825 protein-coding genes, 7 tRNA genes, 2 rRNA genes, 1 other RNA gene and 6 pseudogenes (1 of these 841 only partly in view) are annotated in these 922,746 nt (G+C 62.5%); 347 read left to right on the top strand and 494 right to left on the bottom strand.

Annotated features, from left to right (window positions below; all coding sequences use genetic code 11):
• On the bottom strand, positions 1-1,884 hold the 5' portion of the coding sequence (locus BLT98_RS13330; protein ID WP_244517477.1) for a S41 family peptidase. The gene continues 1,410 nt to the left of window position 1, outside the view; 1,884 of the gene's 3,294 nt are visible here — the first part of the coding sequence; it begins with the start codon at positions 1,882-1,884; the stop codon falls past the left edge of the window.
• Positions 1,885-2,105: 221 nt separating this feature from the next.
• Here BLT98_RS13330 and BLT98_RS13325 point away from each other — a divergent pair, with 221 nt between their 5' ends.
• The 3 genes from BLT98_RS13325 (at position 2,106) to BLT98_RS13315 (ending at position 6,917) form a co-directional block, all read left to right on the top strand.
• Positions 2,106-3,155 (top strand): quinone-dependent dihydroorotate dehydrogenase, encoded by a 1,050-nt coding sequence (locus BLT98_RS13325; RefSeq protein ID WP_034785196.1) that lies wholly within the window; start codon positions 2,106-2,108, stop codon positions 3,153-3,155.
• A complete protein-coding gene (locus BLT98_RS13320) occupies positions 3,155-4,201 on the top strand; it encodes an aldo/keto reductase (protein WP_092608727.1) in 1,047 nt (348 codons plus the stop codon). Before BLT98_RS13325 ends, BLT98_RS13320 begins: the two co-directional genes overlap by 1 nt.
• Before the next feature lie 295 nt (positions 4,202-4,496).
• Positions 4,497-6,917, top strand: coding sequence for a TonB-dependent receptor plug domain-containing protein (locus tag BLT98_RS13315; RefSeq protein ID WP_092608400.1), 2,421 nt, complete (start codon positions 4,497-4,499; stop codon positions 6,915-6,917).
• Positions 6,918-6,999: 82 nt separating this feature from the next.
• Here BLT98_RS13315 and BLT98_RS29515 read toward each other — a convergent pair whose 3' ends face one another.
• Entirely contained in the window at positions 7,000-7,557 is a 558-nt protein-coding gene (locus BLT98_RS29515; RefSeq protein WP_092608397.1) for a PEP-CTERM sorting domain-containing protein, read from the bottom strand.
• A 358-nt stretch (positions 7,558-7,915) separates the two neighbouring features.
• Between BLT98_RS29515 and BLT98_RS29510 the strand changes: the two genes are divergently transcribed.
• The gene (locus tag BLT98_RS29510; protein ID WP_092608393.1) at positions 7,916-8,527 is read left to right on the top strand and encodes an immunity protein Imm33 domain-containing protein; all 612 of its coding nucleotides are present in this window, start codon (positions 7,916-7,918) and stop codon (positions 8,525-8,527) included.
• Positions 8,524-8,877 carry an MmcQ/YjbR family DNA-binding protein gene (locus BLT98_RS13300; protein ID WP_092608390.1) on the top strand — a complete coding sequence of 118 codons (354 nt, stop codon included), beginning with the start codon at positions 8,524-8,526 and terminating at the stop codon, positions 8,875-8,877. Before BLT98_RS29510 ends, BLT98_RS13300 begins: the two co-directional genes overlap by 4 nt.
• Here the strand turns inward: BLT98_RS13300 and BLT98_RS13295 are convergent.
• From BLT98_RS13295 to BLT98_RS13260, 8 genes are all read right to left on the bottom strand, one after another.
• The gene (locus BLT98_RS13295) at positions 8,874-9,806 is read right to left on the bottom strand and encodes a CysB family HTH-type transcriptional regulator (protein WP_070256667.1); all 933 of its coding nucleotides are present in this window, start codon (positions 9,804-9,806) and stop codon (positions 8,874-8,876) included. The genes BLT98_RS13300 and BLT98_RS13295 overlap by 4 nt on opposite strands.
• Before the next feature lie 12 nt (positions 9,807-9,818).
• On the bottom strand, positions 9,819-10,889 hold the full coding sequence (locus tag BLT98_RS13290; protein WP_034747519.1) for a sulfate/molybdate ABC transporter ATP-binding protein: 1,071 nt from the start codon (positions 10,887-10,889) through the stop codon (positions 9,819-9,821).
• Position 10,890: 1 nt separating this feature from the next.
• The gene (cysW, locus tag BLT98_RS13285) at positions 10,891-11,817 is read right to left on the bottom strand and encodes a sulfate ABC transporter permease subunit CysW (RefSeq protein ID WP_034785420.1); all 927 of its coding nucleotides are present in this window, start codon (positions 11,815-11,817) and stop codon (positions 10,891-10,893) included.
• Positions 11,814-12,623 carry a sulfate ABC transporter permease subunit CysT gene (cysT, locus tag BLT98_RS13280; protein WP_099408869.1) on the bottom strand — a complete coding sequence of 270 codons (810 nt, stop codon included), beginning with the start codon at positions 12,621-12,623 and terminating at the stop codon, positions 11,814-11,816. The genes cysW and cysT overlap by 4 nt, the downstream gene beginning before the upstream one ends.
• Before the next feature lie 299 nt (positions 12,624-12,922).
• On the bottom strand, positions 12,923-13,561 hold the full coding sequence (locus tag BLT98_RS13275; protein ID WP_034785187.1) for a peroxiredoxin: 639 nt from the start codon (positions 13,559-13,561) through the stop codon (positions 12,923-12,925).
• 45 nt (positions 13,562-13,606) lie between these two features.
• Positions 13,607-14,173, bottom strand: a complete 567-nt coding sequence (locus BLT98_RS13270; RefSeq protein WP_092608387.1) for an RBBP9/YdeN family alpha/beta hydrolase — start codon at positions 14,171-14,173, stop codon at positions 13,607-13,609.
• Between the two features lie 44 nt (positions 14,174-14,217).
• Positions 14,218-15,222 carry a sulfate ABC transporter substrate-binding protein gene (locus BLT98_RS13265; protein WP_034785183.1) on the bottom strand — a complete coding sequence of 335 codons (1,005 nt, stop codon included), beginning with the start codon at positions 15,220-15,222 and terminating at the stop codon, positions 14,218-14,220.
• A gap of 260 nt (positions 15,223-15,482) precedes the next feature.
• Positions 15,483-15,866: a diacylglycerol kinase gene (locus tag BLT98_RS13260; protein ID WP_070281337.1), complete on the bottom strand. Its 384-nt coding sequence runs from the start codon at positions 15,864-15,866 to the stop codon at positions 15,483-15,485.
• A gap of 151 nt (positions 15,867-16,017) precedes the next feature.
• Here BLT98_RS13260 and BLT98_RS13255 point away from each other — a divergent pair, with 151 nt between their 5' ends.
• The gene (locus tag BLT98_RS13255) at positions 16,018-16,797 is read left to right on the top strand and encodes an IclR family transcriptional regulator (RefSeq protein ID WP_010400908.1); all 780 of its coding nucleotides are present in this window, start codon (positions 16,018-16,020) and stop codon (positions 16,795-16,797) included.
• 33 nt (positions 16,798-16,830) lie between these two features.
• Here BLT98_RS13255 and pbpG read toward each other — a convergent pair whose 3' ends face one another.
• The 3 genes from pbpG to BLT98_RS13240 all read right to left on the bottom strand — a co-directional run bounded on the left by pbpG (position 16,831) and on the right by BLT98_RS13240 (position 19,679).
• Positions 16,831-17,904, bottom strand: coding sequence for a D-alanyl-D-alanine endopeptidase (gene pbpG / locus BLT98_RS13250; protein ID WP_092608385.1), 1,074 nt, complete (start codon positions 17,902-17,904; stop codon positions 16,831-16,833).
• Between the two features lie 177 nt (positions 17,905-18,081).
• On the bottom strand, positions 18,082-18,801 hold the full coding sequence (locus tag BLT98_RS13245) for a nitroreductase (RefSeq protein WP_070281339.1): 720 nt from the start codon (positions 18,799-18,801) through the stop codon (positions 18,082-18,084).
• Between the two features lie 26 nt (positions 18,802-18,827).
• Positions 18,828-19,679, bottom strand: coding sequence for a DMT family transporter (locus tag BLT98_RS13240; RefSeq protein WP_244517490.1), 852 nt, complete (start codon positions 19,677-19,679; stop codon positions 18,828-18,830).
• A 416-nt stretch (positions 19,680-20,095) separates the two neighbouring features.
• Here BLT98_RS13240 and BLT98_RS13235 point away from each other — a divergent pair, with 416 nt between their 5' ends.
• On the top strand, positions 20,096-20,659 hold the full coding sequence (locus BLT98_RS13235) for a phasin family protein (RefSeq protein ID WP_092608379.1): 564 nt from the start codon (positions 20,096-20,098) through the stop codon (positions 20,657-20,659).
• Positions 20,660-20,781: 122 nt separating this feature from the next.
• Here the strand turns inward: BLT98_RS13235 and BLT98_RS13230 are convergent, their stop codons facing one another.
• The 4 genes from BLT98_RS13230 to BLT98_RS13215 are packed head-to-tail and all read right to left on the bottom strand — an operon-like array spanning position 20,782 to position 24,453.
• Positions 20,782-21,501 (bottom strand): ABC transporter ATP-binding protein, encoded by a 720-nt coding sequence (locus BLT98_RS13230; RefSeq protein WP_070256673.1) that lies wholly within the window; start codon positions 21,499-21,501, stop codon positions 20,782-20,784.
• Positions 21,498-22,271, bottom strand: coding sequence for an ABC transporter ATP-binding protein (locus BLT98_RS13225; protein ID WP_070281341.1), 774 nt, complete (start codon positions 22,269-22,271; stop codon positions 21,498-21,500). The genes BLT98_RS13230 and BLT98_RS13225 overlap by 4 nt, the downstream gene beginning before the upstream one ends.
• Positions 22,272-22,283: 12 nt before the next feature.
• Complete coding sequence (locus tag BLT98_RS13220; RefSeq protein WP_034785169.1) at positions 22,284-23,501, bottom strand: ABC transporter permease subunit; 1,218 nt, start codon at positions 23,499-23,501, stop codon at positions 22,284-22,286.
• A gap of 22 nt (positions 23,502-23,523) precedes the next feature.
• Entirely contained in the window at positions 23,524-24,453 is a 930-nt protein-coding gene (locus tag BLT98_RS13215; RefSeq protein WP_034785168.1) for a branched-chain amino acid ABC transporter permease, read from the bottom strand.
• Between BLT98_RS13215 and BLT98_RS29190 the strand changes: the two genes are divergently transcribed.
• Entirely contained in the window at positions 24,404-24,670 is a 267-nt protein-coding gene (locus BLT98_RS29190; protein ID WP_167468615.1) for a hypothetical protein, read from the top strand. The two genes, BLT98_RS13215 and BLT98_RS29190, sit on opposite strands and share 50 nt — an antisense overlap.
• Before the next feature lie 80 nt (positions 24,671-24,750).
• On the opposite strand, the gene ispH is transcribed toward BLT98_RS29190, so the two are convergent.
• From ispH to BLT98_RS13190, 4 genes are all read right to left on the bottom strand, one after another.
• Positions 24,751-25,698: a 4-hydroxy-3-methylbut-2-enyl diphosphate reductase gene (gene ispH / locus BLT98_RS13205; protein WP_034785166.1), complete on the bottom strand. Its 948-nt coding sequence runs from the start codon at positions 25,696-25,698 to the stop codon at positions 24,751-24,753.
• A 9-nt stretch (positions 25,699-25,707) separates the two neighbouring features.
• Positions 25,708-26,163 carry an FKBP-type peptidyl-prolyl cis-trans isomerase gene (locus tag BLT98_RS13200; RefSeq protein WP_034785165.1) on the bottom strand — a complete coding sequence of 152 codons (456 nt, stop codon included), beginning with the start codon at positions 26,161-26,163 and terminating at the stop codon, positions 25,708-25,710.
• A gap of 134 nt (positions 26,164-26,297) precedes the next feature.
• Positions 26,298-26,972, bottom strand: a complete 675-nt coding sequence (locus tag BLT98_RS13195) for a LamG-like jellyroll fold domain-containing protein (RefSeq protein ID WP_170846372.1) — start codon at positions 26,970-26,972, stop codon at positions 26,298-26,300.
• Positions 26,973-27,015: 43 nt separating this feature from the next.
• Positions 27,016-27,468 (bottom strand): hypothetical protein, encoded by a 453-nt coding sequence (locus BLT98_RS13190; protein ID WP_092608373.1) that lies wholly within the window; start codon positions 27,466-27,468, stop codon positions 27,016-27,018.
• 275 nt (positions 27,469-27,743) lie between these two features.
• On the opposite strand from BLT98_RS13190, the gene radC reads away from it, so the two are divergent.
• From radC to rpmG, 3 genes are all read left to right on the top strand, one after another.
• Complete coding sequence (gene radC, locus BLT98_RS13185) at positions 27,744-28,418, top strand: RadC family protein (protein WP_070256677.1); 675 nt, start codon at positions 27,744-27,746, stop codon at positions 28,416-28,418.
• A gap of 247 nt (positions 28,419-28,665) precedes the next feature.
• On the top strand, positions 28,666-28,902 hold the full coding sequence (gene rpmB, locus BLT98_RS13180) for a 50S ribosomal protein L28 (RefSeq protein WP_010400928.1): 237 nt from the start codon (positions 28,666-28,668) through the stop codon (positions 28,900-28,902).
• Positions 28,903-28,924: 22 nt separating this feature from the next.
• The gene (gene rpmG / locus BLT98_RS13175) at positions 28,925-29,092 is read left to right on the top strand and encodes a 50S ribosomal protein L33 (protein ID WP_010400929.1); all 168 of its coding nucleotides are present in this window, start codon (positions 28,925-28,927) and stop codon (positions 29,090-29,092) included.
• A 142-nt stretch (positions 29,093-29,234) separates the two neighbouring features.
• Here the strand turns inward: rpmG and BLT98_RS13170 are convergent, their stop codons facing one another.
• The 5 genes from BLT98_RS13170 to BLT98_RS13150 form a co-directional block, all read right to left on the bottom strand.
• On the bottom strand, positions 29,235-30,443 hold the full coding sequence (locus BLT98_RS13170) for a DesA family fatty acid desaturase (protein ID WP_034785142.1): 1,209 nt from the start codon (positions 30,441-30,443) through the stop codon (positions 29,235-29,237).
• Between the two features lie 133 nt (positions 30,444-30,576).
• A complete protein-coding gene (locus tag BLT98_RS13165) occupies positions 30,577-31,935 on the bottom strand; it encodes a mechanosensitive ion channel family protein (protein ID WP_092608370.1) in 1,359 nt (452 codons plus the stop codon).
• Between the two features lie 125 nt (positions 31,936-32,060).
• Positions 32,061-33,380, bottom strand: a complete 1,320-nt coding sequence (locus tag BLT98_RS13160; RefSeq protein WP_092608367.1) for an RsmB/NOP family class I SAM-dependent RNA methyltransferase — start codon at positions 33,378-33,380, stop codon at positions 32,061-32,063.
• A 21-nt stretch (positions 33,381-33,401) separates the two neighbouring features.
• Entirely contained in the window at positions 33,402-34,010 is a 609-nt protein-coding gene (gene purN / locus BLT98_RS13155) for a phosphoribosylglycinamide formyltransferase (protein ID WP_034785137.1), read from the bottom strand.
• Between the two features lie 156 nt (positions 34,011-34,166).
• Entirely contained in the window at positions 34,167-34,565 is a 399-nt protein-coding gene (locus tag BLT98_RS13150; protein ID WP_034785135.1) for a barstar family protein, read from the bottom strand.
• A gap of 401 nt (positions 34,566-34,966) precedes the next feature.
• Between BLT98_RS13150 and BLT98_RS13145 the strand changes: the two genes are divergently transcribed.
• The 4 genes from BLT98_RS13145 to BLT98_RS13130 all read left to right on the top strand — a co-directional run bounded on the left by BLT98_RS13145 (position 34,967) and on the right by BLT98_RS13130 (position 38,347).
• The gene (locus BLT98_RS13145; RefSeq protein ID WP_034785134.1) at positions 34,967-35,479 is read left to right on the top strand and encodes a glycine zipper 2TM domain-containing protein; all 513 of its coding nucleotides are present in this window, start codon (positions 34,967-34,969) and stop codon (positions 35,477-35,479) included.
• 130 nt (positions 35,480-35,609) lie between these two features.
• Positions 35,610-36,398 (top strand): spermine/spermidine synthase domain-containing protein, encoded by a 789-nt coding sequence (locus BLT98_RS13140; RefSeq protein ID WP_092608364.1) that lies wholly within the window; start codon positions 35,610-35,612, stop codon positions 36,396-36,398.
• A 47-nt stretch (positions 36,399-36,445) separates the two neighbouring features.
• Positions 36,446-38,203, top strand: coding sequence for a GspE/PulE family protein (locus tag BLT98_RS13135; protein ID WP_092608361.1), 1,758 nt, complete (start codon positions 36,446-36,448; stop codon positions 38,201-38,203).
• A gap of 68 nt (positions 38,204-38,271) precedes the next feature.
• Positions 38,272-38,347 (top strand) — tRNA-Lys (locus BLT98_RS13130).
• Positions 38,348-38,420: 73 nt separating this feature from the next.
• Here BLT98_RS13130 and BLT98_RS13125 read toward each other — a convergent pair.
• Positions 38,421-39,737: a caspase family protein gene (locus BLT98_RS13125; RefSeq protein ID WP_139179250.1), complete on the bottom strand. Its 1,317-nt coding sequence runs from the start codon at positions 39,735-39,737 to the stop codon at positions 38,421-38,423.
• 42 nt (positions 39,738-39,779) lie between these two features.
• A complete protein-coding gene (locus tag BLT98_RS13120) occupies positions 39,780-40,619 on the bottom strand; it encodes a lysozyme family protein (RefSeq protein ID WP_139179248.1) in 840 nt (279 codons plus the stop codon).
• A 235-nt stretch (positions 40,620-40,854) separates the two neighbouring features.
• Between BLT98_RS13120 and BLT98_RS13115 the strand changes: the two genes are divergently transcribed.
• The gene (locus BLT98_RS13115; protein ID WP_092608352.1) at positions 40,855-41,271 is read left to right on the top strand and encodes a hypothetical protein; all 417 of its coding nucleotides are present in this window, start codon (positions 40,855-40,857) and stop codon (positions 41,269-41,271) included.
• Here the strand turns inward: BLT98_RS13115 and BLT98_RS13110 are convergent, their stop codons facing one another.
• Together BLT98_RS13110 and BLT98_RS29330 are read right to left on the bottom strand one after the other, a co-directional pair.
• On the bottom strand, positions 41,272-41,775 hold the full coding sequence (locus BLT98_RS13110; RefSeq protein ID WP_092608349.1) for a hypothetical protein: 504 nt from the start codon (positions 41,773-41,775) through the stop codon (positions 41,272-41,274). It abuts the gene before it with no gap.
• 3 nt (positions 41,776-41,778) lie between these two features.
• Positions 41,779-42,825, bottom strand: coding sequence for a lysozyme inhibitor LprI family protein (locus BLT98_RS29330; protein ID WP_092608346.1), 1,047 nt, complete (start codon positions 42,823-42,825; stop codon positions 41,779-41,781).
• 173 nt (positions 42,826-42,998) lie between these two features.
• On the opposite strand from BLT98_RS29330, the gene BLT98_RS13100 reads away from it, so the two are divergent.
• Positions 42,999-45,155, top strand: a complete 2,157-nt coding sequence (locus tag BLT98_RS13100) for a dipeptidyl-peptidase 5 (protein WP_092608343.1) — start codon at positions 42,999-43,001, stop codon at positions 45,153-45,155.
• 157 nt (positions 45,156-45,312) lie between these two features.
• On the opposite strand, the gene BLT98_RS13095 is transcribed toward BLT98_RS13100, so the two are convergent.
• The 3 genes from BLT98_RS13095 to BLT98_RS13085 all read right to left on the bottom strand — a co-directional run bounded on the left by BLT98_RS13095 (position 45,313) and on the right by BLT98_RS13085 (position 48,291).
• Entirely contained in the window at positions 45,313-46,605 is a 1,293-nt protein-coding gene (locus BLT98_RS13095; protein ID WP_092608340.1) for an MFS transporter, read from the bottom strand.
• A gap of 157 nt (positions 46,606-46,762) precedes the next feature.
• Positions 46,763-47,494, bottom strand: a complete 732-nt coding sequence (locus BLT98_RS13090) for a BON domain-containing protein (RefSeq protein ID WP_092608337.1) — start codon at positions 47,492-47,494, stop codon at positions 46,763-46,765.
• A gap of 104 nt (positions 47,495-47,598) precedes the next feature.
• Positions 47,599-48,291, bottom strand: coding sequence for a hypothetical protein (locus tag BLT98_RS13085; RefSeq protein WP_092608334.1), 693 nt, complete (start codon positions 48,289-48,291; stop codon positions 47,599-47,601).
• A 192-nt stretch (positions 48,292-48,483) separates the two neighbouring features.
• Between BLT98_RS13085 and BLT98_RS13080 the strand changes: the two genes are divergently transcribed.
• The gene (locus tag BLT98_RS13080; protein WP_092608331.1) at positions 48,484-49,452 is read left to right on the top strand and encodes an IS1595 family transposase; all 969 of its coding nucleotides are present in this window, start codon (positions 48,484-48,486) and stop codon (positions 49,450-49,452) included.
• Positions 49,453-49,510: 58 nt separating this feature from the next.
• Here BLT98_RS13080 and BLT98_RS13075 read toward each other — a convergent pair whose 3' ends face one another.
• Complete coding sequence (locus BLT98_RS13075) at positions 49,511-51,244, bottom strand: dipeptidyl-peptidase 3 family protein (RefSeq protein ID WP_092608328.1); 1,734 nt, start codon at positions 51,242-51,244, stop codon at positions 49,511-49,513.
• A 111-nt stretch (positions 51,245-51,355) separates the two neighbouring features.
• Positions 51,356-51,955 (bottom strand): short chain dehydrogenase, encoded by a 600-nt coding sequence (locus tag BLT98_RS13070; RefSeq protein ID WP_092608325.1) that lies wholly within the window; start codon positions 51,953-51,955, stop codon positions 51,356-51,358.
• 112 nt (positions 51,956-52,067) lie between these two features.
• Here BLT98_RS13070 and BLT98_RS13065 point away from each other — a divergent pair, with 112 nt between their 5' ends.
• Positions 52,068-52,985 (top strand): LysR family transcriptional regulator, encoded by a 918-nt coding sequence (locus tag BLT98_RS13065; RefSeq protein WP_092608322.1) that lies wholly within the window; start codon positions 52,068-52,070, stop codon positions 52,983-52,985.
• 166 nt (positions 52,986-53,151) lie between these two features.
• On the opposite strand, the gene BLT98_RS13060 is transcribed toward BLT98_RS13065, so the two are convergent.
• Genes BLT98_RS13060 through BLT98_RS13050 form a run of 3 tightly spaced genes read right to left on the bottom strand, consistent with a single transcriptional unit; the run spans position 53,152 to position 57,421 of the window.
• On the bottom strand, positions 53,152-54,582 hold the full coding sequence (locus BLT98_RS13060) for an efflux transporter outer membrane subunit (RefSeq protein WP_244517476.1): 1,431 nt from the start codon (positions 54,580-54,582) through the stop codon (positions 53,152-53,154).
• A 40-nt stretch (positions 54,583-54,622) separates the two neighbouring features.
• Positions 54,623-56,221, bottom strand: a complete 1,599-nt coding sequence (locus BLT98_RS13055) for a DHA2 family efflux MFS transporter permease subunit (RefSeq protein WP_034786566.1) — start codon at positions 56,219-56,221, stop codon at positions 54,623-54,625.
• 6 nt (positions 56,222-56,227) lie between these two features.
• Positions 56,228-57,421, bottom strand: coding sequence for an HlyD family secretion protein (locus BLT98_RS13050; RefSeq protein ID WP_034786565.1), 1,194 nt, complete (start codon positions 57,419-57,421; stop codon positions 56,228-56,230).
• 144 nt (positions 57,422-57,565) lie between these two features.
• On the opposite strand from BLT98_RS13050, the gene BLT98_RS13045 reads away from it, so the two are divergent.
• Positions 57,566-58,282: a TetR/AcrR family transcriptional regulator gene (locus BLT98_RS13045; RefSeq protein WP_092608319.1), complete on the top strand. Its 717-nt coding sequence runs from the start codon at positions 57,566-57,568 to the stop codon at positions 58,280-58,282.
• A gap of 23 nt (positions 58,283-58,305) precedes the next feature.
• Here the strand turns inward: BLT98_RS13045 and BLT98_RS13040 are convergent, their stop codons facing one another.
• The 4 genes from BLT98_RS13040 to aceE form a co-directional block, all read right to left on the bottom strand.
• The gene (locus BLT98_RS13040) at positions 58,306-59,475 is read right to left on the bottom strand and encodes a hypothetical protein (protein WP_092608316.1); all 1,170 of its coding nucleotides are present in this window, start codon (positions 59,473-59,475) and stop codon (positions 58,306-58,308) included.
• 261 nt (positions 59,476-59,736) lie between these two features.
• Positions 59,737-61,521 (bottom strand): dihydrolipoyl dehydrogenase, encoded by a 1,785-nt coding sequence (gene lpdA, locus BLT98_RS13035; RefSeq protein WP_092608314.1) that lies wholly within the window; start codon positions 61,519-61,521, stop codon positions 59,737-59,739.
• Positions 61,522-61,531: 10 nt separating this feature from the next.
• Complete coding sequence (gene aceF, locus BLT98_RS13030; RefSeq protein ID WP_092608311.1) at positions 61,532-63,196, bottom strand: dihydrolipoyllysine-residue acetyltransferase; 1,665 nt, start codon at positions 63,194-63,196, stop codon at positions 61,532-61,534.
• A gap of 94 nt (positions 63,197-63,290) precedes the next feature.
• Positions 63,291-65,987 carry a pyruvate dehydrogenase (acetyl-transferring), homodimeric type gene (gene aceE / locus BLT98_RS13025; protein ID WP_034786560.1) on the bottom strand — a complete coding sequence of 899 codons (2,697 nt, stop codon included), beginning with the start codon at positions 65,985-65,987 and terminating at the stop codon, positions 63,291-63,293.
• A 665-nt stretch (positions 65,988-66,652) separates the two neighbouring features.
• Here aceE and folD point away from each other — a divergent pair.
• From folD to BLT98_RS12995, 5 genes are all read left to right on the top strand, one after another.
• Entirely contained in the window at positions 66,653-67,498 is an 846-nt protein-coding gene (folD, locus tag BLT98_RS13015) for a bifunctional methylenetetrahydrofolate dehydrogenase/methenyltetrahydrofolate cyclohydrolase FolD (protein ID WP_034786559.1), read from the top strand.
• A 47-nt stretch (positions 67,499-67,545) separates the two neighbouring features.
• Entirely contained in the window at positions 67,546-69,615 is a 2,070-nt protein-coding gene (locus BLT98_RS13010; RefSeq protein ID WP_092608305.1) for a M3 family metallopeptidase, read from the top strand.
• A gap of 5 nt (positions 69,616-69,620) precedes the next feature.
• On the top strand, positions 69,621-70,046 hold the full coding sequence (locus BLT98_RS13005) for a DNA polymerase III subunit chi (RefSeq protein ID WP_092608721.1): 426 nt from the start codon (positions 69,621-69,623) through the stop codon (positions 70,044-70,046).
• Positions 70,043-70,420, top strand: coding sequence for a hypothetical protein (locus BLT98_RS13000; RefSeq protein WP_092608302.1), 378 nt, complete (start codon positions 70,043-70,045; stop codon positions 70,418-70,420). Before BLT98_RS13005 ends, BLT98_RS13000 begins: the two co-directional genes overlap by 4 nt.
• Positions 70,421-70,689: 269 nt before the next feature.
• The gene (locus tag BLT98_RS12995; RefSeq protein ID WP_092608299.1) at positions 70,690-71,832 is read left to right on the top strand and encodes a branched-chain amino acid ABC transporter substrate-binding protein; all 1,143 of its coding nucleotides are present in this window, start codon (positions 70,690-70,692) and stop codon (positions 71,830-71,832) included.
• A gap of 91 nt (positions 71,833-71,923) precedes the next feature.
• Here BLT98_RS12995 and BLT98_RS12990 read toward each other — a convergent pair whose 3' ends face one another.
• Entirely contained in the window at positions 71,924-72,826 is a 903-nt protein-coding gene (locus tag BLT98_RS12990) for a LysR family transcriptional regulator (protein WP_092608296.1), read from the bottom strand.
• A 91-nt stretch (positions 72,827-72,917) separates the two neighbouring features.
• Here BLT98_RS12990 and BLT98_RS12985 point away from each other — a divergent pair, with 91 nt between their 5' ends.
• On the top strand, positions 72,918-73,931 hold the full coding sequence (locus BLT98_RS12985) for an NAD-dependent epimerase/dehydratase family protein (RefSeq protein ID WP_092608293.1): 1,014 nt from the start codon (positions 72,918-72,920) through the stop codon (positions 73,929-73,931).
• A 21-nt stretch (positions 73,932-73,952) separates the two neighbouring features.
• Here BLT98_RS12985 and BLT98_RS12980 read toward each other — a convergent pair whose 3' ends face one another.
• The gene (locus BLT98_RS12980; protein WP_034786554.1) at positions 73,953-74,264 is read right to left on the bottom strand and encodes a c-type cytochrome; all 312 of its coding nucleotides are present in this window, start codon (positions 74,262-74,264) and stop codon (positions 73,953-73,955) included.
• Between the two features lie 345 nt (positions 74,265-74,609).
• The gene (ilvD, locus tag BLT98_RS12975) at positions 74,610-76,475 is read right to left on the bottom strand and encodes a dihydroxy-acid dehydratase (protein ID WP_070281371.1); all 1,866 of its coding nucleotides are present in this window, start codon (positions 76,473-76,475) and stop codon (positions 74,610-74,612) included.
• Positions 76,476-76,657: 182 nt separating this feature from the next.
• Between ilvD and BLT98_RS12970 the strand changes: the two genes are divergently transcribed.
• The 3 genes from BLT98_RS12970 to BLT98_RS12960 all read left to right on the top strand — a co-directional run bounded on the left by BLT98_RS12970 (position 76,658) and on the right by BLT98_RS12960 (position 80,155).
• Positions 76,658-77,569 (top strand): LysR family transcriptional regulator, encoded by a 912-nt coding sequence (locus BLT98_RS12970; protein ID WP_092608290.1) that lies wholly within the window; start codon positions 76,658-76,660, stop codon positions 77,567-77,569.
• Between the two features lie 79 nt (positions 77,570-77,648).
• Positions 77,649-78,479 (top strand): prolipoprotein diacylglyceryl transferase, encoded by an 831-nt coding sequence (gene lgt, locus BLT98_RS12965; protein ID WP_034786551.1) that lies wholly within the window; start codon positions 77,649-77,651, stop codon positions 78,477-78,479.
• Between the two features lie 158 nt (positions 78,480-78,637).
• Positions 78,638-80,155, top strand: coding sequence for a GGDEF domain-containing protein (locus tag BLT98_RS12960; protein ID WP_092608287.1), 1,518 nt, complete (start codon positions 78,638-78,640; stop codon positions 80,153-80,155).
• Here the strand turns inward: BLT98_RS12960 and BLT98_RS12955 are convergent.
• The 5 genes from BLT98_RS12955 to BLT98_RS12935 form a co-directional block, all read right to left on the bottom strand.
• On the bottom strand, positions 80,152-80,616 hold the full coding sequence (locus BLT98_RS12955; protein ID WP_034786549.1) for an EVE domain-containing protein: 465 nt from the start codon (positions 80,614-80,616) through the stop codon (positions 80,152-80,154). The genes BLT98_RS12960 and BLT98_RS12955 overlap by 4 nt on opposite strands.
• A gap of 79 nt (positions 80,617-80,695) precedes the next feature.
• Positions 80,696-80,873: non-coding RNA, 6S RNA (ssrS, locus tag BLT98_RS12950), on the bottom strand.
• A gap of 54 nt (positions 80,874-80,927) precedes the next feature.
• Positions 80,928-81,239 (bottom strand): cell division protein ZapA, encoded by a 312-nt coding sequence (locus tag BLT98_RS12945; protein ID WP_034747344.1) that lies wholly within the window; start codon positions 81,237-81,239, stop codon positions 80,928-80,930.
• Positions 81,239-81,502 carry a DUF904 domain-containing protein gene (locus BLT98_RS12940; RefSeq protein ID WP_092608284.1) on the bottom strand — a complete coding sequence of 88 codons (264 nt, stop codon included), beginning with the start codon at positions 81,500-81,502 and terminating at the stop codon, positions 81,239-81,241. Before BLT98_RS12940 ends, BLT98_RS12945 begins: the two co-directional genes overlap by 1 nt.
• Positions 81,503-81,658: 156 nt before the next feature.
• Positions 81,659-82,405 carry a hypothetical protein gene (locus tag BLT98_RS12935; protein ID WP_139179246.1) on the bottom strand — a complete coding sequence of 249 codons (747 nt, stop codon included), beginning with the start codon at positions 82,403-82,405 and terminating at the stop codon, positions 81,659-81,661.
• A 513-nt stretch (positions 82,406-82,918) separates the two neighbouring features.
• On the opposite strand from BLT98_RS12935, the gene groES reads away from it, so the two are divergent.
• The 5 genes from groES (at position 82,919) to BLT98_RS12910 (ending at position 87,917) form a co-directional block, all read left to right on the top strand.
• Positions 82,919-83,209, top strand: coding sequence for a co-chaperone GroES (gene groES / locus BLT98_RS12930; RefSeq protein WP_010400979.1), 291 nt, complete (start codon positions 82,919-82,921; stop codon positions 83,207-83,209).
• A gap of 50 nt (positions 83,210-83,259) precedes the next feature.
• Positions 83,260-84,909, top strand: coding sequence for a chaperonin GroEL (groL, locus tag BLT98_RS12925; protein ID WP_034786546.1), 1,650 nt, complete (start codon positions 83,260-83,262; stop codon positions 84,907-84,909).
• Between the two features lie 232 nt (positions 84,910-85,141).
• A complete protein-coding gene (locus BLT98_RS12920; protein WP_244517475.1) occupies positions 85,142-85,618 on the top strand; it encodes a hypothetical protein in 477 nt (158 codons plus the stop codon).
• Positions 85,619-85,703: 85 nt separating this feature from the next.
• On the top strand, positions 85,704-86,261 hold the full coding sequence (locus BLT98_RS12915) for a GNAT family N-acetyltransferase (protein ID WP_170846371.1): 558 nt from the start codon (positions 85,704-85,706) through the stop codon (positions 86,259-86,261).
• A gap of 81 nt (positions 86,262-86,342) precedes the next feature.
• The gene (locus BLT98_RS12910) at positions 86,343-87,917 is read left to right on the top strand and encodes a POT-type proton-dependent oligopeptide transporter (protein ID WP_034786545.1); all 1,575 of its coding nucleotides are present in this window, start codon (positions 86,343-86,345) and stop codon (positions 87,915-87,917) included.
• 50 nt (positions 87,918-87,967) lie between these two features.
• Here the strand turns inward: BLT98_RS12910 and BLT98_RS12905 are convergent, their stop codons facing one another.
• The gene (locus tag BLT98_RS12905) at positions 87,968-89,611 is read right to left on the bottom strand and encodes an alpha-D-glucose phosphate-specific phosphoglucomutase (RefSeq protein WP_092608275.1); all 1,644 of its coding nucleotides are present in this window, start codon (positions 89,609-89,611) and stop codon (positions 87,968-87,970) included.
• A 168-nt stretch (positions 89,612-89,779) separates the two neighbouring features.
• Between BLT98_RS12905 and BLT98_RS12900 the strand changes: the two genes are divergently transcribed.
• From BLT98_RS12900 to BLT98_RS12850, 11 genes are all read left to right on the top strand, one after another.
• Positions 89,780-90,265, top strand: coding sequence for a sigma-70 family RNA polymerase sigma factor (locus tag BLT98_RS12900; protein ID WP_170846370.1), 486 nt, complete (start codon positions 89,780-89,782; stop codon positions 90,263-90,265).
• A gap of 8 nt (positions 90,266-90,273) precedes the next feature.
• Entirely contained in the window at positions 90,274-91,365 is a 1,092-nt protein-coding gene (locus BLT98_RS12895) for a FecR family protein (protein WP_211614941.1), read from the top strand.
• Positions 91,366-91,452: 87 nt separating this feature from the next.
• On the top strand, positions 91,453-93,849 hold the full coding sequence (locus BLT98_RS12890; protein WP_092608269.1) for a TonB-dependent siderophore receptor: 2,397 nt from the start codon (positions 91,453-91,455) through the stop codon (positions 93,847-93,849).
• 294 nt (positions 93,850-94,143) lie between these two features.
• Positions 94,144-96,405: a TonB-dependent siderophore receptor gene (locus BLT98_RS12885; RefSeq protein ID WP_092608266.1), complete on the top strand. Its 2,262-nt coding sequence runs from the start codon at positions 94,144-94,146 to the stop codon at positions 96,403-96,405.
• 74 nt (positions 96,406-96,479) lie between these two features.
• A complete protein-coding gene (locus BLT98_RS12880) occupies positions 96,480-97,226 on the top strand; it encodes a DUF4198 domain-containing protein (RefSeq protein WP_092608263.1) in 747 nt (248 codons plus the stop codon).
• A 2-nt stretch (positions 97,227-97,228) separates the two neighbouring features.
• Positions 97,229-97,576 carry a DUF3649 domain-containing protein gene (locus tag BLT98_RS12875; protein ID WP_092608260.1) on the top strand — a complete coding sequence of 116 codons (348 nt, stop codon included), beginning with the start codon at positions 97,229-97,231 and terminating at the stop codon, positions 97,574-97,576.
• Positions 97,573-99,198, top strand: coding sequence for a PepSY-associated TM helix domain-containing protein (locus BLT98_RS12870; protein ID WP_092608257.1), 1,626 nt, complete (start codon positions 97,573-97,575; stop codon positions 99,196-99,198). Before BLT98_RS12875 ends, BLT98_RS12870 begins: the two co-directional genes overlap by 4 nt.
• Positions 99,198-99,551, top strand: coding sequence for a DUF3325 domain-containing protein (locus tag BLT98_RS12865; RefSeq protein WP_092608254.1), 354 nt, complete (start codon positions 99,198-99,200; stop codon positions 99,549-99,551). Before BLT98_RS12870 ends, BLT98_RS12865 begins: the two co-directional genes overlap by 1 nt.
• A 123-nt stretch (positions 99,552-99,674) precedes the next feature.
• Positions 99,675-100,217, top strand: coding sequence for a sigma-70 family RNA polymerase sigma factor (locus BLT98_RS12860; protein WP_070281387.1), 543 nt, complete (start codon positions 99,675-99,677; stop codon positions 100,215-100,217).
• Positions 100,214-101,167, top strand: a complete 954-nt coding sequence (locus tag BLT98_RS12855; RefSeq protein ID WP_092608251.1) for a FecR domain-containing protein — start codon at positions 100,214-100,216, stop codon at positions 101,165-101,167. The genes BLT98_RS12860 and BLT98_RS12855 overlap by 4 nt, the downstream gene beginning before the upstream one ends.
• Positions 101,168-101,245: 78 nt before the next feature.
• Entirely contained in the window at positions 101,246-103,693 is a 2,448-nt protein-coding gene (locus BLT98_RS12850) for a TonB-dependent siderophore receptor (RefSeq protein ID WP_092608248.1), read from the top strand.
• Here BLT98_RS12850 and BLT98_RS12845 read toward each other — a convergent pair.
• The 12 genes and pseudogenes from BLT98_RS12845 to BLT98_RS12790 form a co-directional block, all read right to left on the bottom strand.
• The gene (locus BLT98_RS12845) at positions 103,684-105,498 is read right to left on the bottom strand and encodes a putative bifunctional diguanylate cyclase/phosphodiesterase (protein WP_080753653.1); all 1,815 of its coding nucleotides are present in this window, start codon (positions 105,496-105,498) and stop codon (positions 103,684-103,686) included. The genes BLT98_RS12850 and BLT98_RS12845 overlap by 10 nt on opposite strands.
• A gap of 168 nt (positions 105,499-105,666) precedes the next feature.
• Positions 105,667-107,295: a methyl-accepting chemotaxis protein gene (locus BLT98_RS12840; protein ID WP_092608245.1), complete on the bottom strand. Its 1,629-nt coding sequence runs from the start codon at positions 107,293-107,295 to the stop codon at positions 105,667-105,669.
• Between the two features lie 226 nt (positions 107,296-107,521).
• Positions 107,522-108,997, bottom strand: coding sequence for a xylulokinase (gene xylB / locus BLT98_RS12835; RefSeq protein ID WP_092608242.1), 1,476 nt, complete (start codon positions 108,995-108,997; stop codon positions 107,522-107,524).
• A gap of 17 nt (positions 108,998-109,014) precedes the next feature.
• Positions 109,015-109,905 carry an AraC family transcriptional regulator gene (locus BLT98_RS12830; RefSeq protein ID WP_034786532.1) on the bottom strand — a complete coding sequence of 297 codons (891 nt, stop codon included), beginning with the start codon at positions 109,903-109,905 and terminating at the stop codon, positions 109,015-109,017.
• Between the two features lie 69 nt (positions 109,906-109,974).
• Positions 109,975-111,063: pseudogene (gene ugpC, locus BLT98_RS12825) on the bottom strand (sn-glycerol-3-phosphate ABC transporter ATP-binding protein UgpC); the annotation flags it as partial.
• 2 nt (positions 111,064-111,065) lie between these two features.
• The gene (locus BLT98_RS12820) at positions 111,066-112,106 is read right to left on the bottom strand and encodes an NAD(P)-dependent alcohol dehydrogenase (protein WP_092608236.1); all 1,041 of its coding nucleotides are present in this window, start codon (positions 112,104-112,106) and stop codon (positions 111,066-111,068) included.
• 11 nt (positions 112,107-112,117) lie between these two features.
• Positions 112,118-112,945 (bottom strand): carbohydrate ABC transporter permease, encoded by an 828-nt coding sequence (locus BLT98_RS12815; protein WP_070257990.1) that lies wholly within the window; start codon positions 112,943-112,945, stop codon positions 112,118-112,120.
• Positions 112,933-113,823 (bottom strand): carbohydrate ABC transporter permease, encoded by an 891-nt coding sequence (locus BLT98_RS12810; protein ID WP_092608715.1) that lies wholly within the window; start codon positions 113,821-113,823, stop codon positions 112,933-112,935. The genes BLT98_RS12815 and BLT98_RS12810 overlap by 13 nt, the downstream gene beginning before the upstream one ends.
• A 169-nt stretch (positions 113,824-113,992) precedes the next feature.
• Positions 113,993-115,255, bottom strand: a complete 1,263-nt coding sequence (locus tag BLT98_RS12805; protein WP_225317477.1) for an ABC transporter substrate-binding protein — start codon at positions 115,253-115,255, stop codon at positions 113,993-113,995.
• A 145-nt stretch (positions 115,256-115,400) separates the two neighbouring features.
• Positions 115,401-115,931, bottom strand: a complete 531-nt coding sequence (locus BLT98_RS12800) for a GNAT family N-acetyltransferase (protein ID WP_092608712.1) — start codon at positions 115,929-115,931, stop codon at positions 115,401-115,403.
• 8 nt (positions 115,932-115,939) lie between these two features.
• A complete protein-coding gene (locus tag BLT98_RS12795; protein WP_092608233.1) occupies positions 115,940-116,458 on the bottom strand; it encodes a GNAT family N-acetyltransferase in 519 nt (172 codons plus the stop codon).
• 36 nt (positions 116,459-116,494) lie between these two features.
• Positions 116,495-117,769, bottom strand: coding sequence for an amidohydrolase family protein (locus tag BLT98_RS12790; RefSeq protein ID WP_092608230.1), 1,275 nt, complete (start codon positions 117,767-117,769; stop codon positions 116,495-116,497).
• A 380-nt stretch (positions 117,770-118,149) separates the two neighbouring features.
• On the opposite strand from BLT98_RS12790, the gene BLT98_RS12785 reads away from it, so the two are divergent.
• The 4 genes from BLT98_RS12785 to BLT98_RS12770 all read left to right on the top strand — a co-directional run bounded on the left by BLT98_RS12785 (position 118,150) and on the right by BLT98_RS12770 (position 124,950).
• Positions 118,150-118,995, top strand: a complete 846-nt coding sequence (locus BLT98_RS12785) for a phasin family protein (RefSeq protein WP_139179244.1) — start codon at positions 118,150-118,152, stop codon at positions 118,993-118,995.
• 165 nt (positions 118,996-119,160) lie between these two features.
• The gene (locus BLT98_RS12780) at positions 119,161-120,912 is read left to right on the top strand and encodes an ABC transporter ATP-binding protein (protein ID WP_092608227.1); all 1,752 of its coding nucleotides are present in this window, start codon (positions 119,161-119,163) and stop codon (positions 120,910-120,912) included.
• Positions 120,902-122,710 carry an ABC transporter ATP-binding protein gene (locus BLT98_RS12775; protein WP_092608224.1) on the top strand — a complete coding sequence of 603 codons (1,809 nt, stop codon included), beginning with the start codon at positions 120,902-120,904 and terminating at the stop codon, positions 122,708-122,710. Before BLT98_RS12780 ends, BLT98_RS12775 begins: the two co-directional genes overlap by 11 nt.
• A 182-nt stretch (positions 122,711-122,892) precedes the next feature.
• Positions 122,893-124,950 carry a tetratricopeptide repeat-containing diguanylate cyclase gene (locus tag BLT98_RS12770; RefSeq protein WP_348272731.1) on the top strand — a complete coding sequence of 686 codons (2,058 nt, stop codon included), beginning with the start codon at positions 122,893-122,895 and terminating at the stop codon, positions 124,948-124,950.
• 57 nt (positions 124,951-125,007) lie between these two features.
• Here BLT98_RS12770 and BLT98_RS12765 read toward each other — a convergent pair whose 3' ends face one another.
• Positions 125,008-125,337: a hypothetical protein gene (locus BLT98_RS12765; RefSeq protein ID WP_034786523.1), complete on the bottom strand. Its 330-nt coding sequence runs from the start codon at positions 125,335-125,337 to the stop codon at positions 125,008-125,010.
• A 138-nt stretch (positions 125,338-125,475) separates the two neighbouring features.
• Positions 125,476-126,753, bottom strand: coding sequence for a cytochrome-c peroxidase (locus tag BLT98_RS12760; RefSeq protein ID WP_092608705.1), 1,278 nt, complete (start codon positions 126,751-126,753; stop codon positions 125,476-125,478).
• Between the two features lie 166 nt (positions 126,754-126,919).
• Here BLT98_RS12760 and acpA point away from each other — a divergent pair, with 166 nt between their 5' ends.
• Positions 126,920-129,040, top strand: coding sequence for an acid phosphatase (gene acpA, locus BLT98_RS12755; RefSeq protein WP_244517474.1), 2,121 nt, complete (start codon positions 126,920-126,922; stop codon positions 129,038-129,040).
• A gap of 57 nt (positions 129,041-129,097) precedes the next feature.
• On the opposite strand, the gene BLT98_RS12750 is transcribed toward acpA, so the two are convergent.
• The 3 genes from BLT98_RS12750 to BLT98_RS28790 all read right to left on the bottom strand — a co-directional run bounded on the left by BLT98_RS12750 (position 129,098) and on the right by BLT98_RS28790 (position 131,621).
• Positions 129,098-130,027: a hypothetical protein gene (locus tag BLT98_RS12750; RefSeq protein WP_139179242.1), complete on the bottom strand. Its 930-nt coding sequence runs from the start codon at positions 130,025-130,027 to the stop codon at positions 129,098-129,100.
• Positions 130,028-130,130: 103 nt separating this feature from the next.
• Positions 130,131-131,012, bottom strand: coding sequence for a hypothetical protein (locus tag BLT98_RS12745; RefSeq protein ID WP_092608215.1), 882 nt, complete (start codon positions 131,010-131,012; stop codon positions 130,131-130,133).
• A 69-nt stretch (positions 131,013-131,081) separates the two neighbouring features.
• Complete coding sequence (locus BLT98_RS28790) at positions 131,082-131,621, bottom strand: hypothetical protein (RefSeq protein WP_139144610.1); 540 nt, start codon at positions 131,619-131,621, stop codon at positions 131,082-131,084.
• Positions 131,622-132,057: 436 nt separating this feature from the next.
• On the opposite strand from BLT98_RS28790, the gene BLT98_RS12740 reads away from it, so the two are divergent.
• The gene (locus BLT98_RS12740) at positions 132,058-132,933 is read left to right on the top strand and encodes a hypothetical protein (RefSeq protein WP_092608212.1); all 876 of its coding nucleotides are present in this window, start codon (positions 132,058-132,060) and stop codon (positions 132,931-132,933) included.
• Positions 132,930-134,444 (top strand): hypothetical protein, encoded by a 1,515-nt coding sequence (locus BLT98_RS12735; protein ID WP_092608209.1) that lies wholly within the window; start codon positions 132,930-132,932, stop codon positions 134,442-134,444. Before BLT98_RS12740 ends, BLT98_RS12735 begins: the two co-directional genes overlap by 4 nt.
• 212 nt (positions 134,445-134,656) lie before the next feature.
• Here the strand turns inward: BLT98_RS12735 and BLT98_RS12730 are convergent, their stop codons facing one another.
• Positions 134,657-135,076 (bottom strand): hypothetical protein, encoded by a 420-nt coding sequence (locus tag BLT98_RS12730; protein ID WP_081345510.1) that lies wholly within the window; start codon positions 135,074-135,076, stop codon positions 134,657-134,659.
• Between the two features lie 280 nt (positions 135,077-135,356).
• Here BLT98_RS12730 and BLT98_RS12725 point away from each other — a divergent pair, with 280 nt between their 5' ends.
• The gene (locus tag BLT98_RS12725; protein WP_092608206.1) at positions 135,357-136,427 is read left to right on the top strand and encodes a M29 family metallopeptidase; all 1,071 of its coding nucleotides are present in this window, start codon (positions 135,357-135,359) and stop codon (positions 136,425-136,427) included.
• 14 nt (positions 136,428-136,441) lie between these two features.
• On the opposite strand, the gene BLT98_RS12720 is transcribed toward BLT98_RS12725, so the two are convergent.
• Positions 136,442-137,401 (bottom strand): LysR family transcriptional regulator, encoded by a 960-nt coding sequence (locus tag BLT98_RS12720; RefSeq protein WP_244517473.1) that lies wholly within the window; start codon positions 137,399-137,401, stop codon positions 136,442-136,444.
• A 109-nt stretch (positions 137,402-137,510) separates the two neighbouring features.
• Between BLT98_RS12720 and BLT98_RS12715 the strand changes: the two genes are divergently transcribed.
• The 13 genes from BLT98_RS12715 (at position 137,511) to BLT98_RS12655 (ending at position 154,995) form a co-directional block, all read left to right on the top strand.
• Positions 137,511-138,350, top strand: a complete 840-nt coding sequence (locus BLT98_RS12715; RefSeq protein WP_092608200.1) for a phytanoyl-CoA dioxygenase family protein — start codon at positions 137,511-137,513, stop codon at positions 138,348-138,350.
• Positions 138,350-139,168, top strand: a complete 819-nt coding sequence (locus BLT98_RS12710) for a sugar phosphate isomerase/epimerase family protein (protein WP_092608197.1) — start codon at positions 138,350-138,352, stop codon at positions 139,166-139,168. The genes BLT98_RS12715 and BLT98_RS12710 overlap by 1 nt, the downstream gene beginning before the upstream one ends.
• 101 nt (positions 139,169-139,269) lie before the next feature.
• On the top strand, positions 139,270-139,731 hold the full coding sequence (locus tag BLT98_RS12705) for a MarR family winged helix-turn-helix transcriptional regulator (protein ID WP_092608194.1): 462 nt from the start codon (positions 139,270-139,272) through the stop codon (positions 139,729-139,731).
• Positions 139,732-139,893: 162 nt separating this feature from the next.
• Complete coding sequence (locus BLT98_RS12700) at positions 139,894-142,269, top strand: M1 family metallopeptidase (RefSeq protein ID WP_092608191.1); 2,376 nt, start codon at positions 139,894-139,896, stop codon at positions 142,267-142,269.
• Entirely contained in the window at positions 142,266-142,772 is a 507-nt protein-coding gene (locus BLT98_RS12695; protein ID WP_092608188.1) for a DUF6702 family protein, read from the top strand. The genes BLT98_RS12700 and BLT98_RS12695 overlap by 4 nt, the downstream gene beginning before the upstream one ends.
• Entirely contained in the window at positions 142,769-144,805 is a 2,037-nt protein-coding gene (locus BLT98_RS12690) for a TonB-dependent receptor (RefSeq protein WP_092608186.1), read from the top strand. The genes BLT98_RS12695 and BLT98_RS12690 overlap by 4 nt, the downstream gene beginning before the upstream one ends.
• Positions 144,806-144,908: 103 nt before the next feature.
• Positions 144,909-145,643, top strand: coding sequence for a 2OG-Fe dioxygenase family protein (locus BLT98_RS12685; RefSeq protein WP_034786511.1), 735 nt, complete (start codon positions 144,909-144,911; stop codon positions 145,641-145,643).
• A gap of 142 nt (positions 145,644-145,785) precedes the next feature.
• Entirely contained in the window at positions 145,786-147,147 is a 1,362-nt protein-coding gene (locus BLT98_RS12680) for a hybrid sensor histidine kinase/response regulator (RefSeq protein WP_034786510.1), read from the top strand.
• A 265-nt stretch (positions 147,148-147,412) separates the two neighbouring features.
• Positions 147,413-148,141: a CerR family C-terminal domain-containing protein gene (locus tag BLT98_RS12675; protein ID WP_034786509.1), complete on the top strand. Its 729-nt coding sequence runs from the start codon at positions 147,413-147,415 to the stop codon at positions 148,139-148,141.
• On the top strand, positions 148,138-149,571 hold the full coding sequence (locus tag BLT98_RS12670; protein ID WP_244517472.1) for an efflux transporter outer membrane subunit: 1,434 nt from the start codon (positions 148,138-148,140) through the stop codon (positions 149,569-149,571). Before BLT98_RS12675 ends, BLT98_RS12670 begins: the two co-directional genes overlap by 4 nt.
• Before the next feature lie 13 nt (positions 149,572-149,584).
• The gene (locus BLT98_RS12665; RefSeq protein WP_034786507.1) at positions 149,585-150,760 is read left to right on the top strand and encodes an efflux RND transporter periplasmic adaptor subunit; all 1,176 of its coding nucleotides are present in this window, start codon (positions 149,585-149,587) and stop codon (positions 150,758-150,760) included.
• A 9-nt stretch (positions 150,761-150,769) separates the two neighbouring features.
• Positions 150,770-153,886: an efflux RND transporter permease subunit gene (locus BLT98_RS12660; protein ID WP_092608182.1), complete on the top strand. Its 3,117-nt coding sequence runs from the start codon at positions 150,770-150,772 to the stop codon at positions 153,884-153,886.
• A 131-nt stretch (positions 153,887-154,017) separates the two neighbouring features.
• Entirely contained in the window at positions 154,018-154,995 is a 978-nt protein-coding gene (locus BLT98_RS12655; RefSeq protein WP_092608179.1) for a hypothetical protein, read from the top strand.
• 25 nt (positions 154,996-155,020) lie between these two features.
• On the opposite strand, the gene BLT98_RS12650 is transcribed toward BLT98_RS12655, so the two are convergent.
• The 6 genes from BLT98_RS12650 to BLT98_RS12625 form a co-directional block, all read right to left on the bottom strand.
• A complete protein-coding gene (locus BLT98_RS12650) occupies positions 155,021-155,761 on the bottom strand; it encodes a tetratricopeptide repeat protein (protein WP_092608175.1) in 741 nt (246 codons plus the stop codon).
• A 104-nt stretch (positions 155,762-155,865) separates the two neighbouring features.
• Positions 155,866-157,263, bottom strand: a complete 1,398-nt coding sequence (locus tag BLT98_RS12645) for an efflux transporter outer membrane subunit (RefSeq protein WP_092608172.1) — start codon at positions 157,261-157,263, stop codon at positions 155,866-155,868.
• The gene (locus BLT98_RS12640; RefSeq protein ID WP_070254492.1) at positions 157,260-158,462 is read right to left on the bottom strand and encodes an HlyD family secretion protein; all 1,203 of its coding nucleotides are present in this window, start codon (positions 158,460-158,462) and stop codon (positions 157,260-157,262) included. Before BLT98_RS12640 ends, BLT98_RS12645 begins: the two co-directional genes overlap by 4 nt.
• Positions 158,449-160,143, bottom strand: coding sequence for an MFS transporter (locus tag BLT98_RS12635; protein WP_070254491.1), 1,695 nt, complete (start codon positions 160,141-160,143; stop codon positions 158,449-158,451). The genes BLT98_RS12640 and BLT98_RS12635 overlap by 14 nt, the downstream gene beginning before the upstream one ends.
• A 208-nt stretch (positions 160,144-160,351) precedes the next feature.
• Positions 160,352-162,763 carry a catalase gene (locus BLT98_RS12630; protein ID WP_092608166.1) on the bottom strand — a complete coding sequence of 804 codons (2,412 nt, stop codon included), beginning with the start codon at positions 162,761-162,763 and terminating at the stop codon, positions 160,352-160,354.
• A 233-nt stretch (positions 162,764-162,996) separates the two neighbouring features.
• Positions 162,997-163,350 carry an ElaB/YgaM/YqjD family protein gene (locus BLT98_RS12625; protein WP_070254489.1) on the bottom strand — a complete coding sequence of 118 codons (354 nt, stop codon included), beginning with the start codon at positions 163,348-163,350 and terminating at the stop codon, positions 162,997-162,999.
• A 370-nt stretch (positions 163,351-163,720) separates the two neighbouring features.
• Between BLT98_RS12625 and BLT98_RS12620 the strand changes: the two genes are divergently transcribed.
• Positions 163,721-165,121, top strand: coding sequence for an aminotransferase-like domain-containing protein (locus tag BLT98_RS12620; RefSeq protein WP_092608163.1), 1,401 nt, complete (start codon positions 163,721-163,723; stop codon positions 165,119-165,121).
• On the opposite strand, the gene BLT98_RS12615 is transcribed toward BLT98_RS12620, so the two are convergent.
• Positions 165,118-165,531: a DoxX family protein gene (locus tag BLT98_RS12615; RefSeq protein ID WP_205412594.1), complete on the bottom strand. Its 414-nt coding sequence runs from the start codon at positions 165,529-165,531 to the stop codon at positions 165,118-165,120. The genes BLT98_RS12620 and BLT98_RS12615 overlap by 4 nt on opposite strands.
• Before the next feature lie 187 nt (positions 165,532-165,718).
• Here BLT98_RS12615 and BLT98_RS12610 point away from each other — a divergent pair, with 187 nt between their 5' ends.
• The 3 genes from BLT98_RS12610 to BLT98_RS12600 all read left to right on the top strand — a co-directional run bounded on the left by BLT98_RS12610 (position 165,719) and on the right by BLT98_RS12600 (position 168,265).
• Positions 165,719-166,699 (top strand): alpha/beta fold hydrolase, encoded by a 981-nt coding sequence (locus BLT98_RS12610; RefSeq protein ID WP_092608160.1) that lies wholly within the window; start codon positions 165,719-165,721, stop codon positions 166,697-166,699.
• Positions 166,700-166,865: 166 nt separating this feature from the next.
• The gene (locus BLT98_RS12605) at positions 166,866-167,609 is read left to right on the top strand and encodes a sensor histidine kinase (protein WP_092608154.1); all 744 of its coding nucleotides are present in this window, start codon (positions 166,866-166,868) and stop codon (positions 167,607-167,609) included.
• Positions 167,606-168,265 (top strand): response regulator, encoded by a 660-nt coding sequence (locus tag BLT98_RS12600; RefSeq protein WP_225317412.1) that lies wholly within the window; start codon positions 167,606-167,608, stop codon positions 168,263-168,265. Before BLT98_RS12605 ends, BLT98_RS12600 begins: the two co-directional genes overlap by 4 nt.
• Positions 168,266-168,277: 12 nt before the next feature.
• Here BLT98_RS12600 and BLT98_RS12595 read toward each other — a convergent pair whose 3' ends face one another.
• Together BLT98_RS12595 and BLT98_RS12590 are read right to left on the bottom strand one after the other, a co-directional pair.
• Positions 168,278-168,559, bottom strand: a complete 282-nt coding sequence (locus BLT98_RS12595; RefSeq protein WP_034786497.1) for a XapX domain-containing protein — start codon at positions 168,557-168,559, stop codon at positions 168,278-168,280.
• Between the two features lie 72 nt (positions 168,560-168,631).
• Entirely contained in the window at positions 168,632-169,318 is a 687-nt protein-coding gene (locus tag BLT98_RS12590) for a hydrolase (protein ID WP_070281851.1), read from the bottom strand.
• A gap of 209 nt (positions 169,319-169,527) precedes the next feature.
• On the opposite strand from BLT98_RS12590, the gene BLT98_RS12585 reads away from it, so the two are divergent.
• Complete coding sequence (locus tag BLT98_RS12585) at positions 169,528-170,160, top strand: response regulator transcription factor (protein WP_034786496.1); 633 nt, start codon at positions 169,528-169,530, stop codon at positions 170,158-170,160.
• Here the strand turns inward: BLT98_RS12585 and BLT98_RS12580 are convergent.
• Positions 170,134-173,208, bottom strand: a complete 3,075-nt coding sequence (locus BLT98_RS12580; protein WP_092608151.1) for a sensor histidine kinase — start codon at positions 173,206-173,208, stop codon at positions 170,134-170,136. The two genes, BLT98_RS12585 and BLT98_RS12580, sit on opposite strands and share 27 nt — an antisense overlap.
• A gap of 8 nt (positions 173,209-173,216) precedes the next feature.
• On the bottom strand, positions 173,217-173,915 hold the full coding sequence (locus BLT98_RS12575; protein WP_092608148.1) for a YoaK family protein: 699 nt from the start codon (positions 173,913-173,915) through the stop codon (positions 173,217-173,219).
• 249 nt (positions 173,916-174,164) lie between these two features.
• Between BLT98_RS12575 and BLT98_RS12570 the strand changes: the two genes are divergently transcribed.
• Complete coding sequence (locus BLT98_RS12570) at positions 174,165-176,039, top strand: amidohydrolase (RefSeq protein WP_092608146.1); 1,875 nt, start codon at positions 174,165-174,167, stop codon at positions 176,037-176,039.
• A 4-nt stretch (positions 176,040-176,043) separates the two neighbouring features.
• Positions 176,044-177,138: a porin gene (locus tag BLT98_RS12565; protein WP_092608143.1), complete on the top strand. Its 1,095-nt coding sequence runs from the start codon at positions 176,044-176,046 to the stop codon at positions 177,136-177,138.
• A 7-nt stretch (positions 177,139-177,145) separates the two neighbouring features.
• Here BLT98_RS12565 and BLT98_RS12560 read toward each other — a convergent pair whose 3' ends face one another.
• From BLT98_RS12560 to pepN, 4 genes are all read right to left on the bottom strand, one after another.
• Entirely contained in the window at positions 177,146-177,586 is a 441-nt protein-coding gene (locus BLT98_RS12560) for a hypothetical protein (protein ID WP_034786491.1), read from the bottom strand.
• 194 nt (positions 177,587-177,780) lie between these two features.
• Positions 177,781-177,856: transfer RNA gene (locus BLT98_RS12555), tRNA-Thr, on the bottom strand.
• 116 nt (positions 177,857-177,972) lie between these two features.
• The gene (locus BLT98_RS12550) at positions 177,973-178,974 is read right to left on the bottom strand and encodes a class 1 fructose-bisphosphatase (RefSeq protein ID WP_092608140.1); all 1,002 of its coding nucleotides are present in this window, start codon (positions 178,972-178,974) and stop codon (positions 177,973-177,975) included.
• A gap of 32 nt (positions 178,975-179,006) precedes the next feature.
• Positions 179,007-181,661 carry an aminopeptidase N gene (pepN, locus tag BLT98_RS12545; protein WP_092608137.1) on the bottom strand — a complete coding sequence of 885 codons (2,655 nt, stop codon included), beginning with the start codon at positions 181,659-181,661 and terminating at the stop codon, positions 179,007-179,009.
• A 197-nt stretch (positions 181,662-181,858) separates the two neighbouring features.
• Between pepN and BLT98_RS12540 the strand changes: the two genes are divergently transcribed.
• The gene (locus BLT98_RS12540; RefSeq protein ID WP_092608134.1) at positions 181,859-182,488 is read left to right on the top strand and encodes a DUF4136 domain-containing protein; all 630 of its coding nucleotides are present in this window, start codon (positions 181,859-181,861) and stop codon (positions 182,486-182,488) included.
• Between the two features lie 170 nt (positions 182,489-182,658).
• On the opposite strand, the gene BLT98_RS12535 is transcribed toward BLT98_RS12540, so the two are convergent.
• From BLT98_RS12535 to BLT98_RS12520, 4 genes are all read right to left on the bottom strand, one after another.
• On the bottom strand, positions 182,659-183,588 hold the full coding sequence (locus BLT98_RS12535; RefSeq protein ID WP_244517489.1) for a quinone oxidoreductase family protein: 930 nt from the start codon (positions 183,586-183,588) through the stop codon (positions 182,659-182,661).
• A gap of 93 nt (positions 183,589-183,681) precedes the next feature.
• The gene (locus BLT98_RS12530) at positions 183,682-184,071 is read right to left on the bottom strand and encodes a methylglyoxal synthase (protein WP_092608131.1); all 390 of its coding nucleotides are present in this window, start codon (positions 184,069-184,071) and stop codon (positions 183,682-183,684) included.
• 29 nt (positions 184,072-184,100) lie between these two features.
• Positions 184,101-185,021, bottom strand: a complete 921-nt coding sequence (locus BLT98_RS12525; RefSeq protein ID WP_092608128.1) for a DMT family transporter — start codon at positions 185,019-185,021, stop codon at positions 184,101-184,103.
• A 118-nt stretch (positions 185,022-185,139) separates the two neighbouring features.
• Positions 185,140-187,611, bottom strand: a complete 2,472-nt coding sequence (locus BLT98_RS12520) for an alkaline phosphatase D family protein (protein ID WP_092608125.1) — start codon at positions 187,609-187,611, stop codon at positions 185,140-185,142.
• A gap of 185 nt (positions 187,612-187,796) precedes the next feature.
• Here BLT98_RS12520 and BLT98_RS12515 point away from each other — a divergent pair, with 185 nt between their 5' ends.
• From BLT98_RS12515 to BLT98_RS12455, 14 genes are all read left to right on the top strand, one after another.
• Positions 187,797-188,522, top strand: coding sequence for a YebC/PmpR family DNA-binding transcriptional regulator (locus BLT98_RS12515; RefSeq protein ID WP_034786485.1), 726 nt, complete (start codon positions 187,797-187,799; stop codon positions 188,520-188,522).
• A 58-nt stretch (positions 188,523-188,580) separates the two neighbouring features.
• Positions 188,581-189,849, top strand: coding sequence for a phosphoribosylamine--glycine ligase (gene purD, locus BLT98_RS12510; protein WP_070254269.1), 1,269 nt, complete (start codon positions 188,581-188,583; stop codon positions 189,847-189,849).
• Positions 189,850-189,935: 86 nt separating this feature from the next.
• Complete coding sequence (locus BLT98_RS12505; RefSeq protein ID WP_092608122.1) at positions 189,936-190,682, top strand: hypothetical protein; 747 nt, start codon at positions 189,936-189,938, stop codon at positions 190,680-190,682.
• Between the two features lie 83 nt (positions 190,683-190,765).
• Positions 190,766-190,903 (top strand): hypothetical protein, encoded by a 138-nt coding sequence (locus tag BLT98_RS29185; protein ID WP_170846369.1) that lies wholly within the window; start codon positions 190,766-190,768, stop codon positions 190,901-190,903.
• Positions 190,904-190,907: 4 nt separating this feature from the next.
• Positions 190,908-191,555 carry a hypothetical protein gene (locus tag BLT98_RS12500; protein ID WP_092608119.1) on the top strand — a complete coding sequence of 216 codons (648 nt, stop codon included), beginning with the start codon at positions 190,908-190,910 and terminating at the stop codon, positions 191,553-191,555.
• Complete coding sequence (locus BLT98_RS12495) at positions 191,552-192,355, top strand: hypothetical protein (protein WP_092608116.1); 804 nt, start codon at positions 191,552-191,554, stop codon at positions 192,353-192,355. The genes BLT98_RS12500 and BLT98_RS12495 overlap by 4 nt, the downstream gene beginning before the upstream one ends.
• 101 nt (positions 192,356-192,456) lie before the next feature.
• Positions 192,457-193,371: an oxygen-dependent coproporphyrinogen oxidase gene (gene hemF, locus BLT98_RS12490; protein ID WP_034786480.1), complete on the top strand. Its 915-nt coding sequence runs from the start codon at positions 192,457-192,459 to the stop codon at positions 193,369-193,371.
• Positions 193,372-193,415: 44 nt separating this feature from the next.
• A complete protein-coding gene (gene nadD, locus BLT98_RS12485) occupies positions 193,416-194,063 on the top strand; it encodes a nicotinate (nicotinamide) nucleotide adenylyltransferase (RefSeq protein ID WP_225317413.1) in 648 nt (215 codons plus the stop codon).
• Positions 194,064-194,753: a ribosome silencing factor gene (gene rsfS, locus BLT98_RS12480; RefSeq protein WP_034786479.1), complete on the top strand. Its 690-nt coding sequence runs from the start codon at positions 194,064-194,066 to the stop codon at positions 194,751-194,753.
• A gap of 6 nt (positions 194,754-194,759) precedes the next feature.
• A complete protein-coding gene (rlmH, locus tag BLT98_RS12475; RefSeq protein ID WP_034747108.1) occupies positions 194,760-195,230 on the top strand; it encodes a 23S rRNA (pseudouridine(1915)-N(3))-methyltransferase RlmH in 471 nt (156 codons plus the stop codon).
• 8 nt (positions 195,231-195,238) lie between these two features.
• The gene (locus BLT98_RS12470) at positions 195,239-195,859 is read left to right on the top strand and encodes a Maf family protein (protein ID WP_034786478.1); all 621 of its coding nucleotides are present in this window, start codon (positions 195,239-195,241) and stop codon (positions 195,857-195,859) included.
• Between the two features lie 43 nt (positions 195,860-195,902).
• Positions 195,903-197,366 carry a ribonuclease G gene (gene rng / locus BLT98_RS12465; protein WP_034747098.1) on the top strand — a complete coding sequence of 488 codons (1,464 nt, stop codon included), beginning with the start codon at positions 195,903-195,905 and terminating at the stop codon, positions 197,364-197,366.
• A 2-nt stretch (positions 197,367-197,368) separates the two neighbouring features.
• A complete protein-coding gene (locus tag BLT98_RS12460; protein WP_092608113.1) occupies positions 197,369-198,145 on the top strand; it encodes an AraC family transcriptional regulator in 777 nt (258 codons plus the stop codon).
• 73 nt (positions 198,146-198,218) lie between these two features.
• A complete protein-coding gene (locus BLT98_RS12455; RefSeq protein WP_092608110.1) occupies positions 198,219-198,845 on the top strand; it encodes a LysE family translocator in 627 nt (208 codons plus the stop codon).
• Here BLT98_RS12455 and BLT98_RS12450 read toward each other — a convergent pair.
• The 3 genes from BLT98_RS12450 to BLT98_RS12440 form a co-directional block, all read right to left on the bottom strand.
• Positions 198,821-199,360, bottom strand: coding sequence for a hypothetical protein (locus BLT98_RS12450; RefSeq protein WP_226939445.1), 540 nt, complete (start codon positions 199,358-199,360; stop codon positions 198,821-198,823). The two genes, BLT98_RS12455 and BLT98_RS12450, sit on opposite strands and share 25 nt — an antisense overlap.
• Positions 199,361-199,424: 64 nt before the next feature.
• On the bottom strand, positions 199,425-199,904 hold the full coding sequence (locus tag BLT98_RS12445) for a hypothetical protein (protein WP_052140504.1): 480 nt from the start codon (positions 199,902-199,904) through the stop codon (positions 199,425-199,427).
• A 126-nt stretch (positions 199,905-200,030) separates the two neighbouring features.
• On the bottom strand, positions 200,031-201,056 hold the full coding sequence (locus BLT98_RS12440; RefSeq protein ID WP_034786474.1) for a LacI family DNA-binding transcriptional regulator: 1,026 nt from the start codon (positions 201,054-201,056) through the stop codon (positions 200,031-200,033).
• 206 nt (positions 201,057-201,262) lie between these two features.
• On the opposite strand from BLT98_RS12440, the pseudogene BLT98_RS12435 reads away from it, so the two are divergent.
• From BLT98_RS12435 to BLT98_RS12420, 4 genes and pseudogenes are all read left to right on the top strand, one after another.
• Positions 201,263-202,501 (top strand): annotated as a pseudogene (locus BLT98_RS12435) (malic enzyme-like NAD(P)-binding protein); the annotation flags it as partial.
• 252 nt (positions 202,502-202,753) lie between these two features.
• Positions 202,754-203,971: an O-antigen ligase family protein gene (locus BLT98_RS12430; RefSeq protein WP_070254276.1), complete on the top strand. Its 1,218-nt coding sequence runs from the start codon at positions 202,754-202,756 to the stop codon at positions 203,969-203,971.
• A 46-nt stretch (positions 203,972-204,017) separates the two neighbouring features.
• Entirely contained in the window at positions 204,018-205,751 is a 1,734-nt protein-coding gene (gene msbA, locus BLT98_RS12425; RefSeq protein ID WP_092608106.1) for a lipid A export permease/ATP-binding protein MsbA, read from the top strand.
• Between the two features lie 35 nt (positions 205,752-205,786).
• Positions 205,787-206,887, top strand: coding sequence for a glycosyltransferase family 9 protein (locus BLT98_RS12420; protein ID WP_070254278.1), 1,101 nt, complete (start codon positions 205,787-205,789; stop codon positions 206,885-206,887).
• 15 nt (positions 206,888-206,902) lie between these two features.
• On the opposite strand, the gene BLT98_RS12415 is transcribed toward BLT98_RS12420, so the two are convergent.
• From BLT98_RS12415 to BLT98_RS12400, 4 genes are all read right to left on the bottom strand, one after another.
• Entirely contained in the window at positions 206,903-207,514 is a 612-nt protein-coding gene (locus BLT98_RS12415; RefSeq protein WP_034786674.1) for a response regulator transcription factor, read from the bottom strand.
• The gene (locus BLT98_RS12410; protein ID WP_070254279.1) at positions 207,501-209,096 is read right to left on the bottom strand and encodes an ATP-binding protein; all 1,596 of its coding nucleotides are present in this window, start codon (positions 209,094-209,096) and stop codon (positions 207,501-207,503) included. Before BLT98_RS12410 ends, BLT98_RS12415 begins: the two co-directional genes overlap by 14 nt.
• Before the next feature lie 119 nt (positions 209,097-209,215).
• The gene (locus tag BLT98_RS12405; RefSeq protein WP_081345478.1) at positions 209,216-210,604 is read right to left on the bottom strand and encodes an ATP-binding protein; all 1,389 of its coding nucleotides are present in this window, start codon (positions 210,602-210,604) and stop codon (positions 209,216-209,218) included.
• Positions 210,601-211,287 (bottom strand): response regulator, encoded by a 687-nt coding sequence (locus BLT98_RS12400; protein WP_070254281.1) that lies wholly within the window; start codon positions 211,285-211,287, stop codon positions 210,601-210,603. The genes BLT98_RS12405 and BLT98_RS12400 overlap by 4 nt, the downstream gene beginning before the upstream one ends.
• Before the next feature lie 157 nt (positions 211,288-211,444).
• Between BLT98_RS12400 and BLT98_RS12395 the strand changes: the two genes are divergently transcribed.
• The 4 genes from BLT98_RS12395 (at position 211,445) to BLT98_RS12380 (ending at position 214,307) form a co-directional block, all read left to right on the top strand.
• Positions 211,445-212,266, top strand: coding sequence for a MipA/OmpV family protein (locus tag BLT98_RS12395; protein WP_092608104.1), 822 nt, complete (start codon positions 211,445-211,447; stop codon positions 212,264-212,266).
• A gap of 88 nt (positions 212,267-212,354) precedes the next feature.
• The gene (locus BLT98_RS12390; RefSeq protein WP_070281447.1) at positions 212,355-212,909 is read left to right on the top strand and encodes a universal stress protein; all 555 of its coding nucleotides are present in this window, start codon (positions 212,355-212,357) and stop codon (positions 212,907-212,909) included.
• 46 nt (positions 212,910-212,955) lie between these two features.
• Positions 212,956-213,954 carry a VirK/YbjX family protein gene (locus BLT98_RS12385; protein WP_092608102.1) on the top strand — a complete coding sequence of 333 codons (999 nt, stop codon included), beginning with the start codon at positions 212,956-212,958 and terminating at the stop codon, positions 213,952-213,954.
• Between the two features lie 122 nt (positions 213,955-214,076).
• Positions 214,077-214,307, top strand: coding sequence for a DUF6139 family protein (locus BLT98_RS12380; protein ID WP_034786466.1), 231 nt, complete (start codon positions 214,077-214,079; stop codon positions 214,305-214,307).
• Between the two features lie 63 nt (positions 214,308-214,370).
• Here BLT98_RS12380 and dnaE read toward each other — a convergent pair whose 3' ends face one another.
• Positions 214,371-217,910 carry a DNA polymerase III subunit alpha gene (dnaE, locus tag BLT98_RS12375; RefSeq protein WP_092608099.1) on the bottom strand — a complete coding sequence of 1,180 codons (3,540 nt, stop codon included), beginning with the start codon at positions 217,908-217,910 and terminating at the stop codon, positions 214,371-214,373.
• A 213-nt stretch (positions 217,911-218,123) separates the two neighbouring features.
• Between dnaE and BLT98_RS12370 the strand changes: the two genes are divergently transcribed.
• From BLT98_RS12370 to BLT98_RS12355, 4 genes are all read left to right on the top strand, one after another.
• Positions 218,124-219,017 carry a sulfurtransferase gene (locus tag BLT98_RS12370; protein WP_092608096.1) on the top strand — a complete coding sequence of 298 codons (894 nt, stop codon included), beginning with the start codon at positions 218,124-218,126 and terminating at the stop codon, positions 219,015-219,017.
• Positions 219,018-219,162: 145 nt separating this feature from the next.
• A complete protein-coding gene (locus BLT98_RS12365) occupies positions 219,163-220,137 on the top strand; it encodes a glycosyltransferase family 2 protein (protein WP_092608093.1) in 975 nt (324 codons plus the stop codon).
• Between the two features lie 99 nt (positions 220,138-220,236).
• Positions 220,237-220,575, top strand: coding sequence for a DMT family transporter (locus tag BLT98_RS12360; protein ID WP_070254288.1), 339 nt, complete (start codon positions 220,237-220,239; stop codon positions 220,573-220,575).
• Between the two features lie 61 nt (positions 220,576-220,636).
• Positions 220,637-221,935: a hypothetical protein gene (locus BLT98_RS12355; protein ID WP_092608090.1), complete on the top strand. Its 1,299-nt coding sequence runs from the start codon at positions 220,637-220,639 to the stop codon at positions 221,933-221,935.
• Here BLT98_RS12355 and BLT98_RS12350 read toward each other — a convergent pair.
• From BLT98_RS12350 to BLT98_RS28785, 15 genes are all read right to left on the bottom strand, one after another.
• Entirely contained in the window at positions 221,932-222,678 is a 747-nt protein-coding gene (locus BLT98_RS12350; RefSeq protein ID WP_092608087.1) for an alginate O-acetyltransferase AlgX-related protein, read from the bottom strand. The genes BLT98_RS12355 and BLT98_RS12350 overlap by 4 nt on opposite strands.
• Positions 222,679-222,755: 77 nt before the next feature.
• Complete coding sequence (locus BLT98_RS12345; RefSeq protein WP_092608084.1) at positions 222,756-223,598, bottom strand: GNAT family N-acetyltransferase; 843 nt, start codon at positions 223,596-223,598, stop codon at positions 222,756-222,758.
• Between the two features lie 137 nt (positions 223,599-223,735).
• Positions 223,736-224,980: a lipopolysaccharide biosynthesis protein gene (locus tag BLT98_RS12340; RefSeq protein ID WP_070254293.1), complete on the bottom strand. Its 1,245-nt coding sequence runs from the start codon at positions 224,978-224,980 to the stop codon at positions 223,736-223,738.
• A gap of 76 nt (positions 224,981-225,056) precedes the next feature.
• Entirely contained in the window at positions 225,057-226,970 is a 1,914-nt protein-coding gene (locus BLT98_RS12335; protein WP_092608081.1) for a polysaccharide biosynthesis protein, read from the bottom strand.
• Positions 226,971-227,010: 40 nt separating this feature from the next.
• Positions 227,011-227,571, bottom strand: coding sequence for a sugar transferase (locus BLT98_RS12330; RefSeq protein ID WP_070254295.1), 561 nt, complete (start codon positions 227,569-227,571; stop codon positions 227,011-227,013).
• Positions 227,572-228,516 (bottom strand): UDP-glucose 4-epimerase family protein, encoded by a 945-nt coding sequence (locus BLT98_RS12325; RefSeq protein WP_092608079.1) that lies wholly within the window; start codon positions 228,514-228,516, stop codon positions 227,572-227,574.
• Positions 228,517-228,592: 76 nt separating this feature from the next.
• Entirely contained in the window at positions 228,593-229,684 is a 1,092-nt protein-coding gene (locus tag BLT98_RS12320) for a DUF1972 domain-containing protein (protein WP_070254297.1), read from the bottom strand.
• A gap of 102 nt (positions 229,685-229,786) precedes the next feature.
• Entirely contained in the window at positions 229,787-230,593 is an 807-nt protein-coding gene (locus BLT98_RS12315) for a glycosyltransferase family 2 protein (protein WP_092608077.1), read from the bottom strand.
• A 2-nt stretch (positions 230,594-230,595) separates the two neighbouring features.
• A complete protein-coding gene (locus BLT98_RS12310) occupies positions 230,596-231,636 on the bottom strand; it encodes an EpsG family protein (protein ID WP_092608075.1) in 1,041 nt (346 codons plus the stop codon).
• 108 nt (positions 231,637-231,744) lie between these two features.
• Positions 231,745-232,929, bottom strand: a complete 1,185-nt coding sequence (locus BLT98_RS12305) for a glycosyltransferase family 2 protein (RefSeq protein ID WP_092608073.1) — start codon at positions 232,927-232,929, stop codon at positions 231,745-231,747.
• A gap of 58 nt (positions 232,930-232,987) precedes the next feature.
• Entirely contained in the window at positions 232,988-234,496 is a 1,509-nt protein-coding gene (locus tag BLT98_RS12300; protein ID WP_070254301.1) for a lipopolysaccharide biosynthesis protein, read from the bottom strand.
• Positions 234,497-234,604: 108 nt separating this feature from the next.
• Positions 234,605-235,618 (bottom strand): nucleoside-diphosphate sugar epimerase/dehydratase, encoded by a 1,014-nt coding sequence (locus BLT98_RS12295; RefSeq protein ID WP_070254302.1) that lies wholly within the window; start codon positions 235,616-235,618, stop codon positions 234,605-234,607.
• 41 nt (positions 235,619-235,659) lie between these two features.
• The gene (locus BLT98_RS12290; RefSeq protein WP_139179240.1) at positions 235,660-236,790 is read right to left on the bottom strand and encodes a DegT/DnrJ/EryC1/StrS family aminotransferase; all 1,131 of its coding nucleotides are present in this window, start codon (positions 236,788-236,790) and stop codon (positions 235,660-235,662) included.
• Positions 236,791-236,795: 5 nt separating this feature from the next.
• Positions 236,796-237,947, bottom strand: coding sequence for a DegT/DnrJ/EryC1/StrS family aminotransferase (locus BLT98_RS12285; protein ID WP_230520662.1), 1,152 nt, complete (start codon positions 237,945-237,947; stop codon positions 236,796-236,798).
• Between the two features lie 501 nt (positions 237,948-238,448).
• Entirely contained in the window at positions 238,449-238,775 is a 327-nt protein-coding gene (locus BLT98_RS28785) for a hypothetical protein (RefSeq protein WP_139144090.1), read from the bottom strand.
• A 153-nt stretch (positions 238,776-238,928) separates the two neighbouring features.
• Here BLT98_RS28785 and BLT98_RS28780 point away from each other — a divergent pair, with 153 nt between their 5' ends.
• A complete protein-coding gene (locus BLT98_RS28780) occupies positions 238,929-239,186 on the top strand; it encodes a hypothetical protein (protein ID WP_139144091.1) in 258 nt (85 codons plus the stop codon).
• A gap of 168 nt (positions 239,187-239,354) precedes the next feature.
• On the opposite strand, the gene BLT98_RS12280 is transcribed toward BLT98_RS28780, so the two are convergent.
• A complete protein-coding gene (locus tag BLT98_RS12280; RefSeq protein ID WP_092608065.1) occupies positions 239,355-240,908 on the bottom strand; it encodes a DEAD/DEAH box helicase in 1,554 nt (517 codons plus the stop codon).
• Positions 240,909-241,283: 375 nt separating this feature from the next.
• On the opposite strand from BLT98_RS12280, the gene BLT98_RS12275 reads away from it, so the two are divergent.
• Positions 241,284-241,502, top strand: coding sequence for an oxidoreductase-like domain-containing protein (locus BLT98_RS12275; RefSeq protein WP_080753278.1), 219 nt, complete (start codon positions 241,284-241,286; stop codon positions 241,500-241,502).
• Here BLT98_RS12275 and BLT98_RS12270 read toward each other — a convergent pair whose 3' ends face one another.
• Positions 241,503-243,188: a methyl-accepting chemotaxis protein gene (locus BLT98_RS12270; protein WP_092608062.1), complete on the bottom strand. Its 1,686-nt coding sequence runs from the start codon at positions 243,186-243,188 to the stop codon at positions 241,503-241,505.
• 548 nt (positions 243,189-243,736) lie between these two features.
• On the opposite strand from BLT98_RS12270, the gene BLT98_RS12265 reads away from it, so the two are divergent.
• Together BLT98_RS12265 and BLT98_RS12260 are read left to right on the top strand one after the other, a co-directional pair.
• On the top strand, positions 243,737-244,456 hold the full coding sequence (locus BLT98_RS12265; RefSeq protein WP_034779829.1) for a Crp/Fnr family transcriptional regulator: 720 nt from the start codon (positions 243,737-243,739) through the stop codon (positions 244,454-244,456).
• A gap of 68 nt (positions 244,457-244,524) precedes the next feature.
• Positions 244,525-245,130 carry a glutathione S-transferase gene (locus BLT98_RS12260; RefSeq protein ID WP_092608059.1) on the top strand — a complete coding sequence of 202 codons (606 nt, stop codon included), beginning with the start codon at positions 244,525-244,527 and terminating at the stop codon, positions 245,128-245,130.
• A 12-nt stretch (positions 245,131-245,142) separates the two neighbouring features.
• Here the strand turns inward: BLT98_RS12260 and BLT98_RS12255 are convergent, their stop codons facing one another.
• Positions 245,143-245,547, bottom strand: a complete 405-nt coding sequence (locus tag BLT98_RS12255; protein ID WP_244517471.1) for a GFA family protein — start codon at positions 245,545-245,547, stop codon at positions 245,143-245,145.
• A 132-nt stretch (positions 245,548-245,679) separates the two neighbouring features.
• Here BLT98_RS12255 and BLT98_RS12250 point away from each other — a divergent pair, with 132 nt between their 5' ends.
• From BLT98_RS12250 to BLT98_RS12235, 4 genes are all read left to right on the top strand, one after another.
• Positions 245,680-246,171: a DUF4265 domain-containing protein gene (locus BLT98_RS12250; protein WP_034779835.1), complete on the top strand. Its 492-nt coding sequence runs from the start codon at positions 245,680-245,682 to the stop codon at positions 246,169-246,171.
• Between the two features lie 42 nt (positions 246,172-246,213).
• A complete protein-coding gene (locus tag BLT98_RS12245) occupies positions 246,214-246,657 on the top strand; it encodes a hypothetical protein (RefSeq protein WP_092608053.1) in 444 nt (147 codons plus the stop codon).
• 70 nt (positions 246,658-246,727) lie between these two features.
• Positions 246,728-247,441, top strand: coding sequence for a YjjG family noncanonical pyrimidine nucleotidase (locus BLT98_RS12240; protein WP_092608051.1), 714 nt, complete (start codon positions 246,728-246,730; stop codon positions 247,439-247,441).
• Between the two features lie 97 nt (positions 247,442-247,538).
• A complete protein-coding gene (locus tag BLT98_RS12235; RefSeq protein ID WP_092608048.1) occupies positions 247,539-247,733 on the top strand; it encodes a hypothetical protein in 195 nt (64 codons plus the stop codon).
• 16 nt (positions 247,734-247,749) lie between these two features.
• Here the strand turns inward: BLT98_RS12235 and BLT98_RS12230 are convergent, their stop codons facing one another.
• From BLT98_RS12230 to ybiB, 16 genes are all read right to left on the bottom strand, one after another.
• Positions 247,750-248,085 (bottom strand): FKBP-type peptidyl-prolyl cis-trans isomerase, encoded by a 336-nt coding sequence (locus BLT98_RS12230; RefSeq protein ID WP_092608045.1) that lies wholly within the window; start codon positions 248,083-248,085, stop codon positions 247,750-247,752.
• 231 nt (positions 248,086-248,316) lie between these two features.
• On the bottom strand, positions 248,317-249,786 hold the full coding sequence (locus BLT98_RS12225; protein ID WP_092608042.1) for a hypothetical protein: 1,470 nt from the start codon (positions 249,784-249,786) through the stop codon (positions 248,317-248,319).
• Positions 249,779-251,185 (bottom strand): KGGVGR-motif variant AAA ATPase, encoded by a 1,407-nt coding sequence (locus BLT98_RS12220; protein ID WP_170846367.1) that lies wholly within the window; start codon positions 251,183-251,185, stop codon positions 249,779-249,781. Before BLT98_RS12220 ends, BLT98_RS12225 begins: the two co-directional genes overlap by 8 nt.
• Positions 251,186-251,195: 10 nt before the next feature.
• Positions 251,196-251,597, bottom strand: a complete 402-nt coding sequence (locus BLT98_RS12215; protein WP_139179236.1) for a hypothetical protein — start codon at positions 251,595-251,597, stop codon at positions 251,196-251,198.
• A 104-nt stretch (positions 251,598-251,701) separates the two neighbouring features.
• Complete coding sequence (locus BLT98_RS29505; RefSeq protein ID WP_280141217.1) at positions 251,702-252,328, bottom strand: site-specific integrase; 627 nt, start codon at positions 252,326-252,328, stop codon at positions 251,702-251,704.
• 296 nt (positions 252,329-252,624) lie between these two features.
• Entirely contained in the window at positions 252,625-253,074 is a 450-nt protein-coding gene (locus tag BLT98_RS12205) for a hypothetical protein (RefSeq protein ID WP_092608036.1), read from the bottom strand.
• 103 nt (positions 253,075-253,177) lie between these two features.
• Positions 253,178-253,390 carry a hypothetical protein gene (locus BLT98_RS28775; protein WP_139179234.1) on the bottom strand — a complete coding sequence of 71 codons (213 nt, stop codon included), beginning with the start codon at positions 253,388-253,390 and terminating at the stop codon, positions 253,178-253,180.
• A 26-nt stretch (positions 253,391-253,416) separates the two neighbouring features.
• Positions 253,417-253,758, bottom strand: coding sequence for a hypothetical protein (locus BLT98_RS12200; protein WP_244517470.1), 342 nt, complete (start codon positions 253,756-253,758; stop codon positions 253,417-253,419).
• A gap of 484 nt (positions 253,759-254,242) precedes the next feature.
• Positions 254,243-254,321, bottom strand: a tRNA-Ile gene (locus BLT98_RS12195).
• A gap of 108 nt (positions 254,322-254,429) precedes the next feature.
• Positions 254,430-256,670, bottom strand: coding sequence for an RNA polymerase sigma factor RpoD (rpoD, locus tag BLT98_RS12190; protein ID WP_034779848.1), 2,241 nt, complete (start codon positions 256,668-256,670; stop codon positions 254,430-254,432).
• Between the two features lie 465 nt (positions 256,671-257,135).
• Entirely contained in the window at positions 257,136-258,932 is a 1,797-nt protein-coding gene (gene dnaG, locus BLT98_RS12185; RefSeq protein ID WP_070254315.1) for a DNA primase, read from the bottom strand.
• 130 nt (positions 258,933-259,062) lie between these two features.
• The gene (locus BLT98_RS12180; RefSeq protein WP_034746974.1) at positions 259,063-259,515 is read right to left on the bottom strand and encodes a GatB/YqeY domain-containing protein; all 453 of its coding nucleotides are present in this window, start codon (positions 259,513-259,515) and stop codon (positions 259,063-259,065) included.
• Positions 259,516-259,708: 193 nt separating this feature from the next.
• A complete protein-coding gene (rpsU, locus tag BLT98_RS12175; RefSeq protein WP_008451879.1) occupies positions 259,709-259,921 on the bottom strand; it encodes a 30S ribosomal protein S21 in 213 nt (70 codons plus the stop codon).
• A 155-nt stretch (positions 259,922-260,076) separates the two neighbouring features.
• Positions 260,077-260,682 (bottom strand): FxDxF family PEP-CTERM protein, encoded by a 606-nt coding sequence (locus BLT98_RS12170; RefSeq protein ID WP_092608033.1) that lies wholly within the window; start codon positions 260,680-260,682, stop codon positions 260,077-260,079.
• Between the two features lie 161 nt (positions 260,683-260,843).
• A complete protein-coding gene (locus BLT98_RS12165) occupies positions 260,844-262,058 on the bottom strand; it encodes a BaiN/RdsA family NAD(P)/FAD-dependent oxidoreductase (protein WP_034779856.1) in 1,215 nt (404 codons plus the stop codon).
• Positions 262,059-262,114: 56 nt separating this feature from the next.
• Complete coding sequence (gene ybiB / locus BLT98_RS12160) at positions 262,115-263,107, bottom strand: DNA-binding protein YbiB (RefSeq protein WP_092608030.1); 993 nt, start codon at positions 263,105-263,107, stop codon at positions 262,115-262,117.
• A gap of 168 nt (positions 263,108-263,275) precedes the next feature.
• On the opposite strand from ybiB, the gene BLT98_RS12155 reads away from it, so the two are divergent.
• Positions 263,276-263,953, top strand: coding sequence for a hypothetical protein (locus BLT98_RS12155; protein ID WP_092608027.1), 678 nt, complete (start codon positions 263,276-263,278; stop codon positions 263,951-263,953).
• A gap of 144 nt (positions 263,954-264,097) precedes the next feature.
• Complete coding sequence (locus BLT98_RS12150; RefSeq protein WP_034779875.1) at positions 264,098-265,159, top strand: 3-deoxy-7-phosphoheptulonate synthase; 1,062 nt, start codon at positions 264,098-264,100, stop codon at positions 265,157-265,159.
• Between the two features lie 126 nt (positions 265,160-265,285).
• Here BLT98_RS12150 and BLT98_RS12145 read toward each other — a convergent pair whose 3' ends face one another.
• Positions 265,286-265,693: a nitrite reductase (NAD(P)H) small subunit gene (locus BLT98_RS12145; RefSeq protein WP_034779878.1), complete on the bottom strand. Its 408-nt coding sequence runs from the start codon at positions 265,691-265,693 to the stop codon at positions 265,286-265,288.
• A gap of 209 nt (positions 265,694-265,902) precedes the next feature.
• On the opposite strand from BLT98_RS12145, the gene tsaD reads away from it, so the two are divergent.
• Positions 265,903-266,943 (top strand): tRNA (adenosine(37)-N6)-threonylcarbamoyltransferase complex transferase subunit TsaD, encoded by a 1,041-nt coding sequence (tsaD, locus tag BLT98_RS12140; protein WP_034779881.1) that lies wholly within the window; start codon positions 265,903-265,905, stop codon positions 266,941-266,943.
• On the opposite strand, the gene eutC is transcribed toward tsaD, so the two are convergent.
• From eutC to ybaK, 21 genes are all read right to left on the bottom strand, one after another.
• A complete protein-coding gene (gene eutC, locus BLT98_RS12135; RefSeq protein ID WP_092608024.1) occupies positions 266,944-267,717 on the bottom strand; it encodes an ethanolamine ammonia-lyase subunit EutC in 774 nt (257 codons plus the stop codon).
• Positions 267,718-267,725: 8 nt separating this feature from the next.
• Positions 267,726-269,114: an ethanolamine ammonia-lyase subunit EutB gene (locus BLT98_RS12130; protein ID WP_092608021.1), complete on the bottom strand. Its 1,389-nt coding sequence runs from the start codon at positions 269,112-269,114 to the stop codon at positions 267,726-267,728.
• Positions 269,115-269,148: 34 nt separating this feature from the next.
• The gene (locus tag BLT98_RS12125) at positions 269,149-270,612 is read right to left on the bottom strand and encodes a TIGR01777 family oxidoreductase (protein WP_092608018.1); all 1,464 of its coding nucleotides are present in this window, start codon (positions 270,610-270,612) and stop codon (positions 269,149-269,151) included.
• Positions 270,609-271,250 carry a DUF4166 domain-containing protein gene (locus tag BLT98_RS12120; protein WP_092608014.1) on the bottom strand — a complete coding sequence of 214 codons (642 nt, stop codon included), beginning with the start codon at positions 271,248-271,250 and terminating at the stop codon, positions 270,609-270,611. The genes BLT98_RS12125 and BLT98_RS12120 overlap by 4 nt, the downstream gene beginning before the upstream one ends.
• On the bottom strand, positions 271,247-271,753 hold the full coding sequence (locus BLT98_RS12115) for a GbsR/MarR family transcriptional regulator (RefSeq protein WP_081345483.1): 507 nt from the start codon (positions 271,751-271,753) through the stop codon (positions 271,247-271,249). Before BLT98_RS12115 ends, BLT98_RS12120 begins: the two co-directional genes overlap by 4 nt.
• A gap of 240 nt (positions 271,754-271,993) precedes the next feature.
• Positions 271,994-273,112 (bottom strand): fatty acid desaturase family protein, encoded by a 1,119-nt coding sequence (locus tag BLT98_RS12110; RefSeq protein ID WP_244517469.1) that lies wholly within the window; start codon positions 273,110-273,112, stop codon positions 271,994-271,996.
• On the bottom strand, positions 273,109-274,224 hold the full coding sequence (locus tag BLT98_RS12105) for a sterol desaturase family protein (protein ID WP_092608008.1): 1,116 nt from the start codon (positions 274,222-274,224) through the stop codon (positions 273,109-273,111). Before BLT98_RS12105 ends, BLT98_RS12110 begins: the two co-directional genes overlap by 4 nt.
• Positions 274,221-274,859, bottom strand: coding sequence for a phosphatase PAP2 family protein (locus BLT98_RS12100; RefSeq protein ID WP_092608005.1), 639 nt, complete (start codon positions 274,857-274,859; stop codon positions 274,221-274,223). The genes BLT98_RS12105 and BLT98_RS12100 overlap by 4 nt, the downstream gene beginning before the upstream one ends.
• Complete coding sequence (locus tag BLT98_RS12095) at positions 274,856-276,160, bottom strand: F390 synthetase-related protein (protein WP_092608002.1); 1,305 nt, start codon at positions 276,158-276,160, stop codon at positions 274,856-274,858. The genes BLT98_RS12100 and BLT98_RS12095 overlap by 4 nt, the downstream gene beginning before the upstream one ends.
• Positions 276,157-276,987 carry an MBL fold metallo-hydrolase gene (locus BLT98_RS12090; protein WP_092607999.1) on the bottom strand — a complete coding sequence of 277 codons (831 nt, stop codon included), beginning with the start codon at positions 276,985-276,987 and terminating at the stop codon, positions 276,157-276,159. Before BLT98_RS12090 ends, BLT98_RS12095 begins: the two co-directional genes overlap by 4 nt.
• The gene (locus BLT98_RS12085) at positions 276,980-278,017 is read right to left on the bottom strand and encodes an NAD-dependent epimerase/dehydratase family protein (RefSeq protein WP_034779928.1); all 1,038 of its coding nucleotides are present in this window, start codon (positions 278,015-278,017) and stop codon (positions 276,980-276,982) included. The genes BLT98_RS12090 and BLT98_RS12085 overlap by 8 nt, the downstream gene beginning before the upstream one ends.
• Before the next feature lie 10 nt (positions 278,018-278,027).
• On the bottom strand, positions 278,028-279,008 hold the full coding sequence (locus BLT98_RS12080) for a 3-oxoacyl-[acyl-carrier-protein] synthase III C-terminal domain-containing protein (protein WP_092607996.1): 981 nt from the start codon (positions 279,006-279,008) through the stop codon (positions 278,028-278,030).
• A gap of 49 nt (positions 279,009-279,057) precedes the next feature.
• Positions 279,058-279,966 (bottom strand): ion transporter, encoded by a 909-nt coding sequence (locus tag BLT98_RS12075; RefSeq protein WP_034779933.1) that lies wholly within the window; start codon positions 279,964-279,966, stop codon positions 279,058-279,060.
• A 92-nt stretch (positions 279,967-280,058) separates the two neighbouring features.
• Positions 280,059-281,810 carry a cation:proton antiporter domain-containing protein gene (locus BLT98_RS12070; RefSeq protein WP_092607993.1) on the bottom strand — a complete coding sequence of 584 codons (1,752 nt, stop codon included), beginning with the start codon at positions 281,808-281,810 and terminating at the stop codon, positions 280,059-280,061.
• Positions 281,811-281,917: 107 nt separating this feature from the next.
• Positions 281,918-283,162, bottom strand: coding sequence for a metal-dependent hydrolase (locus tag BLT98_RS12065; RefSeq protein ID WP_092607990.1), 1,245 nt, complete (start codon positions 283,160-283,162; stop codon positions 281,918-281,920).
• A 41-nt stretch (positions 283,163-283,203) separates the two neighbouring features.
• The gene (locus BLT98_RS12060; RefSeq protein ID WP_092608685.1) at positions 283,204-284,865 is read right to left on the bottom strand and encodes a GDYXXLXY domain-containing protein; all 1,662 of its coding nucleotides are present in this window, start codon (positions 284,863-284,865) and stop codon (positions 283,204-283,206) included.
• Positions 284,862-285,821: a DUF2157 domain-containing protein gene (locus BLT98_RS12055; protein WP_092607987.1), complete on the bottom strand. Its 960-nt coding sequence runs from the start codon at positions 285,819-285,821 to the stop codon at positions 284,862-284,864. Before BLT98_RS12055 ends, BLT98_RS12060 begins: the two co-directional genes overlap by 4 nt.
• Before the next feature lie 37 nt (positions 285,822-285,858).
• Positions 285,859-286,149, bottom strand: coding sequence for a DUF427 domain-containing protein (locus BLT98_RS12050; protein WP_034779946.1), 291 nt, complete (start codon positions 286,147-286,149; stop codon positions 285,859-285,861).
• A gap of 70 nt (positions 286,150-286,219) precedes the next feature.
• Positions 286,220-286,891: a DsbA family oxidoreductase gene (locus tag BLT98_RS12045; protein WP_092607982.1), complete on the bottom strand. Its 672-nt coding sequence runs from the start codon at positions 286,889-286,891 to the stop codon at positions 286,220-286,222.
• 90 nt (positions 286,892-286,981) lie between these two features.
• On the bottom strand, positions 286,982-287,626 hold the full coding sequence (gene plsY, locus BLT98_RS12040) for a glycerol-3-phosphate 1-O-acyltransferase PlsY (protein ID WP_230520638.1): 645 nt from the start codon (positions 287,624-287,626) through the stop codon (positions 286,982-286,984).
• A gap of 97 nt (positions 287,627-287,723) precedes the next feature.
• Entirely contained in the window at positions 287,724-288,215 is a 492-nt protein-coding gene (ybaK, locus tag BLT98_RS12035; RefSeq protein ID WP_034779956.1) for a Cys-tRNA(Pro) deacylase, read from the bottom strand.
• A gap of 37 nt (positions 288,216-288,252) precedes the next feature.
• On the opposite strand from ybaK, the gene BLT98_RS12030 reads away from it, so the two are divergent.
• Positions 288,253-289,239: an endonuclease/exonuclease/phosphatase family protein gene (locus tag BLT98_RS12030; protein ID WP_092607979.1), complete on the top strand. Its 987-nt coding sequence runs from the start codon at positions 288,253-288,255 to the stop codon at positions 289,237-289,239.
• Here BLT98_RS12030 and BLT98_RS12025 read toward each other — a convergent pair.
• The gene (locus BLT98_RS12025; RefSeq protein ID WP_092608682.1) at positions 289,236-291,770 is read right to left on the bottom strand and encodes a sensor domain-containing protein; all 2,535 of its coding nucleotides are present in this window, start codon (positions 291,768-291,770) and stop codon (positions 289,236-289,238) included. The genes BLT98_RS12030 and BLT98_RS12025 overlap by 4 nt on opposite strands.
• Positions 291,771-292,163: 393 nt before the next feature.
• On the opposite strand from BLT98_RS12025, the gene BLT98_RS12020 reads away from it, so the two are divergent.
• The 4 genes from BLT98_RS12020 (at position 292,164) to BLT98_RS12005 (ending at position 297,912) form a co-directional block, all read left to right on the top strand.
• Positions 292,164-293,396 (top strand): efflux RND transporter periplasmic adaptor subunit, encoded by a 1,233-nt coding sequence (locus tag BLT98_RS12020; RefSeq protein WP_092607976.1) that lies wholly within the window; start codon positions 292,164-292,166, stop codon positions 293,394-293,396.
• 3 nt (positions 293,397-293,399) lie between these two features.
• Positions 293,400-296,519 (top strand): efflux RND transporter permease subunit, encoded by a 3,120-nt coding sequence (locus BLT98_RS12015; RefSeq protein WP_092607973.1) that lies wholly within the window; start codon positions 293,400-293,402, stop codon positions 296,517-296,519.
• Positions 296,520-296,878: 359 nt separating this feature from the next.
• Positions 296,879-297,601, top strand: coding sequence for an MgtC/SapB family protein (locus BLT98_RS12010; protein ID WP_034779974.1), 723 nt, complete (start codon positions 296,879-296,881; stop codon positions 297,599-297,601).
• A complete protein-coding gene (locus BLT98_RS12005) occupies positions 297,598-297,912 on the top strand; it encodes a hypothetical protein (protein WP_092607970.1) in 315 nt (104 codons plus the stop codon). Before BLT98_RS12010 ends, BLT98_RS12005 begins: the two co-directional genes overlap by 4 nt.
• On the opposite strand, the gene BLT98_RS12000 is transcribed toward BLT98_RS12005, so the two are convergent.
• Both BLT98_RS12000 and BLT98_RS11995 read right to left on the bottom strand, forming a co-directional pair.
• Positions 297,904-299,301 (bottom strand): sensor histidine kinase, encoded by a 1,398-nt coding sequence (locus BLT98_RS12000; RefSeq protein ID WP_092607964.1) that lies wholly within the window; start codon positions 299,299-299,301, stop codon positions 297,904-297,906. The genes BLT98_RS12005 and BLT98_RS12000 overlap by 9 nt on opposite strands.
• Positions 299,294-299,974 (bottom strand): response regulator transcription factor, encoded by a 681-nt coding sequence (locus tag BLT98_RS11995; protein ID WP_034779983.1) that lies wholly within the window; start codon positions 299,972-299,974, stop codon positions 299,294-299,296. The genes BLT98_RS12000 and BLT98_RS11995 overlap by 8 nt, the downstream gene beginning before the upstream one ends.
• A 227-nt stretch (positions 299,975-300,201) precedes the next feature.
• Between BLT98_RS11995 and BLT98_RS11990 the strand changes: the two genes are divergently transcribed.
• The 3 genes from BLT98_RS11990 to BLT98_RS11980 are packed head-to-tail and all read left to right on the top strand — an operon-like array spanning position 300,202 to position 305,687.
• A complete protein-coding gene (locus BLT98_RS11990) occupies positions 300,202-301,326 on the top strand; it encodes an efflux RND transporter periplasmic adaptor subunit (RefSeq protein WP_092607961.1) in 1,125 nt (374 codons plus the stop codon).
• A complete protein-coding gene (locus BLT98_RS11985; protein ID WP_092607958.1) occupies positions 301,319-304,423 on the top strand; it encodes an efflux RND transporter permease subunit in 3,105 nt (1,034 codons plus the stop codon). The genes BLT98_RS11990 and BLT98_RS11985 overlap by 8 nt, the downstream gene beginning before the upstream one ends.
• On the top strand, positions 304,410-305,687 hold the full coding sequence (locus BLT98_RS11980) for a TolC family protein (protein ID WP_092607955.1): 1,278 nt from the start codon (positions 304,410-304,412) through the stop codon (positions 305,685-305,687). Before BLT98_RS11985 ends, BLT98_RS11980 begins: the two co-directional genes overlap by 14 nt.
• Positions 305,688-305,752: 65 nt before the next feature.
• Here the strand turns inward: BLT98_RS11980 and BLT98_RS11975 are convergent, their stop codons facing one another.
• From BLT98_RS11975 to BLT98_RS11950, 6 genes are all read right to left on the bottom strand, one after another.
• Positions 305,753-305,959 carry a hypothetical protein gene (locus BLT98_RS11975; RefSeq protein ID WP_070257461.1) on the bottom strand — a complete coding sequence of 69 codons (207 nt, stop codon included), beginning with the start codon at positions 305,957-305,959 and terminating at the stop codon, positions 305,753-305,755.
• Between the two features lie 80 nt (positions 305,960-306,039).
• Positions 306,040-306,957 (bottom strand): site-specific tyrosine recombinase XerD, encoded by a 918-nt coding sequence (gene xerD / locus BLT98_RS11970; RefSeq protein ID WP_230520630.1) that lies wholly within the window; start codon positions 306,955-306,957, stop codon positions 306,040-306,042.
• The gene (locus BLT98_RS11965) at positions 306,954-307,466 is read right to left on the bottom strand and encodes a methylated-DNA--[protein]-cysteine S-methyltransferase (RefSeq protein WP_092607952.1); all 513 of its coding nucleotides are present in this window, start codon (positions 307,464-307,466) and stop codon (positions 306,954-306,956) included. The genes xerD and BLT98_RS11965 overlap by 4 nt, the downstream gene beginning before the upstream one ends.
• 425 nt (positions 307,467-307,891) lie before the next feature.
• The gene (locus BLT98_RS11960) at positions 307,892-309,172 is read right to left on the bottom strand and encodes a TRAP transporter large permease (protein WP_092607949.1); all 1,281 of its coding nucleotides are present in this window, start codon (positions 309,170-309,172) and stop codon (positions 307,892-307,894) included.
• A complete protein-coding gene (locus BLT98_RS11955) occupies positions 309,169-309,741 on the bottom strand; it encodes a TRAP transporter small permease (RefSeq protein WP_034780017.1) in 573 nt (190 codons plus the stop codon). The genes BLT98_RS11960 and BLT98_RS11955 overlap by 4 nt, the downstream gene beginning before the upstream one ends.
• 116 nt (positions 309,742-309,857) lie before the next feature.
• Positions 309,858-310,856 (bottom strand): TRAP transporter substrate-binding protein, encoded by a 999-nt coding sequence (locus BLT98_RS11950; RefSeq protein WP_034780022.1) that lies wholly within the window; start codon positions 310,854-310,856, stop codon positions 309,858-309,860.
• Positions 310,857-310,986: 130 nt separating this feature from the next.
• Here BLT98_RS11950 and BLT98_RS11945 point away from each other — a divergent pair, with 130 nt between their 5' ends.
• Positions 310,987-313,005, top strand: coding sequence for a sensor histidine kinase (locus tag BLT98_RS11945; protein WP_244517468.1), 2,019 nt, complete (start codon positions 310,987-310,989; stop codon positions 313,003-313,005).
• Positions 313,006-313,037: 32 nt separating this feature from the next.
• The gene (locus BLT98_RS11940) at positions 313,038-313,622 is read left to right on the top strand and encodes a response regulator transcription factor (RefSeq protein ID WP_034780029.1); all 585 of its coding nucleotides are present in this window, start codon (positions 313,038-313,040) and stop codon (positions 313,620-313,622) included.
• 111 nt (positions 313,623-313,733) lie between these two features.
• Here BLT98_RS11940 and BLT98_RS11935 read toward each other — a convergent pair whose 3' ends face one another.
• Positions 313,734-314,561 (bottom strand): siderophore-interacting protein, encoded by an 828-nt coding sequence (locus BLT98_RS11935; RefSeq protein WP_092607943.1) that lies wholly within the window; start codon positions 314,559-314,561, stop codon positions 313,734-313,736.
• A 22-nt stretch (positions 314,562-314,583) separates the two neighbouring features.
• Entirely contained in the window at positions 314,584-315,141 is a 558-nt protein-coding gene (locus BLT98_RS11930) for a PadR family transcriptional regulator (RefSeq protein WP_244517467.1), read from the bottom strand.
• Here BLT98_RS11930 and BLT98_RS29500 point away from each other — a divergent pair.
• Together BLT98_RS29500 and BLT98_RS11925 are read left to right on the top strand one after the other, a co-directional pair.
• A complete protein-coding gene (locus tag BLT98_RS29500) occupies positions 315,136-315,348 on the top strand; it encodes a hypothetical protein (RefSeq protein ID WP_244517466.1) in 213 nt (70 codons plus the stop codon). The two genes, BLT98_RS11930 and BLT98_RS29500, sit on opposite strands and share 6 nt — an antisense overlap.
• A 154-nt stretch (positions 315,349-315,502) precedes the next feature.
• Entirely contained in the window at positions 315,503-315,847 is a 345-nt protein-coding gene (locus tag BLT98_RS11925) for a DUF3052 family protein (protein ID WP_170846366.1), read from the top strand.
• Between the two features lie 31 nt (positions 315,848-315,878).
• On the opposite strand, the gene queG is transcribed toward BLT98_RS11925, so the two are convergent.
• Entirely contained in the window at positions 315,879-316,970 is a 1,092-nt protein-coding gene (queG, locus tag BLT98_RS11920) for a tRNA epoxyqueuosine(34) reductase QueG (protein ID WP_092607934.1), read from the bottom strand.
• A 78-nt stretch (positions 316,971-317,048) separates the two neighbouring features.
• Between queG and tsaE the strand changes: the two genes are divergently transcribed.
• The 3 genes from tsaE to BLT98_RS11905 are packed head-to-tail and all read left to right on the top strand — an operon-like array spanning position 317,049 to position 319,752.
• The gene (gene tsaE / locus BLT98_RS11915; RefSeq protein ID WP_034780043.1) at positions 317,049-317,537 is read left to right on the top strand and encodes a tRNA (adenosine(37)-N6)-threonylcarbamoyltransferase complex ATPase subunit type 1 TsaE; all 489 of its coding nucleotides are present in this window, start codon (positions 317,049-317,051) and stop codon (positions 317,535-317,537) included.
• Positions 317,501-318,901, top strand: coding sequence for an N-acetylmuramoyl-L-alanine amidase (locus BLT98_RS11910; RefSeq protein WP_070281515.1), 1,401 nt, complete (start codon positions 317,501-317,503; stop codon positions 318,899-318,901). The genes tsaE and BLT98_RS11910 overlap by 37 nt, the downstream gene beginning before the upstream one ends.
• Before the next feature lie 14 nt (positions 318,902-318,915).
• On the top strand, positions 318,916-319,752 hold the full coding sequence (locus BLT98_RS11905) for a D-hexose-6-phosphate mutarotase (protein ID WP_092607931.1): 837 nt from the start codon (positions 318,916-318,918) through the stop codon (positions 319,750-319,752).
• 98 nt (positions 319,753-319,850) lie between these two features.
• On the opposite strand, the gene BLT98_RS11900 is transcribed toward BLT98_RS11905, so the two are convergent.
• On the bottom strand, positions 319,851-320,882 hold the full coding sequence (locus tag BLT98_RS11900) for a carbonic anhydrase (protein ID WP_170846365.1): 1,032 nt from the start codon (positions 320,880-320,882) through the stop codon (positions 319,851-319,853).
• A 157-nt stretch (positions 320,883-321,039) separates the two neighbouring features.
• Entirely contained in the window at positions 321,040-321,690 is a 651-nt protein-coding gene (locus BLT98_RS11895) for a VTT domain-containing protein (RefSeq protein ID WP_034780059.1), read from the bottom strand.
• A 269-nt stretch (positions 321,691-321,959) separates the two neighbouring features.
• Here BLT98_RS11895 and BLT98_RS11890 point away from each other — a divergent pair, with 269 nt between their 5' ends.
• The 8 genes from BLT98_RS11890 to BLT98_RS11855 all read left to right on the top strand — a co-directional run bounded on the left by BLT98_RS11890 (position 321,960) and on the right by BLT98_RS11855 (position 330,483).
• Positions 321,960-322,898, top strand: coding sequence for a peptidylprolyl isomerase (locus BLT98_RS11890; protein ID WP_092607928.1), 939 nt, complete (start codon positions 321,960-321,962; stop codon positions 322,896-322,898).
• 38 nt (positions 322,899-322,936) lie between these two features.
• On the top strand, positions 322,937-324,841 hold the full coding sequence (gene mutL / locus BLT98_RS11885) for a DNA mismatch repair endonuclease MutL (protein WP_092607925.1): 1,905 nt from the start codon (positions 322,937-322,939) through the stop codon (positions 324,839-324,841).
• 105 nt (positions 324,842-324,946) lie between these two features.
• The gene (miaA, locus tag BLT98_RS11880) at positions 324,947-325,906 is read left to right on the top strand and encodes a tRNA (adenosine(37)-N6)-dimethylallyltransferase MiaA (RefSeq protein WP_092607922.1); all 960 of its coding nucleotides are present in this window, start codon (positions 324,947-324,949) and stop codon (positions 325,904-325,906) included.
• 91 nt (positions 325,907-325,997) lie between these two features.
• A tRNA-Met gene (locus BLT98_RS11875) sits at positions 325,998-326,074 on the top strand.
• Positions 326,075-326,135: 61 nt separating this feature from the next.
• Positions 326,136-326,212, top strand: a tRNA-Met gene (locus BLT98_RS11870).
• 182 nt (positions 326,213-326,394) lie between these two features.
• Positions 326,395-326,922 (top strand): sigma-70 family RNA polymerase sigma factor, encoded by a 528-nt coding sequence (locus tag BLT98_RS11865; protein ID WP_092607919.1) that lies wholly within the window; start codon positions 326,395-326,397, stop codon positions 326,920-326,922.
• Entirely contained in the window at positions 326,919-327,920 is a 1,002-nt protein-coding gene (locus BLT98_RS11860) for a FecR family protein (RefSeq protein WP_092607916.1), read from the top strand. Before BLT98_RS11865 ends, BLT98_RS11860 begins: the two co-directional genes overlap by 4 nt.
• A 79-nt stretch (positions 327,921-327,999) precedes the next feature.
• Positions 328,000-330,483: a TonB-dependent siderophore receptor gene (locus BLT98_RS11855; RefSeq protein ID WP_092607913.1), complete on the top strand. Its 2,484-nt coding sequence runs from the start codon at positions 328,000-328,002 to the stop codon at positions 330,481-330,483.
• Between the two features lie 133 nt (positions 330,484-330,616).
• On the opposite strand, the gene BLT98_RS11850 is transcribed toward BLT98_RS11855, so the two are convergent.
• From BLT98_RS11850 to BLT98_RS11820, 7 genes are all read right to left on the bottom strand, one after another.
• Positions 330,617-331,903 carry an MFS transporter gene (locus tag BLT98_RS11850; RefSeq protein ID WP_034780077.1) on the bottom strand — a complete coding sequence of 429 codons (1,287 nt, stop codon included), beginning with the start codon at positions 331,901-331,903 and terminating at the stop codon, positions 330,617-330,619.
• Between the two features lie 544 nt (positions 331,904-332,447).
• Positions 332,448-332,771 carry a thioredoxin family protein gene (locus tag BLT98_RS11845; RefSeq protein WP_092607910.1) on the bottom strand — a complete coding sequence of 108 codons (324 nt, stop codon included), beginning with the start codon at positions 332,769-332,771 and terminating at the stop codon, positions 332,448-332,450.
• An 18-nt stretch (positions 332,772-332,789) separates the two neighbouring features.
• Entirely contained in the window at positions 332,790-333,485 is a 696-nt protein-coding gene (locus BLT98_RS11840) for a fumarylacetoacetate hydrolase family protein (protein ID WP_070257445.1), read from the bottom strand.
• 71 nt (positions 333,486-333,556) lie between these two features.
• Positions 333,557-334,852, bottom strand: coding sequence for an MFS family transporter (locus BLT98_RS11835; RefSeq protein WP_034780684.1), 1,296 nt, complete (start codon positions 334,850-334,852; stop codon positions 333,557-333,559).
• Positions 334,853-335,005: 153 nt separating this feature from the next.
• Positions 335,006-336,208, bottom strand: coding sequence for a 3-oxoadipyl-CoA thiolase (pcaF, locus tag BLT98_RS11830; RefSeq protein ID WP_092607907.1), 1,203 nt, complete (start codon positions 336,206-336,208; stop codon positions 335,006-335,008).
• 69 nt (positions 336,209-336,277) lie between these two features.
• Entirely contained in the window at positions 336,278-336,919 is a 642-nt protein-coding gene (locus BLT98_RS11825; protein WP_092607904.1) for a 3-oxoacid CoA-transferase subunit B, read from the bottom strand.
• 10 nt (positions 336,920-336,929) lie between these two features.
• Positions 336,930-337,628 carry a 3-oxoacid CoA-transferase subunit A gene (locus BLT98_RS11820; RefSeq protein WP_070281525.1) on the bottom strand — a complete coding sequence of 233 codons (699 nt, stop codon included), beginning with the start codon at positions 337,626-337,628 and terminating at the stop codon, positions 336,930-336,932.
• A gap of 166 nt (positions 337,629-337,794) precedes the next feature.
• Between BLT98_RS11820 and BLT98_RS11815 the strand changes: the two genes are divergently transcribed.
• On the top strand, positions 337,795-338,622 hold the full coding sequence (locus tag BLT98_RS11815; protein ID WP_092607901.1) for an IclR family transcriptional regulator domain-containing protein: 828 nt from the start codon (positions 337,795-337,797) through the stop codon (positions 338,620-338,622).
• Positions 338,623-338,636: 14 nt separating this feature from the next.
• On the opposite strand, the gene BLT98_RS11810 is transcribed toward BLT98_RS11815, so the two are convergent.
• The 4 genes from BLT98_RS11810 to BLT98_RS11795 are packed head-to-tail and all read right to left on the bottom strand — an operon-like array spanning position 338,637 to position 340,764.
• Positions 338,637-339,494 (bottom strand): ChaN family lipoprotein, encoded by an 858-nt coding sequence (locus tag BLT98_RS11810; protein WP_092607898.1) that lies wholly within the window; start codon positions 339,492-339,494, stop codon positions 338,637-338,639.
• 42 nt (positions 339,495-339,536) lie between these two features.
• On the bottom strand, positions 339,537-339,968 hold the full coding sequence (locus BLT98_RS11805; RefSeq protein WP_092607895.1) for a YeeE/YedE family protein: 432 nt from the start codon (positions 339,966-339,968) through the stop codon (positions 339,537-339,539).
• An 8-nt stretch (positions 339,969-339,976) separates the two neighbouring features.
• Positions 339,977-340,402: a YeeE/YedE family protein gene (locus BLT98_RS11800; protein WP_034780106.1), complete on the bottom strand. Its 426-nt coding sequence runs from the start codon at positions 340,400-340,402 to the stop codon at positions 339,977-339,979.
• Positions 340,403-340,410: 8 nt separating this feature from the next.
• Complete coding sequence (locus BLT98_RS11795; RefSeq protein WP_092607893.1) at positions 340,411-340,764, bottom strand: ArsR/SmtB family transcription factor; 354 nt, start codon at positions 340,762-340,764, stop codon at positions 340,411-340,413.
• Positions 340,765-341,097: 333 nt separating this feature from the next.
• Between BLT98_RS11795 and BLT98_RS11790 the strand changes: the two genes are divergently transcribed.
• Entirely contained in the window at positions 341,098-341,502 is a 405-nt protein-coding gene (locus BLT98_RS11790; RefSeq protein ID WP_139179232.1) for a PEP-CTERM sorting domain-containing protein, read from the top strand.
• A 71-nt stretch (positions 341,503-341,573) separates the two neighbouring features.
• Here the strand turns inward: BLT98_RS11790 and BLT98_RS11785 are convergent, their stop codons facing one another.
• The 4 genes from BLT98_RS11785 to BLT98_RS11770 are packed head-to-tail and all read right to left on the bottom strand — an operon-like array spanning position 341,574 to position 344,325.
• Positions 341,574-341,753 carry a hypothetical protein gene (locus tag BLT98_RS11785; RefSeq protein WP_034746783.1) on the bottom strand — a complete coding sequence of 60 codons (180 nt, stop codon included), beginning with the start codon at positions 341,751-341,753 and terminating at the stop codon, positions 341,574-341,576.
• A complete protein-coding gene (locus BLT98_RS11780) occupies positions 341,750-342,151 on the bottom strand; it encodes a DUF3224 domain-containing protein (protein WP_070257437.1) in 402 nt (133 codons plus the stop codon). The genes BLT98_RS11785 and BLT98_RS11780 overlap by 4 nt, the downstream gene beginning before the upstream one ends.
• Complete coding sequence (locus BLT98_RS11775) at positions 342,151-342,732, bottom strand: DUF1697 domain-containing protein (protein ID WP_092607888.1); 582 nt, start codon at positions 342,730-342,732, stop codon at positions 342,151-342,153. The genes BLT98_RS11780 and BLT98_RS11775 overlap by 1 nt, the downstream gene beginning before the upstream one ends.
• A gap of 15 nt (positions 342,733-342,747) precedes the next feature.
• The gene (locus BLT98_RS11770) at positions 342,748-344,325 is read right to left on the bottom strand and encodes a sensor histidine kinase (RefSeq protein WP_070257436.1); all 1,578 of its coding nucleotides are present in this window, start codon (positions 344,323-344,325) and stop codon (positions 342,748-342,750) included.
• A 214-nt stretch (positions 344,326-344,539) separates the two neighbouring features.
• On the opposite strand from BLT98_RS11770, the gene BLT98_RS11765 reads away from it, so the two are divergent.
• The gene (locus BLT98_RS11765) at positions 344,540-344,869 is read left to right on the top strand and encodes a hypothetical protein (RefSeq protein WP_306508788.1); all 330 of its coding nucleotides are present in this window, start codon (positions 344,540-344,542) and stop codon (positions 344,867-344,869) included.
• A complete protein-coding gene (locus BLT98_RS11760; RefSeq protein ID WP_092607885.1) occupies positions 344,866-345,711 on the top strand; it encodes an HDOD domain-containing protein in 846 nt (281 codons plus the stop codon). Before BLT98_RS11765 ends, BLT98_RS11760 begins: the two co-directional genes overlap by 4 nt.
• A gap of 162 nt (positions 345,712-345,873) precedes the next feature.
• Here the strand turns inward: BLT98_RS11760 and BLT98_RS11755 are convergent, their stop codons facing one another.
• Entirely contained in the window at positions 345,874-346,200 is a 327-nt protein-coding gene (locus tag BLT98_RS11755; protein WP_034746769.1) for a hypothetical protein, read from the bottom strand.
• 649 nt (positions 346,201-346,849) lie between these two features.
• Here BLT98_RS11755 and miaB point away from each other — a divergent pair.
• From miaB to BLT98_RS11700, 11 genes are all read left to right on the top strand, one after another.
• Positions 346,850-348,217: a tRNA (N6-isopentenyl adenosine(37)-C2)-methylthiotransferase MiaB gene (gene miaB / locus BLT98_RS11750; RefSeq protein ID WP_092607882.1), complete on the top strand. Its 1,368-nt coding sequence runs from the start codon at positions 346,850-346,852 to the stop codon at positions 348,215-348,217.
• On the top strand, positions 348,214-349,278 hold the full coding sequence (locus tag BLT98_RS11745; RefSeq protein ID WP_034780157.1) for a PhoH family protein: 1,065 nt from the start codon (positions 348,214-348,216) through the stop codon (positions 349,276-349,278). The genes miaB and BLT98_RS11745 overlap by 4 nt, the downstream gene beginning before the upstream one ends.
• Positions 349,262-349,726 carry an rRNA maturation RNase YbeY gene (ybeY, locus tag BLT98_RS11740; protein WP_034780171.1) on the top strand — a complete coding sequence of 155 codons (465 nt, stop codon included), beginning with the start codon at positions 349,262-349,264 and terminating at the stop codon, positions 349,724-349,726. Before BLT98_RS11745 ends, ybeY begins: the two co-directional genes overlap by 17 nt.
• 4 nt (positions 349,727-349,730) lie before the next feature.
• Positions 349,731-350,150, top strand: coding sequence for a DUF4259 domain-containing protein (locus tag BLT98_RS11735; protein ID WP_034780174.1), 420 nt, complete (start codon positions 349,731-349,733; stop codon positions 350,148-350,150).
• A 117-nt stretch (positions 350,151-350,267) separates the two neighbouring features.
• On the top strand, positions 350,268-351,146 hold the full coding sequence (locus tag BLT98_RS11730) for an HlyC/CorC family transporter (RefSeq protein ID WP_034746750.1): 879 nt from the start codon (positions 350,268-350,270) through the stop codon (positions 351,144-351,146).
• A gap of 79 nt (positions 351,147-351,225) precedes the next feature.
• Entirely contained in the window at positions 351,226-352,743 is a 1,518-nt protein-coding gene (gene lnt, locus BLT98_RS11725) for an apolipoprotein N-acyltransferase (RefSeq protein WP_092607878.1), read from the top strand.
• A gap of 147 nt (positions 352,744-352,890) precedes the next feature.
• On the top strand, positions 352,891-353,808 hold the full coding sequence (gene glyQ / locus BLT98_RS11720; RefSeq protein ID WP_034780177.1) for a glycine--tRNA ligase subunit alpha: 918 nt from the start codon (positions 352,891-352,893) through the stop codon (positions 353,806-353,808).
• 39 nt (positions 353,809-353,847) lie between these two features.
• Complete coding sequence (gene glyS, locus BLT98_RS11715) at positions 353,848-355,950, top strand: glycine--tRNA ligase subunit beta (RefSeq protein WP_092607875.1); 2,103 nt, start codon at positions 353,848-353,850, stop codon at positions 355,948-355,950.
• Positions 355,950-356,537 (top strand): D-glycero-beta-D-manno-heptose 1,7-bisphosphate 7-phosphatase, encoded by a 588-nt coding sequence (gene gmhB, locus BLT98_RS11710; RefSeq protein WP_052139990.1) that lies wholly within the window; start codon positions 355,950-355,952, stop codon positions 356,535-356,537. Before glyS ends, gmhB begins: the two co-directional genes overlap by 1 nt.
• A gap of 16 nt (positions 356,538-356,553) precedes the next feature.
• Positions 356,554-357,294, top strand: coding sequence for a lysophospholipid acyltransferase family protein (locus tag BLT98_RS11705; protein ID WP_034780186.1), 741 nt, complete (start codon positions 356,554-356,556; stop codon positions 357,292-357,294).
• A 44-nt stretch (positions 357,295-357,338) separates the two neighbouring features.
• Positions 357,339-358,262, top strand: a complete 924-nt coding sequence (locus BLT98_RS11700; protein ID WP_092607872.1) for a M48 family metallopeptidase — start codon at positions 357,339-357,341, stop codon at positions 358,260-358,262.
• Positions 358,263-358,385: 123 nt separating this feature from the next.
• On the opposite strand, the gene waaA is transcribed toward BLT98_RS11700, so the two are convergent.
• The 4 genes from waaA to BLT98_RS11680 form a co-directional block, all read right to left on the bottom strand.
• The gene (gene waaA, locus BLT98_RS11695; protein ID WP_092607869.1) at positions 358,386-359,660 is read right to left on the bottom strand and encodes a lipid IV(A) 3-deoxy-D-manno-octulosonic acid transferase; all 1,275 of its coding nucleotides are present in this window, start codon (positions 359,658-359,660) and stop codon (positions 358,386-358,388) included.
• Between the two features lie 18 nt (positions 359,661-359,678).
• A complete protein-coding gene (gene waaC / locus BLT98_RS11690) occupies positions 359,679-360,701 on the bottom strand; it encodes a lipopolysaccharide heptosyltransferase I (protein WP_092607866.1) in 1,023 nt (340 codons plus the stop codon).
• Between the two features lie 4 nt (positions 360,702-360,705).
• Complete coding sequence (locus BLT98_RS11685) at positions 360,706-362,088, bottom strand: phosphomannomutase/phosphoglucomutase (protein ID WP_034780201.1); 1,383 nt, start codon at positions 362,086-362,088, stop codon at positions 360,706-360,708.
• Positions 362,089-362,180: 92 nt separating this feature from the next.
• On the bottom strand, positions 362,181-362,489 hold the full coding sequence (locus BLT98_RS11680; protein ID WP_034780203.1) for an H-NS histone family protein: 309 nt from the start codon (positions 362,487-362,489) through the stop codon (positions 362,181-362,183).
• 455 nt (positions 362,490-362,944) lie between these two features.
• Here BLT98_RS11680 and BLT98_RS11675 point away from each other — a divergent pair, with 455 nt between their 5' ends.
• The 7 genes from BLT98_RS11675 (at position 362,945) to BLT98_RS11645 (ending at position 369,398) form a co-directional block, all read left to right on the top strand.
• The gene (locus BLT98_RS11675) at positions 362,945-363,784 is read left to right on the top strand and encodes a symmetrical bis(5'-nucleosyl)-tetraphosphatase (RefSeq protein ID WP_092607863.1); all 840 of its coding nucleotides are present in this window, start codon (positions 362,945-362,947) and stop codon (positions 363,782-363,784) included.
• Between the two features lie 107 nt (positions 363,785-363,891).
• Positions 363,892-364,812, top strand: coding sequence for an AraC family transcriptional regulator (locus BLT98_RS11670; RefSeq protein WP_092607860.1), 921 nt, complete (start codon positions 363,892-363,894; stop codon positions 364,810-364,812).
• 118 nt (positions 364,813-364,930) lie between these two features.
• Entirely contained in the window at positions 364,931-365,485 is a 555-nt protein-coding gene (locus BLT98_RS11665; RefSeq protein WP_034780208.1) for a carboxymuconolactone decarboxylase family protein, read from the top strand.
• Position 365,486: 1 nt separating this feature from the next.
• The gene (locus BLT98_RS11660) at positions 365,487-366,566 is read left to right on the top strand and encodes an acyl-CoA dehydrogenase family protein (RefSeq protein WP_092607857.1); all 1,080 of its coding nucleotides are present in this window, start codon (positions 365,487-365,489) and stop codon (positions 366,564-366,566) included.
• Positions 366,563-367,369 (top strand): ABC transporter ATP-binding protein, encoded by an 807-nt coding sequence (locus BLT98_RS11655; RefSeq protein ID WP_092607854.1) that lies wholly within the window; start codon positions 366,563-366,565, stop codon positions 367,367-367,369. Before BLT98_RS11660 ends, BLT98_RS11655 begins: the two co-directional genes overlap by 4 nt.
• Before the next feature lie 17 nt (positions 367,370-367,386).
• On the top strand, positions 367,387-368,631 hold the full coding sequence (locus BLT98_RS11650) for an ABC transporter substrate-binding protein (protein ID WP_092607851.1): 1,245 nt from the start codon (positions 367,387-367,389) through the stop codon (positions 368,629-368,631).
• Between the two features lie 2 nt (positions 368,632-368,633).
• Entirely contained in the window at positions 368,634-369,398 is a 765-nt protein-coding gene (locus tag BLT98_RS11645; RefSeq protein WP_034780216.1) for an ABC transporter permease, read from the top strand.
• On the opposite strand, the gene BLT98_RS11640 is transcribed toward BLT98_RS11645, so the two are convergent.
• The 6 genes from BLT98_RS11640 to BLT98_RS11615 all read right to left on the bottom strand — a co-directional run bounded on the left by BLT98_RS11640 (position 369,395) and on the right by BLT98_RS11615 (position 374,228).
• Positions 369,395-370,141, bottom strand: coding sequence for a lysophospholipid acyltransferase family protein (locus BLT98_RS11640; RefSeq protein WP_092607848.1), 747 nt, complete (start codon positions 370,139-370,141; stop codon positions 369,395-369,397). The genes BLT98_RS11645 and BLT98_RS11640 overlap by 4 nt on opposite strands.
• Before the next feature lie 87 nt (positions 370,142-370,228).
• Positions 370,229-371,530, bottom strand: coding sequence for a dihydroorotase (locus tag BLT98_RS11635; protein WP_070255919.1), 1,302 nt, complete (start codon positions 371,528-371,530; stop codon positions 370,229-370,231).
• A gap of 24 nt (positions 371,531-371,554) precedes the next feature.
• Positions 371,555-372,520, bottom strand: a complete 966-nt coding sequence (locus BLT98_RS11630; protein WP_034746695.1) for an aspartate carbamoyltransferase catalytic subunit — start codon at positions 372,518-372,520, stop codon at positions 371,555-371,557.
• Positions 372,513-373,037, bottom strand: coding sequence for a bifunctional pyr operon transcriptional regulator/uracil phosphoribosyltransferase PyrR (pyrR, locus tag BLT98_RS11625; protein ID WP_034780225.1), 525 nt, complete (start codon positions 373,035-373,037; stop codon positions 372,513-372,515). The genes BLT98_RS11630 and pyrR overlap by 8 nt, the downstream gene beginning before the upstream one ends.
• A gap of 39 nt (positions 373,038-373,076) precedes the next feature.
• Complete coding sequence (gene ruvX, locus BLT98_RS11620) at positions 373,077-373,460, bottom strand: Holliday junction resolvase RuvX (protein ID WP_070256114.1); 384 nt, start codon at positions 373,458-373,460, stop codon at positions 373,077-373,079.
• A 165-nt stretch (positions 373,461-373,625) separates the two neighbouring features.
• Entirely contained in the window at positions 373,626-374,228 is a 603-nt protein-coding gene (locus tag BLT98_RS11615) for a YqgE/AlgH family protein (RefSeq protein WP_034746689.1), read from the bottom strand.
• A 442-nt stretch (positions 374,229-374,670) separates the two neighbouring features.
• Between BLT98_RS11615 and BLT98_RS11610 the strand changes: the two genes are divergently transcribed.
• On the top strand, positions 374,671-376,134 hold the full coding sequence (locus BLT98_RS11610; protein ID WP_092607845.1) for a cryptochrome/photolyase family protein: 1,464 nt from the start codon (positions 374,671-374,673) through the stop codon (positions 376,132-376,134).
• Here the strand turns inward: BLT98_RS11610 and BLT98_RS11605 are convergent.
• From BLT98_RS11605 to BLT98_RS11575, 7 genes are all read right to left on the bottom strand, one after another.
• The gene (locus tag BLT98_RS11605; RefSeq protein WP_092607842.1) at positions 376,127-376,768 is read right to left on the bottom strand and encodes a hypothetical protein; all 642 of its coding nucleotides are present in this window, start codon (positions 376,766-376,768) and stop codon (positions 376,127-376,129) included. The genes BLT98_RS11610 and BLT98_RS11605 overlap by 8 nt on opposite strands.
• Before the next feature lie 29 nt (positions 376,769-376,797).
• Positions 376,798-382,110, bottom strand: a complete 5,313-nt coding sequence (locus tag BLT98_RS11600) for a hybrid sensor histidine kinase/response regulator (RefSeq protein WP_092607839.1) — start codon at positions 382,108-382,110, stop codon at positions 376,798-376,800.
• A 40-nt stretch (positions 382,111-382,150) separates the two neighbouring features.
• Positions 382,151-384,388, bottom strand: coding sequence for a methyl-accepting chemotaxis protein (locus tag BLT98_RS11595; protein ID WP_092607836.1), 2,238 nt, complete (start codon positions 384,386-384,388; stop codon positions 382,151-382,153).
• Complete coding sequence (locus BLT98_RS11590) at positions 384,388-384,969, bottom strand: chemotaxis protein CheW (protein ID WP_034780690.1); 582 nt, start codon at positions 384,967-384,969, stop codon at positions 384,388-384,390. Before BLT98_RS11590 ends, BLT98_RS11595 begins: the two co-directional genes overlap by 1 nt.
• A 59-nt stretch (positions 384,970-385,028) precedes the next feature.
• Positions 385,029-385,394 (bottom strand): response regulator, encoded by a 366-nt coding sequence (locus BLT98_RS11585; RefSeq protein ID WP_034780235.1) that lies wholly within the window; start codon positions 385,392-385,394, stop codon positions 385,029-385,031.
• Positions 385,395-385,430: 36 nt separating this feature from the next.
• Positions 385,431-385,853 carry a response regulator gene (locus BLT98_RS11580; protein ID WP_052139991.1) on the bottom strand — a complete coding sequence of 141 codons (423 nt, stop codon included), beginning with the start codon at positions 385,851-385,853 and terminating at the stop codon, positions 385,431-385,433.
• Positions 385,854-385,938: 85 nt separating this feature from the next.
• A complete protein-coding gene (locus BLT98_RS11575; protein WP_034780237.1) occupies positions 385,939-386,091 on the bottom strand; it encodes a rubredoxin in 153 nt (50 codons plus the stop codon).
• A 96-nt stretch (positions 386,092-386,187) separates the two neighbouring features.
• Here BLT98_RS11575 and BLT98_RS11570 point away from each other — a divergent pair, with 96 nt between their 5' ends.
• The gene (locus BLT98_RS11570; protein ID WP_034780239.1) at positions 386,188-387,045 is read left to right on the top strand and encodes a bifunctional hydroxymethylpyrimidine kinase/phosphomethylpyrimidine kinase; all 858 of its coding nucleotides are present in this window, start codon (positions 386,188-386,190) and stop codon (positions 387,043-387,045) included.
• 45 nt (positions 387,046-387,090) lie between these two features.
• Entirely contained in the window at positions 387,091-388,380 is a 1,290-nt protein-coding gene (gene hemL / locus BLT98_RS11565; protein WP_092607830.1) for a glutamate-1-semialdehyde 2,1-aminomutase, read from the top strand.
• Between the two features lie 5 nt (positions 388,381-388,385).
• On the opposite strand, the gene BLT98_RS11560 is transcribed toward hemL, so the two are convergent.
• Both BLT98_RS11560 and corA read right to left on the bottom strand, forming a co-directional pair.
• A complete protein-coding gene (locus BLT98_RS11560) occupies positions 388,386-389,102 on the bottom strand; it encodes an HAD family hydrolase (RefSeq protein WP_092607827.1) in 717 nt (238 codons plus the stop codon).
• Positions 389,103-389,388: 286 nt separating this feature from the next.
• A complete protein-coding gene (corA, locus tag BLT98_RS11555; RefSeq protein WP_034746658.1) occupies positions 389,389-390,354 on the bottom strand; it encodes a magnesium/cobalt transporter CorA in 966 nt (321 codons plus the stop codon).
• Here corA and BLT98_RS29180 point away from each other — a divergent pair.
• Positions 390,353-390,511, top strand: coding sequence for a hypothetical protein (locus BLT98_RS29180; RefSeq protein ID WP_161789554.1), 159 nt, complete (start codon positions 390,353-390,355; stop codon positions 390,509-390,511). The genes corA and BLT98_RS29180 overlap by 2 nt on opposite strands.
• A gap of 64 nt (positions 390,512-390,575) precedes the next feature.
• Here BLT98_RS29180 and mtgA read toward each other — a convergent pair whose 3' ends face one another.
• From mtgA to mpl, 7 genes are all read right to left on the bottom strand, one after another.
• On the bottom strand, positions 390,576-391,301 hold the full coding sequence (mtgA, locus tag BLT98_RS11550; protein ID WP_070255932.1) for a monofunctional biosynthetic peptidoglycan transglycosylase: 726 nt from the start codon (positions 391,299-391,301) through the stop codon (positions 390,576-390,578).
• A complete protein-coding gene (aroE, locus tag BLT98_RS11545; protein WP_092608673.1) occupies positions 391,298-392,125 on the bottom strand; it encodes a shikimate dehydrogenase in 828 nt (275 codons plus the stop codon). The genes mtgA and aroE overlap by 4 nt, the downstream gene beginning before the upstream one ends.
• An 11-nt stretch (positions 392,126-392,136) precedes the next feature.
• Positions 392,137-392,994: an energy transducer TonB family protein gene (locus BLT98_RS11540; protein ID WP_034780245.1), complete on the bottom strand. Its 858-nt coding sequence runs from the start codon at positions 392,992-392,994 to the stop codon at positions 392,137-392,139.
• A 138-nt stretch (positions 392,995-393,132) separates the two neighbouring features.
• Positions 393,133-395,220 carry a ribonuclease catalytic domain-containing protein gene (locus tag BLT98_RS11535; RefSeq protein WP_092607824.1) on the bottom strand — a complete coding sequence of 696 codons (2,088 nt, stop codon included), beginning with the start codon at positions 395,218-395,220 and terminating at the stop codon, positions 393,133-393,135.
• A 2-nt stretch (positions 395,221-395,222) separates the two neighbouring features.
• Positions 395,223-395,837, bottom strand: a complete 615-nt coding sequence (locus BLT98_RS11530) for a chorismate--pyruvate lyase family protein (RefSeq protein ID WP_092607821.1) — start codon at positions 395,835-395,837, stop codon at positions 395,223-395,225.
• Positions 395,834-396,418, bottom strand: coding sequence for a YqiA/YcfP family alpha/beta fold hydrolase (locus BLT98_RS11525; RefSeq protein WP_092607817.1), 585 nt, complete (start codon positions 396,416-396,418; stop codon positions 395,834-395,836). The genes BLT98_RS11530 and BLT98_RS11525 overlap by 4 nt, the downstream gene beginning before the upstream one ends.
• A complete protein-coding gene (mpl, locus tag BLT98_RS11520) occupies positions 396,415-397,791 on the bottom strand; it encodes a UDP-N-acetylmuramate:L-alanyl-gamma-D-glutamyl-meso-diaminopimelate ligase (RefSeq protein WP_092607814.1) in 1,377 nt (458 codons plus the stop codon). Before mpl ends, BLT98_RS11525 begins: the two co-directional genes overlap by 4 nt.
• Before the next feature lie 115 nt (positions 397,792-397,906).
• Here mpl and BLT98_RS11515 point away from each other — a divergent pair, with 115 nt between their 5' ends.
• The 8 genes from BLT98_RS11515 (at position 397,907) to BLT98_RS11480 (ending at position 404,868) form a co-directional block, all read left to right on the top strand.
• Positions 397,907-398,545 (top strand): hypothetical protein, encoded by a 639-nt coding sequence (locus tag BLT98_RS11515; protein ID WP_034780250.1) that lies wholly within the window; start codon positions 397,907-397,909, stop codon positions 398,543-398,545.
• A 19-nt stretch (positions 398,546-398,564) separates the two neighbouring features.
• Entirely contained in the window at positions 398,565-399,131 is a 567-nt protein-coding gene (locus tag BLT98_RS11510; RefSeq protein ID WP_092607811.1) for a TlpA family protein disulfide reductase, read from the top strand.
• 82 nt (positions 399,132-399,213) lie between these two features.
• Positions 399,214-399,651, top strand: coding sequence for a type II 3-dehydroquinate dehydratase (gene aroQ, locus BLT98_RS11505; protein ID WP_034746628.1), 438 nt, complete (start codon positions 399,214-399,216; stop codon positions 399,649-399,651).
• 91 nt (positions 399,652-399,742) lie between these two features.
• Positions 399,743-400,204, top strand: coding sequence for an acetyl-CoA carboxylase biotin carboxyl carrier protein (gene accB / locus BLT98_RS11500; RefSeq protein ID WP_034780252.1), 462 nt, complete (start codon positions 399,743-399,745; stop codon positions 400,202-400,204).
• Positions 400,205-400,305: 101 nt separating this feature from the next.
• On the top strand, positions 400,306-401,721 hold the full coding sequence (gene accC, locus BLT98_RS11495) for an acetyl-CoA carboxylase biotin carboxylase subunit (protein ID WP_034746622.1): 1,416 nt from the start codon (positions 400,306-400,308) through the stop codon (positions 401,719-401,721).
• Positions 401,718-402,662 carry a 50S ribosomal protein L11 methyltransferase gene (gene prmA, locus BLT98_RS11490; protein WP_034780253.1) on the top strand — a complete coding sequence of 315 codons (945 nt, stop codon included), beginning with the start codon at positions 401,718-401,720 and terminating at the stop codon, positions 402,660-402,662. Before accC ends, prmA begins: the two co-directional genes overlap by 4 nt.
• Positions 402,663-402,670: 8 nt before the next feature.
• Entirely contained in the window at positions 402,671-403,918 is a 1,248-nt protein-coding gene (locus BLT98_RS11485; RefSeq protein WP_092607808.1) for a DUF3426 domain-containing protein, read from the top strand.
• Between the two features lie 11 nt (positions 403,919-403,929).
• Positions 403,930-404,868: a carbohydrate kinase family protein gene (locus BLT98_RS11480; protein ID WP_070255959.1), complete on the top strand. Its 939-nt coding sequence runs from the start codon at positions 403,930-403,932 to the stop codon at positions 404,866-404,868.
• 49 nt (positions 404,869-404,917) lie between these two features.
• On the opposite strand, the gene BLT98_RS11475 is transcribed toward BLT98_RS11480, so the two are convergent.
• Complete coding sequence (locus tag BLT98_RS11475; protein ID WP_034780256.1) at positions 404,918-405,451, bottom strand: YggT family protein; 534 nt, start codon at positions 405,449-405,451, stop codon at positions 404,918-404,920.
• A gap of 253 nt (positions 405,452-405,704) precedes the next feature.
• Between BLT98_RS11475 and BLT98_RS29175 the strand changes: the two genes are divergently transcribed.
• The gene (locus BLT98_RS29175) at positions 405,705-406,700 is read left to right on the top strand and encodes a hypothetical protein (RefSeq protein ID WP_170846364.1); all 996 of its coding nucleotides are present in this window, start codon (positions 405,705-405,707) and stop codon (positions 406,698-406,700) included.
• A gap of 512 nt (positions 406,701-407,212) precedes the next feature.
• Here the strand turns inward: BLT98_RS29175 and BLT98_RS28770 are convergent.
• Together BLT98_RS28770 and BLT98_RS11465 are read right to left on the bottom strand one after the other, a co-directional pair.
• The gene (locus tag BLT98_RS28770; protein WP_139179230.1) at positions 407,213-407,542 is read right to left on the bottom strand and encodes a hypothetical protein; all 330 of its coding nucleotides are present in this window, start codon (positions 407,540-407,542) and stop codon (positions 407,213-407,215) included.
• Between the two features lie 58 nt (positions 407,543-407,600).
• Positions 407,601-408,521, bottom strand: a complete 921-nt coding sequence (locus tag BLT98_RS11465) for a LysR family transcriptional regulator (protein WP_034780258.1) — start codon at positions 408,519-408,521, stop codon at positions 407,601-407,603.
• A gap of 121 nt (positions 408,522-408,642) precedes the next feature.
• On the opposite strand from BLT98_RS11465, the gene BLT98_RS11460 reads away from it, so the two are divergent.
• Entirely contained in the window at positions 408,643-408,972 is a 330-nt protein-coding gene (locus tag BLT98_RS11460) for a nuclear transport factor 2 family protein (protein ID WP_170846363.1), read from the top strand.
• The gene (locus BLT98_RS11455; RefSeq protein ID WP_092607802.1) at positions 408,969-409,745 is read left to right on the top strand and encodes an SDR family oxidoreductase; all 777 of its coding nucleotides are present in this window, start codon (positions 408,969-408,971) and stop codon (positions 409,743-409,745) included. The genes BLT98_RS11460 and BLT98_RS11455 overlap by 4 nt, the downstream gene beginning before the upstream one ends.
• Before the next feature lie 85 nt (positions 409,746-409,830).
• On the opposite strand, the gene BLT98_RS11450 is transcribed toward BLT98_RS11455, so the two are convergent.
• From BLT98_RS11450 to BLT98_RS11380, 15 genes are all read right to left on the bottom strand, one after another.
• Positions 409,831-410,982 carry a ribonucleotide-diphosphate reductase subunit beta gene (locus tag BLT98_RS11450; protein WP_034780261.1) on the bottom strand — a complete coding sequence of 384 codons (1,152 nt, stop codon included), beginning with the start codon at positions 410,980-410,982 and terminating at the stop codon, positions 409,831-409,833.
• 118 nt (positions 410,983-411,100) lie between these two features.
• Positions 411,101-414,064 carry a ribonucleoside-diphosphate reductase subunit alpha gene (locus BLT98_RS11445; RefSeq protein ID WP_092607799.1) on the bottom strand — a complete coding sequence of 988 codons (2,964 nt, stop codon included), beginning with the start codon at positions 414,062-414,064 and terminating at the stop codon, positions 411,101-411,103.
• Positions 414,065-414,455: 391 nt separating this feature from the next.
• Positions 414,456-415,067 (bottom strand): 1,6-anhydro-N-acetylmuramyl-L-alanine amidase AmpD, encoded by a 612-nt coding sequence (gene ampD / locus BLT98_RS11440; RefSeq protein WP_092607796.1) that lies wholly within the window; start codon positions 415,065-415,067, stop codon positions 414,456-414,458.
• The gene (locus BLT98_RS11435) at positions 415,045-416,109 is read right to left on the bottom strand and encodes a sigma 54-interacting transcriptional regulator (protein WP_092607793.1); all 1,065 of its coding nucleotides are present in this window, start codon (positions 416,107-416,109) and stop codon (positions 415,045-415,047) included. Before BLT98_RS11435 ends, ampD begins: the two co-directional genes overlap by 23 nt.
• A 111-nt stretch (positions 416,110-416,220) precedes the next feature.
• Entirely contained in the window at positions 416,221-416,481 is a 261-nt protein-coding gene (locus BLT98_RS11430) for a PP0621 family protein (RefSeq protein ID WP_034780264.1), read from the bottom strand.
• Positions 416,478-417,281, bottom strand: a complete 804-nt coding sequence (gene ccsA / locus BLT98_RS11425) for a cytochrome C assembly family protein (protein WP_034780265.1) — start codon at positions 417,279-417,281, stop codon at positions 416,478-416,480. The genes BLT98_RS11430 and ccsA overlap by 4 nt, the downstream gene beginning before the upstream one ends.
• A 229-nt stretch (positions 417,282-417,510) precedes the next feature.
• Positions 417,511-418,449 carry an ABC transporter substrate-binding protein gene (locus BLT98_RS11420; RefSeq protein ID WP_244517486.1) on the bottom strand — a complete coding sequence of 313 codons (939 nt, stop codon included), beginning with the start codon at positions 418,447-418,449 and terminating at the stop codon, positions 417,511-417,513.
• A 197-nt stretch (positions 418,450-418,646) separates the two neighbouring features.
• Entirely contained in the window at positions 418,647-420,641 is a 1,995-nt protein-coding gene (locus BLT98_RS11415; protein ID WP_092607786.1) for a MacB family efflux pump subunit, read from the bottom strand.
• 5 nt (positions 420,642-420,646) lie between these two features.
• Positions 420,647-421,834 (bottom strand): efflux RND transporter periplasmic adaptor subunit, encoded by a 1,188-nt coding sequence (locus BLT98_RS11410; protein ID WP_092607783.1) that lies wholly within the window; start codon positions 421,832-421,834, stop codon positions 420,647-420,649.
• Between the two features lie 91 nt (positions 421,835-421,925).
• Entirely contained in the window at positions 421,926-422,267 is a 342-nt protein-coding gene (locus BLT98_RS11405; RefSeq protein WP_070281569.1) for a DUF3325 domain-containing protein, read from the bottom strand.
• Positions 422,264-423,967, bottom strand: coding sequence for a PepSY-associated TM helix domain-containing protein (locus BLT98_RS11400; protein ID WP_092607780.1), 1,704 nt, complete (start codon positions 423,965-423,967; stop codon positions 422,264-422,266). The genes BLT98_RS11405 and BLT98_RS11400 overlap by 4 nt, the downstream gene beginning before the upstream one ends.
• Positions 423,964-424,245 (bottom strand): hypothetical protein, encoded by a 282-nt coding sequence (locus BLT98_RS11395; RefSeq protein WP_092607777.1) that lies wholly within the window; start codon positions 424,243-424,245, stop codon positions 423,964-423,966. Before BLT98_RS11395 ends, BLT98_RS11400 begins: the two co-directional genes overlap by 4 nt.
• Before the next feature lie 116 nt (positions 424,246-424,361).
• Positions 424,362-426,560 carry a TonB-dependent siderophore receptor gene (locus BLT98_RS11390; protein WP_092607774.1) on the bottom strand — a complete coding sequence of 733 codons (2,199 nt, stop codon included), beginning with the start codon at positions 426,558-426,560 and terminating at the stop codon, positions 424,362-424,364.
• Positions 426,561-426,672: 112 nt separating this feature from the next.
• On the bottom strand, positions 426,673-427,656 hold the full coding sequence (locus BLT98_RS11385; protein WP_244517465.1) for a FecR domain-containing protein: 984 nt from the start codon (positions 427,654-427,656) through the stop codon (positions 426,673-426,675).
• Between the two features lie 5 nt (positions 427,657-427,661).
• Positions 427,662-428,171, bottom strand: coding sequence for a sigma-70 family RNA polymerase sigma factor (locus BLT98_RS11380; protein ID WP_070255996.1), 510 nt, complete (start codon positions 428,169-428,171; stop codon positions 427,662-427,664).
• 239 nt (positions 428,172-428,410) lie between these two features.
• Between BLT98_RS11380 and ffh the strand changes: the two genes are divergently transcribed.
• Both ffh and BLT98_RS11370 read left to right on the top strand, forming a co-directional pair.
• A complete protein-coding gene (gene ffh, locus BLT98_RS11375; protein ID WP_034780269.1) occupies positions 428,411-429,778 on the top strand; it encodes a signal recognition particle protein in 1,368 nt (455 codons plus the stop codon).
• A 436-nt stretch (positions 429,779-430,214) separates the two neighbouring features.
• Positions 430,215-430,610 carry an SWIB/MDM2 domain-containing protein gene (locus BLT98_RS11370; protein WP_071653383.1) on the top strand — a complete coding sequence of 132 codons (396 nt, stop codon included), beginning with the start codon at positions 430,215-430,217 and terminating at the stop codon, positions 430,608-430,610.
• Positions 430,611-430,796: 186 nt separating this feature from the next.
• On the opposite strand, the gene BLT98_RS11365 is transcribed toward BLT98_RS11370, so the two are convergent.
• Together BLT98_RS11365 and BLT98_RS11360 are read right to left on the bottom strand one after the other, a co-directional pair.
• Positions 430,797-431,423 (bottom strand): lytic transglycosylase domain-containing protein, encoded by a 627-nt coding sequence (locus BLT98_RS11365; protein ID WP_070281573.1) that lies wholly within the window; start codon positions 431,421-431,423, stop codon positions 430,797-430,799.
• Complete coding sequence (locus tag BLT98_RS11360; RefSeq protein ID WP_092607771.1) at positions 431,420-433,159, bottom strand: proline--tRNA ligase; 1,740 nt, start codon at positions 433,157-433,159, stop codon at positions 431,420-431,422. The genes BLT98_RS11365 and BLT98_RS11360 overlap by 4 nt, the downstream gene beginning before the upstream one ends.
• 204 nt (positions 433,160-433,363) lie before the next feature.
• Between BLT98_RS11360 and BLT98_RS11355 the strand changes: the two genes are divergently transcribed.
• A complete protein-coding gene (locus BLT98_RS11355; protein WP_034780273.1) occupies positions 433,364-433,996 on the top strand; it encodes an RNA pyrophosphohydrolase in 633 nt (210 codons plus the stop codon).
• 102 nt (positions 433,997-434,098) lie between these two features.
• Here BLT98_RS11355 and mqo read toward each other — a convergent pair whose 3' ends face one another.
• Positions 434,099-435,697, bottom strand: coding sequence for a malate dehydrogenase (quinone) (gene mqo, locus BLT98_RS11350; RefSeq protein ID WP_211614936.1), 1,599 nt, complete (start codon positions 435,695-435,697; stop codon positions 434,099-434,101).
• Between the two features lie 468 nt (positions 435,698-436,165).
• Between mqo and BLT98_RS11345 the strand changes: the two genes are divergently transcribed.
• Together BLT98_RS11345 and BLT98_RS11340 are read left to right on the top strand one after the other, a co-directional pair.
• On the top strand, positions 436,166-436,633 hold the full coding sequence (locus BLT98_RS11345; RefSeq protein ID WP_092607765.1) for a DUF1203 domain-containing protein: 468 nt from the start codon (positions 436,166-436,168) through the stop codon (positions 436,631-436,633).
• A 59-nt stretch (positions 436,634-436,692) separates the two neighbouring features.
• Positions 436,693-437,115: a DUF1841 family protein gene (locus tag BLT98_RS11340; RefSeq protein WP_092607762.1), complete on the top strand. Its 423-nt coding sequence runs from the start codon at positions 436,693-436,695 to the stop codon at positions 437,113-437,115.
• A 149-nt stretch (positions 437,116-437,264) separates the two neighbouring features.
• Here BLT98_RS11340 and BLT98_RS11335 read toward each other — a convergent pair whose 3' ends face one another.
• The 3 genes from BLT98_RS11335 to nirK are packed head-to-tail and all read right to left on the bottom strand — an operon-like array spanning position 437,265 to position 441,753.
• Positions 437,265-439,550 carry a nitric-oxide reductase large subunit gene (locus tag BLT98_RS11335; RefSeq protein WP_092607759.1) on the bottom strand — a complete coding sequence of 762 codons (2,286 nt, stop codon included), beginning with the start codon at positions 439,548-439,550 and terminating at the stop codon, positions 437,265-437,267.
• Positions 439,551-439,564: 14 nt separating this feature from the next.
• Positions 439,565-440,242: an iron-sulfur cluster repair protein YtfE gene (gene ytfE, locus BLT98_RS11330; RefSeq protein ID WP_092607756.1), complete on the bottom strand. Its 678-nt coding sequence runs from the start codon at positions 440,240-440,242 to the stop codon at positions 439,565-439,567.
• Positions 440,243-440,268: 26 nt separating this feature from the next.
• Complete coding sequence (gene nirK, locus BLT98_RS11325) at positions 440,269-441,753, bottom strand: copper-containing nitrite reductase (RefSeq protein WP_092607753.1); 1,485 nt, start codon at positions 441,751-441,753, stop codon at positions 440,269-440,271.
• A 150-nt stretch (positions 441,754-441,903) separates the two neighbouring features.
• On the opposite strand from nirK, the gene norR reads away from it, so the two are divergent.
• Complete coding sequence (gene norR / locus BLT98_RS11320; protein ID WP_092607750.1) at positions 441,904-443,460, top strand: nitric oxide reductase transcriptional regulator NorR; 1,557 nt, start codon at positions 441,904-441,906, stop codon at positions 443,458-443,460.
• Between the two features lie 13 nt (positions 443,461-443,473).
• On the opposite strand, the gene BLT98_RS11315 is transcribed toward norR, so the two are convergent.
• Entirely contained in the window at positions 443,474-443,815 is a 342-nt protein-coding gene (locus BLT98_RS11315) for a c-type cytochrome (RefSeq protein WP_034780283.1), read from the bottom strand.
• An 11-nt stretch (positions 443,816-443,826) separates the two neighbouring features.
• Entirely contained in the window at positions 443,827-444,156 is a 330-nt protein-coding gene (locus tag BLT98_RS11310; RefSeq protein WP_034746524.1) for a c-type cytochrome, read from the bottom strand.
• A 233-nt stretch (positions 444,157-444,389) separates the two neighbouring features.
• On the opposite strand from BLT98_RS11310, the gene BLT98_RS11305 reads away from it, so the two are divergent.
• The 8 genes and pseudogenes from BLT98_RS11305 to BLT98_RS11275 all read left to right on the top strand — a co-directional run bounded on the left by BLT98_RS11305 (position 444,390) and on the right by BLT98_RS11275 (position 454,134).
• Positions 444,390-445,259, top strand: coding sequence for an AAA family ATPase (locus BLT98_RS11305; protein ID WP_092607747.1), 870 nt, complete (start codon positions 444,390-444,392; stop codon positions 445,257-445,259).
• Between the two features lie 9 nt (positions 445,260-445,268).
• A complete protein-coding gene (locus BLT98_RS11300; protein WP_092607744.1) occupies positions 445,269-445,907 on the top strand; it encodes a GNAT family N-acetyltransferase in 639 nt (212 codons plus the stop codon).
• Positions 445,901-447,070 (top strand): vWA domain-containing protein, encoded by a 1,170-nt coding sequence (locus BLT98_RS11295; RefSeq protein WP_070256030.1) that lies wholly within the window; start codon positions 445,901-445,903, stop codon positions 447,068-447,070. The genes BLT98_RS11300 and BLT98_RS11295 overlap by 7 nt, the downstream gene beginning before the upstream one ends.
• A 311-nt stretch (positions 447,071-447,381) precedes the next feature.
• Positions 447,382-448,569 (top strand): cation:proton antiporter, encoded by a 1,188-nt coding sequence (locus tag BLT98_RS11290; RefSeq protein ID WP_034780723.1) that lies wholly within the window; start codon positions 447,382-447,384, stop codon positions 448,567-448,569.
• A complete protein-coding gene (locus tag BLT98_RS11285) occupies positions 448,570-449,700 on the top strand; it encodes a YbdK family carboxylate-amine ligase (RefSeq protein WP_070256033.1) in 1,131 nt (376 codons plus the stop codon).
• Positions 449,701-450,090: 390 nt separating this feature from the next.
• Positions 450,091-450,573: pseudogene (locus BLT98_RS29495) on the top strand (sigma-70 family RNA polymerase sigma factor); the annotation flags it as partial.
• A gap of 54 nt (positions 450,574-450,627) precedes the next feature.
• On the top strand, positions 450,628-451,407 hold the full coding sequence (locus BLT98_RS29490) for a FecR family protein (protein WP_244517485.1): 780 nt from the start codon (positions 450,628-450,630) through the stop codon (positions 451,405-451,407).
• 255 nt (positions 451,408-451,662) lie between these two features.
• Positions 451,663-454,134 carry a TonB-dependent siderophore receptor gene (locus BLT98_RS11275; RefSeq protein WP_139179228.1) on the top strand — a complete coding sequence of 824 codons (2,472 nt, stop codon included), beginning with the start codon at positions 451,663-451,665 and terminating at the stop codon, positions 454,132-454,134.
• On the opposite strand, the gene BLT98_RS11270 is transcribed toward BLT98_RS11275, so the two are convergent.
• A complete protein-coding gene (locus BLT98_RS11270) occupies positions 454,135-455,214 on the bottom strand; it encodes an alginate lyase family protein (RefSeq protein ID WP_139179226.1) in 1,080 nt (359 codons plus the stop codon). It abuts the gene before it with no gap.
• Positions 455,211-456,218 carry a gamma-glutamyl-gamma-aminobutyrate hydrolase family protein gene (locus BLT98_RS11265; protein ID WP_034780288.1) on the bottom strand — a complete coding sequence of 336 codons (1,008 nt, stop codon included), beginning with the start codon at positions 456,216-456,218 and terminating at the stop codon, positions 455,211-455,213. Before BLT98_RS11265 ends, BLT98_RS11270 begins: the two co-directional genes overlap by 4 nt.
• A gap of 212 nt (positions 456,219-456,430) precedes the next feature.
• Between BLT98_RS11265 and BLT98_RS11260 the strand changes: the two genes are divergently transcribed.
• From BLT98_RS11260 to BLT98_RS11250, 3 genes are read left to right on the top strand one after another with little or no spacing between them, the layout of a single operon-like run.
• A complete protein-coding gene (locus BLT98_RS11260) occupies positions 456,431-456,739 on the top strand; it encodes a hypothetical protein (RefSeq protein WP_225317423.1) in 309 nt (102 codons plus the stop codon).
• A complete protein-coding gene (dapA, locus tag BLT98_RS11255; protein WP_092607732.1) occupies positions 456,736-457,773 on the top strand; it encodes a 4-hydroxy-tetrahydrodipicolinate synthase in 1,038 nt (345 codons plus the stop codon). The genes BLT98_RS11260 and dapA overlap by 4 nt, the downstream gene beginning before the upstream one ends.
• Before the next feature lie 10 nt (positions 457,774-457,783).
• Positions 457,784-458,293, top strand: coding sequence for a P-loop NTPase family protein (locus BLT98_RS11250; protein ID WP_231958290.1), 510 nt, complete (start codon positions 457,784-457,786; stop codon positions 458,291-458,293).
• Positions 458,294-458,348: 55 nt separating this feature from the next.
• Here BLT98_RS11250 and BLT98_RS11245 read toward each other — a convergent pair whose 3' ends face one another.
• The 7 genes from BLT98_RS11245 to kdpF form a co-directional block, all read right to left on the bottom strand.
• Positions 458,349-459,098 carry a TorF family putative porin gene (locus BLT98_RS11245; RefSeq protein ID WP_092608664.1) on the bottom strand — a complete coding sequence of 250 codons (750 nt, stop codon included), beginning with the start codon at positions 459,096-459,098 and terminating at the stop codon, positions 458,349-458,351.
• Between the two features lie 145 nt (positions 459,099-459,243).
• Positions 459,244-459,942, bottom strand: coding sequence for a two-component system response regulator KdpE (gene kdpE, locus BLT98_RS11240; protein ID WP_034746496.1), 699 nt, complete (start codon positions 459,940-459,942; stop codon positions 459,244-459,246).
• Positions 459,939-462,680: a DUF4118 domain-containing protein gene (locus BLT98_RS11235; protein ID WP_092607729.1), complete on the bottom strand. Its 2,742-nt coding sequence runs from the start codon at positions 462,678-462,680 to the stop codon at positions 459,939-459,941. Before BLT98_RS11235 ends, kdpE begins: the two co-directional genes overlap by 4 nt.
• A gap of 152 nt (positions 462,681-462,832) precedes the next feature.
• Positions 462,833-463,408: a potassium-transporting ATPase subunit KdpC gene (kdpC, locus tag BLT98_RS11230; RefSeq protein ID WP_034780301.1), complete on the bottom strand. Its 576-nt coding sequence runs from the start codon at positions 463,406-463,408 to the stop codon at positions 462,833-462,835.
• A 10-nt stretch (positions 463,409-463,418) separates the two neighbouring features.
• Positions 463,419-465,497 (bottom strand): potassium-transporting ATPase subunit KdpB, encoded by a 2,079-nt coding sequence (gene kdpB, locus BLT98_RS11225; RefSeq protein WP_092607725.1) that lies wholly within the window; start codon positions 465,495-465,497, stop codon positions 463,419-463,421.
• A 9-nt stretch (positions 465,498-465,506) separates the two neighbouring features.
• Positions 465,507-467,312 (bottom strand): potassium-transporting ATPase subunit KdpA, encoded by a 1,806-nt coding sequence (kdpA, locus tag BLT98_RS11220; protein WP_092607722.1) that lies wholly within the window; start codon positions 467,310-467,312, stop codon positions 465,507-465,509.
• On the bottom strand, positions 467,312-467,401 hold the full coding sequence (kdpF, locus tag BLT98_RS11215) for a K(+)-transporting ATPase subunit F (RefSeq protein ID WP_034746483.1): 90 nt from the start codon (positions 467,399-467,401) through the stop codon (positions 467,312-467,314). Before kdpF ends, kdpA begins: the two co-directional genes overlap by 1 nt.
• 462 nt (positions 467,402-467,863) lie before the next feature.
• On the opposite strand from kdpF, the gene BLT98_RS11210 reads away from it, so the two are divergent.
• The 5 genes from BLT98_RS11210 (at position 467,864) to BLT98_RS11190 (ending at position 476,177) form a co-directional block, all read left to right on the top strand.
• A complete protein-coding gene (locus tag BLT98_RS11210) occupies positions 467,864-469,861 on the top strand; it encodes a DNA topoisomerase IV subunit B (protein ID WP_034780309.1) in 1,998 nt (665 codons plus the stop codon).
• The gene (locus BLT98_RS11205; protein ID WP_092607719.1) at positions 469,861-471,570 is read left to right on the top strand and encodes a molecular chaperone HscC; all 1,710 of its coding nucleotides are present in this window, start codon (positions 469,861-469,863) and stop codon (positions 471,568-471,570) included. The genes BLT98_RS11210 and BLT98_RS11205 overlap by 1 nt, the downstream gene beginning before the upstream one ends.
• A 12-nt stretch (positions 471,571-471,582) precedes the next feature.
• Complete coding sequence (locus BLT98_RS29325; protein ID WP_139179223.1) at positions 471,583-473,385, top strand: J domain-containing protein; 1,803 nt, start codon at positions 471,583-471,585, stop codon at positions 473,383-473,385.
• 48 nt (positions 473,386-473,433) lie between these two features.
• Complete coding sequence (gene parC / locus BLT98_RS11195; RefSeq protein WP_092607713.1) at positions 473,434-475,788, top strand: DNA topoisomerase IV subunit A; 2,355 nt, start codon at positions 473,434-473,436, stop codon at positions 475,786-475,788.
• Between the two features lie 200 nt (positions 475,789-475,988).
• On the top strand, positions 475,989-476,177 hold the full coding sequence (locus BLT98_RS11190) for a helix-turn-helix domain-containing protein (protein WP_034780317.1): 189 nt from the start codon (positions 475,989-475,991) through the stop codon (positions 476,175-476,177).
• On the opposite strand, the gene BLT98_RS11185 is transcribed toward BLT98_RS11190, so the two are convergent.
• From BLT98_RS11185 to BLT98_RS11125, 13 genes are all read right to left on the bottom strand, one after another.
• Positions 476,168-476,521: a hypothetical protein gene (locus tag BLT98_RS11185; RefSeq protein WP_139179220.1), complete on the bottom strand. Its 354-nt coding sequence runs from the start codon at positions 476,519-476,521 to the stop codon at positions 476,168-476,170. The genes BLT98_RS11190 and BLT98_RS11185 overlap by 10 nt on opposite strands.
• 26 nt (positions 476,522-476,547) lie before the next feature.
• Entirely contained in the window at positions 476,548-478,875 is a 2,328-nt protein-coding gene (locus tag BLT98_RS11180; RefSeq protein WP_211614933.1) for a DUF8189 domain-containing protein, read from the bottom strand.
• Positions 478,876-479,039: 164 nt separating this feature from the next.
• Positions 479,040-479,516 (bottom strand): hypothetical protein, encoded by a 477-nt coding sequence (locus BLT98_RS11170; protein ID WP_034780321.1) that lies wholly within the window; start codon positions 479,514-479,516, stop codon positions 479,040-479,042.
• A gap of 215 nt (positions 479,517-479,731) precedes the next feature.
• The gene (locus BLT98_RS11165; RefSeq protein WP_092607704.1) at positions 479,732-480,949 is read right to left on the bottom strand and encodes an acetate/propionate family kinase; all 1,218 of its coding nucleotides are present in this window, start codon (positions 480,947-480,949) and stop codon (positions 479,732-479,734) included.
• The gene (locus BLT98_RS11160) at positions 480,946-482,361 is read right to left on the bottom strand and encodes a bifunctional enoyl-CoA hydratase/phosphate acetyltransferase (protein WP_092607701.1); all 1,416 of its coding nucleotides are present in this window, start codon (positions 482,359-482,361) and stop codon (positions 480,946-480,948) included. Before BLT98_RS11160 ends, BLT98_RS11165 begins: the two co-directional genes overlap by 4 nt.
• 9 nt (positions 482,362-482,370) lie before the next feature.
• Positions 482,371-484,635 carry a DUF3141 domain-containing protein gene (locus BLT98_RS11155; RefSeq protein WP_092607698.1) on the bottom strand — a complete coding sequence of 755 codons (2,265 nt, stop codon included), beginning with the start codon at positions 484,633-484,635 and terminating at the stop codon, positions 482,371-482,373.
• Positions 484,636-484,682: 47 nt separating this feature from the next.
• Positions 484,683-485,807, bottom strand: a complete 1,125-nt coding sequence (locus tag BLT98_RS11150; RefSeq protein WP_092607695.1) for an ABC transporter permease — start codon at positions 485,805-485,807, stop codon at positions 484,683-484,685.
• Position 485,808: 1 nt separating this feature from the next.
• Positions 485,809-488,553, bottom strand: coding sequence for a ribosome-associated ATPase/putative transporter RbbA (gene rbbA / locus BLT98_RS11145; protein WP_092607692.1), 2,745 nt, complete (start codon positions 488,551-488,553; stop codon positions 485,809-485,811).
• 2 nt (positions 488,554-488,555) lie between these two features.
• A complete protein-coding gene (locus BLT98_RS11140) occupies positions 488,556-489,629 on the bottom strand; it encodes an HlyD family secretion protein (protein ID WP_092607690.1) in 1,074 nt (357 codons plus the stop codon).
• An 18-nt stretch (positions 489,630-489,647) separates the two neighbouring features.
• Positions 489,648-491,096, bottom strand: a complete 1,449-nt coding sequence (locus BLT98_RS11135) for an efflux transporter outer membrane subunit (protein WP_092608661.1) — start codon at positions 491,094-491,096, stop codon at positions 489,648-489,650.
• Between the two features lie 10 nt (positions 491,097-491,106).
• Positions 491,107-491,892, bottom strand: coding sequence for an enoyl-ACP reductase FabI (fabI, locus tag BLT98_RS11130; protein ID WP_170846361.1), 786 nt, complete (start codon positions 491,890-491,892; stop codon positions 491,107-491,109).
• Positions 491,889-492,074 (bottom strand): hypothetical protein, encoded by a 186-nt coding sequence (locus tag BLT98_RS28755; protein ID WP_139144621.1) that lies wholly within the window; start codon positions 492,072-492,074, stop codon positions 491,889-491,891. Before BLT98_RS28755 ends, fabI begins: the two co-directional genes overlap by 4 nt.
• 428 nt (positions 492,075-492,502) lie before the next feature.
• Complete coding sequence (locus BLT98_RS11125; protein ID WP_092607687.1) at positions 492,503-493,945, bottom strand: IgA Peptidase M64; 1,443 nt, start codon at positions 493,943-493,945, stop codon at positions 492,503-492,505.
• 209 nt (positions 493,946-494,154) lie between these two features.
• On the opposite strand from BLT98_RS11125, the gene BLT98_RS11120 reads away from it, so the two are divergent.
• The gene (locus BLT98_RS11120) at positions 494,155-494,757 is read left to right on the top strand and encodes a TetR/AcrR family transcriptional regulator (protein WP_092607684.1); all 603 of its coding nucleotides are present in this window, start codon (positions 494,155-494,157) and stop codon (positions 494,755-494,757) included.
• Between the two features lie 8 nt (positions 494,758-494,765).
• Complete coding sequence (locus BLT98_RS11115) at positions 494,766-495,950, top strand: DUF418 domain-containing protein (RefSeq protein ID WP_170846360.1); 1,185 nt, start codon at positions 494,766-494,768, stop codon at positions 495,948-495,950.
• Between the two features lie 8 nt (positions 495,951-495,958).
• Here BLT98_RS11115 and BLT98_RS11110 read toward each other — a convergent pair whose 3' ends face one another.
• The 3 genes from BLT98_RS11110 to BLT98_RS11100 all read right to left on the bottom strand — a co-directional run bounded on the left by BLT98_RS11110 (position 495,959) and on the right by BLT98_RS11100 (position 501,215).
• Entirely contained in the window at positions 495,959-497,212 is a 1,254-nt protein-coding gene (locus BLT98_RS11110) for a cyanophycinase (RefSeq protein WP_034780338.1), read from the bottom strand.
• 177 nt (positions 497,213-497,389) lie between these two features.
• Complete coding sequence (locus tag BLT98_RS11105) at positions 497,390-500,182, bottom strand: TonB-dependent receptor (RefSeq protein ID WP_092607678.1); 2,793 nt, start codon at positions 500,180-500,182, stop codon at positions 497,390-497,392.
• 31 nt (positions 500,183-500,213) lie between these two features.
• The gene (locus BLT98_RS11100; protein WP_092607675.1) at positions 500,214-501,215 is read right to left on the bottom strand and encodes a MurR/RpiR family transcriptional regulator; all 1,002 of its coding nucleotides are present in this window, start codon (positions 501,213-501,215) and stop codon (positions 500,214-500,216) included.
• A gap of 201 nt (positions 501,216-501,416) precedes the next feature.
• Here BLT98_RS11100 and BLT98_RS11095 point away from each other — a divergent pair, with 201 nt between their 5' ends.
• Both BLT98_RS11095 and BLT98_RS11090 read left to right on the top strand, forming a co-directional pair.
• Positions 501,417-502,553, top strand: coding sequence for a succinylglutamate desuccinylase/aspartoacylase family protein (locus BLT98_RS11095; RefSeq protein ID WP_092608658.1), 1,137 nt, complete (start codon positions 501,417-501,419; stop codon positions 502,551-502,553).
• 17 nt (positions 502,554-502,570) lie between these two features.
• Positions 502,571-503,959, top strand: coding sequence for a YfcC family protein (locus tag BLT98_RS11090; RefSeq protein ID WP_083299835.1), 1,389 nt, complete (start codon positions 502,571-502,573; stop codon positions 503,957-503,959).
• Between the two features lie 5 nt (positions 503,960-503,964).
• On the opposite strand, the gene BLT98_RS11085 is transcribed toward BLT98_RS11090, so the two are convergent.
• Both BLT98_RS11085 and BLT98_RS11080 read right to left on the bottom strand, forming a co-directional pair.
• Complete coding sequence (locus tag BLT98_RS11085; protein WP_092608655.1) at positions 503,965-504,390, bottom strand: GNAT family N-acetyltransferase; 426 nt, start codon at positions 504,388-504,390, stop codon at positions 503,965-503,967.
• A 183-nt stretch (positions 504,391-504,573) separates the two neighbouring features.
• Positions 504,574-504,780 carry a hypothetical protein gene (locus BLT98_RS11080; RefSeq protein WP_092607672.1) on the bottom strand — a complete coding sequence of 69 codons (207 nt, stop codon included), beginning with the start codon at positions 504,778-504,780 and terminating at the stop codon, positions 504,574-504,576.
• Positions 504,781-505,053: 273 nt separating this feature from the next.
• On the opposite strand from BLT98_RS11080, the gene argH reads away from it, so the two are divergent.
• Positions 505,054-506,451 (top strand): argininosuccinate lyase, encoded by a 1,398-nt coding sequence (gene argH / locus BLT98_RS11075; RefSeq protein WP_070256108.1) that lies wholly within the window; start codon positions 505,054-505,056, stop codon positions 506,449-506,451.
• A 51-nt stretch (positions 506,452-506,502) separates the two neighbouring features.
• Here the strand turns inward: argH and BLT98_RS11070 are convergent, their stop codons facing one another.
• Positions 506,503-507,159, bottom strand: a complete 657-nt coding sequence (locus BLT98_RS11070) for a hypothetical protein (RefSeq protein ID WP_034780353.1) — start codon at positions 507,157-507,159, stop codon at positions 506,503-506,505.
• Between the two features lie 671 nt (positions 507,160-507,830).
• Between BLT98_RS11070 and BLT98_RS11065 the strand changes: the two genes are divergently transcribed.
• The 12 genes from BLT98_RS11065 to BLT98_RS11010 all read left to right on the top strand — a co-directional run bounded on the left by BLT98_RS11065 (position 507,831) and on the right by BLT98_RS11010 (position 520,527).
• Complete coding sequence (locus BLT98_RS11065; RefSeq protein WP_092607669.1) at positions 507,831-510,362, top strand: M4 family metallopeptidase; 2,532 nt, start codon at positions 507,831-507,833, stop codon at positions 510,360-510,362.
• A gap of 250 nt (positions 510,363-510,612) precedes the next feature.
• Positions 510,613-511,806, top strand: a complete 1,194-nt coding sequence (locus BLT98_RS11060) for a type II secretion system F family protein (RefSeq protein WP_070281608.1) — start codon at positions 510,613-510,615, stop codon at positions 511,804-511,806.
• Positions 511,807-511,831: 25 nt separating this feature from the next.
• Complete coding sequence (locus tag BLT98_RS11055) at positions 511,832-513,529, top strand: GspE/PulE family protein (RefSeq protein WP_092608652.1); 1,698 nt, start codon at positions 511,832-511,834, stop codon at positions 513,527-513,529.
• Positions 513,516-514,304 (top strand): hypothetical protein, encoded by a 789-nt coding sequence (locus BLT98_RS11050; RefSeq protein ID WP_139179217.1) that lies wholly within the window; start codon positions 513,516-513,518, stop codon positions 514,302-514,304. Before BLT98_RS11055 ends, BLT98_RS11050 begins: the two co-directional genes overlap by 14 nt.
• Positions 514,295-514,837 (top strand): hypothetical protein, encoded by a 543-nt coding sequence (locus BLT98_RS11045; RefSeq protein WP_092607663.1) that lies wholly within the window; start codon positions 514,295-514,297, stop codon positions 514,835-514,837. Before BLT98_RS11050 ends, BLT98_RS11045 begins: the two co-directional genes overlap by 10 nt.
• Complete coding sequence (gene pilO / locus BLT98_RS11040; protein ID WP_092607661.1) at positions 514,825-515,445, top strand: type 4a pilus biogenesis protein PilO; 621 nt, start codon at positions 514,825-514,827, stop codon at positions 515,443-515,445. Before BLT98_RS11045 ends, pilO begins: the two co-directional genes overlap by 13 nt.
• The gene (locus BLT98_RS11035; RefSeq protein WP_092607657.1) at positions 515,442-515,978 is read left to right on the top strand and encodes a hypothetical protein; all 537 of its coding nucleotides are present in this window, start codon (positions 515,442-515,444) and stop codon (positions 515,976-515,978) included. Before pilO ends, BLT98_RS11035 begins: the two co-directional genes overlap by 4 nt.
• 17 nt (positions 515,979-515,995) lie before the next feature.
• The gene (locus BLT98_RS11030) at positions 515,996-517,879 is read left to right on the top strand and encodes a secretin and TonB N-terminal domain-containing protein (RefSeq protein ID WP_092607654.1); all 1,884 of its coding nucleotides are present in this window, start codon (positions 515,996-515,998) and stop codon (positions 517,877-517,879) included.
• Positions 517,876-518,346: a type II secretion system protein gene (locus BLT98_RS11025; RefSeq protein ID WP_280141190.1), complete on the top strand. Its 471-nt coding sequence runs from the start codon at positions 517,876-517,878 to the stop codon at positions 518,344-518,346. The genes BLT98_RS11030 and BLT98_RS11025 overlap by 4 nt, the downstream gene beginning before the upstream one ends.
• A gap of 5 nt (positions 518,347-518,351) precedes the next feature.
• On the top strand, positions 518,352-518,735 hold the full coding sequence (locus tag BLT98_RS11020; protein WP_092608646.1) for a type II secretion system protein: 384 nt from the start codon (positions 518,352-518,354) through the stop codon (positions 518,733-518,735).
• Positions 518,722-519,258 carry a type II secretion system protein gene (locus BLT98_RS11015; RefSeq protein WP_244517464.1) on the top strand — a complete coding sequence of 179 codons (537 nt, stop codon included), beginning with the start codon at positions 518,722-518,724 and terminating at the stop codon, positions 519,256-519,258. The genes BLT98_RS11020 and BLT98_RS11015 overlap by 14 nt, the downstream gene beginning before the upstream one ends.
• Before the next feature lie 45 nt (positions 519,259-519,303).
• The gene (locus BLT98_RS11010) at positions 519,304-520,527 is read left to right on the top strand and encodes a M24 family metallopeptidase (protein ID WP_092607648.1); all 1,224 of its coding nucleotides are present in this window, start codon (positions 519,304-519,306) and stop codon (positions 520,525-520,527) included.
• Positions 520,528-520,590: 63 nt separating this feature from the next.
• Here BLT98_RS11010 and BLT98_RS11005 read toward each other — a convergent pair whose 3' ends face one another.
• The 20 genes from BLT98_RS11005 to paaA form a co-directional block, all read right to left on the bottom strand.
• A complete protein-coding gene (locus BLT98_RS11005) occupies positions 520,591-522,165 on the bottom strand; it encodes a methyl-accepting chemotaxis protein (RefSeq protein ID WP_092607645.1) in 1,575 nt (524 codons plus the stop codon).
• 65 nt (positions 522,166-522,230) lie between these two features.
• The gene (locus BLT98_RS11000) at positions 522,231-522,638 is read right to left on the bottom strand and encodes a type 2 periplasmic-binding domain-containing protein (protein ID WP_092607642.1); all 408 of its coding nucleotides are present in this window, start codon (positions 522,636-522,638) and stop codon (positions 522,231-522,233) included.
• 10 nt (positions 522,639-522,648) lie between these two features.
• Complete coding sequence (locus tag BLT98_RS10995) at positions 522,649-523,911, bottom strand: hypothetical protein (protein ID WP_092607639.1); 1,263 nt, start codon at positions 523,909-523,911, stop codon at positions 522,649-522,651.
• 405 nt (positions 523,912-524,316) lie between these two features.
• Positions 524,317-526,368 carry a phenylacetic acid degradation bifunctional protein PaaZ gene (gene paaZ, locus BLT98_RS10990; protein ID WP_092607636.1) on the bottom strand — a complete coding sequence of 684 codons (2,052 nt, stop codon included), beginning with the start codon at positions 526,366-526,368 and terminating at the stop codon, positions 524,317-524,319.
• Positions 526,369-526,400: 32 nt separating this feature from the next.
• The gene (gene paaY, locus BLT98_RS10985; RefSeq protein WP_092607633.1) at positions 526,401-527,015 is read right to left on the bottom strand and encodes a phenylacetic acid degradation protein PaaY; all 615 of its coding nucleotides are present in this window, start codon (positions 527,013-527,015) and stop codon (positions 526,401-526,403) included.
• A 90-nt stretch (positions 527,016-527,105) separates the two neighbouring features.
• The gene (locus BLT98_RS10980) at positions 527,106-527,831 is read right to left on the bottom strand and encodes an ABC transporter ATP-binding protein (RefSeq protein ID WP_244517463.1); all 726 of its coding nucleotides are present in this window, start codon (positions 527,829-527,831) and stop codon (positions 527,106-527,108) included.
• A 5-nt stretch (positions 527,832-527,836) separates the two neighbouring features.
• Positions 527,837-528,592 carry an ABC transporter ATP-binding protein gene (locus BLT98_RS10975; RefSeq protein WP_034780381.1) on the bottom strand — a complete coding sequence of 252 codons (756 nt, stop codon included), beginning with the start codon at positions 528,590-528,592 and terminating at the stop codon, positions 527,837-527,839.
• A 1-nt stretch (position 528,593) separates the two neighbouring features.
• Entirely contained in the window at positions 528,594-529,598 is a 1,005-nt protein-coding gene (locus tag BLT98_RS10970; RefSeq protein ID WP_092607627.1) for a branched-chain amino acid ABC transporter permease, read from the bottom strand.
• Positions 529,595-530,473, bottom strand: coding sequence for a branched-chain amino acid ABC transporter permease (locus BLT98_RS10965; RefSeq protein WP_034780386.1), 879 nt, complete (start codon positions 530,471-530,473; stop codon positions 529,595-529,597). Before BLT98_RS10965 ends, BLT98_RS10970 begins: the two co-directional genes overlap by 4 nt.
• A 72-nt stretch (positions 530,474-530,545) precedes the next feature.
• The gene (locus BLT98_RS10960; protein WP_034780388.1) at positions 530,546-531,697 is read right to left on the bottom strand and encodes an ABC transporter substrate-binding protein; all 1,152 of its coding nucleotides are present in this window, start codon (positions 531,695-531,697) and stop codon (positions 530,546-530,548) included.
• 73 nt (positions 531,698-531,770) lie between these two features.
• Positions 531,771-532,976 carry a 3-oxoadipyl-CoA thiolase gene (gene pcaF, locus BLT98_RS10955; RefSeq protein WP_092607624.1) on the bottom strand — a complete coding sequence of 402 codons (1,206 nt, stop codon included), beginning with the start codon at positions 532,974-532,976 and terminating at the stop codon, positions 531,771-531,773.
• Between the two features lie 26 nt (positions 532,977-533,002).
• Positions 533,003-534,331: a phenylacetate--CoA ligase PaaK gene (gene paaK, locus BLT98_RS10950; RefSeq protein ID WP_092607621.1), complete on the bottom strand. Its 1,329-nt coding sequence runs from the start codon at positions 534,329-534,331 to the stop codon at positions 533,003-533,005.
• A 68-nt stretch (positions 534,332-534,399) separates the two neighbouring features.
• Positions 534,400-534,846 carry a hydroxyphenylacetyl-CoA thioesterase PaaI gene (gene paaI / locus BLT98_RS10945; protein WP_092607618.1) on the bottom strand — a complete coding sequence of 149 codons (447 nt, stop codon included), beginning with the start codon at positions 534,844-534,846 and terminating at the stop codon, positions 534,400-534,402.
• Positions 534,836-536,404 (bottom strand): 3-hydroxyacyl-CoA dehydrogenase PaaH, encoded by a 1,569-nt coding sequence (paaH, locus tag BLT98_RS10940; RefSeq protein ID WP_092607614.1) that lies wholly within the window; start codon positions 536,402-536,404, stop codon positions 534,836-534,838. Before paaH ends, paaI begins: the two co-directional genes overlap by 11 nt.
• 1 nt (position 536,405) lies before the next feature.
• Positions 536,406-537,197 (bottom strand): 2-(1,2-epoxy-1,2-dihydrophenyl)acetyl-CoA isomerase PaaG, encoded by a 792-nt coding sequence (paaG, locus tag BLT98_RS10935; RefSeq protein ID WP_034780396.1) that lies wholly within the window; start codon positions 537,195-537,197, stop codon positions 536,406-536,408.
• A 50-nt stretch (positions 537,198-537,247) separates the two neighbouring features.
• Positions 537,248-538,327, bottom strand: a complete 1,080-nt coding sequence (paaE, locus tag BLT98_RS10930) for a 1,2-phenylacetyl-CoA epoxidase subunit PaaE (protein ID WP_034780398.1) — start codon at positions 538,325-538,327, stop codon at positions 537,248-537,250.
• 40 nt (positions 538,328-538,367) lie between these two features.
• Positions 538,368-538,901 carry a 1,2-phenylacetyl-CoA epoxidase subunit PaaD gene (gene paaD, locus BLT98_RS10925; protein WP_070281626.1) on the bottom strand — a complete coding sequence of 178 codons (534 nt, stop codon included), beginning with the start codon at positions 538,899-538,901 and terminating at the stop codon, positions 538,368-538,370.
• Positions 538,901-539,668 carry a 1,2-phenylacetyl-CoA epoxidase subunit PaaC gene (gene paaC / locus BLT98_RS10920; RefSeq protein ID WP_280141189.1) on the bottom strand — a complete coding sequence of 256 codons (768 nt, stop codon included), beginning with the start codon at positions 539,666-539,668 and terminating at the stop codon, positions 538,901-538,903. Before paaC ends, paaD begins: the two co-directional genes overlap by 1 nt.
• Positions 539,668-539,952: a 1,2-phenylacetyl-CoA epoxidase subunit PaaB gene (gene paaB / locus BLT98_RS10915; protein WP_034746356.1), complete on the bottom strand. Its 285-nt coding sequence runs from the start codon at positions 539,950-539,952 to the stop codon at positions 539,668-539,670. The genes paaC and paaB overlap by 1 nt, the downstream gene beginning before the upstream one ends.
• A 28-nt stretch (positions 539,953-539,980) precedes the next feature.
• On the bottom strand, positions 539,981-540,970 hold the full coding sequence (paaA, locus tag BLT98_RS10910; protein WP_034780404.1) for a 1,2-phenylacetyl-CoA epoxidase subunit PaaA: 990 nt from the start codon (positions 540,968-540,970) through the stop codon (positions 539,981-539,983).
• 267 nt (positions 540,971-541,237) lie between these two features.
• Here paaA and paaX point away from each other — a divergent pair, with 267 nt between their 5' ends.
• The gene (gene paaX, locus BLT98_RS10905; RefSeq protein WP_092607608.1) at positions 541,238-542,167 is read left to right on the top strand and encodes a phenylacetic acid degradation operon negative regulatory protein PaaX; all 930 of its coding nucleotides are present in this window, start codon (positions 541,238-541,240) and stop codon (positions 542,165-542,167) included.
• 111 nt (positions 542,168-542,278) lie between these two features.
• Here paaX and BLT98_RS10900 read toward each other — a convergent pair whose 3' ends face one another.
• Entirely contained in the window at positions 542,279-542,539 is a 261-nt protein-coding gene (locus BLT98_RS10900) for a hypothetical protein (protein ID WP_034780410.1), read from the bottom strand.
• A 141-nt stretch (positions 542,540-542,680) separates the two neighbouring features.
• Between BLT98_RS10900 and BLT98_RS10895 the strand changes: the two genes are divergently transcribed.
• Positions 542,681-543,805: a M14 family metallopeptidase gene (locus BLT98_RS10895; protein ID WP_092607605.1), complete on the top strand. Its 1,125-nt coding sequence runs from the start codon at positions 542,681-542,683 to the stop codon at positions 543,803-543,805.
• Positions 543,806-543,856: 51 nt separating this feature from the next.
• Here the strand turns inward: BLT98_RS10895 and BLT98_RS10890 are convergent, their stop codons facing one another.
• Both BLT98_RS10890 and BLT98_RS10885 read right to left on the bottom strand, forming a co-directional pair.
• The gene (locus BLT98_RS10890) at positions 543,857-545,170 is read right to left on the bottom strand and encodes an aminotransferase class V-fold PLP-dependent enzyme (protein ID WP_092608643.1); all 1,314 of its coding nucleotides are present in this window, start codon (positions 545,168-545,170) and stop codon (positions 543,857-543,859) included.
• Between the two features lie 11 nt (positions 545,171-545,181).
• On the bottom strand, positions 545,182-547,593 hold the full coding sequence (locus tag BLT98_RS10885) for a TonB-dependent receptor plug domain-containing protein (RefSeq protein WP_211614923.1): 2,412 nt from the start codon (positions 547,591-547,593) through the stop codon (positions 545,182-545,184).
• Between the two features lie 398 nt (positions 547,594-547,991).
• Between BLT98_RS10885 and BLT98_RS10880 the strand changes: the two genes are divergently transcribed.
• Complete coding sequence (locus BLT98_RS10880) at positions 547,992-548,993, top strand: hypothetical protein (RefSeq protein ID WP_139179214.1); 1,002 nt, start codon at positions 547,992-547,994, stop codon at positions 548,991-548,993.
• 66 nt (positions 548,994-549,059) lie between these two features.
• Here BLT98_RS10880 and pmbA read toward each other — a convergent pair whose 3' ends face one another.
• Positions 549,060-550,412: a metalloprotease PmbA gene (gene pmbA, locus BLT98_RS10875; RefSeq protein WP_034780420.1), complete on the bottom strand. Its 1,353-nt coding sequence runs from the start codon at positions 550,410-550,412 to the stop codon at positions 549,060-549,062.
• 92 nt (positions 550,413-550,504) lie between these two features.
• Between pmbA and yjgA the strand changes: the two genes are divergently transcribed.
• From yjgA to BLT98_RS10860, 3 genes are all read left to right on the top strand, one after another.
• Positions 550,505-551,104, top strand: a complete 600-nt coding sequence (gene yjgA / locus BLT98_RS10870; protein WP_092607599.1) for a ribosome biogenesis factor YjgA — start codon at positions 550,505-550,507, stop codon at positions 551,102-551,104.
• A gap of 73 nt (positions 551,105-551,177) precedes the next feature.
• Positions 551,178-551,807, top strand: a complete 630-nt coding sequence (mog, locus tag BLT98_RS10865) for a molybdopterin adenylyltransferase (protein ID WP_035822340.1) — start codon at positions 551,178-551,180, stop codon at positions 551,805-551,807.
• Positions 551,804-552,472, top strand: coding sequence for an alpha/beta hydrolase (locus BLT98_RS10860; RefSeq protein WP_034780428.1), 669 nt, complete (start codon positions 551,804-551,806; stop codon positions 552,470-552,472). Before mog ends, BLT98_RS10860 begins: the two co-directional genes overlap by 4 nt.
• Before the next feature lie 56 nt (positions 552,473-552,528).
• Here BLT98_RS10860 and BLT98_RS10855 read toward each other — a convergent pair whose 3' ends face one another.
• From BLT98_RS10855 to BLT98_RS10835, 5 genes are all read right to left on the bottom strand, one after another.
• Positions 552,529-554,082, bottom strand: coding sequence for a S1C family serine protease (locus tag BLT98_RS10855; RefSeq protein ID WP_244517462.1), 1,554 nt, complete (start codon positions 554,080-554,082; stop codon positions 552,529-552,531).
• A gap of 95 nt (positions 554,083-554,177) precedes the next feature.
• Complete coding sequence (locus tag BLT98_RS10850) at positions 554,178-554,744, bottom strand: carboxymuconolactone decarboxylase family protein (protein WP_092607593.1); 567 nt, start codon at positions 554,742-554,744, stop codon at positions 554,178-554,180.
• Positions 554,744-555,592, bottom strand: coding sequence for a fumarylacetoacetate hydrolase family protein (locus BLT98_RS10845; RefSeq protein ID WP_092607590.1), 849 nt, complete (start codon positions 555,590-555,592; stop codon positions 554,744-554,746). Before BLT98_RS10845 ends, BLT98_RS10850 begins: the two co-directional genes overlap by 1 nt.
• Positions 555,537-556,877 carry an MFS transporter gene (locus BLT98_RS10840; protein WP_170846359.1) on the bottom strand — a complete coding sequence of 447 codons (1,341 nt, stop codon included), beginning with the start codon at positions 556,875-556,877 and terminating at the stop codon, positions 555,537-555,539. Before BLT98_RS10840 ends, BLT98_RS10845 begins: the two co-directional genes overlap by 56 nt.
• A 2-nt stretch (positions 556,878-556,879) precedes the next feature.
• Positions 556,880-558,244, bottom strand: coding sequence for a KamA family radical SAM protein (locus tag BLT98_RS10835; protein ID WP_244517461.1), 1,365 nt, complete (start codon positions 558,242-558,244; stop codon positions 556,880-556,882).
• A gap of 282 nt (positions 558,245-558,526) precedes the next feature.
• Between BLT98_RS10835 and BLT98_RS10830 the strand changes: the two genes are divergently transcribed.
• On the top strand, positions 558,527-558,985 hold the full coding sequence (locus BLT98_RS10830; RefSeq protein ID WP_034780434.1) for a cache domain-containing protein: 459 nt from the start codon (positions 558,527-558,529) through the stop codon (positions 558,983-558,985).
• 68 nt (positions 558,986-559,053) lie between these two features.
• Positions 559,054-560,748 (top strand): methyl-accepting chemotaxis protein, encoded by a 1,695-nt coding sequence (locus tag BLT98_RS10825; protein WP_092607584.1) that lies wholly within the window; start codon positions 559,054-559,056, stop codon positions 560,746-560,748.
• Here the strand turns inward: BLT98_RS10825 and BLT98_RS10820 are convergent.
• Entirely contained in the window at positions 560,745-561,323 is a 579-nt protein-coding gene (locus tag BLT98_RS10820; protein ID WP_092607581.1) for a DNA-3-methyladenine glycosylase, read from the bottom strand. The genes BLT98_RS10825 and BLT98_RS10820 overlap by 4 nt on opposite strands.
• Positions 561,324-561,613: 290 nt before the next feature.
• On the opposite strand from BLT98_RS10820, the gene BLT98_RS10815 reads away from it, so the two are divergent.
• From BLT98_RS10815 to BLT98_RS10805, 3 genes are all read left to right on the top strand, one after another.
• A complete protein-coding gene (locus BLT98_RS10815; RefSeq protein ID WP_034780441.1) occupies positions 561,614-562,480 on the top strand; it encodes an HDOD domain-containing protein in 867 nt (288 codons plus the stop codon).
• A gap of 106 nt (positions 562,481-562,586) precedes the next feature.
• Complete coding sequence (locus BLT98_RS10810) at positions 562,587-563,795, top strand: hypothetical protein (protein ID WP_092608634.1); 1,209 nt, start codon at positions 562,587-562,589, stop codon at positions 563,793-563,795.
• A gap of 103 nt (positions 563,796-563,898) precedes the next feature.
• Complete coding sequence (locus tag BLT98_RS10805; protein ID WP_099394922.1) at positions 563,899-564,561, top strand: DUF2306 domain-containing protein; 663 nt, start codon at positions 563,899-563,901, stop codon at positions 564,559-564,561.
• 9 nt (positions 564,562-564,570) lie between these two features.
• On the opposite strand, the gene BLT98_RS10800 is transcribed toward BLT98_RS10805, so the two are convergent.
• Positions 564,571-565,092: a DNA-deoxyinosine glycosylase gene (locus BLT98_RS10800; RefSeq protein WP_092607575.1), complete on the bottom strand. Its 522-nt coding sequence runs from the start codon at positions 565,090-565,092 to the stop codon at positions 564,571-564,573.
• A gap of 95 nt (positions 565,093-565,187) precedes the next feature.
• Here BLT98_RS10800 and BLT98_RS10795 point away from each other — a divergent pair, with 95 nt between their 5' ends.
• The 4 genes from BLT98_RS10795 (at position 565,188) to BLT98_RS10780 (ending at position 567,997) form a co-directional block, all read left to right on the top strand.
• Positions 565,188-565,616 carry an Mpo1 family 2-hydroxy fatty acid dioxygenase gene (locus BLT98_RS10795; protein ID WP_034780447.1) on the top strand — a complete coding sequence of 143 codons (429 nt, stop codon included), beginning with the start codon at positions 565,188-565,190 and terminating at the stop codon, positions 565,614-565,616.
• Between the two features lie 153 nt (positions 565,617-565,769).
• A complete protein-coding gene (locus BLT98_RS10790) occupies positions 565,770-566,219 on the top strand; it encodes an outer membrane lipoprotein (RefSeq protein WP_034780449.1) in 450 nt (149 codons plus the stop codon).
• Between the two features lie 321 nt (positions 566,220-566,540).
• Positions 566,541-567,494 carry a DMT family transporter gene (locus BLT98_RS10785; protein ID WP_092607572.1) on the top strand — a complete coding sequence of 318 codons (954 nt, stop codon included), beginning with the start codon at positions 566,541-566,543 and terminating at the stop codon, positions 567,492-567,494.
• On the top strand, positions 567,491-567,997 hold the full coding sequence (locus BLT98_RS10780; protein WP_034780453.1) for a GNAT family N-acetyltransferase: 507 nt from the start codon (positions 567,491-567,493) through the stop codon (positions 567,995-567,997). The genes BLT98_RS10785 and BLT98_RS10780 overlap by 4 nt, the downstream gene beginning before the upstream one ends.
• Before the next feature lie 356 nt (positions 567,998-568,353).
• On the opposite strand, the gene BLT98_RS29165 is transcribed toward BLT98_RS10780, so the two are convergent.
• The gene (locus tag BLT98_RS29165) at positions 568,354-568,491 is read right to left on the bottom strand and encodes a hypothetical protein (RefSeq protein ID WP_157751284.1); all 138 of its coding nucleotides are present in this window, start codon (positions 568,489-568,491) and stop codon (positions 568,354-568,356) included.
• A gap of 218 nt (positions 568,492-568,709) precedes the next feature.
• Here BLT98_RS29165 and BLT98_RS10775 point away from each other — a divergent pair, with 218 nt between their 5' ends.
• Positions 568,710-568,889, top strand: a complete 180-nt coding sequence (locus BLT98_RS10775; RefSeq protein WP_034746290.1) for a hypothetical protein — start codon at positions 568,710-568,712, stop codon at positions 568,887-568,889.
• 11 nt (positions 568,890-568,900) lie between these two features.
• On the opposite strand, the gene BLT98_RS10770 is transcribed toward BLT98_RS10775, so the two are convergent.
• The 12 genes from BLT98_RS10770 to ada form a co-directional block, all read right to left on the bottom strand.
• A complete protein-coding gene (locus BLT98_RS10770) occupies positions 568,901-570,331 on the bottom strand; it encodes a glycine betaine ABC transporter substrate-binding protein (protein ID WP_092608631.1) in 1,431 nt (476 codons plus the stop codon).
• A 90-nt stretch (positions 570,332-570,421) separates the two neighbouring features.
• Entirely contained in the window at positions 570,422-571,648 is a 1,227-nt protein-coding gene (gene hutI, locus BLT98_RS10765; protein WP_092607568.1) for an imidazolonepropionase, read from the bottom strand.
• Positions 571,649-571,660: 12 nt separating this feature from the next.
• A complete protein-coding gene (locus BLT98_RS10760) occupies positions 571,661-572,236 on the bottom strand; it encodes a HutD/Ves family protein (RefSeq protein WP_092607565.1) in 576 nt (191 codons plus the stop codon).
• The gene (locus BLT98_RS10755; protein WP_092607562.1) at positions 572,236-573,612 is read right to left on the bottom strand and encodes a formimidoylglutamate deiminase; all 1,377 of its coding nucleotides are present in this window, start codon (positions 573,610-573,612) and stop codon (positions 572,236-572,238) included. Before BLT98_RS10755 ends, BLT98_RS10760 begins: the two co-directional genes overlap by 1 nt.
• Positions 573,597-574,385 (bottom strand): N-formylglutamate deformylase, encoded by a 789-nt coding sequence (gene hutG, locus BLT98_RS10750; protein ID WP_092607559.1) that lies wholly within the window; start codon positions 574,383-574,385, stop codon positions 573,597-573,599. Before hutG ends, BLT98_RS10755 begins: the two co-directional genes overlap by 16 nt.
• A gap of 20 nt (positions 574,386-574,405) precedes the next feature.
• Positions 574,406-575,965 carry a histidine ammonia-lyase gene (gene hutH, locus BLT98_RS10745; RefSeq protein ID WP_034780488.1) on the bottom strand — a complete coding sequence of 520 codons (1,560 nt, stop codon included), beginning with the start codon at positions 575,963-575,965 and terminating at the stop codon, positions 574,406-574,408.
• Positions 575,966-575,984: 19 nt separating this feature from the next.
• A complete protein-coding gene (gene hutU, locus BLT98_RS10740) occupies positions 575,985-577,688 on the bottom strand; it encodes a urocanate hydratase (RefSeq protein WP_034780490.1) in 1,704 nt (567 codons plus the stop codon).
• 106 nt (positions 577,689-577,794) lie between these two features.
• Positions 577,795-579,462, bottom strand: coding sequence for an amidohydrolase (locus BLT98_RS10735; protein WP_092607556.1), 1,668 nt, complete (start codon positions 579,460-579,462; stop codon positions 577,795-577,797).
• Between the two features lie 62 nt (positions 579,463-579,524).
• Complete coding sequence (locus BLT98_RS10730) at positions 579,525-580,142, bottom strand: GNAT family N-acetyltransferase (RefSeq protein WP_092607553.1); 618 nt, start codon at positions 580,140-580,142, stop codon at positions 579,525-579,527.
• Positions 580,143-580,288: 146 nt separating this feature from the next.
• A complete protein-coding gene (locus BLT98_RS10725; protein ID WP_092607549.1) occupies positions 580,289-581,947 on the bottom strand; it encodes a mechanosensitive ion channel family protein in 1,659 nt (552 codons plus the stop codon).
• 75 nt (positions 581,948-582,022) lie between these two features.
• On the bottom strand, positions 582,023-582,712 hold the full coding sequence (locus tag BLT98_RS10720; RefSeq protein ID WP_092607546.1) for a 2OG-Fe(II) oxygenase: 690 nt from the start codon (positions 582,710-582,712) through the stop codon (positions 582,023-582,025).
• Positions 582,709-583,764 (bottom strand): bifunctional DNA-binding transcriptional regulator/O6-methylguanine-DNA methyltransferase Ada, encoded by a 1,056-nt coding sequence (gene ada / locus BLT98_RS10715; RefSeq protein WP_092607543.1) that lies wholly within the window; start codon positions 583,762-583,764, stop codon positions 582,709-582,711. The genes BLT98_RS10720 and ada overlap by 4 nt, the downstream gene beginning before the upstream one ends.
• Positions 583,765-583,945: 181 nt before the next feature.
• Here ada and hutC point away from each other — a divergent pair, with 181 nt between their 5' ends.
• The 8 genes from hutC to BLT98_RS10675 all read left to right on the top strand — a co-directional run bounded on the left by hutC (position 583,946) and on the right by BLT98_RS10675 (position 594,511).
• The gene (gene hutC / locus BLT98_RS10710; RefSeq protein ID WP_070254615.1) at positions 583,946-584,665 is read left to right on the top strand and encodes a histidine utilization repressor; all 720 of its coding nucleotides are present in this window, start codon (positions 583,946-583,948) and stop codon (positions 584,663-584,665) included.
• A gap of 330 nt (positions 584,666-584,995) precedes the next feature.
• The gene (locus BLT98_RS10705; protein WP_092608628.1) at positions 584,996-588,319 is read left to right on the top strand and encodes a PAS domain-containing hybrid sensor histidine kinase/response regulator; all 3,324 of its coding nucleotides are present in this window, start codon (positions 584,996-584,998) and stop codon (positions 588,317-588,319) included.
• Positions 588,320-588,389: 70 nt separating this feature from the next.
• Positions 588,390-588,848 (top strand): response regulator, encoded by a 459-nt coding sequence (locus tag BLT98_RS10700; RefSeq protein WP_092608625.1) that lies wholly within the window; start codon positions 588,390-588,392, stop codon positions 588,846-588,848.
• A gap of 312 nt (positions 588,849-589,160) precedes the next feature.
• Complete coding sequence (gene trxA / locus BLT98_RS10695) at positions 589,161-589,487, top strand: thioredoxin TrxA (protein WP_034780502.1); 327 nt, start codon at positions 589,161-589,163, stop codon at positions 589,485-589,487.
• 155 nt (positions 589,488-589,642) lie between these two features.
• Complete coding sequence (gene rho, locus BLT98_RS10690; RefSeq protein WP_034746249.1) at positions 589,643-590,905, top strand: transcription termination factor Rho; 1,263 nt, start codon at positions 589,643-589,645, stop codon at positions 590,903-590,905.
• A 278-nt stretch (positions 590,906-591,183) separates the two neighbouring features.
• Positions 591,184-591,453, top strand: coding sequence for a type B 50S ribosomal protein L31 (locus BLT98_RS10685; protein WP_034746247.1), 270 nt, complete (start codon positions 591,184-591,186; stop codon positions 591,451-591,453).
• 154 nt (positions 591,454-591,607) lie between these two features.
• Complete coding sequence (locus tag BLT98_RS10680; protein ID WP_092607538.1) at positions 591,608-593,332, top strand: ArnT family glycosyltransferase; 1,725 nt, start codon at positions 591,608-591,610, stop codon at positions 593,330-593,332.
• Positions 593,333-593,530: 198 nt separating this feature from the next.
• Positions 593,531-594,511, top strand: a complete 981-nt coding sequence (locus BLT98_RS10675) for a choice-of-anchor A family protein (protein WP_070281654.1) — start codon at positions 593,531-593,533, stop codon at positions 594,509-594,511.
• A 74-nt stretch (positions 594,512-594,585) separates the two neighbouring features.
• On the opposite strand, the gene BLT98_RS10670 is transcribed toward BLT98_RS10675, so the two are convergent.
• Complete coding sequence (locus BLT98_RS10670; RefSeq protein ID WP_092607535.1) at positions 594,586-596,265, bottom strand: AMP-binding protein; 1,680 nt, start codon at positions 596,263-596,265, stop codon at positions 594,586-594,588.
• A 133-nt stretch (positions 596,266-596,398) separates the two neighbouring features.
• Here BLT98_RS10670 and BLT98_RS10665 point away from each other — a divergent pair, with 133 nt between their 5' ends.
• The 4 genes from BLT98_RS10665 (at position 596,399) to BLT98_RS10650 (ending at position 604,428) form a co-directional block, all read left to right on the top strand.
• Positions 596,399-598,762, top strand: coding sequence for a DNA polymerase II (locus tag BLT98_RS10665; RefSeq protein WP_092607532.1), 2,364 nt, complete (start codon positions 596,399-596,401; stop codon positions 598,760-598,762).
• A 273-nt stretch (positions 598,763-599,035) separates the two neighbouring features.
• Positions 599,036-600,352 carry an enoyl ACP reductase FabMG family protein gene (locus BLT98_RS10660; protein WP_034780514.1) on the top strand — a complete coding sequence of 439 codons (1,317 nt, stop codon included), beginning with the start codon at positions 599,036-599,038 and terminating at the stop codon, positions 600,350-600,352.
• Between the two features lie 155 nt (positions 600,353-600,507).
• Positions 600,508-600,594: transfer RNA gene (locus BLT98_RS10655), tRNA-Leu, on the top strand.
• 1,008 nt (positions 600,595-601,602) lie between these two features.
• Positions 601,603-604,428: an NACHT domain-containing protein gene (locus tag BLT98_RS10650; protein ID WP_092607529.1), complete on the top strand. Its 2,826-nt coding sequence runs from the start codon at positions 601,603-601,605 to the stop codon at positions 604,426-604,428.
• 335 nt (positions 604,429-604,763) lie between these two features.
• Here BLT98_RS10650 and BLT98_RS10645 read toward each other — a convergent pair whose 3' ends face one another.
• The 3 genes from BLT98_RS10645 to BLT98_RS10635 form a co-directional block, all read right to left on the bottom strand.
• Entirely contained in the window at positions 604,764-605,339 is a 576-nt protein-coding gene (locus BLT98_RS10645) for a GNAT family N-acetyltransferase (RefSeq protein WP_244517460.1), read from the bottom strand.
• 11 nt (positions 605,340-605,350) lie between these two features.
• Complete coding sequence (locus BLT98_RS10640; RefSeq protein ID WP_092607523.1) at positions 605,351-605,932, bottom strand: NnrU family protein; 582 nt, start codon at positions 605,930-605,932, stop codon at positions 605,351-605,353.
• Between the two features lie 68 nt (positions 605,933-606,000).
• The gene (locus tag BLT98_RS10635; RefSeq protein WP_052140012.1) at positions 606,001-606,393 is read right to left on the bottom strand and encodes an Imm10 family immunity protein; all 393 of its coding nucleotides are present in this window, start codon (positions 606,391-606,393) and stop codon (positions 606,001-606,003) included.
• Between the two features lie 147 nt (positions 606,394-606,540).
• Here BLT98_RS10635 and BLT98_RS10630 point away from each other — a divergent pair, with 147 nt between their 5' ends.
• The 3 genes from BLT98_RS10630 (at position 606,541) to BLT98_RS10620 (ending at position 608,276) form a co-directional block, all read left to right on the top strand.
• Positions 606,541-606,957: a GNAT family N-acetyltransferase gene (locus BLT98_RS10630; protein ID WP_034780821.1), complete on the top strand. Its 417-nt coding sequence runs from the start codon at positions 606,541-606,543 to the stop codon at positions 606,955-606,957.
• A gap of 31 nt (positions 606,958-606,988) precedes the next feature.
• The gene (locus BLT98_RS10625) at positions 606,989-607,711 is read left to right on the top strand and encodes a M56 family metallopeptidase (RefSeq protein WP_139179211.1); all 723 of its coding nucleotides are present in this window, start codon (positions 606,989-606,991) and stop codon (positions 607,709-607,711) included.
• Between the two features lie 64 nt (positions 607,712-607,775).
• Complete coding sequence (locus BLT98_RS10620; RefSeq protein WP_092607517.1) at positions 607,776-608,276, top strand: hypothetical protein; 501 nt, start codon at positions 607,776-607,778, stop codon at positions 608,274-608,276.
• Between the two features lie 3 nt (positions 608,277-608,279).
• Here the strand turns inward: BLT98_RS10620 and BLT98_RS10615 are convergent, their stop codons facing one another.
• Entirely contained in the window at positions 608,280-609,086 is an 807-nt protein-coding gene (locus tag BLT98_RS10615) for a class I SAM-dependent methyltransferase (RefSeq protein ID WP_092607514.1), read from the bottom strand.
• 290 nt (positions 609,087-609,376) lie between these two features.
• On the opposite strand from BLT98_RS10615, the gene BLT98_RS10610 reads away from it, so the two are divergent.
• The 4 genes from BLT98_RS10610 to BLT98_RS10595 all read left to right on the top strand — a co-directional run bounded on the left by BLT98_RS10610 (position 609,377) and on the right by BLT98_RS10595 (position 615,828).
• Positions 609,377-612,730, top strand: a complete 3,354-nt coding sequence (locus BLT98_RS10610; RefSeq protein WP_092608622.1) for an MHYT domain-containing protein — start codon at positions 609,377-609,379, stop codon at positions 612,728-612,730.
• Positions 612,727-613,740, top strand: a complete 1,014-nt coding sequence (locus BLT98_RS10605) for a response regulator (RefSeq protein WP_092607511.1) — start codon at positions 612,727-612,729, stop codon at positions 613,738-613,740. Before BLT98_RS10610 ends, BLT98_RS10605 begins: the two co-directional genes overlap by 4 nt.
• A 312-nt stretch (positions 613,741-614,052) precedes the next feature.
• Positions 614,053-614,889, top strand: a complete 837-nt coding sequence (locus BLT98_RS10600; protein ID WP_092607508.1) for a universal stress protein — start codon at positions 614,053-614,055, stop codon at positions 614,887-614,889.
• A 69-nt stretch (positions 614,890-614,958) separates the two neighbouring features.
• Complete coding sequence (locus BLT98_RS10595) at positions 614,959-615,828, top strand: hypothetical protein (RefSeq protein WP_139144108.1); 870 nt, start codon at positions 614,959-614,961, stop codon at positions 615,826-615,828.
• A 53-nt stretch (positions 615,829-615,881) separates the two neighbouring features.
• Here the strand turns inward: BLT98_RS10595 and BLT98_RS10590 are convergent, their stop codons facing one another.
• The 4 genes from BLT98_RS10590 to BLT98_RS10575 form a co-directional block, all read right to left on the bottom strand.
• Positions 615,882-618,200 carry an NADP-dependent malic enzyme gene (locus tag BLT98_RS10590; RefSeq protein ID WP_034780543.1) on the bottom strand — a complete coding sequence of 773 codons (2,319 nt, stop codon included), beginning with the start codon at positions 618,198-618,200 and terminating at the stop codon, positions 615,882-615,884.
• A 174-nt stretch (positions 618,201-618,374) separates the two neighbouring features.
• Positions 618,375-618,752, bottom strand: coding sequence for a hypothetical protein (locus tag BLT98_RS10585; protein ID WP_211548334.1), 378 nt, complete (start codon positions 618,750-618,752; stop codon positions 618,375-618,377).
• Entirely contained in the window at positions 618,745-619,338 is a 594-nt protein-coding gene (locus BLT98_RS10580) for an SMI1/KNR4 family protein (RefSeq protein WP_034780545.1), read from the bottom strand. Before BLT98_RS10580 ends, BLT98_RS10585 begins: the two co-directional genes overlap by 8 nt.
• 44 nt (positions 619,339-619,382) lie before the next feature.
• On the bottom strand, positions 619,383-620,591 hold the full coding sequence (locus BLT98_RS10575) for an MFS transporter (RefSeq protein ID WP_092607505.1): 1,209 nt from the start codon (positions 620,589-620,591) through the stop codon (positions 619,383-619,385).
• 136 nt (positions 620,592-620,727) lie between these two features.
• Here BLT98_RS10575 and BLT98_RS10570 point away from each other — a divergent pair, with 136 nt between their 5' ends.
• Positions 620,728-621,249: a MarR family winged helix-turn-helix transcriptional regulator gene (locus tag BLT98_RS10570; protein WP_092607502.1), complete on the top strand. Its 522-nt coding sequence runs from the start codon at positions 620,728-620,730 to the stop codon at positions 621,247-621,249.
• Between the two features lie 2 nt (positions 621,250-621,251).
• Here the strand turns inward: BLT98_RS10570 and BLT98_RS10565 are convergent, their stop codons facing one another.
• Positions 621,252-621,818 carry a hypothetical protein gene (locus BLT98_RS10565; RefSeq protein ID WP_139179208.1) on the bottom strand — a complete coding sequence of 189 codons (567 nt, stop codon included), beginning with the start codon at positions 621,816-621,818 and terminating at the stop codon, positions 621,252-621,254.
• Between the two features lie 116 nt (positions 621,819-621,934).
• Here BLT98_RS10565 and thiL point away from each other — a divergent pair, with 116 nt between their 5' ends.
• Positions 621,935-622,915 (top strand): thiamine-phosphate kinase, encoded by a 981-nt coding sequence (gene thiL, locus BLT98_RS10560; protein WP_092607496.1) that lies wholly within the window; start codon positions 621,935-621,937, stop codon positions 622,913-622,915.
• Between the two features lie 19 nt (positions 622,916-622,934).
• Here the strand turns inward: thiL and BLT98_RS10555 are convergent, their stop codons facing one another.
• The 3 genes from BLT98_RS10555 to BLT98_RS10545 are packed head-to-tail and all read right to left on the bottom strand — an operon-like array spanning position 622,935 to position 628,060.
• Positions 622,935-625,511, bottom strand: coding sequence for an EAL domain-containing protein (locus BLT98_RS10555; RefSeq protein WP_092607493.1), 2,577 nt, complete (start codon positions 625,509-625,511; stop codon positions 622,935-622,937).
• Positions 625,508-627,538, bottom strand: a complete 2,031-nt coding sequence (locus BLT98_RS10550; protein WP_092607490.1) for a sensor histidine kinase, YfiR-like protein-associated — start codon at positions 627,536-627,538, stop codon at positions 625,508-625,510. Before BLT98_RS10550 ends, BLT98_RS10555 begins: the two co-directional genes overlap by 4 nt.
• Complete coding sequence (locus tag BLT98_RS10545; protein ID WP_170846358.1) at positions 627,539-628,060, bottom strand: TOL_0243 family YfiR-like periplasmic protein; 522 nt, start codon at positions 628,058-628,060, stop codon at positions 627,539-627,541.
• A 320-nt stretch (positions 628,061-628,380) separates the two neighbouring features.
• Here BLT98_RS10545 and BLT98_RS10540 point away from each other — a divergent pair, with 320 nt between their 5' ends.
• Complete coding sequence (locus BLT98_RS10540; protein WP_070281668.1) at positions 628,381-628,863, top strand: CinA family protein; 483 nt, start codon at positions 628,381-628,383, stop codon at positions 628,861-628,863.
• On the opposite strand, the gene BLT98_RS10535 is transcribed toward BLT98_RS10540, so the two are convergent.
• Positions 628,853-630,625, bottom strand: coding sequence for a GGDEF domain-containing protein (locus tag BLT98_RS10535; RefSeq protein WP_034780832.1), 1,773 nt, complete (start codon positions 630,623-630,625; stop codon positions 628,853-628,855). The two genes, BLT98_RS10540 and BLT98_RS10535, sit on opposite strands and share 11 nt — an antisense overlap.
• Positions 630,626-630,837: 212 nt before the next feature.
• On the opposite strand from BLT98_RS10535, the gene BLT98_RS10530 reads away from it, so the two are divergent.
• The 3 genes from BLT98_RS10530 (at position 630,838) to BLT98_RS10520 (ending at position 634,830) form a co-directional block, all read left to right on the top strand.
• A complete protein-coding gene (locus BLT98_RS10530) occupies positions 630,838-631,566 on the top strand; it encodes a P-loop NTPase family protein (protein ID WP_034780566.1) in 729 nt (242 codons plus the stop codon).
• Entirely contained in the window at positions 631,567-631,920 is a 354-nt protein-coding gene (locus BLT98_RS10525; RefSeq protein ID WP_211614920.1) for a hypothetical protein, read from the top strand.
• Between the two features lie 90 nt (positions 631,921-632,010).
• Entirely contained in the window at positions 632,011-634,830 is a 2,820-nt protein-coding gene (locus BLT98_RS10520) for a M16 family metallopeptidase (protein ID WP_092607483.1), read from the top strand.
• A 2-nt stretch (positions 634,831-634,832) separates the two neighbouring features.
• Here the strand turns inward: BLT98_RS10520 and BLT98_RS10515 are convergent, their stop codons facing one another.
• Positions 634,833-635,234, bottom strand: a complete 402-nt coding sequence (locus BLT98_RS10515) for a ribosomal maturation YjgA family protein (RefSeq protein ID WP_052140015.1) — start codon at positions 635,232-635,234, stop codon at positions 634,833-634,835.
• A gap of 100 nt (positions 635,235-635,334) precedes the next feature.
• Positions 635,335-636,240, bottom strand: coding sequence for a LysR family transcriptional regulator (locus BLT98_RS10510; RefSeq protein ID WP_092607481.1), 906 nt, complete (start codon positions 636,238-636,240; stop codon positions 635,335-635,337).
• Positions 636,241-636,339: 99 nt separating this feature from the next.
• On the opposite strand from BLT98_RS10510, the gene BLT98_RS10505 reads away from it, so the two are divergent.
• On the top strand, positions 636,340-637,632 hold the full coding sequence (locus tag BLT98_RS10505) for an SGNH/GDSL hydrolase family protein (RefSeq protein WP_244517459.1): 1,293 nt from the start codon (positions 636,340-636,342) through the stop codon (positions 637,630-637,632).
• Here BLT98_RS10505 and cysK read toward each other — a convergent pair.
• Together cysK and BLT98_RS10495 are read right to left on the bottom strand one after the other, a co-directional pair.
• On the bottom strand, positions 637,593-638,525 hold the full coding sequence (gene cysK / locus BLT98_RS10500; protein ID WP_034780574.1) for a cysteine synthase A: 933 nt from the start codon (positions 638,523-638,525) through the stop codon (positions 637,593-637,595). The genes BLT98_RS10505 and cysK overlap by 40 nt on opposite strands.
• 84 nt (positions 638,526-638,609) lie before the next feature.
• The gene (locus BLT98_RS10495; RefSeq protein WP_034780576.1) at positions 638,610-639,074 is read right to left on the bottom strand and encodes an FKBP-type peptidyl-prolyl cis-trans isomerase; all 465 of its coding nucleotides are present in this window, start codon (positions 639,072-639,074) and stop codon (positions 638,610-638,612) included.
• Between the two features lie 96 nt (positions 639,075-639,170).
• Here BLT98_RS10495 and thpR point away from each other — a divergent pair, with 96 nt between their 5' ends.
• Complete coding sequence (gene thpR / locus BLT98_RS10490) at positions 639,171-639,689, top strand: RNA 2',3'-cyclic phosphodiesterase (protein ID WP_170846357.1); 519 nt, start codon at positions 639,171-639,173, stop codon at positions 639,687-639,689.
• Here the strand turns inward: thpR and BLT98_RS10485 are convergent.
• Positions 639,686-640,546: a tRNA threonylcarbamoyladenosine dehydratase gene (locus tag BLT98_RS10485; protein WP_244517458.1), complete on the bottom strand. Its 861-nt coding sequence runs from the start codon at positions 640,544-640,546 to the stop codon at positions 639,686-639,688. The genes thpR and BLT98_RS10485 overlap by 4 nt on opposite strands.
• A gap of 112 nt (positions 640,547-640,658) precedes the next feature.
• Here BLT98_RS10485 and pdxH point away from each other — a divergent pair, with 112 nt between their 5' ends.
• Both pdxH and BLT98_RS10475 read left to right on the top strand, forming a co-directional pair.
• The gene (pdxH, locus tag BLT98_RS10480) at positions 640,659-641,864 is read left to right on the top strand and encodes a pyridoxamine 5'-phosphate oxidase (protein WP_092607473.1); all 1,206 of its coding nucleotides are present in this window, start codon (positions 640,659-640,661) and stop codon (positions 641,862-641,864) included.
• A gap of 127 nt (positions 641,865-641,991) precedes the next feature.
• Positions 641,992-643,227, top strand: a complete 1,236-nt coding sequence (locus tag BLT98_RS10475; RefSeq protein WP_034780842.1) for an SAM-dependent methyltransferase — start codon at positions 641,992-641,994, stop codon at positions 643,225-643,227.
• Positions 643,228-643,242: 15 nt separating this feature from the next.
• Here the strand turns inward: BLT98_RS10475 and msrA are convergent, their stop codons facing one another.
• On the bottom strand, positions 643,243-643,776 hold the full coding sequence (gene msrA, locus BLT98_RS10470; protein WP_070281674.1) for a peptide-methionine (S)-S-oxide reductase MsrA: 534 nt from the start codon (positions 643,774-643,776) through the stop codon (positions 643,243-643,245).
• Between the two features lie 176 nt (positions 643,777-643,952).
• Here msrA and BLT98_RS10465 point away from each other — a divergent pair, with 176 nt between their 5' ends.
• Positions 643,953-644,459 carry a flavin reductase family protein gene (locus tag BLT98_RS10465; RefSeq protein WP_034780584.1) on the top strand — a complete coding sequence of 169 codons (507 nt, stop codon included), beginning with the start codon at positions 643,953-643,955 and terminating at the stop codon, positions 644,457-644,459.
• Between the two features lie 39 nt (positions 644,460-644,498).
• On the opposite strand, the gene BLT98_RS10460 is transcribed toward BLT98_RS10465, so the two are convergent.
• The 11 genes from BLT98_RS10460 to BLT98_RS10410 form a co-directional block, all read right to left on the bottom strand.
• Positions 644,499-645,185 (bottom strand): OmpW/AlkL family protein, encoded by a 687-nt coding sequence (locus BLT98_RS10460; RefSeq protein WP_170846356.1) that lies wholly within the window; start codon positions 645,183-645,185, stop codon positions 644,499-644,501.
• 99 nt (positions 645,186-645,284) lie between these two features.
• The gene (locus tag BLT98_RS10455) at positions 645,285-646,676 is read right to left on the bottom strand and encodes an SGNH/GDSL hydrolase family protein (RefSeq protein WP_092607470.1); all 1,392 of its coding nucleotides are present in this window, start codon (positions 646,674-646,676) and stop codon (positions 645,285-645,287) included.
• A gap of 239 nt (positions 646,677-646,915) precedes the next feature.
• The gene (locus tag BLT98_RS10450) at positions 646,916-647,938 is read right to left on the bottom strand and encodes an L-threonylcarbamoyladenylate synthase (protein WP_092607468.1); all 1,023 of its coding nucleotides are present in this window, start codon (positions 647,936-647,938) and stop codon (positions 646,916-646,918) included.
• Positions 647,935-649,131, bottom strand: coding sequence for a 5-(carboxyamino)imidazole ribonucleotide synthase (locus tag BLT98_RS10445; protein WP_092607465.1), 1,197 nt, complete (start codon positions 649,129-649,131; stop codon positions 647,935-647,937). Before BLT98_RS10445 ends, BLT98_RS10450 begins: the two co-directional genes overlap by 4 nt.
• 15 nt (positions 649,132-649,146) lie before the next feature.
• Complete coding sequence (gene purE / locus BLT98_RS10440; protein WP_092607462.1) at positions 649,147-649,644, bottom strand: 5-(carboxyamino)imidazole ribonucleotide mutase; 498 nt, start codon at positions 649,642-649,644, stop codon at positions 649,147-649,149.
• A 1-nt stretch (position 649,645) separates the two neighbouring features.
• Entirely contained in the window at positions 649,646-650,539 is an 894-nt protein-coding gene (locus BLT98_RS10435; RefSeq protein ID WP_092607459.1) for a phosphoribosylaminoimidazolesuccinocarboxamide synthase, read from the bottom strand.
• Between the two features lie 104 nt (positions 650,540-650,643).
• A complete protein-coding gene (gene fba, locus BLT98_RS10430; RefSeq protein ID WP_010401625.1) occupies positions 650,644-651,708 on the bottom strand; it encodes a class II fructose-bisphosphate aldolase in 1,065 nt (354 codons plus the stop codon).
• Positions 651,709-651,790: 82 nt separating this feature from the next.
• Complete coding sequence (gene pyk, locus BLT98_RS10425) at positions 651,791-653,239, bottom strand: pyruvate kinase (protein ID WP_092607454.1); 1,449 nt, start codon at positions 653,237-653,239, stop codon at positions 651,791-651,793.
• A 110-nt stretch (positions 653,240-653,349) separates the two neighbouring features.
• Complete coding sequence (locus BLT98_RS10420) at positions 653,350-654,561, bottom strand: phosphoglycerate kinase (RefSeq protein WP_092607451.1); 1,212 nt, start codon at positions 654,559-654,561, stop codon at positions 653,350-653,352.
• A gap of 77 nt (positions 654,562-654,638) precedes the next feature.
• Positions 654,639-654,989 carry an AzlD domain-containing protein gene (locus BLT98_RS10415; protein ID WP_034780613.1) on the bottom strand — a complete coding sequence of 117 codons (351 nt, stop codon included), beginning with the start codon at positions 654,987-654,989 and terminating at the stop codon, positions 654,639-654,641.
• Positions 654,982-655,716 (bottom strand): AzlC family ABC transporter permease, encoded by a 735-nt coding sequence (locus BLT98_RS10410; protein ID WP_092607448.1) that lies wholly within the window; start codon positions 655,714-655,716, stop codon positions 654,982-654,984. The genes BLT98_RS10415 and BLT98_RS10410 overlap by 8 nt, the downstream gene beginning before the upstream one ends.
• Positions 655,717-655,974: 258 nt before the next feature.
• Here BLT98_RS10410 and BLT98_RS10405 point away from each other — a divergent pair, with 258 nt between their 5' ends.
• The 4 genes from BLT98_RS10405 to BLT98_RS10390 all read left to right on the top strand — a co-directional run bounded on the left by BLT98_RS10405 (position 655,975) and on the right by BLT98_RS10390 (position 658,289).
• The gene (locus BLT98_RS10405) at positions 655,975-656,169 is read left to right on the top strand and encodes a zinc-finger domain-containing protein (protein ID WP_034780619.1); all 195 of its coding nucleotides are present in this window, start codon (positions 655,975-655,977) and stop codon (positions 656,167-656,169) included.
• A 74-nt stretch (positions 656,170-656,243) separates the two neighbouring features.
• Positions 656,244-656,669, top strand: a complete 426-nt coding sequence (locus BLT98_RS10400; RefSeq protein WP_034746103.1) for a YybH family protein — start codon at positions 656,244-656,246, stop codon at positions 656,667-656,669.
• Positions 656,669-657,706 (top strand): YheT family hydrolase, encoded by a 1,038-nt coding sequence (locus tag BLT98_RS10395; protein ID WP_092607445.1) that lies wholly within the window; start codon positions 656,669-656,671, stop codon positions 657,704-657,706. The genes BLT98_RS10400 and BLT98_RS10395 overlap by 1 nt, the downstream gene beginning before the upstream one ends.
• Complete coding sequence (locus BLT98_RS10390) at positions 657,699-658,289, top strand: DUF2946 family protein (protein ID WP_092607442.1); 591 nt, start codon at positions 657,699-657,701, stop codon at positions 658,287-658,289. The genes BLT98_RS10395 and BLT98_RS10390 overlap by 8 nt, the downstream gene beginning before the upstream one ends.
• Before the next feature lie 3 nt (positions 658,290-658,292).
• Here BLT98_RS10390 and BLT98_RS10385 read toward each other — a convergent pair whose 3' ends face one another.
• Positions 658,293-659,882, bottom strand: coding sequence for a beta-barrel assembly-enhancing protease (locus BLT98_RS10385; RefSeq protein WP_092607439.1), 1,590 nt, complete (start codon positions 659,880-659,882; stop codon positions 658,293-658,295).
• A gap of 196 nt (positions 659,883-660,078) precedes the next feature.
• On the opposite strand from BLT98_RS10385, the gene moaC reads away from it, so the two are divergent.
• Positions 660,079-660,585: a cyclic pyranopterin monophosphate synthase MoaC gene (gene moaC / locus BLT98_RS10380; RefSeq protein WP_034780632.1), complete on the top strand. Its 507-nt coding sequence runs from the start codon at positions 660,079-660,081 to the stop codon at positions 660,583-660,585.
• 171 nt (positions 660,586-660,756) lie between these two features.
• Here moaC and BLT98_RS10375 read toward each other — a convergent pair whose 3' ends face one another.
• Entirely contained in the window at positions 660,757-661,677 is a 921-nt protein-coding gene (locus BLT98_RS10375) for a sialate O-acetylesterase (RefSeq protein ID WP_139179205.1), read from the bottom strand.
• Between the two features lie 501 nt (positions 661,678-662,178).
• Here BLT98_RS10375 and BLT98_RS10370 point away from each other — a divergent pair.
• Positions 662,179-662,376 (top strand): annotated as a pseudogene (locus BLT98_RS10370) (cyclic pyranopterin monophosphate synthase MoaC); the annotation flags it as partial.
• Here BLT98_RS10370 and BLT98_RS10365 read toward each other — a convergent pair.
• Positions 662,377-662,757, bottom strand: a complete 381-nt coding sequence (locus BLT98_RS10365; RefSeq protein WP_092607433.1) for a DUF6713 family protein — start codon at positions 662,755-662,757, stop codon at positions 662,377-662,379.
• Between the two features lie 163 nt (positions 662,758-662,920).
• Here BLT98_RS10365 and BLT98_RS10360 point away from each other — a divergent pair, with 163 nt between their 5' ends.
• Positions 662,921-663,643 carry a flagellar brake protein gene (locus tag BLT98_RS10360; RefSeq protein ID WP_092607430.1) on the top strand — a complete coding sequence of 241 codons (723 nt, stop codon included), beginning with the start codon at positions 662,921-662,923 and terminating at the stop codon, positions 663,641-663,643.
• 21 nt (positions 663,644-663,664) lie between these two features.
• Here BLT98_RS10360 and BLT98_RS10355 read toward each other — a convergent pair whose 3' ends face one another.
• From BLT98_RS10355 to BLT98_RS10340, 4 genes are all read right to left on the bottom strand, one after another.
• Positions 663,665-664,129 carry a pilin gene (locus BLT98_RS10355; protein WP_092608610.1) on the bottom strand — a complete coding sequence of 155 codons (465 nt, stop codon included), beginning with the start codon at positions 664,127-664,129 and terminating at the stop codon, positions 663,665-663,667.
• 213 nt (positions 664,130-664,342) lie between these two features.
• The gene (sucD, locus tag BLT98_RS10350) at positions 664,343-665,224 is read right to left on the bottom strand and encodes a succinate--CoA ligase subunit alpha (RefSeq protein ID WP_034746085.1); all 882 of its coding nucleotides are present in this window, start codon (positions 665,222-665,224) and stop codon (positions 664,343-664,345) included.
• A 13-nt stretch (positions 665,225-665,237) separates the two neighbouring features.
• Positions 665,238-666,407, bottom strand: a complete 1,170-nt coding sequence (gene sucC / locus BLT98_RS10345) for an ADP-forming succinate--CoA ligase subunit beta (protein ID WP_034788653.1) — start codon at positions 666,405-666,407, stop codon at positions 665,238-665,240.
• 72 nt (positions 666,408-666,479) lie between these two features.
• Positions 666,480-667,040 (bottom strand): DUF2889 domain-containing protein, encoded by a 561-nt coding sequence (locus BLT98_RS10340; RefSeq protein WP_070254657.1) that lies wholly within the window; start codon positions 667,038-667,040, stop codon positions 666,480-666,482.
• Positions 667,041-667,238: 198 nt separating this feature from the next.
• Here BLT98_RS10340 and BLT98_RS28750 point away from each other — a divergent pair, with 198 nt between their 5' ends.
• Positions 667,239-667,448 carry a hypothetical protein gene (locus tag BLT98_RS28750; RefSeq protein ID WP_139179202.1) on the top strand — a complete coding sequence of 70 codons (210 nt, stop codon included), beginning with the start codon at positions 667,239-667,241 and terminating at the stop codon, positions 667,446-667,448.
• An 83-nt stretch (positions 667,449-667,531) separates the two neighbouring features.
• On the opposite strand, the gene recX is transcribed toward BLT98_RS28750, so the two are convergent.
• Complete coding sequence (recX, locus tag BLT98_RS10335) at positions 667,532-667,987, bottom strand: recombination regulator RecX (RefSeq protein ID WP_070254658.1); 456 nt, start codon at positions 667,985-667,987, stop codon at positions 667,532-667,534.
• A 227-nt stretch (positions 667,988-668,214) separates the two neighbouring features.
• On the bottom strand, positions 668,215-669,318 hold the full coding sequence (recA, locus tag BLT98_RS10330; protein WP_034788660.1) for a recombinase RecA: 1,104 nt from the start codon (positions 669,316-669,318) through the stop codon (positions 668,215-668,217).
• Positions 669,319-669,559: 241 nt separating this feature from the next.
• Between recA and BLT98_RS10325 the strand changes: the two genes are divergently transcribed.
• From BLT98_RS10325 to BLT98_RS10300, 6 genes are all read left to right on the top strand, one after another.
• Positions 669,560-670,294, top strand: coding sequence for a response regulator (locus tag BLT98_RS10325; protein ID WP_034746066.1), 735 nt, complete (start codon positions 669,560-669,562; stop codon positions 670,292-670,294).
• On the top strand, positions 670,291-671,829 hold the full coding sequence (locus BLT98_RS10320) for a sensor histidine kinase (protein WP_244517457.1): 1,539 nt from the start codon (positions 670,291-670,293) through the stop codon (positions 671,827-671,829). Before BLT98_RS10325 ends, BLT98_RS10320 begins: the two co-directional genes overlap by 4 nt.
• Entirely contained in the window at positions 671,822-672,127 is a 306-nt protein-coding gene (locus tag BLT98_RS10315; RefSeq protein ID WP_070254659.1) for a DUF4212 domain-containing protein, read from the top strand. The genes BLT98_RS10320 and BLT98_RS10315 overlap by 8 nt, the downstream gene beginning before the upstream one ends.
• Positions 672,124-674,172 carry a sodium:solute symporter family protein gene (locus BLT98_RS10310; RefSeq protein WP_070281689.1) on the top strand — a complete coding sequence of 683 codons (2,049 nt, stop codon included), beginning with the start codon at positions 672,124-672,126 and terminating at the stop codon, positions 674,170-674,172. The genes BLT98_RS10315 and BLT98_RS10310 overlap by 4 nt, the downstream gene beginning before the upstream one ends.
• An 88-nt stretch (positions 674,173-674,260) precedes the next feature.
• Entirely contained in the window at positions 674,261-676,348 is a 2,088-nt protein-coding gene (locus BLT98_RS10305) for an alpha/beta hydrolase family protein (protein ID WP_092607429.1), read from the top strand.
• A gap of 33 nt (positions 676,349-676,381) precedes the next feature.
• A complete protein-coding gene (locus tag BLT98_RS10300; RefSeq protein WP_034788665.1) occupies positions 676,382-677,608 on the top strand; it encodes a 6-phosphofructokinase in 1,227 nt (408 codons plus the stop codon).
• On the opposite strand, the gene BLT98_RS10295 is transcribed toward BLT98_RS10300, so the two are convergent.
• The gene (locus BLT98_RS10295) at positions 677,605-678,453 is read right to left on the bottom strand and encodes an IclR family transcriptional regulator (RefSeq protein ID WP_092607425.1); all 849 of its coding nucleotides are present in this window, start codon (positions 678,451-678,453) and stop codon (positions 677,605-677,607) included. The genes BLT98_RS10300 and BLT98_RS10295 overlap by 4 nt on opposite strands.
• 164 nt (positions 678,454-678,617) lie before the next feature.
• On the opposite strand from BLT98_RS10295, the gene BLT98_RS10290 reads away from it, so the two are divergent.
• Together BLT98_RS10290 and BLT98_RS10285 are read left to right on the top strand one after the other, a co-directional pair.
• Positions 678,618-680,234: a GMC family oxidoreductase gene (locus tag BLT98_RS10290; RefSeq protein WP_034788671.1), complete on the top strand. Its 1,617-nt coding sequence runs from the start codon at positions 678,618-678,620 to the stop codon at positions 680,232-680,234.
• A 130-nt stretch (positions 680,235-680,364) separates the two neighbouring features.
• Positions 680,365-681,696, top strand: a complete 1,332-nt coding sequence (locus tag BLT98_RS10285) for an MFS transporter (protein WP_034788673.1) — start codon at positions 680,365-680,367, stop codon at positions 681,694-681,696.
• Positions 681,697-681,760: 64 nt separating this feature from the next.
• Here BLT98_RS10285 and purM read toward each other — a convergent pair whose 3' ends face one another.
• Positions 681,761-682,804, bottom strand: a complete 1,044-nt coding sequence (gene purM / locus BLT98_RS10280; protein ID WP_092607423.1) for a phosphoribosylformylglycinamidine cyclo-ligase — start codon at positions 682,802-682,804, stop codon at positions 681,761-681,763.
• 188 nt (positions 682,805-682,992) lie between these two features.
• Here purM and BLT98_RS10275 point away from each other — a divergent pair, with 188 nt between their 5' ends.
• The 6 genes from BLT98_RS10275 to panB all read left to right on the top strand — a co-directional run bounded on the left by BLT98_RS10275 (position 682,993) and on the right by panB (position 688,468).
• Positions 682,993-684,075 carry an AI-2E family transporter gene (locus BLT98_RS10275; protein WP_034788685.1) on the top strand — a complete coding sequence of 361 codons (1,083 nt, stop codon included), beginning with the start codon at positions 682,993-682,995 and terminating at the stop codon, positions 684,073-684,075.
• A gap of 216 nt (positions 684,076-684,291) precedes the next feature.
• On the top strand, positions 684,292-684,960 hold the full coding sequence (gene hda / locus BLT98_RS10270; RefSeq protein ID WP_058048421.1) for a DnaA regulatory inactivator Hda: 669 nt from the start codon (positions 684,292-684,294) through the stop codon (positions 684,958-684,960).
• Complete coding sequence (locus BLT98_RS10265) at positions 684,960-685,631, top strand: histidinol-phosphatase (protein WP_092608602.1); 672 nt, start codon at positions 684,960-684,962, stop codon at positions 685,629-685,631. The genes hda and BLT98_RS10265 overlap by 1 nt, the downstream gene beginning before the upstream one ends.
• A complete protein-coding gene (gene pcnB, locus BLT98_RS10260; RefSeq protein ID WP_092607420.1) occupies positions 685,624-686,994 on the top strand; it encodes a polynucleotide adenylyltransferase PcnB in 1,371 nt (456 codons plus the stop codon). Before BLT98_RS10265 ends, pcnB begins: the two co-directional genes overlap by 8 nt.
• Positions 686,994-687,482, top strand: a complete 489-nt coding sequence (gene folK / locus BLT98_RS10255; protein ID WP_092608605.1) for a 2-amino-4-hydroxy-6-hydroxymethyldihydropteridine diphosphokinase — start codon at positions 686,994-686,996, stop codon at positions 687,480-687,482. The genes pcnB and folK overlap by 1 nt, the downstream gene beginning before the upstream one ends.
• A gap of 110 nt (positions 687,483-687,592) precedes the next feature.
• Positions 687,593-688,468, top strand: coding sequence for a 3-methyl-2-oxobutanoate hydroxymethyltransferase (gene panB, locus BLT98_RS10250; RefSeq protein ID WP_170846355.1), 876 nt, complete (start codon positions 687,593-687,595; stop codon positions 688,466-688,468).
• 141 nt (positions 688,469-688,609) lie between these two features.
• Here panB and BLT98_RS10245 read toward each other — a convergent pair whose 3' ends face one another.
• From BLT98_RS10245 to BLT98_RS10215, 7 genes are all read right to left on the bottom strand, one after another.
• Positions 688,610-690,097: an aldehyde dehydrogenase gene (locus BLT98_RS10245; RefSeq protein ID WP_092607417.1), complete on the bottom strand. Its 1,488-nt coding sequence runs from the start codon at positions 690,095-690,097 to the stop codon at positions 688,610-688,612.
• Positions 690,098-690,133: 36 nt separating this feature from the next.
• Positions 690,134-690,979, bottom strand: coding sequence for an ABC transporter permease (locus tag BLT98_RS10240; RefSeq protein ID WP_092607414.1), 846 nt, complete (start codon positions 690,977-690,979; stop codon positions 690,134-690,136).
• Positions 690,976-691,905, bottom strand: a complete 930-nt coding sequence (locus tag BLT98_RS10235) for an ABC transporter permease subunit (protein ID WP_092607411.1) — start codon at positions 691,903-691,905, stop codon at positions 690,976-690,978. Before BLT98_RS10235 ends, BLT98_RS10240 begins: the two co-directional genes overlap by 4 nt.
• A gap of 7 nt (positions 691,906-691,912) precedes the next feature.
• The gene (gene potA / locus BLT98_RS10230; RefSeq protein ID WP_092607408.1) at positions 691,913-693,061 is read right to left on the bottom strand and encodes an ABC transporter ATP-binding protein; all 1,149 of its coding nucleotides are present in this window, start codon (positions 693,059-693,061) and stop codon (positions 691,913-691,915) included.
• 138 nt (positions 693,062-693,199) lie between these two features.
• Entirely contained in the window at positions 693,200-694,660 is a 1,461-nt protein-coding gene (locus tag BLT98_RS10225) for an aspartate aminotransferase family protein (protein ID WP_092607405.1), read from the bottom strand.
• Between the two features lie 12 nt (positions 694,661-694,672).
• Entirely contained in the window at positions 694,673-696,043 is a 1,371-nt protein-coding gene (locus BLT98_RS10220) for a glutamine synthetase family protein (protein WP_034788700.1), read from the bottom strand.
• 54 nt (positions 696,044-696,097) lie between these two features.
• A complete protein-coding gene (locus BLT98_RS10215; RefSeq protein WP_092607402.1) occupies positions 696,098-696,865 on the bottom strand; it encodes a gamma-glutamyl-gamma-aminobutyrate hydrolase family protein in 768 nt (255 codons plus the stop codon).
• A gap of 282 nt (positions 696,866-697,147) precedes the next feature.
• On the opposite strand from BLT98_RS10215, the gene BLT98_RS10210 reads away from it, so the two are divergent.
• On the top strand, positions 697,148-698,293 hold the full coding sequence (locus BLT98_RS10210; protein ID WP_070254670.1) for an MFS transporter: 1,146 nt from the start codon (positions 697,148-697,150) through the stop codon (positions 698,291-698,293).
• 6 nt (positions 698,294-698,299) lie between these two features.
• On the opposite strand, the gene BLT98_RS10205 is transcribed toward BLT98_RS10210, so the two are convergent.
• The 5 genes from BLT98_RS10205 to BLT98_RS10185 all read right to left on the bottom strand — a co-directional run bounded on the left by BLT98_RS10205 (position 698,300) and on the right by BLT98_RS10185 (position 704,768).
• Positions 698,300-699,112 (bottom strand): hypothetical protein, encoded by an 813-nt coding sequence (locus BLT98_RS10205; RefSeq protein WP_092607399.1) that lies wholly within the window; start codon positions 699,110-699,112, stop codon positions 698,300-698,302.
• On the bottom strand, positions 699,109-699,675 hold the full coding sequence (locus BLT98_RS10200; protein WP_244517456.1) for a sigma-70 family RNA polymerase sigma factor: 567 nt from the start codon (positions 699,673-699,675) through the stop codon (positions 699,109-699,111). Before BLT98_RS10200 ends, BLT98_RS10205 begins: the two co-directional genes overlap by 4 nt.
• Before the next feature lie 49 nt (positions 699,676-699,724).
• Positions 699,725-701,614, bottom strand: a complete 1,890-nt coding sequence (locus BLT98_RS10195) for a beta-propeller domain-containing protein (protein WP_092607396.1) — start codon at positions 701,612-701,614, stop codon at positions 699,725-699,727.
• Between the two features lie 96 nt (positions 701,615-701,710).
• Positions 701,711-702,334 (bottom strand): trimeric intracellular cation channel family protein, encoded by a 624-nt coding sequence (locus BLT98_RS10190; RefSeq protein ID WP_070254674.1) that lies wholly within the window; start codon positions 702,332-702,334, stop codon positions 701,711-701,713.
• Positions 702,335-702,338: 4 nt separating this feature from the next.
• The gene (locus tag BLT98_RS10185) at positions 702,339-704,768 is read right to left on the bottom strand and encodes a penicillin-binding protein 1A (protein WP_092607394.1); all 2,430 of its coding nucleotides are present in this window, start codon (positions 704,766-704,768) and stop codon (positions 702,339-702,341) included.
• Between the two features lie 138 nt (positions 704,769-704,906).
• Here BLT98_RS10185 and BLT98_RS10180 point away from each other — a divergent pair, with 138 nt between their 5' ends.
• Positions 704,907-705,800, top strand: a complete 894-nt coding sequence (locus BLT98_RS10180; protein ID WP_208672440.1) for an HTH-type transcriptional regulator ArgP — start codon at positions 704,907-704,909, stop codon at positions 705,798-705,800.
• Here the strand turns inward: BLT98_RS10180 and BLT98_RS10175 are convergent, their stop codons facing one another.
• From BLT98_RS10175 to BLT98_RS10160, 4 genes are all read right to left on the bottom strand, one after another.
• Positions 705,801-706,673 (bottom strand): ABC transporter permease, encoded by an 873-nt coding sequence (locus tag BLT98_RS10175; protein WP_092607391.1) that lies wholly within the window; start codon positions 706,671-706,673, stop codon positions 705,801-705,803.
• A complete protein-coding gene (locus BLT98_RS10170; RefSeq protein WP_092607388.1) occupies positions 706,670-707,515 on the bottom strand; it encodes an ABC transporter ATP-binding protein in 846 nt (281 codons plus the stop codon). Before BLT98_RS10170 ends, BLT98_RS10175 begins: the two co-directional genes overlap by 4 nt.
• A gap of 1 nt (position 707,516) precedes the next feature.
• The gene (locus tag BLT98_RS10165; protein WP_244517483.1) at positions 707,517-708,473 is read right to left on the bottom strand and encodes an ABC transporter substrate-binding protein; all 957 of its coding nucleotides are present in this window, start codon (positions 708,471-708,473) and stop codon (positions 707,517-707,519) included.
• Positions 708,474-708,564: 91 nt separating this feature from the next.
• The gene (locus BLT98_RS10160) at positions 708,565-709,449 is read right to left on the bottom strand and encodes a TauD/TfdA dioxygenase family protein (protein ID WP_052140671.1); all 885 of its coding nucleotides are present in this window, start codon (positions 709,447-709,449) and stop codon (positions 708,565-708,567) included.
• 211 nt (positions 709,450-709,660) lie between these two features.
• Between BLT98_RS10160 and BLT98_RS10155 the strand changes: the two genes are divergently transcribed.
• A complete protein-coding gene (locus BLT98_RS10155) occupies positions 709,661-710,146 on the top strand; it encodes a tetratricopeptide repeat protein (RefSeq protein ID WP_092607382.1) in 486 nt (161 codons plus the stop codon).
• Between the two features lie 21 nt (positions 710,147-710,167).
• On the opposite strand, the gene can is transcribed toward BLT98_RS10155, so the two are convergent.
• The 7 genes from can to BLT98_RS10120 form a co-directional block, all read right to left on the bottom strand.
• Complete coding sequence (can, locus tag BLT98_RS10150; protein WP_034788731.1) at positions 710,168-710,839, bottom strand: carbonate dehydratase; 672 nt, start codon at positions 710,837-710,839, stop codon at positions 710,168-710,170.
• Positions 710,840-710,975: 136 nt separating this feature from the next.
• Complete coding sequence (dnaJ, locus tag BLT98_RS10145) at positions 710,976-712,109, bottom strand: molecular chaperone DnaJ (protein WP_034745985.1); 1,134 nt, start codon at positions 712,107-712,109, stop codon at positions 710,976-710,978.
• 161 nt (positions 712,110-712,270) lie between these two features.
• Positions 712,271-714,214, bottom strand: coding sequence for a molecular chaperone DnaK (dnaK, locus tag BLT98_RS10140; RefSeq protein ID WP_034745982.1), 1,944 nt, complete (start codon positions 714,212-714,214; stop codon positions 712,271-712,273).
• A gap of 91 nt (positions 714,215-714,305) precedes the next feature.
• Entirely contained in the window at positions 714,306-714,842 is a 537-nt protein-coding gene (gene grpE, locus BLT98_RS10135) for a nucleotide exchange factor GrpE (protein WP_034788734.1), read from the bottom strand.
• Positions 714,843-715,185: 343 nt separating this feature from the next.
• Entirely contained in the window at positions 715,186-716,295 is a 1,110-nt protein-coding gene (hemH, locus tag BLT98_RS10130) for a ferrochelatase (protein ID WP_092607379.1), read from the bottom strand.
• Positions 716,296-716,567: 272 nt separating this feature from the next.
• Complete coding sequence (gene recN, locus BLT98_RS10125; protein ID WP_092607376.1) at positions 716,568-718,235, bottom strand: DNA repair protein RecN; 1,668 nt, start codon at positions 718,233-718,235, stop codon at positions 716,568-716,570.
• 49 nt (positions 718,236-718,284) lie between these two features.
• Complete coding sequence (locus BLT98_RS10120; RefSeq protein ID WP_244517455.1) at positions 718,285-719,244, bottom strand: NAD kinase; 960 nt, start codon at positions 719,242-719,244, stop codon at positions 718,285-718,287.
• A gap of 256 nt (positions 719,245-719,500) precedes the next feature.
• Between BLT98_RS10120 and BLT98_RS10115 the strand changes: the two genes are divergently transcribed.
• The 4 genes from BLT98_RS10115 to gloA all read left to right on the top strand — a co-directional run bounded on the left by BLT98_RS10115 (position 719,501) and on the right by gloA (position 722,190).
• Positions 719,501-719,767, top strand: coding sequence for a hypothetical protein (locus BLT98_RS10115; protein WP_034788743.1), 267 nt, complete (start codon positions 719,501-719,503; stop codon positions 719,765-719,767).
• A gap of 51 nt (positions 719,768-719,818) precedes the next feature.
• Positions 719,819-721,129, top strand: a complete 1,311-nt coding sequence (locus BLT98_RS10110) for a PQQ-dependent sugar dehydrogenase (protein WP_092608596.1) — start codon at positions 719,819-719,821, stop codon at positions 721,127-721,129.
• Positions 721,130-721,235: 106 nt separating this feature from the next.
• On the top strand, positions 721,236-721,658 hold the full coding sequence (locus BLT98_RS10105) for an OsmC family protein (protein WP_034788746.1): 423 nt from the start codon (positions 721,236-721,238) through the stop codon (positions 721,656-721,658).
• A gap of 124 nt (positions 721,659-721,782) precedes the next feature.
• Complete coding sequence (gene gloA / locus BLT98_RS10100; protein ID WP_071653386.1) at positions 721,783-722,190, top strand: lactoylglutathione lyase; 408 nt, start codon at positions 721,783-721,785, stop codon at positions 722,188-722,190.
• A gap of 4 nt (positions 722,191-722,194) precedes the next feature.
• Here gloA and BLT98_RS10095 read toward each other — a convergent pair whose 3' ends face one another.
• Positions 722,195-723,100 carry a LysR substrate-binding domain-containing protein gene (locus BLT98_RS10095; protein ID WP_092607373.1) on the bottom strand — a complete coding sequence of 302 codons (906 nt, stop codon included), beginning with the start codon at positions 723,098-723,100 and terminating at the stop codon, positions 722,195-722,197.
• A 91-nt stretch (positions 723,101-723,191) separates the two neighbouring features.
• Between BLT98_RS10095 and BLT98_RS10090 the strand changes: the two genes are divergently transcribed.
• Entirely contained in the window at positions 723,192-723,659 is a 468-nt protein-coding gene (locus BLT98_RS10090; RefSeq protein ID WP_092607370.1) for a DMT family transporter, read from the top strand.
• Positions 723,660-723,734: 75 nt separating this feature from the next.
• Here BLT98_RS10090 and BLT98_RS10085 read toward each other — a convergent pair whose 3' ends face one another.
• From BLT98_RS10085 to BLT98_RS10070, 4 genes are all read right to left on the bottom strand, one after another.
• Positions 723,735-725,075, bottom strand: a complete 1,341-nt coding sequence (locus tag BLT98_RS10085) for a TolC family outer membrane protein (RefSeq protein WP_070254684.1) — start codon at positions 725,073-725,075, stop codon at positions 723,735-723,737.
• 141 nt (positions 725,076-725,216) lie between these two features.
• On the bottom strand, positions 725,217-725,540 hold the full coding sequence (locus BLT98_RS10080; protein WP_034788759.1) for a rhodanese-like domain-containing protein: 324 nt from the start codon (positions 725,538-725,540) through the stop codon (positions 725,217-725,219).
• A 13-nt stretch (positions 725,541-725,553) separates the two neighbouring features.
• On the bottom strand, positions 725,554-726,204 hold the full coding sequence (locus tag BLT98_RS10075; protein WP_034788761.1) for a protein-L-isoaspartate O-methyltransferase family protein: 651 nt from the start codon (positions 726,202-726,204) through the stop codon (positions 725,554-725,556).
• 169 nt (positions 726,205-726,373) lie between these two features.
• Complete coding sequence (locus BLT98_RS10070; RefSeq protein WP_034788763.1) at positions 726,374-727,024, bottom strand: TetR/AcrR family transcriptional regulator; 651 nt, start codon at positions 727,022-727,024, stop codon at positions 726,374-726,376.
• A gap of 338 nt (positions 727,025-727,362) precedes the next feature.
• Here BLT98_RS10070 and BLT98_RS10065 point away from each other — a divergent pair, with 338 nt between their 5' ends.
• Together BLT98_RS10065 and BLT98_RS10060 are read left to right on the top strand one after the other, a co-directional pair.
• Positions 727,363-728,232: a head GIN domain-containing protein gene (locus tag BLT98_RS10065; protein ID WP_092607367.1), complete on the top strand. Its 870-nt coding sequence runs from the start codon at positions 727,363-727,365 to the stop codon at positions 728,230-728,232.
• Between the two features lie 70 nt (positions 728,233-728,302).
• Positions 728,303-728,584 (top strand): YkgJ family cysteine cluster protein, encoded by a 282-nt coding sequence (locus BLT98_RS10060; protein ID WP_092607364.1) that lies wholly within the window; start codon positions 728,303-728,305, stop codon positions 728,582-728,584.
• Positions 728,585-728,604: 20 nt separating this feature from the next.
• Here the strand turns inward: BLT98_RS10060 and BLT98_RS10055 are convergent, their stop codons facing one another.
• Complete coding sequence (locus BLT98_RS10055) at positions 728,605-729,588, bottom strand: DUF5655 domain-containing protein (protein WP_092608593.1); 984 nt, start codon at positions 729,586-729,588, stop codon at positions 728,605-728,607.
• Positions 729,589-729,817: 229 nt separating this feature from the next.
• Here BLT98_RS10055 and BLT98_RS10050 point away from each other — a divergent pair, with 229 nt between their 5' ends.
• The 7 genes from BLT98_RS10050 (at position 729,818) to BLT98_RS10020 (ending at position 737,567) form a co-directional block, all read left to right on the top strand.
• Positions 729,818-730,588, top strand: coding sequence for a DeoR/GlpR family DNA-binding transcription regulator (locus BLT98_RS10050; RefSeq protein WP_092607361.1), 771 nt, complete (start codon positions 729,818-729,820; stop codon positions 730,586-730,588).
• 33 nt (positions 730,589-730,621) lie between these two features.
• Positions 730,622-731,770 (top strand): MFS transporter, encoded by a 1,149-nt coding sequence (locus BLT98_RS10045; protein WP_052140435.1) that lies wholly within the window; start codon positions 730,622-730,624, stop codon positions 731,768-731,770.
• Between the two features lie 156 nt (positions 731,771-731,926).
• On the top strand, positions 731,927-732,772 hold the full coding sequence (locus BLT98_RS10040; RefSeq protein ID WP_092607358.1) for an undecaprenyl-diphosphate phosphatase: 846 nt from the start codon (positions 731,927-731,929) through the stop codon (positions 732,770-732,772).
• A 6-nt stretch (positions 732,773-732,778) separates the two neighbouring features.
• Entirely contained in the window at positions 732,779-734,602 is a 1,824-nt protein-coding gene (gene recQ / locus BLT98_RS10035; protein ID WP_092607355.1) for a DNA helicase RecQ, read from the top strand.
• An 11-nt stretch (positions 734,603-734,613) separates the two neighbouring features.
• Positions 734,614-735,096, top strand: coding sequence for a hypothetical protein (locus tag BLT98_RS10030; protein ID WP_170846354.1), 483 nt, complete (start codon positions 734,614-734,616; stop codon positions 735,094-735,096).
• A gap of 44 nt (positions 735,097-735,140) precedes the next feature.
• Positions 735,141-736,118, top strand: coding sequence for a LysR family transcriptional regulator (locus BLT98_RS10025; protein ID WP_070281717.1), 978 nt, complete (start codon positions 735,141-735,143; stop codon positions 736,116-736,118).
• Positions 736,119-736,280: 162 nt separating this feature from the next.
• On the top strand, positions 736,281-737,567 hold the full coding sequence (locus tag BLT98_RS10020) for a Glu/Leu/Phe/Val family dehydrogenase (RefSeq protein ID WP_034785857.1): 1,287 nt from the start codon (positions 736,281-736,283) through the stop codon (positions 737,565-737,567).
• 176 nt (positions 737,568-737,743) lie between these two features.
• On the opposite strand, the gene galE is transcribed toward BLT98_RS10020, so the two are convergent.
• The 6 genes from galE to BLT98_RS09995 all read right to left on the bottom strand — a co-directional run bounded on the left by galE (position 737,744) and on the right by BLT98_RS09995 (position 742,781).
• Positions 737,744-738,763 (bottom strand): UDP-glucose 4-epimerase GalE, encoded by a 1,020-nt coding sequence (galE, locus tag BLT98_RS10015; protein WP_092607352.1) that lies wholly within the window; start codon positions 738,761-738,763, stop codon positions 737,744-737,746.
• A 149-nt stretch (positions 738,764-738,912) separates the two neighbouring features.
• A complete protein-coding gene (trmB, locus tag BLT98_RS10010; protein ID WP_070254694.1) occupies positions 738,913-739,593 on the bottom strand; it encodes a tRNA (guanosine(46)-N7)-methyltransferase TrmB in 681 nt (226 codons plus the stop codon).
• Positions 739,594-739,685: 92 nt separating this feature from the next.
• Positions 739,686-739,759: transfer RNA gene (locus tag BLT98_RS10005), tRNA-Gly, on the bottom strand.
• A gap of 192 nt (positions 739,760-739,951) precedes the next feature.
• The gene (locus BLT98_RS28745; protein ID WP_139179199.1) at positions 739,952-740,704 is read right to left on the bottom strand and encodes a hypothetical protein; all 753 of its coding nucleotides are present in this window, start codon (positions 740,702-740,704) and stop codon (positions 739,952-739,954) included.
• Positions 740,688-741,701, bottom strand: a complete 1,014-nt coding sequence (locus tag BLT98_RS10000; protein ID WP_092607349.1) for an acyltransferase family protein — start codon at positions 741,699-741,701, stop codon at positions 740,688-740,690. Before BLT98_RS10000 ends, BLT98_RS28745 begins: the two co-directional genes overlap by 17 nt.
• Positions 741,702-741,716: 15 nt before the next feature.
• The gene (locus tag BLT98_RS09995; RefSeq protein ID WP_139179196.1) at positions 741,717-742,781 is read right to left on the bottom strand and encodes a sialate O-acetylesterase; all 1,065 of its coding nucleotides are present in this window, start codon (positions 742,779-742,781) and stop codon (positions 741,717-741,719) included.
• Positions 742,782-743,013: 232 nt separating this feature from the next.
• Between BLT98_RS09995 and BLT98_RS28740 the strand changes: the two genes are divergently transcribed.
• The 10 genes and pseudogenes from BLT98_RS28740 (at position 743,014) to rfbD (ending at position 750,031) form a co-directional block, all read left to right on the top strand.
• Positions 743,014-743,370 carry a hypothetical protein gene (locus tag BLT98_RS28740; RefSeq protein WP_139179193.1) on the top strand — a complete coding sequence of 119 codons (357 nt, stop codon included), beginning with the start codon at positions 743,014-743,016 and terminating at the stop codon, positions 743,368-743,370.
• Between the two features lie 63 nt (positions 743,371-743,433).
• The gene (locus BLT98_RS29160) at positions 743,434-743,673 is read left to right on the top strand and encodes a hypothetical protein (protein ID WP_170846353.1); all 240 of its coding nucleotides are present in this window, start codon (positions 743,434-743,436) and stop codon (positions 743,671-743,673) included.
• Between the two features lie 301 nt (positions 743,674-743,974).
• The gene (locus BLT98_RS09990; protein ID WP_070254697.1) at positions 743,975-744,331 is read left to right on the top strand and encodes a diacylglycerol kinase; all 357 of its coding nucleotides are present in this window, start codon (positions 743,975-743,977) and stop codon (positions 744,329-744,331) included.
• A 246-nt stretch (positions 744,332-744,577) separates the two neighbouring features.
• Positions 744,578-744,661: pseudogene (locus tag BLT98_RS29485) on the top strand (sugar phosphate nucleotidyltransferase); the annotation flags it as partial.
• A 55-nt stretch (positions 744,662-744,716) separates the two neighbouring features.
• Positions 744,717-744,925 (top strand): annotated as a pseudogene (locus BLT98_RS09980) (cupin domain-containing protein); the annotation flags it as partial.
• Positions 744,926-745,002: 77 nt separating this feature from the next.
• Positions 745,003-746,466: an undecaprenyl-phosphate galactose phosphotransferase WbaP gene (gene wbaP / locus BLT98_RS09975; RefSeq protein ID WP_092607343.1), complete on the top strand. Its 1,464-nt coding sequence runs from the start codon at positions 745,003-745,005 to the stop codon at positions 746,464-746,466.
• A 108-nt stretch (positions 746,467-746,574) separates the two neighbouring features.
• Positions 746,575-747,654: a dTDP-glucose 4,6-dehydratase gene (rfbB, locus tag BLT98_RS09970; RefSeq protein ID WP_092608590.1), complete on the top strand. Its 1,080-nt coding sequence runs from the start codon at positions 746,575-746,577 to the stop codon at positions 747,652-747,654.
• Entirely contained in the window at positions 747,654-748,547 is an 894-nt protein-coding gene (gene rfbA / locus BLT98_RS09965; protein ID WP_092607339.1) for a glucose-1-phosphate thymidylyltransferase RfbA, read from the top strand. Before rfbB ends, rfbA begins: the two co-directional genes overlap by 1 nt.
• A gap of 24 nt (positions 748,548-748,571) precedes the next feature.
• Positions 748,572-749,117, top strand: a complete 546-nt coding sequence (gene rfbC, locus BLT98_RS09960) for a dTDP-4-dehydrorhamnose 3,5-epimerase (RefSeq protein WP_034745785.1) — start codon at positions 748,572-748,574, stop codon at positions 749,115-749,117.
• Between the two features lie 41 nt (positions 749,118-749,158).
• Positions 749,159-750,031, top strand: coding sequence for a dTDP-4-dehydrorhamnose reductase (gene rfbD, locus BLT98_RS09955; protein ID WP_092607336.1), 873 nt, complete (start codon positions 749,159-749,161; stop codon positions 750,029-750,031).
• A 100-nt stretch (positions 750,032-750,131) separates the two neighbouring features.
• On the opposite strand, the gene hldE is transcribed toward rfbD, so the two are convergent.
• From hldE to leuS, 25 genes are all read right to left on the bottom strand, one after another.
• Positions 750,132-751,574, bottom strand: coding sequence for a bifunctional D-glycero-beta-D-manno-heptose-7-phosphate kinase/D-glycero-beta-D-manno-heptose 1-phosphate adenylyltransferase HldE (gene hldE / locus BLT98_RS09950; protein WP_092607333.1), 1,443 nt, complete (start codon positions 751,572-751,574; stop codon positions 750,132-750,134).
• A 15-nt stretch (positions 751,575-751,589) separates the two neighbouring features.
• A complete protein-coding gene (locus tag BLT98_RS09945; protein ID WP_092607330.1) occupies positions 751,590-752,171 on the bottom strand; it encodes an SIS domain-containing protein in 582 nt (193 codons plus the stop codon).
• 262 nt (positions 752,172-752,433) lie between these two features.
• Positions 752,434-753,447 carry a glycosyltransferase family 9 protein gene (locus BLT98_RS09940; protein WP_170846351.1) on the bottom strand — a complete coding sequence of 338 codons (1,014 nt, stop codon included), beginning with the start codon at positions 753,445-753,447 and terminating at the stop codon, positions 752,434-752,436.
• 62 nt (positions 753,448-753,509) lie between these two features.
• On the bottom strand, positions 753,510-754,523 hold the full coding sequence (locus BLT98_RS28735) for a WaaS/CpsH family glycosyltransferase (RefSeq protein WP_139144112.1): 1,014 nt from the start codon (positions 754,521-754,523) through the stop codon (positions 753,510-753,512).
• Positions 754,504-755,565 carry an acyltransferase family protein gene (locus tag BLT98_RS09935; protein ID WP_071653650.1) on the bottom strand — a complete coding sequence of 354 codons (1,062 nt, stop codon included), beginning with the start codon at positions 755,563-755,565 and terminating at the stop codon, positions 754,504-754,506. Before BLT98_RS09935 ends, BLT98_RS28735 begins: the two co-directional genes overlap by 20 nt.
• 73 nt (positions 755,566-755,638) lie before the next feature.
• A complete protein-coding gene (locus BLT98_RS28730) occupies positions 755,639-756,964 on the bottom strand; it encodes a hypothetical protein (RefSeq protein WP_139179187.1) in 1,326 nt (441 codons plus the stop codon).
• 54 nt (positions 756,965-757,018) lie between these two features.
• Complete coding sequence (locus tag BLT98_RS09930) at positions 757,019-757,900, bottom strand: glycosyltransferase family 2 protein (RefSeq protein WP_092607324.1); 882 nt, start codon at positions 757,898-757,900, stop codon at positions 757,019-757,021.
• Entirely contained in the window at positions 757,897-759,030 is a 1,134-nt protein-coding gene (locus tag BLT98_RS09925) for an NAD-dependent epimerase/dehydratase family protein (protein WP_070254703.1), read from the bottom strand. The genes BLT98_RS09930 and BLT98_RS09925 overlap by 4 nt, the downstream gene beginning before the upstream one ends.
• Before the next feature lie 223 nt (positions 759,031-759,253).
• Positions 759,254-759,823 carry an acyltransferase gene (locus BLT98_RS09920; protein WP_081345533.1) on the bottom strand — a complete coding sequence of 190 codons (570 nt, stop codon included), beginning with the start codon at positions 759,821-759,823 and terminating at the stop codon, positions 759,254-759,256.
• 11 nt (positions 759,824-759,834) lie between these two features.
• Entirely contained in the window at positions 759,835-761,217 is a 1,383-nt protein-coding gene (locus BLT98_RS28725) for an MATE family efflux transporter (protein WP_139179184.1), read from the bottom strand.
• 79 nt (positions 761,218-761,296) lie between these two features.
• Positions 761,297-762,511, bottom strand: coding sequence for a GumC family protein (locus tag BLT98_RS09915; protein WP_070254705.1), 1,215 nt, complete (start codon positions 762,509-762,511; stop codon positions 761,297-761,299).
• Positions 762,512-762,563: 52 nt separating this feature from the next.
• Positions 762,564-764,474 carry an SLBB domain-containing protein gene (locus BLT98_RS09910; protein ID WP_092607321.1) on the bottom strand — a complete coding sequence of 637 codons (1,911 nt, stop codon included), beginning with the start codon at positions 764,472-764,474 and terminating at the stop codon, positions 762,564-762,566.
• A gap of 56 nt (positions 764,475-764,530) precedes the next feature.
• Complete coding sequence (locus BLT98_RS09905) at positions 764,531-767,476, bottom strand: YjbH domain-containing protein (protein ID WP_092607318.1); 2,946 nt, start codon at positions 767,474-767,476, stop codon at positions 764,531-764,533.
• A 380-nt stretch (positions 767,477-767,856) separates the two neighbouring features.
• Entirely contained in the window at positions 767,857-768,561 is a 705-nt protein-coding gene (locus BLT98_RS09900) for a DUF4197 domain-containing protein (RefSeq protein ID WP_092607315.1), read from the bottom strand.
• Positions 768,562-768,736: 175 nt separating this feature from the next.
• The gene (locus tag BLT98_RS09895; RefSeq protein ID WP_244517454.1) at positions 768,737-770,311 is read right to left on the bottom strand and encodes an SEL1-like repeat protein; all 1,575 of its coding nucleotides are present in this window, start codon (positions 770,309-770,311) and stop codon (positions 768,737-768,739) included.
• Between the two features lie 2 nt (positions 770,312-770,313).
• Entirely contained in the window at positions 770,314-772,518 is a 2,205-nt protein-coding gene (locus BLT98_RS09890) for an EAL domain-containing response regulator (protein WP_092607312.1), read from the bottom strand.
• A 5-nt stretch (positions 772,519-772,523) separates the two neighbouring features.
• Complete coding sequence (locus tag BLT98_RS09885) at positions 772,524-774,686, bottom strand: HDOD domain-containing protein (RefSeq protein ID WP_170846350.1); 2,163 nt, start codon at positions 774,684-774,686, stop codon at positions 772,524-772,526.
• A gap of 203 nt (positions 774,687-774,889) precedes the next feature.
• Positions 774,890-776,170 (bottom strand): multidrug effflux MFS transporter, encoded by a 1,281-nt coding sequence (locus tag BLT98_RS09880; RefSeq protein ID WP_205412502.1) that lies wholly within the window; start codon positions 776,168-776,170, stop codon positions 774,890-774,892.
• 74 nt (positions 776,171-776,244) lie between these two features.
• On the bottom strand, positions 776,245-777,417 hold the full coding sequence (locus tag BLT98_RS09875) for a THUMP domain-containing class I SAM-dependent RNA methyltransferase (RefSeq protein ID WP_070281768.1): 1,173 nt from the start codon (positions 777,415-777,417) through the stop codon (positions 776,245-776,247).
• A gap of 113 nt (positions 777,418-777,530) precedes the next feature.
• The gene (locus BLT98_RS09870; RefSeq protein WP_034778761.1) at positions 777,531-778,148 is read right to left on the bottom strand and encodes a 2-hydroxychromene-2-carboxylate isomerase; all 618 of its coding nucleotides are present in this window, start codon (positions 778,146-778,148) and stop codon (positions 777,531-777,533) included.
• A 10-nt stretch (positions 778,149-778,158) separates the two neighbouring features.
• Complete coding sequence (locus BLT98_RS09865) at positions 778,159-778,596, bottom strand: CopD family protein (RefSeq protein ID WP_034745744.1); 438 nt, start codon at positions 778,594-778,596, stop codon at positions 778,159-778,161.
• Positions 778,597-778,666: 70 nt separating this feature from the next.
• Positions 778,667-779,938 carry a glutamate-5-semialdehyde dehydrogenase gene (locus BLT98_RS09860; RefSeq protein ID WP_092607306.1) on the bottom strand — a complete coding sequence of 424 codons (1,272 nt, stop codon included), beginning with the start codon at positions 779,936-779,938 and terminating at the stop codon, positions 778,667-778,669.
• Between the two features lie 23 nt (positions 779,939-779,961).
• On the bottom strand, positions 779,962-780,978 hold the full coding sequence (gene holA, locus BLT98_RS09855; RefSeq protein WP_034778765.1) for a DNA polymerase III subunit delta: 1,017 nt from the start codon (positions 780,976-780,978) through the stop codon (positions 779,962-779,964).
• A gap of 10 nt (positions 780,979-780,988) precedes the next feature.
• Positions 780,989-781,579, bottom strand: coding sequence for an LPS-assembly lipoprotein LptE (gene lptE / locus BLT98_RS09850; protein WP_092607303.1), 591 nt, complete (start codon positions 781,577-781,579; stop codon positions 780,989-780,991).
• 2 nt (positions 781,580-781,581) lie between these two features.
• Entirely contained in the window at positions 781,582-784,221 is a 2,640-nt protein-coding gene (gene leuS / locus BLT98_RS09845) for a leucine--tRNA ligase (protein ID WP_092607300.1), read from the bottom strand.
• A 169-nt stretch (positions 784,222-784,390) separates the two neighbouring features.
• Between leuS and BLT98_RS09840 the strand changes: the two genes are divergently transcribed.
• Positions 784,391-785,155, top strand: a complete 765-nt coding sequence (locus BLT98_RS09840) for an AraC family transcriptional regulator (RefSeq protein WP_244517453.1) — start codon at positions 784,391-784,393, stop codon at positions 785,153-785,155.
• A gap of 40 nt (positions 785,156-785,195) precedes the next feature.
• A complete protein-coding gene (locus BLT98_RS09835; protein ID WP_244517452.1) occupies positions 785,196-785,597 on the top strand; it encodes a VOC family protein in 402 nt (133 codons plus the stop codon).
• Here BLT98_RS09835 and BLT98_RS09830 read toward each other — a convergent pair.
• The gene (locus tag BLT98_RS09830; protein ID WP_070281770.1) at positions 785,594-786,499 is read right to left on the bottom strand and encodes a LysR substrate-binding domain-containing protein; all 906 of its coding nucleotides are present in this window, start codon (positions 786,497-786,499) and stop codon (positions 785,594-785,596) included. The genes BLT98_RS09835 and BLT98_RS09830 overlap by 4 nt on opposite strands.
• Before the next feature lie 159 nt (positions 786,500-786,658).
• On the opposite strand from BLT98_RS09830, the gene BLT98_RS09825 reads away from it, so the two are divergent.
• Positions 786,659-787,837, top strand: a complete 1,179-nt coding sequence (locus BLT98_RS09825) for an acyl-CoA dehydrogenase (protein ID WP_034778773.1) — start codon at positions 786,659-786,661, stop codon at positions 787,835-787,837.
• Complete coding sequence (locus BLT98_RS09820) at positions 787,837-789,084, top strand: CaiB/BaiF CoA transferase family protein (RefSeq protein WP_092607297.1); 1,248 nt, start codon at positions 787,837-787,839, stop codon at positions 789,082-789,084. Before BLT98_RS09825 ends, BLT98_RS09820 begins: the two co-directional genes overlap by 1 nt.
• A gap of 42 nt (positions 789,085-789,126) precedes the next feature.
• Here BLT98_RS09820 and BLT98_RS09815 read toward each other — a convergent pair whose 3' ends face one another.
• From BLT98_RS09815 to BLT98_RS09805, 3 genes are read right to left on the bottom strand one after another with little or no spacing between them, the layout of a single operon-like run.
• Positions 789,127-789,453 carry a barstar family protein gene (locus BLT98_RS09815; protein ID WP_092607294.1) on the bottom strand — a complete coding sequence of 109 codons (327 nt, stop codon included), beginning with the start codon at positions 789,451-789,453 and terminating at the stop codon, positions 789,127-789,129.
• Between the two features lie 8 nt (positions 789,454-789,461).
• On the bottom strand, positions 789,462-790,271 hold the full coding sequence (dapB, locus tag BLT98_RS09810) for a 4-hydroxy-tetrahydrodipicolinate reductase (protein WP_092607291.1): 810 nt from the start codon (positions 790,269-790,271) through the stop codon (positions 789,462-789,464).
• A 19-nt stretch (positions 790,272-790,290) separates the two neighbouring features.
• Positions 790,291-790,920 (bottom strand): outer membrane protein assembly factor BamE, encoded by a 630-nt coding sequence (locus BLT98_RS09805; protein ID WP_092607288.1) that lies wholly within the window; start codon positions 790,918-790,920, stop codon positions 790,291-790,293.
• 195 nt (positions 790,921-791,115) lie between these two features.
• On the opposite strand from BLT98_RS09805, the gene fur reads away from it, so the two are divergent.
• Positions 791,116-791,547 carry a ferric iron uptake transcriptional regulator gene (fur, locus tag BLT98_RS09800; RefSeq protein WP_034778781.1) on the top strand — a complete coding sequence of 144 codons (432 nt, stop codon included), beginning with the start codon at positions 791,116-791,118 and terminating at the stop codon, positions 791,545-791,547.
• 48 nt (positions 791,548-791,595) lie between these two features.
• On the opposite strand, the gene hrcA is transcribed toward fur, so the two are convergent.
• Together hrcA and BLT98_RS09790 are read right to left on the bottom strand one after the other, a co-directional pair.
• Positions 791,596-792,612: a heat-inducible transcriptional repressor HrcA gene (hrcA, locus tag BLT98_RS09795; protein WP_034778783.1), complete on the bottom strand. Its 1,017-nt coding sequence runs from the start codon at positions 792,610-792,612 to the stop codon at positions 791,596-791,598.
• Positions 792,613-792,714: 102 nt separating this feature from the next.
• A complete protein-coding gene (locus BLT98_RS09790; protein ID WP_170846349.1) occupies positions 792,715-793,440 on the bottom strand; it encodes an HAD family hydrolase in 726 nt (241 codons plus the stop codon).
• Positions 793,441-793,684: 244 nt separating this feature from the next.
• Between BLT98_RS09790 and BLT98_RS09785 the strand changes: the two genes are divergently transcribed.
• A complete protein-coding gene (locus BLT98_RS09785) occupies positions 793,685-794,284 on the top strand; it encodes a hypothetical protein (RefSeq protein WP_070254715.1) in 600 nt (199 codons plus the stop codon).
• A 35-nt stretch (positions 794,285-794,319) separates the two neighbouring features.
• Positions 794,320-794,901 (top strand): DUF4369 domain-containing protein, encoded by a 582-nt coding sequence (locus BLT98_RS09780; protein ID WP_070281775.1) that lies wholly within the window; start codon positions 794,320-794,322, stop codon positions 794,899-794,901.
• Positions 794,902-795,087: 186 nt separating this feature from the next.
• Here the strand turns inward: BLT98_RS09780 and mmsB are convergent, their stop codons facing one another.
• From mmsB to BLT98_RS09755, 5 genes are read right to left on the bottom strand one after another with little or no spacing between them, the layout of a single operon-like run.
• Positions 795,088-795,990, bottom strand: coding sequence for a 3-hydroxyisobutyrate dehydrogenase (gene mmsB, locus BLT98_RS09775; protein WP_092607282.1), 903 nt, complete (start codon positions 795,988-795,990; stop codon positions 795,088-795,090).
• Positions 795,991-796,017: 27 nt separating this feature from the next.
• A complete protein-coding gene (locus tag BLT98_RS09770) occupies positions 796,018-797,148 on the bottom strand; it encodes an enoyl-CoA hydratase/isomerase family protein (RefSeq protein WP_092607279.1) in 1,131 nt (376 codons plus the stop codon).
• Positions 797,141-797,926, bottom strand: a complete 786-nt coding sequence (locus tag BLT98_RS09765) for an enoyl-CoA hydratase (RefSeq protein WP_092607275.1) — start codon at positions 797,924-797,926, stop codon at positions 797,141-797,143. The genes BLT98_RS09770 and BLT98_RS09765 overlap by 8 nt, the downstream gene beginning before the upstream one ends.
• Positions 797,923-799,083: an acyl-CoA dehydrogenase family protein gene (locus tag BLT98_RS09760; RefSeq protein WP_070254718.1), complete on the bottom strand. Its 1,161-nt coding sequence runs from the start codon at positions 799,081-799,083 to the stop codon at positions 797,923-797,925. Before BLT98_RS09760 ends, BLT98_RS09765 begins: the two co-directional genes overlap by 4 nt.
• A 9-nt stretch (positions 799,084-799,092) precedes the next feature.
• The gene (locus BLT98_RS09755) at positions 799,093-800,601 is read right to left on the bottom strand and encodes a CoA-acylating methylmalonate-semialdehyde dehydrogenase (protein WP_034778805.1); all 1,509 of its coding nucleotides are present in this window, start codon (positions 800,599-800,601) and stop codon (positions 799,093-799,095) included.
• A gap of 157 nt (positions 800,602-800,758) precedes the next feature.
• Here BLT98_RS09755 and BLT98_RS09750 point away from each other — a divergent pair, with 157 nt between their 5' ends.
• Positions 800,759-802,144, top strand: coding sequence for a short-chain fatty acyl-CoA regulator family protein (locus tag BLT98_RS09750; protein ID WP_092607272.1), 1,386 nt, complete (start codon positions 800,759-800,761; stop codon positions 802,142-802,144).
• On the opposite strand, the gene BLT98_RS09745 is transcribed toward BLT98_RS09750, so the two are convergent.
• The 7 genes from BLT98_RS09745 to BLT98_RS09715 are packed head-to-tail and all read right to left on the bottom strand — an operon-like array spanning position 802,141 to position 809,069.
• Positions 802,141-803,202 (bottom strand): adenosine deaminase family protein, encoded by a 1,062-nt coding sequence (locus BLT98_RS09745; RefSeq protein ID WP_092607269.1) that lies wholly within the window; start codon positions 803,200-803,202, stop codon positions 802,141-802,143. The genes BLT98_RS09750 and BLT98_RS09745 overlap by 4 nt on opposite strands.
• A gap of 25 nt (positions 803,203-803,227) precedes the next feature.
• Positions 803,228-804,172 (bottom strand): nucleoside hydrolase, encoded by a 945-nt coding sequence (locus BLT98_RS09740; protein ID WP_244517451.1) that lies wholly within the window; start codon positions 804,170-804,172, stop codon positions 803,228-803,230.
• 19 nt (positions 804,173-804,191) lie between these two features.
• Positions 804,192-805,223, bottom strand: a complete 1,032-nt coding sequence (locus BLT98_RS09735) for an ABC transporter ATP-binding protein (RefSeq protein WP_034778812.1) — start codon at positions 805,221-805,223, stop codon at positions 804,192-804,194.
• Positions 805,224-805,236: 13 nt separating this feature from the next.
• A complete protein-coding gene (locus tag BLT98_RS09730) occupies positions 805,237-806,016 on the bottom strand; it encodes an ABC transporter permease (RefSeq protein ID WP_034778814.1) in 780 nt (259 codons plus the stop codon).
• Positions 806,013-806,852: an ABC transporter permease gene (locus BLT98_RS09725; RefSeq protein WP_034778816.1), complete on the bottom strand. Its 840-nt coding sequence runs from the start codon at positions 806,850-806,852 to the stop codon at positions 806,013-806,015. The genes BLT98_RS09730 and BLT98_RS09725 overlap by 4 nt, the downstream gene beginning before the upstream one ends.
• A 21-nt stretch (positions 806,853-806,873) precedes the next feature.
• Positions 806,874-807,896 carry an ABC transporter substrate-binding protein gene (locus BLT98_RS09720; RefSeq protein ID WP_244517450.1) on the bottom strand — a complete coding sequence of 341 codons (1,023 nt, stop codon included), beginning with the start codon at positions 807,894-807,896 and terminating at the stop codon, positions 806,874-806,876.
• Positions 807,897-807,953: 57 nt separating this feature from the next.
• Complete coding sequence (locus BLT98_RS09715; RefSeq protein WP_231958486.1) at positions 807,954-809,069, bottom strand: porin; 1,116 nt, start codon at positions 809,067-809,069, stop codon at positions 807,954-807,956.
• A 225-nt stretch (positions 809,070-809,294) separates the two neighbouring features.
• Between BLT98_RS09715 and BLT98_RS09710 the strand changes: the two genes are divergently transcribed.
• Entirely contained in the window at positions 809,295-810,212 is a 918-nt protein-coding gene (locus BLT98_RS09710; protein WP_070281784.1) for a LysR family transcriptional regulator, read from the top strand.
• A gap of 14 nt (positions 810,213-810,226) precedes the next feature.
• Here the strand turns inward: BLT98_RS09710 and rsmA are convergent, their stop codons facing one another.
• From rsmA to BLT98_RS09690, 4 genes are all read right to left on the bottom strand, one after another.
• Positions 810,227-811,006 (bottom strand): 16S rRNA (adenine(1518)-N(6)/adenine(1519)-N(6))-dimethyltransferase RsmA, encoded by a 780-nt coding sequence (rsmA, locus tag BLT98_RS09705; RefSeq protein ID WP_092607264.1) that lies wholly within the window; start codon positions 811,004-811,006, stop codon positions 810,227-810,229.
• Positions 811,007-811,058: 52 nt separating this feature from the next.
• Positions 811,059-812,108: a 4-hydroxythreonine-4-phosphate dehydrogenase PdxA gene (pdxA, locus tag BLT98_RS09700; protein ID WP_092607261.1), complete on the bottom strand. Its 1,050-nt coding sequence runs from the start codon at positions 812,106-812,108 to the stop codon at positions 811,059-811,061.
• Positions 812,109-812,127: 19 nt separating this feature from the next.
• Positions 812,128-813,516 (bottom strand): peptidylprolyl isomerase, encoded by a 1,389-nt coding sequence (locus BLT98_RS09695; RefSeq protein ID WP_230520394.1) that lies wholly within the window; start codon positions 813,514-813,516, stop codon positions 812,128-812,130.
• Positions 813,517-813,619: 103 nt separating this feature from the next.
• Entirely contained in the window at positions 813,620-815,581 is a 1,962-nt protein-coding gene (locus BLT98_RS09690) for an LPS-assembly protein LptD (RefSeq protein WP_244517449.1), read from the bottom strand.
• A 6-nt stretch (positions 815,582-815,587) separates the two neighbouring features.
• On the opposite strand from BLT98_RS09690, the gene BLT98_RS29480 reads away from it, so the two are divergent.
• The 6 genes from BLT98_RS29480 (at position 815,588) to BLT98_RS09665 (ending at position 821,378) form a co-directional block, all read left to right on the top strand.
• Positions 815,588-815,920 carry a hypothetical protein gene (locus BLT98_RS29480; RefSeq protein ID WP_230520392.1) on the top strand — a complete coding sequence of 111 codons (333 nt, stop codon included), beginning with the start codon at positions 815,588-815,590 and terminating at the stop codon, positions 815,918-815,920.
• A 53-nt stretch (positions 815,921-815,973) separates the two neighbouring features.
• Positions 815,974-817,041: an aminoglycoside phosphotransferase family protein gene (locus BLT98_RS09685; protein WP_034778830.1), complete on the top strand. Its 1,068-nt coding sequence runs from the start codon at positions 815,974-815,976 to the stop codon at positions 817,039-817,041.
• A 74-nt stretch (positions 817,042-817,115) separates the two neighbouring features.
• Positions 817,116-817,835, top strand: coding sequence for an N-acetylmuramate alpha-1-phosphate uridylyltransferase MurU (murU, locus tag BLT98_RS09680; protein WP_092607255.1), 720 nt, complete (start codon positions 817,116-817,118; stop codon positions 817,833-817,835).
• Positions 817,835-819,157 (top strand): aminopeptidase P N-terminal domain-containing protein, encoded by a 1,323-nt coding sequence (locus BLT98_RS09675; protein WP_170846376.1) that lies wholly within the window; start codon positions 817,835-817,837, stop codon positions 819,155-819,157. The genes murU and BLT98_RS09675 overlap by 1 nt, the downstream gene beginning before the upstream one ends.
• Before the next feature lie 9 nt (positions 819,158-819,166).
• Positions 819,167-820,309, top strand: coding sequence for a UbiH/UbiF/VisC/COQ6 family ubiquinone biosynthesis hydroxylase (locus BLT98_RS09670; protein WP_092607249.1), 1,143 nt, complete (start codon positions 819,167-819,169; stop codon positions 820,307-820,309).
• Between the two features lie 115 nt (positions 820,310-820,424).
• Positions 820,425-821,378 (top strand): GGDEF domain-containing protein, encoded by a 954-nt coding sequence (locus tag BLT98_RS09665; protein WP_034778836.1) that lies wholly within the window; start codon positions 820,425-820,427, stop codon positions 821,376-821,378.
• Positions 821,379-821,423: 45 nt separating this feature from the next.
• Here the strand turns inward: BLT98_RS09665 and BLT98_RS09660 are convergent, their stop codons facing one another.
• The 3 genes from BLT98_RS09660 to BLT98_RS09650 are packed head-to-tail and all read right to left on the bottom strand — an operon-like array spanning position 821,424 to position 824,338.
• The gene (locus tag BLT98_RS09660; RefSeq protein ID WP_034778839.1) at positions 821,424-822,878 is read right to left on the bottom strand and encodes an NAD(P)(+) transhydrogenase (Re/Si-specific) subunit beta; all 1,455 of its coding nucleotides are present in this window, start codon (positions 822,876-822,878) and stop codon (positions 821,424-821,426) included.
• 8 nt (positions 822,879-822,886) lie between these two features.
• A complete protein-coding gene (locus BLT98_RS09655) occupies positions 822,887-823,201 on the bottom strand; it encodes an NAD(P) transhydrogenase subunit alpha part 2 (protein WP_034778841.1) in 315 nt (104 codons plus the stop codon).
• Between the two features lie 24 nt (positions 823,202-823,225).
• On the bottom strand, positions 823,226-824,338 hold the full coding sequence (locus BLT98_RS09650) for a Re/Si-specific NAD(P)(+) transhydrogenase subunit alpha (RefSeq protein ID WP_092607246.1): 1,113 nt from the start codon (positions 824,336-824,338) through the stop codon (positions 823,226-823,228).
• A 412-nt stretch (positions 824,339-824,750) separates the two neighbouring features.
• Between BLT98_RS09650 and BLT98_RS09645 the strand changes: the two genes are divergently transcribed.
• Positions 824,751-825,230, top strand: coding sequence for an NUDIX hydrolase (locus BLT98_RS09645; protein WP_010401817.1), 480 nt, complete (start codon positions 824,751-824,753; stop codon positions 825,228-825,230).
• 30 nt (positions 825,231-825,260) lie between these two features.
• On the top strand, positions 825,261-826,382 hold the full coding sequence (gene mnmA, locus BLT98_RS09640; protein ID WP_034778847.1) for a tRNA 2-thiouridine(34) synthase MnmA: 1,122 nt from the start codon (positions 825,261-825,263) through the stop codon (positions 826,380-826,382).
• Here mnmA and BLT98_RS09635 read toward each other — a convergent pair.
• The 3 genes from BLT98_RS09635 to BLT98_RS09625 form a co-directional block, all read right to left on the bottom strand.
• On the bottom strand, positions 826,379-826,786 hold the full coding sequence (locus tag BLT98_RS09635) for a response regulator (protein ID WP_034779039.1): 408 nt from the start codon (positions 826,784-826,786) through the stop codon (positions 826,379-826,381). The genes mnmA and BLT98_RS09635 overlap by 4 nt on opposite strands.
• A 50-nt stretch (positions 826,787-826,836) precedes the next feature.
• Complete coding sequence (locus BLT98_RS09630) at positions 826,837-827,610, bottom strand: 5'-3' exonuclease (RefSeq protein ID WP_092607243.1); 774 nt, start codon at positions 827,608-827,610, stop codon at positions 826,837-826,839.
• Between the two features lie 71 nt (positions 827,611-827,681).
• Entirely contained in the window at positions 827,682-828,353 is a 672-nt protein-coding gene (locus tag BLT98_RS09625; protein WP_070254729.1) for a glutathione S-transferase, read from the bottom strand.
• A 163-nt stretch (positions 828,354-828,516) separates the two neighbouring features.
• On the opposite strand from BLT98_RS09625, the gene BLT98_RS09620 reads away from it, so the two are divergent.
• The 4 genes from BLT98_RS09620 to nagZ all read left to right on the top strand — a co-directional run bounded on the left by BLT98_RS09620 (position 828,517) and on the right by nagZ (position 834,021).
• The gene (locus tag BLT98_RS09620; protein WP_230520387.1) at positions 828,517-829,569 is read left to right on the top strand and encodes a YjgN family protein; all 1,053 of its coding nucleotides are present in this window, start codon (positions 828,517-828,519) and stop codon (positions 829,567-829,569) included.
• Between the two features lies 1 nt (position 829,570).
• Positions 829,571-830,584 carry a M48 family metallopeptidase gene (locus BLT98_RS09615; RefSeq protein ID WP_092607240.1) on the top strand — a complete coding sequence of 338 codons (1,014 nt, stop codon included), beginning with the start codon at positions 829,571-829,573 and terminating at the stop codon, positions 830,582-830,584.
• Between the two features lie 103 nt (positions 830,585-830,687).
• Entirely contained in the window at positions 830,688-832,298 is a 1,611-nt protein-coding gene (locus BLT98_RS09610) for an FMN-binding glutamate synthase family protein (RefSeq protein WP_034778856.1), read from the top strand.
• A gap of 181 nt (positions 832,299-832,479) precedes the next feature.
• Positions 832,480-834,021 carry a beta-N-acetylhexosaminidase gene (nagZ, locus tag BLT98_RS09605; RefSeq protein WP_092607237.1) on the top strand — a complete coding sequence of 514 codons (1,542 nt, stop codon included), beginning with the start codon at positions 832,480-832,482 and terminating at the stop codon, positions 834,019-834,021.
• Between the two features lie 45 nt (positions 834,022-834,066).
• Here the strand turns inward: nagZ and BLT98_RS09600 are convergent, their stop codons facing one another.
• The gene (locus BLT98_RS09600; RefSeq protein ID WP_092607234.1) at positions 834,067-835,056 is read right to left on the bottom strand and encodes an oxidoreductase; all 990 of its coding nucleotides are present in this window, start codon (positions 835,054-835,056) and stop codon (positions 834,067-834,069) included.
• Between the two features lie 44 nt (positions 835,057-835,100).
• On the opposite strand from BLT98_RS09600, the gene BLT98_RS09595 reads away from it, so the two are divergent.
• Positions 835,101-836,105, top strand: a complete 1,005-nt coding sequence (locus BLT98_RS09595) for an AraC family transcriptional regulator (RefSeq protein WP_244517448.1) — start codon at positions 835,101-835,103, stop codon at positions 836,103-836,105.
• 35 nt (positions 836,106-836,140) lie between these two features.
• Here BLT98_RS09595 and BLT98_RS29155 read toward each other — a convergent pair whose 3' ends face one another.
• The 4 genes from BLT98_RS29155 to BLT98_RS09580 all read right to left on the bottom strand — a co-directional run bounded on the left by BLT98_RS29155 (position 836,141) and on the right by BLT98_RS09580 (position 838,848).
• Positions 836,141-836,302, bottom strand: coding sequence for a hypothetical protein (locus BLT98_RS29155; RefSeq protein ID WP_161784184.1), 162 nt, complete (start codon positions 836,300-836,302; stop codon positions 836,141-836,143).
• A gap of 72 nt (positions 836,303-836,374) precedes the next feature.
• Positions 836,375-836,650, bottom strand: a complete 276-nt coding sequence (locus BLT98_RS09590) for a hypothetical protein (protein ID WP_092607228.1) — start codon at positions 836,648-836,650, stop codon at positions 836,375-836,377.
• Between the two features lie 9 nt (positions 836,651-836,659).
• Positions 836,660-838,561, bottom strand: a complete 1,902-nt coding sequence (locus BLT98_RS09585; RefSeq protein ID WP_092607225.1) for a ferrous iron transporter B — start codon at positions 838,559-838,561, stop codon at positions 836,660-836,662.
• Positions 838,562-838,563: 2 nt separating this feature from the next.
• Positions 838,564-838,848 (bottom strand): FeoA family protein, encoded by a 285-nt coding sequence (locus tag BLT98_RS09580; RefSeq protein ID WP_034778868.1) that lies wholly within the window; start codon positions 838,846-838,848, stop codon positions 838,564-838,566.
• A 412-nt stretch (positions 838,849-839,260) separates the two neighbouring features.
• Between BLT98_RS09580 and BLT98_RS09575 the strand changes: the two genes are divergently transcribed.
• The gene (locus BLT98_RS09575) at positions 839,261-839,476 is read left to right on the top strand and encodes a (2Fe-2S)-binding protein (protein WP_034745611.1); all 216 of its coding nucleotides are present in this window, start codon (positions 839,261-839,263) and stop codon (positions 839,474-839,476) included.
• 17 nt (positions 839,477-839,493) lie between these two features.
• Positions 839,494-840,195: an energy transducer TonB gene (locus tag BLT98_RS09570; protein WP_092607222.1), complete on the top strand. Its 702-nt coding sequence runs from the start codon at positions 839,494-839,496 to the stop codon at positions 840,193-840,195.
• Positions 840,196-840,408: 213 nt separating this feature from the next.
• Here the strand turns inward: BLT98_RS09570 and BLT98_RS09565 are convergent, their stop codons facing one another.
• The gene (locus tag BLT98_RS09565) at positions 840,409-841,089 is read right to left on the bottom strand and encodes a Fe2+-dependent dioxygenase (protein WP_070281800.1); all 681 of its coding nucleotides are present in this window, start codon (positions 841,087-841,089) and stop codon (positions 840,409-840,411) included.
• Between the two features lie 4 nt (positions 841,090-841,093).
• Positions 841,094-841,261, bottom strand: coding sequence for a hypothetical protein (locus tag BLT98_RS29150; RefSeq protein WP_170846348.1), 168 nt, complete (start codon positions 841,259-841,261; stop codon positions 841,094-841,096).
• A gap of 249 nt (positions 841,262-841,510) precedes the next feature.
• Between BLT98_RS29150 and bfr the strand changes: the two genes are divergently transcribed.
• Positions 841,511-841,987, top strand: coding sequence for a bacterioferritin (gene bfr / locus BLT98_RS09555; protein ID WP_092607216.1), 477 nt, complete (start codon positions 841,511-841,513; stop codon positions 841,985-841,987).
• 56 nt (positions 841,988-842,043) lie between these two features.
• On the opposite strand, the gene BLT98_RS09550 is transcribed toward bfr, so the two are convergent.
• The 5 genes from BLT98_RS09550 to BLT98_RS09530 form a co-directional block, all read right to left on the bottom strand.
• On the bottom strand, positions 842,044-843,372 hold the full coding sequence (locus tag BLT98_RS09550; RefSeq protein WP_092607213.1) for an MFS transporter: 1,329 nt from the start codon (positions 843,370-843,372) through the stop codon (positions 842,044-842,046).
• Positions 843,369-845,231, bottom strand: a complete 1,863-nt coding sequence (locus BLT98_RS09545; RefSeq protein WP_244517447.1) for an alpha-amylase family glycosyl hydrolase — start codon at positions 845,229-845,231, stop codon at positions 843,369-843,371. The genes BLT98_RS09550 and BLT98_RS09545 overlap by 4 nt, the downstream gene beginning before the upstream one ends.
• A gap of 15 nt (positions 845,232-845,246) precedes the next feature.
• On the bottom strand, positions 845,247-847,541 hold the full coding sequence (locus tag BLT98_RS09540) for a TonB-dependent receptor (RefSeq protein ID WP_092607211.1): 2,295 nt from the start codon (positions 847,539-847,541) through the stop codon (positions 845,247-845,249).
• A gap of 300 nt (positions 847,542-847,841) precedes the next feature.
• On the bottom strand, positions 847,842-848,870 hold the full coding sequence (locus BLT98_RS09535) for a LacI family DNA-binding transcriptional regulator (protein ID WP_070254744.1): 1,029 nt from the start codon (positions 848,868-848,870) through the stop codon (positions 847,842-847,844).
• A 7-nt stretch (positions 848,871-848,877) separates the two neighbouring features.
• Positions 848,878-849,492 carry a glutathione S-transferase N-terminal domain-containing protein gene (locus BLT98_RS09530; protein ID WP_070281805.1) on the bottom strand — a complete coding sequence of 205 codons (615 nt, stop codon included), beginning with the start codon at positions 849,490-849,492 and terminating at the stop codon, positions 848,878-848,880.
• A gap of 277 nt (positions 849,493-849,769) precedes the next feature.
• On the opposite strand from BLT98_RS09530, the gene purB reads away from it, so the two are divergent.
• The 6 genes from purB (at position 849,770) to BLT98_RS09500 (ending at position 856,080) form a co-directional block, all read left to right on the top strand.
• Entirely contained in the window at positions 849,770-851,149 is a 1,380-nt protein-coding gene (purB, locus tag BLT98_RS09525) for an adenylosuccinate lyase (RefSeq protein ID WP_034778887.1), read from the top strand.
• A 185-nt stretch (positions 851,150-851,334) separates the two neighbouring features.
• Positions 851,335-851,859: a cytochrome b gene (locus BLT98_RS09520; protein ID WP_070254748.1), complete on the top strand. Its 525-nt coding sequence runs from the start codon at positions 851,335-851,337 to the stop codon at positions 851,857-851,859.
• A gap of 43 nt (positions 851,860-851,902) precedes the next feature.
• Positions 851,903-852,457 (top strand): YceI family protein, encoded by a 555-nt coding sequence (locus BLT98_RS09515; RefSeq protein WP_034778891.1) that lies wholly within the window; start codon positions 851,903-851,905, stop codon positions 852,455-852,457.
• A 150-nt stretch (positions 852,458-852,607) separates the two neighbouring features.
• Positions 852,608-853,183 (top strand): YceI family protein, encoded by a 576-nt coding sequence (locus BLT98_RS09510; RefSeq protein ID WP_070281807.1) that lies wholly within the window; start codon positions 852,608-852,610, stop codon positions 853,181-853,183.
• Positions 853,184-853,349: 166 nt separating this feature from the next.
• The gene (locus BLT98_RS09505) at positions 853,350-853,619 is read left to right on the top strand and encodes a GlsB/YeaQ/YmgE family stress response membrane protein (protein WP_034778894.1); all 270 of its coding nucleotides are present in this window, start codon (positions 853,350-853,352) and stop codon (positions 853,617-853,619) included.
• Positions 853,620-853,926: 307 nt separating this feature from the next.
• Positions 853,927-856,080, top strand: coding sequence for a S46 family peptidase (locus tag BLT98_RS09500; protein ID WP_070254752.1), 2,154 nt, complete (start codon positions 853,927-853,929; stop codon positions 856,078-856,080).
• Positions 856,081-856,148: 68 nt separating this feature from the next.
• Here BLT98_RS09500 and BLT98_RS09495 read toward each other — a convergent pair whose 3' ends face one another.
• Complete coding sequence (locus BLT98_RS09495) at positions 856,149-856,718, bottom strand: hypothetical protein (RefSeq protein WP_092607208.1); 570 nt, start codon at positions 856,716-856,718, stop codon at positions 856,149-856,151.
• A 150-nt stretch (positions 856,719-856,868) separates the two neighbouring features.
• On the opposite strand from BLT98_RS09495, the gene BLT98_RS09490 reads away from it, so the two are divergent.
• Positions 856,869-858,557 (top strand): M14 family zinc carboxypeptidase, encoded by a 1,689-nt coding sequence (locus tag BLT98_RS09490; RefSeq protein WP_092607205.1) that lies wholly within the window; start codon positions 856,869-856,871, stop codon positions 858,555-858,557.
• A 90-nt stretch (positions 858,558-858,647) separates the two neighbouring features.
• The gene (locus tag BLT98_RS09485) at positions 858,648-860,798 is read left to right on the top strand and encodes an FUSC family protein (RefSeq protein ID WP_092607202.1); all 2,151 of its coding nucleotides are present in this window, start codon (positions 858,648-858,650) and stop codon (positions 860,796-860,798) included.
• A gap of 11 nt (positions 860,799-860,809) precedes the next feature.
• Here the strand turns inward: BLT98_RS09485 and BLT98_RS09480 are convergent, their stop codons facing one another.
• From BLT98_RS09480 to BLT98_RS09455, 6 genes are all read right to left on the bottom strand, one after another.
• A complete protein-coding gene (locus BLT98_RS09480; RefSeq protein ID WP_244517446.1) occupies positions 860,810-862,759 on the bottom strand; it encodes a S9 family peptidase in 1,950 nt (649 codons plus the stop codon).
• Positions 862,760-862,826: 67 nt separating this feature from the next.
• Positions 862,827-864,299, bottom strand: a complete 1,473-nt coding sequence (locus tag BLT98_RS09475; RefSeq protein ID WP_092607199.1) for an amino acid permease — start codon at positions 864,297-864,299, stop codon at positions 862,827-862,829.
• A 419-nt stretch (positions 864,300-864,718) separates the two neighbouring features.
• The gene (locus BLT98_RS09470) at positions 864,719-866,149 is read right to left on the bottom strand and encodes an amino acid permease (protein ID WP_034778907.1); all 1,431 of its coding nucleotides are present in this window, start codon (positions 866,147-866,149) and stop codon (positions 864,719-864,721) included.
• A gap of 116 nt (positions 866,150-866,265) precedes the next feature.
• Positions 866,266-866,724, bottom strand: coding sequence for a RidA family protein (locus tag BLT98_RS09465; protein ID WP_070254760.1), 459 nt, complete (start codon positions 866,722-866,724; stop codon positions 866,266-866,268).
• Positions 866,725-866,978: 254 nt separating this feature from the next.
• Complete coding sequence (locus BLT98_RS09460; RefSeq protein WP_092607196.1) at positions 866,979-868,562, bottom strand: ABC-F family ATP-binding cassette domain-containing protein; 1,584 nt, start codon at positions 868,560-868,562, stop codon at positions 866,979-866,981.
• Positions 868,563-868,714: 152 nt separating this feature from the next.
• Positions 868,715-869,827 carry an NADH:flavin oxidoreductase/NADH oxidase gene (locus BLT98_RS09455; RefSeq protein ID WP_092607193.1) on the bottom strand — a complete coding sequence of 371 codons (1,113 nt, stop codon included), beginning with the start codon at positions 869,825-869,827 and terminating at the stop codon, positions 868,715-868,717.
• A gap of 177 nt (positions 869,828-870,004) precedes the next feature.
• On the opposite strand from BLT98_RS09455, the gene BLT98_RS09450 reads away from it, so the two are divergent.
• A complete protein-coding gene (locus BLT98_RS09450) occupies positions 870,005-870,571 on the top strand; it encodes a glycine zipper 2TM domain-containing protein (RefSeq protein ID WP_092607190.1) in 567 nt (188 codons plus the stop codon).
• Between the two features lie 109 nt (positions 870,572-870,680).
• Here BLT98_RS09450 and BLT98_RS09445 read toward each other — a convergent pair whose 3' ends face one another.
• The 10 genes from BLT98_RS09445 to BLT98_RS09400 form a co-directional block, all read right to left on the bottom strand.
• The gene (locus BLT98_RS09445; RefSeq protein ID WP_070254768.1) at positions 870,681-871,190 is read right to left on the bottom strand and encodes a DUF1993 domain-containing protein; all 510 of its coding nucleotides are present in this window, start codon (positions 871,188-871,190) and stop codon (positions 870,681-870,683) included.
• A gap of 99 nt (positions 871,191-871,289) precedes the next feature.
• On the bottom strand, positions 871,290-872,252 hold the full coding sequence (locus BLT98_RS09440) for a DUF2167 domain-containing protein (RefSeq protein ID WP_092608569.1): 963 nt from the start codon (positions 872,250-872,252) through the stop codon (positions 871,290-871,292).
• Positions 872,253-872,401: 149 nt separating this feature from the next.
• Entirely contained in the window at positions 872,402-873,415 is a 1,014-nt protein-coding gene (locus BLT98_RS09435) for a succinylglutamate desuccinylase (RefSeq protein WP_092607187.1), read from the bottom strand.
• Entirely contained in the window at positions 873,415-878,142 is a 4,728-nt protein-coding gene (locus BLT98_RS09430; protein WP_092607185.1) for an NAD-glutamate dehydrogenase domain-containing protein, read from the bottom strand. Before BLT98_RS09430 ends, BLT98_RS09435 begins: the two co-directional genes overlap by 1 nt.
• Positions 878,143-878,294: 152 nt before the next feature.
• Positions 878,295-879,635 carry an N-succinylarginine dihydrolase gene (astB, locus tag BLT98_RS09425; protein WP_092607183.1) on the bottom strand — a complete coding sequence of 447 codons (1,341 nt, stop codon included), beginning with the start codon at positions 879,633-879,635 and terminating at the stop codon, positions 878,295-878,297.
• A gap of 20 nt (positions 879,636-879,655) precedes the next feature.
• Positions 879,656-881,152 carry a succinylglutamate-semialdehyde dehydrogenase gene (gene astD, locus BLT98_RS09420; protein WP_092607180.1) on the bottom strand — a complete coding sequence of 499 codons (1,497 nt, stop codon included), beginning with the start codon at positions 881,150-881,152 and terminating at the stop codon, positions 879,656-879,658.
• Complete coding sequence (gene astA / locus BLT98_RS09415) at positions 881,145-882,197, bottom strand: arginine N-succinyltransferase (protein ID WP_070254776.1); 1,053 nt, start codon at positions 882,195-882,197, stop codon at positions 881,145-881,147. Before astA ends, astD begins: the two co-directional genes overlap by 8 nt.
• Positions 882,198-882,210: 13 nt before the next feature.
• Complete coding sequence (locus BLT98_RS09410) at positions 882,211-883,242, bottom strand: arginine N-succinyltransferase (RefSeq protein WP_034778925.1); 1,032 nt, start codon at positions 883,240-883,242, stop codon at positions 882,211-882,213.
• A 94-nt stretch (positions 883,243-883,336) separates the two neighbouring features.
• Positions 883,337-884,578, bottom strand: a complete 1,242-nt coding sequence (gene astC, locus BLT98_RS09405) for an acetylornithine/succinylornithine family transaminase (RefSeq protein ID WP_034778927.1) — start codon at positions 884,576-884,578, stop codon at positions 883,337-883,339.
• Between the two features lie 140 nt (positions 884,579-884,718).
• The gene (locus BLT98_RS09400; RefSeq protein WP_070281819.1) at positions 884,719-885,663 is read right to left on the bottom strand and encodes a GlxA family transcriptional regulator; all 945 of its coding nucleotides are present in this window, start codon (positions 885,661-885,663) and stop codon (positions 884,719-884,721) included.
• A gap of 131 nt (positions 885,664-885,794) precedes the next feature.
• Between BLT98_RS09400 and BLT98_RS09395 the strand changes: the two genes are divergently transcribed.
• From BLT98_RS09395 to BLT98_RS09385, 3 genes are all read left to right on the top strand, one after another.
• Entirely contained in the window at positions 885,795-886,229 is a 435-nt protein-coding gene (locus BLT98_RS09395; RefSeq protein WP_170846347.1) for a MarR family transcriptional regulator, read from the top strand.
• Positions 886,230-886,274: 45 nt separating this feature from the next.
• Positions 886,275-886,559: a hypothetical protein gene (locus BLT98_RS09390; RefSeq protein ID WP_034778933.1), complete on the top strand. Its 285-nt coding sequence runs from the start codon at positions 886,275-886,277 to the stop codon at positions 886,557-886,559.
• 285 nt (positions 886,560-886,844) lie between these two features.
• Positions 886,845-887,693, top strand: coding sequence for an HDOD domain-containing protein (locus BLT98_RS09385; protein WP_070254782.1), 849 nt, complete (start codon positions 886,845-886,847; stop codon positions 887,691-887,693).
• A 4-nt stretch (positions 887,694-887,697) separates the two neighbouring features.
• Here BLT98_RS09385 and BLT98_RS29145 read toward each other — a convergent pair whose 3' ends face one another.
• From BLT98_RS29145 to queA, 9 genes are all read right to left on the bottom strand, one after another.
• The gene (locus BLT98_RS29145) at positions 887,698-887,865 is read right to left on the bottom strand and encodes a hypothetical protein (protein ID WP_162835749.1); all 168 of its coding nucleotides are present in this window, start codon (positions 887,863-887,865) and stop codon (positions 887,698-887,700) included.
• Between the two features lie 196 nt (positions 887,866-888,061).
• Positions 888,062-888,688: a glutathione S-transferase family protein gene (locus tag BLT98_RS09380; RefSeq protein WP_092607177.1), complete on the bottom strand. Its 627-nt coding sequence runs from the start codon at positions 888,686-888,688 to the stop codon at positions 888,062-888,064.
• A gap of 74 nt (positions 888,689-888,762) precedes the next feature.
• Complete coding sequence (locus BLT98_RS09375; RefSeq protein ID WP_170846346.1) at positions 888,763-889,464, bottom strand: helix-turn-helix transcriptional regulator; 702 nt, start codon at positions 889,462-889,464, stop codon at positions 888,763-888,765.
• Positions 889,461-890,210, bottom strand: a complete 750-nt coding sequence (locus BLT98_RS09370; protein WP_139179181.1) for a hypothetical protein — start codon at positions 890,208-890,210, stop codon at positions 889,461-889,463. Before BLT98_RS09370 ends, BLT98_RS09375 begins: the two co-directional genes overlap by 4 nt.
• A 74-nt stretch (positions 890,211-890,284) precedes the next feature.
• Positions 890,285-891,307, bottom strand: coding sequence for a protein translocase subunit SecF (gene secF, locus BLT98_RS09365; RefSeq protein ID WP_092607171.1), 1,023 nt, complete (start codon positions 891,305-891,307; stop codon positions 890,285-890,287).
• Between the two features lie 90 nt (positions 891,308-891,397).
• Positions 891,398-893,263, bottom strand: coding sequence for a protein translocase subunit SecD (gene secD / locus BLT98_RS09360; protein ID WP_034778946.1), 1,866 nt, complete (start codon positions 893,261-893,263; stop codon positions 891,398-891,400).
• Between the two features lie 97 nt (positions 893,264-893,360).
• Positions 893,361-893,693 carry a preprotein translocase subunit YajC gene (yajC, locus tag BLT98_RS09355; protein WP_034778948.1) on the bottom strand — a complete coding sequence of 111 codons (333 nt, stop codon included), beginning with the start codon at positions 893,691-893,693 and terminating at the stop codon, positions 893,361-893,363.
• A 196-nt stretch (positions 893,694-893,889) separates the two neighbouring features.
• Complete coding sequence (gene tgt, locus BLT98_RS09350; RefSeq protein WP_035822848.1) at positions 893,890-895,029, bottom strand: tRNA guanosine(34) transglycosylase Tgt; 1,140 nt, start codon at positions 895,027-895,029, stop codon at positions 893,890-893,892.
• 1 nt (position 895,030) lies between these two features.
• Positions 895,031-896,086: a tRNA preQ1(34) S-adenosylmethionine ribosyltransferase-isomerase QueA gene (gene queA / locus BLT98_RS09345; RefSeq protein ID WP_070254793.1), complete on the bottom strand. Its 1,056-nt coding sequence runs from the start codon at positions 896,084-896,086 to the stop codon at positions 895,031-895,033.
• Between the two features lie 178 nt (positions 896,087-896,264).
• Here queA and recG point away from each other — a divergent pair, with 178 nt between their 5' ends.
• Positions 896,265-898,367 (top strand): ATP-dependent DNA helicase RecG, encoded by a 2,103-nt coding sequence (gene recG, locus BLT98_RS09340; protein ID WP_092607168.1) that lies wholly within the window; start codon positions 896,265-896,267, stop codon positions 898,365-898,367.
• 86 nt (positions 898,368-898,453) lie between these two features.
• Here the strand turns inward: recG and BLT98_RS09335 are convergent, their stop codons facing one another.
• From BLT98_RS09335 to BLT98_RS09285, 12 genes are all read right to left on the bottom strand, one after another.
• Positions 898,454-898,945 (bottom strand): REP-associated tyrosine transposase, encoded by a 492-nt coding sequence (locus BLT98_RS09335; protein ID WP_092607165.1) that lies wholly within the window; start codon positions 898,943-898,945, stop codon positions 898,454-898,456.
• A gap of 150 nt (positions 898,946-899,095) precedes the next feature.
• Positions 899,096-899,221 carry a hypothetical protein gene (locus tag BLT98_RS29670; protein ID WP_280141181.1) on the bottom strand — a complete coding sequence of 42 codons (126 nt, stop codon included), beginning with the start codon at positions 899,219-899,221 and terminating at the stop codon, positions 899,096-899,098.
• Positions 899,221-900,435, bottom strand: coding sequence for an MFS transporter (locus tag BLT98_RS09330; protein ID WP_092607162.1), 1,215 nt, complete (start codon positions 900,433-900,435; stop codon positions 899,221-899,223). The genes BLT98_RS29670 and BLT98_RS09330 overlap by 1 nt, the downstream gene beginning before the upstream one ends.
• The gene (locus BLT98_RS09325) at positions 900,432-901,436 is read right to left on the bottom strand and encodes a Gfo/Idh/MocA family protein (protein ID WP_092607159.1); all 1,005 of its coding nucleotides are present in this window, start codon (positions 901,434-901,436) and stop codon (positions 900,432-900,434) included. Before BLT98_RS09325 ends, BLT98_RS09330 begins: the two co-directional genes overlap by 4 nt.
• A 1-nt stretch (position 901,437) precedes the next feature.
• Positions 901,438-902,256 (bottom strand): DUF3025 domain-containing protein, encoded by an 819-nt coding sequence (locus BLT98_RS09320; protein WP_092607156.1) that lies wholly within the window; start codon positions 902,254-902,256, stop codon positions 901,438-901,440.
• A gap of 7 nt (positions 902,257-902,263) precedes the next feature.
• Positions 902,264-903,328: a dihydroorotase gene (pyrC, locus tag BLT98_RS09315; protein WP_034778959.1), complete on the bottom strand. Its 1,065-nt coding sequence runs from the start codon at positions 903,326-903,328 to the stop codon at positions 902,264-902,266.
• A gap of 149 nt (positions 903,329-903,477) precedes the next feature.
• Positions 903,478-904,926, bottom strand: coding sequence for an amidohydrolase family protein (locus tag BLT98_RS09310; RefSeq protein WP_244517445.1), 1,449 nt, complete (start codon positions 904,924-904,926; stop codon positions 903,478-903,480).
• Between the two features lie 37 nt (positions 904,927-904,963).
• Positions 904,964-905,689, bottom strand: a complete 726-nt coding sequence (locus tag BLT98_RS09305) for an amino acid ABC transporter ATP-binding protein (protein WP_070254805.1) — start codon at positions 905,687-905,689, stop codon at positions 904,964-904,966.
• Between the two features lie 19 nt (positions 905,690-905,708).
• Positions 905,709-906,401 carry an amino acid ABC transporter permease gene (locus BLT98_RS09300; protein ID WP_034778970.1) on the bottom strand — a complete coding sequence of 231 codons (693 nt, stop codon included), beginning with the start codon at positions 906,399-906,401 and terminating at the stop codon, positions 905,709-905,711.
• Between the two features lies 1 nt (position 906,402).
• On the bottom strand, positions 906,403-907,152 hold the full coding sequence (locus BLT98_RS09295) for an amino acid ABC transporter permease (protein ID WP_034779060.1): 750 nt from the start codon (positions 907,150-907,152) through the stop codon (positions 906,403-906,405).
• A gap of 100 nt (positions 907,153-907,252) precedes the next feature.
• Complete coding sequence (locus BLT98_RS09290; protein WP_034778971.1) at positions 907,253-908,209, bottom strand: amino acid ABC transporter substrate-binding protein; 957 nt, start codon at positions 908,207-908,209, stop codon at positions 907,253-907,255.
• Between the two features lie 195 nt (positions 908,210-908,404).
• Positions 908,405-910,255, bottom strand: a complete 1,851-nt coding sequence (locus tag BLT98_RS09285; RefSeq protein WP_092608560.1) for an ABCB family ABC transporter ATP-binding protein/permease — start codon at positions 910,253-910,255, stop codon at positions 908,405-908,407.
• A 61-nt stretch (positions 910,256-910,316) separates the two neighbouring features.
• Between BLT98_RS09285 and BLT98_RS09280 the strand changes: the two genes are divergently transcribed.
• Together BLT98_RS09280 and BLT98_RS09275 are read left to right on the top strand one after the other, a co-directional pair.
• Positions 910,317-910,757, top strand: a complete 441-nt coding sequence (locus BLT98_RS09280) for an acyl-CoA thioesterase (RefSeq protein WP_052139932.1) — start codon at positions 910,317-910,319, stop codon at positions 910,755-910,757.
• A gap of 42 nt (positions 910,758-910,799) precedes the next feature.
• Positions 910,800-912,389 (top strand): alkaline phosphatase D family protein, encoded by a 1,590-nt coding sequence (locus BLT98_RS09275; protein ID WP_092607150.1) that lies wholly within the window; start codon positions 910,800-910,802, stop codon positions 912,387-912,389.
• Positions 912,390-912,392: 3 nt separating this feature from the next.
• On the opposite strand, the gene BLT98_RS09270 is transcribed toward BLT98_RS09275, so the two are convergent.
• From BLT98_RS09270 to BLT98_RS09255, 4 genes are all read right to left on the bottom strand, one after another.
• Positions 912,393-914,075, bottom strand: coding sequence for a long-chain-fatty-acid--CoA ligase (locus tag BLT98_RS09270; RefSeq protein WP_070254812.1), 1,683 nt, complete (start codon positions 914,073-914,075; stop codon positions 912,393-912,395).
• 55 nt (positions 914,076-914,130) lie between these two features.
• Complete coding sequence (locus tag BLT98_RS09265; RefSeq protein WP_070254814.1) at positions 914,131-915,813, bottom strand: long-chain fatty acid--CoA ligase; 1,683 nt, start codon at positions 915,811-915,813, stop codon at positions 914,131-914,133.
• A gap of 276 nt (positions 915,814-916,089) precedes the next feature.
• Complete coding sequence (locus BLT98_RS09260) at positions 916,090-917,139, bottom strand: aminopeptidase (protein ID WP_092607147.1); 1,050 nt, start codon at positions 917,137-917,139, stop codon at positions 916,090-916,092.
• 1 nt (position 917,140) lies between these two features.
• Positions 917,141-919,216, bottom strand: coding sequence for a molybdopterin-containing oxidoreductase family protein (locus tag BLT98_RS09255; protein WP_092607144.1), 2,076 nt, complete (start codon positions 919,214-919,216; stop codon positions 917,141-917,143).
• Between the two features lie 206 nt (positions 919,217-919,422).
• On the opposite strand from BLT98_RS09255, the gene BLT98_RS09250 reads away from it, so the two are divergent.
• The gene (locus tag BLT98_RS09250; protein ID WP_070281832.1) at positions 919,423-920,616 is read left to right on the top strand and encodes a M20 aminoacylase family protein; all 1,194 of its coding nucleotides are present in this window, start codon (positions 919,423-919,425) and stop codon (positions 920,614-920,616) included.
• Between the two features lies 1 nt (position 920,617).
• On the opposite strand, the gene BLT98_RS09245 is transcribed toward BLT98_RS09250, so the two are convergent.
• Positions 920,618-921,502 carry an NAD(P)-dependent oxidoreductase gene (locus BLT98_RS09245; RefSeq protein ID WP_280141213.1) on the bottom strand — a complete coding sequence of 295 codons (885 nt, stop codon included), beginning with the start codon at positions 921,500-921,502 and terminating at the stop codon, positions 920,618-920,620.
• 116 nt (positions 921,503-921,618) lie between these two features.
• Here BLT98_RS09245 and BLT98_RS09240 point away from each other — a divergent pair, with 116 nt between their 5' ends.
• Positions 921,619-922,191, top strand: a complete 573-nt coding sequence (locus BLT98_RS09240; RefSeq protein ID WP_225317447.1) for an acyloxyacyl hydrolase — start codon at positions 921,619-921,621, stop codon at positions 922,189-922,191.
• Positions 922,192-922,414: 223 nt separating this feature from the next.
• Here BLT98_RS09240 and rrf read toward each other — a convergent pair.
• Positions 922,415-922,527 (bottom strand): 5S ribosomal RNA (gene rrf, locus BLT98_RS09235).
• A 139-nt stretch (positions 922,528-922,666) separates the two neighbouring features.
• Positions 922,667-922,746: ribosomal RNA gene (locus tag BLT98_RS09230) — 23S ribosomal RNA — on the bottom strand; the annotation flags it as partial.

Genomic DNA, 922,746 nt, shown 5'->3' with positions numbered 1-922,746 from the left:
GTCGCTTTCGCGCAGCAAAAAGATCTGCCCTGCGGCACCCGCCGTCAGACTGGAGAACTGCGCGGCCGGCAGCGGCAAGTCGACGATGCGCGTGGCGATGCCGTCGAAATCGATGCTGATCGGCGCCACTGGCGCTACCGTCACTTTCGGGTCGTCGCGGCCCGTCTTCGGATCGACCTTCGGTTCGCTCTTCGCTTCCGGCTCCGCCTTCGCCGTGTCTTTTTTACTCTCCGCGCTGGCGGCCTTTTCCTCGTCGCTCTCCTTGATCAGGGGCGATGGCAAGTCGCGCCGCAGCACGGCCATCCACACGGTGCGCGTCACCAGGTTGTCTTCATTCTGCTGCGAGAACCAGTTGTTGCTGGGACCAGCGTTCGTCGAAGCGAAGAAATACAGGTATTTGCCGCTCTTGTCGAACACGGGCTGGGCCACGTCGGACAAGCCATCGGTCACGGGCATCGACTTGTTCTGCTCGACGGAATAGATGTAGGCGCTGCGCGTGTAGGTGGGCGAATTGAGCGTGTAGGCCAGCCAGCGCGAATCGGGCGCCCACGAGGAGCGCATGCTCTTGTCGACGCCATACATCGGCTCCGTGGCGACCTTCTGCACCTTGCCCGTGCCGACGTCGATCACATACATGCTCCAGCCATTGTCGGCAAACGCGATCTTCCTGCTGTCGGGCGACCAGACGGCGCTGTCATAGAAGCCGCTGCCATTCAGCTTGAACTTGCGTACGGCACCCTTGCCATCCTGCGCCCGCACATGCAGTTCATACTCGCCCGACTCGTCCGAGAAATACGCGACCGAGCGGCCATCGGGCGACCAGATCGGCGTGCGCTCGTGGGCGCCGGCCGTCTGCGTCAGGTTGCGCACATCGCCCTTGTCGGCGGGGATGGTGACGATCTCGCCCCGGTACTCGAAGGCGATGCGCGCGCCCGACGGCGAAATCGACGCGTCGCGGATGTATTTCGCGCTCTTGACCCAGCGCGGGCGCGTCTGCCCCAGGTCGCTGGCCACGCCGATGGTCAGCTTGTGCGCCTGGCCGCTGGCGATGTCGAGCGCGTGCAAATAGCCGGCCTGCTCGTAGACGATGGTGCCGTTCGCGGCCGACGCGTTCAGCACGGGGAAATCCGCATGCCGCGTCAGCTGGCGCACGGCTTTCGTCTTGACGTCATACGCAAACAGGTTGAATTCGCCGTTGCGGTCGGAGCGGAAGTACACGGTGTCGCCCAGCCACATGGGGTCGACGTCGTTCGAGCGCGTCGTCGGCTGGGGGATTTTTTCGATGGATTTGTCGGCCGACGAGAATAGCCACAGCCAGGAATTGGTGCCGCCCCGGTAGCGCTTCCACTGCTTGAAGGCGGGCGCCAGCGGGTTGTAGGCGATGCGCTTGCCATCGGGCGAATAGGCGGCGCGCGAGGCGTTGGGGATTTCCAGCTGGGTTTCCACGCCGCCCGCCACGGGTACCGTAAACAGCTTCTGGAAGCGGTTGTTGAAGGCGGCGCGGGGCGAGGTGAACATCACTGCCTGGCCATCGGGCGTGAACGACTGCGCCAGGTCCGCGCCCGGGTGGAAGGTCAGGCGGCGCGGCACGCCGCCGGCCGCCGCGATCACATACACGTCGACATTGCCGTCGATGTTGGCGCTATACGCGATCTGGCTGCCATCGGGTGAAAACACGGGATGGGACTTGTCGCCCAGATCGGAAGTGAGGCGCCGCGCGCCGCCGCCATCCAGGTTGGACAGCCACAGGTCGCCCGCATAGATGAAGGCGATGTGGCGGCTGGAGACGGCCGGTTCGCTCAGCATGCGGGTGTCTTGCGTATTGGGCAGTGCCAGGGCCGGGTGGCTCAGCAGCAGTGCGCTGGCGGCTGCGATGGCCGTCAAGATGCGTGTCTTTTTCAATCGATGTCTCGCTTATGAAGTAAACAGAACAGAGAAGAAACAGGAAAGTCCAAGGCCGGATGCGGATTATCAATGGATCAATATTGCATTTGGCCAACAAGAACTATACACCCGGCAGCCGCGTGGAACACGGTAAAATACGGCACTTATTTCGCGTGCCGCCAGCCCTTCCCGGCGGCCCGCACACCTACTCAAAGCGCCCCATGTCTGAAAAATTCCTGTACTCCCTCGCCCGCCCGCTGCTGTTTTCGATGGATGCCGAAGCGGCCCACCATCTCACCCTGCCCGCCCTGAAACGCGCCAGCGCGCTGGGCCTGACGAAGCTGGCCGGCAAACCGGCGGCCGACCCGCGCACGGTGATGGGCATCACCTTTCCCAATCCCGTGGGCCTGGCCGCCGGCCTGGACAAGGATGGCGCCTACATCGACGCGCTGGCCGACCTGGGCTTTGGTTCCATCGAAGTGGGTACCGTCACGCCGCGCGCGCAGGCGGGCAATCCGAAACCGCGCATGTTCCGCCTGCCGCAAGCGCAGGGCATCATCAACCGCATGGGCTTTAACAATGGCGGCGTGGACGCCTTTGTCGCCAACGTGCAGGCGTCGAAGTTCTACCAGGACCGCGCCGGCGTGCTGGGCCTGAACATCGGCAAGAATGCCGACACGCCCATCGAGCGGGCGGCCGACGACTATCTGCTATGCCTGGAAAAAGTCTACCCCTACGCCAGCTATGTGACGGTGAACATCTCGTCGCCAAACACCAAGAACCTGCGCCAGCTGCAGGGCGCGTCGGAACTCGACGCCCTGCTGTCGCAGCTCAAAGATGCCCAGGCGCGCCTGGCCGACAAGCACAAACGCTACGTGCCGCTGGCCCTGAAAATCGCGCCGGACATGGATGGCGAACAGGTGAAAAGCATTGCCGAGTCGCTCACGCGCCACCGTATCGATGGCGTCATCGCCACCAACACGACCCTGTCGCGCAGCGCCGTGGAAGGCATGCCGCATGGCGCCGAAGCGGGCGGCCTGTCGGGCGCGCCCGTGTTCGAGCTGTCGAACAATGTCATCCGCCTGCTGAAGGCCGAACTGGGCGATGCGCTGCCCATCATCGGCGTGGGCGGCATCATGCAGGGCAGCGACGCCGTGGCCAAGTTCGAGGCGGGCGCGCAGCTGGTGCAGCTGTACAGCGGCCTGATTTACGCCGGTCCCGCGCTGATCAAGGATTGCGCGCGCGCGCTGCGCGGCAAACAGGCGAAATGATAGCCAAGGTCAAGCTCGGCGCCAGCAACCTGGAAGTGAGTCGGATCTGCCTGGGCACGATGACCTTCGGCGAGCAGAACAGCGAAGCCGAAGCGCACAGCCAGCTCGATTACGCGCTCGAGCGGGGCATCAACTTCGTCGACACGGCCGAGATGTATCCGGTGATGGCCAGCGCGCAGACGCAGGGCAGCACGGAGCGCTACATCGGCAGCTGGCTGAAGAAAAGCGGCAAGCGCAGCCAGATCGTGCTGGCCAGCAAGGTGGCCGGGCCGAATTCGCGCATGCACTGGATACGCAAGGGCAAGACGGACCACGACGCGGTCAACATCCGCGCCGCAGTCGAGGACAGCCTGCGCCGGCTGCAGACGGAGCACATTGACCTGTATCAATTGCACTGGCCCAGCCGCAACCTGCCCATCTTCGGCGCCAGCGTGTACAACCCGCGCAAGGAACACGCCTCGGTCGCCATCGAAGACACCCTGGCTGTGCTGGGCAAACTGGTCGAGGAAGGCAAGATCGGCCATATCGGCGTGTCGAACGAATCGTCGTGGGGCGTGTGCGAATACATCAAGCAGGCCGAGCTGAAAGGCTTGCCGCGCATCGCCTCCATCCAGAACCTGTACAACCTGACGGCGCGCCATTTCGAGACGAGCCTGCTCGACGAAACCTGCCACCGGGAAAATGTCAGCTTGCTGGCCTACAGTCCGCTGGCGTTCGGCCAGCTGACGGCGAAATATATCGATGACCCGCAGGCCAAGGGCCGTTTGACGCGCTTCCCGGCCGGCTGGAGTCCCCGCTACGTGCGCCCCGCTACCATCGCGGCGGCCAGCCAGTATGCGGCGCTGGCCCGCGCGCACGGCTTGACGCCGGCGCAGCTGGCGCTGGCCTGGTGCTACTCGCGCTGGTTCGTGGCCTCGACCATCATCGGCGCCACCAGCGTGGCGCAGTTGCAGCAAAATATCGACGCCCATCAAGTGACCCTGTCGCCGGAACTGGTGGCGGCCGTCGACGCCATCCACGCCAGCCTGCCCAATCCGGGACAGTAGGCGCGCTCGTCTGGCGGCGCATGCCGCCGCCAGGCTCCCCACGCTCATCGCAGATAGTCGTATTTATACAACAGCTGGCAATTTACTGCTGTGCAGCATTGCGGCCTTGCCGTGCCCGGTCGTATGCTGGAAACGAGGCCATATGCGCTACCCGCGCCATTTGGACGTGTATCAGACATTTATTGCATATCGATAGACAGAACGATTCGTAAGCACGCCACAGGCCCACTGTTACTCTGATGTCATCACCGGACCGCCATGGTTCGCGCATCCACCAACCGAAGAGATATTGTCGATGAGTTCAAGCACCGCCCGCTCCCAGCTTCCCGCCCTGCCCGTGAAAACCGTTATCGCCGCCAGCCTGATCGCCTGCTTCAGCCTGCCAATGCAGGCGCAAGCGCAGCAAGAGCTGCCGGCCGAAGGTGAACTGCAATCGGTGGTGGTCACCGGTACCTTCGCCAAGAACCGCCGCACCATCGATTCCGAATCGCCTATCGACATCCTCACCTCGCGCGACCTGCAAAGTACGGGTTCGGGCGAACTGGCCACCGTGCTGGCGCGCCTGCTGCCATCGCTGAACTTTGCCCGCGCCACGGGCGCCGACGCCAGCGACGCCGTGCGTCCGGCCCAGCTGCGCGGCCTGTCGCCCGACCAGACCCTGGTGCTGGTGAACGGCAAGCGCCGCTACACCTCGGCCGTCGTCAACGTCAACGGTTCCCTGGGCCGCGGCTCGGCGCCCGTCGACCTGAACGCCATCCCGCTGGCTGCCATCGACCACGTGGAAGTGCTGCGCGATGGCGCGGCGGCCCAGTACGGTTCCGATGCCATCGCCGGCGTGATCAACATCATCCTGAAAAAAGGCGCGGCCGGCGGCGACGTCGAAGTGGGCTATGGCCAGACGCAGGAACGCGACGGCAAGCAAAAATCCATCAAGGGTTCGGCCGGCTTCGCCCTGGGTGACGACGGCTGGGTGCGCGTCTCGGCGGAAGTGGCGGAACGCGACCCGACCAACCGCGCCGGCGCCGACTTCCGCAATCCGCTGGAACCGCGCTATGGCAAGGTCAACCAGCGCTATGGCGATCCGGAAAGCAAGCCGGCAACGATTTTCCTCAACAGCGAATACCGCATCAACGACAATATCGACTGGTATGCCTTCGGCAATTATGGCAAGCGCGACACGTCGGCCGCCGCCACCTGGCGCACGGCCCTGATCCAGGATCCCGTCACCAAGGTCTACTCGCAGCGCACGCCGATCTATCCGGAAGGCTTCTTGCCGCTGCAAAACAGCACCTTGACGGACCAGTCCCTCGTCACGGGCTTGCGCGGTGAAGCGGCCGGCTGGCGCTGGGATGCCAGCATCAATTACGGCAGCAACAAGTTCGAACTGGACCTGGACAACACGGTCAACCAGTCGCTGGGCGCGAACAGCCCCACGCATTTCTATGCCGGCTCGCTGAAGAATGAACAGACCGTATTCAACCTGGACGCGGCGCGCGAGTTTCCCGTCTCCTACTTTACGGGTCCGCTGACTGTAGCCGTCGGCGCGGAAGCGCGGCATGAGAAATACAGCATCGGCGCCGGCGACGCAGCGTCGTACACAGGCGGCGGCTCGCAAGGCTTTGCCGGCTTCCGCCCTGTCAACGCAGGCAGCCACTCGCGCCACAACGAGTCGATCTATGTGAACCTGGAAGCGGAAGCGACGAAGAAACTGTCGGGCGGCGTGGCCCTGCGCCATGAGCGCTACAGCGATTTCGGCAGCACCACCTCGGCCAAGGGCTCGGCCCGCTACTCCTTCACGGACGCGCTGTCCCTGCGCGGCACCGTATCGAGCGGCTTCCGCGCGCCATCGCTGGCGCAGCAGTACTACACCATCACCACCACCAACTTCCAGGTCATCAACGGCAACAATACGGCCATCGAGACGGGCACCTTTGCCGTCAACACGCCGCAGGCGCGCGCCTTGGGCGCACAGGACCTGAAACCGGAAAAAGCCCGCAACTACAGCCTGGGCCTGCAGTTCCAGCCTAGCCGCAACTTCACCACGACGGTAGACGCCTACCGCATCGACATCGATAACCGCATCCTGTTCTCGGCCAACCTGGCGCTGAACGACAAGCTCAAGGCCCAGCTGGCGACGCAAGGCTCGAGCGTGGGCGCGGCGCGCTACTTCACCAACGCCGTCGACACGCGCACGGAAGGCGTGGACATCGTCAGCACCTACCGCATCGACCTGCAGGACAAGGACCGCCTCGATCTCACCGTGGCCTACAACCATAACAAGAGCACGGTACAGAAAATCGCCGACAATCCAGCCATCCTGACGGCCAACAACCTGAAACTGATCGACCGCCAGAGCATCGACCGCATCACGGTGGCCTCGCCGAAGGACAAGTTCAGCCTGGCCGCCGACTACGGCTTCGGCATCTGGAATGCGCACGGCGTCGTGACGCGCTACGGCAGCTTCACCGTGCCGCAGAACGATGTCAAGCTGGACCAGACGTATGATCCGCAATGGGTGCTGGACGTGTCCGGTTCCGTGAAACTGGGCAAGAACTGGCGCCTGGTGGCCGGCATCGACAACGTCACCAACCGCTACCCGGCGCAAGTGACGAGCGCGGGCAACCTGAACGTCAACGGCACCCAGCCGTACAGCATCTTCGCGCCGAACGGTTTCAACGGCCGCTACTACTACGCCAAGGCTGGCTATAGCTGGTAAATAGCGCTCTGCCATGCAAAAAGCCCGGAACGCATCGCGTTTCCGGGCTTTTTCATGTCTTGCGCCCGCAGGCGCATCAGGCTCAGGCGCGGCGGCGGCGCGCGACAAAACCGACCAGGCCCAGGCCCAGCATCAGCATGCCGTAGGTCGCTGGCTCAGGCACGGCAGAGACGGAGTTGTACGCGCGGAAATTGCTCAGGCCACGCGGCAGGTTGGCAATGCTGAAGACCGTATTCGCGGCAAGCGGCGTGTCCCAGTGGAACAACAGTTCGCCACGGCCATAATGCACGGCCAGGTAGTCAAAGCTGGAGTTGACGGTAAACGAACCGGACTTGCTGCTGGCCAGGTCGCCCTGGGCGGCAAAGACCAGCGAGCCTGCGCCGCTGGAGGGCAGGCCAAACTTGCTGCTGACCAAGCTCTTGATGGCGGCCGCGCTTTGCGCACCGGCCGGGTTGGCGCCGTCATAGACCCAGACCGCGTCCGCTGCCACGCTGCCATAGGTGACGGTATTGCCGCCCACCAGGAAGCCGCTCATGGCAGGGTCGGTGATTTCCACCCAGCTAGCAGCCTGGGCCAATGGCGCCAGGCAAGCCGAAACAGCGAGGCAGAGACCCAGCACGGCATGTTTAGTCATGTTCATAGTTTCCCCTATCGATGAATTTCAAAAACTACAATGTTGATTATATTTTTGTTATATTTTTTTGCGATTGGACAAAAGATATCATCCAGGAAATCTAAATACAATAAAAGAAACATCTTCGGCCATTGAAAATTTCAATTGGTCTTATCAATTTATTGGCGAGGCCTGCTATCACGGGGCTTGCCGCCATCGTTGCCATGAGTGCTCGCCGTCCCGGGGAACAGGATTGTTGTATCTCAGCACATGTAAAGTGGCAGGGTCGCCCTGTACCAATGGCAAGCCGGAAGGTATGCGTGGTCATCCTGACACGCAATCGGCTACCATGGGTCTTACTCTTTTTGATCACGGATAAGCAACCATGCCCAGCTGGCACCTGGCCGACGCCGCCGAACTGGCGGCGCGCCATCCCTACACGTTCTATAAATCGCCACCCGAGGCCATCGCCCAGGTGCGCCCCGGCGAGGTGGTCAAGCTGATCTTCGCCTTCCACAGCGACGATCCACATGCGCCGGGCGCCGAGCGCATGTGGGTGCTGGTGGATACGGTCGAACCGCATGGCCACTTCACCGGCAAGCTCGACAACATGCCCGGCTACATCCAGGATTTACAGGCCAAGGACCCCGTCGCCTTCGATGCGCGCCACATCATCAATACCCAGCACGACGATGACGATAACCTCGTCAACCGCTACGCGGGCCTGTGCTTCGTGACGAAAAAAGTGCTGGAAGACGGCGCGCCCGTCGGTTATCTGTACCGCGAGGAGCCTGACAACGACGACGACAGCGGCTGGCGCTTCACGGCCAACGACGAGAGCGACGACTACATGCACGACAGCGCCAACGTGGCCCTCGTGTCGCTGGGCGCCGTGCTCAGCGTGGACGACCGTTTTATTGCGCTGCTGGATGCTCCGGCCGGCGCGGCCTATGCCTTCGACCACAACACGCAACAATTCATGGCGGTTAACGAATGACAATAGATGAATTGAAGGAATTTTGCGCGGCCCTGCCCGGCGCGCAAGCCGTGCTGTACGGTGCGCCGTCAAATATCCTCGTGTATGCAGTGGCGGGGAAAAAATTTGCTTACTTCAAGACCAGCGCACCGGAGCATTGGCGCTTCAGCCTGCGGGTCAGCGCCGGGCGCTTTATCGAACTGACGGACATGCCGGGCGTAAAACCGGCCCGTTACATGGGCCGCTTTCACTGGGTGACGATCGTGGATGTGGCGCGCTTCCCGGCTGACTACCTGGCGGAGCTGGTACAGGATAGCTACGCGCGCGCCGTGGCCAGCCTGACGCGCGCGCAAAGGGCAGCCATCGCCTAGAGGGCGTCCTCGCCCGCCATGGCACGGTCGATGTCTTCGCGCGTCAGGTCCGGCGCCAGTTGCAGGATGAACTCATAGGCGTACGCGCGCAGGTAGGCGCCGCGGCGCACGGCCAGGCGCGTCGTGTTGGTGGCGAACAGATGCGACGCTTCCACGGCCCGCAAGCCCTTGTCGCGGCCATGGTCGAAGGCCATCGATGCGACGATGCCCACGCCCAGACCCAGCGCCACGTATTGCTTGATGACGTCGGAATCCATGGCAGTGAGAATAATATCGGTCGCCACGCCCGCCTTGGCGAAGGCGTCGTCGATATGGCCGCGTCCCGTGAAACCCTTGTCGTAGGTAATCAGCGGATATTTCGCCAGGTCTTCCAGGCGGATGGGCGAATGCTCGAGCAGCGGGTGGCCGTCCGGCACGACGATCAAGTGGCTCCAGCGGTAGCACGGGAACGACACGAGGTCGGGGAACTGGCTCAAGCCTTCCGTGGCGATGCCGATATCGGTCTTGCCGGACAGCACCCATTCCGCGATGTGCTCGGGCGCGCTTTGCTGCAGCGCGATACGCACATCGGGGAAAGCGGCACGGAAGCTTTGCACCACTTTCGGCAGCGCATAGCGCGCCTGCGTGTGCGTGGCCGCCACCGATAACGTGCCACTGGTCTGGCCGCTGTATTCGAGGCTGGCCTGCTGCAGGTTTTCCGCCTCGATCAAGAGGCGGTCGACGATCTTCAGGATACCCTTGCCCGGCTCCGTCAAGCCCGTCAAGCGCTTGCCGTTGCGCTCGAAAATCACCACGCCCAGCTCATCCTCGAGTTCGCGGATTTGCCGGCTCACGCCCGGCTGCGACGTGAACAGGGCGTTGGCCACTTCCGTCAGGTTATAGCCGCGGCGGGCCGCTTCGCGGATCGATCGCAATTGTTGAAAGTTCATGGCTATCCTGTATCAAGTTCGGGTGGGTTCAACAAATACATGGAGGCGTTTCGGGCGGACAACCAATGTCTCGCCTTCCTTCAGCTGCAGATGGGTAAAACGCTCGTTCGACATCACCGCTTCGATCAGCTCGCTGTTATCCACGCGCTGCAAATCCAGCTGGGCCAGCGGGCCGATCGCATGGGCGCGGCTCAGTTTCACAACGATGCCTTCCGCGCCCTGCGTGTAGCGGTCGATTTCCAGGTCGTGCGGACGCACATAGGCCGTGCCCTTGCTGTCGCTCACGCCCGCGTAATCGGGCACCTCGAAGCTGGCGTCGCCCGTTGCCATCACGCCGTCGTGCACGCGGCCGTGGAACAGGTTGACGTTGCCCAGGAAGCCATACACGAAGGGCGACGCCGGGTGGTTGTAGACTTGCTCCGGGGAACCGAGTTGCTCGACGGTGCCCTTGTTCATCAGCACCACCTGGTCCGCCACTTCCAGCGCTTCTTCCTGGTCATGCGTGACGAAAATACTGGTGACGTGCAAGTCGTCATGCAGGCGACGCAGCCAGCGGCGCAATTCCTTGCGCACCTTGGCATCCAGAGCGCCGAACGGCTCGTCGAGCAGCAGCACGCGGGGCTCGACAGCCAGCGCGCGCGCCAGGGCGATGCGCTGGCGTTGCCCGCCCGACAGCTGCGGCGGATAGCGGTCGGCCAGCCAGTCCAGCTGCACCAGTTCCAGCAAATCCTTCACCTTGCGGCGGATCTGGTCTTCCGACGGGCGCTCGCTGCGCGACTTCACGCGCAAGCCGAAGGCCACATTCTCGAACACCGTCATGTGCTTGAACAGCGCGTAATGCTGGAAGACGAAACCCACTTGCCGCTCGCGCACGTGGCGGTTCGACGCGTCTTCCGCGTCCAGCAGCACCTGGCCGCTGTCCGGATGTTCGAGGCCGGCAATAATGCGCAGCAAGGTGGTCTTGCCGCAACCGGATGGACCCAGCAGGGCCGTCAATTCGCCGGCGGGAAAGTCCAGCGAGATATTGTCGAGGGCGACGAAATCGCCGAAACGCTTGTGGATGTTTTTAACTGCGATGGTCATATCAGTGCTCCGTAGAACGTAAGGCGGAATCGTCGGCGTCGCTCTCGTTCAAACGCCACTCAATGAAAGCTTTCAGGGCCAGAGTCACCAGGGCCAGCAGGGCCAGCAGGGAGGCGACGGCGAACGCGGCGGCGAAGTTGTACTCGTTGTACAGAATCTCCACCTGCAGCGGCATGGTGTTCGTTTCGCCGCGGATATGGCCGGAGACGACGGACACGGCGCCGAACTCGCCCATGGCGCGGGCGTTACACAGGATCACGCCATACAGCAGACCCCACTTGATATTCGGCAAGGTGACTCGGCGGAAGGTATTCCAGCCCGACGCGCCCAGCACGATGGCGGCCTCCTCCTCTTCGCTGCCCTGCGACTGCATCAGCGGGATCAGTTCACGTGCCACGAACGGGAAGGTAATAAAAATGGTGGCCAGCACGATGCCGGGCACGGCAAACAGGATCTTGATGTCGTGCGCCTGCAGCCACGGGCCGAACCAGCCCTGGGCGCCAAACATCAGCACATAGATCAGGCCGGAAATCACGGGCGAGACGGAAAACGGCAAGTCGATCAGGGTCAGCAAGATGCTCTTGCCGCGGAAGTCGAACTTGGCGATGCACCAGGAAGCGGCCACGCCGAACACCAGGTTCAGCGGCACGGCGATGGCGGCCGTGATCAGGGTCAGCTTGATGGCGGAAATCGCGTCCGGATCGATGATGGCGGCGATATACGCTTCCCAGCCCTTCTTGAACGCTTCCGCAAACACGGCTACCAGGGGCACGATCAAAAAGGTCGTCAGGAACAGCAGGGCGATGGTGATCAGTACCGTGCGCACCCACAATGGCTCCAGCACGACAGGGCCGACATTCGGCTCGAAGCGGCGCGCCGTCGGGCGCGCATTGTCCACGCCAGCGATGGCAGTCGTATTCGTACTCATGATTTCTTCGCCTTTCCGCGCGTCCATGCTTGCAGCAGGTTAATCGTCAACAACAGCAAAAAGGAGACCACCAGCATCACCACGGCGATGGCCGTGGCGCCCGCGTAATCGTATTGCTCCAGCTTGGTAATGATGAACAGCGGCGTGATTTCCGACACCATGGGCATATTGCCGGCGATAAAGATCACGGAACCGTATTCGCCCGTGGCGCGGGCGAAGGCCAGCGCAAAGCCCGTCAGCAAGGATGGCAAGATCGTGGGGAAGATGACGCGGATAAACGTTTGCAGGGAATTGGCGCCCAGGCTGGCGGCGGCTTCTTCCAGTTCCTTTTCCGCGTCTTCCAGCACCGGTTGCACGGTGCGCACGACAAACGGCAAGCCGATGAAGGTCAGCGCCACCACCACGCCCAGCGGCGTGAATGCCACCTTGATGCCCAGCACGCCTTCGATGAACTGGCCGAACCAGCCGTTCGACGAATATAAAGCCGTCAGGGTGATGCCGGCCACGGCCGTCGGCAAGGCGAACGGCAAGTCGACCAGCGCGTCGATGATGCGCTTGCCGGGGAATTTATAGCGCACCAGCACCCAGGCCAGGATGCCGCCAAACACCACGTTCAGCAGCGCGGCGATCAGCGAAGCGCCAAACGTCAGGCGGTACGACGCCATCACGCGGTCGGACGTGACGGCGCTGAAGAAGGCGTCCCATGTCATGGTGAAAGTTTTCAGGAACACCGACGACAGCGGAATGAGGACGATCAAGGCCAGGTAAAAGAGCGTGAAGCCCAGTGACAGCTTAAACCCCGGCATGACCCGAAACGGCGCTCCGCGCGCCTTGAGCGGTGCTGCTGATGCTGCAGACATAGAAACTCCTTCTTATTACATTTTTGAGTTATAGGCCGCAATAATCACATGCAATCGTTATAAAAAGAACTAACCATTTCTCATTTGCTTAGATGGATTTTGCATACTTGCCGATGGAAATGCTGGGCGAAAAAAAAGGGGTCGGACCCTGTGGGTCCGACCCCGGCTTTTGGGGTGGGGTTGGGCACACACTTAACCCAACACCTTGACGGCTGAGGTCAGACCCATGGGGTCTGACCCCGGAATTACTTGTTCGGCTGCGGCGTGAGGCGCAAGTATGGTTTCGCGGCCGTAAAGCCCTTCGGATATTTCTGCTTGATCACGTCCGGGTCTTGCACGGTCAATGGAATGATGACGTCGTCGCCATCTTTCCAGTTGCCGGGCGTGGCCACCGTGTAGCCGTCCGTCAATTGCAGGGCATCGATGACGCGCAGGATTTCATTGAAGTTGCGGCCCGTGCTCAGCGGATACGTGAGGATCAGGCGCACTTTCTTGTTCGGATCGACGATGAAGACGGAGCGCACGGTGGCCGTGACGGACTGTTCCGGGTGGATCATGTCGTACAGCACCGATACTTTCTTGTCGACGTCGGCGATGATAGGGAAGCCGACCACCGTGTTTTGCGTCTCTTCGATATCCTTGATCCAGCTCTTGTGCGACTCGGCCGCGTCCACGGACAGCGCGATGGCCTTCACGTTGCGCTTGTCGAATTCCGGTTTGAGCTTGGCCGTCAGGCCCAGTTCCGTCGTGCACACGGGGGTAAAATCGGCCGGGTGGGAAAACAGCACCACCCAGGAATTGCCCGCCCACTCGTGGAACTTGAGCGGGCCGATCGAGCTGTCTTGTTCAAAATCAGGGGCGACATCGCCCAAGCGTAAAGTCATCGTGATCTCCTTGTGAGGTTGTGTGGCAATGGGATGTGCGTCGAATCAGGCTGCCTGACGGTGGCGCTTGTCGCTTTGCGCCAGATCAAACAGTGTTTGCAGTTGCGCCTGGCCGTAGACCCAGTCACCGAGGCGCGACTCGGCGTTGATATGACCCAGCGCACCGCCATCAATATACTTGCAATTCCAGCGCCGTGCCCACTGCGCCGCGTGTTCGGCCGTCATCCATGGGTCGGTCTGGCTGGCGATCAATATGCCGGGGCAAGGCAACCGTTTTTGCGGCAAGGCCTTCGCCACGCCAAACTTGTCGGGATCGGCCGGCCCCACCAGCAGCACGCCAGCCACGCCCTGCGGATCGCGGGCCAGGCTGTGCGCCGTCGTCAGGCAGCCGAAGCTGTGGGCCACGATCAGGGTCGGGCGCGCATCCTGCCGCCGTACCTGGTCCAGGCGCGCCGACCAGGTGACCAGATCGGGAGCGTTCCAGTCGTCCTGCTCGACCCGCTCGAATTGCGGATACAGGCGCTGCCAGCGGCTCTGCCAGTGCTCGGGACCGCTGTTATGCAAGCCCGGCACGATCAGTACCCGGTAATCGGAAAAGCTGCGCAGCGCCATGGTGGATCCTTTTAGTAACGGTCTGGCAATCGTGCCATCCGATATTATTTAGGCTGGTAGATCTGGTCGAAGATGCCGCCGTCGGCAAAGTGCGCCTTCTGTGCCGCCGTCCAGCCGCCTGCTACTTGCTCGATGGTGAACAGGTTGACCTTGGCAAATTGCGACGCGTATTTCTTCGCCGCCTTGTCCGTTGCCGGACGATAGTAATTCTTCGCGATGATGTCTTGCGCTTCGTCCGTGTACAGGTAGTTCAGGTAAGCCTCGGCCACCTTGCGCGTGCCGTGCTTGTCGGCAAACTTGTCGACGACGGCGACGGGCGGCTCGGCCAGGATGCTGACGGACGGCGTGATGATGTCGAACTTGGTCGGACCCAGTTCCTTGACGGCCAGGTAAGCTTCGTTTTCCCAGGCGATCAGCACGTCGCCGATGCCGCGCTCAACAAACGTGGTGGTGGCGCCGCGCGCTCCGGAGTCGAGCACGGGCACGTTTTTATACAGTTTGCCGAGGAAATCCTTGGCCTTCGCTTCGTTGCCGCCCGGCTGGCGCAGCGCGTAGCCCCACGCTGCCAGGTGGTTCCAGCGGGCGCCGCCCGAGGTTTTCGGGTTCGGCGTGATGACGGAGACGCCCGGCTTGATCAAGTCATTCCAGTCCTTGATGCCTTTCGGGTTGCCCTTGCGCACCAGAAACACGATGGTCGAGGTGTACGGCGAGCTGTTGTGCGTCAAGCGCTTCTGCCAGTCGGCGGCCAGCAGCTTGTGCTCGGCCAGCGCATCGATGTCATAGGCCAGGGCCAAGGTCACCACGTCCGCTTCCAGGCCATCGATGACGCCGCGCGCCTGCTTGCCGGAGCCACCGTGCGATTGCTTGATCTTGACGTTGTCGCCCGTCTTGCCTTTCCACTCCTTGGCAAATGCCGTGTTCACATCCTGGTACAGCTCGCGCGTCGGGTCATACGACACGTTGAGCAGGGTGATATCGGCAGCCTGCGCCGTTTGCAGAATGGCAAACGCGCTGATGGCGGCGGCAATGATGATTTTTTTCGACAGCATCTAAGATCCCCGAGTGGTTGAACTTTCAGAACCACCAGATTACGGCGCTATGGCCGCAAAGAGAACGAAGCGTTTCGCCGTTTGATATGCGTTTTTCGCATATGGATGGCGCACAACGGGGATAAAGCGGTTAAAACCAAGGACACCTGACAAAACCGTAGCGAGCGGAAGGGAGAGGCGGTCGAGAAGCGCAACTGTGCTTTAGTACAGTGAGCATCGCAGGCTGCCTATACCGACGCGCAGTAGGTTTTGACAGGTGTTCAATAGAAACGGTTAAAGAGGACCACTGCCCAAGTGGCGAAGGCCAGGATGCAGGTCAGCAACACGGCCGCGCTGCCGAAATCCTTGGCGTTCTTCGACAGCGGATGGCGCTCCAGCGAGATGCGGTCGACCACGGCCTCCAGCGCGGAATTGATCAGCTCGACGATCAGTACGAGCAGCAGCACGCCGATCAGCACCAGCTTTTCAAAGGCGGAGATGCGCAGCAGCAAGGCGATCACCGTGCCGACGACGAACAGGCCCAGCTCCTGGCGGAACGCGTGTTCATGGCGCCAGGCCGCCTTCAAGCCATCGAGCGAGTAGAAAAAAGCGGAAAAGATCCGCTTCAAGCCACTCTTACTTTTGAATTCATTTACAGGTTGCATAGTTTTCCATATGTAAATCAAGTGCAGTGGGCACATTATGGGGGCGACATAGCACTGTGACCATTTATTCGCTGAATATCTCGGAACATTTCACTATTTTTTCACATTATGGTATAAAGAAGCATGAATACTGCATTGCACCAAATCCATCATGAAAATTGAACCGGTCGCGGCCCCCAAGACAACGATACAGGTGATCGAACGCATGGTCGCCCTGCTTGATGCCCTGGCGAAATATTCGGACCCGGTCAGCCTGAAGGAATTGTCGAAGGTTTCCGGCCTGCACCCCTCGACGGCGCACCGCATTCTCAACGACATGGTGCTGACGCGCTTTGTCGACCGCATCGAACCGGGCACGTACCGGCTGGGCATGCGCCTGCTGGAACTGGGCAATGTGGTGAAAAGCCGCCTCAGCGTGCGCGAAGCGGCGCTGGATTTCATGCGCCAGCTGCACAAGAAAACCCAGCAAACCATCAACCTGTCCGTGCGCCAGGGCGACGAGATCGTCTACATCGACCGCGCCTTTTCCGAGCGCTCGGGCATGCAGGTGGTACGCGCCATCGGCGGCCGCGGCCCGCTGCACCTGACCTCGACCGGCAAGCTGTTCCTGTCGGTGGACGAGCCGAAAGCCATCCGCGCGTATGCCACGCGCACGGGCCTGGCCGGACACAACAAGAATTCCATCACGGATCTGCAAAAACTCGAGCGCGAACTGAGCCTGGTGCGCGAGCGCGGCTATGCGCGCGACAATGAAGAGCTGGAACTGGGCGTGCGCTGCATGGCCGCCGGCATCCGCGACGACTCCGGCAAGCTGATCGCCGGCCTGTCGATCTCGGCACCGGCCGACCGTCTGCAGGATGAGTGGCTGGTGGACCTGGTGGAAACGGCGAACCAGATTTCCATCACGCTGGGCTATATCCCGCAAGACTAAATATACAGGGCAGCTACGCTGCCCTGTATATTTTTAGCCGCCGGGCAGGCTCATATTGGCTGGCTTCAAAGCTTCCAGCCACTTGCGCATGCGTCCCGCATCGGCCGTACGCGACTGTTTTCCCTTGGAGTCTAGGAAGACCATGATCACGGCCCGTCCCTCGATGACAGCCTGCATCATCAAACAACGTCCCGCCTCATTGATGAACCCCGTCTTTTGCAAGCCGATCTCCCAGCCCGGGTTGGCCACCAGGTGATTCGTATTACCAAACTGCATGGGCTGGCCGCTGGCTTCGACGATGGCTTTCGGGTCCGTCGAGTACTCGCGCAGCAGCGGATGGCGGAAAGCGGCCATGGCCAGCTTGCCCAGGTCGCGCGCGCTGGCCACGTTCATTTTCGACAGGCCGCTAGAATCGACGTAATGCGTATCCATCATGCCCAGCTGGCGCGCCTTGCTGTTCATGGCGTCGACAAACGCCGGCAAGCCGCCCGGATAGTTGCGGCCCAGCGCCGAGGCGGCGCGGTTTTCCGAGCTCATCAAGGCGATGTGCAGCATATTCGCGCGCGTCAATTGCGAACCCACTTTCAGGCGCGAACTGCTGAACTTGGCGCGGTCAACGTCCTCGTCCGTGATCGTCAGCAATTCATCCATGTCCTGGCGCGCTTCGACCACCACCAGGCCCGTCATCATCTTGGTGATGGAGGCGATGGGTAAGGCAACATTGGAATTCTTTTCAAACAGCACTTCCGCATTGGCCTGGTCCAGCACCAGCGCCACGCTGGACTTGAGGTCGAGCGGATCGCGCGTCAGGTTCAGGCCGGCCAGATCGCCCATGGTCGGCATCGGTGCAGCCATGGGCACGGCCACGCTGCTGACTTTTTGATAGATGACTTTGCGCTTGCCGCGCACCATGACGACCCGGCGCACGGTCTTTTCGCGCGGCGCGGCCGTCGCGCCCTTGCGCAGCACGACTTTGACTTTCTTGGTATTTTGTTTCTTGGACGCAGAGGATTTGCCGTTCGCTTCCTTGGCGTGCACGGCAGCAGCCGGCGCCAGCGCAAACAGCAGGGAAGCCAGGATACCCAGCACAAGTTTAAACTTAGCCATTCGATAATTCCCCGTGAAGCTGTTGCCTTATTGCAGTGTAGCGAAATGCAGAGTAATCGCAAGTCTATTTAACAGTTAGGACAGTATTTATTGCAGCAATGAAATACAAATCGTTGGCGATCAGCAAACAAACTCATCCTTAACCGCTTGTTTGACCGTGTCCGTCGCCAGTAATGTCTATTTGTCCATGAATTTAACAAAGCCGGCCAGCGGCTCGCGTTCCGTGTTCAGGCGGTTCTCGACCTTGTCCGGGTCGGCATAGCCGAGGGCCATGCCGCACACCACCATTTCGCTGGCCGGCACGCCCAGCTCGTCGCGGATGATGTCATGGTAATGGATGAAGGCCGCTTGCGGGCACGTGTCGAGTCCCCGCGCGCGCGCTGCCAGCATGATGTTTTGCAAGAACATGCCGTAGTCGAGCCAGGAACCCTGTTCCAGCACCCGTTCGATGGTAAAGATCAGGCCCACGGGCGCATCGAAAAACTGGAAATTGCGTCCATGCTGGGCCGCCATGCCGGCCGTGTCGCCACGCTCCAGGCCCAGCAGCTGGTACAGGTCCAGGCCGATCTTGCGGCGACGCTCGATGAACGGCGCCGTCCACTGGCGCGGGTAATAGGTGTACGATGCCGTGCGCGCGGGTGCATCGGCTGCCTTGGGCGCGTCGTAGGCGGCCAGGATGCGGCGCGACAGGCGCAGGCGCGCTTCGCCCGACAGCACATACACTTTCCACGGCTGCATGTTGGCGCCCGATGGCGCGCGCGCCGCCACTTCCAGGATGCGCGCAATATCGTCCTGCGCCACCGGCGTGGGCAAAAAGGCGCGGATCGAACGGCGCGACACGATGACGGCGTCCACGGCTTGCTGCGCCGACTGTGTTTCAGATGCTTGCTTGCTCACTGCCCTGCTCTCCCGCTATATCTAGTCTATTTCTTGACCACGAACACCACGCCGACCACGGCCACCAGCATGCCGGCGATACCCAGCATATTGAACGCTTCGCCAAACATCAGCCAGGCCATCACGGCCGTCGTGGGCGGCGTCAGGTACAGCAGACCCGTCACTTTTGTCGCATCGCTGCGGCGGATCAGGGCGAACAGCAGGAAGATGGCGCCGATGGACAGCACGAGCACCGACCACAGCAAGGCGCCGATGAAATTCGCCGTCCATTGCACATTGCTGAAATGCAAGTCCAGTCCTTCGTAATACAGGGCGAATGGCAAGACCACCACGATGGAGGCGGCAAACTGCACCACCGTGCCGGTGCGTAAGTCGAATTGCGGGCAGTGGCGTTTTTGGTACATGGTGCCGGCCGTCATCGACAGCAGCGCGAACACGCATAGCAGCACGCTTTCCACCGTCAGGCCCACGAGGTTGATCTTCGCATACACGACGAGGGCCACGCCCAGCAAGCCAAAGAACAGGCCCAGCCACTGGCGCGGGCGCACGGATTCGCCGATCAGGGGCGCGGCGCAGGCCGTCAGCACGGGCTGCATGCCGACAATTAACGCAGAGAGGCCGGCCGGCATGCCCAGCTTGATGGCGCACCAGACGCCGGCCAGGTAGCCGGCCTGCATCAATATGCCGGCCACGGCGATCTGGCGGAACTGGCCCACGGGCCACGGCGCGCGCAAGAGCAGCACCAGCGGCAGCAGGAGCACCAGCACGCCCAGGAAGCGCAGCAGCAAAAAGGTCAGCGGCGGCGCATACGGCAAGCCGAACTTGGCCACGATAAAACCTGTGCTCCATAACAACACGAAGAAGCCGGGCAAGGCCATCGGCGCCAGGGTCGTCAGGAAAGAGGCTTTGCCGCTGGCGCCAGCCGCGGCGGGAAGATTGGACATGGTATCAACTCGGGAAACAGGATCGGCACCGGAGCGCTGCGCCAGTGCGGGAGGCAAAGTCTAGCATGCTGCGCCGCACCCGTCCTGAAAGGCGGGGAAATAATGGTTTAGGGCTAAACCATTAACACTCAGAAATCAAATATTTCCGTTTAGAAACAATGGCTTTTGACCCAAATCTATTCAATTGTTGCATCGCACAAGAATCGCTTGACTTCGTTTTTTTTCGCCGTAGAATAGGGTTTGTTGCGTTGCACAATTCTTGTTCAGCTTGAAAAATTTAGATTCACCTGCTTTCCCAAACGGTACACGCAGCATCAAATTAACCAGATTTCGATTTTTTGGAGATTTATATGTTTTCAATTCCTGAGCAATTTTCGTCCGCTACCAAAGCCAACCTGGAAGCCCAATTCGCCCTGTTCTCGTCGTTGACGGGCAAAGCCTTCGAAGGCATCGAAAAGATCGTCGAACTGAACCTGACCGCTGCCAAGGCAACGCTGGAAGAATCGACCGCCGCCGCCAAGCAATTGCTGTCGGCAAAAGATCCACAAGAATTCTTCTCGCTGGCCTCTGCCCAAGCCCAGCCTGGCGCTGAAAAAGCCATCGCTTACGGCCGTCACCTGGCTGCCATCACGTCCGGCACGCAAGCCGAATTCAGCAAAGCTGCTGAATCGCAAATCGCTGAAACCAACCGCAAAGTCCTGTCGCTGGTGGAAGAAGTCACCAAGAACGCGCCAGCCGGTTCGGAAAACGCCGTCGCCATCCTGAAAAGCGCCATCGGCAACGCCAATGCAGGCTACGAGCAATTCTCGAAAACCAGCAAGCAAGCCGTCGAAGCCATCGAAGCGAACCTGACCTCGGCCGTGAACCAGTTCACGCAAGCGGCTGAAAAAGTCGTGCCGCGCGCTGCCAAGTAATTCCTGCGCGACCGCTACGGCGGTCCGCTGTTATCGGCTCCTCCAGGCATCCATCCCGTACTTCCCCGACGGATGCCATTATGCCCCAGCCCAGCTGGGGCATTTTTTATGCCTGATCCCTCTTACTCCCCCAGATACGCCGCCTTCACGCGCGGGTCGTCGAGCATGGCGGCCGCGTTGCCGCCCATGGTGACCAGGCCGGAATCCATCACATAGCCGCGGTGCGCCGCCTGCAGGGCCAGGCGGGCATTTTGTTCGACCAGCAGAATCGTGATGCCTTCGGACGACACCTTGCGGATCACCTCGAAAATTTTCTCGACCATGATGGGCGACAGGCCCATCGATGGCTCATCGAGCAGCAGCAGCTTCGGGTGGCTCATCAGCGCGCGCGCCATGGCCAGCATCTGCTGCTCGCCGCCCGACAGGGTGCCGGCCATCTGCGCCGCCCGTTCCTTCAGGCGCGGAAACACATCGAACCAGCGCGCGATGTCGTCCTCGACACCCGCCTTGTCCGTGCGCGTGTAGGCGCCCATCATGAGGTTTTCGCGGATCGACATGCGGGTAAACACGCCCCGCCCTTCCGGCACCATGGCCAGTTTCCTTTCCACCAAGTGGAACGATTTCGTGCCCTTGAGCGACTCGCCCAGGTAGCTGATCGTCCCTTCGATCTTGCAGGCCGGCAAGGTGCCCGTGATGGCTTTCAGGGTCGTCGTCTTGCCGGCGCCGTTCGCGCCGATCAGGGCGATCAGCTCGCCCTCGTTCACTTCCAGGTCGATGCCTTTCACCGCCTTGATGCCGCCGTAGGCCACGTGCAGGCCCGCCACCTTCAATATATTACTCATGCGTGCGATCCCCCCAGGTAAGCCTCGATGACGGCCGGGTTTTGTTGTATTTCGGCCGGCAAGCCTTCGGCGATGCGCTTGCCATATTCGAGCACCGTGATGCGGTCGCACAGTCCCATCATCAGTTTCACGTCGTGCTCGATCAACAGCACGGTCTTGCCTTCGGCCTTGATTTTCACCAGCAACTCGCGCAAGGCCAGCTTTTCCGTCGCATTCATGCCCGCCGCCGGCTCGTCGAGGGCCAGCAGGGTCGGATCGGTGGCCAGCGCGCGGGCGATTTCCAGGCGCCGCTGGTCGCCATACGACAGGAAGCGGGCTGTGCGGTTGGCGAACTGGGCGATGCCGACGAAATCGAGCAGCTCCATGGCCCGCTTGCGGATGGACGCCTCTTCCTCGCGCGCCGCCTTGTGGCGGAAGATGGCGCCGAACACGCCCTGGTGCGAGCGCACATGGCGCCCCACCATGACGTTTTCCAGCGCCGTCATGTCGCCAAACAGGCGGATGTTCTGGAAGGTGCGCGCGATGCCCGCCTTGGCCACCTTGTGCGGCGCGGACGGCGAATACGGCTTGCCGGCCAGTTCGAAGGTGCCCGTATCGGGTTGGTACAGGCCGGTGATCACGTTGAAAAACGTCGTCTTGCCGGCGCCGTTCGGGCCGATCAAGCCGTAGATCTGGCCTTGCCGGATGGTGATGCCCACGTCGGTCAGCGCCTGCAAGCCGCCGAAACGCTTGTTCACGCCGGCAATGTTGAGAATGATCTGTTCGCTCATGCTATCCCTCCCTTAAGCGGACACGACGCCGGTGGATTTGTTCGGCTGGTCCACATCGTGGTCGGGCCGGTCTTCGTGCTTCGGCGATGGCCACAGGCCGGCAGGACGGTTGAGCATGATCAACACCATGGCCAGGCCATACAGCAGCTGGCGCAGCACTTCCGCCTCGATCACCACGTGGCCGAACAGCGCCTGCTGGGCCGGTTCCACCACGTGGCGCAGCACTTCCGGTATCGAGGCAAGGATCACGCCACCGAGGATCACGCCGGGGATGTGGCCGATGCCACCCAGCACCACCATGGCCAGCACGGCGATCGATTCCGTCAGCGAGAACGATTCCGGCGAAACAAAACCCTGGAACGAGGCAAACATGGCGCCGGCCACGCCGCCGAACGAAGCGCCCATGGAAAAGGCCAGCAATTTCACGTTGCGCGTATTGATGCCCATGGCCTTGGCGGCGATCTCGTCTTCGCGGATGGCTACCCAGGCGCGGCCCAGGCGCGAATGCTGCAGGCGCTTGGTGACGAACACGACGGCGATGCACAGGAAGAGGAACAAAAAGTAATACGCATTCACGGACGGCATGGAAAAACCGGCCACCATGACGGTGCTGTTGGTGCCCGCCTCGCCCGCCAGGTTGACGCCGAAGATGCGGATCGGGTCGATCAGATTGATGCCTTGCGGCCCATTCGTGAAATTGATCGGGTCGTTCAAATTGTTCATGAAGATGCGGATGATCTCGCCAAAGCCCAGGGTCACGATGGCCAGGTAGTCGCCGCGCAGTTTTAATGTGGGCGCACCCAGCAGGGCGCCGAACAGGCCGGCAACAAAGGCGGCCAGCGGCACGATGATCCAGATCGACAGGTGGATGCCGTTTTCGCGGATTTCCGGCCCCATCAGCTGCACCAGGGTTTCGCCCAGCACGGGATACTGGTTCACCACCGATTCGAGCAGGATGGCGAACTGTGGCGAGGCCAGCAAGGCCGTCAGGTAGGCGCCCACGGCATAGAAGGCGATGTAGCCGAGGTCAAGCAGGCCGGCAAAGCCGACGACGATGTTCAGGCCCAGGGCCAGCATGATGTACAGCAAGGCCATGTCGATGATGCGCACCCACGAGTTGCCGAACTGGGCGGCAAAAAACGGGAACACCATCAGCAGCGCGGCCAGGCCCAGCATGCCGGCGTAGGCTTTGGTCGGATTTTTCTTAGCGTCAAAATCGAGTAGTGCCATGATTTAATCTCCCAGTTTCACATCAGGCACGGTCGGCCACGCGTTCGCCCATGATGCCGGACGGGCGCAGGGTCAACACGATGATCAGCACGACGAAGGCAAAGATATCCTGGTAGTGGCTGCCCAGGAAACCACCCGTGATGTCGCCGATATAGCCGGCGCCCAGGCTCTCGATAATGCCCAGCAAGATACCGCCCAGCATGGCGCCATAGATATTGCCGATGCCACCCAGCACGGCCGCACAAAAGGCCTTCAAGCCGGGGATGGCGCCCATGGAGAACTGGATGGACGCGTAGTTGGCGCCCCACATCACGCCCGCCACGGCCGCCAGCGCGGCGCCGATGGCGAAGGTGGCAACGATGACCTTGTCGGAATCGACACCCATGAGTCCAGCCACGCGTGGATTTTCCGCCGTGGCGCGCATGGCGCGGCCCATTTTCGTTTTTTCCACCAGCAACACCAATCCGCCCATCGACAGCGCGGCCAGGGCCAGCAGCAGCACTTGCGTTTGCGAAATCACGGCGCCGCCTATGTTGATGGGATCGGTCGACAGCAATTGCGGAAAGGGCAAGGGATTGCGCGTCCAGATCATCATGGCGAAGGTTTGCAGCAGGATGGAGACGCCGATGGCGGTAATCAGGGGGGCGAGGCGGGGGGCGTTGCGCAGGCGGCGGTAGGCGACCCGCTCGATGATGATATTGACCAGAATACAGATGGGAATGGCGCCGAGGATGGCGGTAGCCAGTTTCAGGTAACCGGGCCAGTCGGGCACATAGATGCCCAGCAGCTTGAGGATGGTCAAGCCCACCATGGCGCCGATCATGAGCACGTCGCCGTGGGCGAAGTTGATCAGGTTCAGAACGCCGTACACCATTGTGTAACCGAGGGCGACTAAGGCATACATGCTGCCCAACACCAAGCCGTTAATGATCTGCTGGATGAATGTATCCATGATTGCCCTATCAAATATGCATTTTTCGGGAACAACTTCCGCCAGAACATGGGTCGCTGATACAAAAACGGCACCGGAGGAAGAATTCCTGCAGTGCCATCCCTGGACCGTTCTCACCAGCATGGTGCACGCACTGAAAACGGGCGTGACCTTGCTTAGTCATAACGACAACATATTCAAGCTTGAGGCAATCATAACGATCTTTTGCAAAAACTAAGCTTGGAATAAATCGATCATTTCCGAATTAAATTCGGTTTTGAGGTAACTATTTCATCGATACTCAACAGCCATACGGACTCAGGCGACGTCGCGCTTGATGCCATCGAGGCCTTTCGGCATCGGGAACGTGACGGCTTCCTGCACACCGTCGAGCGGACGCACGCTACGCACGCCGCACTCTTTCAAGCGGTCGATGACGGCTTGCACCAGCACCTCGGGCGCCGAGGCGCCAGCCGTCACACCCACGCGCAGCTTGCCTTCCAGCCAGGCGGGGTCGATTTGCGAGGCATTGTCGACCATATAGGCTGGCGTACCCATCTTCTCGGCCACTTCGCGCAAGCGGTTCGAATTCGAGCTGTTCGGGCTGCCGACGACGATCACCACTTCCACTTGCGGGGCCATGAATTTCACGGCTTCCTGGCGGTTCGTGGTGGCGTAGCAAATGTCGCCTTTTTTCGGCTCGGCGATATTCGGATATTTCGCTTTCAAGGCCGCAATAATGTCGCTAGTGTCGTCAACTGACAACGTTGTTTGCGAAACATAGGCCAGGCTCTCCGGATTGGCGACCTGCAGTTTCGCCACATCTTCGAGCGTTTCCACCAAATGCATGCCCATATCGGCCTGGCCCATGGTGCCTTCGACCTCGGGATGGCCATCGTGGCCGATCATGATGATCTCGCGGCCTTCGCGGCGCATCTTGCCCACTTCCATGTGCACCTTGGTGACCAGCGGGCAAGTCGCATCAAAAATGCTCAGGCCGCGCGATTCCGCCTCGGCGCGCACGGCTTTCGACACGCCATGGGCGGAAAACACGAGCGTATTGCCAGCAGGCACGTCATCGAGGTCGTCAATGAAGATGGCGCCCTTGTTGCGCAAGTCGGCCACCACATAGGCGTTGTGGACGATTTCATGGCGCACATAGATCGGTGCGCCAAATTGCTGCAAGGCGCGTTCGACGATTTCGATCGCCCGGTCGACGCCAGCGCAGAAACCGCGGGGCTGGGCCAGTAACAGTTCTTTATCCATCGCTACTCCTTACAGGACCGAAATGAGCTTGACTTCAAAGCGCAGCGGCTGGCCAGCCAGCGGATGGTTGAAGTCGAACAGGGCCGAGTCGTCGCGCATTTCGCGCAGCACGCCGGCAAAGCGGCCGCCGCCCGGGGCGGCGAAGTCGACCAGGTCGCCGATCTTGTAGTCGGCACCGGGCACGGAGTTCTCGTCCAGGGTAGCGCGCGAGACGGACTGCACCAGCTCGGGATTGCGCTCGCCAAAGCCTTCGCCGGCCGCCAGCTCGAACGTCTGGTGCGTGCCTTCAGGCAAGCCCAGCAAGCGCTGCTCGAGGAACGGCGCCAGCTGGCCCTGTCCCAGCATCAAGGTCGCGGGATTGCCGCTGAAGGTCGTGACAATGTCAGTACCGTCAACAGTAGCAAGACGATAATGCAGGGTGAGGTAAGCCGCTTCGGTGACGACTGCTGGTTGCTCGTTGGACATAGTAGTTTTCAAGTAACTGGTGCAAAACGATATTGTAAGCCACCCTGAGCCAGCGCGCCCCATGCCATCTCGGCGCGGCCATGCTTTTGTCAAAAAACATGGCCGCGCAACACATCCGACGCCGGATCGGCGAATCAGACATTGACGTACGTCAACCCGCCCGCCGTGCTGGCGTGATTGCCGAAGCCGGAGCTGTCTTCCAGGTTGCCGTCGAGCTTCCAGCGCCCCACAGGCCGGTGCACGATGCCATACTGGCCATAGTCATACACTTCCTTCGGTGTCAGCACGCGGTCGTACAGGATGACGTCCGACAACTGCCAGGCGGGCGCGCCCTGCTCCAGCGCATCCACGGTACGGCCGATCACCAGCGGAATGCCAGTGGCATTCAAGAATGGCGGCGCCATGTTTTGCAAACTCTGATACATGAGGAAATCATCCACATACAGGCTGATGCGTCCATCATGCTTCACAGTATAAGTACAGCGGAACCAGCGGTTGGGAATGTCCACCTTCAAGCCGTGCCCATTGCTGTTGGCGCCCAGGCCATTGTCGCCAACGCCATTGAATAAATACAGGAACGTCTTGATATCCTGCGTCAGCAGCCCCCATCCTTTCTTGTTCGCCTGATGCGCGATAAAAGCCTGCGCCAGAGCAACGGTCGAGGAGAAGTCCTGTTGCCGGATGCAATACGACAGCGAAAAATCCGCGCTCTCGTAGCGCACGGACGACGGCACGGTGAGCAGCAGGCCAGGCTTGAATTGCAAGGTCTTCGTCACGCCGCAACAGGGCTTGGGCGGTGCTGGACGCATGGCATCTTGGCCGCGCAAGGCGCCCCAGACAGCCTTGCGTTTGTTACTGTACCCCGGCGTCTCCACCAGATTCAAACCGGCGCGCTCCATGGTTTTCCCCGCATTCCAGGCCCAATAGCATGCCAGTTGCACGCCCGTACGGCGTATGGCGCTCAGCAAGGCATGCAGGTTGTCTTGCCTCGCAATATTTATCCTGAATTCTCAGGTCCACGACCGTGTTGTCGGTGGCAAACCTCGGCTCGCCGACAACGTAGTCCCATACCTGATAGCCCGTACCGTCAGCCTGTCTGCCGTTGAATGGCGCCACCATCACCTGGATGTACTTGAAGCCGTTGGCCGCAAGATAAGGCAAATCGGTACTGTAATCAGGATGTTCCACTTCCGGCGCCAGCGGTGCGGTAGCGCTCCATTGACGGCGCTCCAGATACGCGTGCGCATTGAGGCCGATGCCGCTGACCTTGCCCGTGTTGACGCCGGCGGCGTTGAACTCTTGCATGAATCCATTGACAACTTTGATGTACGGTATGACGACTCCTGTAAAACAAGTGGAAGACATTGAGTTCAGGGCCCTGACTCCCCGCAGTTGAAACTTGCATGGAATGCAACGACAGGCAAATCATAGCGCTTGAAAATGGCCAGGCCGGGCATCTTGGTTTTTGTTTTTTTCATATGATTCGCCATGAAGACGAGCTAGCGCAGCATGGCCGCCCGGGGAAGGCGCGACAATCGTTGGCAGGCGCCACGACGAGCCGGGCGCGAACGGGAGGCAAGATGGGCATCAAGGATTGGCCGGCCGGCGAACGGCCGCGCGAACGCCTGATCGAGGATGGCGCACAATCGCTGTCAGACGCGGAATTGCTGGCCGTCTTCCTGCGCACGGGCGTGCGCGGCAAGAGCGCCGTGGAACTGGCGCGCGACACGGTCGAGCACTTCGGCTCGCTGCGGGGCCTGTTTGGCGCCAGCCTCGTGAGTTTTTCCGCCGTGCACGGCATGGGCAGCGCCAAGTTCGCCCAGCTGCAAGCCGTGCTGGAACTGGCGCGGCGCGCCATCATTGAGGACTTGCAAGCGGGCCAGGCCCTCAATTCGCCGCACGCCGTCAAGGATTACCTGCGCCTGACCCTGGGCCACCTGGCGCATGAAGCATTCCACGTGTTGTTTTTGGACGTCAAGAACCGCCTGATCACCACCCAGGAAATGTTTCGCGGCACCCTCACTCACACCAGCGTGTATCCGCGCGAAGTCGTCAAGCAGGCCCTGCTGCACAACGCGGCCAGCGTCATGCTGGCGCACAACCACCCGTCCGGCACGCCCGAGCCCAGCGAATCGGATCTGTTGCTGACGCGCGCGCTGGTGCAAGCGTTGTCGCTGGTGGACGTGCGCATCCTCGACCATTTCGTCGTTGCCGGGCGGCAAGTACATTCCTTCTCGGAACACGGCCAGATCTAGGCCGGGGCTGGCCAGGCAGCAGTTAACCATGTGTAAACAAGGACATACGTGACAGCAGCAAGACGCTTATCTAACAGCAAACAGCACTGTTTACCAGTGCTTCCCCCTATGACGAAGGGGAAAAGTCAAATTGTTAAATTATTTCAATACAACATGACACAATTGTTTTTCGCAAGTCATTGATAAATCGGCTTATTTTGGATATACTCTCGTTTTTCCAATTTGGAATATCTTTAAGGAGTGCGCCATGGCACGTGTTTGCCAAGTCACTGGGAAGAAGCCGATGGTCGGCAACAATGTTTCCCATGCAAACAACAAAACCAAACGTCGTTTTTTGCCTAACTTGCAGAATCGTCGTATTTTTGTTGAATCTGAAAACCGCTGGGTCTCCCTGCGTTTGTCCAACGCCGGTCTGCGCGTCATCGATAAAGTCGGCATCGACGCCGTATTGGTCGATATGCGCGCTCGTGGCGAAAAAGTCTAATTAGCAGAATAAGGGAGCTATCATGGCAAAATCAGGCCGCGACAAAATCAAGTTAGAATCGACCGCCGGTACGGGTCACTTCTACACGACCACCAAAAACAAGCGTACGACGCCTGCGAAAATGGAGATCATGAAATTTGATCCTAAAGCACGCAAGCACGTAACGTACAAAGAAACCAAAATCAAGTAATTGATATTGTGTTCTCTGATGAAAAAGCCGCTCCGATGAGCGGTTTTTTTTCGCCCCGATTTTCATCTCACCGCTCTCCCCTTCTGCCTGGACGAAAAAAAGGCCCTGGAAACCAGGGCCTTGATATGACGCGACAGCTTACTCAGGCATAGCTGCGCAGGCGCAGGGAGAAATCTTGCAGCGACTTGATGCCCGACGCTTCGGCGCGCGTGCACCAGTCTTGCAGCTTTTGCAGCAATTGCTCGCGCGTAAAGTGCGAACGTTCCCAGATGGCGCCCAATTCCACGCGCATGTGGTGCATGGTTTCCAGCGCCTTGCTGTGCTGGAACAATTCCGACAGCTGTTCGTGATGCGCATCGGCCAGCTTGCCCGGCTCGCGCTGCATCAGCTTGCGCGACGATTTCAGGAAGCGCTTTTCCAGCTCGGCCTTGTGCTTCAGGTGTTCCAGCTCTTCCTTCCAGGCATGCTTGATCGATTTCGCATACTTGGCCATCACATCGTAGCGGTTGGCGATGACGGACTGCAAGGTCTCGAAATCCGCCTCCAGCTTACCATGCGAGAACTTTGGCTCCGGCGCCAGCTTTTTCACCTTGGCCAGGCCCAGCATTTCCAGCGCGCGGATATACGCCCAGCCGATATCGATTTCATACCATTTCGACGACAGCTTGGCCGACGTCGCATAGGTATGGTGATTGTTGTGCAACTCTTCGCCGCCGATCAGGATGCCGAACGGAATGATGTTGGTGGCCGCATCCGCGCAGTCGTAGTTGCGGTAGCCCCAGTAGTGGCCGATGCCGTTGATGATGCCGGCTGCCGTGATCGGGATCCACATCATCTGCACGGCCCACACGGAAATGCCGATCACGCCGAACAGGATGAAATTGATGACGAACAGGGACACCACGCCCAGCCAGCTGTATTTGGTGTACAGGTTGCGCTCGATCCAGTCCGTCGGCGTGCCATGGCCGTACTTGGCCATGGTTTCCATGTTCTTCGATTCAGCGCGGTACAGCTCGGCGCCTTCCCAGAAGACTTTCTTGATGCCGCGCGTCACGGGGCTATGCGGATCTTCTTCCGTATCGCACTTGGCGTGGTGCTTGCGGTGGATGGCCGCCCATTCCTTGGTCACCTGGCCCGTCGTCAGCCACAGCCAGAAACGGAAGAAATGGCTGGGGATGGCGTGCAATTCCAGCGCGCGGTGGGCCTGATGGCGGTGCAGGTAAATCGTGACGCTGGCGATCGTGATATGCGTGACCACCATGGTGTACAGGAAAACTTGCCATGCGGACAGATCGGTAATGCCAGTTGCCATGAACTGCAAAACGTCGTGTAAAACGGAACTCAATGTCATTACTGCTACTCCAAGTGGACAGGGCGTGCGCACGGTCGCTCCAGTGATTCTGGAGGTCCGGCAGAGTTAATTTTAGGCGTGATTGTACGCCCTAATGGGTGCGGTCAGGCAAAATCGGAGGCAGGCAGCGAGGTTAAGGCTGGGTGCCGGATGGGGCGGACTCACCCTCTGCCGCGCTGGCGAGCGGGGCAGGAGGCGTACCAACAATACGCAATTCGCGTTGCGGAAACGGTACAGTGACCTTATGTTCCTGCAAGGTGCGCCAGATGGCGCGGTTCACATTCGACTTCACTCCGCCGGTGCCGTTTTCCGGATCCGCGATCCAGAAGCCGATCTGCACATCAAGGCCGTCGGCGCCGAAACGCACGAGGGTGGCCGATGGCGGATTGCTTTGCGACACACGCGGCACCTTGGCCGTCGCCGCTTCCAGCAAGGGGAAGATGACATCGAGATCCGTTTCATAGCCCACCGACACAGCCGTCGACAGCCAGACCATGCGGTTGCTCAGCGACATATTCTGCACGCCGCCGGAAATCAGCATTTCATTCGGCACGATGGATTCAACACCATCGCCACCCAATAACACAGTATAGCGCGTATTGATTTGCGTGACCTTGCCCGTGAACTGGCCCACCGTGATCATGTCGCCGATGGTGAGGCTGCGGTCCAGCAGGATGATGAAGCCGGACACGAAGTTCGCGGCGATCTTTTGCAAGCCGAAGCCCAGCGCCACGCCGAAGGCGCCGCCAAACACGGACAGCACCGTCAAGTCGATGCCCACCAGCGACAGGCTGACCAGCACGGAAACGAGGATCAGCACGGCGCGGCCCATGCGCGACATCACCACGCGCAAGGAAGTGTGCAGGCCCTGCATTTTCATCAGGCGCTCGTCGAGCGAGGTGCCGGCCCACATGGCCAGTACCAGCAGCACGGCCACGGAAATAGCGGCTTGCAAGATGGCAGCCACGGACACCTTGTTGCGTCCCAGCGGCACGACGATACCTTCCAGGAAGGTATGCAATTCAGGCCACAGGCCCGTGATGTACAAGGCCATGCCGGCCCACACCACCACCGTGAAGATCTTTTCCAGCAGCAACATGGTCGGGCTGATGTCGCCATGGCGGGCAAAAATGCGGCGCAGCACATAAAAACCGAAGCGCACCAGCGCCATCGACGTGCACAGGGGAATGGCAATGCTGAGCAGATTGACCGACTGGAACTTGGCCAGGAAATGCTGCGCAATGCCCAGCAGCATGGCCGCCAGCACGGGCGTCAGGATGCGGATGAAACTATCGGTGCGCTGCAAGGTTTCCGGCGTGGCCGGGACAGTGGCCGCTTCCGCCCGCTGGTGCAGGAACACGCGCAACTGCCGTACCAGCAGCCAGCTCAGCGCCAGGCAGGCGACGATGACCAGCGCCTGCCACAGGATGGCCGGTTGACGGAAATCGTCGACAAAGTCAGTGATCAGGTTGAGCAGCGGGGTTTCGTTCATGGCGGATGGAATCTGGAAGATGGTGCGGGGGAATAACCGGGCGGGGTGCCCACAGCTTGCGCCAGACAGGCTGGCGCAAGTGCATGGCCGCCGCTGCGATGCTGCAGCGGCGGCCCGTGACAGCCTTATTCGGCTTGTTCAGCGTCAACGTCGTCGGCCGGCTTTTCATCGGCGTAGACTTTTTTCGGCATGACCTTGCGTTCGAACACGGCGGCGAAGAAGCCGTCGGTCTGGTGCAGATGCGGCAACAATTTCAGGTAATCGCCCATTTCCAGCTCGATCTTCTGTTCGGCCAGCACTTTGCTCATCGGCACCAGGGTGAAGTCCGGATGGGCCGCGAGGAATTGCTCGGCGATAAAATCGTTTTCTTCGTTCAGGAAGCTGCAGGTGGCATACACCAGGCGGCCGCCGCCCTTGACCAGGCGCGCCGCGCCGGCCAGGATGGCTGCCTGCTTGGCTTGCAATTCCACGATCGAGTTCGGCTGCTGGCGCCATTTCACGTCCGGATTGCGGCGCAGGGTGCCCAGGCCGCTGCACGGGGCATCGACCAGCACGCGGTCGATCTTGCCGGCCAGGCGCTTGATCTTGGCATCGCGCTCATGCGCGATCTGCACCGGATGCACGTTCGACAGGCCGCTGCGGGCCATGCGCGGCTTCAGCTTGGCCAAACGCTTTTCCGACACGTCGAATGCGTACAGACGGCCCGTGTTGCGCATCAGCGCGCCCAATGCGAGGGTCTTGCCGCCCGCGCCGGCACAGAAATCGACGACCATCTCGCCGCGCTTGGCGCCGACGATTTGCGACAGGATCTGGCTGCCTTCATCCTGCACTTCGATGGCGCCGCTCTGGAACAATGGCAGGTTTTGCAACGATGGCTTCTTGATCACGCGCAAGCCCAGCGGCGCAAACGGCGTCGGCGTGCTGAGGATAGGCGCTTCGGCCAGGGCCAGCATCACGTCCTCACGCGTGGCCTTGAGCGAGTTCACGCGCAAGTCCAGCGGCGCCGGCGCGTTCAGCGCATCGGCCAGCTTCATGGTTTCCGCTTCGCCGAACTGGGCGATCAATTTATCGAACAGCCAGGTCGGCATGTTGGCGCGCATATTCGACGGCATCAGGCTGCGGTCGATCTGCGTGATGCGTTCCAGCCATTCCACTTCTTCTTCCGTCAGGCCGCCCAAGGAGTCGGCGCCGACGGCTTCGGCCAGGCCGAGGATGGTCAAACGGCGCATGGTCGGGCCACTGCCCGCTTCGGCGAAGTCCGTGAAGAACGATTTGTTGCGCAGCACGGCATAAATGCCTTCGGCGATGGCGCCGCGTTCGCGCGAACCGAGGCGCGGATGGTCGCGGAAATAGCGCGACAGGGTGGTGTCGGCCGGGGCCGTGAAACGTAAAATTTCGCGCAATACTTCTTCAGCATTGGCAAGTATCGCTGGTGGCAATCTCATTGTTATTCTTCCTGTAATATTTTATTGAGGGTCCACGCGGACCTGGCCATGCTCGACTGACAGTTTATCGTCAATGAACAGGCGGATGGCGCGCGGGTAAAGCAGATGTTCCTCTACCAGCACGCGCGCCGATAAGCTCTCTTCTGTGTCGCCTGGCAAGACGGGGACTTTCGCGCTCGCCACGGCCGGGCCATGATCGAGCTCGGCAGTCACGAAATGCACGGTCGCGCCGTGTTCCGTTACGCCCGCCTCGAGCGCCTGGCGGTGCGTCGCCATGCCCGGGAACAGCGGCAGCAGCGACGGGTGGATATTGAGCATGCGCCCCGCGTAATGCTCGACGAAGGGCGGCGTCAGGATGCGCATGAAACCGGCCAGCACGACCAGGTCGGGGGCAAAGCCGTCGATCACGGCTTGCAGCGCCGCATCGAACTGTTCGCGGCTGGCATAATCCTTATTGGCAACGACTGCCGTCGCTATCCCGTGTTCCGCGGCAAAAACCAGTCCCTGGGCATCGGCCCGGTTACTGATAACGGCGGCAATACGGGCTGGCCATTGCTCGGCTTGCGCCGCGCGCACGACCGCTTCCATGTTGCTGCCGCGTCCGGAAATGAGGATAACGATATTTTTCATAGCGCGCATTGTACCCGCTATGGCGATGCGAATCTAGAAAGGCCGGCATTATTGTTGCGGCGCAACATGGGCGCCGGCGCGCCGCAGCCGCCCGGCGATGCCGGTTCTCACCTGCGCGGGAAGCCGGTTTGACGGCGTCGCGGCAAGAGTAAGTATTTACTCGAACGAATAGAAGACGCGGAACGGGACTTTCTTCTCGGCCCAGTAGTCGGCCGCGTCGCGGAACACGTCGAGCAGGATCTCGCGCGCTTCCTTGTCGAATTTTTGCGTATTTGGCAATTGCTCGAGCACCACCAGGAAACCCGTCTGCGTGCCGGCCTTGGACATGGTGTCCGTCAGGCACAGGCGCAGGGCATCGAAATTCTTCGCCAGGTTTTTCGGAAACAGGAATGCTTCTGCAATAATGCCGATGACTTGTTGTTTGGTCTGTCCAGCGTTGCAATGCGCATATAAAAAGTGCTGCCCGAGACGGATCGCCTCGTCTTGTAATTCGGTCACGCGAAAGGCACGGATGGACTGGACAAGGTTGGGCGGCACGGTTAGTAACAAACTCATTTTTCCCTCAAATCGACCTGTTATGTATGGATCTCTTCTAGCTGCTCTTCTTATTGCATCCCCGCACGCGGGTCAATGCGCACGCGGTGATTCGATCTGTATCAACTTTTATGCGATTCAGTGCGATTTTATATAAGCCATACGCGTATTAGGGTAACGTGTTGTCCTGCATGAATCAACCCGAATATGATGTCAAACGCAAGATTTGTTACAAACCGCTGGTTTCAAGTCATTTCAACATCTTGTATCGATTGAAAGTGCATGTTACAGACTGTGGGGCAAGGGGCTTGGGCTGTTACATTTTGTTGCCATGCGAAACACTTGTCCCCGTCTGGCGGGATTACTATAGTCCCAAGTTGTAAAAAATACCCTGAAAGATTCTCTACATAACGAGGTTACAAATGAACTTGCAAGCCAAATTGATGATGTCAGCCCTTTGTATCGGTGCATTGCCACTCGCCCAGGCCGCCGACTTTGAAGATTTCGGCAAGGTCGTGCGCGTCGTGCCGCAAGTGGAACAGATCAACCGTCCACGCCAGGAATGCCGCACGGAATACGTGCAAGTCCAGGCACCGCCGCAACAGCGCAGCGCTGGCGGCTCCATCGTCGGCGGTATCGCCGGCGCACTGCTCGGCAGCCAGGTCGGTGGCGGCAATGGCCGCACGGCTGCGGCAGCCGCTGGCGCGATTGCCGGCGCCGTCGTCGGCGACCGTGTCGACAACCAGAACAATTACCAGGGCGGCATGCAGGAACAAGCCGTCAAGCAATGCCGCCAGGTCGACCACTGGGAATCGCGCAACAATGGCTACCAGGTCACCTACGACTACCGCGGCCGCAATTACACGAGCATCATGTCCTACGATCCGGGCGAGCGCATCCGCCTGCGCGTCTCGATCGAGCCTGCTCAACAGTAACGCCTGACATAAGCTGCTAGGCGTCGTTGCACAGCAATTTAAAATGCCGGTCCCAGTCGTTCTCATGGGGCTGGCATTTTTTATGGCGCCCCGGCGCGGGCTATAATGCGGCACACTTTCAGGCCGCCTTATGCTTATCAAACGAAAATCCATCGAACAAGTCGAATCCTCGCGCCCTGCGCGCAAGCCCCGCTACGCCCCTGTCACCCTATCGGAAATGGATGGCGTGCGCTATCTGCATTTCGGCACGGAATGGGTGCAGGGCGCCATGCGCATCCGCAAGCCGGACTGGCCGGAGCTCGAGTACGCGCAGCAGATGATGGCGTGGATGCTGTGGATCGAACAGCCGCAGCGCCTCGCCCAGCTGGGCCTGGGCACGGCCGCGCTGACCAAGTTCTGCTACCGCCAGTTCCCGCAGGCGCAGGTCGATGCCATCGAACTGAATCCGTCCGTCATCACCATCTGCGCCTCGATGTTCAAGCTGCCGCCCAACGACGAGCGCCTGCACGTGCGCGAGATGGATGCGCTCGACTACGTCAACGACGACGCCAACCACGGCACCCTGGACGCCCTGCAGGTGGACCTGTACGACGCCACGGCGCGCGGCCCAGTGCTCGACAGCGCCGAGTTCTATACCGCCTGCTGCGCCTGCCTGGCGCCGCACGGCATCATGACGGTCAACCTGTTCGGCGACCATCCCAGCTACGCAAAGAACATCAAGGCGATGAAGTTTGCGTTCGAACAGGTGATCTGCCTGCCGGAAGTCCATGATGGGAACGTGGTGGCGATCGCTTTCAAGACGAAAGTGGCACTCGATACGGAAGCGCAAGCCGCCCTGCTCGAACGCGCCAAGCAGATCGTCGCCGAGACCAAGCTGCCCGCCAAGACCTGGGTCAAGGGCATCGTCAGCACCCTGTAACCGCCAGCCTGCCCACGCATGGCCGGCAGCCTGGAAAGGCACCGGCCATGCCCGCTTCCCCTTCCCCGTCGCCCAACACGCCGCTGGAACTGCCGCAGCTGCTGGCCTGGCTGCAGGAAGACGGCTTGCTCGATGCGGCGCAAGCGGCCGCCATCGACGCCCAGGCCGCCCTGCTGCCGGCACCTGCCCTGCATCCGCTGTGCAGCATCGCCCACGGCGCACTCACGCTCGATACCCTGTGCGCCTGGCTGGCGCAACGCTCCAGCCTGCCGTATGTGCGCATCGATCCCCTGCACATCGATTTCAGCCAGGTGGCCGACGTCATGACGGCCGGCTATGCGGCCCGCTTCAACATCCTGCCCGTGGAAAGCACGCCAGAGCGCATCGTCATCGCCACGGCCCAGCCATATGCGCTCTCTTGGCAGGCACAGCTGGGAAACCTGGCGCCGCGCAAGCTGAGCCTGGTCATCGCGAACCCGCTGCACATCGCCGACGCCATCGCGCAATTTTTCAGCCTGGCCAGTTCCGTCAAGGTGGCCCGGCAAGCCTCCACGCAAGACCTGGCGCTGCGCCACAATTTCGAACAACTGGTGGAACTGGGGCGCAACAAGACCAGCCTCGACGCCAACGACCAGCACGTGGTGCGCATCGTCGACTGGCTGTGGCAATACGCGTTTGCCCAGCGCGCTTCCGACATCCATCTGGAACCGAAGCGCGACGCGGGCCTCGTGCGCCTGCGCATCGACGGCCGCCTGCACCAGGCCTACCAGCTGCCGCCCGTGGTATTGCTGGCCATGACGGCGCGCATCAAGTTGCTGGGGCGCATGGACGTGGTGGAAAAACGCCGGCCCCAGGATGGGCGCATCAAGACGCGCAATGCGCAGGGCCAGGAAATCGAACTGCGCCTGTCGACCTTGCCCACGGCCTTCGGCGAAAAGCTCGTCATGCGCATCTTCGACCCGGAAGTGGCCGTCAAGAGCCTGGCCGAGCTGGGCTTTCCGCCTGCGGATGCCGAACGCTGGCGCCAGTTGACGGCACGCACGCACGGCATCGTGCTGGTGACGGGCCCCACCGGTTCGGGCAAGACCAGCACGCTGTACAGCACCTTGAAGGCGCTGGCCGGCAGCGAAGTCAATGTATGCACGGTGGAAGACCCCATCGAAATGGTCGAACCGGCCTTCAACCAGATGCAGGTGCAAACCCAGGCCGGCATCGAACTGTCGTTTGCCGATGGCGTGCGGGCGCTGATGCGGCAAGATCCCGACATCATCATGGTGGGAGAAATCCGCGACCTGGCCACCGCCGAGATGGCCATCCAGGCGGCGCTGACGGGCCATTTGGTGCTGTCGACCCTGCACACCAACGACGCACCCTCGGCCGTGATGCGCCTGCTGGAACTGGGCTTGCCCGCCTATCTGCTGGAAGCGTGCCTGGCCGGCGTGCTGGCGCAGCGCCTGTTGCGCTGTCTGTGCCCGGGCTGCAAGCAGCTGGACACGGCTCCCTGTGCCGCGGCGTGGCAGCGCCTGACAGGCGGCCAGCTGGAGCGGCCGGCCGCCACGTACCGCCCCGTCGGCTGCGCCCTGTGCCGGCACAGCGGCTATCTGGGACGCGCCGGCATCTATGAACTGCTGGGCGTGACGGAAACGTTCGGCCAGCTGGTCAAGGCGGGCGCCGACCTGCATGCCCTGCGCCGCCAGAGCATCCTCGACGGCATGACGCCGCTGCGCATCGCCGGCGCGCGCAAGATCATCGATGGCACGACCAGCATCGACGAAGTGCTGAAGCTCACGGCAGCGCTGCATTAGCTGGCCAGCACTTTCTCACAGGAATGCTTTGCATTCTTTTTCAACTGATATATAATGCGGCCTCTTTCGGGTCGTTAGCTCAGCTGGTAGAGCAGCGGACTTTTAATCCGTTGGTCGCAGGTTCGAATCCCGCACGGCCTACCACGAATACAGCAGTACAGATCAGGGCTACCCGCTTCGGCGCGTAGCCCTTTTTTGCGCTTGCCGCCTACCCAGCTTAGCGCTTGCCGCTGGCATGCTCCAATGCAGCCACATCAGCCCTCCCGTCGGCCAGCCGCCCGCACACGAATGCCGACACATAGTTTTGGGTCGCCTGTCCATTCACGCCGACGCCGCGCTGCGGAAGGAAGTTACCCACCGGATAGGCACTGGCGATCTTGAAGAGCATTTCCCGCTCGAGCGGGTAGGCCTGGTCGTAGCGCATGATGTTGCGATGCACGTTGTAGCCATTGTTATTGTTCATGTCTTGCGACAGGGGCTTGACCATCACGCGCCCCACGCCCAACTCGCTGGCCCGCATGGCAATGTCGCGCGCCAGCGACGTGGCAAAGGCATAGCGCGCCTGCTCGCCATCGCCTTCACACCAGAAGATGTCGAGCGTGACGCCATCGTAGCGATCGCGCACCATCAGGCGCTTGCGGCTGACGGTCGCCGCCACGTTGCGCGGCGCGGCTGACATGCCGGCCTTGAGCGGATTGAACTTCAGTGCGGAGAAGGCAGGGCCAACGTTGGTTTCGGCATAAGTGTCGCGCTTGCCGCTGTCGTACAAGCGCCAGACGCGGATGCCGACGGCGGCCATGATATCGCCTATGTCGCCGCCTTTCGACAGTTCGTCGGCCAACACCAGCGCATAGGCGCTATGGCCCTTGCCGTCGTTGTCGGGCGTGCGGTCGCCGGCGGTGGTGGCGTACTGGATCAGCGTGTTCGGCCCGGTGCGGATCGACACGGCCTCGCTGTAGGTGACCTTTTCGTCGACCGGCACGTCGCGGCATTTGTCCAATGCCACGACGAGTGCCACATTCTTATCATCCGGCAATTTCTGCAGCATCTCGGCGACGTTGTTGGCATTCTTTTGCAGCAGTTTGAATTGCTCCAGGTCGCCGTTATTCTTGAATGCGGCATGATCTATCCGGAACAGCACCGGCACCGTGAACGCGTGGCCGTGATACTGCATGCCATGGCCGGAATAAAAGAGGAAGACAATCGATCCCTTGGGCAAATCCGACAGGCTGCTGGCAAAGTCGGCGACACGGGCGTTGAAGGTTGCCTGGTCCACATTGCAATAGTCATGGATCTCGAACCCGAATTTGGCCAGCTGGCTCTTGACCAGATCCGAATCGCTGCAAGGATTCTTGAGGTCGGCAATGTAATCGCCCGATGGCGTGGGATCGAATTTCCCGTTCTGGTCGTAATCCCAGTTGCCGATCAATAAGGCGACACGCTTGGGCGGGCCGGATTGTGCCTGGCAGGGAAAGGCCAGCAACATGTACACGGGGATACAGAGCAGGGCTAGGATGCGTTTGAGCGGATGCACGATATCACTCCTCGGTTGGCCAGGGTGGATGCCGGGGCGGGTCTAAGCGCTTTTCAGGCCACGCTCGAACAGCGCGGCCTCAAGCTCGCGCCGCAGCACGAGGCCGCGCATATTCGGCACGTCGGTCCACAGCCGCGCCATGGCCCGCAACTCGGCGGGGATGGCATCGTAGGCTTCGTTGACCATGTGCTGGCGGATCATGCGCATCTCGCGATAGCGCGGTCCCTCCTTGCGGAAGCTGGCGCCCCGGTTGTAGACCAGCGACACGAGCGCACCCAGGCTGTCATCGGACAGCTTGTCCGTGTTGGGAAGGCGCGCCAGCGTCAGCGCCACGTAGCGCGGCAACAGGCGCGTACGAAACTGCTGATCGGCGATGTCCCACGGAACCGCTACGTCGCGTACCTGCGCCAAGGCATCGCGGGCCTCTTCCCCCGTCAAACCACAGACCTTGCGTAATGTTGCCAGTTCGCCGTCAGCGAGCCGGGCCTCCCAGTCTTCGTTGAGCCAGTCGACCGTGACGTATCCCAAATCATAGCCAATGCCTATCGTGACGCCCGACTCGCCGGCAGGCCAGATCGGCTGCTGGAAATTCGCCTCGTAGCGCGCGCGGTCGGTCACTTCGAAGGTGGTAATGAGCGTGATGGCGGCTTCCGAGATTGCCCGCGAAGACAAGGGAGTACGCGGCGCGATGGCCCGCGATTCGTACTGCTCGCCGAAGCCCTCGCGACTAGTGCGCGTCGCCTCAAGCAGCGACGGATCGTTGATGGCTTGCCGCAGCAAGGTATCGAATGCATCCGACTGCGCCAGCACCTTGCCGCCAGCGAGCAGGCCCAAGGCTCCCAGCGCGACCGCCGCGCCAACAAACTCTCGTCTGGAATGCATCGCATGCTCTCCTCTAGTGTCCGGCAAACATGGCGACACGCCACTTGCAGGAAAAACTATGCAGGATGGCGCGCAGCGCGCCATTGATGCACTTCAATATACAGATATTTATTATTTGAAAATACACAGTTTATTGCACTTGTGCTTGCTGTGTCAGGCCATGCTTTTTTGCTGAAGCATAGCCGCGCATGGCAGTTATACTGGTGCATCCCATGCCGATCCGGAAAGATACACCGTGAAACTTGCCGCCCTGCTGTCCACCCATCTCCTGCTGTGCGCACTGCCCCTGCTTGCCCAGGCGCAGGGGCCAACGCCCATCGTGCTCGACGGCCAGTACAGCGCGCGCACGGACGAGATGAGCCTGCAGATCATCGGCAACCGAGTCTGCTTCGCGCCCGACAAGGCGCAGTGGGGCCGTTTGCCCCACCCTGCCGCCACGCACGATGCATGGTTTTGTTTCAGCAACGATGGCGAGGCGCGCCGGCTGCTGCGCGTGCCCGCGCGCCAGGCCGACAATTGCGGCTGGCAAGCGCGTGCGCGCATCGTCATCGACAACTATCAACCGTATGTGGAGCAAGGCGATGGCAACGACATGGCGCGCCTGGCGTCGGTGGTCAAGGTGGCGCAGCCAAACGCCATCGCCTGCGAGTAATCAGCCCAGTTCGTATTCCTGCAGATACCGGGCAAACAATTCCCCATCGGACAGCGGACACGCAAACCCTGCGCCCCAGTCGGCCAGCAGCAACTGCTCTTTCAAGGGCAGCAGCAGCAATTGCGGCATGCCATCGCTGCACCACAGGTCGCACACTATGCCGTCGTCGTCCAGGCCCGCAAACAGGGTCTCCGTCGTCTCGCCGCCAAAGGCCAGCACATTCTTGCATTCCACGCGGTAGCTGCTGTAGCCCGTGTAGACGGCGTCGTATGGCGGCAAGGCATCGGCCAGCGCCAGGCGCAACTGGTCCGCCGTGAGGCCCAGCGCGCGCAGCGGCGATGGCGGCGCCTCGGGCACGTACATCTGCGTCCAGCCGGCGCCGCTGCGGTGCGCGTCGGCAAATGCCTGCTGCTCGCCCATCTGCGTCAGGCAGTGCTGCAAATTATCCAGCGGCAGCAGTTCGATCATGCAAAAATCATCTTCGTGATAATAGGCTTCACGCATGCTTCAATTCTCCAGCAAGTCGTGCAGTTGCACATTGCGCCGTGACGTCAGCAGGGCGGCCCAGGTCTCGCTCGTCACGGACGGGTAACGCACGGCGCCAAAGTTCATCCACGCATCGCGGTACGCCAGCCACAGGCGCTGGGTGGCGCGGATGCCATCCTTGCCCACGGCGCCCGCATGGGTTTGCGCCGGCTTCTTCATGAGCTTGCCGTAGATGGCGTTGAGTTCCTTGTCGAGCGCCGCCGCCTGTTCCCTGGACATGCTGGTCGGCAGCTTGCCCGCTTCGTACTCGCGCAGATCGTGCGCCAGCAGATCAAGCTCGGCCGTGCGGGCGGCGATGCTCAGGGCGGCGCGGGCCGTGCCGCTCAAATCCGTTTCATTGGCCGCGCGCGCATCGGCAAACTTGCTTGCCGCCGCCTGCAGTTTTTGCAGCGACGCTTGCGCCGCGGCAGGCATGCTTGCGCTGGCTTTGCCTGTCGCCTGCGTGCGCACGCGTTGTTTCTGGCGCGCATCGATGGCGCTGCACACGCCCATCATGTAGCCGCTGGTGATGTCGTCGCACAAATCGATCATGCCGCGTCCGCTGGCATTGATCTTCTGCAAGTGTTCGATGCGCCCTTGCATCTCGGCCGGCGCCGCATCGATGCTGCACGCGTACTTCAGCGCCAGCAACGGGTCTTTCTGCACGCCCTGCCCATTCTGGTACAGCATCATCAGGACAGCGCTGTTCTGCGTGGCCATGGCGCAATGGCGCGCAGGACGCCAGTCCGCCGGCTTGGGCGAGGACATACTCTTGGTATCGTAATACAGGTCTGTTGCCTGGCACTGCTGCAGCGATGCCACGGCGGAAGGGGCCGGCAGGTCGGCCGGCGGCGGCGCCGCATCCTTGACCTTCAGGCAACCCGCATACCAGGCTGTGCTTTCCGCGTGACCCACGCCCATGGCGCTGGTATTCGGGTACGGTGCGGGCGCCGCGGCAAAAACCGGGGCAGCCAGCAGGCAGCTCGCGCCCAGCAATATCGTTTTCAATAAGGGTAGACTAATTTTCATGGCCGGCCACAGGTAGCATCAGTAAAAGAACAAGTTTAACTGATCAGCCATGGCGCGCCCGCCCGATACGCGGCCGTCCCACGTGGTAAGTAACGGTACACAGCCTTGGCAGTGCAGGAAACGATGGGCAATAATGTTGCCCGCTGTACTTTTTTCACTACCGGACCACGCCCATGACCTCACCTCGTCTTCGCCGTTCCCTCGGCTCCCTGCTGATCGCAGCGGCCTGCGCCTCGCTGGCAACGACCGTCCACGCCGCCGATACCAAGGCCACCACCCCAGTTGCCGCCACGCAAACCAATGCCAGGCACGCCATCACGCATGAAGACGTGTGGCTGATGAAACGGGTGGGCGCCCCTGTCGCCAGCCCGGACGGCAAGTGGGCCGTGTTTTCCGTGGTCGACAGCGCCTACTCTAGCCAAGACCAATCGTCGGATCTGTGGATCAAGTCGCTGCTTGACGACAGCCCTGCGCGCCGCCTGACCTCGTCCAAGGGCGGCGAAAGCGCCGTGGCCTGGTCGCCGGACAGCCGCCAGCTGGTCTTCGTTGCCAAGCGCGACGGCGATGAAGCGGGACAGATCTATCGCCTCGACGTGGCCGCTGGCGGCGAAGCGCAGCGCCTGACCTCGCTCACCCTGGGCGCGCGCATGCCGAAATGGAGCCCGGATGGCAAGCAGTTGCTGTTCATCAGCGACATCTATCCAGGCAACAAGACGGAAGCCGACGTCAAGCAAAGCGCGAAAGAGCGCAAGGAACGCAAATACAGCGCCCGTTCGTATGAAACGACGGCGCCCCGCTATTTCGACAAATGGCTGACCGACAAGCAGGTGCGGCTGTTCATCGTCAACGCCGACGCCGCGGCAACCCCGCGCGACATCCTGTCGGGCACGCAACTGGTCACCCTGCCGGGCTTTGGCGGCGGCCAGGGCGACGAGGGACAATCGCTGGATGCCGTCTGGACGCCGGACGGCAAGGCCGTCGTCTTCAACGCGGCCACCAACCGCGATGCGGCCCAGCGCGAAGCCGTCTACTCCCAGCTTTACTTGCTGCCCGTGGCGGGCGGTGAAGCGCAGCGTTTGACGCAGGATAAACACAGCTACGGTTCCCTGAAATTCGCGGCCGACGGCAAGACGCTGTTCGCGCTCAGCGACGCGCAAACGCCGGGCAAAGTGTATGACGTGAAACGCCTGGCCAGCTTCGCCTGGCCGATGAGCAACCCTGCGCCGACCATCCTGACGGCCAAGCTGGACCGCTCGATTTCGCGCTTTGTGCTGCCAGAAGGCGGCAAGCGCGTCATCTTCAGCTATGAACATGCTGGCCTGGAAAAGCTGTACTCGATCGACGCCAGGGGTGGCGACGTGCGCGAGGAACCGTCCTTGCCAACGGGTACCATCAACTCGCTGAGCAGCGGCGGCAAGGCCCTGGTGGGCGTGTGGGAATCCGCCATCAACCCGCCGGAAATCTACGCCTTCAACGGCAAGCAGCCGAAGCGCCTGACGACCTTCAACACGGACAAGGCAAGTAAAATCGACTGGCAGGCGCCCGAGCACTTCTGGTTCACCACGGCCGACGGCCGCCAGATCCACAATATGCTCGTCAAGCCGGCCAACTTTGACCCGAACAAGAAATACCCGCTGTTTACCGTCATCCACGGCGGCGCGGCCAGCATGTGGCGCGACCAGTTCGTGCTGCGCTGGAACTATCATTTGCTGGCCAAGCCCGGCTATGTCGTGCTGCTGACGGACTACAAGGGCTCGACCGGCTATGGCGAGGAATTCTCGCGCTCGATTCAATTCGACCCCTTGAAGGGTCCGGGCGATGAAGTCAACCAGGGCGTCGATGAAGCCATCAAGAAATATCCATTTATCGACAGCACGAAGCTGGCTGCCGGCGGCGCCAGCTATGGCGGCCACCTGGCCAACTGGCTGCAAGCGACCACCACGCGCTACAAGGCCATCGTCTCGCATGCGGGCGAAATGGACCTGATCATGCAATGGGGTACCAGCGATGGCGGTTTCGGCCGTGAAACCAATGCAGGCGGCCCCGTCTGGTCGAACCTGCCCGTGTGGCGCGAGCAAAGCCCCGTCATGCAAGCGGGCAACCACGAAAAAGGCACGGGCTTTACCACGCCGATCCTGATCACCGTGGGTGAACTCGACTACCGCGTGCCGGCCAACAATGCGCTGATGAACTTTGCCGTGCAACAGCGCCTGAACGTGCCGGCGAAACTGCTGGTCTTCCCGGACGAAAACCACTGGATCTTGAAGGGCGAAAACAGCCGCTTCTTCTATAGCGAAGTCGAGGGCTGGCTGGCCAAATACTTAAAATAAGAACACCACAGAACAGTCCATGGCGGCGTTGCATTGCCTAGTCGTACTATTCGTACTGCCTTCGGCAATGCGCCTTGCCCTGAACGTGTTCTGAGGCGTTCTTGAAATCTTGAAAAAATGAAAAAGCCAGGCTCCGCACACGCGGGCCTGGCTTTTTTCATGCGGGCTGGGCGGCGGCCACGGCCGCCTTCTGCCGCTGGATCGCCAGCACCAGCAGCGCGGCAACGAGGCAGGCGGCGCCGGCTGCGAACAGGGCAGGATTGTAGGTCAGCATCATGGTGCGGATGCGGCCCGCGCCGTAGGCGGCCACGGCGGCGCCCAGCTGGTGGCCGGCGAAGATCCAGCCGAAGACCATACCCGCCCGCTCCCGGCCAAACGTGGCCCCCACCAGCTTCACCGTCGGCGGCACGGTGGCGATCCAGTCCAGGCCGTAGAACATGGCGAACAGAGACAGGCCGTACAAGGTGAATTCCGAATACGGCAGCCAGAACAGCGACAAGCCCCGCAAGCCGTAATACCAGAACAGCAGCCTGCGGTTGTCATAGCGGTCCGACAGCCAGCCGGACAAGATGGTGCCGAACAGGTCGAACGCGCCCATCATGGCCAGCACGGATGCGGCCGGCACGGCGGACAGGCCCGAGTCGCCGCACAGGGAAATGAAATGCGTCTGGATCAAGCCATTCGTGCTGAGACCGCAGATGAAAAACGTGCCGAACAATATCCAGAAGGTGCGGTTCGCCGCCACGCTGCGCAGGATCATGAACGGCGTGGCAAACGTCATTGTCGCCGCCGGCGCCGCCACCAGGGGCGTGGCCGGGTCGGCGCCGTAGGGACGCAAGGCCACGTCCTGCGGGCGGTTGCGCATGCACAGGAAGGCCAGCACGGCGACGATGGCGCAGGCGGCAAACACGGGCATGACGGCCGTGCGCCAGCCGTAGTGCTCGATCAGCCAGGCGCCCACGGGCAGGAACAGCAGCTGGCCCGTGGCCGAGCTGGCCGTCAGCACGCCCACCACCAGGCCACGGTGCGTCTCGAACCAGCGGTTCGCCACCACGGCGCTCAAGACCAGCGCCGTCATGCCCGAACCCAGACCCAGCAGGATGCCCCACAGGGCGACCAGGTGCCAGAACTGCGTCATGCGCGTGGCCAGCAGCATGCCCGCTGCGATCAGGCCCAGAGCCACACAGATGACATTGCGTAAGCCGAAACGCTCCATCAGGATGGCGGCAAACGGCCCCATCAGGCCGAACAGCACGAAGCGCACGGCCAGGGCCGAGGAAATCTGCTCGGCATCCCAGCCGAACTCGCGGCTCAAGGGCTGCATCAGCGCGCCCGGCAAACCCAGCGCGGCCGACGACGTCAAGGCGGTGAGGAAAGTAATGGCGACGATGACCCAGGCAAAGTGCACGCCGCGCCGCTCCAGCCATTGCGAAAAAGATAGGGAAAGCATGCCGTCCTCATGAGAAAAAGTGAATGCCGGCCAGCATCAGCCGACTGGATTTTTCCCATGTTATATTATGATCGTAATTTATACAATCAAAAAAAACTGGAGCCACACTGCTGCGTGCGGCTCCAGTCCCGGCTTTAACGCATCGACAGAATGCGGCTTACTTCACCTTCAAGCCATTCTTCACATCCGTCACGCCTTCCACGCCACGGGCCAGGTCGGCGGCTTTTTTCACTTGCGCCTGCGAAGGCACGAAGCCGCTGAGCATGACGACGCCGTTGACCGTTTCCACGTGTACATCGAGTGCTTTCAAGTCGTTGTCCTTGACGAGGTCAGCCTTGATTTTCGTCGTGATGACAGAGTCGGCCACGGCCGTCTTGGTGCTGCCGGCCGCATTGCGCGTCACGCAGGCGGCCTTGGCCGCCGCATCCATGGCGTCGCAGTTTTCCTTCATCGTGGCGGGTGGATTTTGCGCCACGTTGGTGCCGGCCCTGGCGCCCGTGTTGGCATCGGCCAGCGCGGCCGTTTTCGCCGCCTTGGCATCGGTCATGCACGTGGTTTTATCGGCCCCCGTGCGGTCGCCGCACTTGGCCTTGGCCAGGTCATACTCGGCATTGGCGACATCCTTGCGGGCCTTGCCCAGTTCGCGCGGCGTGTTGCGGTATTGCGCCACGGCGTCCGATTCGGCCTTGGCGCGCGCCACCTTGGCTTCCTCCACGCAGACTTTTTTCGCGTTGCCGCTGTGGCTGTCGCAGGCGGCCTTGGCCTGCTTGTAGTCGGCCGATGCCTTGTCCGTCAAACTCTTGTACGAGGCATCCTGCGCATACGCGGGCGTGGCGGCAAGCAGGGCGCTGGCACTGGCGGCCAGCATGAGTGCGATCATTTTGTTCATGATGGTTCCTCTCTGGTTAGTTGATGCCCAGATTAGACCCCTGCCGCGCGCAAAGCTCCGTGCGACAGCACACGCTGACAGTCCATTCGCATAAAAATCATCGCTTATTTGTCGCCGCTCAAACCCTTCCGCCACAATACTTGCGCCTGTTCAAATGGTGAAACGGACTCATCAAATGCACCCGCGCCAGCGGCCAGCGCCAGCCATGCCTGCGTGGCGTGCGAACCGCCTGCGCCATCGCCAGCCGCGCGCACGCCGCGCATCCAGGCCAGCACATCCTGATACTGCCCGGGGTGGCGTCCATGCATCCACGCCAGGGCCACCAGATCCGCATAGCCCTCTTCGCGGCGCGTCTCGCGCAGCTCCTGCGCCAGCGCTGTCAGCTGGCCCCGCTGCATGCTGCGCGGCTCGACAAAGCCGCGTGGCAAGGCATGCCAGTCGCCCTGCGCATAGCGCTGGCAGTGGCCGATCTCATGCGCCGTCATCGCTTCCATCATCAGGCCGTGGCGCGCAGCCGGCACGCCTTGCAGGACACTGTCCGCCTGCGCATTGCCGCGCAAGGAGAGCACCAGCTTGCAGCGCCCTGCTGCGTAGCCCAGCGCCAGCGGCACGGCGCCGGGGGCATCCTGCGGCTGCACGATGATATCGATAGGCAAGCCTTGCGCACGCGCAAACGCGATCACGGCTTGGCCCGCCTGCAGCCAGCGGGTTTCCAGGTCGGTGAGCTTGGCGGCAGCCACGGCGGACACAGGAGACAAAACGGTGAGCAAGCTCATCAGCAAGAGCGGATTTGGCATGGAATCGGCGGGAAAAAGAGGATATACCGCTGCAGGGTAAGCGGCGAAAATATTTCCACAAGGAAAAACTGGCAACTTTTCATAAATAAAGACGAAAAAAAAGGCTCTGTCACCGGTAAATAGGGGAACTGCCGGAATCTTTCCTGGGCTGTGTTGTCTGACTCTGCATAGTCACCATGCAGGGAGCAGCTCATGCAGGCAGCCGAATGGATCAGCTTTATCGCGCAGTTTGCGCGATTGAACCGGCGCCAGCGGCAAGCAGGAATGCTCCTGCTGCGTGGCAACGCGCCACCCGACACGACTATCGCGCTGCTGGAAAGTGTGGCGCAGCCGCGCTTGGCCTGTCCCGCCTGCCACTCGTCTCGCCTGCACCGGCATGGCCATGCGCACGGCCTGCAACGCTACCGCTGCGTGCCTTGCGGGCGCACCTTCAATGCCTTGACGGGCACGCCGCTGGCCCGCTTGCGCCACAAGGCGCTGTGGCTCGAGTATGCCGATTGCCTGCTGAATTCCAGATCGGTGCGCCAGGCCGCTCAGCAGCTGGGGTTGCACCGCAACACCACTTTTCGCTGGCGCCACCGCTTTCTCAGCGTAGCCAGGACAGACCGGCCGCACGGTCTGCATGGCATTGCCGAGGCCGATGAGCTGTATGTACTGGAATCGGAAAAGGGATCCAGGCAGATGACGCGTCCGGCCCGCCGCCGGGGCGGACGTGCCCGCCAACGCGGCATTTCCAATGAACAGGTCTGTATCCTGGTGGCACGCGACCGCACAGGCCAGACCCTGGATTTCGTCACAGGCAAAGGGGGGCTGACGAAGGCGCAGCTGCACCGTTATTTGTTGCCCGTCATCGACAAGGATGTTCTGCTGGTAACGGATGGCCATGCCGCCTACCGGGCGTTTGCCAGGGAGGCGGGCATCAGCCACCAGGCCGTCAACTTGCGCGCCGGCATCCGTGTGCAGGGTGCCGCCCACGTACAGAACGTCAATGCGTATCACAGCCGCTTGCGGCAATGGCTAGGTCCCTTTCACGGCGTGGCGACGCGCTACCTGCCGAACTACCTGGGATGGCGCTGGGTACTCGACGCCAGGCGCATCCGTTCACCAGAAACGTTATTGAAAGCAACGCTGGGAGCATTCCCACATCTGACGGTGACATAGCCAAAAAAAACCGGCGCAGAGGCACCGGCTTTTCACACTGATAATAATCAAGGTCAGCTTATTTCTTCGCCGCCTTGTCCAGCGCGCGGGCCGTGACGAATTCCGGGCGGATATCGTTGGGCACGGCCTTCATCTTGTCGAGCGCCACCTGCACTTCGGGGCGGATCACCACGTACTTGGTCATCAGGTCTTTCGCGCGCGCATAGTCGCCCGTCGCCTCGATGGTCAAGAATTCACGGTCCAGGTCGATCACGGCCTGTTTGATCTTGCCAAAATCGACGCCGAACTTGCCGTCGCCCAGGGACACAAAGCCGCCCTTGTCGAGGATGTAATTCATCTGGATGGCCATGCCGCGCGCATGCGAATCCGTCAAGCCGAAATGCAGGGTGCGGAAACCGGAGGCAAGGAAAGTGTTGTACAGCTTGCGCTCGGCCATGTCGCCCTGGCCCAGGGTATCGTTCAGTTGCCCCTTGTCCATCATGTAGCGCAGCGCGAACAGACCCGTGATGTCGGCCTTGGCTTCCTCGATGGTCGAATAGGCTTCCTTCAAGTCCTGGCGCGGTGTCGATGGCTTGCCGTCGACCACGGTCGCATGCGGACCCAGGCCGTGCATGATTTCATGCGCGAGGATGTGCGTGAAGAAGGAATTGAAATCGACGTCCTGCTGCGCCTCGGGCGTGAGCACCAGTTTCGAGATCGGCGTCAGGGTGGCCTTGAACTTGGCTTCCTGCACATTCTTCAACATCACGCGCTTGGAGCCGCGCGCGCTGATGATGCGCTCATCGTTCGGCAAGTTGTAGGCGGCCGTCTGCACGGCCATGTTGCCGTCGCCGGCGCCATATACCTGGTTGACCACCACCATCGGCGCCAGCGCGCCCACTTTCGGGTTGCGGTACTGGGCGTCGAGCGGCAGGTTGTCTTCCAGCTCCTGCATGTGCCTGGCGAAAAAGTTCAGCTTTTGCGTTTCCCCCTGGTCGCGGATGTTCACGTAAGCTTCGAACGCGGCCTTGTAGCCGAACAATTCGTCGTTGTACGTTTCGTAGGGGCCGATGGTGATGTCGACGGGCGAATCGAGGTCCATCCAGGCGAAGTCGGACGGCAGATAGTCGTTGTCGAGGAAAGCCTTGGCGCGCAAGGTCAGGAATTTCTTCAGCGATGCGTTGTCCGTGGCGGCGGCCGCCTCGTCGAGCAGCTTGGCCAGTTGCTTCAGTTCCACCTTGTATTCATCCGAATACTTGACGGTCTTATAGGTGCCATCCTTGCCTGCGCGAATCGTCGTGAAGAACCATTGCGCCTGCTGCTTGTCGTCCGCCGGCAAGCCGTTCATCCACGTTTCCAGGCTGGCCTTGGTGGCGCCCTGCGGATAGAAGTTGCCCGCTTCCGGCTTGTGCGCGGGAATGGCGATGCCGGCATAGCTGGCAGGCATGAACGAGGCATGGGCGTCGAGCACCGACCAAGGCCCCTTGTTAATCCAAAAATAGTTCAAACGGGCCTGGCCCAGGGCCGACTTGTCTTTCTTCAGGGCTGCCCACAGCGCTTCATTGCCGGACCAGCGCTGGCGCAGCTGCAGCACGTCGACCAGCTTGGCCGCTTCGACCAGCTTGGCGATGGCCTGACGGTCGCCTGCGGACAGGTGCGCGACATCGGCCGTCAGCGCGACGGGCGCATAACGCGCGCTCATGGCGGTCAGTTGCGCGGCGGTGGCCGGGGATGCGGGTGCGGCCGCTTGCGTTGCGGCGCAGGCGCTGCCGACGGCGGCGGCCATCAGCAGGGGAATCAGGATGTTTTTCATGGGGCCTCGGTGTGTGGTTCACAGCAAGCAAGCGCCCCGCACCATCACGGCGCGGCCGCTTCCTTGTTCAGCCTGCGATTGTCCCACCTGCCCCATGGCATGGCAAGCGGCTTACCAGACCTTGTACACCTGCCCCGTCTGCGCCCCTTCCACGCTGCGGCTGTAAGCGAGCGCCACGCGGCTGGCGGCGACCGGTTCGAAGCCGTAGAAGAAGGGGCCATACGACTCCAGCGACTCCTCCAGCACCGTGGGGCTGACGACATTGATGCGCACGCCGCGCGGCAACTCGATGGCGGCGCCCCGCACGAAACCTTCCACGGCCGCGTTGGTCATGGTGGCGGCCGTGCCGAAGCGGATCGGCTGCTCGGCCACGATGCCGCTCGTGAGGGTGATCGAGCCGCCGTCGTTCAGGTATTCCTGCGCCACCAGCGCCACGTTGACCTGGCCCATCAGCTTGCTGTCCAGGCCCAGCTGGAACTGCTCGGGCGTGAATTCGGCCAGGGGGCCGAAATGCAGCTTGCCGGCCGTGACGACGACGGCATCGACCTTGCCGATGCGCTTGAACAGGGCGCGCACTTGCGCGATGTCGCCCATGTCGGCCTGGTGCGTGCCGCTGCGGCTGCCCACTTCGATGATTTCATGGCGTTGCGCCAGTTGGGCGGCGACGGCCGTGCCGATGGTGCCGCTGGCGCCGATGATAACGATTTTCATGATGCTTCCTTGTGTGGGTTGAACGATGGAGCCAGTATGCGCCGCTTACAAAAAGGAATAAATACGCTAGAATTTACAAGATTACTAATCTACAGTTTGCAATCAAGGCGCCATGGATAAATTGCGCAGCATGGAGATTTTTGTCGCCGTCGTCGATGCGGGCAGTTTCACGGCTGCCGCCGAGGCGTTCCAGATCTCGCCCGTGATGGTGGGCAAGCACATCAAATACCTGGAAGAGCGGCTGGGCACGCGGCTGCTGGCGCGCACCACGCGGCGGCAAAGCCTGACGGAAATCGGCCAGCAGTATGTGGAGCAGTGCCGCCAGATTTTGGGCAGCATCCATGCGGCCGAACGGGGCGCGGAAGCCATGCGCACGGCGCCGCGCGGCAAGCTGAAGATCACGGCGCCCGTGTCCTTCGGCAGCGAGTGCATCGCGCCGCTGCTGGCCGACTACCTCGATGCCTATCCGGAAGTGAGCCTGGAATTGAACCTGAACGACAGGACGGTGGACCTGGTGGAAGAAGGATTCGATGCGGCCATCCGCATCGGCAAGCTGGAAGATTCCGCCATGGTGGCGCGCGCGCTGCGGCCGTATGCCATGGTGATGTGCGCCGCGCCCGCCTACCTGGCCAGACACGGCACGCCGCGCACGCCGGCCGACCTGGCGCGCCACGAATGCCTGGACTTCATGCAATGGACGCGCCATGTACGCTGGCGCCTGGCCAGGAGCGGCGACGACGATGGCAGCCCCGTGCGCGAGAGCCGCTTCCGCTCGAACAATGGGCAGGCGCTGCGCGTAGCGGCCCTGCACGGCTTCGGCATCGTCATGCAGGCGGAGATCCTGATGGCCGGCGATATCGCCGCCGGCAGGCTGGTGCCGCTGCTGGCCGACTACGTGCCGGCGCCGCGCCCCATGCACCTCGTGTATGCGCGCGACCGCCAGCCTACGCCGAAACTGACGACCTTCATCGATTTTCTGCTGGAACGCTACGGGCCGGCGGCGACACCGCCGCCGGCCACGCTCACGTAACTAGTTGAATTGACTTACCATTTTTTGCTCATGGTTGACATTGCGACACCTGAGAAAACCGTAGCGAGCGGCAGTGATTTGTGGCCGAGAAGCGCAACCGTACTTTAGTACGGTGAGCATCGCCGGCCGCAAAGCGCGACGCGCAGTAGGTTTTATCTGGTGTCCTTCAATGCTGCCAGCCGGCACCTAAAGAGCGGGCCACGGCGACGGTCGCCAGCAGGCGCTGGGTCTTGATCTGCGCGGCGGCGCGGTCCGCTGCCAGCGAACTGCGCTGCGCGTCCGTCACGTCCAGGTAGGTCGAGATACCGCGCTCGTAGCGCGTGCGCGCCACCAGGTAGGCGCGCGCCGCCGCTGCCTGCGACAGGGCCTGGGCGTCGCCCTGCAACTGGCGCTGCTCCACGTCGGACAGCGCATCTTCCACTTCGCGCAAGGCCGTCAGGAGCTTGGTTTCATGATTCGCCACGGCTTCCGCATAGCGCGCCTTGCTCAACTCCAGGTTGGCCTGGTTGCGGCCACCGTCGAAGATCGGCAGGGACAGGGCCAGCGGACCAAAGCTGAACTGGCGCGAACCGCCCTGCGCCAGGTCGCGCAGCTTTTCGGAGGCGTAGCCGAAATTGCCCGTCAATTGCAGCGTCGGATAAAACGCGCCTTCGGCCACGCCTACTTGCGCATTCGCCGCGCGCAGGCCCGCCACGCTGGAAACCAGGTCAGGACGGTGCGCCAGCAGGCTGGCTGGCAGGCCGACAGGGATACCTGGCGGCAGCGGCAAGATGGATGGATCGGCGGCGACCGGCAATTGCAGCGCCGACGGCGGCTTGCCCGTCAGGGTGGCCAGGCTGTTTTCCAGCTGGTTGCGCTGGCGCTTGACTTCATGCAGGTCGGCCTGCGCGTTCGACAGTTCGACTTTCGCGCGCGCCAGGTCCAGCTCATTCGTCAGGCCCGCGTTGAAGCGCGCCTCGACCAGTTGCGCCGATTCGCGGCGCGTATCGAGCGCGCCATTCAAAATGGCCATTTCCGCATCGAGGCCGCGCAGCTGCCAATAGTTGCTGGCCACTTGCGCCGACAGCATCAGCAGCACGCCGTCGCGGTCCGCCTGCGCCGCCAGCGCCTGCGAATCGGCCGCTTCGACCATGCGCTTGACACGCCCCAGCAAGTCCACTTCGTACGAAAGCGTGCCACCCACGGAAAAATTGTTGCCGCTGATGGAGCGGTTGCCCAGGGCCAGGCCCTGCGAGGTGTTGGCCGAGGTGCGCGAATTCGAGATGCCCGTGCTGACGTTCACGCTCGGCCCCTGGTTCGCACGCGCCGTGCCGCTTTGCGCCAGCGCCTGCAGCAATCGCTCGCCAGCCGCTTTCACGCTCGGGTTGTCGCGCAGCGCGGCTTGTTCCAGCCGGTTCAGGGTGTCGTCGCCGAACACGTTCCACCATTCGGCCGGCAATTGCGCGGCGTCCGCGCTACCCGCGCCATGGCGGAACGTGGCCGTGTCGATGCCGGCCAGATTGGCGGGCGCCTTGAAATCCTGGCCCACGGTGCCGCAGGCGGCAAGCAGGACGGCCAGCGAGGCGGCTGCGGCGATTTTGGTCATAACTGTGTTCATGATGTGTACCTTCTTGTTCTTGAGGTGTTTGCGTACGCGGTCAATGACCGCCGCCACCGCCACCGGGGGCTTTGAGTTTGTCGGCCAGCCACAGGGGCACGATGCAGGCCAGCAGGATGGCGCCGATCAGGAAGAAGCCGTCGTTATAGGCCATCACATACGCTTCGCGGCGCACGATGCCATCGATCGCCTGCAAGGCCTGGTTGCCGGCCGTGACGGCGTCATAGCCCTTGGCCATGAACGAGGACGTCAGTTGGTCGATGCGCAGCTGCGTGGCGCTGGAATAGGCATTGATCGCTTCACCCAGGCGCTGCGAGTGGAAGTGCTCGCGAGTGCTCAGGGCCGTGGCCAGCAGGGCGATGCCGATCGAGCCGCCGAGGTTGCGCGTCATGTTGAACAGGCTCGAAGCGGATGCCATGTCCTTCGGCGCAATGCCCTTCATGGCGAAGTTCGACAGGGTCAGCATGACGAAGGGCTGGCCCAGCGCGCGCACCACCTGCGACCACAGCAGCTGGTCGTAGCCGGTGGAAGCGTCCATGTAGGCATTCATCATGCACGAGCCGCCAAACAGCAGCAGGCCGATCGAACACAGGATGCGGTTATCCACCGTCGACGACAGCTTGGCGACGAAGGGCATGATGAACAGCTGCGGCAAGCCCACCCACATGATGACTTCACCGATCTGCATCGGCGAGTAGCCGGCGATCTGGCCCAGGAACAGCGGCAGCAAAAAGGCCGAGCCGTACAGGCCCATGCCCGTCACGGCCGACAGCACGGTGGCGACCAGGAAATTGCGCTGGCCGTACAGCGCCAGGTTGACGAACGGTTCGGCGCGCGTGGCGCTGGTGACGACCCAGCCCAGGATGCCCGTCAGGGCCAGCGCGGCAAAGGCGATGATGAAACCCGAGTCGAACCAGTCCTTCGAATTGCCCTCTTCCAGGAAGATGGTCAGGCAACCGAGGCCCAGGGCCATGAAGAAGATGCCCAGCCAGTCGGCCTTCCAGAACAGCTTCAGTTGCAGCGGCTCCTTGTCCAGGCCATAGATCATGCCGACGATCAGCAGCACGCCGGGCACCCAGTTGATGTAAAAGATCGATGGCCAGCCATACAGCTCGGAGAGGTATCCGCCCAGGGTCGGTCCCATGGCCGGCGCCAGGGTCGCCGTCAAGCCAAAGATGGCCATGCCGACGGCGCGCTTCGACGGCGGCAGCTTGAGCATCACCAGGGTAAACGCCATCGGAATCAGGGCGCCGCCGGTGAACCCCTGCAGCATGCGGAAGACGATCATGCTTTCCAGGTTCCAGGCCGCCCCGCACAAGGTGGAGAACAGCAGGAAGAAAGCGGTGGTGCCGATCATGTAGGTACGCAGTCCGAACACGCGCGCCAGCAGCGCGGTGAGGGGAATGACGATGATTTCCGCCACCAGGTAGGCCGTGGAAATCCACGAGCCCTCTTCCTGGGTGGCCGACAGCGAGCCAAGGATATCCTTGAGCGAGGAGTTGGTGATCTGGATGTCGAGCACCGCCATGAAGGCGCCCAGCATGCCGGCGGCGACCGCCAGCCAGGTGCGCCCGGAGACTTTCTCGTCGATCACGGGAAACGCTGGCGGCTTCGCCAGCGTGGTGGAGGGGCTGCTCATGGAAGCTTAGCGGGTGGCAGTCTGGGCAGCGGGAGCGGCGGCATGGCGCGCAGCCGGCTGCGTTTCAGGCTGGTTCACTTCCACTTCGGCGATCACCGACATGCCCGGCACCAGGCGGCCATTCATGGCCTTGATGTCTTCCGGCTGGAAGACGATTTTCACGGGCACGCGCTGGACGATCTTGGTGAAGTTGCCGGTGGCGTTATCGGCCGGCAGCAGGGCAAATTGCGCGCCCGAGGCAGGGGCGAAGCTGTCCACGGTACCCACCAGTTTCTTGCCCGGCATGGCGTCGATGGTCACGTGCACGCTCTGGCCTCGGTGCAGGTCGGCCAACTGCGTTTCCTTGAAGTTGGCGGTGACCCAGACGTTGTCCTGCACGATGGCCGTCAGTTGCTGGCCCGGCTGCACGCGCATGCCCGTTTCCACGTTGCGCTTGCCGATGCGGCCGGCGACGGGGGCCAGGATGCGGTTGTATTGCAGCTGTTGTTCCGCGTCCTTCAATTGCACGCGCAGCACGGCCACTTGTGCCTTGGCCACGTCGCGCGCAGCTTGCGCCGCGCCAATCTGCGCCTTGGCGGCCGAAGCGCTGTCGCGGCGGGCGGCCAGGTCGGCCACGGCGCTCGAGCGGGCCGCGTTGGCCGCGTCGAGTTCCGCTTTCGATACGGCTTTCATCTGGCTCGTGTACAGCTGGCCATAACGGTCCGCATCCTGTTTTGCGCGCAGCAGTTGCGCATCCGCTTGCGCCACTTGCGCCTGGGCGCCGCTGGCTTGCGCCTGCACTTGCGCGATCTGCGCATCGGCCTGCAGCACTTGCTGCTCGGCGCTGGCGATCTGCGCGGCGATCTGCTCGGTTTTCACGCGCTGGTCGAACGGGTCGAGTTCGGCGATCACGTCGCCCTCTTTCACCATTTGATTGTCGTCGATGAAGACCTTGGTGACGACGCCGGAAATGCGCGCCGAGACGGGATGCACGTGGCCGGCCACGTAGGCGTTTTCCGTTTCCACGAAATAGTGGCTGCGGTACCACATGCGGGCGCCAGCGCCCAGGGCGACCAGGACGATCAGGCCGGCGATGATTTTCACGCGATTGTTAGGTGGTGCGGAGCTGGCGGAAGCGGCGGGCGCGGAAGGTGCGGCAGGGGCCGCGGGTGGGACGGCACTCAGCACCTTGTGCTCTGCCTGGCCTGGCTGGTTGGACATACTTGCTCCGGAAATGAAATGATGTATGTTCATTATTGGGCAAAGAAAAGCCAAAGTCAAGAAATGAAACGATTGCATTTCATTTTAATTTGCACTACAGTGTGAGCCATCACTTACCTTCCACCTTATAAAGAGACCCAGACCATGTCCGATCCCGGCCTCAGCGATACCTTGCCTACCGATAAAGAATCCGACGACGCCCAGGAGCTTTCCTGCTGCGGCAAGCCAGCCGGCCGGCCGCGCGCGGCCGACATGGAAGCGCGCATGGAAAACCTGCTGCACACGGCAGGCTGCCTGTTTCTGGAAAAGGGGTATGGGAAGGTAAGCCTGGAAATGATCGCCCGCGAAGCCCATGTGGCCGTGCGCACGATTTATGTGAAGTTTGGCGGCAAGTCCGGCTTGTTCAATGCCGTGGTGGAATTGCGCCGCGCCGCCTACTTCTCGACCATGCCGGCGCTGGAAACGGATATGCGGCCCCTGCCCACCATCCTGGGCGAATTCGGCCTGCTGTTCGTGCAGCTCGTCACCATGCCGGCGGCCATCCGCCTCAATCGCATGGTGGTGGCGGAAGCGGCCACGCACCCGGAACTGGCGGAAACGTTTTACAAGGTGGGGCCGGGACAGACGCGCGAGATGCTGACCCGGTTTTTCAGCCGCCCCGACATCGCGCCCCTGTTTCGCGCGGAGCTGACGGCTGGCATGCTGTCGCTGCACCTGCTCAATTGCCTGCTGGGCGACCAGATGTCGCGCCTGCTGTTTCCGCCACAGGCACAACCGGATGTGGCGCAATTGCGCGCCAAGGTGGCGGTCAGTCTCGACCTGTTCCTGCGTGGCACCCTGCGCCAGCCGCTGGCGGACTGACGCGGGATGGCTGGCCGGGGAATTCAGCCAGGGCGGCTGCAATCTTCCGGCAGCGCCGCTTCGGCGCGTGCATCGCTCAAGCCCAGCGCCCGCAGGAAAGGCTGGGCCGCCGACGCGCCATCAAGACTGAGTGAAGACTCACTTCCATCGTAGCGATCCGGGCCATAGCGCATCAGGTCGAACGAGGTTTCAAAGCGCTGCGCCAGGAAATACGTGCGGAAATAATCGAAGGAAAACGCCACCTGGCCATCGGCCCGCAACAGCAAGCCATGCGCATACAGCGGCGCCAGCCAATCCCCGGCCGCCATGCTCCAGCCCTTCACGCCACAATAGTCGCTGGCAAAACGCTCCAGTTCCGCCTCGCTGAGGAAGGAGGTCTTGGCTTCGAACATCACGAACGCCAGTTCGATCAGGAATTCGCGCGCATCGGCAGCCACGCCGGCGCCCACGCGCTGCTGCACGCCTGCCTTGCCCAGCAAGCCATCGAGATAAGCGCGCTCGCCTGCCAGCTGCGGCAGCAAGGTGGCAAACACATACTCGGCATCCATCTGCCCCGTTTCCTGGCCATTCGGCGTGTACAGCACCGACAGGGCGAAGTTCTTGCTCACGTCATCGAACTCGCGCAGGGACACCGTCCACTGCGTGCCAGCCGCGCCGCCATCGGCCGCGCCCGTGCCGAACTCGAGCACGGCAAAGGCCGCCATCTGGCCCTGCGCACTGTACAGGCTGCCGGGATTGCTCTTGAACAGGATTCCCAGCGACTTCATCAGCGAACTGGCATCGCCCGTATGCTGGTGGCCATGGAACACGGCGTGGATATTCTTGTAGTACGCGCGCTGCTCGGCGCTGGCGTGCTCGTCGGCAGAGAAAAAGCTGAAGCCGGCATTGCCCAGCGCCGCAGCCGCGACACCCTGCACGCGGCTGCCCGGCACCAGGTAGAAACGCGCGCCGGGCAAGCTGGCCGCCTGCAGCAAGGGGCGCAGGAAATATTCGTAGACATACACGGGCGTCGTATCGGCACAGGCGTCCAGCGCCACCAGCTGGCCCGTGAAGAAAATCGCATCGATCTTCTTGCCTGCCGCCAGGATAGCAGCCACATCCTGGTACAAGGCATGCAGCATCACGGCTTGCTCTTGCTCATCGGCCCGGCGCAAACGGACATCGGCAATATGAAGGGCGGTAAATTTTTTCATCGTTGCAAAACTCTCTCAGTACAGCGGAATTTGACCGTATCCCACGCTGGCAACATTCCTGGAAAAATCACACGCTTCCGTTGAAGCAAAAGCAAAAGCAAAACATGGTTACAGACCTCCATTCTGCCACTTTTTCCACACGGCAATACTCACCAATTTTCACAAGACACCGCTGGGCCACGTTTTACTATGCCGCAGGTCAAGGGAAATAAAAAAACCGGGAACATGTCCCGGTTTTTTATACTGAAAGTTAACTTTTTATCAGCGCTTGCGCGGCGGCGGCAAGTCCGTGCACACGCCTTCGTACACTTCCGCAGCCATCCCGATCGACTCGCCCAGGGTTGGATGCGGGTGGATGGTCTTGCCGATGTCGGTGCCGTCGCAACCCATTTCGATGGCCAGCGCGATTTCACCGATCATGTCGCCCGCATGCGTGCCGACGATGGTGCCGCCGATGATGCGGTGCGTTTCCGCGTCGAACAGCAGCTTGGTGAAGCCTTCGGCGCGGCCATTGGCCACGGCGCGGCCGGAAGCAGCCCAAGGGAAGTGGCCCTTCTCGACCTTGATGCCCTTGGCTTTCGCTTCGTCTTCCGTAATGCCGGCCCATGCCACTTCCGGATCCGTGTAGGCGACCGACGGGATCACCTTGACGTCGAAGTGCGACTTCTGGCCGGCAGCAGCTTCCGCTGCCACGTGGCCTTCATGCACGGCCTTGTGCGCCAGCATCGGCTGGCCCACCAGGTCGCCGATGGCGAAGATGTTCGGCACGTTGGTGCGCATCTGGCTGTCGACGTTGATGAAGCCGCGGTCCGTCACCTGCACGCCGGCCTTGTCGGCGGCAATCTTCTTGCCGTTCGGGCTGCGGCCCACGGCGACGAGCACCAGGTCGTAGACTTGCGGCGCCGGTGCCGTGGCACCCGCTTCGGCTGCTTCGAACGTGACCTTGATGCCTTCCGGCAGCGCCTCGACGGCCACCGTCTTGGTCTTGGTCATGATGTTGTCGAAGCGCTTCTCGTTGAACTTCTGCCACACCTTGACGGCGTCGCGGTCCGCGCCCTGCATCAGGCCATCCATCATTTCAACCACGTCGATGCGCGCGCCGAAGGTGGAATACACCGTCGCCATTTCCAGGCCGATGATGCCGCCGCCGATGACCAGCATGCGCTTCGGGATCTGGCGCAATTCCAGCGCGCCCGTCGAATCGACGATGCGCGGGTCTTCCGGCACGAATGGCAGTTTCACCACGGACGAACCGGCCGCGATGATGGCTTGCTTGAACTGCACGACTTTTTTCGAACCGTCGCCTGCCGTCACTTCGATATGGTTCGCGGAGAGGAACTGGCCCACGCCCGTGACGACTTGCGTCTTGCGCGCCTTGGCCATGCCGGCAAGGCCGCCCGTCATGTTCTTGATCACGCCTTCCTTGTAAGCGCGGACCTGGTCGATATCGATGGTCGGCTTGGCAAACGTCACGCCCGTGTTGGACATGTGCGCCGTTTCATCGATGACGGAAGCGACGTGCAGCAGCGCCTTCGACGGGATGCAGCCCACGTTCAGGCACACGCCGCCCAGGGTGGCGTAGCGCTCGACGATGACGGTGCTCATGCCCAGGTCGGCCGCGCGGAACGCCGCCGAATAGCCGCCAGGACCACCGCCCAATACCATCATGTCGACATCGATGTCGACCTGGCCGCTGTAATTGCCGGCCGGGATGGCGGCAACGGCGGCAGGTGCCGCCGCCGAGGCAGCCGCCGGAGCTGCTGCCGCAGGTGCAGGAACCGCCGCAGGAGCGGCAGCAGCCGCACCTTCAGCTGCTTCCACCACCAGCAGCGCGCTGCCTTCGGCGATCTTGTCGCCTACCTTGACCTTGACTTCCTTGACGACACCCGCGTGGGTCGATGGAATCTCCATGCTGGCCTTGTCCGATTCGACCGTGATCAGGGACTGGTCCACCTTGATGGTGTCGCCGACCTTGACCATCAGTTCGATGACTTCGACTTCCTTGAAGTCGCCGATATTCGGTACTTTTACCTCTACTGTGCTCATCAATCGCTCCTTACAGCAGAATTTTGCGCATGTCGGCCAGGACTTCGCCGAGGTACACGGAGAATCGCGCGCCCATCGCGCCATCGACCACGCGGTGGTCGTAGGACAGCGAGGTACCCATCATCAGGCGTGGCTGGAAGGCCTTGCCATCCCATACCGGCTTGATCGAGGCTTTCGACAGGCCCAGGATCGCCACTTCCGGCGCATTGACGATAGGCGTGAAGTGCGTGCCGCCGATGCCGCCCAGGGACGAAATCGTGAAGCTGGCGCCCTGCATGTCGGCCGGTTTCAGCTTGCCTTCGCGCGCCTGCAGCGACAGTTCCGTCATTTCGCGGGCGATCTGCGAAACCGACTTCTGGTCCGCGCCCTTGATCACGGGTACCACCAGGCCATTCGGCGTGTCGGCCGCGAAGCCGATGTTGTAGTACTGCTTGAGGATCAGGTTTTCGCCCTTGGCGTCGAGCGAAGCGTTAAACGCGGGGAATTTCTTCAGCGCGGCGACGGATGCCTTGATGACGAAGGCCAGCATGGTCAGCTTGGCTGCATCCTTGTTCTTCGCATTGGCGGCGTTGGTGTCGACGCGGAACGCTTCCAGGTCCGTCACGTCCGCTTCGTCGAACTGCGTGACGTGCGGGATCATGACCCAGTTGCGGTGCAGGTTCGGACCCGAGATTTTCTTGATGCGCGACAGCGGCAGCAATTCGGTCGTGCCGAACTTGCTGAAGTCCAGCGACGGCCATGGCAGCAGGTCCAGACCCACGCCCGAACCGCCTTTGGCAGCGGCCGGAGCATTTGGCGCGGCGACGGCGCCCGACATCACGCCCTTGACGAAGTTCTGCACGTCTTCCTGGGTGATGCGGCCTTTCGGACCGGAACCGCCCACGCGGGCCAGGTCCACGCCCAGTTCGCGCGCGAACTTGCGGATCGATGGCGACGCGTGCGCCAGCTTGCCATTTGCGGCAGGCGCGGCGGCGGGAGCTGGTGCGGCAGCAGGTGCTGCGGCAGGCGCCGGCGCCGAAGCGACGGCGGCCGCTGGTGCGGCGGCGGCCTGGGCGGCTGGAGCAGGAGCGGCGGCAGGAGCAGCGCCGCCCGTCGTTTCCACGACCAGTACCAGCGAACCCTTGGCAACCTTGTCGCCGACCTTGACTTTCAATTCCTTGACGATACCGGCATGGCTCGATGGAATTTCCATGCTGGCCTTGTCCGATTCGACCGTCAGCAGCGACTGGTCGACCTTGATGCTGTCGCCCACCTTGACCATCAATTCGATGACTTCGACTTCCTTGAAGTCGCCGATATCAGGCACGGTCACTTCCACCAGCGCAGGCGCGCCGGAAGCGGCAGGTGCTGGCACGGCCGCAGGAGCGGCGGCTGGTGCAGCTTCAGCAGCGGCGGGTGCCGGCGCAGCGGCAGGCGCGGCCGTAGCGGACGCATCATCCGCCACTTCCAGCAGCAGGACCAGCGAACCTTCGGCGATCTTGTCGCCCACGTTGACTTTCAATTCCTTGACGACACCGGCGTGGCTCGATGGAATTTCCATGCTGGCCTTGTCCGATTCGACCGTGATCAGGGACTGGTCAACCTTGACCGTGTCGCCTGGCTTGACCATCAGTTCAATGATCTCGACTTCCTTGAAATCGCCGATATCCGGGACTTTGACTTCCACAATGCTCATAGCTTGCTCCGTTATTTTATTTGTCAGATGGACCCGCACACACGCCAGGGCGGCACTTTCGCACCGCCCTGGCATCATCGGGTCCGCACAACGATTACTGGGTCACCGGATTCGGTTTGTTCGCGTCGATGCCGTACTTGGCGATCGCCTGCTCCACCACCGACACGTCGATCTTGCCTTCGTCGGCCAGCGATTTGAGCGCGGCCACGGTGACATAATAACGGTTCACTTCGAAGAACTCGCGCAGCTTGGCGCGGCTGTCCGAGCGGCCAAAGCCATCGGTGCCCAGCACTTTATAAGTGCGGCCCTTCGGCATGAAGGCGCGGATCTGTTCTGCAAACGCGCGCATGTAGTCGGTCGTGGCGACGATCGGGCCGTCCGTGTCCTGCATCAGCGACGTCACGTACGGCACGCGCTGCTCTTTCGACGGGTTGACCATGTTCCAGCGTTCCGCATCCTGGCCATCGCGGGCCACCAGGGTCAGCGACGGCGCCGACCACACGTCCGCAGCCACGCCCCAGTCGTTTTGCAGCAATTCGGCGGCGAAGATCGATTCGCGCAGGATGGTGCCGCAACCGATCAGCTGTACGCGCAGCTTGGCGTCAGCCTGGCCTTCCTGCAGCTTGTACATGCCTTTCAGGATGCCTTCTTCCTGGCCTGGCTTGATGCCTGGCTGGGCGTAGTTCTCGTTCATGATCGTGATGTAGTAGAACACATCTTCCTGGTTGGCGATCATGCGGCGCAGGCCGTCCTGGATGATGACGGCGACTTCATGGCTGAAGGTCGGATCGTACGGCATGCAGGTCGGGATGGTCGCGGCGAAGATATGGCTGTGGCCATCTTCGTGCTGCAAGCCTTCGCCGTTCAGGGTCGTACGGCCAGCCGTGCCGCCCATCAGGAAGCCGCGGGCGCGCATGTCGGCCGAAGCCCACACCTGGTCGCCGATGCGCTGGAAGCCGAACATCGAGTAGAAGGTGTAGAACGGGATCATGATGCGGTCGTTGGTCGAGTACGACGTCGCCGCGGCGATCCACGAGCTCATGCCGCCCGCTTCGTTGATGCCTTCTTGCAGGATCTGGCCAGCCTTGTCTTCGCGGTAGTACATGACCTGGTCTTTGTCGACTGGCTCGTACAACTGGCCTTTCGGGTTGTAGATGCCGATCTGGCGGAACAGGCCTTCCATGCCGAAGGTACGCGATTCATCGACCAGGATAGGTACCACGCGCTGGCCCAGGTTCGGGTCTTTCAGCAGGGTCGAAATGACGCGCACGAACGCTTGCGTGGTCGAGATTTCACGGCCTTCCGGCGTCGCTTCCAGCACGTTCTTGAAGGCATCCAGGCCAGGCACGGGCAGGGTTTCTTCCGACTTCTGGCGGCGCTGCGGCAGGTAGCCGCCCAGGGCCTTGCGGCGCTCGTGCAGGTAGACCATTTCCGGCGCGTCGTCGGCCGGCTTGAAGAACGGGATGTCGGCCAGCTTGTCGTCAGGGATAGGCAGCGAGAAGCGGTCGCGCATTTCGCGGATGGCTTCGTCGTCCAGTTTTTTCGTCTGGTGCGCCGTGTTGCGCGCTTCGCCGGACTTGCCCATGCCGTAGCCCTTGATGGTTTTCACCAGCAGGACAGTTGGCTGGCCCTTGTGTTCCTGGGCGATCTTGAATGCCGCGTAGATCTTGTGCGGATCGTGACCGCCACGGGTCAGGCGCCAGATGTCGTCGTCCGTCATGTTGGCAACCATTTCCAGCAGCTTCGGATGCTTGCCGAAGAAGTGCTTGCGCACGTAGGCGCCATCTTTCGCCTTGTAGTTCTGGTATTCGCCGTCGACGGTTTCCATCATCACGCGCTGCAAGATGCCTTCCTTGTCCTGTGCCAGCAGTGCGTCCCAGCCCGGGCCCCAGATGACCTTGACGACGTTCCAGCCGGCGCCGCGGAATTCGCCTTCCAGCTCCTGGATGATCTTGGTATTGCCGCGCACAGGGCCGTCCAGGCGCTGCAGGTTGCAGTTGACCACGATGACCAGGTTGTCGAGCATGTCGCGTGCGGCCAGGCCGATCGCGCCCAGCGATTCCGGCTCGTCCATCTCGCCGTCGCCGCAGAAGGCCCAGACCTTGCGGTTGTCGGTCTTGGCGATGCCGCGTGCGTGCAGGTATTTCAGGAAGCGCGCCTGGTAGATCGCCATGTGCGGGCCCAGGCCCATCGACACGGTCGGGAACTGCCAGAAGTCAGGCATCAGCTTCGGATGCGGGTACGAAGACAGGCCCTTGCCGTCGACTTCCTTGCGGAAGTTCAGCATTTGCTCTTCCGTCAAACGTCCTTCGAGGAAGGCGCGCGCGTAGACGCCGGGCGAGGAGTGGCCCTGGATGTACAGCAGGTCGCCGCCGTGGTCGGCCGTTGGCGCGTGCCAGAAATGGTTGAAACCGATGCCCAGCATGTTCGCCAGCGAAGCGAACGAGGACAAGTGGCCGCCCAGGTCGCCGTCGGCGCGGTTGGCCTTGACGACCATGGCCATGGCGTTCCAGCGCATCCACGAGCGCAGGCGCTCTTCGTATTCCAGGTTGCCGGGACAGTGTGCTTCTTGCTTGGTGGGGATGGTATTGACGTAGGCGGTGGTGCTGGAGAACGGGATCTGGGCGCCGCGGCGGCGAGCCAGGTCAACCATGCGCTCCATCAGGTAATGCGCGCGCTCCGGACCTTCATTTTCCAGAACGGCTTCGAGCGCGTCCAGCCACTCCTTGGTTTCCTGCATATCCGGGTCGGTGCCGATCTGTGTCGTTACCTGGTTCAGTTGAGCTGACATCTGTTGAGTCTCCTTTGTGAACGCCCCACCCCGATTTTCCGGATCGCTGTCGGACGGTATTTCGCTGATTATTTACTATTAAGTCGGTTTAGTGTGGGGATTCTAACAGCGTATTTACTATTTTTCAAATTACGATATAGCATTTCACATCATGAAATCACCCTATGAAATTTATGCTGCACTGCCGCAAATTCTGCCCGGAAATTAGGGTGATCAAAGTGCCAAAAACGGCGCCAAAAGAACCGCAGGCCCTTGCGCTCCCTAGGCCACCAGCACACCAGCAAAACGCATTAACGCCCCAGTCGTCCGCACAGGCATACCGGGCCAAGCGGGCCTGAAAAATGTCGAGGGCAAGGCGCGGCGACGCAGACAGTACGCCAGTACGGCAAGGAGCTGCAACGCCGCCATCGGCACTTTCTCAGGCTCGCGTCTCTGGCCCGCTTTTATGCCGGGCCAAGCGGGCCTGAAAAATGTCGAGGGCAAGGCGCGGCGACACAGACAGTACGCCAGTACGGCAAGGAGCCGCAACGCCGCCATCGGCATTTGCTCAGGCTCGCGTCTCCGGCCCGCTGTTGTTACGCCTTTGCATAGCCAAAACCGCCCCTTTGCGCCGCCCGGCTTTATAATCTGACTTTTCCCTCCCACCAGCTCTCAGCCTCCCTACCATGCCAGCACAACTGATCGACGGAATCGCCCTCTCCCAAAAACTGCGCAGCGAGATCGCCACGCGCGCCGCCGCCCTCACGGCCAAGGGCACCCAGCCCGGCCTGGCCGTGATACTCGTCGGCGAAGACCCGGCCAGCCAGGTGTATGTCCGCAACAAGGTCAAGGCGTGCGGCGACGTGGGTTTTCACTCGGTGCTGGAAAAATATGAAGCGGACCTGTCCGAAGCGGACTTGCTGGCACGTATTGCCAGCCTGAATGCCGACCCGGCCATCCACGGCATCCTCGTGCAGATGCCCTTGCCCAAGCACATCAACCCGCACAAGGTCATCGAAGCGATCGCCACGACAAAAGACGTGGATGGCTATTCCGTCCTGAGCGCCGGCGAACTGATGACGGGCTTGCCCGGCTTCCGCCCTTGCACGCCGTATGGCTGCATGAAACTGATCGAAAGCACGGGCGTGGACTTGCGCGGCAAGCACGCCGTCGTCATCGGCCGCAGCAACACCGTCGGCAAGCCGATGGCCCTGCTGCTCTTGCAAGCGAACGCTACCGTCACCATCTGCCATAGTGCGACACCGGACCTGGGCCTGTACACACGCCAAGCGGACGTGGTCGTGGCCGCCGTCGGCCGCCGCAACACCCTGACGGCCGACATGGTCAAGCCGGGCGCCATCGTCATCGACGTGGGCATGAACCGCGACGATGACGGCAAGCTGTGCGGCGACGTGGATTTTGCCGGAGTGAAAGACGTCGCGTCGCACATCACGCCTGTGCCGGGTGGCGTGGGGCCGATGACCATCACGATGTTATTGATGAATACCGTCGAGGCGGCAGAGCGCGTGTAAAAACACCGGGGCGGCCTGACCGCCCCTTTTAATATATGGAACCGACGATGACTACCAATCCCCTGCTTGATTTTTCCGGCCTGCCACGCTTCGACGCGATTACGCACGAGCATGTCACGCCTGCCATCGATACCTTGCTGGCCCAGGCGCGCGCCACGGTGGCGCGGCTGGAAGCGCCCATGGAAGAAGTGAGCTGGGAAAACTTCGTCGCCCCCCAGGACCAGATCGCCGAAACCCTGGGCCGCGCCTGGAGCATCGTCAACCACCTCAACAGCGTGGTCGATACGCCGGAACTGCGCGCCACCTACAATGCGAACCAGCCCAAGGTGACGGAATTCTGGACCGAGCTGGGCCAGAACGAAATCCTCTTCGGCAAATACAAGCAACTGCAGGCGCGCGCCGATTTCGCCAGCCTGTCGCCCGCGCGCCGCCGCATCGTCGACAATGCCGTGCGCGATTTCCGCCTCGGTGGCGCCGAGTTGCCCGAGGACAAGAAAGAGCGCTTTGGCGCCATCCAGGAAGAACATGCGGCCGTCTCGACGCGTTTTTCCGAAAACGTGCTCGACGCCACCAATGACTACAAGCTGCTGGTCGAGAGCGAAGCTGAACTGGCCGGCTTGCCCGACGACGTGAAGGCGGCCGCGCGCGCCGCCGCCGAAAAAGCGGGCAAAGCGGGCTATGAATTCTCGCTGCACTTCCCGTCCTATTACCCGATCCTGCAATTTGCCGACAACCGCGCGCTGCGCGAAACCATCTACCGCGCCAACGCCACCAAGGCCTCGGACCAGGGCGACGTCTTCAGCAAAAAAGAGGACTGGGACAATACGCACAACATCGTTACCCTGTTGCGGTTGCGCAACGAAGAAGCACAGCTGCTCGGCTACGCCAATTTCGCCGAAGTGTCGCTGGTCTCCAAGATGGCCACCTCGCCCGCGCAAGTGATCGCCTTCCTGGAAGACCTGGCGAAACGCGCGCGCCCGTTCGCCGAGAAGGACTTGGCAGAACTAAAACAATTCGCGAAGGAAGAGCTGGGCATTGCCGAACTGCAAGCGTGGGACGTGCCTTACGCTTCCGAAAAACTGCAGGAACGCCGCTACGCGTTCTCGGCCCAGGAAGTCAAACAGTACTTCCCTGAACACAAGGTGATCGACGGCCTGTTCCGCCAGATCCAGAACCTGTTCGCGGTCGAGATCAAGCCCGATACGGCGCCCGTGTGGCACCCGGACGTGCGTTTCTACCGCATCGAGCGCGACGGCATACTGGTCGGCCAGTTCTACCTGGACCTGTATGCGCGCGCGGGGAAAAGCGGCGGCGCATGGATGGACGACGCGCGCGGCCGACGCGCCGACGCGCAACACGTGCAAACGCCGATCGCTTATCTCACCTGCAACTTCACGGAACCGGCCGTGGTCGACGGCAAGGTACAGCCAGCCCTGTTCACGCACGATGAAGTGATCACCCTGTTCCACGAATTCGGCCACGGCCTGCACCACATGTTGACGGTGGTCGACGAGCTGGGCGTGTCGGGCATTTCCGGCGTCGAATGGGATGCCGTGGAACTGCCGTCGCAATTCATGGAAAACTTTTGCTGGGAATGGGACGTGCTCGAGCACATGACGGCCCATGCCGTCACGGGCGCGCCGCTGCCGCGCGCGCTGTACGACAAGATGCTGGCCGCCAAGAATTTCCAGTCCGGCTTGCAAACCCTGCGCCAGGTGGAGTTTTCCTTGCTCGACATGCATTTGCACTATGACTACGATGCCAGCACGGGCCAGAGCGTGCAGCAGCTGATCGACGGCGTGCGCGCCAAGTTCGCGTTGCTCATCCCCCCCCCGTTCAACCGCTTCCAGAATGCCTTTGGACATATCTTCTCCGGCGGCTACGCGGCTGGCTACTACAGCTACAAATGGGCCGAGGTGCTGTCCGCCGACGCGTATGCAGCGTTTGAAGAAGCCAGGGCGCTGGGACCGGCCGCCACCACGGCGGCGGGCAAGCGCTACCTGCAAGAAATCCTGTCCGTCGGCGGCTCGCGCCCCGCGCTGGAATCGTTCACGGCCTTCCGTGGCCGCGAGCCGTCCATCGACGCCCTGCTGCGCCACAGCGGCATGGCCGCTTGATCGCCATGAGCCGCGTCGATTTTCACAGCAATGTGCCGGACAAGCTGGCCTACGCCTGCCGCCTGGCCCGCAAGGCCTACATGGCCGGCAACAAGGTCGTCGTGCTGGCGGCCGACAGCGCCCAGCTCGACGCCTTGAACAGCGCCATGTGGACCATTTCCGCCACGGATTTCCTGCCCCACGTGCTGGCCGGCGATCCGCTGGCGGCGCAGACGCCCATCATCCTGACCGATGACGAAGCGGCCGAGCTGCCGCACCACGACATCCTCGTCAACCTGTCGCAATTGCCTCCCGCCAATTACGCGCAATTCCAGCGCGTCTTCGAGATCGTCTCCATCGATGAGCAAGATGCGCAGGCGGGCCGCCAGCGCTTCCTGCATTACCGCCAGCAAAACGTGCAGCCGACCCACTTCGTGGCAGGGAAGACATGAATCAACCGCCATTCGACCAGGGCATCCCCCTGCTGACGGAGGTGCTGCTGGGACCGGAGGCGGCGCCCGCCATGCCAGTCGAGCCTATTGTCGATGCAGCGCCGGCGTTGCCGCCAACGGTGGCGCAACCCGACTGGGACGCCATCGAACAGCGGCTGACGCAACGCATCCTGCACCAGGTGCAGGGCAAGATCGACCATCTGCTGGAAGAGCGCATCGCCCACGTCCTGCAGACGGCCCTGCAAAACGCCCTGATCGGCATGCGCGGCGCCCTGCGCGAAGATCTGCAGCAGTCGCTGGAGCAGATCGTCGCGCATGCGGTGAGCCACGAACTGGGGCATTTGCACCCTCCCTCACAGGCGCTGCAACCCTAAACTTGCTGCGCATCGTCGGGTTACGCGCTGCGCGCTAACCCGACCTACCCATCTACCCTATTCCTTCTTGCAACGCCATTCTTTGGTGCGCTCGCGCCTGCGAAATCGGTGCATCGCGCCTCACTTTGGTGATTGTTGCGACAAAATGTAAAAAGCCCGAAATGCGGCTTTGCGCCGCCTGTTTTTTGTTGTACCTTTCTTCACACGTACCGCCTGTCGAAGCGGTTTTCACGAGACGCCGCCGTATCTTTATCCATTGGAGAATGTTTATGCTGCTCAAGACCAAAGTCCTTCCTCTCGCCGTCGCCCTTGCCTTTGCCGGCCATGCGGGCGCACAGGAAATCATCAAGATCGGCCACGTCGCCCCGGTCTCTGGCGCCAGCTCCCACCTGGGCAAGGATAACGAGAACGCGGCCAAGATGGCCATCGAGGATTTGAACGCCAAAGGGTTCAAGATCGACGGCAAAGCCGTGAAATTCGTGCTGGTGCCCGAAGATGACGCAGCCGATCCCAAGCAGGGCACGGCCGTGGCGCAAAAGCTGGTCGACGCCAAGGTCAACGGCGTGGTCGGCCACCTGAATTCGGGCACGACGATTCCCGCCTCGCGCATTTACTTCAATGCCGGCATTCCACAGATTTCACCGGCGGCCACCAACCCGACGTATACCCAGCAGAAATTCAACACGGCCTTCCGCGTCGTCGCCAATGACAACAAGCTGGGTGGAACGTTGGGCGCGTATGCCGTGGGCAAGCTGCAGGCGAAGAAAATCGCCGTCATCGATGACCGCACGGCATACGGCCAGGGCGTGGCGGAACAATTCGTCAAGGGCGCCAAGAAGGCGGCCCCAGGCGTGCAAATCGTCGGCAAGGAATTTACCAATGCCAACGCGACGGACTTCAATGCCATCCTGACCAGCATCAAGTCGAAAAATCCCGACCTGATCTTCTTTGGCGGCATGGACTCCGTGGGCGGCCCCATGCTGCGCCAGATGAAAGCGCTGGGCATCAAGGCCAAGTTCATGGGCGGCGATGGCTTGTGCACGGAGCCGCTGGGCAAGCTGGCAGGCGACGCCGTGGGCGAAGACATGGTCACCTGCGCGGAAGCGGGCGGCGTGACGGGCGCGCAGCAAAAAGGCATGGACGACTTCCGCGCCCGCTACAAGCAGAAATACAATATGGAAGTGCAGCTGTACGCGCCATACGTCTACGATGCCGTGATGACCATGGCCACCGCCATGGCCGACGCGAAATCGTCGAAACCATCCGTCTACCTGCCTTTCCTGGCCAAGGTGCACTACCAGGGCGTGACGGGCCCGATCTCGTTCGACGGCAACGGCGACATCAAGGATGGCGCGCTGACCTTGTTCACCTACCGTGACGGCAAGAAGACCAAGATGGAAGTGGTCAAATAATAGAACCTACTGCGCGGCGCGATTTGCGGCCTGCGATGCTCACTGTGCATTCGCACAGCTCCGCTTCTCAGCCACAACTCACATCCGCTCGCTACGGTTCTTGCTGCCCGGCTACATAAGCCAGTAACCCTTCGGCCAGCGCGTCGAAGGTGGCGCGGCAGCGCAGGCTGCCGCGCAAGTCTTCATGCATGGTGACCCAGGTTTCCATCGGTAGCGCAAACGCTTGCGGCAACACGCGCCGCAGGGCTGGATCGCGCGCAGCCAAACCCGCCTGGCACACGCCGATGCCGGCGCCCGCGCGTATCAGGGCCAGTTGCGCCAGGTCGCTGTCGCTGCGCCAGGCGAAATTTTCCCGCGCAAATCCGTTGAAAGCCGCGCCCGCGTTGCGCACGAAGGGGCTCGCCTCGTCGTAGCCGATGACGGCATGCTGCGCCAGATCGGCCAGTACCAGCGGCGTGCCATGCCGCGCCAGGTAATCCACGTGGGCATGCAGGCCCAGTTCGATATCGCCCACCTTGCGCGCCACCAGTTGTTCCTGGCGCGGCCGCAGCATGCGCACGGCGATGTCCGCTTCCCGGCGCAGCAGATCCTGCACCTTGTTGCTCAATACTAATTCAATGATCAAGCCCGGATGGCGCGCGCGCAGGCGGGCCAGGATGGGCGGCAGCACTTCCACGCCCACCACTTCGCTGGCCGCGATGCGCACGACGCCGGCCACGCCCTGCCCCTGGCTGCTGGCGGCGCGCTGCATCAGGGCGGCAGTATGTTCCATGGTTTCCGCATGGGGCCGCAGCGCGAGGGCCACTTCCGTGGGCAGCAAGCCCAGCTGGGAGCGCGTGAACAGGGTCGCGCCCAGCGCCTGCTCGAGCGCGGCGATATGCCGGCCGACGGTGGGCTGCGTGATGCCCAGCGCGCGGGCCGCGCCGGACAGAGAACCGTGCTTCAGCACGGCCAGCAGCGAACGGTAGTATTCCCAGGCGATCGAGGTGGTCATACATAAATGTATAGCCTATGATCGATGCTCGTCAATTCCCAATTAGCCTTGCGCGGCAGATACTGGCTCCATCAACCACACGGAGGACAATATGGACAAAACGGTATTGGTACTGGGCGCGACGGGCGGCATCGGCGGCGAGATGGTCCGCCAGCTCCTGGCGGCAGGCTGGCAGGTACGCGCCCTGACGCGGGGAGAAACACCATCGCCACGCGGCGATAACATCGAGTGGCTGCGCGGCGATGCGCTGTCGCGCGCGGACGTGCTGGCGGCCGCGAAAGGCTGCGCCGTCATCGTGCACGCCGTCAACCCGCCCGGCTACCGCCACTGGGGCCGACTGGTGCTGCCCATGCTCGACAACACGATTTCAGCGGCGATTGCCGAAGGCGCCACCATCGTGCTGCCGGGCACCGTGTACAACTTCGGTCCCGACGCCTTTCCCGCATCGGGAGACTTACTTGCGGAAGATGCGCCGCAACGCCCGCTCACGCGCAAGGGCGCCATCCGCGTGGCACTGGAAGCGCGGCTGGAGTGGACCAGCACGCAGGGCGCCAGGGTCATCATCGTGCGCGCGGGCGACTTCTTCGGCCCCCGCGCCGGCAACAACTGGTTTTCGCAGGGGCTGGTGAAACCAGGCCAGAGCGTGCGCAGCGTGCTGTATCCAGGTGCGCACGGCGTGGGCCACCAGTGGTCCTACCTGCCCGACGTGGCACGCACAATGCTGCAATTGCTGGCCATGCGCGCCACCTTGCCCACGTTCTCGCGCTTTCACATGGGCGGCCACTGGGACCACGACGGCCGGCAAATGACGGGCGCGATTGCCCGCGTGGTGGACCAGGCGACAGGAACTGCGCCCGCCATCCGGCGTTTTCCGTGGTGGCTGGTGGCGCTGGCGTCGCCGTTCGTGGCGACCCTGCGCGAAATGCGCGAGATGCGCTATCTGTGGCAAACGCCCTTGGCCATGGACAATGCGCGGCTGCTGGCCGTGCTGGGCCAGGAGCCGCATACGCCGCTCGACGAGGCGGTGCGGGCGACATTGGAAGGCATGGGTAATCTGCAGAAGGCAGCGGGCAAAAAAAACGCGCCGGGATTGCCGGCGCGCTGATTGCAGTTACTGCGGCACAGATTATTTCTGTGCGAGTACCCATTTGACCAGGGTGTGGGCTTCCGCATCGCTCACTTGCGGGTTCGCTGGCATCGGGATCGCGCCCCAGGTGCCGGAACCGCCCTTCATGACTTTCGCCACGAGCTTGGCTTCCGCGTCTTTCTGACCGGCATACTTGGCAGCCACGTCCTTGAACGCAGGGCCCACCAGTTTCGTGCTCACCGCGTGGCAAGCCATGCAGTTTTTTGCTTTCGCCAGGTCCGGATTGGCCAACGCTGCTTGCGATGCCAGAGCCGATACGGCCAATACACTCACCAACATAAAACGTTTCATTGTCTTTTCTCCAAAGTTACTTCCTGCGGCATTTTACTGTGTTTCCGCAGATGCACCACGAGCCCAGATCAAGCGTTTCAATGTAGTAACGCAATGTAGTCAGGAGGCATGCATATTCTGCCCCATCTGCGCGTCCATGACCATGTTGTTTGTAAGGCGATGTAACGACAGCCGGCCCCGCGCAGCAGATCGGGGCCGGCTGTCTTACTTGCGCAACAGTATCCAACACCTGGCAAAACCGTAGCGAGCGGCAGCGAGTTGTGGCTGAGAAGCGCAGCTGTGCGGATGCACAGTGAGCATCGCAGGCCGCAAATCGCGACGCGCAGTAGGTTTTGCCTGGTGTGGTCAGCGCTTCTTCAGTTGGGAGAGGTCGCGCACGGCGCCCCGGTCAGCCGACGTCGTCAGCGCCGCATACGCCTGCAGCGCCTGCGACACATAGCGCTCGCGGTTGACGGGCAGCCAGGCAGCGTCGCCCTTCGCTTCCATGGCGGCGCGGCGCGCGGCCAGTTCACCGTCCGTCACGCGCAAATTAATGGTGCGCTCGGGGATGTCGATGTCGATGAAGTCGCCCTCTTCCACCAGGCCGATGGCGCCGCCTTCAGCCGCTTCCGGCGAGGCGTGGCCGATCACCAGGCCCGAAGAACCGCCCGAGAAGCGCCCGTCCGTGAACAGCGCGCACGCCTTGCCCAGACCTTTGGATTTGATGTACGAAGTCGGGTACAGCATTTCCTGCATGCCGGGGCCGCCTTTCGGGCCTTCGTAGCGGATGATGACAACGTCGCCTTCATGCACGGTATCGGCCAAAATCGCTTCAACAGCGGCATCCTGGCTTTCGAACACGCGCGCCTTGCCCGAGAATTTCAGGATGCTTTCATCGACGCCTGCCGTCTTGACGATGCAGCCCTTTTCCGCCAGATTGCCGTACAAGACGGCCAGGCCGCCATCCTGCGAGTAGGCGTGCGCCTTGTCGCGGATGCAGCCCGTGCTGCGGTCCGTGTCGACTGCCGCAAAACGCTCCGATTGCGAGAACGCCGTCTGCGTCGGTACGCCGCCCGGGGCGGCGCGGAACAATTCATGCACGGCCGGATTGTCCGTGCACATGATGTCGTTTTGCGCGATGGCGTCGGCCAGGGTCGGCGCGTGGATGGTCGGCAGGGTCGTGTTCAGCAAGCCGGCGCGTGCCAGTTCACCCAGGATGCCCACGATGCCGCCCGCGCGATGCACGTCTTCGATATGGTATTTGTCCGTCATCGGCGCGACCTTGCACAGGCACGGTACCTTGCGCGAGATGCGGTCGATGTCGGCCATCGTGAATTCCACTTCCGCTTCGTGCGCGGCGGCCAGCAAGTGCAGCACGGTATTCGTCGAGCCGCCCATGGAAACGTCGAGCGCCATGGCGTTTTCAAATGCGGACTTGGTGGCGATCGAGCGTGGCAGCACCGAGTAATCGTCCTGCTCGTAATGGCGCTTGGCCAGTTCGACGATCAGGCGGCCCGCGCGCAGGAACAGCTGCTGGCGGTCCGAGTGCGTGGCCAGGATGGTGCCGTTGCCGGGCAGGGCCAGGCCCAGCGCCTCGGTCAGGCAGTTCATCGAGTTGGCCGTAAACATGCCGGAGCAGGAACCGCAGGTAGGACAGGCCGAGCGTTCGATTTCCGCCACGTCTGCGTCGGACACCGTGCTGTCGCCCGCCTTGATCATGGCGTCGACCAGGTCCAGCTTGATGATCTTCTGCGTGCCGTTGACCACCTTGACGACCTTGCCCGCTTCCATCGGGCCGCCGGAAATGAAGACGACGGGGATATTGATGCGCATGGCGGCCATCAGCATGCCCGGCGTGATCTTGTCGCAGTTCGAGATGCAGACCATGGCGTCGGCGCAGTGGGCGTTGACCATGTATTCGACGGAGTCGGCGATCAGGTCGCGCGACGGCAGCGAATACAGCATGCCGCCGTGGCCCATGGCGATGCCGTCATCGACGGCGATGGTGTTGAATTCCTTGGCCACGCCGCCGGCCGCTTCAATTTCGCGCGCCACCATCTGGCCCAGGTCTTTCAGGTGCACGTGGCCGGGCACGAACTGGGTAAACGAGTTGACGACGGCGATGATCGGCTTGTCGAAGTCGCCGTCCTTCATGCCGGTGGCGCGCCACAGGGCGCGGGCGCCAGCCATGTTGCGGCCGTGGGTGGTGGTGCGGGAGCGGTATTGCGGCATGATGGACCTTCCAAAAGTGTTGGTGCCTGACTGTGCGGGCTTACAGAAAAATTCGCAGTAAAACCCTGCATGCAGTGGGGGTACGTCAGATTGCCTTGCGCGCGCCCCACTGTCAAATATATGATGCACGTGTCTGTGAGTCGTTTCATATATCACAGAACTTATTCCACATGGAAACGCATATGAACCTTGAACTGCGCCAGCTGCGCTACTTTGTCACCGTCGCCGAGGAATTGCACTTCGGCCGCGCCGCCGCGCGCCTGCACATGACGCAACCGCCCCTGTCGCAAACCATCATGGCCCTGGAAGACCTGCTGGGCGCGCCCCTGTTCGTGCGCACGCGCCGCGAAGTGCAGCTGACGCCGGCCGGCACAGCCCTGCTGCCCGAGGCGCGCCGGCTGCTGGCGCAGGCGTTCGGTTTGCCCGCGCTGGTGCAACGGGCCGCGCAGGGCGAGGCGGGGCGATTGAGCCTGGCGTTTGTTTCCTCGGCCGACTACAGCGTGCTGCCGCCGCTGCTGCGCGCGTATCAGACGGCTTATCCGCAAGTACAGATCCAGTTGCAGGAGGCCACGTCCGACCTGCAGCTGGACGAATTGCTGGCCGGGCGCACGGATGCGGGCCTGTTGATCCCGCCGCTGCCCGAAAAGGCGAAAGGGGCGCTCGACTACCTGCCCGTGCTGGCCGAACCCCTGGTGCTGGCCGCGCCGTCCGGCCTCGACATATTGAAGTCGCCGGGCGCCGTGCGCCTGCGCGACGTGCCGGCCCTGCCCTTGATCATTTTCCCGCGCGCGATCTCGCCCGCCCTGCACGACGCCATCCTCGGCGTGTTCCGCGCGGCCGGCATCACGCCGCAGATCGGCCAGGAAGCGATCCAGATGCAAACCATCGTCAGCCTCGTCTCGGCTGGCATGGGCATCGCGCTTGTGCCACAATCGGTATCGAATCTGATGCGCCCGGGCGTAGAATACAGGCCGCTGCGGGACGCCACGCCGCTGGTGGAAACGGGCCTGGCCTGGCGCCGCGACAATCCGTCCGCCGTGCTGCAAGGCTTTCTGACGCTGCTGCGCAAGCAGATAGGCCACCCGGCACGATAAATTAAGTGGCCGCTAAGGCAAAGAACCGCAAGCGCCCCCATACTACGCAACCTTGGCTTTAAACAAAGAAAGAAACTCCATGCTGATACACCCGATGCCCGACCCGATAGCCATCCAGATCGGCCCGCTCGCCGTGCACTGGTACGGCCTGATGTATGTGCTGGCCTTTGCCCTGTTTATTATCCTGGGCCGCGTGCGCATCAAGCAACCGCATATCGCCGTGCTGGGCTGGAAGAAGGAAGACCTCGATGACATGCTGTTCTACGGCATGCTGGGCGTGGTGATCGGCGGGCGCCTGGGCGAAGTGCTGTTCTACCGCCCCGAATACTTCATGCACAATCCGCTCGAGATCTTCATGGTCTGGCATGGCGGCATGTCCTTCCATGGCGGCTTCCTCGGCGTCATCCTGGCCATGTACCTGTGGAGCCGCAAGGCGGGCCGCAACCTGTTCGACGTGCTCGACTTCATCGCGCCGCTGGTGCCGCTCGGCTACGCGGCCGGCCGTCTGGGCAACTTCATCAATGCAGAGCTGCCGGGCCGCATCGCCCCGGAAACCCTGCCGTGGGCCATGCAATGGCCAGGCATTCCGTATCCCGTGCACCCGTCGCCGCTCTACCAGATGCTGGTCGACGGCATCCTGGTGTTCATCATCCTGTGGCTGTATGCGCGCAAGCAGCGTCCGCGCATGGCCGTAGGCGCCATGTTCACCCTGCTGTACGGCTGCGCGCGCTTCTTCACGGAATACTTCCGCACGCCGGACTGGGAAGTCGTGTGGCTGGGCGTGCCGATCACGTCGGGCCAGATGCTGTCCCTGCCGATGATCGTCGGCGCCATCGCGCTGCTGGTGTGGGCGTATAAAAGCCAGGTAATGGGCACGCCGCCCACCAAGGCCCGCCCGGCCAACACGTAAAACCGCTGTTCCCCCCGATGGCGCGCCAGGCAGGCGCGCCATTCTGCCTCCCCCGGCAACTTTTCCCTCAAAGCAGCACAATTTCCTTGCGGAATGAATCTTCGCTTGCGATAGAGCAATGATCGCTTTACCCTGCAGCAAGTGCAGGGCATGCAATCATGCTGTGTTGGCAATTCGAGCGGGGAGTCCCATCCATGCAGTATGCGAGGAAGACCACGACATTCTGGCTGGCGCTGGCGGGCGGCTACGTGCTGGCGCAGCTGGCCTTGACGGCCTGGGCCGGGACGCGCGGTCCCGCCGTAAGCTACCTGTTCGGCGTGATGGCGCCACTGCTGGCGCTGGCCGCCTGCTGCCGCAACGCCAGCCTGAGCACACCCGGCGTCGTGCGCACGGGCTGGGGCCTGTTTGCGGCCGCCATGCTGTTCTGGAGCGTGGGCATGGCGTTATCCGCCTGGCAAGACCTGAGCAGCCATGTGGCGTCCGACACGACGTATTTCTCCGATTTTGCCTATTTCATGTATGGCGCGCCCTTGCTGCTGGCCATTTCCTCCGTCAGCGACCGCCACCCTTCGCGCACCCTGCAATGGCTGGACGCCGTGCAAGTGCTGCTGGCAGCTTACCTGACCTATACGGCCATCTTTTCCGTCTCGCCCTTCGACCAGCGCTCGATCGCGCCGATACCCGCCAGCCTGCTGGTGACGACGTACAACGTGGAAAACCTCGTTCTGGCCTGTTGCGCCTCGCTGCGCCTGCTGGCGCACCGCCGCGATGGCGCACAAGGGCGTTTCTACCTGCTGCTCAGCGTGTTCCTGTGGTGCTACGCCGCCTGCGCAGGCGCCTATAATTACCTGACCCTGCATGCGCTGGCCGAAGCCGGTCCCAGCGAGGTACTGCCCAGCCTGCCTTTCCTGCTGCTGGCGGTGCTGGCCATGCGCGTGCAGCCGGGCGAGGAAGAAGCACGGCCGCCGCGGCCGTTGACCTTGCTGATTGACAACTTCAGCCCCATTTTTTTCACGGCAGCCCTGCTGGGACTGGGATTCGTCGTGCTGCGCGAGCATTTCTACCTGGCGGCCAGCGCCCTGTTCGTCGCGCTGACGGTCCACGCACTGCGCTCGGCCACCCTGCAAAGCCGCTACATGCAAAGCGAACGGGCTTTGCGCGAAGCCCACGACAAACTGGAAAAGCTGTCGCTGACGGATGGCTTGACGGGCATCGCCAACCGGCGCTGCTTCGACCAGACCCTGCAGCTGGAGTGGCAGCGCGCCACGCGCAACAATCAACCGCTGGCGCTGCTGATCATCGATATCGACTTCTTCAAAAGCCTCAACGATACCTTCGGCCACCCGTATGGCGACGCCTGTCTGGTGCAGATCGCGGCCGCCCTGCATTCCGCGCTGCCGCGCGCCAGCGACCTGGCGGCCCGCTTCGGCGGAGAGGAGTTTGCCGCCATCCTGCCCGCCACCGATGGCGCGGGCGCGCTGGCCGTGGCGCACAAGATGCAGGAAGCGATCGCCGCGGCCGCCATCGTCCACGCGCCGTCGCGCGGCGGCCTGGTGACGGCCAGCATCGGCCTCGCGCTGAATGACGCAGGACAGACGCCGGAACAATTGCTGGCCGCCGCCGACCAGGCCCTGTACCGGGCCAAGCAGAATGGCCGCAACCGGGTCGAAGGCTAGCCTGTCAGCTTGCCGGTAATGACTTTCCATTGCGCCGGCGTCACGGGCGTGATCGACAGACGGCTGCCCTTCTTGAGCAGCAGCATGTCTTCCAGTTCCGGCATCTGGCGCATCTCGGACAGGGGCAGCAGCGCCGTCTTTTTCACGCCGCGCACGTCGACGCTGATCCAGCGCGGCTGTTCTTGCGTGGCCTTGGCATCGAAATATTTTCCGCCCTCTTCAAACTGGCTGTGATCGGGATACGCACCGCTGGCCACTTCGGCCACGCCCGCCACGCCCGGCTGCGGGCAGCTCGAGTGATAGAACAGCACGCCATCACCCGGTTGCATGCCATCGCGCATGAAGTTGCGCGCCTGGTAGTTGCGCACGCCGAACCACGGCATGGTGTGTTTGGGCGCCGCCATCAGGTCGTCGATGCTCACTTCATCGGGTTCGGATTTCATCAGCCAATATTGTTTCATATTCACTCCCTATCAAAAGCAACAGGCGTAAAAAAACGGTTGCGCATCGATGCTGCAACCGTTTTCTTGGTACTGCAAATTGGGCCCCGCCTGTGCCGCTATGCCGGCATCCCGAACCAAACGGTTCAAGGTGGTCACGTTAGTTCAATTTCGGGTTCGTCGAACGAGCGACGCTCACTCCCATCAAACAAAATTCGCAACCGATGCGCATAAATGGTTCAAGGAATATATGGCAATCGCGAACACCGCAGGGTAGACCCAAGTTTACTCCTTTGATCGCGCATCGCAAAGACAAATCGTCGCGTGCACGCTTAAAAAAGGTTTTCCTGGGGCGTCAGAGCGCTATCCAACACCGTGTGCATGGCCGAGATTTTCTGCTTCACTTCCAGTATCGTCAATTCCGACAGCGGACCTTGCGGCGACTTCACGGAGAGGAATTCCGCAGCCACGCCCAGGGCGGCCAGCACGGCGATGCGGTCGTTGCCCTTGACCTTGCCCGCGTCGCGGATGGCTTTCATTTTGCTATCGAGATAGATCGCCGCTTCGCGCAGCGCTCGCTCTTCGCCGTCGCGGCACACCATGCTGTAGGACTGGCCCATGATATTGACATCGACACGCGGCATTACGCTTCCTTCTCGTTCTCGCCAATATAGGCGCCCGCTTCGGAAGCGGCTTGCTCCAGACCGGCTTGCACCAGTTCGGGAATTTTCTCCAGCAACGCCTCCACCCGCTCCTGCGCCTCGCGCATGCGCTGCACATACTGCGCGTTGTCGGCGGCCAGCGCGGCATTGTCCTTGCGCAGTTGCGCGTTTTCACGGCGCAGCGCATGGGTCATTTCGGCCAGCAGGCCTATTTTGTCGGATAATTCGTTGAATTCGGAAATCATCCCGCCACTATAGGGCGGACGCTCCATGGGCGTCAATCGAATCACGCCGCTGTCACACATATTTACATCAATGCAGGGCAGTTGGCGGACAATACACGCTTTTTCCGGCGCTTTTCGCCAAGTGCGCGCATCTGCCGGCGCCGCGATGGCAGCGTTTTACTCGTCGACGTAATCGGGTTCGATATCGAGTCCGCCATAGCGGTTTTCGCAAGAGCGGCGCGTCAGCGTCTGTTGTCCGCCCTTGCCGTCAAGAACCATCGTCAAGTCGCGGCAAGTACTGCGATAACTGCCAGGCTTGGCGTCCGTCCCCGAGGGCGTCAGGCGCACTGCCAGCGGCACCGCATTGCCCAGGCCCTTGTTGCTCCACTGGCGCGTCTTGCCATCCTCTTCATCTTTCAAGGTGCGCACGGCGGCCGTCAGCAGCGCTTTCTGTTCCCTGGCATTGAGCTTGGCGATGGTGACGTCGGACAGGAATGGCGGATACACGACGGGCGCCGGGTCCTTGCCCTGCACATCCCAGCGTCCGCTGTTCTGCGAACAGGTGCGGCGGCTCAGGTCCTGCGACTTGTCGCCCGCGGTGACGACGAATTTCAGGTCGCGGCACACGTGCGCCTTCAAGCTGTGTTCCGTCATGCCGGAGTTGCTGAAGTTGTATGTGACTTTCACCAGCACGCCATTGTCGGCGCCGTTGTCCCACACATGGGCTTCCTGGTCGTCGTCATCCTTGTTCAGGTCGTTGAACAAGTCATTAAGCAACATTTCCTTTTCCAGCGGCGTCAGGGCCGCCACGGTGATCTCGTCGACGATGGTGGGCGTTTGTGCCGCGGCATTGCCCAGGCAGGCGAGACCGACGAGAGTAGCGCCCAACAGGCGCAGGGCGGGATGGGAAATCGGGAATGGCATGGCGTGCTTTCTGGTGCGAATGGTGATATTGATATGCAATTGCAATCATCTTATCAAATTTCATAGTCAAACTCTGTTTCCTATGCGTACAGGAACGCCCCCTCTCCGAACGGCATGCTAGAGTCGCGCCTGTTGCTGACGCCCGGGAACGAGGCTTGTGCTGGCGCAAACCCTGTGTAGATGCAGGCTCTGCTCAGCATCTATCTATATGTTCCCCTTGAATAAGCCCCCTACCGTCCCTATAATTAGCACTCGTTAGTAGAGAGTGCTAACAAACTCTTTCGTAGCAATCCTCAGGAAATGATGGTGCTTGCCAGGCCACTGCAGGGAACGCTACGCGGCGGGCGACGCCGCGATGCACCACTGCCGGATACAGGCAAGGACAGGATGACATGGGGTTTGCTTGACCGTTGCGGGCTGCTTTCAACGGCGGTCACTGAAAGCACGTCTGGCGCTGTGCCAGGCATGTATTCATTTAGCAACACCTATCCATTGAACTTTAAGGAGTTTTGTATGAATCTGCGCCCATTGAACGATCGCGTCATCGTCAAACGCCTCGACCAGGAAACCAAGACTGCGTCCGGCCTCATCATTCCTGATGCAGCTGCTGAAAAACCGGATCAAGGCGAAGTCCTTGCCGTAGGCAATGGCAAGATTCTCGACGACGGCAAAGTGCGTCCTCTGGATGTCAAAGTGGGCGACCGCGTCCTGTTCGGCAAGTACGCCGGCCAAACCGTCAAAGTTGACGGCGATGAGCTGCTGGTCATGCGCGAAGAAGACATCATGGCGATCGTCGTCAAGTAATTGTTTCCACGTTGTAGACAGATACATCCCGAAACTCAGGAGAATTGAACATGGCAGCTAAAGAAGTAGTATTCGGCGACGCAGCGCGCGCCAAGATGGTCGAAGGCGTCAACATCCTCGCCAACGCAGTCAAAGTAACGCTGGGCCCGAAAGGCCGCAACGTGGTCCTGGAGCGCTCGTTCGGCGCCCCAACCGTCACCAAGGATGGTGTCTCGGTAGCGAAAGAAGTTGAACTCAAAGACAAGCTCATGAACATGGGCGCGCAAATGGTCAAGGAAGTTGCTTCCCGCACCAGCGACAACGCCGGCGACGGCACCACCACCGCAACCGTGCTGGCACAAGCCATCGTGCGCGAAGGCATGAAGTTCGTTGCCGCCGGCATGAACCCGATGGACCTGAAGCGCGGTATCGACAAGGCAGTTGCTGCCACCGTCGAAGAACTGGCGAAAATCGCCCGTCCTTGCACCACGACCAAGGAAATCGCCCAGGTTGGCGCGATCTCGGCAAACTCGGACTACTCGATCGGCGAGCGTATCGCTGAAGCGATGGAAAAAGTCGGCAAGGAAGGCGTCATCACCGTTGAAGACGGCAAGTCGCTGAACGACGAGCTGGACATCGTTGAAGGCATGCAGTTCGACCGCGGCTACCTGTCGCCATACTTCATCAACAACCCGGAGAAACAAGTTGCCGTGCTGGACAGCCCATTCGTCCTGCTGTGCGACAAGAAAATCTCGAACATCCGCGACCTGCTGCCGGTACTGGAACAAGTCGCAAAAGCTGGCCGTCCACTGCTGATCATCGCAGAAGACATCGAAGGCGAAGCGCTGGCCACCCTGGTTGTGAACAACATCCGCGGCATCCTGAAAACTTGCGCAGTGAAAGCACCTGGCTTCGGCGACCGCCGCAAAGCCATGCTGGAAGACATCGCTGTCCTGACCGGCGGCCAAGTGATCGCTGAAGAAGTCGGCCTGACCCTGGAAAAAGTGACCCTGGCCGAACTGGGCCAAGCGAAACGCATCGAAGTGGGCAAGGAAAACACCATCGTTATCGATGGCGCCGGCGAAGCAGCTTCGATCGAAGCACGCGTGAAACAAGTGCGCGTACAGATCGAAGAAGCGACCTCGGACTACGACCGTGAAAAACTGCAAGAGCGCGTCGCCAAACTGGCTGGCGGCGTTGCCGTGATCAAGGTTGGCGCAGCCACCGAAGTCGAAATGAAAGAGAAAAAAGCCCGCGTTGAAGATGCACTGCACGCGACCCGCGCTGCCGTGGAAGAAGGCATCGTGCCAGGCGGCGGCGTAGCCCTGCTGCGCGCACGCGCCAACATCACGGTCAAGGGCGACAATCCTGATCAAGACGCTGGTATCAAGATCGTCCTGCGCGCAATGGAAGAGCCACTGCGCATGATCGTGCAAAACGCTGGCGAAGAAGCTTCGGTCGTCGTGGCAGCCGTACTGGCTGGCTCGGGCAACTACGGCTACAACGCTGCCAACGGCACGTATGGCGACATGGTTGAAATGGGCGTCCTGGACCCAGCCAAAGTGACCCGTTCGGCGCTGCAAAACGCCGCTTCGATCGCTTCGCTGATGCTGACGACCGACTGCATGGTCTGCGAAATCGCTGACGACAAAGCAGGCGGCGGCATGGGCGGCGGCATGGGTGGTATGGGCGGCATGGGCGGCATGGACGGCATGATGTAATGTCCGGCGGCCAGTCGCGCAGGCGACGGCGCGACTGGCCGCATACGCAGGGACAGGGCTGGCAGACCAAAAGCTGCCAGCGCCTCCCGGCGGCCCCGAAAGCCACCTTCTACGGAAGGTGGCTTTTTTTCGCCTGTTGATTTGCAAGCCCGTTGGCAAGCCCGGCGATTGCCGGCCTGTGCGTTTTGCTTTAGCATGGCCGCCATCGTCCCTCTTTCTCACGCTCACCATCATGCCGCCACGCGCCTCTTCTTCCAAAACCACCATCATCGCCGGCATCCTGGCCGGCTTGCTGGCCGCCGGGCTCGGTGCTTTCTACCTGCACCAGCAATCCGCGCCGCAGGCAGACAATGCCCCGACCGCGAACAGCCAGACGGCGGCGCCGGAGCAGAACGCGCGCGCCGTCGATGCGCTGATGGCTTTGCCGGAAATCAAGGCATGGTCGGCGCATATCGAAAAGGCGTCCGGCGGCCGCGCGCACGGCGCCGTGATGGAAACGTCGCCCGAGACGCGCCTCGTCGATGGCGTCGTTTACTACCAGCTGAGCTTTTTCGAAAGCACGCCCGATGCGGCGCACCGGTGGGAAAGCTTTGTCGTCACGCCCGACGGCAAGCGCATCCTCGTCGACGACATCGTCAGCGGCGACCTGATCAGCCTGGAACAATGGCGCAAGGACAATGCGCCCATGCAGCGCATCGCCACGCAGTAACACCCCAAGCCGATGCGATGGCCAGGGACACTGGCGTTGCAGCGCAAGCTTTACTTTCTGGCATCGAAGCCCGATACTCGCCCACATGCCCGCCATCACTGTCCGCCACCTCACGCCAGACGACGCCAGCGCCTACCGCGCGCTGCGCCTGGCCGGCATCGCCGAACTGCCCGCCGCCTTCTGCACCACGCATGCGGCGGAAAGCGGCTTGCCGCTGGCACAGATAGCCGAGCGCTTGCACGCCACCTCCCACCAAATAATATTTGGCGCTTTCGACAAGGAAAAATTGATCGCCATGGCTGGCCTGCGCCGCGAACCGATCGCCGTCGTGCATGACAAGGCCAGCCTGTGGGGCGTGTACGTGGCGCCGCAGGCGCGCGGGCGCGGCGCGGGACGGCAACTGGTGCAGGCCGCCATCGCCCATGCCTGCGCCATTCCCGAGCTGGGCCGCGTGCGCCTGGCCGTGGCACAGGACAACCACGCGGCATTGACCCTGTACCTGGCTTGCGGTTTTACCCTGGAGGACTGTCCCGCATCGGATGGCATGCTGCAAATGCAGCTGTGGCTGCCCCGCCCTGCGCGTGCAAGTGCCGAAAGTAATGTCTTTATGAAAATCAATACCTTACAAATCCCTGCGAAATAGCGGACAGGCCGTTTTTTCTGTTGCAAGCAAACGCGGCAGGCCTTAGCATCGCGGCTTACAAAAAAAACTTGGGGAGAGCCAATGTCATCGGCCGAGACACAAACCGCCACGGGCAAGATGCCCCGGCAAATACCGTACATCATCGCCAACGAAGGCTGCGAACGCTTCAGCTTTTATGGCATGCGCAACATCCTGACGCCATTCCTCATCAGCACCCTGCTGCTGATGATCCCGATCGACCAGCGCACGGGCGAAGCCAAGCACGTGTTCCACACCTTCGTCATCGGCGTGTATTTCTTCCCGCTGCTGGGCGGCTGGCTGGCCGACCGCTTCTTTGGCAAGTACAACACCATTTTCTGGCTCAGCCTTGTGTATTGCGCCGGCCATGCCTGCCTGGCCCTGTTTGAAAACAGCGTCAACGGCTTCTATTTCGGCCTGTTCCTGATCGCCTTCGGTTCCGGCGGCATCAAGCCGCTCGTGGCCTCGTTTGTCGGCGACCAGTTCGACCAGACCAACAAGCACAAGGCCAAGCTGGTCTTCGACCTGTTCTACTGGATCATCAACTTCGGCTCCTTCTTCGCCTCGCTGCTGATGCCGATGTTCCTGCGCGACTACGGTCCATCGATCGCCTTCGGCATCCCCGGCCTGATGATGCTGGCCGCCACCATCGTCTTCTGGATGGGCGCCAAGAAATACGTGCACGTGCCGCCGGCACCGCCGAACCCCGATTCGTTCACCCGCGTCGCCCGCACGGCCCTGCTGGCGCGTGTCGACGGCGGTTCGCGTCCCGGCCTGTACGTGGCCTATGTCGGCGTGATCGGCGCCCTGTATGCGTTCTACAGCATTCCCGAATGGGGCTTCGTGATTTCCGCGTGTACGGCGCTGGTATTGCTGCTGGCCTTCGGCAGCATCGGCACGGCCATGCAGCTGGAACGCGCGCGCGGCATCCACCCCGACGAAGCCGTCGAAGGCGTGCGCGCCGTGCTGCGTATCCTCGTCATCTTCGCCCTCGTCACGCCGTTCTTCTCGCTGTTCGACCAGAAGGCTTCGACGTGGATCGTGCAGGCGAACACCATGGAAAAACCAAGCTGGTTCCTGCCGGCGCAGATGCAGGCGCTGAACCCGATGCTGGTGATGCTGCTGATCCCGTTCAACAACCTGGTGCTGTACCCGATGCTGAACCGCTTCGGCCTGGAAGCGACGGCCCTGCGCCGCATGACGGCCGGTATCGGCTTTTCCTCGCTGGCGTGGATCGTCATTGGCCTCTTGCAGCTGGCCCTCGACAGCGGCAATGCCGTCTCCATCATGTGGCAGATCCTGCCGTACGCCTTGCTGACGTTCGGCGAAGTGCTGGTCTCGGCGACAGGACTCGAGTTTGCCTACAGCCAGGCGCCCGTCTCGATGAAGGGCGCCATCATGAGCTTCTGGAATCTGTCGACCACGGTGGGCAACCTGTGGGTGCTGATCGTCAACCGCAGCGTCATGAACGAAGGCGTGATCGGCAAGATCGCCGAAAGCGGCATCAGCGTGACAGCCTTCCAGATGTTCTTCTTCGCCGCCTTCGCCGCCGTCGCCATGCTGGCCTTCGGCCTGTACGCGAAGCGCTACAAGATGGTGGATAACTACCGCCAGGCGGCCATCCCGGCAAAAGCATGATGCCGGTTTGATCTGCCACAATGAAGAAGGGCGCCCTCGGGCGCCCTTTTTTACGTCGTCACGGTCGGCCCGTCGCGTCCCGTGCGCGCGCGTATCTGCGCCAGTTGCTCGGCCACGGCGATCAGTCCCGCCAGCGCTTCCTGGGTCGGGATGCTGTGTTGCGCGGGATCGGCTTCATAGCGCTCCAGGTACAGGCGCAGGGTGGCGCCTTCGGTGCCCGTGCCGGACAGGCGCAGCACGATGCGCGCGCCGTCCGTCATGACGATGCGGATTCCCTGCTGCGTCGCCACGGAGCCATCGACGGGGTCGGTATAGCTGAAATCGTCGGCCAGCGCCACCGTGTAGCTGCCCAGCGTCTGGCCCGGTAAGGCGGCCAGCTGGCCGCGCACGGTTTCCATCAGCTGCGCCGCGCCGGCGCTGTCGATGTCTTCGTAATCGTGGCGCGAATAATAGTTGCGGCCATACGTGGCCCAGTGCGCGCGCACGATCTCTTCCACCGACTGTTTTTTCTCTGCCAGCAGGTTGAGCCAGAACAGCACGGCCCACAGGCCATCCTTTTCGCGCACGTGGTTCGAGCCCGTGCCGTAGCTTTCTTCGCCGCACAGGGTGGCCATGCCGGCATCGAGCAGGGTACCGAAGAACTTCCAGCCCGTCGGCGTCTCGTAGCACGGAATGCCCAGCGCGGCCGCGACCCGGTCGGCCGCGCCCGACGTGGGCATGGAGCGGGCGATGCCCTTCAAGCCGGCGCGGTAGCCGGGCGCCAAGGTGGCATTCGCGGCCAAAATCGCCAGGCTGTCCGATGGCGTCACGTCGAAGCGCCGGCCAACGATCATGTTGCGGTCGCCGTCGCCATCCGAGGCGGCGCCGAAGTCGGGGGCCTCATTGTCACCATCTCCGGCCGCCATGATGGAAATCAATTCCTGCGCGTTGACGGGATTCGGGTCCGGATGGCCGCCGCCAAAGTCTTCCAGGGGCACGCCGTTGATGACGCTGCCCTTGGGCGCGCCCAGCATGCCTTCCAGGATGGCCGTCGCATACGGGCCGGAGACGGCGTGCATGCCGTCAAAGCAGATGCGCAAGCCGCCCGCGAACAGGGCACGGATGGCGTCGAAGTCGAACAGCTGCTGCATCAATTCCGCGTAATCTTGCACCGGATCGATCACTTCGACCGTCATCTGCTCGATGCGCACCGAACCCAGTTTATCGAGATCGATGTCGGCTGCGTCGCTGATGCGGTATTCGGCGATGCCTTGCGTGCAGGCGTAGATGGCCTCGGTGACCTTTTCGGGTGCCGGGCCGCCATTGGCGATGTTGTACTTGATGCCGAAATCGCCATCGGGGCCGCCCGGGTTGTGGCTGGCCGACAGGATGATGCCGCCGCTGGCGCCATGCTTGCGGATGACGCAGCTGACGGCCGGCGTCGACAGGATGCCGCCCTGCCCCAGCAGCACGCGCGCGTAGCCATGCGCGGCCGCCATGCGCAGCACCGTCTGGATGGCCGCGCGGTTGTAATAGCGGCCGTCGCCGCCCAGCACCAGGGTCTGGCCGCGGCAGTCGCCCAGCGTGTCAAAAACGCTCTGCACGAAGTTTTCCAGATACTGCGGCTGGCTGAACACGCCCACTTTCTTGCGCAGGCCCGAGGTGCCGGGCCGCTGGCCGGCTACCGGCGCCGTATTGATGAGTTGAATAGCCATCTTGCCTCCTTGTTAACTTCCGATGGTAACGCATGCCAGGCAAGCGGCAAAGCGTTGTACGTCTGCCACGGTGCGCCAAGCCGCTTAGCGCTACACTCCGGCATGCCATATAATGAGAATCATTCTCATATGCGGCACTCCTGGCTGCGGACTCATACATCGGACGCCGTGGTTGCACGCTATTACCAAGAACTGTTGAACTTTTGCTGGCGTAGCTTGCGCAACCGCGAAGCTGCTGCCGACCTGGTGCAGGAAAGCTATGCGCGCGTGCTGGGCGAAGCGGCCGTGCGCGAACCGCGCGCGCTGCTGTACCGCACGGCGCGCAATCTGCTGATCGACAATCACCGCCGCGCCGCCTTGCGCCAGCATGAGGAGCTCGACGCCCTGCCCGAGGCCGCGCATCCGGCCGCGCCGCGCCACCTGCAGCCGGAGCAGGCGCTCGAAAGCAGCCAGGACTGGCAAGCCTGCGTGGCCGCCATCGACGCCTTGCCGCCCCGCTGCCGCGACGCCTTCGTGTTGCACGTGTTCGAGGAGTTGCCGCACGCGCAGATCGCCGCGCGCATGGGCATTTCCGTGAGCATGGTGGAAAAACATATCGCGCGGGGCATGCTCAGTTGCCAGGCGCAGTTGCATTCTTTGCGGGAAGCCACATAATGGCGCCCATGACCGCCCACCCGCCCCGCCACGATTTCGGCCCGTCCGCGCAGGACGAGGCGGACTTGCGCGAGTACGCCGACTTTGCCGCCTCGCAGGACGGCGTGGCGCTGGCCGCGGCAAGCTGGTTCGGCCGGCGCGGCAACCTCAATGCACAGCAACAAGCCGAATTTTCCGCCTGGCTGGCGGCCGACGCGCTGCACGCGCAAGCGTACGCGCAGCTGCGGGAGACGCACCGCGTGGCGCGCAAGATTCCCGCGCAGGTCGCCGCGCGCTGGGCAGTGCCCCACGCCGCGCCTTCCTCCAGCCCCCGCCGCCACTGGCTGCGCGCGCTGCCGTATGCGGCCGCCGCCATGTTGCTGCTCAGCGTGGGCGCGGGCGGCTACCAGTGGTGGCAACAGCAAGCCGTGTTCAGCCAGTCGTATGCCACCATGCGCGGCCAGCGCCTGGCCGTCTCGCTGCCCGACGGCAGCAAGGTAGAACTCGATACGGCCACGCAGCTGCACGTCACCCTGTACCGCCAGCGCCGCGAAGTGCGCCTGGCGCACGGCGAAGCGCTGTTCCAGGTGCAAAGCAGACAGGGCCAGCCCTTCGACGTGCTGAGCGGTCCCTTGAAAGTGACGGTGGTAGGCACGCAGTTTTCCGTACGCAATACGCTCGAACACGACGGCCAGCTGCGCGTGGCCGTGCAGCAAGGTTACGTGCGCGTGGCGGGCGCAGGACCAGACCTGGCCGACCTGCGGGCCGGCCAGGGCGTCAGCGCCGACGCCGGCGGCCGCCTGTCCGCCATTGCCAGCCTGGCCCCAGGCAGCGTGGCGCCATGGCGCAACGGCAGGGTCACCTTCGACAATGTGCCGCTGGGCGCGGCACTGGCCGAATTCGAGCGCTATGGCGACACGGGCTTCGTCGTGCGCGATCCCGCCGTGGCACAGCTGCGCATCGGCGGCAGTTTCAGCCTGATCCAGCTCGACCGCTTCGCCGCCGCCCTGCCGCAGCTGCTGCCCGTGCAGATCGTGCGCAGCGGCGCCACCAGCACCATCGGCATGGCGCCGAAAGCCGCCGCGCAGGGGCCGGCAATGCAACTGCAAAAAAACAAATGAAAATAATTCGCATTCGCAGGTGAGGGTTTTGCCCGCTGCCGCGTCTACCAAGTTAATCGACAATAAATTAACCTGGAGAAATGCAACATGTGGTCCCCCCGCCTCAATCTGACACCCGCCCCCCTCGCCCTGGCCGCCATGCTGGCCCTGGGCACCATTTCCCTGGCACAGGCGCAAACGGCGCCCGCCGTCACACTGGCCATCGCCGCCCAGCCGCTGGGCCAGGCGCTGAATGAGCTGGCGCGGCAAGCCAATCTGCAACTGCTGTTCGCGCCCGAACTCGTGGCCGGCAAGACGGCGCCCGCCGTCAGCGGCACCTTCAGCGTGGCCGACAGCCTGGAGCGTCTGCTGGCCGGCAGCGGCCTGACGGCTGCCATCGACGGCAGCAGCGTCATCATCCGCTCCGCCCCCGCCGCCACGGGCAAGGTGGCGACCCTGGCGGAAATTACCGTCAGCGCCCGTCAGGAGGCAGTGATCGACAGCGAGCTGACCAAATCATACGCGGCGCAAGCGGTGAGCATCGGCAAGGGCCAGCAAAGCCTGCGCGAAATTCCCCAATCCGTCTCCGTGCTGACGCGCCAGCAGTTGAATGACCAGAATTTGCTGAGCCTGGATGACGCCATGCGCGGCGTGACGGGCATCACCGTCGAGGCCAGCAGCACGGGCGGCAACCACGGCAACTTTTATTCGCGCGGCTATGCGCTTGACTCGGTGCAGGTCGATGGCGTGATGACGCCGGCCAGCACGGGCAACGACCTGTCGGCCGGCTTCGGACTGGCCATCTATGACCGCGTGGAAGTGCTGCGCGGCCCCGCCGGCCTGTTCCAGGGCGCGGGCGACCCGGGCGGCGCCATCAACCTGGTGCGCAAGCGCGCGCGCGACACCTTTGCCGCCAGCGGCGTGCTCAGCGCAGGTTCCTGGGACCGCTACTACGCGGAAGCGGATGTCACGGGCCCCCTGAGCGCGGATGGCAAGGTGCGCGGCCGCCTGGTGGCCGCGTATGAACACCGGCGCTCCTTCGTCGACCATGTGTATGCGGAAAAACCGCTGCTGTACGGCACCGTTGCCATCGACGTGGCGCCGGGCACCGTACTGACGGGCGGCGTCACCCACCAGCAATACAAGGGCCGTCCCGCCTTCGGCCTGCCCGCGTATGAAGACGGGCGCCTGCTCGACGTGCCCCGCTCCACCTACCTCGACCCGGCCTGGAACCACATCACGGAAAAGGTCACCGAATACTTTGCCGAACTCGAGCATAAACTGGCGAACGGCGGCCAGTTCAAGGCGACCGCCCTGTACCGCGAGCAGGACGAACCGTCGCGCAATTTCGGCTGGTCCGACTGTTCCGCCGATCCCGTCACGGGCGACAGCTGCCTGGTCAGCTGGAACTACCGCAGCCACTGGAAGACGCAGGGCCTGGACGCCTACCTGGCCACGCCGTTCCAGGCATTTGGCCGCAGCCACGACCTGATCGTGGGCGCCGACTACCGCCAGGTGCACAAGAATTTCCAGTATGGCGGCGGAGACAATGCGCCGATCAACATCTTTCATCCCGATAACAATATCGCGCGGCCCAGCTATACCTTTTCCAACGGCAATGACAACCGCACCAAACAGTTCGGCCTGTACGCGCGCACCCGCCTGCAAGCGACCGAGCGCCTGGCCGTCAACCTGGGCGGACGCGTGACGCACTGGGACAACCATACCGTCAACCGCAACGCGTATTTCAACCAGTTCACCGATGTCAGCAACACCATCAAGGCCAAGTTCACGCCGTATGCGGGCCTGGTCTACGAGCTCGACAAGCAGGTGTCGGCCTACGGCAGCTACACGCGCATCTTCTCGCCCCAGTCCACCACGGACGCTGCCGGCCAGACGCTGAAACCGCGCACGGGCCAGCAGTTCGAGCTGGGGCTGAAGGCGGAGCTGTTCGACAAGAACGTCAACGCGCATGCGGCCCTGTTCCGCATGGAAGACGAGAACCGCGTCATGCCCGACCCGGCCAACCCGCTGTTTTCGATTGGCGCCGGCAAGATGCGCAGCCAGGGCATGGAAGCCGAGCTGAGCGGCAGTCCCCTGCCCGGCTGGAACATCACGGGCGGCTATTCCTACACCAGCACGCGCACCCTCGAAGGCAGCGACGACCAGAAGGCGCAGCTGTATTCCTTCATCGCGCCGCGCCACAATGTCAATCTGTGGACCAATTACCGGCTCGCCGGCGCGCTCGATAAAGTCAGCGTGGGCGGCGGCTTGCGCAGCGTCAGCAGCATGTACCGCCTGAACGGGCCCGTGAAATTCGAGCAGGGACCCGTCACCACGGTGGGCTTGCAGGCTGGCTACCGCCTCAGTCCCACACTGGAGCTGTCGCTGACGGTGAACAACCTGTTCGACAAAAAATACTACACGCGCGTGTGGGCCGCCTATGGCTCCAACTTCTATGGCGAACCGCGCAACGCCATGCTGACCCTGCGCGGCCAGCTGTAAACGCCCGCGCTCCTGCGCATGCACGGCCGCCGCCAGCAATGGGGCGGCCGTGCGCGTTGACGGCATCGCTGCGGCTTCATTACCACATCGCTCTCTTGCATGTCTCGCAACCCCGCACTATAATAAGAATAGTTCTCATTCACATTTAGACTCCCACCCGAGTTTGCGCACAGTCGCCTGACTGATGCGCGGCTGGATGACACGCTGCGCCAGCCAGGCACCACCGCCAAGCAAGCCTCCCATACCAAAAACGCCAGCCGCTCGACGGCGGGCACACGAGAAGAAGGATGTTTCATGGCGCGAGCACGTTCGCTGGCCGGCATGGTTGCCGGCCCGTTTTCCCCACCAGTTTCCAATGTCGCCATGCGTCCGCTGGCCATCGCCGTGCATTCCGCATTGCTGACGGCAGCGCTGGGCGCCGGCGCGGCCCTGGCTGCGGAGGCACCCGCCAAGCCCGATGAAGCCACTTTGAGCGAGATCAAGGTAGTGGGCCAGCAAGACAAGGCAGCGACCGAGCACACGGGTTCCTACACCACCAAACAGATGGCCACGGCGACGCGCCTGGGCCTGTCGATCCGCGAAACGCCGCAATCGATTTCCGTGGTGACGCGCCAGCGCATGGACGACATGGGCTTGAACAGCCTGGCCGAGGTACTGGTGCAGTCGACGGGCGTGACGGTGCAGGAAAACGACAGCGAACGCACGAGCTTTTCGGCGCGCGGCTTTTCCATCGGCAATTACCAGATCGATGGCGTGGCCGTCAATTCAGGCAGCAATGCGCTGTTCGACACGGCCATCTATGACCGTATCGAGATCGTGCGCGGCGCCACGGGCCTGGTCAGCGGCAATGGCGACCCGTCGGCCACCATCAACATGATGCACAAGCGTCCCGGCAAGGAGTTTGCCGCCTCGGCCGGCCTGACCGTGGGTTCGTGGAGCAAGGTCCGGCTCGAAGGCGACATCAGCGCGCCGCTGAATGCGGACGGCAGCATCCGCGGGCGCGTCGTGGTGGCAGGCCAGAACCGCCATTCCTACATGGACCTGTACAAGGAACGCAAGCTGGTGGGCGCCGTCATCGTCGAGGCGGATCTGACGCCTGCAACGTTGCTGACGGCCGGCATCGACTATCAAAAGAACACGCCGAAAGGCACGAGCTGGGGCACCACGCCCCTGTTCTTCTCGGACGGCACGCCGGCCAACATGCCGCGCTCGTTCAACATGGCGGCCAAGTGGAGCAGCTGGGAGCGCGCATTCGAAAACAAATACGTCTACCTCGAACACCGCTTCGCCAACGACTGGAAGATCAAGGCTGCCTACGGGCGCCTGGACAGCTCCTCGAACGGCAAACTGTTCTACGGCGGCAGCGGCTATCCGAAACGCGACGGCAGCGGCCTGGAAGTCTGGAGCGGCGCCTTCCCCTACGATGAAAAGCAGGACAACTTCGACCTGTCGGCCAACGGCACCTTCCCCCTGTTCGGCCGCCAGCACGACCTGGTGCTGGGCGTGAACGGCTGGAAGCGCAGCGGCACGACGAATGAAACCTTGCTGCCCGATCCGCTGCCATTCGCCACCACCATCCCCGACTTCCGCCACTGGACGGGCGACGTGCCCGAGCCGGCGCTTACGCGCACGGGTGCGCGCGACGTCGCCACCACCAAGCAGTCCGGCGCCTTCATCGCCACGCGCATCAATGTCACGGACAGTTTCAAGGTGCTGGCCGGCGCGCGCGTCTCCAGGTGGGAAACATATAACGACCGCTACGATACCCAGGGCCGTTTTGTGAAACGCAGCTCCGCCTACAAGACGGACGATGTCGTCACGCCGTACGCGGGCGTGGTGCTCGACGTCAGCAAGAGCACCTCGCTGTACGCCAGCTACACGGACCTGTTCAAGCCGCAAAACCTGAAGGACAAGAACAACGCCTTCCTCGACCCGATCACGGGCAGCAATGTGGAAGCGGGCGTGAAGAGCGAATTCTTCGACGGCGCCGTGAATGCCTCGTTTGCCGTGTATGAAGCCAAGCAGGACAACCTGGGCGAGGAAGACAAATCGGTGCCGCTGACCTTCATGCTGCCGGACGGCAGCCGTCCCTATATCTCGACGGGCAAGGGCACGAAAAGCAAGGGTTACGAGGCGGAAGTGTCGGGCAGCCCCTTGAGCGGCTGGCAGCTGTTCGCCGGCTACACGCACAGCAAATCGAAGACGGGCAAGGGCGTGGTGACCAACACCATCCAGCCGACCAACATGCTGCGCGTCTCGACCACCTACCGCCTGCCGGGCGAGCTGCAAAATCTCACCATCGGCGGCGGCTTGAACTGGCAGAACGAGATCTGGACGACGGCCACCCTGCCGAACAAAAGCAAGATCCGGGTCAGCCAGGGCAGCTACGTGCTGGCCAACCTGATGGCGCGCTATCAGATCAGCCCGAAACTGTCGGCCAGCCTGAATGTCAACAACCTGTTCGACAAGACGTATTTCCGCCGCGTGGGTTTCTATAACGGCGGCTATTACGGCGAACCGCGCAACGTGGCGCTGAACCTGCGCTACCAGTACTGATGCATCGCAGGCCGCTGCCCCCCCGGGAGCGCGGCCGCTTTGTCCATTTCACATAAGAAGATAAGGGATACACCATGCACATCACTTCCATCGCGCGCCTCGGCGCCCTCGCTGCCGCCCTGCTGGGCGCGGCCCTCATTTCCGGCACGGCCAGCGCGCACCAGATCTGGCTGCAGCAGGACGGCAAGGCGGCCAGCGTGTACTTCGGCGAGTTCGGCGACAACCTGCGCGAGGCGTCGCCCGGCCTGCTGGACAAGTTCAGCATCAAGAATGTGACGTGGATATCGGCCAAGGGCGCGCAGCCGCTGCAAGCGCGCAAGACGGCCGGCGCCTTCATCCTGAATGGCAAGGTGGGCACCGGCGAAAGCATCATCGTCGAGGAAGACAACTACCCGTCGTGGGAAGAGAAAAAGGATGGCAAGAGCACGCGCACCGTGTGGATCCCGGCTGCGCGCCTGATCGCCGACGGCAAGGCGCAAGCGCCCGCGCTGACCCTCGACCTGGTGCCGACCGGCAAAGCAGGCCAGTTCCAGGTCAGCTACCAGGGCAAGCCGCTGGCGCAAGCCAAGGTCAACGCCGTGGTGCAATCGGGCTGGGGCAAGGAAGCGTGGAGCGATGCGCAAGGCCTGGTCAGCTTCCCGCTGCCATGGAAGGGCGCCTATGTGCTGGAAGTGCAGCACACGGACAAGACGGCCGGCCAGCGCGGCGCGCAAGCCTATGACAAGGCCATGTTCGTGACGACCCTGAGCCTGGTGCAGCCGCAAGGCGTGACGCCGCTGCCGGCCGGCCCGGCCCTGCCGCCGAGCAAGGATCACGACTGACCATGCAAGCGCCAGCCACCACTGAAACGATTGAAAAACCTGCGCGCCTGCGTCTGTCCGCCGACGCGGTGTACCGTCTCGGCGTGGCTTCGCGCAGCGTGGCGGCCATCGTTGGCGGCTACGTGCTGGCCGCGCTGGTCACCATGCTGCTGTCGGTAAGCCTGCCCATGGCCCGTTCCGAAGCCGTCATGACAGCCACCCTGCTGTCGTTTGCCATCTACACCTGCGCCGTGATGTGGGTCTTCGCCACGCGCAGCGCCCTGCGCGCCTGGCTGGGCCTCGCGATCCCCGCCGCCGTCATCGCCGCCATCCTGCAGTGGATGGACGCACTATCCTGGAGTTTCGCATGAAAGAAGGTTTCCGCCAGTCGATGGCATGGCTGCACACCTGGTCCGGCCTGCTCGTCTGCTGGATTTTGCTGCTGGTGTTTTGCGCCGGCACGGCCAGCTACTACCGCAATGAAATCACCCTGTGGATGCAGCCCGAATTGCACGGCGCCGCCGCCAGCCAGGTCAGCACCGAGGAAGCGGCCAGCGTGGCGCAGAAGGCGATGGAAGAGCGGGCAGAAGGCGCCACGCGCTGGTTCATCAGCCTGCCCGGCGAACGCAGCCCGGCCACGCAACTGGGCTGGAGCAAGCCTTCGAAGCCCGGCGAAAAGAAACGCGGACGGCGCGGCAATTTTCATAGCGAAAAAGCCGACCCGGCCACGGGCGAAGTGCTGTCCAAGCCGCGCGAGACGCGGGGCGGCGAATTCCTCTACCGCCTGCATTTCGACCTGCATTACATGCCGGCCATCTGGGCCCGCTGGATCGTGGGTTTCTGCGCCATGTTCATGTTCGTCTCCATCATCAGCGGCATCGTCACGCACAAGCGCATCTTCAAGGACCTGTTTACCTTCCGGCCAAAAAAGGGCCAGCGCTCGTGGCTGGACGCGCATAACGTGACGGCCGTTCTGGCCCTGCCCTACCACATCATGATCACCTACACGGGCCTGGTCACGTTGATGTTCCTGTACATGCCTTCCGGCGTCACGGCCGCCTACAAGGGCGACCAGGATGCCTTCTTCGCCGAAGCCTTCCCGGGCCGCTCGGGCGACAGCAAGCCAGCCGGCGTGGCCGCGCCGTTGGCACGGTTGGCGCCCCTCGTGCGCCAGGCGGAACAGCATTGGGGCGGCGGCAAGGTCGAGCGCATTTCCGTCAACCACCCGGGCGATGCCAACGCCACCATTTCGCTGACGCGCGCCGGTGGACGCGACATGTCGTCGAAGCAGCCGTCGATGGAATTCGATGGCGTTTCCGGCAAGCTGTTGTCAAGCGATGGCGACGCGCAGCCCGGCGCGGCAGCCACGCAAGGCGTGATGGTTGGACTGCACGTCGCGCATTTCGGCGGGCCGCTGCTGCGCGCCCTGTTCTTCCTGTCCGGCCTGGCCGGCTGTGCCATGGTGGCCACGGGCGCCTTGCTGTGGGCCGTCAAGACGCGCCAGAAGCAAGCCAAGGCGCTGGCCGCCGGCAAGCGCGCCAGCTTCGGCCTGCGCCTGGTCGAAGCGCTCAACATCGGCGCCATCGCCGGCATCCCGATCGCCTTTGGCGCCTACTTCTGGGCCAACCGCCTGCTGTCCGTGACGATGGAAGACCGGCCGAAAGAGGAAATCGCCTGCTTCTTCGGCGCCTGGGCCCTGGCCGCCATCATCGCCCAGCTGCGCCCGTCGCGCGCCATGTGGCGCATGCAACTGGCCGCCGGCGCCTTCCTGCTGGCATCGCTGCCTGTGCTGAACGTCTTCACGACCAGTTCGCACCTGGGCATGACCCTGTTCCTGGGCCGCGGCCCCGTGGCGGTCGCCGCCTTCGACCTGGTGGTACTGGTGCTGGGCCTGGGCCTCGCGTATGCGGCGTTCAAATTGAAACCGCTGCCCGTGAAGGCGGCCAAGGCAGCACCGGTGGTGAAACCGGCGCAAACGATGGAGGCCGCGTGATGGAACTGCTGTCGAATTTCCTCGTCTTCGCATTGTGCTATGCGGGCCTGTCCTCGCTGTGCCTGGCGATGGACCGCCATTACGCCGACCTGCACGGACGCGGCGCCGAACCGCCCGCGCCACTGCGCCGCCGCCTGCAGCGGACCGGCTGGCTGGCGCTGGCGGCCGGCCTCGCCTGGGCCATGCACATCGCCGGCGGCGGCTACGGCCTCGTCTACTGGGTGGGCAGCCTGACGGGCTGCGGCTTGCTGCTGATCTGGCTGCTGCCCTATGCGCCGCACCAGGCCATGCGCCTGGCGCGCATCATCGGCGGCGCGGCCGTACTGGCCGCCGTCGCGCTGGCCTTGCTGTAGAGGACCTGGCGGTACCGCCACGTGACGGCAAGTGCGTGGCGGGACCGCAACAGCGCATTGCATCGGCACGCTCACCGCGCTAAAATGAGAATAATTCTTATTTGCATTAAGGCCATCCCCACCATGCCAGGCAGTCCGTTCGCGCCCTCCCCCCTGCTGGCCACGCAGCTGGAAAGCCATTACCGCGCACACCACGGCTGGCTGGCGCACTGGCTGCAGCGGCGCCTGGGTAACGCTGCCGAGGCCGCCGACCTGATGCAGGATACTTTCGCGCGCCTGCTGGCCGGCGCGCCAATGCAGCCGCAAACGCCTGCCCTGCGCGCCCCCAAGGCTTACCTGGCGACCGTCGCCAAACATCTGCTGATCAACCATTTGCGCCGCCAGTCGCTGGAACGGGCGTGGCTGGCAGCGCTCGCCGCCCTGCCCGAACAGCATCTACCATCGACCGAGCAGCGCGTGGAAATCCTGCAGGCGCTGCAAGCGGTCGATGCCATGCTCGACGGCCTGAAACCGAAGGTGCGCGCCGTCTTCATCATGGCGCAGATCGAAGGCCATGCCTACGCGGATATCGCCGCGCTGCTGGGCATCGGCGAGCGCTCCGTGAAACGCTACATGGCCGAGGCGCTGACGGAATGCGTGCTGCTGGCGCCGGATTTTCCGGCATGAGCGCGGCTGCTTCGCCATATCCTCCGCTGTCGCGCAAGGTGGCGCGCCAGGCCGTCGAATGGTATTTATTGGAGCAGTCGGGCCAGGCCACGCCGGACGACCTGGCCGCCAGCGCCGAATGGCGCGCACGCGACCCGGAACATGCGCGCGCCTGGAACAGGGTGCAGCAGGTGAGCCAGACGGCTGGCATGCTGCCGCCGGATCTGGCCGTGCCTGTGCTGCGCCGGCCGCAGCGCCGCGTGGCCGTGCAGGTATTGCTGGCGCTGATGGCGGCGCCAGCCGCGTGGCTGCTGGTGCGCCACGAAATGCTGGCCGATTACCGCAGCGGCGTGGGAGAACGGCGTGTAGTATCTCTGCCCGATGGCGGCACCCTGGTGCTCAACACGGACAGCGCCGTCGACGTGGCGTATGGCGCCGGCGAACGCCTGCTGACCCTGCGCCGCGGTGAAGTGCTGGTGCAGACGCGTCCCGATCATGCGGGCAGCCGCCCTTTCATCGTCGCCACCTGCCATGGCCGCATCCGCGCGCTGGGCACGCGCTTCACCGTGCGCGTCGACGACGACAGCAGCCGCGTGACGGTGCTCGAACGCGCGGTGGAAATCACGCCGCGCGCGCCCTCGGCCACCGTCCGCACGCTCATGGCGGGACAGCAAAGCCGCTTCGACGCCAGCCACGCCGGCCTGCCCACGCCGGCGCCGCTGCAAGCCGATGCGTGGACGCACGGCATGCTGGCGGCGCAGGACATGCGCCTCGATGCCTTCGCCATGGAGCTGTCACGCTACCGCCCCGGCCTGCTGCGCGTGGAGCCGCAAGTGGCGGGCTTGCGCCTGTCGGGCGCCTTCCAGCTCGACGACACGGACGCCGTGCTGGAAAGCCTGGCGCGCATGCTGCCCGTCGACGTGCTGTACCGCACCCCGTACTGGGTCACCATCGCGGCCCGCAAAAAATAGTTGACAAGAATTGGCCCCTTTTTTCGGCATGGCCTGTCCTGTGAGTATTACAACGACACTCACCGGAAAGGCAAGACCATGCACCCACCCCGTTTGACTCCCCTCGCGCGCGCCATCGGCAGCGCCGTGTTCCTGCTGTCGCTGGCGCAGACACCGGCCATGGCAGCCGATGCCACCACGCCAGCCGCCGCGCAAACGGTTTTCCACGTGCCGGCCGGCGAACTATCCACCGCCATCGCCAGCTTTGCCATCGAGGCGAAGGTGAGCGTGGGCGCGGCGGCCGACCTGCTGCAAGGCGTGCGCACGCAGGGCCTGAGCGGCAGCTACACGGTGCCGCAGGCACTGGCCCGCCTGCTGGCTGGCACGGGCCTCGATGCGCTGCCCAGCGGGGAACGCAGCTACGTGCTGCGCAAGGCAGGCACGGCATCGCCCGCCGCGCCGATCGCCGCGACCCTGGGCGAAGTAGCCGTCAGCTCCAGCGCCCTGCGCGACGGCACCACGGAAGGCAAGCGCGGCTACGCGGGCCTGACCAGCGCCACGCGCCTGAACCTGTCGCTGCGCGAAACGCCGCAAGCCGTCAGCGTCATCACGCGCCAGCAGATCGAGGACCAGGGCTTGCGCACCTTGCAGGACGTGCTGCTGCAGGCGCCCGGCATCACGGTCGACCATTCGTCGAGCACACGCGAATACGACCAGGTATTTTCACGCGGCTTCGAAGTGACGTCGTACATGTTCGACGGCATCCCGACCAGCAAGAACCTGGAAGCGCGCACCTACGACATGGCCATCTACGACCGCGTCGAAATCATCCGCGGCGCCACGGGCCTGATCAGCGGCACGGGCAGCCCGTCGGCCGCCATCAACCTCGTGCGCAAGCGCCCGGGCCGCGCGTTTGCCGCCGCGGCCGGCGCGCAGCTCGGTTCATGGGACCGCTACCGCATCGAGGGCGATGTCTCGACGCCGTTGACGGCGGACGGCAAGGTGCGCGCGCGCATCGTCGCCGCGCATGAAGACCAGCGCTCGTTCATCGACCGCTACCAGCAGAAAAAGGACGTGCTGTACGCCATCGTCGAAGCGGACCTGACGCCGTCGACGGTGCTCAGCGCCGGCATCAACTACCAGCAGGAAAAACTCAAGGGCGCGGGGCGCGAATTCCCCATGTTCTATGCCGACGGCTCGCAAACCCATTTTTCCCGCTCGATGAACGGCACGGCCGCGTGGAGCACGTATGACCGCGAACAGAGCATGCTGTTCGCCACGCTCGATCATTATTTCGACAACGACTGGATCGCCAAGGTGGCCGTTAGCCGCAGCAGCAACCAGTACGATGCCTTGCAGGGTTTTTCCGGCAACGGCTACCCGGACCGCGCGACGGGTGGCGGCATGAAGCTGTGGCTGGCCAACTGGCACAGCAAGCCGCAACAGACCTCGCTCGACGCCTACGTCAGCGGCCCGTTCCAGGCCTTCGGCCGCAAGCATGAACTGGTGCTGGGCGTGAGCGCCTCGGAACTCAAGACGAATAGCCCCATCTATCCGGGCTGGCGCCTGACTGGCTACGACTACACGGTGCCGGATATCCACGCCTGGAATGGCGCCATGCCGGTGCCCGACTACAGCGGCACGCGCCTGGGCAGCTCGTACGACAAGGAGCGCGAAAGCGGCCTGTATTCGACCCTGCGCCTGCGCCCCACGGACGCGCTGTCGGTGATTTTGGGTGCGCGCCTGTCGTACTGGAAGCGCGACATCCGCAGCGATTACGATGCCGACACGGACTTGTACGACGCGATGCGCGAAAACGGCAAGATCACGCCGTATGCGGGCCTCGTCTACGACCTGGGCCGGCACTGGTCGGCCTATGCCAGCTACACCAGCATCTTCACGCCGCAAAGCCAGCGCGACGTCAACAGCCGCTTCCTGGCGCCGCTGGAAGGCAAGAACTACGAAGTGGGCGCCAAGGGCGAATTCTTCGACGGCAAGCTCACCACCAGCGCCGCCCTCTTCCAGCTGAAGCAGGAAAACCTGGCCGAAGCCGATCCGGGCAATGTCTGGATCATCGGCACGGGCGGCGGTTCTTACGCCTACCACACGGTCAAGGGCGCCACCACGCGCGGCTTCGAGGCGGAAGTCTCGGGCCAGCTGCGTCCCGACTGGCAACTGACGGCCAGCTATGCCTATAGCCGCATCCGCAATGCCGCCGGCGCACGCATCCAGACCAACCAGCCGCAGAACATGGCCAAGCTGTGGACCACCTGGCGCCTGGCGCAAGGCGTGCCGGGCCTGGTGCTGGGCGGCGGCGTGAACTGGCAAAGCGATATCTACATGGATGACCGCGGGCCGAACGGCGAACGCTTCACGCAGAAGGCCTATGCGGTGGCGGGACTGATGGCGCAGTACCAGTTCAGCAAGCAACTGGTGGCGACCCTGAACGTCAACAATGTCTTCGACAAGCGCTATTACTCGACGGGCATGGGCGGCTATTACGGCGATCCGCGCAACGCCATGCTGTCGCTGCGCTATCAGTTCTGAATGGCTTCGCCACTTTTGAGCAGCGCCTCGATACCCTCGGGCGCCATGGCGCGGCCCAGGTAGTAGCCAAACGCCTCGTCGCAACCCATCTCGGCCAGCAGTTCCAGCTGCTCGCCGCTTTCCACCCCGCCGGCGATGGTGCGCAGTCCGAGCGTGCGTGCCATCGCCACGATGGCGCGCACCATGGCGCCGTCGCCGCCCGGCTTTCCCACGTCGTCGACAAAACACTTTTCGATCTTCACGGCATCCGTGGGAAAGCGTTTCAGGTAGTTCAGCGAAGCGTCGCCCGTGCCAAAATCGCTGATGGCAATCGCCATGCCCAGCTGGCGGAACTGGCGCAGTATCAGTTCGCAGTTCTGGTTGCGGGCGATCAGAATGCCGGCGGCGATTTCCAGTTCGATGCAATGCCCCGGCACCCCGGCCGCCTCCAGCGCAGCGGCGAAATTGCGTGCGATATCGCGCTGGTAGAACTGGCGCGCCGACAGGCTGACGGACACCGTCAGCATCTGCCCCTGCGCGATCCAGCTGCGCGCCTGCTCCACCGCCGTGGCCATCACCCACGCTCCCACCGGCAGGATCAGGGCGCTTTCCTCCAGTACCGGTAAAAAGTCGAGCGGCATCATCAGGCCCAGTTCCGGGTGCTTCCAGCGCAGCAGCGCCTTCACGCCCGTGATCCTGCGCATCTTCAAGTCCATGCGCGGCTGGTAGTACAGCGCGAATTCATCGCGTTCGAGCGCGTGGCGCAGGGCCGTCTCGAGGATGGTGCGCGAATACGACTGCGTCTGCATGCGCGGCGCGTAGCGCAGGCAGGTACCGGGCGCATGGCGCTTGGCCGCATACATGGCCAGGTCGGCCTTTTCGATCAGCGCATTGACGTCGTCGTCGTCGTCCGGGTACAGGGCCACACCCACGCTGGCCGCCACCGACAGGCTGTATTCGCCGATGACGAAGGGGGCGGCGATGGCGCCGACGATTTTTTCGGCCACCCGCTCGGCATCGTGCGCCGTGCGCAGTTCCGTCAGCAGGATGATGAATTCGTCGCCGCCCTGGCGCGCCACCGTGTCGACCTTGCGCACGCACTGCTGCACCCGGCGCGCGAACTCCGTCAGCACCTGGTCGCCCACGTCGTGCCCCAGGCTGTCGTTGATGGATTTGAAGCGGTCGATGTCGACGAACAGCACGGCCAGCAACGCCTGGTGGCGGCGCGCGTAGGCGATGCCGTGCTCGAAGCGGATCTGGAAATGCAGCCGGTTCGGCAGCCCCGTCAGGCCGTCGTGGTGGGCGATGAATTCCAGCTGCTGCTCGGCGCGCCGGCGCGCCGACACATCGTGCAACAGCAGTACGGCGCCGCCCTGCGCCAGCGGCGCGCAGCTGTACTGCACGTCGATGCGCTTGCCGTCGAGATGGCGCAGCAGCACGGCGCCGCGCGCCACTTCCAGCACTTCCTGCTGCGCCACGCAGTCGCGCACCTGGCGCGCCGCATCGATGGGCGTGCCGTCATGGAACAGGGGCAGCAGCTGTGTCACGGGCTGGCCCAGGCCACCGTCGCCCAGCAGTCCGCCCATGGCGCTGGCGCGGGGATTCAGGTACTGCACCACGCCATCGTGGTCGGTGCCGATGACGGCCGCCGGCAGCGCCTGCAACAGGGCCAGCGCATCGGCCATGCGCTGGCCCTGCGCCGCCTGCAGCACGACGCCCGTCGCATGGCGCAGGCGCCACGCGCGCGCCGCCTGCCACTGGCAGGCCAGCAGCAAGCTCAGCACCACGGCCAGGACCAGGCACAGCGCCAGCAGCAGCGCCGTCATGCGTCACCCGGCAGGCAAGATTTGGAAGACATGCTTTTCCTTTGCAACGCGCGCCATGCGGCCGGGCGCAGAACCATGCGGAAAGGAAATAGTATAAGAATTTGGGCGCGATATTTGCCTGATCGGGGGCCGCTTGACTGGCATCAAGCGGCACGGGGCAGTTCTTCGTCAGGCCAGCGACAGCCTCCGGGCCAGCGTGGCACCCGCCGGTGCGGCCGCGCCGGGCTCCGCATGCAGCTTGAAGATACTGACGGCGTCGGCCAGGCTGGCCGCCTGCTGCTGCAGCGCGTCCGCAGCGGCGGCGGCCTGCTCCACCAGGGCCGCATTCTGCTGCGTCACGCCATCCATCTGGCTGATGGCGATGCTGATCTGCTCGATGCCGTCGCGCTGCTCCACGCTGGCCACGGCGATCTCGCCGATGATGGCGTTGACGCGCTGCACGCTGCTCACCACGTCATCCATCGTGCGCCCCGCCTGGCCGGCCAGCACGCTGCCCTCTTCCGCCGTGCGCACGGATTCGCCGATCAGCTGCTTGATTTCCATGGCCGCCGCTGCCGAACGTTGCGCCAGGTTGCGCACCTCGGTGGCAACGACGGCAAAGCCGCGTCCCTGCTCGCCGGCCCGCGCCGCTTCCACGGCCGCATTCAGGGCCAGGATATTCGTCTGGAAAGCGATGCCGTCGATGACGGCGATGATGTCGACGATACGCTTCGACGAGGCATTGATATGGCTCATGGTCTGCACCACCTGCGCCACGGCTGCGCCGCCGCGCTGCGCCACGTCGGAGGCGCCGCCGGCCAGCTGGCGCGCCTGGTCCGCGTTGTCGTTATTCTGCCGCACGGTGGACGTCAGCTCGATCATCGAGGCAGCCGTTTCTTCCAGCGAACTGGCTTGTTCCTCCGTGCGCGAAGACAGGTCCATATTGCCGCTGGCGATTTCGCCGGACGCCGTGGCGATGGCGTCCGTGCCGGCGCGCACGCGTCCCACGATGGCGGCCAGGTTGCCGCTCATGGCTTTCAAGGCGCGCAACAGGTCGCCGATTTCATCGCGGCTGCCGTCGGCCACCACGGCGCGCAGGTCGCCCGCCGCCACTTGCTGGGCGATGCCGACGGCCGCACCGAGCGGCACGGTGATGCTGCGGATCAGCCACCACACGGTCACGCTGCCGACGACCAGGGTCACCAGCACGGTGGCCAGCATGGCGATGCTGGCGTTGCGGTGCGCGGCCGCATCCTGCTCCTTCATCTGCGCCATCAGACTGTGCGACTGCTTGCCGATAGTCGCGACGATGGCGTCGATCTGGCGCGTCGGTTCGCGGTCCATGCCTTTCACCAGCGCATCGACGGCCTGGGCGCTGTCGGCGCGCGCGCCATCATACTTTTGCAGCGCCGCCAGGTAGCTGACGCCCAGCGCATCGTGCGCCTGCAGCGCGTGCTCCACGGGTGCCGTGTCGAGTTTTAATGCGCCCATCATCGCCTGCAGGCTTTTCAATTCCTTGCGCGTCTGCGCGCCGCTGGCGACAAACGCTTCGCGGTAGCGCTGGAAGGCGGCAGCATCACCGCCGCGCAGCAGGATGTTTTTCCATTCCTGTACCTGGATCTTGAATTCCACCTGCGCGCTGCGCGCCGCGTCGACCGCTTCCGTCAGGGCGACGGAACGCTGCATGGCGTCCGCGCTGCGCGCACTGGCCGCGTCGAGCGCGCTCCAGCCACGCGCGCCCACGAACACCAGCGCAAGGAAGAAGAAGGCGCCCAACAGACCCAGGCGGACGGAGATTTTCAGATTCGCGAGTTGCATGTGTTTCTCCCGGCGGCAAGAACAGGATGGCAACAAAGGCGCCGCCAAAACTAACCAATTCTCACCAAATGAAGAAATCATGGGGCGCGCCCCGTGAAAAACCAAGCAGCGCTTTCCTTAAAGAAACACTTTCAGCATAGAAACAACAAATTACATGGAAAAGTTGACTGCCTGGCCATATTGGCGCGCCCACAGCATGGTCAGGCCGGCAATCTTGCTGGCAGCGTCAGCGCGCCACCACAGCCGCTCCCGCGAACTCCTCGCGCAGCAGCGGATACAAACGCCGGTAGCACGCCAGGCGGTCGTCCAGCACGGCGGACGCCTGCGGCGCCACCGTTTCCTGCACGGGCGGGCGCGTGCACACCTGCGCGGGCGGCAAGCCCGTCACCGCCATCTGCGCCAGGCGCGCCGCGCCCATGGTGCCGCCGGCCACGCCGTGGTCGTGGCGCAGCACGTGCAAGCCCGAGGCATTCGCGCACAGCTGCGCCCAGAAGCGGCTGCGCGAGCCGCCGCCGACGAACGATGCTTCTTCCAGATGCGTGCCGGCGCTGCGCAAGGCCGCATTGCCGTCGGCCATGGCAAAGGCCACGCCTTCCATCACGCTGTAGGCCAGTTCGGCGCGCCCGTGTTCCGTCGACAAGCCGAAAAATACGCCGCGCGCGGAGGCATCGTTATGCGGCGTGCGTTCGCCGCTCAGATAGGGCAGGAAGACCGGCGCCGTGCGCGCCTCGACATTTTCCGCCAGGCTGACCAGTTCGCCGATGTCGCTCGACTGCGTCAGCCGCGCCACCCAGCTGAGGCTGGACGCGGCGCTGAGGATCACGCTCATCTGGTGCCAACGCTCGGGCAGGCAATGGCAGAACGCATGCACGCCCTGGCCCGGATTCGGCGCAAAACCATCGCTGCCCGCGAACAGCACGCCCGAGGTACCCAGCGACAGCAGGCCGGCGCCCGGCTCCACCACGCCCAGGCCCACGGCGGCGGCCGCGTTGTCGCCCGCGCCGCCGGCCAACAGCACCGGATGCGCGATGCCCCACTCCTGGCACAGCGAGGATCGCACCTGCGCCGCAGCGTCGCTGCCTTCGACCAGGCGCGGCATATGCTCGCGCGTGAGGCCAGTAGCGGCCAGCATGCGCTCGGACCAGTCGCGCCTGGCCACGTCCAGCCACAGGGTGCCGGAAGCGTCGGACATGTCGGACACATACTCGCCTGTCAGGCGCAGCGCCACGTAATCCTTCGGCAGCAAGACCTTGGCCGTGGCGCGGAACAGCGAGGGTTCGTACTTTTGCAGCCACAGCAGCTTGGGCGCCGTGAAGCCGGGCATCGCCTGGTTGCCCGTGATGGCGCGCGACTCGGGCACCAGCGCCTCGAGCTCCACGCATTCGGCAAACGCGCGCGTGTCATTCCACAGGATGGCCGCGCGCAGCACGTGCTGCTGCTTGTCGAGCAGGGTCGCGCCATGCATCTGGCCCGACAGGGCGATGCCGCGCAGGCCGGAAAACGCCACCGGCTGCGCGGCGCGGATAGCCGCGATGACGTCCAGGGTGGCGTGCCACCAGTCCTCGGGATTCTGTTCCGACCAGCCGGGATGGGGGCTGGAGACGCGCAGGGTCACGCCGGCGCTGGCAAGGATGGCCTGGGCGTCATCGGTGAGGATGGCCTTGACTTCGGAAGTGCCGATATCGATACCGAGATAAGTCATTTGATTCCAAAAGAAAGTTAAGAATGGCCGTCGCCTGACGGCTCGGGCATGTTCATCAGCAGGCAGGAGCGGAATTTCGACGGCGACATCTGCTTGTGTGCCAAAAACTGGCGGTTGAAATTGGAGAGGTTGTTGAAGCCCGTGCGATAGCAGATATCGGTGACCTTCATGTCCGTGTTCATCAGCAGCTCGCAGGCCAGCGCGATGCGCTCCTGGTTGACGTATTGAATGAACGAGGTGCCCGTATGCTTGCGGAAGAAACGCGTGAATTTGAGCGTATTCATCTCCGCCACGTCAGCCACGTCCTGCTCGCAAAAATCGAGCGTGATGTTCTGCTTGATATAGGCCAGCACCAGGTTGATGGTCGACGACATGTAGCGGCCCGCCTGCGCCAGGTAGGTGACGCTGGCCAGCGGACGCCGCTCGCGGCAGTCGCACAGCTCGCCGAACAGGCGCGTAAACAGTTCGACCCGGCGCAAGCCCTGCGCCGTCGTCAATTCCTTCATCAGCGGCACCAGGCGCAGGCCCAGCGCATCGGGAAATTGCAAGCCCCTGCCCGCCTCGGCCAGCAGGGCTTTCAGGGGCGCCATCTCCGGGAACAGCAGCGCGCAACGTTCGATGAAGTCGCTGGAAAACTGCAGCACCAGGTCGCGCTCGGGCAGGACCACGCCTTCCGGCAGTTCGCTGACCCAGTTATGCGGCAGGTTCGGCCCTGTCAGGATCAGATTGCCTGCCCCGTAACTGCCGATATGGTCGCCGATAAAAAATTTGCCATTCGATGTGATGATGAAGTGCAGCTCGTACTCGGGATGAAAATGCCATTTCGCCACGGTGTGCGGAAAACCGTGCGCCCACGCGCGAAACGATTCATGGATCGGTTTATGGATCAGTTCCAGGTCAGGCGTCACGGCAGTTCCCTTGCACGGTCTTGGTCACCCTATTCTAACCACTTACTGACCACCGGGCGCCATGGCCAGACCGCTGTCAGCGTCGAACAGATGCATGTGCTCTTCGTCGAAGGCCAGCGCCAGGGTCTGCCCTACCTGCGCCGCGCTGTTGGCCGCATTCGCCGGCAGCAGGGCCGACAAGGTCAAGGCGCCGCACTGAAAGCTGATCAGCGCTTCGGCGCCCAGCAGCTCGACCAGGTCGATGGCGCACGCCAGGCCATGGCTGCCGGCATGTTCCTGCGGCAGCGCCGCGCGCAAGTGGTTCGGCCGCAGGCCGAAGACCACGCGCGCGCCGGCCGGCAGCGCGGCGAAGCGGGGCGAAATCAATGGCCAGCGGTAGCCGGCGCATACCAGCACCGTTTGCCCGTTCTCTTTTTCGATGACGCCGTCGATGAAATTCATGGCTGGCGTGCCGATGAAGCCGGCCGCAAACAGGGTGCGCGGGTGGTTGTACAGCTCCGCCGGCGTGCCGATCTGCTCGATATGCCCGCCCTTCATCAGCACCACCCTGTCGGCCAGGGTCATCGCTTCGAGCTGGTCGTGCGTGACGTACAGGGTGGTGGTGCGCAGGCGGCGGTGCAATCGCTTGATATCGGCGCGCAGCTGCGCGCGCAGCTTGGCGTCCAGGTTCGACAGCGGCTCATCGAACAGGAACACTTGCGGCGTCTTGATCATGGCGCGCGCAATCGCCGTGCGCTGCTGCTGGCCGCCCGACATGGCGCGCGGCTTGCGCTCGAGCAGGCTGTCCAGGCTGAGGATGGCCGCCACCTCGCGCACGCGGCGCTCGATCTCGTCGTGCGGCACCTTCAGGCGGCGCAGGCCGAAGGCGATATTGTCGTACACCGTCATGTGCGGATACAGCGCGTAATTCTGGAACACCATCGCCACGTTGCGCGCGCGGGGCGGCAAGTCGTTGACGACGGCGCCGCCGATCAGCAGCTCGCCGCCGCTGATGTCTTCCAGGCCCGCGATCATGCGCAGCAAGGTCGACTTGCCGCAGCCCGATGGCCCCAGCAGGACGATGAATTCGCCGTCATCGATTTCCAGGTCGAACGGCTGCAGCACGGCCGTCTTCTCGTCATACGTCTTGTGCAGCTGCCTGCAGGCGATATTTGCCATGGTTAGTCTCCTGCCAGTTGAATCTGGATCTTGACGTCGCGCGGATGGCCCTTGGCCGCTTCCTCGAACGCCTGCACGCCGTCGGCAAAGCCGAAGGTACGCGAAATGAAGGGCTTCACGTCGATCTTGCCGGAGGCCAGCAAGGCGATGGCGCGCGGGAAGATGTTCGCGTAGCGGAACACCGACTCGATGCGCACTTCCTTGGCCTGGATGGCGACGATATCCAAAGGCACCTTATCCGGCGGCATACCGACCAGCACCAGGCAGCCGTTCGGGCAGAGCAGATCGATGATGTTGTCGTAGGCGCGCATGCTGCCGCTGGCTTCAAAAACGATGTCGGCGCCCCAGCCATCGGTAGCCTCGCGCACCGTGTCGGCCAGGCTGGCCTGGCGCACGTCGACCGTGGTGACGGCGGGATTGCCGGCGAACAGGGCCAGTTTTTCCGGCACCAGGTCGGCCAGGATCACGCGCGAGCAGCCGCCCGCCAGCGCGGCCAGGGTGTTCATGGCGCCAATGGTGCCAGCGCCGATCACCACGGCCACGTCACCCGGCTTGATGGCCGCCTTCTTGGCCGCCTGCAGGCCGATGGCCAGCGGTTCGACGATGGCGCCTTCGCCGAAGCTGACGTTGTCGGGCAGCTTGAAGGTGAACGAGGCCGGATGCACGACATATGGCGTGAGACAACCGTGGATGGGCGGCGTGGCCCAAAAGCGCACGGCGGGGTCGAGGTTGTACAGGCCGCGCATGGTGGCCGGCGAATCGAACTGCGGCACGCCCGGCTCCATGCAGACCCGGTCCCCTGCCTTCAGGTGCGTGACTTCCGCGCCCACTGCGGCCACCACGCCGGATGCCTCGTGGCCAAGCACCATCGGCGCTTCGACGGCGAAGGGGCCGATCTTGCCGTGCTTGAAGTAATGTACATCGCTGCCGCAGATGCCCACGGTATGAATCTTGATTTTCACGTCGCGCGGGCCGACGGCGAGCGGCACGTCGATATCGCGCAGGGTGATGGAATGCGCCTGTTCCAGTACGAGTGCTTGCATGATAGCCTTCCTTATTTATGTTTGAGCATGGAGTTGAGCAGCCGTCCCAGGATGCCGACGAACAGCAGCGGCGGCAGCGCCAGCAGCACGGTGGAAGCGTTCACCACGCCCCACGGCACTTCCTGCCCCATCGACGTGAAGGCCGACGCCACCACGGGCAGGGTCATGCTTTTCGAGGAGGTGAGCGCCAGCGCGATCATCAGTTCGTTCCAGACCAGCACGAAGCTGAAGACGATGCCGCCCATCAGGGTTTTAGAGGCCACCGGCAGGGCCACGTGCCAGAACACCTGATAAGGGCCGTAGCCGTCCAGCGCCGCCGCTTCCTCGATCTCTTTCGGGATGCGGGCAAACGCGGGAATCGACAGCCAGATGATCGTCGACAGGGTCACCAGCAGATATGTCACCACCATCGACAGGCGCGAGTCGTACAGGCCCAGGTCGATCCAGATCGAGATCAAGGGAATGGCGACGGCGACGGGTGGCAAAAAGCGCAGGGAGAGCAGGAAGAACTGGATATCCTTCTTGGCCGGGATCGGATAGCGGGCGATCGCATACGCGGCCGGCACGCCCAGCACGGCGCCCAGCAACACGGCCACGCCGACGATGGCCACGCTGTTGCCCAGTCCCGTCAGCACTTCGGGGCTGGCCAGCACCTGTTTGTAGTTGGCCAGGGTCGGGCTGAAGAAAAAGCGCGGCACGGGCGTGACGATATCCATCAGCTCCTTGAAGGAATTGAGCACGGCCCACAGGATGGGAAACAGCGCCACCAGCACGATGGCGGTGGTAATGGCGGTGGTGGCGGCATGGTCCATGCCGCGCCGAACAGTCAGTTTTCCCATTTGGCGACCCGCTTCCAGAGTAAAGTGAAGATGACAGTCGTGGCCAGCATCATCAGCACGGCCATGCTGGACGCATACGACACCTTGCCCATCAGGCCGATGCCTTGCGCATACGCGTACATGTCCAGGGTTTCGGTGGAGATGCCGGGGCCGCCCTTGGTCATCACGTAGATCAGGTCGAACGAGCGCAGCGACTCGACCATCTTGATGAACACGAGGCTCATGATGGGCACCTTCAGCATCGGCAGCGCAATATACGCATACACCTGGAGCGTGCTGGCGTAATCGAGGCGCGCCGCTTCCAGCGGTTCGGCGGGCAGGGTTTCCAGCAGCTTCAGGATGACGGCGCCGAAGAACAGGCCCCACTGCCAGATGTCGACCAGCGCCACCGCATACAGGGCCGTGGCGGGATCGGACAGCAGGGCCGTGCCGCCCAGGCCCACGCACTCGAGCAGCCAGTTGAGGATGCCCATCAGCGGCGAATACATGAACTTCCAGATGAAGGCGGCCGAGACGCGCGGCAGCAGCACGGGCACGATCAGCAGCAGCGCGATGACGTCACGCGTGCGTCCCTTGACTCTCTCGAACAGGAACACGGCCAGCAGCACGCCGACGATCAGCGAGCCGGCCACGGTGACCACTTCCCAGATGGCCGATACCTGCACGGCATTGACGAAGCGGCGGTCGCCGAACAGGCGGATGAAATTGGCAAAGCCGACGTAATCGCTGTCGCTGTAGCGCAGCACGCGGTTTTGCAGGGCCAGGTTGATGGCGGCGATGCTGGGCACCAGGCCCAGTATCAGCAGGACCAGCAGCGGCAGCGTCAGAAACACGGCCGGCAGCCAGGTGTGGCGTTTTTTACGGATGGAATGCGGCATGGTCATGGCTTTCAAACGAGAACGGACAAGCAAACAGGCTGCGTCACGACACCTGACAAAACCGTAGCGAGCGGAAGGTAGAGGTGGCCGAGAAGCGGAACTGTGCTTTATGCACAGTGAGCATCGCAGGCCGCCTATACCGACGCGCAGCAGGTTTGGTCAGATGTCTCTATTTGCGCTTGCTGGCCCGCTGCATCACTTCAGTCGCGTACTCATTCGCTTCATCGAGCGCGCTTTGCACGTCGCCGCGCGTGCCCGTAAACACCTCTTCCAGCACCACGCCCAGGTTGTCGCCGATGTCCGGCCACTCGGGGCTAGGCCAGATGGTGACGCGCGAGACGGGCGTGGTGTCCGTCAGGCCCGCCTGGATCTGCGGCTTGACGTGCTTGCGGAAGTAGTCGCTGGCGATGGTGCTGCTGCGGTTGTAGTCGCTGAAGACGTTGTCCTTCAGACGCGCCTGCTCCTGTTCCTTGCCCGTGGCGAAAGCGATAAACTTGCCGGCCGCCTGGCGCGTGCATTCATCCTTCGCGCCCGTGGCGGAGATGGCCAGGCCGTGGCCATAGGCGGCCGATGCCAGCGGCGCGGGCGGGCGCACATAGCCGACCTTGTCGACCACCGAGGATTTTTTCGGATCTTCCATCCAGTCGGCAAACGGCGTCGACTCGATCATGAAGGCCACCTTGCCCGACCTGAACGCTTCGAGCGCATTGCTCCAGTCGTAGGTGGCGCCGCCCGGCGGCGAATACTTGAACAGGTCGCGGTACAAGGTGGTGGCCTTCACGGCCTGCGGCGAATTGAAGGTTGGCACGCCATCCTTTTCCCACTTGCCGCCGGCGGCCAGCATGAACGGCGACCAGCGCCACACATTCATGCCCGAGCCGCGCTGGCCCCGCGCCGCCCAGCCATACACGTTGGGCGGGCTGTTGAGTTTCTTCACGGCGGCGACCAGTTCGTCGAGCGTCTTCGGCACGGCGATGCCGGCCTTTTCCAGCAGGTCGCGGCGGTAGAACAGGAAGTCGCTGCCGCCGATCAGGGGCGCGAAATACGCCACGCCCTTGTACGAGGCGACGGCGCGGCGGCCCGGCAGGAAGTCGTCGTAGTCGGCTTCCTTGGGCAGGTATTTGAGCAGGGGGACGACCCAGCCGGCAGTGGCAAATTCGGCCACGTTGGCTTCATCGATGTAATAGATCTGGTAGGAACCGGCCTTGGTGGAAGCATCGAGCCTGGCCTTGGAGCGGCGGTCGTTTTCGCCGAAATAGCTGATTTGTACCTTGGTGCCGCTTTTCTTTTCATACTCGGCGAGGGTCTTTTCCATCACGGTCAGGCCCAGGCTTTTTTGCGCCAGCACCTTGAGCACAGGCACCGAGCAGCTTTGCGCCGAGGCGTCTGCGAACCCGGCGGACATGAGGGCGCCCCATGCAACAGCAGTCATGATTTTCATAACACGTCTCCATTTTTATAGTCCGGCGGTTTTCCACCGGTATGCCAACTATAAAAACAAAGACCGCGCGCCACCACTACAAAAGGCGCGGGTTTCTAAATACTTTTTTTCACTTCCCTGATACGCATTTGCCGCCTCAGTCCAGACGAAAATCCTTGCGGTAGACATTCGTCTCCTTGCCATCCGGCGGCAGGCGCGAGAAACGCTCGAAGCGCAGGCCCAGCTTGTTGAGCAGGTTGATCGACGCCTGGTTCTGCTGCGAAGTGATGCCGTACAGGGTGCGCATGCGCAGCACGTGCTGCGCATGCTGCACGATGGCGGCCGCCGCTTCCCAGGCATAGCCCTGGCCCCAGTACGCAGGGCGCACGGCATAGCCGATATCGGGGCCGGGAAGGCTGTCGCGGCGCACCAGGCCGGCCATGCCGACAGGCGCGCCGTCGCTGCGGCGCTCGACGATGTACAGCGAATAGCCATGCTCGCGGAACTGCGCCATGGGTCCCGTTTCCAGCGCGGCGCGGGCTGCTTCCAGGGTGTGGATGTTGCGCTGCCCGATGTTGGCGATCCACGACGGGTCGTTGACCAGCTCCATGTAGAAGGCCGCATCGTCCAGGGTAGCGGTGCGCAGGCGCAAGCGGGGCGTCTCGATGACGGTGATCGGCTCTGTCATGGCGCCGCTCATGCCGGCCACTGCATCGGGTCGCTCAGCAGCTGGTACATCACGTAGGCATCGACATAGCCCAGCTGCGCGTGGCGGTAGGCCAGCGGCAGGGTGGCGACGACCGTGAAGCCCAGTTTTTTCCACAGGGTGACGGCAGCCAGGTTGGTGCTGACGACGAAGTTGAACTGCATCGCCAGGTAGCCCGCGCGGCGTGCTTCTTCCATACAGTGCACGCCCAGCAGGCGGCCCACGCCCACGCCCTGCGCGGCGGGATCGACCATGAACGAGGCATTGGCCACGTGCGATCCATGGCCCGGCTGGTTTGCCACCAGCTTGTACATGCCCAGCAGGCGCTCGCTGCCCATCACGGCGACAAAGCTTTGCACGCCGGGGCCGAACCAGTAGGCATGGCACTCTTCGCGCGTGGTATCGGCGGGGAAGGTATAGGTGTCGCCGCCGGCAACCAGTGTCTGGAAGATCGGCCACATGGCGTCGAAGTCGGCTTCGTTGGCCGGGCGGATATCAATTTCTTTCAAAGCGGTACTCCCGATAACAAGTGATGGCTGATTGTATCAGCGCCCCAGGCGAAAATTGACCGTTTCGGGCCGCCCCGGCAGGTGCAGGCGCGATTGCGCGCGGGGCGCCTCGCTGACGACTTTCCCCCGCCGCAGCACCAGGCGCCGCGCCGCGCGCAGGCGCAGCGCTTCCACCGTGGAGCTGCAATCGAGGATCAGCAAGTCCGCATGGCAGCCGGGCGCGATGCCGTAGCCATCGAGGCCCAGGATGCGCGCCGGCGTCTCCGTCACGGCCAGGAAGCAGTCGTGCATGGCTTGCTGGCCCGTCATCTGCGCCACGTGCAAACCCATGTGCGCCACTTCCAGCATGTCGCCTGACCCGAGGCTGTACCACGGGTCCATCACGCAGTCGTGGCCGAAGGCGACGGGAATGCCGGCGGCCAGCATCTCGGGCACGCGCGTCATGCCGCGCCGCTTCGGATACGTGTCGTGGCGCGCCTGCAAAGTGATGTTGATGAGGGGGTTGGCAATGGCCGCCACGCCCGCCTCGCGGATCAGGGGCAGCAGTTTGCTGACATAATAATTGTCCATCGAATGCATGGACGTCAGGTGCGACCCCGTCACCCTGCCCTGCATGCCAAGGCGCTGGCTGTGGAAGGCCAGGGTTTCGATGTGGCGCGACAGCGGGTCGTCCGACTCGTCGCAGTGCATGTCGACCATCAAGCCACGTTCACAGGCAAATTCGCACAGCAGGCGCACGGATTCCGCGCCGTCGGCCATGGTGCGCTCGAAATGCGGGATGCCGCCCACCACATCGACGCCCATGGCAATCGCGCGCTTCAGATTGTCGAAGGCGCCGGGACTGCGCAGGATGCCATCCTGCGGGAATGCCACCAGCTGCAAATCGAGATACGGCGCCACTTGCCGCTTGACGTCTAGCAGCGCTTCGACGGCCAGCAGGCGCGGGTCGCAGATATCCACGTGCGAGCGGATGGCCAGCAAGCCGCGCGCCACGGCCCAGTCGCAATACTGCAAGGCGCGTTCCACCAGGGCGTCCTGCGTCAATTGCGGCTTCAGTTCGCCCCACAGGGCAATGCCTTCGAGCAGGGTGCCGGAGGCGTTCACGCGCGGCAAGCCGTAGCTGAGCGTGGCGTCCATGTGGAAGTGGGCATCGACGAACGGCGGCGTGACGAGGTCGCCGGCGGCGTCGATCTCTTGCGCGCCCGCCACGGGCAAGGCGGGGCCGACGGCGGCGATGCGGCCGCCCTCGATGGCGATATCGATGGCGCGGCGCCCGTCGGGCAGGCTGGCATTGCGGATGACTAGGTCCATGCGGACACTCCTTCTGTTGGCTACTTGGGGGCAATGACATCATTGCCATTACATCTACTTCCGTGCGATGCTGCAGTGCAAAAATATAGCGACTGGCAAAAACATAGCCATAGAATCACGATGCGCGCCTTGCGCGAGCGCAAACATTCGTCAGACAGCAACAAGCTGATGAATACTATGCCGCCATGACAGGGCGGCGCGATAAAAATAACTTTCAACCAACTCGAATCACCGCTAGAATATTCATATTGCGTTGCATCATAAACAGTCTATGATCAGCTATTCAGCGCGCTACCCACTTTACAAAACGCGGCCAACTCTGGTTTTCGGAATTTTGCAGAGCGTTTTGCCAGCATTTTAATCCGTACAAAGGAGTAAATATGTTTCCGCTTCCTGAACAAATTTCCAGCGCAGCCAAGTCGCAACTGGAAAACCAGCTGCAGATCTTCAGCACGCTGACCAGCAAAGTCTTTGAAAGCGCCGAGAAAATCATCGCCCTGAACTTGAACGCAAGCAAGGCCGCCCTGTCGCAGACAGCGGAAACGGCGCAGCACCTGCTGGAAACGCAGGACCCGCGCGACTTCTTCAGCTACAGCAGCAACCAGGCGCAGCCTAACATCGAGAGCGTGCTGGCCTACAGCCGCCAGCTGTTCGGCATCGCCTCGAGCACCCAGGCGGAATTGCTGGCCTCGGCCAAGGCCCGCCTCGATGCTGCCGCCCCTGCCGCCGCATCCGTCCCTGTCGCTGCCAAGCCGGCGCCGGCCATCGCCGCACCTGCCGCTGCCGCTGCCCCTGTCGCTGCGCCAGCGCCAGCAGCGGCCCCAGCGCCCGTTGCCGCCAAGCCTGCCGAAGTGGCCAAGCCTGTCGCCAAGCCAGCGCCCGCGCCTGTCGCCGCACCGGCAGCCAAGCCAGCGGCAGCGCCTGCCAAGGTGGCAGAGAAGGCCGCCGACAAGCCCGCCGTGAAAGCGGTCGAAGCCAAACCGGTTGCCAAGCCTGAAGCGGCCAAGCCCGCACCTGCACCCGCCGCCGCGCCAGCGAAAACCGCCGCGCCAGCACCGGCCAAACCAGCCACCAAGCCGGCCAGCGCCGTCGGCAAGAGCGTGGCCAAGGCCGCCGTGAAGCACGCGCCAGCGCCAGCCGCCAAGCCGGCAGTCAAGGCCGCCCCCAAAGGCACGCCGTCGAAACAGCTCGACATGCTGGGCGGCAAAGGCAGCGGCCGCAAGTAAGCGTCGCGCGCCGCACTGATGCAGCAAAACAACGGGCTACGGCCCGTTTTTTGCGTGCCCGTCCACAGCGCGCTTTTCTACCTTGTTGTATCCTACGCGTACTTTCCGTCCGCGTGCCCGTCCTTCCGCCCCGCGACACCCCATTACTAAAAACAAAAGGTAACCATGAGTTTATCGAGGCTCATCGCCGGCTTCGTGCGTCAGCATTGGCCGGCGTATGCCGCCGCTGCCGTCATGCTGACAGGCGTGGCAACACTGACCGTCTGGATCCCGCGCCGCGTGGGCGCCATCATCGACGCATTGGCCGCGCACCGCATGACGGCTGCCGAACTGTGGCTTGAGCTGCTGACCCTGCTCGCCGTCGGCGTCGTCATCTATTTCCTGCGCGTGGGCTGGCGCATCACCCTGTTCAAGGCCGCCTACCAGCTGGGCGTGATGCTGCGCACGCGCTTCTACACGCGCATGTCGCAGCAGGGCGCGTCGTTCTACCAGAACCAGCGCACGGGCGACCTGATGGCGCTGGCGACGAACGACATCGACGCCATCGAAATGGCCGCCGGCGAAGCCATGCTGGCCGGCTTCGACGGCACATTGACCTTGCTGATGGTGCTGGGCATCATGCTGCTGGGCGTGGACTGGCGCCTGGCCTGCATCGCCCTCTTGCCCTTCCCCCTGATGGGACTGGCCTTCTGGCGCATTTCCAGCCATATCCACACGGCATCGACGGATTCGCTGAAACGCTTTTCCGCGCTGAACGACCATGTGCAGGAATCGCTGTCGGGCGTGCGCACCCTGCGCGCGCTGGGCCTGGAAGAACGCAGCAGCAAGCAGTTTTCCGCCCTGGCCGGCCACGCGGCGAACGCCAGCCTGACGGCGCAGCGCTGGGAAGCGGCATACGAACCGGCCGTCGGCCTGACGCTGACGGCCGCCACGGCGCTGACCCTGGGCCTGGGCGGCTACCTCGTATGGCAAGACCAGCTGACCATCGGCGCGCTGACGAGCTTTTCCATGTACCTGGGCCAGCTGATCTGGCCCATGTTCGCCGCCGGCTGGGTGCTCTCCCTGATCGAACGGGGCCGTGCCGCCTGGCAGCGCCTGCAGCCCATGCTCGATGCGCCGCTGGCCATCGACGACCATGGCACCATCGCCACCCTCACGCCCGGGCCCCTGCAATTGCAGGACGTCGGCTTCGCCTACCCGGGCCAGACGGCGCCCGCGCTGTCCGGCATCTCGCTGCGCCTGCAGCCGGGCCAGACCCTGGGTTTAGTGGGCCCGACGGGCAGTGGCAAGTCGACCCTGCTGCGCGTGCTGCTGCGCCAGGTCACGCCGCAATCGGGCACGGCCACGTGGAGCGGCCAGCCGCTGGACGCCTACACCCTGCACGCGCTGCGCGCTGCCATCAGCTGGGTGCCGCAGGAATCGTTCCTGTTCTCCGCCACCATCGCCGACAATATCGCCCTGGCCCGTCCCGGCGCCACGCGCGAGGAAGTGGAGCGGGCGGCGCAGCTGGCCGACATCCATGCCGATATCCTGCAATTCCCCGACGGCTATGCCACCCACGTGGGCGAGAAAGGCATCACCCTGTCCGGCGGCCAGCGCCAGCGGGTGGCGATTGCCCGGGCTCTGCTGGCCGACAACGGCTTGCTGCTGCTCGATGACGCGCTGTCCGCCGTCGACACGGGTACGGAAACGCGCATCCTGCAGCACCTGGAGGAACTGCGCCGCAAGCGCCCCGAACGCAGCGCCATCATCGCCAGCCACCGCCTGAGCGCCGTCGTCAACGCGGACCTGATCCTGGTCCTGCGCGACGGCCACGTCACGGAAACGGGCAACCACGACGCGCTGATGCAGCGCGACGGCTGGTACGCCAGCCAGTGGCGCTATCAACAACTGGAGGCCAGCCTCGATGCCATCTAAGACCGACCAAGCCACCACCGCCACGCAATCCGTGCGCCGCCAGGCCGCGCAAGCCATCGGCCTGCTGCGCCGCGCCGCCGCGCCCGACCTGCGCCACCTGTACTGGGCAACATTCTGGCTGATCCTCGCCGCCGCACTGGAAGTGACGGGGCCGATTCTGGGCAAGGCCCTGATCGACCAGCATCTGCTGCCGCGCAACCTGGACTGGACGCGCATGTCGCTGCTGCTGGGCGGATGCCTGCTGACGGGCTGGGTCGCTTCCGGCCTGCGCTATCTGCAGCTGGTGCGCCTGTCCGGCCTGGCCATGCGCTCGGTGCAGCGTCTGCGCGAAACCGTCTACCAGCACGTGCTGCGCCTGCCCATGGCCTTCTTTGACCGCGCCATCACGGGACAACTGGTCAGCCGCGTCACCAACGACACGGAAGCGGTGAAATCGCTGTACGTGCAAGTGCTGTTCGTCATCCTCGACAGCTCCATCGTCCTGGTCGGCACCATGGCCGCCATGGCCTTCCTCGACTGGCGGCTAATGCTGATCGTGCTGGCCCTGCTGCCGGCCGTGCTGGCCATCGTCTTCCTGTACCAGCGCTGGAGCGCGCCGGCCGTCACGCGCGCGCGCGCCCTGCGCAGCGAGATCAACGGCCAGATCGCCGAATCGATCGGCGGCATGAGCGTGCTGCAGGCGAATAACGCGGAAAAGCGCTTCGGCGCGCGCTTCACGGGCATCAACCAGGACCACTACACGGCGCGCATGCAGGAATTGCGCGCCAATGCCTGGCTGCTGCGCCCCGCGCTCGACATGCTCAACATCGTGCTGCTGGCCGTCGTCATCTTCAGCTTCGGCCGGCGCGAGATGGGCGCCGTGGAAGTAGGCGTGCTGTATGCGTTCATCAGCTACATCGCGCGCGTGATCGAACCCTTGATCCAGATCACCATGCAGTTCAGCCAGTTGCAGCAGTCGGTGGTGGCCACGGCCCGCGTCTCGGCCCTGCTGGACGAAGCGCAGGCGCTCGAGCATGCACAGGGAAGGGAAACACCGGCCCTGCGGCAGACGAAAGCGGGCAGCGACCTGCCCGCCGTGGACATCCAGAACCTGACGTTCGCCTACGTGGAAAACCAGCCCGTGCTGCACGACCTGTCGCTGACGATTCCGCAGGGCGCCTTCTTTGGCATCGTCGGCCATACGGGCAGCGGCAAGTCGACCCTGCTCTCCTTGCTGCTGCGCTTTTATCCCGTCGCGCAGGGCAGCATCGCCATCAATGGCGTGGCCCTCGACAGCATCGACAACGAGCACTTCCGCGCCGACGTGGGCCTGGTGCCGCAAGACCCCTTCCTGCTGGCGGCCTCGGCGCGCGAAAACATCGACATGGGCCGCGGCTACACGCAGGCGCAGATCGAGACGGCCGCCCGCGCCGCGCATGCGCACGATTTCATCGCCGCGCTGGAACACGGCTACGACACGCCGCTGGGCGAAGGCGGCTCGCGCCTGTCATCGGGGCAGAAGCAGCTGATCGCGATTGCCCGCGCACTGGCCGGCCAGCCTCGCATTCTGCTGCTGGACGAAGCGACGTCGCGCATCGATAGCCAGACGGAGCAGATCGTGCAGCAGGCCCTCAACGAGTTGCGCGGCAAGGTCACCATTATCGCCATCGCCCACCGCCTGTCGACCATCCGCGAGGCCGACCGCATCATCGTGCTGAACCACGGCCGCATCACGGAAGCGGGGCCGCACGATGCCCTGATGCAGATCGAAGGCGGCCTGTACCAGCGCCTGTACCTGCTGCAGCAGCTGGCGCAGTAAGCGGGCCTTGTCAATGCCGGCAGTGTGCACTTTCGCAAATTTCTGTGCCCCGCATGATATTTCTTGATTGCAACAGAATATAATCTGTTACAGACAGGTGTCATTGCGGGAGCGGGACGTTGGCAGGCAGACAGAATCGGGCATCATGGCGAAAGGCGCATTGGCTGCTGGTACTGGCCTGCTTGCTGCCGCCCGCCAGCCATGCCCAGGTCGGCAAGCTGGAGCAGCATATTGCCGCCGTGCGCGAGGATGGCCGCTTCGTCCCCGCGCGCGCCCTGCAGCGCCTGGAGGAGGTGGAAACGCAGGCGCGCAGCGCTCCCCTGCTGGTGCGCGCGGAATTCCTGACACAGCTGAGTACCGTGCGCATGCGCCTGGGACAGAACGATATCGCCATGCGGCTGGCCGAGGAACTGATCGCCTACGCCCGCCAGAACAAGAGCGACGTGGCGCTGGCGAAAGGCATCCTCTGCAAAGCCTATGTCACGTTCGCCATGAACGAGCGCCGCGCCTCGCACCTGCTGGCCTTTGAGGCGGAACGCATCGCCAACCGCACGGACGACCTGCCCGTGCGCGTGCAGGCCACCATCAGCGCGGGCCAGTCCTGGGCCGAGGAAGGCAATTCCCCGTTTGCGCTGGCCAAGCTGCAGGCGGCCGTCGACCTGGCGCGCCAGAGCAACTCCCCCTCCAGTCTGGCCGCCTCGCTGAATGCCCTTACCCTGCTGTACACGCAGATGCGCGAATACGACAAGGGCTTCGAGGTGCTCGACGAATTGCTGGCCGTGTCCGGCACCCTGGCATCGCCGGGCCGCATGGCGCAGGCCAAGAATACGGAATACGGGCTGGCGCTCGACGCGCAGCAGCCGCAGCGGGGCCAGCGCGCCCTGCTGGCGGCCCTGGCGCTGGAACGCCAGCTGGGCGCGCGCGGCATGGTCGCCGTCACCCTCGTCAATCTGTCGGACAGCTACCTGAAGGAAGGCGACTACGCGCGCGCCCTGCGCTTTGCGAATGAAGCCATCACGGCGGCGCGTCTGGTCAACAATGAACAGGTGGAGGCGACGGCGCGCCTGAACATCGGCCAGGCGCTGATCGGCCAGGGGCGTTTACAGGAAGGCAAGCAAAGCGTGGCCACGGGCCTGGCCTACTACGAACGCACGGCCAACCAGCCGGAAATGCAGGCCGTGATGCTGGAATACGGCATGGCGCTGGAAAAGGCAGGCGACCTGCGCGGCGCCGTCACGGCGTATCACCGCGAACGGGGCATCTCGAACCAGCTGTTCGAGAAGCAGCGGCAAAAGGCCGTATATGAGCTGCAGGAAAAGTATGAGGCGGAAAAGAAACAGCGCCAGATCGAGCTGCTGAGCCGCGAGAATCAGATCAAGAGCACGGAAATCGACAACCGCCGCCTGCAGCAGCGCGTGTGGTGGCTGCTGGCGCTGGTACTGGCTATGGCCTCCGTCATCGTCGGCTTGCTGTACCGCAAGGTGCGCCACGCGAACGTGCAACTGAAGGTGAAAAACCAGGAACTCAAGCGCCAGAGCTCACGCGACCCGCTGACGGCCCTGTACAACCGCCGCCATTTCCAGGAATTCATGCGCAGCCATGCGGGCAAGCCGCAGCCGTCCTATGGCGGCGCCGATGTCGTGGGCGCGCTGTTCCTGCTCGACGTCGACCATTTCAAGCACATCAACGACGCTTACGGCCATGCGGCAGGCGACCTGGTGCTGACGACGATCGCCGAAACCCTGCACGAAGTGCTGCGCGAAACGGACATGATCGTGCGCTGGGGCGGCGAAGAATTCCTCGCCTTCCTGCCAGCCGTCGCGCGCGACGGACTCGACGACATCGCGCGGCGCATCCTCAACGGCATGGCGGCGCAAAGCATCCACTACCAGGGGCAAGCCATCAAGGTACACGTGTCCGTGGGCTTTGCGCCCTATCCGCTGGCGCCGCTGGGACGGCCGCTCACATGGGAGCGCAGCGTCAACCTGATCGACATGGCGCTGTACCTTGCCAAGGCGCACGGTCGCAACCGGGCCTATGGCTTGCGCGGTTTTCAGCAGGTGGAAAGAACGACCCTGGAAGCAGTGGAGCAAGACCTGGAACGCGCGTGGCGCGACGGCTTTGTCGATTTGAGCGTGGTACTGGGGGGCGCGGACGGAGTGGACAAAACGGAGACGGCGGGGAAGAAGAGGCCAGGCGGCCAGGCCAGCGATGGCGTCGCCGCAGCCGCCATCACCTGACGACAGCTGCGGGGGCCGGGCCGGAAGTGGCCGGCCCTGGCGCGCTTGCTACGATGATTACTTGTGCGCGGATTCCTGCATTTTTTCGCCGGCTTTTTCCACTTTCTTGCCGACGGCATCGGCCGCTTCGCTCATTTTCTTGTCGGCGTCAGCGGCGACCTGGTCCATCTTGGCGCCCGTATCGGCAGCGGCCTGGCTCACGGCAGCGTCAGCTTTGGTAGCGGCGGCCTTGATGTCGGCTTCAGCCTTGGCAGCGGCCGCATCGATCTTCTGGCCAGCCTGTTCAGCAGGGCCTGCAGCGACATCGTCCTTCTTCTGGCAGGCAGCAAGTGCCACAACCATCATCCCGGCGGCGCACACGGTCATCCAATTTTTGCTTACTTTCATGATATTCCCTTTCATTGTTATCAAAAGACACAGATCAGTTCGCAATATACACCTGCCTAAAATTTTCTAGCGTGCGCTAACGCACATAAAAACAGGCTTTTGTGGCGTAGTTGTAAGCAATGGTATCTTGATATCTTTTCAGCCATTTTTTCCCTGTGCCGGGCGGGGTGCCTGATAGCCATCCGTCAGGGTATGCAGGAAGGCGATCACGTCGGCGATCTCCGTTTCGTTCAGGGCGGGCGCCTGGCCCGGCTGGCGGTCGAATGGCGCTTCCACGTTCACGTTCGCCACCAGGCCGGGCGGCAAGTCGTCGTATTTGCGCACCTTGCCGTTCTTGTCTGCCGGATACCATTTTTGCGGCGCCGTATCGCGCTGCACGTAAAAACGCAGCACCTGCTTCAGGCTGTCAAAGCTGCCATTGTGGAAAAACACCTTGCGCAGGGCGACGTTGCGCAAGGATGGCGTCTTGAAGCTGCCGCAGTATTCCTTGTGCTCCATCAAGTCGGTGCGGTCCGGGCCGCACAAGCCCATGTCGAAGAACGCCGGGTCCGCATTGACGGGCAGCTTGCCATTGCGCGGCACGCCGATATTGATCAAGCCGTAATCCGTAAATTGGGGAAAGGCGCCGCCGGCACTCACCTGGCTGATATGGCAGGATGCGCAATTGCCCTTGCGCTCATCATTGAACAGGGCCAGGCCGCGCGCTTCCTGCGGGCTCAGGACGGCCTGCTTGCGCAGCACGGCGTCGTACTTGCTCGTGTACGGATAGAAGTCCAACGGGCTTTCCTGGAACACTTCCAGCGACATCAGCGCCCAGCGCAGCGCCTGGCCCGGCTGTTCGAAGATATCCGCGCCATACGTCTGGCGGAACTGCGCCGCCAGGGGGCCGGCCCGCAACTTGGCGACGACGGCGGCCGCATCGCGGTTGCCCATCTCGCGCGGCGACAGCAACGGCGCCAGCGCCTGTTCGTGGCCGGACTGGGCGCGGCCATCCCAGTTGCGCCCGCCCGTGGGGCCCGCGTCGACGCTGTCGTCGCCATCATCGTCATGGAAATGCTCGGTAAAGGCGGGCGCCGTCTGCAGGTAGCGCAGCGAAGGCGCGGCCCGCGTGCCCGCGTCCTTCAGCTCAGGGCCGCCCAGCTGCACCGCCAGGGCATTTGGCGGCCCATACGCGTGTTCCGGACTGTGGCAGCTGGCGCACGACATCTTCCCCGACACGGACAGGCTGGGCTCGAAAAACATGGCGCGGCCCATGGCCGTCATCTGGGCCACGGAAGGCTGGCGTTGCAGGGTGGGGGCGTATGCGCCCGACAGATAGGCGGGCTTGGCCGCGGCTTCTTTCTGCGCTGCCGGATGGCAGGCGGCCAGCAGGCAGGCAGCCACGGCGGCAAGCAGCAGGGAGGGATTCGTTTTCATCATGGGCTGGCAGCGTAGCAACGGCATGTGACAGCTGCGTGACAAAACCCTGCAAAACCTCATGTATCAAGTCCGTACATTACGTCATGTAACAGGCGCTGACATGTCACGCAGCTGACATATTGCCTGCCTAGCATGCGACGTTTTCCACCCAGAAGGCATGAAAATGAACTTGCACGCAAAAACCTCTTTACGGCCCCTGCCGTTGTTACTGACACTGGGCCTGGCCGCCTGCGGCAGCAACTATGCGATCACGCCCAGCACCCATGGCCAGGTGATCGGCAGCTACTATGAAAACGCCCAGGTGTGCCTGGAAAGCGCCACCGCCAGACTCACGTGCGACAACGCCTCCGCCGCCGTGCGCACGGCCGCCGACGGCAGCTACACGCTCGACGGCCAGGGCGCCGTGCTGGTGACCATCGGCACGGATGCCATCCGCCATGACGCCATCGGCGACGTGGGCAGCAAGGTGACGCAAAAACTGCTGCTGCGCGCCCCCGCCGGGCACAGCGCCTTCGTCAGCGCCCTGTCGACGGAACTGGCGCAAGTCATGGACGGCAACGGCGGCGACTTTGCGTCCGCCAGCAGCAAGCTGGCCGCGCGCCTCGGCGTGTCCGAAGCGGCCCTGGCGTCCGACTTCAACAAGGCCAGCGGCGACGAGCTGGCGAAACTGAAGGCGGAAAACGCCAGCGTAACGGCATTCATCGCCAGCGCCAGCGCGCAGGCGGCGCCCGCCGACGCGCTGGCTGCACTGAACAGCGCGCTGGCGCTGAACAATATCCAGACCATCGTCGTCATCTATGCGGAAAACCGCGGCTTCGACAACCTGTACGGCCTGTTCCCGGGGGCCAACGGCGTGCCGGGCGTGAACCCCACGTCGACCTCCGCCTACGTGCCGCAGAAGGACGTCGACGGCAGCACCCTGCCCGTGCTGCCGCCCACCTGGGGCGGCATGACGGCGGCCGGCCAGAACACCGTCATCACGCAGGCGCAATCGGCCAACCTGCCGAACAAGCCGTTCCAGATCGATGATGCCAACAGCCCCCTGTACCTGCCGCAATCGGTCATCACGCGCGACCTGGTCCATCGCTTCTACAACAACCAGATGCAGATCAACGGCGGCGCCAACGACAAGTTCGCCGCGTATTCCGATGCGGGCGGTTTGAGCATGGGCTATTACGACGGCAGCAAGATGCAGCTGTGGGACATCGCCAAACAGTATGCGCTGGCCGACAATCTGTTCATCGGCGCCTTCGGCGGCTCCTTCCTCACGCACCAGTACCTGATCTGCGCCTGCGCGCCCACCTATCCGAACGCGGACACCTCGGTGGCCAAGGGCTCGATCGCGAAGATCGACGTCGACGCCAACGGCAACTTCCTGCGCCTGACGCCATCCGCCACGGCGCCAAGCACCGTCCTGAACGGCGCGCCTGCCTATGCCAACGACGGCGCGCTGACGCCGGCCGACAGCACGGGCATGTTCTACGCCGTCAATACCATGCAGCCGCCATTCCAGCCCAGCAGCAACGCGCCCGCCTCGGGCGACAGCAGCAAGCTGTATGCGGACACGGCCAAGGCCACCACCCTGCCGCCGCAAACGCAGACGAATATCGGCGACTTGCTCTCTGGCAAGAACATCGACTGGGCCTGGTATGCGGGCGCCTGGAAGGACACGACGACCCTGGCCACGGCCAGCGCGCGCGCCGGCAGCTTCCCGAATCCGCCGAACTTCCAGTTCCACCACCAGCCCTTCAATTACTTTGCGAATATGGACCCCGTGAAGGCGCCCGCCTACCGCGCCGCCCACCTGCGCGACTTCGACAGCCAGTTCCTGGCCGATGCGAGTGCCGGCAAGCTGCCGCCCGTCGCCTTCTACAAGCCGCAGGGCAACCTGAACCAGCACGCGGGCTACGCCAGCGTGGCCGACGGCGACGCGCACATCGCCAGCGTCATCGCCCAGCTGAAAAAGAGTCCGCAGTGGAAGAACATGCTGGTCATCGTCACCTACGATGAAAACGGCGGCTTCTACGACCACGCCGCGCCGCCGAAGGGCGACCGCTGGGGTCCGGGCACGCGCGTGCCGGCCATCCTCGTTTCGCCCTACGTGAAAAAGGGATTAGTTGACCATACGCAATATGATTCGGCGTCCATCCTGCGCGCCATCACGCACCGCTTCGCCCTGCCCGTGCTCGATGGCTTGAGCACGCGCGACAAGGCACTGGTGGCCCATGGCGGCAAGCCGATGGGCGACTTCAGCGCGGCACTGGCGCTGGTGCCGCAAGAGTAAGGCTGAGTAAAATGCGCCCGCCCGGCTTGACCCCGGCGGGCGTTTTACATGTTGGCGCTACTGGCCGGGGGACGCATCGAGCAGCGAGCGCTCGAGCAATTGCGACAGCGCCGTGCGCAGCGCCTGCGTGCGCGCCGCCAGTTCCGGCCGCTTGTAGCGTTCGGCGGCGATCAGGCTGTTTTCCAGGCACACCCGGTCCGAACGCGCCAGGCAGGCGTCGGCCAGGTCGAGCTGGGCGCTGGCCAGCGCCACTTTCACCTTGGCGTCGAGTTCCAGCGTGTCGGGATCGTCGCCCCAGCGCTTGACGTGCACGGCCAGGCGCGTGGCGGCCAGCTCCGGCTTGCCCGCGTCGAGGGCCTGGTTGACGCTGCCTTGCAGCGCCAGCCACGCCTGCGCCCGCTGCTGTTGCCTGTCGCAGGTAGCGGCGGACTTGGTGATGCTTGCCTGCAAGCGTCTGATCTGCGCGGCGGGCGCCTTGGCGCTTTTCAGCACGGCCAGCGCGCTGCGCGCCCCATCCAGGTCGCACTGCGCCGCCAGCGCCGTGGCGGCCTCGACCTGTTCCGCCACGCTGGCCGGCTTGTCGGCGGGCTTGTTGAAAAACCAGATACCGGTCAGCACCACTGCCGCCGCGATCCACGTGCGCAAGCGCACGGGCGGGCGCGGCGGCGGCACCGAGCCCCTGGTGGCAGGCTTGGCGGGCGGCGCCTTGGCGGGCGCAGCTGCCGGCGCGGCAGGCGCTGGCGGGATTGCCTGGGGAACGGGTGCGGGCTGCGGCACGGGGGTGGGCGCAGGAGCAGGCGAAGGAATGGGCGGAGCCGCGGGCACCGGCGGCGGCATGCGCGGCACGGGCGGCGGCGCTACGGCTTTCTCCAGAACAGGCGCTTGCGCCATCTGGCGCGCGCCGCAAAACGGGCAATGCGCCACGCGCAGCGGCAAGGTCCGGCCGCAAGCGGCGTTGATGCAAACGTCATTCACTGTTTCAGACACATTCCAACCTTCTGCTGATGCAACAAGGCAAGGCATACGATCAAATCGAATGCCTTGGCCATTGCGAGCTCTGCTTATCTCTGCTGGCGGAGATAGCGCAGACTTAACGCTCTGCCTTCACCAGCCCTAGTGCTCGTTCCTTTTCTAATATTACCTCACGATCACGGTTCAGCAGCTTCGCACGCGCCAACCACTTGGCAGCCGCGCCAAGATCATTTGATGCGGCACTTTTTTCAGCCAGTTTGATGTAATGATCAACTATCTTGCTGGCAAGCCCTTTGACCTCTTCACCACGATATTGTCCCTCGGGGTCGATCTGGCGAATTTGATCGAGAGAAGCCTTGGCCGAACTTTCCGGCGGATCAGTGTATTGAGCTTTCTCAATATAAAGGGAGGCACGACGCAACTGATCATCGATTTCCGAACGATCATTTTCATTGAGCTTAATCGCCTTCTTATCCACAGACCGGCTCTCATTGACTTGTGACACTGCGCCTGAAGTTACATCCTTCGACGCCCGAGTCGCAAAGAAGATCGCAGCGCCAACAACGGCAACGGCGACAACCGCCAGTCCCATCTGGGAACCCAACCATTTTTTTGTATCCGTCGAACGCGATGCCCCGTTTGCCTTACAAAAATTAGTCACATATTCTTCTGCCACACGTGGATCCAGTCCAACACGTTTGCCAGACGCCACGTTAACTACTTTACTCAGTGCCAGACGCTCTTCTTTCCGATCCAGTTTCTTGTCGTTGTCAGTGAACTGATGCAGCAACCTATCCAGCTCCTCTACGAGCGCACGCTCGGACACTGCGGAGTATTCATCTAACTGTTCACGGATCACCAACTCTATTTCTCTGCTCACGATACCGCGTGCAGCGGACTCTTCTTTAATGCGCCTCTCTTCACCCCGATCCAGATAAAAATCATCATCCACAGCCGCAGCTACACGGTTCTTCAACCAGTCCAGATCGGATTGATTCATGTTTTCCTCTGTTTTTAAAAATTGTAATTTGAACGATCAAACCAAATCAACTCTATGCAACCCACTACCCTACAAAATCTTCCAGCCCCAGATACCTGACCTCTGCATCACGCTATGCTTGCGACAAAAATCGTTGATGTACCGCTCCGCGATCTCTGGATCGACACCCTTCATCGCGCCAGGACGCGGCTTACAGACACTTTGCAATGCGTCAACACGACTCTTGTTATCTAATTTTTTTTCAGTGTCTGTAAAAACGTGCAACAGTCCATCAAGTTCATCCAACAACGCTTTTTCGTTGACGACATTTAAACGTTGCAAAGCCACCGATAAAATCGACTCCACCCGCCTTGTATCCAGACCCAAGGTACTTTTCCCGTATCGCAACAAAGCACTAAACGAGACGCTATCGCAGTACGAATTTGAAATACTGTCGACAATATGAATACTGTATTTTTTCTGACCATCGTCCAATAAAACAGGATCTGGCAATGCTCGCCCCCTCATTCCGCGATCATCCCGCTCACTGGAAGCAACAATCCTGGTCTGATCACTCATGGGAAACGGCGTATTCCCGTCAACGTTTTTCACCTCGAATTGCGGTGACATTATCTTCACCTTGACAACCGTTTGCTTCGTTCCACAAAAAGGACAAAAGCTCACAGTCCAATGAAATGTCGCCTGACAAGTCGATTCCTGACATTGGTATTCAATTTCCTTTTTCACAAAATACCTCTTCATACGTCACCCATACGTCACGGGGAAAATCCATCCTGTCATAACGATGAAATCGACATCAATAAAATTGCAATCAAACACTTCAAATTATCTTTCAAATAATAGCTCATCCTTTGCCAGCAATACCATTTATTTCCAGCACAAAAAATTTAGAACTTCGGGCCAGCTGTGCCTTTTTATGAAAAATCGCACACTACGTTCCACATAAACACATGCTGCCGTATTTCAGCAGGTTTGAGGCTGATCAATCGCTGAATCGCCGCCGCAGTCTAAGCTACAAGCACCGGCCAAGGACAAGGAGAACGCCATGCCAGCCCACCTGATCATCGAAGACGGCCAGCCCTCGTGGTGGGACAGCGCCGATATCTGGGTCGTGCCGGGCAATGATCCGAATGGCCCGCCCGGCGCGCCCATCGCCGGCACCAGCAATTACCTGTGGGGCCGCGTGCACAATACGGGCAACAGCGCCTCGAACGGCGTGCGCGTGGACTTTTACTGGGCCGACCCTTCCGGCCAGATCGCCGTCGGCGCCGCCACGCAGATCGGCTCCGCCTTTGCGGACTTGCCGCCCGGCGCCACGCAGGAAGTGCTGTGCCTGGTGCCCTGGGTCCCCGTCATCGTCAATGGCGGCCACGAATGCCTGCTGGCCGTCGCCCACGGCCCGGGCGACATCAATCCGCTGCCCGATCCCCTGCCCAACGGTTTTCCTTTCCAGCCCAAGCAGCACGAGCAGATCGCCCAGCGCAATGTCACCGTGGTGCTGGCAGCCAGGCGCGCGCAATTGCTGAGCATCGCGGTGGCGGCCCTGCCCCGCGCAACGAAAAAAGTGGAATTGCAGATCGAGCAGGGCGGCGAGCTGCCGGAGCGCCTGCTGGCCACCCTGGGGCTTGAGCGATGGCAGCCGGCCAGGGACGCGCGCCTGGTCGCTGGCCTGGCGCGCACGCCCCATTGCAATGGCGATGCGCCTGGCGAGCAAAAGCTGGCGCTGGAAGTGCCGCGCGGCCAGGCGCAGGCCGTATATCTGAGCGTGCGCGCCGAAGCCTTGCCGCCACGCCAGTATGCGCTGCTGCGCGTGCTGGAGAGCCAGGACGGCGAGGTCATGGGCGGCATCACGTATATCGTCACCGACCTGGAGAAAGAGCAAGCTCAAGAGCAGCAAAGCCCCGAGGAGCAAGCATCATGAGCGATACCCCCCTGCAGGTGCTGACACGGCCGTTCGCGATCGAGCCCGTCACCAATATCATGCTGCCCGATGGCATCTTCGACAATGCCATCTATGGCTTGCGCATCGCCGCCCACGTCACCAATATGTCCGGCAGCGCCCTGAACAATGTCACGGTGTACCTGGAAAGCGTGGGCGACCCCGGCATCGTGCCCGTGGCGCGCACTTTCTTCTTTGCCAGCATTCCCGCCGGCGCGGCCATGCTCGTCATGTGGGATGCCGACTTCCAGCATGCGGCGCCCGGCAAGCGCCTCGTCAGCTTCGTCGCCAAGGCGGACGGCTACGCGCCGCGCCGCTCGATCCAGCAAATCTTCGTCTCGCAAACGCGCTTCGACAGCGCCACCAATACCTACACGTGCACGGTCGAGGAAGGCACCCTGGAACTGTCCAAGCCGCAAGGCCACCTGCCTGGCAAGCGCTGGGGCAGCAGGGGCACGGATGGCAAAGGTGGGGAAAATGCGTGCCGCTGCCCGCCCGGCCTGGGACCGATCGTGCCGACCGGCATGACCCTCGTCTGGACGCCGAACCCCGCCTACGCGGGCACGCATGGCGAGCTGCCGTTTGCCGACCCGTGGTGGAAGATACTCGCCATCATCATTGCCATCATCGCCGCGCTGGTGGCCATCATTTCAGCCGCACTCGGGTCCGGCAAGGCCAGCTTCAGCGTGGGCGGCACCTTCGAGGAAACCGATCCCAGCGTCGACTGCTGCTCGCTGGAAGGGGCCGGCTCGGGCCAGCCCGAATTCACGGTAGCGGGCGTCGCCTCGGCCATCGCCTCGGGCGCCATCGCCGTCGCCTGCTCCGATATCGCGGATCCGTTCTGGCGTGGCCAGGAAGCAACACCACCGGCCGCCGGCGAACTGACCCTGGCCGAGCGCGTGGTGGCGAAATGGGTGTTGCCCGAAGCGCCGAACGCGGGCTTGCCCTACACGGCCGACATCAGCTGGGAGTATCAACGCTTCACGACGGGCGCCACCTACCAGCATGCCGTCACCGAAACGCAAGTCAACATCCATGTGGCGGGGCCCGTGGAAACGGATACGCCCGCCGTCGTGCAAGCCTATGAACCGCTGTGGATACGCGCCAGCTTCAAGCGCGACAATGGCAATGTGTTCCGCGGCACGGAGCTGTATGCCTTCGTGCTGTTCCAGGCGCCGCAGGGCCTGTATTTCGTGGAATCGCTGACCGACGACGGCCTGGGCTTCGACCCGGGCGCCAACGATGGTGTCTACGCAGGCAGCCTGGACTTGAAGCGGGCTTACCGCACCCTGCTGCAATACGACCAGAAGGTCTACGGCACCTGGCGCGTCTTCGTCTTCGCCCAGGACGTCAACCTGACCAAGCCCGGCACGCCGCCGGAAATCGCGGCCCAGCACATCGGCGGCATGTTCATCGCCAGCGCCATCGAAATCACCTTCGACGACACCCTGCCCTGTCCGCTCAAGGCGCAGGCGAATATCGTCGTGGTGTGATGGGGGCGTGAGCGAGGTCAGGCGTAGGTCGCGCAGGTCGGATCAGCGGGGCAAAGCCCTGCGTAATCCGACAACATCGTTGGCTCCCGTATGCACACCAGGAGCGGCTGAGAAAATGCTCAGGGCTAGGCGCCGCCCCGAAGACAGTACTTCAGTACAGTAAGGTAAATGCAGGGCAGGCAACAACACCGAGGGTGTTGTATCAACCGCTCCTACACCTTGACGCTTTCGGGCTTGGCGATCAGCGTGCGCGGAATGATATCCGTTGCCGGGCAAGACTCCATCGCATCCGAATACGCGAGCCAGCGCTGCAGGCTTTCCATGCGGCGGATGGTGATGCCCTTGCCATTGATATAGCCGATCTGCTCGAAATTGGCGGGGCTGGTGGTCAGTTTCGATACGGTGGGCGCATTGTCGACCAGGCGGTCGTAGGCCTTGCGCGCCTTGTGCTCCCACTTGGCCAGGACGGGATCGTCAAAACGGTTGCTTTCAAAATAAACGGTGATGGTGCGGTCGTGGTTGGCGAAGCCGACGATGGCCGCCCCCTTGCGTATGGTCAACAGGACATCTTCCTTCACGCCCGTGACGGGAACGAAGACGGCGGCGCGCCCATCCGTATCCGGCCGTTCCATGGGAATATCTTGTCCGATTATGCTCATCACATCACACTCTTAGTCATCGCCTGCTGGCTTGTTGTCCCTGCATCACTGAAAGCGTGCCATGCGCATGCGCGCGTTTGCCGCTGCGCCGGGCCGCTTCCAGGCTGTTTGTCAAATAATACATTGCCGTAAAGCACTACACAAGATAATCAGGGACGCGGCAGCCGCTTGTCCTCCGCCGGATGGGGAATGGTGTGCCCAGCGGCAATCGCCTTATAATGCTGCGATTACTTCACGTCCCCACCTCCGCACCATGACGCTTCCCGAGAATGACACCAGCCGGCTCGACGCCATCAGCGCCGCCGCCACCGAAGTGGCCGCGCAAAACGTGGCCGACCTGCTGGCCATGGCCATCTGCCACCGCCCGGATGAACCGTCCCTGATCGTCTGCGACAAGCGCAGCTGGCTCAATGTCGTGTTGACGGAAGCGTATCGCCAGGCCTTGCCCGACGCGACCTTCATCGATTTCGACGATGTCACGCCCGATGCCGTGCTGGCTGCCTTTGCCGAGCTGCCGGCCGGCAGCCTCGTCGTGCTGATCCAGTCGACCAGCTTCCGCCTGGAAGCGTTCCGCATCCGCATCGAGCTGTTCAAGCGGGGCCTGAAGGTCATCGAGCACGTGCACCTGTCGCGCATGCCCGGCGTGCAGGGGCTGCATTACATCGCTTCGCTGGCGTACGATCCCGATTACTACCGGGGCGTGGGCCATGCACTGAAAGCGCGCATCGACGGCGCCCGCCACGGCATGGTCGACAGCGGCGGCGAGCAGCTGGTCTTTGCTTCGCCGTTCGAATCGGCCAAGCTCAATATCGGCGACTACAGCGGCATGAACAATATCGGCGGCCAGTTCCCGCTGGGCGAAGTGTTTACGGAAGCGCAGGACCTGGAAGCGGTCAATGGCCGCGTGCGCATCTTTGTTTTCGGCGACACGCACTTCATGGTCAACCGCCCCGACACGCCGATCACCCTGATCATCGAAAAGGGCAGAGTCACGGGCACGGAGCACGCCACGCCGGAATTTACCGCCATGCTGGAAATCATCCGCGCGCACGAAGGCGAAGTGTGGGTGCGCGAACTGGGCTTCGGCATGAACCGCGCCTTTTCGCGCGAACAGCTGGTCAACGACATCGGCACGTATGAGCGCATGTGCGGCATCCACCTGTCGCTGGGCGCCAAGCACGGCGTCTACGCCAAGCCGCAATTCAAGCGCAAGGATGCGCGCTACCACGTCGACATCTTCGCCGTCACCGAAGCCGTCTACCTCGACGACGAAAGAGTGTACGCGGATGGCGCGTGGACGGTGGAACCCCTCGCGCTCAACTGAGCCTCAATTGACCCTCAGCTGAAAAAACCTGCCGCTGCCAGCTCGCGGTCCCACGGCGGCACGGGCTGGTATTCGGCCACCAGGAAATCGATCAGCGCGCGCACCTTGGGCGACGGCTGGCGGCTGGCCGGATACAGGGCGCTCAGGTGATTCAGGGGCAGGTCCCAGCCGGACAGCACGGGCAGCAGACTGCCATCGAGCAGATTGCGCCAGGCGAGAAACGTGGTGCTGTAGACGATGCCGAGCCCCCGCTGCGCCGCCTGGTGCAGCACCAGGCCGTTATTCGCCGTGAAGCCCGCCTGCACGCGCACGCTCACCGCTTCTTGCTGGCCGCCTTCCCCACGCTGGAAATGCCAGTTCGTGCCATCCGTCAGATGGCTGAAATGTAGGCACTGGTGCTGCAACAAGTCTTGCGGCGTCTGCGGCACGCCCCATTGCGCCAGGTAGGCGGGGCTGGCGCACAGCACGGCGCGGCACGGCGCCAGCGGGCGCATGGCCAGCGCGCTGCTGTCCGGGATGCCGCCCACGCGGATGGTCAAATCAAAACCGTGGCGTATCGGGTCGAGCAGCGCATCGTCGACAAACAACTCGGCCTGCACCTGCGGGTGCAGCAAACTGAAACGGGCGACGGCATCGGCCAGCCACGCGCTGCCGAAACTCGATGGCGCCTGGATGCGCAGCGGCCCGGCCAGCTCCGCCCCCGCTCCCGCCTGCGCCACGTGCGCCGCCATGCGCGCCGCCTCCTGCGCCTGGCTGACTGTGGCCATGCACGGCGCCAGATAGGCGCGGCCCGCATCCGTCAAGCTCACTTCGCGCGTGGAGCGGTGCAGCAGCCGCGCATGCAAGCGCTCTTCCAGCTGCATGATGGTCTTGCTGACCATGGCCCGCGTCAGGCCCAGGCGCTGCCCGGCCAGCGTGAAGCTGCGCTGACGCGCCACTTCGACAAAGATTTCCATCGCTTTTAATTGATCCATGTCAAAGATTGTCATCGTTTTGGCGACAATCTGTCAACCGCTGGGCGATTGTTTGCCGCCCTCGCCCATCCTACAATGGCGCTTTCCATTGACCTCCGGAGCCGCCGCCATGCTGACAATCCTGCAACAAGAACAATACCAACGCGACGGCTACATCATCCTGCCCGATTTCAAGGGTGCGGACGAAATCGCCGCCCTGCGCGCGCGCGCCGAGCAGATTGTCAACGAATTCGATCCCAGCGTCAGCCAATCGATCTTCACCACGCGCGACCAGGCCAAGAACACCAACGATTATTTCCTCGCTTCCGACAACACCATCCGCTGCTTCTTCGAGGAAGAGGCGTTTGGTGCCGACGGCCAGCTGAAGCAGGCCAAGTCCCTGTCGATCAACAAGATCGGCCACGCCATGCACGACCTGGATCCCGTCTTCCGCAGCTTTTCCGCCGATCCAAAACTGGCCGCGGTGGCGCGCGACCTGGGCCTGGCGGACGCGCAGGTTTGGCAATCGATGTACATTTTCAAGCAGCCCGGCATCGGCGGCGAAGTGCGCTGGCACCAGGACGCCACGTATTTCGAAACCACGCCAGTCAGCGTGACCACCTTCTGGTTCGCGCTGGAAGACGCCACCCTGGACAATGGCTGCCTGTGGGCCGAACCGGGCGGCCACCGCGGCCCCCTGCGCGAACGCTTCATCCGCAACGGCGACCAGGTGCGCGTGGAAAAACTCGATAGCATGCCCTGGCCCGACGACAGTACGGCCGTCCCGCTCGAAGTCAAGGCCGGCGCCCTCGTCTGCTTCCACGGCTTGCTGCCCCATTACAGCGCGCCGAACCGCTCGCCCGTCTCGCGCCACGCCTACACCTTGCACGCCACGGACGGCCAGACGGAATACGCGGCCCACAACTGGATCCAGCGCGACGATACCTTCCCCGTGCGGGGCTTCGTCTGATGCGCATCGACGTCTTTGCCGCCCACTGGGGCAATAACGAGCTGGCGCCCGACGTCTTCATCGACAGGGTAGCGGCGGCCGGCTTCGACGGCATCGAAATGTCGCTGCCGCTGGACGCGGCACTGCGCGAGGAGTGGACGGACCGTATCGCCAAGGCGGGACTGCGGCTGATCGCCGCGCAGTGGGAAACCGTGTTCCACAGCGACTTCGAGCAGCACCGCGCCGCCCTGGTGGAACTGCTGGAAAACGCCTGCCTGGCGCGCCCCGTGCTGGTCAACACCCACACGGGCAAGGATTACTACAGCCAGGCGCAAAACGCGCAGCTGATCTACCTGGCCGCCGCCATCTCGAAAAAACACGGCGTGCCCATCGTGCATGAAATCCACCGCAGCCGCTTTTCCGGCCACCCGATGCTGCTGCTGCCCTATCTGGCGCAGTATCCCGAGCTGCCATTGACGGCCGACCTGTCGCACTGGTGCTGCGCCTGCGAATCCCTGCTGGAAGACCAGCCGCAGACGCTGGCGCAAGTACTGCCGCTGGTGCGCCACGTGCATGCCCGCGTGGGCCATGCGCAGGGTCCGCAGGTAGCCGACTTCCGCGCGCCGGAAGCGAAACCGGCGCTCGATGCCCACCTGGCCTGGTGGGACGCCATCGTCGCCCTGCGCCGCGCCGCCGGCGCCGAGCGCATGACGTTCACGCCGGAATTCGGCCCCGCGCCGTACACGCAAACCCTGCCCTGGACGCAGCAGCCCGTGAGCGATGCCTGGGAACAGAACGTCGCCATGCTGCATCTGCTGCGCGCGCGTTACGCGCAGTAGTTCGTCACAGGCACTCTCCATGCACCGGGCCAGCCGGTCCGGTGCACGCGTGCATACCAGCCATGCTTGTCATTAAGTAGCGCGCTATATATACTGTGCCCATGGATACCACCACCTCCCCCAGCCCCTTGCACCAGGTGCCGCGCCTGGACAGCCAGCTGTGCTTTGCGCTGTACTCGACTTCGCTTGCCATGAACAAGCTGTACCGCAAGCTCCTGCGCAAGCTCGGCCTCACCTATTCGCAATACCTGGTGATGATGGTGTTGTGGGAACGCGACGGCTTGACGGTGTCGGAAGTGGGCGAGCGCCTGTTCCTTGACTCGGCCACTCTGACACCCCTGCTCAAGCGCATGGAGCAGTCGGGCCTGTTGACGCGCACGCGCGCCGCCAGCGACGAGCGGCAAGTCATCATTTCCCTCACGGAACAGGGCGACCAGCTGCGCCATGAAGCAGCCTTGCTGCCCGAAGCCATCCTGACGGCCAGCCACTGTAGCGTGGAGCAAGTTGTGGACATGAAACAACAGCTGAACCAGTTGCGCGACAGCCTGATGAAAAGTGAGTAAAAACGCCGCTTTTCCGAGCAAAATCAGGTAAAGCATTGCCCTGACGGCGCAAGGCAAAAGCTGACGCAAAATCCGCCTTTCTTTATTACAAATCGATACATGGATGGCCTCACCCTGCGTATAGAATAGTTGCCACTATTTCCTTACAACACCAGGGTGAATATGCGCATACCTTTCGGCTCCGTAGCCTCGCTGGCTCTTTGCTTTACCGTGTCGGCCTTCGCCGCCGAACCCTTCGACGACAAGTTCCGCCAGCTCGAAGAGGTGTTGCCTACCCCGAATACCTACCGCACCGCCTCAGGCGCGCCGGGCCACGCCTACTGGCAGCAGCGCGCCGACTACACGCTGCGCGCCACCCTGGACGAAACCAAACGCGAGATCGCCGGCAGCGGCACCATCACCTACCATAACCAGTCGCCCGACACCCTCGGCTACCTGTGGGTGCAGCTGGACCAGAATATCTACAAGCCCGATTCCGACGCGCGCCGCATGACCACGGCGCCGTCGCGCCAGGCGTGGGCCAGGACGGCGGGCGAAGACACCATGAAATTCGAAGGCTTGCGCGGCCTACTGGCGCGCGGCGACTTCCAGGGCGGCTTCAATATCCGCGCCCTGAAAGGCGCCGATGGCCGGCCTTTGACGTACGTTATCAACCGCACCATGATGCGCATCGACTTGCCGCAGCCATTGAAACCGGGCCAGGATTTCGCCTTCCAGATCGACTGGGATTACCGCATCAACGAACAGAAGGTGCTGGGCGGGCGCGCCGGCTATGAAGTCTTCGACGACAAGAACGCCCTGTTCGAAGTGGCGCAGTGGTTCCCCCGCATGGCGGCGTATTACGACGCGGCCGGCTGGCAGCACAAGCAGTTCCTCGGCTCGGGCGAATTCACCCTGGAATTCGGCGACTACGACGTGCAACTGACGGTTCCGGCCGACCATATCGTCGCCTCCACTGGCCAGCTGCAAAACCCGCAGGACGTGCTGTCTTCCGCGCAGCGCGAGCGCCTGGAAAAGGCCCGCGGCAGCGACAAGCCCGTCGTCATCGTCACGCAAAAAGAGGCGGAAGCGGCCGAAAAATCCGTCAGCCGCGCGCAAAAGACGTGGCACTTCAAGGCGGCCAACGTGCGCGACTTCGCCTGGGCCTCGAGCCGCAAGTTCATCTGGGATGCGCAGGGCTACAAGAAGGGCGGCAGCGATGTGATGGCCATGTCCTACTATCCGAAAGAGGGCAATCCGCTGTGGGAAAAATACAGCACGCAAGCCATCGTGCACACGATAGAACAGTACAACAAGTACAGCATCGACTACCCGTATCCGACGGCCATTTCCGTCAACGGCCCCGTGGGCGGCATGGAGTATCCGATGATCTCGTTCAACGGCCCGCGCCCGGTGAAAGACAAAAAGACGGGCGAGCTGACGTATTCGAAGCGCACCAAGTATGGCCTGATCGGCGTGATCATCCACGAAGTGGGCCACAACTACTACCCGATGATCATCAACTCGGACGAGCGCCAGTGGACGTGGATGGACGAAGGCCTCAACACCTTCGTGCAATACCTGGCACAGCAGGCGTGGGAAGAAAACTACCCTGCCTCGCGCGGCGAACCGCGCGAAATCGTCGATTACATGCGTAGCCGCGACCAGGTACCGATCATGACCAATTCCGAATCCCTGCTGCAGTTCGGCAACAACGCCTACGCCAAGCCGGCGGCGGGCCTGAACATCCTGCGCGAGACCATCCTCGGGCGCGAGCTGTTCGACTACGCGTTCAAGGAATATGCGCAGCGCTGGAAATTCAAGCGCCCCACGCCCGCCGATTTTTTCCGCACGATGGAAGACGCTTCCGGCACGGACCTGGACTGGTTCTGGCGCGGCTGGTTCTATACGACCGACCCGGTCGACATCAGCATCGACGGCATCAGCGAATACGGCGTAAGTTCAAAAGATCCGGCAACGGAAAAGGCCTGGAAGAAGGCGCAGAAGGACGCCCAGCCGGAATCCGTCACGAGCCGCGCCAACAAGGGCATGCCGCGCCGGGTCGACGCGCATCCGGAGCTGAAGGATTTCTACAACCAGCACGACGATTTCACGGTGACCAACAAGGACCGCAACTCCTATGCCGAGGCGCTGGCCGCTCTGGAACCGTGGGAAAAGGACTTGCTGAAACAGGGCAAGCACCTGTACCTGGTCGACCTGTCGAACGTGGGCGGCATGGTCATGCCGCTGATACTCGAAATCGAACTGAAAAGCGGCAAGAAGTATGTCGAGCGCGTGCCGGCCGAAGTGTGGCGCTACTCGCCGAAGAAAATCACCAAGGTCGTCATCACGGACGAGCCGATGGTGGGCCTGGTGCAGGACCCGTACTGGGAAACGGCCGACATCGACACCAGCAACAATAGCTGGCCGCGAAAAATCACGCCATCGCGCCTGGAACTGTTCAAGAGCGAGAAGTCGCCCAAGGATAACCTGATGCGCGACTTTCATACGCCATTGAAAGGCAAGAATGGCGGCTCGGCCAAGGGCGACGAGGCATGAAGCGCTGGCGAGCGCTGGCCACCGCCACGCTGGCCTGCGCCAGCATGGCGGCCGGCGCCCACAATTTCCACATGGGTATCGCCGACATCAGCTATAACGCGGCCAGCGGCAGTACGGAAGTGGTGCACACCTACACGGGCCACGACGTCGAGGCGCTGCTGACGAACCTGTACCAGCGCCAGTTCGACCTGGGCCAGGAGGACAGTGAAGCGGCCCTGCGCCGCTATGTCGAAAAACAGTTTTACCTCGTGGGGCCGGATGGCAAGCGCCTGCGCCTGAACTGGGTCGGCATGAAGGTCAATGCCGACAACGTGGTCATTTTCCAGGAGATCGAACGCACGCGCCTGGCCCCCGCCACGCGCATCCATAACCAGTTGCTGATCGACTTCCTGCCCAGCCAGCGCAATACCCTCAACGTGCAGGACAGCGGCAGCATCCAGACGTTGATCTTCGACCGCCAGAACACGGAACTGCCGATCCGCCAAGTCCCACTACACCCATGACGCTACGCCATCTTCCCCTCCTCCTCGTCGCCCTGTTTTCCGCAGCTACCGCCCACGCCGACGACATCTTCCAGCGCGTGCTGGTCGACGGTTCGCGCCTGAACCAGCTGGGCGTGGCCGATTCGGCCAACGCGGGCAGCGTCACGCAACAGCAGCTTGACGCGCGCACCAGCTACCGGCCAGGCGAACTGCTCGAAGCAGTGCCAGGGCTGATCGTCAGCCAGCATAGCGGCGAGGGCAAGGCCAACCAGTTCTACCTGCGCGGCTTCAATCTCGATCACGGCACGGATCTGCGCACCACCGTCGACGAGATGCCCGTCAACCAGCGCAGTCATGGCCACGGCCAAGGCTGGACGGACCTGAACTTCCTGATCCCCGAGCTGGCCATGCGTCTCGACTACAAAAAGGGGCCGTATTCGGCGGAGCAAGGCGATTTCTCCTCGGCCGGCGCGGCGTCCGTCGTCTACGCGAACCGCCTGACGCAAGGCATCGCCAGCGTGGGCATCGGGCAGAACGGCTTTCGCCGCGCCCTGCTGGCCGATTCGCTCGATGCGGGCGACGGCAGCCTGCTGTACGCGCTCGAAGCGCAGCACAACGATGGCCCGTTCACGCAGCCGGACCGCTACCGCAAGCTCAATGGCGTGCTGCGCTACAGCGAAGGCTATGCCAACAACGGCTTCAACGTCACGGCCATGGCGTATGACGCCAGCTGGAACGCCACCGACCAGATTCCGCTGCGCGCCGTGCAGGACGGCACGCTGGGCCGCTTCGACGCCATCGATGCCAGCGATGGCGGCAAGGCGCAGCGCTACAGCCTCTCGGGCGCCTGGCGCCAGACAACGGACGACATGTCGTCCAGGGTCAGCGCATATGTGATCGCCAACCGCCTGGCCCTGTTCTCGAATTTCACGTATGCGATGGATGACCCCGATAACGGCGACCAGTTCGCCCAGCCGGACCGGCGCGTGACGTCCGGCATCAACGCCAGCCACACCTGGCACCGCCACACGGACAGGGGCAGCAGCGACACCACCATCGGCCTGCAGCTACAGAACGACAATATCCACAATGGCCTGTACAACACGCGGCAGCGGCAGATCCTGTCAACCACGCGGCAAGACCATATCGTCGAATCGAGCCTCGGCGTGTATGGCGAAAACAGCACGCGCTGGTCGCGCTGGCTGCGCACCGTGGCCGGCCTGCGCGCGGACGCCTACCGCTTCGACGTGCGCAGCGACCGCGCCGCCAATTCAGGCAAGGCCAGCGACCATTTGTTCAGCCCCAGCCTGAGCGTGATCGCCGGGCCGTGGCGCGATACGGAAGCGTATTTCAACATCGGCAATGGCTTTCACAGCAACGATGCGCGCGGCACGACCATCACGGTCGACCCGAAGACGGGCGAGGCGGCCGACAAGGTCACGCCTCTGGCGCGCTCGCGAGGACTGGAACTGGGCTTGCGCAGCGCCGCCATCGCCGGCCTGCAAACCTCGCTGTCGCTGTACCGCCTGGACTTCGATTCCGAACTGCTGTTCATCGGCGACGCTGGCGCCACCGAGGCGGGCCGCCCCAGCCGCCGCTACGGCATCGAGTTTTCCAGCTACTACAAGGCGGCAAGCTGGCTGTCGCTGGACCTGGACCTGGCGTATGCGCGCGCACGCTCGCGCGGCAGCGACCCGGCGGGCGACTTCATCCCCGGCGCCATCGAAGGCGTAGCCCAGCTGGCCATGACGGTGACGCCGCCGGGGCCGTGGTCGGGTTCTTTGCGCCTGCGCTACTTCGGTCCGCGCCCCCTGATTGAAGACAACAGCGTGCGCTCCGCGGCCAGCATGGGCTTGAACGGGCGCATCGCCTACCAGATCGACAAGACCTTGCGCGTGGAGCTGGAAGGCTACAACCTGGCCAACCGGCGCGACTCGGCCATCGATTACTACTATGCCTCGCGCCTGCCCGGCGAGGCGCAGCCCATCGACGACATCCACTTCCATCCGGTGGAATCGCGCTCGCTGCGCCTGACCCTGGTAAAGAATTTTTAACTCAACAAGAATAATTCCTGTCGCACTGCACAGGAAACGCCGCGAAGTCGTAGAATGCCAGGCTGGATAAACTGAGACAGGCCGCATTGCGGCCAGCACCGCCATGAGCACTTCCGCACCGATCTTTACCGACCCGTCCCACGTCAAGGATGCCTTGCGCGATGACGGCTATGCCGTGCTGCGCCCGCAGGACGTGGCCGCGCTGGCCGGCTGCCCGCTGGCCGCGCTGCGCGCGCTGGAGCCGAGCTGGAATACCCTGGCGCTGGACAATTACCTGAAGGATGGCGGCCGCTATCGCCGCCGGCGCCACTCGTGCTTCGTGCAGGATGGCGAGCGCCTGACCCAGACGGCGCACCGTCCGCACTGGCAACCGGTGGAATACAACGCCCTGCACGGCGGCATGCACCGCCTGTTCGAACCGGTCGAAGCGGCTATCGTCGCGCAAGCGGCCTGGCAGCAGCTGATCCGCGCCCTGGGCGACGCCTGCTCGCAGGTGAAGGGCAGTCAGCCCTGGTTCATCGAGGCGCACCAGTTCCGCATCGATACGACCGATGGCATCGGCCGGCCCACGCCGGAAGGCGCGCACCGCGACGGCGTCGATTTCGTCGCCGTGCTGCTGATCGGGCGCGAACAGGTCAAGGGCGGCGAGACGCGCATCTTCGAAGCAGACGGCCCCAACGGAAAGCGCTTTACCCTGACCGAACCGTGGTCGCTGCTGCTGCTCGACGATGCCGCCGTGATCCATGAATCGACGCCGATCCAGCCCATCGGCGAACATGGCCACCGCGATACGCTCGTGCTGACCTATCGCGCAGGCCAGTTCCAGGGCGAAAACTGACAAGCGGCCACAGCATTCCCTGTGGCCAAAATAGTTACTTGGAAGTTACTTTTGCAGACCTAAATCCGATATAGTCATACGATGTCGATATTGTGCGCTCACTGCGCCCAGCATCACCACACTGAAATCCTAGGAGAGGTCTGTGGACTCCAACAACCAAATCAAGCCTGACGAAATCGAGATCCTGATCGTCGAGGACAGCCCGACCCAGGCGGAGCGCTTGCGCCGCCTGATCCAGTCCCTGCACTATAACGCGCGCGTGGCGGCGAATGGCCAGCTGGCCTTGGCCGCCATCCGCGAGCGCAAGCCGCACCTGGTGCTGTCCGATATCGTCATGCCTGAAATGAATGGCTACGACCTGTGCCGCGCCATCAAGTCCGATCCGACCCTGCGCGACATCCCCGTGATCCTCGTCACTTCGCTCAACGATCCGAAGGACATCATCCGCGGCATCGAGTGCGGCGCCGACAACTTCATCCGCAAGCCCTACGCGGAAGACTATCTGCTCAACCGCATCAGCCACATGCTGATGAACCAGAAGCTGCGCAAGAACCAGAATGTGGAAATCGGCATCGCCCTGTATCTGGGCGACCAGAAGCATTTCATCAATGCGGAACGCCAGCAAATCCTCGACCTGCTGATCTCCACGTATGAGCAGGCGGTGCAGGTCAACGGCGAGCTGCAGGCGCGCGAACGCCAGGTGATCGAGCTGAACATGCGCCTGGCGCACCATGCGGCCGAACTGGAAACCATCAACCGCGAAATCGCCCTGAAAAACCTGGAACTGGCCGAAGCGAGCCGCATGAAGTCTGCCTTCATCGCCAACATGTCGCATGAACTGCGCACGCCATTGAACGCCATCATCGGCTTCACGGGCGCGCTGCTGATGAAACTGCCCGGCCCCCTGACGTCCGACCAGGACAAGCAACTCAATACCATCCGCGCCAGCGCGCGCCATCTGCTCTCGCTGATCAACGACATCCTCGACGTCGCCAAGATCGAAGCGGGCAAGCTGACCCTGTCGATCGAACCCGTGCACTGCCAGGAGCTGATGGCCGACGTGGCCGACACGCTGCGCCCCCTGGCCCAGCAAAAAGGCCTGGCGCTGGAAATGGCACTGGGAGAAGCGGGCCAGCCGCCCGCCATCATCGACACGGACCGCCGCGCACTGACGCAAATCCTCATCAACCTGCTCAACAACGCCATCAAATTCACGGAACAGGGCACGGTGCGCATCAGCCTGTCCCAGCGCGATGAAGACGGCGTGCTGGTGACGGAAATGAGCATCGCCGACAGCGGCGCCGGCATCAAGGAAGAAGACCAGGCCAAGCTGTTCCAGGCATTCTCGCAACTCGATTCCACCTCCACGCGCCACGTGGAAGGCGCGGGACTGGGCCTGTACCTGTGCCAGAACCTGGCCAACGCCATCGGCGGCGCGCTGTTCTTCAACAGCGACTACGGTTCCGGCAGCACGTTTACGCTGGCACTGCGCAGCAAGGCCTGAATTTCTGTGCGCCGCAGCATGGAATGCTGACTTTTTGCCATCCAGAAGAGACCGATACAGTAGTTCTACGGTATTGCACTGCACCATTTTCGGCGCTATAGTAGAACTGTCTCCTCCAATTCGTTCTCCGAACATTGGATTCCGCCCGCGAATACAACCGCGGGCTTTTTTTTGCCTGCGTTTTTCACGCATCTTCATCCTTTCTTAACTAAATCAAACGATTTAGTTATATCAATCGTTTGAGATATATGATTAAATCTCCGACATGATTGAAAAAAACATTTCCCATACCGTGCCCGCCGACGACGGGCGCAAGCCCCGTTCCGATGGCGAACAGTCGCGCGAGCGGCTGCTGCACAGTGCCATCCGCCTGTTTGCCGAGCAGGGCTACGCCAAGACGTCCACGCGCGAACTGGCGCAGGCGGCCGGCACCAACGCAGCCGCCATCAGCTACTATTTTGGCGACAAGGCGGGCCTGTACCGCGCCGCCTTCTCCCATCAACTATCGAATCCACAAGACAATATCGCCCTGTACGAGCAACCCCATTTCACCCTGCGCCAAAGTCTGGAAGGCTTTTATGCGCAATTGCTCGCCCCCATGCAGCAGGGAGAAATCGCGCGCGACTGCATGCGCCTGTGGTGCCGCGAGATGCTCGAACCGACGGGCCTGTGGGCGCGCGAGGTCGACCAGAACATCCGTGCCGAACACGAGGCGCTCACGCGCGTGCTGGCGCGCCACCTGGGCGCGCCCGACAACAGCGACGACATGCACCGGCTGGCCTTTTCCATCGCCTCGCTGGCCCTGCAGCACATGGTCGGCGCCGAGGTGCTGCACACCTTGCGCCCGCAACTGATGGAAACGCCGCACGCCATCGATACCTGGCTGGCGCGCATGACCGACTACGCGCTGGCCATGGCCGACGTGGAGCGCCGGCGCCTGGCCATTCCTCCCTCCCACCCTACCGCTCAACAACAAGCAGAAGGACAAGCATGACGACTATTCGATGCACCGTTCAACGCGTCCTGGCCGCCAGCATCGCGCTGGCGCTGGGCGGTTGCGCCCTGCAGGGACCGCCCGCAGCGGTGGCCGCCAGCGCACCCGCGCAGTGGCAGGCGCCGCTGCCGCATAACGGCAAGCTGACGGACCTGGCCAGCTGGTGGCAGGGCCAGGGCGACAGCCTGCTGGTGGAATTGATCACCGAGGCGCAACAGGTCAGCCCGACCATCGCCGCCGCCGGCACGCGCATCGTGCAGGCGCGCGCGGACCGCATCGCCGGCGGCGCCGCGCTGGCGCCCACGCTCGATGCGACAGGCAGCGTGGTGCGCACCAGCCAGCAATCGGCGCAGCCCAGCGGCACCACCTCGCAGGCGGCCTTGCAGGCGTCGTGGGAAATCGATGTGTTTGGGGCCAGGCGCGCCACGCGCGATGCGGCGCAAGAACGCTACGACAGCGCCCGCGCCGGCTGGCATGAAGCCCGCGTCTCGGTCGCCGCCGAAGTGGCAAACCAATACTACGCCTTGCGCGCCTGCCAGCAATTGCAGGCCGTGGCCGAACAGGATGCCGTCTCGCGACGCGACTCGGCGCGCCTGACGGAACTGAGTGCCGGCGCCGGCTTCCAGCCGCCCGCCAATGCCGCCCTGGCCCGTGCCAGCGCCGCCGAAGGCGCCAGCCGCGCCATCGAACAGCGCGCCGCCTGCGACGTGAATATCAAGGCGCTGGTGGCCCTGTCGGCCATGCCGGAAGACTCGCTGCGCCAGAAGCTGGCGGCCAGCCCGGCGGTCCTGCCCTCGCCCGTGGCGATTGCGCAACTGCCGGCGCAAACCCTGGGCCAGCGTCCCGACATCTACAGCGCCGAACGCGAAGTGGCTGCCGCCAGCTTCGAAGTGCGCGGCGCGCAGGCGCAGCGCTACCCTCGCCTGAGTCTGGCCGGCTCCATCGGCAAGGGCAATATCCGCGCCGGCGGCACCAGCATCACGGCCAGTACCTGGAGCATCGGCCCGCTGGCCGTCAGCCTGCCCATCTTCGACGGCGGCACCCGCCGCGCCCAGGTCGATGCGGCCACGGCGCGCTACGACGAAGCCGTCGTGAAATACCGCGCCGGCGTGCGCCAGGCCGTGCGCGAAGTGGAAGAGGCATTGGTCAACCTGGCCAGCACGGACGCGCGCAGCGGCCATGCGAAAACGGCCCTGGAAGGCTACCGCGTGTCGTTTGTCGCCACCGAGGACCGCTACAAGAATGGCCTGGCCAGCCTGATCGAACTGGAAGACGCGCGCCGCACGCGCCTGGCCGCCGAAAACACGGTGGTCAACCTCGAGCGCGAACGCAGCGTCGCCTGGGTGGCGCTGTACCGCGCCGCCGGCGGCGGCTGGAGCAGCAGCAGCAGCAGCAGCAGCAGCAGCGCCATCGCCAACAATGCCCCCTGACGGATACGACAACATGAAAAAAATGACCCTGAAACCGATGGCTCTCGCCCTGGCCGCCCTTTGCGTTGTGCTGGGCGCCGGCGTGGCCCTGTACTCCCCTTCCTCCACGGCGGCCGACGACGCCAAGGATAAAAACGCGGCGCAAAAGCCGGCGCTCACCGTCACCACGGCCAAGCCGCAAACAGCCAGCCTGCCCATCAAGCTGAACGCCAACGGCAACGTGGCCGCCTGGCAGGAAGCCGTCATCGGCAGCGAATCGAACGGCTTGCGCCTCACCGAGGTGCGCGTGAATGTCGGCGACGTCGTGCGCGCCGGCCAGGTACTGGCCGTGTTCTCGAACGACACGGTGAACGCCGACGTGGCGCAGGCGAAGGCCGCAGTGCTGGAAGCGGAAGCGAATGCGGCGGAAGCGGCCGCCAACGCGCAGCGCGCCCGCTCGCTGCAAAGCACGGGCGCCATCAGCGCGCAGCAGATCAGCCAGTACCTGACGGCCGAACAGACGGCCAACGCGCGCATCGCGTCCGCCAAGGCGCAACTGGCGTCGCAGCAGCTGCGCCTGAAATACACGCAGGTGCTGGCGCCCGACAGCGGCATCATTTCCTCGCGCTCGGCCACCGTCGGTTCCGTCGTCGGTGCCGGTACGGAACTGTTCCGCATGATCCGCCAGGGCCGCCTCGAATGGCGCGCCGAAGTGACGGCCACCGAGCTCATGAGCCTGAAACCGGGCACCCTGGCGCAGGTGAAGGCGGCCAACGGCAGCGTTTTGACGGGCAAGGTGCGCATGATCGCCCCTACCGTCGATCCGCAGACGCGTTCCGCCCTCGTGTATGTCGACCTGCCGGCCAGCGCCGGCAACAATGCGCCGTTCAAGGCCGGCATGTACGCCAGCGGCGAATTCGAACTGGGTAACTCGGGCGCGCTGACGGTGCCGCAGCAGGCGATCGCCGTGCGCGATGGTTTCAGTTATGTCTTCCGCCTGAATGCCGACCAGCGGGTCAGCCAGATCAAGGTGCAGGCCGGACGGCGCCTGAGCGACCGCATCGAGATTTTAGGCGGCATCACGGCCGACACCACCATCGTCGTCAGCGGCGCAGGCTTCCTCAATGACGGCGACCTGGTACGCAATGTTCAAAACCCGGTAGCAACCCCGGTAGCAGCAGCAGCCAAGCCGGCCGCAGCGAAAAAGTAAGGAGAGGCCATGAATTTTTCCTCCCTCTCGATCAAGAATCCGATCCCGGCCATCATGCTGTTCGCGCTGCTGACCCTGGCCGGTCTGCTGGCTTACAAGGCCAATCCGGTGCAGGATTTCCCCGACATCGAACTGCCCATCGTCACCGTCAGCGCGGTGCTGCCCGGCGCCGCGCCGGCGCAGCTGGAAACGGAAGTGGCGCGCAAGATCGAAGACTCCGTCGCCACCCTGCAAGGCGTGAAAAACATCTACACCAAGGTGCTCGATGGCGTCGTCACGGTCACCGTCGAATTCATCCTGGAAAAGCAGATCTCCGAAGCCGTCAACGATGTGCGCGATGCCGTCGCGCGGGTCAAGGCGGACATGCCGGCCGAGCTGCGCGACCCCACCGTCACCAAGGCGTCCACGGCCGGGCGCGTGGTGCTGACCTTTATCGCCACGGCGAAGCCAGGCGTCGACAACCCGCTCGACTCTCCCGACCTGTCCTGGTTCGTCGACAACACGGTGGCCAAGCGCCTCCTGACCGTGCCCGGCGTGGGCGCCGTCACCCGCGTGGGCGGCGTCTATCGCGAGATCCAGGTGGAACTCGACGAAGCGCGCATGGCGGCATTGAAAGTCTCCGCCCTCGACGTCTCGCGCCAGTTGCGCCTGGTGCAGCGCGAAGCGCCTGGCGGCCGGGGCGACATCAGCGGCGCCGAGCAGTCGGTGCGCACCATCGCCACCGTGAAAACGGCCGATGAACTGTCGCGCGTGGAAGTGCCGCTGCCGGACGGCCGCCATGTGCGCCTGGACCAGGTGGCCACCGTGCGCGACACGGTCGCCGAACCGCGCGCGCTGGCCGAGCAGGATGGCAAGACGGTCGTCGCCTTTGAGGTGTTCCGCACCAAGGGCGCCAGTGAAGTGGCCGTCGCCAAGGGCGCGCGCGACGCCATCGCCGACCTGCAGAAGGAAAACCCCAACGTGGTGCTGCAGCAGTCGATCGACAATGCCTTCCCCGTCGAGGAAAACTTCGACGGCTCGATGGAGCTGCTGTACGAAGGCGCGCTGCTGGCCGTGCTGGTGGTGTGGTGGTTCCTGCGCGACTGGCGCGCCACCCTGGTCGCCGCCGCCGCCCTGCCCCTGTCCGTGATGCCGGCTTTCCTCGGCATCTACTGGTTCGGCTACACGCTCAATACCGTCACCCTGCTGTCGCTGGCTCTGGTCGTCGGCGTGCTGGTCGACGACGCCATCGTGGAAATCGAAAACATCGAGCGCCATCTGCGCATGGGCAAGTCGCCCATGGAAGCGGCCATGGAAGCGGCCGACGAGATCGGCATGGCGGTGATCGCCACCACCTTCGCGCTGGTGGCAGTATTCCTGCCGACGGCCTTCATGAGCGGCATTCCCGGCCTGTTCTTCAAGCAGTTCGGCTGGACGGCCGTGCTGGCCGTGCTCGCATCCTTGGTGGTGGCGCGTCTGCTCACACCGATGATGGCAGCCTACATATTGAAACCGCTGCCGCACAAGGAAGAGCAGGATGGCTGGCTGATGACGCGCTATCTGACGGTCATGCGCTGGTGCCTGAACCACCGCGGCATCACGGCCATCGCCGCGGCCCTGTTCTTTGTCGGCGCCATCGCGCTCGTGCCGCTGCTGCCGACCGGTTTCGTGCCGGCCGCCGACCGCGCGCAGACGCAGATCAACCTGGAGCTGCCGCCCGGCTCCACCCTGGGCGAAACGCAGGCCGTGGCGGCCATGGCGCGCGACGCGGCCATGCGCACGCCGGGCGTCAAGGGCGTCTTCAGTTCGATAGGCGGCGGCTCGAGCGGCGACGCCTTCGCCCCCGGCGCGGCGGCCGAAGCGCGCCGCGCCGTGCTGACCCTGACCACCGTGCACCGCACGGAGCGCAAGGAATCGATGGCGGACCTGGAAACGCAGCTGCGCCACAAGCTCGATACGATCCCCGGCGCCCGCTTCACGGTGGGGCCGCCCGACACGGGCGTCAAGATGCAGCTGGTGCTGCGCTCGGAAGACCCGGTGGCGCTGATGGCGGCGGCGCAAAAGGTCGAGCGCGAACTGCGCGGCCTGAAAGGCATCGGCAACGTCAATTCCAGCGCCTCGCTGGTGCGCCCGGAAATCATCGTGCGTCCCGATTTCGCCAAGGCGGCGGACCTGGGCGTGACGGCCGCAGCCATCGGCGAGACCGTGCGCGTGGCCACGGCCGGCGACTACGACACGGACCTGACGAAAATGAACCTGCCGGAGCGGCAAGTACCTATCCGCGTCAAGCTGCCCAACAGCGTGCGCGCCGACCTGGCCGCCATCGAGCGCCTGACGGTGCCCGGCAAGAATGGCCCCGTGCGCCTCGCGAACGTGGCCAGCGTCACGATGGAAAGCGGCCCGGCGCAGATCGACCGCTTGAATCGCAGCCGCAACGTGACCCTCGACGTGGAACTCGGTTCGCGCACCCTCGGTGAATTGAACGTGGAAGCGCGCGCGCTGCCATCGATGAAGAATTTGCCGCCATCCGTGAAGATCGCAGAACTGGGCGACGCGCAGGAGATGGCCTCGCTGTTCGCCAGCTTCGGCCTGGCCATGCTGATCGGCGTGCTGTGCATCTACTGCGTGCTGGTATTGCTGTTCAAGGACTTCATGCAGCCGGTGACCATCCTGGCGGCGCTGCCGCTGTCGATCGGCGGCGCCTTCGTGGCGCTGCTGATCACGGGCAGCGCCCTGTCGATGCCATCGATGATCGGCCTGATCATGCTGATGGGGATCGTCACCAAGAACTCGATCCTGCTGGTCGACTATGCGATCCTGGCGCGCCAGGCCGGCATGAACCGCTTTGATGCGCTGGTCGATGCCTGCCACAAGCGCAGCCGCCCCATCCTGATGACGACGATTGCCATGGGCGCCGGCATGATGCCGCTGGCGCTGGGCTGGGGCGCCGACCCCAGCTTCCGTTCGCCGATGGCCATTACCGTGATCGGCGGTCTGATCACGTCGACCCTATTGAGCCTGCTGGTGGTGCCGGCCGTGTTCACCTACATCGACGACCTGGAGCACCTGCTCAAGCGCGGCATGGCCAGACTGCGCCGCCAGAAGGCGCCGCTGCGGCGCGATGACAAGGTGGCGCTGGAAAAATAGGCGTCGCCATTGTTTGCAAAATCGCCCCTCGCGGGCAAGGAAGCGAAGGACCGGCCGCCAGGCCGCGCTCCCTCGCTTCCATCTATCTGGCATACTGCGCCCATTCTCCATGAACGCAATCTGCCCTGCCTATGAATTACCGCACCCCGCTCGTCCTGCTACTGGTATCCGCGCTGCTCGGCGCCTGCTCGGAAAAGACCGCTCCCGCCAGCGCCGACCTGGCCGCTGACGTGGTAAGCGATGTCCCCGCAGCCGCTGCCGCTGACGATGCAGCATCGGCCGAACACGTGCCGCCGCCGGCCGCCACCGCCCCCAGGACGGAAGCGATGAACACGCCGCAGGCGCGCGAGCGTGAAGTGGGCATGATGCGCGCCATCTTCGGCAAGGACTACCGCAGCGACAGCGAGGATGCGCTGGCCGACCTGCCCGATCCCGACAACCACGTCGACAAACTCAGTTACGTGGTCAGTGCCGTCAGCCACAAGCTCCTGCCCGATGGCCGCGCCATCCTGGTGGCGAATGCGGAAACGGCCAACACGGAAGGCACGGCGGAATCGGCGCATGCCTCGTCGGGACTGTTGAATGTGTTTTTCCTGGCGCCCAAGGGCCAGCCGGAAGACGGCCAGTGGCAAGTCGTGAAACGCCTGGAAAACATCGCCGCCCTCGGTTCATCGGGGCAGCTCGGTGAAGTCCACTGGGTCATGCTGGGCGCGAACAAGCCGGGACTGGCGATCCGCCATGGCTATACGGGCCAGGGCTATACCATCACGCAACTGGCCCTGTTTGAAATCGGCGACGGCAAGGTGACCGCGCTCGATGGCGGCATGGACCTGTACTCGGACAATATGGGCGCCTGCACGCCGGACATGGATGAATGCTGGATGGTCGAAGGCAAGTGGCGCTTCGCCCCCGCGCGCAATGGCGGCGCCTACGATGACTTGCTGATCGATTTCAAGGGCGCCTCCGAGAAGATCAAGCCCGGCGTCACGGTCAAGCCGGATGAAGATCCGCCGCGCATCGCCACGCCGCTGAACGGACACGCGCGCTATGCTTTCGATGGCAAGGGATATAAATTAATCGAAGGGAAAAACACGGTGCCTGGCGTTTGACAGGGTCGGACCCCACGCACGCCAGCTACCTGCGCGCCGCCTCCAGCCGCACCAGCAGCGGCGCATACATGGCACGCGTATGGCTGCTCCAGCGGGCCATGGCGCTGTCGATATCGAGCAGCAGGCGTTCCGACAACACCTTGTCGCCCTGCTGCAACGCCCAGATCGCGCACTCGGCGCGGCACTCGAAACTGTTGTAGCGCGTCAGCGCATCGTCGAATTCCGCCTTCGCTTCCACCTGGCGCCCGCTTTGCGCCAGGGCGCGCGCCGTCAGCAGGGACACCATCTCGGGACGGAAATGGATATCCGTGCGGCGGATGAATTCCAGGTGCGTCAAGGCCTCGGGGCCCCGTTCGCATTCCAGATAGGCGCGCGCCGCGCCCAGGCGAATTTCCAGGTCCGATGAAAACGCTCCCCGCAGGCAGGCTTCGTAGGTCGCTGCCGCTTCCTGCGCGTCGCCCGCTTCAAGCAGCGCGCTGGCCAGGCGCATCTGGTTTTGCGCCGTCGGCGTGTACTCGAAAGCGGCTCTCGCCTCGCGCAGTTCGCGGTTCGGATCGAGCACTTGCACGGCCACCGAAGCGACCTTGCGCGCGCCTTGCGGCAGGCGCGAATTGGGCAGGTAGATGGCGAAGAAATACACCACGCTGCCCAGCAGCGGGAACATGAATAAAATGAGCAGCCAGTACAGCTGCTGCCCGTTGCGCACCACGTGAACCGCAAAAAATACCGCGATCAGGATGTGGATGCCTATGCCAAAAATCGTCATGCTGCGACCTCGTTCGTGACGGGAGCAGCTGGCACCATGCCGCCGCTTTCCCCGGTCAGAATATTACACTGGCCACGGCAAACGACCGCGCCGTGCACGCGCGCCTATTCCGTCTTGGCGGACCAGCCGCCGCCCATGGCCCGGTACAGGTCGACCGAGGCGACGAGGACGCGCGTCTTCAGTTGCAGCAGCCCCACGTCGGCACTGTACAGCGTGCGCTGGGCGTCGAGTTCTTCCAGGTACGAGGCGTAGCCATTGCGGTAGCGGTTGTGCGCGATGCGCAGGGTATCGGCCGCGGTGGCGCGGCGCGCCTCGTTTTCCACTGCTTGCTGCCGCAGGCGGTAGATGGCGCCCAGGCTGTTCTCCGTTTCGGCGAAGGCGTTGCGCACCACGTTTTCATACGCGTACACGAGCTGGTCGCGCTGCGCACCGGCCGCATCCGTCTGCGCCTGCACCCTGCCGCCATCGAACAGGGGGCCGGCCGCCAGCGCCGTCAGCCGCCACAGGGCGGTGGGCGCATGCAGGAAATCGGTGAGGGTTGTGGCTTGCCCGCCGCCAACGGCCGTCAGCTTGAACGAGGGCAGCAGCTGATCGCGCGTGGCGGCCAGGCTGGCGTTGGCTGCCGCCAGGTTGTGTTCCGCGCGCGCGATGTCGGGCCGCCGGCGCAGCAATTCGGAAGGCAAGCCGGCAGGCACGCCAGGCGCCGCCAGCTCGGCCAGCGGCAAGCCGCGCGCGATGGGACCGGGATTGCCGCCGACGAGGACGGCCAGCGCGTTTTCCTGTTCGAAGATCTGCCGCTGCAGCTGCGGCACCTGCTCGGCCGCCGCATGGTATTCCGATTGCGCCTGCAGCCATTCCAGACGCGAACTGTAGCCCACCTCAAACTGCTTGCGCGCCAGCTCGCGCGACTGTTCGCGCAGCTGCAGGGTCGATTGCGTCAACGCCAGCTGCGCGTCGAGGCCCCGCAAGTTCAGGTAGCTCGTCGCCACGCTGGCGGCGATCGACAGGGCTGCCGCATCGAGGCTGGCCTGTTCGGCGCGGTAGCTCTCGCCCGCTGCATCGCTCAGACTGGCCAGCCGGCCCCACACATCGATTTCATAACTGGCCTGCAGTTCGGCCTGGAAGACGTTCGTCACATACGGCTTGCCGCTCGACGCCAGGGTGCGCGTGCGCGTCGGCGAGCCATCGAAGGCCAGGCTGGGCGCGCGGTTCGCATCGGCCTGCGCCAGGCGCGCGCGGTATTCCTGCACGCGGGCGCGCGCCACGCGCAAGTCGCCATTGCGCGCCAGCGCCTCGCCCACCAGATCACTCAAGACCGGATCGCCGAACGCCTGCCACCACAGCTGTTCCACCTGTGTGCCATGCGCGGCCGCTGCGCCGCCCTCGCCTTGCGCGCGCCAGCCGGACGGCAGTTGCAGGGCCGATGCGGGCTGCGGTGGCGCGTTGGCGGCGCAGCCCGCCAGCGCCAGCACGCCGGCAATCAGCAGGAGGCGGCGCCTCATGGCTTGGCCTTCGCGGTCGCCTTTTTCGGTGCAGGCGGTGGCGCGGGATTGTCCGCCGAGTCGTTCAGCACGGCCGACGTGTCGACGCTGACCACCACCGACATGCCCGGCACCAGGCGGCGCGCATTCGCCTGGCCCGCATCGATGCGGATGCGCACGGGAATGCGCTGGGCGATTTTGAGGTAGTTGCCCGTCGCATTATCGGCCGGCAGCACGGAAAACTCGGAGCCGGTGGCCGGCGAGATCCGTTCCACCTGGCCCGTCAGCACGGCGCCATCGAGCGCGTCGACGTGGAAGGTGGCGCTCTGCCCTTCCTGCACGCCATTCATCTGCGTTTCCTTGAAATTGGCAATCACCCACATCTGGCGCGGCACCAGCGCCATCAGCTGCGCACCGGAGTTCACGTACGCGCCCTGGCGCACCGTCACCTGGCCCAGCTGGCCGTCGGATGGCGCCACGATGCGCGTGTTATCAAGGTCGATCTTCGCCGCCTTGACGGCCGCCTGCGCATTCGCCACGGCCGCTTCCAGCGCCTGCTTGTTGACCACCACACTGTGCACGCTTTGCTGGGCGATGTCGAGATTGGCGCGCGCCTGCGCCAGCGCCGCCGCCATCTGCGCCTGCGCGGCGCGCGACTGGTCGTGTTCGCGCTGCGACAGGGAACCGTCTGCCACCAGCTGCTCCACGCGATTCAGATCGGCGCTGGCCTTGCGCGCCTGCGCTTCCGCATTGGCCATCACGGCCTCGCTGACGGAAATGCCCGCTTGCGCGCTGGCCTTTTGCTGCGCCCAGTTCGACAGCGCCGCCTGCTGCGCGGCCAGCTGGGCCTGTGCCTGTTCGTAGCGCTGCTGGTAGATGCGGTCGTCGATGCGCACCAGCAGCTGGCCTTCCTTGACGTCCATGAAGTCCTGCACCGTCACTTCCACCACATAGCCCGACAGCTGCGTGCCGATGATGGTCACCTGGCCCCGCACGGTGGCGTTTTCCGTCGTCACGATGGGGCTGGTGAACGGCGGCAGCCGCCACGCATACAGCACGATCAGCACGCCCACCAGGGCCACGGCGGCAAAGGCCAGCGCGGACAGCCACTGGTGACGCCGGTCCGGCTGCGGCGGCGTGCTGCTTGCAGCGGGCGCCGGGGCAGGTGGCGCAGCGGGTGCTGGTGTTGGTACTGGCGGCGTGGTGTTATTTTCTGTCATTGCTCGGTTCCGAATTGGTAATGGGGACGATGGCCATGGCCGTCTGCGCATCGCGCACGGGGCCGACCAGGCGACGCGCGCCGGTGGTGATGCGGGTCCAGGACTGGCTGACCAGCATCCAGATCAGGGTGGCGATGGCGACGCCGGCGATCATCAAAAAAACATCGTTATAGGCCAGCACATTGGCTTCGCGCGTGGCGATGGCGCCCAGGCGCGCCACGCCCTGGGCGCTGCGCAAGGCAGGGTCCGTCAGCACGCCGCCATAGCTTGCGGCTCCGGACTGCACGCGCGCGGCCACTTGCGGGTCAAGCATGGTGAGGTGCTCGACCAGGTAGCTGGAATGGTATTTTTCACGCGCCGTCTGGATGGTGCCGACGATGGCAGCACCAAGCAGGCCGCCCAGGTTCTGCGTCATGGTAAACATCACGGAAAAACTCACCAGGTTGCGCGGTTCGGCGATGACGGCGCCCATGCCGGCCACCATGGTGGGACCGAGGAAATACGTGCCGCCAAAGGCCAGCAGGAACTGGCTGACATACATGTTGACGGGGCGCGTCTGGCTGGTGGCATGCGCGTCGATCAGGGCACCTGCAGCGATCAGCAGCAGCGCGAACATCAGCGAGCGGTTCAACGTCGCCGGATTGATCGTCAGCGCGCTGACCACCAGGCCCGCCACGCTGCCCAGGAGCACCACGACGAACAGGTTTTGCATCTGGTCCGTGTTCAAGCCCAGCGCCTGCAGGAAGCCGACGGCGCCCGTCGATTCGGACAGCACGATGCGAAACAGCAGCACGGATAAAAACAGCTTGGCGATCTTGCCCGTGGTGAGCCAGCGCGTGTTAAGCAGCGGGCGCGCGCGGTTATGCTCGATGGCCAGCGAGGCGGCGATCAGCACGATCGAGCATGCCAGGCACACGCCCACCCACTCGGATTCCATCCACCACGCTGTGCGCCCCTGCGCCAGCACGGCGCACAGCAGGGCCACGCCGGGCGCGAACAGGATGAAGGTGAGGAAATCGAGCGGCTCGAACGTCTGCACCCTGTCGCCGGGCGGCAGTTTCAGGGCCAGCACGCAGCCCAGCGCCAGCAGGGCCAGTCCCAGTTCGAACAGGTACAGGCCATGCCATTCGCCGATCTGCAGCAGTTCGGAAGTGAAGATGCGCGCCAGGGGCAGCGCCAGCTGGGCAAAACCGAGGCCCAGCACCACGCCCTTCAGGCGGTGCCGCGCGGGAAATGCCTGCAGGGTGTAGTACAGCCCCAGCACGCCCAGCGCGCCGCCCACCATGCCATGCGCGGCGCGCACGGCGATCGCGGACGGCAAGGTATTCGCATACAAGTGGGCGAAGGTGACGAGCGCATACAACACCAGGAACGCTTCCGTGAACAGGCGCAGGCCGAACTGCTGGCGGAACTTCACCAGCAGAAGATTCATGGAAACGATGGTCATCACGTAGGCAGCCGGCAGCCACTGCATCTGGTAGGCATAGGCAGCCAGCGAACCTTGCAGGTTCAGCAAATTGGCCGTCACCAGGCCGTTGCCCAGTCCCCCCGTCAGCGCGACGATCAGGCCGACGATGAAATACGCGACACGCTTGGGCGTCGAATGTTCGGGCATCGATGGCGACCCGGGCAAGGTCGGGCGTTCGCCCGGCCCCCAGGTGCGAGGTGTGTACTTGTCCATGCAGTAATCGCGATCCGGTTTGCTGAAGCCGTTCCTTGCTGCTGTTCTGCTTCCTTCAAGCAAATAGTTGCAAATGAACAGTTCTAGTCAGCAGCATATCACCGCAGGACGTTTTTATTGTTTACATTGTTGCATGGCGTTGCGCATGCCGCTCAAACAGCGTATGCATCGGGGCCGGCGGATCCGGCCCCCATGCTGATGCCGCCACTCACACCCTCGGCGGATCCGTCTCGCGCGCAAACGCCCGGTGCGCGGCCAGCGCCTTTTTAAAGGCCGCCACGGCTTTCACCACGTCGCCGGAAGGCGCGACGATGATGGCGGGATCCGGATTGCCATCGGGCAGGGTCGCCGGTACGCCAGCCTTGTCCAGCAAGTCCTTGCCGGCGCCGCTGGCCAGCATCGGCTTGCAGTGACGGTATTGCAGGCGCAGGAAGTCGAGCGCGTTGGCGTCGCTGCCCAGCTGCTGCACGGCGCCCTGGCCGTCGGGAAGCACCACGGCGTCGAACAGCACGGACGGTCCCGCCTCGAGCGAGATTTCCACGTCGAGCGGCGCGCCGCCGCTGGTGTCGACTTTGCCCAGGTGGCTGCCCACCAGGCGCGGCACGGCGCCATCGGCCAGCAGCGAGGCATAGATATTGCGCACTTGCGCGCCATCGCTGCCCGGCCCCACCAGGATGGCCACGCGCAAGGTATGGATACCCGTCTTGCCGGGACGGAAAAAGAGCGACAGGGCTGGCGATGGCGGATATGCCGGCAGCGGCTCCAGCGAGGCGCGCGGCATGACGGGCGGCAGCGCCAGGCCCAGGCCATCGGCCAGGCGCTGCGCCAGGGTCTCATCGACATTGCGCAGCATGGCGACGATGCGCTGGCGGATCGCCACCGTCTGCACCTTGCTCAGCTCAAAGCGGAACGCATGCACGATATGGTCTTGTTCCACCGGCGTCTGGCTGATCCAGAACAGGCGCGCCTGGCCATAATGCTCGGCGAATTTCTCGGGCTTGCCGCGCACCTTGTCGCCTTCGGCGGAAGCGGGAAAACTGTTGAAACCCTTCGCGCCCGCCTGGAACGGGCAGCCGCCCGCCAGCGAGTTCGGCTCGTACGCGACCCGGCCCCGGTTGATGGCCTGGCGGTGGATGCCGTCGCGCTGGTTGTTGTGCACGGGCGCCAGCGGCGCATTGATGGGGATTTCATGGAAGTTGGCGCCGCCCAGGCGCGTCAGCTGGGTATCGACATAGGAATGGATGCGTCCCTGCAGCAGCGGGTCGTTGGAGAAATCGATGCCGGGCACGATGTGCGCCGTGCAGAACGCCACCTGCTCCGTCTCGGCGAAAAAATTGTCCGGGTTGCGGTTCAAGACCATTTTTCCGACGGGGACAAGAGGGACAAGTTCTTCGGGAATCAGCTTGGTCGGATCGAGCACGTCGAAGGGGAACGCTTCCGCCTGCGCTTCCGTGAAGACCTGGAAGGACAACTCGTATTCGGGATACTCGCCGCACTCGATGGCTTCCCACAGGTCGCGCCGGTGGAAGTCGGAATCGGCGCCGCTGATCTTGACGGCTTCGTCCCACACGAGCGAGTGCGTGCCGGCCATCGGCGACCAGTGGAATTTGCAGAACACGGACTGCCCCTTGGCATTCACGAGGCGGAAGGTATGCACGCCGAAGCCCTGCATCATCCGGTAACTGCGCGGGATGGCGCGGTCCGACATGGCCCACATCAGCATGTGGGTGATTTCCGGCGACAGCGAGGCGAAATCCCAGAAGGTGTCGTGCGCGCTGGCCGCCTGCGGCATGCCATTGTGCGGTTCGGGCTTGACCGCATGCACGAGGTCGGGGAATTTCATCGCATCCTGGATGAAGAAGACGGGGATGTTATTGCCGACCAAATCCCAGTTGCCTTCATCCGTATAGAACTTCACGGCAAAGCCGCGCACGTCGCGCGCCGTATCGGTCGAACCGCGTTCGCCGGCCACCGTGGAAAAGCGCACGAAGACGGGCGTGCGCTTGCCCGCCTTGGCGAACAGCCTGGCGCGCGTATGCTTGCTTTGCTCCTTGTAGCATTCGAAGTAACCGTGGGCGGCCGAACCGCGCGCATGCACGACGCGCTCGGGGATGCGCTCATGGTCGAAATGCGTGAGCTTTTCACGCAGGATGAAATCTTCCATCAGGGTGGGGCCGCGCAAGCCCGCCTTCAGCGAGTTCTGGTTGTCACCCACGGGCACGCCCTGGTTGGTCGTCAGCACGCAGCCGCTATCGTCGCTACGGGCGCCATCCAGCGAGCTATTCAGCGCATTCCCGCCCAGCGCGGGCTGGCCGTCACCCGTCTTCGGAGAAGATAGCGTTTCGCCCGTGGTGCTGGCCGTGGCCAGCGCTTCGCCGCTCGCCACATGCACGCCTTCGACCGGCGTGCGCGCCGCCTCGCCATACTGGCCATCCTCCTTGGGATTGACGGCCATGGCGGCGGCCAGCTGCTGGCCGGCGGCCGTCTTTTGCAGCAGCGCGCGGGCCACGTCGTTGTCCGCGCCCAGGCTGTGCGGCGCATTGCTGTCGGATGGGCCGGACATGCTGCTCAATACGGAACCCGCACCGTCCGTGGACGGCGTTTTCTTGTTGCTAGCCATTACATCTCCTGTGAGTAATTTGCCCCGGGAAGTAACGCTACAACTCCCTCATTCAGCGCACGAACAGGGCAATCAAAATAATGATGGGAATAGGTATGCCGATCAACCACAACAAAATGGAGCGCATCATCACTCTCCTTTACCGCCTGCTGCTACCTTGTGCGCGTGGGCGCTGACACGGCCCGCAGACCGGGCCAGCGCCCACGACAACGACCTTGCCTGGCTGCGTACAGTTATTTACGCGAACCCAGCAGTTTCGACAGGCCATAACCGGCTGCCGCCGCAATCAGCAAGGACACGGCCGGACGCTCGCGCACATAATCGCGGCCCGTCTCGCCAGCGCGCTGGCAGGCGGCGCCCAATTGCTTGCCGCGCGCCATCAAGGTTTCGGAAGCCTTGTTGACGGTGTCGCTGACCTGGCCGATGCGGTCGCCCACCTGGTCCACGCCGTCATGGGCGCGCGTGGCCACCTTGTCGGCCAGAGGCTGGGCCTGGCTTGCCACCTTGTCGATGGTGCGGTGCAAATCCTGGCGGGTATCCTGGACGGTGCCGTTCAAATCGGAGCTGGTTTTTTCAATCGCGTTCATGATGGTTTCCTTTAACAGTGAATAATTTCAACCATGCTCGATGCCGTGACCGAATCATGATTCTCCTCGCTTCGGGGAAAAAGAAGCGGCTAAACGCTGCCGGGCTGAGCCATATCAAACAGTGGATCAGCAGCAAGCTGTTAGCACCACCTTAACCGCCCCCGCCACGCGCCACCGTGCGCTGCCACACCTTGAGACGCAGACTTAAATGCCTGTTGGAAATAGCAATCCCCGCCGGCCTGGCGGGACGGGCGGGCAAACCATCCGTCATGCATCGTCCTGAAGATACAGCCCGCCACGCATAAATGTATGGATTTTTTCAAGGCTTCAGCCCATAATTACGAGAAGCAATACCCATACATAAAACAAAATGCCCCAATCTAAATCCATACAAAAAGAAAGCCAGGCCAGCGCGTGGATCACGCCGTTCGTGCAGCACGGCGGCCCGCGCTACCTGCAGATCGCCGACATGCTCGAGCGCGCGTTGTCCGACGGCAGCCTGCGCCCGGGTGACCGATTGCCGCCGCAGCGCCGCCTGGCCGCCCTGTACCAGGTCGACCTGACGACGGTAACGCGCGCCTACGACGAAGCCAAGCGCCGCAACCTGCTGGAGGGACATGGCGCGCGCGGCACCTATGTGGCGGCGCCGAAAGTGGAATTGACGCAGATGCTGGACCTGAGCATGAACATCCCGCCGCCGCCCGTGGGCGTGGATTTCGACGACTTGCTGAAACAGGGCGTGGCGCAAGTGCTGATGCGCACGGACAGCGATCTGTTGATGAGTTATCACCTGGGCGGCGGCGGCAAGGCCGACCGCGCGGCGGGCGCCGTCTGGCTCGCGCCCATGTTCGGCGATGTCGATGCGGAACATGTGGTGGCCTGTCCCGGCGCGCAGGCGGCGCTGGCGGCGCTGATCTTGACTCTCAGCCGGCCCGGCGACAGCATCCTGACGGAAAGCGCCGTGTACCCGGGCCTGCGCCTGGCGGCGAGCCAGCTGAACCGCAAGGCCATCGTCGTGGAAACGGATGCCGACGGCATGCTGCCCGAAGCGCTGGAAAAGGCGTGCCGCAAGCACCAGGCGCGCCTCGTGTATTTGAACCCGACCCTGCAAAACCCGACAGCGCACACCATGCCGGCCGCGCGCCGCCTGGCCATCACGGAGGTGGTGCAGCGCTGCGGCATGCACATCATCGAGGATGACCCGTACTGGCTGCTGGCGTCCGACGCACCGCCCCCGCTGGCCCATTACGCGCCCGCCCACGTGTCGTATATCGCCACCCTGTCGAAATGCCTGGCGCCGGGCCTGCGTATGGCCTACACCTTGATCGCCGAGGTGCAGCTGCGCGAACGCTTCCTGCAGGCCATGCGCTCGTTTTCCCTGATGGCCACGCCCCTGACGACGGCGCTGACGACGCAATGGATACACGACGGCTCCGCGCACGCGCTGCTGGCCGGCATACGCAGCGAAGCGGACGCGCGCCAGGACGTCATCCGCACGATGTTGACGGGCACCAGCCAGCCGCACAGCAACGGCATCCACGTATGGTATTCACTGCCCAGCTACTGGACCTCGCGCGAACTGGCCGCCACAGCCCGCGCCCAGGGCGTGGCCGTCACGGCCTCGGACGCCTTCTACGACAACCGTCCGCCGAACGCCATCCGCATTTCGCTGGGCAGCATCCGCGACCGCGCACGCCTGGCCAACGCATTAAAGAAATTATCACTGCTGCTGGCGCACAAGCCGGCGCTGCCCCGGGAGTTCGTGATTTAACGGCGCAGCCGCGCATCGAGCGAATAACGTCCCGCGCCACTGATGGCAATCGTGCCAAAGACGATGATCAGCAGCCAGCCGAACTGGCCGTCGGCGATGCTCCAGTCCGGGTGCACGAGCAGCATCGACACGCCCAGCAGGAACAGCAATGGCAGGCAGGCCAGGCGCGTCAGCAAGCCGGCGGCGACCAGCAGCGGGCAGAGGATTTCCGCGAACAGGGCGCAGTACAGGGTGACGGCGCGCCCCAGGTGCAGCGGGTCGTCGATATGCGCCAGTTCATCGGAGAAGTGCAGCAGTTTGGGCAAGCCGTGCACGTGCAGCACCAGCAGCGCGCCCGTCACGCGCGCAAACAGCAAGCCCGCATCGGGCAAGAAGGGGCCGGCCAGCGCCGCCATCCAGTGTTTCTTCATGATCGCTCCAGTGGGAAAGCCAGGCGGCGCGGCGCGCCGCTGCCAGCCATCATAGGCAGGCGGGCGCCTCGGCGCGACTGGTCTTTTGGCAGAGGCGCCGGCGCGCGCGAAGGCCTAGACTGGCCGATGCCATTACTGGCTCAGGCCGTAACTGTGGTCCCTCCCCCATCCCCGAAGGAAATGCAATATGTCGAAGAAAATCGAAGCCGAAGAAGTCACATCCCGCCGCAAGCTGCTCGTCAGCGTCGCCGGTGTCGCCGCCGGCGCCGGCCTGCTGGCCGCCGGTGGCGCCAGCGCCGCCGCCAAGCCAGCCGCCAGCACTGCAGTGGCACCGGGCAAGCTCACCGTCAACAGCGTCACCGTCAAGGACGGCACCGTCATCCACTTCAAGGACTGGGGCAGCGGCACGCCCGTCGTCTTCAGCCACGGCTGGCCATTGCAGGGCGACGCCTGGGAAGACCAGATGATGTTCCTGGCCAGCCACGGCTACCGCGTGATCGCGCACGACCGCCGCGGCCACGGCCTGTCCAGCCAGCCATGGCAGGGCAATGACATGGATACCTACGCCGACGATCTGGCCACCCTGCTCGACGCGCTCGACATCAAGGGCGCGACCCTGGTCGGCCATTCGACGGGCGGCGGCGAAGTGGCGCGCTATATCGGCCGCCATGGCGAAAAGCGCGTGGCCAAGGCCGTGCTGGTGGGCGCCGTGCCGCCGCAGATGGTCAAGTCGGAGACGAATCCCGGCGGCTTGCCGATGTCCGTCTTCGACGGCATCCGCGCCGGCGTGCTGGCCGACCGTTCGCAATTCTTCAAGGACCTGACGGTGCCGTTCTTCGGCGCCAACCGTCCCGGCAACAAGGTGTCGCAAGGCATGCGTGACACTTTCTGGCTGCAGGGCATGCAATGCGGCATCAAGAACGCCTACGATTGCATCAAGCAGTTTTCCGAGACGGACTTCACGGCCGACCTGAAGAAAATCTCCGTGCCCACCCTGGTGGTGCACGGCGGCGACGACCAGATCGTGCCGATCGACGCTTCCGGCAAGGCTGCGGCCAAGCTCATCAAGAACGCCAGGCTGGTCATCTATGAAGGCGCGCCGCACGGCTTGCCGGCCACCCACAAGGACCGCCTGAACGAAGACTTGCTGGCCTTTATCAAGTCCTGACCGTTCTGCGCTTCCCGCACCGCCGGCCCGCCCGGCGGTGCTACTCTTCCCCGCCACGCAAAAAAAAACCGCCCGCCTCCCCCATTCGTATAACTGCCTTGCCTGATGCGCCGTGCATACTTGTTGCAGCGCGGCATACGCCGCAGCGAACGACAGGAGTTCCGCGATGGCCAGCATGCATTATTTCCCTCAGAAGCAAGACCCCGGCCCGGCGCAGGCGCAGCGCATGGGCAGCATGGACGGTATGGGCGAATTTGCCGCATCGGTCGCGCACGAGGTGCGCCAGCCGCTGGCGGCCATCGCGCTCAATGCCGATGCCGCCTTGCGCTGGCTCGATCACGATCCGCCCCGCCTCGACGAGGCGCGCGCGGCGCTGGCCCTGGTCGCCAGTGCCGGCAGCCATGCCAGCGCCGTGCTGCGCAGCGTGCATGGCCTGGCCTGCAATTCGCCGGACAGCCACGGTCATTTTGTGGCCGACGACGCCGTGCAAGACCTGCTGCCGTTGTTGCGCGCGCCACTGCAACGCCACGCCATCCATCTGGAAACGCAGCTGGCGCCGGGCCGTCCGCTGCTGCATGCCGACCCGGTGCAATTCCGGCAAGTCATCCTGAACCTGCTGATGAACGCCATCGAGGCTCTGCGCGACACCGGCGGCCGGCCGCGCACGGTGCTGCTGTCTTCGCGCCTGGATGGCAGCGTGCAGCACTTCAGCATTGCCGACAATGGCGCCGGCATCGCGCCGCAGGCGGCCGACCGCCTGTACCACGCCCTGTATTCCAGCAAACCGGACGGCATGGGCATGGGCCTGGCCATCTGCCGCCGCATCCTCGACGCGCATGGCGGCCGCCTGTGGCATGCGCCCGGCGCGCCCCACGGCAGCGTCTTCCACTTCACCTTGCCAGCGCCATGAGCACAACCATGCACACGACCATGCCCCCGGCCGATCCACCGATTACCCTGCTGATCGCCGACGACCACCCGCTGATCCTGGCCGGCCTGGCCTCGCTGATCGCGTCACTGCCTGGCTTACTCCTGCTGGGCCAGGCCGGCACGGGCAGCGCCGCCGTGGAGCTGTACCGGCAACTGCGGCCCGACGTGGTGCTGATGGATTTGAACATGCCGGAAATGCATGGCGTCGAGGCGATCGAGCGCATCTGCGCCGACGACGCGCAAGCGAAGATCGTCATCCTCACCACCTACCAGGGCGAGGACAGCGTGCACCGGGCATTGCGCGCCGGCGCGCGCGGCTACCTGCTGAAGGATTCCGGTTTCCTGCAACTGACGCAGTGCATCCGCCAGGTGGCCGCCGGCAGGCACTACCTGCCGCCGGAACTGGCCGCGCAGCAGGCCGGCCGCATCGAGGCGAACCGCCTGTCGAAACGCGAGCACGACATCCTGCTGCACCTGTCAGCGGGCAAGAGCAACAAGATGATCGCGCGCAGCGCCGGCATCGAGGTGGGCACCGTCAAATTTCATGTGAATAATATTTTGACCAAGCTCAACGTATCAAGCCGCACCGAGGCGGCCACGGTGGCCGCCCGGCGCGGCTTGCTGGGCGCGTTCTAGCTGCAGGGAAGATCAGGCGGCGCTGTCGTCCTTCTGCTGCGGCTCGGCCTTGGCCAATGTCGGCTTCGCTTCCACACCGCTGATCTTCGGCACGCATTCGCTGCGCAGCCACGACACGGTGATGGCTTCTCCCGCCATCAGGCGCTTGACGCCGGGGACGATCTGTTCGCCGATCAGCATGCCCAGCAGGCCGATCAGGGCAATGGCGGGCGGCGCCGGCGAGCGCACCTGCAAGACGGCGTAGATGATGCCGACCAGCAAGCCCACGGCCAGCGAAATCACATATAACTTCATGGCGCATTCCTTTCGATGAAAAAAAACGCCGCGCGCGGTCAGGCGCGCGGCGCATGGCACGGCACTCGGCGTTTACTTGGCCGGCACCGGCGCCAGGGTGGCGTGTTCGCCATGGATGCGCTGCGGCGCCTTGTGCACCATCGTGTAGGCGTAGTCGACGCCCATGCCGTAGGCGCCCGAATGTTCGCGCACGATGGCCATGACGGCGTCATAGGTTTCCTTGTGCGCCCAGTCGCGCTGCCATTCCAGCAGCACCTGCTGCCACGTCACGGGCACCACGCCGGCCTGGATCATGCGCTGCATGGCGTAATCGTGCGCTTCCTTCGAAGTGCCGCCTGAAGCGTCGGCCACCATGTAGATTTCGTAGTCGCCTTCGAGCATCGCGCACAGGGCGAAGCTGTTGTTGCACACTTCCGTCCACAGGCCCGAAACGACGACTTTCTTCTTGCCGTTGGCGGCCAGCGCATCGCGCACCTTCTGGTCATCCCACGAGTTCATCGAGCTGCGCTCGAGGATATCCTTGCCGGGGAAGACGTCCAGCAGTTCCGGATAGGTATGGCCGGAGAAACTTTCCGTTTCGACGGTGGTGATGATGGTGGGGATGTTGAATACCTTGGCGGCCTTGGCCAGGCCCACGGTATTGTTTTTCAGCGCTTGCCGGTCCATCGACTGCACGCCGAACGCCATCTGCGGCTGCTGGTCGATGAAGATGATCTGGCAATTATCGGGGGTGAGGACTTCCAGTTTCGGATTGGTCATGATGTCATCCATGAAGAAAGGGTTGAGTGGGTACTGCCGTGCATCGTATGCCTGGCGGCGTGCCCGCACCACTATCTAAATATAGGCTGGCATGCAGGCTGCCTCCGGGAAATGCCCCCTGCAGGAGGGCGGGCGCTGCGGTAAAATACCTTTTGCTCACCATGCTCCGACGACTCTTGATCGATAACTCCTCTTTGCCAGGCAACATCATGCGCAGCGATACGGCGCCGATACGCGTCCTCATTGCCGACGACCACCAGTTACTGCTCGACGGCATCGCGGCCCTGCTGCGCGCTTTTCCCGGCGTGGCGCTGGTGGGCCAGGCCACCGATGGCCAGCAGGCAGTGCAGCAGTTTGACGCGCTGCAGCCCGATGTCACACTGATGGATTTGCAGATGCCGCGCATGAACGGCCTTGACGCCATCGGCGCCATCCGCGCACGCCATCCGCAGGCGCGCATCATCGTGCTGACCACCTACAAGGGCGACACGCAGGTGCTGCGCGCCATCCGCGCGGGCGCATGTGGCTATGTGCTGAAAAGCGCGCTGCGCCACGAATTGCTGGCGGCGATACAGAACGTGCACGCGGGGCGGCGCCACATCACGCCCGAGATCGAGGCGGAACTGGCGCTGTATGCCTGCAGCGACGTGCTGTCGAACCGCGAACTGGACGTGCTCAAGCAGGTTGCGCAAGGCAATTCCAACCGCGAGACGGGCGCCCTGCTGCAAATCAAGGAAGAAACCGTCAAGGCGCACATGAGCACCATCCTGGCCAAGCTGGGCGCCCGGGACCGCACGCACGCCGTCACCATCGCGCTACGGCGCGGCATCCTTGACGCCTGAGCGGCGCCAGCGCTGCCACCAGCGGCCCAGCGGGCCGTGCGCCAGCGGCCAGGCGCGGTGCGCCGGCACCCGCAGGCGCCACTGCGTGCCGCCCCCATCGCGCCCGCCCACAGTCAGGCGCGCGCCAAGTTTCACCGCGCGCTCGCGCATGCCGGGCATGCCCCAGTGTCCGGGAATCTGCCCGTTCGCCGCGACCACCGGCGGCAAGCCCTGGCCATCGTCGCGCACGAGCAGTTCAATGCCTCCGCACGCATAGCGCACCGCCACCTCGACCACCTGCGCGCGCGCATGCTGGAAGGCATTGCGCAGCGCTTCGCTGGCGATGCGGTAGATTTCATGCGCCGCACGCGCATGCAGCATGCGCGCCTCGCCTTCCTCCGCATAGCGGAACACGATGCCGTGCTGCGCCGCCAGACGCTCGCCTTCGCGCCGCAGGATGGCGCTCCAGCGCGCGCCCGCATCGTCGCCCGCGCGCAGGTCGTGCACATGGTCGCGTCCCTCGCCCAGCATGCGGTCGGCGTCGTCGAGCGCGCGCAGCATGGCGGCGCGCGCGGGATCATCCTCGGCGATGGCCATGCTGGCATTGTGAAAGTGCAGGATCATCGCCTGCGTGCCCTGCAGCAAGGTATCGTGCAGCTCGCGCGCGATGCGCTCGCGCTCGGCCTGCTGCGCCTCCATCCGCGCCTGCAGGCGCGCGGCGTGCTGGCGCAGCCGCCAGCGGCAAGCGCCGTATGCGGCCGCCAGCAGCAGCGCCGCGCACAGGCTGCGGAACCACCAGGTCTGGTAAAAGGCCGGCAGCACGCGGAACGGCAGTTGCGCCACCGTGCTGGCCACGCCGTCGCCATTCGCCGCGATTACTTCGAAGCGGTAGCTGCCCGGCCCCAGGCCCGTGTACTGCGCCAGGCGCCGGCCGCCCGCCTGCTGCCACTGTGTATCGTAGCCGTCGAGCCGGTAGCGGAACTGCAAACGCTCCGGCGTGCCCAGACTGGCGGCGTTGTAATGGAATTGCACGTCGCGCGTGCCTGCCGCCAGCTGCAGGCCGGCGCTTGCGGGCGGATCGATGCGCCGGCCGTCGGCTAGCAGCGCGCCGATTTCCACGCGTGGCGCCGGCAAGGGAGCAAGCGTCTGGCGCGGATCGATCCAGAACGTCGCGCTCTGGCGCGAAAACCAGATATTGCCATCGTCCGCTTCGGCAACCGAGCGGTTGTGCAGCATGCTGATGCTGCCGTTCAAGCCATCGACGGCGTCGTACGAGGTGGCGCGCATGGCATGGGCGGCGTCGCGCAGCGCCAGGTACACTTCCGCGGCGGGAATGTGCGCGGCGCCGCTGCCGTGATTGAGCCACAGGCTGCCGTCTCGCGCGCGCAGCAGGCCCACCACGCCCTCGGTGGCGCTGGCCGGCTCGCTGCGCAGGGTGACGAAGCGGCCACCGCGCCACAGGGCCACGCCACGCTGCCCGCCCGCCCACACCTGCCCGCGGTATTCGATCAGCATGGGAATCTTGCCCAGGTCCAGGCCCTGCGCGGGACCGAAGGTATGCAGCCGCCCCCGTTCCAGCATGGCGACGCTGCCATCGGCATACGATAGCCACAGGCGCCCGGCCGCGTCGGCCAGCAGCGCCAGCGGCACTTTCGCGCCGCCATCGGGCAGCAGCGGTTCGCGCCGCCAGGCCCCGTCGCGATACTGGAAAACGCCGGCGCCGCTGAACACGCCCCAGATGCTGCCATCGGGCGCGAGCACGCCGGCGCGCATGCGCTTGACCGCTGCCGCGCCGGATGGATAGGCGATCGTGCGCAGTACGCGCCCATCCTCGCCGGCCAGCTGCAGCAGGCCAGCGCGGGCCGCCACCCACAGGCTCCCCGGCGCTTCCAGGATGGCGCTGATGGGCCCCAGGCGCGGCGCGCGCAGCACCGTGCCGTCGGCCCGCGCCAGCAGCAGCGGCCCCAGGACGTCATCGCGCGACAGCCACATCGCGCCTGCTGCTCCGGCCAGCATTTCCTGGGTACGGAACACTTCGGCCACGCCGGACGCGGCACGCGTACGCAGGACCACGGGCGCGGCCTGACGGAAACGGTCCAGGCCTCCGTACGTGGCAACCCAGACATTGCCTTCATTGTCGTCGCACATGGAGCCGACGAGGACATTGCTCAAGCCATCGCGCGGCAGGAACGATTCCGTGTCGCTGCTGATGCCCAGCTGTCCCGGCACCAGCGCGCCGCTGCTGCGCGTGCGGTGCAAGCCGTACTGGCTGTCGAACCACAAGGTGCCCGCGCGATCGACCAGCATGCTGCCGCTGGTGCCGCTCGTATCGCGGTAAATCCACCGATGATCGAGCTGCTCGTAGCGTTCCAGCGACTCGATGATGCGGATGCCGCGCATCTCCAGCAAATAAATGCGACCGTCGGGTCCCTGCTGCGGCGGCGCGCGCAGGTCAAGCCGGCCGATGGGCGGCGCGAAGCGCGACTGCGTCGCCTGCCACATGAACAGGCCGTTTTCACTGAACACGGCGATGCGGCCATCGCGGTCGGCAAACACGGCGGACGCCTTTTGCGCCGTGTAGCCCTGCGCCGGTCCCATCGCCTGCCAGCGCCGGCCATCGAAGCGCGAGATGCCGGACACGCCGGCCGCCCACACGGCGCCGTCACCGCCGATGGCAAAGCCCCAGATGGCGCCCGCCTGCACGCCCTGCGCTTCGGCGTAATTGCGCACCACGCCATCCTTGACGTGGCTGATGCCGCCCACTTGCCAGCCTATCCACATGCCGCCGTCGGCGGCGCGCTTGAGCGCCAGCGCCACCGTGTCGGGAAAGCTGCCCTGGCGCGCGCGCACGGGCTCGAAACGCAGGCCGTCGAAACGGCGCACGCCTGCATGCGTGCCCAGCCACAGGAAACCGTCATTGCCCTGTGCCATGACGATGATATCGTCGGGCGCGCCGTCACTGGCCGTCCAGCGCGTGTGCTGCAGCTGATGGATGCCGCGTGCGGCATCGATGGCCAGCCCGCAAGGACTGGCCAGCATGAACATCAGCCACAGCAGGAAGGCGCGCATGGCGGCTGTCAGGGCACGGGCACGGCGGTCCGACCGCTACGCTGCTCCACGACGATCAGGCCGCCCAGCAGCACCAGCGGCACGGCCAGCGCCGCGAAACCGAAGACCAGGTAGCCAAAGCCGGCAGCGATGGCGCCCAGCGCAAAGGCCAGCAGCGGCCAGAAGAACTTGCCGCAGCGGGCGCGCGTGCCCTCGTCGGCCGCGCCGCGCAGCACGTCGACGGTGTCGAGCACGATCTGCGTCACGTTCCCCGTCATCATGGAGGTCGGCGCCAGGTGCGCCAGCAGCAGACGGCTGGTGGCGCTGTGCACGCCCATGGCGGCCGTGCCCAGCAAGCCGGCGAACATCGCCAGCGTGCCCACTTCCTTGCCGACCGGCTCGGCCAGGATGCCGAACACCATGAAACCGGCCAGCAAGATCCATTGCAGCAGGAAGGCCAGCGTCAGCGCCGGACCGCCGCGGCGCTCGATGGCCAGCACCATCAGGCGCGTGACGACGATACCCGCGATAAAGGCGGGAAAAGCGAGGATTTTCAGCAGGATGGGGATGCGCGTCGGTTCGGCCAGGGCCGCGCCGATCAGCACGAAGTTGCCCGTGACATGGGCCGTAAACAGGCCGAAGAGGGCGATAAAGCCCAGCGTATCGACATACCCGGCCAAAAAGCCCAGGCTGGTGCCGTATAAACGGCTATGTGGTGGCTGATCCATCGAATGACTCCCGATACCGTGCAATGCACTAAAAAACGAAAAACGCGCCAGGGAAGCGCCCCGGCGCCGCTGCCTGCATGGTAAGCCATGCGGCCGGCCGCCGCCCCCGCCATTCGGCCAGTGCGCGACGCGCCACCTGATCTTTTGGCCCGTGTTCAAGCGCGGGACGTCCGCTACACTGGCCGACGTGACTTTCGCGCCGCGCACGCCGGCCCCCTCCCCCCTGCACCGCAACCATGGAGCTGCACCATGCCAGAACACACCCTCCCCGCCGCCGCACCCTTGATCCTGCTCAATGGCTGCTTCCATACCGTCGATAAAAGCTGCCCGCAAGCGAGCGCCGTGGCCATCGCCGATGGCAAATTCCTCGCCGTGGGCGATCTTGAAGACGTCATGCGCCACCGCGCGCCCGACAGCCGCGTGATCGACCTGGGTGGCCGCACGGTCATTCCCGGCCTGAACGACTCGCACCTGCACCTGATCCGCGGCGGCTTGAACTACAACCTGGAATTGCGCTGGGAAGGCGTGCCTTCGCTGGCCGACGCCCTGCGCATGCTCAAGGAGCAAGCCTTGCGCACGCCGAATCCACAATGGGTGCGCGTGGTGGGCGGCTGGAACGAATTCCAGTTCGCGGAAAAGCGCATGCCGACCCTCGATGAAATCAACGCGGCCGCGCCCGACACTCCTGTCTTCATCCTGCACCTGTATGACCGCGCCCTGCTGAACCGCGCCGCCCTGCGCGTGGTCGGCTACGACAAGAACACACCGAACCCGCCGGGCGGCGAAATCGTGCGCGACGCTGCCGGCAACCCCACGGGCATGCTGATAGCCCGTCCAAACGCCATGATCTTATATGCGACCCTGGCCAAGGGTCCGACCCTGCCGCGAGACTTGCAAGTCAATTCCACGCGCCAGTTCATGCGCGAACTCAATCGCCTCGGCCTGACCAGCGCCATCGACGCGGGCGGCGGCTTCCAGAATTATCCGGAAGACTACGCGGTGGTCGAGGAACTGGCGCAAAAAGAGCAGCTGACGATACGCATCGCCTACAACCTGTTCACGCAAAACAAGGGCCGCGAACTGGAGGATTTTGAAAAATGGACGGAGATGGTCACGCCGGGCCAGGGCGATGATTACTACCGCCATAACGGCGCCGGCGAAATGCTGGTGTTTTCCGCCGCCGACTTCGAGGATTTCCTCGAACCGCGCCCGGACCTGGCACCCGGCATGGACGACGAACTGGAAAAGGTCGTGCGCCACCTGGTGTCCAAACGCTGGCCCTTCCGCCTGCACGCCACCTATGACGAATCGATCGACCGCATGCTGACGGTCTTTGAAAAGGTCAACCGCGACATTCCGTTCGACGGCCTGCACTGGATGTTCGACCACTGCGAAACCATCACGCCGAAAAACATCGACCGGGTCAAGGCGCTGGGAGGCGGCATCGCCATCCAGCACCGCATGGCTTTCCAGGGCGAGTACTTTGTCGACCGCTACGGTGCCGAAGCAGCCAAGGCCACGCCGCCGATCGCGCGCATGCTTGCCTCGGGCGTGCCGGTAGGCGGCGGCACCGACGCCACCAGGGTCGCCAGCTACAACCCGTGGACGGCGCTGTACTGGCTGGTGTCGGGCCGCACCGTGGGCGGCTTGCGCCTGTACGACGCGGGCAGCCGTTTGTCGCGCGACACGGCGCTGGAACTGTGGACGGCGGGCAGCGCCTGGTTCTCCAGCGAGCAAGGCAAGAAGGGCCGCATCCAGGAAGGCATGCTGGCCGACCTGGCCGTGCTGAGCGCGGATTTTTTCAGCATAGCTGAAGAGGCGATCAAGTCCATCGAATCGGTGCTCACCATCGTCGGCGGCAAGATCGTCTACGGCCAGGCGGAATTTTCCAATCTGGCGCCGCCTCCTATCCCCGTATTGCCGGACTGGTCGCCCGTGAAAAACGTGGCCGGCCACTACCGGTCCGCGCCGCCGCAAACGGCCAGCGTGATGCAACAGCACCAGTGCCAGGGCGCCTGCGGCGTGCACGCCCACGCCCATGACGTGGCGCGCAAGAGTTCCGTGCCCGTCTCCAGCCACTCCGGCTTCTGGGGCGCGCTGGGGTGCAGCTGCTTTGCGTTCTGAGGCCATGCTGACGCGATTGCCCCTGCTGGCGACCGGCGCAATCGCGCTGGCGGCTGCCCTGCCCGCCGCGGCACAGGACAATGTGCAGCTGTACGGCCGCCTGAACGTGGCGCTCGAAGCGCTGCACTCGTCCGCCAGCGGCGACAGCGTGCAGCGCGTGTCCAACAACCGCTCGGTACTCGGTTTTCGCGGCAGCGAAGACCTGGGCGGCGGCTGGCAGGCGCTGTTCCAGGTCGAGGGCACCTTGTCGCCCGATACGGGCGCAGGATCAATCGCCGCGCGCGACACGCGCGTCGGTATTGCCGGGCCGTGGGGTACGCTCTTTGCCGGCAACTGGACCCTGCCCTACAACAGCGCCACGTCCGCGCTCGACCCGTTCTACCCCACCACGGCCGGCTACATGAGCCTGATGGGCAACGGCGCGGGCGCCACCGAAAGCAATACCAGCAACACGTATTCCTTCGACCGGCGCCAGCAGAACAGCGTGCATTACTGGACGCCGCAGTGGCAGGGCTGGTCGCTGCGCGTGGCGCGCGGCATGGGGGAAGAGCGGCCCGCCAGCGGCGCGCGGCCAGCCCTGGCGTCGGCCGCCCTGCTTTATGACGATGGCACCCTGTACGCCACCCTGGCGCATGAGGCACACCACGACTATCAGGGACCCGGTCTCTCCGACCGTGGCAGCAAGCTGGCCCTGGCCTGGCGCGTCGACAGCGCCACGCAGCTGGCTGTGGTGCTGGAAAGCCTGCGCTACGCCACGGCCACGGGCCAGCTGCACCGCCGCACGGTGTATGTCTCCGCCACGCGCCAGTTCGGCCGCCACGGCCTGCGCTTCGGCCTGGCGCATGCCCAAAGCGCCAGCGGCAGCGCGCTGGAAAGCATCGGCACCGTGCGTGCGGGAGCGGATACGGGCGCCACCCACGCCACCGCCGGCTACGACTACCAGCTGTCGAAACGCCGCAGCCTGTATGCCTACTACACGCGCCTGGCCAACGGCCGCCACGGCATCGCCGACTTTGCCATCAACAGCCTGGGACACGAAACAGGCAGGGCGGGCGCCACCATGTCGGGCGTGGCGCTGGGGATCAGGCACAACTTCTGAGCGACGCTCAGTCCCAGCAGACCGACAGCACGGTATAGCCCTGTGACGGGTCAGGAGCGTTGTCGGGCTTGCCGTAAGGCCAGCCGGGGATGACGCCGTCGGCTTCCATGCCGGCGATCCAGCGCTCCACCTCGTCCTGGCGTGCGGACGTGAAGATATGCACGTTTTCCGCAGGCGGAAAACGTTTCGCGTCCACGTCCGCCTCGCCATAGTCGCACCAATCCTGGTGCAAGCCGACCAGCACCTTTTCCACGTCCGGCCTGGCGGCGATCTCGCGGAACCTTTCATACAACTGCGCAATCGGCGGGCGGCCATAGCCCCACTGGTTCGGCGCGATCGACTCTTCGTCGGTATTGCCTGCAAAGTAGAGATCGAGATCAATCACGGGTGGCGCATCGCCATCGTAGGCGTCGAGCGAGGCCAGGTACTGGGACAGTTTTTCGGGCATGGGTAGAGTTCCGCTGATGTGAAAGCCAATACAATATTGTAGCCTGCGGACGTATATGCCGGCGGAGCACCGCGCCTGGGTTCGAGCTCGCGGCCGGCTTCCAATACAGATTGGTCCCGTCAGCCATGGCGCTGAAATCAGGACGACAAAAAACCCGCTGACTTTTGCAAGCAAGCGGGTTTTCTGATGAAACTTGGTGCCGTTGGCCGGAATCGAACTGGCGACCTTCACATTACGAATGTGCTGCTCTACCAACTGAGCTACAACGGCGAAGACCCACATTCTACAAACAATGCACAAAATTTGCTAGTGTCAACGCGAACTTTTTTGCATTTTTTTAGCGGCCCGGCTGCGGGCCGCTAAAAATCGTGGAAAAGTGCGGCTTTTTACTCCGCGTGGTAGGCGGTCACGCGGGCCACTTCGTCTTTCGAGCCGAGGAAGACGGGCACGCGCTGGTGCAGCTTGTGCGGAGCGATGTCCATGATGCGATGCTGGCCGTCGGTGGCTGCGCCGCCGGCTTGCTCGACGATGAAGGCCATCGGATTCGCTTCGTACATCAGACGCAGCTTGCCCGGCATCGACGTGTCGCGCAGGTCGGCCGGGTACATGAAGATGCCGCCGCGGTTCAGGATGCGGTGCACGTCGGCCACCATCGAAGCGATCCAGCGCATATTGAAGTTGGTGCCGCGCGGGCCCGTGTCGCCGGCCAGCAGTTCATCGACATAGCGTTTCACGGGCGGATGCCAGTGGCGCGCGTTCGACATGTTGATGGCGAATTCCTTCGTCGTCGGCGGAATCTGCATATTGCTTTGCGTGAGGACCCACGAACCCATCTCGCGGTCCAGGGTGAAGCAGTTCACGCCATTGCCGAAGGTCAGTACCAGCATGGTTTGCGGGCCGTACACGGCATAGCCGGCCGCCACTTGCTTGCTGCCCGCCTGCATGAAGTCCTGCTCGGTCGGCTGACCCATGCCGTCCGGCGCCTTGAGTACCGAGAAGATGGTGCCGATCGACACGTTGACATCGATGTTCGACGAGCCATCCAATGGATCGAACAGCAGCATGTATTCGCCCTTCGGATAGCGGTTCGGGATCGGGTGGATCGATTCCATCTCTTCCGACGCCATGGCCGCCAGGTGGCCGCCCCATTCATTCGCTTCGAGCAGTATCTCGTTGGAGATGATGTCGAGTTTCTTCTGTACTTCGCCCTGCACGTTTTCCGTGTCGGCCGTGCCCAGCACTTCACCGAGCGCGCCCTTGCCGACAGCGTGGCTGATGGTTTTGCAAGCGCGCGCGACGACTTCGATCAGCAGGCGCAGTTCGGCCGGAATGCTGTTGTTCGAGCGCTGCTCTTCAACCAGGTATTGCGTAAGACTGATGCGTTTCATGAAATCCCTCTGTTTTGATGATTATTGCGGTGTTAATTGGCCAATGCCTTGCTGACGACTTCCATCACGTCATTCGACAGGCTGGCCTGGCCGGCGACTTTTTCCAGCGCCTCGCGCATGTGGCTTTGCAGCGCGGGCACGTAACGGCGCCAGCGGTCCATGGAGCGCGCCAGGCGGGCCGCCACTTGCGGGTTCAGGGCATCGAGCGCGATGACTTGTTCGGCCCAAAAGGCATAGCCGCTGCCGTCAGCCGCATGGAATTGCGACGGATTGGCGTTGGTGAAATTGAAGATCAGGCTGCGCGCGCGGTTCGGGTTTTTCAGGGTGAAGGCCGGATGCGTCATCAGCTGACGCACGGCTTGCACATCGGTCGTTGGCGCGGCCGCCTGCATGGCGAACCACTTGTCGACCACCAGCGCCTCGTTCTCGAAATCGCCATAGAAGCTGGCCAGGGCCGCCTGCGCATGCGGCTGCGAGCCGGAATGAATCAGCGCCGCCAGCGCCGCGGCGCGGTCCGTCATGTTGCCGGCATTGTCGAACTGCAGCCGCGCCAGGTCCAGCTCCGCCGCTGCGGGCGCAATCAGCAGATACGACAGGGCCAGGTTCTTCAGCGCGCGCTTGCCGGCCGACAGGGCGTCCGGGCTGTACTCGCCCGGCGTTTGGTTGGCGTGGTATTGCGCCAGCAGCTCAGGTTTCAGCGCGGCAGCGATGGTGCGGCGCATGAACTGGCGCGCCGCATGGATCGCCTGCGGGTCGACTTGCGCCAGGCGCTCGGCGATGATGGTTTCCGACGGCAGGATCAGGGCCAGCTCGCGGAAGGCAGGATCGAGCGTTTCATCTGCCAGCAAGGCGCGCTGCGCTTCGATGAAGGTGTCGTCCAGCGCCAGCGCTTCGCCTGCGGCGACGGCGCCGGTCAGTTTCAGCAGGCGCTCCATGGCCAGGCGCTGGCCCGCTTCCCAGCGGTTCACGGGATCGCTGTCGTGGCGGAACAGGTGCAGCAGTTCGGCGTCGGTATAGCCGTATTCGAGCACCACGGGCGCTGAAAAGTCGCGCAGCAGCGACGGCACGGGAGCTTGCGTCACCTGCGTGAAGCGGAAAGTCTGCGACGCTTGCGTCAATTCCAGCACGACGCTGGTGGCGCCGTTCGATGCCACGCCATCCACATACAGCGGCAGGTCGCCGCCATCGGCAGCCAGCAGGCCGACGGTGACGGGAATGTGGAACGGCAGTTTTTTCGGCTGGCCCGGCGTGGCGGGGCAGCTTTGCGCCAGGGTCAGCTCGAACGTCTGGCTGGCGGCATCGTAGCGCGTGGAGGCGGTAACGATGGGCGTGCCGGCCTGGCTGTACCAGCGCTCGAACTGGCTGAAGTCGCGGCCATTCGCATCGGCCATGGCGGCGCGGAAGTCGTCGCACTGGACGGCCTGGCCATCGTGGCGCTCGAAATACAGGTCCATGCCCTTGCGGAAGCCGTCGCGGCCCACGAGGGTCTGGTACATGCGCACCACTTCGGCGCCCTTTTCGTAGATCGTGACCGTATAAAAGTTATTGATCTCGACGAAGGAATCGGGACGCACGGGATGGGCCATCGGGCCCGCGTCTTCAGGGAACTGCGCCTGGCGCAGGGTGCGCACCTGGTCGATGCGCGTGACGGCGCGGCCCGTATCCGTGCCGATCATGTCGGCCGAGAATTCCTGGTCGCGGAACACCGTCAAGCCTTCCTTCAGCGACAGCTGGAACCAGTCGCGGCACGTCACGCGGTTGCCGGTCCAGTTATGGAAGTATTCATGGCCCACCACCGCTTCGATGCCCGCGTAATCGACGTCGGTCGCCACGCGCGCATTGGCCAGCACATACTTGGTATTGAAGATGTTCAAGCCCTTGTTTTCCATGGCGCCCATGTTGAAGTCGCCCACGGCGACGATCATGAAGCGGTCCAGGTCCAGTTCCAGGCCGAAGCGCTCCTCGTCCCAGCGGATCGAGTTTTTCAGCGACTGCATGGCGTAGTCGGTTTTATCGAGGTTGCCGTCTTCCACCCACACTTGCAGCAGCACTTCGCGGCCCGACTTCAAGGTGTAGCGCTCTTCCTGGCACACCAGGCGCGCGGCGACCAGGGCGAACAGGTAGGACGGCTTCTTGAACGGGTCTTCCCACTTGGCGTAATGGCGGCCGTCACCGAGGTCGCCCTCTTCGATCAGGTTGCCGTTCGATAGCAGTACCGGATATTGCTCCTTGTCGGCGCGCAGCATGACCGTGTACTTGGCCATCACGTCCGGGCGGTCCGGGAAGAAGGTGATGCGGCGGAAGCCTTCCGCTTCGCACTGCGTAAAGAAATTATGGTTCGACACGTACAGGCCGGACAGCGAGGTATTGTCCTGCGGCGCCAGCACGGTTTCGATATCGAGCGTAACATCGTCCGGTGCCTTGGGAATGGTCAGCACGCTGGCCGTCAGCTTGTACTGCGACGGCTTGAGCAGCTTGCCGTTCAGGCGGACTTGCACCAGTTCAATATGTTCGCCGTGCAATTCGATGCTGCGGCTGGTGCTAGCCGGGTTGTGGCGCATGCGGATCCGGCTCGCCACCACTGTGCGGGCGGGATCGAGATCGAAACCAAGTTCGACGCTGTCGACCAGGAAGCTGGGCGGCGTGTAATCTTTGCGGTAAATCGTCTGAGGGCTGTCTGTGCGCATAGGGATTTGGGTGGGAGCGGAGGCAAAAGCCTATTTTACCAACACCAGCCCCCGATAGTCGTGATTCAGGCCAGGATTGTTGGATTCCCTTACACGCCGACATGCTCGGTAACATTCTGTAATAATGAATAGAAACAAATAGAACTATTCTTATAATACTAAGCGATGAATTGTGTCTACTATCAGGAGGTCATGCAATGAAACGTTATCTCACCATCATGATGGCCGCATTGACCGTGTTGCTGACCGGATGCGCCACCACCATACGCAGCGATGTCACCGTCTTCCATGAATGGCCTGCGCAATTGCAGGACAAATCGTATGCGTTTGAAGCGCCAGCGGCGGAAAACGACACGCTGGAATACCGCAGCTACCAGAACCTGGTGCGCGCGGAACTGGCCAAGCACGGCTTCGGCGAAGCTTCCGGCCCGGCGGCAGCCAATTTGCGCGTGGCGATGCAGTTTTCCACCGTCGACTATCCTGAGCGCGTGCTGCAGGCGTCCGATCCATTCTGGTATGGCCCCGGCTACTGGCCTGGCCGCTACGGCTACCGCTACGGCGCATGGCCAGGCTATGGCCGCTTTGGCTATAACCCCTACTGGTATGGTCCGATGGACATGGAAGAAAGCGTGCGCCATAAATACGAACGCGAATTGCGCGTGACGATCAATGACCGCAACGGCAAGAAACTGTATGACGTGACCGTGCAATCGACCAGCAACAAGCGCGCCACGTCGCAGGTGATGCCGGCCATGGTGGCCAGCGCCTTTGCCGACTTCCCCGGACAAAGCGGCGTGCCCCGCAAGGTGGAAGTCAAGGTGGAATAATTACGTGGCAATACAAAAAACCGGCTGGTGCAGCGATGCGCAAGCCGGTTTTTTTTATGCCTACGAATAATACGCCTCTGCCGCAAAAGTGAGCGCGCCGATCAGGGCCACGGCCAATAACAGCACGATCAGCAGGCGGCCGAACTTCGGCGTGCCGTCATTGCCGCCGCTCATGGCACGATGATGGTAGAACCGGTCGTCTTGCGCCCTTCCAGGTCCGCGTGCGCCTGGGCGATATGGGCCAGGCTGTAGCGCTGGTTGATCTCGATCTGCACTTCGCCGCTGCTGACGACGCCGAACAGCGAGGTGGCCATTTCTTCCAGGTTCGCACGGTTCGAGGCATAGCTGAACAGGGCCGGGCGCGTGAGGAACAGCGAGCCGCGCGACGCCAGTTCACTGAGGGTGAAGGCCGGCACGGGACCGGACGCGTTGCCGAAGCTGACCATCATGCCCAGCGGCGCCAGGCAGTCGAGCGAACCCGTAAACGTATCCTTGCCGATGGAATCGTACACCACGGAGACGCCCTTGCCGCCCGTGATCTCGCGCACGCGCTCGACGAAGTTTTCCGTGTTGTAGTTGATGACGTGAGCGGCGCCATGCGCCTTGGCCAGCGCCGCCTTTTCATCGGAACCGGCCGTGCCGATCAGGTTCACGCCCAGCACTTTCGCCCACTGGCAGGCGATCAGGCCCACGCCGCCCGCGGCCGCGTGGAACAGGATGGTATCGCCCGCCTTCAGGGCCACCGTGCGGTGGAACAGGTATTGCACCGTCAAGCCTTGCAGCATCATGGCGGCGGCCGTATCGAAAGCGATGCGCTCGGGCAACACCAGCAGCAGGGCCGCCGGCAAGTTGCGCTGCTGCGCATACGCGCCATTGATGCGCGCCGCATACGCCACCCGGTCGCCGATTTTCACTTCCGTGACGCCCTCGCCCACTGCCTCGACGATGCCCGCGCCCTCGACACCGAGGCCATTGGGCAGCGGCTGCGGGTATAGGCCAGTGCGGAAATACACGTCGATGAAATTGAGGCCAATGGCCTCATGCTTCACGCGCGCCTCGCCGGGGCCGGGCGGCGGCAGTTCCACGTCCACATATTCCATCACTTCCGGGCCGCCCACGCGCTGCACGCGGATGGCCTTGGTGGTAATCGTTGCACTCACAATATGCTCCTTGAAGAAGAATCGGGAAAAACGTCAGGCGGCCGCGTTGGCCCGCGCCTGCAACTGCGACAGCACCAGGTGCGCCGATGACAGATTCGTCGCGCACGCCACGTTGTGCACGTCGCAGGCGCGCACCAGGGCGTTGATGTCCGGCTCGTGCGGCTGCGGCGTCATCGGGTCGCGCAGGAAAATCACGCAATCGATCAAGCCTTCCACCAGCAGCGAGCCGATCTGCAAGTCGCCGCCGAACGGACCGGAATGCTTGCGTTCGACCGCCAGGCCCAGCTCGTTGATCAGGCGGCCGCCCGTGGTGCCCGTGGCCGACAGTTCGCAACCCTTCAAAAAGTCCAGGTATTCGCCCGCCAGGGTAATCATGTCATCTTTTTTCTTGTCGTGGGCAATCAGGGCGATACGTGTTTTCATGGTGAGGACCATTTCAGTGGGTGGAGGAATTATTTCTTTTTCGACAGCAAGTAGATACCGGCCAAGACCAGGCTGGTGCCAGCCAGTTGCCAATTGGTGATCGGCTCATCGAGAATCATGGCGCCCAGGAACAGGGTCGACACGGGACCGATCATGCCCGCTTGCGAGGCGACGGGCGCTCCGATGCGCTCGACGGCGATCATCGTCATGAAGACGGGCATCACCGTGCAAAAGATGCCGTTCAGCAAAGACAAGCCATACACGGGCATGGGCTGGATCAGCAGCTCGACGGGACGCAGGATGAAGAATTGAAAGATGCAGGCAAAGCTGGCCACGCACATCGCATAGCTAACCAGGCGCATCGAGCCGATGCGCTTGACCAGTTCACCCGAGCCCAGCAGATACACGGCATACGCGCAAGCCGAACCCAGCACGAGAGTCGACCCCAGCGCCACATTGCTGGCGCCGCCCTGCAAGTCGTGCACGAACACCAGCACGATGCCGCAGTAGGACGTGAACAGTGCCAGCCACTGCAGGCGGCTGATGCGCTGCTTGAAGTACACGGTGGTAATCAGCAGTACGAAGGTGGGCGTAAGGAACAAAATCAGCCGCTCCAGGCCCACGGAAATGTATTGCAGGCCCAGAAAATCCAGATAGCTGGACAGGTAGTAGCCGACGAGGCCCAGCCCGACGAGGCGCCAGCGGTCGCTGTTTGATAGCGGCGGCTCCGTGCGCATCTGCCAGTACGCGATGACGGCGAATACGGGCAGCGAAAAAATCATCCTGAAGGCGATCAGGGTGACGGCGTCGATCTGGTAACGGTACAGCAGCTTGGCGACGATGGCCTTGGTGGAAAACAGCACCGCCCCGCCCACGGCGATGGCCAGGCCACCGAGGTAGACGGAACGGGGAAGCGAGGGAGGAGATGCTTGCGGGGAACTGGAGCTCATCTCCAGATTGTAAGGCAAAAGCGACAGGCGGCTGATAAGCCCGACGGCAAAAACCGGGGTCGGACCCTGAGGGTCTGACCCCAGCCCTTGCTTTGGGCTTGAAGTTTAATAAATAATTTTAAGACACCACCACCGCCGCCGCGCCCGCCGTCACGGTCGCCGTCGTCACCCGCGCAATCACATTGCCTGGTGCCGCCGTGCCGATCAATTTATTTACCTGCTTGAACTGCGCCACCAGCTTGCCCGGCGTCAAAGTAACCACCGTGTAGCCCTGCGCATCCGTATTCAAATGCTTGATCCACGGGTTGTTGCCCAGGCCGGACAATTGCTGCGCCAGGCCCAGCAGGGTCGCGCTGAAGTCAGTGCTCGCTTTCAAGCCGGCCTGCACGGCAGCTACCGTGGCATCGAGCTGCGCCTCCGGCACGCCCTTGGCGGCCAGGGCGCCGCGCAGCTGCACGCGCAATTGCTCCAGCAGGCTGTCGATGGTGGGCGCCGCCTTGCCCATGGTGTAGTCGAGCAGGTTGACGTCGAGATTCACCGTGCCCAGGCCCGTGACGGGAATGGCCAGCGGATAGCTGACGAGGGTGCCGATATCGCCCATGCTGCCGGCGGCCGATTTCAGGTAGCTGAAGAAGGAATCGGAGCTGACGCCGGCCGACACCAGGTCCACCATGACGCGAGTGCCGCCGCCTGCGGCGTCGAAATCGTCGCTGACCGTGCCCGCAAAAAACGAGTGGATATCGCCGGTAATCGCCACCACGTTGCCGATGGCATTGGTTTTCAGGTGCGCCATCAAATTCTTGCGCTCGCTGTTGTAGCCATCCCACTGGTCGCAATTGAGCAGGAAGCGCGTGAAGAATGGCGCCAGCGCCGCTTGCTGGCCGGAAGCGGCGACAAAGCTTGACGCAGCGCCCTTGGCCTGCACGTCAGGCTTGATCCAGCCGAAGGCGATCACTTGCGCGGCGGCGGCCGGCGAAGCGCTGTTGTAGGCGGCTACCGTGATGCCGGCCTGGGCCGCGCTCAAGCCGGCGCCCACGGCAGCGGCGCCCTGCGCGCCGGCATTGGCCGGCGCAGCGGCAATCGCCATGGCCGCCGCTTGCGCCACGGTCGATGAGGCGCCCGCCGTCGAGGCCCCCACGATGGCGCAGGCCAGCGGCACGTTGCCGCCCACCAATGGCAGGGTGCTGGCGATGGCCTTGCCCACGTTCGCCATGGCGCTCAGGGCCAGCAAGGTGGCGATCGCATCCGTGCCATTCAAGCCCATGCGCAGCAATGACACTTCATTGCCCCACAGCTTCCAGGTAGAGGTCGCTGCCTTCATCTTGCTTTTCCACCAGTCGCGCTGGGTCGTGCCCAGCATGCCGACGGCAGCCAGCGGGTCGGCGCCGGCCTTGGTGGCGGCGGCCATCTTCTGCCCTTCCACGCTGTCGAACAGCGCTTGCGGCACCAGGTAGCGGCTGCCGATGCTGCCCAGCGGCTTGCCCGTGGCAGGATTGATGGTCGACTCGGCGATCGCATGGTCGGCGCGGTACAGGCGCTCGTCCGTCATCACCAGCTGCATCAGTTTGCCAAACTGGAAATCGCGGTAGATCTGGATGTTCTGGAACGTTGTCGCGGCGGCATCGAACGTGACGTCGGCCGGCATGTATTCGAACCACGCCTGGTTGGCGCTGCGGCGGCGGGCCGGCTGGTGCAAATCGCTGCCGTCGGCGGCCACGATGCCCTCGTAGGTGGACGCGTCCTGCCAGGCGTCGTCCGTGAATTCGTGATCATCCCAGATGGCGATGAAGGCAAAACGTTCGTGCACGGCTTGCAGGCGCGCATCGGTGCGGTATTTCTTGTACAGGTAGCGGTAATCGGCCACGGTGGTGGCATATTTCGCGCCGGACGTGCCGCTTTTATACGTGCCGTCCGGCAGTTTCAGCTGGTCGTGGCGGCTTTCCACGGCGCCGCTCTGGAAGGCCTCGCCCACCGTTTCATAGATGTAATCGCCCAGGTGGACGATGAAATCCAGGCTTTCGTTGGCGGCGATGTGCGACAGCGCGCCCCAGTGGTTGATGCTCCAGTCCTGGCACGTCAGGTAGGCGAACTGCAGCTGCGGCACGTCGGCCGTGGCGGCGGGCGCCGTCTTGAAGCGGCCCACGTTCGAGCGCACGTCGCCGGCGATGAACTGGTAAAAATACACCTGGCCCGGCTGCAAGCCCGTCACCTTGTGGCGCAGGGTATTGTCGAAATCGGCTTTCAGCGGCAGCTTGGCATCGACGATGGGCGTGCCCGCCAGGGCCGTATTGCCGCCCAGGGCGGCCGTATTGTCGCTGGCGCTGACGATCAGGCGTACGGCGACCTCGTCCTTGCCGGCAACGGCGGGCGCGACGGCATCAAAACTGGCGGGCACGACGCGCGTCCACAGCATGGCGCTGTCGGCGCGCGGGTCGCCCGAGGCCACGCTTTGCGGGAATTTCCAGTCGCTGCCCGAGGCCAGCGGCACGCCAGGATCGCTGTAATCGGTGCTGCCGCAGGCGGCGAGGCCGGCGGTCGCCACGGAGACCGTGATAAAGCCGCCCAATTTCAGAAATTGCCGCCTATCCATTTGACTTGCCATGATGTCGCGCCCTTAATCTTGATTATTGGAGTGGTGGGATGATGCATAACATGAAAGCGCGTCACTTTAACAACAAAATGTGTCCGCTTGATGACCGGGCCATGCCGCTTTGCGGGGGGCCGATATGCTAAAATGTCGGCCACAATTGAACACCCGTCTAAGGAAGATTCGACATGGCAGGACATAGCAAATGGGCCAACATCAAGCATAAAAAGGCTGCCACCGATGCCAAGCGCGGCAAAATCTGGACGCGCCTGATCAAGGAAATCACGGTCGCGGCCCGCATGGGCGGCGCCGACGCCATCACCAATCCGCGCCTGCGCCTGGCGGTCGACAAGGCGGCCGATGCGAACATGCCAAAAGACAACGTCCAGCGCGCGATCAACCGCGGCAGCGGCGGCGTCGATGGCGCCAACTACGAAGAAGTGCGCTACGAAGGCTACGGCGTGGGCGGCGCAGCCGTCATCGTCGAATGCATGACCGACAACAAGGTGCGCACGGTGGCCGAAGTGCGCAACGCCTTCAACAAGAATGGCGGCAACATGGGCAATGAAGGCTCGGTTGCCTTCATGTTCCAGCACTGCGGCCAGCTGCTGTTCGCGCCGGGCACCGACGAAGACAAGCTGATGGAAGCGGCACTGGAAGCGGGCGCCGACGACGTCATCGCCGATGAAGAAGGCGGCTTCGAAGTGGTCACTCCCGTGCACGATTTCGCCACCGTCAAGGAAGCGCTGGAAGCGGCCGGTTTCAAGGCTGAAGTGGCCGAAGTCATCATGAAGCCGGCGACGGAAACCGTCTACGCGGGCGACGACGCCATCAAGATGCAAAAGCTGATCGATGCGCTGGAACTGCTGGACGATGTCCAGGAAGTGTTTACGAACGCCCTGATCGAGAACTAAGCAACAACATCAAGGGCGGCACCGCCGCCCTGCAACCCACATTGAACGAACGGTACCTATGAAAATTCTGGTAGTCGGCTCTGGCGGCCGCGAACACGCCCTGGCCTGGAAACTGGCCCAGTCCGAACGCATACAGATGGTGTATGTCGCGCCGGGCAATGGCGGCACCGCGCGCGATGCGCGCCTGGTCAATCTCGACATCAGCGACCCGCAATTGCTGGCCGATTTCGTTCAACAGGAACACATCGGCCTCACGGTCGTCGGTCCGGAAGTGCCGCTGGCGGCAGGCATCGTCAACCTGTTCCGCTCGCGCGGCCTGAAAATATTCGGTCCGACGAAAGAAGCGGCGCAGCTGGAATCGTCGAAGGACTTCGCCAAGGCCTTCATGCAGCGCCACGGCATCCCGACAGCCGCCTACCAGACGTTTTCCGACGTCGCTCCCGCGCACGCCTACATCGACGCCATGGGTGCGCCCATCGTCATCAAGGCCGACGGCCTGGCCGCCGGCAAGGGCGTCGTCGTAGCCATGACCCTGGAAGAAGCACACCAGGCGGTCGACATGATGCTGGCCGATAACCAGTTCGGCGACGCCGGCGCGCGCATCGTCATCGAGGAATTCCTCGCCGGCGAAGAAGCGAGCTTCATCGTCATGTGCGACGGCAAGAACATCCTGCCGCTGGCCACCAGCCAGGACCATAAGCGCCTGAAGGACCACGACCAGGGCCCGAACACGGGCGGCATGGGCGCGTATTCGCCGGCGCCTATCGTCACGCCGGCCATGCATGCGCGCGTCATGCGCGAAATCATCGTGCCGACCATCCAGGGCATGGCCAAGGATGGCATCACGTTCACGGGCTTCCTGTACGCGGGCCTGATGATCGACGACAAGGGCACGCCGAAGACGCTGGAATTCAACTGCCGCATGGGCGACCCGGAAACGCAGCCGATCATGGCGCGCCTGAAAACCGATCTGGTGACCGTCATGGAGCACGCCGTCAACGGCACGCTCGACGCCGTGGAACTGGAATGGGACCGCCGCACGGCCGTCGGCGTCGTCATGGCTGCCGCCGGCTACCCGGACGATCCTGTCAAGGGCACATCCATCGGCGACATCCCGGCCGAAACCGTCGATTCCGTCACCTTCCATGCGGGCACCCGCATCGAAGGCGAACGCCTGGTCACCAACGGCGGCCGCGTGCTGTGCGTGGTGGGCCTGGGCGACAGCATCAAGATGGCGCAGAAGCAGGCGTATGAAACCGTGGAAAAGATCCATTTCGACGGCGCCCAGTACCGCCGCGACATCGGCTGGCGCGGTTTGAAGCATTGATCGCCCCATAACGATCACACGGCGGGCCGGCGCGGAATGCATCCGCCCCGGCCCGTTTTCATTTTGATCGCCCCACATTCCTCGCCATGACCATTCCACCCGGCCTTGCCGCACCAGACCGCGATGCCCCGGTGAGCCCCCTGGCATGGCTGACGCTTGCCTCGCTGCTCGTTGCCGGCCTGGCCTGGTACTGGTTCAGCAGCTATGCCGTACCACGCTGTGATACCAGACAAACCGTGGCCGCGGTCACGGATGGCAAATTCAGCCTGCACGCTATCAAGCAGGCCGGCTATGCCTGGTCGCAAAAAACCCGTGGCTGCCTGGCTACCGTCATCCAGGACGGCAAGCCGATGCAATACGCCTGGACCATTTCGCGCGTGGAAGGCCGCCGCAAAAGCCGGCTGGAGTATGACCATGCGCATCCGGGCATCGTGCAAGCGCGCTTTGCCGACATCGCCTGGCATGGCGGCTTTGCGCAGCAGGGCCAGCCCATCGGGCGCGATGGGCTGAAGAATGCGGTGCTGGCCGGCATGGATGCACTGCGCGGCAAGCCGCTCTACCATGTCAATCTCAACGCGGTGGTGTCGCCGCAGCACTACCGTGAAATCGGCGATATTGAAGCGCTGGGACCATGCAAGGCAGTATTGCCCGGCGTGATTTCCTGCCGCCTGCTGCTGGCCCGCAACGACCTTGCGCCCGCTGCCGCAACAAAGGTGCTGGCAGTGTCGGTGCTGCAGCAAGGCGACTTTACTTTCCAGCGCAGCGAGGATGGCAAGAACTGGTCGGTAACACCGCGGTTCAGGACAGAACTGGAGCAGGCGCAACTTCAATAGTGCGCTGGAGAAACGAGATTGCATTGTAAAATTTATCATCTTGATTCTTCACAAACCCACTCCCGATGACAAGCGATCCACCTGTGCCCACGCATACTTCCGTCGAGGCGCTGCATGTGCTGAAGCTGCTCACGCGCCGCCAGCGCGACGCGGCCGGCAATGGCTGGTCGGTGACGCCGCAATTTGCCGGCGAACCGCGCCTGGCCAAAGTAACAGAGTAAGTCCATGCATATCGAACCGCCCCACGCATCGCTGGGCCAGCTGCACCAGCTTGGCCTGATCACCGCGCAGGAACTGGACGAGGCCAACTCGGAACGCGATATCGCCGCCCATGAGCGCCTGCACCCGCCCGAGGATCCCGTCGACATGCCGGAACTGGCGCAGGACGCCGATCTGGCCAACACCCTGGGCTGGCTGCTGCTGACCGATCTGCTGCCCAAGAATGACTTCGACAAGCGCGTGGCCAAACTGCCACCCCGGCAACAGGCACTGGCAGCAGAGGGGGTGCGGCACTACAACCGCCGCGAGGTCGACGCCTTGTACGAGCTCGATTTGCTGAACCAGTTCCAGCGCGATGCGGCACACGCGGCGGCGCCAGCCGACCGCATGTTTTATACGCCCTGGATCGCCATGCGCTGGCTGGTGGCAAACAACATCCTGCCGACGGAGCAGTTCGAAGCGCTGGAAGTGCACGTGCGTGAACATGGCAGCGAACTGGCGCGCGACATCATGGAAGCGTCCAGGCTGCGCCATGGCCACGACCGCATCCCGTACAAGCGCCCACCGGCCTGGAAAGGCGCGCTGATCGTGCTGGGGCTGATCCTGGTCATGTCCGTCGTGTACGGCTTGCTTACCGGAAGCCTGCAGCCATGAGCACCGATCCACGCCTGCTGCCGCTGGCAGAACTGCTGCGCCTCGGCCTGATCACCAGCGACGAATACGACGATACGCTGGCCGAACTGGAAATCATCGACCTGCAGCGCGCGCGCAATGCCGCCGAAGACATTGATGTGCCGGAGCTGGCGATGAATGCCGACCAGATCGGGACGCTGGCCTGGCTGCTGAGCGCCGAACTCGTGCCCGAGGACCGTTTTTTCAAGATGCTGGGCAAGCTGCCCGCCGATGAGCCACGCCGGCAACTGGCCAGCGCCGCGCTGCAGCAGGTGAACCGGCAGGCGGTCGACGCGCTGTACCAGCAGAACCTGATCAACCCGTGGCAGCGCGACGCCGCCCACGACAGCCTGCCAGCCGGACACTTGGCCGCCACGCCCGTCGCGGCCTTGCGGCATATGCTGAAACAGGGCACGCTATCGCCGCTGCAATACCAGGAGCTGCAAGCGCGCACGCGCGCGCACGGCTCGCCGCTGGCGCGCGTGATCGTCGATGCTGCCGGCAAACCGCCGGTCCAGTATGGCCGGCGCGCCGCGCGCCCGTTCAACGTCCTGATGATAGTGCTGATGCTGCTAATGCTGATGCTCGTGGCGATTGTGGGGCCGTTGTGGTTCAAGCGCGAGCAGCCAACGCCTGCGGCACCGCTGGCGCAACCGGCCGACACGGTGGAACGCGACGACCGGCAGCAGCGTGCGGCGCAAGCACTCGATGCCGCCCGCCAGCCGGGCCATGAGAGCGTGCAATACGATGTCCATGTGGTGCAGGACAAGCCGCCTCGGTAAAGCAGGGCCGGCAACAGCAGCGCCGGTTTTGCTATCACAAAAATCCGTAACAGGGTACAATCCGTCCTTACTTTTTTATTTCGGCCTCGTCGGCCCACGCGATGTCGTCAACTCCCTCTCCTTCGGCCGTCAAGGCCTATTTGCTCGATTTGCAAAGCCGTATCGTGCAGGCACTCGAAGCGCAGGACGGCAAGCCCTTCCTGACCGATGCCTGGCAGCGCCCCGAGGGCGGCGGCGGCATTTCGCGGCTGATCGAGGAAGGCAATGTATTCGAGCGGGGCGGCGTGAACTTTTCGCACGTTACCGGCGCCGCATTGCCGCCATCGGCAGCGGCCGCGCGCCCTGAACTGGGCGGCAAGGCGTGGGAAGCGATGGGCGTGTCGCTGGTGCTGCATCCGCGTAATCCGTATGCGCCCACGGTGCACATGAATGTGCGGTTTTTCAGCACCGTCAATGCCGATGGCGAACCCGTATGGTGGTTCGGCGGCGGCATGGACCTGACGCCGTATTATGGCGACGCGGGCGACGTGAAGCACTTCCACCAGGTGTGCCATGATGCGCTGGCGCCGTTTGGCGACGAACTGCATCCGAAGTTCAAGCAGTGGTGCGACGATTATTTCTACCTGAAGCACCGGCGCGAAGCGCGCGGCGCCGGTGGCATCTTCTTCGACGATTTCAACGCCCTGGGCTTTGACGACAGCTTTGCGATGATGCGCAGCGCCGGCGATGCTTTCGTCAAAGCCTATGTGCCGATCCTGGCGCGCCGCAAGGACACGCCCTACGGCGAACGCGAACGCGATTTCCAGTGCTACCGGCGCGGACGCTATGTCGAGTTCAACTTGGTGTTCGACCGCGGTACCCTGTTCGGCCTGCAGTCGGGCGGACGCACCGAGGCGATCCTGATGTCGATGCCGCCCGTGGTCAAGTGGCGCTACGACTGGCACCCGGAAGCGGGCAGTCCCGAAGCGGCGTTGTATACTGACTTCCTCGTGCATCGCGACTGGCTGCAGGCGTGACCGGAGTTAGCACGACGCATGGCATCGCCGGCAATACCCCATGCGTGGCGCTGCTGGGCGGCAGCTACGATCCGGTGCATATGGGCCATGTCGCGCTGGGCACGCATTTTTCCAGCCTGCTGCACGCCGATGAACTGCGCGTGATTCCGGCCGGCGCGCCCTGGCAAAAGGGCAATCTGGGCGCCACCGGCCAGCAGCGCGCCGAGATGGCCGGCCTGGCGTTTGCCGGCCTGCCCGTGCCGGTCGTGATCGACCGCCAGGAAATCGAGCGCAGCGAACATGGCCAGGCCAGCTACACCATCGATACCTTGCGCCAGGTACGCGCCGAGCTGGGAGCGCGCGCATCCATCGTTTTCCTGATGGGCGCCGACCAGCTGCAGCGGCTCGCGACATGGCGCGAATGGCAGCAATTATTTGAATACGCGCATATCTGCGTCGCGGCCCGCCCCGGCTTCGCGCTGAATGACACCGCAGTGCCGCAAGTGGTCGCCGAAGAATTTTCGCGCCGCCTGGGGTCACTGGAAAGCATCCGCAACACGCCGCACGGTCTGACTTATCTGGCACAGGACTTCGCGGTGGATATCTCCGCCACCGAAATACGTGCGGCATTACAACGGGGGAATCGGGCAAACTCGCTTGTTTCCCCGCTAGTGCTAGACTATATTGAACAACATAATTTATACAAAAGCTAAATGGACATCAAAAAACTGCAAACCCTCGTCGTTGACGCCCTTGAAGACGTCAAAGGCCAAGACATCGCCGTCTTCGAAACCAGTCACCTGACCAGCCTGTTCGACCGCATCGCGATCGTTTCCGGTACCTCGAACCGTCAAACCAAGGCGCTGGCCGCCTCGGTGCGCAACAAGGTCAAGGACGCCGGCGGCGACATCATCGGCATGGAAGGCGAGGAAACGGGTGAATGGGTGCTGGTCGATCTGGGCGACATGATCGTCCATATCATGCAAGCGCCTATCCGCGCCTACTACCGCCTGGAAGAAATCTGGGGCGACACGCCGGTCAAGCTGGGTGCCGCCAAGCGCGCGCCGAAAAAAGCGGCCGGCGACGAGCCGAAAAAGGTCAGCGGCCATCTGGCAGCGAGCAAGGCCAATGTGGAAGCTTCGCCCGTGATCGAGAAAAAGACACCGGCCAAGAAAGCCACGGCCGCCACCGCCGCCAAGAAAGCCCCGGCGAAAAAAGCCACCGCTTCCAAAGCTGTCGGCAAGACCGTGAAAGTCGCGCCAACCAAGACCGAAGCGGCTGCCGTGAAAGCCTTGAAAGCGCTGCCGGAGAAAAAAGTGCGCGCCCCACGCGCGGCCAAGCCGGCAGCCGATGCTGCACCGGCAAAAACCGTGATCAAGCGTATCAAAAAAGTCGAAGCGTAAGCCTCGATGCAGCTCATCATCGCTGCGGTCGGCCATAAAATGCCGGCCTGGATAGAGACGGGCTTCGCGGAATACGCGAAGCGCATGCCGCCGGAATTGCGCATCGTGCTGAAAGAAATCAAGCCGGTGGAGCGTTCCGGCAGCAAGACCGCCGCCACGGCGATGGCGCTGGAACGCGAACGCATCGAAGCCGTCCTGCCCAAGGGCGTGCGCATCATCGCGCTCGACGAACGCGGCAAGGACCTGACCAGTGTCGGCCTGTCGCAGCAGTTGATGGCGTGGCAGCAGGATGGCCGCGACACCGCCTTCCTGATCGGCGGCGCCGACGGCCTCGATCCGCAACTCAAGGCACGTGCCGAAGGCATGCTGCGCATTTCCAGCATGACCCTGCCGCACGGCGTGGTGCGCGTGATCCTCGCCGAGCAGCTGTACCGTGCCTGGTCGATCACGCAAAACCACCCCTATCACCGCGTCTGAACTCCCCCATGAAAACGGCTGATCACAAGATCTACCTTGCCTCCAAAAGCCCGCGACGGCGCGAACTGCTGCGCCAGATCGGCATCGATTTCGAATTGCTGCTGCTGCGCAGCGACGGCCCGCGCGGCGCCGACGTCACCGAGGAAGTCCTGCCCGGCGAATCGGCGCTCGACTATGTCGCCCGCGTGTCGAATGAAAAAGCCGCCTTCGCCTGGGACCTGGTGCGCCGCCGCCACCTGACCCCGCGCCCCGTGCTGGCAGCCGACACCACCGTCACCATCGACGGCATCATCCTCGGCAAGCCGGCCGACCGCCTTGAGGCCGTGGCGATGCTGCAGCAGCTGTCGGGCCGCACGCACGAGGTGCTCACCTCGATCGCCGTGCACTACAAGGATTTCGCCGAGCAGCGCACGCAGGTGTCGCAAGTGCGCTTCGGCGTGCTCTCGCCGGCCTCCATCGCCGCCTACTGCGCCACGCCCGAGCCCTACGACAAGGCCGGCGGCTACGGCATCCAGGGCAGCGCCGCCCTGTTCGTCGAGCATATCGAAGGCAGCCATTCCGGCATCATGGGCCTGCCCCTGTACGAGACGGCGCAATTGCTGCGTGAAGCAGGTTTGCCCCTGCCCTGATCCCGGGTATGATGTCATTCGTCGCCTCCACTTCCCCGCCTCCATGAACGAAGACATCCTGATCAATATCACGCCGCAAGAAACGCGCGTCGCCCTCATCCTGCAGGGCGCCGTGCAGGAATTGCACATCGAGCGCACGCTCACGCGCGGCCTGGCCGGCAATGTGTATTCCGGCAAAGTGGTACGGGTGCTGCCGGGCATGCAGTCGGCCTTCATCGACATCGGCCTGGAGCGCGCCGCCTTCCTGCACGTGGCCGACATCTGGGAAGCGCGCGGCCACGACGGCCAGAATGCGACACCGGCGCCGATCGAAAAAATCCTCTTCGACGGCCAGGTGCTGACGGTGCAGGTGATCAAGGACCCGATCGGCACCAAGGGCGCGCGCCTGTCGACGCAGATTTCCATCGCCGGACGCATGCTGGTGTACCTGCCCCAGGACAAGCACATCGGCATTTCGCAGAAAATCGAAAAGGAAGCGGAGCGCGAGCAGTTGCGCGTGCGCCTGCAAAGCCTGCTGCCGCCCGATGAAAAAGGCGGCTACATCGTGCGCACCATGGCCGAGGATGCTTCCGACGCGGACCTGAAGGCGGACGTCGACTACCTGCGCAAGACCTGGAGCACGATCACGCACGGCGCGCGCACGCGTCCCGCCACCAGCCTGCTGCACCAGGACTTGAGCCTGGCGCAGCGCGTGCTGCGCGACTTCGTCGGCGATGAAACGGCCACCATCCAGGTCGATTCGCGCGAGAACTACGTCAAATTGCGCGAATTCGCGGAAATCTACACGCCCAGCGAACTGACGCGCTTGCAGCACTACACGGGCGAGCGCCCGCTGTTCGACCTGTATGGCGTGGAAGAAGAGATCCTGCGCGCGCTGGGGCGCCGGGTTGACCTGAAATCGGGCGGCTACCTGATCGTCGACCAGACGGAAGCGATGACCACCATCGACGTCAACACGGGTGGCTTTGTCGGCGGGCGCAACTTCGCCGACACGATTTTCAAGACCAACCTGGAAGCGGCGCACGCCATCGCGCGCCAGCTGCGCCTGCGCAACCTGGGCGGCATCATCATCCTCGACTTCATCGACATGGACAATGCCGAGCACCGTAACGCCGTGCTGGCCGAACTGAAACGCACGCTGTCGCGCGACCGCACCAAGGTTTCGGTGAGCAATTTCTCGCCGCTGGGCCTGGTGGAAATGACGCGCAAGCGCACGCGCGAATCGCTGGCCCACATCCTGTGCGAACCGTGCCCCGCCTGCGCCGGCAAGGGACAAGTAAAGACCTCGCGCACGATCTGCTATGAAATCCTGCGCGAACTGCTGCGCGAGGCGAAACAGTTCAACCCGCGCGAATTCCGCATCCTCGCCTCGCAGGAAGTGGTCGATCTGTTCCTCGAAGAAGAATCGCAGCACCTGGCCATGCTCGGTGATTTCATCGGCAAGAAAATCTCGCTGCAGGTGGAGAACGCCTACCACCAGGAGCAGTACGACGTGATCCTGATGTAGTCATGCCGGGCAGCACCGCCTTCTGGCGCGACCCGTCTCTCCCCCACGTGGAGAGCCGGCGCGCCTGCCACAGCCGGGCGTGCTACAAGCCGCACAGCCATCCCACGTTTTCCATCGGCGCCGTCGACTCTGGCGGCAGCATTTTTACGGGCAGCAAAGACGGCAAGGTCGCCCTCGGCAATGGCAGCCTGGTGCTGGTACCGGCCGGCTGCGTGCACGCCTGCAATCCCCTGCCTGACGCCCCGTGGAGCTACCAGATGCTGCATCTCGATGCGCGGTGGCTGCAGGCACACGCGCCGGCGCTCGATGGCGACACGGCGACGGTGTTGCGCTGCCCGCTACTGTATGCGCAGTTTTGCGGCATGAATGCGCTGCTGTTTTCAACGGCCGGCGCGGCGGAGAAAAATGCGGCGCTGCTGGCGTTCCTTGGCGCCTGCGGCAGCGCCTGCGCGGACGTGCTGCCGTCGGAACGCAAGCCGCTGCCCCAGCAGCTGGCGCCCGTGCTCGCGACGCTGCAGGCGCAGCCCTCGGCCAGCCTGCGGCAACTGGCGGAGGCGGCTGGCCTGAGCCCGTATCAATTGATCCGCGCCTTTCGCGCCGCCACGGGCCTGACGCCGCATGCCTACCAGCTAAATATGCACGTCAACCGCGCGCGCAGCCGCTTGCAGGAAGGGACGGCGCTGGCGCAGCTGGCGCATGAGCTGGGCTTTGCCGACCAGAGCCACCTGCAGCGCGTCTTCAAGGCGCATGCGGGCATCACGCCCGGGCGCTACCGCTAGCCTGCAATTTTCTTCAATACGCGCCGGCAGCAGCATTGCATACTCGCCTCCCTATCGTTACGGAGCGCAAGCCATGCAGGACTTTTTATTGATCGCCGCCGCCCACTTTCTTTCCCTGCTGTCGCCCGGTCCCGATTTTTTTCTGATCGCGCGCACCTCGCTGGCCCACGGCTGGCGCGCCGCCGCCGGCACGTGCATGGGCATTACCGTGGCCAATGCGGTGTTTATCGTGGCGGCATTTGGAGGACTGTCGGTGCTGCGGGCGGGCAGTACGGCATTCATGGTGGTGCGGCTGGCGGGATGCGCCTATCTGCTGTACCTGGGCTGGCTGTTCTTGCGCCATGCGGGCAAGAGCGGCCTGGATGCCAAGCCCGCCACCGGCAAGGCGCGCTGGCGCGGCGGTGTCGTGATGGGGTTTGTCTCCGCCATCCTGAATCCGAAAAATGCGCTGTTCTACGTCAGCCTGGCCACCGTGCTGGCCTCCAGGCAGACAAACACCGCTGCGATGGTCGCATATGGCGCGTGGATGGTCTTTGCCGTGCTGGCCTGGGATATGGCGGTGGCGCTGGCTATCGGCAGCACCGCCCTGCGGCAGCGCTTTGCGCGCGCGCTGCCGTCGCTGGAACGGCTGTCGGGCGCGATGCTGATCGTGCTGGCGGTGGTGCTACTAGCGGATCAGGCTGGCAGCGGATCCAGGTAAAACACGGCATACACTTTCAAGGGCGTGGTTTCCGTGGCCTTTTCCGAGCGCACGACGGAGCAATCGTCGGCGGCCAGGCTGCGCCAGTTCTGGATGCCGGCCTTGGCGAACATGGCGTGCGCGGGGGCATTCGCCGCCAGGTCCAGCACCAGGCAGGCGTTGCGCGGGCCGGCGCCGTAGTTGACGGCGCGGATTTCAATGCCGAAGGTCGTCATCCACGGTTCCCACAAGCCTTTTTCCTTGCCGGCCGCCATGCGCTCGAGCATCTCGCCAAACGTCAGGCCTTTCTTGACGGTATCGCGCAGTGCTTGCAGCGACGGCGCCAGGCGGGGATCGGGCTGCTTGTTGCCGGCGCGGATCTCGGCGATCGCTTTCAATTCCTTGATGATGGCCGCATCGCGTTCCGTGTAATCACGCATGCGCGCGTAAAACTCGGCATCGAGGAAGGGATTGACGGTCAGCTTGGCGACGCCCTCTTCGCGGCGTTTCGGGGAGGGCGTGTTGGTTTTGGTCATGGCGATGGAGGGCAAAATACGTTGAGGGCCGCCAGTTTAACATCATGGCGCGTCGGCGGCGGCGTTAGCGCCGCTTTAATGTTGCCCCTGGCGGGTGCGGCGCGGCCACTGCGGCGCGCGCGCCAGGCCGCATGAAGTCACGCCGTGGCCCGAACAGGAAGACGGCGCCCGCATACAGCCCCGCCAGGGGGAAGCGCACCTCCCGGAGCAACTGCTGGAAAATGGCGATCGACTGCGCGCGGGTGACGGGAATGTCGGCGCGCCACTGGCACAGCACATCATGCACGAGGCTGGCATGATACGTCGCCGGCAAGCCCAGGTGCTGCGCGCCATCGGGCGTGCCCACATAAAATAGGCCGAGCACGCTGATACAGGGCGAACAGCCATCCCAGGCATAGCCGGCGCGGATGCGGATCGCCGATTCGCGTATCGTCACCCACTCGTTTTCAAACTCTATGCCGTCAAGCAAGGGCGAGCAATAGCCATAGTCACTGCCCAGCGCATAGCGCCAGGCGTTGCCAGGCATGCCGAAATTCTTCGGCATCAGCGGCCTCCCTGCTGTGCATGCCGCCGTTGTCGCCTATATGTCGTCTGCATGGGGTTATCTTGATCATTATCAATATCAAGATTTAAACATACTCCAGCAAAAGAAGGGCAACAAGCGGCAGACTCAGGCGCGCGGCGCCGCCGTCGATTCGCGCACCACCAGTTCGGGTTTCAGGCGCACGTCGAGCACCGGGGAATCGGGCGAAGCGATGGTTTGCAGGATCAGCCGGGCCGCTTCCGTGCCGATGCCGTGGTGGCGGATGCGGATGGTGGTCAGGGGCGGACGGATCATGTCCATGTAGGGCATGTCGTTGTGGCCCACCACGGAAATATCTTCGGGGCAACTCAAACCCAATTCGCGGATGGCGTCGTAGCAGCCGAGGGCCACCAGGTCGCTGCCCGTCACCACGGCCGTCGTCCGCGGCGACTGGCGCAGCAGTTCCAGCAGGGCCGCCTTGCCGCATTCGCGCGAATAGCCGCTGCTTTCAAACACGAACGCTTGCGAGCGATCGAGTTCGCTGGCCTGGATGGCAGCCAGGAAACCGAGGCGGCGCACGTGGCCCGTGGACAGGTTTTCCGGGCCGGCGATGTGCGCGATATGGCGGTGGCCAAGCGCCAGCAAGTGTTCCACCGCCAGACGCATGCCGACCACGTCGTCGCTGACGACGCAGGAAGCGACGCCCGTCTCGTCGCTGCGGTTGACGGTAACGACAGGCACATTCTGGTCGATGCACATCTTGATGACGGGATCGTCGCGCCGCGCCGTAGCCAAAATCAGGCCGTCAACCTGCTGTCCCAGCAGGCGGTTGATGACGAACAGCTGCTCTTCCTCGTCAGCGCCCACATTGGCGACGATGGCCAGGTAGCCATGCTTGCGCAAGCCTTCCTCGATGCCCAGCAAGATCGGTGGAAAGACAGCGTTGGTAATGTCGGGCAAGACCACGCCGATGATGCGCGACTTGCGGGTGACGAGGGTGGAGGCGGCGCGGTTCGGCCGGTAGCCGAGCCGGCCCGCTTCGGCCAGCACGCGCGCGGCCACCTCGGCGCTGACCATTTGCCGCGTTGCCGGGTTCATCACGCGCGAGACGGTGGAAAAGTGCACGCCGCTAGCCCGCGCGACGTCGCTTAAGGTGGGGTTCTTGTTTGTCATGGGCTTCCCGGATCGCAATACCGTGATTTTATCGTAAAAATTCCCTATTCCGTCAAAAACCGAGCAAACGCTTGCATTGAAATAAAGCCGACGCCCAAAGCGGTTTTGACAGGCTTTAGTACAATCCAGCCTTGACAGCGTGCAAACGCTTGCATACCATGGCTCGGACTTACCACTCGGGCCTGGTTGCCCCTCACAGAATTCCTATGTCTACTTCGCACAGCAAGCACGCCGAACAGAACGGCGAAACCTTCAACCTGAAAGAAGCCGCCCTCGCCTATCATGCGGAACCCCGCGCAGGCAAGATTTCCGTCACGCCAACCAAACCGCTGGGCGACGCCCGCGCCCTGACCCTGGCGTACTCGCCGGGCGTGGCCTTTGCCTGCGAAGCCATCGTGGAAGATCCGCGCACGGCCGGCATCTATACGTCGCGCAGCAACCTGGTGGCCGTGATCACCAATGGCACGGCCGTGCTGGGCCTGGGCGATATCGGTCCGCTGGCCAGCAAACCAGTGATGGAAGGCAAGGCTTGCCTGTTCAAGCAGTTCGCCGACGTCGATGTGTTCGACATCGAACTGGCGGAGAACGATCCCGACCTGTTCATCGACACCGTGGTGCGCATGGAGCCGACCTTTGGCGGCATCAACCTGGAAGATATCAAGGCGCCCGACTGCTTCTACATCGAACAGCAATTGCGCAAGCGCATGAACATTCCCGTCTTCCACGACGACCAGCACGGCACGGCCATCATCGTCGCGGCCGGCATCCTGAACGGCCTGGAACTGGTCGGCAAGGACATCGGCAACGTCAAAGTGGCCGTCTCGGGCGCTGGCGCCGCGTCGATCGCCTGCCTGGACCTGCTCGTCTCGCTGGGCCTGAACAAGTCGCTGCTGAAAGTGTGCGACAGCCAGGGCGTGATCTACCCGGGCCGCGATGCCAGCATGGAAGAGAACAAGGCGCGCTACGCGAACGACACGAGCGACCGCGACCTGGCCGACGCCATGGTTGGCGCCGACATCTTCATCGGCGTCTCGAAGGGCGGCGTGGTCAGCGCGCAGATGGTCGAATCGATGGCCGCCAAGCCGCTGATCTTCGCCCTGGCCAATCCGCATCCGGAAATCGCGCCGGAAAAAGTGCATGCCGTGCGCGACGACGCCATCGTCGCCACGGGCCGCTCGGATTACCCGAACCAGATCAACAATGTGCTGTGCTTCCCGTACATCTTCCGTGGCGCGCTCGACGTGGGCGCCACCACCATCAATGAAGAAATGAAGCTGGCCTGCGTGCGCGCCATCGCCGCGCTGGCCAAGGAGCCGCTGCCCGGTCACGAGAGCAGCGCCCTGACGCCGCTGCAACTGATACCGTCGCCGTTCGACGAGCGTCTGCGCAGCTGGGTCGCGCCTGCCGTGTCGCAAGCAGCCATCGCCACCGGCGTCGCCACCCGCGTGCCAGCAGTCGCCTGATACGCATGGCAGGCGATCCTGCCTTGGCAAAATAACAGCAAGTTACCATTGCTTACAAAAAAACCATGGCTGAAAACCATGGTTTTTTTCATTTCCCCCTTGAGACCGCCTATATAGTTATCGAAGAGTAAATTCCCGGGTGCCGTTTTTGCTGCCCCCTTCGATTACAATGACGCCTACTTTATGTTGCTACAGTTGCCATAATGGCGACGTCGTGCGTTACCAAGGATATTCATGCTCGGCCTGACCTCTGTTTGTGTTTTTCTCTTTTCGGCATTGGCGCTGGCAGTCAACAGCGGATATTCCCTTGGCGCGCTGGTGCTGCTGCTGGCCAGCAGCTGGCTGCTGTGGAAACGCCCCCGTCTGAATCTGCAGCGCCGCGATTACCTGATGCTCGGCACGCTGCTGCTGTACTTCTTCATCTTTACCGCCAACATGCTGTATCACGCCGATCCGGCGCGCGAACTCGACATGCCCCTGCGGGCCCTGCTGGCCGCGCCCGTGCTGCTGCTGCTGATTGCCTATCCGCCGCGGCCGGAAGCGTGGTGGAGCGGTGTTGCCATTGGTGCCATCGGCGGCGCTGCACTGGCTTTTTGGCAATTCTTTGTCCATGACATTGCTCGTCCCCAAGCTGCCACGAGCAACGCCATCCATTATGGCAATGTGAGCATGCTGCTGGGCATGCTCTCGCTATGCGGCGTCACGTGGGCACGCGCGCAATCGCGCCAGCGCCTGTGGACAGTGCTGATGCTGTGCGGCTGCATCGCTGGCATTGCCGGTTCGATCATCAGCGGTAGCCGTGGCGGCTGGCTGGCATTGCCGATCTGTGTCTGCATCATCGCCCTGCATCATGCTAGAAAACACGGCAAACGTTACCTTTTCAGTGTCGCAGCCGCCTTTGTCGTATTCGGCACCCTCGTCTATGCCCTCCCCAACTCACCGGTGCGGGAGCGCAGCGTCGCCGCCATCAATGAACTGAACAGTTTCAATGATTCCGGCAACATATACTCTTCCGTTGGCCAACGCGTGGAAATGTGGCGCTCCGCGCTGCGCATGTCGGATGAAAACCTGTTGCTGGGCATCGGCCGCAATGGCTATCTGGCGCAAAAGCAGGAGCTGGCAGCCGAAGGCAAGATGAATGCCGTGGCGCGCGACTTCACGAATGCGCACAACGACTATATCGATTCGCTGGTCAAGCGCGGCATGCTGGGCCTGTTAGCATTGCTGGTGCTGTTTTTCCTCCCGCTGCGCTTGTTCACCCAGTCCCTGCGGGCGGCAGGACATGGACAAACGACACAACCCTATGCGCTGGCCGGCGTCATCCTGCTTTCCTGCTATATCACGTTCGGCTTGACGACGAACTCGCTCACCCTGAATATCGGCATCATCATGCTGGTCTTCCCGATGGTGATACTGTGGGCCATGCTGCGCCAGCAAGAACGCATTGCCTAAGCTTCCGCCTGACCGTTTTTGCTGTCCCCTGCAAGGAACCATACCGATGCTCACGCCCGACCTGAAGCGCCTCACCGCACTGCACGCGCCCTACAAGAAACACCTGGCCCTGGCCTTGCTGGCGATGGTCGTCACGGCGGCGACGGAACCGCTGCTGCCGTATGCGCTCAAGCTGCTGCTCGACAATGGCTTTGGCGGCAAGGTGAATTTTTCCTTCTGGCTCGTGCCGCTGATCGTCATCGGCATCTTCGCCATGCGCGGCGCGTCGACGTTTGCCAGCAGCTACCTGATGAGCTATGTCTCCACGCGCATCCTCAACGAGTTGCGGCGCAGGATGTTTGCCAGCATGCTCAACTTGCCCATCGACTTCTACAACACCCACACGGTGGGCAAAGTCATCAACTCCATCATGTTCGAAGTGCAGCAGATCATCGAGATGGTGACCAAGGTGTTTACGTCGATCGTGCGCTCCTCGCTGACCGTGCTGGGCCTGCTGGCGTGGCTGCTGTACCTGAACTGGGTGCTGACGCTGGTGACCCTGGTGCTGCTGCCCCTGCTGACCATCGTCGTGCGCACCACAGGCAAGCGCCTGAAAAAACTCAACCGCGACTCCCTGGCCGTCAACGCGGAGCTGACCCAGGTCATCGAGGAAACCACGCGCGCCCAGCAAGTGATCAAGATCTTCGGCGGCCAGGACTACGAAAAGTCGCGCTTCGAAGAGCGTGCCGAGCAATTGCGCCGCTACAGCATGCGCATGACCACCACTTTTTCCGCCACCGTCCCCATCACGCAGGTGATCACGGCCGCCGCCGTGGCCCTGGTCATCGTGATGGCCCTGTTCCAGTCGGAGCAGGGGCAGATCACGGTCGGCGGGTTTGTGTCCTTCATCACGGCCATGCTGATGCTGCTGACGCCCTTGAAGCAACTGGCCGAAGTCAACGGCCCTCTGCAGCGCGGCATGGCCGCCGCGGAAGAAGTCTTTTTGCTGATCGACAAGACGCCGGAGCGCACGGGCGGCCAGCCGCTCGCCGGGCGCAGCAAAGGCCGCATCGAGTTCAGGGACGTGAGCTTTGCCTATCCCGGACATCCGGAACCGGCGCTGCAACACATCGATCTGAGCATTGCGCCAGGACAAACGATCGCCTTTGTCGGCATGTCCGGCGGCGGCAAATCAACCCTGGTCAGCCTGCTGCCCGGCTTTTACTCGGCCAGCAGTGGCGAGATCTTGCTCGATGGGCAGAATATCGATACCATCGCCCTGACGAGCCTGCGCAGCCAGATCGCCATGGTCAGCCAGCAAGTCGTATTGTTCGACGATACCCTGGCCGCCAATATCGCGTATGGCGATGCGGCGCCGGACCGGCAACGCATCGAAGCGGCTGCGGCCGCCGCCTTCCTGTCGGACGTCATCGACGGCTTGCCCGACGGCCTGGAAACGCGCTTGGGCGACAACGGCTCGCGCCTGTCCGGCGGCCAGCGCCAGCGCGTGGCCATCGCCCGCGCGATCTACAAGGATGCGCCCATCCTGATCCTCGATGAAGCGACCTCGGCACTGGATACGGAAGCGGAACGGGCCGTGCAAGCGGCGCTGGAACATCTGATGCAAGGTAAAACCACCCTCGTTATTGCGCATCGCCTATCAACAATTGAACGTGCGGACCGTATCGTGGTATTGTCACATGGGAAAATAATGGAAACCGGCAGTCACCAGCAATTATTGGATGCCAATGGCGCCTATGCCAATCTGCATCGCCTGCAATTTTCCCAGCAAGTGGCTTGACACCATCGAATGAATACCTGAAATCGTACTGATACATGACGCCTTTGATTCCCGCCGAACTTCTACAAAAGTCGGACAAAATTCTTTTCATCGCCCATCTGGCGCTGGGAGACTTTACCTACCTGCAAAACGGCTTCCGCGCCTTCGCCGCGGCCTATCCCCATATTCAGATCCACCTGTGGGTCGACGAAGTGCGCCGCACGTCCGACGCGAAACAATGGGAAAGCCTGCGCACCTATTCGCTGTATGACTGGGTAGAGCAGTCTGGCCTGTTCGCCAAGGTGTACCGCAAGACCTACAGCCCGGCGCTCTACGAAGAGTCACTGCGCGAAGCCAAGGCGGAACACTATCCTGTCGTCGTGTCACTGGCCCACGTACGGCCACAGCAGTACGCGGATCTTGCCCGCGCGATCAGCCCGAACGGGCTGGTGATCGGCACGCGCAAGCCGTTCAGCCCACTGCGTCCCTGGCATTACCTGGCCTATCGCAAGATCGATGCCGTGCTGGCCTCGTATGCGGGACAGGATGCCGGCGAGCACCATATCAGCAGCGTGTATGCGGACTGGTTCCATCAATTGACGGGAATCGACATTCCCGTGGCCGAACGCTATCCCTTCGTGCACATTCCCGAGCAGGCGCTGCAGCAAGCGCAGGCGCAGCTGGCCACCTGGGGCTTTGCCCCGCGCCAGGGTCCGCTCGTACTCCTGAACCCGTTTGCCAAGTCGCACAAGCGCGGCTGGCCGCTGGAACGCATCGCCGAGCTGATCGCGCGCATGCAAGCGATGCCGAAGTGGAAAAATGCCTGCTTCCTGATCAATGCCATGCCGCAGGAACTGGCCAAGGTCGATGCCGTCGTGCAGGCGCGTGGCTTGCCGCGCACGCAAGCCTTCAGCGCTGTCGACAACTTTTTCCAGCTGCCCGCCATGCTGGCGCAATGCGACCTGATCATTTCGGTGGAAACATCGATCATGCACCTGGCGAACGCCGTGCATGTGCCGGTGGTGGCATTGATGCGCAAGAAGAATCCGGAATGGGCGCCGTTCGACAGCGCCAACAGCACCGTCATCACGGTGGCGCGGCGCAGCGACTGGGTCAAGGCGATCTCGGTCGACCAGGTATTGCAGACCATCGCCTAGACAACGCTGCAGTGGCTAACCGGTGCCCAGCATGCTGATGCGCACCAGGTCGGCCACATTGTCGACGCCCAGCTTGTCCATCAGGCGCGCCTTGTGCACTTCCACCGTGCGCACGGAAATGCCCAGTGCCGGGGCGATATCGCGGTTGTGCTGGCCTGTCACCACCAGATGCATCACTTCCCGCTCGCGTGGCGTCAAGGCGCGCAGCAAGGCTTGCCCCTCCACCTGGCGCAGCAATTGGCCACGCGCATGCGCCTCGCGCGAAAACGCCTCATCGATAGCTGCCAGCAACTTGTCGTGATCAAACGGTTTTTCCAGGAAATCGCTGGCCTGCGCCTTGAAGGCCTGGCGTGCCAGGGCGACGTCGCCGTGTCCCGTGATAATGATGACGGGCAGCATGCATTTGAGCTCCAGCAAGCGGCGCTGCAGGCTCAGGCCATCCATGCCCGACATGCGGATATCGACCAGCAGGCAGCCAGCCCACTCGGGACGCCAGCTGTGCAGGAAATCCTCGCCGCAGGAAAACAGGGCCGTGCGGTAGCCGCGTATGCCCAGCAGCAAACCCAGCGCATCGCGCACGGCGGGATCGTCGTCGACGATAAACACCGTCAAATTACTTGTCACCATACTCTCCTGTAGCGGCCGCACTGGCGCGCGCCAGGGGCAGGACAAAACGAAAAATGCCATGCTTGCCCACTTCGGCCCATAGCTGGCCGCCATGCGCTTCGACGATGCTGCGGCTGAGCACCAGCCCCAGACCCAGGCCGCTGGCCTTGCTCGAGACAAACGGTTCGAACAGGCGCGCCGCCAGGCTATTGGAAATGCCGGGGCCGCTATCTTCCACGGACAGGCGCAGCCGCCCGCCTTCGAGCCGCTCGGCCGAGACTGTGATGCGGCGCCGTCCGCGCGGCTGCCCCATCACCGCATCCTGCGCATTGGCCAATAAATTACGCAACACCAGCTCGATCTGCAGGCGGTCGGCGTTGACGGCCAGCGGCGACGGCGGCACCAGCACCAGTTCGATGCCATGTTCATGGAACAGCGGCGTGAACTGGCGCGCCATGCCCTCGATCAAGGCGCTCGCCTCCACCGCTTCAAGCTGCATCGCGCCCGTGCGGAAAAAGTCGCGCAGGCGGCGCACCACGTCCGCGGCGCGTCCCGATTCCACGATCATGTGCCCCACCGCGCCCTGCAGCAAGGCGCCCGTCTCGCCCCGCTCCAGCAAGTATTCGCACGCCTTGCCATAGGTCGACAAGGCCGTCAGCGGCTGGTTCAGCTCATGCGCGAGCGCGGCCGCCATCTCTCCTGCGGCCGCCAGGCGCAGCGTGTGTTTCAGTTCGTCGGCCACCTGGCGCATCTCATCGACGACGATGCCGATAAAAAATCCCACCAGCGCCAGCACGGCATCGAGCAGTTGCAATTCATAAAACTGGATATCGACCGCATGCGTCCATTTCACCAGGGTGATGATGCACAGTTGCAATACAAACACGGCCAGCACGGCGCCATGCAATCCCTGGCGCGAGGCGGCCCAGATCACGGGGAGAAACAGGAAGTAGAAATGCTTGTATTCGGAACGCACGATGGAACCGAAGAGGCTCCACAGCACAAAACTGGCGAGTGCCAGATACGCCAGGGTTTCCCAGCGCCAGACGGCGGCATGCAGGCGCTCGCGCCCCCGTTCGCTGAACAGCACCCAGATCAGCGGCATCGACACCAGCATGCCGACCATGTCGCCGATGCCGAAACGCCAGACTGCCGTCCCCCATTCGCCGGCCGGGATGCGTCCCGTCAGCGACAGCAGGGAAATATAGCCGAGCGCATTGAGCACGGTGCCAAACAGCACGATGGCGACCCAGGCGCTCAGGCGGCGCCGGTTGTCGAAGATGTCGCTGCTGCTGAAACTGCGGCGCAAGACTGCGCCCATACTGCCATAGCCGAGCACCAGCCACGCCGAACAGAGCAAGGTCAGGGGCAAGCCTGCCGGCATGCCGCGCACCAGTACCTCGCCTGCCACCAGGGCGATAAACCACGGCAGCGCCGCCTTGCGGCCGTGGATCAGCCAAAATACCAGGCCCAGCGCGGGATCGGGATTCCAGGGGGTGATGTTCAGCCCGTACATCGGGTCAATATACGTGGCCCAGTCAAACAGCAGATACAAGCCGACAAAGGCGGGATACGGCAGGTAGCGGGACAGAAATAGGCGCATAACGGTGTTTTTTTAACTGTCCCGCATTATGCATCGCAAGCGTGCGCCACGCCATGCCAACTTGCGTTATAAGCACATGAAATAATTTTCATGCAATATCGCAAGGCACGCAGGCGGCGTCAGGCTTCGGCCAACGGCAAGCGCACTTCCACCAGCAAGCCCAGGCCGCCATTCCCTCTGTGCAACTGAATCGTGCCGCCGTGCTGGCGCACGACGGAAGCGACGATGGACAAGCCCAGGCCGCTGCCTGGCTGCACCTGCTGCGGCGCGCGGAAAAAGCGGTCGAACACGCGTTCATACAGGGCCGGCGCGATGCCCGGCCCCTGATCGGCCACATGCAGCACGGCCTGGCCTCGCTCCGCGTGCAGCGACACCGTCACGCTGCTGCCGCGCGGGCTGTACTTGATGGCGTTTTCCACCAGATTGTCGATCAGCGAGACCAGGCTCTCGCGCTGTCCGGCCACGCTGAGCGAAACGCTGGCTTGCAACTCGAGTTCGATATCGCCCGCCTGGGCCAGGCCGGACAGGGCCGCCAGCCGGTCTTGCAGCAAGGTATCGAGCGCCTGCCGCCGCGGCAACTCGCCCCCGCCCGCCTGCACTTCGCTGCGCGTCAGCTGCAGCAGCTGGCCCACCAGGCGCGCGGCCCGGTTGCCGCTGTTCAAGATACCGTCCAACAGCTCTTGCTGGCGTGCATCATGCGCCTGCCCCTGCAAAGCCTCGACATTCACGCGCATGGCCGCCAGCGGCGTGCGCAGCTCATGCGTGGCATCGGCGATGAAGCTGCGTTCGCGCGAGGCACTGGCATCGACCCGCTGCAGCAGGGCATTGATATTGTCGACCAGCGCCGCCAGTTCGCCATGCGGCGGCTTGAACGCCAGCGGACGCAAATCCTGCGGCCCGCGCGCCGCCACCTCCTGCGCCACCTTGCGCCACGGGCGCATGGCAAGGCGGATCGACAGCCAGGCCGGCACCAGCAGGAACGGCAGGCTGATCAGCAACGGCAGCAGGTAGTAGCCACGTGAATTGATCGTGACGAAAAATTGCCAGGCGCCCCCCACTTCCAGCACGGTCACGCGGGTTGTCCCTTCGGCCAGGCTGCGGCTGCGCCAGGCCTGGCCCTTGATGTACACCACTTCCATCTGCTCGGGGCCGGCGCTGCGGATGCCGCTGGGCGCCGCGGGGGACTTGTAGACCAGTTTGCCTTCGCGCCAGACCAGGATGCGCGGCGCCAGCTCAGGTACCTGGCCCATTTCAAATTCCTCGCGCAAGGCTTCGTCGATCGCGCGCAAGCTTTGCTCCTGGCGCTGCGGCTGCTCGGCCAGGTTATCGGCCACGCTGATAATGGCGTGCAGGACGCCGCGGCTCACCGTGCTCGCTTCGCTCGTCCCCTCGAACAGCACATACGCCACGGCCAGGCTCCACAGCACGGTCAGCATCAGCATTTGCGCCATCATCAGGCGGCGCACCAGGGTAGGCCGGCGCAGCATGGCCCAGAAACGCCCCATCATGCGCCAGCACCCGGCGGGGGGGATGTCTCGCCCTGCTGGTCGATGACATAGCCAACGCCGCGCACGGTACGGATATAACCTTCGCCTATCTTGCGGCGCAGGTTGCCCATATGCACATCCAGGGTATTGCTGGCATTGGCCAGCCCGCCGGGCAGGATGTGCTCTTCCAGCACGCGGCGCGTGATGACCCGGTTGGCACGCATCAGCAAGGTCTTCAGCAGGGCATATTCACTGGCCGTGAGCTCCACGGGACGGCCATGTACGCTGACCCTGCGCGTGGGCACTTGCAGCAGCAAGCCGCGCAATTCGATGGTGTCGCCATCGAAGCCATAGCTGCGGCGTGCCAGGGCGCGCACGCGCGACAGCAGCTCGGCCAGCACGAACGGCTTCACCAGGTAGTCATCGGCGCCACCGTCCAGGCCACGCAAGCGCTGTTCCAGCGTATCGCGGGCGCTGAGGATCAGCACCGGCAGGCGCGCCGCGCGCAGCCGGGCCAGCAAATCGAGGCCATCGCCATCGGGCAAGCCCAGGTCCAGCAGCACCAGTTCGCAACTGTCGTGCTCGATGCTGCGCGCCGCATCCTCCAGGCTGCGCACCCAGACCACTTGCATGCCCTGGTCGCGCAGGGCAATCCGCACGCCATTGCCCAGGTCCATATCGTCTTCAATCAGCAGTATCTTCATGGGGAGTATTAAACCACCGCAAGCTGAAGAATGGGTAAAGAAGCGTTCTTCATCCAATCTTAATAAAAGGCTCATTTTTCCTTCATGGCAAGGATGAATACTGTCGGCTGTCAATCGAGCCACTCCGGACTCGGTTCTCCACCTGACGGAAAACTCCATGCACGCATCTACAACCTTGTTGACTTCGCTGGCACTGGCCTGCGGCCTGAGCTTGAATCCCCTGGCCGCCGCGGCGGCCGAACCGGCGTCGGAAAATGTCTTCACCATCGGCGGCGGCGTCGCTGCCGTGTCCAGCTATTCCGGCGCTGACAAGCTGTCGGCCTCGCCGCTAATCATCCTCGACTACGCCATGGCCAATGGCTTGTTCTTCAGCACTTCGCGCGGCATCGGTTATGGCGGCCAGGCAGGCCCCTTCAGCTACAGCGCCGCGCTGGGCTACCGCGGCAATCGCGAAGACCACAAGCGCAATGGTGCCAACGGCTGGGGCGGCAGCGATTATCTGAAGGGCATGGGCGAAGTCAAGGGCAACGCCAGCGCCCTGCTCAGCGCGGGCTATTCGCCCTTGCCGGGCCTGTCGTTGAGCGTGTCGAGCGACATTCCCCTGTCGAACCGCGAAAACGGCGCCAATGTGCATTTCGGCGCGACAGGCCAGATCTACGGCCGGGCCGATGCCAAGGGCGTGCAGCAAGACAGCGTGAACATCAGCGGCCAGCTGGGCTGGGGCGAGCGCAAGTACGTGCAGACCATGTATGGCGTGACGGCCACCCAGGCGGCGAATACCTCGTTCAAGCAATACACGCCCAAGGGCGGTTTCTATGAAGCACAGGCCACCATCAACTGGGAGCACCGCTTCGATGCGCGCTGGGGCATCAATACCCTGGTCGGCGTCGAGAGCCGCCTGGGCGACGCGGCCAAGAGCCCCATCGTGCAGCGCAAGACATCGCCGATCGGCGCCGTGTATGTCACCTACCGCTATTAAGACCGGGACGACATAAGGGGAACCCGTACGCTGTTTCGCCAATTTACACAGGGGGGTGGCATGGATAACATGAGACGGTTTTCCGACTATGGCCATCCCTTCCATGCATGCATCGCGCCTTGCCCCGCAACGTCACCGCGCCCCAGACAGCGCCGCGGGCGCGGGCGGCAAGCCGGGCCAGGATACCTTGCTGCTGCTCTTGCCCGTCAAGCGCGCCAGCGACATCATCTACGGCGCGCGCTACGCCAGGCGCTTGCAGGAATGGGGCATCCAGGTCAGCGTCAGCCTGCTGCACGTGACAGCGGCGCCACCGCGCCAGGCCGATGGCTTGCCCAGGCACAGCGCCGGCGCATGCCATGCGCTGGACCCGGCCACGCAGCAGATGATGCACGAGGCGGGACTGTATCTGAGCCGTTCGCAGCTCGCCTTCAGCACGCATATTGTCGCCGGCGAGCTGCTGTTTACGATCCTCGATACGGCTGAACTGCTCGGCTGCCACGAAATCGTCCTGCCGGCCCTGCGGCACAGTCCCTGGCAGCGCCGCTTTGCCGGAGCGCTGGCACGCAGGCTGGCGCGCGCCACGCGTAGCGCCACGGTCTTGCTGGCCGATACCGACGGCATGAGCGGACCGCCGCCTGCCTGAAGCGCCGCCGGCGCCAGGCCCATCCACATACACATGGAACCCTTTGATGACACAAGCCATTACCCTGCACGCAGGCCTGAGCAATATGCCGCCAGGCATGTCACGCGTGCGCGAGCTGCTCAAGCTGCAATTGCGGGCACAGCTGCAGCACCGGCAGACACGCATCTGGCTGCAGCTGCTCAATTCCCATCCCGTGTTCCAGGACTTGCTGCAAGCCTATCCGCGCATGATGCACAAGGTGTACCGCCACTACCTGAGCACGAACCTGTCGTGCCGCCAGCGCGTCGCCTTGCTGGTCGAGCACTATCATTTCATCCTGCAACAAGGCTGGGGCAAGCTGATGACGCAGGCGGCGCGCGCCCCCGTGCGCCTGGGTACCGTACCGGGAAAATCGGGCGCGCCCTACCACCTGCAGCTGTGTTCGCTACAACCGATGGACCGCGAAGGCGAGATGGTATTGCAACTGGCACATGGCGATGACGTGATCTACTCGGTCGCCTTTACCTTCTTCGGTTCCCGCGCGCGCGCCAGCATGGGCGTGGGCATCGGTTGCATCCAGGGTCCGCGCGGTGCGGAAGGCTTGCGCCGCGTGCGCGAGGCCACGCGCGATCTGCATGGCATGCGCCCCAAGGCCCTGATGGTGCGCCTGGTGCGCCAGCTGGGACATGAACATGGCTGCCGCAACATGGTACTTGTAGGTAACGCCAACCGCGCCGTCCACCATTCCGCCAAAAAGGGCCGTTTGTTCGCCGACTACAATGCCCTTTGGCAAGAACTTGGCGCCCAGGCACGCAAGGATGGCGATTTTGAGCTGCCATGCGAAAATCTGCCCCTGCCTGCCCTGGAAGACATTCCGTCAAAAAAACGCTCGGAAGCACGCAAACGCCACGAACTGACGCTGGCCATGATCGGCAGCCTGCGTAGCGGCCTCGACGCCCATCGCAGCCCGCTGCAGGTCGCCACGGCAGGCACTGCGGCAGCCGCCAACGAGGCACGGCAAGCGGTAGATATGGACGACGAAGACTACGCTTCCGCCGCCGCCTGAGCACCGCCCCTCCTCCTGCGGCACACGCTTCAACCCGTGCGCGGCACAATCCTGTTACGCTAGCGCTATCGGTATGCACATGTGGTGCGCCGGTTCCCCCAACGCTTACTAGGAGGCAAGTCATGCGCGTAGACATCTACCGCCGGGCCGAGCACGACGGCATTTTTTCCTACCTCGCCGTGCCGGAAGGAAAGCTCATTCCGGAAGAAGTTACCAATACCGACTGGCAGCTGGAAGTACGCGCCAGCGAAGTGGCCGACGATGCCCAGGCCTTGCCCAACTACCATATCGAACAGCCGCACCAGCAGATCGCCGCCAAGGGCTATGCGATCACGGGCCTGAAAGACATGTAAACGAAAAAAGCCAAACCAGCGTGTCCGCGGTTTGGCTTTGTTGTATGCGCCGGGCGGTGCCGGTCAGTATTCGACCGCCACTTCTTGCGCACCCAGCAGTTGCTCCAGCGCCATCTGCAACTCATCCGATGGCGCCACTTTCCACTCGTCACCAAACTGCAGCACGCAACTGACGCCTTGCGGGCTGACCCGTGCGGCAATCGGCAAGCCCGTCTCGGCGCGGTGCGGCATGATCACCTCACGGATGCGCTTGGCATCCAGGGTGGCCGGCAAGGTCAGGCCCAGCTGGCGGCCATACTGCACCCGCGCGGCGATGATGTCGAAGGCGCTCTCGGCGGTGATGCGCAAGCCGCCCGAAAAACGGTCTTCCGACACCTTGCCCACGACGGCCAGGAATTCATCTTCCTTGAAGATTTTCCTGTTCGAGTCGAACAATTCGCCGTACACCGTCACTTCCACCGTGCCGCTCTTGTCATCCAGGGTGACGATGAGGATCTTGCCGCGCTGCGTCATCTGCGTGCGCAAGCCCGTGATGACGCCCGCCATCATGCGCGGTTCGCGCGACGGCGACAATTCCGACAATTTCGTGCGCGCAAAACGGCGCGCCTCGGGCGCATACGAATCGAACAGGTGGCCGGACAGGTAGAAGCCCAGCGCGATCTTCTCTTCCGTCAATCGCTGTTTGTCCGTCCACACGGGCACCTTGACGTACTCGGGCGGCGCCACCATGTCGCTGTCGTCGCCGCCGAACAGGCTCACCTGGTTCGCCGCCTTGGCGGCCTGGTCGGCGCACTCCATGGCGAACGCCACGGACGCGAGCAGGATGGCGCGGTCGACCTTCAGGCAGTCGAAGGCGCCGCTGCGGATCAGCGACTCGATGGTGCGGCGGTTGATCTGCTTCTTGTCCACGCGCTTGCAGAAGTCGAACAGGCTCGTAAACGGCCCGCCCGCCTCGCGCGCGGCGATGATGGCTTCGATGGCGTTCTGGCCGGAACCTTTCACGGCGCCCAGGCCATAGCGGATCTGCGTGACTTTCTTGCCGCTCACGGACGGCGCCGCGCCGCTTGGCGTGAAGCGGTAGTCCGATTCGTTGATATCCGGCGGCAACAAGGTCAGCTTGCAGATTTCCAGCGAGTCTTCCACCAGGATCTTGATCTTGTCCGTGTCGTCCATGGCCAGCGACAAGTTGGCGGCCATGAAGGCGGCCGTGTGGTGCGCTTTCAGGTAGGCCGTGTGGTACGACAGCAAGGCATAGGCGGCGGCGTGCGATTTGTTGAAACCGTAACCGGCGAACTTTTCCATCAAGTCGAAGATCTCGTCGGCCTTTTCCGCCGTCAAGCCATCTTTCGCGGCACCGGCGCGGAAGATCTCGCGGTGCTCGGCCATCTCTTCGGCTTTCTTTTTACCCATGGCGCGACGCAACATGTCGGCGCCGCCCAGCGAGTAGCCGCCGACGATCTGCGCCATCTGCATCACCTGCTCCTGATACACCATGATGCCGTAGGTTTCGGACAGAATCGATTCCGTGCGCGGATCGGGATAGTCGAAACGCTCACCGTGCTTGCGCTTGCAGAAATCGGGAATCAGATCCATCGGGCCCGGACGGTACAGCGCCACCAGCGCGATAATGTCTTCGAAACGGTCGGGACGCGCGTCTTTCAGCATGCCCTGCATGCCGCGCGACTCCAGCTGGAACACGGCCACGGTCTTGGCCTTGGTCAGCAAATCGTACGACGGCTTGTCGTTCAGCGGCAAGGTCGCCAGGTCGAAGTTCGCCTGCGCCGGATCGAGCTGCTTGATATAGCGCACGGCGCGGTCGAGAATGGTGAGCGTAGTCAGGCCCAAAAAGTCGAACTTCACAAGGCCGACGGCTTCCACGTCATCCTTGTCGTACTGCGACACGACGCCGGAATCGCCGCCCTGCGTGTACAGCGGGCAGAAATCCGTCAGCTTGCCCGGAGCGATCAGCACGCCCCCCGCGTGCATGCCGATATTGCGCGTGATACCTTCGACTTGCTGCGCCAGGTCCAGCAACTGCTTGACCTCTTCCTCGTTTTCCAGGCGCTCCTTGAGCAGCGGTTCCTCTTCGATGGCGTCGGCGATCGACACGGGCTTGCCCGGCTTGAACGGGATCAGCTTGGAGATGCCGTCGCAGAAGTTGTAGCCGAAATCCATCACGCGGCCCACGTCGCGGATCGCGCCCTTGGCCGCCATGGTACCGAAGGTGGCGATCTGCGAGACCGCCTCCTTGCCATACAAATCCTTGACGTGCTGGATGACGCGGTCGCGCCCTTCCTGGCAAAAGTCAATATCGAAGTCGGGCATCGAGACGCGTTCGGGATTCAGGAAGCGCTCGAACAGCAGGTTGTACTGCAATGGATCAAGGTCGGTAATGAGCAGCGAATACGCCACCAGCGAACCCGCCCCCGAACCGCGGCCCGGGCCGACGGGCACGCCGTTTTCCTTGGCCCACTGAATAAATTCGGCCACGATCAGGAAGTAGCCGGGGAATTTCATGTTGCAAATCGTGTCCGTCTCGAATTTCAAGCGCGACTCGTAGCGCGGGCGCTCCTTTTCACGGCGCTCGGGATCCGGATATAGCTGCAATAAGCGTTTTTCCAGGCCGGCCTGCGACTCGGCAACGAGGAACTGGTCGATCGTCATGCCATCCGGCGTGGGGAAGTTCGGCAACTGCGGCTTGCCCAGGGTCAGGGTCAGGTTGCAGCGCTTGGCGATTTCCACGGAATTGGCCAGCGCGGCCGGCAGGTCGGCGAACAGTTCCGCCATGTCGGCCTGCGACAGGAAGCGCTGGCTGTCGTTGAAACGTTTCACGCGCTTGGCGTTGGCCAGCATTTCGCCTTCGGCGATACAGGTGCGGGCTTCGTGGGCAATAAATTCTTCAGGGGAAATGAATTGCACGGGATGCGTGGCCACCACGGGCAAACCCAGCTTGGCCGCCAGGGCCACCGCATGGCGCACCTGCGCCTCCTGGTTGGCCTGGCCGCCGCGCTGGATTTCGATATAGAAATGGCCGGGAAAAATCTCGGCCCAGCGCTGCGCATTGCGCTCGGCCAGGGCCAGGTTGCCATTCTCGATGGCCGTGCCGACATCGCCAAAGTGCGCGCCGGACAGCACGATCAAGCCATTCGCCGCGCTTTCGCCCGGGTACAGGTCGTAGGTATTCGTCGCCAGCGCCTGCAGCCACTCGATGCGCAGTTCGGCGCGGCCCTTGTACTGGTTCGTCAGCCAGGCCGTCGACAGCAGTTCGCACAGCTGCAGATAGCCCATGCGGTTCTTCGCCAGCAGCAGCAGCCGCGACGGTTTTTCGCGGTTGTCGTCATTCGTGATCCACACGTCGACGCCGACGATGGGCTTGATGCCCTTGCCGCGCGCCTCCTTGTAGAACTTGACCATGCCAAACAGGTTCGACAGGTCGGTGACGGCCAGCGCCACCTGCTTGTCCTTTGCCGCCGCCTTGACCACGTCGTCGATGCGCACCAGGCCATCGACGATCGAGTACTCCGAGTGCACGCGCAAGTGGACGAAGGCAGGACCGGGCTGCATCGCTTGCTGTGAACCTGCCGGAGCGCCGGCCTCTTGCATTACCATTTCCATCCTGTGTACCGTTTCGTGCAAAATTCAATGGGGTCTATTCTACCGCGTCGCGGCCCCGGACCGGCGGTGCGGCCCTCGGTTGCGGGCAAGAAATTCCTGCCGTGCACAGCCCGCCGGCACGGCAAAACGTGGCTGGCCGGGTATCCTGCCTGGCCTGTCGGGCTTATAATATCGGCTGTTCAGTCTAACCCGATCGCCATCATGCAAGCCATCACCCCTGCCACACCCGCCGTTTCCGCCGCCGTCAGCCCGCTGGCCGCCTCGTTTGTCAATATCGCCGCGTATAAATTCATCACGCTAGCCGATACGGAAGCCATGCGCCCCTTGTATCAGGAGCAATGCCTGGCGCTGGAACTGAAGGGCACGATCCTGCTGACGCCGGAAGGCATCAATATGTTCCTGTCGGGCACGCGCGAGCATATCGATGCCTTCCTCGCCTGGGTGCGCAGCGACGAACGTCTGGCCGATCTGGAATGGAAGGAAAGCTTGTCGAACGAGCAATCGCACAAGCGCATGCTGGTCAAGCTGAAAAAAGAAATCATCACCATGCGCATGCCGCTGATCAAGCCGGAACTGGGCCGCGCCCCGTCCGTCGATGCGCATACGCTCAAGCGCTGGCTCGACGCCGGTGTCGACGATGCGGGCAAACCCGTGGTCATGATGGAAACGCGCAACGCCTTTGAAGTGGACGTGGGCACGTTCAACAACACGCTTGATTACCGCATCGACAAGTTTACGGAATTCCCGGCCGTGGCGGCCGCCCACAAGGATGAACTGGAAGGCAAGACTGTCGTCACCTTCTGCACGGGCGGCATCCGCTGCGAAAAGGCCGCCATCCACATGAAGGAAATCGGCTACGACAGCGTGTACCAGCTCGACGGCGGCATCTTGAAATATTTCGAGGAAGTAGGCGGCGAGCACTACACAGGCGACTGCTTCGTCTTCGACTACCGCACGGCGCTGAACCCGAAACTGGAACCGACGGAAACGGTGCAGTGTTTCGTCTGCCGCGCCGTCGTCACGCCGCGCCAGCAACTGGCGCCGGAATACGTGTATGAGGTGTCTTGCCCGCATTGCTACGGCAACAAGAACTAGTCCCTGCCTTGCCCATGCGCGCCTGGTGGCGCGCGACAGCGCCACTCCCCGCCAGCGCCAGAGGCGCGCCAACTGCGCATGTCATAATTCACAATATTGCCCGATTCCGGGAACGCCACCATTAGTAAAGACAAGCAATAACAAGATGACAAAACAAGGCTTGGCCATTGCGGTCGTCATACCCAGTTACAAGGTCGATAGGCATATCCTCTCTGTCATCAGTCAGATTGGCGCCGAAGTGAGCCGAATTTATGTCGTCGACGACTGCTGTCCGGACCACTCCGGCGACCTGGTCGAGGAGCACTGCAGCGACAAGCGCGTGGTCGTGTTGCGTCATGCAGAAAACCAGGGCGTCGGCGGCGCCGTCATGACAGGCTACCGCGCCGCACTGGACGACGGCATGGATATCATCGTCAAGGTCGATGGCGATGGCCAGATGGATCCCGCATGCATTCCCGACTTTATCGCGCCCATTGTTGCTGGCGAAGCCGACTACACCAAGGGCAACCGCTTCTACGATCTGGAAAGCGTGCGCAGCATGCCCAAGATGCGTCTTTTTGGCAACGCGATCCTGTCTTTCATGAGCAAGATTTCCTCCGGCTACTGGGATATCTTCGATCCGACCAACGGCTACACCGCCATCCACTGCGAGGTGGTGCGCCACCTGCCGATGCAGAAAATCAGCCGCCGTTATTTTTTTGAAACTGACATCCTGTTTCGCCTCAATACATTGCGCGCCGTCGTCGCTGATATCCCCATGGATGCAAAATATGGCGATGAGGTCAGCAACCTGAAGATTTCCCAGGTGGTGCTGGAATTTTTTGCCAAACATCTGCGCAATTTCTTCAAACGCATTTTCTACAACTATTACTTGCGGGACCTGTCCATTGCCTCCATTGAACTGCCCATCGGTGTCCTGATGGTTGCCTTCGGATGCGTGTTTGGTGCGACGCAATGGCTGCATTCCGTCCATGACGCCATGCCCGCCTCGGCAGGGACAGTCATGCTGTCAGGCTTGCCGGTGATTGTCGGCCTGCAATTAATCCTGGCCTTTCTCGGACACGATATCAGCTCGATCCCTAAAAAACCGTTCCACCGCATTCGGCGCGGCAGGAAGTGAAGGCGTGATGGCATTGCCTGACGGACACACTACAGGCTGCGCCCGTGCGGGGTATGGCGCACGGGAGATCACCCCCAGCAACTCTATGGAGATAAATGAATGACTTACATCGTGGCCCTGTTATGTGTGCTTGGCATCGCAGCCGGGCAAATCCTGTTTAAAATCAGTGCCAATGGATTGCTGCAGAGCGGCAGCTTTTTTTCCGTCAAAACCCTGGCCGCACTGTCGGCGGCCATCTGCCTCTATGGATTGACGACGCTGGCCTGGGTCTGGGTATTGCAGCGCATCGAACTGGGCCGAATCTACCCGCTGATGGCGCTGGCCTTTGTACTGGTGCCGATCGGCAGCCATTTTCTCTTTGGCGAACGTTTCCAAACCCAATACATGATCGGTGTCGCGCTGATCATCGTCGGCATCCTTGTTGCCACAAAGGCATAAGCACCCTGTCGCCGCCACCCACGGTGCTGGTCCATTCTCTTGCTCGAATTTGAAGTTACCCATGAAAAATCAGGTTTTCACTCCCCTGGCCATTGCCCTGACAGCCATCGTCCTGGCTGTCATCTGGTTCTGCTTTGCTCCCGGCTTCATGTCATATGATTCCATGGTGCAATATAAGACGGCACTGAATCAATACTATACGGATAGCAATCCCGCCATCATGTCCTACGTGTGGCATCTGTGCCTGTACCTGGTTTCCGGCCCGCAAAGCCTGCTGTTGCTGCACCTCGCCTTGCTGGCAGCGGGCATCCTGATCTGGTACGGCAATATGGCACAGCGTGGCTGGGCCCTGCTGATTCCCGCCATGTGCCTACTGCCATGGGTCGTCAATTTTGCCGGTGTACTGTGGAAAGACGTGGGCATGGCTTTCGCCCTGCTCGTGGCAACGGGACTGCTGTATACAAGGACCAAGAACTGGCGAGTCGCCGCCCTGGCCATCCCTTTCATCTTCTATGCCTCCGCAGTCAGGCACAATGCCATCCTGGCCATCGTGCCCCTCATCTACTGTGCGCTGCGCCACTTCTGGCCGACACGATCCATCGTACAAATGGCGATCCTGAGCGTGCTGCTGTCGGCCACCCTGCCCCTGGCCACGTCAGTTCTCAGCTACAACGTCCTGCACGCGGAAAGAAAACACTTTGAAACATTAACGATGGGGGATGAGGTGGCCAGGATCGCCTTCATGACGGGCGAAAACTTGATGCCTTGGGTAAAGCCTGAAGACAATGCCGCCTGCTCACCCATGCCTATCCAATATGAGCGGGCGATGTGCTTTGTACGCAAGGGTTACGACCCCAGCGGCAGCCTGTTTGCCGGCATGCCGCATACGGAGGCCCACGCCTTATGGAAAAAGACCATCCTCGAGCATCCGCTGCCGTACTTGCAGATCAAGGGCGGAGCATTCCTGTATTTCCTGCGCTCGCCCACGCTGGAACCCTACTATGCCTGGCACCCAGGCATCATGGACAATGAATTGGGAATCAAACTGGACAATCCGAAACTGGCGCACCTGATGCAAGCCTATGTCGAAGGCAGCCAGGTCACGCCGCTCGGAGAACTCTTCAAGCCGTATTCCTGGCTGCTGCTGGCCATCGCCATGATGGTGCTTGGCTGGCGCATGCGGCCGTCGCTGGAGAAGACCCAGATACTGGCATTGAACGCCTCGGCGCTCGGCTACTTCCTGGGCTACCTGGCGAGCGTGCCGTCAGCCGATTTCCGCTATATCTACTGGTGCATCATTGCCACCAGCCTGTCCATCATCATCTGGCTGGCAGCACGCGCCAGCCAGGCCAAACACTAGCGGCCAAGCGCCACCGCATCGATCGTCAGCATCGAGCAAGCATCGGGAGAATCGAGGTCAATGCGCAAGCCGGCGATCATGGCCGTTGGCTGCCATGCCGGCAGCGTCGCCAGATCGATGGAGTTGCTGCCAGGCGTAGCCATGAAACGTACGCTGAGCGCTTCGCCCGGATGACCGTCCGCAGCGTGCCAGAACAGTTGTACCGGCACCGCCACGGACTTGTCGTCGCAACCCAGGTTAAACGTCACTCTGGACGCCTCGGCGGCGCGTACTGCCGGTGCGAGCTTGAACGTCAGGAAAGCATCGCCACCGGTGACCCGGTAAGCCCGGGAAGCAGGCACGGCTGCCAAGTCATTTGCCGAGGACTCCGTGCCGCGCGCCATGGCCACGAAGTTGGCCGGCCTGGCCGTCACATGCAGGGGCGGCGCCTGCTCGAAGCGGGGAGCTCTCGCATCGCGCTCGACAACGGTGAAAAACACATAATCGGGCTGATACTTCTGCACCAGCTTCACCACCATGGCGGCATCGGTCACCCCATAATGAATCTGCAAGGTTTCGCTGAACGTCGCTGCCATATAGGGCGACATGGCCGTACCGAAAGAATCGCGCAGCCACAGCACTTTCTTTCGATTCAGCGCATTGGGTGATTTGACAAGCACCGGCGTGCGCGGCGCGCCCACTTCCGGATTCCCGCCCGATTCCAGCAGACGGCCCGTATCAAAGTCATATTTCGCCGTTTCCACCGGACGCCCGATATCAATCTCGACTGGAATCTACTTGAAGCAAAAGCCTGCAAGTATTGTCGAACAGCGGGATTGCGTCAAATTCTATCCAGCACCGGGAACGTCACATGATCGAGCAGCTGCTCCACTGGCAGGACATCGCGCAGTGGGAGCCACATCTGGAGCCGGACGGGGGCCAGCTCGAGCGTCCTGCCATGCAGCTGCAACTCATGCAAAATCGCATCCTGTGCAAGCACGTTCAGGCGCCAGCAAGAGGGGAGATGGCGCACCATCGCCGAGGCGGCCGCAGCAGGCAAGCCGTCGTATGCCGTGACAATGGCGCCATGGGTATCCTCCAGCACCACCATCGAGCACACGGGATCGCGATAGCAATATACGGCGCGCGCAAACGGCGGCAAGGGCAAGCTGGTGTCGGGCACAAGGTTGCTATCGGGCTCGAATGGCTGCTGATCGTTGCCCTCGCCCCCCCTGACCCAGCCATACATCCAGCGGTCCGCCACCTGGAAGCCATGCTTTTCATACACCGAATACTGGCTGGTCCACAGCGTCAGGTAATCGAACTGCTGTTCTCTCGCATGGGCAACAATGGCTTCCAGCATGCTGTTGGCGATACCCTTGCCGCGTTCCCGTTGTGCCACGCAGACCAGGCCGATCATCGCGATACGGAGGGTGCGCTCACCCAGCTGATACTGTTTTTCCCGCAACACCAGTCCGCCGACAGTCACCGTGCCGATGCGCGCTTCGGCAAGAATCACGCCGTTCGGTGCCGCCGACAGCCAGGGAAAATGACGCTGCAGCGTCACACCACGGTTTTTACTTTGGAAAAAAACCTCCCAAAACAACGCTTTCAAGGCCTCGGATGCCACCGTGGAGAGTGTGATTGTCACGCCCTCTGCATGAACCATTTTCGACGATTCCATGAGTTAATCCGCTCCAACATGAACAGTGAGAAGAGGCAGCAGACGGCATTCGCGGCGGCACGCCCAGCAGATGCCATCAACCGATGCATGCATCGGCCAAAACAGCTGCCAGGCACCTAGCGACTGCCGCGTTCCACTCAAGGACGAACGCCATCCATATTCAGCGCCCACCATTTACGCAGCAAAACGATCGCCGAGGACAGGAAGAAGCCGAATAGCAGACTGAGCAACAATACCGCGGACATGCGGATATTGCGTTTCTCAGGCAAGGTAGGGCCGGCGATGAAGCGGCTCTTTTCCAGATACAAATTGATGGAGCGCTGGTTATCAATCGTGATCATGTTATACACTTCCTTGACCACTTCATCGTTCAGGTTCTTGGTCTTGAAGACGCCTTCCTTCACCGCTTCAAGGCCGCGCAGCAGCGCTTCGCCCGATTGGTTGGTATCAAGCAGACTCTTGGCCTGGTCGTAGTACTCGCGCAACAGAATACTCTGCGCCTGCTCGCGCTTGAGGCGGATGATGGTTTCGCTGGTGCTCAAGGCTTCCACTTCGCCGGACATTAGATGGGTAATGGGCGACAAATAACGGGCGCTGTCTTCCGTGACTGAAATCACCGAGGTTGCCGACTTGTTCGCCGCTTCAGGGTAACTGCCCACGATTTTCTTGAGCACCACGCCTTTGCGCTGATACATCTCCAGCCGTTCATTCATGCTGATGATGTCGTTATCAAGCTTGGTGATCTTGGCCGATAATTCAATGTGCTTGAAACGCAGCACATCGGAGTAATTGGAGTAGATGATGCTGTCGATGGCATAGCGCCCCAACAAGCCTACCATGCGCTGGGCGCTCTCGGCACTGCCTGCGGCATAGGAAATACGCAAACCAATTACATTATTGCCGCCATCCTTGGGTTGCTCCATCAGCTCCTTGGCATCCATCTTGGTGAAGGGGAAAATCGGCTCCACCATCTTGCTGAATCCGTCACCGCTGGCCATGGCCTTGCGCAGTCCCCCGATACCGTCGACTCCCTGCAGCTTGTTCGCCTGCACAAAAGCGTCAAAGCGCTCGCTGGTACTGAAGGCGGCGGCATAGCGTTTGTAATCCGCCAATACGATACCCGGATTACCTTCCTTGTCCTTGTCCTTTTTCGGATCCTTGTCCTTGTCCTTGTCCAGCGTCTCCAGCGGCAAGGGAATCGGACCGCCAAACTGCAAGAAGCCTTCGCTACGATACTGCCCCAGATACAAGGCACCGGACACGGCGATGGCCATAACCGCTATCGTGGCGGCGCCAATCCACTTGCGCGCGTCACGCAAGGCTTTAACATAATTGACAACGTTTTCGCCATTGTGCTTGTCAAGCTGATTCAAATTTTCCATGTTTCTTCTTTAGAAAGTAAATATATCCATCCACCGGTACCGCAAGACACGAGGTGCGCGGGCTGGGCCTGATTATTCAAGGCTGCGGCGATACGGCATCGCCACGGGCGCACCAGATCAAATCTTCAATGCCGCACTGAGGTGCATATTCGGTTACGGCCTGCAGCAGCAAGGCGCGTACGGCTTCATGATCAAACCGTGCGCATGCTTGCGTCAAGTCATCGAGCAGCAGCTCCAGCTGCGGCCAGGGCAATTCGGCTTCCTGGGCACGCATGATCAAGGGATGATCGGTACCTTCAACGTTATCGCCGATCAGCAGTTCCTCATACAATTTTTCGCCGGGACGCAAGCCCACATGATGGATCTCAATGGTGCCATTCGGCGTCTGTTCGCTGCGCACTTCCAGACCGCTCAGATGCACCATGCGCTTGGCCAGATCGACGATCTTCACCGGATCGCCCATGTCCAGCACGAAGACGTCGCCTCCTTCGCCCATGGCGCCCGCTTGCAGAACCAGTTGTGCGGCTTCCGGAATGGTCATGAAGTAACGCGTGATTTCAGGATGGGTAATGGTAATGGGGCCGCCTGCCATGATCTGTTTGCGGAACAGGGGGACGACAGAACCGGATGAGCCCAGGACATTGCCAAAGCGCACCATGCAGAAACGCGTCTTGTCCTGTTCGCGGGAAAATGCCTGCAAGATCAATTCCGCCAGGCGCTTGGTCGAGCCCATGACATTGGTTGGGCGCACGGCCTTGTCGGTGGAAATCAGCACAAAGCGTTTCACCCCGGCGGCGATGGCCGCCCGTGCCATGCTCAGCGTCCCCAGGGCATTGTTGCGTATCCCCTCGATCGGGTTGTGCTCCACCAACGGCACATGCTTGTATGCGGCGGCGTGATATACCGTTTCCACCTTGAACGTGCGCAGTATCTTTTCACATTTCTCGGTTTCCAGGACGGAGCCCAGGAATGGCAATAGTTCGAGTTCGATATGCTGCGCCTTGCGCAAGCCCTGCAACTCCTGTTCGATGGTATACAGGGCAAATTCCGACATCTCGAGCAAGATCAGGCGCGCAGGCCGCTGACGCAGAATCTGGCGGCACAATTCGGAACCGATGGAGCCGCCGGCGCCCGTGACCATGACGGTCTTTCCCGTGATACACATAGCCATCAAGTCATGGTCAGGCTCGACTGCGTCACGGCCCAGCAAATCCTCGATCTCGATCTCGCGCAAGTCCTGCAAGCGAACCAGACCGCTGATCAGGCTCTTGATCGGCGGGGTCACCAGCGTCTTGATCTTCAGGGGTTCCAGCTTGTCGAGGATACGGCGCTGCTGTGCACGCGACAAAGATGGCAGGGCCACCAGGATCTTGGTGATGCCCTTGTCAGCCACAAGTTCCGGCAAGTCTTCGGGGGCATACACGCGAATGCCGGCGATGATTGCGCCATGCAACTCTTTTTTCTCATCGATCAGCGCCACCGGGCGGTACTCGGTGCCATAGCTCAGCGTCTGTGCCAACTGGCTGCCGGAAGCGCCGGCGCCATAAATGGCGACAGGAATGCCACCGGTCACGCCCGATACCCGTGCGAAATAGCCGCGCGCCATGAAACGGCTGGCCGTCACATACATGATCGCACTGACCCAGTAAATGCCAAAGACACCGCGCGACAGGCCGATCATGTGCGTCGAGAAAGCCGCAAAGGCCAGCAAGACCGCCACCGACAGCGTCACGCCCAGCACCACCACGTAGACTATCTTGTAGTCGATAAAGCGGATCACCGCACGATACAGTCCCAGCTTGATAAAGATCGGAATCGAGATCAGTGGCGCCAGGAGAATTAGCCAGAAGTACGGGCGGAATACGGCGAGGCTGACACCGTCAAAGCGCAGCAGTATCGCCACGCAAAATGTCAGTGGCAAAAAGAAAATGTCCGCAGATGCGGCGATCAGCTGCTTTTGCAAGCGCGGGAAATTCGATAAAGGAGTCATCAATTCTTACCAATCTCAATATGCAGGCGCAACCTGGGCATCAATGCGTGATGCCATCGCGACGCACCACTTTCAGGAAGGTCAGGAAGATAATTTTCAAGTCGAGGAAAAACGACTGGCGCTGCAGATATTCGGCGTCCAGGCGAACCTTGTCCGGTATCGGCAATTCATCGCGGCCGTTGATTTGCGCCCAGCCGGTCAAGCCCGGCAATACCTGGTCTACGCCATATTCGGTACGCAAGGCAATCAGGTCATCCTGGTTGAACAGGGCGGGACGCGGGCCGACAAAACTCATGTCACCGGCAAGGATGCTCCACAGCTGCGGCAACTCATCCAGGCTGGATTTACGCAGGAACGGGCCGACCGGCGTCAGGAAACGCTTGGGATCGGACAGCAAATGGGTCGCGACCGCCGGGGTATCCACACGCATGGTGCGAAATTTCGGCATCCGGAAAATACGGTTATGGCGCCCCACGCGGTCCGACCAATACACGATGGGCCCGGGCGAGGTCAGTTTGACCAGCACGGCCACCACCAGCAGCGGTATGGACAGCACGACAACAGCCAGCAAGGCAACACTTACATCAAACAAACGTTTCATTTAATTTCCCCGCGCCGCACGACGCAAACCTTCATCCACACTCAACGGCGGCACCCAGCCAAGCAGCTGTCGCGCCTTTGAAATATCCACCTGCAAGGACCCGCACAAGCGCTGCGCGAAGCCCCGTTTTCCGATCATCGCGCATGCCGCGCCCAGCATCCATGCCGGTACCGGCAGCAGCCGCGCGGGCTTGCCCAGCGCCTGGCCCATACGGCGCAGCAGCTGGCTCGTCGACAAGTCTTCACCATCGGCCGCCAGCCAGACCTGATTGGCCGCCGCCGGGTGTTCAGCGCATACGGCAACCAGGTCAGCCAAATTGCCCAGCGCGACCAGGCTGCGCCGATTCCGGATCGCTCCCAGCGGCAGCGGCACGCCGCGCCGCAGCCAGCGCATCATGCTGAGAAAATTGGCCCCGACGCCAGGCCCATACACCAGCGGCGGCCGTATCACCACCACCTGCATGCCGGTTTCCTTGGCCAGCGCAAACAATCCCTGCTCGGCTTCCAGCTTGGAAATACCATACGGATCCGACGGTGCCGGAACATCGCTTTCAGAGAAGGCCTGTCCAGGCAGCGTCGCTTCGCCATTCACCTTGATGGAACTGATAAACACAAAACGCCGTACTCCCGCGCGGGCGGCGCAACGCGCCAGGTGCAGGGTGCCATCGACATTTACACGGCGAAATTCCTGCAGCGGATCGGCCGCCGTCTCGTTCATCACATGCACGCGCGCCGCGGCATGCACAACGACACTCACCGAGTCGAAAGCATGATCCCAGCATGTCTGGCTGGACAGGTCATCGATGACAAACGTTTCCACCGTATCAGGAAACACGGCACCGGCATCGCGCGTGCAGGCACGAATGCGCCCATCGCCCATGCGGGCCAGCCGTTCAATCAATGCGGCGCCGACAAATCCGGTCGCTCCAGTCAATAACACCACAATACATTCCTAATCAAAAACCTCGGGACAGGATACCGGGCCGGCATCCTGTGCGCCGCATGGGCGGCTTATCCTGCCGTTAGCGCGCCTGGCGCGGCGTGTCAAACAAGGCGGCATACTTAGCCGAAATTGTGCTCCACGTATAATTTTCTTCCGCGATCCGCTTCATGGTACGCCCAATCGCCTGCAGCTCATCTGGCTGCACGGTATTGAGGATGGCCAGCAAGCCGGCTTCATCGTCGAAGTATCGGGCCTGATTTTGCGTTGTTTCCCGGTTATAGCTCACGCCAAATGCCAGAATGGGCAAGCCCAGGTACATCGCTTCCACCAGCGAAGGATTCGTTCCACCGGCGCTGTGGCCATGCACATACATGCGGCAATTGCTGCGCAACTGATTCAGGATAGCCTGGTCATAAATCGGATCAAGCAAGTGCACATGCGCCACCTGCGCATATTTTTGCTTCAGTTCCTGCCCGTACGCGCTATTGGCCCAATTACCGACAATCACCAGTGGCATGCGCGTCTGCGAAGCAAAGACATCGATGATCAAGTGCACATTATTTTCCGGCTCGATGCGGCATACCTTGAAGGCATAGTCATGCTGCAAGAAGGGAAAGCGCTGCAGTACCTCGCCGCTGATGGGCTGCTGCGTCACATGGTCGGCACCATACGCAATCAGTTCGCTGGGGCGGCCATATTGCGCGCTGACGTATTGCTGAATCGCCTTGTTGTCCGCAATCGTCACGTCGGCAAAACGTACCGCCGTCGCTTCGGAAAGCTTCAGGAACCATTTGGCGAAACGTCCCCATTTGGCGCGGCGCCACTCCATGCCATCGATATTGACAATGACTTTCTTCTTGCTCAGCAACTTAATAACAGGCAAGAAAATACAGCCTGAGACCCCGAGGATCACAAGCACGTCCGCATAGCGTAATGCAGATAGCATGGAAACGATATCGTATGGAATACTCTGCACGCCATTCGCGTCCAGATTGACATATTTCAGCTTGACGCCCTTGTACGTCGGCGGCTGCTCGGCATATTTTTTGCCACTGCAGTATACGGTGATATCAAACTTGCCGCACAGATTATCCGTCAGGTGCTCGGTCAGCGTTTCCCAGCCACCGTATTTTGCCGGCAAGCCCACCGTTCCAATAATTGCAATCTTCATTGACCAACCTTCATTTTTAACTTGTCATTCAACACAAATGCCCTCTCGCGCATACGCTGCACACTGCCTGCAACAAGACGATACGATAGGCAATACAGGTAATTATTTACGGAAATACCTTAACTTCAGCACATCTGACAATATTCTCAAGCAACCGAATGCGACGGAAATCAACAGGCAGCCGATGCCATAAAAGCGCCAATGGCGCAGCATCACTTTCTTTGCGCGGAATTCATTCATACGCATCTTGAACAGTGCGGAAGACAGGCCGCCCGTGCTGCCCGGCGCGCGCGACAGCGTCGTCATCGGCTGAGGAACGAAATGCACGGCCTTGGCCCGCGCATTAATATTGAACAGATAGGCATAGTCTTCGCAATAGCGCATCAACGGCACGCCCAGGCCCAGGTTACGCCGCACTGTCAGGCAAGGGGTATACACGGGATTGAGCGCCGCCAGCAGATACTTGAACGGCAAATGGCGCAGGCGCCCCGCATACCAGCGCGCATTGATGGCATTGATATTGGTCGGCGTATCGACGGGATGATAAACAATGTCGCACGTATCCTGCTTCAGGTAGCCGAGCAGGAAATCAATTTTCTCTGGGGTAAACCGGTCATCCGAGTCCAGAAATGCCACGAAGCTGAAGCGCGCACGGCGCACGCCCAGGTTGCGTGCCGATTGGGGGCCACTGTTTTTCGCTAGGCGGTAAACTCGTACCGGCACGCCCGACGAATTGCTAACGGGCAATTTTTCGGCCAGCACCAGATTGGGCGAGCAGTCGTCGACGACCACGATCTCAACCTGTTCAATCGAGGTGGTCGTGACGGACTCGATGGCATCAAGCAAAGCTTCATGGCGCGCATACGCGGGAATGACCACGGTAATGCCAAATGTTTTTCCGATAGTCATAATTAGAAGAAGCTCACCGAGTTAATGGAAGACGAACCAAGCAGGAAAGCGATGGTCAGGCCAAATGACGCGAGGACATAGCAGTACACGCGCGGGTACATCTCCAAGGCTCGGCTGCGCTCAAGCTCATAGGCAAAGCACCACACAAAGATCGGATAAATCGAATACACAAACCGGTAGCTGAAGTACGGCAGCGGGAACAGCAGCACGCTGGCGATAAACAGCAGCCACAGGAAGCTCGCATAGGGCTTCAAGTCGATATATTCGCGCTTGTTCAAATGGCGCATGAACCCATACAGACAGAAAAAACTGGCATAGATACTGATCCGTGCCAAAATCTCATCGTTGTCATGCGCCAGATATTTCGTGACCTCGTAGATAAAACCGTTGACCGGCGCATACAGGACGCTGTCCGCCGGCACAATAAACAGGCAGAGCAAGACCACCAGGCCGCCCTGGAGCAGGCGCCGCATGTCACAGCATGACAACAGATAAATTGCCAACAATAGCAATGAACTTTTGTGCAACAGCAGCGACAGAACCAGGAAAACCAGGCCAGACTTGGTTTTCATTCCGCGCGAGACAGCCACGCAAAACAGGATGGCCGATGCGGATTGCCTGAATGCATTTGTAAAAAATTCGGTGCCCACCGGAGAAATAACCAGGAAGAACAGCATGAAGAACTTGACCCGGATATTTCCTTTCATAAATAAAATCGGCAACACGATGAAGAGAATCCAGATGCTCGCGAAAGCATACCGGTTGCACAATGCCCCGGGCGCCATCGAGAAAACGAAGTCCATGACATAGAAGGAATAGTCATCAGCTTCGATGGCGCCGCCGCCTCCTCGGCAAGCCGTCAAGAAATAGTTCAGGTATGTCGAGGAATCCGTGCCGAATTCCGGCGAACGGAAGGCAAAGGCGCACAAGGTGATCAGGCAGCACATCGCAATCTGAAATGACAGACGCGACTTATCCTGGGTAAACATCCCGAGTATCAAGACAGGCAGGAAAGCGAGTATATAAACTTGACCGATTGGCATTTTTCTTTTTTCAAACGGGGCGGTGCCGAACTTGCGCTAAAGCAACGCAACACCTGCGGCGCCGCGTGTCAGGCACCGAAGAGCCCGGCTACGCACTCGGGCGCCATCTCAGCGCTTGAACTCTTTCATGGCGGATTGCAACTGGCTCAGACTCGGTTGCACATGCGCCAACAAATGCGCATATGCCTCGCCAATATTCGTCAGATTTTGATGGGCATATGCCTGGCGGTTAATGGCAGGTTTGAATTTGATCTGCATAAAACGATAGGCCCGGCGTGAAAACTCGCGGCACAGTTCCCATACGAACGATAAACAGGCCGGGCTATAACGTTCGCGCTTGACGTAGGCACACAGGGAAGCCTTCGTTTCACGCCAATATTTAGGGTGATGCAGGCAGCACTTGGCGTACAGGCGGGGCAGATTGGGGCGATACCCGGCTTTGCCGATCTTATCGATCGCCGCCTTGAATGAGTAAGACCAGACCGTTGGCACGCTGTAGAACTCGGGGATCAAGGGGTCCCACACCAGATTGGTGAAGGCGCCGATGTGCGCATTGTCGCGCAAGCCACCCTTGTGCCCGCCTTCCGCACTTTGTCCCGAGGTGCTGCCACCAGAACTACCCGCGATAATAAAGGGAAAATCGATCTGCACGCTGCTGCGCGACTCCTCGGCAATCAACGCCGCGCTATAGATATCAGGGCTGACTCCGCCAAAAAGCGAACCATATTTTTGCTCGATACGTTCGGCGAGCGCACGCGACATCATGCCCAGATAGGCGCGTGGCATGGACATGACGCCCGTCCCCAGATTTTTCAATGCCTGCTGCAGCACCTGCGGCCCGTCGAGCGGGGAAATGGTGGAGGCAAATGGCTGCACCGTCAGCTTGGCCGTAAAGTCAGCCCCGAAATACAGGGACTTGAAGTCCGGCCAGAAATAAGCCGCGCCCAGGGAACAGGCGGCCGCTTCAACCTGCGTATCGCGCGCCCAGCGCGCCAGCTCTTCCGCACCGGGTCCCAGGCAATCATCATCGCCGAGGAAGATCAGATAATCACCAGTTGCCAGACGCAGTCCATTCTGAAAATTACTGACCACATCCATCGGACGTTGCGGATGGTGATAAATCAGCCGTCCCGATTCGATCCAATGCCCCAATTCTTCAGCGATTTGCATGGTATCGCTGGTATCCGACACAACGACTTCCGTATCCGGAAAATTTGTCAGGATGGTGGTAATCGCATTGATCGCATAGCGTTGACGATTATGCGTAGGAATGATGGCAGACAGAAGAGGCATTATAAGTATTATGTATAAACAAATGGGTGGTGTATCAACAATGCAATCAGATGCTGCTTTAATACTGCAGCCGCCGGGCAAATCTAGTGTTAGCCAGCCAACGCCGGATATCTGGTGCGCACAGCGCGCTACATCCAATAGACAGCACTGCCGTCACAGCGATGAGCAACAAGCGCAGCCACCGGCCATCGATGGTAGAGAGGCACCAGTAGCCCAACATCAGGCATGGCAAGCTGGCCAGGACCGGCAATGCCAGGCTTTCCCGGAACCACCGTCCAAACTGGCCCGGCAAAAAATTGCGATGCAAGAAGTACATATACGGCGGCATCGTGCACAGGTTCATGATCAGCCATGACAAGCCAGCCCCTGCCAAACCGTGGTGCAGCACGAGGTAAATCATCATCGGCGTCACGACAACCACGGACACCATGCCGACCTGCAAATTCAAGCGGATATTGCCGTGTGCCAAGGCCAGGTAATAGGGCACCACTGTCAACGCTTGCAATACTTGCCCGCCGAGTAACAGCGAAGCGGCAAGTGCGGCGGCCTGGGCACTGGCTGCGGAACCGGTCCATAAATAAATCACATCTTGCGAAAACAGCGCCACCACCAGGCAGCCGGGCACCGTCACGATGGCAACAAACTGGCATGTCCGGTGATACAGGGCAATGAGTTGCTCGGTCTCATTGCGTGCGACCAATTCTGTGAAGCGGGGGAAAATTGCCGAAGCAATTGGACTGGCCAATATCAACGGGACCGATGCCAGCGTTCCTGCCAGCGTATAAAAGCCCAGCATTTCAAGCGACAACATCTTGCTCACCGTCAACTTATCGATTTGGGTCAGTAAAATCGACAGCAGGGCCATGCCCGCCATCCCTGACGCATAGCGCCAGGTGTTGTGAAACACTTGCTTGCGGAAAAAGCCGACGGCGCGCACGCCATCAGTTCTCAGCGCATGCCATAAGCCATGCCGTACCGTAATGCAATAAATCGCATTCGCCACCAGTTGCCATATAGCAAAGGTGACGATCGTTGGCGAAAACAGCCACAACACCAAGAGGGTGCCAAAGCCCCGGTAGGCGCTCCAGGCGATCTGCAGGAAGTTCGCGCGCACCTGTTGCTGCAAGCCCATCAAACCACCGATGTACAGGCCGGATGGCAACTGGAACGCAATGGCAACGCCCATCAGCCGGATCGCCAGCGTGATGTCGTCGGAACGCAAAGTGCTGGCCTGCAGCCAATGCTCGGTAATCAATGGCGCGCCCAGCCACAGCGCCACGGCGATCACGCAGCAAATCACCAGATAGCTCAACTCGTAGGTGCGCAACAGGTCGCGCCGCTCCTGCGCCGCATTCGCGCTCGCGGAAAGGCGTGCCATCTCGCGATTCAAGGTGGCGGAAAACCCCATGTCGGCAAACGCCATGACACCGAGCAGTGTCGAATAAAACCCTACCAGGCCATACGCTTCCGCTCCCAGCATGTGCAGATACAGCGGCACAAACAGATACACTGAAATGAAGCCCCATGCACGTCCCACGATATTGGCAGTGATATTCCGCTTAATCATGAATATCCGGGGAATGGTGCAGCAAGATAGGAGATGTCATTTTTATTATAATTCTTAAAGCAATATGTTCGGCATCAGTTATCGATGCCGTACCATTTCCGCTGCTTATCAGCTATTTTTCAATTCCTGCTGCACATAATCAAGGGACAGCAGCAATTTCTTGACGCCCTCGACATCGAGGCGCTGCGTATTATGCGAGGTGTAGTCCTGCGCCTGATTCACTTCGGGCTGTCCATCCAGGATGAATTTATCGTAGTTCAAATCGCGGTTATCGGCCGGCACGCGATAATAATCGCCCATGTCCTCTGCCTTGGCGATCTCTTCGCGCGACACCAGCGACTCGTACAGCTTTTCACCATGCCTGGTACCGATCACCTTGACGGGCACATTGCTGGAAAACAGTTCCTGGATGGCCTGCGCCAGTACTTCGATGGTGCTGGCAGGCGCTTTCTGCACAAAGATATCGCCTTGCTGTCCATGCTCGAAAGCGTGAATGACCAGGTCGACCGAATCTTCCAGCGACATCAGAAAACGGGTCATTTCCGGATCGGTCACCGTCAGCGGTACGCCAGCCTTGAGCTTTTCAATAAAAAGTGGAATCACCGATCCACGCGATGCCATCACATTGCCGTAACGCGTGGCGCACATCACCGGGCCGCCTGGGCGCACCATGCGCGACTTGGCAACCAGCACTTTTTCGGCCATGGCTTTGGAGATACCCATTGCATTAATGGGATATACGGCCTTGTCAGTACTCAGCAAAATGACTTTTTGGACGTTATTGGCAATGGCCGCATTCAGGACATTTTCCGTGCCCAGCACGTTGGTCCGCACCGCTTCCATGGGATAAAACTCGCATGACGGTACCTGCTTGAGCGCCGCCGCGTGGAAAACATAATCCACGCCAGCCATCGCCTGCGCAACGCTCTGGTAATCGCGCGTGTCGCCGATATGGAATTTGACCTTATCGTTGTTCAACGCGATCCGCATGTCTTCCTGCTTCTTCTCGTCGCGGCTAAAAACAATGATTTCCTTGACATTCGTGTTTAAGAATCTGTTCAACACGGTATTACCAAAGGATCCAGTGCCGCCAGTAATCATTAAAACTTTATTATCAAACATGTCAGTCCAGGTAAAGGTAGAGATTAAAAATGGCGCTGCCGTCAGGCTTGACCGGCAGACGCGTGCAGCGCGCTCTTCACGGCAGCGATCAGTTGCTCGACGTCTTGCGCGGAAAGCCACCAGCCACACGGCAGGGCGATTATGCTACGTTGTAATATGTCGGTATTCGGTAATTCACGGCGACAAGCCACAAACCCGGAATAAATATCATTGCGTTGATGCAATATTGACGCTGCTACGCCGTGCGCTTTCAGCGCTGCCAGGACAACGTCACGTTGCTCAACCGCAATTAATACGGCCCAATATGACGGCAGCGCTCCGGCGCTCGGCGCCAACAGGGTCAAGCCGGCACAGGAAGCCAGCCCATCTTTGATCTGCTGTGCATGCAGGCGCGTTTGTGCCATGCGCTGCGCGACTCCCTGCAATTGTACAGAGCCCAGGGCCGCGCACAAATTATTCATGGCCATCGACCAGCCGATGACGGGAATATCGGAATGCGGATTGATTTCACCAGCCGCGGTGCGAAAACTGCTGGCATCGATACCGAAACGGCGCAGCTTGCGCGCGCGCGCAGCATCATCCGGATCACGGCACGCCAGCGCGCCTCCCTCGGTGGTATTGATTTGCCGGTTCGGATAAAAAGAAAACACCGCGAAATCACCAAACGTACCCACCTGTTGTCCATCGACTGTCGCCAGCAAGGCGTTATCGCAGTCTTCGATCAAAACGATGCCGCGCTGGCGGCAAATTTCAGCGATCGCCTGCGCCGGGCCTGGATAACCGGCCAGGTGATACAGAATCACTGCGCGCGTGGCCGGCGTGATGGCACGCTCGAAATCGGCCACGTCCATACAGGCCGATGCGGGGGCCACATCCACCCAGACGGGCCGTCCGCCGCATCCGGCAATGGCCGAATTGGTCGACATGCAGGCAAAAGCTGTGGTCAGCACATCATCGCCCGGGCGTACGCCCGCCAGATACAAGGCCAGGTGCAGCGCGCTGGTCATATCCACGGTGGTCACGACATGCGACTGGTCCAGCAATTCCCCCAGACCAGCCTCGAATGCGGCAACGTGCGGGCCGGACGCAATGCGCCCCGAACGCAATACGGCCAGGGCCGCCGCTTCCATCTCGGGTGTATTCACCACGCCAAACAAAGGCAGTACGGACATGGACGTCACCCTTTTTTCAAGGCGTCGACAATGCGCTCGCGGTCTTCCGCTCCCAGCCACCAGCCGCACGGAATATGCACCATGCGGCGATAGTAGGTATCCAGCTGCGGCAGGGGCGCGGCCAGTTCCTTGAAAATGCTATGCAAATGGTTAGGACGATGCAGCTTCGACGCCGACACGCCGATGGCGGCAAGCCGGCGCTCGACATCGGCGGAGTCATCCGACAAGACGGTGTACAGCCAGTAACTGGGCTCAGCCCGCTCGTCGAACGCGGCCACGGCCAGACCCGGGATGGCGCCGATGGCACGGTCAAAATAACGGCCGTTTTCCTTGTGCGGGTTCAGTACACGGGCATCAATGTCTTGCAGTTGCGCCAGCCCAAACGTGGCCGTCACATTATTCATATTGTATTTATAACCGATGGACGTAATGTCGACTTCGGTACGCGGCACACCCTTTTCCAATCCGAACCAGCGGAATTTCTTTGCTTCCCGGATCAGCGATGCATCGCGCATGGTCAGCATGCCACCGTCAACGGTCGTCATGTGCTTGATGGCTTGCAGCGAGAAAATGGCAAAGTCGCCAATGGTGCCAATTGCCGCGCCATCGTAGCGCGCCCCCATGGCATGCGCACAATCTTCGATCAACGCAATGCCGTGACGACGCGCGATGGCAGCGATCTCGGCCAGTCGCACCGGCATCCCGGCATAGTGCACAATCAGGATAGCCTTGGTCTTGCTGGTGATGCCAGCCTCGATGGCGGCGGGATCAAGGTTGCCGGAAAGCGCATCGACATCGGCAAACACGGGCACCGCGCCCATTTGCAGGATAACGACATTCGTTGGCTCCGCCGTCATGCTGGTCGAAATGACCTCATCGCCAGCCCTTACGCCAGCCAGATGCAATGCCGCATGCAATGCGGCGGTACCGCTGCTCATCCCCAATGCAAAAGGCAAACCAAAATGCTCGGCGAAACGTCGCTCAAACTCGTAGACCAGCTCGCCCTCCCCCACTTGGCCGCTATACAGCACTTGCTCAAGCGCAGGCATCAGGACCTGCTTGTCAGGGAAGCCAACTTTTACTAAAGGAATCATCTTCAACTTTCGGTTTACCAAAGGCATTAAACAATGGGCTGCAACGCAAAGGCGCAGCAGCACCCCGACTTCCTGGCAGACCGTACATCAATGCTGGCATAACATAGTCACGCCACACATGGCCCGTATCGGCAAGCAATGAACGAAGACAGGCTGACACCGTCACGGACCGGCTCCCCATCGCCGTGCATAGTCAATTGCCTACGCCTTGACAATCATTTGCGAAATCAATTTTCTTTGATCGCACCACGATCATGGTGCTGCGCACTGTCAAAGCCACACACGCTGGCGACATCACACCAGATACGCATGCGCCCCAGGCTGGATGTATATCGGCTGTACGGCGCATGCACTGCCATGCAACTCGCGCCGTCAATCGCACTCCAGACACTACAGTGCGTGAGACTCGCATGCGCTGCCTTATCAAGAAAGATCACCAAATCCTTGTGTTGAGTCAAGTATTCCATTGCGAAAGGAAAACAAACCTCGCACTGGAAATTGCAATTAAGTCAACATAATGCAACGCAAAATGCGGGCATTCATTTTAAATGAAACACACATTTATTACCAGAGCCGGGTATCGGAAATCAAATCACGCCCCAACAGAAAATACAACACGCCAGCAATGCACATATTAATTTTTTCAAGAATGCGTACGACGCCAACACACTCAAAACAGCAGAAACAGAATAATCGCTCCGCAATCAAGCGACATATCAATATTATCAAAAAATAATCATGATGCAGCAGGATAAGGCCAGCAACACACACTCGCGGCAAGCGAAAACATCTGCCGCGGCGTCTTCGCGCACAACGATGCTGCCACATGACGCGCAATGCGCGCAGGATAGCCAGGGCAACGCGCCCGGCAAGCTGCGCCAGGCCAGGCATGAATGACACCTTCAAAAACAGCTCACAGCTGTGCCCAACCGTAGCCTATGCCAAATTTATCCAATAAAAAAAGTGTCTTACACCTTGTCACAAAAAATGCTGACCACTCCAGCCATCTGATGCACCGCAAGACACTGGGCAAAGCATCCCGGCTTGGCCAGCAGCATCGGCATCACACGCCAGAAGCGCCAGCACAGGCCAGACCATGGCCATCTCGCGCCCCGCAGGCAAAAACAGGCGGGAAAACAGGTGAAAGAGAAGTGGGATATAGCCGCTAAAGAATGCAGGGATTTGAATGCGGTATTCGATCAAAATACAGGCAAAGAAAAATCAATTAACTGCAGCCAACACCAGGCGATAGGAAGAATGAAGACGCACACCACAATTAATCATTCAACATCATCAACATAAGGAATTGCAGGCCATTGCTTGAATATCGAAAAAATATATTTGTATCGCGGCAAAAAAAAAGCCCGCCTTGGCGGGCGGGCATCTCTTCCATACTGGAAGGCGGCAAGTACTATCCGATATCAACACCATGGAGAAGGACTTGCGCCGTCCATCATTTCTCACACAATATTATTGCTTCAGCAAACCACCCAGCAACGCGGCCACCTTCTGCTTCGGCTTGGCCGCGACAGGCGCCATGCTGGCGGCAGCCGGGGCTGCTGCCTTGGCGGGCTCATATGGCTTCAGGAACCACGGGTCGGCCTTTTCGCGGCGGGCGCCGGGACCAAAGGCGGGACGCGCACCGCGCTCGGCGGAACGGCTGTCGCGGCTGCTGTCGCCAGCATGGCGGCTCTCCGGGGCACGCGCGGGACGCGCCTCGCCACCTTCGCTACGGCGCGGCGGACGGCGCTCGCTGTCGCTGCTGCGGGCGGGCGCGGGGTTGAAGCCCGTCAATTCACCGCGCTTGATGCTTTGCTTGATGAGTTTCTCGATGTCGGCCAGCAAGCGCTCGTCTTTATCCGAGTAGATCGAAATGGCGTCGCCCGAGGCGCCGGCGCGGCCCGTGCGGCCGATGCGGTGCACATAATCTTCCGCGTTGTACGGCAAGTCGAAGTTGATGACGCAAGGCAAGTCGGAAATATCCAGGCCGCGCGCCGCCACATCGGTGGCGACCAGCACGTCGATCTCGCCCTTCTTGAACGCTTCCAGCGCCGCCATGCGCTCCTGCTGACTCTTGTCGCCGTGAATCGCCGTGGCGCTCATGCCTTCCTGTTCCAGCACGCGGGCCAGGCGCGAAGCGCCGATCTTGGTATTCGAGAATACGATGACCTGCTTCAGGTCGCGCTGGCGCAGCAGATGGGCGACCAGGGCATGCTTCTGGTCTTCCGTCACTTTATAGACCACTTGCGTGACCTTGTCGGCCGTCTGGTTGCTGCGCGCCACTTCGATCGTCAGCGGATCGTTAAGGAACGTGGCAGCCAGCTTCTTGATTTCTGGCGAGAACGTGGCCGAGAACATCAGGTTCTGGCGTTGCTTCGGCAGCAAGTTGATGATGCGCTGCAAGTCCGGCAGGAAGCCCATGTCCAGCATGCGGTCGGCCTCATCCATGACCAGCATCTGCACCTGGCTCAGGCTGATGTTCTTTTGCTCGATATGGTCGAGCAAGCGGCCCGGCGTGGCGATGACGATTTCCACGCCGCCACGCAGGATGACGGTTTGCGGCTTCATGTCCATGCCGCCGAAGACGACGGTCGAGCGCAGCGGCGTGTGCTTGGCGTAAGCCTTGACGTTTTCGGCCACCTGCACCGCCAGCTCACGGGTCGGCGTCAGGATCAGCGCGCGCACCGGGTGGCGTGCCGGCGACATGCTGCTGCTGGCATGCGCCATCAGCAACTGGATGATCGGCAAGGAAAAACCAGCCGTCTTGCCGGTGCCCGTTTGCGCGGCACCCATCACATCGCGGCCTTGCAGCACCACGGGGATCGCTTGTTCCTGGATCGGTGTCGGATGGGTGTAGCCCTGGTCGGTCAGTGCGCGCTGGATTTCAGGCGCGAGGCCAAAGTCGGCAAACGTCAGGCTGGGAGCAGCGGATACGGCAGGTGCTGGTGCAGGCGCAGCGGCGGCGGGCGCCGCTTCAAGGGCAATCGCCGGGCTGGGCGTAGGAGTCGATTCGGTTTCAGACATAAATTTTCTGGTGTGCCTCCGCACTGCGGAAGCCATGCTTTCTCAATAAACAACATTTCGGGGCACAGGCAGCTCCGTCTTGCAAGCCATGGATCATTGTTCTTGCGGCACCTCCGTGCTCCGGGACATGCTGTATGGCGTATGCGGGAGCGTCGAAGAGATGTGCTGCGATGGCGGCGGAGATCGCGCCGGCGGAACATCGCGCGCAGAAGATACAATATCAGTGCTGTAAACGATACCCTAATTCACCGCAACTGTACACGGAAACCGTGATTTTTGAGCAAAAAGCGTTCCAGCAACGGCACGCCGGGATGCCGTATGATGGCAACTGCGATGCCAGCTCCGATGCCTCTTCCGCCGCCCCCTGCCCTCACCATGCCCACCCCGACTTTACCCCACGATCCGCAACCGCAAGCGCCCAGCAAACCGGGCAATGACGAGTGTTGCCACAGCGGTTGCACCTTTTGCGTACTGGAAATGTACCAGGAAGACCTGGCCGCCTATGAAGAGGCCCTGAGGGCGTGGCAACAGCGCCAGCAAGCCGCTACCGCGCCCGCCACTCAGGGCGTCAAAAAACCGCGCAAGCGCGCTTAATCAAAAGCTTTCCCACTCATCCACTGGCGCCGTGCGACGCGTCGTGTCGGCCAATTGACGCGGCGCCGCTGCCGGCGCCACGGCGGCCGGCGCCTTGACGAGGACTGGCGCGCGCGGCCGGGTTGCGGCGGCCCTGGCCACGTCGATCTTGAAGATGCTGACCACTTCACTCAGGCTGGCGGCCTGCTCCTGCATCGATTCGGCCGCTGCCGCCGCCTCCTCCACCAGGGCCGCATTTTGCTGCGTCACCTGGTCCATCTGGGCGATGGCCTGGTTAACCTGCTCGATACCGGCGCTCTGCTCGCTGCTGGCGGCCGTGATCTCGCTCATGATATCCGTCACGCGGGTGATGCTGGCCACGATGTCATCCATCGTGCGGCCCGCCTGGTCCACCAGTTTTGACCCCGCCTCGACTTTCTCGACCGAATCGCCGATCAGGACCTTGATATCCTTGGCCGCTGCGGCCGAGCGTTGCGCCAGGTTGCGCACTTCCGTGGCCACAACGGCAAAGCCGCGCCCCTGCTCGCCTGCGCGCGCCGCCTCGACGGCTGCATTCAGGGCCAGGATATTGGTCTGGAAAGCAATGCCATCGATGACGGCGATGATGTCGACGATCTTGCGCGACGAGGCATTGATCGACGCCATCGTGCCCACCACTTCGCCGACGACCTTGCCGCCCTCGATGGCGATGCTCGACGAGGTCAGCGCCATGGTGTTGGCCTGGCGCGCATTGTCCGCATTCTGCTTCACGGTCGAAGTCAGTTCCTCCATCGACGAAGCCGTTTCTTCCAGCGAACTGGCCTGCTCTTCCGTACGCGACGACAAATCCTGGTTACCGGCGGCAATCTGGCTCGACGCCGTGGCAATCGTGTCGGTGCCGCTGCGCACCTGGCCCACCAGCTTTTGCAAGCTGGCATTCATGTCTTTCAGAGCCTGCATCAATTGCCCCGTTTCGTCTTGCGATTGCACAACGATATGCGCCGTCAAGTCGCCAGCCGCCACCTGACGCGCCACGCCGACGGCCTCGATCAGCGGACGCGCCACGCTGCGCGCCACCCACAGCGCCAGCAGCATGCCGATGACGACGCTGCCCACCAGCAAGCCGATCAGGCTGGCACGCGAGGCCGCATAGGTTGCATCGGCGCTGGCGCTCGAGCGCACGCCGCCATCCGTGTTAATCGACACCAGCTTATCGAGGGTCGCCATCATGTCCGCCATGACCTTGGCGGACGGCCCCACGGCCAGGGCACGCGCCTCTTCCTTCTTCATCTCGCGCGACAGGCTCAGCATGGTTGCATGCAGGCGCATGAATTCATCGTTGAGCGCCAGGAAGCGCTCGAATACTTGCTGCTCGCCCGGTTCGGAAATCAGGCGGCGGTACTTGTCGCCGTCCACCTTCAGCTTGGCCTGGGTTTCCGTCATGCGCGTTTCGTTCTGCGCCATGTCGGCATCCTGCGCGGCCAGCATGTGCGCCAGTTCCCAGCGGCGGAAATCGCTGACATCGCTGCGCATGGACATGGCCGCCAGCACACTGGGCATCCAGTTGGCGGACAGGTCCGTCGACGCGGTATTGATGCGCGCCATGGAAAAGATCGCCGACACGCCCAGCGCGGCCGTCAACAGCAGCACGGCGCCAAACGACAAGATCAGCTTGGTGGCAATTTTCAGATCAAAAAACCATTTCATGCGTTGCGTTCCTTCATTAGACGGGTAAACGGGACAAGATGGCCGCGCTCCGGCAAATGCACGGCGCGGGCAGTGAGGGCAGGCTGCAGCGGAAGTAAACAGTGATGGAGGGCAAGGACAGCAGCGCATCCCGAAACACCAGTCGAATTTCCGCAGCGCAACATCTTATCACCGTCGTACTGCAGTGCAGAGGGGTTTGATCAAGGTATGCGGCCAAAGTTCACGGGTAGCGGGCAAGGCGGCGTATTTTTTCCAGACAACGTTGTTTCTACAAGGAAAAATGCAGCAGCAGGCGTAGGAGTCGGATGACACGAGGCAATGTTCCTAGCCTACATAAGCGCGTCGGCTCATCCGATGCCCGTCCGCGGCCCCTGGTCCTATAGTGGATACAAGATTCAGCACAACGCTAGCAAGCCAGAAAAGCAGCGCCATCCAACAAAATCAGAAGACGAGGCCCTACCATGTACAAAGCTTATAGCAACCTGACCCCAGCAACGAATAACCACGCCGCCGCCCAGCACAACTGGCAAGCCGCTCCCGCCACCCCGATGATCAGCATCACGGGCGCACAACAGAACGAATTGCTGCGCGCCTTGTCGCGCACCGATCTGGAGCGCCTGTTCTGCCAACTGGAATTGGTCGCTTTGCCTGCGGGCAAGCACCTGTTCGATTGCGGCGGCAAGATTGAATACACGTACTTCCCCACCAACGCCATCGTTTCCCTGCTGTATGTGATGGAAGACGGCGCCACCACCGAGATCGCCGTCATCGGCCGTGAAGGCGTGGCTGGCGTGGTGCTGTACGAAGCCGAGCGCGCCACCTGCACGGCCATCGTGCAGACGGCTGGCTACGGCTACCGCTTGAAAACAGCCTTCCTGCGCGAAGTGTTCAATGAAGGCGGCGCGCTGGCACAATTGCTGATGCGCTACACCAGCGCCATGTTCGCGCAAATGGCGCAGAACGTGGTGGGCGGCCGTCATTGCAGCATCGAGCAAAAGCTGTGCCGCTGGCTGCTGGACCGCCTCGACCGTTCGCTGTCGAACGAACTGAAGGTGACGCAAGACACCATGGCCAACATGCTGGGCGTGCGCCGCGAAAGCGTCACCGTCACGGCGCGCAAGCTGCAGGACGAAGGCTTGATCCAGTACCGCCGCGGCACGGTCGAAGTGCTCGACCGCGAAGGCCTGGAAGCGGCCGCCGGCAATTGCTACAAGGCAGCGCGCGCCGGTTTTGAACAGTTCCGCAGCGGCATCAGCGCACACAATTAAGCACGACGCTGGCAAACGGGCAGGCAAGCGGGTATCGTAGATATTCCTGACTACCCCGGAGACTGGCCATGAAACTGATCGGCATGCTCGACTCGCCCTATGTGCGCAGGGTCGCCATCTGTTTGCAACTGCAGGGAGTTTCCTACGAGCACTTGCCGCTATCCGTGTTCCGCAATATGGATGCCGTGCGCGAGATCAACCCCGTCATCAAGGTGCCGACCCTGGTACTGGACGACGGGCAAGTGCTGATGGATTCCACCTTGATACTCCACTATCTATCGCTGCTGCGTCCGGGCACCTCTGTCCCCGCCCTCGCCGACAGCGTGCGCGCGCTGCGCCTGACGGGCCTGGCGCTGGCCGCCTATGAAAAAGCCGTGCAAATCGTCTACGAACGCAAGCTGCGTCCGCTCGACAAGCAACATGCGCCGTGGCTGGAACGGGTCAGCATGCAGCTGCATGCCGCCTGGAACGCGCTGGAACAGGAATGCGCGCACCTGCCCCTGCCTGGCGAGACTGGCAGTATCGACCAGGCGGGCGTGACCATCGCCGTCGGCTGGAGCTTCGCCCAGCTGGAAACGCCCGATATCGTCAAACCCAGCGATTACCCGGCCATCCACGCCTACACGCGCTCGGCGGAAACCCTGCCCGCCTTTCAGGCCACGCCGCCAGTCTGACGCGCCACAGGGCTATTTGCCTGCGGCGCCCGGCCCGGGTACAGCGGCGGCCGGATCGAAGTGCCACCAGCCCGGCCTGACATCGTCAAACGAGTGATATTCGGGCGCAAAGGCCGCCTGGGCAGGATCGTCAAAACTGCCCACCAGCAAGGCCACCGTCGGCGCATCGTCGATGGCACCGACGGAACTGCCGCAAGCGGCACAGAAGGCCCGGCTGGAATAATCGGAAGAACGGTATGTTGCCGGTGCACCGGCCGACCCCGTCCAGCGCACCTGATCTCGCGCAAACTCCACCCACGCCACCGTTGGCGCGCCCGTATGCTGCTGGCAATTGCGGCAGGAACAGCTGTGCGGATTGCCGCCCTCGCCTGTCACTTCAAAGCGCACGGCGCCACATAAACAGCCGCCTGTTTGCACCACATTCTCCATCGCGTCTCCTCGTTCGCAGCGTTACGTACCCGGCCAGCCGGCACGCACCCGGTACAATATTGCCATAAACCCACCCTGGCGCAGCCCAAAGTGCGTGGCGCCGGCACTATGAAAGAATGAATGGAAGACATCAATTGCGAAGGCTTGCCGCACATCCGCGTACTGGCAGGCGAAAACACCAAGGGTCCCGTGTATGAAACCCTGCCTGCGCGCCAGATCGACGAGCACGTCTACGAACTGCTGGCCTCGCCCGGCCTGACCCTGAACCTGGCGCGCGGCGACATCGTCAACATTGCCAACCCGCTGGCCCCTGCCGAAGTACTGAAGCGCGGCGGTAACTTCTGCATCCAGATCTATGCCGACGACGTGTCGCAAGAGGCAGTGGACCAGCTCGAACGCGACGTGCAAAGCCAGTTGGGCGGCACGATGGATGGCCAGTACAAGGGCAACCTCACCTTCAGCGTACCGGGACATCACGGCATCTACAACGTCAACGGCCCCTTCGACGCCTTCCGCGAAGCGACGGGCGTCGAATGGTACTTCGCCAATATCTACGTCAACCTCGACGACGACGATGATGAAACCTTGCTCAACTGGTGGGTGGATATGTAAGCCTATCAGAATCTGTGGCAGGGCAACCATGCTGCGCTCTTCATGCGCCAGGTGCCTGGCGGCATTGAAATTTTCGGCCAATGGCGCAATCACAAACCCTGCGCCCGCGTGATCTACTTCGGCCGTTCGGCGGCGGGCATCGAATCGCCCAGAACTCTATTCGGTGGTCGGATGAAGCCGCTGGCATTAGCCATGGCGGCCACGACGATGCGGCCCGTTGCCGTCGTTTCTTGCCCACAAGCGCTTCCCTCGAGCTGGAACCTGCCCGCCGCCAGGCTCGACGGTGTGCGCATGTTGTCCCATCCGGCGAATCAGCCTCCGGAGACCGCCGAGGCCTTGCCTATCCTGGCTCCGCCCAGCGAAGGGGCACGTGCCGTCACCGAGCGCTACCTGCGTATGGATTTGCCAAGAGTCAAACAGTGCATCGCGGCCCTTGAACAGCGAACGAAAATGGTCAGGTTTCAGTGCAAATCGACGACTCGCTAGCACTCCTCAGCGCAACCGAACTCATCACTACGTGCTACGATGCAAGACAAGTTCCTTTCAATGACACGCCATGAAATACAAGCTATTCCTGTTTGACCTCGACGATACCCTGCTCGACTTCCGGGCGTCCGAAAAACGCTCGTTCCTGCACACCATGGACGAACTGGGCTTGCACGATGGCATCGACGCGCTGTTTTCCCAATACCAGGCGATCAACGTCGACCTGTGGAAACGTTTCGAAACGGGTGACGTGAGCAAGGACTTCCTGAAGGTGGAGCGCTTCCGCAAGACGTTTGCATTGAACGGCATCGCCATCGACGCGGAACTGGCCAGCCGGCTGTATCTGGACTCCCTGCCGGACACGGTCGTGCTCATCGACGGCGCCAAACAAGTGTGCGAAACCCTGTCGCGCATCGGCGAAGTGGGCATCATCACCAATGGCGTCGAATCCATCCAGAACCGCCGCATCGCCGCCTCCGGCCTGAGCGACTGCATCTCCTTCGTCGCCACCTCAGAAGCGTGCGGCCACGCCAAGCCGGACGTGCGCTTCTTCGAATATGCGGTCAACATGGCGCGCGCATTCAGCAAGGACACGACCGTCATCATCGGCGACCGGCTGGACGCCGACATCCTCGGCGCGAACCGCTACGGCATCGACAGTTGCTGGTTCAACCCGGACAACATGGCCAATACCTCGACTGCCATCCCCACCTGTGAAGTGGCCAGCCTGCATGACATCGTGCCAATGCTGGACATGATGCAAGTCAAACTGAAACAGGCTTGATCTACCACAAGCGCACCACCTGAAATACGCTAATAGCGGCACGAAAATACACCGCTGTTCGCGTACCTTCAGGACTCGTCCATCCTGGTGCCAGCCCATGCCTTCCTGCACCGTCTTGCTCGCCATCGAGGCATTGATCCTGTTCTTTGCCATGCTGGCCAAGCGCCAGGCGGGCAAGCTCAGGCTGGTCGGCTACCTGGCCTTTCGCGACGCCAGCGCCCCCACGCAGCAGGCGCTGCACGCCGATGTCGGACAACTGCTCGCGCAAAAAGCCGACGTCGTATCTGTCTGATTACACCATCCAGACATCAATCGCGCGTCAGCACTTCCAGCAATTCGATCTCGAAGAGCAAATTGGAGTTTGGTGGAATCAAGCCCACCTGCCGTTCGCTATACGCCAGCGCCGCCGGCACCCACAACTTGCGCGTGCCACCGACCTGCATGCCATGCAAACCCAGAATCCAGCCCTGGATCACCTTGTTATTGCTCAACACACAGCGGAACGGTTCGCCCCGCTTGTGCGACGAGTCAAACTCCGTGCCATCTTCCAGCCAGCCCCGGTAATGAGAGGTGATCAGCGCGCCACGCGCCGCCGCCTTGCCGTCACCAACGACGATGTCTTCAATCTTCACTTCAGCCGTCATCTTGTTTCATCCTTCATCAAATCACGATGCCGCGATTGTACGACAGCATAAAAAAAGCCCCGGCAGTGGCCCGCCGGGGCTTCGATCACTACTGCAAATTCTGGTGGGCCTCCCGTGAGTCGAACACGGCACCAACGGATTATGAGTCACATGCTCGCTTCAAGGCTCACCGAGGGAAGCACCAATAAACTATTTTATCTCAACAGTTGTTACCCAAGCCACATCTCATTACTAAATAGGAGCTACAGCCCCCTTCTTCAATAGCCTTGCAGCAACGCGGAATAGGTCAGGCATATCATATCTACCATCTCCACGAATAATCAAAACTCCTATCCGCACTAGAGCCAAAATTAGAGCTTCATGCTTTTCTTGTTGGGTTCTAGGATCAAACGGGCCCAAAAACTCACGATTGCCGACTCGCAACATTACAGCCTCAATAGTTGCGGTTTCTCGCCACCGATCAACAATTTGACTATCGGCACAAGGAACCTGCAACCTAGCAAGCGGTAAAAGTACACGTTTAATCCACGGGAACTCGTCGTTTAGCTGATCAACACGAAATTTAGAGGCCTCACGTAGACCGTGTCGTATGGCTTCCGCCGTCAAGACCTGCTCAATTTGGCCATGCGAACGCCTTGCTGCCTCAATCATAAGCGTTAAAAAACTTCGAGGCGTAACTTCACTATGGCCATCCCCTAAATGTTTCAACGGCCAGTCATATGTCTTCCCTTTTTTATGACTGCTCCCCATGTAGGGACCAGCTAAACGTGCAAAAACCCTCGCTTGTATGACTTTATCATAGGCAAGTGGCCAGCTTCGAAGGCGCCCCAACCCCGTAGGAGCAGCGCTCACGCCTTCTTCAGCAAAAACCTCATTAAGGGATTCTTTTAATATCGGATCTTCAATACCCGCTAATCTTGTAAATAGCATCCCATATAAATCAACACCACTCCAAGTTAGCTTCGTCGCTCCACTTAATAATTTAGGAAGCTCAACGAAGCGCAACCCAATATCTCTCAACTGATCCGGACGAAGGAAAAGTTTCACTCTTATCGAGTTGAATCCACGCGTTAGCCATGCTATTTCAAGTAGCGAATCAATTAGTTTCCTTAGTCGCTCCCAATCCATTGCGAGGCTATCTAATGCATCAAAAATTATTAATGCAGTTCGATCATTTGAAGATAAAATTTTATCAACCTGTATGCAGTCATTTTCCCACATTTCCGGATTTGTGTACTTGGCCATCATAGTGGAAATATCATCTGATGGAGACATTGGATCAACTATTGACTTCAATGCCTTCAGCAAAACACATCGCCATAACATTGGCCCTTTTTGATCCTCAGATCCGATTGGCACTTGAGAATCTATTGTCGCTCTAGAAACCGAACCATCGGCTAAAACACCAGTAAAACCAAATTTCACATCAATATTTTGCAGTCCAAGCCTAGGATAGGCATCAGCGGCAAAAGCACGGGCAGCATCATCACCGAGAACTCCTGCCCAAAAACTCTTCCCTGCACCACGAGAACCTAAAACAACAGTTACGTTTGGATCTAGTGCGCCAGCATGAGCTTCTGGAGCGAATATCTCATTAATTTTGGGTCGGCCGCCACCACTTGCTACGTGTGACGCAGATGAATCCATTGATGCGAGACTCTGACGTATTACCGAAAAATCTTTATTTGCAAATTTAATCATGATTTTCAGCTATCAAATCATCCATAATTTCGTCAACATACTCAATTAACTCCCCAAACGATGCATAGAATGTACTTGATGCCAATAACTTTTTATCAGAAAGAGGGTCAAAATCCCTGTACCTTCCATCATCCAAAACATGTAATGTAGAAGGCGCAGAAAAACTACTTTCACGATCCACATCTGATTCATCTTGCAGCCATTCCGTCTCAAAATCAAACTCTGTTAGCTCAACTTCGTTATTTGTATAATACATTTCATCGGATGGATCTAGGTACTCGCGATCCGAATGCTTCTTCTTTTCATTAACAGAATCATCTACCACTGAAAATAATGATTCAAATCTCTCAGCGGCATACTTTTGATTTTCAGGGCTATCCGACGATTTTGCATGCACAAATCTCAAATTAGAACGCCAATCATTTTCAAGATCTATAGGGAACCTAGCAAGATGAGCCATTAATAGCTTATAACCAATGAAAGTTTGAGGCTGATCCGTACCAAAGAGAAGTACATCCCCTCCCAAACCCAATATTGCCGCCGCCGTAGTTTCATGCAGACCAGCTCTCGCATCGATCAAAACAATATCGTATGCCCCAGTATCCTCAAACCTCGTCACAAGAGATATCAGCTTCTCCGTTAACCCATTTGGAGTACCATCCTCATCTGAACTGTCTATATATGCCCTAGCAATCTTACCAAGTGCATTTTCTGGATTGGCGAGCGTCTCTTTCCCAATCGCAGGTACTACGGTAACTCTACCACCTCGTGCACCTAGATAAGACTCCCCAGAAATATCCGCAATAAATTCATTATCAATTCCAGAAATTCCGCTTTCAACAAAATAGTCCAAAGTCCCAAAACGAGGAAGCTCCTTTTCATTTAGAAGCATAGTGCCTATTCCTGGCGCTTCCAAGTCGAAGTCAATTGCTAAGACTCGCCTACCTCGCCTTGAGAGGTAGGCGGCAACAACACATAGAGCTGTGGAACGTCCGACACCACCTTTTAGGCTTGCAAATACTAAACGAGGAGTTTTTGATTTAGATACCTGCGGTGTACGCAACCAATCCATTCCGACGATTCTACGATCCAACACTCTAACCAAACAGCCGCTAACAAAAATAGGATTAACATCCTTAGCTTCTTTAAGTAACCGTTTGGCGCCAGGAGCATTTTTTCCAGCAATCACTCTATCTGGCCTCGCATAGGGGCCTAAAACATCAGAATAATACTTTGCAAATATACCAATAATTGATTCATCAATATCTTCATCTATAATTACAGAAAGTTTACCCCCAGCATCCCGAACGAATACCGATTTCTCAACTATAGCCATGTTAAATGATTCAGCCATAACTTTAACGAAGGCAGGGAGACTCTCGTCAAATCTAATTGTCATACATCTCCCCTTAATCATCCATTAAAGCTAAAGCAAATTGGGCCTGATCGCGCCATTTATTAATCCACGCAATCGGAATAGCCTTGCCATCAGAGTAACGCATTGAAGTATCCCAATATTGCATAAAGGCACTATTTTCTGCCACTTTACGTAAAGGCCCTTTGAGTCGTCCTTGAGCAGAGTCCCGTAAAAGTGTCTTAAGAGACTCAAAATGTGCATAAAACGGGTCATCCTGACGCTCGTCCTTAGGCAAAGTACGCATTCCGGAACGCAACATTGCTTCCTTGATAGCACACTCCGCAGCGATTCCATACAGATATCCGGCAACGTCCTTGCGGTGAGTCCGCATCAAGCCCTCAGCGGCTTCATAGTGCCTGTGCGCGGCACTTCTCATGCAATTTTCATAATTCATGGATTAGTATTCTAGAGGACTGCAAAAACTAAAAAATATAAGATGCTAAATTCGCAATAACCAACTTAACATTTTACAGTCAATAGTGCTTCGAGTTTGGCACACTACCGCAAAAAGATTGGAAGCCTGTCGACATAGCTTACAAGATGCGATACGGAAAAATGTGCGTATCTACGAACCATCTGCGCACTTTCCCAACCACCTAGCTCTTGCAGTACATGCAGAGGCGTACCTCCTTGAACATGCCAGCTTGCCCACGTATGACGTAAATCATGCCACCGGAAATCCTCAATTCCACATCGTTCAAGCGTCTTATACCAAGCTGCGGTGGTGACCTCACGGACCGGCCGCCCTCTATAGCAGAAGACACTCACAGGGTGGCTACCTTGCTGTAAAGCCAACACCCGAATAGCATCTATATTCAAGGGTACAGCTATGGCCCTTCGGGATTTAGACTGATCTGGATGTACCCAAGCAAGCCTTCTGGATAGGTCGATTTGAGACCAACACAGTCCGGTCACGTTACTCTTCCTTAGTCCAGTTGCCAGTGAGAATGCAACCATATGTGCGAGATGTAAAGGAAGCTGTGTTAGCAGGGATTCAGCTTGCTCCTGGGTTAAAAAACGTATCCGACGCACAGGTTCTCGAAGCAGTCTAACTTTAGGTACCGCAGATACCCATTCCCAATCAACCGACGCGCGAATCAGTATTGAACGCAAAAGGGCGAGCATTCTATTTACGGTTCCATTACTAGCACCAGATGCCAACTTTCTATGTGTCAAAGAGTCAACTATAGTGCGAGAAATGTCAACCAGCAACATCCCACTCAAGTGAGGATCTAACCAGCACATAATACACTTATCGGAGTGCAAGGAGGCTTTATCCGACTTCTCGATCAACCATCGTTGAACGGCATCATCCCAAGTCTTCTGCATGACACCATCCACCGGAAAAACCAACTGCGACGTCTCCGAAACGCCCATAGCCAGGTGACTCCAAATATTGCATTAAATAAACTATACAACATTCAAAACGGACATTCATGCGTGGCATCAGGTAGGCCCGGTGCCGTCGCAAGATAAACCACGCCAAGTCCGTTGTTACACCACGTTTGCAATCCATCCATGCAATGCCCTTCAATCGCACGAAAAGCGGCCTGTGCGGCACTAAGCATCGACGTGCAGCCCAACAGGCGCCAAGAGTAGACTTCGGGCACCACGATGCCCTTAGAACGGAAATAGCGCTTTTGATCGAGCGCCCTGCATTGCATTTCCTTGCCGCAGTATTTAGCAATGTAACTGGCGATCTTGTGCGCACCAGTGACACCAAAGCCGAAGCGATGCGGATCGCGGACGTTGACTTGCCCCATCTGCTCACCGTTCGGCCCACGGCCCAAGACGCTTTGCCAGATCGAGCGCAAGAGCGCGTACATTTGGCGACCACCCAAGGCATAGCCAACGACAGCGGCGATAGTCATTATTTGTGCTCCATAAAACGGGCAATAACGTACTTGGCCAGATACACGCCGCAGACAAACAGGCCAGCCAAAAACAGAACGGGCCAGAGATTTTTAAGCAGCATCATCGTTGCGCCCCCGCTATCCAGCCGAGGACAAAAATAACGACCAAAATCACCGGCAAAAACATATCCTGTAACTCCTGTTGTGCAGCCTGCGCCTCAGCGTACTCACGACCGGTTTGCATGACCCAAGTGCAAGCATTGGGATCATTACGAAAAGGAACCGGAATGTACGGAGAAAGCCCCGGCGTACGAGGCGCCGTGGTGAGGGACATTCCTTCAACGCAGACAGGCATAGAAATTACGCGGAAGTTTGTTGAGCTGGACTCACCTTAGCGGCTGGGGCCACGGCAGCAGATTTTGCTTGCGAAGCAGCAGAAGTAGGAGTGATGGAAAAGACCTGCGCGCCGACACGTTTGTCCTGCGAGATCGAGACTTCGAACTCAACCTCATACATGCCCGGTTGAGTGTCTTTGAAGCGCTCCGGCAAGACCAGCTCACCGATTAACGGCTCGATGACGCCGGTATCGCGGTTTGGCTTGTGGACGATGCATTGCGCCATGCGCATATCGTAGTCATTGCCGGTTTTTTTCGAACGGCCAGCCACTTGGGTGACGTGCAAAATTTGGATGGTATTTTTCATGGTCTTTTCCTTGGAGTAAGTCGCCCGCTAGAGCGATTAAGTTTTTGCACGGATCAGCAGCCGAAAAAACCTCCCAAGGCGTACCAGTGGGCAAACAGGCGGCCCTTGGGCCGGAGACTGAGCGGTTTACATTCAACCTAGATGTGCTATCGTTTACTTACCCAAACGGACAAGAATTTGCGCGTTTGGACAAATACATATTATTGTCCAAACGTATAAATTGCAAAAAGTAAATAACTATGAACTATGCAGAACTGATAGAAAATGCAATGAAGGGACGCCCAACGCTGGCAATGTCCAAGCTGTGGGGACTGCCAAACTCAACGCTGGTGAAGTATGTGAAGGGGGAGCGTATGCCAGACTTCAATACGGCCCTGAAGATCGTAAAAGAAGCTGGCGTAGACCCTGCCGTTGCCTTTGAGGCGCTGGCAGAAGAAGAACGCAACCACAAATCGAAAAATTTCAAATTGCAGTTGCAAGATAATGGTGGGCCTCCCGTGAGTCGAACACGGCACCAACGGATTATGAGTCCGCTGCTCTAACCAAGCATGAGCTAGAGGCCCGGGGACTGCGGCGTGGCGGCGCTGTTGATACCCGCCTCGCGCGGCCGTTTTGGAAACGGACACGCGAGGATAGGGGTATCAGGGGCGCGCGTCAAGCCCTATTGGCTTCTAGTTGCCTTCCAAGAAGCTTTTCAGCTTGTCGGAGCGCGATGGGTGGCGCAGCTTGCGCAGCGCCTTGGCTTCGATCTGGCGGATGCGCTCGCGCGTCACGTCAAATTGCTTACCCACTTCTTCCAAGGTGTGGTCGGTGGACATCTCGATGCCGAAACGCATGCGCAGCACTTTCGCTTCGCGTGGCGTCAGGGAATCGAGCACGTCCTTGACCACGCCCCGCATGGAAGCGTGCAGGGCCGCGTCGGCCGGCGCCAGGGTGTTGTTGTCCTCGATGAAGTCGCCCAGGTGGGAATCGTCGTCGTCGCCGATCGGCGTTTCCATCGAGATCGGTTCCTTGGCGATTTTCATGATCTTGCGGATCTTGTCCTCGGGCATCTCCATCTTGATCGCCAGGGTAGCCGGATCAGGTTCCGCGCCCGTTTCCTGCAGGATCTGGCGGGAAATCCGGTTCATCTTGTTGATCGTCTCGATCATGTGCACGGGAATACGGATCGTGCGCGCCTGGTCGGCGATCGAGCGCGTGATGGCCTGGCGGATCCACCAGGTCGCATACGTCGAGAACTTGTAGCCGCGGCGGTACTCGAACTTGTCGACGGCTTTCATCAGGCCGATATTGCCTTCCTGGATCAGGTCGAGGAATTGCAGGCCGCGGTTCGTGTATTTCTTGGCGATCGAAATGACCAGGCGCAAGTTGGCCTCCGTCATTTCGCGCTTGGCCTTGCGCGCCTTCATTTCACCGGCCGCCATCTGGCGGTTGATATTGCGCAGGTCCGGCAGCGGCAAGACGACGCGCGCCTGCAGGTCGATCAGGCGCTGTTGCAGTTCCTTGACGGTCGGAATGTTGCGGCCCAGGATGGCGCTGTACGCGTGTCCTGCGTTGACTTCGCCATCGACCCAGTCGAGGTTGGTTTCATTGCCCGGGAAGACCTTGATGAAGTGGGCGCGCGGCATGCCGCAGCGGTTCACAGCCACGTCGAGGATCTGCTTTTCGATATGGCGCACTTCATCGACCTGGCCGCGCAGGGTGTCGCACAGCTTTTCCACGACCTTGGCCGTGAAGCGGATGCCCAGCAACTCTTGCGAAATGGCTTCCTGCGCCTTGGCGTAGGGTTTCGAGTTGTAGCCTTCTTTCTCGAAGGCGCGGCGCATCTTGTCGAATTGCTGCGAAATGATGGCGAATTTTTCCAGCGCCGTGCGTTTCAGGGTTTCCAGCTGCTCGGCGGAGAAGCCGGCTGCGCCGGAAGCGCTCGCCTCTTCCTCTTCTTCGACTTCCTCTTCTTCCGCTTCGCCTTCTTCCTCGTCTTCTTCGACGGGAGCGGCCACGACAGGCGCGGCGGCGACCGGTTCGTTTTCATCGACGAGGCCGTCGACGATTTCGTCGATCTTGATCTCTTCGTTGGCAATGCGGTCGGCGGCGGCGATGATCTCGGCGATCGTCACGGGACAGGCGGAAATGGCCTGGATCATGTCTTTCAAGCCATCTTCGATCCGCTTGGCAATTTCGATCTCGCCTTCGCGCGTCAGCAGCTCGACCGAGCCCATCTCGCGCATGTACATGCGCACGGGATCGGTGGTGCGGCCAAAGTCGGAGTCGACGGTCGACAATGCGGCCTCGGCTGCCGCTTCCGCCTCATCATCGCTGGTGACGACGGCAACGTTATCGGACAACAACAACGTTTCCGCATCGGGCGCGTGCTCGTAGACGGCGATGCCCATGTCATTGAAGGTACCGATGATGCCTTCGATGGCCTCCGGATCGACGATGTTTTCGGGCAAGTGATCGTTGATTTCCGCATAGGTCAGGAAACCGCGCTCCTTGCCGAACTTGATCAGGGTCTTGAGTTTCTGGCGCCGACGCTCGAGTTCTTCCTCGCTCGCTTCCGTGTCGGACGAGAAAGCGTCCTTCAGCAGCGCGCGCTCTTTCGCCTTGCGATCCTTCGCCTTGGCCTTGTCGACGGCCTTCAGTTCGGCCCGCTCGACGGCGTTCAGGGCGGCGACTTCATCATTTTCTGGCTGGAATTCTTTTGGCTTGCGGCCGCGGCGGCCTGGCACTTTTACCGACGGCAAGACATAACCGGACGTATCGATCGCCGCCAGGGTGGCGGCATCGGTGGTCTGGCTGACCACAGGCGCGCTGGTGACGCGCGCTTCTGGCCGGTCGAGCGCCTTTTCGGCTTTCGTGGTAACTTTAGTGGGCTTTACAGCCGCTTTGGATTCGGGTTTCTTGATTGGCACAGGCGCTTTCGATTACACAACGACTTGCTTTACGGTGGATTAGGATAAAGTTTGCTGCCAGTTCCCTGTCTACCTGCGGGAACCACCATCTTCGAACCTGCCGACAACGCAAATTCGACACTGTTACGTTACTTACACCTCATCGGCCACGATCTGCGGGAAGCGCAGCAATTCCTGTCCACCGGCTGTTGCCAGCCGTCTCGGCAAAAATTCCTGCATCGACCGCGTTGGGAGCGAGAGCCTGGCGCGGCTTGCCAGCGTCCGCGAGCCCTTGCCCGCAACGCCGAAAACGCCAGTTGGCCCTGGCTGCCGACACGATCCACCGCGCCGATCAAGAGCCTAACTTACTGAAAACAAATACTATTTACGAAACAGAACTAGCTTGCCAAAGCACACAATACTTAGCATTTAATTATAGCACGCGAAAAATGTTTTTCCAGTGCGCGCCATACCCTCAAGGCAAGGTTAGCGATTCACCAACTCGGCATCGCGCTCGCGCTCCAGATCGCCTTGCTCCTGCATGATTTCGCGGTAGCGTACACCAATTTTCTCCGATGGCAAACCCGACGCGAACAATTGCTGCAATTCCGCCTTCAAGGCATTCAATTTGATCTCGCGGATGGTGCTCACCAGCCACGACAATTCGCTGTCGTAATCGGATTCCGTGCCGGCCGCGATCTCGCCGATGATCTCGTCGTATTCGCTGCCCAGCTCCTTCAACTGCTGCGCCAGCGCGGCGAAACTGCCGTGCTCGCCCAGCGCCTGGCCCACGGCCACCAGCTGCCCCAAGCTATGCGCCGCATCGGGGCCCAGGTGCTGGAAGGCGGTGAGAGCGGCCTCGTCGATACGCATGGTCAGGGGCGGATGCGCCACCAGCATGCGCATGATCTTCAATTCCAGGCCCACGGGCACAGGGCGGCCCGATTTCGGCGGCGCGCGGCGCGCCACGGCAACGGGTTTCGCCAGCTCGAACAGGGCTTCGATCTCGGCCGGCGTGGACTGCGTCAGCTGCGCCAGGCCGCGCACGATCTGCAGGCGCAGCGACGATGGCGCCATCAGCTGCAGCAGGGGCTTGGCGTCGAACTGCACGCGGGCGCGCCCTTCCGGTTCCGACAGATCATGCTCGCCCGACACTTCTTTCAGCAAGAATTGCGACAGCGGCATGGCTTCATGCACTTGCTGTTCAAAACCTTCGGCGCCGAATTCGCGGATATAGCTATCCGGATCGTGTTCCGACGGCAAGAACAGGAATTTGATGGTTTTATTGTCCGACACATGGGCCAGGCTCGCCTCCAGCGCGCGGCGGGCGGCGCGGCGGCCGGCCTTGTCGCCGTCGAAGCTGAAAATCACGTTATCGGTCTGGCGCAGCAGTTTTTGCACGTGGGTGGGCGTGCACGCCGTACCCAGGGTCGCCACCGCTTGCGGGAAACCCATCTGCGCCAGCGCCACCACGTCCATGTAGCCTTCCGTCACCAGCACATAGCCGGCGTCGCGGATGGCCTGGCGCGCCTCGAACAGTCCATATAGTTCGAAACCCTTGGAAAACAAGGGGGTTTCCGGCGAGTTCAGGTATTTCGGTTCGCCATGGTCTAGCACGCGGCCGCCAAAGGCGATGACCTGGCCCTTGGTATTGCGGATCGGGAACATGATGCGCTCGCGGAAACGGTCGTAGCGCTTGCGGTTGTTGCCCTCTTCATCGACCTTGTCGATCACGAGACCAGCCTCGGCCAGTGCCACCACGTCGTAATCGGGGAAGACGGAGCGCAGGTTATCCCAGCCGCCGGGCGCAAAACCCATGCCGAAGCGAGCGGCCACTTCGCCCGTCAAGCCCCGGTTCTTCAGATAGGCGATGGCTTCCGGCGCGTGGCGCAATTGCCCACGGTAATAATCGCACGCCTGCGTCATGGCGTCGGACAGGGCCATGCTTTGCGCCTGGATCTGCGCGCGCTGGGCCGGCGGGATCTTGTCATCCGCTTCCGGCACGACCATGCCCACGTTCTGCGCCAGGTCCTTGACGGCATCGACAAAGCCCATGCCCGAGTATTCGATCAAAAAGCCGATCGAGGTGCCATGCGCGCCACAGCCGAAGCAGTGATAGAACTGCTTGGTGGGGCTGACGGTAAAGCTGGGCGATTTTTCACTGTGAAACGGGCACAAGCCCATGAAATTGGCGCCACCTTTTTTCAGTTGCACATAGCGCCCCACGACATCGACGATATCGACGCGGTTGAGCAAATCGGAAATGAAGGATTGAGGTATCACTGGCTAGGGCGGGTCTTGTTATAGGTCAGACTATACTACCGCACGCGGCCTGAGGTTGAGCCAGGTCAACGTGTGGGCTGTTAACAGGCTGCCAGCGCGATGGCTGGCAGCCCTTGCTACTATTGTATGCTTACGCTGCCGGCGTCAAGGCTTTCTTGACCAGGGCGGACACCACGGTCATGTCGGCGCGGCCCGCCAGCTTCGGCTTGACGATGGCCATGACCTTGCCCATGTCTTGCGGACCGGCGGCGCCCGAGGCGGCCACGGCGGCAGCCACTTCGGCCGCCACTTCTTCGTCGGACAGACCGGCAGGCATGTAGCCCGTCAGGTGCACCAGCTCGGCTTTTTCGATGTCGGCCAGATCGGCTCGGCCACCGGCTTCGAACTGGGTGATCGAATCCTTGCGCTGCTTGATCATCTTTTCCACGATGGCCGTCACGTGGGCATCCGTCAATTCGATGCGCTCGTCGACTTCCTTGCGCTTGATTTCCGCCAGCAACAGGCGAATCGTGCCCAGCTTGCCCGCTTCCTTGGCGCGCATGGCGTTTTTCATGTCTTCGGTAATTTGTTCTTTCAAGCTCATGGCAATCCTCGTGTTGGTAAGTAGGGCTCGATGCTCATGTGTGAACCAAGCAGGCGGCCACAAAAGCGAAAACCCGCTGCGGCGAACCGGAGCGGGTATGCGACTCATCTGAAGTATCACTCCAAGCGAATCAAAACAAAACCCGTGGCGAACAATGCGCCGAACTACCCGGGTTGGTTCTGACTGAACAGTCTTAGAATAATTTTTTCGGCAGTTGTTGGCTGCGGATGCGTTTGTAATGACGCTTTACAGCAGCTGCCAGCTTGCGCTTGCGCTCAGCTGTTGGCTTTTCGTAGAATTCGCGAGCGCGCAATTCGGTCAGCAGACCCGTTTTTTCGATGGTGCGTTTGAAGCGACGCATTGCGACTTCGAACGGCTCGTTTTCTTTAAGGCGAATAGTGGTCATGTAAAATTCAAACCGTTGAGGTGGTGTATAGGAAGAGATAGATAGTAGCAGCTTTTAATCGGAAAGGGAAGCCCCTCCCCCACTTGCGTGCGGCATGCAGCCTGAGATTGCTGCCCGGCTGTGGTGTAAACCACGCATCCTGGCAGCAGTTTACCTCAAATGGCGCTCTTGCGGCGGCGCGCCATGAAGCCCAGTAGGCCCAGGCCCGCCAGCAGCATGGCGTACGTGCCCGGTTCCGGCACGGCGCTGACGTTCATGCTGACGCCATCGAGAAAGGCCGAGGTATCGTAGGCATTGTTCGGGTTGATGCCGGCAAAGCTCAGGGTATGGCTGCCGGCACCGATGTTGAGCGCGTTCACGTTGAAGCTGGTCCAGCCCGTGCTGGTCACCGCGTACTGGCCCAGCAGGCTGCCATCGAGGCTGACCGTCACGGCCTGGCCCTGATCGTAGCCGGGACGCAGCGCCAGGTTGAAGGCGAACGAGTAGTCGGCGGCGCCCGAGCTGACGAAGCTTTGCGAGATCGATGCCGTATTTTGCAGGAAAGCAAAGGCGTTGCCCTCCTGCGCCACGCCATTCCACGCCGTGTAGCTGGCCGACACGCCAGCGCCGCCCGTGAAGCTCCAGCCCGGCGCCACATTGCCATAGACGTAGCCGCCACCGACGGAATTGTTTTCAAAGCCACCGTTGCTCAGCACGGGGGTGCTGGCAAAGGCGGCGCTGGTGAGTACGGTTGCTGCGACGGTGGCGATCAGGCGTTTCATGGCGACTCCAGGGCATGGTCAGGGGAATGCCTGACTAATTACCACCAGGCATGAAAAATGTCTAAAAATTAATTTACATGCCAAGTATTCAACATCAATTGATCGAAGTCAAGAACATTGTCACCAATAATCACTTGTCGCGCCAAAATGACAACTGATTGTTACTGCAAGGCAATACCTGCCGCCACGCCGGAAGCCCAGGCCCACTGGAAGTTGTAGCCGCCCAGCCAGCCCGTCACGTCAACCGCTTCGCCGATGAAATACAGGCCCGGCACTTTATTGGCCATCATGGTCTGCTGCGACAGTTCGCGCGTGTCGATTCCGCCGCGCGTCACTTCCGCCTTGCGGTAGCCTTCGGAACCGTTCGGCACGATGGACCAGGCATTGATGGCCAGCCCCAGCTTGCGCAGCTGCGCGTCGGGCATGTCGGCGATACGCGCGTCCGGTGCCAGGCCGTTGACGGCCAGCAAGCAGTCGGCCAGGCGCTGCGGCAGCCATTGCGCAACGATATTGCCCAGTTGCTTCTTCAGGGTCCCCTTGCCTTCGATCAAGGTCTGCGCCACGTCCACTTCCGGCAGCAGATTGATGACGATGGGTTCGCCCGGCAGCCAGTAGCTGGAAATCTGCAGGATCGCCGGGCCCGACAGGCCGCGGTGCGTGAACAGCAAATCTTCGCGGAAACGCGCGCCCGTAGCCTTGCGGCCTTTCAGGCTGCCCGTTTCCACATCGACTTCCAGCGCGATGCCGGACAGTTCCGCGAATGGCGCCCAGCTGGCCGCATCGAACGTCAGCGGTACCAGGGCCGGACGGGGTTCGACCATCGTCAAATCGAATTGCCTAGCGATGCGGTAGGCAAAATCCGTCGCGCCGATCTTCGGGATCGACAGGCCGCCCGTGGCGATGACGATGCTGGCCGTCTCGATGTCGCCGCTATCGGTCTGCAGCACAAAGCCACCGTCATCTTGCTGGACAACATTGTCGATCTTGCACGGCATGCGCCAGTGCACGCCGCCTGCGGCGCACTCGTCCTTGAGCATGTCGATGATCTGCTCGGCCGACTCATTGCAGAATTGCTGGCCCTTGTGCTTCTCGTGGTAGCCGATGCGGTATTTTTTCACCAGCGCGAGGAAATCCTGCGGTGTGTAGCGCGACAACGCGCTCTTGCAGAAATGCGGGTTTTCCGAGAGGAAATTTTGCGGGGTGGCGTTAATGTTGGTGAAATTACACCGTCCACCACCCGAGATGCGGATCTTTTCGGCCAGCTTGGCCGCGTGATCGATCAGCACCACGCGCTTGCCTTGCTGGGCGGCAACAGCCGCACACATCATGCCGGCCGCGCCCGCGCCGATCACTGCCACATCAAATTGTTTTGCCATAAGAATTCCGGTCACCGCTGATTACAAAGACGCCATTGTAAACTGCGGCGACGCGGCTAGCGCGGCCGTGCTGCAATCTGCCGCGATGCCATCAGGCATTGCTCCACCTGCTCGGCGATCGATGCCGGCACGGGCACCTCGCCGCGCAGCACGGCAGCGATCCAGGCGGCCGTGGTGGCCGCATCGCGCTCGGCCGGCAAATGCGGCAACTCTTCCACCAGCAACTGCTTTTCCACCAGCACCGTGCGCTCCACGCCATGGAACCAGTCGATCTGCTGCGCCTTGTTGGCGTTGGCTACCGTCTCGCCTTCCGTGCCGCGCATCAGGAAAGCGTCGCCGCGTGCAGGATCTGAGGCGGTGAGGAAATATTCACCCAGCATTTCCAGATATTCCGGATGCGTGTACGACACTAGGCGCAGGGCCGGCCCGGCGAACGGCTGCATGATTTTCACCAGGGTATGCGTGGAATTGCGCACGCCCAGCACGCGCCGCAGGGACAGCATGTGCGCCAGGCGCGGCGCCAGCGCGGCGATGGGCAGGAAGGCGGCTTCCCCGCGCGCCATGGCGGCCTCGGCTTGCGCATGGTCCGGCGAGGCGGGCACGCCCAGCGCGGCCAGCACTTCAGCCGTGGTGATGCGGCCCGGATCGCCGGTCACGCCATGCACGAGCACGGGTGCGCCCGCGCGCGCCAGCAGCAGCGCCAGCAACGCCGTCAGGTTGGCCATCTTGCGGGCGCCGTTGTAGCTGGGAATGATGATCGGGGCAAATTCGCCGGCCGGCGCGGCCAGCGGCGCGAACGATGCTTCGGCAGCGTCGAGGAAGCCGGCGATCTCATCCACGGACTCGCCCTTGATGCGCATGGATAACAAAATGCCGCCCAGTTCCAGGTCCGACACGCGCCCCTCAAGCATGGCGCGGTACAGGGCGCAGGCGTCGTCGCGCGTCATGCTGCGCGCACCGTTCTTGCCACGTCCTATTTCTTTGATGAAACGTGCAGCGGGAAATGGCTCACCGGCCACATCGGTATGGGGGATGGAAACAGTCGTCATGGCGCCAGCTTACACGGATTTTTCCCCTTGCAGAGGGGCTGAAAGACGCCATAGGCGCCAATGCAACAGTCTTTCACGCTATTTTTGGGACGAATTTGGATGAATTTACATCACGACTGCATCCAAACGCGCCACCGCTGCGTATATGACTGCACAGGGGGACTCATCATGGAACACGCAAGCAAAAGGGAAAGCGCCTTCGTCGGCATCGAGACGAGCAAGCTGCAGCTGAAAGCCGTGCTGCTCTCGGGCGGCGAAATGCTGTGCAAGGTGCTGGAAAACGACGTGGCCGGCTACCGCTGGCTGCGCAGCTGGCTGCAAAGGAACGACGTGCCCGTCATGGGCTTGCGCGTCTGCATGCGCCTCGATATGCCGTACAGCGAGGCGCCGGCCCGCATGCTGGCCGACATGGGCATGCTGGTCTGCGATGCCCAACCCGCGCAGCTGGAAGAATATATCCGCAGCCATGGCTTGCCCGGGGACGCGGCGCACAGCGCCGCGGTGCTGGCCAACTACTGCCAGCACAGGCGCCCCGCGCGCTGGACGCCGCCCTCGCCCGCCTATGTGGAGCTACGGCTGTGGCTGCGCCGCCTGCACGCCATGGAAGGCGTGCGCCGGCAGGAATCGGCGCGCCTCAATGCGCACCTGCAGGCCGGCCAGCATGCGCTGCACGCCCTCGTGCGCCAGCAGGTCGCCTGCCTGGACGCACAGATACGCCAGCACGAAAGCGCCATCCTCGACCATGTGCGGCGCCATCCCGGCCTGCCCCGGCCGCCCGAGCTGGCCGGCAACTACCAGCGCATCGCCCGCTACACCTTTGGCGCCAGCCTGGCCGGCGGCCATTGAGCGCACAGGGGGCTGGCGGCGTGCCGGCCCTGCCATAAAAACAACTGAGGCATTCCCGTTTTGGCGCCATCCCCGCCGCCAGGCCGCATTTCCGCTACACTATTGCCTCTTAAAGAACGCAATAGCGAAAGCCGAGCCAGAATCATGAATACGCCAGACATCGAAAATATCAACGTCACCTCCTTCGCGCCCATGCCGACACCGGCCGAACTGCACGCCAAGCTGCCCCTGTCGGAAAGCGCCTTCGAGACCGTCAGCCGCGGCCGTGAAGCGCTGCGCAACATCATCGACCGCAAGGACCAGCGCCTGTTCGTCGTCGTCGGCCCGTGCTCCATCCACGACCCCGTCGCCGGCCTCGATTACGCGCGCCGCCTGAAAGCGCTGCAAGAGGAAGTCAAGGACACGATGCTGCTGGTGATGCGCGTGTATTTCGAAAAACCGCGTACCACCACGGGCTGGAAAGGCTATATCAACGATCCGTACATGGACGACTCGTTCAAGGTCAACGAAGGCATGGAAAAGGCGCGCCAGTTCCTGCTCGACGTATGCGAACTGGGCCTGCCCACCGCCACCGAAGCGCTGGACCCGATCTCGCCGCAATACCTGGGCGACCTGATCGCCTGGACCGCTATCGGCGCGCGCACCACGGAATCGCAGACGCACCGCGAAATGTCGTCGGGCCTGTCGACCCCGGTCGGCTTCAAGAACGGCACCGATGGCGACATCAGCATCGCCGTCAACGCGATTCTGTCGTCGGCGCACCCGCACTCCTTCCTCGGCATTAACGGCGAAGGCAATGTGGCCATCGTGCGCACGCGCGGCAACGCGTATGGCCACGTCGTGCTGCGCGGCGGCGACGGCCGTCCGAACTACGATTCGGTGTCGATCGCCATCGCCGAACAGGCGCTGGCCAAGGCCAAGCTGCCGGCCAACCTGGTGGTCGACTGCTCGCACGCGAACAGCTACAAGAAGCCGGAACTGCAACCGCTGGTGATGGCCGACGTGGTCAACCAGATCCGCCAGGGCAACCGCTCGCTGGTGGGCGTGATGATCGAATCGAACATCGTCGGCGGCAACCAGAAGATCCCGCAAGACCTGTCGCAACTGACCTACGGCTGCTCCGTCACCGACGGCTGCATCGACTGGGACACGACGGCGACCATGCTGCGCGATGCGCATGCGCACCTCGTCAATCGCCCGGCGTAAAATATTACGGCCAACAGTGTTGTCGGATTACGGCCCTGTGGACCTGATCCGACCTACCCGACGGGCGCGTCAATGCGTAGGTCGGCTTAGCGCGCAGCGCGTAAGCCGACACCACCACGAGGCATATCAAGCCATCTGCACATGCGGCAGCACGGCGAACGATCCCGCCAGCGCCTGTTCCGCCTTGCTGGCCGGGATATTGAGTTCATTGACATCCAGGTAGATGCGCCCGTCCATGATGCGCACGGCGTACAGGCGCGCCATGCCCTGCACGGGCGCCACCAGGCGGCCCGAATCGAGTTCGATGATCCAGCTGTTCTTCGGCCCCATCAGGTTTTTCTCCATCAGCACCCCATGGGCCAGCGGGCCACCCAGACAAGGCACCGTGTCGAGCAAGGCATACACCGTATCGTCAGCCGCGCGGAACAGCGCCACACCCGGCAAATCCTGCCAGGCCAGGCCCCGTTGCACCATGCGCGCGCCCGCCAGCGGCATGTCCTTCAGGCGGCAAATCATTTTCCATTGTTCCGACATCGCTAGCTCCCTTGAGAAAGGCACATGCACCTCTAAGCAAGAGCGGTGCCAGTGCCGCACAGGCGAAGAATGGCCAAAAACCGGGGGAAAACCGGCCAGCGGCGCACTGCGCAAGTGCACACTGCCGCCGAAATGGTGCGCCGGCCGCACGGTGGACTGCCCGGCTTTCCTTTACAATGGCGGATTACTCCTCCCTATTCAGTACCTTCATGATTGTTCTTGGCGTCGAATCCTCCTGTGACGAAACCGGCCTGGCCTTGTACGACACGCAACGCGGCCTGCTGTCGCACGCCCTCTATTCGCAAGTCGCCATGCACGAGCAATATGGCGGCGTGGTGCCGGAACTGGCGTCGCGCGACCATATCCGCCGCGCCATCCCGCTGCTGGAAGAAACCCTGGCCAAGGCCGGCATCACCCTGCCCGAGATCGATGCCATCGCCTACACGCAGGGGCCGGGCCTGGCCGGCGCGCTGCTGGTGGGTTCCTCCGTCGCCTGCAGCCTGGGCCTGGCCATCAACAAGCCGGTGCTGGGCATCCACCACCTGGAAGGCCATCTGCTCTCCCCCTTGCTGGCGTCCGAGCCGCCGGAATTCCCCTTCATCGCCCTGCTGGTGTCGGGCGGCCATACGCAGCTGATGCGCGTCGATGGCGTGGGCCAGTACACGATGCTGGGCGAAACGCTCGATGATGCGGCCGGCGAGGCGTTCGACAAGTCGGCCAAGCTGCTGGGCCTCGGTTATCCGGGCGGCCCGGCCATTTCGCGCCTGGCCGAATTCGGCGATCCGCTGGCCTACAAGCTGCCGCGCCCCATGCTGCACTCGAAGGATTTCAACTTCAGCTTTTCCGGCCTGAAGACGGCCGTGCTGACGGTGGTGAAAAACCATGAAGAAAAAGTCATCGCGAATATCTGCGAGCAGGACAAGGCGAATATCGCGCGCGGCTTCGTCGACGCCATCGTCGACGTGCTGACGGCCAAGTGTGTCTCGGCCCTCAAGCACACGGGCTTGAAACGCCTGGTGATCGCCGGCGGTGTGGGCGCCAACGCACAACTGCGCGCCTCGCTCAACGCGGCCGCCGCCAAGAAGCGTTTTAAAGTGTATTACCCGGAGCTGGAATTCTGTACCGACAACGGCGCCATGATCGCCTTTGCCGGCGCCATGCGCCTGCAAATCAATCCCGACGCCGCCAAGCACGATTACTCGTTCAACGTGCGCCCGCGCTGGCCGCTGGACGAAATCCGCGAAGTCTGATCACGCCAGCAGGAAGTTGCGCGCGCCCGCCAGGGCCGCGCCTTCCGCCACCGTTTCATCCTTCAAGCCCACGCCCGACAGCTGCCGGCTGAACGCCTGCGACAGCAGGTAGTGCAGCCGGTATGCGGCCTGCGCATACGCCAGCCCCTCGGGGCGCACATTCGAAATGCAGTTGCGGCGCTCGTCCAGCAAACCTGCTTCGGGCGCCCACGTCAGGTACAGGCCCAGGCTGTCCGGGGAACTCAAGCCCGGCCGCTCGCCGATCAGCACCAGCACGGCGCGCGCCTTCAATAATTCCCCCACCTCGTCGCCGATGGCCACCCGTCCCTGCGCCACGATGTGTACCGGCGACAGCGTCCACGCTTCCAGCGCCAGCCGTTCGCGCAAGGCCGCCAGGAAGGGCGCCGCATGGCGCTGCACGGCCAGCGCCGACAGGCCATCGGCCGCCACCAGCGCCAGGTCGGCTCCCGTGGCACCGGCGGCCAGGCGCGCGCGTGAAGCGTCGTCGAGCCGGCGCCCCAGGTCGGGGCGTTGCAGATAGTCGGCGCGCGTGGCGGCCGCGCTGTGCAGCTGCATGCAGTCTTGCCCCTGTGCGGCCAATACGCCTGCCAGGGCCTCGCCATCGAGCGCCAGGTGCACGGCGTCGCGCGCCTGCGCGTGGGCCAGCTGGAACGCCAGCTGCGCGCGGGTCGGCACGCTCACGCCGCGGCGCCCGAGCGCGATGCGCGCCGCCGTGTACGCGCGCAGGGCCTGCCAAGGATGGTTCCCGTCCATGCGTCCCCCTAGGTGTCCAGGCGCAGCAGGGCCGCCTGGAAGGCGGGCGCCAGCGCCGTATTCAGGCGACCCTGCGCATCCGTGATCCGCATGCGCGCCAGCCAGGCTTCGAATTCCGGCGCGGGACGCAAGCCCAGCACCCGGCGCGCAGACAGGGCATCGTGGAACGAGGTGCTCTGGTAGCCGAGCATGATGTCGTCCGCGCCCGGCACACCCATGATGAAATTGCAGCCGGCCACGCCCAGCATGGTCAGCAAGGCATCCATGTCGTCCTGGTCCGCTTCCGCATGGTTGGTGTAGCACACGTCGCAGCCCATGGGCAGCCCCAGCAGCTTGGCGCAGAAATGGTCTTCCAGCCCCGCGCGCATGATCTGCTTGCCGTCGTACAGATACTCGGGGCCGATGAAGCCCACCACCGAATTGACCAGCAGCGGCTGATAGGCGCGCGCCACCGCATACGCGCGCGCTTCGCACGTTTGCTGGTCCATGCCGTGGTGTGCGCCGGCCGACAGGGCGCTGCCCTGCCCCGTCTCGAAATACATGACGTTGTTGCCCACCGTGCCGCGTCCCAGCGACAGGGCCGCCGCCTGCCCCTCGGCCAGCAGGGACAAGTCGATGCCGAAGCTGCGGTTGGCCGCCTGCGTGCCCGCCACCGACTGGAATACCAGGTCGACGGGCGCGCCGCGGCGGATCGCTTCGAGGGTATTGGTGATGTGCGTGAGCACGCACGACTGCGTGGGAATCTGATATTGATCAATGACGGCGTCGAGCAGCTGCAGCAATGACACCACTTGCGCCACATTGTCGGTGGCGGGGTTGATGCCGATCACGGCGTCGCCGCTGCCCAGCAGCAGGCCATCAAGGAGGGAGGCGGCAATGCCCGTGGCATCGTCCGTCGGATGATTCGGCTGCAAGCGCGTGGATAGCCGGCTCTCCAGGCCCAGGGTATTGCGGAACGATGTGACGACCCGGCACTTGCGGGCCACCAGCACCAGGTCCTGCAGGCGCATGATTTTTGAGACGGCGGCAGCCATTTCCGGCGTGATGCCGGCGGCGACGTGGGACAGCGTTTGCGTATCCGTCGCGTCATCGAGCAGCCAGTCGCGAAAGTCGCCCACGCAGAGGTGGGAAATCGGCGCAAAGGCGGCGCGCTCGTGGGTGTCGATGATCAGGCGCGTGACTTCATCGTCTTCATACGGCACCAGCGCCTCGTTGAGAAACAGCGACAGCGGCACGTCCGCCAGCGCCAGCTGCGCCGCCACCCGCTCGCGCGCGCTGGCTGCCGCCACGCCGGCCAGCACATCGCCCGAACGGGGCGGCGTGGCCTTCGCCAGCAGCGTTTTCAGGCTGGCGAACTGGTAAACCTGGCTGTCTATCGTATGGCTGAAGCAGGGCATGGTTCGGTTCCTCCCATCCCCATCTTACGCCAACTTATAAACTGCGCAGCGCCCCTTCCAGCTGCGGATAGCGGAAGGCAAATCCTTCGCCCAGCAGGCGGCGCGGCGCCACCCGCTGGCCTTCCACCAGCAAGTCGGCCTGCTCGCCCAGCAAGGCGCGCATGACGAAGGCCGGCGTGGGCAGGACGCTGGGGCGGTGCAGCACGGCGCCCGCCACCTGGGCGAAGCGGCGCTGCTCGATGGCTTCCGGCGCGCAAAAGTTATACGCGCCGCTCACCATGCCCTGCTCACTGCGGCGCGCCAGATGGGCGATGCCGCGGATCACGTCGCGCACATGCACCCACGTGACCCACTGCTGGCCGCTGCCCAGCGGGCCGCCCACGCCGAAGCGGATCGGCAAGAGCATCTGCGGCAGCGAACCCTGGTGGCCGAAGACGAGGCCAAAGCGCATGCAGCCCACCTGCACGCCAAATCTCTCCGCCTGGCGCGCGGCCGCTTCCCATTCCTGGCACAGCTGCGACATGAAGATGGCTTGCGGCGCGCTGTCTTCATCGAGCTGCGTCGCATCGCCCTGCGGCTGCACGCCGTAATAGCCGATGGCCGACGCCGACAGCAGCACCCGTGGCTTGTGCTGCGCGCGGGCGATCCACGCCACCAGGGCCTGCGTCAGCGCTACGCGGCTGCGGCGCAAAGTGGCTTTGCGCGCATCCGTCCAGCGCTTCCCGACGATGCGCGCGCCGGCCAGGTTGACCACCATGTCAATGCGCTGCGCATCCGGCAATTCGTCCAGCGAGTCGATGCAGCGCACCTGGCCATCGAACGTCCATGCAGCCTGCTTCGGCTGGCGCGTCAGCACCGTCACCGCATGGCCGTCGGCCAGCAAGGCGCTGACCAACTGCTGGCCGATGAAACCCGTGGCGCCCGTCACCAGCACGGACTGCGGCGCGGCGGCAAAGCGCAGGCGCTCCTCCTGCTCTGCCGTCTCCTGCACCTTGCGCCGTCCCAGCTGCCACACGGCATACGCATCGCGCAGGCCGGACAGGCCCACGCCCACGCCGCACAGGGCCAGAAAGACGCTGAGCCAGCCATACGGCTGCCACACGAGTGCCGTCGGCAAGCTGGCCCACTCGCTGCTATTGAGCGCCAGCAGCGCGATAAAGGCGCCCGCATTGATCGCCAGCACCGTATGCGTGACCCGCTCCGTGGCCGGCAAGAGGCGGGTCTGGTCTTCCACCACGAAATCCCACAGGGTCAGCACGATTTCCACGCCAAAGACGATCACCAGCACCCAGGCCCAGGCGCCATGCCACTCCCAGGCGGCCAGGCCCACGAACAGCAGGCTGTAGATCAGGGCGCGCGTCGCATGGATGGTCAATTCGAGGCGCGCCGATGCCTTTTGCGGCAGCGCCTCCGTGATTTCATGGTGATAGATGGTGTCGAAGGCGCCCAGGCAGCCTTGCGCCGCCATCAGTTGCAGGGCCAGCAGATGCGTATTCATGGTGTTTCCTTCATTTCCGGCGCGGCGGACTCGCGGAACACGCCCACTTGCGTAAACGTGGTGCCGAACAGAGCGTGGCGAATCTCGATGCGGATATTGAACTGCTGCGGCGTGTCGTTGCGGTGGCACAGATAGGTCTTGCCGGGCGTGAGCACGCCGGGCAGCGGCATGCGCCAGCCGAAAAGGTCCCAAAAATAGCCATCGCTGGTGAAGTGCAGGTTGCCATCCTCGACGTGGAGCAGCAGCTTCATGCCCAGGCCCATGCCCACGTATTCGAGCACTTCGCCTTTTTCGCTTTCGGCCATATAGGAGGTGAAGCGGATGGGCGCGCGCCCGTGCAGGCGATACGTGCGCTGCTTGAAGATGTAGGGACAGCCGGGGCGCGAATAGACTTCGATATCCACGGGGAAGTCGTGGTCGTCGTACGGGATCAAAGCGCCATCGATGAAGGGCCGCGTGAGCCAGCCCAGCACCTTGCCCAGGCGCGAGCTGGTGAGTTCACTGAGTTCGCCCCGGTAATACAGGGGCTGGCCCGGCGCGGGATTTTTCTCGAAGCGGCGGCGGATATCCGGGTGCAGCGCGAGCCACTGCGCGCCCATCACCTTCTTGAACAGTTCTCCTTCCGAGGGGCCGTTCATGATTTGCCACGCTTGCCCGGTTTGTCTTCCGGGCTGAGGAACTTGGCCACCTTGCCGCCCATCGACAGCATGCGCTGCAGGGTGGCCGGCGGCAGGTTTTTATAATCGCTGTAGGTGCTGCTGAGCATCTCCAAAAACGCCAGCACTTCGCCCATGCGTTCCAAAGTAGCCGGTGGAATGGCCGCATCGTGCTCGCCCTCGATCGCGCACTCGCGCAGCACCGTCAGGGTGGGATCGATCTCGCGCCGCTTGCGCTCTTCCATGATGACGCGGAAGATTTCCCACACATCCTGCAAGGCGACGAAATGGTCGCGCCGGTCCCCCATCACATGCGTGATGCGCGCCAGGCCCCAGCTTTGCAATTCCTTCAGGCTGTTGCTGACGTTGGACCTGGCCACGTTCAGGCTGGCCGCGATGTCTTCCGCCGTCAGCGGTTCATTCGCCAGGAACAGCAGCGCGTGGATTTGCGCCACCGTGCGGTTGACGCCCCAGCGGGTACCCATCTCGCCCCAATGGAGAATATATTTCTGCGTGGTTGGACTCAGAACGCCTACCATAACCTACTCCGCGTCGCGCTTTGCGGTCTGCGATGCTCACTGTGCTCAAGCACAGTTGCGCTTCTCGGCCACAAATCGCTGCCGCTCGCTACGATTCTGTCAGGCGTTCTTGCTTTCATGATTTTCTCTTATTTCTGTCATTACAGAAATGTAAGACGGAACGGAAATTGAGTCAAGCACGATTCGTCAGGTGTGGGTCGGTGGCCGGCCCATGGCGCGCAGAAATTGCTGCTGCGAGGCGTGCAGCTGGCCGTAACCGAGTTCGCGGTACACGAGACCATGGCGCGGCGCCAGTTCGGCCAGGATGCGCGCCAGCGCCGGGTAATGGCGGTGGTTCCAGGTGGGGAACAAATGGTGCGTCAGGTGCAGATTCAGGCCGCCCAGCCAGTAACCGAGCCAGCGCAGGGCGCGCGGCCTCGGCGTCCAGTCGCAGGCCGTATAAAACGTGTGCTGGTACCAGTCGTGCGGCAGGGTGCCGTCCTGCCCCGGCTGGAAAAACTCCACTTCAGCCCAGTGCGTGCCGAGGATCAGCGCCACCAGCGCGCACGAGGCGAGCATCTGGCCCACGAAATACGCGCCCAGCACCACGCCCCAGCCGATGCCGTGCTGCTGCAGCACCCACATGGGCAGCGCCAGCACCAGCGCCACGTGGCCCAGCTTCCAGCCCAGGAAAGACAGCCAGCCACGCCAGCCCTGCAAGCGGCTGTGCGCGGCCACGGGCGTCTTGCCGAAGCGGTCCAGCCAGTCGCCATACCAGTTCAGATAAGGCAGCGACAGGGCCGCCACCACGGGCCAGTACAGGTACTGGTAGCGGTACTGCGGCGACCAGCGTTGGAACGGCGTCTGGCGCAAAAACGGATTCGGCTCCGTGTCGAGGTCATAGCCTTCCACGTTGGCGTACGTGTGATGGAAGTGCACGTGGCGGATGGTCCAGAAATCCGTGTCCACGCCCACGGGCAGGCCCACCAGGCGGATCAGCACGCGGTTCCAGGCTCCCTGGCGAAAGATGGCGCTGTGGGCCGCGTCGTGCAGGGTATTCATGGCCAGCGCCATGGCCGCGACCAGGCAAGCCACATAGCTGGCGACAAACGGCCAGGTGCCGCCGGCGTTCAAGGCCAGCGCATACAGCCCCACCGTCAGCGCGGCCAGGAACACGGTTTTCGCATGCAGGCGCGCGTCGCCGAAGCGGTGTCTTCCTTCATCCGCCAGGTAGGCGTCGGCGCGCGCGCGCAATTCGCGGCGGAAGGCGGAATCGCGGGCGGGCTGGAAGCGCAGCGGCGGCAGCGAAGGTACAGGCTGCGTCACGCGCGCGTCCCGGCCGCTGCCGGCCACCACAGGCGGCGCGCGCCGTCGAGGCCATGCGCCAGCAGCGCAGCCAGGAAGACCATGCCCCACGCATCGCGCGCGCCATACCAGCCCAGGAACAGCAGCGGCATGGCCAGCGCGATGGCCACCCAGGCGATGGCGCCCCAGCGTCGCGCATCCGACAGGCCGCCCAACGCCAGGGTGCCGCCAAAGATCAGCGCAAACAGGATGGCCTGCTGCGCGCCGGCCAGCACCGCTTCGTGATTGACGTAATAGATCACCAGGCCAAACAGGATCACGCCGCCGATGCCGATGAACAGCTCGGGCACGTGAAAAGTGCCGCGCGACTGCCAGTGGGGAAAGCGCGCGCGCAGCCATGTGAACAGTTTGCCGTTGCTGGCCAGCAGCGGGTTGTGCGTGGGTGTCATGCCCTTCACGCCATAGCGCATTTCCACGCCCTCGAGTTCGGGCTGAAAACTACCGAACAGCCTGTCCCACAGCAGCAGGGTGCCGCCGAAATTGCGGTTGATATAGCGTTTATCCGTGCCGTGGTGCACGCGGTGGTGCGAGGGCGTGACCATAAAGCTATCCAGGATGCCAGACTTGTTCACCAGCGCATTGTGGTTATAGAACTGCACCGTGTAATGCAGGGAAGAGACGACAAGGAAGATTTCCAGCGGCACGCCCAGCACGGCCAGGATGGCGATGAAGGGGAAATTCGTCAGCGACGAATACCAGGAATTGCGCACACCCAGCGACAGGTTGAAATGCTCGCCCTGGTGGTGCACCACGTGCACGGCCCACAGCAAAGGGATTTTATGATGCAGCCGGTGCATCCAGTAAAAGCACAAATCCCAGGCAAAAAAAGCGAAGACCCATTGTACCGCCACGGGCCACTGGTCGACGATGTGCAGGTTCACATGGCGCAGCAGCAGGGCGAACGCCGCCACTTCCACGCCGCGGAACACCCACATCAATATGTGCCCCGAATTGAGGTTGAAGATCACGTCCTTCCATGGCACGGGCGTCTTGCGCACCCATTTCAGGATCAGCAGTTCGGCCAGCACGAAGGCCAGCATGATCAAAAACGACAGGGCAAATGGATTCATCATGGTGCGGTTTTCATGGAAACGGCGCGGCGGGCAGCCAAGGATACCTGCATTTTGGCCAGCATGCCGCCAGCGATGCCAACGGCCAGGCCGGCGGCCAGATCGATGCTCACGTGCCGGCGCAGCGCGATGATGGCATAGCAGATGGCCAGGCCCAGCGCCACGGCCAGCGCGGAGCGCAGCAGATGGCGCTTGTCGCACAAGGCCCACACGCACAGCAACGTCAGGGCGCCGTGCAGCGACGGCAGGCAGTTTTGCGTGGAATCCGCCGCCTGCAGCATACGCAGCGCCTGCGTGCTCCAGGCATTGCCTGCACCGACGGGCGGATACGCGAGGGTGGTCGGATACAGCAGGAACACCACGCCGCACATGACGGCGGAAAGCGCCATGGCGCGCGCCAGCCAGCGCACCCGCGCCGCATCGGCCGCCATGTAGGCGTAGGGGATCAGGATGAAGAAGGACAGGTACAGCCAGATGGCGGCATCCGTATAGGGGATGGCGCGGTCGATGGCCGTTTCAGGCAAAAGTACCCCCTGCCCTTGCAGCAAGTCGCTGGAAAAATACACGAGGCCGACGCTGCCCCAGCCGGCCAGCAAATGCAGCAGGCGGCCGCGTACGGTCATGGAAGAAGGGTTCATGCGGTCGCAAGGCGCCGGATGCGGCGCCGTTTCATGGTGGGATCAAAAGGAGGCAGTTCAGCGCTCGTCGTCCAGGCCAGGCCGTCGACGGCCACGCCGAGGCCCAGGAGCACCGCTGCCAGGTGCGCGCGCAGGTCGGCCAGTCCTGCCTCGTCGAGCGCTGCATGCAATTGCAGGGACGCGTCGCCCGACTGCACCAGGCGGTAATCGGCGTCGGGCGGCAAGGCTTGCGCAAAGGCCCGCGTCAGCACGTCGGCAAACACGGCGACAGCTTCGCCGCCATGCGCGGACGGCAAGGATGGCAAGAACAGCATGTCGTCGCAGCGCCCTTCGATGCCATCGATGGCACGCGTGGCGCGGCCGCACGGGCATGGCGTGGCGCGCGCGATCAGGATGTCGTCCAGGCGGTAGCGCACGATGGGCTGCGTGATGCGCGTAAAGTCCGTAATCACGGGGACGAAGCGCCGCTGCTCTCCATCGAGCCACTGCGGCTCGATATGCACGTACTCTTCGTTCAGGTGCAGCACGCCATGCTCGCAGCTGCTGGCGAGAAAACCCTCGGTGGCCTGGTAGATTTCATGCACGGCGCCAAACGCCTGCACGATCAGCGCGCGGTCCTGCGCTTCCAGCACTTCGGCCACCGAGATGACTTTTTTCGGCGCCAGCGCCAGGCTGCCATCGATGACGCGCAAGGCCAGCTGGCGCAGCACCTGGGCCGGCGCGACGATGACCGTTGGTTGATATTGCGCCAGCTGCCCGCACAGGCTGTCGAACGGTTCGAACAAATCGTAAAAGGCAAAGGTGAGCCACGGCGAGCGCACGGCCGTGTACAGATTGCTGTTCGCGCGCAGGAACAGGGCGACCCGTTCGCCGGAAAACAGGCCGTCGGGCAGCGCCTTGGCCAGCATCACGCCCGCCCATTGGGCCTTTTCGCGGGGGCTGACGGTAAACACGGCGCGCCGCGACGAGGTGCCGGACGACAGGCCCACCGTGATGTCGCCGACGGCCGGCGTGAAGTCGCGGCTCTGCTCGGCCGCCATGGCTGCCGCCATCGCCTGCGCCAAAGTTACCCCTTGCGTATTCATGGCGTCGAAATGCTCGAGCATCAGCGCCTTGTTCATCGTCGGCCACTGCGCCAGCGGCAGATCTCGGTACGGGGCGAAATAAGGGCTGCGCGCGCACAGCACCACAATGAAACGGGCCAGTTGCCGCTGCTGGTATGCGTGCAGCTGCGCGCGATCCGCAAAGCGCAGGCGGCGCGTGCGCCAGTACGACAGCAACAGCCAGAAGATACGCTTCACGGGCGGCCCGCCACAGGAACATAGTCCGCCGTGTCTTCATGCGTGATGCGGATCTGCGCATTGCCCGACTGGTGCAACTGGTGCAGCCGGTTCAGGGTGGCGTAATACGGCGCGCGCTTGTGCTGGATGATAAACGACAGTTCGGACGGTCCGCGCAGCTGCTGGAAACTTTCCGGCACCCAGGCCGCGTCGGACGCCAGCAAGGTCCAGCCGCTCTCCTGCAGCACGAAGGCGCCCAGATGGCCGATGGCGTGGCCGGGCAGGTCGACGATGTAGATCTCACCCGTGCCGCTGACGTCGCGCCCGTGCGTGAATGGCAGCAGGGCCGCCGGCAAGGCCGTCTCGGGCACGCTTTCCACGAAATCCAGGCGGTCGGCGATGTCGTTCGGCAGCAGCTCGGGTACGAAGGCCTGGCGCACGGCGGCCACGCCGGACAGTCCCCGCACGGCGTCCCAGCCCGCTTGGGAAGCCATCAGCCGCGCGCCGGGAAAGTCGCGCAGACCCGCGATATGGTCGGCGTGGAAGTGCGACAGCAGCAAGGTGTGGATATCGCCGGGCGCCACGCCATGCGCGCGCAGCTGGCCCTGCAACGATTCGTTCCCGTCGAAGGAAATCGGCGTCACCCACGCGTACATGCGGTACACGCCCTTGGACGTGGCGGCGCGAAAGTGTTCGGCGTAGCCCGTGTCCCACAGGTACAGGCCCGCGCATGTTTCGATCAGGTAGGCGCGCGAGGGGAAGCAGCGGCTGGCCAGCCCGCTGCCTTTCAAGACCATGCACGAAGGATGCGTGCAGTGGCCGACGCGAAACGCGGTGATGCTAGCCATTGCGCTCCTTGCCCACCTTGTGCGCCGCCGCTTCCTGGCGCATCCACTGCGCCGTGCGGGCAATGCCGTCCTGCAGGCTGACGATGGGACGGTAGCCGAGCACCTTGCGCGCCTTGGCGCTGTCGAGCGTCATGTCGAAGCTGAGCGCGCCGATGCTGTAGGGCGTGAGCGCCGGTTCGCGGCGCGTGAAGCGCGAGGCGAACTGCATCAGGCGCGCCACCAGCGCCAGCACGCGGTACGGCACGCTGACGATCTCGAACGGCTGCTGCAGATGATCGCAGAACAGGGTGCGCAAAATGTCGCACAAGCGCGCCGGCTCGCCATTCGTGATGTTGAAGGCGGCGCCGGAAGCGATGGTCTTGTGCACGGTGGCCAGCCACATCGCATGCACGACATTGTCGACATAGGTGATGTCGATGGTGGCCGCGCCGCCATTGGGCAGCGGCAGCTTGCCGCCGCGCTGTTCCAGCACCCTCGCCAGGCGCGGAATCAGCACCTGGTCGTGCGGGCCGAAGATGGCGCGCGGGCGCAGGATCACGCACGTCATGCCGCGGTGGCGGTCGACGCAATCCTGCACCAGTTTTTCCGCCATCGCCTTGCTGCGCGCGTAGGCGTTGACGAAGGCGTCGGGGCGGAAGGTTTCCGGCACGTCGTAGCGGTTGCGGTAATCGAAATAGATGGCCGGCGTGGAGATGTGCACGAAGCGCGCCACGTGCAGGCTGGCGGCCGCGCGCAGCAGCTGGGCCGTGGCCGTGACGTTGGCGGCGATGAAATCGCGCTCGGGGCCCCATGGCGACGACAGCGCGGCACAGTGCCAGACGGTGTCCATGCCGCGCACCAGCTCATCGACCTGGCGCGGCGATGCCTGCGCCAGGTCGAGCGCCACGAATTGCGCGCCCATGCGTTCCAGTTCGCGGCCCACGGCGGCGTTGCGGCCCGTGGCGCGCACTTCCACGCCCTGCGCCAGCAGGGTGCGCACGGCATTGCGCCCCAGCCCGCCCGTCGCTCCCGTGACCAGTATCCGCCTCATCACACCACCTTCACAGGTCAAGAATCATGCCGCCGATGGTCAGGCCCGCGGCCGTGCCCATCATCAGCAAACGCTGGCCCGCCACGGCCCGCCCCGTCATCACCGCCTCGTGCAGGGCGGTAGGCAAGGACGCGGCTACCTGGTTGCCGTGCGTTTCAAAGATCTTGATGATTTTAGCATCGGGAACGTCAAGGATGCGCGCCGCATGCGCGAGCCCCAATGGGCTGGCCTGGTGCGGCACGACCACGTCGACTCTTTCCAGTCCCGCGCCCGATTCCAGCATTAGTTCCGCCAGGAAATCCGGCATCACCTTGACGGCCAGGCGGAACACGGCCTTGCCATCCATGCGGAACAGATAATCGCCCGGTTCGCAGCCATTGCGCGGGTTGCGCTCGGTGCCGCCGCCGCGAATTTCGCAGTAGCGCCGCCCTTCCGGATACGTGCCCATCTTGTAGGCGCGGATGCCGGCGCTGCCATCGCCGCGCTCGACGATGACGGCGGCGGCGCCGTCGCCAAAGATCATCGACGCTTCCGGCTCGCTCCAGTCGACGCCGCGCGAGGCGAGGTCGGACGAAACGATGGCGATACGCCGGTAGGCGCTACCGGCCAGCATGGACGCGGCCACGCGAAAGGCGGCCATGAAACTGAGGCAGCTGGCGTTGACGTCGAAGCTTTGCGTGCCTGGCGGCAATCCTGCATGTTCGGCAACGAAGCAGGCCGTATTCGGCAAGGCCTGCTCGGGCACGCCGTTGGCGCAGATCAGCAGGTCGATGTCGGCCGGACGCAGGCCGGCATTCTTCAGCGCGTCCAGCAGGGCGGCGGCGCCCAGCTGGCTTTGCGACTCATCGGGCGCGGCGACAAAGCGCGACAGCACGCCGCTCTTGCGCAGGGTGTAGCCGGCTGGATGGCCCAATGTCAGGTCCAGGCTTGCGGAAGTCACACTATGCGACGGCACGGCCTTGCCCGTCGCGATCAGGCGAACTGGAATCATGTTGGCCTTAAAAAAGTAAAGTAAATACGGTTGATGTATGGTCTATGCGCTAATCGCGTGCCAGCGGCGGCAAATCGACGCCGCAGTTCTTGCAGAAATTGGCATCGTCATCGAGCCCTTCTTTCAGGCACGTGGGGCAGGTACGCGTGGTCACCAGCTTGGAACTGCGCTGTACCGTCATTTCCGCGCTGATAATGCCGGTAGGCACTGCCAGGATGCCCCAGCCGAGCAACATCATCAGGGAAGCGATGGTGCGCCCGATGTCGGTGCGCGGCGTGATATCGCCGAAACCGACCGTGGTCATGGTGCTGATGGCCCAGTATATCGACGTGGGGATACTGCTGAAACCGTTTTCCGGCCCTTCCACGACGTACATCACAGTACCCAGCAGAAAGACCACCATCATGACAAAAGACAAGAAAATGAGAATCTTGCGCCGGCTGGCCAGCAAGGCCCGCCCCAGCACCGTGTATTCATGCACATACGACGTGAGCTTGAGGATACGGAACATGCGCAGCAGGCGCAAAATGCGCACGTCGATCAGCACGTGCGCGCCCGGCAGCAGCAAGCCGATGTAGGTCGGCACGATGGCCAGCAAGTCGATAATGCCGAAAAAACTCTTGGCGTAGCGCACAGGATGCTGCAGGCACGACAGGCGGGCGAAATATTCGATGGTAAATAAAATGGTGAAAAACCATTCCAGCGCCGTCAGCCAGGTGCCATAGCGCTCGGCCACGGAGGCGACACTGCTGAGCACGACCACCGTCACGCTGATCAGGATGGCGGCGATCAGCAGCAGGTCGAAGGCGCGGCCCGTGCGCGTTTCCGCCTCGAAAATGACGGTGTACACCTGCTCGCGCCAGCCCCGCTCGGGCTTGCCATATTTCTGCTGCGTTTCCTGCGCCGCCAGTTGCTGCGGCGTCAGGGGCGCCGCGCCGCTCTTCGTCGCGGCTTTCATGTGGGTAGTGTGCTCATATACTATTATTGTATAGATAATTGACAAAGCACGGCGACACGCACGGTTGGGCTACAGGTTTCATTACAACAACACTACGACAGCTTTTTCGCCAGCAGCACGGCATTGCGCCGGTCGCGCTCGGCCTGCACGATGTCCGTCGTGCGTGCTTCCGAGATGCCCACCGTGTGCAGCACGGTGGCCGTCAGCTGCAGCGCCGATTCCAGCGCCTCGGGCACGACCAGGGTAGCGCCCGCCTGTATCAGAGCCACGGCATGCGCCTCGTCGCGGGCCCGCGCATACACGGGCAGCTGCGGATATTCGCGGCGGATCGATTTCACGGCATGCAGCACGGACGCCGCATGGTCCATGGTCAGCACCACGGCGGCGGCCCGGTCCGCATTGACCTTTTGCAACAGTTCCGCGCGCGACGCATCGCCGAAATACACGGGGAAACCGCGCGGATGCAGGGTCGTCACCAGGCGCGCATCGTTTTCAATCGCCACATACGCGATATCCTGCTCCGTCAGCACCTTGGCCAGCAACTGCCCCACCCGGCCGAAGCCGGCGATGATGACGGCGTTGCCCTGCGGCGGCAGCGCGCCGTGCGCCAGGTCGGCCAGCTGATGGTGGTGGCGCTGTTCCCACCAGTTGCCGAAGGCGCGCGCCGCCTTGGCCAGCGCCGGCGTGGCGAACAGGCTCAGGCCCACCACCAGCATGACGAACTGCGCCACCTGCGGTCCGATCAGCTTGGTACCGAGCGCATACGCGACGACGATGAAGGCGAATTCGCCGCCCTGCCCCAGCAGCACGCCCGTTTCCACGGCGCGCCCCCAGTGAAAGCCGCCGATGCGGAAAATCACGCTGATGACGAGGGTTTTCAAGGCAAACAGGCTCAGCACGGCCAAGGGAATCAACACCGGCGACTTGAGGATTTCGCGCACGTCGATCTGCATGCCCACGGACATGAAGAACAAACCCATCAGCAAGCCTTTGAAGGGTTCGATCGTCACTTCCACTTCGTGGCGAAATTCCGTTTCCGCCAGCAGCAGGCCGGCCAGCAAGGCGCCCAGCGCCATCGACAAGCCCGCCAGATAGGTCAATCCCGCGATGCCCAGGGTGCTAAGCAGAGTCAAGGCCATGAACACGTCGGGCTGGCGTTTCTTGACGAAAAACTGGAACAGCGGACGAATCACGCGGCGGCCCAGCAGATAGATCAGCAGGATGGCGCCGGCCGATTTCACGGCCGCAAAGCTGAGCAGATACGCCAGGTCGTCGCTGCGCCCGCTGGCGAACACGTCGATCAGGATGAACAGCGGCACCACCATCAGATCCTGGAACATCAAAATGGAAAAACCCGCCTGGCCGGCCGGCGTCTGCAGCGAGCGCTGGTCGGTCAGCAATTGCATCACCACGGCCGTCGACGACAGCGACAGCACCAGGCCCAGCACGATGGACGCTTCCAGCGACAGGCCAAAGTAATATGCCACGCCGCCGATCAGGCAGGCGCTGACCGCCACTTGCCCCACGCCCGCGCCAAATACCCAGCGCCGCAGCGCCCACAGCCGTTCCGTCGACAGTTCCAGGCCGATCATGAACATCAAAAACATCACGCCCAGCTCGGCCAGGCCGCTGACCTGCTCGGCGCGGACAAACGAGAAATACGTCAGCCACGTGAACTCGCCGGCCCACAGGCCGAAGCCAAACGGGCCGAACAGGGCGCCGACGGCCAGGAAGCCGAGGACCTGGTTGACCTTCAGGCGTTGCAATAGCGGAATAAAAATCCCGGCCAGGGCGAGAAACAGCAGGGTTTCCCGCAGATACGGTAAGGCGTGTTGCTCTTCCAAGATAATCCTAATTGAATGGCATTCATGCTGAATTTACAATTGTCGCATGCTGAGCAAGGGCACAGCAGGCGCATCCGCGATATTTTTTCCACAAGGCAACATAATCGCTACTTGCCGTCCGCTTGCGGCGGCGCCAGCATGTCCGCGCGGGGGCGGTCCCAGCCCGGCACGTAGGCGGGACACGGCCGGTTGCGGAACTGCTGCAGTTCGACAGTCGTGAAATTGGGCAGCATGCCGGGGTTGAAACGCACGTCCGTCAGCTTGTCCGCATTCAACCTGGGCATGCGGGCAAAGCGGAACCAGGCGTCGACATAGCAATTGTCTTCCTGCAAGGCGCGCAAGGCGGCCAGGCTGCCTTCCGCCTTGGCCGACACGGCGATGCCGGGCGCCAATTGCTGGCCTTGCTTACCCGTTTCCACCAGGCCGGCCGGGCAGGCGGCGGGGGCCAGCGACTCCGGCAGCAGGCTCAGCGTGCCGCGTCGCAGGGTGTACACGTCCGTCTTGCTGTCGAGCGAGACATAGATCCAGCACAGCGGATTGCTGGGAAACGCCGTCATCGCCACATCCCACACGCGCGTGCCGGGATCGAGGCGCTGCACGGCCGCCTCGATGCGCGCGCGGCCGAGGGCCGAGGCCACGCCCTGCGTGCCGATGAACGTGGCGGCCAGCGCGAAGGCCAGCAGCAACGGTCCACGTCCCCGCTCGCCGGCCCGGCCTTGCAGCACGACCAGGATCACGCCCAGCCCCAGCAGCATGGCCAGCGAAGCCGGCGCCAGGTAGGTTTTATAGGTGAAGAAACACAGGGCCGCCGCCAGCCCCGCCAGCAGCACGCTTTTGACGATGCCGTAGTGCAAGGACATGATCACGGGCACGCCCAGCAGTACCCAGAACATGGGCTCGACAATGAAGACCATGTCGCCATACAGCCAGCGGCTGTCAAACGGGTAAAACGGGTGCAAGCCATAGGAATTGAGGAAATCCATGCCCATGTGCAAACAGAATCCCAGCAACAGGCAAGCCGCCAGGCCGATGCGGGCGGGCACGCTGCTTTTCAGCAACCGGCGCGCACCGGGCCATAGCAGCCACAACAGGGCCAGCAACAGCAGCGCCTGGGGCAAGGCCAGCAGCAAGGTATGCGTGTGGCCCCGGTGGTGCAGCATGTAGCCGAACGGGCGCGGCAGCAGCTTGGTCAGCACCAGGTCCAGGTCCGGCGCGTTGCTGGCAAACCAGGCCGAAAATAAAAACAGCGCGCGCCGGGTGCGCTGGGCGGGGACCTGCGGCTCGGGCGGCAGGCTGCGGTGTACCAGTTCGCCGACCCCGAGGCCGATGACCGAATGCGTAATATTATCCATCGGGCAATTTTACAGGACGCCCGCCCCCGCGTGCGCGTGCGCTACAGCTTTTCCAGCTCCGGCCCGCGCATGCCGACCAGCAAGGCGCGCCCGTCCGGCATCACGCGGAACTCGCCATAACGGGCTTTTTCCCAGCGCGCCGCCTCGCCTTCCTTGAAGAACCAGGCATCGCTGACCAGCACCCAGTTCCCATCCTTCGGCGTCAGCTCGAGCAGGAATTCGCCGGGCGCAAGGGCTTCCCTGGTGTACGGGCGCAGCAGTTCCGCCACGCCGCGCGCATCGCGCGTGGCCACGACGAGGGGCCGGCCAGGCGCCCGTTCCACGCTGGCCAGCGTGCTCAGGACGCCAAGGTTGACGAAATTGAGGCGCATGTAGTCGCCCTGCATCAGCGAGCGGGGATCGACGGGTTCCAGCGCCACGAAGATCGCTTGTCCTTTGGCAATCAGCTGCTCTTTTTGCCAGATGCCGCCATTAGCGACCAGCAACACCAGCAGCAAGCCGCCCAGCACGCCCAGGCGCGCGGCGCGGTGTTCGGTGGCCACGCCCGCCGGTTTGCTTTCCACCAGGTGCAGCACGGCGCCGCGCATGGCCAGCCACGACAGGGCGCACAGCACGGCGCCAGCCACGGCCAGCAACGCCGCCTTGCTGGCCAGCGGCCAGGCCAGCTGATAATAAAAGCTGCCGAGTATCCATGCGGCGGCCAGCGCGGCCGCCACGGCCACGCGCGAGCGCCCGCTCGTCAGGCAATACGCGAGGATCAGCAGCACGGGCCCCAGCGCCGGCATGAACCAGGACAGCACGACCAGCACCAGCGCCACGCCGATGGCGGGCAACTGGCGCAACGCCGGCCAGCGCCATCCCGTCCAGGCGGCAGCCGCCATGGCCAGCACGAGCGACACCCCATTCAAGGCTTGCGCATACCAGGCGCCGGCCTGGTGCAGGGTCACTTCGCGCGCCACTTCGCCGGCAAAACCACCGCCCAAGGCGCCGCCCAGCATGAAGGTCATGCCGGACCAGAAGACCAGTCCCAGCAAGATTGCCAGGACCCACCCCGTCGACAGCGATTCCAGGAAGGCGGCGACGGACGCGCCGCGGCCATCGTTGAAGGCTTGCTTCTGCAGCCAGTGGGCGCCCAGCCAGAGGGCCAGGGCCAGCATCCAGGCCAGATACAGTTGCGTGGGGTCGTTTTCGAAAATAAAGTCGCGCGTGCTATCGACGATACCCAGCCCCAGCAAGCCGCAGGCGACCAGCCCCAGCAGCACCCGCAGCCAGTCGCGCGGCAAGGCGGCGGCCACCACCAAGCATGCCAGGCACAGCAGCAGCGACGCCGTCTGCGTGGAATAGTCGCGGTACAGGGCATAACCGAGCAAGCCGCCGCCCACCAGCAGGCATGGCACGGCCAGCTGTTCGACGAACAGCGCCACGCCGCGCGTGCGGATCAGCAGCACGGCCGCCACCAGCACGATGGCGGCGACGACATACGCGCCGGGTCCGTGGCGCACGACGCTTTCCAGGCCCACGCCCAGCGCAATCATCAGGGGAATGGCGGCCAGCCAGGCGCCGAAGGCCGTCATCAGCACCAGCGGCCACGGCCGTACATCCTGCACGGGACGGGTGGCGTTGGGCGGCAGCAGGCCGGCGCGCGTGGCGTCGTCGATCAGGGTGGCGAGCGCATCGGCTCGTTGACCATGGATAGTGTTCATGCCGCCTCCCGGCGCGTGCGCCACAGGATGCCTTGCACGGTCAGCGCCAGCAGCACGGCGGCCAGCAAGCCCAGCATGGCCAGCGCGCCGACGCCATCGCCATGGCCGTTGAACAGCACGTGCGTCAGCCCTCCCACCAGCAAGGTGTTGATACCGAGCGCGACGGCGCTCAGGCCGAACACATCAAAGAACCGGCCGGTGGCCAGCAGGACGCCGGCGACGGCCAGCAAGCCCAGTCCCGCCCAGTACGGCGATTCGATATCATTGCCGAACAGGGCGCTGACGCCCGTGCCCGTGATAAGGATGGTGGCCAGTACCAGGCCCAGGCGCAAGGCCCAGCTGCCCGCGCCCGTCCAGCGCGCCAGCAGAGGCGAGACAAACGCACAGGCAAGCAGCACGACCAGCCAGCCGCTGACGAAAATGGACAGATCGGCCGAATCGATGCGCCAGCTGTGGCGCGCCTGCGCCTGCATCCACAGGGTGGCAGCCGTCGACAGTATCAGCATCCATGGCGTCCACAGCACGTCGCTGCGGGCGACCAGGCACAGGGGCAAGGCCAGCACGGCCCACAGGGCGAACAGCTGCCACGGGTCGGCGCCCGTCTGGTACGTCTGGCCGAAATACGCAAACAGGCCGCCGATGGCCAGCAAAGCCAGCAGCAGCAAGGGCACGCGCGCCTTGGGCACGGCGAAGGCGCCCACGCAGGCGGCGGCCAGCACCCCTTGCAGCAGGGCAAAGCGGCCCATGCGGCCCAGCTCTTCCCAGTTGGCGGCGACCCAGCAGATCAAGCCCATGCCCAGCAGTGCGGCGCCCAGCACGGCCACGCCGCGCGGCAGCCAGTAGGCCAGGCGCGCGGGTTCGCGCTGAAAGCCGGCCACTTCCTGCAACTGCCGGGTTTGTAGGGCATCGAGCGCATGGTCCGAGGCGAGTTGGTACACGGCGAGGCGTAAATCCATCGTCTGCTTTCTTTGTCAGGAAATTGGGGGAGTCAGGTCAGCGCTCGACGCTCACGCCGCGCCAGAAGGCGACGTGGCCGGCAATTTGCTTGGCGGCATCCTTGGGCTGGGGGTAATACCAGGCCGCGTTGGCATTCGTCTGGCCATCGACGACGAGGTCGTAATAGCTGGCCGTGCCCTTCCACGGGCAGATGCTCGTGTGGCTGCTGGGACGCAGGTATTCCTGCGTCACCGACGATAAAGGAAAATATACATTGTTTTCAACGACTTGCACCTGCGCATCGGTGGCTTGCGCGATGACAGCGCCATTCCAGCTGGCTGTTGGCATTTGACTATCCTCCTTCTGCGCCGAGTGTAGCGCAAAAAGTCTGCCATGGCGCGCGCCATTGGCGCCCCGCTCAAGCGCCGGCGATGATCTGGCGCAAGGCTTGCTCGAACACTTCAGGCGGCTGCCCCCCGGAAATCAGGTGGCGCTCGTTGATGATGATGGCAGGCACCGAGTTGATACCGTTCTGCTGGTAGAACTGTTCCTGCGCGCGCACCTCGTCCGCGTAGGCGTTCGATGCCAGCACCTCGGCCGCTTTCACGCTATCGAGCCCCACCTTGCCGGCCACGGCCAGCAGCACCGCATGCGAGGATGGATCCTGTCCCTGCGTGAAATAGGCATCGAACAGCGCCATCTTGAGTTGCTTCTGACGCCCTTCCAGCCCGGCCCAGTGCAGCAAACGGTGCGCATCGAAGGTGTTGTAGATGCGGCCGCGCTTGTCCATGGCAAAGGTAAAGCCCAGCTGCTCGCCGCGCGCGCGGATGGCTTCGCGGGACTGCGCCATCTGTTCCGGGGTGGAACCATATTTGCGGGCAATGTGTTCGCCGATATCCTCGCCTTCGGGCGGCATATTGGCGTTCAACTCGAAAGGCTGGAAGTGGAGGTCGGCCTGGACGGTGTCTTGCAGCTTGTCCAGCGCCTGCTCCAGCGATTTCAGGCCGACCACGCACCAGGGGCAGGAAACGTCGGAAACGAAATCGATACGGATGGGAGTGGGTATAGCGGAGGAGATGGAGTCAGTCATGGTGGGCAGCCTTTGCGCGAGTCGGTGGCGGCCGCACCGCGCGGCGCCGCAAGCACAGCATATGCGTGCGGGCCGCGGGAAATCAAGCGCTTACTTCTTCTTGACGGTCGCCTTGGCCGCATCCTTCTTGCCGCCGATCTTGCTTTCCTTACCGGAGAGCAAGTTCGCGATGTTCTGGCTGTGGCGATAAGCCAGCAGCACGCTCATGACGATGACGGACAGCAAGATGGGATCGACGCCGAACAGCAAGCCATAGTAAAACGGCGCGAACAGGGCCGCCACCAGCGCTGCCAGCGAGGAATAGCGGAAGGCATAGGCGATGATCAGCCAGGTAGCCAGGGTCGCCAGGCCCAGCCATGGATTGATGCCCAGCAGCACACCGAGGGCCGTGGCCACGCCCTTGCCGCCGACAAAGCGGAAGAACACGGGCCACAAATGGCCGAGGAAAACGGCGATGGCCACCAGGGCCACGGCCGTGTCGCCCACGCCCAGCGCAGTGGCAAAATGGTCGGCCAGGAACACGGCCAGCCAGCCCTTGGCGCCATCGCCCAGCAGGGTCATGATGGCGGCGCCCTTGTTGCCGCTGCGCAGCACGTTGGTGGCGCCCGGATTTTTCGAGCCATAGGTGCGCGGATCGGCAATGCCGTAGACCTTGCTCATCACCACGGCAAACGATATCGAGCCGAGCAAGTAAGCGGCCACTGTCATTGCCACGGTTGTGATTACTGGATTCATTTCTTCCCTTTATTGTGTTTATTACACCAGCATCGAGGCTGGCGCAGCAGAATATACACCATGGCCGATGCCCGGTAACAGCCCGTCGTCCATTTCATTAATCCTGCAGGGCGCACTGCACCGGCTTGGCTTGCAATAAATCAACGAGCACCTGCGGCGCCAGCGAGACGAGGAAGCCGCGCCGCCCGCCATTGATATAGATGCGTTCAAGCGCCAGGATCGATTGCTCCACGTACACGGGCATGGCCTTTTTCGTGCCGAACGGCGACGTGCCGCCGATCATGTAGCCCGAATGGCGCTGCGCCACCTCGGGCTTGCACGGCTCGACGGACTTGCAGCCGATGGCGCGCGCCAGGTTCTTGGTCGAGACCTTGCAATCGCCATGCATGAGCACGATCATCGGCTTGGCCGCCTCATCCTGCATCACCAGGGTCTTGATCACCGCATGCTCGGGCACGTTCAATTCGCGCGCCGAGACGCTGGTGCCGCCGTGCTCCTCGTACGGATACGGGTGTTCATCGAAGGAAACTTGATGCTTGCGCAGCAACTGCGTCGCCTGGGTCTCGGAAATATGCTCTTTTTTAGCCATGCGTGATACGCTGATCGTTCAGTGAGGAGTGCTAATTATGCAGGAAGAAATCCGCTTTGCCACATTCAATGTCTGCAACCTGGCCCCCGCCGGGGCGAAATTGTATGACAACCTGGAACCGTTGAGCCCGGCGCAATACGCGGCCAAGGCGGAGTGGACGGCGCGGCAGATCGACCTGCTCGACGCCGACGTGATCGGTTTCCAGGAAATTTTCTCGCAAGCGGCCTTGCGCGACGTACTGTCGCGCACGCGCCATTACCGCGAAGCCACCTTGGCCGGCTACGATGCGATGGATGCCGCCGGACGCATATTGCCCACGGTGGCGCTGGTGTCGCGCCTGCCGCTGGCCGGCGCTGGTGTTGCCTGGGCGAATTTCCCTGCCGGCGTGAGCGTGCCTGCCGACAGCCATGTCCAAGATGACAATGCCTGCCGCTTCGCCCGCGCGCCCCTGCACGTCCAGGTCATCTTGCCTGGCGGACAACTCACGGACGTGGTCGTCGTGCATTTAAAATCACGCCGGCCCGACTACCGCCATGGCGACGGCAACGATGCCATCGCCTACGCGCTGGCCAACCTGCGCTCGCTGCAGCGGCGCGGCGCGGAAGCCGTGGCCCTGCGCGTGCTGGCAAGCGAACTGGGCCACAGCGGCCGCCCCCGCATCGTGCTGGGCGACTTCAACGACATCGCCAATGCCGTCACCACGGCCATCGTCATGGGGGCGGGCGGGCCGTGCGAACCACATGGCGACATGCCGGAAATGCGCGCGCGCCTGTACGACGCCAATGCCATCCAACTGCGCCAGGATGCCCTGCGCCACGTGGGCTACACGAATATCCACGACAGCACCTACATGACGATCGACCACATCCTTGTATCCGAACATTTCCACGCCGCCTCGCCGCGCGCCATCGGCGTGGTGCAGGAAGTGGGTTATCTCAACGACCATTTGCTGCTGGGCTTGCCGCATGCATCCGACCATGGCCAAGTGCTGGCACGCATCAAGCTGCTGGGAAATATCCACTAATGCAGCAACCTCGCCAGCGCGCTGCCCTCGACTTGCGCGCTGGCATAGCGGCCCTGGTATTGCTGGCAGCCCTGCCCCCGCAGATACGCCAGCTGCTGCGCCGTTTCCACGCCTTCGGCAATCACCGTCAATTGCAGCGCGCGCGCCATGGCGATGATGGTGGCGGCGACGACCGTGTCGGACTCGCCTGCCGCGCCGTTCGCGGCGGCGGGCAGGAACGATGGATCGATCTTGAGTTTATCCACCGGGTAATGGCGCAGATTGGCCAGGCGCGAATAGCCGGTGCCGAAGTCATCGATGGCCAGCCTGGCGCCCAGCGCGCGCAGCTGCGCCAGCACCCCGGCAAGGCGGGCGCCGCCCTTCATCAGCAAGGACTCTGTCACTTCCAGTTCCAGGCAGCCGGCAGGCAAACCCGACGCGGTCAGTGCCTCTTGTACGCCAAGCAATAAATTATTGTGCAGGCATTGCGCCGGCGACAGATTCACAGCCACGTGCCAGGCATGGCCCGCATCGTGCCAGGCACGCGCGCGCAGGCACGCGTGGCGCAGCACCCAGTTGCCAATCGACACCATCAAGCCGCATTCCTCGGCCACGGCGATGAAGCGCTCGGGCGGCAGCACACCCAGTTGCGGGTGGCGCCAGCGCAGCAGCGCCTCGGCGCCAACGATCTGCCCGCTGGCAACATCGAGCGCGGGCTGGAACTCCAGCACGAATTCATTGCGTCCCAGCGCTTCGCGCAAGCCCTGCTCCAGGCTGGCCCGCTCGACGATTTGCGCATTCATCTCGGCATTGAAAAACTGGAAATTGTTGCGCCCGCTTTCCTTGGCATGGTACATCGCGATGTCGGCGTTATGCACGAGGGTATCGATGCTGTCGCCATCGCTGGGAAAGATGGCCACGCCGATCGAGGTCGACACATGCAGTTCGTATTCGCCCAGCTGGTACACCTGCGTCACGGCATGCAGCAGGCTGGACGCCACATGGGCCACCTGGTCGATGCCGCCCACCTCGGCCAGGATGATGACGAACTCGTCGCCGCCATGCCGGCTGACCGTATCGACGCCGCGCACGCAGCGCACCAGGCGCCGCGCCACTTCCTTGAGCAGCAAGTCCCCCACGTGGTGGCCCATGCTGTCATTGATGTGCTTGAAATGATCGAGATCCAGGTACAGGATGGCCAGCATGCTCAGCTTGCGCCGCGCGGCCGCCAGGGCCAGCGACAGCCGGTCCAGCAGCAGCACCCGGTTCGGCAAGTCGGTAAGGAAATCGTGCTCGGCCAGGTGGCGCGTGTGCTCCTCGTTTTTCTTGCGCTCGCTGATATCGCTGAGAATGGCCAGGTAATTGCTCAATTGCCCTTGCGAGTCGCGGATGGCCGTCAGCGACAGCCAGGCCGGGTAGCGCCCGTCCGCCTTGCGCTGGCCCATGATATCGCCTTGCCAATAGCCATTCGCGTCGACCTCGTCCCACACGTGATCGAAAAACGCCGGCGCATCCGGCTCCACGCCGTGCAGGACGAAGGGCTTGCCCAGCATGTCGTCCAGGCTGTAGCCGCTGATCTCGCTGTACGCGGGATTCATGCTGACGACCCGCTGCTGCGGGTCCATCACGACGATGGCGACACTTGCATGCTCGATGACCTGCATCGACAGGTACAGGGCCCGCTCGGCCAGTTTGCGCGAGGAAATATCGCGGATCACGGCGTAAAACAGATAAGTGTGGTCGAGCGTGACGGAAGTGAGCAGCACTTCGCCCCAGAACAGCTCGCCGCTGCACGTCTGATAGCGCCAGTCAAAGCGGCAATTGCCGTCGGCGTGGGCCTGCGCAGCCAGTTGCGTGCCGCTCAACGATGACAATTCGCCATCGGGCTGGCGCAAGGGCGAAAAGTCGCTGAGGCGGCGCCCCAGCAGGCGTTGCCGGTCTTCACATTGAAACAGGGCAATGGCGGCCGGATTCGCCTCGGCGATATGCTCGTCGCGCAGCAGCAGGATGGCATCGGCGGATTTCTGGTACAGCTGGCGGAAATTGTCGCCCATCAGCAACAAGGCGCCCTGCGCGGCGCCATCCTGGCCGTTGGCCGTGATGTCGACATCGATGCAGACTACTTGCCGCACTCTTCCGGATTGCATGACAGGAAACACGGTGGAACAGATGCAGCGCGGCGCGGCCCCATCGGCATCCAGCTTCCACAGGCGCGTGCTGCGCGCCTTGCCGCTCTCCCACACGGCCGCCAATTCACCGGCAACCTCCTCGGCCACGGTGGCGGCGTCCGGCAGCGAAGCGGCCACCCTGGCCCACGGCTGGCCCAGCGCCAGCTCCGCCGTCACGCCATACAGGCGCGCCGCGCCAAAGCTCCAGTAGCGCACGATGCCATCGCGGTCGATGCCGCGCACGGCCAGGCCGGGCGCCTGTTCGACGGCGGCAACAATGATGGACAGCAAATCGAGCGCCTTGCCGGCCGGCCCCGCCTGCGGTTCGGCAGCGGCCAGCAAACGGCCCGGCGACGGGGCGGCTCCGACAATCCGATCAGACATCAGGCCCCCCGTGGCGCGGCAGCGCGGCAACCGGCGGGCGGATGGCCTGTCCGGTGGCGCAACCATCCCGACCATTCTTGCGCGCCCGCGAATCGGCTTCTTGAGGATGCGCAAGCATCGTGACGCGCACCGCGGGCATGCCGGCAGTGGTTCCGGTCGCCGTTTTTTGCATTCCAGCCCCGATTTTGTGCAATCTGTCGCACGGCGATGGCGGCCAGACTTGAATCTTCCTAAAGTGGCAACATGCGCATCGCCGTGAACGGCCGCAGCGGCAGGCGTGCTGCCTGCGGCCGCCACGGTGATGCGCTACCCGAATTCTCCCGGCCAGCGACAGGCCGGGTCCGCACCGAGACCTGGCGCCGAACCCCTGCGCCGCTCCTGACTAAAAAACCTATGAAAAACGAGACCCTGCCCCCCGCCTCCCCCCTTGCCGCCACGCGCCGCCGGCGCTGGCGCACCCCCGTGCTGATCCTGGTCGTGCTGGCCCTGGCCGGCGGCGGCTGGACGGTGATGCAATCGAAGCAGCAAGCCGCCAAGGCTGCCGAACTGCAAGCGAGCAAGAAGAAGGAACAGGACAAGACGCCCGTGCATGAACTGGCGCAGGGCGACGTGGCCGCCATCGATGCGCGCGCGCTGGCAATCAGCCTGCCCCTGTCCGGCTCGCTGGCGCCCTTGACCCAGGCCACCATCAAGGCCAAGGTTTCCGGCGTGATCCAGGAAACGACCTTGCAGGAAGGCCAGCATGTGGCGAATGGGCAAATCCTCGTGCGCCTGGATGCGGCCGACCAGCGCGCCCGCCTGACGCAGCAGCAAGCCATGCTCGACGAAGCGCAGGCGCGCCTGTCGATGGCAAGCAAAAACGAGGCCAATAGCCAGGCCTTGCTCAAGCAAAAGTACATTTCCCAAACGGCCTACGACACGACGCAAAACTCCGTCGACCTGGCGCGCGCCAGCGTCAAATCCGCCGCTGCCATGGTCGACATCGCCCGCATCGCGCTGGCCGACACGGTGATTCGCGCGCCCATGGCCGGCATCGTCAGCAAGCGCCACCTGCAGGCCGGCGAAAAAGTCTCCCCCGACATGCCGGTCTACACCATCGTCAACCTGGCGCAGCTGACCCTGGAAGCGCCCGTGCCCAGCGCGGAAATCCCCCGCATCAAGCTGGGCCAGGATGTGCACTTCAAGGTCGACGGCTTCGGCGCGCGCGACTTTGCCGGCAAGGTCACGCGCATCAACCCCACCACCGAGAGCGGCTCGCGCGCCATGCTCGTCTACATCGCCGTCGACAATGGGGATGGCGCGCTGCGCGGCGGCATGTTCGCCAAGGGCAGCATCGTCACCGAGCGCTCGTCCGTGGCGCCGCTGGTGCCATTGACGGCCGTGCGCAATGAAAAGCAGGGGCCCGTCGTGTATGCGCTGGTGAACAACAAGGTGGTCGCCCAGCCCGTCACGCTGGGACTGCGCAACGAGGATGAAGGCTATGCGGAAGTGACGTCCGGCCTGGTGCCGGGCGCGAAAGTCATCATCGCCAGGCTCGATGGCGTCAAGCCGGGCCACAGCGTGACCTTCGCCGCACCGACTGCCGCCCCTGCCGCGCCGGCAGCCGTGCTGGCACGGAAGGACTGAGCCATGTGGATGACCAAAGTCAGTATTCAAAATCCCGTCTTCGCCACCATGGTCATGGTGGCGCTGGTGGTGCTGGGCATCTTCTCCTACCGTGGCCTGGGCGTGGAAAGCATGCCCAGCGTGCAGTTCCCATTTGCCGCCATTGAAGTGAACTACCCGGGCGCCTCGCCCGAAGCCGTGGAAAACGACATCACGCGCCCCATCGAGGACGCCGTCAACACCGTCAGCGGCATCAAGACCATCCGCGCCAACTCATGGGAAGGACGCGCCGGCGTCTACCTGGAATTCGAGCTGTCGACGAACATGGACAAGGCCATGCAGGACTTGCGCGACAAGGTGGCCCTGGTGCGCCCGCGCTTCCCGAAAGAAGCCAAGGACCCGTTCATCGCCCGCGCCGAAGGCGACAACGAACGCCCCATCGCCACCATCGTGCTGACCTCGACCGGGCATGACCTGCGCTCGCTGTCGACCATGACGGAACAGATCATCAGCAAGCGTTTCCAGGGAGTGGCCGGCGTCGGGCAAGTCAAGCTGCGCGGCTTGCGCGCGCGCCAGATCCTCATCAGCATGAAACCGATCGAACTCAATGCCCAGGGCATCGGCGTCGATGAAGTGATCCGCGCCATCCAGGCGACGAATACCAATTTGCCGGCCGGCTCGATCAGCCATGGCGCGGCCGAACAGCTGGTGCGCGTGGAAGGCAAGATCAAGGATGCGCGCGAATTCGGCAAGATCATCGTCGCGCGCCGCGCCATCGGCCCCGTCTACCTGGACCAGGTGGCCACCGTGGTCGACGGCGAACAGGAAGAACTGTCGATCTCGCGCATGAACGGCCAGCAAGCCGTGACCATGGAAATCACCAAGGTGCAGGATGCCAACGTGGTCGAAGTGGGCACCGGCATCCTGAAAGTGGCGGCGGACCTGCAAAAGACGCTGCCGCCCGATATCAAGCTGCGCGTGCTGGACGACGAATCGGAACGCGTGCAAAGCCAGCTCAATAACGTCAAGCGCACCATCATCGAAGGCGCCGTGCTGACCATGGTGATCGTCTTCCTGTTCCTGCACTCGTGGCGCTCGACCATCATCACGGGATTGACCTTGCCGATCTCCGTGCTGGCCAGCTTCATCGCCATGAAGGCCTTCGGCTTTACCCTGAACTTTTTGACCCTGATGGCGCTGTCCTTGTGCATTGGCCTGTTGATCGATGACGCCATCGTCGTGCGCGAAAACATCGTGCGCCACCTGGGCATGGGCAAGAACCACTACAAGGCGGCCAACGACGGCACCAATGAAATCGGCCTGGCCGTGATGGCCACCACGTTCGCCATCGTCGCCGTGTTCGTGCCGGTCGCCTTCATGGACGGCATCATCGGCCGCTTCTTCCTGCAGTTCGGCATCACCGTGGCGGTCGCCGTTCTCGTCTCCCTGTTCGTCAGCTTCACGCTCGACCCCATGTTGTCGTCCGTCTGGCGCGACCCCGTCAAGAACCGCTTCAAGTATGCGCCGTGGCTGGGCCGCTTCATGGCCTGGATCGAGACGGGCATCGACCGCCTGCACGTCTGGTATGGCAAGGTGCTGGCAGTGGCCCTGCGCTGGCGCAAGACCACCCTGGCCACGGCCCTGGCCCTGTTCGCGGGCAGCCTGATGCTCGTGCCGATGATCGGCGGCGAGATGTTCCCCGAGACGGACCAGGGATGGGTCAACCTGCGCTTCAAGACGCCCGTCGGCTCCAGCCTCGAATACACGGACAGCAAAGTGCGCCAGATCGAAACGGCCCTGAAGGAGTTTCCCGAGATCGACAGCCTGGTGGCCAATATCGGCACGCCCGATGGACGCAACGCGGCCGAGGTGAACCTGAAACTGACGGACCTCAAGACGCACAAGCGCCGCTCGCAGCAGGAACTGGAAAAGCTGATCCGCGAGCGCCTGGCGCCGATCGCCGGCATCACCCTGTCAGTCGGCAACCGTCCCATCTTCATCGCCATCCTCGGCACGGATGAAGGCAAGCTCGATGCCGTGGCGCACCGCCTGATGGACAAGATGCGCACCATCAAGGGCCTGGCCGACATGGAGTACAGCCAGGAGGGCGCCAATCCATCGACCACCGTGAAGATCAACAACGAACTGGCCAGCGACCTGGGCTTGTCGGTGCAGCAGATCGGCAATGCCCTGCGGCCTTTTGTTGCGGGCGACACGGTCAGCCACTGGTTAGCCAGCGATGGACAGAACTATGACGTCAACGTCCAGCTGCCGAAATCGGGCCGCCAGAAAGTGGCCGACCTGGCCGACCTGTCGCTGGCGTCCAGCAAGTTTGACGCGAACGGCAAGCCCGTGATGATTCCGCTGCGTCAGGTGGTCGAATTCGTGCCGTCATCGAGCCCGCAAGTGCTGAAACGCCAGGCCTTGCAGCGCCGGGTCGCCATCTATGCGGGCGTGCAGGGCCGCCCTGCCGGCGACGTCGACGCCGACGTGCAGAAAGCCATCAAGTCCATCGACCTGCCGCCCGGCGTGCGCTTCGACGTGGCCGGCAATGCGCAGCAGATGGCCGAAACCATGGGCGGCGCGATGATGGCGCTGGGCATTGCCGTGATCTTCATCTACCTGGTGCTGGCGTCGCAGTTCGGCAGCTTCCTGCAGCCGATCGCCATCATGGTGTCCTTGCCGCTGTCGCTGATCGGCGTGCTGGCCGCCCTGCTGATCACGGGCAGCACCCTGAACATCTTCTCCGTGATTGGCTTCATCATGCTCATGGGCCTGGTCACCAAGAATGCGATCTTGCTGGTCGACTTCACCAACCAGCGCCAGCGCGAAGGCCTGGGACAGTTCGAGGCGCTGATGGAAGCGGGGCAAGTACGTTTGCGCCCCATCCTGATGACGACCCTGGCGATGGTCTTCGGCATGCTGCCGATGGCCATCGGCATGGGCGACGGCGGCGAATCGCAGGCGCCGATGGGCCGCGCCGTCATCGGCGGCGTCATCACCTCGACCTTGCTGACCTTGGTGGTGGTGCCCGTCGCCTACACCTACCTCGATAGCCTGGGCAAGCGCGCGGCGCGCTTCTTTGGCGGCAGCGGCGGCGAGCATGCAGAATCCGCCGACGACGGCAAGGCACACGCCCACTGATAGACCGGTCGCCTTCACCGTCCCCGCATTGGCGGGGACGACGCGGCGGCTTTCTGAAGAGAGCTTCAGTTGACCAAAGCTGCCCCACTGGCTAGACTGTCCCCGTTATCAATGATATGGAGTGACTCGTGGGTGCTTGTTCCAGTGACAGTAGTCGATTGACCATCGGCGATCGGCCTTAGGCAAGACGCGCGCATTCCGCCCGCCCTGCCCATGGCAAGGTGCGGTTATACCAGCGGCGATGTCCATTCGCCGCACTTCCCTCCTCATCGTTCCACCGTTATCGTCTGCTGCCCCCTTTACCGGGCGGTTTCCGCACGCCCTGGCACTCGCCTGTTCCTCCCCAGCCGGGAGAAACTATGGTGGTATTTGACTTTGCGCTGCGCGTTGCCGCGGCATTGACCCTGGGCGCCATGATCGGCGCCGAACGCCAGCTGCGCCAGCGCATGGCGGGCTTGCGCACGAATGCGCTGGTATCCGTCGGCGCCTCGCTGTTCGTGATGGTTTCCGTGCTCGAAGGCGATGCCTCTGGCCACATGCGCATCGCCGCGCAAGTGGTCTCGGGCATCGGCTTCCTTGGCGCCGGCGTCATCATGCGCGAAGGCATGACGGTGCGCGGCCTGAACACGGCCGCCACCCTGTGGTGCTCGGCCGCCATCGGCATCCTGTGCGGCCTGGGCTTCGCGCTGGAGGCGGCCATCGGCACGGGCTTCGTGCTGATCGCCAATCTGGTGCTGCGCCATCTGGCGCAACGCATCAACGCGCATGGGAGCGAAGCGGGCATCGAAACGGAAAGCATCTACCGCGTGACGGCCGTGTGCGAGGCGGAGCAGGAAGTCCAGGTGCGCAAGCTGATGCTGCGCTTGATCAGCGGCATGCCGGCGCTGATGCTGCAATCGCTGCACAGCGAGGATGCCGCGCACGCGGGACGCATCGAAGTGCGCGCCGACCTGCTCACGCCCTTGTCCAGCCTGGGATTGCTGGAGCAGATCGTCAGCCAGGTGAGCCTGGAAGGCAGCGTTTCGGCTGTGCGCTGGGCGCTGGTAAACAACGCGGAATTTGTCGCCGAGCGGGGGGTATGATGATGAAAAAGTTCTTCCATTGGTTTGCCAGGCAAGCGCCTGTCGTGGCCACCTACCGCCTGACCGTCACCTGCCCCGCGGCGCAAGCCGACCATGTGGTGCGCCTGCTGCTGGCCGAACTCAAGGGCGCAGGTCTGGCGCCGTCGCAGATGCTGCGCAGCTGGGACGACGCCAGGCAGGTGGTGCAACTGATCGCCACGGTGCTGTGCCAGGCCGTGCAGCGCGCCGTGCTGGTACGCTTCGTCAACCGCGCGGGCGCCTGGCCGCAAGTGCGGCAAGTGCGCTGGGAAGGCGTCGCACCGTCAATCTGAGGCGGGCAGGCGCATGATGAACAGGGCGCCGCCTTCCGGACGGTTGCGCGCCTCGATACTGCCGCCATACGCGTGCACGATGGCTTGCGACAGGGCCAGGCCCAGGCCGAAGCCCGGTGCCTCGCCCGCACGCGCCTGGGCGCCCCGGTAAAAGCGCTCGAACAGATGCGGCAAATCGTCCACGCCGATGCCCGGCCCCGCATCCGCCACGCCCACAAACGCCTGTTCGCCATCGCGCACCACACGCACCGTGATGACGCTGTCTGGCGGCGAAAACTTCACGGCGTTATCGAGCAGATTGGCCAGCACCAGGTCCACCGGGCCGGCTGCCACTTTGGCCTGGACGGTCACACTGTCATCGAAGACGATACGGATGCCGCGCTGCGCCGCCGCCTTTTCCAGGCGCTGCGCGGCCGCCCGCACGAGGGGATTGAGGGCGATGGTTTCCACCGCATTGCGCTCCTGGCCCACATCCAGGCGGGTGAGCATCAGCAATTCTTCCACCAGCGTCGTCAGGCGCTGCACTTCATCGAGGCAGGAAGCCAGCGCATCGACATACTCGGGCGCTTCGCGCGGGCGGCGCAAGGTGATTTCAATTTCCGTGCGCAGGCGCGACAGGGGGGAGCGCAATTCGTGCGAGGCGTCGGCCGTGAAGCGGCGCTGCGCATCGTAGCCATGCTCCAGTCGGTCCAGCATGGCGTTCAGGGTATCGACCAGGCGGCCAATTTCGTCCTGCGTGCCGGGATGTGGCAAGCGCTGGTGCAGGCTGGCTTCACCGATCGAATGCGCCTGGTCCACCACATCGTCGATGGCGCCCAATACGCGGCGCGTGAGCATTTCGCCGGCCAAGCCCACGGCCGCCAGCAAGGCCAGCGCCATGGCGGCAAACAGCACCGTGGCCGCGGCCAGCACGTGGTTGGCGTCGTCGAGCGAACCGGCCACCTGCACCGCCAGACCTGCGCCGGACGATGGCACGGGAATCGAGACCATGCGCAGCGGCTCTTCGCCAAACTTGGGCAGGGTCTCGAAGACAGTCTCGCCGGCCGCCAGGCGCGCCAGCAGGGCGGGCGGCGCCGGCAGCTGCGCCGCCTCCAGGTTGCGGCTGCGCGCCAGCACGCGGCCTTCGCCATCGATGATCTGTACCAGGCGGTCCAGGCGCGTCAACGAGGGTTGCGCCAGGCCGGGCGCCACCTCGTGCACCTGCACGGGCTGGCGCGGCGCGGCCGGCAGCATGGCCATTTCCGTCTCGGCCAGCGCCAGCAGGGCCGCATCGAGCTGTCCATGCACGGCGCGCGACAGGCCCCAGTAGCCGGCCAGCGCCGTGCAGGCGACGATGGCGAGGATGACGGCCAGGTGCACCAGCAGCAGGCGCTTGCGAAAGCTAGCCACCGTTGTTTTCCGCCAGGCGGAAGCCGCGCCCGCGCACCGTATGGATCAATGGCGGCAAGCCCGGCGTATCCACTTTTCCCCGCAGGTTGCGCACGTGGACGTCGATCAGGTTGTCGATGCCGATCAGGTCCGCCTGCCATATCTGCTCGGCCAGGCGCGCACGGCTGACCACCTCGCCCGCCTGGCGCAGCAGGATCAGCAGAATCGCGTATTCCTTGGGCGTGAGCACCAGCGGCGCACCGGCCCGTGTCGCCTGGTGGCTGACGGGATCGAGCGTCAAATCGGCCAGCGCCAGCACCAGCGGGCGGCTGATGTCGGAGCGGCGCAGCAGGGCGCGGATGCGCGCCAGCAGCTCCTCGAATTCGAACGGCTTGGTCAGGTAATCGTCGGCGCCCGTGTTCAGGCCCGCCACCCGGTCGGCCGTGGCGTCGCGCGCCGTGAGCATCAGCACGGGCGTCTGGATGCCGCGCGCGCGCAAGTCGCGGCAGAAATCGATGCCCTGCTTGCCCGGCAACATCCAGTCCAGCACGATCGCGTCGTAGTCGACGGCGTAGCTTTCATCCTCGCCTTCCTCGGCGCTATGCGCCACGTCGACGACAAAGCCTTCTTCCTGCAAGCCGCGGGCCAGCAGGCGCGCCGCCTTGCGGTCGTCTTCCACCAGGAGGATTCTCATGCCTGCCTTTCGCGTCGCGCCCTGTTTTCCATGCTGGCATTTTACCGCGCTCCACCGCGCGCGCACCGAACCTGAAGAATGATTCAGGCATTCTTGGGCGCTTCTTCAGGACCATATTGCTATGCTTTTCCGGCGCTGTCATATCTCTGCCCGCGCCCCTTCTGACCGCCCGCCTGGGCACGGCATCCACGCATGCCCCATCACCATCAATAACAAGGAAACACGGGATGAACACGACCACCCGCAACGCCCTGGGCGCCAGCTGCGCCCTCGCTCTCGCCTGTTCGGCCCTGGCCGGCTGCGCCAAACCGACGGCGGCAGCCACGCCGCCCGCCCAATCGAGGCACCTGGACGACGGCAGCATCGCCGTCGACAAGATGTCGCCGCTGCGTCAGCGCCTGCAGGTCGACGCCGTGCAGGAACAGGAGATCGCCACGCAGACGGATGCGCCAGGCAGCATCGAAGCGATGCCGGAAAAACTGGTGAAGATCACGCCGCCGCTGGCCGGACGCATCACGCGTTTGCAGCGCACGCTGGGCGACAGCGTGAAGGCGGGCGACCCGCTGTTCACGCTCGATTCGGCGGAACTGAGCGCCGCCTACGCGGACGACAGCAAGGCGAAGTCCGCCCTGCTGCAGGCGCGCCAGGAACTGGAGCGCCAGAAAACCCTGTTCGAGGCGGAAATCGCCGCGCGCAAGGAGTACGAAGCGGCGCAGGCGGCTTTTGCGCAGGCCGGCAGCGATGCCCAGGCCAGCGCCGACAAGCTGGCCCAGTACGGCGCCGGTACACGCGGTTCGCGCCGCGACTATGTCTTGCGCTCGCCGATCGCCGGCACCGTGATCGCCATGGAAGGCGCCCAGGGCGGCTACTGGAACGATATCAACGCGCCCGTCATGACGGTGGCCGACCTGTCCACCGTGTGGCTGTCGGCCAACGTGGCCGAGAGGGACCTGGCGCAGGTGGCCGTGGGACAAAAGACCAGCATCACCGTCGATGCCTGGCCCGGCAAAACCTTCGAGGGCAAGGTCGCGTATGTGGGCGCCGTGCTCGATCCCGAGACGCGCACGGTGAAAGTGCGCGTGGCCATCGACAACCGCGCCGGCGCCTTCAAGCCGGGCATGTTCGCCCACGCGGGATTCGCCGGCGCTTCCCGCCGCGCCCTCCTCGTGCCGGCGTCGGCCGTGCTGCAAAGCGGGCCATCGACGCGCGTGATGGTGGAGCGCAGCCCGCTGGTGTTCTCGCCGCGCACGGTGGAAGTGGGCGCCAGCCATGGCGGGCAAGTGGAAATCGTCTCGGGCTTGCGCGCGGGCGAACGCATCGTCGTCAAGGAAGGAGTGCTGCTCAATGATTGACCGTTTCATCGCCACCTGCTGCCAGCGGCGCGGCATCGTCTGGCTGGTACTGCTGTTCGTCGCCGTCTACGGCGTCTATTGCTGGAAGCAGCTGCCCATCGAAGCCTACCCAGACATCGCCGACGTCACCTCGCAGATCGTCACGCAGGTGCCGGGCCTGGGCGCCGAGGAAATCGAGCAGCAGATCACCATTCCACTGGAACGCGCCCTGCTCGGCACGCCGGGCATGCACGTGCTGCGCACGCGCAGCCTGTTCGCCCTGTCGCTGATCACGGTGGTGTTCGAGGATGGCAGCGATGGCTACTTCACGCGCGAGCGGCTGCAGGAACGCCTGGCCAGCGTGAACCTGCCGTACGAGGCCAAGCCGGGACTCGATCCCTATACCTCGCCCACGGGCGAGATCTACCGCTACACGCTGGAATCGAAAACACGCTCGCTGCGCGAACTGTCCGAGCTGCAGTTCTGGACGGTGATTCCGCGCCTGCAGCAAGTGCGCGGCGTGGCCGACGTCAGCAATTTCGGCGGCCTGACGACGCAATTCATGCTGGAACTCGATCCCGCAAAACTCGACAGCTACGGCTTCTCGCTGGCGCAGGTCAAGGACGCCATCAACGCCAACAATATCAGCGGCGGCGGCAGCGTCATCGACCGTGGCCAGCAATCGTACGTGGTGCGCGGCGTGGGCTTGCTGCATTCGCTCGACGACATGGGCAACGTCGTCGTCAGCAGCAAGGACGGCGTGCCCGTGCTGGTGAAAGACCTGGGCAAGCTCGCCTATGGCAACGTGGAGCGGCGCGGCATCCTCGGCAAGGACGACAACCCCGACACCATCGAAGGCATCACCCTGCTGCTGAAGGATTTCAACCCGTCCGAGGCGCTGGCCGGCATTCACGCGGCCGTAGACGACCTCAATGCCAACCTGCTGCCGAAAGATGTGAAAGTGGTGCCCTACCTGGACCGCAGCTCGCTGATCGACGCCACCCTGCACACGGTCAGTTATACCTTGGGCGAAGGCATGCTGCTGGTCGCCCTCGTGCTGCTGCTGTATCTGGGCAGCCCGCGCGCAGCCGCCATCGTCGCGCTGACGATCCCGCTGGCCCTGCTGATCGCCTTCATCTTCATGCACCACTTGAAAATTCCCGCCAATTTGCTGTCACTGGGGGCGATCGACTTCGGCATCCTCGTCGACGGTTCCGTGGTGGTGCTGGAAAACATGCTGCGCCGCCGCGAGCGGGAACAGGAACGGCCCCTCTCCCTGCAGGACGCCATCGACGCGACCCTGCAGGTGGCGCGCCCCATCATGTTCGGCATGGCCGTCATCATCGCCGCTTATTTACCCCTGTTCGCCTTCCAGCGCATCGAATACAAGCTGTTTTCACCGATGGCGTATGCGGTGGGCGCGGCGCTGGTGGGCGCGCTGGTGGTGGCCCTGGTGCTGATCCCCGGCCTGGCCTGGCTGGCCTTGCGCAAGCCGCGCCGCACCTTCCATAACCGCGCGCTGGACAAGCTGGCGGCCGCGTACGGCCGCTTCCTCGAGCGCATGGTGGGCAGGAAGCGCTGGGTGGCGATGGTGTGCGCCGCCTCGCTGGCAGGCCTGGCCCTGCTGGGCGGCAGCATCGGACGCGATTTCCTGCCCTATCTCGATGAAGGCTCCCTGTGGCTGCAGGTGCAGATGCCGCCCGGGATCACGCTCGACAAGGCGTCCGACATGGCCAGCGAACTGCGGCGCGCCGCGCTGGAGTTCCCCGAAGTGTCGACCATCGTCACGCAGACGGGACGCAACGACGACGGCACCGATTACTGGACGCCGTCGCACATCGAGGCGAGCGTGGGACTGCATCCATATACCAGCTGGAAATCGGGCATGAGCAAGAAGCAGCTGATCGCGAAAATGAATGAGCGCTTCGCGCGCATGCCCGGCTTTACGGTGGCCTTCATGCAGCCGATGATCGACGGCGTGCAGGATAAATTGTCGGGTGCGCACAGCGACCTGACGGTGAAAATCTTTGGCAACGACCTCGATGAAGTGCGCGCCATCGCCGGCAAGGTGGCGCACGTATTGAAAGGTGTCCCCGGCGCCTCCGACGTGGCCGTGGACGTGGAACCGCCGCTGCCCAACCTGAAGGTGGAACTGGACCGCGCAAAGGCGGCCCGCTACGGCATCAATGCGGCCGACGTGGCCGACCTGATTGCCACCGGCATCGGCAGCGCGCCCATCGGCCAGGTGTACGTGGGCGAGAAAAGCTACGACATCGCCGTGCGCTTCCCGCCCGCCACGCGTTCCGGCCCGGACGCCATCGCCAACCTGAAACTCACGGCGGCGAATGGCGCGAAGATCCCGCTGGCGCAGGTGGCCAGCATCAGCACCACCTCGGGAGAGAGCGTGATCGTGCGCGAAATGGGCCGGCGCCACATCATCGTGCGCCTGAATGCCCGCGGACGCGACCTGGCCAGCTTCCTGGCCGAAGCGCGCCCGCTGGTGGCGCAAGCCGTGGCCGGCGAGCACCAGCGCATCAGCGTCGAATGGGGCGGCCAGTTCGAGAACCTGCAGCGCGCGCAAAGCCGTTTGGCCCTGATCCTGCCGATGACGCTGGGCGCCATGTTCCTGCTGCTATTTGGCCAGTTCCGCAACCTGCGCCAGCCCGCGCTGGTCTTGCTGGCCGTGCCGCTGGCCATGCTCGGTGGCCTGGCCGCGCTGCACCTGCGCGGCATGACCTTGAACGTGTCAAGCGCCGTCGGCTTCATCGCCCTGTTCGGCGTGGCCGTCCTGAACGCCGTGCTGATGCTGGCGCAGATCAACCGCTTGCGCGCCGACGAAGGCCGCAGTTTGCGCGACGCCGTGCTGGAAGGCGCCCGCGACCGCATGCGCCCCGTGCTGATGACGGCCACCGTGGCCGCCCTGGGCTTGACGCCGGCCATGCTGGCCACGGGTCTGGGCAGCGACGTGCAGCGCCCGCTGGCCACCGTCGTGGTGGGCGGTCTGGTGACGGCGACGGCGCTGACCTTGCTGCTGTTGCCGGCCCTGTATTACCTGATCGAGGCGCACGTACACAAACGCCAGACCGATACCGAAGGAGAGACCCATGACACGTTTTAATGTACTGCTGGCGGCCTGGCTGATCGCCCCTTGCGCCATCGCCGCCCCCCTGAGCTTTGAAACCTATTTGTCCGCCGTGGAAAGCCACAGCCTGGAGCTGCAGTCGCAGCAGGAAGGCATCGTCTCGGCCAAGGCCGGCATCGGCATCGCCGGCCTGCGTCCCGATCCCGAATTCACCCTGGGCGCCACGCGCGAAAGCGTGCGCAGCGTCGAACACCGGCCCGTCACGTGGAACCCGGCCATCAGCATGGCCATCGAGACGGGCGGCAAGCGCGCCGCGCGCTTGAAGGCGGCGCACAGCAATGTCGCGCTGGCCGAGGAAACGGTGGCAGGCTTCAAAAGCGAACTGTATGGCACCGCCGCCGCCGCGTTCACGGAAGCGTGCCGCACGCGCGAAGTGGCCGCGCGCAAGGAGCAGACCATGGCGGCCCTGTCCAAGGTAGTCGAGGCGAATACCGTGCGGCGCAAGGCGGGCGACGTGGGCGGCATCGAGCTGCTGCAGTCGCGCGTGGAACGCGACCAGTTCCAGGCCGAGCTGGCGCAGGCGCGCAGCGAGGCGGACAGCGCCATGCTGGCCCTGTCGCCGCCGCTGGGGCGCCAGTTCGATGCGCTGTTTCCGGAGGCGCAGCTGGTATGCGATTTCGCCGCGTTTGAGAACAAGGATGCCGGTGTGCTGGTGCCGCAAGCGCTCGATGCCCGCAGCGACGTGCGCATCGCCCGCGCCACCCTGGACAACCTGCGCGACGGCGCGGCGCTGGTGCGCGCCAACCGCGCCGTCGACCCGACCGTGACGCTGGGCCTGGCCGCCGCGCGCGGCTACCATGATGGCATCGACGCCAGCGGCAATCCCGTCGAAGGCGCTCCCCGCTCCCGTGCGCTGTCCATCTCGCTGGCCATCCCCATTCCCCTGTCGCGGCGCGACAAGGGCGACATCGTACAGGCGGAAGCGGGCGTGACACAGGCGATGCTGGCCCTGCGCCAGGCGGAACTGACAGCGGAAACGCAAGTGCGCACGGCGCAGCGGCAACTGCGGGCGGCGCAGGACAGGCTGGCGCACTACCGTGACGGCGTGCTGGTCGATGCGCAAAAGGTGGTCGATGGCATGCGCCTGTCCTACTTCAGCGGCAATGCCTCGCTGCTGGAATGGCTGGCGGCGCAGCGCTCGGCCGATGAGGCGTACCAGGGCTATGTGCAGGCGCGCGCCGATGCGGCCATCGCCAGCACGCAGCTGCAACTGGCGATCGGCCAGCGGCCGCGCTTGTAGCGGGGAAGGAGAGAACGAGGAGATACCGGCGCGGCCATGCCGCACCGGTCGTCAGGAACGGAGAATTACTGGGGCTGGGCGGGAGCGTCGCCTTCGGCGGCCGGATCGGCGTCGACGTCGGCGTCGTCCGCTTCCGGCTCATCGCCCTCGCCGCCGTCGGCCGGCTTCGGATTGTTTTTCGCTTCCAGCTTGCGCCTGGCTTTTTCCTCGGCTTTCTTCTTCTTTTCCAGCTCTTTTTGCCGTTTTTCGTATTGGAAATTTGTCTTGGCCATTTACTACCTCTTTAGTTTTTAGATGTTACAGATAAGCATATAAGCCACATTATGACGTAGTTGGACCAAACACCAAATGTTTAGCCTCGCGGATGATGCTGCGCATGCAGCAGTTTCAGCCGTTCGCGGGCCACATGCGTGTAAATCTGCGTGGTGGAAATATCGGAGTGTCCCAGTAACAATTGCACAACACGCAAGTCCGCGCCATGGTTCAGCAAATGGGTGGCGAACGCGTGGCGCAGGGTGTGCGGCGACAGCGGCGCCGTGATGCCGGCGCTCAGCGCGTGTTTCTTGATGATGACCCAGAACATTTGCCGCGTCATGGCGCCGCCGCGCCGCGTGACGAACAGCGCATCGTCCATCTGGCCGTCGAGAATCACGCCGCGCGCTTCCTTCAGGTAGCGTTCGATCCACAGCCGCGCCTGTTCACCGAACGGCACCAGCCGCGTCTTGCTGCCCTTGCCCGTGATGCGCAGCACGCCATCGTTCAGGCTCAGCTCCACGGATTGCAAGTCCACCAGTTCCGACACGCGCAAGCCGCTCGCATACATGAGTTCCAGCATGGTGCGCTCGCGCAGGCCCAGCGGCGTGCTGACGTCGGGCGCCGCCAGCAGCGCTTCCACCTGCGCTTCGCTCAAGGTATGCACGAAGCGCGCCGGCTGCTTGGCCGACACCATCTTCAGGCACGGGTCGGCCGCGATATGCTTGTGCCGCAGGGCCAACTGGTAAAAACGCTTGAGCACTGACAGGCGCCGGTTCGACGACGTGGCCTTGCTCTCGTCGTGGCGGGCGGCGAAATACGCCTCGATATCGGCCGTGGACACGTCGTACAGGCCCTCGCGCCCGGGCCGCGCCACTTCCAGCCAGCGCGAAAACAGCCGCATGTCGCGCCGGTAGGCGTCCAGCGAGTTTTTCGACAGGCCGTCTTCCAGCCACAGGCTGTCGCAGAATTCATCGATCAGGGTAGTGTTGTCGGGCGCCAGCAGGCTGTTCATCATCGTGTTGACCACCCCATGCCCGCCACGCCTTCATGCGCCAGCAGCCAGCGCTTCACGCCCAGGTGGAAGCCCGTCGCATCGTCATGGTGGGCAAAGCCGCCCAGGCCGCCAGCGGCCGTGACCCGGTGACAGGGTATGACCACGGGAAACCAGTTGGCGCCGCAGGCCTGCCCCACGGCGCGCGGCGCCGAGCCGATCAGGCGCGCCACGTCGCCATAGGTGCGCACCTGGCCGCGCGGGATGCCGGCGATCGCCGCCCATACCCGTTGCTGATAGGCGCTGCCCGAGCATGCCAGCGGCAAGTCGAAGACATGATCGGGATCGATAAAATAGCGCGCCAGTTGCTGGCACGCCCGCTCGGAGACTACATCCTGCGCATCTTTTTCCGCAAAGTGCGGCGGCAGATACACCAGCTCGCATACCTGGCCATCCTGCGTGCGCACGCCCATGGCGCCGAACGGCGCGGCCACGATGGCGCTGAACAGTTCACTGCCCTGTTGTTTTTTCATCTGCTGATCATTATTCAAGTGTGGCATATATGCAACCTGCCGGCGCCGGAAACAGCGCCACGGGAATTATGCACCGACTTTGGGCGTGCCGGCGGACGTTTCCCGGGGACGAAAAAAAAGCGCACCAGTCGGTGCGCTTCAAATATTGCTTCACGTTCCCGGTCGTTTGGGTCCGCCGGTGCCGGCTTGTGGCCGCAGACAGCTATGACTCAACAACTTCTGTGAAACGTGTGTCTCCTCAATATATCCCCGGTATCAATACCGTTTTTATAGACCACTCCCCCACTAACCTTGTTGCCAATTCTGTATTTCAGCCTTGCTACCTGGGCGTATATGCATATACGTGTTTCCCCTTAAGGCTGCCCATCATAGCGCATTTATTCGGCCGGATCGACTTTTTTTGCACCATGACGGGGACAACTGTTTTAGTTGTAAATTAAATTTGGCAGCCACAGCGAGATTTGTGGTACGTAGGTAATCAGCGCCAGGAAGCCCAGCATCGTCAGCAGCCACGGCATCACGGCCACGGTCAGCTCCGAAATGCCCATCTTGGTAATGCCGGACGCCACGTACAGGTTCAAGCCCACGGGTGGATGGCACATGCCCACTTCCATATTGACCACGATCAAGATGCCGAAGTGCACAGGGTCGATGCCCAGCTTCATGGCTACGGGGAACAAAATCGGCGCCATGATCAGCACGATGGATGACGGTTCCATGACGTTACCAGCCAATAACAGCAGTACGTTGACCACCAGCAAGAAGCTGATCACGCCCAGGCCCTTGCCCGTGATCCATTCGGCCATCGCTTGCGGGATGTTTTCACTGGTCATCAGGAACGAGAACAGCACGGCATTGGTGATGATGTACAACAGCATCGCCGACATGGCGGCCGAATCGAGCAAGACCTTGCCCACTTGCTTGATCTTCAAGTCCTTGTAGACGAAGACGGCGATGATGAAGGCGTACACGGCTGCCATGGCGGCCGCTTCCGTCGGCGTGAAGGCGCCCGAGTAGATGCCGCCCATGACGATGACGATCAGCAGCAGGCCCCAGGCGCTCTTCTTGAAGGTGACGAAGCGTTCCGTCCAGCTGGCCTTCTTCATGCGCGGATAATTGTGCTTGCGCGCCAAAAACCACGTGGTCAGGCCCAGCAGCATGGCCAGCATCATGCCGGGAATCACGCCCGCCATGAACAGTTTACCGACGGAGGTATTCGTGCTGACGGAATACATCACCATCACGATCGATGGCGGTATCAGGATGCCCAGCGCGCCCGAGGTGGTGATGACGCCAGCGCCGAAACCGCGCGGATAGCCCTGCTTGACCATGGCCGGCAGGATAATGGAGCCGATCGCCACCACGGTGGCGGGGCTGGAGCCGGAGACGGCCGCAAACAGCGCGCACGCCATCACGCCGGCCAGCGCCAGGCCGCCATGCCAGTGGCCCACCATGGAACTGGCGAAGTTGATCATGCGCCGCGCCACTCCGCCATGCGTGAGGAAGTTGCCCGCCAAAATGAAGAACGGGATGGCCATGATCTCGAACTTCTCGATGCCCGTGAAAATCTTCAGGGCCACCGATTCGATGGGTACGCTGGTCATGGTAAACAGGAACGTCAGTACCGTCAGGCCCAGCGAAATGGAAATCGGCATGCCGGTCAGCATCAGCGCCAGCAGCAACACAAAAATGATCAGCGCGTTCATGCCTTGGCTCCTTTTTCTTCAGCCGTCAGTTCGTCTTCCAGGCCCTCGACGTGCGAATGGTCGTGTTTCGGCAAGGCGCCCGTCTTGATGAAATGCACCATCACTTGCAGGAAGCGGAAGCACATCAGGTAGGAACCGAGCGGCACGGCCAGGTAGACCAGCCACATCGGCACTTCCATGTCGGCCGAGGTCTGGTCCGTGTGGCCGATCGACCACACGAAGCTGGCGCCCAGGGTCCCCACGACACCCGTAAACAGGGCGCCGGCCCCCAGGCCGAAGACGATGAAACGGTCGCGCCAGCGCGGGTTCATGCGGTTGATCAAGACATCGACGCCCACGTGGATGCCCGTGCGCACGCCATACGCGGCACCGAACTTGGCCATCCAGACGAACATGTAGATGCACAGTTCCTGGGCCCAGCTGGTATTGATTTGAATCAGGAAGTCTTGCACGACTGGTATCGGCAAGCCTGCCAGGTAGCGGTGCACGACCGCGACGAAGATGATGAAGGTGGCCGCGCCCATCAGGGTCGCGATCAGCCACTCTTCCAGGTGATCCAGAAATTTCATGGTGGACTTTCAAAGAATGCGGGTACGCTGACACCCGCGCAGGACGCGCAGGTGCCGTTGCTGCAGAAAGACAGGGATGCCCCTGAAAGCCGCACCGGGTGGCGCGGCCAGCGCTATTACTTCGCGCTTTCCTTGTTGATGGCCGAGATCAGGTCCTTGCCGATGCGCGCTTCCATGGTCTTTTGCACGGGCGCCAGCGCCTTGCGCCACTCGGCCTGTTCCTGCACCGTCAAGGTGTAGATCTGCGTCTTGCCCGCCTTCTTGATGGCGTCGAGGGCCTGGTCGTTGTCGCGCTGGGCGATGGCTTTTTCAAACGTGGTGGCCTCGCGCATGGCTTTTTCCAGCTGGGCGCGGATATCGGGCGGCAAGCCATCCCAGAATTTCTTGTTGACGATAACGGCATAGCCCAGGTAGCCGTGGTTCGACACGGTCACGTGCTTTTGCACTTCATGCATCTTTTGCGTGTACATATTCGACGGCGGATTTTCCGTGCCGTCGACCACGCCCGTCTGCAGCGCCTGATACACTTCCGAGAAGGCCAGCACCTGCGGATTGGCGCCCAGCGCGCGCATCTGCGCGTCGAGCACCTTGGACGACTGGATGCGCATTTTCAGGCCCTTGAAGTCGGCCGGGCTGTGCAGCGGCTTGTTGGCCGACATCACCTTGAAGCCATTGTCCCAGTAGGCCAGGCCCGTGATACCCTTGGGTTCCAGTTTTTTCAGCAGGCTCTTGCCGATTTCGCCTTCGGTAACGTTGTACAGCGCCGTCTTGGTGGGGAAAATGTAGGGCAGGTCGAACGCTTCGAACTCCTTCACGCCCAGCGGGCCGAACTTGGCCAGCGAGGGCGCCAGCATCTGTACGGCGCCCAGCTGCAGGGCTTCGAGTTCTTCCTTGTCCTTGTACAGCTGGCTGTTCGGGTACAGTTCGACCTTGACCTTGCCATTCGTGGCTTTCTCGGCCAGCTGCTTGAAGCGCTCGGCGGCCTGGCCTTTCGGCGTGTCCGTCGCCACGACATGGCTGAACTTGATGACGATGGGGGCTTGCGCGTAAGCGTGCGCGCCGGCGGTTGCGCCGATGGCCGCGCACAGCGCGACGAACATGGTTTTCATCTGCATTTTTGTCTCCTGGATGGTTTTTAGAAAAACTTTATTATTTGTCTACTTGGATATTGTGCCAAAGAAACTGCTTCGGCTATTGTGGTTAACCACAATAGCCGGCTCCCGATAAGCCGCTACCCTGCCAGCCATGCCGACTCCCCCCACCCTTGCACGCCGCTTCAAGCTATCGAGCCCGATGCGCTGGCTGCTGCCCGTCATATTGCTGCTGCTGTTCCTGTCCATCCTGTTCTGGCTGCCCTGGCAGGCGCGCCAGATGGAAAGCAACGAGCGCCAGGAGCAATTGATCGCCGACACCCTGTGGGTGGAGCAGACCATCCGCTTCCAGCTGGCGCGCAACGAGGAAAGCCTGTTCAACCTGGGTGTCGATATCGCCAGCGCCTCTCTGGGCGCGGAAAAAGTGCACGAACGGCTGCAGCAGATGCTGCGCAATGGCCGCGAACTGCAGCGCGTGCTGTGGCTCGACACCAGCGGCAAGGTGCTGGCCACCAGCGACAACAGCCTGCCGCATGCCTTGTCGTTTTCACCGGCCTCGCTGACGGCGGCCGACAATGCGCGCCGCCTGCACCGGGGCCAGTACGCCCAGCCTTCGCAGCAGAGTGGCTTTCCCGACGCGCCGCCGGGCGCCATGCTGATGGATTACCACCAGCCCCTGTTCGATGGCCAGCGCTATGTCGGCAGCCTGGTGGCCACCTACCAGATCAGCAGCCTGCTCGATGAAATGGTGCCGTGGTGGTTTGCGCAGGATAACCAGATTTCGCTGATCGACCGCGACGACAAGGTGCTGGCGCGGCGCGCCGCCGCCGGTCCCGGCCACGGCGTGTACACGCACAAGCGCGCGCTCGACGTGCCCGGCGCCACCATCACCCTGTTTACCGACAGCGTGAAAAGCCAGCCCAAGCTGCTGCCCAATCTGCTGGTCGGCTCCGTCATCGCCCTGTCGCTGGGTTTATTATGGAGCCTGCTGGCCCTGTGGCGGCATATTTCGCGCCGCCTGGTGGCCGAGGGCGCGCTGCGCCAGCAGATGCTGTTTCGCACGGCGATGGAAAACTCGCTGGTGACAGGCATGCGCGCACGCGACCTCGAAGGAAGAGTCACATATGTGAATCCCGCGTTTTGCCAGATCGTCGGCTATCCGCCCGAGGAAATCCTGGGGCGCCTGCCGCCCATGCCCTACTGGGTGCCCGAGGCGCTGGAGGAATACCAGCAGCGCTTCGTCAAGGCCCTGGCCGGCAACCCCACGCCGCAGTTCGAAACCTATTTCCAGCGCCCCGACGGCACGCGCGTGGCCGTGCTGATCTTCGAAGCGCCGCTGGTGGACAAGAACGGCCAGCAGACGGGCTGGATGGGTTCCGTGCTCGATATCTCGGACCGCAAGCGGGTCGAGGAACTGAATCGCCAGCAGCAGGAAAAACTGCAAACGAGTTCGCGCCTGGCCACCATGGGCGAGCTGGCGTCGATGCTGGCACACGAATTAAATCAGCCGCTGGCGGCCATTTCCAGCTACACCACGGGGGCGCTGAACCTGATCCGCCGCGCCATCGAGCATGACGCCCCCGTCGATCCGGGCACCTTGAAACCGGCGCTGGAGCAAGCCAGCGCGCAGGCGCAGCGGGCCGGCCAGATCATCCGCAGCGTGCACGATTTCGTGCGCAAGAGCGAGCCGCAGCGCCAGGATATCGCCATCCGCACCCTGATCGACGGCATCCGCGCGCTGATCGACCTGCAGGCGCGCAAATACTATGTCACCATCCAGGAAGAGCTGCCGCCGGACTTGCCGCTGCTGCGCGCCGATCCCGTGATGATCGAGCAGGTGCTGCTGAACCTGACGCGCAACGCCATCGAAGCCATGCAGGATGCGGCGCCGGGACGGCGTATCATGCGCCTGCGGGCCAGCCACGACGCGCAGCAGGGCATGGTGACGGTGGACGTGATCGACCATGGACATGGCATTCCCCAGGACGTGGCCGAGCGGCTGTTTTCGCCGTTTTTCTCGACCAAGTCCGAAGGCATGGGCATGGGCTTGAACATCTGCCGCACCGCCATCGAATTTCATGGCGGCGCGCTGACCTTCGGCGCCAACCCCGCTGGCGGTACCATCTTTACATTCAGCGTGCCGGCCGCGCCGCGCGCGCCGCACTCGCCTTAACTAATAACGCATAACGACAAGCCGGAGACCACATGCTACACATCATTGACGACGAAGAGGTCGTGCGCGACTCCCTGTCCTGGCTGGCCGCCTCGCGCAGCATCGAGGCGCGCAACTATGCCAGCGCCCAGCAATTCCTCGATAGCCTGGACGGCAGCTTCGACGCCGCCGGCGACTGCGTGCTGCTCGACGTGCGCATGCCCGACATGAACGGCATCGCCCTGTTCGACCAGCTGGTCAAGCGCGACCTGACGGCGCGCCTGCCCGTGATTTTCCTCACCGGCCACGGCGACGTGCCGATGGCCGTCGACAGCCTGAAACGGGGCGCCTTCGATTTCTTTGAAAAGCCGTTCAACGACAACGACCTGATGGACCGCGTGCAGCAGGGCCTGGCCAACTCGCGCCAGGCGGGCGAACTGGCCGCCGTGCATGCGCGCCTGGCCACCCTGTCGACGCGCGAACGCGAAGTGCTGGACCTGATTTTGGCGGGCAAGATGAACAAGGTGGTGGCCGACAAGCTGGGCATCAGCATGCGCACCGTGGAAGTCCACCGCGCGCATATCTTCGACAAGATGCAGGTCAAGACGGCGGTGGAGCTGGCGGGGTTGTTGAAGTAATGCAGCAATGTTGGATTACGCGGCGCTGGCGCGCCGCTAATCCGACCTACATTGCAATGTAGGTCGGGTAGGTCGGGTTAGCGCGCAGCGCGTAACCCGACACCACCGCCATCACGCATCATGGTGCTCGTGATGCTCCGCCGCCCCATGCTTCCAGTAACTGGCCACATGCAGGTGCTGCTTCGGCACGCCGGCATCGATGAAATGCCCGCGCAAGCCCTGCACCTGCGCATGCTCGCACGCCACCCACACATAGCCGTCGCCATCCTGCGGCAAGGCGACCTTCGCCAATTCTTCCAGCAGCAGCGGCCCCTTGCGGCCATGGCGCGCGACCCAGCGCACGTCCAGCTGCGCGGCGCACTCCAACGCGATCTGTTCGCCGTCTTCGACGATCTCGATCACGGCAATCGCCCGCGCCGTGGCCGGCAACTGCTCCAGGCGGCGGGCGATGGCCGGCAAGGCCGTCTGGTCGCCCACCAGCACATACCAGTCGAAATCGAGCGGCACCAGCATGGAGCCGCGCGGTCCGCCCACGCCCAGGGTCTGGCCGGGCGCCGCTTGCGCCGCCCAGCTGGCCGCGGGGCCGTCGCCATGCAGCACGAAGTCGATTTCCAGCTCCCGCCGCGCGGCGTCATAGCGGCGCGGCGTGTAATTGCGGGCGATGGGACGCGCGCCTTCCGTGTACTGGATGGGATTCGGGCCATTGCCCAGCACGGGAAACACGGGCGCTGTCTCGCCCGGGGCGGGGAAGAACAGCTTGACGTGATCGTCGTGCGCCGGCGAGACAAAGCCATCCAGGTCGTCGCCCGCCAGGGTGATGCGGCGCATGTGCGGCGTCAGCTGCTCCGTGCGCACGACGGTGAGTACGCGCAGTTTCAAGTCATGCCGCACGCGCTCGATGGCATGCGGACGTGGTGCTGTAGGTGATGCAGTAGTCATTGCTTATCCTTGTAAAGTAGGCTCAGTGGCCGTCGACGATGGCATTCGCCGCCTGCTCCAGCACGGCGGAGACGCGCTCGGCTTCGGCGTCGCTCCAGCTGGTCTTGTTCAGCAACAGCGCATGCTTGAGGGTGTGCATGGCCTGGCGCACGCGCTCGGGCAAGGCGTTGCGCGCCTGGACGCGGGCAAACATGTCGAGGCGGGCCAGGATGCCATCCACCTGGGCGCGGTTCTCGTCGAGATACGCGCGCCCCAGGTCCGTGATCGTGTAGAGCTTCTTGCCGCTGGCGCTCTCGCTTGAGGTGACGTGATCCTGCTCTTCCAGCAGGGTCAGGGTCGGGTACACGGCGCCCGGGCTGGGGGCGTAGGCGCCGCCGCAACGCTCTTCGATGGCCTTGATGATTTCGTAGCCGTGGCGCGGGCTGATCTCGATCAGCGCCAACACGATCAGCGGCAGGTCGCCGCGGCCGAAGACACGCTCGGCCCGTTCGCCGCGCCCTCGCCCACCTGGGCCACCGGGGCCGCCATGGCCCATGCCGTCGCCGCGCTCGTCGAAACCGCGCGGGCCGCGGCCATGCATGGCGTATTCGCTGCGGTGCTCGTGGCGGTGTTCGCCATGGTGATGCTGCTGGCCGCAATGGCCGTGATGGCCGTGATGGCCGTGATGGCCGTGATGGCCGTGATGGCCGTGATGGCCGTGATGGCCGTGATGGCCGTGATGGCCGTGATGGCCGTGATGATGGTGATGGCCGTGATGGCCGTGATGGCCGTGTTCTGCGTGGTGTGAGTTTCTCATGTTTTCTCTTTAAAGATATATCGTTAGTAGGTATCGTCATTTTATAACGATATATCGATAAGTCAAGGAGAAATTTGTTATGCTCGTCTTTCCGCAATCGACACGCCCTTGCCATGCCTGAAAAACTGTCCCAGAAAAAATGTATGTGAAAAATGCCAAGGCCCTGGCCGTGCTCAATGACGGCGGCGAACATGGGGAATTGCTGGCGCAGTTGCCGCCAGAGCGGCTGGTGCGGGACGGTGAAAATGCCGACTGGATATTGCTGTTTGCGCGCAGCCGCGCGGAACTGGAGCTGTATCTGCCGGTGGCGCAGGCGCGCCTGGCGCCCGGCGGCGCGGTCTGGGTGGCATACCGCAAGGGTGGAATCAAAGCGGGCAGCGACATCCAGCGCGACGATATCCGCGACTTTGCGCAAAGCGTGGGGTTGGACAGCGTGGCGATGGTCGCCATCGATAGTCAGTGGTCGGCGCTGCGCCTGAAGCAGGTTTAAACGCAGGGATAAACGCAGAAATAAACGCAGGTCAGGCGATGCCGTGCAGCGCCAGCGCCCATTCGACGTGTTCGCGCACGATGGCCGACGGATGCTCCCGGCGCGACAGCAGGGCCGCGACGATGTCGGCCTGGCCCCGGGCCTTGGTCGCCGCGTTGCCCATGCCGACGGCCAGGTTGCGCAGCCAGCGTTCGTGGCCGATGCGGCGGATCGCGCTGCCTTCCATGCGGCGGTTGAATTCCTCTTCCGTCCAGGCGAACAGTTCCACCATGCCGGCGCTGCCCAGGCTGTGGCGCTCGTCGAAGTCCGGCACGACGGCGCGCTGGGCGAACTTGTTCCACGGGCAGACGGTCTGGCAATCGTCGCAGCCATACACCTTGTTGCCGATCAAGGGGCGCATCTCGACGGGAATGGCCCCCTTCAATTCGATCGTCAGGTAGGAGATGCAGCGGCGCGCGTCAAGCTTGTACGGCCCCAGGATGGCTTGCGTCGGGCACACCGTGATGCACGCCGAGCACTGGCCGCAGCGCGGGGTCTCCGGCGGGTCGACGGGCAGCGGCACGTCGATGAGGATCTCGCCGAGGAAAAAGAAGGAGCCGCCCTGGCGGTTGATCAGCAAGGTATGCTTGCCGCGCCAGCCCAGCCCGCCCTTTTGCGCCAGCTCGACCTCCATCACGGGTGCCGAATCGCTGAAGACGCGGTAGCCGAAGTCGCCGATCTCGCCCTTGATGCGCTCGGCCAGCTGCTGCAGGCGCGAACGCATAACCTTGTGATAGTCGCGGCCGCGCGCATACACGGAGATCACGGCCGCCGCGGGATCGGCATCGCGCGCCGCCTCGTGCTCACGCCAGTCGGGTCCCAGCGCCGACGGCAGATAATTCATGCGCGCGCTGATGGCGCGCACCGTGCCCGGCACCAATTCGGCCGGGCGCGCACGCTTCATGCCGTGGCTGGCCATGTAATCCATTTCGCCGTGATACCCTGCATCGAGCCAGGCTTGCAAGGGCGCTTCCATGTGCGACAGGTCCACGTCGGCGATACGCACCTCGGCAAAACCCAGCTCGCGCCCCCATTCTTTAATGGTGTGCGCCAAGGCGGCGAGATCGGTGACGGTGGCGGACATAGGGGACTTTACGGAAAACGGCAGGCGCGCGGGCGGTTACAATGACAGCAGCCTCCATTTTATGCGATACCGAAGATAATGACCGAACACTTCAAAGCCCACCTCCACGACGAAGCCGGCACCGCCGCGCTGGGCGCCGCGCTGGCGCGCGCACTGGCGCCGGGCCTGGCGATCTACCTGCACGGCGACCTGGGCGCCGGCAAGACGGCCCTCACGCGCGCCCTGCTGCACGCGGCCGGCCATGCGGGCCACGTGAAAAGCCCCACCTATACCTTGTCCGAACCGTACACGGTGCAGCTCGATGGCCAGAGCGTCAACGTCATCCATTTCGACCTGTACCGCATGGGCAGCGCCGAGGAATTCCTCGACGCGGGTTTTCGCGAAGACTTCGACGGCCGCAATATCTGCATCGTCGAATGGCCGGAGAAAGCCGAGCCGGTGCTGCCGCCGGCCGACCTGAATATTTATTTGAACGTTGCGGGTACAGGACGTGATGTAGAATTGCAAGCGTCTTCTGAATTGGGTCTGTCATGCCTTCACCGTCTCAAATTCGCCCCGAACCTTTGATCTCCTCGCCCATCACCCGGCGCACGGTGCTCAAGGCCGGCGGCACCCTGCTGCTGTCCGTGTTCGCGCCCATGTCGGCGATGGCGGCGCAAATTCTCGCCGTGCGCGTCTGGCCGGCCGAGGACTATACCCGCGTCACGCTGGAAAACGACAGCATCCTCAAGGCGACCCACTTCATCGTCAAGGACCCGGAACGCCTGGTGGTCGACATCGAAGGACTGGAACTCAATCCAACGCTCAAGGGCCTGGTGGCGAAGATCCAGTCGAACGACCCGTACATCAAGCAGGTGCGCGTGGGCCAGAACCGGCCCAACGTCGTGCGCCTGGTATTCGACCTGAAGGAAGAGGTCACGCCGCAGCTGTTTACGCTGCCGCCGGCCGGCTCCTACAACCACCGTTTGATTTTCGACCTGTATCCCGTGCACGAGCCGGACCTGATCGCGCAAATGATCGAAAAGGGCGACTGGTCGAGCGACCCTGCCAAGCCGCCAATGGCCGGCACGCATACGCCGCCGCCCGCGCTGCCCCTGCCCGAGAGCGGCAAGCCGCCCGTCGCCGCCGTCGTGCCACCGGTAGCGCCCATCGTGCCGCCCGTGCCCGATATCCGTCCGGAACAGCGTCCCGAAGCACGTCCCCTGCCGGGCCAGAAAGTGGTGCGCATGATTACCATCGCGCTCGATCCCGGCCACGGCGGCGAAGATCCTGGCGCCATGGGCAGCCGGGGCAGCCGCGAAAAAGACGTGGTGCTGGCCATCGCCAAGCGCCTCAAGACCAAGCTGGAACTGCAGCCCAACATGCGCGTCATGCTCACGCGCGACGCCGATTTCTTCGTCCCGCTGGGCATGCGCGTGGAAAAGGCGCGCAAGGTGCAGGCCGACCTGTTCGTCTCGATCCACGCCGACGCCTTCATCCAGCCGACGGCGCGCGGCTCGTCCGTCTTCGTGCTGTCCGAAAAAGGCGCCACCTCGACGGCCGCGCGCTGGCTGGCCAACAAGGAAAACCAGGCCGACCTGATCGGCGGCGTGAACGTAAAGAACCACGACAAGCAGCTGGCCAGCGTGCTGCTCGACCTGTCGACGACGGCGCAGATCAATGACAGCATGAAGCTGGGCAAGGCCGTGCTGCGCGAAATCGGCGGCATCAACCGTCTGCACAAGGGTTCCGTCGAGCAGGCCGGCTTCGCCGTGCTGAAAGCGCCGGATATTCCTTCCATCCTGATCGAGACGGCGTTCATCTCCAATCCGGAAGAAGAAGCCAAGCTGACCGACAACGGCTATCAGGACCAGATGGCCGACGCCATCGTCACGGGCATCAAGAATTATTTTGCCAAGAATCCGCCGCTGGCGAAAAGCCGCCTGACCTGACATGAAAGCCTAGCATGAGCGAGAGTATCTTTGGCGAGCTGCCGGCCGTGACTATCCGCGCCGCCGACGGCGCGCAAGCGACCGTCACCCTGTACGGCGGCCACCTGGTCTCGTGGCGGACCAGCGACGGCCAGGAGCGCCTGTTCTGCAGCCGGGATTCCGCGCTCGATGGCAGCCGCGCCATCCGTGGCGGCGTGCCCGTGATCTTTCCCCAGTTCGGCGCGCGCGGCACGGGCATGCGCCACGGCTTTGCGCGCGTGGCGACCTGGCAGCTGGAATCGAGCGGCGACGCCGATGGCGCCGCATGGGCGCAATTTGCCCTGACCCAGGCTGACTTGCCGGAAGCGATCGCCGCCACCTGGGCCTATGCCTTCACCTTGCGCCTGCGCGTGGCCGTCAAGGCGCAGACGCTGGAACTGAACCTGTCCGTGCATAACACGGGCGAGCAGGCGTTTCCATTCTCGGCGGCCCTGCACAGCTATTTTTCGATAGATCAATTGAGCGAGGCGCGCGTCGGCGGCTTGCAGCGCGTGCGCTATTCGGACGAAACGCCGCAAGATGCCTTGCAGGCGGAAGAGCTGCTGCAATTCGCGGACAAGCTGGACCGCATCTACTACCAGCTGCCGGGCGCCTTGAGCCTGCAGTCCGGCGGCCATACGCTGCGCCTGGAACAGCAGGGCTTTACGGACGCCGTCGTGTGGAACCCGGGCGCGCAAGACGCGGCCGCCCTGCCCGACCTGGCCGACGATGAATACCAGCGCTTCATCTGCATCGAGCCGGCCTTGATCCAGCCAGACCTGCTGGCTGCCGGCGCCGAATGGACGGGCCGCCAGCATCTCGCATTTACATAAGAGCGACTGAAAAAGTCCAGGGCTAGGCGCCTTGCCGAAGGCAGTACGCATGTACGACGAGGCAAGGCAACAACGCCATGGGCTTTTCTCAAGCGCTGTTAATTCGACTCCTTGATGATGCGGCCATTGGCAGGCTGGATCGGACGCGCATTCAAGGGATACAAGCGGCTGAACAGCGCCATCTGCGCCGGCGAAGCCTGCACCGGCTGCTTCATCACCAGCCACAGCACGCCTTCGCTGCAAGGCGGCTCCGTCATCGATCCCATGTACGTGTAGTACTCGCGCCGCGTGGGCAGCATCTCGGCCGGGTCGAGCAGGATGGTCGGCTGCATGGTCTCGAATTTTTCCAGCGGCAGGTTGTTCCACACGGTCTGGATGGTCGCCTGCGGCGCGCCCCGCTCCAGCAGCAGCGCCAGCACGGCTTGCCGGCCTTCCGCGTCACGGTGCACCAGGTGCACCACCATCTCGAATGCCTTGCCATTGATGCGCTCTTCGGACGGGCGGTGGAAATGGAATTGCTGCAGCTCGAACATGCGGTTCTGCACCGTGATGTAATTACCGCCGCTCACGCCCACCTGCACCGTGTGGCCATTGTCGACCACATTGAACGACGACGGATGGTAGTCAAAACTGATCTGCTCGAGTTCCACCTTCATGCCGTCGCGGATATCGATCGGCGACTGCCGGCTGCCATTGCCGCACTTGGCCCAGTCGACATTGATCTTGCTCCAGTGGGCCGGGCCGCTGTCGCCCTCGTACGACCAGTGCGTGCCGCGCGGCACGGGCGGTGGTGGCGGCGGCGCGGCCTTCACCACGGCGGCGCGCTTGGCGCGGGCGGCGGCGCGGGCCGCCTGGGTGGCGCGCATTTCCGCCAGGCGCGCAGCGATGCGTTCGGACAGGTCGACTTCGGCCGCTTCTTCCTTTTCGCGCGCCGTGGGTGCGACGACGACAGGCGCCTTGGCCTCCTTGCCCTTCACCGATTCGGTCAGGGTTTTCATGGCGGCCGCGCGCGCCGACGCCGACATGGGCGCGGATGCGGCGGCGCTCGCCGGGGCGGGGGCATCTTTGGCGCTTGCCATGGCCGTCATCGCGGCAAGGCTGCAAGCTAACAGGGCGCTCAAATGTCGCATGGAAATCCAGAAAGTGAGAATACCCTCTGGTTTACGGCTGGAAAGCAACAAAACTTGAATCAGCGCGGGAGTAAAACAAAAACAAGACAGAGAAAAACGGGATCCGGGGCCGGCTGCGGGCTGTGCCGCAGCGCGCTTGCCCCGGATCCATGCGGCATTACGCCGACTTGCCGACCATGCGCTTGTAGAGTTTCCACAAGCCGCCCAGTACCACCGGCACGACGGCGGCGCCGACACCGATCAGCACGATCAAGGTCAGGTGGTCGCGGATCCACGGGATATTGCCGAAGAAGTAACCCGCCGTCACCAGACCGACCACCCACAACAGGGCGCCCGTCACGTTGTACATCTGGAAGCGCGCATGCGTCATGTCGGAAATGCCAGCCACGAACGGCGCGAAGGTACGCACCACCGGCACGAAACGGGCCAGGATGATGGTCTTGCCGCCGTGCTTTTCAAAGAATTCGTGCGTGCGGCGCATGGCATCCTTGTTGATCCAGCGGTAATCGTGGGTAAACACCCTTTGCCCGATGGCCTCGCCTATCCAGTAATTGAGCGTGTTGCCCGTGATGGCCGCCGTGACAAGCAGGAAGATCAGCAAGCCCAGGTGCATCTGTCCCGTCGCGCAAAACGCGCCGGCGATAAACAGCAAGGTATCCCCAGGGAAGAAAAACAGCACCACGAGGCCTGTCTCGCAAAAAATAATGGCGAACAGCACCGCATACACGAGGGTACCGTACTGCTCGATCAAGAGACCCAGCGTCTTGTCGACATGCACGATCATGTCGAGGAATTGCACAAAATCCATATATTTTTCCCTAAAGGTAGCGGCGGAATCATACACCACCCGGCCAGCGCAACGGCAGTCCCCGGCCCGATATTTCAGGATTAATTATGCGGTGCCCGTGCGCGTGTGGCATTTTAAGGAAAGGTTAAGGAATTACCGCCGCCAACTCGCTCAGGCCAGTTTTCCTGCTGGCATACCATGTTCGGCCCGCGCAACGTTTTTTCAGCGAAATATTGCCATTCCGGTATACACTTTCTGACCGGCGCAACCCGCGCCGACCAGGAGAAAACATGTATCGACACCCACTGAGCGGCCTGACCATGGCCACCGTACTGGGCCTTGCGCATCTGACTGCCCACGCGGCGCCTGTGCAGATCAAGGCGCCCGCCGAACTGCCCGCCAAAGCGGGCTTGGCCGACGTGATCAAGGCTTCGAAACCGTCCGACTGGCGTCCGCTGGATCCGGACAACACCCTGTACCTGGACATTCCCGCCGGCCGCGTGGTGATCGAACTGGCACCAGACTTCGCACCGAAGCACGTGGCCAACATCAAGGCCCTGGTGGCCGAACAGTATTACGACGGCCTGGCCATCACGCGCGCGCAGGACAACTGGGTGGCGCAGTGGGGCGATCCGAACGAGAAAAATCCCAAGCCGATCCAGCATGCGCAGCGCACCCTGCCCGGCGAATTCACCGTGCCCCTGAAAAACGTCAAGAGCTTCACGCGCCTGCCGGATGTCGATGGCTATGCGCCGCAAGTGGGGCATTCGAACGGCTTCCCGTCCGCGCGCGACCCGAAAACCGGCACGGCCTGGCTCACGCATTGCTACGCCACCGTGGGCGTGGGCCGCGACAGCGCCAGCGACAGTGGCGGCGGCACGGAACTGTACGCCGTCATCGGCCAGTCGCCGCGCCACCTGGACCGCGACATCACGGTCGTCGGCAGAGTCGTCTCCGGCATGCCATTGCTGTCGACCCTGCCGCGCGGCACGGGCCCCATGGGCTTTTATGACAGCCCCGAGAAAAACGTGCCGATCAAGTCCATCCGCCTGGCCGCCAGCGTGCCCTTGGCACAGCGCGCAAACCTGGAAGTGATGCGCACCGACAGCGCCGCCTACCAGGCCGTGCTGGACGCCCAGCGCCACCGCGGCGGCCCGTGGAGCAAGGTCACGGCCGGCCATATTGACCTGTGCAATGCGCCGATACCGGTACGGGAGGTGGCGAAGTAGCCGATGCCCGGCAATTCGCAACCCGTTATAATCAGGGCATGAACGCTCCCATCACGCCCCACCGCCCGATCCAGGCCTTGCCTGACCAGTTGATTTCGCAAATCGCCGCCGGCGAGGTGGTCGAACGGCCGTCCGCCGTCGTCAAGGAGTTGCTGGAAAACGCGCTCGACTCGGGCGCCACGCAGATCACCGTGCGGCTGGAAGAAGGGGGCGTGAAACGCATCGCGATTACCGATAACGGCCGCGGCATCGACAAGGACCAGCTGCCGCTGGCCCTGGCGCGCCATGCCACCTCGAAGATCGCGTCCCTGCACGACCTGGAAAACGTGGGCACGCTGGGCTTTCGCGGCGAGGCGCTGGCCTCGATCGCTTCCGTGGCTGCCGTTACCGTGACGTCGCGCACGGCGGACGCGGCCCACGCGTGGGAAATCGTCGGCTCGCACAATGGCAGCGTCTCGCCGTCGTCCGGCGCGCACGGCACCACGGTCGACGTGCAAGACCTGTATTTCAACACGCCCGCGCGGCGCAAATTCCTCAAGTCCGAGCAGACGGAGTACGGCCATTGCGCCGAAGTCGTGCGCCGCATCGCGCTGGCGCGGCCGGACGTATCGTTCTCGCTGTCGCACAATGGCCGCACCATCGACCAGTGGAATATCAGCGAACTGGCCAAGCGCAGCGCCCACATCCTGGGCAACGACTTCGCCGAAGCGCGCCTGGCGCTGGACGAATCGGCCGGCACCTTGCGCATTCACGGCTTTGCCGGCTTGCCGACGGCGTCCAAGGCGCGCGCCGACGGCCAGTTCTTTTATGTCAACGGGCGCTTCGTGCGCGACAAGCTGCTGGTGCACGCCGTGCGCATGGCCTACCAGGACGTACTGCACGGCGACCGTTTTCCATCCTACGTGCTGGCGCTCGACCTCGACCCGGCCCTGGTGGACGTCAACGTGCACCCGTCGAAGATCGAAGTACGCTTCCGCGACAGCCGTTCCGTGCACCAGTTCGTCTTCCACGCGGTACAGCGCGCCCTGGCGCAGACGTCGGCCACGGCGTTCGGCAGCGTGCCGGCGCCCCTGCCGGCTGCCTCCAGCCTCGGCGGTGATACCGCGGGCGCGGGTTTGGGTGGACCTGGCATCTGGCGCCGCGAGCAGACGCAGACCTCGTTCGGCGCACAATTTACGAATACCTTCGCGCCTGCCTCGCCCGGCGCGTCCCGCCCCTTCTTTGCCGACGCGCCTGGCGTGGCGCAGGACACGTCCGCCTACGGCGCCCTGTTCGGCGGCGGCGCATCGTCGCCGATCACGCAGGCCGAGCCCTACATCGCCTCGCCCGAAGCGATGGCGCGCGAAGAATATCCGCTGGGCTTTGCCCTGGCCCAGCTGCATGGCATCTACATCCTGGCGCAGAACACCAAGGGCCTGGTGCTGGTCGACATGCACGCGGCGCACGAGCGCATCCTGTACGAGCAGCTGAAAAACGCGCTGCAGGCGCAAGTCTCCGGCCAGGACATGCAGGTGCAATCGCTGCTGATACCCGTGACGTTCTACGCGGACGCCATCGAAGTGTCGACGGCGAATGAAAACCAGGACACATTGAAGGCGCTGGGCTTCGACATCGCCGCCCTGTCCCCCACCACCCTGGCCGTGCGCTCCGTGCCGACCCTGCTCAAAAACGCGGACGCGCAAACTCTGGCGCGCGACGTGCTGCGCGACGTGCGCGAATACGGCGGCTCGCGCGTGCTGATCGAGCGCCAGAACGAATTGCTGGGCACCCTGGCCTGCCATACGGCCGTGCGCGCCAACCGGATTTTATCGGTGCAGGAAATGAACGCCCTGCTGCGCCAGATGGAGAGCACGGAACGCGCCGACCAGTGCAACCACGGCCGGCCGACATGGGTACAGGTCGAGATCAATGCACTCGATAAACTGTTCCTGCGCGGCCAATAGACAGTAGGTCGGATTAGCGCAGCGTAATCCGACACTGCGGCGGCGGCATCACGTCGGATTACGCTTGCGCTAATCCGACCTACGCATCACCTTACAAAAGTCAACATGCAAAACACCCCACACCTCCCCCTGGCCGTCGCCATCATGGGCCCCACGGCCAGCGGCAAGACGGCCAGTGCGCTGGCCATCGCGCAAGCCATTCCATCCGAGATCATCTCCGTCGATTCCGCCCTCGTTTACCGGGGCATGGATATCGGCACGGCCAAGCCGTCGAAGGAAGAACTGGCCCAGGTACCGCATCATTTGATCGACATCATCGACCCGCTCGACGCGTATTCCGTGGCGCAGTTCCGCAATGACACCCTGCGCCTGGTGGCGGAGATCACGGCGCGCGGCAGGCTGCCGCTGCTCGTCGGCGGCACCATGCTGTACTTCAAGGGCCTGGCCGATGGCCTCGACGACTTGCCCGGCGCCGATCCCGTCCTGCGCGCCCGGCTGGAAGAAGACGCGGCCGCCATCGGCTGGCCCGCCATGCATGCGCGCCTGGCGGAGCAGGATCCCGTCACGGCCGCGCGCCTGGCGCCGCAGGATGCGCAGCGCATCGGCCGCGCGCTGGAAATCATCGCGCTGTCCGGCCAGCCCATGTCGGCCCTGCTGGCCCGGCGCGAAAAGACCGTGCTGCCATTTCAATTGCAATCGTTCGCGCTGGAACCGTCGGACCGCGCCGTGCTGCATGCGCGCATCGCCACGCGCTTCGACCTCATGCTGAAAGACGACGCCCTGCTCGATGAAGTGGAGCAGCTGCGCCGGCGCGGCGACCTGCACCCGGGTTTGCCCTCGATGCGCTGCGTGGGCTACCGCCAGGCCTGGGAATATCTCGATGGCCGCATCGACCGCGCCGCCCTGCGCGAGACGGGCATCATCGCCACGCGCCAGCTGGCCAAGCGGCAGCTCACCTGGTTACGCTCGATGCCGGAACGCATCGTCATCGATTGCCTGGGCGCTGATCCGGCCTCGTCCATGCTGGCGCAGATCCAGCCCTTGCTGACGCAGTTACAAAAATAATCATGCCTGCGCTGGCGCGTGAAAAATCCGCACATTTTTTTGCGCCGGCATTGACAAGGAAATGGGAAGACTGGATAATGCTCGGCTGTTGGGTGATATAGCTCAGTTGGTTAGAGCACAGCATTCATAATGCTGGGGTCGGTGGTTCAAGTCCACCTATCACCACCAAAGAACAAGGATCATGGCATCACTATGGTCGCAACCAGCATCCGGTCTGACCGGTCTGTTTGGTGATATAGCTCAGTTGGTTAGAGCACAGCATTCATAATGCTGGGGTCGGTGGTTCAAGTCCACCTATCACCACCAAGAATTTGCAGCACTGATAAACCCGCCCCTGCCCCGTGCAGCGGCGGGTTTTTTCATTTCCGCCATCAACGCGCATGCGGCCTCCACGCAACACCTGCCCTCTGCGCATGCATTGGGGATTGTGGCAAGCGGCCCCTGCGGCTTACAATGAGAATAATTCTCATTTATATTACTCATCACCCATGTCCGCCATCCAGCCCAGCCTGCAACAGCAAGTGCATTCGCTCTACAGCGAGCATCACGGCTGGCTGGTCGGCTGGCTACGCAAAAAACTCAGCTGTCCGCATGGCGCGGCTGACGTGGCGCAAGATACGTTCGTGCGCATCATCGCCTCGCGCGACGCGCTGTTCGGCATGCGCGAGCCGCGCGCCTATCTGTCCACCACGGCAAAGCGATTGCTGCTCGACCGCGCGCGCCGCCAGATACTCGAGCGCAGCTACCTGGCGGAACTGACCCTGCTGGCCGACAGCCTGCCCGGCGCACCCTCGCCGGACGAGATCCTGATGGCCGTGCAGGCGCTCGAGCAGATCGCCACGGCACTGGATGGCTTGTCCGCCAAGGCGCGCGACGCTTTTTTGCTGCACTACCTGGAAGAACAGCCGCAGGCCGCCGTTGCCGCGCAGCTGAACGTCTCCACGCGCATGGTACAGAAATACCTGGTGCAAGCCTTGCTGGCCTGCCGCCACGCCTGCCCGGCCATGGCGACATGAACAGCACGTGCACCGAAGTGGCGGCCGAGCAGGCCGCACGGTGGATCGTGCGCCTGAGCGCCGACGACCCGTCCGAACGCGACACGGCGCGGGCCGGCTTCGCCGCATGGAAGGCGGCCGACCCGCTGCACGCGACAGTCGCCGCCGGCATGGAAAACCTGCTGCTTCAATTGAGCGCCGTGCGCGAGCCGGCCGGCGGCGACCATCGCCCCGCGCGCGCCGCCCTGGCCGCCATCGCCCCAAAGCGCCAGCGTCTGCGCCAGCTGGCCGCCGCCAGCGCCGTGGCCGTGCTGGCGCTGACCGGCGCGCTGGTCATCAGCGAGCGCCCCGCCTACCTGCTGGCCGACCTGCGCAGCCCCACGGGACAATGGCAGACGCACACCCTGGCCGATGGCAGCCGCCTGACCCTGGGCAGCCACAGCGCCGTCAACGTGCGCTTCAATGCGGGAGAGCGGCATGTGGAACTAGTACGCGGCGACATCCTCGTCGACGTGGCCAAGGATGCGCAGCGCCCTTTCATCGTCGACAGCAACCAGGCGGCGATCCGCGCGCTGGGCACGCGCTTCAGCGTCCGCAAGGAAGGCGGCGGCACCACCTTGAGCATGCTGGAGTCCAAAGTGCTGGCACAGGTGCCGCAACATCCGGCCGTCGTGGTGCAGGCGGGCCAGCGCGCGCGCATCACGGACGATGGCGTGGGACCTATCATGGTCATCGATGCGGCCAGCGTGCAGGAAGCGTGGCGCGCGCACCAGCTTGTGGTCGACGACTTGCCGCTGGCCGAGGTGCTCGACGAGCTGGCGCGCCACCGCCCCGGCCAGCTGCATTACGACCGCGCGCAGATCGCCGGCATCCGCGTGGCCGCCGTGTTGCCGCTGGATGACACGGACAAGGCGCTGCAGCTGCTGATCGACAATTTCCCGCAACTGCGCATCCGCATGCTGACGCGCTATCTCGTGATGGTCGACGCCCCCGCCAGCGGCGCCGCAAAAAATAAATAGAGAATTTTTTGCGTTCGCGGTTCCACTGTGCGCATCTCGTGCGTCAAGGCAGCTGAGATCATTCAAAAAAGGCTGTCACATGTACGCTCAAGTCGTTGCCGTTTCCTCCCCGAATACCCTGCGCACGCGTCTGCGCCCGCTGGCCCTGGCCGCCATGCTGCTCGCTGGCGCCGGCCTGCACGCCCAGGCAGTCGCCCAGGCCGTGCCGGCTGTCGCCAGCTACGCCATCCCCGCCGGCCCGCTGGCCGGCGCCCTGAACCGCTATGCGCAGCAGGCGGGCGTCTCCATCGTCATCGACGCCGCCAAGGTGCAAGGCTTGCAAAGCGCCGGACTGCAGGGCAGCTATGCCATCGATGACGGTTTCGCCGTGCTGCTGCGCGGCAGCGGCTACGCCATCGGCAAGACCCCGACCGGCTATGTGCTGGTGGCCGCGCCTGCAGTTGCCGCGCCCACGGCGGCGACCAGCGCCGCTTCGGCGGCCGAGCGTATCATGCCCTCGATTACCATCGTCGGCCAGGCCGAGCAAGGCGCCACCACGGAAGGCAGCGGCTCGTACACGGCGCGCAAGATCACCATCGGCAAGGGCGAGCAGTCGATGAAGGACATCCCCCAATCGGTGAGCGTGCTGACGCGCCAGCGCCTGGACGACCAGGGCATCACGGACTTGCGCGAAGCCGTCAATAACGTCACGGGCGTGGTGGGCGTGCATGGCGTGGGGCCGGGCGTGGTGATCACGGCGCGCGGCTTCCAGATCGACCAATGGCAGTACGACGGCGTGCCGATCGACCGCAACACCTATGCGCTGGGCAACTGGGGCCAGGAAAACATGGTCATCTACGACCGCCTGGAAGTGCTGCGCGGCGCCTCGAGCATGCTGGTCGGCACGGGCAGCCCCGGTGGTTCAGTCAATCTGGTGCGCAAGCGTCCACTGGCCACGCGCGCGATCACGCTGACGGGCCGCGCCGGTTCCTGGGACCATTATGGCGCCCAGATCGACATCAGCACCCCCCTGAATGCGGAAGGCACCCTGCGCGGACGCGCCATCGTCGATGAAGACGATAGCCACTCCTTCATCGACCAAGTGTGGAGCAAGAACCGCACCCTGTACGCGGCGCTCGACTACGACCTGGCGCCCGCCACCACCGTGGGCCTTGCCGCCAGCCATGTCAAGGCCCACGGCCGTCCCACTTTCATCGGCCTGCCCCGCTACAAGGACGGCAGCGCACTGCCGCTGCCGCGCTCTACCTTCACGGGCGCCGACTGGAACCGCAGCCAGGTCGAGCAGAGCACCGTCTACCTGGATCTGGAGCACCATTTCAATACGCAATGGAGCCTGAAAGCCTCGGCGCTGGGCACGAATGAAAGCACCAGCTCCACGCACCAGCGCACGGCCTTTGAAATCAATCCCGATGGCAGCGGCGCGCGCTATGGCGACTTTTCCACCGATTTCGACAACCGCAAGCGCGGCATCGACGCTTTCGTGCGCGGCAAATTCAATGGCCTGGGCATCGCGCAGGAAGTCGTCGTCGGCGCCAGCTATGCCAGCTTCACGTCGACCGACCGCTATGCGCGCGCGTGGGAAACAGGGGCGGATATCTTCAATATCAACCACCATCGCCCGTGGCAGGACTTCGACACCATCGCCGCGCGCCCAGCGGGCGTGACCAGCTACAGCACCTACGACATGCGCCAGAAAGGCCTGTACGCCACCTGGAACGGCCAGCTGACGAGCAATCTGAAGGTCCTGCTGGGCGGGCGCTTCAACTGGTACGACTTCCTGTATGCCACGCCGGACGGCTACCGCGACGCCACCAGCGCCACGGCAAAGTTCACGCCATCGGTGGGCCTGATCTATGCATTGACGCCGCAGTGGTCAGCCTACGCCAGCTATGCGGACGTGTTCCAGCCGCAGACGAACCACGATGTGGCAGGCCGGACCCTCAAACCGATCACGGGCAGCAGCTACGAAGGCGGCATCAAGGGTGAACTGCTGGACGGCAAGCTCAACACCTCGCTGGCCGTGTTCCGCTATGACCACAAGGACCGCGCCGTCACCGATTACGCCGCCGGTTTCGCCTGCGATGGCTGGTACTGCTCGCGCGCCTCGGGCAAGGTGCGCAGCCAGGGCCTGGAAGCGGAAATGTCGGGCGAAGTGGCGCGCGGCCTGCAACTGTCGGCCGGCTACGCCTATACGACGACGACCTACCTCGACGATCCGGACAACAAGGGCCAGGTCTTCTCGACGTGGACGCCCAAGCACATGCTGCGCCTTTGGTCGAACTACACCCTGCCTGGCGATTGGGACAAATTCAGCGTGGGCGCCGGCGCCAACCTGCAAAGCCATACGGTCGATACCGAACGCAGCTTCAAGGTTGCCGGTTTCTCGATCTGGAACGCGCGCCTGGGCTGGCAAGCCACGCCGCAAGTGGCCCTGTCGCTCAACGTCAACAACGTGTTCGACAAGCGCTACATCATCCCGTCCTACAACACCACCGGTTCGAACAACTACTATGGCGACCCGCGCAACGTGCAGTTCACCCTGAAGTACACGCCGAAGTGGTAAACGGATCGGGAGGCTGAGAGCCGGGATGACCGGCCAGAATGATGGCGCGGCGGAGGCGCCATAAAAAAACCCCGGAAGTTGGATGCCAACTTCCGGGGTTTGTTACATAAGGGGATTCAGCTGGCGCGGGTGTTTATTCCCAAGCTTCCTTGCCCGCGCGTGGCTTGCCCACCATCAGCAGCGCCCCCAGTGTCAGCACGGCCGCCAGCGACAGGTAGTAGCCCACGTATTGCAAGCCGTAGTTGGTGGCCAGCCAGGTGGCGATGTACGGCGCCAGCGAAGCGCCCAGGATGCCGGCCAGGTTGAACGTCAGCGAGGCGCCCGTGTAACGCACTTCAGGCGGGAACAGCTCGGACAGCATCGTGCCCAGCGGTCCGTAGGTCATGCCCATCAGACCCAGGCCGACGGCCATGAAGACCGTCACTTCCCAGGTCACGCCAGAACCGAACATGGGCGCGAGCACCAGGCCGAAGATGGCGATGGCGACGGAGACCCAGATCATGGTCGCACGGCGGCCGCGGCGGTCGGCCAGCACGGCAGAGAAGGGTATCGTCAGGGCAAAGAACAGCACGGCAAACAGCTGCACGATGAGGAATTCCTTGCGCGTGAAGCCCAGCTTGGTCGTACCCCAGCTCAGCGCGAACACCGTCATCAGGTAGAACAGCACGAAAGTGGCCAGGGCGATGATGGTGCCCAGGAACAACATGCGGCCATGCTGGCGGAACACGGTGGCGACCGGCAGTTTGACGACCTCTTTCTTGTCGATGACTTTCTGGAAGTCCGGCGTTTCCGTGATCTTCAGACGCACATACAGGCCGACGATGACCAGCAGCGCGCTGGCCAGGAACGGGATGCGCCAGCCGTAGCTGAAGAACTGTTCATCGGTCATGGTTTCGCTCAGCAGCAGGAAGATGCCGCCCGACAGGAAGAAGCCGATCGGCGCACCCAACTGCGGGAACATGCCGTACCAGGCGCGCTTGCCCGGTGGCGCGTTTTCCGTGGCCAGCAGCACCGCGCCGCCCCACTCGCCGCCCAGGCCCAGGCCCTGGCCGAAACGGCACAGCGCCAGCAGCAGCGGCGCCAGGGTGCCGATGGCGGCATACGTCGGCAGCAAGCCGATGATGACGGTGGAAATACCCATGGTCAGCAAGGCTGCCACAAGAGTAGCCTTGCGGCCGATGCGGTCGCCGAAGTGGCCGAAAACGGCCGAACCGATGGGGCGCGCGAAGAAGGCGATGGCAAACGTGGCCAGCGACTGCAGCACGGCGGCCGACGGGTCGCCGGCAGGGAAGAACAGTTTCGGGAACACCAGCACGGCGGCCGTGGCGTAGATATAAAAGTCAAAGAACTCGATGGTGGTGCCGATCAAACTGGCGAACAGCACCGTGCCGGGGGAATTTTTCTTGGGGGGGGTGCTCATTTACTGCGCTCCTTGGGGAGGGTGTCTAAAGGCCATTCTCTGGATGTTTTTTCAGGCAGCAGCACAGCACGTTGTCTCCGTGTCGTTCGCATATCATAGCCTTGCGCGCAGGCATTTGCTGCGCATTTGCTATTAAATTTGCAAACAAAAAACAACGGTTTTTGTTGCCGTAGCGAACTGCCGGCAACGCGCGCTATCGCGCTGTGAACAGTGCTGATTTAGAGAAACAACGGTCGTGCGCCATCCGGTTACCCGGGGCACGGCAGGAAAGGCGTCAGGGGATGGGCGACGTGTATCAGGCCCGGCGTATCGCCAGGCATTCCGTACCAGACCCGCGCGTCGGCATCGCGGCATCGGTCATTTGTGGTGAATCCTTGCCTGCGGCCCCTCCGGGTGGAGCGGGCCGGCGATGATCGCGCCTGCATCACGAAGGATGCGGTTGATCTTGCTGTAAGCGGCTTATGATACGCGCAGTGGTGCGGTGCGGCAAGAAGTTGTGATGGAGCATGTGCGGTGGTGTCGGCTTACGCTGCGCTAAGCCGACCTACGCATCAACCAATGCAAAAGTCTGCTCAATTTCGCGGCTGTCGAGCGGGCGCACGAGGCGCGCCACTTCCTGGCCATCTTTCAAAAAAACCAGGGTCGGCCACAGTTTTACCCGGAACGAACGCCCCAGCGCGCGGCCGGGGCCGTCTTCCACGCGCAGATGCGGCACCGCGGAGTGCTGCGCAAACGCGGCGGCCAGCGGCGCCTGGGTGGCGCGGCAGTGGCCGCACCAGCCCGTGCCGAATTCCAGCAGGGCCGGCCCCGTCAAAGCGTCGATCTCGGCGCGCGCCGGTTGCGCTACAGAATACGTATCGTGCATCATGCCGCTCTCCTTGAAAACTTAGACCACTTTCACGCGCAAGGTCTCCAGGCCATCGATGGCCCCCACCAGCTCGTCGCCGCGCTGCACGGCCGCCACGCCGGCCGGGGTGCCCGTGTAGATCAGGTCGCCCGGCTGCAAGGTAAAGTAGGTCGACAGGTCGGCAATGGTTTCAGCCACGTTCCAGATCAGCATGTCGATCGTGCTGCCCTGGCGCAGCTCGCCGTTCACGTGCAGGGTGATGGCGGCATGCTTGACGTCGCCCGCCTGCGCGGCCGGGGTGATGGGGCCGATGGGCGCCGAATGCTCGAAGGCCTTGCCCGTGTCCCATGGGCGTCCCAGCTTTTTCGCTGCGCCCTGCACGTCACGGCGCGTCATGTCCAGGCCGATCGCATAGCCCCACACGTGGCTCAGCGCATCGGCCACGCCAATGTCGCTGCCGCCCTTGCCGATGGCCACCACCAGTTCCATCTCATGCTGGAAATCCTGCGTCTGCGCCGGATACGGCAGCTCGCCCGTCGTGCCGGCAGGCACGGGCAGCACGGCGTCGTTTGGTTTCATGAAGAAAAACGGCGCCTCGCGGCCCGTGTGGCCCATTTCCTTGGCGTGGTCGACATAGTTGCGACCCACGCAATAGATGCGGTGGACGGGAAAGCTGTCGGCGCTGCCCGTGACGGGAACGCTGGGCTGGATCGGTGCGGGAATGACATACGGCATGAAAACTCCTGATCGGCACGATAACGGTGATGAAAAAGGGACACCGCAGTGTCCCCCATTTTACGGCAAGCTTACTTCAACAGTCCCGAGCGGCTCGGGTCCGGCATGCGGATGGCGACGATGAAGGAAATCAGGCACATGACAGTCACGTACCAATAGAAATACTCTTCCACGTGCCAAGCCTTGAACTGCAGCGCCACGTATTCGGCCGAACCGCCGAACATGGCGTTGGCGACCGCGTACGACAGGCCCACGCCCAGCGCGCGCACTTCGACGGGGAACATTTCCGCCTTGATCAAGCCGCTGATCGACGTATAGAAACTGATGATGGCCAGGGCGATGATGATCAGGCCAAACGCCGCGTACGGGCTGGTGATGTCCTTCAAGGCATGCATGATCGGCAACACGCACAGGGTGGCCAAGCCGCCGAAGAACAGCATCGAGGTGCGGCGGCCGATGCGGTCGGACAAGGCGCCGAATACCGGCTGCAACACCATGTAGACCAGCAAGGCGCAGGTCATGACGGCGCTGGCCGTCTTGGTGTCCATGCCGGCCGTGTTGACCAGGTATTTCTGCATGTAGGTGGTAAACGTGTAGAACACGAGCGAGCCGCCGGCCGTAAAGCCGAGCACGGTGATGAAGGCGCGCTTGTGCTTGAGCAAACCGCGCAGGCTGCCCGCGTCCTTGTCCTTGCGCTCGCTGGCGGTGGTTGTTTCCGTCAGGGATTTACGCAGGTTCAGCGACACCAGGGCCGCCAAGGCGCCAAACACGAACGGAATGCGCCAGCCCCAGGCACGCAATTCTTCCAGGGTCAGCAATTGCTGCAAGACCACCAGCACCAGCAAGGCCAGCAGTTGACCGCCGATCAGGGTCACGTACTGGAACGAGGCAAAGAAGCCGCGCTTGCCCGATTCCGACACTTCGCTCATGTAGGTGGCGCTGGTACCGTATTCGCCGCCCACGGACAAGCCCTGGAACAGACGCGCCACCAGCAGCAGGAACGGGGCGAAGGCGCCGATGGTTTCATACGTGGGCAGCACGGCGATCATCAGCGAGCCGCCGCACATCATCAGCACGGAAATCATCATCGACTGGCGGCGGCCGTATTTGTCGGCGATGCGGCCGAACAGCCAGCCGCCCACCGGGCGCATGAGGAAGCCGGCGGCAAAGATGCCGGCCGTCTGCAGCAGCTGCGTCGTCGGATTACCGGACGGGAAGAAGGCGTGCGAGAAATACAGCGCGCAGAACGAGTAAATGTAGAAGTCGAACCATTCGACCAGGTTACCGGAGGAAGCGCCAATGATGGCCTTGATGCGCTGCTGGGAAGTCAGCTGCGCAACGTCATGCGGAGTATCGTGGGATGTCATATCAGTCTTCTTGTTCGTGTGAAAAAGCCAACGCCAGCCGGGTTGCCCGGGCTGGTTTTGCATCATACGCCCTTGATCGGGGTCAAAAAGCCGCCCGGCATACGCGTTAATACGTATCGCCGGCAACTTTTTTTCGCCTGCGGGCGGGCGGAATCAGACCCGTTCCAGCACCAGCGCGATGCCCTGGCCCACGCCGATGCACATGGTACAAAGCGCGTAGCGCCCGCCCGTGCGGTGCAGCTGGTTAACAGCCGTCATGGCCAGGCGCGCGCCCGACGCGCCCAGCGGGTGGCCCAGGGCGATGGCGCCGCCATTCGGGTTCACGCGCGGGTCGTCGTCAGGCAAGCCCAGCTGGCGCAGCACGGCCAGGCCCTGGGCGGCGAACGCTTCGTTCAGTTCGATGACGTCGAAGTCGGCCAGGGTCAAGCCCGTCATGGCCAGCACTTTCAGGGTGGCGGGCGCGGGGCCGATGCCCATGATGCGCGGCGCCACGCCAGCCGTCGCCATGGCCACGACGCGGGCGCGGGGCGTCAGGCCAAAGCGGGCCGCGTTCGCTTCATCGGCCAGCAGCAGGGCCGCCGCGCCATCGTTGACGCCGGACGCGTTGCCGGCAGTGATCGTGCCGTCCGCGCGCACGACGGGTTTCAATTTGGCCAGGGTGTCGAGCGTGGTGGCGCGCGGATGCTCGTCACGGCTGACAACGACAGGATCGCCTTTCTTTTGCGCGATGCTGACGGGGCAGATTTCACTGTCGAACACGCCCGCCTGCTGCGCCGCCAGGGCTTTCACCTGGCTGGCCAGGGCAAACGCATCCTGGTCCGCGCGGCTGATGCCGAAGTCGACAGCCACGTTTTCCGCCGTTTCCGGCATCGAATCGACGCCGTACTGCGCCTTCATCAAGGGATTGATGAAGCGCCAGCCGATGGTCGTGTCTTCCATTTTCATGCCGCGTGCAAAGGCGCTGTCCGCCTTGCCCATGACAAACGGGGCGCGGCTCATGCTTTCCACGCCGCCGGCGATCAGCAAGCCCGCCTCGCCGCTCTTGATGAAGCGGGCGGCGCTGCCGATGGCGTCCAGGCCCGAGCCGCACAGGCGGTTCAGGGTGGCGCCCGGCACGCTGTCGGGCAAGCCGGCCAGCAAGGCCGCCATGCGCGCCACGTTGCGGTTGTCCTCGCCCGCCTGGTTGGCGCAGCCATACAGCACGTCGGTGACAGCCGTCCAGTCCACGTGCGGATTGCGCGTCATCAAGGCACGGATGGGCACGGCACCCAGGTCGTCGGCGCGCACGCCGGCGAGTCCGCCGCCATAGCGGCCAAAGGGCGTGCGCTGCGCGTCGCAGATATATGCGTGGGTCATGTTCTTTCCTCCAAGAAAGTAGTTTGCGTATTGATGGTGACGTATTGATGGTGACGTATTGATGGCGAACTAACGTCCGTCCGTCAGCGGCACGGCCGTCAAGGCTTGCAGCTGCTCAAAACTCAAGCCGTCGACCAGTTCGACGACCGTGGCGCCGGCGGGCGACAGGTCGAGCACGGCCAGGTCGCTGTAGATGCGGCTGACGCAGGCGATGCCCGTCAGCGGATACGTGCATGCCTGCACCAGCTTGCTTTCACCCGTCTTGGTCAGCAATTCCATCATGACCCAGGTTTTTTTCGCGCCAATGGCCAGGTCCATGGCCCCGCCCACGGCGGGAATGGCGTCCGGCGCGCCCGTGTGCCAGTTGGCCAGGTCGCCCGTGGCGGACACTTGAAACGCACCGAGCACGCAGATGTCCAGGTGGCCGCCGCGCATCATGGCAAAGCTGTCGGCATGGTGGAAATAGCTGCCGCCCGCCAGCAGGGTGACGGGCTGCTTGCCCGCGTTGATCAGGTCGTAGTCTTCCTCGCCGGGCGCGGGCGCGGGGCCCATGCCGATGACGCCGTTTTCGCTGTGCAGGATGATGTCTGCGCCAGCCGGCAAGTGGTTCGCCACCAGGGTCGGCAAGCCGATGCCCAAGTTGACGACACTGCCTTCATGGATGTCGGCCGCCACGCGGGCCGCCATTTGATCTCGATTCCATTTATTCACTTGATACTCCTCAGGCGGCTTTGAAGCCGGCGGGGCCGGTGGCCGTGCGCGGCACTTGCACGATGCGCTGCACGAACAGGCCCGGCGTGATGACGTGCTCGGGATCGATGCTGCCCAACTCGGCAACTTCATGCACGGAAGCAATGCTGACTTTCGCGGCCATGGCCATGATCGGGCCGAAGTTGCGCGCCGTCTTGCGGTAGGTCAGGTTGCCCCAGCGGTCGCCCTGCTCCGCCTTGATCAGCGCGAAATCGGCGTGGATCGGTGACTCGAACACATACATGCGGCCATCGATCTCGCGCGTTTCCTTGCCTTTGGCCAAGTCCGTGCCATAGCCCGTGGGCGTGAAAAAGCCGCCGATGCCGGCACCGGCGGCGCGGATGCGCTCGGCCAGGTTGCCCTGCGGTACCAGCTCCAGTTCCAGCTTGCCCGCACGGTACAGGGCATCGAAGACGTGGGAATCGGCCTGGCGCGGGAAGGAGCAGATGATCTTGCGCACTTGCCCGTTTTTCAGCAGGGCAGCCAGGCCCGTATCGCCATTGCCCGCATTATTGTTGACGATGACGAGGTCGCGCGCGCCCTGGGCGATCAAGCCGTCGATCAGCTCGGCCGGCTGGCCGGCGCCGCCAAAACCGCCAATCATGACGGTGGCGCCATCGTGGATATCGGCCAGCGCATCAAGCACGCTGGAACGCAGTTTGTCGATCATTGCCTGCCTCCTCCAAATCAAAGCCATCTGTTATTTGTTCGTATAACGAACAAATATTCGTATTTAGAACTTATTCGTGAGAATATGCCTGATCGGGGCGCTTGTCAATTTGCCGTTTTCGCCAGCGCCATGGCTATAATTGCCACCTTGATCAATTGGAATTGCCATGACCGACCTCCGCAGCACGCCCCTTTCCGCCGCAGACACCCTTGACGCCGACGGCGCACCGCGTCCCGGCGACAGCTATGTGCAATCGTTCGCGCGGGGGCTGGCCGTGTTGCGCAGCTTTGGCGCGGACGCGCCGCAACAGACCCTGAGCGAAGTGGCGGAGCGGGCGCAGCTGACGCGCGCGGGCGCGCGGCGCATCCTGCACACCTTGCTGCATCTCGGTTATGTGGAAGCGGATGGACGGCTGTTCCGTTTGACGCCCAAGGTGCTGGACCTCGGTTACGCCTATCTGTCGTCCTTGCCCGTGTGGACGCAGGCGCAGCCGCTGCTGGAAGAATTGATGCAGACCTTGCGCCAGTCGTGCTCGGCCACCGTACTTGACGGCGATGACATCGTGTATGTGGTGCGCCTGTCCGCGCACCGCACCATGTCGATCAACCTGGGCATCGGCAGCCGCCTGCCCGCCTACTGCACCTCGATGGGACGGGTTTTGCTGGCGGGCCTGGTGCCCGACGTGCTGCACGCACGGCTGTCGAAGATGGCACTGCTGAAAATCACGCCGGCGACCAAGGTCGATATCGACGTCTTGATGGAAGAGATTGCGCAAGTGCGGCGCCAGGGCTGGTGCCTGGTGCAGGAAGAGCTGGAACAGGGCTTGATCGCCCTGGCCGCGCCCGTGTTCGACCGGGCTGGCAAGGTGGTGGCGGCAATCAACGTCAGCGGCCAGACGGCGGGGCCGTCCGTGGCGCACCTGCTGGAACACAGCTTGCCGAAACTGCTCGAGACGGCCAGCCGGGTCAGCGCCCTGGTGCGGGTGCAGCAGTGATTATTTCTTAAACCTTATTTCTTGAATTTGGCGCACGGGTCCGCGCGCGGCTGCGCCGGCATCGTTTGCGTCAGGTCAAACGTGCCCTTGTAGCCGCTGCCGCCCTGCTCCAGGTAGCCGATGCTGCGCACGTTCAGCTGCGGGTCGGCCAGCTTCAGCCAGCGGGGCACGCCGATATCCTTGCGCACATGGGCATTGCCGGCGATCAGCACCACGTCGCGCGGCGCCTGGTCGCGGATCAGCTTGGCCATCCAGATATCGCGCGCCACCTGGGCGTTGACGACACCGTTGATCATCATGTCGGGCAGCATATTGCAGCGGGCCGCCTGGACTTCCTTCTGTTGCCCGTCCAGGATATCGGCCGGCACGGGTGCCGCCAGGTAAGTGGCCACCATGGCGGGCGGCATGGACCACCGGATGCCGTCGCGCACGATACGCGACGCATCGGCCGGCGACAGGTTGCCGGCGACCAGGCTCAGCTGGTAGCTGACGACGAGGTCCAGCACGGGCCGGTACAAGCTCCAGTCCCAGCGCGGCTGTTCCATCACGCGGATGATGCAGTCGGGATCGGCGCAATCGCGCGCGGCGCGCGTCAGCAAATCCTGGTTTTCGCGGTCGAACTGCTCCATCACAATCACGGGACGCCAGCCAGCTGCCAGGCGGCGACGCAATTCTTCGACGCGCAGGCGCTGGCCTTGCGCATTGTCATGGACTTCGCCCAGCAGCAACACTTGCGGATTGGGCAAGGTGTCGGCCACGGGCACGGGAGCGGGCGGCGCTTCCTTCTTCAGCAAGCTGCCGCAGGCGGCCAGCGCCAGCATGCTGGACAGCAGGGCGGCTCGCGCGCCGGCGCGGAAAATCACGGTCTTCATGTAAGCAGTATCCAAAGTGGCGATGCGCCAGATTGTACCGTCTCAGACCGGCGCGGGCAGCTTGCGGCGCTCCAGCACTTCAAACAGGACCATGCCGGCCAGCATGGCGCCCACAAACAGCCACGCTTTCGGCTGGCCCGCCAGCAGGGATACGAGGGCGGGACCGGGACAAAAACCGGCGATGCCCCAGCCCACGCCAAAGGCCAGGCTGCCCAGCAGCAAGCGCCGGTCGATGCGCCGCGATGCCGGCAACTGCATGGGCTCACCCAGCAGTGCCGTGCTGCGCCGGCGCGCCAGCCAGAAGGCTGGCAGGGCCACGCCGATGGCGCCGCCCATCACCAGCGCCAGCGACGGATCCCAGGCCCCGGCCAGGTCGAGGAAAGCGAGCACCTTGGCCGGATTGCCCATGCCGGAGATGATCAGGCCCAGGCCAAAGAGGAGGCCGCTCAACAGGGAAAGGATCAGCTTGCTCATAAGCTTGCTCACAGATGGCGCAACAGATACACGGTGAGGAATCCGGCCGCCATGAAGGCGATGGTGGCCGCCAGCGAACGGGGAGACAGGCGCGACAGGCCGCACACGCCGTGGCCGCTGGTGCAGCCGGCGCCATAGCGCACGCCCACGCCCACCAGCAAGCCCGCGACGATCAGGGCGGGCGTGCCCGCGTCGATCTGCACGGGCGGCAAGGCTTGCCACAATTGGTACAGCAGGGGCGTGCCGATCAGGCCGGCAAGAAAGGCGATGCGCCAACCCAGGTCGCCACTGCGCGGCCGCAGCAAGCCGCCGAGGATGCCGCTGATGCCGGCGATGCGTCCATTGAACAGAATCAGCAGGGCAGCCGCCAGGCCGATCAGCATGCCGCCGGCCAGCGAGGCCCACGGCGTGAAGTGCTGCCAGGCTATGCTCATGGCAGCGGTCAGTCCACTTCGTCGTTGAAGGCGGGGCGCGGCGCGCAAAATTGCGCGTACAGCACTTGCAGCACGGCCAGCACGGGCGGGCTGGCGACGCGGTAATAAATCTGCTTGCCATCGCGCCGCGTGGCCACCAGCATCTCTTCGCGCAGCACGCCCAGCTGCTGCGACAGGGTCGGCTGGCCGATGCCCACTTTTTGTTCGAGGTCGCTGACGCAATGCTCGCCCTGCGATAGCTGGCACAGCAGCATCAATCGGTCGGCATTGCCCATGGCCTTGAGCAGCGAGCTGGCCTTGTAGGCCGAGCCACGCATGGCGTCGAGGTTGTATGCGTGTTGCGGTGTTGCGACTGTCTCCATCTTGCCCTCCCACAGGCGGTCATATTGATCATCATGCGATAAACAATATACTAATCAATATACTGTTTTCCTGCTGGCGATTCGCACAAAAAAACAACAGTGTTTTTTGGCGATAGCGTGCTCATGCAAAGTGTGCGGCAACGATCATGTTTACGCTATCAAAATGACAAATATTCGTAATAAAGAGGAAATAAACGTATCAAAATTGTCACGATCTGTGCTGTAATGGGAGAACAGCAGAAAAACCATGATACGCCCCCGTACAGGCGAATTATCCGTCCATGCGCAAGCCGGTTTCGGCTGCGCCGCGCGGTGAACAACAGGGAGAGCACGATGAGTATCTATCAGCCGTTATGCGTGGCCTTGCTGGCGCTGTCGGCCAGCACATGGAGCGTGGCGGCAGTCAGCGACACGACGGCCGACAAGCAGCAGGAAACCGGTGAACGCGTGGCGATCGATGAAAGCATCAGCTTGAATAATAATCCCGGCTGGGAAACGCCGGACTTGCCGTATGCACGCCTGCTTGCCAGCAGCGCGGCTGCGGCACCGCACTGGAGCACCAGTGGCGCGCACCATGTGACCCTGGCGCCGCCCAGGCCCATGACGGCCGCGCCCGCACAGCAAGCCCACGTGCCGGCTCCCGTGCCTGAAGCGAGCATGTACTCGATGCTGCTGGTGGGATTGGGCCTGGTGGCCTTGAGCCTGCACGGCGAAAAACAGGAAAAATTCGATAACTGACGGCGCCAGCACTGGCAAGGCGCTGCTGAAAAACATTCCGCCTGTTGCGGAATGTTTTTTTTATGGCGTCATCATTTGTCCAGCAGGCGGCAGACCCGTTCGATATTCCCCACCGGAATGCCCGACTTCAGGGCCCGCGCGATGCAGCCCGCCTTGTCCGGGCCCGAGGCGGAAATGAGCACGAAGGCCGTCACCACCACGCTGATGGCCACGAGCACGATCAAGACCCCCTTGACGATATCCCAGTTCATTGCGTCTCAACAATGTCATACGTAAAGTCATAATAATGCTTGCCGTCCTCAATGCGGATGGCCAGGCTGCCGGTGAGCCCTTGCAACTGCTGCGTCCCCGTATCGGGCACCACCGTCACCGACAAGGCGGGCGCGCCGCGCGTCATGGTGCCGCTGTGCTGCAAATAAAAACTGCCATGGCGCCCGTCCAGGCTGCCTTCCACCCGCTCCAGCGCCACATAGCCTGCCGAACCGGCCACGCTGGCGCGCGCGCTGAGCATCTCGCCCTGCGCGCTGGCGTCGAGGGCGCCGTGGTAGCGCTTGTCGAGCGACAAGCGCCCCAGCCCCGATTGCGCGGCCGTGTCCGACAAGGTTTCCGGGGTGATGCTGACGTCAAAGGTTCCGGTAATGAAAGGCATCAGTGCTCCTTGGTCGATGTGACTGCCGCTTCCGGCCCGTTCAGCAGCGCATGTAATTTTTGTATGGTGGCCCAGTTACGCGAGGTGACACCATCGCCCAGCAGCACGCCCAGGGCCGCCACCACCTTGCTGGCCAGCACGCCATCGGGACACCAGGCATACGCGGCCCATCGCCCCAGCGCCAGCGCTTCCGGCTGCCACGGCTGCTGCAAGAGCGGCGCCAGACGCTGGACGTCGGCCGGATTGTTCAGCACCAGCACCAGCAGCCGGGCCGCATCGGCCGCCGGCGCCAGAGGGTTTTGTTCGATCAGTTCGGCAAACTGGCTGGCCGACAGCACCGTCACCCTGGCCGCCACGCCCAGTTTCAGCACCAGCGCTTCCTCGATGCGGGCAGCGGCCTCGGCCGGCGCAACCTTGCCCCCGTCATACACGACGTTGCCGCTGTTGAGCACGGTACGCACCTGCGCAAACCCCAGGTCGCCCAGCAGCTTGCGCAAGTCGGCCATGGCCACGCGCTTGGCGCGGCCCACATTGATCCCGCGCAACAGCGCCACCTGCTGACTGTTTTCCATCTGTGCCATGTATTGTCTCCTTGCCTATGCCTGGCCGGCAGGACCGCTGGCGGCGCCTTCCGGCAATGGCGTCACCTTGGGCAGGCGCAGCAGGAACGTCGCGCCCTGCCCCAGCGTGCTGCTGACCGTGATGGTGCCGCCAAACTGCTTGGCAATCAAGTTGAATACGATATTCAAGCCCAGGCCCGTGCCGCCCTGTCCGCGCCGCGTGGTGACAAACGGGTCGAACACGCGGTCGAGCATGTCGGGTGCGATGCCGCGGCCATCGTCGCGCACCTGCATGGCGATCCAGTCGTTATCGCCAAGCACGCCAATATGGATATGGCCGTCCGTATCCGCATCAAAGGCGTGCTCGACGCAGTTCAAGACCAGGTTGGTCAGCACCTGCGCCAGCGCGCCCGGATAGCTGTCGAGCATGATGCCGGGCGGGCAATCGATATCGATGCGGATGCGCGTCTTTTTCAGGGTCGGCTGCAGGCTCGAAATCACTTCACCGATATAGTCGCGCAATTCGAACAAGCGGCGCGCCTCGCTGACCTGGTCGACGGCGATCTGCTTGAAACTGTGGATCAGGTGTGCGGCGCGATAGGCATTGTTCATGATCAGCCGCGCGCTTTCGCCGGCCGTTTCCAGGTAGCGCACGATATCGGTCTTCTTCACGCTGCCGCCGGCCACCGCCGTGCTGATGGCATCGGTGGCTTCCTTCAGCACCGAGGCGCTGGTCAGCGCGATGCCGACCGGGGTGTTGATTTCATGCGCCACGCCGGCCACCAGGCTGCCCAGCGAGGCCAGGCGTTCCGACTGCAGCAACGATTCCTGCGCGCGGCGCAGCTCGTCCATGGCCTGCGCCGTTGCCTGCTGCGAGCGGCGCGCCATATCTTCCGCCTCGCGGCTGCCCTCGATGATGGACTTGAGCTTGCGCTGCACGGCATTGAAGCCGCGGATCACGTCGCCCAGCTCGTCACGCCGGTTTTCCGGCAGCTCTTCGACATCGTCACTGCCGCGCGTGGCCAGGTCGAACAAGCCGTCGCGCAACTGTTTCAAGGGCCCGAAGACGATGCGCAGGCTCAGCGCGAGGGCGCCCACCAGAATGATGTCAAGCAGCAACACTTCCAGCACCTTGCGCCGCACTTCGCCGCGCAGGGCCGCATCGATCTGGGCGCGGCTGAAATTGACGATGACCTTGCCGACGATCACGGGCTTTCCACCCGTGGCTGCGGCCACGGCGTCGCGGAACACCAGCGGCGCCTCGACGGGCGTGCCACCCATGGCAACGTCGGCCGTCAGCGGCACCAGGGTGCCCGCCGCGTCGCGCACTTCGCCCGCGAACAGGCCGACGGAGGCGTCGTAGACGCGGATGCCGACCAGTTCCGGCGGCAGCATTTCGGCCGCGACGATGCTGTCGACCTTGGATTTATCGAGGTCCCACAGGGCGGAAGGCAAACTCGTCTGCAAGCGCGTGAGCACGCCGCTGCGCAGGCGCGCGCTGCCCGATTCGAGTTCCTTGCTCAAGGTATATTGGGTATAGGTACCCGAAATGCCCAGCACCAGGGTGACGATCACGACAAAAAGCAGGGTCAGCCGGACTTGGATACTCACCATCAATCAACACTCCCCGGGCCAGGCCGGTCGCCGGCCCGCGGCGCGGGCGCAGATACGTCAGCGGACAACAGCCTGAATCAAATGTACGGTATGACATGCTTATTGGCAAGATTTACAGCAATGCCGTTTTCCACCAGGCCTTGATACAGGTTGAGACATTGCGTCATGGCAATGGTAATATCCCGCAATCATCTAAGGAGTCGTCATGGCGGTCATGCATCAACATCTACCCCTGGAACAAGTTCGTCCTGGCATGGTCTTGTCGGATGTCTTGCTCGATGCGCATGGACAAGTGCTGTTGCCGCAAGGCGCGGTATTGACTGAAAACATGCTGGCCCTGATGCCGCGCCACAACATCGACATGCTGCCGATCCAGGCGCCGCCACCGTCGCCCGAAGAAATCGCCGCACAACAGGCGGCCGACAGCGAACGGCTGGCCTACTTGTTCCGCAAGCATGACCCGGAGGATCCCCTGGACGCGGCCACCACCTTGCTGCGCAGCTATGTCACGGCATACCGCCTGGGCACGGGAGAGGCCGCATGAGCGCCCAGCTGACCCTCGACGATATCGTCGCCCACCTCGACGATTTGCCCTCGCTGCCCGCCGTCGTCATGGAACTGCTCAACAGCATCGACCAGGAAGACGTCGATATTTCCGTGCTGGCCAAAAAAGTGTCGTACGACCAGGCACTGACGGCGAAAACCCTGCGCCTGGCCAACTCGTCGCAATACGGCTTGCAAGTGAAGGCCACCACCATCCAGCAGGCGATCACGTACCTGGGCTTCCAGACCACGCGCAGCCTGATCACGTCGGCCGCCATCACGGGCTGCTTCCCGGAAGGTCGCTGCCCCGGCTTCGACGACAAGGCCTTCTGGCGCCATTCGGTGGCGACAGCCGCCTGCGCCAAGGTGCTGGCGCGGCAGATCCGCTTCAACCAGGATTACGCCTTCACGGCCGGCTTGCTGCACAACATCGGCCGCCTGGTGCTGGTCAGCAGTTTCCCCGCGCACTACGCGCAAGTCATCGCCCACCAGGCGGCGCACGATTGCAGCCTGCTCGAAGCGGAGCAAACCGTACTGGGCGTGGACCACGTGCAGGCCGGCGTGGCGCTGGCCGAACACTGGAATTTTTCCGATACCATGCGCCTGGCGCTGGCCAACTACCTGCAGCCGGAAACGCCGGGGGCAGGCTTCCTCGCATCGCTGATCCACGTGGCCAATGCGCTTGTTTGCGCGCTCGACCTGGCGCAGGCGGGCGACGACATGGTGCCGCGCGTCTCGCCGGTGGCCTGGGATGCGCTGGGACTGGGCGAAGACACGTATCTGCAGCTGTTCCGCGAAACGGAGCTGCGCTACGATGAAATCACCTCGGCCTTGCTAAGCTGATTGCTTAAGCGAACCCGGCAGGCACAGCCGCAAACGCAAACGGCTCTCGCTGCGAGGCGAAAGCCGTTATAGGTACTGCGGTACGTCCATGCTGCCCGGTCCACGCCAGCCTGTTGCCGCCAGCAGCTACGCAAGCGGCACAGTCAGCGTACAACCACCACATCAGTGCGCGTAATTCGATTCTTGCGCATCGCCGCGGTCTTCCGCTTTTGGACGGCCCTGGGCGTCGGACAGACGATACTTGGTGCGGCGGTCGCCCATCAAGTCACGCAGGTCACGAATGCTCATGCCCGTCACTTCGTGCATGCGGATCAGCAGCGAGGCGCCGACCGGCAAGCGGTGGTGGCGGATCTTGCTGATGACCGGTGGCGCCACTTCAAGCAGACGCGACAGGGCTGCATCGTTTTTCAGCTGCATCTTGCTCAGCAGAATGTCCAGCAGGTGGTTCGGGTTGTAACTCTCTTGCGATGCTAATGCATGATGTGCCATGATTTTTCCTCGTCTGGTGAATGTAGAAAATAATGCCGATACGAACTTAAGGCTGGCTTAGAGTGTTCAAATAAACGTCTTCCATCGGATTCAGCCCTCCCTCCTTATCGCACTGCCTGTACAGGACTCGCACTGCCACGCCCAGCCAACGTACGCAACTTGCCGCGTGAATAAAGACACTCAAAGCACGTATGACTCGCCAAAATGAATTGCATATAAGGCAATATACTAGCCCAAACACGCAGCATCTGCGCCTCGCGCAAACTTCCTGATTGTTAAATATCAATCAAGCTGCTGGTTGGCTTGGCAACGATGCTATTTCAACACATTAGGATGCCTGCGGGCGCACACAAGGCTTTGCAGCAACTTGTTACAAATCAATGGTGTCGCACGGCAATAAATGCTTTTGAGCACCACGACACATGGCGGCATATGCAGGCGGCAACCTTGTCGGCAAGGTAAGCACAACATGGCCCGCCCCGGCGTTTTACGCTAAACTATCGCCTGAACTTGCAGCGAGCCTGCCGCCGGGCAGCCAGAGGCGCCAGGCCGGTCATCCACCGCGCCCGCCCTGAGCGGCCCCCTGCGCTGCAGCATCCCGCCCAGCCATCTTGTTTGCCGCCACATTTACCGATAAGCGCCCAACTCCATGCAGAAAAAAGTATTCATTAAAACCTTCGGCTGCCAGATGAACGAGTACGACTCGGACAAGATGGCCGACGTGCTGGGCGCCTCCGATGGCCTGGTGCGCACGGACACGCCGGAAGACGCCGATGTGATCCTGCTCAATACCTGCTCCGTGCGCGAAAAGGCGCAGGAAAAAGTGTTTTCCGACCTGGGCCGTCTGCGCGACCTGAAGCTGGCCAAGCCGCACCTCTTGATCGGCGTGGGCGGCTGCGTGGCGTCGCAGGAAGGCGACGCCATCGTCAAGCGCGCGCCGTATGTCGACATGGTCTTCGGCCCGCAAACCCTGCACCGCCTGCCGCAGATGATCGAGTTGCGCCGCTCCAGCGGCGCCTCGCAAGTGGACATCAGTTTCCCGGAAATCGAAAAGTTCGACCACATGCCGCCGGCCAAGGTCGAGGGCGCTTCGGCGTTCGTCTCCATCATGGAAGGCTGCAGCAAATATTGCAGCTATTGCGTCGTGCCCTACACGCGCGGCGAGGAAGTGTCGCGCCGCTTCGAGGACGTGCTGACGGAAGTGGCGGGCCTGGCCGCCCAGGGCGTCAAGGAAATCACCCTGCTGGGGCAAAACGTGAACGCCTACCGCGGTGCGATGGAAGGCGGAGAGATCGCCGACTTCGCCCTGCTGCTCGAATACGTGGCCGACATCCCCGGCATCGAACGCATGCGCTTCGTCACCAGCCACCCGAAGGAATTCACGCAGCGCCTGATCGACGCCTATGCGAAGATCCCGCAGCTGGTCGACCATTTGTATCTGCCGGCGCAGCACGGTTCCGACAAAGTCCTCGGCGCCATGAAGCGCGGCTACACGGGCCTCGAATACAAGTCCATCATCCGCCGCATCCGCGCCGTGCGCCCGAACATGGCCATTTCGTCCGACTTCATCGTGGGCTTCCCCGGCGAGACGCAGGCCGACTTCGACGCCATGATGAAGCTGATCGCCGATGTCGGCTTCGACAACAGCTACAGCTTCATCTTCAGCAAGCGCCCCGGCACGCCGGCCGCCAGCCTGGAAGACGATACGCCGCACGAAGTCAAGCTGGCCCGGCTGCAGCAGCTGCAGGCGGCCATCGACGCCAACACGCGCAAATACAGCCTGGCCATGGTGGGCACGGTGCAAACCATCCTCGTCGAAGGCCGCTCCAAAAAGGATACAGACGATAGCGAACTGCAAGGCCGCACGGAAAACAACCGCGTGGTCAATTTCGACGCCGGTCCCGACGGCTTGCAATTGACCGGCCAGCTGGTCGACGTGCGCATCACCGAAAGCCATTCCTACACCCTGCGCGGCGAACTCGTCGCCAGCGCACCCGCATTGAAAAGAGCCAGTTGAAAACCAAAGCCCCGATACAGCCGCATTACTTCATCCCCGAGCCGCTGGACAACACGCGCCTGGCGCACCTGTGCGGACCGCTCGATGAAAACCTGCGCCAGATTTCCGCCGCCCTCGACGTGACGATCTTCCGCCGCGGCGAGAAATTCATCGTCGGCGGCAGCAATGCCGAACGCGCCGTGGAAATCCTCGAGCAGTTCTACGCCATCGCCAACAAGGTCGTGCCGCTGGAAGAAGTGCAGCTGGCCCTGGTGGAACAGCGCGCGGGACTGTCCGCCGCCTCGGAACACCACGCCAACGCGCCCGCCAGCACCTTCGTCGAGCCGGATATCGCCAGCCCCGTGCTGAAAACGCGGCGCTCCGACCTGCGCGGGCGCACGCCGCACCAGATCGCCTACCTGCGCGACATCCTCGAACACGACATCAGCTTCGGCGTGGGCCCGGCCGGCACCGGTAAAACCTATCTGGCCGTCGCCTGCGCCGTCGACGCGCTCGAACGCGACGCCGTCAAGCGCATCATTTTGACGCGCCCGGCCGTCGAAGCGGGCGAGCGCCTGGGCTTTTTGCCGGGCGACCTGGCGCAAAAGGTCGATCCGTATCTGCGTCCCCTGTACGATGCGCTGTATGATTTGCTGGGCTTTGACCGCACGCAAAAGCTGTTTGAAAAACAGGTGATCGAGATCGCCCCGCTGGCCTACATGCGCGGGCGCACCCTGAACCACGCGTTTGTCATCCTCGATGAGGCGCAAAACACCACCGTCGAACAGATGAAGATGTTTTTGACGCGCATCGGCTTCGGCAGCAAGGCCGTGGTGACGGGCGACGTCACGCAAGTCGACCTGCACAAGAGCCAGACGAGCGGCCTGATCGACGCCGTGCATGTGCTGAAAGACGTGCGCGGCATCGGCTTCACGCAATTTAACAGCACCGACGTGGTACGCCACCCGCTCGTCGCGCGCATCGTCGACGCCTATGAAACGGCGCAGGCGGCCGGCGCCGACGCCGCCCAGTTACTCCCCTTGTTGAAACCAGCTGCCGCCAAAAATGTCCGAAAAAAATAAACTGTCCCTGTCCGTGCAATACCCGGATGCCCGCCTGGAAACCCTGATCACGCGCCCGAAAGTGCGCCGCTGGGTCAAGGCGGCCCTGTTCGCCCCCGCCGAATTCACGATCCGCTTCGTCGACGCGGAAGAAGGCCGTACCCTGAACCGCGACTACCGCGAAAAGGATTACGCCACCAACGTGCTGACGTTCGCCTACAACGAAGGCGAAGAGCTGAATGACGACGAGCCGACGCGCGCCGACATCATCCTGTGCACGGACGTGCTGGAGAAGGAAGCGGCGGAGCAGAAGAAGAGCGTGGAAGAGCACACGGCCCATTTGATCGTGCACGGCGTGCTGCATGCGCAGGGTTACGACCACATGGATGACGAGGAAGCCACCGAGATGGAGGGCCTGGAAACGGACATCCTCGCGAAACTCGGCATTACCGACCCGTACAAGGAGTAAGAGCATGGGAACCTGGGCACTGGATGCCTTCGGCAACGACTACGCCATGGATTGGGCGCAGGACTTGCACGAATATAAAACCCTGGAACTGGTCGAGACGACGCTCGACAACGTCATCGACAGCCAGGAAGCGCAACTGGAGGCGCCGTTCGCCGCCGAAGCGCTGGCCGCGCTGGAAGTGATCGCGCGCCTGCTGGGCAAGCCGGGCGAGGACGACCCGGCCACCGCGGAAGTGGACGAATGGGTGGCCGCCTGCAAGAAGAAGGTCACGCCGCCGCTGCTGGAAAAAGCACGCCTGGCCTTCGACAAGATCGGCGGGGAAGCGTCGGAACTGCGCCAGCTGTGGCAGGACAGCGAGCATTTCGCCGACTGGCAGGCCGACGTGGCGGCCCTGCGCGCGCGCGTGCTGGGCGCGGACGCCTGAAACGTCGCGCAACGGCGCACTTCAACATATTAAATTTGCATCAAAAGCGGGGAAATCCGGTATTCCCCCACTTTTGGTGTATCCTATATCCCTTCGCAACAACGGCTCACGCCTCCTATGCCCGAGCACCCTAGTGGCGTCAGAACTGACGTCAAGCCCCACCGGTCACTGTTTGAACGCCTGACCGCACTCATTTCCCCCGAGCCAGAGAACCGTGCAGAATTGCTCGAAGTTCTACACGATGCGCATGAACGTAAGCTGATCGACGCCGACGCCCTGTCGATGATCGAAGGCGTGTTTCAGGTATCGGATCTCTGCGCGCGCGACATCATGATTCCCCGTTCGCAAATGGATGTCATCGACATCAGCAAGCCGATCGAGGAATGGATGCCGGAAGTCCTGTCCACCGCCCACTCGCGCTTCCCCGCGATCGAAGGCGAGCGCGACAAGGTCATCGGCATCCTGCTGGCGAAAGACTTGCTGCGTTATTACGCAGAAGAAACTTTCGACGTCCGCGACATGCTGCGCCCCGCCATCTTCATCCCCGAATCGAAACGCCTGAATGTGCTGCTGCGCGATTTCCGCGCCAACCACAATCACATGGCCATCGTCGTCGATGAATACAGCGGCGTCGCCGGCCTGATCACCATCGAAGACGTGCTGGAACAGATCGTCGGCGATATCGAGGATGAATACGACTTCGACGAAGCCGAGGACAACATCCTGTCGCTCAAGGAAGGCCAGTTCGGCCCCCGCTGGCGCGTCAAGGCGCTGACCGAGATCGAACAGTTCAACGAAGAAGTGGGCAGCCATCTGGTCGACGACGACGTCGACACCATCGGCGGCCTCGTGTCGAAGTACCTGGGCCGCATGGCGCACAAGGGCGATATTTTCGACCTGGGCAATTTGCGCTTCGAGGTGCTGCGCGCCGATGCGCGCCAGGTGCACGTGCTGCTGGTCGAGCGCCTGCCCAACGTGCCGGAACTGGAACTCTGACATGCGCGTGCTGTAAATGCGTTTCAGACGCGCTGACCCCAACGCCCCCGCCAAACCGCCCCGCAGCATAGGGGCGCGCATGCTGACTGCCGCCGTTGCCGGCGCCGTCGCGGTGCTGGCGTTCGCCCCTTTCGGCTACTGGCCCCTGCAAATCCTCAGCCTGGGCGTGCTGTTCTACCAGGTGCTGCGCGCGGCGAACGTCAAGGCCGGCGCGCTGATCGGCTGGGCCTACGGTTTTGGCTGGTGCGCGGCCGGCACGCACTGGCTGTATATCTCCATGCACCGCTATGGCGACATGGCCGCGCCGATCGCGGTCATCGCCGTGGCCCTGCTGGCCCTCCTGATGGCCATTTACGTGGCCCTGGCCATGGGCGCGGCCGCCTGGCTGCGCCAGCGCTGGGTGCTGTCCCTGCCCGCCATGACCTTGCTGGTGCTGCCCGCCACCTGGACGCTGTTCGAATGGACGCGCGGCTGGCTGTTTACGGGTTTCCCATGGCTGGCCACCGGTTACGCCCACAATGCCAGCCCGCTGGCCGGCTTTGCCCCCATCGTCGGCGCGTATGGCCTGGGCTGGCTGGCGGCGCTGTCGGCCGGCGCCCTGCTTTTGCTGACGCACCGCACGCGCTGGTTTGCGCTGGGCGGCGTCATCGCGCTGTACGCGGCAGGCATCGGCTTGCAGTACGTGGCGTGGACGCACCCGGTCGGACGCCCGATCACGGTGCGCCTGTTGCAGGGCAACGTGCCGCAGCAGCAGAAATTCGACCCCGGCTTCGTGCTGGGCGCCCTGCAAATGTACCAGAGCGCCATCACCAGCGTGCCGGCCGACCTGATAGCCACGCCGGAAACGGCCGTCACCGTGCTGCCGCACCAGCTGCCGCCCGGCTATCTGGACAGCCTGGCGGCTTATTCGCAGCAGACGGGCAGCACGATCCTGGTCGGCATGCCCGTGCTCGACGAACAGCAGCGCTTCTACAATGCGGCCCTGGGGATCACGCCCAACGGCGCGCCGGGACCGTATTACCAGTACCGCAAGCACCATCTGGTGCCGTTCGGCGAATTCGTGCCGCCCGGCCTGCACTGGTTTGTCGCCATGATGGCCATCCCGCTGGGCGACATGGGCCGCGGCGCGGAAGTGCAGGCGCCGCTGCAGGTGCGCGACCAGCTGGTGCTGCCGAATATCTGCTACGAAGACTTGTTTGGCGAGGAAATCGCCGGCCAGCTGGCCAGCGCCCACCGCCATGGCAAGCAGTCGGCGTCCGTGCTGCTGAATATCTCGAACCTGGCCTGGTTCGGCGACTCGATCGCCATCCCGCAGCATTTGCAGATTTCGCAGATGCGCAGCCTGGAAACGGGCCGCCCGATGCTGCGCTCGACGAACACGGGCGCCACCGCCGTCATCGACGGCAAGGGCGTGGTGCAAAGCCTGCTGCCGCCGGAACAGCAAGCCACGCTGGCGGCCAAGGTGCAAGGCATGGGCGGCATGACGCCATACATTCTGTACGGCAACAAACTGGTGCTGGCCCTGGCCGCGCTGGCCCTGCTGGCGGCCTTCCTGCTGTCGCGCGCCGCCCGCCGTGGCCGCGCCGGGCAGCAATAAGCGGCCGATATTGCCCGAAGAGTCACAGTGGGCCCGTAAAAACCGCTAAAATTAGCAAAACCCCGGCCCGGACGCGCTTGACTGGCAGCGTCCGGGCTTCAAGCAAACCTTAACAGCGCGCAGTCTCCCGCGCGGCGAACTCATACGATGCTCACATTTCAACAAATTATCCTGACCTTGCAAACCTATTGGGACAAGCAAGGTTGCGCCCTGCTCCAGCCTTACGACATGGAAGTCGGCGCCGGCACCTTCCACACCGGCACCTTCCTGCGCGCGATCGGCCCGGAACCCTGGCGCGCCGCGTATGTGCAGCCGTCGCGCCGCCCGAAAGATGGCCGCTATGGCGAAAATCCGAACCGCATGCAGCACTACTACCAGTACCAGGTGGTGCTCAAACCTGCGCCGGAAAACATCCTCGACCTGTATCTGGGTTCGCTGGCCGCGCTGGGCCTGGACTTGAAGCAGAATGACGTGCGCTTCGTCGAAGACGACTGGGAAAGCCCGACCCTGGGCGCCTGGGGCCTGGGCTGGGAAGTCTGGCTGAACGGCATGGAAGTGACCCAGTTCACCTACTTCCAGCAAGTGGGCGGCCTCGATTGCAAGCCCGTGCTGGGCGAGATCACCTACGGCATCGAACGCCTGGCCATGTATCTGCAAGGCGTGGAAAACGTGTATGACCTGGTGTGGACCGAGTGGGAAGAAAACGGAGTCACGAAGAAGCTGACCTATGGCGACGTCTTCCACCAGAACGAAGTGGAGCAATCGACCTACAACTTCGAGCACGCGAATACGGACCTGCTGTTCGAACAGTTCGGCAACTACGAAGCGGAAGCGAAGCGTTTGATCGAGCTGCAACTGACCCTGCCCGCCTACGAAAAGATCATGAAGGCTTCGCACAGCTTCAATATGCTCGACGCGCGCGGCGCCATCTCGGTGACGGAACGCGCCGCCTACATCGGCCGCGTGCGCACCCTGTCGCGCCTGGTGGCGCAAGCGTATTACGACTCGCGCGAGCGCCTCGGTTTCCCGATGCTGCCCGCCGCAGACCAACCCGCCGCCGCTTGATCGCCTAGCTCATACACCGCCGTACCAGACAAGAACACCATGAACCAAACACTGCTCATCGAACTGCTGACCGAAGAACTGCCGCCGAAAGCGCTGGCCAAACTGGGCGCCGCCTTCACGGCCGGCATCGTCAACGGCCTGAAAGCGCGCGACTTCCTGGAAGCCGACAGCGTCGCCACCAGCTACACCTCGCCGCGCCGCCTGGCCGTCTCCATCACCAACGTGCGCGAAGTCTCGCCCGACAAATCGATCCGCGAAAAAGTCCTGCCCGTCTCCGTGGCGCTGGACGCGAACGGCAACGGCACGCCGCCGCTGGCCAAGAAACTGGCCGCACTGGGCTTCCCCGAGCTGACGGTGGCCGAGCTGGAACGCGCCGTCGACGGCAAGGCCGAAAGCTTCTTCTACACCTACACGGCGCCAGGCAGCCAGCTCGCCACCGGCGCGCAGGCTGCATTGACGGAATCTTGCGCCAAGCTGCCGATTCCAAAGCTGATGAGCTACCAGCGCCCGGACGGCACCACCGTGCAATTCGTGCGCCCGGCCCACAGCCTGATCGCCCTGCACGGCATCAATATCCTGCCCCTGACTCTGCTGGGCTTGACGGCCGGCCGCACCACCCTGGGCCACCGCTTCCTCACCGACGGCGAACCGATCACCATCGCGCACGCGGAAAACTATGCGCCTTCGCTGATCCTCAACGCCAGCGTCATCGCCAGCAACGAGGAACGCAAGGAGCGCATCCGCGCCCAGTTGCTGGACAAGGCAGGCGCCGACCAGGTGCTGATGCCCGAAGCGCTGCTCGATGAAGTCACCGCCCTGGTCGAATGGCCGGTCGTGTATGAATGCCACTTCGAGGAGGAGTTCCTGGCAGTGCCGCAGGAATGCCTGATCCTCACCATGCAGACGAACCAGAAATACTTCGCCCTGACGGACAGCGAAGGCAAGCTGCGCTCGCGCTTCCTGATCGTCTCGAACATCGAGACGGACACGCCAGAGCACATCATCGGCGGCAACGAGCGCGTCGTGCGCCCGCGCCTGTCCGACGCCAAGTTCTTCTTCGAGCAAGACAAGAAGAAGACCCTGGCAGCGCGTCTGCCGCTGCTGGCCAACGTGGTCTACCACAACAAGCTGGGCACGCAAGCGGCCCGCACAGAGCGCGTCAAGTCGCTGGCCGGCGCCATCGCCGCCAAGCTGCAATATGACGTGGCCCTGGCCGAACGCGGCGCCCTGTTGGCCAAGGCCGATCTGCTGACCGACATGGTGGGCGAATTCCCCGAACTGCAAGGCATCATGGGCACGTATTACGCGCGCCATGACGGCGAACCGGAAGAGGTGGCGCTGGCCGCCTCCGAACACTACCAGCCGCGCTTTGCCGGCGACAGCCTGCCGACCACCGGCACCGGCACCGCCGTGGCCCTGGCCGACAAGCTCGAAACCCTGGTCGGCATCTGGGCCATCGGCCTGGCGCCGACGGGCGACAAGGATCCGTTCGCGCTGCGCCGCCACGCCTTGGGCGTGCTGCGCATGCTGCTGGAAAAGCGCTTGCCACTGTCGATCCAGGGCTTGCTGGCCGATGCCGCCGCGCAGTTCGCAACGGTGCCCGGCTTCAGGGATCCGGTCGCGGATGTCACCACCTTCATGCTGGACCGCCTGCGCGGCATCCTGCGCGAGCGCGGTTTCTCGCCGAATGAAATCGAAGCCGTCGTGGCGCAAAACCCGGACCGCCTGGACGACATCGTGCAGCGCCTGGAAGCCGTGCAGGCGTTTGCCGCCCTGCCGGAAAGCGCCTCGCTGGCCGCCGCCAACAAGCGCATCACGAACATCCTGAAAAAGAACGAGGAAGCCGTCAGCCAGGTCGCCGCCGGTGGCGTGAACGTGGCGCTGCTGCAGGACGAAGCGGAGAAAAAACTGGCCGCCGCCGTTTCGCGCGTGCAGCCGGAAGTCGACGCGGCCTTTGCCAAGGGCGATTTCACCAGCACCCTGCAAACCCTGGCGCAGCTGCGCGACGATGTCGATGGCTTCTTCAATGACGTGATGGTGATGGCCGAGGATGTCGCCCTGCGCAACAACCGCCTGGCCTTGCTGTCGTCCTTGCACGGCATGATGAACCGCGTGGCCGACATTTCCAAGCTGGCGGCATAATGGGTACTCCGGCTCTGAAACTGATTATTCTCGACCGCGACGGCGTCATTAATCATGACTCGCCGGACTTCATCAAATCGCCGGCCGAATGGCTGCCGATCCCCGGCTCGCTCGAAGCGATCGCCCGCCTGAACCAGGCTGGCTATCGCGTCGTCATCGCCTCGAACCAGTCGGGCATCGCGCGCGAATATTTCGACATGACGGTGCTGAACGCGATCCACCAGAAGATGCACACCCTGGCGCAGCAGGTAGGCGCCGATATCGACGCCATCTTCTTTTGCCCGCACGCGGGCGCGGACAATTGCGACTGCCGCAAGCCCAAGCCCGGCATGTTCCATGAAATCTCACAGCGCTACAACACCAGCCTGAAAGGCGTGCCCACCGTCGGCGATTCGCTGCGCGACCTGCAGGCCGGCTTCATCAGCGGCTGCGTGCCCTACCTGGTATTGACGGGCAAGGGCGAAAAGACCAACGAAACGGGTGGCCTGCCGCCTGGCACCCAGGTCTTCCCCGACCTGGCCGCCGTCGTCAGCCACCTGCTCAAGGCGCCCGCCGCAGCGGCACCCAGCGTGGCATTGAGTATCTAATCTTCGGAGAACCGCATTGCGTAATATTTCCCTGTTCCTGCGATCCCTGCTGTTCATGATCATCATGATCGTGGCCACCATCGTCTGGGCCTGCGTGTGCTTTTTTGCCGCGCCATTGAGCTACAACAAGCGCTATTGGGTCACCTCGCGCTGGAACGTGTTTATCCTGTGGTGTGCCAAGGTCATTTGCGGCATCCGCTATGAAGTCAAGGGCGCCGAGAACTTCCCCGACGCGCCGGCCATCGTGCTGTCGAAGCACCAGTCGGCATGGGAAACCATCTTTTTACTTCCCAGCCTGCCACGCCCGCTCGTGTATGTGTTCAAGAAGGAGATTTTGTACATCCCGTTCTTCGGCTGGGCCATGGCGCTGCTGCGCATGATCCCCATCGACCGCAAGCAGGGCAAGCATGCGTTCAAGAGCGTGGTCGCGCATGGCAAGCGCCGCCTGGCCGATGGCCAATGGATTATCATGTTCCCTGAAGGCACGCGCATTCCCGTGGGCCAGACGGGCAAGTACAAGAGCGGCGGCACGCGTCTGGCCATCGCCACGGGCGCCGTGGTGGTGCCGATTGCACACAACTCAGGCGAGTGCTGGCCCAAGCAGTCATTCCTCAAACGCCCGGGACTGATCACCGTCTCGATAGGCAAACCGATTTCGCCGGAAGGGCAAACCCCGGACAGCATGATGCAACAGGTGGAAAATTGGATAGAATCAGAAATGCGCGTCATTTCGCCTCACGCCTACAACGCTGGCTAGACGGCATCAGCGCGGTCATCCAGGAGCCGACACTGCGCCAGCAGATGAAGACCATCAAGGTCGGCGACCAGCAACTGGATTTGTTCGCGCATGACGTCTCGACCAGCACGCCCCCGGCGGTGCGCCCCACGGCACCGCCAGCGCCGCCCGTGGCGCCACCGGTAGTGGCGCCCGCGCCCCCCATCATTCGTCCTGCCCCGCCTCCCCTGCCTTCTCCGCCACGCACCGCCGATGGCCCGCCGCTGCGCCAGCTGCAACTGGGCAGCCACCTCGTCGAATTCGCCCTGCGCCGCTCCACGCGCCGTTCCATCGGCTTCATGATCGACGATAACGGCTTGCGCGTCACGGCGCCCAAGCGCGTCACCCTGGCCGAAATCGACAACGCCATCCGCGCCAAGCAAGGCTGGATCGTCTCGAAGCTGCTGGAGCGGGGCGAGCGCAAGGTGCAGCGCCAGCAGCGCCCGCCCGTGGCCTGGATCGATGGCGCCGTGCTGCCCTACCTCGGCGGCGACATCACCCTGCGACTGCACCAGGCGCCGCGCCACCGCGCCAGCTTCCAGCGCGAGACGAATGAGCTGCACGTATGGGTCACGCCCACGGGCAGCGAGCAGCAATTGAAGGAAAAAGTGAAGGGCTGGTTCCAGCATGAAGCGCGCCAGCTGTTCGAGGCGCGGCTGGACCTGTATGCGGACAAGCTGGGCGTGCGCTACGACTCATTGTCGCTATCGTCGGCCGGCACGCGCTGGGGCAGCTGCACCATCGAGCGCAAGATCCGCCTGAACTGGCGTTTGATCCACTTCGCCCTGCCGCTGATCGACTACGTGGTGGCGCACGAACTGTCGCACCTGCTGGAAATGAACCACAGCCCCCGCTTCTGGGCCACCGTGGAATCGATCTATCCCGATTACGACGGCGCCAAGCAGGCGCTGAGGAAGCGCTCGCAAGAGCTGCCAGTCCTGTTCGCGTAAACAACATTGTTGGCGTCGCCTGTCGGATTACGCGCAAGCGCTAATCCGACCTACCTCGATCACGGCAGTAGGTCGGATTAGGCCGCAGGCCGTAATCCGACAACATTGTTGGCCGTGCATCCATCACGGCAACAGGGGCTTGATAGCCGCTATCGTGCGTGGCGTGGCGCCCCGGTGCTGGCTGGCAAACGCCAGCGCTTTTTCTCCCATAGCCGCCAGGCGCGCGGGATCCTGCAGCAGGGCCGACGCCTGCGCCATCAGCGCATCGGCGTCTGCCACCAGCGCGGCGCCGCCGGCGGCAATCGCCTGCTCGGTCACCAGCGCAAAATTGAAGGTGTGGGGACCGATCAGCACGGGCTTGCCCAGGGCTGCCGGCTCGATCAGGTTTTGCCCGCCCAGCGGCAGCAGGCTGCCGCCGACGAAAGCGCAATCGCAGGCCGCATAATACGCAAACATCTCGCCCATCGAGTCGCCCAGCAGCACCTGCGTGGCCGCCGCAACGGCATCGCCATGCGCCAGGCCGGACCTGCGCTGCACGGCCAGGCCCTGCGCCGCGATCAGTTTTTCCACTTCGTCGAAGCGCTGCGGATGGCGCGGCACGACCAGCAGCAGCACGTCAGGTGGCAGGCTGGCGCGCGCCAGCGCTTCGAGGATCAGCGGCTCTTCCCCTTCGCGCGTGCTGGCGCACAGCAGCACGGGACGTGCGCCGATCGCTGCGCGCAGCGCCGTCCCCGTCGCCAGCGCCGCCTCGGGCACGACGACGTCGAACTTGATGCTGCCCGTGACGACCACGTCCCGCACGCCCAGCTGGCGCACGCGATCGGCGTCGTCCTGCGTCTGCGCCGCGACCAGGGTGATGCCGCGCGTCGCATCGGTGATGAGCTTACCCAGGCGCTGCGCCTTGCCCAGCGAGCGCTGCGACAATCGCGCATTGGCCAGCACCACCGGCACTTTGTAGCGATTGCACTGGTGGATCAGATTCGGCCACACTTCCGTCTCCATCAGGATGCAGATGCGCGGCGCGAAATGGCGGATGAAGCGGGCCGGCATGGCGCCCGTGTCGTACGGCAGATAGCTTTGCACGAGACGCGTGCCGTGTTTGGCGAACAGGGACTTGCCCGTGGCGCGCCCCGTCGGCGTCATGTGCGTGAGGACGATGCGGCAAGCGGGCCATGCGGCCAGCAGCGCATCGATCAGCGGCTCGGCCGCGCGCGTCTCGCCGACGGAAACGGCGTGCAGCCAGATGGTGTCCATGGCAGGGGCTGGCTGGCGCCCGTAAAAGCCCAGGCGCTCGCCCCAGTGCTGGCGGTAGCCGGGTTCCTGGCGTCCGCGCAGCCACAGCCGCGCCAGCACCAGTGGCAAGGCCAGCCACCAGGCAAGGGTATATAGAAGTCGCATGATTGTTTGATGTTGAAGTCAGGCGGGAGGATAGTCGGCCAGCAGGCGCTGCGCCGCGGCCAGCACTTCCGGCACGCCGGGCGGCGCGCCTTTGTCGCCCAGGTTGATGATTTTCGGCGACCAGTTGCCTTCCGTTTTCCACAACGGGGAATCGGCATAGATTTCCACCGTCGGGCGCACAAAGGCGGCGGCGATATGCGTCAGGCCCGTGTCGACGCCGATCACCAGCGCCGCATGGCGCGCCAGCAGGGTGGCGTCGCCCATCGACAGCTTAGGCAGCACGCGCGCATTCGGCAGGCCGGCCGCCACTTGTTCGGCTTCCGCCTTTTCCTTGGGCGAACCCCAGGGCAGCAGAATCGGCATGGGCGCGAGCGCCTGGCCCAGGGCGATCCAGTTTTCCGGCGCCCATTTCTTGCCGTCGCGCGCCGTGCCGTGGAAATACACGCAGTAAGGCGCCTCGCCCATCCAGTCCGGGCGCGGCTCGCTGCCTGATACTTCCGGCAAGCCGAAATCGGCCGGCGTGTCGACCGTGTAGCCGAGTGCCGCGGCGGCCACCAGGCGGCCCCGCGCTACCGCATGCGTGCGCGGGTCGAGCGGAATGCTTTTCGTGTGAAACAGGCGCGAGATGCCTTCATAGCCGGAACCTTCGCTGCCATTGGCCAGGCCGACTTTCTGTCCGCCCGGCGCCAGGCGCGCGGCGCCCATGATGATGCCCGTCTTGAGCAGCCCCTGGGTATCGAACACATAATCGTAGCGCGTCTGCCGCAGGCTGCGGAAGAAGGCGGCGATTTCCGCGCGCGTCTCTTTCTTGCCCAGGCTCTTGCGCCAGCGCCGCAGCGCAAACGGGAAGATGGTAGCCACGCGCGGGTTCAGGCGCACCAGGCTGGTATAGCCCTCCTCGACCACCCAGTCGATGGTCGCGTTCGGGAAATGGCGGGCGATGTCCGCCACCATCGGCAAGTTATGCAGCACGTCGCCCAGCGAAGATACCCGCACGAGCAGGATTTTCAAGGGCGCCTGTGCGCCAGGTTGACCGGCCATGCTGTCAGAACGGCAGGACAGCGTCTGGCTTGGCCGCCAGGATCACGCTCTTGAACTGCCCCTGGATGCGCGCCAGGGCTTCCGGCGTTTCCGCTTCGAAGCGCATGACGATCACCGGCGTGGTGTTCGACGAGCGGGCCAGGCCGAAGCCGTCCGCGTATTCCACGCGCAAGCCGTCGATGGTGATGATCTGTTCATTGCCGGGGAAGACGGCGTCGCGGCGCAGCATGTCCATCAGCGCGACGTTCTCGCCTTCCTTCAGTTCCAGGTGCAGTTCCGGCGTGCTGTCGGACTGCGGCAGGGAATTGAGCAGGCTTGACGGATCCGCTTCGCGCGTGAGGATTTCCAGCAGGCGCGCAGCCGAATACAAGCCGTCGTCGAAACCGTACCAGCGGTCCTTGAAGAAGATGTGGCCGCTCATTTCGCCGCCCAGCGGCGCGCCCGTTTCCCGCAGCTTGGCTTTCACCAGCGAGTGGCCCGTCTTGTACATCAGCGGCACGCCGCCATGCTTGCTGATCCACGGCGCCAGGTGGCGCGTGCATTTCACGTCATACAAAATCTGCGCGCCTGGGTGGCGGGTCAGCACGTCGGCGGCAAACAGCATCATCTGGCGGTCAGGGTAGATGATCTGGCCATCCTTGGTGACCACGCCCAGGCGGTCGCCGTCGCCGTCGAAGGCGATGCCGATTTCGGCATCCGTCTCGGCCAGGCAGCGGATCAGGTCTTGCAGGTTTTCCGGATGCGCCGGGTCCGGGTGGTGGTTCGGGAAATTGCCATCGACTTCGCAGAACAGTTCGATGACTTCGCAGCCCATGCCGCGGAACAGGTCGCCCGCGAATGCGCCGGCCACGCCATTGCCGCAGTCGACGGCGATCTTGATCGGGCGCGCCAGCTTGACGTCGCCCAGGATGCGCTCCAGGTAGGCGGCGCGGATATCGTGCGTGGCATAGCTGCCTGGCGTGCTGCTGGCGCTGCCGTCGTGCGCGACGATGCTGTGGTACAGGGCCTGGATCGCTTCGCCGTGAATGGCTTCACCGGCCAGCACCATCTTGAAGCCGTTGTAGTCGGGCGGATTGTGGCTGCCCGTGACCATGATGCCGGAGCGCGTGTCGAGCACATTCGTGCCGAAATAAACCATCGGCGTAGCCACCACGCCCAGGTCGATCACATCGATGCCTGCCGCTTGCAAGCCCTGCGCCAGCGCTGCCGTCAATTCCGGTCCCGACAGGCGGCCATCGCGGCCGATCACGACCCGCTGCTCGCCCTTGGCCAGGGCTGCCTGGCCAAATGCCTGACCGATCTTGTGCGCCACGCTGGCATCGAGGGTTTTAGCGATGATGCCGCGAATATCGTAGGCCTTGAAGATCGTTCTGGACAATGGAAGCATGGTGTGGGCGGTATAAGTAAGGGAATAGTGTGGTGCCTGGCAAGGTGCAGCGCGCGGCTGACAGCTTGCTGCTGCGCCAAGAGTATACCGAATTATACGCGCAGCAGATCGATCGACTTGCCCGATTCCACCCACTGCTTGACCCACAGCGGCTGGCGGCCACGGCCTGTCCATTGCTCGGTCGCATTGTCAGGGTGGCGGTAACGCACCGCCACCTTGCCCGTGCGCGGGTGCAAACCATCGAGTATCAGCTGTTTCAGCGGAATGCCCGCCTGCTGCGCGATGGCCATGATCTGTTCGCGCGCCTTGTTCAAGTCTTCGCGCTCGCGGCCGTTCAATTCCTGCTTCACATTATCTTCCAGCTTGCGCAATTCCAGCATTGTCATCGTTGACAGATCCATCCGGTACATCCTTTACATTAATTTAAATAATAAAATCACGTGAAATATACTACATTGTATAAACAGCTGCGCACCGCTGCATAATCCATCAACTATTGAATCGCGGCCATCAGCGTATTTATCTGCTCAACATTAAGATTCAATGAAGAATATGCCGAAAGCACGCGTGAAAAATAAATAAACAAGGATGCGTGGCATTCCGGAATGGCTGCGCATGCCGCTTGCAAGGCTGGCATGGCGCAGCCATTCATGCCGACAAACGCGCTGGCCGATTATTATCGATGTACGGCAACGGGAAATGCAGCCCTATTAAATCCCCATGCGGCATAATCGGCATCCGCTTTTTTCTTCCCGCCGGCCATGCGCGCAATTGCTCGCAGCCCCGCAATGTACTCAACGCCAAAGGGCTGGCATGCTTATAATGCAGGCGCGTAGTTCACTTCACCCCGGCACATATGAAAACTTACTTTATCGGCGATCTGCAAGGCTGCCACGCACAAACCGTCGAGCTGATCGAACGGATCCAGGCGGCAGCGGATGGCCCCTACCGCCTGCTGTTCGCGGGCGACCTGATCAATCGCGGCCCCGCATCGCTGGCCACCCTGCGCCACGTGCATGCGCTGGCGCGGCAGGGCCTGGCCGACAGCGTCCTGGGCAACCATGACTTGCACCTACTGGCCGTGGCCAACGGCATCCGCCCCGAGCATGCGTCCGATACGCTGGCCGAGATCCTCGATGCGCCCGACCGCGAGGAATTGCTCGCCTGGCTGCGCCAGCGGCCACTGGCACTGGAACACGACGGCCATGTGCTCGTGCATGCGGGCTTGCTGCCGCAATGGAGCGCTGCCCAGGCCCTGTCTCTGAGCGGGGAAGTGTCCGCCATGCTGCGCAGCGACGGCTGGGTGGCGTTCCTGCGCACCATGTACGGCAACGAGCCGGCCGCCTGGCGCGACGACCTGCAGGGCGCCGACCGGCTGCGCTGCATCATCAACGCCATGACGCGGCTGCGCTTTTGCACGCCGGACGGCGTGATGGACTTCAAGATGAAGGAAAGCGGCAGCCCGCCGCCCGGCTCCGGCCTGCTGCCGTGGTTCGACGTGCCGGGACGGCGCAGCGCTGGCGACACCATCGTCTTCGGCCACTGGTCGGCGCTGGGACTGCAGTTGCGGCCGCACCTGATTGGCCTCGATAGCGGCTGCGTGTGGGGCGGAAAACTGTCGGCCGTTTGTCTGGAAGACCGCTCGCTGCTGCAAGTCGACTGCCCTGCCTTCCAGCAGCACAGCGGCAAACGGTAAGTGACTAGCATGGCGCGCATATGCTTAGTCGAAATCGGTCGTTGGCCTTGCCGCGCGTGGCCCTTATGATGCAACTTTTATGATGCAGCTTTTGCCTGTGCTATCCCATGTCCCCTGATACCGACAGACTGGCGCGCTGGCTGCTCGGCAGCCTGGAACTCGACACCGCCGTCCTGCATGTGGGCCAGTACTGCGGCCGCTGGCGCGCCTCCACGGCGGGCCGGGAACTGGGCAGCTTTCACTTGGTGCTCGATGGCCACTGCTATCTGCACCTCGATGGCGCGGCGCCAATCGCGCTCGGCCCGCGCGACGGCGTCTTCCTGCTGCGCGACTTGCCGCACTTTCTGAGTCCCCACAGCGACCCGCTGCAGGCGGTCAGCACGCAAGCCATGCTGCCGCTGCAGGCGCCCACGAAACTGCCGGCGACGGCGCTGGCCTGCGGCTTCTTTCAATTTCGCGGTGCCCTCTCCGCGCTGATCGTCGACTCTTTCCCGCCATATCTGCTGATACGCGGCGACGCGCCCGCCTTCAGCGCCGCCGCCGCGCTGTTCGACCTGATCCTGGCGGAGGCGGGCGGCGATCCGGAACAACCGTCGCCGCTCATCGCGCGCCTGGTCGAACTGCTGTTCTTTTACCTGATCCGCCATGTGGCGCAGGGCGAGCAGGTGGCGGCCGGCCTGCTGTCGCTGCTGCACCAGCCCGCGTTTTCGCCGCTGCTCGAACGCATGCTCGACGCCCCCGCCGCCGACTGGTCGATCGAGAACATGGCCAAGGCAGCGTGCATGTCGCGCGCCAGCTTCTGCAAGCATTTCGCCAGCGCCAGCGGCCACTCGCCGGCCCAGTTCCTGCTCCTGCTGCGCATGAAGATCGCGGCGCGCCGGCTGCACGACGGCGTCTCCGTCGAACGCGCGGCCGAACTGGTGGGCTACCGCTCGCACGCCGCCTTTACGCGCGCCTTCAAGCGGGTCACGGGCGAGCAGCCGGGCGCCTACCGGCGCGACCAGCGCCTGCGCCAGCTGGCCAGCTGAAATCAAGGATCTCACAATCGCAGACGAACGAGCACAAAAGGGCGACGCTGACGTCTGTTGCGCGCACGGCATGGCCGATATAATGGCCGGGTGACTTACCAACTTAGCAAGGTACCCCATGTCCCGTCTGACGCTGCACACTCTCGATACCGCTCCGGCCGATAGCCGTCCCTTCGTGGAAAAGGCCATCGCCAACAATGGCTTCCTGCCCAACCTGATCGGCGTGCTGGCCAATGCCCCGCTGGCCCTGGAAACCTATCTGACCGTCTCCGGCATCAATGGACGCGCCAGCCTGAGCCTGATGGAACGCGAAGTGGTGCAAATCACGGCAGCGCGCATCCATGGCTGCGATTTCTGCATCGCCGGCCATAGTGCCATCTCGCTGAAAAAAGCGGGCCAGACACCGGACACGGTGCGCGCCCTGCAGCACGGCCAGCCGACGGGTGACATCAAACTGGATGCCGTCGCCGCCTTCGCCACGGCCGTCATCGCCACGCGCGGCGCCGTCAGCGACGCCGAATATCAAGCCTTCCTGGCCGCCGGCTACGAGGAACAGCAGGCGCTGGAAGTCGTGCTGGGCATCAGCCTGGCCACCCTGTGCAATTTCTCCAACAGCCTGGCCGGCACGCCCGTCAATCCGCAGTTGACGCCCTACCTGCCTGGCGCCGTCTGACATGGGCCGCCTCAATCACTGGCTGCACATGCATGCCGACCAGCTTGACCAATCATCGGAACTGGCTGAAACCGTTTTGCCGGCCCTCGCTGGCGACCAGCTGCTGGCCATCGGCGTGCCGCAGGCACATGGCGGCGCGGGCGGCGACGTACGCGACGCCATCGACGCCATCGCCAAAGTGGCCGAGCAATCGGTGACGGCAGCTTTTGTTTTCTGGGGCCAGCGCTGCTTCATCGAATTCCTGCTGCAAAGCGAGAACCGCGCGTTGGCCGAGCGCCGCCTGCCAGGCCTGCTGGCAGGCACGCAAGCGGGCGCCAGCGGTTTGTCGAACGCCATGAAATTCTTGTCCGGCATCGAGCAGCTGCAGATCACGGGCGCGCGCCACGATGACGGCCTGCTGGTCGACGGCGGCCTGGCCTGGGTGACGAACTTGCGCAAGGCGGGCTTTGTCGCGGCCGCCGCCGTGGCGCCGAACGACGGCGCGCCCCCCGTCATCGTCGCCTTCGACAGCGGCACGGCAGGCGTCAAGCGCAGCGAAGACCTGGACCTGATCGCCCTGCGCGGCAGCAATACGGCTTCCGTCAAGCTGGCGCAGGTGCACATTCCCGCCGCGGACATCATCAGCGACAATGCGCCAGCCTGGCTGCCGCAGGTGCGCCCATCGTTCCTCGGCATGCAGTGCGGCCTGTCGATCGGCCTGGCGCGCGCCAGCCTGGCAAAAGCGGCGCAGATTTCCGCCGGCTCGCGCAACCAGCTCACGCCCCGCATCGAAGCGCTGCAAGCCACCCTGGAAAACGCCGTCGCTACGCTGCTGGCCGGCGTGCATGATGGCCGCTTCCAGACGCAGGCGCCAGCCATGTTCCGCCTGCGTATACAGCTGGCCGACGTGCTGCAGCAGGCGCTGATGCTGGAACTGCAAGCCATGGGCGGGCGCGCCTACCTGAACGCCGAGCAGCAGGGCTTTGCCCGCCGCTGGCGCGAATCGTCGTTCATCCCCATCGTCACCCCCAGCCTGACGCAATTGCAGGCGGCCTTGCAGCTGTTCGACAGCCAGCAGGCGGCAGCGGGGGCTCCGGCATGACGGCTGCAGCGGAAGCGCAAGACTGGGCGCTGCAGGCGCAGGACCTGAGCTACGCCTATCCCGGCACAGCGCCTGTGTTCCAGCACGTCTCGCTGGGCGTGCGCAAGCGTGAAATCGTCTGCCTGCTGGGCGGCAGCGGCTGCGGTAAATCGAGCCTGCTGCGCGTGCTGGCCGGCTTGCAGCCGCCATCGACGGGCGAGATCCAGTTCCTCGATGCGCCCATGCGCGAACCGGATCCGCGCAGCGCCCTCGTCTTCCAGCAGGCCAGCCTCCTGCCCTGGCTGAATGTCACGGGCAATGCCGGTTTTGGCCTGGACTTCAAGCACCAGCCGCAGCTCACGCGCGAGGCGCACAAGGCGCGCGTGGCGCAAGCCATCGAAGCGGTCGGCTTGAAGGGCCGCGAAAAACTGTACCCGTCCGCCCTGTCGGGCGGCATGGCGCAGCGCGTGGCGCTGGCCCGTGCGCTGGCGCGCGAACCGGAACTGCTGTTTGCCGATGAACCGTTTTCCGCGCTCGACGCCATCACGCGCGCCGAGATGCAGTCGCTGCTGGTCGACGTGGTGCACCGCTGGCACACGGCCGTGCTGCTCGTCACGCACGATATCGATGAAGCGATCCTCGTGGCCGACCGCATCTTGCTCATGGGCGGCAAGCCGGGCAACATCGTGCGCGAATGGCCCGTCGCCATCGCCCAGCCGCGCATCGGCCACAGCGCCGACGTCATCGCCCTCAAGATGGACATCCTCGACGCCCTGCAGGCGCTGCAAAAGCAGGATCAAACGCCCGCCTTTGCTCCCCATTAATCGACCGGAACATTCCCATGACATTCGAAGACCAAAACAAACCCCTGCACATCTGCGCCTCGTCCGATTGCGACTGCGGCCTGACGCGGCGCGACTTCCTGCGCATGTCGGCCCTGGCCACGGCCAGCGTCGCCTCGCCGCTGCTGTTCGCCGGCGACGCCATGGCCCAGCAAGGTCCGAAAGGCGATGACCAACCCGTGAAGATCGGCTACCTGCCGATCACCGACGCCACCCCGCTGCTCGTCGCGCACGCCCGCAAGCTGTTCGAGGCCGAGGGCTTGCAGGCGGAAACGCCGCGCCTGTTCCGCAGCTGGGCGCAGATCATCGAAGCCTTCGTCGCCGGCCAGGTCAACGTCATCCACCTGCTGTCGCCGGCCACCCTGTGGGTGCGCTACGGCGCCAAGTTCCCCGCCAAAGTCGTCGCCTGGAACCACGTCAACGGTTCCGCGCTGACGGTGGCCAACGAGATCAACAAGGTCTCCGACCTGGGCGGGCGCACGGTTGCCATCCCGTTCTGGTACTCGATCCACAACATCCTGTTGCAGCAAATCCTGAGCGCCAATGGCTTGACCCCGGTCACGCGCGCGCGCAACGCAGCCATCAAATCGAATGAGGTCAATCTGATCGTGCTGGCGCCGGCCGAAATGGTCTCCGCACTGGCCAGCAAGTCGATTGCCGGCTACATCGTGGCCGAGCCGTTCAATGCGGCGGCGGAAAACGCCGGCATCGGCAAGATCCTGCGCTTCTCGGGCGACGTGTGGAAAAACCATGCATGCTGCGTCACGTTCCTGTCCGAACGCGACATCAACACGCGTCCCGAATGGGCGCAAAAGGTCACCAACGCCATCGTCAAGGCGCAGCTGTGGACGCGCTCGAACCAGGTCGACACGGCCAAGCTGCTGTCGAACGTGGGCGAGCACCGCTACACGCCGCATCCGCTGCAAGTGCTGACGAAGGTGCTGGCCACCACCGATTACGCCAGCTATGAAAAACTGGGTCTGATCGCGCACAAGAACTGGCAGCAGCGCCGCATCGACTTCCAGCCATATCCGTTCGCCTCGTACACGGAAGAGCTGGTGCGCGCCATCGGCCGCACCAAGGTCGAAGGCGATACGCGCTTCCTGGCCAACCTCGATCCGAAGTTCGCCGCGCGCGACCTGGTCGATGACCGCTTCGTGCGCAAGGCCATCACGGCAGTCGGCGGCCCGGCCGCCTTCGGCTTGCCGGCCAACCTGCTGCGCAGCGAAACCGTGGCGGTCTGACGATGGCAAGCAAGTTGTTCACGAAGTTCGGCCTGCCCCTGGTGGGGCTGGCCTGTGCCTTGCTGCTGTGGTCCATGGGCGTGACGGCGCTGGAGAAATCCACGCCGATCGCCACCGCCTTCGCGCCCTTGCCCACGGCGCTGGCGTTCCAGGAGATGGTGGGCGGTTCGGATATCTGGCTGCACGTGGTACTGAGCCTGCAAAGGGTAGCCGTGGGCCTGGGACTGGCCATCGTCATCGGCGTGCCGCTGGGCGTGCTGGTGGCCATGTCGAAGAGCTTTTCCGGCGCGGCCATGCCGCTGTTCCAGCTGCTGCGCATGATTTCGCCGTTATCGTGGATGCCGATTGCCGTGATGGTGCTCGGTGTCGGTGACGCGCCCGTGTACTTCCTGCTGGCGTTTGCGGCCGTCTGGCCGATCCTGCTCAATACGGCGGCCGGCGTGGCGCGGCTCGATCCGAACTGGCTGCTGCTGGCCCGCAGCCTGTCGGCCACGCGCAGCGAGATCGTCTTCAAGGTAATTTTGCCGGGCATTACGGCCGATATCCTGACGGGCGTGCGCCTGGCCATCGGCATCATCTGGATCGTGCTGGTACCGGCGGAAATGCTGGGCGTGTCGGCGGGCCTCGGCTACTTCATCCTCGACACGCGCGACCGGCTCGCGTATTCGGAGCTGATGGCCGCCATCGTGCTGATCGGCATACTCGGCTTCATCCTCGACTACCTGGCCCGCGCCGCGCATGCGCGCTGGCTGCACGTGAAGAACTAAGCCGCCTTATCCAGCGGCAGCGTGGCGGCGATAGTCGCCTGCGTTGCCGCTGCCAGTTCACGGCGGTGCGCGTCGAGCGTCGCCACTGGCGCCAGACAGGTCAGGCGCGCCGTGATGGGCGGGCCGCTCAGAATCGCCACCATGCTTTGCGCAAAGCTCATGTCGCCGATGAAGTCGACGGCGTGATGCAAGGCTCCCTTGTCATCCACATACACGAGCGCGAACGGCTGCACCGGCACTTGCGCGTCGATGGCCGCCTCGAACAGGTTGGCGTGAAACGGCAGGATCTGTCCTTGCGCGGCGGTCGTGCCTTCGGGGAAGAACGCAATGCGCTCGCCCGCCGTCAATTTATCCACCAGGCCCTGGAAAATCAAACGCAGGTCGCGCTTGCTGCCGCGCGAAATGAAGATGGTGCCGGCGCGCCCCGCCAGCCAGCCCAGGATCGGCCAGGCGCGGATTTCCGCCTTGGCGACGAAACGGCAGGGGTGGACGGCATTGATGACGAAGATATCGAGCCACGAAACGTGGTTCGCCACCACCATCGCATGGTCGAGTGCCGGCACGCTGTCTGCCGGCTGCGCCACGTGCACGCCGCAGATGTCGAGCAGTTGCGTCGACCAGCGGCGGATCCGCCGGTTGCGCCCCTCCAGGTCCAGCCAGGGAAAGAGCACGGCGCTCTTGGCCATGCCGCAGCCCAGGTGAATGGCGATGCGCGCGAGGCGGTAGGTAAGCAGAAGTTTCAAATCACACCAACAAATAAACCAGAACCGAAATCCGGGAGCAGACAAGGGATGCCGGGGCAGCGCGCCCCGGTCCATGGATCTGATTTTTTAACGCTGAAACGCCACCTGTCCGGCAACGATGGTCGCCTTGACGATGCCGCTCAGCTCATAGCCGAGGAAAGGCGTGTGCTTGCCCTGGCTGGCCAGCGACGCCGACGACACGGTCCAGCGCGCGGCGGGATCGAAGACGCAGATGTCGGCCGCTTCGCCCACGGCCAGGCTGCCGGCCGGGATGCCGGCGACACGGGCCGCGTCCGCCGTGACCTTGGCCACGGCGCGCGCCAGCGGACGGGCGCCCGCTTGCGGCTGCGCCAGCGCATAGTCGTCGGCCCATTTCAGGGCCAGCGACAGCAGCAGCTCCAGCCCCGTGGCACCGGGCGACGCTTCGCCGAACGGCAGCAGTTTTTCATCGTCATCGACAGGCGTATGGTCCGAGCACATGGCGTCGACCGTGCCGTCAAACAGGCCGGCGCGGATCGCATCGCGGTCGCGCTGGCTGCGGAACGGCGGCGTGACGCGCGCATTCGGGTCGAAGAAGCCGATATCGGCGTCCGTCAGGTGCACATGGTGCACGCCCACGTCGCAGGTGACGGGCAAGCCTTCGGCCTTGGCCGCACGGATCAGTTCCAGGCCGGCCGCCGACGAGATGCGGCACAGGTGCACGCGCGCGCGGCTGGCGCGCATCAATTCGAAAATCGTGTGCAGGGCGATGGTTTCGGACATCACGGGCACGCCGGACAGCCCCAGGCGCGACGCCAGCGGGCCGCTGTGGGCGATGCCGCCGCGGCCGATATGCGGATCCTGCGGGCGCAGCCAGACGGTGTAGCCGAAGGTGTTCGCATACTGCATGGCGCGCAGCAGCACGGTGGTGTCTTCGATCGGCTCTTCCGCCTGCGCGAAGCCGATGCAGCCCGCTTCCGTCAGTTCCGCCATTTCCGTCAGCGACTTGCCCTTCAAGCCCATGGTCAGTGCGCCCAGCGGATGCACGTGGGCCTTGTTCTGCGTCTTGGCGCGGTATTTCAGCATTTCCACCAGGCCCGGCTCGTCCAGCACGGGGTCGGTGTCGGGCGGGCAGACCAGGCTCGTGACGCCGCCTTGGAGAGCTGCCTGCAGTTCTGATTCCAGGGTCGCCTTGTATTCGTAGCCCGGCTCGCGCAGGCGCGCGGACAGGTCGACCAGGCCGGGGGAAACCACCAGGCCGGCCGCGTCAAACGTGGTGTCGGCCTTGAAACCGGCCGGGGCGCTGCCCACGGCCAGCACCTTGCCGTCGGCGATAAACAGGTCTTGCAAGCCATCGATGCCGTTGGCAGGGTCGATCAGGTGGCCGTTCTTGATATGTAGTGTCGTCATGCTCGCTTACTCGTCCTTGGGCTATCAGCCCTGATTACCAGCCAAAATACTCATCACCGCCATGCGCACGGCGATACCGAAGGTCACCTGCGGCAGGATCACCGCCTGCGGACCGTCGGCCACGGCCGAATCGATTTCCACGCCGCGGTTCATCGGGCCCGGATGCATGACGATGGCGTCCGGTTTCGCCAGCGCCAGGCGCTCGGGCGTCAAGCCATAGCTCTTGAAGTATTCCTGCGCCGATGGCAGCAGCGCGCCGCTCATGCGTTCATTTTGCAGGCGCAGCATGATGATCACGTCGACGCCCTTGAGGCCTTCATCCATGTTGGTGAAGGTGCGCACGCCCATCTGCTCCAGGCCGCCCGGCAGCAGGGTGTGCGGGCCGATGGCGCGCACTTCCGGCACGCCCAGCGTGGTCAGCGCGTGGATGTCGGAACGGGCCACGCGGCTGTGCAGGATGTCGCCCACGATGGCCACCGTCAGATTCGTGAAATCCTTCTTGTAGTGGCGGATCGTGTACATGTCGAGCAAGCCCTGGGTCGGGTGCGCATGGCGTCCGTCGCCCGCGTTGACGACGTGGACGTGCGGCTGCTTGGTGTCGATCAGGTGCTTGGCGATCAGGTAGGGCGCGCCCGACTGCGCATGGCGCACGACGAACATGTCGGCATGCATGGCCGACAGGTTGTCGATGGTGTCGAGCAGGGACTCGCCCTTGCTGGCCGAGGACGCCTGGATGTTCAGGTTGATGACGTCGGCCGACAGCCGCTTCGAGGCGATCTCGAAGGTGGTGCGGGTGCGCGTGGAGTTTTCAAAGAACAGGTTGAAAACGCTCTTGCCGCGCATCAGCGGCACCTTTTTCACATCGCGGTCGGAAATGCCGACGAACGAGGAAGCGGTATCGAGAATGTGGTTGACGATAGACTTCGGCAAGCCTTCGATCGTCAGCAGATGTTGCAGTTCGCCGTGTTTATTCAGTTGCGGATTAAGCATGGTGGGTATCTATGGTGAGCGTGAATTTTCCATCGTCGGCTTGCTTCAGGACCAGGGCCTGGCCCGGCGGCACGGCTGTGAAGGCGGCCACGAAATCGGCGGCCACCGGCAACTGGCGCTCGCCGCGGTCGACCAGGGCGGCCAGCATGATCTTCGCCGGGCGGCCGTAGTCGAACAATTCGTTGATGGCCGCGCGCGTGGTGCGGCCCGTGTACAGCACGTCGTCGACCAGCAGGATGGTGGCGCCGGCCACGTCAAAACTGATCTGCGTCGGCTTGACGTCCGCATGCAGGCCCTTCTGCGCAAAGTCGTCGCGGTAGAACGAGACATCGAGCACACCCAGGCGGTCGAGCAGGTTCAGGTCGCGCGCCAGGCGTTCGGCCAGCCAGGCACCGCCCGAATGGATACCGACGATGGCCACGTTGGGGATGCCCGCCAGGCCGCTCTGCACTTGCTGCAGCAAGACCGCGTACAGGGCCTCGGCGTCGAGTTGGGAAGGATTCGTAGGATGCGGCATAGAGTTCTTGATCATTCAGGGAGGAAGTCTAGGGTCAGATTAATAATTCGCGTCGAAATACTGTTGCAGGATGATGGCGGCGGCGCGGTCGTCGATCACTTCACCGCGCTTGGCGGCGATGACGGCCGAGGAGTAACGCTCATCGACCAGTTCCACCGGCAGGTTGAAGCGGCCATGCACCTGGTTGGCGAAACGGCGGCAGCGCGCGCTCATCTCGTGTTCCGTGCCATCGGGATGGCTGGGCAAGCCCACCACGATGCGGCTGGCGCCCCACTCCCTGATCAGGCTATCGATGGCGGCAAACTTCGGCTCGTTCGCCGTGGCCGTGATCACGCTGAGCGGCTTGGCCTGGCAAATCATGGTATTGCCGATGGCCACGCCGATGCGTTTCAAGCCGAAATCGAAGGCGAGGATGGTGTCGATGGCGTCACTCGTCACAGCATTTTTCCATAATAAAGATCAACATAGGTGGTGCCAGAAACCGTAGCGAGCAAGCTCAATGTCGGGTTGAGTAGCGGAGCTGTACGAAGGTACAGCGAGCAACGGATGCCCGAAAGTGGGCTGCGCAGTAGGTTTATGGCATCCACCTCATGCGTGTCCGGCCTCGCTCGCCAGCATGAGGGGGTCGATGCCCAGCAACTTGATGGCCGCCACGTAGCGCTGCTCGATGGGAAAATCGAACAGGATGTCGGCCGAGGCGCCTACCGTCAGCCAGCCGTTGCGGCCGATCTCGTCTTCCAGCTGGCCCGGGCTCCAGCCCGAATAGCCGATCGAGACCAGCATGCGCTCGGGGCCATCGCCCTTGGCGACGGCTTCGAGCACGTCGATCGACGTGGTAAACGCCACTTCATCGGTCACCGTCAGCGACGAGGAATAGCGCGCGCCCGGCGTGTGCAGCACGAAGCCGCGGTCATCCTGCACTGGACCGCCGAACATGATCGGTTCGTTGATGATGGGCGTGTCGCTGCCGGCCGCCAGTTTCAGGTCGATGCGGTCGAACAGCACTTCCATGGTCATGTCGGTGGGCTTGTTGATGACGACACCCAGCACGCCGTTTTCATTATGTTCACACACGTACACGACCGTGCCGCCGAAGATCGGATCTTGCATGGCCGGCATCGCAATCAGGAAATGGTTGGCCAGATTCAGGGTGGAGGAACCGGTCGCGGCCGGCTCTCCCACACCCTGCATCAGACGATGTCCTGGTAGAGTCTGGTCGATTTTACTCTTTTTCATACGCGATGCTCTCTCTGTGGGCTTGCTGGCAAGTCTCGCTTACCCCGCTATCGTACGCCTGGCACATCCTGCCGCGAATGCTGGGCGGCGGGAACCGTGTTGCCAGGCGCTATTCTTGTTATGTTATAAATTAGTTATCAATTCGCTGTGCCATGCGGCGACATCCTGCACGCTGAGTGACTTGCTTGATAGGAAACGTCGCTTTCCCTGCAAGCACATTTCAATGCCAATTGTAAAATTGATTGCAAAATCGCTGTCGCACATAAAGCACCATGAACATACCCGGTAGTTTACACTGAATTGCCGCCGCAGCGACGCCAAAGGCACGACGCGAGCGGCCATAAAGCCCTGTTGGCGGCAAAAAATCGCCTATCTTTGACCCTGAACACGCGAAATAATGACAATCAAGACTTCCCTGGTGTGGTTCCGGCGCGATCTGCGCGCGTTTGACCATGCTGCACTGCATCACGCCCTGCGCCAGAGCCAGGCCGTGCATTGCGTCTTCGTGTATGACACCGCCATCCTGGCAACGCTGCCGCGCCGCGACCGGCGGGTCGACTTCATCCATGCCAGTGTGGCCGAGCTCGCCAGCGAGCTGCGCCAGCTGGGCGGCGACCTGATCGTGCTGCACGCGGACGCGGCCGAGACCATCCCGCGCCTGGCCGCCGAGTTGAACGCCGACGCCGTTTTTGCCAACCACGACTACGAGCCGCAAGCGATCGCGCGCGACGCCGGCGTGGCCGCCGCGCTCACGCGCGACGCGCGCCTGTGGTTCAGTTTCAAGGACCAGGTCATCTTTGAAAAGGACGAGGTGCTGACGCTCTCGGCCAAGCCGTATACCGTCTACACGCCGTACAAGAATGCCTGGCTGAAGAAAATGCGCGCCGAACCCGCCTGCCTTGCGCCGTTCGATATCGAGCCGCATGCGGCCAGCCTGGCGCCGCCGCGCGCCGGCACGCCGGCGCCCCTGCCCACCCTGGGCGAACTGGGTTTCGAGGCCAGCAACCTGGCCGAACTGGCCATCCCCACCGGCATGGCGGGCGCCAGTCAGCTGTTCGAGGATTTCCTGCCGCGCGTGGCCCGCTATGACGTGGCGCGCGATTTTCCCGCCCTGAAGGGGCCATCCTACCTGTCCATGCATCTGCGCTTCGGCACCGTGTCGCTGCGCTATCTGGTGCGCACCGTGGTCGACCTGATGGACCGTGGCGGTGGCGGCGATGGCGCGCCCGTGTGGCTGGCGGAACTGATCTGGCGCGATTTCTATGCCATGATTTTGTACCAGAACCCGCACGTGGAAGGCGGCGCCTTCAAACCCGCCTACGACGCCATCGCCTGGGAAACGGGCCCCGAAGCCGATGCCTTGTTTGCCGCCTGGTGCGAGGGGCGCACCGGCTATCCGCTGGTGGACGCGGCGATGGCGCAGCTGAACCAGACGGGCTACATGCACAACCGCCTGCGCATGGTCACGGCCTGCTTTCTGATCAAGGATCTGGGCATCGACTGGCGCCGCGGCGAAGCGTATTTCGCGCTGCACCTGAATGACTTCGACCTGGCCTCGAACAACGGCGGCTGGCAATGGGCCTCGTCGTCCGGCTGCGATGCGCAGCCCTACTTCCGCATCTTCAACCCCGTCACGCAGTCGGAAAAATTCGATGCCAGCGGGCGCTTCATCCGCCGCTACCTGCCGCAGCTGAAGGCGCTGGGCGACAAGGAAATCCATGCCCCCTGGCTGGTGCCGCGCATGCTGCTCGAGCAAAAAAACATCATGCTGGGGCGCGATTACCCGGAACCGCTGGTGCAGCACGACGAGGCGCGCAAGGAGACCCTGGAACGTTATGAAGTGGTCAAAGTGGTCAAGTAGGACCACCGGCTTCCTGTGCGGTGAACGGCGTCCACACCGACCGCCAGGCGCCGTGCGGAAGTTTCGCCTGCATGGAAAGGGATAGTCCGCCCGTCCCCAGCGGGTCGCCTGGCTGCCATTGCGCAGTGTCCAACTGATTGTCGATGCTCAGTGCCCGCGCTCTTCCCACGTCGACATTGATCATTTCCCGCGTGTCATAGCCGATTTCCAATATGGGATGCAGCACCTTGCCCATGCCTGACAAATACAGGGTATCGACATGGACAGCGGGTTTGTCAAAACGTTCGTACTGCCTCGTCGCGGCGGATTTGAACCCCTTGCCCATGGCGATGCCGATGGTGGCCGGACCATCGCACCCCAGCAGCGCGGCGAGTGCCCAATAGTCATGATCGGCAATGGCCAGCCTTGCCAGGCAGCGCTCTATCCATGCCGGCTCATCGGCCCTGAACGCATTCCAGTAGGGCTTCAGCGAGTTCTGCAGATAGCCCACTTCATGCAACGCCCCGACGAGGTTGATTTGCCTGTCGATGGAGTCGATATCCTGCAACAGATGGGCCGCGGCCGCGGCGACCGCATGCTCACCTTTGGTCATGGCTTTGTCTTCGAGTTTTTTCAGTTTGGCGTGAAGGCTCATTGTTTTCCTGATTTGGCGATGCACGCCTGTTATGGTTGCCGCGGTGTTTCGGCACCAGCCTCCGTTTGCAGGCGCTGCACTTCCTCCAGCAATTCCTCTTCCTGGAACGGCTTGCCGAAATACGCATTCACGCCCAGCTCGAACGCGTGCGCGCGGTGCTTGTCGGCGCTGCGCGAGGTAATCATGATGACGGGGATGGCGCGCGTCTTGTCGTCGCTGCGCACATTGCGCGTCAAATCAAAACCATCCATGCGCGGCATTTCCACGTCGACCAGCAGCAGGGCCGGCATGGCAGCCGGCTCCAGCGCATGCAGCTGTTCCAGCGCATCGACGCCATCCTTGGCCAGTAGCACCTGGTAGCCTTCGCGCTCGAACAGGCGCTGCATCACGCGGCGCACCGTCAGCGAGTCGTCGACCACCATCACGCGCACGGCAGGCACGGCCAGCGCGCTGGAAGCGGCATGCTGCTCGCTGCTGGCCAGCGCATACTGCGCCAACAGTTCCGGATGGTGCTCCAGATGCTGTGCCAGCGCCACCGGATTGAGGATCAGCACGATATCGCCCGTGCCCAGCACCGTGGCGCCGGCGATGCCCGGCATGCGCGCCAGCTGCGGGCCCACGTGCTTGACCACGACTTCGCGGTTGCCCACCACGTCATCGACCTGCAAGGCCAGCCTGTCATTGCCATTCCTCAGCAACAGCACGGGCGCATAGCGCTGCGTGGCCTGCGCCGCCGGCGTCTCGCCCAGCATTGCCGACAGGTGATGCAGCGCCAGCGACTGCCCGTGCGACTCGATGCGCCCGGCCGCCCGCACCTGCTCCAGCTGTTCGCCTTTCAGGTGCAGCACCTGCTCCACCAGCACCGATGGCAGGGCATACGTCTTGCCGCTGGCCGCCAGCAGCACCACTTGCGTGACGGCCAGGGTCAGCGGCAGGTGGATGGTGAAGCGCATGCCCAGGCCCGCCTGCGTCAGCGTTTCCACGCGCCCGCCCAGCGCCAGCGCTTCGGATCGCACGATGTCCATGCCAAAACCGCGCCCGGCCAGTTCCGTCAGGCTGTCGGCGGTGGAAAAGCCGGGCGTGAAAATCAGTTCGGCCGCCTGCGCGTCGGTCAATGGCGCATCCGTCGCCACCAGACCGGCGCCGTGCGCCTTGGCGCGGATGCGTTCCAGGTCCAGCCCCGCGCCATCGTCGGAAAAGGCGATCGCCACTTCATTGCCCTGCTGGCTGACCTGCACCAGCAGCTCGCCCGTTTCGCTCTTGCCCGCGGACAGGCGCGCGTCGCGCGGCTCGACGCCGTGCACGATGGCGTTGCGCAGCAGGTGCTCGAAGGGCGCCGCCATGCGTTCCAGTACGCTGCGGTCGATTTCCACGCCGCCGCCGCGGATGTCGAGGTTGACGCGTTTGTCGACTTCCTTGGCGCTTTGCCGCGCCACGCGGAACAGCCGTTCGGCGATGCTGGCAAACGGCACCATGCGGATCTGCATCAGGTCGCGCTGCAGCTCGCGCGTCAGCCGCGCCTGCAGCACGAGGTCGTCCGTTACCGCATCGACGCTGTGGCTGAGGTTTTCGTGGAACGAGGCCACGTCGTTGACGCTTTCGGCCATCATGCGCGTGAGTTCCTGCAGGCGCGTAAAGCGGTCGAATTCGAGCGGGTCGAAATCGCGCTCGCTGCCGACGGCCATGCGAGAGGCGATCTGCGATTCGGCCTGCATTTCCACTTCGCGCAGCTGGCGCCGCAAGCGCGCCAGGTTGTCGGAAAACTCGGCCAGCGAAGCGCCCAGCACGCCGACTTCATTTTCCATCTTGGAGCGCGTGATCGACACTTCGCCAGCCTGGTTCACCAGGCGGTCGAGGATATCGGCGCGCACGCGCACCAGGGCCGCCTTCGGTTCGGCGGCAGGCGTGTCTTCCATGCCCGGCAAGGGCAGCAAGGGCTGCTGCAACTGTTCGAACAGGTGCAGCGCATGGTCGTAGTGGGCCAGCAATTCCTCGAAGGCCTGCGGCGTGGCGGTACCCGCATGCAGCATGTTTTCGATATGCGTCTCGATTTCATGCGCATGCTGGCCCAGGCGCATGGCACCGGCCATGCGGGCGCTGCCCTTGACCGTATGCAGGGTGCGCAGCAGCATCTGCGCCTGGCCGCTGTCGTGCGGCTGCTGCTGCCAGCTGCGCAGCGCCTCGCCGATCTGCGGCAACAGGTCGGCGCCCTCCTCCAGGAAGACGGACAATAAATCGAGGTCGAGTTCATCGCTGATGCCGGCGCTCGCCGCCAGCAGCGCGGCCGCGTCGGCCGGCATGATGGCGGGCGCCGGCGCTTCCGGCGCCGCGTGCTCCAATGGCGGCGCGTGCTCGAAACCGGCGTCGAACAAGTCGTCGCTGGCGCCGCTGTCCTGCATCGGCGCCGGTGCCGGCACTTCGGCAGCAGCCGGCTGCAGCGCGTCGGCGACGATGCTCGCATACGTCGCCTCGAACAGGGTCTCGAGCTGGGGTACAGGAATCTCGGCCAATGCGTCGGCCGGCGCGTCGGCAAGCGACTCGGCAGGCTGGGCCGGCGCGCCGACGATGCTGGCGTAGGCGGCCGCAAACAGGGCGTCGAGTCGGTCTTCCTGGCTCTCGCCCGGCGGCGCCGTCAGGGCGCGCCACAGGGTGTTGAGCGCTTCGATCATGTCCGGCTGCGTTGGCGCCAGATCTCCCAGCGCGAACGCCTGCAGCATTTGCCCGATGCGCTGCGTGGCCTGTTCCAGCACGTCGTGCTGTTCGGCGCGCAGGCCGGACAGCGGCGGCACCACCGTCTCGATCACCGTTTCAAGCGCATGCGCCAGGTCGCGCAGGGACTGGAAACCCACCGTGCCCGAGGTTCCCGCCAGCGTATGCACGGCTTGCAGCGCCTCCGCGCTGACGGCGCGCTGTTCATGGCGCCACTCGCCGAAGTCGCGCGTAAGCACGCGCAACAATTCATCCGTTTCGGCCAGGTAGATGTTGTACAAGGGAAGGCTGATGCGCAGTTCGCCCACGTGTTTGAGGTGATCGTCCGGCGCTTCGTGCAGCGTGGGCGCCGTGGCCAGGGGAAGTCCGATCACATTGCCATTGCTGGCCACGGGCGCGGCCGGGCGCGGCTTGCGCAATTCGAACGGACCGCCTTCGCGCACGCGCTCGGCCGCCATCAGCAGCATGCCGGCCTCGCGCTCGCGCCCCGCTCCGCCTTCCAGTTCGGCCACCCATTCGCTGAGCTGGTACCAGCCGTAATTCAGCAAGGTGAACAAGTCGTCGCTGACGGGGCGCGCCTCGGCCAGCCAGGTATTCATGACGCGTTCGATGGCGCCGGCCGCTTCGGCAAACTGCGCCAGGCCGATCATGCGGCTGCTGCCTTTCAGGGTATGGAACGAGCGGCGCAGCATGGCCAGGTGGTCGCCGCTGGCGGCCTGCTCCCGCGGCAGGGCCAGGGTGGTGTCGATAAAGGCCAGCACTTCGCGCGCTTCGGCCAGGAAGATATCGAGCATCTCCGCATCGACATCGGTCACGGCGGGCGCGGCATCCATGCCGGCAGGCGCGGCGGGCGCCAGGGTCTGGTCGAGCAAGGGCACCGGTACGGCACCGGCGGCGGCGACTTTCTCAAATGGCAGGGCGCGGAAGGTGCCGGCGGCAGCATCGAAATGGAAACGCCCGCTGGCCGCCTGCGCATTGCGGCCCAGCATATCGACAAAAAAGCCCAGCGCGCTGACATTTTGCGCGATCTCGTCGAGCGCCTCCGCATGCGCCTCCGCATTGGCGCCGCTACCGGCCAGCTGCCGCACGGACGCGTCGACCTGCAGCACGGCGGCGCACGCGTCTTCCTGTCCCAGCCCCGCCAGTTGCTGCTGCAACTGGCCCAGCACGGGCGCGACGCCATCGAGTGCCCCCTCCGGCCGCAACGTATCCGCGTAATAAGCGTTGAGCACCTTTTCCACCTGGCGCAGACCCGTCTTCATTTCCTCGGCCAGCGCGGCTACCGTCTGGCCCTGTTCGATCTGGCGCGACATCTCGCCCGCCGTGACGGGCGGCGGCGCTTCGCCAGCCAGCAGCGCCTGCAGGCGCGCGGCGATGGTTTCCGCATTGCCGGCAAAATCGTCGGGCAGGCGGCGCAGCTGCTCCAGCCCCGTGTCGGCAAACAGCAGCGCCATGCCGATTTCATTTTCCAAGGCCGCGCTGCGCCCGCTGGCCACGGCTTGCCGCGCCACGGCCGCGCATTCGCGCAGCAGGCTGGCCAGGGCCGGCTGCTTCAAGGACTCCACATGTGCGGCCACCTGTTGCAGCGACTCTTCGAAATCCGTGCCCAGGGCTGGATCGAGGTCGGCTTGCGCCAGGCGGCTCCAGCTGGTGCGCGCCTGCGCCAGGGCCGTGCGGGCGCCTTGCAAGGCATCCTGGTCAACCTGGCCGTAGCGCCGCGTTTCCACGTCGGCGGGAACCTGCCCCTCCAGGGCAAAGGCGGCGCGCAGCTGGCGTGCCTCCGGCGTCGGCTCGGTGGCGGCCGCGATGAAGAACAGGGCGTCGCGCAGCATCGATTCGGGCAGGCTGGCCGTACCCTGCGCCAGGCGGCGCAATTGCAGGTTGATCAGGCCGAACAACTGTTTGACGTTGAGCGTGCCCATGCCCTCGCCGCTGGCAGCCAGCCCTGCAAACGCCTGCATGGAGAACCAGAAGGTGCGCGCCGGTGCTTCCTGCTGCGCGTCGGCCACCAGTGTCAAGGTGGCGTGCAAGTCGCTGGCATGCTGGCGCCGCGCCGCGTCATCCTGCGCCTTCAGGAAGGGCAACAGGGACTTTTCAAAGCGTCCGCGCCAGGCCGGATAATCGGCCACCGGGGGCGCCTGCGCCAGCGCGATGGCATGCCCTTCCAGCATCGATGCCGGCGGAAAGAACAGGTCGGCCGGGTGACTGCGTTCGGCGCCCAGCATGGTTTGCAGGTCGCGGTAGTAGGGAAACAAACGCGTCGGCTGCGGCGGCGTGCCGGCCACCAGGTCTTCCAGGTATTCGATCAGGGCCTGATACAGTTCGGCGACGACTTGCGCATGGTCCAGCGTGTATTCGAGGCTGCCGTCACGAAAGCGCGCCAGCGCCTGTTCCGCGCCGTCCGTCAGCAGGCTGGCGCCGGCCACGTCCACCATCACCAGCGCGCCATGCGCCTGGTGCAGATGCGAGCGTGCATGCTGCAGGGCCGTGGCGCGTTCCTCGCGCTCGCGGCCACCCGCCTCGAACAGGGCCGTTTTCGAGCGGCCCAGCGCTTCGCGGATTTCCACCATCACCCACGACAAAGGTTCGCTGTCGAACGGCTTGGACTGCTGTGGACTATCAGGTGTGCTCATGCATGCCTCGGTAAGGAAATCGCCTGGACTGGCGCGGCGTTCAGGCGGCGACGCGGAAGCGCGACACCGAATTTTTCAGTTCCTGCGCCAGCATCGACAGTTTATGGATCGATTGCGCCGTTTGCTGCGTGCCATCCTGGGTCTGCTCCGTCACGCTCAGGATATGCTGGATGTTCAAGGCCACGCCGCTGGCCGAACCGGCCTGCGTGCCGGTGGCGAACGAAATGCCCTGGATCAGTTCTGCCAGGTGTTTCGACACCTGGCTGATGTCGTTCAAGGCTGCGCCGGCCGCGTCCGACAGGCGCGCGCCCTCGACCACGCCCTGCGTGGACGTTTCCATCGCCCGCGTCGCATCCTGGGTATCGGCCTGGATGGTGCGCACCAGCGCGCCGATCTGCTTGGCGGCGGCGGCCGAGCGTTCGGCCAGGCGCTGCACTTCCTCGGCCACGACGGAAAAGCCACGCCCCGCCTCGCCGGCCGATGCAGCCTGGATGGCGGCGTTCAGCGCCAGCACATTGGTCTGCTCGGTGATGTCGGAAATGAGCTCGGTGATCTCGCCGATTTCCTGCGACGATTCGCCCAGGCGCTTGATGCGCTTGGACGTATCCTGGATCTGCTCGCGGATTTCATGCATGCCCTTGATGGCGTTTTCCACCGCCGTCGAACCCTGCTGCGCGGCCGCCACCGACTGGCGCGCCACGTCGGCCGAGACGCTGGCCGACTTCGACACGTCGGTAATCGCATTGGCCATCTTGACCACGGTGGCGCTGACGCCCTGGATTTCGCGCGACTGCTGCTGCGACGCGATCAGCAGCTTGCTGGAAATGCTTTGCGCCTGCGTCGAGGCGCGATTGACCTGTTCGGCCGTCGCCGTCACCCTCCCCACCAGGCCGCGCAATTCCTCCACCGTATAGTTGACGGAATCGGCGATGGCGCCCGTAATGTCTTCCGACACGGTCGCCTGCACCGTCAGGTCGCCATCGGCGACCTTCTGCAATTCATTCATCAGGCGCAGGATGGCCGCCTGGTTCTGCTCATTCCTGGCCTTCGCCTCTTCCTCTTTTCCCTGCGACTGGAGCCGCAGGATTTCCGCTTCCTGGCGCCGCCGCTCGGCATCGCGCGTGCGGTTGACGGAGTCCTGCAGCAGCACGCGGCCGATGCCGGCCGCCGCGATCAGGGTCAGCAACACCCCGCCGACCATCATCCAGAAGGCGATGCCCAGGGTTTCCTGGTTCACGTGATACATCTGCTGCAGCAGGGTCAAACGCTGGCGCAGGTCTTCGTTCTCGTTGAAGATCAGCTGTTCGGCGCTTTTCGCCGAACTGAATTTGTCGAGCCGGTCGAGTATCGACGACACCAGCTTCTGGTACGTGTCGAAACTGGCCTTCAACGCCACCAGGCGGTCGCGCAGTTCGGCGTCGCGCGTGGGCGCCAATTGCAGCGACACGCTGCCATTGAGCAAGCCTTCCACGGCGGTGCGGAAATACGTCGTGTCGCGTCCCAGCGAAAATGCCGTTTCCGAGCTGATGCTGCCCGACGACAGGAATTCGCTGGCGCTGCGGCTCATGCGCTGGCTCAGCATCATCAGGCGGCCGATGACGGCCAGGTCGCGCGCATTGCCGCCACGCTGCACCTTCAGGGCCGCGATTTCCTCGGTCTGCGCCAGCAGCGCCGGCGACAGCCCATTCAATTGCTGCAAGGTCTTGTCGAATTCGCCCAGCTCCGGCTTCAGGCGCAAGATGGTGCTGGCCGCGCGGTCGCTGCTGGCCCACTTCTTGCGCGCGTCGGCCACCGCCGCCAGCAGGGCGGCACGCGACTCGCCGATATCGCGGCCGTGATACGTCCCGCCGCGCAGCATCAGGCGGAAATCCTGGTTCAGTTCATTGCGGCTTTCCTCGAGCTGGCGGAAGGCTTCCGGATTGCCTTGCACGGCGTTGGGCGCCGCCTTGCCGATGCGCTGCGAATGCATCAGCGCATCGCTGGCCAGCTGCGTTTGCGCCGAGGCGATATTGCCGCTGCGCGTGTTCAGCCCCACGAACAGCAGGCTGGCGGCCAGGCTCAGGGCCATCAGCGTGGACAGGATGCTCAGCTGCTTTTGCAGCGGAAAATGGCCGATCAGCGGCAGCTTCAAGTCGCTGACCGGCGCGCTGGCCAGCGACTTGCGCCGTCCCAGCGCGTCGCGCAGGCGCAGCGGCAGGTCTGCCGCCGATGCCGGCGCGTCCGCAGCGTGCTGCGCTTCGGGCATGCTGGCCGCCAGAATGGGGGAATTGGCGCCCATCAGCAAATATCCTTGTGGTCGGGGAAGCCGTCAAAGCCGGCATCGAGGAAGCGTTCCGATTGCGCCAGCTGCGCCAGGTCCAGGCGCAGCCACTGCTGCCCTTCGCTGTCGCGCAGCGCCTGCGCCGCCCACGATGGGAGCACACCCTGCGCCGCATCGTGAACGCGCACGGATTGCATCGCGCGCAACTGGCGCAAGCCCAGTACGCGTTCGACCAGCAAGGCGCAATTGAGGCCCAGACGGGGAGAAAACGTGATGATGCGGCAGTGATTGCCCGACACGCAAGCCGGCTCGCCCATGTAGCGGGCCAGGTCGACGACCGCCGTCAGGCGTCCGCGCATGGCCGCCAGGCCCAGGTACCAGTCCTGCGCCAGCGGCACGCCCTGGATCTGCACGCCGGAAGCAATCACGATTTCGCCGAGCTGCGTCAGGTCGAGCAGGCACGGCCGGCCACCGAGCATCACGCCCAGTTCCTTGCGCGCTGCCAGCGCGCCGCTGCGCGCGGCCTGTATCCGCTCGATCAATTGCAGCTGATACTGGCGCAAGCGCCCCTGCCGCGCGCCCGTCTCGAAAGATGGCATGGCAGCGGCAGGCGAAAGGGCCGCTGTGGACACGCCGTGACCTGGCATCGTGTGCATTCTCAGGAAATCGCGGCGATCTTGGCCAGCAGCTCGGCTTCGACCACCGGCTTGACCAGGTAATCGCGCGCGCCCTGGCGCAAGCCCCAGATGCGATCCGTTTCCTGGCTCTTGCTGGAGCAGATAATCACCGGCACGTCCTGCAGTTCGGGATCGCGCGCAATCGCGCGCGTGATCTGGAAGCCATTCGCACCGGGCATCACCACGTCCATCAGGATCAGATCGGGCCTGGCCTGCTTGAGTTGCGCCAGCGCGTCGGCACCATCCTGCGCCGTGAGGACGGCATAACCGGCACGCACCAGCATCTCGCTCAGGTAATAGCGTTCTGTCGGCGAGTCGTCGACGATCAGAATTGTGTGTATGGCCATCTGCTTCCTTGCTGCGTTGTCAATCAATAAAAACACTTATTCAAAATGCCCGGCCAGGTGCAACCGCACGGCCTCCAGCAGCGCCTCGCGCGCCAGCGGCTTGGCCAGGCAGGCGCTGGCGCCCGCCATGGCCCCGCGCGCGCGGTCGAACAAGCCTTCCTTCGACGACAGCATCAGCACCGGCGTGGCGTGGAAGGCCGCACTGGCCTTGATCAGCGCGCAGGTACGGTAGCCGTCCAGGCGCGGCATCACAATGTCGCACACGATCAGCGCCGGCCGGCAGTCGGCGATCTTGGCCAGGGCATCGAAGCCGTTTTCCGCCACCACCACGCGATAACCGGCCTCGCCCAGGATCTTCGCGGCCGCGCTGCGTATCGTCGCGCTGTCGTCGATGACGAGTATCGTGGCGCTGGCGCACACGGCATCGGACGGCGCCTCGGGCAATAAGGGACGCGTCATGTGATTATTCGACAATCTTTCATACCATAGCACAGGCAGCCGCGATACCTGCGTGCGGCAGCGGCATCCCATGAATCTCGATTGATTACAGCGCCACCATCTCGAAATCATCCTTGCGCGCACCGCATTCAGGACAGGTCCAGTTCATCGGAACATCGGCCCAACGCGTGCCCGGAGCGATGTCTTCGTCGGGCATGCCGGCCGCTTCATCATAAACCCAGCCGCAAATAAGACACATCCACGTTTGGAATTGCTGCGTTGTTTCGTTGCTACTCACGTTCTGCCACCCTTCAATCAAGTAAAATGCTGAATTAGGTATCTTAATCTACCCGCCGTGCAAAACCAAACTTCTCCCCTCATATTAAGCTTCGGCGTGTCCGATCCGGTCGGTGCGATCGGCATCCAGGCCGACCTGGCCACGTTTTCAGCCTTCGGCTGCCATGGTCTGTCCGTTACCACGGGCCTGTTGATCAGCGATACGGCGCGCGTGGAAGACGTACAGGCGGTCGACCCGGACTGGGTTTCCGACCAGGCGCGCGTGCTGCTGGAAGACATGTCCGTCTCGGCCATCAAAATCGGCGCGCTGGGCAGCGTGGAAAACGTCACGGCCATCGCCGAAATCGTCTCCGACTATCCGAACGTGCCGCTGATCCTCGATCCCTTCATTTCGGCGCTGCCGGAACAGGGCATGGACGATGAAGACATCCTGACGGCCGTGCGCCAGCTCCTGATCCCGCAAACGACCCTGCTGGTGCTCTCGCCGGTGGAACTGGAGCGCCTGGCCGAGACCTGGCGCGACGCCGATCCGGACGACACCCTGCAAAACGACGTCGACTACCTGGTCGCCCTGGGCTGCGAATACGTGCTCGTCACCGGCATGCCGGCCGACGCCAGCAAGTCCGGCACGGCCGAAGGCAAGCTGCGCGCCAACACCCTGTTCGGCGAGGACGGCGTGGTGCGCCACGACGAATGGCAGCACCTGCCCGGCATCTTCAACGGCGCCGGCAGCACCCTGTCTGCCGCCGCCACCGCCCTGCTGGCCCTGGCGAATGATGAAGACGATGTGCCGCAGGTGGTCGTGGCGGCGCAGGAATTCACGGCCGGCGCCCTGGCCCACGCGCAGCGCCACGGCATGGGCAAGCTGGTGCCGAACCGCCTGTTCCGGCAGCAGCGCCAGCGCGGCGCCCAATAAGCACAGACGACACAGACAACGATCCACTTTCAAGGCACGATTATCATGACGACGACTTCACAAAACGACATCCTGTTTGCCCGCGCACAAAAAACCACGCCAGGCGGCGTCAATTCGCCCGTGCGCGCCTTCCGCTCGGTCGGCGGCACGCCGCGCTTCATCACGCGCGCCGAAGGCCCGTACTTCTGGGACGCGGACGGCAAGCGCTATATCGACTACATCGGTTCGTGGGGCCCGGCCATCGTCGGCCACGCCCATCCGGAAGTGGTGAAGGCGGTGCAGGATGCCGCCGCGCTGGGCCTGTCGTTCGGCGCGCCGACGGAAGGCGAAGTGCTGATGGCCGAGGAAATCACGCGCCTGGTGCCGTCGATCGAACAGGTGCGCCTGGTATCGTCGGGCACGGAAGCGACCATGAGCGCCCTGCGCCTGGCGCGCGGCGCCACGGGACGCGACAAGATCGTCAAGTTCGAAGGCTGCTACCACGGCCACGCCGATTCGCTGCTGGTGAAGGCTGGCAGCGGCCTGCTCACCTTCGGCAACCCGACGTCGGCCGGCGTGCCGGAAGATTTCGTCAAGCACACCCTGGTGCTCGACTATAACAACGTGGAACAGCTGAAAGACGCCTTCGACAGCTTCGGCGCGGACATCGCCTGCGTCATCGTCGAACCCGTGGCCGGCAACATGAACCTGGTGAAAGCCACGCCGGAATTCCTGCAGGCGATGCGCGAACTGTGCACGCAGCACGGCGCCCTGCTCATTTTCGATGAAGTCATGTGCGGCTTGCGCGTGGCCCTGGGCGGCGCGCAGGCGCTATACGGCATCAAGCCCGATCTCACGGCGCTAGGCAAGGTGATCGGCGGCGGCATGCCGGTGGCGGCCTTCGGCGGCAGCGCGGCGCTGATGCACAACATGGCGCCGCTGGGCGCCGTCTATCAGGCCGGCACCCTGTCCGGCAACCCGGTCGCCGTGGCGGCCGGCATGGCCACCTTGAAACTGATCCAGCAGCCTGGCTTCTACGAGCAGCTGGGCGCCACGGCCAAGCGCCTGGCCGAAGGCCTGACCGCCGCCGCGCAAGAAGCGGGCGTGGTCTTCTGCGCCGACTACATCGGCGGCATGTTCGGCATCTATTTCAGCGCCACCCCGCCGACCAGCTACGCGGAAATGATGGCGGGCGACCGCAGCAAGTTCAACGCCTTCTTCCACGCCATGCTGGACGAAGGCGTGTACTTCGCGCCCGCCGCCTTCGAGGCAGGCTTCGTCTCGGCGCAGCACGATGACGCCGTCATCGACGCCACCATCGCCGCCGCGCGCAAGGTCTTTGCCAAACTGGCATAAGCGTTTTACACGGCCGCGGTGTCCATCACCGCGGCCACCAGCGCCGGCAAGCCGGCCATGTCGCTGAACACGACATGCGCACCGGCCGCCTTCAGGCGCGCTTCCTGGCCAGCGGCGATATGCCCGCCGCCGATAAACCCCAGCACCGTCATGCCCGCCGCCACGGCCGCCGTCACGCCCGTGACGCTGTCTTCCAGCACCAGGCACTGGCCTGGCGGCACGCCGAAGGCGGCAGCTGCCGCCAGGTAGACGCCCGGATGCGGCTTGGCGTGGCCCACCAGGTCCGGCGTAAAGACGCGCTTGTCGAACAGCGGCGCCATGCTGGTCCGCTCGAGCGCCGACAGCACGCGCGCGCTGACGCTGTTCGAGGCGACGGCCTTGGGCAGGGGAATGGCTGCCAGCGCCTGCGCCACGCCAGGCACGGCGCGCAGCTGCGCGTCGCAGGCCGCATCGACGGCGTTGCCAATGGCCATGATCTCGTCGGCCGGCAATGGCGGCAAGCCCAGTTCCTTGTAGATATCCTGCATCAGCGGCACCAGGCGCTGGCCCAGGCGCGGCTCTATCAAGCCTTGCAGGGTGACGCCCTCGGGCAGGTTCTGCAGGCGCGGTCCCAGCAATTCCAGCAGCGCTTGCAGGGCCACGGCTTCGCTGTCGATCAGCACGCCATCGCAGTCGCTGATCAAATGGGTATAGCGCAGTGGGGTGGTGGCGGTATCAGGCATGGACTCTCCAGAAGGCAACGGTGACGGGAAATGCGGCGGCCAGCCGGCCAAGGCAGGCATCGCAATGATCATAGGTGGAACAGGCGGACGCTACCACGCAGAAAACGTCTGAATGACGATACTTTTCTGCAAAAAGCAGCCAACGGGGGAAAGAATCGGGCGCCAGGCAGGCGTCGACGCGCAAATACCAATTCAATACCACGCAATACCAGTGATTATCGCTGATTTTTGAATTCGCTGCGTTCGTCTTGAAACCGGGACGCGGAAAGCGCCCCGGCGATGCGGTTTACTTCAGCCAGCCACGGTGACGGAAGTACAGGAACGGCGCGATGGCGCTGGTGATCATCAAGCCCCATGCCCACGGATAGCCGAACGACCATTCCAGTTCCGGCATCAGCTTGAAGTTCATGCCGTATACGCTGGCGATCAGGGTCGGCGGCAGGAAGGCCACGCTGGCCACCGAGAAGATCTTGATGATCTTGTTCTGGTTGATGTTGATGAAACCGACGGTGGCATCCATCAGGAAGTTGATCTTATCAAACAGGAACGAGGTATGGCCGTCCAGCGATTCGATGTCGCGCAAAATCTGCCGCGCTTCCTCGAACTGCTCGGAATTGAGCAAGCGGCCGCGCATCAGGAAACTCACGGCGCGGCGCGTATCCATCATGTTGCGGCGGATACGGCCGTTCAAATCTTCCTCGTGGGCAATCGCATTCAGCGCTTCGGCCGCGTGCGCATCGGTAAATTCCTTTTGCAGCACGCGCGTGCTGACTTCTTCCAGGTTCTGGTAGATGCCTTCGAGCACGTCGGCCGAATATTCGGCATCGGTGGCGTACAGGTCGAGCAGCACGTCCATGTAGTCGGCAATCGAGCCGGGCCGCGAACGGGCGCGCATGCGCACCAGGCGGAACACGGGCAAGTCGTCCGTATGCATGGAAAACAGGATCTTGCGGGCCAGGATGAAGGCTACCGTGATGACGCGCGAGGGACCATCGTCCTCTTCGCGCAGGAAATCTGTGCGCAGGTGCAAGTCGCCGTTTTCCGCTTCGTAATAGCGGGCCGACGCTTCAATATCCTTGACTTCGTCTTCGCCCGGCAGGGTGACGTTGTAGATGGCCTTGACCCAGGCCCGTTCATCATCGGTGGGGTCGGTCAGGTCGACCCACACCGGTTCGGCATTTTCGAGGTCTGCGCGGCTGTCGATCGGCACCTGGTTGAGCCGGCCATTCTGTAATACAAAGACATTGATCATGCGCGCTCTCAGCCGGATGTTGGGTTATCGTGATGTGCTGGCGCTGGCGCCAAAAATGAAAACAGCGCAAGTGTACCCGCAAAGGCCTTTTCACGACCACCCCCGGCACCGCTTTTTCACGGAAAAAGTGCGGCGTTGCACCAACCGGGCCGATTAAGATGCTGCGCCGCAATAGTGCCAATCAGGCAGCTTTAACTTTATACAAAGAAAGCCGGCTGCCATCAAGGCAGTTCCGCCGCTCCCATGCGGCGCAGGATCACGCCCGTACGCCGGTTCAGGTAGCCCGTATCGCGGTGACGGTCATAAAAGCGGGGGTTCGGCAGCATCACGGCCAGTTTTGCCGCCTGCCCGGCGCTCAGGCCCGCCGCGCTGACCCGGTAATAGTGGCGCCCGGCCGCCTCGGCGCCGAAGATGCCCGTGCCAAATTCCACCACGTTCAAATAAATCTCGAAAATGCGCTGCTTTTCCATCAGGCTTTCCAGCATATACGTGATGATCAGTTCCTGGCCCTTGCGCACATAGCTGCGCGAGCCGGACAGGAACAGATTCTTCGCCAGCTGCTGCGTGATGGTGGAGCCGCCCGCCACGACCTTCTGCTTCTTGCTGTTTTTTTCATATGCCTTTTGCAAGGCTTCCCAGTCCACGCCTTCGTGCTCGGAAAAATTCGCGTCTTCCGAAGCGATGATGGCCCGTTTCAGGTTGTTCGAGATGCGGTTGTACGGTACCCACGTCTGCTTGATCGTGGCGTTGGGATTCTTGTCCTGCAAGACAGACAACTGTTCGCGCATGAAAGCCGTGCTGGACGGGTTATGCTCGACCCACCACCAGATTTGCAGGAAGAAATACAGCTGCACGACGATAAACGCCAGCACGGGAACGATGAACAGCCACTTGATCCAGCCGTAGCGGCTGCCGCTGCGGCGCTGGCCCTTCTTGCCGGCGCTCACAGGGCACTGCGCAATTGCGCCAGCAAATCCTGCGTCCGCGGCCGCACGCCGCGCCACACGTAAAACGCTTCGGCCGCCTGCTCCACCAGCATGCCCAGGCCGTCGCGCACCTGCGCGCCATGCTGCGCGGCAAAGTCCATGAAGACGGTGGGCTGGGCGCCATACATCATGTCCAGCGCCAGCGTGTGATCGCCGAAGATTCCCGGCGGCACGGGCGGCAAGTCGCCCGCCAGGCTGGCCGAAGTGGCATTGATGACGATATCAAAGACGCCATCGGGCTGCGTGTAGCCGCCGGCGCGCAACTGACCGGGTTGATCCAGCGCATCGGCAAACTGCGCCACCAGCGCCTCGGCCGTAGCCACGGTGCGGTTGGCAATGAAGATTTCCTGCGGCCCCTGTTCCAGCAAGGGCAGCACGACGCCGCGCGCCGCGCCGCCCGCGCCCAGCAGCAGGACGCGCTTGCCGGAGACACTCACGCCCGCGTTGCGCACGATGTCCGCCACCAGGCCCGCGCCATCGGTATTGTCGCCAAGAATGGCATCGCCATCGAAACGCAGTGTATTGACGGCGCCGGCCGCTTGCGCGCGCGGCGTCAGGACGGTGGCCAGCGCGCACGCGTCCAGTTTGAAGGGCACCGTCACGTTCGCGCCCTTGCCGCCCTCGGCGGCAAACGTACGGGCCGCCAGGGCAAAGCCATCGAGCGGCGCCAGGCGGCGATCGTAGACGATGGGCTCGCCCGTCTGCAGGGCAAACGCGGCGTGGATCAGGGGAGACTTGCTGTGGGCGATGGGATTGCCGAAGACACAATATTGATCGGGATTCATTTCTTGCTTGTTCAATTGCTGCCGCCAGTCAGGTTAGCTTCCATTTTTTCTTCGCGCGTAAATTTGAAGCGGGTAATGACGACCCACAGGTCATCCTTATCACTTGACAACATGTTTGGTGGAAAACGGCCATACGGCGCCGCGCGGCGCACGATGGCCAGGGCCGCCGCATCGAGCGCGGGGTTGCCCGAGCTTTTCTCCACGCGGGCGCCGCCTTCCTTCTGGTAAATCGTGCCATCCTGGAAGATAGGGATGTAGACAACCAGTTCGCCATACATCTTGCGGCCATTCTTTTGCGGGAAATTCAGGGTGCCGATTTCCTCGATGCGCTTTTGCAAGGTCTTGTAATACATGGCATAGCCGACTTCCTGCGTGCTGGGCGTAATGAAAGTCTTGCGCGGACGCTTGTTCTGGTCTTCCACGGTCTGGCTGATCTCGGCCGCCATGCGCGCGATGGCCTTGCTGCTTTCCATCAAGTCCGAACCGGATGCGAGCGGATTGGGCTTGTCTTTTTCCGTGACGGGCGCGGCGCTGTAGGGCGTCGGCCTGGCCGCCTGCGTCAGCAGCTCCTGCTGCTTCTGCTCGAGTTCGGCAATGCGCCGGGCGCTGGCCTTGACGCTGTCGCCCTCTTCCACCTGGCGCATGTCGGGCAAGGGCGACTTGGCGCGGCCCTTGTCGGCTTGTCCGCCACCGTCGAGATTGGCTTGCGCCAGGGCATCGGCCTTCAGCGGCTTGTTCGCATGCTTGGCGTTGACCAGGATCACTTCCAGGCCGGGATCGGTCGCCACGGCCCGCTGCGGGGCCGGGGCGACAAAATGCATCGCCAGCAAGGCGCCGTGCGCCAGCAGCGATACCGCCACGGCAATCATCAGGAAACGATTCTCTCGGAAAGACTTCACGCGCAACCCAATTCGCAACAAACACACCATACAAGATGGCTGAATTCTACGTCAAAGGGCGGTGCCGGCAACAGTTTTCAGCACCGCCTTGATGGCCTGACGACGGCCTTACTTGACCTCGGGTTCGCTGACCACGTCTTCGCTGGCCAGTTCCGCCACTTCCGCATCGGCGTCGCTGACCTGGTTCGCCGCTTCCGGCGATGCTTCCGGCGCCACGTCGCCCTCGTCGGCGCCTTCGTCGCCCGATTCTTCTTCGTAGTCCAGTTCGGCATCGGCCGCCGCATCCGGTACGGTGGCGATTTCCAGCAGGCGCGCTTCGATGCTCAGGTCGACCTCATCCCAGCGCAGCAAGTCCAGCTTGACCTGGGCGCCGCGCGCCACCGATGGCATGCCCGGCAGCTTGATGACCAGCGGAATGTCGACCAGGCGCAGGATCTCGTCTTTCAGCACGACGGCATCGACCTGGCGCGCGTTTTCCTGGTGCAGCCAGCGCAAGCACCAATAGCGTTCCATGTTCGACTGGAAATCGCCATACGCGGCATACGCGGCGTCGAAGGCCGAAACGATGGCGAACAGATTCGCATCGCGCGGCTTGAACGGTGCCACCAGCGGCGCCGTCACGCCATGCTCGGCGCAGGCGATGATTTGCCACTGGTTCACCAGGTCCGTATAGCGGCGCAAGGGCGAGGTGCTCCACGCGTATTGATCGACGCCCAGGCCCTGGTGCGGCGCCGCATGGGTGACCATGCGCACCTGCATCTTTGCCGCCCAGCTATTGCCACTGCCACCGCCCTGGCTGCGGTAGATGCCGGGCACGCCATGGTCGTGCAGCATCTTGCCCCAGGTACTGTTGGCAAAAATCATCAGTTCCGCGACGATCTTGTCGAGCGGCGCGCCACGCTTGCGGCGCGCCACGGTGACGATGTCGTTTTCCACATAGAAATTGAAATCGACGCGGTTATTCTGTTCCGGCTTCAAGCCGAACGCTTCGCGTTTCTTCATGCGGCCCTGCTCCAGCTGCTGCGCCCATTGCCACAGCACGGCAAAATCGGCCTTGTGCGGGTACTCGCCTTCGCCGCTGGCCAGGGTTTCCTCGTTGACCAGATCGTCCAGCTGGTTATGGCGCAAATTGCTGGCAATCGGCACCAGCTCGGCGCGCGTCTGCGTGCTGACCACGGCCCAGTCCGCTTTCGGGTCCAGCGTGGCGTACAGCGACAGAGCCGGGCACGTCGTGCCTTCCGCGAGGGTGAATGCGTTGACGATTTCGTCCGGCAGCATGGTGATCTTGTCGCCCGGCATGTAGACGGTCGACATGCGCTGGCGCGCCATCTTGTCGATCACGTCTTCCGGGCGGATGCCCAGGCCCGGCGCGGCGATGTGGATACCCACTTTCACGGTGCCATCCGGCAGCGGCTGCACGGAGAAGGCATCGTCGATCTCGGTCGTGGTCACGTCGTCGATCGAGAAGGCGGCCACGTCGGCCAGCGGCAGCTTGGCCGTCACGGACGGCACGGGCACGCTCGGGAAGCCGGCGCCTTTCGGGAAGTTTTCGAAGAGGAATTTCGACAGGTGCAAATCTTTCGGCGAAGCAATACCGCCGACAGCCAGCATCAAACGCGGCGGCGTCGTGTGCAATTCCGTGCACGCCGCTTCCAGCGCCTTGTATTCGATGGTGTTCTTGTCCGGCTTGAACAGCAGCTGCAGCACCATGGGCTGCATCGAGGCAGGCAAGCGGTTCTGTTTCAGCTCTTCCACATAGGCGGCTTGCACCAGCGCCTGCTGCTTTTTCTTTTCGATACCGGCCAATGCCGCCTTCAGCGACGCTTCCGGCGCCGCCTTGTAGCGGCCACGGCCTTTCTTGTAGAAATACACGGGCGCCGAATGCAGGGCCAGGATCAGGCCGGCAGCTTCCGGCGGCAACGGTGCGTGGCCGAAATACTCGGCGCCCAGCTCGGCAAAGCCGAACTCGTCTTCACCCGCCACTTCCCACAGGAAATCGAGGTCAATCTCGGCAGCAACGGCCTTGGCTTGCTCCAGCAGCTCGGCAGGGGCCGGTTTTTCATACTGCAGCAGCACGTCCTTGACCTTGACCTTGGTACGCTTGCCGCTGGCCATTTCGACCTGGTACGCTTCACCCGCTTGCGACAGGACCGTGCCGACCTTGAAATCGCCGGATTCTTCAAAAAATAGATTCATTGTTATGCTTTGTTTATTAATGTGTCGGTTGCAACGGTGCGAGTGACGGACGTCAACTCCAGCACCGCAGGCAAAAATACTTCAGTTACCAGCAACAACCCCTGGTGACGCTGGTACAGGCAGCGGCGGGCAAAAAACAGCGCCTGCTCGCCGGCGCGCTGCCCTTCCAATGCCAGCGCCGCCTGCGCCCGCTGCACCAGCGGGTGGCCGGCGCGCAAGCGGGCAAATTCCAGTTCGCCGCGCCGCACCATGCGGTCGCCAAACAAGGTCGTGCCCAGCGAGCGCTCGCCCAGCGCGGAAAACAAGGGCCAGTCCGTGGCCGTCGCCTGCATGGGCACGACGGTATGGCCAAACACGGCCGGTTTATTATCACAACGCAACAGCACTTCGCGTTCCCATACCCGTCCCGCGCGGTGCAAACCAATGATGGCGGCCTCGTCCGTCAAACAGCGCGATGTTTTCTGATGCAAACATTGCACGCGGAACGCCTGGCTATGCGCTTTCAGCTTGGCCGTCAGCGAACCGCCGCCCGTGAGCCAGTGGCGCAAGGCCGGCGGCGCATTGACGGCGTTCACGTGCGCATGCCATTGCGCATGCCGCAGCGACCCCGGCCTCACTTGGCCGCGTCCGCGTCGATGCCGCAAAATGCCAGCACGGGCGCCAGGTATGCGGCAAATTCGCTGATGCCATGGTCGCTGCCATCGATGACGCACTGCTGCGCCCCCTGATAATGCGCCACCATGTCGCGGTAGTCGAGTACTTCATCGCCCGTGGCGGCAATCAGGAAATAGCGTTGCGGCTGCGTAATTTTCTCTACGGCAAAGGTTCGCAGCTCGTCGATGTATTCGCGCTTGAACTCGAATGGCTTGTCCGAATGAAACTCGGTCGTCACGCCCACATGCTGTTCCAGGTCGATCAGGGGCACGATGGCAGGGTTCAGCAGCACGGCGCGGCAACCGAGCTGCTCCGCCAGCCAGGTGGCGTAATAGCCGCCCAGCGAGGAGCCGATGATCGTCAGCTCGGCCGGCGCCACATCTTTGACCAGCGACAGGGCCAGTTCGATGGCCAGCTTGGGCGAGGCCGGCAATTGCGGGCACAGCCATTCGGCCTCGCGGCCCAGCGCCTGCATCTGCGCGGCCAGCAAGCGCGACTTCATCGACAGGGGCGACGAGCGAAATCCATGCAGGTACAGAATCATCGGCCCAGCGCCTCCAGCAACTTCTGGTGCACGCCGCCAAAGCCGCCGTTGCTCATGACCACGATCTGGTCGCCGGGATGGGCGCTGGCTGCCACGGCGGTCACCAAGGTATCGATGTCTTCGTAGGCGCTGGCAATCTTGCCCAGCGGCGCCAACGCGTCGCCCAGGCTCCAGCCCAGCGCGGCATGGCTGCCGAAACCGAAGACCAGATCGGCATCCTTGAGGCTGCCCGGCAGCGCATCTTTCATGGCGCCCAGCTTCATGGTGTTCGAACGCGGTTCCAGCACGGCCAGGATGCGGCCGCTGCTGCCTATCTTCTGGCGCAGCCCGCCCACAGTGGTGGCAATGGCCGTCGGGTGGTGCGCGAAATCGTCGTACACGGTGATGCCGTTGACCACGCCGCGCACTTCCATGCGGCGCTTGACGCTCTCGAAGCTGGCCAGCGAAGCGCAGGCCTGGGCAATCGGCACGCCCACGTGGCGCGCGGCGGCGATGGCCGCCAGCGCATTGCTGCGGTTGTGCTTGCCCGTGAGCGCCCACGCCACATGGCCTTCCTGCTGGCCATTGAAATACACGTCGAAGCTGCCATCGGCCTGCTCTTGCAGTTGCCAGTTGGCATCTTGACCAAAACTTTCCTTTTCACTCCAGCAACCGCGCGCCAGCACGCGCTGCAGCGACGCTTCGTCGCCGTTGAACACGAGGCGGCCAATGCCGGGCACGGTGCGCACCAGGTGATGGAATTGCGTCTCGATCGCGTGCAGATCGGGGAAGATGTCGGCGTGATCATATTCCAGGTTATTCATGACGGCCGTCTTCGCGTGGTAATGCACGAACTTGCTGCGCTTGTCGAAGAAGGCCGTGTCGTATTCATCGGCTTCGATGACGAAGAAGTCCGAGTCGGCGCTCTTGCCGTCGATTTTGCCGCTGAGGCGGGCGGAAATGCCAAAGTTCATCGGCACCCCGCCGATCAGGAAGCCCGGCGCGTAGCCCGCGTCTTCGAGTATCCAGGCCAGCATGGCCGAGGTTGTCGTCTTGCCATGCGTGCCCGCCACGGCCAGTACCCACTTGTTGCGCAAGATGTGTTCACCGATCCACTGCGGGCCGGACACATACGGCAGGCTGCGGTTGAGGATTTCTTCCACCAGCGGGTTGCCGCGCGAAACCACATTGCCAATCACATACAAATCCGGGTTCAGCTTGGTTTGTTCCGGATCAAAGCCCTGGATCAGTTCGATTCCCTGCGATTCCAGCTGGGTGCTCATCGGCGGATACACGTTGGCATCGCAACCAGTGACTTTATGGCCGGCTTCCTTGGCCAGGACAGCCAGGCCGCCCATGAAGGTACCGCAAATGCCGAGAATATGAATATGCATGTGATCAGTGCGAAAGGTGCACGCTTAAGTAAGTAAGACGGTGAGATAAAAAACAGCAAGTGCAGGATTTTACCTGACGCCATGACTTTTTCCGCTTCGGAGTATCATCTCGCTCATGACAAACGATGCATTTGACGATAGCGCGCAGTTGCGCCTGGAAATCGCCGCCGCTGCCGCGCGCCTCGTGGCGCAGGATGGCGCAGACTATGGCAGCGCCAAGCGCAAGGCGGCGCGGCAAGTCCTCGGTGACGCGCCGAACCTGCCCAATATACTGCCTGACAACGACATGATCGAAGAACAGGTGCGGCAATACAATGCCCTGTTCCTGGCCGACAGCCAGCCGGCGCGATTGTTCCAGCTGCGCACGATCGCGCTGCAGGTGATGGAGGCGTTGCAACAATTTCATCCCCTGCTCAGTGGCCCCGTGCTCAATGGCACGGCCGGCCCCCACGACGAGATCTATTTGCAGCTGTTTGCCGAGAGCGCCAAGGAAATCCACATCTTCCTGCTGAATAAAAATGTCGTGCTCGACATGTCGGAAAGCCCGCATTTCAAGGGAGCGCGTTATGATGCGGTCGAGACAGCCAGTTTCTTGTGGAAAAACGAAGGCGTGCACGCGGCCCTGTATGAGCTCGACGATATGCGCGGCGCGCTGAAAGCCAAGGCGGACGGCAAGGTGCTGCGCACCGATATCGCCGGGCTGCGCAGCCTGCTGGCCGCCAGCCTCGCCGATGGCGTGCCAGCTGCCGACTAACATTGATATAGATAAAGTTATGACAAAAAAGAATTGGATCGCCTGTGCCATCGTGGCGTTGATGTTTGGCGGCATGGGCGCTTACGTCGGTTTGAGCAAGGAAAAAGCGAAAGAAGCGGAGAAAGAAGCGGGACCGCTGACGAGCGCCATCGCGCCAGGCGCGACGGGTCCCGTCAACGAGCTGTATGCGCTGTCCCTGCCGGACGCGGCAGGCGCCACGCAAGCCTTGTCGCAATGGAAAGGCAAGAATTTGCTGGTCAATTTCTGGGCACCGTGGTGCCCGCCGTGCGTGGAAGAAATGCCGGAGTTATCCGAAGTGCAAGGCCACTACGGGGCGAAAAACCTGCAGGTGATCGGTATCGGCATCGATTCGGCCAGCAATATTGCCACTTTTGCCAGCAAGGTCAAGATCGCCTATCCCGTGTATGTGTCCGGCATGAGCGGCACCGACCTGTCGCGCCATTTTGGCAATGCCACGGGCGGTTTGCCCTTTACGGTGCTGATCGGCGCCGATGGCGAAGTCAAAAAGACCTATCTGGGCCGCTTGAAATTTGATCAGTTGCGCGCCGATCTGGATAAATTGTAAATTCGGAGCGTGCTTTTTTCTCTTGCCAATGCGTATCTTTGGCGGCAAAATGCGGAACTTTCGCTAAAACGGTCTTCCATACATGGCAAAAAACCTCCTTCTGCTCAACGGTCCCAACCTGAATTTGCTGGGAACGCGCGAGCCTGAGGTCTACGGCGCCAGCACCTTGGCCGATATCGAGCAGGCAGCAATGGCGCAAGCCATGGCGGCCGGTGCCGACCTGGTTTGCTTTCAAAGCAACCATGAAGGCGCGCTGATCGACCGCATCCATGCCGCGCGAGCGGAAGGGATCGATGCCATCGTCATCAATCCGGGCGGCCTGACCCATACCAGCGTTGCTTTGCGCGATGCGCTGGCCGGGGTCGCCATCCCGTTCGTGGAAGTCCATATCTCGAATATTTATCAACGCGAAACGTTTCGACATCACTCATTTCTCAGCGCGATCGCGCAGGGGACGATCTGCGGCCTGGGTATCGATGGATATCGGTTTGCCATCGACTTTGCGCTTAAAAAACGTTAATCTACGCGATCTGCACGCATTTAGCGCGGCGATAGGTTCTTGGACATCACCGCATCACTCATAAAACAAACTACATTCCTAGGGGTTTTACATGGATCTACGAAAACTCAAGACCTTGATCGACCTGGTCGCCGAATCGGATATCGCAGAGCTGGAAGTTACCGAAGGCGAAAGCAAGGTTCGCATCGTCAAATCGTCGGCCATGCCGCAAAACCAGATGGTCATGATGCAGCCGCAAGGCATGCAAGCCCAATACCAGCCAGCCGCGCCAGCCGCAGCACCAGCGGCTGCTGCCGTCGTGGTCGCCGCCGAGCCAACGGGCTATGTGGTCAAGTCGCCGATGGTCGGTACCTTCTACCGCTCCTCCGCTCCTGGCAGCGCCGCCTATGTTGAAGTGGGCTCGACCGTCAAGGAAGGTGATACCCTGTGCATCATCGAAGCGATGAAGCTCCTGAATGAAATCGACTCCGATAAAGCCGGTGTCGTGACCCAGATCCTGGTCGAAAACGGCCAACCGGTCGAATTCGGTCAACCCTTGTTTGTGATCGGCTAAAACCCAGTCCACACGGCCGGCAACGGCCGTTTGCAGTTTTAGCCCCTCACACTTGTTGTTTCGCCGGCTCGCCGGCTCTCACAGACATACGCGAACCTACCATGTTTGAAAAAATCCTGATTGCCAACCGTGGTGAAATTGCCCTCCGTATTCAGCGCGCCTGCCGCGAAATGGGCATTAAAACGGTTGTAGTCCACTCCGAAGCCGACAAGGACGCGAAATACGTCAAGCTGGCCGACGAATCCGTTTGTATCGGCCCGGCACAGTCGTCCCTGAGCTACCTGAACATGCCCGCCATCATCAGCGCTGCTGAAGTGACGGATGCGCAAGCGATTCACCCAGGCTATGGCTTCCTGTCGGAAAATGCCGACTTTGCCGAACGCGTCGAGAAATCGGGCTTCGTCTTCATCGGCCCCCGCTCCGAATCGATCCGTTTGATGGGCGACAAAGTGTCGGCCAAGCAAACCATGATCAAGGCTGGCGTACCGTGCGTACCCGGCTCGGAAGGCGCGCTGCCGGACGATCCGAAAGCGATCGTGCAAATTGCCCGCAAGATCGGCTACCCGGTCATCATCAAGGCCGCCGGTGGCGGTGGCGGACGCGGCATGCGCGTGGTGCACACGGAAGCGGCCCTGATCAACGCCGTGGCGATGACCAAGACGGAAGCCGGCACGGCCTTCGGCAACCCTGAAGTGTATATGGAGAAGTACCTGGAAAATCCGCGCCACGTGGAAATCCAGATCCTCGCCGACGAACACAAGAACGCCGTCTGGCTGGGCGAGCGCGACTGCTCCATGCAGCGCCGCCACCAGAAAGTGATCGAAGAAGCACCAGCGCCGGGCATCCCGCGCAAACTGATCGAGAAAATCGGCGACCGTTGCGCCGAAGCTTGCCGCAAGATCGGCTACCGCGGCGCCGGCACGTTTGAATTCCTGTACGAAAACGGCGAGTTCTATTTCATTGAAATGAATACCCGCGTGCAAGTGGAACATCCGGTTACCGAGATGATCACCGGCATCGACATCGTGCAAGAACAGATCCGCATCGCGGCCGGCGAAAAACTGCGTTTCCGCCAGCGCGACGTCCTGCTGTCGGGCCACGCCATCGAGTGCCGCATCAACGCCGAAGATCCCTTCAAGTTCACGCCATCGCCAGGCAAGATCGTGTCGTGGCATGCACCGGGCGGTCCCGGCATCCGCGTCGACTCGCACGCCTACGCCGGCTACTACGTGCCGCCGCACTACGACTCGATGATCGGCAAAGTGATCGCTTACGGCGCCACGCGCGAGCAGGCGATCCGCCGCATGCAGATCGCCCTGTCCGAAATGGTGGTCGAAGGCATCAACACGAACATCGCCCTGCACCGCGAACTGATGATCGACGCGCGCTTTATCGAAGGCGGCACCAACATTCACTATCTGGAACAGAAACTGGCCGACATGCCGGACCTGGGCAAGAACCTGAATGGCGGCAGCCCCAGCATCGCCAAGAAGTCCGAAATCAAGGCGGGCGCATGAGCTGGACGGAAATCGTCATCGAAATCGCCCGTGACAACGCCGAGGCCATGTCCGACGCGTTGATGGAAGCGGGCGCCCTGTCGGTCTCGGTGGAAGACGCCGATGAAGGCACGGATGCCGAGCAGCCGCTGTTCGGCGAGCCGGGCATGGAACCGAAGGAAGCGGCGTGGGAACGCAGCCGCGTGGTGGCGCTGACGGACGTCGACGCCGACCAGGCCGCCATCGTGGCCGCTGCGGCCCAGGCCGTCGGCATGGCGGAAGTTCCCGCCTTTGCCATGCGCCCCGTCGAAGAGCAGGACTGGGTGCGCCTGACCCAGTCGCAATTCGCCCCGATTCACATCGGCAAGAATATCTGGGTCGTGCCCAGCTGGCACGAGGCACCGGACCCTGACGGCCTGATCCTGGAACTGGATCCGGGCCTGGCCTTCGGTACGGGCAGCCATCCGACCACGCGTTTGTGCATGGAATGGCTGGAAGCCAATCCGGCCCCTGGCAAGACCGTGCTCGACTACGGTTGCGGTTCCGGCATCCTGGCCATGGTGGCCAAGAAACTCGGTGCGCAAACGGTTGCCGGCGTCGACATCGACCCGCAAGCGATCGAATCGGCGCGCGACAATGCCGAACGCAACCAGTGCGAGATCGAATATTTCTTGCCAGACACGTTTGCCACTTCGGCACACGCCACGGCCAAGTTTGACATCGTCGTCGCCAACATCCTGTCTAGCCCATTGAAGTTGATGGCGCCGATGCTGTCGGGCCGTGTCGCCGATGGCGGCGCGCTGATCCTGTCCGGCGTGCTGGCACGCCAGGCGGAAGAAGTGGCCGCTGCCTACGCACCATTCATCCAGCTGGGTGTGTGGGCCGAGCAAGATGGCTGGGTGGCCCTGCATGGCCGCCTGGGCAGCACGCAAGCACCTGCGCCCCGCGCGGAAGGTGCATAAGCACAGCAATGGCCCTCGCCACCAAATGCCCCCATTGCAACACGATATTTCGGGTCGCTGCTGACCAATTGAAGTTACGTGGGGGCATCGTGCGCTGTGGCACGTGCAGGGAAGTGTTTGACGGCAATGCCGCGCTGATCGATCCAGCCGCGGCATCGCCGTTTTTAACGTCCGGCCCCGGCACTGCCGCTCCCCTGCCAACCAGTTATCCGGCCGACAACAGCCTGCCGTCCGCCACGGATGACGAACCCATTTATTCCCTCGACTTCGACACCTCGTTCGACCCGTTCGGCATCCTGCCGGAAACGGCGCAGCTCAAGGACAACGAAGACGATGGCGAACACATCGAGCTGGACCTCGACGTGGCACTTCCTGACGAGGCGCTGGCCGACACGCCTGCCGCCGCACCGCTCGACCTGCCTGAATCTGCTACAACACCGGCAGAGCTGCCCGAACCACCGTTGCCCCAGCCGATGGCGCCCTTCAAGCGCCGCCAGATCGATGACGCGCCCGCCTTCGCCACGTATTTGCGCGATAGCCGCCGCGAACCGAACCTGGAAACGGTGACAGCCCCGGCCGCTCCGGCATTGCCTGCCGCTGAAAAAGTCAGTCTGGACAAGCCCGCGCGCCGGGAACCCACGCTGGCCGACCATTCCTTCACGCCATTGCCCGCCGCCGCCGTCGCGCCGGATGCCGCCGAAGAGCAGGAAGAACCCATCCTGCCGCCGGCCGACGACGAGCCGGCCTTTGTGACCTTGGGCCGGCGCCGCGAACAGAGCGGCAAGGCCTTGCGCGTGGCCATGGCCATCGGCTCGGTTGTACTGCTACTTTTACTATTCCTGCAAGTGATGACCACCTTCCGCAATCCGCTGGCGGCGCAATTTCCGCAGTGGAAGCCGACCCTGGTCGCGCTGTGCAAGCTCAGTGGCTGCCAGGTCGACTTGCCGGCGCAAATCGAGGCGCTGGCTATCGAGCAAGGCGAGTTGCAGACCTTGAAGGACCAGACTTTCTCCTACGTCTCGCTGCTGCGCAACCAGAGCCGCAGCGTGCAAGCCTGGCCCAGCATCGAACTGATACTCAACGACGCCAATGACAAGCCGGTCTTGCGCCGCGTGATCGCGCCGCGCGACTACCTGCCGGCCACGATCGACGTGAGCACGGGGTTTGCGCCGCGCTCGGAACAAACCATCAAACTGTACTTTGCATTAGACCAGCTCACGGCGTCTGGCTACCATATCGCCATCTTTTACCCTTAACAGACACTATCATGACCAAAACATCGCTGATCTGCGGCTCGCTTGCCACCGACACCATCATGCAATTCCCAGGCCGCTTCGGCGAATCCCTGCTGGCCGACCAGTTGCACAAAGTAAACGTGTCCTTCCTCGTGCCCACCATGCGCACGGAGTTCGGCGGCTGCTCGGGCAACATCGCCTACAGCCTGAAAATGCTGGGCGGCGACCCGCGCATCGTCGGCGTCATGGGACAAGATAGCGCCGCCTACCTGGAACGCCTGCAAAAGCTGGGCATTTCCACCGCCAACATCCTCATCAAGGCCGACAGCTACAACGCGCAGTGCTTCGTCACGGCCGATGCGGACAATAACCAGATCAATGCCTTCCACCCGGGCGCCATGTCGTTTGCGCATGAAAACCCGATCGCCAATGCGGGCCCGGCCAAGGTGGCCATCATTTCGCCGGATGGCGACCAGGGCATGCTCAAGCACGCCGCCGACCTGGCCGGGCTGGGCATCCCCTTCATGTTCGACCCGGGTCAACAGTTGCCACGCTTCAATGGCGAACAGTTGATCGACTTCATCAACAAAGCCACGTATGTATCGGCCAACGATTATGAGATGGAAATGTTGATGGAACGCACGGGATTGACCCTGCCGGACATCGCCAGCCGCCTGGAAGCGCTGATCGTCACGCGTGGCGAAAAAGGGTCGGAAATCTATACGGACGGCAAGCGCATCGACATTCCTGTCGTGACCGCCAAAGAAGTGCTGGACCCGACCGGCTGCGGCGACGCCTATCGTGCCGGCTTGCTGTTCGGTATCACCAACGACCTGGGCTGGGAAACCAGCGGCCGTCTGGCCAGCCTGCTGGGCGCCATCAAGATCGCCACCCAGGGTGCGCAAAACCACGTGTTTACGCCGGAGAGCATCGCCGACCAGTTCGAAGCGGCGTTCGGCTACCGCTATTAATATGTAGTCCGGTCGGCTTGCGCCCAAGCGCCAGGCCGACCTTCTCGCATTACCTCACCACAATAATCATCCCCACCAGCACCTGCGCGATCTGCAGCAGGATCAAAGCCACCAGCAGCGACAGATCCAGGCTGCCGACCAGCGGCACCACCTTGCGTATCGGACGCAGCAGGGGCTCATTCAAGGCCCGTACAAACGGCGCCAGCGGCGCATGCGGGTTGACCCAGCTGAAGATGGCTTCGATGATCAGCAAGGCCATGAAACCGTAGAGTATCCATTGCAGGAAGCGTTGCAGCGACTTGAGCAGCACCACTTCGACAGGATAGCCGGAAATAAACAGCACCGAGCTGGCCAGCAGCACGATCAGGAAGGCGCCGATCAGGCTGGCCCAGTCATACCCGCCCACGCCCGGCACCACGCGGCGCAGGGGGCGCACCAGCCAGTCGGACAATTGAAACGTGAATTGCGCCACCGACGAAGGCGGCCGCACGCGCACCGCCTGCATCCAGAAGCGCAGCAGCAACACGCCGCCCAGCAAGGTGGCGATGGTATCAACGATCAATGTAAGGATAACGATCAGCACGACTAATTCTCCAAAAAAAAACCGCTGTGTGATTGAGTCACACAGCGGCGTGTTGCCTCATCCAGGCACCCGTATCGTTGGAATTACGATGGGCGGGTGCTGGTTGGGAATGGCCAGGCTGCAGCCGGAGCCAACACGGTTTTTGCTACAGGTGCGATAGGTGCCGATGGCTTGGCGACAGGAGCTGCCTTCTTCGGTGCGGCCTTTTTAGGCGCGGCCTTCTTGGCGGCTGGCTTGGCTGCCACGGCGGCTGGTGCCGCTGGGGCTGCTGCCGGCGCTGCTGCCGGTGCGGCTGCCACGACTGGCGCTGCGGCTGGCTTGGCGGCAGGTTTCGCTGCTGCTTTCGCTGCCGGCTTCGCGGCTACCTTGGCGGCTGGCTTGGCTGCAACTTTTGCTGCTGGCTTCGCTGCTACCTTGGCCGCTGGCTTCGCTGCAGGTTTTGCTGCAACCTTGGCGGCAGGTTTCGCTGCTGCTTTGGCTGCCGGCTTGGCTGCGACTTTCGCTGCTGGCTTGGCGGCAACTTTCGCTGCCGGCTTCGCTGCTACCTTGGCCGCTGGCTTGGCTGCAGCTTTTGCTGCCGGCTTCGCCGCTACCTTGGCCGCTGGCTTGGCTGCAGCTTTCGCTGCTGGCTTCGCTGCCGGTTTGGCTGCTGCTTTTGCCGCTGGCTTGGCTACCGCTTTTGCCGCTGGCTTCGCTGCAGCTTTTGCTGCTGGCTTGGCTGCTGCTTTGGCGGCCGGCTTCGCTGCTGCCTTGGCGACGACTTTTTTCGCTGCTGGCTTGGCTGCCGCTTTGGCGGCCGGTTTCGCTGCTGCCTTGGCTGCAGGTTTCGCTGCGGCTTTTTTCACTGCTGGCTTGGCTGCAGCTTTTGCTGCTGGCTTGGCGGCTGCCTTGGCGACGACTTTTTTCGCTGCTGGCTTGGCTGCTGCCTTGGCGGCCGGTTTCGCCGCTGCCTTGGCTGCTGGCTTCGCTGCAGCTTTTTTCACTGCTGGCTTGGCTGCTGCCTTGGCCGCTGGTTTTGCAGCGGCTTTTGCTGCTGGCTTGGCGGCCGGTTTGGCTGCGGCTTTTTTCGCTACAGGCTTGGCTGCTGCCTTGGCTGCAGGTTTCGCTGCCGGTTTTGCTGCTGCCTTGGCCGCTGGTTTCGCTGCGGCTTTCGCTACTGGCTTGGCCGCCACTTTTGCTGCAGGCTTGGCTGCGGCTTTGGCGGCTGGTTTTGCGGCTGGTTTCGCTGCTGCTTTGGCAGCTGGTTTAGCGGCAACCGTCTTTGCTGCGGCTGCCGGCTTCTTCGCGGCAGGAGCAGCCTTGGCGGCTGGTTTCTTTACTTCTGATTTCTTAGCGGCTGTTGCCATTTGTCTCTCCTTCATCTGAGATGAGAAATTTAAGCTACAAGATTTAAACCCGTCCGACCCACCACAGGGATAGGCCAGGCGAATTATTCATCGGCACAAACGGTCGTTTGCGCTAATGAATTCGGCACCAGCTGAACTGCTGCAACTCCTCACGTTTGCAGCACTTCAGCCATCGTCGGTGCCACCCTGCTTTATCTCGCAGCTGGTGGCAAAGTCTGAATTCGGTCATTCGTTTTCGATGCCGTGCGTTTTTTCGCTCCTCGCATCGCGCTCGCTACAACACCGATGCGTCAAATAAAAAACCGCCATGCCTGAAAAAATTCGGGCACGGCGGCAGACGAAAACGGTGTGGTTTTGTGCATATCCGTGTAAATCTGTATCCCTGTTTTGCGAGGTTTTTTCGCTACCGCGCTGGTTAAAAAACCCCGCATTCTAACGCTCGCATTTGCAATCTCATAAAGTACACGAAAACCTTGTCAATGCGCAACCGGCACGACACGTTTTCGCCCGCTTTTTTGCACGTTACGCGTGCTATCGCACAATCGCGCGCCAAATGCCGCCGCCAGCGTGTCCGGAAACGATATTTACTAGCTGTCTCGCGCGCATTGGCGCCATCAAAAAAATGCGTCGCGGCGCGCGCGATGCGGCGAAAAAATGGCCGCACTTTTCTGTGCCGCCGCATGCGATGCACATGCGCCGCCGCGCCGCTGCGCGCCACGAAAAAGCGGCTAACAAAAAGCGGCATGCGATGCCGCAGCCTGTCTCCAGAACGATGGCGGCGGGCTGGATAAAAACAGGCCAGGCTAGCGCGCGTCACCGGAAGACGCGAGCCGGGAGAGGGCCAGCGCAGTATCGATGAAGGCGCGCAGTTTGGGCTGGCTCTGGGTACGGGCAGGAAAATACAGGAACAATCCACTCGTCGGCGGCACGTAGTTTTCAAGCACCCGCAGCAAGCTGCCGCTTGCCAGGTCACCTTCGATTTCCACATCCGGCATATACGCCAGGCCCAGACCCGAGCGGGCGAAATCGGCGATCAGCGTGGTGTCGTTGACGACCAGGGGCGCGCCGGTTTCCACCAGAAATTCCTCGCCATCGCGCACGAAGCGCCAGCGGTGCAAGGCGCCGGAAGTGTGGAAGCGGTAGGCCAGCGTGTCGTGGCGCACCAGGTCTTCCGGGATCAGCGGCTGCCCTTTCCGCTCGAAGTAGCCGGGCGCGCCAACCACGGACCAGCGCAAGTCCCCCGTCAGGCGCACCGCCACCATCTCCTGCTCCACGGACTGTCCCAGGCGGATGCCGGCGTCGTAACCGTGCGCCAGCAGATCGACCGCGCCATCGTCGAGCGACAGGTCGATGGTCACGTCAGGATAGCTGCTGCGAAAACGCGGTATCAATGCGCGCATGACCAGCGCGCCCAACGCGCGCGGCACCGTCAGCCGCAGATGGCCGGCGGGCCGGTCGCGAAACATGGTCAGCGCCGCGAAGGCGTCATCGATCTGCCGGGTAGCGCCGGCCAGGCTGGCGTACAGGCCCGCGCCGGCTTCGGTGAAGGCGACATTGCGCGTATTGCGCTTGAAGAGCAGCACGCCATGCTGGCGCTCCATCACCTTGACCGCCTTGCTGACGGCCGTCACCGTCACGCCAAGCTGCAGTGCCGCGGCGCTGAAACTTTTGCGCTCGGCGACCGCGAGAAAGGTACGGATACCATCGAGAGAGTTATTTTTCATGCGCGCTCACGCAGCCAATAATGAACCTGAAGTTTAAAGCCTATCGCCGCTGCCATACTATTTCTCTGCAATTGAACGCCATATGATGGTCGCTCCCTACCTCTCCCCCAAAGGAAGCACCATGTCTCTCCTCATGCCGGCAATCGTCGGCGACTACTTTACCGCCGAAAACCATCACGATAGCGACGCCGTGGCGCAGTGCTTCTCAGCCGATGGCGTCGTGCATGACGACGGCCATGCGCACGCGGGCCATGCCGCCATCAAGGCCTGGAAGGAAGCAGGCAGCAAGCAGTACGGCGCCACCATCAGCCCCACCTCGGCCGACACCCGGGGCGCACGCTGCGTGGTCACCAGCAGCGTCAGTGGCAATTTCCCCGGCAGCCCGCTGGAGCTGCGCTTTGCCTTCACGCTCGCCAGCAACCGCATCCAGACCCTGGAGATCAGCGCATGAATACCGATTTCAAGGACAAGCGCGTGCTGATCACGGGCGGCACCAAGGGCATGGGCGAGGCGACGCTGAAACTGATGCTCGAGCGCGGCGCGCGCGTGGCGACCACGGCGCGCGCCGCCAGCGGCAGCTTGCCGGCCGGCGTGCATTTCATCACGGCCGACCTGCGTGCCCGCGCGGGAACCGACACGCTGATCCGGGAAGCGCTGGCCAGCCTGGGCGGGGTCGATATCCTGATCAATAACGTGGGCGGTTCGACGGCCGCGGGCGGCGGCGCGCTGGCCCTGGACGACGATGCCTGGCAAGACGCGCTCAATGGCAACCTGCTTGCCGCCGTACGCCTCGACCGCGCCCTGCTGCCGGCGATGGTGGCACGCCAATACGGCGTGATCATCCACATCTCGTCGATCCAGCGCAGCCTGCCGCTGTACGAGTCGACGCTGGCGTATGCGGCCGCCAAGGCTGCGCTGAGCAACTACAGCAAGGGATTGTCGAAGGAATTCGGCCCACAGGGCATCCGCATCAATACCGTCTCGCCGGGCTTCATCGAAACCACGGCGGCCCACGCGATGATACGGCGCTGGGCCGGCCACGCCGGCATCACCGAAGATGCGGCCCGCCAGAAGCTGATGCAGACGCTGGGCGGCATTCCCATCGGCCGCCCGGGCAAGCCGGAAGAAGTGGCCGAACTGGTTGCCTTTCTGGCCTCGGACCGCGCCGCGTCGATCCACGGCGCCGAGTATGTGATCGACGGCGGCACCATCCCGACCGTCTAAGCCCGCTGCAACAAGCTCGCCACATGGCAAAAGGCCCCGCATCCGCGAGGCCTTTGTGACATGACTGGTAACGCTATCGGCTGGCTTACTCCCAGTTCAGCGCGCCGCCGGTCTGGTATTCCGTCACGCGCGTCTCGAAGAAGTTGCGTTCCTTCTTCATGTCGATCATCTCGCTCATCCACGGGAATGGGTTTTCTTCCTGGGCGAACAGCGGCTCAATGCCGATCTGCTGCGCGCGGCGGTTGGCGATGAAGCGCAGATAGCCCTTGAACATCGGCGCATTCAGACCCAGCACGCCGCGCGGCATGGTGTCTTCCGCGTACGCGTATTCCAGTTCCACGGCCTTCATGAACAGGTCCTTGATCTCTTCGCGGAAGGCGGCCGTCCACAGCTGCGGGTTTTCCATCTTGATCGTGTTGATCAGGTCGATGCCAAAGTTGCAATGCATCGACTCATCGCGCAGGATGTACTGATACTGCTCGGCAGCACCCATCATCTTGTTCTGGCGGCCCAGCGCCAGGATCTGCGTGAAGCCGACGTAGAAGAACAAGCCTTCCATCAGGCAGGCAAACACGATCAGGGACTTCAGCAGCTTCTGGTCGTTTTCCACCGTGCCGGTGACGAACGCAGGGTCGGTCAGCGTGTTGATGAACGGGATCAGGAATTCATCCTTGTCGCGGATCGACTTGACTTCGTTGTAGGCGTTGAATATCTCGCCTTCGTCCAGACCCAGCGATTCGACGATGTACTGGTAGGCGTGCGTGTGGATCGCTTCCTCGAACGCCTGGCGCAGCAGGTACTGGCGGCATTCCGGCGCCGTGATGTGGCGGTAGGTGCCCAGCACGATGTTGTTGGCGGCCAGCGAGTCGGCCGTCACGAAGAAGCCCAGGTTGCGCTTGACCAGGCGGCGCTCGTCGTCCGTCAGGCCATTCGGGTTCTTCCACAGCTCGATATCGCGCTGCATGTTGACTTCCTGCGGCATCCAGTGGTTGGCGCAGCCGGCCAGGTATTTGTCCCACGCCCATTTGTACTTGAACGGCACCAGCTGGTTGACGTCCGTCTTGCCGTTGATGATGCGCTTGTCGTCGGCATTCACGCGGCGCGCCACTTGCTCGGCGTTCGCTTCGGACGGCTCGGCACCTGCCGGCAGGTTCAATTCGGTATTTCCCAGTGGCGCTTGCTGCGCCGGACGCGGCACAGCTGCCGACGTGGTTTCATCATCCCAAGACAACGACATATTCTTCTTCCTTTCCATGCCGGCGAGCCGGCGATCCGCAACAGGCCCGTTGTATCGGACAATGCGGACATTGACAACATTGAATCAGCCCGGCCGTGCCGGGCTGACAACTAAAATCTTACTGGCAGGCTTCGCATTCCTCAAAGCCATCGTCACCCGGACGCAGGTAGCAGGCTTCGCCATCGGCGTCGTCCGCTGCCGCTGCCACTACCGGCGCCACGGCCACTGCTGCTGCCGCCACGACGGCTGCCTGGGCGCTGGTTTGTGCACTTTGCGCGCTGGCCGACATGCCGCCGTCGACTGCCACGGCGTTCAGGGCGCCCGTCTTGGAGGTCGATTTCTCCATGTGGGTAGCGGCGATGGTACGCAGGTAGTAGGTGGTTTTCAGGCCACGCAGCCATGCCAGCTTGTAGGTTTCGTCCAGTTTCTTGCCCGATGCGCCAGCCATGTAGATGTTCAGCGACTGGGCCTGGTCGATCCACTTCTGGCGACGCGAAGCCGCTTCCACCAGCCAGCTTGGCGACACTTCGAATGCCGTGGCATAGATATCGCGCAGGTCTTGCGGGATGCGGTCGATCTTCACCAGCGAGCCGTCGAAGTACTTCAGGTCCGAGATCATGACTTCATCCCACAGGTCGCGCGCCTTCAGGTCGCGCACCAGGTAGCCGTTGATTTCGGTGAATTCGCCCGACAGGTTCGATTTCACGTACAGGTTCTGGAACGTCGGCTCGATACAGGCCGAGACGCCGATGATGTTCGAAATCGTCGCCGTCGGGGCGATCGCCACGCAGTTCGAGTTGCGCATGCCGAACTTGGCGATGCGTTCGCGCACCGGAGTCCAGTCCATGGCCGACGAGGAATCGACTTCCAGGTAACCGCCGCGCTCTTCGGCCAGCAGTTTGACCGAGTCTTGCGGCAGGATGCCACGGTCCCACAGCGAACCTGCATACGATTCATAGCGGCCGCGCTCTTCGGCCAGTTCCGTCGACGCCAGGTAGGCGTAGTAGCAGACTGCTTCCATCGAGGTGTCGGCAAACGACACGGCGGCGTCCGAGGCGAACGGGATGCGCATCATGTGCAGGCAATCCTGGAAGCCCATCACGCCCATGCCGACCGGACGGTGGCGCATGTTCGAATTGCGCGCCTTGTCGACGGCGTAGTAATTGATGTCGATGACGTTGTCGAGCATGCGCATGGCGGTACGCACGGTCTTGGCCAGCTTGACGTGATCGAGCTTGCCTTCCTTCATGTGCGCCGGCATGTTCACGGAACCAAGGTTGCAGACGGCGATTTCATCGCTGCTGGTGTTCAGGGTGATTTCCGTGCACAGGTTCGAGCTGTGGACGACGCCGACGTGCGACTGCGGGCTGCGGATGTTGCAAGGGTCCTTGAACGTGATCCATGGGTGGCCCGTTTCAAACAGCATCGACAGCATCTTGCGCCACAGGTCCAGCGCGGCGATCTTCTTGAAGACGCGGATTTCGCCGGCGGCGGCCTTGGCTTCATAGCCCAGGTAAGCCTGTTCGAAAGCCTTGCCGACCTTGTCGTGCAAGTCTGGCGTGTCCGACGGCGAGAACAGGGTCCATTCGCCTTTTTCCATGACGCGCTTCATGAACATGTCGGGAATCCAGTTCGCCGTGTTCATGTCGTGCGTGCGGCGGCGGTCGTCGCCCGTGTTCTTGCGCAGGTCGAGGAATTCCTCGATATCCATGTGCCAGGTTTCCAGGTAGGCGCAGACGGCGCCCTTGCGCTTGCCGCCCTGGTTGACTGCCACGGCCGTGTCGTTGACCACTTTCAGGAACGGCACCACGCCTTGCGACTTGCCGTTGGTGCCCTTGATGTGGGCGCCCAGGGCGCGCACTGGCGTCCAGTCGTTGCCCAGGCCACCGGCAAACTTGGCCAGCAGCGCGTTGTCCTTGATGGCGTCGTAGATGCCTTCCAGGTCATCCGAGACGGTGCTCAGGTAGCACGACGACAGCTGCGAGCGCAGGGTGCCCGAGTTGAACAGGGTCGGCGTCGAGCTCATGAAGTCGAACGAGGACAGCAGGCTGTAGAACTCGATGGCACGCGCTTCGCGGTCCGCCTCGTTCAGCGCCAGGCCCATGGCCACGCGCATGTAGAACGCCTGCGGCATTTCGATGCGCACGTCCTGGATGTGCAGGAAGTAGCGGTCATACAGGGTTTGCAGGCCGATGTAGCCGAATTGCAAGTCGCGGTCGGCCACGATGGCTTTGGCCAGGCGTTCCAGGTCGAAGCTGGCGAGTACCGGGTTCAGCAGCTCGGCGGCGATGCCCTTGGCGATGTATTGCGGGAAATACGTCAGGTATTCGGCGGCAGCGGCCGCTTGCGGCACTTCCTTGCCGAACACTTCCTTGCGCACCGTGTGCAGCAGGATGCGGGCCGTGACCTGGCTGTAGGCCGGGTCTTTTTCCATCAGCGCGCGCGCCGCCAGGATGGCCGACTTGTGCAGCTCTTCGACGGGCACGCCGTCGTACAGGTTTTTCACTGTTTCAGCCAGGATGGCGTCGGCATCGACGTGTTTTTCCAGGCCGGCGCAGGCGGCGTTGATCAGGTCGCGCACTTCCTGCATGTCCAGCAGGCGGCGCACGCCGTTGTCGGTGACGTTCAGCTGGGGCGCGGTGACTTGCGCGGAGGCGCCTTGCGCTTCCTTCTGCAAGCGGCGCTCTTCCATGTGCTTGGCGCGGTACAGCACGTAGGCACGCGCCACGTCGTGTTCGCCCGAACGCATCAGCGACAGTTCCACCTGGTCTTGCACGTCTTCGATATGGAAGGTGCCGCCGCCCGGATGGCGGCGCACCAGCGCGGCGACGACGCCGTCGGTCAGTTGTTCCACCAGTTCGCGGATGCGTGCCGAGGCTGCGCCCTGGCCGCCGTTAACGGCCAAAAACGCCTTGGTCATGGCGATGGCGATCTTCGAAGGCTCAAATGCCACCACCGCGCCGTTGCGGCGGATGATGCGATAGTCGCCCAATGCCGCGCCCGTGCTCGCCACGCTGTTGGCCGCGCCTGGCGCTGGCGATACTGGCGTTGGATGGATGGAAATATCTTGTGGTGATTGCATTGAAGCTCCCGTTGTCAGCTAAAGTCAGCCTGCAGTTTTGCTGCCGCGTGTGTTGTTGAATAGAACGCCCGATGGTCAGGGTTTCTTCAGGTATTTGTTGCTAAATAGTAAATTCATAGTGCATAAAACAGCTCAGTATCCATCTCGCCACACCGCACTGCCCGGCTGGCGCGAAACACGATCAAGGGTGATAAACCGCCAGTTCCAGTGCTTTATCAGCAATCCGGATAGCTTTGACAATAATTCTGAAAACGTCTGTGATGGCACTAGATATAGTCTTTACATCCAACTTCTGCACTAATTGTAGTACCCATCGAAGGGTGATGCAATAGTTTTCCGGCATCCGCCAGCGTAATTTTTTGTCTTTTCTTATACGATTTCGGTTGACTTTTCAGGGCATGGATGGAAAGCCCAATTCCCGCGAAGTAAGCGCTAACGCAGGCTGCCCGCGCAAGGTTTCCAGCCAGCATACTTGGTAAAAATGCCAGTCAAAAAACGGTCCCGGATCCGTCTTCCTTCCCGGCGCGATATGCTCGTGGCCGCGCACCTGGGACAGCCCGTAGCGCGCCGCCAGCGCCACCGTCAGCGCCGCCAGGACATGGTATTGCCGCCGCTGAAAGGGCACATCGTCCGCGCCTTCCATTTCGATACCGATGGAATAGCCATTGCACTGCGGACGTCCCTCGAAGGTGGACGCGCCGGCATGCCAGGCACGTTTATCAGCAGAAACATATTGCAGCAACGCACCATCGCGCCGCACAAAAAAGTGCGCCGAGACTTGCAAGCCACGCAGGTCGGCGAAAGAAGGATCGGCATTATAATCTACCCGGCCCGTAAACAAGTCCGACACATGCGGTCCGCCAAAGTGGCCGCCCGGCAAGCTGATGTTATGGATCACCAGCAAATCGACTTGCGCGCCGTCCGGTCGCGCATCGTAGTATTGGGAGTCATAGCGCAGCGCGCCATCGCACCAGCCGTCTTCATCTATCGTCCATACGCTCATCAAATAGGGCTTCCTGTATCGTCAATTTCTGCATGCGGTAACGCAACTGGCGCACGCTCAGGCCCAGCTGGCGCGCCGCCCGCGCGCGGTGGTAGCGCGCCTGCACCAGCGCCAGCAGGATCATGTCGCGCTCGGCCTGGCGCAAATACATGTCCAGCGGCAAGACGGGGGGCACGCCATACGCCGCCATGCCGGGCAGGCACAGTTGCCGTTCCGGCAAGGCCGGCGGCGCCCGCGACGGCATGCTGCCCGCCGCCGACGGCAAGGCCAGCCCCTCGAGCGCGATCACGCCGCCGTCGGCAAAGGCCAGCGCCCGCTCCAGCACGTTTTCCAGTTCGCGCACATTGCCGGGAAACGCATACGCGGCCAGGGCCGCCAGCACGGGCGGCGCCAGGCTCACGGCCCGGCGCGGCGACAGGCGCGCGAGGATCACCTCACATAATACCTGCAGATCGCCGCGCCGTTCGCGCAGCGGCGGCAGTGCCAGCTCGATCACATTCAGGCGGTAAAACAGGTCCTGGCGAAACGTCCCGGCCGCCACGCCGCGCCCCAGGCCATGCTGGCTGGCGCACAGGATGCGCACGTCGACGGCCTCGTCAGTACTGCCGCCCAGCTTGCGCACGCGGCGCTCCTGCAGCACGCGCAACAGTTTCACCTGCATGGCCAGCGGCAGGTCGTCGACTTCGTCGAGCAGCAGGCTGCCGCCGTGGGCTGCCTGGAACAAGCCCTGGCGTTCGTGCAGCGCGCCCGTATAGGCGCCCGGGCGGCAGCCGAAGAATTCCGCTTCCATCAGCGCTTCGGGAATGGCGCCACAGTTGACGGCGATAAACGGGAAGCTGGCGCGCGCGCCCTGCGCATGGATGGCGCGCGCCGCCAGTTCCTTGCCCGTGCCCGATTCGCCGCGGATGGCCACCGGCGCGCCACAGCGGGCGATGCGGCCGATCTGCGCGCGCAGCGCCTGCATGGGCAGGGAGTTGCCGCTCAGTTGCGGCGCCGGCGGCATGCCGGCGCCGGTGACGGTCTGCGGACTGGGACGGGACATGGGAGCGCGCCTTTCTGCAATGGCGGCGACGAACCGCCTGCTGCAGATGCTACGCCGGACGGATGCCGGAGGACGTTACGATACGGATGAGCAACGCGCGCCGGCACGCCCTTACAAGGTGGCGTGCGCGTGGCTGCAGTAATCGTGGCCCTTGGCCTGCACGTTTTCGGAGGCCGGGTAGTACACGCCGCAATGGGCGCAGCACAGCATCAATTCGGCATCAGGCAATTCCTGCGGCCGGCCCGGCGGCGCAAACGGATTCGGCTGCTGTTGCTGCTGCGCGCGGGCCCGTTGCTGCATGCTCCGGATCTTGCTGCGGATGGCGAACAGCACCAGGAATACCAGCGCCAGCCAGAATAAAACACGTGTCATGCGAATCCTCGGTGTAAAACCACTTCCAGTACAAAACGGCTGCCGACATAGGCCAGCAGCAAGGTGGCGAAACCGGCCAGGGTAAAACTCAGGGCCGTCTTGCCGCGCCAGCCGCGAAAGCGGCGGCCTGCCAGCAGCGCAGCAAACAACAGCCACGACAGCATGGTAAACACGGATTTGTGATCCCAGTTCAGGGCCTTGCCAAATAGTTGTTCGGAAAACACGATGCCCGACAGCACGGTCAGGCTCAGCAGGATGAAACCCAGGCCGATCATGCGGAACAGCAGTTTTTCCATCGTCAGCAGGGCTGGCAACTGGTCCAGCGCCGTGCCGATGAAGCCGCGGCTTTCGCTGCGCGTATGCAAACGCGATTCCTGCAGCGCCATCAGCACGGCGTGGAAGGCGGCAATCGTCAAGGTGCTGTAGGCAAGCACGGCCACGGCAATATGCCAGCCGAAGACGGCCGACTTGCCTTCCATGTTGACCTGGCTGCCAGGAAAGGCCCAGGCCAGGCCGATGGCGAGGACGGCGCTGGGCATGACCATGCGGCGCAGTCCGTCCAGGCTGAAATTGCGGTTCTCTATCCAGTAGGCGCCCACCGAGACCCACAGCGCGGCCGACAGCATGGCGGAAAAACCGAAGCGCAAGGTGCCCGGCGCCATCAGGTCGAACCACAAGGTGGCGGCGTGCGCCAGCCAGGCAACGCCGGTCAGGCCGGCAATGAGCCGGGCACGGGACGAGGGAAGCACCGCGCACGCCGCGTACAACAGCGCGGCGATGAAAAAGAAATAGATCTGCATAGTTTAAGTTTACACCATAGCCGACAAGCGCGATTCAGGCGACAGCCCGGTGACAGGCACGACGCCGCCATCCAATGCCGCAAGCCTGCCATGATATCGCGCCTGAGGCATGACGGGGTGGCGCACCCTCAAGATTTCGGCAATCTTTCACGCTACCTGTATATATTAGTATGCCGCAAAAAAATGATGGCCCGCTTAAGCGGGCCATCGGGCATTGCCAATATCCGGTTTACTTCACGTTCAGGCTCTTTTTCGCCTGCTCCAGCAAGTCGGTCTTGACCCAGTCCTTGGCCACGGGCGGTTTCGTCATGCGGCCCACGCCCGTTTTCACCATCACGTCCGTGGTGGTCTGGATATGCTCGGGCGAAATGTCATACGAATACGGCGAATTGCTGATCGCGTCGTCGAAGTCATCCTTCGTGATCTGGCCGCGGAACACCACTTCGCGCACATACTTTTCCGCCGTCGCCTTGTTGTCGATAAAGGTCTTGGTGGCTTCGACGAAGCAGCGCATGAATTTTTCCGCCACGGGACGGCGTTCCTTGTAGAACTTTTCCGTCATCACCATGGTCCGCACGGGTTCGCCGATCGGCGTGTCGTACGGTTTGATGACTTCGGTGCCGAAACCCTTGTTGATGGCCTGCGACGATTGCGGCTCGGACTGCATCATGGCGTCGATATTCTTGCCCATCAGGGCCTGGTTCAAGTCGGCGTAGGCCAGGAATACCAGTTGCACATCCTTGCCCTTGGTTTCGGAATACGTCAGGCCAGCTTGCGACAGCTCGGCCAGCAGCAGCACTTCCTGGATGCCGCCGCGCGTCACGCCCACGCGCTTGCCCTTGAGTTCCTTCACGCTGGCAATCTTTTGCCCCGCCCCGCCCACCAGGCGCGCGCCGCCCTTGGCAAAACCGGCCACCACGTAGATGGGCGCGCCGCCGGCGCGGCCGGAAATGGCCGCTTCGGATGCTGTCGCCCCCACGTCCAGCTCGCCCGCGATAATCGCCTGCATCACGTCAAGGCCCTTGGCGAACACATGTTCCTCGACCTTGATGCCGCACTTGGGCGCGATTTCCTTGATGTACGACACGGCGCCGTAATGGGCGAATTTCAAGTTACCCAGGCGCACGACTTCCTGCGCCTGGACGGCGCCCATGCCGAAGGCCAGCATGAGGGCGGCGGCGATACCGGTCTTCAAGGTTGATTTTTTCTGCATCGGGTTCTCCTGTGGTGGTTGGTGTATGCCCGCAAGGGCAAAGCTACGCGAAACACTGCTCTTATTATCAAGAGATAGTACCGCGTGTTGGAGCCAGGGCAACATTTTTTTGCCGGCAGCCACGCTGCCGGCGTTATGACGACCGTCTGTTGCTACTGTCCCGCCAGCGCCACCACCGGGTCGAGTCCCGACGCCTTGCGCGCCGGCATGAAGCCAAACACCAGCCCCGTCACCACGGCGCAGGCAAACGCGCCGGCGATGGCGCTCAGGGAAAAGATCACCGGCACGTCCCATACCAGCAGCAGGCCGGCGACCGTCACGCCGACCACGATGCCGGCCACGCCGCCCACCACCGACACCAGCACGGCTTCGGTGAGGAACTGGCGCAGGATGTCGCGCCGGCGCGCACCCGTCGCCATGCGGATGCCGATTTCGCGCGTGCGCTCGCGCACCGTCATCAGCATCACGTTCATGACGCCGATGCCGCCCACCACCAGGGAGACGGCGGCGATCAGGCTGAGCATCATGGTCATGTTGTCCTGCGTCTTCGCTTCGGCCGCGATCGACGCGGCCGCGTTGCTGATGCCGTAGTCGCGGATGCGGTGGCGCTCGAACATGGTGGCGTCGACTGCCGCCTCCACCTCCGTCACGCGCTTGACGTCGGCCACCGCCATCACCGTGTACGTCGGCTCGCGCTGGCCGAAGACGCGGATGCCGGCCGTGGAAAACGGCAGCAGCAGCACGTCGTCTTCATCCTTCTCGCCCGTCAGCGCCCCCTTCGCGCTCATCACGCCGATCACCTGGAAAGGCACGTTGCCGATCAGGATGCTCTGCCCCACGGGGTTGGCCACATCGGGCATCAGCTTTTCCGCCAGGTGGGCGCCCAGCACGGCCACGGTGGCCATCTCGCGCTCGTCTTCCTCGGTAAAGAAGCCGCCCTTGGCCACCGGCCAGGTCTGGATCTGCGGCAGGGCCGGCCCCGTGCCGCGCACATAGGTCTGCACGTCGAGGTTACCGTGGCGTACCACCTTGTTGCCCGTGACATTCGGCAGCACGTGGGTAATGCCCGGCACGTCTTTCAGCGCATCGAGGTCGGCCAGGGTGATGCTGCGTCCGGGGATACGCGAGCTTTCGCCGCGCGACGCCATGTACAGCAGGTTCGAGCCGAATGCGCCCAGTTGCGCCATCACTTGCTGGCGCGTGCCCAGACCGATGGCCAGCATGACGATCACGGAAGCGACGCCGATGACGATGCCGAGCAGGGTCAAGCCCGTGCGGAAGCGGTTGATCCACAACACGCGCCAGGCGGCGCGCGCCGCGTCGAGCAATTCCGTTCCCAGCGACGCGCCCGTGTCATGGGCGGCGCGCGACATGTCCAGCGGCGGCAGGGCCGTCGACGTGGCGGGAATGGCGACGGCGCCCGAGTCTTCGATGATTTCGCCATCGCTGATCTCGATCACGCGGCGCGCCTGTGCCGCCACCTTGCGGTCATGCGTGATCAGGATGATGGTGTGGCCCGCGTCGGCCAGTTCGCCCAGCAGGGCCATGACTTCGGCGCCGCTGCTGCTGTCGAGCGCCCCCGTCGGTTCATCGGCGAGGATGATGCGCCCGCCATTCATCAGGGCGCGCGCGATCGACACGCGCTGCTGCTGCCCGCCCGACAACTGGTTTGGCCGGTGATCGAGCCGCTCGCCCAGGCCCAGGCGCTTGAGCAGCGCTTCCGAGCGCGCATGGCGGGCCGCGGCCGGCATGCCCGCGTACAGGGCCGGCACTTCCACGTTTTCGCGCGCCGATTCAGTGGCGATCAGGTGATAGCCCTGGAAGACGAAGCCGAACGCTTCGCGCCGCAGCCACGCCAGTTCATCGGGATTCAGGCTGGCCACGTCCTGGCCGGCGAAGCGGTAGGTGCCGTCGCTGGGCCGGTCAAGACAGCCAAGCAAATGCATCAGGGTCGACTTGCCGGAACCGGACGCGCCCACAATAGCGACGAATTCGCCGGCGCCTATCGACAAGGTCAGGCCGCGCAGCACTTCCACGGCCGGTGCGCCGTCATGGCCGCCATAGCGCTTGCGGATGCCTTGCAGTTCAATCAACGGCGCCGCCTGCTCCGGCTGCCCGGGTTGCCCGAGCGACGCGGCCTCGCTCATGGCGCTCACAGCTGGAACCTGCTGCTGCCGCTGCCGGCCGGCTGCTCGCCCGTGACCAGCAATTCGCCTTCGCGCAAGCCTTGCAGCACTTCCGCGCTGAGGCGGTTGCGCACGCCCACGGTGACGGTGCGCGTATCGACCTTGCCGTCCGCATCCATCACGCGGGCCGTAAACTGCCCCGGCTTGGCGCCTTCTTGCGTCGAGGGTTTCAGGGCCGGCAAGGGCACGGCCAGCACATTGTTCGCCGCGGCCGTGACAAACACCACTTGCGCCGTCATCTGCGGCATCAATTCGCCATCGGCGTTATCCACGTCGAACAGCACGGTATATAAAATCACCTTGCTGCTCGACGGCGCCAGGGCCGTGCCGGCGGCAGAACCGCCTGGCACCGGCGGGGCCGGCAGCACTTGCCGCACCTTGCCGCTCCAGCGCCGCTGGTCGCCGCCCAGGGTGGTGAAGTACACGGGCATGTCCGGGCGCACGCGGCGCACGTCCGCTTCCGACACTTCCGTCCACACCGTCATGGCCGACAGATCGGCGATGCGCAGGATATTCGGCGTCTGGTACGTGGCGTTCAGGGTTTGCCCTTCCTTCGCGTCCAGGCCCACCACCTTGCCGGCCATCGGCGCATAGATGCGCGTATAGCCGAGGCGCGCCTCGTCCGCCTTCAGGCTGGCCTGGGTCTGGTCGATCTGCGCCTTCAGGTGGTCGATCTTGGCGCCGGCCGAGGCCAGGGTGGCTTCGGCCGTTTCCAGGTCGGCCAAGGGCGTCGAGTCGAACTTGGCCATCTGCTTCTGGCGCACGTGCTGCTGGCCCGCCAGGCGGTGCTGCGCCTGCTGGTCGGCCAGCTGCGCACGCAATCCGGCCAGCGCGGCGCGGCCCGCATCGACGGTGGCTTGCTGCACGCTGGGGTCGATCTCGGCCAGCAGCTGGCCTTTTTCCACGGCGCTGCCGGGCTGCACGTGCAGGCGCGTGATCTGGCCCGACACCTGCGCGCCCACGTCGACATAGGTTTGCGGCTGCAGCGTGCCGATGGCCGTGACGCTGGCCTCGATATTGCCGCGCTTGACGGGCGCCGTGTCGAATACGGTGGCCGGGCCGCGCGTGGCCCACAGTGCGCCGGCGCCAAACAGCGCCAGCAAGACCACGCCGCCGAGGATGCGGGTGCGGCGGGAAGGCAGGCGGGCCGCCATCAGGAAACCACTTTCAGTACATTCAAAATATCAATCGGTGTCGCCAGGTGTGAAAAGTGCATCGGTCTATCCTTGAAAATGGCAGTCAAAATTACTGCAGAAACGTCACAAGACCTGCCAGCGCGGCGACGGCTGCCAGCAGGGAACTACGAAACAGCAAGCGGGGGGCGTACGGCAACAGCAGGGCCACCAGCAGCGCTCCCGCGCCGATGAAACCCAGCCAGGCGACCACGCCGACGGTGGCGCTCCAGCCAGCCACGCAAGGCCAGATGGCCAGCGCCAGCAGGACGGCACCGGCCAGTTGCAGCGCGCGCCGCACGTTCGGCGCCGCGTCCCTGCCCCAGACCTGGCCGTGATGGCGGTCCATCGCCAGGGAGAGGCTGGCCATACCCGCATACGACAGGCCCAGCGCACAGAGGATGGTATTGATCATGACTGTCCTTCCGTATTGACTTGCAGGCTGGCCGAGGGCGCAGCGCTTTCCCTGGCCGCGCCCTTCCTGGCCGGTTTTTCCTTGCGCTTGTGGACTTTCCACGCGCCCCTGGCGGCCAGCAGGCCGAAGGCCATGCTGCCCAGTTCCACGCTGGCGCTTTCCCAGTCGCCGCGCGCGATCTGCGCCGCCAGGTTGTCGCCCGTGCTCAAGACATTGAGCACCGGCAGCAGCAGGCACAGGGCGGCAAGCAAGCCCAGTTGCTCGATCCAGGCGCGCTTTTCCCCGCGCAGGCAGGCGTGCACCAGCATCAGGAACCACACGCCGAAGAAGGCGCGCACTTCCCAGCCGGCGCGCTGCTCGATGCCGACGGGGATCAAACGGTTGGCCCACAGGAAACCCACGCAGGCGATGGCCAGGCCGGCAATCGCCGCCACGTTCAGGCATTCGATGACGCGGTACACGCGTTGCGTATAGGCGCCGAACTCGCCGCCGGACTTCTGGCGGCGCTTGACCATGAACAGGATGGCGCCCGTGCCCATCATGGCCGTGCCGGCCAGGCCGCAGAAGAAGTACAGCCAGCGCATCGGCGTGCCGCCAAAGCCCACCATGTGCAGGTTCGACATGACGGAGCGCGTCAGGCCCGCGCCGCCCGTATCCGACTTGCCCGGCAGGCGCACGGCGACCTGCTCGCCCGTGGCCAGCGCGTAGCAGGCCCTGCCCGAATTGGCGCTAAGGCGCGTGAGCAGTTCCGCGTCTTCATTCCAGCCGTACATGCAGACGCGCATGGAGGCATCGTTCGGATTGTCCAGCACCACGGCGCGGATTTCCTGGCCGATGGCCTGCTCGGCACGCTGCGCAAACGATTCCAGCGCGGGAATGGCCAGCGGCTGGCCTGTCTTCACGGGCTTGCCCGCATCGTTCCAGTCGGCCAGGAAGGCTTTCTTGGGATTGTCCATGCCGTATTGCGCCACCACGGGGGCCGGCACATAGTCATCGCTGAAGAATGCCAGGCCCGTGTAGGCGATCATGAACTGGAACGGCAAGGTCAGCACTGCCACCGCATTGTGCGCGTCGAGCCACGAGCGCTGGCCCTTGGCCGGGCGGAAGGTGAAGAAATCCTTGAAGATGCGCTTGTGCGTGATGACGCCGCTCACCAGCGCCACCAGCATGATCATGGTGGTGATGGCGACGATCCACACGCCGATGCGTCCCGCATGCAGCTCGTAGTGGAAATCGACGAAATGGTGGCCGCCGATGGTTTCCCGTTCCGTTGCCTCGCGTGCATGCTCGATGACGGCACCCGTCAGCGGATCGAGGTCCGCCGAGCCATAGCCGCCGCTGGGCTGGAACCAGTAGGCGGACAGGCCGTGGCCGGGACGCTGCACGGGCCAGATTTCCCACATGTCCGCCTTCGGGTGTTCCTTCGCCATGAAATCGAGCGCCAGTTCCAGGCGGTGCGCGCGGTCCGTGACCTTCGGCAGCGGCGGATCGTTCGCATGCGCCGCCTCTTCCAGTGCGTGCTCGGGCGTCATCCAGTGGCCGATCGGGTCGTCGAAGACGGCCAGGGTGCCGGTCAGGAAAATGGCGAACAGCAGCCAGGAAATCCACAGGCCGCTCCACGTATGCAGCCAGGCCATGGCCTGGCGCAAGCCGCCCTGCTGCGGCGTCTTGACCACTTTGTCTACCTTGACGGCGTTCATGCGGCACCTCGCGACAGCAGCATGCCGATGCCGCCGCAGGCGATGGCCGGCAGCAGCATGCCCAGCCAGACGCGGCGCAGGTCCTGCACGGCAAAGACCCAGATCACGGCGCAGGTATATACGACGAAGGCGCTCAGGGTGGCCGTCAGCACGGCTTCGGCGCGCGACAGCGGCAGCACGGCCGACAGCAGCACGGCCACGCCGGACGTAAGCGCATAGCCGCCAAAAATGGCGGCCAGCACGCGCGAGAACAACATCATGTTGGCCGATTTCATCATCGCGGCGCTCCCTGCGGCACACGCTGGCTCACGCCATTGCTGGCGTGGGCCGGATTCAACTGCACATTCATAAGCCATGCATCCTTCATCAAGATAGGTCATTCAAAAGTGATTATTTACAGTTTGTAGTTCAAGGTCAGCATCAGGTTGCGCGGCGTGCCCACCAGATTGCCGAAGACATCGGAATAGATGCTTTGGTAATAGTGCTTGTCGAGCGCATTGTTGACGTTCAGTCGCAGTTCGGCGCGGCTGTCGATCTGCCACGCCGCATTCAAGCCCAGGATCGCATAGCGGCCCTGGCGCAGATGGTAGGTGCCGTCCGTCGACTCGGTCGCGCCCTGCCCGTACAGCGAGGCGCCGACGCGCCAGCCCTGCGCGGCGCCGGACAGGCGGTAGCTGGTGGCCAGCTTGAGCTGCTGGCGCGGATAGCGGCTGTTGAAATCCTTGCCGATATTGGCCGGATCGCTGTCGCGCGTAAATTGCGCCTTCACATACGTAAAACCGGCCGACAGCTGCCAGTCGGGCGTCAGCGCGCCCGCCACGTCCAGCTCCACGCCTTCGCTGCGCACTTCGCCCGACGCGCGCTGGCAATAGCCCCAGGTGCTGCCGGGGCAGGGATTGGGGCCAGCCAGGTCGTCCACGCCCCGGTTTTGCTGGCGGATCTGGAACACGGCCGCGCTGGCATTGAGGGCGCCGCCAAAGTATTCGCCTTTCACGCCCGCTTCATAGTTGGTGCCGCTGATCGGCTTCAGGGGCTGCCCATTGGCGTCGGTGGAAGCCTGCGGCTGGAAGATTTCGGTCCAGCTGGCGTACACGGAATGCTGCTTGTCGAGGTCATACACGACGCCGGCGTACGGCGTGAATTCGCGCGCCACCGAGTAGCCGGCATCGTCCTTGTACCAGCTTACGCGCCCGCCCAGCACCAGCGACAGCGGCTCGGCCAGGCGCATGCGCGTGCCCGCATACACGCCGCTTTGCTCGGTGATGCTGGCCGTGCGCCACTGCGCGTAATTGATGACGGGACGCGCCACGCTGCCCGTATCCCAGTTGAACGGGTCGAGCACCGGCGCCGCCGCGCCCCAGCTGTACGGCGCCCAGCCGCCATAGCTGTTTTTCGACGAACGGCGGTGGCTGGCGCCGACCGTCAGCTCGTGCTCGCGGCCGAACAGGCTGTAGCTGCCCGTGGCATACGCGTCATAGCTGGTGTTGGCCAGTTCGGCGCGGTAGCTTTGCGAATTGAAGCGCAGGGTGTCGCCGCGGCGGCTGATTCCGGAAAACGTCGTGTCGATCTCGGGCGTCTTGCGCGTGGCCGCCAGCTTGGCCTTCCAGCCGTTGGCGAAGCGGTGTTCCAGTTCCGCGAAGATGGTCTTGTCCGTCTGGCGCCAGCCATCGAAGTCGGTGCCCAGATAAGTCGAGCGGGGCAAGTTCAAAAAAGTGCCGTCGGCGGCCGTTACCACGCCCGTGGTGACGCCGTCGTTATCCGTCTTGCGGTAGTGGGCGCCCAGGGTCAACGTGGTATCGGGGCGCAGGTCGGCCTCGATGATGCCGTACAGCTGGTGATTGCGGCCATGCAGCACGTCGACAAAATCCTTCTTGTCCTGCACCGTCGCGACGATGCGCCCGCGCAGGGTCTTCGCTTCGTTGAGCGCGTTGGCCGCATCGGCTTCCAGGCGGTAGTTGCTCCAGCTGCCGATGCTGGCCGAGAACGACGCTTGCGGCGTGGCCGTCGGGCGCTTGCGCACCAGGTTGATGGCGGCGCTGGGCGTGCCGCTGCCCGTCATCAAGCCCGTGGCGCCGCGCACCACTTCGATGCGGTCATAGATGGCCAGGTCGTCATTGTCTCCATTGAAGGTGCCGTTCGCGCCCAGGCTGGTAGGCAAGCCGTCGAACAGGATGTTGTCGACTGGAAAGCCGCGTGCGCTGAAACTGCCGGAATCGCCCGTAAAGTTGCCCTTTTGCATGACCAAACCCGTGATCGACTGCACGGCGTCATCCAGGGTGGTGATGCCCAGGTCGTCGATCTGCTGGCGCGTCAGCACGCTGACGGACTGCGGCGTCTCGCGCAGCGACAGGTTCAGCTTGGTTGCCGTATTGCTCACGCCCATCGTATACGAGCCGCTGCCTTCCGTCGTCGCCTCGCGCCCTGCCGTGACGGACACGCCAAGCATGGTTTGCTCGGTGGCGGGCGTGGCTGGCACCTGCTGCGCCAACGCGGAGGTACCGGCGGCCAGACACAAGGCCGTCACGGCCAGCGCCAGCGGATGCCGCTGAGGACGATGCGATACGAAATTGACAAGATGCGAAACCTGTTGCATGAAAAATCCTGAAAAGTGGCGTCATGAGACGGTAAAAAACAGCCGCCCTACCCTGTAGGTGCCGCGAAAACGAAAAACGGGCAGTCCGGCTGCAAATATTTTTTGTGGGGTGCTACGGCGCCGGTTCGACCGTCACCCAATACCGCGTGCGGCTGCGCACCTGCACCGGCAGCGAGTTGGGCAGCATGTTCAAAATGCGCTGGGTGTCGGCCAGCGGGAACACGCCCGACAGGCGCAGCTGGGCCACTTGCGGCGCGCAGTCGATCACGCCGGGGCGGTAACGGGCCAGGTCGGCCAGGAAATCGCCCAGGGTCACGTCATCGACGATCAGCTGCCCGCGCGACCAGGCGTCCGCATATGCACCGATGGCGTGCGGCGCGTCTGGCGCCTGACGGGAAAATGCCACGCCGTGCCCGGCCGCCAGCAGCAAGGGCGCGCCGATGCCATCGCGGGGGCGGATTTCAACGGCGCTTTCAAACACGTCCACCGTGCTGTAGTCATCCTGCTGGCGCACGGAAAAGCGCGTGCCCAGCGCGCGCACCAAGCCTTCGCGCGTGGCCACTTCCAGCGGCGCGTCGCTGCCGATGCCGTGACCGCTGACGACGAGGATTTCGCCGGCCAGCAGCTCGATCAGGCGGCGGCTGGCGTCGAAACGCACATTCACGGCCGAATCCGTATTCAAGCTGAGTACGCTGCCATCGTCCAGCACTATCTCGCGCCTGTCGCCCGTGGCCGTGCGGTAGTCGGCACGCAGGACGCGCACGCCATCCCAGGCGCCCGTCTGCGCGGCCAGCATGCCGCCGCCGGCCGCCACGCCCAGCCACGCCAGCAACTGGCGCCGCTTGCCGTTGACGGCTTTCTGCTGCGTGCCCGCCAGCGCCTGCGCGGCCGCACCGCGGTGCAAGCCGCGGAACCGCTGCGACACCGCTTCGATATGCTGCCAGGCCAGTTCATGCTCAGGGTCGGCTTCGCGCCAGCACTGCCAGGCGGCGTGTTCCTGCTCGCTGGCCTCGTCCGACATCAATACGGTCAGCCACTCGGCCGCCTGCAGCTGCACTTCCTCGCCGATGGCCGCAGCGGCCGCGGGTTCTGCCACCGTGCTCATGCGGGCAGGGAGAAAAACACCTGGCGGTTGGCGCGCGTCAGGTATTGCTTGACCGAGCTGGCCGATACGTTCAGGCGCGCGGCGATCTCGGCATAGCTGAGACCTTCGAGCTGCGCCAGCAAGAACGCCGTGCGCACGGGACCCGGCAAGCCGTCGAGGGCCACATCGATCTGCTGCAAGGCTTCCAGCGCCAGCAGCCGTTCTTCCGGCGCGGGCGCCACCTCGGGCGGCAGGCAGGCCAGCGCCTCCAGATAGGCGTCTTCCAGCACCTGCCGGCGGTAGCGGTGCGCCACCAGACGCCGCGCGATGGTGGCGAGAAACGGCCGCGCCTCGCGGATCTGCGGCGCCGTGCCGTTGGTCAGCACGCTGATGAAGGTGTCTTGCGCCAGGTCCGCCGCCTCGCCCGCATTGCCCAGCTTATGCCGCAGCCAGCCCTGCAGCCAGCCATGATGGCTGCTGTAGAGCGCGTGCAGGTCTTGTTGCTGTGCAAAATCGGCGGCCGACATGGCATCCCTTTCCGCTCAGGCGTGCGGCACCCGAGAATGTAAATAAGAATTATTCTCATTTTAACCGTGTTTTTGACTTTCATGCAATCGCGGCATTGCCAGAAATACCAACTAATTCAAAAGCAGGCCAACCGCCAGGCGATGCAGCACAGGACCGCCAGCCAACCGCGATAAGGTAAAATGACGGCCATCGTCCGGCTTTCGCCGCCCACTCCCAAGCTTTTCATTGCAGGTTCATCATGCTAGATAATCTCACCCAACGGCTTGCCAAAGTCGTCAAGACCATGCGCGGCGAGGCGCGCCTGACCGAGGCGAACACCGCCGACATGCTGCGCGAAGTGCGCCTGGCGCTGCTCGAAGCCGACGTCGCCCTGCCCGCCGTGCGCGAATTCATCGCCAAAGTCAAAGAAAAAGCCATGGGCGAGGATGTCATTTCCTCGCTCACGCCAGGCCAGGCCCTGGTTGGCGTGGTGCAGCGCGAGCTGGCCGCCCTGATGGGCGCCGACCTGGGACCGGAAGCGTCGCAGATCAGCTTTGCGCAGCAGCCGCCCGCCATCATCCTGATGGCCGGTTTGCAGGGTGTGGGTAAAACCACCACCGTCGGCAAGCTGGCGAAATACCTGAAGGAAGAAAAGAAGAAGAAAGTGCTGACCGTCTCGGCCGACGTGTACCGTCCCGCCGCGATCGCCCAGCTGCAATCGGTCACCGCCCAGGTAGGCGCCGACTTCTTCCCGTCTTCCAGCACGGACAAGCCGGTCGATATCGCCCTGGCCGCGCTGGACTGGGCGAAAAAGCACTACCACGACGTGCTGATCATCGATACGGCGGGCCGCCTCGGTATCGACGAAGAGATGATGCGAGAAATCGCCGCCGTCCACGGCGCCGTGAAACCGATCGAAACCCTGTTCGTCGTCGACGCCATGCTGGGCCAGGACGCCATCAACACGGCGAAAGCGTTTAACGATGCGCTGCCGCTGACCGGTATCGTGCTGACCAAGCTCGATGGCGATGCGCGCGGCGGTGCGGCCCTGTCCGTGCGCCACATCACGGGCAAACCGATCAAGTTTGCCGGCGTCTCGGAAAAACTCGACGGCCTGGAAGCATTCGACCCGACCCGCATGGCCAACCGCATCCTGGGCATGGGCGACATCCTCGCCCTGGTGGAAGAGGCGCGCAAGGGCGTCGACAGCAAGGCGGCGGCCGACCTGGCGCAAAAGATCAAGGTCGGCGGCAAGTTCGACATGAACGATTTCAAGGCGCAGCTGGGCCAGATGAAGAAAATGGGCGGCATGGCCAACCTGATGGACAAGCTGCCAGCCCAGTTCCAGCAGGCGGCAGGCGGCAAGAACATGGATCAAGCCGACAAGCAGGTACGCCGCATGTGCGGCATCATCGACTCGATGACGCCGCAGGAACGCGCCAAGCCTGAACTGATCAAGGCCACGCGCAAACGCCGCATCGCCGCCGGCGCCGGCGTGCAAGTGCAGGAAGTGAACCGCATGCTGACGCAATTCGAGCAAATGCAGACGATGATGAAGAAATTGTCGGGTGGCGGCATGATGAAGATGATGCGCTCCATGAAGGGCATGATGCCCGGCATGAGGTAGTGGAAGGCGTCAAAATCCGCTGCGCGGTGGTCTTTGCGGCCGGCGATGCTCACCGTACTTCAGTACGGTTGCGCTTCCCGGCCACAAATACCATCCCCTCGCTGTGATTTTGAAAGCCTTTTTTACGCCGCGTGAGACGTAGTTCAAGTCAAGAAACACCGTTATAAAATCATGCCGGATTGCATTTTCATGGCGTCCGGCATCATTTCCTCCCTCCCCGCAGTACCCCTCCCCGCATAGCCAGCAACCATGCCATTTACGGGCAAAAACGCCGTTCTGCGCCCCCAAGCGGTGCGCCCGGGCGACAGCATGGTCATTTCCCTGCTTTTTCCTCGTGAAAACGTGAAAAACACTTGCATACAAGGTAAATCCACACCAATATTAGCCGTGCGATTAATTGCGCAATTTCCCATGTGTTTGTTAAGGAGGCTCGAAGATGGCAACAGCCAAAAAAACCCCAGTAGCAGCGCCAGCCAAAGCAGCAGCAGCCAAGCCTGCAGCCGCCAAGAAAGCAGCACCCGCAGCCAAAGCAGCAGCTAAACCAGCAGCGGCGAAGAAAGCGGCAGCACCGGCAACACCACGCAAGCCAAACGCAGCATTCATGAAAGCAATGACGCCATCGAAAGAGCTGGCCGCCGTTGTTGGCGCAGCACCACTGCCGCGCACGGAAGTGACCAAAAAGGTATGGGATTACATCAAAAAACTCGATCTGCAAGATCCGGCCAACCGCCGCATGATCAATGCGGACGACAAGCTGAAAGCAGTTTTCGGCGGCAAAGCCCAAGTCTCCATGTTTGAAATGACGAAACTGATCTCCGATCATTTGAAATAATCAGATACGCACAGGGCGTTCCGCGCCGTGTGAGTGCCCCGCCGCATCACTGCGAGCGGGGCATTTTTTTGGGGTCAGACCCTGTCGGGTCTGACCCCAGCCGTTGCGGTGGGTTTAAAAACGCATAAAACCCGGCACATACCGAGATCAGACGAGGACGGTCCCACAGGGTCAGACCTAAAACCATCACCCTGCCGGCTTGAACTCCCACTGCCGCCACGCGGCCCGCACGGCATTCGGATACTCGGGCCGGCCCCGGCTGCCGTTGTAGCGCCCCAGCGCCAAGTATAGATCGCCCTTTTCCATGTCCAGGTACATGCGCAGGATCGCGCAGCCGTAGCGCAGATTCGTCTGCATGTGGAACAGCTTGCTACGGTCGCTGTCGCCGATGACGCCCGTCCAGAACGGCATCACCTGCATGTAGCCGCGCGCGCCGGCCAGCGAGACGGCGTATTTGCGGTAAGCCGACTCGACCTGGATCAGGCCCAGCACCAGGGCCGGTTCCAGGCCCGCGCGGCGCGCTTCATACCAGACGGTTTCCAGGAATTCCGTGCGCAGCTGCGCATCCGGCAGCTTGCGCTGCAGACGTTGCGACATCTGCGCCAGCCATTGCTGGTAGCGCTGCAAGTCGGCGGGAGTGGCAAATTTGGGTTGCGGCGGGCGCTCGTCGCGGATCGCGTGCGACAGGGCCAGGCGGACGGAGTCGGCCAGCGCCTCCTCCTTCTGGTTGCCGGCCTGCGCAAAGGGAGCGCAGGCCAGGCCAGCGGCCAGCGCGAGCGCGCCAGCCGTTTTACTTAGCGATAAGCGCTTCACTGCGCCATTTTGCCCTGGATGAAGGCGACGATCTCGTCCGGCGCCACGCCGGTGGCTTCCGCATCGCGGCGGCCCTGGTATTCCAGCTTGCCTTCTTTCAGGCCCCGTTCACCGATGACGATGCGGTGCGGCACGCCAATCAGCTCCCAGTCAGCGAACATGGCGCCAGGGCGCAAGCCGCGGTCGTCGACGATGACGTCCACGCCGGCGCCTTGCAGGGCCGCGTACAGCTTCTCCGTCTCTTCCTTGACCAGTTCGCTGCGGTCCATGCCCATCGGGCACAGCACGACTTCAAACGGTGCGATCGACGCTGGCCAGATGATGCCCTTGTCGTCGAAGTTCTGTTCGATGGCGGCGCCCAGGATGCGCGTCACGCCGATGCCGTAGCAGCCCATCTGCAGCGGCGCAGGCTTGCCGTTTTCGTCGAGGAAGGTGGCTTTCATGCTTTCCGAGTACGCCGTGCCCAGCTGGAACACGTGGCCCACTTCGATGCCGCGCTCGATGGCGAGCGTGCCCTGGCCGTCCGGCGACGCGTCGCCGGCGACGACATTGCGCAAATCGGCCACGATGGCTGGCTCGGCCACGTCACGGCCCCAGTTGGCGCCCGTGTAGTGGAAACCGGCGTCATTCGCGCCGCAAACGAAGTCGCTCATGTGGGCGACCGTGCGGTCCGCCACGACGGTGACGGGGGCGCGGGTGGCAATCGGGCCCAGGTAGCCAGGAATGGTGCCGTAGACTTCCAGGATTTCCGCTTCCGTCGAGAAACGATGACCGGCCAGGCCGGCAACCTTGCCCACCTTGATCTCGTTCAATTCATGGTCGCCGCGCAGCAGCAGCATGAAGTGCTGTTTCGTGACTTTTTCATCCTTGCCAACGGTTTCCACCGTCAAGGCGATGGTTTTCACGGTTTGCGCCAGGTCGATACCGAGCAGGGCCGCCACGGTTTCGCACTTGACGGTGTCAGGCGTGGCCGTTTTCGTCAACGCCTGGGCCGCGGCTGGGCGCTCGCCCGCTGGTGGCAGCGCTTCGGCCGCTTCCATGTTGGCGGCGTAGTCGGACGTCGGGCAGTACACGAGCGCGTCTTCACCCGTGTGGGCGATGACGTGGAATTCATGCGAACCGGAACCGCCGATGGCGCCGTTGTCGGCGGCCACGGCGCGGAATTGCAGGCCGAAACGCGTGAAGATGCGCGTGTAGGCGTCAAACATGACCTTGTACGACGCCTGCATGCCAGCCAGGTCGCGGTCGAACGAGTACGCGTCCTTCATGGTGAATTCACGGCCGCGCATCAGGCCGAAACGTGGGCGGCGCTCGTCGCGGAACTTGGTCTGGATGTGATAAAAGTTCAACGGCAACTGGCGGTAGGACTTGATTTCCGTGCGCACGACGTCGGTGATGACTTCTTCCGATGTCGGCTGGATCGCGTATTCGCGGCCGTGGCGGTCTTTCACGCGCATCAGTTCGTCGCCCATCTTGGTCCAGCGGCCCGTCTCTTGCCACAGTTCGGCTGGCTGCACGAGCGGCATCAGCAGTTCGATGCCGGCGGCTTTGTTCATCTCGTCACGGATGATGGCTTCCACCTTGCGGATCACGCGCAAGCCCATCGGCATGTAGGTATAGATGCCGGAACCGAGGCGTTTGATCATGCCTGCACGCATCATCAACTGGTGGCTGACGATTTCCGCGTCAGAAGGTGCATCTTTAAGTGTGGAAATAAAAAAACGGGAGGCGCGCATAACGGTGAATTCTTTTTAAAAAGAGAGGGTTATAATCAACCTAATTTTAAAGGATTAGCTGGCTGATGCGTCCATACTTTACACAAATGCGCTCAATTGGTGCGATTCCGGCGCTTTTCGCACCCCGAAAAGGTCACCGGCTTGCGAAGTTGTGGGTAATTATGTAAAAAAAGACGCACTGTCGCAGAAAGTTTGAGGTGCATTATGCTCGACCGTGAAGGGTTTCGGCCCAACGTCGGCATCATCCTGCTAAACGCCCAGAACGAGGTGTGGTGGGGCAAGCGGGTGCGCGAGCACTCATGGCAGTTTCCGCAAGGCGGTATCAAATATGGCGAAACACCGGAACAAGCCATGTTTCGCGAACTTGAAGAGGAAATCGGACTCAGACAGGAACACGTCAAAATTGTCGGCCGCACCCGCGACTGGCTGCGCTATGAGGTGCCAGACCACTTCATCAAGCGCGAGATTCGTGGCCATTACCGTGGCCAGAAGCAGATTTGGTTTCTGCTGAGAATGTGCGCGCGCGATAACGACGTCAATCTGCGCCTGACCGACCATCCCGAGTTCGACGCCTGGCGCTGGCATGAATACTGGGTCCCGCTCGATGTCGTCATTGAATTTAAACGCGATGTCTACCAGCGTGCCTTGCAGGAGCTGTCCCGCTTCCTGACCTGGCCCGTGCATGGCAACGCACAGCAAGCGCACCGCCACACGTCGCGCTACCTGCGCCAGCCCCATGCGCCACGGGCACAGGATGGTACGGCACTGGCCAAGCCTTGCGACGGCATTGCCGCCGAAGGGTGTACGCCGGAGCTGATTTTGCCAGGCAAGGAGTAGTCCGCCGCACCATGAACGCACTCTCCCACGCAAAAGGGGCAGCCTGAACAGGCTGCCCCTTTTTTCATGCCGGCAGGAAACTCCCCTGCCGGTCAGGCCGACTTAGTTTGCTGCCGGCGCTGGCGCAGCGGCGGGAACGTCCAGGGTAATCGCTTTGAGACCCAGGATATTGCTGCTGTAGTGGCGGATATTGTTGGCCAGGGCCGGATCATTGTTCAGCTTTTGACCGTACGACGGCACCATTTCCACCATCTTCGCTTGCCATTCCGGCGTAGCCAGGCGGCTCTTGAATGCCGTTTGCAGCACCTTGATCATGATCGGCGGCGCGGTCGAGGCGCCTGGCGATGCACCCAGCAGGGCAACGATGCTGCCATCGGCGGCGCCGACGACTTCCGTGCCGAACTGCAGCAAGCCGCCTTTGACAGGGTCATCCTTGACGATCTGCACGCGCTGGCCCGCGTTTTGCAGGGTCCAGTCTTCCATCTTGGCATTCGGCAAGTACTCGCGCAGGGTTTTCAAACGGTCTTCCGGCGTGTTCATGACCTGTTCGACCAGGTATTTCGTCAGCGGAATATTGTCATAGCCGGCTTGCAGCATGGGTTTCACATTGCCCGTGCCGATCGAGGCAGGCAAATCGATCCACGAACCGTTTTTCAGGAACTTGGTCGAGAAGGTGGCAAACGGGCCAAACAGCAGGGCTTTCTTGCCATCGATGATACGCGTATCGAGATGCGGCACGGACATCGGCGGCGAACCGACGGATGCCTTGCCGTAGACCTTGGCAGCATGCGCCGCCACCAGTTCCGGATTGGTCGTCACGAGCCACTGGCCGCCGACCGGCACGCCGCCGTAGCCCTTGGCTTCAGGAATACCCGATTTTTCCAGCAGAGGCAGCGAACCGCCACCGGCGCCGATGAAGACGAACTTGGCGCGCATGGTCTTTTCCTTGCCGGCGTTCAAGTCTTTCACCGTCACATTCCATACGCCATCAGCGCCGCGCTGGATGTCTTCCACCTGGTGGCGCAGGTGCAGGACCATGCCGTGGCTGTCCGTCAGGTACTTCACGAGGCCGCGCGTGAGATTGCCGAAATTGACGTCGGTACCGATTTCCATGCGCGTCGCGGCCACTTTCTGGCCCTTGTCCCGCCCTTGCATGACCAGCGGTGCCCACTGTTCGATCTGCGCCTGGTCTTCCGAGAACAGCATGCCCTTGAACAGGTTTTCCTTTTGCAGCGCGGCATAGCGCTTCTTCAAGAAGGCAATATTGTCGTCGCCCCAGACAAAGGCCATGTGCGGCACGTTGTTGATGAAGGTTTGCGGCGCGCCCAGGTGCTTGTTGGCTACCTGATAAGCCCAGAATTGCTTGGAAATTTCGAATTGCTCATTGATGGCAACGGCTTTCTTGGTCTCGATGCTGCCATCGGCCGCTTCCGGCGTGTAGTTCAGTTCAGCAAATGCCGAGTGGCCCGTGCCCGCGTTGTTCATCGCATCCGAGCTTTCGGCGGCCACGGAATCGAGGCGCTCGACCATTTCCATCGTCAGCGACGGATCGAGTTCCTTGAGCATGCTGCCCAGGGTGGCGCTCATGGTGCCGGCGCCGATCAGCAGCACGTCGACCGGTTTTTCGGACGAGGCCGGAGGGGTCTTGTCACATGCCGCCAGGATCAGGCACGACATCAAAAGTAATAGCGATTTACGCATGGGTAACTCCGTTATGAATACTGAGGGTTGGTTCTTCCAGGCCACCCGGGCGGCAAGCGCAAGATCATCGGAAAATGGCTATCCCTCCAGCGCAAGAACGGCCGGATCAAGGGGTAACGATGGTGATGACGCATGCATGCCGCCGCCGCGCCGCAGCTTGCGGCAGCGATGGAGTGGCGATGGTGCGGACAAGGAAACACGGCGCCGCTGCTGTTTTGGCCCTCGCGCGGGGCCAAGCTCACAACACGGCGATTGTCTATAGCAAATATCAAGAACAGCGATTTTATCACCGTTATTTGCCCTTGCCGGGCCGCCAGGATCGTGGATAACACTTACTGTGGAGTATTAATTTGGCAGTAACCAGGCGTCAAAAAGCCAGTTGGCGCAGGAATGCACGGAGCAAGAAACGGATGGCGAGCCCCCATCCATCATGGTCTGATAACGCTTTGACCACACCGGAGCCTAACCATGTCTTTTCGTATCCGCGGCCTGTCGCCCGCCCCTTTCCTGGCCTGTTTCGGCCTGCCCGACGCCGAACTGGCCGCGCTGGGCATTATCCGCCATGTGGTCGACAGCCAACCCGGTTACCCGGACCGCATCGAACTGCGCGACGCGGCGATCGGCGCCACGGTGCTGCTGCTGAACCATGTCTGCCAGGATGCGGACACGCCCTACCGCGCCTCGCACGCCATCTTTATCCGCGAGGGCGCCACGCAAGCCTATGACGCCATCGACCAGGTGCCGGAATCGATGCGCATCCGGCTGCTGTCGCTGCGCGGCTATACGGAAGGTGGGATGATGGTCGATGCCGATGTGGTGGAAGGCACGGCCATTGAAACCGTGATCGCGCGGCTGTTTGAGAACCCGGCTGTCAGCTATATCCACGTGCACAATGCCAAACGTGGTTGTTATGCGGCCAGGATCGTCCGGGCCTGAGAACTTATTACGGCTACGCGGTACAATGCCGGCTGCCCTTTAGCCATAGTCCTTCAGCCATGTTCAACCCTTCTTCCGACGATGTTCGCCGTTTCTTTTGTGAAACATTGCGCAAGCATCGCGCCCATGAAATCCTCACGCCGATGGAAGCCATCGCGCTCGACTGGATCCTGGAACACCCCGAGTATGAAAGCGAGCTCTCCGACGTCGAGGCGGCGCTGGCGCGCGATTACTCCGTCGAAGGCGGGCAAGCCAATCCCTTCCTGCACCTGTCCATGCATCTGTCGATCACGGAGCAGGTGCAGGTGGACCAGCCGCGCGGCATCCGCCCGGCCGTCCAGCAGCTCACCCAGCGCCTCGATTCGGCCCATGCCGCCCAGCACGAAGTGATGGAATGCCTGGGCCAGATGATCTGGGCTTCGCAACGTTCGGGCTTGCCGCCGGACACGAACGCCTACATCGACTGCGTCCGCCGCCGGTAGGAACACCTGTCAAAACCTGCTGCGCGTCGCGCTTTGCGGCCTGCGATGCTCACCGGCTCGGCGCCCCCGTACTAAAGTACGGCTGCGCTTCTTAGCCACAAATCGCTGCCGCTCGCTACGGTTTTCCCAGGTGTTGTGCCAGTACTACCTCACATCGGTTTTGCCGCCTGCTTCATGCGCTGAGGCAAGGCCTGTGCAGGCCCTCTTCCCAGCAATCCCAGTACCACCTGCAGCGCCATGGCGATGGCGCCGACGATGAATACCACGTCGCCGAAGGTGCGTATCCAGCGCAGGTTCTGCAACAGCGGCTGCTGCATGAATTCCTCGCTGCGCGCATACCACAGGCCCTCCGTCACGCTGGCGTGGAACTGGATGATGCCAATCGGCAGCAAGCTGGTAAAGATCATCAGCACCAGGCCCGCGTTCAAGCCCCAGAACGCCGTCTTCATCAACGCAGGGCTGAAACGGTAGTCGGGCCGCAAATAGCGCAGCACCAGCAAGGTAAAGCCCAGCGCCAGGAAGCCATACACGCCGAACAGTGCCGCATGCGCATGCACGGGAGTCGTGTTCAGGCCCTGGATATAGTACAAGGCCACGGGCGGATTGATCATGAATCCCAGCACGCCCGCGCCCAGCATGTTCCAGAAGGCGACGGCGACAAAGCACATCATGGGCCAGCGCAGGTTTTCCATCCATGGCGCGCGTTCCTTCAGGCGCCAGTTTTCCCACGCTTCATGGCCCAGCACGATCAGCGGCACTACTTCCAGCGCGCTGAAGCTTGCGCCGATGGCCATCACGGGCGTGGTGGTGCCGGCAAAGTACAGGTGGTGGAAGGTGCCGGGTATCCCGCCCAGCATGAACAGCGAGGCCGACGCCAGGCTGGCCGTCGTGGCCATGCGCACCGACACCAGGCCCAGGGTCGAGAAGATGAAGGCCAGCGCCGTCGTGGCGAACACTTCGAAGAAGCCTTCCACCCACAGGTGCACCACCCACCAGCGCCAGTATTCCATCACCGACAGATGCGTGCGTTCGCCGTAGAACAGGCCGGCACCATAGAACAGGCCGATGGCGCCGACGGACGCGGTCAGGAGCGCAAGCAGGTTCTTGTCGCCGCCCGGCTTGCGCAGGGCCGGCACCACGCCGCGCAGCATCAACACCAGCCACAGCAGGATGCCGATATATTTGCCGATTTGCCACAAACGTCCCAGGTCCACATATTCATAACCTTGATGGCCGAGCCAGAAATTCCACTCGGGCGGCATCACTTGCGCAATGGCCAGGTAGTTGCCGATGAAGGAGCCGACCACCACGGCGACGAGGGCCCAGAACAGCACATCGACGCCCAGGCGCTGCCACTTGGGATCCTTGCCGCCATTGATCAGGGGCGCGAGGAACAGGCCGGCAGCCAGGAAGCCCGTGGCGATCCAGAACAGCGCGGCCTGGATATGCCAGGTGCGCGTGAGCGCATACGGGAACCAGCGCGACACGTCGATGCCGTAGAACTGTTGCCCTTCCACCGTGTAATGCGCCGTAAAGCCGCCGATGAAGACCTGGAAGGTGAACAGCGCCACCACCAGGAACAGATATTTTCCCAGTCCCCGCTGCGAAGGCGTCAGGGCGAACGTGGTGAGCGGATCGCGCGGACCGGCGGCCGGCAGCGCTTCGTCGTGGTCGCGCAAGAAGGCCCAGCCCCAGACGAGGAAGCCCACGCCGGCCAGCAGCACCACCACGCTGGCGACCGACCAGACGAGGTTTTCGCCGCTGGGCTGGTTGCCGATCAACGGTTCATGCGGCCAGTTGTTCGTATAGGTCACTTTCTGGCCAGGACGTTCGGTGGCGGCGGCCCACGCCGTCCAGAAGAAGAACTGCGTCATCTGCGCGCGCCGCTCGGCACTGGGCAAGGTGTTTTCCTTCATGGCGAAATGCTCGCGGCTTTTTTGCAGCGCCGGCGCGTCGGAGAACAGCTGATCGTAATAGTGCGCCGTGTTGGCGATGGCTTGCACGCGGCGCGGCGACAGGCGCAGCACTTGCGCATCATCGGTACGGTTGCCGCGGTATTCGATCTTGAGCGCTTCGCGCAGCGCCGCCTGCGCGGGGCCGTCAAGCGCCGCGTACGCCTTGCCATGCAGCTCTTGCGCGGCCAATTCCAGCCAGGCCGTCAGTTCGCGGTGCAGCCAGTCGGCCGTCCAGTCGGGCGCCTGGTAGGCGCCGTGGCCCCAGATGGAGCCCAGCTGCATGCCGCCGACGGATTGCCAGGCCGTCTGGCCATCGAGGATGCCCTCGCGGTCGAACAGTTGCCGGCCATCCTGCGCCAGCACCTGCGCGGGGATCGGCGGCGCCTGCCGGTAGACTTCCGTGCCGTAGTAGCCGAGCAGCGAAAACGTCACGATCAGCACACCGATCAGGGTGAACCAGAGTTTTTTGTAGGGACCCATGGGTCTTTCCTTTGTCAGTGCACCACGGCCGGCGCAAAGCGCTCGAACAGGATATTGTTTTCAGTGTGGATGTGCGCCATCAGGTCTGCACGGAAGGTGCGCAAGCCCGTGTACAGCGCGCGCCAGGTGGTGCAGGCGCCGGCCGGCGCGGTGATATCGTTCGTCATCGCCTCCATGGCGCGCAAGGCCACGCCATGATCGTCGTGCTCCATGCGCATCACGTTGATGGGCGCGCCGGCCCGGGGCCCCTGGCCGCGCACGATCATCGGGAACAGCACGTCTTCTTCCTTGCGCATATGGCTTTCCAGCTCCTGCGCCATGGCCGACAGGTGTTCCGCCAGCCCGTGCGGACAGTCGGCGCGCTCGCCATGCACCTGCTCGACCTTGCGTGCCAGGCGTATCAGCTCGGGCAGCTGCTCGCGGTGCACGGCGTGGTAGCGCGCCAGGATGTGTTCCACCAGCTCGGTGGCCGAGGCTTCCTGCCAGTCACGCTCGCCGCTGGTATCTGCGCGCCCTGCCAGCAGCCGCAGTTCCTCGACGATGGGCGCCGTGTCCACGCCGGCCGCTTCGGCCGCTGCGCGCAGGGTCTTGTTGCCGCCGCAGCAGAAATCCAGGCGGTGCGCATCGAACAGGCGCGTGGCGCCAGGGATGCGGCGAGCCAGTTGGCCCAGGGATAGCTCGATCATTTCCATAACAGTTCCTTGATGATGAATAGGGTTTATTGGCGGGCGCCCGCGTGGTAGACGCCGGGCACGGGTTCGCCAGTCACTTCCAGCACGCCCACGGCGCCCTTGCCGGCGCGCGACAAGGCATGGTCGACCAGCAGATAGCTGCCCGGATGCTGTACCTTGAGTTCGACGATGGTCGCGCCGCCCGGTGCCACCAGGGTGGTTTGCACGTCGTGTTTCGGGCTGCTGATCGAGCCTTCGCTATACACCTTGTCGAATATCTCGCCGATGATGTGGAACGATGAAATCTTGTTCGGGCCACCGACGCCGAAATAGATGCGCACCGTCTCGCCGACTTTCGCCTGCAATTTGTGCGTCTTGCTCAAGGCGCCCACTTCGCCGTTGAAGACGTAGTAGTCGGGCAGTTCATTGGCCATTTTTTCCAGGTTCGGTTCCTGGTGCACGGGCGCGCCATGCGGACGGCCCGTGTACATCTCGCCTTGCATCACGTAATACTCGCGGTCGACTTTTGACAGGCCGCCTTCCGGTTCGACCAGGATCATGCCGTACATGCCGGCCGCGATATGCTGCGGCACCAGGGGCGTGGCGCAGTGATACACGTACAGGCCCGGATTGAGCGCCTTGAAGGTGACCGTTTTTTCCTGCCCCGGCGCCACCTGCGTGTGCTGTCCGCCGCCATGGCCGCCCGTCACTGCGTGCAGGTCGATCGAGTGAATCATCTTGCTGTCCTTGGCATTGAACAGGGTCAGTTCCACCGTGTCGCCCACCTTCGCACGCAGCATCGGGCCGGGCACTTGCCGGTTGAAGGTCCAGTACGTAAAACTGGTGCCGTCATCGAGATTGCCCGGCAGTTCCACCGTCTCCATGCGGTATTTCAGGGTTTGCGGCGCGCGCGCCCCGATGGCGGCCGGCACGGAGGCCGGATTGGCGGCCACGCTGACGGCCGATGGATCGGGACCGCGCATCGGCGACGGTGCGGGCGTGTACAGGGCCAGCGCGGCGGCCTGGCTCGATTCGCTGGCAGCGCTGCCGGCACCAGCAGCCTTCGGTGCCCCGGCTTCAGCCAGCGAGATGCCGCTCACTTCCAGCTTGCCTTCCATGCCGATCTGGCGGTGGCCAGGAATCGAGCAGTAATAGGTGAACGTGCCGGCGCGCGTGACCTTGAAGCGCACGGTGGTGCTGCCGCTATTGGCGCTGAACTTGGCCGAGGCCACGTTGAGCTCCGGGATCAGCAGGTCGTGCTCGGCGCCTTCGCCGCTTTTCAGCACGAGTTCGACCGTGTCGCCCACCTTGGCCGCCAGCACGGGATTGACCTGGCCCTTGGCATTGATGAACACCATCTTGCCATCGACGATATTGGTTTGCAGTTCATAGCGCTTGAGCGTGGCGGCGGCGGGTTTGGCCGCAGTGGCGGCAGCGCTGGCCGGCAGGCTCGCCTGGGCTTGCACGGACAGGGGCATGGCCAGTACGCAGACGGCGGCGGCAATGGCGCGGAGAGAGGGAGTCGTTTTCATCAAGCTTTCCTTGGTCTTGTATGCCGGTTCGGCCCCCTTACCTAGGCAAACGACGTGCCAGGAAAAACTTGTTTTAAATCAACGATTTGAAAATTGCAGGGTCGGTATGACCCTTTTAAAGCATGGTCCGTTGTACCCTGCATGGTACTTATGACCACCACTGCCATCCACCTGCTGCTGCTCACCGACCTGGTCGCCGACCTGCCCGTGGCCGTGCGCCTGCAGCGCCTGGTCGGCAGCCTGCGCGCCCACTTCGGCTGCGAGGCCGTGGCCTTGCTCAAGCTCGATGGCGAGCATTTGCGCCCCGTGGCGATGGCCGGCCTGGCCAGCGACGCGCTGGGACGCCGCTTCGCCGTCGCCGACCATCCGCGCCTGGCCGCCATCCTGCAGCGGCGCGGCGTGCTGTGCTTCCATCACGACAGTTCCCTGCCCGATCCCTACGATGGCCTGATCGCCGAGCGGGCCGGCGAGCCGCTGCCCGTGCACGACTGCATGGGCATGGCGCTGGATCTGGAAGGCGAACGCTGGGGCGTGATCACGCTCGACGCGCTGCAGGTAGGCACTTTCGATACGCAGGCGCAGCGCGACCTGGGCGAGCTGGCCTGCGCCATCGAGGCGGCAGTCCGCGTCACGCGCCTGGAGGCGGAAATCCGCGCCCTGCGCCTGTCGGGCGGCGCCATGCTGGCCGATGCGCAAGCGCCGCGCGAGGAACACGATTTCGTCGGCCAGAGCAGCGCCATCACGCACTTGCTGCACGAATTGCAGGTGGTCGCCGATTCCGAACTGCCCGTGCTGCTGCTGGGTGAAACGGGCGTAGGCAAGGAACTGTGCGCGCACCGCCTGCACCGGCTGTCGCGCCGCGCCGGCAAGCCCCTGATCCACGTCAATTGCGCGGCCTTGCCCGAGTCCCTGGCCGAGAGCGAATTGTTCGGCCATGTACGCGGTGCGTTTTCCGGCGCCGTCAGCGACCGGCCCGGGCGTTTCGAGGCGGCCGAAGGGGGCACCCTGTTTCTCGATGAAGTGGGGGAATTGCCGCTGTCGATACAGGCCAAGCTGCTGCGCACCTTGCAAAATGGCGAAATCCAGCGCCTGGGCGCGGACCGGCCGCGCAGGGTCAACGTGCGCGTGATTGCCGCCACCAACCGCAGCCTGCGCGAGCATGTGCGCGACGGTTCGTTCCGCGCCGACCTGTACCACCGTTTATCCGTGTATCCCGTGCCGATTCCGCCGCTGCGCGAGCGGGGCAATGACGTGCTGCTGCTGGCCGGTGGTTTCCTGGAACTGAACCGCGCGCGGCTGGGCTTGCGCAGCCTGCGCCTGTCCGCCGCGGCGGAAAACGCCTTGTGCCATTACCGCTGGCCGGGCAATGTGCGCGAACTGGAACATGTGATCAGCCGGGCCGCGCTGAAAGCCGTGATCCGCGGCGCGGACCGCAAGGACATCGTGACCCTGGAAACGGATATGCTCGACCTCGATGCGCTGGAAGCGCCGGCCGGCGCGGACGCGCCGCCATTGGCGCCAGCCGCGTGCGGCACGCCAGCGGCGCCGCTGCTGTCCATGCATCAGATCGTGGAAGCGAGCCAGCGCCAGGCCATCCGGCAAGCGCTGGTCCTGCATCAGGATAACTGGGCCGCTGCCGCGCGCCAGCTGGGGCTGGACGCCAGCAATTTACATAAACTTGCGCGCCGGGTCGGCTTGAAAGCCTGAGCAGGGTTAAAACTCAGCGGTGAGTGACCAGGGTGCTCGGCAGGCTGTGGAAGTAGGCGGCCAGGTCCTTGATGTCCTGGTTGCTCAGCGGTTTTACCTGGCCCGTCATGATGGCGTTGTTGCGGCCGTTGGGCTTGTCGCCCCGCTTATACGCCGTCAGGGCATGTTCCAGGTAGTCCTTGTGCTGGCCCGCCAGTTTCGGATAGGACGGATCGATGGGTGAACCGTAATCCTTGCCGTGGCAAGTGGCGCAGCTGTATTTTTCAGCCAGGGCCTTGCCCGTGTTGATATTGCCGGCGGCGCTGGCGCCGAACGAGACGGTGGCGCAAACGAGGGCGGCGAGTAGTTTTTTCATCTGGCTGGTCCTCAGTTCGTCTTGGCTTGTTGCGCATAATACGCGGCGACATCAGCGATATCCTGGTCCGACAGGCTGCTGGCGATGCCCTTCATGCTGGGGTGCTTGCGGTCGCCCTTCTTGTAGGCTTGCAGCGCATTCTCGATATATTTTGCCGGCTGGCCGCCGATCATCGGCACCTGGAATACTTCAGGGAAGGTTGCCTTGTAACCGGGAATGCCGTGGCAGCCGATACACATTTCCACCTTGGCAGGGGCTGCCTTGGCGTTTCCTACAATGTCAGCCGCTGTGACGGCATTTGCTATGCCGGCAAGCACGAGAAGTGCAAATATTTTTTTCATAGTGGCAATGTGAACAAAGGTAATCGGAGAAACGCCAGAGCTGGTTTTTATTGATTTTATGTATTGACAATTAAGGTTGACAATTAATCTGCTGCTTGCCGATTCTAGCCAAGATATTCTTGCAAGTCCACCTATAAAACCCGCATTGTAGGCAGGCAGGCACAGGCCGTCCGCGTGGCAGTGCGCCACAGTTCTGTTTATACTCACCATTTCCCTACTTTGGCAGACCGCTCATGCAAGCACAGCACACCCAGCAAGGCCAACGCTTCGAAGGTTCCGACAGCTATGTCGCCACCGCCGACCTGAAACTGGCCGTGAATGCGGCGCTGACCCTGCAACGCCCGCTGCTGATCAAGGGCGAACCGGGCACGGGCAAGACCATGCTGGCCGAGGAAGTGGCCGCCGCGCTGAACATGCCGCTGATGCAATGGCATATCAAATCGACCACCAAGGCGCAGCAGGGCCTGTACGAATACGACGCCGTCTCGCGCCTGCGCGATTCGCAGCTGGGCGACGAGCGCGTGCGCGACATCCAGAACTACATCGTCAAGGGCGTGCTGTGGCAGGCGTTCACGGCGCCCGAGCCGGTGGTGCTGCTGATCGATGAGATCGACAAGGCCGACATCGAATTCCCGAACGACCTGCTGCGCGAACTGGACCGCATGGAATTCTATGTGTATGAGACGCGCGAAATGGTCACGGCGCGCCACCGTCCGCTCGTCATCATCACCTCGAACAACGAGAAGGAATTGCCGGACGCCTTCCTGCGCCGCTGCTTCTTCCATTACATCAAATTCCCGGACAAGGACACGATGGAGCAGATCGTCGCCGTCCACTACCCGCACCTGAAACAGGAATTGCTGGCGCAGGCGCTGCAAACCTTCTATGAAGTGCGCGACGTGCCGGGCCTGAAGAAAAAACCGTCGACATCGGAATTCCTCGACTGGCTCAAGCTCCTGCTGGCCGAAGACATTCCCTTTGACGCGCTGCGCAGCAAGGACAACAAGACAGTCATGCCGCCGCTGCACGGCGCGCTGCTGAAAAACGAGCAGGATGTGCACCTGTTCGAGCGCCTGATGTTCATGTCGCGCACCAACCGCTAAGGAGCGCCGGTGAACGACATCAGCCCGGACCAAGTCTTCGTCCCCCTGGAACTGCACGGCATCCGCCTCGAAGCGCTGGCGCCGCACCATGCGCCTGGCCTGCGCGCGGCGGCCACGGACGGCGAGCTGTGGAACCTGCGCGTCACCTCCGTGCCCGAGCCGGACCAGGTGGACCAGTACATTTTCAAGGGCATCGAGATGCGCCCTTCGCGCTTCGCCTTTGCCGTCATCGACGTGGCCAGCGGCGAGGTGCTCGGCACCACCAGCTACCACGACGTGGTGCCGGCCATCGGGCGCCTGGAAATCGGCTACACCTGGTATGCCAAGCGCTGCCAACGCAGCCACGTCAACACCACCTGCAAATTGCTGCTGCTGGCGCACGCCTTCGACACGCTCGGCTGCGCGCTGGTGGGCCTGCGCACCGATAATTTCAACCATGCCTCGCAGGCGGCCATCGAGCGCCTGGGCGCGAAAAAGGACGGCGTGCTGCGCCACCATGCGCTGCGCCGCGACGGCACCGTGCGCGATACCGTCATGTACAGCATCACGCGCGGCGAGTGGCCCGAGATTGCCGCCCATTTGCGCTACAAGCTGGCGCAGCGCCCCATCGCCGCGCTGCCCCGCGCGGGAGAGCCTGCGCCATGCTGATCGATTTCTTCTTCACGCTCAAGGATGCGAAGATTCCCGTCTCGATCAAGGAATTCTTGACCCTGCTCGAAGCGCTGCAAAAGAACGTCATCGACGCTTCGATGGACGATTTTTACTATCTGGCGCGCCTGACCCTGGTCAAGGATGAAGCCCATTTCGACAAGTTCGACCGCGCGTTTGCCCAGTACTTCAAGGGGGTCAACGCGGCCTTCGACACGAACGCGGCGATTCCCCTCGACTGGCTGCTCAAACGCATGCAGCGCGAGCTGTCCGAGGAGCAGAAGGCGCAGCTGGAGAAATTCGGCTACGACAAGCTGATGGACCGCCTGAACGAGCTGCTGAAGGAACAGAAGGAGCGCCACGAGGGCGGCAGCAAATGGATCGGCACGGGCGGCACGTCGCCATTCGGCAATGGCGGCACGAACCCGGAAGGCATCCGCATCGGCGGCAAGGGCGGCAACCGCACGGCCGTGAAAGTGTGGGAAGCGCGCAGCTACAAGGATTACGACGGCGAGCGCGAACTGGGCACGCGCAACATCAAGGTGGCCCTGCGCCGCCTGCGCAAATTCGCGCGCGAAGGCGCGGAAGATGAACTGGCGCTGGACGCCACCATCGCCGCCACGGCCAATAACGCGGGCTATCTCGACATCAGGATGCGGCCCGAACGCAAGAACCGCATCAAGGTGCTGATGCTGCTCGATGTTGGCGGCAGCATGGACGACCATATCGAGCGCACCGAGGAACTGTTTTCGGCGGCGAAGACGGAATTCAAGAACATGGAGTTCTTTTACTTCCATAACTGCGTCTACGACTACCTGTGGAAGAACAACCGGCGCCGCAACGCCGAGCGTTTTCCCACCTGGGACGTGCTGCGCAAATACCCGCCCGACACCAAGCTGATTTTCGTCGGCGACGCCACCATGAGCCCCTATGAAATCCTGCAACCGGGCGGCAGCGTCGAATACAACAACGAGGAAGCGGGATCGACGTGGCTGGCCCGCTTTACCCAGGCGTTCCCGAAATTCATCTGGCTCAATCCCGAATCGGAGGGATTATGGCAGTACCGCCAGTCGATCGGCGTGATGCGGCAACTGATGAACAACCGCATGTTCCCCCTGTCGATCGACGGGCTGGAACGGGGCATGCGTCTGCTCAGTAAATAAAGGCACGCAACAAAAAGTCCATGGCGGCAGGGGGCCGCCATGCCGTACACTGCGACACGGCACTACTGTGCGGAGCATCTCCGCTGCGGGCGGGTACCATACGCTGATACCAGCCCTGCCCAACCTGCTGCATCCTGTGCGCGGCCGCCATGGCCGCGACACTGTTCGATTGCGCACATCGTGCGCGCCTTCTGCTCCGGTAGAATCGGCGCATCGCTCTGCGCAAACAATGCACCATCGCTGCACCACGACATTGCCGCGCCAGCCCCGTGCTGCCGGCCGGTGCCAGCGCCATTTTCAAAGGAATGAGCATGCAAAGTCTGATCTCGATCGCCGCCGACCTGTCCTGGCCGTTCGCCATTACCCTGGCCTGGGTGGTGGGCGAATTCGGCCACCGCTGGACTGGCCTGCCGCGCATCAGTTTTTACGGCGTGATCGGTTTCGTCCTCGCGCAGACGCAGGTGGGCATCCTGCCGCAGACGGACGCCGGCCCCATGCTGGTGCTGGCCGACGTGGCCTTCGGCCTGATCCTGTTCGAGGTGGGCTACCGCATCAACCTGCGCTGGCTGAAGAACAATCCCTGGATCGCCGTCACGGGCCTGGTGGAATCCCTGCTGACCTTTGCCGTCGTCTACTTCATCGGCATCGAATTCGGCAGCACCTCGATGACGGCGCTGCTGCTGGCGTCGCTGGCCATGTCCACCTCGCCGGCCACCATCATGCGCGTCATCAACGAGGAACGCAGCTCGGGCCAGGTCACGGAACGCATCGTCCACCTCACCGCCCTCAATTGCGTGCTGGCCGTCTTCACGTTCAACATCATCGTCGGCTTCTGGATGTTCCAGAGCTCCACCGACCTGATCGAGGCGAGCAGCAGCAGCGCCGCCGTGCTGGCCGCCTCCGTGGCCGCCGGCACCGTCTTCGGCATCGTCGTGCCGGCCATGCTGCGCCGCCTGGGCAACATGGCGCAGGATGCCACCGTGGCGTTCGCGCTGTCGGTGATGCTGCTCGTCGCCCTCACCTACACCACCAGCCTGTCGCCGCTCTTGGCCACCCTCACCTTCGGCCTGGTGGCGCGCCACCGACGCGTCGCCTTCAGCCAGGCGCAGCGCAATTTCGGCGCGCTGGGCGAGCTGCTGACGGTGCTGCTGTTCGTGTATGCCGCCTCGACCCTGGAATGGGCCAGCGTGGCAGCCGGCGCGGGCCTGGCACTGGCCGTCGTCGGCGGTCGCCTGCTGACGAAGGTCGTCGGCGTGGCCGCGTTCTCGCATGTGAGCGGCATTTCCTGGCGCAAGGGCGTGCTGACGGGCGTGGCGCTGACGCCCGTCTCCGTCTTCATCATCCTGCTGCTGGAACACGCGCGCCAGCATGGCGTGAACTTCGGCGACGAATTGAACGCCCTGGCCGCCATCACCCTGGGCCTGGAACTGGTCGGCCCCGTGCTGGTGCAGCGCGTGCTGATGCTGGCCAAAGAAACCCACGAAATCAAGGAGCGCTAAATGCCGCTGGAACCCTTTGGCCAATCGGCCGCGCTGACCTTCGGCGTCGAACTCGAACTGCAACTGGTGAACCTGTCGGACTATGACTTGACGGCCGCCAGCCCCGACCTGCTGCATCTGCTGAATAAAAAACCGTTCCCCGGCAACGTCACGCCGGAAATCACCGAGAGCATGATCGAGATCAACTCGAGCGTGCACACGCATCATGGTCCCCTGCTGGAGCAGTTGCAGGAAATCCGCGACACCTTGATCACGGCCGGCGACAAGCTCAATATCGGCATCGCGGGCGGCGGCACGCACCCGTTCCAGCAGTGGTCGTCGCAAAAGATCTTTTCCAAGCCCCGTTTCCAGGAAATCTCGGAACTGTACGGCTACCTGGCCAAGCAGTTCACCATCTTCGGCCAGCACGTGCACATCGGCTGCGCCTCGGGCGACGACGCCATGTTCCTGCTGCATTCGCTGAACCGCTACATCCCCCACTTCATCGCCCTGTCGGCTTCCTCGCCCTACGTGCAGGGACGCGACACCCTGTTCGATTCGGCCCGCCTGAACTCCGTGTTCGCGTTTCCCATGAGCGGGCGCGCGCCGTTCACCCTCAGCTGGGACCAGTTCTCCAACGAGTATTTCGCCAAGATGGAGAACACGGGCATCATCAAGAGCATGAAGGATTTTTACTGGGATATCCGTCCCAAGCCGGAATTCGGCACCATCGAACTGCGCGTGTGCGACACGCCGCTGACGGTGGAGCGGGCCGCCGCGCTGGCCGCCTACCTGCAGGCCCTGTGCCGCTACCTGCTCGAACGCCGCGAAACGCCGCCGGTGGAAGACGACTACCTCGTGTACAACTACAACCGCTTCCAGGCTTGCCGCTTCGGCCTCGATGGCGCCATCACGCACCCGAAAACCTACGAAACGATGTCGCTGCGCGAAGACATCATGACCACCCTGCGCAAGATGGAACCGCACGCCGAGGCGCTGGGCAGCACGCCAGCCCTGAAACACCTGTCGGACGTGGCCAAGCAGTGGAGCGACGCCCAATACCTGCGCAAGCAGCACAATGTGCAGGGCAGCGCCGAGGGCATGGTCGATTCGGCGATCCGCTGCTTCCGGGGCGAACCCATGAATTATTGAGGCCTGGCCCGTTCACCCCAACACCTGAACTGCCGGGGTCGGCCCCTCAGGGTCCGACCCCGGATCTTGCTTTTGGGGTGCAATCAGAAGCGTAGGTCGGATTAGCCCATAGGGCGTAATCCGACAATATTGTTAGCGCCAGTGCTGGCGTCGGATTACGCGCTTGCGCGCTAATCCGGCCTACAGTCTTCTTGGCCGCCTCTCCCTTCCGCTCGCGACGGTTTTGCCGGTCATCGTGACTTTTCCCCCAACAGCGCAAAGCCAAAAAACCACACCCGCCGCCCCCGTCATTTACAGCCCCCGCCCCCGCTTGTTAAAATAAGTGAGAATGATTCTTATTATTGTTTAAAAACACCAGCCCAGCAGGGCCGGCCATGCAAGGGGAATGCGATGCCGCTGGCAGAGCCGCTACAACGCCAGGACATTGCGACACTGTATGCCGACCACCATGGCTGGCTGCAGGGCTGGCTGCGCAAGAAACTCGGCAGCACGGCGTGCGCGGCCGATATGGCGCATGACACCTTCGTACGCCTGCTCGACCGCGAAGACGCCGTCGCCGCGCGCGAGCCGCGCGCCTTTCTCGCCACCGTCGCGCAGCGCGTGCTGTTCAACCACTACCGCCGTCAGAAACTCGAAGAGGCTTACCTCGACGTGCTGGCGCAACTGCCGCCCCGGCATGCGCCATCGCCCGAGGAACGGTCGCTGCTGCTGGCCACCGTGTTTGAACTCGACCGCATGCTCGACGGCTTGCCGCCTCCCGTGAAACGGGCTTTTTTACTGCGCCAGCTCGACGAGCTGCCACAGGAAGACATTGCGCGCCAGCTCGGTATCTCGCTGGCGACAGTAAAACGCCATCTGCAGCGGGCCGCCAGCGCCACGCAAGCGTGGCAGCAGCTGCAAACGCAGCATGAACACCTGCCGCCCGCCATGCAGGCGACCCTGCTGCGCGCCTGCGTGCAGGCGAATGCGCCGCGCCGCCATGCCGTCAAGACCCTGGCCCTGCTGCTGGCCTGCGGCACCTCGCTGTATGCATTCGAACGCCGCGGCCCGTGGCGCGGCTGGACGGCCGACTACCGCACCGGCGTCAACCAGCGCCGCGTCGTGACCCTCGATGACGGCACGCGGCTCACGCTCAACACCAGCAGCGCCGTCAATATCGTTTACAACGGCGAACAGCGCCGCATTCAACTGCTGGCCGGTGAAATCTTCATCGCCACCGGCAAGGATGCGGCACAGCGGCCGTTCTTCGTCGACACGCCGCATGGCAGCCTGCAGGCGCTGGGCACGCGTTTCACGGTGCGCCTGCACGAGCAATATGCCAGCGCCGGCGTGCTCGAAGGCGCCGTCGCCGTGCTGGCCGACGACGGCGGCCAGCGCCTGGTGCTGCGTCCCGGGGAAGGCGCCCATTTCGACGGCACCGGCTTGCACCGCCAGGCGCTGGCGCCTTATGGCGGCGCCTGGCTGGACGGCATGCTGGTGGCGCGCGACATGCGCCTGGCCGATTTCCTCGCCGATCTGTCGCGCTACAGCGACCATCCGCTGGCCTGCGCGCCCGCCGTCGCCAGCCTGCGCGTGTCCGGTTCCTACCCGCTGGCCGATGTCAGCGCCATCCTCGACGCCGTCAGCGCCAGCCTGCAGCTGCGACGCAATACCGTCACGCGCTTCTGGGGCCATCAGGTGGTGCGCATCGAACTGGCGGCCCGCTGAAAAATATTTTCTGCAAAGTGAGCTGTTTCGCCGTGCTCGCGTGACTTGGTAAGTAATGCTCGGGAAATTATTGTGAATTTATGACGAACAGAACCGGATGCTGTGCAAGGCGCCTGCAGCGACGCAGTGCGAGCACTGCTAGCTGCGGGCAACACCGCATAGCGCCGCTTATGGAAGTCAGAAAACACAATAACTTATTGAGGGTTACTTAGATAGGCAGTCTCCATCTTGCGCATCCACGAAAGGTTTTATTCCATGCACCACGCTTCGCGTTCCCTCCTTACCCGCACCGTCCTGGCCTGCGCCCTGTCGCAAATCGGCATGGCCCTGGCCCTGCCGGCATCGGCCCAGACGCAAACCCGGCAAGTACGCACCTACAGCATTCCGGCCGGCGCGCTGGGCGACGTGCTGACGCGCTTTGGCAGCGACAGCGCCATTTTATTGTCGTTCTCCAGCGAGGCCACGCAAGGCTTGCGCAGCGCCGGCCTGCATGGCAGCTACAGCCTGCAGGAAGGTTTCAGCGTACTGCTGGCGGGCAGCGGCCTGCAAGCCGTGCCGCAATCGAACGGCGGCTACCTGCTGCAAAAGATCGCCGCCAGCGCCGGCGCCCCTTCGGCGGACAGCCGCGGCGTAGCCGTCATGAGCGGCGTCACGGTGGTGGCGGCCGCCGAGCGCAGCGCCGCCACCAGCGGCACAGGCAGCTATACGGGCGGCCCCGCCAGCGGCGCCACGGGACTGGCGTTGACGCAACGCGAAACGCCGCAGTCGCTGACCATCGTCACGCGCCAGCAGATGGATGACCAGAACAGCAACGCCGTCTCCGACGTCATGAAAAACGTCAATGGCGTGAGCGTGCAAAACTACGACAGCGACCGCTGGAGCTTCCAGGCGCGCGGCTTTGCCGTCACCAATTTCCAGTACGACGGCGTATCGGCCATCTATGACGGCGTCTACGACTGGGGCACGACGAACAGCGACATGGCCATCTATGACCGCATCGAGGTGCTGAAGGGCGCGACGGGCCTGATGAGCGGCTCGGGCGACCCGTCGGCCACCGTCAACATGGTGCGCAAGCGCCCCACCGCCAGCTTCGAAGGTTCGGCCACCCTGGGCGCGGGATCGTGGGACAACTACCGCGGCGAAGCCGATGTCTCCGGCCCGCTCAATGCCAGCCGCACGGTGCGCGGCCGCCTGGTGGGCGCCTACCAGGACAAGCATTCCTACCTGGACCGCTACACGCAGCAGAAATCCGTCGCCTACGGCATCATCGAGGCGGACCTGACACCCGTCACCCTGCTCACGGCAGGCTTCACGCACCAGGATTACAAGCCGCGCGGCTCGACCTGGACAGGCTTCCCCGTCCTGCTTTCCGATGGCACCCGCACGGATTTCCCCACCTCGTGGAACCCGGCCACGGACTGGAGCCGCCGCGACATGCAGAACACCACGCTGTTTACCTCGCTGGAACATACGTTCGCCAACGCGTGGAAAGTGAAATTGAGCGCCAACCAGCTGCGCAGCAAGCATGACAGCGTGCTCGGTTCGGCCAGCGGCGGCAATCCCGCTCCTGTCACGGGCGCAGGCACGTATTTCTTCATGGGCAAATACAAGGGCGACCGCCGCCAGGCCACCGTCAACGTGGATGCCAGCGGTCCATTCACGGCATTTGGCCGCCGGCATGAAGCGATGATCGGCTATTCCAGTTCGACGGCAAAGCAGGATGGTCCCGTCTACGAATCGGTCTACCCTCCCGTGGAAGGCAGCTATTTCGACTGGCGCGGCCAGTATGCGGAACCGGCATTCAAGCGCCTGGGCGACGACAACGACAGCACGCGCCAGAGCGGCCTGTATGGCGCCGTGCGCCTGCATCCCGTCGATGCGCTGTCCGTCATCGTCGGCGCGCGCGTCAGCAACTACAAGCAGGCACAGGACCGCACCTTCTTCGACGCCGGCACCGCGCGCATCACCTCGCGCATCGAGGAAAACAACGTCATCACGCCGTATGCGGGTGTCGTGTATGACCTCGACAAGACCTATTCCGTGTTCGGCAGCTACACGAGCATCTTCGCGCCGCAGAGCAACCGCGACATCAACCGCAACTTCCTGTCGCCCGTGCGCGGCAAGGGCGTGGAAGCGGGTGTGAAGGCGGAGTACCTCGACGGCAAGGTCAATGCCAGCGCGTCCGTTTTCCAGATCCGCCAGAGCAACGTGGCCAGTTCCGTGGGCGAAGTCAACGGCGAAGAAGCGTATAAAGCCATCGACGGCGTCACCAGCCGCGGCGTGGAAATGGAAGTGACGGGCGAAGTGGCCAAGGATGTGAAGCTGAGCGCTGGCTACACCTACACCCACGTGCGCGACGCGGATGGCAAGGACGTGTTTTCCACCATGCTGCAAACGACGCAGCCTGCCCACCTGGTCCGCGTGCAAGGCACGTGGCGCCTGCCGGCCAGCCTGGACAAGCTGACAGTCGGTGGCGGCGTCAACTGGCAAAGCAGCTACGAAGGCAATATCTGGAATCCCGCCATCGAGGACTATTCGCGCATCAAGCAGGGCGGCTACGCGCTGCTCAACCTGTTGGCCCGCTACGAGATCAGCAAGAACGTCACGGCCAGCCTCAACGTGAACAACCTGCTGGACAAGAAGTACCTGACGGGACTGGGCCTGTTCCAGACGGGCTTCTACGGCGAACCGCGCAATGTGATGTTCACCGTGCGCACGAAGTTTTAATCAGCTTCCGTACAGCGCCAGCGCCCAGGCTGGCGGGCGCAACTCCAGCGCCAGCGACAGGCAAGCGGGATCGAAGCGCGCCGCCAGCAGGTACACATTGGCGGCGCCCTTCGGCTCCCAATTCCCCGTAAAGCCCTTTTCACCGGCCGCCACGCGCTTGCGGTCGAAGGGCACGGCGCTTTTCGCGAACTCCTCGTGCGTCTTTCTGCCCTGCGCATAGGGCGCCAGCCAGGCCAGCGCCTCGGCCAGGCGCCGCGCTTCCGGCGCGCCATACCAGTCGTCGCCATGCGCCTGCGCCATCAGGGCTGTCGTCAGCAGCGGCTCCAGGCTGTAGGTGGTGTAATGCAGGGCGTCGCGCTGCTCGAAGTCGAAGGGTACGCCGCCGGCGCCGATATTGCGCGGCACGTGCGCCAGGAAGCGTTCCTTCGCCCGCGCGATCAGCAAGGCGTCGCCCGTGACATACGCGGCGGCCGTGCCGATCTTGATGCGGTGGCTGTGCCAGTTGTTGCGCGCCGTGGACGGGCCGCCCACCTTGATGGGATCACTCAAATACCCGTGCGCCAGGGTGCGGCAAAACGCCTGCACCTGCTCGCGCTCGACGCCGTTCAAGCGTTCCTGTATCAGGTCATAGCCCATCAGCAGGCTGGCCAGCTCCGTCTCGTCGACGGGGCTGAACGAGGGCTGATAGCTGCCGCTCCAGGCCAGCAGCAGCTGGCGCGCCGCCTCGAAATGCGCCATCTCGCCCGACAGCCGCCAGGCCAGCGCCTGCAAGCGCGCCTGGCGCCAGTCTTCCTGCGCCTGCTGGCTGGTCTCGCGTCCGCCCTCTCCCTTCAGCAAGCCGCCCGTGCGCACTTCAGCCATCAGATGCACGGGCCGCGCCGCATCCTTGCGCGCCGCCTTGACCACCTGTTCGGCAATGGCCGGCGCCACCCGCGCCTTGAGCGTGCGGGCGCGCACGGCGGACGTCAGCGCAAACGGCAGCGGCCCCTCATGCGGGCGCGGCGCCGCGCGCAAGCCCGCCAGGGGCAACGCCAACAGTGCCGCCAGCACAGTGCGCCGGCGGATCAAGTGCGTACTCAAAACCGCGTCTCCCGCGCCGCGCGCAAAAAGTTATCGAGGATGGGCGTGCAATCGAGCAGCTCGACGCCGCCCGCCGAATGGAATTCCGGGTGCCACTGCAAGCCCATGACGAAGCGCGCCCGCTGGTAGCGGATGGCTTCGACGATATTGTCCCCTTGCGAATACGCTTCCACGGTGATGTCGCGCCCCAGGTCCTTGACCGACTGGTGGTGGATGGAATTGACGAGCGCCTCGCCCGCCTTCGGGAACATGCCCGCCAGCGACGAGCCTTTCGGGAAGACGATGCTGTGACGGTGACGGTCATACAGGTCGTTGACGTGCGAGGTGGCGCCTTCCACGTCCGAGGCGATGTCCTGGTACAGGGTGCCGCCAAAGCCCACGTTGATGAGTTGGCAGCCGCGGCAGATGCCCAGCACGGGTTTGCCCGCATCGACGAATTCGTGCAGCAGTTCCAGTTCGTACAGGTCGCGCGCACGGTCGCCGTTCCATTCGGGCCGCGTGGCTGCCTCGGAATACGTCTGCGGCGAGACGTCGGCGCCGCCCTGCAGCACCAGGCCGTCCAGGTGGCGCGCATAGTGGCGCAAGGTGATATTGCTGGGGTGTAGCTGGCCGCTGGTATTGACCGTCGGGATCATGAAGACCAGCACGTCGCGCGACATGACCCACTGGGCGATCGACTCTTCCAGGTATTGCAGGTTCTTGCTGCGCAAGCCAGTGGCGCCCGGCTCGGGGTGGAAAATGCGTGCCGAGATGCCGATGCGCAGGGTGCGCCGCATGAAATCGCGGCTGGCCTTGTCGCGCATGGAGCGGTAGCGCGACGAGATCACCCGCCAGGCCAGCGCCAGCGGCGTATCGTTGTCCTTCAGGTAGCGGGGGGCCGCGTCGCGCGCACGGTGCTCATCATCGGGAGCCCGGCGGCCCACCCGGTCAGGCCGCGACGGCGGTGATGCTGGCGCTGCGGGATCGGTGGAAGGAGGAAGCTGGGGATCTTTTTCGTCTGACATGGCGGGGCTGACTGAAAGCGGAGACGTTTTCAATATAAACCCCTGCCCCCGAAAGCACGATTCAATTTTGTAACAAAAGCATACGCACGGGGCATCCACGCAACACGCTCAACGCATACGGCCCGTTTACGCTGGCGGCCCCGCTTTTTAGAGAATCTTTACGCCCCCGCTGCTAATCTTGAACGTACCTCAACCACCGCTGCAAAGCCACCATGGAACCCCATTCACGCCTGCAAACGCATCAAGCGCATCAAGCACTGCCCCACCGCCATCCCCGCCTGCCCACCTTCCTCATGCATATCACGGTCGACAAAGCCTGCCTGGCCGAGCTGCGTCAGCTGGTCGTCAAGACCTGCGGCGGCATGCTGTCATTCATGCGCGTCGAGGCGGTCGACCATGCCGAGCGCATGAAAGTCTGGCTGTGCGTGACGGAACCAGCCCTGCGCCTGACCATGGATGCCGTCATGCGCCTGCTGCCGGCGGCGGAATTTGGCCGTATCAGCCAGGGGAAATCGCTATGAACCAGTATGCCTGCGAGCAGGCGATGTCTTCATCGCGCATCACCGCGCACTTCCAGGGCATCTGGGTGCCGATGGTCACGCCATTCCGTGATGGCGATGGCGACATCGACTTCGACGCGGCCCAGCAACTCGCGTGCGAACTGGCCGCCAGCGGCATCGACGGCCTGGTGGTGTGCGGCACCACGGGCGAAGCGGCCATGCTGAGCGCCGCAGAACAGACCATGCTGCTCGACAGCGTGCTCGACGCCGTCGGCCCCCGCTTCCCCGTCGTGATGGGGATCGGCGGCAGCGATACGCGCAGTGTCGTCGCCACGGTGCAGCGCTACAACGACCATCCGCTGGCCGGCCTGCTCATCTCCGCACCCGCCTATGTACGCCCTTCGCAGGACGGCATCGTGCGCCATTTCCAGGCCATCGCCGCCGCCACCGACCAGTCCATCGTGCTGTACAACGTGCCGGCCCGCACGGGCGTCAACATCGAACCGCAGACGGCGGCCCTGCTGGCGCGCGACTCGCACTTCGTCGCCATCAAGGAAGCGGGCGGCAAGCTGCAGCAGCTGGGAGAACTGCTGCTCGACACGCGCCTGGACGTCTTGTGCGGCGACGATGCGCTGCTGCTGGCCAGCCTGTCCATGGGCGGCCACGGCGCCATGTCGGCCGCCGCCCAGGTCCGCCCCGACCTGTATGCGCAGCTGTACCACCTCGTCAAACAGGGCCGCCACGGCGCCGCCGGCGCGCTGTTCAAGACCATGCTGCCCGTCATCCGCCTGCTGTTTTCCGAACCGAATCCCGCTCCCGTCAAGGCGGCACTGGCCATGCAGGGCAAGGTACGCGACGCATTGCGCCTGCCGATGACGCCCATGTCTTCCGCCGGCCAGGCCGCCCTGGCCGCGGCACTCGATCCATTGATGCAGCTGCCGGCATGGACAGCCAGCGACAGGGATGCGCCGCGCGAAGGCTGTCTGCTGCAGCTGGTCTCCCCTGCCAACATCATGCCAGCCGTGCGCCAAGATGATCATCGCCATCACGGATGAACGCGGGGGGATGGAAAAATCCATCCTGGCCGGGCGGCTGGCCGCCTCGCGCGCGCTGGCCGGACGCAAGGTATTGCTGCTCGATGCCGATCCGCGCCAGGGCGCCATGGCGCAAGCCAGGAACATGCACGACGGCGCCATGCACGGCAGCCTGACGCGGCCGCGCCTGATGGCGCGCGCCATCAGCGCCAAGGGCTTGCAGCCGGAGCTGGAACACCTGGTGCACTGCTACCACGACATCGTCATCGACAGCGAAGGCCGCGACTCCATGGGCAGCCGTTCGGCCCTGATCGCCGCGCGCGTGCTGGTGGTGCCGCTCGACGGTGTCGTCAACGCCGCCGCGCAATCAGGTTTGGCGCGCCGCATCGCGCACGCGCGCAGCGTCAATCCGGGCCTGCGCGTCCTGCTGGCAACGGACACGCAAGCGGCACCCGCCCATGCCCTGGCCGCGCAGATTCCCGCCGCCCGCGTAGTCAGCCTGGGACAGCTGTACTGCGCCGTTTTCAACCTGCCGGCCTAGCCTGGCGCATCACGTAAAAAAAGGCGGCGCATGCGCCGCCTCTCCTCCCTGTCAATTAAAACGTCTTGCTGACGGTCAGCTGCAGTGCCGTCTTGCCCATGAATTTGCCATTCACGGGCGAGGCATAGGCGGACTTGCCGGCGTTCGTGCCGATCACGGCCAGCGCGCCCGTCACTAAACCGAAGTCGCGCGTGACGCCCACTTTCCAGTCCGTATAGCTAGCCGCGTCGTTGTTTTTGACCTTCTGATGGCCCGCATGCAGGTTGCCGGTCCAGCCGTTCGTCAGGTCGATGGTCGCGCCGATATCCAGGTAGCCGCTGTTCTTGCTGTTGACGATGCCGAACAGGTTCGAGACGGCGTGCGAATATTTGACGTAGGCGGGACCATACGACAGCTGGCCGTAGACTTCCTGCGTGTCCGCGTCGGCCAGGCCGGCGATATGCTTCAAGCCGTTGTCCGCATACACGTACGCCAGCACGCCCACGTCATAGCCAACGTCGCTGGTCAACTGGCCGCGCTTGCCCGCATACAGGTCCACTTCCACGTCGCCGCTGCCGCCCGCGTCCTTGGTCCACTTGATGGTGGAGGCCCAGGCGCCCGCGTACAGGCCCGTCGGGTTGTTGACATAGTCGGCGCCGCCCTGCAGCGCGGGTTTCAAACGCGTCTGCGAAATGCCGCGATAGCGGTAGTCGGACACGCCGGCCACGTTGAAGCTGATGTCATTGTCGGGCTTGGCCTCTTCCGCGTGGGCCAGGCTGCCCGTAAAGGCTGTGGCGACGGCAAGTGCAAGTAACATTTTATTCATGGTTTTTTCTTCTTCATTGGTGGTATGGGCCTTTGCCAACATGGCGCAGCTGGCCCGCCGCTGCAAAAATTCGCTGCTAAAATTTAGAGTAAAGCGTCCCCCTGGCGCGCGCGGCGCCTGTTTTCCAACAGGGGATTGACAGGTGTTAGAGCGGCAGCAGCAGCCGGTAGCCGACGGCCGTTTCCGTCAACAGGTACTGCGGCTGGGCCGGATCGGCTTCCAGCTTCTGGCGCAGATGCCCCATGTAGATGCGCAGGTAATGGCCGTTTTCACTGTTCGACGGCCCCCATACTTCGCGCAACAGCTGCGGATTGGTGACCACCCTGCCCGCGTTCTTCACAAGTACCGACAGCAAACGGAATTCCGTCGGCGTCATGTGCACCAGCTGCTTGTTGCGCGTCACCAGCCGGTCCTTCAGGTCGACCCGCACGTCGCCGAACTGCACCACGCCATCGTCGCTGGCGGCGGGCTGGCGCTGGCGGCGCAAGGTGGCGCGCACGCGGGCCAGCAGTTCGCCCACGCCGAACGGCTTGGTCAGATAATCGTCGGCGCCCGCGTCCAGCGCGCGGATCTTGTCCTGCTCGTCGACCCGCGCCGACAGCACGATGATGGGCACGGCCGACCATTTGCGGATGTCGGCGATGAAATCGATGCCGTCACCGTCGGGCAGCCCCAGGTCCAGCACGATCAGGTCGGGCCGGCGCGTGCCGGCATCGATCAGGCCCCGCTGCATGGTGGCGGATTCGAAAATCTGCCAGCCCTCGTCTTCCAGCGCGGCGCGCACGAAGCGGCGGATTTGCGGTTCATCCTCGACCAGCAAGGCGGTGGCGGAAGGTTCGTTCATGTTGGTTTTCCTGTTTCATGGTCGTTGGCGTCATCGAGCTCGGTCTCCGGCGGCGCCGGGGGCGTGCCCAGCGGCAGGCTGAAGACGATGGCGGCGCCCTGTCCCGGCGCGTGCGGCTGCGCGTGGATGGTGCCGCCGTGGGCTTCGACGATGGCGCGGCAAATCGCCAGCCCCAGCCCGACGCCCGGCTTGTTCGATTCGCGCTCGCCGCGCGTGAATTTTTCAAAGATGGCTTCTTCTCGGCCCGGCGGCAAACCCGGGCCATCATCAGACACCGTCACCTGCAGGAACTGGCCGCGCACCCCGGCCGCGACCGTGATGGTACTGCCCGGCGGCGTGTACTTGGCCGCGTTTTCCAGCAGGTTGCACAGTACGCGCTCGACCAGCACGGCATCGTAGCGCACCAGCGGCAAGTCCGGCGCCAGCTGCGTCTGCACGGCATGCTGCTGCAATTGCGGACCGCTGGCGCGCAGCGCGCTGCCCACCACTTCTTCCAGCGCCTGCCATTGCAGGTTCAGGCGCACCTGTCCGCTCTCGATGCGCGCCATGTCCAGCAAATTCGCCACCAGGGCGCTCATGCGCACGGTTTCGGACTGCAGCGAGCGCGCCATGTCCAGCTGCGCGGGCGACAAGGCGGGCCGCGACAGGGCCAGCGATTCGGCCAGGCCAACCAGCGACGTCAATGGCGTGCGCAAGTCGTGCGACAGGGCCGCCAGCAGCGAATTGCGCAGCCGCTCGGACTCCATCTGCAGCAGCGCGCCCTGGGCCACGTCGATATAGTGCACGCGTTCGAGGGCGATGGCCGCCAGCGCGGCAAAGGTATCGAGGTGCTGGCGCTGTTCCGGCACCAGCAGCCAGCGCCCGCGCTGCGCGCCATCGAGCGGCAGCAGCGCCAGCACGCCCCGCGTGCGCATCGGCGCGATCAGCGGCAGGTAGAAAATGGGCGAAGCCGGCAAGGTATCGGTCCCCGTCCCCGCCGCCTGCGCATGGTCGAAGGCCCACTGCGCAATGCCGATATCGAGCGCCTCGCCGCCGTTCGGGGCCTGCAAGCCGCCCTCGTCATCGGGCAGCAGCAGGGTGGCGCGCGCGCGGAAAGCCCGTTCGATGGCGCTTTTCGTGATGTCGAAAATCTGCTCCGTCTGCAGCACGCCGGACAGCTCGCGCGAGAATTCATACAGGGCGCGGGCGCGCGCTTCGCGGTGCGAGGCCACGCGCGCCTGGAAGCGCAGGCCCGCCGTCAAGTGGCCCGTGATCAAGCCCACGGCCAGCATCACGCCAAAGGTGATCACATACTGGAAATCGCCCACGGCAAACGAGAAGCGCGGTGGCACGAAGACGAAATCGAAGCAGGCCACGCCCACCAGGCTGGCCAATGCCGCCGGCCCGCGCCCCAGGCGCACGGCCACCAGCACCACCGTCAGCAAGGACAGCATGGCGATATTGGCCAGATCCAGATAAGGCTGCAGGGGGACGGAGGCGAGCGCCGTGGCCAGGCTGGCGCCGGCGGCCAATATGTAGCGCCAATGGCGCGAGGGCCGGCGCGGCGCCTCCGCATCTTCGCCGGCCGCGCGCCGGGGCGCCGCATCGGCAGGCGGCAAACCCACCTCTATCAAATCGATATCGGGCGCCAGGCTGGCCATGCGCGCGGCTGGCGGCGTGTGCCACAGGCGCGTCAGCGTGCCGGCGCGGCCACGGCCCACGATGACTTTTGAGATATTCGCGTTGCGCGCATACTCGACCACGGCGCCGGCGATGTCGGCGGACGGCACAATGGCCGTGCGCGCGCCCAGGTCCTGCGCCAGTTTCAGGGTTTTCAGGATGCGCTCGCGCTGGACCGCCGGCAGGCGCTGCAAACGCGGTGTTTCCACGTACAGCGCATGCCATTCCGCATTCAGCTGGCTGGCCAGGCGCGCCGTGCTGCGGATCACGTGCTCGCCGCCCGCGTGCGGTCCCACGCAGGCGAGCAGCGCGGCGCCCGTCTTCCACACGGGATTGATGGATTTCTCGACGCGGTAAGCCTGCACGTCGTCCTGCACCCGGTCCGCCGTGCGGCGCAAGGCCAGTTCGCGCAAGGCGATCAGGTTACCCTTGCGGAAAAAATGCTGCGATGCCCGCTCGGCTTGCAGCGGCTGATACACCTTGCCCTGCTTCAGGCGGCGCAGCAGTTCATCGGCGGGGATATCGACCAGCACCACTTCATCGGCGCGGTCGAACACCGTGTCGGGCAAGGTTTCGGCCACGCGCACGCCCGTGATCCCGCCCACCACGTCGTTCAGGCTTTCCAGGTGCTGCACATTCACGGTGGACAGCACGTCGATGCCGGCCGCCAGCAATTCCTCGACATCCTGCCAGCGTTTCGGATGGCGCGAACCGGCCACGTTCGAGTGGGCCAGTTCATCCATCAGTATCAGCGCCGGCGCGCGCCGCAGGGCCTCGTCCAGGTCGAACTCGAACAGGGTCTTGCCCCGGTACTCGATGGCCTTCAGGGGCAGCACGGGCAAGCCGTCAAGCTGGGCCGCCGTATCCTGGCGCCCATGCGTCTCCACCACCCCCACCAGCAAATCCTGGCCATCGGCCAGCAGTTTGCGTGCGGCCGCCAGCATCGCATAGGTCTTGCCGACGCCGGCCGAGGCGCCAAAATAGATGCGCAGCCGGCCGCGCGCGGCTTTCTTTTCCTGTGCCTGCACTTGCGCCAGCAGGGCATCAGGGTCGGGGCGTTGGCTGTCGTTGGGGAGCATGTTGTATTTTAATCTTCTTGGGCATTGTAGGTCGGATTAGCGCGCTAGCGCGTAATCCGACAACATCGTTGGCCTGGCCGGTGGTGATGTCGGCTTACGCTGCGCTAAGCCGACCTACGCCGACCTACGCCGACCTACGCACCGTTGTCACCTTACTTTGCCATGGCATCCAGCGCCAGATTCAGTTCCAGCACATTGACCCGCGGCTCGCCGAAAAAGCCGATATACGCGGTTTTCTGCACCTTGGCGATGGCATTTTCCACCTGCGCCAGCGGCATGGCGCGCACGCGGGCCACGCGCGGCGCCTGGTACAGGGCTCCCGCCAGACTGATTTCCGGATCCAGGCCGCTGCTCGACGCCGTCACCAGGTCGACGGGGATCGGGTTGCGGTTGCCCGGATCGGCAGCCTGCAGGGCGGCGATGCGCGCCTTGACGGCGTCCACCAGGGCCGGATTGGTCGGTCCCTGGTTCGAGCCGCCCGAACCGGCACCGTTGTTCGCCATCGGCGCGGTAGCCGATGGACGGCCCCAGAAATACTTGGGCGAGGTGAAGGACTGGCCGATCAGTGTCGAGCCGACAGGCTTGCCACCACGCTCGACGATGCTGCCGTTGACTTCATCGTTGAAAGCCAGCTGCCCGATGCCGGCCGTGGCAAATGGATAGACGACGCCGCAGATCACGGTCAGCGCGGCAAACAGGACCAGGGCGGGACGTACGATAGTGTTCATGACGGTTCCTTTAGACTAAATTGAGTGCGGACAGCAGCATGTCGATCAGCTTGATGCCGATGAAGGGCAGGACGATGCCGCCCAGGCCGTAGATCAGCAGGTTGCGGCGCAACAGGCTGGCCGCGCCGATGGCCCGGTATTGCACGCCTTTCAGCGCCAGCGGAATCAGCACGACGATGATCAATGCATTGAAGATCACGGCCGACATGATGGCCGAGGCGGGACTGGCCAGGTGCATGATGTCCAGCGCCTTCAACTGCGGATAGGTGCCCACGAAGGCGGCCGGGATGATGGCGAAGTACTTGGCGATGTCGTTCGAAATCGAGAACGTCGTCAGCGAACCGCGCGTCATCAGCATCTGCTTGCCGATTTCAACGATTTCCAGCAGCTTGGTGGGATTCGAATCCAGGTCCACCATATTGCCCGCTTCTTTTGCCGCCTGCGTGCCCGAGTTCATGGCCACGGCCACGTCGGCCTGGGCCAGCGCCGGCGCATCGTTGGTGCCATCGCCCGTCATCGCCACCAGGCGGCCTTCGGCCTGGTAGCTGCGGATGAGTTTCAGCTTGTCTTCCGGCGTCGCTTCGGCGAGGAAATCGTCCACGCCCGCTTCGGCGGCAATCGCCGCTGCCGTCAGCTTGTTGTCGCCCGTGATCATGACGGTCTTGATGCCCATGCGGCGCAGTTCCGCGAAGCGCTCCTTGATGCCGCCCTTGACGATATCCTTCAGCTCCACGGCGCCCATGACGCGGCCATCGTCAACCACCACCAGCGGCGTGCTGCCGCGGCGGGCGATGTCGTCGACGGCGCGCCCCACCTCGGCCGGATACGGCTGGCCCAGCGCTTCCACGTACTTCTTCATGGAGTCGGCCGCGCCCTTGCGCAGCTGGCGCACCTGCTGTTCGCCCGCGATATCCACGCCGCTCATGCGCGTTTGCGCCGTGAAGGGCACGAAGGTGGCGTGCAGGCTGGCCATCTCGCGTTCGCGGATATTGAACTTCTGCTTGGCCAGCACGACGATGCTGCGCCCTTCCGGCGTTTCATCGGCCAGGGAGGCCAGTTGCGCCGCATCGGCCAGCTGCTGCTCCGTCACGCCGGGCGCCGGCACGAAGCTGGAAGCCTGGCGGTTGCCCAGGGTGATGGTGCCCGTTTTGTCGAGCAGCAGCACGTCCACGTCGCCGGCCGCTTCCACGGCGCGGCCCGACGTGGCGATCACATTGGCCTGCATCATGCGGCTCATGCCGGCCACGCCGATGGCGGACAACAGGCCGCCGATGGTGGTCGGGATAAGGCACACGAGCAGCGCGATCAGCACGGTGATGGTCACCGGCGTGCCACTGCCGGCCGCCGCCACGGAAAACAGCGAATACGGCAGCAGGGTCACGGTGACGATCAGGAACACGATCGACAGGGCGACGAGCAGGATCGTCAGGGCGATTTCATTCGGCGTCTTCTGGCGCTTGGCGCCTTCGACCATGGCGATCATGCGGTCGATGAACGCTTCGCCGGGATTGACGGAAACGCGCACCAGCAGCCAGTCCGACAGCACGCGGGTGCCGCCCGTGACGGCAGAAAAGTCGCCGCCCGATTCGCGGATGACGGGCGCCGATTCGCCCGTGATGGCGCTCTCGTCGACGGAGGCCACGCCGGCCGTCACTTCGCCGTCGGCGGGAATGACGTCGCCCGCCTCCACCAGCACCGTCATGCCCTTGCGCAGGTCGGTGGCCGGCGTGGGCAGCCAGGAAGTGCCGTATTTCGGCGTCTGCATTTTCTTTGCCATCACCGTCTGCTTAAGGGCGCGCAGGGACGCGGCTTGCGCCTTGCTGCGGCCTTCGGCCAGCGCCTCGGCGAAGTTCGCGAACAGCACGGTAAACCACAGCCACACGGCGACGGCGACGATGAAGCCGAATGGCGCTTCGCCCTGGCCATTCAGGGCCTGGATGGCCAGCAAGGTCGTGATGATGCTGCCTACGTAGACGACGAACATCACGGGGCTGCGCCACTGCGTGCGGGGGTCGAGTTTTTTGAACGCATCGACGACGGCGGGGCCGATCAGTGCGGAATCGAACAAGGTCAGGCTTGTGCGTGACATGGTAGCCTCTTATTTGATGAAAAGTTGCAGGTGTTCGACGATCGGGCCCAGGGCCAGCGCGGGAACGTAATTCAAAACGCCGACGAGCACGACAACGCCGATCAGCAGGCCGATGAACATGGGGCCGTGCGTGGGCATGGTGCCGGCATTGGCCGACAGGCGCTGCTTGGCCGCCAGCGAACCGGCCACCGCCAGCACGGGCACGATCACGCCGAAGCGGCCGAACCACATGGCGATCGCCAGCATCACGTTGTAGAACGGCGTGTTGGCGGACAGGCCGGCAAACGCGCTGCCGTTGTTGTTGGCCGCCGACGTGAAGGCGTACAGGATTTCGGAAAAACCATGCGCGCCCGGATTGGCCACGCCAACCGTGCCCGGTTCGACCATCACGGCGATCGCCGTGCCCGTCAAGACCAGGGCTGGCGTAATCAGGATGGCCAGCGAGACCATCTTCATTTCATAGGCCTGGATTTTCTTGCCCAGATATTCGGGCGTGCGGCCTATCATCAGGCCGGCGATGAAGACGGCCAGGATGGCGAACATCAGCATGCCGTACAGGCCCGTGCCCACGCCGCCGAAAATCACTTCGCCGAACTGCATCAGCAGCAGCGGCACCATGCCGCCCAGGGGCATGTAGGAATCGTGCATGGAGTTGACGGCGCCGCACGATGCGGCCGTCGTCACCGCCGCGAACAGGGTCGAGGAGCTGATGCCGAAGCGCGTTTCCTTGCCTTCCATATTGCCGCCCGATTGCAGGCTGCTGGCCTGCTGGTCCACGCCCAGGGCTTGCAGGGCGGGATTGGCTTGCTGCTCGGCGCTCATCACGCCAGCCGTCATGACGACAAAGATCAGGGTCATGGCGGCCAGCACGGCCCAGCCCTGGCGCATGTCGCCCACCATGCGGCCGAACGTGAAGCACAGGCCGGCGGGGATGATGAAGATGGCCAGCATCTGCAGGAAGTTCGACAGCACGGTGGGGTTTTCATACGGATGCGAGGAATTGGCGTTGAAGAAGCCGCCGCCATTCGTGCCCAGCAGCTTGATCGATTCCTGCGACGCGACAGGGCCCATGGCGATCGTCTGCGTCATCGCCACTTGCGCTTCCATCACGGGCTTGCCGGCCGCATCCAGCACGGGCTGGCCGTCGGCCGTCACTTTCGGCGTTTCATACGCCACGTGGTCGAGCAGGGTCACTTCCTTGTAGGCGGAAAAATTCTGGATCATGCCTTCGCCCATGAAGACGACGGACAGGGCCAGGGACAACGGCAGCAGGATGTACAGGGTCGAGCGCACCAGGTCGACCCAGAAATTGCCGATCGACTTGCCCGAGCGCGAGGCGAAGCCGCGTACCAGCGCGAAGATCACGGCGATACCGGTGGCCGCCGAAAAGAAGTTCTGGCACGCCAGGCCCAGCATCTGGGTCAGGTAGCTCATGGTCTGTTCACCGCCGTAGCCCTGCCAGTTGGTATTGGCGACGAAGCTGACGGTGGTATTGAACGAGGAATCGGGGCTGACGGCGCCCAGTCCCTGCGGATTGAGTGGCAGGAAGCCCTGCAGGCGCTGCAGGCCGTAGACGAAGACGGCGCCCACGGTATTGAAGACGATCAGGGCGATGGCATAGCTTTTCCAGCCCATGGCCTTGTCGGCGGGAAGGCCGGACCAGCGGTACAGCAGGTTTTCCAGCTTTTGCAGCCAGCCCAGGCCGCGCACGGGGCCATCGCCGGCCACCCTGGCCATGTACAGGCCCAGCGGATAGCCGGCGGCCAGCAGCACGGCGAGGAAAGCCACCAATAACAGTATCGATTGCGTTGTCATCACAGCTCCTCCGCCTTCAGCAGCGCCACCAGCAAATACACGAGCAGGCCAGCCGAGACGACGGCGCCCAGCACATAAAACGCGTTCATTTGACGCTCCCTAATTTGTCGCAGGCGACGGCAAAGCCGGCCGCCACGACGAAAAACACGGCAATCAAGCCGAGATACACGAGATCCATTCCCACCCTCATTCAGGTTTGTTTTGATAGTGAGCAGATTAGCCAAAAGGGTCTAAAAAATTCGTAAAGACTGGGGAGGCAGCTGTAAACAAGATGTAAAAACGGCGGCTTTACCGCATAAAATCCAGCACAATTGGCGCAAAACCACGCGCGCGGCGCACTGTTGTTGCCTTGGAGTAGCGCTATTGCCCGCCGATCAAGATAGAATGCGCGAGCGTCCGCACAAGGACGCCAAGCCTGCCGCACTGCCCTCCCCCAGTGACGCTGGACGGGATATACTGTATATTCATACAGTTATCGCCGCCGCTGTCATTGCGCCCGCAGTGCCCTGGCCTGGCGTTCCAACCACTGTCTTTACTTAGCTTGAACACGTATGGCCACTAAAAAACCAGCATCCGACTACAGCGAATCATCCATCCGTGTCCTGAAAGGACTGGAACCCGTCAAGCAGCGCCCGGGGATGTACACCCGCACTGAAAATCCGCTGCACATCATTCAGGAAGTGATCGACAATGCCTCCGACGAGGCGCTGGGCGGTCATTGCACGCATATCGCCGTCACGCAAAACACGGATGGCAGCATTACCGTCGAAGACAATGGCCGCGGCATTCCCGTCGGCCTGCACCCGGAGGAAGGCGTGCCGACGGTGGAAATCGTGTTTACACGGCTGCACGCGGGCGGCAAGTTCGACAAGGGTTCGGGCGGCGCCTATGCGTTCTCGGGCGGTCTGCACGGCGTCGGCGTGTCCGTCACCAATGCGCTGTCGACGCGCCTGGAAATCACCGTCTGGCGCAAGGAAAGCGACGGCAACGGCTTGCACCACATGGTGTTTGCGAATGGCGACGTGATCGAGCCCTTGAATTCCCGCCCCGCCCCGCGCGACGGCAAGAAGTCGGGCACGCGCGTCACGGCCTGGCCCGATGCAAAATATTTTGATTCACCCAACATCTCGCAAACGGAGCTGCAACGCCTGCTGCGCTCGAAAGCCGTGCTGCTGCCGGGCGTCACCGTGACGCTCACCAACGCGAAAACGGGCGACACGCAAACCTGGCAGTACGCGGAAGGCTTGCGCGGCTACCTGACCGAAACGCTGGCGCAGGTATCGAATGGCGAAACCCTGATTCCCCTGTTCGAAGGCGCGCAATACGCGGGCCCGGACTCGGAAGGCTTTGCCGAAGGCGAAGGCGCGGCCTGGGTGGTGGCGTGGACGGAAGAAGGCGCCATCGTGCGCGAATCGTATGTCAACCTGATCCCCACCTCGAATGGCGGCACGCACGAATCGGGCTTGCGCGACGGCCTGTTCGGCGCCGTGAAAAACTTCGTCGAAATGCACTCGCTGCTGCCGAAAGGCGTGAAGCTGCTGCCCGAAGACGTGTTCGCGCGCGCTTCCTTCGTGCTGTCGGCCAAGGTGCTGGACCCGCAATTCCAGGGCCAGATCAAGGAACGCCTGAACTCGCGCGACGCCGTGCGCCTCGTCTCGACCTTCACCAAGCCGCCGCTGGAACTGTGGCTGAACCAGCACGTCGACTACGGCAAGAAGCTGGCCGATCTCGTGATCAAGCAGGCGCAGTCGCGCCAGCGCTCGCTGCAAAAAGTGGAAAAGAAAAAATCCTCGGGCGTGGCCGTCCTTCCCGGCAAGCTGACCGACTGCGAATCGTCGGACATCGCGCGCAATGAACTGTTCCTCGTCGAGGGCGACTCGGCGGGCGGTTCGGCCAAGATGGGGCGCGACAAGGAATTCCAGGCGATCCTGCCCCTGCGCGGCAAGGTCTTGAACTCGTGGGAAACGGACCGCGACCGCCTGTTCGCGAATAACGAGATCCACGACATTGCCGTCGCCATCGGTGTCGATCCGCACAGCGTGGGCGATACGCCCGACCTGTCCGGCCTGCGCTACGGCAAGATCTGCATCCTGTCCGACGCGGACGTGGACGGCTCGCACATCCAGGTACTGCTGCTGACGCTGTTCTTCAAGCACTTCCCGGCCCTGATCAACAAGGGACACATCTGCATCGCCCGCCCGCCTTTGTACCGCGTGGATGCGCCGGCGCGCGGCAAGAAGCCGATGCAGAAAATCTATGCGCTCGACGACGGCGAACTGCTCGCCATCGAGGACAAGCTGCGCAAGGAAGGCGTGAAACAGGGCGCCTGGTCGATCTCGCGCTTCAAGGGCCTGGGCGAGATGAATGCCGAGCAGCTGTGGGAAACGACGATGAACCCGGACACGCGCCGTCTGCTGCCCGTCACGCTCGGTGAAGTCGACCACATGGCCTCGGCCTCCCGCTTCAATATGTTGATGGGCAAAGGCGAAGCGGCCGGACGCCGCGCCTGGATCGAAGAACACGGCAATGAGGCGGAGGCGGATATCTGATGATCATCGGTATCGACCTGGGCACCACCAACAGCCTGGTCGCCATCTGGCGCGATGGCAAGGCTTCCATCATCCCGAATGCGCTCGGTGAACACCTGACGCCGTCGTGCGTCAGCATCGACGACGACGGCACCGTGCTGGTGGGCCGCGCCGCGCGCGAGCGCCTGCAGACGCACCCGCAGCTGACGGCGGCCGTCTTCAAGCGCTACATGGGCAGTGAAAAGAAGATCACCCTCGGCACGCAGCAATTCCGTCCGGAAGAGCTGTCGTCGATGGTGCTGCGCGCGCTGAAGGAAGATGCCGAAGCCTTCCTGGGGCACAAGGTCGAGGAAGCCATCATCACCGTGCCCGCGTATTTCAGCGATGCGCAGCGCAAGGCCACGCGCATCGCCGGCCAGCTGGCGGGCTTGCGCGTGGAGCGCCTGCTGAACGAACCGACGGCCGCCGCGCTGGCCTACGGCATCCGCGACAAGGAACAGGAAAGCAAATTCCTCGTCTTCGACCTGGGCGGCGGCACCTTCGACGTGTCGATCCTGGAACTGTTCGAAGGCGTGATGGAAGTGCGCGCCTCGGCCGGCGACAATTTTCTGGGCGGCGAAGACTTCGTCACCGTGCTGGTCGACGCCTTTTTGGAAGGCAGCGGCTTGCGCGATGCGGCCGGCAGCCGCCTGTTCGACCCGCGCCAGCAGCAGCTGCTGCGCGATGAGGCAGAGCGCGTCAAGCGCCTGCTGTCGGACCAGCCATCCGTGCGCATGGCCACGCGCTACCAGGACAAGGAATACAGCTGGGAGATCAGCGAAGACAAACTGGCGCAATTGTGCGAGCCCCTGCTGGCCCGCCTGCGCCTGCCCGTGGAACGGGCGCTGCGCGACGCCACCATCCGCGCCGCGGAATTGAATGAAGTAGTGCTGGCCGGCGGCGCCACGCGCATGCCGCTGGTGCGCAAACTCGTCTCGCGCATGTTCGGCCGCTTCCCCGCCATCCACCTGGATCCGGACGAAGCCGTGGCGCTGGGCGCCGCCGTGCAAGCAGGGCTCAAGATGCGCGACGCGGCACTCGACGAAGTGGTCATGACGGACGTGGCGCCGTACTCGCTGGGCATTTCCATTTCGCGCCAGGTCGGCGCGAACCAGTATGAAGGCGGGCATTACCTGCCCATCATCGAGCGCAATTCCGTGGTGCCCGTCTCGCGCACGGAAAACATCACCACCATCCACGACAACCAGAAGGAAATCAACGTGGCTATCTTCCAGGGCGAGTCGCGCCTGGTGGCCGACAACGTCTTCCTCGGTAAGATCAGCTTCCCGATACCCGCGAAAAAGGCGGGCGAAATCGGCATCGACGTGCGCTTCACCTACGACGTCAGCGGCGTGCTGGAAGCGGAAGTGACGGTGCTGGCCACGCAGGAAAAGCACAAGATGGTCATCAGCGACAACGCGGGCGTGATGACACCAGAACAGATCGAGCAGCGCTTTGCGGAACTGGCCGACCTGAAGATCCACCCGCGCGAGCAAATGGAAAACCGCACCCTGGTCACGCGCGCCGACCGGCTGTACGAACAGTCTCTGGGCGACGTGCGCCAGTACCTGGCGGCACACACGGCCAACTTCCAGGCCGCGCTGGAAACGCAGGACCCGAACACCATCCGCAAGGCACGCCAGGCGCTCGACGAAGTGTTGCGCCAGGTCGAGAGCGAGAGCTTCCTGTAAATGGACGGCGGCATGGACAACGGACAGCGCAGCCTGTGGGCAATCCTGGGCACAGAGCCGACCGGCGACGAGCGCACCCTCAAGCGCGCGTATGCGAAGCGTCTGAAGGTGACGCGTCCCGAAGACGATCCGGCCGCCTTCCAGGAACTGCGCGAAGCGTATGAATACGCGCTGCGCCATGCGCACCTGTTTGCCGAGGAATTGCCGGAACCGCCAGCGGCCGAAGCGGAAGCGGAAGCGCCAGAAGCACCGCCGATGGAACCGGCCGACTTGTGGGGCGTCATCGACGAACCCGCGCAGGAGCCGCCCGCAGAACTGTGGGGCGTCATAGCCCAGGAGCAGACGCCGCCGCCAGAGCAATGGGGCGTGGTCGCCATCGATCCGGCGCAGGAAGCGGACAACCTGTGGCAGGGCTGCCTGGCGCTGACGCGGCACGCGGATGCCGGCGAGGTGCTGGCCCGCATCCTGCAGGACGACGCCATGCTGAATCTCGACGTGCGCGAGGAATTCGACCTGTGCGCGCTGCGCTATTGCGCCAGCGCCGGCTATAAGCTACCGCTGCGCCAGGCCCTGTTCGAGCAGCTGGGCTGGGACCACGATTTTTCCTACCTGGCGCGCAGCCATGCGGACCTGGTGCGCGGCGCCGTGCAGCGCTACCGGGCCGACCGCTCGTTTGCCCATTTCAGCGACAACCGCGACAGCTATCCCGGACTGGACTGCATCATGTCGCAGCAGCCGCCATCGGCCTACGCGCGCCAGCTGTTCGATCAAAAATTCAACCTGCAGCTGCGCGAACTGCTGCACGCGATACGCTGGCAGCACGGCGAAATGCTGGCTTACAAGCTCGATACGGACCTGTTCGAGCAATGGGAACAGGCCGTCCATGCCAAGCGCTACTTCAAGCAGACGGCGCTGGCCTCGGGCGGCCTGGGTTTCGTGCTGCACTTCATGCTCGCTGGCGTGCTCGATGCGGCCGGCTTCAAGCTTGGCGACACGGCCGCCTATGCCAGCCTGCTGGGCTTCCAGGCGCTCGCCTTTGCCCTGCTGGCCATGCATGCCTTGCGCTGGCCGGCGCCCCTGTTCGCGCGGTTCGATACGCTGCAAGAAGCGCTGCAGGAACGCCTGCCCACGCTGTGGCAGCGGCCCGGCTTGCGGCAACTGGGCTGGATCGTGCCTTACCTCCTGCTGGCGCTGCTGCTGTTCCTGCCCGAACGCAGCGAGACCATGCGCCTCGTTACCGCGGCCGGCTTGTGCGCGTCGGCCCTGCTCGCGTACGCGATGAACCGCCAACTGCTGCATGGCATGCTGCTGCTCCTGTGCCTCGGCCTGTCGCTGTTCGCCGCCATGTTCATGAGCGGCAAAGGCCCTGCGGCGCTGGCCATCGGCGAGGCCATGCCATTGATATTCTGCCTGGCGGCGCTGGCCCTGCGCAGCGCCACCGGCCTGTATGGCGATTGCGGCTTCCCCGAGGCGCTCTTGCCCCGCCTGCGCGCGGCATGGCTGATCGGCTGCGCGGGCTTGCTGTCGCTACTGTATGTGCAACAGCTGCCAGCCGCCCTTGTCGGCGCCGCGCTGTATGCCTGGTCGTGCGCCGGCTTGCTGTTTTCGCCCACCGATTTCAAATGGAAGACGATCTGGCCGGTGGTGCTGGTGCCGTCGCTCGCCAGCTTCGTGCTGGCCGGCCACGCCCCGGCCATCCGCGCCATGCCGATGATGCACAACAGTGTCGAGCTGGCCCTGGCCGTGCTGTATCTGACCTTGCGCTACATGTATCTGACGTATGGCAAGTCTTTTTCCAAACCCGGGCTGTCATAATCAGCCCCACGAATTCAACCGCAACCACTTAACACCGAAACAAGCGCCATGTCCACACAAACCAATTTATTTGACGATGCCCAGCCTGAGCCGATCGAGCCGGATGAACCGGTATTCGACGGCGAAGCGCTGACCCTGTCCACCTTTGCCGAGCGCGCCTATCTCGATTACGCCATCTCCGTCGTCAAGGGCCGCGCCCTGCCCGACGTGTGCGATGGCCAGAAGCCCGTGCAGCGCCGCATCCTGTATGCGATGAATGAGCTGGGACTCAATTCCACGGCGAAGCCCCGCAAATCGGCGGCCGTGGTCGGCGACGTGCTGGGTAAATTGCATCCGCACGGCGACCAGTCCGTGTACGACGCGCTCGTGCGCATGGCGCAGGATTTCTCCTTGCGCTATCCGCTGATCGATGGCCAGGGCAATTTCGGCTCGCGCGATGGCGATGGCGCCGCAGCCATGCGTTACACGGAAGCGCGCCTGACGCCGATCGCCAAGCTGCTGATGGATGAAATCGGCATGGGCACGGTGGACTTCCAGCCCAACTACGACGGTTCGACGGAAGAACCGAAGCTGCTGCCGGCGCGCCTGCCGATGGTGCTGCTCAACGGCGCCTCCGGCATCGCCGTGGGCCTGGCAACGGAAATCCCGTCGCACAACCTGGCGGAAGTGGCGAAAGCGGCTGTCGCCATGATCCGCGATCCGAAGATGACGCACGCCGAGCTGATGGCCATCATTCCCGGCCCCGACTTCCCCGGCGGCGGCCAGATCATCACCCCGCCATCGCAGATCCAGGACATGTACGCGAGCGGCCGTGGCAGCATGAAGGTGCGTGCGCGCTGGAAGATCGAGGAACTGGCGCGCGGCCAGTGGCAAGCCGTCGTGACGGAACTGCCGCCAGGTACCTCGTCGCAAAAGGTGCTGGAAGAAATCGAGGAACTGACGAATCCGAAGATCAAGCTGGGCAAGAAGGCGCTGTCGCCGGACCAGGTGGCCCTGAAGGCGCTGATCCTCAATTCGCTCGACACCATCCGCGACGAATCTGGCCGAGCCGCGCCCGTGCGCCTCGTGTTCGAGCCGAAATCGAAGAACCAGGACCAGACGGAATTCATGCTGATGCTGCTGGCGCACACCTCGCTGGAATCGTCGACCTCGATCAACCTGGTGATGATCGGCGGCGATGGCCGTCCACGCCAGAAAGGCCTGGGCGACATCCTGCGCGAGTGGATCGACTTCCGCTTCGAGACCGTCACGCGCCGCACCGGCTACAAACTGGGCAAGGTCAAGGACCGCATCCATATCCTGGAAGGGCGCGAAGCGATCCTGCTCAATATCGACAAGGTGATCCAGATCATCCGCAATTCGGATGAACCGAAGGCGGCCCTGATCGAAGCGTTCAAGCTGTCCGAACGCCAGGCCGACGACATCCTGGAAATCCGCTTGCGCCAGTTGGCGCGCCTGGAGACGATCAAGATCCAGCAGGAACTGGCCGAGCTGCGCAAGGAAGAAAAGTCGCTGCAAGACCTGCTCGACAACCCGGGGTCGATGAAGCGCGCCATCATCCGCGAAATCGAGGCGGACGCCAAGCAGTTCGGCGATGCGCGCCGCACCCTGATCGAGGAAGCGCAGAAAGCCGTGGCGGAACAGAAGGTGGTCGATGAACCGGTCACCGTCATCATCTCGGAAAAAGGCTGGGTGCGCGCGCGTACCGGCATCGGCCACGATGCGGCGCAGTTCACGTTCAAGGCGGGAGACTCCCTGCATGGCGCCTTCGAGTGCCGCACGGTCGACACCCTGCTAGGCTTTGGCAACAACGGCAAGATTTACTCGGTTCCCGTCTCCGCGCTGCCCAACGCGCGCGGCGATGGCGTGCCGATCACGACCTTGTGCGACCTGAGCGGCGGCACGCCCGGCAACGCCGTGCGCATCCTCCATTACTTTGCGGGCAATGGCGCCACCAATTTGCTGCTGGCGTCGAGCGCAGGCTACGGCTTCATCGCCAAGGCGGGCGACATGACGAGCCGCCTGAAAGGCGGCAAGGCCTTCATCACCCTGGACGATGGCGACGTGCCTTTGGCGCCGAAAGTCATCCCCGAGGCGGCCAGCGCCCTGGCCTGCCTGACGGAAGGCGCACGCCTGCTGGTGTTCGGCCTCGATGAGATGAAAACCCTGTCCAAGGGCGGCACCGGCGTCAAGCTGATCGACCTCGATGCGAAAGACAAGCTGCTGGCCGTGCAGCCTATCACCCAGCGCGGCGTGGTGGTCTCGGGCATCGGCAGGGCTTCGAAACCACAGGATGCATCGCTGGGCGCCACGGCCCTGGCCGACCACTTCGGCAAGCGCGCCAAGAAAGGCAAGGCGCTGGCGGCCAAGCTGAAACCGGTCTCCATGGCGGCCATCGGCTGATCGGCATCCGGCCATACGAAAAGACAGGTTCGCCTGTCTTTTTTTTCGCCCATCGCCGCGCAGCGGCACAGGAAAAAATAGTTTTACAGATAATTTGACAGATATGTCCCTCGTTCACGTTATCCCTGCAGGCATGCCACCGGCACGCCGCCCACGGACAGGAGAGCAGCGATGATAAACAAGGTTTCAGGCAGGCTGCCATGCAGCGCCTGACCCCGGCCGAACGGCTGGTGGCGGCCATGGCGGCCGAAGGATTGCCGTATAAAAGCATCGCCAGGGAACTGGGCAAGTCGCCGGCCACCGTGCGCAACCAGCTGCATGCGATTTACCAGAAACTGGGCGTGGGCAACCGCACGGCGCTCGCGCACAAGCTCCGGGGTCATCCTTGACGCCGCGACAGGCGCAGCATCTCAGGCGTCGCTTCAACGATGTCGATCACGTCCTGCGCCCCGCCAGCATCGCCCAGCGCATAGCGGCCCATGCCCACGGGTACCAGCCGGGTCACGGGACCGGCGCGGGGGCGGTCATCGGGGCCGGGCGCCATGGACGTCAATGTCGCCTCCCCTTGCGCCGTGGCGCCGGCGGGCGCGCCGAACTCGAGCACCTTGCGCCCCTTGCGGCTGGGAGGAAAGACGAACGTGGCCGTGGGCCGGTACACCTCGATACCGTCTGCATCCTCCTCGAAGGAATGCGTCCAGCTGCCGCTGGGCAATGCCGTTGTCATGCCGTGCATGCCGCCTCCCGTGTCAACCATGGATGTCAGAAACACGATACCACGCCGCCCAGGCTTTCATAGCCGCTCACGGACGGCGACCAGGCCGTGCCGTTCCACGCCTTGTGGAACAGGGCGCCATTCGTGCCCGTGACAAAGACGTCGAGGCGATTCGGCGCCCAGGCCGTGGCGCGCGGACGCGAGGTGCATATGCCACCCAGGCTTTCAAAGCCCGTCACGGATGGCGACCAGGCGGATCCATTCCACGCCTTGTGATACAGGGCGCTGTCCGTGCCGATGACGAACAGGTCGAGCCGGTTGGGCGCCCACGACACGGCTTCCACTTCGCCCACGCAGATACCGCCCAGGCGCTCGAAGCCGTCGATGGACGGCCCCCATTTCGCGCCATCCCACCACTTGTGGTACAGAGCGCCATCGGTGCCCGTGACGAAGACGTCGAGGCGGTTCGGCCCCCACGCCACGGCCTTCGGCGCCGAGGTGCAGATGCCACCCAGGCGTTCATAGCCCGTCAGTGACGGTCCCCAGGCCGTGCCGTTCCACCACTTGTGGTACAGGGCCCGGTCCGTGCCGACAACGAAGACATCGAGGCGGTTCGGCCCCCAGGCCACGGCTTCCGGCTGGCCCAGGCAGATACCGCCCATGGCTTCGTAACCCGTCAAGGACGGCCCCCAGGCGGCTCCGTTCCACCACTTGTGATACAGGCCGCGGTCCGTGCCGACGACAAACACGTCGAGGCGGTTCGGTCCCCAGGCCACGGCGCGCGGGTCGCCCACGCACAAGCCACCCATCGCTTCATAGCCGGTCAGCGACGGCCCCCAGGCCGTGCCATTCCACCACTTGTGGAACAAGCCGCTGTCGGTGCCCGTGACGAATACGTCGAGCCGGTTCGGCCCCCACGACACCACCTGCGGGGCACTGGTGCAAATGCCGCCCTGCCCTTCATAGCCGGTGACGGACGGCGCCCAGGCCGTGCCATTCCATGCCTTGTGGTAGAGCGCGCGGTCCGTGCCCAGCACGAACACGTCGAGGCGGGTCGCGCCCCAGGCCACGACGGGAGACGAGCTCTGGCGCGGCGTGGCGCCTGCGCCTGTGCCACCCGTGCCGATGCTGGCGCGCGGGCCATCGAGACAGGCCTGCATGCGCGCCACCTGTCCCGCCGTGAACATGAACATGGCGGGATCGTCGACGTAATCCATATAGTTCATGAACATGTCGCCATTCGGCCCGTTGCTGCAGGACACCTGCGGAAACGAGGGCTGGCCCGTGTTCGGCCCGCCCTGGTTGGGCGTGTCGGCCACGTTGTCCGTGCCCGAACACCCGGTGCCGTCGTCGCCCCAGATATGGTTCAGATTCAGCCAATGGCCGATTTCATGCGTGGCCGTGCGCCCCAGGTGGAACGGCGGCGCCGCCGTGCCGGTCGTGCCAAAGGCCGATTGCAGGATCACCACGCCGTCGGTGGCGGCCGGGCCGCCGGGAAACTGCGCGTAGCCCAGCAAGCCGCCGCCCAGCTGGCACACCCATATATTCAGGTAGCTGTCGGCCGGCCAGGCATCCATGCCGCCCGTCGCCTGCGACTTGACGGCATCGTCCGCGCCAAACGAGGCCGCCGTCGTCTGGCGCCGCTCGATGCCGCTGGTGGCCGCGCCATGCGGATCGGTCGTGGCCAGCGCGAACTCCACGCGCGCATCGGCCGTCAGGGGCAGGAATGGCGCCGGCGTGCTGTTGACATCCGGGTTGACGCGCCGGAAGTCACGATTGAGCACATCGATCTGGCTGGCGATCTGCGCATCCGAAATATTCTGTGCGGCCGTATTCCACACCACGTGCACCACCACCGGTATCTGCGTCACGCCGGAACGTCCGGCAATGCTGCCGTCGCCCTCGTAGAGCCCGGCCAGGTTTTCGATATCGGCGCGCACGTTCGCATACGATGGATCTTCGCTCAGCAGGCGGCGATGCACGTCCATCGTGGCGCAGGTGCGCTTCTGCGGTGTACCGCCGCCCTGTCCACCGTCGCTGCCCCCCATGCCACCGCCACCGCCACCGCCACCATCGCCACCCATGCCACCGCCAGCCCCAAGCTGCATGCAGCTGGTGGCCGCCATGCCCTGCGGTGCCTGCTGCATGCCGCCGCCCGGCATGGCGCCGGCATCCGCGGCGGCCGTACCCTGGGTAAGCGCTGCCTGGTCGGCATACGACATGCCCAGGCGCGGCCCAGCCATGGCGTCGCCGTCCGCCGCAGCGTCGCCAGCCTGCATGTCGCCTTCGACCGGCATGGACTGCATGGCGGACACGGCAGGCGCGCCTTCCGCCGAACCGGTAGCCGGTGTTTTTTTCGTTTTAGCGGTGCTCATGATGTCTCCCTTCGTCTGTTTGCCAATTCACTATGGCACGGCGAAAAGAGGAGCATTTGTGCCAGATCAAGACTGGCAAGCGGTGCAAAAGAAAAGTGGCAGACGAAAAAAAGACAGCCGAAGCTGTCTTTTGGGCTTGCAGGCCGTGGCCCGCAAACAGGGAATTACTTGGCGGCGGCGGCCTTGACTTCAGCGTCGGCCTTGGCCTTGGCTTCTTCCGTCTTGGTGGCGGCGATGGCTTTATCGGCGTTCGCTTCCACTTTTTCCTTGGCGACCTTGGCATCCGCTTTCACGGAGGTTTTGCCTGCTTTCGCATCGGCCTTGGCGGCAGCCTTGTCAGCCTTGGCTTGCGCCTTCATCTTGTCTTCCGGATCGGCATCGGCCACTTTGTCGTGGGCCTTGGCCTTGGTTTTGTTCGCCTTGTGCTGGGCGTCGGCTTTCTTTTCGTCAGCCTTCATTTCAGCCTTGGCGACATTGGCGTCAGCCTTGGCATCGACTTTGGCTTCCTTGTTGGCAGCCTTGTTGATGTCGTGCTGCGCAGACGCCTGGGCGCTGGCAACGGCTGGGGTGACTGGCGACGTTTGCGCGATGGCAGCGGTGGCAAACAGGGTAGCGATCAGGGCGGCGAGTAATTTGTTCATGATGAGACCTTTCAATATGGTTTAATTTTATTCTTACTAAAGGCGGGCAAAATGTTCAAAATTTGCCAGGCATCGCGCTGTTTCTTGATGTAGCGCAATGGCATGACTTCATAGTAAAGATAACTGGCAAACCACACAGTGCGTTAGCGCACTCAACGGAAAATATGTGCAATTCGGCAAATTTCCCATCGAGCGCGGCTGTACGCTTCAGGACCTCATGCCCGTACGGCCAGCGCCGCGTGGCGCGCCGCCACCCACTCCTCGTTGGCCGGCTCCACGCCCACCACGATGCGGCTGGCATCGCTGGAAATACGGCTGGCGTTGCGCGCATTGGCATCCGCATCGAGCACGGGGCCAATAAAGCCCAGCTCGGCGCAGATGCGCTGGCGCAGCTCGGCGCTGTGTTCGCCGATACCTGCCGTAAACACCAGCATGTCCAGTCCGCCCAGAACGGCCGTCAGGGCGCCGATCTCGCGCACGATACGGCGGATATACAAGGCCAGCGCGGCGCGGATACGCTCGCCCGTGGCATCCTGCCGGTCCTGCTGCGCCAGCAAGACCGGCGGGTCGGCCGACACGCCCGACACGCCCAGCAAGCCCGACTCGTGGTACAGCACATGCGCCACTTTTTCCAGCGACAGTTTTTCGATCTCCATCAGGTAGATGACGGCGCCCGGGTCGAGCGAACCGCAGCGCGTGCCCATCATCAAGCCGTCGAGCGCGGAAAAGCCCATGGTGGTGGCCACGCTGTGCAAATTATCCATGGCGCACAGGCTGGCGCCGCTGCCCAGGTGTGCCACGATGACCTTGCCGCGCGCGGCAGCGCCAAAACGCTGCTCCAGCACCAGCGACTGGTATTCGTACGACAGGCCGTGGAAGCCATAGCGGCGCAAGCCCCGTTCCCACGCATCGTACGGCAGGGCCAGCATCTGCTCGACCTGCGGCACCGTGTGGTGGAAGGCCGTGTCGAAGCACGCCACCTGGGCGATATCGGGCCGCGATTCGAGCAGCACCTCGATCGCCTCCAGCGCGAACGGCTGGTGCAGGGGCGCCAGCGGCACAAAACTTTTCAGGTCGGCCAGCACTTTGAAATCGATGCGCACGGGGGCGAAATACTTGCTGCCGCCATGCACCACGCGGTGCGCCACGGCGCGCAGCGGACGCCCGGCCAGCTGCGCCACCACTTGCGCGCGGATGTATTCGAGAGCCGCGTGATGCGGCTGCTCCGCATCGAGCTGCAAGGCGATTGCCGGCAGGCCCCCGGCGCGGTACGTGGCGTTTTCGCGGCCGATGCCTTCTACCTTGCCGCTCCATTGCGCTTGCTGCGGCAACACGCCGCCCGCTTGCTCGAACAGGGCGAACTTGATGCTCGACGAGCCGCAATTGAGCACCAGGATCAGGGTGCCGTCGGCATGTTGGAGTGCTTCGTTCATGGCGGCGTGCTCCGGTAATGGTTGGCCAGCATCACGGCGATGGCGCACGAGGCGATGCGGCTGGCGCGCGAATCGGCGCGGCTGGTCAGGATGACGGGGACTTTCGCGCCCAGCACGATGCCGGCGCTGTCGGCGTCGCCCATGTATTCGAGCTGCTTGGCCAGCATGTTGCCGCTTTCCAGGTCGGGCACCAGCAAGATGTCGGCGCGGCCCGCCACCTCGGAAACGATGCCCTTGACGGTGGCGGCGGCGATCGACACGGCGTTGTCGAAGGCCAGCGGGCCGTCGAGGATCGCCCCCGTGATCTGGCCACGGTCGGCCATCTTGCACAGGGCGGCCGCGTCCAGGGTGGCCGGCATGTCCGCATTCACCGTTTCCACGGCGGCCAGGATGGCCACGCGCGGGCAGGCCACGCCGATCACGTGCGCCAGGTCGATGGCGTTGCGCACGATGTCGGCCTTCATGGCCAGGTTCGGCGCGATATTGATGGCTGCGTCCGTGATGATGAAGGGACGCGGATACGCAGGCGTCTGCATCAGGAAGCAGTGGCTGATGCGGCGCTTGGTGCGCAGGCCGGCGCTGGCCGACAGCACGGCCGACATCAGCTCATCCGTGTGCAGGCTGCCCTTCATCAGCGCCTCGACTTCCCCTTTCCCCGCCAGTTCGGCGCCGCGCGCGGCGGCCGCATGGCTATGTTCGACGTCTTCGATGGCGATGCCTTCCAGGCTCAGGCCCGCCTCCAGCGCCACCGCCTCCAGGCGCGCGCGCGGCGCCACCAGCACAGGCGTGATCAGGCCAGCCGCGTAGGCATCGAGCGCGCCGGACAGGCTCAGTTCATCGCAGGGGTGGATCACGGCGACCCTGATCGGCCCCAGGGTGCGCGCGTGCTCCAGCAGGCGCCGCGTGCCGTCGCCGTTATGCAGGCGCACTTCGGGCAAGGTGGCGCGCGTCCTTTCGATCTGCTCGGCGGGCGCGATCACCTGCGCCTCGCCATCGAGCACCACGGCGCCGTGCTGGTTGACGCAGCGGCAAGCCAGGGTCACGTGGCGGTTGCGCGGCTCGCGCGCCGTGACGGTGACGCTGATGGCCAGCGTATCGCCCACGCGCACTGGTTGCAGAAAGCGCAGGGTCTGGCCCGTGTAGACGGTGCCGGCGCCGGGCAGTCGCGTGCCCAGCACGGCGGAAATGAGGGCCGCGCCCCACATGCCGTGGGCGATCACGCCCTGGTAGCGGGTGGCGGCGGCAAATTCGGTATCGAGGTGCTGCGGGTTGTCATCGCCCGACATCACCGCGAACAGGGCGATATCGTCCATGCTCAGGGTGCGGGTGATGCTGGCTGTGTCGCCGATGGCGATCTGGTCGAAGGTGCGGTTACGCACGATATGCAAATCATCGTCTTGGGTAGTGGTCATCGTGGTCTTCTATACAGGGGTAATGTGTTTGGCCGGCTTGGCTTTTGGCCCGGCAGGGGATGCGCCCGCGTCCGACGGCAAGGCCTTCGCTTGCGCCTTGACCGCGCGGTCGAAGACGTCCAGCATCTGCTGCAGGCTCGCCTCCTCGTCCGGCGTCGGCGCCTCGGGCACTTGCAGCACTTGCTGCAGCCACTCGGCCAGCGCGCCGATGTCGTCCGGGTCGGCGCGCGACAGCAAGGTCGGCAAGGCCGCGATGGCCGCATCGAAATCATGCAGCATCAAGCGCGCCTGCTGGCGCACGATACCGCGGAATTCCTCCATGCCGACATCCTGCCGGTATTGCGGCTTGATCAATTTCAGGGCCAGGTTGACCCTGCGCTCGTCGGCGATCATGCGGAAGCGGTAGATGTAGAACAGCGCGCGCACGGCCGCTTCCACCAGGCCGCCCCGCTGCATGTCTTCGTCCATCTTGCGCGTTTCGCAGCGCACGTATTCGCAATGCTCGGGCGAAATGCCGGGATGGGGGCGCGGCGGCGCCGTATCGCCGATGGCTTGTCCCGTCAGCGCCTGCACCAGCGGCGAGCCGTACACCAGGTCGAAGGTGGTTTCCTGCAGCGTATCGCGCCAGTCGCGCCAGCCGTTCAAGCCGGCCGTGATGGCGCCGGAGATGGCTTCCTGCATGGCCAGCAGCGGGTTGTCGGGCGATACCGGCTGGCGGTGGGCGCGCACTTTTTCCGCCTCCTTGGCCACCAGCCTGGCCAGCGGATTATGGTCCGTCCAGCGCTCGTACGACACACGCAGCGGATGCGCGAGCTGCAGGAAGCGCGCCGTCTGCGGCGTGACCATGGCGCGCACCCACGGCTGCGCAAACGTGCGATACAGGGCCAGGTTCACTTCGGACACGCGCGCGGCGGCGGCGAATTTGCGGTCGTTTTCCACGCTTGGCTGCACGATGGCGCGCACGTCGTCGATGCCGCGGTGTTCGACCTGCAGCACATAGTCGCCGCTGGCCAGGTCCGCGTTCGGCGTATCGGGCGTCTTATCGACGATCCTCGCTTCGTAGATGCCGGCTGGCAGCAGGTTGATCAGGTCGATATTGCTGGCGAATTTCTGGTGTTCCTTGTGCCCCACCTTGGCCGAGACGAAGATACCCAGGTGGCCGATGCTGTCGTGCACGGCATACACGATGGTCTGGTCGTGCATCAGCACATCCTTGTCGTCGCGGTACAGGTCCGTGATCCAGCCCAGCGCCTGCGGCGGCGGCGTGATGTTGTCGCCGTTCGAGCAGAACACGACGATGGGCGAACGGATATTGCGCAAGTCCAGGCGCACGCCGTCGGAGGTAATCAATTCCGCCGTGGCCAGGCGGTTGCCGATGAACAGATTGTCGACGATGTACTGCATCTCGACGTCGTTGAGGAAGACATGGCCGCCCCAGTATTTTTCAAATTCCAGGTAGCGTGGCGCTTCCGTGTCGATGTTCGCATACAGGTTGTACTGCTTGCTCCACAGGGTATTGGCCGGGTTGAGCTTTTCGAAATTCTGCACCAGGCTGGCGCCGTCGAAGCGGCCGTTGCCCAGGTCGCCCGCCAGCGCCGTGGCCCAGCTTCCGCCCATCAGCCCACCCGCGTAGCGCATCGGGTTGCGGCCATGCCAGCCGGCCCAGTAGGACACGGGCGCGCCGGCCACGATGATGGGACCGAACAATTCCGGGCGCATCGCCGCCGTCATGAGGATTTGCCAGCCCGCCTGGCAATTGCCGATGACGACGGGCTTGCCTTCGCTGAGCGGATGCAGGGCGATGACTTTTTCCAGGAAGGCCGCCTCGGCGTGCATCACGTCTTCCACCGTCTGTCCCGGCACGGGATCGGGCAGGAAGCCGATGCAGTAGCACGGGTGGCCGGCGCGCAGGGCCACGCCGATCTCGCTCTCGGCCTTGAAGCCGCCGATGCCGGGACCGTGGCCGGCGCGCGGATCGACGACGACGAATGGCCGCTTCGATGGATCGGGTTCCGGCGCATCGGGCGTCAAGATGCGCGCCAGGCCGTAGTTGACGGGACGCGCCAGTTCCAGGCCCGACATCACCAGTTCGGCGGGGAAGTCCAGCACGTTCGGCACTTCCTCGGCCATGTGCTCCTGGTACTGGTTGCCGCGCCGGCGCATCACGTCCGCATACAGCACGATGCGCTGCCACGAGTCGCGCGCATAGTCGCCCAGCACGCCCAGCGACGGCAAGCCGCCGGTGGAGAAAAATGGTGCAGCTTCGATCTTCATGGCTATCCTTTTCATGCAAAAAACGCCGGACCATTCCGGCGCGGGGGCTACGCCATCTGGCTGATGGTCTTGCGAAAGCGCGCCAGCGCGAAGGTAAACAGGGCCGTGCCGATGGCCAGCAAGGCCAGGAACGGTTTCCACACCACGTCGATGCCGGCACCCCGGTACAGAATCGCCTGGCTCAACTCGACGAAATGCGTGGTCGGGGCGATCAGCATGATGTTCTGCACCAGTTCGGGCATGCTTTCGCGCGGCGTGCTGCCGCCCGACAGCATCTGCAGCGGCAGCAGCACGAGGATCAGGAGCATGCCGAACTGCGGCATGCTGCGCGCCACGGTGGCGAGGAAGATGCCCATCGAGGTGGTGGCAAACAGGTGCAGGGCCGCGCCGCACAGGAACAGCGCGATCGAACCCTCTATGGGCACGTGCAGCATGCCGCGCACCACCAGGTTCAGCGACAGGGCGGCAGCCAGCAGCACCACGAGGCCCATCGACCAGACCTTGCCCAGCATGATCTCGGCCGGCGTCACGGGCATCACCAGCAAATGCTCGATGGTGCCGTGTTCGCGCTCGCGGATCAGGGCCGCCCCCGTGAGAATAATCGACAGCATCGTCACCTGGTTGATGAGCTCCATCAGCGAGCCAAACCAGGCCTGGCTCAGCGACGGATTGAAACGCGCGCGCATCACCAGCTCCACGGGCGAGACTGTCGCGCCCCGATAGCGCTTGGCGAATTCGGACACCTCGCCGGCGACGATCTGCTGGATGTAGCCGCTGCCGCTGAAAGCCTGGCTCATGCGCGTGGCGTCCACGTTCAGCTGCAATTCCGCCTGGCGCCCGCCCAGCACGTCCGCCTGCAGCTTGGGCGGTATCGTCAGCACGAAGGTGTACTGGCCCGCGTCCAGGCCCGCATCGACCTGGCCCTGGTTGATCATGGCTGGCGGCGTGAACTGCGGCGGGAAGAAGGCCGAGGCGATGCGCCCGGACAGGGGCGAGCCATCCTCGTCGACGATGGCGATCGACGCCATGTGCAGGGTTTCCGGCTTGGCCGTGGCGGCCACGTAGATCGCCAAGGTAAACGTGTAGAGGATCAGGATCAGCATCATCGGGTCGCGGATCAGGCTCCAGATTTCCTTCACGCCCAGGCGGTAGATATTTTCAAGATGCCGCATATCAGCTCTCCTGTTTCTTCAGCAGCGCCACCGTCACGCCGAGGATCACGGGAATGGCCACGATCAGGGGCCAGAACGAGGCGTGCAGATCGCCAAAGCCCAGCGCCTTGTTGAACACGCCCCTGCTGATATTGAGCATGTGCGTGGCCGGGTACATCAGGCCGATGGCCTTGCCCACGCCTTCCATCGACGAGACGGGATTGAGCAGGCCGGAAAACTGGATGGCCGGGATCATGGTGCCGATCATGGTCACGAACAGGGCCGCGATCTGGCTGCGCGTAAACGTCGAGGCGAACAGGCCGATGCCGGTGGCGCAGATATTGAAGATGAAGGTGGCGCCGATCAGGGTCGGCAAGCTGCCCTTGATCGGCACGCCAAAGGCGGTGACGGCCAGCAGCGCCATGAGGACAAAGTTGAACATGGCCAGCACGACGTACGGCACCTGCTTGCCGAGCAAGAATTCCAGGCGCGTCACGGGCGTCACGTACAGGTTGATGATGGAGCCCAGTTCCTTTTCGCGCACCACGGACAGCGCCGCCAGCATGGCCGGCAGCATCAGCAGCAGCAGGGGAATCACGGCCGGCACCATGGCCGGCAGGCTTTTCACGTCCGGGTTGTAGCGGTAGCGCGTCTGGATGGCGACGGGGTTGTTCATGGTGATGCCATAGCGGTGCAAGGCCTGGTCGGCCAGCCACAACTGGTGCATGCCCTGCACGTAGCCCTGCACGGTTTCGGCGCGCATCGGCATGGCACCGTCGATCCACGCGCCCACCTGTGCCGGCGCGCCGCGCTGCACGTTGCGCGCGAAGCCGGGCGGGATCTCGATGGCCAGCGACAACTCTCCGCTGCGCATGCGCTTGTCGATATCGGCATAGTCGCGCAGGGGCGGACGTTCGACGAAGTAGCGCGAACCGGCCAGGTTGTTCGTGTAATTCTGGCTCAGGGTGGTCTGGTCGTGGTCAAGCACCGCATAACTGAGATCTTCGACATCCAGGCTGATGCCGAAGCCGATGACGAACAGCAGCAACACGGAGCCGCCCAGCGCCAGGGTCAGGCGCACGGGGTCGCGCCGCAGTTCCAGTGTCTCGCGCCACATGTAGCTGAGCATGCGGCTCAGGCTGAAACGGCTGCGCTGGTGTTCCTGCCGCGGTGCGGCCACTTCAGCCTTCTGCGCGGGCACCTCGCTTTCCTGCTCCGCCGGTGCCGTGCCGCCGCCCGCCTCTTCCAGGTAAGCGATGAAAGCCGCTTCCAGCGACGGCGCGCCCTTCTTGCGCACCAGTTCTGCCGGCGCATCGCTGACCAGCACTTTACCGGCATGCATCAGCGAAATGCGGTCGCAGCGCTCGGCCTCGTTCATGAAGTGGGTGGAGATGAAAATGGTGACGCGGTCGCGCCGGGCCAGCTCGATCATCAGGCGCCAGAAATTGTCGCGCGCAATCGGATCGACGCCGGACGTCGGTTCGTCGAGGATCAGCATTTCCGGCTTGTGCACCATGGCCACGGCCAGCGACAGGCGCTGGCGTATGCCCAGCGGCAGGCTGTCGGGCAAGTCGTCCATCACCGCGCGCAAGTCGAAGCGCTGCGCCATTTCGTCGATGCGCGCCCCTATTTCGCCGTCGGGCACGTGGAACAGGCGCGCATGCAGCACCAGGTTCTGGCGCACCGTCAGCTCGCTGTACAGAGAGAAGGCCTGCGACATGTAGCCGACCCTGCGGCGCGTGTCGATATCGCTGGAGTCGACCTCCTTGCCGAACAGCCAGGCCTTGCCTTCCGTGGCCGGCAGCAGGCCCGTGAGCATCTTCATGGTGGTCGACTTGCCGCAGCCGTTCGAGCCGAGAAAACCAAAGATCTCGCCGCGGCCGATGCGGAAATTCACATGGTCGACAGCCGTAAAATCGCCAAAGCGCATGGTCAGGTCTTGCGCCTCGATGGCGACGTCCTGCGCGCTGGCAGCGTCCAGAGGCGTGATGACCACGGGCTGGTGGCCCGCGCGCTTGGCTTCCGGCAGCAGTTTGATGAAGGCCGCTTCCAGATTGCCGCTCTGCGTGCGCGCCAGCAGTTCGGCCGGCGTGCCCGTGTCGAGCACCTTGCCGTCGTCCATGGCGACGAGCCAATCGAAGCGCTGCGCCTCGTCCATGTAGGCGGTGGCCACCATCACGCTCATTTGCGGGCGCTGCACGCGGATGCCGGCGATCAAGTCCCAGAACTGGGCCCGCGCCAGCGGATCGACGCCGGTGGTGGGCTCATCGAGAATGAGCAGGTCGGGATCGTGGATCAGCGCACAGCACAGGCCCAGCTTCTGCTTCATGCCGCCCGACAGCTTGCCCGCCGGGCGCGCCAGGAAGGGCTGCAAGCCCGTGCTGCGGGTCAGCTGGTCGATGCGGCGGCGGCGTTCGGCGGCGTCGTGGCCGAACAGGCGCGCGAAAAACTGCAGGTTTTCCTCGACCGACAGGGTCGGATACAGATTCTTGCCCAGGCCTTGCGGCATGTAGGCGATGCGGGGGCAGACGTCGTCGCGGTGGCGCGCATCGCGCATGTCGCCGCCCAGCGCCATGACGCTGCCTTCCTGTACCGCGCGCGCGCCGGCCACCAGCGACAGCAGACTCGATTTGCCCACGCCATCGGGTCCGATCAGGCCCACCATGCAGCCGGCCGGCACATCTAGGTCGATGCCGTCGAGCGCCACCGTCTTGCCGTAATGCTGGCTGACGCCCCGGATGCTGACGACGAAATTGTTCACGTCCATGGTCACTGCGGGACCTTCGCCGTCAGTTCAGCGGGCCATGCCTGCTTCGCATCGAGACGCACCCAGGCCACGCCGGGCAAGCCCACTTTCACCAGCGCCAGGTGCTTTTGCAGCAGCTCGCGGCTGATCTGCGCTTTCACGCGGAACATCAGTTTCTGGCGCTCGCTGGCCGTTTCCACCGTCTTCGGCGTGAACTGCGCGCTGGCGGCGACAAACGAGATCGTCGCCGGAATCACGTAGTTGGGCGCCGCGTCGAGGATGATGCGCACTTCGCCGCCCATCGCCACCTTGCCGGCCGCCGTCTCGGGCAGGAAGAAGGTCATGTAGACGTCCGACAGGTCGACCAGGTTGAGCACCTTGCCGCCACCGGCCAGCACTTCGCCCTGCTGCGCCACCAGGTATTGCACGCGGCCGTCGCGCGGCGCCGTCAGCTGGCCATCGGCCAGGTCGGAATCGATGCGCGCCGTGGTCGCCTCGGCGGCAACGACGGCGGAACGCGAACCGACCACCTGTGCCCGGGCCGCGTCGATGGCCGCCTGCGCCGCCGTCACCTGCGCCTTGGCCGCATTCAGGGCGGCTGCCACGCTGCGCACGCGGGCACGGTCGTCGTCGAGTTCCTGCACCGAGGAAGCGCCCTCTTTCGACAGGGTTTCGGAACGGGCCAGACGGCGGCGCGCCGCATCGAGTTCGCTTTCGCGCTGCGCCACGATGGCCAGCGCGGCGGCCTTGTCGCTCTCGCGCACGGCCACTTGCGCCTGCGCGCCGACCACGGCGTCGGACGCCTGCTGCTGGCGCGCGCGCGCCTCGTCGCGCTGGGCCGTCAGCGAATCGACCTGCATGGTGGCCAGCGGCTGGCCCGCCTTGACGAAGTCGCCCTCGCGCACGAGGATCTCCTTGACCCTTCCCGCCAGCTTGGTGGCGACGTCGATTTCCGTCGCTTCGATGCGGCCATTGCCGCTGACAAAGCCTTCGCCAGGGCCCGTGGGACGCATTTTTTGCCAGGCCACATAGCCCAGCACAAGAACGGCCACGACCAGCGCCGCGGGGATGAGTTTTTTCTTCAGTTGTGGAGTCATGGTATCGGGGCGATCAAATTAGTGGGTGGAAGCGGCGGCGGAAGTGGCTGGCGCGCCACCGCCCAGCGCCGCATACAGGCTGACCTGGCTCGAGAGCAGCGCGCGGCGCGTCTGCACCAGCTGCTGCTCGACCGTCAGCAAGTCGCGCTGTGCATCGAGCACTTCCAGGTAGGGCGCTGCGCCATTGTCGTAGCGCAGCTTGGCCAGGCGCGCCCGTTCGCTCTGCGCGGCCAAAGTCGTCTTGCCGATGTCGACCTGCAGCGCCAGCCAGCGCCGGTTCGACAGCGCGTCGGCCACTTCGCGGAAGGCGCCCTGCACGCTTTTTTCGTAATTGGCCACGGCCACGTCGCGGCGCACCTCGGCCAGGTCCATATTGGCGCGGATACGGCCCGCGTCAAAGATCGGCAGCACCAGGCGCGGCGCGACATTCCACGCGCCGCTGCCCGAATCGAACAAGCCGCTCAATTCCGCGCTGGCCGTGCCGTAGGCCGCCGTCAGCGAAATCGTCGGGAAGAAGGCGGCGCGCGCGGCGCCGATATTGGCCTGCGCGGCGCGCAGCTGGTGTTCGGCCGCCATCAGGTCGGGACGCTGCGTGAGCAAAGCCGAGGACAGGCCCGCATGCAGCGGCTGCAGCACGCTGGCGTCGTCGAAGCGGCGCACCTCACCAGCCACCGGCGCCAGGTCGACGGGGCTGCCCACCAGCTGGGCCAGCGCGTGCGCCTGCACGGCGCGCGCCTGCTCCAGCTGGGCCGACAGCGACAAGGCCTGGCTGAGCAGGGTTTCCACCTGCGTCAGGTCCAGCTTGGAAATCGACCCCACCTCGAAGCGGCGCGTGAAGATGCGCAGCGATTCGGCGCGGCTGTCGACCGTGGCGCGCGCCAGTTCCACCCGTTCATCGAGTTCGCGCAAGCCCAGGTAGCCATTCGCCACCTGCGCCACCAGGGCCACGCCGACGGCGCGGCGCGCCTCGTCGCTGGCCAGCAGGGTTTGCAGCGCGCTGTCCTTCAGGCTGCGCACCCGGCCCCAGAAATCGAGCTCCCAGGCACTCACGTTCAAGCCCGCCTGGTACTGCGCGCTCGTCATGGGGCGGCCCGTCACGCTCAGGTCACCTGGCACACGCGCGCGGCTGCCGGAGGCGCCCAGCGCAATGGTGGGAAATTGTTCGGCGCGCTGGATGCCATATGCGGCGCGCGCCTCTTCCACGCGCAGGGCGGCGATACGGATGTCGCGGTTGCTGGCCAGCGCCTGCGCAATCAGCGCCTGCAGGCGCGCGTCGGCAAAGTAGGCTTGCCAGGCGACGTCGGGGGCGTGCGCGCCGGCCGGATCGGTTTCCGGATATTGCGCCGCCACCGGCAGCGGCGGTGGCGCGTACGGCGGCGCCATCGAGGCGCAGCCGGCCAGGGCCAGCATGGTGGCCAGCGCGGCCATCCTGGCGCGGTTGGGCAAAGTAGAAACAGCCATGGTCATCATCTTCCAGTCAATTCAGAATGTTGTAGCCGCCATCGACATACAGGGTGCCGCCCGTGATGGCGCGCGCGCCGTCGCCGGCGAGGAAGGCGCACAACGCGCCCACGTCCTCGATGGTGGCCAGGCGGCGCATGGGCGAGCGTTCGATGGCGTCAGCCATCAGGCGGTCGAAATGGGCAATGCCGGAAGCGGCCCGCGTCTCCAGTGGCCCCGGCGAAATGGCGTTGACGCGGATGCCTTGCGGCCCCAGTTCGGCGGCCAGGTAGCGCACCGACGCTTCCAGCGCCGCCTTCACGGGCCCCATCAGGCCATAGTCGGCGATGACTTCCTCGGCGCCCAGGTAGCTCATGGTCATCAGGCTGCCGCCGTCCGGCATCAGCGGTTCGGCCAGTTTCGCCATGCGCATGAAGGAGTGGCAGGAGACATCCATGGCCTGCGCAAAGCCGTCGGCGGAACTGTCCGTCACGCGGCCATGCAAGTCCTGCTTCGGCGCGTAGGCGATGGAGTGGACGACGAAATCGAGCCGCCCCCACTGCCGTTCGATCTGCGCGAACAGCGCTTCGAGCTGGCCCGGCACGGCCACGTCAAGCGGCGCCATGATGGCCGCCTGCACTTGCTGCGCCAGCGGCTCCACGTGCGGCCTGGCCTTGTCATTGAGCCAGGTCACGGCCAGTTCGGCGCCGGCCGCGCGCAGGGCGCTGGCGCAACCCCAGGCGATGCTTTGCCCATTGGCAATGCCCACCACCAGGCCCCGCTTGCCCTGCAAAGGCAAGTGCTGCGGCAAGGCGGCCATCATGCCTGGACTGGACGCAGGGCGGGCCACGGCGTGGCCGCATGCACGCAGCGCACCGCGCCGGCGCGCATGGCGGCGGCGCACATGGCCAGGGTGACGCCACCGGCGCGCGCATACGGCAAGGCAATCGGAGTGTGGGGGTGTAAGGTACTGCACGCGCCAGGCGCGGGGGTCTGCATCTTCATGAATCGGCTTCCGTCACTGAAATTCGAGGCCGGCACCAGTGCATTCTCGGGGAACTGGTACAGGGCGAAAATTACTCTACAGCATTTAGATACGTGATTCGCGATGAGTCCGGTCCACATGCTTATCGTTTTGAGCTAGGTCAACTATAAGTGCGATTGCGGCAATGCAACATTGATGTAAATCAAATTTTACCGCAATATTATCTAAATGAAATATTTTTCAGGCAAGCGTGCGAGCGTATGTATTTGATAATACTACCGGGCTGACGGGAAGAAAAGACGGCATGCGGGCGCAGATGCATATTGCCTGAAAAACAAGCGGATCTGGGCAGTGGTGGAAGGCAGGCGGCGGGACGAGGCAGAAAGGGGGCCATGCTATTGCGTTGCAACATGGCCCACCATGCATTACAGGACAGACTTGAACGGTCTTATTTTTCCGGCGCCGGTGCGGGACGCGAATACAGGTCGATGATGGTGCTGATGCCATCCTGGCATACGGAGCAGAACGTCTCGCTGCGGTCGAACATGATGCACTGCATCTCCGGTCGGTAGTAGCCGGACGACTCGTAGTTCGCGCCCTCGAAGGCGCCCACTGCATGGCGCTGCGGCGCTTTCGAGAACAACTGCTGCGTGTACGCCAGGTCTGCCTTGAACAGGTCGCTCATCTCGCTTTCAGGACGGTTGGCCGCGCGCAGGGCCGCGCGCTGCTTCTGGTATTCGCGCGCATGGCTGTCGTATGCTTCCTTCGGCCAGGGCGTCGGCAGCGGCGTGCCGGCCTTGACGTGGTTTTTCCATTTCAGCCTGGCCGGATCGCGCAGCGCGGTGGCGTTCGGCTCCCACGGCTCCTGGCGCTCGCCATTCGACTGGTAAGCCACGGGCGAGGTGTAGTACTCGTCGGCCAGGCCGGCGAAATGGTGGCCGAATTCATGCACGAACAGGTAATTGGCCCAGTCGCTGTTCGCTGCCGCCGTGCTGAACTGACCGAAGATGCCGCCGCCGCCGTAGGTATCGTTATTCACGAGGATTTCGATGAATTCATACGGCGCATATTGCGCCAGGTCGCGCAGCGCGCGGTTGTCCGTCGTCAGCACATAGCGCTCGCTGCCGAAGATATCGTAGCGCGTGCCCAGCGGCGAGGCGTGATGCACGCCCGTCGATGGACGCGACACGCCCGATTCCTGCGTCGGCGCGGCCATGGCCCACACATTGAAGTCATTGGCCCGCTCGCGAAATGGCGAGACGGTAAACAGGTGCTCGGCCAATTTGCGCGCCGCCGCTTCGAACTTGCCCATTTCGGCGGCCGTATAGCCATCGCCCATGATCAGCAGGTCAACCTTGCCGGACGAGGGGCCACTGATGCGGATCGGGATAGGCTTGACGGGCGCCGGCGGCTGCTTGCGGATCACGTCCTGCGCCGCCGGGTCGACATCGGTGCTCCACACGATGGAAAACAGGCCGCGCTCGTCGCGCTTGAGGATGCGCACGCGCACGGGGTGCTCGGGCTGCGGGAAGCGCACGGATTCCTGGAAGGCGCGCGTGGTGGTTTTCGCTTCATCCGTGCTGGCCCATTCGCCGAAGATGGTGGAAAAACCGCGCGAGTACAGCACCTTGCCCGACTTGATGTCAACCACTTCCAGCAGGTTGTTGCCGCGGTTGCTGTCATCGATGGGACGCGCCAGGTTGCCCGGCCATGGCAGGGGCTCGACCAGCACGCGCTCGACCGCATAGTGCTCGCTCAGCGCATTGCCGCTGTGCTGGTAATCGAGGCGCATGGTGGCCGGCAGCGGCGCGTTGTCCGCCTGCGCGGCAGGGACGATGCCGGCGGCCAGCGCCAGCGCGCAGAGGAAGGATCGAATCGGGGTCTGCTGCATGTCATTCCTAAAACGGTAGAAAAACAGGTGAAGGGATCGGTTTTCCAAACAATCGGCGGGCCTGCCGGCAGGCGCGGGAAAAACCGCTGCGGCACATTGTAGCGACAGGAAGGGAGCGTGCAAAGCGCCCATATCAGACGATGCGCTTGACCAGGCGATGCAATCGCCTTATATTAGATCGACTAGTCGATTTATAAAAGGACAGAACCATGCGCACCATCGATCCCGGCAAACACGCGGCCCGCCGCGACGCCATTCTCGCCGCCGCGCGCAGCTGCTTTGCGCGCAAGGGCTTTCACCAGACCAGCACCGCCGCCATCTGCGCGCAAGCGGGCATGAGCCCCGGCAACCTGTTTCATTACTTCCCCACCAAGCAAGCCATCATCGCCGCCATCGTCGACCAGGAAGGCAGCGAGACGGCCGCGTATTTCGCCGGCGTGCGGGGCAGCGCCGATGCCTACGGCGCCCTGCTCGATTTCATGGACCTGGTGCTGGCGCTGGCGGCCGATGGCGACTTTGCGGGGCTGGCGCTGGACATTTCCGCCGAGGCGATGCGCGACACGGATATCGCGGCCAGGGTGGCGCGCAACGACGCTACCCTGCGCCGCGGCCTGCAAACCTTGCTGGAAGAGGCGGCCGCAGCGGGCCAGGCCGACGCCGCGCTGGACGCCGCGCAGACGGCCAGCTGGATCGCCGCGCTGATTGACGGCATCTTCAACCGGGTCGCCGTCGATCCCCAATACGCCCCGCTGGCGCAGCGGGCCAGCCTGCACCTGTTATTGGCGCGCTTCCTGCGCCCTGCCCTGGCATGAGCGGCGCCATGAAAACCCCGTCCGCGCGCATCGCCGACGTCGACGCCCTGCGCGGCTGCGCCCTGTTCGGTATCCTGGTCGTCAATATCGGCGCCTTCGCCACGCCCTGGTTCGGCCTGGGCTTGACCGATCCCGCCTTTCACGGCGGCGTGGACCGCGCCACGCACTTCCTCGTCGCCCTGCTGTTCGAGACCAAGTTCTACCTGCTGTTTTCCTTCCTGTTCGGCTACAGCTTCACCTTGCAGATGCAGGCGGCGGTGCGCGCCGACGCGCCGTTCGTGCCGCGCATGCTGCGCCGGCAAGCGGGCCTGTGGCTGATCGGCGCCCTGCATGCCGTGTTCCTGTTTCATGGCGACATACTCACCACCTATGCCGTGCTGGGCATCGTGCTGCTGGCGCTGCACCGCTGCGGCGAACGCCAGGCACTCACTCTGGCCGGCATCCTCGTCACCGTCTGCGTCGCATTCTGGGCCGGCATGGCGTGGCTGCAAAGCCTGCAACCGGCGGGCGACGTCGCGGACAACGCCGTGGCGATGGCGCAAAAGGCGGCAAGCGCGCTGGCCGCCTACCACGCCACGCCGGCCGCCGTCGTCAAGCAGCACCTGCGCGAACTGCGTGAAATCTGGATCGTCCTGCTGCTGGTGCAGGCACCGTGTGCGCTGGCCATGTTCCTGTGCGGCCTGGCCGCCGGCAAGCGCGAGATGCTGCTGCACGCCAGCGATTATCTGCCGCTGCGCCGCCGCCTGCTGTGGGCGGGCGCGCTGGCGGGACTGCCTGGCGCCGCCTTCTATGCGTGGACCTCCGTGTATGCGCAAAGCCAGGCATGGCAGGTGGCGGGACTGGCCGTGGGCCTGGCAAGCGCGCCGCTGCTGGCTGGCGCTTATGTGGCGCTGGCGCTGGCCCTGTTCGAGCGCCTGCGCGACGGCACGCTGTTTGCGCTGCTGGCGGACACGGGCCGCATGGCCCTGTCGAACTACCTGCTGCAGTCGGCCATCTGCGCCGTGCTGTTCCTCGCGTATGGCGCACGGCTGATGGGCAGCGTCTCGCCGCTCGGTGCCCTGGCGCTGGCGCTCATCATCTTTTGCGCGCAGTTGCCGCTGAGCCGCTGGTGGCTGCGCGGCCACGCGTATGGCCCCGTCGAGTGGCTGCTCAGGGCCTTGACGATCGCCGCGTGGCCGCGCTGGCGGCGGTAGCGCGGCGCTTACTTGTAGCGGTACAGCGGCTGGCGCAACTGGATGGGGCGGATATCGAGGCGCAGCTTCAGCACCGAATACGCTTCCGCCTCGGTCGAGCTGTAGCCGACGCTGTTGACGGTTTTACTGAAGCGGAATTCAAAGCCCAGGTCCGGATACGGATCGCGCGGGTTGCCGAAGGCGATGCCGATGGCTTCCTGCTGCGCGTTGTCGATCAGGTTGCCCATCAGGTCCAGCACGGCGTTATTGCCGAGGATATCGTTGGTGAACACGGGTTCGCGCATGTCGGGCTGGTTCGGATCGAGCTTGTTGTCGGCCTTGTCCGGCGACGGCGTAAACACGCGCGTGACGAGGTTGAATTTGTCGCCCCGGTCCAGGTAGCTGATGGCCGCATTGCTGATATTGAAATTTTTCACGCCACGGTCGCTGATGGCGCCCGACAGGTCGATCAGCAGGGCGCCGCTGTAGCCGATGACTTCCACGTCGCGCATGGCGTCGACCACCATGGCGCTGTTTTCATCGATGCCCAGGCCCAGGTGATAGCCTTTTTTCAGCATCACGGGAATCATTCGGGCGAAACGGCCGCGCACCAGCAAATGCTGGTCCACGAAGACATCGCTGCCGATGAAGCCCAGGCCAGGCGCGATCTCGCGGCCATCCGTGACGCCCATCTTGAGCATGTCGAGCACGGGCTTGGCGTCGTAGAACATGGTGGTACTCATGATGGCGGCGCCGGCGCTGGAACCGGCGATCACGCCGCCGTTGCGGTAGACCGACCAGATGGCTTCCAGCGCTGCCGTACGGCTGCCGTCCGGACGCAGCAAGGCTTGCGTGATGCGTCCCTGGTCGCCGCCGGCAAAATAAATGCCGCTGGCCGACTTGATCTGCGTGACGATGGCCGGGTCTTCGGCGGCCTTGCGGTAATCCCTGTTCGGCAGCTTGACGGCCAGCGGCACGAAAAAGGCATCGGCGCCATATTGGTTCAACTTTTTGATGATGCTTTCGCCCGATTTTTCCGGGTTCATCGCGGCCGAGGCCAGCACGGCGATGCGCGCGCCTGGCCCGCCCGACAACTTGACGATGCGCTGCCAGACTTCGGCATTGTCGGCGCGCAGGCCGCCGCCAATGATGACGAGCGTTCCCTGCGGCGCGCTGCCGATGGCACTGCCACCCGGCGCCGCCACGGCATGGACGCTGCACAATGCCAGCGCGAACAGCAGCGCGGCGCGGAAGGTGTGATACAGGCTTGCGGATGATTTCATGGTGCCTTTCAAATACAAGAAAAGTGGCGCACGCTTGTTGATGCAGGCACGCGCCCTTGCTGCCAATACTGCTGCTTGCAATACTGCTGCTTGCAACCCAGCGCCATCGCACTACGATGCTACCCGCCGCAGATGACGGCGTTGTTGCGGTATCTCCACGCTTCTATGTAAAACTGCTTACTTGAAGCTGTAATTGGCGCTCGCATAGAAGCGCCGGCCCCGCGGATCCGTGTAGGTCGGGTCATAGCCGGACAGGAAAAAGTAGGCCTGGTTCGAGTATGGCGGGCTGGTATTGAACAGGTTCTGTATGCCTGCGCGCAGCTTGAACTGCTTGCTGACGGCGTACGCGCCCGACATGTCCCACAGCGTGTACGCCTTCACCCGATTCGGCTTGACGACACTGCCGTTATCCGTGTTGATGGCCGAGTTCTGGTCATCGTAGCCGCTCGAATACGTGTTCGACAGGCTGGCCGAATACGGGCCATTGTCCCAGTCGAGCGTGATCGTATGGCGCCAGCGCTGCACCACGCCTTCCGTGACGAATTTATTCAGGTTGCTGATAAAGACGTCGCCGGGGCTGGTCTGGATTTTCGAATCGAGCACGTAGGTGCCGCTCAGGTGGCCGCCGAAACGTCCCCACGCCGTTTGCACGCCATGCAGGTCGGCCGTGATGTCGAGACCCGCCGCCTTTTGCGCGCCGCGGTTTTCCTTGCGCAGCTCGATGTAGTCGATTTCATTGTCTTCGTCGCGGTGCACCAGGTCGCCATACTTGGCCAGGTTGCCCAGGATGATGTCGTCGCCGATTTCGCTGATCAGGTCCGTGCGCTTGATGTTCCAGTAGTCGGCACTGAAGGTCCAGTGCCGACTCGGCTCGAGCACCAGGCCGGCCGTGAACTGGCGGCTGCGCTCCGGTTTCAGCTTGTCGTTGCTGTAGCGGCGCGTATCCCAATTATCGGCGCAGACGGAGTAATCATTGTTCTCGCTCGCGCAATACACGGGATCCGGCAGCGTCGCCGTACTGCTGTAGGCAGTGGGCCGGTGCAGGTCGGACATCGATGGCGCGCGGAAGCCCTTGCCGGCCGAAGCGCGCAGCAGCACCTGCTTGCTGGGCATGTAGGTCAGCCCGATCTTCGGACTGAGGGCGCCGCCCACCTGCTGGTAGTGGTCATAACGCCCCGACAACTGCGCCTGCCACTGTTTGGTAAACGGCAGCAGCAATTCGCTGTAGATGGCTTGCACCATGCGGCTGTCGCTGGTGGCCACGCCGCCTTCAGGCGCCGCGTCGTTGTTGATGTTGTCGCTCATCAGCAACGCCGAAGGACGGAACTCGGTGCGCTCGCGGCGCACTTCGCCGCCCACGGCCAGCGCCATGTCGCCGCCACCCAGGGCCATCAACGCGCGCGATGCCTTGAAGTCGAGCGCATCCATGGTACCGCGCGCATGCCGTACTTCGTCATTGACCTGGATGCTGTCGAGCAGCGCCTTGCCCTTCGCGCCCGATGGGCCAAACGGATTGATGTCGCCGGAGGCGATGCCTTCCAATAGCTTGTCGTACAGGACATAACCATGCGTGTCGCGGTCCTTCACGACGTTGACGCTGTGATTGAAGCCCACGTCGTAATCCCAGCCGGCGAGCGTGCCGCTGGCGCCCACCACGACACGCTGGCTCTCGCTGGTCAACTGGCTGGTGCGCATGCCCGCCTCGTTCAGCCGCATGCGCAGCTCCAGTTCGCGCGCAGTCGGATTGCCGTCTTCGTCGACGATGCTATCGAGGCCGGTATTGGCCAGCTGCGGCACCTTGCTGTAATCGAGATAGCCGATCACGCGCGCCGACGAGCCCACGTAATAGCTGCGCGAACGGCTCAGCGCCACTTCCGCGTACAGCTGGTGCTCGTTATTCAGTTTCAGTACGCCGCGCGTGAGCAGGTTCTGCTTGTCCGTCTTCGGATACAGCTCCGTGTCGCCCATGTAATCGTAGGTACAGGCATCGACGCCGCCCGTTCCCGCCGGCAGGTACAGATTGGCCGGCGGCGAACAGTTCGGGATCGACGGATTGATCTGCCGGCCGCTGATCGGCTGGCCATTGAGCAGGAAGCCCTGTTCCTGCAAATAGTCGCGCTGCTCCCCCGACAGGCGGATATTCGCCGGGCTGGTAAAACTCGACAGCAAATGCCCGAGGCGCTGCGGAACCTGCAGGTTCGGAATGAACTTGCGTTGCGAGGAACTGAGGCGGTCGGTTTTTTGCAGGTCAACCACGGCGAAGATATTGTAGCCATCCGTGCCCAGGTCGCCCGTGCCGGCCGTGATGCTGGCCGTGCGCTTGCCGGCGCCGCCTTCATCGGTGCGGCTGCCGTAGACGTTCAGCTCCACGCCCTGGTAATCCTTGCGCGTAATGAAATTGATCACGCCGCCGATGGCGTCCGTGCCATACAGGGCCGAAGCGCCATCGAGCAGCACTTCCACGCGCTGCAGGGCGGCAGCGGGAATATTATTCAGATCCACGCCCGCATCGTCGCCGGGCGAGGCAAAGTTGGCCATGCGCCGGCCATTCAGCAGCACCAGGGTCGATGACGTGCCCACGCCGCGCAGGTTGGCGCTGTTGAAGCCGCGCTGGTCGCCGCCGATATTGATGCTGGCGCCGTCCGTCAGGCCTCCCACGTTGGCCGACACGCGCGCCATCAGCTCGGCCGCCGTCGTCACGCCCGCCTTTTCGATCTCGGCGCGCGTGATGATCTGCACCGGCAGCGCCGTCTCCGATTCCAGCCGCTTGATGGCCGACCCCGTGATTTCCACGCGCTGCATTTTTTTCGGCGCGGCGTCGCCGTCCTGCACCTGCTCCTGCGCCTGCGCGCCGCCGGCCAGCATGCCCAGCGCCGCCGACACGCTCAGGGCGCCCAGCGCCAGTCGCACGCCTTGCGCCAGCACCGACTCGCGTGGCAAGGAGCCGCCGTCTTGTCTTTTCATGTGCATTGCCACTCTCCCCAATGATGATGCCTGATTTTTATAATGACTTTGAGACTGCCTTGCGTTGCTTTGAAGCTGTTTTCCGGGGTCCCTGCACGCCATGCTCGCCGCCGTACAGATAGGCGGCGATGACTTCGCTCAGACGGGCCGCTTTTTCAACGTTCTTCCTGTTCGACACCATCAACGCCACGGCCAGCGCTTCGATCATGGCCAGCGCCGTGCTGGCGCTGCTGGGCAGGACGGGGTGTGTGCTTTGCGCATACAGCGCGTGATCGGCCAGTTCGGCCAGGGGCGAGGCGGGCGAATCCGTGAGCGCCACGATGCAGGCGCCGCGGTCGCGCGCGAAGCTGGCCAGGCCGATGCAGTCGAGCGTGTAGCGGGGAAACGAGATCACCACCAGCACGTCGTGCGCCGTCAGGTTGACCAGATGGCCGGCCGCCACTTCCGAACCGCCGATGCCCACCACCTCCACCACATGCGGGCAAAATGGCTGCAGATGCTGCACCAGCATGCCTGCCAGGTTGGCCGACAGGCCAAAACCCATCACATACACCACCCTGGCGCGCGTCAGACGGCGTACCACGGCCTGCATGGCGTGCGGCGACAGGGCATCGGACGTGGCGGCGATATTCGCGGCCGCATATTCCAGGCTTTCCGTGATGGGCGACGTGGTGCGCGCGCGGCGCTCTATCGTGCGGCGCAATTTGTCGACTGGCTGCAACAGCGATTGCAGGGTTTCGGCCATGGCGCCGCGCATGGCCGAATAATTCTTCTGGCCGATGTCGCGCGCGAAGCGGCTGATGGTGGCCGTCGATACCTGGCAGCTGTCGGCCAGTTCCTCGATGCCCAGCGCCGTCACCCGCATCTGGTTGCGCAGCAGGTAGTCGGCGATCTGCCGCTGCGAAGCCGAGCCGCCGGCCAGCACGTGCATCAGCGCCTGCCCCAGCGGAGACTGCGCGAACGCGGCATCGGGCGACGCCAGCGTGCCAGCCCGTGGCGTGTGGGGACTGCTGCGTGCAGGATTGGCGGATGCTCTCATATCACTGGCGGCCTGTATTCTGGGGTACTGCGGATCACTGGCGGAAGGCGAAATCGGGTCGCTGGAACTTACTGTACTCATATCAAAAAGAAAACTCAACAAATATTTGTAAAAGGATTTTCATTGATTTACTTCGTGAAAATATTGCTACATAATCGACCGAAATCCATCAACCGCGCCCCGTTTTGGGGCGAATTCACCATGCAAGTACAACAGCACCCCATCTCCACCGCGCACGCCAGCGTAGCGTGCCAATTGAGCAGCTTTCACTTCGGCACCGCGGCAGCCACCAGCCGCAGCGGCAAGAAGGTCTACATCCAGGCGGCGCTGCATGCGGATGAAGTGCCGGGCATGCTGGTGTCGCAATTTTTGCGCCGCGAACTGCTGGCGCTGGAGGCGGCGGGCAAGGTGCATGGCGAAATCATCCTGGTGCCGGCCGCCAATCCGATCGGCCTGGCGCAAGCCATCCATGGCGCGCCGTTCGGCCGCTTCGACCTGACCACCGGCATCAACTTCAACCGCGCCTACCGCCACGTGGCCGATGAATTGAAAACCACGCTCGATGGCCAGCTGGGACAGGATGCGCAAGCCAACGTGGCGCTGATACGCGAGCATGCGCGCGCGGCCGTCGCCGCCTGGCGGCCGGGCACGGATGCGGAGACCTTGAAGAAAACCCTGCTGGGCATGGCCATCGACGCCGACATCGTGCTCGACCTGCATTGCGATAACGAGGCGGCCCTGCACATTTATACGGGCACGCCGCTGGCGGCGCAGATCGCGCCCCTGTCCGCTCTCTTGGGCGCGCGCGCCGTGCTGCTGGAACTGGCGGCTGGCGAAGAGCCGTTCGATGAAGCCTGCAGCCGGTTGTGGTGGGATCTCGACGCGCACTTCGGCGGACGCTATCCGATTCCCGCCGCCTGCCTGTCGACCACGGTCGAGTTGCGCGGCGAAGTGGAAGTGAGCTACGCCCTGGCAGAGCGCGACGCCACCGCCCTGCTGCGCTTTCTCGCCATCGAGGGCGTGCTGGAGATAGCCGGCGCCGGCGACGACCTGCCCGCGCCGCAATGCGAACCGACGCCGCTGGCCGGCGTGGAACCGATCCTTGCGCCGCATCACGGCGTGCTGGTGTATCTGCGCGAAATGGGCGACCAGCTGGCCGCCGGCGACGCCGTGGCCGACTTGATCGACCCCGTCAGCGGCGAGACGACAACCTTGCGCTGCACCGTGGCCGGCGTCTTTTTTGCGCGCAGCGCCCACCGCCACGTCCTGCGGGGCATGAACGTCGGCAAGGTCGCCGGCGCCGTCGCCTTCCGCGGCGGCAGCCTGCTGAGCCAATAAATGTCACAAAAAGCGCCATGAGAAAATTCAAGCTCCCCAATACCTTCGTCCTGCTGTGCGGCATCCTGGCCATGATCGCCCTGGCGACATGGCTGGTGCCGGGCGGGAAATTCGATACCCAGCTGGTGAACGGCAAGCAGCTGATCATCCCCGGCACGTTTCATTATGTCGACAACAAGCCGCAGGGACTCGCCGCGCTGATGATGGCGCCCATCAAGGGCTTCGTCGACGCCAGCCTGATCATCGGCTTCGTGCTGATCGTCGGCGGCGCCTTCGCCGTGCTGCAAAAAACGGAAGCCTTCGATTCGCTGATCAAGGCCATCGCCAAGGCGCATACCAGTTCGCGCTTCGTGCGCGCCGCCATCATCCCCGTCTTCTTCACGATGTTCTCGCTGGGCGGCGCCACCTTCGGCATGAACGAGGAAGCGATTCCCTTCATCCTGATCTTCGTGCCGCTGGCCCTGGCCCTGGGCTATGACACCATCACGGGGGTGTCGATTCCCTTCATCGGCTCGCAAGTGGGCTTTTCCGCCGCCTTCCTGAACCCGTTCAACGTCGGCATCGCGCAGGGCATCGCCGGGGTGCCGATCTTTTCCGGCATCGGCTACCGCCTGATCGTGTGGGCCATCGCCACGGCGGTCAGCATCGTGTTCTTGATGTGGTACGCGGCGCGCATCAAGCGCCATCCGGAAAAAAGCCCGACCTACCTGCTCGATATCGAAAAGCGCAGCGAGCACACATTGGACCTGAACAGCTTTGCCGGCATGACGCGCACGCACCGCGCTGTGCTGTGGATTTTCATGGCAACCCTGCTGACGATGGTCGTCGGCGTCGTCAAGTACGACTGGTTCATCGATGAAATCGCCGCCCTGTTCCTGGTGATGGCCATCGTCGTCGGCCTGGTCGGCCGGCTCGACATGGACAGCCTGGTGGCGTCGTTCGTGCAGGGCGCGCGCGACATGGTCAGCGTGGCGCTGGTCATCGCGCTGGCGCGCGGCACCATGATCCTGGCGCGCGACGCGCAGATCATCGACACCATGCTGCACGCATTGACGCCCCTGGTGGCGTCGTCGAGTCCCGTCTTCGCCGCGCAAAAGATGTTCTTCATGCAGTCGGTGATCAACTTCTTCATCCACTCGGGCAGCGGCCAGGCGGCTCTCACCATGCCGATCATGGCGCCGCTGGCCGACCTGGTGGGCGTGACGCGCCAGACGGCCATCCTGGCCTTCCAGTTCGGCGAATTCACCACGCCGATGATCCCCACGTCCGGCATCACCGTCGGCGTGCTGGCGCTGGCGCGCGTGCCCTGGATTACGTGGGCCAAGTGGATGATCCCGCTGCAGCTGATTTACCTGGTGCTGGCGCTACTGCTCTTGATTCCACCCTGCCTGATGCACTGGCAGTAAGCCAGTCAGCGCCGGTAGATGTCCGGCACATACCGCTCCATCAGCGTCTCCGGCCTGAGCGGCGCCGTAAAGCCGTGACGCGCATACAAGCCATGCGCCGTGCTGGTGGCCAGCATGAAACGGCGCAGACCCTGCAAGTCGGGATGCGCCATCACGGCCTCCATCAGGCGCTTGCTGTAGCCGCGGCCGCGGCACTCTTCCAGCACATACACGTCGACCAGATAGGCAAACGTGGCGTAGTCGCTGACCACGCGGGCGAATGCCACTTGACGGCCGTCCAGCGTGCCGCCGAAGCATAGCGAATGGTCGATCGCGCGCTGTACGGTGGCCAGTGCGATGCCGCTGGCCCATGCCGATTGCGTGCTGAGAAAATGGTGAATGGCCGGAACGTCAAGTTCCGCCTTGTCGCTACTGATCTTCAAGTGTGGCATCACGCTGTCCGCCTGTCGTGGAAAAAAACTGATCATCGGCGATTTGCGCGCTGCTGTCACCTGGGCGGGAGAGAAACGGGGGCGCCGCCCGTTCGAATTGCCCGTGATGAGATACTGCAAGGTGCTGCGAGGTACGGTGCTGCTACTGCTGTTACCGATACTGCGTGCATGGCATGGCCGCGCTTACAGGGCGGCTTTTTCTTCGGCGCTCAGGCGCTTGGCGCTGACATACACGGTGTGCATGGTGGCTTGATCGGCGCTGGCGACGAAGGTGACGGAAGCGGCTGGCGCGGCGCGGAACTTCGGCACGGCGGCGGTGGCCAGGCTGGTGGCGGCGGCGATGGCGATGATGGCGACGAAGATGGCTTCCATGTTTTTAGCGATGTTCATGATATTTTCCTTGAGGTTAAGGGGCGTTGCTGTTTGTCCTGCGATGATTGAACTGTAGGCCGATCCCCCCTGAACTGCCATCGGATTGCGACCAAACGCACGATTCGCGGGACAGAATACAAAAAGCCCGGATGGAACGCACAACGTGCCCGCGTCGTGGCATTTGAGGCTTGCCAGCCCCATTCCTGGCCATTTCAGCGCCCTGCAAGGTCCTAAAAGCCCTACCGCCGGCCAACCTTGTTTATAATCGCCGTACACTAAAGGACTTCTTTCATGACTGATCAATTCTCCAAAAAGGGCGAAGCCTGGTCGGCCCGGTTTTCCGAACCGGTCTCGGACCTCGTCAAGCGCTACACAGCTTCTGTATTTTTTGATAAGCGCCTGGCGCTGTTCGACATCGAAGGTTCGCTGGCCCATGCGGAAATGCTGCATGCGCAAGCCATCATCAGCCCGGCCGATTACGCGGAAATCCAGCGCGGCATGGCGCAAATTTCACAGGAAATCGCCGCCGGCCAGTTCGAATGGCTGCTGGATCTGGAAGATGTCCACCTGAATATCGAAAAACGCCTGACCGAACTGGTAGGCGACGCGGGCAAGCGCCTGCACACGGGCCGTTCGCGCAACGACCAGGTGGCGACCGACATCCGCCTGTACGTGCGCGCCGCCATCGACGACATCACCACCCTGCTGGCGACGTTCCGCAGCGCGCTGACGGACCTGGCCGAGCAGCATGCCGACACCATCATGCCGGGCTTTACCCACATGCAGGTGGCCCAGCCGATCACCTTTGGCCACCACATGCTGGCGTATGTTGAAATGTTCGGCCGCGACGCCGAGCGCATGGCCGACTGCCGCAAGCGCGTCAACCGCCTGCCGCTGGGCGCCGCCGCGCTGGCCGGCACGACCTTCCCCATCGACCGCTTGCGCGTGGCAAAAACGCTGGGCTTTGACGACGTGTGCCACAACTCGCTCGACGCCGTCTCGGACCGCGATTTCGCCATCGAATTTTGCGCCGCCTCCGCCGTGCTGATGATGCACGTGTCGCGCATGGCCGAAGAACTGGTGATCTGGATGAGCCCACGCATCGGTTTCATCGACATCGCCGACCGCTTCTGCACCGGCTCGTCGATCATGCCGCAAAAGAAAAACCCGGACGTGCCGGAACTGGCGCGTGGCAAGACGGGCCGCGTGTACGGCCACCTGACCGGCCTGCTGACCCTGATGAAAGGCCAGCCGCTGGCCTACAACAAGGACAACCAGGAAGACAAGGAACCGCTGTTCGACACCGTCGACACCGTCATCGACACCCTGCGCATCTTCGCCGACATGGCCGGCGGCATCACGGTGAAGCCGGAAGCGATGCGCGCGGCAGCCCTGCAGGGCTATGCCACGGCGACCGACCTGGCCGACTACCTGGTCAAGAAGGGCTTGCCGTTCCGCGACGCCCATGAAGCCGTGGCCCTGGCCGTGCGCGCCTGCGTCGATGCGGGCTGCGACCTGGCCGACCTGTCGCTGGAGCAGTTGCGCGCCTTCTCGCCACTGACGGGCGAAGACGTGTTTGAAGTACTGACCCTGGAAGGCTCCGTGGCCGCGCGCGACCACGTGGGCGGCACCGCGCCAAACCAGGTGCGCGCCGCGATTGCCCGCGTGCGCACGCAGCTGGAAAAATAAGCGGCGTCCATCCCGCAAACGCCCCGCTGCAGCGCTGCAGCGGGGCGTTTTTCATTGCGCGACGATCTTCGACAGCACAGAAAAGGCGGCCCCCGTCTGCGATGCTTCCAGCAGCAAGGTCAGTTCCGTGTAGGTGCAGATGATATTGATCAGATTGATGCGCTCCCAGGCCAGGCGCTTGAGGATGGCGTGATACACGCCTGGCGTATAGCAGGTCTCGGGCGCCAGGTGCAGGGTCACGGCCGTCACGCGCTCCAGGCGCGCCAGTTCCTGCTCGCCGCCGAAGACCTCTTCCACCAGCGCGTGCAGGCTGCGGCTGCAGATCACCATCACCTCGTTGACGCCGCGCGTGACCGTGATGAAGGTGCCGCGCTGGGGCGCGGCCAGCGCCAGCAACTGGCGCTGGCAATCATAGGTCTGATCGGAATAGCGGTAGGTAAAAATCATCAATTCACTGCGCGTGGAAAGTTCTCCCGCGCGGTGCGCCAGCACGATTTCGCCGCTTTTCTGCTGCGGCATCCGTTCGGCCAGGCGGCGCAGCGCCATCACCACGGCGGCCTGCCCCACCGGTTTCCATAAGTCGCTCTGCAATTGCGGCTGCAGCTGGCGCGCCAGTTCCGACAGGTTCAGCAAGCCGCGGCCCAATCCCTCGCTGAGAAAGGCCGATTCCATCACGATCTGTTCCACTTTGGTCGCTATCGAAAGCATAGTTCGTCGGGCCGGTGATTCCGGTGCACGCACCAGGAGCCGGCAACCCTTCCTGAAAAAAGGATGCACTGCGCCAGCGGCCGCGCCGGGCGGCGCGGTCGGACTCGCGGAAAAGAACCCCCTCGCGGGGGGAAGAACCGGCTGGCGGCGGCTAGGAAGGCGGATGCAGCATGAATGCCGCTCCAGAGGGGAAATGGCTGAAACCAACAGCAGAAAACAGAACTGACGTCATGTGAAACTCCCGAATTTTTTTCCCGATGCGCTGTATCTGGACGCGGTCATTGCCGCGTGCGCTTTTTTTGTCTTCGCCTGGTCCGTTGGGACCACGCGAATACCTAGTGTAGATCGCAACATTTAGAAAATGCAACAGTGTTTTTCCAACAGAACGCGCCATTAGGGGAAGTAGTCCAAAACAAAAGTTACAGCTTGTGGTAGATCAAACTTTGCGCTGATGTAGCACCGATAAATGTTCAATTCTTAACAAAAATTCGCGTAGTGACCCATTTCTTGAATTTTTTGACATGGCGATATCGACAAGTTTAGTGTCCCCCTACCCGGCGTCATGCCACCACAAAACGGCAGGCTATCCGCCTGTCAGGCACGCCGGGGTGGCCATCAGGCATCGCGGCCAGCTCATTCACCATTTCCTTAACCGATACCATGGAGCAGAAATGAATTTACGTTTGACGATAGTTGCCGCATCCATCGCCGCCCTGCCGCTGATGGCTACCACGGCAGACGCCGCCACGCCGCTGCCACAGACCCTGATGGCCGCCCCGGTCGCCCTGGCTTCTCCACAAGAGACCGCCAGCCTGGTCAACAAGCTGGCTGCGCAGGCGCGCAGCCGCGGCCTGAATACCGAACATGGCTTTGCCGTCGGCGCCCAGCATCCTGGCGTCAGCGGCACACGCGTGAGCCGCGTGCAGCACACCTACAAGGGTTTGCCCGTCTTCGGTTCCGAAACGGTCGTGGTCAGCAACAGCGCCGGCGACATCGTCAGCGAATCCGTGTCGGACCGCGCTTCCGGCCTCGGTAGCGGCGGTGTCAATTCCGTCACCCGCAGCGCCACCACCGATATCGACACCACGCCCGCCATCAGCGCGGCGGCAGCCATCGCCGCCGCCGTGGACAGCATTGGCGTGCGCGCCGTCGACCACGTGCCGCCGCATGCGCAACTGCTGATCTACCCCGTCATGAAAACCGTGCGCGTGACCGGCGCCGAGAACAAATCGGAAGCCGCGTTGAACGCCCTCGACGTGCAGGACGTGGTCGACCACTACGAGCTGGCCTATCTGGTGCAGACGCGCATGATCAGCGGTAACAAGCCCGTCTACTACGACACCGTCGTCAGCGCCAAGGATGGCCGCATCCTGCGTCAATGGAAAGCCCTGAAAACCGTGGCCGGCATCGGCAACAGCCAGTATAACGGCCAGGTACCGCTCAACACCACGCTCACGGGCAGCACCTACACCATGAAGGACCCCAGCCGCGGCACGGGCGGCAGCTTCGGCGGCATGGCCATCACGAATGCCAATCACGGCACCAGCTCGGGCAGCGTGTACAGCAGCACCAGCAATACCTGGGGTGACGGCCAGCAATACATCAACGGCGGCAGCACCACCAACGCCAATGGCCAGACGGCGGCCGTGAACGCGATGTGGGGCCTGATGAACACCTACGACACGCACAAGAATGTGCTGGGCTGGTCCAGCCTGGACGGCAACAACACGGCTACCCACATCGCCGCCCACGTCAACACGGCCTACGACAACGCCTACTACGACAGCAGCTGCAAGTGCATGTACATCGGCGACGGCGGCAGCTCGTTCAACAACCTCGGTTCCATCGACGTGATCGGCCACGAAATGGGCCACGGCATCACCGACGCCACCTCGGGCCTGATCTACTCGCAAGAGTCGGGCGGCTTGAACGAATCGAGCTCGGACATCGCCGGTGAAATGGTGGAAGCGTATGCGCGCGCCGGCGGCACGGGCACCACGATCCCCAACACGGGCAACGATTGGATGACGGGCAAGGAAATCGCCAAGAATGGCCAGCCGCTGCGTTGGCTGTACAAGCCAAGCAAGGATGGCAGCAGCCCGAATGCGTGGAGCAGCACCATCAAGAACCTCGACGTCCACTACAGCAGCGGCCCGAACAACCGCATGTTCTACTTCCTGTCGCAAGGGTCGAACTCCACGTCCAGCAGCGACTACTACAGCTCCTACCTGAACAAAAGCCCGCTGGCCATGACCGGTATCGGCAGCGACAAGGCCTACCGCATCTGGTTCAAGGCCGCCACCACCAAGTTCACTTCGTCGACCAACTACGCCGACGCGCGCAACAAGGTGCTGCTGGCAGCCGAGGAACTGTATGGCGTGGGCAGCGCCGAGGCGATCGCCGTCAAGCGCGCGTATGCGGCCATCAACGTGGGCGCCGACGTCGATGAATCGACGACGGGCGGCGCGGTGACCATCACCAGCCAGCCGGCCAGCATCACAGTCGCACCGGGCGCCACCGCCTCGTTCGCCGTGGGCGCGGGCGGCGGCACGGCACCGTACACCTACAAGTGGTACCGCAACGGCGCCGTGATCAGCGGCGCCACGTCGCCCGCCTACAGTTTCACGACCGTAGCGGCCGACAGCGGCGCCGTCTTCAAGGCCACGGTGACGGATTCGTCCTCGCCTGCCGTAACGGCCACGTCGAACAACGCCACGCTGACGGTGGGCACGAGCAGCGCCACCGAACGCGTGACGAACGGCGGCTTCGAGTCCGGCGCCACGGGTTGGAGCGGCACCACGGGCGCCATCGGCACCTTCACGGGCCAAACCGCGTACGAAGGCACGAAGTACGCCTGGCTGGGCGGCAATGGCGCCACGGCCAGCGAATCGCTGACCCAAAGCGTGGCCATTCCGGCCGCCGCCACCTCGGCCAGCCTGACCTTCGCGCTGCATATCGACACGGCGGAAACGGGCAATACCGTGTACGACAAGCTGGTCGTCACCGTGAAGAACAGCGCCGGCACGGTGCTGGGCACCCTGGCCTCGTACTCGAACGTGAACAAGGCTGCCGGCTACCAGATCCGCACGTTTGACCTGATCGCCTACAAGGGCCAGACCGTGCAGATCTCGTTTGCCGCGACCGAGGACGCATCGCTGCAAACCTCGTTCGTGATCGACAAGGTCAGCCTGGTCACCCAGTAAGCGGCTGAACATGCGGGCAAGCCATCGCGACAAGGCTTGCCCGCACGGCACGATTGATTTCCTGGCAATTCCAGTCTACCCTGAGGCAGTGATTGCATCTTGCCTGCTGCTGGTACCCGCGACGAATTGAACTTTTTTTTGGATTGTTCCTGACCGATGCCTACTTCGACCTTGTCCGCACGCGCATTCCCTTCTTCCGCTTACCCCATTTTCACGCCCCAGGCCCTCGCCATGCTCGCCTGAGCCGACGATGCAGTTCCACCTTCAGGTGCAGGGCCCGGCGGGCAGCCAGGCGCTGGCCATCGACGCCGCCAGCGAGGCCGAAGCGATCCGCGCGGCCGTGCGCGGCGGCTGGCGCGTGCTGGCCGTCGACGCTGGCGCTGCGCAGGAGACGGGTGTCGCGCTGCGTCCCGGCAAACAGGGCCTGCCTCTGCTGCAATTCAGCCAGGAGCTGCTGGCCCTGCTCGAAGCGGGCCTGAACCTGGGCGAGGCCATGGCGACCCTGCATAACAAGGAAACGCGGCCAAGCGCAAAGGCCACCCTGGCCGCCATCGTGCTCACCCTGCAACAGGGCCTCAGCTTTTCCGACACCCTGGCCGGTTTCCCCGACATCTTTCCCGACATTTACATCGCCACCGTGCATGCGGCCGAACGCTCGGGCAACCTGCCCGAGGCGCTGGCGCGCTTCGTCGGCTACCAGCTGCAGTTCGACGCCATCCGCAAGAAACTCATTTCCGCCGCCATCTACCCGTGCATGCTGCTCGTCGTCGGCGGCCTGGTGACCCTGTTCCTGCTCGGCTACGTGGTGCCCAAATTCAGCGTCGTCTACGAAAGCTCGGGCCGCGAGATTCCCTGGATGTCGCAAATGCTGCTCGGCTTTGGCCAGACCCTGGCCGCGCATCCGCTGCTGTGCGCCAGCGCGCTGGCCGCCGTGGTGGCCGCCGTGGTCTTCGGCATCGCCAATGCCGGCGCGCGCCAGGCCCTGGTCTTGCGCCTGCTGCGCCTGCCCGTGCTGGCGGAGAAGGCGGCCGAATTCCGCCTGGCCCGCTTCTACCGGGCTCTCAGCCTGCTGCTGCACGCCGGCATCCCCCTGCACAAGGCGCTGGCCATGGTCGCGCCCATGCTGCTGCCGGCACAGCAGGAGCAGCTGGCACAGGCGCGCCGCGCGGTGCAGGAAGGCATGCCGTTTTCCACCGCGCTGGAACACGCCGGCATGGCCACGCCGGTGGCGCAGTCGCTGCTGAAAGTGGGCGAGAACACGGGCCGCCTGGGCGACATGCTGGAACGCTCGGCCAAATTCCACGACGAGGAATTCGCCCGCTGGGTGGACTGGGCCTCGCGCCTGCTCGAACCGCTCTTGATGACCATCATCGGCGTCGTCATCGGCGGCGTCGTGGTGCTGATGTACATGCCGATCTTTGAACTGGCCGGGAGCTTATCGTGACGGTTTTTACCATGTGGTGCCTGCCATGAACGCGCGCGACGAAGAACGGGCCGTGCTTGATGCTGCCATGCTGCGCCGGGCCCACGCCAGCGCGCTGGAACAGGGCCGCCCGCGGATGGCCGTGCTGCAGGAAACGGCGGCCTTGCCGCCCGAAGTCTTTTTGCGCCAGCTGGCCGCCCTGTTTCGCTACCCGGCCTGGACGATGGCCGAGCTGCAAGCCGCCTTGCCCGCCTTTGCCCTGCTGCCCTACACGGATTGCGCCCAGCGCGACTGCGTGCTGCTGCAGCCGGGCGTGCCCGGCGCGCCGCCCGTGCTCGTCATCGGCAACCCGTTTGCGGAAGACCTGCTGCAGTGGGCCGACTTCGCCCTGTCCACGCCCTTCACGGTGGCGCTGGCGCACCCGGACGACCTGGCCGCCTATCTGCTGCAGCAGGAAAGCGTGCAGCAGGCGATGCAGGAAATGCAGCACGGGGATGACGTGCCGGGCCTGGACCAGAGCATCGAGGATATCTCGCTGATCCGCATCAGCGAGGACAGCAGTCCGGTGGTGAAACTGGTGAACTCCACCATCTACGATGCCCTGAAATTCCAGGCCAGCGACATCCACCTCGAATGCGACGTGGCCAGCCTGGTCATCAAATACCGCGTCGACGGCGTGCTGGTACAGGCGGGCCAGGTACAGGGACTGGCGATGGCCGAGCAGATCATCTCGCGCATCAAGGTCATGGCCGATCTCGACATCGCCGAGCGCCGCATCCCGCAGGACGGCCGCTTCAAGGTGCGCGTGAAAGGGGCGGAGATCGATTTTCGCGTCTCCATCATGCCGAATATCTTTGGCGAGGACGCCGTGCTGCGCCTGCTGGACCGGCGCGCGCTGACGGAAGCGGCGCAGGCGCTGCGCCTGGAAAGCCTGGGCCTGAACGAGGACGCCATCGAGCAGATACGCCGCCTGGCCGCCAAGCCGCACGGCATGCTGCTGGTGACCGGGCCCACGGGTTCCGGCAAGACCACCACCCTGTATGCGGCCATCACGGAAATCAATACGGGGCGCGACAAGATCGTCACCATCGAAGACCCCGTCGAATACCGCTTGCCGCGCGTGCTGCAGATCCCCGTCAATGAAAAGAAGGGGCTGACGTTCGCGCGCGGCCTGCGCTCCATCCTGCGCCACGATCCCGACAAGATCATGATCGGCGAAATCCGCGACGACGAGACGGCGCAGATCGCCGTGCAGGCCGCGCTCACGGGCCACCTGGTGTTTACCACCGTGCACGCGAACAACGTCTTTGATGTGGTGGGGCGCTTCCTGCACATGGGCGTCGACGCCTACAGCTTTGCGGCGGCCCTGAACGGCATCGTGGCGCAGCGCCTGCTGCGCCTCAATTGCGCCCATTGTGCCGTCGATGCCAGCGCCGAGGTGCTGGCCGATGCGCAGCAGCTACGCGACAGCGGCCTGGCCCTGCACCAGGTGCAGGACTGGCAATTCATGGCCGGCAAGGGCTGCGGCCACTGCCGCGGCACCGGCTACAAGGGCCGCAAGGCCGTCGCCGAAGTGCTGATGCTCAGCGACGCCATGCGCGAAATGATCTGCACGCGGGCGCCCTTGAGCCAGATGAAGGAAGAAGCGGCGCGCAACGGCTTTCGCCTGGCGCGTGAAGCGGGTCTGGACCTGGTGCGGCGCGGCGAAACCACTTTAGCGGAGCTCAATCGTGTCACTTATTGAACGCCTTACCCGCGCCACCCTGTGCCTGCACCTGGCGCCGCACGGATTGGACGGCGTGCTGCGCCGCGCCGGCCGTCCCGTGCCCGACAGCGCCTTCCACCTGCCCATTGCGAACCCCGACGCCAGCTGGGAAGTGGCGCTGGCCGCCCTGCGCGGCTGGCTCGAACAGCACAATGAAAAAAAACTGCCGCTGGCCGTCAGCCTGGCCAGCCGCTGGTGCGCCATGCTGATGGTGCCGTGGAGCGGCGCCCTGCTCGACCGGAGCAGCGCGCAGCGCTTCCTGCATAGCCAGTTCGCTGCCGTCTACGGCGATGGCGCGCGCGCCTGGCGCCTGGCTGCCGACGATGCGCCCTATGGCAAGCCACGCCTGGCCTGCGGCATCGATGCGGCCCTGCTGCAAGGCGTGCAGGATGCGGCGGCCGCGCATGGACGGCGCTGCCTGTCCCTCGAACCCATCGTCGGGCCGGCCTGGCGCAGCATCGCCGGCAGCAAACCTGCCGCCTTCGCCCTGGTGGAAGCGGGACGGCTGCTGCTGGCAACGACGGGCGGCGGGCGCATCACGGGCCTGCATAGCCAGTCCTGCGGCGCCGCCTGGGGCGACGAACTGGATCGGGCGTGGCGGCGCTGGAACTTGCGCGCACCACAGCTGGACGCGATCGAACACGTGGCGCTGCTCGACTTGAGCGGCATGCCGCAGGACGAGCTGCCGGCGCGCTTCCAGTCCCTTCCCGTGGCCGGCGCCGCCCACCTGATGCGGGAGGCAGCATGGGCCTGAGCCGCCTGGAATTGCTGGCGCCCGGCGCAGTGCAGACGTTCAAGGGCTGGCGCCTGGCCCTGTGCCTGGCGGGCGGCTTGCTGCTGCTGCCGGCCGCCGTGTACTGGCTGGTGCAGGCACAGGAAACGCGGCGCCTGGAAGCGCAGCTGGCGCAGCTGCAGCCCGCGCGCCCGATGCGCGCGCCCTTGTCCGCCAGCCAGCAGCGCGAACGCGACATCGAACTGAAACAGGTGGCCGCCGCCGTGCGCCAGCTTAACCTGCCCGTCACGCGCCTGGTCAAGACGGTGCAGGCGCCACGCGATGTGCGCGTGGCCTTGCTGGGGCTGGACCTGAACGCGCAGCAGGGACAGGATGGCGCCAGCGTCCTGAAGATCGCCGCCGAGGCGGAAACGCCGCAGGACATGCTCAACTACCTGGCCTTCCTGAACCAGCAGCCCATGTTCAGCTCCGTGTACCTGCTCAAGCATGAAATGAACGCAAACGCCCCCGAACACCCTTACCGTTTTCAGCTGGAGGCGCAATGGCGGCAATAAAACCCGTATTCAAAGCCAGCACGCCCGTGGCCCGCGCACGCCTGCAGCTGCGCATGCCGCCGCGCCTGGCGTGGGAAGCGCAACGTTTGTGGCGCACCCTCGGCTGGCCCAGCGCCCTCGGCGCGGCCTGCCTGGCGCTGGCCGCTTTCGCCATGCAGCAGGGCGATGCGCTGGCCGCACGCCAGCAGCAATTGGCGGCGCAACTGGCCGCTGCTGCCAGACAGTCGGCGCTGCCGCCTGCACCCATCACGCTCGATGCCGATGCGGACAGCCTGGCCGCCTTTCACGCCTACCTGCCCGCGCATGACAGCATTCCCGACCAATTGAAGGCCTTGCTGGAAGTGGCGCAAAAGAGCGGCGTCACCCTGGCCAAGGCCGACTACAAGCCGCAGGAAGACGGCAACACGGCCTTCCTGCGCTACCAGATCACGCTGCCCGTCAAAGCCGAATACGCGCAGCTGCAGACCTTTATCGTCGATGCCCTGCAGGCGCTGCCCACCCTGACGCTCGACTCCGTGCTCTTCAAGCGCGAGCAGATCGAGGCGGGCGAGATCGACGCGCGCATCCAGTTCATCCTGCTGGTGAAAAAGGCGGAGGTGCGCCGATGAAAAAAGCCGTACTGGGAGGCGCCGCCGTGGCGACCTTGCTGGCCGCCCTCTTCGCGCCCGAGGATGAAGGCAGCATCGTGGGACCGGCCACGGCCACCACGCGCCAGGTGGAGCGGGTGGCGCCAGCCCCCCTCGCCGCAGCCGCCGTTCCGCAAACCCATCGTGCGCTGGCCATCGAACCGCGCCGGGGGCTCGATGACGACGAGGCAGCGACCCTGTTCGCCAAGCAGAGCTGGCAGCCGGAGACGCCGAAGAAGATCATGCTCGACCAGCAGGCAGCCCAGGCGGCACTACCCGCAGCCCGCGTGGATGCGAACGCGCCGCCACCGCTGCCATTTCAATTCCTGGGCCGCTTTGTCGACGAAGGCAAGGCCGCCTACTTCCTGCAGGCGGGCGAACGCAACGTGGTGGCGCGCCCCGGCGACACGCTCGAAGAGCGCTACCGCTTCGACGGCGTGGTGCAGGGTTCTCTGCAATTTACCTATCTGCCGCTTAACCTGAAACAGACACTCGCCGTAGGGGACCTCAATTGAAACGACGCGCCGCACATATGTCTCGTACTATCCTCACCCTGCTGCCGGTGCTGTCCCTGCTGGCCGCCTGCGCCGGCAACCAGGCCTATAACGATGGCCAGGCCATGCTGGGCGCGGGCCGCACGGAACAGGGGCTGGCCCTGCTGGAACAGGCGGCTCAGGCCGAGCCGACCAACGCCAAGTACCGCATCGCCGTCACGAATGGCAGGATGCGCGCGCTGAACAAGCTGAATGGCGCTGCGGAAGCGCTGCGCCAGCAGGGCAAGCTGCCCGAAGCGCAGGCGCTGTACCAGCAGGCGCTCGCGCTGGACGCCAGCAACGACGTGGCGCAGCGGGGCCTGGCCGGCGTGGCACAGGATGAACGGCACCGCAAGCTGGTGCAGGAAGCGCAGGCCAGCTACCAGCGCGGCGGTGAAGCGAATATCGCGCAGGCGCAGGAATCCCTGCGCCAGGTGCTGCAGGAGCGCCCCGCACAGCGCGAGGCGCTGGCCCTGAAAAGCCGCATCGGCGAGGCGCAATCCAAAAGCCTGCCGGCCGGCGGCAAGCTGGCGGCCGCCTACAGGAAACCAGTCACCCTGGAATTTCGCGACGCGCCGCTGCGTTCCGTGTTCGATTTCATCAGCAAGGTGTCGGGCCTGAACTTCGTCTTCGACAAGGAAGTCGATCCCGCCCTGCGCGCCACCATTTCCGTGCGCGACACCAGCATCGAAGAGGCGATTGCCATGCTGCTGGGCGCCAACCAGCTGGAACAAAGCGTCACCAGCGACAAGTCGATCACGATCTACCCGAACACGCCGCAAAAGGTGAAGGATTACCAGCAGCTCGTGGTACGCACCTTCTTCCTCGCCAATGCCGACGTCAAGACGGTGGCGTTCTCCATCAAGACCCTGCTCAAGGCGAAGGACGTCGTCACCGACGAGCGACTGGGCATCATCATGCTGCGCGATACGCCGGAAATGGTGCGCATGGCCGAACGCATCATCAACGTGCAAGACCTTGCCGACCCGGAAGTGATGCTGGAAGTGGAGGTGCTGGAAGTCAAGCGCACGCGCCTGATGGAACTGGGCGTGCGCTGGCCGGACCAGGCCAGTCTGACACTGGCCGGCGTCGCAGGTAGCACGGGAGGACTCGGCGGCCTGAAGGTGGCGGACCTGCACCGCATCAATGGCGACAATATCAACCTGGGCATCGGCGGTGTCACCCTGAACGCCAACAAGACGGACAGCGACAGCAATATCCTGGCCAATCCGCGCATCCGCGTGCGCAACAAGGAAAAGGCGAAGATCCTCATCGGCGACCGCGTGCCCGTCATTACCGTCACGACGAATAACGGCGTCAGTTCCGACAGCGTCAACTACATCGACGTGGGTTTGAAGCTCGACGTCGAACCGAACGTCTACCTGGACGACGAAGTGGCCATCAAGATCAACCTGGAAGTGTCGAACGTCGTCAAGGAAGTGATCAGCAAGACGGGCACGCAGGCTTACCAGATCGGCACGCGCAGCGCTTCCACGGTGCTGCGCCTGAAGGATGGCGAGACGCAGGTGCTGGCAGGCCTGATCAGCGATGAAGACCGGGGCACGGCTAACAAGGTGCCGGGCGTGGGCGAGCTGCCCGTGCTGAACCGCCTGTTCGGCAGCCAGAAGGACGACGCCATGCGCAGCGAGATCGTGCTGTCGATCACGCCGCGCCTGCTGCGCAGCATCCGCCGCCCGGACCTGACGACGGCCGAATTCAATTCCGGCACCGAGACATCGGTGGGCGGCCGCGCCAGCGTGGGCGGCTCCCCCGAGGCTATCGCCACGCCAGAACAGGCCGCGCCGCGCACCGGCTCGCCCATGACGGGTGGCGACGAAGCGCCTGCCGCCGGCGACAAGGCCACTGTCAAGGGTGGCCAGTGAAAGAGCGGGGCTTTACCTTCATCGAGCTGATGATCACCCTGGCCATCATGGCGACCCTGGCCACGGTGGCCGTGCCGATGGCGCAGGTGGCCTTGCAACGGGCGAAGGAACAGCAATTGCGCAGCGCCCTGATCGAGATGCGCGAGGCCATCGATGCCTACAAGCGCGCTTCGGACAATGGCCGCATCAAGCTGTCGCTGGGAGGATCTGGCTATCCGAAAAAACTCGAGGAACTGGTCGAGGGGGTGCCCGATCAGCGCAGCGTCTCGAAGCAGAACATCTATTTTTTGCGCCGTCTGCCACGCGACCCGTTCCAGCCCGGGGAAGAAGGCAGCGCCGCCGACAGCTGGAGCAAGCGCGCCTATGCCTCGCCGCCCGACAATCCCAGCGAAGGCGAGGACGTGTTCGACGTCGCCTCGCGCTCGACCAAGGTGGGCCTGAACGGCGTGCCGCTCAATCAATGGTGAACTTGATGCCCGCTTCTATCTCACGCCGCGGCTTTACTTTGGTCGAACTGCTGGTGGTGCTGGCGATCATCTCGCTGCTGCTGACGATCGCCATTCCCCGCTATTTCGGTTCCGTGGAAAAATCGAAGGAGGTCGCGCTGAAGGAAAACCTGCAAGTGCTCAGGAGCGGCCTGGATAAATACTATGCCGACAAGGGCGAGTATCCAGCCGCCCTGGAGGACCTCGTGACCCACCATTACTTCCGCAGCGTGCCGCTGGATCCCGTCACGGATTCCGCCTCCACCTGGCAATTGATCCCTTCGCCCAATGGCGAGATCGGCGGCGTGGCGGACGTGCGCAGCGGCGCCAAGGGCAAGACGCGCGAGGGCATCCCCTTTGAGCAGCTCTGATTTTCAACGCCGCGCACGGGGCTTCGCGTATATCTGGACCCTGATGCTGGTGGCCTTCATGGGCGTGGGCCTGGTGCTGGCCAGCGAACTGTTTGCCACGGCCGCGCGGCGCGACAAGGAGCGCGAGCTGCTGTTCATCGGCCATGAATTCCGCAACGCGCTGGGCCGCTACTACGACAGCACGCCGGGCGACGGGCGGCCCCGCTATCCCTTGACCTTGCAGGAACTGCTGCGCGACCCGCGCTTTGCCAACGCCCGGCGGCACTTGCGCCGCCTGTATGCGGACCCTGTCACGGGCAAGGCGGAATGGGGAGTGCTGCGGCAGGAGGGACGCATCGTCGGCATCCATTCGCTGTCGCCACAGCTCCCTATCAAGCAGGACAATTTTCTCGACGAAGACGCCAGCCTGCGCCGCAAGCAGCGCTACGCGGATTGGCACTTCACGTATCCGCACGACCTGGTGCTGGCCCCGCCCGATGCCGCCGGCGGCGCGCCCGGACTCAAGCCGAAAGGCGCAAACTGATATCATGCCCGCATTCCATATTCAGCATCGAGCAAAGGAGCAGGCATGAGCATAGGTGGCACTTCCATCGAACAGGCATTGGCATCGCTGTCGGACATGACGGGCGGCATGGTCGCCATCGGCAAGGACGAACATGCGCAACGCATCGCCAGGGCGCAGGCATTCATGCGCAAACAGGGCATCGCCGCGGTCTACCTGAACGCGGGCGCCAATCTCACCTATTTCACTGGCACCAAATGGTATGCCAGCGAACGCATGGTGGGCGCCATCCTGCCGGCCAGCGGAGAGATCGAATACATCGCCCCCGCCTTCGAGGAAAGCACCTTGCAAGGCTTCATGCTCATCGAAGGCAAGGTCAATTGCTGGGAAGAGCATGAAAGCCCGTACCAGCTGTTCGTCGACGTGCTGGCGCGCATGGGGATAGCTCAGGATGAAGCTGCGCCGCCGCGCGTGGGCATCTGCGAAAGCGCCGCCTTCTTCATCTACGACGGCATCAAGCCGCTGGCTCCCGGCTACGCGCTGGAAAATGCGCGCGCCGTCACCGCGTACTGCCGCAGCCGCAAGTCACCGGCGGAAATCGCCCTGATGCAGCGCGTAATGGACATGACCCTGGCCGTGCACGTGGCCACGGCCAGCATGCTGTACGAAGGTATCACGACGGTGGAAGTGGAAGAATTCATCCAGCGCGCGCACCGCAAGGTGGGCGCGCCCCGCTCGTATTTTTGCATCGTGCTGTTCGGCGAAGCGACGGCCTACCCGCATGGCGTCAACTACGTACAAACCTTGAAATCGGGCGACACGGTGCTGATCGATACGGGCTGCCAGGTGATGAACTACATCTCCGACATCACGCGCACCTATGTGTTTGGCGCCATCAGCGAGCGCCAGCGCTCCGTATGGAACAGCGAAAAGGCGGCGCAGGCCGCCGCATTCGCGGCCGCGCAGCTGGGCGTGCCCTGCGGCGACGTGGATCGCGCCGCGCGCGTCTCGCTGGAGGCGGATGGCTTCGGCCCCGGCTACAAGCTGCCCGGCCTGCCGCACCGCACGGGCCACGGCATCGGCCTCGATATCCACGAGTGGCCTTACCTGGTGGGCAATGACACGACGCCGCTGGACGTGGGCATGTGCTTCTCGAACGAGCCGATGATCTGCATCCCCGGCGAATTCGGCATCCGCCATGAAGACCATTTCTACATGACGGATGACGGTCCGCGCTGGTTCACGCAGCCGGCGCACAGCATCGACGATCCGTTCGGTCTGCAGGCATAGTCCAGGTGTTGGATGACGCTGTGCTAATCCAACCTGCGCCATGCCATGCAGGTCAAGCTGGTATCACCGCAATGCCAGGCAGGTCGGATCAGCGCCCTGCGCGTAATCCGACACAGCGCTTCCCTGCGCCAGCTTGAACACGGCCAGCGCCGTGCCCAGCTGCACGGCCTGTTCCTGCAGCGATTCGGCGGCCGCCGACGCTTCCTCCACCAGCGCGGAGTTTTGCTGCGTCATCTGGTCCATGCTGCCGATGGCCACGCCGATATCGCCGATGCCGGCGCTTTGCGCCTGGCTGGCGGTACTGATCTCGGCCATGATGTCGGCCACCTTTTTCACGGAGTCGACGATCTGGCCCATGGTCAGACCCGCCTCGTCGACCAGCTTCGAGCCGACATTCACCTTGGCCACCGAATCGCCGATCAATTGCTTGATTTCCCGCGCCGCTGCCGCGCTGCGCTGCGCCAGGTTGCGCACTTCGGACGCCACCACGGCAAATCCCCTGCCCTGCTCGCCCGCGCGCGCCGCTTCCACGGCCGCATTTAAGGCCAGGATATTCGTCTGGAAGGCGATGCCGTCGATGACGCCGATGATGTCGACGATGCGCTTGGACGAATCGTTGATCTCGCCCATGGTGGTGACTACCTGGCTGACCACCTGCCCGCCCTTCACGGCAACCGAAGATGCCGACACCACCAGTTCATGCGCCTGGCCCGCGTTGGCGGCGTTGTCGCGCACGGTGGAGGTCAGGCTGTCCATGCTGCGCGCCGTCTGATCCAGGCTGCCCGCCTGCGATTCCGTGCGCGCGGCCAGGTCCGCATTGCCCTGGGCGATTTCGGCACTGGCCACCTGGATGGTTTCGGCCGAAGCCTTGATACCGGACACCATGCCGGCCAGCCGGCCGCGCATCTCCTTCAATGCCGCCAGCAGACTGGCCTGGTCGCCCGCCTCGGTGGCGATCTCCATCGACAGGTCGCCATCGGCCACGGCGCGCGCGATCTGGCGCGCATATTCGGGTTCGCCGCCCAGCTGCTGCCAGATGGCGCGCACGACGAAATGCGACACGGCCACCAGGCAGACGATGACGGCCAGCGCCACGGCGATGCTGGTATTGAGCGCATTGCGCACATTGGCCGCACTGCGTTCGATGCCCTGTTTGAATTGCAATTGCGCCTGTTCGTTGGTCTTTGCCAGGTCCGTATTGAGTACCGCCAGCGCACCCTGCATGCGCGCCACGGTCGCTTGCGGGTCGCCCTCTTCCATTTCCAGCATGATGCGCGCCGCACTCAGGGCCGGCGCATAGTAGGCATCGAATTCCCTGGCCAGGCGCAGGCCCTGCTCGCGCTGGCCAGGGATCGCCGCGAAGTCGCCCAGCCTGGCGCGCAGCTTGACTGCCTGGCCGCCGACTTGCCCGATACGCTCCTTGTCGCCTTCACTGACGGCATCGCGCAGGGCATCGCCGACGGCGGCCACGTCGAGGGTCAGCGACTTGGCCATGTCAAGCACGGGATAGTCGGCACTTTCCGTGGCGTGGATGGAATTGAGCGTGGCCGTGGACAGGTAGGCGCTGACGGCCAGCCCCAGCCCGAAAATCACGGCCGAGACGACAGGCAGCGCCCATATCTTGCGTTTGATGCTCATTGCTGTCTCCTGATGTTATCTCGTGCAAAAGACGGCATGCGTCGCCGCATGCCGTCATGGCGGCCTTATGGCGTCGTCAGCACCACTTTGACGGTGCCGTCGACGGCACTCTTCTCGATATAGCCGATGGCTTTCGGATCGGCGGCCACAGCCTTCTTCACGTCGGCGCTATTGGCCACTTCCTTCGGCAAGGTCGCCTTGCCAGTGAAAACCAGCTTGGACCACAGGGCCTTCGCCTGCGACGGCTCCTTGTCCGTCACCTTCTTGTAGAACTCCGCGCGTACGGGGGCGCTTTCCGGCTGGTCGACCGGCGTCATGGCCGTCGATTTACCGAGGAAGAATTGCGCCACCTGTTCGTTCGTCATGGCGCCGGCGGCGCTCTTCGGATTGACCACCACGACCACTTCGGCCATGGCGGGAACAGCGGTCGACAGCGCCAGCAAGGCAGTCACATTCAAGATCAATGGTTTCATGCGGCGCTCCTTAGAAAACGAAATCGATGGCGGCGGCAGCCACCGTGACGGGGCCATGGAAACCCGGCTTGGCTTGCACGAACAGGCCCGGGCCATTCTTCGGCTTGATGCGGTCGATCTGCACTTTCAGCGCGGCCGAACGGTGGAAGTCCCAGCGCACGCCGATGCTGTCCGTCGATTGCTCCAGCTGATTGCGCATGTACGCGAGGGTGTCGACGCCGGCCGACAGGGCGCGCAAGGTCGGCGTGCAGGCGGCTGGATAACCGGCAGGACAGGATGCGGGCACGGTGTTGTTCACGCGGCCATCGGCCTTCAGGCTGGCGTGGCTGTAGTACGGCAGGAAGGCGCCGATGCGGTAGCCGCCCATCACGTACCACGAGGTGCTGTCGCTGACATAGCTGTCCGTCTTGCGCTTCGCATATTCGGACTGCACCAGCACATTGTTCCAGTCCAGGCCCAGGCCCACGGACGTAAACGATGCCTTCTTGTCCTTGACTTCCAGCGCATCGGCCAGGGCGCCCAACTGGGCGATCCTGTAGCCGCTGCCGGCCGCGCGCAAGCTGCCCATCAAGGTATTCAGGCTGGGCGAATCGTTGATCGTCAGCTTGGTCTCGGCCCGGCCGAAACGCACGGTGACGGGACCATGTTCGGCCACCACGTTAAGGGCGACGATGGACTTGCCTTCCACCTGCACGGTCGAATCAGGCCCCGTGGCCAGGGTGGCCTTGGTGCGGCCCAGCGCCAGCTGCGTGGTGATGCTGGTGTCGCCCGCGCTGAACTGGTAGGTGCCATCGATGCCATCGATGCTGTTCAGGGGAACCTGCGAATACATTTCGCCGGGCGGACGCAGCATGGTGTTGGCATAGCCGACGTTACGGTAATCGGAAATCATGAAGACAGGCAGGCCCATGCGGCCGACGCGCACGCTGAAGCTGTCCGATACCTTGGCCTTGGCAAAGGCCCATGCCAGTTCGGCGCCAAAATCGTCTTCGCCATCCTTGCGCGCCAGCCCTTGCACGGTGGCCGACAGCCAGGGATTGACGGTGACATTGGCCTGCAAGCCCAGGTTGGAATCGACGCCCGTGCGGGCGGTGCGGCCTGCGCCGGCAGCCTGGTTCGGACGCGCGAACTGCGCGCTGTCGGTATCGGCCATGGTCATGGCGGCGGTGCCGTAACCGCTGATCTTGACCGCGGGACCAGGGGCCTCTTCGGCATAGGCATGGCTGATGGCCAGGGGCATGGCCAGCAGGAAAATCAGGACGTGTTTATTCATAGTAATTAAATACCCGTAGCGGTGAACGTTAATCGTGGAATGGGACTCGCGGTCGATGGCTCACCGGCCGTAAAAGGCCGGGTCCGTTTTTTTCGCGCCGCCATCGCCTTGGGCGTCCATGGCGGCGTGACCAGTGAGTAAAACCATGCTACAGAGAAAAGGTTTTACGTTGGAAAGTTTTCTTGAGGCAATGAGCGAATTCGCCCATTTCCATGAAAAAAGCACGCGTTCTAGAGGGGTTTATCTAAATAGCACGCCGTGCAAAACCACACTTAGGCTATATTTTTCATACACTTATGGATAATTCAAGACGAAAAGAATCCGCATAAAAAAAAGCGCCGCCCGCGCGAAGATCGCGGGCGGCGCCGTTCAAACCAATCCTGCCAGAGACGCTTACTCTCGGACTTACTCGCGCTTCGACACCAGGGTCAGAATGTCGTAGCTGGCCACCAGTTCCTCGTTCTGGTTCGTCACCTGCACGTCCCACGCGACCACGCCCTGGCCCACGCCGAACACGTCCTTGCGGTTGCGGTCGACCTTGCGCTTGCACGTCAGGCGGGCGCGGATGGTGTCGCCAATCGCCACCGGCGCGACGAAGCGCAGGTTGTCCAGGCCATAGTTGGCCAGCACGGGACCGACGCCTGGCGAGACGAACAGGCCGGCGGCGGCGGACAGCACAAAGTAGCCGTGGGCGATGCGCTTGCCGAACTGCGATTCCTTGGCCGCGATTTCATCGAAGTGCATGTAGAAGAAGTCGCCCGAAATGCCGCCGAAGGCGACGATGTCCGCTTCGCTGACGGTGCGGCGGTGCGTGAGCAGCGAGTCGCCCGTCTTCAAGTCCTCGAAGTGCTTGCGGAACGGGTGGATCGGGCTTTCATTGACGTCCGCGCCGCGCACGTATTCGCCGGTGATGGCCGCCAGCATGGTCGGCGAGCCTTGCACGGCCGCCCGTTGCAGGTAGTGGCGCACGGCGCGCACGCCGCCCAGCTCTTCGCCGCCGCCCGCGCGGCCAGGGCCGCCGTGCTTCAGTTGCGGCAGCGGCGAGCCATGGCCCGTCGAATCGACGGACGCCACGCGCTCGAGCACGTGCACGCGGCCATGCGTGGCCGCCACTTGCGGCACCACGCGCGCGGCGATCTTCGGATCGCGCGTCACCAGGGTGCTCACCAGGCTGCCCTTGCCGCGCGCGGCCAGGGCCAGCGCTTCATCGATGTCCTTATAACCCATCATGGTGCTGACGGGGCCGAACGCTTCCACGTCATGCACGGCATCGTTGCCGAAGGCGTCACGGCACAGCAGCAGGGTCGGCGAGAAGAAGCTGCCGTCAAGGGCACCATCGCCCAAAGGACTAAAACCGTCGGCCGCGCCGAACACCACTTCATTACCCTGCGACAGGGCGGCGACCCGTTCGGCCACGTCGTTCTGCTGTTCCTTTGACGCCAGGGCGCCCATGCGCACGCCCTCGATGGACGGATCGCCCACCACCACCTTGGCCAGGCGTTCGCGCAGGCGCGTGCCGACGGCGTCCATCAGGTGCTCGGGCACGATGATGCGGCGGATGGCCGTGCACTTCTGGCCCGATTTTCCCGTCATCTCGCGCACGACTTCCTTGACGAACAGGTCGAATTCCACGTCGTCTGGCGTGACGTCCGGCGCCAGGATGGCGCAATTGAGCGAATCGGCTTCGCCGTTGAAGGGCACGGACTGGGCGATCAGGTTCGGATTCGTGCGCAGCTTGGCGGCCGTGGCGGCCGATCCCGTGAATGTCACGAAATCCTGGCCATTCAGGCGGTCCAGCAAGTCGCCCGTGGAACCGATCACCAGCTGCAAACTGCCGGCCGGCAGCAAGCCCGATTCATGCATCATGCGCACGACGGCCTGCGTCAGGTAACTGGTCGCCGTGGCCGGCTTGGCGATGCAGGGCATGGCCGCCAGGAAGCTGGGCGCGAATTTTTCCAGCAAACCCCAGATGGGGAAATTGAAGGCGTTGATGTGCACGGCCAGGCCGCCGCGCGGCACCAGGATGTGCGTGCCGGCGAAACCGCCTTTCTTGCCCAGCGCGATGGCCGGGCCTTCGTGCAGCACGTTCGACGACGGCAACTCGTGGCTGCCCATGCTGGCGTAGGCGAACAGGGTACCCGTGCCGCCTTCAATATCGACCCAGCTGTCGGCACGCGTGGCGCCCGACAGGTGCGAAATCGCATACAGTTCTTCCTTGCGCTCGACCAGGTACAGGGCCAGCGCCTTCAGGCGCGCGGCGCGCTGCTGGAAGTCCAGCGCCATCAGGCCCGGCACGCCCGTCTTGCGGGCATACGTGACGGCTTCGTCGAAGTCGATCTTTTCCGCATGCGTGTGATAGATGACGCGGTTGTTCAAGGCGCTGTGCAAGGGCACGGCAGCGCTTTCGCCCAGCCAGCGGTCGGCGATCAGGCTTTGCAGGGTGGATATATGAGCCATGTGGTTTACTCCTATGTTGGTTTACTGCGTGCTTACTGCGCTGCTGCGTTCTTGTGCAAATGCAGCGGCAAGGCGGATTCGAAATTCAGGCGCTGGCGGCCGGCCTCGACTTCCGTCAGGGCCTCCACCTCGCGCATCGTCTGCATGGAACGCACGGCCAGTTCGTGATATTGGCCCGTGCCCGAGCTTTTCCATTTGATTTCATCGTCGGTCAGCGCGCGGATCATCTTGGCCGGTGTGCCCACCACCATGCTGCGCGGCGCGACGATCATGCCCGCCTTCACAAAACTCATGGCCGCGACGATGGATTCCTCGCCGATGACGGCGTTATCCATCACCACGGCGTTCATGCCGACGAGCGCATTGCGGCCGATGCGGCAGCCATGCAGCACGGCACCATGGCCGACATGGCCGTCGACTTCGACCACCGTGTCGCAGCCGGGGAAGCCGTGCATGACGCAGGTGTCCTGCAGGTTCGCGCCCTCCTCCAGGATCAGGCGGCCGAAGTCGCCGCGGATCGAGGCCAGCGGACCGATATAGCAGCGCGGACCGATGATCACGTCACCGATCAGCACGGCCGATGGGTGCACATAGGCGCTGGGGTGGACGACGGGGGTGACGCCGTTGATTTCGTAGACTTTGACCATGTTGCGCTCCTATTCATCTTTCGTGCCACGCACGTTATTACTAGACGCAGCGGAAAACTGGGGTCAGACCCCAGCCCTCCGCTGCTGTCCTCACATCCCCAGATAAGCGCTCTGTACCTGCTCGTTATGCAGCAATTCAGGCCCCGGACCGGACAGCGTGATGGCGCCCGTCTCGATCACATAGCCCACGTCGGCGATCGACAGGGCGGCGTGCGCGTTCTGCTCGACGAGGAAGATGGTGATGCCCTGGTCGCGCAGCTCGGCCACGATACGGAATATCTCCGCGATCAGGAGCGGTGCCAGGCCCATGCTCGGCTCATCGAGCAGCAGCAGTTGCGGGCGGCCCATCAGCGCGCGCGCCATGGCCAGCATCTGCTGCTGTCCGCCGGATAACGTCCCGGCCAGCAGCAAGCGCTTTTCCTTCAGGATCGGGAACAGGCCGTACATGCGCTCCATGTCACCGGCCACGTCCTGCGGTGGGCGCGTAAAAGCCCCCAGGCGCAGGTTGTCTTCCACCGTCATGGGGCCGAACACTTGCCGCCCTTCCGGCACCTGGCAGATGCCGGCGCGCACGCGCCTGTCGGCGCTCATGCGGCTGACGTCCTGGCCGGCGAAGGCGATGCTGCCGGCGCTGATCGGCTGCACGCCGGAGATCGCCCGCAGCAGCGTCGTCTTGCTGGCGCCATTCGCGCCCACCAGCGCCACCAGCTGGCCCTGACGCACTTGCAGGTCGATGCCGTGCAAGGCCTGGATGCGGCCGTAATGACTGGTCAGGCCGGCGATATCGAGCACCAGCGAAGTCTGAGGTTTTTCCATTGTCATCATGCCGCCACCCCCAGATACGCCGCCACCACGTCGGGATTTGCGCGCACTTCGGCGGCGGTCCCTTCGGCCAGCTTCTTGCCATAGTCGAGCACCAGGATATGGTCCGACAGATTCATCACCAGTTTCATGTCATGCTCGACCAGCACCACCGTCACGCCCGATTGCGCCACCTTGCGGATCAAGGTTTCGATCTCGCCCGTTTCCGTGTGGTTCAGGCCCGCGGCCGGTTCATCGAGCAGCAGCACTTTCGGCTTGGCCGCCAGCGCGCGGGCAATTTCCAGGCGCTTCAAGGCGCCATACGACATCTGTCCTGCCTCGTCATCGATATGCCGGCCCACGCCGACGAATTCCATCAGGCCCGCCGCCTCGTCGCGGCAAGCCGCATCCGCGCGGCGCACGGACGGCAAACGCAGCATGGAAGCGAACAGATTCTGGTTCAGGCGCAAATGCGCGCCCACCATCACATTGTCGATGGCCGTCATGTTCATGCACACTTGCAGGTTCTGGAAGGTGCGGCTCATGCCGCGCCGCGCCAGCGCATCGGGCGGCATGGCGGCCACGTTCTCGCCATTGAGCAGGATTTCGCCCTTGCTCGGCGTGTAGACGCCCGTGATCAGATTGAACAGGGTGGTCTTGCCGGCGCCATTGGGCCCGATCACGGAGTGGATATTACCCTCCTTGACGGTAAAGCTCACATCCTGCACCGCGTGCACGCCGCCGAAGCTCTTGCTCAGATTGTTAATCGTCAACATCTCATACCTCCTGCGCCGGTGGTTTTGCCGCGCCTTCGGGGGCTTTGGGTGCCTGCGGCACTCCTGCCCGTTTGCGTGACCGGCTGGCCAAGCTGGGCACGAGGCCTTTCGGCATGAAGATCATGGTGGCCATCAGGATCACGCCAAACACCACCGTTTCCCAGCCTTCAAAACTGGACAGCAGCTGCGGCAGGATCGTCAGCAGGGCCGCGCCGATGATGGAACCGAAGATCGACGCCATGCCGCCCACCACCACCATCGTCACCAGCTCGATCGAGTGGAAGAAGCCCGCCAGGTTGGGCGTGATGAAACCGATGTAATGGGCACTGATGCTGCCCGCGATGCTGGCAATGACGGCCGACAGCACGAACACGCGTACCTTGAAGCGGGTCGTATCGACGCCGACCACGCGGGCCGCCACTTCCGAACCGTGGATGGCCTGCAGCGCGCGGCCGACAGGTGAATCGATCAGGTTCAGGGCCAGCCACGTCACCAGCAACAGCAGCACGGCGCACAGGATGTACCACGATTTTTCGCCGGCGATTTCCAGCCCGGCGACCGAGAAGGCGGACACGCCGATGCCGTCAGGGCCGCCCGTCCACTGCGTCTCGTTGTTGATAACGATGGAAATGATGATGCCCAGGCCCAGGGTCGCCATGGCCAGGGTGTGGCCCTTGAGTTTCAGCACGGGACGCGCCAGCAGCAGGGCCAGCAAGCCCGTGGCAACCGCTCCTGCGGCCAGCGCGGCCAGCGGCGGCCAGCTGTAGTGGGTGGTCAGCACGGCAGACGCATACGCGCCCAGGCCGTAGAAACCGGCGTGGCCCAGGCTGATCTGGCCCGTATAGCCCATCAGCAGGTTCAGGCCGATGACAACGATGGCGTTCAGGGCAATGCGAATCGCCACGTCATAATAGAACGCATTGGTGAGGAACAGGGGCAGGATGGCCAGCACCAGGGCCAGCAACAACAGGCCACCGTGGCGTGAGCGGGCAAAGAAACTCTTCATACACGCTCCGAATTTTTAGCGCCAAACAAGCCTTGCGGCAGGAAGAACAGGATCAATAAAATCAGCACAAAGGGGACGGCATCTTTATAAGCCGACGAGATGTAGCCGGCCGTCATGGCTTCGGCGATGCCGAGGATCAGGCCACCGGCAATCGCGCCCGCGCCACCGCCCAGGCCACCGAGGACGGCGGCGACAAAGCCTTTCAGGCCCAGCATGATGCCCGCGTCGTAAGACGTATACGTGATCGGTGCAACGAGGATGCCGCCGGCAGCGCCCAGCAGGGCCGACAGGCCGAACGAGAACAGCAGCACCTTGCGCGTGTTGATGCCCACCAGTTGCGCGGCCAGCTTGTTGTGGGAGGTGGCCAGCATGGCCTTGCCCATCAGCGTGCGGCCGAAGAACCAGCCCAGCACCAGCACGATGACGACGGTGACGCCCAGCACCCACAGGCTTTGCGGCAGCAGGCTGGCGCCCAGGAATTCGATCGGCGCGTCGCCGGAAAACGCGGGCAGCGAATGCGTGTCCTTGCCCAGCCAGATTTGCACCAGGCCGCGCAGCACGAGCGAGGCGCCAATGGTGATGATCAGGAGCGTGATGACCTGTGCATTTTGCGCCGGTTCGATCACGGTTTTTTCCATCAGCAGGCCAACGATACCGGTGGCGATGACGGCCAGGATGATGGCCAGCGGCAGCGGCACGCCGGCGGCCGACATCACGGCAGCCAGCATCCCGCCCAGCATGATGAATTCGCCCTGGGCGAAATTGATCACGCCGCTGGTGTTGTAGATGATGGTGAAGCCCAGCGCCGCCAGCGCGTAGGCGGAACCGACCGTCATCCCGGAATACAGAAATTGTAGAAATTGTGCGACTTCCATGGTGTCTCCATTATGTTCGGCTATGCGCGGACCGCCTTCGAGGGTGGCCCGCGCAGGTACTTCTGGCTTACATCATTTCGACAATTGCCATTCGCCGTTCTTCACTTCGACCATGCGGAAAGCCGACAGATCCAGGCCCATGTGGTCTTTGGCCGACATGTTGAAGACGCCGGTGGTGCCGACAAAACCCTTGGTCGACTCCAGCGCCGCACGCACTTTGTCGCGGTCCGTGCCGCCGGCGCGCTTGATGGCGTCGACCGACAGGTTCAGGGCGTCGAGCGCATAGCCGCCAAAGGTCGATGGGTCGATCTTGTAGCGGTCCTTATACGTCTTGTCGTAGCCGACGACGATCGCCTTTTGCGCGTCGCTGTCCGGCAGCATGGCGCCGATTAGGAGGGCTGGCGTCGGAAGGCGCACGCCTTCGGCGGCCTTGCCCGACAGTTTCAGGTATTCGTCGGACGCCACGCCATGCGACTGGTACAGCGGCAGCGCGGCCATCCCCAGCTGGCCATAGTTCTTGGTCACGACCGCCGGGCCCTGGCCCAGGCCGAAGACGAAGACGGCTTGCACGCCAGCAGTATTCTTGATGCGCGTGAGCTGCGCCGTGATGTCCGTGTCTTTCGGGCCGTAGGTTTCATCGGCCACCAGCGTGATGCCGTATTTCGAGGCGACGATTTGCGATTCCTTGCGGCCCGAAGCGCCAAAGCCGCTCGTTTCCGACAGCAGGCCCACCTTGCTGATACCGCGCTTCTTCATGTCCTCGAACACCTTCTCTGCCGCCATGCGATCCGTATGCGGCGTCTTGAACACCCATTTCTTGACCGGGTCGATGATGACCACGGCGCCCGCCAGCGAGATGAACGGCATGCTGGCGCGCTCCACCAGCGGCGCCATCGCCATCGTCGCGCCGGTGGTGGTGCCGCCGATCAGTACATCGACCTTGTCGGACTCGATCAGGCGCTTGGTAAAACCGTTGGCCTTGGCGGCATCGCTGCCGTCATCGTAATGCACAAGTTCCAGCTTGCGTCCCAGGACGCCGCCGGCCGCGTTGATCTTCTCGATATACAGCTGCAGGGTTTTCAGTTCCGGGTCGCCCAGGAAGGCGGCAGGCCCCGTGACGGACAGCACGGAACCGATCTTGATGTTATCGGCCGCATACGCGCCCACGGCGGACATGGCCAGCACGCCGGCGATCAGGGTTTTCTTGAAGATATTGGCAATCATTGTGGTCTCCACCAGGTTGGCACTACGGTCAAATTGGGTGGTGCTATCTTGCACCTTGTTTTATATACTGCTTTTATACGCGTTCAATAACGACGGCAATACCCTGCCCCACGCCGATGCACATGGTGCACAGCGCATAGCGCCCGCCCGTGCGTTCCAGCTGGTTCAGGGCCGCCATCACCAGGCGCGCGCCCGATGCGCCCAGCGGGTGGCCGATGGCGATCGCACCGCCATTCGGATTTACGTGGGCCGCATCGTCCGCCAGCCCCAGGTCGCGCGTCACCGCCAGTGCCTGCGCCGCAAACGCTTCATTGAGTTCGATCACGTCCATCTGCTCGATGCTCAATCCCGTTTGCGCCAGCACCTTGCGCGACGCGGGCGAAGGACCGAAACCCATGATGCGCGGCGCCAGGCCGGCCGTGGCCATGCCCAGCACTTTTGCGCGCGGCGTCAGTTTGTATTTATCGACGGCGGCGGCGGACGCCAGCAGGATGGCGCAGGCGCCATCGTTCAAGCCCGAGGCATTGCCGGCCGTGACCGTGCCGTCCGGCTTGACCACGCCCTTGAGCTTTGCCAGCATGTCCAGCGAGGTATCGGGACGCGGATGTTCATCCATCGTCACCATTTTCGGCTCGCCTTTTTTTTGCGGCACGGCGACGGGCACGATTTCGCGCTCGAACACGCCTGCCGCGTGGGCGGCCGCCCAGCGCTGCTGGCTGCGCAGGGCCAGCGCATCCTGGTCGGCGCGGCTGATGCCAAATTCCACGGCCACGTTTTCCGCCGTTTCCGGCATGGTGTCGATGCCGTACTGCGCCTTCATCTTGCCGTTCACAAAACGCCAGCCCAGGGTCGTGTCTTCGATTTTCGCCGCGCGCGAAAACGCGCTGTCGGCCTTGCCCATCACGAAAGGCGCGCGCGTCATGCTTTCCACGCCACCGGCGATGATCAGTTCCGCCTCGCCCGCCTTGATGGAACGGGCAGCCATGCCGACGGCATCCAGGCTGGAGCCGCACAGGCGGTTGATGGTATTGGCGGGCACTGCCGCCGGCAAGCCGGCCAGCAGCGCAGCCATGCGGCCCACGTTGCGATTGTCCTCGCCCGCCTGATTGGCGCAGCCGTAGAACACGTCGTCGATGGCGGCCCAGTCGACGGACGGGTTGCGGGCGATCAGCGCGGCAATCGGCAGCGCACCCAGGTCGTCCGCGCGCACGCTGGACAGCGCGCCGCCATAGCGGCCAAACGGGGTGCGTACGGCGTCACAGATAAAAGCGTCATTCATGTCTGGTTCCTTGTTCGGGCGGGCTATCAGGAAAAAATCTTCGGGCGCTGGTCAACCACGCGGCGGGCCTTGCCCGTCAGGGTGCGTTCGATGCCGGCGGCGGCCACGAGGCGCACGCGCGTGCTCACGCCCACGTGTGTCTTGATGCGGTGTTCCAGCTCGCGCGCCAGCGCGTCCGTTTCACTGGCCGAGATGGCGGCAGTGAGGTCGATACGCAGCTCGGCCACCACTTCCAGCTTGTCGAGGTGGCCGTCCCGCGTGACCACCAATTGATACTGTGGCGCCAGCTTCGGCATTTTGAGGATCAGCTCTTCGATCTGCGTGGGGAAGACGTTCACGCCGCGGATGATCAGCATGTCGTCCGAGCGGCCCGTAATCTTGCCGATGCGGCGCATCGAGCGCGATGTCGGCGGCAGCAAGCGGGTCAGGTCGCGCGTGCGGTAGCGGATGATGGGCAGCGCTTCCTTCGACAGCGAGGTAAACACCAGCTCGCCCTCTTCGCCGTCCGGCAGCACCTCGCCCGTTTCCGGATCGATGATTTCCGGGTAAAAATGGTCTTCCCAGATGACGGGACCGTCCTTGCTTTCGATGCATTCGGATGCCACGCCAGGGCCCATCACTTCGGACAGGCCGTAGATGTCGACGGCGTCGATGCCGGCACGCGCCTCGATTTCCGAGCGCATGGCGTCCGTCCACGGCTCGGCGCCGAAGATGCCCACCTTCAGCGACGATTCGGCCGGGTCCAGACCCTGGCGCGTGAATTCCTCGATGATGTTGAGCATGTACGAAGGCGTAACCATGATGATCGACGGCTTGAAATCCTGGATCAGTTGCACCTGCTTTTCCGTCTGCCCGCCGGACATCGGAATGACCGTGCAGCCCAGGCGCTCGGCGCCGTAATGCGCGCCCAGGCCGCCCGTGAACAGGCCATAGCCGTAGGAGATATGCACCATGTCGCCAGCGCGGCCGCCGCCGGCGCGGATCGAGCGCGCCACCACGTTGGCCCAGGTATCGATGTCGTTCTGCGTGTAGCCGACCACCGTGGCCTTGCCCGTGGTGCCGCTGGACGCGTGGATGCGCACCACTTGCTCGCGCGGCACGGCGAACAGGCCAAACGGGTAATTGTCGCGCAAGACCTTTTTATCGGTGAACGGGAATTTGGCCAGATCGGACAGGGATTTGAGGTCGTCCGGATGCACGCCCGCTTCGTCAAAAGCAGCGCGGTAATGGGGCACGTTGTCATACGCGTGCTTGAGCGTCCATTTCATGCGTTCGAGCTGCAGCGCCTGCAGTTCATCCTTGCTGGCGCGCTCGATCGGCTCGAGGTCATTCGGTGCTGGGGTTCTCTGGACCATCTCTGTCTCCTGATTCGGTTCTATAACTATGTAATTCGTTCCGGCAGTTCAAGCCTGCTCTCGTACCTTCAATTGCTGATGACTTCACCCGCCACGCGAATCGACTTGCCACGGAAGAGCGCGATGGCGCGCCCGTCCTGGTTGCTGACCTTGACGTCGTAGACGCCGCTCTTGCCGGCCAGCGCCTGCTCGACGGCGTGCGCCGTCAGCACGTCGCCTTCGCGGCCCGGCGCCAGGTAATCGATGGTGCAGCCGGCTCCCACGGTGTTCATGTTGTAGCTGTTGCAGGCAAAGGCGAAGGCGCTGTCGGCCAGGGCAAAGATAAAACCGCCATGGCAGGTCTGGTGGCCATTGAGCATGTCGGCGCGCACCGTCATGGTCATGCGCGCATGGCCCGGTCCCACTTCGGCCAAGGCGATGCCCATGGCGGCGGTGGCGTTATCGCGCGACAGCATGGAGGCAGCGGCCGCTTCCGCCAGGGCTTGTGCGGTCATGTTGTGGTCTTCATTCGGCATGAAAGCGATCTCCATTGGCAAGTTTACGGCGCAGCAGCTGCGAGACCCGGTAGCGGTCTTCGCCATAGCCTTGCGCCAGGTGGTGCAGCACCGACACGATGTGCTGGACGCCGACGGCATCGGCCCAGGCCAGCGGTCCACGCGGGTAGTTGACGCCCTTCTGCATGGCGATATCGACGGCGGCCACCGTGCACACGCCCTGGTTGACGGCGTCGGCCGCCTCGTTGGCCAGCATGGCGACAGTGCGCATGACGGCCAGGCCAGGCACGTCGTCCAGGCGCGTGACGATGAAACCGGCCGCCTGGAACAGGCCGACGACAGCCGCATAGGCGGCGTCGCTGCACTGGTCGGCACGGGCCACGGCAATGCGCCTGGCACCGGCGTAATCGAGCGCCAGGTCGAACAGCACCGTGTCCGGATGCTGGTTGTCGTGCGCGCGCTGGGTGGCGCTGCGGCCATCGGTCAGGTAAATCGCGGCGCCATGGCAATGCAGGGCCGGCGCCTCGTCGTGCGCCTGGCCTTCCTGCGTCACGCGGCGGCTGACGGTGATGCCCGCCTGCTCCAGCCGCTGCACCAGGCTGTGGATGATGCCGCTGTGGCCACGGCCATCGCCACCGATGGCGGCCGACAGGGCGACGAATTCTGGCTTGGCCTGTGCACCTTCCGCCTGCGCCACGGGGGCAACGGCGCCTTCGCCATACAGGTAAAAACCGCGGCCCGATTTGCGGCCGAGGAAACCGGCGTTGACCATTTCCTGCTGCAGCACGGACGGCGTGAAACGCGGATCGTTGAAATAGGCGCCGAACACGGATTGCGTGACGGAGAAATTCACGTCGTGGCCGATCAGGTCCATCAGCTCGAATGGCCCCATGCGGAAACCGCCCGCTTCGCGCAGCACGGCGTCGATGGTGGCGGCGTCGCCCGCCTGTTCGTTCAGCAGGCGCCAGCCTTCCGCATAGAAGGGACGGGCGACACGGTTGACGATGAAGCCGGGCGTCGATTTTGCATGCACGGGGTTCTTGCCCCAGGCAATCGACGTGTCATACACGGTGGCGGCCACTTGCTCGCTGGTGGCCAGGCCACTGATCACTTCGACCAGCGCCATCAGGGGTACGGGATTAAAGAAATGCATGCCGACCAGGCGTTCCGGGCGGCGCAGCTTGGCGGCGATGGCCGTGACGGAAATCGACGACGTATTCGTCGCCAGGATGCAGTCGTCGCCGACCAGCGCTTCCAGTTCCGCGAACAGACCGCGCTTGACGTCGAGGTTTTCCACGATGGCTTCCACCACCAGGGATGCATCGCTCACATCGGCCAGGCTGCCGGCCGCCTGCAGGCGCGCCGTGGCGGCTGCCGCATCGTCGGCCGTCATGCGGCCCTTCTCGGCCAGCTTCACATACATCTTGCCGATATCGGCCAGCGCCTTGCTGACGGCTTCTGCGCGCGTGTCGTACAGTTTTACGCGGTAGCCGGCTGCGGCGGCCACCTGCGCGATGCCGGCGCCCATGGCGCCGCTGCCGATGACGGCGACGATACTGTTGTTGTCCAAAGCTGCCATATCAATGTCCCTTGAATTGCGGTGCGCGCTTTTCCATGAAGGCGGCAACGCCTTCGCGGTAATCGTCGCTGTTACCGAGATCGCTCATCATGCGCGCTTCCAGCGCCAGCTGCTGCGGCAGGGTATTGGCGCCGCTGGCGGCCAGTGCCTGCTTGGTGTAGGCCAGGCCCTTGGTCGGCGCCGTGGAAAAGTGCACGGCCAGCTTGCGCGTTTCTTCCGCCAGTTGGGCATCCTCGACGCATTTCCAGATCAAGCCCCAGTCTTCCGCTTTTTCCGCCGTCAGTTTTTCACCGAGCATGGCCAGGCCCATGGCGCGCGCCGAACCGATCAGGCGTGGCAAGAAAAAGGTGCCGCCCGTGTCCGGGATCAGGCCCAGCTTGCAGAACACTTCGACGAAGCTGGCCGACTTGCCGGCGATGACGATGTCGCAAGCCAGCGCCAGGTTGGCGCCCGCGCCAGCGGCCACGCCGTTGACGGCGCAAATCACGGGCATCGGCAGCGCTTTCAGGGCCAGCACCAGCGGCGCATAGTTCTTTTCCACCGACTCGCCCAGGTCCACGCCCTTCGAGCCGGGTTCCACGGCGCGGTCGGACAGATCCTGGCCCGCGCAAAAGCCGCGGCCCGCGCCCGTCAGCACGAAGACGCGCACGGTACTGTCGGCGTTCACTTTCGCAATCGCGTCGCGCACTTCCTCGTGCATGGCTTGCGTAAAACTATTGAGTTTGTCGGGACGGTTCAGGGTCAGCGTGGCGATACCCTGCTCGATGGTAAAGAGGATGTTTTGGTAGGTCATGGCGTCTCGCTTGTGTAATAGGTAAGGCAGGGCCCGTGCCCTGCACCGGCTTATTCAGCCTGGTCGAAGTCGACCACGACCTTGTCTGTGAGAGGGAAACTCTGGCAACTGAGGACAAAGCCGCGCGCCACTTCGTAGTCTTCCAGCGCGTAGTTGACATCCATTTCGACTTTGCCGTCGAGGATCTTGCAGCGGCAGGTCGAACATACGCCGCCCTTGCACGAGTAGCGCATGTCGATGCCTTGGCGCAGGCCCGCGTCGAGGATGGATTCCTTGTCCTTGTCCATCGTGAAGGTGGTGTGGTTGCCATCCATGATGACGGTCACTTCCGTTTCCTGCACCACGCCCGCGTCGAGCTGGGCGCGCGGCTTGTGGGCGTTTTTCGGGATGCTGGCGGCGAACAGTTCGATCTTGATATTCTGCTTGGGCATGCCGGCAGCCTGCAGGGCAGCGGAGACACCGAGCATCATGTCTTCCGGGCCGCAGATGAAGGCGTTGTCGTAGTCTTCGACTTTGATCCAGTGCTGCAGGAATTGCTCGCATTTTTCCTGCGTGATGCGGCCGTTGAACAATTCGATGTCCTGCTGCTCGCGGCTCATCACGTAGACCAGGTTCAAACGCTCCAGGTACACGTCCTTCAAGTCCGTCAATTCTTCCTTGAAGATGACGGACGACGAGGCGCGGTTACCGTAGAACAGGGTGAAGCGGCTCAGGGGTTCCGTCAGCAGGGTGGTCTTGATGATGGAGAGGATGGGCGTGATGCCGCTGCCGGCCGCAAACGCCAGGTAGTGCTTGCGGTTGACGCAGTCGAGCGGCACGTTGAAGTGGCCCATGGGCGGCATCACCTCGATGGTGGCGCCCGCTTTCAGGGTATCGTTCGCCCAGGTGGAGAACGCGCCGCCCGGCGTGCGCTTGATGGCCACGCGCAGGGTGCCGTCCTGCACCGCCGAGCAGATGGAATACGAGCGGCGCACGTCTTCCGCATTGATATTGGCGCGCAGGGTCAGGTGCTGGCCCTGCTGGAAGCGGAACTGCTGCTGCAGCTCGGCTGGCACGTCGAACGTGACGGCGATGGTGTCGCGCGTTTCGTTGCGCACGTTCGCTACGCACAGCGGATAAAATTTACTCATGCTTCATCTCCAGTTTCTTCGGAACGTGTGCCTGATTTTTTTAGTGGCACTTGAAGTAGTCAAACGGTTCGCGGCAAGCCAGGCACTTGTACAGGGCCTTGCACGGCGTGGAGCCGAACTGGCTGGTCAGTTGCGTATGCGTCGAGCCGCAGTTCGGGCAGATCACGTCCAGCTTTGGCATCGCTTGACGTTTTACTCCACCCTTCAAGCCGCTGATGTCGATCACCTGCTGCTGCGGCGGGGCGATGCCATAGCCTTTCAGCTTGGCCTTGCCCGCTTCGCTCATCCAGTCCGTGGTCCATGCGGGCGCCAGCTGGTTCACCAGGGTCACCTTGGCCACGCCATGGCTGCGCAAGGCATCCGTGACGGCGTCGGCGATCACCTGCATGGCCGGGCAGCCCGAATACGTGGGCGTGATCGTCACGATGCATGCGTCGCCATCCGTGACTTCGACGGCGCGCACGATGCCCAGGTCCACCACCGAAATGACGGGGATTTCCGGGTCCGCGACGTCGCCGAGCCAGGCCCAGACCTGGGCGGCGTCCAGCGCCGCAGCGCCAGCGGCCGTGTTCATTACCACTCCGCCCCGGGATAGGCACGCTGCAGGAACTGCATCTCGGCCAGGATAAAACCCAGGTGCTCCGTGTGCGTGCCCTGCTTGCCACCCTTTTGCATCCAGGCGTCGGGCGCCGGCATGACAAGCGTCGCTTCGGCGAATATCTCGGCCACGTGCTCCAGGAAAGCCCGGCGCAGCACGTCCGATGGCGGCGCGATGCCGGCGGCAACCATGGCCTGGTCGACTGTGTCGTACTTGAACATCTCGCCCGTGTACATCCACAGCTTGTCGGCGGCAGCCTGCGTCTTGGCATGGCTGTCGGCCGTGCCGTCGCCGAGGCGCACGACAAGATCGCCGCTGCGGCGCAGGTGATAGGTCACTTCCTTGATCGACTTTTGCGCCACTTCGACGATGCGCGCATCCGTCGATTTCGTCAGTTCCAGCAGCTGGAAGTAGTGCCAGCTGTCGAAGAAGAACTGGCGCATCATGGTGTCGGCGTAATTGCCGTTCGGCTGTTCGACCAGCAGGCAGTTCTTGAAATCGTGGGCGTCGCGCAGGAAGGCGATGTCGTCCTCGTCGCGGCCCGCGTTTTCCAGTTCGGCCGCATAGCTGAACCACAAGCGCGTCTGGCCCAGCAAGTCCAGCGCCACGTTGGTCAGCGCCATGTCTTCTTCCAGCGCGGGACCCTTGCCGCACAGCTGAGACAGCTGCTGGCTGAGGATCAGGGCATTGTCGCCCAGGCGCAGCAAGTAGTTAACTTTGTCATCCATTGCAGGCGCTCCCATCACAGGTTCTTGACTTCTTCCGGCATCGGGAAGAAGGTGGGATGGCGGTACACCTTGCTGTTCGACGGCTCGAACAGGGCGCCCTTGTCGCCGGGGCTGCTGGCGACGATATCGGCCGCGCGCACCACCCAGATGCTCACGCCTTCATTGCGGCGCGTGTAGACGTCGCGCGCATGGTTGACCGCCATGGTGGCGTCGGAAGCGTGCAGGCTGCCCACATGCTTGTGCGCCAGGCCGTGCTGGCTGCGGATGAAAACTTCCCACAAAGGCCATTCTTTGCTCATGTTGCTATCCCCTATCTGTCTTATGTATTTACGCCGCCGCTTTGTTAGCAGCTTGCTTGTCTGCATACGCGACCAAGGCATCGCGGAACCATTCGCCGTCTTCATACGCTTTCACGCGCGTTTGCAGGCGTTCGCGGTTGCATGGGCCATTGCCCTTCAGGACATTGTTGAACTCGGACCAGTCGATCTCGCCGAATTCATAGTGGCCCGTTTCCGCATTGAATTTCAGGTCGGGATCGGGCACGGTCAAGCCCAGGTATTCGATTTGCGGCACGGTCTGGTCGACCATGCGCTGGCGCAATTCATCGTTCGAGAACAGCTTGATGCGCCATTGCGCCGATTGGGCGCTGTTGACGGAGGCGGCGTCGGACGGGCCGAACATCATCAGTGATGGCCACCACCAGCGGTTCAGCGCATCCTGCGCCATGGCTTTCTGCGCCGGCGTACCCTTGCACAGCGACATCATGATGTCGTAGCCCTGGCGCGCATGGAACGACTCTTCCTTGCAGACGCGGATCATGGCGCGCGCATACGGCCCATACGAGCAGCGGCACAGGGGAATCTGGTTGATGATGGCGGAACCGTCGACCAGCCAGCCGATGGCGCCCATGTCGGCCCACGACAGGGTCGGATAGTTAAAGATGCTGGAATACTTGGCTTTGCCCGAGTGCAAGGCGGCCAGCAAGTCGTCGCGCGACACGCCCAGGGTTTCCGCAGCGCTGTACAGGTACAGGCCGTGGCCCGCTTCGTCCTGGATCTTGGCCAGCAGGATGGACTTGCGTTTCAGGGTCGGCGCGCGCGTGACCCAGTTACCTTCGGGCAATTGGCCGACGATTTCCGAGTGCGCGTGCTGCGAAATCTGGCGGATCAGGGTCTTGCGGTAGGCGTCCGGCATCCAGTCCTTGGCCTCGATCTTGATGCCTTCGTCGATGCGTGCCTGGAAAGCGCGCTCTTCCTGGCCCATGTCGTCGAGGGAACGGACGTTCTTGAGGCCGGTTTCAACCATTTGTGCGTACATGATCTGTCTCCCATGTCTTTGATTTTGCGCAGCAACGCGGTGCGATGAACAGATAATACGATACAAAAAACGATTTGCATACACTTGATATGAATCATTTTAAAAATTCGTATCTTGTGCAGCTTTTTTGTGCGTATGATATTGCTGATGAGAAAACACTACAGAGCGCCACCAGCGCTTCCGGCAAATTATTGCCGCGCTACCCGCGCAGCCAAGTAAACTGCTGCTTTTATTGATTCGACCGCAACACGGCCAGACCGGAACCACATGAAGAACACCCGCTGCACGGCATGGATAGCCGATTTCCTGGAAAGCGACCCACCGCGCTCGAAGTCCCTGGTGATGACCATCTTTGGCGACGCCATCGTGCCGCGCGGCGGCGCCATCTGGCTGGGCAGCCTGATCGAACTGCTGGCGCCATTCGGCGTCAACGACCGTTTGTTGCGCACCAGCGTGTTCCGCCTGGCGCAGGAAGGCTGGCTCAGCTCGCAGCGCGATGGCCGCCGCAGCGCCTATACGATACGCCCGGAGGCGCTGGCCCGCTTCGAACGCGCCTATCGCCGCATCTATGCACCGCTGGTCGTGCACTGGGATGGCAGCTGGACCCTGGTGATCGGGCCGGCCGGCAGCATCGGCGCCGCCGAGCGGGGGGCGCTGCGCAAGGAATTATTGTGGGCCGGCTATGGCCTGATTTCACCAGGTATCTTTGGCCACCCTGCCAGCAATACGGAAGCATTGGAAGATATTCTCGTGCGCAACGAGGTGCAAGGCAAGCTGTATGTCTGCCACACAACAGAGTTGCCGTGTGTCAGCACGCGCCCGCTGCGCGACATGGTGGGCGACTGCTGGGACCTGTCGGAAGTGATGGCTGGCTACGAAAAATTCATCGCCAGCTTCCAGCCGCTGCTGACCCTGCTGCAAGAAGCGCCCGTGTTCGATGCCGAGCAAGCGTTCGTCATCCGCTCACTGCTGACGCACGCCTACCGCCGTGTGCAGTTGCACGACCCGCAACTGCCCGTCGAACTGCTGCCCGAGCCGTGGCCCGGCACGCAAGCCTATGCGCTGGCGCGCGACCTCTACCGCCTTACCTACGCGGCGGCAGAGGAACATATCCTGGCTACCCTGCGGCGCGAGGATGAGCAGGCGGCATCTGTCGAGCCATGGTTTTTTGAACGTTTCGGCGGACTGAACACCTGACAAAACGTCCATGGCGGCGTTGCAGGGCCTGGGCGTACGTTCGTACTGCCTGCGGCCCTGCGCCTTGCCCTGGCCATTTTTCAGGCGTTCAGGATTTGCTCACTACTGCGTTCACTGCTTGTTCATGGCGACGACCTGCTTGGCCCCCGCCAGCAAATCCTGCCCCAGCTTTTCCAGCGCATTGGCCTGCACCAGCATGGTGTCGAGGATGGCGGCATTGAAGGTGAATTCGGCCGGCGTGGTATAGCCGGGGAAACGTATGATGCGCAGCAATTCCTGCAAGGTCGTACCCTTGCCCAGGTGCGCCAGGGCATCGCTGAGGGCGCTGACTTTCTTTTCCAGTTCGCGTATGTGTTTGCCGTTGTCATCCATGATGCTCTCCCCGTATTGAAGCTATCACGTTAGCAAAGCGCGTCCGTCGTCGTTTGCGCCAGCACAAAGACCACCGCAAAACAGGTATCATCGCGCCATTGCACACGATGCAAAACCCATACGTTTTTATCAGGAACACTCATGACCATTAAAATCAGCCAGCAATTCGACGCCGGCGCGATCGAGGTGCTGCGCGCCGACGATGCCCAATCCATCGAGCTGAACATCCGCAAGGATTCCCACGCCGACATCACGCAGTGGTTTTACTTCCGCCTGCAAGGCGCGCAAGGCGAGGCGTGCACGATCCGCTTCATGAATGCCGGAAAATCGGCCTATCCGGACGGCTGGAAAGATTACCAGGCCGTGGCCAGCTACGACCGCGAAACCTGGTTCCGCGTGCCCACCAGCTTTGATGGCGCCGTGATGACTATCGAACACACGCCCGAGGAAGAAAGCGTGTACTACGCCTACTTCGAGCCGTATCCATGGGACCGCCACCTGGCCCTGATCGACAGCGCGCAAGCGTCGCCGCTGGTGCGCCTGATCGACCTGGGCAGCACCGTGGAAGGCCGCGACATGAACCTGCTGGTGGTCGGTGACGCCGATGCAGAAAAGAAAGTCTGGGTCATCGCGCGTCAGCATCCCGGTGAAACGATGGCCGAATGGTTTGTCGAAGGCATGCTCGAAGCCTTGCTGGACCAGGCCAATCCGTTTGCCCGCCAGTGCCTGCAGGACGCCGTCTTCTATGTGGTGCCGAACATGAACCCGGACGGTTCCGTGCATGGCAACCTGCGCACCAACGCGGCCGGCGCCAACCTGAACCGCGAATGGATGACGCCGACCATGGAACGCAGCCCGGAAGTGTTCCTGGTGAAACAAAAAATGCATGAAATCGGCTGTGACCTGTTCCTCGACGTGCATGGAGACGAAGGCTTGCCTTACGTCTTCGTGGCTGGCAGCGATGCGCTGGAAAATTTCACGCCGGCACAAAAAGCCGAGCAAGACCGCTTCATCGCCGACTTCAAGGTGGCCAGCCCCGACTTCCAGGATGAACACGGCTATGAAGACGGCCCGTTCACGCCGGAAGTGCTGACCATGGGTTCGCCCCATATCACCCACGCCTTCGGCTGCCTGTCGCTGACCCTGGAACTGCCGTTCAAGGACAACGCCAACGATCCCGACCCGCAAACGGGCTGGAGCGGCGCCCGCAGCGCCGCCCTGGGCGTTGCCGTATTGCAACCGATCCTGGCCACCTTGCGCGCTTAAGCCTTACCGCAGTCACGCGGCCCGACCTCGCAGGCGGGCCGCGCTTTTCTCTCAGCCCTTGGCTACCTTGCGCAAGGCTTCCACCAGCCGGTCCAGATGCGACTCGGGCGTAAAGATGCCCGGCGTGACGCGCACGCACGCGCCACTGGCAAGGCCGTCGCGCGGCACGGCAAAGATGCCGTGTTCCTGTATTAGCTTTTTCGACAGCGCATAGCTGTCGGCCACGCTCGTCTTGCCCTTCAGGCGGAACGAAGCGATGGCGCTCGTCAGGCGCGGATCGGCCGATGCCAGCACCTCGATGCCCTCGATGGCGCGCGCCGCTTCCACCCAGCGGTTGCGCAGCAGTCGCAGCCGCGCCTGCTTGTTGGCCACGCCGATCTGCGCATGCAAGTCCAGCGCCACCGGCAAACTCAGATAGGCAGCGAAATTGACCGTGCCCGTGTGCACGCGCGTGCGGATATCGTCGCCCGTCTTTTCTCCCATATATGCGTCGATATCGACCACCCTGCCCCGCTTGATATACGCAGCACCCACGCCAACAGGCGCGCCTATCCATTTATGCAGGTTGATGCCGGCAAAATCCGCCTGCAGGTCAGGAATCGTCATGTCCAGCTGGCCGAAGCCATGCGCCGTATCGACGATCACGTCGATGCCCCGTGCGCGTGCCAGGCGGCTGATCTCGGCCACAGGCAAGACCATGCCGTTGCGGTGATTGACGTGCGTGAGCAGCATCAGTTTCAAGGTCGGATGGCGTTCCATGGCAGCAACATAGGCGGCGATGACGCCATCATGCGTAAACGGTTCCGGCATGGCAATCAACACGACCTGGGCGCCGCGCCGCTGCTGCAACCAGCGCGTGACGGTGATCATATTGTCGTAATCGATATCCGCGTACAGCACCGTGTCGCCGGGACGCAGGCGGTTGTAGCCGGCGATCAGGACTTGCAGCGCTTCCGTGGCACCGCGCGTCAGCACGATTTCATCGATGCCCACGCCCAGCGCCCTGGCCGCCGCCACGCGCGCCGCCTCGAAATCGGCCGGAAAGCGCATGCGCGCATACCAGGCGTTGTCGCGGTTGACCATGGCCAGCTGCTGCTCGTAGTGGCGCAGCACGGGCCTGGCCATCGAACCCCAGAAAGCATTGTCGAGTTGCACGATGGCATCGGTCGTGTCGTACTGCGCGGCCACGGCCTGCCAGTAAGCCTGGTTGCTGGCCAGGGCATCCGGCGTGGTGCCGGCCGGCACCGATGGCAAGGACGGAGGCAGGGCGGCAGATGCTGCCGCAGCCGATCCTGCGCCCGCCGCCATGGGCAGCGCTGCCGCCAGCGAACCCGCGCGCAACAGGGCGCGGCGTTGTGGATTCATCGTCATCTCCCTTAGAATTTCACTTTGTACTCGACGTACAGGTTACGCCCGTCCGTGTCGTACGGCGCATTGCGCGAATAGATCAGACCGCGGCTGGCCTGGAAGGTTGCTTCGTCAGGATACTTGTCCAGCACGTTGTCGATACCCACGCGCACGGACTGCTTGTCGCTGATCTTGTAGCTGGCCGCCAGGTCGAGAAATTGCATGGCGCCAAAACGCTGGAAGATATCGCCCGTGGCATTGCCGGAATTGTCCGTCCACGCGCCGTAATAGCGCACGCGGGCCAGGGTATTCCAGTTGCCCAGGTCATAGTTGCCGCTGATGGTGGCTTTCTGGCGCGGCAAGCGCTCCTCGAAGACCTGGCGCTGGGCTGCATTCGTCACCAGGCTGGACTTGCCGTCGTCGACTTTCGTCGTGTTGTAGTTGTAGGCCAGGGTCAGGTTCAGCTTGCCGTCGCCGATACGGCTCAGGTGGCTGCCGACGATATCGATGCCGCGCGTGGTGGTGTCGAAGTCATTCGTGAAGTAGCTGACCGAGGTGTAGCGCAGCGGATTGGCCACGCCGGCCGGCACGGCAAACGCGGCGGACGTGCTGAAGCGGTCGCTGACCTTGATGTCATACACGTCGACGGAACCGGAGAAGCCCGCCGATGTCTTCCACGTAAAGCCCAGCGACAGGTTCTTCGATTTTTCCGGCTTCAATGCCTTGGCGCCCAGCAGGATGGCCAGCGGATCGTTGTTGGCCAGGCGGCCGCTGGTAAACAGCAACAGGGTCTTGGTGTCGAGGCCTTGATTCGTGCTGTTGGTGTTCGACTGGCCCGGCGTTGGCGCACGGAAACCCGTCGAGTAGGAACCGCGCAAGGCCATGTCTTCGCTCAAGGCATAGCGGGCCGACAACTTGCCGTTGACGGTGCTGCCGAATTCCGAGAAATGTTCATAGCGGGCCGCGCCCCCCAGGCTCAGGGCCTTCGTGACGGGCACTTCCACGTCCAGGTAGGCCGCATAGCTGTCCTGGCCCCAGCTGCCCGCCTGGCGGTCGCTGAAGCCTGGCGCGCCATTCGCATTCGCGTCGAGGCCGATGGCCGCGCCCGGCCCCACCGTCCAGGACGCCACGTCGCCCGCCTTCACGCCATAGGTTTCATTGCGCGCCTCCGCACCGAAGGCGATGTTGACTGGTTGCGGCAGGGACGCCACGGGCAATTCATAGTTGAAGTTGGCGTTGAGAATCTTTTCCACCTGCGACAACTGGCCCAGGTAAAACGATGTCGGGCTGCCAGGTCCCATCGAGGCGTTGATGGAATTGGCCAGGTTGTAATCGATGCGGTTGCGCCCCCAGGAAGCGCTCACGTCCCAGCCGAAGCGGTCGTTGAAATGGCCGCGCACGCCGGCCACCACCTGTACATCATCCTGCTCGTTCGAATAGCTGGGGCTGAAGCCCAGCGGATAGATGCTGCGCAAGTCCCAGCCAGGGAACAGGCTGCTGGTTTTATATGCGCCCGTGCTCGTGTCCGGGTTGCGCCAGTTGAAATCCGAGGTGCCGTTACTGCGGCTGAACAGACCGAAACCGTACAGTTCCATCGTGTCGGACAGGGCCATGCTGGCGTTGAAGCCGATGCGCTTGCTGTCGAGTTCAGGCTGGCCCCAGCGCTGCACGGGATTCGGTACCTTCAGTTCCGGATGCGCATTCTGGAAAGCGATCGCGTCGGCCCGCTGGCGCGTGCGCGACGTGGGGTCGGACTTGGCCAGCGCGCCGAAAATCGTCGCCTTGCCCGTCTCGCCAAAGGCAAAACCCGTCTTCAGGTTCACTTCATTGCCCTTGCCGTCGCCTTCCGAATATTGCGAATGGTGCACGGAGACCTCCGTGCCGAGCGTATCATCGAGAATGATGTTGATCACGCCGGCAATCGCGTCGGAGCCGTACTGGGCGGAAGCGCCGTCGCGCAGCACCTCGATGCGCTTGATGGCGGAGACGGGAATCTGCGCCAGGTCCGGCGCCTGCGCGCCGCGCGCGCCGAGCAAGGCGCTGCGGTGGAAACGCTTGCCATTGACCAGCACCAGGGTCTGGTCCGGCGACAGGCCGCGCAAGGTGGCGGGACGCACGAACACTTGCCCGTCAGCCATCGGCAGACGCTGCACCACATATGAAGGCACGAGTTGCGCCAGCACATCGTTCAAGTCCGACGATTCAACGGCGCCGATATCTTCGCGGTTGAACACATCCACGGGCGCCATGGTGTCGAACTGCGTACGGTTGCTGCCGCGCGTGCCCGTCACGATCACGGCTTGCGGGGTGTCACTGGCGTCGCTGGCGGAAGCTGGCGCAGCGGGCGCGGCACCATGGGCTTGGGCCGGATGGGCGAACAGGGCGTTCATGGCACACAACAGGGCCACCGCGCGGGCGATGCGGGTACGGGAGTAGGTCATGGAGAGGGTCACTATGCAGGTTGAATCAACAACAACGCGTCACGGCAAGACTCGCATCTTGCATGAAATATCACGAAGTTCGGCTTACTTACATTAAAAGCATCTAAATAGCGCAGATAACGTCAGATGGCGACATCATACGAAGGCAATATTTCATCCGTATGACGAGCTGATCACTACTACCAAGCCGCCGCATGCACACTGCCCCGGCGGCCGGCGGCGACTGGCATTCCCCTGACCGCCAGTTTGCATTCGCGCGCAGAGAGAAACATGCGGTGGCAGCGAGAGGGGAAATGGGGGCAACAACGAGACAATTCGATAGATTTCCTACAATCAACACTCCCTATAATGCGACCGCGCAACGACACGCATGCTTGTCGCTATATTAGGTTGTGAAGATGAAGAAACAAACCATACTGTGCGCGCTCGTCAGCCTGCTCACCCTCTCCGCTTGCGGCGGCGGCGGTAGCGGAGGTAGCGGCGGGAATGGCAGCAATCCGGATCCTAAACCGGTGGTGCCACCGACACCGGTGCTGGCATCCATCAATGCCGCAGATGCATTAAAGAAATTCCTGGGCAGCGACCTGACCATCTCGAATCTGGCCTCCAATGATGGCTATCTGGGGTCGGCGATGTTAATCGTCAGCCAGGAATTCGGACAGCCTGCACCATTCATTACCAATGGCGTATCGCAACAAGCGGCGTCCGTCAAAGTCATTTCACTGCTGCGCAGCAATGCCAGCGGCAAGCTGCTATACCGGAACACCTGGAAACTGCATCTGGACGCAAACATGCAGCCCATCGGCATGGCACTCGGCTATGCCGATGCCGGCTACAAAGCGTGCATGTCCGTCACGGGCCACGAAGCATTGCCCGCTCTCAGCAATGCATCCGGCACGTATTTTTCGGGCGTGCAAACGTCGGCGTATGTCGAAGGTTTCAAAGCCGGGAAGTACGCGAATTACTGCGACCCCAGCGCCACCACGACCACCAATGTGGAATGGTCGGTTGCGGCAGGTTCACCAAATCCCTATTTCTGCCTGACCATGCCTGGCAGCATGTCGAAGACCAAGACGCGGATGTGCGTTCCAGTCGATGCGGCCGGCACGCAGAATAATTCCGCATGGGTCCGACTTTACAACGAGGACGGCAGTGTCGCGATCGACTACAAGAACACGGTCCTGAATAAACCGGTGGAACAATTGGGAACCGCCGTCGATGCCAACAACTATTGGTACGGCGCCGTATGGCGTCCGCAAGACGGCTATGTCTATCAGCGCTACCAGGATAGCAAATTTGCATCCGAGCAAGCATGCAGGGACCAGACGGCAATTAACTGGAAAGCCACCTGGGACGCCTCGAATATTGCGTGGATGTGCGTCAACGTCAAAACGACGTAGAACGGTAAGGTAGTCCCCCGGCCTGCCGGCAACCATGCCGCCGGCCGGGGTGTGTCAGGGCGGGGCTTAACCGCCCGCCACCACCATGCTCTCGATGAGGATGGAACCCGTCTCCTTGGTGCCGCGGCGCAAGGCGTCCGCGCCCACTGCCACGATGTTGCGCAGCATGTCCTTCATGTTGCCGGCGATGGTGATTTCTTCCACCGGATACTGGATCACGCCGTTTTCCACCCAGAAACCGGAGGCGCCGCGTGAATAGTCGCCCGTCACGTAATTGGTTCCTTGTCCCATCAGTTCCGTTACCAGCAAGCCCGTGCCCAGCTTTTTCAGCATGGCACTAAAATCGTCGCTGGCGGCCGTCTGCTTCGAGGTCAGGTACAGATTGTGCGAGCCACCCGCGTTGCCCGTCGTCTGCATGCCCAGCTTGCGGGCCGTGTAAGTCGACAGGAAATAGCCTTGCACCACGCCATCCTTGACGACGTCGCGGCTGACGGTTTTCACGCCCTCCTCGTCGAACGGGGCCGAACCGACGCCGCCGATCACGTGCGGGTCTTCGAAGATCTGCACGTGCGACGGCAGCACTTGCGTGCCCAGGGAATCGTTCAGGAAAGTGGACTTGCGGTACAGGGCGCCGCCCGAGGTCGCTTGCACGTAGGTACCGAGCAAACCGGCCGCCAGCGGCGCCTCGAACAGCACGGGACAGGTGCGCGTGCCCAGCTTGCGCGCGTTCAGGCGCGACAGGGCCCGCTCGGCGGCATAGCGGCCGATGGCTTCCGGGCTCGACATTTTGGAGGCGTCGCGCACGGACGAATACCAGTCGTCGCGCTGCATCTTGGCACCCTTGCCGGCGATGGGCGCCACGGACAGGGTGTGGCGCGAAAACGGGTAGCCGCCGATGAAGCCGCGCGAATTGGCGGACACAAAGTGCGATTGCTGCACGTGCACACCGGCGCCTTCGCTGTTCGTGATGCGCGGATCGACGGCGAACGCGGCCGCTTCGGCCCGCTGGGCCAGCACGACGGCTTCCTCGGCGGAAATGAGCCAGGGATAGAACAGTTGCAAATCGCGGGGCGCCATTTCCAGCATGTCGGCGTCGGCCAGTCCCGCGCAATCGTCCTCGGCCGTGAAGCGGGCGATGTTGTAGGCGGCGTCCACCGTGGCGCGCAGGGCGGACGGCGAGAAATCGGAGGTGCTGGCATTGCCGCGCTTCTTGCCCACAAACACGGTCACGCCCATGCCCTTGTCCTTGTTTTGCTCGATCGTTTCGATCTTGCCTTTTCGGACAGAAACGGACAGGCCACCGCCTTCGCTGACTTCGACGGCAGCGTCGGTGCCGCCCGCTTCCCGCGCAAAAGACAACACATCACGGGCTAGTTGCTGCAATTGCTCTTGACTATGGGTAAATACGGAGTCGTTCATGCGCTGTTTTCTTCGGAAAGCCGCTAAAAAGGTTATCATAGCAGTCGTTTACAGTTTACAGGTGCGGCCTACGCGGCCAATCCCGCCTTATCATGCCAAATCCAAACCGGGGAGCTTGCGGCTTCCAATCGACCGAATTCGAACAGGAATATGAACGTCCTTCGAAGTCGGAACTCAAGCGCCAGATGACCGTCCTGCAAAAGCTGGGCGAAGAACTCGTCAATGAGGCACGTGACCGCGTCAAGCGCGTCCCGATGCCGGAAGACGTGCGCGACGCCATTCTCGAATGCCAGCAAATCAAGGACCACGAAGGCCGCCGCCGCCAGCTGCAATACGTGGGCAAGAAGATGCGCACCCTGGATGAGGAAGAAGTTGCCGCCATCCAACGCACCATCGATAGCTGGAAAGGCTTGTCGAAAGCCGACACGGCCAATATGCACGCGATGGAGCGCCGCCGCGACAAACTCTTGACGGATGACAAGGCATTGACCGTCTTGCTGTCGGAAAACCCGGAACTGGACGTGCAGCACCTGCGCACCCTGATCCGCAATGCCCGCAAGGAGCAGGCCGAGAACAAGCCACCAAAAGCTTACCGTGAAATCTTCCAGATCTTGAAAGAGATCGCCAAGAAGAACAACAGCGGCAAGAAAGATGCCGATGAAGATGACGTTGAGCAAGAAGACGACGAATAAACCCCAGCTCCAGGGCTTGGGTTGACAAAAACCGGGATCAGCCCGGTTTTTTTACGACATAGACAGGTGCCCCATGACCACGATAGAAGACGAATTGATTATCGGCCTCGTGTCGATCTCGGACCGCGCCAGCGGCGGCGTGTATGAAGACCTGGGCATCCCGGCACTGGAAAGCTGGCTGTCCGCCGCCATCCGCACGCCATTCCGCCTGGAAAAACGGCTGATCCCGGACGAGCGCTCGCAGATTGAAAACACCCTGATCGACATGGTCGACCTGAGCCACTGCCATCTGATCCTGACGACGGGCGGCACGGGCCCGGCGCGCCGCGATGTGACGCCGGATGCCACGCTCAGCGTCGGAACCAAGGAAATGCCCGGTTTCGGCGAACAGATGCGCCAGATCAGCCTGCAATTCGTGCCGACGGCGATCCTCTCGCGCCAGGTGGCCGTGATCCGCGAGACGCCCGAGCGTGCCGCCCTGATCATGAACTTGCCGGGCCAGCCGAAAGCCATCAAGGAAACCCTGGAAGGCTTGAAGGATGCCGACGGCGTGCAACTGGTCAACGGTATCTTTGCCGCCGTGCCATATTGCATCGACCTCATCGGCGGCCCCTACATGGAAACCGACCCGGCCATCTGCAAGGCCTTCCGTCCCAAATCGGCGCTGCGTCCGGCGCAACCTTTACCTGAGGAAAATACATGAGCACCTTGCTGGAAACCATAGAACTCGACAGCGCACCGAATCCCACCGTCTCCATCATCTGGATGCACGGCCTGGGCGCTGACGGCAACGACTTCGTGCCCTTGGTGAAGGAACTCGATTTGCGCGGCTGCCCCGCCATCCGCTTCATCTTCCCCAGCGCCGGCACCATGCCCGTCACCATTAACAACGGCTATGTGATGCGCGCCTGGTACGACATCCTCGTGAGCGACCTCGTGCGCCGCGAAGATGAAGGCGGCTTGCGTGCCTCGCAGGCACAGGTCGAAGCGCTGATCGCGCGCGAAAAGGCGCGCGGCATTCCCGCCAGCCGCATCATCCTGGCCGGCTTCTCGCAAGGCTGCGCCATGACCTTGCAAACGGGCTTGCGCCATGCGGAACCGCTGGCTGGCCTGATGTGCCTGTCAGGCTACCTGCCGCTGGCCGACAAGACGGCGGCCGAACGCACGCCGGCAAGCTTGCAGACGCCGATCTTCATGGCGCACGGCACGGCCGACCCCGTGGTGCCGATCGCCCGCGCGCAGCAGTCGCGCGACTTGCTGACCGGCATGGGTTACAAGGTGGAATGGCACGAGTACATGATGCAGCACTCGCTGTGCCAGGAAGAGATCGACGCCATCGGCGCGTGGCTGAAAAAAGTGCTGGCATAAAACAAAACAGGCACGGTATGCGCCGCGCCTGTTGTCTTGCCAAACGCCGGGAACGATCAGTTCGCCGGCGTTTTTTCATTCCAGATTTTCAGCATGTCGGGCGAGGCTTCCGAGCGGATGCCGTTGTCCGTCAGTATCGATTCCGTCGCTGCCAGCATGTCCTTGCGGGGCACGACGACCAATTCCGCATCGCGCTGCTGGAAACGGAACGTCAGCAACTCATCCGTCTGGTCGCGCAGTAAGGCCACCAGGTGCGCCAGGCTGCGCACCCGCACGCCATTGACGGAATCGACGACCGAGAAGAAACGGGTGCTGTAGCCATTCATCAGCTTGTGCGGGAAGAACGGCGCGGCGATCACCACCAGCTCTTCGCGCTCGCTGTCGGGCGCATCGCCGCGCCGCGTGGCCAGCGGATTGCCGGCAAACGCCATGCCGCCCAAAATCGTTGGGTTGCCATTCGGCGCCGCCATGAATTCCGTGGTGGCGCGCGAAAACACCATGGGGCCGAAGATGAAATAGGATGGGTAATTGCCCTGCAGGCCGGCAATGAGCATCGGGTGCGCGGCAGAGACGGGCACCTTGATTTTCAGGGGCGCGCCCTGGCGCACCACCGTCAACGGCAGTTCACCATCTTTCGCCAGCTGCTGCACCCGGTACTGGAAACGCACGCGGCTGTTAGCATTCAGCTTGACCATGCCCTGGTTATCGATGGGAAAATCGCCGATATGCGTGATGACATCCCACTCCTTGAGCGGATAGGAGGCATCCTTGCTGGCCGGCGACATCACGACGGCGCCCTCGACGCCCTTGGCCAGTTTCAGGTAGGTGCGCAGCGCCGGATTTTCCAGCGTTTGCGTCACGTCGCGCATGGCTGGCTTGCCCTTGGGCGCGCCACTGTCCTGGTCGCGCAGGAACAGCTCGATTTCCTCGTTGGGGATGATGTAGCCGATGTTTTGCGCATTGAGCATGCCGGCAAAAGCCAGGCCGATCATCTTGTCGCCGGCAATCACGGGGCCGCCGCTATTGCCCGGGTTGATGGCCGCATCGATCTGGATGCGCAGGCCGGAGACAGGAAAGTTGTAGCGCACGAATTCGATGCGCGAGACGATGCCCTTGGTGATCGACAAGGACGTGCCGCCCGTCGGATAGCCATACGCCAGCACGGCATCGCGCACGTCAGGCAAGACATTGGCGCGCGGCACCGCTTTGTGGCTGGCGAAAAAACTGTCGTCATCGATTTTCAGCAAGGCCAGGTCCATGCCGCGCGAGATGGCCAGCACGGTCGCCGGGATCTTGTCGCCCGCGCCATTCGCCTGGATCTGCACCTGGCTGGCATAGCCGACCACATGCGCATTGGTGAGGATGCGGCGGCCTTCGATGACGACGCCGGAGCCCGTCACTTCTTGCGGCGCCGCCTTGCTCCACGGTTTATACGGATCCGGCCCGCGCAGGGTGGAAAACACCTTGACGACGGAATTTTCCAGGGCGGAAGCGCTGGCGCTGGCGGCCGTCTCGGCGGCAAGCGCACGCACCGTCATCAAGGGACAAAAAGAAAGGGCCAGCGCCAGGAAGGCGCGGCCCATCAGGGTGAAGCACGGACGAGTTTTCATTGAGCTTGTTGGCAATGGAAGGGAAGTAAAATTATATATTGAATAATTGCAACTTCATTACACTTTGTCCATCTTTGCCAGAAAAACTCCTCTCGTCAGGCGGGCATGGGCGGCACGCCCAATGCCGGCACGGCCGTCTGCGCGCCATTCATCACCATGGCCAGGAAGGTGTAGTAGCCATTGATACCCATCAAGTCGACCACGCCATGCTCGCCAAACAGCGCCAGCGCCCGCGCATACGTGGCATCGCTGACGCGCTTGTTCTGCTGCAACTCGACGCAAAAGTCGTGCACGGCTTGCTCATCTTCTTTCAGGGCCAGCGGCATGCGCCGCGCGGCAATGGCGTCCACGGCCGCTTGCGCGATGCCGTTCTGCACGGCCAGCGGCGCGTGGATGGCCCATTCGACTTGCTGGTCCCACTGGCGCGCCGTCACCAGAATCGCCAGTTCCGACAGCCGCGTGCCGATGGCGCTGCGGTAGCGCAAATATTCGCCCATGCGCTGCGCCGTTTCCATCAGCTCGGGACTGCGGATCAGCGGCACGAAAGGGCCGTACAGGGCACCGCGCGGACCATCGATGATGGCTTGCGCGGCCGCGCGCTGTTGGGCGTCGAGCTGGTCCAGCGGCAACGGCGGCAAACGGTCGATATCGCTACCGGCCATCAGGCAGTCCAGGCGACCACGTCCTGTTGCTGTTCGCCGAGGCCGGCGATACCCAGGCGCATGCTGTCGCCCTTCTTCAGGAAGCGCTGCGGCTTGCGGCCCTGGCCCACGCCCGGCGGCGTGCCCGTGGCGATGACGTCGCCCGGTTCCAGAGTCATGAATTGCGACAGGTAGCTGACGATCTGCGCCACCGTGAAGATCATGGTTTGCGTATTGCCCGTCTGCATGCGCTTGCCATTGACTTCCAGGTACAGGTCCAGATCCTGCTCGTCGATGACTTCATCGCGCGTCACCAGCCACGGGCCGACGGGGCCGAAGGTGTCGCAGCCCTTGCCTTTGTCCCATTGGCCGCCCCGCTCCAGCTGGAACGAGCGCTCGGAAATGTCGTTGACGACGCAGTAACCGGCCACGTATTTCAGGGCATCCTCTTCGCTCACGTATTGCGCGCGCGTGCCGATGACCACGCCCAGTTCCACTTCCCAGTCCGTCTTTTTCGAGCCTTTTGGCAGCACGACATTGTCGTCCGGGCCACTCAGGCAAGTAATGGCCTTCATGAAGACGATGGGTTCGGCCGGGATCGGCATGCCGGACTCGGCCGCGTGATCCGCGTAATTGAGGCCGATGCCGATGAACTTGCCGACTTTCGCCAGCGGCACGCCGAAGCGTGGATTGCCGCGCACCAGGGGCAGCGTCTTTTCGTCCAGCTTGGCCAGCTTGCGCAGTGCCTTGTCGGACAGTTGCGCGCCGTCAATATCGGCAATCACGCCGGACAGGTCGCGCAGTTTGCCTTCTTCATCGATCAGGCCCGGTTTTTCCTTGCCTGGACGTCCATAACGAACGAGTTTCATAGTCTTCCTTGGAGTTGATCATTGCCGCTGTGCAGGCTGCCATTTTACCGGATGGTCCGGCACGCCTGTGGCGGTGAATGAAAAACATCGCAAGTCCCGGCAGTTGCAAGGCCGCCAGCACGCCAAACGCCGCCTGGTAAGCCTGCGGCGGATACTGCTGCTGGCTGTTCAGTGGCCAGCAGCCGAGGATCAAGCCAAAGCCCGCCTGCACCAGGAAGGCACCCGTGAAAATGAGCAAATTGAGGCAAGTGGCCGCCCTGCCCGTCAAGCTGGCCGGCATGCTTTGCGCGACGATCGCATACTCGAGCCCTGTCACCGTGCCCAGCAAGGTAAACAGCACGGATAGCAAAGGCAGGCTGGGCAGCACATTGCATGCCATCGCCACTTGCACTGCGACAAACAGGGCGATGCCCACGCCCGCCACCTGCATGGGTGCAATACCGCGCCGCCCCGCCCACTCCGTCAGCATGCCCATGCCGATGGCGCCGAAGATGACGGCCGCCATGCCCAGGTACAACAGATATGCCACGCTGTCATCGGACATGCCGCCCACGTCGGCCAGCCAGCGCCCCACCCACAAGCCTTGCACGCCAAAGAACACCGTGTGCGGCAGCAGGATCAGCGCGATGGTGCGGCGAAAACCCGGATCACGGTAGACACTCCACACGCTGACCTTGTTCATGGCCGCGGCAGGCAGGGGCATGGCCGGCGACAGCAGGCGGATCAGCAAGCCGATGGCCAGCGCCGCCAGCGCCAGGCCCAGGAAGACGCCGCGCCAGTCCGTGTAGTGCAGGGCCAGCTTGACGGGCAGGGTGGCCGTGGCCGCGCCCAGGCCACCCACGGCGATCAGGTAGCCATGCACGGAAGGCAGACGCGATGGCGCGATGGCGCACGAGATCGCCTTCACGGCCGCCATGAAACAGCCGCCCAGGCCCGCCCCCATCAGGGCGCGCGCCCACATCAGTTCGGCAAAGCTGTGGCCCCGGCTGAACAGCCACACGCCCAGGGCGGCCAGCGCCAGCAGCCACAGTTGCACCGTGCGGGGGCCGTAGCGGTCGAGCGCCATGCCAACTGGCAATTGCACCAGAGCAAAGGCGAGAAAAAAGGCGCTGGTCAGCAGGCCCAGTTGGGCTGGCGTCAGGGCGATGGCGCCCAGCAACTCGGCCGTCAGCACGGCATTGACGCCGCGCAATAGACACGACAGGTAGTGCCCGAGCGCGAACGGCAGGAACACGAGGCAAAACACGGCCACGCCGGAACGGGAAGAGCCGCCGGCCGCGTGCATGCTCAGGCGGCCTGCGCCAGGCGGATGATTTTATGCGGCACCTGCGGCACGGGTTCATCCGTTTCGAAGAAGAATTTCTCCTGGCCAAAGGCCGGCTTCAAATCGTCCATCCACGTCGCTTCCGCATCGAACTTGGCATAAAACGGCCGGCGCACCCAGTCCGGGTTGCGCGCCTGCAAAAATTGCAGGGCAAACAGTTTTTCGCCATGGATGGTGACGATGCCGTCGATGACGATCTTGCCGGGGAAGGTGCTCATGGAAGGCCCGCGCACCGTGCGCGACAGGCCGGACACCATCTGGTAGGCGGCCTGGAAAATCTCGTGCGCCTTCGCCAGGGGCAACTCGAAATAGGCGCGCGGGCCCGTGTCCCGTTCGACAAACATGTAATACGGAATTGCCCCCAGGCGCGTGCCCGTCTGCCACAGCTCGGCCCAGCTTGCCGGGTCTTCATTGATGTGGCGGATCAGCGGCCCCTGCATGCGCAAGGTGGCGCCCGTGGAAACGATGCGTTTCACGGCTTGCTGGGCGATGTCCTGGCGCAACTCGACGGCATGGCTGTAATGGCCCATCACGGCCAGGTTCTTGCCCGCCTTGACGATGCGCTCGAACAGGCGCATCAAGTCGTCCGCATCGCGGTCCGAGACAAAGCGCTGCGGCCAATACGCCACCGCCTTGGTGCCGATGCGGATGTTCTGGATATGTTCCAGGCCCGGCGCCAGCAGCGGCTCCAGGTAGGCGGCCAGTTGCCGCGTATTCATGATCATCGGGTCGCCGCCCGTGATCAGCACGTCCGTCACTTCCGGATGCAGTTGCAGGTAGGCGGCCAGCTCATGCGACTCGCGCGCATCGAACTTCATGTCGTCCATGCCGACGAACTGGGGCCAGCGGAAACAAAAGGTGCAATACGCGTGGCAGGTCTGCCCCGCGCTGGGAAAAAACAGCACCGTTTGCGCATATTTATGCTGCAAGCCGCGCACGGGCGCATCGTTGACCCGGGGCACATTGTGCGTCATCTGGCCAGCCGGATGGGGATTCATGCCCAGGCGCAAGCCATGCACATAGGCGTCGATGGCCGCCTTGTCGCGCTGCACCAGCACCAGTTCGCGCAAGTGCGCGTACTGCTCGGGCGGCAGCATGTCGCGGTGGGGAAAGACAAGGCGATAGATGGGGTCGTCCGGGATGTTGTTCCAGTCGATCAACTGATCGAGCACATAGGCATTGGTGCGAAATGGCAAGACGTGCGACACCACTTGCACGGCTTCGCGCTGCTCTTCCGGCAGCCATTCCCACTGCCGCGCCTGTTGAATGGTGTGCCGCGTATACGGCTTGAACTTGGGTGAAAACGGCTCGGTAATGGGTGCGGACACGATCTGCTCCTTGCCTGTAAATAGCGATAACTTTCATGAAACCAGCCCCATATCGGCCAATTCCAGCTTCTTCCTCCCCCATGCCCGGCCAACTCGGCATGCTGTGAAAGTCATCATAGTTCTTGCTGCTTGGAACCAAATTGCTACATATCAACATGCGGTCGATACGTTGCATGCTGCCTACAAGCAACACCGTAGTTTGTTCCATCGCAATTTGATGGAACCGCCGGCGACGTAAATTACGACTTGGCAACACATCCCTCGATACCACAAGGAGCTTTCATGAAACGCTTATTCACGGGTAGCCTGCTGTGCCTGGCATTTGCCGGCGGCAGCGTCAGCGCCGCGGTTGAACCAACGGAAAAAGACGCCATCGCCATGGCAGAACGGGGCGCCGCCTTCATGAAGGCGCATGGCAAGGAAGAAATGATGAAGAAAATCACGGCGAAAGACCCGGACTTCGTGCAGGGCTCGCTGTATGTGGACATGCGCGACATCAAGACGGGCATCGTGCTGGCCCACCCCATCAATCCTTCCATCGTGGGCAAGGATTTGACGGATGTGCCCGATGCGAATGGCAAGAAATATCGCCGTGAAATCATCGAGCTGGCGCAAAAGCAGGGCAAGGGCTGGGTCGATTACCAGTACAAGAACCCAACCAGCGGCAAGATCGAACCGAAGACCACGTACATCCTGCGCGTCAACGACGTGGTGCTGGAAGCGGGGATCTACAAGAAATAGGGCAAGGGCGGCGCGCACGAACGCCGCGCGCCGCCTGCGGTTGGAACAGCCATAGCCAGGAGTCAAGCATGCTCAATCGATTACGCATCGGACCAAAATTATTGCTGGCGCCCACCCTGGTCCTGCTGCTGCTGATACTCAGCTCGACCGGCGCCTGGTATGGCATGGTGCGGCAAAATGCCTCGCTGGAAAACATGGTACGGGTGCGCATCACGCATTTGAAGGCGGCGGCCGACGTACTAGGCGAGGCCAGGCATGTGCACGGCAATATGTACCAGTTGCTGTCGTGGACGAATGGCAGCTTCGCCAAGGCCCGCCTCGATACGCTGGAGCAACAGATCAAGGCGCGCCATGCGGCCATCGGCACCCAGCTGGCCACGCTGCGCGCCACGGCCACGGGCGCCGAACGCACCCTGGTCGATGCGGCCATCACGGCCCTGGCCGGCTATCGCAAGGCAGTGCTGGAAACCATGGAAATAGCGCAGATGGACCAGTCGATCGCCACCAATTCCATGCTCAAGGCGGAAACCCAATTCGTCCAGTTCAATACGCAGCTGACACAACTGTCCGCCCTGGAAACGACACTCAGCAGCCAGGCCCATGCGACGGCCAGCGCCGAGTTCCGCACCTTGGGCTGGAGCCTGCTGTTGACGGTCCTGCTATCGATCCTCGTCTCCATCGTGGTGACCATGCTGGTGCGGCGCGCCATGCTGGTGGAAATCCGCGGCATTGCCGACGCCGTGCAAGACTTGGCGGCGGGCAAGCTGATGGCCGGCGCGCCCAAGCAGGGCAATGACGAAATCGCCGCCACGTCGCGCGTGCTGGACCAGACCATCGCCCACCTGAACCAGACCTTGCGCACCATCATGGGCGCCGTGCAATCGATCGATACGGCGTCGCGCGAAATTGCCACCGGCAACCTGGATCTGTCGGCGCGCACGGAAATGCAGGCCAGTTCGCTGGAAGAAACGTCGAGCGCCATGGAAACGCTCACGCAAGCCGTGAATGACAACGCCGACAACGCCCAGCTGGCCTGCGAGCTGGCGGGGCAAGCATCGACCCTGGCCGTGCAAGGGGGCGCGTCGATGCAGCAAGCCGTGACGACGATGGCGACAATACGGGCCAATTCGCGCCAGATCGTGGACATTATCGGCGTGATCGATGGTATTTCCTTCCAGACCAATATCCTCGCGCTGAATGCGGCGGTAGAAGCGGCGCGCGCGGGCGAACAGGGCCGCGGCTTTGCCGTGGTGGCGTCCGAAGTGCGCACCCTGGCGCAGCGCTCGGCCCAGGCGGCCAAGGAAATCAAGACCCTGATCGCCACCTCGGTCACTACCATCGATGGCGGCAGCGTAGCCGTGCAGCAGGCGGGCGACAGCATGGACGCCATCGTGGCCTCGGTGCAGCAAGTCAACGAGATCATCCAGCGCGTGAAAGAGGCCAGCGCGGAGCAGGCCTCGGGCATCACGGAAGTGAACCAGGCCGTCACGCAAATGGATGACGTCACCCAGCAAAATGCGGCCCTGGTGGAGCAGGCGGCAGCGGCGGCGGCAAGTTTGCAGGACCAGGCCGTCAAATTGTCGGCGGCCGTGGCCGTGTTCACCCTGGACGAGCGCCCGGCCGCGCCGGGCGGCCATACCGAAGAAGAAGCGTTCCGGCAACCGGCCAGTGCGCAACAGGAGCGGCGCGCACTGCATAGCCCGCTACGCGGCATGCCCGGCCTACGTACCGCCAAGGATGCATCGCGGCGCCAGCGCAGCTAGATGGCAGGCGCGCGCATAGGCTTACTCAGGTAGCGCGAACCGGCCAGCACGAAGCGCCACGGCGTCTCCATCGCCTTGGAAATACCGATGCGCGAGCCCGCCTGCACCGTCACCTCTTCTTCGCGGGCCAGCAGCATGAACGGCGGGGCATCGAGCGCCAGCCGGTTATGCAGATGGCTCACGCCGAGCGCCTGGCACACCTTGCCCGGCCCCGAGCACAACAGCCGCGCATCCTCGACGCCGCGCCGCTCGCGCATGGCATCGAGTCCCGCCACGGGTTCAATCGCGCGTATCAGCACGCCCGCCCCATGCCCCGCTTCGCGGCACACGAAATTCAGGCACCAGTGGATGCCGTACGAGCGGTAGACATAGGCGTGCGCGGGCGGGCCGAACATGGCAGCATTGCGCGGCGTCATGCCGCCATACGTGTGCGAAGCGGGATCCAGCCGGTCATACGCTTCCGTTTCCACGATACGCCCGCCGACGCCGTCGACCAGAACGGTCACGCCGATCAGCTGGCGCGCCACGCTGCTGGAATCGTCCGCAAAATCGATACCCGCAAGGATTTTTTTCATCCGGCAATTGTACTGCCGCACATCCCGCCGCACGCCTTGCCCCACCTTGAAAACAAATACAACTTGATCTTTTCATCATGAATATCAGGATGGGCAGCGTCGTAAAATGACGAAAATGGCGGCGAGTCCAGGCCAAAACGGGAATTTTTGCGACAATATATTGCAGATATGAACTATTGCCATGCATAAACAGCGATAATCGTCGGGCACTGCGCCAGACGCTCATGAAGCAGGCAGCGGCAGCGCACGACAGAATAAGCACCGGGCACAAAAATGATGATGAAAGCGTGATGATGAGAGCGGCAGCGCAAAAGCAGGTAGAGCAGGAAGATCCGGTTGACGCCTTGATGCGTTCCATCCGCATCCCGCCGCGTCCCAGCCTGCTGGTCGACCTGCAGCGCGAACTGGCGGAGCAAGACCCGTCGCCGCGCCGCATCGCGCGCATCATCGCCGACGATGTCGGCATGTCCGGCGCCCTGCTGAAACTGGCCAATTCGCCCTTCTATGGCGCCGCGCGCAAGGCCAAGTCCGTCGAGCAAGGTATCAACTTTCTCGGCATCAACCAGTGCAGCGCCATGATGACGGGCTTGCTGGCACGCCAGGCGCTGGAAGCGGAAGGCGTGGAACTGACCAACTTCTGGGATGTGTCGGCCAAGCGCGCGCGCGCCCTGGTGTTTACTTCGCGCAAGCTGCGCATCGCCCCGCCCGACATCGCCCATACCTTCGGTCTGTTCTGCGATATCGGCGTGCCCCTGCTGATGAACCGTTTTCCCGACTACGTCAACACCTACGCGGCGGCCGCCAACGATGCGCACAATTGTTTTACGACCCTGGAAGACGCGCGCCACCAGACCAACCACGCGGCCATCGGCTGCTTGCTGGCACGCAACTGGGGCTTGTCCTCGGACGTCTCGTGGGCCATCCTGCACCACCACGACTACACGGTGCTGGCCGACCCGTCCACGGACGATGCCATCCGCTCGCTCGTCGCCCTGTCGCTGCTGGCCGAAAAGGGCATTCAGCGCTACCATGGCAACAGTACCTCGCTGGAGTGGGACAAGGGCGGAGAACTTGCCTGCCAGCATCTCGGCCTGTCGCAGGAAGAAGCTGCCGACCTGCTCGACGAACTGCACGAGATGTTCGATACCGACCATTGATGTATCGGGCGGCCGCGGCCGCCTGTATGATCCGTTCCGGCGCCCGGCAAAGCCCTGGCGCCCGTTTCCGTTTGCCTGACCCGTATTTCTTAACCTGTTGATCGCCATGCCCAAAAATAAGCGCCCTGTCCCCCGTAAATCCGCCAACACGCCTGAAGACAAGGACGAGTCCGTCACGCGCATGCTGTGCACGATGGCCCTGAACCTGGCGGAGCAGGAAGACAGCGAATCGCAGGGCACGGTGCTGGCCGAGCAAGCCGTCGAGTTCGGCCGCCTGATCCGCAAGGCCTTGAACCAAAAGAAGGATGAAATCCTGTACGACGCCATCGAGCGCGCCAAGTACGAAGACGTGGGCGCCTACCAGTATTTGCGCAGCCATATCGAGGAAGCGGCTTCCATTTCCGTGATCCGCCGCGAGAATGCCCCGGCCATGGAAATCAATGCCTTTGTCGTGCCCCTGCTGGTGCAAAGCACGGGCGGTTTGAAGGAAGCGGACAGCTTCCAGGACCAGGACGCTTTCGAAGCGCTGGTGAAAAGTTTCCAACAGGCAGAACTGGAAAGCGCCAAGGCCAAGGTGGTCCTGATGAGCCATGCCTACGACCTCGATGAAATCGACCGCATCACCTATAGCCATTTGCACGAGATGGTGCGCGATGCCTACGCGTCGATGACGGACAAGAAGATCGTCGCCACGCCGGGCCTGGAAAGCAGCATCGTCGGCTGGAGCGAAACGGCCTTCGGCCCGCAGGACACGGCCGTCGAACTGCGCTTCCTGCTGGGCTTTGCCTTGAAACGCGTGGACGACCCGTTCTATGCGGAACCGAAGGACGAAGCGGCGCTCGACGCCTGGTTCGACGCGCGCATGGCCCGCTACCAGCAGTGGACGACGGAAGTGGGCGATCTGGTGAAACGCTGCCTGGCGCCGGCCGGCAACGCCCTGGAAGTGAGCTTCCTCTACCAGGATCTGTTCCACGGCGGCAAGGAACAAGGCATGAGCGAGTATGCGATGCTGCAGATGATGTCCGGCATCAACCATGCCTTGGCGGAAAACAACGTCGATGCCGGCGACGTCTCGGTGGTCGTCGGCCCGGCCGATGAACACGGTGAAATGCTGTTGCGCGTCAATGTCAGCACGGCGGGCGGCGAGCTGCTGCACAGCGCCGACAAGCCGCTGGACCTGGCCGCCGACCTGCAGGATGAAGTCGACGACATCTGCGACGCGCTGGCCACCATCGGCGTGACCCGCTTGTCCGTGGCGCTGAAATTCGACGCCAAGGGACAGCCGCTGGAAGCGCAGCCATACGCGCCGGCATAAGTCCCGTCGCCTCCCCCGTCGCCTGCCATCTTGGCAGGCGGCAATTATCAAGATACTATCTCCGCGAGCGCGCGCCAGCCTGGCGCACCTTCCGGAGATGCGCATGCCCCAGCCGCAACTGATCAATATTGTCACCCATGTGCTGGCCGGCAGCGCCGCCATCGGCCTGGGCCTGTTCCTGCTGACCACGGCCAAGGGCACGCCGCAGCACCGTCGCCGCGGCAGGCTGTTCGCGTGGCTGACCTTGCTGGTCTGCGCCACGGCCGCCATCGGCAATCTGCTGTTTGACTATCGCCCCGTCTTTGCCGTGCTGACGGTGCTGGTGCTGTACCAGCTGCTGAGCGGCTGGCGCGCCGTGTACACGCGCGATGCCGGTCCGCAAGCCGTCGATGGCGCGATGACGGCAGCCGCGCTGGCGGCGGGCGGGATGATCCTCTTGCGCCTGCAGCACGATGCTTCCGGACAGCAAACCATCGTCGTGCTGTCCTCGCTGGGCGGCCTGGCCACCATCCTCGTCTACGACAGCGCGCGCTGGCTCTTTCCCCGCCGCTGGCATGGCATGTTGTGGCGCTATGAACATATCTACAAGCTGCTCGCCTCGCTGTTCGCCATGCTTTCGGCCGCCGCGGGCAACCTGCTGCGCATGGGCCAGCCCTGGACGCAGCTGGCGCCATCCCTGCTGGGTTTGATCTGCATCGCCTGGTTCTGGCGGCGCCAGTACCGGCAGGAACAGGCGCAGCGCCTCATGCACAGGCTTGCCGCCTGACACGCCATCTCACCGACGCAAAGCCAGCCACGCCTGCAATTTCTGCGCATACGCCAGGGTGTAGGCGGGGCTGCTCGACGGCAAGCTGACGATGCGGTAGCGCTGCGCGTGCTCGCCCAGCACCTTGATGCCCAGCTTGGCTGCCGTGCCGCCGTTGAAGGCGATCGTGTCCAATTGCGGCAGGCTGGCGGCCAGGGCCGCCAGGTCGTTATCGTCGCGGGCGCGGATATTGCTGTCCAGGCTGCCCGTGCGCTGCGCCTGCGCCACCACGTCCCACAGGCCCACGCCGTGCGCCAATAATGTACTCAACCGCGCTTCATAGCGCTGGCCGCTCAGATCCACGCCCAGCACTTCGCCCAGCAACCTCCAGAACTTGTTTTGCGGATGCGCATAATACTGGCTGTGCGCCAGCGATTTTTCTCCGGGCAGGCTGCCCAGTATCAGCAAGCGCGTATCGGCGTCGACGACGGGATCGAAACAGCGCTTGCGCGGGTCGGCGGCCACGTCTGGCAAGAAGGCTGGGCTATTCAAATGAGCGGTCCGGAAGGGGAAATGAAGGGCCATTTTACCCGGCCACGCGACGGTGTAGAATTCCCGGACAACCATCCCTATACAAGAGACCGCCCATGCGCACCATCGACACCCTGCTGGCCCAGTATGGCGAAAGCCACCGCAACCATGTCAATGAATGGGTGCACATCGTGTGCGTGCCGCTGATCGTTTTCAGCCTGCTGGGGCTGCTGTGGAGCATACACCCCAGCGTGGCGCTGCTCGGCAGTATTCTGGCCTTATACTATTATTACAAGCTGTCACGTCCGTTTGCTGCGGGCATGCTGGCGATGCTGGCCGCCATGCTGGGCCTGCTGCTGCTCATGCCGGCGCTGACCATCCTGCCCGTGTCGCTGGCGCTGTTCGTGCTGGCCTGGATAGGCCAGTTCATCGGCCACCAGATCGAAGGCAAGAAACCGTCGTTTCTGGACGACTTGCGCTTTTTACTGGTAGGGCCGCTGTTCGTGCTGGGATTTTTGTACCGGCGCCTGCGGCTGGCGTATTGAGCGGCAAGTGCTCATGTAGTCATGTGGTTACGCTGGGCCGGTAACAGATTTTTACTATTCGCAACTAGTTATCTGAGGCAAGTGTCCTTATGATAAGTCATCATCTGCCGGTCGACGCAATCGGCAACCAACTTTTGTCCAAGGGAGTCCCATATGAAAGCACCAATTATTGCAGTGGCATTGCTCGCCACCCTGGCCGGCTGCGCCGTACAACCGAACTCGGCAAATGTCTACAATGCACGCCAGGCGCAGAATGAACAATCGGTTCGCATGGGCACGGTTGAATCCGTGCGCCAGGTAACCATCGACAAGGGTGAAACGGGCACGGGCGTGCTGGCCGGCGCGGCGCTGGGCGGCGTGGCCGGTTCGACCGTCGGTGGCGGCAAGGGCGCCATCGCGGCCAGCATCCTCGGCGCCGTCGCGGGCGGCATGGCCGGCAAGAGCATCGAAGCGAATGCCTCGAACAAACCCGGCCTGGAAATCACCGTGCGCCTGGACAATGGCGACATGCGCGCCATCGTGCAAGATGCCGACGAACTGTTCCGCCCGGGCGAGCGCGTGCGCCTGCTGTCCGATGGCCGCAAGACCCGCGTCACGCATTGATCTGCTTGCCGGCGCATGCGCTCAGCCGAATGCGCCGGCAGCGAACAAGGCGGAAGGGTGCAGCCAGATGGCAAGCACAGCCGTCACGACGACATACACAAGCACGCTCCATACTTTGATCTGCAGTGAGGCTGGCATGGCGTCTCCCCTTCAAAGATGCAATTCAGAAAATATTTACTTTATATTAATGTAAATATTTTCATAAATTCAACATTTTTCCAGAAGCACTGCGCTGGCTCAATCCCTCGTGTCTCCTGACGGCACATTGGGCAAGCCCGGCCGGGACTCGCCATCCCCGCGCGATATCCGTATACTTGCGCGATGTCCTCTCCTCTCCTGTTCATCATTGCCTGCCTGATCTGGGGCTCCACCTTCTGGGCCATCACCTTGCAGCTGGGCGATGTCGCCCCCGCCGTTTCCGTGGTCTACCGCTTCGGCCTCGCGTCCGCCACCCTGTTTGCCTGGTGCGCCTTGCGCGGCGACCGCTTGCGCCTGCCCTGGCGCGCGCAGCAATGGATGCTGCTGCAGGGACTGGCCTCGTTTGCCCTCAGTTATGTGTGCACGTACAGCTCGGAGCAATATCTGGTGTCGGCCCTCGTCAGCGTGCTGTTTGCCCTGATGGTCTTCTGGACGCCATTGCTCAACCGCATCGCCTTCGGCACGCCCATCACCTGGAGTACCTGCTGCGCGGCGTTTGTCGCCATCTGCGGCATCGTGCTGCTGTTTTACCAGTCCATCGGCGCGGCGCTGCACGATATTCTGGGCGGCGGGAATGGCCGCAATGGCAATTTCCTGCTCGGTTTCATGCTGGCCCTGGTGGCCACCGTGTCTAGCACGGTGGGCAACGCCCTCGTCATGAAAGTACGCGAACATTCCGGCAACGTGATGCTGACCATGGCCTGGACCATGCTGTGGGGCACCTTGATGGTGGCCGTCTGGGCCATCGCCACGGGGCAGTCCTGGCAGTTGCCCGCGCGCCCCAGTTACTGGATGGGATTGTTGTACCTGGCCATCTTCGGCTCGGTGATCGCCTTCAGCGCCTATTTCACGTTAATCGCCCGCATCGGCACGCAAAAGACCGTGTACATCGGCGTCGTCACGCCCGTCATTTCCGTACTGCTGTCGGTGCAGTTCGAACACTACCGGCCCGCCGCCATCGAATGGGCGGGCATGGTGCTGTGCCTGTCCAGCGTAGCCTGGGCCCTGACGTCGGGCGCGCGCAAGACAAGTACCATTGCTTCCCTTTCCACCACTTCACCAACAAAGGCAACATGAGCACCTCTTCCTCCCTCGCCATTCGTCCCGCGACCGCATCCGACGTGGCTGCCATCTTTGGCATGATCCATGAACTGGCCGTGTTTGAAAAACTCGAACACATGATGATCGCCAGGGAATCCATGCTGCACGACAGCCTGTTCGGCGCCCATCCCGCATGCGAAGCGCTGGTCGGCGAAGAAAATGGTGAAGTGGTGACCTTCGCCCTGTTCTTCCATAATTTTTCCACCTTCCTGTGCCGCAAGGGTTTGTACCTGGAAGACCTGTATGTGAAGCAATCGGTGCGCGGCAAGGGCTATGGCAAGCAGATGCTGGTGGCGCTGGCGCAACTGGCCGTCGAACGCGATTGCGGCCGCTTCGAATGGTCTGTGCTGGACTGGAATGAAAACGCGATCAACTTCTACAAGGGCATGGGCGCGGACGTGATGCCGGACTGGCGTATCTGCCGGGTCGCTGGCGATGCCTTGACGCAATTGTCGGCGGGTACGCCAAAGCCGGCCTGATTGGAGCGGGAGCTGCAAGGAAGGGGAATTGCAAGGAAGGGGAACTGCAAGGAGGGGGAACTGTAGCGAGCGGATGCGATTTGTGGCCGAGAAGCGGAACTGTACGCGAGGTACAGTGAGCATCGCAGGCCGCAAGGCGCGCCGCGCAGTAAGTTCCCAAAAAAAATCCCCGCGGGCTAGCGGCACCGCGGGGTGAACCCATTGTCAAGTGGGAGGGGGGGAGAATGCAATCAACGGTTATCAATATAAACGCTGCCGCTTGCCAACACGCCGACCTTTACATTTGCTTACCGGGCCTTACATTTGACTTAAATCTGCCAACCAAGTGTCACCGAGTGTCGCTTGAAAGACACTGATTATTTCCGTGGTTCAATCAATGTGCCGTGCAAACCGATATGTTGTTGCGCAACCCCACTGCCACCCTGCGCATTTTTATAGATTTGGTACACTGTCAAACAGGCGATGCAGCCAGCAACCACGGCAAAAATGACCATGCGACGCTCCTTGAGTATGCTTGAGGGAATCAGGGCCTGCGACGACTGATGATGACCAGGCGAGCAGGGAAGATTCAGTGTGGCATCTTAGGTCTGGGGGGCATTGTGCAATGTCAAACGCGCCAATTTGACGAGGTCATGGCATTTGATATGGCGCAAAGTGGCGGCATTCCGCTCACACAAAATGAACGCATCATTACGCACCTGGGAGCCACATCATGAATGTCTCTGCCAAACCGCTCGTCATGAAAATCTACCGCGCCTACCTGCGCTCCCGCCTGGAACGCTATACGCGCGACTTGCAAGCCATCGCCGAACAGCGCGAGAACGATTTCCAGGCTGAACGCATCCTGCACCAGGCCGTCGTCTCGGTGCGCTCCAAACTGCACTCGCTGTAACCGTGATGCCGTCAGTGCTGCCGGCCGGCCACGGCCCAGCGCTCCACCAGCTCGAACAAGCCTTGCGTCAGCAGGGCCAGCACGGCTGCGGGGATCGCGCCGGCCAGCAGCATGTCGTTGTCATTCAGCGCCAGGCCGATGGTGATGCGCTCGCCATAACCGCCCGCGCCGATGAAGGCGGCGATGGTGGCCGTGCCCACGCTCATCACGGCCGCCGTTTTCACGCCCGCCAGCATCACCGGCAAGGCCAGCGGCAAGTCCACGTGCAGCAGGCGGTCGCGCTTGTTCAAACCCAGCGCCAGCGCCGCCATGCGCAAGCCTTGCGGCACCTGCAGGATGCCCGTGCACGTGTTGCGCACGATGGGCAGCAAGGCATACACGAATAGGGCCACCAGCGCAGGTACGGTGCCGATCATGCCCAGCACGGGGATCAATATCGCCAGCAGGGCCAGCGACGGCACCGTCTGCAGCACGCCGACGAAGGCCAGCACCGTTTGCCGCAGCGGCGCCGAAAACGCCGCCAGCACGCCCAGCGGAATGCCGATCACGCACGCCAATGCCACCGACAGCAGTACCAGGGTCAGATGCTGGCGCGTCAGGGTCCACAAGTCGTCGCCGATGATTTTATCGAGCAGATTGCTGCGCGCGGCGGCCGGTTTGTTCGCCTGCGTGCCGGACGCCAGCCACTGCCGTGCCACGTCAGAGAAAGTCTTGCCATCGATTTCCACGGCCGCATTCATGGCGATCATGTCGCTCTCGCTGATGCGTCCCTGCAGCCGCAGCAAAGCCTGCCAAGCGGCGGGAAAACGCTGCGGCACGTCGAGCCGGTACAGCAGCATGGCGTCGTAGCGGGGAAAATACTGCTGCGTGTCGGCCAGCACGCGCAAGCCGTACTGGCGGATCTTCGCGTCCGTGGAATAAATGTCGATCACGTCCACCTGGCGCTGCGCCAGCGCTTCATAGGCAATACCGTGATCGAGGCCGCGCGGGCGCTGCGGCAAGCCATAGCGCGCGGCCAGGCCCGGCCAGCCATCGACCCGGCCGATGAATTCATGCGACAGGCCGAATGTCAGGGCAGGATGCTGCGCCAGCTGTCCCAGGCTGGCGATGGATTTTTCATCAGCGCGCACGGCCAGCGCATACGTATTATTAAAACCCAGCGGCACGGCCACGCCCAGCCCCAGCGCCGCCAGCTCGCGCCGCATCTGCGCCAGATCGATGGCCTTGTCGTGCTTGAGGATTTCGCTGGCGATGGTGCCCATGTATTCGGCATATACGTCGATGCTGCCCGCCTGCAGCGCAGCGAGCACGATGGCCGTGTTGCCCAGGCCCTGGCGGTGCTGCGCCTTGGCGTGCGGCGCGGCGCTCTGCTGGAGAATTTCGCCGAGAATATACGATTCCGTAAAGCGCTTCGAGCCCACCTTCAAGATGCCCCCATCCATGGCATGCGCAGGTGCGGCGGCGAAGAGGAGCGACAACAGCAGATAAAACAACAAACAAGCAGCACGCACGCGGCGCTCCAGGACGGATGATCAATCCGGCAAGCTTACCACCGGCGCGCGCCAGACACCGCCATGCACCACGCCCGCGCACGGGTTCAGGCCCAGCGCATACGCCAGGTCGGCCGGACGCGCGATGCGCCACAGGGCGAAATCGGCGCGCTTGCCCACCACCAGGCTGCCCGTCTGGTCCTGCAAGCCCAGCGCGCGCGCCGCGTGGCAGGTAGCACCAGCCAGCGCTTCCTGCGGCGTCAGCCGCCACAGGGTGCACGCCATGTTCATCGCCAGCAGTATTGACGTCATGGGCGACGTGCCCGGGTTGCAATCGGTGGACACGGCCATCGGCACGCCAGCCGCGAGCAATGCCGCGACAGGCGGCGGCTGCGTCTCGCGCAAAAAGTAGTACGCGCCAGGCAGCAGCACGGCCACCGTGCCATGTTGCGCCATGGCGGCGATGCCCTCGTCCGACAGGAATTCCAGGTGGTCGGCCGACAGGCCGCCGTAGCGCGCCACCAGCGCCGCACCGCCCAGGTCCGACAGCTGCTCCGCATGCAGCTTGACGGGCAGGCCCAGTGCCGTCGCCGCGTCAAACATGCGCTGCGTTTGCGCCGGCGTAAAGCCGATGCGCTCGCAGAACGCATCGACGGCGTCGAGCAGTCCATCGCCAGCCAACTGGGGCAGCATCTGCGCGCACAGCAGCTCGATGTAGGCGTCGGCCTGGCCCGCATATTCGGGCGGCAGCGCGTGCGCGCCGAGGAAGGTGGTGCGCACGGACACGGGCAACTGCTCCCCTATTCTGCGCGCCACGCGCAGCATCTTCGCCTCGCTGTCCGCGTCGAGACCGTAGCCAGACTTGATCTCCAGGGTGGTCACGCCCTCGGCCAGCAGCGCCAGCACGCGGGGCAGGCTTTGCCGCAGCAATTCATCGTCGCTGGCCGCGCGCGTGGCGCGTACGGTGGACATGATGCCGCCGCCGGCACGGCTGATGTCTTCATAGCTGGCGCCATTCAGGCGCGCCTCGAATTCGTCGCTGCGGTTGCCCGCGTGGACGATGTGCGTATGGCAGTCGATCAGGCCGGGCGTCAGCCAGCAGCCCTGGCCGTCGTGCAGCACGGCGCTACTGGCCGGCAGCTCGTCGCCGGGGCCGAACCACGCGATGCGGCCATCCTTGACGGCAATGGCTGCGTCCAGCAGCTCGCCATAGCCCTGCTCCATGGTGGCCAAATGGACGTTGTGGATGACCAGATCCCAGTCTTGCATCGCTTTCCCTCTCTAGGTAAACAGGTCGACGCACAAGACGGCCGAACGCTGCAAGGCGTCGAGCCGCCATTCCTGCGCATCGTCGGCGTCCAGCAGCAGCGCGTCATGGCGGGCCAGCGCGAACTGCTGCTCGCCACCGCGCGCCAGCACGTGGCCTTCGCCGGCGACAAACAGCAGGGTCGTCGCGCTGCGCCGCACCAGCTTGCCCGGCGCCGTGATCTTTTCCAGCTGGTGGCGGCAGCGGTCGCGCCGCGTCATCACATTGAAATCCGTCGTCGTCCCCTTGACCTGCGCAAGCACGGCCGCTTCGCCGGGAAACCACAGCATCGGTTGCGCCGCGCTCAAGGTCACCTTGCGCGTGCCATCGAGCGTCAGCTGCACGCTGTCGCCATCGACCAGCATCAGGCTGCGGTCGATGCCGGGAAAGCTGGAAAATGGCCCGCTGGCCGTGATCGTCGCCAGGCTGATACGCCAGTCAAATTCCATCAGACCGGCACCGGGCGGCGAAATGGCGATTTCCATCGTGCTGCCGCCGCCATTTTTCCACGGCGCGGCACGCAGGCATTCCTGCGGGATGAAGGTCGCCATCAGAGCGCCCTCAGTTGCGCCAGGGTGCGCTTGTAGCCGGCCGCGATGGCGTCCTGCGCCACATGACGCCCAGCGCGCACCTGCCACTGGCCACCGCACAGCACGTCGCGCACCAGGTTGTCGTTGCCGCAGAAAAGCACGCTGCCCAGCACATTGTCGATGGCCACGCCGCACAGGTTCACATGCGTCTCGTCGAGCACCAGCAAGTCGGCGCGGCAGCCCGGCACCAGGGCACCGAGCTTGCGCCCGGCCGCCTGCGCGCCGCCCTGCAAGGCCATCTGCCACAGGTAGTCGCCCACATGGCGCTGGTCCGGCGTGGCGGCCACATTGCGCTGCTGGCGCTGCAAGCGCTGGCCATATTCGAGCCAGCGCAATTCCTCGACGGGCGACTGCGAGACATGGCTGTCGCTGCCAACGCCGAAACGCCCGCCGGCGGCGATGAATTCGACCAGCGGGAACAGGCCGTCGCCCAGGTTTGCCTCCGTCGTCGGGCACAGGCCCGCCACGGCGCCGCTCGTAGCCATCAGCGCCACTTCATCGGGCTGCACATGCGTGGCATGCACGAGGCACCAGCGCGCATCGACGTCGACCTGGTCGTACAAGTACTGCACCGGGCGCCGGCCGCTGTAATCGAGACTCTGGCGCACTTCGCCCTGCTGTTCGGCGATGTGGATGTGGATGGGGCGATCCGCGGGCAGCGCTTGCGCCACTTCGCGGATCTGCGCCACGGCGGCGGCCCGCAGCGAGTGCGGCGCAAAGCCCACCTCCACCTGCCCGCCGCGCTGCGGCGCCAGCGCCTCGACGATGCGCAGCACATCTTGCGCATCGGTGCGGAAGCGCGCCTGTTCCGCGTTCAACGCCTGTTCACCGAAGCCTGCATGGCTGTACAGCACGGGCAGCATGGTCATGCCGATGCCGCTGATGCGCGCCGCGGCCAGCACCCGTTCGGCCGTTTCGGCGGGACGCGCATACAGCGCACCGGCCATATCGCGCTGCAGGTAGTGGAATTCGCACACCGCCGTGTAGCCATGGCGCAGGCATTCGGCAAACAGCTGCGCGGCGATGCTTTCCATCTGCTCCGGCGTGATGTGGCGCGCGAAACGGTACATCAGGTCGCGCCAGGTCCAGAAACTATCCGGCCCATCCCCCGCGACTTCCGTCATGCCGCCCAGCGCCCGCTGGAAGGCATGCGAATGCAGGTTGACCATGCCGGGCAAGACATATTCGGCCACTTCGGCGCCGGCAGGCGGCGCGGCGTTTTCCGCCACCGCCGTCAAATCGCCGGCCGCGTCCCACTCCAGCAGCACGTCGCGGCGCCAGCCTTGCGGCAGCAGCGCGTTGCGCGCGAACAGCCAGCCGCTCAACGCGCCACCCATGCCACGGCCGCTTCCATCATCTGGCGCAGCAGCGGCTGCACTTGCGCCGCCAGGTCGGGCCGGTAGCCAAATGGCGCTGCCTCATCCATGTACAGGCACTGGCACATCTCCAGCTGGATCGCATGCACGCGGCTTGCCGGCTGGCCGTAATGGCGCGTGATATGGCCGCCCTTGAAGCGGCCGTTCAGCGCCACGGTAAATGCCTCCTGCGCGCGCGCGATATCGACCACGGCGGAGGTGAGGCCCGCATCGCAGCTGGCGCCATCGGCCGTGCCGAAGTTCAGGTCGGGCAGCTTGCCGTCAAAGAAGCGCGGCACGCGCGAGGCGATGGAATGGGCATCCCACAGCACCACGGCGCCATGCACGCGCAGCAGACGGTCCAGTTCCGCGCGCAGCTGCGCATGATACGGCGCCCAGTAGCGCTGCAAGCGCTGCCGCACATCCTGCGCATCGGGTTCGCGGCCAGCCAGGTACAGCGGCTCGCGGTGAAAGGTATCGTTGGGCAGCAAGCCCGTCGTATCCTGGCCCGGATACAGATTCGTGTCTTCCTGCGGGCGGTTCAAGTCGATGGTGTAGCGCGACCAGCGCGCCGACAGCACGGATGCATCCATCTCCTGCAAAAAGCCATACAGCTCGCGCAGATGCCAGTCCGTGTCGGCCTTGATCAAGGCCTGCGGCGTCATGCGCGCGGCGATATCGTCCGGTATGTCGGTGCCCACGTGGGGCATCGACACGAGCAGCGGGATGCTGCCTTCGTTGAAGCGAAAATCCATGCTTGTCTCCTTGCTCCCGCTCAGGCGTACAGCGGGGCGAACAAATTCTTGCACGTGCTGCTCAACTCACCCTGCAGCACCATCTGCTTGGCCGCTTCGATATCGGGCGCGAAGAAACGGTCGGCGTCGAAGAACGGCACCTTCTGGCGCAGCTGCTGGTGGACATGTTCGAGGTGCGGCGAGGTTTTCAGCGGACGGTGGAAATCGATGCCCTGCGCGGCGGCCAGCAGCTCGATGCCAACGATGACGGCCGTGTTGTGCGCCATGTCGTCCAGGCGGCGCCCGGCGAACGTGGCCATGCTCACATGGTCTTCCTGGTTGGCGGAAGTCGGCAGGCTGTCGACGCTGGCCGGATGGGCAAGCGACTTGTTTTCCGATGCCAGCGCGGCAGCCGTCACGTGGGCGATCATGAAGCCGGAATTGACGCCAGGGTCGCGCACGAGGAAGGGCGGCAGGCCGGACAAGGTGGCGTCGATCAGCAGCGCGATGCGGCGCTCGGCCAGCGCGCCGATTTCGGAAATCGCCAGCGCCAGGGTGTCGGCGGCAAAGGCCACCGGCTCGGCATGGAAATTCCCGCCCGAGACGATTTCCGCCTGTCCGTTGGGACCATCCTGGAAGATCAGCGGATTGTCGGTGACGGCATTGGCTTCGATCAGCAGGGTGCGGCCGACGTTGACGATCAAATCGAGGCAGGCGCCCATGACTTGCGGCTGGCAGCGCAGGCTGTACGGATCCTGCACGCGCTCGTCGCCTTCCAGGTGCGAGGCGCGGATCGCGCTGTGCGCCACCAGCTGGCGGTACATCTGCGCGGCCAGTATCTGGCCCGGCTGCCCGCGCACGGCATGCACGCGCGCGTCGAACGGCGCATCGCTGCCCTTGGCCGCGTCGAGCGACAGCGCGCCCGTCACCATGGCCGCTTCCAGCAGGCGCTCGGCCATGAACAGGCCATGCAGCGCCAGCGCGTTCGACACTTGCGTGCCGTTGATCAGCGCCAGGCCCTCTTTCGCCGCCAGCACCACGGGCGCGATGCCCGCCTGCGCCAGCGCTTCGGGAGCCGCCATCAATTCACCGTTGACGCGCACATCGCCCACGCCCAGCATGGCCAGCGTCATGTGCGACAGCGGCGCCAGGTCGCCCGAGGCGCCGACGGAACCCTTGGCGGGAATGGCCGGCATGATACCCGCGTTGTACAGGGCGATCAGGGTATCGACGATCAGCGGGCGCACGCCGGAAAAACCGCGCGCCAGGCTGCCGATCTTCATCAGCATGATCAGGCGCACGACGGCATCCGACAGCAGTTCTCCCGTGCCGACGGAGTGCGACAGGATCAGGTTGCGCTGCAATTGCTCGAGCTTTTCATCGGGGATGCGCGTCTTGGCGAGCAAGCCGAAACCCGTGTTGATGCCATACGCCGCATCGCCCTTGGCGACGATGGCTTGCACGGCGGCGGCCGACGCTTCGATGACGGGATAGGCCTCGGCGGCGAGGGTCAATTTTGCCGGCGCGGCCCAGACGGCGCGCAGGTCGGCCAGGGTCATCGCGCCGGGTTTTAACGTCCAACTTTTGGAGTGCTGTGTCATAGTCATTCGCGTCTAAGTCTCAAGGAAGCATGGGAAGAATCAGGCCGTTGCGCTTGGCGCAGGCGGCCGCTGTTTCGTAGCCGGCATCGGCATGGCGCATCACGCCAGAGCCGCTGTCGTTGACCAGTACCCTGGCCAGGCGTTTCGCCGCCGCTTCGCTGCCGTCGGCCACGATGACCATGCCCGCATGCTGAGAATACCCCATTCCCACGCCGCCGCCATGGTGCAGCGAAACCCAGGTGGCGCCGCCGGCCGTGTTCAGCATGGCGTTCAGCAGCGGCCAGTCGGAAACGGCGTCCGTGCCGTCCTTCATGCTTTCCGTCTCGCGGTTCGGGCTGGCGACGGAACCCGTGTCCAGGTGGTCGCGGCCAATGACGATGGGTGCCTTCAGCTCGCCCGTGCGCACCATCTCGTTGAAGGCCAGGCCGGCGATGTGGCGCTCGCCCAGTCCCAGCCAGCAGATGCGCGCCGGCAGGCCCTGGAAGGCGATGCGCTCGCGCGCCATGTCCAGCCAGTGGTGCACCTGTTTATGGTGCGGGAACAGCTCCTTGATCTTCGCATCCGTTTTGTAGATGTCTTCCGGATCGCCCGACAGGGCCACCCAGCGGAATGGGCCGCGGCCCTCGCAGAACTGCGGGCGGATGTAGGCGGGCACGAAGCCGGGGAAATCGAAGGCGTTCTGCACGCCCTGGTCGAACGCCACCTGGCGGATATTGTTGCCATAATCGACGGTATGCACGCCCATGGCGTGGAAATCGAGCATGGCTTGCACGTGGGCGGCGCAGGAATCGGCGGCGGCCACCGTCAGGCGCGCATGGCGCTGCGGGTCCTGCTGCGCCGCCTTCCAGTCCGACACGCTCCAGCCGCGCGGCAGGTAACCGTTGACCAGGTCGTGCGCGGACGTCTGGTCCGTCACCAGGTCCGGCACCAGGCCGCCCGCTTTCGCGCGGCGCACCAGTTCCGGCAGCACTTCGGCCGCGTTACCCAGCAAGCCGATGGAAATGGCTTCCTTGCGCTCCGTATGGTACTTGACCAGCTCCAGGGCTTCGTCCAGGCTGGCCGCCTGCTTGTCCAGGTAACGCGTGCGCAAACGGAAATCGATGCTGCTTTGCTGGCATTCGATATTGAGCGACACGGCGCCCGCCATGGTGGCGGCCAGCGGCTGCGCGCCGCCCATGCCGCCCAGGCCCGCCGTCAGGATCCAGCGCCCGCCCCAGTCGCCGCCGAAATGCTGGCGGCCCGCTTCGGCGAAGGTTTCATACGTGCCCTGCACGATGCCCTGCGTGCCGATATAGATCCAGCTGCCGGCCGTCATCTGGCCGTACATGAACAGGCCCTGGCGATCGAGTTCGTTGAAATGTTCCCAGTTGGCCCATTTCGGCACCAGGTTGGAGTTCGCGATCAGTACGCGCGGCGCATCCGCGTGGGTCTGGAACACGCCCACCGGCTTGCCGGACTGGATCAGCAAGGTCTGGTCGTCTTCCAGCTCGCGCAAGGAGGCGAGGATCTGGTCGAAACAGGCCCAGTTGCGGGCCGCGCGACCGATGCCGCCATAGACGACCAGGTGCTGCGGATTTTCCGCCACTTCCGGGTCCAGGTTGTTTTGCAACATGCGGTAGGCCGCCTCGGCCTGCCAACTCTTGCAAGCCATGACCGTGCCGCGCGGGGCGCGGATGGTACGGCTGGCATCAAAGCGTGGATCGGTGTCCATTGTGCTGTTCATGCTGTCTCCTCGTAGGGTGCGAGCGGGCATACTTGGCCCGCTCTGGTGCTACCAGCATAGGTTGTCTATACAACCAAGTCAACAGATTTTTGCAGACCCAAAGTCGCTATTTTTTCTCGAACACGCGCTTGCCCGCCACCCACGTTTGCAGCACCTGCGTCTTGCCGATGGCCTTGGGTTCGACCTTGAACAGGTCCTGGTCGACAACGACGAAGTCCGCCCACTTTCCCGCTTCCAGGGTGCCGATGACCTTTTCCTGGTGCGCCGCCCAAGCCGCGTCGAGGGTGAAGCAGCGCAGTGCTTCCGTCACCGTCATCGCTTGCTGCGGATACCAGCCACCGGCAGGGAAGCCTTCGCTATTCTGCCGCGTCACGGCCGCGTGGATGCCCTCGAACGGGTTCGGCGACTCGATGGGAAAATCGGAACCGCAGGCGATGCGCGAGCCCTGCTTGAGGAAGGTGCGCCACGCATACGCGCCCTTGATGCGCTCGTGACCCACGCGCTGCTCCGCCATGTTCTGGTCCGAGGTGGCGTGCGTCGGCTGCATCGACGGCACGATGCCCAGCGCCTTGAAACGGGGGATGTCGGACAACTGCACCACCTGCGCGTGCTCCATGCGGTGGCGCAGGCCCACGCTGCGGTATTGCGCAGTCAAGGCCTGGTAGCCATCGAGGATTTGATGGTTGCCCGCGTCGCCGATGGCATGCACATTGACCTGGTAGCCGGCGCGCATGGCTTTTTCCATCTTCGCGCGCATGGCAGCGTCAGGGTAGAACAGCAGGCCGCTGGTAGCAGGATCGTCGCTGTACGGCGCCAGCAAGGCCGCGCCGCGGCTGCCCAGGGCGCCGTCGGACAGCAGTTTCACGGCGCGCAAGGCGTACATGTCGCGCGCATAGCTGTTCAGGGGGCCGTTTTTCGCCAGCGCGTCGAAGTCTTCCGTCGTATCCGCGATCATGCCGTACACGCGCACCGTCAGCTTGCCGTGGTCCGCATAGTCGCGGAACAGCCGGTCCTGCATCTGGCCGATGCCCGCATCGTGCACGCTGGTCAGCCCCACCTGCGACAGCTGCGCCAGCGCGCCATCGAGGGCGGCGCGGTTTTCCACGTCGCCCGGCTTGGGCAGCACGGCATCCATCAAGTCCATGGCGCTGTCGACCAGCACTCCAGTGGCATTGCCGTCCGCGTCGCGTTCGATCTTGCCGCCCGCCGGATCTTGTGTGGCGCGCGTGATGCCGGCCAGCGCCAGCGCGCGGCTGTTGGCCCAGCCCGCGTGGCCATCGACCCGGCGCAGCCACACGGGCCGCGCGCTTTCGGCCGCATCGAGTTCCGCTGCCGTGGGAAAGCGCCCCAGCTTCCAGATTTCCTGATTCCAGCCATTGCCGACGACCCAGCTGCGTTCCGGATGCGCGCGGGCGAAGTCGCCCACGGCCTGCACGGCGGCCGGCAGCGAGGAGGAACCGTACAGCATCACGCCGCTGGCGATCGTCCCCAGGCCGAACACGTGACCATGCGCGTCGATCAGACCTGGCAGCACGGTTTTTCCCTGCACGTCGACATGGATGGCGCCCTTGGCCGCCTTGCGTTTCACCTGCGCGGCGCTGCCGACGGCGAGCAGCTTGCCCCCGTCGTCAAACGCCAGCGCCGTGAAACGCAGCACCTTGCCGGCTGCGTTGAGCGTGTAGCCGTTGGCATTGTCGATGACGGTATCGGCGTGCACGGCGGGCAGGGTGCCCAGGCAGGCGAGAACAAGCAGGGTGCGGCGCAAGGTCGGCATTTCCATCTCCAGGTCTTTTAGTCGTTAGAAAAAAGACGAGTGTATAGAAATTGGCAAAATGGTCAATCAGGCAGCGCGGGCGCTCGTACCATCAGCCAGTAATCGCAGCCCGTGACGGCTTCCGCGTAGCGTCCCGCCGCCACGAAGCCCAGACGGGCATAGAACGGCAGGCTGCGCTCGTTGTAGGTCTCCAGGAAGCACGCGGCACGCGCCGCATCGACGGCCGCCAGCCCCGGCGCCAGCACGGACGCGCCCAGCCCCTGCCCTTGCGCGGCCGGGGCGATGCCGGCGATCGACAGATACCAGGCATCCTGCAAACCGTGCGGCGCCAGCGCGTGCTCCATGTTCGCGACGATGGCCGTGAAATGCGCGAAGCCCTGCTCCCCCAGCAGCGCGCGCAAGGCGGCTTCGCGCTGCCCATACGCGGCCTGGCGCTGGGCTGCCGGCGTATCCGTCGTCCAGATGGCGGCGCCATGGCCCGCCGCATCGGCCAGGTCGACGCGCCCCGCCTGGCGGCCTTCTTCCAGCGCCAGCGCGAAGTAGGCTTCCAGCATGGCCAGCCGCGCCGTTTCATCGGCGCCGCACGCCACCGTGACGGTGCGGTAGAACGGATCGCCGGCCAGGGCGGCGGCCAGGCTGCAGGCGGTGCGGGAGGATTCGATGTTGGATGGGCTGGACATGGGGACTCTTTCTTCTCAATGAAACGCCCGGCATCTTAACGCAAGCGCGCAGGCCTTGCGCCCGGTCAATGCCACCAGGGCGCCATGGGCATACCCTGGCATTTTCACGCGAAGCGCGCCATGGCCGGGCAGCATGTCGCGTGACCTTATTTGGCCCCGTCCTCCGGCTTTTGCGCCGGCGCCCTGAACCACTGCTCCGGCGGCACCACATGCGACTCTTTCGGGTCATCGATGTAGTGCGGCGAGGTGATCTGCACGTCGAATTCGTTGAAGACGTCGATGATGTTCTGGTGCAAGCGATTCAGTACCTCGGCGCGCTGGCGGGGGACTTCGGCGCTGGCGTAGGCGACGAGGCGGTATTGCACGTAGTAATCTTGCAGGGCCAGCTGCATCACGTACGGTTTCGGCGTGGTGGACAATTCCGTCGTGCGCGAGGCGGCCAGTTCCAGCATGGCGTGCACTTGCCGCCACGGCGTGGCATAGCCGATGGTGACGGTGGAGTCGAGCACGAAGCCGCCGCCGGGCTGGGCGCGCGAATAGTTCTTTGTCGTCTGCGACATCACCCAGGCGTTTGGCAAGGCAACCTCTTCCCCGAGGCCAGTGCGCAGCCGCGTTTCGAACATGCCCACGTCGACCACCGTGCCTTCGCTGTCGCCCACGCGCACATATTCTCCCTTGCGCAGGGCCCGCGTGTACATCAGGATCAGGCCGCTGGCGCCCTGCCCCACGATGCTCGACGCGCCGATCGACACCATCAGGCCCACCAGCACGGACAGTCCCTGGAAGGCGGCCGTGTGCGAGCCGGGCAGATACGGATACGCCATGGCCAGCGCGAACAGCCAGATCACCACGCTGGCGATACGGCGCGTCGGCAGGGCCGTGTCCTTGTCCAGCCAGCCGATTTGCAATTCGCCGCTTTCCACGCGCTTGAACAGCGAGGCGGCCGTGGCGGCGATCAGGCGCGCGATGGCGAAGATCACGCAGACCAGCACCAGCCCCGGCAAGGCGCCGATGATGGCGTGGAAGACGTCGGCGGCCACGTCGAACAAATAGCCGCTCAGGCTTTCGCCCCACGAACGCGTGTAGGGCAGGCGGCCCAGCACGAAGGCGGCCCACAGATACGTGGCCATCAGGCGCAAGCCCCACAGCACGGCGCTCAGCAGCTGATACGCGAAGGCGATGTAGTGTTCGGCATCGAGCACGCGCACATTCTTCAGGCGCACATCGCGCAGGCGCGAGGCCAGCAGGATGCCGCTGCGTCGCTTGGCCCAGTGATAGAGGCGCGTCAAGCCCATCCACACCAGCCAGAACACGAGGGTGGCGGCCGCGCACACGGCGGCCGCGATCGACAGGTAGCGCCAGCTGCCCTGTTCGCGGTAATCGAGCACGGCCTTGCTCAACTCGGCGGCGGCCGTTTTCGCCACGCTTTCCGTCGTGTCGCCGGCCAGCTGGTTGACGTCGCCAGGCACGACGACGAACAGCTGCACGCCATCGAGCAGCACTTGCGTGCCTTCGGGAATCATCCGCGTGCTCGTCTGCAAGGGGCCATTCTTGGCCAGCACGCCTTCCAGCCGGCGCTGCGCGCCGATGGCCCGCTCATCGGGCGGATAGCCGGCCAGCGCGGCGCGGAAGACAAATACCTTGCGGTTGGCAAACATCAGCGGCGCCGTCCTGGCCGCCGGGGCCTGCGACGGCGCCACGACGGACGCGGCCTCCGCAACGAGCGCGGGCACGCCGTCGTCCGCATGGGCTGCGGGCAGCAGGAAAATGGTCAACAGGCACAACAGGCGGAGCAGCGCGGACATGGCAGAAATGAAAGAGTGACAAGAAGCAGCCATCATGCCATGTAATCCTGGAAACTCAAGCGCCGCTGCTAACGTTCAGCTCGCATCATGAAAAATGATGCCCAGGGTGTGGCGCAAGCCCGAACGCAGGCGCGACACGCCGTGGCGCATGTTGACGCGGTAGCTGCCGCGCGTGCCATTGACGGGGCGTTGCGCGACGGGAAAGAGCACGGCGTCGCCCTGCGCCAGCGGCACCACTTCGGCACGCGACTGCATGCGCGGGCGCTGCTCCGTCAGCACGAACTCGCCGCCCGTGAAATCCTCGTGCGGGCGCGACAGCAGCACGGCCAGTTGCAGCGGAAACACGTGCTCGCCATACAAGTCCTGGTGCAGGCAGTTGTAATCGCCCTCGCGGTAGCGCAACAGCAAGGGCGTAGGCCGGGTTTGTCCCGCCGCATGACAGCGCGTCAGGAAATCCCCGTGCGCCACAGGAAAGCGGCTGTCGATGCCCATGCTGACGTGCCAGCGGTTGGCAATGGCCGCCAGCGGCGGATACAAGGCAGCACGCAGTTCGGCGACCGGCTGCGGCAGCGGATAGGCCCAATACTGGTACTCGCCCTGGCCAAAACCATGGCGCTGCATCACCACCCTGCTGCGAAAGCGCGACGCATCGTCGTACTGCGCCGCCAGCGCGGCGCAGGTCTCCACCTTCAGCAAGCCCGGCACGACGGCACAGCCGTATTGATTCAGTTCATCCTCGATCTGCTGCCAGTCCAACGCCCTCACCGTTCCCCCTCGCGCTCAAGCAGCGCCTGCTTGCGCTCCACGCCCCAGCGGTAGCCGGACAGCGCGCCATCGTTGCGCACCACGCGGTGGCAGGGTATGGCGACGGCCAGGGCATTCGCGGCGCAGGCACAGGCCACGGCGCGCGCGCCTTGCGGGGCGCCGATGCGCCGCGCCAGCTCGGCATAGCTGACCGTGCTGCCGGCGGGAATTTCGCGCAAGGCTTGCCACACGCGCTGCTGGAACACCGTGCCGCGCACGTCGAGCGGCAAGTCCAGGCCCAGGCCTGGCGCTTCGACCAGGCCGACGACTTGCGCCACCGTCTGCTCGTACTCGGGCTCGGCGCCGCGCAGCTCGGCGCGGGGAAAGCGGTCCTGCAAGTCGCGCAGCAGCACTTCCGGGTCGTCATCGATCAAAATCGCGCAGATGCCCTTGTCCGTGCTGGCCACGAGGATGGCGCCCAGCGAGCAGGCGCCGATGGCGAAACGGATCACGGCGCCGCTGCCGCCGTCGCGGAACGCGCCCGGCGTCATGCCCAGCAAGCCTGGCGTGGCGGCATACAGGCGGCCGCTGGAATTGAAGCCGGCCGCGTACAACGTTTCCGTGACATTGCCTGCGCCCTGCAAGCCAGCCTTCAGGCGCTCGCCGCGCCGCGCCGCCGCGTACGCTTTCGGCGTGATGCCCGTATGCGCCTTGAAGACGCGGTGAAAGTGAAAGCGGCTCATGCCGGCGGCCCTGGCAAGGCTGTCCAGGTCAGGCAGCTCGTCGCTGGCGTCGATCAGGCGGCAGATGTCGGCCACGATGGCCGCCTGGCGCTGGGCCAGCGGCGGCAGATTCGGCTTGCAGCGCAGGCAGGGACGAAAGCCGGCCGCCTCCGCCAGCTCGCAACTGGCATGGAAAGCCACGTTGCGGCGCAAGGCAGGGCGCGCCGCGCAAGATGGCCGGCAATACACACCGGTCGTGCGCACCGAATAATAAAAGACGCCGTCGGCGTCGGGCGCGCGCCGCTGCAGGGCATCCCAGCGTTCATCGTCAGTCAGGTAAGCGTGTTCCATGGCGAACTCCGTGCAAGTCTATAGTCAATCTCCAGCATAGCCAGCGCCCATGCGCGCCGCACTCCGGCGCTTGCTTTTGAATTCAAAAAAAGGCTGGCGGCAGGCATCGTGCTCGGTGCTAAAATCGGCCATCGCGCCTCCAGCCGGCGGCGCGCCCTGCCCGTGCCCCGGAGAAACCGCATTGGACGACCACAATACACAAGAAAATACGCCCATTTTCCAGCGCATCAAGGATTTTCTGCTGGCCGGCATCGCTGCCGGACGCTGGAAGGAAGGCGACGTGATTCCCTCCGAGCAAGCGCTGGTGAAGCAATTCGGCGTCTCGCGCATGACGGTCAACCGCGCCGTGCGCGAACTGACCAGCGAGCAGGTGCTGACGCGGCGCCAGGGATCCGGCACCTATGTGGCGCAGCAAAAGTACCAGGCGACCTTGTTGGAAATCAAGAGTATCGCCGATGAAGTGCGCGCGCGCGGACATATCCACCGCAGCAGCTTGCAATTGCTGGAACGCACCAAGGCGTCCGACCTGCTGGCCAAGCAATTTGGATTGCCGCCGGAACACCCGCTGTTTCATTCGCTGATCGTGCATTTTGAAAATGGCGTGCCGATCCAGGTGGAAGACCGCTGGGTCAATCCCGAGTGCGCGCCCGACTACATGACACAGGACTTTTCCAGCATCACGCCGAACGAATACCTGATGGCCGCCGCGCCCCTGCAAGGCGCCACCTACAGCATCGAAGCGCTGTCGGCGCCGCGCGACATCGCCGAAATGCTGGCCATCGACACCAAACAGCCTTGCCTGGTGCTGCGCCGCCAGACCCGCTCGGGCGGCAAGATCGCCTCGATCGCCACCATGTGGCATCCCGGACACCGCTATCAGTTCGCCGGCAGTTTTAGCTAAGGCTATCGCCTCTATTGAGTAGCACGATTTCGCGCCAACTTTCTAACGAATTCTCACCAAATCGCGAAAAAAACAGCCATTTCGGGGTGAAAAAAATCCCGTTTTGGCCGTTTCTGAAACTAAATACTCCGAGTAAATATTCGATGCTATAGTTGCCGCCAGAAAGCGCCGCAGGCGTTTATTTGAGCGCGCCTCATGTACTGCCAGCCTAGTCCAATCACGCCCCAGAAAGGGATGCATTTGTCGTATTGCAGCCACACGAGTTTCAGCGCACCACGCCCTCGGCGCCCTGCGCTGCGCCGGCTCGCTCATACGATGCTGGCGGCAGGCATGGCGCTTTCGCTGCCGGTGCAGGCGGCGGCGCCCGGCATGGCGCCGGCATTGCTGTGGCCGTATGCTGCCGCCAGTGCCACCGCCCTGGCGGGACTGGCTTGCTGGCAAGCCTGGCGCTTGCGCCAGCAGTTGCGCCGCCAGCCCCAGCCCGCGCATGCCCAGGCTGAGCAGGATGCCATGCAAGCCTTGCGCGGCGCCACCATGGCCGGCTGGACTTGGCGCCGCCAGTCCGACCGGCTGCAATTCGCGCCCCAATACCAGGACGTCCTGGGCGACAAGCATGCCCAGCTCGAGCATGCACTGGCCGACTGGCTGGCCGAAGTCCACCGCGATGACCGCGCGCGCCTGAGCCTGGCCTTTCGCCAGCATCTGGACGGCCAGACACCCGGCACCTTCAATTGCGAATTCCGTTTGCGTCACAGCGACGGTCACTGGCGCTGGCTGCTGGCGCGCGGCGCCGTCCTGTCGCGCGCCTCGGATGGCGCCGCCACGCAGGCCAGCGGCATCGTCTGCGATATCAGCGAGCGCAAGCAGGACGAGCAATCGCGCATGCGCTCGATGCTGGAAGCGGCGCCCGAAGCCATGCTGGTGGCCGACGTCGAGGGCAAGGTGCATTATGCCAACCAGATCGGCGCGCGCTGCTTCGGCTATCCGCTGGCCGAATTGACGGGCATGTCGCTGGAGCAATTGGTACCGGAAAGCACGCCCAGCCAATCCGTGGGCGACCCGCAAGGGCGGCACAGCCTGCCGGGCCGGGTGATGATGGCGCGACGCCGCGACGGCACGCACTTCCCCGCCAAGGTCAGCCTGTCGCCGCTGCGGATGGCCGGGCAAGTGTTTTCCATCGTCTCGCTGCGCGACATGACGCAGCGGCAACGCGCAGAGGAAGCGCTGCACGCCAGTTCGGAACGCTACCGCCTGATCGTGCAGACGGCCGCCGAAGGCATCTGGATGACGGATGCGAACGGCAAGACCACGTTCGTCAACCCGAAGATGGCGCACATGCTGGGCTATACGGTGCAGGAAATGCTGGGCCGTCCCCTGCTCGACTTCATGGACCGCGACAGCCAGTTGCTGATGCAGCGCCGCCTGGCTAGCCACGGCAGCTTCGCCAGCCAGCCGGACCAGGTCGATTTCCGCTTCTTCCGCAAGGATCAGTCCAGCCTGTGGGGCTTGCTGTCGAGCACCAGCATCCAGTCGGACAATGGCGAACCGGGCGGCACCCTGGCGATGATTACCGACATCACGGAGCGCCGCCAGGCGTCGATCGCGCTGTCGAACTCGAGCCAGCGCATGGCGTCCGTGTTCGGCGCCGTGACAAATGGCCTGGTGGTGCAGGATAGCCACGGCCACATATTGGAAAGCAACGCCGCCGCCGAACGCATGCTGGCGGCCAGTCCGGCCGGCAACAGCCTGTGGCAAGCCATCCGCGAAGACGGTTCCGCCTTCGACCAGCGCAGCCATCCCGTGCACATCACCCTGTCGACGGGCGAGGCCATGCGCGACGTGCTGATGGGCGTGCAGCAGCCCGACGGCAGCCTGTCGTGGCTATCCGTGAATACCGAGGCCATCCGCGATGAGTACGGCAAGGTGGGCATGGTCGTGGCCAGCCTGACGGACATCACGTATCACAAGCGCAGCGAAAGCGCCTTGCGCGAACTCAATGAACATCTGGAAGAGCGCGTGGCGCAGCGCACGGAGCAGCTGGACCAGGCCAAGCAGGTGGCCGAAGAAGCGAGCCTGGCGAAGGGACAATTCCTGGCCAACATGAGCCATGAAATCCGCACGCCGATGAATGGCGTGATCGGCATGGCGTATCTCGCCCTGAAGACGGACCTGGAACCGCGCCAGCGCGACTACCTGGAAAAAATCCGCTTCGCCGGAGAACACTTGCTGGGTATCATCGACGATATCCTCGACATCTCGAAGATCGAGGCAGGCAAGCTGGAAATCGAGCGTGTCAACTTCAGTTTCGACCATGTGGTGCAAACGCTGATGACGGTGGTCGCGCCACGCGCCGCCGGCAAGAACCTGGAACTGCTGTTCGAGATCGACCCGCAATTGCCCGCCGTGCTCGTGGGCGACCCGCTGCGCCTGGGGCAGGTGCTGATCAACTACGCCAATAACGCCATCAAGTTCAGCGAACAGGGCAGCATTACCGTGAAAGTGCGCAGGGTGGTGGCGGACGCGAAACACTGCCTCGTGCGCTTTGAAGTGTGCGACCACGGCATCGGCCTGTCGCAGGATGAAATGAGCAAGCTCTTCCAGTCCTTCCAGCAGGCCGACACCTCCACCACGCGCGAATATGGCGGCACGGGCCTGGGCCTGGCCATCTGCAAGCAGCTGGCACAGCTGATGGGCGGCGACGTGGGCGTCGACAGCCGTCCCGGCGCCGGCAGCACCTTCTGGTTCACGGCCAATCTGGGCATTTCCGACCAGGCCGCACCCGCCATGCTTGACAGCATGGTGCAGACGGCGGCCGCCATGCGCGCCAGCGCCGACGCGGCCCTGGTGATGCGCACGCTCAAGCATGCGCGCATCCTGCTGGTGGAAGACAATACGTTCAACCAGCAAGTGGCGCTGGAATTGCTGGAGGAAGCGGGCGCCTCCGTCTGCCTGGCCAACAATGGCGAAGAGGCGCTCGACCTGCTGCGCCAGACGCAGTTCGATTGCGTGCTGATGGACGTGCAGATGCCGCTGATGGATGGCTTGCAGGCAACGCGCCACATCCGCGCCGACCCGCAGCTGGCGCACCTGCGCGTGCTGGCCATGACGGCCACGGCCACCAGCGAAGACCGCGTGCGCTGCCTGGAAGCGGGCATGGACGATTTCATTTCCAAGCCCATCCAGCCGGCCATGATGTACCAGACCATCGCCAGCTGGTTGCCGGCGCACGAAACGCCGCCGCCACCGGCGCGCAGCCGCGCCGCGCCCGCCTTCAAGACCACCCTGGCCGGCGACCCGCAAGTGATCGACCTGTCCATCCTGGCCAAATTGCTGAGCTACAACCCGGAAAAGGTGCGCAAGTTCGCCTTCAAGTTCCTGCAGACCACGCAGGATGGCTTTGGCGACATCGATGCGGCCCTGGCGCGCGGCGACGTGCAGCAGGTGCGCGAACTGGGACACCGCATCAAGTCATCGGCGCGCACCGTGGGCGCCCTGGGGCTGGCCGAACTGTGCCACAACCTGGAAACCCTGGCGCCGGGCGAACCGGCCGACGAGGCAGAGCGGGCAAGGCGCATCGTTACGCGCCTGTGGCCCCTGCTGGAACAGATTACCGAACAAATCATGAATAACACCAGCTTTGCCAATGACGATTAGCTATCGCCAAATTGGGTTGCGGCAAGGTATCGGCATCGACAGCGATGCATATCAATAGAAAGACATGACGATGAACACTGTATCAAACCAAACAAGCCAGGAACACAACGAAGCAGGCCTGGCGCCATTGCGCGTGCTGCTGCTGGACGACGACGTTTTCATGCTCGACGTGCTCAGCGACATGCTCGAACAGATGGGCCAGTTCGACATCCGCTGCGAGTCGCACAGCGATCAGGCGCTGGCCACCCTCAAGCAGCACCAGCCCGACCTGCTGCTCTGCGACCTGTCCATGCCCGACATCGACGGCATCGAATTCTTGCGCATGGCGGCGGAAAACGGCTTCCGCGGCGGCGTGGTCCTGCTGTCGGGCCTGCATTCGGCCGTACGCCTGGCGGCCGAGCGCCTGGCCATGGCGAATGGCCTGCATATCCTGGGCACCTTCCGCAAGCCGATGGAAAGCGCGGAATTGCAGCTCATGGTGAACTTGCAATTGCAGCACACGGCGCGTCTGGCCAACGTACAAGCCTGATCGAGGGGCCGGCCGGGAGGGCAGGCACGGCGCTGCAGGCCAGCAGGCATGCGGCTTTGCCGCCCTGCGGCCACGCACAGGAAGGATATGCTGGCGATATGCCTCAAGTTTTTCTGCAATAATCGCCACGCTTTGAAAAAATGGGTTATTATTTCAGCCATCCCCGCCTGCATACCTCTGGTCGCACCTTCCAAGACATTGAAGTCGTGCCCATTGTCCCCATCTTCTAACTGCATTCCAGGAAGCATGGATGGCGAACCAGCGTATGGTTAATTCCAGGCATTATTGATCCCACCCTCATTTGAGGAAAATATGAGCGAAAATATCAAACACATTAGCGATGCATCTTTTGAAGCAGACGTCCTGAAATCCGAGTTGCCAGTACTGGTCGACTTCTGGGCAGAATGGTGCGGTCCCTGCAAGGCCATCGCCCCTATCCTGGAAGAAGTGGCCAAGGAATATGCCGGCCGCATCCAGATCGCCAAGATGGACGTGGACGCCAACCAGGCAGTGCCTGCCAAATTCGGCATCCGCGGCATCCCGACCCTGATCCTGTTCAAGGATGGTGTTGCAGCTGCTCAAAAAGTGGGCGCCATGGCCAAGGGCCAGTTGACCGCTTTCGTCGACAGCAACATTTAATGTATGATGGGCAGCGCTGCGCCCGCAGCGCCGCCTGACTGGAACCACCGGGAAGCGGCTTTGCCTCATTCGTGCACAGCCTTCCCGAATAATTAATCAACGCCACGCAGTCCCCTCCCCTACCTTTACATCCCGTCTCGGGACACTCAACACATATGCATTTATCCGAACTAAAGGCCCTACACGTATCCGCCCTGCTTGAGATGGCGATCGGTCTTGACATTGACAACGCAGCCCGCTTGCGCAAACAGGAGCTGATGTTCGCTATCCTGAAAAAACGCGCCAAGTCCGGCGAACAGATTTTTGGCGATGGCGCCCTGGAAGTGCTGCCTGACGGCTTCGGCTTCCTGCGCTCGCCCGACGCCAGCTACATGGCGTCCACCGACGACATTTACATCTCCCCTTCGCAAATCCGCCGCTTCAATCTGCACACCGGTGATTCGATCGAAGGCGAGGTACGGACCCCGAAAGATGGCGAACGCTATTTCGCATTGGTCAAAGTCGACAAGGTCAACGGCGAATCGCCGGAGATGTCGAAACACCGCATCCTGTTTGAAAACCTGACGCCGCTGCACCCGAACGAGCCGCTGCGCCTGGAACGTGAAATGAATGGCCAGGAAAACATCACCGGCCGCATCATCGACCTGATCGCCCCGATCGGCAAAGGCCAGCGCGGCTTGCTGGTGGCATCGCCGAAATCCGGTAAATCCGTGATCCTGCAGCACATCGCCCATGCGATCACGGCAAATCATCCGGACATCACCCTGATCGTGCTGCTGATCGACGAACGTCCGGAAGAAGTTACCGAAATGCAACGTTCGGTGCGCGGCGAAGTCGTCGCCTCGACCTTCGACGAGCCAGCCACGCGCCACGTGCAAGTGGCCGAGATGGTGCTGGAAAAAGCCAAGCGCCTGGTCGAAATGAAAAAAGATGTGGTCATCCTGCTCGACTCGATCACCCGTCTGGCGCGTGCCTACAACACCGTCATCCCTGCCTCGGGCAAGGTGCTGACCGGTGGTGTCGACGCGAATGCGCTGCAACGTCCAAAACGCTTCTTCGGCGCCGCGCGCAATATCGAAGAAGGAGGCTCGCTGACCATCATCGCCACGGCGCTGATCGAAACGGGCTCGCGCATGGATGACGTGATCTTTGAAGAATTCAAGGGTACGGGCAACATGGAAGTGCATCTGGAACGCCGCCTGGCTGAAAAACGCGTCTACCCGGCAATCAACCTGAACAAATCGGGTACCCGCCGCGAAGAACTGCTGATCAAGCCGAACGAGCTGCAAAAAATCTGGATTTTGCGCAAGTTGCTGTACTCGATGGACGAGATCGAGGCGATGGAGTTCATTCTCGACAAGATGAAAGCCACAAAGAACAACGCCGAGTTCTTCGACATGATGCGTAGAGGCGGCTAAAACCTACTGCGCGGCCACATTTTCGATCTCCGTTGCTCACTGTACTAAAGTACAGTTCCGCTACTCAATCGCAACTGTGGCCTGCTCGCTACGGTTTTATCTCGCCTCTCACTTAGGTGCAAGCCGCTCCTTGAGCGGCTTTTTTATTGCCTGCGGCCGAAAAGCGCTATATAATCGACGGTTGCATTATTTTAAACCCTGGCAAGTGATCGGCAATCGGGTCAAGAAGCTGGACGACCGACGAAGTGCTGTTTGGCTACCAAACTAGAGAGAAGACCATGAAAGTCGATACCCATCCAGAATACCGCGAAGTTGTTTTCCACGATCTGTCGTGCGATTTCAAATTCGTTACCCGCTCGACCATCCAAACCCGCGAAAAAATCACCCACGACGGTAAAGAATACCCACTGGTGAAGATCGAGGTTTCGGCTGAATCGCACCCATTCTTCACGGGCAAGCACAAAATCGTCGATACCGCTGGTCGCGTCGAGAAGTTCCGTCAGAAGTTCGGTTCGGTTGGTTCGAAAACCGCAGTCGCAGCAGGCTAATTTTTGCCGCTCTGCGGCAAAAAAGGGCAGCTTCGGCTACCAAGAAAAAGGCAGCCACGGCTGCCTTTTTTGTCTTTGGCCGCTTTACTTTATACTCGCGCATACCCGACGCCATTCGTCGCGTCTTGCCATTTTTTTCTGATACCGACTATCGATGAAGCCAGTCCGCCTTCCCGCCGCTGCCACACTCGCGCTGCCACGATGGGCCTTGTTTGCGCTCGGCCTGCTGTACATCCTGCCTGGCCTGATCGGCCGCGAACCGTGGAAGAACGATGACGCCGCCAGTTTCGGCATCATGTGGACCATGGCGCATGGCGGCCTGAACGACTGGCTGTGGCCCAACGTGGCCGGCCTGTCGCTGCCCGACGAAGGCCCGCTGGCCTTCTGGCTGGGCGCCATCTTCATCAAGCTGTTCGGCTGGATCGACGGCGACGTCTTTGGCGCGCGCATGTCGACCATCGGCATCTTCGTCGTCAGCACCCTGTCCGTCTGGTACACCGCCTTCAACCTGGGCCGCCGCAACGATGCCCAGCCGCTGCGCCTGGCCTTCGGCGGCCAGCCCGAGCCGGACGATTTCGGCCGCACCCTGGCCGATGCCGCCGTGCTCATCTACCTGGGCTGCCTGGGGCTGCTGCAGCACAGCCACGACATCACGGCCGAAGCGCTATACGTGTCCCTGATGGCCTATTTGCTGTACCGCGCCGTGCGCTACATGGAAGGCCCATCCGTCCGCAATGCGGCCCTGCTGGGTCTGGCGATGGGCGGCCTGACCCTCGCGCGCGGCTGGATCACGCCGGCAGCGCTGAGCATTGCCCTGCTGCTGTGCACCGTCTTCCTGCGCCTGCCGCTGCTGCGCAGCGTGCGCCACCTGGCGCTGGCCATCCTGATCGGCGCCGCGCTGACCCTCGTCTGGCTGCTGCCGGGCGAATGGCTGCAACCGTATGACCACTCGCCGCTGCACGCGTGGATGGAATGGAATTGCCGCCAGTTCAGCGCCCCGAGCCTGAAAAGCCTGCAGTATTTCTTGCGTGTCGGCATCTGGTTCTTCTGGCCAGCATGGCCGTTCGCCGCCTGGGCCGTGTATGCCTGGCGCCGCCAGCACCACGTGCTGCACATCGTCGTGCCGCTGACCTTTGTCGCCATGCTGGCCATCTTGGGCCTGTGCCATCCCGATCCAGACCCGAGCCAGCTGCTGCCGCTGCTGCCGCCGCTGGCCGTGATGGCCGCGTTCGGCTTGCTGACCATGAAACGGGGCGCCATCAACGCCATCGACTGGTTCTCCGTGATGGTGCTGACCATTTGCGCCCTTGCGCTGTGGCTGTTCTGGTTCGCCATCCTGACGGGCTGGCCGCCGAAACTGTCGCATAATGCCCTGAAACTCATGCCAGGCTTCAAGCCCGAACTGGACTTGCTGGCCTTTTTCGTGGCCGCCTGCGCCAGCGCGGGCTGGGTGGCGCTGGTGCACTGGCGCATCTCGCGCCAGCCGGCCGTGCTGTGGCGCGCCGTGGTCCTGTCGTCCGGTGGCCTGATCCTGATCTGGGTGCTGATCATGACCTTGTTCCTGCCGCCGTTGAACTACAGCAAGAGCTACGCCAGCGTGGCGCACCAGATTTCCGTCCACCTGCCGCCAGGCAGCAAGTGCATCAACAGCAACGTCGGCGCCGCACAGCGCGCCTCGTTCGCCTACTTCGGCCACTTGCCGTTTGCCAGCGTGGGGCAGCAGCAATGCGATGTGTTCCTGTTGCAAGACAGCATCAAGGTGCCTGACAGCAAGGAACAACTGCCCGAGCACCATGGCGCGGACTGGATCAAGCTGTGGGAGGGGCGCCGTCCCACGGATGACGTGGAACGTTTCCGCCTGTACCAGCGCGTCAGGTAAGCAGCAAAAAACCGGGCCTGGCCCGGTTTTTTTATGTCCGCAAAACAATCACTATCGACAGGAAAAGTGTTGCTTTTAAATATAGTTAATTACCTAAATTGAACTAGAATTGTTTTTTAGATTATAATGATGGCCTGCGCGATGGCGGTGTCTTGCTTTCCCGCCCTATTCGTCCCCCAATTCACTATGAGATTGTCCATGAAATTATTTACTGCCCGTACCTTGCCGCTCATCAGCGCCGCCCTGTTCGCCTTCTCTTTCAGCGCTTCGGCCCAGGCAACCGTGATTGACCTCGGCGTCGCCAATGGCTACTCGGCCTTCATCTTCGGCAACATCGGCAGCAGCGGCGCCAGCGGCTTCACCAGCGTCGGTGGCAGCATCGCCGCCGGCGGCAATATTTATCTGGACAACTACAACGTCGGCACGAACAAAAAGCCAGGCAGCGCGGCCAACGCGATCGTTGCTGGCGGCAACCTGAACACGGGCTGGGGCACCATCGGTGGTTCCGCCGTGTATGGCGTCAGCAATCCCAACGCCACCTTGACAGCGCCACAATGGTTCCCAACCGGCAGCATCAGCAAAGGCAACGCTTCCACCCTGGACTTCGCGGGCACCAAGCAACAACTGACGACCCTGTCGGGCGACGTGGCCAAGCTGCAATCGAACGGCACCGTGCTTTCGCAAAACAATGGCTTCAAGCTGGTGGGCGACATCAACGCCGACGTGAATATTTTCAACATCGATGCGTCGAACCTGCATAACCTGACCCTGGACCTGTCCTCGCTGAAAAGCACGGCCAGCATCATCATCAACGGCACGGCCACCAACATCACCTTGAGCGGCGGCTTCGACAATTTCGGCAGCTTCGCCGACCGCACGCTGCTGAACTTCGCCAATGCCACTACCACCAGCCTGAACAACGTCGGCATCAACGGCAGCATCCTGGCGCCGAACAGCGCGTTTTCCGGTTCGGGCAGCATGAACGGCACCCTGGTCGCCAATTCGGTCAGCTCGATCAATTACGGCCACGTGTCGATGAACGGCTCCGGCTTCAACACGGTCAGCGTGTCGGCCGTGCCGGAACCAGGCACCTACGCCATGCTGCTGGCCGGCCTGGGCTTGCTCGCCTTTGTACGCCGCCGCACGCCAGCGCGCGCACCGCAAGCCGCGATGGCCTGAGCTTTACGCTGAATCAATAAAAAACACCGGGCCGCGCGAGCGTCCCGGTGTTTTTTTATGGGCTGGCGAAAGACTTAGTCCGCGCTCAGCCCCAGATCCGTCGCCACCTGCTTGCGCAACAGGTATTTCTGGATCTTGCCCGTCACCGTCATGGGGAATTCCTCGACGAAGCGCACGTAGCGGGGAATCTTGTAATAGGCGATCTGCCCATCACAAAAGGCGCGGATGTCCTCGCTGGTGGCCTGCGTGCCCGGACGCAGGATGATGCAGGCGCACAACTCTTCGCCATACTTGGCGTCCGGCACGCCCACGCACTGCACGTCGAGCACGCTCGGGTGGCGGTACAGGAACTCCTCGACTTCGCGCGGATAGATGTTTTCGCCGCCGCGGATGACCATGTCCTTCGAGCGGCCGACGATGCTGCAAAAGCCGTTGTCGTCGATCACGGCCAGGTCGCCCGTGTGCATCCAGCGCGCCGCATCGATGGCCTCACTGGTTTTTTCAGGGTCGCCCCAGTAGCCCTGCATCACGGAATAGCCGCGCGTGAGCAATTCGCCCTTTTCGCCGCGCGGCACGATGCGCCCTTCCGCATCGATGATTTTCACTTCCAGGTGCGGGTGAACCCTGCCGATGGACGACACGCGCATTTCGCGCGGGTCCTCGATGGCCGTCTGGAAACTGACGGGCGACGTTTCCGTCATGCCATACGCAATCGTGATCTCCGCCATGTGCATCAGCTCGATGACCCGCGTCATGACTTCCATCGGGCACGGCGAACCGGCCATGATGCCGGTGCGCAAATTCGACAGATCGTATTGCTTGAAATCAGGATGGTCGAGGATGGCGATGAACATGGTCGGCACGCCATGCAGCCCCGTGCAGCGCTCGGCCTGCACGGTTTCCAGCACGGCTTTCGGATCGAACCCTTCGCCGGGAAACACCATGGCCGCGCCATGCGTGACGCAAGCCAGGTTGCCCAGCACCATGCCGAAGCAGTGGTACAGGGGCACGGGAATGCACAAGCGGTCCTGTTGCGTCAGGCGCATGGCTTCGCCGATGAAAAAGCCGTTGTTGAGGATATTGTGGTGCGTCAAGGTGGCGCCCTTCGGCGCGCCCGTCGTGCCGGACGTGAACTGAATGTTCACGGCGTCGTCAAACTGCAAGGTAGCGCTCACTTCTTCCAGGTGCACCAGGTCGGCGTCGGTAATGCCCTCCATCAGGGCGTCGAAGTTGTGCATTCCGGGTGTCGCGGCCGTGCCCAGGCGGATCACGTGGCGCAATTGCGGCAGGCGCGGCGACTGCAGGGCGCCGGCGCGCGAACGGGCAATTTCCGGCACCACGTCTTGCACGATGGCCAGGTAGTCGCTGGACTTGAAGCTGGGCGACAGGATCAGCGCGCTGCATTGCACCTTGTCGAGCACGTATTCGAGTTCCGAACGCCGGTAGGCGGGGTTGATGTTGACCATGATCAAGCCGGCTTTCGCCGTGGCAAACTGGGTCAGCACCCATTCGGCGCAATTCTGCGACCAGATGCCGACCCGGTCGCCCGGCTGCAAGCCCAGCTTCAGCAAGCCGGCGGCCAGGCGATGCACGCGCTGCTGGAATTCCAGATACGTCCAGCGCACGTTTTGGTGCGCCACGATCAGGGCATCCTGCTGGCCATGGCGGGCGGCGATGCCGTCCAGGTAGGCGCCTATCGTTTCGCCGATCAACGGCGTCTCGTGGGCGCCATGTACATAACTCATTGCTTGCATGCTGTCTCCAGGGTGTGTGGCGCGGCGCGCTCTTGTTATCGTCTTCGATGCAGAAAATTATAGCCGCAACCGCCCCCGCCCTGCGTCAGCTTGCTGTAATGTGCAGGCCAGCACATCCGACACTCACGGCACCATGACAGGCAACGCGCAGCACCCGCCCGAACAGGGCTTCATCCTGACCCGCCACTGGCGCGATACCAGCGCCGGCACGGAAGTCGATTTCTGGCTGGCAACAGATGCCGGGCCCCGCCACGTGCGCCTGCCCGTGCAGACGGCCGTCGCCTTCCTTCCCATGGAGCAGCAGGAACAGGCGCAACAGCTGTTGCGCGGCGAGCGCCATGCGGAGCTGCGTCCCCTGTCGCTGTGCGATTTTCATCACCGTCCCGTGCTGGGGCTGTACTGTAAGCAATACCGGCATTTGCTGAAGCTGGAAAAGCAGCTGCGCGCGCACGGCATCGACGTGTACGAAGCCGATATCCGCCCGCCCGAGCGCTATCTGATGGAACGCTTCATCACGGCGCCGGTGACGTTCAGCGGAGAAACACTGCAGGAAGTGCAGCTGAAACCGGCGCCCGGCTACCGCCCCGCATTAAAACTGGTGTCGCTCGATATCGAGACGACGGCCCATGGCGAGCTGTATTCGCTGGCCCTGGAAGGCTGCGGCCAGCGCCAGGTCTACATGCTGGGGCCGCCAAACGGCGGCGATGACGCCGTGGACTTCGACCTCGAATACTGCGACAGCCGCGCACAGATACTCGAGCGCCTGAACACGTGGATGGAGCGCCACGATCCGGACGCCATCATCGGCTGGAACTTGGTGCAGTTCGATTTGCGCGTGCTCAAGCAACATGCCGAGCGTTATCAAGTCCCGTTGAGGCTGGGACGCGGCGGCGCCGTGATGGAATGGCGCGAACATGGCGGCAAGCAAGAGCACTATTTTGCGGCCGCCGCGGGCCGTTTGATCATCGACGGCATCGAAGCCCTGAAGTCGGCGACGTGGAATTTTTCCTCGTTCAGCCTGGAAAACGTGGCGCAGACGCTCTTGGGCGAAGGCAAGTCCATCGACAATCCCTACCAGCGCATGGCCGAGATCGACCGGCGTTTCCGCGAAGATAAACCGGCGCTGGCCCGCTACAACCTCAAGGATTGCGAGCTGGTCACGCGCATCTTCGCCAAGACCGAGCTGCTGACCTTCCTGCTGGAACGGGCCAGCGTGACGGGCCTGGCGGCCGACCGCAGCGGCGGCTCCGTGGCCGCGTTCGAACACCTGTACTTGCCGCTGATGCACCGGCAAGGTTACGTGGCGCCCAACCTGGGCGACGTGTCCGGCGACAACAGTCCGGGCGGCTTCGTCATGGATTCCCAATCGGGCCTGTACGACTCCGTGCTGGTGCTCGACTATAAAAGCCTGTACCCATCCATCATCCGCACTTTCCTGATCGACCCCGTGGGCCTGGTGGTGGGCACCAGCGGCGACGAGGCCGATACCGTGCCCGGCTACCGTGGCGCGCAGTTTTCAAGGGTCAAACATTGCCTGCCCGCCATCGTGCAACAGGTGTGGCAGGGCCGCGAGACGGCCAAGCGCGAGCGCAACGCGCCATTATCGCAAGCGTTAAAGATCATCATGAACGCGTTCTATGGCGTATTGGGCTCGAGCGGCTGCCGCTTTTTCGACCCGCGCCTGGCCTCCTCGATCACCTTGCGCGGCCACGACATCATGCACCGCACGCGCGAGCTGATCACGGAACAGGGTTATCAGGTCATCTATGGCGACACGGATTCCACCTTCGTGTGGCTGAAAACGGCGCATACGGATGAAGAAGCGGGCAAGATCGGCCGCGCCCTGGTGGCGCACGTGAATGCGTGGTGGGATGCCCACTTGCGCGACGAGTTCGGCCTGGAGAATGCGCTGGAACTGGAATTCGAGACGCATTACCGGCGCTTCCTGATGCCCACCATCCGCGGCTCGGAAGAAGGCAGCAAGAAGCGCTATGCGGGCTTGGTGGGCAAGCCCGACGGCAGCGAACAGATGGTCTACAAGGGCCTGGAAACCGTGCGCAGCGACTGGACGCCGCTGGCGCAGCAATTCCAGCAAGCCCTGTACCTGCGCATCTTCCAGCGCGCCGCCTATCAGGACTATGTGCGCGACTACGTGGCGCGCACCGTGCGCGGCGAATTCGACGCTCTATTGGTCTACCGCAAGCGCCTGCGCCGCCCGCTCGACGACTACCAGCGCAACGTGCCGCCCCATGTGCGCGCGGCACGCACGGCCGACGCCTATAACCTGGCGCAGGGCCGGCCGCTGCAATACCAGAACGGCGGCTGGATCAGCTATGTCATCACGGTGGCCGGCCCGGAACCGCTGGAAACGCAGCGCTCGCCCATCGACTACCACCATTACCTGACGCGCCAGCTGCAGCCGGTAGCCGACGCGATCCTGCCGTTCCTGGGCGACGATTTTTCGCGCCTTGTATCGGGCCAGCAGGATTTGTTTTAAATCAATTTTACTGACCGGCATGACCAAGCTGAGGTAATATCGGCGCCTGCCGGGCTTATCTGCCCCTGTTTGCAGGCGCTGTGCGCCGCGGCAGCGTAAAATACGCCATGGCGAAAGAATAAGAGCTGTACCCAAGAAGAAGATGCCGCTCCAGACGAGAATCGTTCGCAAGAAGATTGTCGCCACTGAAAGGGCGCATAATTTATCACTATGTTGAACCAGTACGCCGGACTGCCCATCGTCCGCCGGCTAATTTTTGAATGAATTGATACCATGACCGAGATCACGTCCTTAAGAGACATCCCGCAAAAAAATATCTTCCGCAAGGGCGACACCTTTGTGCTGTTCGGCGAGCTGTTCGGCCGCGGCTATGTAAATGGCTTGCTGGACGAAGCGCGCAAGGCGGGCATGAATATCGTCGGCATGACGGTCGGCCGCCGCGATGAAAACATGGCGCTGCGTCCGTTGAACGCGGAAGAGCTGGCGGAAGCCGAAGCCAATCTGGGCGGCCGCATCATCAATGTGCCGCTGATGGCCGGTTTCGACCTCGACGCGCCAGCGGGCGAGCCGACCCCGACAGCCCTGCTGGCCGACATGACCCTGAAAAGCTGGCAAGAAGACAAGCTGGACTGGGCGCAGATCGAACGCTGCCGCGAAGCCGGCATCGCCCGCTTCAGCGCTTCCGTGGCAAAAGCCATGGCCGAGCTGGACAGCCTGATTCCTGACGGCAGCAATGTGTATTTCGCCCACACCATGGCTGGCGGTATTCCGAAAGTCAAAGTCTTCCTGGCGATTGCCAACCGCATCTATAAAGGCCGCGGCGAGCGCTTCATGTCCTCGCGTGCCCTGCTCGACAGCGACCTGGGTAAATTGATCCTGATGAACTTCGACGAAGTCACGGCCAACACCCTGCAGCACCTGATCGACGGCAGCGCCGCCATCCGCGCCCGCATCGAGCAAACGGGCGGCCAGGTGCGCTACAGCGCCTACGGCTACCACGGCACGGAGATCTTGATCGACGGCAAGTACCAGTGGCAAACCTACAGCAACTACACCCAGGGCCTGGCCAAGATGCGCCTGGAAAACGTGGCCAAGGCCGCGTGGGACAAAGGCATCAAGGCCACCGTCTTCAACTGCCCGGAAATCCGCACGAACTCGTCCGACATTTTCGTCGGCGTGGAACTGTCCCTGTTCCCCCTGCTCGACGCGCTGAAAAAAGAAGGCGGCGCAGCCTGGGCCGAAGAGCAGTGGAAAATCTGCCAGGGCTTGCTGGAAGACGGCGTCTCGCTGCAAGATTTGCTCGACCGTATCGCCGCCTACAATGGCGACGCCACCAGCGTGCAGTTCCGCAACTTCGCCGCCTGGCCGATGGACAACACGCCAGAGCTGGCCGACGTCATGATCGGCACCTCGGACGACATCACCAAGCTCCACAAGGACCGCAAGGAACTGATCACCGACCACCTGAGCTCGCTGGTCCTGGAAGGCACGGGCCCGCTGATGTTCCACGCCATGTCGGAACCGCAAGCGCCCGTCGTCTGGCTGAACCACGACATCATCGCGCGCCAGCTGAACTCCGTGCATAACTGATACCGGCCCAGCCGCTGTCCGACAACGCCGTCCCGGGCCCGCGCCCCCGGACGGCGTTTTTCATGCAAAGCCAGCATCCGATTAATGGGCTAAACCGTATGCCAAGCGAAAAACTTGCCGTATCGCGATAAATCAGTGATAATGCGTCTCGCGTTGCCGGGATGGCGGAATAGGTAGACGCACGGGACTCAAAATCCCGCGCTGGAAACAGCGTGCCGGTTCGATTCCGGCTCCCGGCACCACCAGACAAATCGAAGAAGTACCGATAAAGCCATTAAATCCAATAAAATCAAGGATTTAGTGGCTTTTTTCTTGCCTGATTGATCCGATCACTTCCGATTAAAGCCGATGGCAGCGCCATACAGTGGTGGAAGTACAAAATCTCCTCACCTGACTATTGAGCTCAACTTCGCTACACGCACTATTCGCCGGAAGTCTTCCTCGAATTTCTCGCTCATCAAAAACTCACCAATGCCCGTACAACGCAAGGTAATTTCCCTGTAGTGAGGCAAGAAAAAACCTTAATCTGAATGAAATTTTTCTTCTACAACAAGAAAATGGCGACAGTCCAATAAACTGCATATCCAAACTTTTAATGCTGCAAGGTAAAGTCGCCGAGCGTGCAGATGTCTGAGCACGCGTTTAAAGTGGCGATAGGGCCTGCGCTACCTCCGCTAATGATCGTCACGAGAAAAATGGCGACGGCGAAAGGAAATCTGGATCAAGCCCTAGTGTGGCTCTCCTGGCACTGCCTGGTAACTATTGCAGCCTGCACTGCTGGCTCTGTGGCTAGAAGGGCTAGCGGCAGCTTCTTGGTAGTGGTACGAAATCGATCAGATGGAAGAGCAACGAAAAGTCCACGTTGAAGAGGTCGCAGAACTGCGTGCTGGCACGAAGGCGTGGAAGAGAAAGGCTGGGAAAGCGAAATTAGAAAGCTGAGGCGAGCACATCCGCTATGTGTTCAGGTTAATCCGCGCATGCCTTATGGTGAACAGCACGACTATTTTATTTTGCAGGGATATTGAAAAACCTATCTGAGCATCTCAGATCCATGCGCATCCAATCACGCCACGCACTATCGGCGCTACCGATAAAAATGACATGATAGTTATCTTTACAGCAACACTCCAACTATTTTATTGCATAATAGACGAGCGGCTCCGAGCCATTGACACGTTGGAGGTCACTAATAAATTACTCAAAAGACAAAGGATTTGATGTAAAGTGGTTTCATTTAGGAGCATTTGCAAATGAAAAAAATAGAATCTTTCACATCGATTACCAAGCAAGATGCATTATTGCTAAAAATGCAAGAAATGAGTGAGGTAGAGTTTACAAAAGAAATTCTTATTCCAATCTTTAAGGAAATGGGCCACCGAGTTGATTATAACGGTGGTCCTTTAGAAGGAGGAAAAGACCTAATTTGTTGGAAGGAAAATGGATTTGGATCCGTTGAACTCACTGTGATTCAAGTGAAGAAAACAACTGCGTCCGCCGCTGCCGGGGATTCCAATAGCTTTGCCGGGATTGTTACTCAAATTCAACAAGCTTCTGAGAAGAAAGTCCCTTCACTATCAGGCCATTCCCAGTATCCTAATTTTGTCTATTTTATTACCCCATTCGATATCGATACCAGGGCTTTAGAGAGCCGGTTTGAGACATACTCAACCCTTACAACTCGAAACGTACGTGTATTAGATGGTCGCATCATAGCTTCCCAATTAATTGAAAAATTGCCAGATTTGGCGGATCTAATTTGTGGCGAGTCGTTTGTTATTAAGAATAAATTACTGTCTAATATTTCAAACTCAGACTTACTGAGTGCTCTAAACTATTCTGGCGAGAAAAATACCAATGATTTCTATTGCGATTTAGATTTCGGCGTCGGGAGAGTTACCACAAAACTTTTTCTCTCTATGGAATTTTGTGCCATGAACTCAAAACATTCCATACATCCTTCAAAGTGGAATAATTTAGAGTCACTAGCAGTTGAGATAGAACATTTACTTGGTATTGATATTTTTCTCCCATCAAGAAACTTAGTAATAGAAAACTATTTAGGCATATTAGATAAATGGAGATCTCAGGAAAATCAAGATATTATTCGCGATATCTCTAATAACTCCTTCGAACTGGAAGTTCTTCTTTCTAGGATTCTTGATGAATCTCAGCAATTGATTACTGAGGTTCTGTCAATTGACAGTGACCTTGCCAGAAAAAATATGAAATCTGGAACGAGAGGGAAATTAACGGAGGATGAAATTGCACGATTATTTTCCCTCAGAGACACAACCTCCAAAACTATATTTTCCTTTGAAGAATGGAAGGGATACTCGTACATCTCAAACAACATCCTCGAAAAAATAAAATCTTTGATATCGGTTGCAAGAATAAATATTAACAGCATTTCGGCCGAACTAAAAGCAATAGGACGAGATGCCGATAAAAGAGTTTCTGTTTTATATGTTGATTTAAACATCGCTGAAGTCCTATACATTCGCTTAGACAGCAACTTTAAAAGAAAAACAAATGAACCATTGTATGAATTTTTTCTTAACGGGGAAAAACTAGCTAACGAACTCACAAATAGAAAAAAATGGGTTTCAGATGAAATAGAAAAGCTAGGAAATAAAAAACGCGAAAAAGTTGAGATTAAAGATTTCTTTGTAAAGTGCCAAGACCTATTTGGCACTGTGGGACGAGTGCTTAATGAGAAAATATTTCTTGATGCCGTCGGCGCAGATTCCACGAAGAAATTCTCAGTTGGAAACCCGGCCAAGCGAATTAGCATGCCAATTAGAGAGGTCTTCAATACCGGGTTGCACTGCGCAATTTATGGTGAAGCAGGCGCTGGAAAATCAACTACTTTACATAAATACGCGTCAATGGCCTCAACTTCCGACTCTGAAGATGAACTCACATTATTTCTTCCGCTCACAAGAATACTTGCAAAGGTGATTAATTTTGGCGACAGCGAGGATATCACACCAATTAAAAAGCTCGAAAATGGATTGGCATCATTTTTAAAAAATGAAAAAACTGAAAACCACGCAGAGATTATAGATTTCATTAAAACAAAACGACGAGTAACCTTTATTTTTGATGGCGTAGACGAAGTAATTAAAAGTGCACCATGGATTATTAATGCAATTGAAGAAATAGAAAATACTTACAAAAATAGTCAAATAATACTTTCCGCCAGGTCAAGCGGTTCTTACTTAGAAAATATAAAATACTTAGGTCTAACATTACTCCCATTTACAGATAACCAAGTATTAAATTTCGTGAATGGTTGGTTTTCCAACGACAAGATAATTGCAAGAAATGTTACGACACATCTATCTCAGACACCTTCTCTAGCGGAGATTGTACGCAGTCCATTGCTAGCAACAATTCTATGTGTTTTGGCGGAAAATCGTGTTCCGTTACCTGCAGGCGAATTGAGCATGTATTCTGAACGCATAAAACTTCTGTTAGGCCATTATGATATTCACAAAAAAACAAAAAGAATTGTTTCCCACCATTCGTTACTTGAGACCGCCGCGAGACGATTAGCTTTTCTGCTGCATTCAAAAAATATGCGATCGGCATCTCCTGACTTTCTTGAATCAGCTACGGTGGAGCTTCTAGGGAAAAGATTTGAAGGAGTCGAAGAACAACAACTACGAACCGCGTTTCGAGAGTTAATCGATCCGTGCAATATATTGGTACCGATGACGGATGATGGCGAGTTTGGATTTGGACATTTGCGATATCAAGAATACCTATGCGCAACAGAATTATGTCAAAATAGGGGAATCGACGTAGGTCCTTTACTAACGTCTCCTTGGTGGAAATCAATACTTGTACTATTTGCTCGAATGACAGATAGCATTACCTACATCATTACAGATGTTATGGAAAAACAGCAGAACGTCACAAAATGCAAGGATAATCTTTTGGCAATAATATCAACTCGTGACAAACTAGAAAGACGCTACTTGACAGGTTTAATAGAAGGGCACGTTCAGCTCGATACTTTAGACAACGATCTCAAGGAATTCTATGACTATGACAACGATCAAGATGACTATTGATGACGATTTCGACTAAAATTTCCACAGACATAATTCTGCCCAAGATACCTCTTGTCCTCGGCGAAATTCGGCCTCCGCCCCATCAACGACCTGGCGGCCACAACTTCATCATTATCAACATTCCAGAAAAGTCAAAAAATTATTAAATTAACATATTATGGCAGTTCATTTTTTGAAATGCTGGAATCAAACCAAAGAATAATTCACATTTTAATGGGCTTATGATGGAGTTCGTTGTCTTTGGCACCACTTTAATAGGTAATTCAATTCCGGCTCCCACCTTGGTCGTACCTGATCAAACCCGCCCATCGCCAGATGCTGCGGGTTTTTTTATGTCAGCGCCCCAGCCTGCGCTCCAGCCCCGCCTTCACTCCATCCCACTCCGTATCGATCATGCTGAAACGCACGGAATTGCGCTTGCGCCCGTCCGGCATGATGCGCTCGTGGCGCACGATGCCTTCCTGTACCGCGCCCAGGCGCACAATGGCGGCGCGCGATTTGGCGTTCAGTTCGTCGGTCGTGAATTGCACGCGCACGGCCTGCATGGCTTCGAAGGCATGCGTCAGCAGCAGCAATTTTGCTTCCGTGTTCACGCCCGAGCGCTGCACGGAGGCGGCCAGCCAGGTGTGGCCGATTTCCATCTTGCGGTTGATACGGTCGATCTTCCAGAAGCGCGTGCTGCCGACGATGGCCCCCGTGGACTTTTGCACGATGACGAAGGGCATGACCGTGCCGGCGCGCCGGCCTTCCAGGGCCGTGGCGATGTAGGCGGCCATGGTGGCGGGGCCGGGCACCACGGTCACCGTCATGTTCCACAGTTCGCCATCGGCGGCCGCCTGCAGCAGCTGTGGCCCGTGTTCCGGCTGCAGCGGCAGCAGCTCGACCAGCTGGCCGCGCAGGGCGATCTCCATCGCTTGCTCCATCAATAGCCTAACGGCCGCACGCCAAACAGCACGCCATGCAACCAGAAGGCCAGCAGCAGCCACAACACGCAACCCGCGCCGGTGGCGATCAAGGTGCCTGCCAGGGTGCCGCCCTGATAGGCTACCCCGGCCGCGCGGTCGCGCTGCACGGCGGCATACAGATCAACGGATGACCAGACGAGAAAGCCGCCGAACAGCAGCACGTCGGCCACGTTGCCGTTGGCCAGCAGATGCGCGACGGCCCACAGTTGCGTGCCCAGCAGCATGGGATGGTGCACCCAGGTCTTGATATGGTTGCGCGGCACATTGGCCGCCGCCAGTAAAATCAGCGAGAACAGCATCAGCAGGGCACTGATGTGGCGCAAGCCCATGGACGGCGTCCACAGCACCTGCGGCTGCTGGCGCGCCAGGCCATAGCCCCAGATGATCAGGCCCAGCCCGGCAAACGCCACGAGCGAATACAGGCCCTTCCAGCGCTTTTCGCCGAGGCGCGCCAGCTGGGCGCTGCGCCAGTCGTCGGCGACGATGCGCACCGAATGCAAGCCCAGGAACAGCAACAAACCGAGTATCAGCACCGTCATCGTCCACTCCCCAGTCCATATCCTCTATCCAGCATACGCGGCACCATGGCCAGTGCCTTCCGCGCAGATCAACGTTCTTCGCGATAGTAGTCGCAGCCCTCGAACGTGGTGCGCAGCGCCTGCTGGAGCTGGGCATAGCGCTCGGGCGTCAAGTTGAAACGCACGTCGATCTGGCCATCGTCATCCATCTGCATGGCGGCCTCGGCATCCATCTGCACGGACAGGCGGTTCGGATGCAGGATCACGGCGTGCATGTGGCCATACCAGGCAAATTCCTGGCCGCAGTATTCGATATACGGCTCGTCCATGCCCATGGCCACGTCCTGCTCGTCGTACTCGTCGGCGCGCTGCAGCATCAGGTAGACGGGCTCGCCTTTGCCGGCTGGCGCGGCCAGGGTGGTGATCAGGGCGTCGTCTTCATTGATGACGGACAACTCGGTGGCGGTAAATCCTGCGGACATGGCGTGCTTTCAACAATTCAAGGGATGCCGCCACCATAGCGCAAAAGCGGCATGGGCAACATAGCGCGCGGCGAAAAAAGCCTGCCGTCACGAAAATCCATCGCCGCCTATAATTACCGCTCCAAACTATTTCTACAGGAGACCGCCTTGACCGCAGCATCGCCCTACACCATCCGCCTGGCCATTCCCGCCAGCGCCACCTACCAGCACCTGCGCGTCGCCGCCGGCCTGAGCGCGAAAACCACGGAGGCGGCCGCCAGGGGCTTGCCGAATTCCCTGTTTGCCGTGCAAGTGCTGCATGGCGACGAGGTGGTGGGCATGGGCCGCATCATCGGCGATGGCGGCTGCTTCTTCCAGGTGGTCGATATCGCCGTGCTGCCGGCCCACCAGGGCAAGGGCTTGGGCAAGCTGATCATGCGCGAAATCCGCCAGTTCATCGATAGCGACGTGCCGGAAAGCGCGTATGTCAGCCTGATCGCCGACGGCCAGGCGCAAGACCTGTACGCGCAATTCGGTTTCAAGCACACGGCGCCCGCCTCCGTCGGCATGGCGCTGAAGCGCTAGGCGCCCGATGCCGGCCTGGCTCGTATGCAGCATGGCATTCGCGCTGCTGTTGAGCGCTGCCGCCTGGCAGGCCGAGCGCACGCTGCAGCGGCGCGGCCGCACGACGCGCTGGCTGTGGCTGGCGGCCATCGCCGCGTCCGTCCTCCTGCCCCTGGCGTGGCTGCCCGGCGTGCTGGCGGCCATGCCGGCGGAACAGGCGCAGCTGAAACTGGGCTGGTTCATGCTATCGAGCGGCATGCTGCTGCTGTTGGCGCTGCGCAGCGTCTGGCTGCTGTCGCACCAGCGACGCTGGCAAAAAGCCACCTTGCTGGGCACGCCCGTCTTCCTGAGCGGCGGCATCGGTCCCTGCGTGGCGGGGCTGCTGCGGCCCCGCATCGTGATGCCCGTCTGGCTGCAACTGATTCCGCCGCCACAGCAGGCGCTGCTGCTGGCGCACGCACAATGCCGGCTGGCCGCGCGCGACCCGCTGCTGCTGGCCATGACATACACCTTGATCGTGCTCATGCCGTGGAACCTGCCCCTGTGGTGGCAGCTGCACCGGCTGCGCTTTGCCATCGAAGTCGATTGCGACGCGCGCATGCTGGCGCACGGCCACGCGCTGCGCGACTATGCCTTCGTCCTGCGCCGGCACGGCCAGTATTATTCGGGACTGACGGGCGCCTCGCCCATCGTGCTGATCGACCCGCTAGCGCTGCGCCGGCGCCGCCATCTGATGGCCAGATTTACCCGGAACCAGGCGGCGAACTTGCTATAGTAGCGGCAACGCCGCGCAATGCGCCCGCGCTCCCGGCTCCCCCTTCAGAAATCAGAGAGATACCATGCTTTACCTGCTTGCCATCGTGATCGTCATCGCCCTGCTGTACTACGTCTTCAGTGGCCGCACGCCCGCCAAACCGCTGCACAAGCCGCTCATGTCGGTGCGCCAGTACGTGCCGGCGATTCCTGCCGGCGTACCCGCGCATCACTGGACCGATGAGGGGCGCTTTGCGTCGGAAGTGGAAAACGAATCGATGTACCAGCCCGCCATCGCCAAACTGGCCGGCGAGCATGGTCCCGGCAATGCGGAAGAAAAATGCCTGGCCCTGCTCGTCTGCGACGATGCCAATCCGTTCCAGGACAAGGCCATCGCCGTCTTCATCGATGGCCAGCTGGTCGGCTACCTGTCGCACAACGACGCGCTGCGCCTGCGCCGCAACTTGGGCCGCATGGACCTGGTGGGCCAGCTGACCTCGTGCGACGCCGTCATCCGCGGCGGCGGCCTGTGGAATGGCAAGCGTTTGTCGTACGCCGTCTGGCTGGACTTGCAGCCCTACAACTAAAAGCTATGCCGTGCGCGCCTGCCTGACGGCGCGCGTGGCGATAAAGCTGGGCAGATACTTTTCAATTTCAAAGCGCGGGTGGGGATGCATTTCCTCGTGGTATCCCGCCAGCACGAAGCCCGCCGCCAGTTGGCCGCCGATCTGGCTATCCAGGCCATGGCCGAAGATCAGTGCCTCGCCCCTCTCCATGCGCGCCGCCAGCGCGTCCGGCGGCATATCCTCCACATCCGAATACGGCAGCACGAAACGGGGCCGTATCAAGCCCTGTTTTGCCCATTGCGGGTCGCGGTCGCCGATGAACACGGCCGGGTTGAAAAAGCTGCTCAAGAGCACGCCGCCGTCGGCCAGCACGCGCGCGCATTCGCGCCACACGGGGGCAATATCGGGCACGTACTGATTCGAGACGGGATGGACGATGACATCGAAACTGGCATCGGCAAAGCAGGCCAGGTCGCGCATGTCGCCCTGCACGGTGGCCAGCTGCAAGCCGTCGCGTTCGGCCACCATGCGGTCTTTCGCCAGTTGCTGCTCAGACAGGTCGAAGACGGTCACCTGCGCGCCGGCAGCCGCCAGCACGGGCGCCTGTTGCCCGCCGGCGCCGGCCAGGCACAGGATGCGCTTGCCTTGCACGGCGTCCAGCCAGCCGGCCGGCAGAGGTCCGGGCGTCAGGTGGATTTGCCACTGCCCGGCGCGTGCCGCCGCGATGGTGGCGCTGTCGACGGGCTGCGACCATGGGCTGTTCTGTGCAGCCTGGGCATCCCAGGCTTGCTGATTATGCCGCAAGAAGTTGTTACCTAAAGGCATAGTCATCCTTTCAGAAAAAAGCAGGACGCAAATGTAGCATGACACCAGGCACGACGTCGCACTTTGCAAAAAAACCACATAATTCCTGATCGCAACTTCCTCGCCAGCACCTCCATTCCACGGGCACGGCAAGGTGGGCGGCCTACTTTCCCGCATGGACACGGCTTGCACGACAGGGAAAATAATTACAATTAAGATATTTGTTTCCTGAAATCTGGTAAGGTAATCCGTATCGATCACCCGCAGTGGCGGCAGGCGCACACGCCAGCGCCAAACGCGTCACCTGTTTGCCTACGATGATACCTGCCAGCGTCCAGCACCTGTTCCACGTTCCCGCCGATCCGGCCCAGCTGCACCACGGCGTGCATGCGCCGGGACTGGTGCTGCTGTCGCTGGTGATCGCCATTTTCACGTCGTGGATGGCTTTCCAGATGACGGCGTACAGCCGCGCGCAGGCGAGCATCAGCCGCCGCTTGCACCTGCTGTGCCTGCTGGCCGGCAGCCTGGCCCTGGGCTGCGGCGTGTGGGCCATGCATTTCATCGGCATGCTGGCCTTCGAGCTGGGCACCAGCGTCGCCTACGATCCGGGCCTGACCTTGCTGTCCATCGTGCCCAGCGTGGCGGCCTCGTTCGTCGCCCTGGCCACCATCAGCCGGCGCACCGTCACGGCGCCACTGCTGCTGCGCAGCGGCTTGCTGGTGGGCCTGGGCATCGGCGCCATGCATTACACGGGCATGCACGCCATGCGCATGGGCTTGTCGCTGCGCTACGAACCACTGCTGTTCGCACTCTCGCTCGTCGTTGCCGTGGCGCTGGCCACCCTGGCCCTGTGGATACGCTTCGGCTTGCGCGGCTGGAGCAGCCGCATAGCCGCAGCGCAGCGCACGCTGATCAGCGCCTGCGTCATGGGTTGCGCGATTACCGGGATGCATTACATGGGCATGCAAGCGGCCCGCTTCGTGGGAACGATTCCCCCAGGCAATGATGCCGATGCCAACCGGCCCATGCTGGTGATCAGCGTGACCCTGCTGACCATCGCCCTGACGATCCTGGTCGCCTCGGCCGTGGGCATCTTGCGCTACCGCGAACTGTTTCGCCACCTGAACCAGAGCGAACACTGGACGCGTTCGCTGCTGACGAGCACGGTCGACGGCGTCATCACCATCGACCGCCACGGCAGCATCGTCGACTTCAACGGTGCCGCCGAGCGCATCCTCGGCTGGCGCTCGGCGGAAATCATCGGCCGCCATGTCAGCGTGCTGGTCAGCGACGTGCGCCAGTCGGAACAGAACGGCCTGCTGTACTACCTGCGCACGGGCGAAGGCGATGCGTCCCACGCCAGCGAGGAAATCGTCTACCTGCGCAAGGATGGCGCCCCCGTGGCCGTGCAGCGTTCGATGGCCAGCGCGCGCCTGGCCGACCAGGATTTATATGTGCTGTTCATTACGGACATCAGCGAACGGCGCGCCATGCTGGCCGCCCTGCGCGAAAGCGAGCAGCAGTTGCGCTCGCTGATCGGCAATATTCCCGGCATCGCCTTTCGCTGCACCACGGCGGAAAACCAGCCCATGCTGTTCATCAGCGATGGCGTGGAAGCCGTCACCGGCTATCCGCCCGCCGACTTTCTCGGCGCCGTGCCGCGCCGCACCATCACGGGCCTGATCGCCAGCGAAGAGCGCGCCTACGTCATCGATGTCTTCAACCACAGCGTCGCCAGCGGTGAGCCCTACCTGCTTGAATACCGGCTGCTGCATGCCGACGGCACGGCGCGCTGGCTGTGGGAGCGGGGCACCGTGGTGCACGATGCGGCAGGCGCCGTGCGCTGGGTCGACGGCGTCATCCTCGACATCAGCGAACGGCGGCAAATGGAGGAAGACTTGCGCATGGCCAAGGAAAAAGCGGAGCTGGCGGCCGCCACGCGGGCCAGCTTTGTCGCCAACATGAGCCATGAAATCCGCACGCCGATGAATTCCATCCTCGGTTTCACGGATGTGCTGCTGGACTCGCCACTGGCGCCCGAGCAGCGGCGCCACCTCGATACCGTGCGCCAGTCCGGCCGCTCACTATTGCGCCTGCTCAACGAAGTGCTCGATACGGCCAAGCTGGACAAGGGTGCCATGGCGCTGGAATTGCGCGACTACAGCCTGCTGGCGCTGGTCGATGAACTGGCCTCCACGTATGGCATCCATGCGCGCGCCAAGGGCTTGCGCATGGAGGTGCAGTACGACCCGCAACTGCCGGCCGTGCTGCATGGCGACGAATTGCGCATGCGGCAAGTGCTGGGCAACCTGCTCGACAACGCCATCAAGTTCACGCCCGGCGGCGCCGTCAGCCTGGCGGCGCGCTTCGAGGAGGGCCAGCTGCACCTGCTGGTGCAGGACAGCGGCATCGGCATCCCCGCGGAACGGCGCGACGCCATCTTTGAACCGTTCGTGCAAGCGGACGCCTCGACCACGCGGCGCTTTGGCGGCACGGGCCTGGGCACCACCATCAGCCGGCAACTGGTGACCCTGATGCAGGGGCGCATCTGGGCCGATGCCGCCTTGCCGCACGGCAGCGTGTTCCACGTCATGCTGCCCTTGCTGCCGGCACGCCAGGCGGCGCTGCCCGCCAGCGAACGCCGCAGCGTGCGCCTGCCGCCCCTGCGCGTGCTGGCCGCCGACGACGTGCCGCAAAACCTGGAACTGCTGAGCTTACTATTGGGCAAGCGCGGACATACGGTGGTGACGGCCGGCGATGGCGCGCAAGCCTTGCAGCTGGCGCAGCAGGACGACTTCGACATTCTGCTGCTGGACTTGCAGATGCCGCGCATGGATGGCCTGGCCGCCACGCAAGCCATCCGTGCCGCCGCCCTGCGCGATGGCCGCCCGCGCGTGCCCGTGATCGCCATGACGGCCAGCGTGCTCGATGCGCACCGCAAGGCGGCGCGGGCGGCCGGCATGGACGGTTTCGCCACCAAGCCCGTCGAGTGGCAGGCGCTGTCGCAGGAAATCGCCCGCGTGCTGGGCCTGGCGGCAGAAGCGGGCGACGATGGCGGCGAACCGGCGGCGCCCGCTGGCGGACGGGTGCTGCACCACGCGGGCGCACTGCAGCGCTGGGCCGGCAACGACAGTGCCTACCACGCGGCGCTGGCCCGTTTCGCACGCGAGCATCCCCGCTTGCCGCCTGCCCTGCTGGCCGCCATCGAGGCCCGCGATCACGCGGCGCTCTTGCCGCAGAGTCACCAGCTGCGCGGCGTGGCAGCCAATCTCGGCCTGGAGCAGCTGGCCGCCAGCCTGGCGGCGCTGGAGCAGTGCTGCGCCAGCCCCGGCTCCGCCACGGCCCAGCAGCTCGACGAGACCCTGGGCGCCCTGCTGACGCAATGGCCGGCGGCCGTGGCCGCCATCGCCCGGCTGGCGCCGACTGCATTGCCGGCGGCAACGGCGGCTGCCTTCGACGCGCCCGCCGCCCGGCAAGCGGCCAGCTCCCTGCTGCACGCCTTGCGGCGCGGCGAACTCGATGACGCGGCGCAAGCACAGTTGCAGCACGCCATGGGCGCGCAAGCGGACGCGCTGGCGCCGCTGCGGCATGCCATCGACGATTTCGATTTCCCTCTGGCACAGTCGCTCCTGCACGACTTGCTGCACGCCTTCGCACCGGAGTCCCCATGAATGCACCAGCCAGGCCCGTGATTCTGGTCGTCGACGACGAGGCGGCCAATTTGCAATTGCTGCGCCAGATATTGCAGAACGACTACGCGCTGCTGTTCGCCAAGGATGGCGCGCGGGCACTGGAACTGGCGCAGCAGGAACGCCCGGCCCTGATCCTGCTCGACGTGATGATGCCCGGCATGAGCGGCCACGACGCCTGCCGCCAGCTGAAAGCCGCGCCACTGACGGCCGCCATTCCCGTCATTTTCGTCACGGCCCTGAACGACATGCGCGACGAACTCAGTGGTTTTGAAGCGGGCGCCGTCGATTACATCACCAAGCCGCTCAGTCCCGCCATCGTGCGCGCCCGCGTGCGCACGCACCTGTCGCTGGTCCGCATCGACGAGCTGAAGGAAACGCGGCTGCAGATCGTCCAGCGCCTGGGCCTGGCAGCCGAATACAAGGACAATGAAACGGGCCTGCACGTGATCCGCATGAGCCATTACGCGCGCCTGCTGGGCGTGGCCGCCGGCATGGACGAGGCCGCCGCTGACGACCTGCTGCACGCGGCGCCCATGCACGACGTGGGCAAGATCGGCATCCCCGACCGCATCCTGCAAAAGCCGGGCAAGCTCGACGCGGATGAATGGGCCATCATGCAGACGCACGCGCGCATCGGCGGCGACATCATCGGCGAACATGCGCAAGGCGGCATGCTGGCGCTGGCGCGCGCCATCGCCCTGTCGCACCATGAAAAATGGGATGGCAGCGGCTACCCGAACGGCTTGGCGGGCGAAGCGATTCCCCTGGCGGGGCGCATCGTCGCCGTGGCCGACGTCTTCGACGCGCTGACCTCGGTGCGCCCGTACAAGCGCGCGTGGTCGGTGCTGGACGCCGTGGGCTATCTGCAAGCGCAACAAGGCAGCCATTTCGATGCGCGGCTGGTCGAGCTGTTTGTGCAGGAACTGCCCGCCATCGACGCCATCCGGCTGCGCTGGGCAGAGAAAGAGGAACACCACGCGCCCGCTTGAAGAATGAACTCCCGCCACGGCCAGCGTTGTTGCGTCACACAGGGAAGTGCCGGACAGATGGCGCCGGCGCCGATGCAGACCACTGGAAAGGCAAGGAGTTCAATACCATTATGGCTGGCGACGGGCCAAACATTTTGATGCACATCAAATGGATCAGCATTTCCTGGCTGTGGGCTTGCGGATGGCCATGGCCCGTGTTTTTTTGACCCACATCAAGCCCAGCATAAGAAAACCGCCCGCCAGCAAGGCAATGCTGGACTTGCCCGTGTTGCCGTTCTAGCCTTGTTGCCATCCTGACTAGCGAATGACAACATGGCCTATAAATCCATCCTCGTCCACGCCGACCTGTCGCGCCATGCGCCGCAGCGCATCGCCATCGCGGCACGGCTGGCGCACGCGCACCAGGCGCACCTGATCGGCGCCGCCATGACGGGCCTGTCGCGCTTTTACGTGGAAAACAACCGCGGCATGCGCGGCAGCGCCGTGGCGGCGCAGATCAACGCCCTGCATGGGCAGGCGGAACAGGCCCTCGACCAGTTTGAAACGCTGGCGCGCCAGGCCGGCACCGTCTCGCTGGAACGGCGCCTGATCGAAGACGATGAGGATGGCGGCATGGCCGTCAGCGCCCGCTACAGCGACTTGACGGTGCTGAGCCAGCACGACGACAGCGAAGCGCTGCCCGGCGCCATGAGCGACCTGGTGCCCTACGTGATGCTGAACGCGGCCCGTCCCGTGCTGATCGTGCCGCGCAGCGGCAAGTTCACGCAGATCGACAACACCGTCGTGGTGGCCTGGGATGGCAGCATGGAAGCGACGCGCGCCATCGGCCACGCCCTGCCCCTCTTGCGCACGGCGCGCCTGGTGGTGCTGGCCCTGCTGCACCCGCCGGCCGGCCATGCACAGCCGGCCCGCCATCCGGGCGCCGACATCGCCGCCTACCTGAGCCGCCATGGCGTGCCCGTCGAAGTGCGTCCAGCCATCGCCACGGGCGACATCGGCGCGGCGCTGCTGGCCATGGCCGCCGAAGTGCATGCGGACCTGCTGGTGATGGGCGGCTACGGCCACGCGCGCTTCCGCGAAATTTTACTCGGCGGCGTGACGGAAACGATCTTGCGCCAGATGACCTTGCCGGTGCTGATGGCGCACTGAGACCAAGCGCGCTCCATGTCGTTGCACAATGGATATACTTGCCTGTCTATCCATATCAAAGCAATGTACATGAACCAACAACTCGTCAATTGGGGCAATAGCCTGGCGCCATTCGGCGGCGAACTGCTGTGGACCGCCCTGCCGTGGATGCTGCTGTGCAGCGCGGCCGGCTTCGTGCTGGCGCTCGGCATCTGCTACCAGCTGGCCAGAAAATGCCTGCTGGTGCGCCGTCCCCGCGCCTGGCATGTGGCCGCCAAGCTCAGCTATGTGCTGATCCTGCTCGCGCTGCCGCTCCTCGGTGCCGGCTTTGGCGCCGTGCACAGCGTGCACCGCGTGGTCAACCAGGCCCTCGAGCGCGACTTGCAGCCCGTGGTCGAAGCACAGATGCCGGCGCTGCGCGTCTACCTGGAACAGCAGGTCAAGCTGATCGCCCCGGGCCAGCCCATCAGCGTGCGCAGCCTGCTGGAACCATTCGTGCAAGGCATGTATTACCAGCCCACATCCAGCAGCTACTGGGAACGCAGCAAGGCGCGCTGGATCAATGAATTCATTCTGCGCCGCGGCAGCGTGCTGCTGACGCAGGTGCTGCAGGAACAGCTGATCGCCAGGGTCGGCCTGCTCGGCGAAGCGCTCAAGGGCGCCAACTTCCGTGGCCAGGCGACGGGCGAACTGGCCGCGCTGGGCACCGATCTGGCCGTGCGCCTGACCACCGACGTGGCGCGCCATGCCGACTTCAGCAAACTCGACAAGTCAGTGCCGATGATTTTCATCGACGCCATCAAACGGCAAGCCGGCGCCTATTTCAATTCGCTCAAGATCACGCTGGGCCTGTTCGCGCTGGCGGCGCTGCTGCTGGTATGGGGCGAGATCATGCTGTACCGCCATTACTACCTGCGCCGCCATCCGCCCGCCGCCGCCCTGCCCGTGCCGCCCATGTAAAAAAAGCCGCGCCTCCTTGCGGATGGCGCGGCTTTCAGGCGGCAGCTAAAAGCTTAGGCTTTGCGTTGCGCTACCGCGTCAACGACGCACAAGGCCGTCATGTTGACGATGCGGCGCACGGTGGCCGATGGCGTCAGGATGTGCACGGGCTTGGCGCAGCCGAGCAGGATCGGACCCACGGCGATGCCGTTGCCGGCCGCCGTCTTCACCAGGTTGTAGGCGATGTTGGCCGATTCGATGTTCGGCATGACGAGCAGGTTGGCGTCGTTCTTCAGTGCCGAATTGGGCATGATTTTTTGACGCAGCTTGCTGTCGAGGGCCGTATCGCCGTGCATTTCGCCGTCGATTTCCAGGTCCGGCGCGCGCTCTTTGATGATGGCCAGGGCGGCGCGCATCTTTTGCGCCGAAGCGCTGTCGCTGGAACCGAAGTTCGAGTGCGACAGCAGGGCCGCGCGTGGCGACAGGCCGAAACGGGTCATCTCTTCGGCGGCCATGATGGTGATCTCGGCCAATTGCTCGGCGTCCGGGTTTTCATTGACGTGCGTGTCGACCATCACCAGCTGGCGTTCCGGCATGATCAGGACGTTCATGGCGGCATACACGTTGCTGCCGGCGCGCTTGCCCAGCACCTGGTCGATGTATTTCAGGTGCAGCTGGGTGGTGCCGAAGGTACCGCAGATCATGCCGTCGGCGTCGCCCTTGTGGATCATCATCGAACCGATCAGGGTGTGGCGGCGGCGCATTTCCAGCTTCGCGTATTCCTCGGTGACGCCCTTGCGGCTCGTCATCGCGTAATACGTGTTCCAGTAATCGCGATAGCGCTCGTCGAAGTCCGGGTTGATGACGTCGAAGTCGACGCCCTGCTTCAGGCGCAGGCCGAACTTCTGGATGCGCGCTTCGAGCACGGGAGGACGGCCGACCAGGATAGGACGCGCCAGTTTTTCATCGACCACCACTTGCACGGCGCGCAGCACGCGCTCTTCTTCGCCTTCGGCGTAGACGATGCGTTTGAGTTCGGCCGGCGTGGATTTGGCCATCAGGAACAGCGGCTTCATGAAGGTGCCGCTGCGGTAGACAAATTGCTGCAGGCTGTCCGCGTACGCTTGCAAGTCCTTGATCGGACGCGTGGCAACGCCGGAATCCTCGGCCGCCTTGGCCACCGCTGGCGCGATCTTGATCAGCAAGCGCGGATCGAACGGCATCGGGATCAGGTATTCAGGACCGAACGACAGGTTGCTGATGCCGTAGGTGGTAGCGACGATGTCCGACTGCTCGGCATGCGCCAGGTCGGCGATCGCGTGCACGACGGCGATTTCCATTTCGCGCGTGATCGTCGTCGCGCCGCAATCGAGGGCGCCGCGGAAGATGTACGGGAAGCACAGCACGTTGTTGACCTGGTTAGGATAGTCCGAACGGCCCGTGGCGATGATGGCGTCGCTGCGCACGGCCTTGACTTCTTCCGGCAGGATTTCCGGGTTCGGGTTGGCCAGCGCCAGGATCAATGGATTCGGCGCCATCTTGCGCACCATGTCCTGTTTCAGCACCCCGCCGGCGGAGACGCCGAGGAAAATGTCGGCATCCGGGATGATCTCGCCCAGGGTGCGCAGCGGCGTATCTTGCGCGAAGCGTTCCTTGTCCGGGTCCATCAGTTCCGTGCGGCCCTTGTAGACGACGCCGGCCAGGTCGGTGACGTAGATATTTTTCAGCGGGAAGCCCAGATCGACGATCAGGTCCAGGCAGGCCAGCGCCGCGGCGCCCGCGCCCGACACGACCAGTTTGCAGTCTTCGATTTTCTTGCCGACGGCTTTCAAGCCGTTCAGGATGGCCGCGCCGACGATGATGGCGGTGCCGTGCTGGTCGTCATGGAAGACGGGAATCTTCATGCGGTCGCGCAGCTGGCGCTCGATGTAGAAGCACTCGGGGGCCTTGATGTCTTCCAGGTTCACGCCGCCGAAGGTCGGTTCCAGCGAAGCGATGATATCGACCAGCTTGTCCGGGTCCATCTCGTTGATTTCGATGTCGAAGACGTCGATGCCGGCGAATTTCTTGAACAGCACGCCCTTGCCTTCCATCACCGGCTTGGCGGCCAGCGGGCCGATATTGCCCAGTCCCAGCACGGCCGTGCCGTTGGTGATGACGGCCACCAGGTTGCCGCGCGCCGTATATTTATAGGCATTCGCCGGATCGATGACGATTTCTTCGCACGGTGCCGCCACGCCTGGCGAGTAGGCCAGTGCCAGGTCGCGCTGATTGGTCAGTTGTTTGGTCGGCGTCACGCTGATTTTGCCGGGGCGCGGGCACTCGTGATACTCGAGTGCGGCCAAGCGCAATTGTTGACGCAATTCTTCTTTTTTATCAGATGACGAATCCATGCTGTGCTGCCTTCCTGTTTGGTCGATCGGGTGTTCCGGATTTTATCAGACCGATTCTTTCAATTAGCTAGGTATTTTCCGCTAGCCACAGTCTGATATCACGAAAACGCATAACCTAGCATTGTAAGGCCGTCCGGCGGCACAAACGTCCTGAACAGGAAAAACTATCAAATTTTAGATTTCAATTAGTTTTTGCGATGGAACATCGGAGGCGCGCCACAGCGGCAGCGCGGCGACGGCGCGCTCGATATCGCCCATGTCATCCGCGCCCAGGCTGCTGTCGAACGGCGCGGACAAAATGCTGCGCATCAGCGCCAGGCGCGTCGTCGCCTGCTGCGCGTCGATGAAACGCGTCGTCTCCGCGCAATACTGCGCGCGGCGCTGGGCATCGGCGCCATCATCGTCGCCGTCGGGATAATAATGGCGGCCGATGTGATGCAGCGACTGCAGCAGGAATTCGATCTCGCGCAGGATGCGCAGCGCATCCTCGCCGGACAGCACGATGCGACGGTTGGCGGGCAGCAGGGAGGGCGGCGTGGCTGGACTATTCAAAATTTTCTTCGATCAGGAAGGCATAGTCGTCATCGATCAGCATTTGCAGATAAGCGTCGAAGCTGTCGGCGATGACCTTGTAGTTGTCGGGGTCGTGCAGGAAGCGCACGATCTGTCCAACCTTGCCGGACGCCGTGGGCGTGAAATCGACATACAGCCGCGAAGAACCGCCATTGTTCATGCAATGCGAAAAACACAGACGCTGGCCCTGCTTGATGCCGGCGTCGATGCGGACGTCGACGATGCCGGGATCCTGTTCCAGGTAATGGCCATAGATATCGGCGATGCTGCGCTGGTTCGCTTGCCCGTCCTGCAGGATCTGTTCGACGGAACTCAGGTAATACGGATACTCGAACACGTCCGAGCCCAGCATGTACACCAGCACCGTGCCGCCGACATACTCCTGATAATAGGTGCCGTTGTACGTGCCCAGCAAGCGCAGCAGGCTGTCCGGGCATAGCGGATACGTCTGGCGCAAGCTGGCCAGTTGTGCCGCGCTGGCGCCGCTGGCCATCGCCAGGTCCACGAATGGTTCAGGTGGCAATGCATTGAGCACGCCTTCGAGGTAGCGGTCGACGATATCCATACGTGGCTGGTTCCTGATTTGACGGGTGGGCGCAATATAGCAGCTCAGGATGCGCGGCCGGCGCACGGCTGGACCAGCGTCCCGCCCGGCGCGAAACGCACCGCGATCAGCAGCAGGAGCACGACGCCGCCGGCCATCACCATCCACGCCTGGGCCAGGCTGGACGAGTGCTGGCGGATCAGGCCGGCGATGAACGGCATGCTGCTGGCGATGATGTAGCCGCCGCCCTGCACAAAGCCCAGCAGTGCGCCGGCGCCGGCCGGGTCACGCACGTGGTCCATGCTGACGATCAGCGACAGGGGAAACAGGGAGCCAATGCCGCAGCCCAGTAATATCACGGCGGGCAGCGCCAGTTGCGCGGGCGCCACGATCAGGCAAGCCAGGCCGGCCAGCACGGACAACAATACGGCCAGCAACAGGATGCGGCGGTCCGGGAAGCGGTGGATGATGCTGGAAATCACCAGCCCCGCCAGCACTTCCACCAGGGTCAGGCCGCCGAGCAGCAAGCCGCTGTCAGCCGCGCTCCAACCCAGCTCCGTATAGAACGGCGGCAGCCAGGCCAGCACCAGGGTGTACGCACCCGTGCCGATGCCAAAGAACACCATCAGCAGCCAGGCACGGCCACTGCTCACGGGCAGGCTGGCGCCCGCGCCGCCGGACACGTCCACGCGCGCGGCCGATGCGCGGCGCCACAGCAGCGCGGCGGCCACGGCAGGCAGCGCCCACAGGGCCAGCAGCGCATTCCAGCCCCAGCTTTGCGCCAACGGTGAAGCGGACGCGGCTGCAATGGCCGCGCCGCCCATGATGCCCGTCGTATAAAAGCCCATCAGCTGGCCTGCCCGCTCGGGGAAATGGCGCTTGATGAAGGCCGGCAGCAGCGCCTGCACCAGCGCGATACCCAGGCCGCCCAAGGCCGCCGTGGCGATCAGGCCGCCGCTGCCATGCAAGGGCCAGCGCAGCCCGCAGGCGGCAGCGATGATGGCGATGCCGAGACCGATGCCGCGCGCCACGCCCAGCCGGCGCTGCAGCTGCGCGCCCGCCAGCGCGCACACGCCCATGGCGAACACGGGCACGGTGGTCAGCAAGCCCGCGTCGGCATTGCTGATGCCCGTGCTGGCCTGGATACTGTCAAGCAAGGGGCCGATGGCCGCCAGGATGGGCCGCAGATTCAGGCCCAGCAGGATGATGGCGGCCACCAGCAGGGCCGAAGACATTGAAGAAGAAAGGGGAGCGGCAGGTCGTGCGGAGGGCATGGGATAGTCCTTGCCTCGCTGGGAGGCACATGGTTTAATGCGTCATCAGAATATGACTCGATGAAAAGTATCTTAACATAAAGATAGAAATCTATCTTGAGGTCGAGATAGATGATTCCAAGATACAAGGATACCCATGACAGATACCCCGCAAGAACACACGCGCGCACAATTTGCCGCAGCACAATGGCAGCGCGAACTGCCGCAGATGGATACCAGTGCCATGCAACTGGTGGGCCAGCTGGGCACGGTGGCGCAGCTGATGGCGCGCGACTGGCTCAATCCGCTGTTCGCCGAACACGGCTTGCAACCGGGCGAATTCGACGTGCTGGCGACCTTGCGCCGCTCGGGCGCGCCCTACAGCCTGATGCCGACGGCCCTGTACGAAGCGGCCATGCTGTCCTCGGGCGGCATGACCAACCGCATCGACCGGCTGGAAGCGGCCGGCCTGATCGAACGCCAGAAGCATCCGACGGACCGGCGCGGCGTGCTGGTGGCCCTGACACAAAGGGGATTGGAACTGATTGAAAAGCTGGTGCTGCTGCACGTGGAGAACGAGCGCGCCATGCTCTCGGCTTTGAATTCGGACGAGCAGCGCCAGCTCGACCAGTTGCTGGCCAAGCTGCTGCACGGCATGGCGCAGGCGAAGAAAGTTTAAGTTTAGGAAAGCAGGCGCGCCAGCTCGCGCAGCGCCGCATGGCCGCGCCGGGCTTTGCGCTGCAATTCTTCCGGCGCACAGTGTCCATACAGGGCCTGGACGTGGCCCTCGCTGGCGGCGCGCAGGTCGAGTTCGCCCGCACCGGGATCGGGCAACTGCCCCTCGACAAGGGTCAGGAAATAATGGCGGGGCGCGCCATGCAGGTTGGTCGCGAACTGCAGCACCAGGCCGCTGTCGAACAGCAGCGCACCGCTGCACGCCCCTGTCTCCAGCAGCAGGCGATACGGCGGCAAGGGCCGCCGCACCGCGCGCAGCACGCTGGCCAGGCGTACTTGATAACCGAGTTCCAATCCATTCGCATGCAAGCGGCCGCCTTGCAGATACACCTTGAACGATGTTTGCACGGCCCGGCTGGCGCGGCGGAACCAGCGCTCATCCTCATACAGGCACAGCTGGCCGCCATCGCACAGCTCGTAAAATCCGCGCGCCAGCAGTTCCGGCGCCGTGAACGTGGCCAGGCCGACGGTCTGCGGCTCGCGCAGCCAGCCATCGTCAAGATAGGATTGCATCAGGGCGTGGATATCGTGGAAGGGCATAGGGGCAAGATCGGCGGTGGCAAAGGCCTGTATTGTAGGCCAGCCTATAATAGCCGGGCCACACCATCATTCAACGAACAGACCACGCCATGGCCCCACACGACGCGCTTTCCGAATTCGACCTGATCAAACAATATTTCGTGCGCCAGCGTCCCGGCCGCGCCACCCTGGGCATCGGCGACGATTGCGCGCTGATTACGCCCGGCGCCGGCAAGCAGATCGCCATCTCGTCGGACATGCTGGTCGAGGACCGGCACTTCTTTGCCGGCGCCGACGCACGCATGCTCGGCCACAAAAGCCTGGCCGTGAACCTGTCCGACCTGGCCGCCATGGGCGCGCGTCCCGTAGCCTTTACCCTGGCCCTGGCCCTGCCGCAAGCCGAGCGCGCCTGGCTGGCCGGCTTTGCCGAAGGCTTGTTTGCGCTGGCAGACGCATTCGGCTGCGAATTGATCGGCGGCGACACCACCAAGGGCCCTTTGAATATCTGCATCACCGTGTTTGGCGAACTGGCGCCGGGCCAGGCCCTGCGCCGCAGCGCGGCCGTGGCGGGCGACGATATCTGGGTCAGCGGCACCCTGGGCGATGCGCGCCTGGCGCTGGCCGGCTACCGCATGGAGCAGGAACTGGCGCCATCCGACCTGCTGACAGCAAGCGCGCGCATGCACACGCCGACGCCGCGCGTGGCGCTCGGTTGCGCGCTGGCCGAAGCGGGCCTCGCGCATGCGGCCATCGACATCTCGGACGGCCTGGTGGGCGACCTCGGCCACATATTGAAAGCGTCGCAGGTGGGCGCCACGCTCGACGTCGACGCCCTGCCGGCCGGCCCCGTGCTGGCGCAACAGGCAACCATCGTGCGCCGCCGCTACACGGCCGCCGGCGGCGACGACTATGAACTGTGCTTCACGGCGCCGGCTTCCTCGCGCGACGCCATCGCCGCCCTGGCGGCAAGCTGCGGCACGCCCGTCACCCGCGTGGGCAGCATCGAGGCGCAGGCGGGCTTGCGGCTGGTGGATGCGGCCGGGCAGCCGCTCGATTTGGCGCTGAATTCTTTCGACCACTTCAGCGAATAAAAATAAGGAATCCGCCGAATCAGCGCACCGCCATCCGCGCCAGCCCCGGCTGGTTCACCATCCAGTAGTGCTGGAAGGCCAGGCGGATGTTGTCGCGCAGCTGGGTGTCGTCCCACGGTTTCGTATAGAAACGGTAGATGGCGCCCCGGTTGATCGAGTCGAGCACGGCTTCGAGGCCCGTGTAGCCGGACAGGATGATGCGGATGGTTTCCGGGTACAGCTCTTTTACTTTACTGAGGAATTCCGTGCCGCTCATGCTGGGCATGCGCTGGTCGCAGACGATCACGTGCACCCTGTGCAGGGCCAGCATTTCAAACCCTTCGGCCGGCGTGCTGGCCGTGAGAATCTGGTAGCCTTCGGGACGGAACAAACGGTGCAGGGACGACAGCACGTTGACGTCGTCGTCGACGATGAGCAGGGTTTGCGCGGGCTGCGCGGCCGGGTCGTGGCCCGGCGGCAGGCCGGCGCCGGCAACGATCATCTGCCCCAGTTCCAGCGCCGGCAGGGCGCGGCTGAAATAAAAACCCTGGATTTCATCGCAGCGGTTGCGCCGCAGGTATTCCAGCTGCGGGCGCGATTCCACGCCCTCGGCCACCACGCTCAGTTTCAGGCTGTGCGCCATGCTGACGATGGCCAGCGCGATGGCCGCGTCGTTCGGATTGCTGGTGATGTTGCGCACGAAGGCGATGTCGATTTTCAGCTTGTCGATGGGGAAGCGCTGCAGATACGCGAGGCTCGAGTAACCGGTGCCGAAATCGTCGATGGCCACCTTCACGCCGATTTTCTTCAGCTTGCCCAGCACGACGATGGTGCGCTCGGCGTTCGACATCAGCGCCGTTTCCGTCAGTTCCAGTTCCAGTAATTCCGGCGCCACGCCATGCTGCGCCAGCGCGCGCGTCACTTCGCCTTCCAGGTCGCCTTCGGCAAACTGGCGGCTCGACACATTCACGGCCACGTGCACGGGCCCCACTTCGCTGTCGCGCCACTCGGCGATCTGGCGGCAGGCCGCCTGGATCACCCAGGCGCCGACGCGCACGATCAGGCCCGTGTCTTCCAGCACCGGCACGAATTCGGCCGGCGCCACCAGGCCGTAGCCGGGACGGCGCCAGCGCAGCAGCGCTTCCACGCCGCTGATGCGGCCCGTGCGCAAATCCACCTTGGGCTGGTAGTACAGGATGAACTGCTCGTGTTCGAGCGCATGGCGCAGCGCCAGTTCCAGGTCCAGGCGCGCCAGCACCTGCACGTTCATGCCGGCCGTGAAAAAGCGGTAGCCGTCGCGGCCCGCCTGCTTGGCGCCGCCCATGGCCGTATTCGCGTATTTGATGAGGGTTTCCGGGTCGGTGGCGTCGTCCGGGTACATGGCGATGCCGATGCTGGCCGTCAGGGTGGCCGCGTGGCCGCGCAAGTCGAACGGCGCGCGCAAGGCTTCGCGCACCTGGTTCGCCACGGCCACGGCTTCCTGCTGGTTGCGGCTCATGGTGAGTATCAGCGCGAATTCGTCGTTGCCCAGGCGTCCCACGGTGTCGCGCAGGCGCACGCATTCGACCAGGCGGTTGCTGAACTGGCGCAGCAGTTCGTCGCCCAGCGCCGCGCCCAGGGTGTCGTTGATGCTTTTAAAACGGTCGAGCGCGATGAACAGCACCACGATGCGCCAGCTTTTTTCCTGCGCCAGCTCGACGGCCTGGGCCAGGGTCTGGTAAAACAGGCTGCGGTTCGGCAGCCCCGTCAAGCCATCGTAATGGGCCAGGTGCTTCAGGCGCTCCTGCGCCTGGCGCCGTTCGCTGATGTCGCGCGCCACGGCGATCAGCAGCAAGCCGCCCGAGCCCTGTCCGCCCGCCACGGGCGCCTGCGCATACCAGTGCCAGCCCAGTTCCACGGGCACCAGGCTCAGGTCGCGCCGCACCAGTTCGCATTCCGTCACTTCCGTGGCCAGGTGGGCCGGGCCGCCCGGCAGCGCGGCCAGCGGCGGGGCCGGCGGCGACGGCAGCAAGGTGCCGGGCGCCAGCGCCAGCAGTTCGGCGCGCGCATAGCCGAGCAGGCGGCATGCGCCATCGTTGACGTCGACCAGGGTCATGCCCAGCACGTCGACGAGGAAGATGGCGTCGGTGGTGGCGTCCATGGCGCCGCGAAAGCGCTGCAGTTCCGCCGTGCGCTGGCCCACCGTGCGTTCGAGCAGGGTATTGTAGTGGCGCGCGGCGCGGTGCAGCAGCCGCACTTCGAGCATGTTGCGGATGCGCGTGAGCACTTCGAGCGCGTCAAACGGCTTGCTGATGAAGTCGCGCGCCCCCGCTTCCAGCGCCGCCAGCTTGGCGTCCGGGTCGGCGGCGATCACCAGCACGGGCAAATAGCCTTCCAGTTCCAGCGGGCGCAAGGCATCCATCACGTCGTAGCCGCTCATGCCCGGCATCACCAGGTCGAGGATGATCAGGTCGAACTGGTGGCGCTGGTGCAGGCCGGCCACGGCGCGCGCGTCGAGGGTGCTGGTGATGGCCGTGTAGCCGCCGCTTTGCAGCAAATGCTCGAGCAGGCGCAGATTGACTTCCTGGTCGTCGACGATGAGAATTTTCGCCGCATAGATATCGGCCTGGCTGATCATGGCGCGCCCGTTCCCTTCTGCCGGCGCTGCTGCGCCACGTAGGCCAGGGTGCTGTTGATCGCCTCGGTAAATTCATCGAGGTTGATCGGCTTGGTCAGATAGCGGTAAAAGCCCAGCGCCATGCTGCGCTCCACGTCGCCCGGCATGGCGTTGGCCGTCAGGGCGATGACGGGGATGTGCGCCGTGCGCGGATCGGCGCGCAGCAGTTTCAGCGCATCCGTGCCATTCACGTTCGGCAGGTTGATGTCCATCAGGATCAGCTGCGGCAAATGCGTGCGCGCCATATCCACGCCCAGGCGGCCATCCGTTGCCGTCAGCAGTTGCAATTGCGGGCAGTAGCGCACGATTTCCTCGACCAGGGTCAGGTTGGCGGGATTGTCTTCCACGTACAGCAAGGTCACGGGGGCGCTGTGTTCGAGCAGCGCCCCGGCCAGGTCCGGCCGCGGCAAGGCCGGGGGCGCAGGCGCGGGCAAGGCATCGACCACGCGCAGTTCGATCCAGAACGTGCTGCCCTCGCCGGGCGCGCTGGTCACGCCAATGCTGCCATCCATCAGCTCCACCAGGCGCTTGGTGACCACCAGGCCGATGCCGCTGCCTTCTTCCGTGCCGCCTTCCTGTCCCAGCCGGTTGAAGGGCTGGAACAGCAGCGCCACCTGTTCGCCGTCGAGGCCCACGCCCGTGTCGCGCACGCTGATGCGCACCCGGCCGCCCGCCTGCGGCGCGCAATCGATGGCCACCTGCCCCTGCTCGCGGTTGTACTTGAGCGCATTCGACAGCAGGTTCAACAGAATCTGCTTGAGACGCGTGCGGTCGGCCAGCACGTTCAGGGGGCAGGTGTCGGGAAAGGTCATGCCGATGCCGCGCTGGCTGGCCAGCGGCGCGATCATGTCGCGGCATTCCTGCAAGATGGCGTCCAGGCCCACGGGTTCGAGCGACAGGCTGACCGTGCCCGATTCCACCTTGGCCAGGTCGAGGATTTCATTGATCAAGGTCAGCAGGTGGCGCCCCGATTTCAGGATATGCCCGGCAAATTCCTTCTTTTGCTCCAGGGTCGACGGCAGGCGGTCGGAACTGAGGATTTGCGCAAAGCCCAGGATGGCGTTGAGCGGCGTGCGCAATTCATGGCTCATCGACGACAGGAACGCCGACTTGGCATAGTTGGCGCTGCGCGCCTCTTCCATCGCCATGGCCAGTTCGCCATTCGTCATTTCCAGCTGCATCGTGCGCTCGTGCACGCGCACTTCCAGTTCCTGGTTCAGGCGCATGACTTCCTGCTGCGCCTCGGTGCGCTGTTCGCCTTCGCTGGCCAGCTCGCCGTTCGAGCGCTCCAGCGCCTGCGTGCGCAGCTCGATCTCGGCCAGCATCTTGTTGAAGGAATCGACCAGCTGCGCCACTTCGTCGACGCTGAGCTTGCGCGCGCGGCGCGAATAGTCGCCCGTCTCGATCACTTCACGCGCCACGTCGGCGATATCGAGGATGGGTTGCGTGATGACGAAATCGAGGCGGCGCAGCAGCAGCAAGGCCACCAGCAGCGCCAGCACCGTCACGCTCAGGGCGATGGCCAGGTAATCGGCCGTGCGGCCGGCCAGCTCGTAATCGGCGCGCAAATACACGGTACCCAGCAGTTCGCCATTGTCGACGATAGGCTTGAACAATTCCACCGAACTGCCCTGGATGCTTTCGCCTTCCTTGCCCGCCTTCGCAGGCAGCTCGCCCACATGCTGGTTCGCACGGTAGCTGGCAAACAGGCTGCCGTCCGCCTTGTACAGGGCGCCGGCCGTCACGCGCGGGCGGATGCGCATCAGGTTGAGGTTTTCCAGCGCCAGGCGTTCGTCGTCGAAGGCCAGCGCGGCCGAACTCATGTGCCCCAGCAGCTCGGCCTGGGTACTGATGTCGGCCACCAGGTTGCGGTGGTAGGCGCGCAAGTCGTAGACGACGATGGTGCCCAGCGAAATGACGAGCGCCACCAGGGTGGTCAGCAAGACCACCGACATCAGCTTGTGGCGGATGGAACGCAGTCGTATCATCTAGGCGCCTCCCGTCTGCACGCGGTAGGCGGCCAGCAGCATGCGCGCGCTGATGCGGATATGCGCCTGCGCCACGGGTTTCAGGGCCACGTCGAAGCGCACCTTGTCTTCGGCCATCACAAAATTGATCATGCTGCCCATCGCGTAGACCTCATCCGAATCGGATACCGTCAGCAACGCCAGGCCACGGCTGGCGGCCAGCATCTCCTGCAGCGCCATTTTATCCAGCGCCCCCAGGTACAGCACGTGCAGCCCGGCCAGCGCTTCGCCGCGCCGTACTTTTTTCACCTGCACGGCGCGGCCGTTGACGCTATGCCCGGCCACGCTCTGTTCGAGCTGCTCGGCCAGCGCATCGGCGCCCGCCACGCCGATCACCAGCGGAGAGTCGGGCCGGGCAAAGCTGCCGTCGGGCCATTCGACATAGCCGGCAAACTTGTACAGATACCCGGCCTTGACCTGGCGTTCCAGCTCCCCCGGCACCTGCGCCCGCGCCTCGATACACAGCACGCCCAGGAGCAGCAATAGCCACTCCCAGCGGAGAGGGCGGCGGCAAGCACCGCGCGCGGAGCAGCGCAGGGGGCCAGGATGACGCCACCAGGTCCAGTTCAGAATTACCATGACAACCGAGTAAAGATAATGCTATACGAAGGCGCGGCACCATGCCGCTTGCCTGTTCGAGCGATGCGCACCAGGGTGGCGCAGCGACAGAGCGCCTGCCAGCCCGAAGTGGTAGCAAATGTATAAAAGAGTGTACGCATTTTCGCTGGTACCGGGGAAAGTTTCTTTTACCGTTGGCCATGCTACAGTCTTGCCACCATTTTCACCGCATGCAGGAGTCATCCATGAGCAACGAACTCGTCCCCCTCTCCACCGCGGTCGGCCTGGCCTTGCAGGCGAAGGGCCTGCTGCTGGCCACGGCCGAATCGTGCACGGGCGGCGGCGTGGCGCAGGCCGTCACCGATATTTCAGGCTCGAGCGCCTGGTTCGAACGGGGCTTCGTCACCTATTCCAACGGGGCCAAGACCGGCATGCTGGGCGTGCCCGCCGAGCTGATCGCCGCGCACGGCGCCGTCAGCGAGGAAGTGGCCGCCGCCATGGCGCGGGGCACCCTGGCCCACAGCGAGGCCCAGGTGGCCGTCTCGACCACGGGCATCGCCGGCCCCACAGGCGGCGTGCCGGGCAAGCCCGTCGGCACCGTCTGCTTCGGCTGGGCCATGGACGGGCGCGTGCAAACACAGCGGCTGGTATTCGCGGGCGACCGCCAGGCCGTGCGCGAGCAGGCCGTGGCGCACGCCTTGCGCGAACTGTTGCGCTTTATCCAGTAGCGGCGGCGATGCAGGCGCGGTCGCGGCCCGCCTGCTTGGCCGCGTACAGGGCGCTGTCGGCGCGCATCAGCAATTCGTGACGACCGGCGCCGTGGCGCGGATATTCGGCGATGCCGGCCGAAAAGGTGCAGCCGGACAGGCTGTGCGGCGCCTGCCGGATCAGCAGCTGGCGGTAGCGCGCGGCGATATCGTCGATCTTGTGCGCGGCGATGAGGCTGTCTGCTTCGCGCAACAGCAGGCAGAATTCCTCGCCGCCATAGCGGCACACCATGTCGCTGCCGCGCAGCTGGCTTTCCACCAGGCGCGCGAACTGGATCAGCACTTCATCGCCAAAGTTATGCCCGTAGGTATCGTTGACGCGCTTGAAAAAATCCAGGTCGATGATGGCGATGGCCACGGGCGCATCCGCATCGGCCTCATGCAGGATGGCGTTGAGGCAGGTTTCAAAATGGCGGCGGTTGTACAGGCCCGTCAGGTGGTCGCGCATGGCCTGTTCCTTCAGGCTGTCCTGCAGGGAATTGACATGCAGGATCTGGTGCGCCAGTTCCCGGTTCAGGTGCTCGAGCTTGACGTTTTCCGATTCGCGCGCCGCCTGCAGCTCCAGCGCCTTGTCGCGCTCGGCTTTCAGGCTGTGCATTTCCTTTTCCAGGTTGCGCATCAGGCTGCGCGAGGCGCGCGCCGACTTGCTGCTGGCCTCGTAGGCGGCCTGGTATTGCTGCAGGAAACCATACGCCGCCTGCCATTCGCCCAGTTGGGCATTGATGTCGGACAAGCCGCGCAGGATCTGCTGCTGGTGAAACGGATTGCGCGTCCAGCTCAGCAGGCTGTGCGCCTGCGTCAGGGACGCCAGCGCCTGCGCCGTCTGGCCCGCGTGCAGGTCCAGCTTGCCGCGCACCAGCCACGCATGCATCTGCTCTTCCAGGTCCTGGCCCCGGCGCGCATATTCTTCGGCCCGCAACAGCAATTGCAGGGCGCTGTCGGGCTGGCGCAGCAGGATGGCGGCGTGGGCGGCGATACAGAACAAAAAGGCGCGCACGGCCAGGTCTTCTTCCGGCCACTCGTAAAACGGTTCCACCAGCGCCAGCGCCTCGGCCGGCTTGCCCGTGGCCAGCAGGCACATGGCCAGGTTGGCCGAAACGATGGTTTGCTGGTATTTGAGCTTTTGCGTGCCGATGATCTCGAGCGCCTCGACCAGCAGGGGGATGGCGTCTTCATCATTGCCCAGGTCATGCTGCGACGACGCCAGGTTCGACAGGCTGTTGACTCGGTGCGCGGGGCTGCCGAAACGCTCGGCGATGTCGAGCGCCAGCAGGAAATTGCGCGGGCCGTCCTGCGTATCGCCACGGTTCAGGGCATCGACGCCCAGGCGCGCGTACAGCATGAACTTGTGCAGCGAATCGGGTATCTGCGCGGCCTGGCTGCGCGCCTGCAGGAAATGCTGCTCGGCATCGGCAAAATCGCCGCGCCGGCTCGCATACGCGCCCTGCAGGGCGGCCACTTCCATGCCCCCTTCCAGGTCGCCGCTTTGCTGGAAATACGCGCCCAGACGCTCGCACGACGGTTCGGCCTCGCCCGCGTAATACGCCAGCCAGCAATGATTGAGTTCCGCATACGCGCCGCCGCGCGCATACTGTTGTCGTTGCGCCGCCGCCAGCGCCATCTGCGCCAGCCGGCGCGCCTGGCGGCGGTTGCCGACCAGGCAAGCCAGGGCTTGCTGATTCAGACGGTCAATGTCGGCTTTATCGAGACTGGAGATCGGCACTGCGTCCTCGTTCACACTCTGGGGTGCATTTTTCACACAAAACTTGCTCTGTATCAATGGTATCCTGATTAACATCATAACCAGATTCGCTGTTCCGCATGGCATATTTGCAAAGGATTGTGGTAAAAATGCCAGTCGTGGCCTGGCCGGGCGCTTGCGCCGCTGTCACGGATCTTTGATTGTCACTGACGCAACAACTTGGAGTAGTCGCAATGCAAAACACGGTACATTTCATCCTGCAGGGCAAGGGCGGCATCGGCAAGACCCTCGTCTCTACCCTGCTGGCCCAGTGGATAGGCGGCAAGGACGACACGCCTTTGCGCTGTTATGACACCGATCAGGAAAACGCCACGTTCTCGCGCTACAAGGCGATGAACGTCAAGCATGTGCCCGTGATGACGGATGCGCGCAACATCGACCCGAAACGCTTCGATGCGCTGATGATCGACATTCTCGAAACGGACGGCAACTGCGTGATCGACAATGGCGCGAACACATTTTCGCCGCTGATGGGCTACCTGCTGGAAAACGACTGTTTTTCGCTGCTGGAAGAATCGGGCCGCAAGGTCTACATCCACACCATCGTCGGCGGCGGCGACACCCTGCACGACACGGCCACGGGTTTTGTGGCGACAGCCCAATCGACGAAGGTGCCGCTGGTGCTGTGGCAAAACGAACATTTCGGCCTGCTGCAATCGGCGTCCGGCAAGCAGTTTATCGAATCGCAGTCATACGCCGACAACCGCGTACGCGTGAAAGGCAGCATCACCTTGAGCCAGCGCAATCCCGACACCTTCGGCGCGGACGTCAAGAAGATGAACACGGCGCGCCTGACGATGCAGGAAGTGCTGCAGAACGACAAGTTCAACATCATGGAAAAGCAGCGCATCAAGGTCGTCTACCGCGACATCTTCGAACAGCTCGACAAGGTGCAGTGGTAGATGGACCAGCACAAACTGCGCAGCCACGTATTCGACAAGACGGGCATCAAGATCGACGTCGATGACCCGATATTCGCCCTCGTGGCGCTGAACGAAGCCGTGCTGGCGGAAACCGTCGAGCGCCAGCTGGCCCTGCTGGACGCCGCCACGCAAGCGCTGGCGGTGCAGGCGCGCGCGGCGGGCGGCTTGCCTGCGCTGCCGCCAGCCACCCTGGCCAGCCCTGTCGATAATGCGACGGCGCCAACCGTCGGCTTCACGCCGCGCGAATGGCGCCTGCTGGGCGCGGCGGCCATCGTCTCCATTGCCAGCGCGCTGCTGGTGCTGGGCGGCGCGGCCCTGCTGTATAGACTGTAGTACCGACCGTAGCACTGACCGTAGCACCGTCGCGCTGCGCCAGCCACGAGCGAGCAGCAGCGTCTTCTCCACCTATCCCTGGAAGCATGCATGAAACCGATCAAACTGCTGGCCCTCCCCGCTCTGCTGCTGTCGCTGTACGGCGCCCCGCTCACCCTCGCCCACGCCGCCGATGCGGCCGTCACGACGGGTGCGACGTCCGTGCCGCATATTGCCTATGAAAAATACACCTTGCCCAACGGCCTCGATGTCATTCTCGTGGAAGACCATAAATTGCCCGTCACGGCCGTCAATATCTGGTACCACGTGGGTCCCGCGAATGAAGCGCCGGGGCTGACGGGCTTTGCCCACCTGTTCGAACACATGATGTTTGCCGCCACCAAGCACGTGCCGCGCGGCATGGCCGACCAGTTGCTGGAAGGCGCGGGCGCCACCGACTCGAACGGCAGCACGGATTTCGACCGCACCAATTATTTCGACACGGTACCGTCGAACCAGCTGGAACTGGCCCTGTGGACGCATTCCGACCGCATGGGCTACCTGCTTGACGTGCTCGACCAGACGGCGCTGACGAACCAGCAGGACGTGGTGCGCAACGAGCGCCGCCAGAGCGTGGAAAATGCGCCCTACGGCATCGTGCAGGAAGCCCTGTACCACCAGCTGTTTCCCAAGACCCACCCGTATTACGCCAGCGTCATCGGTTCGCACGCGGATATCCAGAACGCGAAACTGGCCGACATCAAGGAATTCTTCAGCAAATACTATGGCCCCAACAACGCCAGCCTGGTGATCGCCGGCGATATCGACAAGGCGAAGACCAAGGAACTGGTCAACAAATACTTCGGCAGCTTCAAGAGCGGCCCGGCCGTGCCGAAACCGAATGTCGTGACGCCGCCCATCACGCAGGAACGCCGCATCGTGGTGCAGGACCGGGTGGAATTGCCGCGCGTTTTCATGGCCTGGCTGACGCCGTCCGCCTACACCAGGGATGACGCGGAACTGTCGATGGCGGCGCACATCCTGGCCGGCGGCAAGTCCAGCCGCCTGTACAAGTCCCTCGTGTACGACAAACAGATCGCCCAGGATGTGGGCGCCAGCCAGGGCTCGAACGCCCTCACCTCCATCTTCACCATCGACGCGACGGCGCGCCCGGGCCACCAGCCCGAGGAAATCGAACAAGCCTTGCAGGCGGAGCTGGAGCAATTGCGCGCCAAGGGCCCCACCGAGAAGGAACTGGAGCGGGCGCGCAACAGCATCGAGACCACCATGCTGAGCCAGGTGGAAAAAATGGGCGGGCGCGGCGTGGCCAACTTGCTCAACGAATACAACCAGTACCTGGGCGACCCCGGCTACCTGGCCAAGGATATCGAGCGCTACCGCCAGGTGACGGCCGCCGGCGTGCAGCGCGCCGTCGACCAGTACCTGAAAAACCAGTCGCGCGTCGTCGTCTACGGCGTACCGGGCAAGCCGGATCTGGGCGCGGAAGTGCCGACGCCGGCGCCTGGCAAGGTCAAGCCTGCGCCAGGCACGGCCATCAATGCGGACGAGCCATGGCGCAATGCCGTGCCGAAGGCCGGTCCCGCACCGAAGATTGTTTTACCGCAAGGAAAATCGTTCACCCTGGCGAACGGTTTGACCGTGATCCACCATTACAACGGGGCCGTGCCGCTCGTTTCCAGCCAGCTGGTCATCAAAAGCGGCTCGGGCGCCAATCCGCTGGCGCAGCCTGGTTTGTCGAGCTTTACGGCGCAGTTGCTGCAGGAAGGCACGGCCACGCGCAGCGCACCGCAGATCGCCGACGATGTGGCGCAGCTGGGCGCCCTGCTGAGCACCGGCTCCAGCACGGATGCCTCGTTCGCCCAGCTGACGTCGCTCAAGGCCACGTTCCCGCAAGCGCTCGACGTGCTGGCCGACGTGGTGCTGCACCCGCAATTCCCGCAAGAAGAGGTGGAGCGCCAGCGCGCCAGCCGCATCGGACAACTGGCGCAGCAGCGCGAAAACGCGGGCGCCGTTGCTGCCCGCGTGGAAGCGGCGGCCCTGTATGGCCCGCAGCATCCGTACGGCTACATCCAGCTGGGCACGGAAGCGGCGCTGAAGGCGGCCAGCCGCGCCGACCTGCAAGGTTTCTGGCAGCAGCATTACCTGCCGAACAATGCGGCCCTGATCGTCTCGGGCGATATCGGCGAGGCGGAATTGAAGGCACTGGCCGAAGCGAAGTTCGGCAACTGGAAGGCAGGCACGGTGGCGCAGTCCGTGGCGGCCGCGCCGCAGACGACAAAGGCAAAATTGATTGTGGTCGACAAGCCGGGCGCGCCGCAAACGGCCGTGCGCCTGTCCGCCATCGCCGTGCCGCGCGCCACGCCCGATTACGCGCCGCTGCAAGTGATGAACGCGGCGCTGGGCGGCTTGTTTACCAGCCGCCTGAACACCAACTTGCGCGAAGAAAAGGGGTATACCTATGGCGTGCGCTCGCAATTCCAGTACCGCAATCAGCCTGGACCATTCTCGATTGCCGCCAGCGTGCGCACCGATGTGACGGGCCCGGCCGTATTGGAAACCGTCAAGGAGATCCGCGCCATGATCGCCAAGCCCTTGAGCAGCAAGGAACTGGCGAATGCGCGCAACTCGCAGGTGCTGTCCTTGCCGGGCCAGTTCGACACGAATGCCAGCATCAGCGCCAGCATGGCGAACGCGTATATCTACGGCCTGGGCCTCGACTATTACACGACCCTGCCGCAGCGCTTTGCCAGCGTGACGGACAAGCAGGTGCAGCAGGTGGCGAAAAAATACCTGCAGCCGGAAAAGCTGATCGTCATCGGCGTGGGCGACAAGGCGAAGATCGCTCCGCAATTGAGCAAGCTCAAACTGGCGCCGGTGGAACTGCGCGACGCGGAGGGTAACGTCAAATAAGGCTAGCGGCGCTTGAACAGCGCCAGCTTGTCGATGATCGCCGCCACGGCCACGCCGGCCGTGTAGGCGATCAAATCACCCCAGCCGAAGGCGGAACCCAGTACCAGGTGCCCCAGCGGATGCGCGCGCAGCGCGACGAGCCACGGCGCCTGGACCAGCTGGCCGAATTCCACGGCAAAGCAGATCAGCAAGGACCACGATGCCAGTTGCCAGGTGCGCATGCGCGTGGCGATGATGCCCAGCGCAAAGACAATCATCATGGCCCACAGGGCGTCGCCCGGATATTTGCCGAGCGCGGCGGGAACGAATTGGGGATAGGCGCGCGAGGCCAGGCCCAGCGCGATAACAGCCACGGTTGCGCCCACTTGCAGCAGGCGGCGGCGTTCAGGTTTTACCAGGAACATATTTCCATTCAAAGGCACAATACGGGCCGAACCATTGCGGCCCGTCCGATATTGTACTGCGCGGCCGTGTCCGCCTGTAGCCTAATGCGCCTGGACACGCTCAGTCCAGGTCGACATTCTGCGCCAGGAAATCAAGCAAGACGCGCACGCGCAGCGGCACATGCCCGCCTTGCCCCACGAACACGGCATGCACTTCCTCGCTGTCGCCCGGGTTGAACGCTTCCAGCACGGCCTGCAAACGACCCACCGCGATATCGCCGCGCACCTGGAAGGCCGCCAGGCGCGCCAATCCCAGTCCCGCCAGCGCCAGTTGCCGCAAGGCTTCGCCATCGCTCGCCTGCGCATTGCCCGTGACCGGCACGACGATGTCGCCTTCGGGCAAGCGCAGCGGCCAGCCCGAGCGGGCGCGCGCGTAATTGGCATCGAGCAGATTGTGCGATGCCAGCTCGGCAGGCGTCAACGGCGGGCCGCGCCGCGCCAGGTAGGCTGGCGACGCCACGATCACCATGCGCGTCTGGCCCAGCTTGCGCGCCAGCAAGCTGGAACTTTTCAGGGGCCCGGCCCGCACGGCCACATCCGTGCGCTGCTCGAGGATATCGACCACTGCATCCGTGAGCTCGATGTCGAGCGTCACCTCCGGAAAGCGTTCCAGAAACAGCGGCGCCAGCGGCAACAAAAAATGCTGGCCGAACGGCACGTTTGCATTCACGCGTATTTTGCCGCGCGGCACATCCTGCACACCGGCGCAGCGCTCGGCCTCGTCCAGGGCCGCCAGCACGTGCCGGCCCCGTTCATACAGGCCGCAGCCCTCGGCCGTCAGTTGCAGCTGGCGCGTGGAGCGGTTCAACAGGCGCGCGCCCAGGCGCTCTTCCAGCCGCGAGACGAGCTTGCTGACGGCCGAGGGCGTCATGCCGCAGGCGCGCGCGGCGGCGGAAAAGCCGCCCAGTTCCACCACGCGCACAAACACTTCCAGCTCGCCGGAGCGGTTCACTTCCAGTCTGGCCATTGTGAATTCAACTCATAAATGTTCTTCGATGAGATAGTCTAGTACATAAATGGCTTTGCTTTCATCATGCGCACATTCCCCTTGATGAAGCGAGCCGCCATGCAACGATTTTCCCTCCTCCCCGCCGCTCTGCTGAGCCTGGCACTCGGCACGAGCCCTGTCCAGGCCGCCAACGCCGATACCACCTGGCTGGCCAGCTGGACGGCCAGCCCGCAAGCCGTGTGGAGCAGCGACTTCCTGTTCCCCAGCAATGTGCCCGCCGTGCTGCACGGGCAAACCGTGCGCCAGGTGGCGCGCCTCAGCGTGGGCGGCCCGCGCGTGCGCATCGTGCTGTCGAATGCGTATGGCAAGGTGCCGCTGCGCATCGGCGCAGCCACCGTGGCCCTGGCCGCGTCCGGCTCAGCCATCAAGCCCGGCAGCCTGCGCACGCTCACGTTTTCCGGCCAGCCCTCGGCCAGCGTGGCGCCGGGCGCGCCGATCATCAGCGACCCCGTCGACCTGTCCGTGCCGGACCTGGCCCGGTTGACGGTCAGCATCCATTTGCCGCAAGCCAGTCCCGTCTCCACGTTTCACTGGGATGGACGCGAGACGGCGTGGATCGCCCCGCATGACCAGACGCGGGCCGCGCGCATCGATGATGCACAAGCCGGCGTGCAGACCACCACGGCGCGCCTCTTGCTCAGCGCCATCGAGGTGCAAGCGGCGCCGGGGACGCAAGCCGTGGCCATCCTTGGCGATTCGATTACCGATGGCGCCAGCGCCAGCCTGGGGATGGATGCGCGCTGGCCCGATTTCCTGGCCGAACGCCTGGCGCCGCAGGGCGTGGCCGTGATCAATGCGGGCATTTCCGGTGCGCGGCTGTTGTCCGATGGCATGGGAGTCAATGCCCTGGCGCGCTTCGAACGCGACGTGCTGGCGCAACCGGGCGTGCGCTCGGTGGTCGTCTTGTTGGGGATCAATGACATCAGCTGGCCCGGCACGGCGTTTGCGCCACGGGTGCAAAGGCCGACCCTGGAGGAGTTGACGGCCGGCTACGTCCAGCTGGTGGCCCAGGCCCGCAGCCGCGGCGTGCGCGTGGTCGGCGCCACCCTGACGCCGTTCGCAGGCGCCCTGCCCGGCACGCCCCTGAGCGACTATTACCAGCCAGAAAAAGATGCGCTGCGCCAGCAACTGAATGCGTGGATACGCAGCAGCGGCACGTTCGACGCCGTACTCGACTTCGATGCCTGGGCGCGCGATCCCGCGCATCCGCTGCGCCTGTTGCCCGCCTACGACTCGGGCGACCACCTGCACCCGGGCGATGCGGGCAACCGGGCGCTGGCGGAAAGGATAGGCCTGCCGCTGCTATTGAATCAGTCGCCGAGGCCCGCGTACAGAGCTGTGCTCAAGTAACGCTCGCCGAACGACGGGATGATGGTGACGATGGTCTTGCCCGCGTTTTCCGGGCGGCGCGCCACTTGCAGGGCGGCCCACAGGGCGGCGCCCGACGAGATGCCGACCAACAAGCCTTCGTCGCTGGCGGCCAGGCGCGCCGTGGCAAACGCGTCGTCATTCTTGACGCAAATGATTTCGTCGTAGATGGCCGTGTTCAAAATCTGCGGCACGAAGCCGGCGCCGATGCCCTGGATCGGATGCGGGCCCTTGGTCCCCTTCGACAGCATCGGCGACGCTTCCGGTTCCACGGCGATCATTTGCAGGCCAGGCTTGCGTTCCTTCAACACTTCGCCGATGCCGGTAATCGTACCGCCCGTGCCCACGCCGGCGATGACGATGTCCACTTGTCCATCCGTATCGCGCCAGATTTCCTCCGCCGTCGTGGCGCGGTGGATGGCGGGGTTGGCGGGATTGTTGAATTGCTGCAGCATCAGGTAGCGCGGGTCGGCCGCCACCAGTTCCTCGGCCTTGCGGATGGCGCCCAGCATGCCTTCACTGCCGGGCGTGAGCACCAGCTCGGCGCCGTAGGCGCGCAACAGGATGCGCCGCTCGCGGCTCATGGTGTCGGGCATGACGAGGGTGCAGCGGTAGCCGCGCGCTGCGCAGACCATGGCCAGCGCGATGCCCGTGTTGCCGCTGGTGGGCTCGACGATGACGGTATCGGGATGAATCTTGCCTGCGGCTTCCGCGGCGACGATCATGGACAGGCCGATGCGGTCCTTGACGCTGTGCGCGGGATTATAGAATTCGAGTTTGGCCAGGATGGTGGCCACACTGCCGGCGGCGATGCGGTTGATGCGCACCAGGGGGGTGTTGCCGATCAGTTCAGTGACGTCGTTGGCGATGTTCATGGGAGTCTCCACAGCAATTACAGAAGAATCCAGTCTACCGCTTTTTCACGGCAGCGCACGTGGTGCGCTGCCGAAACTGAACAATTACTTCACGTCCAGCAATTCCACGTCGAAGATCAGTGCCGAGTTCGGCGGGATGTCGCCGTTGCCCGCGCCGCGCGGACCATAGGCCAGTTCGCCTGGAATGATCAGGGTGCGCTTGCCGCCCACTTTCATGCCGGCCACGCCCTGGTCCCAGCCCTTGATGACCATGCCCTTGCCGAGCGGGAAGTCAAACGGGCCACGGCCCACGGAGCTATCGAACTTCTTGCCGCGCGAATCTTTCGCCAGGGGACGGTACAGCCAGCCCGTGTAATGCACGGTGACATTACTGCCAGCGGACGCTTCCTTGCCCGTGCCGACCTTGTTGTCGATCAGAATCAATTTATCGGCGACAGGGCCAGGGCTCAGCGAGACGGCGGAGGCGGGAACAGGCGCTGGCGCCTGTGCCTGCGCCAGCGACGCGGCGACGGAGCAGATCAGGGCAAACAAAACGGAGCTACGCGTCATGATGTATTCTTTCAGTGAGTTTCGGTGAGATCCCTGCACCTACAAACCTGGCAGGGAACGCCAATAATAGCAAACCGCCGCAACGATAGGAAAAACTTGTCGCCCGATACCCATTGCCCCCGCCTGTTTTACGCCCTGTGGCCCGATGCGGCCACGCGCGCGGCGCTGGCCGCCTGGCAGGCGCTGCTGGACGGCAAGCCCGTGCGCCCGGACAAGCTGCACCTGACCCTGGCTTTCCTGGGCCAGCGCCCGGCCAGCGAGCTGCCGGTCCTGCTGGACATCCTGGCGCACTTGCCGGCGCGTCCCATGCCCTTGCTGTTCGATCACGCCAGCCACTTCCCCAAGCTGGCGCTGGCCTGGGCCGCCCTGGCGCAGCCCTCGCCCGCCCTGCTGGACGTGCGCGCGGCCTGCATGCACGGCCTGATGGAGCAGGGGCTGGCGCCGCGCTTCGAGCACGACCGCTTTACGCCGCACGTGACACTGGCGCGCCAGGCGCCGCCACCGGCCAGCCAGGACTTCGCGCCCATCGCCTGGCAGGCGGACGAGCTGGTGCTGGTGGAATCGTTCAAAAGCAGCGGCGACTACCGCATCCTGGCCAGCAGGAAATTAACCTAGGCGGCGTCCGGCACTGGCATTGGCGCTGGCACTTCAGCAACTTTGTCCTGGCGCAAGCTTTTCAGCGCATGGGCGGCCGCCACCATGCCAAAGCTGGCCGTCACCACCACGCTGGAACCGAAGCCTGCACAGTTCAGGCCCGTGACGCCGGCGGGCGCGCCATCGATGGCGCACGCTTCCGCGCTCTCGGGCGTGCTCAACGGTTCCATGGAAAACACGGCGTCGACATTGAATTTGTTTTTCACGCCACGCGGGAAACCATATTCGGTGCGCAACAGTTTTCGCACGCGCTTGAGCAGCGGTTCCTGTTCCGTTTTCGCCAGGTCGCGCACGGCAATCAAGGTCGGGTCCGTCTGCCCGCCCGCGCTGCCGATGGTCAGCATGGGAATGTTGCGCGCGCGGCAATACGCGATCACGGCCGCTTTCGCCTTGGCATTGTCGATGGCGTCGACGAGATAGTCGAAATCGCACCCGCCCAGCAACTGGTCCAGATTATCAGGGGTAATAAAATCCTCGACCTGCGTGACCTGGCAAAACGGGTTGATCAGTTCGATGCGTTCGGCCAGGGCCGTGATCTTGGCCTTGCCGATGGTGTCGCTCATGGCCTGGATCTGGCGGTTGATATTCGATTCGGCAACATTGTCCAGGTCGATCAGGGTCAGGCGGCCGACGGCGCTGCGCGCCAGCGCTTCGACGATCCAGGAACCGACGCCGCCCACGCCGATCACACACACATGCGCGGCGCGGAAGCGTGCCAACGCGGGGGCGCCGTACAGGCGGGTAATGCCGCCGAAGCGCCGCTCAAAATCGATCTCGGTCAAGTCCATGGAAATTAGTTCATTGGTGGAGGTATGCATGGCGCCATTTTAACGGACACTGCGCTGGCGGATATTCTAAAATAGCCGAATTGACACAGCGACAAGCTGCATTGTCGCCGCGCCCCCACACCGCCCACCAAGAGAACACGCCATGACCTCTCCCCTGTTCGACTCCGTTCCCGGCTTTGACCAGCCCATCGCCGTGCTCAAGCATTGCCACGACAAGATCCGCAAGCAGTTGACGACCTTGCAAAACCTGCTGGGCCACCTGGGACAGAATGGCAACACGCCGGAAGCGCAGCAGGCGGCCAAGGCCGTGTTGCAATACTTTAATAAAGCCGCCCATCTGCACCATGACGATGAAGAGCAGGACTTGATGCCCATGCTGCAGGCGACGGCCACGGGCGAGGACGCCGCCTTGCTGGCCACCCTGGTGCCGAAAATCCTGGCCGACCACCAGCGCATGGACCAGGCCTGGCTGACCCTGCGCCCGGAACTGGACGCCATCGCGGCCGGCACGGACTCGCAGTTGTCGCATGATGGCGTGCGCGACTATGCCGCCGCCTACCAGGTCCACATGGCCAAGGAAGAGGGACAACTGGCGCCCATGGCCAAGCGCCTGTTCAGCGCGCAACAGATGGAACAGCTGGGCACGGCCATGCAGCGCCGCCGCGGCATCGCGCCCGATACGCCAGAAGCCGCAGTGCCGGACGCGGCCGCCGTGCTGGCGGCCATGCGTACCGATTACGTTCAGTCCAGCCTGAGCGAGACGGATGTACTGGCCGATCCCATCGCCCAGTTCCAGAAATGGTTTGCCGAGGCTGTCAACGCGCAGGTGATGGAGCCGAACGCCATGGACTTGTCCACCGTCACTCCTGATGGCAAGCCCAGCTCGCGCATCGTACTGATCAAGCAGTTCGATGAACGGGGCTTTACCTGGTACACGAATTACCATAGCGACAAGGGCCAGCAGCTCGAGCACAATCCAAACGCCGCCCTGCTGTTCTTCTGGCGCGAGCTGGAGCGGCAAGTGCGCATCGAGGGCACGGTGGTGAAGACCACGGCGGCCGAGAGCGACGAGTATTTCAATGTACGTCCCGTGCAAAGCCGGCTGTCGGCGATTGCCTCACAGCAAAGTACACCGATCGCCAGCCGCGCCGAGCTGGAAAGCCATTACGCGGCCGTGGCCGCCGCCATCGGCGACGCGCAGCCGCCGCGTCCGGCCCATTGGGGCGGCTACCGCTTGCAGCCGGAACGCATCGAGTTCTGGCAGGGACGCCGTTCGCGCTTCCACGACCGCATCGTGTTTACGCGCGGTGCTGACGGGCAATGGAGCATGCAGCGCTTGCAACCCTGAGCAGGATAAGCAAGGCGGCGCAAAGCAAGCTGGTCAATATAGGTGTAGGCTATGAGGGTAGAAGTTACTAAATGACATTGTTTCTCAATTTGCGGCCCCAGCTGGGGTTGCTGCATTGGAGGCCATTTTGTTTGTACAAAACCAACTCAAGTCCTGGATCGCCAGCATCCGCAGCAAGACCGCCTTGCCGCTACGCATAGAATTGTGGAATGGCCAGCATGTCGACCTGTCCAGCGAAGCGCCCAGAGTCACCATCCGCCTGCCGACCGTCGCCTCGGCCCGCTATCTGCTGAACCCGTCGCTGGCCAATCTGGGCTCGGCCTACGTGGAAGGCAATATCGAAGTCAAGGGCACGGCGATGGACATGATTTCCATCTGCAATGCCCTGGCCCGCAATACCTTGAAGCCGGAAGGCAAGCTGGCGCGCATCGTGCGCAGCTTTACGCATGACAAGAGCAAGGATGCCGAAGCCATCCGCTACCACTACGACGTGTCGAACGCGTTCTACGAACAGTTTCTCGACCCCGCCCTCGTGTATTCCTGCGCCTATTTCGAACACGGCGATGAAACCCTGGCGCAGGCGCAAGTCAAGAAGATCGACCATATCCTGAAAAAAATCCAGTTGCAGCCGGGCCAGACCCTGCTCGACATCGGCTGCGGCTGGGGGGCCCTCGTCATTCGTGCCGCACAACAATATGGCGCCCGCTGCGTGGGCGTGACCCTGTCGGAAAACCAGTACGCGCTGGCGCGCGAGCGCGTGGCGGCGGCCGGCCTGGCCCACCTGATCGACATCCGCCTGCAGGATTACCGCGACGTGACGGGCCAGTTCGACCGCATCACCAGCGTGGGCATGTTCGAGCACGTGGGCCTGAAACACTTGCCCGACTACTTTTCCATCATCAACAAGCTGCTCGCACCCGATGGCATGGCGATGAACCACGGCATCACCTCGACCGATCCTGACAATGGCGAAACGCCGTATGGCGGCGGGGAATTCATCGAAAAATATGTGTTTCCGCACGGCGAGCTGGCGCACATCGGCAATGTGCTCAAGACCATGCAGCAAGGGGGACTGGAAGTGCTGGACGTGGAAAACCTGCGGCGCCACTATGCGCGCACCTGCGCCCTGTGGACGGAGAATTTTGAAGCCCACGCCGAGCAGATACGCCCGCTGGCGGGCGAACGGCGCTTCCGCATCTGGCACGTCTACCTGGCTGGCTGTGCCTATGCCTTCGAGCAAGATTTGATCAGCTTGTACCAGATCGTCTGCGTCAAGGCGGGCCGGCGCTCTTCCACCCTGCCCTGGTCGCGCAACTATATGTATGCGCAGGACGCCAAGCCGGCGCCCGTGCTCGCCAGCTGAGAGGCACGCTGGGCATCACTTCAGGCGCCCCGCGTACATGGCGCGGAATTTCTCCACCTTGGGCACGACGACCAGGGCGCAATAACCCTGCAAGGGATGCTGCTCGACATAATTCTGGTGGTAATCCTCAGCCGTATAAAAGGTGGCTGCCGGCGCCAGCTGCGTGACGATGGGTGCATCCCACACGCCGGCCATTTCGGCCAGTACCTTGCGCGCCACGCTTTCCTGCCCTGCCGATTGGTAATGGATGACGGAACGGTATTGCGTACCGACATCGTTGCCCTGCCGATTCAGGGTGGTGGGATCGTGCAGCGTAAAAAAGATTTCCAGCAAGTCGTGGTAACTGATGACGGCAGGATCGAATTCCAGCCGCACCACTTCCGCGTGGCCCGTGTCGCCCGTGCATATCTGTTCATACGTGGGGTTGGGCACGCTGCCGCCCGTGTAGCCGGACTCGACGCGCGTCACGCCGCGCACTTCCGCATACACGGCAGCGAGGCACCAAAAACAGCCACCGCCCAATACCGCCACATCCGTCTGCTCATTCATGATGCCCTCCTGCAACGCCTCTGCGACGTATCATTTCACCACTGTAACGTAAAGCGCCATGGCCTGCAGCGTCGCTTGAAACGGCGCGTGAAACACCGCACATAGGGGCATGCTGGCCACGATTGCGCTGGCGCGGCCGATTTTTGGCATAATGTCAGCAAATAGACAGGTCACCCATGAACACACGCTCTCCCCGCGCGCCAGCGCAAGAATTCGATACGACACATTTCCGTCAGGCACTGTCGCAGTTTGCCACCGGCGTGACGGTCATTACGACTCGCCTGGCCGACGGCAGTTTCCGTGGCTTGACGGCCAGTTCCTTCAATTCCGTCTCGCTGTCGCCGCCCCTGGTGCTATGGAGCCTCGGTTCCGTGGCGAACAGCATGCCCATTTTCAGCGGCAACTCGCACTACGTCATCAATGTGCTGGGCGCCGACCAGGCGGAACTGGCGCAGCGCTTTTCACGCCGCACGCCCAATCCCTTCGACGACGTGGAATATGAACTGTCGCGCACGGGCCAGCCCATCCTGAAAGGCGCGTCGGCCTGGTTCGAATGCCACAACCGTAGCCGCTACCCGGAAGGCGACCACGTCATTTTCGTGGGCGAAGTGGAACAATGCGCTTTTGCCGCGCAGCCGCCCTTGATCTTCCACAATGGAAAGTTCAATACACCACCAGCCTGAGCGGGACAAAAAAAAATCCGCCGAGGCGGATTTTTTGTTTTACAGGGTAAAGTTATACCCGATGCTGACACTCACGGCAACCGGGTCGAGCTTGATATCCTGCGTCTGCCCCGTCGAGAATTTCGCCCTGGTTTTCAGGTAGGTCTTGACCACGGCCACGTCGGCAAACCAGCGCTCATTGATGGCCAAGGTGCTGCCGACCACCAGACTGCCAGCCAGCTTGTTGTCCATGCGGTAGGTCACTGGTTTTCCACCCGGATCCAGCAAGGCCGTCATCTGGCCCGAGCCTTTTTCCTTCTGGAAATATGCATACGTCAAGCCCGCGCCCACGTAAGGGCGGATCATCGCATTAGGCTGGAAGAAACGGTACTGGATGAAGGCCGTCGGCGGCAAGGCTTCCGCCGTCCCCAGCTTGCCCGTGCCCTTGATGGAACCGTCACCGATCAAGTCATGCTTGTACGGTACACCCAGGATCATTTCAGCGGAAATATTGTCCGTGATCATGTAGGCAAAAGTCAGGATGGGCTTGGTATCCGACTTGACGTCGGCCTTGGTGCCCGGCAGTGCCGGCGCGGAAATGTCGCCACTGTCCACGTGCGGCGTGATCTTGTTGAGGCCAGCCTTGGCCATCCAGGTGCCTGCGCTTTGCGCCGAAGCGCCCGTCGCCATGGCCATCGCGGCTGCCGCGGCCAGCACGCGTACAGCGGTATTCAAACGATTCTTCATCTTGTCTCCTGATTCAATATGTGCGAAGTGTTCCGCTTTCGAGTCTTGTCGCTGCCGGCACCGGCCGCGCCTCCCAGGCACAGCCGGTGCGGCCATCCCTTACAGCCAGCCCCGCACGACCATGTCCTTGGCCACATAACGGGCCAGCAACAGGTTGTTGAACGGCGTAGGATGCACATCGTCGGCATACGAGTAGTGGCTGACGTCGCCCGCTTTCAGGTTCGAGCCATTGCACACGAGCGAGCTGCCCAGGATATTGCCCGGTGCGCTCAGGTCGCATGCCGTCTCGCTGACGTTGGTCAAGCCATACGGGCCAGGATTGGTGCCCTGGTCATGGCTGACGGCAAACACGTCGACCAGCAAGACTTTCGCATTGCCCGTCAAGCCCGCCTTGAGTTCGCCATTGAAGGCGCTGACCATGGCATTGATGAGCGCCTTGGTATTGGCATCCTTGCTCAAGCCCGATGGCGTACCGGCCACGTCCGGCAGGTTGTTGACCACCACATAGTTGGCGCCCTTGGCGATGATCTGATTGGTGATCAGTGCCACCAGTTCCTTGCCGGCCTGTCCCATTGCCGTAACCAGCGCGGGGCCGTTCGCCGCAGCAAATTCAGCGCCAGCCTTGGCGCCGGCAGCATTGCCCGTCACCGTCGCATCGGCTTGTGCCTTGGCGACCAGCGGGCCATACACGGTCGGCGAAGCGACGGCCGTATTACCGGCAATGACAGCAGCTTGCACGGCGGCACCAACGATGGTCGCCGACGTGGCGCCAGGCGCCGCGCTGGCCGTCTTGACGGCGGCGCCGATGGCAGCCGCTGCCGTGGTAGGGTTGGTGGCGCCGGCCGCCAGGGCCATGGTCAGGTTGGTGGCGAAGGCCTGGGCGCCAGCGGCCGCGCCAGCAGCCTGGCCAGCGGCAGTCGCGCCCGTTTGCAATGCGCCCAGCTGATACAGCACGTCATTGCCGCCTGCCATCACGAAAACGGCTTCCGTGCCGCTGAACTTGCCGCCGGAAACAGCCAGGTGGTTCGCGATCTGCGTCACCACGGGCACGGTCAGGGCGCCCAGCGGACTGCCCGTCGCCTTGTTGTTCGGGCCAACCGGATTGGTCACGCGCGAACCACCCATGGCGTAGCCGAAACAGCCTGCATGCTTGACGCGGGCAACGGCCAAGCCCTGCGCCGCATTGCCTTCCAACCCAGTCTCGGCAGCACATGGCGCGGCCAGGCCGAATTGCGCGGCCAGGTGCTCGGTCCAGTTCTTGCCCGTCAGTTCAGGATTGATCTTGGTATTGTCGCCATTGATGGTGAACTTGCCGCCACCTTTCGCCGCCACCGTACCCACGGCATACGAGCCGACGTCGGACAGGCTGTCGCCGAACGACACCTGCGCCGTGTATTTGACTTTCAAGGTTTGATCACCGCCACTGGCACCGCCGCAACCTGCCAGGACAGCCGCAGCCAGCACGGCCAGCGCGAATTTTGTTTGATGCATTTTGTCTCCTCGGTCTTTTTTCTGGTTTCTAAACGAACGGGCGTGCTATTCGCTACCCAACTAATATGCCATCGTTCCTCAGGCTTGTATAGAAAATATGTTTTAAAAATCAACGGAATAACAACACCGCTGGTGCCCTGTCACAACCGGGCGATCCGCTGAATTATGGAGGATTTACTATGTTTCGTGGCAAGCATCGCTATTGCGCTGCATCAAGAAAAAGCCCCTTGCGGGGCTTTTTATGATGGGGACAGGAATTGCTGCAAGATACCACTTGAGCCGAACGCGGCACGCCGCAAGCGGTCATTCACGCCCAGCCACGCGGGGCCGGTGGGCGGTGCTTCGACGAGTATCAGCTCGGCACCGACCTGGTCCATTGTGCGCAGCGAGGCATACAGCGCATGTGCGTAATTTTCCGGGATCGCCGCCAGGCGCACGCTGGCGCTGGCCGGCGGCAGATCCGAGTAGTGGATCAGGGCCACGCGGCGCCCGTCATTGAGCAGGCGGTTCAAGGTGGCGCCCACGTCGTCGCTGTGTTGCATCGCAACAGGCGTGTGCGGCGCGTAGTGCGATTCCAGGGTGCCCGAGGCGCGCGGCGCAGCTGCGTCCGCCACGGCCGGTGCGCGGCCAATGACGGCAGCGATCTGCTCGCTGCTGATATGGCCGGGACGCAACAGCACGGGACCGTGCGTGGCCAGGCGCGACAGGTCGACGATGGTCGACTCGATGCCCACGTCGCTCTGCCCGCCATCGAGGACCAGGCCCAGCAAGCCGCTATCGAGTTCCGCCGCGAATTCATCGCGCACATGCTGCGCCGTGGTCGGGCTGACATTGCCGAACTTGTTCGCCGACGGTGCCGCCAGGCCGCCGTTGCCGCCCTTGAAGGTGCGTAGCAATGCGATAGCCACCGGATGCGACGGGCAGCGCAAACCCACCGTGTCTTGGCCGCCGGAAACGGCGTCGGGGATATGCGCGGCGCGCTTGACGATCAGGGTCAGCGGACCAGGCCAGAAGGCAGCCACCAGTTGCTGCGCTTCCACGGGAATGTCGTCGGACCAGTGCGCCAGGTCGGCGCCGGGCGCCACGTGCACGATCACGGGGTGGTCCGATGGACGGCCCTTGGCTTCATAGATGCGCGCCACGGCGGCCGGGTTTTCCGCATCGGCGCCCAGGCCATACACCGTTTCCGTCGGGAAAGCGACGAGGCCGCCCGCCTCCAGCACGGCAGCGGCCGCTGCCAGATCGTGTGCGGGCACGCTCACGGCGCGATTCCCAGGATCAGGCAAGCGTCATGCAGGCGCTGCTGCGCCTCTTGCAAGGTCGCCGCGATGAAGGTCAGGTGGCCCATCTTGCGGCCACGCCGCGGGTCATCCTTGCCATACAGGTGCAAACAGGCGCCCGGCAGCGCCAGCACCTGGTCCCACGCCGGCTCGCAGGCGACATCGCTGCCGTCGGCAAACCAGGCGTCGCCCAGGATGTTGAGCATCACGGCCGGCGAATGCTGGCGCACGTCGCCCAGCGGCAGACGCGCCATGGCGCGCACCTGCTGCGCGAACTGGCTGGTGACGCAAGCGTCCATCGTGTAGTGGCCGCTGTTGTGGGGACGCGGCGCCATTTCATTGACCACCAGGCTGCCGTCGTCCAGCACGAAAAATTCGATGCACAGCACGCCAACGTAGCCGAGTTCGGCAACCATGGCTTGCGCCGCCCGCTGCGCCTTGGCGGCGCAGTCGTCCGACACGTTCGGGCCCGGCACGGTGGTGGTAAACAGCACGCCGTCACGGTGCACGTTTTCGGCGATCGGATACACGACCGATTCGCCGTCCACGCCACGCGCCGTCAACACCGACACTTCATACGCCAGCGGCAGCATCTTTTCCAACAGGCAAGTTACTTGTCCCATTTCCGCGAAGGCGGCGCGCACATCGTCGCGCGTACGCACACGGAACTGGCCCTTGCCGTCATAGCCCATGCGCACGGTTTTCAGTATGCCCGGCAGCAAGTCGTCGCCGATGCGGTCGATGTCGTCCTGCGTGGCGATGACCATGTGCGGCGCCGGCAGCACGCCCGACTTGGCGGCGCAGTCGACAAAGAAACGCTTTTCCGCGATGCGGTCCTGCGCCACCGACACGCCGTGGGCATCCGGTGCCACGAAGATGTGGTTGGCCAGGCGCGACAGGCTGTCGGCCGGCACGTTTTCGAATTCCGTGGTGACGGCCAGGCATTGTGCCGCCAGGGCGTCGAGACCCGCCACATCGTCATAACCGGCATTGACGAGGCGCTGCGCCACCTGCCCCGCAGGGCAGGCATCGGACGGTTCCAGTACAGCTACCTGGTAGCCCATGCTCTGGGCGGCCTGGGCAAACATGCGGCCGAGCTGGCCGCCGCCCATCACGCCCAGCCACGCCGGTGGATGAGCGGCGGGCAGCAATGGGGAAGTCGATTTACTATTCATTATTTTTCAAACACATTATTCAGGCAAGACCATGGCCTTGGCGGCGGCCGTTTGCGTGGTACGGAAGACTTCCAGCTTTTCGGCCAGGGCGTCGTCATTGGCTGCAAGCATCGCCACCGCCGTCAGCGCCGCATTTGCCGCGCCCGCTTCGCCGATGGCGAAGGTGGCGACCGGCACGCCCTTGGGCATTTGCAGGATCGACAGCATGGAATCTTCGCCACGCAAGTATTTCGATGGCACGGGCACGCCCAGTACCGGGACGATGGTCATCGCGGCCACCATGCCAGGCAGGTGGGCCGCGCCGCCGGCGCCGGCGATGATGGCGCGCAAGCCGCGCGCGCGCGCGCTTTTCGCGTACGCATACATTTCGTCGGGCATGCGGTGCGCGGAAATGACTTGCGCTTCGTACGGCACGCCAAACTGTTTCAGGATGGCCACCGCGTTCTGCATCACGTCCCAGTCCGAGGACGAACCCATGATGACGCCGACCAGCGGCTTATTTTGCTCGCTCATCTCAGGCCTTCAGCTTCTCGCCCGTCAGGCGTTCGATGGCTTCGAAATACTTGGCCTGGGTTTTTTCGATGACCTCGGCCGGCAGGGCTGGCGCCGGTGCGGTCTTGCCCCAGGTCAGGGTTTCCAGGTAGTCGCGCACGAATTGCTTGTCGAACGACGGTGGCGAAATGCCAGGCTGATACGAATCGGCAGGCCAGAAGCGCGACGAATCGGCCGTCAGCACTTCATCCATCAGATGCATGACGCCATTGTCGTCCAGGCCGAATTCAAACTTGGTGTCGGCGATGATGATGCCGCGCGTGGCAGCGTATTCGGCGGCCGTCTTGTACAGGGCAATGGCGACGTCGCGCATCTTGGCGGCCAGGTCGGCACCGATGCGCTCTTCCATTTCAGCAAAGCTGATGTTTTCATCATGCTCGCCCAGTTCAGCCTTGGCCGCCGGGGTGAAGATCGGTTCCGGCAGTTTTTCCGCTTGCTGCAGGCCGGCTGGCAAGGCGATGCCGCAGATGCTGCCCGTGTCCTGGTAATCTTTCCAGCCCGAACCGATGATGTAGCCGCGCACGACTGCCTCGACCATGATCGGTTTCAAGCGCTTGGCCACCACGGCGCGGCCCTTGACTTGCTCCACTTCCTCGGGCGCCACCACGGATTCCGGCGCCACGCCGGTCAGGTGGTTCGGCACGATATGGCCCAGTTTCTCGAACCAGAAGTCGCTCATCTGGTTGAGAACCTTTCCCTTGCCGGGGATAGGCTCGTTCATGACGACATCGAAGGCCGACAGGCGGTCCGTGGTGACGATCAAGATCTTGTCGTCGCCAACGGCGTAGTTGTCGCGGACCTTGCCGTGGCCCAGCAATGGCAGGGAGTGGATGGAAGTCTGATAGAGGCTGTTCATAGCGGGGGAATAGTTGGATGAAACGAAACCGGCAGGCAGGGGGTGCCCGCCGGTCGAGAAAGTCGGGCACGGAGCATTGCATCCGGCCCGTTCCAGACAGAATTTTACTTCACAATTTGCGACAGCTCGCCGGCCTTGTAGCGCTCGGCCATTTTTTCCATCGTGATGACCTTGATTTTCGACGCCTGGCCTTCGCAGCCGAAAGCCTGCATGCGCGCGCGCACGATTTGCTCGGCGGCGGTGCGGGCTGGCTTCAGGAAGTCGCGCGGGTCGAATTTCGACGGGTTCTCGAACAGGTACTTGCGGATCGCGGCCGTCATCGCCAGGCGGATGTCGGTGTCGATGTTGATCTTGCGCACGCCGTGACGGATGCCTTCCTGGATTTCCTCGACTGGCACGCCGTAGGTTTCCTTCATATCGCCGCCGAATTCGCGGATGATGGCCAGCAATTCCTGCGGTACCGACGAGGAACCGTGCATCACCAGGTGGGTGTTCGGGATGCGCGCGTGGATTTCCTTGATGCGGTCGATGGCCAGGATGTCGCCCGTTGGCTTGCGCGTGAATTTGTAGGCGCCATGCGAGGTGCCGATGGCGATCGCCAGGGCGTCGCACTGGGTGCGCTGCACGAAGTCGGCCGCTTGCGCCACGTCCGTCAGCAGTTGCTCGCGGGTCATGGTGCCGTCGGCGCCGTGGCCGTCTTCCTTGTCGCCCTTCATGGTTTCCAGCGAACCGAGCACGCCCAGTTCCGCTTCCACCGTCACGCCGATGGCGTGCGAGAATTTCACCACTTCACGCGACACTTCCACGTTGTATTCGTACGATGCGACCGACTTGCCGTCCGCTTCCAGCGAACCGTCCATCATCACGGACGTGAAGCCCGAACGGATGGCAGCCATGCAGACGGCCGGCGACTGGCCGTGATCCTGGTGCATGACGACGGGGATGTGCGGATACGCTTCGACGGCGGCGTCGATCAGGTGGCGCAGAAACGCTTCACCGGCGTACTTGCGCGCGCCAGCGGACGCTTGCATGATCACCGGGCTGTTGAGCGCATCGGCGGCAGCCATGATGGCTTGCACTTGCTCCAGGTTGTTGACGTTGAAAGCAGGAATGCCATAACCGTTTTCGGCGGCATGGTCCAGCAGTTGACGCATGGATACGAGAGACATGGTAATACTCCAGATAACAATAGAAACCGTTGCGGCGCTTCGCGGTGGTCAATAACCGCGCCGGCGCCTGAATTCTTGGGCCTTATTCAAATTCGCCCACTGTTACAATCTTCAAGGCATTCGTGCCGCCCACCTGGCCCATCGGCTCACCCCAGGTGACGACGATCATGTCGCCCTTGCGGACGATGCCCTGCGCCACCAGCAGCTCTTCCGCCTGCTTCAGCACTTGCGCGCTGGGGGCGTTCTGCATCAGATGATACGCCCGAACATTGCGGTACAGCGCGGCTTTGCGCAAAGTCGTCACGCTGGGCGTGAGCGCATAGATCGGCGTATCGATACTGTGGCGGCTCATCCACAAGGCGGTCGAACCCGATTCCGTCAGCGCCACGATGGCTTTCACGCGCAAGTGGTGGGCCGTAAACAGCGCGCCATACGCGATCGACTGGTCGATGCGGGTAAATGTGACGTTGAGGAAATCGGCATCGAGCTTGTTGTATTCGGACTGTTCCGCGTCCACGCAGATGGCGGCCATCATTTCCACCGTCTCGATCGGGTACTTGCCCGAGGCCGTTTCGGCCGACGTCATGACGGCGTCCGTGCCGTCGAGCACGGCATTCGCCACGTCGGACACTTCCGCGCGCGTCGGCACGGCGTTGACGATCATCGATTCCATCATCTGCGTGGCCGTGATGGCCAGCTTGTTCGACGCGCGCGCCATCTTGATCATGCGTTTCTGCAAGGCCGGCACGGCCGCATTGCCCACCTCCACTGCCAGGTCGCCCCGCGCCACCATGATGCCGTCAGACGCATCGAGAATTTCCTGCAGCGCGGGAATAGCTTCCGCGCGCTCGATCTTGGCGATCATCATCGGCTTGTGGTGGTACGGTTCGCCGGCGATATTGGCCAGCTGGCGCGCCATTTCCATGTCGGTCGCGCATTTCGGGAAGGAAATGGCCAGATAGTCGGCCTGGAAACTCATGGCCGTCTTGATATCTTCCATATCCTTGGCCGTCAGCGCGGGCGCGGACAGGCCGCCGCCCTGGCGGTTGATGCCCTTGTTGTTCGACAACTCGCCGCCAATCTTGACGGTGGTGTGGATTTCGCTGCCGTGGATGCGCTCGACGATCAGCACGATGAGGCCGTCGTTCAGCAGCAGCACGTCGCCCTTGTGCAAGTCGCGCGGCAGGGCCTTGTAGTCGAGGCCAACCCGTTCCTGGTTGCCCAGTTCGCCGTTTTCGCCCCACTTGGCGTCGAGGATGAAGCGTTCGCCCGCTTCGAGCTGAATGCGCGTGTTTTCAAACTTGCCGACGCGAATCTTCGGCCCTTGCATGTCGGCCATGATGGCCACTTCGCGCCCGCACTCGGCCGCCGCCAGACGCACCAGCGCCGCGCGGTCGATATGGTCTTGCGCCTTGCCATGGGAAAAATTCAAACGCACCACGTCGACACCCGCACGTATCATCTTCACCAGGATATCGAAGTCGGTGGAGGCAGGGCCGATTGTTGCTACGATTTTTGTACCGCGTGGCATAGGAGTCCTTGTGCGCGAGCGAAGGTGAAAGGCCGGCTCGATGCTGCATCCGGCAAGGTAAAAGCGCAGCGGTCAGGCTGCGCTTGGTATTGCACTACAGTCAGGCTTTATCAGCCAGCACGTTGCATGAGAATTTCTACTGCGGGCAAAGTCTTGCCTTCCAGGAACTCCAGGAAAGCGCCGCCGCCCGTCGAGATATAGCTGATTTTATCGGTAATGTCGTATTTGGCAATCGCCGCCAGGGTGTCGCCACCGCCAGCGATGGAGAAAGCTTTCGAATCGGCAATGGCCAGGGCCAGGGTCTTGGTGCCGTTGCCGAACTGGTCGAATTCGAACACGCCGACCGGGCCGTTCCAGACGATGGTGCCGGCGGCGGCGATCTGCTGTGCCAGCAGGGCCGCCGTTTTCGGGCCGATATCAAGGATCATGTCGTCGTCCGCCACGTCGGCCACGTCCTTGACGGTGGCAATGGCCACAGGCGAGAATTCCTTGGCGCACACGACATCGACAGGAATCGGCACTTGCGCGCCACGCTTGGCCATGATCTCGATGATGGCCTTGGCTTCCTCGACGAGTTCCGCTTCCACCAGCGACTTGCCGACGTTCAAGCCGACGGCCTTCATGAAGGTGTTGGCGATGCCGCCGCCGACGATCAGGTTATCGACTTTGTCGGACAGGGCTTTCAAGATGGTCAGCTTGCTCGATACTTTCGAACCAGCAACGATAGCCAGCAATGGGCGGGCTGGCGCGTGCAAAGCTTTCCCCAGTGCATCGAGTTCGGCGGCCAGCAGCGGGCCGGCGCAGGCGACGGGGGCGAACTTGGCGATGCCGTGCGTGGACGCTTCCGCGCGGTGGGCCGTGCCGAACGCGTCGTTGACGTAGATATCGCACAATGTCGCCATTTTTTGCGCCAGCTCATCGCTGTTTTTCTTTTCGCCCTTGTTGACGCGCACGTTTTCCAGCAGGACGACCTGGCCGGCAGCCAGGGATTCCAGGCCGGCACCGTCGACCCAGTTTTGTTTCAATGCAACTTCCTGGCCCAGCAGCTCGGACAAGCGGGCGGCCACGGGCGCCAGGCTGTCGGCCGGCTTGAACTCGCCTTCCGTCGGACGGCCCAGGTGCGACGTCACCATGACGGCGGCGCCAGCGTCCAGCGCGGCGCGGATGGCCGGCACCGAGGCGCGGATGCGCGTATCTTCGGTGATCTTGCCACTGTCATCTTGCGGGACGTTCAGGTCGGCGCGGATAAACACGCGCTTGCCTTGCAGTGCATTTTGGGCGATCAAATCTTGCAGACGAATGAAGTTGAGAACAGCTGACATGGCGATCCAGATGACGAGTGGAAGGAAGTGCGCTATTTTACCGCAATGCCCAGCGCAAATCCCCGATTTGTCCTGCTTTACTGAAAAACGTGCAACAGTCGCAAGCCCGTGAAAACCAGCATGCCAAACACGATGGTTTGCAGCATATTGCGGCGGATCACAAAAAAGAGCGTGGCGGCAATACCGGACAACAGTTTCAAATTCGACAATTCAAGGTGTACTTGCTGCCCCTCCATCAGCATGTCGGGCGCGATGATGGCCGCCAGCGCGCAGGCCGGCGCATAGCGCAGCATCTCGCCCACGCGGCGCGGAATGGTGATGTGATGGCCGATCAGCCAGAAGGTGCTGCGCGTGGCGGCTGTCGCCACTACCAGCACGGCGATGGCGATCCACACGTCGGCCCTGCCCCAGTCTATGCCGTCAAACATGGCGTTTTGTCCATTTTTCTGTCAACTCTTCCACGGCCATGGCGCTGACCATGCCCACCACCACGGCCACCAGCAAGCCCAGCTTATACGGCAGACTGAAGGCCAGCACGGCCACCGCGCCCGCCACCAGCACGCCGCACAGGGCGGCGCGGCTGAGGATCAGCGGCACCGTCACGCACAGGATCGCCAGGGTGCCGGCAAAGCCCAGCCCCCATTCGGCCGGCACGACAGCGCCCAGCACGATGCCGATGAAGGAACCGATTTGCCAGGCCAGCCAGTTGGGATAGATCAAGCCTTTCAGGAAAGGCAGCTTGGCCGGGTCCGGCGTTTCATGGGGGTAGCGCTGCAGGAACAGGCCCACCGTGATGTCGCCCGCCACATAGCCGAGCGCAAAGCGCTGGCGCCACGGCAGATGGGAAAAATGGGGCGCCAGCAGCACGGAAAAGATGACAAAACGCAAATTGACGACGAGGGCCGTGGCAAAGATCACCCACACGGGCGCCTGCGCGGCCAGCAGCGGCAAGGACGCGAGCTGGGCCGAACCGGCAAAGACGAACAGGGTCATGGCCCCCGCCTGCGCGACAGTCAGGCCGCTTTTCACCATGGCCACGCCCACCACCATGCCCCAGGCGCCGATGCCCAGCAGGGTGGGCGCACCCAGGTTCAGCCCGGCGCGCCAGGCGTCTTTCAGCAGGGCATCGTCGCTGGCGGCCGGGACGGCGTTCACGCGATGCTCCTGCAGGCGTATTGTGGTAACTGCACAACAATGGTGCGCGGAGAAAGACTCCGCAACGGTGATACCGGCAAGGCAAATCCAGTCAGTGTGGCGCTGCAGCTGCCATATTTCCGCAAAAACCCGCGCCGCAGCCGAAGATGATCGAGCCGCCATTTTAGCCATGATTTTTGCTGTCTGCCTGAATCCGTTAAAATCGTGGTTTTGGCAGCAGCCGACTTCCTTCCATACAGCCTCACGGAGCATGACAAGATGACAAAAACCACCCAGCCAGCGGTCGAACTCGACAGTAAAGACCTGCCAGCCCACTGCCCTAACCCGGCCATGCCGCTGTGGTCGTCGCATCCGCGTGTGTTCCTGGAATTCAACAAGGACGGTATCGCCAAGTGCCCTTACTGCGGCACGGCCTACACCCTGAAGGAAGGCGCCAGCGCCGGCCATCATTAAACTGCCCAGCGGCGCGCCCCCAGCGCGCCGTTTTCATTTACACAGCTAGCTGTACCGATCAAGCCGGAGTCGTCATGAAACGTCTGAAAGAACTCAATGGCAGCGCCGCCGAAGTCGAAGCGGCGTTCTACGATGCCTTGCACCGCGCCGACCTCGAAGCGCTGATGGCGCTATGGGCCGACGATGAAGAAATCGTCTGCATCCACCCGGGCGGCGCGCGCCTGATCGGCCACGCCGCCATCCGCGCCTCGTGGGAAACCATTTTGGCGGGCGGCGGCCTGCACATCGTGCCGGCGCAGCTGCATGAAACGCACAATCTGATGAGTTCAGTGCACACGGTGATCGAAGGCGTCACCCAGGAAGAAGGCGGTCCGGCGCATCTGCTGGCCACGAATGTGTATGTAAAAACGCCGCGCGGCTGGCGCATCGTGCTGCACCACGCCTCCATCGCCCCCGGCGGCGCACCGGCCGACGCCGCGGGGACGCAGATCCTGCACTGATGTCTTTGCCTCTTATCTACAACGCTCCCTACACCGCCCCGCTCTGGCTGCCTGGCGGCCACGCGCAGACGATTTATCCGGCCGTGTGCCTCGCCAAGCCGGCCGTGGCCTTCCGCCGCGAACGCTGGCAAGCGCCCGATGGCGACTTCGTCGACGTCGATCTGGTCGATGGCCAGCCGGGCCAGCCCTTCGTGGTGCTGTTCCACGGCCTGGAAGGCTCGTCGAACAGCCATTACGCGCGCGCCCTGATGGCCGAGGTGGCTGCGCGCGGCTGGTCGGGCGCCGTGCCGCATTTCCGCGGCTGCTCGGGCGAAGCGAACCTGGCGCCGCGCTTTTACCATTCGGGCGACGCGCAGGAAGTGGACTGGGTCGTGCGCACGCTGCGCCCGCGCGCCACGGGAAAATTTTACGCGGCCGGCGTGTCGCTGGGCGGCAATGCCCTGCTGTGCTGGCTGGGCCAGTCGCAGCACCAGGCCGATTTCATCGATGCGGCGGCGGCCGTGTCCGCCCCGCTGGACCTGGCGCAAGGGGGCAAGGCCCTGTCCTCCGGCGCCAACCGGCTCTACACGCGCATGTTCCTGAACACGCTCAAGCCGAAATGCCTGGCCAAGCTGGAACAGTTCCCCGGCCTGTTCGCGCGCGACGCCATGCTGGCCGCGCGCGACTTGCACGCCTTCGACAATGTCGTCACGGCGCCCCTGCACGGCTACCGCGACGCCGACGATTACTGGCACCGCGCCAGCGCCAAGCACGTCTTGCACGACATCACCGTGCCGACGCTGGTACTGAATGCGCAAAATGACCCCTTCCTGCCCGGGCGCTTCTTGCCGCACAGCGCCGCGCCGCAGGTCACGCTCGAATATCCGCGCCACGGCGGCCACGTCGGCTTTGCCGCTGGCAAGTTGCCGGGAAGCACACGCTGGCTGCCGCAACGCCTGATCCATTTTTTTGAAGGCGGCAACACGGCGCCATCGGCACCGCAAACCTGTCACGCTGACGGCACGCGCACTCACACGGAAAACGCTACACATGGATGAACTCGTCAAGCAGGCCCTGGCCAAATGGCCGAACGTGCCCCACTGCTACGGCTGGCTGGGCCTGGACGCACGCGGCCACTGGCGCATGCGCGACCAGCATGCGCAACAGCAACAACTGCCGGGCGACAAGATCGCCCACGTGGCCCTGTTGGGATTTATCAACCGCAATTACGATCATGACGAACGCGGTTGCTGGTTTTTCCAGAACGGCCCGCAGCGCGTGTATCTGAATCTGGAAGCGACGCCGTATATCGCCCGCAGCGACCCGCAGGACGGTTTTGTCTTGCAGACGGGTGCACCGCTGGAACAGATCGAGCAAGCGTATTGGTGCGATAACGGCGCGCTAATCCTGCGCCACGGCGATATCGTCGCGCAGGTCGATGACCGCGACATGGCCCAGGTGCTGCCCGCGCTGCGCCTCGAAGGGCAAGCGGTGGGCGACGAAGCGCTGCTGGCCTGGCTGGAAGATGCGCAAGGCAATTTGATGTTATTGCATAACGGCAAGGAGATTGCCGTGCAGCCGCTGGCCTATGCCAGCGTACCGCAGACCTTCGGCTTCCAGCAGGCGCCGCAAGCCGAATAAGAGTCAGCCCTTCTGGTCCTTGATCTGTTCGCGGCGCTTTGCCTGCAATTCCCGCTCGCGCGCATCGATCACGGCCTGGTCATAAAAGGTCGCGTCCGTCGACTTGCGGGCGATCGTCAGCTGGTCCAGCGCGGCCATGGTGGCGCCCTGCAGCACGTAGGATTCGGCCAGCGCCATGTGCTGCAAGGTCATCTTGCCCTGGTCCGCATAGGCTTTCGCCAGTAAATCGTAGAGTTCCGGCTCTTCCTTGTAGAGCTGCACCTGGTCGCGCAGATACAGGGTGGATTGCTCCAGCTTGCCGGCAGCCATCAGCGCTTCCGCATACTGGTGGGCAATGCCGCGCGAGAGGGGAAACTGCTGGCGCGCAGCGTCCGCCGCCTTCAGGGCCTGTTGCGCCACTTCCTTCTTTTGCGCCGGCATCAACAGCACTTCCAGCGCCATCGCCGCCAGCAGGGAATTGGGGTCCTGCGTGCCGCCCGAGGTAAACACGTTCGGTCCGGCCGGCTGGTGCAGGGCCGCATTGGCCGCATCGAGTTCCTTTTGCGCCTCTGCCGGCTTGCCCTGCTTGACGGCAACGAAAGACAAACCATAGTGGGCGGCCGTCACCTGGAAGCGGCTTTGCTGTTCCAGCTGCGTCTTGAAGACGGCCTTGGCGTTCAACAGGCCTTGCACGCTTTCATCCTGCAGCACCCGGGCGCGGGCCCGGGCCAGGTGAAAACTCAGGCTGTCCGCACGCTGCTTGTAGGGCTGTTCGCGGATGCGCGCCTGGATGTCGGCGATGCGCTCCGTCGTCAGCGGGTGGGTCTGCAGGTAGGCGGGCATCAGGTCGCTGTACGAACGGCTGGCCGCCTGCATGCGGCCGAAGAAGGCCACCATGCCAGTGGTATCGAAACCGGCCTCGCCCATGATCTGGAAGCCGATGCGGTCTGCCTCGCGTTCGGCGTCGCGGCCAAAATTGAGCTGGCGCTGGATGGCCAGGCCCTGGCCGGCGGCAAACACGCCCATCGCCACGTCGCCGCCCGCCCGTGAAGCGAGCGCCGCCAGCAGCATGGCCGCCAGCGGCATCAGGGCATCCTGGCGCTGCTGGCCCAGCATGCGCGCGATATGGCGCTGCGCCACGTGGCCGATCTCGTGCGACAGCACGGAAGCCAGTTCCGCCTCCGTTTGCGCCGCCAGAACCAGGGCCGAGTGCACGCCGATGAAGCCGCCCGGCAAGGCAAACGCGTTCAGCTGGGGATCGCGCACGGCAAAGAAGAAATAGTCGTAATTCGTTTCGCCGCGCACGCTGGGGCGCGCCGCCACGAGCGCGTTGCCGAAGGTATTCAGATATTCCAGCAAGGGCGCATCGTCGAGGTAGTCGCGGTCGCCGCGGATGCCGCGCATGATTTCCTCGCCGATCTTGCGCTCCATCGCCGGCGACAGGTCTTCGCGCGACGTGTCGCCCAGGTTCGGCAGGTTCGGCGCCGGCGGCACGGCCAGCGGCGTCCAGCTGCTGGCCGGCTTGGCGGACACGCTGGCAGCCGGCGCCGCTGGCGCGGAGGTATAGGTTTGCGCCAGCGCACAGGGCGCAGCGCAGCAGAGGATGGCCAGCACCGATACGCGCCGTGAGCCGCGCAGCCATGCCGCAGCGGCGTTTTCAAGGACAATCGGAAGGGAAGTTTTTGAATTCACGGGTGCTATCATACCTTGTTCGCGGCCCCCATTCCCACGCACCAAGCATGCGTCATGCCAGTGGCATGACGTCGTGGTCCGGCGTGCCGCGCCCCCACCCCTCACCTATTTTGACGCCATGACAACAGCAGACAAGCAAGCCCCCGCCGGGGAACTGACCCATTTCGACGCCACGGGCCAGGCCCATATGGTGGACGTGGGCAGCAAGGAAGACACGCGCCGCAGCGCCGTGGCCGCCGGCACCATCCGCATGCAGCCCGCCACCCTAGCCTTGATTATTTCCGGCACCGCCAAGAAAGGCGACGTGCTGGGCATCGCCCGCATCGCCGCCATCATGGGCGCCAAGCGCACCAGCGACCTGATTCCCCTGTGCCACCCGCTGGCCCTCACGCGCGTCACCGTCGATTTTGAAGTGGACGAAGCGGCCAACAGCGTGCACTGCCGCGCCCAGGTCGACACGACGGGCAAGACGGGCGTGGAAATGGAAGCGCTCACTTCCGTGCAGATCGGTTTATTGACGATCTACGACATGTGCAAGGCCGTCGACCGGGGCATGGTCATGACGAATGTGCGCGTGCTGGAAAAGCATGGCGGCAAGTCGGGCGACTGGACAGCGGCCGTGTGAGCTCCAGCGGCAAGCCACGATTTGAGTACGCAGTACCGTCAGGGCGTTAGCTTGGCAACATGCTGCACGCAGGCAGATGCATGGCGCTTCCCATGAAAAGAGCCAGGACCACTAACGCCATGGCGTGTATCGCCTGGCTAAGGGCACAGGGGCGTTGCCTTCGTGCAGATGTCATTCAAGAGCAGCTTTCACTGAATCGAACCACATCGACGCCATTCTTTCTTGTCCTTTTTCGGTGAAATGACAAGCATCAAACCTGTACTCATCACCCAGCAAATTAGTGTTTGGTCCGGGATAACGCTTCAAATGAGGAGCATTGCCAAATACTAATTGAGCAGACTCGATATTACGGTCATATGCCATCCCGCAACGCGAATGAACGGCAATCATCCAGCGGTTTACCTTGACTTTACTATTGACGTAGTCAATTACCTCACCCAATCGTCGCACATATAAATCCTTACCTGTACCAAAATCCGAGGAACCCTGGTGCCAAAACGCAAAATCAAATTTAATTTCTTGCGCCTGGATTAATCCGATTGCACTGTTGAGTTTTCCAAATGCCACTCCACCTGCCTGCCAATCCGACACTTTGGTTCCCCCCACGCCGATCGGCATGAAAATCACTTTACGCGCGATACCGGCTCCAATCAGCTTTTTCCCCAGCGGCATCCACATTGATCCATTCTTACAATCGGCCCACTCAAAGGGATCGCTCGCGATTTTTATCACGCCATCTTTACCAACCTGAAATACATTATCCACAGCAGGATAAACATGTTCATTGCAATTCGACGATATCGATTGACCGATGACCAAAATTCGTAGTTCGGGCAAGGGATCAGGAATAGCGGGGGTGACGGGAATGACTGGGATGATTGGCAGGGCCGGGGTGACTGGGATGACCGGGGTAACCGGGATCACCGGAATGACCGGCGTGACAGGCGGAACGGGGGTGACGGGGGTAACGGGAATAATTACAGGTGCGTCAGGCGCACTGCCAGTACCGCCGCCGCATGCGGCAATTACCAAAATACAAGATAGCCCGAGAAGATACTTAAACAAACGAAGATTTTTCATCATTGAAGTCATGTTGACATCCATAGAAAAACATCACGTCTGGCGCATACGGTGTTCGCAGGCGTCCACATTCAGGTCACCTTCCATGCAGCATGGATGAAGGGGACATTGCTCATACATCTCCGAAAGCACTAACAACACTCCTGAAATATATCGAATAAAAAAACGCTCGTTATTGAGAAAAATCGAAAGATATGTCTTATAGGAAAAAATGACATTGCTGTCTTCACATGAATCCATGCAAAATACAAAAACAGCAATAGAATAGAAGGTGGCAAGTAATAAGCAGGAAGGATGGGACTTGCAGACTTGCAGACTTGTTGACGCACTTGATAAGCAAGGCAGCGACTGCGAATAGCTGATAATCCACTGCATCAGCAACAACTTCAGATCACCAACAAGGCATTGACCAAAAGCCGTCATCAATACATGAATCAGTACACTTCATGAATCGGAAATCTATGGCAGGAAAACAAAAGGATGCTATATACATAGTCTGCCAAGCGTACCTGGCATTCAGTACCTTTAAGCGTCAAGGCGGATATCACAGGCAAGACGGGCGTGGAAATGGAAGCGCTCACTTCCGTGCAGATCGGATTATTGACGATCTACGACATGTGCAAGGCCGTCGACCGTGGCATGGTCATGACGAATGTGCGCGTGCTGGAAAAGCATGGCGGCAAATCGGGCGACTGGCACGCCGAGGTGTAATCACGCTACCTGGCGCGCAAGATGGAGCTTGACGCGGCGCAAGTCGCGCAGCAGCCAGGCGCCACACAGCAGGCATAGCGCGATGACGGCCACGGACAGGGGCAAGTGGAATTGTTCCAGCCCCGCCAGCGCAAAGCCGGCATGGATCAGACACGTTCCCACGCCCAGAACGGCGCATACTGCCGCATAGCGGGACGCGTGTCTGGTGTTCAGCAACACATGCCGGTAACCGGCCAGCACCACTGCAATCGCCGCCAGGTTAAACACGAGAAAACCCTGCACGCCGCCCGGCACATGAAACATCTCCCACTCTTTCCAGTAGGCAGCGTCGATTTGATGCAGGATCAAGAACAACATGGTCCAGAAGTAGCTGCGTTGCATAAGGTTTACGTTCGTCAATATTGACGCAATTGTAAAGCCTGAATCGCGTACCTGCATCTGCGCATGGCATTTTTCGATGCCAATATGAATTTCATTGATATAAATGCTTTTTCATCAAGAAATCATGCATACTGCGAGTCGTCCATATCCAGATGAGCATCGCATGACAAGCAACAAGCCCGCCGCGGAAAGCAAGCTCCAGGACTTCGAATTCGAGGCCATGAATCTGCAGGTGGGAGGACGCATCCAGTTCATCACGCACCGCACCATCAAGCCCATCCAGCATTTCTCGACCGTGATCGGCTATGTGAAAGACGAGTACCTGATCGTCAAGATTCCCATGGAAAACGGCGCGTCCATCGTGCTCAACGAGGGCGACAAGCTGACCATCCGCGTGTTTTCCGGCGTCACCGTCTGTTCGTTTTCCTGCAGCGTGCTGCGCATCTTTGGCCGCCCCCTCAATTACGTCCACCTGAGTTTTCCCGACGCCATCCAAGGCACCAGCCTGCGCACGGCCATGCGCGTGAAAGTGGAGATTCCGGCGCAGCTCAGCTATCGCGATGTGGCGGCCGTGCCCGTGTTCATCGTCAACCTCAGCGTCTCGGGCGCGCTGATCGAGGCGCCCAGCATGGTCACGCCCGATGACGAAGGCGTGGCACTGAGCTTTACCCTGCTGGTGCAGCCGAACAAGCACCAGATGCGCGTCAACACGCGCGCCCGCATCCAGAACGTCAGCGTGGGCAAGCCGTCGAATGGCCATGCCGCCGGCGTGGCGGAAATCTATACGTATGGCGTGCAATTCATCGATCTGGAACCGACCCACTACACCCTGCTGCAAAACCTCACCTATGAAGCGCTGATCGCGGACCGGCAAAAAATCGTCTGACGCTGGCGCGGCAGACCCCACTTACAGCGTCGGCGTCACGTCGGGAATGTTGTTTTTGGTAATCGCTTCCTTCGCTGCCGCATTCGTCACGGTGGTGCTATTGAACCAGGTCAGGCTGCTCGTCCCCGGCTTCATGGTCATCGTCACGGTTTGTCCGCCGATACCCGTGCCCAGGTCGGCCGCCAGGGTCAGCACGATATCGCCCTTGTCTACTGTGGCGCTGGCCACTTCGCGCGTGGCACTGAACACGGGGATGGCGCTGGGCACGGCCTGGGTGGGGGTGCTGCAGGCGGTAGCCAGCCCGCCGTTTTCCTGCACGCACAGGGCCACGGCCGTTTTCAAGGGGGCAGCGGCCGCCAGCACATTGCTGACCTTGGCCCGCATCGTGTAGTCGCCATATTGGGGAATGGCCACGGCCGCCAGGATACCGGCGATGGCCACCACGATCATCAGCTCTATCAGGGTAAATCCGCTTTGCGCGCGCATCGTATCCTCCCATTGTGCATTGCTCACGCCGTGCATGGTGCAAGCACCATGCCAGCGGCGCGCCCGGGCAGCGGCGGCGCACGTGGAAAGAAAAGCGACGCATTTGGGCCGTATCCGACCAGCGCCGTCCCCCCGGGCCGGGAATCGGCCAGTCTTGCGGACAAAAAAAAGGAGCCGAAGCTCCTTTTTTGTACTGCTATGACCAGGCTGGAATTACAGCATGGCTTTCAGCAGACGCGCCATTTCCGACGGGTTTTTGGTCACGGTGATGCCGCAAGCTTCCATGATTTCCAGCTTGGCTTGTGCCGTATCGGCACCGCCCGAGATCAGCGCGCCGGCGTGGCCCATGCGCTTGCCTGGAGGAGCGGTTACGCCAGCGATGAAGCCGACGACCGGTTTTTTCATGTTGTCTTTGATCCAATAAGCCGCGTTGGCTTCGTCCGGACCGCCGATTTCGCCGATCATGATGACCGCGTCGGTATCTGGATCATCATTGAACATCTTCATGATGTCGATGTGCTTCAGACCGTTGATCGGGTCGCCGCCAATGCCGACTGCCGACGATTGGCCCAGGCCCAGTGCGGTCAGCTGACCCACTGCTTCATAGGTCAGGGTGCCCGAACGCGACACCACGCCGATACGGCCCTTCTTGTGGATGTGGCCTGGCATGATGCCGATCTTGATTTCGTCTGGCGTGATCAAGCCTGGGCAGTTAGGGCCCAGCAGCAAAGTTTTGCTGTTGGCTTTAGCCATGCGGTCTTTCAGGGCCATCATGTCACGCACAGGAATGCCTTCGGTGATGCAAATGGCCAGATCCATTTCAGCTTCGACAGCTTCCCAGATCGCCGCTGCCGCGCCTGCTGGCGGTACGTAGATCACGGAAACGTTGGCGCCGGTTTCTTTTTTCGCTTCGGTAACGTTGGCGAAAATAGGAATGCCTTCGAAATCTTCGCCGGCTTTCTTCGGGTTCACGCCTGCCACGAAGGCAGCTTTGCCGTTCGCGTAGTCGCGGCAACCGCGGGTGTGGAACTGGCCGGTCTTGCCGGTGATCCCTTGGGTAACGACTTTGGTATCTTTATTGATCAGAATGGACATGTTGATTCCTTAATTAAGCTTGACCGGCAGCAGCGGCAACGACGCTCTTGGCTGCATCTTCCATGGTGTCGGCTGCGATGATAGGCAGACCGGAATCGGCCAGCATCTTTTTGCCCAGGTCTTCGTTGGTGCCCTTCATGCGCACGACCAGTGGCACGTTCAGCGAGACGGCTTTCACTGCGGCGATAACGCCTTCAGCGATCACGTCGCAACGCATGATGCCGCCGAAAATGTTCACCAGGATGGCTTTCAGGCCTGGGTTTTTCAGCATGATCTTGAACGCTTCGGTCACTTTTTCTGCCGTGGCGCCGCCGCCGACGTCCAGGAAGTTGGCTGGCTCGCCGCCGAACAGTTTGATCGTGTCCATGGTGGCCATGGCCAGGCCGGCGCCGTTCACCAGGCAACCGATGTTGCCGTCGAGCGAGATGTAGGCCAGGTCGAATTTCGACGCTTCGATTTCAGCTGGATCTTCTTCGTCCAGGTCGCGCAGGGCGATGATTTCCGGATGACGGAACAGGGCGTTCGGGTCAAAGTTGAACTTGGCGTCCAGAGCGATGACCTTGCCGCTGCCGGTGACGATCAGCGGATTGATTTCGGCCAGCGAGCAATCGGTTTCCCAGTATGCCTTGTACAGGCCTTGCAGGTTGACGCGGGCGTCGACGATGGAACCGGCAGGCACGCCGATTTTGGTCGCGATGTCGTCTGCCTGGGCATCGGTCAGGCCAACGCTCGGCTCGATGGTGACGTGGTGGATCTTCTCTGGGTGGCTCTCGGCCACTTCTTCGATGTCCATGCCGCCTTCGGACGATGCCATCAGGACGATTTTCTGGGTGACGCGGTCGGTGACCAGCGAAACGTACAGTTCCTGTTTGATGTCGGCGCCTTCTTCCACCAGCAGGCGGTTGACTTTCTGGCCTTCGGCGCTGGTCTGATGCGTGATCAGCTGCATGCCCATGATCTGGTCAGCGTATTCCTTGACCTGTTCCATCGATTTTGCCACTTTCACGCCGCCGCCCTTGCCGCGGCCACCTGCGTGGATCTGCGCCTTGACAACCCACACCGGGCCGCCCAGGGTTTCCGCAGCCTTGACGGCTTCTTCGACGGACATGCACGGAATACCGCGTGGTACCGTCACTCCGAATTGCCGGAGGATTTCTTTGGCTTGATACTCATGGATTTTCATGCTGGCTTCCCTTCTGATACTGATGTGTAAAAATACGGTTAGTGGTGCAAAAAAAACAGGAAAGCGCCGGGGTCACGGCTTGGCTACCCAGCGCGGGTAATACTGTGCAACTGCCCCGCCATCCGTGCGCAGGGCGTGGCATTTGTCGAGTTGAAACGGCTTTTCATGCGATAAGTCAGCATTCGCACCGTCGCGGGTCGACCAGACATCGCCGGCAAATGCCTGAACCGTCGCAGTCGGCAAGACTTGCGCCAGTTCGGTCAAATGGGTACAGCCGGCGATTCCCGCCAGGCGCTGTTTCAAGTCGCGGCGGAAATTCTTCAATAAATTCAGACCGATCAGCGCCCTGTAAGCGGGGCCGATGGTATCGCAAAAACCGGGATAGGGTACGGCATCGGAGGCAGCTTCGGCCTCGACAATGGTCAGTTCGCGATCGACGGTAATACGTAAATGGAGGTCATGCAGAGGGGCGCCGGCGGGACGGGGGCCGGAGGCCAGGGTCGCGTCATAGCTTTTGATATCGGTGATATGGGCGTCAATATCCCACAGGCCGTCGTCGCGCACATACGCTTGGACGTCGATAACACGGGAGTGCCGTAGGGCGCGCCGGGATACGGGAGTTGACAGGGGCATAAGACCGATGCCGCTTGCGCGGCCATAATTTAGTAAGCAGCCATGTGCCTAAAGCACTCTGTTCGCAGCTTCTACGAACAGCAACCGCACCTGCGGCGCCGCAAAAACCCTAAAAGTGTAGCACACTGGGCGCTGGTTGCGCCGCAACATAATTTTTCATTGCTTCGATAAAAACATTTCAAAGCATAAAGAATACACATGGAAATTGACACCATTATCACGGATGGTGATGATAGATATGGCCGATGGATGCCGCGACATACCTCAGATTGCCGCGCCGGCCCAGCCGACAGCAGCGCGGCCAAGCCCGGCCCCATGCAGCGCAACAATATGCCATCCGATTGCCAGGCGGATGGCAAGGAAAGTGAACTTACCAGTAAAACAATGATCTGGAGCGAGCTTGCCTGACAAGCAAGGTACAGGGCAGCCATGAACTGTTGCAGATCGAACACAGCGAGACCGGGGCCAGCTGGACGGTCAGCGGCGCGCACCTAGTCGTCCTCGGGCTCCAGCCCCTTCAAGGCCACCTGCACGGCACGCTGGGAAAAACCGCGCTGCATCAGGAAGCGCATCTGCTTGTTGCGCTGCTCGGCATCCTGCGCCACCTCGCCAAATTTGCGGCGCCACACCTCGCAGGCACGCGCAACCTCCCCTTCGGCCAGGCCCGCCTTGAGTTCCTGCAGCGCCTCGCCACCGATGCCATGGCTTTGCAATTCCGCCATGATGCGGCTATTGCCGAAACGGGCCGAGCGGCGGTGGATCAGCGACTCGGAAAAGCGCTCCTGCGATAGCCAGTTCGCCTGCTCCAGGCTGTCGAGCAAGGCTTCCACATCATCGCCCTCCTGCGCATGGCGCTGCAGCTTGCGCCGCAATTCCATGCGGCTGTGTTCGCGCATCGACAAAAAACGTAACGCCCTGCCCTTCAGGCTTAGTTGTACTGCGGCCATACACCCACCTTGTCTTTCATTCCACGATCAAGCCATCCAAACACAATCGCCGCCCGGCGCAACAGCGCGGGACGGCGATCGTGGTCATACTATGCGGCGAGCCGCGCGTAGGTCGGATTAGGCCCCTTGGGCCGTAATCCGACAACATTGTTGGCGTCTGATCCGACAACATTGTTGACGTCTGTGGTGTTGTCGGATTACGCGCGGCTTTGCCGCGCTAATCCGACCTACTCTGCCTTGGCTTCCGCAGCCTTGGCAGCCTTGTCGGCGGCTTTATCCGCTTTTTCCGGTTTTTCAGCGGCCAGCGGTGGCAGTTCGCGCACGCCCAGTGAAGCGCGGACCTTGTTTTCGATTTCGCGGGCCAGCGCCGGACGCTCTTGCAGGAAGGCGCGGGCGTTGTCCTTGCCCTGGCCGATGCGTTCGCCGTTGTAGCTGTACCACGAACCGGATTTTTCCACGATCTTGGCATCCGAGCCCAGGTCCAGGATTTCGCCTTCGCGCGAGGTGCCGGCGCCGTACAGGATGTCGAAGTGCGCTTCCTTGAACGGTGGCGCGATCTTGTTCTTGACGACCTTGACCTTGGTTTCGTTGCCGATCACTTCATCGCCGGACTTGATCGAGCCGGTGCGGCGGATATCCAGGCGCACGGAAGCGTAGAATTTCAGCGCATTGCCGCCGGTGGTCGTTTCCGGGCTGCCGAACATCACGCCGATCTTCATGCGGATCTGGTTGATGAAGATGACCAGGGTATTCGTGCGATTGATGGAGCCGGTCAGCTTGCGCAGGGCTTGCGACATCAGGCGCGCTTGCAAGCCTGGCAGGGAATCGCCCATATCGCCTTCGATCTCGGCGCGTGGCGTCAGTGCGGCCACGGAGTCGATGACGACGAGGTCGACGCTGCCCGAACGCACGAGGGCGTCGCAGATTTCCAGCGCCTGCTCGCCCGTATCCGGTTGCGAGATCAGCAATTCATGCAGGTTCACGCCCAGCTTTTGCGCGTAACCGACATCGAGCGCGTGCTCGGCATCGATAAAGGCGCAGGTGCCGCCCAGTTTTTGCATCTCAGCGATGGTTTGCAGGGTCAGCGTGGTTTTACCCGACGATTCCGGACCGTAGATTTCCACCACGCGGCCACGCGGCAAACCGCCCACGCCCAGCGCGATATCGAGGCCGAGCGAACCGGTCGACACGACTTGCACTTCTTCGATCGCTGCGCTGGCATCCATGCGCATGACCGAACCTTTGCCAAACTGCTTCTCGATCTGCGCCAGTGCGGCGGCGAGCGCCTTGGCTTTTTCCGATGCGGGTACTACAGCTTTTTTATCGTCCATATGTTCTTTCAGCCGTTCTACAGTTGCAGATTCACGTGAATCCTGCAGCCTGCGATAGCGCCAGTGGGTTAAATTCTTTACACAGACAGTACTGTATAAAAAAACAGTGATCAATGCAAGCGGAACGTGGATTTGTTTTGAAACAGATCAATACAAGCCTGGTTTCTCACAAAAACTCGCCACCTTGCGGAAAATGAAACACAATACAAACTTCTACCGCCGCAAGCATAGGAAGTGCACCATGCGTATTTTACTTGCCGAAGATGACAGCGTGCTGGCCGATGGCCTGACCCGCTCGCTGCGCCAGTCCGGTTATGCGATCGACTACGTCAAGACGGGCCAGGAGGCCGATACGGCCCTCTCCACCCAGGAATTCGACTTGCTGATCCTCGACCTGGGCCTGCCCAAGATGTCCGGCCTGGAAGTGCTGCGCCGCCTGCGCGCGCGCGCCTCGCTGCTGCCGGTGCTGATCCTGACGGCCGCCGATTCCATCGAGCAGCGCGTGAATGGCCTCGACCTCGGTGCCGATGATTATATGGCCAAGCCGTTCGCCTTGTCGGAACTGGAGGCAAGAGTGCGCGCCCTGACGCGCCGCGGCGCCGGCGGCGGCGCCACCATCATCAAGCACGGCCCCCTCAGCTATGACCAGGTGGGGCGCAGCGCCTACATCAACGACCAGATGCTCGACCTGTCGGCGCGCGAACTGGGCTTGCTGGAAATCCTGCTGGGCCGCACCGGCCGCCTCGTCTCGAAAGAACAGCTGGTCGACCACCTGTGCGAATGGGGCGAAGAAGTGTCGAACAACGCCATCGAAGTGTATGTCCACCGCCTGCGCAAGAAGATCGAGGTGGGCGGCGTGCGCATCGCCACCGTGCGCGGCCTCGGCTATTGCCTGGAAAAATACTCGGAAGCGGCGCGCCTGAACGCCGAAGCGGGCGAATCAGCAAGCCCGGCCAGCGGACCCGCCAGCAAGTGAAGGTGCGCGAGGCGCCATCGGACGAGGCGGACGACGACGACTGGTTCGAGGCGCCCACCACGGAGCAGGACGACACCATCGAGCATTCGCTGTTTGGCGAAATCCTCGACTGGATGCTGGCGCCCTTGCTGCTGCTGTGGCCGATGAGCATCGCCATCACCTATCTGGTGGCCAAGGGCATCGCCAATCAGCCGTTCGACCATGCGCTGGAAGACAGCGTGACCGTGCTCACGCAGCAGGTCAAGCAAGCCGATGGCGCCATGCTGCGCCGCGTGCCGGAAAAGAACAGTAACACCAAGGGCCGCGACTTCCTGCGCGGCGACGATATCGACACCCTGTATTATCTGGTGGTGGGTCCGCGCGGCGAATACCTCGACGGCGACCGCGATTTGCCGCCGCCGCAGGACCCCGACAAATACCGCAGCGGCATGGTGCTGTTTCGCAACGACACCATCCATGGCACGCCCGTGCGCGTGGCGTTCAGCTATCTCGACATTCCGTCCAGCAACAACGACGAGCCGCAGCGCGCGCTGGTGCAGGTGGCGGAAACCCTGGAAAAACGCGCCCAGCTGGCCAATGAAATCATCAAGGGCGTGATCTTGCCGCAGTTCATCATCCTGCCCGTGATCCTGGCCCTGGTCTGGTTTGCCCTGGCGCGCGGCCTGTCGCCGCTGGCACAATTGCAGGAACGCATACGCGCCCGGCCGCCCGACGATTTATCGCCCATCGAATCGGGCCAGGTGCCAGAGGAAATCACGCCGCTGGTCGGTTCGCTCAACGAGATGCTGGCACGCCTGTCGTTGTCGATCGACATGCAGAAGCGCTTCATCGCCGATGCCGCGCACCAGATGAAAACGCCGCTGGCCGGCATGCGCATGCAATCCGAGCTGGCGCTGCGCCAGACCGACCACGACGAGATCCACCGCTCGCTGCTGCAACTGGCGAAAAGTTCGGAAGCGGCCACGCGCCTGGTCAACCAGCTGCTGGCCCTGGCGCGCGCGGAAAACCAGCCTCAGGCGGGCACGGCGTTCGAACCGATCGAGCTGAGCGAACTGGCGCGCGGCGTGGTGCAGGACTGGGTGCAAGCCTCGTTTGCCCAGCATATCGACCTGGGCTTCGAGCAGCCCGCCTATGCGATCATGATTTCCGGCAATGCCATGATGCTGCGCGAGCTGCTGAGCAACCTGATCGACAATGCCCTGCGCTACACGCCGTCGGGCGGCAGCGTCACGGTGCGCGTGCGCAGCACCCTGGAACTGGCCATCCTGGAAGTGGAAGATACGGGCCCCGGCATACCGCAGGCCGAGCGGGCCCACGTCTTTGAACGCTTTTATCGCATTCTCGGCAGCAATGTCGACGGTAGCGGCCTGGGCCTGGCCATCGTGCGCGAAATTGCCCAGCAGCATGGCGCCGAAGTCGATATTTTTAACAATCCGCGCGCGCACTCGCCGAAGCTGCCCGGCACCCTGCTGCGCCTGAGCATCGCCCTGCTGTTGCCGGACGCGCCAGAAGAGGATGAGGTCACGTATGGATAAGCCCAGCCTTCCCGCAGTGCCGTTGCGCACGCCCAACTCCGAGCTGCAGTCGCGCCGCGATATCCACTGGCGCAAGACGCGGCGCCTGACGGCCATCCTGCTGTTGGTCTGGCTGCTGACGGGCTTCCTGACCGTGTTTTATGCGCGCGAACTGTTGCATTTAAATCTGTTCGGCTGGCCGCTGCCCTTCTATATGGCGGCCCAGGGCGCCTCGCTGGTGTACCTGGCCATCATCGCGTTCTATGCCTGGCGCATGCAGCGCCTCGACCGGGCTTTTCATGCAGAGGAGCACGCATGAGCGACCAGCGCAGCTTCTTTGCGCGCCTGTGCCGCTACTATTTGCTGTTTACGGCCGGTTTTGCCGCCTTCCTGCTGGCCCTGTCGGTGCTGGAACAGGAAGGCATGCCGCGCGCATGGATCGGCTACCTGTTCATGCTCGTCACCATTACCCTGTACGCCACCATCGGCGTCATCAGCCGCACCTCGAACGTCACCGAATACTATGTGGCGGGGCGCAGGGTACCGGCCATGTTCAACGGCATGGCCACTGCCGCCGACTGGATTTCGGCGGCCAGCTTCATCAGCCTGGCCGGCGGCCTGTACCTGAACGGCTTTGACGGCCTGGCCTTCATCATGGGCTGGACGGGCGGCTATTGCCTGGTGGCGCTATTGATCGCCCCCTACCTGCGCAAGTTCAGCCAGTACACGATTCCCGATTTCCTCGCCGCCCGCTATGGCAGCGGTACCGACAAACGGGGCGCCAGCGTGCGCGTGGTGGCCGTGGCCGCCACCATCATCGTCTCGTTTACATATGTGGTGGCGCAGATCTACGCCGTCGGCCTGATCGCCTCGCGCTTCACGGGGGTGGATTTTTCCGTCGGCATCTTCCTGGGCCTGGCCAGCATCCTCGTCTGCTCCTTTCTCGGCGGCATGCGCGCCATCACCTGGACGCAGGTGGCGCAATACATCATCATCCTCGTCGCCTTCCTGATTCCCGCCATGTGGCTGTCGGTCAAGCATGCTGACAATCCCGTGCCGCAGATCGCCTACGGCAAGGTGTTGCCGCAACTGAGCGCGCGCGAACACGTGCTGGAAACGGATCCGAAAGAAAACGAGGTGCGTGCCATCTTCCGCCAGCGCGCCATCAGCTACCAGGCGCGCATCGACGGCTTGCCCGCCTCCTGGGAACAAGGCCGTCTGACGGCCCAGCGCCAGCTCGACAGTTTGCGCCAGCGCAATGCCTCGCTGTTCGACATCCGCAATGCGGAGCGCTACCTGATCGCCTATCCGAAAAGTCCCGATGAAGCGCGCGCGCTGTGGCAGGCCGCGCAGGCGCACAACCAGAAGCGCGCCGAGCCGATCATTCCGCACGCACAGCCATTTCCCGCCGCCGACCGGGAGCAGTCCGACATCAAGCGCAACAATTTCCTGGCCCTTGTGTTTTGCATGATGCTGGGCACGGCCGCCCTGCCGCATATCCTCATGCGATCCTACACCACGCCGTCCGTGCACGAGACGCGCGTCTCCGTCTTCTGGACCCTGTTCTTCATCTTGTTGATCTACCTCACGATTCCCGCGCTGGCCGTGCTGGTCAAGTACGATATTTACTCGGCTCTCGTGGGCACGCAATACGCGAACCTGCCCACCTGGGTGTCGTACTGGGCCAACGTGGACAAGCTCAGTCCCCTGATCAGCATCGTCGACGTCAACCGCGACGGCATCGTGCAACTGGCGGAAATATCCATCGATGCCGACGTGCTGGTGCTGGCCACGCCCGAGATCGCCGGCCTGCCTTACGTCATTTCCGGCCTGGTGGCGGCCGGCGGCCTGGCTGCGGCCCTGTCAACGGCCGATGGCTTGCTGCTGGCCATTTCAAATGCCCTGTCGCACGACATCTATTACAAGGTGGTCGATCCCAGCGCCTCGACGCAAAAGCGCGTGACGATTTCAAAATTGCTGCTGCTGGCCGTGGCCTTCATCGCCGCTTATGCGGCCTCGCAAAAGCCGGCGGACATTTTGTCGCTGGTGGGCGTGGCGTTTTCCCTGGCCGCCTCGACCCTGTTCCCGCCGCTGGTACTGGGCGTGTTCTGGAAACGCGCCAACTACCAGGGCGCGCTGGCCGGCATGCTGACGGGCTTTGGCGTATGCCTGTATTACATGCTGCACACCAGCACCATGTTGGGCGGTAATGCCAGCGGTCAATGGTTTCATATCGCCCCCATCTCCGCCGGCATCTTCGGCGTGCCGGCCGGCCTGGCCGCCGCCGTGCTGGTCAGCTGGCTGACACCGGCGCCGGGACGCCGCAGCACGGGGCTGGTCGAGCATATCCGGGCGCCGGAATAGCACCTTGCTGGTTGAAACGTACAAACAATGATACCTTCAAGAAATAGTGCATAAATAGATATCTTATTTACTATTTCTTGGAGGCGGAATGACACCCAGCAACCTCACTTTGGCCCACCGTGCAGCACTCGCCCGCGCCGCGATGGCCTGCCTGTTGCTGGCCATCGTATCGCCGCCGGCACCCGCCCAAACGGCAGCCGCCAGCACCTCGGCTGTCGCTCCGTCAAGCATCGGCGCCGCCGCCTTCTTCGACGAAGATCAGATCAGCAGTGTCACGCTGTCGCCCGACGGCAACGCAGTCGCCATCTTGCTGATGGGCGACAGCCGGCGCCGGCGCTTGGCCGTGCTCGATGTGGCGAGCCAGTCGGCCAAGGTCGTTGCCAGCTTCAGCGACCGCGACATTGCCAATGTGGAATGGGTCAATGCCAAGCGGCTGGTATTCGATACCAGGGACTCGCATGTGGCCGATGGCCAGCGCAAATATGCGCCGGGCATGTTCGCCGTCGACCGCGATGGCAGCAATTACCGCCAATTGGCTTCCATGGATGATATCCCGGATGACCCGCGCTTCGCGTCCAGGAAGTTACCGTCCTCCGTGTATCTGCTGGACCAGTCCGGTACCCAGGATTCCGATGTCATTTATGTCCAGAAAGCCGTCGTGTTCAAGGAGCTCAATGAGAATACGGCGAGGGTCGGACAATTCGATTTGCTGCGCCTCGATACCACTACCCAGCAATGGGAAAAAGTGGCGCCCCCCGCCAAAGGCGTGCTTCACTGGCTGCTCGACCAGCACGGCAAACCACGCCTGGCTACGGCTGTCGAGGGCCGGCGCAAGACGTTCTACTACCTTGAACAGGGTGAGCAACGCTGGCGTGCCATCGCCAGCCAGGATGCCTACGACAGCGAACCTCACGCCATTACGCCGCTGGAATTCGGTCCCGATGGCACCTTGTATGTCAGCAGCCGCAACGGCGCCGACAAGCGCACCCTGTATGCCTATGACCTGGCGGCTGGCCGCGTCACGGGCAAGCCGCTGGTGACGCTGGCTGGCTATGATTTCGACGGCGGCATCCTCACGGACCAGAAACGCCTGCTGGGTGTCTACTACACCAATGATGCCACCACCACCGAATGGTTCAGCGCCGACTGGAAGGCGGTGCAGCAAGACATCGACGCGCAATTGCCGGCAACCATTAATCTCATCTCACGCAGCGCCAGGGCAGACAGCCCGCAGCTCATCGTGACGGCATATTCGGACCGCCAGCCCAGCGCCTTCCTGCTCTACAACAAGCAAACCCGGCAATTGCAAAAGATCGGCAGCGCCCGTCCCGCCATCGATGCTGAGCACATGGCGCAAACCGATCTGATGCAATATCGAGCGCGCGACGGCATGGAGATTCCTGCCTGGCTGACCTTGCCCAAGGGGGGCGGCAAGAAACTGCCGATGCTGCTACTCGTGCGCAGTGCGCCAGCAGAACGTGGCAGCCTGTGGTACTGGATGAGCGAGCGGCAATTTCTCGCTTCGCGCGGCTATGCCGTGCTGCAAGTCGAATTTCGCGGCAGCGGCGGCCGTGGCGACCAGTATTTGCGAGCAGGCTGGAAACAATGGGGTCTGGCCATGCAGGATGACCTGGCCGACGGCGCACGCTGGGCCATCGCACAAGGCATTGCCGATCCTCAGCGCATCTGCATCGTCGGCGGCGGCGCCTATGGCGGGTATGCCGCCCTGATGGGCTTGATCAAGGATGGCGACCTGTTCCGTTGCGGCGTGAGCTGGGGCGGCATCACCGACTTGCCGAAAATGTTTACGCAGCACTGGAGCGTCGATCACCGGATGGGCGAGGAAGCAAGACAATACACCATGCCGCAACGCATCGGCGATCCCGTGCGCGATGCCGCCCTGCTCAAGGCGAACTCCCCCATGTATCAGGCCGAAAAGTTGACGCAGCCCCTGCTGTTGGCCTACGGGGGGGCCGACAGCAAGGTCCCCGTCTATCAGGGCACGCAATTGCGCGACAAGCTCAAGCAGAACAATCCCCGCGTCGACTGGCAGTTGTACGCCGACGAAGGCGACCGTTGGGGCTTGGCGGCCACGCGCGTGGATTTCTGGCAGCGCGTGGAACAATTCCTCGACAGAAATATTGGAAAAGACAGCGCCCCGGCAAAAAAGGAGTAGGCTGGAGGGCCGTTCCACTTACGAGGAAATCCCATGCCGTCTGGAAAAATTCTTGTTGCCCAGGGAGGCGGCCCCACCGCCGTCATCAACCAGTCGCTGGTGGGCGTGGTGCTCGAATCGCGGCGCTTTCAACATGTCACGCGCGTGTATGGCGCGCTGCACGGCGTGCGCGGCATCGTCAATGAAGAATTCGTCGATCTGACGCAGGAAACCAGCCATAACCTGGAACTGGTGGCCGCCACGCCCTCGTCGGCCCTCGGCTCCACGCGCGACAAGCCGGACATTGCCTACTGCCAGCAAATCTTCGAAGTGCTGCGCGCGCACGAGATCGAACATTTTTTTTACATCGGCGGCAACGACTCGTCCGACACGGTGCGCATCGTCAGCGAGGAAGCGCACAAGGCCGGCTATCCGCTGCGCTGCATCCACATCCCGAAAACCATCGACAACGACCTGGTGGGCAGCGACCACACGCCCGGCTTTCCCTCTGCAGCGCGTTTCGTCGCGCAGGCGTTCGCCGGCGCCAACCTCGATAACGCGGCCCTGCCCGGCGTGTACGTGGGCGTCGTGATGGGCCGCCACGCGGGATTTCTGACGGCCGCCTCGGCATTGGGCAAGAAGTTTCCCGACGATGGCCCGCACCTGATCTATCTGCCCGAGCGCGTCTTCGTGCTGGAACAATTTCTTGCCGACGTGAAGGCGACGTATGAAAAACATGGCCGCTGCGTGATCGCCGTCTCGGAAGGCATCCACGACGCCTCGGGCGAACCGATCGCCAGCTTGCTGGCCAAACAGGTGGGCAATGAAGTGGAGCGCGATGCGCATGGCAACGTGCAATTGTCGGGCACAGGCGCGCTGGCCGACCTGCTGTGCGACGAGATCAAGGCGAAACTGGGCATCAAGCGCGTGCGCGGCGATACCTTCGGCTATCTGCAGCGCTCCTTCATCGGCTGCGTCTCCGACGTCGACCAGCGCGAAGCCCGCGAAGTGGGCGAGAAGGCGGTGCAGTTCGCCATGTGGGGCGACCGCGATGGTTCCGTCGCCATCAAGCGCACGGGCTTTTATTCCGTCGATTATGAATTGCTGCCGCTCACCGAGGTAGCAGGCAAGACGCGCACCATGGAAGACGAATTCATCAGCGCCAGCGGCACGGACGTGACGGATGCGTTCCGCCTGTATCTGCGCCCGCTGCTGGGCTCGGGCATGCCCGATGCGTTCCGCCTGCGCGCGGCGAAAGTGGCCAAGGTCTTGAAACCCTAGCTGTTTTCCGCCAGCAATAGCGGCCGCAGCTTGACGGCCGCCTCCTTGAGCTGGGGCACATGCTGCATCAGCTGCTCCACGGACTTTCTCGCCACGGGCGCGTGGCAGGCGACGGCCGCCACGATGCGCCCGTCGGCCGCGCAGATGGGCACGGCCACGGCCACCATGCCGTGCACGAATTCCTCGTCGTCGATGCCGATGCCCAGGCGGGCGATGCGCACAATCTCGCGTTCCAGCAGCACGGGATCCGTGATGCTTTTCGGCGTGCGCGCCTGCAGGGTCAGCATGGCCAGCAACTCGCGCCTTTCCAGCAAATTCATATGCGCCAGGAATAGTTTCCCACTCGCCGTGCAATGCATGGGCGCCCGGCTGCCCAACACCAGGTGCAGACGCAGCGGTTCCTGCGTTTCCACGCGGTCGACATAGACGATCGCATTACCCTCGGGAATAGCCAGATTGCACGTCTCGCCCGTGACCGCCACCAGACTTCCCAGGATGCTGCGGCTCACGCGGATCAGGGCATTGTTGCGCAGGGTGGCCAGCGCCAGGTTGGTGGAAGCGGCACCGGGCACGTAGCCGCGTCCCACGGGCGTGCGCAGCACATAGCCATGTTGTTCCAGGGTATCGAGCAGCCGCATCATGCTGGCCTTGGGCACCTGCATGCGCGCGGCCAGCTGCGACAAGGTCAATGGCTGGCTGGCGCTGGCCAGGTGCTCGATCAGGCGCAGCACGCGCAAGCCCCGCGCCTCGTCGCCATGGCTGGCCGCCGTGCTGGCAGCTACCGCGCCACCCGCCGAGCTGTCTTCTTCGGCCTCGGCCTGCCGTTTTTGAAACGCATCATGCATGTTCTGTTTCACCTCTCGCGTATGCGGCTGTTTCCGCTTGTCCCGGCGCTGCACGTCTTTTATAAATGGAACCAGACGTTCCAAAAATAATCAATAAAGACCAGTGTATCGCAAAAAACGCCCATCGAGGCGGCTGAGATACCGCAACGCAGGAGACAAGAGTAATGTTGCAAACACACTACGATTACATCGTGGTCGGCGCCGGTTCCGCCGGCTGCGTGCTGGCCAACCGCCTGTCGCACGACAGCAACAATCAGGTATTGCTGCTGGAAGCAGGCGGCAAGGACAACAATCCGTGGATACACGTGCCGGTCGGCTATTTCAAGACCATGCACGATCCCAGGCTGGACTGGTGCTACCGCACGGAGGCGGACGCCGGCATCGCCGGACGCCAGCTGCAATGGCCGCGCGGCAAGGTCTTGGGCGGCTCCAGTTCGCTCAACGGCCTGCTGTACGTGCGGGGGCAGAAGGAAGATTACGACCGCTGGGCCGAACTGGGCAATGCAGGCTGGAGCTATGCCGACATCTTGCCTTATTTCAAGAAATCGGAAGACCAGGAACGGGGCGCCAGCGATTACCACGGCGTGGGTGGCCCCTTGAAAGTGTCGGACTTGCGGCTGCGCCGTCCCATCGCGGAACACTTTATTGCTGGCGCCACGGAAAGCGGCATTCCCTTCAATGCCGACTACAACGGCGCCACACAGGAAGGCGTCGGCTATTTCCAGCAGACGGCCAGCAAGGGCTTGCGCTGGAGCACCGCCAAGGCCTTTTTGCGGCCTGCCCGCAAGCGCGCCAACCTGCGCGTGGAAGTGCGCGCGCAAATCACGCGCGTGCTGTTCGAGGGCAAGCGCGCCGTCGGCATCGAATTCCGCCAGGATGGCCAGCTGCGCCAGGCGCGCGCCAGCGGCGAAGTGATACTCTGCGCGGGCGCCATCGGCTCGCCGCAGATCCTGCAATGCTCGGGAGTAGGCCCACGCGCCCTGCTCGAGGAAGTGGGCGTGCCGCTGGTGCACGACTTGCCCGGCGTGGGACAGAACCTGCAAGACCATCTGCAAATCCGCCTCGTCTTCAAGACGCGGCTGAAAACCCTGAACGATGAAGTCAACAGTCTGTGGGGCAAGCTGTGGGTTGGCATGCAGTATGTGTTTTCCCGCTCGGGGCCCTTGACCTTGGCGGCCAGCCAGGTGACGGTGTTTACCAGGTCGTCGCCCGAGGTGGAGCGGCCCGACATCCAGTTCCACATGCAGCCACTGAGCGCCGACAAGCCGGGCGAGGGCGCGCATCCGTTTTCCGCCTTTACGTCGTCCGTGTGCCAGCTGCGCCCGCACAGCCGTGGCCACGTGTCGATCAAGTCCGCCGATCCCCTCGCCTATCCGGGCATCTATCCGAATTATCTGTCCGACCCGCGCGACCAGCAGACGGCAATTGCGGCCCTGCGCGTGGCGCGAAAAATCGCCGCCGCCCCGTCGCTGGCGCCGCACATCATTTCCGAGTTCGTGCCCGGCCCGCAGTTCGAGACGGATGCGGAATTGCTGGACGCGGCGCGGCGCTTCAGCCAGTCGATCTACCACCCGAGCGGCACCTGCAAGATGGGACATGACGCCATGGCCGTCGTCGATGACCGCCTGCGCGTGCACGGCATGCAGAACCTGCGCGTGGTCGACGCGTCGATCATGCCGGAAATCGTCTCGGGCAATACGAACGCGCCCACCATCATGATCGCCGAAAAAGCGGCCGACATGATCCTGGCGGACGCCGTGCGGCTGCCCAAGGCTGCCTAGTCCGCGCCCCACGCCACCTCACCCGGGAGGATGCCAGCGGCGGGCAGACGGCCCCGTCCCTCAATGACTTGGCGAGCAGCCAGGCATCAAAAAAACACACATAATCGATATCGATTGGAGACTAGATATTATGGATAACAATACGAACAATCCGAAAAAGGCCAAAGAGCTACGGAAAGTCGTGATGGCCAGCGTGATCGGCGCCACCATCGAGTGGTACGACTTCTTTTTATACGGCGTCGTCGCCGGCATCGTGTTCAGCAAGCTGTATTTCCCGGGCGGCGATCCGCTCGTCTCGACCATGCTGGCCTACGGTACCTTTGCCGTGGGCTTTCTGTCGCGCCCCATCGGCGGCGTGATCTTCGGCCACTTCGGCGACAAGATCGGCCGCAAGAGCATGCTGGTGATGACCCTGATGATCATGGGGATCTCCACTTTCCTGATCGGCGTGCTGCCCACATATGACCACATCGGCTACTGGGCGCCCGGCCTGCTGCTGTTCCTGCGCGTGCTGCAGGGTATCGGCCTCGGTGGCGAATGGGGCGGCGCCGTGCTGATGGCGTATGAATATGCGCCGCCCAAGGAGCGCGGCTTCTACGCCAGCCTGCCGCAGATCGGCCTGGCCATCGGCCTGTGCCTCGCTTCCGGAGTGGTGGCGATCCTGTCCTACAGCCTGACGGACGCGCAGTTCCTGTCCTGGGGCTGGCGCGTGGCCTTCATCCTGTCGGCGGCTCTCGTCTTCATCGGCATGTGGATACGCCTGAACGTGATGGAAACGCCGGAATTCCAGGCCGTCAAGGAAAAGAACGCGGAGACGCAGATTCCGTTTTTCGACCTGTTGAAACGCTATCCCGGCAACGTCTTGAAAGGCATGGGCGCGCGCTATATCGACGGCGTGTTCTTCAACATCTTCGGCGTGTTTTCCATCACCTATCTGACCAACACCATCAAGATAGACCGCACGGAAGCGCTGATGGGCGTGATGGCGTCGGCCGTCGTGATGTGCTTCTGCATTCCTTTCTTCGGCCGCCTGTCGGACCGCATCGGCCGCACCAAGGTATTTTTCTGGGGTTCATTGATCACGGGCGTGTCGGCCATCCCCGCCTTCTGGATCATGCTGCATCACGCCGACAATCCGCTGCTGCTGTGGTGTTCCGTGATCATCCCGCTGGGCGTGCTGTATTCGGCCGTGTACGGCCCGGAAGCGGCCCTGTTCTGCGACCTGTTCGACGCCAAGGTGCGCTACACGGGCATCTCCTTCGTGTACCAGTTCTCCGGCATCTTCGCCAGCGGCCTGACGCCCATCATCGCCACCTACCTGCTGAAAACGGGCAATGGCGAACCGTGGCACATCGTCGGCTACATCCTGTTCGCCTCCCTCGTCTCGGCCGTCAGCGTGGCCATGATCGGCAGGGGCGGTTCGCAGCCGGATGGCCGCATGAAGCCGGCGCACGCGCGGTAGGCGCAGGCACGTAAAAAAAGGCAGGCCTCTTGCGAGTGCCTGCCTTTTTTATGTCGATTAAGACTTAGATGACAATCGTTTGATGCTCGTCACCCACGCGGGCGCGGATGGTGCCGATGCGCGAGACGGTTTCGCCGGCCGCCTGCAATTGCGCGATGGCGGCGTCCGCGTTTTCCTGCGAGACGATGACGGTCATGCCGATGCCGCAGTTGAAGACGCGGTGCATTTCGGCGTCAGCCACGCCGCCGTGCTGCTGCAGCCACGTGAACAGCGGCGGCATGGTCCATCCCTTCGAGTCCAGCTCGGCCACCAGGCCAGGCTGCAGCACGCGCGGAATGTTTTCCACCAGGCCGCCACCGGTGATGTGCACCATGCCCTTGACTTCCATGGCATCCATCAGCGCCAGCAGCGGCTTGACGTAGATGCGCGTCGGCTGCATCAGCACGTCGGCCAGCTTGCGGCCGTGGAAGTCGCCTTCCAGGTCAGGTTTCGCCACTTCGATGATCTTGCGCACCAGCGAGTAACCGTTCGAGTGCACGCCCGACGAGGCCAGGCCCAGCACCACGTCGCCCGGGGCGATCTTGGTACCGTCGATGATTTTCGATTTTTCCACGGCGCCGACGGCAAAACCTGCCAAGTCGTATTCGCCGGCCGGGTACATGCTCGGCATTTCCGCCGTTTCGCCGCCGATCAGCGCGCAACCCGCTTGTTCGCAACCCTGGGCGATGCCCTTGATGACGTCGGTGGCGATCGCCACGTCCAGCTTGCCGCATGCGAAGTAGTCGAGGAAGAACAGCGGTTCGGCGCCTTGCACCAGGATATCGTTGACGCTCATGGCGACCAGGTCGATGCCGACCGTGTCATGGCGGTTCAGTTCGAACGCCAGGCGCAATTTGGTGCCCACGCCGTCGGTGCCCGAGACGAGCACCGGTTCCTTGTACTTCTTGCTGATTTCAAACATGGCGCCAAAACCGCCCAGGCCGCCCATCACGCCTTCGCGCAGGGTGCGCTTGGCAAACGGCTTGATTGCTTCGACTAAAGCGTCGCCTGCGTCGATATCGACGCCAGCGTCACGGTAGGAAAGGGAAACATTAGAAGTCTGGTTCATGGTGTGGTGGCAGCGGAGGCGGTAAAATAGAAGGCGGATACCCGCCGGCACGCGCGCGCAAGCATGTTTTTCAACATCGTGCGGCAGGACGCCAGCGGGTGAATTCGGTCGATCAAGTCGCTATTTTATCAAACTGCCCCGCCATTTCGTAATTAACTGCCTTTTTTTAACGCAACAGCACAAACCACATGCCATTCGCCATCACCGCCGAACAGAAGCAAACAGCATTTTGGATCGCGGTCTGGCTGGCATTTTTGCTGCTGCTCGTCAGCCTCGGTCCCATCCTGACGCCCTTCCTGGCCGCCGCCATCCTCGCCTACGTGCTCAATCCCGGCGTCGACCGGTTGCAGCGCCTGCATTACAAGCATTTTTACGTGCCCCGTCCGCTGGCCGTGCTGGTCGTCGTAGTGTTGTTTTTCCTCGCCATTACGGCGCTGGTGCTGATCGTCGTACCCGTGCTGCAAAAGGAAATCCCGTTGCTGCAGGCGCAAATCCCGCAATTCCTGAACAAGGCGAACGATTTCCTGGCGCCAAAGCTGCGCGACCTGGGCATCCGCGTGCGCCTCGATGGCACCGGCATCAAACGCATGCTGAGCCAGCAGATGGCCACCAGCGGCGATGAAATCTGGAGCACGGTACTCGCCTCGGCCCGTATCGGCGGCACGGCCGTGCTGGGCTGGCTGGCCACCGTGGTGCTGATTCCCGTGGTGCTGTTCTATCTGTTGCTGGATTGGCATCCGATGCTGGCGCGCATCGCCGGCGCCGTGCCGCGACGCTGGGTCGGCCGCACGGTGGGCATGGCGCAGGAAGTCGATACCCTGCTGGCGCAATATCTGCGCGGCCAGCTGCTCGTCATGCTGGTGCTGGCCACGTATTACTCGGTGGCGCTGGCCATCGCCGGTTTTGAAGTCGCATTGCCTGTGGGCATCATCACGGGCTTGCTGGTGTTCATTCCCTATCTGGGCTTCGGCCTGGGCCTGATGCTGGCGCTGATCGCCGCCCTGCTGCAGTTTGCCGACTGGAGCGGCGTCATCGCCGTGGCCGTCATCTATGGCTGCGGCCAGGTCATCGAAGGCTTTTTCCTCACGCCGCGCCTGGTGGGCGAGCGCATCGGCCTGAACCCGCTGGCCGTGATCTTTGCCTTATTGGCTTTCGGACAATTGTTCGGTTTCGTCGGCGTTTTGCTCGCTTTACCCGCTTCTGCCGTCCTGATGGTCGCTTTTAAGCATCTAAGACGCCACTACCTGTCCAGCACCTTCTATAATGCGTGACAAGGTGACTGACATAAGCTACTGCGCGTCGCACTTTGCGGCCGGCGATGCTCACCGTACTACAGTACGGTTGCGCTTCTCGGCCACAAATCGCTGCCGCTCGCTACGCTTCTGTCAGGCACTCGAGACGACTACAATGTTAAATTAATAAAAATCCAACAACAAACGCGATGACGACGCACAAGCAGTAATGAAAAACAGGACAAGGCGTACGCCATGAAACAACTGGTGCTCGATTTAGGCACAGACCAGGCGCACAGCCTCGATACCTTCGAGGTGGGACAGAATGCCGAAGTGGCGCAGCTGATGCGCCAGTTCGCCGCGCGCACTTCGCGCGAACATTTTGCCTACCTGTGGGGCGAACTGGCCGCCGGCAAGAGCCACCTGCTCAAGGCCCTGGCCAGCACCGAGCGCGCGCGCTACATTTCGCCATTCTCGATCGAGTCCGAATTCGTGTATTCGCCTGATGTGGATTTGTACCTGCTCGACGACTGCGAAAAACTGTCGCCGCTGGCGCAGATCGATGCCTTTGCCCTGTTCAATGAAATCCGCGCCAACAAGGCCTTCATGGTGTGCAGCGGCGCCGTGCCGCCGGCCGTGCTGCCCGTGCGCGAAGACTTGCGCACGCGCATGGGCTGGGGCCTGATCTATCAAATCCACGGCTTGACGGACGATGAAAAAATCGCCGCCCTGACCCAGGCGGCCACCACCCGCGGCTTGACCTTGTCGCCCGGCGTGTTACCCTATCTGCTGTCCCATTTCCGGCGCGACATGCGTTCGCTGTCGACGATGCTGGACTCTCTCGACCTCTACTCCCTTGAAACCCAACGCCCGATCACCTTGCCATTGTTGCGCGAGTTGCTGCAGGCGGAAGCGAAAGAATGATGAATCTGGCCCTGTTTGACCTCGACCACACCCTGCTGCCCATCGACTCGGATCACGAGTGGGGCGAATTCCTGGTACGCATCGGTGCCGTGGACGCCGCCGAATTCACCCGCCGTAACGACGAATTTTTCGCGCAATACCAGGCCGGCACGCTCGATCCGGCGGAATACCTGGAATTTTCCCTCGGCACCCTGGCGCAATTCCCGCGCGAACGCCTGGAAGCGCTGCACAAGCAATTCATGGCCGAAGTGGTCATGCCGGCCATCCGCCCGGAAGTCGTGGCCCTGCTGAAACAGCACCAGGACGCGGGCGACCTGCTGGCCATCGTCACGGCCACCAACCATTTCATCACCAAACCCATTGCCGATGCGCTGGGCGTCGAGCACCTGCTGGCCGCCATGCCAGAATATGACACGCAAGGCAATGTCACGGGCAAGCTGGTAGGCACGCCGACCCTGGGCGCGGGCAAGCTGACCCACACCTACGCCTGGCTGGAAAAGATGGGCAAGGAACTGGGGCAGTTCGAGCGAAGCTATTTTTACAGCGATTCGCACAACGACATTCCCCTGCTGTCGGTCGTGACCCACCCTGTCGCGACCAACCCCAATACCGCTTTGAGCGCACACGCATCCCTCCACGGCTGGCCATCACTTCACTTATTCAATGATTAAAAAATTCATCCGCAAGATCCTCGGCGTTAAAAAAGAGGCAGCGCGCGACACCACGGCACCCATCGTGCTCGGTCCTGCGCAACACGGAATCGACCCGAAACTGGTGTCGTCGAATGCCATCCGCGTCACCAGCAGCCTGCAGGAAGCGGGCTTCGAGGCTTTTGTCGTCGGCGGCGCCGTGCGCGACCTGCTGCTGGGCGTGAAGCCGAAAGACTTCGACATCGCCACCAACGCCACGCCGGAACAGGTCAAGCGCTTGTTCCGCCGCGCCTTCATCATCGGCAAGCGCTTCCAGATCGTGCACGTGATGTTCGGCCAGGATTTGCTGGAAGTGACGACCTTCCGCGGCGCCGGCGCCGACTCCGCGCCCAAGGATGAACACGGCCGCGTCCTGCGCGACAATACCTTCGGCTTGCAGCACGAAGATGCGCTGCGCCGCGACTTCACCATCAACGCCATGTACTACAACCCGGCCACGCAGGAAGTGCTGGACTACCACGGGGGCGTGGAAGACATCCGCGCCAAGACCTTGCGCATGATCGGCAAGCCGGAAGAGCGCTACCGCGAAGATCCCGTGCGCATGCTGCGCGTGGTGCGCTTTGCCGCCAAGCTGAAATTCACCATCGAGCCGCACACGGCCGCGCCGATCCCCATCATGGCGCCGCTGATCAACAACGTGCCCGCGCCGCGCGTGTTCGATGAAATGCTGAAACTGCTGATGAGCGGCCACGCGCTGGCCTGCCTGCAGCAGCTGCGCAAGGAAGGCTTGCATCACGGTCTGCTGCCGCTGCTCGACGTGGTGCTGGAACAGCCGCTGGGCGCAAAATTCGTCACCCTGGCGCTGGACGCCACGGACGCCCGCATCGCCGCCGGCAAGACCGTCTCGCCGGGCTTCCTGTTCGCTTCGCTGCTGTGGCACCAGGTACTGGAAAAATGGACGGCCTACCGCGCCGCTGGCGAATCGACCATTCCCGCGCTGCACCTGGCGGCCGACGACGTGCTCGATTCGCAGACGGAAAAGCTGGCCTTGCAGCGCAAGATCGGTTCCGACATGCGCGACATCTGGTCGATGCAGCCGCGCTTCGAGCGCCGGGTCGGCAAGGCGCCGTACAAGTTGCTCGAGCACCTGCGCTTCCGCGCCGGCTACGACTTCCTGCTGCTGCGCTGCGCCTCTGGCGAGATCGACATGGACATCGGCGAATGGTGGACGGCCTTTTATGAAGGCGACGAGGAAACGCGTGAAGCGCTGCTCGTCAGCGCCAATGCCGCACCGGGCGCCGTCAAGAAAAAGCGCCCGCCACGCCGCAGCACGCGCAGCAAGGCCGGCGGCGGCTCGGCCACCGGCAGCAGCAGCGACGAATGATGGACGCACCTGCGCTGGTCACCGCTTACATCGGCATCGGCGCCAACCTGGGCGACGCGCGCGCGAATGTGCAGGACGCGATCGCGCGCCTGGCGCGCCTGCCAGGCGCCAGCTTGCTGGACGCCTCGGCCAGCTACCGCACGGCGCCCATCGATTCGAGCGGTGACGACTACGTCAACGCCGTGGCGCGCATCACGACCACCCTGCCGGCAGAGGAACTGCTGCTCGCCCTGCACGCCATCGAGGCGGCGCATGGACGCGAGCGGCCTTACCGCAACGCCCCGCGCACCCTGGACCTGGACTTGCTGCTGTACGGCGATGAACGGATCGCGAGCGCCACGCTGACAGTGCCCCATCCGCGCATCACCGAGCGCGCCTTCGTGCTGGTGCCGCTGCTCCAACTGGCGCCCGCCGTCATCGTGCCCGGACTCGGTCCGGCGCAGGACTACCTGGCGGCCGTGGCCGATCAGGCCATCAGTCAGCTCTGACCCCAGCTCCGACCCGTTCCGCTCCCATCCTCTACAATGCCGCTCCTGCAGCAGGCCGCATAAAGTACTACACTAGCGGCGTTGTACCCCTTTCACTCTAGAGAATACCTATGTCCGCTTATTTGCAAGGAACAGATCTGGCCGCAAAAGACAAGGCCGCCACACCGGCGCCGGCGCCATCCAAGCCTGTCGCCAACAAGGCCGTGACCATCCACACCCTGGCCACGCTGCGCGCCGCCGGCGAAAAGATCACCATGCTGACCTGCTATGACGCCAGCTTTGCGTCCCTGATGGACCGCTGCGGCGTGGAGATCCTGCTGATCGGCGATTCGCTCGGCATGGTCTGCAATGGCCACAACTCCACCCTGCCCGTCACCGTGGCCGAACTGGCCTACCACACGGCATCCGTGGCGCGCGGCAGCAAGTCGGCCATGATCATGGCCGACTTGCCGTTCGGCGCCTACGGCACGCCTGAAACAGCCTATGCCAACGCCGTCATCCTGATGCAGGCTGGCGCGCACATGATCAAGATCGAAGGCGGCGCCTGGCTGGCCGAGATCGTCCGTTTCCTCACCGAACGCGGCATCCCCATCTGCGCCCACATCGGCCTGACGCCGCAATCCGTGCACCAGCTGGGCGGCTATAAAGTGCAGGGCAAGAGCACGGAAAGCGCGGCGGAACTGAAGAACGACGCGCTGACGCTGCAAAACGCGGGCGCCGCCATCGTGCTGATGGAAGCGATGCCGTCGCAGCTGGGCAAGGAAGTGACGGACATGCTGACCATCCCCACCATCGGTATCGGCGCCGGTCCCGATTGCTCGGGCCAGGTGCTCGTCATGCACGACATGCTGGGCGTCTTCCCGGGCCGCAAGGCGCGCTTCGTGCGCAACTTCATGGAAGGCGCGGCCAGTATCGACGACGCCGTCACCGGCTATGTCAAAGCCGTCAAGGATGGCAGCTTCCCGGCGCTGGAACACTGCTTCTGACGTAGTTTGTTTTAAGTCGGCTTGCGCGCTGCGCGCCAAGCCGACCTACGAGACCATCAACGCCGTAGGCCGGGTAGGTCGGATTAGGCGGGGCCGCCGAGGCCGCAGGCCGTAATCCGACAACACCACAGGCGCAAACCCCTACCCCACCTGTATCCACGTCGTCTTCAGCTCCGTGTACTTGTCCAGCGCGTGCAATGACTTGTCACGCCCATTACCCGACTGCTTGTAGCCGCCAAACGGCACGGTGATGTCGTCGCCGTCATATTGGTTGACGTGCACGGTGCCCGCACGCAGGGCCCGCGAGGTCTGGATGGCTTTGGTGATGTCCGACGTCCATACGGCCGCCTGCAAGCCGTACGGCGTGGCATTGGCCTGTTTCACCGCCTCGGCAATATCCGTAAAGCCCAGCACGGACAGGACGGGGCCGAAGATCTCTTCGCGCGCGATCGTCATGCCCGCGTCCACGCCGAAGATGGTCGGCTGCACATAGTAGCCCCCCGTATCAAGGCGCACGGCCTCGCCGCCGCCCAGCAGCTGCGCGCCTTCACTCTTGCCGGCCGCGATATAGCCCATCACGGTTTGCATCTGCGTGGCGTCGACGATGGCGCCCATGACGGTGGCTTCGTCGAGCGGGTCGCCGGGCTGGAAGCGCGGCAGCATGGCCAATGCCTTGGCCAGGAATTCTTCCTTGATCGATTCTTCCACGAACAGACGCGAGGGCGCGTTGCAGCTTTCGCCCTGGTTGAAGAAGATGGAGCCGACGGCGGCCGCCACGGCCTTGTCCAGATCCGGGCAATCGGCGCAAACGATGTTGGCGGACTTGCCGCCCAATTCCGTCCACGCCCGTTTCAGGTTTGACTGGCCCGCCATCTGCACGATCAATTTGCCCGTGCGCGTGGAACCCGTAAAACCGATGCAATCGACATCCATGTGCAGCGCCAGCGCGGCGCCGGCCTCGTTGCCGTAGCCGGGCAGCACATTGAAAACGCCGGCCGGCACGCCCGCTTCCAGCGCGATGTCGGCCAGGCGCAAGGCCGTCAATGGGGATTTTTCGGAGGGTTTGAGGATCACGCTATTGCCTGCCGCGAGGGCCGGCGCGATCTTCCAGGCAGCCATGATCATCGGGTAGTTCCACGGCACGATGGCGGCGACGACGCCCACCGGTTCGCGCGTAATCAGGGCCAGGCTATTGGCGGGCGTGGGCGCGATTTCATCGTAGACTTTGTCGATCGCCTCGCCATACCAGCGCAGGCAGTTGGCCGTGGCGCCCACGTCCACGCTCTGGCTGTACTTGATCGGTTTGCCCATGTCCAGGGTTTCCAGCAAGGCCAGCTCGGGGCCGTACTTCTGCACCAGGTCGGCGAACTTGATCAGCACGCGCTTGCGCTGCGCGGGCGATTTCCCTGCCCAGCGGCGGTCCTCGAAGGCGGCGCGCGCGGCCTGCACGGCCGCATCCACGTCCGCCCCATCGCAGCGGGCCACTTGCCCCAGGAGACGCCCATCGATGGGCGACAGATTGTCGAAAGTCTGGCCTGACCTGGCTCCGGCGCGCTCGCCATTGATAAAGGCGCGGCCATCGATCGCGAGCGCTGCGGCCCGTGCATGCCAGCTGGTGTTTTCCGTCATGGTCGTCTCCTGCAAGGTGAAAACGCCAGCTTACTCCTAGTCCGCCGAATACGCCGCAGACATCTGCTTGCGCCGTCTCCGGTCGGCGCGCGCCAGCATCACGGCATACGCGATCACGGCAAGCGTCACCACCAGGATGGTCAGCGCGGCGATGGCATTGACGCGCGGGTCGAGCCCCAGGCGCGCGCGCGAGAAGATCACCAGCGGCATCGTCGTCGAACCGGGACCGGACAAAAAGGCCGACAACACCACGTCGTCCAGCGACAGGGTAAATGTCAGCAGCCAGGCCGACGCCAGCGCCTGCGTGATGTTCGGCAGGGTCACGAGGAAGAATACCTGGTGCGCGCGGCAGCCCAGGTCCATGGCCGCTTCGGCCAGGGATTTACTCATCTCCTGCAGGCGCGACTGCACCACCACGGCCGCATACGCCATGCCCAGCAGGGTGTGGCCGAGCCAGATGGTCAGCACGCCACGTTCGGGGAAACCGAAGACCTTTTGCATGGACACCAGCATCAGCAGCAGGGACAGGCCGATGATCACTTCCGGCATCACCAAAGGCGCGCTGACCATGGCGGAAAACACCGTGCGGCCACGGAAGCGCTGGTAGCTGGTCAAGGCGAAGGCGGCAAACGTGCCGAGGATAACGGACGATGTGGCCGATATGAAGGCGATCTTCAGGGACAAACCGAAGCCCGAGATGATTTCCGTGTCGCTCATCAACTCGCTGTACCAGCGCAGCGAAAAGCCGCTCCACACCATGTCCTGGCGCGAGCTGTTGAACGAAAAGACGATCAGCACGATGATGGGCAGGTAGAGGAACAGATAGCCGAGCGAAAGCCAGCCGCGGCCGAACCAGCGCTGCAGGAAATTACGTCCGTTCATGTGCGTTCCTCCGCGTTCTGGTCCGTCTTGTATTTGTTAAAAATGGCCATCGGCACGAGGATCAGCAAGACCACCAGCACCGTCACCGACGAAGCCATGGCCCAGTCGTTGTTCGTGAAATATTCATCCCACAGCACGCGGCCGATCATCAGGGTTTCCGGGCCGCCCAGCAGCTCGGGAATCACATATTCGCCCACGGACGGGATGAACACCAGCATGGCGCCGGCGATGATGCCCGATTTAGACAGGGGCACGGTGATGCGCCAGAACGCCTGCAAGGGCGTGGCGCCCAGGTCGGCCGCCGCTTCCAGGAAGCGCATATCCATTTTCACCAGGTTCGCGTACAGGGGCAAAATCATGAAGGGCAGATAGGCGTACACCATGCCCACCACCAGCGAAAACGATGTGTTCATCATGTGCAGCGGTTCACTCACCACGCCCAGCGCGATCAGCAGATCGTTGAGCAAGCCGTGGTTGGCCAGGATACCCTTCCACGCATACACGCGCAGCAGGAAAGAGGTCCAGAACGGCAGCATCACCAGCATCATCAGCACGGGCCGGATCGATGGCCTGGCGCGCGCCATGAAGTAGGCGAACGGGTAGCCGATGAAGAGGCAGATGGCCGTGGTGATGGCCGCGTACTTGATGGAACTGAGGTAGGTGAGCAGATACAGTTCATCAGCGGCGATGAACAGGTAGTTGGCGATTTTGACCTTCAGCACGACGATGCCGTCGACATACGACAGCAGGCCGCCGAAGGGGCTGCCCGCCGTGTCCATGTCGGACAGGCTGATACGCAGCACGATCAGGAAAGGCACGAGGAAGGCTGCCGCCAGGAATAGCGAGGGAACGGCGATGACGGCGTTGCGCCCAGTGACCCAGCGCAAGGTGACCAGACCGCGCAGCATTTGCAAAATGGACGTCATGATGGCCTCAGCTGGTCAGCACGACGATGTCGGCGCCATCCCACCACACCCACACGCGCTGTTCGCGCTCGAGGCGCGCGGCGTCGTGGCGGGCCGCGTTGGTGCGCGAGACTTTCACCACCGTGCCGCTGTCGAGGCGCACGTGGTAGCTGGTTTCATTGCCAAAATATGCCATGGCGACGATCACGCCCTGGGCGCAGTTGTAGCCATGTTCCGCCGGCGATGCGCGCTCGTGCAAGGCAGGTGGCTCGATCTGGATGCCGATTTTTTCGGGGCGCACGGCCACCGAGACATCCATGCCCAGGTTGCCCGTGATGCCGTGCGAAACATAGTGCTCGCCATCGGCAGTGGCGATGACCACGTGGTCGGGTTCATCTTCCGTGATGCGGCCATCGAACAAGTTGACGCTGCCGATGAAATCGGCCACGAAACGGCAGTTCGGCGTCTCGTAGATTTCGCCGGGGGCCCCCACCTGCAGGATGCGCCCTTCGCTCATGACGGCGATGCGCGTGGCCATGCTCATGGCCTCGTCCTGGTCGTGCGTGACCATCACGCACGTGACGCCCACCTGCTCGATGATATTGACCAGTTCCATCTGCGTGCGTTCGCGCAGTTTTTTATCCAGCGCGCCCAGCGGCTCGTCGAGCAGCAGCAATTGCGGACGCTTGGCCAGGCTGCGCGCCAGCGCCACGCGCTGCTGCTGCCCGCCCGACAACTGGTGCGGCTTGCGCTTCGCATACTGCCCCAGTTGCACCAGCGCCAGCATCTGCTCGACCCTTGACGCCACTTCCGCCTTTGGCAAGCCATCGCGGCGCAGGCCGAAGGCGATGTTGTCCCACACGGACAAATGGGGGAACAGCGCATACGACTGGAACATCATGTTGATGGGGCGCTGGTGCGGCGGCACATCGACGATGCTGTTGCCCGCCAAAGCGATGCGCCCCGACGTCGGCGTCTCGAAACCGGCCAGCATGCGCAGCAGGGTCGACTTGCCGCAGCCTGAACTGCCGAGCAGAGCGAATATCTCGCCCTTGTTGATCGTCACGGAAATATCATTGACGGCGCGCACGCCATCGAATTCCTTGACCAGTTGATCAATCAGCAAGAAAGGCGCTGGGGCGTCGCTGGCCGACGCGGCGGGTGTTGCTATCGTCATGTGTGGGTGGCTTCTGGGTAAGAGGGTGTCAAAATGAAAAACTGGCCACTACAAAGAGCGGCCAGGATGGAAGTTTAGCGGAACTGCCGCCATTGCGGTCCAAAAAATGCGCAGATGGCGGCAAAATGGGGAAAAAACCTACACCCAGCTCTTCGCCTTCACGTCCGCATGGGTCTTGTCCAGGCACACGCGTATCAAGCCCACCATTTCATCGATCTGCGCGCGCGTCATCACCAGCGGCGGGGCGACGATCATGCGTTCGCCCACGGCGCGCATGATGACACCGTTGTCGAACATGTGGCCGCGGCAGATCATGCCCACGCCCTGATCCTCGTCGAACAGCTCGTTGTCATGCACGGTGGCGCCCTTCTTGCGCACGAGGTTCAGGCCCGCGACCAGGCCGCAGCTGTCCGCATAGCCGACCAGCGGATGTTCGCCCAGGCTGGCGAAGCACTGCTTCAGGTACGGTCCCGTATCGTCGGCCACCTTCGCCACCAGCTGCTCTTCCTCGATGATGCGGATGTTTTCCAGCGCCGCCGCGCAGGCAACGGGGTGGCCGGAATACGTGAAACCGTGCGTGAATTCGCCGCCCTGCTCGATCAGCACCTTGGCTACCCTGTCTCCCACCAGCACGCCGCCCAGCGGCACATAGCCGGACGTGACACCCTTGGCAAAGGTGATCAGGTCGGGCTTTATGCCGAACAGTTCGGAGCCGAACCAGTGCCCCAGGCGGCCGAAGCCGCAGATGACTTCATCGGCGATGAGCAAAATGCCGTACTTGTCGCAGATGCGCTGGATCTCCGGCCAGTAGGTCGATGGGGGAATGATGACGCCGCCGGCGCCCTGCACCGGCTCGCCGATGAAGGCGGCCACCTTGTCGGCGCCGATTTCCAGGATCTTGTCTTCCAGCCAGCCAGCCGCCTTTACACCGAATTCCTCGGGGCTCAAGCCGTGGCCCGACTCCAGGTAATTGGGCTGGCCGATATGCGCGATGCCGGGGATGGGCATGCCGCCCTGCGCATGCATGCCATCCATGCCGCCCAGCGACGCTCCCGCCACCGTGCTGCCGTGATAGGCATTGTGGCGGCTGATGATGGTATGCCTCTCCTTGTAGCCGAGGATATCCCAGTAGCGGCGCACCATGCGCAAATTCGTGTCGTTGCCTTCGGAGCCGGAACTGGTGAAGAACACGTGCTGGAACTGCGGCGGCGAGATTTGTGCCAGCTTGGCGGCCAGCTGCGCGGCCGGCACGTTGGTCGTGCCAAAGAAGCTGTTATAGAACGGCAGCGTCTCCATCTGCCGGTACACGGCTTGCGAGATCGACGTGCGGCCGTAGCCCACATTCACGCACCACAGGCCCGACATGCCGTCGACGATCTTCTTGCCCTGGCTATCCCACAGGTAGACGCCGTCGCCGCGCACCATCACCCTGGCGCCCTTGCTTGCCAGGTCCTGGAAATCGGTGAATGGATGCAGGTAGTGGGCCGAGTCCATCTGCTGGATGGCGGCCGTGTCATACACCTGCGGCGCCGCGTTTTTCTGCGCCACGGAGGCGACCAGGGCGGCGCTCGGCGCCAGCGGATTGTTTGCTGTACTCATTGCGATCCTTTCTTAAACGTGGAGCAGAAGATGCTCGCGCTCCCAGGGGCTGATGACGGTCATGAACTCCTGGTGCTCCAGGTCCTTGATGGCCGCATACACGTCGATGAAACGCTCGCCCAGCACCGTGCGCAGCTTGTCTTCCGCGCGCAGCAACTGCAGGGCTTCGGGCAAGCCTTGCGGCAGTTCGAACTTCATGTCATAGGCGCTGCCCACCATCATCGGCGTCGCTTCCAGCTGCTCCGTCATGCCGAGATAGCCGCAGGCCAGCGTGACGGCCAGGGCCAGGTAGGGATTCGCGTCGGCGCCGATGATGCGGTTTTCCACGCGCCGGTCCTGCACGCCCGACTCGGGCACGCGGAAGCCCACCGTGCGGTTGTCCAGGCCCCACTGGATGTTGATCGGCGCGGCCGTATGGCGCACGATGCGGCGGTAGGAATTCACGTAGGGCGCGACGATGGCCATGGCCGACGGCATGTAGCGCTGCAGGCCCGCGATGTAATGCTTGAAGATGGGCGCGGCCGAACCGTCCTCGTTGCTGAAGATGTTCAGGCCCGTCTTCGCATCGACGACGCTCTGGTGCACGTGCATGGCGGAACCCGGTTCACCCGCCATCGGCTTGGCCATGAAGGTGGCGTACATATCGTGTTTCAGGGCCGCTTCACGCAGGGTGCGCTTGAAGAAAAACACCTTGTCGGCCAGGCCCAGCGGATCGCCGTGCAGGAAGTTGATTTCCATCTGTCCCGCACCGATCTCGTGGATCAGCGTATCGACGTCAAGGTTCATCAATTCGCAGTAATCGTAGATATCCTCGAACAGGGGATCGAACTCGTTGACGGCGTCGATGCTGTACACCTGGCGGCTGGTCTCGGCCCTGCCGCTGCGGCCGATGGGCGGCTTCAAGGGCAAGTCCGGGTCCGTGTTTTTCGCCGTCAGGTAGAACTCCAGTTCCGGCGCCACCACGGGTTTCCAGCCCTTGTCCGCATACAGTTTCAGCACGCGCCGCAGCACGGAGCGGGGCGCGAAATCGACCAGCATGCCGTCGGCAAAATAGCAGTCGTGGATGACTTGCGCGGTGGGATCGGTTGCCCACGGCACCATGGTGATGGTGGTGGGATCGGCCTTCAAGATCATGTCGCGGTCGGTGCTGGAAATGGCGCGGTCGTAGCCGCCATCGTCGACCGGGTAATTGCCCGTCACCGTCATGCCGAGTACCGCTTCCGGGATGCGCATGCCGCGCTCCTGGGTGAATTTCCCGCGCGGCAGGATCTTCCCGCGCGCCACGCCCGTCAGGTCGGGTACCAGGCATTCGATTTCCGTGACGCGCTTTTCATTGAGCCACAAATCCATATCCGTATAGGTGAAATTTTCACGTATTGCCATGTTTCCCTCTCGTTGGTCTTGATCGAACACCGCGTACTGCGTGCGGCGCGCCTGTCATCCTGTTTTTCTATGCTGCTGTTCCTGGTAATCGCGGCAAGCCTGGCCGAAGGCGCCGAACAGGCGCATGGAATGCGGATTGTCTTCCACCTGCCATTCCGGGTGCCATTGCACGGCCAGCGTAAAACCGGCGGCGCTGGCCACCGTATACGCCTCCACCAGGCCGTCGTCGGCCAGGGCTTCCACCAGCAAGCCATCGGCCAGCCGGGCGATGCCCTGGCCATGCAGGGAGTTGACCATCATTTCGCTCTCGCCGCCCAGCAGGCGTGACAGCAGGCCGTCGGGCATCAACTTGATGCGGTGCGCTGGCGCGTACTGGCGCGCCAGGGGATCGAGCACGTTCTCGCGATGGTCCTGCATGCCCGGCACCGCGTGCACGGCCTGGTGCAGGCCACCGCCCAGGGCCACGTTGACTTCCTGGAAGCCGCGGCAGATAGCGAGCAGGGGCAGCTGGCATGCCAGCGCGGCGCGGATCAGGGGCAAGGTGGTGGCGTCGCGCGCGGGGTCTTGCGGCAGGTCGGGATGGAGGATATCTTCGCCATACAGGCGCGCGTCGACGTTCGAGGCCGAGCCGGTCAGCATCACGCCATCGGCGATCTGCAGCGCCGCTTCCAGGTCCGCATCCGCGCCCAGGGCGGGCAGCAGCAGCGGCATGCAGCCGGCGCCACGCAGCACGGCGTGCAGGTATTTGTCCTGTGCCATGTGCCAGACGTGGCTGCCAAGCTGGCGCTGGCAGGCGGGAACGAGAACGATGGGACGGCGCATGGGGCTTCCTCGCTGGCGTGACGATCCAATGACAGCGCCATCACGGCGCTGCCGCTCGCTTCACTGTACAGCAGAGCCGGCAGGGGCGGCCACACGGATGGACGTGGCCAGCGGCGGCACACATCGCCTACACTACGGCTTTGCAGTATTGTCCTTATTAAAATCATCATATGCCCGTCCGGCGCCAAACACCAGCGCCGCAGGCAAAGTCCCTTACTTTCCCATGCATCCACACCGTTTTCCAGCCATACCGAACACCTTTTCCACCCCGCGGGGGCAGCCATGAAACACATGCCGTGGCGCGACTTCTTCGCCCTCGTGGTGAGCATCGGCGTGGTCGGCCTGGGCCTGGGCGCCACCATGCCGCTCACCGCCCTGACCCTGCACCAGCGCGGCGTGGGCACGGACATCATCGGCATGATCACGGCCGTCAGCGCCCTCGGCATCCTGGCCGCCTCGCCGTTCGTCTCGCGCTGGGTGGGGCGTTTCGGCGCGCGCGCCACCATGCTGGGCGCCGTGTGGGTGGCGTCGCTGGCGACGATCGCCATGCAGTTTACCGACCACCTGCTGGCGTGGAGCGTGCTGCGCTTCCTCTTCGGTGGCGCCATGGGCGTGCTGTTTACCATCGGCGAAGCGTGGGTGAATCGCCTGGCGCCCGATAATTCGCGCGGCCGCGTGGTCGCCATGTACACCACCAGCTTTACCTTTTTCCAGCTGATCGGCCCCGCCCTCGTGGCCCTGTTCAACGACAAGATCAGCTGGAGCTTCGCCGCCTGCGGCCTGCTGTTCTTGCTAGCCGTGCCGGGCTTGATGCTGATCTCGAACAGCGGCCCGGAACGCGAACCGGAAGAACACGGCGTGAAGTGGACCCTGATCCTGCCGCGCATGCCGATGATCGTGCTGGGCGCCGCCTTCTTCGCCCTGTTCGATACCCTGGCATTGAGCCTGCTGCCGCTATACGCGATGGAGCACGGCATCGGCACGGACCTGGCCCTGCTGTCGGCCACCGTGGTGCTGGTGGGCGACACGGGCCTGCAATTCGCGCTGGGCTGGATGGCCGACCGCTTCGGCCGTGCCAAGGTGCATGCGGGCTGCGGCGTGGCCGTCTGCCTGCTGCTGCCGCTGCTGCCGTTTGCCGTCGGCACGCCGTGGCTGTGGTGGACCCTGCTGCTGTTGCTGGGCGCGGCGGCGGGCGGCATCTACATGCTGGCGCTGGTGGCCTGCGGCGAGCGTTTCACGGGACTGTCGCTGACCAGCGCCAGCGCCATCGTCAACGCCACCTGGGGTGTCACCAGCGGCGGCGGTCCCCTGTTGACGGGGGTCCTGATGCAATCGGTGGGCGTGAACGCCCTGCCGGCCGTGATGTGGGTATGCGCCGCCATTTTCGTGGGCAGCGCCGTGTGGGAGCGCAGAAAGGGAATCGTCTAGCGTTTTTTACTTATTCTCCAGCCGCTGCCGCAACTCCTCGGCCACAGGGTAGTCGGGATACGCTTGCCGGAACGCCGCCCATTCCTCCTGCGCCAGCGCACCTTCGCCCGCCTTCAAGAGGGCGTCAATCTTCACCAGCCACACGGAAGCGTCGAGCTTTGCGGGCGGCGGCATCGGCGCGGAGCGGGCCGCAACGGGCGCGGGCTTGGCCAGCGCCCGTTGCACCGGTGCCTGGCGCTGCATGCTGGCCTCGGCCTGCATGGCCGCTTGCTGCTCCATCGCCTGAGGCATTGCCGTGGCAGGGGGCGGCGGGGCCGGTGGCGCTGGCGCTGGCACGGGTATTGGTACTGACACGGGTGCCGGCACTGGCTCGGCCTGCGCTGGCATCCTGGCTGCCGCCTTGGCCATGGCACGCGGTGCCGACGGCGGTGGCGCAGACACCGTCGCGGGTGCAGCGGCCGGTTCGGACATCACCTCCTGCGTGACCGGCTCCCCGACCACGGGAAATTGCGCAGGCTTCGAGCCGAACCAGTCCACGCCGATCAGGTTCACCGTCAACAGCACGGCTGCGGCCAGCCCCAGCGGGACGCGCCAGCGCTGCAGATAGTCCGGTGATTTCTTGGCAGGCAAGGTACGCAGCACGCCATCGGCGCTGTCGTTCGCCGCTGCCGGCTTGTGCAGGGCTTTTTCCGCGTCCGCCAGAATGGCCGCATCGAGCGCGCTGGAAGGCGCGGGCTGCGGCAGGCTGGCCAGCAGCGCGTTCAATTCTTCGTCGTGATGATCTTGAGGATCTTGAGGATCCGTATCGTGCGTATTCATGCCTGTCCTCCCGCGCCAGCGGCGCTGTCCAAGCCCGCGCGCAATTTCTGCATGGCGTAACGCAGCCGGCTCTTGACGGTTTCCGCCTCCGCCCCCGTCACGACGGCGATCTCGAGGATGCTCATGCCGCTGAACTGCTGCAGCACCAGCGCCTCCTTTTGCTCCACCGGCAGCGCGGCGATGGCGGCATGCAGCAGCGCGTGCTGCTGTTTCTGCTCCAGCGATTGCGGCGGCGATGTGCCCTCGTCCGCCAGTTCGCCCACGTCGTCGTGTTCCTGTCCTTCCCGCTGGCGCAGGATGTCGATCAGACGGTGGCGCGCGATCAGGTACAGATAGGTGCGGAACGCCGCCTGCGGCTGGTAGCCGGCGCGCGCCGCATGCAGGCTGGCCCACGCGTCCTGCGCGATCTCGTCCACCCACGCGCGGCGCGGCGAACGCCAGGCCACGAAGCGGTACAGGCCCTGGCTATGGCGCCGGTACAGTTCGCGAAACGACGGCAGGTCGCCAGCGCTGTAGCGCAGCATCAGGTCTTCATCCGTCGCGGTGATCAGGGTATCGGGCATAAGAACCAGTGTAGCCGAACTACGCGGCGGCGACAATTTCGCTACGCCGTCAGCGTGCAGCGGGCGCAATGGGTGCATAGCTGATGCGGCGCACTTCGCGGATCTGTCCATCCCTGAACGCCCCTTCCACCAATTCATAGCCGAGCAAAGCGAAGACCCGGCCCTGCAGGAACAAGGGGCGCGCATTGCCGTACCAGTCCACGCAGGACGCGCGGCAGCCATCGTCCGGCGTTTGGCCGGACCGCGCCGCCAGCGCGCCCAGTTCCGTCAATTGCAAGCCGCTGTTGCGCAGATAGAGAACGGATGCGGCTGACTTGTTGAGGCCAGGCCGCTCGTCCGCGCCCAGGATGGGCAAGCCGATCATGCCCTCGCCGGCCGCTTGCGGCTTGTAGAAAAAGCCGTGGCTGCGCGACTCGCCCTGCGCCGCATCGGCGCGGATATAGCGCGCGGCAACCGCCGCCTGCGCTCCCAGGCGAATGCTGCTGAAGTGCAGATCCCGTCCCTGCGCGCCGATCACCACGGCGTCATCGCCCAGCGCCTCGATGCGCTCCACGCCGTGCGGCAGGGACAAGGCTTGCACGCTGCCCGCATCGGCCCAGCGCACGGCATACAGGGGCTGGCGCGGCCAGGCCTGATCCGCCTGCCGGCGCCCGGCATTTCCCGGATTGCCGTACAACAGATAGGATCCCACATAACGGTTCTGCAAACCGTAGCCACCGCCACCGGGCAGCGCCTTGTAGCTGCTGGCGGGCGCGCTGTCGCGGCCATCGGAAAACGACGCCAATGGCACGCGCAGCAAGGCCATGTCGCCCCGCCCTTTTGCGCCATCCCACATGCCATCGCCCTGGCCTTCGGCACGCAGCAGGACATTCAGATGGCCGTCAACGCTTTCCAGGAACGAGAACTGGTCGACGGGGGCACCGGCCACTTTCAGGGCGCTGGGCGCGCTGCCATCGAGGGGAATGCGGAACACGCCCGAGTCGCTGCCGCGGCGCGTGGTCCACACGAACACGGATTCGCCCGACACATAAAACACGCGGCCCTGCGGCCCCATCACGGCGGTCGCTTCGCAGCGCATGTCGCGCTGCGCCAGGTCGCACACGGTGACCGTATGCAGGGTCAGGCCGGCGCCCATCTCGGGCTCTTCATCGGTGCGGTAGATGCGCGTGGCCGGAGCGATGCGCTTGAAGTCGGACGGCACGGCGTCGGGGCGCCAGCGGCGCAGCGCGGGAAAACCGCTGAACGGGTCGCCACGGCGCAAGTTCAGCGACAGGGGCGAATAGAACACCAGCTTGCTGCCGACCAGGCGGCTCGCGTAATTACGCGAGGAATAATAATCGTTGGAGCGCAAGTGATAGGTGGAACGGTAGGCCAGTTTGCCGTCCGCGTTGACGTCGAACAGACCGATCTCCGTGCCGCCACGGCTGTAGCTGTAGCCGATCACCACCACCGTATCGCCGTCGATCAGCATCTCGTCATACCAGCTGCCCGACGGGTCGCTGCCCGGCGCGAACGCGTCGAGCGAAGACACAGGCTGCAAGGCCTTGCCGCCCACCTGCACGGTGAACAGCTTGCCGCGCCTGAGCATCACCAGGTGCTTGCCATGCAGCTTGACGATACCGCCTTCGTCCACGCCCGCCGTCTGCACATTGGTGACCGATTCCGCCGCTTCTGCCGATGCTGCCGGCGCGGCTTTCGCCGCCATCGGCGCGGGAGGGGCCGGCGCTGATACCGCCATGGACTGCGCCGTGGCGCGCTGCAGTTTCTGCTGCTCCCTTTGCAGCGCCGCCTGGCGCGATTGCAACTGCTGCAGGTAGCTGCTCAAGGCCTGCTCACTGGCAAACGGCACCAGGGTCTTGCGCGGCGCCGTGCCGGCGGCGTGGCTGCCGGCCGACAGCAGCAGGGACAGTATCAATGTGATCTTGAGGGCGCTGGACATCGCTTCTTCTCCGGTTGGCTGGGGTGTCCAACATGAAACGCAGCGGCGGAGAAAAAGGGGTTAAACGCGCGTGAAAATATTCACGCCGCTGCTATCTTACTCAAAGCCCCGTATGCGGTCGCCATTGAAATTCGGCAGGCGCCATTCGAAGTGCAAGGCCAGGAAGCGGAACAGGAAACCGGCGCCGATGGACGCCAGCTGCGCCACAGAGCTGTCGACCTTGAAGTACAGCAGGCCGACATACAGGCTACCCGTGAACAGGGCCACGGTGGCATACACTTCGCGCTGCAGCACGAGGGGGATCTGGTTGCACAGGATATCGCGCAGCAGGCCGCCGAAGACGCCAGTGATCATCCCTGCCAGCACGACGATGGCCGGGTGCATCTTGGCAGACATGGCGATGTCGCAGCCGATCACGCAAAACGCCACCAGGCCCAGTCCGTCGACCAGCAGGAAGATGGCACGCAGGTGGTGCAGGTAGCGCGCGACAAAGGCCGTGACGACAGCCGCGCCGATGGTAAACAACAGGTATTCGGGATGCGCGATCCAGCCCAGCGGATAGTGCCCCAGCAGCACGTCGCGCACGGTGCCGCCACCGAGCGCCGTGACGGTGCCGATCATGCAGATGCCGAACAAATCCATGCCGCGCCGCATGCCCATGATGGCGCCGGACATCGCTTCGGCAACAATCGCCACCAGGTAAATCGTATATAACAGCATGCTCTTACTCTTCCGAAAATGATTTGAGAATTTGTTCGCGTTCGCGCGCTTCGCTCAGGGTGCGCGCTTCGTGGCCCGTGCCGCTGGTGCCGCGCTCTTCGCCGTTGGCCAGGCGCGTATCGGCGCCCAGGCTGCCACTGCCGCAGCTGACGCTGCTGTGGATAAAGGCATGGTTATCCTTCAGGCAGTCGCCGGCCAGGTATTCCGCATACACGTAATCGCCATCGAGCAGGGACAGGCCAGGCGGTTCCGCCAGCACCTGTTCGCGGCGGCCCTGCACGGCCACCTGCATGTAGTCGCGCCAGACGGGTAGCGCCAAAGTCCCCCCGGTGGCGTTGCCCAGGCTTTTCGGCTGGTCGTAGCCGAGCCAGACGACGGAAACCAGGCCCGAGGAATAGCCGGCGAACCAGGCGTCATACGCGTTGTTCGACGTGCCCGTCTTGCCGGCCGCGTCGCCGCGTCCCAGCGCCAGCGCGCCGCGTCCCGTGCCGCTCTTGACGACGTCGCGCAGCATGCTGTCCATGACGTAGGCGTTGCGCGTGGAGATCACTTGCGTACCCGGCGCCGGCTCGCCCTTGGCGCGTGGCGCCGCATCGCTGAACAGCACTTCACCGCTGCGGCTGCGCACTTCCTTGATCAATTTCGGCGGCATCTGCACGCCGCCATTGGCGAAGACGGCATACGACTGCGCCAGCTGCAGCGGCGTGACGGCGCCCGCGCCCAGCGCCAGCGGCAGGGAGACGGGATTGCGCGCGCCCTCGAAACCGAAGCGCGTGGCGTAGTGCTGCACGTAGCCGGGACCGGCCGCCTGCATCAGGCTGACGGCGACGAGGTTCTTCGAGCGCACGAGGCCGCGCCGCACGCTGATGAAGCCTTCATAGTTGTTGCCGTAATTGCGCGGACGCCAGGGCCGTGCGCCCGTTTCCTGCGGCAGCAGCAGGCGCTGCGTATCGTCCACGGCCGTGCCGGGGAAATATCCCTTTTCCAGCGCCGCCGAATACACGAAAGGCTTGAAGCTGGAACCGGGCTGGCGGTAGGCCTGCATGGCGTGGTTGTAGTGGTTGCGGTAGAAATCGAAGCCGCCCGCCATGGCGACGATTTCGCCGCTGTGCGCCTCGACGGAAATGAGCGCACCTTCCATCTCGGGCAACTGGCTCACCAGCCAGCGCTTCTTTGCCGCGTCGTGCATCACGCGGATCACGCTACCCTCGACGATGGCGCGCTTGCCATCCCATTGCAGCTTGCCGCCCAGGCGCGCATCCGATGCCGCCAGCACGATCTCGTCGCCATTGCGCAGCTGCGCCGTCACCTGGCGCTTGCCGGCGGTTTCCACTTTGCGCACGAGGGCGGCGCGCAATTCTCCGCTGTCCGGGTAGGCGGCCAGCTGGCGCGCCACGCTGTCTTCGGAAGCGGCCAGGCGCGCTTCCGGGCCACGGTAGCCGCGCCGCGCCTGCGCATTCAATAGCCCGTCGCGCAGCGACTTGTCGGCCGCCCGCTGCGGCGCCATGCGGATGGTGGTCGTCACGTCCAGGCCCATGCTGTAGGCGCCTTCGGGATAGCTTTGCAGGATCAGCTGGCGCGCTTCCTCGACCGCATACGCGGCCGCGTGCACGGAGCTGTTGCGGTCCTTGTTCAGGGCCAGTTTTTCCGCCACCGCCGCATCGTATTCGGCTGGCGTGATGTAACCGAGTTCGCGCATGCGCTGCAGGATGTAATGCTGGCGCACGGTGGCGCGCTGCGGATTGGCGACGGGGTTGTAGGCCGATGGCGCCTTCGGCAAGCCGGCCAGCATGGCCGCTTCCGCGATGCTGACCTCGGCCAGCGGCTTGTCGAAATAGATATTCGAGGCGGCGGAAAAGCCATAGGAACGCTCGCCCAGGTAAATCTGGTTCATATACAGTTCCAGCAGCTTGTCCTTGCCGTAGTGCTGTTCCAGCTTGTAGGCCAGCAGCATCTCCGTCAGCTTGCGCTGCACGGTTTTTTCGCGCGACAGGAAAAAGTCGCGCGCCACCTGCATGGTGATGGTGCTGGCGCCCTGCGCGTGGTGGCCCGTGACGACGTTGGCTAGCGTGGCGCGCGTCAGACCATAGAAATCGACGGCGCCATGCTCGTAGAAACGCGCATCCTCGATGGCCAGCAAGGCCTGGCGCATGCGCAGCGGGATGTCTTTCAACGGCAGGAATTCACGGCGCTCTTCACCGTACTCGGCCAGCAGCTCGCCTTCGCTGGAGAAAATGCGCAGCGGCAGGGCGGGCTTGTACTGCGCCAGGTGCTCGACGGCCGGCAAATCCTGCCACGCCTGGCGCAGCCACCAGCCGCCCGCCAGGGCGGCGGCCATGCCCAGGCCCAGGGTCAATCCCAGGCCGAATTTCAGATTGCGCGCCAGCTTAGACTGGGGCTTGCGGGGGGTGCTGCCGTTCGCTTGTGCTTCCATGGTGGTATTCCCTTGCTGCCAGGAGGCCGCACGCTGGCGCGTGGCACTCCATCAAAGAGGTATTGTGCACTGCAACACACCCATCCTTATCAAAAGTAAGTATTATTTAGTATTGATAAATTTTTCTTATGTAAGGCAGTGACCATGGATCTCAATCCCAAGCACACGGAAGCGTTCCGCGCCGTCGTCGAAACGGGCAGCTTCGAGCAGGCGGCGCTGCGGCTGCATCTGACGTCGCCCGCCATTTCGCAAAGGGTGCGGGCGCTGGAAAGCCAGCTGGGCAATGCCTTGATTGTGCGCAGCCGTCCCGCGCGCGCCACGCGCATGGGCCAGCGGCTGATGCAGTATCTGAAGCGCGCCAAGCTGCTGGAAGCGGACTTGCAGGCGGAACTGGCGGTGCAGCAGGATGCCCCGCTGACCCTGGTGCTGGCGCTGAATGCGGATTCGATGGGCACCTGGTTCTTCCCCGCCCTCTCCGAGGTGCTGATACGCGAGCGCGTGCTGCTGGACCTGACCGTGGAAGACCAGGACCACACGTATACCTTGCTGGAGACGGGCATGGCGATCGGCTGCATCAGCACGGAAGCCAAACCCATGCGCGGCTGCACGGCCGAGCCGCTGGGCGTGATGCGCTACTGGCTGGTCGCCACGCCCGCGTTTCGCCAGCAGTGGTTCGCGCACGGCCTGACGCGCAAGGCGGCGCGCACGGCGCCCGTCGTCGCCTATACGCGCAAGGACACCTTGCAATCGTCGTTCCTGCAAGAAGCGCTGGGGCTGCCCGAAGGGGCTTACCCCTGCCATTACGTGCCGGGCGCCACCTCGCACTTCAATGCCATCCGCTATGGCCTCGGCTACGGCATGGTGCCCGAGCTGCTATTGAAGGCGAACACGGATGGCGAGCTGGTGGAAATGCTCACGCCCAAGACCCCGGCCGACGTGGCCCTGTACTGGCATACGTGGAAAGTGCAGTCGCCGCGCATGGAGCAACTGTCGCGGCAAATCATCGCGGCGGCGCGCAGCATGCTGAAATAACTATCGTTGCATGCCCCAGCGTTTCAAGGTGACGCGCTCCAAAGTGCGAAAGCCGATGTTTTCCACCAGCAAGCCGATGACGATGACGGCCGCCAGGCCGGCGAACACCTTGTCCGTATACAGCTCGTTGCGGTTCTGGAAGATGTACCAGCCCAGGCCACCTTGCCCCGAGGTGGTGCCGAACACCAGCTCGGCCGCGATCAGGGTGCGCCAGGCAAACGCCCAGCCTATCTTCAACCCCGAGACGATGGAGGGCAAGGCGCCCGGCACGAGGATGTGCAGCACCAGGCGCAAGCCGTTCAAGCCATAATTGCGGCCCGCCATGCGCAGGGTCTCGGGCACGCCCTGGAAGCCCGCATACGTGTTCAGGGCCAGCGGCCACATCACGGAATGGACGATGACAAAGATCAGGCTGGCGCGGCCCAGGCCGAACCACAACAAGGCCAGCGGCAGCAGGGCGATGGCCGGCAAGGGATTCAACATGGCCGTCAGGGTTTCCAGCACGTCGCGGCCGATGCGGCTGGACACGGCCAGCAAGGTCAGCACGAAGGCGGCCAGCACGCCCACGGCATAGCCTTGCAGCAAGACGACGAGGGACGCGGCTGTGCGCGTGAGCAATTCACCGCTGGTGATGCCGCCGATAAACGCCTGCGCCGTCTGCAGAAAACTGGGCAACAATAGATCGTTCTGCGTCCAGCGCGCCGCGCCTTCCCACAACAGGGCCAGGCTGAGCAAAATGAACGCCTTGCGCCACAGCGCGTGCTGGCTCACACGCTGCCAGCGCGACAGCGGCTGCTCGACCGTGACGCCGGCCGGCGGCGGCGCCGCATACACGAACTCCTGGCGGATGGGCGGCTCCAGCAGCGCGCTCATACGGCCTCCCACTGCGCAGTAACTGCTTGCGGGACAGGAACCACTTCCTCATCGAACAGCAAACCGTGGATGCGAGTGCTGGCGGCCTGGAATTCCACGCTGCCGGCGCTGTGGAGACCGAATTGATGACTGTTGAGTTCGGCGCGCACCCTGCCCGGATGCGGCGACAGCAACAGGATGCGGTTGCCCACGACCAAGGCTTCCTCAATCGAATGTGTAACGAACACGAGGGTAAAGCGCAGCTCTTCCCAGAGGCGGCTCAACTCTTCCTGCATCTTGCGCCGGGTCAAGGCATCGAGGGCGGCAAACGGCTCGTCCATCAGCAGTACTTCCGGCTGCATGGCCAGGGCACGGGCGATGGCCACGCGCTGCTTCATGCCGCCCGACAAGGTGTGCGGATGGGCATCTTCAAAGCCGGCCAGGCCCACCTTGGCGATCCAGTGATGGGCGCGCTCGCGGGCCGCCACCTTGTCCAGCCGCTTGCTGGCCAGCAAGGGGAACATGACGTTTTCCAGCACCGTTTTCCATGGCGGCAACTGGTCGAATTCCTGGAACACGACGACGCGGTCCGGCCCCGGTTTATGGATGGGCTGGCCTTGCATGGCGATGCTGCCCGCGCGCGGCGCGATGAAACCGGCCACGGCTTTCAGCAGTGACGACTTGCCGCAGCCGGATGGCCCCAGCAGCACGAAACGGTCGCCGCGGAACACGTCAAAACTGACGTCATGCGTGGCGCGCACGGTGCGCTGCTCGGTCCGGTATTCCAGGCTGACATGCTTGACACTGAGCAAGGGCTGCAAGGTGACCGGAGGACGTACCAGGTGAAAAGCGGGCGCGTTCATGTCAGCCTCCCTGCGTGATGGCGAGGTCGTCAAAGAAGTAGTCGCGCCAGCTGTCGGGCAGGTTGCGGATGGCGCTCACGCGGTGCAGGAATTGCGCCAGGCCATAGGTGTTTTGCGGCGCGATCTTGAATTGCACTTGTGGGTTGGCAAAGATTTTCAGCAGCAGATTGCGGTCCACTTTGCTTTTATTCACCTTGATGTAGATGTCGGCCGCGCCTTGCGGGTTGCTGCTCGCATACTGCGCCGCTTCCGCCAGCGCGGCGATGAAGGCGCGGTAAGTCTTGGGATTGTCCTTGCGGTACTTTTCCGTCGCATACAGCAGGGTCGACGAGCTGGGTCCACCCTGTACGTCATACGAGTTCAGGATGATGTGGGCGTTCGGGTTCTGCGCCAGTTCCTGCTCCTGGAACGGTGAATTGCCGAAGTGGCCGGTCAGCTCCGTGCCGCCGGCGATGATGGCGGCGGCAGCGTCCGGGTGCGGCAGGGTTTGCGTGATTTTATCGAGGCGGGCGAATTCCTTGTCGCCCCACTGCTTTGCCACCGCCATCTGCAGGATGCGCGCCTGCACGGAGACTGACACGGCCGGCAAGGCGATGCGGTCCTTGTCCGTCAAGTCCGCCAGCGTTTTCACCTTGGGATTATTGCTGACCAAGTAGTAGGGGAAATTGCCGAGCGAAGCCACGCCGCGCACGTTCTGCCTTCCCTTGGTGCGGTCCCAGATGGTCAGCAGCGGACCCAGCCCGGCCCCCGCGATATCGATATTGCCCGACAACAAAGCATCATTGATGGCGGGGCCGCCAGACAGGGTGATCCACTCGACTTTCACATCGACGCCCTGCTGCTTGCCATGCTTTTCGATCAGCTTTTGTTCCTGCGCAATATTAAGCAGCAAGAAGGTGATGCCGTGCTGGCCCGCGATGCGGATCTGACCTTCGGCCCGGGCCATGGGCATGGCCATGCACAGCAGGGCGATGGTGGCGAGCAGGCGGCGGGAAAAGGTAAAGATCGGCAACATGGACACTCCTTGAGTCAGATCAACAGTCAAAAAATCAGTACGGCGCATCGCCTTCGATGGTGGTTCGGTAGAGCTTGCGGCGCTGGTCGGGCGGACAGCCCGTCGCCAGGTGCATCAGCGAACGGTTGTCCCAGAACACCAGGTCGTGCGGCTGCCAGCGGTGCACATACAGGTGCTCCGGGCGCACGCTGTGGGCAAACAGTTCGTCGAGCAGGGCGCGGCTTTCGTCGTCGGGCAAGCCGACGATGCGCGTGGTGAAGTGTTCGCTGACGAACAGGGCGCGCCGTCCCGTTTCCGGATGCACACGCACGACGGGATGGGTCACGGGTTTGACTTCATCGATCTGCGCCTGCGTCAGGGCGGGGCGCCATGGGTTGCGGCGGCGCAATTCTTCATACTGGCTGAGGTAGCTGTGCTCGGCACGGGCGCCGCGCACGGCGTGGCGCAGCGCGGCCGGCAAGCTTTCCCAGGCCAGGTGCATGTTCGCAAACACGGTGTCGCCGCCCTCGTCCGGCAACTCTTGCGCATGCAGCATGGAGCCGAGGCTGGGCACTTCCTTGTACGACAAGTCGGAATGCCAGAAATGGCCCGCGTCGCCCAGGCCGATGGGCTGGCCGTTTTCGACGATGTTCGAGATGATCAGCACTTCCGGCTGCGTGGGTAGCTGGAACTGGCGCAGCACGTGGATTTGCAGGGGGCCGAAGCGGCGGCTGAAATCGACTTGCTGCTGCGGCGTGATGCGCTGGTCGCGGAACACCAGCACGTGATGGTCGAGGTGGGCGTGGTGCAGGCGCTGGAAATCGCCCAGCGACAGCGGCTGCGCCAGATCCAGCCCCAGCACTTGCGCGCCCAGGGGCGCATCGAAAGTCTCGATACGGAAGTGGCTGGTGGACTGCACGGGTTTCAGGACGGCCGACATGGGAACTCGACTAGAGTCAGGGGAAGTCCACTGTATGCCGGCCAGCCTTGCTTGCAAACGAAGCATTTACTATATGGATATGCGCGGCGCGTTGCGCCAGCTTGCAACACAGGCTGTCACGCAATGGCACAGCAGCACCGGCTTTGCCCGGAAATGGCGCTAGCACGCAACTTGCTTATCTACCAAGCTTTAACCATCGTCCAGGAAAGCCATGCCCATCTACGCCCTGCTGCTCGCCTTGCTGTTTCCTGCTTCCATCCACGCCCAGGATAGCCAGGGTGAAAGTGATCTCAGCTACAAAGCCTATGTGCACAGCGACAAGCGCATCAAGTGTTTGTATGGCTATGCGGCCGACAAAACGGGCGACCATGCGGCCGCCGTCGCCATCTTTGAAGATTGCATCCGGCGCTGGAACGATGTGTACTCGATGATTTGGCTTGCCCAGCTGTATGAAACGGGCATCGGCGTGACTAAGGACCTGGCGCAGGCGACGGCGCTGATGCGGCGCGGCGCGCATACGAACGACGACGCCGCCTATGCGCGGCTGGCGCGCTACCACTATGGCGTGGCGCTGGCCGAAGGACGGGGCACGCCGCAGGACATTCCCCAGGCCAGAACCTGGCTGCGCCAGGCGGCGCAGGAGGGCGTGCGGGAGGCGGCCGACTACCTGGGCCGCCTGGAAGGCGCGGCACCTTAGCGCCGCGCCCGCATTGCTTGCTTACGCTATTGCTTCGTAGCGGGCCAGGCGGGTCGCCATGCGCGGCGCCAGCTCGTGGCCAGCCGTGACGGTCACTTCCAGGTCATTCAGCAAGCCATCCTTCAAGCCATAGACCCAGCCATGGACGCTGAGTTCCTGGCCCCGTTCCCACGCATCTTGCACGACGGTGGTCTGGCACACGTTCAAGACTTGTTCGACCACGTTCAGTTCGCACAGGCGGTCGCCACGCTGGCGGCTCGTCAGCACGTCGCCCAGGTAGCGCTCGTGTTTCTGGCCCACGTCCTGGACGTGGCGCAGCCAGTTGTCAACCAGGCCGATACGCGTGCCCGTCATGGCCGCATGCACGCCCTTGCAGCCGTAATGGCCGACGATGATGATATGTTTGACTTTCAGCACGTCCACGGCAAATTGCAGGACGGACAGGCAATTGAGGTCGGAATGCACGACCACATTGGCGATATTACGGTGCACAAACACGTCGCCAGGCGCCATGCCCAGCAGTTCGTTGGCGGGCACGCGGCTGTCGGAACAGCCGATCCACAGGTATTCAGGCGACGTTTGCGCTTCCAGGTTCTTGAAGAAGTTCGGGTCTTTCGCCACCATCGAGTCGGCCCAGCGGCGGTTACGCTGCAGCAGTTCCGCCAGGGCCGGGCCATTTTTCTGTTCGGTCATATCGCTCCCATTGTGTGCATACGACTGAATTGGCGGCAGATCGCGCCCATAGGCCGGCGATGCGCGCACATTTCTCAGTCGTGGTGAAAAAAACGCCGGGATGTGTGAGCATCCCGGCGCATGGTCTTACGTGTGCTTACTCAAAAAAATCCTTGACCTTGTCTTTCCAGGTCTTGCTTTGCGGACTGTGCTTGGCACCGCCCTCGGTCGTCGACTTTTCAAAGTCGCGCAGCAGGTCTTTCTGTTTTTCCGTCAGTTTCACCGGCGTTTCGATGGCCACGTGGCAGAACAGGTCGCCCGCGTAACCGGAGCGCACGCCCTTGATGCCCTTGCCTTTCAGGCGGAAGGTCTTGCCCGACTGGGTGCCTTCCGGGATCGTGAACGACACTTTGCCGTTCAGGGTAGGCACTTCGATTTCGCCGCCCAGTGCCGCCTTGGTGAACGAGATCGGCATTTCGCAATGCAGGTCGTCGCCTTCGCGCTGGAACACGGCGTGCGGCTTGATGTGGATTTCCACATACAGGTCGCCCGACGGACCGCCATTCGTGCCCGGTTCGCCGTTGCCGGACGAACGGATACGCATGCCGTTGTCGATACCGACTGGAATTTTCACTTCCAGGGTCTTGTTGCGCTTGATGCGACCGGCGCCGCCGCATGGCGTGCACGGGTCGGTGATGACCTTGCCGCTGCCATGGCATTTCGGGCAGGTTTGCTGGATGCTGAAGAAACCTTGCTGCATGCGCACCTGGCCGTGGCCACCGCAGGTACCGCAGGTGGTTGGCGAGGTGCCCGGCTTGGCGCCGCTGCCGTGGCAAGTGTCGCACTTGTCCCAGCTCGGCACGCGGATGGTCGTGTCGAAGCCGTGAGCAGCTTGCTCCAGTGTAATTTCCAGGTTGTAGCGCAAGTCGGCGCCACGGTACACCTGTGGCCCCGCATTGCGGCTGCGTCCACCGCCACCGCCAAAGATGTCGCCGAAGATATCGCCGAAGCTGTCGGCAAAGCCGCCAGCACCGCCGCCGAAGCCGCCACCGCCGCCCATGTTCGGGTCCACGCCAGCGTGACCATAGCGGTCATACGCATCGCGCTTTTCCGGATTGGTCAGCATCTCGTAGGCTTCTTTGACTTCCTTAAACTTTTCTTCCGATTCCTTGCTATCCGGATTGCGGTCCGGATGGTATTTCATCGCCAGTTTACGGTAAGACTTTTTGATCTCTTCTTCCGAAGCATTTTTTGCGACACCGAGTGTCTCGTAAAAATCACGCTTTGCCATGTTGTCGGCACCTTGCAGTCTATCTACTGATGTAAAAATTACACGAAAAAGCCGAGTCGAGTGCTGCACTGGGCAACGACTCGGCTCGGCCGGTCTTCGCGGCTAATCCCGCGATGTAGCGTTCAGCCCGGCTGCCCCCAGTTCATGGGAGCGCAAGACAATTACTTGCTGTCTTTGACTTCTTTGAAGTCAGCGTCAACAACGTCGTCTTGCTTGGCGCCTGCGTCCGATGCGCCAGCAGCTTGCTGTGCACCTTCCGCGCCGCCGGCAGCTTGCTGCGCTTGCATGTCGGCATACATTTTTTCGCCCAGTTTCTGCGATGCGCTCGACAGTGCTTCCACCTTGGCGTCGATCTCAGCCTTGTCGCCCGCCTTGATGCTTGCTTCCAGGTCGGTGATCGCCGCTTCGATCTTCTCTTTCTCGCCCGCATCCAGCTTGTCGCCGTATTCGGTCAAGGATTTCCGGGTCGAGTGTACCAGAGCATCGGCCTGGTTGCGCGACTCGGCCAATTCTTTGACCTTCTTGTCTTCTTCCGCGTTCAACTCGGCGTCTTTCACCATCTTCTGGATTTCAGCCTCGGTCAAGCCGGAATTGGCCTTGATCGTGATCTTGTTTTCCTTGCCGGTAGCCTTGTCTTTCGCGCCGACATGCAAGATGCCGTTGGCGTCGATGTCGAAGGTCACTTCGATCTGTGGCGTGCCGCGCGATGCTGGCGGGATGCCTTCCAGATTGAATTCGCCCAGACCCTTGTTGCCGGCGGCGATTTCACGCTCACCCTGGAAGACCTTGATGGTCACCGCAGGCTGGTTGTCGTCGGCCGTCGAGAAGACCTGGCTGAACTTGGTCGGAATCGTCGTGTTTTTGTGGATCATCTTGGTCATCACGCCGCCCAGGGTTTCGATACCCAGGGACAGAGGAGTAACGTCCAGCAACAGCAAGTCCTTGCGTTCGCCCGACAGGACCGAACCTTGAATCGCTGCGCCCACGGCGACGGCTTCGTCCGGGTTCACGTCCTTGCGTGGATCCTTGCCGAAGAATTCCTTCACTTTTTCCTGCACCTTCGGCATACGCGTCATACCGCCGACCAGGATGATGTCATCGATGTCCGACACTTTCACGCCAGCATCTTTGATAGCGATGCGGCATGGTTCCATCGTGGCCGTGATCAGCTCTTCCACCAGCGATTCCAGCTTGGCGCGGGTCATCTTCAGGTTCAAGTGGACCGGTGCGCCGTTCGCCATGGCGATGTACGGCTCGTTGATCTCGGTTTGCTGCGACGACGACAATTCGATCTTCGCGCGCTCGGCCGAAGCCTTGATGCGCTGCAGGGCGATCGGATCTTTTTTCAGGTCGATGCCGTTGATCTTCTTGAACTCGTCGATGATGTAATCGATGACGCGCTGGTCGAAGTCTTCGCCGCCCAGGAAGGTGTCGCCGTTGGTCGACAGCACTTCAAATTGTTTCTCGCCATCAACATCTGCGATTTCGATGATCGACACGTCGAACGTACCGCCACCCAAGTCATACACGGCGATTTTACGGTCGCCTTTTTCGGTCTTGTCCAGGCCGAACGCCAGCGCTGCCGCGGTTGGCTCGTTGATGATGCGCTTGACGTCCAGGCCAGCGATACGGCCGGCATCCTTGGTGGCTTGACGCTGCGAGTCGTTGAAGTATGCAGGCACGGTGATGACGGCTTCGGTGACTTCTTCACCGAGGTAGTCTTCTGCCGTTTTCTTCATCTTGCGCAGAACTTCAGCCGAAATTTGCGGCGGCGCCAGTTTTTTGTCGCGTACGCCGATCCATGCATCGCCGTTGTCGGCTTTCATGATTTGGTACGGCATCAGCGCGATGTCTTTTTGAACTTCTTTTTCGTCGAACTTGCGACCGATCAGACGCTTGACTGCGTACAGCGTGTTTTTCGGATTGGTCACGGCCTGGCGTTTCGCTGGCGCGCCGACGAGAATTTCGCCATCTTCTTGATAAGCAATAATCGACGGCGTCGTGCGTGCGCCTTCAGCGTTTTCGATTACCTTTGGTTGACCGTTTTCCATGATGGAAACGCAGGAATTCGTGGTTCCCAGATCGATACCGATAATTCTACCCATGATTTATTTCCTTTTATTTGCTAGATTTCAGATGGTTCTTATATGTGGCAAAGCGGCATGGTTTCAAGGCTTGCTTGATGCCGCCCTCTGATTATTTTGCTTGCGCGGTCGTGACAATGGCTGGACGCAGCAGGCGGTCCGCAATCATATAGCCCTTTTGCAGGACTGACACGATGGTATTGGCTTCCTGCTCTGCTGGCACCACGGCAACAGCCTGGTGTTTCATCGGATCGAGCTTCTCGCCCTGCACTGGCAACACTTCCACCAGGCGGTTGCGCTCGAACGCGGCGTTCAGTTGCTTCAGGGTCATCTCGACGCCTTCTTTCAGCGATTCGATGGTCGGTGCTTCCACCGTCAGCGCCGTTTCCAGGCTGTCTTTCACCGGCACCATGGCTTCGGCAAAGCTTTCCACTGCGAATTTATGCGCTTTAGCAACATCTTCCTGCGCGCGGCGGCGGATATTTTCACCATCGGCCTTGGCGCGCATGAAGGCATCGTGCATCTCTGCAAGACGCGCTTCGGTACTCGCCAGCTGCTCTTCCAAAGTAGGCTCTGCGGGAGTCGATGGGGCAGTCGCCGCGGCGTCCGCTTGCGGATTAGGTACAGCTTGGTTTTCCTGATCTTGCATCTGAAAAGCTCCTACAATCAATGACTTAAATGAGTTAGTCTAACTATCTTTACAACACTAACGGGCAGATGGGGCTATATCCTATTGTTTCAAGGGGTATCCGTGGCAAAACCAGGATTACAGCGATCCATGTTACAGCTTATTACAAAACGCTACCCATTTCGGCCAGCGATCCGTGCGCGCGCCCCTTGATTTTCCAGGCTTCCCACGGCAAAGCGGGCATTCTACCAGCCCCGCCGCGGCCATCGCCACTGGTGGTGTTGCTATTTGGAAAGCCCCTTGGCCGCGCCAGACATGACAAAGCCGCGCAAGCGCGGCTTTTAGATGGCGAAAAATGCAGTTGTCAGTTGGTCGCGCCCAGCGCCAGTGCCGCCGTGCGCGCCTGCTCGCCCGCTTTCCTGTCCGCTTCACGCTGCGGTACCGTCTTCATCGTCGGCCAGCCAATCATGTGCTGTTCCGCAATTTCCGCCATGCCTGCGATCCAGGCGGGTGTTTCGTTCAAGCAAGCGATGTAGTGAAACTGCTGGCCGCCGGCCGTTTCAAAATCATGCTTGGCTTCCATGGCGATCTCTTCCAGCGTTTCCAGGCAATCGCTGGTAAAGCCGGGACACAGCAGGTCGACGCGCTTGACGCCCTGTTGCGCCAGCGCCACGAGGGTGGGCGCCGTGTACGGCTGCAGCCATTCGGCTTTGCCAAAGCGCGACTGGAAAGTCACCACGTATTGCTCTTTACTTAATTTTAACTTTTCCGCCAGCAGGCGCGCCGTTTTCAGGCATTGGCAGTGGTAGGGATCGCCCAGCAGCAGGGTGCGCTTGGGCACGCCATGAAAACTCATCACCAGTTTTTCCGGACGGCCATGCGCTTCCCAGTGGTTCAGCACGGAGTCGCGCAAGGCGTCGATATACGTGTCGTGCTCGTGATACTGCTTGATAAAGCGCAATTCCGGCACATTGCGCACGTTGGCGTAATGGGCAAACACGGCGTCGTAGATGGAACCCGTCGTCGTGCCCGAGTATTGCGGATAGGCAGGCAGGATGGCGATGCGCTCGCAGCCTTCGCTTTTCAGCCTGGCCAGCACCTCGGGCAAGGAAGGCGAACCGTAGCGCATGGCCATGGCCACCGTCACGCCGTCGTGACCCCGCTCGGCCAGGGCGCCGGCCAGCAACTTGGCTTGCTTTTGCGTGTGCACTTTCAGGGGCGAACCTTCGCGCGTCCAGATCGACGCGTATTTCTTGGCCGACTGGCCGGAGCGGAAGGGCAAAATGATCAGGTTCAAAATGAACCACCAGACGATGCGGGGAATCTCCACCACGCGCGGATCCGACAAAAATTGCTTCAGGTAGCGCCGCACGGCCGACGACGTCGGCGCATCGGGCGTGCCCAGGTTGACCAGCACCACGGCGCTGCGGTCGATACTGCCATGCGTGTACGACGGTTCTGTTTGAAATGACATGAAGGCTCTTCGAAGGCGTTGGATGGATTAGCCGACCATTATAGTTACATTGCGTCAACATCGGGAAAGATGGAAAGGAACGGCATAAGGTTAACTGCTATTCTCGCCAGACCGGTTTACGCTAACAACGCCTAACAAAACCGTAGCGAGCGGCAGCGAGGCTCGGCGCCCCCGTTGGCCCGAGAAGCGGAACTGTGCGAAGCATGAGGCCGCCGAGGCAGTGAGCATCGCAGGCTGCGACCCACGACGCGCAGTAGGTTTGGTTAGGGGTACTAGATAGCCAGCAACTCGCGTGCATGCTTGCGCGTGGTGGCCGTGATTTCCAGGCCGCCCAGCATGCGCGCCACTTCTTCCACCCTGGCCTTGGCGTCGAGCATGTCGATGCGCGACGCCGTCTTGCCATTGTCCAGGGTGCTTTTTGCCACCTGGAAATGCTGATTCGCCTGGCTGGCCACTTGCGGCAAGTGGGTCACGCACAGCACTTGGCGTCCCTGCCCCAGGCGTTTCAACAGGCGGCCCACCACTTCGGCGACGGCGCCGCCGATGCCGCTGTCGACCTCGTCGAAGATCAGGGTCGGCGTGGTGGTGGCGTGCGAGGTGATGACGGAGATGGCCAGCGCGATGCGCGCCAGTTCGCCGCCGGACGCGACTTTCGCCAGCGAGCGGGGCGCCGTGCCCGCATGACCGGCGACAAGAAACTCCACTTGTTCGAGCCCGTGGGCGGCCGGCTCGCACGGGTGCAGGGCGATTTCAAAGCTGCCGCCCGTCATGCTCAGTTCCTGCATGGCACGCGTGACGGCGTGCCCCAGTTCCAGGGCGGCGGCGCGGCGCGTGTCGGACAAGCGCTCGGCCACGCTGCGGTACTCGGCTTCGATCTTCGCTTCCTGGCGCAGCAAGCCTTCGATGTCGGAAGCGTCGGCCAGGTGCTGCAGCTTTTCCGACAGCTTCGCGTGTTCCTCGGGTAATTCTTCCGGCGTGACGCGGAATTTGCGGGCCGTGCTGTGCATGGCTTCCATGCGCGCGTCGAGCTGGTGCAGGCGCTCCGGGTCCAGCTCGACCCGGTCCAGGTAATTGTTCAGCGCGTACACGGATTCCTGCAACTGGATGCGCGACGATTCGATCAGGTCGACAATCGGCTGCAATTCCGCATCGACGGAGACGAGCTTGCCCAGCTTCTGGTTCAGGGCCGACAGTTGCGACACGATCGGGTGGTCTTCCGACTCGGAAATAGTCGACAGGGCTTCCTGCGCCCCTTCCAGCAGGCTGGCCGCATGCGACAGGCGGCTGTGCTCGTTCGTGATGTCCGTCCATTCACCGGGCTTGGCGGCCAGCTTTTCCAGTTCTCCCACTTGCCATTCCAGGCGTTCGCGCTCGTACAGCACGTTGGCGGCGTTGGTTTCGAATTCTTCGCGCTGGCGCACGAGGGCGCGCCAGCGCTTGTGCAGCGCCGCCACTTGCCGCGCATCCTGTTCCGCGCCCGCTTCGCGTGCCGTCGCCTGGCCATCGAGCAAGGCGCGCTGGGCTTCGCTTTTCAGCAGGGACTGGTGCGCGTGCTGGCCGTGGATATCGACCAGCATGTCGCCCAGTTCGCGCAGCTGCGCGGCCGTGGCGGGGATGCCGTTGATATATGCCTTCGAGCGGCCCGCATTATCGATCACGCGGCGCAACAGGGCGCCGCCATCGTCGTTGGCGAATTCATGCGCCACCAGCCAGGCCTGCGCCACTTCGCTGACGGAGAAATCGGCCGTGATGTCGGCCTTGGCCGCGCCTTCGCGCACCACGCTGGCGTCGCCGCGCCCGCCCAGCGCCAGGGTCAGCGCATCGATGAGGATGGACTTGCCGGCGCCCGTCTCGCCCGTCAGCACGCTGAAGCCGGCGGAAAATTCCAGTTCAATGGTATCGACAATGACAAAATCGCGGATGGACAGTGTATGGAGCATGGCTTCTGTGGTTAGGCGGCGCACCGCGGGTTGACGTAGAGAAAACTAGTTAGCTGAGCTTGCCCTCGCCCGACGGGTACTCATTCCAGTGCAACTTTTCACGCAGGGTGTTGTAGTAACTCCACCCTTCCGGATGCAGGAAGGTAATCGTATGCGGCGAGCGGCGGATGAGGATGCGGTCTTGCTGCACCAGGCTGGCAAAGGTCTGCATGTCGAAATTGACGCTGATATCGCGCCCGCGCACGATTTCCACGACGATCTGGCTGGAGTCGGGCAGGACGATGGGACGGTTCGACAACGCATGCGGGGCGATCGGCACGAGCACGATGCCGCCCAGGGTCGGGTGCAGCAATGGGCCGCCGGCCGACAGCGAATACGCGGTCGAGCCCGTGGGCGTGGAAATGATCAAGCCATCCGAACGCTGGTTGTACATGAAGTGGCCATCGACCTCGACGCGCAATTCGGCCATGCCGGCACCGGCGCCGCGCGAGACGACGACATCGTTGACGGCCATGCCCACGTGAATCGACTCGCCGTCGCGCAGCACGCTGCCTTCAAGCAAAGTACGGCGTTCGGCCTTAAAGCGGCCACCGAGAATTTGCGCCAGCACGGGCAGCATGCGCTCGAGCGGGATATCGGTCATGAAACCCAAACGTCCTTGATTGATGCCGATCAAGGGTACGTCGAATGGCGCCAGCTGGCGCGCAATGCCCAGCATGGTGCCGTCGCCGCCCATGACGATGGCGCAATCGGCGGCGGCGCCGATCTCGGCCGGCGACATGGCGCGCACGCCGGGAAACGCCAGGTTCAGATGCGCCGCCGTCTCCGCTTCGAAGACCACCGTATGGCCCAGCACTTGCAGGAAATCGACGATGCTTTTCACGGGCTCGGCAATGCCATCCGTATTCTGACGCACGACCAGGGCGATGGTCTTGGCGCCCAGGTTGAAGCGTTCGCCCGGGGCTGGCGAGTGCGCGGCTGGCTGTTCGGCGTGTGTATCGACGGGCATAAGAGTCTCGGTAGTAAATTCGGTGGCAAACCGCCCCAGGCTGTCGCGTCGCACGCCGGCATCGCATGATACTGTATATATGCACAGTATAGTGCGGCTGCCGTGTGCCCGCAAGGGGCGTTCTTGGTGTTGCACGCAGTGTAGCGCAGAAAAAGATTCGTCCATGCGTGCGCCAGCGCTCCCAGCATGGACAAATCCGCTTGCAGGCGGCCTGGCGCGGCGGGACACTGGTTTCACTTTACTGCCAGGAGGCCATATGCATACCCCACCAAGCGAACGCAAGATCAATACCGATGAAAAGGTCAAGAATGACGGCGTCGACCGCCTGCCGCACGAGCGCGACGAGTCCCCCGATGCGCAAAACGCACGCCCGCGCAAAATCATGCAACAGGCGGCCAGCGACCTGGAACAGGGCCTGGTCGATACGGATCGGCGCGCCCAGCCCGGCGTGGAAAAGGTCAAGCCGGCCGAACCGAAACAGGCCCGTCCCGACGCGCAGCTGGAACCAAAGAAGGCGCGCTGACTCCAACTGTCACGCGCCGCTGCCCGCATTGCTAGTGTTATGGAGTACGCCATGCACCGTTATGTCTGTTCATTCCTGGTGGCCGCTGCCTGCGGCACCACGGTCGCCCACGCCCAGGCGCCCGCCATGCCCGTGGGCTTTGGCCCGCAACCCGCCCTGCCTGCGCCTGACAAGCAACTGATTCCCACCGTCAACGTAGCGCCCGTGCAGCGCTGGACGGCCGCACAGCGCCCCGTGGTCGCGGCCGGCCTGGCCATCCATGCATATGCGCGCGACCTCGACCATCCGCGCTGGCTGTACGTGCTGCCGAATGGCGACGTGCTGGTGGCGGAAACGAATGCGCCGCCGAAACCGGACGACAGCAAGGGCATCAAGGGCGCCATCATGCAGATGCAGATGAAAAAAGCGGGCGCGGCCACGCCCAGCGCCAACCGCATCACCCTGCTGCGCGGCACGGATGGCAACGGCGTGGCGCAGACGCGCAGCGTGTTCCTGCAAGGCTTGCATTCGCCATTTGGCATGGCCCTGGTGGGCAACGATCTGTATGTCGCGAATGCCGATGCCTTGATGCGTTTTCCTTATAAGGAAGGCCAGACGGCCATCACGGCGCCAGGCGTCAAGGTGATGGATTTGCCAGGTGGCCCCATCAATCACCACTGGACCAAGAACATCGTCGCCAGCGCCGACGGCAAATTTCTCTATGTATCCGTCGGTTCGAACAGCAATGTGGGCGAGAACGGCATGGCGGCCGAAGATGGCCGCGCCGCGATCTGGCAAGTCACGCGCGCCACGGGCAAGGCGCGCGTGTATGCGACGGGTTTACGCAATCCGAACGGCATCGCCTGGCAACCCAAAACGGGCACCCTCTGGACGGCCGTCAATGAGCGCGACGAGCTGGGCAACGATTTGGTGCCCGATTACATGACGTCCGTCAAGGACGGCGGCTTCTATGGCTGGCCCTACAGTTATTTCGGCCAGCACGTCGATGCGCGGGTCAAGCCGCCGCGCCCCGAACTGGTGGCCACCGCCATCGCGCCCGACTACGCGCTGGGCGCGCACACGGCTTCGCTGGGACTGGCGTTCTATGACGGCGCCTTGCTGCCCGAACGCTACCGGGGCGGTGCCTTCATCGGCCAGCACGGCTCGTGGAACCGCAAGCCCTTCAGCGGCTATAAAGTCATTTATGTGCCATTCGCCAACGGCGTGCCCAGCGGCCCGCCGCAGGACGTCATCGCCGGTTTCCTCGACAGCCATGGCAAGGCGCAGGGACGCCCCGTCGGCGTGGCGGTCGACAAGGCGGGCGCGCTGCTGGTGGCGGACGACGTGGGCAATGTCATCTGGCGCGTGACGCCGGCGCCGTGAGCGGCCCTGCCCCGTGCCGCGCATGCGCCCCCTGTGTGACGCAACGAACGGAAGCGCCAAGCCCTGGCGCGCATGATGGACGCTCGAACCACGCAAGGAGTACATCATGAAAAAAACAGGATCAGCCGTCTGGAGTGGCGGCCTTAAAGATGGCAAAGGGTTTATTTCCACCCAAAGCGGCGCGCTCGACAATGTGGCATATGGCTTCAACACGCGCTTCGAAGACGGTCCCGGCAGCAATCCGGAAGAACTGATCGGCGCTGCCCATGCGGCCTGCTTCACCATGGCCCTGTCCGGCCAACTGGGCGAAGCGGGCCTGCGTGCCACGGCACTGAAAACCACGGCCGATGTCAGCCTGGAAAAAATCGATGGCAGCTATGCCATCACGGCCGTGCACCTGACCCTGGTGGCCAGCATTCCCGGCGCCACGGAAGAAGCGTTCCAGGATGCGGCCCTGCGCGCCAAGCTCGGCTGCCCCGTGTCCAAGTTGCTGGCCACGGAAATCACGCTGGATGCCCATCTGGAGTAAATCCAGCGGCACTAACGTCACCGTCCGCTGCTGTCCTGCACCAGGACAGCTGGGGCGGTCTCGGCAAGAAAGCCGTAAAACGCATAAAATCCTGCCATTCCCCTATCATCATCAAGGATTTACGATGCGTATTTTGCACACCATGTTACGGGTCGGCGACCTGCAGCGCTCCATCGATTTTTACACCAAGGTCCTGGGCATGACATTGCTGCGCACCAGCGACAACCCGGAATACCAGTACACGCTGGCCTTCGTCGGCTATGGCTCGAATCCCGACCACGCGGAACTGGAACTGACGTATAACTATGGCACCACCAGCTATGAGCTGGGCACGGCCTACGGCCACATCGCCATCTCGGCCGACGACATCGTCGCCGCGTGCGACGCGGCACGCGCAAATGGCGGCAACGTCACGCGCGAACCGGGTCCCGTGAAAGGCGGCAACACGGTCATCGCCTTCATCACCGACCCGGACGGCTACAAGATCGAATTGATCGAGCGCAAGTTCGACGGCCAGGGCGGCGGCCTGTAATACCTCAGCCTGGCTCAGCGGCCTGTGCAATGGCCGCGCGCAGCCAGGCGATGCCCGCATCGCCGTCCGTGCGGCGGTGCCGTATCACTTCAAACGCAAACGGCGCGATGGTAAACGGTGCAGCGTACTGCGCCAGCCCTTGCGCCGCGCTGCCCTGCAAGGCGCGCCGCGCCACCGTCAGGATCAAGTCCGTCCCCATCACCACGTCCGGTGCGACCGTCCAGTACGGCACACGCACGGCGATGCGGCGCGTCTGTCCCAGCTGGGCCAGGGCCGCGTCGACTTCGGCCGCCATGCCGCCTTCGCTGGACGCCACCAGCACGTGCGGGCGCGCCAGATAGGTTTCCAGGCTCAGCATTTCACCGGCCGCCAGGCTGGCGGGATCGAGCGCGCACACGAACGTTTCCTCAAATAAAATTTCTCTATGGAGCTGCTCGGGCAGTTGCGGGAACACACCGAGCGCCAGGTCGATCTCGCCATCCTGCACACCAGCGATCACGGCCGGACGGCTGGCGTAACTGACGGCCAGGTCGATGCCGGGCGCTTCCACGCGCAAGCGGCGCAACAGGCGGGGCAAGATCATTGCCGCGCCGTAATCCGACATGGCCAGGCGAAACACGCGCTGCGCCGTGGCCGCCTCGAAGACGGCACCGCCCAGCACTGAGCGCACGCTTTGCAAGGCTTCGGCCAGCGGCCGCGCCAATTCCAAAGCCCGCGCCGTCGGCTGGAAGCCGCCCTTGCCGCGCAGCAGCAGCGGATCGCCGAGCAGGTGGCGCAAGCGGGCCAGCGCATGGCTGACGGCAGGCTGGCTCATGTGCAAACGTTCGGCTGCGCGCGACAAATGGCGCTCGCTCAGCAGCGCGTCCAGGATCACCAGCAAGTTCAAATCGACGGCGCGCAGATTATTCATTTGGTGCATAGTTGGATGACAAACTACGAATTGGATTTAATCATCACAGCATAATACGATGCCCCCATCAACTCAACTGTGGGAGTCGCACATGCATGGATGGATTACCGTATTTGCCCCGCTGGCCATGCTGGCCGGCGCCGTCGTCCCCTTCCAGGCGGGCGCGAATGCCGCGCTGGGCCGCAACCTGGGTCACCCGCTGTGGGCCACCCTCGCCTCGCTGGCCGTCAGCGCAGTGCTCGCTTCGCTCGTGATGCTGGTCTGGCGGGTGCCGGCGCCCGATGTCAGCCTCGCCATGCGCGGGCCGGGCTGGTCCTGGCTGGGCGGCGCGGCCGGCGTGTTCTATATTACGGCTGCCCTGATGCTGGCGCCACGCATGGGGTCCGGCCCCTTCATGGCGGCCGTCATCGGCGGGCAAATGCTGGCCGCGCTGGCCATCGACCGCTACGGCTTGCTGGGCTTTGCCGTCAGGCACATTTCTCCACTGCACTGGGCCGGCGCGGGGCTGGTGGTGGCCGGCGTGATCGTGACGCAAGTGGCCAATACCCGCACCGTGTGAAAGCACGTCAAGACGAAAAAAAACCAGCGCCGCTGCCGGTGCTGGTTTTATTTGAAGTTGACAGCAAGACCGCGCTTACTTGTCGAGCAAGGCATTCACCGGCATCAAGTCCGTTTCCTTCAGGGTGCCGGCTGCTGCCTTCAGGCGCAAGCCGTTCATGATGGTGTCGTAGCGGGCTTTCGACAGGTCTTTTTGTGTCGAGAACAATTGTTTCTGCGCATTCAAGACGTCGATATTGATGCGCACGCCCACTTGATAGCCGAGCTGGTTCGATTCCAGCGCCGACTTGCTCGACACTTCCGCCGCTTCCAGCGCCTTGACTTGCGCCAGGCCGCTATTAACGCCGAGGAAAGCCTGGCGCGCGCCTTGCGATGCCGTGCGGCGTGCCGTTTCCAGGTCGTTGCGGGCCTTGTTTTCCAGCGCGATCGATTCGCGCACCTTGCTGGTGACGGCAAAGCCGCTGAAGATCGGGATGCTCCACTGCACGCCGATGGCATTGTTGTTATTGCCGCTGCCATTGCCGCCACCGGAAGTGTAGCTATGGCCCGTGTTGGCGATCAGGTCCAGGGTCGGGTAGTGGCCGGCGCGGTTGCGGCCGATGTCGCGCTTGGCCGATTCCACGTTGAACTGGGCCGTGACGACGCCATAGTTCTGCTCTTCGGCGGATGATACCCACGGCTCGACGGCAGCCGGTTCCGGCGCGCTGATGACCACGCCCGTGCGCATCGGCGCCAGATTCGTTGGCGCTTCGCCAATGATGGTTTGCAAGGCGCTGCGCTTGTTGGCCAGGTCATTGATGGCGGCAAACTCCTGCGCCACCACCAGGTCGTAGGCCGCCTGCGCTTCGTGCGTGTCGGTAATCGTTTGCGTGCCGACTTCGAAGTTGCGCTTGGCCGATGCCAGCTGCTCCGTCGTGGCGACCTTTTGCGCCTGCGTGGCGCCCAGGTTGTCCTGCGCGCTCAGCACATCGAAATACGCCTGCGCCACGCGGGTGATCAGGTCTTGCTGGACTTGCGCAAATTGCGCTTCAGCAATCGCTTGCGCCAGCTTGCTTTGCTGATAGGTTTCCCAGCGGTCCCAGCGGAACAGCGGCTGCGCCAGGGTCAGGTTGTAGCTGTTCGTGCGCACGTTCACGGATGGCGAAGTGATCTTGTTGCCGCCATTGTTCTGGACGATCTGTTCCTGATTGCCGCGCGTATTGCTGCCCGAGGCGGAGATTTGCGGCAGCAAGCCTGCCAGCCCCTGCGGAACCCGCTCCATCCCGGCCGACAGGGCCGCCCGCGCGCTCGCATACTGCGCGTCATTGGCCAGCGCCTGCTGGTACACCTGGATGAGATCGGCCGCCTGCGCTTGCAGCGAGTATGTCATCGAGACAAAGGCGCTGGTCATCAGCACGGCGATAAGGGGTTTCCGCATTGCATTTCTCCGTTGGAGTCGTCAAAAGTTGATGGAATCAAAAATCTGCTACCGCTTGCCTTGCGCCCGCCGGGTGAGCGGGGTACAGGCCTCCGCAGGCATGCAGGAAAACATGCCTGGGTGCATCTACTGCAAAATAACTTAGTATTTAGGCATCGCGCTGTCGACTTGCAGCGCCCAGGCATGCACGCCGCCCGTCAAATTACTGATCTTGCCAAAACCATTGCGCTCCAGGAAGGCCGCCACTTGCATGCTGCGCATGCCGTGATGGCAGATGCAGACGATCTCGGCGTCTTCATCGAGGTCATCGATGCGCGCAGGAATGGAGTTCATCTGCATCAGGGTGGCACCGTCGAGGTGGCACAGGTCGAACTCCCACTGTTCCCGCACATCCAGCAAAAACGGACGCGGGCGGGAAGGGTCAGCCAGCCAGGCGGCCAGCTGCGGTGCACTCAAATGCTCCATCGAATCGGTCGCCTCAGAACTGGAAATGCGACGGTGCCACGGCTTGCAGCGGCGTGACATTGGTTTCAAACAGCTTGCGCGTGTCGTAGGCCTTGTCCGAGCTGCGCGTGATCAGGTGCGCCGACATGATCGGCGCTTCGCCGATGATGGCCAGGATGCGGCCGCCGACTTTCACTTGTTGCAACAGTGCTTCCGGCAACACGGCCAGGGCGCCGGACACGACGATCACGTCATACGGTGCGCCCTTGCTCCAGCCTTGCGCGCCGTCGCCCAGTTCCACGGTGACGTTCGTCACGCCGTTGGCGGCCAGGGTCTGTTCGGCCAGGGTTTTCAATTGGGGAACGATTTCCACGCTCGTCACATGACGCGCCTTGTGCGCCAGCAAAGCCGCCATGTAGCCGCTGCCGGTGCCGATTTCCAGCACATTTTCATGCTTTTTGACGGCTACGTCTTGCAAAATGCGCGCTTCCAGCTTCGGCGTCAACATGCATTCGCCGCCGCCCAGTGGGATTTCGGTATCGACGAAGGCCAGGTTTTTATAGGCGGCCGGCACGAAATCTTCACGCTTGACCACATTCAACAGCTCCAATACGTCGATATCCAGTACGTCCCATGGACGGATCTGCTGTTCGATCATATTGAAGCGGGCTTGTTCGATATTCATCTTTGGACTCGGTAAGTGAAGTAATAATCCGCCATTTTATCGTTGAACTGGCTGAAAGCACATGTTAACCATAAAGACGGGGAATGGAGGAAATTTGCGACGATCTGCAGATTTGAGGGGGCGAACCTTGGAAAAGGGGCAACTGAACGGTAGAGGCAAGCTCGGCATGTCAACTTTTCCCGGGCGCCTCCACCTGCAGACTGCGCAAGCTCATGTCGATAAAGGCATCCATATAGGCGATCGGATCGATGTTCTTGACCTCGCACGGCAGGAAGGAATGCGTCCACATCATCAGCATGGTGACGGGCGCGCTGAGGATGGTACTGACCAGCACGGGATCGACCTGGCGGAATTCGCCCCGCTGCATGCCCCGTTCCAGCAGGCTGACGATCAGCCCATTGCCGCGCGTGACGACTTCTTCGTTGTAAAACTGCGCCAGTTCCGGGAAATTGTTCGCTTCGGCCAGCATCAGCTTGGTCAAACCGGCCAGCTTGGTGGCGCCGAACTCTTCCCACCACTGCATCATCACCTTGCGCAGCAACTCGGCACTGCTGCTGTCCGAGGCGGCCATGCTGTCTTCCGCCTCGCCGATCGACTGCACAATATTGTCGCGCACCACGGCCTTGAACAGCTCTTGCTTGTTCTCAAAGTACAGGTACAGCGTGCCTTTCGACACGCCGGCCCGCTTGGCCACATCCTCCAGGCGCGTCGATGCGAAGCCCCGTTCGACAAACAGGTCGAGGGCGGCGGCGAGCAGTTCCTGCGGGCGGGCATCCTTGCGCCGCTCCCAGCGGGGCTTGGTATCAATCGGGGCTTGCATGTGTCTTTCCAAGTAACTTACTTTTGAGTCATTAATGGTAGACCGGTCTACCGTCAAGGTCAAGCACTGGCCGTACCACCACGCAAGACACTTGGCCAGGCTGCCAACTCCCCGTATTGTACCCTCCGCGCCAGGGTCGGCGGCACCGCCCTTTGCCGCCCTGACCTTCGGTAACGGGTGAGCCAGAATGCGTTTCAGCCCCCATTTTGCGCAGTTCATCGCATTTCCCTTCAAACCACCGTGCCGCCTTGCTATCTTCTCATCGACAGCACGGCAGCCGCGGCGCGGCAGCCGGCTTTTTTCTTGTCCTGAACTAAAACAATCATAAAGGAAACACCATGCGTACCTTGCTGGCCCTGTGCTGTGCCGTTGTCCTCGGCGGTTGCGCCATCGTCATCAACCCCAACGACGGCGAAGTGCGCTATGCCGAATCGGGCGGCAATGCCATCCAGGGCAACGGGCAAGTGAGCCGCGACGTGCGCCAGGTCGGCAACATCACCGCGCTCGACATCGACAACATGAAGCGCATCGATATCAAGATCGACGTGCGCGTCGGCCCGGCGGCATCGCTGGTGATCGAAGCGGACAGCAATCTGCAACCGTTGATCCACAGCGACGTGAACGGCAATACCCTGCGCATCTGGAGCGATACAAATATTCGCAGCAGCAATGGTATCCACGTCATCTATACGACGCCACAATTGAAGAAGATCAACATCTCCGGCTCGGGCCGCCTGGTGGTCAGCGGCCTGAATGGCGACGATTTCAGCCTGGAGCAGCGCGGTTCGATGAAAAGCGAACTGTCGGGTAGCGTGGGACGCTTCGACGTGGCCAACAATGGTTCCGGCAGCATCAACGCGGCGGCCCTCGCCAGCGGCAACACGGACGCGGTGCAGAACGGCTCGGGCAGCATCCAGCTGGGCAGCGTGCGCGGCGAACGCATCAACGTGGCCGTCAATGGCTCGGGCAGCATCAGCGCCAGCGGCACCGTGCAGCGTCTCGATGCCAACGTGAATGGCTCGGGCGATATCAACCTGGCGTCGCTGCGCAGCGACGTTGCCTATCTGGCGAGCAACGGTTCCGGCGACATCGACGTCACCGTCCAGCATGAAGTCAACGCCCGCGCCAGCGGTTCCGGCCGCATCACCGTGCATGGCGACCCGGCCCGCCGCACCCTGTCGGGCAAGCGCGTCAGCATCGTGCGCTAATCGCGCCCTGGCGACGCATGGGAGCCGGCTTGCTATACTGTCGGCTCCTCACCCGCCCGTCTGAAATCCCATGTCACCATCTGCCACCCTGGCATGCCGCCCCTCCTGCGGCGCCTGCTGCACCGCACCGTCCATCAACAGCCCGATTCCCGGCATGCCGGATGGAAAACCGGCGGGCGTGCGCTGCATCCAGCTGGCTGACGACAACCGTTGCAATATTTTTGGCCAGCCGGAGCGGCCCGCCTTTTGCGGCGGCTTGCAGCCATCGGCAGACATGTGCGGCAGCAGCCGCGAACATGCCATCCGCTGGCTGGACGAGCTGGAACAGGCAACAGCGCCGCACAACCGATAGAGGCATAGGGCCCCCAGTAACTACGTTTTCACGCTACTCCGACCTGCATACGCGGCAAAAATGTACGGCTTTGCAGCATCCAGTTCCGCGAGCGTGCTGATGTTGATCTCCAGATTACCCGTCCCCCAATGCCCGATGGCGCTCACGTCGCGCGCTTTTGGCAGGACGTGCAAGACGGGCGCCGGGTCGATGTGCAAATAGAGCACGAGGCAATTCTTCTTGTGTATCACCACCGTCGCAAAGTTTTTCAGCCGTTTGAAAGCCAAGTACAGGCGCAGCTCCTTACGCTCAACATCATCCCCCAACGACATCGTGTAATCCTCTAGCGAGGCCAGCAACTGACGCATGGACTCCGACAGAGCTGCCAAGATTTCTACAAATGCCCTGTCTGGTCCCGTCGGCTTGTGCGTACCCCCATCTGCGGGCCCAGCCGCCATTGTTTCCAAGCTGGCTGGCACCGATGTCTGGCGCTTGGCGGGGCCTTTCTTTGTTGCGGGATCCATGCCGGCGCTTGCGGATTCAAGAAGAAGCAGATCCTCTGCAAATCGGCGATAGCGAATAAGTTCGATCGTCCGGCCTATTTGCTGGACGGCATGGCTATCAAACTTGGTAAAGTCGGCCGCAATGCAAATCACCCGCGGCGCGCTCCAATCGATGGCCTCCGATGCCAGCTTGCCTAGCTTGTCGAGGACCAGCAGTTTAAAGTCTGCCTGATGGTCCATCAGCCAATCCAGGTAGTACAAACCTTGATTGATCACATTTTCGCCAACCGACCGTTTGTATTCAAGAATGACCGGGCAATTGTTCTCATCCAATCCAAGGGAATCGATGCGGCCAGCATGCGTCTTTCCGGTCGAATACTCGCTCGCCAGAAAACGGATGCTTAGCAAAGTATCGAGGTTTGCCTCAATCAAGGTTTGCAATGGTTTTTCCAGGTCCGATGCGCTACCTTGCAGTTCCTGGGCTTGGCCATGGGCCAACTTGAAAAGTTTAATGTCGCTCATCCGCCTGTTTCCCTTATTCCTCGGCAAGCAAACACCAAGGTGCATCACGATATCGGCGATGAGCATAAACGTAAATTTATCTTTCTTGCAAATTCATTTGTGACAGGACTGCCGTGGGCAGTCCCTGCCTGCTCCTATCCTGAGCACGATGCCTGCAGCAAGTAAACATTGACGCATTTTGCACGTTTGCGTATATTCATGCACGTTCCTGCACGTTTCAATATACCCCATGTCCGCCACCCTGCTCCTCAAACAACGCCACGCACTGATCCAGCAACAATTGCACGCCGATGGCCGCGTGCTGGCGCTGGATCTGGCCCGCCAGCTCGACGTTTCCGAAGATACGATACGCCGCGACTTGCGCGAGATGGCGGCGGCCGGCCTGTGCCAGCGCGTGTATGGCGGCGCCCTGCCGCTGGCGCCCGATGGCGGCACCTTGAGCCAGCGCAAGCAGGAAGCGCCCGAGCGCAAGGCGCGCCTGGCGCAGGCCGCCGTGTCCCTCGTGCGCGCGGGACAGGTGCTGTTTCTCGATGCGGGCTCGACCAACCTGGCCATCGCCAGCGCGTTGCCAGAGTTGGCGCTCACTGTCGTCACCAATGCGCCAGCCATTGCCATGGCCCTGATGGAACGCCCGGAAATCGAACTCATCATGGCTGGCGGCAGGGTCGATCGCCGCGCCGGCGCCAGCCTGGGACCACAAGCCTTGCGCACCGTCGAGCGCATGCATCCCGACCTGTGTTTCCTCGGCGCTTGCGGCGCCGACGCGGACGCGGGCGTGACGGCGTTCAACTACGACGAGGCCGAGTTCAAGCGCAGCATTGCGGGCGCCAGCAAGGCGGTGGTGGTGGCCCTCACCAGCGACAAGCTGGGCACCGCCGCGCCCTTCGGCGTGCTGGCCACGGGCTTGCTGCAGCACCTGGTGCTGGAAGCCGATGCCGACGCTGCCCACGGGGCCGCCTTTGAACGGCTGGGCGTGCAAGTGCTGCGCGCCCACGCCTGATTTTATCCACCCCGACCTTTGAAAAGTTCCATCATGCATCTCACCGGCACCCTGCAACAACGCGCCACGCGCCTGGTCTTCTTCGCCGCCGGTCTCGGCATGGCCGCCTGGGCCCCGCTGGTTCCCTACGCCAAGTCGCGCCTGGGCCTCGATGAAGCCACCCTCGGCATTTTGCTGCTGTGCCTGGGCGCCGGCTCGCTGTGCGCGATGCCGTTTACAGGCATGCTCGCCAGCCGCTTTGGCTGCCGCAAGGTCATCGTCGGCGCCGGCCTGCTGCTGACCGCCGTGCTGCCCGGCCTGGCGCTGGCGGCCACGCCGCTGCAGCTGGGCCTGGTGCTGCTGGTATTCGGCGCGGCCATGGGCACGTTTGACGTGGCCATCAACATCCAGGCCGTGATCATCGAAAAAGCCAACGGGGGCGCCATGATGTCGGGCTTTCATGCCCTGTTCAGCGTGGGCGGCTTCGCCGGCGCGGCCTGCATGGCCCTGCTGCTGTGGCTGGGCCTGACACCGGCCTGGTCCTGCGTGGTGGTGATGCTGCTGCTGTGCGGCGTGCTGGGCGCGGCGCAAGGCCATCTGCTGCCGACGGCGTCCGCCTCCGGCGAAAAGACGCCGCTGTTCGTCATGCCGCATGGCGCCGTCATTTTCATCGGCTTGCTGTGCTTTATCGTCTTCCTGGCCGAAGGCGCCATCCTCGACTGGAGCGCCCTGTTCCTCACCACCACGCGCGGCGTGGAAGAAGCCAAGGGCGGCCTCGGCTACGCCGCCTTCGCCATCGCCATGACGGTGGGCCGTTTTACGGGCGACAAAGTGGTCAGCCGCTTTGGCGGCAAACGGGTGCTTACTTTCGGCGGCTTGTGCGCAGCGGCAGGCTTCTTCCTGGCCGTGCTGGCGCCGCACGCCGGCCTGGCCATGCTCGGCTTCGTGCTGATCGGCCTGGGCGCGGCGAACATCGTCCCCATCCTGTTCACGGCGGCGGGCCAGCAGCACGCCATGCCGGCCAGCCTGGCGGTCGCGGCCATCACCACCATCGGCTACGCGGGCATCCTGGCCGGCCCGGCCGTCATCGGTTTCGTGGCGCACGCCACCAGCCTGAATATCGCCTTCGCCATGCTGGGCGCCGCCCTGCTGCTGGTGGCGGCCAGCGCGCGCCTGGTGGCGCCGGCAAAACAGGCTGCCTGAACCCTCCCCTTGCCTGGCGGGCGGCGGCAAAAAACCGCTGCCCGCCAGCGCCCAAATCGGCTCGACGGGCCTCCGGCATGGTAAGCTTCGACCCCGCGCACATTGCTGGCGCCACGCGGTCACCCCATCCTGCCACTTATACCCGTTTATACATCTATGGATCTCATTCTTGCGTTAAAAGCCATCATCATGGGGCTGGTCGAAGGTTTTACCGAATTCTTGCCGATTTCGTCCACGGGACATCTGATCCTGGCCGGCAGCCTGCTCGACTTTACCAAGGATGTATCGAAAGAAGTCATGGATGTCTTCGAGATCGCCATCCAGGCCGGCGCCATCCTGGCCGTGTGCTGGGAATACCGCCAGCGCATCGGCAACGTGCTGACCACCTTCGGCAGCGAAGCGAAGTCGCGCAAGTTCGTGCTGAACGTGGCCATCGCCTTCCTGCCCCTGGCCATCATCGGCCTGGCCATCGGCAAGATGATCAAGCATGCGCTGTTCAAGCCAGTACCTGTCGCCATGGCATTCATCATCGGCGGCATCGTGATTTTGCTGGTGGAGCGTCGCGCGCGCACCAATCCCGTCACCGTGCGCGTCAACTCGGTCGATGAAATGACGCCGTTCGACGCCTTGAAAGTGGGCTGCGCGCAGGCGTTCGCGCTGATCCCCGGCACCAGCCGTTCCGGCTCGACCATCATCGGCGGCATGCTGCTGGGCCTGTCGCGCAAGACGGCCACCGAATTCTCGTTCTTCCTGGCCATCCCGACCCTGCTGGCGGCCACCTTCTACTCGCTGTATAAAGCGCGCGACATCCTGTCGGCCACCGACGTACCCCTGTTCGGCCTGGGCACCGTGTCCGCCTTCATCTCCGCCTTCCTGTGCGTGCGCTGGCTGCTGCGCTATATCAGCTCGCACGACTTCACGTTTTTTGCCTGGTACCGCATTGTGTTCGGCTTGCTGGTGTTGGCCAGCGCCCACTACGGCTGGGTTGTTTGGGCAGAATAAGGCACTATGAATCAAGATCTTAATCAGCGCGCGCTGCACCTGCTGCAAACCGTTTTCGGCTACCCGGCCTTCCGCGGCCAGCAAGCCGACATCGTCGACCACGTCAGCCACGGCGGCGACGCGCTGGTACTGATGCCCACCGGCGGCGGCAAGTCGCTGTGCTACCAGATTCCCGCCCTGCTGCGCGACGGCGTCGGCGTCGTCGTCTCGCCGCTGATCGCGCTGATGCAGGACCAGGTGGATGCGCTGGAAGAAGTCGGCGTGCGCGCCGCCTTCCTCAATTCCACGCAGACTTACGAAGAAGCGAGCCGCATCGAGCGCCTGGTGCGCACGGGCGGCATCGACGTCGTCTACGTGGCGCCCGAGCGCCTGATGACGCAGCGCTGCCTGGACCTGTTCCAGGCCTCGAAGATCTCCCTGTTCGCCATCGACGAGGCGCATTGCGTGGCCCAGTGGGGCCACGACTTCCGCCCCGAGTACATCAAGCTGTCGGTGCTGCATGAACAGTTCCCGGACGTGCCGCGCATCGCGCTCACGGCCACGGCCGACCCGCAGACGCGCGCCGAAATCGCCCTGCGTTTGCAGCTGGAAGACGCGCGCCAGTTCGTCTCGTCCTTCGACCGTCCGAACATCCGCTACCAGATCGTGGAAAAGGCGAATGGCCGCAAGCAGCTGCTCGACTTCATCAACACGGAACACGCGGGCGACTGCGGCATCGTCTACTGCCTGTCGCGCAAGAAAGTCGAAGAGACGGCGGAATTCCTGAACCAGAGCGGCATCCGCGCCCTGCCGTATCACGCCGGCATGGAGTACGCCAAGCGCAGCGCCAACCAGGCGCGCTTCCTGCGCGAAGAAAATATCGTCATGGTCGCCACCATCGCCTTCGGCATGGGCATCGACAAGCCCGACGTGCGCTTCGTGGCGCATCTGGATCTGCCGAAAAGCATCGAAGGCTATTACCAGGAAACAGGGCGCGCGGGCCGCGACGGCATGGCCGCCAACGCCTGGATGGCGTACGGCTTGCAGGACGTGGTGCTGCAGCGGCGCATGATCGACGAATCGGAAGCGGACGACACGTTCAAGCGCGTGCTGGGCGTGAAACTCGACGCCATGCTGGGCCTGTGCGAAACGCTAAGCTGCCGCCGCATGCGCCTGCTCGAATACTTCGGCGAACCGGCTTCGCCGTGCGGCAATTGCGACACGTGTCTGGTGCCGCCCGTGTCCTTCGACGGCACGGTGCCCGTGCAAAAACTGCTGTCGGCCATCTACCGCGTCGACCAGCGCTTCGCCGGCGGGCACGTGATCGACGTGCTGCGCGGCGTGGAATCGGAACGCATCAAGACCTGGCACCACGATTCGCTATCCGTGTTCGGCATCGGCTCGGACCTGGGCGAGGCGGAGTGGAAAGCTATCCTGCGCCAGGCCATCGCGCTGGGCCTCGTCTCGGTCGACCATGAACAATACAGCTCGCTGAAACTGACGGACGCCTCGCGCCCCGTGCTCAAGGGCGGCCAGAAGGTGCAGCTGCGCCAATACCAGAAACCGGTGAAAACCAGCAAGCGCAGCACCAGCGTGGCGAAGGGTTATGTCGAGACGGATTTGTCCACCAGCGAACAGGCGATCTTCGACAAGCTGCGCTGGTGGCGCGTGGAGACGGCGCGCACGCACAACGTGCCCGCCTACGTCATTTTCGTCGACGCCACCCTGCGCGAAATCGCCAAGGCCAAACCCACCTCGCTCGAGCAGATGCGCGGCGTGAGCGGCGTGGGCGAGAAAAAACTGGCCTCGTACGGCGACGAAATCGTCGCCATGATCCTGGAGATGATTTGATGGAAGATTTGATGGAAGCACTCTCGTCCGACCTGATCTATCAGGCCGTGAAAATTCTCGGCGCCCAGCCCGACGCCGAAGACGCGGTGGAAGCGCAAGTACGGTTACTGGTGCAGGACGATCTCACCGTGCGCCGCCTGGCCGACGTGGTGCCGGAAGCCTTCGGCCTGGTGCTGGTGTCGCACCTGCCCGGCGCCGACAACATGACCCTGCCCGATACCTTCTGCGCGCAGGACGAGGACGGCGAGTGGGTGGAGTTCCCCCTGCGCCGCGAGCCGATCTTTGTCGTCGCCGCGGATATCGCCCAGCATACCTTCCACAACGGCCCGCGCGCGCTGATACAAAACCTGGCCAGCCGCAGCTCCTTGCTGTCGGCCATCAACAAGGCGTTGAATGCGGGCGGCTCGCTCGAAGGCACGACCCTGGGCCCGCCGTCCTTCTTCGGCCTGCCCGCCGCCCTCTATCAGCCGGCGGCATCGCCCGATACGCCCTGACCACCACACTTTGCCCTTGTCCTTGATAAGAGAACGCTGCCGCGATGGAAACCAAATGGCTGGAAGACTTCATCTCGCTCGCTGAAACGCATAATTTCAGCCGTTCCGCGGCCCTGCGCCACGTCACCCAGCCGGCCTTTTCGCGGCGCATCCAGTCGCTGGAAAACTGGCTCGGCATCGACCTGGTCGACCGCACCTCGTATCCCACGCGCTTGACGCCGGCCGGCGCCGTATTCTACGAGCAGGCGCTGGAAATGCTGGGACAAATCAACGGCGTGCGCGCCCTGTTGCGCGGCAAGCGCGCGGCCACGCAGACGAGCGTCGATTTCGCCGTGCCCCACACCTTGTCGCTGACCTTCATGCCGAAATGGCTGACGGCACTGGAAGAAGGTTTTGCGCCGATCAACAGCCGCCTGATGGCGCTGAACGTGCACGACGCCGTGCTGCAACTGGTCGATGGCGGCTGCGACCTGCTGCTGTGCTATCACCATCCGCGCCAGCCGGTGCAGCTGGACCCGGGCCGCTACGACATGCTGGTGATGGGCCGCGAAACCCTGCGCGCGTATGCGCGCTGCGGCCAGGACAAGGTGCCTGACTTCGTCCTGCCCGGCAGCGCCAAGGAGCCGCTGCCCTTCCTCTCCTACACCAGCAACGCCTATCTGGGACGCATGGTGGAATTGCTGGTGGCAGACGCCAAGGCGCCCCTGTTCCTGGAAACCTGCTATGAAACGGACATGGCCGAAGGCTTGAAAATGATGGCGCTGGAAGGCCGCGGCATCGCCTTCCTGCCCGAATCGGCCGTCATGCGCGACGTCAAATACAAACACCTGGCGCGCGCCGATGGCGGCGCGCCAGGCTGGGAAATCGAGCTGGAAATCCGCTTGTACCGCGAACGCCCGTCCAGCCTGCGTCCCGGCAAGCAGATCGTCGAAAGCCTGTGGCAATACCTGGTGCAGGCGCAGGATGGCAAGGCGCGCATGGGCAAGCGCCGCAAACGCGCCACCGAGGCCGTCCGGTCCTGACTGGCAATCCTGGCAACACAACTATGCAATAAATGCATAACCGGATGCGCACAAAGCATTGGCCGGGGCATGAGGCTATCGCCTACGATGCGGTTCCGCTGCGCGCAGCTGCATATCGGCTGTGCCTCTAACGTATTCGTATTGTCCAGGAGCTTATCAAGCATGACCAGCAAGCACGCACTTCCTTCCTACCTGAATCCTGAAGACCTTGGCCCATGGGGCGTCTACCTCGAGCAGATCGACCGCGTTACGCCGTACCTGGGCAACCTGTCGCGCTGGGTGGAAACGCTGAAGCGTCCAAAGCGCATCCTGACGGTCGACGTGCCTATCGAGCGCGATGACGGCACCATTGCCCACTACGAAGGCTACCGCGTGCAGCACAATCTGTCGCGCGGTCCGGGCAAGGGCGGCGTGCGCTTCCACCAGGATGTGACCCTGTCGGAAGTGATGGCCCTGTCGGCCTGGATGACGGTCAAGAATGCAGCGGTCAACGTGCCATACGGCGGCGCCAAGGGCGGTATCCGTGTCGATCCGAAGACCCTGTCGCGCAACGAACTGCAACGCCTGACCCGCCGCTACACGAGCGAGATCAGCATGATCATCGGCCCCAACAAGGATATCCCGGCGCCGGACGTCAACACGAATGAACAAGTCATGGCGTGGATGATGGACAGCTACGCCATGATCGGCGGCAATATGTCGACCGGCGTGGTGACGGGCAAGCCAATCTCGCTGGGCGGCAGCCTGGGCCGCCGCGATGCGACGGGCCGCGGCGTGTTCGTCGTCGGTTGCGATGCGGCCGCCAAGGTCGGCATGTCGCTCGAAGGCGCGAAAGTCATCGTGCAAGGTTTCGGCAACGTGGGCGGCGTCGCTGCACGCATGTTCGCTGAAGCTGGCTCGAAAGTGGTCGCGGTACAAGACCACAAGACCACCGTCGTGCACGCTGGCGGCTTGAACATCCCGCAACTGCTGGCACACGTGGCCGAAGTGGGCAGCGTCGAAGGCTTCCCGGGCGCCGAGGCATTCGTGCCACGCGAAGATTTCTGGGGCATCGATTGCGACATCCTGATCCCGGCCGCGCTGGAACAGCAGATCACGGCCGAACGCGCACAAGTCATCCGCGCCAAGATCATCCTGGAAGGCGCCAACGGCCCGACCCTGCCGGCAGCGGACGACATCCTGACCGACCGCGGCGTGCTGATCGTGCCGGACGTACTGGCCAATGCCGGCGGCGTGACCGTCAGCTACTTCGAGTGGGCACAGAACTTCTCGAGCTTCTTCTGGACGGAAGAAGAAATCAACAGCCGCCTGACCCGCATCATGCGCGAAGCGTTCGACGCGGTATGGCAAGTGTCGCAAGAGAAGAAAGTGTCGATGCGTACCGCCACCTTCATCCTGGCATGCACGCGTGTTCTCCAGGCTCGTGAAGTGCGCGGCCTGTATCCTTAATGGCTGCCTGAGAAAATGCCTGGGGCGTTGTTGCTTCGCCTCGCCGTACTAGCGTACTGTCTTCGGCTTTGCGCCTAGCCCCAGACATTTTTCAGGCGCCATTGGGTTGTTGGCACTTTTAAAAAATCCCGCCACACTGTTGTGTGAGCGGGATTTTTTGTATCTGCCGGGCTTGTTTACGCCGCGTAGCCTTGCGGGTTCTGGTGCTGCCAGCGCCAGTGGTCGCGGCACATGTCGTCGATATTTTTCTGCGCCTGCCAGCCCAGCAATTCTTTCGCCTTGTCGGCCGAGGCGTAGCAACTGGCGATGTCGCCGGGGCGGCGCGGCACGATGTCGTACGGGACTTGGCGACCGCTGGCCGCTTCGAAGGCGCGCACGGTATCGAGCACGCTGTAGCCGTGGCCCGTGCCCAGGTTGACAGTAAAGCCGCCCTCGGTGGAAAACAGGCGGTTCAGCGCGGCCACATGGCCCAGCGCCAGGTCGACCACGTGGATGTAGTCGCGCACACCCGTGCCATCCGGCGTATCGTAGTCGTTGCCGAACACGGCCAGGCGCTCCCGGCGGCCCACGGCTACCTGGGCGATGAAGGGCATCAGGTTGTTCGGAATGCCGGCTGGATCTTCGCCGATCAAGCCGCTGGCATGCGCGCCGACCGGATTGAAATAGCGCAGCACGCCGACTTGCCATTGTGCATCGGCATGCACGAGATCGGCCAGGATCTGCTCGACCATCAGTTTCGAGCGGCCGTAGGGGTTGGTCACGGACAGGCGCGACGCTTCCAGGATCGGCAAGGCTTCCGGGTCGCCATACACGGTGGCCGACGAGCTGAATACAAAACGCTTCACATTCGCCGCCGCCAGCACTTCCAGCAGGGCCACGGTGCCCGTTACATTGTTGTCCATATACATCAGGGGCTGCGCCACGGATTCGCCCACGGCCTTCAAGCCCGCGAAATGGATCACGGCATCGATGGCGTGTTCGCGCAGGACGGCGGCCATGGCCGCGCGGTCGCGCACGTCTGCTTCATAGAAGGGCACGCTTTTGCCGGAGATGCGCTCCACGCGCGCCATCGCTTCGCGCGCGCTATTGCACAAATTATCCACTGCAACGACATCAAAGCCGGCAGCCAGCAATTCGACACAGGTATGCGAACCGATGAAACCGGATGCGCCGGTCACGAGTATTTTCTTGGACATAATATCAATCAATGCAAAAAAGATAAGACTACCGTAATTCGCCCACCTTGCCTAGCCAGCGCACGATAGCGCGCGCATTAAAAAAGCCTGCGGCGTCGCCGCGGCAGGCTTGTTCTCGTGCAAACGGCACAGCTGGGCAAACCGCCAGGTTATTTCTTGATGAACACCAGATCCCACACGCCATGGCCCAGCTTCAAGCCACGGTTTTCAAACTTGGTCAGGGGACGATACGCCGGTTGCGGCGCATAGCCGTCGGCGCTATTGTGCAACTGCGGCTCGGCGCCCAGCACTTCCAGCATTTGCACCGCGTAATCTTCCCAATCGGTGGCGCAATGCAGATAGCCGCCCGGCGCCAGGCGATCGGTCAATTGCTTGACGAATGGAGACTGGATCAGGCGGCGCTTGTTGTGGCGCGCCTTGTGCCATGGATCAGGGAAGAAAACGTGGATACCGGCCAGCGAATTGGCCGGAATCATGTGCGTCAGCACTTCCACCGCATCGTGCTGCAGCAGGCGCAGATTCGTCAGCGATTCTTCGCCGATCAGCTTCAACAGGCTGCCGACACCGGGCGTATGCACTTCAACACCGATGAAATCCTTCTCCGGCATGGCTTTGGCGATATGCGCGGTCGTCGCGCCCATGCCAAAACCGATTTCCAGGATCACGGGCGCCTTACGGCCAAACACCTGCTCGAAGTCCATCGGTTCTTTGGCGAAAGGCACGAGGAACTGCGGCCCCAGAGTCTCGAGCGCGCGCGCCTGCGCGACAGACAGCCGTCCCGCGCGGGTCACGAAACTGCGGATGCGGTGTTCGGTCGGATCGTACATCATCGGCCGCGCCGGGCCGTTTGCTGGGGTATCAGAAGACATGGGAATGGAGAAATAAGTGGCCGCGCCGCATCAAGCCAGGCGCCAGCGAAAAATGGAGCGGGTGAAGGGAATCGAACCCTCGTCGTAAGCTTGGGAAGCTTCTGCTCTACCATTGAGCTACACCCGCGAAGCCTGCATTTTACGCGGCTTTCACCCCGGTTGGCAACGTTGCGGTCCGTGGCGATGAGGGGAAATGAAATGGGCATTTTCGCCGAACTGCGATCCAGATCGCAGTTCCCTTACAATTTTTCCCATTGACAGTACTCTGCATATAATGAGATGCAAAAAAATACCGGTACATAGTTAAATCAACAAGATATCACTTGAAATAATAGAGTAAGGATTCCCTCTGATATTTTTCGCTATCAATGTCAGCTTTTTTCATCGCTGCGTACCAAAGTTTTGCCATTTCTTTTTGCCCAAGATCATTGACGCTGCATTGATCCGTACGATACTCTCCGGCAAGCGTACCAATGTCAGGACCAGGGAAACGATTAATTAAAGGTTCTTGCCGTATGGAGATTGTAGGATCACCAGCGGCTCGATGACAATGGGCACTCAGCCCAATAACCCATTTCTCCACTTTTGCACTCAGGCTTATCGATTTAACTGTGCCCTGAACTTCACGGCTGTAATTGGCGTTCGGATTATTTTCCATCAACGCTCCTTGCCATAAAGCAAAATCGAATTTTATTTTTTTAGAATTTGCCAAATCAATCGCAGACTTTAATTTTTTAGACGCCTCGTCATCCATTAAATTTTCATCTGATCCTGTCGCATTGACCAGCATAAAAACAACCCGATTTACCATACCCGTTTTAAGTATTTCTTCTCCCAATGGAAGAATATTTCCCATATTTTCACAAGTAGCTTTGGCAGATTTCATTCCGGCGGGAATCTCGTTCCCGCCTTCATCGATTTCATATATCCCCTCAACCTCGTTAAAATATTTCCCCTCACACACTGCAGAAGCATTTTCCTGGACTGCGAGTATATACATATCGCGAGCATGCGTGAATGTTGAGCAAAGCATCAAGAGTGCCGCAGTAAATGACTTAGCAACCGATAACATAGCGACTCCATTTTTTTAATATCTTCTTGAGCACAAAAACGACGGCTATAGAAACAACAACAACAACACCAACTTCAGCGAAAAATCTCAAAACCTGGTTACCAAAATCAATATCTCTTGCTCCTCTGCGAAATATGGCTTCCATGATTCCGTGGATGAAGAACAACCCGAAGCTTATCTTAGCAAAATATCCAAGAGTATTATTTTTATGCTCCATGAAACGCTCAAAGAGAAGGAAAATTGCGATCAGCAACGCCAGCTTACCCGCCATAATATAGTTAAAGGTTCCAAGACCGCTAAAGAAACTTGGTGGCAAACTTTTAAATCCAGGAAACAAAATACCCAACACCACAAAAACAACCAAAGAAATTGCAATAATTTTTCCCTTGGTTGAATTTTTCCATCCATCAATAACAAAGGCATCTTTTGCAGCAATGATACCCAATAAGTAAACCCCAAGAAAATGCAAAAAAGACAGAAACGGATTGGTATTGTGTGTTGTTCGCGAGGAAAACATGGAAAAAATCAAAGCGCAGGCAGTAAGAACGTAGATAAGTTTCGTCTTTGATAAAATTCTAAAAATTGGTGTCATCAGGAAGAAAAGTACAATCATGGGTATAAACCACATAGGAGCGACGGCAATACCTCCCGAGAGCAATGACCAAAGCACAAATTTTATCGGTGTCAAACCGTAGAGTATGTGTTGCGAAGAGTATATCCAGAATGCTATTGGAAGAATCGATAGAATCAAATATGGCAATACAACATACATAGCCTTCTTTGACAAATAATTCATATAATTGAATTTATTTACCTCAAGATAATAAAATAAATATCCAGAAATGAAAACAAACCAATTTGTCGCATCAGCGAAAATATAATAATAGAAATCCCCAAACCTCCCCATCTGCTGAATCGAAGCGATATGAGAAAACATTACAAAAATAATTGCGACACCCCGAAAATTCTCCAAGGAATATCTGAACTTCGAATTCATTTTAAATCCAATCTTCTATCTAGGAACAGCACTTACTGATTCAAGCCACATCGATGCCATTTTCTCCTGCCCCTTCTGGTTCAAATGGCAAGTATCATATCTATATTCATTACCTAATAAATTAGTATTAGGTCCTGGATAGCGATTCAGTTGTGGAGCATTACCAACTAAAATTTGGGCAGACTCAATACCGCTATCATATGTGCCAGAGCAACGAGAATGAACAGCAATCAGCCAGCGCTTGATTTTTACTTTACTGTTTACGTAGTCCAATACCGAGCGCAGACGCTCGGCATATACGGTCTTGTCCGTACCGGCGTTTGATGAGCCTTGATGCCAAAATGCAAAGTCAAAACTTAACCCTTGTGCTTGCATTAAAGTAATGGCATTTGTTAACTTGCCAAACGCGGCACCACCTACCTGCCAGTCTTCCACCCTACTTCCAGCCACCCCGATTGGCATAAATACCACCTTTCGAGCAATACCTGCTTCAATCAATTTTTTTCCAAGAGGCATCCACATCGCCCCCTTGCCGCAATCTGCCCATTCAAACGGATCGCGTGCAGCCTTCAGTGATCCATCTTTACCTATTTGAAATACGTTATCGACAGCACCATAAACATATTCGTTGCAATTCGACGATATCGATTGTCCGATGATCAAAATTTTCATCTCTTCCAATGGCACATTTACTATCGGCGTAATAGGAGCGATGGGGGCAGGGTTGCCTGCTCCGCCACCACCACATGCCGTCAATATTAAAGCGGAGAAGAAAACAATAAAAATCTTCATAAATTTAGTTATCTCACAAGAATTTATTGCGATAGCGCGCAATATTATATAGGTTGAACAACATATCTGCTTTTCCTGCAGAACTAGTAGAGATATGGCCACTACTTGCCTAGCCTCCTGCGCGCCCCGTTCCCGTTGCAGCATCATAAGTCCGGCATAGCTGCCAGACTGGCAGGTACACATCAAAACAATCACTTCTGCCGACGTACATAGAAAAATGCAGCATTTCACACGAACGGCGTGGCTATGGGTCAGATTGCCATCACATATATGGGGATGCGGCCACACGGCCGAGATTCCAGACGGCAAGCAAGCGGCCCCTTCGCATGTAAGTGAGAGACAGGCACACTTCTTGATCAAACATCCTTCCGTCCACTACTGTTTTGTAAACATTGTTACTAGACACGCCTCGTCAGCGACTCTTCCGGGCTACGCTCTGCTTGCTCTTATTCGCTGATGAAATCTGCAGCAGCTGCTTGCTCTTGCCGGCCCCCCGCCACGTCCGAACGAAATCATCCTCTTGATTGCCCAACTGAGCAGCTTCTTTGTTCGAAAAATGATGGGGAGTGTGGCGTCAAGGCAACTTGGTGCGAATTGTGGATCGCGTTATAACCACAACCATGACCTAGAGGTAGTACGCGAGGAAGGCGGTAGAATTGTGTACAGCGCAACAATTTTACGCCGCATGGCAAGGACTTGGCAACTTTTGAAGCAACAAGTCAATACCCCAGTTAGCCAGGGCATCCATGCACAAAAAGCATCGATTCTGTTTACGCAGAACAACGCCATGAGAACTAAGAGGAAAAAAAGCTTTAATATTGGTCTAAAATACAGTGAATTCTCGGCACCGCAGACTGTACTGCGCAGACTGCCATGAAAAATGTTGTTACAATCATGTGACAGTCTAGCATTTCCGCTGTTCAACCTAAAAGGGTATCTCATGAAGAAAATTCTGATCGCTTCTGCAATCCTGTGCTTCGCTTCCGCGCAAGCAATGGCTCAATCGACACCGGCTCCTGCACCAGCAGCAGCAGCACCAGCAGCTGGCGCCGCTGCAGGCACCACCGTTGCTGGCCTGAGCGTCAGCACCATGATCGCAATCGGCGCAGCAGTTGCCGTTGTGGCCGGTGCAGCAAGCTCGGATTCGACCACCGCGCACACCACCCCAACCCACCATTAATACCTGGCTGCCCAGGCAGCGACAGGTAGGCCCATCCTGCAGCTTGATGTAGAGCCGAAAGGTGAAGGCCTGGTACCGCAATAGTTGACATACTCAAATATGTCAACTATTGCAATAAAAGCCCTTTTCATTTGAAAACGGGCTTTTTTACTTTTTATCAAACATCAAAAAGATTGGCACCAGTCTTTCTGCTGTGGACGAATGATGTCATATCGTATGGTCATGCCTGCGATCCTCATCTATTCATTGAGAGATCCGCCTTTATGTCAGTCAAATATCCCGCGCCATTGCTTCAGTTGCCATGAAGAACCAGCCCTTCTTCAAGCGCATGGGATTTGCCCTACAAGGCATAGGCGCGGCCTTCCGCATGGAATCGAGCTTCCGCCTGCAGTGTCTGGCTGCCCTGATGGTGCTCGCCGTACTCTGTTGGTACCAACCGCCCTTGATGTGGTGGGCCCTGCTATTGCTCAATTGCGGCCTGGTCCTGGCTGCGGAATTGTTCAACACCGCACTGGAGCATCTGATTGATCATCTCCACCCATCCCTACATCCCAGCATCAAGATTGCCAAGGACTGCGCTGCAGGTGCAGTGTTGCTCCTCAGCATGACGGCCATATGCGTGTTTGTTGCTTTTTTGCTTGAAAACGTTGTGCGCTAGTAAGAATACAGGGGCGGCAAACTACAATACAAGACGAACGAAAGTGCGTGCCCAATAGAGTCGAGAGAAAATACAAAGATTCTTGTAATTTATTAAAATACTGCCCCTGCTTACAATATTGACTTTTTTTCCAGCACGTATGTCCACCTCCCTACATAAGAGTACGGCAAGCCGGATGAGCCTCAAGATATGCCAACTGACCAATTATTCGACACCGTCCAATATTATATTTACATTGATGCATAAATGACTACTCCCCTCGTACCAGTGATTCTTTGCGGAGGTTCCGGCACACGCTTATGGCCGCTTTCACGCGAGGTGTTCCCAAAGCAGTTTCTGCGCTTGTCCACTCAAGGCAGCATGCTGCAACAAACGCTGCAGCGCCTGGATCGTGGTCGCGGGCACGGTCCAGATCACCAATGGCGACAAGGAATATTTGCTGACCGAAAACCAGTCCACCTATATCCCGCTCGGCGTCGTCCATTCTCTGGCCAACCCGGGCAGGCTACCGCTGGGATTGATTGAAATTCAATCGGGTAGCTACCTTGGGAAGACGATATTGTCCGCGTTGAAGACCGCTACGGGCGCGCTTGACCGAGCAGATACGTCATCCCCACACATGCGGCACCGCAAGAATTCACACTGAAGTTTATAAGGTTTAGCAAGTCATCATGAAACCAATCGAAGGCATCTTTATACAAGAAGTAAAATGGTATTGCAGCAGTAGGGCAGAAAAATATTTTCTCACCTTTGCCGATGCCGTTGCCATGTTCATGGCATTCTGGTTTGCTGGCAAGTGGACGCTCGATGCCAGCCACTTGAACAGCTTCGGACTGGATAGCTCGCGCCTGCTCAGTTACACCCTGCTCTCCGTGGTAACCCTGGCGATCTTCAAGCTGAAGGGCCATCATGCCAAACGCCGTCCGTACTCGAATGAAATCAAGGAACTACTGAAGATTGCCATGGTTATGGGCCTGATTGATGCGGCCCTGGTCTTCCTCGACAAGCGCGACTCTTCGCGCGAGGCACTGTTGGCCACCTGGCTGCTGGTGCCATGCTGTGTCTTGCTGCTGCGCGGCATGGTCAAATACCTGCTGATGAAAGCCGGCGGCTGGATACGCCCCATGGTCATCATCGGATGGGGTGAGAATGCCTTGCAAACCGCGCGCGCCTTCGATGAAGAAGCCTTGATGGGCTATCGCCTGATTGCGTTCCTGATACCGGAAGGCCAAGACCGCCTGGAACATCATTATGTAAACCGCAGCAAGCAAGCGGTGCCCTTCATTTCGCTGGGCGAGAACCCGGAGCAAACGCTCAAGCTGCTGGGCAACCCGCATACGGTTGTCGCCCTGGAGCAAGGCGGCATCGATGCCTATCAGGGCATGATCCAGCAAGTCAGCCGTTGCGTTGCCAATATGCAAGTGGTACCTGCCGTACGCGGCTTGCCCCTGTACGGTATGGAGGTGAACCATTTCTTTGCACATGAAGTGCTGCTGCTGACCATGCGCAACAACCTGGCGCGGCCAGGCTTGCAACTGATTAAGCGCTGCTTTGATCTGGCGGCCTCGATATGCGTGCTGATCGTCGGCGCCCCCGTTTTGCTGTGGATTGCGGCCAAGGTCATGGCATCGGGCCGTCCCATCTTCTACGGCCACAAACGCGTGGGCCAGAATGGCAAGCATTTTCTCTGCTACAAGTTCCGCACCATGGCCGTGAACGCCGATGTCTTGCTCAAGGAGCTACTCGAGCGCGATCCTGAAGCCCGCGCCGAATGGGACCGTGATTTCAAACTGAAGAATGACCCGCGCATCACCTCGATCGGCCACTTTCTGCGCCGCACCAGCCTTGATGAATTGCCGCAGCTATGGAATGTGCTGAAAGGCGAAATGAGCCTGGTCGGGCCGCGCCCGGTTGTCGATGCGGAACTGGAACGTTATGGCCCCCAGGTAGACTATTACCTGGAAGCGAAACCCGGGGTCACGGGCCTATGGCAAGTCAGCGGCAGGAACGACGTCAGCTATGATACGCGCGTTTATCTGGACGCCTGGTATGTCAAGAACTGGTCTTTGTTCAATGACATTGTCATACTACTGAAAACGGTTAAAGTTATTTTCAAGAAAGATGGCGCATATTAGTAACGTTATTAAGATAATAGTTGCATTTAAGAATATTTAATTGCCCTCGCGCTCAAGACAATTTATCGAGGGGGCATTGTGGCAATGTTCCAGAAAAAGGATAACAGCATGATTTTAGTGACTGGCGGCGCCGGCTTCATCGGTTCCAATTTTGTACGCGACTGGCTGGCGCTCAACGATGAGCCCGTGATCAATTTTGACAAACTGACCTATGCTGGCAATCTCAGCAATCTGGCCAGCCTGGAGCAAGACCCCCGGCATATCTTTGTACGCGGCGATATTTGCGACACCGCCCACATCTCCCGCCTGCTGGCAGAACACCAGCCACGCGCCATCGTGCATTTTGCCGCAGAGAGTCATGTCGATCGTTCGATCCATAGCCCCGGCGAATTCATTTCGACCAACGTCAACGGTACCTTCAGCCTGCTCGAAGCGGCGCGCGCTTACTGGTCTGGCCTGACAGGCGAAGCCAAGGACGGCTTCCGCTTCCTGCACGTCTCGACCGACGAGGTGTATGGCACCCTGGGACCGAATGACCCGCCATTCACGGAAACAACGCCATATGCGCCCAACAGCCCCTACTCGGCATCGAAAGCGGCATCCGATCATCTGGTGCGCGCCTATTTCCATACCTACGGCATGCCGGTGCTCACCACCAACTGCTCGAACAACTATGGCTCCTTCCATTTCCCGGAAAAACTGATTCCGCTCATCATCAGCAATGCCCGTGCCGGCAAAGCCTTGCCTATCTATGGCGATGGCATGCAAGTGCGCGACTGGCTGTACGTGGGCGACCATTGCTCGGCAATCCGCCGCGTGCTGGAAGCGGGACGCCTGGGCGAGGTTTATAACGTTGGCGGTTGGAATGAAATGGCCAACCTGGAAGTCGTGCACACCCTGTGCGACATCCTCGATACGCTCGATCCCAAGGCATCCGGCAGCTATCGCGAACAAATCACCTACGTACAGGATCGCCCAGGCCATGACCGCCGCTACGCCATTGATGCGCGCAAGATCGAGCGCGAACTGGGTTGGAAGCCGGCCGAAACCTTCGCTACCGGCATCCGCAAGACCGTCCAGTGGTACCTGGACAACCAGGCCTGGGTACGCGATGTCCAGTCGGGCGACTACCTGAAGTGGGTAGAGAAAAACTACGCTGCACGCGACACGGCCCAGGAGCAGCAATAATGACGACAACCATCGAACGCAAGGGCATCATCCTGGCCGGCGGTTCCGGCACGCGCCTGTATCCCGTCACCATGGCCGTATCGAAGCAGTTGCTGCCCGTGTATGACAAGCCGATGATTTACTATCCGCTGACCACCCTGATGCTGGCCGGCATACGCGACATCCTGATCATTTCCACCCCACAAGATACACCGCGCTTCCAGGAGTTACTGGGCGATGGCAGCCAGTGGGGTATCAGCCTGACCTATGCCGTTCAGCCCAGCCCGGATGGCCTGGCGCAGGCGTTCATCATCGGCAAAGAGTTTGTCGGCGATGCACCATCGGCGCTGATTCTGGGCGACAACATCTATTACGGTCACGACTTTGAATCGCAGTTACGCGAAGCCTCGGCACGCACCAGCGGCTCGACCGTGTTCGCCTATCACGTGCACGATCCGGAACGCTATGGCGTGGTCGATTTCGATGACCAGCGCCGTGCTGTCAGCATCGAGGAAAAACCACTCAAGCCAAAATCGAACTACGCCGTCACGGGCCTGTACTTCTACGATAGTCAAGTGTGTGGAATTGCCGCAGGTATCGCCCCCTCAGCACGCGGCGAACTGGAAATCACCGATGTGAATCGGGTTTATCTGGAGCGCGGTGAACTCAATGTGGAATTGATGGGACGTGGCATGGCCTGGCTCGACACCGGCACGCATGAGTCCCTGCTGGAAGCTGGCCAATTCATCGCCACCATCGAAAATCGCCAAGGCTTGAAAGTTGCCTGCCCAGAAGAAATCGCCTACCGCAAGGGGTATATTGATGCAGCCAAGCTGGAGCAACTGGCGCAGCCATTGAAAAAAAACGCCTATGGCCAGTATCTGCTGCGTCTCCTCGAAGAAAAAATATACTAAAGCCTGAACGGCTCATTTCATACCATGCAAATTCAAACGACAGCAATACCTGATGTTCTGATCATCGAACCAACCGTATTTGGCGATGATCGCGGTTTTTTCTATGAAAGCTTTAATCAAAAGCGCTTCGCCGAGCTGACTGGCGTCACGCGCGATTTCGTGCAGGACAACCATTCCAAGTCGGCAAAGGGTGTGTTGCGCGGCCTGCACTACCAGATCCAGCAAGCGCAAGGAAAACTCGTGCGCGTCACCGCTGGCGAAGTGTTCGACGTTGCCGTCGATTTGCGCAAAAGCTCCGCAACTTTCGGTCATTGGGTCGGCGTTACCCTGTCGGCTGCGAATAAGCGCCAACTGTGGGTTCCCGAAGGGTTTGCGCATGGCTTCGTGGTGACTAGCGACCATGCCGAGTTTCTCTACAAGACAACAGACTACTGGGCGCCGGAGTTTGAGCGCAGCATCCTGTGGAATGATCCGGCGATCGGCATCGACTGGCCTCTGGATGGCGAACCGCTGCTGTCTGGTAAAGACAAAGTGGGCACGCTGCTGGCGAACGCCGACGTCTTCGCCTGATCCTTATCGACCAATCTGTCCAACTGGAATCAATCTACCTCATGAGCCGCATTTTAATCACAGGAAAAACCGGCCAGGTCGGCTACGAACTGGAACGCAGCCTGCAGGGCTTGGGCGAGATCATCGCCGTTGACCGCAGTCAAATGGATCTTGCTGACCTGGACCAGGTGCGCGATGTCATCCGCCGCGTCAAGCCGACCCTGATCGTCAACCCGGCAGCTTATACAGCGGTCGACAAGGCCGAAAGCGAGCCGGAACTGGCCTTGCGCATCAATGGTGAAGCACCCGGTGTCATGGCAGAGGAAGCCAAGAAACTGGGCGCTGCAATGATCCATTACAGCACCGACTACGTTTTTGATGGTAGCAAGGATGGCGCGTATGTCGAAACCGATCCGACCTGCCCGGTCAATGTCTACGGCAGCAGCAAACTGGCTGGCGAACAAGCCATCCAGGCGGCCGGTATCCCTCATCTGATCCTGCGCACCAGCTGGGTCTATAGCACGCACGGCAAGAATTTCTTGCTGACCATGCGCCGCCTGGCGCAAGAACGTGAAGAGCTAGGCATCGTTTCCGATCAATACGGCGCGCCAACATGGAGCCGCACCATTGCCGACACCACTGCGCATATCGTGGCGCAAAGCTTGGCTGCAGCGGACCAACGGACATGGTGGGATGAACGCTCAGGTTTGTATCATTTGACGGCACAGGGAAAAACTAGCTGGTTTGGCTTTACTGAGGCAATCATGGCACATCCTTCCGTCGTTAAAAAGCCAAAGCTCAAACCAATACTGGCGCAAGATTACCCGGTACCCGCCAAACGGCCGTCAAACTCCGTCCTGTCGTCACAGCGCTTGATCGATACTTTCTGCAATTTGCCACAATGGCAAACCGCATTGAAACTCTGCCAGGAATGAATTTATTCAAGCCCTGTTAATATTTAAAAAAGCTGCCATACACGAATAGTGTACGGCAGCTTTTTTTATTCATATCAGACCGGAAGACAGTCAAGACATACTACTTTTTTGAGCGCTCGATAATCTTGGAGGTTGAATACCCATCGTGAAAGTCAAGTGCAATTACCTGCCCCCCCGCTTTTGTCACGGCATCATAACCGACAATTTCCTCAACCTCATAGTCGCCCCCCTTCACCAGGACATCCGGCAACAACTTCTTAATCAATCTATCAGGCGTATCTTCAGAAAACTCGACAACCCAATCAACGCTTTTCAAAGCTCCCAGCACGTGCATCCGGTCCGTACCTGCATTGATAGGGCGCGTACTCCCTTTCAATCTTTTGACAGATTCATCTGAATTTACTGCCACAATCAGTAAATCTCCAAGGCGCCTTGCAGCCTCAAGATAACGCGTATGTCCGACATGAAGAATATCGAAGCAACCGTTGGTAAACACGATACGCTTTCCACCAGCCTTGGCTTCGTTGATACGCACCAGTAAAGCATCCTCGGATAAAATGGGCGTTTCCATCCCTCCCACTCCATATAGGACGCGTTCCAATTCCATCGATGTGATAGGGACTGTGCCAAATTTTCCAACGACCACTCCTGCTGCCATATTACCTAGCCGGCACGACGTCACGAGGTCCTTACCACTTGCCAAAGCGGCTCCCAGTGTAGCGATCACAGTATCGCCCGCACCGGTTACATCAAAAACCTCACGCGCCTCTGTTGGCAAGTGTACAGGTTCGGCCTGCGGCTGTAACAAGGTCATGCCATGTTCACTACGGGTCACCAGCAGAGCGTCCAGTTCCAATTCTTCGCGCAGTCTGTTTCCTTTCCGGACCATCTCAGCCTCGTCGGAACAAACGCCAACAACGGCCTCAAACTCCGCCATGTTAGGCGTAATCAAAGTCGCACCGGCATACTGGGTATAGTCCGTTCCTTTCGGATCAACGATGACTGGTTTCCCCATTCGCCGCGCTTCCTTGATCATCGGTGCAATGAAAGCCAGTGTCCCCTTGCCATAATCCGATAATATGACCGTATCTACAGACTTCAGTACTGCACAGAACTTCTGATATAAAACCTCGCGGTCAAAGGCATGCTCGGCATGCATCGATGATTCGAAATCCAGCCTGATCAACTGCTGATTACGCGAAACTACACGTAATTTCGTGATTGTAGGACTGGCGGGAGCCTCGACAAAGTCCACGCGCACACCGTAGCGCTCCATTGATGTCTTTAGTAATGCAGCGGCTTCGTCTTTCCCAACAACACCTAACAAAGTAACCTGCGCTCCCAAAGAAGCAACGTTTACTGCTACGTTGGCGGCCCCCCCCGGACGCTGGTCATCTTTGCTAATATTAACTACTGGTACCGGCGCCTCCGGAGAAATACGAGCGGTAGCACCAGACCAATAGCGATCCAGCATGACATCGCCGATCACAAGTACCCGTGCACGCGCTAACTCAAGACCAAGGTTTGAATCTTTAGAAAACATATACTTTCCGCCTAATCAAGACAATCCCAGCTTTTTCTCTACTAATTCAATGATTATATGAAGCATTTTGATATGTAATTCCTGTACGCGATCAGCAAATTGTCCTGCTGGAGTACATAAACTGACATCAGCCAATTCATCCAAAGGGCTGCCAGGGCGCCCCGTCAGACCGATCACGGTAACGCCATTTTCCTGTGCGCTTTTCACAGCGTTCAAGACCGATCGACTAGTTCCACTGGTACTAATCGCAATAAGGCAATCGCCTGGCCTTCCATGGGCTTCCACAAAACGCGAAAAAACAAAATCATAGCCAAAATCATTCGCCACACAAGTAATATGAGCTGGATCACTGATTGATAGTGCAGACAATGCCTTACGATCCTTCCGAAAGCGACCGGATAACTCCTCCGCGAAATGAATGGCATCACACATGGACCCACCATTACCACATGCAATGGCTTTGCCGTTCTTGCGCAATGAGTCCGCTATAATTTCCGCTGAGCGATCAATATTTAATAAAACGCCTTCATTTTTTATCAAATTATCCAGGCCAGCCTTTGCTTCGAGCAGCGAATTTCTAATAACATCAATACTCATATATTTCTTTCATGAACGCAAAATATGCGATACCTAAAATTTAAAAATCTCAGTAATTTCCAAAAAACTGACTAGAAAATATGCAGACATACCACGACAGCTTAGATAAAATCCTGCAGTCTTCCGGTAAATATAACCTCGCACTGCAAGGCGGGCGACGCGGACTTTTCTCGGCCAACATTTCTTGTGTGCCATAGCGCCGCACACTCTGCGCGGCCTCCAGCAAGATCACCAAAATACATCATCATTGGAAAAAGATAATTTAGTCAGTTGCTACCTTAACAATTTCCGCGACCTCGTCAGGTCTGACAGAGCGAATACAGATGAATTCCCCCAACGTTCCCTCACATTTTGGTACATTATTACAGGGATAATGTACACAGCCACCAGAGCGAGCAATCAACTGCGTGCTGGGAGGTGTCCAGACAGCAGGATTACTACCGGCATTAATTAATATCGTGCGTATCCCTTGCCGCTGCCCCATATGTATACCAAAACTGTCCAAGCCTATTAATAAGTCCAACTCCTTCACCTTGCTGGTAAATTCAGAGAGCGAGCGCGTGTACACTTCAACCTGTGACAGGACAGGAGCAAATATCCGCTCCAGCGCTTGCCGTTCAACACCCGCACCAAAAACAGTCAAGCGATGGCCATCACGTATCAAATCTTGCGCCAATGCGAGCCAATCCTGTTCAGGCCATAGGCGACAGCGTTGTGACGCAAAGGGATGCATCCCGATCTTCAACTTTTCATTCAGAGAGGGCCTTATCTTTGACAGAATGCTTTTTTCTTTTCCAGAAGATAGGAAATCCAGCATTAGCCCATAAGAAGAATATATATTGTCACAATTCTCCGGCACTACAAAGACAGGCTTACCTCTCCCAAAAGGATTACGAATGATCAAATTAAATGGATGATTCTCAGCCCAGCCTATATGTTTATGCTTAGATGCACTGATCAACCATGCAAAAGACCGCTCCCGAAAATCGCCAATCAGATCCATGGTGACACTTGGGTTCAATACGCGAATTTTCCATGCAGCCTTTAAAAATCCGAGTGCATTTTTCCAGCCAAAATCTTTAGTCGTCCCAACTGGAAATTGAGAACAAATAATTTTGCAATTAGGAATATCATTAAATAAAAATGCGACTTGGGGACGTACCCAGGCAATGTAATTTTCTGCGTAGTGACTATCTACCAATTTTCTCAAAAAAGCACTCTGGATGACAGCATCACCCAAATTACGTGCAACAATTAAACAAGCAAGTTTTTCCATTTTCATCAGAATAAAGTGTATGCAGGCAGCAGTAGCAGCGATACCGATCAATTACTTAAAAATCACGCAACAGCAGTTCCTAATTTTTCAAATGGAAAAATTTCATCCAGCCAACCATCCAAGCTATATTTTTGATTAATGGATCCAGGCAACTCACAGAATTCAGACATAATAAAACTTTCCGGGATAAAAATATTATCCCGATCAATTACCAGTATGTTTTCTGGCCTATAAATGTCCGTTTTTGCGGAAAATGAATTTGTTGTAATAATTTTCTTTTTTGCGCCAACCGCTTCCAGTGTACGCATAGTTAATCCAGCCTGAATTGGACGCTCAATATCTATAATTACCTTACTACGCGCAAGAAGCGATTTCAAATCGGCCTTCCCAACTGGTTCGAATGTAAACTCTCTTTTTTTTGCCATCCAAAAAGATGGTTGAAATAAACGACGTCCCCAATAAATTAATTTCGACGGAAAATAAAGTATTTTCTTAAAAGACGCGTTACGAGGAAAATGATTACTCAGTTTTTTCAAAACTTGATAACGATCTGAGTGGATTGTTCCGAAAAAGAAAAAATCAATATCCTCATCCACCTTCGGCAACTTAGCATACTCATCCAGGTAGAAAAGCGCACGATATTCAAGCCGCCCATCATTTTCAACATCAACAGGATCAAATGACAATGCCCTGTCAAATAAGGCAACCTTATCATAACTATCACTTGACATATTTTTGTAACTATCCCAAAAATATAGAGTGAAATGTGCATGCGGCAACGCTTCACGCATGCGTCGGATTGCCGAGAGGGAAAGAGATTGCCCTTTAATAACCAGGACATGAGTGATTGGATGTTGCTTTGCCTGCTGAAAAATCGAATCGAAATAACGATCTGCTTTATCACGTTGCAGCAGTGGTGAAATCCGGTTAAGGATTTTTGTCATGGTGTCGCTGGCGGGACGGTCATCAAAACGCAAGGCGCCTACCCCACGTTTGGCAAGGCCATGCTGAATTTCTTTAGCATATCCAAAAAATTCAGGAGCTATCAGTAAAAAATTAATTGGCAACTGAGACATTTTTCTTCTTACTTAGGCTGTTGTTATTAATAGGTTTCACTTTCCGATGACTCAAGAAAGGCTTTTCGATAAAATTCCACGAAATTATTGCCATCATCAATACAAGGAACACGCCTATCACTATCGCAATAAACGGATGAAATGCAAATAATCCAAAAAATATTAGTGACTGGACAATTGGCGCATGATAAAGATAGATGCCAAATGAAAAATCTCCATGTTTGCCAACGTTAAGCACATGCGGCAAACTCAGAGCAGCCCATGTAACAAACAAGGTTACCCCGATCGGAGCAATTAATTCAAAAAACCAACCAGTGGCAAAAATATAAGAAATTATTCCAGCGGCTGCCCATTTCCAAGAAAGCTGAAAGCCATCGCGTGTTTTATAATAACACCAGGCACCGCCACAAAAAAATACCATCTGGCCTGGCAACTGTTTGGCCATCTTAAAGTAAAACTCAGCATCAGTTGCCATACCACGTAGATAGAAAAATTCTCGCCAAGCCAACGATAGCAAAAAAATCGTCACTAAAGTTCTCTGGTATCCCCATCGGCGACAACCAAAAACAATTAATGGAACACAAGCGTAAAAGAGCACTTCAATCTTAATTGTCCAAAGCGATACATTGATCGCACTTTCGAATTGGTGTAAAAAAACACCAGGTAAGGATGGAGCGCTAAAATTGGCAAAAATAAGGTTATAAAATATATACCGCCAAAAATCCTTATGTGAAAAGTATTCAGAAAAAGAATATTCGGAAATAATCGACAAAATAACGGCAGCAAACACTACGACGAAGATGTATGCTGGAGCAAGCCTAGAAATTCGCTTCCTCCAATATTCTTTCATTGATCTGGATTTTTCATAACTCATTGTTACGAGATAACCACTAACAACAAAGAACGCCTGTACCGCAAATAATGAAGATATATATTGAGTCATCCAGTAGAGATTAGGGTTCTGCGAAAGAATACCCATATGAAAAAACACTACCATACTGGCGAAAATCAACCTTAGAAGATCAAAATTATTTTTATACATAAGGTTTGTTAATTATCTATTTTTTCACGTAAAAATATAATTATTCAATAATCGAAAAATTAGACCGCTCTTTTCAAGCGACAATTCCCCTGGAAGTATTGTTAATTTCCCTATATTTTTTTCTCTCCGCTTGAGCGTGGCTTATGCAGCTAATGAAATAAATTATAAGTATCCACATTGGCGGAAAACTCAGATCCGCCCCTGCGACAGCCTTGGAAACGAGCATGGTAAAGAGAGCCCAACCGGATGCCTGCACAGCCGCGGACGTAGATTTTAGTCTGGCAGCATTGTTCGCCTGCACACCCATTTTCCACAGTACATAAGTGGTCAACAAGATTAAAAACATGCCTATAATGCCGACATTTGAGATCAAAAACGTAATAAAGCTTGATGGCCGATTACTACCCAGTCCGGCGCCAAAGTATGCTGTATTTTCCAATACCGTAAATGCATAAGCATCCGCTGCGAATCTGTGCAAAGATGATTCTGATTCGCCTTTATCAAATAAAATCATGCTTAGAATAACATCCGTGCCTGGCACAAACATGTAAAATATGGCAAAAAATAATGCACAACCAGAAATAATTATAAATATTCGTTTGTTGTGTGTACTTTTATTTTTCGAGAATATAGATACCACACTGTGGCATGCAAAAAATATAAGCATGCTCAGATAACCCGTTGAAGATGCTGACAATAATAGACCTAAAAGCGCAATACATAGTGCAGATCCCCAAGCCCACAAGCGCTTCGAGTTGTCTTCATTAAGCAAACGAATATATAACCACGAGGCAAAACTACCGACAAACATTGCATAAAAAGAAGGCTCGGTAAATGTCGAATTTATGCGTGGTAAAAATCCGAAAGTAGCATCCTGAGCAATACCATAACTGGTATTATTCAGCAGATAATCCCCTGGATATGGAATACCGGTCAATATGCTGATCAATTGATAAAACGAAAAAAATAGAACAATAATGGCGGAAATAACATATGCGCGTCCAATTATTTTAATTCTATTTTCAGATTTATTCGTCACTAAAAGAATTATGCTCAGCCAGTACAGCAATATAAAAACTGCCTGCGCTATATTTGAAGACGAAATTTGCAGTTTACCTGGTGATAAATACTGTTCGTCGATACCACCTTTCGGCACATACACATGTATTCCCTGAAAAACGAATGGAAAAACAAATGCCGACATCGCGGAAAATATTACAAACGCGGTAAACCAAAAAGTGAACCAATACCATTCTTTTGGTATTATCAAACCACGCGTGCGCCAATAAACCAACGCATACAGAACTACCGCTATTTGAGCGATGAAAAATGGTGATATGCCAAGCGACTCAATACCGGGAATTACCATACCTTGAAATACTGATAGTATGGTGATCAAATAAATTATACAGTTCAAATTTCCCTCGCCGCCTAAATAGTGTAGTTCCTGATTTTACAGCTTAAATCCGTCAACTACGCCTGAAATAAATGAGGGGCGTAATCTCTTTGAAAAAAATCGCCATTTCAAAGGACGCGTAATAATATAAAAAGCCAATGCGAAGATTTTCATAAAAGGAGAAAAATTTTTCCTGATAAAATAAATCCTGTTCCGTTCACAATAATAAGTAGAGAAAGGAGTAAGTCCTCCTCCAGTACTACTGCTTACCTTGTGCAGCACTAGGCCCTTGGCCCAATAGTAGGTACGGAAACCGAATTTATTGGCCCGCCAAATAAAATCTGCATCGTCGCTATATACAAAGTACTTCTCGTCCATGATACCAATAGCATCGAAAACCCGCTTATGAATCAGCATAAAACACGTCGGCGCATAGCCAATATATCCATCTTTATCATATTGACCGGTATCAACCTCACCTTCGCCTCGATGTACTACAGTACCTTTCAAGTTACTAAATGAACCGCCCGCACACCAAATCTTGCGTGAATCGTAGAAGTATATCTTTGGAACAATTAATTTCTCATTGGAATTATCGGCAAATTGCACCAGATTACCAAATAAATCCACATCATGAAATTCGATATCGTTATTTAAAAGAAGGACATAATCACATTCCATTTTTAAAGAAAGATTAATTCCTTGATTGTTCGCAGCTGCAACGCCAACATTTTTTTGATTTTTTATCAGCGTAACATTTTTCAAACCGTACTGTTCAATTAGCTCCTGAGATTTATTATAGGAAAAATCATTGAGACTGTTATCAAGTATGAATAGCCAATAATCTGAAAATTTTTGGGTCGACAAACTTTCGAAAAAGCCAGGAAGAACATCCTCGCTATTAAATAGAACTGTGACCAATCCAACCCGGGCTTTCATTTATACAAACCCCGTTTCTTCATTTCTTCAATGCTTGTCTCATAAGTATCAATCTGCACCTCTTGCATATTGACCCAATCAGTAAACTTCTTGATGCCTTGATCAAAACTAACCTTGGGCCGGAATCCCAGCAGGCGCTCAGCCTTACTTAGATCAGCATAATTATGGCGAATATCGCCTAAACGATATGCCCCGGTAACCTTAATAGGTACCTCATTTCCATAATGTTTTACCAGTGTGTTTGCTACCGTCAAGACATCTGTGGCAACGCCGGCGCCGATGCCAAATACCTCGCCATTTGCAGCATCTCGTGTCAGTGCTGCTGTCGTTGCTGCAACAATATCGTCAATAAAAACAAAATCCCGACTTTCCTTGCCATCCTCAAAAATATTGATACCGTTATTGTTCTTGATGCGCGTGGAAAAGATAGACAAAATGCCTGTATAAGGATTGCTCAGCGATTGACCAGGGCCATATACGTTCTGGTAACGCAATGCACTGGCGCCAATACCCAGCGAGTCGCACACTGTCATTACCATTTGTTCCTGGTTTTGCTTGGTAATACCATAGACTGACGAAGGATGAATTTTCGAATCCTCATCCGTGGCAAGCAAGGTCAGCACGTTGCCTGTTTTTGGACATAACGGTTCAAAACGACCGGCCTGCATATCAATATCTTTACGGGCACCGGGATAGATAATTCCCAAGGCTTCCGAATAGTATTTTCCTTCGCCATAAATCGAGCGGGAAGAAGCCACAACAACCTTTTTAACCTGATATTGACCGTTAGCCAGCAAGTCCAGCATGATGCCGGTGCCGCCGATATTAACGTCGACATAGCGCTTGATCTCATACATGGACTGGCCTGTACCGGTCTCAGCTGCCAAGTGCACGATGGCATCCTGACCGGGAAGAACAGCCTCCCAGGCAGCGACATCAGTGACCGAACCCAAAACAAAATTAGTGGTGTCCTTGATGCTCCGATACAAAGGCGAGGTTTCAGATGGATTATCGCCATGAATCTGGGGAGATAATATATCCAGAATTGTTACCTCATGCCCTATGCTTTTCAAGTGCAATGCCAAGTTGGACCCGATAAAACCAGCACCACCAGTAATCAAAATTTTCATAATATTTCCGTATACTATTTTTTAAATATATTTCTAACCACCCCTTGCATTTTTAAATAATTAAAAATACGGTGAGGCATTACTTAATCTTTCATCATGCACTGAAGAATCTTACATCAATCATTTATAGACGCAATACATTCATCTGCGCCGAGTATAGATGAGCAGCACAAACAATGAATTTTTACCTAAAAATCATATCACCTTACTGGAAAAGCAAAGATCAAGTAGAAATCCATTCTTTTTTTTCTTGGCAGTATTTTTTAATTATTTTGGCCGGGCTACCGGCAATCATCGAAAAATCTGGAAAAGACCGAGTGACAACCGATCTCGTTCCTACAATACAATTTCTGCCAAGCGATACACCAGGCATGATCGAGACGCCATATCCAATGAATGTATTTTTTCCAATATGAATAGGGCCTTTCGATTCCAAATCTTGCTGCATGATCAAGCCGGCATCCGGATTAAACCCATGCGCAGAATCTGATAGATAGACATACTCACTTAGTACACATCCATCTTCAATGCGTATGGAGTCAATACTATACATTTGACAGTATCGACCTACATAAACATCGTTACCAAAAAATATTTTAGGGGAAAATCTTTGTTGGCCATTCATCGTTATGGGCTCCAGCACTACACCTTTACCGATCCGGCAATTCCGACCAATTTCAATCAATTCTTTATTTATTAATCTACGGGGAAGATAAACATAACTCCCCGTACCCAAACTTGCAACTTTCGGCCTAAACAATACAGCCTTAATAATTAATTTTATAAAATTCATGACTAATGCCCTCAACTTTGGCAAAGCCAAAATAACACGCCCAACGTTACCGCCGGGAAAAATATTATCCTATTAAAGAAATACAATCTTGAAATAGACAATATCTTTGTTTTATCCACAACAAAAATCAGCGCACTAACTACTCCTGCAATTGCACCAATTAATGTCCCATATACTACTCCGATGACGCCATATGAGGGAGCAAGCATCAAACTGAAGGACAAATTAACAACGCCCTCTATAATAGCTGGCATGAATGCTTTTTTATGTTCGGCAATAGAAAGCAGCAAAAGCGAATATGGGCTCAACAAATTTCTTATCGCATGAGCAAATAACATTATAGAAAGCAATGCATAGACATCATCAACATAGCTTCTATCTATCCATAACGACAGAAGAGCTTTTCCAAATAGGAAAAAAATTACGATTACAAAAACAAGAAATATGGCGCAGCCAGCACTCGATATTGCCAACAATTTTGGCAAGCGTACTTGCTTGTCTGCTTTGGCAAACGAGGCCGCTCCAATGGCAACCAAAGGGCCCAGGACGGCCTGCATTACACCCACCAGAATGGATATTGCGGTTATTGCAAGTGAATAAGATGCAACTTTTTCAAAGTCATAATGTCCGACTATCACCAAGTCAATGCCATTGACAAACAGCATTGCAACACTCCACACCGCCAAACTAGAACAATAATAAAATAATTCCTTGCACCTGGCCCAATCAATGGCTCCTAAATTTTTTACAATCTCTCCGCCCAATTTCTTTGCATAGAAATAGCTTATTGGCAATATCATTACTCCGCACAATGCCAATACGACAGAAATTTCGAGAAGCGTTCCACCATTACTCAATACCAGCCAAATAAAGAATAAACTTGACATTCTAGTCAGCAGCAGTCCGCTGACCGGCACTATATTTCGATGCAATCCAATAAACATGCCTGATGGCACCAACGCAAATAACTGAAATGCCGCCGACATACCCAGTATGGCTATACAGGTTCTAAACTCACCAACCAAGTCCTCAGGAATATTCTTGAAAAATAATGGATAAAATATTGCAAGCAGCACGACTGCAAAAACCGCAAAAAAACTGAAAAATGACACCAACACCAAGCCAGCTTTTATGGTTTTTCGCTGATCATTCAAATCCGATATTTCATTTCCATGTGCAATGAATTTTGTCATTGCGGTTTGTAATCCAAAACCAAAAAGCTGCATATATATCAATATTTGCAGCGATAAGCTCCAAAGTGAAAACTCCAATTTCCCCAAATGGCGAACGACAAGTGCCGGCAGCAATAAATTGAATAATGTCGTACCTATTCCACCAATTACATTTGCAACGGCATTCTTTAAAAACAATTTACGTAATGATGCAGCTGCCATAAGTAATCAATATTTTATTTGTAATTTCTTAAAATGCCAGGCTATTTCAGTTTAAATGGCATCATGCCATGGCATTTATTTAATTATTTTTCCAAGCGTTTGATACCGCGGCCCATCGAGAATTATTCTTGGCATTGCGCTTAGATGACACATAGCCATCCCGTAAAATCGCGATGAAGATTGCCAGTACCCCTCCGCCAATCAGGCCGGCCAAAGTGAAGACCAGAGGTTTCGGTTTGATTTTTTTCTGAGCAGGCACTGCCAAATCCAGTTGCTGGATCATGGAAGAATCCTTGGCCTCATCAATTTTTGCCAGCTCATACTGTTTTGCCAGCAGTTCAAAAATGGTCTCGTAATATTTAACATCCCTTAATGTGCGAACATACTCGACGCCAACCTCAGGAAGCTTCCCGCTAGGGATCATGACATCACCACTCCGGCCCTGTCCACTTTGCAACTTTTCCAACTGCCCCTGCAGCCCGCGCATCTCTTCCTGCAAGCGCATATATTCTGGGTTGCTGGCAGTCGCAAAACTGCGCATGGCCTGCAATTGGACTGTTTTGGCTGCGATGGTGCCTTGGAGCTGAGCCTCATTGGCAATAAGTCCCTTCACCTGCCCTTCCAATTGAAGCATGCCTGTCGTTTCTTGCATTTTCCGCATAGCAACTTCGGCGTTCGCTAACTCCTCTTTGGCAGCCTTCAATTGCTTCTCAAAAAAAACCCGGCGTCTGGCAGCTTCCGTGATTGCCAAGTTCTTGGTCAGCGCAGCCAGCTCTGTCACATAGGCATTCGCCAAATCAGCAGCAAACTTTGGGTCCCTGTCTTCGACAGAAATACCAATCAAGCCATCTTTACCGTTAGATATGCTGCGCACATTCGCCAACTTATCGCGCGTATCATCCAGAAATTCTTTGTTGAAGCGTTCTTTCAACTTATATCGTTCGATCAAGTTATCTGCAATTGTCCGGCTCTGCAGCATGCCCACATATAAATCGTTGGGATTTTTCAGGCCGGCGATACTGCCTGCGGCGCTCGCCAAACCGCCCAGTTGCCCCAACATTGCCGAAACAGAGGAGCTCTGCTGCTGCGGTGGCATGATAACAGCCGTGCTGACATACTTCGGTGTCATCAGCAAGCTGGCTGTCAGCGCCAATGCACCAGTCACCAGTGGGAAAATGATGATGAGCTTTCGCTGACGTACCAAGGCAGCACACACGTCGAGCAAATGAATGCCCTCGTCTTCTGCCTGGGCTACTGGATATTGCTTATTTTGAATTTCTACATGCTCGGACATCGTTCGCTTTCAAATAAAGTGTGGTTTTATGCGTATCTGATGAGATGCCGTGTTAATCCTTCAACACTTTCAAACCAGCTGCTCCCAAACCAAACTGATAGAAAATCGCAGTCCATTCCTTCAGGCTCTGCATAAACGTGCTGCGTTCGATTTTCTCGGGCACCACTACCGTGTCACCCGGATTAAGCGCCGTGCCGCCAATACCACTGAACCAGCCGGTTCCCTGGCCACTCTGCGCCGTGCCATCGGCCCGGATCACATACATTTCGGATTTGTCCGCATTCGCAGTGATACCTCCGGCCTGCTGAACATAGTCGTTGACCGTACGTTGTGGGCGATAAACGAAGGCGTTTTGCTGGAAAACCGAACCCAGCACATCCACAGTGCCGGGACGGCGCGGAATCAGAATGGAATCGCCGTCCTGCAGCGGCAGATCGGGCAGATTTTTGACTTGCGTGTCAACACCTGGCAGATCGAGAACAATGCGGCCTTCAGCCTTGATGCTGCGCAGTTTTTGTGCGATGCGGCGTTGCTGCTCGACTTCAGCCGCAGCCTTCGCTGCGTTATCCTTGTCATTGCTGGCTGCCATGCGCTGTGTCGCGTTCGACTCCAGCTCCCGTTCAAAGCGGTCAGCCACCTGGTTCAGTTTGATCTGCTGGGCGCGACGTACGGATTCACGGTTCAACTGAGTGGCGTACAGGTAACCATTTTCGTTGGCACCACCGACACGGGCGATCAGCTCGCGCAGGGTTTCACCTTTTTTCAGCAGGAAAATACCACTCTGCTTTGCTTCGCCAGCCACACGCACGTATTCATTCTGGATTTGCGCCTGGACCGGTACGGCGCCTGGTGCGAACACGCGCAGAATATCGGTAGGCTTGACGGCAATGCCGGTCAACTGACTGCCGGACACACCTTTGTCGGCTACCAGTTCCAGCACGGTTTTATATTGATTATCGATGTTCTTTTCGACCACGATCTGCTTGGTTTCAGCCGCGGAGTCAAAACCACCGGCCCAGTTCAGTACATCGGCCAGTGTCGCGGTGCCTTTCAACTCAAAAATGGCCGGTTGCTTCACGTTGCCGGTCAAGGCCACCAGCGGACCCACCTCAGGAATATAGATCACGTCGCCGTCGCGCAAGGTGACGTCGCGGCTCTTGTCACCGCTGACCAGCATGTCATACAGGTCGAAGGTGCTGACGGTATCCTTGCCGCGCTTGAGCTGGATATTGCGCATGCTGCCGGTAGCGTCCGGGCCGCCCGACGTAAACAGGGCATTGAGCAGGGTGCTCATGGAATTCAAGGTATAGGTGCCAGGACGAACGGCATGGCCGACCACGTACACTTGCACGGCGCGCGTTTGCGCGATGCTCGCTGTCAGGTCGAAATTGGTATAGATCTTGCCAATGGCTTTCTTCAGGTAGCCCTGCAAGTCCTTGTACTGCACACCACTGACCTTGATGGAGCCGACGCGCGGGATGAAAATCGCGCCGCTGCGGTCAACCGTGGCGCTGACGTCGATGTCAACCATGCCCCAGCCGCGTACCTGCAACTCGTCGCCCGTGCCGATCACGTATTCCTGGTTGACCTGGACACCATCGAGCGGTGCAAAGGTGGACGGCACATCGCTGAACAGATCCTTGCCGAAAATGCTCAGCTTTTTGCCTGTCACGCCATCGACATACTCTTCGAAAGCGCCCGCCTTGACTTCGGTAACAGCCTGCTTGCTGAGATTATTGGCAGCCAGCGTTTTCTCCTGGCGCGGATCGCTGCGGCCGCTACGGATACTAGGCAAGGTACCTGCGCCCAACTCGCTTGCCTGTGCGCGAGACGGGTTCTGGCGCGGCAGATCAACCATGTCCAGGTCCTGCCCTGCGGCGTAGGCAGAAGTTGCGCCCAGCAGGAAAGCCGAGAGAATCACTTGTTTCACGAAAGGCGGGGGAGTACGAAGTTGCTTTTTCATGCTGGTCTTTGTCTGGGTAAATGATGTTGTATGAGTAAAGGGAGCGCCATGCGCGCTTAATACTTGCCCTGCCAGGTCACGCTGATTTCTTTCGGTCCCGGATTGATCGACAGGCCCGATTTGCTCTGGTCGCGCTGCGCGTGCCACAGCCAGCTGCCCATCGCGTAACCCAGGATGCCGCCGGCGACCGTGTCGGACACCCAATGCTTGCGGCCAAAGACGCGGCCGGCGGAACCCACGGCGGCCACGCTGTACAGCCATGGCGCATCGTATTCCTTGGCAAACGGCGTCACGGCAGCAAAGCCGATCGCGGCATGCGCGGATGGAAACGAGGAATTCGAGCGGGAATTGCTGCTGCCGACGCGGCTCCACGTTCCGAGGTCTTCCTCTGGACGGGCGCGGCCAAACGCATATTTACCAGCCACCGCCAAACCCGTTGCCGCGGCAACCGATTGCAGGGAAATGAGCCCCGTATTTTGCATGCGCTCATCGCCCAAGGCGAAAGCAGCGGCAGCGCCACCCACGACCGCGTAGGGCATGGCCTTGCCCAGCTTGTCCCAGTTGCGGTAGACCTTGGAATCTTCATGTTTCTTGACGAAACGGTCGACAGGTTTGTCGGCCAGCGCGGAAGCCACCACCACACCGCCGACCACCGCCGTCGCCTTGAGCCATTCAGGGACGCTAGGCGTAGCGGATGCGGATTGCTCCAGGCGCGCGCGCATGGCGGGCCATGGGCTGACAAACGGCCGGTCCGGCGGATTGACGGCAGGCAGATGCTGTTCATCCGGACGTTCGGCAAAGTTGCCCAGGCCATCGTAGCTGTGCATGTCGGCGCGCGGGCGCTCGAACATATCGTACAGGTCGCCAGGCGAAGCCACCATCTGCCCCACGTCGCGCGTCCATGGCGCAATGGCAAAGCCGGCCGTCGATTGCGTGTCCATCGGCAACATGCTGTTCAGCGGTACGGACAGGAAGATGCCACGGTCCTGGTACGGCTTCGACGGCGTGCCAGGGCTGGTGATGTCGTTGCCATTCGTATGCGTGTACCAGGCGCCGACTTCGATGCCGGACTGGAAGCGGCGCTTGAATTCCATGCGCACGCCTGTGTCTTTGGCCAGGAAGCGGCCGGCGCGCGCCGTCACGGTAATATCGTGCGGCAAGCGGTAATGCAGGGAGCCAATCGCCGTCACCGTCTTGTAGTCGCGTGAATCGAGCAAGCCCTTGTAACCACGCTGCTGCAAGGCATCGACAGCCACGTCGGCCGCCCAGCGGCTATCCTTCGGCAGATATAGCACCTGGCCGCCAACGCCACGGAACATGTCTTCATACAGGCCGGCCGACATGCGGGTATACACGCGCTCGGCGGGATTGTTGTATTTGTTCAGCAAGACGCGGCTCAACGAAAAACGCCCGCCGCGCAAGTATTCCGCCACATCCGTACGCACGTGCGGCAAGTTGCTGTTCGATGGCTGCTTGACGCCCGATACCGTTTCCAGCAACTGCAGGCTGGCGGCGCTATTCAGGTACAGGCCGTCACCCAGGCGGCGGTCATAGTTGGCCACGGCCGAAATCGAATAGCGGAAGGCGCCGCTCGGGTCATTGAAGAAGAAGCCCACCTTGGGAGCGATCTTGAAACGGTTCGCCTCCCGGTCCAGCGATTTGATTTGCACCACGTCGCCATCGACGCCAACGCCGACGGCCAGCTTGCCGTCGTCCTTGATAACGTTGGCAGCCTTGGTGGAAGACGGCGCGGGAATGGCGGGGGAAGGTGCCGCTGGCGCAACTGCAGTTGCGGGAGCCGCGGCAAGTACCGGCGCGGGCGCGGGTGCGAGAGCAGGTGCCGGCGCAGCGGCAGCGACGGGCGCCGGCTTGTCGAGGAATTCTTGCAGCCAGCCTTGCTGATCGTCCCGGATGACATCGCTTTTCTCCGGATAGCGCAGCAGCACGACGTCGAGGAAGGCCTTGCGGTCGATCTTGCCTGCCAAATAGTCGTTCAGTTTTGGCAAGTCAAAGAATTCGTAGGTAGCGATTGGCTGGTCCAGCTTGGTATACGTGATGCGCAAGGTCGTCACGCCCTTCGGCGTGAAGGCGACAGCCGTGCGCGCGGCACGGCCAACGGCGCGGCCCATGTTTGAAATACGGCTGTTGGTCAGGCTCAGGCTGAGGACATTGCCTTCTTGCTCGACACGGATGTTCTTGTAGTCCTGCTTTACCAGGGCATTGACCAGGTCGGCGCCATAGACGGGGTCGCGGTGCCATGCTTCCTTGCTCGGCAGCGGTGGCGGATTCTTGTCGTCTACGAAATACGGTGGCTCATACACCTTGGGAATGAACTCGCGTTCGCCAAACGGAATGCTGATAAAGGCGTTCACGCTGAACTGGTCGCGGCTGCGTGCTGCTTGCAGGGCAAGCCAGCCCCAGCGGTACTCCAGGCCCACGGAAGCGCCCTTGCGGCGCTTGCCTGCACTCGTTTCGCTGGCGCGGAAGTCACGCAGATAATTGGTTGTATCGTATTCCGCCACCACCGACCAGCGCGGCAGCGCAGTCGGGGTCCAGCGCGCGCCAGCAAACACGCCGTCCGGGCGCTTGTGCGCATAGCCCAGGCTCGCTTCGATATTCTTGCTGGCGCCAAATGTCTTGGTGGCAACGACATATTGCCCCTTGAACAGCTCGGTGCCGAACAGATCCGTCATGCCGACGGCGACAGATGGCATCCACTCCGTTTCTGTCCACAGGCGCAATTTACCGTCGACGACTTTATCTTTGTAGCGGCCATAGCCACTGCCATATTCACCGGGCACATTGGTAAAACCAGGGATGCCCGTGATCGACACATAACGCCCCGTCACTTGCAGGAAAGGCAGGATATTTGCCGTGGCCCATAACTGGCCATACGGGCTGTCGTAGCTATAGCCGACGCTGAAAGTGCCGTCCGTTTCCACCACGGCGCTGGGCATATTGATATAGCCGGACTGGCCTCCATGATTCGGGGTCGCGGCCATCACCGAAGGCGCGCCAAGCACCAGACAGCCACACCAGGTATATTTGATTGATTTTCTGAGTACGCTTAACAAATCCGGCTACCTAAAATATCCTGCACCTGGAATTCCTGAGAATGTATTCAGAAAATCAATGAGCTTGGGGAAACGTGAATGAAACGAAAAAAGGCCAACCGACGGGCAGGTTGCAATGCCACGCATCAGTTCGCCACTAAAGCTGGGCACTCCCGGGCAGCAGATCGTTGCTTAAGCATGCCTCAGGAATGTATGTCGCAGAATTTTAACATTGTTTTCTTGTAGCAAATGCTTAACTTGTTTCCCTTGCGCCACACCTGTCTATTCAGCGCAAACGCCGCCTGGAGCCGTGCGGCACGCTGGAACCATCACTTCAAACTGCCAAACACTTTGCCGATAATCTTGCTGCCATACGCAAGCGGATTGCTGCGGATGGCTTTTTCTTCCTCGCCGATCATCAGGTACAGGCCGTCAAGCGCGCGGTCCGTGACATAGCCTTCCACCGTCGATTGCTGCTGCGGCACCAGTCCCGTCTTGCCAATCTGGCTCATGGTGCTGTTGTACTTGCTGGCCAGGCCGGAACGGTCGGTAACGGATTTCACGATGGGCAGGAATTTGACGGCCAGCGGTGCCGAAGTCTTCTGGCGGAAGAAATCCGTCACGGAAGTATCGCCACCGGACAGGATGTTTTTCGCATCGCTCACGCTCATCGATTTGACGGCGTCGAGCAGCAAGGGCTTGGCCATGGGCACGGCCGACTCGGCGGCACGGTTCATCGCCACCACCAGGTCGTCCAGCTGCTGGCCACGGCCCGTCATTTTCAGCAAGGGCTTGGCTTGTTCCAGAATACCGGGCAACTTGATCTTGACCTTGTCATTGTTCAGGAAGCCATTTTCGATGCCCAGCTTGGCAACGGCAGCCGCCGAACCGGCTTCCAGTGCCGCTTTCAAGCCATTGCTGGCATCCTGGTTGCTAAGGGCATCCAGGGGACCGGCGGCGCCTGCGCCGGACGACAGCAACGCCAGCGTACACAGAATGGCGGCCGGACGGCCAGGGAAAGGGTTCAGGCGCATGATTTTCCTTTTCTAAAGAATATACAGACCACCTTCTTCTGGAACCTTAGCACATCAAAACTGCAAATACCGCAGCAATTTTAGCGTCCAGGGGGAAACAAGGGGTGCCACAGATGGCGAAGGGAAAGGACTATACAGCACCGGCTGTTGTATCCGCGCACGCTAACGCCGGCGTTCAGCCTGCTATCGCCGCCAGCTGTTCGCGCACCCGCGCCAGATCCGTCTCGCGCATGCGCGCCGCCGTCTGGCGCAAGGATTTTTCCGCGCCCGACACGCCGGCCGCCGCCGCCATCGACAGCCAGATGTAGGCCTGCTGCAAATCGAGCGGGCCACCCTGGCCGCTGGCCGCCATCAGGCCCAGATTCATTTGTGCCCGCGCATGGCCCTGGCGCGCGGCCAGTGCATACCAGTCCCAGGCGGCGGCATAGTCCTGCGGCACGTCCTGGCCATTGTCATGCCGCAGCCCCAGCGCAAACTGGGCCAGGCTGTGGCCCTGCGCGGCGGCACGGCAATAACAGGCGCAAGCCAGCTGGCTGTCGGGCGCAGGACCATCGTCGCGGTCGTGCAACACGCCCTGCATGTATTGCGCCGGCGCGTAATCCTGCTCGGCGGCGCGGCGGTACCACTCCAGCGCCAGCGACAGATCCTGCGGCACGCCCTGGCCATGTTCATAGCGCAAACCCAGGTCGAACTGCGCCCGCACATGTCCCTGGTCGGCCGCCTTGCGATACCAGAAGATGGCTTCCTGCGCATCGGCAGGCATGCCCTGCCCGTGCTCATGCAACAGTCCCAGCTGGTACTGCGCGGCAGGAAAGCCCTGCCCTGCCGCCTGGCGGTAGAACACTTGTGCCTGGGTATAGTCCTGCGCGCCATGCTCATGGTGCAGGCCCAGGTTGTGCTGGGCCGCCGCGTGCCCCTGGCCGGCCGCCTTCACGTACCACGCGAGTGCCGCCTGCTTATCGCAGGGCACGCCCTGGCCATTGTCGTAGATCAGTCCCAGATTGAACTGCGAACTGGCGTGGCCCTGCTCGGCCGCTCGCCGGTACCAAGTGATCGCCTGCCTGCTGTCCTGCGGCAGCACGTCGCCATTTTCATAGCGCAGCGCCAGGTTGAACTGGGCCGGCGCATAGCCTTGCTCGGCCGCCTTGCGCATCCAGGCCGTCGCTTGCTGGCGGTCCTGGCGCACGCCCTGGCCATTGTCGTAGCGCAGGCCCAGGTTGAACTGCGCGCGCGCATAACCCTGGTCGGCAGCCTTGCGGTACCAGGCGATGGCTTGCACGAAGTCCTGCGGCACGCCCTTGCCATTGTCATACATCATGCCCAGATTATTCTGCGCGCCCGCGTCGCCCTGTTCCGCCGCGCGGCTGAACCACAGCATGGCTAGTCCGCTATCTTGCGCAAGCCCCTGGCCCTTGGCATACAGCCAGCCCAGGTTGTATTGCGCCGCCGCGTAGCCCTGCTCGGCCGCCTGCTGGTACCAGTGCGCCGCCTGCGCAAAATCCTGCGGCACGCCCTGCCCCTTCTGGCACATCACGCCCAGATTGTATTGCGCGTGCTCGAGCCCCTGCGCGGCGGCCAGGCCATACCAGTGCAAGGCAAGCGCATAGCTTTGTTCTATCCCCTGGCCATTGAAATGCATGAAACCCAGGCTGTGCTGGGCGTTCGCATTGCCCTTCTCGGCCAGTCCTTTCAGGCGCAGGTAGTCAGCCGTGTAATGAGCAGCCGTATAACGGGGAGCGGCAAGCGGCACGGTCAGGCCTCGATGGCCAGCGTTGGCGACAGCGCGGGGGCGGCATCGGCGATCAACCGGTTCTGCTCCTGCAGCACGCCGATGAAACTGCCCAGCGAAATGGGCCGGTGGTACAGATAGCCCTGCATCGTGGTGCAGCCCTTGTCCTGCAGGTAGCGCGCCTGTCCTTCCGTTTCCACGCCCTCGGCGATCAGGTGCAGGCCCAGGCCGCGCGCGATCGAGATGATGGCCAGGATGACGGGGTAGTGTCCGTGCTCGTCGTGGATTTCCTTCACAAACGACTGGTCGATCTTGATGGTGTGGATGGGGAAGCGGTGCAGGTACGACAGCGAGGAATAGCCGGTGCCGAAATCGTCGATGGCCACCGACACGCCCAGCTGGCACAGCTTGTTCAACTGCTCGATCGCATACTGCGGGTTGCGGATGCAGATGTTTTCCGTGATTTCCACTTCGATCTTTTCCGGCGCGATGCCATAGCGCGTCAGCGCGCCGCGCATCTTCTCGAAAAAGTCGCCCCGGTCCAGGTATTGCGGCGACAAATTGAGCGACAGGCGCACGGCCTCGCCGCCGGCCGCGTTCCACTGCACCAGGTCGCGGCACAGGGCGCCCAGCATCCAGTCCGAGATCGGCAGCATCAAGCCGTTTTCCTCGGCGAACGGCAAAAATTCGCCAGCCGTCAGCAAGCCCCGCTGCGGGTGGTTCCAGCGCATCAGGCCTTCGGCGCCAACGATGCGGCCCGTCATCACGTCCACCTGCGGCTGGTAATACATCTCCAACTGGTTCAGCTCCAGCGCCTTGCGCAGGCTCTGCTCGAGGGCGATCTTCTGGTGCGACACGTCGAGCATGGACTCGTGATAAAAACTGTGGCCATTCTTGCCCAGCGCCTTGACCTGGTACATGGCGATGTCGGCGTGGCGCAGCAGCTCGTCGATGGTCTCGCCATCGCCCGGATAGATGGCGATGCCGATCGAAGCCGAGATATGCACCTGGTTGCCATCGAGGTCGAACGGCTGGTGCAGGCATTCGAGGAATTTGTCGGCGATCAGGCGCGCATCCTGGCGGTCGCGCAGTTCCGGCAGCACGATGGTGAATTCATCGCCGCCCTGGCGCGCCAGGGTATCACCGCGGCGCAAACAATCCTTCAGGCGCAGCGCCACCTGCTGCAGCAGTTCGTCGCCCTTCACATGGCCCAGGGTATCGTTGACCAGTTTAAAACGATCGAGATCGATGAACATCACGGCCAGTTCCGTCAGCTTGCGCCGCGCCTGGATCACGGCCAGGCCCAGGCGATCCTTGAACAGCATGCGGTTCGGCAGGTCCGTCAGGATGTCGTGGTAGGCCTGGTAGGAGATGACTTCCTCTGCACGCTTGCGGTCGGTGATGTCGCGCGCCACGCCGTAGGTGCCGAAGTACTCCTGCTTTTTCGCTTCCTGATCGTGGCTGTGCATGCCGATCGAATTGAGCGGAATCGTCATCAGCGTGTTGTTGAAGGTACGGTCGCTGCCGCTGCCGCTATGGCACTTCAGGCGCAGTTCCACATTGCGCGAGGCCCGCTCGTCGAGGCGGCGCTCATTGAAGGCATAGCGCGCCCGCTCCTGGTCTTCATCGTGCACGAGGATGGAATAATGGCTGCCGATCAGCTCTTCGCGGCTAAAGCCCAGCAACTGGTGCACCCTGTCGTTGATGAAGGTGATGCGGCCTTCGTGGTTCAGGGTATAGATGATGTCGGGCGAGCTGTCGACCAGGTAGCGGTACATCTTTTCCGAGTTTTCCAGCTGCAGCGCGATGCGCTCGTTCTCCAGCGCCAGCTTGCGCTTTTGCAGCGCATTCTCCACCGTCTTGAGCAGCTCCTCGCGGCTGTACGGCTTGCGCAGATAATCGTAGGCGCCACGCTTCAGGGCGCCGATGGCCGCCTCGATGCCGACGTCGCCGCTCATGACGATCACGTCGCCCTCGATGCCGCGCCGGTTGATATGGTCCATGATTTCATGGCCGCTCATGTCGGGCAGGCGCAGATCGAGCAGGATCAGGTCGAAGCGCAGTTTCGACAACTGCGCCAGCGCTTCGCTGCCGCAGGTGGCCGTGTGCAGCTGGTAGCCGCGGTCCTTCAGCAGTTCGTGGAGGGAAGCGAGCAAACGGGGCTCGTCGTCGACCAGCAGGATGCGCGGGCTGTTTTCCAGGTCAAACGGAATGGCGGAGGAGTTCATGGACGTTACGAAGACAAGGCGGTATTGCCCGGCGCGGGCAGCGCGGCTGCAGCGCTCGTCGGCAAGGGAATGGGCAGTAAGATTTCAAACGAGGTGCCGGACTTGCTGCTGCGGCAGCCGATCATGCCATGCAGGCGCGTGACCAGGTCATGCACGATGGACAAACCCAGGCCGTGATGCGCCCCTTCCTTGCTGCTGCGCACAGGGGAAAACAGATTGGCCAGCACGTCGGGAGACAGGCCGGAGCCATTGTCGCTGACGCACAGCTCCAGGTACAGGCGGCGGTCGCGGTTGACATGGCCACGGTTAGACACTTCGATACGCCCGCCATCGGGTAGGGCTTCGACGGCGTTTTTCAGCAGGTTGAGCAGGATTTGCTTGAGCGTGTCGGCATCGGCCTCCACCTCGCATGGCGCGTCCTGCATGCGCGTGACCACTTCGATCTTCGACGGCAGGAAATCGGTGGCGCGGAACAGGCGCAGCACGTCGTCGACCACGCGCGCGCAATCGGTGACGCCACTGGCCGCCACCGGCTGCAGATCGGCCAGGCCGCTGATCAACTGGCCGACCCGGTCGATTTCCTCGTTCAGGATCGACATCTCGCCCGTGACCGGCTCCTGCTTCTCCAGCTTGTGATCGAGCACGCTCAGGTAATTCTTGATGATGGACAGCGGGTTATTCACTTCATGCACGACGCGGCGCGACGCGGCGCGGTATTCCTCGGCCACGTGATCGAGCTGGCGCCGCGCCAGACCGCGCGCGCTGATGGCCGTTTCCAGCGCCGTGGCGGCCTGGTTGGCATACGCGCGCAGGAAACCCTCGCGCTTCTGGCAAGCGGGAATCTGCCACGCCGCCACGCCGCCAATCAGCACGCCCAGGCTGCGCTGGCCCGCCACCAAAGGCACGCAGACCAGGCTGTCGGTACCGAGAATGCGGAACAGCTGCTCCTCGACGATGCCCAGCGCCGGCATGTCGCGTTTCAGGAACGCCAACTGGCACTCCAGCGCCGAAGCGGCCAGCGGGCCACCCTTGGCCAGCGGGATCGAGAACCCCGCCAGGCGCTGCTGATGCTCGCCCGCCGCCACGCCCACCAGCGCATGGCCGGTAGGGTTTTGCAGCAGGATGATGGCGGTGTCGAAATCGAACAGGATGCGCGCCGAGCGCGTGATGGCTTCCAGCAGGCTGCTCTCGCCCTGTTGGCGGGCGAAAGTCTGCCCCACTTCGGACACCAGCACCATGTTGCGCACTTCGTCGGACAGGCGCTGCTGCACCGGATCGACGGACGGCGGCGCATACGCGGGCGGCGTGGCGATATCATCCGCGCCGGCCAGGTCGATGCCCAGGTGCTGCGCGGCCTGCTCCACCTGGCGCGCGACGCTGCCGGCCAGGTCTTCCAGTACCTCGACATCCAGCGCGCACAGGCTTGCCGCCTGCGTGATGGACTCGGCCTCGTCCGCATCGTCGGCATGGCTGCACAGCAGGTGTGCCAGGCGCACGATGCGGATCAGGGGATGGCTCGCTTCCAGGCGCGCCAGCGGTTCATGGTGATACAGCACGCTGTCGGCCAGGAAGGAATCGAGATGCCAGCGCTCGATCAGCCAGGCGCCCGCTTCGGCATGCGTGATCTGCAAGGTGCGCTGCTCCACCCCGCACAGGGCGGCATCGTCGCGCGCCGTGAAATTGAAGGCGTATTCCTTCGGCGCCGTGGCCAGCAAGGCCAGGCGGCCCACGTTGTGCAGCAATCCTGCCAGATACGCTTCCTCGACATGCGGATAGGCCATGGCCTTGGCCAGCGCGCGCGCCATGACGGCGGCCGACAGTGAACTTTTCCAGAAGGCGCGCAAATCCGTGCTGCCGGAATGAGGGAAGCTGTTAAAGGTCTGGAAGACGGATTCGCTGATGACCAGCGTCTTGATCATGTCCGTGCCCAGCGAGACGAGCGATTGCTCCAGGCTGACGACCTTGCTCTGGCGATGATAGGCCGAGCTGTTGGCCACGCCGAGGATCTTGCTGGTCATGCCCGCATCCTTGGCGATCAGGGCAGCCAGCTCCGGCATGCCGGCATCGTCGGCCTGCAGGTGGGCGATCAGCTTGAGGAGGATCTGCGGCATGGCCGGCAGGCGGGCAATCAGCAGGCGATTGCGAATATCTTGATCAGATTGATGCATCGTATCAGGCATTGCCGGTTCGAAAAGGATGAGCGCTCAGCAGCGAAGCGCGGCCACGTTCAGAGGAATCCTCCACTCCTGTAACCAAAAAATCTATTGCCTGAGAGGATGCCGGGAAAGAACTCATCTTATCATAAGCGCCGGATATTACTTGCAATATAGAAAATTAAGTTGAAATAAATCTAGCGTTCTACAGTGGAAACTTATGCCTTGAAGGAACCTAGCAAACGGTGGCGGAAGCGCCGCGATATCAGCCACAGCGCCAGCGCCAGGCCCGTAAACGCCAGTTGACCCGAGGCCAGCCACAGCACGGAACCGGACAGCAGCGGCGAGATCACGCCGGCCACCACGGCGCCGAGCATGGTGCTGGCAAACGACTGGCACGAGGCCACCGTGCCGCGGATATGCGGGAACAGATCGAGCGCCAGCAGGGTCGCGCCGGGTCCCACCAGCGACATGCCGAAAGTGTAGAAGAACAGGGGCAGCACCGACCAGGGCAAGGATGGCGGCAGGAACAGGTGATACACGACATTGACGCTGGCGGCGCACAGCAGGAAGGCAAAGCCGATGCCGATCTGGCGCGCGAACGTGACCTTGCCAGCGATGCGGTTGGCCGCCGCGGCGCCCATGAAGATGCCGCTCACGCAGGGAATGAACAGCCAGCCGAATTGCGATGGCCCCAGGCCCAGCTGCCTGGGCAGCATTTCCGGCGCGGCCGTGATGAACAGGAACAGGCCCGCGAAATTGAGGGCGACGATACCGGCCTTGATGTGGAACAGGGGCGAGCGCAGGATCTGGCCATAGCTCGATGCAAGGAAACGGGGATTGAACGGCTGGCGCTTGGCCAAAGGCAGGGTTTCGGGCAGGCGCCAGTAGCAGAACGCCAGCAGCACCACCGTGTAAAAAGCGAGGAACAGGAAGATCGAGCGCCAGTCGAACCAGATGACGATCCAGCCGCCGAGAATCGGCGCCACGGCCGGGGCGATGGAAAAGATCATCGTCACCAGCGACAGCAGCCGCGCCGCCGCCGCATCGGCATACAGGTCGCGGATGATGGCGCGGCTGATCACCACGCCGGCGCCGGCAGAGACGCCCTGCATGATGCGGAAGAACCATAGATAGTGCACCGTGTGCGCCGAGGCGCAGCCGAGCGAGCCGATGGCAAACATCAGCAGGGACACGAGAATGACGTTGCGCCGGCCAAAGGTATCCGAGATCGCGCCATGCCACAGCACCATCCCGGCAAAGGCCAGCATGTAGAACGTCAGCGACTGCTGCACTTCCAGCGGCGACGCCTGCAGCGAACCCTGGATCGCGCCAAACGCGGGCAGATACGTGTCGATCGACAGGGGTCCCAGCATCGACAGACCGGCCAGCATCATCGCCAGCGCACCGCGGCTCAGCGGTGCCATGTGGCTCGGCGTGGGAGGCGGAACGGGGGTAACCGGGTCGGGCGGCACATCGGCCGGAGGGGTGGGAAACATGGCGGGTCCAAAGTGGCGCGCGGACCCATTTCAGTCCGCGCGCGGGGTTACTGCGGGTGTCTTACGGTGAACGCTTACTGCTGTGGTTTGGGCTTGGCTTCTTCACGGCGGTTGTAGCCTGCAACCATGTCAAAGCGGAACAGACGGCATTCCAGCGCGCCATTGAAGAAAGGCGTCTTGCGCGCTTCCTTCAAACGCAGCAGCTTGGGCAGGCCCAGGTCGGCCGTGAACAGGAACACGGTCCAGCCGGCGAAACGCTGCTTCAGGGTCGTGCCCATGGCCGAATAGAAGGAAGTCGACAGTTCATCTTCCGGGATGGTGCTGTCGCCACGCACGCCGATACGCTCGCCGTACGGCGGATTGGTCAGCATGATGCCCGGCACCTCGCTTGGCGGCTTGACTTCCTGCGCCTCGATCTGTTTCAAAGGGACGTCGAAGCGCACGCCGGCGCAGCGCAGGTTATGGCGCGTCATGGCGACCATGTCGCCCGAGATGTCGCTGCCGAAAATGGTCGGTTCGGCTGGCAGCGGATTGACCTTGATGGCGTTTTTCATGGCATTCCACGGCGCCGGATCGAAGTCGTGGAAGTTTTCAAACGCGAACTGGCGCGAGGCGCCCGGTGGAATGCCCTGCAGCATCTGCGCCGCTTCGGCCAGGATGGTGCCGGAACCGCACATCGGGTCGAACAGCACCATGCCGGGCTTCCAGCCCGACACGCGCAGCAGGCCGGCGGCCAGGTTTTCGCGCAGCGGCGCGTCGCCCGTCTCTTCGCGCCAGCCGCGCTTGAACAAGGCTTCGCCCGAGGTGTCGAGGTAGACGGTAAACGTGTGTGCGTCGAGGAAGCCGACGATGCGCATGTCCGGCGTCTTGGTGTTGACCGATGGGCGCTCGTTGAACTGGTCGCGGAAGCGGTCGCAGATCGCATCCTTGATTTTCAAGGTCGTGAATTCCAGGCTGCGCAGCGGCGATTTGACGGCCGTGACGTCGACGCGGATCGTGTGGTGCACGCCGAACCAGTCTTCCCAGGATTGCGCCAGGGTCAGGTCATAGATATCGTTTTCCGTCTTGTAGCCGGAATGGGCCATGCGCATCAGCACGCGCGAGGCGATGCGCGAATGCAGGTTGATGCGATAGGAGTCCAGCAGGTCGCCCGAGCAGTGTACGCCGCCCGGTACCTGGTTGTGGACCTTCATGGTCGCACTATCCTGGGCGATCTCGCCCAGTTCCTCGGCCAGCGCCGCTTCCATGCCGCGCGGGCATGGGCAAAAATATGAAGCCATGGTGTACCTTTTATCCGTTGAAAAACAATTAACTAAAAATTTCAAAACCTGTCGGATTACGCGCGCAGCGCTAATCCGACCTACAACTTCTCCAGCGCCCGTTCGACAAAATCGAGGCGGTCCTGGCCCCAGTACCCTTCGCCATCGACGATATACCACGGCGAACCGAAGACGCTGGCGGCGGTGGCCGCTTCCGTATTGGCATCGTATTCGGCCTGCACGCTGGCCGTTTCCGACGTTTTCAGCAACTGGCGGCCATCGAAACCGGCATCCAGCGCGATCTGCACCAGGGTTTCCTCGTCGCCGATGTTGCGCTCTTCAGCCCACAGGCCGCGCATGATGGCGTGCGCCAGGTTCAGCGATGCTTCCACGCCGTGCGCCAGGCGCGTGGCAATGATCAGCTTGGCAGAAGCTTCCGGCGACACGGGGAAGAACTTGGGCTGCAAGGTCAAGGGCACCTGCAAAAAGGCCGACCAGCGCGCCAATTCTGCCAGGCGGTACGCCTGGCGCTGCGGTGCGCGCTTGGCCAGCGGCAGGCCGCCCGAGACGCTGAAGACCTTGCCCAGGTCAAAAGGGCGCACGTCGATCTGGGCACCCGTCTTCGCGGCGATGGCCATCAGGCGCGCATGACCCAGATAGGTCCATGGCGAGTGGGGGGCGAAGAAATACTGCACGACTTTGCTCTGACTTGCACTCATCTCGACTCCCTTAGAAAGGCTTGACCACGACCAGCACGACGACGGCCAGCAGCATCACCACCGGCACTTCATTAAACCAGCGGAACCAGGTGTGGCTGCGCTTGTTGAGGCCTTTTTCAAACTTGCGCAGGATGGAACCGCAGGCATGGTGATAGCCGAGCAGCAGCACCACGAACGTCAGCTTGGCGTGCATCCAGCCCGGCATCTTCATGCGGCCCTCGCCGCCACCGTACAGCATCCACATCAACGCCAGCCCCAGCACCATGGCCGGCAGCGCCAGCAGCGACATGAAACGGTACAGCTTGCGCGCCATCAGCAGCAGGCGCTCGGTGGCCACCGTTTCCGTCTCCATCGCCAGGTTCACGAAGATGCGCGGCAAGTAAAACAGGCCGGCAAACCAGGACATGACGAAGATGATGTGGAAGGCTTTGGTCCAGAGAAAGAGCATGGGGTTTCCAGTGTCGGAGGTGGAGAGAAACGAGAGCACGGGCCGCCTTGTGGGCAGCCCGCGAAAGAGACTATTTACGGACTTCGCCGTGGCCAAAGACCACGTACTTGAGCGAGGTCAAACCTTCCAGTCCCACCGGGCCGCGCGCATGCAGCTTGTCGTTCGAGATGCCGATCTCGGCGCCCAGGCCATATTCGAAGCCGTCGGCGAAACGCGTCGACGCGTTCACCATCACCGAGGCGGAATCGACTTCGCGCAGGAAGCGCAGCGCATCGCTGTAGTCTTCCGTGATGATCGATTCCGTATGCTTGGACGAATACTGGTTGATGTGGTCCATCGCTTCGTCGATGCCGTCGACCACTTTCACCGACAGGATCGCCGCCAGGTATTCGGTGGACCAGTCTTCCTCGGTGGCGGGCACCAGGTGCGGATAAGCGGCGGCGGACAGGATCGCATGGCTTTCCGGATCGGCGCGCAGTTCCACCTGCTTGGTCAGGTACAGTTCGGCCAGCTGCGGCAGCACAGTAGCGGCGATGGCGCGCGACACCAGCAGGGTTTCCATGGTGTTGCAGGTGCCGTAACGGTGGCACTTCGCGTTGAAGCCGATATCGATCGCCTTCCTGATATCGGCCTTGGCGTCGATGTAGACGTGGCAGATGCCATCGAGGTGCTTGATCATCGGCACGGTAGCCTCGCTCATCAGGCGCGCGATCAGGCCCTTGCCGCCGCGCGGCACGATGACGTCCACGTACTGCGGCATGGTGATGAGAGCGCCGACGGCGGCGCGGTCGGTGGTGTCGATGACTTGCACGGCATCGGCCGGCAGGCCTGCTCCCTGCAAGCCCTCGGCCACCAGCTTGGCCAGCGCGCGGTTGCAGTGTATCGCTTCCGAGCCGCCGCGCAAGATCGTCGCGTTGCCGCTCTTGATGCACAGGCCGGCCGCGTCCACCGTCACGTTCGGACGGGCTTCATAGATGATGCCGATGACGCCTAGCGGCACGCGCATCTGCCCCACCTGGATGCCCGTCGGGCGGAATTTCATGTTCGAGATTTCGCCGATCGGGTCGGCCAGCGACACGATCTGCGTCAAGCCCTCGACCATGGTGGCAATGGCAGAGTCGGACAGGGTCAGGCGGTCGAGCATGGCCGGCGCCAGGCCGGCGGCCGCCGCCGCATCGAGGTCGCGCTGGTTGGCCGCGCGCAGCAGATCGGCATCGCGCACGATGGCGGCGGCGATCAGGCTCAAGGCACGGTTGCGCGTGGCGCTGTCGGCACGCGCCATGGCGCGCGAGGCGGCGCGCGCGCGCGTGCCCACGTCCTGCATATATTCTGTGATGTCCATGCTCGTATCCATATAGTAAAAAACTAGCCTCGGGCGATCTTCAGACCCAGCTGCAGCATGGCATCCCAGGCATCGCCCGCGTAGCCCTTGGCGCGCAAGCCCTTGATCATCTTGTCCACCTGCGCCGCCTGCTGCAGCGCCGCTTCCAGCACGGGTAGCGAAATGCGCCGCAGAGCCGGTTCCATCATCCGCTCGCGCGGCCCCCAGATGCGGTATTCCTTCAGCAGCGCGCCCAATGGACGCCCTTGCGCCATGCCGGCCTTCAATTTTAACAGCGTGCGGATTTCTTCGGAGACGGCCCACAAGACCAGCGGCAGCGCCTCCCCCTCGCCTTTCAAGCCTTCGAGCATGCGCACCAGGCGCGCCGGGTCGCCGGCCAGCATGGCTTCGGACAGCTTGAAGACATCGTAGCGGGCCACGTTCAGCACCGCGTCCTGCACTTGCTCGTACGTCAGCTTGCCCGCGGCATGCAGCAAGCCCAGTTTCTGGATTTCCTGGTGCGCCGCCAGCAAATTGCCTTCCACCCGTTCGGCGATGAAGTCGATGCTGGCCCGTTCGGCGCTTTGCCCCTGTGCCGCCAGGCGCTGGGATATCCAGGCAGGCAACTGCGCCCGTTCCACATTCGGAATGTCGATATACACGGCCGCCTGCTGCAGGCTGGCGACCCAGGCCGCCTTTTGCGTCGCCCAATCCAGCTTGGGCAAGGTGATCAGGGTCAGATTGTCCGGACTGAGATTTTTCGCGTAGCTTTGCAGCGCCGCTCCGCCATCCTTGCCCGGCTTGCCGGTGGGGATGCGCAGCTCGATCATTTTCTTGTCGCCGAACAGCGACAGCTCCTGGTTCGCCGCCAGCAATTCTCCCCACTTGAAGCTGCGCTCCACCGTCAGCACATCGCGCTCGGAGTACCCCTGCGCACGCGCCGCGCGGCGGATCTTGTCGGCCGCTTCCAGCGCCAGCAAGTGTTCGTCGCTGGTGATCACATATAGCTGCGCCAGCGGCTTGGCCACATGCCCATCGAGCGCGTCTATCCGCAATTGCATGGCGTCCCCGTTACTGCTGCGGAGCGACCGGCGTCACGGGCGCCACGGGCGCCACCGACATGGCCGGCAGCACCGGCTTGATGGCGGCCAGGCGGCGCATGATCTGCTGCACCAGGTCGTTGCGCATGTCGCGGTACAGCGCCGCTTCTTCCGTTTCCTTGGCCAGTACCTGCGATTCATCGAAGGTAATCGGGCGCACCAGGCTGATGGTCGTCGGTGCCAACAACTGGTTGCCGGCCTTGTCCACCACGCGGAAATTGATCGCGTAGCCGAGTTGGTACTCTTGCACGCGGCCGTTATTGTTCAGCGACAAAATGGTCTTGGTACGATTCCTCTCCGGGTCGTTGAGCACTTCAAGAACGGCGTCGGCGCCATCCTTGGTGTTCACCACCTCCGTGCTGCCAATGGCGCGGATATAGCGTTTCAGGCCGATCGCCAGCGGCGACGTGTCGGGCAAGCCGATGTACATCGTCGCGAACGGCAGCATGAAACTGCCGTTCGAACCGCGCAAGTGAAAGCCGCAGGCCGACAGCAAAACAGTCAGGCCCAGCGCCAGCACGGCACGGCGGCCCAACAGCGATACTTGAGAGGAAGTCGTCATGATTACACCACGATGCTGATTAACTTGCCTGGCACGACGATGATCTTCTTCGGCGTGGTCTCGACGTACTTCTGCACACTTTCGCAGGCCAGCGCAGCCGCTTCGATGCTGGCCTTGTCCGCATCCTTGGACACCGTGATCGAGCCGCGCAGCTTGCCGTTCACCTGGATCATCATCTCGATCTCGGACTGTTCCAATGCTTGCGGGTCGACCTGCGGCCAGGCGACGTTCAACAGGTCGCCGTGCACGCCAGCGTAGCCCAGTTCCTGCCACAGCACGTGGGTGATGTGCGGCGCGACGGGGTTCAGCAGGCGCAGGAAGATGGAGAAACCTTCGGCGATCAGCGCTTTCGACTGCGCGCTGTCATCGAGCTTGGCCGATTCCAGGGTGTTGAGCATCTTCATGCAGGCCGACACCACGGTGTTGTACTGGATGCGCTTCAAGTCGTAATCGGCTTGCTGCAGCAGCTTGTGCAATTCGCGGCGCAGGTTTTTCTGCGCGTCGCCCGTGGCAGGTGCGGCGCCGCCAGCCAGTGCGGCCTGGATCGTCGCCGACTGGGCGTAGCCGAAGTTCCACACGCGGCGCAGGAAGCGGTTCGCGCCTTCGACGCCGCTGCCCGACCATTCCAGCGTCTGTTCCGGCGGCGAAGCGAACATGGTGAACAGACGGGCCGTGTCGGCGCCGTACTGCTCGATCTGCGCTTGCGGGTCGATGCCGTTGTTCTTCGACTTCGACATTTTTTCCGTGCCGCCGATTTCCACCGGCTGGCCGTCGGCCACCAGGACGGCGCTTTGCGGACGGCCCTTGTCATCGAGGGACAGGCGCACGTCGTCCGGGTTGAACCAGGTAGTCTTGCCCACCGCGTCCTTGCGGAAGTAGGTTTCGTTGAGCACCATGCCCTGCGTCAGCAGGTTGACGAACGGCTCGTCGAACTTGACCAGGCCGAAGTCGCGCATGATCTTGGTCCAGAAGCGCGCGTACAGCAAGTGCATCACGGCGTGTTCGATGCCGCCGATGTACTGGTCCATCGGCATCCAGTAGTCATTGCGCGCGTCGACCATGGCGTCATTGCTGCCTGGCGAGGTATAGCGCATGTAGTACCACGACGAATCGACGAAGGTATCCATGGTGTCCGTCTCGCGGCGCGCCGGCTTGCCGCACTGCGGGCAGTCGCACTTGAGGAAAGCTTCGTATTTGTTCAGCGGATTGCCCGTGCCGTCCGGCACGCAGTCTTCCGGCAGCACCACCGGCAAGTCTTTTTCCGGCACCGGCACCACGCCGCAATCGGCGCAATGGATCATCGGGATCGGCGTGCCCCAGTAGCGCTGGCGCGAGATGCCCCAGTCGCGCAGGCGGAACGTGGTTTTCTTTTCGCCCAGGCCCAGTTCGGCCAGGTCGGCGGCCACCGCATCGACGGCGGAAGCGAAATGCAGGCCGTCGTATTTGCCGGAGGCAACGCAGACGCCATCCTTGCTGCCATACGATTCCTGCCACGCGTCCGTCGAAAATTCCTGGCCCTTGACTTCGATGACTTGCTTGATCGGCAGGTCGTATTTCTTGGCAAAGCCGAAATCGCGCTCGTCGTGCGCCGGCACGCCCATCACGGCGCCATCGCCGTAGGTGATCAGCACGTAGTTGCCGACCCAGACTTCCACCTGCGCGCCCGTCAGCGGATGGGTGACGAACAGGCCGGTCGGCATGCCCTTCTTCTCCATCGTTGCCATGTCCGCTTCGATCACGGAACCGAGCTTGCATTCGGCGTTGAAAGCGGCCAGCGCAGGATTGCTTTGCGCGGCGTGGATGGCCAGCGGGTGCTCGGCGGCCACGGCGCAGAAGGTCACGCCCATGACGGTGTCCGGACGCGTGGTAAACACATACAGCTTGCCGTCGCCGATCAGGGCGCCATTCGCGTCCTTGATGTCATGCGGGAAGGCGAAGCGCACGCCCGTGGACTTGCCGATCCAGTTGGTCTGCATGGTGCGCACGCGCTCGGGCCAGCCCGGCAGCTTGTCATCCACATAGGCCAGCAATTCTTCCGCGTAATCGGTGATGCGCGCGTAGTACATGGGGATTTCGCGCTTTTCGATCAGCGCGCCCGAACGCCAGCCGCGGCCGTCGACGACTTGCTCGTTGGCCAGCACGGTCTGGTCGATCGGATCCCAGTTCACGGTACCGGTCTTCTTGTAGATGATGCCTTTTTCCAGCATCTTGAGGAACATCCACTGGTTCCATTTGTAGTATTCGGGCTTGCAGGCGGTCATTTCGCGCGACCAGTCGATGGCCAGGCCCATCGATTCCATCTGCTGCTTCATGTGGGCGATGTTCGAGTACGTCCATTGCGCGGGCGGCACGTTGTTGGCCATGGCCGCGTTTTCCGCCGGCATGCCGAAGGCATCCCAGCCCATCGGCATGAGCACGTTGTAGCCATTCATGCGCAGGTAGCGGTACATCACGTCATTGATCGTATAGTTGCGCACGTGACCCATGTGCAGCTTGCCCGAAGGGTAAGGCAGCATCGAGCAGGCAAAATACTTGCCTTTTGGGAAACGCGGGTCGTGTTCGACGGCTTTATAGGCGTCGATCGCCTTCCAGTGCGATTGGGCGGCTTGTTCGACGTCGGCGGGACTATATTTATCTTGCATGATGTGCGGCCAATAGTGGATATGAACCGAGCATTATACTGGTTGTCGCCGCCCGATAGCGCGGCGCGCTGGCGGCCCGGTCTCGCATATTTTGACGGGCGCACAATTATGCTATGTCGTATGCAACAATACATATGCAACAATATTATTCTTTACCTCAAGTCCGGCCATGATCGTCTACCAGGAATATCCGCCCATCCCCGCCCTGCGGCCCTGGCTGGACTGCGTCTGGACGTGCCGCGTGCGAACGGGCGCCACGCCCCTGACGCACCAGGTCTTGCCCGACAATTGCATCGACATCCTGTGCCAGGACCAGCAGGATGCCAGCTTTGCCGTCGGCATGATGACGGCGCCGATCGCCGTCGTCAGCCAGGGCCTGGTGCAGACGGTGGCGGCCCGCTTCAAGCCGGGCGCGGCGGCCCGCTTCTTCCAGCTTCCCTTGTGTGAACTCAGCGATGGCCGCACGGGATTGCAGCAGTTGTGGGGCCGCGAACTGGCGGCGCGCCTGGCTGACGCCCTGTGGAGCGAGCCCTTGTCCAATGCGCAAAGAATTTCTATTCTGCAAGACTATCTGCTGCTGCGCCTGCGCAGCGTGCCGCCACGGCGCCAGCCCGGCGCGGCCGAACATGCCATCGCGGCCATCGAGCGCGCATGCGGCCAGGTGCGCGTGGATGGCCTGGCGCGGCAACTGGGCGTGTCGCGCCAGCACCTGGCGCTGCAATTTCGCCAGCAAGTGGGCATCAGCCCCAAGCTGTTTGCCCGTATCTGCCGTTTTCGCGCCGCCAGCCAGGGGCTGACAAGCCTGGCGGGACAGCCGGACTGGGCGCAAGTGGCCCTGCAATTTGGCTATTTCGACCAGTCGCACCTGATTCACGATTTCCAGGATTTCGCCCGCAGCTCGCCCGAGGCGTGGCTTATGCACCGCCACCATTGAAACCTTCCATTTTTACAATCGCCACGCGCGCGCCGGTGGCATGATGGCGTTATTCTTCATTTACCAGGAGCAGAACATGATCAAGGGCTTGCGCACCGTCACCTATCCCGTCCCCGACCTGGACAAGGCCAAGGCCTGGTACAGCCAGGTATTCAATACCACGCCCTACTTCGACCAGCCGTTCTATGTCGGTTTTGCCATCGGCGGCTTCGAGCTGGGCTTGCTGCCAGACGGCCAGCCTGGCACCCAGGGCAGCGTGACGTACTGGGGCGTGGATGGCATCGAGCAGGAAGTCGAGCGCATCGTGGCACTGGGCGGCAGTCTGCACCACCCGATCACGGACGTGGGCGACGGCATCCGCACGGTGGAATTGCTCGATCCGTTCGGCAACCAGATCGGCCTGATCGACAATCCCCATTTCGATACCGGCAAGGTCGCTTAGGCGGCTTCACCCTGCAGCCATGCGCGCAATTGCTGCAGGGCCGTCTTTTCATGCGCCGTTTCAGGCGTGATCAGGTAATACGCCCGCTGGCCGCGCAGTGGGCGCTCGCATGCGATGCGCAATTCACCACGCGCCAGCTCCGCTTCAACCAGCATGCGTGGCAGCAAGACCACGCCCTGCCCCTGCACGGCCGCCATGGCCAGCATGGAAAACAGTTCATAACGGGCGCCATAGTGCGCTCCATCACGCCCCTCTCCCTCGACCTGCATGGCGTCAAACCACTGGCGCCAGGCGCCCGGGCGCGTACTTTGTTGCAGCAAGGTCAGTTCCAGCAAATCCTGCGGCTGCCAGGCGCTGCGCGCCGCCAGCAGGCGCGGACTGGCGACGGGCACGATTTCTTCATGCATGAGCAAGGTGGCGCGCGTCCCGGGCCAGCGCGCCAATTGCTCGGGCGTGCCCGCGTACAGGGCGCCGTCGTATTCCGTATCGGCAAACATGAACGGTTTCGTATAGGCATCAATATGCACGACGATATCCGGGTGCAGTTGCGCCAGCGAAGACAGCCGCGGCATCAGCCAGCGCGTGGCAAACGTGGGTACCGAAGCCAGCTGCAAGGCGCCGCCGCCCCCCTGGCGCGCCATGGTGTCGAGCGTGTCGCGCTCCAGGCCGTCGAGACGGGCCGCGATCTGCCGCGCATACGCGGCGCCGGCGCTGGTCAGTAACACGCCATGGCGCGTGCGCTGAAACAATTGCACGCCAAGAAAAGTTTCCAAGGATGAAATCTGCCGCGACACGGCGCTTTGCGTCAGCGACAGTTCGCGCGCCGCATGCGTGTAGCTCTGGTGCCGCGCAGCCGCCTCGAAGCAGTTCAGGGCTTGCAGCATGGGAATTTTGCGTGACATGGGGGTATCCGGCCGGTGAAAGGCCCTAGTATGCCGCAAGATATGCGCAACACGCATGTCTGGGTGCGAAAAAATCGTTTGCGCAAGGCTAGGCAAAAACCTACCATGAGCCATATTCAATCTTGCGCCGATCACCGGCGCTCACCTGCGAGGCCTGTGATGAGCAAAACCGTATTCGACTGGAATTCCCCCCTGCTGCTGGAAGAACAACTGACGGGCGACGAACGCGCCGTGCTGGAAGCGGCCCGCGACTATTGCCAGGGCAGCCTGGTGCCCAGGGTCCTCGAATCGTTCCGCCATGGCCGCACGGATGCCGCCATCTTCCGCGAAATGGGAGAGCTGGGCTTGCTGGGCACGACCATTCCCGAAGAATACGGCGGGGCCGGCCTGAACTATGTTTGCTACGGCCTGGCCGCGCGCGAAGTCGAGCGCGTCGATTCGGGCTACCGCTCGATGATGAGCGTGCAATCGTCGCTGGTCATGGTGCCGATCAATGCCTTCGGCAACGAGGAAACCAAGCAGAAGTACCTGCCGAAACTGGCGACGGGCGAATTCATCGGCTGCTTCGGCCTGACGGAGCCGAACCATGGTTCCGATCCCGGCAGCATGGTCACGCGCGCGCGCAAGGTACCGGGCGGCTATAGTCTCTCCGGCGCCAAGATGTGGATCACCAACAGCCCCATCGCCGATGTGTTCGTCGTCTGGGCCAAGGACGATGAAGGCGCGATCCGCGGCTTCGTGCTGGAAAAAGGCTGGAAAGGTTTGTCGGCGCCGGAAATCCACGGCAAGGTCGGCTTGCGCACCAGCATCACCGGTGAAATCGTCATGGATGAGGTGTTTTGCCCGGAAGAAAATGCCTTCCCCGACGTGCGCGGCTTGAAAGGCCCGTTCACTTGCCTGAACAGCGCCCGCTACGGCATCGCCTGGGGCGCGCTGGGCGCGGCCGAAGACTGCTACCTGAAGGCGCGCCAGTACACGATGGACCGCCAGCAATTCGGCCGCCCGTTGGCAGCGAACCAGCTGGTGCAAAAGAAACTGGCCGACATGCTGACGGAAATCACCATGGGCTTGCAAGGCTGCTTGCGCCTGGGCCGCATGAAGGATGAAGGCTCGCCCGCCGTGGAAATCACCTCGATCATGAAGCGCAACAGCTGCGGCAAGGCGCTCGATATTGCCCGCATGGCGCGCGACATGATGGGTGGCAACGGTATTTCCGACGAGTTCGGCGTCATCCGCCACCTGGTCAACCTGGAAGTGGTCAACACCTATGAAGGCACGCACGATGTGCACGCGCTGATCATCGGCCGCGCCATCACCGGCATCGCCGCGTTCAACTAATGGACGCCTTGGCTTCCACCCTGCGGCCCGCGCCGCTGACCGGCTTGCGCGTGCTGGACCTGTCGCGCGTGCTGGCCGGCCCGTGGGCCGGGCAAATGCTGGCCGACCTGGGCGCCGACGTCGTCAAGGTTGAACAGCCGGGCCGTGGCGACGACACGCGCTCCTGGGGCCCGCCGTACCTGAAAGATGCAGATGGCCGCGACACCGCCGAGGCCGCCTATTTCCAGTGCGCCAACCGCAACAAGCGCTCCTTGTGCATCGACCTGGCCGCGCCCGAAGGGCAAGCCCTGGTGCGCCAGCTGGCGGCCGAAGCGGACGTGCTGCTGGAAAATTTCAAGCTCGATGGTTTGAAGCAATACGGCCTCGATGCGGCCAGCTTGCTGGCACTCAACCCGCGCCTCGTCTACTGCTCCATCACGGGCTTTGGCCAGGATGGGCCGTACGCGGCGCGCGCCGGCTATGACTTCCTAATCCAGGGCATGGGCGGCTTGATGAGCATCACGGGCGTACCCGACGGCCAGCCGGGCGCGGGTCCGCAAAAAGTGGGCGTGGCGCAGACGGACATCCTGACTGGCCTGTACGCCACGATCGCCGTGCAGGCGGCGCTGGCCGAACGCGAACGCTCGGGCCTGGGCCAGCATATCGACCTGGCCTTGCTCGACGTGCAAGTGGCCGCGCTGGGCAACCAGGCGGCCAATTACCTGTGCGGCGGCAAGGTGCCGCAGCGCATGGGCAATGCCCATCCGAACATCGTGCCCTACCAGGACTTCCCCACAGCCGATGGCGACATGATTTTGGCGATCGGCAACGATGGCCAATTTTCGCGCTTTTGCGCCGTCGCCGGCCACCCGGAATGGGCGCAGGACGAACGCTTCGCCACCAATCCGCAGCGCGTGGCGCACCGGGCGATCTTGATCCCCCTGATGCGCCAGACCACGGTCATGCGCACGACGGCCGAGTGGATCAGCGCCTTCGAGGCGCAAGCCGTGCCGTGCGGTCCCGTCAACCGCATCGACCAGGTCTTTGCCGACCCGCAAGTGGTGGCGCGTGGCTTGAAAGTGGAAATGCCGCATCCGACGGCGGGCACGGTGGCGCTGGTGGCCAATCCCGTACGCCTGTCCCATTCGCCGGTGCAATACCGCTTGCCGCCGCCATTGCTGGGGCAGCATACGGACGAGGTGCTGCAGCAGTGGCTGGGCCTCGATGGCGGCCAGATCGACGGTTTGCGCGAACGCAAGGTCGTGTAAATGTTGGGTATGTCGGATTACGCGCTTGCGCGCTAATCCGACCTACTTCAATACCAGCTTCAGCGCCGGCTTCTCGCCATAATCGTCATAGCGCTCATTGATGCCGGCGATACAGAACGTGATTTCTTCCAGCAAGTCCGGCACTTGCGCCTTCATTGCTTCCGCATCCTGCACAACAATGTCGAGCACTTCGTTCGGCTTCAAACGGAACTGCGTCATGTTTTCGTCATCGCGCAGATAGCTGAGGCAATCAACCCAGGCGTCCATGCTGTTGCCGTAGAACTCGGGGAAACCGAAGGCTTGCACGCATTGCGCGTGAAAGCTCGCTGCGTCGGTGATGTCTTTTCCATTCAGGATGGCAGTGGCCATGGTCTTCCTCAGTTCTTCAGCGACAGCACATCCTGCATGTCGAACAGGCCGGTCGGCTTGTCGGCCAGGAAACGCGCGGCGCGCAGGGCGCCGTGGGCGTAGGTGACGCGGCTGCTCGACTTGTGGCTGATCTCGATGCGCTCGCCGATGCCGGCAAACAGCACCGTATGATCGCCGACGATATCGCCGCCGCGGATGGTGGCAAAGCCGATGGTCGACGGGTCGCGTTCGCCCGTCACGCCTTCGCGGCCGTACACGGCGCATTCCTTCAGGTCGCGGCCCAGGGCGCCGGCCACCACTTCACCCATTTGCAGGGCCGTGCCCGATGGCGCATCGACCTTGAAGCGGTGATGCGCTTCGATGATCTCGATATCGTAGCCTTCGGACAGGCTTTTCGCGGCCAGTTCCAGCAGCTTCATGGTGACATTCACGCCCACGCTCATGTTCGGCGCGAACATGATGGCCGTCTTTTCGGCGGCGGCGGCAATCGCGGCCTTGCCCGCATCATCGAAACCCGTGGTGCCGATGATCATCTTGATGCCATGCTCGGCGCAATACGCCAGGTGCTGCAAAGTGCCTTCGGGACGCGTGAAGTCGATCAGGTAATCGGCGCCGGCCAGGCCGGTGGCCAGGTCGGATTCGATCAGCACGCCGGCAGGCTTGCCGAGAAAGGCGGCCGCATCCTGGCCGACGGAAGGCGAACCAGCGCGGTCGAGGGCGCCGGCCAGCACGGCGTCAGGCGCATTGCTGACCGCTTCGATCAGGATATGGCCCATGCGGCCGCTGGCGCCAGCGATGGCAATTTTCAGTTCAGTCATTTTATTCTCTTACAGCAACTTATTTGGTGGGTTCGGCAGCAGGTGCAGGTGCAGGCTCGGCGGCAGGTGCAGGCGTCACTTCCGGCTTACTCACAGGAATGGCGGGCGCGGCATCGGCCGGCACGGGCACGGCGCTTGGCGCCACGGGTGACGGCACGGCGGCGGCAGGCACGTCGGCCTTGGCGACCTTGGCGAACGGCGACGGGCCGGCGATACGGTCGATGTATTCTTTCTCCGTCGGCAAGTTGCCGCCTTCAAAACGTTCAACCTTGCCATCCTTGCCGAAGTACACGACCACGCGGCTGCTGGTGGTTTCGCCACTGCCCCGGGCCAGGCGGAATGGATAATCCCAGCGGTCGGCATGGAAGATATCGGTCAGCAGCGAGGTGCCGAGGACGAAACGCACCTGGTCGCGCGTCATGCCCACTTTCAACTGGGCCAGCATCTCTTCGGAGACAAAGTTGCCTTGTTGAATGTCAGGACGGTAGGGCGAGAAAAACCACATGAATTTTTGCAGCGGCGTAATGGTGGTCGTTTGTGCGCCCTGTTCGGGGACCAGTTCCTTGCCTTCTTTTTGAGCAGCTGCCGGCTTTTCGCCAAGGATGCCACGGCTGGCGCAGCCGGACATGGCCAGCGCGACACAGACCATGCCTGCCACGACTGGTGCTCGAAATGAAATACGGTGCCAGAGAGATGGCAATACAGCCGGTGTTACGCGCATAAATGACCTCAATTTGATGAACAAAACGCCAGGAGTGGCCGGCCTGCCAAAAAATGCATATTTTGGCACTCCCCGCTAAAACGCTATATGATAAAGCACCTGACCCACATACGAGCAACAAACATGAGTAACAATCCTAGTGATCTCAAGGCAAGCGGCCTGAAAGCCACCCTGCCACGGCTGAAGATACTCGATATCTTCCAGAGTAGCCCGGTACGCCACCTGACCGCGGAAGACGTCTACAAGATTCTGCTGGCCGACAATATGGATGTCGGCTTGGCAACTGTCTACCGCGTCCTGACGCAATTCGAACAGGCCGGCTTGCTCAACCGCAACCATTTTGAAACCGGCAAGGCGATTTTCGAACTCAACGAAGGTTCCCACCACGACCACCTGGTGTGCCTCGACTGTGGCCGGGTCGAGGAATTCTTCGACGAAGACATCGAAGTGCGCCAGCAAAAGGTAGCCGAAGAGCGCGGCTTCAAGATCGCCGAACACGCCTTGGCCATCTACGGCAACTGCATCAAGACGGCTTGCCCGCACAAAACCGCCTGACCACAGCTGGCCGCTCCCACGGGGCGGCTGGCGCGCCAGGCATTACGATCAATGATGGCTGAGCGCGCTTGACAGCAACTTGGCCGTGATATCGACAATCGGGATGACGCGCTCGTAGGCCATGCGCGTCGGTCCGATCACTCCCAGCGTGCCCACGATCTTGCCGTTGACTTCATACGGCGCCGTCACCACGCTCATCTCATCCATCGGCACCAGGTTCGATTCGCCGCCGATGAATATCTGCACGCCCGTCGCCTTGCTCGATACATCGAGCAGCTGCATCAAACCCGTTTTTTGCTCGAACATGTCGAACATCTGGCGCAGCGAATGCATATTCGATGACAGATCGCTCACGCTGAGCAAGTTGCGCTCGCCGGAAATCACCATGTCATCGCTATGGTCGGCCATCGCTTCGCTGCCCGCTTCCACGGCCGCCTGCATCAGGCTGCCCATATCGTCGCGCAACTGGCGCAACTCACCCTGCAGGCGCACGCGCACGGCATCGAATGACAGGCCGCCATAATTCTGGTTGATGTAATTGGCCGATTGCACCAGTTGCGCCGGAGTATAGTCGGCCTCCGTCAGCAATAAACGGTTCTGCACGTCGCCGCCGGGGGCGACGATGACGAGCAGGATGCGTTTTTCGGACAGGCGCAGGAATTCGATTTGCTGGAATACGGATTCGCGGCGCGGAGTGAGCACGACGCCGGCAAACTGCGACAGCGACGACAGCATCTGCGCCGCGTTGGCGATGGTTTTTTGCGGTTGCGGCGTCTGCAGGCGCATGCGCGACTCCACCAGATGCTCGTCCAGGTGCCGGACGGTCAGCAAGGTATCGACAAAGATGCGGTAGCCGCGCGGCGTGGGGATGCGTCCGGCCGAGGTGTGAGGGCTGGACACATAACCGAGCTCTTCCAGGTCGGCCATGATGTTGCGGATCGTGGCCGGCGACAGGTCCAGGCCGGAAATTTTCGACAAGGCGCGCGAACCGACCGGCAGGCCGTCGGCGATATATCGCTCGACCAGGGCTTTCAGCAGTGTTTGGGCACGTGTATCGAGTTGCATGGTGTTTTATTTAAGCAAGTATGTTGTTAAGCAAGCGGCAACGAAAGCGGCCGAACGTGCATCAACAGCGCCTATTATGCACGTTCGCCCGGTCTGCGGCGATCAATCTTCCAGTTGCCCCTGCAGCCACAGCAGCAATTCATCGAAGTTGGCGCAGATGGCGTCGGGCTGCACGCCGGCGGCCATCTGCGCGTCGCTGCCCTTGCGGTTCATCCACACGGCGCGCATGCCCGCCCCTTGCGCTCCCGTGACGTCGAAATACAAGTCGTCGCCCACATACACGGCCTCATGCGGCGCCACGCCCAGCGCGGCGCAAGCGGCCAGGAAGATGCTCGCGTCAGGCTTGGCCACGCCGAAATCGCTGGCGGCGATGGAGACTTTAAAATGCTGTGCCAGGCCGATAATTTCAAGGTCCGCATTGCCATTCGAAATCGAGCCGACCAGCATGCGCTGACCCATCCAGGCAAGGCCAGGCAAGACGTCGTCATACGGCTGGACGCGATGGCGCGCAGCCAGGAACTGCGCGATGGCGCCATCGACCAGGACAGGATCCTCGCCGGCCGCCTCGAAGGCGGCCAGCAAGCCCGCGCGGCGCAACTCGATCAGGTTGCCATGGAAATGCGGTTGTTCATGGAGCATGGCCAGGCGGTGCTGGCGCAGCACCTCGATGGAAAACTGCTGCGCCACCTTGGGCGCATGCGTGGCCAGCCAGTCGTGCAGAAGGGTTTCCGCGGCGGCAATCACGGGCGCGATGGGCCACAAGGTATCGTCGAGGTCGAACAGGATGGCCTTGGGCGGCACGGCAGGTTTTACAGGGGCAAGGGACATGGGATTCACGGTGGATGCCACGCCACAGTGCGCAGCCTGCCTCTATTGTCGCATTGATCGCCGCCGCCGGCATGGCTGCGCCTCCATGAAATGGGGCCGGGCCAGCGCTTCCCGGCGAAAAATTGTTACAGGGTGATACAAGGCAAGATCATTCAGCTTGCCAGATAGACTAAAATAGGCGCCATTCCAATGCGGCGCCAGCGTCCGCGTTGCGCTACCCAACCTAATTCGTTTTGGAGAATGTATGAAAAATTTGTACCTGCGCTCGATGCTGGCGGCGGCTTGCGCCGTCACACTGGCAGCCTGCGGTGGCAGCGGCGGCAACCTGTATCTGCAAGGCCAAGTCGTCGGCCTGGCCAAAGATGGCCTGATTCTCCTGAATGACGGGGAAAGCTTGCCGATTCCTGCGGGCCAGGCCAGCTTTGTTTTCACCAAGCTGGTCAAGAACGATGACCGCTACAATATCACTATCGCACAACAGCCCAAGGGTGCCGTTTGCACCATTATCAATGGCGTCGGCAAGGCATCGAGCTACTCCGTGACTACAGCCCAGGTGAACTGCCAGACCAACGCCTACCCGTTGAGCGGCACGGTCACGGGCCTGACCACGGATGGTTTGCGCCTGGTGATGGGCCCCAACGGCACCACCCTGCTGGCTGGCGCCACCACCTACGAATTCAAAAGCGTTGATGACGGCGCCTCGTACGGCATTTCCATACTGGCTCAGCCAACGGGCCTGACGTGCCGCTTCCAGGGTTCCAGCAGTGCCGATGGCAGCGATACGGTCGGCAAGATGGGATCTGCCGCCACGACCGCAGCCACACTTGACTGCAAGCCGCAGTAATCCTTGCGATCCGTCACCTATTTTTGGAGAAATACATGAAGTTATCCTGCTTGCGCCCTATCGCCGCACTGCTGCTGACCTTGGGACTGGCCGCTTGCGGCGGCAAGGCCTCGTATGATGTCAGCGGCACGATCTCAGGCTTGAACAATGAAGGACTGATCCTGGTCAATAGCGGCGACTCCCTGCCGGTTCCTGCGGGGAAAACAGCGTTTACCTTTGCCAAGCGCATCGACTATGGTACCGACTACAACATCACCATCCAGCAGCAACCGGCGCACATGACTTGCAGCATCAGCGGTGGTTCCGGTTCGGCTGGTCATTACCTCACTATCAGCGCCGCTGTTGCTTGCGCGCAAAACAGATATACCGTGGGTGGCACGATTTCCGGCCTGACGGTGGACGGTCTGGTGCTGATTAACGGTAGTACCACAACAACAGTGGTCAAGGACTCCACGACCTTTACCATGGCCGGCTCCGTCGCCTATGGCGATACCTATGGCGTCAGCGTCTCCGTGCAGCCGAAGGGCCTGCTGTGCGTTGTACAGCCGGGCACAGGCGGCGGCACCATGGGCGAAGCGAATGTGACATCGGTAAAGGTCGCCTGCAATCCGGCCTAAGTTGTAGTAACGGTAGCCGCCAGGCGGCTACCGGGAAGAGATATCATGAAAATCTATATTTGATATTCAAAATATAAATTGGAGTTATATGTGGCGATGCAGCATAATGCATCTGTCTCCTCCAACTCTTCCAAGAATTGGATTTAGCCCGCTTTTACCAGCGGGCTTTTTTTTGCCCAAAATTCCTCAGGCAGGCTTGTTCAAGCCCGGCTGCAGCATTTGCACGATGCTGGAGAAATCCTGCTGCGCATAACCGGCTTGCGCATGCATCTGGTACAACTGGCGCACCAGACCGCCCAAGGGCGTGGGCGCATTCGCCGACAGGGCCGACTGCTGCGCCAGGCCCAGGTCCTTCAGCATCAGCGCCGTGCCGAAGCCGCCCGTGTAATTGCGCGACGCGGGCGTGCCGTCCATGACTCCCGGCCACGGGTTGTACACTTCCAGGGTCCAGTTGCGGCCCGAGCTCTTGGCCATGATGTCGGACAACACTTTCGGGTCCAGGCCATGCGCCACGCCCAGGTTCAGCGCCTCCGCCGTACCGGCCATCAAAATACCCAGCAGCATGTTGTTGCAAATCTTCGCCACCTGGCCCGCACCCGCCTCGCCCGCATGGAAGATGTTCTTACCCATCTTCTCCAGCAAAGGCCGCGCCTGCTGCAAGGCCGCGTCGCTGCCACCGACGATGAAGGTCAGGGTACCGGCCGCCGCGCCCGCCGTGCCGCCCGAGACGGGCGCATCGATCATGGCAAAGCCGCGTTCGCTGGCCGCCTGCGCCACCTGGCGCGCCACGTCGGCGGCGATGGTGCTGCAATCGATGAACAAGGCGCCCGGCTTGGCCGAGTCCAGCACGCCACCGGCCGCCAGGTACAGTTCCTGCACGTGCTTGTTGGCTGGCAGCATGGTAATGACGGCGTCGGCCGTCTGTACGGCCGCGCTGGCGGACGCTGCCGCCGTGGCGCCCGCCTCGACCAGCGAAGCCACTGCCGCTGGCGCCAGGTCGAACACGGACACGTGGAAGCCGGCGGCCACCAGATTGCGGGCCATCGGCGCGCCCATGTTACCCAGGCCGATAAAAGCGATATGTTGCATGGTGAAAGTCTCCAGTTATTCTTTTATTTAATGTAGATCCGCCAATGGATGCTGTGTCCACGGCGCCGCAAAATACTCGTCCAGATACGCTGCGCTGACGTCGGCCAGGCTGGCCGGCTGCCACTGCGGCGCGTTGTCCTTGTCGATCAGCAAGGCGCGCACGCCTTCGCTGAAGTCCGCATGGGCGCAGCATTGCACGGCAACGATCAATTCCAGCTGGAACACTTGCGCCAGGCTCAGATGCCGCGTGCGTTCGCGCATGGCCCACACCAAAGCGGCCGAAGTGGGCGCGCCCTTGTCCAGCGAGTGGGCCGCCTTTTGCAGCCACACCGAATCGCCGTCATACGCGGCAATGGCGGCCACCACTTCAGGCAAGGTGGGCGCTTGCGTCAAGGCGGCGATGGCATCGAAGTTGGCGCGCACTTCGGAGACGGGCAGCACCGTCGTTGGCGCCGAAAAGCCGCGCAGCAACCGGTCCAGCTGTTCGCTGTTCGCCTGCGGGCTGGCTTGCCATTGCGCCAGTGCCAGCGCGTCGAGCACCATGGCCCGCTCTTCCTGGCGCAGGAAATAGTCGCCGAGACCCGCAAACAGGGCATCGGCCGCGTTCAATGGCGCGCCCGTCAAGCCCAGGAACAGGCCGCTGCGTCCCGGCATGCGGCCCAGGAACCAGCTGCCGCCCACGTCGGGAAACAGGCCGATCGTGATTTCCGGCATGGCGATGCGCGTGCTTTCCGTCACCACGCGGTGGCTGGCGCCGGCCATCAGGCCCAGGCCGCCACCCATGACGATGCCGCCGCCCCACACCATCAGCGGCTTTGCATAGGTATGGATGCGGTGGTCGAGCCGGTATTCCTCGGCAAAGAAGGCCAGCGCCAGAGGATTCGGCACGGCCTCCGGCTGCTCGACCACGGCCGTGCGCAGGCTGCGCACGTCGCCGCCCGCGCAGAAAGCCTTGTCGGTCGACGATTGCAGCACCACGCAGGCGATGGCAGCGTCACTGGCCCAGCGCACGAGAGCGCCATCGATGGCGCGGATCATGTCCAGGGTCAAGGCATGCAAGGACTTTGGCGCATCGAGGGTGATGACGCCCAGCTTCATGCCGCCGGGACAGTCGCGTTCCTCGATTTTCACAGTTTCAATCAGGGTACTTTCAGCCATTCTTCCACTCCGCCGGACGTTTTTCCAGGAACGCTTGCACGCCTTCTTTCTGGTCTTGCGTATCGAACAGGCCCAGGAACAGGGTGCGTTCATCGGGCAAGGAATTGACCAACGGATGGCTGCGCGCGCCCTGGATCAGGGTCTTGCACGCCGTCACGCTGCTGGGGCTTTGACGGGCCACCTTGGCGGCCAGGGCCAGCGCCGTGGCGGCAGCCTTGCCGGTTGGCACGACTTCCTCGACCAGGCCGATAGCCAGCGCCTTGGCCGCATCGACCCGTTCGCCACATAAAATCATGCGCTTGGCCCAGCCTTCGCCCACCAGCCACGGCAAGTGCTGCGTGCCGCCCGCGCACGGCAGCAAGCCGACGGACGCTTCCGGCAAAGCCATCTGCGCATGTTCTTCAGCGATACGGATGTCGCAGGCCAGCGCACATTCAAGCCCGCCGCCCATGGCATAGCCATTGATGGCGGCGATGCTGACGCCGCGAAACGCGGACAACGCCTCGAACGCCTCGCCAAACGCGGCGGCCATGGCGAACGCCGTGTCCTTGTTGCCATCGGCAAACACCTTCAGATCGGCACCGGCAGAGAAGAACTTGGCGCCGCCGCCCGTGATCACGAGAGCGTACACGTCCGGGTCGGCATTCAGGTCGGCCACCAGCTGGGTCAGCGCGTTCAGGCTGGCCTGGGTCCACGTATGGGCAGGCGGGTTGTCGAGCGTCACCAGGGCCGTATGGCCATGGCGTTCCAACAGCAAATTTGTATACACTTTGGTCATCGCAGATTCTCCGTGGCGCCGTCTTTCAAAATCGCTCGCGCGACGATCAGGCGCATGATTTCATTCGTCCCTTCCAGGATCTGATGCACCCGCGTATCGCGCACGTGGCGCTCGAGCGGATACTCGCGGATGTAGCCATAGCCGCCATGCAATTGCAGCGCATCGTTGGCAACATTAAAACCTACATCCGTGGCGAAACGTTTTGCCATGGCGCAGTATGCCGTGGCGTCGGGACTTTCCTGGTCCAGTTTCCACGCCGCCAAGCGCACCATCTGGCGCGCCGCCACCAGTTCCGTCAGCATGTCGGCCAGCTTGAATTGCAAGGCCTGGAATTGCGCCAGCTCGCGGCCGAACTGCGTGCGCTCCTTCATGTACGCCTGCGCCCGCGTGAGGGCCGCCTGCGCCGTGCCCACCGAGCACACGGCGATATTGATGCGCCCGCCATCGATGCCCTTCATGGCAATGGCAAAGCCTTCGCCTTCCGCGCCCAGCAAGTTCGCTGCCGGCACTTTCACCTGGTCAAAGCTGATGATGCGCGTGGGCTGGCTGTTCCAGCCCATCTTTTCTTCCTTCTTGCCATACACGATGCCGGGCAGATTCGCCGGCACGGCAAACGCGGAAATACCGGCCGCGCCTTCGCCGCCGGTTCTCGCCATGACGATCAGCATGTCCGTCTGGCCCGCGCCGGAAATAAAGGCCTTCGTGCCGTCGAGAACATAAAAATCGCCCTCCTTCACTGCCTTGGTGCGCAGGGAGGCCGCGTCGGAGCCCGACTGCGGTTCCGTCAGGCAATAACTGGCCAGTTTCTGGCCGGCGGCCAGGGACGGCACCCATTCGTCGCACAGGGCTTCCTGCCCCCAGCGCGACAGCATCCAGGTAGCCATGTTGTGGATGGTGATATAGGCCGTGGTCGAAGTGCAGCCACCGGCCAGCTCCTCGAAGACGATCGCCGCATCCTGGCGGCTCAAGCCCAGGCCGCCCCAGCGCTGCGGCGTGTAGAGGCCGCAAAAGCCCATCTCGCCCGCCTTGGCGATGGTTTCCACGGGAAAAATCGATTCCGCGTCCCAATGGGCCGCGTGCGGCGCCAGTTCGCCTTCGGCAAACGCGCGCGCCGCCTGCTGGAACTCGCGCTGCTCGTCGCTCAGTTCAAAGTCCATGCCAGCTCCTTATTTGAGGCTGATGGTGGTATTGACCTTGCCCACCGAGGCCGCGTCCGTGAACCAGCGCTGGGTGATCGTCTGCGTCTGCGTGTAGAACAGCACGACCTGCTTGCCAAACGGGCCCAAATCTCCCAGCTTGGAGCCGCGCGACCCCGTAAAGCTGAACAGGGGAACGGGCACGGGGATGGGCACGTTGATGCCGACCTGGCCCACGTCGATTTCTTCCTGGAAATAACGGGCGGCCGCGCCGCTTTGCGTAAACAGCGCCGTGCCGTTGCCGTTCGGATTTGCGTTCACCAGGGCAATCGCTTCATCCAGGGTATCGACTTCGACGACGATCAATACGGGGCCAAAGATTTCCTGGTCATACACGACCATGCCGGGTTTCACGCCGGACAGAATCGTCGGGCCGACGAAGTTACCGTTCGGATAGCCATCAACCTTGACGTCGCGGCCATCGAGGGTCAGCACGGCGCCCTGTTCGATACCCTTGGCGACCAGGCTGAAGACGCGCTCTTTCGCCGCGCACGAGATGACCGGGCCCAGGTCCGGATTGTCCTTGCCCGCGCCGACCGTCAGGGTTTGCGCCTTGGCCGACAATTCCGGCAGCCATTCGCGCGCTTCGCCCACCAGCACGGCCACCGATGCCGCCATGCAGCGCTGGCCGGCGGCGCCGAAACCCGCACCCAGCAGCTGGTTCAGGGTCTGTTCTTTATTTGCATCCGGCAAGACGACGGCGTGGTTCTTGGCGCCCATCATGCATTGCGCGCGCTTGCCGTTCAGGCTGGCGCGCTGGTACACATGCGTGCCCACCTTGCTGGAACCGACAAAGGAAATCGCCTTGATGTCCGGGTGATCGCACAGGGCGTTGACCACGTCTTCGCCGCCGTGAATGACGTTCAGCACGCCAGCCGGAATACCTGCCTGCAAGGCCAGGCGCACAAGCTTTTCCGTCACGAGCGGATCTTGCTCCGATGGTTTCAGCACGAAGGTATTGCCGCAGGCAATCGCCATCGGGAACATCCACAGCGGGATCATGGCGGGGAAATTGAATGGGGTAATGCCGGCGCACACGCCCAGCGGCTGCATCACGCTGTAGGTATCGACGCCGCCAGCCACGTTTTGCGCGTATTCGCCCATTTGCAGGGTGCCGATATTGGCGGCATGCTCCACCACTTCCAGGCCACGGAAGACGTCGCCTTCCGCATCGAGCAGGGTCTTGCCCTGTTCCATCGTCAAGGTGGCGGCCAGGTCGGCCATGTTTTCGCGGATCAGCTGCTGCAGTTTCAGAAAGATGCGCGCACGCGCGCCGATCGGCGTCTTGCGCCAGGTTTTGAAGGCCCGCTGGGCCGAGGCGATGGCGGCGTTCACTTCCTCCGGCGTGGCGAACGGTACCTTGGCCAGTACTTCCTGCGTGGCCGGGTTGACGACGTCGCGCCAGACGGTGGTCTGGGATTCAACCCACTCGCCGTTGATCAAGAGGGGAACAGTTGGAATAGCGTTTTGCGTGGTCACTCGAAGTCTCCTGGTGTGGGTATAGGTCTGTTTGCATTATTCGCACAATAGCCGCCACAAACAAGGCGTGAAAATGCGAGATAATGCAAAGCTGAATCTGTTAATCTGCAAATGTTGTAAATTTGCAGATTCCACAAACCGGGGAAGAGGAAACGCGATGGCAAAGGTTTTCATGGGCGTGCGCCTGCAGCGGCTGCGCGAGGAACGGCGCATGACGCAGGTGGCGCTGGCCAAGTCCCTGGGCATTTCACCCAGCTACCTGAACCAGATGGAACGCAACCAGCGTCCGCTGACGGTGCCGATTTTATTGCGCATCGGCACCGTGCTGGGCGTCGATCCGCAAATCTTTTCCGAACACGACAGCGCCAGCCTGGTGGCCGACGTGCGCGACGTGTTCGGCGAATTGCCCGATGCGCCGCCCACATCGATGGCGGAACTCAAGATGCTGGTGGAAAACATGCCGGAGCTGGCGCGCTCGATTTTGCTCTTGCAGCGGCGCTACCGGGTCATGGCGGAACGGGCCGATACCCTGGCTGCGCGTCTCGACGACGGCAGCCGCGGCGCCAGTTCGGCGGCCCCGTCCACGGACGAGGAAGTGCGCGAATACCTGAACCGGCGGCAGAACTACATTGATGAACTGGACCGGGCGGCGGAGCTGGTGGCCGGGGAATTCGATCCCGCCCTGCGCACGCTCGATGCGCTGCAAGGCCGCTTGCTGGAGCGCCACGGCGTCAAGGTGCGACTGTCCGATGGCGACGCGGGCATGGTGCGCAAGCACCGCTACGACGCCCAGCAACAGATATTGTGGCTACCCGACACCCTGACGGGCGGCCAGCGCGCCTTCCAGATGGCGGCGCAAATCAGCTTGCTCGAGCACAGCGACCTGATCGACGCCCTGGTGCTGGCGGCAGGATTCTCCGGTGCGGCCGCTCAAACAAGCGCGCGCCTGGCGTTTTCCAATTATTTCGCCGGCGCCCTGTTGATGCCCTACCAGCGCTTCTTGCAGGCGGCGGAAGCGCGCGCCTACGATATCGAGCGCCTGGCGCACCAGTTCGGCGTGGGCTTCGAAGCCGTGTGCCACCGCCTGAGCACCATGCAGCGCCCCGATGCGGCGGGACTGCCATTCTTCTTCGTGCGCGTCGACCGCGCCGGCAATGTCTCGAAGCGCCAGTCGGCCACGGACTTCCACTTTTCCAGGGTGGGCGGCACGTGTCCGCTATGGATCGTGTACGACGCCTTCAGCCACCCGGGCCAGGTGCTGACGCAAGTGGCCAGCATGCCGGACGGCTGCACCTATCTGTGGATCGCGCGCCAGGTCAGCACGGCGTCGCCGGGCTTCCGCGCTCCCGGCAAGACCTTTGCCGTGGCGCTGGGCTGCGACATCTCGCAGGCGCACCGATTGATCTATTCGAAGGGACTCGATTTGCACGACCCGAGCAGCGCCACGCCCATCGGCACGGGCTGCAAGGTGTGCGAGCGGCAGGCGTGCCCGCAGCGGGCGTTTCCGTCCTTGCTGCTGGCGCCGCCACCCGCCTCGGCTTAAGAAGCGTCGACGACGCGCATGCGCAGCGCGTCGAATTCGCGCGTGAATTCCGCGCGCCAGTCGCGCCGCGTGCTCTCGTCGATCCAGGCCGCATCGAGGCCATTCAGCATGAAGCCGCGCATGTCGTCCAGGCCGAAGCCGAATTCGCGCATCATCATCCAGGCGCCCGTCGGCGTCACGTGGTGCAGGGTCGGGTCGTCCGTGTTTGGGTGCAGTTTCAAGCCCAGCTTGGCCATGGCGCGGATCGGATGATCGAGTGCCCAGCGCTCGGGCGCCAGGGTGCGCAGGTAATACGAATTGGTCGGCACCACCGTAAACACGAGGCCCCGCTCCACGCAGCGCTGCGCCAGTTCCGGATTGTCGACAATCGTGTAGCCATGGTCGACCCGGTCCACCTGCAGTTGCTCGATGGCCGTTTCCACGTTCATCCACGGCATGCCGAATTCGCCCGCGTGCGCCGTGCATTTGAAGCCGGCCTCGCGCGCGGCGCGGTAGGCTTCGATAAAGAGCTCGGGCGGGCGGTCGTTTTCGCGGTAGTCGATGCCGATGCCGATGACTTCCGGCGCGCGGTGCGCCTTCATCCATTCCACCATCTGCACGGCTTCCGCGGGAGCGGCTTCCCGGTCGATGCTGGGAATCAAACGGCCGATCACGCCGAAGTCCCGCTGCGCATCGCGGATGGCGGCCACGATGGCGTCTTGCGCGGCGTCATAGCGGATGCCCGACACGCGCACGGTGCCGGTGGGGTTCCAGAAGAACTCCGCATAGCGCACGCCATGGCCATGCACGTCTTCCAGGTATTCGTAGGCGAGGCAATACAGGTCGGTCGGCGAAACGATCAGGTGCGCGTCAAGCGCGCGCAGCACGCGCAGCACGCCGACGGGCTTGTCGCCGCGCGTGTAAAACGCGTCGATGTCCTCGGGGGTGACGACATTGCCCGTCTTGGCGGCCAGCGCGCGGAAAGTAGCCTGGCGCACCGTGCCAAACAGGTGGCAATGCAGCTCCACTTTCGGCATGGCGCGTAAAAACTGTTCAATGCTCAGGGGTGAATTAGACATGAAACTCGTTTCGTAATGAAGTGGATCAGGCGAGAATGCCGGCCAGGCGCTGCATCAGCAGTTCAATGGCGGCCGGGCCATCGGCCAGCATCGCCACCTGCGTGTTGATGGGGGCGCGGCGCGGCACGCGGAACTCGCACACCGTCATGCCGCGCGTCAGCTCGCCCGTCAATTCGATGGCCACGTGGGCCGGCTGGAACTGGAACAGCTGCGGCGCTTCCAGGTACAGGGCCACCACCGGGTCGTACATCGGCATGGGAACGGAACCATCGCTGCTGCGGATGCGCACATACGCTTCCAGGTAGCCAGCCAGCCGCTGGGCGCGCGGCGTGCCGATGGCGCGCAGCTGCGCCACCTCCAGTTTAGTGACCAGCAGCTGGCGGCACAGGTTCAGGCCGAACATGCGCAGCGGGATGCCGGCCTGGAAGACCTGGGCGGCCGCTTCCGGGTCCGCATAGATATTGAATTCCGCCGCCGCCGTGTGGTTGCCCTGGTCGGTCGAGCCGCCCATCAGGATGATTTCAACGATTTTTTCCGCGATGTCGGGCGCGCGGCTCAAGGCCGTGGCCAGGTTGGTCATCGGCGCGATCGCCATGATGGTGATCTGGCCGGGATGCTTGCGCACGGCGGCGATCAGGGCGTCGACGGCGTGGCCGGCAGCGTCACTGGCCGCGCCGGGCGGCAGGATCTCGCCAGTGGTGGGCATGCCGCTGTCGCCGAGAATGCGCTGCGCCGTTTCGATGACGCCGGCCAGCGGTTCTTCGCAGCCGCGGTAGATGGGCACCGTCAAGCCATCATGGGCCTTGATGCGCAAGGCGTTGTCGTAGGTGATGTCGACGGGCGCATTGCCCGCCACCACGCTCACGCCCAGCCACTCGATACCGGGATTGCTGCCCAGGAGCAGCATCGTCAGCCAGTCGTCGAAACCGGGATCGGTATCGAGCCATATCTTTTTCAAGGCTTGGGTCATGATGGTTTCCATTCAGAAATCAGGCGCCCAGCCACAGGGCGCTGTCGGACGGCAGCACGAAGGACACGGCCGTGCCCTCGCGCCAGGCGGCGCCGCCGGCCGCGCAAATGCCCTTGACCTGGCCCAGCGGCGTTTGCAGCAGGTATTCGACGGTGTCGCCGAGGAAGCCACGTGCCAGCACGGTACCCGGGTATTGCCCCGCAGCGTCGTCGGCCGCGCACACGCGCACCTTGTCCGGACGCCAGCCCAGCACCGTGGTACCGGCAGCAACGGGAGACGTGTACGGCAGGCTGGCGCCCGCATGGTGCAGCGCGCCGTCGCGGTAGTCGAACAGGTTCTCGAAGCCCATGAAGTTGGCAACGAAGCGCGTCGACGGCGTATTGAAGACGGCTTCCGGCGCGGCCAGCTGCTCGATGCGTCCGCCGTTCATGACGACGATGCGGTCGGACAGGGCCAGCGCTTCTTCCTGGTCATGCGTCACGTACAGCATGGTGATGCCCAGTTCGCGCTGGATGCGGCGCAACTCGGCGCGCATCTGCACGCGCAGCTTGGCGTCCAGGTTCGACAGCGGTTCGTCCAGCAGCAGCAGGGCCGGTTCGACGACGATGGCGCGCGCCAGCGCCACGCGCTGCTGCTGGCCACCGGACATCTGCGCTGGCAAACGCGTTTCAAAGCCCGTCAGGCCGACGGCGGCGATCACGGCTTCCACCTTCGTTTTCAGCAGGGCCGGCGCCACCTTGCGCAGGCGCAAACCAAAAGCGATATTGTCATACACGTTCAGGTGCGGAAACAGCGCATACGACTGGAAGACCATGCCGATATTGCGCTTGTTCGGCGCCAGCTTGCCGATTTCGCGGCCGTCGAGCACGATGCGGCCCGACTGCAGCGGCATCAGGCCGGCGATGGCGCGCATGGTGGTGGTCTTGCCACAGCCGCTGGGGCCCAGCAGGGAAATCAGTTCGCCCTGCTCGACGTGCAGGTCCAGGTCCTTCACGGATGTCGTGTTCTTGGCGTAGCCGAGGTTCAGCTTGTGCAGTTCCAGATAACTCATGGTGTGTTGCCTCTTACATGTATTTAGAAATGCCCAGCACCTTCTCGGTCACCATCACGAAGGCCATGGTGAACAAGACCAGCAAGGTCGACAGGGCAGCGATCGACGGATCGAAACTGTTTTCCATATGGCCCAGCATCTCGATCGGCAAGGTGCTGATGCCAGGACCCGTCAGGAACAGCGAGACGGGCACCTGGTTGAACGAAGTGACGAAGGCGAGGAAGAAGGCGGCGATCACGGCGTTGCGGATATTCGGCAGCACGATCATGAAGAACGCGCGCAGGCGCGACGCGCCCAGCGTAATGGCCGCATCCTCGATATCCACGCGCAAATTCACCAGGCTGGCGTACACCACGCGCACCGAGTATGGAATCAGCAGCGCGATATGGCCGATCAGCAGGCCCACATACACGGGCGCGTTGATGGTCAGCACCAGGTGGTGCAGCAAGCCCAGGCCGACGAGGATGGCGGGAATGATCAGCGGCGACGTCAGTATCTGACGGATGGCGCCGATGCCCGGCGGCGGCATGCGCGAAAACGCATACGCGACGGGTATGCCCAGCAGCAGCGCGATGACGGTGGCGATCAGGCCGATTTCCAGGCTGGTCTGGAAGGCGCGGCGGAACTCGGGCGCCGACCAGACTTCGATGATCCAGCGCAGCGAGTACGACTCGGGCGGGAACGCCAGCGTCTCGCCGCCGCTAAAGCCGGCCAGCACGACGATGGCGAATGGCCCCAGCAGGAACAGGAATACCAGCCATAAAACGGCACGTGAAAACAGGCTTTCTTTCATACGGAACTCCGGCTCGAGGAAATACGTTTAAGGCCGGCATTCACCAGCAAAGTCATGCAGACGAGAATGACGGCGATGACATTCGCCGCGCCAAAATCGCTCTCCACGCTGACCTTCTGGTACAGCAGGGTTTCCAGCATCAGCACCTTGGTGCCGCCCAGCAGTGCTGGCGTCACATAGGCCGTCACGCAGCCCGTAAACACCAGGGTGCCGCCGACGACCAGGCCTTCCTGCGTCAGCGGCAGGGTGACCTTGCAAAACACTTGCCATGGATTGGCACCCAGGGTGGCGGCAGCCGGTTCCACGTCGCGCGGCAGGTTTTCCAGCGCGCCCGCCAGCGACATCAGCATCAGTGGCAGCAGCAGTTGCAGCAGGCCGACAAACACGGCGAACTCGCTGAACAGCAAACGCAGCGGCTCTTCCGTCAAGCCCATGTTGACGAGCGCCGCGTTGACGGCGCCATTGCGACCCAGCAATACGATCCAGGCATAGGTACGCGCGATCGGCGAGACCATCAGCGGCAGGATCATCATGCCCACCACCAGCCCGCGCCACTTCGGCGACACGCGTGCCACGGCTTGCGCGGCCGGGTAGCCGAGGATGATCGACGCCAGCGTCACCAGCGCGGCAATGCGCAGGGTGCGCCAGAAGATGGTGCGGTTGAATTCCTGTGAGAAGAATTCGATGAAGCGGTCGACGCCCCACTGCATGCCGTCGCCGACACGGAAGGCGTCGACCAGCAAGGCCAGCACGGGCAGCAGGAAGCAGACGACGATAAAGATCAGCGCCGGCAGGACCAGCAGCAGTCCCAGGCGCTTTTTTGGATCAGCAAACATGGTGTTTTCTCCTCGTCACCACTATTTGCTCATGGCCTTGTTCCACTGCATCATCCAGTTCGTGCGCTGCTTGAGGATGGTTTCCGGCTTGACGAATTTCAGCGAATTGATCTGGTCGGCGCCATAGGTATTGAATTGCGCGGCCGCCACCGACAGGCGCACGTCCTTGTTGACGGGCGAGTCGACCAGGTTGGTGGCCAGCTGCGTCTGCACTTCCTTGGACAGCCAGAAATCCATCAGCTGGTACGCCAGGTCCGCATTCTTCGAACCGGCGACGATGCCCATCACGTTCATGCCGGCCGCCTGGCCTTCGGCCGGGATGCTCCATTTCAGGGGCAGGCCCGTCTTGAGCATTTGCGACCACGTAAAGCGCGCCACGGGCGCGGCCCAGATTTCATCCTGGGCGAACAGGGCCGCCAGCTGCGCGCTGTTTTTCGAGAACGTGACGACGTTGCCCTTCATGCCGACGATCTTGGCAAAGCCGGTGGCGTAGTCGTCCGTCTTGCCGCCCCAGGCCGCATCGGCCATGCGCAGCATCAGGGGACCCTGCGTGGTGCTCACGTCGGGGAAGGCCACGCGGCCCTTCAGTTCAGGGCGCCACAGGTCCTTCCAGGACGTCAGCGGGGCGATCTTGTCGCTGCGGTACACCAGGCCGACCGAGTACAGCGTATAGCCGACGGCGAAATTGCCGCCGATCGGGTTCTTCGCCACGTCGTACAGGGCTTTGTAATTGCTCAGCTTGGAGTAATCCATGGGCTGGATCACGCCCTTTTGCGCCGCTTCCAGCATGCCGGAATCGGACAGCAGCACCAGGTCGATCACCGGGTTCTTGCTGTGCACTACCAGCTTGGCGATACGGTCCGCGTTATTCCCCGTTTCCACCTTGATATCGCAACCGCATTTGGCCTTGAACGGCTCGTACACATACTTCATGAACAAGGGCTGGGCAATCGGATAGGCCGAAATGACCAGCTCGCGTTTTTCCGCGTGGGCGGCGTTAGCCAGCAAGCCTAGGCTCAACGCCAACATGAGGTGCTTTTTCAAGATGCTTCCTTTCAGGGGACGGCGCTGGGGGACAGCGCCTGTAAAGATGAATCAGACTCAGAAATAATGTCGCATGCCTACGATCAGCACGCTTTGCGTCTTGCCGCCCGAGGCGCCGAAGCCGAACACGCGGGCGAACGTCGCGTCGCCTGCCGCTTTCTGGTAGCTCCAGGTGATGGCGACATCGGTGCGCTTGGACAGGAAGTAATCGGCCTGGAAGTTGACCTGATGCCATTTCGGCGTCTTGTTGATCACGTCATATTTACCGGTGGTAAAGAAATACGACGCGCCCAGGTTCAGCGCTTCCGTCAGCTTGTGGTTCACGTTCAAGTCCACATTTTGCAAGGTCAGATTGCTTTGATCCAGGTAGTGGTAGCGCACGTTGGTGTACAACGCGCCAAACTTGGTCTTGCCCACATTATAAAAGCCTCCCGTGCCGGCGATGGCCTGGCTGTCCACGCCCGCGCCCTTGACGGCGCTCTTGTTGAAGATCAACAAGGAGCTGCCATAGTCATTGCCGATGGCGCCATTCGGCGCATCGGGGCTGTTCGGGCGATCCATCTTGGTGTAGGCGACGGCCCAGCTGAAGGCATCGACCTTGTAGCCGGCACCCATGCTGTAGACGCGGTTGCGGTTGGAATCTTCCGGGTTTTCGCTGAAGCCGTACAAGCCCGTGAACGACAGGTTGCTGATGTTCGGGCTGACATACTTGACGGCATTTTGCACGCGCAGGTTGTTGTAGCCATTATCGTTGTCGCCGATATGCACGCCATTGCTGGCAATGACGACCGGACCCAGCAGGTCCTTGACGGCTTCGTACTGGCGCCCCAGGGTGAGCGTACCCTTGTCATTGCTGGACAAACCCACATACGACTGGCGGCCAAACAGGCGGCCGCTTTGCGACGCCGTGCCCGTCATGACGTTAAAACCGTTTTCCAGCACGAAGATGGCCTTGGTGCCGTTGCCCAGGTCTTCCTGGCCGCGAAAACCGATGCGGGGATTCTGATTCGTGCCGCTCAACGCATGCGTGCGGCTGCCCTTGCCCTCATCCGACACATAGCCGATACCGGCCGACAGCAAGCCATACACTTGCACGCTGCTTTGCGCCTGCGCCGCACCCTGCGCCGCCAGCAAGCCACCCACTACCATCGTTCCCGTCATCCATTTGTTCATCGCCGCCACCCTAAAAAGAATAAACCCTGAGTTTTTTTGGAATTATTTTATTGATGCGTCCCTTGCATGGCGTGCTAGCGCGAGTACCGGCGCCGCCTGGCAAGCGCTTCTCTGAAGATTGTTGCCTTCAAGACAAGTAAAGACCAGTCCAGAATATGGTAAATTGCGGGATAAGAAAATTTGTTTATTTTTATAAATCCATTACTTTTTCTAATAAGCAAACCCATGCATGAGTTGAGCAAGAAGATTTCCTTACGACATTTACAAGCGTTTTCCACCTTAGCCCGGGTAAACAGCTTCAGCAAGGCCGCACAGGAATTGTGCGTGACGCAGCCAGCCCTCAGCGCCTCGATCAAGCTGCTGGAAAATCAACTGGGGAAAAAGTTGTTTAACCGCACAACCCACCAGCTGGAACTGACGCGCGAAGGCAAGCTGGCGCTCGACTACGCCACGCATTTATTAAATACGGCAAGCAACACTTTTGCCGATATCCAGCGCGCCATCGGCAGCGGCCGGCACCGCATCCGCATCGGCGCGATCCCGTCGGCCATGGCGATGACAGCCGTCGTGGTGGCGCGCTACTGCGAGCAGCATGGCGACGAAGTGGAAATCGTCCTGTCGGACATGCCCAACGACGGCTTGCTGCACGCCCTGCATTCTGGCCAGCTGGACTTTTGCGTGGGTATCGAGGTACCCGGTTCCGTGTCGCTGGAAAGCGTGGGCCTGTTCGAAGACGAGCTGGTGCTGGTGACGGCGGGGCGCCATGCGCTGGCGCCACTCAAGGAAGTGCGCTGGGAGCAATTGGCGGGGCAGGAAATCGTCGTGTTTACCAAGGGCAGCATCTGGGAGTTCGCCTCGAGCGCGCTGCGCCAGCATGGCTTGAGCCCGTCGAGCCTGTACCAGATGATCCACAGCGAGTCGCTGTATGGCGTGGTGCGCGCCGGCATCGCCGTCGGCATCATGCCCAGCCTGTACACGACCTTCCTCAACGACGAGGACCTGCACGTGGCACCCCTGCGCCAGCCCACCTGCAAGCGCAAGATCGCCTTGATGCGGCGCAATGAGATCAGCCGCAACCACCATGTCGACGACTGCTTTTCCGCCCTGAGACAGGATCTGCAGCAGGTCGACCAGTGGTTTTGAGTTAAACCGGGGGCTTAGGCCGGCGCCTTCAGCAAATTCGCCAAAGCCACATACTGCTCCAGGCCCACGGTTTCCGGACGCAGGGTCGGGTCGATGCCGGCCGCCTTGATCTGCTCTTCCGTAAACATCCCGGCCAGGCAGTTGCGGATCACCTTGCGGCGCTGCGAGAAGGCCTTCATGACGACCGCTTCCAGGGTGACCTGGTCGCACGCCAGGCGCTCGGCCACGGGGATCATGCGCACGATGGCCGATTCCACTTTCGGCGGCGGATCGAAGGCCGTCGGCGGCACGATGAACAGCAGCGACATGTCATAGCGCCATTGCAGCATCACGGACAGGCGGCCATATGCCTTGCTGCCCGGTTCGGCCACCATGCGCTCGACGACTTCCTTTTGCAGCATGAAATGCTGGTCCTGCACCAGCGGTGCGAAGTCCGCCAGGTGGAACAGCAGCGGGCTGGAAATGTTGTACGGCAAGTTACCCACGATGCGCAGCTTCTGGCCGGCCGGCACGGGGATTTGCGCGAAATCGAATTTCAGCGCGTCGCCCGAGTGGATCGTCAGCTTGGCCGGATTGAACGTCTTTTCCAGGCGCACGATCAGGTCGCGGTCCAGTTCCACCACGTGCATCTGCTTCAAATGGCGCAGCAGCTGCTCCGTCATGGCGCCCAGGCCGGGGCCGATCTCGACCATGGCATCGTCCGGCTGCGGCCCGATGGCGGCCGTGATGTCGTCGAGGACGAAGCGGTCATGCAGGAAGTTCTGGCCAAAGCGTTTGCGGGCAACGTGTTTCATATTCTGTTTTTCTATTCTAGGGGCGGTGTAGCGGGGTAAAACCGGTGGGCGATCAGGCGCGGCTGCTGGCGCGCAGCATGTCGAGCGCCGTTTGCAGGGCTTGCTCCATGCTGTGGCAATCGGCCAGCCCCAGCCCTTGCGCGGCCAGGTCCAGCGCCGTGCCGTGGTCGACCGAGGTGCGGATCAACGGCAAGCCCAGGGTGATATTGATGCCGCGCCCGAAGGTCGCGTATTTCAGCACGGGCAAGCCCTGGTCGTGGTACATGGCCAGCACGCAATCGGCATCGGCCAGGTATTTGTGCTGGAACAAGGTGTCGGCCGGATACGGCCCGCGCGCATCGATGCCGCGCGCTTGCGCCGCGGTAATCGCCGGGGCGATGACATCGATTTCCTCGCGTCCCAGATACCCGCCCTCGCCCGCGTGCGGGTTCAGGCCGGTGACCAGGATGCGCGGCGCGGCGATGCCGAATTTCTGTTGCAAGTCGGCCTGGATGATATCCAGGGTGACGGCCAGGCTGTCCATGGTGATGGCAGCGGATACGTCCTTCAATGGCAGATGCGTGGTGGCCAGCGCCACGCGCAGGGTCGGTTCGCCATGGCCGGGTTCGCCGGCCAGCATCATCACCACTTGCGGCGTGCCGGTTTTTTCTGCCAGGTATTCCGTATGGCCGGAAAAGGCCACGCCGGCATCGTTGATCGTACTCTTTTGCAAGGGCGCCGTGACCATGGCGCCAAACCAGCCGGCCTGGACACCTTCCACGGCCGCGTCCAGGGTCGCGAGCACGGAACGCCCGTTTTCCTTGTCGAGTACGCCAGGAATGACATTGTTAACAGTGGGAATATCGATCACGGCCAGGCGGCCAGACCCGAACTGGGGCAGGCCGCTGTTGCGCACGGCTTGCAGCGACAGCGCCGCCAGGCGGATGTCCGGATCGATCAGGCTGGCCGTCAGCGCCAGGAAGGCGGCGTCGCCCAGCAGGATGCAGTTGACTTCATTGCGCATGGCCCAGGCCGCGCGTATGGAGATTTCCGGGCCGACACCGGCCGGTTCGCCACAGGTAATGGCGATGGCAGGCCGGCGTGCAAGGGGCAAGTTACTCATGCGCAATGAATCAGCGGCATTACTGGTCGTCCGCGCGGAATTCGACGTAGGCACGGTCGCGCACTTCGCGCGCCCAGTTTTCCGTCGCTTCTTCCAGCTTGCGTTCGCGCAAGGCATTGCGCGCAGCGGCGCGCTGCTTCTCTTTCGAGACGTCATCACTCTTGCGTTCCAGCACTTCGATCAGGTGGAAGCCAAAGCTCGATTCGATCGGCTCGCTCACTTCGCCCGGTTTCAGCGCATTCATCGCCGTTTCGAATTCCGGTACGGTATCGCCTGGATACAGCCAGCCCAGGTCGCCGCCCTTGGCGGCCGAACCGTCGTTCGAGAACAAGCGGGCCAGGTCTTCGAACTTGGCGGCCTTGTTATCGAGACGCTCTTTCAATTCCGACAATTTGCGCTTGGCTTCGGCCGCCGACAAGGTCGGCGTTATTTTCAGCAAGATATGGCGGGCATGCGTCTGCTGCACGGCGGCGACGGCTTGCGCCTCGGCAGCACTGCGGCGGTCCACCAGCTTGAGGATGTGGAAGCCCGTATTGCTCTTGATGATAGGCGTGATCTGGCCCGGCTTCAATTTCAGCAACTGTTCCGTGAACAGGGGCGGCACGCGGTCGCTATGGCGCCAGCCGATATCGCCGCCGCTCAGCGCATCGCTGGCGTCGGAATAGGTGGCGGCCATCTTGGCGAAATCGGCGCCCGTGCGCAGCTGGCGGCTGACTTCTTCGGCGCGCGCGCGGCGTGCGGCGATCTGTTCGGGGCTGGAATTTTCCGGAATGCGCACGAGAATCTGCGCCAGGTTCAGTTCCACCTGTTCGCTGGCGGCCGCTTTTTCCGCTTCCAGGAAATTATCCACTTCGGAATCGGAAATCTGGATCTTGGCGTCGACTTCATGCTCGCGCAGGCGCTGCATGATGATTTCATCGCGGATTTCTTCGCGGAAGGTCGCAAACGGCGTGCCTTCTTTTTCCATCTGGTTGCGCAGCTCTTGCACCGTCATTTTTTGCTGTTCAGCAATACGGCCAATTGCGCGGTCCAGGGTCAGGTCATCCACGCGCACGCCCATTTCCTTGGCCAGCTGCATTTGTGCGCGTTCAACAATCATGCGCTCGAGCAATTGACGACGCAGGTCGGCAGGATCGGGCAAGGGCACGTTCTGCGCCTTCATGCGCTGCTCCACGCTCTTGATACGGGCCGCCACTTCATTGCGCGTAATCACCTCGTCATTGACGACGACGGCGATGGAATCGATGGTCTGGCCACTGCTCGAGGCCGGTGGCGTAAACCCCTTGACCGGCGCCGCGGCAGCGGGCTTGGCGGCAGGCGCTGGCGCAGCCTGTTGCGCCCAGACACTACTGGTCGTGGCGCCGGAAATGGCGCACAACAAGACCGTTGCAATTTTGAGTTGGTGCATACTGGCATTACGCATAATGTGTAGAGCGCTCATGAGTTCAGGTGAATAAAAAAACCGGTTTGTGCCGGCGCCGGGAACACCGGCGGCGGCAACGGTGCCTATCTTAACGGAGTGGCTGGCTCAGTGTCTGGTAACCGGGGATGGTTTTTGTAAAAGTTTCCAGGCCATTCGCGCCCAGACCCAGGCCATTCGACAAGCCCGTCAATTCCAGCTGGAAGAAGATCGGCGTCGAGACAGTCTTGTTCGTCGTCACGAAACGCTGCGCGCCCATGCGGAACACCCAGCAGTCGCCCTTGTATTCCAGGCCGACCAGGCTTTCCAGCATGCTGCGGTCCTTCACGGAGTAACTGATGCGGCCCACGCCATACAGGCGGTCCGTCAACGGCCATTGGGTCGACACTTCAACATTGCGCCAACCATAAACCCCGCGCTGGAAACGATTGCCAAAATTCAATACTTTCTTGGCACCGGGCTGATATTGCAAGGCGTAGTTGTAGCTGACCAGCTGGCGGTCGCTGGGATTGTACTGCACCAGGCTGTCGGCGGTCCAAGTCTCGGACACGCGGCCCGTTGCCGCCAGCAGGATATCCGAACGCGACTGGTTGACGGGTGTGCTCGAATCGAGTTGCACGCGCTGGTCGGCAAAATAGAAACGCTGGCCGAAAGTCAGGCGCATGCGTTCCGTTCCATCGGACTGCAGGAAACGCGATACCAGGGCGGCCGTGACCTGGTTGGCATCGCCGATGCGGTCGCTGCCGACAAAACGGTTTTCCGTGAAGATCTGCGTCAGGTTGAACGTGCCAGCGGCCGTATCGAACGTCGGAAACTTCGACTGGTCGCGGTACGGCGTGTAGACGTAAAACAGGCGCGGCTCCAGGGTTTGCGTGCCGCCCTTGGCGCCAAACAGATTCGTGTCGCGTTCAAACACCAGGCCGCTGTCGACCGAGAAGGTTGGCACGGCGCGCGTAAACGACGTATCCGCAAACTTCGCCTTGGTCCTGGCGTCGTTATCGAGCTGATACGCGCTGGCATTGAGCATCAGCTTGGGCGTGACGAAGTAGCCAGGGCGCACGATGGGGAAACTCACCTGCGGCACGGCCACGAGGCGCGACCCCTGCACCAGGGTGGGATGGGCGAAGCGCGTCGCTTCCGCGTCGAAGGTCCAGTCGAAGCCGCCCCAGACGTCGTATTTGCCAGCGTGGAAGTTCACCGCCGGCAAGCGGTCATACGGGCGCGTAACGGTCAGGCTGGGATTGTTGACCGCATCGGGATCCTGCAGCACCTGGTAATTCTGCACGCGCGCCGTCAGGCTCCAGTCCTCGGTGCGGTAATCGGTGCGCAATTCGCGCAGCAACTGGCGCTCGGTAGCGGTGGCGACGGTTTTCGAAAAATCGTTCGGGTAATTATTGTCGGACGCCTCGCGCAGATCCCAGCTGTAACTCCAGCCCTTGGCCAGCGCCTGCTCATGCTTGGACTTGATCATGTAGCGGTTGGTCTTGGTCTGCTTGTCGTTAGGCAAGAACTCAAACGACGTTTCGCCCTGGTACAGGCCTGCATCCGTCTCGCCCATGTAGCGGCCCGCCGCACCGAGCTGGATGCCGCGCCGCTGTATGTAGCGCGGGAACAGGGTCAGGTCGCGGTTCGGCGCGATGTTCACGTAATACGGCATCAGCAGCTCGAAACCGTTCTTCGAGGCAAAGCCCGGCGTGGGCGCCAGCCAGCCCGAGCGGCGCGCACCCGACAGCGAAAACGAAATGCCAGGCGTGCCCAGAATCGGCACGTCCTTGAAATAGATGATGGTCTTGCTGCCGGTGCCCACGTCGCGGCCCGTATCGAGGTTCAAGGTGCTCGATTTCAGGTACCAGTCCGGATTCGGCCCTTCGCAGGTACTGTAAGTACCGTCGATAACAGTGGCTTCGTCGGGGTTGATGAAGTCGACGCGCTCGGCCTTGCCCTGGCCGCCGCCCACTTCGAAGCGGTACGTCGGGTTGAGCAGGAAACCCTTGCCGGTCTCCATGTTCAGCTTCAAGACGTCGCCCGTGTAGTAATCGCCGAAACGCCACATCTTGATATGGCCCTCGGCGTCGAACTGATCTTCAACTTGTTTGTAACAAGCTGTATCTGCCGTCATTTTTGTGGTTTTTCCGCGTTCAATCACGACATTTTTATCGAGATTGATCTCCCTTTCGGGGCGTCCGTTCATGCTGTTCGCCGTCATGACGGTGGGCGCGTCGGGATCTTCCACATGAACCGGGCGCGGCGCTTTCTGGGCGTGGACAGGCACCGTCGTGGCGGCGACGAGCGCGCTGATGGCGAAAGCCCAGCGCTGCGAAGGGGGGGAGGCCGAAAACCAGCTCATGAATTGGAAGGGGCAAGCACCATGACAGGCGATTTTTTGATTTGAATCCCTTATTATATGGGAATCTGCACCATCAACCCGATTCCACAGGCCGCTTAATGTCATTCTCCCCCAATTCCTCCACCGCGCCGGCCTCCGCCGACGCTCGCCTGACCCTGTTGAAAGCCTGGTTGACCTCGCTTAACCTCGTCGCGCCCGAATCCGCCCGTCCCGCTTCCAGCGATGCCAGCTTCCGCCGCTACTACCGTCTCGATGTGCTGCCAGGCAATGCAACATTGCCAGGAAGCACACTGATTGCCATGGATGCGCCGCCCGAGCGTGAGAACGTGCCCGCCTTTGTCAAGGTGGCCGGCTTGCTGAAAGGCGCCGGCGTGTCCGTGCCCGAGATCATCGCGCAAGACCTGGAGAATGGCTTCCTGCTGCTCTCCGACCTGGGCACGACCACCTATCTCGACGCCCTGAACCACGATAACGCCAGCGTGCTGTACGCCGAAGCGCTCGAGTCGCTGATGAAAATCCAGCTGGCCAGCCAGCCCGATGTCTTGCCCGAATTCGACCGCGCCTTCATCCTGCGCGAAATGAATCTGTTCCCTGAATGGTTCATCGGCAAACACCTGGGCGCCACCTTGACGGATGTGCAACAAACCCAGCTGGACAAGGTCTTCGAAGCCATCACGGCGAATATCTTGTCGCAGCAGCAAGTGTTCATGCACCGCGACTACCATTCGCGCAATTTGATGCACATCAACGATGGTTCCATCCCCAATCCCGGCATCCTCGACTTCCAGGATGCCGTCTTCGGCCCTGTCACCTACGACATCGCCTCGCTGCTGCGCGACGCGTATATCCAGTGGGATGAAGAACTGGTGCTCGACTGGGTGATCCGCTACTGGCAGCGCGCCAAGCAGCTGGGCTTGCCAGTCAATCCCGATATCGACGCCTTCTACCGCGATTTCGAATTCACGGCCCTGCAGCGCCACCTGAAAATCCTCGGCCTGTTCGCGCGCCTGAATTACCGCGACGGCAAGGATCTGTACATGGGCGACCTGCCAACCGTGCTCGATTACGTGCGCAAGACAGCCAACCGTTATACGGAACTCAAGCCGCTGGTGCGTCTGCTCGATGCCTTGGAGAATAAAACGCCGCAAGTCGGCTACACTTTTTAATCGGCGCACCTGACCCGTCCGCTGCGGGGCCACGGCCCCGCCTTTCACTTATTGCACAGAAAACGAGTTCCACCATGAAAGCCATGATCTTTGCCGCAGGCCGCGGTGAACGGATGCGTCCGCTTACCGATACCTGTCCCAAACCGCTGCTGAAAGTACGCGGCCGTCCGCTGATCGTCTGGCATGTGCTGAACCTGGTGCGCGCCGGCATCACGGACATCGTCATCAACCATTCTCACCTGGGCCACCTGATCGAGGAAACCCTGGGCGACGGCAGCGCGTATGGCGCCCGCATCGCGTACTCGCCCGAGACCACGCCGCTGGAAACGGCGGGCGGCATCGCCCAGGCGCGCCACTTGCTGGGCGAGGAGCCATTTCTCGCCATTTCAGGCGACATCTATTGCCCCTACTTTGATTTCAAGCAAGTACTCGACGTGCTGGCGGACAAGGATGTGCTGGGCACGCCGTATCCGGCCGACCAGCGCGACATCGCCTGGACTTACCTGGTGCCCAATCCCGACTTCCACCCAAAGGGCGACTTCGGCTTGACCTTGTTCGCGATCAACAATACGGACGACACCAAGTGGACCTTCGCCAATATCGGCGTGTACCGCCCTGAGATGTTCGACGGCATCGCGCCCGGCAGCCACGCCAAACTGGGCGATTTGCTGCGCCGGTACGCGGACCAGGGCCGCGTGGGCGGCGAAGTCTATCCGGGCGAGTGGACGAATGTGGGCACGCCGGCGCAGCTCGACGTGCTCAATGGCGTGGCAGCGAAGGCGCCGGCGGCATGATGGCCAACTACGCGGCCCGGCGCGCGGCGTTGCTGGCGCAGATGCTGCCGGGCAGCGTGGCCATCCTCGCCACGGCGCCCGAAGTGCCGCGCAACAGCGATTGCGACTATCCGTATCGCCACGACAGCTATTTCTATTACCTGAGCGGCTTTACGGAACCCGATAGCGCCGTGGCCCTGGTGGCCGCCAGCGCCACCGCGCCGGCGCGCGCCATCCTGTTTTGCCGCGCAAAAAACACCGAACGCGAAATCTGGGACGGTTTCCGCCACGGCCCCGAGGCGGCGCGCGCCAGCTTCGGTTTTGACAGCGCCTTCCCCATCGAGGAACTCGACGTGGAAATGACGCGCCTGCTGGCCGACGTCCCCGCCATTTACTACGCGCTGGGCGGCAGCCTCGATGCGCAAGTCAAGGTCTGGCGGCACAACGTGCGGCAAAAGGCCCGCAGCGGCGTCACGGCGCCCGCCATCGCGCATGATATCAATGGCATGCTCGACGCCATGCGCCTGCTGAAAGACCCGGAAGAACAAGGCCTGATGCGCCGCGCGGCCGCCATTTCCAGCGCGGCCCACGTGCGCGCCATGCGCGCCACGCGGCCCGGCATGCACGAATACGCGCTGGAAGCGGAGCTGCTGTACGAATTTCGCCGCGGCGGCGCGCAGTTCCCCGCGTATTCCTCCATCGTGGCGGGCGGCGGCAACGCCTGCATCCTGCATTACAGCGCCAACAACGCCGTGCTGCAGGACGGCCAGCTGGTACTGATCGACGCCGGCTGCGAACTCGATGGCTATGCCTCCGACATCACGCGCACCTGGCCCGTCAACGGCCGTTTCAGCGGCCCGCAGCGGGCGCTGTATGAACTGGTGCTGGCGGCGCAACAGGCGTCGCTGGACATGGTGCGCCCCGGCTTGCCGCACAGCGCCATCCACGAGGCGGCCGTGCAGGTGCTGGCGCAGGGCATGCTGGACCTGGGTTTGCTGGACCGGCAGAAAAACGGCAGCGCGCAGGACGTCATCGCCGACAAGGCGTATATGCCCTTCTACATGCACGGCACCAGCCACTGGCTGGGCATGGACGTGCACGACGTGGGTGCCTACCGCGACACGGCTGCTCCGGGCAAGCCGTGGCGTCCGCTGGAAGCGGGCATGGTGCTGACGGTGGAACCGGGCATCTATGTGCGCCCCGGCGCGGGCGTGCCGGAACAGTTCTGGCACACCGGCATCCGCATCGAAGACGATGTGCTGGTCACGCCGCAAGGCCATGAAGTCTTCAGCACGGCGCCCAAGAGCGTCGCTGAAATCGAACAACTGATGTCACAGGATTAACGCCGCCGCATGCATACACCGTCCACTTTCGATCTCGCCATCTGCGGCGCCGGCCCCGTCGGCATGGCGCTGGCCGCCCTGCTGGTGCAGCGCGGCAGCCGCGCCGCCGGCATCGCCCTGCTCGACGCCAAATCCATCGAGCAAGCCAGGCGCGACCCGCGCACCATCGCCCTGTCGCACGGCAGCCGCCAGATTCTCGAGGAAGCGGGCGCCTGGCCCGTGGAGGCGACACCGATCCACCAGATTCACGTCTCGCGCCGCGGCCAGTTCGGGCGCAGCCTGATGGACCGCAGCGAGCATGGCGTCGAGGCGCTCGGCTATGTGGCCCGTTACGGCGCCGTCGTCAGCGCGCTAGCCGACGTATGCGAGCGCCTGGGCGTGGCCAGCCTGCGCCCGGCGCTGGTCACGGGCAGTGCCGAGGATGCCGATGGCGTGGCCGTGCAGCTGGAACAGGACGGCGCGGCGTCGAGCTTGCGCGCCAGCCTGCTGGTGCAAGCCGAGGGTGGCCTGTTCGGCCAGCAGCAGGAACGCGCCGTCAGCCGCGATTATGGCCAAAGCGCCATCATTGCCCATGTGCGCACAAGTGCCCCCATCGCGCACCGCGCGTATGAGCGCTTCACAGACGAAGGCCCGCTGGCCCTGCTGCCGCAGGACGACGGCTACGCGCTGGTATGGTGCGTGCCGCCCACGCGCGCCGAACAATTGCTGGCCCTGGACGACGCTGCCTTCCTGGCCCGCCTGGGCGCCGCCTTCGGCAGCCGCCTGGGACGCTTTACCCACACGACGTCGCGCCTGGCCTATCCGCTGGGCCTGAACGCGCAGGGAGGCGGCACGCCGCGCACGGTCGCCATCGGCAATGCGGCGCAAACCCTGCACCCGGTGGCGGGACAAGGCCTGAACCTGGGCTTGCGCGACGCCGCCGTGCTGGCCCGCGTGCTGGGGCAGGACAGCAGCCCGGCCGGACTGGAACGCTACGCCAGCCTGCGCCAGGCCGACCGGGGGCTGACCGTGCGCGTCACCGACACCATGGCGCGCATCTTCACGGGCAGCGCACCCACGCAAGGCTTGCTGGGCCTGTCGCTGGGCCTGCTGGACGCCTTCAGCCCGGCGCGCAAGAGCCTGGCCGAGCTGATGATGTACGGCCGCCGCTAAGTCTTAGCAATAAGGAAAGGGCACGGGCGAAAAAGAAACAGGCGGGCGATCCGGCATGGAGTAAACGGCCCGCGGATGCGACAATGGCTGTCACCTGGCTTTTGGCGACCGTTCCATGACAGATGCTTTGCCCGCAGCACCGCCTGCCGCTCTTCCCGAAGTCCTCTTTTCCCGCCTGCTGGAAGACGCCCTCGACGCCGTCATCATCATCGACGAGCAGTGCCGCATCCGCTATATCAATGGCGCCATGCAGGCACTGTCGGGCTATGCCAGCGGTGAATTGCTGGGCCAGACCCTGAACGGCCTGCTGCCCGACGCCGTCGGCGCGCAGCACGACAACCACGTGATCAACTACATCCGCAGCTCGCGCACTTCCAGCGTGCTGGGCAAGATACGCGAATTTGCCATCCGCCACCGCGACACGCAAATGATCCCCATCGAAATGAAGGCGCTGGACCTGGGCGTGGTCGACGGCATGCGCTATTTCGGCGCCTTTTTGCTCGACGTGCGCGAACGGCGCGAACTGGCGGCAAAGAATGCCAGCCTGCTGGCGCAGCTGGAACAGCAGGCGCTGCACGATGCGCTGACATCGCTGCCCAACCGGCGCGCCTATGAAGCCCAGGCCGAGCAGGCGATGGCGCGCGCGGCGCGCAGCGGCGCCGCCCTGAGCGTCGGCGTGGCCGACCTCGACCACTTCAAGAAGATCAACGACCGCTATGGCCATGCCGTGGGCGACGCCGTGCTGCGCACGGTGGCGCAGGCGCTGCGCGACACGGGACGCATCACCGACGTGGCGGCGCGCCTCGGTGGCGAGGAGTTCGGCCTGCTCTTCCCCGACGCCAGCCTGCAGCAGGCACACCAGGTGGCCGAGCGCATCCGCGCCGCCGTGGCGGCGGCGGTCACCGTGCTGCCCGACGGCGGCGCGCTGCACGTCACCATCAGCATCGGCGTGGCGCCGCTGGTGCAGGGAGCCAGTCTGGACGCGGCCATATCGGATGCCGACAAGGCCCTGTATGTCGCCAAGCACCAGGGACGCAACCAGGTCGTCGCGGCAGCGGCCAGCCAATAAAAACGGCCCGCGCAAGGCGGGCCGTACGGTCGCTGCAAGCGGCGTTTACTCGATGGCTTTCAACATATCCTCGATCACCTTTTTCGCGTCGCCAAACACCATCATCGTGTTCGGCTGGTAGAACAGGTCATTATCCAGGCCCGCATAGCCGGACGCCATCGAGCGCTTGTTGACGATGATGCTCTTGGCTTTATACGCTTCCAGGATCGGCATGCCGGCGATCGGCGATTTCGGATCTTTCGCCGCCGGGTTGACCACGTCGTTCGCGCCCAGCACCAGCACCACGTCCGTCTGGCCGAATTCGCCATTGATGTCTTCCATCTCGAAGACCTGGTCGTAGGGCACTTCCGCCTCGGCCAGCAGCACGTTCATGTGGCCCGGCATGCGCCCCGCCACCGGGTGGATCGCATACTTGACGGTGATGCCCTTGTGCGTCAGCTTCTCCACCAGTTCTTTCAACGAGTGCTGCGCGCGCGCCACGGCCAGGCCGTAGCCGGGCACGATGATGACGGTTTCCGCATTGCCCATGATGAAGGCGGCATCGTCGGCCGAACCCGATTTCACGGGACGCTGTTCCTGCGCGCCCGCCACGCCAGCGGCTGGCGCATCGCCGCCGAAGCCGCCCAGGATGACGTTGAAGAACGAGCGGTTCATGGCCTTGCACATGATGTACGACAGGATCGCGCCCGAAGACCCCACGAGCGAACCGGCGATGATCAGCATCGAGTTATTCAGCGAAAAACCGATGCCGGCCGCGGCCCAGCCCGAGTAGCTGTTGAGCATCGACACCACCACCGGCATGTCGGCGCCGCCGATGGGGATGATGATCAGCACGCCCAGCGCAAAGGCGATGACGGCCATGACGATGAACGGCGTCCAGGCCGGCTCCACCCCGTCGGCGAAGCAGAACACCAGGCCCAGCCCTATCATCACCAGCGCCAGCGCCAGGTTGAGCATGTGCTGGCCCTTGAAGCTGACGGGCGCGCCCTGGAACAGGCGGAACTTGTATTTACCCGACAGCTTGCCGAAGGCGATCACCGAACCAGAGAACGTGATGGCGCCGACAAAGGTGCCGATGAACAGCTCGAAGCGGTTACCGATGGGCAGCGCCTGTCCATGCTCGGCGATATTGAAGGCCCATGGTTCGGACACGGCCGCCACGGCGATGCACACGGCGGCCAGGCCGATCAGCGAATGCATGGCTGCCACCAGTTCCGGCATCTTCGTCATTTCCACGGTTTTCGCCAGGTAGGCGCCGATGGCGCCGCCCGTGACGATGCCGATGATGACGAGGGTCAGGCCCATGCCGCCCGCTTGCTGTTCCTTCAGTTTCAGGATCAGCGCCACGGTGGTGACGGCGGCAATGGCCATGCCGCTCATGCCGAAGGCATTGCCGCGGCGCGCCGTCGAGGGCGAGGACAGGCCTTTCAATGCCTGGATGAAGCACACCGAGGCGATCAGGTACATCATCGTCACCAGGTTCATGGTGACGAAGCTCATGGCATGACTCATTCTTTTGCTCCTTGCTTGGCTTTCGGTTCTTTTTTACGGAACATCTCGAGCATGCGCTGCGTGACGAGGAAGCCGCCAAACACGTTGACGGCGGCCAGCGCCACGGCCAGGGTGCCGGCCGCCTGCGCCAGCGGGCCTTGCGTCAGGCCGGCCGCCAGCATGGCGCCGACGATGATGATGGCGGAAATGGCATTGGTGACGGCCATCAGCGGCGTATGCAATGCCGGCGTGACGGTCCAGACGACGTGGTAGCCGACATAAATGGCCAGCACGAAGATGATCAGGTTAATGATGGTGTGACTGATTTCCATGATGTTGTTCTCTCCGGCGCCGCGTTATTTACGTAAGATTTCACTGCCTGCACACACCAGGCTGGCCTTGATGATTTCATCCTCGCGGTCGATCAGCAATTGGTCGTCCTTGTCGATGATGAGCTTCAAGAAGTCCAGCACGTTGCGCGCATACAGGGCCGAGGCATCGGCCGCCACCAGGGTCGCCAGGTTCGGTTCGCCCACGATGTAGACGCCGTGTTTCAGCACCGTCTTACCCAGTTCGGACAGGGGGCAGTTGCCGCCCTGCTCCACGGCCAGGTCGACGATGACGGAGCCCGGTTTCATGGCCTTTACCGTTTCTTCGGAAATGAGCACGGGCGCGGCGCGGCCGGGGATCAGCGCCGTGGTGATGATGATGTCGGCCAGTTTCGCCCGTTCGTGCACCAGTTCGGCCTGGCGGCGCATCCAGTCGGCCGGCATGGCCCGCGCATAGCCGCCCGAACCCTTGGCGATCTCTTTTTCTTCATCGGTGAGGAAAGGCACGTCGAGGAACTTGGCGCCCAGCGATTCCACTTGTTCCTTGACGGGCGGGCGCACGTCGGACGCCTCGATGACGGCGCCCAGGCGCTTGGCCGTGGCGATCGCCTGCAGCCCTGCCACGCCCACGCCCATGATCAGCACGCGGGCCGCCTTGACGGTGCCGGCCGCCGTCATCAGCATCGGCATGAAGCGCTGATAGGTATTCGCCGCCACCAGCACGGCCTTGTAGCCGGCGATATTCGCCTGCGACGACAGCACGTCCATCGACTGCGCGCGCGTGATGCGCGGCACGGCTTCCAGCGCGAAGGCGGACAGGCCGGCCGTGGCCATGGCGGCGATATTGTCCGCGTCAAACGGGTTCAACATGCCGATCAGCACCGTGCCGCCGGCCATCAGAGCCCGTTCATCGGCATCGGGCGCGCGCACCTTGAGCACGATGGCGCAGCCATAGGCTTCCTGGGCGGTGCCGATCTGCGCGCCGGCGGCGGCATACGCGTCGTCGGGAATCGAGGCTTGCAGGCCCGCTCCGGACTGCACGACGATCTGATGCTTGGCTGCCAGCTTCTTGACTGTCTCGGGCGTTGCTGCCACCCGCGTTTCACCAGGCCGTGTTTCGGCCGGTATGCCTATCCTCATGATGCCTCCGCTAATTGATAAACTGACTAGAATCTAACACGGAAAGCAGCGCGTTAAACGTTTGTGAACCAGCAACTTTTAGTCGTACGACACTAATTTGACCAGCATCCCACGATTCGTTTCACCATGCGGCGCGGCGACCATATTGTGGGAAAGGTGTGTCAATCTCACCACAGTCGAGCACGTGTGCGCGCTTGTTTTGACCACAGGGAAAGCCTATATTAGCGGGCGTTTCCTGCCATCTTGCCGCCAATGCCCCCATGCTAGTGCGCTCCCCGGGAAAGACGTAAGTACCTCCCACCGCTATTTGCTAAAACGTTGTCATTTATCAATATGTCCGCGCAACAGAAGGCCGGCTTCAAACCGCGCGCGCAGAACAAGATAAAATGTCGGCTCTTTCAAGGATGGAATCATGCCGAGAATCTGGAAACCCTCTGTCACCGTTGCCGCCATCGTCGAGCGCGACGGCCTGTTTTTACTGATTGAAGAAGAGACCAGCGAAGGCATCAAGCTCAACCAGCCGGCCGGTCATCTCGATCCGTTCGAGTCGCTGGAGCAGGCGGTGATCCGCGAAACGCTGGAAGAAGCGGCCTACGATTTCATCCCCACGGCACTGGTCGGCATGTATATGTCGCGCTATCAGTCACTGCGCACGGGCGAGGACGTGACCTATCTGCGCTTCACCTTTTGCGGCACGGCCGGCGCCGAGCATGACCGCCCGCTGGACGAAGGCATCATCCGCACCCTGTGGATGACGCGCGACGAGCTGGCGGCGTGCCAGGAACGCCACCGCAGCCCGCTGGTGCTGCAGTGCGTGGACGAATACCTGGCTGGCCGGCGCGCGCCGCTGGCCCTGCTGCACACGCATGCGTCCGTTTTCAATAGCGCATAGCAATATTATTAAAAGTAACTGGAAAGCAAGATGAGCAAGAAGAAAGTCGTTATCGGCATGTCGGGCGGGGTCGATTCCTCGGTCGCGGCATGGATGCTGAAGGAACAAGGCTATGAAGTCATCGGCCTGTTCATGAAAAACTGGGAAGATGACGACGATTCGGAATACTGCTCCACGCGCCAGGACTGGATCGACGCGGCCAGCGTGGCCGACGTCATCGGCGTCGATATCGAAGCCGTCAATTTCGCCTCCGAATACAAGGACCGCGTGTTCGCCGATTTCCTGCGCGAATACCAGGCCGGCCGCACGCCGAACCCGGACGTGCTGTGCAACGCCGAAATCAAGTTCAAGGCATTCCTTGACCACGCCATGACCCTGGGCGCCGACCTGATCGCCACCGGCCACTACGCGCGCGTGCGCCAGGCGCCCACCGATGCGGGCCGCTACGAGCTGCTGAAAGCCGTCGACGCCAGCAAGGACCAAAGCTACTTCCTGCACCGTTTGAACCAGGCGCAGTTGTCGAAGACCTTGTTCCCGCTGGGTGAAATCCCGAAGACGCAAGTGCGCCAGATCGCCGAGAAACTGGCGCTGCCGAACGCGCAGAAGAAGGATTCGACGGGCATCTGTTTTATTGGGGAACGCCCGTTCCGCGAATTTTTGAACCGCTACCTGTCCTACAAGCCGGGCCCGATGAAGACGGCCGATGGCAAGACCGTGGGCGAACACGTGGGACTGAGTTTTTATACCCTGGGCCAGCGCAAGGGCATCGGCATCGGCGGCGTGAAGTCGTACCAGAACGCGGACGGCAGCAGCGACGCCTGGTATGTGGCGCGCAAGGATATCGCCAACAACACCCTGTGGGTGGTGCAGGGCCATGACCACCCGTGGCTGCTGTCGCCATCCCTGACGGCCGACCAGGCCAGCTGGGTTGCCGGTGTGGCGCCGCAAGCGGGCGCCTTGAGCGCCAAGACGCGCTACCGCCAGGCCGACGTGGCTTGCCAGCTGCTGCCGGATGGGAATGAACACTTCAGCCTGGCGTTTGACCAGGCGCAATGGGCCGTCACGCCCGGCCAGTCGGCCGTGCTGTATGACGGCGACGTGTGCCTCGGTGGCGGCATCATCGCCAGCGCCACCGGTTTGGCCGGCAGCTAGGAGTTGCCCTGCGCGGCAGCGGCGAGTGCTTGCTGCTTGCGCACCATGGCAATCACCGTGTTGCGCACGGTTTTCAGGACCGTGTCGGCCATGAACGGTTTCACGATGAAGCCCGACACGCCCATGGCGTGGGCGGCCTGCAGCGAAGCGGCGTCGATGCCGCCCGAGACCATGAAAATGAGCGTCTTCGGATACTGGGCGCGGATGGTTTGCACCACGTTGCTGCCGTCTTCCACCTGCTCGCGCGCGATGCACACGAAATGCGGGTGGTGCTTGACCAGCAGCGCCAGTCCCAGCGCGCTGGTATGCGTCTGCCCGCAGACATCGTAGCCGCCATCGGTCAGGACCGTGTTCAGCAGGCCGCGCGCCACGGCGCTGCTATCGATCAGGACTGTCTTTAACATCATGATTACTTCCCTTGCTTGATTTATTCCGTGTTCTGGCCAAAAGAGCTCTATTTTTCCCACACGAGCTTGTTCCAGGTCACGCCTAACGTGACATCCGTTTTCAGCGCCACTAACTTTCTTGAAAGATACAGTATTTCCCGCTCTTTTCGCAGGCTTTCGCCCAGCGCACCGGGCAAAATCCCCGCGCCAGCCATCACGGCGTCGATATTGCCGTAGGCACGCAACAGTTTCGCGCCCGTCTTCAGGCCGATCTTCGACACGCCGGGGATGCTGTCGGTGACGTCGCCCATCAGCGCCAGCAGGTCGGGCAGCAGTTCCGGCGGCACGCCGAACTTTTTCTCGACCCAGGCGTGATCGTGCCAGATGCCCTTGAAGTGATCCCATACCAGCGCGCCGTGGGCGATCAAGCCGTGCAAATCCTTGTCGGTGGTGGCGATGACGGCCGCGCCGCGCCCCTCTTGCAGCCAGCGCATGACGGCCGTGCCGATCACGTCATCGGCTTCGACCTCGGGGATGCTGACCACGTGCATGCCGAAGCTGGCCAGCGTGGCGTAAAAGCCGGGCAAGGCGTCGCGCAGCACCTGCGGCATGGGCTGGCGCCCTTCGCGGTAGCCGGCATACAGAGCGTGGCGCCAGGTCGGGCCGCCGAAGTCGAAGGCCGGCAGGATGTGCGTCGGCTCGTGGTCGTTGATGAGGGTACGGAACGACGACAGCGCATGGCGCAGCGCGATCTCCGCCTTCAGGTCGGAATCGGGTTCAGGACTGGCTTCGTAGACGCGGCGTACGATATTCAAGCCGTCGATAGCGAGGAGTCTGGCCATGCGGTAAGTGGATACTGGTTGAATCGGGCATTTTACCGTATGGTTCCCCGCACATCGGGCTTGAATGCCGCTTATTTGGCGAAATCGTAGGGTCCGCCACGCTCCAGGGCACGCTGGTAGGCCGGGCGCGCATGGATGCGCTGCAGGAAGGCCGTCAGCTTCGGCAGGCGCTCGTCGAGTCCGCCGCGCATGGCCGCCGCTTCCAGCGGAAAGCTCATCTGGATGTCGGCCGCCGTGAATTCATTGCCGGCAAACCATTTGGTTTTCTCCAGTTCCGCTTCCATGTAGGCCAGCTGGCTGTTGATATTGGGCAGGATGAAGCTGCTCTTGACCTTGCCGGCGATGCCGCGCGCGATGGGTTTGACGAAAAACGGCATCGGCGACGACTCGACCTTGTCGAACACCAGTTTCATCAGCAGCGGCGGCATGGCCGAGCCTTCCGCGAAATGCAGCCAGTAGGTCCAGCGCAGCTTGTCCGGCGTGCCGGCCGCCGGGATCAAGCGGCCATTGCCGTAGCGCTCGACCAGGTAGTCGATGATGGCGCCCGATTCGGCGATGGTGTTGGCGCCGTCCGTGATCACGGGCGACTTGCCCAGCGGATGCACGGCCTTCAGCGAAGCGGGCGCCAGCATGGTCTTCGGGTCGCGCTGGTAGCGCTTGACCTCATAGTCGAGGCCCAGTTCCTCGAGCAGCCAGAGCACGCGCTGCGAGCGCGAGTTGTTCAGATGGTGGACGACGATCATGGTTTTCCCGTTAGGCGATGGTTGAGTTCCAGTATAGCCGGGACGGCCGGATCGGGTCGGCACAAGCGGATCGACGAAAAAATTGCGAAAAACAGTATTTTCAATTGATAACTTTTCAATATTCCCTTATCTTGTTTTGTTTCCAATAAGTAAGGAAACCCCTGTGGATTTCGACGCAAACAACACTCCTCCCCGACAAGAAGCCATCACCTTCAGCGCCACCGGCAGCGAATACTTCCGTATCTGGATCGTCAACCTGCTGCTGAGCATCGTCACCCTGGGCATTTATTCCGCCTGGGCCAAGGTGCGCCGCAACCGCTATTTCTATTCCAGCACCCACCTGGCGGGCGGCAGCTTCGAATACCATGGCAACGCCGTGGCCATCCTGAAAGGCCGCATCGCCGCCGTGGTGCTGATCGCCGGCTACAACATCGCCTTCCAGGTCTCGCCCGTCGTCGGCTTGCTGATGTTCGTGCTGCTGGCCGCCATCCTGCCCTGGCTGGTCTGGAAAAGCCTGCAATTCAAGCTGTACAACACCAGCTACCGCGGCATCCGCTTCGGCTTTGGCGGCAGCGCCAGGGAAGCCTACAAGTACTTCCTGTGGCTGCCCATCCTGAATACCTTCACGGGCGGCCTGATGACGCCTTTCCTGCACCAGCGCCTGAAGCGCTTCCAGCACACGCAAAGCCGTTTCGGCGCCACCCATTTCAGCTTTGACGCCACGGTCGGCAGCTTCTACAAAACCTATTTGCTGTTCTTCGCGCTGCTGCTGGGCGGCTTGCTGGTGCTGATTTTCGTCGTCTTCGGCAGCGTGTTCGCCTCGTTTGCGGCCAATGCGAATGACAAGACCAAGGTTGGCAGCCTGCTGTTTGCCATCGGCGCCTTGTACCTGTGGGCATTCACCGTGCTGCCGCTGTTCCTGACCATGATCCAGAACCTGATCTGGAACCACACGCGCTTGCAGCAGCACCAGTTCCAGTCGCAGCTGACATGGGGCCGCACCACTTTCGTCATGCTGAGCAACCTGCTGGGCATCGTCGTCACCCTGGGCCTGTTTACGCCATTCGCCCATGTGCGCTGGCTGAAATACCGCCTGGAAGCGACCTCCATGCTGGTGCATGGCAGCCTGGACGAGTTTGTCGCCGCCACGGGCCAGCAAGTGTCGGCCACGGGCGAAGGCATGGTCGACCTGCTGGACTTCGACCTGTCGCTGTAGCATGACGCTCGATCACGACGCGCCGGGCGCGGCCCCCGTGCCCGCGCGCTATTTCGACGGCCAGACCTCGCGCCTGTACCACGTCACGCTCAGCGTGCGCGATGGCATGGCCGTGCTGGCCGGCGACATCGAGCGCAGCTGCCCGCTGGACGAGCTGCATGTGTCCGAACGCAGCAGCCACGCCGTGCGCAAGGTCAGTTTTGCCGATGGCGCCTACCTGGAAATCGCCGACCAGGCGGCCTTCAACAGCCTGCTGCACGACACGGGCCACCGCGACGGCTGGGTGGTGCGGCTGCAGCAAAGCTGGCGCGGCGCCCTGCTGGCCACCGTGGCCACCATCGTGGCCCTGTGGCTCAGCTATCAATACCTGCTGCCGCTGGCGGCCAAGGGCATCGCGTATGCCCTGCCGCAGTCGGTCGAACGGCAGCTGGGCCAGGGCGTGCTCGACATGCTGGACCGCCATGTATTCGCGCCCAGCCAGCTCGATGGCGCGCGCCAGCAAGCCTTGCGCGCCCAGTTCGCGCGCCTGGCCACGCCCGGCGACAGCACGCCCGCGCACCGCATCGTGTTTCGCAAGAGCAAGATCGGCCCGAACGCGTTTGCCCTGCCGTCCGGCGACATCGTGCTGACGGACGAAATGATCGAACTGCTGCCGGACGACCAGGCCATCATGGGCGTGCTGGCGCACGAGCTGGGGCACCTGCAGCAGCGCCACCTGACGCGGCGCATCATCCAGACCTCGGCCGTGGGCGCCGGCGCGGCGCTGCTGTTCGGCGACGTCTCGACGGTGGTGGCCACCCTGCCGCCGCTGCTGCTGGACTTGAAGTATTCGCGCGATGTCGAACGCGACGCGGACGACTACGCGATCGCCATGCTGCGCCAGAACGGCATCCCGCTGGAACACCTGGCGCAAGTATTTGTCGCCCTGGGCAAGCTGGACCACGGCACGCCGTACCTGTCGAGCCATCCGGCCAGCGCCGAACGGGTCGAGCGCATCCGCGCCGCACAGCGGTGATCCTCACGCGGCGTCCACCGGGCGCCGCGTTCTTTCCCACCAGCACGTTCCGTGAATCGAAGGTAGACTCATCAGTTATCAGTCTGACTTCCCCGGAGTGCCCATGCACCTAGTACCATTTCGCTACCTGACCTTCATTGCGACGGCAGCCATCTTTGTCCTGTCCCTGTTTTACTATGATCATTACTGGCTGCCCGTGCTGGCCGGTGCGCTGACCCTGGTCGGCATCAGCGACCTGCTGCAAACGAAGCGCGCCCTGCGCCGCAACTACCCCATCCTCGCCCACTTCCGCTTCTTTTTTGAGAGCATCCGCCCCGAAATCCGCCAGTATTTCCTGGAAAGCGACAGCGAAGCGACACCGTTCTCGCGCAGCCAGCGCAGCATCGTCTACCAGCGCGCCAAGGAGCAGACGGACAAGCGCCCGTTCGGCACCCAGCTCGACGTGTATGAAGCGGGCTATGAATGGATCAACCATTCCATCGCCCCCGCCAAGGTGACGGGCCACGACTTCCGCATCGAGATCGGCAACCATCCGGACTGCCCGCGTGCAAAACCGTATTCGGCCAGCGTCTTCAATATCTCGGCGATGAGCTTTGGCGCCCTGTCGGCCAATGCCATCCTAGCCCTGAACGGCGGCGCGCGCAGCGGCGGCTTCATGCACGACACGGGCGAAGGCAGCATCAGCCCCTATCACCGCGAAAACGGCGGCGACCTGGTGTGGGAAATCGGCTCCGGCTACTTCGGCTGCCGCAACCAGGACGGCACGTTTTCGGAAGAGCGCTTCATCGCCAACGCCAGCTCGGAGCAGGTGAAAATGATCGAGCTGAAAATGTCGCAGGGCGCCAAGCCGGGCCACGGCGGCGTGCTGCCCGGGCCGAAAGTGACCATCGAGATCGCCACCACGCGCGGCGTGATGGTGGGCGAGGATTGCGTCTCGCCGGCCGCGCACAGCGCCTTTTCCACGCCACTGGAAATGCTGCACTTTATCGACCGCCTGCGCACGCTCTCCGGCGGCAAGCCGACGGGCTTCAAGCTGGCCATCGGCCACCCGTGGGAATTTTTCGCCATCGTCAAAGCCATGCTGGAAACGGGCATCACGCCCGACTTCATCGTCGTCGACGGCAGCGAAGGCGGCACGGGCGCGGCGCCCCTGGAATTCACGGACCACGTGGGCACGCCGCTGCAGGAAGCGCTGGTGCTCGTGCATAACACCCTGGTGGGCGCCAACCTGCGCGAGCGGATCAAGATCGGCTGCTCGGGCAAGATCATCACGGCCTTCGACATCGCCCGCCTGCTGGCGCTGGGCGCCGACTGGTGCAATTCGGCGCGCGGCTTCATGTTCGCACTGGGCTGCATCCAGTCGCAAAGCTGCCACACGGACCGCTGCCCCACGGGCGTGGCCACGCAAGACCCGCAGCGCCAGCGCGCGCTGGTGGTATCCGACAAGATCGCCCGCGTGGCGCACTTCCACCAGAACACCATGAAGGCGCTGGCCGAGCTGATCGCCGCCGCCGGCCTCGCGCATCCGCAGGAACTGCGCCCGCACCACCTGGTGCGCCGCATCTCGCCGAACCAGGTGAAACTGGCGTCGGCCCTGCTGCCCTTCCTGGAAGCGGGCCAGCTGCTCGACCCGAGCCAGCTGCCACAACTGCCGCCCGTATTCGGCCTGTACTGGCCCATGGCGCAAGCGGCATCGTTCCAGCGCCTGGATTGAAGCCGCCATTGCGCAAGTGGAGCAATACCACTTAATAACCACTTGCGCAAAAACCCAAATCCAATACAATACCAAAACAAGTACAAAACCAAGGCAGCTTGTCCGGTGACCGCCACGATGCGCCACCACGGTGCCAGAATACGTATGCCGTCGTCACAATACATACCGGAGGAGTTGCAGCATGGAGCAGGGTTTGCGCGAGAAAGTAGGACAGTTGTTCATGGTGGGTTTCGACGCCCTGCAGGCGGACGAGCATATCAAGACCTTGATACGCGAAAAGAAGGTGGGCGGCGTGATCCTGTTCCGCCGCAACGTGCACACGCCCGGGCAAGTGTCCGCCCTGTGCCGCGAGCTGCAGGAGATCAATGCGGAAGTGTCCGACATTCCGCTGCTGATCTCCATCGACCAGGAAGGCGGCATGGTCATGCGCATCGAGCAGGGCGTCACGCCGATTCCCGCCGCGATGGCTTTCCAGGCGGCCGGCTCCATCGACGACTGCGAACGCATGAACCAGATCAGCGGCGATGAAATGCGCCAGGTGGGCATCAACATGCTGCTCGCCCCCGTGCTGGACGTAAACAACAACCGCAACAACCCCGTCATCGGCGTGCGCGCGTATGGCGAGGATGCCGCCACCGTCATCGACTACGGCATGGCGGCCATGCGCGGCCAGCGCGCCAGCGGCGTGGCCGTCACCGCCAAGCATTTCCCCGGCCACGGCGACACGGCCATCGACACGCACTACGCCATGGCCCTCGTCCCGCACGACAAGGAACGCCTGCGCGCCGTGGAGCTGGCGCCCTTCCGCGCGGCGATTGCCGGCGGCGTCGACGCCATCATGACGGCGCACGTGGTCTTCCCCGCCTTCGAGGCCGACACCAGCGTACCAGCCACCCTGTCGAAAGGCGTGCTGACGGACCTGCTGCGCGGTGAAATGGGCTACAAGGGCGTCGTCATCACCGACTGCCTGGAAATGGCGGCCATCGCCGACGGCATCGGCATCGCCCAGGGCGCCATCGCCACCCTGCAGGCAGGCGCCGACATCGTCCTCATCTCGCACCGCGAAGCGCAGCAGACGGCCGCCATCGACGCCGTCATCGCCGCCGTGGAGCGCGGTGACATCGCGCTCTCCCGCATCGATGCGGCTTGTGCCCGCGTGGCTGAACTCAAGCGCAACCGCGCCGTGCGCGACTGGCGCACCCGCCCCGTCACGCCGCCGGCGCTGATGCAGCCAGCCGCGATGGCCCTGTCGCAGCTGCTGCAAAAAGCGGCATTGCGCGTGCAGGGCGACTACCGCCCGCTCGACGCCAGCCTGCCCGTGACCCTGCTGACGGTGGAGGTGCGCTCGCGCAGCGAAATCGACGAAGTGGCGCTGGGCCGCAACAAGGAAGCACGCAGCTCGATGCTGCCGGCGCTGCTGGAAGCGGGCCTGGACGTGCGCGAGTACGCCTTGTCGGCCGAGGCACTGGACGACGAAGTCAACGAGGCCATCGCCTTTGCGCAAGGCGCGCAGCAGGTCGTGCTGCAAACGTATAACGCCATGTTCGTCGGCGGCCAGCGCCGCCTCGTCGACGCCCTGCCGCACGATAAACTGTGGCTGGTGGCGGGCCGCCTGCCCTACGACCTGGACCTGGCGCCACACGCGCAAGGCCGCCTGGCCGCCTTCGGCTGCCGCCCGGCCGCGCTGGTGCCCGTGGTGGAGAAACTGGCGGGCAAGGCGTAACGCCACGCCGCGCTCCTGCACATGCCGGGCCTTGCCCGGCATTTTTTATGCCGCGTCGCAATCGAAGCGCACGCCCGTCATCTGTTCGCTCAGCGTCCATAGCCGGCGCGCCTGCCCTGGATCGATGGCCCAGCGCCGCACGCCCGGCCCCATGCTGTCGTCCTCCACCAAGGGGGCGATATCGCCATCCTCGCAATACACGCCGCCCATGCCCTCAAGCTGCGCGCTGGTGGCGCACCAGACGGTGGTGGCCGCTCCCTGCGCCACATTCTTGAAACCCGACTGCGGCGGCGGATTCACCTTGCCATCCTCATCGAGCGCACCCACGCGGCGCAAGTCGTCGACGTCCAGGTGGCGCACCAGCGGCGTCAGGATGGCGCCCGGATGCAGCGAGTAGGCGCGCACGCCGTGCGCCGCACCGCGACGGTCCAGTTCCACGGCAAACAGCGCATTGGCGCTTTTCGACTGCGCATACGCACGCCATTTGTCGTATGGCTGGCGCAGGAAATGCGGGTCATCCAGGTCGACGCCCGCCTGCCGGTGTCCCAGCGACGACACGCACACCACGCGCGCACCCTGCGCCTGCCGCAAGGCGGGCCACAGGCGCGCCGTCAGCTGGAAATGCCCCAGATGATTCGTCGCGAACTGCGCCTCGTAGCCGCGCGCATCGCGCAGCAAGGGCGTGGCCATGATGCCGGCGCCGTTCACCAGCAGATGCAGGGTGCGGCCGGTGGCAAGGAAGGCGGCCGCGAATGCATCGATCGATTGCGGATCGAGCAGGTCGAGCGCCGCGACCTCCACGCCAGCCGTGCCATTCAAGGCCGCTTGCGCCTGATGCGAATCGCGCGCCGGCACCAGCACCCTGGCGCCGGCGCCAGCCAGCACGCGCACCGTTTCAAGCCCCAGGCCAGACGCGCCGCCCGTGACGATGGCCTGCACGCCGGACAGGTCGCGGCCGGCCAGCACCTCGCTGGCGGTCGTGGCCGCGCCGAAGCCGGAATGAAGGGGAATTTGCCTGTGATCGCCGTATGTCATGTCTGCCTCTGCATGTGAGTGGCCAGCGCGGGATGGCTGGCAACATGCTTATTTTGCGCGAGCTGTTCTGGACGGTGAATGGCGTAAAATCTTCAATACTATCGCCATCGTCCAGAATTGCCGCCACCATGGATTTGCTCTCCGATGTACTCTCGCTGTTTGATACGCGCAGCTCCTACTTTGCCGGCCTGAAGGCGGGCGGCGAGTGGGCCATCGACTTTCCGCCGCCGGACGGCATCAAGTTCAACGCCGTGATCGAAGGCGCTTGCTGGCTGACGGTCGCGGGCATCGACGCTCCCATGCAGCTGCAGACGGGCGACTGCTTCCTGCTGGCGCCGGGACGCGCGTTCACCCTGGCCAGCACGCCCGGCTTGCCGGCCGCGCCAGCGCTGGAAGTGTACCGGCACACGCAACAGGGCGTGGCCCGCCACGGCACGCCGCAGCACGATTTCTTCCTCATCGGCGGACGCTTCCACTTTGGCGACGAAGCGGCCATCCTGCTCGACTGCCTGCCGCCGCTGCTGCACGTGCGCGGCGATACGGACCAGGCCAGCGTACTGCACTGGGCCTTGCAACGGCTGGCACAGGAACTGCAGGCGACGGCGCCCGGCGCGGCGCTGATGACGCGCCACCTTGGTCACATGATGCTGTTGCAAATGCTGCGCCAGTATCTTGAAGCGCAGGCCTCGCACCCGGTGGGCTGGCTGTTCGCGCTGGCCGATCCACGGCTGCGCGCCGCCATCGAGGCCATGCACGCGCAACCGGCGCGGCGCTGGACCTTGTCGCAGCTGGCCGCCGTCGCGGGGCAGTCGCGCTCCGCCTTTGCCCTGCACTTCAAGAAGCGGGTGGGCGTGACGCCGCTCGACTACCTGCTGCGCTGGCGCATGCGCCTGGCCACGCGGCGCCTGAAGGGCGGCAGCGCACCCATCACCTTGATCGCACAGGCACTGGGCTACGATTCCGACAGCGCCTTCAGCCACGCCTTCAAGCGCGTCATGGCCTGCTCGCCGCGCCAGTACCGGCTGCGCCACGCGGGCGGGCAGGCGTAAAAAAACCCGCGCTTGCGGGTTTTAATAGTACAAGGTCAGCGCGCCGGCACGGGCGGCAAGGCTGCCACCGCCAGCAAGGCAAACGGTCCGAGGAACAGGCCGATGCCGAACCAGAGTCCCCCGTGGCGGCCGCGCCGGCTGGCCAGCAGCCAGGTGGCGACCGCAAACAAAAACATGAAGATCAACAGTATCGCCATTGCCACTCCTTGCCATGCGGAAAGCCCAGTGTAGCCCACGGGCGCGCCCATGGCTACACTGAAATACAAGCCCTAGCGCTGCACCTGCATCGGGATCACGCGCTTGCTGCTGCCGTCGGCCGGCGGCGTGTTTGACGGTGGCGGCGGGCTGTCGCAGGAACCGCAGGAACCGCAGCCGCTGCCGCAGCCCGGCGCCACCTTGAAGAAGGTCGACAGCTTCGCCTCATCGAGGCCGCAGCGCACCAGGCCGCGCACGATGGCGCGGCGCACGCCCGCCGGCAGGTACTTGGTCGAAAAATGCAGCAGCGCGGCTGCGACGATCAGGGCGACGATGAGGGTTTGCCACATGGTTTTCTCCTAAGCGCCCAGCATCAGGGCGACGCGGTACGTGATGAACGAGGCGGCATACGCCAGGGCGAACATGTAGCCGGCCATCAGCAGCGGATAGCGCCAGCCGCCCGTCTCGCGTTTCACCACGGAGAGGGTCGACAGGCACTGCGGCGCAAACACATACCAGGCCAGCAAGGACAGCGCGGTGGCCATCGACCACGAATGGGCGATCAGCGGCTCCAGGGTGGTCGCCAGCGCATCGCCCGTTTGCGACAGCGCGTACACGGTGCCAAGGGCGCCGACGGCCACTTCGCGCGCCGCCATGCCCGGCACCAGCGCGATGCAGATCTGCCAGTTGAAACCGATGGGCGCGAAGATCACTTCCAAGCCGCGGCCCAGGATGCCGGCCAGGCTGTAGTAGATCGGCGGGTGGATGGCATTGTCCGGTGGGCCGGGGAAGGTACTGAGGAACCACAGGATGATCATCAGGCTCAGGATGATGGTACCGACGCGCGTCAGGAAGATCTTCGCGCGCTCCCACAGACTGACGGCCAGGTTGCGCAAATGCGGCCAGTGATAGGCCGGCAGTTCCAGCATCAGCGGCTGGTTGCCGCGCACGCCCATGCCGCGCTTCATGACCCAGGCCACGGCCATGGCCGAGATGATGCCGGCGAAGTACAGGACGAACAGCACCAGGCCTTGCAGGCTCAGGTAGCCCCATACCTGGTGTTCCGGGATGAAGGCGGCGATGATCAGCGCATACACGGGCAGGCGCGCCGAACACGTCATCAGCGGCGCGATCATGATGGTGACCAGGCGGTCGCGCGGGTTCTGGATGGTGCGCGCCGCCATCACGCCAGGGATGGCGCAGGCAAAGCTCGACAGCAGCGGGATGAAGGCGCGGCCGGACAGGCCTACGCCGCCCATCAGGCGGTCCAGCAGGAAGGCCGCGCGCGGCAGATAGCCGCAGTCTTCCAGCGCCAGGATAAAGAAGAACAGGATCAGAATCTGCGGCAGGAACACCAGCACGCTGCCAACGCCGCCGATGATGCCTTCCACCAGCAAGCTTTTCAGGTGGCCGTCTGGCATGTTCGCCGTCAGCACGGCGCCCAGGTGGCCCACGCCATCGGTGATCATTTCCATCGGCGTAGCGGCCCAGGCAAACACGGCCTGGAAGATCAGGAACATCAGCACAGCCAGGATGATGGGGCCGACGATGGGATGCAGCACCACGTCGTCGATTTTCTCCGTCAGATTGCCCTTGTCGCTCGTGTCATTGCTGACGGCGGCCAGGATGCGGCGCACTTCGCGCTGGGTTTCTTCGACGGTGACGGCATCGATGGCCGCCAGCGGTTTCGCTTCCACGACCGGCAGCGGCAGCATGGCATCAATGGCGTTCAGCAAGGCTTTTTCGCCATCGTGCTGCACCGCCACGGTTTCCACCACGGGCATGCCCAGTTCCTGCGACAGTTTCACCGTGTCGATCAGCATGCCGCGCTTGCGCGCCACGTCCGTCATGTTCAGCGCCAGCAGCATGGGCAAGCCCAGGCGCTTGACTTCCAGCACCAGGCGCAGGTTCAGGCGCAGATTGGTGGCGTCGACGACGCAGATGATGGCGTCCGGACGCGGGTCGCCGCGGCGCAGGCCGCCCACCACGTCGCGCGTGATGGCTTCATCGGGCGTGGTGGCGGACAGGCTGTAGGCGCCCGGCAGATCGAGCACGCGCACGGGTTTGCCGGCTGGCGAGGTGAAATGGCCTTCCTTGCGCTCGATGGTCACGCCGGCGTAGTTCGCCACTTTCTGGCGCGCGCCCGTCAAACGGTTGAACAGGGCAGTCTTGCCGCAGTTCGGATTGCCCAGCAAGGCAATTTGTGGCTGATGCGGCGGCTTGTGCACGCCCGCATCCACGATAGTTTCGACAGCACCCATGGTCATTCCGGTTGAAGCAGCGGTTGAATCGTAATCAGCGCCGCTTCGAAGCGGCGCAGTGCGAACGTGGCATTGCCCACCTTGATGGCCAGCGGATCGCCACCGGGAATGCCGCGCTTGAGCATGCGGATGCGTTCGCCGGGAACGAATCCCAGCTCCATCAGGCGACGGGGCAGGTCGACGCCGTCCTCCGTCTGTCCTGCCGTGTGGGGCGTGATATGCAACACCGTGCCGCTCTGGCCGACTGCCAGCGCATCGAGCGTCATCATGGGTGGAACTAGAGTCATGAGCAAATTCCGTTCAAATTAAGAACACCTGATACCGGCTGCGGCGCGGGGCGCCTTGCGCTGGTTCCAGGTTTGTGAGGTAAAACGCCACTGTTGCGCATTACCGACAAGCGGCCATTCCATCTGTCCAGACGGCGACCGTCCGAGACAATACCAGCATTATAAACATGAATGCGAATAGTTTTTATTTAGCCCGGAGAGCCGCCCCCATCAAGGGCTGCGTCATGCGCGCGAATCGCATATCAAGCTGCGGCGCCAGGCTGCCAAGTGCCGCACACTTGATCAAAATCGCTTGCATTGTCCCCCACTTTGCGCGACAATGAAACGTAATGATAATGATTCTCATTAAAACACTAGCAACAATGCTTCCCAGCACTAGTGTCTGTTCATCCTCCAGCCAGAAGGTGTATCAATGATTGTATGTGTCTGCAACAACATATCTGATCGTGAAATCCGTCAAGCCGTCGATCTTGGCCTGTCCAGCATGGCCGAACTGCGCCGCGACCTGGGCGTGGCCACCTGCTGCGGCAAATGCCACACCTGCGCGCGGGAAGTGCTAAACGATCACCTGAACGCCACGGTGGCGCTGCAAGAAACCGTATTGATGCGAGCTGTACTGACAAACTAAAGAAAGCGATAAACGCCATGACGATGATGCCCCCGCCCGTAACGGTGCAGGCCGTGCAGCAATTTGCCGACTTCGACAAGAAGCGCAACAAATTCGCGCCGCTGATGGCCATCGTCGTCCTGCATCTGGCCGGGTTCTACGCGATCCAGAGCGGCTTGCTGAGCAAAGTCGTCACGGCGGCCATGCCGACCATCACCACCATCAGCATCATCGCCCCGCCGGCGCCGCCCAAGCCGCCGGCGCCATCCGTACCGAAAACCGTGGAATTGAGCGCTCCCGTGCCACGCGCCGTGATCCCGCCGCTGCCGCTGATCGCCGTGGCACCGAGCGAGCCGACGATCACGCCGCAGCAGCCGACGCGCGCCGAAGCGGCACCCGTTGCCACCGCCGCGCCGACAGCGCCATCGACACCGTCGCCGACGCCACCAGCGCCGTCAACGCCGCGCACCGTCAGCAGCGTCGAATACATCAAGGCACCGCAACTGATCTACCCGAATCTGTCGCGCCGCCTGGGTGAAAGCGGCACCGTGGTGTTGCGCATCCTGATCAATGAAAAGGGCTTGCCCGAGCAAATCCTGATCCAGAAATCGACCGGCTACAACAACCTCGATGAAGCGGGCCGCCAGGCCGCCCAGCGGGCGCTGTTCAAGCCGATGATCGAAAACGGCAAGCCCGTACCTGTCTACGTTCTAGTGCCGCTGACCTTCCAACTGAGCTAGCCTTCCGGCGGCCCTTGCGCCGCTGCCAGCCCGCAAGCACCGCACCACGTGCCCTGCTTGCTTTTTTGCGCCCTGTTTTTAGTCAAGCGATTTGCTTGTTTCAGTCTGCCAGCCTACATCCCCGGGCCAGGCAGACTTTTTTTTGGGGATCAGCCCCGAGGGGGGAATGGGCCCCAATGGGGCCCATTCCGCTCGCGCAGCGACTGACCCTTTTTACATCTCCGCCCACATCCTGAGCAAATTATGATAATGCCCCGTCAAGCCCACCGTCGCCGGTGAATCGCCGTGCTCTGCACGCACGCTCTGGATATTCTGATCGAGCTCGAACAGCATGCTGCGTTTCCAATCCTCGCGCACCATGCTTTGCGTCCACAGGAAGGAGCAGATGCGCTCGCCGCTGGTGACGGGCAGCACCTGATGCACGCTGCTCGACGGATACACGATCACGTCGCCGGCCGGCAGTTTCACTTCGTGCGTGCCATACGCATCGACCACCACCAGCTCGCCGCCTTCGTACTCGTCCGGTTCGCTCAGGAAGACGGTCGACGAGACGTCGGCGCGCATCGACTGCATGCCGTTTTTCGGCGTGCGGATGGCGCCGTCGATATGCAGGCCATAGTGCTCGCCACCCGCATAACTGTTGAAGAATGGCGGCAGGATGCGCAGCGGCAGCACGGCGGCAAAGAACAGCGGATTGGCCATCAGCGCGCGGCTGACGATCTCGCCCAGTTCCAGCGCCAGCGGCGAACCCTCGGCCAGCTGGCGGTTGCGCTTGACTTGCGCGCCTTGCGCCCCGACGCTGGCGCGCCCGTCGACCCAGTCCGTCTGCGCCAGGCGCTGGCGAAAATGCGTGACCTGTTCCGGCGTCAGCACGCCGGGTATATGCAGCATCATCTTGCTATCCTTTTTCAGTAAACATCGCTGCCTGATTATCGCATCGCCGGCAGCGGCCAAGAAGACACAAAAGCAAGAACGGACCAACATTTTCCGCCTTTTCAGCGCGGCCATGCGCGCGCGCCAGCGGCAGCAAAACAGCACCGGGAACGCGAATGAGAATGGCCTTCATTTTCCTTAACAAATAAAAAACGGAAAAATGTGGCAATCCATTTGAGAATGGGTTTTATTCGCACGATATTTACGTTAAAAAGACGGAAAAATGCCGTTTACCGCCCGAAATCGCCCATATTTTGCGCTATCATGCGGGCATAGCGAAACCGGCAACCTGCGCGCCACCAGGCAGCCAAAGCCACCCGGCAGTGAACGCCAGCAGCCTCCGGTTTCATCATCGAACGCACTACAGAACAAAGGAAATCCCATGAAGGGCGATAAAGAAGTCATCCGCATGCTCAACGCACAGCTCACCAACGAACTGTCGGCCATCAACCAGTACTTCCTGCATGCGCGCATGTACAAGCACTGGGGCCTGGAAAAGCTGGGCAAGAAAGAATACGAAGAATCGATCGGCGAAATGAAACACGCCGACAAGCTGATCGACCGCATCCTGATGCTCGACGGCCTGCCGAACCTGCAAGCGCTGCACAAGCTGCTGATCGGCGAGAACACGCCGGAAATGCTGGAATGCGACTTGAAGCTGGAACGCGCCGCGCACGCCACCGTCAAGGAAGGCATCGCCATCAGCGAAAAAGCGGGCGACTACGTCTCGCGCGACCTGTTCCTGATGATCCTGGAAGACACGGAAGAGCATATCGACTGGCTCGAAACGCAGATCGACCTGATCGCCAAGATCGGCATCCAGAATTACCTGCAAAGTCAGATGGCTATTGAGGAATAATTTTTTCGGCATGCATAAAAAAAACCGGCAACCTGCCGGTTTTTTTACGTGTGTCCTCAAGTCTTTGTGGCCTGCGGCGGGCGCAGCTTGACGAACAGCACCGCCACCGCCGCGCACAGCAACAGGGCGCCGGCCAGCCGGATGACGTTCTCCGGATTGCCGCCCAGCCAGCTGCGGTAATACAGCGGCAGGGTGAAGATCTGGATGATCATCGGGATGACGATGAACATGTTGAAGATGCCCATGTAGACGCCCGTGCGCTCGGGCGGAATGCAGCCGGCCAGCATGATGTAGGGATTGCCCATGATGCTGGCCCAGGCCAGGCCCACGCCCAGCATGGGCAGCAACAGCAGCGCCGGGCTGTGGATCAGCGGGATGCTCAGCATGCCCAGGCCGGCCGCGCACAGGCACAGGCTGTGCATGCGCTTGGGGCCGAAGCGGCGCGTGAACGGCACCAGCGCAAAGGCAGCGACAAAGGCGATGAAATTATAGAAGGCGCCCACCTGCCCGTTCAGCAGGCCCGCGTCGCGAAAGCCTTGCGACGCGGGATCCGTCGTGTGAAACAGGGTCGCCGCCAGCGACAGCGCAATGTACTGCCAGTAGCAGAACATGGCGTACCACTGGAACAGGTTGACGATGGCCAGCTGCTTCATCGTCGGCGGCATGTCGCGCAGGGCCGCGCCGATATCGGCCAGCGTGTGGCGCCAGCCCGGCGGGCGGCTGCGGATGGCCGCCAGCTCGGCCGCCGTGAGGGGGTTTTCCGGCGTCGTCTTCAGGGTCCACAGCACCGAGGCGAGGGAAAAGACGGCGCCGATCAGGAAGGCGGCGATGACGATGTGCGGGATATGGCTGCCATTGACGGCATCCTTGTTCATGCCCAGCATGACCAGCAGCGACGGCGTCAGGTAGGCCAGCGTTTGCCCCAGTCCCGTAAACGCGCTTTGCGTGAGAAAACCCAGCGAGTGCTGCTTCTTGTCGAGCTTGTCGCTGACAAAGGCGCGGTACGGCTCCATCGTCACATTGTTGGCCGCGTCGAGTATCCACAGCAGGCTGGCGGCCATCCACAGGGTGGGACTGAACGGCATGGCCAGCAGGCCCAGGCTGCACAGGATGGCGCCGATCAGGAAGTACGGCGTGCGGCGGCCCCAGCGCGTCACCGTGCGGTCGCTCATGGCGCCGATCAGCGGTTGCACGAGCAGCCCCGTCATGGGACCGGCCAGCCACAGGTACGGCAGGCTCGCTTCATCGGCGCCCAGGTATTTGTAGATGGGGCTCATGCTGCTTTGCTGCAGACCAAAGCTGAACTGGATGCCGAAAAAACCGACATTCATGTTGACGATCTGCCAGAACGACAGATGCGGACGGTGCGCGGTGGCGTCGCTCATGCTGGTTCCCTTTCCAGCCACAGCATATGCCATGGCTGCAGGCCCACGGTGCCGGCCAGCACGCTGCCATCGAGGCTGTTGCGCCATTCGCCCGCGGGCAAGGTGAAACGCTGGCTGGCGCCGCTGAAATTGCTCAGGTTGAGAAACGCGTCGCCGCGCAGCAGCGCCAGCACGGCCGGCGTGTCGGCGGGCAGCACGCTGCGCGGCGCAGCGGCGGCCAATGGCGGCAAGCGCCCGCGCGCGTCGATCAGCTGACGCAGCGCCAGGTACAGCCGGCCGCTGGCGCTCACGCCATCGTGGCGCCATGCCAGCAAGCTGTCGTCGAACGCGGGACGCTGCAGCCAGCGGCTGTCCATCGCCCGGTCGGCGCGCTGCGTGTAGCTGTCGTCGTTGGTCATGCCCAGTTCATCGCCCATGTACAGCACCGGCAAGGCGCCAAAGCTCAATGCCAGGCCATGCAGCAGCAGCAGGCGCCGCAACGCGTATTCCTGCTCCTGCACCGTGGTAGCGCTTTGCAGACCGGCCAGCGAGGCGGCCATGCCGTTGCTGCCATGCGCCTTGTCGGCGCTGCTGCTCTGGAAGGCGGCGCCGCGCGCATAGCTGCCGGCAGTACCGGCAAAGAACTGCGCAATGCGCGCCAGGCGCGCCGGCCCGTCCGCGCCCGCTTCATTGAGCAGCACGTTCCAGCCGATGTCGTCGTGGCAGCGCACATAACTGAGCCAGCTTGCGGCCGGCGGCAGCGGCGGCGTGGCGGCGATCACCTGCTGCAGCAAATCCGTGCTTTCCTCCGCCAGCGCGCCCCAGCCGGCGGCCATCAGGCTGCTGTGATAAGCGATATGGCATTCGGGCGCGCTATCGCTGCCAAAGTAGGCGGGCAGCTTGGGTGTGGGCACGATGGCTTCGGCCTTGAGCAGCACGCCAGGCGCGGCGATGGCGGCGATGGCGCGCAAGGCTTGCAGCAGGCTGTGGGCTTCGGGCTGGTTCATGCAATCCGTGCCTTCGCGCTTCCACAGAAAGGCCGTCGAGTCGAGGCGGAACACCTCGATGCCCTTGTTGGCCAGGCCCAGCATGGCGCCGGCCATGGCCGCGAAGACGGCTGGATTGGCGTAGTTCAAGTCCCACTGATAGGGATAAAACGTGGTCCAGACCCAGCGCTGGAGCTCCGGCACGAAGGTGAAATTGCCCGGTGCCGCCTGCGGGAAGACCTGGCCAACGGTGCGCTCGTAACGGTCCGGCTGCACGCGGTCGGGATAAGTGTGGAAAAAATCGCGCAGCAGCGGATCGCCCGCCTTGGCGCCCAGCGCCCACGCATGGTCGTCGGCCACATGGTTGAGGATGAGGTCCGAGCACAGGCTGATGCCGGCCGCGCGCAGCTGCGCCGTCAACGCCAGCAAGTCGGCATTGCTGCCCAGCGCAGGGTCGACTTCCTCGAAGCTGGCGACGGCAAAGCCGCCATCGCTTTCGCCGGCACGCGGCCGCAAGAACGGCAGCAAATGCAGATACGTCACGCCCAGCTCGCGCAGATGGGCAATGCGCGCCGCCACGCCCTGCAGGCTGCCGCCGAAGCGCTGCACGTAGGCGCTATAGCCCAGCATGGACTGGCTGGCAAACCAGTCCGGCTGCGCTTCGCGCTGCGCATCCTGCCGCAGCAGCGCCGGCGCGCGCGCCGCGTACAGCCGTCCCACGCTTTCCATCAGGTCGCCCAGCCAGGGCAGGAAATCCGGCCGCTGGCCATACAGGCTGCCCAGGCGGTCGAGCAGGACCGCCTCCTGGCGCGCATAGCGGCGCGCCGCATCGTCGCGCAAGTGCGAGGGGAGCGGCGCCAGCAGGCGCGCCAGGGGGCTACGTATCGACATCATGAATCCTATCCTTGCTTAAAATGCGTATTTCAGGCTGACCTTGACGGCGCGCCCCGTGATCGAGCGGGCCGCGTGGCCATCGCCCTCGACTTCCGTATAGCCGATCTTGTTGAGCAGATTGTTCGCCGTCAGCGCCACCTGCATCTGCGGCGTGAGCTGGTAATTGACGAAAGCGTTGAGCACCTGGTAAGCGGGCAAGGTGATCGTGTGCGCATCATCGCCCCACGACTTGCCCGTGCCGACCAGGCTGGCGCCCAGGGTGGCAGGTCCCCACTCATAGGTGGGCGCGAGCTGGTACACGACACGCGCCTGGCGCCGCGGCGTGTTGCCGATCAGCGCCACGTCGGCCGCGGCCGTGCCCGTGATCTCGGCATCCGTGAACGTCAATCCGCCATTGATGCGGAAGTCGCCGGCGCTGTAGGCCGCTTCCAGTTCCACGCCCTTCGCTTCATAGCTGTTGGCCGTGCGCAGCTGCGTCGTCGCCTCGTAATTGCTTTCCTTCGTCTTGGCCTGGAACACGGTGACGAAGGTGCTCAGGGGCCCCCGCCGCCATTTCACGCCGCCTTCGAGCTGGCGCACGGTGTTGATCGCCACCGGCACGCTGCCATCCAGGGGCGTGCCGAACAGGATGCGGTCGGCATTGAAGGCCACGCCTTCGCTGACGCGGGCAAACACGGCCAGGTTGGCTTGCAGCTTGTAGTTCGCGCCCAGCGAGTACGAGGTATGGCCCAGGGTGTAGTCGACCTGCTGCACCGTCGACGGCAGATAGGCTTGCGCGCCGGTGGCCTGGTTGGCCGTGCCACTGGCGTGCTGGCGGTCGCGCCGCAAGCCGCCGTCGAGGTTCAGCGCGCCGCTTTCCCAGGCCAGGTTTACGTAGGGCGACGTCGTGCGGTACTCCATGTCGACGGCGCGCGAACAGCAGGCGCCGAAGGCCGGGCCGATGTAGCCGGGCGTGCTGCTCGCCGTTTGCAGCAGCGCCGGCTGGTCGCCCGTGGCCTGCATCAGGTATTCATTGAAATTCCAGGTCAGGCCCAGCTTTTGCTGCGACAGGTACAGGCCGGCCGTGGTGGTCAGCTTGCCGCTGTCGAGCACAAACGTCCTGGCCAGCTTGGTGTCGCTCAGGGTATTGCTGGCGTCGTCGATCGAGGTGTTGAACACCACGGCGGAAAACGCGCGCCCCGTGTAGGGCTGGCCCCGGTTCGGGCCGCTGGCAAACACGTAGCTGCCGTCGCTGCCGTTATTCGACGGGAAGACGCCGATGAAGCGGCCCGAATTGTCGGCGTAGCGGAAGTTTTCGCTCACGCTCCAGCCCTGTCCCAGCTTGAACGATGCTTCCAGTCCCACGGTGTCGCTCTTAACGTGCAGACCGTCGTTGACGCGGGTGGCCACGCGCTGGTTAGCCTTGTTCAGCACCATGTCGGGCACCCAGTACGGTGAATAGAAACTGGCCTTGCGCGGGTCGATGCCGGCGATTTCCGTAATGCGGCCATTGCGCACGCTGACCGGCACCGGCAAGGCCGTGGGCGACTGGTCGTCGAGGTGCTTAAACGACAGGCGCACGAAGCCGCTGTCGAATTCATGCGTGACATTGCCACGGATCTGGCCGCCCTTTTCGCTGTTGACGCCACTATGGCGGATGCCTTCGCCCGTGCGCCAGGAGCCGCCGATGAAAAAGCGCGTGCGCTCGGAAACCGGCGCGCCGTAATCGAAATCCACGCGCGTCTGGTCGTAGCCCAGGCCCCGGCTGAGCGCCACGCTGCCGCCCTGCTCGATGCCATTCTTGCTGATGAAATTGATGATGCCGCCCGGCGAGTTGGTGGCCAGGGTGGAGGCCGAACCGCCACGCACCACTTCCAGGTGGTCGAGAGTGGAATCGATCTTGACGAAGCTGTCGGGCGTGGTGAAGTTGAAGTCGCCGAACTGCAGCACCGGCAAGCCGTCTTCCTGGATCTGCACATAGCGCGCGCCGCCGGCGGAAATGGGCAGGCCGCGCACGGTGATGTTGGCATTGCCTTCGCCGCCCGAGGACTCGGCCCGCAAGCCCGGCACCGAGCGCAGGACTTCGGCGGCGCTGGTCGGAGCGTTGTGCAGGATGGTGTCGAGTTCCATGCTGCTGACGGAATTGCTCGATTTCATTTTGGACGTGCCGCCGGTGGTGCCCGTGACCACGATGCGTTCCAGGTTCAAGCCATCGGCGGGGGCGGCGCTGGCGGTGGCGGCGGCCGATTGGGCCTGGGCGGCGCCCCATTGCAGCAGGGCCAGGGCGACGGCTGCGGCCATGCAGCCGCGTTGAGCAGTACGTGTCTTCATCTTGTCTCCAGTGTTGTATGCCGATACATCGAGGTATCCGCTTGTTATGGGTCCTGGCCGCCGCATGCCGTGGCGCGCTGGCTGAGCCGGTACGTCATTATTCAACGAATAAGAATTTATTGCAATCGATTGCAATCGAGCGCTGCAACATGGAATTTATGTTGTTTTTAAGGGAGCGCTATGGGCAGTAAAGAGTGAAACAGGCGGAGATTGAAACGAGATCAGGGTTTTTCATGCTGCCGTGCAGCATGAAAAATAGTGGGGAATTTTGAAATTATTGCAATCGGTTGCAATCACGCTTTAGCGGCCCGAGGCGCGTACGATCAGCTCGGTTGGCAATTGCCGGGATGGCGCAGGCGCGCCATCGACCAGCGCCAGCAGCGAGGCCACCAGCGCGCGCCCGGCGGCGCGGATCGGCTGGCGCACGGTGGTCAGCGGCGGGTGGAAATACGCGGCCAGTTCGATATCGTCGTAGCCGACCACGGCCACCTGTTCCGGCACGGCCACGCCACGCGCGCGCAAGGCGCTGATGGCGCTCATGGCCAGCAAGTCGCTGCAGGCAAAGATGGCGTCGAAGGGGAGCTGGCGATCCAGCAGTTCCTGCACGTCCGTCGCGCCGCCCTGCGGCAGGAAGGAGCCGGCCACGTACAGTTGCGGATCGGGCGCCAGTCCGTGCGCGGCCAGCGCCTGCGCATAGCCCTGGTGGCGCTGCGCCACTTCGGGCAGCTTGGCGTCGCCAAAGAAGGCGATGCGACGGCGTCCCGCCGCCAGCAAGTGCTCCGTGGCCAGCCTGCCGCCGGCGACGTTGTCGCCGCCAACGGTGCAATACAGCTGCTGCGGCAATTGCGCGCCCCACACGACGATGGGCACCTGGCGTGCGGCCAGCTGGTTCAGTTGTTCATGGTGGCGCCACTGGCCGATCAGGATGATGCCGATCACGCGGCCGCTATCGAAGGACTGGGCGGCCGCATCGAGCGTTTCCGCATCCACGCGCGAAATGAGCATGTCGAAGCCCTGCTCCGTCAGCGCATCGGCCAGGCTGCCCAGCATGCTCAGAAAGAAAGGATCGGACAGGTGCTGGCGCGTGGCCGCGTCATACGGCACCACCACGCCCACCGTGCGGTTCTGTTTCAGGCGCAGGTTTTGCGCGCCGATATTGATGGAGTACTTGAGCGAACGGGCCAGCGCGATGACGCGCGCGCGCGTCTCTTCATTGACCAGCGAACTGCCGCTCAGGGCGCGCGACACGGTGGACGTGGACACGCCGGCCAGGCGCGCGATATCGGCCATCTGCAGGCGCTGCTGCGCCTTCGAATCGGTACCGGTCATCGTACGCTCACTGCGGCACGGTGTCCTTGAACGACTGCCGCTCGGACAGTTTGTCGAACAGGCGCGCCAGCGCAGGATGGTCCGCGCGCCAGTCGATTTCCGGGAAGCGGAAGCTGAGCCAGCCCAGGGTGCAACCCACGGCCACGTCGGCCAGGGTGTAGTTCTTGCCGGCGCAATACGCGCTCTCGCCCAGGCGTGCTTCCAGCGCCGCCAGGCCCAGGGTGACTTTTTCCAGCTGGCGCGCGATCCAGGCCGCGCTTTGCTGCTCGGGTGGGCGCTGCGTGCGCTCCAGGCGCACCAGCACGCCCGCGTCGAGGATGCCGTCGGCCAGCGCTTCCCAATTCTTGATATCGGCCCGCTCGCGGCCATTGCCTCCGGCCGGCAGCAGCTTGCACACGGGCGTGAGCGTATCGAGGTATTCGACGATGACTTTCGAATCGATCAGCGTGCTGCCATCTTCCATCACCAGGCAAGGCACTTTGCCCAGGGGATTGGCCTGGGCGATGCGGGTTTCCGGCACCCACACGTTTTCCAGCTCGAAGACATAGTCGAGCTTTTTTTCCGCCAGCACGATACGGGCTTTGCGGACATACGGGCTGGCGAGGGAACCGATCAGTTTCATAGGTACTTTAAGGTAAAGGAGCAGCAAGCAGTATAGCATCGGCGGCAGCGGTGTTTGGCAGCACGCGCCCGGCGGCCCCCAGTGTGTGGCAGGCACGCCGCATCGGGGCCGGATTCGGCCAAATTGCGGTGCGCCGGCGGCCGACGGACGGCTGGCCAGCGGCCAGCGGTGGTAAAATCGCCCTTTACTGTGGCGCCGTCAGTGTTGCTGTATTGCAATAGCCCTGCCCTCCCCGCGCGCCACACGCCAACCGTTTCTTTAACTTGCGTCCGCTCTCATGACTTCTACTACTCCGTATTCCACGCTGTCGGCCCTGTCTCCGCTCGATGGCCGCTACGCCAGCAAGACCGATCTGCTGCGCCCGATCCTGTCCGAAGCCGGTTTCATGCACCACCGCGTGAAAGTGGAAATCTCCTGGCTGCAAGCGCTGTCGCAAGCCGGTTTCGCTGAAATCAAGCCGTTCTCGGCAGAAGCGAACGCCCTGCTCGACAAGATGGCGAGCGATTTCTCGGAAGCCGACGCGGCCCGCATCAAGGCCATCGAAGCGGTCACCAACCATGACGTCAAGGCTGTCGAATACTGGCTGAAGGAACAAGTGGCGGACGTGCCGGAACTGGTGGCGGCGTCGGAATTCATCCATTTCGCCTGCACCTCGGAAGACATCAACAACACCTCGCACGGCATGATGCTGAAAGCCGCCCGCGATGGCGTGATGCTGCCGGCATTGAACGGCCTGGTGGCCAAGCTGACGCAGATCGCGCACGACAACGCTGACGTGCCGATGCTGTCGCGCACGCACGGCCAGACGGCCAGCCCGACCACCCTGGGCAAGGAATTTGCCAACGTCGTGGCCCGCTTGCAGCGCGCCGTGAAACGCATCGAGCAAGTGGAAATCCTCGGCAAGATGAATGGCGCCGTCGGCAACTACAATGCCCACCTGTCGGCCTACCCCGGCTTCGACTGGCCGGCATTCTCGAAGGCCGTCATCGAACAGCGCCTGGGCCTGGTCTTCAATCCGTACACCATCCAGATCGAGCCGCACGACTACATGGCTGAACTGTTCGACGCCTTCGCGCGCGCCAACACGATCCTGCTGGACCTGAACCGCGACATCTGGACCTACGTGTCGCTGGGCTACTTCAAGCAAAAACTGAAAGCGGGCGAAATCGGTTCGTCGACCATGCCGCACAAGGTCAACCCGATCGACTTCGAAAACTCGGAAGGCAACCTGGGCCTGGCCAACGCCGTCCTGAAACACCTGTCGGAAAAACTGCCCGTCTCGCGCATGCAGCGCGACTTGACGGATTCGACCGTGCTGCGCAATATCGGCGTGGGCCTGGGCTACACCCTGCTGGCCTATGACAGCTGCCTGCGCGGCCTGAACAAGCTGGAAGTAAACCACGCGCGCTTGGCGCAAGACCTGGACGCGACGTGGGAAGTGCTGGCCGAGCCCGTACAAACCGTGATGCGCCGCTATGGCATCGAAAACCCGTACGAGCAGCTGAAAGAGCTGACACGCGGCAAGGGCATCTCGAAAGAAGCGCTGCAAACCTTCGTCAATGGCCTGGCCATTCCGCAGGATGCCAAGGACGTGCTCTTGACCATGACGCCGGGCAACTACATCGGCATCGCGGCGCAATTGGCCAAAGCCATCTAAGCAGTTTCCACATGGGGATCATGCGATCCCACTCCTGCGGGGCGGCCAGCACACAAATGCTGCCCGCCCCGCGGTTTTTCCGGCAATCTTTCTTGTAGAATCTCCAGCACGCAGCGTAAATTGCTTTTCTTTGGTATATTAGGCCGAATTAGTCCTAATACGTACTACTTTCAAGAAAGCCGTCGATGCAACGCTACACCACCACCGCCATCATCCTGCACTGGCTGACCGCCCTGCTGATCATCAGCGCCTTCATCATGGGCCTGGTCATGGTCGATATTCCCGGCCTGACGCCCACCAAGCTCAAATATTTCTCCTGGCATAAATGGCTGGGCGTGACCGTGCTGGCCATCGCCGCCATCCGCCTGCTGTGGCGCAAGGCCAACGTGCCGCCGCCGCACCCGGCCAGCATGGTTGCCTGGCAAAAGAAGGCGGCCGACGCCATGCATGTGCTGTTGTACATCCTGATCTTCGCCGTGCCCGTTTCCGGCTACCTGTACACGCTGGCTGCCGGCGTACCCGTGGTCTACCTGGGCCTGTTCCAGCTGCCCGTCATCATGGCGCCGAACCCGGAACTTAAGCCACTTTTAAAAGAGATTCATTATGTTCTGAACATGACGATGGCCGCCGCCGTGGCCGCCCATGTGCTGGCGGCGCTGAAGCATCAATTTATCGACAAAGACGGCGTACTTAAACGCATGCTGCCATAACACCGACTTCACCCTTGCTCACTGAAACTCCAGGAAAAATAAGATGAAAACCACCCAACGCATCGTCCTCGCTTCCCTGCTGGGCCTGTCCGTGGCCGCCACCGCCGCCACCCTGCTGAAAGTCGATCCCGCCAAGACCAGCGTGTCGGCCGTGTTCAAGCAAATGAACGTGCCCGTGGAAGCGAAGTTCAAGAAATTCAATATCGCCATCGATTACAATCCGGCAACGCCGGACGCCTCGAAAGCGTCGGTGGAAATCGAAACGGCCAGCATCGATATCGGCGACCCCGAATACAACAAGGAAGTGGCCAAGAAAGAATGGTTTAACGCGGCCCAGTTCCCGAAAGCCACCTTCGTTTCGAGCAGCATCAAGGCCGCCGGCGCGGGCAAGCTGACGGTCAGCGGCAAGCTGAGCATCAAAGGCAAGACCACCGACGTGACCTTCCCCCTGACGGTCAAAGCCGATGGCGGCAAATATGCCTTCGACGGCGCCCTGCCGATCAAGCGCCTGACCTACAACATCGGCGAAGGCGAGTGGAAAGACACGAGCATGGTTGCCGACGAGGTCACCATCAAGTTCCACGTCGCTGCGCAGTAATACCTGAGAAAACGTCCATGGCTGCGTTGCTCTTGCCTCGTCGTACTATTCGTACTGCCTTCGGCAAGGCGCCTGGCCCTGAACGTTTTTCAGGCGTTACATATCAGATCACCGCCCAAAAATCTGTTGTTTAACTTAGTTAGGAATTCAATGAAATTGAAGCACTTGATGATCGCCGTGCTGGCAGCTGCCGGCGCCGGTTCGGCCATGGCCGCTACCGACACCTACAACCTCGACCCGACGCACACTTTCCCCAGCTTTGAAGCCGATCACATGGGCATGTCCGTGTGGCGCGGCAAGTTCAACAAGACCAAGGGTACGGTCACCCTGGACCGCGCCGCCAAGACGGGCAGCCTGGACCTCGTCATCGACGCCGATTCGATCGATTTCGGCCTCGACGCCATGAACACGCACGCGAAAAAAGCGGACATGTTCAACGTCGAAAAATTCCCGCAAATCACCTACAAGAGCAAATCGCTGAAGTTCGACGGCGACCAGCTGGTGGAAGTCGATGGCGAACTGACGCTGCTGGGCGTGACCAAGCCCGTCAAGCTGAACGTGAGCAAGTTCAAGTGCATCATGCATCCGCGCTACAAGCGCGAAGTGTGCGGCGCCGATGCCACGGCGGAATTCAAGCGCAGCGACTTTGGCCTGAACTACGGCATGCCGGCGTTCTCGCCGGAAGTCAAGCTGGCCATCCAGGTGGAAGCCATCAAGGCCGACTAAACACGGCCTTGCCGCATGACAAGCCCGCCTCGCTGCCCGCAGCCAGGCGGGCTTTTGCATGCGCAGCGCGAATCCGCTGGACTTTTCTATCGTGCGGCATCACTATCCATTGGCATGATGTTGTTCTGACATGGCATACCCACTTATCCACCGCGCGGAGGACTACATGAATTTCATTATCTGGATCGTTATTGGCGGCGTCATCGGCTGGCTGGCCAGCATGGTCATGAAAACGAATGCGCAACAGGGCATCTTCCTCAATATCGTCGTCGGCATCGTCGGCGCCTTCCTCGGCGGCTGGCTGCTGGCCCCCCTGTTCGGCACGGGCACCATCAATAGCGACAATTTCAGCCTGGCTTCTCTGCTGGTCTCGTTCCTGGGTGCCGTGATCCTGCTGGGCATCGTGAATCTTTTGCGCCGCGGCAAAATACGCTAAGCAGACACATAGCAACGCATCAGCAAGTGGCCGGGCAGCACAAGCGCCCGGCCATTTTTTATTACCGGCAAGACAATTGTATGGACAATACCACAGCCGCGGCACGAGAAAATGCCCGTTCGCAGCCCACTCCTGGCTCTGCAATGGCGAAAATAGTGCAATTTTTACAAGCAACTGCAAACATGCCCTCGGGAAAATGTGATTGACTAGTGCGAGTTCGATACGGATACTCTAGGTCGCCCGCTGAGAAAAAACACTGGGTACACGTTGGTTCCGACTTCCCTTCATGTAAAAGACTAGAACTCGAATGAAAAAATCTTTAATCGCGCTCGCCATCCTGAGCAACTTCGCACACGCCGACGAAGGCATGTGGATGCCCCAACAGCTGCCACAAGTGGCCAAGGAACTGAAAGCGGCCGGACTGAAACTCGATCCGACCAACCTGACCAAACTGACCGAATTCCCCATGGGCGCCATCGTCAGCCTGGGCGGTTGCTCGGCTTCGTTCGTCTCCCCGCAAGGCCTGGTTGCCACCAACCACCATTGCGTCTACAACAGCGTGGCGGTCAATTCGACCAAAGAGCGCGATTTGCTGGCCAACGGTTTCCTGGCCAAGACGTTCGCTGAAGAATTGCCGGCCGCCCCAGGCAGCCGCATCTTCGTCACCTCGGCCGTGACCAATGTCAGCGACAAGATCATCACCGCCGACGTGGCCAAGCTGCAAGGCAAGGCACGCATCGACGCGATCGAGAAAAACCAGAAGAAACTGGTGGCCGAATGCGAAAAAGAAGCGGGCTTCCGCTGCACCGTGTCCGCCTACTACGGCGGCCTGGAGTTCTACCTGATCAAGCAACTGGAAATCCGCGACGTGCGCCTGGTGCACGCGCCTCCAGCAGGCGTCGGCAAGTTCGGCGGCGACACCGACAACTGGATGTGGCCACGCCACACGGGCGACTACGGTTTCTACCGCGCCTATGTCAGCAAAGACGGCAAAGCTGCCGACTTCAGCAAGGACAACGTGCCTTACCAGCCAAAACACGTGCTGAAACTGGCCAAGGATGGCTTGAAAGAAGGCGACTTCGTGATGGTCCTGGGCTACCCTGGCCGCACCAACCGTCACCGCCTGCCATCGGAAGTGGCGTACACGTTTGACTGGAACTACCCGGCCTTCGTGAAAGCGTCGGGCGAAACCCTGGCCATCATCGCGCGCGAAACCAAGGACAACAAGGATGTTGCCCTGAAATACGCGGGCCAGGTTGCTGGCGTGAACAATTACTACAAGAATCGCCAAGGCATGCTGGATTCCTACGCCGGCAGCGACTTCCTGGCGCGCAAGACGACGGAACATGAAGCCCTGAAAACCTGGGTCAACGCGAATGCTGCCCGCAAGGCGGAATTTGCCGGCGACATCGAGCAAGTGGAAAAGCTGATCGCCGAGCGCGATGCCGACACCAAGCGCGATTTCTTCCTGAGCTACGCACAGCCACGCCTGCTGAACACGGCACGCAGCCTGTACCGCCTGTCGAACGAAGGCACCAAGGCTGATACGGAACGCAAGTCCGGCTACCAGACGCGCGATTTGCCACGTCTGTCGTCGAGCATCACGTCGGTCGAGCGCACCTACGATGAAAAAGTCGACAAGGCACTGGTACTGAACAGCCTGACCAAGTACGCCGCGCAACCGGCAGCACAACGCCGCGCCAGCTTCGACGCCGCCATCGGCATCAAGGACGGCATGTCGCAAGCCGACCTGTCCGCCGCCCTGGACAAACTGTATGCCGGCAGCAAGCTGGCCGACAAGGAAGAACGCGCAGCGTGGCTGAAACGCACGCCAGCCGAATTCCAGGCCAGCAAGGACAGCTTCATCCAGGCAGCCGTCGCCATGTATCCGGATTCGCTGAAAAACGAAGCGGAAGACGAAGAACTGGCAGGCAAGATCCAGCAAGCCTACGCCAACTACATGAAAGCAAAGATTGCCTTCATGAAGAGCAAAGGCCAAGCCGTCTATCCTGACGCCAACAGCACCCTGCGCGTCACGTTCGGCAAAGTAGCCGGCCGTGACCACGGCGCCGACGGCACCACCTGGTCTGCCTTCACCACCGTCAATGGCGTCGTTGCCAAAGCCACGGGCCAGGGCGAGTTCAATGCACCAGCGAATCAACTGGCCGCGATCAAAGCCAAGGACTTCGGTAAATTCGTCGATCCCAAGCTGAAAACCGTGCCGGTCGACTACCTGGCCACCCTGGACATCACCGGCGGTAACTCCGGTTCGGCTGCCCTGAACGCCAAAGGCGAATTCATCGGCCTGGCCTTCGACGGCACCTTGGACTCGATCATTTCCGATTGGGACTACAACAAGGCCAACACCCGTTCGATCCAGGTCGACCTGCGCTACATGCTGTGGAACATGAAACACATCGACCACGCAGACAACCTGCTGAAAGAAATGGGCGCTGAATAACAAGAAGCAATAACCCGGCAACGGGCGCTTTAGCCTGAGCCACTCCTGCGGGAGTGGCTTTTTTTCGCCTAACGTTTTACTTTGGTAAAACGGTAAGGTACGGCTTGCTCTTCGCCAAACACTTGCGCCCTGCCACTTCCCAGCGGCAGCATGACCCGCCGGCCATCCTGCAGCAGCAAGGCCAGGTCGGCGCCGGGAAAGCGCTGCGCCAGTGCAGGATAAGCATGGCGCGCGATGCCGGCGGCGGGAACCACGATGCGATAGTCGCCATCGCCAAAGTCCAGCAGCAGCGCGGAAAGCTCATCCGGCCCCGGCAGCGCCGTGATGCGCAGGCGCGCGCTTCCCTTGACGAGCTCGAAGGCCGACCACAGGGGCAGGCTGCGCTGCGTGGAGCCGATCCGCAGCTGCGGCGCGTGGCGCGCCTGCGCCGACGTCAGCACGATGTCAGGCCGTTCTTCCGGCACGGCGCCATCGACGGCCAGCAGCCAGCCCCGGTAGCGTATCAGCGCGCCCTGCGCGGCAGCCGTGACAGACCCGCCCTGCGCCACAGGTTCCTTGCCCGCAGGCAAGCGCAACGGCGCCGCCTGCGCCGCCAGGCATATCCCCCACACCAGCGCCGCCATCGCCGACCTGCCCATGCCGCCTCCCCTCGTGCGTGAAACTTATTCATAACACAAGTACAGCAACAAGCCCCTGCGGCGCCTCAAGGCAAGAGCGCCGGTGCTACAATTGGCCCCTAGCGGGCGTACTTACCCAGCGCGCCTTCCCCCTCCCAGACTCAGACCGCTATGCCACCAGACTTGCGCACGACCTACGAACTCGGTAACCACAACCAGACCACGACCTGGCTGGAATGCATCACCTTTTATCAAGATCTTGCCGCACGCTATCCGCACGTGCTGCACTTCGAACAGATCGGCCTGTCCGACTCGGGCGTGCCCATCCACGCTGGCGTCGTCAGCGGGGACGGCGTGTTTGACCGCGAACAGATCAAGCGTGCAGGCCGCACGGTGTTCTTCAACAATAACGGCATCCACCCGGGCGAACCGGAAGGCATCGACGCCTGCATGGCCATCGTGCGCGACCTCTGCACGCAGCCGGAACGCCTGGCGGCGCTGGGCAGCACCGTCTTGCTGTTCATTCCGATCTACAACGTCGATGGCAGCCTGAACCGCGCCAATACATCGCGCGTGAATCAGGATGGCCCGGAGCAATTCGGTTTCCGCGGCAATAGCCGCCACCTGGACCTGAACCGCGATTTCATCAAGTGCGACAGCCTGAACGCGCAAGTGTTCAACCGCCTGCTGGCCAGCTGGGACCCGGACGTGATGGTCGACACGCACACGTCGAACGGCGCCGACTACCCGTACACGATGACCCTGATCCACACGCAGACGGATAAGCTGGGCAACGGCCTGGGCCCCTTCCTGCAAGACACCATGCTGCCGCGCATCTTTGCGCAGATGGAAAACGCTGGCTGGCCCACCTGCCCGTACGTGAACCCCGTCAAGGACAGCCCCGACCACGGCATTGCCGAATTCCTCGAAGTGCCCCGTTTCTCGACCGGCTTTGCGGCCTTGCACCACGTCATCGGTTTCATGCCGGAAACGCACATGCTGAAACCGTTTGCCGACCGCTACGCTTCCATGCGCACCCTGCTCGACATCACCATGGCGTTTACCATCGAACATGGCGAACAGATCAAGCAGCTGCGCGCGCAAGCGAAGGCGGCGGGACGCACACAAGCCGCATGGCCGATCCACTGGGCCATGAACGAAGAACAGCCGTCGACCTTCCCCTTCAAGGGCTATGCGGCGCAATACACGCCGAGTCTGCTGGGTGACTACCAGCGCCTGTCCTACGACCGCTCGCAGCCGTGGGAACGCGATATCGCCTACTACAACCGTTTCGATGCGGACGTCACCGTGGCCGCGCCGAAAGCCTATATCGTGCCGCAAGCGTGGTGCGAAGTGATCGAGCGTCTGCGCTGGAACGGCGTCGAAATGAGCCGCATCACCGCCGAACAGACGCTAACGGCCCGCTACTACCATATCACCGACGTCGGCACGCGCGCCACGGCCTACGAAGGCCACATGTTCCACGACCATGTAGAACTCGAAGCGCGCACGGGCCAGTTCACCGTGCAAGCGGGCGATTATGTCGTCAGCCTGGACCAGGACAACGCCCGCTACGCCGTGGAAACACTGGAGCCGCAGGCGCACGACAGCTTCTTCCGCTGGGGCTTCTTCAATAGCGTGCTGGAGAAGAAAGAAGCATTTTCCGATTACGTCTTCGAAGACATGGCATCCGAACTGCTGCGCGATGAACCGGCGCTGGCGGCCAAGTTTGCTGACTGGAAAGCTGCCAATCCCACCTTGCTGAGCAATCAGGAAGCCGTGCTGAACTTCATCTTTGCACACTGCCAGCGCTTTGCCGAGCCGGAATGGCGGCGCTACCCAGTAATCGCCCTGATGTAAATCCGGGCTGTAGCGACTGCAACATCCTGGCGCCGCATCGGAGACCCCGGTGCGGCGCCTCTTTCTGTGCCCTACCCACAAGGTAATCCCATGCACTACGCACTGAACCTGCGCACCTTTATTTACAGCCATTATTTTTACCTGGGCTTGCGCGTGGCCATCGGTCTCGTCGGCCTGGCCTTGCTGACCCAGGAAATCAGCGACAGCGCCACCGCCATGACGGTATGCATCGGCGCCCTGTGCACGACCCTGATGGACATGCCCAGCCCGCTGCGCCACAAGTTCAACGAAATGCTGGCCTCGGTACTGCTGTGCAGCGCCGTCACCTTATTGATCAGCCTGTGCGGGCCCGTGCAGTGGCTGTTGATGACGGTGCTCGTGCTCGTCAGTTTCCTCGCCAGCATGATGGTGGTGTACGGCAAGAAATCCATGCCCCTGCAGCTGGCCGCCCTGTTCATCATGACCATGTCGATGGAGCACCAGATGACGTGGCAGCAATCGTTCCACCATGCGGGCCTGTTCATGCTCGGCGGCCTCATCTATCTGGCCTACGCCATGGCCATCGCCTGGGTCTTGCGCCACCGCATCAAGCAGCAAGTGCTGGCCGAAGCCCTGTTCGAACTGGCCGCCTACATCGATATCAAGGCCGATTTCTACGACACGCGTTTCAATCTGACGGAGCAGTTCAACAAGCTGGTGCGCCATCAAAGCATTTTGGCCGACCGCCAGCAAGCGTCGCGCGACCTGATTTTGCGCAGCCACAAGAACAGCAAGGATGCCATCGTCGTGCAGGTGCACGTATGCATGCTCGATCTATATGAACTGATCCTTTCCACGCACACGGATTACGCGCTGCTGCGCCAGCACCTGGCCGACTCCGACGTGCTGAAATCCTTGCACGACCTGGCCTACAAGGCGGCGCGCGACATCGAAGCCGTAGCCTACGCCGCCACGCGCAAGCGCGCCTCGTATGCGCAGATCAGTTACGACAAGGAATGGGCCGACATCGAAGGAGAAATTGCCCGCCTGCAGGCAAAGGGAGAAAATGCGCAGGAAGCGCTGGCCACCCTGCGCGCGCAGCGCAACAAGATCCGCGCCATTCTGAAAATGATCGCGGAATTGCACCTGGCCAGCCAGAAAGTCTACGACAACGTACCGTTCTGGAGCGGCGCAGACATGGCGCCATTCTTGTCGCAGCAGAAATATGAACTGAAAACCCTGCTGTCGAATCTGCGCCTGGAGTCGCCCGTGTTCCGCTTCGCCCTGCGCGTATCGATGGCGATCTCGGTAGGCTTGCTGATTGGCCACTGGCTGCCGTATGCGGCCCACAGCTACTGGATTGTGCTCACCATCGTCATCATCCTGCGCCCCACGTTCAGCATGACGCGCCAGCGCCGCGCCGACCGCATCATCGGCACCATCATCGGCTGCGTGATCACGGCCATCGTGATCCGCTTCGTGCACAGCAATATCGTGCTGATGGCCATTTTGTTCCTCTCCATCGTGGCCACGCCCACCTTCATCTATTTGCGCTACCGCTACACGGCCATCGCCGTGAGCCTGATGATCTTGCTGCAAATGCACCTGGTGGCGCCCAGCAACCCGAACCTGGTCAGCGAACGCCTGATCGATACCCTGATCGGCGCGGCTGTCGCCACCGTGTTCAGCTTTGTGCTGGCCAATTGGGAATACCAGAGCCTGCCACGCCTGGTGCGCCAGGTACTCAATGTAAACCTCAGCTATATGCAGGCCAGCTTCGCGCTGCTGCAGGGAAAGTGTTTCGATGATTTCGCCTACCGCATCGAACGCAAGCGCTTGATGGACAGCCTGGCCGCGCTCAGCTCGGCCCTGGTGCGCATGCTCGACGAACCGGCCAGCAAGCAGCGGGCCGTGGAAGACATCAACCTGTTCATCGTGCAAAATTACCTGCTGGTGGCCCACGTCGCGGCCCTGCGCTCCATCCTCGGGCGCCACGCCAGCCAGCTGCCTGTCGCGCCCGTCAACGCCTTGCTCAGCCACAGCCATACGCAAGTGTGTTTGACCCTGTCGCGCGCGCTGGAGCAGCTCGACAACCAGGCGACGATCAGCGCGCCGCTGGCTCCCCCTGCCGCGCCGCCCGTCAGCGACGTGGCCTGGTCCGGTTGGCCCCTGGTGCAGCGGCGTATCCGCCTGTTGCAAGCCGATGCCGACAAGATCGTGACACATAGCGCGGCGATCGTACACATTGTGACACCGCACTAAATCCCCGGGATCTATTTCAGATAGCGCTCAAACCAGCCGATAGTACGTTTCTGCAAGTCGCGCTGGTGCTCGGGCTTGCGGAAGGAGTGCCCTTCGCCATCGTAGATGAACAGGCTGGACGGTACGCCCATGGCGCGCAAGCCGTGCCAGAATTCCAGCGACTGGGCCGCCGGCGTTTCCACGTCACGTTCGCCCACGTAGATCAGGGTTGGCGTCTTCGCCGCCTTGATCGATTCGATGGGCGAGGCACGGCGGTAGACCTCCGGCTTGTCATAGGCGGAAGCGCCGAAAAACGGGATCATCCACTGATTGATGCCGTTCTGGCCGTAATAGCTGATCCAGTTCGATACGCCCGCACCGGCCACGGCCGCCTTGAAGCGGTCGCTGTGCGTGACGCCCCACATGGTCATGAAGCCGCCGTACGAATGGCCGATCAGGCCCAGGCGCTGGCCATCGACGGGCGCCACTTTTTCCACCGCATCGATGCCGGCCAGGATGTCGCGCCAGTCGCCGCCGCCGAAGTCGGCCATATTGGCGCGCGTAAAGGCCTGGCCCTGGCCAAAGCTGCCGCGCGGATTGGGCAGGAAGACGAAATAGCCTTTTTGCGTCAATTCATGGATCAGGGTGCTCGCCCCCACATAACGGGGCGAGGCGGCTGCACCGGGCCCGCCATGCACGTTGACGATCATCGGGTAGCGCTTGCCTGTGTCCGTCTTCAACGGCCCCAGCAGCCAGCCTTGCACCTTGTATTGTTCGTTGTTCCAGCCCACGTTCTGCACCGTCAACTGCGGCGCAAAGCCGTCATTGTCGCGCGTGATCTTTTTCAGCTGGCCCACCGGTCCCGCCACCAGGTAAGAAGCATGCGTAAAGTCTTCCTGGGCAGCGGCAGCGTACTGGCCGTCGGCGCTGAACGACAAACGGCCATCGCTGCCGCTGCTGCTCAGTTCTCCAAGCATCACCGGCCGGGCAGGGCCGCTTTGCGCATCGACGGGCACCAGCGCCAGTTGCGAATCGATCAGGGCCGTTGCCAGCAAACCGGCGCCGCGCCAGACGACGCCATTGAAGGTGCCGCGATAGTCGGGTGTGAGATTGCGCGGCGTGCCGCCGGCCAGCGGCACGGTGTAGAGATCGCCGCCGATGGAGCCGAAATCGCTCATCAGGCCGCCGATGAAGACCACCGTCTTGCCATCCGGCGAGACGGAAGGCAGGTTCAGCTGCATGGCCGGGGACGCGATCACGCGCAAGGCGCCCGTGGCCGCATCAATATGGCTGAGCTTGGCGACCCACCAGTTGCTGTCGCCATTGCCTTGCGCGCTGGTGGCAACAAAGCCGCGGCCATCGGGCGTCCAGCTGTATTCATACACATAGGTGTCGCTTGGTGACAGCAGACGCGGCTCGCCGCCGCTGGCCGACACGACGGCGATGCGCTGGGCATCGTCTTCGCTGCCCACTTCGCCCACCTGGCGCACGCCAGCCTCCACGGCACCGGCCAGCTTGCGCGCGCCCACCGTGGCCAGCAGGGCCAGCTGCTTGCCATCCGGCGACCAGCGCACCGTGCTGGCCACGCCCTTGATAGTGGTCAACACACGCGCCTGCGCCTGCGACAGGGTGGCCAGGTACAGCTGCGCCGTGCCCGCCTTGGCGTCGTAGCCAACGAAAGCCAGCTGCCGGCCATCGGGCGACCAGCTGGGCTTGTCGTAGGAACACACGGTACACGGATCGAATTGCTGCACGATGGCGCCGTTGGCGGCGTCGCGCACGACGATGGCCGCATGCGGGCGCTGCGGCTGCTCGCCCGCCTTGCTCGATTCGATGGCGGCGATGCGCTGGCCATTCGCGGACAGGGCCACGGCGCGGTAATCGCGCAATGCCGGCTCCGTTGCAGGGGCGGCCTGTACCGTGTTGCCCAGAAGACTGCTTGCCAGCAAGCCGCAAGCGGCCAAATCAGTTATTTTCATCATGTAAATTCCGGTTAGAAATAAAAAAAACCGCCGGCAAGCGCGGCGGTTTTGGATGGAACAGACTGCATTAGCGGACCTTCTTGCCCAGATGCGAATGCCGCATGCTGTACAGGAAGTAAATGGCCACCGTCACCGCCATCCACACGCTGAACACGACAAACGTCGTATGCGGCAAATCGCGCATGATGTAGAGGCAAGCCAGGATGCTCAGGCCAGGAATCACGTACGGGCCGAACGGCACGCTGAAACCTTCGATGCGGTTGGCGCCCTGCTTGTGGCGCAGCACGGGCACGGCGATCGAGACCACCATGAAGGCTGTCAGGGTACCGATGCTGACCATGTCCCACAAGTAAGTGGCATCGACGGAACCGGCTACCACGGCCACCACCAGGCAAACGATGATGGTATTGCTGACCGGCACCAAGGTGCGCGGGTGGATTTTCTGGAACGATTTCGGGATCAGGCCGTCGCGGCTGACGGCAAACAGGATGCGCGTCTGGCCGTAGATCGTCACCAGGGTCACGCTGAAGACGGAAATGACGGCGCCGGCCGACAGCACCAGCGCGGGCCAGGTCTTGCCCGTGACGTTTTGCAGGATCACCGCCAGGCCCGCTTCCTGGCCTTCGAACAATTTCGCCTGCTGTGCGCCGAGGGCGGCCACGGCCACCAGCAAATAAAACACGGTAACGATGAGCAAGGCGCCGAGAATGCCGCGCGGCACGTTGCGCGTGGGATTTTTCACTTCATCCCCCGCCGTCGCCACCGTATCGAGGCCGATGAAGGAGAAGAAGACAGTACCGGCCGCAGCTGTGACGCCCGTCATGCCGGCAAATCCCTTGCTGTTGTCGGCATTGAAGAAGGGGAAGAAATTGTCGGCGTTAAAGCCGGAAAACGCGATGACGATGAAAAATACGAGGATCGCCAGCTTGATGATGACCATGATGGCATTCATCAGGGCCGATTCCTTGGCGCCGCGCAGCAGCAAAAAGCCGCACATGCAGATCAAAAAGATCGGCGGCAGGTTGATGTGGCCGGCATGAAACTCCATGCCATGCGGGCCGGAAACGATCATCGGCGTGCGCAGCATCTCGGGGATGTGCCAGCCGAAAGCGTTTTCCAGGAAGTTGTTCAGGTAGGACGACCAGCCGATGGCCACGGCACTGCCCGCCAATCCGTATTCCAGCAGCAGACAGGCGGCCATGATGAAGGCAAGAAACTCGCCCACGGTGGCATAGGCAAACGAATACGAGGAGCCGGAGGCGGGTATGCGGAACGACAATTCCGCATAGCACAAGGCCGTCAAGCCGGCCGTGATGGCGGCGATCAGGAAAGACAGGACAACCGATGGGCCCGCCTTGGGGACGGCTTCGACCATGGTAAAGAAAATGCCCGTGCCGATGGTGGCGCCAACGCCGATCATGGTGAGGGAAAACAGGCCGATGGACCGGCTCAAGCCACTGCTGCTGAGGCCTTCACCATATTCGACCGTGGTATCGATCGGCTTGGTGCGGCAAAGTTTCTGGACCAGGGTTTGGCTCACTAGCATTCCTTTATGAGGCATGCACTTGAACACCTGCCAAAACCTACTGCGCGTCGTGATTTGCGGCCTGCGATGCTCACTGTGCATTCGCACAGCTGCGCTTCTTAGCCACAACTCGCATCCGCTCGCTACGGTTTTGTCAGGTGTCGTTCGAAACATGACGGGTAAAAACACTTAAAAACGGCGCTCCGGCCCTACCTGGCAAAAAACCGGAAAGATCGCGTCCATTTTCAAAACTAAGCGATTATAGGGCTTTCATCGGCTCAGCTAAACAGAAGTTTGATGCAAGGAAACAACGCCAGGCGTGCGCCGCAAAACGCGCACTGGCGCTAGGGGAACATGGAATTGCCAATATGAAAGAAAAAGCGCGCCGCTGCTGGAGCAGGGGCGCGCTTTCGGTTCAGCTCAGCCGAGCCGGATTACTTCTTGCCCTGCGGCGCATCGGCCGGCGGCCAGCCCGCTTCGTAACCTTGCGGCACGTCATCGCGCCGCTCTTTCGGCGCCAGGCCCAGTACGTAGTACAGCACCGTCAGCAGGATCAGCCAGGCGGGTCCGACCATCAGGGCGATGCGCGTATCGGGGAAATACGCCATCAGACCGATCACCAGCGCCAGGAAGGCCAGCGAAATCCAGGAACCGTAAGGCGCGAACGGCATGCGGAAGGCCAGGTTCTTGATTTCCAGCGGCGTCAAGGTCTTGCGGAACTGGATCTGCGTGACGAGGATCACGCCCCAGGTCCAGACGGCGCCGAAGGTGGAAATCGAGGTGACCCAGATAAACACTTTTTCCGGCACCATGTAGTTCAGCAGCACACCGATCAGCAGCGCCACGACGGACACCAGGATGGCGCGGCGCGGCACGCCGCTGGCCGTGGTTTCCGCAAACGCCTTGGGCGCCTGGCCTTGCAGCGCCAGGTTGTACAGCATGCGGCCCGTGCTGAAGATGCCGCCATTGCACGACGACAAGGCCGCCGTCAGCACGACGAAGTTGATGATGCCGGCGGCCGTCTTGATGCCCAGGCGTTCGAACGTCATCACGAAGGGGCTGCCGGTGGTGCCGATTTCATTCCATGGATAGATCGACAGGATGACGAACAGCGCGCCGACATAGAAAATCAGGATGCGCCAGAACACGGAATTGATGGCGTCGGGAATCGACTTCTTCGGGTTCGCCGCTTCGCCAGCCGTCAGGCCGATCATTTCCACGCCCAGGTAGGCAAACATCACCATCTGCAGCGACATCAGCACGCCCTGCGCGCCATTCGGGAAGAAGCCGCCATGCGTCCACAGGTTCGAGATACCGATGGCCACGCCGTCGTTGCCGAGGCCGAAGATGATCATGCCCGTGCCGCCGATGATCATCAGGATGATGGTGACCACCTTGATCAGGGCGAACCAGAACTCGAACTCGCCGTAGGCTTTCACGGCCAGCAGGTTGATGGCGCCCATGGAGCCGAGGGCCGCCAGGGCCCAGATCCAGCGCGGCACGTCGGGGAACCAGATGCCCATGTAGATGGCAACGGCGGTGATTTCCGCCACGCAGGTGACCAGCCACAGGAACCAGTAGTTCCAGCCCGTCAGATAGCCTTGCAGGGGGCCCAGGTAATCCTGGGCATAGCGGCTGAAGGAGCCGGCCACGGGATTGTGCACGGCCATTTCGCCCAGCGCGCGCATGATCATGAAGATGACCGCGCCACCGATGATGTACGACAGCATGATGCCGGGGCCGGCCATCTTGATGGCGTTGCCGGAACCCAAAAACAGGCCCACGCCAATCGCGGCACCCAGCGCCATCAGGCGGATCTGCCGCTCGCCCAGGCCGCGGTGCAAGCCTTGTTCACTCGTTTTCATTACGTGTCTCCGTTTTTTTCTTGAATACACCGATCCCTCCACCCCAATGGCGGTTCCGCTCTTGCTGGAAAGGAGGAAAAGGCGCGCCGGCGGCAAGCGCCGGCATGTTCAGATGATCAGGCCAGTTCGGCGATCAGCTCGATCTCGACGCATGCGCCCAGCGGGATTTGCGCCACGCCGAAGGCGGAGCGGGCGTGCTTGCCGCTGTCGCCGAAGACTTCGACGAACAGTTCCGAGGCGCCATTCGTCACCAGGTGCTGTTCCGTGAATGTGGAAGTGGAATTGACCAGGCTCATGACCTTGACGATGCGCTTGACCTTGTTCAAGTCGCCGCCGCAGGCGTCTTGCAAGGTGGCGATCAGTTCGATGGCGATGCCGCGCGCTGCGATCTTGCCTTCTTCCGTCGTGACATCCTTGCCCAACTGCCCCACCCAGACCTTGCCATCCTTCTTGGCCAGGTGGCCGGACAGGAAGACGGTGTTGCCCGTACGGGCATGCATCACGTAGGCGGCAGCTGGTGCGGCAACGACTGGCAGTTCGATGTTGAGGGCTTTGAGTTTTTCGTAAAACGACATGCTATTTCTCCAAGAAAACAATATAAGCGAAACCAAAATTCATGCACGGCAGGGCACGGAGGATGACGCCCTGGCAGCGCGGCAGTGACCGACAACAGTGCCAGATTAAACGTCATCATATTGGTGAACCAGCAGTTTTAGTTCACAAATAGGCCCGGTTATTCAGTGGATTATACCGACAATCAAACAAAATTCAGCATCGGTTCATGAAGCATGCTCTACAGGCATCGAGCGTGACTTTTTTCATTAAATTATCACTTGTGCAATGTCAAGCCCTCCGGGTCAAGGTTTATCGCATCCAGAAATGCCTGGTCGTGCGAAACCACAAGTAACGCGCCCTGATATTGCAGCAGCATCTGCTCCAGCGCCTGCAGGCTGGCCAGGTCCAGATGATTGTCAGGCTCGTCAAGCAGCAACAGTTGCGGCGGCGCCTGCGCATACAGCTCGGCCGCCAGCGCCACCTTCATGCGCTCGCCGCCGCTGAGCAGACGGCTGGGCATGGTGGCGCGCGCGCCGGCAATGCCCAGCAGCGCCAGCCGCGTGCGCAGCTCGCCTTCCGGCATGCTGCTATGGCGTTCCTGCAAGCGCTGCACGGCGCTCCACTCGCCGTCCTGCAGTCCCGCATGCTGGTCCAGCCAGGCTACCCTGGCATGGCAGCGCAGTTCGCCGCTGGCGGGCGCCAGCTGTCCGGCGATCACGCGCAGCAGGGTCGACTTGCCGCTGCCATTGTCGCCCGTCACGGCCAGGCGGCGCGGCCCGTTCAGTACCAGGTTGATGGCGTGCGCCTGGCCATGCGGCAAGACCAATTCGCGCAGCTCCAGCAGCAGCTTGCCGTTCGGCACGGCACTCTCGGGTGCCAGCAGCAACCGTTCGGCCTCGGGCGCGCAGCGGGCGCTGGCGTCCATCACCCTTTGCTGGCGCGCCTGCTGCGCCTCTTGCGCGCGCAAGCGCAGCTTGCCCTGGCTATCCTGGCTTTTCTCCTTGCGCGCGTCGAGCAGGAGCTTGCTTTGATTGCCTTCGCGGCCCTCGCGTTCACCGCGCGCCACCCGTTTCTGTTGCCGTTCTGCCTGCTGCTGCGCCTCGCGCTGTTCGCGTCTGGCGCCAGCCTTTTCCGCCTGCAGGGCGGCCGCAAAACCGGCCTGCTCCAGCGCGCGCTGCTGCGCATACATCGCGTAATTGCCGCCATAGCTGCGCAAGCCCTGCGGCGACAGTTCGGCGATTTCATCGACGTGCTCGAGCAAGCCGCGGTCATGGCTGACCAGCAGCAAGCCGCCAGGCCAGCGCGCCATCTGCGCCACCAGGCGGGCGCGCTGCTGCGCATCGAGATGGTTGCTCGGTTCATCGAGCACCAGCCAGTCCGCCTGCGACAGCCAGGCGCCTTGCAGGGCGATGCGCTGGCGCTCGCCGCCGCTCAGGCTGGCCGTTGGCGTATCGGCATCCACATGGCGCAAATCGAGCGCATCGAGCGCCTGGCGCAGGCGGGCGTGGGCATCCCAGCGTTCGCCCACGAGGGCATAATCGGCTTCGTCGACGCTGCCCTCGGCGATGCGCGCCAGCGCCGCCAGCAGGCTGCTCACGCCAGCGAGGGCCGCCACGGTGGGATAGTGCTGCGGATCGAGTTCCTGCGCCACGTAATGCACGCTGCCGTCACGGCGCACGGCGCCAGAAGACGGCTGCACCTGGCCCGCCAGCAGGCGCGCCAGCACACTCTTGCCCACGCCGTTATCGCCGACGAGGCCGATACGTTGCGGGGCAAAGGAAAATTGCAAATCGGAAAACAGGGTGCGGCCATCGGGCAGCACATAGGAAAGACGGTCGAGTTGTAGGAATGCGGGCATGGATACTCCTTGAGCAAGGCTGGCGAACCCGCGCGGCGCAAGGCGCTGTGGCGGGATGGGCGAGGCCGTGCACAGCACGGCAGTATCAATGGCGCATGTCGAAGCGTCCTGGAGAAATGGGGAAGAAGCGTCAGTGTAGCAGACGAGGTCTGTTAGCGCTGGCCCAGGGTCGTGTCGCCGAACAGGTGCTTGTACTCGCGCGGCTGCGAGCGCCAGTACTGCGGTGGCGCCGACACTTGCGCGCCCAGCTGGGCCGCCGCATGCCAGGGCCAGCGCGGGTCGAACAGGATGGCGCGCGCCAGCGCCACCATGTCGGACTGGCCGTTGGCGATGATGTCTTCCGCCTGCTGCGCTTCCGTGATCAAGCCCACGCTGATGGTGGGCAAGCCGCTGTCGCGCTTGATGCGTTCGGCAAACGCCACCTGGTAGCCCGGTCCCACGGGGATTTGCTGCAACGGAGAAATACCGCCACTGGAGACGTGGATGAAGTCGGCACCCAGCTGCTTGAGTTCCTGCGCGAAGCGCACGCTTTGCCCGATTTCCCAGCCGCCCTCGACCCAGTCGGTGGCGGAAAGACGCACGCCCACGGCCACCGTGGCCGGCACGGCGGCGCGGACGGCTTCATACACTTCCAGCGGGAAACGCATGCGGTTTTCCAGGCTGCCACCATACGCATCCGTGCGCTGGTTGGCCAGCGGCGAGAGGAACTGGTGCAGCAGATAACCGTGCGCCGCATGCAGTTCGATGCCCTCGATGCCCAGCGCATGCACGCGCTGGGCGGCCGCGACAAAGGCGCCCTTGATTTGCAGCAAACCCATCTCGTCCAGGGCGATCGGCACGGTTTCGCCGGGTGCGTGGGCGATGGCGGACGGCGCCACCGTTTGCCAGCCGCCCTCGGCCAGATGCACGCAGGCGCCGCCCTGCCACGGTGCGCGGCTCGACGCCTTGCGTCCCGCATGGCCCAGTTGCACCACCAGCGGAATCGGAGAGTGGCGGCGGATCGCCTGCACCACCTTGGCCAGCGCCGCCTGGTTCGCGTCCGACCACAGGCCCAGGTCTTCGGCCGAAATGCGTCCCTCGGGCGAGACGGCCGTCGCTTCCGTCATCAGCAAGCCCGCGCCGGAGAGGGCCAGGTGGCCCAGGTGGATCATGTGCCAGTCGGTGGCGTTGCCGTTGTCGGCCGAGTACTGGCACATGGGCGCGATGGCGATGCGGTTGGCCACCTGCAGCGGCCCCAGTGCATACGGCGTGAATAGCTGGCTCATGGCGGACTCCGGAAAAGGGGAAGCACCGATTCTACTGCGCTTTGGCGATCGGGGCCTTACACCTGCTTACGTTTGATACAGCGCACCGTCTAGCCTTGCGGCGAGGAGACCGTTAATGTGGACACATCAGCTGGACACATCAACAACAGCGCAACACCTTGCCCCCCAGGAGAACACATGAACACGACGACTACCGCCAGCCGCATCCACCCCTTGATGGCCGGCGCCGCCATTTCCGTGACGGTCCTGTGCCTGGTGGGCGCGGCGTCCATCGCCGGCATCCTGCCCAATTCGCGGGCGAACGTGCCTGCCGACGTGGCCGCCATGACGCCGGCCGGCGCCGCAGCCCTGGCAGCGCCCGCGACTGCTCCCGTGACTGCACCTGTAGCCGCGCCTGTCGTCGCGCAAGCGGCTCCGGCACCGGCACCAGCTCCGGCGCCTGTCGTGCGCAAGCGCGTCGTGCACCATACGCAAGTGGCGCAATCGCGTCCTGCCTACAATGACGATGGCTACCGCGAGACAGCCTACCGCGAACCCGTACGCCAGCCGCAGCCAGTGCCTGCGCCAGCACCTGCACAACCCAACTACGTGGGCATCGGCACGGGCGCCGTCATCGGCGGCTTGATCGGCAATCAGGTCGGTGGCGGCCGCGGCAAGGCGCTGGCGACGGTGGCCGGCGTAATCGGCGGCGGCATGCTGGGCAATGCTGTGCAGAACCAGGTCCAACAGCAGCCACAGCGATAAAAAACCTGCTGCGCGTCGCGCTTTGCGGCCTGCGATGCTCACTGTGCTTCAGCACAGTTGCGCTTCTCGGCCACAAATCATCGCCGCTCGCGACGGTTTTTCAGGCCTGTCAATCGTAAGGGCCAAGATAGTCAAGCTTGCCCACGGCCACGCCATTGTTCCTCAGGATGGCGTGGACCATGGAAACGTGGAAATAGAAGTTCGGCAAGGCAAAGCTGAGCAGGTAATTGTCGCCCGAGAATGTCGTTCCCTCGTCCGTCCAGTTCAGCACGACTTCCTTCTGCGCGCTGCCCGCCATCTGGCCCGCATTTACGCTGTCGATATAGGCGATGGTGTTGGCGATGCGCTCTTGCAGCTGCTCGAACGATGCCTCGTTATCCTCGAACTTCGGCGCCGGCACGCCGCTCAGGCGTTCGACCGACATCTTCGACGTATCGCTGGCGCGCTGCACCTGCGCCGTCAAGTCCAGCATGTCGGGCGCCAGCTGCGCGCCCAGTAGAATCTCGGGCACGATGCCATCTTCCTCCACATGGGCTTGCGCTTTTTCCAGCAGGGCCGAAACGACCCGCAAGCCGCGGATGAAGACGGGAATGGTTGCCTGATACATGGACACGGACATGGCGAACTCCTGATAGTGAACGATGAACCAGTGTACCCGAGGCGCTGTTATCCGGCAGCGCGCGCATGTGCGCCGACGCACGGATCAGCTCAGTTCGTTCTACTTTTCCAGATTCACCTTGCCATCCGGCGCATGGCCGGGCTGTTCCGCAGGTTCGGCCTGCGGCGCCTGCTTTTCCTTGCGCTTGCCGCCCAAAAACTTGACGATGGCCGCGCCGCCGCCCACCAGCGCCAGCAGCAACACTTTCTTGAAGGCCAGCAGCAGCGCCAGCAGCTTGCCAAACAGGCCCAGCTTGCTGGCCACGCCACCGGCCACCAGCGCCGCCAGGCCGTATTCAGCCACCTTGTCCGTCTTGCTGTCGAAATCCGTGTAGCGGTTACCGTCGGTAAATTCCGTGAACGCCGTCACTTGCTGCATCTCTTTCTTGATCGCCTCGATCTGCTGCATGCTGGCAATCGCGTTCAGGTTCAGCACGCCTTCGCGGCCCAGCACCCGCACGTTGTAGTTCAGCGAATGCTCGCCGCCATCGACCATCAAATCCTTGGCCCAGTACAGCTTGTGCGTGTCCTTGGCATAGCTGGGTTTTTCCGCCCAGCCCATCAGATGGATGCCGGGATAACCCTGCTTCTTGCGCTCCGCATTGTTTTCCAGCACGGACGCCTGCATATCCTTGAGCAATTCGTCGTACTTGATGCTGTCCGCATCGTCATCCTTGATATGCCCTTCCTTTTCATACGTCACCACCACGCCCCAGCTGTCGCGCTCGAGCACGCTGGTCTTGGCCGGCACAATCATGCCCAGCGATTCCATGCCTGGCGGATTACCCCAGGCATCGACCAGCACGCGCTCGGCGTCCGCCGGCGACAAATAACGGAAGCTGGCGGGCAAATCCAGGGTGGCGATGCCGCCTGGCAAGGTGATCTTGCCGCGCTGCAGGTGCAACTGGGCAAGGAATTGCTCGGCCGTCATTTCCGGTGCGGACGCCTTCTCTTCGGCGGGGGCGGCAGCCGTCAGGCTGGAAAGGGTCAGGCACAGCAGGGCTGTCAGCAGGCGTTTCAACATGATCGGTCCAAAAAATTGCAAAGGGTAAATATTTTAAATCAACTGATTGCCTAATGGATAATTATTTCCGTGCGGCATTTTTCCCATGAAAAAAGCGCCAGGCGGGTTTCCCCGGCTGGCGCCTGTGAGGCTAGACGATTACTGGACAATCAAGAGACGCGCACCACCATCAGCCCCGCGCGCAAGCCCACGCGCACGTCCGGGTTCGGAAACACCACCAGTTCTTCCGCATGCTGCACCGTGTACACCTGCTCGCCATCGCTGGCGATCACGGCATGCTGCGGCAGGGACGTGAAATTTTGCGTGCTGCGGTCAAAAGCCATGCGGAACTCATCGCTGTGCTTGATGATTTCCTGCGCCACCTTGAACACGTGCGGCGCTGCCTTGACCGGTTGCGCAGGCAAGCCGCGCAGCAAGCCGTCCAGCGCCCGCGACACGTCGTCGAACAGGGACAGATCGTTCTGCCCCAGGGTGCCCACGCGGCCCAGTTCCACCGTGCTGGCGGCCGCGCCGAAATGCTCGGCCGAATAATAACTGTAGGTGCCCGCCGATTGCGGGTTCATGATGATGGCGCCGATGGCCGCCTGGCCCAGCCAGGCTATCAGCTGCGCCTTGGCGTCGTCGGCCACCAGGTCGGGCACGATGGCAAACGTGGGGTACACGGAAGGCCGGATGGCCGTGTGCAAATCCAGGTGCCAGCGCACGGGACCGGCCGCTTCAAAGAACGCTGCCGTGGCGGCGATCATTTCATCGGCGCGCGCGCTTTCCGCCGCTTGCGCCAGGCTTCCCCGCACGGGGCGGAACATGCGATTCAGGTCGGCGTCGATGAAACGCTTGCCCGCCCGGATCGCATCGACATTGCCCACGCAGACAAGCAGGTCGACGGCCAGCATCGACGCATCGCGCGACAGCGCGTCGAGCAGATGCGCCAGCACTTCGATCGGCCCCGTTTCGTCGCCATGCACGCCCACCGAGACGGCCACGCTGGCGCGCCCTTCTCCCGGCTTGACGACCTGCAGCATGCCGGGCGCCGGCAAGGCCACCGTGAAACCGGCGTTGGCGAACAACTGCGCCACGCCGCTGAAATCGGCCTGCGCCAGCGCCTGCACGGCCGGCGGCAAGCCGCCAGCGCCCTGTCCAGCTTGTCGTACTTCTTGCGTCATTACACCGCCGCTTCCGCTGTGGATTCCGCCGTGATTTTATTCACGGCTTCCGACAAGGTCCACACGTCCAGCATGGCTTGCTCCAGTTCCGTCGCCGCCACATAGGCCGACAAGCCCAGCGCGCCCGTCACGGCATCGACGGCCTGGCCGGCATTGCCTTGCTCGGCGCGCGCCAGCACTTGCGTCAGCAGACGCTGTTGCGTGCGGCGCAGGGCTTGCTGCGCGTAGTTGCGCAACTGTTCCTGCGACTTGCCTTGCGCGGCCAGCTTCAGGCCACGTTCCAGGGTATCGATGCCCGCCTGGCTGCGCAGGGCCAGGCCCACTTGCAGGAAGGCGGCCAGGTCCATCGCCGCAGGACGCGGCACGGACAGGGCCGGGAACAGGAAGCCGGCGACGACTTCCAGCGCATCGATCGCATCCCACGCCTGCACGAAGGCCGGCGTCAGGCCCGGCACCAGCGCCGCTTCCGACTTGATGCCGACGGCTTTCAGCAGTTCGCGCTTCGATTCCGCGCCAAACAGGCGCGTGAGTTCGGCCAGGCCGGCGCCGCGCAATTGCTCGGCCGGCACGGACAGGACACCGGCGATCATCGTTTGCTGCAGCACGCGCGTTTGCGCGTCGACCTTGATCGACACGTCGCGTGGAATCGTCAGCGCATCGGCGTCGAGCGCGTCGAACACGGGCGCCAGGTTCAGCGCCACCCAGGCTTGGCCCCAGGCCAGGATCACGGCCGATTCGGCCACGCCATGCTCCGCCGCCAGGTTGCGGATCATCAGCGGGCCGCAGCGGTTGATCACTTCATTGGCCAGCACGGTTGCCAGGATGGCGTTGGCCAGCGGGTGGTCGAGCGCCGAACGGGTTTCCACCAGCAAGGATGGGAAGTAAGGCTTGAGCACCGGCTCGGCCCACGTTTCATCCGTCAACGGCAGCGCGGACAGGATGCGCTTGAAGCGGTTCTTCACGTTGGCGATCACCACCGCCAGTTCCGGCGTGGTCAAGCCACGGTTATCGAGCTTGCGGCGTGCCAGTTCGGCCACCGATGGCAGCTGCTCCAGCTCGCGCGACAGGGCGCCCTCTTCTTCCAGGCTGGCGATCAGGGCGGCATAGCCATCCTGCACGGCGCTTTCGCTTTGCGCCTGCAACTCGCGTACCAGCAAATGCGTCTGCTGCGTGTTGTCGCGCAAGACCAGGCGTTCGACGTCGTCCGTCATCGCATACAGCTCGCGATTGCGTTCCTCTTCCGTCAGCTTGCCCGCATTGACTTCCACATCCAGCCAGATTTTCACGTTCACTTCATGGTCCGAGCAATCCACGCCGGCCGAGTTGTCGATCGCATCGGTAAAGATGCGTCCGCCCGCCAGCGCGAATTCGATGCGGCCGGCCTGCGTCGCACCCAAATTCCCCCCTTCCGCCACGACCTTCACGCGCAGCTCATTGCCGCTGACGCGGATATGGTCATTCGCGCGGTCCTTCACCTGTGCGTGCGTCTCCGTGGAAGCCTTGATGTAGGTGCCGATGCCGCCGTTGTAGAACAGGTCCACGGGCGACTTCAGGATGCGGTGCATCAGTTCTTCCGGCGCCAGCGAGGTCTCTTGAATATCGAGCGCGGCGCGGATCTGCGGCGACAGCTCGATGGTGCGGCTTGAACGCGGATACACGCCGCCGCCTGCCGAGATCAAGTCCTTGTTGTAGTCGTCCCACGAGGAGCGCGGCAAGGCGAACAGGCGCGCGCGTTCTTCGAACGAGACGGCGACGTCCGGTGTCGGGTCGAGGAAGATGTGGCGGTGGTCGAATGCGGCCACCAGTTTCAGCTGGCGCGACAGCAGTACGCCGTTGCCGAACACGTCGCCCGACATGTCGCCCACGCCGACCATGGTGATCGGGGTGGTATTGAGGTCGTGGTCCATTTCATAGAAGTGGCGCTTCACGGCTTCGAATGCGCCCTTGGCGGTGATGCCCAGCTTCTTGTGGTCGTAGCCGTTCGAGCCGCCCGAGGCGAACGCGTCGCCGAGCCAGAAGCCGCGCTGCACGGCGATGCCGTTGGCGATGTCCGAGAACGTGGCCGTGCCCTTGTCGGCAGCGACCACCAGGTATGGATCGGCTTCATCGAAGCACACGGTATCGACTGGCGGGACGATATTGCCCAGCGAGCGATTGTCCGTCACTTCCAGCAGGCTGGAAATGAACAGGCGGTACACGGCTTCGCCTTCGGCCGCGATGGTTTCGCGCACGGCGTCCTTCGGCATCATCTTGCAGACAAAACCACCCTTCGCGCCGGCCGGCACGATGACGGCGTTTTTGACCATCTGGGCCTTGACGAGGCCCAGCACTTCGGTGCGGTAGTCTTCCATGCGGTCGGACCAGCGCAAGCCGCCACGGGCGACAGGGCCGCCGCGCAGGTGTACGCCTTCAAAGCGGCGCGAGAAGACGAAAATCTCGCGGTAAGGACGCGGTTCCGGCACCAGCGCCAGGCTGCTGGTGTCGAACTTGAAGATGATCTTGTCGCCGGCTTGATTGTTCTGGAAGTAGCTGGTGCGCAGGGTGGCGGCCATCAGGTCGGCCAGCGCGCCGAGGATTTCCTCGGTATCGGCGTGGTTCACGGAGGGCAGGCCGGCCTTGATGGCGGCGATGCTTTCCAGGGCGGCCGCGTGCTGCGCGTCGGACAGCGCTGGATCGAAGCGCTGCAGGAAGGCTTCTACCAGGGCTTTGACCTGGGCCGGCTGCTTGCGCAGGCTTTCGGCAATGTAGCGCACCGAGAAGCGGCTGCCCGTCTGGCGCCAGTAACTGGTGTAGGCGCGCACCAGTTGCACTTCGCGCGTCGACAAGCCGCCTTCGATAACGAGGCCATTCAGGCGGCCATCTTCAGCCGTGTCGTTGAACAGGGCGGCAAACAGTTCCTGCGCCACGGCGACGACGGATGGCTGCGCCAGTTTCGCCGCGCTGGCGGCATCGACCGTCAGGCTGGTGACGAAATAGCGCGTGCCGTCGGACAGCGAAACTGAATACGCCTGTTCGCGGTCGATCGCCACGCCCGCATTGTGCAGGGCCGGCAAGATGGTCGACAGCGGCGGCACCTTGTTGGCCGAGTACAAACGGATCGTCGTAACGGCGCCCGTTTCGATGCGCACGGCCACGTGCGCCGGATCGGTGTTGCGCAGGATGGTGTCGAGGTCGCGGAAAGCGACGGCCGGCGCGGTGGCGGCCACGTAATCGAGCGGCAAGGTAGCGCAGAGTTTACGCAGGCTGGTGCGCAGGGCCACGTCGGGCACGGCGTCGGCCACGGCCGCAAAGCCGTTATGCCAGCCATCGAGCACGCTCAGGAGCGGCTGTTCGATGTCCGTTTCCAGGTCCAGCGGGTAGCGCGCGGCGTGCGCGATCAGGTAGACGCGCGCCAGCGGGCCGTCGGCCACCAGGGTCTGCGTGCTCACATGCGTGGCGCCGGAACTGGCTTGCAGGGCCTTTGCCAGGCTCGATGCCACGCTGGCGCTGTAGCGCTCGCGCGGCAGGTAGACCAGCACGTTCAGGTGGCGCGCGTACACGTCGCGGCGCGCGAAGACCTTGGTGCGCGGCTGCTTGTACAGCGAGACGACGGCGCCGCACACTTGCGCCAGCCAGTCGAGGTCCGCTTCCAGCGCTTCCGTGCGCGGCAGCGATTCGAGGATTTCGCGGAATTTCTCGGCACGGAAGCCTTGCTGGCGCACGCCTGCCAGGCTCAGTACCTTGGCCACGCGGCCGCGCGCAAACGGCAGTGCCGCCAGCGGGGTGGAATTGCCGGCGCGGGTGAACAGGCCGACGAAGCAATGCTCGCCCAGGATCGCGCCTTGCGCATCCATGTCGCGCACGCCGATGAAGTCCAGCTGCTGGTCGCGGTGCAAAGTGCCTGCCACGTCAGCCTTGACGATGGACAGCGCCGAGTCGCGCTTGGCCAGGGTATCGAAGTCGCCCGGGATATTCGCCAGGCAGGTGCCGTAGACGGGGTGCGCCGTATCCTGCAGCACGCCGACACGGCTCGGGATGTCGCGTTCGAGTTCGCGCACACCCGGCTTGACGCGGTAGTAGGCGTAGCCGAACACTTCAAAGCCGCCGCTGCGTGCCCATTCCAGGAAGGCGGCCACTTCCGCGCCTTCCTCGCCATGCTGGGCGGCAGTCGTGGCGACAGCGGCCAGGCGCTCGCTCATGGCGGCGCTATCGCGGCGCACCACCGCGGCGTCACGCGCGACCGCCTCCAGGGCGGCGACCAGCGCAGCCAGGGCTTCCGGCGCCAGCTCTTCGTCGAGCAGCACCAGCACATACGATTCGAGCGGGTCGCCCGGCTGGCGCACCGCTTCGACGCTGCCGTCAGCGGCGCGGCGCACGGGCAGCACGGTGTTCATCACGCCGCGCACTGCCAGGTGCTGGCGGCGCATGGCCATGACGATGGAGTCGACCAGGTAAGGCATGTCTTCGTTCAGGATCAGCAAGGCGCTCGCCATGCCGCCACGGCCATCCGCATAACGCAGGGTGGCGATCTGGCAACCGCTGCCGGTGCGCTTGGCCGCTTGCGTGAAGCCGTCAACCAGCACCGGTGCCAGGCTGTCGGGCGCGATATCGGCCAGGTCTTCGGCGTCGAGCGAGTCGAGCCATGCCTGCACCAGCTGCACGACAGGCGCTGCCGCCTTGCCTGCATTGCCAGCCGCGTTAATCAACTCCAGCGTTTGTGTACGCAAATCTTGTGGCGTGTGATTCATCTTGCATCTCCATTACGGTAATGTGAATGTCCAACGCTGTCGTTCGGGCTTGTGGCTGGGCGGCAGCGGTGTCAAGAGACGGGGGTCGCCCGTCCAATTCTGTCTGTGCTACGGATAGTCTGTCTCGGATTTTCTGTGTGTTTTTCTATCGCCTACAAGTCGTACAATCCAGGTAAGTTGAGGATGATCGTCAATTCTTCAAGCGCCGCATGCACTTCCAGCGCCAGTTGCGGATCGGCCAGGTCGCCCGGTTCCAGATGGTCGCGGTAGTGTTTTTCCACCCACTGCACCAGCCGATGGTACAGCGTTTCCGTCATGATCACGCCCTGGTGCATGGCGCGCGCCTCGGTTTCCGTCAGGGCCACGCGCAAACGCAGGCAGGCGGGCCCGCCGCCGTTGCGCATGCTCTGGCGCAGGTCGAAATGTATCAGTTCATCGATGGGTCCACCGCTGGCCACCAGGCCTTCCAGGTAGCGCGACACGGCGCGGTTTTCCTGGCATTCCTGCGGTATCACCAGCGCCATCTTGCCGCCCTCTTTCGTCAGCAGCTGGCTGTTGAACAGATAGCTGGTCACCGCATCCTGGATCGGCACCTGGCCCGTGTCCACGCGCAGCGCATCCAGTTGCGCGCCCGTGGCGGCGACGGCGCGGCGCAGCTGCGACAGGCTTGCCTCTTCATCGGCAAACGCCTGCTCGTGATAGAACAGCACATTGCCATTGCCGACGGCGATGACGTCGTTATGGAACACGCCCTGGTCGATCACGTCCGGGTTCTGCTGCACGTACACGACGCGTTTCGCATCGAGGCCATGCAGGCGCGCCACGGCTTGCGACGCTTCCAGGGTCTGGCGCGCCGGGTAGCGCTTCGGCGATGGCGCGGAAGGATCGAACTCCACCCGACCATACACGAACAATTCAACGGATGGCGCGCCGTGGCTTGCGCCCAAACGCGTGTGGTTGGCCGCGCCCTCGTCGCCAAAGGCCGGCGTCGACGGCAGCGCATCGTGCACGGCGAAGTGCTTGTCGTCGCTGAAAATGGCGCGCAGGCTGCGCGCCGACTGCGCGTGCTCGAAGGCGCGGTGCAGCTTGTTATTCAGGTTGGCGGCCGTGAAATGCACGCGGCCATCCTGCGTGTCCACCGACGGGCTGACCGTGGCGGCGTTCGCCGTCCACATGGGCGAGGCGGAATACGCGCAGGCCAGGATGACGGGCGACTCCTTGTACGCGCGCGCCAGCACTTCGGCGTCCGTGCCCGTGAAACCGATAGCGCGCAGCAGGCGGAAATTCGGCCGGTCCTGCGGCGGCAGCAAGGCTTGCGCAAAGCCGCGCGCGGCCAGGGCGCGCATCTTGGCCAGGCCCTGCAAGGCGGCCTGCTTCGGATTCGAAGCGCTTTTCACATTGCTGAACGAGGCCACGTTGCCGAACGAAAGTCCGGCATAGTTATGCGATGGCCCGACCAGGCCGTCAAAATTGTATTCGCGCGTGCTGTGCATGGAAGGCATGTCCTTAAAATTTAAAAACTCAGGCCGGGCGACAGCTTGGCCGGCATTTCCAGCGCGCTGTTCTCGATCGAAGCGACCGGGTAGGCGCAGTAATCGGCCGCGTAATAGGCGCTCGGACGGTGGTTGCCCGACTTGCCGATGCCGCCGAACGGCGCCGTGCTGGCCGCGCCCGTGGTCGGACGGTTCCAGTTGATGATGCCGGCGCGCGCGCGCGTCTGGAACGTTTGCCACAGGGCCGGATCGTCCGACAGGAGCGCCGCGGCCAGACCAAATTCGGTGGCGTTGGCAACCTTCAGGGCCGCATCGAAATCGGCCACGCGGATCACCTGCAGCAGAGGGCCGAACCATTCTTCGTCGGGGATGCCGGTAGCAGCGGTAACGTCGACGATACCTGCCGTCACAAAACCCGCCTGCGGGTTGAGCTGGCGCATCTGCAGCAAGGTGGCGCCGCCCTTGGCGACCATGTCCGCCTGCGCCTGCACCAGGCGCGCGGCCACGGCACTCGATACCACGGGCCCCATGAACGGCTGCGGCTGCGCGTCGGAGGCGCCGATGCCCAGTTTCGCGGCTACTTCCACCAGGCGCGCGACGAAGGCAGACCCCGCAGCATTGTCCTGCACCACCAGGCGGCGCGCGCACGTGCAGCGCTGGCCGGCCGAGACAAAGGCGGAGAAGATCGCGTGGTGCACGGCCGCGTCGACATCCTTGACGTCCCATACGACCAGGGCATTGTTGCCGCCCATTTCCAGCGCCAGCATCTTGCCCGGCTGGCCGCCGAACTGGCGGTGCAGGCTGATGCCCGTCTGGCAGGAACCCGTAAACAGCACGCCGTCGAGGTGTGGATTGGCGCCCAGCGCCACGCCCGTGTCGCGCCCGCCGTTGACGAGGTTGACCACGCCATTTGGCAAGCCGGCCTGCTGCCACAGCTGCACGGTTTTGATGGCCGTGCGCGGCGCATACTCGCTGGGCTTGAAGACGATGGTGTTACCAGCGATCAGGGCCGGCACGATATGGCCATTCGGCAGGTGGCCAGGGAAATTGTACGGGCCGAAGACGCCAAACACGCCATGCGGACGGTGGCGCAGCACGGCGTCGCCATCGGCGATCTTGCTTTGCGTGATGCCCGTGCGCGCGTTGTACGACTGCACCGAGATATCGATCTTGTTGGCCATGGTGGCCACTTCCGTGCGCGACTCCCACAACGGCTTGCCCACTTCTTCCGAGATCAGCAGCGCCAGCGCTTCCGCATGTTCCTTCAGCAGTTCGCGAAAACGCACGCAGATGGCGATGCGTTCGTCGACGGGTGTGTCGGCCCACGCGTCAAAGGCGGCGCGGGCGGCCTGGCAAGCCTGTTCGACTTCCCGCTCCGTCGCTTCCAGGCTGGCCCAGGTCTGCTTGCCGTTCGACGGATCGATGGTGAGCAGTTCGCGGCCAGTGCCTGGCAGCCAGGCGCCGTTGATGAAATTCGATGCTGCGGTGGATGAATTAAGGTTCGACGATTTAGACATGGGGATGCTTCCTCGGGTTGAGTGACAAGGTGCGCACGGTGTCGCCGTGATGGCAGCGCAGCAGATGCAGTTCATCGTCGTCGAGCGCGATCTTGCCGCTGTGCGGATTGGCGCTGGTGACGATCATGCGGAAATCTTTCAGGTCGGTGTTCGACACCAGGTAAGGCTCGGCCTGGGCAACGTCGCCGCACACTTCAGGCGCAGCCTCGGCGTCGAGCACGGCCGGCATGCTGTCGCGCATGGCGCGCAGTTCGGACACGCGCGCCTGCAGCACGGGACCGGCGTCGAAAATGTCGACATAGCCTTCGAAGTGCAAGCCTTCCTGTTCCAGCAGGCGGCGCGCGGGCGCCGTGCTCAGATGCACCTTGCCGATGACTTCCTGCGCCTCGTCTGGCAGGTAGGCCACGTACATGGGCTGGCGCGGCATCAGTTCGGCGATGAACGATTTTTTACCGAGGCTCGTCAAGTCGTCGACGTGGTGGAAATCCATCTTGAAGAAGTGGCGGCCCAGGCCTTCGTAGAACGGCGAACTGCCGTCCGGCGCCTGGTAGCCGCGCATTTCCGCGATCAGCTTTTCCGTGAACAGCTGCGGGAACTGGGCGATGAACAGGAAACGGCTTTTCGACAGCAGCTTGCCATTGTTGCCGCTGCGGTAGTCGGGGTGCAAAAACAGCGAGCACAGTTCCGTGCTGCCCGTCAGGTCGTTCGACAGGTACAGCGTCTCCATGCGCGTAAATACATCGAGCTCGCGGCTGGAATGGACCAGCGTGCCGATGCGGTAGTTATAGAATGGCTCTTCCAGGCCCACGGCGCCCTTGATGGCGCAGACGCCGGCCAGGCGGCCCGTATCCGTATCCTCCATGACGAACATGTAGTCGCGCTTTTCGGGCGGAATGGTTTCGGCGAACGAGGCGCAGGCGATGGCCAGACGGTCGCCCAGCATTTTCATGTCCGGCTTGAGCGTGGTCATGCCGGTGCCGACCTGGCTGGCCAGGCCATACAGGGCATCGAGGTCATTGGCGTTGATGGCGCGTACTACTAGCATAAAATTAACTCCCTTAGATACGCACGCAAATGACGCTGTCGCCTTCGGCCACGGCCAGCGCCTCGAGCAGATCGGCCGGCAAGCCGACGCTGTCCTGCGCTTCGAGCGCATCGCAGGCAAAGGTGACGGCGCGGAAATTGCGCTCGGCGCCGGAAGCGACCGCATAATTGACTTTCAGGCCCGTGCGGCTGGGCGTGACGCCAGCGACGACGCGGCGCGTGAGCGAGCCCGTAAACGAACGCAGCGCATGCTTGTGCGCCTGCAGGATCGGGCCGCCATCGAAGATGTCGATGTAATCGTCGGCTTCAAAACCTTCTTCCGTCAGCAAATTGAAAGCCAGTTCGCCGCTCGGGTGGATCTGGCCCATGGCCGCCTGCGCATCGCCGGGCAGCAACGGCACGTAGACAGGGTAGTGCGGCATCAGTTCGACGATCAGGGTGCGGTTGCGCGCACCGCCGATGACTTTCTCGGCATCGAGGAAATCCATCTGGAAGAACTTGCGGCCCAGCGCATCCCAGAACGGCGACTGGCCGTTGGCGTCCGTGATGCCGGCCAGCGGCACGAAGAAGCGATCGCCGAAGCGGTGCGGCGCCAGCACGGCGAACAGCAGCCGCGCGCGCGACAGCAGGGCCGCTTCCAGGCCCGCCTGCTCCATGTTGCGCACATAGAAGCCGGACAGCTGCGAGTACGCCGTCAACTCGGAACACAGGGTCAGCGCATGCACGCTGTGACTGATGTTCAGGTCGCGCGAGACTTGCTGGATGACGTCGTTGCGGAAGGAAAAATAGGTGCCGTTCGAGCCGGCCGAGGCAAAGATGGCGGCCGTGCCGGCGATGCTCTTGTCGAGCAGGGATTCAAGCACGAAGAGATACGACTCTTCGCTGGGGATGTCGACATGGGCGGCAAACGAGGCGATGGAGCGCTCGACGGAGGCGGCGATTTTTTCGCGCGTCTTCGGCAGGGTATGGACACCCGGCATGGTTACCGCGGCCAGCGCTTCGAGGGCTGCAATATCCGCAATTTCTACCGGACGGACAACATACATGGGTACTCCTTCAATGCTGACGATGCTGGGGTAGAACCAAGCCGGCCCGCAGCAAAGCGGCGGGCCGGTGATCAAACAGGGAGCGAGGCTAGCCTCAGGCTTTCAGCATGCCGTCGATGGCCACGCGCAGCAGACGGCCCGCTTCGGCAATCTGCTCGTCCGAGACGATCAGGGCCGGCGCCAGGCGCACCACGTCCATGCCGGCGATCAGCACCATCAAGCCTTGCGCTTCGGCCGCTTTCTGGATGTCTTTCGCGCGGCCCTTGTAGGCATCGGTGACTACCAGGCCCAGCAGCAAACCGCTGCCGCGCACGGCGGAGAACACTTGCGGATAATCCGTGATCAAGCCTTGCAGCATGGCGATGGTGTTGACGCTGGCTTCTTTCACACGCGCCAGGAACGCCGGCGTGTTGATCGTTTCCAGCACGGTCAAGGCCACGGTGGCGGCCAGCGGGTTGCCGCCGTAGGTGGTGCCGTGGGTGCCGACGGCCAGGGTCTGCGCCAGTTCATTCGTGGTCAGCATCGCGCCGATCGGATAGCCGTTGCCCAGCGCCTTGGCGGCCGTCAGGATGTCCGGCGTGACGCCGTAGCCCATGTAGGCGAACAACGCGCCAGTGCGACCCATGCCGCACTGGACTTCGTCGAAAATCAACAGGGCGCCCGTCTTGTCGCACAGGGCGCGCAATTCCTTGAGGAATTCCGGATTGCCCGGCACGACGCCGCCTTCGCCTTGTACCGGCTCGACGATCACGGCGCACACGTCATCGCCGATGGCGGCGCGCGCCGCTTCGATGTCGTTGTAGGCGATATGGTCGATCGACGGCGGCAGCGGCTCGAAGCCTTCCGTGTACTTGGCCTGGCCGCCGACGGAGACCGTAAACAGGGTACGGCCGTGGAAGGAGCTGAAGCACGAGATGATGCGCGACTTGTGCGCGCCAAACTTGGTGTGGGCGTACTTGCGCGCCAGTTTCAGGGCCGCTTCGTTGGCTTCCGCGCCCGAGTTGCAGAAGAAGGCGCGGTCGGCGAAGGTCGCTTCCGTCAGGGCCAGCGCCAGGCGCAGGACAGGCTCGTTGGTATAGCCGTTGCCCAAATGCCACAAATTATTGATTTGCTTGGTCAGCACGTCGACCAGGGCCGGATGGCAGTGGCCCAGGCTGTTGACGGCGATGCCGGAGGTGAAATCGAGGTAATGCTTGCCTGACTGGTCCCACAGGTCCAGTCCGGAACCGCGCACGGGTACCATGGCAGCGGGAGCGTAGGTAGGAACGAGGACCTGGTCAAAGGTTTCCCGGGTGACTGGACGAGCCGTTACGGTCGAATCAAGCTTGGCATTCATAGCATTTCCCCATCAATATGTTAGGTACTCCGCAGCTACGACAGCTACGTGTGTACTGCATTATAAAAAGCGGGATGCTAAAACTCTTTTGAATCTGCGACAAGGATTTTCACAATTCATCACCGACGGGCTTGCCTGAATCAAGCCGGGGGCATGAGCTTTCTTTGCCGCTCTTCGCGCGGCGTATTGCCAAACAGGGTGCCAAAGGCCGTGGAAAAGTGCGAGCCGGAAGAAAAGCCGCACATCAGGCCTACTTGCACGATGGAATAATGTGTATCGAGCAATAGTTGCCGTGAGCGCTGCAGGCGCAGCTCCAGGTAGTAACGCGACGGCAGGCTGCCCAGGTATTGCTTGAACAGCCGCTCGAGCTGGCGCCGTGACAGGCCCACCAGGCTGGCAATGTCGTCGGTCGACAGCGGTTCCTCGATATTGGCCTCCATCAAGGTCACCGCTTCGGACAATTTCGGCTGCAGCACGCCGAAGCGCGCCTGCAGGGCCACGCGCTGGCGCTCTTCCTTGCCGCGCACCTTGTCCACGCACAACGCTTCCTTGACGAGCGCCTGCACGTCGGCGCCAAAGATGGTTTCGATCAGGGTCAGCGAAAAGTCGATGCTGGCAGCGCCGCCGCAACACGTGATGTGCGGGCCGTCGATGTCGAACAGGTGCGGCGTCAGGATGGCCCGTTCCGCCTTGGCTTCCGCATCCGCGTACAGGGCCCACGGCAAGGCGATGCGCACGCCATCCATGACGCCCGCGTCGGCCAGCCACAGCACGGCCGCGCCCACGCCGCCCCAGAATGGCGCCGAGCGGCAGCGCTCGATCACGGCCCGGCACAGCTCGGCGCGCAGCGGCGCTTCCGTTTCATCTGCCACCAGCAGCGCGATATGCCAGTTGCCGCCCTGCGCAGCCACCTGCTCCGGCGTGCGCACCTCCAGTTGCAGGGCGTCCGGCCCCAGCGCCCGCGCGCACAGGCGCAGCGGCTGCACCAGGCCGGCCCAGGTGATCGACTCGGCATCGCCGGCATGGACCAACAGCAAACGCAGCGGTTTGTCGAGGCCGATACGGGAAAGATTAGCGAAGGACATCGGCGAGGCGGGCCAGGGGCAAGGGCTGAGTTGCCCACATGATACCGGACTTCCGCCCCCTCCAGCCCCTCATGCAAGGACGCATCCTGACGCGGCGGAAAAAAGCGGGGCGGAAGGATATAATCACTGCCATGGGTGAACGATATTTAAAAAGTATCCGGCTGCTGGCCGAATGCATGCAAGGCTTCGAGCGGTTTTCTAGCGACTTCGTGCGCCAGTACGGCTTGACGCATGCGCAATTCGACATCATTGCCACGCTCGGCAACACCTGCGGCATGTCCTACAAGGAACTAGGCCAGAAAACCCTGATTACCAAGGGCACCTTGACGGGCGTGGTGGACCGGCTGGAACAGAAGGGGCTGGTGATACGCGAACGTTGTCCACGCGACAAGCGTTCCTATTATGTGCGCCTGAGCTGCGAGGGTGAACAGGTGTTCCAGGACGTGTTCCCCAAGCTGACAAGGCAGGGCCAGCGCCTGTTCGACGGCTATACCGAAGACGATTTCATGCGGCTGGAAACCACCCTGGCGGGCTTGAAACACGCCATCGCCAACGGCCACGGCTGACCATTCACCAAGCACAGACATTCAAACAAGACAAAGGAAACCAAGTTGAAAACCTCACTGCTCGAAGGCAAAAAACCCGCTCATTTCGATAAACACATCATCGGCAACCTGCTGCTCAACGCCAGCACGCCGGAACTGGTGCGCCAGGAAAAACTGATCATCGGCGTGCGCAACGAAGACGGCGAAATCTACCGCCTGATCGGCGCCACCAAGCACAACAGCTTCATGAACGCCGTCGAGGAATTGTTCGACCTGGGCTTGACGGATGAGCTGGAAGACAGCGATGAACTCGTTGAAGGCTGCGACGCCATCTTCAGCGAATCTCTCTAACAACGCGTAACAAAACCTGCTGCGCGGTGCGCTTTGCGGCCGGCGATGCTCACCGGCTCGGCGCCCCCGTACTAAAGTACGGTTGCGCTTCTCGGCCACAAATCCCATCCGCTCGCGATGGTTTTGTTAAGCGTTCGGAATTTCGTCGTTCAAAATGGGCACGCCTCGACTGTACGCGTGCCCATTTTGCGTTTACGGGGCTTTGCTTGCCTTTTGCTCGGCTGTTTGCGAAAAGATCACGGTTAAAAAGTTCCGCACGGAAATATTGCGAGTATAATTTTTTCAATGAACAGACTCGACGCCTTTAAAAGCATCGCCGCACAAGCCGCTCGTGGCGAGCTGACCTTTCCTGCCAATGTGGACGCTTCGCTCAAGCTGCAAGAGGCGCTGGCCGATCCCGACTGCCATATCGAGGCCGCCGCCAAGCTGGTGCAGGCCGACCCGCTGCTGGCCGCGCGCACGGTGGCCATCGCCAATTCCGTGGCGTTCAACCGTTCCGGCAATGAAATCACCAGCGTGCGCAACGCCGTGCAGCGGCTCGGCGTGCGCACCCTGCAGTCGGTGGTGGCATCGCTGATCGTGCGCCAGCTGGGCAGCACCATCACCGATCCCGTGCTGCAAGCGAAGGCCAACCAGCTGTGGGAACATACGGCCCACGTGGCGGCCCTGTCGCAAGTGCTGGCCCGCCGCGTCACCAGGGTGGACCCTGATACGGCCCTGTTTGCCGGCATCATGCATGAAGTGGGCGGGTTTTATCTGCTGTCGCGCGCGGCCGAATTCCCCGGCATCCTCGACGGCGAACCGGAAGACTGGGTCGAACATGGCGAACAGGCCATCGGCCATGGCGTCCTGACCAAACTGAAGGTGCCGGAAGCGGTGATGGGGGCCATCGATGCGCTGTGGGAAGGTCTGCGCGCCATCCCGCCCGAATCGCTGGGCGACACCCTGCTGCTGGCGAATGACCTGGCGCCCGTCTCTTCGCCCCTCAACGAAAGCCCGGCCGCCATCGCCGTGCGCGCCGCCCGGGCCGCCGGCAGCATCGATTGCGTGATCGGCGACGATGCGACCTTGTCGAGCATCATGGAAGAATCGGACGATGAAGTGCAGTCGCTGCTGAAGGTGCTGGTGCACTAAGTAACTAGCCTGCAGGCTTCTTCTTGCTCGCTGGCGGAGGTGCCGCCGGCTTGGGCGTATCGACGATCAGCACATGCTTGTCCATGGCCGGCGTTCCCTGCTTTTGCTGGGCGACTTGCGTGGCAACCGCCTTGGTACTCAACAGGGGTTGCGGATGGCGTGGCATGAACATGACTTACCTGCTGGCAGTGGGATAGGCTCCATATGTGCAGCAAGTATCAAATTATCAAGCCACCTTCAAACGCCGGATAAAAAAAACCCGCTCGAAAGCGGGTAAAGTCCAAAGCTAGGGATGTCCTGAAAGAGACAGCCCTATCTTAAGCGGTGCGCCGTGCCGGCTCCGTGCGCTGGCACACTTAGCGCGCACATTAGCCCGGCAAGAGCTCCACCTCCGTTTCCTGCCAGGCGCGCAGCTGCCGCACGCGGGCAAACCACGCCTGGATGTGCTGGTACTGCGCCAGCGGCAGCCGCACGGCCTCGCTGTACATCAGCGGCGCGGCCACGGCGAAATCGGCCAGGGTCACATCGTCTCCGCTGACCCAGCTGCGCCCCGCCAGATGCGCATCCAGCACCACGGCGCATTCATGCAGGTCGCGCTCGCCGCGCGCCTCTTCCAGCGGGTCCGCCGGACCATTGCCCGTCATGCCTTTCCAGGCCCGTTCCCAGGCCAGCACGCTGATGGCAGGCGCGAAATGCTGCGCGGCCCAGAACAGCCAGCGGTTGACGTCGGCGCGGGCTTGCGGCGCCGGCGGATAAATCGTCTGGCCCGGCACCTGCTCGGCCAGGTATTGCATGATGGCGCACGATTCCCACAGCAGGAAAGCGCCATCGGCCAGCACGGGCACCTTGCCGTTCGGGTTCAGCTCGGCCAGGCGGCGGCGGTCGTCCGCATTCATCAGGTCGACTTCCGCCAGTTCCAGAGGCAAGCCGAGGTGGATCGCCGTCATCAGGGCACGGCGGGCATTCGAGGACATGGGGTGGTGGTACAGACGCATGATGGATGGCTCCGGTGAGTGGGGAAGCCACCATCGTAGGCCCAGGCACTGACAGTTTTTGTCAGGAGCGCAAATCAGGATTCAGGATCGATATCATGCGCCTTGCGCCAGGCCTCCAGCAGCACATGGCGCCGCGTGGGATAGCGCTCCTCATGCTGCTGCACGCTGGCGATGCGGTCGATGCGGAAATGCCGGTAGTCGCCGCGCAGCTCGCACCAGGCGGCCAGCAGGCGCTTGCCTTCGAAAAAGGCCAGGGCAAACGGCCACACCGTGCGCGAGGTGGCGCTGCCATGCTCATCCTGATAGGCAAGCGTGATTTTCTGTTCGTAGCGGATCGCCTCGCGCACGGGCTGCACGTAACGGTCGGCCGGCTGCGTACCGTCGGCGGGACGCCCCAGCGGCACCCACAAGCTGGTCTCGGCCATGCTGTCGCGCAAATCGCGCGGCGAGGCGGCCGCGATCTTGGCCAGGGCATTGCTGGCCGCCTGCGCCAGGCCCGCATCGCCCTGCCGGCGCACCCAGCGCGCGCCCAGCACCAGCGCTTCCAGTTCATCGGCGCCGAACATCAGCGGCGGCAGGAAGGCGCCGCGGCGCAGCACATAGCCGATGCCGGCTTCGCCCTGCAAGGGCGCGCCCAGTTCGGCCAGGGTCTGGATATCGCGGTAGATCGTGCGCTCGGAAACACCCAGCTGCTGCGCCAGCTGGGCCGCCGTGACGGGCACGCGCCTGGCGCGCATCGCGTCCATCAACAGGAACAGACGGCCGCTGCGGCTCATGGACAGGCCTGCAAGCCCTGGTCGCCCATGACGAGGGCCGACAGGGCCGGCACGTACAGATAGCCATCGGGCGCCAGGCGCGTCGCGCGCGTCCCCTCGTCCACACCGGCGATGCCGTAGCAGCGCTGCAGCCGGGCGGCGGCCGGCCACCAGTAGACGGCTGCCTCCTGGTCGGGAAAGCGCAGGCGCACGCTATCGGCCTGCATTGCCACTTGCCGGAAGTCGCGGTAAAAGGCGGGGACAATGCCCAGCTCCGCGGCAAATGCCGCCTCCAGCGCCGCCGTCTGCGCCAACTGGGCCGCTAGTGCCGCTGTTTCGCTGTCCAGGTCTTCGGTCGCCACGCCCGCTTCAACCAGGCTGCGCCGCATGTTCGCCCGGTTCGCCTGCGCGCGCAGGAAGGCCGATTCCTGCAGCGCCAGCACGGCATCGGCCGGAATGTGCTTGCGGCGCGCGGCCGGGAAGACATATAGCGCGCAGCTGCCCGCGCACACGGTGTCGATGGCGATATCGAGCCGCAGCTGGCTCACCAGGCGACCCAGCTGCATCGCCGCCAGCGGATCACCGGCGTCGCTATTCACGCGCAACAGCGTCATACCCGGCGCGGCCAGCAGCCGCAGCTTGTCCACGTCGCCCTCGGCAATCGGGCCGCGCATGGCGATGCTGTCACTGCCACCGCGGCTGAAATCGGCGGCGCCGGCCAACGCCGTCACGCCCGCCATCACACCTGCCCATAAAAAACGCTTCATCATCATCCGCCATAAAAAAAACGATCACCGCAAACGGTGATCGTTCTTCATTCGACCAGCAAAAAAACCTGCGCTTACACCACGGCGCCGTCGGTTTCGTCTTTTTCCTTGACCGGCTTGATCAAGTCTTCGCGCTTGACGCCCAGCCACATGGCGATCGAGGCCGCGACGAACACGGACGAGTAAATACCGAAGCAGATACCGATGGTCAGCGCCAGTGCGAAATGGTGCAGGGTCTGGCCGCCGAAGACCAGCATCGACAACACCATCATCTGGGTGGAACCGTGGGTAATGATGGTACGCGAAATGGTGCTGGTGATCGCGCTGTCGATCACTTCATGCACGGTTGCCTTGCGCTGCTTGCGGAAGTTTTCGCGGATACGGTCAAAGATCACCACCGATTCGTTGACCGAGTAGCCGAGCACCGCCAGGATCGCCGCCAGTACCGTCAGCGAGAATTCCCACTGGAAGAAGGCGAAGAAGCCCAGGATGATCACCACGTCATGCAAGTTGGCGATAATGGCCGAGACAGCGTATTTCCACTCGAAGCGGATGGCCAGGTAGATCATCACGCCCAGAATCACCATCACCAGCGCGTTCAAGCCATTCTGCGCCAGTTCCTCGCCCACTTGCGGGCCGACGAATTCGACTTTCTGCAAGACGACCGCTTCGCTGCCGGCCGCGTCCATACAGGCGCTCTTGATGACGTGTTCACCCTTTTCGGTGACGGTATCGATACCCTTGGTCGTGCCTTGCTCGGCCTTGCACAAGGCTTCAAACACGCGCTGCGAGGTGTTCGCGGCGCTGACGCCATTTTCCACCGGCAGGCGGATCATCACGTCGCGCGCCGTATCGAAGCTGGTCACGCCCGGCTCTTCGTAGCCCATGCCGATCAGGGTGCCGCGTATACCTTCGAGATTGGCCGCCTTCGGGTACTTCACCTCCATCAGGGTGCCGCCCTTGAATTCCACGGACAGGTGCAAGCCCTTGTGGAACAGGAAGAAGACTGCGGCAAGGAAGGTCACCGCCGAAATCACGTTGAAAATCAACGCATGGCGCATGAAGGGAATATCTTTTTTGATCCGGAAAAATTCCATGAAATCCTCTGAGTTCTATTCTGTGCATCCGGCGGCTGTGCCACCGGACGCTATCGCTGTTGACGCTATTGGGTAAGGCTGGGCCGTCGCTTATTTGCTGGTGCCCGGCACCCACACCGTGCCGATCGACAAGGTCGTCAGCTTTTTCTTGCGGCCATACCAGAGGTTGACCACGCCGCGCGACACGAACACGGAGGAGAACATCGAGGTCAGAATACCCAGGCAATGCACAACAGCGAAGCCGCGCACGGGACCGCTGCCGAAGGCCAGCAGTGCCAGGCCGACGATCAGGGTGGTCACGTTCGAGTCGAGAATCGTGGCCCAGGCGCGGTCGAAGCCGGCAGCGATCGCCGCTTGCGGCGTATTGCCAGCGCGCAGCTCTTCGCGGATACGTTCATTGATCAGCACGTTGGCGTCAATCGCCATACCCAGCGCCAGCGCGATCGCGGCGATACCTGGCAGTGTCAGGGTCACCTGGATCATCGACAGCAAGCCGATCAGCAACAGCAGGTTGGCGGCCAGGGCCAGCACGCTGAAGGCGCCGAACAGCATGTAGTAGGCGATCATGAAGATGGCGATGGCGATGAAGCCGTACAAGGTCGAGTGGAAGCCCTTGGCGATGTTTTCCGCACCCAGCTGCGGCCCGATCGTGCGTTCTTCGATGACGGTCATCGGTGCGGACAGGGCGCCCGAGCGCAGCAGCAGCGCCAGTTCATTCGCGTTTTCCGCGCCGCCCATGCCGGTGATCTGGAAGCGCGAACCGAGTTCCTGCTGGATGGTGGCAACCGACAGCACTTCCGGCTTGCCCTTTTCAAACAGCACGATGGCCATGCGCTTGCCCACGCGTTCGCGCGTCGCTTCGCGCATCTTGCGGCCGCCGTCGCCGTTCAGGTCGATCGACACGGCCGCCTGCTGGTTCTGGTCGAAACTGGCCGTGGCGCTGGAAATATAGTCGCCCGTCAGGATCACGTCTTTCGCCAGCACGACAGGAACACCCTTGCCAACCGTAAACAGTTCCGAGTTGAATGGAATAGCGCTCGACAGTTCGGTGCCAGGCACGATGGTTTCATCGACCAGGCGCACTTCCAGGGTCGCAGTGCGGCCGATGATGGCTTTCGCTCGGGCCACGTCCTGCACGCCAGGCAATTGCACCACGATGCGGTCAGGACCTTGCTGCTGGATCAGCGGCTCAGCCACGCCCAGCTCGTTGACGCGCTTGGACAGGGTCGAGATATTCTGTTTCACGCCTTCGTCGATGGTTGCCTTCAGGGCCGCCGGCTTCAGGGTGATGTTCAGTTTCAGGTCGCTGCCTTCGCCCGCATCGGCGAACGCCAGCTCCGTCATCTGGTCGGACAATACATTCTTTGCCTTCAGGCGTGTTTCCGCGTCGCGGAAGTTGATCTGCACGCTGTCGCCCACGCGCTCGATGCCGGCGTGGCGGATATTCTTGTCGCGCAACACGCTACGCGCGGCGGACTGGACGCCCTGGACTTTCTTGTTCAGTACAGCTTTCGCATCGACCTGCATGAGGAAGTGCACGCCACCGCGCAAGTCCAGGCCCAGGAACATGGGCAAGGCATGCAGTTTCTGCATCCACATCGGCGTATTGGCTTGCAGATTGACCGTCACGATGAACGCGGGATCGGTGGAATCAGGATTGAGATCCTTTTCCAGCACCAGCTTTGCCTTGAACTGGGTATCGGGATCGGCAAAACGCACGCGCACGGAGGCCAGGTTGCCGGCGCCATCCATGGTGACACCTTCCGACTTGACGTTCTCTTTCGTCAATATTTGCTCGACTTGCGTCATCAGATCGCCCGTCACTTTGACGGTCGACTTGCCGCTGGTTACTTGCAGCGCCGGTGATTCACCGAAATAATTGGGCGCCGTATAGAGTGCGCCCAGCAATAAGGCGACGACGATGATGATGTATTTCCAGGCAGGATAGCGATTCATAGTGATTCAGCGTTCAGTGTTGAGCGTCGGAGGCGTCCCGAGGGGCGGCCGATAGCCGCCCCGGGTCTATCATTGCCGAAGCAATGACAGCGAGGAATTACAGTGCCTTCAGGGTGCCTTTAGGCAGCAAGGTGGTAATGGAGCTCTTTTGCACCGTGACTTCGGTGCCGGTCGCCACTTCGATGGTGACGTAAGCGTCCACTACCTTGACAACACGGCCCAGCATGCCGCCGGCGGTGACGACTTCGTCACCCTTGGCCAGCGCGTCCATCATCGCCCGTTGTTCTTTGGCGCGTTTTTGCTGTGGGCGGATCATCAGGAAATACATGACCACGAACATCAATACCAGCGGCAGGAAGCTGGTCAGGTTGCCGCCGAGGCCCAGGGCTTCGGTTGGGGCTTGCGCATAAGCGTTGGAAATGAAAAACACGGTGACTCCAGTTCTAATCAGTTTGAAAAAATAGCGCTGTATTCTAGCATTGGCTATACGTCATAACCCGAATTGCAGCCATGGCAACTTTAAATGGGGCTAAAAAAGCATTATGCAATGCTTTATCGCCCCAGTCCAAGCACCAATACACAAAACTTCCGGCCATGCTGCCGCCAGCCATCAAGCTAAGCTTTTCTTAAGTTCCGCGTGCGCGTTCCGCATGGAATTGCAGGGTAAACGCGTGGAAACGGTCTTCGTCCAGCGCCTCGCGCATCTGGCGCATCAAGTCCAGATAATAATGCAGGTTGTGGATGGTATTGAGGCGCGCGCCGAGGATTTCTTTGGAGCGGTGCAAATGGTGCAGGTAGGCACGCGAGAAATTGCGGCAGGCGTAGCAGCTGCAGGTCTCGTCGAGCGGCGCCTGGTCTTCCTTGTACTTGGCGTTCTTGATCTTGATGTCGCCAAAACGGGTGAACAGCCAGCCATTGCGGGCGTTACGCGTCGGCATGACGCAATCGAACATGTCGATACCGTTCGACACGCCCGCCACCAGGTCTTCCGGCGTGCCCACGCCCATCAGGTAATGCGGCTTGTTGGCCGGCAGGCGTGGACCCACGTGGGCCAGCATGCGCATCATGTCTTCCTTCGGTTCGCCGACGGACAGGCCGCCGATGGCGATGCCGGGGAAATCGATCTCTTCCAGCTTGGCCAGCGACTCGTCGCGTAGCATCTCGAACATGCCGCCCTGCACGATGCCGAACAGCGCATTCGGATTTTCACCGCGGTGGAACTCGTCCTTCGAGCGCTGCGCCCAGCGCAGCGACATGCGCATGGACTTGGCCGCTTCCTCGATGGTGGCCGGGCGGCCCTGGATTTCGTACGGCGTGCATTCGTCGAACTGCATGACGATGTCGGAATTCAGGACGCGCTGCACCTGCATCGACACTTCCGGCGAGAGGAACAGTTTATCGCCGTTGATCGGCGAATTGAAATGCACGCCCTCTTCCGTGATCTTGCGCATGGCGCCCAGCGAAAACACCTGGAAGCCGCCCGAATCCGTCAGGATCGGCTTGTTCCAGCCCATGAAGCCATGCAAGCCGCCAAATTTCTCCATGACAGTGTTGCCAGGACGCAACCACAGGTGAAACGTGTTGCCCAGGATGATCTGCGCGTCGATCTCGTTGAGTTCCAGCGGCGACATGGCTTTCACGGAGCCGTAAGTGCCCACTGGCATGAAGATCGGCGTCTGCACGACGCCATGGTTGAGTTTCAAGGTGCCGCGGCGTGCCTTGGTCAGGCCGCTCGTGTCGGTCTTGAGTAGTTTAAATTCCAGCATGTCAGTCTTTCACGGGAGTATCAAGGTTCAGCGCAGCGCGCGATTGCGTGGTGAGCAGCATCGCATCGCCATAGCTGAAGAAACGGTAGTTCTGCGCGATCGCATGCGCATAGGCGCTGCGGATCGGCTCATAGCCGGCAAAGGCCGACACCAGCATCAGCAGGGTCGATTTCGGCAAATGGAAGTTGGTGATCAAACGCGTCACCGTCTTGAACGCATAGCCGGGCGTGATGAACAGGGCCGTATCGGCGCTGCCAGCCACCAGCTGGCCGCTTTGCGAGGCCGACTCCAGCGCGCGCAAACTGGTCGTGCCGACGGCGACCACGTCGCGCCCGGCAAGTTGGGCGGCGCGCACGGCGTCGACGGTTTCCTGCGGCATGGTGTACCACTCGGTATGCATCTTGTGCTCGGCCAGCACTTCCGTGCGCACGGGCTGGAAGGTGCCCGCGCCCACGTGCAGGGTCACATAGGCAAAGTTGACGCCCTTGGCCTTCAATTGATCAAGCAGGGCCTGGTCGAAATGCAGGCCGGCCGTCGGCGCGGCGACAGCGCCGGGGACCTTGTTGAACACGGTCTGGTAGCGCGTCTCGTCGAATTCGTCCGCATCGTGCTCGATATACGGCGGCAGCGGCAAGCGGCCATGCGCCTCGATCAGCTCGAACACGTCGGCCTCGAAATGCAGGGTAAAGAATTCGCCGGCGCGCTGGCCCACCGTCACATCGAAGGCATCGGCCAGGCGGATGCGGCAGCCGGGCGGCGGCGACTTCGACGCGCGCACCTGGGCCAGCACGGTGCGGTCATCGAGCACGCGCTCGACGAGCGCCTCGATCTTGCCGCCGCTTTCCTTGACGCCAAAGAAGCGCGCTTTCAGCACGCGCGTATCGTTCATCACCAGCAGGTCGCCCGCCTGCAACAGCCCGACGATGTCGGCGAACTGGCGGTCAGCCAGGGTATCGCCGTCCAGATGCAACAGGCGCGAGGCGCTGCGCTCGGCCAACGGAGTTTGCGCAATGTTTTCTTGCGGCAAATTAAAATCGAAATCGGAAAGCGAATACATGCGTTTTGCTTCAAAAGTACATCAAAAATGATTAGGAGTGCGCAATGGAACATCTGGCACTATACTGTGCGCCTATACAGGCATTACAATAATCCGCCGCAACAATTTACAACTGCGGTACGCACAGGGTGTGCCGGACAACCCTCTATTTTACGCTAGCGGCACAAAAATCTCCGATATGTCCGAACCCAAGCCCGATCTTCCTCCCGCAGCCAAGCCGGCCGCGAAGCCGAAAGCCGTCAAAAAAGTGGTCAGCACGGAAAGCCGGCTGGCCAAACTGGGCTTGCGCACGGATATGGACCTGGTGCTGCACCTGCCGATGCGCTACGAGGATGAAACCAAGGTCTACACGATACGCGACGCCTGCCTGCGCGGCGGCGAGTCGTGGCAAGTGGAAGGCGTCGTCACCAAGTGCGAAGTCAATTTCAAGCCGCGCAAGCAATTGCTGGTGACGATCGCCGACGAAACGGGCAATTTGCTGCTGCGCTTCATGAATTTCTATGGCAGCCAGGTCAAGCAGCTGGCCGAAGGCACGCGGGTACGCGCGCGCGCCGAACTCAAACACGGCTTCTTCGGCGCCGAGATGGTGCACCCGACGTACAAGGTGGTCAACGAGGGCGCGCCGCTGCCCACGGCCCTGACGCCCGTGTATCCGTCCGGCGAAGGGCTGTCGCAGCACGTCTTGCGGCGCGAAATCGCCGACGCCATGCGCCGCATCGACTGGCAGGATACCTTGCCCGATCATCTGCTGCGCGACATGCAGCTATCGCCTTTCCGGGCCGCCGTGCACCTGCTGCACTATCCGCCGCAGGACATCGATGAAAGCGCGCTGATGGACCGCTCGCACCCGGCCTGGGTGCGCATGAAGTTCGATGAACTGCTGGCGCAGCAGCTGTCGCTGAAACGCGCCCAGCGCGCGCGCCGCTCGAAAGGCGCCGCTTCCCTGCCCATCGTCGGCACGCTGTCGGATGCCTTTGGCGCCGCCCTGCCCTTCAAGCTGACGGGCGCGCAGGCCCGCGTGCTCGCTGAAATCCGCGCCGACCTGCGCCAGCCGTATCCGATGCAGCGCCTGCTGCAAGGGGACGTCGGCAGCGGCAAGACGGTGGTGGCGGCGTTGTCCGCCACGCAAGCCATCGACAGCGGCTACCAGGCCGCGCTGATGGCGCCCACGGAGATTCTGGCCGAGCAGCACTTCCGCAAGATCGCCGCCTGGATGGAGCCGCTGGGCGTGAAGGTGGCCTGGCTGACGGGCAGCCTGAAGAAAAAGGAAAAGACGGCGGCGCTGGCCCTGATCGAATCGGGCGAAGCGCAGCTGGTGATCGGCACGCATGCGCTGATCCAGGATAACGTGCTGTTCGCCAAACTGGGCCTGGTCATCGTCGACGAGCAGCACCGCTTCGGCGTGGGCCAGCGCCTGACCTTGCGCAACAAGGGCGACAGCGCGGCAGTGCCGCACCAGCTGATGATGTCGGCCACGCCCATCCCGCGCACCCTGGCCATGACCTATTACGCCGACCTGGAAGTGTCGGTGATCGACGAACTGCCGCCGGGACGCAGCCCTATCGTCACGCGCGCCATCGACCAGAACCGACGCGACGAAGTCATCGCCCGCGTGTATGCGGCCGCGCTGGAAGGCCGGCAGGTGTACTGGGTCTGCCCCCTGATCGAAGAATCGGAAGCACTGCAGCTGCAGACAGCCACCGACACCTACATGATGCTGGCCGAAGCCTTGCCCGCGCTGCAGGTGGGCCTCGTGCACGGCCGCTTGAAACCGGCGGAAAAGCAGGAGGTGATGGACGCCTTCATCGCCGGCCATATCCACGTGCTGGTGGCCACCACCGTCATCGAAGTGGGCGTCGACGTGCCAAATGCCTCGCTGATGGTGATCGAGCACGCCGAGCGTTTTGGATTGTCGCAGCTGCACCAGCTGCGCGGGCGCGTGGGCCGCGGCACGGCCGCCAGCGTCTGCCTGCTGCTGTACCAGGGTCCCCTGGGCGGCGTGGCGCGCCAGCGCTTGATGACCATGCGCGAAACGACGGACGGTTTTGAAATCGCCCGCCGCGACCTGGAAATCCGCGGCCCCGGCGAATTCCTTGGCGCGCGCCAGTCCGGCCAGGCCATGCTGCGCTTCGCCGACTTGGAAACGGATCAATGGCTGGTAGATCAGGCGCGCGACGTGGCGCACGACCTGCTGCATGCCACCACGGCGGCTGCCGCGACCACCGTGGAAGCGCACCTGGCGCGCTGGCTGGGTGGGAAAGAGGAGTTCCTGAAGGTGTAAATCGGGTATTGTCGGATTACGCACATACGCAAACGGTAGGTCGGATTAGGCCGCGGGCCGTAATCCGACAACACTGTTGGCTTCGTTCACTCCCGCCCAACACCGGCCACGTCCACACCATCCCCGCCCCAATCCGCGGCACACCATCCCAACGCCACGTACCGGTGAAAACTGGAATGCGGCCAATCCATGACCTTGCTCACAAGCCCATGCTTGACAGGGTTGCAATGGATGTAATCGACATGCTTGGCAAAGTCTCGCGCACTGCGCAAGACGTGTTCCCAATACCGCTGCTGCCAAACATTTTCAAGATCGCTGTGCTTGCTGAACCATGTCTTGATCAGCCTCCAGCGCGTCATGAAATCAGCATCACTATCTGGCAAGGTCCAGATGCAGTGCAGGTGGTCGGGCAGAATGACGATGGCGTCGATATCGAATGGCCGCTGCTGACGCACGGCGCGGACAGCATTCCGCAGTAAATCCACGGCAGTTGCCGAAGCAAAAACGGGCCGGCGGTGTGCCGTCACCACCGTGAAGAAAAAGCTGCCGCCTGGCTGGAATGCGCGTCGGTATCGCATAGTTTCATGGGTGTTGTCGGATTACGGCCTTGCGGCCTAATCCGACCTACGCACATATGCGGCGGCAGGTCGGGTAGGTCGGATTAGCGTAGCGTAATCCGACTTCCAGCATAATCCGGCTTTTCACAATCTACCTTGCGCCCGCGCAGCCTACATGCACATCCAGAAGCGGTTCGCCAGGTCGAGCATGAAGTCGGGCCGCAGATAGGCCAGGAAGACGATGACCAGCAGCGCGGCGCCCAACAGGCGCCACAGCCATGTGCGCCAGCTGGCCATTATGCGGCCACCGCCGCGCGCTTGACGGCGCGCTCGTCGATGGGCAGGTTGATCAGCGCGGCCAGCAAGCCCAGGCCGATGGTGATCATCCACACGACGTGGTAACTGCCCTGGTGCTCGTACAGATAGCCGCCCAGCCACGCACCGAGGAAACTGCCCACCTGGTGCGAGAAGAACACCATCCCGGCCAGCATCGACAAGTGCTTCACGCCGAAGATCCCGGCGATGATGCCGTTCGTCAGCGGCACGGTCGACAGCCACAGCACGCCCATGGCGGCGGCGAACAGGTACACGGACCACGCCGACAATGGGGCCAGCAGGAAGACGGTGATGACCACGGCGCGCGTCACATAGATGGCCGACAGCAGATAGCGCTTGGCGATTTTCCCGCCGAATTTTCCCGCGTAGTAGGAGCCGACGATGTTGAACAGGCCGATCAGCGCCAGCGCCGTGACGGCGATGTTCGGATTCATCAGGCCCTGATCCTTCAGGTAGGCCGGCAAGTGCACGCCGATGAAGACCAGCTGGAAACCACAGACAAAATACCCTGCCAGCAGCAGCCAGAACGAGCGGTTGGCGATGGCTTCACTGAAGGCGGCGCCAACGCTTTGCTGCGGGCCGCTGGCGTGCGAGACGGGCGGCTCGCGCAGATAGAAGGCCATCGGGATCATCGCCAGCAGCACCAGCGCGGCCAGCACATAAAAGGCGTTTTGCCAGCCCACGGCGGAAATCAGTTGCTGCTCGACCGGCATCATGAGGAACTGGCCGAACGAGCCGGCCGCCGACGAAATGCCGAAGGCCCATGAGCGCTGCTCGGGCGGCGCGCTGCGGCCTATGATGCCGCTGATGGCGCCAAAGGCCGTGCAGGCCAGCGCCAGGCCGATGAAGATGCCCGAGCCGACGATGAACAGGGTCGGCTGCGTCACGAGCGCCATCCACACGAGGCCCGCCATGTAGCTGATGGCGCCGATGATGACGACGCGCATGGTGCCGAAACGGTCGGCTGCCATGCCGGCGAACGGGCCGAAGACGCCCCACATCAGGTTTTGCATGGCCAGCGCCAGCGAATACGTTTCGCGCGTCCAGCCATTGGCTTGCGAGATCGGCTGCATCCAGAAGCCCAGTCCGTGGCGCACGCCCATCGCCAGGGTCAGGACGACGCCGCTGGCGATGAGGACAGTTTTCAGGCTGGGACGGGATGAGTGCAATGTCATGGGGTTCCTGATGACGCCTCATCGGCGCTGTAGACGAGGCCGATCTGGCCGCGCATGGTGTCAAGGTTGTGCATCAGCGCCACGCTGTCGGCGTGCGGCATGACAGGGCTTTCCAGCAGGCTGGCGCGGATGCAGCGCATCGCTTCGATGGCCTCGTGCGCGTAGCCATTGCCCAGGTGCGGCGCGGCGACGACGCGGCGTTCGCCATCCATCGCTTCGACGATCAGATGATCGGGCTTGTAAAAACGGTTGGGCAGGCGGATGCGGCCCAGGCTTCCGGAAATGGTCATTTCCGTCGGCGTTTGCGCGCGCAGGCTGCAGGCGCAGGACGAGGTGCCGCCGCCCGCGTGGCGCAGCGAAAACACCACCTGCTCATCGACGCCGGTGGCGCCCAGCTCGGCCAGCGCCTGCACCTGCGATACGGGGCCGAGGAAGAAGGCTGCCATCGACAGCGGGTAGATACCCACGTCGAGCAGTGCACCGCCGCCGAGTGCGGGATTGAACATGCGGTGCTCGGGCGGGAAATTGGCGACAAAGCCGATGTCGGCCTGCACCTGCTGCAGCACGCCGATTTCGCCGCTGGCGATGATGCGCTGCGCTTCCTGCGCGACGGGCAGGAAACGGCTCCACATGGCTTCCATCAAGAACAGTTTTTTCTCGCGCGCCATGTTCACCACGGCCTGCGCTTCGCGCGCGTTCATGGTGAATGGCTTTTCGCACACGACGTGCTTGCCGGCGGCCAGGCACATCAGGGCATTTTCCGCATGCAGGGTGTGCGGCGTGGCGATGTAGATCACGTCCACACCCGCGTCGTCGGCCAGCGCCTGGTAGGAGCCGTGGCAGTGCGCGATGCCGAATTCGGCGCCGAAGGCCTGTGCGCCAGCCTCGCTGCGCGAGGCGACCGCCACCAGTTGCGCGCCGGGCGCATCGCGCAAGCCATTGGCCATCGCGCGGGCGATCTTTCCGGTGCCGAGGATGCCCCAGCGGACGGTATTTTCCATGCTATTGATCTCTTTCTGCGCCAGCCACCTTGCGCTTCGGGCGGAACACCGCCGCGTCATTGTAAAAGTCGTCGTCCTGGCCTTCGCACCAGCCGGGCAAACCGAGCACGGGCAGCGGCGTGAAGTCCGCCGTGGTGAGGCCTTGTTGCGCCAGGTCTTGCGCCACCCGCTCGTCGAGCCAGGCGCGCCGTGCCGCATCGTCGAGCGCAAAGTAGGCGTCGCCGGCGAAGATGACGCGCGTGTGCGCCGTGATGGCCTTGCGCGGCGCCACCAGTTTTTCCATCAGCGCGTGGCCGAACAGCCAGATATCGGCGTCGCCGCCCGCGCCAAACCTGTCGCGCTGCGCGATAAACGCGCTGCGCCAGTCGTGTCCGCGCAACGCCGCTTCCAGCATGCGCCCCGCATCGCTGTCGCGCAGCACCAGCAAGGCGGAATTTTCGTCAAAAATCGTCGCGCCATCGCGCGCGGGACCGCGCGATTTGCCGACGCCGGACAGGGCGATCTGCGCCGCCTGCAGCGCATTCAATTGCCGCTTGATGCGCGGGAAGGTAAGCCACACGAGCGCGTTGAAAAAATCGTGCAGATTGTCGCGCGTGGGCACGCCGCCCGTCGCGCCGATGAACTCCTCGTAGGCCACGCCTTCGGGCAGGTCCGCTTGTGGCACGAAGGCCAGCGGCAAGCCGGAGGGATTGCGCAAGTCCAGCGCCCTCGCCCGTCCGTTCAGCGCGGCAATGACCGTGTCGCGCTCCAAGTCCAGCTGCCGTCGCGCCGGCAGCACCGTGGCAAACCAGGGGCGGCTCCAGTCTATCGATGGCAGCATGGAGCGCTTAGACCATTTTCCAGTTGATCTGCTCGCCCGCATTGAGCGGAATCACGTGGCTGTCGCCCAGCGGCAGCGACGCCGGCAAGGTCCAGCTTTCGCGCTTCAGGGTAATGGTGTCCGTGTTGCGCGGCACGCCATAGAAAGCCGGGCCGTGGAAGCTGGCAAACGCTTCCAGCTTGTCGAGCGCGCCGGCCCGTTCGAACGCTTCGGCATACATTTCCATCGCGTGCAAGGCCGTGTAGCAGCCGGCGCAGCCGCAGGCCATTTCCTTGGCGCCTTGCGCGTGCGGCGCCGAGTCGGTGCCGAGGAAGAAGCGCTCGTCGCCGCTGGCGGCGGCCGTCATCAGGGCCAGGCGGTGCTCTTCGCGCTTGAGGATAGGCAGACAGTAGTAATGGGGACGGATGCCGCCCTTGAAAATCTCGTTGCGGTTGTACAGCAGATGATGCGCCGTGATGGTGGCGGCGATCGGGCCTTCCGCTTCGGCCACGTACTGCGCCGCATCCTTGGTGGTGATGTGCTCGAACACGACGGACAGGGCCGGGAAGGCGCTGCGCAGCGGACGCATCACGCGCTCGATGAAGACGGCTTCGCGGTCAAAAATGTCGATTTCCGGATCCGTCACTTCACCATGCACGAGGAAGGGCATGCCCACTTCCTGCATCACTTCGAGCACCTTGTAACAATTCTTCAAATCCGTCACGCCCAGGTCTGAATTCGTCGTGGCGCCAGCCGGATACAATTTGACGGCCTGCACGATGCCGCTATCTTGCGCGCGGCGGATTTCGTCGGGCGAGGTGTTGTTCGTCAGGTACAGCACCATCAGCGGATCGAAGTTCACGCCCTCCGGCACGGCGGCCAGGATGCGCTCGCGGTAGGCGCTAGCATCGGCCGTGGTGGTGACGGGCGGTTTCAGGTTCGGCATGACGATGGCGCGGCCGAACTGACGCGCGCTGTGCGGCAGCACGCTGGCCATGACGGCGCCGTCGCGCAGGTGCAAATGCCAGTCGTCAGGACGGGTGATGGTGATGGAAGATGGAACGGCGGCTGGGGTGTGATCGAGTGTGGACATGGCGGCTGCTCTCAGGCGGTCATTGCGGATAGCGCCATTTTACCAGCCGCGGGGCGGCTTCGCAGTCAATGGACGCCTGCGCCTGCTGCCTGCCTGACAACAAAACGGCCGGCATCACCCGGCCGCTTGCGGCATCAGAACGAAGAACATCAGGACTTGGCCGGTGCCGTCTCCTGTTTGGCCACCCAGGCGCGAATATCGGCCAGCATCCGGTCCAGCGCGGCGCGGTCGTACACGTGGCCGCGGCTGACCACCAGGCGGATCTGGCGCGTGGCGCCGATGTCCTGCAGCGGGTTCGCGTCGAGCACCAGCAGGTCGGCCGCCTTGCCTGCCGCCACGCTGCCGTAGCGATTCAGCTTGCCCAGGAAGCGGGGTCCGTTGATGACGGCCGACTGCAAGGCTTGCTGCGGGGTCAGTCCATACTGCACGTACAGGCCGATTTCATCGTGCAGGGCCTGGCCAGGATAGTCGAAGGAATTCAAGAATCCCGCATCGGTGCCGGCGATGATGCTCATGCCCTGCTGCTGCAAAATCGGCAGCAGCTTGGCCGATTGCTCGAACTGCGCATGGCGCTGGGCGATGGCTTCCGGGCCATCCTTGGCGGCGCGCTGCACGCGCCAGTCGTAGGTGGCGCGCAAGCCCTTGCCGATGTATTGCAGGGCCGGATCGTGCGTGTGGTCTTCGCGGTCCAGGTAGGCCGTCACGCGCGAACCCCACAGGGTCGGCACGATGGCCGTGCCGCGCGCGGCCAGATAGCTGAAGGCCTTGCGCGCCGTCGGCTCGTCGTAGCTTTGCAAGCTCTCGCGCATGGCTTCCTTGCCCGTCATCGCGCCGGCGGCCACCTTGGCCGTAAGCTCCTGCTCGCGCGGCGTGGTGGCGCGCAGCAAATACGATTGATGTTCGATCGTGCCCAGGCCCGCATCGGCCATCTGCCCCAATGTCAGCTGCACGGGGATATGGCCCGAAGTGCGCATGCCCCGTTCGCGCGCCTGGCGCAGCGCTTCCAGGTACAGCTCCGGTTTCAGGGTATTTTCCGTGATCTTCACGAAGTCCACCTGCTGGGCCTGCAGGCCGTCCAACGCGCGCGTGACTTCCTGCGGCGTGCCCACTTCGATGGTGCCCTTCCACAGCGGCTTGATGCCTTCCAGTTTCGCGCCAGAGGTAAAAATCGTCGGGCCTTGCAGCTGGCCCGCATTGATCTGCTGGCGCCACGCCAGCACCGTGTCGGGCAAGTCGCCCGAGCAATCGCGCACCGTGGTGATGCCATGCGCCAGGTACAAAGGCAGCAGCTGCTTGTTCTCGTCGATCAGCTCGGGGCCGCCGCCAAAATGCACGTGTGTGTCCCACAGGCCCGGCATCAGGTATTTGCCGGGCAGGCGGATGGTCTGCTTCGGCGCGTAGCTGCGCAGCTGCGCGTCATCGACGACGGCGACGATGCTGTCGCCCTTGAGCAGCACGGTCTTGCCGCTGATGGTGCTACCGGCGGCAACGTCGATCAGGGTGGCGTCGCGCAGGGCGATGTCGACGGCGATCCTGTCTGCCGCGTGGGCATGGGCAAGCAGGCCCAGCGCCAGCATGGCGCCGGCTATTTGTTTCATGTCAGGCATTCGTACTCAACTTCAAAGTGATGGAAAATTAGTGGATGATCTTGGCGAGGAAATCGCGCGCGCGGTCCGAGCGCGTCGTGTTGAAGAAGTCATCCTTGCTGCAATCCTCGATGATCTTGCCCTGGTCCATGAAGACGATGCGGTTGGCGACTCTTTTTGCAAAGCCCATTTCATGGGTGACGACCATCATCGTCATGCCTTCCTGCGCCAGCCCCACCATCACGTCGAGCACTTCGTTGATCATCTCCGGGTCGAGCGCCGAAGTCGGCTCGTCGAACAGCATGGCGATGGGGTCCATCGACAGCGCGCGGGCGATCGCCACGCGCTGCTGCTGGCCACCGGACAACTGGCCGGGGAACTTGTCCTGCTGCGACAGCAGGCCCACGCGGTCCAGGTATTGCAAGCCCTTGGCATTGGCTTCGTCGGCGCTGCGGCCCAGCACCTTGATCTGGCCGATGGTGAGGTTTTCGCGGATCGACAAATGCGGGAACAGCTCGAAATTCTGGAACACCATGCCGATGCGCGCGCGCAGTTTCGACAAATTCGTTTTCGGATTGTTGACGGTGATGCCATCGACGATGATCTGCCCCTGCTGGATCGGTTCGAGGCCATTGACCGTCTTGATCAGGGTCGACTTGCCGGAGCCGGACGGGCCGCAAATGACCATCACGTCGCCCTTGGTGACGTTGGTGGTGCAGTCGGTCAGTACCTGGAACTGGCCATACCATTTGCTGACGTTATTGAGTTCAATCATCTTGTTCTTTCTTTTTCGGTTAGCGAATGATGGCGACGCGTTTCTGCAGGCGTTTTACCAGGAACGACAAGGCATAGCACAGCACGAAGTACACGACGGCGACAAACACATACATCTCCACCAGGCGGCCGTCGCGCTGGGCGATCTTCGAGGCGGCGCCGACGAAATCGGGGATCGACAGCACGTACACGAGCGACACGTCCTGGAACAGCACGATGGTTTGCGTCAGCAGCACGGGAATCATGTTGCGGAAGGCTTGCGGCAGCACGATGAAGGCCATGGTCTGGGAGTAGTTCATGCCCAGTGCCTGGCCGGCCCATACCTGGCCGCGCGGGATCGACTGTATGCCGCTGCGCATGATCTCGCAATAATAGGCCGCCTCGAACATGATGAAGGTGATCAGCGCGGAGGAAAACGCGCCCACTTTCACGGGCTCGTTCGCGCCGATGACCCAGGCAGCGATGTACGGCACCAGGAAATAGAACCAGAAAATCACCAGCACCAGCGGGATCGAGCGTATCAGGTTGACGTAGGTCGACGCCACGCCCGAAATGAGGCGACTGCCGGACAGGCGCATCAGCGCCAGCAGGGTGCCCAGCACGATGCCGCCCACCATGGACAGCGCCGTCAGTTTCAGGGTAAACACCATGCCGGTTTGGAACAGGTAGACCCATGAGCGGGAGATGACATCGAAGTCGAAGTTACCGAACATATCAATGTCCTCCCGTCTTGGCGCCGGCGACGATGAAGCCCGGGATGGCGACCTTTTTTTCGATCAGGTGCATCAGCACCACCACCAGCAGGTTGACGACGACGTAGATGATGGTGGCGGCCGAAAACGCTTCGAATACCTGGAACGAGAATTCCTGGATCGCGCGCGCGCTGGCCGTCAGTTCGATCAGGCCGATGGTCAGTGCCACGGAACTGTTCTTGATGATGTTCAAAAATTCGCTGGTCAGCGGTGGCATGATGACGCGCGCGGCCATCGGCAGCAAAATGAAGCGGTAGGTTTGCGGCAGGGTCAGGCCCAGCGCCGTGCCGGCCAGTTTCTGCCCGCGCGGCAGCGCCTCGATGCCCGTCGTGACCTGCACGGCCACGCGCGAGGAAGTAAAGAATCCCAGGCACAGCACGGCCGTGACGAACGGCGCATTTGGCAGCGACTTGACCCAGGCGCCCAGGTCGGGCGGCAGCAGTTCCGGCATGACGAAATACCAGAGGAACATCTGCACCAGCAGCGGCACGTTGCGGAACAATTCGACGTAGGCATTGGCCACGCCCACCAGCCATTTGTTCGGCAGGGTGCGGACGGTGCCGATCACCAGGCCCAGGATCAGGGCCATGATCCAGGCCGTACCGGCCGTGGCCAGGGTCCAGATCAGGCCGGACCACAGGGTGTCCATATACGTGCCCACGCCATCGGGAGAAATCTCCCAGAAAATGCGCCAATTCCAGTTGTAATTCATGATCATCCTTCCCATGCAGCCCGAGGACAGCGGCCAGCCGGCCGTCCGTCCCGCAAATAAATCGGGAGGCTTGCGCCCCCCGATTTGTTACGCACTCTTGTTACTTTTTCCGTTTGTCCGAAGTCTTCTGCGCTTCGGGCACGGCCGCATAGGCGGCCGGGTCACCGGAGTCGGTCGGATTGGTAAACACGGCCTTCAATTGCGGCGGCATGGGGAATTTCAGGTTGATGTTTTTCGGCGGGATGGGCGAGGTAAACCATTTCGCGTAAATGCGGTTGATGTCGTCGCTCTTGTACAGGCGGATCAGCGCATCGTCGACCACTTTCTTGAAGGCCGGATCGCCCTTGCGCAGCATGATGCCGTACGGCTCTACCGACAGCGCTTCCTTGGTGATTTCGTAGTCGTTCGGGTTTTTCGAGTTGGCCACTTGCGACGCCAGCAGGATATCGTCGTTGGCTTCGGCCACCGCGCGGCCCGTTTCCAGCATCAGGAACGATTCAGGATGGTCCTTGCCGACGGCAATCGTCATGCCCAGGTTTTTTTCCTTGTTCAGGATGGTCATCTGCTTGATGGTCGACGTGCCGGCCGTGGCGACCAGCGTCTTGCCGCGCAAGTCTTCCAGTGTCTTGATGTTCGAGGATTTTTTCGACAGCACGCGGTTGCCGATGACGAACATGGTAGGGGCGAATGCCACCTGCTGCTGGCGCTCCAGATTGTTCGTCGTCGAACCGCATTCGAGGTCGATGGTGCCGTTGGCCATCAGCGGGATGCGGTTGGCCGACGTCACGGGGCTCATCACCACTTTCAGTTCGCTCAGGCCCAGGTGCTTTTGCAGGGCCGTGACGACTTTCATGCACAGGTCGATCGAATAACCCTGGTATTGCTGTTTGTCATCGAGATAGGAGAAGGGAACGGAGCCGTCGCGCACACCGAGGGTGACGGAACCGGCTTTCTTGATCTTGGCCAAGGTGCCGGTCAATTCCTGAGCCTGGACTGGCGACATGCTGCTGATGACACCGACGCTGAGCAGCGTGGCGATGATTTTGGTCAATTTCATAAATTCTCCTGGGCGGACAAACCGGATGGACTCCGAACGAAACAACTGTGGTGCAGACGCCACCAATGGAATTAATTTTATTTCATTTTCAGCGCCGGACTAGCCGTTTTCTGCGATTGCCCTCAAATAGGCGCTATACGCGCGCCTGAATCAGCGCGGCTGTAGCATTTTTCCTACTGATTTCCCCTTCCCGATTTATTTTGCCGGCGCCAGCCCCGCCAACTCCTCTTCTTGCGCCTCATCGTCCATATTCGCCTGCTGGCGTTGCCACATCTGCGCATACAAGCCATTCGCGGCCAGCAATTGCGGATGCGTGCCCCGCTCGACGATGCGGCCATGGTCGAGCACCAGGATTTGCTGGGCGTCGGCCACCGTCGACAAACGGTGCGCAATGACCAGGGTGGTACGGTTCCTGGCGATGTCCTTCAGCTGCGCCTGGATGGCCTGCTCGGCCTTCGAATCAAGCGCCGAGGTGGCTTCATCGAAGATCAAAATAGCCGGGTCTTTCAGCAAGGTGCGGGCAATCGCCACGCGCTGCTTTTCGCCGCCCGACAGTTTCAAGCCCCGCTCGCCCACCATGGAGTTGTAGCCATCTGGCAAGCTTTCAATAAAATCATGGATCGATGCCGCTTTGGCGGCCGCCACGATGGCATCCTTGCTGGCGCCCGGCTTGCCGTAGGCTATGTTGTATTCGATGGTGTCGTTGAACAGTACCGTGTCCTGCGGCACGATGCCGATGGCCGCGCGCAGGGAATCCTGCGTGATGCCGCGCAAGTCCTGGCCATCGATGGTGATGCCGCCGCCATCGACTTCATAGAAGCGGAACAGCAAGCGCGACAGGGTCGACTTGCCCGAGCCGCTATGCCCCACCACGGCCGTGGTGGTACCGGCGGGGATCTGGAAATCCACGTCGAACAGGATTTGCCGCTTGGCTTCGTAGCTGAAATCCACATGGTCAAAACGCACGGCTGCGCCCCGCGTGACGAGCGGCTTGGCTTCCGGCGTGTCGGCGATTTCGCGGTTTTCGTTCAGCAAGGAAAACAGGCGTTCCATGTCGGCCAGGCTTTGCTTGATTTCGCGGTAAATGACCCCTAAAAAATTGAGGGGAATATACAGCTGGATCATGAAGGCATTCACCAGCACCAGGTCGCCCAGGGTCATCGTGCCGGCGATCACGCCCACCGTGGCGCGCCATAAAATCAAGGTGACAGCCGTGGCGATGATCAAGGACTGGCCCGTATTGAGCAGGGACAGGGAAGTCTGCGATTTCACGGCCGCCGATTCATAGCGCTGCAAGCCTTCGTCGTAGCGCTTCGCTTCGTAATCCTCGTTGCCGAAGTATTTCACGGTTTCATAGTTGATCAACGAATCGATGGCCTTGGTATTGGCTTTTGAATCGAGGTCGTTCATGGTGCGGCGGAAATGCGTGCGCCAGTTCGTCACCAGCACGGTAAACGCGATATAGGACACCAGCGCCACGGCCGTGATGACGGTGAACCAGATGTCGTAATGCAAGACCAGGTAGCCGAGCACGAGGGTGATTTCCACCAGGGTCGGCAAGATGTTGAACAAGGTATAGGAAATGAGCGAGCCGACGCTGCGCGTGCCCCGTTCGATGTCGCGCGTCATGCCGCCCGTCTGGCGGTTCAAGTGAAAGCGCAGGGACAGCGCATGCAGGTGGCGGAACACTTGCAGCGCGATGGTGCGCACGGCCCGTTGCGTGACCCGCGCAAACAGGAATTCTCGCAATTCCGTAAACAGGGTGGTCGACAGGCGCAGCAAGCCATATGCCACCAGCAAGCCGACGGGCAGTACCAGCAGCGCCTGGGGATGGGTCGCCGTGATCGTCATGGCGTCGACGAGTTTTTTCAGGATCAGGGGCACGCCCACGTTGGCCAGCTTGGCGCCCACCAGACATAGCAGCGCCAGCAGCACCCGCCATTTGTAGACCCACAGATACGGCAGCAAGGTCTTGATGGTGGCGAAATCGCTGTGGCTGGCGGAAGCTGGCGAGCGGGGAGGAGGGGGAGTCTGGGAACGGCGCATGGCGAAGGTCGGCTTTTTATGGTTCAATCGGGGCAATTGTAGCCTTTCATGAGAATAAAAGATGAGCACCTCCCCCGACCGCCCCGACAACTGCCTCGCCTCCGGCCTGCCCGCCGGAAAAATGCCGGAATTGCGCATGATGCCCGCGCCGTCCGACGCCAATGTGTACGGCGACGTGTTCGGCGGCTGGATCATGGCGCAGGTCGATATCGCCGGTTCCCTGCCGGCCACGCGACGTGCCAACGGCCGCGTCGCCACCATTGCCGTCAATTCCTTCGTCTTCAAAAACCCCGTCTTCGTCGGCGATCTGCTCTCCTTCTACGCCGACATCGTCAAGGTTGGCAATACCTCGATCACCGTCAATGTCGAGGTGTATGCCGAGCGCAACCGCCTGCAGGCATGCATCGTGAAAGTCACGGAGGCAACCCTGATCTACGTGGCGACGGACTCCGACCGCAAGCCGCGCAAGGTGCCGCCCATCGAGACCTTGCTGTCGCCTTGATTGTCGCTGTTACATTAATCCCACGTTTTATTTTCAGACGGCATGGATAGCCAGCGCCGCATCTTTCTGCAGAGTGCCGCGCGCATCGGAGCGCTGGCCGCCGCTGGCAGCGTGCTGTCCGGTTCCAGTGCGGGCGCCGCCACGCGCCTGAATGGCGCCGGCTACCCGTTTGCGCTCGGTGTCGCTTCCGGTTCGCCCTTGCCGGACGCCGTCGTGCTGTGGACACGCATCTGCTACGACCCGCTGCACGCGACCGCCACGCCCGCCATCGCCCTGAACGTGCGCTGGGAAGTGGCTGACGATGAAGGTTTTCGCCGCATCGCCGCCAAGGGCCAGGCCACGGCCACACCCGCCCTCGCACATAGCGTGCACGTCGACGTGGGCGGTTTGACACCCGGGCGCTGGTATTGGTACCGCTTCATGCTGGGCGACGCCGTCAGCCCCGTGGGCCGCACGCGCACGGCGCCCGCCGCCGATACCCTGCCCGCCTCGCTGAAACTGGCCGTCGCCTCGTGCCAGCACTGGGAATTCGGCGCGTATGCGGCGCACCGGCACATCGCCGCGGCCGCGCCCGACCTGGTGGCATTCCTCGGCGATTACATCTATGAATGGGGCCCGTACCAGTTGCAGCATCCGAGCCGGGCCGTGCGCACGCATGAAAGTTTCAGCCTGGACGACTACCGCGCCCGCTACGCGCAATACAAGAGCGACCGCGATTTGCAGGGCGCGCACCTGGCCGCGCCATGGATCGTCACCTGGGACGACCATGAAGTGGCCAACGATTACGGCAATGACCGCGACGAGTTGCTCACGCCCACCTTTTTGCAGCGCCGCGCGGCCGCCTACCAGGCGTTTTATGAACATATGCCGCTACGGCTGCTGCCGCTGGGACGGCGGGGCTTCGTCGACATGCGCATCTACCAGCGCTATGACTGGGGCAGGCTGGCGCGCTTTCACGTGCTGGATGACCGGCAATACCGCGCCTATCACGCGTGCGCCAGGCCGGGTCGCGGCGGCTCCAATTCCGTTACCACGCGCAACTGTCCCGACCTGCTGAAACCGCAGCGCACCATGCTGGGCAAGGAACAGCAGCGCTGGCTGCAAGCCGGCCTCGATGATTCTCCCGCGCGCTGGAATATCCTGGCCCAGCAAACCCTGATGGCGCAATCGAGCCAGGTGCCCATCCTGCGGCCCGGCGACGAACGCATCTGGACCGATGGCTGGGATGGCTATCCGCTGGCGCGCCAGCACCTGCTCGACACCTTGCGCAGCAGCAAGGCCAGCAACCCGCTGGTGCTGTCGGGCGACGTGCACACTTTTTATGCCACGGAACTGAGCCGCAATGCCATGCGGTCCACCGGCAGGGACAATCCCGTGCTGGCCACGGAGTTTTGCGGCACCTCCATCACCTCGAGTTCCCGCCCGCAGGCGCGGACGGAGCAGTACGTGGCGATGAACCCGCACATCCGTTACGGACGCAGCGACAAGCGCGGCTATATGTGGATGGAAATCACGCCAGAGAAAACCACGACCCTGTTCCAGGGCCTGGAGAACGTGCGCGACAGCACCTCTGCCATCGCGACACTGGCCAGCTTTGTCGTGCGCGACGGCAAGGCTGGCTTGCAAAGCTGAAGCCTAGGCAACCTTCTTTTCATCGCGCAATTGACGGCGCAAGATCTTGCCGACATTGGTCTTCGGCAACTCATCGCGGAACTCGATGTATTTCGGTTTCTTGTAGGCCGTCAATTCATGCTTGCAATGCTCGCGGATCTGTTCCACCGTCAGGTTTGGATCCTTGCGCACGACAAACACTTTCACGGCTTCGCCCGCGTTGGCATCCGGCACGCCGATGCATGCGCACTCGAGCACGCCCGGGCACGAAGCGACCACGTCTTCCACCTCGTTCGGATACACATTGAAGCCGGACACGATGATCATGTCTTTCTTGCGGTCCACGATCTTCACATAGCCACGCTCATCCATGACACCCACGTCGCCCGTCTTGAAGAAACCGTCGGCCGTCATCGACTTGGCCGTCTCGTCCGGACGCTGCCAATAGCCCGCCATCACTTGCGGGCCGCGCACGGCGATCTCGCCCGGCTCGCCCAGCGGCACTTCCACGCCATCGTCGTTCAGGATCGCCACTTCCGTCGAAGGGAAAGGCAAGCCAATGGTGCCCGTAAATTCCGTGATATCGACGCGGTTACCCGTCACCACGGGTGAAGTTTCCGACATGCCATAACCTTCAATCAGCGGGCAGCCCGTCAGCTTCAACCAGCGCTCGGCCACATTACGCTGCAAGGCCATGCCGCCGCCATTGCACACTTTATAGCTGGAGAAATCGAGCTTGGCGAAGTCGGCATTGTTCAGCAGCGCGTTGTACAAGGTATTGACGGCCGGGAAAACGACGATCTTGTGCTTGGACAATTCCTTGACGAAACCGGGGATGTCGCGCGGGTTGGGAATCAACACGTTCAAGCCGCCCACGCGCATGCCCATGAGGGCGCTGACCGTCAGCGAATAGATGTGATACAGGGGCAAGGCGCACATGAATCCCATCGAGGTGGCGCGCATTTCCTTGGTCATCACGGGCGAAATCCACGCCTCGTTTTGCAGCACGTTGGCGATCACGTTACGGTGCAACAACATCGCGCCTTTCGACACACCCGTCGTGCCGCCCGTGTATTGCAGGAAGACGATATCGTCATGCCCCTGCTGCACCGGCGTCAGGCTCAGACGTGCGCCTTCGGCCAGCATCTTGTTGAAGCTGATGGCGCCCGGCAAGGAAAACGCAGGCACCATTTTCTTGATCTTGCGCACGACGAAGTTGACAATCGTGCCTTTGAGTCCACCGAGCATGTCGCCCATGGTGGCGACGATCACATGCTTGACCTGGGTATGCGGCAGCACCTGCTCGACCGTGGTGGCGAAGTTTTCCAGCACGATGATCGCTTCGCTGCCCGAATCGACCAGCTGATGCTGCAATTCACGGGGCGTGTACAGCGGATTGACATTGACCACCGTGTAGCCGGCACGCAGGATCGCCGCCATCGCCACCGGATACTGCAGCACGTTCGGCAGCATGATCGCCACGCGCGCGCCCGTCTTCAGGCCCTTGCTTTGCAGCCAGGCTCCCATCTGCAGCGACAGCTTGTCGAGCTCGCGATAGGTAAGGAATTTATCCATGCACACGAAGGCGTTGCGGTCCGCATATTTCTGGAACGACTCTTCCAGCAAATGCGTGACGGAACGGTATTGCGTGCAATCAATCTCTGCGGGAACGCTGTCCGGGTACGACTTCAACCAAATCTTGTCCATCTCGCCTCATCTTTATCTGTAAAAGGGATGCGCCTCCTGGCGCATCCCACACTGTTTATGTTGCTATCTTCGTTTCGTCACGCAGGGCGCGACGCAAAATCTTGCCGACGTTGGTCTTCGGCAGCTCATCGCGGAACTCGATGTATTTCGGCCGCTTGTAGCCTGTGAATTGTTCCTTGCAATACGCGGCCAGCACTGCCTGGGTCAGGTTCGGATCCTTACGCACGACAAATACTTTCACGGCCTCGCCCGAGTGTTCGTCCGGCACGCCCACGCAGGCGCACTCGAGCACGCCCGGATGGGCCGCGATGACGGCTTCCACTTCATTCGGATACACATTGAAGCCGGAGACGAGGATCATGTCTTTCTTGCGGTCGACGATCTTCACGTAGCCGCGCTCATCCATGATGCCCACGTCACCGGATTTAAAGTATCCATCGGGCGTCATGACCTTGGCCGTTTCATCGGGACGGTTCCAGTAGCCGCTCATCACTTGCGGGCCGCGGATGGCGATTTCGCCCGTCTGCCCCAGCGGCACTTCCTTGCCGTCATCGTCGAGGATGGCGATATCGGTCGACGGAATCGGCAAGCCGATGGTACCGGAGAACGCCGTGCTGTCGGCGCGGTTGCAGGTAGCGACAGGCGACGTTTCCGACAGGCCATAGCCTTCGATGATGGACACGCCCGTCACTTGCAGCCACTTGTCGTTGACGGCTTGCTGCACTGCCATGCCGCCGCCATTGGCGATCTTCAAGCCCGAGAAATCAAGCTTGGCGAAATCGGGGTGGTTCACCAGCGCGTTATACAGCGTATTGACCGCTGGCAGCAGGTTGAATTTGTACTTGCCCAGCTCCTTGATCAAGCCCGGGATATCGCGCGGATTCGGGATCAGGATATTCAGCGCGCCCACGCGCGTGCCCCACATCGCGCACGCCGTCAGGGCAAAGATATGGTACAGCGGCAAGGCGCAGACAATGATCAGCTGCTCCTTGCTGTTCTGGTCGAGCGCCGCGCCCGACCACGCTTCGCTCTGCAGCACGTTGGCGATCACATTGCGGTGGCTCAAGGTCGCGCCTTTCGACACGCCCGTCGTGCCACCCGTGTATTGCAGGAAGGCAGCGTCATTGATGCTCAGCTCGACAGGCGTGAGTTTCATGCGGCTGCCCAGCGCCAGCGCCTGCTTGAAACGCATGGCATTCGGCAAGGAGTACGCGGGCACCATCTTCTTGACGTTGCGCACGACAAAATTGACGATCATGCCCTTCAAGCCACCCAGCATTTCGCCCATGCTGGCGACGACGATGTGCTTGACGGCCGTCTTGCCCAGCACTTGCTCTAGCGTATGGGCAAAGTTTTCCAGCACGATGATGGCTTCGCTGCCCGAATCATTGAGCTGATGCTCGAGTTCGCGCGGCGTATATAGCGGATTGACGTTGACCACCGTGTAGCCGGCGCGCAGGACGGCGGCAATGGCCACCGGATACTGCAGCACGTTTGGCATCATCAGAGCGACACGCGCGCCCTTCTTCAGGCCACGGCTTTGTAGCCAGGCACCCAGCTGGCGCGAATAGGTGTCGAGTTCGGCATAGGTGAGAAATTTGTCCATGCAGACATAGGCATTGCGATCCGCATATTTTTGAAACGCTTCTTCCAGCAAATGTACCAGCGAACGATATTGATCAGGATTGATGTCGGCAGGTACGCCGGGCGGGTACGACTTCAGCCAAATTTTGTCCATCCTGTGCCTCTTGTCTCGAATAATCGTGGGGGAGCCGGCGCACCCTGCCGGCGCGGATCATTGCTGCGGATTCTGTCGTCCTGCAGTCAGTTTGAGCATTCTGACGAGCAATTGCTCTATGCTACTAATGCGATGCTATCGGGCGCCGGGCTTCCATGCAAGCGCTTTCAACAGTATTCGAGCGGCAACTCTAGGGGTATTTTATGCTGCAACGCAACATGCCAAATATACTGTTGCAGGATCGGTTGCCCTGACGTGCGAGACAATCTTTACGGGTCAGGGGCTGGACAATTGTTCCAGCGCCTGCCTGCGCTCAGGCTTCTTGATCTGGGCCATTGTGTGCACTGCAGCATAAAAAGCACGAAAGTTCTTTTTTTCTTCCAGCAATTTTTTGAAGGCAGGCAAAAATTCATTGTAGGTAGACACGGAAGCCAGGTGCGCATTGCTCAATGGCTGCTCGAACCAGCGGTCGTAACCGGCAAAACCACCCCAGTTTGTCTTCACTACCTGATACGCGTCTTGCAATGCCGCAAACACCTGCGCCTTGCGCGCCCGCTTGTCCGCATCGCTGGCGTCGCTCGCATACACCGACTCCAGTTCACCCCGGTATTTCAGCAGCAGGGCGAGGAAATCCTGGCGCCGCGCCGCGTACTGGGCGTACGCCGCGCGCATGGCGTCGTTGCCCTCGCGCGCCAGCCAGCGCTGCACGCCCGCCTCTTCCACGGCACTGGCAAACGACTCGTTGAAGGCCGAATCACCGGGCACGTACACCACCTGGTGCGCCAGTTCATGGAAGATCAGGCGTGCCAGCTCCGCATCGTTGTAATTGATAAAGGTCGACAGCAGGGGATCGTCGAACCAGCCCAGGGTGGAATAGGCGGGCACGCCGCCCACCTGCACGTCGTAATGCTGGGCCCGCAGTTCGTCGGCATACGCGAGCGCCTCCTCCTTGCTGTAATAGCCGCGGTAATTGACGCAGCCGGCAATGGGAAAACACCATTGCAGCGGCTGCAGCGACAGTTCCGGCGTGGCCACCACGTTCCACAGCACAAACGGGCGCCGCAGGGAGGCGTAATTCTTGTAGCTGCCATTGTCGGGCAAGTCCAGCTCGCTGACGGCAAAGCGGCGAATTTGCTGCGCCTTGGCCAGGCGCACTTTCAGGCGCGGCTCGGTGGCCGGGTCGTCGAGCCAGTCGCCGATGGGCCGCGCGCCCGACCACAAGGCATATTGCCCCTGCGCCGCTTGCGTGTAGTAGCGCAGCTGCGTGCAGCCGCCCAGCAGCAGGCACACCGTGCCGACAAGCAAGCGGGTCGGCCAAGGCGCCATGTCAGGCGGCCTTTTCCACTTCGACCAGCGTATCGTAGAAGGTCGGCGCTCGGCCCATGTCCGTCAGGCGCTGGCTGGTCACTTCATTGGCATTCTTGCCGTCGCTGGCGAGCTTCTTCCACCACACGGACAAGCCCACGACCAGGCCCCGTCTCGCCTTGTCCGTCACCCTGGCCTTGGCCATAAAACTGCCGCGGTCATTGAAGATGCGCACCATGTCGCCGGCCGCGATGCCGCGCGCGGCGCAATCGTCAGGGTGGATATCGAGGTGCGGCTCGCCTTCGGCCGCGCGCAGGCTTTTGACGTTGACGAACGTGGAATTGAGGAAATTGCGTGCCGGCGGGGAAATCATGGCCAGCGGATAACGGGCCGCCAGTGCAGGATTGCTGGCTTGCGATTCGTGCGGTGCGATATACGCCGGCAAGGGATCGAGTCCCGCCTGCGCCATGGCGCTGGAATAGAACTCGCACTTGCCCGATGGCGTGGGGAAACCGCCCTCGGCAAATGGCGCCTCGGCCATGGCCAGCTTTTGCCAGCCCGTGCGTTTCAGCGATTCCCAGTCGAAATGCACGGCGCGCGCATCCGTCGCATCGAACGCCTTGGCCGCCAGCGCATCGTCGCTTTCCTGAAAGCACGGGTCATCAAAGCCCATGTGCTGCGCCAGCAAGCGGAAGATTTCCGTATTCGCTTTCGCTTCACCCAGCGGCGCGACGGCCGCATTGTTCGCCATCATGTACAGGTGGCCGTAGGTGGAATGCGCATCGACGTGTTCCAGCTGCGTGGTGGCGGGCAGTACAATGTCGGCGTAATCGACGGTATCGGTCTGGAAGTGTTCGAGCACGACCGTAAATAGATCCTCGCGGGCAAATCCCTGCGCCACTTTCGAGGAATCGGGCGCCACCGCCAGCGGGTTCGAGTTGTAGACGATCACGGCTTCCACTTGCGGACCGAACTCGGCGGAGCTTGCTTTCAATAAATCGTCGCCGATGGTGCTCATGTTGATGGTGCGCGGCGTGCCTTTCAATAAATCCGGGCGCTGCAGAGCCTTGCGGTTGACGGGGAAGGAACCCGAGCTCGACAGTTGCATGCCGCCGGCCGGATGGCGCCAGGCGCCCGTCAGCGCGGGCAGGCAGGCGATATTGCGCACGGCCATGCCGCCGCCATGCACGCGCTGCACGCCGTAGTTGGCACGGATGGTGGCGCCCTCGCCAGAGCGGCATGCCTGGCCGTACAGGCGCGCCAGTTCCACCACTTCAGTGGCCGTGATGCCGCACACCTCGGCTACGCGCTCGGGCGGCCATTCCAGGGCCCGCTGTTTCAGTTCAGCATAGCCGATCGTGTACTGCGCGATATAGTCATGGTCGATCAGGTCTTCGGTGATCAGCACATGCATCAAGCCCAGCGCCAGGGCCGCATCGGTCCCCGGCAGCAAGGCAATATGCTGGTGGCACTTTTCGGCCGTCAGCGAACGGTAGGGGTCGATGGCGATCAAGGTAGCGCCATTGCGCTTGGCCTCTTGCGCGCGCATCCAGAAGTGCAAATTCGAGGCGATCGGGTTGCCGCCCCAGATAATGATCAATTTCGCGTTCTGGAACTGCTCCATGTCCGTGCCGATGCTGGCGCCCACCGTGTAGCGGTAACCCGTGGCACCGGCCGAGGCACAGATGGTGCGGTCCAGCAGGGAAGCGCCGAGCTGGTTGAAGAAGCGCGACGACATCGATTCGCCCTGCACCAGGCCCATGGTGCCACAGTAGCTGTACGGCAAGATCGCCTGCGGATCGCGCGCGGCGATCGGTTTCAAGCGCGCCGCGATGATCTGCAATGCCTCTTCCCAGCTGATGCGCTCGAACTTGCCTTCCCCCTTCTTGCCCACGCGGCGCAGCGGATGCAGCAGCCGGTCCGCATGGTAGGTGCGCTCCGTGAAGCGCGACACCTTCGTGCACAGCACGCCAGCCGTGGTCGGATGGTCGGGATCGCCCTTGACGGCGGTGGCCACCCCATCGGTCACGGTGACCAGCAAGGCGCAGGTATCGGGGCAATCGAGCGGGCAGGCGGCGCGCACTTGGGTGGTGGTCATGGGGCAATCCGAAAACGTTGGGGGAAGGCGATACTGTAAACCATTCCGCGCGCTTGCTGTTGGCGCCGTGGCAAGCACGTCCGTGCGCTGGATTTACCCGGCAAACAAGGGCTACAATGCACTATTAGCCGCGCCTGTTTTTGATCAAACGAGCGCGGTCCGGCGCGCCATACATTGCTGCGTGCCAGCATCCACAGGAGAGTCCCATGAAACTAGTTGATCCGATCTTGGCGTTTCAATCCGAGCTGCAAGGTATCCGCCGCGACCTGCACGCGCATCCCGAGCTGTGCTACGAAGAACAGCGCACCTCGGACGTGGTCGCCGCCAGACTGACGGAATGGGGCATTCCCGTGGTACGCGGCCTGGGCCGCACTGGCGTGGTCGGTATCATCAAAAATGGTACTTCGACACGCGCCATCGGCTTGCGCGCCGATATGGATGCCTTGCCGATGCAGGAAATGAATACCTTCGAGCATGCTTCACGCCATCCGGGCAAGATGCACGCCTGCGGCCATGACGGCCACACGGCCATGCTGCTGGGCGCCGCCCATTACCTGGCGCAACACCGCCATTTCGACGGCACCGTGTATCTGGTCTTCCAGCCGGCGGAAGAAGGCGGCGCCGGCGCGCGCGAAATGATCGAAGACGGCTTGTTTACCCGCTTTCCCATGGATGCCATCTACGGCATGCACAACTGGCCGGGCGCCGAAACGGGCACCCTGAGCGTGGTAGAGGGGCCAATGATGGCGTCAAGCAATGAATTCCACGTCACCGTCAAAGGCAAGGGCGCCCATGCGGCCCAGCCCCACAAGGGTATCGACCCCGTCATGGTGGCCGTGCAAATCGCGCAAAGCTGGCAAACCGTCATCACGCGCAACAAGAGCCCGCTCGACACGGCCGTGCTGTCGATCACGCAAATCCATGCGGGCAGCGCCACCAATGTGATTCCCGATGACGCCAGCCTGGTCGGCACCGTGCGCACCTTCACCACGCCCGTGCTGGACTTGATCGAAGAGCGCATGCGCGAAATCGCCGTGCACACCGCCGCCGCCTTCGGCGCGGAGGTCGACTTTCACTTCAAGCGCAACTATCCGCCGCTGGTCAACCACGCGAAAGAAACGGCGTTTGCCGTCGAAGTCATGCAAAGCGTGGTGGGCGCGGACAAGGTCAACGCGAATGTCGAGCCGACCATGGGCGCGGAAGATTTTGCTTTCTTCCTGCAAGAAAAGGCCGGTTGCTATATCTTCATCGGCAATGGCGATGGCGAGCACCGCGATGGTGGCCATGGCCTGGGTCCGTGCGTCTTGCACAATGGCAGCTACGACTTCAACGACAAGCTGCTGCCCATCGGCGCCAGTTTCTGGGTCAAGCTGGCCGAAGCGAGCCTGCCCGTCGCTTGATTTATCCCAGCTTATCCGGACCGGTGCCCAGGCGCTGCCCCGGATTCAACGCTTCCAGGGCCAGCAAGGCTGCCGCATGGTCCGCCGTCGGGTAGGTGGCGGCGATGCTTTCATAGCGCTGCGTCACCAGTTGCGTCACCGGCAAGGTGACGTGTGCCGCCTCGGCCGCCGCGAGGATATTGTGCATATCCTTGACCTGGCTCTTCACTTGGCCACCAGCAACAAAATTGCGCTCCAGCATGCGCTGGCCATGCACCTCTAAAATCTTGCTTTCGGCAAAACCGCCACGGATCGCTGCCCGTACAGCGCTCGCATCGGCGCCGGCCGCCTGTGCCAGCAACAGCGCCTCGGCCACGATATTCAGGGTGGCGCCGACGATCAGCTGATTGCACAACTTGGCGACCTGGCCACTGCCGGCCGGTCCCACCAGGGTCGGGCGCCCCATGGCCGTCAAGATATGCTCCACGCGCGCATAATCGCCGGTGCTGGCGCCAGCCATGATGGCCAGGTTGCCTGCCTGGGCCCCACCGACGCCGCCCGACACGGGCGCATCGATGAAGGCATGGCCTGCCGCGTGCAAGATGGCATGAAATTGCTGGGCTTCTGATTGCTTGGTGGAACTCATGTCTATCCATAGCGCCCCAGTTGCCAGGGCCGGCAACGCGTCCTGCAGCACCTGCGCCACGATGGGACCGGCTTCCAGCATCGAGATGACCACGTCCGCGCCATTGACCGCTTCAGCCACGGAAACAACGGGCTGCGCGCCTGCCGCACGCAGGACTTGGGCCTTGCTGTGCGTGCGATTCCAAATTGTGACAGAATATCCAGCGTGCAGCAGGCGCCGGACCATCGGATCCCCCATCAGACCGATACCGAGAAATGCGATTTTTGTAGAGAATGTCAATTGAACCCCTGAGATCAACAAGTGGCGAAAGCGGCAGGCAAAGCAAGCTTGCGTCTGCGCAAACAAGACAAGACAACAGCCTATCGGCCAATTTTACGATGAAAGCCTCTATGTTCTTCAAGAAGAATCTCCTCAAATCCATCGCCGCCGTGACCGCGCTGATGGCGGCCAATGCCGGCTTTGCCGCCGACGGCAAACTGATCGACTCCGTCTACGGCGAATATGCCAAGGGCGTGAAGGTACAAATGGTACGCGCCGGCGTGACCTCGAACTGGGATAAGGCCTGGTTCGTATCGAATGGCACGCAGCTGAGCGGTTACTGGGATGCCAGCATTGGCGGCTGGGATGCCAAGAGCTATCAGAATGTCCCTGGCCAGCATCAAAAACTGTGGGACCTGGGCTTTACCCCCGTTTTCCGTTTTGAAAATACGAATAAGCTGGGTTTTTATGCGGAAGCCGGCATCGGCGTGCACATGCTGTCGAAACTGTACAACAACGATGATGACCGCCTGTCGACCCACTTCCAGTTCGGCGACCATATCGGCGTCGGCTATGTCTTCAATAACAAATGGGAAGTCGCTGCGAAGATCCAGCATTTCTCGAACGGCGGCTACAAGAAACCGAATAGCGGCGTCAATTACCTGAACGTCAAAGTCGCTTACCATTTTTAATGGTTGTGATAAATGACAAAGGCAGCGCGTAGCGCTGCCTTTTTTTACGCCTGCTGAACCGAACACCCGGGGTCAGACCCTCCACACCGCCAACGCCAGATTCGACGCCAACGCGCGAGGGGGTCTGACCCCAGCCTTCGTTTGGGGTTCGCCATCACAAACCGCCAGACGAAAAAAAACCCGACCATTTCTGATCGGGTTTTTCTCTTACTGCGAATAACAAGCCTGACGATAACCTACTTTCACACTGGTTGCAGCACTATCATCGGCGCAAAGTTGTTTCACGGTCCTGTTCGGGATGGGAAGGGGTGGGACCAACTTGCTATGGTCATCAGGCATAACTTGTACTGGCGTTTGTCTCCTGTGGGACGACAAGGCCATGAATCTGGAAGAAGCAAAGATTGGGGTAATGACTGGTAGTATCAACACACACGCAACGTTGTACCGTCTTATCCTCTGTACCTGCTAAGGTTATAGGGACAAGCCGTACGGGCAATTAGTACTGGTTAGCTTAATGCATTACTGCACTTCCACACCCAGCCTATCAACGTCCTG

The sequence above is a fragment of the Janthinobacterium sp. YR213 genome (assembly GCF_900099875.1).
In the GTDB taxonomy this organism is placed as follows: Bacteria; Pseudomonadota; Gammaproteobacteria; order Burkholderiales; family Burkholderiaceae_D; genus Janthinobacterium; species Janthinobacterium lividum.
The sequence above is the reverse complement of the archived record's forward strand: the minus strand, read 5'-3'. Positions and strand labels throughout refer to the sequence as shown.

Bases quoted from the DNA above. Each gene is read 5' to 3' on its own strand.
- BLT98_RS13325 (WP_034785196.1), top strand. From the start codon at position 2,106: ATGTCTGAAAAATTCCTGTACTCCCTCGCCCGCCCGCTGCTGTTTTCG.
- BLT98_RS13315 (WP_092608400.1), top strand. From the start codon at position 4,497: ATGAGTTCAAGCACCGCCCGCTCCCAGCTTCCCGCCCTGCCCGTGAAA.
- BLT98_RS29515 (WP_092608397.1), bottom strand. From the start codon at position 7,557: ATGAACATGACTAAACATGCCGTGCTGGGTCTCTGCCTCGCTGTTTCG.
- BLT98_RS29510 (WP_092608393.1), top strand. From the start codon at position 7,916: ATGCCCAGCTGGCACCTGGCCGACGCCGCCGAACTGGCGGCGCGCCAT.
- BLT98_RS13300 (WP_092608390.1), top strand. From the start codon at position 8,524: ATGACAATAGATGAATTGAAGGAATTTTGCGCGGCCCTGCCCGGCGCG.
- BLT98_RS13295 (WP_070256667.1), bottom strand. From the start codon at position 9,806: ATGAACTTTCAACAATTGCGATCGATCCGCGAAGCGGCCCGCCGCGGC.
- BLT98_RS13290 (WP_034747519.1), bottom strand. From the start codon at position 10,889: ATGACCATCGCAGTTAAAAACATCCACAAGCGTTTCGGCGATTTCGTC.
- cysW (WP_034785420.1), bottom strand. From the start codon at position 11,817: ATGAGTACGAATACGACTGCCATCGCTGGCGTGGACAATGCGCGCCCG.
- cysT (WP_099408869.1), bottom strand. From the start codon at position 12,623: ATGCCGGGGTTTAAGCTGTCACTGGGCTTCACGCTCTTTTACCTGGCC.
- BLT98_RS13275 (WP_034785187.1), bottom strand. From the start codon at position 13,561: ATGACTTTACGCTTGGGCGATGTCGCCCCTGATTTTGAACAAGACAGC.
- BLT98_RS13270 (WP_092608387.1), bottom strand. From the start codon at position 14,173: ATGGCGCTGCGCAGCTTTTCCGATTACCGGGTACTGATCGTGCCGGGC.
- BLT98_RS13265 (WP_034785183.1), bottom strand. From the start codon at position 15,222: ATGCTGTCGAAAAAAATCATCATTGCCGCCGCCATCAGCGCGTTTGCC.
- BLT98_RS13260 (WP_070281337.1), bottom strand. From the start codon at position 15,866: ATGCAACCTGTAAATGAATTCAAAAGTAAGAGTGGCTTGAAGCGGATC.
- BLT98_RS13255 (WP_010400908.1), top strand. From the start codon at position 16,018: ATGAAAATTGAACCGGTCGCGGCCCCCAAGACAACGATACAGGTGATC.
- pbpG (WP_092608385.1), bottom strand. From the start codon at position 17,904: ATGGCTAAGTTTAAACTTGTGCTGGGTATCCTGGCTTCCCTGCTGTTT.
- BLT98_RS13240 (WP_244517490.1), bottom strand. From the start codon at position 19,679: ATGGCCTTGCCCGGCTTCTTCGTGTTGTTATGGAGCACAGGTTTTATC.
- BLT98_RS13235 (WP_092608379.1), top strand. From the start codon at position 20,096: ATGTTTTCAATTCCTGAGCAATTTTCGTCCGCTACCAAAGCCAACCTG.
- BLT98_RS13230 (WP_070256673.1), bottom strand. From the start codon at position 21,501: ATGAGTAATATATTGAAGGTGGCGGGCCTGCACGTGGCCTACGGCGGC.
- BLT98_RS13225 (WP_070281341.1), bottom strand. From the start codon at position 22,271: ATGAGCGAACAGATCATTCTCAACATTGCCGGCGTGAACAAGCGTTTC.
- BLT98_RS13220 (WP_034785169.1), bottom strand. From the start codon at position 23,501: ATGGCACTACTCGATTTTGACGCTAAGAAAAATCCGACCAAAGCCTAC.
- BLT98_RS29190 (WP_167468615.1), top strand. From the start codon at position 24,404: ATGCTGCCCAACACCAAGCCGTTAATGATCTGCTGGATGAATGTATCC.
- BLT98_RS13215 (WP_034785168.1), bottom strand. From the start codon at position 24,453: ATGGATACATTCATCCAGCAGATCATTAACGGCTTGGTGTTGGGCAGC.
- ispH (WP_034785166.1), bottom strand. From the start codon at position 25,698: ATGGATAAAGAACTGTTACTGGCCCAGCCCCGCGGTTTCTGCGCTGGC.
- BLT98_RS13200 (WP_034785165.1), bottom strand. From the start codon at position 26,163: ATGTCCAACGAGCAACCAGCAGTCGTCACCGAAGCGGCTTACCTCACC.
- BLT98_RS13195 (WP_170846372.1), bottom strand. From the start codon at position 26,972: ATGCGTCCAGCACCGCCCAAGCCCTGTTGCGGCGTGACGAAGACCTTG.
- BLT98_RS13190 (WP_092608373.1), bottom strand. From the start codon at position 27,468: ATGCAAGAGTTCAACGCCGCCGGCGTCAACACGGGCAAGGTCAGCGGC.
- radC (WP_070256677.1), top strand. From the start codon at position 27,744: ATGGGCATCAAGGATTGGCCGGCCGGCGAACGGCCGCGCGAACGCCTG.
- rpmB (WP_010400928.1), top strand. From the start codon at position 28,666: ATGGCACGTGTTTGCCAAGTCACTGGGAAGAAGCCGATGGTCGGCAAC.
- rpmG (WP_010400929.1), top strand. From the start codon at position 28,925: ATGGCAAAATCAGGCCGCGACAAAATCAAGTTAGAATCGACCGCCGGT.
- BLT98_RS13170 (WP_034785142.1), bottom strand. From the start codon at position 30,443: ATGACATTGAGTTCCGTTTTACACGACGTTTTGCAGTTCATGGCAACT.
- BLT98_RS13165 (WP_092608370.1), bottom strand. From the start codon at position 31,935: ATGAACGAAACCCCGCTGCTCAACCTGATCACTGACTTTGTCGACGAT.
- BLT98_RS13160 (WP_092608367.1), bottom strand. From the start codon at position 33,380: ATGAGATTGCCACCAGCGATACTTGCCAATGCTGAAGAAGTATTGCGC.
- purN (WP_034785137.1), bottom strand. From the start codon at position 34,010: ATGAAAAATATCGTTATCCTCATTTCCGGACGCGGCAGCAACATGGAA.
- BLT98_RS13150 (WP_034785135.1), bottom strand. From the start codon at position 34,565: ATGAGTTTGTTACTAACCGTGCCGCCCAACCTTGTCCAGTCCATCCGT.
- BLT98_RS13145 (WP_034785134.1), top strand. From the start codon at position 34,967: ATGAACTTGCAAGCCAAATTGATGATGTCAGCCCTTTGTATCGGTGCA.
- BLT98_RS13140 (WP_092608364.1), top strand. From the start codon at position 35,610: ATGCTTATCAAACGAAAATCCATCGAACAAGTCGAATCCTCGCGCCCT.
- BLT98_RS13135 (WP_092608361.1), top strand. From the start codon at position 36,446: ATGCCCGCTTCCCCTTCCCCGTCGCCCAACACGCCGCTGGAACTGCCG.
- BLT98_RS13120 (WP_139179248.1), bottom strand. From the start codon at position 40,619: ATGCATTCCAGACGAGAGTTTGTTGGCGCGGCGGTCGCGCTGGGAGCC.
- BLT98_RS13110 (WP_092608349.1), bottom strand. From the start codon at position 41,775: ATGCGTGAAGCCTATTATCACGAAGATGATTTTTGCATGATCGAACTG.
- BLT98_RS29330 (WP_092608346.1), bottom strand. From the start codon at position 42,825: ATGAAAATTAGTCTACCCTTATTGAAAACGATATTGCTGGGCGCGAGC.
- BLT98_RS13100 (WP_092608343.1), top strand. From the start codon at position 42,999: ATGACCTCACCTCGTCTTCGCCGTTCCCTCGGCTCCCTGCTGATCGCA.
- BLT98_RS13095 (WP_092608340.1), bottom strand. From the start codon at position 46,605: ATGCTTTCCCTATCTTTTTCGCAATGGCTGGAGCGGCGCGGCGTGCAC.
- BLT98_RS13090 (WP_092608337.1), bottom strand. From the start codon at position 47,494: ATGAACAAAATGATCGCACTCATGCTGGCCGCCAGTGCCAGCGCCCTG.
- BLT98_RS13085 (WP_092608334.1), bottom strand. From the start codon at position 48,291: ATGCCAAATCCGCTCTTGCTGATGAGCTTGCTCACCGTTTTGTCTCCT.
- BLT98_RS13080 (WP_092608331.1), top strand. From the start codon at position 48,484: ATGCAGGCAGCCGAATGGATCAGCTTTATCGCGCAGTTTGCGCGATTG.
- BLT98_RS13075 (WP_092608328.1), bottom strand. From the start codon at position 51,244: ATGAAAAACATCCTGATTCCCCTGCTGATGGCCGCCGCCGTCGGCAGC.
- BLT98_RS13070 (WP_092608325.1), bottom strand. From the start codon at position 51,955: ATGAAAATCGTTATCATCGGCGCCAGCGGCACCATCGGCACGGCCGTC.
- BLT98_RS13065 (WP_092608322.1), top strand. From the start codon at position 52,068: ATGGATAAATTGCGCAGCATGGAGATTTTTGTCGCCGTCGTCGATGCG.
- BLT98_RS13060 (WP_244517476.1), bottom strand. From the start codon at position 54,582: ATGAACACAGTTATGACCAAAATCGCCGCAGCCGCCTCGCTGGCCGTC.
- BLT98_RS13055 (WP_034786566.1), bottom strand. From the start codon at position 56,221: ATGAGCAGCCCCTCCACCACGCTGGCGAAGCCGCCAGCGTTTCCCGTG.
- BLT98_RS13050 (WP_034786565.1), bottom strand. From the start codon at position 57,421: ATGTCCAACCAGCCAGGCCAGGCAGAGCACAAGGTGCTGAGTGCCGTC.
- BLT98_RS13045 (WP_092608319.1), top strand. From the start codon at position 57,566: ATGTCCGATCCCGGCCTCAGCGATACCTTGCCTACCGATAAAGAATCC.
- BLT98_RS13040 (WP_092608316.1), bottom strand. From the start codon at position 59,475: ATGAAAAAATTTACCGCCCTTCATATTGCCGATGTCCGTTTGCGCCGG.
- lpdA (WP_092608314.1), bottom strand. From the start codon at position 61,521: ATGAGCACAGTAGAGGTAAAAGTACCGAATATCGGCGACTTCAAGGAA.
- aceF (WP_092608311.1), bottom strand. From the start codon at position 63,196: ATGAGCATTGTGGAAGTCAAAGTCCCGGATATCGGCGATTTCAAGGAA.
- aceE (WP_034786560.1), bottom strand. From the start codon at position 65,987: ATGTCAGCTCAACTGAACCAGGTAACGACACAGATCGGCACCGACCCG.
- folD (WP_034786559.1), top strand. From the start codon at position 66,653: ATGCCAGCACAACTGATCGACGGAATCGCCCTCTCCCAAAAACTGCGC.
- BLT98_RS13010 (WP_092608305.1), top strand. From the start codon at position 67,546: ATGACTACCAATCCCCTGCTTGATTTTTCCGGCCTGCCACGCTTCGAC.
- BLT98_RS13005 (WP_092608721.1), top strand. From the start codon at position 69,621: ATGAGCCGCGTCGATTTTCACAGCAATGTGCCGGACAAGCTGGCCTAC.
- BLT98_RS13000 (WP_092608302.1), top strand. From the start codon at position 70,043: ATGAATCAACCGCCATTCGACCAGGGCATCCCCCTGCTGACGGAGGTG.
- BLT98_RS12995 (WP_092608299.1), top strand. From the start codon at position 70,690: ATGCTGCTCAAGACCAAAGTCCTTCCTCTCGCCGTCGCCCTTGCCTTT.
- BLT98_RS12990 (WP_092608296.1), bottom strand. From the start codon at position 72,826: ATGACCACCTCGATCGCCTGGGAATACTACCGTTCGCTGCTGGCCGTG.
- BLT98_RS12985 (WP_092608293.1), top strand. From the start codon at position 72,918: ATGGACAAAACGGTATTGGTACTGGGCGCGACGGGCGGCATCGGCGGC.
- BLT98_RS12980 (WP_034786554.1), bottom strand. From the start codon at position 74,264: ATGAAACGTTTTATGTTGGTGAGTGTATTGGCCGTATCGGCTCTGGCA.
- ilvD (WP_070281371.1), bottom strand. From the start codon at position 76,475: ATGCCGCAATACCGCTCCCGCACCACCACCCACGGCCGCAACATGGCT.
- BLT98_RS12970 (WP_092608290.1), top strand. From the start codon at position 76,658: ATGAACCTTGAACTGCGCCAGCTGCGCTACTTTGTCACCGTCGCCGAG.
- lgt (WP_034786551.1), top strand. From the start codon at position 77,649: ATGCTGATACACCCGATGCCCGACCCGATAGCCATCCAGATCGGCCCG.
- BLT98_RS12960 (WP_092608287.1), top strand. From the start codon at position 78,638: ATGCTGTGTTGGCAATTCGAGCGGGGAGTCCCATCCATGCAGTATGCG.
- BLT98_RS12955 (WP_034786549.1), bottom strand. From the start codon at position 80,616: ATGAAACAATATTGGCTGATGAAATCCGAACCCGATGAAGTGAGCATC.
- BLT98_RS12945 (WP_034747344.1), bottom strand. From the start codon at position 81,239: ATGCCGCGTGTCGATGTCAATATCATGGGCCAGTCCTACAGCATGGTG.
- BLT98_RS12940 (WP_092608284.1), bottom strand. From the start codon at position 81,502: ATGATTTCCGAATTCAACGAATTATCCGACAAAATAGGCCTGCTGGCC.
- BLT98_RS12935 (WP_139179246.1), bottom strand. From the start codon at position 82,405: ATGCCATTCCCGATTTCCCATCCCGCCCTGCGCCTGTTGGGCGCTACT.
- groES (WP_010400979.1), top strand. From the start codon at position 82,919: ATGAATCTGCGCCCATTGAACGATCGCGTCATCGTCAAACGCCTCGAC.
- groL (WP_034786546.1), top strand. From the start codon at position 83,260: ATGGCAGCTAAAGAAGTAGTATTCGGCGACGCAGCGCGCGCCAAGATG.
- BLT98_RS12920 (WP_244517475.1), top strand. From the start codon at position 85,142: ATGCCGCCACGCGCCTCTTCTTCCAAAACCACCATCATCGCCGGCATC.
- BLT98_RS12915 (WP_170846371.1), top strand. From the start codon at position 85,704: ATGCCCGCCATCACTGTCCGCCACCTCACGCCAGACGACGCCAGCGCC.
- BLT98_RS12910 (WP_034786545.1), top strand. From the start codon at position 86,343: ATGTCATCGGCCGAGACACAAACCGCCACGGGCAAGATGCCCCGGCAA.
- BLT98_RS12905 (WP_092608275.1), bottom strand. From the start codon at position 89,611: ATGGCTATTCAACTCATCAATACGGCGCCGGTAGCCGGCCAGCGGCCC.
- BLT98_RS12895 (WP_211614941.1), top strand. From the start codon at position 90,274: ATGACCGCCCACCCGCCCCGCCACGATTTCGGCCCGTCCGCGCAGGAC.
- BLT98_RS12890 (WP_092608269.1), top strand. From the start codon at position 91,453: ATGTGGTCCCCCCGCCTCAATCTGACACCCGCCCCCCTCGCCCTGGCC.
- BLT98_RS12885 (WP_092608266.1), top strand. From the start codon at position 94,144: ATGGCGCGAGCACGTTCGCTGGCCGGCATGGTTGCCGGCCCGTTTTCC.
- BLT98_RS12880 (WP_092608263.1), top strand. From the start codon at position 96,480: ATGCACATCACTTCCATCGCGCGCCTCGGCGCCCTCGCTGCCGCCCTG.
- BLT98_RS12875 (WP_092608260.1), top strand. From the start codon at position 97,229: ATGCAAGCGCCAGCCACCACTGAAACGATTGAAAAACCTGCGCGCCTG.
- BLT98_RS12870 (WP_092608257.1), top strand. From the start codon at position 97,573: ATGAAAGAAGGTTTCCGCCAGTCGATGGCATGGCTGCACACCTGGTCC.
- BLT98_RS12865 (WP_092608254.1), top strand. From the start codon at position 99,198: ATGGAACTGCTGTCGAATTTCCTCGTCTTCGCATTGTGCTATGCGGGC.
- BLT98_RS12860 (WP_070281387.1), top strand. From the start codon at position 99,675: ATGCCAGGCAGTCCGTTCGCGCCCTCCCCCCTGCTGGCCACGCAGCTG.
- BLT98_RS12855 (WP_092608251.1), top strand. From the start codon at position 100,214: ATGAGCGCGGCTGCTTCGCCATATCCTCCGCTGTCGCGCAAGGTGGCG.
- BLT98_RS12850 (WP_092608248.1), top strand. From the start codon at position 101,246: ATGCACCCACCCCGTTTGACTCCCCTCGCGCGCGCCATCGGCAGCGCC.
- BLT98_RS12845 (WP_080753653.1), bottom strand. From the start codon at position 105,498: ATGACGGCGCTGCTGCTGGCGCTGTGCCTGGTCCTGGCCGTGGTGCTG.
- BLT98_RS12840 (WP_092608245.1), bottom strand. From the start codon at position 107,295: ATGCAACTCGCGAATCTGAAAATCTCCGTCCGCCTGGGTCTGTTGGGC.
- xylB (WP_092608242.1), bottom strand. From the start codon at position 108,997: ATGACTTATCTCGGTATCGATATCGGCACTTCCGAAGTCAAGGCCATC.
- BLT98_RS12820 (WP_092608236.1), bottom strand. From the start codon at position 112,106: ATGCAAGCACTCGTACTGGAACAGGCGCATTCCATCACCCTGCGCGAT.
- BLT98_RS12815 (WP_070257990.1), bottom strand. From the start codon at position 112,945: ATGGGAAAACTGACTGTTCGGCGCGGCATGGACCATGCCGCCACCACC.
- BLT98_RS12810 (WP_092608715.1), bottom strand. From the start codon at position 113,823: ATGCCGCATTCCATCCGTAAAAAACGCCACACCTGGCTGCCGGCCGTG.
- BLT98_RS12805 (WP_225317477.1), bottom strand. From the start codon at position 115,255: ATGACTGCTGTTGCATGGGGCGCCCTCATGTCCGCCGGGTTCGCAGAC.
- BLT98_RS12800 (WP_092608712.1), bottom strand. From the start codon at position 115,931: ATGACAGAGCCGATCACCGTCATCGAGACGCCCCGCTTGCGCCTGCGC.
- BLT98_RS12790 (WP_092608230.1), bottom strand. From the start codon at position 117,769: ATGGACCTAGTCATCCGCAATGCCAGCCTGCCCGACGGGCGCCGCGCC.
- BLT98_RS12785 (WP_139179244.1), top strand. From the start codon at position 118,150: ATGTTTCCGCTTCCTGAACAAATTTCCAGCGCAGCCAAGTCGCAACTG.
- BLT98_RS12780 (WP_092608227.1), top strand. From the start codon at position 119,161: ATGAGTTTATCGAGGCTCATCGCCGGCTTCGTGCGTCAGCATTGGCCG.
- BLT98_RS12775 (WP_092608224.1), top strand. From the start codon at position 120,902: ATGCCATCTAAGACCGACCAAGCCACCACCGCCACGCAATCCGTGCGC.
- BLT98_RS12765 (WP_034786523.1), bottom strand. From the start codon at position 125,337: ATGAAAGTAAGCAAAAATTGGATGACCGTGTGCGCCGCCGGGATGATG.
- BLT98_RS12760 (WP_092608705.1), bottom strand. From the start codon at position 126,753: ATGAAAACGAATCCCTCCCTGCTGCTTGCCGCCGTGGCTGCCTGCCTG.
- acpA (WP_244517474.1), top strand. From the start codon at position 126,920: ATGAACTTGCACGCAAAAACCTCTTTACGGCCCCTGCCGTTGTTACTG.
- BLT98_RS12745 (WP_092608215.1), bottom strand. From the start codon at position 131,012: ATGAATCAATCCGATCTGGACTGGTTGAAGAACCGTGTAGCTGCGGCT.
- BLT98_RS28790 (WP_139144610.1), bottom strand. From the start codon at position 131,621: ATGTCACCGCAATTCGAGGTGAAAAACGTTGACGGGAATACGCCGTTT.
- BLT98_RS12740 (WP_092608212.1), top strand. From the start codon at position 132,058: ATGCCAGCCCACCTGATCATCGAAGACGGCCAGCCCTCGTGGTGGGAC.
- BLT98_RS12735 (WP_092608209.1), top strand. From the start codon at position 132,930: ATGAGCGATACCCCCCTGCAGGTGCTGACACGGCCGTTCGCGATCGAG.
- BLT98_RS12730 (WP_081345510.1), bottom strand. From the start codon at position 135,076: ATGGAACGGCCGGATACGGATGGGCGCGCCGCCGTCTTCGTTCCCGTC.
- BLT98_RS12725 (WP_092608206.1), top strand. From the start codon at position 135,357: ATGACGCTTCCCGAGAATGACACCAGCCGGCTCGACGCCATCAGCGCC.
- BLT98_RS12720 (WP_244517473.1), bottom strand. From the start codon at position 137,401: ATGGATCAATTAAAAGCGATGGAAATCTTTGTCGAAGTGGCGCGTCAG.
- BLT98_RS12715 (WP_092608200.1), top strand. From the start codon at position 137,511: ATGCTGACAATCCTGCAACAAGAACAATACCAACGCGACGGCTACATC.
- BLT98_RS12710 (WP_092608197.1), top strand. From the start codon at position 138,350: ATGCGCATCGACGTCTTTGCCGCCCACTGGGGCAATAACGAGCTGGCG.
- BLT98_RS12705 (WP_092608194.1), top strand. From the start codon at position 139,270: ATGGATACCACCACCTCCCCCAGCCCCTTGCACCAGGTGCCGCGCCTG.
- BLT98_RS12700 (WP_092608191.1), top strand. From the start codon at position 139,894: ATGCGCATACCTTTCGGCTCCGTAGCCTCGCTGGCTCTTTGCTTTACC.
- BLT98_RS12695 (WP_092608188.1), top strand. From the start codon at position 142,266: ATGAAGCGCTGGCGAGCGCTGGCCACCGCCACGCTGGCCTGCGCCAGC.
- BLT98_RS12690 (WP_092608186.1), top strand. From the start codon at position 142,769: ATGACGCTACGCCATCTTCCCCTCCTCCTCGTCGCCCTGTTTTCCGCA.
- BLT98_RS12685 (WP_034786511.1), top strand. From the start codon at position 144,909: ATGAGCACTTCCGCACCGATCTTTACCGACCCGTCCCACGTCAAGGAT.
- BLT98_RS12675 (WP_034786509.1), top strand. From the start codon at position 147,413: ATGATTGAAAAAAACATTTCCCATACCGTGCCCGCCGACGACGGGCGC.
- BLT98_RS12670 (WP_244517472.1), top strand. From the start codon at position 148,138: ATGACGACTATTCGATGCACCGTTCAACGCGTCCTGGCCGCCAGCATC.
- BLT98_RS12665 (WP_034786507.1), top strand. From the start codon at position 149,585: ATGAAAAAAATGACCCTGAAACCGATGGCTCTCGCCCTGGCCGCCCTT.
- BLT98_RS12660 (WP_092608182.1), top strand. From the start codon at position 150,770: ATGAATTTTTCCTCCCTCTCGATCAAGAATCCGATCCCGGCCATCATG.
- BLT98_RS12655 (WP_092608179.1), top strand. From the start codon at position 154,018: ATGAATTACCGCACCCCGCTCGTCCTGCTACTGGTATCCGCGCTGCTC.
- BLT98_RS12650 (WP_092608175.1), bottom strand. From the start codon at position 155,761: ATGACGATTTTTGGCATAGGCATCCACATCCTGATCGCGGTATTTTTT.
- BLT98_RS12645 (WP_092608172.1), bottom strand. From the start codon at position 157,263: ATGAGGCGCCGCCTCCTGCTGATTGCCGGCGTGCTGGCGCTGGCGGGC.
- BLT98_RS12640 (WP_070254492.1), bottom strand. From the start codon at position 158,462: ATGACAGAAAATAACACCACGCCGCCAGTACCAACACCAGCACCCGCT.
- BLT98_RS12635 (WP_070254491.1), bottom strand. From the start codon at position 160,143: ATGGACAAGTACACACCTCGCACCTGGGGGCCGGGCGAACGCCCGACC.
- BLT98_RS12630 (WP_092608166.1), bottom strand. From the start codon at position 162,763: ATGGCTAGCAACAAGAAAACGCCGTCCACGGACGGTGCGGGTTCCGTA.
- BLT98_RS12625 (WP_070254489.1), bottom strand. From the start codon at position 163,350: ATGAACGCGATTGAAAAAACCAGCTCCGATTTGAACGGCACCGTCCAG.
- BLT98_RS12620 (WP_092608163.1), top strand. From the start codon at position 163,721: ATGCCCCAATCTAAATCCATACAAAAAGAAAGCCAGGCCAGCGCGTGG.
- BLT98_RS12615 (WP_205412594.1), bottom strand. From the start codon at position 165,531: ATGAAGAAACACTGGATGGCGGCGCTGGCCGGCCCCTTCTTGCCCGAT.
- BLT98_RS12610 (WP_092608160.1), top strand. From the start codon at position 165,719: ATGTCGAAGAAAATCGAAGCCGAAGAAGTCACATCCCGCCGCAAGCTG.
- BLT98_RS12605 (WP_092608154.1), top strand. From the start codon at position 166,866: ATGGCCAGCATGCATTATTTCCCTCAGAAGCAAGACCCCGGCCCGGCG.
- BLT98_RS12600 (WP_225317412.1), top strand. From the start codon at position 167,606: ATGAGCACAACCATGCACACGACCATGCCCCCGGCCGATCCACCGATT.
- BLT98_RS12595 (WP_034786497.1), bottom strand. From the start codon at position 168,559: ATGAAGTTATATGTGATTTCGCTGGCCGTGGGCTTGCTGGTCGGCATC.
- BLT98_RS12590 (WP_070281851.1), bottom strand. From the start codon at position 169,318: ATGACCAATCCGAAACTGGAAGTCCTCACCCCCGATAATTGCCAGATC.
- BLT98_RS12585 (WP_034786496.1), top strand. From the start codon at position 169,528: ATGCGCAGCGATACGGCGCCGATACGCGTCCTCATTGCCGACGACCAC.
- BLT98_RS12580 (WP_092608151.1), bottom strand. From the start codon at position 173,208: ATGCGCGCCTTCCTGCTGTGGCTGATGTTCATGCTGGCCAGTCCTTGC.
- BLT98_RS12575 (WP_092608148.1), bottom strand. From the start codon at position 173,915: ATGGATCAGCCACCACATAGCCGTTTATACGGCACCAGCCTGGGCTTT.
- BLT98_RS12570 (WP_092608146.1), top strand. From the start codon at position 174,165: ATGCCAGAACACACCCTCCCCGCCGCCGCACCCTTGATCCTGCTCAAT.
- BLT98_RS12565 (WP_092608143.1), top strand. From the start codon at position 176,044: ATGCTGACGCGATTGCCCCTGCTGGCGACCGGCGCAATCGCGCTGGCG.
- BLT98_RS12560 (WP_034786491.1), bottom strand. From the start codon at position 177,586: ATGCCCGAAAAACTGTCCCAGTACCTGGCCTCGCTCGACGCCTACGAT.
- BLT98_RS12550 (WP_092608140.1), bottom strand. From the start codon at position 178,974: ATGAAACGCATCAGTCTTACGCAATACCTGGTTGAAGAGCAGCGCTCG.
- pepN (WP_092608137.1), bottom strand. From the start codon at position 181,661: ATGCGCACAGACAGCCCTCAGACGATTTACCGCAAAGATTACACGCCG.
- BLT98_RS12540 (WP_092608134.1), top strand. From the start codon at position 181,859: ATGAAACGTTATCTCACCATCATGATGGCCGCATTGACCGTGTTGCTG.
- BLT98_RS12535 (WP_244517489.1), bottom strand. From the start codon at position 183,588: ATGGAATATGTGGACGTGGAACTGCCGCCGCCCGGCCCCGGCGAGGCG.
- BLT98_RS12530 (WP_092608131.1), bottom strand. From the start codon at position 184,071: ATGAAAACACGTATCGCCCTGATTGCCCACGACAAGAAAAAAGATGAC.
- BLT98_RS12525 (WP_092608128.1), bottom strand. From the start codon at position 185,021: ATGAGCTCCAGTTCCCCGCAAGCATCTCCTCCCTCGCTTCCCCGTTCC.
- BLT98_RS12520 (WP_092608125.1), bottom strand. From the start codon at position 187,611: ATGGATAGGCGGCAATTTCTGAAATTGGGCGGCTTTATCACGGTCTCC.
- BLT98_RS12515 (WP_034786485.1), top strand. From the start codon at position 187,797: ATGGCAGGACATAGCAAATGGGCCAACATCAAGCATAAAAAGGCTGCC.
- purD (WP_070254269.1), top strand. From the start codon at position 188,581: ATGAAAATTCTGGTAGTCGGCTCTGGCGGCCGCGAACACGCCCTGGCC.
- BLT98_RS12505 (WP_092608122.1), top strand. From the start codon at position 189,936: ATGACCATTCCACCCGGCCTTGCCGCACCAGACCGCGATGCCCCGGTG.
- BLT98_RS12500 (WP_092608119.1), top strand. From the start codon at position 190,908: ATGCATATCGAACCGCCCCACGCATCGCTGGGCCAGCTGCACCAGCTT.
- BLT98_RS12495 (WP_092608116.1), top strand. From the start codon at position 191,552: ATGAGCACCGATCCACGCCTGCTGCCGCTGGCAGAACTGCTGCGCCTC.
- hemF (WP_034786480.1), top strand. From the start codon at position 192,457: ATGTCGTCAACTCCCTCTCCTTCGGCCGTCAAGGCCTATTTGCTCGAT.
- rsfS (WP_034786479.1), top strand. From the start codon at position 194,064: ATGGACATCAAAAAACTGCAAACCCTCGTCGTTGACGCCCTTGAAGAC.
- rlmH (WP_034747108.1), top strand. From the start codon at position 194,760: ATGCAGCTCATCATCGCTGCGGTCGGCCATAAAATGCCGGCCTGGATA.
- BLT98_RS12470 (WP_034786478.1), top strand. From the start codon at position 195,239: ATGAAAACGGCTGATCACAAGATCTACCTTGCCTCCAAAAGCCCGCGA.
- rng (WP_034747098.1), top strand. From the start codon at position 195,903: ATGAACGAAGACATCCTGATCAATATCACGCCGCAAGAAACGCGCGTC.
- BLT98_RS12460 (WP_092608113.1), top strand. From the start codon at position 197,369: ATGCCGGGCAGCACCGCCTTCTGGCGCGACCCGTCTCTCCCCCACGTG.
- BLT98_RS12455 (WP_092608110.1), top strand. From the start codon at position 198,219: ATGCAGGACTTTTTATTGATCGCCGCCGCCCACTTTCTTTCCCTGCTG.
- BLT98_RS12450 (WP_226939445.1), bottom strand. From the start codon at position 199,360: ATGACCAAAACCAACACGCCCTCCCCGAAACGCCGCGAAGAGGGCGTC.
- BLT98_RS12445 (WP_052140504.1), bottom strand. From the start codon at position 199,904: ATGCCGAAGAATTTCGGCATGCCTGGCAACGCCTGGCGCTATGCGCTG.
- BLT98_RS12440 (WP_034786474.1), bottom strand. From the start codon at position 201,056: ATGACAAACAAGAACCCCACCTTAAGCGACGTCGCGCGGGCTAGCGGC.
- BLT98_RS12430 (WP_070254276.1), top strand. From the start codon at position 202,754: ATGCTCGGCCTGACCTCTGTTTGTGTTTTTCTCTTTTCGGCATTGGCG.
- msbA (WP_092608106.1), top strand. From the start codon at position 204,018: ATGCTCACGCCCGACCTGAAGCGCCTCACCGCACTGCACGCGCCCTAC.
- BLT98_RS12420 (WP_070254278.1), top strand. From the start codon at position 205,787: ATGACGCCTTTGATTCCCGCCGAACTTCTACAAAAGTCGGACAAAATT.
- BLT98_RS12415 (WP_034786674.1), bottom strand. From the start codon at position 207,514: ATGGTGACAAGTAATTTGACGGTGTTTATCGTCGACGACGATCCCGCC.
- BLT98_RS12410 (WP_070254279.1), bottom strand. From the start codon at position 209,096: ATGCGCCTATTTCTGTCCCGCTACCTGCCGTATCCCGCCTTTGTCGGC.
- BLT98_RS12405 (WP_081345478.1), bottom strand. From the start codon at position 210,604: ATGATGGGGCGTTTCTGGGCCATGCTGCGCCGGCCTACCCTGGTGCGC.
- BLT98_RS12400 (WP_070254281.1), bottom strand. From the start codon at position 211,287: ATGAAGATACTGCTGATTGAAGACGATATGGACCTGGGCAATGGCGTG.
- BLT98_RS12395 (WP_092608104.1), top strand. From the start codon at position 211,445: ATGCACGCATCTACAACCTTGTTGACTTCGCTGGCACTGGCCTGCGGC.
- BLT98_RS12390 (WP_070281447.1), top strand. From the start codon at position 212,355: ATGGCCATCCCTTCCATGCATGCATCGCGCCTTGCCCCGCAACGTCAC.
- BLT98_RS12385 (WP_092608102.1), top strand. From the start codon at position 212,956: ATGACACAAGCCATTACCCTGCACGCAGGCCTGAGCAATATGCCGCCA.
- BLT98_RS12380 (WP_034786466.1), top strand. From the start codon at position 214,077: ATGCGCGTAGACATCTACCGCCGGGCCGAGCACGACGGCATTTTTTCC.
- dnaE (WP_092608099.1), bottom strand. From the start codon at position 217,910: ATGCAAGAGGCCGGCGCTCCGGCAGGTTCACAGCAAGCGATGCAGCCC.
- BLT98_RS12370 (WP_092608096.1), top strand. From the start codon at position 218,124: ATGCAAGCCATCACCCCTGCCACACCCGCCGTTTCCGCCGCCGTCAGC.
- BLT98_RS12365 (WP_092608093.1), top strand. From the start codon at position 219,163: ATGACAAAACAAGGCTTGGCCATTGCGGTCGTCATACCCAGTTACAAG.
- BLT98_RS12360 (WP_070254288.1), top strand. From the start codon at position 220,237: ATGACTTACATCGTGGCCCTGTTATGTGTGCTTGGCATCGCAGCCGGG.
- BLT98_RS12355 (WP_092608090.1), top strand. From the start codon at position 220,637: ATGAAAAATCAGGTTTTCACTCCCCTGGCCATTGCCCTGACAGCCATC.
- BLT98_RS12345 (WP_092608084.1), bottom strand. From the start codon at position 223,598: ATGGAATCGTCGAAAATGGTTCATGCAGAGGGCGTGACAATCACACTC.
- BLT98_RS12340 (WP_070254293.1), bottom strand. From the start codon at position 224,980: ATGGAAAATTTGAATCAGCTTGACAAGCACAATGGCGAAAACGTTGTC.
- BLT98_RS12335 (WP_092608081.1), bottom strand. From the start codon at position 226,970: ATGACTCCTTTATCGAATTTCCCGCGCTTGCAAAAGCAGCTGATCGCC.
- BLT98_RS12330 (WP_070254295.1), bottom strand. From the start codon at position 227,571: ATGAAACGTTTGTTTGATGTAAGTGTTGCCTTGCTGGCTGTTGTCGTG.
- BLT98_RS12320 (WP_070254297.1), bottom strand. From the start codon at position 229,684: ATGAAGATTGCAATTATTGGAACGGTGGGCTTGCCGGCAAAATACGGT.
- BLT98_RS12315 (WP_092608077.1), bottom strand. From the start codon at position 230,593: ATGACTATCGGAAAAACATTTGGCATTACCGTGGTCATTCCCGCGTAT.
- BLT98_RS12310 (WP_092608075.1), bottom strand. From the start codon at position 231,636: ATGCCAATCGGTCAAGTTTATATACTCGCTTTCCTGCCTGTCTTGATA.
- BLT98_RS12305 (WP_092608073.1), bottom strand. From the start codon at position 232,929: ATGCCTCTTCTGTCTGCCATCATTCCTACGCATAATCGTCAACGCTAT.
- BLT98_RS12300 (WP_070254301.1), bottom strand. From the start codon at position 234,496: ATGATTAAGCGGAATATCACTGCCAATATCGTGGGACGTGCATGGGGC.
- BLT98_RS12295 (WP_070254302.1), bottom strand. From the start codon at position 235,618: ATGTTTGATAATAAAGTTTTAATGATTACTGGCGGCACTGGATCCTTT.
- BLT98_RS12290 (WP_139179240.1), bottom strand. From the start codon at position 236,790: ATGTCCGTACTGCCTTTGTTTGGCGTGGTGAATACACCCGAGATGGAA.
- BLT98_RS28785 (WP_139144090.1), bottom strand. From the start codon at position 238,775: ATGCCTGGCCTGGCGCAGCTTGCCGGGCGCGTTGCCCTGGCTATCCTG.
- BLT98_RS12280 (WP_092608065.1), bottom strand. From the start codon at position 240,908: ATGTCTGAAACCGAATCGACTCCTACGCCCAGCCCGGCGATTGCCCTT.
- BLT98_RS12275 (WP_080753278.1), top strand. From the start codon at position 241,284: ATGCCCACCCCGACTTTACCCCACGATCCGCAACCGCAAGCGCCCAGC.
- BLT98_RS12270 (WP_092608062.1), bottom strand. From the start codon at position 243,188: ATGAAATGGTTTTTTGATCTGAAAATTGCCACCAAGCTGATCTTGTCG.
- BLT98_RS12265 (WP_034779829.1), top strand. From the start codon at position 243,737: ATGATCAGCATCACGGGCGCACAACAGAACGAATTGCTGCGCGCCTTG.
- BLT98_RS12260 (WP_092608059.1), top strand. From the start codon at position 244,525: ATGAAACTGATCGGCATGCTCGACTCGCCCTATGTGCGCAGGGTCGCC.
- BLT98_RS12250 (WP_034779835.1), top strand. From the start codon at position 245,680: ATGGAAGACATCAATTGCGAAGGCTTGCCGCACATCCGCGTACTGGCA.
- BLT98_RS12245 (WP_092608053.1), top strand. From the start codon at position 246,214: ATGCGCCAGGTGCCTGGCGGCATTGAAATTTTCGGCCAATGGCGCAAT.
- BLT98_RS12240 (WP_092608051.1), top strand. From the start codon at position 246,728: ATGAAATACAAGCTATTCCTGTTTGACCTCGACGATACCCTGCTCGAC.
- BLT98_RS12235 (WP_092608048.1), top strand. From the start codon at position 247,539: ATGCCTTCCTGCACCGTCTTGCTCGCCATCGAGGCATTGATCCTGTTC.
- BLT98_RS12230 (WP_092608045.1), bottom strand. From the start codon at position 248,085: ATGACGGCTGAAGTGAAGATTGAAGACATCGTCGTTGGTGACGGCAAG.
- BLT98_RS12225 (WP_092608042.1), bottom strand. From the start codon at position 249,786: ATGATTAAATTTGCAAATAAAGATTTTTCGGTAATACGTCAGAGTCTC.
- BLT98_RS12220 (WP_170846367.1), bottom strand. From the start codon at position 251,185: ATGACAATTAGATTTGACGAGAGTCTCCCTGCCTTCGTTAAAGTTATG.
- BLT98_RS12215 (WP_139179236.1), bottom strand. From the start codon at position 251,597: ATGAATTATGAAAATTGCATGAGAAGTGCCGCGCACAGGCACTATGAA.
- BLT98_RS29505 (WP_280141217.1), bottom strand. From the start codon at position 252,328: ATGCTCGCCCTTTTGCGTTCAATACTGATTCGCGCGTCGGTTGATTGG.
- BLT98_RS12205 (WP_092608036.1), bottom strand. From the start codon at position 253,074: ATGACTATCGCCGCTGTCGTTGGCTATGCCTTGGGTGGTCGCCAAATG.
- BLT98_RS28775 (WP_139179234.1), bottom strand. From the start codon at position 253,390: ATGTCCCTCACCACGGCGCCTCGTACGCCGGGGCTTTCTCCGTACATT.
- BLT98_RS12200 (WP_244517470.1), bottom strand. From the start codon at position 253,758: ATGAAAAATACCATCCAAATTTTGCACGTCACCCAAGTGGCTGGCCGT.
- BLT98_RS12180 (WP_034746974.1), bottom strand. From the start codon at position 259,515: ATGAGCTTGAAAGAACAAATTACCGAAGACATGAAAAACGCCATGCGC.
- rpsU (WP_008451879.1), bottom strand. From the start codon at position 259,921: ATGACCACTATTCGCCTTAAAGAAAACGAGCCGTTCGAAGTCGCAATG.
- BLT98_RS12170 (WP_092608033.1), bottom strand. From the start codon at position 260,682: ATGAAACGCCTGATCGCCACCGTCGCAGCAACCGTACTCACCAGCGCC.
- BLT98_RS12165 (WP_034779856.1), bottom strand. From the start codon at position 262,058: ATGGCAAAACAATTTGATGTGGCAGTGATCGGCGCGGGCGCGGCCGGC.
- ybiB (WP_092608030.1), bottom strand. From the start codon at position 263,107: ATGACGACTGTTTCCATCCCCCATACCGATGTGGCCGGTGAGCCATTT.
- BLT98_RS12155 (WP_092608027.1), top strand. From the start codon at position 263,276: ATGGAACACGCAAGCAAAAGGGAAAGCGCCTTCGTCGGCATCGAGACG.
- BLT98_RS12150 (WP_034779875.1), top strand. From the start codon at position 264,098: ATGAATACGCCAGACATCGAAAATATCAACGTCACCTCCTTCGCGCCC.
- BLT98_RS12145 (WP_034779878.1), bottom strand. From the start codon at position 265,693: ATGTCGGAACAATGGAAAATGATTTGCCGCCTGAAGGACATGCCGCTG.
- tsaD (WP_034779881.1), top strand. From the start codon at position 265,903: ATGATTGTTCTTGGCGTCGAATCCTCCTGTGACGAAACCGGCCTGGCC.
- eutC (WP_092608024.1), bottom strand. From the start codon at position 267,717: ATGGACGGGAACCATCCTTGGCAGGCCCTGCGCGCGTACACGGCGGCG.
- BLT98_RS12130 (WP_092608021.1), bottom strand. From the start codon at position 269,114: ATGCCCTGCTTCAGCCATACGATAGACAGCCAGGTTTACCAGTTCGCC.
- BLT98_RS12125 (WP_092608018.1), bottom strand. From the start codon at position 270,612: ATGAATACGCATCTGCTGGCCCTGCAACTGATGGCGGCGCAAGGCTGC.
- BLT98_RS12120 (WP_092608014.1), bottom strand. From the start codon at position 271,250: ATGAACGGCCCCTCGGAAGGAGAACTGTTCAAGAAGGTGATGGGCGCG.
- BLT98_RS12115 (WP_081345483.1), bottom strand. From the start codon at position 271,753: ATGGGTACCCGCTGGGGCGTCAACCGCACGGTGGCGCAAATCCACGCG.
- BLT98_RS12105 (WP_092608008.1), bottom strand. From the start codon at position 274,224: ATGATGAATCCATTTGCCCTGTCGTTTTTGATCATGCTGGCCTTCGTG.
- BLT98_RS12100 (WP_092608005.1), bottom strand. From the start codon at position 274,859: ATGAACCCTTCTTCCATGACCGTACGCGGCCGCCTGCTGCATTTGCTG.
- BLT98_RS12090 (WP_092607999.1), bottom strand. From the start codon at position 276,987: ATGGCTAGCATCACCGCGTTTCGCGTCGGCCACTGCACGCATCCTTCG.
- BLT98_RS12085 (WP_034779928.1), bottom strand. From the start codon at position 278,017: ATGAGGCGGATACTGGTCACGGGAGCGACGGGCGGGCTGGGGCGCAAT.
- BLT98_RS12080 (WP_092607996.1), bottom strand. From the start codon at position 279,008: ATGATTCCAGTTCGCCTGATCGCGACGGGCAAGGCCGTGCCGTCGCAT.
- BLT98_RS12075 (WP_034779933.1), bottom strand. From the start codon at position 279,966: ATGAAAGCCGCGACGAAGAGCGGCGCGGCGCCCCTGACGCCGCAGCAA.
- BLT98_RS12065 (WP_092607990.1), bottom strand. From the start codon at position 283,162: ATGGATAATATTACGCATTCGGTCATCGGCCTCGGGGTCGGCGAACTG.
- BLT98_RS12060 (WP_092608685.1), bottom strand. From the start codon at position 284,865: ATGAACACTATCCATGGTCAACGAGCCGATGCGCTCGCCACCCTGATC.
- BLT98_RS12055 (WP_092607987.1), bottom strand. From the start codon at position 285,821: ATGGATTTACGCCTCGCCGTGTACCAACTCGCCTCGGACCATGCGCTC.
- BLT98_RS12050 (WP_034779946.1), bottom strand. From the start codon at position 286,149: ATGCCAACAGCCAGCTGGAATGGCGCTGTCATCGCGCAAGCCACCGAT.
- BLT98_RS12045 (WP_092607982.1), bottom strand. From the start codon at position 286,891: ATGACTGACTCCATCTCCTCCGCTATACCCACTCCCATCCGTATCGAT.
- plsY (WP_230520638.1), bottom strand. From the start codon at position 287,626: ATGAATCCAGTAATCACAACCGTGGCAATGACAGTGGCCGCTTACTTG.
- ybaK (WP_034779956.1), bottom strand. From the start codon at position 288,215: ATGGCTAAAAAAGAGCATATTTCCGAGACCCAGGCGACGCAGTTGCTG.
- BLT98_RS12030 (WP_092607979.1), top strand. From the start codon at position 288,253: ATGCAGGAAGAAATCCGCTTTGCCACATTCAATGTCTGCAACCTGGCC.
- BLT98_RS12025 (WP_092608682.1), bottom strand. From the start codon at position 291,770: ATGTCTGATCGGATTGTCGGAGCCGCCCCGTCGCCGGGCCGTTTGCTG.
- BLT98_RS12020 (WP_092607976.1), top strand. From the start codon at position 292,164: ATGAAAAACGAGACCCTGCCCCCCGCCTCCCCCCTTGCCGCCACGCGC.
- BLT98_RS12015 (WP_092607973.1), top strand. From the start codon at position 293,400: ATGTGGATGACCAAAGTCAGTATTCAAAATCCCGTCTTCGCCACCATG.
- BLT98_RS12010 (WP_034779974.1), top strand. From the start codon at position 296,879: ATGGTGGTATTTGACTTTGCGCTGCGCGTTGCCGCGGCATTGACCCTG.
- BLT98_RS12005 (WP_092607970.1), top strand. From the start codon at position 297,598: ATGATGATGAAAAAGTTCTTCCATTGGTTTGCCAGGCAAGCGCCTGTC.
- BLT98_RS11995 (WP_034779983.1), bottom strand. From the start codon at position 299,974: ATGAGAATCCTCCTGGTGGAAGACGACCGCAAGGCGGCGCGCCTGCTG.
- BLT98_RS11990 (WP_092607961.1), top strand. From the start codon at position 300,202: ATGAACACGACCACCCGCAACGCCCTGGGCGCCAGCTGCGCCCTCGCT.
- BLT98_RS11985 (WP_092607958.1), top strand. From the start codon at position 301,319: ATGATTGACCGTTTCATCGCCACCTGCTGCCAGCGGCGCGGCATCGTC.
- BLT98_RS11980 (WP_092607955.1), top strand. From the start codon at position 304,410: ATGACACGTTTTAATGTACTGCTGGCGGCCTGGCTGATCGCCCCTTGC.
- BLT98_RS11975 (WP_070257461.1), bottom strand. From the start codon at position 305,959: ATGGCCAAGACAAATTTCCAATACGAAAAACGGCAAAAAGAGCTGGAA.
- xerD (WP_230520630.1), bottom strand. From the start codon at position 306,957: ATGATGAACAGCCTGCTGGCGCCCGACAACACTACCCTGATCGATGAA.
- BLT98_RS11965 (WP_092607952.1), bottom strand. From the start codon at position 307,466: ATGAAAAAACAACAGGGCAGTGAACTGTTCAGCGCCATCGTGGCCGCG.
- BLT98_RS11960 (WP_092607949.1), bottom strand. From the start codon at position 309,172: ATGAACGCGCTGATCATTTTTGTGTTGCTGCTGGCGCTGATGCTGACC.
- BLT98_RS11955 (WP_034780017.1), bottom strand. From the start codon at position 309,741: ATGAAATTTCTGGATCACCTGGAAGAGTGGCTGATCGCGACCCTGATG.
- BLT98_RS11950 (WP_034780022.1), bottom strand. From the start codon at position 310,856: ATGCAGATGAAAACCATGTTCGTCGCGCTGTGCGCGGCCATCGGCGCA.
- BLT98_RS11945 (WP_244517468.1), top strand. From the start codon at position 310,987: ATGCCGACTCCCCCCACCCTTGCACGCCGCTTCAAGCTATCGAGCCCG.
- BLT98_RS11940 (WP_034780029.1), top strand. From the start codon at position 313,038: ATGCTACACATCATTGACGACGAAGAGGTCGTGCGCGACTCCCTGTCC.
- BLT98_RS11935 (WP_092607943.1), bottom strand. From the start codon at position 314,561: ATGACTACTGCATCACCTACAGCACCACGTCCGCATGCCATCGAGCGC.
- BLT98_RS29500 (WP_244517466.1), top strand. From the start codon at position 315,136: ATGCATGGCGTATTCGCTGCGGTGCTCGTGGCGGTGTTCGCCATGGTG.
- BLT98_RS11930 (WP_244517467.1), bottom strand. From the start codon at position 315,141: ATGCATGGCCGCGGCCCGCGCGGTTTCGACGAGCGCGGCGACGGCATG.
- queG (WP_092607934.1), bottom strand. From the start codon at position 316,970: ATGTCCGCCACCGTCACCGATCTCGCCGCCTTGGCGCACACCATTAAA.
- tsaE (WP_034780043.1), top strand. From the start codon at position 317,049: ATGACCGAACACTTCAAAGCCCACCTCCACGACGAAGCCGGCACCGCC.
- BLT98_RS11910 (WP_070281515.1), top strand. From the start codon at position 317,501: ATGCCTTCACCGTCTCAAATTCGCCCCGAACCTTTGATCTCCTCGCCC.
- BLT98_RS11905 (WP_092607931.1), top strand. From the start codon at position 318,916: ATGAGCGAGAGTATCTTTGGCGAGCTGCCGGCCGTGACTATCCGCGCC.
- BLT98_RS11900 (WP_170846365.1), bottom strand. From the start codon at position 320,882: ATGCGACATTTGAGCGCCCTGTTAGCTTGCAGCCTTGCCGCGATGACG.
- BLT98_RS11895 (WP_034780059.1), bottom strand. From the start codon at position 321,690: ATGGATTTTGTGCAATTCCTCGACATGATCGTGCATGTCGACAAGACG.
- BLT98_RS11890 (WP_092607928.1), top strand. From the start codon at position 321,960: ATGTATCGACACCCACTGAGCGGCCTGACCATGGCCACCGTACTGGGC.
- mutL (WP_092607925.1), top strand. From the start codon at position 322,937: ATGAACGCTCCCATCACGCCCCACCGCCCGATCCAGGCCTTGCCTGAC.
- miaA (WP_092607922.1), top strand. From the start codon at position 324,947: ATGCAAAACACCCCACACCTCCCCCTGGCCGTCGCCATCATGGGCCCC.
- BLT98_RS11865 (WP_092607919.1), top strand. From the start codon at position 326,395: ATGTCCGCCATCCAGCCCAGCCTGCAACAGCAAGTGCATTCGCTCTAC.
- BLT98_RS11860 (WP_092607916.1), top strand. From the start codon at position 326,919: ATGAACAGCACGTGCACCGAAGTGGCGGCCGAGCAGGCCGCACGGTGG.
- BLT98_RS11855 (WP_092607913.1), top strand. From the start codon at position 328,000: ATGTACGCTCAAGTCGTTGCCGTTTCCTCCCCGAATACCCTGCGCACG.
- BLT98_RS11850 (WP_034780077.1), bottom strand. From the start codon at position 331,903: ATGAGCACCCCCCCCAAGAAAAATTCCCCCGGCACGGTGCTGTTCGCC.
- BLT98_RS11845 (WP_092607910.1), bottom strand. From the start codon at position 332,771: ATGATGCACGATACGTATTCTGTAGCGCAACCGGCGCGCGCCGAGATC.
- BLT98_RS11840 (WP_070257445.1), bottom strand. From the start codon at position 333,485: ATGCCGTATGTCATTCCCGCACCGATCCAGCCCAGCGTTCCCGTCACG.
- BLT98_RS11835 (WP_034780684.1), bottom strand. From the start codon at position 334,852: ATGACATCCCACGATACTCCGCATGACGTTGCGCAGCTGACTTCCCAG.
- pcaF (WP_092607907.1), bottom strand. From the start codon at position 336,208: ATGACCCACGCATATATCTGCGACGCGCAGCGCACGCCCTTTGGCCGC.
- BLT98_RS11820 (WP_070281525.1), bottom strand. From the start codon at position 337,628: ATGATCGACAAACTGCGTTCCAGCGTGCTTGATGCGCTGGCCGATATC.
- BLT98_RS11815 (WP_092607901.1), top strand. From the start codon at position 337,795: ATGACCGACCTCCGCAGCACGCCCCTTTCCGCCGCAGACACCCTTGAC.
- BLT98_RS11810 (WP_092607898.1), bottom strand. From the start codon at position 339,494: ATGAAGACCGTGATTTTCCGCGCCGGCGCGCGAGCCGCCCTGCTGTCC.
- BLT98_RS11805 (WP_092607895.1), bottom strand. From the start codon at position 339,968: ATGAGCAAGCTGATCCTTTCCCTGTTGAGCGGCCTCCTCTTTGGCCTG.
- BLT98_RS11800 (WP_034780106.1), bottom strand. From the start codon at position 340,402: ATGAGCATAGCCTGGCAGCACTTCACGCCGTGGGCCTCGCTGGCCGGC.
- BLT98_RS11795 (WP_092607893.1), bottom strand. From the start codon at position 340,764: ATGGAGACAGTCGCAACACCGCAACACGCATACAACCTCGACGCCATG.
- BLT98_RS11790 (WP_139179232.1), top strand. From the start codon at position 341,098: ATGAGTATCTATCAGCCGTTATGCGTGGCCTTGCTGGCGCTGTCGGCC.
- BLT98_RS11785 (WP_034746783.1), bottom strand. From the start codon at position 341,753: ATGAACTGGGATATCGTCAAGGGGGTCTTGATCGTGCTCGTGGCCATC.
- BLT98_RS11780 (WP_070257437.1), bottom strand. From the start codon at position 342,151: ATGCCTTTCATTACCGGAACCTTTGACGTCAGCATCACCCCGGAAACC.
- BLT98_RS11775 (WP_092607888.1), bottom strand. From the start codon at position 342,732: ATGGCACAGATGGAAAACAGTCAGCAGGTGGCGCTGTTGCGCGGGATC.
- BLT98_RS11770 (WP_070257436.1), bottom strand. From the start codon at position 344,325: ATGGTGAGTATCCAAGTCCGGCTGACCCTGCTTTTTGTCGTGATCGTC.
- BLT98_RS11765 (WP_306508788.1), top strand. From the start codon at position 344,540: ATGCATCAACATCTACCCCTGGAACAAGTTCGTCCTGGCATGGTCTTG.
- BLT98_RS11760 (WP_092607885.1), top strand. From the start codon at position 344,866: ATGAGCGCCCAGCTGACCCTCGACGATATCGTCGCCCACCTCGACGAT.
- BLT98_RS11755 (WP_034746769.1), bottom strand. From the start codon at position 346,200: ATGGCACATCATGCATTAGCATCGCAAGAGAGTTACAACCCGAACCAC.
- miaB (WP_092607882.1), top strand. From the start codon at position 346,850: ATGCAGAAAAAAGTATTCATTAAAACCTTCGGCTGCCAGATGAACGAG.
- ybeY (WP_034780171.1), top strand. From the start codon at position 349,262: ATGTCCGAAAAAAATAAACTGTCCCTGTCCGTGCAATACCCGGATGCC.
- BLT98_RS11735 (WP_034780174.1), top strand. From the start codon at position 349,731: ATGGGAACCTGGGCACTGGATGCCTTCGGCAACGACTACGCCATGGAT.
- BLT98_RS11730 (WP_034746750.1), top strand. From the start codon at position 350,268: ATGCCCGAGCACCCTAGTGGCGTCAGAACTGACGTCAAGCCCCACCGG.
- lnt (WP_092607878.1), top strand. From the start codon at position 351,226: ATGCTGACTGCCGCCGTTGCCGGCGCCGTCGCGGTGCTGGCGTTCGCC.
- glyQ (WP_034780177.1), top strand. From the start codon at position 352,891: ATGCTCACATTTCAACAAATTATCCTGACCTTGCAAACCTATTGGGAC.
- glyS (WP_092607875.1), top strand. From the start codon at position 353,848: ATGAACCAAACACTGCTCATCGAACTGCTGACCGAAGAACTGCCGCCG.
- gmhB (WP_052139990.1), top strand. From the start codon at position 355,950: ATGGGTACTCCGGCTCTGAAACTGATTATTCTCGACCGCGACGGCGTC.
- BLT98_RS11700 (WP_092607872.1), top strand. From the start codon at position 357,339: ATGAAGACCATCAAGGTCGGCGACCAGCAACTGGATTTGTTCGCGCAT.
- waaA (WP_092607869.1), bottom strand. From the start codon at position 359,660: ATGCGACTTCTATATACCCTTGCCTGGTGGCTGGCCTTGCCACTGGTG.
- waaC (WP_092607866.1), bottom strand. From the start codon at position 360,701: ATGGCCGGTCAACCTGGCGCACAGGCGCCCTTGAAAATCCTGCTCGTG.
- BLT98_RS11685 (WP_034780201.1), bottom strand. From the start codon at position 362,088: ATGCTTCCATTGTCCAGAACGATCTTCAAGGCCTACGATATTCGCGGC.
- BLT98_RS11680 (WP_034780203.1), bottom strand. From the start codon at position 362,489: ATGGATCTGTCAACGATGACAATGCTGGAATTGCGCAAGCTGGAAGAT.
- BLT98_RS11675 (WP_092607863.1), top strand. From the start codon at position 362,945: ATGAAAACTTACTTTATCGGCGATCTGCAAGGCTGCCACGCACAAACC.
- BLT98_RS11670 (WP_092607860.1), top strand. From the start codon at position 363,892: ATGTCCCCTGATACCGACAGACTGGCGCGCTGGCTGCTCGGCAGCCTG.
- BLT98_RS11665 (WP_034780208.1), top strand. From the start codon at position 364,931: ATGTCCCGTCTGACGCTGCACACTCTCGATACCGCTCCGGCCGATAGC.
- BLT98_RS11660 (WP_092607857.1), top strand. From the start codon at position 365,487: ATGGGCCGCCTCAATCACTGGCTGCACATGCATGCCGACCAGCTTGAC.
- BLT98_RS11655 (WP_092607854.1), top strand. From the start codon at position 366,563: ATGACGGCTGCAGCGGAAGCGCAAGACTGGGCGCTGCAGGCGCAGGAC.
- BLT98_RS11650 (WP_092607851.1), top strand. From the start codon at position 367,387: ATGACATTCGAAGACCAAAACAAACCCCTGCACATCTGCGCCTCGTCC.
- BLT98_RS11645 (WP_034780216.1), top strand. From the start codon at position 368,634: ATGGCAAGCAAGTTGTTCACGAAGTTCGGCCTGCCCCTGGTGGGGCTG.
- BLT98_RS11635 (WP_070255919.1), bottom strand. From the start codon at position 371,530: ATGACGACACTACATATCAAGAACGGCCACCTGATCGACCCTGCCAAC.
- BLT98_RS11630 (WP_034746695.1), bottom strand. From the start codon at position 372,520: ATGCTTAATCCGCAACTGAATAAACACGGCGAACTGCAACATCTGCTG.
- pyrR (WP_034780225.1), bottom strand. From the start codon at position 373,037: ATGCCGCATCCTACGAATCCTTCCCAACTCGACGCCGAGGCCCTGTAC.
- BLT98_RS11615 (WP_034746689.1), bottom strand. From the start codon at position 374,228: ATGCAGGGTGTGGGAGAGCCGGCCGCGACCGGTTCCTCCACCCTGAAT.
- BLT98_RS11610 (WP_092607845.1), top strand. From the start codon at position 374,671: ATGACAATCAAGACTTCCCTGGTGTGGTTCCGGCGCGATCTGCGCGCG.
- BLT98_RS11605 (WP_092607842.1), bottom strand. From the start codon at position 376,768: ATGAGCCTTCACGCCAAACTGAAAAAACTCGAAGACAAAGCCATGACC.
- BLT98_RS11600 (WP_092607839.1), bottom strand. From the start codon at position 382,110: ATGAGCACACCTGATAGTCCACAGCAGTCCAAGCCGTTCGACAGCGAA.
- BLT98_RS11595 (WP_092607836.1), bottom strand. From the start codon at position 384,388: ATGGGCGCCAATTCCCCCATTCTGGCGGCCAGCATGCCCGAAGCGCAG.
- BLT98_RS11590 (WP_034780690.1), bottom strand. From the start codon at position 384,969: ATGCCATCTTTCGAGACGGGCGCGCGGCAGGGGCGCTTGCGCCAGTAT.
- BLT98_RS11585 (WP_034780235.1), bottom strand. From the start codon at position 385,394: ATGGCCATACACACAATTCTGATCGTCGACGACTCGCCGACAGAACGC.
- BLT98_RS11580 (WP_052139991.1), bottom strand. From the start codon at position 385,853: ATGACGCGTCCCTTATTGCCCGAGGCGCCGTCCGATGCCGTGTGCGCC.
- BLT98_RS11575 (WP_034780237.1), bottom strand. From the start codon at position 386,091: ATGTGTCTTATTTGCGGCTGGGTTTATGATGAAGCGGCCGGCATGCCC.
- hemL (WP_092607830.1), top strand. From the start codon at position 387,091: ATGACGACGACTTCACAAAACGACATCCTGTTTGCCCGCGCACAAAAA.
- BLT98_RS11560 (WP_092607827.1), bottom strand. From the start codon at position 389,102: ATGCCTGATACCGCCACCACCCCACTGCGCTATACCCATTTGATCAGC.
- BLT98_RS29180 (WP_161789554.1), top strand. From the start codon at position 390,353: ATGCGCGCTCTCAGCCGGATGTTGGGTTATCGTGATGTGCTGGCGCTG.
- corA (WP_034746658.1), bottom strand. From the start codon at position 390,354: ATGATCAATGTCTTTGTATTACAGAATGGCCGGCTCAACCAGGTGCCG.
- aroE (WP_092608673.1), bottom strand. From the start codon at position 392,125: ATGAATCCCGATCAATATTGTGTCTTCGGCAATCCCATCGCCCACAGC.
- BLT98_RS11540 (WP_034780245.1), bottom strand. From the start codon at position 392,994: ATGATTGCCGTGGCGGTATCGCTGCTGGCGCACGGCGCCTTGCTGGCG.
- BLT98_RS11535 (WP_092607824.1), bottom strand. From the start codon at position 395,220: ATGAATCTATTTTTTGAAGAATCCGGCGATTTCAAGGTCGGCACGGTC.
- BLT98_RS11525 (WP_092607817.1), bottom strand. From the start codon at position 396,418: ATGATTCTGTACCTGCATGGATTTCGCTCGTCGCCCCTGTCGATGAAG.
- mpl (WP_092607814.1), bottom strand. From the start codon at position 397,791: ATGCATATTCATATTCTCGGCATTTGCGGTACCTTCATGGGCGGCCTG.
- BLT98_RS11515 (WP_034780250.1), top strand. From the start codon at position 397,907: ATGACAAACGATGCATTTGACGATAGCGCGCAGTTGCGCCTGGAAATC.
- BLT98_RS11510 (WP_092607811.1), top strand. From the start codon at position 398,565: ATGACAAAAAAGAATTGGATCGCCTGTGCCATCGTGGCGTTGATGTTT.
- aroQ (WP_034746628.1), top strand. From the start codon at position 399,214: ATGGCAAAAAACCTCCTTCTGCTCAACGGTCCCAACCTGAATTTGCTG.
- accB (WP_034780252.1), top strand. From the start codon at position 399,743: ATGGATCTACGAAAACTCAAGACCTTGATCGACCTGGTCGCCGAATCG.
- accC (WP_034746622.1), top strand. From the start codon at position 400,306: ATGTTTGAAAAAATCCTGATTGCCAACCGTGGTGAAATTGCCCTCCGT.
- prmA (WP_034780253.1), top strand. From the start codon at position 401,718: ATGAGCTGGACGGAAATCGTCATCGAAATCGCCCGTGACAACGCCGAG.
- BLT98_RS11485 (WP_092607808.1), top strand. From the start codon at position 402,671: ATGGCCCTCGCCACCAAATGCCCCCATTGCAACACGATATTTCGGGTC.
- BLT98_RS11480 (WP_070255959.1), top strand. From the start codon at position 403,930: ATGACCAAAACATCGCTGATCTGCGGCTCGCTTGCCACCGACACCATC.
- BLT98_RS28770 (WP_139179230.1), bottom strand. From the start codon at position 407,542: ATGCCGCTTTTTGTTAGCCGCTTTTTCGTGGCGCGCAGCGGCGCGGCG.
- BLT98_RS11465 (WP_034780258.1), bottom strand. From the start codon at position 408,521: ATGAAAAATAACTCTCTCGATGGTATCCGTACCTTTCTCGCGGTCGCC.
- BLT98_RS11460 (WP_170846363.1), top strand. From the start codon at position 408,643: ATGTCTCTCCTCATGCCGGCAATCGTCGGCGACTACTTTACCGCCGAA.
- BLT98_RS11455 (WP_092607802.1), top strand. From the start codon at position 408,969: ATGAATACCGATTTCAAGGACAAGCGCGTGCTGATCACGGGCGGCACC.
- BLT98_RS11450 (WP_034780261.1), bottom strand. From the start codon at position 410,982: ATGTCGTTGTCTTGGGATGATGAAACCACGTCGGCAGCTGTGCCGCGT.
- BLT98_RS11445 (WP_092607799.1), bottom strand. From the start codon at position 414,064: ATGCAATCACCACAAGATATTTCCATCCATCCAACGCCAGTATCGCCA.
- ampD (WP_092607796.1), bottom strand. From the start codon at position 415,067: ATGAGCGTATGGACGATAGATGAAGACGGCTGGTGCGATGGCGCGCTG.
- BLT98_RS11435 (WP_092607793.1), bottom strand. From the start codon at position 416,109: ATGTCCCGTCCCAGTCCGCAGACCGTCACCGGCGCCGGCATGCCGCCG.
- BLT98_RS11430 (WP_034780264.1), bottom strand. From the start codon at position 416,481: ATGACACGTGTTTTATTCTGGCTGGCGCTGGTATTCCTGGTGCTGTTC.
- ccsA (WP_034780265.1), bottom strand. From the start codon at position 417,281: ATGCAGATCTATTTCTTTTTCATCGCCGCGCTGTTGTACGCGGCGTGC.
- BLT98_RS11420 (WP_244517486.1), bottom strand. From the start codon at position 418,449: ATGCTGGCCTTCGGCATGGGCGCCGTCCAGGCGCAGGAAGTCGTGCGC.
- BLT98_RS11415 (WP_092607786.1), bottom strand. From the start codon at position 420,641: ATGAGCGAGGCCGCGTCGCTCGGGCAACCCGGGCAGCCGGAGCAGGCG.
- BLT98_RS11410 (WP_092607783.1), bottom strand. From the start codon at position 421,834: ATGGCGGCCCGCCTGCCTTCCCGCCGCACCCGCATCCTCGGCGGCGTG.
- BLT98_RS11405 (WP_070281569.1), bottom strand. From the start codon at position 422,267: ATGATCAATACCATCCTCTGTGCGCTGGGCCTGTCGTATGCGGGTATG.
- BLT98_RS11400 (WP_092607780.1), bottom strand. From the start codon at position 423,967: ATGAACGCCGTCAAGGTAGACAAAGTGGTCAAGACGCCGCAGCAGGGC.
- BLT98_RS11395 (WP_092607777.1), bottom strand. From the start codon at position 424,245: ATGATGAAATCGGCCAACATGATGTTGTTCTCGCGCGTGCTGGCCGCC.
- BLT98_RS11390 (WP_092607774.1), bottom strand. From the start codon at position 426,560: ATGCAACAGGTTTCGCATCTTGTCAATTTCGTATCGCATCGTCCTCAG.
- BLT98_RS11380 (WP_070255996.1), bottom strand. From the start codon at position 428,171: ATGTCGGCCGCCGATTTTGCACAGCAACAAGACCTGCACGCGCTCTAC.
- ffh (WP_034780269.1), top strand. From the start codon at position 428,411: ATGCTAGATAATCTCACCCAACGGCTTGCCAAAGTCGTCAAGACCATG.
- BLT98_RS11370 (WP_071653383.1), top strand. From the start codon at position 430,215: ATGGCAACAGCCAAAAAAACCCCAGTAGCAGCGCCAGCCAAAGCAGCA.
- BLT98_RS11360 (WP_092607771.1), bottom strand. From the start codon at position 433,159: ATGCGCGCCTCCCGTTTTTTTATTTCCACACTTAAAGATGCACCTTCT.
- BLT98_RS11355 (WP_034780273.1), top strand. From the start codon at position 433,364: ATGCTCGACCGTGAAGGGTTTCGGCCCAACGTCGGCATCATCCTGCTA.
- mqo (WP_211614936.1), bottom strand. From the start codon at position 435,697: ATGCGTAAATCGCTATTACTTTTGATGTCGTGCCTGATCCTGGCGGCA.
- BLT98_RS11345 (WP_092607765.1), top strand. From the start codon at position 436,166: ATGTCTTTTCGTATCCGCGGCCTGTCGCCCGCCCCTTTCCTGGCCTGT.
- BLT98_RS11340 (WP_092607762.1), top strand. From the start codon at position 436,693: ATGTTCAACCCTTCTTCCGACGATGTTCGCCGTTTCTTTTGTGAAACA.
- BLT98_RS11335 (WP_092607759.1), bottom strand. From the start codon at position 439,550: ATGGGTCCCTACAAAAAACTCTGGTTCACCCTGATCGGTGTGCTGATC.
- ytfE (WP_092607756.1), bottom strand. From the start codon at position 440,242: ATGGAAATGATCGAGCTATCCCTGGGCCAACTGGCTCGCCGCATCCCT.
- nirK (WP_092607753.1), bottom strand. From the start codon at position 441,753: ATGAAAACGACTCCCTCTCTCCGCGCCATTGCCGCCGCCGTCTGCGTA.
- norR (WP_092607750.1), top strand. From the start codon at position 441,904: ATGACCACCACTGCCATCCACCTGCTGCTGCTCACCGACCTGGTCGCC.
- BLT98_RS11315 (WP_034780283.1), bottom strand. From the start codon at position 443,815: ATGAAAAAACTACTCGCCGCCCTCGTTTGCGCCACCGTCTCGTTCGGC.
- BLT98_RS11310 (WP_034746524.1), bottom strand. From the start codon at position 444,156: ATGAAAAAAATATTTGCACTTCTCGTGCTTGCCGGCATAGCAAATGCC.
- BLT98_RS11305 (WP_092607747.1), top strand. From the start codon at position 444,390: ATGCAAGCACAGCACACCCAGCAAGGCCAACGCTTCGAAGGTTCCGAC.
- BLT98_RS11295 (WP_070256030.1), top strand. From the start codon at position 445,901: ATGCTGATCGATTTCTTCTTCACGCTCAAGGATGCGAAGATTCCCGTC.
- BLT98_RS11290 (WP_034780723.1), top strand. From the start codon at position 447,382: ATGCAAAGTCTGATCTCGATCGCCGCCGACCTGTCCTGGCCGTTCGCC.
- BLT98_RS11285 (WP_070256033.1), top strand. From the start codon at position 448,570: ATGCCGCTGGAACCCTTTGGCCAATCGGCCGCGCTGACCTTCGGCGTC.
- BLT98_RS29490 (WP_244517485.1), top strand. From the start codon at position 450,628: ATGCAGGCGACCCTGCTGCGCGCCTGCGTGCAGGCGAATGCGCCGCGC.
- BLT98_RS11275 (WP_139179228.1), top strand. From the start codon at position 451,663: ATGCACCACGCTTCGCGTTCCCTCCTTACCCGCACCGTCCTGGCCTGC.
- BLT98_RS11265 (WP_034780288.1), bottom strand. From the start codon at position 456,218: ATGTCAGACGAAAAAGATCCCCAGCTTCCTCCTTCCACCGATCCCGCA.
- BLT98_RS11260 (WP_225317423.1), top strand. From the start codon at position 456,431: ATGGAACCCCATTCACGCCTGCAAACGCATCAAGCGCATCAAGCACTG.
- dapA (WP_092607732.1), top strand. From the start codon at position 456,736: ATGAACCAGTATGCCTGCGAGCAGGCGATGTCTTCATCGCGCATCACC.
- BLT98_RS11250 (WP_231958290.1), top strand. From the start codon at position 457,784: ATGGAAAAATCCATCCTGGCCGGGCGGCTGGCCGCCTCGCGCGCGCTG.
- BLT98_RS11245 (WP_092608664.1), bottom strand. From the start codon at position 459,098: ATGAATAAAATGTTACTTGCACTTGCCGTCGCCACAGCCTTTACGGGC.
- kdpE (WP_034746496.1), bottom strand. From the start codon at position 459,942: ATGAACGAACCTTCCGCCACCGCCTTGCTGGTCGAGGATGAACCGCAA.
- BLT98_RS11235 (WP_092607729.1), bottom strand. From the start codon at position 462,680: ATGCTCCCCAACGACAGCCAACGCCCCGACCCTGATGCCCTGCTGGCG.
- kdpC (WP_034780301.1), bottom strand. From the start codon at position 463,408: ATGAACACTATCGTACGTCCCGCCCTGGTCCTGTTTGCCGCGCTGACC.
- kdpB (WP_092607725.1), bottom strand. From the start codon at position 465,497: ATGTCACGCACAAGCCTGACCTTGTTCGATTCCGCACTGATCGGCCCC.
- kdpA (WP_092607722.1), bottom strand. From the start codon at position 467,312: ATGACAACGCAATCGATACTGTTATTGGTGGCTTTCCTCGCCGTGCTG.
- kdpF (WP_034746483.1), bottom strand. From the start codon at position 467,401: ATGAACGCGTTTTATGTGCTGGGCGCCGTCGTCTCGGCTGGCCTGCTC.
- BLT98_RS11210 (WP_034780309.1), top strand. From the start codon at position 467,864: ATGGCCACTAAAAAACCAGCATCCGACTACAGCGAATCATCCATCCGT.
- BLT98_RS11205 (WP_092607719.1), top strand. From the start codon at position 469,861: ATGATCATCGGTATCGACCTGGGCACCACCAACAGCCTGGTCGCCATC.
- BLT98_RS29325 (WP_139179223.1), top strand. From the start codon at position 471,583: ATGGACAACGGACAGCGCAGCCTGTGGGCAATCCTGGGCACAGAGCCG.
- parC (WP_092607713.1), top strand. From the start codon at position 473,434: ATGTCCACACAAACCAATTTATTTGACGATGCCCAGCCTGAGCCGATC.
- BLT98_RS11190 (WP_034780317.1), top strand. From the start codon at position 475,989: ATGCAGCGCCTGACCCCGGCCGAACGGCTGGTGGCGGCCATGGCGGCC.
- BLT98_RS11185 (WP_139179220.1), bottom strand. From the start codon at position 476,521: ATGCACGGCATGACAACGGCATTGCCCAGCGGCAGCTGGACGCATTCC.
- BLT98_RS11180 (WP_211614933.1), bottom strand. From the start codon at position 478,875: ATGAGCACCGCTAAAACGAAAAAAACACCGGCTACCGGTTCGGCGGAA.
- BLT98_RS11170 (WP_034780321.1), bottom strand. From the start codon at position 479,516: ATGAACAAATTACTCGCCGCCCTGATCGCTACCCTGTTTGCCACCGCT.
- BLT98_RS11165 (WP_092607704.1), bottom strand. From the start codon at position 480,949: ATGAACGAAGCACTCCAACATGCCGACGGCACCCTGATCCTGGTGCTC.
- BLT98_RS11160 (WP_092607701.1), bottom strand. From the start codon at position 482,361: ATGACCACTACCCAAGACGATGATTTGCATATCGTGCGTAACCGCACC.
- BLT98_RS11155 (WP_092607698.1), bottom strand. From the start codon at position 484,635: ATGAAGATCGAAGCTGCACCATTTTTCTCCACCGGCGGCTTGCCGTCG.
- BLT98_RS11150 (WP_092607695.1), bottom strand. From the start codon at position 485,807: ATGCGGCATCTTGAAAATATCTACCGCCTGGGCGTGAAGGAAATCTGG.
- rbbA (WP_092607692.1), bottom strand. From the start codon at position 488,553: ATGGACGTGAACAATTTCGTCGTCAGCATCCGGGGCGTCAGCCAGCAT.
- BLT98_RS11140 (WP_092607690.1), bottom strand. From the start codon at position 489,629: ATGACTCCACAACTGAAGAAAAAACTCATCCCCGCGGCGCTGGTCGTG.
- BLT98_RS11135 (WP_092608661.1), bottom strand. From the start codon at position 491,096: ATGACCATGGCTGTTTCTACTTTGCCCAACCGCGCCAGGATGGCCGCG.
- fabI (WP_170846361.1), bottom strand. From the start codon at position 491,892: ATGATGGCCGCCTTGCCGCAGCACTTGCCTTTGCAGGGCAAGCGGGGC.
- BLT98_RS28755 (WP_139144621.1), bottom strand. From the start codon at position 492,074: ATGAAGATGCAGACCCCCGCGCCTGGCGCGTGCAGTACCTTACACCCC.
- BLT98_RS11125 (WP_092607687.1), bottom strand. From the start codon at position 493,945: ATGCAGCAGACCCCGATTCGATCCTTCCTCTGCGCGCTGGCGCTGGCC.
- BLT98_RS11120 (WP_092607684.1), top strand. From the start codon at position 494,155: ATGCGCACCATCGATCCCGGCAAACACGCGGCCCGCCGCGACGCCATT.
- BLT98_RS11115 (WP_170846360.1), top strand. From the start codon at position 494,766: ATGAAAACCCCGTCCGCGCGCATCGCCGACGTCGACGCCCTGCGCGGC.
- BLT98_RS11110 (WP_034780338.1), bottom strand. From the start codon at position 497,212: ATGAAATCATCCGCAAGCCTGTATCACACCTTCCGCGCCGCGCTGCTG.
- BLT98_RS11105 (WP_092607678.1), bottom strand. From the start codon at position 500,182: ATGCACATGAAAAGACAAGACGGCGGCTCCTTGCCACGCGAGTCGGTG.
- BLT98_RS11100 (WP_092607675.1), bottom strand. From the start codon at position 501,215: ATGAGAGCATCCGCCAATCCTGCACGCAGCAGTCCCCACACGCCACGG.
- BLT98_RS11095 (WP_092608658.1), top strand. From the start codon at position 501,417: ATGCAAGTACAACAGCACCCCATCTCCACCGCGCACGCCAGCGTAGCG.
- BLT98_RS11090 (WP_083299835.1), top strand. From the start codon at position 502,571: ATGAGAAAATTCAAGCTCCCCAATACCTTCGTCCTGCTGTGCGGCATC.
- BLT98_RS11085 (WP_092608655.1), bottom strand. From the start codon at position 504,390: ATGCCACACTTGAAGATCAGTAGCGACAAGGCGGAACTTGACGTTCCG.
- BLT98_RS11080 (WP_092607672.1), bottom strand. From the start codon at position 504,780: ATGAACATCGCTAAAAACATGGAAGCCATCTTCGTCGCCATCATCGCC.
- argH (WP_070256108.1), top strand. From the start codon at position 505,054: ATGACTGATCAATTCTCCAAAAAGGGCGAAGCCTGGTCGGCCCGGTTT.
- BLT98_RS11070 (WP_034780353.1), bottom strand. From the start codon at position 507,159: ATGCTTTCGATAGCGACCAAAGTGGAACAGATCGTGATGGAATCGGCC.
- BLT98_RS11065 (WP_092607669.1), top strand. From the start codon at position 507,831: ATGAATTTACGTTTGACGATAGTTGCCGCATCCATCGCCGCCCTGCCG.
- BLT98_RS11060 (WP_070281608.1), top strand. From the start codon at position 510,613: ATGCAGTTCCACCTTCAGGTGCAGGGCCCGGCGGGCAGCCAGGCGCTG.
- BLT98_RS11055 (WP_092608652.1), top strand. From the start codon at position 511,832: ATGAACGCGCGCGACGAAGAACGGGCCGTGCTTGATGCTGCCATGCTG.
- BLT98_RS11045 (WP_092607663.1), top strand. From the start codon at position 514,295: ATGGGCCTGAGCCGCCTGGAATTGCTGGCGCCCGGCGCAGTGCAGACG.
- pilO (WP_092607661.1), top strand. From the start codon at position 514,825: ATGGCGGCAATAAAACCCGTATTCAAAGCCAGCACGCCCGTGGCCCGC.
- BLT98_RS11035 (WP_092607657.1), top strand. From the start codon at position 515,442: ATGAAAAAAGCCGTACTGGGAGGCGCCGCCGTGGCGACCTTGCTGGCC.
- BLT98_RS11030 (WP_092607654.1), top strand. From the start codon at position 515,996: ATGTCTCGTACTATCCTCACCCTGCTGCCGGTGCTGTCCCTGCTGGCC.
- BLT98_RS11020 (WP_092608646.1), top strand. From the start codon at position 518,352: ATGCCCGCTTCTATCTCACGCCGCGGCTTTACTTTGGTCGAACTGCTG.
- BLT98_RS11010 (WP_092607648.1), top strand. From the start codon at position 519,304: ATGAGCATAGGTGGCACTTCCATCGAACAGGCATTGGCATCGCTGTCG.
- BLT98_RS11005 (WP_092607645.1), bottom strand. From the start codon at position 522,165: ATGAGCATCAAACGCAAGATATGGGCGCTGCCTGTCGTCTCGGCCGTG.
- BLT98_RS11000 (WP_092607642.1), bottom strand. From the start codon at position 522,638: ATGAAACCATTGATCTTGAATGTGACTGCCTTGCTGGCGCTGTCGACC.
- BLT98_RS10995 (WP_092607639.1), bottom strand. From the start codon at position 523,911: ATGAATAAACACGTCCTGATTTTCCTGCTGGCCATGCCCCTGGCCATC.
- paaZ (WP_092607636.1), bottom strand. From the start codon at position 526,368: ATGGCTCATATATCCACCCTGCAAAGCCTGATCGCCGACCGCTGGCTG.
- paaY (WP_092607633.1), bottom strand. From the start codon at position 527,015: ATGGTCAAAGTCTACGAAATCAACGGCGTCACCCCCGTCGTCCACCCC.
- BLT98_RS10980 (WP_244517463.1), bottom strand. From the start codon at position 527,831: ATGGAAAAACCTCAGACTTCGCTGGTGCTCGATATCGCCGGCCTGACC.
- BLT98_RS10975 (WP_034780381.1), bottom strand. From the start codon at position 528,592: ATGTTGACGATTAACAATCTGAGCAAGAGCTTCGGCGGCGTGCACGCG.
- BLT98_RS10970 (WP_092607627.1), bottom strand. From the start codon at position 529,598: ATGAAGAGTTTCTTTGCCCGCTCACGCCACGGTGGCCTGTTGTTGCTG.
- BLT98_RS10965 (WP_034780386.1), bottom strand. From the start codon at position 530,473: ATGGAAGTCGCACAATTTCTACAATTTCTGTATTCCGGGATGACGGTC.
- BLT98_RS10960 (WP_034780388.1), bottom strand. From the start codon at position 531,697: ATGATTGCCAATATCTTCAAGAAAACCCTGATCGCCGGCGTGCTGGCC.
- pcaF (WP_092607624.1), bottom strand. From the start codon at position 532,976: ATGAATGACGCTTTTATCTGTGACGCCGTACGCACCCCGTTTGGCCGC.
- paaK (WP_092607621.1), bottom strand. From the start codon at position 534,331: ATGGTCCAGAGAACCCCAGCACCGAATGACCTCGAGCCGATCGAGCGC.
- paaI (WP_092607618.1), bottom strand. From the start codon at position 534,846: ATGCCGAATGAAGACCACAACATGACCGCACAAGCCCTGGCGGAAGCG.
- paaH (WP_092607614.1), bottom strand. From the start codon at position 536,404: ATGGCAGCTTTGGACAACAACAGTATCGTCGCCGTCATCGGCAGCGGC.
- paaG (WP_034780396.1), bottom strand. From the start codon at position 537,197: ATGACCTACCAAAACATCCTCTTTACCATCGAGCAGGGTATCGCCACG.
- paaE (WP_034780398.1), bottom strand. From the start codon at position 538,327: ATGAGTAAATTTTATCCGCTGTGCGTAGCGAACGTGCGCAACGAAACG.
- paaD (WP_070281626.1), bottom strand. From the start codon at position 538,901: ATGAACACGGCCGCTGGCGCTGCGGCGCTGGACGCCGCCCAGGTCTGG.
- paaC (WP_280141189.1), bottom strand. From the start codon at position 539,668: ATGGGAGCGCCTGCAATGGATGACAAAGTTAACTACTTGCTGCGCCTG.
- paaB (WP_034746356.1), bottom strand. From the start codon at position 539,952: ATGAGCAAAGAATGGCCTTTGTGGGAAGTTTTCATCCGCAGCCAGCAC.
- paaA (WP_034780404.1), bottom strand. From the start codon at position 540,970: ATGTACGCACAAATGGTTGAAACCGGCCTCAAGAACGTCCGTTCCCTC.
- paaX (WP_092607608.1), top strand. From the start codon at position 541,238: ATGAAGAACACCCGCTGCACGGCATGGATAGCCGATTTCCTGGAAAGC.
- BLT98_RS10900 (WP_034780410.1), bottom strand. From the start codon at position 542,539: ATGGATGACAACGGCAAACACATACGCGAACTGGAAAAGAAAGTCAGC.
- BLT98_RS10895 (WP_092607605.1), top strand. From the start codon at position 542,681: ATGACCATTAAAATCAGCCAGCAATTCGACGCCGGCGCGATCGAGGTG.
- BLT98_RS10890 (WP_092608643.1), bottom strand. From the start codon at position 545,170: ATGAATCCACAACGCCGCGCCCTGTTGCGCGCGGGTTCGCTGGCGGCA.
- BLT98_RS10885 (WP_211614923.1), bottom strand. From the start codon at position 547,593: ATGACCTACTCCCGTACCCGCATCGCCCGCGCGGTGGCCCTGTTGTGT.
- BLT98_RS10880 (WP_139179214.1), top strand. From the start codon at position 547,992: ATGAAGAAACAAACCATACTGTGCGCGCTCGTCAGCCTGCTCACCCTC.
- pmbA (WP_034780420.1), bottom strand. From the start codon at position 550,412: ATGAACGACTCCGTATTTACCCATAGTCAAGAGCAATTGCAGCAACTA.
- yjgA (WP_092607599.1), top strand. From the start codon at position 550,505: ATGCCAAATCCAAACCGGGGAGCTTGCGGCTTCCAATCGACCGAATTC.
- mog (WP_035822340.1), top strand. From the start codon at position 551,178: ATGACCACGATAGAAGACGAATTGATTATCGGCCTCGTGTCGATCTCG.
- BLT98_RS10860 (WP_034780428.1), top strand. From the start codon at position 551,804: ATGAGCACCTTGCTGGAAACCATAGAACTCGACAGCGCACCGAATCCC.
- BLT98_RS10855 (WP_244517462.1), bottom strand. From the start codon at position 554,082: ATGAAAACTCGTCCGTGCTTCACCCTGATGGGCCGCGCCTTCCTGGCG.
- BLT98_RS10850 (WP_092607593.1), bottom strand. From the start codon at position 554,744: ATGGCCGGTAGCGATATCGACCGTTTGCCGCCGTTGCCGCTGGACCAG.
- BLT98_RS10845 (WP_092607590.1), bottom strand. From the start codon at position 555,592: ATGAAACTCGTTCGTTATGGACGTCCAGGCAAGGAAAAACCGGGCCTG.
- BLT98_RS10840 (WP_170846359.1), bottom strand. From the start codon at position 556,877: ATGCACGCGGCCGGCGGCTCTTCCCGTTCCGGCGTGGCCGTGTTTTGC.
- BLT98_RS10830 (WP_034780434.1), top strand. From the start codon at position 558,527: ATGAAACGCTTATTCACGGGTAGCCTGCTGTGCCTGGCATTTGCCGGC.
- BLT98_RS10825 (WP_092607584.1), top strand. From the start codon at position 559,054: ATGCTCAATCGATTACGCATCGGACCAAAATTATTGCTGGCGCCCACC.
- BLT98_RS10820 (WP_092607581.1), bottom strand. From the start codon at position 561,323: ATGAAAAAAATCCTTGCGGGTATCGATTTTGCGGACGATTCCAGCAGC.
- BLT98_RS10815 (WP_034780441.1), top strand. From the start codon at position 561,614: ATGATGAGAGCGGCAGCGCAAAAGCAGGTAGAGCAGGAAGATCCGGTT.
- BLT98_RS10810 (WP_092608634.1), top strand. From the start codon at position 562,587: ATGCCCAAAAATAAGCGCCCTGTCCCCCGTAAATCCGCCAACACGCCT.
- BLT98_RS10805 (WP_099394922.1), top strand. From the start codon at position 563,899: ATGCCCCAGCCGCAACTGATCAATATTGTCACCCATGTGCTGGCCGGC.
- BLT98_RS10795 (WP_034780447.1), top strand. From the start codon at position 565,188: ATGCGCACCATCGACACCCTGCTGGCCCAGTATGGCGAAAGCCACCGC.
- BLT98_RS10790 (WP_034780449.1), top strand. From the start codon at position 565,770: ATGAAAGCACCAATTATTGCAGTGGCATTGCTCGCCACCCTGGCCGGC.
- BLT98_RS10785 (WP_092607572.1), top strand. From the start codon at position 566,541: ATGTCCTCTCCTCTCCTGTTCATCATTGCCTGCCTGATCTGGGGCTCC.
- BLT98_RS10780 (WP_034780453.1), top strand. From the start codon at position 567,491: ATGAGCACCTCTTCCTCCCTCGCCATTCGTCCCGCGACCGCATCCGAC.
- BLT98_RS29165 (WP_157751284.1), bottom strand. From the start codon at position 568,491: ATGGTCATTTTTGCCGTGGTTGCTGGCTGCATCGCCTGTTTGACAGTG.
- BLT98_RS10775 (WP_034746290.1), top strand. From the start codon at position 568,710: ATGAATGTCTCTGCCAAACCGCTCGTCATGAAAATCTACCGCGCCTAC.
- BLT98_RS10770 (WP_092608631.1), bottom strand. From the start codon at position 570,331: ATGGATGGGGGCATCTTGAAGGTGGGCTCGAAGCGCTTTACGGAATCG.
- hutI (WP_092607568.1), bottom strand. From the start codon at position 571,648: ATGCAAGACTGGGATCTGGTCATCCACAACGTCCATTTGGCCACCATG.
- BLT98_RS10760 (WP_092607565.1), bottom strand. From the start codon at position 572,236: ATGGCGACCTTCATCCCGCAGGAATGCCTGCGTGCCGCGCCGTGGAAA.
- BLT98_RS10755 (WP_092607562.1), bottom strand. From the start codon at position 573,612: ATGGGTGGCGCGTTGAGCGGCTGGCTGTTCGCGCGCAACGCGCTGCTG.
- hutG (WP_092607559.1), bottom strand. From the start codon at position 574,385: ATGGATTTTCGCTTCAACGAAGGCAGCATCCCGCTGCTCGTGTCGATG.
- hutH (WP_034780488.1), bottom strand. From the start codon at position 575,965: ATGACACAGCACTCCAAAAGTTGGACGTTAAAACCCGGCGCGATGACC.
- hutU (WP_034780490.1), bottom strand. From the start codon at position 577,688: ATGAACAGCACAATGGACACCGATCCACGCTTTGATGCCAGCCGTACC.
- BLT98_RS10735 (WP_092607556.1), bottom strand. From the start codon at position 579,462: ATGCCGACCTTGCGCCGCACCCTGCTTGTTCTCGCCTGCCTGGGCACC.
- BLT98_RS10730 (WP_092607553.1), bottom strand. From the start codon at position 580,142: ATGTCCAGCCCATCCAACATCGAATCCTCCCGCACCGCCTGCAGCCTG.
- BLT98_RS10725 (WP_092607549.1), bottom strand. From the start codon at position 581,947: ATGTCCGCGCTGCTCCGCCTGTTGTGCCTGTTGACCATTTTCCTGCTG.
- ada (WP_092607543.1), bottom strand. From the start codon at position 583,764: ATGGAACACGCTTACCTGACTGACGATGAACGCTGGGATGCCCTGCAG.
- BLT98_RS10705 (WP_092608628.1), top strand. From the start codon at position 584,996: ATGGCGCTTTCGCTGCCGGTGCAGGCGGCGGCGCCCGGCATGGCGCCG.
- BLT98_RS10700 (WP_092608625.1), top strand. From the start codon at position 588,390: ATGAACACTGTATCAAACCAAACAAGCCAGGAACACAACGAAGCAGGC.
- trxA (WP_034780502.1), top strand. From the start codon at position 589,161: ATGAGCGAAAATATCAAACACATTAGCGATGCATCTTTTGAAGCAGAC.
- rho (WP_034746249.1), top strand. From the start codon at position 589,643: ATGCATTTATCCGAACTAAAGGCCCTACACGTATCCGCCCTGCTTGAG.
- BLT98_RS10685 (WP_034746247.1), top strand. From the start codon at position 591,184: ATGAAAGTCGATACCCATCCAGAATACCGCGAAGTTGTTTTCCACGAT.
- BLT98_RS10680 (WP_092607538.1), top strand. From the start codon at position 591,608: ATGAAGCCAGTCCGCCTTCCCGCCGCTGCCACACTCGCGCTGCCACGA.
- BLT98_RS10675 (WP_070281654.1), top strand. From the start codon at position 593,531: ATGAAATTATTTACTGCCCGTACCTTGCCGCTCATCAGCGCCGCCCTG.
- BLT98_RS10670 (WP_092607535.1), bottom strand. From the start codon at position 596,265: ATGCAAGCAATGAGTTATGTACATGGCGCCCACGAGACGCCGTTGATC.
- BLT98_RS10665 (WP_092607532.1), top strand. From the start codon at position 596,399: ATGACAGGCAACGCGCAGCACCCGCCCGAACAGGGCTTCATCCTGACC.
- BLT98_RS10660 (WP_034780514.1), top strand. From the start codon at position 599,036: ATGACCGAGATCACGTCCTTAAGAGACATCCCGCAAAAAAATATCTTC.
- BLT98_RS10650 (WP_092607529.1), top strand. From the start codon at position 601,603: ATGAAAAAAATAGAATCTTTCACATCGATTACCAAGCAAGATGCATTA.
- BLT98_RS10645 (WP_244517460.1), bottom strand. From the start codon at position 605,339: ATGGAGATCGCCCTGCGCGGCCAGCTGGTCGAGCTGCTGCCGCTGCAG.
- BLT98_RS10640 (WP_092607523.1), bottom strand. From the start codon at position 605,932: ATGACGGTGCTGATACTCGGTTTGTTGCTGTTCCTGGGCTTGCATTCG.
- BLT98_RS10635 (WP_052140012.1), bottom strand. From the start codon at position 606,393: ATGTCCGCAGGATTTACCGCCACCGAGTTGTCCGTCATCAATGAAGAC.
- BLT98_RS10625 (WP_139179211.1), top strand. From the start codon at position 606,989: ATGGCATTCGCGCTGCTGTTGAGCGCTGCCGCCTGGCAGGCCGAGCGC.
- BLT98_RS10620 (WP_092607517.1), top strand. From the start codon at position 607,776: ATGCTTTACCTGCTTGCCATCGTGATCGTCATCGCCCTGCTGTACTAC.
- BLT98_RS10615 (WP_092607514.1), bottom strand. From the start codon at position 609,086: ATGACTATGCCTTTAGGTAACAACTTCTTGCGGCATAATCAGCAAGCC.
- BLT98_RS10610 (WP_092608622.1), top strand. From the start codon at position 609,377: ATGATACCTGCCAGCGTCCAGCACCTGTTCCACGTTCCCGCCGATCCG.
- BLT98_RS10605 (WP_092607511.1), top strand. From the start codon at position 612,727: ATGAATGCACCAGCCAGGCCCGTGATTCTGGTCGTCGACGACGAGGCG.
- BLT98_RS10600 (WP_092607508.1), top strand. From the start codon at position 614,053: ATGGCCTATAAATCCATCCTCGTCCACGCCGACCTGTCGCGCCATGCG.
- BLT98_RS10595 (WP_139144108.1), top strand. From the start codon at position 614,959: ATGAACCAACAACTCGTCAATTGGGGCAATAGCCTGGCGCCATTCGGC.
- BLT98_RS10590 (WP_034780543.1), bottom strand. From the start codon at position 618,200: ATGGATTCGTCATCTGATAAAAAAGAAGAATTGCGTCAACAATTGCGC.
- BLT98_RS10580 (WP_034780545.1), bottom strand. From the start codon at position 619,338: ATGGATATCGTCGACCGCTACCTCGAAGGCGTGCTCAATGCATTGCCA.
- BLT98_RS10575 (WP_092607505.1), bottom strand. From the start codon at position 620,591: ATGCCCTCCGCACGACCTGCCGCTCCCCTTTCTTCTTCAATGTCTTCG.
- BLT98_RS10570 (WP_092607502.1), top strand. From the start codon at position 620,728: ATGACAGATACCCCGCAAGAACACACGCGCGCACAATTTGCCGCAGCA.
- BLT98_RS10565 (WP_139179208.1), bottom strand. From the start codon at position 621,818: ATGCAATCCTATCTTGACGATGGCTGGCTGCGCGAGCCGCAGACCGTC.
- thiL (WP_092607496.1), top strand. From the start codon at position 621,935: ATGGCCCCACACGACGCGCTTTCCGAATTCGACCTGATCAAACAATAT.
- BLT98_RS10555 (WP_092607493.1), bottom strand. From the start codon at position 625,511: ATGATCAGCCAGGCCGATATCTATGCGGCGAAAATTCTCATCGTCGAC.
- BLT98_RS10550 (WP_092607490.1), bottom strand. From the start codon at position 627,538: ATGATACGACTGCGTTCCATCCGCCACAAGCTGATGTCGGTGGTCTTG.
- BLT98_RS10540 (WP_070281668.1), top strand. From the start codon at position 628,381: ATGAGCAACGAACTCGTCCCCCTCTCCACCGCGGTCGGCCTGGCCTTG.
- BLT98_RS10530 (WP_034780566.1), top strand. From the start codon at position 630,838: ATGCAAAACACGGTACATTTCATCCTGCAGGGCAAGGGCGGCATCGGC.
- BLT98_RS10525 (WP_211614920.1), top strand. From the start codon at position 631,567: ATGGACCAGCACAAACTGCGCAGCCACGTATTCGACAAGACGGGCATC.
- BLT98_RS10520 (WP_092607483.1), top strand. From the start codon at position 632,011: ATGAAACCGATCAAACTGCTGGCCCTCCCCGCTCTGCTGCTGTCGCTG.
- BLT98_RS10515 (WP_052140015.1), bottom strand. From the start codon at position 635,234: ATGTTCCTGGTAAAACCTGAACGCCGCCGCCTGCTGCAAGTGGGCGCA.
- BLT98_RS10510 (WP_092607481.1), bottom strand. From the start codon at position 636,240: ATGGCCAGACTGGAAGTGAACCGCTCCGGCGAGCTGGAAGTGTTTGTG.
- BLT98_RS10505 (WP_244517459.1), top strand. From the start codon at position 636,340: ATGCAACGATTTTCCCTCCTCCCCGCCGCTCTGCTGAGCCTGGCACTC.
- cysK (WP_034780574.1), bottom strand. From the start codon at position 638,525: ATGAACATCGCCAACGACGTCACTGAACTGATCGGCAACACCCCCCTG.
- BLT98_RS10495 (WP_034780576.1), bottom strand. From the start codon at position 639,074: ATGACGCGTAGCTCCGTTTTGTTTGCCCTGATCTGCTCCGTCGCCGCG.
- BLT98_RS10485 (WP_244517458.1), bottom strand. From the start codon at position 640,546: ATGCATACCTCCACCAATGAACTAATTTCCATGGACTTGACCGAGATC.
- pdxH (WP_092607473.1), top strand. From the start codon at position 640,659: ATGACCTCTCCCCTGTTCGACTCCGTTCCCGGCTTTGACCAGCCCATC.
- msrA (WP_070281674.1), bottom strand. From the start codon at position 643,776: ATGAATGAGCAGACGGATGTGGCGGTATTGGGCGGTGGCTGTTTTTGG.
- BLT98_RS10465 (WP_034780584.1), top strand. From the start codon at position 643,953: ATGAACACACGCTCTCCCCGCGCGCCAGCGCAAGAATTCGATACGACA.
- BLT98_RS10460 (WP_170846356.1), bottom strand. From the start codon at position 645,185: ATGAAGAATCGTTTGAATACCGCTGTACGCGTGCTGGCCGCGGCAGCC.
- BLT98_RS10455 (WP_092607470.1), bottom strand. From the start codon at position 646,676: ATGCATCAAACAAAATTCGCGCTGGCCGTGCTGGCTGCGGCTGTCCTG.
- BLT98_RS10445 (WP_092607465.1), bottom strand. From the start codon at position 649,131: ATGAATAGTAAATCGACTTCCCCATTGCTGCCCGCCGCTCATCCACCG.
- purE (WP_092607462.1), bottom strand. From the start codon at position 649,644: ATGAGCGAGCAAAATAAGCCGCTGGTCGGCGTCATCATGGGTTCGTCC.
- BLT98_RS10435 (WP_092607459.1), bottom strand. From the start codon at position 650,539: ATGAACAGCCTCTATCAGACTTCCATCCACTCCCTGCCATTGCTGGGC.
- fba (WP_010401625.1), bottom strand. From the start codon at position 651,708: ATGTCTCTCGTATCCATGCGTCAACTGCTGGACCATGCCGCCGAAAAC.
- pyk (WP_092607454.1), bottom strand. From the start codon at position 653,239: ATGCCACGCGGTACAAAAATCGTAGCAACAATCGGCCCTGCCTCCACC.
- BLT98_RS10420 (WP_092607451.1), bottom strand. From the start codon at position 654,561: ATGTCAGCTGTTCTCAACTTCATTCGTCTGCAAGATTTGATCGCCCAA.
- BLT98_RS10415 (WP_034780613.1), bottom strand. From the start codon at position 654,989: ATGTTTGACGGCATAGACTGGGGCAGGGCCGACGTGTGGATCGCCATC.
- BLT98_RS10405 (WP_034780619.1), top strand. From the start codon at position 655,975: ATGACAAAAACCACCCAGCCAGCGGTCGAACTCGACAGTAAAGACCTG.
- BLT98_RS10400 (WP_034746103.1), top strand. From the start codon at position 656,244: ATGAAACGTCTGAAAGAACTCAATGGCAGCGCCGCCGAAGTCGAAGCG.
- BLT98_RS10395 (WP_092607445.1), top strand. From the start codon at position 656,669: ATGTCTTTGCCTCTTATCTACAACGCTCCCTACACCGCCCCGCTCTGG.
- BLT98_RS10390 (WP_092607442.1), top strand. From the start codon at position 657,699: ATGGATGAACTCGTCAAGCAGGCCCTGGCCAAATGGCCGAACGTGCCC.
- moaC (WP_034780632.1), top strand. From the start codon at position 660,079: ATGACAACAGCAGACAAGCAAGCCCCCGCCGGGGAACTGACCCATTTC.
- BLT98_RS10375 (WP_139179205.1), bottom strand. From the start codon at position 661,677: ATGACTTCAATGATGAAAAATCTTCGTTTGTTTAAGTATCTTCTCGGG.
- BLT98_RS10365 (WP_092607433.1), bottom strand. From the start codon at position 662,757: ATGCAACGCAGCTACTTCTGGACCATGTTGTTCTTGATCCTGCATCAA.
- BLT98_RS10360 (WP_092607430.1), top strand. From the start codon at position 662,921: ATGACAAGCAACAAGCCCGCCGCGGAAAGCAAGCTCCAGGACTTCGAA.
- BLT98_RS10355 (WP_092608610.1), bottom strand. From the start codon at position 664,129: ATGCGCGCGCAAAGCGGATTTACCCTGATAGAGCTGATGATCGTGGTG.
- sucD (WP_034746085.1), bottom strand. From the start codon at position 665,224: ATGTCCATTCTGATCAATAAAGATACCAAAGTCGTTACCCAAGGGATC.
- sucC (WP_034788653.1), bottom strand. From the start codon at position 666,407: ATGAAAATCCATGAGTATCAAGCCAAAGAAATCCTCCGGCAATTCGGA.
- BLT98_RS10340 (WP_070254657.1), bottom strand. From the start codon at position 667,040: ATGCCCCTGTCAACTCCCGTATCCCGGCGCGCCCTACGGCACTCCCGT.
- BLT98_RS28750 (WP_139179202.1), top strand. From the start codon at position 667,239: ATGGAAATTGACACCATTATCACGGATGGTGATGATAGATATGGCCGA.
- recX (WP_070254658.1), bottom strand. From the start codon at position 667,987: ATGGCCGCAGTACAACTAAGCCTGAAGGGCAGGGCGTTACGTTTTTTG.
- recA (WP_034788660.1), bottom strand. From the start codon at position 669,318: ATGGACGATAAAAAAGCTGTAGTACCCGCATCGGAAAAAGCCAAGGCG.
- BLT98_RS10325 (WP_034746066.1), top strand. From the start codon at position 669,560: ATGCGTATTTTACTTGCCGAAGATGACAGCGTGCTGGCCGATGGCCTG.
- BLT98_RS10315 (WP_070254659.1), top strand. From the start codon at position 671,822: ATGGATAAGCCCAGCCTTCCCGCAGTGCCGTTGCGCACGCCCAACTCC.
- BLT98_RS10310 (WP_070281689.1), top strand. From the start codon at position 672,124: ATGAGCGACCAGCGCAGCTTCTTTGCGCGCCTGTGCCGCTACTATTTG.
- BLT98_RS10305 (WP_092607429.1), top strand. From the start codon at position 674,261: ATGACACCCAGCAACCTCACTTTGGCCCACCGTGCAGCACTCGCCCGC.
- BLT98_RS10300 (WP_034788665.1), top strand. From the start codon at position 676,382: ATGCCGTCTGGAAAAATTCTTGTTGCCCAGGGAGGCGGCCCCACCGCC.
- BLT98_RS10295 (WP_092607425.1), bottom strand. From the start codon at position 678,453: ATGCATGATGCGTTTCAAAAACGGCAGGCCGAGGCCGAAGAAGACAGC.
- BLT98_RS10290 (WP_034788671.1), top strand. From the start codon at position 678,618: ATGTTGCAAACACACTACGATTACATCGTGGTCGGCGCCGGTTCCGCC.
- BLT98_RS10285 (WP_034788673.1), top strand. From the start codon at position 680,365: ATGGATAACAATACGAACAATCCGAAAAAGGCCAAAGAGCTACGGAAA.
- purM (WP_092607423.1), bottom strand. From the start codon at position 682,804: ATGAACCAGACTTCTAATGTTTCCCTTTCCTACCGTGACGCTGGCGTC.
- BLT98_RS10275 (WP_034788685.1), top strand. From the start codon at position 682,993: ATGCCATTCGCCATCACCGCCGAACAGAAGCAAACAGCATTTTGGATC.
- hda (WP_058048421.1), top strand. From the start codon at position 684,292: ATGAAACAACTGGTGCTCGATTTAGGCACAGACCAGGCGCACAGCCTC.
- BLT98_RS10265 (WP_092608602.1), top strand. From the start codon at position 684,960: ATGAATCTGGCCCTGTTTGACCTCGACCACACCCTGCTGCCCATCGAC.
- pcnB (WP_092607420.1), top strand. From the start codon at position 685,624: ATGATTAAAAAATTCATCCGCAAGATCCTCGGCGTTAAAAAAGAGGCA.
- folK (WP_092608605.1), top strand. From the start codon at position 686,994: ATGGACGCACCTGCGCTGGTCACCGCTTACATCGGCATCGGCGCCAAC.
- panB (WP_170846355.1), top strand. From the start codon at position 687,593: ATGTCCGCTTATTTGCAAGGAACAGATCTGGCCGCAAAAGACAAGGCC.
- BLT98_RS10245 (WP_092607417.1), bottom strand. From the start codon at position 690,097: ATGACGGAAAACACCAGCTGGCATGCACGGGCCGCAGCGCTCGCGATC.
- BLT98_RS10240 (WP_092607414.1), bottom strand. From the start codon at position 690,979: ATGAACGGACGTAATTTCCTGCAGCGCTGGTTCGGCCGCGGCTGGCTT.
- BLT98_RS10235 (WP_092607411.1), bottom strand. From the start codon at position 691,905: ATGACGTCCATTTTGCAAATGCTGCGCGGTCTGGTCACCTTGCGCTGG.
- potA (WP_092607408.1), bottom strand. From the start codon at position 693,061: ATGACGATAGCAACACCCGCCGCGTCGGCCAGCGACGCCCCAGCGCCT.
- BLT98_RS10225 (WP_092607405.1), bottom strand. From the start codon at position 694,660: ATGAGTACAGCAAACAATCCGCTGGCGCCGAGCGCCGCCCTGGTCGCC.
- BLT98_RS10220 (WP_034788700.1), bottom strand. From the start codon at position 696,043: ATGGCAATACGTGAAAATTTCACCTATACGGATATGGATTTGTGGCTC.
- BLT98_RS10215 (WP_092607402.1), bottom strand. From the start codon at position 696,865: ATGCGCCGTCCCATCGTTCTCGTTCCCGCCTGCCAGCGCCAGCTTGGC.
- BLT98_RS10210 (WP_070254670.1), top strand. From the start codon at position 697,148: ATGAAACACATGCCGTGGCGCGACTTCTTCGCCCTCGTGGTGAGCATC.
- BLT98_RS10205 (WP_092607399.1), bottom strand. From the start codon at position 699,112: ATGAATACGCACGATACGGATCCTCAAGATCCTCAAGATCATCACGAC.
- BLT98_RS10200 (WP_244517456.1), bottom strand. From the start codon at position 699,675: ATGCCCGATACCCTGATCACCGCGACGGATGAAGACCTGATGCTGCGC.
- BLT98_RS10195 (WP_092607396.1), bottom strand. From the start codon at position 701,614: ATGTCCAGCGCCCTCAAGATCACATTGATACTGTCCCTGCTGCTGTCG.
- BLT98_RS10190 (WP_070254674.1), bottom strand. From the start codon at position 702,334: ATGCTGTTATATACGATTTACCTGGTGGCGATTGTTGCCGAAGCGATG.
- BLT98_RS10185 (WP_092607394.1), bottom strand. From the start codon at position 704,768: ATGGAAGCACAAGCGAACGGCAGCACCCCCCGCAAGCCCCAGTCTAAG.
- BLT98_RS10175 (WP_092607391.1), bottom strand. From the start codon at position 706,673: ATGAGCGCGCTGCTGGAGCCGCCCATCCGCCAGGAGTTCGTGTATGCG.
- BLT98_RS10170 (WP_092607388.1), bottom strand. From the start codon at position 707,515: ATGAACGCGCCCGCTTTTCACCTGGTACGTCCTCCGGTCACCTTGCAG.
- BLT98_RS10165 (WP_244517483.1), bottom strand. From the start codon at position 708,473: ATGGCCATGCCCATGGCCCGGGCCGAAGGTCAGATCCGCATCGCGGGC.
- BLT98_RS10160 (WP_052140671.1), bottom strand. From the start codon at position 709,449: ATGTCGGCCGTCCTGAAACCCGTGCAGTCCACCAGCCACTTCCGTATC.
- BLT98_RS10155 (WP_092607382.1), top strand. From the start codon at position 709,661: ATGCCCATCTACGCCCTGCTGCTCGCCTTGCTGTTTCCTGCTTCCATC.
- can (WP_034788731.1), bottom strand. From the start codon at position 710,839: ATGACCGAACAGAAAAATGGCCCGGCCCTGGCGGAACTGCTGCAGCGT.
- dnaJ (WP_034745985.1), bottom strand. From the start codon at position 712,109: ATGGCAAAGCGTGATTTTTACGAGACACTCGGTGTCGCAAAAAATGCT.
- dnaK (WP_034745982.1), bottom strand. From the start codon at position 714,214: ATGGGTAGAATTATCGGTATCGATCTGGGAACCACGAATTCCTGCGTT.
- grpE (WP_034788734.1), bottom strand. From the start codon at position 714,842: ATGCAAGATCAGGAAAACCAAGCTGTACCTAATCCGCAAGCGGACGCC.
- hemH (WP_092607379.1), bottom strand. From the start codon at position 716,295: ATGTCATTTCAAACAGAACCGTCGTACACGCATGGCAGTATCGACCGC.
- recN (WP_092607376.1), bottom strand. From the start codon at position 718,235: ATGCTCCATACACTGTCCATCCGCGATTTTGTCATTGTCGATACCATT.
- BLT98_RS10120 (WP_244517455.1), bottom strand. From the start codon at position 719,244: ATGCCCGTCGATACACACGCCGAACAGCCAGCCGCGCACTCGCCAGCC.
- BLT98_RS10115 (WP_034788743.1), top strand. From the start codon at position 719,501: ATGCATACCCCACCAAGCGAACGCAAGATCAATACCGATGAAAAGGTC.
- BLT98_RS10110 (WP_092608596.1), top strand. From the start codon at position 719,819: ATGCACCGTTATGTCTGTTCATTCCTGGTGGCCGCTGCCTGCGGCACC.
- BLT98_RS10105 (WP_034788746.1), top strand. From the start codon at position 721,236: ATGAAAAAAACAGGATCAGCCGTCTGGAGTGGCGGCCTTAAAGATGGC.
- gloA (WP_071653386.1), top strand. From the start codon at position 721,783: ATGCGTATTTTGCACACCATGTTACGGGTCGGCGACCTGCAGCGCTCC.
- BLT98_RS10095 (WP_092607373.1), bottom strand. From the start codon at position 723,100: ATGAATAATCTGCGCGCCGTCGATTTGAACTTGCTGGTGATCCTGGAC.
- BLT98_RS10090 (WP_092607370.1), top strand. From the start codon at position 723,192: ATGCATGGATGGATTACCGTATTTGCCCCGCTGGCCATGCTGGCCGGC.
- BLT98_RS10085 (WP_070254684.1), bottom strand. From the start codon at position 725,075: ATGCGGAAACCCCTTATCGCCGTGCTGATGACCAGCGCCTTTGTCTCG.
- BLT98_RS10080 (WP_034788759.1), bottom strand. From the start codon at position 725,540: ATGGAGCATTTGAGTGCACCGCAGCTGGCCGCCTGGCTGGCTGACCCT.
- BLT98_RS10075 (WP_034788761.1), bottom strand. From the start codon at position 726,204: ATGAATATCGAACAAGCCCGCTTCAATATGATCGAACAGCAGATCCGT.
- BLT98_RS10070 (WP_034788763.1), bottom strand. From the start codon at position 727,024: ATGCAAGCCCCGATTGATACCAAGCCCCGCTGGGAGCGGCGCAAGGAT.
- BLT98_RS10065 (WP_092607367.1), top strand. From the start codon at position 727,363: ATGCGTACCTTGCTGGCCCTGTGCTGTGCCGTTGTCCTCGGCGGTTGC.
- BLT98_RS10060 (WP_092607364.1), top strand. From the start codon at position 728,303: ATGTCACCATCTGCCACCCTGGCATGCCGCCCCTCCTGCGGCGCCTGC.
- BLT98_RS10055 (WP_092608593.1), bottom strand. From the start codon at position 729,588: ATGAGCGACATTAAACTTTTCAAGTTGGCCCATGGCCAAGCCCAGGAA.
- BLT98_RS10050 (WP_092607361.1), top strand. From the start codon at position 729,818: ATGTCCGCCACCCTGCTCCTCAAACAACGCCACGCACTGATCCAGCAA.
- BLT98_RS10045 (WP_052140435.1), top strand. From the start codon at position 730,622: ATGCATCTCACCGGCACCCTGCAACAACGCGCCACGCGCCTGGTCTTC.
- BLT98_RS10040 (WP_092607358.1), top strand. From the start codon at position 731,927: ATGGATCTCATTCTTGCGTTAAAAGCCATCATCATGGGGCTGGTCGAA.
- recQ (WP_092607355.1), top strand. From the start codon at position 732,779: ATGAATCAAGATCTTAATCAGCGCGCGCTGCACCTGCTGCAAACCGTT.
- BLT98_RS10030 (WP_170846354.1), top strand. From the start codon at position 734,614: ATGGAAGCACTCTCGTCCGACCTGATCTATCAGGCCGTGAAAATTCTC.
- BLT98_RS10025 (WP_070281717.1), top strand. From the start codon at position 735,141: ATGGAAACCAAATGGCTGGAAGACTTCATCTCGCTCGCTGAAACGCAT.
- BLT98_RS10020 (WP_034785857.1), top strand. From the start codon at position 736,281: ATGACCAGCAAGCACGCACTTCCTTCCTACCTGAATCCTGAAGACCTT.
- galE (WP_092607352.1), bottom strand. From the start codon at position 738,763: ATGTCCAAGAAAATACTCGTGACCGGCGCATCCGGTTTCATCGGTTCG.
- trmB (WP_070254694.1), bottom strand. From the start codon at position 739,593: ATGATGTACGATCCGACCGAACACCGCATCCGCAGTTTCGTGACCCGC.
- BLT98_RS28745 (WP_139179199.1), bottom strand. From the start codon at position 740,704: ATGTTATCGGTTGCTAAGTCATTTACTGCGGCACTCTTGATGCTTTGC.
- BLT98_RS10000 (WP_092607349.1), bottom strand. From the start codon at position 741,701: ATGAATTCGAAGTTCAGATATTCCTTGGAGAATTTTCGGGGTGTCGCA.
- BLT98_RS29160 (WP_170846353.1), top strand. From the start codon at position 743,434: ATGAAGAAAATTCTGATCGCTTCTGCAATCCTGTGCTTCGCTTCCGCG.
- BLT98_RS09990 (WP_070254697.1), top strand. From the start codon at position 743,975: ATGAAGAACCAGCCCTTCTTCAAGCGCATGGGATTTGCCCTACAAGGC.
- wbaP (WP_092607343.1), top strand. From the start codon at position 745,003: ATGAAACCAATCGAAGGCATCTTTATACAAGAAGTAAAATGGTATTGC.
- rfbB (WP_092608590.1), top strand. From the start codon at position 746,575: ATGATTTTAGTGACTGGCGGCGCCGGCTTCATCGGTTCCAATTTTGTA.
- rfbA (WP_092607339.1), top strand. From the start codon at position 747,654: ATGACGACAACCATCGAACGCAAGGGCATCATCCTGGCCGGCGGTTCC.
- rfbC (WP_034745785.1), top strand. From the start codon at position 748,572: ATGCAAATTCAAACGACAGCAATACCTGATGTTCTGATCATCGAACCA.
- rfbD (WP_092607336.1), top strand. From the start codon at position 749,159: ATGAGCCGCATTTTAATCACAGGAAAAACCGGCCAGGTCGGCTACGAA.
- hldE (WP_092607333.1), bottom strand. From the start codon at position 751,574: ATGTTTTCTAAAGATTCAAACCTTGGTCTTGAGTTAGCGCGTGCACGG.
- BLT98_RS09945 (WP_092607330.1), bottom strand. From the start codon at position 752,171: ATGAGTATTGATGTTATTAGAAATTCGCTGCTCGAAGCAAAGGCTGGC.
- BLT98_RS09940 (WP_170846351.1), bottom strand. From the start codon at position 753,447: ATGGAAAAACTTGCTTGTTTAATTGTTGCACGTAATTTGGGTGATGCT.
- BLT98_RS28735 (WP_139144112.1), bottom strand. From the start codon at position 754,523: ATGTCTCAGTTGCCAATTAATTTTTTACTGATAGCTCCTGAATTTTTT.
- BLT98_RS09935 (WP_071653650.1), bottom strand. From the start codon at position 755,565: ATGTATAAAAATAATTTTGATCTTCTAAGGTTGATTTTCGCCAGTATG.
- BLT98_RS09930 (WP_092607324.1), bottom strand. From the start codon at position 757,900: ATGAAAGCCCGGGTTGGATTGGTCACAGTTCTATTTAATAGCGAGGAT.
- BLT98_RS09925 (WP_070254703.1), bottom strand. From the start codon at position 759,030: ATGAAAATTTTGATTACTGGTGGTGCTGGTTTTATCGGGTCCAACTTG.
- BLT98_RS09920 (WP_081345533.1), bottom strand. From the start codon at position 759,823: ATGAATTTTATAAAATTAATTATTAAGGCTGTATTGTTTAGGCCGAAA.
- BLT98_RS28725 (WP_139179184.1), bottom strand. From the start codon at position 761,217: ATGGCAGCTGCATCATTACGTAAATTGTTTTTAAAGAATGCCGTTGCA.
- BLT98_RS09915 (WP_070254705.1), bottom strand. From the start codon at position 762,511: ATGTCCGAGCATGTAGAAATTCAAAATAAGCAATATCCAGTAGCCCAG.
- BLT98_RS09910 (WP_092607321.1), bottom strand. From the start codon at position 764,474: ATGAAAAAGCAACTTCGTACTCCCCCGCCTTTCGTGAAACAAGTGATT.
- BLT98_RS09905 (WP_092607318.1), bottom strand. From the start codon at position 767,476: ATGGCCGCGACCCCGAATCATGGAGGCCAGTCCGGCTATATCAATATG.
- BLT98_RS09900 (WP_092607315.1), bottom strand. From the start codon at position 768,561: ATGCGCCTGAACCCTTTCCCTGGCCGTCCGGCCGCCATTCTGTGTACG.
- BLT98_RS09890 (WP_092607312.1), bottom strand. From the start codon at position 772,518: ATGAACTCCTCCGCCATTCCGTTTGACCTGGAAAACAGCCCGCGCATC.
- BLT98_RS09885 (WP_170846350.1), bottom strand. From the start codon at position 774,686: ATGCATCAATCTGATCAAGATATTCGCAATCGCCTGCTGATTGCCCGC.
- BLT98_RS09880 (WP_205412502.1), bottom strand. From the start codon at position 776,170: ATGTTTCCCACCCCTCCGGCCGATGTGCCGCCCGACCCGGTTACCCCC.
- BLT98_RS09875 (WP_070281768.1), bottom strand. From the start codon at position 777,417: ATGGAAGCGGCGCTGGCCGAGGAACTGGGCGAGATCGCCCAGGATAGT.
- BLT98_RS09870 (WP_034778761.1), bottom strand. From the start codon at position 778,148: ATGAGTGCAAGTCAGAGCAAAGTCGTGCAGTATTTCTTCGCCCCCCAC.
- BLT98_RS09865 (WP_034745744.1), bottom strand. From the start codon at position 778,596: ATGCTCTTTCTCTGGACCAAAGCCTTCCACATCATCTTCGTCATGTCC.
- BLT98_RS09860 (WP_092607306.1), bottom strand. From the start codon at position 779,938: ATGGACATCACAGAATATATGCAGGACGTGGGCACGCGCGCGCGCGCC.
- holA (WP_034778765.1), bottom strand. From the start codon at position 780,978: ATGCAATTGCGGATAGACGCGCTCGATGGGCATGTGGCCAAGCCGCTG.
- lptE (WP_092607303.1), bottom strand. From the start codon at position 781,579: ATGACGACTTCCTCTCAAGTATCGCTGTTGGGCCGCCGTGCCGTGCTG.
- leuS (WP_092607300.1), bottom strand. From the start codon at position 784,221: ATGCAAGATAAATATAGTCCCGCCGACGTCGAACAAGCCGCCCAATCG.
- BLT98_RS09840 (WP_244517453.1), top strand. From the start codon at position 784,391: ATGATCGTCTACCAGGAATATCCGCCCATCCCCGCCCTGCGGCCCTGG.
- BLT98_RS09835 (WP_244517452.1), top strand. From the start codon at position 785,196: ATGATGGCGTTATTCTTCATTTACCAGGAGCAGAACATGATCAAGGGC.
- BLT98_RS09830 (WP_070281770.1), bottom strand. From the start codon at position 786,499: ATGTCACGCAAAATTCCCATGCTGCAAGCCCTGAACTGCTTCGAGGCG.
- BLT98_RS09825 (WP_034778773.1), top strand. From the start codon at position 786,659: ATGAGCAAAACCGTATTCGACTGGAATTCCCCCCTGCTGCTGGAAGAA.
- BLT98_RS09820 (WP_092607297.1), top strand. From the start codon at position 787,837: ATGGACGCCTTGGCTTCCACCCTGCGGCCCGCGCCGCTGACCGGCTTG.
- BLT98_RS09815 (WP_092607294.1), bottom strand. From the start codon at position 789,453: ATGGCCACTGCCATCCTGAATGGAAAAGACATCACCGACGCAGCGAGC.
- dapB (WP_092607291.1), bottom strand. From the start codon at position 790,271: ATGACTGAACTGAAAATTGCCATCGCTGGCGCCAGCGGCCGCATGGGC.
- BLT98_RS09805 (WP_092607288.1), bottom strand. From the start codon at position 790,920: ATGGTCTGTGTCGCGCTGGCCATGTCCGGCTGCGCCAGCCGTGGCATC.
- fur (WP_034778781.1), top strand. From the start codon at position 791,116: ATGAGTAACAATCCTAGTGATCTCAAGGCAAGCGGCCTGAAAGCCACC.
- hrcA (WP_034778783.1), bottom strand. From the start codon at position 792,612: ATGCAACTCGATACACGTGCCCAAACACTGCTGAAAGCCCTGGTCGAG.
- BLT98_RS09790 (WP_170846349.1), bottom strand. From the start codon at position 793,440: ATGTCCCTTGCCCCTGTAAAACCTGCCGTGCCGCCCAAGGCCATCCTG.
- BLT98_RS09785 (WP_070254715.1), top strand. From the start codon at position 793,685: ATGAAAAATTTGTACCTGCGCTCGATGCTGGCGGCGGCTTGCGCCGTC.
- BLT98_RS09780 (WP_070281775.1), top strand. From the start codon at position 794,320: ATGAAGTTATCCTGCTTGCGCCCTATCGCCGCACTGCTGCTGACCTTG.
- mmsB (WP_092607282.1), bottom strand. From the start codon at position 795,990: ATGCAACATATCGCTTTTATCGGCCTGGGTAACATGGGCGCGCCGATG.
- BLT98_RS09770 (WP_092607279.1), bottom strand. From the start codon at position 797,148: ATGGCTGAAAGTACCCTGATTGAAACTGTGAAAATCGAGGAACGCGAC.
- BLT98_RS09765 (WP_092607275.1), bottom strand. From the start codon at position 797,926: ATGACCAAAGTGTATACAAATTTGCTGTTGGAACGCCATGGCCATACG.
- BLT98_RS09760 (WP_070254718.1), bottom strand. From the start codon at position 799,083: ATGGACTTTGAACTGAGCGACGAGCAGCGCGAGTTCCAGCAGGCGGCG.
- BLT98_RS09750 (WP_092607272.1), top strand. From the start codon at position 800,759: ATGGCAAAGGTTTTCATGGGCGTGCGCCTGCAGCGGCTGCGCGAGGAA.
- BLT98_RS09745 (WP_092607269.1), bottom strand. From the start codon at position 803,202: ATGTCTAATTCACCCCTGAGCATTGAACAGTTTTTACGCGCCATGCCG.
- BLT98_RS09740 (WP_244517451.1), bottom strand. From the start codon at position 804,172: ATGACCCAAGCCTTGAAAAAGATATGGCTCGATACCGATCCCGGTTTC.
- BLT98_RS09735 (WP_034778812.1), bottom strand. From the start codon at position 805,223: ATGAGTTATCTGGAACTGCACAAGCTGAACCTCGGCTACGCCAAGAAC.
- BLT98_RS09730 (WP_034778814.1), bottom strand. From the start codon at position 806,016: ATGAAAGAAAGCCTGTTTTCACGTGCCGTTTTATGGCTGGTATTCCTG.
- BLT98_RS09725 (WP_034778816.1), bottom strand. From the start codon at position 806,852: ATGTTTGCTGATCCAAAAAAGCGCCTGGGACTGCTGCTGGTCCTGCCG.
- BLT98_RS09715 (WP_231958486.1), bottom strand. From the start codon at position 809,069: ATGAACAAATGGATGACGGGAACGATGGTAGTGGGTGGCTTGCTGGCG.
- BLT98_RS09710 (WP_070281784.1), top strand. From the start codon at position 809,295: ATGCATGAGTTGAGCAAGAAGATTTCCTTACGACATTTACAAGCGTTT.
- rsmA (WP_092607264.1), bottom strand. From the start codon at position 811,006: ATGAAACACGTTGCCCGCAAACGCTTTGGCCAGAACTTCCTGCATGAC.
- pdxA (WP_092607261.1), bottom strand. From the start codon at position 812,108: ATGAGTAACTTGCCCCTTGCACGCCGGCCTGCCATCGCCATTACCTGT.
- BLT98_RS09695 (WP_230520394.1), bottom strand. From the start codon at position 813,516: ATGCACCAACTCAAAATTGCAACGGTCTTGTTGTGCGCCATTTCCGGC.
- BLT98_RS09690 (WP_244517449.1), bottom strand. From the start codon at position 815,581: ATGTGGCGTTTCGGCGATTACTACACGGGCGACGTCTTGAAGCTGAAC.
- BLT98_RS29480 (WP_230520392.1), top strand. From the start codon at position 815,588: ATGGCCCTCGGCGTCGAACTGATCTTCAACTTGTTTGTAACAAGCTGT.
- BLT98_RS09685 (WP_034778830.1), top strand. From the start codon at position 815,974: ATGTCATTCTCCCCCAATTCCTCCACCGCGCCGGCCTCCGCCGACGCT.
- murU (WP_092607255.1), top strand. From the start codon at position 817,116: ATGAAAGCCATGATCTTTGCCGCAGGCCGCGGTGAACGGATGCGTCCG.
- BLT98_RS09675 (WP_170846376.1), top strand. From the start codon at position 817,835: ATGGCCAACTACGCGGCCCGGCGCGCGGCGTTGCTGGCGCAGATGCTG.
- BLT98_RS09670 (WP_092607249.1), top strand. From the start codon at position 819,167: ATGCATACACCGTCCACTTTCGATCTCGCCATCTGCGGCGCCGGCCCC.
- BLT98_RS09665 (WP_034778836.1), top strand. From the start codon at position 820,425: ATGACAGATGCTTTGCCCGCAGCACCGCCTGCCGCTCTTCCCGAAGTC.
- BLT98_RS09660 (WP_034778839.1), bottom strand. From the start codon at position 822,878: ATGAGCTTCGTCACCATGAACCTGGTGACGATGATGTACCTGATCGCC.
- BLT98_RS09655 (WP_034778841.1), bottom strand. From the start codon at position 823,201: ATGGAAATCAGTCACACCATCATTAACCTGATCATCTTCGTGCTGGCC.
- BLT98_RS09650 (WP_092607246.1), bottom strand. From the start codon at position 824,338: ATGAGGATAGGCATACCGGCCGAAACACGGCCTGGTGAAACGCGGGTG.
- BLT98_RS09645 (WP_010401817.1), top strand. From the start codon at position 824,751: ATGCCGAGAATCTGGAAACCCTCTGTCACCGTTGCCGCCATCGTCGAG.
- mnmA (WP_034778847.1), top strand. From the start codon at position 825,261: ATGAGCAAGAAGAAAGTCGTTATCGGCATGTCGGGCGGGGTCGATTCC.
- BLT98_RS09635 (WP_034779039.1), bottom strand. From the start codon at position 826,786: ATGTTAAAGACAGTCCTGATCGATAGCAGCGCCGTGGCGCGCGGCCTG.
- BLT98_RS09630 (WP_092607243.1), bottom strand. From the start codon at position 827,610: ATGGCCAGACTCCTCGCTATCGACGGCTTGAATATCGTACGCCGCGTC.
- BLT98_RS09625 (WP_070254729.1), bottom strand. From the start codon at position 828,353: ATGATCGTCGTCCACCATCTGAACAACTCGCGCTCGCAGCGCGTGCTC.
- BLT98_RS09615 (WP_092607240.1), top strand. From the start codon at position 829,571: ATGACGCTCGATCACGACGCGCCGGGCGCGGCCCCCGTGCCCGCGCGC.
- BLT98_RS09610 (WP_034778856.1), top strand. From the start codon at position 830,688: ATGCACCTAGTACCATTTCGCTACCTGACCTTCATTGCGACGGCAGCC.
- nagZ (WP_092607237.1), top strand. From the start codon at position 832,480: ATGGAGCAGGGTTTGCGCGAGAAAGTAGGACAGTTGTTCATGGTGGGT.
- BLT98_RS09600 (WP_092607234.1), bottom strand. From the start codon at position 835,056: ATGACATACGGCGATCACAGGCAAATTCCCCTTCATTCCGGCTTCGGC.
- BLT98_RS09595 (WP_244517448.1), top strand. From the start codon at position 835,101: ATGCTTATTTTGCGCGAGCTGTTCTGGACGGTGAATGGCGTAAAATCT.
- BLT98_RS29155 (WP_161784184.1), bottom strand. From the start codon at position 836,302: ATGGCGATACTGTTGATCTTCATGTTTTTGTTTGCGGTCGCCACCTGG.
- BLT98_RS09590 (WP_092607228.1), bottom strand. From the start codon at position 836,650: ATGTGGCAAACCCTCATCGTCGCCCTGATCGTCGCAGCCGCGCTGCTG.
- BLT98_RS09585 (WP_092607225.1), bottom strand. From the start codon at position 838,561: ATGGGTGCTGTCGAAACTATCGTGGATGCGGGCGTGCACAAGCCGCCG.
- BLT98_RS09580 (WP_034778868.1), bottom strand. From the start codon at position 838,848: ATGACTCTAGTTCCACCCATGATGACGCTCGATGCGCTGGCAGTCGGC.
- BLT98_RS09575 (WP_034745611.1), top strand. From the start codon at position 839,261: ATGATTGTATGTGTCTGCAACAACATATCTGATCGTGAAATCCGTCAA.
- BLT98_RS09570 (WP_092607222.1), top strand. From the start codon at position 839,494: ATGACGATGATGCCCCCGCCCGTAACGGTGCAGGCCGTGCAGCAATTT.
- BLT98_RS09565 (WP_070281800.1), bottom strand. From the start codon at position 841,089: ATGATGCTGCATATACCCGGCGTGCTGACGCCGGAACAGGTCACGCAT.
- BLT98_RS29150 (WP_170846348.1), bottom strand. From the start codon at position 841,261: ATGAAGGCCATTCTCATTCGCGTTCCCGGTGCTGTTTTGCTGCCGCTG.
- bfr (WP_092607216.1), top strand. From the start codon at position 841,511: ATGAAGGGCGATAAAGAAGTCATCCGCATGCTCAACGCACAGCTCACC.
- BLT98_RS09550 (WP_092607213.1), bottom strand. From the start codon at position 843,372: ATGAGCGACGCCACCGCGCACCGTCCGCATCTGTCGTTCTGGCAGATC.
- BLT98_RS09545 (WP_244517447.1), bottom strand. From the start codon at position 845,231: ATGATGTCGATACGTAGCCCCCTGGCGCGCCTGCTGGCGCCGCTCCCC.
- BLT98_RS09540 (WP_092607211.1), bottom strand. From the start codon at position 847,541: ATGAAGACACGTACTGCTCAACGCGGCTGCATGGCCGCAGCCGTCGCC.
- BLT98_RS09535 (WP_070254744.1), bottom strand. From the start codon at position 848,870: ATGACCGGTACCGATTCGAAGGCGCAGCAGCGCCTGCAGATGGCCGAT.
- BLT98_RS09530 (WP_070281805.1), bottom strand. From the start codon at position 849,492: ATGAAACTGATCGGTTCCCTCGCCAGCCCGTATGTCCGCAAAGCCCGT.
- purB (WP_034778887.1), top strand. From the start codon at position 849,770: ATGACTTCTACTACTCCGTATTCCACGCTGTCGGCCCTGTCTCCGCTC.
- BLT98_RS09520 (WP_070254748.1), top strand. From the start codon at position 851,335: ATGCAACGCTACACCACCACCGCCATCATCCTGCACTGGCTGACCGCC.
- BLT98_RS09515 (WP_034778891.1), top strand. From the start codon at position 851,903: ATGAAAACCACCCAACGCATCGTCCTCGCTTCCCTGCTGGGCCTGTCC.
- BLT98_RS09510 (WP_070281807.1), top strand. From the start codon at position 852,608: ATGAAATTGAAGCACTTGATGATCGCCGTGCTGGCAGCTGCCGGCGCC.
- BLT98_RS09505 (WP_034778894.1), top strand. From the start codon at position 853,350: ATGAATTTCATTATCTGGATCGTTATTGGCGGCGTCATCGGCTGGCTG.
- BLT98_RS09500 (WP_070254752.1), top strand. From the start codon at position 853,927: ATGAAAAAATCTTTAATCGCGCTCGCCATCCTGAGCAACTTCGCACAC.
- BLT98_RS09495 (WP_092607208.1), bottom strand. From the start codon at position 856,718: ATGGGCAGGTCGGCGATGGCGGCGCTGGTGTGGGGGATATGCCTGGCG.
- BLT98_RS09490 (WP_092607205.1), top strand. From the start codon at position 856,869: ATGCCACCAGACTTGCGCACGACCTACGAACTCGGTAACCACAACCAG.
- BLT98_RS09485 (WP_092607202.1), top strand. From the start codon at position 858,648: ATGCACTACGCACTGAACCTGCGCACCTTTATTTACAGCCATTATTTT.
- BLT98_RS09480 (WP_244517446.1), bottom strand. From the start codon at position 862,759: ATGATGAAAATAACTGATTTGGCCGCTTGCGGCTTGCTGGCAAGCAGT.
- BLT98_RS09470 (WP_034778907.1), bottom strand. From the start codon at position 866,149: ATGAAAACGAGTGAACAAGGCTTGCACCGCGGCCTGGGCGAGCGGCAG.
- BLT98_RS09465 (WP_070254760.1), bottom strand. From the start codon at position 866,724: ATGTCGTTTTACGAAAAACTCAAAGCCCTCAACATCGAACTGCCAGTC.
- BLT98_RS09460 (WP_092607196.1), bottom strand. From the start codon at position 868,562: ATGCCCGCATTCCTACAACTCGACCGTCTTTCCTATGTGCTGCCCGAT.
- BLT98_RS09455 (WP_092607193.1), bottom strand. From the start codon at position 869,827: ATGAGCCAGCTATTCACGCCGTATGCACTGGGGCCGCTGCAGGTGGCC.
- BLT98_RS09450 (WP_092607190.1), top strand. From the start codon at position 870,005: ATGAACACGACGACTACCGCCAGCCGCATCCACCCCTTGATGGCCGGC.
- BLT98_RS09445 (WP_070254768.1), bottom strand. From the start codon at position 871,190: ATGTCCGTGTCCATGTATCAGGCAACCATTCCCGTCTTCATCCGCGGC.
- BLT98_RS09440 (WP_092608569.1), bottom strand. From the start codon at position 872,252: ATGTTGAAACGCCTGCTGACAGCCCTGCTGTGCCTGACCCTTTCCAGC.
- BLT98_RS09435 (WP_092607187.1), bottom strand. From the start codon at position 873,415: ATGACGCAAGAAGTACGACAAGCTGGACAGGGCGCTGGCGGCTTGCCG.
- BLT98_RS09430 (WP_092607185.1), bottom strand. From the start codon at position 878,142: ATGAATCACACGCCACAAGATTTGCGTACACAAACGCTGGAGTTGATT.
- astB (WP_092607183.1), bottom strand. From the start codon at position 879,635: ATGCACAGCACGCGCGAATACAATTTTGACGGCCTGGTCGGGCCATCG.
- astD (WP_092607180.1), bottom strand. From the start codon at position 881,152: ATGTCTAAATCGTCGAACCTTAATTCATCCACCGCAGCATCGAATTTC.
- astA (WP_070254776.1), bottom strand. From the start codon at position 882,197: ATGCTAGTAGTACGCGCCATCAACGCCAATGACCTCGATGCCCTGTAT.
- BLT98_RS09410 (WP_034778925.1), bottom strand. From the start codon at position 883,242: ATGTATGTTGTCCGTCCGGTAGAAATTGCGGATATTGCAGCCCTCGAA.
- astC (WP_034778927.1), bottom strand. From the start codon at position 884,578: ATGAATGCCAAGCTTGATTCGACCGTAACGGCTCGTCCAGTCACCCGG.
- BLT98_RS09400 (WP_070281819.1), bottom strand. From the start codon at position 885,663: ATGTCCTTCGCTAATCTTTCCCGTATCGGCCTCGACAAACCGCTGCGT.
- BLT98_RS09395 (WP_170846347.1), top strand. From the start codon at position 885,795: ATGGGTGAACGATATTTAAAAAGTATCCGGCTGCTGGCCGAATGCATG.
- BLT98_RS09385 (WP_070254782.1), top strand. From the start codon at position 886,845: ATGAACAGACTCGACGCCTTTAAAAGCATCGCCGCACAAGCCGCTCGT.
- BLT98_RS29145 (WP_162835749.1), bottom strand. From the start codon at position 887,865: ATGTTCATGCCACGCCATCCGCAACCCCTGTTGAGTACCAAGGCGGTT.
- BLT98_RS09380 (WP_092607177.1), bottom strand. From the start codon at position 888,688: ATGCGTCTGTACCACCACCCCATGTCCTCGAATGCCCGCCGTGCCCTG.
- BLT98_RS09375 (WP_170846346.1), bottom strand. From the start codon at position 889,464: ATGAGCCGCAGCGGCCGTCTGTTCCTGTTGATGGACGCGATGCGCGCC.
- BLT98_RS09370 (WP_139179181.1), bottom strand. From the start codon at position 890,210: ATGAAGCGTTTTTTATGGGCAGGTGTGATGGCGGGCGTGACGGCGTTG.
- secF (WP_092607171.1), bottom strand. From the start codon at position 891,307: ATGGAATTTTTCCGGATCAAAAAAGATATTCCCTTCATGCGCCATGCG.
- secD (WP_034778946.1), bottom strand. From the start codon at position 893,263: ATGAATCGCTATCCTGCCTGGAAATACATCATCATCGTCGTCGCCTTA.
- tgt (WP_035822848.1), bottom strand. From the start codon at position 895,029: ATGCTGGAATTTAAACTACTCAAGACCGACACGAGCGGCCTGACCAAG.
- queA (WP_070254793.1), bottom strand. From the start codon at position 896,086: ATGTATTCGCTTTCCGATTTCGATTTTAATTTGCCGCAAGAAAACATT.
- recG (WP_092607168.1), top strand. From the start codon at position 896,265: ATGTCCGAACCCAAGCCCGATCTTCCTCCCGCAGCCAAGCCGGCCGCG.
- BLT98_RS09335 (WP_092607165.1), bottom strand. From the start codon at position 898,945: ATGCGATACCGACGCGCATTCCAGCCAGGCGGCAGCTTTTTCTTCACG.
- BLT98_RS29670 (WP_280141181.1), bottom strand. From the start codon at position 899,221: ATGGCCAGCTGGCGCACATGGCTGTGGCGCCTGTTGGGCGCCGCGCTG.
- BLT98_RS09330 (WP_092607162.1), bottom strand. From the start codon at position 900,435: ATGACATTGCACTCATCCCGTCCCAGCCTGAAAACTGTCCTCATCGCC.
- BLT98_RS09325 (WP_092607159.1), bottom strand. From the start codon at position 901,436: ATGGAAAATACCGTCCGCTGGGGCATCCTCGGCACCGGAAAGATCGCC.
- BLT98_RS09320 (WP_092607156.1), bottom strand. From the start codon at position 902,256: ATGCTGCCATCGATAGACTGGAGCCGCCCCTGGTTTGCCACGGTGCTG.
- pyrC (WP_034778959.1), bottom strand. From the start codon at position 903,328: ATGTCCACACTCGATCACACCCCAGCCGCCGTTCCATCTTCCATCACC.
- BLT98_RS09310 (WP_244517445.1), bottom strand. From the start codon at position 904,926: ATGAAACAAATAGCCGGCGCCATGCTGGCGCTGGGCCTGCTTGCCCAT.
- BLT98_RS09305 (WP_070254805.1), bottom strand. From the start codon at position 905,689: ATGATTGAACTCAATAACGTCAGCAAATGGTATGGCCAGTTCCAGGTA.
- BLT98_RS09300 (WP_034778970.1), bottom strand. From the start codon at position 906,401: ATGTTCGGTAACTTCGACTTCGATGTCATCTCCCGCTCATGGGTCTAC.
- BLT98_RS09295 (WP_034779060.1), bottom strand. From the start codon at position 907,152: ATGAATTACAACTGGAATTGGCGCATTTTCTGGGAGATTTCTCCCGAT.
- BLT98_RS09290 (WP_034778971.1), bottom strand. From the start codon at position 908,209: ATGAAATTGACCAAAATCATCGCCACGCTGCTCAGCGTCGGTGTCATC.
- BLT98_RS09285 (WP_092608560.1), bottom strand. From the start codon at position 910,255: ATGCGCCGTTCCCAGACTCCCCCTCCTCCCCGCTCGCCAGCTTCCGCC.
- BLT98_RS09280 (WP_052139932.1), top strand. From the start codon at position 910,317: ATGAGCACCTCCCCCGACCGCCCCGACAACTGCCTCGCCTCCGGCCTG.
- BLT98_RS09275 (WP_092607150.1), top strand. From the start codon at position 910,800: ATGGATAGCCAGCGCCGCATCTTTCTGCAGAGTGCCGCGCGCATCGGA.
- BLT98_RS09270 (WP_070254812.1), bottom strand. From the start codon at position 914,075: ATGGACAAGATTTGGTTGAAGTCGTACCCGGACAGCGTTCCCGCAGAG.
- BLT98_RS09265 (WP_070254814.1), bottom strand. From the start codon at position 915,813: ATGGACAAAATTTGGCTGAAGTCGTACCCGCCCGGCGTACCTGCCGAC.
- BLT98_RS09260 (WP_092607147.1), bottom strand. From the start codon at position 917,139: ATGGCGCCTTGGCCGACCCGCTTGCTTGTCGGCACGGTGTGCCTGCTG.
- BLT98_RS09255 (WP_092607144.1), bottom strand. From the start codon at position 919,216: ATGACCACCACCCAAGTGCGCGCCGCCTGCCCGCTCGATTGCCCCGAT.
- BLT98_RS09250 (WP_070281832.1), top strand. From the start codon at position 919,423: ATGAAACTAGTTGATCCGATCTTGGCGTTTCAATCCGAGCTGCAAGGT.
- BLT98_RS09240 (WP_225317447.1), top strand. From the start codon at position 921,619: ATGAAAGCCTCTATGTTCTTCAAGAAGAATCTCCTCAAATCCATCGCC.